Source organism: Cellvibrio fontiphilus, assembly GCF_042646205.1.
Lineage (GTDB): Bacteria > Pseudomonadota > Gammaproteobacteria > Pseudomonadales > Cellvibrionaceae > Cellvibrio > Cellvibrio fontiphilus_A.
Map to the genome: position 1 here is coordinate 1 of NZ_JBHRTF010000003.1, position 718056 is coordinate 718056.

Below are 718056 nucleotides of genomic sequence, written 5' to 3' on the forward strand. Positions count from 1 at the left end.
TTGCTGACAGGCTGGAGTGCTCAGGTTAGTCACCAGGTTAGGCAGTGAATCCGGCTCGATGATCGCAATAATGCGCAATTCACGGTATTTCGGATCGGCAAAGATAGACGCCAACACATCGATGTACTCGGTGCGATAGCGGGTAGTGCCTTCCACGCCTTGTTTCAACTCGCCGTTGGATGCCAGCGCATGGCAATCGCGGTTGGGCAGGTCATAGACCACCACCTGGATGACATTGGCTTTTTGGTCGAGAGCGGCATCCAAATGGTCACGCAAACCCCAGCTACCATCGGTAGGGGCAATGGCACCGATACGATCCATCCACACCGCTGTGTTGTAACCTGCAATCTTCGAACCGCCGGTTTCTGCTTGTGCTTTGGCCGACCAGATAGGGTCTATGTACCACTGTGCACCGACAAAGGGGTTATCCAAACGCGGGCCAACACTGCCAACACTGGAGCTGCTCATGCTGACGGCTGAGCTGCTGGCGATTGAACTGCTAACAACCGAGGAGGAGCTGCTGGTCGTTGAGCTGCTAATGAGTGATGAGCTGCTAATGAGTGATGAGCTGCTGGGCGTAGAGGATGAACTCACAGCCACCGGTTGGCCGGAGCAGCTGGGCAGGGTGAAGCTGCCGGAACTGTTGCCGGTAAGACCAAAACTGGTGGAAGCGCCGGCGCCCAAACTGCCGTTGTAACTCACATTGGTCGCGGTCACGCGGTTAGTGCCGTTGCCACTCATGCTGGCGTTCCAGATGCTGGAAATCGCCGCTGGTTGCGCAAAGTTCAAATAGACCGTCCAGTTTTGCACTGCAGCGCCGTTATTGGTCACACGTACATCCAACTGATAACCGCCATTCCAGCTGCCCGTTTGGGTGACCACACAGGTGAGTGGGTTGGGGGGCATAATCGAGCTGATCGAACTGGATGACACTATGGGTAGGCTGCTTGGCGCCGCTGAGCTGGAAGACGCAGGAATGCTTGAGGAGGAGACATTGCTGCCATAGGCACGCAAACGGTTGCGTACAAAGTTGCCTGAATCGCTCAGCTGGGCTGTGCTCCAACCGCCGGTGCCGCTAGCGCCCGGCTTCAAGGCAGCCGAGGTTTCAGTTTTGTCCGAGAGCGACCAGTTAACCCAGCTGATGCCATAGGAATCCAGTAAGTTCAGCCAGTTAGTGGTTTGATCCGGGCAGATACTGCCATTGCCGGTGTACTCACTGTTGCCCCATTCGGTTGAAAAGATGGGCAGTTTTGCATCGGCAGCCGCTCTTACGATGGCGCGCAGAGGTTCCTGGTGTTCAGGTGAACAGGCGTAGAAGTGCAGGGCATAGGCGACATTGTTGAAGTTCAGCGGGCTGGCGACTACCTGATCCAAACGCTGGCTCCACACCGCTGTACCCACAATCACAAAGGCGTCTGGCGCACCGGCACGAATCACCGGAATCACTTCATTGGCGTAGGGTTTGATGGCTGAATCCCAATCCACCCCGTTAGGCTCGTTGGCGATCTCATAAATAATATTAGGGCTATTGCCGTAGCGGGCGGTGACAAGGCGGAAGAAGGCTTTGGCCTGTTCTTTGTAGGTGAGGGGGTTACCGTCACTCAGAATGTGCCAGTCCACAATCACATACAGGTCATTGGCGATGGCTGCATCTATACCGCGCCAGAGGGTATCCAGCACTGCCGGATTATCCAGATAGCCGCCTTCTTTGGTGTACATCGCGAGGCGCACGACGTTGGAGTTCCAGTCATCGCGCAACCATTTGAAGCTGCTGCTGTTCACATACTGCGGGAACCAATGCAAACCATGGGTGCTCATGCCGCGCAGCTGGAATGCCTCACCGCGCTCGTTTACCAAGCGGCCATTCGCTGTGCGCAGGCGACCGTTTTGGCTGACCAAACGCCCGGTTGCATTACTCAGGCTGGAAGTGCTTGAGCTGCTTGACGGCGTGCTGGAGCTAAGTGCACTGGAGCTGGCGGCGGTAGTGGTGCCGTATACCGCGACATCCCAGAGCGAATAACCCCAAGCCGGGTTGGCTTTACTGGTCATGTTGATGCGCAGGTAGCGCCCCTGACCGGTCACGCCGATATTTTCCACACCCCCGGTGCCATTGGACTTGGTATACAGGTTGCTCCAGTTGATGTTGTCGCTGGATACCTGAATGTTGTAACCGCTGGCATAGGCTGCTTCCCAGCTCAGGCGAATCCCGGTGAGGTTGTAATAAGCGCCAAGGTCAACCGATAAGCTCGCGCTGCCGGCGGTTAATGCGGATGCCCAACGAGTGGTGCCATTGTTATCAAATGCTCTGGCGGGCTCATAGCCCGCACCTTCGGTGGAAGAGGCGACAGCGACTTTACCCAGCGCTATGTTGGATGCCGCCGAGGAGGCTGTGCTGGAGCTGGATTGACCACCAAAAATCGTGGCCAATGTGGAGGTTTGGCGAATCCCGTTAGCGCCGTTGATTAAGCGATTGCCCCAGGAGCTCAGGCTGTTAACGTTAAAATTATTCACTATGTCCAGCGATTGCGTCTCGGCATTGTTGCCAGACCAGGACCAGCCCAAATAACCGATTTGCTGTTGCTGGCTCACCGACATAATCGCGTCTTCATCGACATTGGCGCCCTTGTGGTCGGCGCCAAACTCGCCAATCACCAAGGGTAAGTTCCGGTTTCTAAAATCCTGCACATAACTTTGAACAGCCGAGAAATTGCCGTAACTCTCATACATATGCACGGAAAACACCGTGTTGCGCTCGGGGTCGGCATTAAACACGGTTGCGGCGTTGTTGCGCATGGTGTTGGACCAGTCCTGACCCCAGTTGGGGGCATCGACCATGATGCTGTGTTTGATGCCGGCCTGACGCATCCTCTGGATGGATTGGGTTTGTAGCGAGGTCCACTCACTCGCCCGGTTATTGCCCAAGGGTTCGTTGGCAATATTGATGATGACGTAGTCTTCCTGGTTATTGAGTGCGCTGCGGATATCCGCACTTAACCAGTAGTTGACGGTATCAAGCGGGTTTTGCGCGCTGCCGGAATCGCCATAGCCGGTGGCATCGTGCACTTCAAGCACGGCGATGAGCTTATTGTCCTTGCACCATTGGATGACCTGGGCAAGTTCAGCGCCACCCACGCGACCACCCAATCCACCCGTGCCGTTGGCGAGTACGATACGCACTGTATTGGCGCCAGTACTGGCAATATCCCGCAAGGCTTGGGGCGTTGTGTCTTTGTACCAAACATGGGCGTGGTTCACACCGCGCATCACGAAGGGTACACCGTTGCCTTCCACCAGCTTGCCACCCTGAACACTGAACCCGGCCATCGCAGCAGGAGAACAGAGACTCAGCGCAAGCACAGAGGCGGGCAGCCACTTTGCAAATTGCTTATGCATAAATACCTCTAGAAATTATTGTTATGGTTGATGTGGAGGTGCACGGGCGTCAGGTTTTGCTATGCCACTCCCTGTTGTGAAAATGATTACATTATTTATGTGATTTTTTATGCAATCGGTTACTTATCCGGTTGAATTCATGCCAGCTTCGCGACCGGATAGCGCCAAATACTAATAAAAATGGGGAGTTAGGCTATTCATCGGCGTCAAAACGCATAGATGGTGAGTGCCTGGTGGCCTGAAAGTGAAAAATTGTGAAGTAAGTACCCGCTGAAACAGGGGTGAATAGAAAACAAAAACCCGGGGCCTCACGACCCCGGGTTTTCGCTTTTACAAAGTGGAGACTGTTGTTACTCCTGTGGGCAGGACATTATTGCCCCCAGAGGTCATTCAACAGCTGGGTTTTGCGTGGGTCAAACCCGGTCCACTGGCCCCAACTGGTGTTGGCAGAGACTGGGTCCCAGGGAGTCAGATACCAGCCCATGGTGTCGGCTGACTCTGGGTTGATCGACCAGTAACAGGCATTGATACCCTTTTTCTTGAAGTAATTAGCCGCGGTTTGCTGCCATTGTTGGTCCACGTTGGTGGTGATGTGGCTCCACAGGGCGCGATCAGCCGGGCTGGATTTTGCAGCTGGCCAGTCCATGTTGCCGCCAAATTCACCAATCAAAATGCCGTAGCCCAGCTCACGCAGGTAACCAAAGTGCTCTTCCCAGCCTTGCTCAAGAATTTCTGGGTTGATCACTATGCGGCAATCGGCATGACCTGCTTCATCACCTTCCAGGCCTTCACACTCGGTTTGGGTTGGGTCCATAAAGTGTTTTTGTACAAACACTGAAGGGCCATAGGTGTGTGGTGAGAACAACAGGCGATCTTTAGGAATGTTCAGCGGGTTAGTGCCAGCTTCGTAGAGGTTTTCGCCCCAGTTGGGGTTCAGGTCAGGGTTGCCGTGTGGAACTGGAACCTTGGTGTCCGGGGTTCCGTCCTGGGTGTTAGCGTTACCGGAAATACCTTCAACAATAATGATCATGTTGGGGTTCACTTCGTTAATCGCTTGGTAAGCATCCTCAACCAGGCCTTTCCACTCTGCCCAGGTGTAGTCATAGGGCTCGTTGAACACATCGATACCGATGATGTTATCTACACCCAATAGCGCCGGCAGGCCTGCAATTTCTTTCAGGTTGGCCAGCCATTTTTGCTTGTCGTAAGCATGGATCTTGGTGACTGAAGCCGGGTTGCCGGTAGCCGAGCAGGAGTACTCTTCGCGGGTAAAGTCATAACCGACGCGGGTGGCATCCACATAGGGTGGGCGGGCATCCAAACGGCCGGCGCGCCAGCCGACGAAGTTGGAGCAGGAGTGGATATCCACAAACAGTTGGATGTCGTTCTGGTCAGCCAACTTGATGAAATCCTCCAGTGCCTGACGCGCGGTAGTTTGACGTACAGATGGATGGTTTTTCAGGTTGGGGTCCATACCTTGCGGGTTGTTTGCTTCCAGGGTTTGCGGCGCAATTGGTAAACGCAGCATGGTAATGCCCTGCTGTTTCAGCTCGGTCATAGTCTGCTGGATGGTGCGGCCTGAACCCTGGCTGTTATTCACCCACCACATATTGCCCACATACAACTCCATAGGTGCACCGCTGGGGTTGTTGGCATCGTTTGATGGTTCATGGCGACCTTCAAGGCCGAACCAGTTGCCGCAACGCGCTGGCAGCAGGGTACCGTCTTTGGTCAGGTTGCCCTGGGTATTGACGCGGAATACACCGCTACCCGGTGGTGTTACTGAAGAAACGCTGGAAGATGACAGCGAGGAGCTGCTGAGTGAACTCATTGAGCTACTGGAAGAGCTTCTTACGCAAATCTGCGGATGCATGGCGCAGTATTCATCGCTCCAGGTGCTGGGTGGGCAATCCGGCCAGCTATTACCCTGTGGACAGCTTAGGGATGAAGTGCTGAACGAAGAGCTGCTTCTTATGCTGGATGAAGAGCTGGTCAGCAGACTGCTGGAGGAACTTGCCGGTATGGATGATGGGCTGCTCGATGAGCCAGGGTTCACCGGGCCCCACGGATCTGGCTGGCCATCGCAAGTTGAGTAGGAAATACAGCTGCGATTGTTTTCATAACCCCAGCCAGAGGTAGTGCTGGTACACAGTGGGTAGAGGGTGCCATACCAGTTACATTGCGCCGCATTGGTAATAGCCGATGAGCTGGCGCGGCTGGACGCGGGTACCGAGCTGCTTGATGGTGGTACTGAACTGGCAACACTGGAAGGGGTGGATGAAGTATTGCCGCCACTACAGGCTGCACCATTTACGGTAGGACGCTCAACAGCGCCACCGTTGGTAACGCCCTGGAAACCGAATTCCACGGTTTGACCGGGTTGTATATTGCCATTCCAGCCCAGATTCGTGGCAGCGTAGGGGTTGTTACCAGTCAGGTTGGCGTTCCACAAATTGGTCACGCGGTTAGTGTTGTACTGCCAGCTAACATTCCAGCCATTGATGGCCGTGGTGCCGGTATTAGAAATACGAACGGCTGCAGTAAAACCAGAACCCCAGCTATTGGTTACTACATACTCACAACCGGCAGCGGCGACATTCGAGAACGAAGCCAGCGCGAAGCTGACGCCGATCAGGCTCACCGCCCGTTTTAACGGAGCAGCAAAGCGGTTGGAGGGAGAAGTCACATGTCCCATTATTCAAGCCTCAATTATTATGGTGACTGTCAGTCCGCCGCTAGCACTTGCTAACCTGCGTAAAACAGCCGAGAAAAGATCGCAAAATGAATGCGATCACCGTTTCTGGACGCAATAGACTCCTCGTCACCTGCATCCAAAACTCTTCTCACGTTCTCCGAAGTCACCACATTGTTGTATTGATAATGGCTTGCCCGATGCTGTAATCCGTTGGTTGAACACAAACTATCGGGAAAGTAGCGGTACTCTTTATTGATACTTATGGCCGCTGTGTAGGACAACTCACATTTATACGGTAATCATCGCGTTACATCTGTTGACTGTGTCTCATTGACCATTTGCCTTGGAGGACTGATGCGCCAAAAAAGTGCAGTTTTGCCTTTTGGCATTTAAGTCTTCTTGCAAAACTATTTTTATAACGCGATTTATAAAACGGTTTATTAAGCGATTCGCTTTCAATAAATACCTCTATCTCCCTCGATTGTTTCACCCATCAGCGGAAACTCCACCACTGATTGCCGCCCAAGGTTTGATCAGTCAAATTCAATCAGTTAATATCACAATCAATCAATGAGTTAATCAAACAACCAGCTGAGCGGTATTTCTGAATGAAACCTTTTTTTGGCCTGCGGGCCCATGATTTTGGCACTTTTCCCCCTCAAGAACTGGCCGCGCGTATTGCCAGTTCCGGCGCCACCTGCGTGCAACTGGCCTTGGCCAAGGCATTTCCCGGTGGGCATTTAATGCCAGCAGAATTTGGCGATGCCGGGTTGGCGGAGATTCGCACTGCGTTTGCGGCGAATGGCATTAGCGTCGCGGTGATTGGCTGTTACATAGATACCGTTGCGCTGGATGAAAACGCGCGCGAATTTTCCTTTAAACGGTTTGAGGCGCATATCGATGCCGCCGCTGCACTGGGTTGCAATGTTATTGGCACCGAAACCGGTTCACCAATTCCATACCTTGATCAGCCCGATGGCCGCGAAACTGCTTTTCGTGTTGCACTGCAAGGGCTGCATCGCTTGGTAAAAGCGGCGGAACAAAAGGGCATTCGCGTGGGAGTGGAGGCGGTGGCGGAATATCACGCGCTCTCAACCATCGAGCATATTCGCACCATGATTGCGGAATTTAATTCGCCAGCGCTGGGGATTATTTTTGATCCGGTGAATTTAATTCCGCTCGCCGGTGTGAGCGATATGGATGCATTTCTGGATGAATGTTTTGCCACCTTTGGCGAGCGCATAGTGGCGATTCATGCCAAAGATTACCAAATGGTGCCCAGCGAAAAAGGCTTGGTAAAACTCGGCGATTTACCTGTAGGTACAACCGGTGTGATGGATTGGGTAGGGGTATTTAAACGGCTGATCGCCGCAGGTAAACACCAGGTGCCGATTTTGCTGGAGGACACCAGCCCTGCACACGCGTTAGATTCATTTGCGTATTTACAGCGCGCTTGGGATGAAGCGTTATTATTGGCAAAATAATACGGCTGTAAAAATTAACCCCTGGTATTGAGCGCGGTTTCTGTGCTCATACCGGGGGTTTTTATTGCGCTAAAAACGCGGGGTTATTTACCCACGTTATTTTTACCCCACAATTTTTCGTAGGGCCAGCCGGATAAATCTTCAACTATTGCGCGGCTCTGGTCGCTGGAAGGTTCAGTCGCGCCGGATTTTAAATGCGCGATTTCACTCATCAATAAAGCGTGGGTACTTTTATTTAATTTAAAGCGACTCGCCACAAAAAAGCCGAACAGTAGTAACAGGATCGGGCCAATCACCATGACCAGTACGATGGTATTAATCGCCTCGGTAGTTTGGGTTTCACTGCCCGACATAAAACCGCCCCATTCAATCACAATACCGACAAACATCACCGCAACGGCTTGCGCTGCTTTACGGATAAAAGTCATCACTCCCGCAAAACTACCTTCGCGGCGTTTGGCGGTCACTATTTCATCCACATCGGCAATATAGTTGTACACATTCCAGGGAATATAATTCAGTGCACCGCGCCCTAAACCCGCCAGCACTACCGCACCGAGTAACAAATACAGCGGCGGTAATTCACTAAAGGTTAAAAATAAACACAGTAAGGCAAGAATACCGGCGATATAAAAAGACACCGCCAGGCGATAGGTATAAGAGGGGCCAATACGAATCACCAGTGCAATCGCCAAAGCAACAGCAGCAAGTTGTGCGATGTAGGTATTGGCAATAAGCGATGAGGCAATTGCCACCGAGCCGCCCAAGGCAAACACAATAAAATAGGTGAAGGCCGCGTTAAAAATATCCTGGCTGATGTAACCGCCCAAATACATTCCCAAGTGCAAACGGAAGGCGCGAATGCGCAAGGTGGATGACAAATTTACAAACACCATTTTTAGTGCGGTGAAGGCTGAACCCTGTGGTTTGTCGGGTAATTCCGCTCCCGGTTTAGGTTCGTCTTTATGTTCTCTTTCCCAGGTAAATAAATAGGTAACGCCAATTACCAGCATAAAGGCCAAGGCAAAAATAATTCCCATAATCAAAAAGGTTTCGGAATTTTCTTTGCCGCCGACGTAATTAACAATCCAGTTGGGCAGTATGCCCGCGAAAATAGCAGACACTTGCCCGGTTAAAATACGCGCGCCGGCGAACTTGGCTTTTTTGGTGTAGTCGTCGGTCATTTCCGCGGCGAGTGTTTCGTAAGGAATTAATACCGAGGCATAAACCAATTCAAAAAATACAAAGGTCAGCAGGTAATACCAGTAGTGTTGGTCTGCAACCCACATAAGGGCGAAACTGGGCAATAAGGGAATGGCAGCGAGTAAAAATATCCGGCGACGACCGAAGCGGCGGCCGATTTTGGTTTTATTTAAATTGTCGGAAATATGGCCAATCAAAGGGCTGGCAACGGCATCGATAATGCGTGCAATCGCAAAAATAGAAGCGGCTTGTATTGCCGATAGACCACAAAAAGTCGTGTAGAAAAAAATCAGCCAACCACTGATAACCGCCATTGAGCCTGCGCCCAAGACATCGGTGAGGCCATAGGCCACATAATTGCGGGTTTTTATTTCGCGTACAGCCATAATTGTTACCGCTCTTATTGTTATGAATTGTTGTGAAGGTTTTATAAAAAAGTGGTGATAAAAAGCCCCGCGCTGCGAGTGGCAACAGCGGGGAAGGAGGTGTGCAATTAAATATAACGATTCATATATTCCACCAGCGCCAGAATCGCCATGGATTGGCCATAGGGCATAGAGGTCAATGGAATATCGCGATAGCCCTGCAAATCGTTAAATACTGGTGTACCAAACGAAACCTGTTGCAATTCACCGTCGTCGCTAATGTTAGCGAGCACTGCTTTAATCGCTTTCACTGCCATGGCTTCGTATTTGGAATCCAAATAACCTTTGCGCACAGCTTTTAAAATACCGTAGGCAAAACCGGCCGCGGCAGAAGCTTCCAGGTAAGAGGTTTTGTCGTTAATCAGCGTATGCCACAAACCGCTTTCATCTTGATAGCCTTCCAGCGCTTTTACTTGCGCTTCCAGGGTTTCAATCAAAAATAAACGCGTGCTGTCGTGCGGTGGCAAATCCAGCAGTTCAATAAATTCCGGGATCGCAATAGTCACCCAGCAGTTGCCACGGGCCCAGAGTGCATCGGCAAAGTTATGGCGACCATCAAAGGTCCAACCGTGGAACCACAAACCGGTTTTGCGATCTGCCAAATATTTGGTGTGCAACATAAATTGGCGTTTGGCTTCTTCCACATAGGCCGGGCGGTTCATTAACAAACCAATTTTGGCGAGTGGCAGCACACACATCATTAAGGTGTCATCCCAAATTTGTTGGTAGTTCACCGAGTTAAACACTATGTGCTGCAAGCCGCCTTCTTCAGTGCGCGGCATTTCATTCATGACCCACTCAGCCCACACATCCAAATAGGGTAGGTAGCTGCGCGTGCCCAAACGCTCTGCTAAATAGGCGAGGGTGAGGAAAGGCGAAACGGTATTCACGTTTTTGGTGGGGGTGCCGGCTTCAAAACGGTTTTTAAACCAGTCCTGCATGATTTGCAGCGGCTTCTCGTCACCGGTGATATCCCACAGCTTGAGCAAACCGTAAAGGCCAACACCGTGAGTCCACTCCCAGTCATTCCAGCCTTTGGTATCAATTACGCGTCCATCATCCAAACGCAGCAGGAATTCACCGCTGGTGTCTTTGATGTTAACCAGATTATCAATCAGCTTATCAATGGTGCGCGTCAACTCGTTGCGCGCGATACCTTCTACTGTAGCAACCATAAAATACTCACACATTATTGTTGGCAAAAACGTTGGCAGAAATTGCCGGCAAAAACCGGACTCGGGAATGTTTAAAGGATCATAACAGTGATCTTTCAATGTGTCGATCATATTCGATCATATATAGTCAATATGATTCAAGTGTGATACAAATAGGCCATGCTTCATGTGCAGCTTAGTCTTAATAAACGATAAAAGAACGCCCCTTGGGGTGTATGCAGTGAGTAGAGTCCATGAACCGCCGAGACCTTTTCCGCTACAGCGCTCTGGCCGCCAGCTTGCCGTTAATGGCGGGCACCCGCCTGAAGGCGGCGCAATCCAGTAGCCGCAACCCTCTGCTTAGCCAATCCAATCAGCTGGGCTGGCTGGATACCACCGAACCGCGCGCAGCTTGCGGTTACACCTGGGGTCAGCCTTGGTCGCAAGGCTCGCTCAATGCCGACGACAGACTGCAGTTAGTGAGTGAAGCAGGTCAGCCGCTGCCATTGCAAACCTGGGTAACGGCGACCTGGCCAGATGGCTCGGTAAAGTGGACTGGTCACGCGACAGCCGCCGGGCAAGCGCTGGGGCAGAAATTCCAAGTCGAAAAAATCGACCCAAAAAATCGTGCTCCTAAAGCCAAACACGCGATAAAAATTACCGAATCCGATAAAAAAATAGTGATTGATACCGGCGTGATTCGCTGCGTGGTGAATACCCAAGGTGAGGTGATTATCGATGAAATCACCCGCGCCAAAAAAACACTGCTACAAAACGCGCGCTTTATTGGCCAGCGACAAAATCAAGCGGAAACGGATGGCGAGCAGCCACTGCAGATAGAACATTTTTCCGCGCAGATAAAACAGGCTGACATAGAACAGCGCGGACCGCTGCGCGCGGTGGTGAAATTATCGGGAATCCATCGCACAGAAAACGGCCGTGAGTGGCTGCCATTTTCATTGCGCTTGTATTTTTATGCCGGTGGCGATGCTGTGCGCATCAGTCACAATTTTATTTTTGATGGCGATGAACAGCGCGATTTTATTCGCGCACTGGGTTTGCGTTTTGATGTTCCGCAGCGCGATGAAACCTACAACCGCCATGTGCGTTTTGTGGGCGAGGGCAGTGGCCTTTGGGCAGAGTCGCCGCAAGGCATTACCGGTTTGCGGCGCGACCCGGGCCAAGCGGTGCGCGAGGCGCAAATAAATGGCATCGCCACACCTGCATTAAATACCTGGGATAAACGTGTGAGTGAGCGATTGCAATTTATTCCGGTGTGGAATGATTATTCGCTCGCACAATTAAATGCCAAGGGTTTCAGTATTAAAAAACGCACTAAAGCCGGTCACGCCTGGATTGATGCCGATCAAGGCGGGCGCGCCAGTGGTGTCGCTTATATAGGCGGTGCAAGTGGCGGTGTGTTGTTTGGCATGCGCGATTTTTGGCAATTGCATCCCACTCAAATTGATATTCGCAACGCGGGCACCGCAACCGCACAAGCGACCCTGTGGATCTGGTCGCCCGATGCCGCGCCAATGGATTTGCGTTTTTATCACGACGGCATGGGCATGGACAGCTACGCCAAACAACTGGAAGGTTTGGAAATCACCTACGAGGATTACGAGCCAGGTTTTGGTTCGCCGCAAGGCATAGCACGCAGTAGCGACTTCACGCTTTATGCCCTGGATGCAACACCATCGCGCGAGCGCTGCATTGAGCTGGCTGATTCCATTCGCGCGCCGGCACAAATTATTGCTGCGCCGCAAACCTATTTGGATGCCGGGATTTTTGGCGGCCTGTGGAGCCTGCCGGATCGCTCAACACCGATTAAAAAAATTCTGGAAGACCGTTTGGATTGGTCGATAAATTTTTACCAGCAGCAAGTTGATCAACGCCACTGGTATGGCTTTTGGAATTACGGTGATGTCATGCACACCTACGATGCGGATCGCCATGTGTGGCGCTATGACGTGGGTGGTTTTGCCTGGGACAATTCCGAACTCTCGCCGGATTTGTGGCTCTGGTATTCATTTTTACGCAGCGGTGATGCGCGCGCCTTTCGTTTGGCAGAGGCCATGACTCGCCACAATCGCGATGTGGATATTTATCATCTGGGGCGCTTTGCCGGTTTGGGTACTCGCCACAATGTGCAGCACTGGGGTTGCAGTGCCAAACAATTGCGCATTAGCACCGCGGCTTATCGCCGCTTCCATTATTTTTTAACCGCCGATGAACGCACCGGCGATGTGCTCTGGGAAGTGGCCGAGGCGGATAAACAATTAGTGAATTTATTGCCCACCCGCAAAGTAAACCCGAGTGCTGCTGCCGATAAAAATACCCATATTGGCATAGGCACAGATTGGGGTTCTGCCGCCGCCAATTGGTTAACTGCTTGGGAGCGCAGCGGTGATGTGCGCTATAAAACCTGGTTGGAAAATGCCATGCGGGTAATTGGCAGCAATGACCTAGGATTTTTTGCCAAGGGCTACCATTTTGATATTAAAAGTAAAACCATGAGGGTTATTCCTGCCGATCCACTAACATCCGGCGAACCAAAACGTGTGTCGCATTTGAATGCGGTGTTTGGATTAATTGAAATCTGTGCTGAGTTAATTCAATTAATCGATGTGCCGGAATTTAAAGCGGCCTGGTTGCGCTACGGGCGTTTTTACAGTGCACCGGCTGCGCAGCAAACGGCTGAATTTGGCGTGAGTTTAACCGGTAATAATCTCACCAATGCCCACTCGCGTTTAACCGCTTATGTCGCGCAGCAAACCGGCGATGCTGAGTTGGCAAAACGTGCATGGAGTGAATTTTTCCGCGAAGCGAATCATGTACCTGAGGTTAAGCGGGTGGAAGGGCCGCTGGTGTTGAATCCAGTGGATGAGGCCGCATGGGTTTCCACTAATGACAGCGCGCAATGGGGGCTGGCGGCAATTCAGAATTTGGCGCTTATTGGTAATGCGCTGAAAAAATAATTTAATTAACAATATTTTTTACCGAGGTGAATACTTTGATCGCTGCAAACGTTGAAGACTATCGTTTATTGGCTAAACGCCGTTTACCAAAATTTTTATTTGAATATATCGATGGTGGTTCGTTTAGTGAAACTACATTGCGGAATAACTGTGCCGATTTACAAACCATTGGTTTGCGTCAGCGAGTATTGCGCGATATTTCCAACATCAACACCGAAACCGAATTATTTGGTCAGCATTTAAAACTGCCGATTATTCTCGGGCCAGTGGGTATTGCCGGGTTAAATGCGCGGCGCGGTGAAGTATTGGCGGCGCAGGCCGCGCAGGAAAAGGGTGTGCCCTTTTGTTTGTCCACGGTATCGGCCTGTTCGATTGAAGAAGTGCGTTCGCAAACGCAGGAACCACTCTGGTTCCAGTTGTACATGATTAAAGATCGCGGCTTTTTAAATGCGATGTTGGATCGCGCCGTTGAGGCGGGCACTAAAACACTCATGTTCACTGTGGATATGCCGGTGCCTTCATCGCGCTACCGCGATATTCGTTCGGGCTTGTCGGGCGGCAGTATGTTGCGCCGTCAAAGTGCGCGCATTATGCAATCCTTGATGAGCCCGCGTTGGGCCTGGGACGTGGGTATTTGTGGTCGCCCGCATTCACTCGGCAATGTGGCGCACGTATTGGGTAAGGGCGCAGGCATCGATGAATTCTGGAGCTGGATGAGCAAAAATTTTGATGCGAGTGTGACCTGGAAAACCCTTGAGCAAATTCGCGAAAAATGGAAAGGCGATTTAATTATTAAAGGCATTTTGGACCCGGAAGATGCGCTGGAAGCAAAAAAACTCGGTGCCGATGGTTTGATTGTGTCCAATCACGGTGGCCGACAATTGGATGGTGCACTCTCATCGATTCGCGCACTGCCACCGATTGCCGATGCGGTGCAGGGCGATATCAAAATTTTGCTCGACAGTGGTATTCGCACGGGGCTGGATATAGTGCGCGCAATCGCATTAGGTGCAGACGCTGTAGTGATTGGCCGCGCCTGGGTTTATGGTTTGGCCGCGCAAAAGAAACAAGGCGTCAGCAATGTGCTGGATATTCTGGGGAATGAATTGCGTGTGGCCATGGCACTGGCCGGCTGCCCATCGCTTAAAGACATTACCCCAGAGATTTTGGTGAAATAAAGCTACCGGCTAACACGAGGCTAATAATGAAAATAAATAATCTAACGCGCTGTATTTTACAGCGCGCGCTGTGGTTCTTTTTATTGTTAATCAGCGCTGCCGCCAGTGCGGATGACACAGCGCCTCACAAAACCGGTAAAACCAAGATTTTTATCGCGGGTGACTCCACGGCTGCTACCTACAATCTGCCTGACCAACAAGGCTGGGGTGCGCTACTGGGTGACTATATTAATACCGATAAAGCCGAGGTGATTAATCGCGCGCGTGGTGGTCGCAGTTCCCGCACTTTTATCAGTGAGGGTTTGTGGCAAGCGCTAATCGATGAAGTATCGGCGGGCGATATCGTTCTTATTCAATTTGGCCACAACGATGCCAGCCCGGTAAATGATGCAACCCGCGCGCGCGGTACCTTGCCGGGCATAGGCACAGAAGCCATCACCATCAATAACCTGCTCACCCAACAACAGGAAACGGTTTATAGCTTCGGCCACTACATGCGCAAGATGGTGAATGATGTGCGCGCAAAAAATGCCACGCCGATTTTAATGTCGCTCACCCAGCGCAATGTATGGCAAGCCGGAAAATTGGAACGCCACGGCAGCTACGGGCGCTGGGCCTATGAATTGGCACTGGAGCTGAATACCCATTTTGTGGATTTAAATAATCTGGCGGCGGATCAACTCGAAGCACTGGGTGAAGAAAAAACCGCTGCACTCTACCCAAAAGATCACACTCACTTTAATCCGCAGGGCGCGCAGCTGCATGCAGAGATTGCACTTGCGGCCTTGAAGGGTTTGCGTCCTGATCTACTTGGCGGCTTGCTTAATGAAAAAGGCACAGCTATAGCTGCTGATGAAATGACCTGGCTGCGTTTGCCCATACCTGCCAATAACAATTTGCGTTCAGTTTTTTTAATTGGCGACTCAACAGTACGCAACGGCGGCGGCATTGGAGCTAATGGCGAATGGGGTTGGGGCGATTTTTTGCAGCCGCATTTGAATAATAAAAAAATCAATGTCGTTAATCGCGCAGTGGGTGGTTTAAGCAGTCGCACTTTTTACACCGGCGGTTACTGGCAGCGCACGCTAAATATGATGCGCCCCGGCGATGTATTGGTGATGCAGTTTGGCCACAACGACAACGCGCCCATTAACGACAACAGCCGTGCGCGCGGTACGCTCAAAGGTGTAGCCGATAATTACGAGCAAATTGAAAACCAACTGACCGGAAAGCCGGAAAGGGTTTATAGCTACGGTGGTTATTTGCGCAAATTTATCGGCGAAGCCCACGCTCGCGGTATTACCACTGTGATTTGTTCACCGGTGCCGCGCAAAATATGGGATGGTAAAAAAATCGCCCGCACACCAGATTCCTACCCCGATTGGGCGCGTCAAGTTGCACTGCAAAGTGGTAGTGCATTTATCGATTTAAATAATCTTGTTGCCGCTGAATATGAACACTTGGGTGCAAAAAAAGTAGATCAACTATTTGCGGATAAACACACCCATACCAGTAAAGCCGGGGCGGAATTAAATGCCGCTGTAGTTGCGGCACAATTAAAACCGCTCTTGGGTTTGTGATGTATTAATCGGCGAGGTATGTCATGCGAGTATTTACTGTAAACAAGCAATACACATTCCTGATCATGGTGCTATGTCTAGTGCTGGGTCTATCTGCCTGCTCGGAAAAAGCACGGGAGAAAAATCCCGCGACTGGTGCCTCGTTAAGCAGTAGCGATAAGCCTGCTACTACTGAAAAAATAGCGCGGCAAATAGAGCTGCTGGATCGCGGTTTAATCGCCGTGCCCGGTGCGGAAGGTGTGTTGGTGAGTTGGCGAAAATTGCAGCAGGACGCAGCGGGCTTTGCAGTAGATATTTATCGCGATGGTAAAAAAATTACCGAAACTGCAGTCAGCAGTCGCAGCAATTTTTTAGATACCAAGGGCAAGGCCGGTGCAAATTACGAGTTGCGTGTGGGTGAACAAGTGATTGCAACAACACAGGCCTGGGATCAACCCTTTCTAAATATTCCAATCACCCCACCGGCCGATGACAAAACCCCGGATGGCCAGGTTTATTCCTACAGCGCCAATGATGCGAGCGTGGGTGATTTGGATGGCGATGGCCGCTACGAAATTGTATTGAAGTGGGACCCGAGTAATTCCAAAGATAACGCCTTTGGCGGTTATACCGGCGTTACTTATCTCGATGCATATACGCTGGAAGGCGAACAATTATGGCGAATTAATCTTGGCAAAAATATTCGTTCAGGCGCGCATTACACCCAATTTATGGTGTACGACTTTGACGGTGACGGGCGCGCAGAAATTGCTATGAAAACCGCAGATGGCACAATCGATGGCGAGGGAGCAATCATCGGTGACGCCAAGGCGGATTGGGTGAGTCACGGCGGTGAGTTGGAAGTGCGCGATCGCACGGGTTCAGTAGTAACAACCGACGGAAAACTAATGGGCCAATTAACTGGCCGCGTACTAACCGGGCCGGAATATTTTTCCGTTTTTGAGGGGGCAACGGGAAAAGTATTGGACACGGTTCCCTACATCCCCCAGCGTGCACCGGGTAACGATAATCCAACCGCCGAACAAATGAAAGCGGTGTGGGGGGATGGTTACGGCAATCGCTCCGAGCGTTATCTGGCCGGTGTTGCCTATTTGGATGGTGTGCGTCCCAGCGTAATTATGGCGCGCGGTTATTACGCCCGCAGTGTAATTGCCGCTTACGATTTTCGCGCAGGGAAAATTTCTACCCGCTGGGTGTTTGATTCCGAAGCCAAGGATGTTCCCCAGGGTTTTAGCGGGCAGGGCAATCATCAATTATCGGTTGCCGATATAGATGCTGATGGTAAAGACGAAATTATTTACGGCGCTATGGCCATTGATCACGACGGCTCGCCCAAATGGACTACTGGTTTTGGTCATGGTGATGCGCTACATGTTTCCGATTTGGATTTGGAAAATCCCGGTTTGGAATCTTTTAATGTGTATGAAGGTGTACGCGCTAATGGCGGAGTGGGTTCAGCGTTAATTGATCTTGCCAGTGGCAAGGTATTGTGGAAAAAATCCGCCGAAAAAGACAACGGCAGAGGCCTCGCGGCCGATATAGATCCGCGTCACCCGGGTGCAGAAAATTGGGCACTTAATGCAGCGGAATTATTTAATGCAAAAGGTGAAACCATTGCCCCGGTGCGACCACAGCAAGTGAATTTTGCCATCTGGTGGGACGGCGATACACAGCGCGAACTTTTGGATGGAACCAGCATTTACAAATGGGATTGGCAACATAATGCCAGTGTGCCGCTATTAGTTACCCAAGGCACTAGTTCCAATAACGGCACCAAAGCTAACCCGGCGTTGTCGGGCGATATATTGGGTGATTGGCGCGAGGAATTAATACTGCGCGCACAGGATAATCAATCACTGCGCATATATTCCACCAGTATTCCCACGGATATTGGTATGACAACACTGCTGCAGGACTCGCAATACCGCGTTGCCCTTGCATGGCAAAACACGGCCTACAACCAGCCGCCACACCCCGGTTTTTCACTGCCGCAAACAGCGAACGCTGAATAAAGTTTATTCTACTAGGTGTTGAAATTATGCCATTAACAACAAAACGCACCCTGCTCAAAACCATAGCGGTAATGCCGTTTTTACCATCCTGTGTTTACTCCAGTCGCGACAAAAAAATGAACACAACACAATTGGAAACACCCTTCGGTGCTATGCGTGTGACTGCACCTTCATTTGCGGGATTAAAATTATTTAACATTATCGATTTTGGCGCAGACCCGGCGAGTCAACAAAAAACCTCAGCAGCAATTCATGCGGCTATTGCTGCCGCTGCTGAATTTGGTGGTGTGGTTATTGTGCCGCCGGGTGTGTGGCCTAGCGGAAAAATCCATTTAAAAAGTCATGTGAATTTACATATCGCCGAAGGTGCAGAATTAGTTTTCTCCAGCAACCCGCAGGATTATCTGCCCGCGGTGCACTCAACCTGGGAGGGATTGGAGTGTTACAACTATTCGCCGTTGATTTACGCCTACGAGTGCGAAAATGTCGGGCTCAGTGGTAAAGGAAAATTAATTGCCAAGCTGGATATTTGGCGCGAATGGTATGCCCGCCCTAAACCCCATATGGATGCATTGGTTGAACTCTATTACATGGCCCATAAAAATGTTCCGGTGCAACAGCGTGACATGACCCAAGGCAGTGCCAACCTGCGGCCGCAATTTATTCAATTCAATCGTTGCAACAATGTATTGATTGAAGACGTGTCCATTAACAACAGCCCTTTCTGGGTTATCCATCCTTATCTGTGCAACAACGTGACTATTCGCGGTGTGAAGGTGAATGCCCACGGGCACAATAACGATGGCGCCGACCCGGAAATGTGCACCAATGTACTGATTGAAAATTGTATTTTTGATCAGGGCGATGATGCGATATCGGTGAAATCCGGCCGCGAGTTTGATGCCTGGCGATTGAGCACGCCCTGTCGCAATATAGTTATCAGAAATTGCGTTGTAAAAAATGGCCATCAATTATTAGCCATTGGCAGCGAAATTGCGGGTGGTATCGAAAATGTATACATGCACTCCTGTGTGGTAGAGCCAATTACCAACACCAAAATTCCCCCGCTGACCAACTTACTTTTTATTAAAACCAATGAGCGCCGTGGTGGTTTTGTTAAGAATATCTATATGGAAGATATTACTGCCGATAATTTGCAAGGTGGTGTAGTCGCTATAGATACCGATGTGCTCTACCAATGGCGCAACCTGACTCCAACCTTGGAGCGCAAATTAACTCCTATTGAAAATATAGTGGTTTCCAATGTGCGCGCAAAAAGCGCCAGCTATGTTTGCAGTGTAAATGCAACTGCGGAGCTGCCGGTGCGCAATCTTACACTTGAAAATATCAAAGTGAATTCTGTGTCAGGTAAAGCGCTTGCCACTGAGAATGTGGTGAATTTTAAGTTTAATTAAACCTGCACAAATAGGGTGGTTTGTTTAACCCTTGCGTGAGTCAGCGCGCCATAAGGTTTATTAAAGTTCATTAAAAAGAAGCCATCAATCGCCCTAACACTTTCATTGCTTCTTCTATTTGTGGCGTCCAGCTATTGCCATAGTTCAGGCGGATGCAGTGGCGGAAGCGGCGGGAGGCGGAGAAGATTGGGCCGGGTGCGATGCTGATGCCTTGTGCCAGGGCGAGTTTAAAGAGTTGTAGTGAATCTACCTGCGTGGGTAATTCCACCCACAGAAAATAACCGCCTTTTGGTTGGGTTACACGGGTACCGCTGGGGAAAAACTTTTCAATGGCGAGCAGCATCTGTCGCTGTTGAGCCTCCAGCGTTTCGCGCAGTTTGCGCAGGTGGCGATCAAAACCGCCGTGCTGTAAATAATCGGCAATCGCCGCTTGTGCAGGCACCGAGGGGGAGATGGTGCTCATGAGTTGCAGGCGATAAATTTTTTCGGCGAACTTTCCACCGGCTACCCAGCCGACTCTGTAACCCGGTGCCAGGCTTTTGGAAAATGAACTGCAATACATAATTAAATTATGCTGATCAAAACTTTTTAAGGGTTTGGCCTGCTGGTTGCCAAAATAGAGTTCGGCGTAAACATCGTCTTCAATCGCGGGAATTTGGTGCTTGGCGATTAATTCACAAAAGGCTTTTTTCTTGTCATCACTCATGCTGGCGCCGAGTGGATTGTGGTAACTGCTCATGACCCAAATCGCTTTAATTGGTAAACGAGTGAGTGTATCGGCCAAAGTATCCAGATCCATGCCTTCGCTTGGGTGAACCGGAATTTCTACCGCTTTTAATTTCAACCGCTCCAGCACTTGCAAGCAGGCATAAAAAGCGGGCGATTCAATGGCCACCAGATCACCGGGGCTGGTCACAGTTTGTAGCGATAAACTCAGCGCTTCCAGCGCGCCGCTGGTAATAATCAATTCGTCGGCAGTGTATTTATTGCCAGCAGTCATCGCACGCAACAAAATTTGGCGGCGCAAATTGGCATTGCCGCTGGTCATGTCGGTCACTATGGCTTGCGGCGTTATATCGCGCAGTGCTTTATTCATGGAGCGCGCCAGCCGTGGCAGGGGAAATAAATCCGGGCTGGGAAAAGCCGAACCCAAGGGAATGGTATTGGGGTCTTTAATGGAATCCAGCACGGAAAAAACCAATTCGCTGACATCCACTTCGGTCGCCGCAATTTCATGCCGCGCTTGTGCGTTGTCATTTAATTGTGGTGCAGCGAGCAGGCTGCCAGCATTGTTGCGCACCACATAACCGGAGCGTGCACGGGCCTCAATAAGCCCGCGCCGCTCCAGTAGGTAATAGGCCTGAAACACGGTGGCAGCACTGATGTTGTGGGTGCGGCTGGCGGTACGTACCGAGGGAATTTTTTCGCCCGGTTTTAAGGTGCCGGTACGAATCAGTTCGGCGATATTTTCTGCAAATTGTTCATAGAGTTTCATAAAGGAATCATAAGCCAGTCATGGATTATTTGCCTATTTTGTTTGGTAGATAAAACTGGCGGACTGCTCAATGGTCTGTTCCGGCTGATTCACATTGTTCATCTGGAAATTAAAATTGATATGACCACCCCTGTTGTGGATGGGATCATGGTGTTTGAGTGCTACCGCAACGGGCAACTCCAGGCGTTCACCGGCAGCCAGTGTCAGCTGGTAGGCTTTGGTCAAATACAGTGGCTTATCGCTTGCCAAGGTGAGTTGATAAGTTTGTATTTGCTGGGTTTTGTTGGTTAATTTCAGGCGATACACATTCACTTGTTCACCCAATGAATTAGTGCGCAATACATTGCGGTCGCGGTATGCACTTAACGCCATTTGCTCGCGCGCCTGTAAACCCAGTGCAAGAATTGCCAGTAGTACCGCAATAGCAACTAGATAGGCCACCAGACTGGTGCGCCAGCGAATGCCGGGTTTTATTGCGCTGCGTTGTGCGGACGGCAATTCCAATAAGCGCTCACTGGTATAGCTCACCAAACCGCGCGCGTAACCCATTTTATCCATCACCGAATCGCAGGCATCCACACAAGCCGCACAACCTATGCAATCCATTTGCAAGCCATTGCGAATATCAATACCGGTTGGGCAAACCTGCACACACATATGGCAGTCGATGCAATCACCCAAATTTTTTGCGCGATGATCTTCCTCTTTTCTGCGGGCTCCACGGCTCTCGCCGCGCTGTGCATCGTAACCAATAATTAATGTGTCTTTATCAAACATCACACTTTGAAAGCGCGCGTAAGGGCACATGTGGGTGCAGACTTTTTCGCGCAGCCAGCCGCCATTTAAATAGGTCATGCCGGCGATAAAAAATACCCAAAATGCATAATTGCCCTCCAGCTGCACAGTGACTAAATCGCTCACCAAATCACGCACCGGCATAAAATAACCCATAAAGGCGATGCCGGTGGCGAGTGAAGCTGCTAGCCACAAAATGTGTTTGCTGCTTCGGCGCAACAATTTATTCAGGGACCAGGGCGCCGCATCCAGTTTTACACGTTGATAGCTATCGCCTTCGGTGATTTTTTCCATCCACATAAATGCCCAGGTCCAGGTGCTTTGTGGGCAGGCGTAACCGCACCAGACTCGCCCGGCGATTACCGTTACCGCGAGTAATAGAAATGCGCTTATGCTCATTGCAAACGCGAGTAGCAAAAAATCCTCGGGTAAAAAAGTAGTGCCAAACACATAGAATTTCCGTTCACTTAAATCCCACAACACTGCTTGGTGGCCGTCCCAATTAATCCAGGCTGTGCCAAAAAATAATAGCGCCAGCACACCGGCGATACTGATGCGCAGGCGGCGAAAAACGCCACTAAAACTGCGCGTATGAATTTTTCCGCCGCGTTCAGCGGGGGTGAGTTTGCGCGAGACGGGCAGCTGCTGTACCGGAATATGTTCGCTCATGACGGGCTTCTCTCTATGTGGTCGGTCATCCCGTGCTCAGCCATCACCTGGTCAATAGGAATGCTTGATGGCTAATGGAATGCGTGCCGTCAGTATGGGATTCCATCTGTACCGGTAACAGATTCAGTTTCAGCGAAAAACACCGTAGCAGATGATCTGGTTATGACTGCAGGACGCGTATCTGATCTGTAGTAATTCTGCTTATCTGCAACTGTTTTGCAGTACAGAGCAGGGCTAAGGTAAGCGATCAACCTTGGCTGCCAATCCGGTGCTCTGTTATGTGTGTGGTGCTCTGTTATGTATAACTACGATGATTATGATTACGCGCTGGTGCGTGAGCGGGTGGAACAATTCAGGGATCAAGTGGCGCGCCGTTTGAATGGTGAGCTAACAGAAGAGGAATTTTTGCCGTTGCGTTTGCAAAACGGTTTGTATCTACAAAAACACGCTTATATGTTGCGCGTGGCGATTCCTTACGGCGTCTTATCCAGCCATCAGCTGCGCACCCTGGCGCACATTGCACGCACCTACGATAAAGGTTACGGCCATTTCACCACGCGCCAGAATATTCAGTTTAATTGGATTCAATTAGAACAGGCGCCGGATATTCTGGATTGCCTGGCGGCGGCGCAAATGCATGCGATTCAGACCTCGGGCAACTGTGTGCGCAATGTCACCACTGAAGCTTTTGCCGGTGTCGCGGCCGATGAAATTATCGACCCGCGCCCCTTGGCTGAATTGTTGCGTCAGTGGTCAACCATCAACCCGGAATTTTTATTTTTACCACGCAAATTTAAAATTGCGATTTCCTCGGCCGAACAAGATCGTGCCGCGATAAAAGTGCACGACATTGGCTTGCATCTGTATCGCGATAACAGCGGAGAAATGCTGCTGCGTGTTTATGTGGGCGGTGGCTTAGGGCGCACGCCGATTATCGGTTTAGCAATTAAAAACGATTTGCCCTGGCGCCATTTGCTCTCTTATGTAGAAGCTATTTTGCGCGTATACAATCGCCACGGCCGGCGCGATAACAAATACAAAGCGCGTATTAAAATTCTGGTAAAAGCGCTGGGTATTGCCGCCTTTGCAGAGGAAGTAGAGCGCGAGTGGCAGGCAATTAATAATGGCCCGGCGGAAATTACTGAGCAGGAATACCAGCGTATAGCGGCGTCATTTACACCACCAGACTATGCGTTATTGCCCGCGCCGGATTTTGAATACAGCACCCAATTATCTAATAACCCTGATTTTTCCCGTTGGGTTACACGCAGTGTAGTTACGCATAAAACGGCGGGTTATGCGGCTGTTATTATTTCCACCAAACCTGGCATAAGCGCGCCGCCGGGTGATGTTACCGCTGAACAAATGGAGGTAATTGCTGCACTTGCCGAACAATTTGGTTTTGGTGAAGTGCGTGTCGCCCACGAACAAAATCTGGTACTTCCGGATGTGCGCAAAGCGGATTTATTTGCCTTATGGCAAGCGCTGGATTTAATCGGCATGGCAACACCCAACGCCGGTTTGCTCACCGATATTATTGCTTGCCCCGGTGGTGATTACTGCTCGCTTGCTAACGCCAAATCCATCCCGATTGCCCAAGCGATTCAACAGCGTTTTGATGATCTGGATTATTTGCAGGGCATTGGTGAACTCAGCCTAAATATTTCCGGCTGCATGAATGCCTGTGGTCATCATCACATTGGCAATATCGGCATATTGGGTGTGGATAAAAATGGCAGCGAGTTTTATCAGGTCACCTTGGGTGGCGCTCAGGGCAATGAGAGTTGTTTGGGTAAGGTAATTGGCCCGGCATTTTCTGCTGCAGAAATGCCGGATGTGATTGAAAAAATAATCACCACTTATAAAAATTATCGCGAAATGGATGAGCCGTTTATCGATCTGGTGCAGCGAATTGGTATTGACCCCTTTAAAGAAAGCCTCTACCAAAATTCAGCATCACCGCAGCAGCAACCAGCGGAGGTTTTGCCATGAATAATGTTATTGCACTTGCGCAAAGCGGTGCGCACATTGTGGAGCAAGATCCGTGGATTTTAATTAATTCTGAAACCGAATTGGTTGAGTTTTCTGCGCACCAAAAACTGATTCTGCCCTTTTCGCTGTGGCAAAAATATCAGCCGGATACCGTATTGCATGGAGAACAGAAGAGTGAGCAAGGCTTTTGGTTGGCGCCCGATGAAGAGGAAGAGGCGGTAAAACAATGGTTAGCAGTAGTGCCACTAATTGCGCTGCAATTTCCAAGCTTTCGCGATGGCCGCGCCTACACCCAAGCCTATGTATTACGCCGCCGTTTGGGGTGGACCGGTGAATTGCGCGCAGTAGGTGATGTATTGCGCGATCAGTTAAGCCATATGCGTCACTGCGGATTTACCAGTTTTGCCATTCGCGAGGATAAATCCGCAGTGGATGCGCTAAAAGGTTTATCGGGGATTAGCGTTTTATATGGCCGCTCGGTTATTGAACCCCAACCCTTATTTCGGCGACGGTAATTTTAAATCGCCCTAGGGACACCCGCATTTGCGGGCATCCACTTTTAGCGTCGAGTGAAAATAAAAATTTGAATATTATTGTTGTGAATAATCCACCCAAGGATCAAACATCAAATCTTTCACTGCTTGTTTTTCGGCATTGCGGCGCTTGTCTTCGCGCACTTGCTCGGGGGTTGGGTTGGCGGGCAAGGGGCTTGGGGGAATATCGCTGGCGTGGTATTCCGGTTTGGGAGATTTGGGGAGCGATACAGGCAGCTTAGTGATTGGCTGATGTAATTTTGCCACTTCCAAGCCCGCTAAAATAAATGCGCCCGAGGCATAGAGCGCGGTAGTTTCGCGTTTGGTGGGCACTGGTTGGTCGCCGGCCGATTGCACCTGGCCCAGTATTCCGCTCGGCAAAATATAATTATTTAAACCAGCCCAGCCATTTAGTACTTTTGGTAAATAAATATCGCGTTCCAATAAACCGTGGTTAATGCCAAATGCCATGGCGTAGGTAAAAAATGCGGTGCCGGAGGTTTCCGGTTCAGGGTGGGCTTCCAGGTCCAATAAACTCGCGCGCCAGAGTCCATCGGGCTGTTGGTGTTTAGCGATGCTGGCCACCATCTCTTGAAATAATGTTACGTATTGCGGCCGGCTCGGATAATTCTCTGGCATGGTTTCTAAAATACGAGCAATGCCTGCCACTACCCAGCCTTGGCCGCGCGACCAGAATATTTTTTTACCATTGGCGGAGCGGCGCTCAATAAAACGTTCGTCGCGGGCAAATAAATGTTCTTTGGTATCGTACAGCCGCTGGTGCACTCGCCAGAATTGCACATTCATCGCATTAATATATTTGCTGTCGCCAGTAATGGCTGACATGCGTGTTAATACTGGCGGTGCCATAAATAAAGAATCGCACCACCACCAGACTAATTTTTGCGGTGCCGGCGTAATTGCCAAATAGGGCAGGGTGTAATCCAGCCGCTGCTGCAGCGGCATAAGTACACCGGGCAAACCGGTGCGTAAATAAATGGCCTGGTATAAATCGCCAATCGCTTGGTCGTCGGCATTAATTAAATGTACCGGTGCGCCGTGGCCCTGGTGGGCGTAATTAAAATGCTGTGCAGTGTCCATATTAAAGGCGAGCACGTCCGGTACATCGGCAACATCCACTAATTTGGCTGTGCCGACAAAAAACGTAGCGGAGATCCAGTTGGTGTTAATGTGACGCCGCTTTAATTCGGGTTTGGTTTCTATTTCTTTTAGCCGCGCCACTTCCGCTGAGGCCAGTTTTTTAACAATGTTAATCGTTTTGTCAGGCTCAGGAATTTTGTTGTTGATGGGTTCTGCCTGAGATGACATAAACATCAAGCTGCTGCTAATCGTCAGTGCTATGGCGAATATTTGGGTGAACTTCACGATAAATCCCCGTGCTGGTTGTTGTGGCTTATATAAATAATTAGGCAATAAAAAATGCCGACCTTAAATATAAGATCGGCATTTTTTGCAAGGTTAATAAGTAATGCTGGCTTCAGGGTCAGTATTTACGGTTGTGCCATCAGTCATGGTGAGTTTAAACATGTACCAGTAAGTGGTGCCGGCAACCACACCTGTATCTACCAGTGTGCCGCTTTGTGGCGCGCTGGCAATTACCCGGGTTCTGCCGCTGGCCTGCGCGCGCGTATTGCGGTAAATCTCTACCGTGCGTATGGCAGGGAAGTCCTGCAGTTGCCAACTGAGGCTGATTCCGTTGGCTACTTTGCTGCTCACTAAATTGGTTTTTGGTTGCAATATAGTAGCGACATAAACCGGCTCTGAACGCACCAGTGAATTACTCACGGCATTATCAAATTCCACCCAGTAATAATAATTTTTACTCGGTGTTGCTGTTGAATCTTGCCAGGCAATAGCATCAGTTGCCGCGCTGCCTACTAATTGGCTAGTACTAAAATCGGCGGGAATGCTGTTATTTGTTACTTCTGCGCGGTAAATACTAATTGCACGAATATCCATATTGGCTGTGCGCCACGCCAGCTGTACCGGAACCTTGTTGTTTAAAATACTAAACTCAAGTTGTGGAATTAAACTGACAGTTAATTGGGTTTTGGATGTGCCCACCGCCAGTTGGGTATGTGGTTTACCACCGCGCAGTTCCGCTGAATAAATGTAATTCACATCAGGTACTACCTGGGTGTCGATGAGTTGGCCTTGTTCGCCAATAATTCGCCCCAGGCTAATGCGGCTATTTGGATCATTTTCAATTTCACGGAATATAAGTGCGCCCTGAAATTTTGCGTTGTGGCTGTGCAGTTGCACGGTGATTTTAGTGGCATCACCACGCGCTACCAGTTTTGCCCAGGGTGCAGCATCCGCTTCGGTGACTTGATAATCAGGCACAGTTTGCATATCGCTGCCTAAATAAAAACTCGGGTGCGGCGGTTGGTTGTAACCTACGTTTTGCCAGGCAATTGCCGTGCGGTACTGCGGGTTTTGCATGAGTGTTGGAATACGTTGCTGTGTTGGAATAGGGCTGGAGAAAATCATTAGCTCGCTGCTGTCTGCTTTGGCCCAGATCACTTCCTCGCGCCAGTCACCAAAAATATCGGCCGATAATGCCGGTGTTGCTTTAGTGCCGTTGGCAGAAACGGCGCTGTATAAATCGCCATTCAAAATCACGTTGGAAAGATTATTTTCGTAATCCCATTTATAGATTTTATTGCCGTCCAGAATTTCACGGGATAAATCGCCGTCCCACCAGAGTGCAAAGTTCACTTGCGGCGGGCGAACATCGCCAATCAACTGACCATTAGCAGCCACTAGCCCGGCGACAGCAGAAGAACTCCAGTTTTCGTTGCCGGGAAAACGCGGGTCTATATCAATACTGACACCGCGACCAATATCGCCGCCGTTAGTTGGGCGGCTCCAAATAATTTGCCCGGTGGCGGCATCGTGCAATTCAACTCCATATTCCATACCGTCTTTGGTGTAGCAAGCGGGGCATTCATGCACCATAAAAATTTCTTTACCGGGACGAGTAGGGTCTATATCGGAAACATGCAGTGCATCGCCGTGACCTAAACCTGTGCTGTAGAGCGCATGGCCGTTGTCGTCGATGGTGGCAGCGCCGTAAATAATTTCATCGCGGCCATCATTATCAACATCAGCGATGGACAAACTGTGTGCACCCTGGCCGTAAACAATTTCATCACCGTTGCCATTATTGGTATCAAATACCCAGCGACTAGTGAATTTTCCATCCACCCAATCAAAGGCGGAAACTACCGCGCGAGTGTAATAACCCCGCGCCATTAACAGGCTCGGTGTTTCGCCATTTAAATAAGCAACACCGGCAAGGAAACGATCCACACGATTGCCGTAGGTATCGCCCCAGCTGCCTACGTTGCCGCGCTGGGGAACATAATCGATGGTATCCAGTGCTTCGCCCGATAAACCATCAAACATGGTTAAATATTCTGGCCCATTTAAAATATAACCGCCGCTGTTGCGATAATCCGCACTGGCATTGCCAATCACTGTGCCGCGACCATCGACTGTGCCATCTGCTGTTTTCATGGCAATTTCGGCGCGGCCATCTCCGTCAAAGTCGTAGGCGATAAATTGGGTGTAGTGCGCACCGGCGCGAATATTTTTGCCCAAATTAATTCGCCAAAGTTGTTCACCTTCTAATGTATAGGCATCGATAAATACATTGCCGGTGTAACCGCTTTGGGAGTTGTCTTTGGCGTTGGATGGATTCCATTTCACAATCACTTCGTAGTCGCCATCGCCATCCAAATCGGCAACACTCGCATCGTTAGCGCTGTAGTCATGCACCACACCTAAAATGGAATCACTCTTGGGTTTATTAAGTGGAATACTTAAATAAGCCTTGTTCCATGCCGTTGCGTTATTCGCTTTTTTATCTTGCAGGTGATGTTCACCTTCAATCATCACTTGATATTTATCGCCTGCTTTGCCTTGGCTATCCATAAAAAAAGTCGCGGATTCGAGCGGCTTTTTGGTTAACTTTTTACCGTTGCGAAATACGTGAAAGCCTTTGTTGGCTGGATCTTTTTGCAGTAAGCGCCAGCTGATGGCATTGCCGCTTGCAGTGGGAATTACAACTAAACCGCGATCCAGATCCTCCACTGATTTTTTAATTTTACAGGCTTGTGATTCAGCACAATCCTGCGTTTTGTTGTCATGCTGCTGATGCGCCTGGCTCAGCGGCGCTGATAAAGCGGTGAGTGCGCAAACGGAAATAACCGCCTTGCGCAACCAAGGCCGCTTCAGGCTGTTAAGGGATGTGTTGATGTAAGAGAGTTTCATTATTGGTTATTCTCCTTAGGGTTGATAATAAAAAACCCCGAGGATTAGTCGGGGTTTAGCGAACAATAATTACATTTTGTAGGTGAGGCCAATGGCAAATTCTCTGCCGGAATAATCGTATTGCGCCATACGACCTTCGCCTGAGTTATATACCAATACCTCTTTGGTCAGGTTGCGACCATCGATGTAAAATTTAAGTTTTTCGGTCAGGTTGTAATTGAATTTTGCATCCAAATAACCGCCATCATCGACGTACAGTGGGTTGCCTGAGCGATCAGATGCCCGCCATAAATATTCGCCGCGGAAGTTGTAAGCAAGGCGCACACCCCACACATCGGTTTCGTAAAACGCACTGATGTTGTAGCTGTCTTGTGATTGTTGGGGGAAGGGCAATTCCTCGCCGGTAATGCCATCAAATAAACCTACATCCTCCGCTTTCATATAGGTGTAGTTAACGCTACCACCTAAACCGTCAAAGGGTGCAGGCAACATGGTGAACATGGTGCTGGCCTGGAGTTCAACACCTTTGGTAGTTGCACCGGTATTGTTGTATCGCTGACGCACATCCCACACGCGGCCATCGTTAAAAAAGTCCACGTCGTACTGGGTGTCCGGATCAAAAATCCAGTTATCCATTTTTTTGGAAAAGAAAGCGGCAGACACAATTGAATCTTCATTCGGATACCAGGTTAATGCCAGATCCAACTGGTTAGCCACATAAGGATTCAAGGCCGGATTTCCCGCCGTACAGGTATTGGGAAGATCATCAATTTCGGCTTGGGTGTAGTCGTTAATTACACAGGTGGCGTTCACGTTAATGTCTGCAATGCGCGGGTGTGCCATCACTTTTGCGGCACCAAAAAATAATTCCAATTCATCCGGAATTAAACCCAGCGTCAGGTTCAGGCTCGGCAAGGTTTCTGTGTAGCCTTCCTTAATGGATTTGCGACCGTTAAATGCATCCGGGTGATCTATAGCTTCAATAGGCGCTGCATAAGCACCGGTAACCGGGTTAACTACGGGGTTACCATTAGCATCTAACTGATCCACCATCACACGGATAGTGACATCGCCATTCGCCGTGGTTTTAGTGTCCACTACCCGCACACCAAAGTTACCTTTTAACGGCATGCTGCCAATTTGCATTTCAAAATTGGCTTGGCCATAAAACGCATTGGTTGATACATCCACATCAAAATTGCCGCGATTCACATTCAAATCGTTACGGGTAGTGTTATCGGCACTAATGGCTCTCAGCTCTTCCAAAATGGCTTTGGAATCTATTGCTTGCCATGAACTTGGGGCGTAAGTACTGAGGCTGAAATTTTTAAAGAAATCAGGCGTGCTTTTGGTACGACCTTCAATCAGCGCAATTTGATCAGCCATACTCCAGACTTGGCCGTTATAGTTAGCGCCAACGTTGCGAACTATGTTGTAGGCATAGTTTGCGTTGGTAAATTCCTGGGTGTTGAATTGGTAACCGGTTTGGAATTTGGTAAAGAAACCGGCATCAGGTGAGTAGGCAAAATCCAGTTTTGCCATATCTTCCTGGGTTTCATCTTCCATGGGGCGATAGTTATAGGCGGCACCACCGGAATAACTGGCAGGATTATTCAGATCGAACTTGTTGGAGGTATCGGTTAAATCACTGGCGTTGCGGATATAGGCATTACTTAAATCAATATTTGGTAAACCTTCGCGGTTTAATGTGACCTCCATATCGACAATACCGCCCGCCCATACGGTGGTGCCGCGTGAATCAATATCCTGCTCCGAGGTTGAACGGGCAATAACACCCGAGGCCTGGAATTTATCCTGACTGTATTCAAAACCGGTTTCGAGCATACTGGTTTCTTGATACCAATCTATATCCAGTACACGGTTGCTCACGGTTGCATCGCGGGTTTTAAAACCAACGACATTTTTTCTGTCATCCACAACAACCGACTCTGGTTTTAAGCGCGCTGCAGAGTTGGTTTCAAACTGCATATTAATGTCGTAGGCCGACTTATCCCGCTCGTTATAGGTGTAACCTACATAAGCGGAGAGGCTATCGGTAAAGGCGTATTGCACCATGGTGTTTGCACTTAAACGGTCTTCCTTGCGCGCCCAAATTCCATAACGCGGTAAGTAGGGCACAAATTCCTGCCATTGCGCCAAACACACATTGCGGTCAGCGACAACTGAAATGCTGGAGCAACCGGATTGTTCGGTAATATTTTCGTATTTGGGGTTAACCGATGTTTTTGCGGCATCGCCATCGTAGTCAGCAAAACGTGCCCATTCTGTGTTGCGAATACCGTGTAGTACTGTGTCTTTATCGGCAGCAGTAACGTTTACCAGTACACCGAGTTTTTCATTAAATTTGTATACACCAATTAAATTGGTTTTGGGCATGGCATCGCCAATCAAATCGTTGTATTGCACTTCGCCATTGGCCGAAAAAAAGTTATTTTCAAATTCATTGGGTTTGCGCGTGTTCACTTGAATCGTGCCGCCAATACCACCTTCAGTTAAACGCGCTTCTGAACCTTTAATAACGTCCAGTGATTTAACTAACTCGGAAGCCATATCGCGGAAGTCCACGCCGCGGCTGCCGCCCATGCCCATGGCACCTACGCTGTTTAATTCCACGCGCAGCAAATCCGGGTCTACACCGCGCACGCTCACCGATGAACCTTCACCGTTGTCGCGACCAATTTGTACACCGGGAATACGCTGTAATGCTTCGGCGATATTTTTATCGGGGAAGGCGCCAATATCTTCGGCGACCAGAGAGTCAGTCATGGTCACCGCCGCTTTTTTGCGGTCGAGTGCGCTGCGCTGACTAAAACGAATGCCGGATACCTCAACTTCTTCAATGATTTCTTTGTCGGCATTGTTGGTGACGCTTGCCGCTTGTTGCGCAAGGGCACTGGGGGTCAAGCTAACTAAACCTGTACCGGCAACCAGCAGGGATGCAATACCACTGGCGAGCAACTTGCGTGAAAACGGGAGATTGTCGGCTGTTTTACGTGATGATTTAACGTGATTGAAATTAATCATTATTCCCTCTCTTTTATATTATTAGCGGTTATTTTTACTGCGATTTGGATATTAATATCTGATTTATTCATGGTCAATCATAAATAATCACATATATGGTCAATAGCAATCATGTGTGGTCATAGGTAACATCACCTGTAACCCTGAACAGAGAGGGGTTTGCGCCATGGCGTCTCAATCATTTTTATTGAGCTGATGGTTGTCGTTGTTGTTTTTATTGTTGTTGCTGCGCGGGCATTCCATGCAAACAACAAAAGCTAAATGCAAACAATAAAAAAGCGGCCTCATCCAGGATGAGGCCGTTTAAATAGTTCGGGCAGTAATATTGCGACTGGGATGGAACTCAGGTGATGAATGCTCGGTTGGGCGAGCCTTGCGTTAAAGCTCTACCGCGTAAGCGTGAATAGGCCCGTGCATATTGGAGCGGAACACCAAATATTTTCCGTCTGGCGAAAACTGCAGGTTGGGTTCTACGCGGTAGTCGTGTTTGTGCATGTCCACGAGCTTGGTGCTTTTTAATTTGCCGGGGCGAATTAATTGCGCGGCATTGGGGGCGCTTACCGCTATGTCTTGAATAATTTCCGGTTCAAACAAATAAATATATTTGCCGTCTTCGGCGCGCGCGACCATCTCGTGATCGCTGCCATCACCGGCCAGCATTTTTCCATCGCGCGAAATTTGGTAATGCACAGACCATTCGTTGCGCTCCAGGTGATACCAGTGGCGCTGTTGGGTTTCCATATGGTAAGTGGCCAACCAAAAGACTTCGCCGCGCGGGGTTTGCAAATCGTAATAAATGGTTTTGCCATCAAAGGAAAAAAATTCATGGCCGGCAATTTCCATATTCATGCTGCGCATGTGAACTTTTTGTTTGTTCTTGCCATTGATGTCTATAGTCCACACCCTGTCTACCATATGCCAGGGGCCTTCGTGGCAGTACATGATTTTGCGCGGGTCGGCAGGGGAGAACTGCACATGGTTGAGCCAATCGCGTGAGCGGGTAACCACTTTGCGTTTTCCGGTTTTAATATCGATGGTAAAAATTTCCATGGGGATATTTTTCGCCAGTCGTTCTGCCATGCGCAGCTCTTTGGCCTCGGCAAAACTCAGTGGCTTACCATCTGCACCCAGCGCGTTATAACCCCCATCGGTATTGGCGACTTTAGGGCCGGGCTGCAACTCCACAAATTCAGTGGCGTAGGCACCGGCCATTAAGCTGTCATCGGCATTGATGGAGGTGATAAAACCTTGGGGGAAAACACCAATAAAATGCTGTTTGCCACTGGGAATATCAATCGCGTAATACTCAACATTATCAAACAGGTTAGCGTTGTCTTTACCTTTGAATTCGCCGCTATATTTACGCGCATAACAAATGGGTTTGGTATAGGACACCATAATCACTTCAAACTGGCCCTCAGCCAAGAGTGAGTGACTATGATCTTTAAAATCGTACAAACCTATACCGCTGGGTGTATTCATCACCATGTAACGGCTGTCATGGGTAAAAGCGTTGTCGTGAAAATACAGGGATTTGGAATTATCGATGCTGGAGAGCCTGCGGATTTTTTTATTGCTAATCGGGTCCATCCATTCGCGTGGAATGTCTGTGTGTATCGAGTTAGCGCTTGCTGCCGTGTGTATTTGATTTGTTTGGCTAAAGGGTTGTTTGCTGAGCAGCAATAGCGCACTACCCAATGCGGAATTTATTAATAAGTCTCTGCGTTTCATAAACCACCTCTAAAAAACTGCCACGGCTGGTTATACAAGTGAATTGCCATAGCCAATCACCATGGTTGAACCAATAAGACAACCCAGGCCGAGGAATACATAGGTAAGTGTTGTTTTGCTGGAGCCTTTCCATTCTTTTAGGGCAAAGCCCCAGAGCGATGAAAAAATAATGATGGAGGCCATATGCAAGGTCCAGGAGGAAAACCCGTATTCACCCATTTGACTTTCGCCCATGACATAAAAGAAAAATTGGAAATACCAGAGCACCCCTGCCAATGCGCACCAGAGTAAATTAATACCGCTAGTAGCGGGGCGCTCATTGGCTGAGCGCAATTTGGGCTGGAGTATTTCCGCGGCGGTTTTATTTTTTGCGATTAAATAAGCGCACCACAGAAAATTAGTAGTGGCACCGCCAATCAACACAATACAAATGACCGGTAAGCCTTTAAACAGCGGGTTGGTGCCCGCTGCGGCAGATAATTCGGCGAGCGGTTCACCGGCAGCAATACCAAAGGCAAAACAAGAGGACATAAGCCCGCAAAAAAGCGCAACCAATAAACCCTTTTTTAAATCGAATTCGGCAATATTTTTTTGTCGCTCTTCCGGTGCACTTTCTTTTTCTTTGTGAATGCCACCCAGGCCCACAATTGCAATGCCGATTAAACACAGCGCCAAACCGAGCAAGACAATTTTACCGTGGGTGCTGGGTAGTACCTCGGTAAAAAATACGCCTTTGAGCATGGGCGGAATAATGGTGCCAAAAAACGCACAAAGCCCCAGTGCAACTGCCATCCCTAAGGACAAACCCAAATAGCGCATGGTTAACCCAAAGGTTAATCCACCCAGACCCCAGAGCAGGCCATAGACAATACATTGCATTAATGTGTTGCTATCGGCAGCGGCAATCACACCGAATAAATCTTCAGTGCGAAAATAGGCAAAAATCCAGGGGGCAAAAATCCACGAAAAAAATCCGCCAATTAACCAGTAAATTTCCCAGGACCAACCGCGCACTTTGCGAAAGGGCACATAAAAACTGGCGGAGGCTAATCCGCCCAGCCAATGAAATAAAACCCCGAGTAATGGATTTCCCATAATTAGTGCGCCGCTGTTTTTAGGTAGGTGATTTCCCCCTGGGTATTTTCCACATTGTCAAACACCACGGGTTCAGGGTCGCTTGTCTCCAGGGTGACTTTATTAAAACTAAACCCGCGCGCATGGGTGATAGCACCAGCGGCCGGTGTTTTAATATGCAGGTTGGTGAAATGCACATTTTGCAGCGGCGCCTCGGCATAACCCTGCATTAAAAAGGCAGCGTTGGCTTCGGCTTTTATATCGCTGATGTAAATATCGCGCAGCTTGGGCATCCCTTTTTCTTTAGGCACAGGCGTAGCCAGAATTTTCCAATGTTCAGGAACATTTTTTAAGCCTGCGGGAATAACCGGGTAGGAATAAACGGGCAGCCAATTTAAATCCACCCGCACTGCAGCCTCCGCATTTTTTACCTGCATATTGCTGATGCGAATGTCAGATACTGTACCGCCGCGCACATGGGCTGATTTAAAAAATACACCGCTATACACCGGGCCTTGTACATCCAAATTGTATACATCGATATGACGAATACTGCCGGAGGTTTCACTGCCAAAGGTTACGCCCGCTTCGGCATGGCGAATAATGGAATCGCGAATGATCACGTGTTCGGTAGGGCGATTAACACGCAAGCCATCGGCATCGCGCCCGGCTTTTAAACAGAGTGCATCGTCGTTGACATCGATATCGGCTTTTTCCACTAATACATGGTGGGAGGAATCCACATCGATACCGTCGGTGGAAGGGCCTTTGCCATCGGAATTATTGCGAATAAACACACCGGATACTTTTACATTATTGGAGTAAACAATTTGCAGTGTCCAAAAACCGGCGCGGGTGAGCTGCAAGCCTCCGCCTAATTCAACGCGCTCTGAATTGTAAACCTGAATTAAACGCGGGCGTTCTGCGTCATAGTCTGCAGCCCAGCGTAAACCTTTGCCTTCATAGGCATTGCGCTTGTCCCAAAAAGTTTGCCAAAACACCATGCCATTGCCATCGATAATTCCCTCACCATAAATGCGTACATCCTTTTGTTCATACACATTAATGAGCGCCGAAGGCCACACAATTTCTACACCGGCGATGCGGGTTTTTTGCCGTGGGTAGGATTGAATATCCTGTTTTCCCGTGAGTGTTACGCCTTTATCAATTCGCACTGCCATATTGGATTTTAAAAACAGCGAGCCGGTAAGGTAGGTGCCGGGTTTTAATACCAGGGTTGCTTTTTTTGCAGCAGCGGCATCAATGGCTTTTTGCAAGGCCAGCGTATCGTCGGTGACGCCATCACCTTTTGCACCAAAGTCGCTGGCGTTAATTTCCAGGCTATTAATATTTTTGGGTGCGGCGACTGTGAAATCAGCGTGTTTTAGTTCTGCCTGTGCGGGAATAGTGATGAGGCTTAGGAGTAAAACAATATAGGGGGCAAAGTGAAAAGGTTTCATGGCATCAGCTCCATTTATTTTTATGCGTACTCGCTGGCGCGAGTAGGGCTTAATAAAAATCAGGTAAAAAAAAGGCTGCCGGAAAAATTCCGGCAGCCAACAGGCCTAGCTATGGATAATTAGAACTTGGCACTGACACCAACAGTAAAGGTGCGGCCGATTGCAGTTTCAAACAGTGTGTCCTGACGCACGCTGTCGATGTACAGGGTGTTGCGTTCGTCGGTGAGGTTTTGTGCTTCCACAATCAACTTCACTGTGTCGGTCAGGTTGTAAGAGGCTGAGGCATCTACAAAGAAAGTAGATTGGTTGCCCAATACGTCACTGTCGTTACCGCCAGAGGGAATTGCACGCAAATAACCGGAACGGTAGCTACCAGTAGTACGAATGCTGAAGGATTCATTTTCGTAGTAAATGGTTCCGCTGGCGGCATCTTTAGACAAACCAATCAAATCATTGGTTGTGGTTAAGGTGGGCACACCGTTCGCACTTTGCAGTACATAGTTAATATCAGACGTTACGTGGGTGTAGTTAGCCAACACACCAAAGTCTTGCCAGAAAGAAGGCAGGAAGGTGAGTGGTAACTGCAGGTTTAATTCATAACCTTTCAGTGGGCCACCAGGTGTATTGGTGGAGCGGTTTACGGTAAACAAATCCGTTGCTGTTGCTGCTGAACCCTCTAACAAAGTTGTTGGTAAACCAAGCTCTGTGTAAGGCACCAGGCTGGAAATAGATTGGATATAGGTATCAATATCTTTCTCGAAATAAGCAACCGAAGCCAATGCACCTTCATCGAAATACCACTCCAAACCAGCGTCATAGGTTTTTGCACGAATCGGCTCAAGGAATGGGTTGCCCACAGAGGCAGTGCGGGTGGTTGGGTTCATAGAACCACTCGGAATCAACAATCCCAACTCAGGGCGCGACATCACTTCTGCATAAGCAAAACGTGCAAGCAGTGATGGATTAATTTCAACTACAACATTAGCGGAGGGTAATAAATCGTCGTATTTGCGATCTACAGTTACCGGGTTAGCCACAGTGGGGTAAGTAGAACCCGCTGGCGCTGCGGTAGGTACAAAGCCCAAGCTGTGTTGATCGGTTTCTACATAGCGCACACCCAGGTCGCCGCGCACCGGCATAGCGAGGGTGTCGAAGTTAAACTCGGTCATTACATAAGCGCTGTTGATTTTTTCATTCACTTCAGGCGATTGCGCACCGCACTCGGCACCACACCACACAAAATCATCATAACCAACAGCCTCTTTCCACTTCTCGTGGTCAACACCTACGTAATCACCCAGGGTGCCTGAACCTAATACATCATTCACGCCGTTTACGGTGCGAGTGAAATCAGACACGCTGACACCGGCGGGCAAATTACGTGTTGCAGTAAATGCTGGCGCAACAATACGGCTGCGGGTTTGGTAATCGCTCTCGCGGCTTTGTGCACCAAATTTGAGTTTGTAGGTATCGTTAATTTGCCAGCTGAAATTTGCTTCAGCAGTGGTATTTTCCGTGGTGCGTGTTAAATCGCGGGTATTCCAGTTGCCCAACACTGTGCCATCGGCCAAGCCGGCAGCGTATTGGAAAAGCGACGGATCATTTACATCAACACCGTATTGCAACAGCGGAATATTGCCGCCGTTACGGAAATCGATAGCGTAGTTATCGGTATCAATTGCATCCAGGTTAACGGTTAAACGCTCAGGGTTATCAAACTCGGACATAGAATTGCCGAGCAAAATATTCATTTCAAAATTATCGGTAAAACTGTGCGTCAAATTCAGGTTGGTTTGACGGAAGGTAGACGTGAAGCGATCCACCAAGCTCTCTGAGCGCAAATCTACGCCATCAAACAAACCGTAAACCAAAGAACCATTGGCATCGATTTCCAATTCTTTTACCGACACCATGGGCTGGCCATTGTTGTTGGCGTTACGTGCAAAGGAGAGGGCATCGATATAATTATCGCGGCGCACTACATCGTATTTGGAATGCAGGTTATCCAACGAGATGTTGGTGTTTTCGTTGGGTTCCCACTCAAGGGTAATAGAACCGCCAGTGCGTTCGGCATCCTGCTCGGAGTTCAGGTAGCGTGGAATACGCGGCATAAATACGCCGCCACCAAAGCGCCCGGAAACACCGGTGGTGTCAGTCATTAATTCATAGGCTTCAATACTGCCGGTACGCGGGTTGCCAGTGCTGCAGTTAAGTGCATCGGTGCCTTTAGCCGCATTCGTCGCGGGAACTTGGGTGCCGGTGTAACCCAGGGGTGAACAGAAACCGCCGTTTACATAACCGGGCAAAATATTTACCGCGGAGTAACCCACTTCGCGAATGTTGCGTTCGGAGTGTGCGAAGGAAACCAATACACCAAAAGTGTCATCGGCAAATTTTTTGGACAGCAAGCCGGATACACGCGGGTCAGTGGATTCGCTCACTTCGTTATACACACCGCGCACTGTGCCGGTTGCGGTAAATTCATCGCGGAATGAAAGTGGTTTTGGCGCACGCAAATCAACGGTTGCACCCAGTGAGCCTTCTTCTACATCGGCACTTGGGGTTTTGCGCACGGTCAATTCAGAGAAAATTTCTGAGGGGAAAACGTTAAAGTCAAAGCTGCGACCTGCGTTACCGGCACCATAAATATCCGATGAACCGGTTTGCGATGTGCCTTCCATACCATTGATACGCACGCGGGTAAATTCAGCACCCAGGCCGCGCACCGAAATATTTTTACCTTCGCCACCGTCACCACGGGACAAGGCAACACCAGGAATACGCTGCATGGATTCAGCGAGGTTTGAGTCGGGGAACTTACCAATATCTTCAGAAACAATACTGTCAACCGCAGCAGCGCTTTCGCGTTTTTGCATCAGGGCAGTATTCAACGAAGCACGGAAACCGGTAACGGTCACTTCTTCGAGTTGATCGTTGCTGTTTTGCGCCTGGGCGGCGCCAGCGAGGCTGAGCGTAATAACGGCTGCGGCCAATGGGTTGATTGCAAAGCTGGTGTGTTTCATTTACTTCTCCATTCTTAGAATTAGCGTGGATAAACAAAGCACTAAGGAGTCCCCCTGTGTTTTTTGCATCCTAATACAGGCATTTGAGCAAAACAATCATAATCAGTCATATGCAGTCTTAATGGGTCATTGTGTGTCAGGATTAGTCGTTACCGGTGACGCAATTTGAGTATTTTGGTATCAGTAACAGTTTGGCGCCTCAATTACCATCAGGGCGGGTGCTAGAAAACGCCGGGCTAGGTGCCAATACAAAGCTTTCTACCGGGTCTGGCCGGCTGGGGTTGTAGCTACTGCTGTCAGTGAAATGCCGGGCTAAGGCTAGGCGGGATTGGCGCAGCCCTGTCACCACGGCTTGCGCTAATTGGTAGGCGCCATAATTGTTGTGGTGAGTGGCGTCTTTGCCGCCGTCGTTAAAGGCGAGGGGAGCTTTATCTGTGCCCAGGGTTTCATAAAGTTGCACACTCATTTTATCCAGATCAATCAAGGCTAGATTTTTTTCTTGTGCTACTTCGCGCACCGCTTGTGGATACAGACCATGGCTATTCACAATTTTTCCCTGTTGATCAGAGGTGCGTCGTTGCATGGAAGTAATTAATACCGGAGTTGCACCGCGCAAGCGCGCCTCGGCGATAAAAACACGCAGATATTCTTTGTAGGTTGTCATGGCTTCAACATAGGTTTGTGGCCATTGTTTTTTTTGATCGTTGTGACCGAATTGAATGAGCAAATAGTCACCCGGTTTCATTCGCTCAAGTACCTTGGCAAAACGCCCCGCCATAATAAAAGACTTCATTGTCTCGCCCGATTCAGCGTGATTGGCGACTGCAATATCACCGCTAAATAACGGGGCGGTAAAAAAGTAGGGCAGCATTTGCCCCCAGCTGGCAGCTGGCTCATAAGGCTGGTCTGTAACTGTTGAATCACCTACTAAATACAGGGTTGGAACATCCACTTTTTGAATGGTAACGCGCTGTACGTGTGGCGCGGTGCCGTTAAATTCCAGGGTTAATTTATTGTCCCAATGCAGGCGGTGTTGCTCCAATGTTTTTAAACTTACCTTGTTAATTCCCGGCGCATTTTGTTCGGGTGTTTGCAGTGAGTTATTGCGTACATTCACCAGAATATCTTTGGTAATAAATTCACCGGCGCGTGTATTTAAATCTTTCACATATAAACGCCGCAATTCCGCGCGCAGCGTGTTGTTGCTTGGCATCCCGGCGTGACCAAATTCCAGGCTGACGCGGTAATTTCCCTCAGGCACTTTTACCGAAAAATAAAACGGCTGATGCTCTGCCGTTGGTTGTGTTTGTAAATCAAATCCAAATCCGGTGCTGTCAGAGTAGGGCTGCCCGGTTGTCACCCGATGGCCGTCTGCGGTTGGGGTATTTGTAAAATAAAAAACCTGGGGGCGAGTGAAATCCAAGGTGTTTGTACCTGTGTTGGTGGTGTTCGCACTTGTATTGATGGCGCTCGAATTGAGTCTGGCGGTGGTCGCTGTTGCGCTGTTGTCGGGAGCGCTGGATGCGCTGTTACAACCCAGGCTCGCCGTGGCGGCAAGGGCGATAAAAAACACTGAAACAAGGGGCGATAGGTGCGGCATGGGTGTTATCTCTTATGTTATTGCTGACGTTATTTGTAACCTTATTGGGGCAAATCATAACAACCGGGCAAGCGCACCAGTCAATAAAATTCGATATAAAATAGTCATAATCAATCAATTCTTTGCATTTATTTAAAGAAAACTTCTCGGAAATGATTGGTTTTCAAGTAATATGGGATAAAACAGATAATATAAATGTGATCTCCGAGGGATAACAATGAATACTACCCGTCGCGAGGCCATGAAATTCATGGCCTCTGCCGCCAGCCTTGGTGCTGCCGCCCCTTACTTGAATGCTGCTTCCGCCAGTGGAGGTGCAGGCTCAGGCGCCCAAGCGCCGCTGGACTACACCATGCAAAAGTTATGGCACGGAGTCTGTTACTACCCTGAGCTTTGGCCAGTGGAAGATATAGAGCGAGACATTGCCGAAATGAAATCCCTCGGCATTAATATGATTCGCATTGGTGAATTTACCTGGTCGACGCTGGAGCCGAGTGAAGGAAAAATTTCCACGCGTTTCCTGCGCGAGGTAATGGATAAATTTCACGCGGCGGGTATTGCAGTGGTGTTTTGCACACCCACGCCCACGCCGCCGGTATGGTTAACCCACGGCCACCCGGATCGTTTATTTGTAAACGCAGACGGTGAGCGTTTAATTCACGGCGCGCGCCAACATGTGAGTTATGAACACCCGGCAGTGCGCAAAGCTTGTTTTCGAATTGTGGAGGCGATTGCCAAAACCTTGGGTGATCACCCAGCCATTATCGCCTGGCAAATTGACAATGAATTGAAGTGTCACGTTGCGGAGGATTTCAGCCCAGCGGCGATTGCGGCATGGCATAAGTGGTTAAAAAAACGCTACGTGACTATTGAGCGTTTAAATGAAGATTGGAATACCCATATGTGGAGCACACATTACCAATCTTTTGAACAAGTGCCTGCGCCCTTAAAAACACCCTTCCTGCATAACGCTTCCTTGAGTACGGCGTATCGTTTATTTAATCGCGAAAGCATCGCGGAATTTTCCGATATGCAATGCGAGATTATTCGCCAATATTCCAACGCGCCTATTACCCACAACACTAATCCGGCATTTTCAGTCAATCACGAACGTTTGTTTAAACATCTGGATTTTGCCGCTTACGATGCCTATCCCTCCAGTAAAGAGTGGCAAGCCTTGGTATTTCGCAGCGATATGTATCGCGCTGCAAAACCCGGCCGCCCCTTTTGGTTAATGGAAACCAGCGTGAGCCACAATGGTTGGCTGGGCAATCACAGCCCCATGCACCCGGACGGTTTTTTAAAAGCAGAAGCGGTATTGGTTTACGGTTTGGGCGCGGAAGGTGTGAATTATTGGCTGTGGCGCCAGCAGCGCAGCGGTGCCGAAATAAATCACAGTGCGGTAATGAGCAGTTGGTTCAAACCCACCACGGGTTATGCGCAAGTGAAACAAGTGGAAGCGGCGCGCAAACAATTAGAACCTTTAATGATTGCAAGCAAACCACTGGTGCCGGAAATTGCCGTCACCTGGTCTGACCATGCACGCGCCATGATTGAAACCGAACCTATGGATAAAGAGCCGGGCTTTCCGGAAACCTACGGCGGTGTGGTGCAGTTGTGGCACGGCTTGTTGTTCGAGCAAGGCTATCATCGCGATGTGCGTTTTGAAGGTGCAAGCCTTGAGGGTTTGAAATTATTAATCACGCCGGCCATGCCCTACGTGAGTGAAGAGTTCTTACAGCGCGTGATTGAGTTTGTAAAAGCGGGCGGCACTTGGCTGATTGCCCCCGGCACTGGCACACGCACCCGCGAACACACAGTGCCTACCGACAGTGGCATGGGAATTTTGGATGCTGTTGCTGGTGTACAAACCGAATATGTTTTTCCACTTACCGCCACCGGTATTAAGGGTAGTGTTGGTGATAAAACTCTTAATTTCACCGGTTGGTGCAGCGCGGTGACCACTACCGGCCCCGATACCAAAGTGCTGGGAACACTCAATTCGCCTTTAGTGCCCGGCACCGCTTTTTTAACCGAGCGAATCTTGGGTAAAGGTAAAATTGTGCTGCTATCGGCGCACCCCACGGGGACTGATGGCAAACAATTTATCCAACAATTAATTCAGGGCTACGCGCGCGAATTAAATATTACGCCGTTTGTGGCAAGCCCAGGCACAGTGGTCTGCCCGCGTATTGATAAACAGGGAAAATCATTGTGGGTAATTATTAATATGGATGGTGTAGGGGGTAGGGTAAATATTCCTTCCAATACTCGCGATGCAATTACCGGGCAGCTTATTGCAACCACAGAGTTAACTTTGGGTGGTTATGACTGGCGAGTAGTGAGCATTTAGCTTTTACCCCCCCATCCCGCCCTTATCAAGGGGGGGGTAGGGGGGGTAAAACCATCAATTCAATAAGAGAAAATCAACATGGAAAAAATTGCTTTTGTGATGACACTAAAACCCGGTTATGAAGCCGAGTATAAAAAACGTCACGATGAATTATGGCCCGAGTTGGCCGTTGAATTAAAAAATGCGGGCATATCGGATTACTCGATTTATTTGCATCCGCAAACACTGCAATTATTTGCGGTGTTAAAACGCACCGATAATCACACCATGGATAATTTACCCGCAACGGCGGCGGTAAAAAAATGGTGGGCTTTTATGGCCGATATTATGGAAACCAATCCCGATAACAGCCCGGTAGTGGAACCGCTGACACAGGTATTTCACTTCGAATAAATTCACCCCTCCCTTGATAAGGGAGGGGGAATATTCCCCCTATCAGAATGGGCTAGGCGGTGAGAGTATTCTCTGCATCAGAATGATGCCAGGGGGTGAACTGTTAATAATTTTTACAAAGGCCAATAACAATAATGCGCTATTTATTGATTGTGATTTCCTGCTTTTTTATTGGCTGTGCGGATCTTGCATCGCGCACCCATCACCAACCAGCAGGCGTGCTTGCCGCTAAACCTTTGTATCGCGATCCCGTGTTTGATGGTGCCGCAGACCCTTCTATTATTTTTAATGCAGCCGAAAAAAAGTGGTGGATGTTTTACACCAATCGCCGCGCCAATGTGCCGGGTTTAACCAATGTTACCTGGGTGCACGGCACACCCATTGGTGTTGCTGAATCGGTAGATGGTGTTACCTGGAATTATCGCGGCACAGTTAATTTTCCCGACAACATTCCCGGTGCCGCGAATGTTGAAACCGCCACTTATTGGGCGCCGGCAGTGTTGGAGCACGAGGGCATTTACCACATGTACCTCACCATAGTTCCTGGTATTTTTGACAATTGGAATCACCCGCGCACCATCGTGCATTTAACCAGCCGCGATTTAATCGCATGGGAATACCAAAGCACCTTGCCTTTGGTAAATAACAAAGTCATCGATGCAAGTGTATTGCGGTTAGCCGATGGCCGTTGGCGCCTTTGGTATAACAATGAATTGGCCGGTAAAAAAACGTTTTATGCCGACAGCAATGATTTGTATCACTGGCAGGATCAAGGTTCAGCCAATTTACCCAATGAGCGCGGTGAAGCGCCGCTGGTATTTTTTTGGCAAGGCCATTATTGGTTGATTAATGATTTGCTCGGCAATAACGGGCTGGGTGTTTATAAATCTACCGATGCCCTACATTGGCAGCGCCAGCCAAGCGATTTATTAGCAATAGCCGGCACCGGTGTGGATGATCAAAATGCTGGTCATCACCCCGAAGTGATTGTCAGTGGCGGCCGTGCATTTCTTTATTATTTTGTTCACCCCGGTGTCAATGCCGAGACAGTCTATGATCAAACTCCGGCGCTGGATGTTAAACGCAGCTCCATTCAAGTGGTGGAGTTGCAATTCCACAATGGCTGGTTAGTTGCAGATCGCAATGCGCCCAGCTATGTCAAATTACTGCCGGGTTCTCACCGCCAATAAGGCATAAATGCGCTACAGGAATTGTTCATGGGTGCAGCAAAAATAATGCAATCTGTTGTGTTGCTCTGGTGCAGTTTTTTTACTGCGCACAGCATCGCGGCAGATTGGGTGGACAGCCGCAAACACCACGGCGATTTTCCATTAGTCGCAAAAAAGCAAGCTGCGCCTATTGTGATTGCACCGGGCGATCACAAACTGGTCACACTGGCGGCGCGCGATTTGGTAAACGATATTGCGCAAGTGACCGGGCGCAAACCCTCGCTGTTAAAACCCAAAACCACTGCGTTCACCGATTTAAAAACGCCGGCAGTTATTATTGGCACCTTGGGAAAAAATCCGGTAATCGATAATTTAGTCGCCAGCGGTAAATTGAATATTGGTGATCTGCGCGGGCAGTGGGAGAGTTTTTTAATTGCTGTTGTCGAGCAGCCCCACGCCGGTATGGAGCAGGCATTAGTTATTGTAGGCAGCGATAAACGCGGCACCGCTTATGGTGTTTACGAGTTGTCCCAGGCGATGGGTGTTTCGCCCTGGCATTGGTGGGCAGATCTAGTTCCTGAGAAAAAAGCGTCGCTGTATGTGGCAGCCGCCAGCCGCCGTTTTGGGCCGCCTTCGGTGAAATATCGCGGCATTTTTATTAACGATGAAGGCTGGGGAATTCACCAGTGGGCCGCAAAAACCTTTGAGCCGGAACACGCCGGTATAGGCCCAAAAACCTATCAAAAAGTATTTGAATTATTGCTTCGTTTAAAAGCCAATACTCTTTGGCCGGCCATGCACCCGGTCACCAAACCCTTCAATCATTTTCCGGAAAATGCCAGGCTGGCGGACAGCTACGGCATTGTGATGGGCTCCTCCCATGCTGAACCTATGCTGCGCAATAACGTCGGTGAGTGGCAGTTACCGCACGAGCAATACAATTATGTATCGCACCCGGAAACTGTTAAGGCCTATTGGCAAACGCGCATGGAATCCAATGGCCAATTTGAAAATATTTACACACTGGGCATGCGCGGAATCCACGATTCCTATATGCAGGGGCCAACTACGGATGCACAGCGCATCCAGTTATTACAAAACATATTCACTGAGCAGCGCGGCTTAATTAAAAAATATACCCGGCAAACGGTTGAGCAAGTGCCACAAATGTTTTGCGCTTACAAAGAAGTGTTGGGGTTATATCGCCAGGGTTTAGCTGTACCCGATGATGTCACCATCGTCTGGCCCGACGATAACTTTGGTTACATGCGCAATTTTGCAAATGCAGCAGAGCGCAAACGCAGCGGTGGTTTTGGTATTTATTATCACTTGTCTTACCTGGGCGCGCCTATGGCTTACCTCTGGTTAAATACTACGCCACCGGCATTAATTTGGCAGGAGTTATCCAAGTCCTATGACATGGGCGCAGATCGACTGTGGATAGTGAATGTGGGCGATATAAAACCCGCGGAAATCGGCACAGAATTATTTTTTCAAATGGCTTGGGATATCAAGCGCTGGCAGTTGCACAACCAGCAAGATTTTTTGCGCACATGGGCAGCGCGCGAATTTGGCGATGAACATGCCGAGGCTATCGCCGGCTTAATGCGCGATTATTATCAACTCAACTATCAGCGCAAACCCGAACATTTGCAGTGGTGGTTGCCGCGCACAGCTCCACGCTTGAGTGATTTGAATGCGCAAGAGGTGAGCGAGCGGTTGCAGGCTTTTCAACAATTGCGTGTGCGCACAGAACAGCTGCGCAAAAAAATAGGCGATGCGCAGCAGTATGCATTTTTTCAATTGGTGGCTTACCCCATTAACGGCTCGGCGCTGGCCAATATTCGTTTTTTGGAAGGTGAGCGCGGCAATATCACCGCTGCTAAAGCGGCCGATGCACAACTGAATGAGGAAACCGCACTCTGGAATGATTGGTTAATGGACGGTAAGTGGCGGCATTTTATGACAGTGGAACCCGCTAGCAGCGAATGGGATAAATACCGTTTGGCGCCCTGGGTTCCTCCCCAGGTTACGCTTAGCCAAGCAGCAAAAACGACCAATCCCGCAGTGCAGTCTTTTGCAGTAGATGCTGAAAACTTTACCCGCAAAATAGATCGCCCCAGCGCCTCCTGGCAAATTATTCAAGGGTTGGGCCGCAGTGGGGCAGGGGCGGTTGGGCTTTACCCCATTAATGCACCGGCAATTAATATTTACACCTTGCGCCAGCAGGCACCGCGTTTGGAATACGCGGTTGATTTTCCCGTTACTGGCAAGTTGAAAGTACAAATCCACCTTATTCCAACCCACCCGCTACACGGAACTTCACTGCGCCTTGGCATAGGCCTGAATGACGAACCGCCAGAACTGTTAGAGCTTGACGTAAAAGATGGCAGCGCCGATTGGGCGCAGGGAGTGCTCAATTCCGTTCGAATTTTGGATGCGACTATTCAAGTGAAGCATACGGGTCAAGTGAAACACCCGGGTCAAGTGAAGCACAGTGACAAACAAACGCTGAATATTTATGGCGTGGATGCCGGTGTGTTAGTGGATAAAATTGTGGTGGATGTTGATGGTTTGCCGGCAAGTTATTTGGGCTTGCCGGCACGCCAGCATTAACTGGCATCCATATAATTTTCATAATCCTTGCGCTCGGTGGCGTAATTAAAAACCGGCGCAAGGGAAAAAATATTGTTACAGATACTGCGAAAATATTGCAGGTTGGAATTGGCGCAGCCAATTAATAAACCATCTACATCCGGTTGTGCAATCAAGCTCAACGCGTTGTCGCAGTTAACGCTACCGCCGTAAATAATGGCGGTTTTTTCCGCTTGCGTTTGACCTAGAATTTCGGTGAGCAAAGCGCGAATATCCACATGCACGGCCTGCGCAAAAATAGGTGTTAAACCCTGGCTGCTGCTCAGTGCGTAGGCAGGTTCGTACACTACATATAAGTCGGTATCGCCAAAGGATATGCCCGCCAATGCCTGGTGTAATTGTTGTTGTAATATTTCACGAGTTTTACCGGCCAGTTTTTCTTCCAGGGTTTCACCAATACACAACAAGGGTGCAACACCGGCAGCAACTAATTGTTTCACTTTAATGTGATAGCTGTAATTGCCTTCATTGAGTGCAGCGCGCCGTTCGGCGTGACCTATCAGGCAAATTTTACAACCCAGTTTTTGGGCTGTGTGTGCAGAGAGATCGCCAGTAAAAGTATGTGGATCGGTATTAATATTTTTGCAGCCCACTAACAATTTATCGCCCAGCGGCCGGGCGATTTGTATCATCTCGCTAACGTAAATACCGGGGGAGCAAATAGCCAGCCGGCACTGGTTTGCACTAGGGGATTGTTGTATCTGGCTACCCAGTTCCAGCAGCGTGTCTTGCATTAATTGTTTGCTGCCATTGAGTTTCCAATTGCCGATGATGGTTTTGCCTCTGCGATTCATAGACCTGGCTCCCGTTGTGACCATGCCGAAGGTAAAAAGTTGATTAGCGTGAAAACGCCCTGGATAGAATTGTTGTTATGACTTATTCGCCACCAGGTTTTTTAGTCTATAGGTGATTGCAAATGATTGGAAGTGAATAATTATGCTTGCAATGGATTGTTTTATCGTTATGATTGATTCAAATAACCCTAACCAGTCAGTGGAAGTAGCACCGGATGATGAAAGCCGTTCTCGATATAGGTAAAACCAACGTCAAGCTGCAGCTGGTGGATGCCGAAGGCAGGCTGAGCCATAGTTATTCGCGCAAAAATACACCTCTGGAGAGCGGGCTTTACCCCCATGCAGACGTGGACGCGATTTGGCAGTGGCTGCTGGAAACTCTGGCCAGTTATCCGGCTGCTGCTGAAATCACGGCGCTAATAGTGACCACCCATGGCGCCACGGCGGCGCTGATTAATAGCAATGTACCGGCGGCAGACGCGCTGGTATTGCCGGTGTTGGACTATGAATTTGCCGGTATCAACAGCTGTGATCAGGCCTACCAGGCAGTGCGTCCGGGGTTTAGTGAAACCCTCTCGCCGGATTTGCCCGCCGGCCTGAACCTGGGGCGGCAGATTTTTTGGCTGCAGCAACAATTCCCCGCGCAATTTGCGCAGGCCACACAGTTGCTGATGTACCCGCAATATTGGGCCTGGCGCCTTACCGGGCAGCTGGTGGGCGAGGTGACATCCCTCGGTTGCCACACCGATTTATGGGCGCCACTTACCCAGCGCTATTCCTCGCTGGTGGAACAGTGCCACTGGCAGGCGCTTATGCCGCCCCTGCAGCCTGCATGGCAATCCCTTGGGGTAATCCGCCCGGAAATTGCGAATGCGACGGGTTTGTCGCCCGCGTGTGAAGTACATGTTGGCCTGCATGACAGTAATGCCAGCTACCTGCGCTACCTGTGTAATGAACAAACGCAAACGGCGAGTTTTACCGTGGTCTCCACCGGCACCTGGACTATTTTGATGCAGGCTCAGGGCAGGCTGCGGGACTTGCACCTGCGCCGCGATACACTCGCCAACTGCGATGTATTTGGCGACCCTATTGCCTGCGCCCGTTTTATGGGCGGGCGCGAATACGAAGAGATTTGCCAGCGTTTGGGTGGCGATGTAAACACCCCGGTAAGTGCACAACAGCTGCAAACCGCGCTGGACAATTTATGGATGGTGACTCCGGATTTCAGCAGCGGTAATGGCCCTTTTGGCGGCTTGGCGCCCAAGCTCCAGTGCCCGCTGCCAGCGCCATCGGCCGGCGCCATTGCAACGCTTTATTCCGCTTTGATGATCGACCAGCGCTTGAGCGACTTACAGGCGAGCGGGGCGATTTATATAGAGGGCGCCTTTTTGAAAAACCCGCTGCTCTGTGCACTCCTTGCCCAACTGCGCAGCGGCCAGCCGGTCTATTTGTCAAATGACGATACCGGCACAGTGCAAGGGGCTTTGCTACTTACCCAATTTCCTCAAGTTACCCCATTTGCCCAAGCAAGTCGCGCGCCTCTCACCGAACAAACCCGCCCACACGCCAGGATTGACCTTGTCCCCTGTAAAGCCTCCCAATTCCAGGGTTTGGAGCAATACCGGCAGCGCTGGTATGCATTAATCGGCCAATAATCACCAATTCCCCCCGCAATCAATCAAATGGTATGTTATTTGATTGATTGTGATTGGTTATCCCAGTATGATCAGTGCCAATGTAACCGGTGAATCTGCCGGTTCGCTTCAGTTTGGTCATCTTTCTACTTATAGATCGGAGCATAACCAGCATGTTGGAAAAACAGCGTCAGCAATTGATTTTGGATTTTTTGGAAGAAGCGCAATTTGCCAGCGTGCGTGCCCTGTGTGATCAACTGAATTCATCGGAAGCCACTATTCGACGCGACCTGAATAAATTAGCGGCATCAGGAAAAATTAAAAAAATCCGTGGCGGTGCCGAGGTTATCCAATCCAAAGTGGCGCCCACGGCAAAAATTTCCGGTAAATCTTTTTGGGTCGACAAAGAAAAAAATGTGGATACCAAACGCATGATTGCCAAACGCGCAGTAGAACTCTGTGAGGATGGCGAATCAGTGATTATTAATGGTGGTTCTTCCACTTTTATGATGGCGGAGTTTTTACAAGAGCGCCGCATGAATATCCTCACTAACTCCTTCGTGTTAGCGCAGGAGTTATTGGAGTCCAGCCAAAACCAAATCACCCTGCCAGGGGGTGAGGTTTACCGTAAACAGAGCATTATTCTCAGCTCTTTTGAAAACGACACCACGCAAAACTACCACGGCAGCAAAATGTTTATGGGGTGCCCCGGTATTAGTGAAGTCGGTGTAATGGAAACTGACCCGCTGCTGATTCTGGCGGAACAAAAATTGCGCAAGCGCGCCGATAAATTAATTGTGTTGGCAGACAGCAGCAAAATTGGTGTTAAAGGCAATTTAATTTTTAGTCCGCTGTCAGCGGTAGATATGGTGATCACCGACAGCAATGCCGATAAAGCGACCCTGGCGCATTTTGAGCGGCAGGGTATTGAAGTAATTGTGGTGGATGCCTGCGATTAATCCCTAATTGTTGCCGGCTTATCTAATAGCTGCCGGTTTGCATAACAACGTCGCGGTCAACCTGTTACACACCATCTCCGGTTATTAAACTCCGCGTAAAGCCTGACCCAGTGTCAGGCTTTTTTTAGCCCGAGTTTGATGCCGGCTCTTCTACACTGATGAGTGGCTCTCGCCTGGTTGCCAGCTGTGGCAACACGCACATTGAATGTGATCGAAATCAGGCTTTCAGGATTAATAATGATTGAAAATGATTGTAAATGCTTCCGTATGTGGCTATATTGACTACATTGCTAATGCTAGTTAAATGAAACAATCAAGTTGTATCCACTATAATCATAGGAATCATCCATGTCTTACCAGCCAGATGAATATAAACACGTCAATTACCTCTGGGATGATGCAGTTGCCGACAAACTCGATCCGGTAGAGAACCTGGTGTATCGCTCCAACAAATTGGGAGAAGACCAGCGCATCACTAACACTGGCGGCGGCAATACCTCGGCAAAACTGATTGAAAAAGACCCGCTCACTGGCGAGAAGGTAGAGGTTCTGTGGGTTAAGGGTTCCGGTGGGGATTTACGCACCTCCAAAAAAGAAAATTTTTCTTCGTTGTATAGCGGCAAGTTGCAAGCGCTGGATAAGGTTTACCAGAACTACCCGGACAAGGGTTATAAATCTGCCGGTGAAGACCGCATGGTGGGCATGTTTACCCACTGTAATTTTTGTTTGAATCCGCGCGCGTCATCTATTGATACACCCCTGCACTCCATGATCGCGGAAAAACACGTAGACCATTTGCACCCCAACGCGGTGATTTCCGTCGCCTCCTGTAAAGACCAGGAAAAACTCACTCAGGAAATTTGGGGCGGAAAATTGGCCTATGTACCCTGGATGCGCCCGGGTTGGGAAGCTGCCAAAGTGTGTGAAGAAACCTATGCAAAAAATCCGGATATCTGGGGTATTTTGCTCGGCCAACACGGTCACACAAACTGGGCTTCCGAAAGCAAAACCTGTTACGAAACCTCGCTTTGGGTGATTGAAACCGCCGCGCGTTATATTGAACAGCGCGATAAAGGCGCTAACACTTTTGGTGGTCAGAAATACCAAAGCCTGAGCGATGCAGCGCGCACTGAATTGCTGCGCGAATTTTTACCCGTCGCACGTGGATTAATTTCTGACAAAGTGAAATTTATCGGCACTGTGCAAACCGATGAAACCACGCTGCGTTTTGTAAACAGTGTGGATGCCCCGCGCCTTGCGGAATTGGGCACCTCCTGCCCGGATCATTTCCTGCGCACCAAAATCAAACCACTTTATGTTGAGTTTGATCCGCAGAGCGACAGTTTGGAAACCTTGATCAGCCGCTTCAAAACCGGTTTGGAAAAATACCGCGCGGATTACGCGGCTTATTATGAAGCCTGCAAACGCGCCGATTCTCCGGCGATGCGCGACCCAAGCCCGACCGTGGTGTTAATTCCCGGTGTGGGCATGATTGCCTGGGGCAAAAATAAATCTGAATCGCGCGTGACTGCTGAGTTTTATAACTGCGCTATTGAAGTGATGCGTGGTGCGGAAGCGATTTCAGAATACACCGCACTGCCGGTGCAAGAAGCCTTTGATATTGAATACTGGGCGCTGGAAGAAGCGAAATTGCAACGTATGCCCAAAGAGGCCAATCAAGCGCGCAATGTCGTGGTGGTGATTGGTGCCGGTGATGGTATCGGTAAAGCGGTTGCACACCGTGTTGCAAAAGAAGGCGCGCATGTTGTCTGTGCGGATTTACGTTTGGAAGCCGCTGAACAAACTGCTGCAGAACTCACCAAAATTTACGGCCAGGGTATTGGTGTTGCCGGTACTGGTATTTCCAGCTGCGGCCCGGCCATTGCACTCGCGGTGGATATCACCAAACGCGAAACCGTGCGCGATATGTTTACCCAAGTGATTCTTGCCTATGGCGGTATCGATAATGTGATTGTCACTGCTGGTGTGTTTATCGCCGAGGGTGTCGACATGAACCAAAACGACAAGATTTTTGATCTGAGTTTTGGTGTGAATGTGAAAGGCGGTTATGTGGTTGCATCAGAAGCGCAGAGCATTTGGGCTAAACAAAAATTGCCCGGCTCACTGGTATTAACCACCAGCGTAAACGCAGCGGTTTCCAAAAAAGGTTCACTGGCTTACGACACCAGCAAAGCGGCAGCCAATCACTTGGTGCGCGAGTTGGCGGTTACCTTGGCACCACTGATTAATGTAAACGCATTGGCTCCAGCCACCGTAGTGCAGGGCAGCAATATGTTCCCGCGCGACCGCGTGATTTCATCGCTCGCCAAATACGATATTCCGTTTGATGAAAGTGAAAGCACTGAAGCCCTGCGCAGTAAGTTGGCAGAGTTTTATGCGCAGCGCACACTCACCAAAAAACCAATCACCCCGGACGATCAAGCCGAAGCCGCTTTCCTGTTAATTTCCGGACAACTCAGTAAAACCACTGGCCAGGTCATCAGTGTGGATGGTGGTTTACACGAAGCCTTCTTACGTTAAGAGACAATAATCATGAGACGCATAGATTCAGCGGTAGTACACGAGCAAAACGAACAAGAATTTAAATTTCTGCAAACCGATTTTAATGCGCTGGGTGAAAAACTCAGCCGCGATGGTATCGATATAGAAGCCATCACCAAAGCGGCAGAAGCTTTTCAAATCGCCGTGCCCTCCTGGGGAACTGGCACCGGCGGCACACGCTTTGCGCGTTTCCCCGGCCAGGGCGAGCCGCGTAATATTTTTGAAAAAGTAGAAGACTGCGCGGTGATTAACGAATTGTCAGGTTGTACCGACAGTATTTCGCCGCATTTTCCCTGGGATAAGGTGGATGATTTTTCAGAATTAAAACAGCACGCGGCTGCCTTTGGTTTGAAATGGGTATCGGTTAACTCCAATACCTTTCAGGATCAACCCGGCCAAGCGGTTTCTTACAAATACGGCAGCTTGAGCAATACCGAAAAAGCCTCACGCGATTTAGCGATTCAGCACAATCTGGATTGCATCAGCTACGGCCAACAACTCGGTGCCAAAAGTTTAACCGTATGGGTAGGCGATGGTTCCAACCACCCCGGCCAACAACATTTCCAGCGCGCCTTTGAACGCTATTTGGCCAGCGCCGAACAAATTTACAAAGGCCTGCCGGCGGATTGGGAAATGCATCTGGAACACAAAATGTTTGAGCCAGCATTTTACTCCACCGTGATTCAGGATTGGGGCAGCAGCATTCTGGCAGCTATGCACTTGGGGCCAAAATGTAAATCGCTGGTGGACTTGGGGCACCACGCGCCCAACACCAATATTGAAATGATTGTGGCGCGTTTGATCCAATTTAAAAAATTGGGTGGCTTCCACTTTAATGACAGTAAATACGGCGATGACGATCTGGATTCAGGCTCGCTGCAACCCTACCAACAATTTTTAATTTTTAATGAATTGGTGGATGCGGAGCACCGCAAAGAAGCCGAATTTAATCCAGCCTATATGCTCGATCAATCACACAATGTGACTGACCCGATTGAGAGTTTGGTCACCTCGGCGATTGAAGTGCAGCGCTCGTACATCAAAGCACTCTTGGTAAATCGCGATGCGCTTTACGGTTATCAAGAAGCTAACGATGCAATCATGGCCTCGGGCGAATTAAAACGCGCGTTTAATTTTGATGTGGCGCCGATTCTGGCGATGGCACGCTATCGCAAAGGCGCCGCAATTAATCCGCTCAAAACTTACCGTGCGGCTAAGTATCGCCAATCCATGGCGCCGGTTCGTCCGCGCGATCCTAAAGCGACTGGCTCGGGTATTATCTAAGCCATTAACTGATACAAAAAGAGCGCCAATGTGGCGCTCTTTTTATTTATTGGTTAGTGAAATTAAGGTTTGCCTACATACAACACAATTTTTCCATCAGCGCGGCCCGACTCGCTCAGTGCATGAGCTTTTACTATATCTTCCAATGCAAATTCAGCGGCAATGATTGGTCGCATTTTTCCGGCGTCTACCAGTGCAGCTAATTGAGCTAGTACCTCGGCATCGGGTTGGATAAATACAAAACCTGCGCGTGCCGAATGAGCTGCCGCAAGTTCTGCCGAGGGTGGGCTTACAATCGACACCAGAATGCCTCCTGCTTTGAGTGATGCCCAGGATTTTTCCTGTACCTCACCGCCGATGGTATCGAACACTACATCCATTTCATGCACTACATGATCAAACTGCTGACTGCGATAATCCACTAACTGATCGGCGCCGAGTGATTTCACCAAGGGAATATTTTTGCCAGAGGTTGTTGCCACTACATGTGCGCCATGGGCTTTTGCCAATTGAATCGCCAGCGAGCCAACACCGCCGGAACCTGCATGAATCAATACTCGCTGACCGGCCTGAATATTGGCGGTTTTTATCAGCACATCCCATGCGGTAATACCAGCCAGTGGCAGTGATGCAGCGCAGGCATGGGAAATCGTTTTAGGTTTGAAAGCGGCTTCATTTTCATCGATGGCAATAAATTCAGCGTAACTGCCATTGCGCAAAATATTGGGGCGCGAATAAATAGCATCGCCCGGTTTGAATTTGGTCACGCCGCTGCCCACGGCTTCCACCACGCCAGAGACATCCCAACCCAAAATAATAGGGAATTGGTAGGGCAGCATGTCTTTCAAATAACCGGCGCGAATTTTCCAGTCCACCGGATTAATGGCACTGGCAACTACTCGCACCAGCAAGTCCCGCTCGCCTATTTCGGGCATTGGCGCGTCTTCAACTGTTAATACTTCTTGTCCACCGTAGGTGTGGATTCTGACCGCTTTCATGGGCTTCCCTCTGCGTAGATTAATCAATGTCTGACCTTAGCTGTTTAGTGGTTTATAGCAAGTTATTGGGAAATTTTCTCGACAGTGTTGGTGCAAGCGCCACCTGAAATAATCCGGGTAACTGCAATTTGACTTTATCTGACTGATAAAAGAATTTTCTCGCTTAAATATGATTGAAAATAATCGAAAAGGAATTAATATGATCGAATGGCGCTTGGCTAAATGATTGTGATGTATTCGGCCGGCAGCCCTGACTATTTCCGCAATAAAAGCAGCGAGCAAAAACCATGAGTAGCTTATGCAATCTGGTCCGGCCCGGCGTTGTGACCGGCAGTGACCTGGACGCCGTGTACGCCGACGCCAAGGCAAATAACTATGCAATCCCGGCAGTGAATGTGATTGGAACCAATTCGATTAATGCTGTGCTGGAAACAGCACGCAATATTGGTTCGCCGGTGATCATTCAGCTCTCACAGGGCGGCGCCAGTTTTTTTGCCGGCAAAGGGCTCAAACTTCCCGGTCAGGAATCTGCTGTCTTGGGGGCAGTTGCGGCGGCTAATTATGTGCATCAGGTTGCTGCCTATTACGAGGTGCCGGTAATTTTGCATACCGACCATGCGGCGAAAAAATTACTGCCCTGGATTGATGGCTTGTTGGAAGCGGGCAGGGCACACCTTGAGCGCACCGGTAAACCGCTATTCAGCTCACACATGATTGATTTATCCGAGGAGCCACTCGCCGAGAATATCGCCATCAGTGCGCAGTATTTGCAAAAAATGGCACCCATGGGTATGGGCCTGGAAATTGAATTGGGTTGTACGGGCGGCGAAGAAGATGGTGTCGATAACAGTCACATGGATAAATCGGCGCTCTACACCCAGCCTGCTGATGTTGCTTATGCTTATCAACAATTAGCACCCATCAGCAAAAAATTTACCATTGCAGCTTCGTTCGGCAATGTGCACGGTGTTTATAACCCTGGCAACGTGCAATTAAAGCCCGCTATTTTGCGCGACTCCCAAACTTTTGTGAGTAAGGAATTTGGCCTGACAAAAAATGCCTTGGATTTTGTCTTTCACGGTGGATCGGGATCTGACCCGCGTGATATTACCGAGGCGATTCATTACGGTGTGGTAAAAATGAATATAGATACCGACACTCAATGGTCATTCTGGCAAGGTGTGTTGAATTTTTATCGCAATAATACGCACTGCCTGCACAGTCAATTAGGCAATGATAAAGGGCCGGATGCACCCAACAAAAAATTTTATGATCCACGGGTTTGGCTGCGTAGCGCCGAGGAATCTATGGTCGCGCGTCTTACAGAATCCTTTGTGCAATTAAATTGTGTGGGTCGCTACAAGGCAAAATAATGACTTTATTAAATGAAGTATTAACACAGGACAATACGCCTCAGGCTCTTATTGATGTGGTGGCTTGTATTGCCAATTGCTGCTGTCAAATTGCCGAGCAAGTCGGCCATGGCGCCTTGGGTGAAACGCTTGGCGCAACCGAGGCGGAAAATGTACAAGGTGAGGTGCAGAAAAAACTGGACATCATCGCCAATGATTTGTTGGTAGCTGCTCTGGTTGCACAGGGTTCAGTAAGAACGATTGCCTCGGAAGAAGAAGAGCATGCGCGTGTAGCAACCCACGGTGCACCCTACATTGTTGCATTTGATCCACTCGACGGTAGTAGCAATATTGATGTGAACGGTCAAATAGGCACAATTTTTACTGTGTTTAATGCCCGTGATGATGTGCCTGATCACAGCGAAGAACAATTTTTTCAAGCGGGCAGCAAACAGATTTGTGCGGGTTATGTGCTTTATGGCCCCTATACAACGCTGGTGATATCCACTGGCACCGCCGTGCATGAATTTACACTGAATAAAATGCGAGGCGAGTTTTACGCATCCAAACTAGCAATGGTTTTTCATGCGGGGATGCGTGAATTTTCTGCCAATATGGCCAATCTTTTTTATTGGCCGAAAAAGTTTCAGAATCATATCCTCGGTATGATTGCTCCGCAGTCGGCTAGTACACGTTTTACTATGCGCTGGCAGGGTGCGATGGTGGGCGATGTGCATCGCATACTGACACGTGGTGGATTATTTATTTATCCGGGCGATTCGCGGGATATCAAGCAGCCGGCCAAATTGCGCTTGCTGTATGAAGCTTTTCCTATGGCGTTATTAATTGAAGCTGCTGGCGGTTGTGCCTATACCGAACAGGGGCGAATTCTTGCGGCATCGCTAAATGAATTGCATCAGCGCACCCCTGTTATTTTGGGTGATAAGACATTCGTTAGTGAATGTTTTACTGCTTTGTCCGCTGCGGAGAAATGCATCGCGTAGTTATAAGGTTTTGTTAGGCCTTGGGTGTTGCTCATCCAAGTTGTCGTCGTCGCTTCGCCGGCTTAATTGCCGGCGTTTTTTATTGGGCATTTATAAGGTTAATCAAGATGCGTATCTGCTTTCACAGACGAACTGGTTTATGTTTCCTTATTCTCGTGGCATTGCTGACTGCATTATTAAGTTGTGCACAATTTGCTGATAATGGTCGCGCTAATCACAGAGATAGAACCGGCTATTTGTTTACTTATTTTGTAAAAAATGGCGAGGACGGTTTGCATCTTGCTGCGAGCCTCGATGGATTTCAATGGCAAAAAATTCCGCGTAGTGAAAATCATTGGCGGCCTGCGATAGGGAACTCCAAATTAATGCGTGATCCCAGTGTCGTCCAAGGGCCGGACGGAACTTATCATATGGTGTGGACATCTGGCTGGAACGAAAACAATATTGGTTATGCATCTACAAAGGATTTTATAAACTGGTCGCCACAGAAGGAAATACCTGTCATGGCGCATGAGCCGCAGGTGCGTAATTCATGGGCTCCCGAACTCGTATACGATAATATCAACCAGCAATTTATGATTTTCTGGTCATCGACTATTCCCGGAAAATTTCCGGAAACTGAAAATGCCTCCGAAGATAAATACAATCATCGTCTCTATAGCACTACTACGAAGGATTTTATTACCTTCACCCCAACGGAATTATTTTACGACCCCGGCTTTAGTGTTATCGATGCAACTTTTTTACGTTTCAATGGCAAGCTGCATTTTATTGTTAAAGACGAAACCCGCTTTCCACCCAAAAAGTATTTGCAGATAGCCAGTGCCAAGAGCATGGCTGGCCCCTTTGGACAATTAAGCCAACCTATCACCGAGCAAGGTTTATGGGTGGAGGGGCCGACAGGCGTACAAATTGGTGATGCGGCATTTATTTATTACGATGCCTATACCACCCATCGCTTTGGTGCGCTGCGTTCGACCGATTTGGTTAATTGGGAGGACGTATCAGCACAAATGCATTTCCCCGATGAAGGGACAGCACTACGTATGCGACATGGCACAGTGATTCCTGTGCCCTTGGCATTGTTGGAGGCGCTGGGGTTTGATTCGGAGAAGCATTAACCCTGAATTGCATTCAACCGTTTTTAAGTGCGTCTTTTTTGGCTAATACATAAATACCCAGACCCGCGATGGAAAGCACCAGGCCAACCCAACCGGTGGATGACCAGCCCAGTCCCAGATCAATCGCCCAGCCGCCCAGGAGGGCGCCAATCGCATTGGCAAAATTAAAGGCGGAGTGATTAAGCGCTGCTGCCAGGGTTTGGGCTTTGCCTGCAACATCCATTAAGCGGATTTGCAGGGCAGGGCCTATGGCCACAACCGTGCCCACAAGAAATACATTAATACAGGCGATCCACAATACATGGGCGCTGGCGACAAAGGCGCCGAGCACCAGCGCTGACCAAATCAGCGTAATGCGTACTGATCCCATGAGGTTTTTGTCCGCCATCTTGGCGCCGACTATGTTGCCGACCACCATGCCTGCACCAAAGAGGGCCAGAATAAATGGCACCCCCTGTTCAGTGAGTCCGGCAAGCGCCATCAAGCTGGGTTTGACATAACTGAATACCGCAAACATCCCGCCAAAACCTATGGCGCCAATACCAAGGGTCAACCAAACCTGTTTGTTGGCTAAAGCTGCCAGCTCACTGCGAGGGCTGGCAGATTTATCGCCTGGCGTATCTGGCAGCCAATAAAAAATCATCGCGGCGGATAAAAACGCTATTAGCGCAACGAAGATAAATGCAAAACGCCAGCCTAACCATTGCCCCAAAGCAGCGGCAAGTGGCACCCCCGCTAATGTTGCAAGCGATAACCCGAACATCGCCATAGCTACCGCTTGCGCGCGCTTGTGTACCGGTACAAGTGATGCCGCAACCAGTGCCGCTATTCCGAAGTAGGTACCGTGGGGCAAACCGCTCACAAAGCGCATGGCCATCATCCAGTAGTAATCTGCCGCAAATGCGCTGGCGAGATTGCCTAAAGTAAATAGCCCCATGAGTATCATAAGCATCAAGCGGCGCGAAATTCCGGCTCCGAGTAGCGCGAGGATGGGGGCACCCACAACCACGCCCAGGGCGTAAGCGCTTATGGTGTGACCGGCTTGAGGGATGCTAATAGCGAGATCGGTAGATACCTCAGGCAATAATCCCATAATCACAAATTCACTGGTGCCTACAGCAAAACTACCAACCCCCATAGCAATTAAAGGGCGCGCCACATCAATGCGATTCTGCGGTGGTTCTACAGCGAGCGAAGCCTCGCTAGAACTTACTTCTAACATCTATTAATAACCTGAGAAGGGAAAACACAAAAGGAGGGGGGTAAAGGTGAATATTCTAGATTTTTATGGTTTTAATGACAATAAGATTGCTTTTTACCTAACTAATCGCTCCGCGGAACAGAGGGAAACTGAGGCAAGAGCAGTTCAATCGTAGATAGATTTCTTTTTCCATTTGGCATTCTCCTCTTCAAATTGCTTCCACTCTTTGCTAGTGGATGCATCATCCGGAGAGGTTTTAGTGGCAGGAGTAACTGAAGGGGTACCGGCGGTGGGCTCACCGCTGGCGTCTGCTTTTTCTTGAAGCTTCGCAATTACGGCGTCCAGTTGAGTTATCTGTTTATCAAACAGCTGCTTGCCATTGCCGGATGTCAGCGCCTTGCGAGCTAAACCATAGTGGTGCACTGCCAGACGGATTTTGCCAAGTTGTTGTGCCTGGCGGGCATTAAATACATGGCCATCTACAGAAATCTGCAGTACCAGACGGTTAATTTGATCGGTATATGCTTCGGTTTGAACCTGATTAATATTGTTGAGCGCGGCCTGTTGAGCGACAAATTTCTGTAGTTCCTGCAGTAGGTGATTAGCCTCTTTAATTTGTTGCGGATTGTCTAATCTGACTTTAACTGTACTGGAGTTTTCCTTTTGTGCGGCTAGTAAGTTGGTGTAGAGGCTGAGGTTTTCCGCGTGGCTAGGGTCACCCGGCTCAAGGCGAGACAATTGCTCGCAGCAATCGATCAGCGCGCGATAAAGTAGCCCGGTCAAGTCGTTGGACAGAAAACCTGGAGGAAAACCTGTGGCTAAATCCCTGAATGCGTTGCGTCGTGCGCGCAGGGCAGTAATCAGCCTTTGACGTTGTATGCGTTTTTTTTCGATGGAATGAGAGATAAACAGGTAGCCCGCCAATAAAATCAGCAAAAGGAAAACTCCGGCTATTACATAGGCAGACATGATGGTTTAAGAACCTTATTGATTAATTGCTGGGCGAACTTATGCTCCAAGTATAGCACCGATAAAATGGCGCCAGAATTTGAATGAGTGGAATAAACTCCTGACCGCTAAGTGCTTGTTTCCTAAATGATAAAAAAAGAATTAAAAGTGTTGACACCTGAACCTTCCGTCCCTAGAATGCGCCCCACTTCTGACGCAGACGTTAACTTGAAAAAGTAAGCAGCTGAGTTGGATGGTCCGGGGTCCCCTTCGTCTAGTGGCCTAGGACACCGCCCTTTCACGGCGGTAACAGGGGTTCGAGTCCCCTAGGGGACGCCACATAGCGGGAATAGCTCAGTTGGTAGAGCATAACCTTGCCAAGGTTAGGGTCGCGAGTTCGAGTCTCGTTTCCCGCTCCAACTTCCTTAAGGAAGTTAAAAATTTGTAAACTGTTAGTGAAGTGAATTTTATTGTTGTCGCCAGATGACGATCAAAATGTCCCCTTCGTCTAGTGGCCTAGGACACCGCCCTTTCACGGCGGTAACAGGGGTTCGAGTCCCCTAGGGGACGCCACATTTTGCGGGAATAGCTCAGTTGGTAGAGCATAACCTTGCCAAGGTTAGGGTCGCGAGTTCGAGTCTCGTTTCCCGCTCCAATTCCTAATAGTTTATCGATTTCCTCATGTATGATTCCATTTTTTATTGTCTAGCTAGATTCATTGTTTAAACCAGAGTCTTGTCGTTTTACTACCAATATATCTGCTGCACACATCCTTGTGCATTCGCTTGTATTTTCTTGTTCAATGGTTGTGGTTAGTGCATTCGCATTATTTTTGCTCGTGCTTCCGCATAGCTAAAAGCTTGCTGGCCCTGTTTGGCCTGTTCGCGCTGTTCATCTAGCTGTTGAAATAAATTAATTTCATCATCCGGCATGTAATGTAGGCAGTCGCCGCCAAAAAACCAGAGTAGGTCACGGTAGAGTAGGGGCATAAGATGCGGGTAGTTGCTTACAACTCGACAAAGTAAAGCCTGACCTTGATCTAACCAATCAGCTGCTTGTGTATGGGTAGTCAGCTTATTCAGTGCGGTTAAAAACTCACTATTCGTTTCATCCGGGTTTTCCAGGCTAAATGGTGGTAGTTCTTTGATCTGGGTAACAAATGCCTGCAGCAATTCCAGATGATAAAAGTAATATTCTTTGTCGTATGGGTTCTCTTCAATACTTGAAATCGACATACTTCGCCTTTAATTGGGTTTGATTTTTTTGTATTCACTATTTCCGCGAGGAATTATGACTCCGGCACTTTCACTCAGAAATCTGCGTAAAGTTTACAACGAAAAGTTTGAAGCACTAAAAGGTATTTCGCTGGATGTTATGCCGGGTGATTTTTTTGCAGTATTGGGGCCAAATGGCGCTGGCAAATCAACCACTATCGGTATCATTAGTTCATTGGTTCGTAAAACAAGTGGTACGGTAGAGGTGTTTGGAAAAAATATTGATACCGATTTTTCTGCAGCAAAAAAATTTCTGGGTGTGGTGCCTCAGGAGTTTAACTTCAGCATGTTTGAGAAGGTGCAAGACATAGTATTGCAGCAGGCAGGTTATTACGGAATGAAGCCAGCAGAGGCTCAATCCCAAACTGAGCGTTACTTAAAACAATTGAGTTTATGGGACAAACGGAATACTCCTGCCCGTATGTTGTCTGGCGGCATGAAGCGCCGTTTGATGATTGCTCGTGCATTAGTGCATGGCCCTCAATTACTGATTTTGGATGAGCCAACTGCTGGTGTGGATATAGAGTTGCGTCGTTCAATGTGGGATTTTTTACGCGAGATCAATACTGCCGGCACTACCATTATTTTGACCACTCATTACTTGGAAGAGGCGGAAAGTCTATGCCGTAATGTGGCGATTATTGATCAGGGTTTAATAGTACAAAACACCAGTGTGAAAAATTTATTACAGCAGCTCAATAAAGAAGTATTTATTTTTGATGTGCAAGAAACCTTGTCATCTCTGCCGGTAATTGAGGGGCACAGGGTCGCCCGGATTGATGATCATTCTTTTGAAGTGGATATTGAAAAAGGGCAGTCGCTAAACACGGTTTTTGAACAGTTAACAGTGCAGCAATTTCGCATTATCAGTATGCGTAATAAAGCAAATCGGTTGGAGGAGTTGTTCGTATCCCTGGTGAATGCCAATAAGGATTCCTCCCAAGTTGGTAGTGAGGTCTAATTATGTCGATTAGTGAGCAGTGGATTGCGTTCATGACAATCCTGCGTAAGGAAATCAAGCGTTTTACCCGTATTTGGATACAAACTTTGCTGCCTCCCGCCATTACGATGATTTTGTATTTTGTGATTTTTGGAAAGTTGATTGGTAGTCGCATAGGCGATATGGCAGGTTTTAGTTATATCGACTTTGTTGCTCCAGGTCTGATTATGATGGCGATTATTACCAACTCTTACGCAAATGTATCTTCGTCATTTTTTAGTGCCAAATTCCAGCGCAGTGTTGAAGAAATTTTGGTGTCACCCACGCCCAACTATATAATCCTGTTAGGCTTTGTCATGGGAGGCGTGGCACGTGGGATGGCAGTAGGTGTTATCGTCACACTGATGGCCCTCTTTTTTACCGACTTAAAAGTAGCTCATTGGTTTATCACCCTGTTTATTGTTTTGATGACATCAGTTTTGTTTTCTTTGGCAGGTTTTATTAATGCTGTGTACGCCAATAGCTTCGATGATATTTCTATCATTCCGACCTTTGTATTAACGCCGTTAACTTACTTTGGTGGGGTGTTTTATTCCATTAGTTTGTTGCCTGGTTTTTGGCAGCAGGTATCTATTTTAAATCCAATATTGCACATGGTGAATGCATTCCGTTATGGCATGCTGGGTATAACAGATGTGCATATTGGCGCGGCATTTGCTGGTATAACCCTGTGTGTGATCCTACTCTTTGTTGTGGCTTTACATCTTTTAAAGACAGGCAAGCGCCTGCGCGCTTAAATTAATATGCGGGGTACACTATGAATCTCAATCCACTTGGTCAGCAGACGGAGTATATTTCGGTTTATTCGCCGCATTTGCTGTTTCCTATTTCGCGAGCCGAATCTCGTAAACTATTGGGAATCGGTACTACTTTGCCTTTTTTTGGAGAAGATATCTGGACTGCTTATGAGTTGTCCTGGTTGGACCCAAAAGGAAAACCGGTTGTTGCAGTGGCGGAATTTTTTATTCCCTGTGACAGCGAATTTATGATCGAATCGAAATCCTTTAAGTTATACCTGAATTCCTTAAATCAGACGCGCTATCAGAGTGTGGCTGAGGTGGAAGATTTATTGGTGAAGGATTTGTCGGCAGTTGCTTGTGCTATGGTACGTGTTCGCTTGTACCCATTGCTGCCTGCCCAAGCTTCGCATTGGCGGGCACAACCGGCGCACTTGTTAAATGCGGTTAGCTTAAATGGTATTTTGTTGGATGAATTACCGATTAGTGTGGACACCTACCACCCAGCACCTGAGTTGCTTAGCACTGCTAGCGAAGAAGTAAGCGAGTCTTTAGTGAGTCACTTGCTCAAAACAAATTGTCCTGTCACTGGTCAGCCAGACTGGGCGAGTATTTGTGTGAGCTATACGGGGTGTAAAATCGACCATGAAAATCTGTTGCGCTACATTATTTCTTTCCGTGAGCATCAGGACTTTCATGAGCATTGCGTAGAGCGGATATTTAATGATATCGCTGATCACTGCAAGCCTGAGTCACTTACTGTCTATGCGCGCTATACCCGGCGTGGGGGTTTGGATATTAATCCGTTTCGTTCGAGCAATCCCGAGGCAATACCAGCCTTGTTGCGTTTGGTGAGACAGTAGGTGTTCGCGTGCTTGTATAGAATAGGGCGCAAAAGAGCGCCCGATTTTTGATTCAATAAAAATAAGTTTTGCTTATACGATGACTTTATCTTTTAAGCGACTGGCAGCTTTTTCCAAGGTTTCAATTACTTTTTGCTTATCGTAGTTGCGCACCTTATCCATATCAAGATACATGGAAAATCCTTCAGCGCGGTCTTCAAAATAACTTTGGTTTTTCCCCATTTCCTTGCGCAAGTCGGCTACCTGATAAACTTTCACAGGCATAGAAAAACCTTTTACGGTTATCTCACCTTTATCGCGACACATAACGGTATCTTTTACCAGTGACCAGGTTTCATGGGAGATGAGTATTTCGTCTGGTTCTGCCGCGGACTCCAAGCGACTGGCCAAGTTTACTTGAGTGCCTAAGACTGTGTAATCCAAGTGATTGGAGGTGCCAAAAGTTCCAACTGTGCAGTAGCCGGTGTTGATGCCCATACGCACTTGCAGGGGTTTCTTAATGCCTTGGTTAAACCATTCAACCTGCATGGCTTTGATGCGCTTCTTCATTGCGATTGCCATGGCAACGCAACGTGTAGCATCGTCTTTTACTCCTTTGCTGCCGCTATCACCAAACAAAACCATAATGCCATCGCCCATGAATTTATCGATGGTGCCTCCATAGTGCGCGACAATTTTGGACATTTCTGTAAGGTAATGATTGAGTAGCTCGGTAAGTGCTTCGGCTTCAATTTCTTCAGACAGTTGACTGAAATCTTTTATATCGGAAAAGAAGACGCTGATACGTTTGCGCTCGGCTTGGAGGTGTTTGTCATCGCCGCGGTTAATGGCTTGCCATACGGTTGGTGGAAGGTAGCGCGATAGTTTGTAGGCGCGTATCTTGTGCCATTTTTGCTCATTTTCCAGTTGTTTTTGGCTGAGCATCATTTTGTGCAAACGTTGATGCATATAAATGGCATAAACCAGAAAATAAGTAGCTACACCAATTAAGCTGGCAGCGCTAATTTGGATATTGCTGGATAAAATCAGTTGGGGCTTGTGAATGAAAAGGCTGATAAGCACACCGGCGGCGAAGGCGGTATTGTCTTCCAGCAGCTTGCGTACGCCACCACTAATCAGAGCATTAAATTGGATCATGGTTAAAAACATGACGCAGGGTAATATGCTGAAGTCAGTCAGGCTGAGGACAATACCGATAAGAGCGGCATCCACGTAAGAAAGGATGCGGTTATTGCGTGCGGCTAGTTCAGGGACTTGTTTACGGGTGAAAAAATAAGTCCCGTAAGCATAGGTAAGTAGTAATACAATTACCCCAATATAGATGATGCTGGGTTTATGCCAATTGACAAATGATGCAAGGGTGCCCGAGGCAGCAAAACATATGAGTGCACGGAAATAATATTGTTGTACGGGCGTTTCCGTTTGCAGAGGCTGTGATTCGATCTTACTGGTCATTGGATTAAGCCTTATTGTTTTGTGCAGTAAGTTCCTCCTTGTAATTGATTACTTCCTGCAATAGGCGGGAATTAAACGGGTTTTTGGCAAAAAAGTCTACCGCTCTTATGTTGCCTATGAATTGTCATATTATTTGAATTTCAGTTCCAGATATTTTGCCTCTAACTCCGCATATTCTTTACGTAATTCGGCAAGCTCGGTGTGCATCTGTTCGCTTGGCCCGTCCTTGCTTGTTGCCTGATTGACGCTGGCATTTTTGAGTTGATCATTTTCTTTTTCCAGGTCTTCGATATTTTCCAGTAGGTCTTTGCTTTCCTGAGTAAAGTTATGCAGTGTTTCCTTTATGCGTAGATTCTCTTCTTCCAAGTGATGCTCATTGTCAATCATGTCTTCTTGCATGGCGATTTTTTCATTGGCCTTGCTGAGTTCTTCCTCTAGTAACTGTACGCAGGTATCTGACTCCTGAACAAAACGTATTTGACGCTGGAGCTGTTGTTCCAGTTCTTTTATTACTAAATCTTTTTCTTCCGCAGTAACTGCCTCTTCAAGTTTACGTTGCAAGTTACTAATAACCCTGTACTGATCGGCAGCGACATTGCGTAGCTTCATGATCTCTTCTGCTGCGCGAGGATCTTGTCTAATAATATTGATGGTTTTGTTTTCAGTGGGTTGGCCGGTAATAGCATTGCTTGTAGAGTGTATATACTGGTTCATGTTCTGATAGCTATCGTTGTATTGCCCCAATAAATACTCGTAGTGCTCTCTATCTGTGATGCCGTCTGCCATAGAGGAAAGTTCGTTGTAATACTGTTGTGCGTTTGCTTGTGCCTCATTCCAGCGCTTTTCAAGATCAAAAAACAGTTTTTTGAATTTTTCCAGGTTTTCGATGCGTTTTTTATAGGTTTCCAGTTCATCGCTATCTACCGATTCAGTGACTGACGATGCTGTTTGTAAGAGTGGCTCCAGGGTTTGTTGAAAAATATCCCAATAACCTTCGCTGCCTTGAACTGCGGTTGTACCTAATTCTTCTGCGCGTAAAAAGGCGTAACGTAAAGCAACGATTCGTTGGTTCAAGGGAACGTCACTTGGTTGTATACCCGCAATATCACTGCGCGGCGCTAAAAGGTTGAACCTGTCTTGGGTTAGCTCAAGTTGTTCATAGATAAATTGTTTGTACGGTTTTGCTTCAGAATTAGAAATCGGGCTACTATTTTGGATGACGTCCATAAACTCGCGCAATTTTTGCTGTTGTAAGCGCATTATTTTTTTTTGCTTGAGTACATTCATCAGCAGCGCTACAGAGGCTGCAAGCAGTAGTAGAAATGGTGTGGATATGGCAATTATTAATGTAGTTTGTTGCATAGATTCGCCGATAGTAAGGCTTGTTGTAAGTGTTTAGTTGCGTTTTTTGTGGGGCTTCAATAAAAACTACCTGTTGCCATAGGTAGGAATCAATTGAAAGTATGGTACATCTTTGCTCAATATTCGAATGGCATATAGTGAGCGCTTAGAGTTAAGGCTGAGTCATCGGCTATCAATGATAATCCCTGTATTTGCTTGAGGTAAAACTATGGATGCAATTGTTGCATTACACCAGCGTGTTTCGCAGTCTCGTTTAACTGCCCCAGCGCCTGATTCAATCCAGTTGGATTTGTTGATGCGATCTGCCGCACGTGCGGCAGATCATGGAAATCTTCAGCCTTGGCGTTTTCTTATTATCGAGGGAGAAGGTTTGATAAGGCTCGGGCAGCTTTTTGCTCGTGTGGCAGCAGCCAAAAAGCCTGATATTACCCAGGCGGAGTTGGATAGGTTTACCGCTATGCCACTGCGTGCCCCAATGATTATTGTCGCCATAGCCAAATGTCAGCCACACCCCAAGGTTCCTGAAATTGAACAAGTTATAGCTGCAGGAGCCGCGACTCAAAACATTCTCACTGCCAGTTTTGCGCTTGGCTTGGGAGCTATTTGGCGCTCCGGTGAAATGGCTTATGACGATACAGTTAGGCAGGCCATGGGGTTGAGTAATAATGAGTCACTTAAGGAACAGATTTTAGGCTTCATATATATTGGTACCCCTGATGCTGATGCGCGTCCGGCTCGCCAAATAAATCCGAAAGATTTTTTTAGCACATGGACTGGCGAATAAGATTGCGTTTGTGAGTTTGCTTGTGTAAATTAGCGCGCCTTCGCTGGAGCGACAACGGAAGTTGATCGAGCAAGTAACCGCAGTGTTTTGTCGGCGGTAAAATACGGTGAGATGTCCGAGTGGCCGAAGGAGCACGCCTGGAAAGTGTGTATACCGCAAGGTATCGAGGGTTCGACTCCCTCTCTCACCGCCATTTTTAAACGACAAATCAAAAAATTAAGTCGCAGTCTTGGATGTGGTTCGATATACACTCAAGTTGATTGGTTTTCATACATCGTTGATTTTTAAAGCATTATTTTAAAATTTCACAAAAGAAAAATTAAAAAATGCTTGACGAAATAAAAGCCTGCCAATAAAATGCGCGCCATCACAACGCACTCGTAGCTCAGCTGGATAGAGTACTCGGCTACGAACCGAGCGGTCGGAGGTTCGAATCCTCCCGAGTGCGCCATATGTAAAAAGCCCGTCATGGAAATGACGGGCTTTTTTATTACCTCAATTTTACGCTTCAAATTTTCTTATTCCCTAGAGTTGTTATTGCTAACCAGAAAAGTTTTGCTATACCGAAATAGGTGGCGTCTCTGTTGTTACTGTTTTTTATCAAGGGTTGGACATAAGCGAGGGTATCGTGGATCTAAAAGAGTTAATTGATAGCGCACAAAAATTGCCTAATATTCCCAAGGTTGTGCAGGAATTAATAGAAAGCTTTGGCGATGAAAACATCAGTGGCGATGAAATCGCCAAAAAAATTAGTTCAGATCAAGTTCTTACAGCCAAAGTATTGCGAGCGGCTAATACGGCTCACTATGGTGGAAATCGCAAAGTAGGTTCTGTGAATGATGCAGTGCTGATTTTGGGTTTTAATGCGGTTCGTACCTTGGTTTTGGCATCGGGTATGGTTGGTGTTTTTAAGGCACCAGAGGGGTTTGATCTCCCTGCTTTTTGGCACAACAGTTTTGCCGTAGCTAGCACCTGTAAATGGCTTGCTAAATTTTCCAGAGATGATGCAGAAACCGCATTCACTTGCGGCATGATTCACAACATCGGCGAATTACTTATTCATGTGCTATTGCCTGAGGAGTGTATAGAAATACAAAAATTAGTTGATCGCGGTGCGCGCAATTCTGATATTGAAAAGACCGTGCTTGGTTTTAATTTCCCTGAAGCTGGGGCTGAGTTGGCTAATCGCTGGAAGTTTCCTGAATCGATAGTAGAAAGTATTCGCTATCAATTAGAGCCACAGGCTGCACCGAAATTTTCCCGCCTTGCTGCGTTAGTGTACATTGCAGATTATATAGTTCATGCGAATGAAAAAGAGGCTCCAGATTATTTGTTGGCGAACTTCCCGAGTGAATTGGCGATGCAACTGGGTATTAATATTGAAAAGTTGCTTGAGCGGATTGATGAGACGAAAGAATTAATCGGTGGTTTTGATGAGTTGCTCCACTAAACAGTAAAAAATAAAGCCGCGAGTTGTGATGTTACTGGCGGCTCTTTCTAATTTTTAGTTTCTGATGTTAGCGAGCCATTATTGGCTCGCAAGCAATGCTTCTTGAAAGCATGCGTCTATTTCTGGTGGTGTGGTTTTACGTTTAATGGCCTCAAAAAATATTTGTGCTTGCGGATATTGACGGCTGAGATACATCAACCATTGCTTAACACGGTTACCACAATTGCGCTCGCAGTAAAGGGGCGTCGTGAGTTTGTAGTAGTCGTAGAGCATTTCACAAATTTCTCGCCAAGTGAGTGGTGTGTATTCATCGCCTTGGACATGAGCTTTGATTTGTCGAGCAAGATCGGGGCAGGCAAGTAGCCCGCGCCCGAGCATGGCATCGGCACCAGCAGATTCATCGCGGTAGCGCAGGTAATCGGTAACTGACCAAATTTCTCCATTACCCACCACGGGAATTTTTAATTCGGCACGTATCTTGGCGATGTAACTCCAGTATGCGGGGGGCTTATAGCCATCTACTTTGGAGCGTGCATGAACGGTGAGTTCGTTGGCACCTGCTGCCTCTACTGCTCTGGCATTATCCAGATAGCTGCTGCGATCTTCAAAACCCAGGCGAATTTTTGCAGTCACGGGGATATCGTGCGGTACAGCATCACGTACAGCTTTAATAATGGAGTAAACGCGATCCGGGGTGCGTAGCAAACAAGCGCCACCTTCATGAGAGTTGACAGTTTTGGCGGGGCAACCAAAATTCAGATCGATGGCTTTAGCGCCGTAGTGCACCAGCTCCAGTGCGTTGACCGCCATGGGCTCGGGTTTGCTGCCCAGTAATTGCACCCGCACCGGGGTGCCGTTGGGTGTTTTGCAGTTACTCTCGAGTTCCTGCGCATACTTATAAAAGACCTTGTAAGGTAATTTTTGATCGGTGACACGGATAAACTCCGTCACGCAACCATCCAATCCACCAATGCGTGTCAGTATGTCGCGTACATGGTGTTCAACTACGCCCTCCATTGGGGCTAACATAATTCGCATGATCAACTCTGGCTGGCGATAAAGGTCGGCATTTTAGCGGTTTTGGTTGATAATTGGCGCCACCCTGCGTAGATTGCGCGGCCTTTTGCGGGTAAAACCCGCTCTATATGAAAAGAATGTCGAGGTTCTTGATGACTCAGCCCGGTTTCCACGATTTGATTAGCGATGTTCAGTTGCGCAAAGCCATAGATGCGCTTGGCTATGAAGCGCCGACGCCCGTTCAGCTGGCAGCTATTCCTGCGGCAAGCCAGGGCAAAAATCTTATCGTGAGTTCTAAAACCGGCAGTGGTAAAACCGCCGCTTTTTTATTGCCGGCGATTCAAGCAATGCTGGCCCGTGCCAGTGTGAATCCTGAGTCAACCCGCATGCTGATTTTGACTCCCACCCGTGAGTTGGCGCGTCAGATAGTCAAAAACGCTGAACAGCTGTTGAAATTCACCAGTTTTAAAGTGGGCATGGTATGCGGTGGCGAGGAATTGAAATACCAAAAAGCTATGTTGCGCAAGAATCCGGAAGTTATCGTCGGGACACCCGGGCGTTTGGCGGAACATGTGAGCCACAAATCTACCGAGTTTTCCGGATTGGAGTTTTTGGTGTTGGATGAGGCAGATCGCATGCTGGACATGGGGTTGAGTGAGGACGTACTCAAAATCGCCAACACCTGCCGCAACGAGCGCCAGACATTGTTGTTCTCTGCCACCATGGAGCAGAAAGGTCTGCGCCATTTAATCAAGCAAGTCATCCTGGGTGAAGCGGAAGAAATTTATATTGACGATAAACCCAATGCAATTGTGCAGCAAATGCTGATTGCCGACGATTTTAAGCACAAAGAAAAGTTGCTCTTGGCGTTGTTGCAAAAAGCGGATTTTCAGAAGGCAATTATTTTCACCAACACCAAAGTACGTGCCACCCAGTTGGATAATTTTTTGCGTTACAACAAGTTTCGAGTTGGGGCGTTGCATGGTGATATCACCCAGGATCAGCGCAAGGTTACTCTGGATCACTTTCGTCAGGGGCGCACCAGTATTTTGGTAGCCACTGATGTGGCCGCGCGCGGCTTGGATATTCCCGGTGTTGAGCTGGTGGTGAATATCGATATGGCCTATTCCGGCGATGAATATCTGCATCGCGTGGGTCGGACGGGCCGCGCCGATGCAGAGGGAAGGGCGGTTTCTATGGTGGATGCCAAAGAGTGGAATCTCACCAAAAGTATCGAGCGCTACCTGGGGGTGACCTTTGAAGTGATTGCTATGCCGGGGCTGAAAGGGAAGTATCAAGGGCCGGATAAAATTAAATCCTCTGGCAAGTCAGTAGGTACTAAAAAGAAAACTGCTGTGAAAGATAAAAAAGCAGAAGCTAAACCCAAGGTGAAAGTGCGCGAGCGCGATAAGAAAAATATTGGTAATCGACGCGTTCCCAAAGCGCTCACCGAGGCGCCTGCAGTGGATGGCTTTGCGCCGCCTAAAAAGAAAATCAGCAAGCAGCTGGATGATGGTGGCGAATAAACAATTGCAGCTCTTGTTGGCTGTGCGCTTAATAAGCGGGTAGACGTTCAATTTTATTTTAAATAAGTGATTGATCTTTTCCTGAATAAGATTAATATCAAAGTCACAAGGGTGAAAAAACAAGTAACTCTTGTGGCTTTTGCATCAATTTGAAAGTTCGCACATTACTGGCTTTGCCAGCGTAGTCTTTCTGTCACACGTTTTTGTTTTACTCGGTTTGTTTTCTTGTTTTGATCTAGCGATTTTTGTTGGTTGTAAGTCGATAGTGGTAAATCAGTAAATAAAGGGGGTAATAGACATAATTCCGCAGCAAGTTTCACTTCCAGGGTAAAATCAACACAAAACTTTATATGTTTTTGTGTTACTCACAGGCTTGAAGGGGATTTTTATATGGCGAAAAAAACGCATGCCAGACGTAGTGCGAACCACCATTCCTATGACGATACCAGCTTCTCTAGCTCGCGGCATAAATCGCGAAGAAACCAGCGAACTGATGACAACATTGTCGAAATAAAGTCCCGCTCCCAGCAAGTCGAAACCGCTTACTCTCCTCCTCGCTCTCCGCAACCTCTCCGCGCCAAGACAAAATCCCAGCAGCAGTACATACAGGCTATTAATACGCATATGCTCACTTTTGGTATTGGGCCTGCAGGTACAGGTAAAAGTTATTGTGCCGGTGCACTAGCGGCAGAGGCACTGGAATCTGGCAGAATTGAGCGTATTATCCTTACTCGCCCTGCGGTAGAGTCCGGTGAAAACCTGGGTTTTTTACCGGGTGATCTGGATCAAAAGTTTTCTGTCTATATCGATGCCTTTCGCGATATTTTGAATGAGCGTTTAGGTGCAGGTACTGTAGATTATTGCTTGCGCCATGGTCGTATTGTGGCGGCGCCTCTGGCATTTATGCGCGGTAAAACCTTTAACAGCAAAACCTTTGTGATTTTGGATGAGGCCCAAAATACTACGCCTGCGCAGATGAAAATGTTTCTAACGCGCATAGGTGAGGACTGTAAGGTTGTTATAAATGGTGATATTCAGCAGAGCGATATTCGCGGCCCTAATGGGCTTGCTGATGCCGTGGAGCGTTTGCGCGGTTTACCCAATGTCTATCTGCATGAGTTCGAACGCGATGACATTGTGCGCAGCGGTTTGGTGCGCGACATTATCGACCGTTACGAGGTGCCTGACGAAATTTAATCATCACTGTGCTGCACTTTGTTGTGAGCGGCGATGGCATATATCCATGTCCGCATAAAATAAGGTGCAGCTTAACCATTCTGCTTGACTTGCTTATTGCAAAATGAGCCGGCATCCTGCGCTTGTGTTTTTCCTGTGTTAATTCCTTTCTACCCAGTTTGCGCAATCGCGTCCGTGGAACAGCTGGCGCTGTTAACTTTGATACTGAATTGTTTTTATGAATGCATTGTCCTGCCCTTTGTGCCGCCTACCATTAACATTAAATACTCAGGGCGTGGCTTGTGAGAGAGGGCATCAATTTGACCGCGCCAAAGAGGGCTACTTCAATTTATTGCCCGTTCAATATAAGCATTCGTTGCAGCCGGGTGATGCTAAACAACAATTGGATGCGCGCCGCCAGTTTTTGCAGGCAGGATTTTTTGCGCCGCTGAAAAGCCAGTTGCAGAAACTGTTACCCGACACAGCTAAAAACTTGTTGGACATAGGTTGCGGCGAGGGTTATTTCACTAATTCATTTGCTGAGGCCTTACCGGAAGCACATATCTACGGTGTGGATATTGCCAAGCCGGGAGTGAGGTTGGCAGCAAAGGCGGCAGGTGCAAAAGGCTTAGGTGGCCATCTGACCTACGCGGTTGCCTCCAGTTTTGATTTGCCTCTGGCAGACGGCAGCATTGATGTTATTACCCGTATTTATGCACCCAGCAAGGATGCCGAGTTATGTCGTGTAATGGGAACTGCCGGCCTCTTGGTTATAGTAGCGCCAGGTGAGCAGCACCTATTGGGGTTGCGGCGTCGAATTTACCGCGAAGTGCGACCACATCAACAGACGCCCGTGCCTGAGGGTTTTCGTTTGGCGGATGAGCAGCGGGTGACCGCTGATCTAGTTATTGAGCAGCCAGCCATGCGTGCTGCGCTATTGGCGATGACGCCTTTTGTCTGGCGTATCAATCAACAATTAAAAGCTGATTTAATCGATAATCTGTTTGAGGATCGGTTGGATTTTTCTATACTGATATATAACAAAATATGATTAGATTTTTAATTTCAATAGCATTACCTTTGGTTTCTTGATCTTTTTGTGACCTAATGCTCACTTTTGCAGCCCGGATTTCTCAAATATGAGCGCAGATTAATAAGAATCGCTCCGTGCGATAACCTATGGAAACTCTTCATGGCGTGCCTCTCTATCCAACCTCTGTTTCGTGTGTTGCCCGGCTGGTTTACAGCCTCTGTACTGGTTTTGTCTATTCCCGTTTTTGCGCAAGCCTCGCCCAGTACTATTAAAGAAGTCACTCAACAAACACTGGAAGCGAATCCGGAAGTACAGGCAGCCTGGCACGAGTTTAAAGCGGCGGCGCAAGATGTGGGTGTTGCCCGTGGTGGTTATTTGCCGACGGTGGATATAGGCGCCTCCGCAGGCAAAACCAATCGTGACTACGATGGTCGCGGTGTCTACAACACTACACAGGGGCAAATTACCCTGAGTCAAATGCTGTTTGACGGTTTCCGCACCTCAGGAGAGGTGGAGCGTTTTGACAGTGTGCGCTTGGTTCGTTACTACGAATTACTGAATACGGTTGAGCTGACTGCGCTGGAAGCAGTGCGCGCTTATGAAGATGTAAAACGCAACCGCGAGCTGGTGGAGTTGGCGCGTGCGAATTACGCTAAACATCGCGATGTATTTGCACAGATCGAAGAGAGGACTCTCTCTGGTGTTGGCCGTCGGGTAGATCTTGAGCAGGTTGCTGGCCGTTTGGCGCTGGCTGAATCCAACTTGCTGACGGAAGCGACCAATTTGCATGATGTAACCGCGCGCTATTTGCGTGTTGTTGGGCAATTACCTGCGGATGACCTGCAGCCCACGCGTCTTGCTGAACAGCAATTGCCTGAGTCTATACGCGCTGCGTTGAGCCTGGCTTACCAAGGCAACCCCGGTTTCCACGCTGCGATTAAAAACATCAGTGTTGCCCAAGCTGCAGTAAAAGTAGATCGCGCTGGTCATTACCCCAAAGCCGAGTTGCGCGCGCGTCAGGTGACCAGCCGCAACCAAAATGGTTTTGATAATCGTGTTGATCCCAGCAGTTACGGCGATGAAAGTGCGGTCGAACTGGCGATTACCTATAACCTATACAGCGGCGGCTCCAATCGCGCAGCTATTCGTCGCTCACTGGAATTAGTGAATCAGGCTAAAGATTTGCGCGATCAAGCTTGTATCGATTTGCGTCAGAACACTCAAATTGCCTACAACGATGCCTTCCGCTTAAGTGAACAATTAATTGCATTGGAGCAGCATCGTCTTTCAAGCGACAAGGTGCGCACTGCCTATGCCGAGCAATTTAATATTGGCCAGCGCACCTTGTTGGATGTGCTGGATGCTGAAAATGAATACTTTCAAGCCAGCCGTGCCTTGGTGATTGCGCAGGGCGATCTTGAACTTGCCCATGCGCGCGCGCTTGCTGCCATGGGTAGCCTCTTGCCCGCACTCGGTATAGTGCGCGATGGCTTGGGAATATTGCATGACACTAAAGTGGAGGATTCGCTGAAAATTTCTGAATCAGCTTGTCCGGCCGATGCGCCTGTTGCTATGGGCCGTCAGGATCTGATCAGTGAGTTGACTCCGTTAAATGGTGATGCATTGTTTGACTCGGGTAGTTCTGAATTAAAACCAACGGCTGCGGCCACATTGGATCGTTTGATCAGCTCTATCAAGGCAACTCAGGGTGTGGTGCAAATTACCATTGAGGGGCACTCCGACAGCAGCGGCACTGATGCACTCAATGTGCCGCTTTCCAAAGCGCGAGCACAAAGCGTGCGCGATTATTTTGTCTTAAACGGCTTGGAAACTATCCCCATGACGGTAGATGGTTTTGGGGCCGCGCGCCCGGTGGCGAATAATGCTACCGATGCTGGCAAAGCAGCCAATCGTCGTGTTGATGTCACAGTAATACGCAAACAGTAAATGTGCAGCAGTTGCAAAATGATTTGCTAGGCTTGAGCGAATAGAGCGGCTGCAGCTGGCCGCTTTTTATTGTTCGATGAACCCCTATTGCTCGACAGCCCCGCCTTGTTCGACAGACCCGCCCCGGAGCCAGAATGACCCCCAACGTCCAACCTCTAGTGGATTCCCAGGCTGTAGCTGCTGGCCCTTTGCTTGAATGTTTATTGTTGGTGGCGCGTGCGCATCAGATTACGACTACCCGTGAGAGTGTGTTAGCAGGCTTACCGCTTGAAAGCACCGGCCTTACTCCCTCGCTGTTCGCACGTGCAGCCAAACGTGCCGGTATGACCAGCAAATTGGTGGTGCGTCCGCTTGCTGAATTAAACCCCGCACTATTTCCGGTAGTACTTCTGCTCAACAATAATCAAGCCTGCCTATTGCTGGAGTCGAGCAGCAGTGGTGCGCGCGTTGTTTATCCGGAATTGGGCGATGCCGTGGTGGAGGTGACATTGGATGATCTGGTCGCCAGTTATACCGGTCATGCCATTTATGTGCGTCCACAAGAAAAATTTGATGCGCGCGCCACTGATATAGCCAAAAACATTGCGCAAAAACAGCGCGAATCCCACTGGTTTTGGGGTGTGATTGGTGAATACAAATACCTCTATCGCGATGTGCTACTAACGGCACTATTGATCAATTTTTTTGCGTTGATTTCGCCACTGTTTGTGATGAATGTGTATGACCGCGTAGTGCCAAACCATGCGACGGATACGCTTTGGGTTTTATCCTTTGGCATGCTGATTGCAATCAGTGCTGATTTTGTACTGCGCATGATGCGCGCCTGGTTTGTTGATCTGGCTGCAAGCAGGGTGGATGTCACCTTGTCGGCCGTTATTATGGAACGGGTACTGGGCATGAAGTTGTCGGAGCGTCCGGCCTCGGTTGGTTCATTCACTGCCGGCTTGCAATCCTTTGAATCCATTCGCCATTTCATTTCTTCTGCCACCATTCTGGCGCTGGTAGATTTACCTTTTGTGCTGCTCTTTTTATTGGTGGTGCTGTTAATTTCCTGGCCGCTGATTTTGCCCATTATTGTCGGTGTGGGTGTAGTCATTATTTACACCGCTGCGGTGCAGAAAAAAATGCAAATCCTTGCGGAAAACTCCATGCAAGCCTCGGCACAACGCAACGCGACATTGGTAGAGAGCGTCGCTGGTTTGGAGACAATAAAAACCCTGGGCGCGGAAGGGCGCATGCAAGTGATTTGGGAAAAAGCCACCCTGGTGCTGTCGCGTGTAGGAGTAAAAATGCGGTTGTTGTCCGGCTCGGTGGGCAGCAGTACTTTGTGGGTTCAGCAAGCGGTGTCGGTGGTTATTATTATCGTTGGTGTCTACCAAATTATTGACGGCAATTTGTCCCAAGGCGGGCTAATCGCTGCCTATATGCTTGCTTCGCGTATTATGGCTCCGGTAGGGCAAACCGCCGGGTTGTTAATGCAATATCACAGTGCTGCCACGGCATTAACAGCGCTTAATGAAGTGATGGCTAAACCGGTAGAGCGCCCGCTGGATGCCCAGTGGATTAGTCGCCCGCGTTTGCAGGGTGCGATTGAATTTAAAAAAGTTGCGTTTAAATATCCGCAGGATGAACGCGAAGTGTTGCGTGATGTTTCATTCAAAATTAACGCGGGTGAACATTTGGCTATTCTGGGGCGCAACGGTTCGGGTAAAACCACGCTGGAGAAATTAATCGCCGGCTTGTATGAACCCAGTGCCGGTACTTTGCTGATTGATGGTATTGATATTCGCCAACTGGACCCCGCCGAATTGCGGCGCAATATTGGTTACGTATCCCAGGATGTAAATTTATTTTTTGGCAGTCTGCGCGACAACATTGCACTAGGCTCGCCCCATGCGACCGATGAAGCGATTTTGGAAGCAGTGCGTTTGAGTGGCTTGACCGAATTTGTAAACCAGCACCCTATGGGGCTGGCTATGCCGGTGGGTGAGCATGGACAGTTGTTGTCCGGTGGCCAGCGCCAGGCGGTCAGTATTGCACGCGCTTTATTAAACGATGCGCCGATCATATTAATGGATGAACCCACAGGCTCCATGGATCACACCAGTGAAGAGGAATTCAAACGCAACCTGTTGCAATTTGCTGCACACAAAACCCTGATTGTGATTACCCATCGCACCTCGCTGTTGGAATTGGCGGAGCGAATTATTGTGATTGATAGCGGCAAAATTGTCGCCGATGGCCCGAAAGAGCAGGTAGTGGAAGCGCTGCGTCAAGGGCGTATCGGGAGGGCTTCCTGATGCATTCAACTGCACCGCTAAAAAAATCCCGCGACAAAATCTGGTTTGAAAAGCTGGGCCGCGCGCTGGATAAACTAGGCCTGCCGGCCAGCCGTTTTATCGACAAACTTTATGCGCGCTGGCTCGACCCTATTCATGAGCAACCAAAAGATTGGGTGACAGATTCAGACTGGGCCAGGTTGCAACAGGAACCGATAAAAGCGCGCGCCCTGCTGCGGGTTATTGCACTGATTGTGTTGTTGTTGCTGCTGTGGGCCGCCTTTGCACCCTTGGATGAAGTGGCGCGCGGCGAAGGCAAGGTAATTCCCTCATCGCAGCTGCAGGTTATTCAATCTTTTGATGGTGGTGTAGTACAAGAAGTGCTGGTGCGCGAAGGGCAAACGGTTAACAAAGGCGATTTATTATTGCGCATAGATCCCACGCGCTTTATTTCCACTTTTCGCGAAAACCGCGCGGAATATTTATCACTGCAGGCCCGCGCTGCACGCTTACAAGCGTTAACCACCAATACCCAACTGGTGTGGCCGCAGGATTTAATGGCAGATGCGCCGGACATTGTGAATCACGAGCGCAATTTGTATGAATCCAATCGCAAGGAATTGGATGAGCAGCTTGCGATTGCGCGCAGTCAATTGGATCAGCGCGCCGAAGAATTAAATGAAGTGCGCGCAAAATTAACCCAGGCGACACGCGCCTTGGAATTGGCCACGCAGGAGTTAGGGGTTACTAAACCGCTGCTTGCCAGTGGTGCGATTTCAGAAGTGGAAATTTTGCGTTTGGAAGGCGAGGTGGCGCGCGCGCGCGGCGACCGTGAGCAGGCCTTGTCGCAGGAGTCCCGTTTATTGCTGGCAGTGGAAGAGGCCGAGGGGAAGTTGCGCGAAACGGAACTGATGGCCAACAACAAATGGCGCAATGAATTATCGGATGTGTTGGCAAAAATAGCGGCGTTAAGCGAATCCAGTACCGGCCTTGCCGACAAAATAAAATACGCAGAAATACGCTCGCCAGTGCGCGGCACTGTACAACGGGTGTTTACCAATACCGTGGGCGGCGTAGTACAACCGGGGCGCGAAGTGATTGAAATGGTGCCGCTGGACGACCAGTTAATTGTCGAGGCCAAGGTGTCACCCAAAGACATTGCCTTTTTACACCCGGGGCAAGAGGCGATTGTGAAATTTACCGCTTACGATTTTGTGGTTTACGGCGGTTTGCGCGGCAAGGTGGAACACATTAGCCCCGATACCATTACCGATGAAAAAGAGCGCACTTTTTATATAGTGCGGGTGCGCACCGAGCGCGCTGGTTTTGACCCTACGCTGCCTATCATGCCGGGCATGATGACCCAGGTAGATATTCTCACTGGCAAGAAAACGGTTTTGGCCTATTTGCTAAAGCCGGTTTTGCGCGCCCAACAAAATGCTATGACGGAACGATAATGCCGCACCTGTTTGTTGCCCCTGTCACTGTGCAATCACCCCATTGGTTGCAAGCCTTTCCGGATGCGCATCTGGTGCGGGAATTTGGCTATTTGAATTCATCTGATCTGGTGTGGCTGTTACTGACCGGAGCGCAAAGCATCGCCCAGATAAAAAATCTGGCCGATGCCGGCATTAAAGTGGTTGCCATGACGGCAATAGAACAAACCAGCGAAGCCCGGCAGGTATTGGAGGCGGGGGCCAGCGGTTATGTGCATTATCTGGCGGTGCCCTCGGTGCTGGAGCAGATTGCCCAGTCAGTGGCTCTTGGTGGGGTTTGGTTGGGCGCTGAGTTAATGCGTGAGCTGATTCTGGGTGCCCAGCGCTTGGCAGCACCTGCAGGTTCTAGCCCTAAAGCTGATCTGAATCGCCTGACCAGCCGCGAGCGTGCCGTGGCAGAGTTGGTTGCAGCCGGCAAAACTAACAAAGAAGTGGCTCGCGCTCTGGATATCACTGAACGCACTGTTAAAGCCCATTTGGGCGCCAGTTTTGAAAAGTTGGGAGTGCGTGATCGCCTGCAACTTGCGCTGGCTTTGTCTGGCTGATTATCTGTTGCTACATATCACACGCCCCACACCCCTTCTGATTCGTTCTGTCGCTTAAAGCATTCTTTTTTGCGCTTTTTAGAACACCTTCGTCTATAAAAAAATCCTGCTTATTGTCCTTTAGTCCAATGGCGTTAATTTCAACTGTCACTAGACTCCACCTAACATCCCCAATTGTGCGCTGGTTCACTTTTTACATCGGAGTCAAGTATGAGCAATGCCGTAGCTACTGTTGCGTTTCTTCAAGGTCAAGCCTGGGCGAAAGCGCCTGATGGCAGCCTGCGCCCGCTAACGGTGGGGGCGGTGCTTAACGACAATGAAATTATTGTGACGGCAGAGGGCGCGCGCGTTGAGCTGGATATTGGCGGAGTGGAACCCCTGATTATTTACGGTGGTCAGGAAGTGGCAATGAGCCGCGATATGAACCCGCAAACCGCGACCTCCGCCGATGAGGCGTTGCTGGACGATGCCAGTGTGGATCAAGCCTTGACGATTCTTGAACAAGAAGGCGATTTGTTAGAGGAGTTGGAGGAAACTGCCGCAGGCGATAACGCCGGCGGTGGATCGGATGGCAGTAGCAATTTTGTCCGCTTGGATCGTATTGCCGAGTCGACCGAGGATCAGGATTTTTCTTACAACAGCAGTCCAGAGGCACAGGCTGGGCAGGCCGCAAGCGATGGCGATTATGTCAATCGCGCACCTGAATTAGCCGATCAAGTATTCGGCACCGATGAAGATACGCCATTGACTGGCCAAATTATCGCCACAGATATAGAAGGCGACCTATTAACCTATGCACTCGCGGGTGGCCCTGCAAATGGCAGTTTGCAGCTGAACCCGGCCACAGGTCAGTTTGTATTTACCCCTAATGCGAATTACAACGGCCCCGACAGTTTTGTGGTGACAGTCACCGACAGCCGCGGCAATAGCAGCACCGCCACTATTACCTTAAACGTTACACCGGTGAATGATATTCCCGTGTCTGCCGACCAAAATCTGGTCACTGATGAAGACACGCCGGTAAGCGGGCAAATAGTCGCCAGCGATGTCGAAAATGACACCCTCAGTTACAGCCTGACGGGCGCGCCAGCAAATGGCCAACTGGTATTGGATCCGGTTACTGGCGGATTTACCTACACACCAAACGCCAACTTTAATGGCAGTGATTTGTTTATCGTCACCATTAGCGATGGCAACGGTGGCAGCACCACCAGCACCGTCACTATCGGTGTCTTACCCGTAAACGACCTGCCGGTAAGCAGCGACCAAAACCTGATCACCCCCGAAGATACACCCATCGATGGTCAGGTAGTGGCAAGCGATGTGGATGGCGACAGCCTGAATTATCTGGTTTCTGCACCGGCGGCGAGTGGCACAGTCTCGCTTGATCCAACAACCGGCGCATTTACCTATACCCCAAATGCTAATTTTAATGGCAGTGATTTCTTTATCGTCACCATCAGCGATGGCAATGGCGGTACTACCACCAGCCGTATCAACATAGGTGTGACACCCGTAAACGATGCCCCGGTGAGCAGCGACCAAAACCTGACAACACCGGAAGATACACCTATCGATGGTCAGGTAGTGGCAGGCGATGTGGATGGCGACAGCCTGAGTTATTTGGTTTCCGCACCAGCGGCGAGTGGCACAGTCACACTTGATCCGGCAACCGGTGCATTTACCTACACCCCAAATGCCAATTTTAATGGCAGTGATTTCTTTATCGTCACCATCAGCGATGGCAATGGCGGTACTACCACCAGCCGCATCAACATAGGCGTGACACCAGTAAACGATGCACCGGTAAGCAGCGACCAAAACCTGACAACACCGGAAGATACCCCCATCAGTGGCCAAGTCAGCGCCAGCGATGTCGATGGCGACAGCTTGAGCTATGTGGTTTCTGGTCAGCCTGCAAACGGTAGTGTGACCCTGAATGCGGCTACCGGCACCTTCACTTACACTCCAGCTGCTAATTACAACGGCAGCGATTCATTTGTGGTCACCATTAGCGATGGCAATGGCGGCACCACAACCAGCCGCATCAATATTGGTGTCACTCCGGTAAACGATGCACCGGTAGCCAGTAACCTCAACCTGGTTACGCCGGAAAACATACCAGTTAATGGCCAAATAAGTGCCAGTGATATCGATGGCGATAGCCTGGGCTACAGTCTCAACAGCGCGCCGGTTAATGGTACTGTCGTTTTGAATCCGGCCACCGGCAGTTTCACCTATACCCCAAATACCGGTTACAACGGCAGCGACAGCTTTACCGTCACCATTAGCGATGGCAATGGCGGCACTACCACTAGCCTCGTGTCTATTGGTGTGACACCGGTAAACGTTGCGCCCACGGCTGGCGATCTGAATCTGACCACCGATGAAGACGTACCGGTGAATGGCGCTATCAGCGCGAATGACCCGGATGGCGATACCTTGTCTTACTCCGTTACGGGTAGTCCGGCGAGTGGCACCGTTGTGCTGAACGCCGCAACGGGCACATTTACCTATACCCCGAATACCGGTTACACCGGTGGCGACAGCTTCGTGGTGACCATCAGCGATGGCAATGGCGGTACCACTACCAGTACGGTCACGATTGGTGTGAATTCCACTAATGATGCCCCTGTTGCCAGTAACCTGAATCTAACAACAGATGAAGATATTCCCGTCAATGGTGCTGTGCTTGCCAGCGACCCGGATAGTGACCCGCTGAGTTTCTTGGTTTCAGCTAATCCCACCCATGGCAGCGTCATTCTCAACCCTGTTACTGGTACGTTTACCTATACCCCCAACACCAATTACCACGGCAGTGACAGTTTTGTCGTAAGTATTAGTGATGGTAAAGGCGGTGTTACTACGAGCACGGTCACTATTGATGTAAATCCAATTAACGATGCGCCCGTGACCGCGGACCAAAACCTGACTACCAACGAGAACCAAGCCATTCCCGGCACTGTCAGTGGTTCTGATCCGGATGGTGATTCCCTGCGGTTCTTGCTGCAAACTCCGCCCGGGTCTGGCTCTTTGTCGCTCGATATATTGACCGGCCAATTTATCTATAACCCCGGCGCTGGCTTTACCGGTACAGACAGTTTTGTCGTGCGGGTGACGGATGGTAATGGCGGCAATGCGCTCAGCACGATTACCATCGGTGTCTTGCCCGTCAACGGCACTCCAGACGCCGTGGATGATGCTGTGTCAGTGCGTCAGGATACCTCGGTAACGGTAGCTGTGAAGGCAAACGATACCGATCCGGAAAACGACAGCCTAACAGTAACTGGCGTTACCCAAGGTGTGCATGGTTCGGTGGTGATTGATGCGGTAACCGGCAATCCTATCTACACACCTGATGCCGGTTATGTCGGCACTGACACCTTTACCTACACCATCAGCGATGGCAATGGTGGCACTGACACCGCCAGTGTGACGGTCACGGTGACTGCCAACACAGCACCCGTTGCTGTGGCTGATTCAATTACCTTATTCGAAGGGGGTGTTGCCACTAGCCTAAATGGTGGTGCTACCAGCCTACTGGCGAACGACACAGATGCGGAAGGCAATCCATTAACGGCCATCCTGGTGACAGGCCCGGCTCACGGGACCCTGACGCTCAATGCCGATGGAACCTTCAGCTATATCCACGACGGTAGTGAGACTACTGTAGATAGTTTCACCTACAAAGTGAATGACGGTACTGTAGATGGCAATACCGTGACCGTGAACATCAATATAACGCCGGTAAATGAAAGACCAATCGCAGTTGATGATTTTTACACCACGGCAGAAGATACCCCGATTGTCTTCGACTTGGCTGATTGGCTGCTTAACGATTCAGACCCGGACGGCGATACCATCTCGGTATTCAGTGCGAGTGCTGTAGTCAATGGCACCTTGTCCTATGTGGGCGGCCAACTGACCTTTATCCCTAACGCTGAATACAGTGGCCCAGCGTCATTCAATTACAGCATTCACGATGGTCACGGCAACACCGCCACAGCGACGGTTCACATCAATGTGACTAACGTGGATGATCCAAGTGTCCTGCTGGCCGATGTTGTTAATGCCAGTGAAGATACAGAGGCCAGTGGCAATGTGTTGTCCAATGACACCGACGTTGATAGCCCACTGCAAGTCGTCGCATTCGTTATGAATGGCACCGGCTATAGCGCTGGTGATCTGGTCAGTGTACCGGGCATCGGCAGCCTGACATTACAGGCAAGTGGTGCCTTTACCTTTACACCAGTGGCCAACTACAACGGCCCGGTGCCCCAGATCACTTACACTACCAATACGGGTTTTAGTAGCACACTCGACATCACCATTGACCCGGTTAATGATGCGCCGGTGGCTAATAATGACTCCCTGGCCACCACCCAAAACGTGGCTTTGGAAATTAACCTTGCAAGCCTGACGGCAAACGACACCGATATCGATGGCCACACTTTGACAGTGTTCGCCGCCGGTGCAGTAACTAACGGTTCCCTGGCTTATATTGATGGCAAGTTGCACTTCATTCCTGCCAACAACTACACAGGCCCCGCTTCGTTTACCTACAGCATCACCGATGGCCACGGTGGTACCAGTTCTGCAACGGTGAATATCAGCGTCACCGCAGCACCTAATGTTGCACCTGAGACGAATTCCGTTGCCGCATCGGGCAATGAGGACACACTCATCACCATCAATCTGACTGGCAGTGATAGCGATGGTACCGTTGCGGGCTATGTCATCAAATCCCTGCCGGTCAACGGCGTGCTTTACTCTGACGCAACTATGACCACTGCCATTGGAGTGGGCGATCTGGTAACCGGGCCGGTTTATTTCATGCCGAATGCCAACTGGAATGGCTCTACCCAATTTGATTATGTCGCGCGCGACAACTTAGGCCTTGAGGATGCAACAGCCGCAACGGCCAGCATTACGGTAAACCCGGTCGCTGACGCTGCGGTACTGGGCACTGGCGCTGGCTCGGTAAAAGAGGACACGCCAGCGCAGTCCAGCGCGGGTGGCACCCTGAGCATCACTGACCCTGACGCGGGTGAGGCGAGCTTCCAGCCACAAACCAATACCGCCGGAACCTACGGCAATTTCTCCATCAATGCCGCCGGGGTTTGGACTTACAACATCAATAACAGCCTGAGCGCCGTGCAGCAGCTGAAAGAAGGTGAGACTAAGACGGAAACCTTCACCGTCAGTAGTATTGATGGCGCCACAACCAGCGTTGTCATTACAGTCAGGGGCACCAACGATGCGCCGACGGCAAATGCAGATTCAGCCACGGTAGCGCAAGGCCAGGTACTTACCCTGACGCCGCTCCAGCTGCTGGCAAATGACACTGACCCTGACGGAGATACCCTGAGTATTTTGTCAGTGCAAGATCCGGTAAACGGGAGTGTGAGCATTGTAGGTGGGAATGCAGTGTTTACCCCGACTGCCGGTTACAGCGGCCCAGCTTCGTTTACCTACAGCGTGAGCGATGGGCAGGGCGGAACAGCGACAGCCACGGTTAACATCAACGTGACTGCGGTAAACACTCCACCGGATGCCATTAACGATAACCCTGTGGGCAATGCCACGGCTACTGGCCTGCATGCAGAATACTTCGGTTATCGCCAAGGTACAGATGGGCTTAACCTGGCCTCCCTTGACCAGGTAAAAAACTTTATCGCGACAAACTCAGCCAGTGCGACATTTACCGCCACCACGCTCAATTACAACATGGGCAATGGGTTTAATAACAACTTGGGTTTTGGCACTAACCTGCAAACCTTCCTGGGCTCGGATGCTGCCAGTTTGAGTAATGACCCGGCGACAACCAGTGATGCGATTATCCGCATGAGTGGTTTTGTGGAGCTTGCTGCCGGAACTTACAACTTCCGGGTATTAAGTGATGATGGTTATCAAATCAAAATTGATGGCGTTACTGTTGCCGAAGTAGCCAGCAATCAAAGTGCGGCTACCCGTATTCACCCTTCATTTACCCTTTCCATCAGTGGCCTGCATACGATTGAAATTGTGTACTGGGATCAGGGTTACTACGCCCAGTTTACGGCTGAATTGAGCAATGATGGTGGTCTGAGTTATCAGCCATTTAATGCCTTTAACAGCTACAAAACGGCCAGTCTGGTAGCCGTGGAGGACACGCCATTTACCATCAGTGCGGCGACATTACTTGCCAATGACACCGATGCCAACAGTGACACCTTAAGTATTGTGAGTGTGCAGGGGGCGGTAAATGGTTCGGTTGCTCTGGTGGGAGGTAACGTGGTGTTTACACCCGCAGCCAACTATGCGGGGCCAGCATCCTTTACCTATACCATTACGGACGGAAAAGGCGGCTTCGATACCGCGACAGTGAACCTGATGGTATCGCCAGTGAACGATGCACCGGTGGCAGCAAACGATAATTTGATTGCGGCATCCAACCAGACCCTGACTATCGCGCCGTCAACCCTGGTGGGCAATGATGTCGATGTGGATGGCGATGTTCTTCAGATCATCGCTGTGAATAATGCAGTGAACGGTACAGTGAGCATCAACAGCAGTGGCAATATCTTATTCACTCCGACAAGCGGTTACGAAGGCAGCGCGAGCTTTACTTACACCGCACGCGACGATGGCGGCATCACCACTACCGCGACAGTTAACCTAGCGGTAGGTAGTGCGAGCGCGCCATCGGTAGTGGTGAGCAAGTCGCTGGTCGCCGTTGCACAGGGCACCGGTGGAACCAGTGTGAAGTTCCCCATTATCACCAAGCTGGTGGATACCGATGGTTCAGAAACACTGTCCATTAAGGTCAGTGGTGTGCCCACGGGTTTAAGCTTTAATGCCGGCACTAACCTGGGGGGTGGTGTGTGGCAATTTACAGCGGCCGACCTGCCCAACCTGATGTTGAATTTGCCGGGCAGCTACACCACCAACTCAACCAATCTGACCGTACAAGTCACTGCGACCGAAGCAAATGGTGGATTCACCGCCTCGACATCGACAGTGGTTAATCTCAAGGCGGCCTACACCACCGTAGATTTGACCACCACCGAGTCCGGTAATTACACCGGCTCTTCAGCCAGTGAAAATATTCAGGGTGGCGCGGGCAACAATACGATTAACGCCAATAACGGCAATAATATTGTGCGTGGCGGTGGGGGTGATGACAACCTGAGCGCAGGTTCCGGCACAGACATCATCTACGGCGGCAGCGGCAACGATGTGATCAATGGCGGTAGTGGTAATGACCGTCTGATTGGCGGCGCTGGCAACGACACCATGAGTGGAGGTAGTTCGGGCGAGAACTTTGTGGATGTGTTTGCCTGGAGTCTGGGCGATCAAGGTACTGCAGGTTCACCCGCAGTGGATACCATCCAGAACTTTTCCACCTCAGCACCGGGCAACAATGGTACTGGCGGGGATGTATTGGATCTGCGCGATTTGTTGCAAGGCGAATCAGTGGGTGCATCAAATAGTGCGGGCAACCTTGCCGATTATTTGCATTTTGAAATCAGTGGTAGCAATACGGTAATTCATATCAGTCACACCGGTGGTTTTAATGGCGATTCGCACTCGGTAGGCTCAAGTTTTACCAGCAGTGCCACGACTCAGCAAATAGTACTGGAGGGTGTAAATTTGCAATCGCTGTACAGCGGTGCAACTACTGATCAGCAGATCATTACCCAGATGCTCAACAACAATAAGTTGATAACAGATTAAGCGCTAAACATAAAAAATCCCGCCACTCACTGGCGGGATTTTTTATTGTGTGATGTCGCCTGTCGTTATTTTGTGTGGAGTTTGTATGTTTATAAAACGCGATGAGCAAGGTGTGATTATTGCGCTCAGTAAAACTGCCAGCGCCGAATTTACCGAGCAATTACCTGATGACGATGGGCAACTGCTGGCGTTTTTGCACAGCAGTAAATCCGCAGAGCAGTTGGCGCTGGAGCAAACCGACACGGCCATGGCACGGGTACTAGAGGACGTGGTGGGTTTGTTGGTAGAGCAGGGCGTGATTCGATTTACTGATTTACCCACGGCCGCGCAAGACAAATTGCTTGCACGACGTGAGTTGCGTGGCAAACGCCAGGGTATAGATCTGCTGGACGATGGCGACCATTTGCCGCTGTAGTGTTTATCCTGCAAACTATTTTCATTCTAAAATTATTTTTATCTTAAAAATTATCTTTTTTAAAATTACTGTACAAAAGGCCCTGTGACAGCATCTATTCCCAAGCCGAACAGGGTCTGTTGTTCAGCAGCGGTTTGCACTCCCTCTGCAATCATCGTCAAGCCAATGGAGTGCCCTAATAAACACAGGCTTTGCACAAATGCTTGGTTACTGTTGGTGGTATTTATATCGCGAATAATGGCGCTATCAATTTTCAAAAATGCCAAGCCCATTTCTTGCAGTTGATCAAAGCGAGTGAATTCCAAACCAACGTGTTCCAGGCCAATTAAACAGCCAAATTTGCGCAACTGGGTGATAAAAATCCGTAGTTCCTCAGGGTGGCGCAACACGCAGCTCTCGGAAAACTCCAACCATAAAAAGCGAGCAACTGCCGGGTGTTGGGCAATTAATTCCAAGGCTTGTTCGCGGAAGCTTGCGCTGCATAACGCGGCGCTTGATACATTAATCGCCATGGGTTGTGGTAGCTGCGTGGCGGTGATGCTTAATTGGTTAAGTGCCAAGCGCAATACAGCTAAATCGATGTTGGACATAATGCCCAGCCGCACCGCCCAGGGAATAAAATAGCCCGCTGTTTTTTGCTCCTCATCCAATTGCAAGCGCACGGCGGTTTCATCGTGAATCAGCTCGCCCTGTTGGTTGCGCACCGGGAACTTAACCAGCGCGATATGCTGATGTGTTAAGGCATATTCGATAGAGTCGCGCCATTGCCCCAGATTCCTGGGAGTGGAATGTGGGTGCCCCTCGGGGCGAATAATTACCGCGCGATTGCCCTTTACTTCTGCTTCAGCAAGGGCGCCATCTAATGTATGCAATAAATCGGTACGCAGATCTCCCTGCTGGAAATAGCTGAGTGCCATAGGCAAACCAATTTGGGTATAGCCTGTGGCAATTAGTTGAAAATTTAATTGTTGGGATATTTCGGCACCCACAATATCAATTGCGATATCAGTAGGAATCAGCAAACAAAAATCGCTGCCATTTAACCGGCCTGCATGGCTGCCTGGATAGCGTTGGTTAATGTCCCTGAATACGCTGGCAATCGCACACAACAGCTGATCGACTTGGTGATGCCCCAGTTGATTATTTAATTGCTGAAGGTTCATTAAGCGCGCAATTACCAGCACACCTCTGTCTTGTGCGTCCTCATTGGTTAACTGCGCGTCAAACAAATGTAAAAAATGTGTGCGATTGGCAATACCGGTAAGCGGGTCAGTTTGCGATTCGCGCCTGAGCAATTCAAGTTGTCGCGCCTCTTTTTCCAACATCTGTTTTACGCTGTTGGACAAACGATTCATCGCACGTACCAAGCGTTGAAACTCTTTGGTTTTAGGTTCTTCTGAAACAATAAAGCGCCGTTCGCCAATCGCTTCTGCCTGACTGACTACTACATCCAGCGGGCGTGAAATATATTTCAAAACGATACTGCCAATCAGGCCGCTCAGTAGAGTTGCAAACAAAAACCACTCCAGTAAATCGCGGGTGTTTTTCCACAGTGCTTCCAGTGCATAACCTGAATGACTTTTCACTACCAGCGTACCGGCTTGCTGCCAGCCGTCCTGAATTTGCGCAATGCCCGGTGCAGCATCAAAATTCACACGCTTGGCAAACCATGCAGGTACTTTTTCTGTTGGTTGCTGGGTTTGATTGTCGTTGTCGTTGTCGTAGCGGCGCGCAACCACTGCTTGTTTATCAGTGTTTTGAAAAATAATGTATTCGTAATGCCCCGAATCAAATTGGGCGCTAATCAGCAGCTCAAGCGTTACCGGATCTTTATCAGGCATTTGCGAAATAGACAGGGCCAATGAATTGGCATTGTCGATATTTTTCAGGCGCAATTGCTCTTGCAGATAGGTTTTGGCGGTGAGGGTGCTGATGACAAAATTACCACCCAGCGCCAATAACAGCAGGGATAAAATGCCGATCCAGAGTTGTTTAATTAATGACATGCCTATGCCTTTCATATTCAAGGATTTTTAAAAACGTTAGTAGCTGACTTGCGCTGTAGCATTAAAATCCTTGCTCGCGTATCCGCGCTAATAAATCCCGCCAGCGCGATAACCGTGCAGTCGGGTCCGCTTGGGACTGCACACTGTTGCCCACCCATAATCCTTCACTGTTAAAACTGAACACGGGGCGTAAGTCGGGCCTTTTACTGGCCGGTTCTATACGCCCGATTAAATTATCCAGAATCAAGGGTTCTGCAGTTGGACTCTGGTAATAACCCAGCACCATATGTGCCTGAAAGCGTTTACTTTGCTGGCCGCCGATTTGCGCGCGCACGTAAATCAAACGCAATTGGTCATTGGCAAACCCCAGTTCCAACAGGCTCAAATATTTGGCAATGGTGAAGTCCTCACAGTCGCCAGCACGCATGCCCATGGTTTCCAGGGGAGTTGCCCAGTAATCACTTTTTTGCCAAAGGGTCACGTCATCGCTATAGCGAATATGACGATTAAAAAAATCATTTACCCGGGTAATTTTTTGTACATCATCCAAGGTTTGGCTGGTGTCCAGCATCTGGTTCCATGCACGCAACAGACCGGCGCCATCCTCACCGTAACGGCTGTGCATCACCTGCTGCATTTTTTGTGATTGGCGCTCTGCCGCGACAAAAAAAGCGGCAGTAAATAAGGTAAAAAATAACAGCCAACAGCCAATCACCCGGCCAAACCATCGCCGGGAACCTGATAAAAAAGAGGAGGGCTGCTCAGCGATGAGCGCCAAGGCGCGAACCTTTGACAGTGGAAAATTCGGGTGTTTGAAGAGCGCAGTGAACGGGCATGGCGGTTGGCTAATTGGCACAAGTTGCCACTAGTATAGTCAGCTTGCAGGGAATATTTTCAGAAAAAACAGCGGCGATGTGTAAACGTTTCCATTTAACTAACAGTGAATTGATAATTCAGTTGCATGAAATTTATGCAAACTTGCATACGTATTCAGTGAAATCCTTATGCGTGAATACGTATGCAGCGATTTGCCTCACTGAGGTTTATCTCTTCAAATGGCCTTTCCAATAATTTTAATAACGGATAGGTCAATTATGAAACACAAACTCGTCTTACTTTCCATCTTGCTGGCAACTTCTGCCAGCGCCCAAGCGGAATGGTTTCTGCGCGGAACTCATAACAATTGGGCAGCCGCCCAAATGAATCCCGCTGGCACCAACACCATGGAATTAACCAATGTGGTTTTCAGCAGTGCTGGCAGCATCAAGTTTGATCGCTACGGTGACTGGTCAGAGAACTACGGGGTAGGTGGTCGCAACGGTGCTAACATTGCCGTGGCGCAGGGCACCTGGAATATCAAATTTTATACCGACACCAAAAACTGGAATATCAGTGCGGTAACGCCTCCGGCGGCGTATCACTTGCGCGGCACGTTCAATGGTTGGGCAGAAGGCACCTTGTTAACCCGCGTTGGCACTAGCGATGTGTACGAAAGTTGCCAGCAATTTGTAAGTGGCGACGCCACTGGCGGCCCACGTTTTAAGGTGGACCCGTATGGCGGTTGGGGCAGCGATGCAGTGCCCGCAGCGGATTACACAGTTGCCGCTGGTTGGGTAAAAATCACTTTTAATGCGAGTTCAAAGGCAATCACCACCCAGCAAAATCTTGCGGCCAATTGTGGTAGCACTAACATCTCTAGCTCTTCACAATCGTCGTCGTCAACCAGTTCTTATGTATCTACCTCAGCACCGACAACCTCCAGTGCAAGGAGTTCATCCAGTGCGCCGGCGGTAACTTTCCATTTGCGCGGCACTCACAACGGCTGGGCTGAAGGTGACCTCTTCACAACGCCAGCGGGCACCAATCAACTGGAAGCCTGCCGTAACTTCACTGCGGGCGATGCCAACGGCGGGCCGCGCTTCAAGGTTGATCGCAACGGTGCCTGGGGTACAGATGCATTCCCATCCGTCGATCAGGCCGCAAGTGGCTGGACACGTATTGTGATCAATACCAGCAGCAACAGCCTTGTTAGCGTTACCACTAACCTGGCATCTAACTGCGGTTCAAGCAGTTCAAGCTCGGTGTCGTCATCTTCATCCAGCAGCTCAAGCAGCAGCGCGCCAGTGGCCGACGATTTCCGTGCACGCACTATGTACTTTGTGTTTGTGGATCGCTTCGCCAACGGCAACACCAGCAACGACAACGGCACCAACCCTGTCGCGACTTCCACTGTGAAGGGCGCCGGTGCTCAAAGTGAGTGGAAGAAGTACTGGGGTGGCGATATCCAGGGTTTGATCTCCAAACTCGACTACCTGCAATCACTGGGTGTGACCGCGATCTGGGTAACGCCGCTGGTGGATAACATCAATGTGGGCAACGAAGGTGGCTACCACGGCTACTGGGCGCGCGATTTCTACTCTGTCGATGAACATCTGGGCGACTGGGCGTTAGTGGATGAGCTGGATGCCCAAATGGAAGCTCGCGGTATGAAACTGGTGTTGGATATAGCCCTTAACCACTCCAACCAGGATGACCAGTACGAATTCGGTGCACTTTACAAAGAGGGTGCATTTATCACTGATTTCGCCAGTGGCAAAAACACCTGGTACAACGCTAATGGCGCTATTTCAGACTGTGGTGATACCAACCCGGCCACTACCTGTAACGGTGAATGGGATGATCCCTGGTCGTTCCGCAACAAGAGCCTGTTCAACCTGACCGATTTCAAACACGGCACCACCAGCAATTCACTGGCGGATCAGTATTTGATTGACGCGGCACTCAAGTGGATGGATCACGGTGTGGACGCCTTCCGTATCGACGCGATCAAACACATTGAGCCAAGCTTCATCAACCGTTTCAGTGCAGCTGTACGTGCCAAAAAAGCGGACACTTACATCTTCGGTGAGTGGTACAACGCCGGTGCGGGTGATTCAGTTTCCATGACCTTCCTCAACGAGCGTCGCGGTTCTGAACTGCTGGATTTCAAACTGCGCGATGCGATTGAAAATGCGATTGCCGGCAATAGCACCATGATCAACCTGAGCACTCACATCAGCTCCCGTGCGGCAGCGATGAATGGCTTTGAAGATCTGCAGGCGATTTTCCTGGACAACCACGATGCCACCCGCACCAGTGTTTATCTGCAAACCAGCGGTCTGGTTAACAGTAACCGCCCAGGTAAAGGTATGGCTAAAGCCTTTGCCGATGCACGTCAAAACCTGGGTATGGCGCTGGTGATGACTTTGCCTGGTATCCCTACTATTTATTACGGCACCGAGCAAAACTCCACCTGGTTTACCGCGAATGGCGATGGTCAAGTGGGGCACGACCCATACAACCGTGAGCAAATGCCTTCGTTCAGCCAAACCACGGCGGCGTACACCATGATCAGTGCCCTGGCCGAGCTGCGTAAAAACAGCCCAGCTATCCAACGTGGCACCTATGCCGAGCGTTGGGTGAATGCGGATGTATTGGTGTTCCAGCGTCAGGAAGGCAGTGATTGTGCGGTAGTTGCGGTAAACCGTGGCGCGGCTACCAGCATCACTGTACCTAACCTGTGTTTGGGGAACGCTGCCTACACCAGTAAAGTGGGTAGTGACATTGTGAACGTAACCAGCGGTACGGGCACTTTTAACCTCTCCCAGAACGAAGTGGTTGTACTGCATTAATTGCAGCGTTAGCCACTCTCGTTTTACCTCACAAAAGGGTGCCCAGACGGGCACCCTTTTTTATTTTCTGGCTGACCGGTTCTTTGTTATCTGCCTGCAGCTTGATTGGTTGGCGCGGTGATGAGTCCCGATGTAAGCCATCCTTAAGCTGGCACTCAGAGTAATTTATGAAAGGTGCACTTGGGTGTGGTATTTCCCTATTGTTTCTATGTTGCACACCTTGTGTTACAGCGTGAGCCAAGTCGCGTTTTGCTGTCACCCTTCTTATCAAACGGAGTTGCACTTGGTTTTTTTGTTACTTCAAAAAGTGGGATTTTTTATTGGTGAAAGTTCGAATATTTTTTCATCGAAGTTACCCGCACTTTGAGCTTTTTCAGGCGCCAATCTCCCAATTGTAATTGCCCTAACGATTTATATACTGGCCTTCGCTGCAGCGACTGAATCATAAATTCCCTCCTACTAACGAGTCATAATAATCATGAATAAGTTAACTCTAGTGAAAAGAAGCGCCTGGGTAGCGCTAGCCTGTCTTGGGCTATCTACCCCAGCGAGCGCGGTGGTATTTCAGGCCGAGAATTACAATTCGTTTTACGACACTACACCGGGCAATACCGGCGGTGTTTACCGCAGCGATGCGGTGGATGTAGAAGCCACCGGCGATAGTGGCGGTGGTTACAATGTGGGTTGGATTGCCCAAGGCGAGTGGTTGGCGTTTAACGGCCTGAATATCCCAACCAGTGGCAGTTATGTAGTGCGTATGCGCGTTGCATCGGCATCGGGCGCCACTGCTTCAGTGGATTTAAATGGCGGTGCGATCCAGTTGGGCAATTTTGCGATTCCGGCAACTGGTGGCTGGCAGAATTGGACAACGGTGACCCGCACAGTGAATTTAAATGCAGGCAATTACAGCCTGGGTGTGTTTGCGCAAACGGCGAACTGGAATTTCAACTGGATTGAAATTGTCGCCGATACCACGAATAACACCAATTTGCCAACTGCCTACCCCGGCTACACCGGCGTTTACTCTGGCTACACGCTCAAATTGGACGAACGTTTCAACAGTCTCAATACCGCTATCTGGGCAAAGGGTGATGGTGCCGTGGGTAATGAATCCATCTGCCGCTTCCAGCCCCAGGGTGTGCAAGTGGTGAACGGTAATCTGGAATTGGTGGTACGCCGCGAATATGTGCCCGGCAGTTATTCCTATGATCACAAATCAGAAAAAGGCCCCTATAACTTCTCTTGCGGTGAACTGCGCACCCAACCCAATAAACGCATCAAATATGGTCGGATTGAAGCGCGTATCAAAGCGCCGGCACGCTCAGTGGCAACGGGTTATATTTCATCGCTCTTCACCTATAAACACGAGGGCTCTCCGCGTGAGTGGGAAGAGATCGATGTGGAATTGGAGGGCGGTCGTCCGGATAAATTCCAGGCCAACCTGATTTATGGCGTAAACGTTGTAGATTGGAATGGTACTCGCCAGTGGGGTGCCTGGGAGCATAAGATCGATATAGCGCCGGCTGACCAATGGCGTGTATATGCCATCGAGTGGACACCCACCGGTATCAAGTGGTTTGTGGATGGCGTTCTATTAAAAACCCTCAACCAGGACTGGCTGGACTGCAACCCTTCCTGTGTTCCACCCCAGGTTAGCTACACCCCGGTGCCCAATGATTTAACCGAACTTATGATGAATTTCTGGATTCCTAACGATGGCATCCAGGACGTATTCGGCGGCAACAAGTACGGCAACGTTTACCCCATGGTCACCCAGTACGATTGGGTGAGGATCTACCAATTGAATACGCATCCGCTGACTAATTGGTAGTTCGACTAACAACAAAAAAGTACGAGAGTTATCAACGGCACTGACGATTAGTCAGTGCCGTTTTTTTATGGATGAAAAAAAGTGGAGCGAAAACCCAGTGTGAAGTGTCAGTTTAGGTGGTCATCGATGGCGCCGAATTCCCACTTCATCACTTTTGCATCAATGATTAACAAAAATGACAAAGTGGGACGATTTGTCATTCCGGCCTAGGTAAGTTTGCATCTGACTATTTGGTTTTTTTAAGATCAAACAGTAACAATAAACTTGATGAGCGGATCTACCCGATGGAAATTACTAACGAATTAAGCCCCGAAGAATGCACCTCCATGAGCGATATCCGCACAGAGATTGATCTGCTCGACCGGGGCATAATCAGTTTGATTGGCCAGCGTGCCAAATATCTGGAGGCGGCCGACCAATTTAAAACTGCCGAGATAAATGTTCGCTCACCCGAGCAAATCAAAACCATGCTGCAACAGCGGCGTGAGTGGGCTAACGCCGAGGGCGTTAACCCGGACATTATCGAAAAAATCTACGCCGATCTGGTCAATCATTTTATGCAAGGTGATTTGCTAATCGAGTAAGACCATAAAGCTTTCTACACATGCAGCTCGCCATATTTAGCGGGAGCTAACCTGAAATTCGCCTGCCAGCTGGTGCAACTTGGTTGCTGTATTCTTCAGGCGATCAGAGCTGGTTTGCAAAGCGCGCACGACTTTACTCATGGTGTTGTTGGCACTACTTAGCTCATGCACCTGCTCGCCGTGCTGCTGGCTGTTGTGGTCTATGTGATGAATGATGTCGAACATACGCTCCACTATGTCGTGCAATGGCTTGTTGTCGGTAGAAGCTTCTTCCGCCAAGCGCAAACTGCGATCCACTTCGGCGACACTGGTTTCCATATAGGCCGCCGCGCGTTGGGATTCGCTGCGAATAGCCTCAATCTTCTCGCCAATTTCCTGCGCCACACCTGCCGTTCTCGCTGCCAAACTGCGCACTTCATCGGCCACCACCGAAAAACCGCGGCCATGTTCCCCGGCGCGCGCGGCTTCAATCGCGGCATTCAGTGCAAGCAGGTTGGTTTGGCTGGTGATATCGCTGATTAGCGAGATCATGTTGCCAATTTCAGCGGTGCGTGCGTTCAGGGTGTGAATAGTCCGCGCCGAGTTATCCACCACGTCGCGAATGCCTTGGGTGCCAGTGCGCACAGATTCAAACTGGCTGCGCGCCTGTTCTACCACTTGCTCCATCATTTGCTTCATTTCTGTGGCGGTGCCCGATGCATTGCTGATTTCCTGCAATTGCTCGCTCACCAATACCAGCATCTTATCCATCGAGAGAGATACTGAGCTGGATGAATCATTGGCCTGACTGTTGTGGTTTAACAGGCGGTCACTGTTTTTCATCACTTCATCTGCCGCGCGAATAACTTCACCGACAATATGATCCAGATTATCGATAAAACTATTGGTCCAGCGCCCCAAATCGCCAGTCTCGTCATAGGCCAGTTTTTGGGTGTCCAGACGCTGCTGCAAATTGCCGCCGCCCTCGGCAATGGCGTGGATTACCTCAGTCATTTTGCCCAGGCGACGCGCCAACTTGCGCGGTCCACGCTGGTAAAAAACAACGCCACCCAGGGTGAATACCAGCAGCGTCAACAGATTAATAAGCAGGTAGGGCAGACTGGTGAAAGCACTCAGTGCCAGATGAGCCGCAACCCCGGTGCCGACACAGGCGCTGTAAATACTCATCAATTTAAAACCGAGCGAGCGGTGGCGATAGGTTTCTTCCAGATCCGCTTCACACATCATGCCCCAGGTATCCGGTGAACCCTGCAGGCTGAAGGTCACGCCTTTGCCCACCACCGGAATATGGCGATAGTCGGAATAACCGGGGTAGGTCACAAACAAATTGCTGCCTTTGCGAATGGTTTCGCGCACACCGGGGTGTAGTTGATTCGTGGCCGGGTCGGTAAAACGAATTTCAAATTCGGTGTGCTGCTGGATTTTTACCGTGCCCCAATTGGTATGAACCCCCGAGCTGAGGTTTTCACCGTGGGAGAAGGTGCTGTCTTCAAACCGCGAGCGGGAGAGTGCAGTGCCCGGCTTTATGGAAGGGTCAAACACCGGTTTCACCATAAACAGATAGTTATCGCCGGATTCATTAAAAATGTGCCCCGCCTCGCGCTGGATCAAATCGCCCAGTACATCGTTGGGAATGCGCGCGCACAAACAGCCCTTGCTGCCATCGCTCAGGCTGAGCGGCAGGTAAAACATCAAAGTGACTTGATCGTGGAAGGCCGAGCTGCGTTTACCAATTGCCAGGGTTTGTGGGTCTTTGTAGGGGCCATGCAAAAAGGCTTGTTGCAGGCCCAGATTCAGCGCTTTGTTGTCCAGATCCTGCAGGCCGATGCGCGCTTTGCAGGTGGAGTCCAAGGTTTTGCCTGCGGCATTAACCACAAACAGCTCGGTCACATCCGCCATGCTTGTATAGTTTTTGCTCAGGATTTGACTATAGTCATCATCAAGCGCCTGCAACTGGCTGCGGCAGGATTCCAGCTGCGCCCACTGGCGTTTCACCCATTGCTGTAACAACTTCATCCGGGTGTTGGCGATACTCTCAAATGCCTGCTCCATCACCGGGTAGCGATGCCTGTTCACCCAGCAGGCCCAACCCATAGCGAGTTTGCCGGTTTTGCCAAACCAGGGCAGCCAGCTGCGTTCAGCGGGCGAGAGTGGCATAAGTTGACTTTGTAGGCCGAAATAGGCGCCGCGTGAGTGTTGTGTGGTCAAGTTCATCGTCTGCTGCTGTAGGAGTGGTATTGGCATTTTTGTTGGCACTGAATTAGGTAGTGGTACTGGATTAATAGAAATCCGCTTTGATCTTGAAAACGTAATTCGTTTTGGTTGGACAATGCGAAAACTACGCCAGTGGCGCAAAAATCATTTTTTCGCAGGCTAATTCCAGCTGTGAGCACCAATTAAGTGCTGTTTGATGTTTTTTATGGTGCACAAAAAATAATAGTGAGCATTTTTGGTGCAGGTATTGATATAGATAATTTTTATCTGATGATTAATGCGCGTGGCGCAAAGGAGTAGCTATGAAGTTGTTTTATCGCATTGCAGTGGTAGCCGTTACCATTCTGGGTTTACAGGTATCCAGTGTGATGGCCTGTACCCGGGTGGTATATCAGGGGCCAGAGCAAACCATTATTACCGCCCGCTCTATGGACTGGCGCGATGAGATCCCCGCTGACTTATGGCTCTTTCCCAAAGGGATGCAGCGCAACGGCATGGTGGGCGAAAACTCCATTCGCTGGACATCGCGCTACGGCAGCATAGTCACCAGCTCTTTTGGGGTTGGCAGTTCTGACGGTATGAATGAACAGGGTTTGGTTGCCAACCTGTTGTGGTTAGCGGAATCCCAATACCCGGAGTTCGATGGGCGCAAAAAAGGGTTAACCGTGGCGGCCTGGGTCCAGTATGTGTTGGATAATTACGCCACGGTGGAGGAAGCGGTAAAAGCCCTGCGCAAAGAGCCGTTTGTGGTGGTTTCGGCCAATATTCCCGGCACCGATCGTTTTGCAACCTTGCACTTATCGCTGTCGGATGCCAAAGGCGACAATGCCATCCTGGAATATATCGAAGGTAAATTGGTGATCCATCACGACATGTCTTACCAGGTGATGACCAACTCGCCGATTTTTGAAAAACAATTGGCGCTCAACGAATATTGGCGCGACATTGGTGGCACCGTGATGCTGCCGGGCACCAATCGCGCCGCCGACCGTTTTGTGCGCGCCTCTTTTTATGTGAACGCAATTCCCCAAACCAGCGATTCGCGCTTGGCGCTGGCCAGCATGTTCAGTGTTATCCGCAATGCCTCAGTGCCTTTTGGTATTTCCTCGCCGCAGGAGCCCAATATTTCATCCACCCGTTGGCGCACAGTGGCCGATCATAAAAATCGCGTTTATTACTTTGAAAACGCGCTTACCCCCAATACTTTTTGGGTGGATATCAAACAAGCAGATTTTCGCGCGGGCGCGGCGGTAAAAAAATTAAGCATGGCCAACCATGAAATTTACACCGGCAATGCTCTGGCCCAGTTCAAACCGTCTGAGCCGTTTGAGTTTGCCGGTTTGTGATTTTTATATTTTTTTAATTACCGCCTAGCAACCGGGCCAAGTCGCCAAGTTCCGGTTGCTCGCGAATGGCGTTGACGACCAACCTGGTCATTGCCTCGGCACCTTTTTGTTGAAAGTGGGTGCCGTCCGGCAACTGGGTGCTGCCACCCATAGTATCGGTGTAATAAGGGTTGATGCTTTTATCTACCACCAGCCAATAACTTTTCCAGCCCGGGTCGCCCACTTGATTGGCAAATGCTTCGCTTGCGCTTGCCAGATCGATTAACGGCAAATTTTCTGCGCGCGCCAAATCCTTAATGGTTTGTTTGTAGTCGCCCACAAAGGCGTAATTGCTGCCGGGTTTATGTTGGGTGACATGGCTATTGACGACCGGTGTTGTCTGCTCACCCTTTGCGTTTTTTATGCGCGCCGTGGGGGTGAAAATAATCGGGTTTGCGCCGCGGGCGCGCGCAATATTGATATATCTCGCCAGTGAGTTATATAAAGATAATTCGGGTTTACCCGCAGGGTGTTGCACATTTCCTTCGCCGTCATTGGGGTAAGTGCAAAGGTTTTTTACATCGGCAAGGCCGCGCTCGGCGCGGGCTGCATCGCAACTTTGATCGTTGTGACCATGGTTTATAAAAACGTAATCACCCGGTTGGATCAGGGGTTCCATTTGTGCAAACCAGCGGCCGTTATAAAAATCCCGCGAGCTGCGGCCAGCGCGCGAACCCACAATCACTTTTACTTTGGCATCAGTGTTAAATTCCCGCTCCAACATTTGCGCCCAACCCATGCGCGGAAAGCGCAATTGCTCATACACCGCCGAGGTGGAATCGCCCACCACAAAAATCCGCACTGCTGCGCTTTGAATTGCTTTGTGTTCAGCGCGTGCGCGAGCAAAATCAAAAGGCTCATAGGCGCCAGTGTTCATTAAACCTACCAGCGGGCGAAAACCTACATCACTCAAGGTGGTATGGCCGGTTTGCCCGCTGTTGTTATCGTAATTGCGGTTGTGGTTAAGCAGGCTGAGCATCTCTACCAACTGTGCATTGCGCTGAATAGGGTAGGTGGCCGGGTCAAAGTCCGCAGTGTTTTTTACGCCCGCTAATTGCAATGCCTGCGCAAAACCCTGTTGCATTTCACGGCGCGCCTGAGCCATAAGCGCTGGGTCAAGCGCGGTAATCTTTGCTGTATCCACCCATTGCTGCGGGCCAATAAAACCCTGCGCAACAGCGATGTCGGAAGCGATGCGATCTGTAAGTGGGTTGATATTGGCGATTTGTTTAGGGGCGGTTTTTTCAATCACTGCGGCCATACAAATCGGGCGCAACTTGGCGTTTTGACTGCAGTCTTTTGCCTCGCCACCGCTCACCACTGACACCAGCAGCGGCGCGTGTAAATCAGTGCGCAAAAAACTGTATTTGCCTTCGGCGTCGGTAAGTGTATGCAGTTGGGTGCCGCGTGAATCTATAAGCGTTATTTGGGCGTTAGCGAGTGGCTTTTTATCAAAGGCGATGCCACTTATTTGGCTGCCGGATGACAGAGATTGGCAGGCTGCCAATAGCAAACTGCTACTTAACAGTGAAACCAATAGCAGGGATTTTGTTGTGTTCATCTTTACCTCCAGTTGCGTGGATTCGTTATCGTTATTAATAACGAGGTAAATCTGACCGAATAACACTACGTTTTTTTAATTTTTTAGATTTTCATACTAGCGATACAGTTAGTTTTCCGACAGGATTTTCGTTTCGAAACCGTCAAGTCAGGGACGACTTGACGGAGCTACAGGGATGTATTTATGCGTTTTCGAAACGAAAATCCTGTTGGTAAACGGTGACAAAGTGCTTGTTAGCGCACTCCAAAAGATCACATCCGCTCCATCACCTCAATGCCCAACAAATCCAAACCTTGTGCGATAGTTTTTGCAACCAAATGGCACAAACGCAAACGGCTGTCGCGCAGTTCAGGGGCAATGCCGTCTTTAAGAATCGGGCAGGCTTCGTAGAAGCTCATGTACAAACTGGCAATTTCATACAAATAAGTGCAGAGCAAATGTGGCATGGCTTCACGCGCGACTTGATCCAGCACTTCGCTAAATTGCAGTAATTTAATGGCGAGAGTTTTTTCTTGCTCAGTGCCAATTAAAATCGCCGCGCTGAGTGACTCGGGCGATACGCCAGCTTTGCGGAAAATACTTTGCACACGGGTGTAGGCGTATTGCAAATAGGGCGCGGTATTGCCTTCAAAGCTGAGCATGGACTCCCAGCTAAATACATAATCGTTAGTGCGGGTTTTACACAAGTCGGCGTATTTCACCGAGCCAATGCCCACCTTGCGGCCAATTTCCGCAACCTCGTCAGCGGTTAATTCCGGGTTCTTTTCGCTCACCAAGGCTGTTGCGCGCTCAACGGCTTCAGTCAATAACTCGGCGAGTTTTACGGTGCCGCCGGTGCGGGTTTTAAAGGGTTTGCCATCGCTGCCCATCATGGTGCCAAAGGCCAAATGCTCAAGGCTTACGGATTCATCCACAAACTTTGCTTTGCGAGAAAGTGTGAATACTTGTTGCATGTGCAGCGATTGGCGCGCATCAATAAAATACATAATGCGTTTGGCATTAAGAGTATTTACGCGATAGCGCAGCGCGGCCAAATCGGTGGTGGCATACAAAAAACCACCGCCTTGTTTTTGAATGATAACGGGCGATGGATTGCCTTCTTTGTCGGCCAGTTCTTGCAGGAACACCACCTGGGCGCCATCGCTTTCTACGGCGAGGCCTTGCTTCTGTAATTCTTTTACCAGCGGTGCCAGGTCATTGTTGTAAAAGCTTTCACCGCGCACGTCGCTGTCTTTTAAGGTGACATTGAGTTGCTGGTAAATTTCGGTGGAGTGGTGCAGGGAAATATCTTTGAATTGCTGCCACAGCTTCAGCATTTTTTCATCGCCACCTTGCAGGCGCACTACATAGTCGCGCGCTTTGTTGGCGAAGGCTTCGTCATCATCAAAATGTTTTTTGGCTTGCTGGTAGAAGACTTCCAAATCCTTAAGTGCCATAGCCTCGTCGCCTTTGGCGCCGAGTTGTTCTTCCAGCTCCGCGATCAGCATTCCAAATTGTGTGCCCCAATCGCCCACGTGGTTTTGGCGGATTACATTGTGGCCCTGGAATTCCAGCAGACGGGCGAGTGAGTCGCCAATAATGGTGGAACGCAAATGGCCCACGTGCATTTCTTTGGCGAGGTTGGGGCCGGAATAGTCGATCACAATATTCTGCGCCTCGGCAACCTGCTCAACCTGCAGGCGAGCATCGCTCTGCGCCTTGGCGATTTGTTCACCCAACCAGACCGGATTTAAGTCGATATTGATAAAACCTGGGCCGGCGATTTCCACTTTCTCAGCAATGCTATCCAATTCCAGAGCCGCCACAATCTTGGCCGCTAGCTCGCGCGGGTTGGTGCCCATGGCTTTGGCGGCGCCCATGGCGCAGTTGGCTTGGTAATCGCCAAAACCGGCTTTTTTACCGGGGGCAATCAAGGCGGGCAGGTCAGCTGGCACACCCACAGCGGCCATGGCAGAAAGGACTTTTTGGTTCAGAAATTCGCGGATATTCATAAAGTTGGGCAGTCGCTAGAGGCTAAAGAATGAAGGGCGGGAATTGTACTCGCCAGCCGGAGGGCTTGCCATCTTTTGTGGCTTTTGCAGGCGGCACAGGCACCCTTGGCTATACTCATTTTTAACCTAGTAATCGCGCGCGTTAATCGCTCCCTTTCGGTTTTTACAGGACGCCACAATGACTAACGATAATCTTCTTAATAGCCCCTGTCCGCAGGTAGTTGCTCGTTTGGATGAGCGGGTTTACACCCTGAGCCTCAATCGCCCTGAACGTAAAAATGCACTGACACTGGCCATGTATTCGGCCTTGGCGGATTTAATTCGCCGCGCCGATGCTGCGCCGCAGGTGCGGGTGATTGTATTGACCGGCACTGACGAATTTTTTACTGCCGGCAACGATTTGATGGATTTTATGAACGAGCCGGAGATTCACCCGAATCATCCAGTGGTGCGTTTTATTGATGCGCTGCGCCAGTGCAAAAAGCCCGTGGTGGCGGTAGTGCGCGGCCATGCAGTCGGTATTGGCACCACCTTGTTGCTGCATTGTGATTTGGTCTATGCCGCCGATGATGCGCGCCTGCAAATGCCCTTTGTGAATTTGGGTTTATGCCCTGAATACGCCAGCAGTTATTTGGTGCCGCGTTTGGTGGGGCAACAAAAAGCGGCGGAGATTTTTCTGTTGGGCGAGGCCTTTAGCGGCGCCGAGGCCGAGGCCATGGGCATAGTCACCAAAGCCGTGCCCTGGGATGAGTTGAGTGAATATGCGCGCAACAAAATTACCCGTTTGGCGCAGCAGCCACCGGGTGCGGTGCAGCGCAGTAAAGCGTTGTTGCGCGCCGGCACCCAAGCGGCGATAGAGGCCTGCCTAACGGCGGAATACGCCGGCTTTGCCGAGGGTTTGGCGTCTGACGAGTGCAAAGAATCGGTTACTGCTTTTTTTGAAAAACGCGCACCGGATTTTTCACGCTTTTAATCGCCCATCACCTTGTTAAACAGGATTTGCTATGAACTTCAGCTTTGATTTCAGCAACAAAAATGTATTGGTAGTGGGCGGCACCAGCGGTATTAATCGCGGCATTGCCGAGACTTTTGCCAAAGCCGGCGCCAAGGTTGCGGTGGTGAGCCGCTCGCCAGAAAAAGTCGATGATACGGTGCAGTCGCTAAAGGCCTGTGGTGCGGCCGACGCACGCGGTTTTGCGGCGGACGTGCGCGAGGTGGAGGCGATAAAAACCGGTATTGATGCCATCGCCGCCGACTGGGGCAAATTGGATGTGGTGGTCTCCGGCGCGGCGGGCAATTTCCCGGCGCTGGCGATGGGTATGTCGCCCAATGGTTTTCGCTCGGTCATTGAGATTGATTTGCTCGGCACATTCCATGTGATGCAGGCGATTTACCCGCACCTGAAAAAACCGGGTGCATCCATTATCAACATCTCTGCGCCCCAGGCCGAACTGCCTATGGCGGGGCAGAGCCATGTGTGCGCAGCCAAAGCAGGGGTGGATATGATCACCCGCACCCTGTGTTTGGAGTGGGGTGCTGAAGGCGTGCGGATTAACTCGATTATTCCCGGCCCTATTGATAACACCGAGGGCATGAAGCGCTTGGCGCCCACTGAAAAAATCCGCGCGGCGGTGGTGAAGTCCGTACCCTTGCAGCGCATGGGTAGTACCGATGATATAGCTCACGCCTGTTTATTTTTGGCCTCGGATTTTGCCAGCTACATTAGTGGTGCAGTGATTCCGGTGGACGGCGGCTGGGCGCAAGGCGGGGCGGCTATGGTGGGTGCGGGCTTGGCAGAGCTGTTAAAAAAATCCCCGGACTAACCTTGTGAGGAGCTGCTGTTAGCAACAGCAGCAGAAGGTTGCCGGGGAGTGGTTCGCGTTTTTAGTGGGTGTAGTGCTTGGTTTCTTTGCGCTTGCTGGCTGGTGTTGTGTTCAGGCCGTCGTCACTGCCCGTTTTCAGGCTCGGCAGGCGCGAAGACCTGAGGAGCGCCGCTGCAGGTTCTTCACTGTCGGTAAATTCCTGAACGGTTACCAGGCTGGTGTTGCCTTGGGCATCTACTTGAATATTAAACACATGCCAGTGTCTGTCGCTTTGGTCGCCGCTGGCTTGTGCTGGCGAGAAGACGTGAATATTGCCGCGCAGGTTTAACTCCACCCGTGCCGGTGAACTGGCGATGGTGCCCGAGCCGCTGTACAACTTAACCACATAGCGATAAGTGCCCGCATGGGGAAAGTCAGGCACGGTCACTACCTCGGGGCCAAAGCTGGTGATGTCATCAACATCCAGATCAAACACCACGCCATTCACTTCTTCAGTTTTATTGCCAAAGTAAATTTCGTATTCATCAGCGGTGGTGGGGTGTGGCACAAACCAGTGTGAATCCAGATCTTCCGGGTTTTCACCCCAGGTCAGGGTAATGGTTGCCGAACTTTCAGCGAGCTGCAGGCAGTTGGTTACTTCGCTGTCCTGAGTGCCGGACAGGGTGGCGATGGTGTCACTTTGCGAGCCGGAAATAGACGTAAGCAACAGCGAAGATGAACGGCGCACCGGAATCACAAAGGTGCCATTGGCATCGCTATAGGCAGTACTTTGGCCGATGTAGTCGCGACCACTCGCCACAATTCGCACGTTAGCCAGGGGGCTGTTGGCAGCATCGCGCACACAGCCGCGCAGGTTTACCGTTTCATAAATACGGTCTGCGTTCCAGGTGGTGAAATGGGTGACTGTACCGCGATAGACGTATTGGCCATCCACTTCTACCAAGGTGGCTTCACCTTCCTGCACCCAATAGCCGCTGGTTTCATCAAAATAAAACAGGGGCACGGAGTTTGGCGCGGTGGCCTCATTAATGCGGCTGGCAACCGGGATGGAAATAGTCGCACTCACACCCGGCGCCAACTGCAATAAATTGCCATTCGCATCGCGGAAGCTGGCATCTATAGCGCCAAAGGATTCCATCAAACTAATCGCACCGGTTTCCGGGTTGCGCACTTCATAGTTGCCTGGCATCACCCCGGCATCCCCTGAGGGGTCAATAATTGTCAGCGCCGGTGTAATGGTGCCGCTGGCAGGGCTACCGTTGGCAGTGACAAAGGCATTGGCTGGCAATTCCACCAGAGTCTGCCCGTCTACAGCCAGATTGGCTGCCGAGCTGGCGGAAAAACCGGTGCTGTAGTTGGCTTGCAACACCAGCGCAGAGCGATCCACATTGGGCTGCTCAGCGGAGTTAGCAAAAACCTCGCTGCGCGTCGCAAAACCTTCGCCCCATGCGTTGAGCACAAAACGCTCCGCAATGCCCAATCCCTCGATGCGGAAAGCACCTGTTTCATTGGTTCTCGCGCTGGCACTCATCAGGGTTTCGCCTTCAGCATTTACCGCGGTGACTGTCACGTAAGCTTGATTAATGGGCGAGCCCGTGTGGTAACTACTGACATTTCCGGTCAATACACCCAGCGGTGTACAACTCACACTGATATTGGTGACATTGTTTTGCAGGGTGAATGAAGTTGCACTGTTGATGGCGCATTGTTGGCGAAAGGGGGTATCGCTCAGGCTGAGGCTAATTTGAGTTCCGGCAGCAATAGGGTTGGTAAAACTGAAGGTACCATTTTGCGAAATGGTCAGGCTTTGTTGATTACCTGCTTGCAACTTCAGGCTGCCATCCAAACCGCTCACACTTCCGCTGAGTGAATAGGTGGTCACCGCGGAGGATGATGAGCTGGATGAACTTATGCTGCTTGCAACAGAACTGGATGAGCTTGAGGGTTTACTGCTGCCACCACTACCGCCACCACAGGCGAGGAGTAGTGCGCTGGAGAAGAGCGCGATGGTCAGGGTTGAAACTTTCATGAGTGGATTCCTTTTAAACACTTCCTGATAAATAGCCAAAAACCGAGGGTTTTGGCGGCGGCGCGATTATCGGGAACCCAAGGGTGTGCTGCAAGGCACGATAGTTGACGCAGCTAACTGGATAACAAAATGTTACAAAAAAGGCACTTGGTTTGAAGTGCCTTGGTGGGAGTGGATAGCGGATAACAGTGGCTAAAAATCTCCCACGCGGTGAGGGGGCTTTAGCGATGTTTGGATGTGATCACAGGTGTTTGGAGGATAGAAGTTTGGGAGTGATCGGCCGCGATTCATTAATCCTGCTTGGCATTATTGTTAGCGGTCTGCGCCTCATCGCTGTCTTCCAACTCCAGTTCAATTTCCAGTGCGTAAAATTCGCCATCACGTGATTCAACCTCTAATTCAATTTGTTGGTTGAGTGCCAGTAACAGGAAATTGCTGAGGCTAATGGTTTCACCACTGTCGCCAGTGATGCGGGTATTTTCTGTGAGATAAATACGGCGGCCAAAGAGCACAAGATAATCCGCACCCAGTGCGCTTACAGTGCCTTCCAGCTCGCGTGTTTCGGCCTCTTCATCCTCCACTTCACGGCGCTCAATTTTGGTGGCGATAAAACCTTCTGCAGTTGAATAACCGCTAACTTCTACCAGATCACCGCGAGTGAGGCTGCTCAAATTGAATGGGCGCAGGTTAAATTGTTTGTCCTCATAGCGGGTTTGTTTGGTGGTAATAACGCGGGTGCCATCCACCTCCAGTGCGCCGCTGATAATGCCAGTGTTATTGCCGAGCGTAATGGCGGTCACTGTGCCGCTGATTTTGTTGTTGCTCGTCTGTTCAAATTCCACTTCGCTGGCAACCAACACGCCGCTGGCATTGATGCTACCTTCCACTTCTATTTTTACTCCCAGGCGTAAATCAGCCGGGCTGCCTTTTTCATAGCGGGTTTGATTGGTAGTCGTTGCGCTGACGCCGTCCACATCAAAGTCGGTGGCAGAAACAAAGCGGGTGATAAAACCTTCGATGTCGGCAGATGCAAAATCGCGGGCGAGGTTTTTATTCAAACCAATCACTGTGGATGCCTGTAACTGGTTGTCTTGCATGATGCCAATGGCAGCCACACGCGCGCCATTGATCAAACGCTCGCGGTTCAGGTTAATTAATTGGGCATTGGTATAAACCACTGTGGTGCCATTGACACTGAAACTGCTACTGGTGAGATTGGCAACTTGCCCGCTGATTTGCAGGTTGGTGCTGTTTGAGCGTTCAATGCGGGTAGCGCTGATGCTGCCGTCTGGCGCAATGGCACCGCTGACTAAAATAGTTTGCCCCACACTTAGCCCGGCAAGGGAAGCGGGTTTGATGCTGGCATCAAACACAGTGTTATTCGTTACCTGAATCGTTTTGCCCAACACAAGTATTTGTTTTTCCGCCGTTAATAACGCGGTGATTTCACCCACCACACTGGGGATAAATTCAATTTTTTGGGCGATGCTGCGGCCATTGTTGTTATTGCCGGTAACACTGACTTGATAGCCAACACGCAAGTCATTTTCACTGGCACGCTGGCCGTTGACCAAAATTTCTGCGGTGTTGGATTCGTATTTCACGCCGTTCACAATCACGCTGCCAAAACCATCAATGGTGCCGCTGGTATTACTGGCAACCGGTGCACCGCTGCCATCTATTCCGGCTGTTTGTGAGCCACCCGAGCCGCCACAGCTGGCCAGCAATAAAGCGACCGCCAAGGGGATGAGTGGGCGCGGTAAATTCAAAAAACCAATGATCATTGCTGCTCTCCGTCATCGCCGGTGTCACCTTGGCTGGCTTCGCCCGGGTTGGGGCCAGGGTTGGGTGCTTCCGGTTCAATGAGATTGCTAAATAAATAGGTGCCAACCCCCAAGCGCCAGTGCGGCGTTGCATCGGTCAGGTCGGCTTGTTCGTGTTGGCTAAGCCAGGCGTCGATGCGCTCTAAAAAGGCTTGGCCCTCTTGCTCTACAAACTGTTGAAATTCTGCTGCTGTAGCCAGCGGCATACGGCTGTTGCTGGCGCGCCGCTCAAATCGCAACGCCTGCTGCGCACGCAGTGGTGCCGGCGTGCGCGCTGTTGTTTTTTGCGGGTTCGCTTTGTAAATGTTGTGATGCAGGGTATTGCCAATATCCTGCAGCACGCTGCCTGCGCGCAGTAGCGCTGCAGGGTCAGATTGATCGGGCACAAAGTAGCGTTTGGTTGCCATCACTTTGTCATCGGCCAGGGTTTCGACCACACCCACGCGTTTTAATTCTTTGAGTAGGGCGCTGGCTGGAAAATCGCCTCCGTAGCGGCGTACCAATTGCGAAAAACTCTGCTGTTCGCCGTCGATGGCCAATGCTTTGGGCTGTTGTTCCGGGGTACAAAATTCCGGGTCCTGATGCCAGGCGGAGAGCAGCCTTGTCAGGCGATCCTGATGCTGCTGGCTCTGTTCGCTTTCTTGATTGTCTTGCATGGCCTCTTTAATGCGCGCGACTTCCTTGCGGTCGATGCCGGTGAGCATGGCAACGCGGGAGAGGTTGGTGTCGCGCCCGCGAATACCAAATTCATCGGTGGCAACTTGTACGTAGAGTTGTTTGCAGATGAGCGCCAGATCTTTGTGAGTCACACCGTTGCGCAGCAGTATCCCGATGATCGGCTCCATCAGTTGCCGACACGCGGAGAGGGCTGTGTCTTTCGGTGTAGTCATAATCTGATCGCGAATAAATGTTTAGGTGTTGATGGTGTGTAACATCAGGGCTGCGAAATCTACCAGAATCAGATGGAAAAAACCCTCTGCGCCGCAGGTGCAAACGCAGAGGGAAAGGTGTAGCCGTTAAGTATCTGAATTAATTACTTAAGCTGCTGGAACTGGATGTTTCACCATCGTCGTCCCCGCTGCTGCTCTCACTGCTCTCACTGTTCTCACTGCTTTCAGATGCCTGGCTACTGGAACTACTGCTTTCGCTTTCACTGGCTTCACTGCTGGAAGAGGCTTGGCTGCTCGATGAACTGCTGCTCGAGCTGCTAGTTTCATTGTCATCGTGATTGTCGTCGTCATTGCCATCATCATCATCATCTTCGTCTTCCAACTCGATTCTGATTGCCGTTGCTACACCGTTTTGGGTCAGTGCGCGCACTTCTACTTCGCGACCCAGGGCGGCAGCCAGGAACAGATCCATATTTCTAAAACCCTCAATGCGGGTCAGCGGCGAAATTTGGATAACTTGCCCTTCTACGGTGATGGAGTTCAAACCCACGGCTTCCACCAGGCCTTCAATTTCCAGCTTCCAGTCATCGTTGCCAAAAGCGTGTGGATTGTGGCGCTCGATGCGGCTGGCGATGTGACGCTCCGCTGTGGTGGCAGTAGCGGCAATGGTGTACCCGCGCAGGTGCAGGGTGTCGCCAGTGCGCAAATCCTGAATATCAAAGAAGCGCACTTTTTCACGGCTGCGATCATTAAAGCTGGTGTCTTCCGTTACCTCAAACACCATACCGTTGACGACCAGGGTGTTGGCAGTCAAATCCACAGACTCTAACAAACCTTTGCTACTGATTTTGGCGCGGTAGTTGAGTTCAATTTCTTCTGCAACCAGATTTTGGTTGGCATCCAGTTGGGCTTCAATTTCTACCATTACACCGTCAACCAAATCTGCGGCAGTGCCATCCTCAAAGTCGGTATTGCCGTTGATCAGCACCAGAACACCGTTAATGGTAAAGCTCACCCCCGGGATCAAATCAGCAACCGGGCCACTCAGTTTGATCTCAAGGTCGTCATCGTCATCAAAATCATCGCTGCGTTTAAAGCCCAGATGGCTGGGGTGCAGGTTGCCGCGGGCGGTAAACACATCGCCGTTGTAATCGCCGGTAACACGCAGTTTAAGTCCATCCTCCAAAACGGCACCGCGCAGGGCGGCGAGGGTGGCATTGCTGTAATCCACCAGGGTGCCGTTGATAACAAAGGTTTTGTTCAGCGTGTCCAGCGCGCTGATAACCCCGGAGAGTTGGAAGCTGTCGTCGTCATCTTCCCAATCGATGCGGGTAGCGACCATCACACCTTCGCTATTCAGGTAGCTGCTGACTTCAATGATATCGCCCACCTTGAGTTGGCTTGCGGTCATGTCGTCGTCATAGAAAGTATCTGCTGTCAGCAGTATGGTTTGGCCGAGGGCTACCAGTACACCCGCGTCCAGGTCGATGCTGGTGATTGGGCCAACCAATTGGGTTTCACCTTCCAGTTTGGTCGCCTTGCCGGTTTTGCCATCGGCATTGAGGGTGCCGGTGATACGCACTATCTGGCCCACTTTCAGGTCTGACTCAACCAGCGATTTACCGTCCACATCGATAGCGGCGCTGCCCACGTCGTAGTGCACGCCGTTAACAATCACACTGCCAAAGCCAGTCACCATACCTTGGGTAACTTCTGTTTTAGCGGCTGCCGGTGCGCTGCTGCTGCCGTTGTTCGCTGCGGGCGTGCTGCTATCACCACCACCGCCGCCACCGCAGGCAGCGAGCAATAGGCTGATCATCAAGGGAGAGAGTTTTGTGTATTTCATGGTTGATACCTCGTTAATAGATGCCTGTTGGATCAGTTAATTTCCATATTTGGTATATTATTTACCAATTATGGAAATTAATGTGAGGAAAGTCAAAATTTAATAGATTCAGTGACATTTATTGCCGGCCAGAAACGACAACACCCGCCGGGTTGGGGCGGGTGTTGCGAGTGGTATTGGTTGGAGTGGCGCGAGGGGTTACTGGGCGATACGCAGCAAAAACAGTCTTGGCCAGAGTTTGCCGGTTATCCAAAAGCCCTGTTGCTGTTCGTCCCAAGCTATGCCGTTGAGTACCTGTTCGCTGTTGGTCAGTGCCAGTGATTGTTTGAGTGCTTGCAGGTTAAGCTCGCCCAGCACTTTGCCGTTGGCGGGATCGATTTTCAGGACGCGATCCTGATACCAGACGTTAGCCCAAATAAATCCCTGCGCGTATTCGAGTTCATTGAGTTGGTTGACCGGTTTGCCATCGTCAGTAATGTGTAATTCGCGGGCGATGGAAAAGTCCTCGGCGCGGTGGAAAAACAGCCGGTCGCTGCCATCGCTGCGGATCAGTTGTTTACCATCTGTCGTCAACCCCCAGCCTTCGCCTTGATAACTAAATTGCTGCTGCAGGGTGAAGTTTGTTTTGTCATACACCAGCAGGGTTTGCTCCTTCCAGGTGAGCAGGTAGAGCTGGTTGTTTAGCAGTGTCAAACCCTCGGCAAAATACTGGGGGGGAAGGGCAGTTTTGCGCGTAAAGGGCGCAGAGATTTTGGCCCAGGTACTGCCTTGGGGTTCAGCAACAGGGTAGCTCACCAGTAGCGATTTACCGTAAAGCCCGCTGCTTTCATAAAACTGGTTGCCATCCACCAACAGGCCTTGGGTAAATAAGCTGGTTTTGTGGCTGCGCTCGGCAATTACTTCAAATTCCAGGCTGGGCGCAGCAAGGCTGCTGGTCGCTATGCAGAGCAGGCTGGTGCACAATAGTGCGCAGAACATTTTTTTTAAGATCAGTTTTTTTAAAATCAGTGTGTTCACGTTTAATTATCGCTGGCTGTTTACAAGGGTTTCAATCATGAAGCGTTTGCGCTCGTTTGTCAGTATTACGCTGCTGGGTGGTTTTATGGTGATACTGCCTATCGCCATTTTTATTTGGTTGGTGGAATGGCTGTTAGGCGCGGTGCGCGATTTAATTCAACCACTCAGTCATTGGCTGGTGGAGCAAACCGCATTTACCAATTATGCAGCCGATGTGCTGGGGGTGTTATTGCTGCTCAGCGGTTGTTTTGTGATTGGTTTATTTATCAAAACCAATGTGGGTGGTTGGCTGCATGATGTGATGGATGAATGGCTGACACGCCTTGCCCCTGGTTATAAAACTATCCGCGAGGTGGTGTCGCAATTATTGGGTGGGGAGGGCAATACCTCGCTGCTCAAGGGGGATGTCTGCCGCGCCTATATTATGGGGCGCGCTGCGGGTGTATCAGTGACCGCTATTATCACCGCCAAACACGCCAATGGTGATGTCACGGTTTATGCGCCCACCGCTCCCATTCCTACCTCGGGGTTTGTGTATCACCTATCCAGTGACTGTGTGGATTTGCTGCCGCATGTGAGCGTGGAGGCCGCCATGCGCACGGTGATTGCCTGCGGTAGCGGCTCCCACATCATTTCCGAAATCCCGCCAAACCGTTAACAGTCCTACGTAATCATATCGCTGATTGCAGTTAGGTCTTTTTCTTCGGTGTTTTTGTTTTTGCAGGTGCCTTGGCAGGTTTGGGGGATTCGCTTTTTTCTGGCGCGGCGGTTTTGCTGGCTTTAGCGGGTTTATCGCCGCGGGTGGAAATCAGGGAGACATCCACCGAGGGCAAACGCACTTCTTCGCCGCGCTCGCGGCTCTCTACATAATGCAGCGCATCTTTCACTGCTTGGGAAACCTTGTTGGCAATTTCTACCATGTCTTGTGGGGACATAAAAAAGGTCATATCCACATCGTGGCGAATGTAGCGCGGCGGTAAACGGTTTAAAGCAACACAGGCAACATCTGCCAGAAAATCCCGGTCGCCTTGCTGAACCCGCTCACTCTGGTCGTATACCTCCTGCACCACTAAACGCTCGTAGTAGTTGTGCAGGAAATCCACTTCATCTTCCAAAATATAAGGGCGGCTGGTTAGCATGGTGTTACCTCTCTTGTTGGGATGTTTGAGAGTATAGACTCTGATCCAGCGGGCGCCTGACTCACTTATTCTTAATCAGTTTCCGAATCAGGAAGCGCGCCGGATTCAGGGCATTCGCCAGGTCGCGCGGCATGGGTGGGATTTCGTTATTGATGTGCGCGGCAAGGAGTTCTGCACACAGTGGTGTATAGGCCAAACCGCGTGAACCATGGCCGATGTTGATGAATAACCCGGGGTGATAACAACCCGGCAAATGCACCGGAGCACGCGCATTTTTGCGCAGGGCGGCAAACCTTTCCTGCATGGCATTAGCGTCAGCCACCGGGCCAACCAGCGGTAAATAATCCGGCAGGCTGCAGCGAAAGGCGACGCGACCCTGTAACTGATCTGCCGCCAATGGTTGCCAATCCCCGTAAATACTCGCCAACGGCCTGTGCAGGTTATCCAGATTGGTTTGATGGTCTGCCGCGCGCAACCGGGTGTCTTCATCGTGCAAATTAAACGTGGCGCCTGTGCAGTGCAGGTTTTGCTCTGCGGGGGCTATATATCCTTCGCTGCAAATAACTGTCGCCAGTGCTTGGCTTGCCGTGGTGGCAGGCAGGTAAGTGATTTGCCCGCGAATGGATTTAATCGGCAAATCCTGCGTTTGCGCAAACACCCTGGCATCGCGCGCATTGGCGATAATGGCAATGGCGGCTTGGGCGATTAGCTCACCTTCGGCAGTGCAAACTTGCCACTGGTCTTGCTCGCGCTCCAGTTGCATGACCTGTGTGTGATTGATTACCTGGATAGCAGGGTGATCCACCAGTTGCTCGCACAAACGGCGCGGATTAATCCAGCCGGCTTGGGGGAAATACAAACCGGCGTGTTGCAGCGGTACACGCGCAATCTCACTCGCTTGCTCAGCGGACACGAACTCCACCAGCGGGCTGGCGTGCACAAAACGTGCGCGCAAGTGCTCATGCAATTGCTGTTCAGATTCCGTGTGTGCGAGCTGCAGCACACCGCAGCGCGCGCCAATGGTTGGCCAGCGCAATTGATAAAACCCCTGCGCAAATTGCAGTGCACTTAAATTAAATTCGGCTTGGGCTTCCTGTTTGTGCGAGAGCTTGGCGTAGAGCACACCCTGCGGGTTGCCAGACGCTTCCTGCGCGAGCTGTGTGTGTCGCTCAACCAGTGTGACTTGCCAACCGCGTTCAGCCAGTGCGCGGGCGCTGGTACAGCCGGCCAAACCACCGCCGATAATCACTGCGGTTTTGCGCGCAGGTATTTGGTATTCGTAAATCGTCCAGGGCACCGGAAAAGGCGAGTAACTGCGCATCAGCGCCAATTCGGAAACGGGTGTAACAAATGCCTGGGTTTGCTCGGCTTTTAGCATCTCCCGCTTGCGCCCAAACCCCGGTACTTTTTGGATGGTAAAGCCGGCGAGTTTTAAACCTTGTTTCACTATGCCCGCGGCGCTGAAGGTAGCGGCGGTTGTACCCGGTTTGCTGAGTTGGGCGATGGCGATAAATAACTCATCGCTCCACATTTGTGGATTTTTACTGGGGGCAAAACCATCCAGAAACCAGGCGTCTACTTTGGCGCTCCGGTCGGCAAATAGTGGGTGGGTGCTGGCGAGTAATTGTTTAAAACCAAGGGCAGCATCGTTAATCACCAGGGTGAGGTTAATGCGCCCGCCCATAAACTTCAGGCGATGAATGCCGGTGCCAACAAATACCGGGTACGCGGCGATAAGTTGCGCCGCCAGATCTGCAAGGCTTGGCCAGAGTGCAAGTGCGCGCTGCAAATCCTGTTTATTAAGGGGGAATTTTTCCACCGTCACAAAATGCAATTGCGCCGTTTCCGGTGCGGTTTGCAGCCACAATTCCCAGGCTGCTAAAAAATTCAAGCCAGAGCCAAAACCGGTTTCGGCAATGGTGAATTTGTCATCTGCTGCCAGTGTTTGCCAGCGCTCTGGTAGGTGGTTGTGTTGCAGGAATACGTGGCGGGTTTCTTCAAGGCCATTGGCGCGCGAGAAATACACATCGCCGAATTCGCTGGACAGTGGCTGGCCTTGTTCATCCCACTCCAGTTGGGCGTGATGGATGGGTTCACTCACAGGCCAAACTCGCGCACTATTTGGTTGCACCAAGCGTTGATGCGCGCTTCACTCAAATGAAATTCATTTTCCTCATCCAGCGCCAGGCCCACAAAATAATTGCCGTCGGGCGTGAGCGCTTTGGAGCCTTCAAATTCGTAACCGGCGCGCGGCCAATAACCGCAGGGTGTTGCACCGCGATGCACTAGTTTGCTGTGCAAATAACCCATGGCATCCAAAAACCATTCGGGGTAACCCACCTGATCGCCCAAGCCGTAGATGGCAATTTTTTTCCCGGAAAAATCCAGCTCATCCAGCTCGTCCCAAATTTCTTCCCAATGCTCCTGCAATTCGCCGTAGTCCCAGGTGGGAATACCAAAAATCAGGTAATCGTAAAATTGGGTTTGCACTATGGGGGTGTCGGCGATGTTAAAAAAATCCACGCAGTCTTCCGCTTGCAATTGTTGCAAAACCTTGCGGATTTTTTCGCCTGCCATTTCGGTGTAGCAGGTGGAGCTGCCGTAAAACAGGCCGATGGTTTTGGGTTCACTCATAAAAATTCTTTACCGGCGGAATCGCACGTGACAGTTTCAAACAACAAATTCCAATAACAATTAAAGCAGGCTGGCCCAGTGTTTGACCCAGGCGCGTGCGAGTGTAGCCGCATCATCGCCGCTGCTGGCATCCAACACCAGTGGTTCGCCAATACGCTGCGCCCCTAAATCCTCAAACGCAGCAGCCAACATCACCCCCGCTTCATTAAATGTGGTGTAACAGCTATCGGCGAGGTTAATCACACCAAAGCGGCGGCCACTGATACGCGGATAGTCGCGGGTCAGATGTAAATAGAGTGGTTGGATATTGTCCGGCAGTTCGCCAGAGCCAGTATTGGAATGGCATAACAAAATAATTTCGCTGGGGTCGCGCGCTAAATCTTCGGCGCGGGCATAGGTATTAAGGCTGACCTCATGGCCCAGTGCGCGCAGTTCATCGGCCACTAATTCGCCCACTTGTTCAGCACCGCCGTAAACGCTGCCAATAAATATCTGGATTTTGCTCATCGAATCCTCGCGACTATTAATTGATCATTAAAAATTATTGCGCGCCAGCATAACCTAACTGCCGCCAGGCTTCATAAACCATTACGGCTACCGCGTTGGATAAGTTCATGCTTCTACTATTAGCGGCCATCGGAATGCGCAATACCTGAGCGCTCGGCAGCGATTCGCGAATTTCCGCTGGTAAACCGCGCGATTCAGGGCCGAACAATAAATAGTCACCCGCCTGGAATTGTGCATCACTGTGGCAGTGGGTGCCCTTGGTGCTCAGGGCAAAAATGCGTGTGGGTTGTTGTTGATCGAGAAAGGCTTGCCAGTGTTTATGGATCTGCACATCCTGGGTTTCGGCGTAGTCCATACCTGCACGGGTTACGCTTTTTTCATCCAATTTAAAGCCCAAGGGTTCGATTAAATGCAGCTGGCAACCAGTGTTAGCTGCAAGGCGAATAATGTTGCCGGTATTGGGGGGAATTTCTGGCTCAAAAAGAACTATGTGCAGCATTTGGCGTTTTCTACCTTTATAGTCTATGTTCTCTGTTAAACGTTATGTTTTTGGCGCTGATTATAAACAAGAGTTATTAACTACCAGCGTTTGGCTTTGTTGTTAACAGCCTGCGTGACAGCCGACATTGTAATGAAAGTGCGGTTTCAAAAGGATTTTTTAGCATCAGTGAACTGGCGCTACAAAAGCGTCAGAGTGAAAAATCTGGCATCGAGAACTCCGATTTGAAGTCGATTGTAGAAAAAATAAACACCTTGTTGCCCGGCGGCAAGCGTGCCAATCAAACGCTGGGTGTTGAGTTCAGCACCGAGGGTGTCGCTATAGCGCAAGTTCAGCGCCACGCTTCACAACAGCCTTTATTAACCCACTGCGAATTTATTCCCGCGGAACCCGGTGTAAACCCGGCAGAACAGTTGCGTGCGCGTTTATTTAAATTGGGTGCGCAAACAGTGCCAGCCAACCTGGTGATGAGTGCCGGCAGCTATCAACTGATTTTGGGCGAAGCCCCTAAAGTGCCCGCTGAAGAATTGGCTGAAGCCTTGCGCTGGCGGGTAAAAGATTTGGTGCAGTTCCCCATGGCCGATGCTGTCGTGGATGGTTTTTTACTGCCCGAAGACAGCGCGCGCGGCACCAGCCGTATGGCGTATGCGGTCATTGCACAGCGCTCAATTATTGAGCAGCAAGTGGCCAACGCAAAAATCGCCGGTTTGAATTTAAAAAATATCGATATCCCCGAATTAGTGTTGCGCAATCTGGCGGAGACTTGTTGCGATACCAAACGCGGTATAGCGCTGGTAAAACTGCAGCAAGGTGGAGGCAGTTTGCATATTTTTCGCGAGGGAAATTTGTATCTCTCCCGTCAATTTTCCCTGGCTTATAACGCCGGTTTATTGGACGACTTACCGGCAGAGGCTCTGGTATTGGAGCTGCAGCGCTCGCTGGATTATTTTGAGCGGCAAATGCGCCAAGTACCGCCCAGCCACATTTATTTGTGTGGAGAAAATGTCACTGCCGACAAACTCACCCCCGCCATTCAAAATTCCATGGCCGTTTCCATTCATTTGTTGGATCTGCATAACGGTTTGCAAATTTCCAGCGCAATTGCCGAACACAATCTCGCGCTTTGTTTAAACGCTATAGGTGCTGCCTTGCGTCAAGATCAAGTAGGGCAGGGCTGATATGCAACAGATCAATTTATACCTGCCTGAATTTCAACCCAATCGTGAGCCTATGCGCAGTATTCATATGCTCTGGGGCTTGGTGTTATTTTTGGTGTTATTGGTAGTGTTTAGCTTTTACACAGTTAATACCAATAAACAAAAAACATTGATGCTGGAAACTAGTCGGCAACAGTTGGAGGCAACCAAATCCCGTTTAACACAATTGGAGCAGCAGCGGCCCCAACAAAATCTGGCACAGCTTGATACTGACATTGTTCGTTTGCAAAACGAGTTGCAGCGGCGCCAACAAATTCTGGGGGTGATTGCCGATAAAAAATTAGGCAACAACACCGGCTACTCTGCCCATTTATACGCTCTGGGTGAGCAAGCGTTGGACAGCATCAGCTTGCAAGCATTTTCCTTGCTGCAGGGCGGTGCTTATGTTGAGTTTGCCGGCAAAACCCTGGCGGCAGATCAGGTTCCTTTTTACATCCAACGGTTGCGCACCCAACCTGCGTTTGCCGAAGCGTCCTTTGGGGTGTTGCGCATTACACCTGCAGCGTCTGGTGGAGCTTTTGATTTTTTTGTCGCCAGGGATAACCCGCGCAACTCTGCCGCTGTAGGAAAAACAGCGGTGCAAATGCTGCTGCAGCTCAATGAGCAAGCAGCGACATCCACCGCAAGGGGGAACAACTAATGCCAGCGGCGCTACAAAAATTAATGGAGCAGATTGATGCTCGTGTGCTGCGCGAGCGTGTGCTGATTTTTCTCACCCTGCTGGCGGTGGTGTTTTTAATCTGGCAATTGTTGGTGCAATCCGCGATTGATAAAACCAGTAAATCACTGGAAGCCGAGCGCGCGAAAATCACCAAAGAGCAGCAAGACCTGGAAACAAAAATCACTACGCTCAGCATGGCTATGGCGAGCGACCCCGCAATCGCAAAACGCAAAGATATAGACAAGTTGCGCGCAGACATTAGCGACGTAGAAGGGCGCCTTGCGGGATTATCGCAAGGCTTAATCAGTGCCGAGCAATTGCCCAAAGTCCTGCAGGATGTACTCGCGCGCACCGCCAATATTCAACTCAGGGAAGTGCGCACCCTGCCAGTCATGGAGTTGCAGTTAGATCCACAAACGGTTGCGGGGCAAACCAACAAAGCCGGCGCGCAATCCGCCAGTTCTGCTACTAACCAAACACCGGTGGCAGGCACCGGCGTTTACAAACACAGTGTGATTATTCGGGTGAGCGGCAGTTATCTGGAACTGCTTAATCTGTTGCGCGCGATTGAAGCCTTGGAGTGGAAATTTTATTGGGAGTCGCTGGATTACACTGTTAAAAATTATCCGAATGCGGAAATTGATATTGAGGTATTTACGCTGAGTTCAGAGGAGGGCTTGTTTGGTGTGTAGATTGTTAGCAAAAGCCCCGGGCACAGTTTTATTGCCATCCGCTCCGGTTTTGCGGAGCTCACTATTTTCTGCGCTGCTATTAGTGGCTTGCACGGCACTAGTGCAGGCCGATGATAACTTGGCTGCAGCGGCGCCAAGTGAAACCCTGCGCGACCCAACCAAACCCTTGGGGCACAGAACAGTCCCCCAAGGCCAACACAATTCTGCGTACAACCTGAATTCCGTGCTGATCAGCGCGCAGCGCAAACAGGCCGTTATTAATGGTGTGACGCTGCGTGAAGGGCAGGTCATTCCCGATTCCGGCGGCGTGCTGGTAAAACGTATTTCGCCCCAAACCGTGGTGTTGCAACAGGGCGCCAAAACCTGGGCGCTTAAGCTTGCTCCCAGCGTTGTTATAAGACACTAATTGATTGCAAATTTGAGGCAGTGACAATGTTCACCCACCCAGTTCTAACTAAACATTTTTTGAAAACATCGCTTTTGAAAACATCGCTGCTGTCTTTGGCGGTGGTATTAGCGGCTTGCTCTAACAATAAAAATGCGGATAAACGTTTGTTGGGCGAGGAAGTGCTGGATCAAACCCGTGCTGAACAAACTGCGGCAGCCAACCAGCCCCGGCAAGTGCCGGCAGACGTTAATAAAGCCCTGCTGGCAAATCAATCGCTGAATAATTCCAATAGCAAAGCAAATTACGACCGGTTTGATGTGTCGGTACGCAACGTGAGTGCGCGGGATTTTTTCCTGGGTTTAGTCAATGGCACAGGCGTGAATGTGGTAGTTCATCCTGAAGTCACCGGCAGTGTCACTTTGGATCTTAAAAATGTCACCGTCGATGATGTGCTCAGGGTGACACGCGATATTTACGGTTACGAATACCGTAAAGACCGCGGTATTTACACTATTTATGCCAATGCACTGCGCACCGAAGTGTTTCAAATTAATTATTTGGATGTGCAGCGCGTGGGGGTTTCGGACACCAGTGTGATGATTGGCCGCGCGCAAAGTTCAGGCAATAACGCCAATAACAGCGGCAATAATTCTGCGGGCGGCAGTGAGGCGGCTGATTTGTTGGGTATGGTGCAAAGTGCACAGCAGCAGCGCAGCGCTCGTGGTTCGACGGGGTTGTCGCCGGGTTCGCGTGTACAAACTATGAATCGCACAGATTTTTGGTCGTCGCTGGAAAAAACCGTGACTTCCATTATTGGCGGTCAAACAGAAAATCGCAAAGTCATGGTCACTCCCCAAGCGGGCATGATTGTCGTGACGGCTATGCCCCACGAGCTGAGTGCAGTACGGGATTTTCTGGAGCGCTCTGAATTAAGTGTTAAGCGTCAGGTAATCCTGGAAGCAAAAATTATTGAAGTGCGTTTAAGCGAGGGCTTTGAAGCGGGCGTTAATTGGAATGCCATCAGCGGCCAAATTTCCGCTGCAAAAAATCTGGAGGATGGCTTTCCGTTAAATACAGATGGTTCATCACCCGTGGGGGAGTTCAGGGAAATTATTCGCAACTACCCCTACGTGGATAACGAAGGTAATTTGCAAAATCTGGAAATTCCTGTGCGCGAGCGAGTGGGTGGCACTATTGCCGGTTTAATTCAGGTTGGCGACATCACTAAATTGTTATCGCTCCTGGAAACCCAGGGTGCGGTGCAGGTATTGTCCAGCCCGCGCGTATCTACGGTAAACAATCAAAAAGCCATGATCCGTGTCGGTTCAGATGAATATTTTGTTACCGGAATTTCCAGTAACCAAACTTCCAACGCAGCCACTACTACCTCAACACCCAATATTGAACTGTCATCGTTTTTTAGCGGTATCTCGCTGGATGTAACACCACAAATCTCTGAGCGCGGTGAGGTGATATTGCACATTCATCCGGTGGTGAGTGAAGTCACTGACCAGCAAAAAGTATTCACTGTGGGCAACGAACAATTTGCCTTGCCATTGGCGCTGCGCGGTGTGCGTGAATCCGACAGTATTGTAAAAGCAGCTAATGGCCAAGTCATTGTATTGGGCGGTTTAATGACTGAGTCCAGCAATAATCAAGACGGCAAACGCCCGCTGTTGGGTGACATTCCCCTAGTGAATAGTTTGTTTAAAACCAAAAACAAATCCAAAAGCAAAACGGAATTGGTTATTTTGCTGCGCCCGATTGTGGTGGATGATAAAACCTGGGACGAACAATTAACCGAAGCGCAAAACTCCATGCGCAACATTGGTGACAGCTACAGAAAGCAGTAGCAATAAGCTGATTTTGTGGCTAAGAGGTTTGTAGCCAAGGGGTTTGTAGCCAAGAGGTTTCGCATGTACCGTCAACATTTTGGGTTAGCTGAGCATCCCTTTTCGCTCACGCCAGACACCCAATTTTATTTTAATAACCAGAGCCACCGCGAGGTGTTAAGCACACTGTTGCTTGCGCTGCGCCACAGCGAAGGGTTTATTAAAATTGTTGGTGAAGTAGGTACAGGCAAAACCCTGTTGAGCCGGAAACTCTTGGCCAGTTTGGGCGATACGTTTATCACCGCCTATATTCCCAACCCTTACCTCACGCCCGATGAACTCAAATGGTTTTTGGCAGAGGAGATTGGTATTGCCTACTCACCGGATATGCCGACTTACCAATTGCTGAAAGAAATTAATTTGCGTTTGGTGGAGTTAGCGCAGCAAAAACGTCAGGTAGTGCTGGTTGTAGATGAAGCCCAGGCTATGCCGCGCGAAACCATAGAAGCCCTGCGCTTGTTAACTAATTTGGAAACCGAGAAAAGCAAACTCTTGCAAGTGGTATTATTCGGCCAGCCGGAATTGGATGAATTGTTGGACAGGCCGGATTTGCGCCAGCTTAAACAGCGCATTGTATTTTCAGAATATTTACAAACTATTTCGCCCCAAAGCCTGCCGGATTATTTGGCTTATCGGCTCGCCTCTGCAGGTTATAAAGGCGCCGGGTTATTTTCCGCCAGCGCCGTTAAATTACTTTATAAAGCATCGGGTGGTGTGCCGCGGTTAATTAATGTGATCGCCCACAAGGCCATGCTTGCGGCTTACGGTCAGGGCGCTGCGCGAGTGAGCCGCCAGCATATGGTGCGCGCAATTATGGATACCGCAGAGAGCCGCCGTTTTGGTCGCTGGTTGGCGCGGCGCGACTATTGGTTGTGGCCCGCATTAGCGGCGAGTGCAGCGGCGGTAATCGCGCTGGCGCCCAGCACAGTGGGTGGTTTTTTATGAGTTTGCTAAACGACATGTTGCGCGATCTCTCGCAGGATATAGCGCGCCGCCCGCCCGGTGTCCCGGCGAGTGATGCACATGCCGACTCCACAGCGAGCCAGCAGGATTTATTTTCCCAATCCAGTGTTGCCAAAGCAGCACCGCGCAATATTTTGCCGAGTGTGATTGTTTTTGTGCTGGTGTTGTTGGCGATTCTCGGTTGGCGCTATGGTTACCAGCATCAACAAATTGCACAGCAACAAACAATATCGCTAGCGACTTCTTCTGCATCTTCTATTTCTGCAGCTTCCATCCATTCTGATGCTTCTACAGATTCTGTTCCTTCCACAGACTCTGCTGTCGCTGCACCAAACCTGGAGGCGGCTGAATCAAAAAAAAATCCGGAAAATAATGCGACTGAGGTTATTGAAGCGGAGCAACTGACCGAGCGTTTGGCCTCTCTGGAATCGGCAATTACCCATCTGACAGCAGTTGTTGCCAACAGCCAATCGCTGCCTTCACCAACAACTGACCCCGCTGAAAAATTTGTCGCTATTGATGATGAACATTCATCAACAACTGTGCCTGAGCAATCTGTCAGTATTCGCGAGCCTTTTGTTGCCGACCAGCAAGCAGCCGCAGAACTTGAAGCGCAAGTGTCTGAACAAGCGGCCACGGAAACGGCCGATCCTGCATTGTTTATCGCCCCTAATCGCGCCTGGCAGGATGAGCAAACCGCGGCCCAAGCGCGGGCAGAATTTAATGCAGGTCAGTTAGAGCAGGGCATAGCGCGGCTGCAGGATTTTATTGCTAATAATCCCGGTGCCGCGCGTTCTACCGAGTTATTACTGGATATTTATTGCGAGCAGGAAAATAACCAGGCGGCAGCGCAATTGTTGGCGCGCGCAGATTATTTGGCACCGGAAATAAACACCTATTATTCTGCAAAAATTGCCCTGCTAAACAACAAGCCCGATGAAGCGCTCGCACTCCTTGAAGGTTCGCTTGCGCAGGCGGAGCAGCATGAAAATTATCGCGCTCTGCTTGCCGGCTTGTATCAGCGCAGTGGTATGAATGAACAGGCGGCCAGTCATTATCGCCGGCTGTTAACCAGCTTCGGCGAAAAGCCTGCCTACTGGTTGGGTTTTGCTCTGGCGCAGGATGCGCTCAATCAAACCCAGTTAGCGCTGCACGCTTATCAACGTGTTAATCAATATTCCGATTTACAGCCGCCAGTGCGCGAGTATGTCGAGCAACGCTTGGTCGCCTTGAGTCAATGACCGGGCAATAACAGGTATTAGTCCACTATGATGAATCTCGCTTCGCAAAAACGTATTCGTATCGGCGATCTGCTCGTTGAAAAGAATATGATTTCGGAAACCCAATTGCAGCATGCACTGCAAGAGCAAAAGCTCACCGGCCGTAAATTGGGTGCAACGCTGGTTGAGTTGGGTTATGTCGATGAAAACGCTTTGCTCAACTTGTTATCGGCGCAGCTGGATATTCCCTTTGTGGAATTAAAACAATTCCGCTTTGATCGCACTTTGGTGCAGCGCTTGCCAGAAACCAGCGCGCGCCGCTACCGCGTGATGTTATTGCGTGAAGATTTTGACGGCTTGCTGTTGGGCATGGCCGACCCCACCGATATTTTTTGTCTGGATGAATTGCAGCGGCTGCTGCAAAAAAATATTAAACCGGCGGTAGTGCGCGAGTCCGAGTTGCTGGATATTTTGGATATCGCATACACCCGCGCCAATGAAATTGCCACCCTTGCCGGTGAATTGGACGAGGAGCTGCAGGAGTCGGCCGTTGACCTCGCTGAATTTGCAGTAGGTGCCGCCGACAGTGAAGCGCCGGTAGTAAAGCTGCTGCAAAAAATATTTGAAGAGGCGATTAACACCAAAGCCTCGGATATACACATAGAGCCGGACGAAAAAGTATTGCGTATCCGCACCCGTATCGATGGCGTGCTGCTTGAGCAAGTGATGAATGAAAAGCGCATCGCCTCGGCGCTGGTAGTGCGTTTGAAACTTATGTCCGGCATGGATATTTCTGAAAAGCGTTTGCCACAAGACGGTCGTTTTAACCTCAAAGTAAAACATCACAATATTGATGTGCGTATTTCCACTATGCCGGTGCAGTTTGGTGAGTCTGTGGTGATGCGTCTGCTGGATCAAACCGACGGCGTGAGGCCACTGGATGCCGTGGGCATGCCCAAACATTTAATGGAGCGATTCCGCCGCGCCATTACCCGCCCGCATGGATTGGTGTTGGTGACTGGGCCAACCGGGAGCGGTAAAACCACCACACTGTACGGCGCTTTGTCTGAATTAAATAAACCCGAGAAAAAAATTATCACCGTGGAAGATCCGGTGGAATATCGCCTGCCGCGTATTAGTCAGGTACAGCTGCATGAAAAAATCGGTTTAACCTTTGCCAGTGTGTTGCGCGCAACCCTGCGCCAAGACCCGGATATTTTATTAGTAGGTGAGATCCGCGATGCGGAATCGGCAGAAATTGCCATGCGCGCATCCATGACCGGCCACATGGTGTTATCGACCCTGCACACCAATGATGCGTTTACCTCGGCCATGCGTTTAATGGATATGGGCGTGGATGGTTATTTGGTGGCGACCGCGCTGAAAGCGATTGTGGCCCAGCGGTTGGTGCGGCGTATTTGTACCAGTTGTATTCAACCGCACACACCCGATGCTAACGAGTTGCAATTGCTCGCTGTTATTGGCAAGGGCCGTGATTATTCGACGGCGACCTTTAAAAAAGGTACAGGTTGCCCCCATTGCCACAACACCGGTTATCGCGGGCGCATAGGTATTTTTGAAATGCTGGAACTTAACCAAACCATGGCGGAAGCCCTGCGCGTGAATGACCTGAATGCCTTTATGCAAGCTGCACACAACCTTCCTGATTTTGTCAGTTTGAGTGAGGCTGCTTTGGGCTATGCCCTTGAGGGGTTAACTACGCTGGACGAAGTGATGTCTATTTCGGCACAGGTGAATGAAATCTAAGTGATGGAATTTAACCATGAACAATCTCGTCACCAACAATCTCGTCACCAACAATTTCGCTACCAACAAGCGCATGAGTAACTGCTGATGGCTGTTTACGATTTTAAAGGGCGCAATACAGAAGGGCGGCTCATTACCGGCCAGTTGGATGCTTCCTCAAAAGATGCGGCGGTAAATCAATTGCTCGGCCGCGGCATAACCCCGGTGGACATCAGCGAGTTTGTCGAGCGCTTGAGTTTTTCTGAACGTTTTGCGCGCGCCACCAATCGCGGCCGTGTGGAAAAAGTGGAACTGATTATGTTCTGCCGGCAAATGCACACCATTAGCCGCGCCGGTATCCCGCTGGTAAAAGGCCTGCGCGGTTTATCGGCCTCGCTACGCAACTATGCTTTTCAGCAGGCACTTAATGATGTGGTGGAGCGGCTTGAAGCAGGTGTTGAGTTGTCGTCGGCCATGCGTGCGCACCCCAAAATTTTTGATAATTTATTTGTCAGCCTGGTGAGTGTGGGGGAAAACTCAGGGCGCCTTGATTTGGTATTTAAACAGCTCAGCGAATACATGGAACGCGATCTGGCCACGGTAAAAAGTATTAAAACAGCGCTGCGCTATCCATCATTTGTGTTGATTGCTATTTCCATCGCCATAGTGGTTATCAACGTAAAAGTGATTCCGGCGTTTGCCAATCTTTTCTCCTCCTTTGGTGCCCAGCTTCCACTGCCCACCAGAATACTGATCGGCATATCCGATTTTTTTGTAAATTATTGGTTGTATCTGGCAGTGGTTATTGGCGCGTTGGTAGCCTGGGTTTATCACTACATAAAAACACCCGAAGGCAGCCGTGTGTGGGGCCGCAAAAAATTACGCCTGATAATTATTGGCGACATTATCGAGCGCGCCTCGCTTGCACGTTATGCCCGCTCTTTTGGTTTGATGTTAAACGCTGGTTTACCACTTTCAAACGCCTTGGAATTAAGTGCACGCGCCGTGGATAACCCCTACTTGGGCGATAAAATTCGCGGTATTCGCGCGGGCGTAGAGCGCGGCGAAGGTTTATTCCAAACCCATTTGGTGAGCGGCATGTTTACCCCGCTGGTACTGCAAATGATTTCCGTGGGGGAGGAGAGCGGGCAGGTGGATGCCCTGCTGGCGGAAGTGGCTGCCTTTTATGAAAGCGAAGTGGAATACGATGTAAAACAGCTGAGCGACCGCATTGAACCCATCATGATTGTGATTATGGCTGCGTTTGTGACAGTGCTGGCGCTGGGTATTTTTCTGCCCTTGTGGGATATGTATAACATCCAAAAATGAGGCCAGCCGGCGCAGCATGAATAGCTATCACAGCGGACGTTTTGAATGGTTTGTGGTCGCCACAGTAATAGCGATTATTTCCGCGGTTGCGCTGGGCCGTTACCTCGCCATGGCGGACGATGCCCAAAACCTGCGCCTGGAAATTTTATCGCACCGTTTGGTGACTGCCGCTGCCAATGCGCGCGCCGAATTTTTGGTGAAAGGGTTATCCCAAAGCCAGACTCGCAGTTTACCGATTGCGGGCCAGCCGGTTTATTTTTCATCCCAAGGCTGGCCAGTGGCGGTAACAGCACCGGTAACGGAAGGCTTCCGGCTGCAGGAAGCGGATTGCGTGGCGCTGTGGAATTTGCTGTTGCAGAACCCGCCGCCACTTGGCCTTGAATCCCGGCCTGAGCATAAGGCTGAATATGTATTATCGGTGGGCGATTCAGTGTGCCGCTTTCAACTGCATGAGGCGGCAACATTTTTTGATTATTATCCGCTTGAAGGGCGGGTTATATTTAGCCGGGGTTCAATAAGCGGAAACTTATAATAGTTAATCGTTTAATAACTGGAATTTCCGAACTCATTGGCTATAGTAGGGTTACTGAATTATTAAATGTGTGCGTGGGCTCTTGTGGTTCACGGCAGCAGGGATGTAGTCAATCAACTTTTTTTAACTTATCTTTTTACTGTCGTGGGAGTCTCTTTATGAAACAACAATCCGGTTTTACCTTAATTGAATTAATTGCGGTTATCGTTATTTTGGGTATTTTGGCTGCTACGGCATTGCCGCGTTTTGTAGACTTGTCTGATGCGGCTCGCGAATCAGCACTGCAAGGTGTTGCTGGCGCGTTGGGCAGTGCGTCTGCACTTAACTATGCAAACAGTATTGCGGTGAAAGCGCAGCTGACAACAAATGTGACTCCGATAACGGTGAATTCCTGTGATGATATTGGAGCATTGATTGACGGAGGAATTCCGTCAACCATGGCTATAAGTACAACTACCATTGCAGACGGTGATACTGAAGAATGTACCGTTGGTTATACGGATACGAATCTTAACCCTACAACCTTACCTGTTTTCATTGCGCACGGGGTTACAGTCACTCCGTAACAGATATGCCTTTTGCTCACAATGAAAAAACACACCTGGGGGTTTTCACTCATTGAATTGATTACCGTTATGTTATTGATCGGTATACTCTCAGTTGTGCTTTTTTCCCGCTTGGGGCCAGTAAATACGGCCGCTGTACAATCAGGCCGCGATGACATCATCGCGGCCTTATTTTTTGCGCAACAAACCGCGATGATGCGCAGTAGTGGTGGCAATATCCAGATTGAGTTCACCAGTAACACGGTGAGTGTGATGGAAAATGGCAACCCGGTTACAGCTGATCGTTATCCACTCACTTTGCCTCAAGGCGTTTCGGTGTCAGCTGAAACTGATGATCCTGTTGATGATGACAAATTTATTTTCGATAAATTAGGCCGCACCCAATCAGGCACTATTACACTCACCGGTTCAGGTAATACCGCAGGTACTTCGGCGGTTATTCGCGTGGAGGCAAGTGGTTATGCCTACGCCAACTAAAGTATTTCAGCGCGGTGTATCGCTGATTGAATTAATTGTTTTTATTGTGGTGGTAAGCATCGCCTTGCTGGTATTAGTTGGTGTGTATCGCAATGCCACCATTAATAATGCTGATCCGCTAATCCGTATGCGCGCACTGGAAGCCGCCCAATCCTTGCTCGATGAAATTATCGCGCTCAAATATGACGAATCCACACCCACGGGCGGTATACCCGCTTGCTCAACAGCCGGCGCTCCAAACTGTACCAATGCACCCGAAAATAATATGAACGATGTGGATGATTACCATAATTTCAGCGATCTACCTTATCCCGGTGCTCCCGGCTATCAGCGCAGTGTTCAGGTGACTACCGCAAATAACATCAAACGAATTACGGTGAGGGTAACTACACCCACCAATGAAACTTTTTTGCTAACGGCAGAGCGAGCGAATTTTTAATGTGCGCTTTACTGCCCATTGTTAAATGCGAACAAGCCGCTAGCCGAACACTAGCTGTGCGTTATCGCTCGCAGCGCGCATTTACCTTGGTGGAATTGGTGGCTGTGATGGTTATTTTGTCGATCATTGCAGCTATAGGTGTAGGTTTTGTCGTGCGCGCTACTGAGTCCTATCAATCTACCCAAACCCGTGCGCTTTTGGTGAACACGGCGCGGCAAGCCGTTGAACGCATGACCCGCCAGTTGCGCGGCGCTTTGCCTTATTCGGTGCGAATTACCAACAATGACCAGTGCCTGCAATTTATGCCCATTGCCGGAGGTGGGAATTATTTTAATGCAGTGCCGGATCAACAAAATCTTGCACCGCCTACTGCAAGCATTCCAGCCTCTCCGGTGTCTATCGATTTTGGCTCGGCTGAGTATGTTGCAATTGGCGCTATGAATGCCGCTGAAATTTACGGCTCATCACCCACATCGCTGAGTGCTTATTCCGGTTATAGCGCCGGTGCTTTGCAATTATCCGCCAACCAGCGCTGGCAGCGTAATTCCATTAATCGGCGTTTTTATTTGCTGGATAACGCCCAGGCATTTTGCCTGGCGGGTAATGAATTGCGTTTTTATAGCGGCATAGATCCACAGAATCAAAGCGTTGATCTGACGGCAAGCTTCGACATTATTGCCCGTGGTGTTACGACGAATACAGCATTTGAATTGGCGAATGGCTCTGAAAATCGCAACACACTGGTTAATATTTCGTTGGATTTTACTAGCGGCAATGAAACCATCAACTACACCCACCGAGTATTTATCCGCAATGTTCCCTAGCAGCCAAGGCGCATTTACTATCAATGCCCAGCGCGGTTTTCTGTTGCCGCTCGCGCTCTTTATTATTGTGGTCATGGGTGTTTTGGTGCTCACAATTTCCCGTACATCCATCCAATCACAAACGGCAGTGGTGCAAGAGTTGATGAGCTTACAAAGTTTTTATGCGGCAGAGAGTGGCGCCCAGCGCGGAATGAAAGCAATATTTTTTGATGTGGCCGGCCGCCAAGCGGCTGATAACGCTTGCTCCGTTATGAATCTAAACCCCGATTACAGCAGTGTGGATGGCTTAAACGCCTGTACAGTTACTGTGACTTGTAGTTGTCGTTATCAGAATGGAAATACCTGTGTTGCTGGCAATGCGGCGAATTATGCGCCCGATGCCAGCGCTGATCTTTTAAAAAGTTTTTATACCATTAACAGTGTGGGCCGCTGCGGGGAGCGCGAATACCGCGCTGAGCGTAGTATTCAGGCCAGCGCATTTTTGGAGCAGTAGCAATGAAATTTTTTATTGCTTACGCAGACAGTTGTTTGAAAAAAACAGGAAACTTTATCCGGCTTTTCCGCTTAACATTTTTATGGGTTGTCATTGGTTTTTGTGTTGCCAATAGCAGTTATGCCGCGACTTACAATTTAACTAGTGGCCAATATCCACCCTGTAATACCAGCTGGAGCGTTTCTGGCACCACTTACACCTGTAATGGCAATGGGCGTGTCACTCTTGCAAGTGGTGATGTGTTGACTTCCAACACAACTATTACGATTTCAGCCAATGACGGGTTTGTGCTGAGCAATAACGTTATAGGTTCAGTGACCAATAATATTAATTTGATATCCAGTTACGGCGCTATTCAATCGGGAAATACCAATACTATTTACGGCTCTATCACGAGTGGTAGTGGCAATATCACGCTGATAAATACATCGGTAACCGGCACTATTACTACAGGCGGTAATATCAATTTAACCGGTGGCAGTGTTGGTGGGAAAGTCACGAGCAGTAGCAATACTATTACCACCAATGGAACCAATTTATATGGTGGTGCTCAAGCTCGCTCGGGTATGAGTTTTACTGGCGGAACCCTGGCCGGTAGTTTTGTAATGACCTCTAATAACCCGGTTACTTTTTCAGGTGTAACCATGACCTCGGGCAGTATTTCGGGGGCTAGTACCGTCACCATTCAAAACGGGAGTGTGCTTGGTTCCTCGTCATCGTCGATTAGTATTTCCAGTACGAGTGGGGCAATTACGGTAAATAATTCTACGGTTTATGGAAATTTAACGGCACCTAATTATTCAACCGTAAATGTGACCAACAATGGGGCGGTATATGGTTCTTGTTTGCCTAACTCTACGCCTGCCAATGCTTGTAACTTTACGCCGCCTGTTTGTACCACAGGGCTAATAGGCGGATTGTTGGGGAACTATTACAACAATACCAATTTATCCGGAAACCCTGCAGGCACACGGCTGGATACCAATGTTAATTTTGATTGGGGCGCAGGCCCGCCCGGTGTTGCCAATGTTAATAGCAATCAGTTTGGTGTTGTTTGGACAGGTAAGTTGCGTGCGCCTACAACGGGCAATTATCGTTTTCAAACCGTGTCTGATGATGGTGTAAGGCTGTGGGTTAATAACCAATTAATTATTAATAATTGGAATGACCATTCAGCGACAACAAATACCAGTGCAACTATTACCTTGGAAGCTGGATACGCTTACGACGTTCGCCTGGAATATTATGAAAATGGTGGTCAGGCGGTAATTCGGTTGTTATGGAATCCGCCAGGAACAGCTACTTTTTCAACTTTGGGAACCGCGGGCGATCCTAATCAAAGCACGGCAAATTATTGTGAAGTGCCGGTTGCCAGTTGTGATAACGGTTTTGTTGGTGCTGCTCTTGGGCAATATTTTAATAACAACAATTTATCTGGTACTGCCACAGCAACTCGTCAGGATCTCACGATAGATTTTGATTGGGGAACGGGTGCACCTGGTGTCACCGGTGTAAATGCCGATAATTTTTCCGTGCGTTGGAATGCAACCTTAAAAGTGAATACAACGGGAAGCTATCAATTCCAAACCCTGTCGGATGATGGCGTTCGCCTCTGGGTGAATAACCAACTTATTATTAATAATTGGACTGATCATCCAGTTACTACTGATACAAGTACTTCGATAAATTTGGTGGCGGGGCAAACCTATCCGGTTCGTTTGGAATTTTATGAGCGGGGCGGTTATGCCGTGATGTCGCTGCGCTGGCGGCGCCCGGGTGACTCAACCTTTTTACCCATCTCTGGTTGCCCGTCACAGGTCAGTTATTACGGAATAGATCACAGCGGTCCAGGATTAACCTGCACGGCAGAACCTATAACTATTAGTGCATACGATGCAAATGGCGCATTGGTTGCGCCGAATGCTGGAACACAGGTTACACTTTCTACATCGCCTGCAACGGGTAGTTGGGTAGAAAGTACGCATACTTTTTTGGGAACTGAAAATACTTTTGTTGCCTATTTACGCCAACCCACTCCAGCCACCCTTAATATTAATGTGACTGACGGTACTTATTCAGAAAGCCAAACGCTCGACCCTTCAATTACCTTTTTAGATACAGGTTTAAAGTTTTATAACTCAACAGGCTCTAATGCGGCAATTGTTAACCAGCGTGCTGGTGTAACAGCGACAACCCCCGTACTGCGCGCCGTTCGTACCGATAGCGATACAGGAGCATGCGAAGCGCGAGTTACTGGCACTCACACGGTTAATCTTGGTTATGAGTGCGTAAACCCGACAACTTGTATTGCCGGGCAAACATTTACCTTACAAGGAACTGGCATTGCGGCTAATAATTTAAACGGCAGCGCAAATCGCACACCGGTTTCGCTCACCTTTAATGCCAGCGGTGAAGCACCAATCCCTTTTACCTACAGCGATGTGGGGCGCGTTCGTCTTCATGCTTCATTACCGCTTACGGCTTCGGGTAATAATCCCGCTATTACCTTGGCAGGAACAAGCGGCGAGTTTGTGGTGCGACCCGAGCGATTGGCTGTAACCGCTGTACAGCGATCTAACGGCTCTAATAACCCCGGTGGCACTACTGCAGCAGGAACCGCTGCTGGTTTTGTGGCAGCAGGCGAAGCATTTAAAGTGGTAGTGCAGGCGCAGAATGCCAACCAGCAACCCACACCAAATTTTGGCCGTGAAATTCAAAGTGAAAATAATATTTTGCTAAAAGAATTTGCACTTGTGCATCCGGTCGGCGCTACGCTCACGGCTTTGAGTAACGGCACAGGAGGTAATTTTGCCGCAACAACGGCAGGCAGCTTTGAAAATTCCAATCTACGCTGGAACCAGGTGGGCAGTTTAACCTTGCGCCCTGAACTCGCAGATAATAATTATCTTGGCGCGGGAGCACCCGACTATATTGTCAGTAATACGGTAGGGCGTTTTTATCCTCACCGTTTTGAAATGGTTTCTCAATCACTCAATAACAGCTGTGATACTTTTTCCTATATGTCGCAGCAGCAATTACCGCTGAATTATGAAATAAAGGCTTTGTCTGAAACAGGCGCTGTGCTTTCCAATTACGGCGCTACCTACGGTACTCTGCCGAGCCTTACATACGTAGCAGAAAATGCTAATGCTGGGAATGGTGCATCGCTGAGTTCGCGCGTGAGTGAAACCAGCGCAAAAATTTGGAGTGAGGGGGTCTTAACAGTGGGTACTAATGCAACGTTTAATCGCGCTGCAACACCCGATGGCCCTTACCCGGAATTAAATATTGGTTTAACGCTTACCGATACTTTTGATGCACGTGAACTGGCAAATAAAGATATGAATGCGGGAGCTGTTGGTGTCTGCACGGGTGCTTCCTGTAATGCACGTCAGCTCAATGCCACGCCACTGAACCTCCGTTTTGGTCGCCTGCGTTTGGATGATGCCTTCGGCCCGGGTACTGCTGACTTGCCGGTGAATTTCATTACCGAATATTGGTTTGGAAATCGTTTTATTCAAAACCTGGATGATAGTTGCACCCAGATTTTGCGCAGTGCAATTACTTATCCCGCAGGAAGTATTTTAACTGCCTCGAATTTAACGGTAGTGCTTACTGACGGCTCCACTACTGGAATCTATGATTCCATGTCGGCAACAGACATTATATTTTCCGATGGCGATGCCGGGCACAGCTTTTCTGCGCCGGGCGCAAATGCCACAGGTACATTTCCTGTGAATGTGGATTTGACCAGTTATCCCTGGTTGCGTTTTGATTGGAATGGCGATGGTGCGCACACCGATACGTCACTGCCAACAGCAGAATTTGGTTTTGGCCAATATCGCGGTCACGACCGCATTATTTATTGGCGTGAACGTTTTGATTAACAGAGGTTTTAAATAGTAAAAACTATGGACATGACTATCACCACACCCAGCCTATTATTTCCAGCAATTTCGCTGCTGATGTTGGCTTACACCAATCGTTTTGTCACTCTGGCGAATGTGATTCGCCAGTTGAGCAATATGGAAAACGCACCTACGCGCGATATTGTTATTCGCCAAATTGATAACCTGCGTATACGCATGACCGTTATTCGTTTGATGCAGGCGTTTGGCGTTTTATCATTTGTATTTTGTACCCTGTCTATGTTTTCGTTGTTGTTGGCATTTCAAGTAGCGGGTATGTATTTGTTTGCTGCAAGTTTGTTGCTCCTGGTTGTGTCTTTATTGTTTTCATTTTACGAAGTTAATATTTCTACCAAGGCGATTAATATTGAGTTGGAGAAGTTTGATGCGGTAATGAAAAAACATGGCAAGGATCAGCATTAATCACAACGTCAAAAACTAATCCTTATAAATGCAAAAAGGCAGCGAGGCTGCCTTTTTATGAAGTGAAATACGCGGTTATCTAGCGCTCGGTAGAGGACTCCAGGCGAATGTCTACCGCTAATTCATCGGCAATTTTATCCAGGTAATCATAAAGTTCGTTCATATCTACCGTTTTAGGTACTTCAATTATACCGGTCGCCTCAAAGAGTGGCTCGCCCGACCAGGGCATGCTGGAGCACGCCGTTTCCAGCTCGCCCATGTTAATATGACGGGCAGCAAAGGCTTGGGCAATTTCGCGTACTATGCCGGGCCGGTCATTGCCCACCACACTGAAGTTAAACTCACGGCAGTCTGGCTTGCTAATGGTGACGGCGTCTTCGATGACAATTTTTAGGCCTTTGTCAGCTAGCTGGGTAAGTGCAGCGCGCAGTTCGGCTTGATGTTGTTCGGCAACTGCCACTTGCAATATACCGGCGAACTTGCCAGCCAAATGCGCCATACGGCTTTCCAGCCAGTTGCCATGGTGGTGACTAATGGTTTGTGCCAGTAGCTCAACTACACCGGGGCGATCATCACAAAGCACGGTTAAAACAAGTTGTGTATTCACGGCAAATCCTTAATGGTTATTGGGTGTGTGGTGCACAAGTTATTATTCATGTGTGTCGATTGTTAGGTTTAAGGTTACTCCGCTTGGCAATAGCGAACAAGCGTTGAATTAACCTTGATGATTGACCTTTTTAATATCCAGAGAAACTCATGATTATTCCCTACGAACAATTATCGAGTGATGCGCTGCAAGGATTGATAGAAGAATTTATTACCCGTGAGGGCACCGATTACGGTGTAGAGGAAGTATCACTCGCCACTAAAGTTGAACAAGTCAGACAACTATTGCGGCGGCGTGATGTTGTAGTGGTATTTGATTTTGCCACCGAAACCGCCAGCTTGCTGACGCGCCGCGACGCAGAAGCCATCCAGCAAAACACTGAGCCCGATTAATATTTTTATATTGAGATTATTGTGAATCACTTATTTTTACATTGCCGCGCTGGATTTGAAAAAGAATGCGCTGCTGAAATTTCCGATTTGGCAGCAGGTTTGGGTATTTACGGATACAGCAAAACCAAGGATAACAGCGCTTATGTGTTGTTTATTTGTCATGAACCTGACGGTGCTGAGCAAATTATTCGGTTGTTGGATTTTCGTCGTTTAATTTTTGCGCGCCAGTGGTTTGCGTGCAATGGTCTGATCGAGGATTTACCGGTCACAGATCGCGTCTCTCGCTTGTGTGAAGCGGCGGCAGAATTACCAAAAACCCGCGAGCTATTGATTGAAACGGTAGATACCAATGAGGGTAAGGAATTATCCGGCTTGAGTAAAAAAATTGTCGCGCCTATGGAAAAGGCCCTGCGTGCCCAGCAAGCTTTTTTAGCGAAAAGTACATTGCGTTTACATTTGGTTTTTATCACTGGAACCCAGGCATTTTTAGGTGTTAGCCCTGTGGCTAATTCATCGCCCTGGCCAATGGGTATTGCGCGTTTGCGTTTGCCCAAAGAGGCACCCAGCCGCGCGACATTGAAATTAGAAGAGGCGTGGCATCATTTTATTCCGGCAGAGGAGTGGGATACTCGCCTGGCCTCTGGGATGCGTGCGGTAGATCTGGGCGCAGCACCGGGTGGTTGGACTTGGCAATTGGTGCAGCGCGGCATGTATGTAGAAGCCGTGGACAACGGCCCAATGGATAAAAACCTGTTAGAAACCGGGCAGGTATTGCATATTTTAACGGATGGTTTTTTGTATGAACCTAAAAAACCGGTGCAGTGGTTGGTATGCGACATAGTGGATAAACCGGCGCGGGTAACCAGTATGATTATTCGCTGGTTCACCAAAAAATATTGCCGCGATGCCATTTTTAATTTGAAGTTGCCGATGAAACAGCGCTACAGCGAAGTTAAAAAATGCGAAGAGCGAATTCGCAACGAGTTGGAAAAAGCCGGCTTTAAATTAGATATCCAGTTCAAACAGCTTTACCACGACCGCGAAGAGGTGACGGGATATCTGCGCGTTCTTTCATAAAGAACCAGGCGATGAACGGAGAATTTTTTAGCGGCACTAGCTGGCTTGCTGACGAAAAAGAATTAGCCTTTCAGTGATAAGAAGTCCGGTCATTTACATCGGCTGCTGTGTGCAGTAAAACCCATTCGGTGAGCTGCACCCAGTCTTCAATCAAGGTGCGCAATAGCGTCATATGGCTGGGCGGAAGATCTTTGTCGCGCAGAGCGGTCTCGCCAATGTCAGTCAGCACCGCTACTATTTTGCCAATAGTGTGAGCTTTGAGTGAGTCAAGAACCTGCGAGTTCAACAGCATTTCGCCAGTGTATGCAGACTGCAGATCTTCGTAAGAAACGTTGGGGATAGTATCTATTGCGTGTTTAACGGCTTGCGCCAGATGCATGTGGTTATTGCGCAGTAAGCGGAATGTAAGCTCAAGCGCTTGGCGGCTAAAAAAGTCTGTGGGCATATAATCGACTGCTGGTTTCCGAGACATCGAACTGGGTTCCTCGGTAGTGAATGCTTCTCCTACACATTTTTCCATTACCGATAGAATAGCAACTCCATTAATATTGGTTTGTTTATTTATAGACGATTTAAAACTATGAATTTAAAAATTGATAAAACTTTGAATACCTGTGGTCTGTTATGCCCGGAGCCAGTGATGATGCTGCATAAAATAATGCGCGAAACCAATTCGGGCGAGTTGATAGAAGTGGTGGCTACAGATCCATCCACCCTGAGGGATATCCCTAAATTTTGCTTGTTTTTAGGCCATGAGTTGGTAGAACAACAGCAAAGTGAGGCAAATTATATTTTTTATATTCGTAAAGCCTAGAATGCAAAAATTATTAAGTCTCTGGTTATATTTACGCTAAGTTCCTGCGGTCAGATTGTTTTCGCCTGAATAAAAAAACGCCGTCAAGCCTGGCTTCGACGGCGTTTTTTATTCGCAAGCGTTTAATTAATGATTAATTAGGCGCGGCGGCGGCGGCGGAACAGGGGCAGGGGTTGGTCAACCGCGGCTTGATAGTATTCCTGCAAGTCGCTTAATGATTTCACCGCTTCTTCCAAATTGGCTTCAGGATCGGCAAACGCAAAGGCATTCACACCGCAGCGGCGCAGGTAGCACAGCTGATCGCGCATGAAATTACCAACCGCGCGCAGTTCGCCAGTAAAGCCGTAGCGTTCACGCAACAAGCGTGCGGTGGAAAACGCGCGGCCATCCATAAACAGCGGGAAGTTAAGGCCAATCACCGGAAATTGGTTGGCGTGGGCGCCGATCAATTCGGCACCTTCATCGCTGTCCAGCCACACACCCACATCACTGCGGCTTTGTAGCTTGTCTTGCTGCGCATTCCACACCGCGAAGGGCACAATCACCTGACCAGCAGGCACTTCCACGGCAGCGGCATCACCTTCGGCTTTGGCGAGCAGAGCCCAGGTGTTGGCGATGATCTGACCGTCTTTAATGAGCTTTTGCATAAACTTTCTCCTTAAAGGGAGCGGCGCCAATGCGGCGATAGGTGTCGATAAACAATTCTTCTTCGGTGCGGTTTGCCAGGTAAACATCTACGATCTTCTGGATCACGGCAGGCATGTCTTCCGCGCCAAACGATGGGCCAAGCACATCGCCGAGAGAGGCGTCATTGCCGGCGTTGCCGCCAAGTTGCACCTGATAGAACTCTTTTCCGGATTTATCCACACCCAAAATACCAATGTGGCCCACATGGTGGTGACCGCAGGCATTCATACAGCCTGAAATGTTCAGGTCGATATCGCCCAGGTCATAAACATAATCCAAATCCTCAAACTGACGCTGGATAGCTTCCGCGATAGGAATAGATTTGGCGTTGGCCAGTGAGCAGAAATCGCCACCTGGGCAGCAGATGATATCGGTGATGGTGCCAATATTCGGCGTGGCAAAACCGGCGGCTTTACATTCCTGCCAGAGCGCAAACAGATCGGCTTTTTTCACATCGGCCAATACGATATTTTGCTCATGGGTGGTGCGCGCTTCGCCAAAACTGTATTTGTCAGCGAGGTTGGCAATCACTTCCAGTTGGCTGTCGGTGATATCACCAGGTGCAACACCGGTCGGTTTCAGCGAGAGCGTCACTGCAGCGTAGCCGGCAACCTTGTGTTCGCGCACGTTGCGCTGCAGCCATTTGCCAAAGGCGATGCTCTCGGCGGCTTGGGCATCCAGTGCCGCTTGGGCAGCGGTATTGTCGATAGTTTCGTAAGCTGGCGCGGTGAAGAAACCTTTAGCGCGGTTGATCTCTTCCTGAGTCAGCTTGTTGTAGCCGTCTTTCAGGTGCTGCCATTCATCTTCCACTTTTTGCGCAAAAACTTCCGGCGTCAGGGCGCGCACCAGAATTTTAATACGCGCCTTGTATTTGTTGTCGCGACGGCCATAGAGGTTGTACACGCGCAGAATTGCTTCAAGGTAAGACAGCAGATCTTCCTCGGGCAGGAACTCGCGGATAGCAACGCCAATCACTGGTGTACGGCCTAAACCACCACCAACGTAAACTTTAAAGCCGACTTCGCCCTTGTCGTTTAACACCAGTTGCAAGCCTATATCGTGCACTTGAACGGCGGCGCGATCTTGCGTCGAACCGGTGACAGCGATTTTGAATTTACGCGGCAAAAACGCAAATTCAGGGTGAAAGCTGGACCACTGGCGAATAATTTCACAGTAGGGGCGTGGGTCGATAATTTCATCCGGCGCTATACCGGCAAACTGGTCAGAGGTGGTATTGCGAATGCAGTTACCGCTGGATTGGGTGCCGTGCATGCCCACTTCTGCCAACTCGGCCAAAATATCAGGCACTTCAGTCAGGTCTGGCCAGTTGTACTGGATGTTCTGACGGGTACTGACGTGGCAGTAGCCTTTATCGTAGTGACGGGCAATATGGGCCAGTTTGCGCAATTGCGTGGAGTTCACCATGCCGTAGGGCACATTAATGCGCAGCATGGGCGCAAGGCGCTGCACATAAAGGCCATTTTGCAGGCGCAGTGGCAGGAACTGCTCGGGTTTCAGGTCACCGGCGAGGAAGCGCGCGGTCTGGTCGCGAAACTGGGCGATACGCTGACGCAGGATGCTGTGGTCGTACTCATCGTAGATATACATGGAGCTAGATACCTATCACAAAGATAAAGGCCATAAAAAATGGCATTGAGGCGAAAAATCGAGGCGCGCAGGATACAGGAAAAGCAGCTTTTCGGCGACCTCGGTGTGAGATCCTTTCGGGCATCCAACTAGCGCTGCTGCTAGCCAAATGGGCGCCAGCACCTTAGCAGCCGGGGGCAGGGAAGTGAACGACTGTTTATCGCTAAGCTTGTTCCATCTGGTTATGATGGCGCCCTTACCACATGAGCCCGTTTACTTTTATGTCTGCGTCTGTTGATGATTTATTTATCCTGCCCGCGTGCAATGAAGACTTGCAGATTCTTGTGCGCGACAAAGACTTTCTGCTGGTCAATAAACCTACCCGTCTGCTCAGCGTGCCGGGGCGACACCCGCAAAACCGCGATTCAGTAATCAGCCGCCTGCAAGCGGATTACCCCGGTGCGACCATTGTTCACCGGCTGGATTTCGATACCTCCGGTGTAATGGTGGTACCGCTTACCAAGGCCGCCTTGTCCCATATCAGCAAACAATTTCAGGCGCGCAGTGTAAGCAAACATTACACCGCTGTTGTTGCAGGCCTTATTGCGCAAGACGAGGGGCTAATCGATTTACCCATCGCTGCGGGCGAAGGCCCCAAGTACAAAATTTGCCTGCAAACCGGCAAACCTTCGGTCACCGAATACACCGTGCTGTCACGCGATACCCAAGCCGGCACCACACGTGTATGGCTGCACCCCATTACCGGCCGCTCTCACCAATTGCGCTTGCACCTGCAAGCCATAGGCCACCCGATTCTTGGCTGCGAGTTTTATGGTGGTGAGCACGCCAATGCTGCCGAACGTTTGTTGCTCCACGCCACCGACTTGGGTTTTGTCCATCCATCAACCGGTGAGGTGGTATTTGTTGAGGTTGCGCCCGGGTTTTAAACATGGTTGAAGGTACGCGAGTGTTTTGCGCTAAAAGTTAAACAGACAATTTCATTTTTTATCAATGAATGTAAAACCCCGTTAAGTCTGAGTGGGAAATAATTAAAATGTTTGACAACGTTGTCTGTGGTCGATGACATTAGCCCGGTAAATCAACCACAAAGGATAACGATATGGGTCATCAACAGATTTTCTTCACCAGTATTCTCTCTGCTTCCATCGCATTAATCGGGTGCGATACAAAAACCGGCGCGCCTTTGCAGCAAACATCTGCAGCTTCAGAAGTTGCTTCGCAAGTTCAATCGTCTGTTGCTGAAAAAACTTCGGCGGCAGTTTTTTTTGACGATTTTAATTATCAATCGATGGAAGCTTTTAATCGCAATGGCTGGCGTGTGCGAACGGAAACCGGGCATCCAGGTATTAAGAATGCGACCTGGTCGGCCGAGGGAATCAGTTTTCATCAAGATATTCCCGCTACTCATGCCGGTGCAGTGCGCATGAGTTCTGTCACCGCGGGGCAGGGGGAAAATACTCGCCATACCCAGTTCTGTCATGCACGCAAATATCGCGAAGGCACCTACGCGGCGCGCGTATTTTTTCGCGATGAGCCTAGCTTCGGGCCGGACGGTGATGAAGTTATTCAAACTTTCTACACCATCAGCCCCTTGAAGGCGCCCATGGACAAGAATTACAGCGAGGCGGATTTTGAGTATCTGCCCAACGGCGGTTGGGGCGCCAACGAAAAGCCGGCGATGTGGACAACCAGTTGGGATACTTTCCAGTTAGAGCCATGGACGAAGGTCAATGAAAACACGCGTGTGGAGGGTAGTTACGCGGGTTGGCGCACACTGATGCTCACCATTACTGACAATAAACTGACTTACTATGTGGATGGCAAAGTGTTTTCCGTACACAGCAGCGCGGTGTACCCGGAAGATTTTATGTCGATTAATTTTAATCTCTGGTTTATGCCCAAGGGCGCTGACGGCTCTATTGGCCCGGTGGAATCGCCAGAGTTACGCGAATACCAGCAGGACATCGACTGGGTATTTTTTCAGGAAGGTGTAGCTTTGAATCCAGAGGAACTTGCCGCGCAAGTTGTGCATTTACAAACCACCGGAATCGATTATGTCGATGATGTGCAAGAGCAAAATCCACTTTTGCCATCCCCCTGTGGTTTATAAGCAAAATTTATTGCTGTGCTCAAAATGCAAAAGGCCGCGCAACAATCTGCGCGGCCTTTTTGAGGTTGAACATTAATTTAGTGTTTTGCCGCTTCTGCCGCACCGATACCAGTTTGTGAGCGAACAAATTGTGCATCAAATGCACTCTGCTCAATGGCGGCGTTGGCGGATTTATCGGTGATGGAGAAAAACCAAATGCCGATAAAGGCGATGCTTACTGAGAAAATGGCCGGGTATTTGTAGGGGAAAATCGCCTGCTCAAAGCCGAAGGCATCCACCCAAACGGTTGGGCCTAATAACACCAAGACTACCGCCGTAAATAAACCCAAACCGCCACCGATCACCGCGCCGCGCGTAGTGAGTTTGCGCCAGTACATGCTGAGCAACAAAATCGGGAAGTTCGCACTGGCTGCCACACAAAACGCGAGGCCCACCATAAAGGCGACGTTTTGTTTTTCAAATACTATGCCGAGCAATACTGCAATTACCCCCAAACACACAGTGGCGATGCGCGATGCGCGAATTTCTTTTTTCTCGTCGCGTTGGCCTTTTAATATCAGGGTGGCGTAAAGGTCATGGGAAATGGCGCTGGAACCAGCGAGAGTCAGGCCCGATACCACCGCCAAAATAGTGGCGAATGCAACGGCTGAAATAAAGCCCAAGAGTACATCTCCGCCCAAGGCTTGCGATAAATGAATAGCTGCCATATTGGCGCCACCAATTAATGCACCATCGGTAAAATAGGCCGGGTTTTTCAGCAGCAAAATAATTGCACCAAAACCAATAATAAAGGTGAGTATGTAGAAGTAGCCGATAAACCCGGTGGCGTAAAACACTGAGCGGCGCGCTTGCACGGCGTCCTTCACCGTGAAGAAACGCATCAAAATATGCGGTAAACCAGCGGTGCCAAACATGAGTGCAATGCCGAGGGAAATGGCGGAAATAGGGTCGCTGACTAAAGTGCCGGGCGCCATAATGGCGTTGGCTTTAGTGTGAACTTTGACGGCTTCGGCAAATAAATTTTCAAAACTAAAACCGAATTGCAGCATCACTAAAAATGCCATGAGCGATGCCCCGGACAGTAATAGCACTGCTTTAATCAGTTGCACCCAGGTAGTGGCGATCATACCGCCGAAGGTAACGTACAACGTCATTAGTACACCGACAATAATTACCGCGACTTCGTAGGGCAGGCCAAATAACAATTCAATTAATTTGCCGGCGCCGACCATTTGCGCAATCAAATAAAAAACCACGGTAACCAGTGAGCCGCTGGCGGCAAGAATACGAATGGGTTTTTGTTGCAAACGAAATGAAGCTACATCGGCAAAAGTATATTTGCCCAGGTTGCGCAGGGGTTCCGCGATGAGCACCAAAACAATCGGCCAGCCCACCAAAAAACCAATCGCATAAATCAAACCGTCAAAGCCCGAGGTGTAAACCAAACCGGCTATGCCGAGAAAAGACGCGGCAGACATGTAATCGCCCGCAATTGCCAAACCGTTTTGAAAGCCGCTAATGCCGCCACCGGCAGCGTAGAAATCACTCGCGGTTTTGGTGCGGCCGGCGGCCCAATAGGTTATGCCCAATGTTACACACACAAAGGCCAAAAACATCGCCACGGCAGTGACGTTAATACCGCTGGCATTGGTACTGGTTGCTTGCGCCCACGCGCAGGTAGCCATGGCAGAAATAATAAGAGCAAGAGGTACAGCGAATAGTGGTTGATGCAGTTTCATGATTGCGCCCCCGCTTTTTGCACTATGGCGCGAGTCAGCGGTTCCAAAACGCGATTGGCGTAATAGACATAAATCCCGGTGATCAGCATACAAAACAGGATGACGCCCAAGCCCAGCAGCATACCAACGGAGGTGACGCCATCGCCTATAGGTTCGCCCAGCGCGGTAGGGTTAAAGGCAATGGTAAGGATAAGAGCGAAGTAGGCGATGATGGTCGCGACAGATAAAGGCCACATAATTTTTTTGCGTGCGCGGGTCAGGGCCGCGTACTCCGGCAACTGCCGGATGGAGTCGGTATGCATGAGTTGAATCCCTGTTTCTTGTTGGTTATTAGCGAGCGATGTTGAAAGTAAAACGCATTAATAATTGTTGTAATAACTTGCGCCTATATCATTGTGGTGCATAGGCGTGACAGGATTCTAACAGTCATTCTGACCATTCAGAAATACTTGGTGGGGTTTAATTACCAAACTTGATGGAGTTCCTGGGTTGGTTAAATCCAACCCTTTTGGCGGGCGATACGTGCTGCATCTACACGGTTGGCTGCATGCAATTTAGCAATCGCTTCGGACAAATAATTGCGCACAGTACCTTCCGACAGGCAGAGCACTGTGGCTATCTCAGCGGTAGTTTTGCCCTCTGCTGCCAGACGCAAAGCGCGGCGCTCTTTGTCGTTGAGCGGATCGGCTTCGCCCAGGGCCATCATTGCCAATTCACCGTCAATAACTCGTTTGCCATCCATCACTTTATAAATGGATTCGATAAGCTGCTCGGAAGGGGCATCTTTCAGCAAAAAGCCGGCAACACCCATATCAATCGCGCGGCGAATATAACCGGCGCGACCAAAGGTGGTGATGATGATCGTTTTGGTGGGGAGTTTTTGATTCAGTACCCACTGTGCCAACTCCAGACCTGAACGGCCGGGCATCTCAATATCTGTGAGTAAAATATCGTAGCTATTTTGCTTCATTAGCAGCCAGGCGCGATCACCATCCTCCGCCTGGGTAACATCAAATCCCGGCTCCATTCCCAGCAGTGCGGCCAAAGCGCCGCGCACCATGGATTGATCTTCTGCCAACAAAATTTTCATTGAAAAGGTTTCCCCCTGGGTTGTCGAATTAGTGGTGCAATTCGTGGCGTGGCAGTGAAATGACAAATTCACAACCTTTGCTGATGGACGATTGCAACTCGCCCGCCAATGCCTGAATACGTTCCTGAATGCCCTGTAAACCATTGCCGGGCGTGAGTGCGCTGACTTTACCGTTATCGCGCATGCTCACCAGAATCTTGTCGCAACTGTGGCGAAATTCGATCTGGCAGTGATTGCCATTGCTGTGGCGTAGCACGTTAGTGGTCAGTTCGGTAAGTGCGAGAATCACTGCCGTTTCTGCGCGTGCACTCAGCTGCGGTATCTCGCCTAATAGCTCTACCACAAAACCGTTTTGGCGCAATTTTTCGCAGAGTTCCATCACCTCGCCCGATAGACCCCGGTGTTTGTAGCCGGATACCGTCTGCCGCACCAAACTCAGGGTGTTGCGCGCGATGTGGTGTAACTCGGAGACATGTTCGCGAGCAATTTCCTGTTTGTCCTGGGCCAGGAGTTTTTCTGCTAACTCCGCTTTGAGCGCGATACTGGAGAGGGTGTGCCCCAAAATGTCGTGCAGGTCGCGGGCGATACGTTCGCGCTCGGCAATGATTGCCAATTGTTCGATTTCCTCATGGCTCTTTTGCTGGCTGATACGGGCTTCCAGGCGCACCCGCTCCACATAGCCGATGATGCTGATGGTAATTAACCCCGATATGGCAGGCAGTGCAAAGAAGGGAATCGGGTAATTAAAGGTGTAGTGCAGGCCCACAATCACCAGCAGATGCAATACCAGTAGGTTCAACCAGATACGAGTGCGGTAGGAGAATCCAATCAGAAAACCCACGTAGGAAAAAAAGGTGCTGGCACCGGGTGTGTAGGCTGAAGTGGCAATAGAAAGCAGGCTGAGTGCGAGTATCGCTTTCCATACGCGGTTGGCACTCAGGGTAATTGCCCAGAGATAAAGGCCCACGAACAGACAATAAACACCGACCAGCACTGGCAGCTGAAAGCCGGAAAACGGCAGATAGTAGAGCGGGACAAAGTAATAAAGGCTAAAAAACAGCCACACCCAGGATTTGGCCGAGTAGATGGAGCTGCTGCAATCATCCGCGGATTTATGTAAAGCGTGAGTGGATTTGTACATGAATAAGCTGCCTTCCGGATGGAGAGATAAAGCTTAAAGCGTCACCTCCCAAAAGTCTTACGCCAGTTTGCGTATCACCTGCATTTTACGCCAGCCGTGAAAGTCACCGAAGCTTTGTGACAATTGTCAGTGACGCTATTTAATGGTGCTTGTTTGCGGCGAGTAATAACGGACGCTTTACAGGAAATTGCTAATGTATTATTTTGATATCGTTTTGATATCAAAATTATTGAGCATCCATTCATTAAGGAGTTTGTCATGGTTCAAGAAGTGGAAGGGCGCAGCAGTTCGGGTTATTCACTGCTGGTGATTTTATTGGTGCTGCAGTTGGCAACTGTAGCGGGCGTGGTTTATCTGGCTCCGCTGTTGAAACTAGCCTTGGGTACAGCGGCGCTGTTGGTGTTTATCGGTTGGTTTGGTTTTTATATGGTGCACCCTAACCAGGGCAAGGTATTGCAGTTGTTCGGCCAGTACGCCGGTACTGACCGTGCTACCGGGCTGCGCTGGGCGAACCCCTTTTACAGCAAGAAGTCGGTCAGCCTGCGGGTGCGCAACTTTGAATCCGGGCGTTTAAAAGTAAATGACGCCAACGGTAATCCCATTGAAATTGCGGCAGTGATTGTCTGGCGAGTAGTGGATACTGCCGAAGCAGTGTTTGAAGTAGATGACTATGAAAATTATGTAACCATTCAAAGTGAGGCCGCGTTGCGCAATTTGGCAACCACTTACCCCTACGAGCACGATCAGGAAGATTCGCGTTTATCCCTGCGTAGCGATGCCAACTCCATCGCCCTGAAACTAAAAAGTGAAGTGCAGGATCGTTTGCAAAAAGCGGGAGTAGAGGTGATGGAAGCGCGCTTGAGCCACCTGGCATACTCGCCGGAAATTGCCCAAGCCATGCTCCAGCGGCAGCAGGCGAGTGCAGTATTGGCAGCGCGTAAAATTATTGTGCAAGGTGCTGTGGGTATGGTTGCAGATGCGCTTGAGCAGTTAAAAGCACAGGGTGTTGTTGAATTGGATGGCGAGCGCAAGGCATCCATGGTGAGCAATTTATTGGTAGTGCTTTGCGGCGATCAGCAAGCCAAGCCGGTCATTAATACTGGAACCATCTATTCCTAAGCGACCTTAACAAAGCAGGCATTCACCGTGAGCAAAAAATCTTTTCCGCTGCGAATCAACGAACAGGTGATCGCTGCCATGCAGCGCTGGGCGGATGATGATTTGCGCAGCCTGAACGCACAAATTGAATTTGTATTGCGCGATGCCTTGGTAAAAAGTGGGCGGGTAAAACTTATCCAGAAAGTGGTGACAGATTTGGAGCCACTTCAACCGGATGATCAACAAGAGGATTAATTGAAATGCGTTGGGAATACAAAACAATCAAATACAAAAAGCGCAGTTTTTTTTCAGGCTCATTGGATATCGATGAATTAAATCAGGAGCTGAATGCCTTGGGGCGGGAAGGGTGGGAACTGGTGAGTATTTGCCCTGCTATTTTTATGGGTGCTCCCCAAGGGCTTGTTGCTGTTTTAAAACGATCCCACTAAGGCGATAAATTTCCACAGCACAACAAAAAAGCAGCCGAGGCTGCTTTTTTGTTGGTTGCGATTTCTAGTCAACCCTATTCAAAATATTCCGGATGTTCCTGGGGGATAACCTCCAGAATGTTGTAAACGTCTTTTAAGTGAACGCTCATCGCCGCCGCTGCTTTTTCTGCTGAACCAGATTTAATGGCTTTGATAATACCGGCATGCTGACTCAGAATGCGCTTGTATTGCCCGCTTACGTGTAAGCTCAAACTACGCACTCTATCCATGTGCGCCTTCTCGGCTTCTATAAGCGATGCTACACGTGCGTAGTGGGTAAAACCGGCCAGAGTTTGGTGAAAGTTATCGTCCAGATTTTGGAAGGCGAGCGCGTCATCATCGGCTGCGGCAATTTTTTGGTCAGCAATAATTTTGTCGCAGGCAGCAACTACCTCCAGTCTTGTCGCCTCATCCGTATTTATCGCCAAGTGGCCTACTACTGCAACTTCCAGCGCTTCGCGGATAAAACGCGCTTCCAGGATTTTATCCATGCTGAACTTGGAAACATAAGTACCGCGTTGCGGCAACACTTCCACAAACCCAATGTTGGATAACTGGATCAGCGCTTCGCGTACCGGTGTCCGGCTCACGCCAAACTGCTGCGCCAGTGCAGTTTCGGAAATCATTTGGCCGGGCAGCAACTCCATTCCAATAATCGCATCGCGAATAAAACCAAAGATCTGACTGGCAGCAGGGCGATCATACGAAAGCTCTTTGGCATCGGTGCGCATGCTGATTACAGGCTGTTTAGCCACGGTATTCTCCTCAAATAAATTGAAGGCCGAAGTGTACGTTAAGGATGAAATTTTATGCAAATATGAAATGAAAACGGTATCATAAAGTCAAAATGACAAAAAGGTTGACCGACTAGTATGCAAGGGTTAGGATAGCACCAATGTTCAATGTTTTCTCGTCGGGAGATATTGAACAGGGGTTGTGTTTGACCTTTTCTGGCAGATGCAAGCTGCGTCTGCCAGTTTTTTCACAACCGATTGAGCTTTATTGTTCCGAATTTTTGACCTCTCTCCTTAGCGGTAGCCTAAACAAGCTGCTGCTTTTTTTATGCCTAAAATTTAGGCATAAAAAAGGGCAGAAAAATCTGCCCTTATCGTTTATTGCCAAGAATATATTTGACTGGATTTTACCCTGCCAACTGCAGGCGGCATTCATTGAACCGTGCAAACAAGGGTGCGTAGTCTGTTGTAGCAACGGCAGATAATAAAATCCATTCGCTCATCAATGGCTCAAAGTGAGTATCGCGCTGGCCAAAACCTTGCTGCATTTGCTGGACTTGATATTCCATGCGCGTTTGTTTATCGCTAGCAGGGCTCTCTTTGCCCGCTAATATCTCAGCGCGAATGGTGAGGGTGCGCAAAGCTTGTGTATTAGCGGTTTGCTCTGCGGCGCCAACTGACTCGGCTTTTGCCAAACGTTGTTGAACCAGACTCAGGCAGCCACTTGGCCAGCGTTGGGTATTGGCGATCAAGGTTTCCAATGCTGATTTTTGCTTGGCTAATTCTGTAGCAGGTTTTTGCGCTATGACGGCCAACTCATATTCACGCAGCGCATCCAGTGCGGTGAACAAATCCTGCCAACTTTGCTGTTCAGCCTGAGCGCGAGCACTATCGCGTTTGGTAGCAATGGCCGTCATAGCGGCAGAAAATTTTTGCTGCAGGGATTTTATGGCTTCCTTGGGGAGTTCCAGTGCAGAAAAATCGGCCTGGATTGCTTCTATGTCTATCTTGGCAGCTTTGATTTCCTCGGCTGAGCGAGCGGCAATAGTGTGAAGTTGTGCAATCAGCTCCTCTGCTTTTTGTGCAATGGCATCGCGCGCTGCTTTGGCGTTTTCAAATGCCTGGCTGCGGCGGGCAAAAATAGCGTCACAGTGTTTACGGAATTCTTGCCAGAGTTGTTGATCCTCTTTGTGCCAGCTTTTGCCGATGGTTTTCCATTCTGCCTGCAGCTGTTTGGCAGTCTCTGCAGCGTTGCGCAGTTCGGTGCTCTCAAGCGCATCGCTAGCGGCTAATAATGATTCTGCCTGTTCGATGAGTTGTTGCTTGGCCGCTTTATTGTTTTCGTATTCCTGGGTGATTTTGCTAAATAGCTGCTCCATCAGGGATTCAAATTCTTTTTGCAAATCATTACCTGCTTTGCGTGGCACCGGCCAATAGGTTTGCCATTCACTACGCGCGGTTTTCAGTGTTTGCTCTACATCTTTCCAAACAGCATTAGTGAAATCATAGCCTGATAGATATTGATTAAGTTGGCTTACTAATCCGCGGCGTTTATTTAAGTTGGCTTCACGCGCAGCGCTTTGGGCTTCAAAAAATTCCTTGCAGGGTGCGTAGGCGACAGCAGAAGCTTGCTGGAATTGTTGCCACAAATCGTCGTCTTGTTGTTGCGCGCCTTTGCTGACTTCTTTCCAGCTGTCTTGTAATTCATGAATTTTGGTGGCGCGCGCTTCGGGGTTGAGATCGCTTGCTGCCAGTGCTTGCATTTGACTGATAAGCGCTTCTTTTTTCGGCGTTACTGCAAATTCATGCCAGTCACCCAGCTTGGCGAGTTGAGCTTCAAAGTCTTCCAGTTTAGCCTGAATGCCTTTGGGGATTTCCTGTGCTGCAGTTGTCAGCTCTGCGCGTTTCTCTTCCAATTCTTTTTGAATCGCGCGCGCTTTGCGCACAAAACCCTGTTCTGCAGCCCAAAGCCCTTTGCGTGCCAATTCACCAAATTCACGCAAGCTATTTTTTACTGCTTGTTCTGCCTGTTTGCGCTCTGCCCAAATGGCATCCAGTTTGGCTTTGGCTTCCTGTAATGCTTCTGGCAACTCTTCACCCAAATCGCGCGCAGTTTTAGCAAACTGTTGCAGTTTATGTTGCGCCGCTTTCAGTGTTTCGCTGTCTTCTGCTTGTTGCAACATCCCGGCAATCTGTTGAGCTGTGCCGGAGGTTTTGATTTGGTCGATTAAGTTCAGTGTTTGCTGTTTGCGTTGTTCAAATTCTTTGGTGAGCTTTTCCAGTGGCAGCTGGCGATTCGCCGCAAGGCGAACTGCATTACCCAGTTCCTGGATTTTGACTTCGTAGTTGGCGTTTACTAATTCATCAATATGAGTTGCGCGATAAATGTCCTGCGCCATGGCTTTTAAATTTTGCAGCGCTTCTTGTGCAAGTTGCAGTGCTTGCGCGTCAAGCGCGATTTTTTCTTCTTCGTCAGCAATCGCTTGCGCGCGTGCAGCCATTTTGTTTTCGCAGGCGGATAATGCGCTTTGGTAGCGGGTTTGGATAGCTGCTGAAACCTGCCCCAAGGATTGCCACTCATTTTCCAGTGCTGTCAATTTTGCTTTAAATAAAGCATCAGCCTCCTGATGGACATGGCGTTCCAGTTTTTCACAAATACGCGCTGCGCTTAATTCCAGCTCGGCGAGTTTGGCGTCTTCTGCTTTGAACAGGTCAAGTTTGCCTTTAACGATTTTAAAAACATTTTTATCTTTGCTTTTGGCGGTTTTTGCCAGTTGTTCAAGTAATTCACGGCTATGGATTTTTTCGGCTGCAGCCTGGCGCAACGGGCTGGTGGCACCTTCACTGGCTAGTTTTAATAGCTCCAGCTCGTCATGGGTTTGTTCAACAATATCCACACTAATAACGGGCTTGGGTGGTTTTACCTCGGCGACCACAATAGGAGCTGCCTTGATGGGTTCTACTTTATTTTTTGCACCAAATAGTTTGCGTAATAATTTCATAGTCGTGATTTCGTCAGTCAGTGAGTAGGCAGGTTATGTTGCAGCGGCTCAAGGCCGCTGCGTTGGGTTTTATTGCGCAACAATCAAATCAATTGCTGCAACAAAACTTGAACCGGATGCGGCAACTTAACATTGTCGATCCGTTTGGCTTGGCTGCGGCATGAATAACCTGTCGCAGTCAGTTTTCCAGCATTAGCCGGGTTGTTCACTATTTGCGCCCAAGAGAGCGAGTAGATTTTTTTGGATGTTTCCAGATTGTCGGTTTCATGGCCGTAAGTGCCGGCCATGCCGCAGCAACCTGTTTCGATGATTTTTAATTGTTGGCCCAGCTGCGAAAATACGGTCTGCCAATCTTTCACTGAACTCACTGCATTGGTTTTTTCAGTGCAGTGAGCCAGTAAAGAATAATCAGCTGCTTTGAATTGGCTGTGACTATTTGTCAATACATCGGATTGTTTTGCCAGCCACTCCTGCAGCAGTTGTACTTTGGGTGCGTTATCGCCCAGTACCTTTTTGTATTCTGCGCGGTAGGCGAGCGTCATTGCTGGTTCAATGCCCACTAATGGAATACCCGAGGAGGCAATGCCATTTAGCTGGGTTGCGTTGGCATCGGCAGCTTTGGCGAATGCCTTTAAAAATCCGTGTACTTGCAGCGGTTTGCCGTTGGGTTTAAACGGTGCCAAAAGCGGTACAAACCCAAGTTTTTTCAACAGGGTTAACGTGTCTATCACCAGTGGTGTTTCAAAGTAACTAGTGAAGGCATCCTGTACCAATATTACTGCTCTGGTTTTTTCGCTAGCACTAAGTTGGGCAATATTTTCCAGCGTAGCGTAGTTAACGCCCAATTTTTCCGCTGCTTTGTGCAGGCTAATGCCAGTGAGCAGAGGGCTGTCTACCATGCCAATAAAGCGAGCCATAAACTTTTGCATGAATTTAGGCTTCATAACAAGGTTGTAAGCCCAAGGCATTTTGGCCAGGGTAGGTACCATGTATTCCAAGCCACCAATAAAATAATCTTTTAATGGACGCAGGTAGCGGCTGTAATAGAGCTCTAAAAATTTTGCCCGAAACTCAGGCACATCCACTTTGATGGGGCATTGCCCCACGCAGGATTTACAAGCAAGGCAGCCCACCATTGACTCATGCACTTCGTGGGAGAAATCGTAATCGCCCTTGCGTTTGCCCCAGGTATTCATTGCACGGCTTGTCAAGTTGAATAAAAAACTTGCGCGTTTTAATTTTTTACTTTCTTCCACGGCGTTGACGCCGCGCTCGCTCATCTGCTTGAGCCATTCGCGCATTAGTGATGCACGCCCCTTGGGCGAGTGCTTGCGTTCACGTGTGCCTTTCCAGCTGGGGCACATGGCATCGTTTGGGTTCCAGCTGTAACACAATCCGTTGCCGTTGCAGTGCATACCTTCGCTATAACCCTCCCAGACTTGCACAGGAATTTTGCGGTCGTGTTGGCCGCGTGTTGTTACACCATCAATTTTTAATAATTCGATGCCCGCCGCCGGCGTGGCTATTTTCCCCGGGTTTAGTTGGTTGCGCGGGTCAAATACGGCTTTGATACGTTGGATCTGCGGATATAACTCGCCAAAAAATGCCGGTGCATATTCCGAGCGCACGCCTTTGCCATGTTCGCCCCAGAGCAAGCCGTTGTATTTTTGTGTGAGTGCAACGACTTTATCGGTAATGAGGCGCACCATTTTTTCCTGTGCGGGATCTTTCATATCCAGTGCCGGGCGCACGTGCAGCACTCCGGCATCCACATGTCCAAACATGCCATAAGTGAGTTTGTGTTCATCCAGCACAGCGCGGAATTCTGCAATGAAATCGGCGAGGTTTTCCGGTGGTACGGCGGTATCTTCAACAAAGGGGACTGGGCGGATTTCACCCTCTACATTGCCCAATAATCCCACGGCTTTTTTGCGCATGCCCCAAATTTTATTTACGGCATCGCTGCCCCAGGCGATGGAATAACTAATGCGACCAGTATTTGGATCCTGTGCGGCTTGATCCAATAAGTCCGTCAGTTTTTTTACGTCGGCTTTTAATTCTTCATCTGAATTTGCGGTGTATTCAACGAGGTTTATGCCCTGAATCTTTTCCCCAGTCTCGGGGGCAGGAAAAAAATCCGCCACGCTGTGCCAGACAATATCGTTCATCGCCAAATTCAGCACTTTTGAATCAACAGTTTCAATTGATGTTGGCTCTGCTGTCATCAGCTGTGTTGCATCGCGCAGGGCGGCATTGAAGTCGCGGTAGTTCACATTGATCAGCGCGCTACATTTGGGAATTGGTAATAAATTAATTTTGGCTTCAGTGATAAAACCCAGCGTACCTTCACTGCCGCACAAAATATTATTGAGATTAAAACGGCCTTGTTCATCGCGTATATGTGCGAGGTCATAACCCGTCAGGCAGCGGTTCAGTTTGGGGAATTTTTGTTCGATCAGCGTGTGATGTTCACGTTGAATAGCATCAACCACACGATGGATATCGCCCACGCGATCATCGCGTTTCCACAAGTCTTCCAGTTCTTTTTCATCGATAGCTGCCGAGGTCCACAGGCTGCCATCGAGCAATACGGTAGTTAGTTCCAGCACATGATCGCGGGTTTTGCCGTAGCGACAGGAGCCCTGGCCTGAGGCATCGGTATTAATCATGCCGCCAATAGTGGCGCGGTTGCTGGTAGAGAGTTCCGGCGCGAAGAACAGCCCATAGGGTTTGATGGCTGCATTTAATTGATCTTTCACTACACCGCACTGCACCCGCACCCAACGCTCTTCGGCGTTGATCTCCAGAATCTGGTTCATGTATTTGGAGGTGTCTACCACCAAACCATCGGTGAGTGATTGGCCGTTGGTGCCGGTGCCGCCACCGCGCGGGCTGAGCACTATGTGTTGGAACTGCGGCTCCTGACTGAGCTTTGCGATGCGCACTAAGTCGGCAGTGTCGCGCGGGTAGAGCACACCTTGCGGCAATACCTGATAGATAGAGTTGTCAGTCGCCAACACCGTGCGGTTGGCATAGTCAGGGTTCAGGTCACCGCTAAAACCCCGCCCGCGCAGGGCATCAATAAAGCTGAGGTACAGGGTTTGAACGGGCGATGTTTGCGCTATGCGTGGAATCATAGGGATAGTCAATCAGCAGCTAATCTTGGGGCGGCATTCTACTCCCTTGCCTGAGTAAAGTCCTCGCCATCGGGCAGGTATAAGATACGATGAGCGCGTAAAAATAGCTCTCAATAGCAGCTGAATTGATGGTTGACAGGCTGATGTTGATTGCACAGCCAGTCTGATGGCGGTGCAATCTTTTGATGTGTTTTTGACTATGCTTATAACAGCGAAAGTGCAGGGTTGGCTTCGGCTTGGTTATCCGCAGTTGGTTTGTTATCGGATGTACTGTTCAGCGATATCCGATTGCCTGCACCTGTGGTGGCCAAGCGGAATTCTTCTTGCTGCTGATGCCAGGCAATAATTTTGTGGTAGTTGAGTACGTTGTCCACAAATTTGACGGGTTCCCAACCGCGCATGTAACCGTGTTTGGCACGGCTGTAGTACTGATGTTTGGATAACAATGGCATATATTTGCGTACATCTTCCCACTTGCTGGGGTTGCCGCCCATGCGCTCGGTGAGTACACGGGCATCCTCCAGGTGACCTAAGCCTTGGTTGTAGGCAGCCAGAGCGAAGTAAAGCCGCTCCTCACCTTCAATTCGCTGTGGTAGGCGTTCCAGTAGCAATCGCAAGTATTTGGCGCCGCCGTAAATGCTTTGTTGTGGGTTTTCGCGATCTTTAATTCCCATCGCCTTGGCCGTTTTTTTGGTCAGCATCATCAGGCCACGAACGCCAGTATGGGAGCGCGCATCGGCTTTCCAATGGGACTCCTGATAACTGATGGCGGCGAGCAACTGCCAATCCAGATCAAATTCTGTTGCTGCCGCTTTCATATCGTCTAACCATTGAGGCAGGCGTTGCTCCAAGCGGTAGGTGAGCGCCATAGCTTCACCGGTGGTGACTTCCTGTATATGACGGTCAAAAAATTCTTCGGTTACTCTAGCGAGGGTGCCGTCTGCCCGGATGCTATTCAAGTAGTCCTGCGCGGCTGCAAATAGCGAATTATCCTGGCTTTGTGGGAAAGCCCAAGCCAAGGCTTGTGGATCGCTGAGGTCAAAGGCTAGTTGCGCTCTTGGGTAGGAATAGCGATTTAATTCATAGGCGCTCGAATCTATGACGGCATAATCAGCTTCGCCTTTATTTACCAATTCAAGCAGGTCAATCATTTCGGCATCGACTTCGCGCCAGTGTATTTCCGGAAAGTTGGCGCGCAATACAGTCAGGCGCTCTTTGTGGGACGCGCTATCAACTATCAACACCTCTTTACCTTTAAGCGCCTCTGCATCGCCAGGTTGACCTTTGCGATTGTTGTAGATGAGTTGTTGCGTGACTTCCATAAAGGGAGTCGCAAAACTGAGCTGCCTGTTTTTGCTCTCTAATGAACTCAAGCCGGCGGCAGCAAAATGGTATTTTTTGTTTTCAACAGCAGACAGCATTGAATCCAGATTGGATTCGTCTTCCAGGATCAGGCGAACACCCAATGAATCAGCAAAACCCTTTACCAGATTGTATTCAAACCCGGTAAGGCCATTAGGGCCTTCGTAATAGGTTGTAGGGCCATTGCTTGAAAGCACGCGCAATTCGCCTGTTTCAAGTACCTGCTCCAGCTGGGTTGGAGGGGTGCTACGTACCAGCACTAGGCTGCTGGCAATAAGTAAAGAGCCGATGATGAGGCTCAGGATGGACTTAATCACTACCAAAAAAGGTTTGCGAATTTCCATAAAGGGTTACTCCGGTTTCTGAACTGCATCGCCCGAAAGGGTGTTCTATTTCGTGTGTGCGCATTCATGCCGAATCCAAATCCATTAATGACCCGTGCAAATACCCAGCCATGGTATAGGCAGTTTTTTATCGTGCCTAGCTTGTTTTTTGATCACATATAGGCTAGCGGATTGATTGTTATTTGACCTATTTTGCCTGGGTGTCACTGCTGACAAGGCTTTTGACGTTTTTCAGGCGGTATTGTTTGGCCGACAAACGGTAAAAAAAATGCCAATAAATGTTATTTTTTGGCTGGTTTTGGGGTGTTCTCATTGCCCCAAAGCGGTACATGCCGTAAATTTTTGTTAAAAATCTGCACAAAAAGCCAGCAAATTTAAGAACTTATGGGCATAAGGCGGGTGCCTGCTCACCGCTATTTAGTGTTTTACCGCTCTTTTGTGATTTCAGAAGTCCCGCCTCACTGATCAGGGCATGCACTGCCAGCGCCGGATAAAAACCTGCCTGAAGCCTCGTTAAATCCAGTACAATAGCCGCCTTTTTCAATTCCCCCGATGCTGAGGCTCTTCCCACTATGCTGATTCTGCGTGGCGCTCCCGCTCTTTCCAGTTTCCGTACTCAAAAACTCCTAGCTACCCTCCAACAGCGCGTACCGGCGGTGATGGGTGTCAGCTCTGAATTTGTACATTTCGCCAACTTGTCTGCGCCCTTGAGCACTGAGCAAGAGCAAGTATTGCAACAGCTTTTAACCTACGGCCCTAAAGTCGAGGGCGAAGTGAATCACGAGGGTGAGTTATTTTTGGTGGTGCCACGCTTGGGCACTATCTCTCCCTGGGCATCCAAGGCCACAGATATTGCCAAAAACACTGGCTTGGCAGCGGTAAAACGCGTTGAGCGTGGTGTTGCTTATTATGTGCAGGGCGCTATTACCGCTGTTGATCGCGCGGCTATTACTGCCATATTGCATGACCGTATGGTGGAAACCGTATTTGACAGTCTAAGCGCTGCCGAGCAGATCTTCGCCGCCCAAGAGCCGGCGCCACAAACCAGTGTGGACATTCTGGGTGGCGGGCGCACAGCACTTGTTGAAGCCAACAAATCACTGGGTCTGGCTCTGGCAGAAGATGAAATAGATTATCTGGTAGACGCCTTCCAAACCCTCGGTCGCAATCCGGTCGATGTGGAATTGATGATGTTTGCCCAGGCTAACTCTGAACACTGTCGCCATAAAATCTTTAATGCTTCCTGGACTATCGACGGTGTTGAGCAAGAGCGCAGCCTGTTCAAGATGATCAAAAACACCAACGAATTGGGTGGCGATAACGTGCTTTCCGCCTACGCCGATAACGCGGCGGTAGTTGTTGGTCACGAAGCAGGGCGCTTCTATCCAAATCCTGAAACTAAAGCTTACGAGTATCATCAAGAGCCAATTCATCTATTAATGAAGGTAGAGACTCACAACCACCCCACCGCAATTTCGCCTTTCTCGGGTGCGGGCACAGGTTCTGGTGGTGAGATTCGCGATGAAGGTGCGGTAGGGCGCGGCTCCAAACCTAAAGTGGGTTTGAATGGTTTTACCGTGTCTAACCTGCAAATCCCCGGTTTTGAACAACCTTGGGAACTTTCCTTAGGAAAAGGCGGCTACGGCAAACCAGGTCGCATAGTGACGCCGTTGGACATCATGATTGAAGGCCCACTGGGTGGTGCGGCGTTTAACAACGAATTTGGTCGCCCGAATATCTGCGGTTATTTCCGTACCTTTGAAGAAGATTTTGACGGTGAGCGCCGCGGTTACCACAAGCCGATTATGCTCGCTGGAGGTTACGGCAACATCAAAGCCGAACATATTGAAAAACCGCCCTTTAATGCCGGCACCAAGTTGGTCGTGCTGGGTGGCCCAGCGATGCTGATTGGTTTGGGCGGCGGTGCGGCCTCCTCTATGGCATCGGGTTCGTCCTCTGAGGATTTGGATTTTGCCTCGGTGCAGCGTCAAAACCCGGAAATTGAACGCCGCTGTCAGGAAGTTATCGACGCCTGCTGGCAGCAGGGTGAGCAAAACCCTATCGCCTTTATCCACGATGTGGGCGCGGGCGGTTTATCCAACGCCTTCCCTGAATTGGTGAAAGACGGCGGTACTGGCGGCAAGTTTGAGCTGCGCAATGTGCCTAACGACGAACCCGGTATGAGCCCGCTGGCGATTTGGTGTAACGAATCCCAGGAGCGCTATGTTTTGGCGATTAAACCGGCTGATCTGCCACGTTTTGAGGCTATCTGCCAGCGTGAGCGCGCGCCTTATGCGGTGGTGGGTGAGGCGACGGACGAGAAGCATTTGCTGGTGAACGACAAGCACTTCGACGCTAAACCGGTTGACCTGCCCATGTCAGTATTATTCGGCAAGCCGCCCAAAATGCACCGCACCGCGCAAGCGCACAAGGCAGCGCTGGTGCCTTTCTCTACCGAAGATATCAACATTAATGATGCTGCCGAGCGCGTGTTAAAACACCCGGCGGTTGCGAGCAAAAACTTCCTGATCACCATTGGCGACCGCTCGGTGACCGGCATGGTGGTACGCGATCAAATGGTCGGCCCCTGGCAGGTGCCAGTGGCGGACTGCGCAGTCACTACCGTGAGTTACGACAGCATCAAGGGTGAAGCCATGAGCATGGGTGAGCGCACGCCGCTGGCGCTGCTGGATGCTCCCGCCTCCGGCCGCATGGCGATTGCTGAAGCCATCACCAACATTGCTGCGACGCGCATTGAAAAACTCTCTGATGTAAAACTCTCGGCTAACTGGATGTGCGCCGCTGGCCACAAAGGTGAAGACGAAAAACTCTATCGCACCGTGCAGGCAGTGGGTATGGAACTCTGCCCGGAGCTGGGCATTACTATTCCGGTGGGTAAGGACTCCATGTCCATGCGCACCGCCTGGAAAGACGGCGATAAAGACAAGGCGGTGACTGCACCTCTCTCGCTAGTGATTTCCGCGTTCGCGCCGGTAGTGGATGTACGCCAAACCCTGACCCCGCAATTGCGCACCGATAAGGGCGCCACTGACCTGATTCTGGTTGACCTGGGTAACGGCAAAAATCGCTTGGGCGGTTCGATTCTGGCGCAGGTATACAACCAAATGGGCGATGCAGCAGCCGATTTGGATTCCGGCGCCCAACTCAAGGGTTTCTTTAATGCCATGCAGGCGAGCCTGGCGGCGAATGACATCATCGCCTACCACGACCGCAGTGACGGCGGGTTGTTTGCCACTATCGCTGAAATGGCCTTTGCTGGTCATACCGGTGTTGATATCAACCTCGATGGTTTGGGTGAAGATGCGCTGGCGGTGCTGTTCAGCGAAGAGGCGGGTGCGGTGCTGCAAGTGGCGCGCGATAAATCCGCGGCGGTACAGGCGCGTTTCACCGCCGCCGGCATCAGCCATGTAGCTGTGATTGGTCAGTTAAACGACGAAGACACCCTGCGCATCAGTGCGAGTGGCGCGGTGATTTTTGATCAGGCGCGCGCGGCACTGCAGAGTCTCTGGGCGGAAACCAGCTATCGCATCCAAGCACTGCGCGATAACCCTGCCTGCGCGCAATCTGAGTTTGATGGCATCCTCAAGTCTGACCCGGGTTTGAGTGTCAAACTCAGCTTTGACCAAAACGAAGATGTTGCTGCACCCTTCATCAACACCGGCGTGCGCCCGAGCATTGCCGTGCTGCGTGAGCAGGGTGTGAACGGTCATGTGGAAATGGCAGCCGCGTTTGATCGCGCAGGCTTCAATGCTGTGGACGTTCACATGAGCGATTTGCTCTCCGGTCGGGTATCGCTGGAAGCGTTCAAAGGTCTGGTGGCCTGTGGTGGTTTCTCTTATGGCGATGTGTTGGGCGCGGGTGAAGGCTGGTCCAAAACCATTCTGTTCAACAACAAGGTGCGCGATGAATTCGAGCGCTTCTTCCATCGCAATGACACCTTCAGCCTAGGCGTGTGTAATGGTTGCCAGATGATGTCCAACCTGAAAAACCTTATCCCCGGTGCTGATCACTGGCCGCGTTTTGTGCGCAACCTGTCTGAGCAGTTTGAGGCGCGTTTCAGTTTGGTACAGGTGCAGGAATCTTCATCGGTATTGTTCAAGGGCATGGCTGGCTCGCATATGCCGGTTGCTGTGGCGCACGGTGAAGGTTATGCCGAGTTTGCTAACGCCGATGCACTGCAGCGTTGTAATCAAAGCGGCACAGTGGCATTGCGTTTTATCGACAACCACTTAAACGCCACCGAAACCTATCCGGCTAACCCCAACGGTTCGCCCTTGGGTATCACCAGTGTGGCCAGTAAAGATGGCCGCGTGACCATTATGATGCCGCACCCCGAGCGGGTATTCCGCGCGGTTACCAACTCCTGGAAACCGGATAATTGGCAAGACGATGGCGCCTGGTTGCGCCTGTTCCGCAATGCGCGTGTGTTTGTGCAGTAATTTCTGCACCTGAAACACCACACAAAAAAAGAGGCTTAGGCCTCTTTTTTTGTGCGTGCAATTCCGGCGTATCGACTGCTGATCATCGGTTCTGAGGTTTATTGGCGCTTAGGAGGCACAATTTATTACAGCTATGACGAAGCTGCCTTTGCATACTGGGTTAATCAAAAACCATGCATAGTTAACAATAAAAGGAGCAGCTGGTATGCGTTTTTCAAAAAGTTTGGCCGTGGCAATCAGTATTTTTCTGGTGTTATTACTGTCCGCCTGCGGCGGCAGCAGCGACTTACCCAAACCTTCCATGACCCTGGAATACGAGGGATTGCATGGCCGTATTATCGCTCGTCTATACCGTGACGAGCAGACTCTTCTGGCTGCGACGGATAAAGGGTTGTATCGCAAGCAGCAAGGCACAGCGTGGCAATTGGCCGGTTTGGAGGAGCGCGATATTTTGGATGTCGCCGTTATTGCTTCTGGTCACTATATTGCGACGACAGAATTGGAATATGAAGATGCGTTTGAATATCGCCTGTTTGAAACGCTAAATGCAGGTCAAAGTTGGCAGGAAATTAACCATAACTTTGGTGGCGACGAAGGCCCGGAGGCTATTTATGGTTTGCATTACGATGCTGATAATCGCGCGCTTTATGCTACCGGCATAGAATCGCTAGCGGCATCCTATGACGAGGGGCGCAGCTGGGTTTTGTTGGAAGGTTTGTGGCACGCGTTTGGACAGCGCAAGACGATTGTTAAACGCAACCCGGCGACTAACGAGATTTGGTTTGGTGGGCAAAACGCCTTTGAACAGTTGGTACTGCGGGTTTACTCCCTGGATACCGGTGAGGTTCGCGGTTACAGCGATTTATTGCCTAATCCCAGCGTCATCTACGGTATTCAATTTGATCCCGCCCGCCCTGATTGGGTATTGGTGTCGGGTGAAGGTGGGGTTTTAGCCAGTGAAGATCGCGGCGCAAATTGGACAACATTAATTGGTGATGTGGATTACCGGTTTTATTTTGATGTGGCTACAGATCCACAGAATTCGAACCGGCTATATACCGGTGGTTGGGATAAAAATTGGGACAGTCCACAGCTGCTGGTTTTTGAAGTATCCGAGGATGGCGGCGCGACCTGGAAACAACATAGCTATTCTGACCCAACATTTTTTGGCGGTGTGCGCAGTATGATTTCTGTGGTTGAAAAGGGTAAAACGCGCGTATATTTAGGGCTGTATCGTGGCGGTGTCATGAAGGTGACAATTTTGTAAATGCATCTGCAGCCCAGTACCTGATGGTTGCAAGTTTACTCTCCCGTCTTCAAGTTCCGAATCAAAGGTAGGTGTGTGATGAAACTATTAATCAATAATCCCGGTGTGACACTCTCAGTGATATTTCTAACAGCGAGCCTGCTCAGTGGTTGCTCCATAACCAAGCCCCACGAACAAGAAGCAGCGCGCAAAGCGGATCAAGCGGGTTTAAGCGCGGTGGAAAAAAGCCGTTTCGATGGCACTTTTGTGGCACCTAACGCGCAGTTTGCCCATTACAAGGCATTACTTGTGGAACAGTTGGATTTAAGTGAAGTGAAAATCCGCAAACAAACCCCGGAGAAAATTAATGACACACCTTGGGAGTTAAGCGACGCTGATCGTCGTTATTACCAGGAGCGCTATAGCGAAGCCCTCATGAATAACCTGATTGCCGATGGTCGTTTCACTACGTCATTACAAGCCGGTGCTGATGTGTTGCAAATAAAAGCCAAGGTCCTGGAAATTGCTCCTTTGGCGAGTAAAGACGATTCCAAAGGTCGCCCCACGATGATGAAAGTGTACAGTGAAGGCATGGGAACCATGACGTTGGAACTTACGTTGATTGATTCCACGACGGGTAAATTATTGGCGATTATTACTGACCGTCGCGATTTGGGACGTATATGGGAGGAGAACAACCGGGTCACCAACAATATCCAAATCCGTCTGGCCTTTAATCAGTGGTTGCGTAATTTGCGTACCGAGTTGGATCGTTTGTCCGCTAAATAAATGCAGCGGTCGCTGCTTTAAAACTGCATCAGTCTCACAAGCTGTTATCAATAAAAAAGGGGAAGGTCATTGCTGACCTTCCCCTTTTTTTGCGCGTTTGGCGCTGGGCGATTACTGCAGATCGTCCAAATATTTTTCAGCGTCCAATGCCGCCATACAACCGGCGCCGGAGGAGGTGATAGCCTGACGATAGATATGGTCAGCAACATCGCCCGCAGCAAATACACCGGGAATATTAGTGGCAGTAGCGTTGCCTTCCAGTCCGCTTTTCACTTTGATGTAGCCATTGTGCATATCCAGCTGGCCTTCAAAAATGTCGGTGTTAGGTTTGTGACCAATGGCGATAAACACACCGGCCACATCAATTTCCTGGGTGGCGCCATCCTGTGTGCTCTTCAGGCGCAGGCCGGTCACGCCGGAATCGTTCCCCAGAACTTCCTCTAACTGATGGTTCCAAATCACTTTGATGTTGCCGTTAGCGACCTTGGCCATGAGTTTGTCTTGCAGGATTTTCTCTGATTTCAGCTTGTCGCGACGATGAATCAGGGTAACTTCGCTGGCAATGTTAGACAGATAGAGTGCTTCTTCAACCGCAGTATTACCACCGCCGACTACAGCAACTTTCTGGCCGCGATAAAAGAAACCATCACAGGTGGCACAGGCGCTAACACCTTTACCCATAAAAGCCTCTTCCGAAGGCAAACCCAAATATTGGGCTGAGGCACCGGTAGAAATAATCAGCGCATCACAGGTGTAGGTGTTGGAACCTATCAGCTTAAACGGGCGCTCGGTCAGAATGGTTTCATGAATGTGGTCGAAGACGATTTGAGTATCAAAACGCTCGGCATGTTGTTGCATTTGCACCATCAGGTCAGGGCCTTGCAAGTCATGTACACCACCGGGCCAGTTTTCCACTTCAGTGGTGGTGGTTAACTGACCACCCTGTTGCATGCCGGTAATTACCACGGGTTTAAGGTTGGCGCGGGCTGCATATATGGCGGCGGTGTAACCAGCGGGGCCGGAGCCGAGGATAATTAAACGGTGGTGCTGTACGTCACTCATAGTAAATCCTTGATGTTAAACAGAAAAAATGAAGGAAAAAACAAACCCAAAAGGAACCCCACGGGGTTTTAATGATGTGGGCATGGCCATTTAATGTGGGGGCATGATAGGCGAATCGCAATAGCGGCGCAAAATTGTCTGGCTCAATCTGCCGTATTAGGTTTGGCTATTTGCCTCGCGCACAATCATCCCGTGAGAGCATTTAAAACGGACAAGCGATTGCTCCATTCGTTGGCGTTGTGATCGCGCAGGAATTGCTCAAAGGCGGCGGGCGGCAATGGTTTGGAGAATAAATAGCCCTGCAGCAGGTCTGCGCCATAGTCGCGGCAAATAAGCGCTTGTTCGCGGGTTTCGACGCCTTCCACCACCACAATCAAATCCAGGCTTTTGGCAAACACAATCATGGCGCGCAATATCCGGCAATCGGCTGGGTTGGTAGGTACGCCTTGCACAAATTTGCGGTCGATTTTTAATGTGCGTGCGGGCAGCTCTTTGAGGTAGGAAATAGAGGAATAACCTGTACCAAAATCGTCCACGGCTATATCTATTCCATAATCGCGAATCATCTGTAATTTCTGGGCCGTGCGCCCGAGGTTTTCGATCAGGATAGATTCAGTAATCTCAAGGCTTACACAGTGCCCCGGTAAACCACATAGATTGAGGTCAGTAATGATGGCGCTGTACAGGTCTTCATCCGTCAGTAACTGTGCGCACACATTAAATTTCATATTGAACTCATCGTTGACCAAGCCTTGATGTCGCCATTGGGACAACTGCTTGCAGGCATTCAAGCGGCTGCGCGAATCAATCTCGCTGATCAGGCCAATTTCTTCAGCCAGGGCGATAAATTCATTGGGTGGCAGTATGCCGCGCTCGGGGTGATCCCAGCGGATTAAACCTTCGGCACCGCAGACCTGCAAAGTTTGTGCATCCACAATTGGCTGATAAAAAAGCACAAAGTGATCGGTGGGAATGAGCGCGCGCAATTCTTTTTCCATGCGCAGCCGCTCTTCCATTTGTGCTTGCATCGCCGGTGAAAAAAACTGGTAATTGTCACGGCCATCTTGTTTGGCACGATACATAGCCATATCGGCCGCTTTGAGTAAATCGCTCGCGCTATCACCGGCTTCGGGGTAGGTGGCTATGCCTATGCTGCTGGAAATACTGTGTTCGTTATTGCCCACCATAATTGGCTTGCGCAAATCATCCAAAATGCGCTGCGCCAATTGGCAGATGGCCTCGTGGTTTTCAAAGTTGTGCGCGAGGATTGCAAATTCATCGCCGCCCAGCCTGCATACCACATCACCCGCGCGCACAACATGTACCAGCCGCTGCGCAACTTCTTTGAGCACCTGATCGCCGATTACATGACCCAAGCCATCGTTGATAAATTTAAAATTGTCCAAATCCAAAAAAAGTAATGCCAATTGATCTTGTTGGCGTTTGGTGCGCTGGATTGCAGCGCGCAAACTTTCATCAAAGTAATAACGATTGGCAAGCCCGGTGAGCGAATCATTTTCAGCCAGGGCTCGCAGACGCTGATGGCTTTCCTGTAACTGATGCTCCAGTTCGTGGCGCGCACGGGCATGGGTAATCGCGCGGGTTAAATGTTTGTGGGCAATTTCCGATTTAAATAGTACATCCTGCGCACCGGCTTCAATAAATTCGCGCTCCAGGTCTTCATCGGCGCTGGCACCGGTAAGGATAATGACGGCGGCATGGTGATTGGGGTGTTTAGCCAGTAATTGCAGCACTTCCATCCCATCAATATCTGGCAGGCGATAGTCGAGTAGTACCGCATCAAAATCTTCGCTATCAAATTGTTCCAGCCCTTCTTTAGCGGAACTTGCCTGGGCAATAGTGATGTCCCATTCAGATTTTCTGAATGTGCGAACAATCGCCTGTCGATCCAGTTCATTGTCATCAATTAATAGTAGCTTCATGCAAATTAGATCTCCGGGTTTTAACGCCAGGGTTACTGTTGGCTATCGGGTAATTCGATCACGCGCCAATAGTGATCAAGCAGCCCAATCACCTGCATAAAATCGCTATCCATGCGCTGTTTAAGTAAATAGCCCGCCACATGTTCACGGTAGGCCGCCAAAATATCTTCATCAGATTTGGATGTGGTCAGTACAAACACTACCGCATGGGTAAGTTCCGGGTCTGCGCGCAACACTTCCAAAAATTCTATGCCATTCATGCGCGGCATATTGATATCCAGCAGGATAATGTAAGGGGTAGGAACATCGCCATTACGCAACATTTCAAGCGCTTCCAAACCGTCTTTGGCGCGGTAAAGCGGGTTGAGTAGTTTTAGCTTGTGCAGTGCACGGCGCAGCGCGGTAGCATCAATGTCGTCGTCATCAATAATTAACAAACTCACGGTTTTAAACTGGCTCAGGTGTAAATTGGGGTAGGGTTTATCACTCATTTTTGTTTCCCTTGCTAATGTGTTCTGGCCAACTGAAGTAAAAGCAGCAACCACGCCCTGCGGATTCCAAGCGAATTTGGCCACCATAATTAGCGACAATTTTTTTGATCAAGGCCAAGCCCATGCCGCTGCCTTCCAATTCGTCGCGTGGTTTCAGGGTTTGGAACATGCCAAAAACCCGCTGCTGGAATTTTTCCGGAATACCCGGGCCATCATCACAGATGCTAAATTCATAAAAATGATTGGGTAGTTGCTGGCAAGCGACACGAATAACACCTTGATCCAGGTCATGGTGCTTGATGGCATTGGAAAAGAAATTGCGTAGGATCTGTTCAAACGGGGTGCTGAGAGTAGTAAAACGTGGCAAGTTGTCAGCCAACTCAAGGCGCAAACCGGGTTTGGTGTTTTGAATTTCAAAAAGTTCTTTTGCCATGTGTGCGACATCAATCTCAACCAAATTGCCATCGGTTTTTCCGGCGCGATAAAAAATCAATAAATCATCCAACAGTTTTTCCATCCGCTGGATGCGATTGCGCAGCATGGCGGTGTGTTTATTAACTTCGGAGAATTGTTGTTCTTCTAAATCTTCATCAATCCAGGTTGAGAGCTGGGCAATACCGCGCAGTGGTGATTTCAAATCGTGTGAGGCGACATAAGCAAAGGTTTCCAGCTCTTTATTGGTTTGTGCTAACTGGTGGTTAATATTTTCCAGTTTGGTTTGATGGCTGGCGAGCAGGGCAGTTGATTTATCCCTCTCATCAATATTCTGGGCAAAAACCTTCAGTGTTTTCGCCATATCGCCAACGTCTTTTGGGTGATCCAAAAAGGGAATCGGCGTAGCGGTATTTCCTTGCGCAAGCGCTATCATAGTCATGCGCAGTTGTTGCAGTTGCCAGCTTAAGCTGCGTGTAATCAAGGCGGCCACTAAAAAACCCGCCAATAAAACGCCAAACATTACCGTTAACATCAGGTTGCCTGCGTGATTTTTCGTGAGCAGCGCCTGCTCGTTGAGCGACTGCATTTCTGTTTGCGACTGGGCGATAATTTCGTCGCAGAGTTGTTCCAGTTGTTGTGTGTATTCCTGGCTATTGATAAGCGCTATGTTGCGATAGTGTTCTATGTTGCCTGCTTGTAATTGTTGGTAAGTATCCAGAAGTAGGCTTTGCCACTCGGTTAAAGTGCTTCGTAGTCTGTGAGTGGTATCGTTAAATTGTGTTTGCTTATCCAGATGAGCAACTTCAGTCAGAATTTTTTCTGCGGATGCCTGAATAAATTGCGGCAGGTTTCGCTCTTGCATAAGTTCCGGTGCAACGGCTATATCTTTCACACTGCGATTAAGTTTCCCCACATGAGCTTTAATGCGTAGTGTTGCGTTGGTCACTTGAAGCGGGCCGGAATAAAGTTCTTGCGAAATATTCGCCACGCTGTTTATTTGCATCATGGCAATAGAGCCTATGGCTAAAAACAGCAGGCTCATAAAACCAAAACCGGTTACCAAACGGTTGAAAAAGTTAAGTCGATTAAACGCGTCGATAGCAGCTTGGGCGCGCAGGCTAATAATCGCCACGGCAAAAATAACTAAACCTAGCACTGTCTGTGGGGCAATTTTAATTCCCAGCCACAAATAATGCGGCAATAATCCAAACCCTTGGCCCAGCAGTGCAGCGGTGGTTATGAGTATTATCAATATGCAGGTGAGTGAAGCCGCGAGAGAGGCATTGCCTGTTTCCTGACGCGCCAGTAATAGTGCGCCGCCGGCGAGTAAAAAAGCGCTACTGGTAACGGGTGATATGGGCTGACTGCGCGCGGGCGGTTCGCTCAACAAAATTTCAAACCAATCAGTGGTGTGTAGTTCCAGTTCGGTGAGTAAATCAATCAGGGTAACCAAGCCAATACCCCAGAGCACCGCGACGCTGCCCAATAAATAGGTTTGACGGTTTTTGAGTATGGCCATCAAACCCAGCCCGCAGGCAAGAAAACCCAGCGCGGTGTTGTAAGCCATTAGCGTCGCAAAGGGGTAAAGCGCCTCTAGCAGCTGCGGCGCATGCCAAGCGCTGAGCACTATCAGGCCCACCAGTATTAACAGGCTTGCCGCGCCCAGCATAATGACCGGGTGCTCCCTCCAGGGAGTAAATCTTTCAGGCATGGTTAATTGAGTCCGTGTAAAAAATCCTTCATTGGCGCATTTAATCCAGCTTTTAAGCAGTGACCTGCTATGAAATCGCCAACCGCACGACAAGAGTTTAGTCCAGACAATGAGAAATACTCTCAAAGTTGTTGAGCATAAATAAATAATTAGTATTTATAATTTTTTATACTGACTGGTGATAAAAAATCAGAATTTAACCGTCACCTAATAACAAACATTAATTATTTTCCGCTTCATTCTTTATTGTTGGTATAAGCTGTAGTGGTCAGCCGATTAATCAAAAAAGGTTTTTTGTTGAAATTGACGACAAAAAACTATTTTGTTGTTATGGTTAGTTGTGTGTAATTTTTAGCGCCAACCACTCTGGTTTGGCCATACTTTAATAAAAATATAGTCGCTGCCTACAGTGACCCCGACAAAGCAGTCAGTTCAATGCACTCGTTTAACAATAGGCTCAAAGCCTGGCTGGCAACACAATGCCAAATGCTGGGCGATGTCAGTGCCGCCATATTGGTTCAACTAAACGAAGGAACAGCCCATACCATTGCCAAGTGGCCCAACGCGGATGCTCCCGGCGAACCGCTGCAGCTGCTATTAACCCGGGCAATTGCCAAACAGCGGCTGCAATTGGAACAGTTGAATGAAGAAAGTTACCGCTTTGCCCAGCCGCTAATGATCGATGGGGTGTTCTGGGGAGTAATCGCCCTGGAGATTCGCCTTGCCGATAAAAAAGCCCTCACCGCCGCACTCAAGGAAATTAAGCTAGGGCAGTTTTGGTTGCAGTTTTTGCTGCATCAACAGTCGCCAGCGAATGAGCAACAGCCCCCTGTCCAGGCCTTATCCAGTTCTGCCCATGCAGCGCAAGCGTCAGATCAACTCTCTGTTGCTCTGCAGTTGGCGGTCAAGTTATTAAAGGAAAACTCCTTGCAGGAAGTGGCGATCAGTCTGGTCAATACACTTGCCAGTCAGCTCGGCGCCCTGCGAGTTAGCCTTGGGCTTATCCACAAACAACATCTGAAATTGCAAGCAGTGTCCAACTCTGCAAACTTCGACTCGCGTACTCAGGCAATGCAGGCGGTGAATCAGGCCATGCAAGAAGCCCTGGAGCAGGGCATGAGTGTTACTTATTCCCTTCAGGCTGACAGTCAAACCGGAGGCTTGTTGGTTCGCGCACATCAGCAACTTTTGCAGCTGCAGCAAGTGCAAGCCGTGAGTAGTTTTCCGTTGCGCAAAAATGATCGGTTATTGGGCGTGCTGACTATCGAATTAGATAAACACGCCCAGCTCAGTGCCGAGCAGCAGGCTTTTATTGACACTGCCTTGCCACTTTGTGGCGGAGTTATTGCCCTGTGGCAGGATGCAAGTGCCGGTGTTTCGCAGCGTTTTGCTCAGTGGCTGGGTGCAAGAGTGCAGCGCTGGTTGGGCGGTGAAAATTGGCTGGGGCGCTCAGTGGCGGTGGGTTTGGCACTGCTGTTGGTTGCCATGTTTATACCTGCTACCTATCGCGTCACTGCAGATGCTGTATTGCAGGCTACGGAAAAATATCTGGTAGTTGCTCCCCATGACGGTTATCTGGGGGAGGTGCTGGTGCGCCCGGGGGATAGCGTAAAAAAATCCTCGCCCTTGGCTTCATTAAAAGACGATGACTTGCTGCTGGAGCGGCGCAAATTGGCCAGCCAAGTGCAGCGTTATCGTCAAGCCTATGATGCGGCTCTGGCCAATGCTGATCGCGTCGAAGCGGCCATCGCCAACGCGCAGATGGATCAAGCCAGCATTCAATTGCGCTTAATTGAGCAGCAATTGCAGCGCACCAAATTATTGGCGCCTATCGATGGCATTCTGGTGTCTGATGACATCTCCCAAAAACAGGGCGCGCCGCTCAAACAAGGTGACCTGTTATTTGAATTGGCGGCAGCTAATGAATATCGCGTGCAAATGTTTGTGGATGAGCGCGATATCGCCGCTATTGCTGCAGGGCAATCAGCGCACGTGAAATTTACCAGTTTGCCGAATCAGCTGTTTGCGGCCCAGGTAAAAACCATTACCCCCATTAGTGAAGTGCGTGAAGGGCGCAATTATTTTCGTGTTGAGTTGCTCTTGGTTGGCAGCGATGCACAAACCGCATTGGAAATTTTGCGCCCTGGTATGACAGGCTCGGGAAAAATTCACACCGGCAAACGCGCACTGGGATGGATTTGGTTTCACGATCTTTGGTATTGGCTGCGGCTGAACCTGTGGTGATATGGCTGTGAACAATACCCACTCTTCCAGTAATGCCGTGTGGCAGCGCCTTGAGTCCTTAAGGCCATCGCTGCCGCGCCATATCCATATCCAGCGTCGCGATTACAAGGGCGAGCGCTGGTATTTATTGCAGGATAAAAGTAACGGTCGCTTTCATCGTTTGAGCCCACCCGCCTGGCGGCTTATTGGCGCTATGGATGGACGCAACAATCTGTCGCAAATTCTTGCGGCGGCTGCTCACGCTGAGTTTTATGAGCAGCCTGAAGATATTCCCACCCGTGATGATCTTATTCATCTGCTGCAATATTTGCATGTTGCCGATTTGTTGTTGTGCGATTTGCCGCCCAATACCCGCGAACTGTTTGCCCGTCAGGAGCAAAAAAAACAACAGCGCTGGTTGCGTTTGTTGATGAACCCGCTCACCTGGAATATCCCGCTAGGCAACCCTGATCGCCTGCTAGACAAGCTAATGCCAGTGGCGCGTTTGCTGGCGAGTCGAACTATGGGCATGGTGTGGTTATTGGTGGTGGGCTATGCACTGTTGCAGGCGGGCAATCACTGGAGTCAGCTCACTCAGGGGCAGTTGGAGCGTTTGTTATCGCCCACCAATTTGCTGTTGTTATGGCTCACTTATCCGCTTTTTAAAATATTGCACGAGCTAGGGCACGGTTTATTTACCAAAGTATGGGGTGGGCAAGTCAATGATTGTGGGCTGGTATTCGTTGTGGGCACGCCTTTGCCCTATGTGGATGCCAGTGCAGCGACTGGATTTCCTTCCAAACGCCAGCGGTTAATGGTGGGTGCTGCGGGCATGGCTGTGGAGCTATTTTTGGCAGCCTTGGCGCTGCTGCTGTGGATTCAATTACCAGCAGGTTTTGCGCGCGATTTTCTATACAACATTATTGTGATTGGCAGTGTTTCCACCTTGTTTTTTAATGGCAATCCGCTCATGCGTTTTGATGGTTACCATCTGCTGACCGATGCCTTTGATCTACCTAACCTTGCCACTCGCGCCAACCAGCAATTGAGTTACTTGTTGCGTCGCTATGCCTTTGGCGTGGGCGATATTGTTTCGCCCGCGCAAACCAAACCGGAAGCCGCTATTTTGGCGAGCTATGGTATGGCGGCGTTTATTTATCGCGTATTTATTTTGTTTTTTATTATTTTGCTGGTGGCGAGTTATTTTCCCAAGGCAGCGTTGATTATTGGTGCCTGGCTGATTTTCTTTCAATTGTTTTGGCCGCTTATCAAAGCAGTGCGCTTTTTATTAATCGACAAACAGCTGGGTGCCGTGCGCCAGCGTGCCTTGGTAATTTGCGGCAGTTTTATCATTCTGAGTGTGGCGGGATTAGCGTTGGTGCCAGTGCCAGAGTCTACCTCCGCCGAAGCAGTTGTGTGGTTGCCTGATGAGGCGCGTGTAAAAGTTGAATCCAGTGGCGAAGTGAAAGAACTATTGATCAACAATGGTGATCAGGTAACCCAAGGGCAGCTTCTGGCGCGTTTGCACAACCCGGTACTGGTTGCCAGTGTGGCGGAAAAGCGGGCGCAATTACGCGAATATCAAGCTCGCTACCAGCAGGCCTGGATTGATGATCGCGCACAAGCACAGCTATTGGAGCAGGACGTGAACGCGATTAACGCCGAGCTTGAGTTACTGCAAAAGCGGGTGAAAAATCTTGAAATACTCAGCCCTTCCCCGGGAGTGGTGCGTATTGTTCATCAACAGCATTTGCCGGGAAGTTTTTTTAAGCAGGGCGATGAATTAGCGCTTATTGAACGCGCCGATGCCCTTCGTGTTCGCGCTGCATTGCGGCAGGAAGAAATTGGTCTGGTGCGCCAATCCACCGGGCGCATTGCCGTGCGTTTGGCGAGTGAACCCTGGCGAACCATTGACGCGCAATTACCTGAGCAGCAACCCATCGCCACGTTTGAATTGCCCAGCCCGGTATTGGGCACGCAAGGTGGGGGGCGTTTGGCGGTGGACTCCAAACAACCCAGTGGCAAACAGGTGACCGAGCAGGTTTTTTTATTGGATTTACAATTGCCTGCTACTGAGCGGGCAGGGCATTACGGTGAGCGCGCTTTAGTGAAATTTATACATCCACCGCGGCCGCTGCTGGTACAGTGGTACACCGGTTTGCAGCAATTATTTATTCGTCATTTTGCATGATTTACCCGTATAAACAGATTATTCAGTATTTTTAAACTAGTCTTAGCTAACAAATAATTTTAAAAAAAGAGTCAACTATGCCTTCAGTTTTTTGTAACCGCTTCGCGTTGATCGGATCCGCTCATTTATCCGTGACCTCTGGGTTGTCGCTTGCCCGCAGTTCGCTGCTATTGGCCGCCAGTTTGATGGCAACCCATTCATTGGCACAAACTTCGGGGCCTGCCGAATTAAACTGCCGTATTGAACCCTCGATTGTGGTGGAAATGAGTAGCGCCGTAGAGGGCGTTATCAGTGAAGTATTGGTTGATAAAAATGATCAAGTTAACAAAGGCGATGTGGTTGCCCGTTTGGATGCTGGCCTTGAGCAGGCAACAGCCGAGCTTCGCCGTGTTCAGGCAGACTTGAATAGCGATGTGCAAGCACAGCAATTGGCGGTTGAATTTAGCAAGCGAGCCTTGGATCGGGTAACCGGGCTCTACGAGAAAAAAGCCGCATCCTTTTCTGAGTTGGATAAACTCAAAACAGAATATGCCATCGCCCAGCAGCAACTGCAGCAAGCATTGGATCGCAAACGCCAGGCTGAATTGGAACACAACCGCGCGCTGGCTGACCTTAAACGCCGCACCCTCACCAGCCCGATTGATGGTGTGGTTATCGAACGCTACAAACAGCCGGGCGAACACATAGATTTTGAGCCAGTGTTAAAAATTGCCCAGTTGGATCCTTTGCGGGTGGAGGTTTTTGCTCCCGCGAGCCTTTATGGAAAAGTGAAAGCGGGTGATATAGCCAAGGTGACGCCGGAATTGGGTGGTTTAAGCAAAAAATACCAAGCCACCGTGGAGTTGGTTGACCAAGTGATCGATGGCCCAAGCAATACCTTTGGAATTCGCCTATCCTTTCCTAACCCGGATAATCGTTTGCCCAGCGGTTTAAAATGCCGTGTTACCTTTGAAGGTGTTACTCTGGATTTGTTAGATACCCAGAGTTTGCCTTGATCAACCGGGTGTGTGAATATTGCTTTGTGCCTTTGATATTTTGTGATGGCAAAAAAGAGCAATAAAAATTGTTACAAACCTAAAAAAATATTATAAAAAAATATTGCAAGAAAAAATTATAAGAAGGTGCGAAAAGCGCCATTCATCTAGAAGAGCTGACGATAGTTTTACATGGGTAGATCTGGCCGTTTTCCATGGTGTGGAATCCGCCTGTCTACCACAAGGATGCAGTTTGGTGAAAACCAATCCTTAAACCTTGTTTGTACCCACGCAAGAGGCAGGTGCAAATAACAAAAACTAGATACGCTCATGTCCAAGTTGTTGCGCCCAAAGCGGCCCTTGATTGAAACGCTCGAACCCCGCCTGTTGTTTTCGGCTACCGCTGACATCGCCGTATTTGATGACGGCAGTTCTGATGCCGTGCAATTATCAAATGCTGCCGATCAGCTGGATTTAACGGAAGTCTACCCGGTCAGCGCCGCGCCATTAACCGAAGTCACTGCGGCGTCTTCAGCGCCTGATATCCTCGTTGTGGTGGATACAGCGGTGAGGGACTATGAAATGCTGGTTGATGATATTCGCCAGCAATACCCCGGCAATAATCTGCAAATTATTTATTTGGATGCAGCCAGTGATGGCCTTAGCCAAATTACCCAGCAACTGACACAGTTTTCCGAGCTGGATTCGCTGCATATTATTTCGCACGGTGCCAGCGGCACTATTGCACTGGGTTCAACGTTGCTCAGTGCCAATAATTTATTTACCTACGAAGAAGAACTGCTTGCCTGGCGCAGCGCGTTTAGCGAGTCGGCGGATATTCTGCTTTACGGTTGTGATGTATCTGCCACCCAAGAAGGGCAGGCATTTGTGGCCCGTATCGCTGAATTAACCGGTGCCGATGTAGCGGCAAGCGATGATGCCACTGGACACAGTTCATTAAATGGTGATTGGGATTTAGAATTTGCAGTAGGTGAGATAGAAAATTCTGCGCTGGTGAGCGCAGCAGCTCAGGAATCCTGGGTAGATACTTTAGCGAGTAATCACTACATCAACATTCAAGGTGGCACTAGCGCCCAATCCGTCTCCTCAACAACGGGAGTAGGGCAATCGTTTCTGGTGGATAACGCGGGTGCAACTTATTTAGTCAATCAAATCAGTTTGCAAATGCGTCTTGAACAGGGAGCTGCCAATCAGGATATTACTATTCAGCTTTTGGATGGTGGTTGGAACGATGCAACTCCACTGGCGAGCCAAACATTTAATTCCAATCAGCTGGATAGCAGTTTTGGTTGGCAAACGGTAAATTTTGGCGATGTTACGCTCAACCAAAGCCAGACTTACATTATTAAAGTCACCACCAACAATGCCGATGGAAAAGTTTCAGTCGCTTATCGAAGTGACGCCTGGAATAATTCTGAAATGATTGTTAACGGCACAGGCAATAGTGCCAATGATTTGAATATTTTGGTTTCATACAATAACGGTAGTAATCAAGCGCCGGTTAACACAGTGCCGGGTGCTCAAACCACCAATCAAAATACGCCGTTAATTTTTAGTAATCTCTATGGCAACAGGATTCAAGTTGCCGATGCAGATGCATTTCCAAATGATATTGAAGTAACGCTTTCGGCAGGGCAGGGTTCATTTAGCCTTGCGCAAACCACGGGTCTTACATTCACTAATGGCGATGGCACCAGCGACTCTAACATGGTATTTCGTGGTTCAGTCAGTGAAGTGAATGCTGCATTGGCAACCATTACTTACACACCGGTGACTAACTATACCGGTGGTGACACCTTTAGTATTACCACTAAAGATTTGGGGTTGAATGGCGGCCAGCAAGATTCCGATAATATTGCCATCACAATCAATAATGTTAACGATGCACCCACGGTTAGTATTGCCGAAACCAATTATGCTGTTGATGAACAAACATTACTGAATTTGCATGCCACCGGTATTGTTGTTAATGATCCAGATGGCGACACACTCTCGGTAACCATCTCGGCCCCTTTGCTGTATAGCGAAATTACCGCGGTTGTCGGCACTACCGGAGTTATTATCTCTTCCGGCAATGGCTCTAACAGTCTGGTACTAACGGGCACATCTACACAATTAAATAATTTATTTGCTGGCAATAACGGTGGCACCCTGACTTACCGTGCCAACAGCGATACTCCTGCAGCAACGGAAACATTAACGATTTCAGCCAGTGATGGCAGTTTGTCTGCAAATGACACGGCAACGATCAATATCATTGCGGTGAACGATGCCCCCGTCAATACAGTACCTGCTGCCCAAGTTGTCAATGAAGATACATCGCTGGTTTTCAGTGCCGCCAATGGAAATCAAATACAAATTGCAGATGTGGATGTCGCAGCGGGCAATCTTGAAGTTGTTTTAACTATCACCAATGGAACCCTGAGTCTCGCGCAAACAACGGGCTTAACTTTCAATACAGGCGATGGTACCGGCGATTCGACTCTTGTGTTTTCCGGCAGCATTGCCAATATCAATGCTGCGCTTGCAACAATTACTTATGCTCCTACAGCAAATTATTCAGGGCCGGCACTGTTAACGCTTACGACAAATGATCAGGGAAATACCGGGTCAGGCGCTGCTTTGCAAGACGTAGATACAGTGGACATCACTGTGACGGCTGTTAACGATACTCCCACACTGGACAACCCGATCAGTGATCAAAACGCAACTGAAGAAGCGTCTTTCAATTTTACTTTTGCAGCAAATACATTCAGTGATCCGGATGGTAATACTCTCACTTACAGCGCAACGCTCAGTAACGGCAATCCATTGCCTGCATGGTTGAGTTTTAATGCGGCAACGCGAACTTTTAGTGGCTTGCCAGACGATGCAGATGTAGGAACCATCAGTATAAAGGTGACAGCCAATGACGGTAATGGTGCCTCGGTTGAGGACACGTTCGATCTCACTGTTGCCCCGGTGAATGATGATCCTTTTGTTAATGCTGCAGTTCCCAACCAAAACGCTACAGAAGATTCAGCGTTTACGTTTACATTCGCTGCCAATACATTCGGCGATGGTGATGTGGGCGCAACCTTTAGTTATACCGCTGAACTTGCGAGTGGTGGAGTCTTACCCGCTTGGTTGAATTTTGATTCAGCAACACGAACTTTTAGTGGTACACCAACCAACAGCGATGTTGGAACTTTGTCCATTCGTTTAATTGTGGATGATGGTGCAGGGGGAACAGCCAGCGATACTTTTGATATTGTTGTTGCCAATACTAACGATGCACCAGTGGTTGGTGTAGGTATTCCGGATCAAACCGCGACCGAAAATAATCTGTTTAATTACACCTTTCCAATCAACGCTTTTAGCGATCCTGATGCGGGAGATACACTGGCCTATAGCGCCACTTTAGCGGATGGCAGTGGCCTGCCAGCCTGGTTAACTTTTGATTCTGCAACACGCACTTTCAGTGGCACGCCCTCTAATGGTGACGTAGGGACGATTAGTGTTCGAGTAACCGCCGATGATGGTGAGGCCAGTGTTAATGATACCTTCGATGTGGTGATTCAAAATGTTGGTTCATCTAACTTGGTGTATGAAACTTCTGGCCCTGCGGGCAATTCCCAAATCATCACAGCATCTACTCCATTTTTTCAAAGTTTTTATCACGACAGTGTTGGTGCAACCTATACCATCGACAGCATAGTGCTGCAGTTAGTAAAAGATCCTTCTGCATCCGCGCAAACAATTACGGTTACGCTTTTGTCTGGCGCGCACAATGGCACGGTGATTGATTCTGCCACGCTATCTTCTGCTGATATATCCACAACGCTTGCGTGGAAGGCGTTCGACTTTACCAATACTGTCCTCACTGACAATCAAGTTTATTTTATAAAAATTGAATCAAGCAGTGACGATGGCCTTGTTAGTGCGGCTATTCATAACACCGATGTCTACGCTAATGGTTCCTTTCATTCCAGCACCGGTGCGGCTGATATAAATCGCGATGTTGCCTTTCAGGTTTCCAGCGGCATTAATATTGATCCTGTATTGCAAAATCCTATTCCCAATCAAGTTGCCAATGAAGATGCTGCATTTAATTTCCAATTTGCAGCGAACACATTCAATGATGCCGATGTGGGTGATACGCTAACTTACACTGCCACTATGGCCGACGGAAGTTCATTGCCGGCATGGCTCAGTTTTGACGCGGCTACCCGAACCTTTTCCGGTACGCCCACAAATGGCGATGTTGGTACTATTTCTATCAAAGTGACGGCAGATGATGGAAATGGTGGAACCCCCTCATCAGATACGTTTGATTTGGTAATCAGTAATACCAACGACGCGCCTACAGTAGCTAACTTCATTCCCAATCAAAGTGCGACTGAAGATCTTGCTTTTAATTTTACTTTCGCTGCGAATACATTTTCCGATGCAGACGCTGGCGCAATACTCACTTACTCCGCCCAATTAAACGGCGGTGGTGCGTTACCTGCGTGGTTAACTTTTGATTCCGCAACTCGTACCTTTAGCGGAACACCTACTAACGCTGATGTTGGAACACTTTCCATTGATGTGATTGCGGATGATGGTAACGGCGGTACAGTTACCGATACTTTTGCTATTACAGTTGCCAACACCAACGATGCACCGACGGTAGCGAATGCTATCGCTGATCAAAACGCTACTGAAGATTCCGCGTTTAATTTCCAGTTCGCCGCAAACACCTTTGCAGATGCAGATGCCGGCGCAATACTCACTTATTCTGCACAATTAAACGGTGGTGGCGCTTTACCAACTTGGTTAGCTTTCGATTCGGCGACTCGCACCTTTAGCGGAACACCTACTAACGCTGATGTTGGAACGCTTTCTATTGATGTGATTGCCGACGATGGTAACGGCGGTACAGTTACCGATACTTTTGCTATCACAGTTGCCAATACCAACGACGCGCCGACTGTAGCTAACGCCATTGCTGATCAAAACGCTACTGAAGATTCCGCGTATAATTTCCAGTTCGCCGCCAATACTTTTGCTGATGCAGACGCTGGCGCAATTCTGACTTACTCCGCCCAATTAAATGGCGGTGGCGCGTTACCAGCATGGTTAACTTTTGATTCCGCAACTCGCACCTTTAGCGGAACACCTACTAACGCTGATGTTGGAACACTTTCCATTGATGTGATTGCCGACGATGGCAACGGCGGTACAGTTACCGACACTTTTGCCATTATTGTTGCTAATACCAACGATGCACCGACGGTAGCGAATGCCATTTTCGATCAAAACGCTACCGAAGATTCCGCGTTTAATTTCCAATTCGCCGCAGACACCTTTACGGATGCAGACGCTGGCGCAATTCTGACTTACTCCGCCCAATTAAATGGCGGCGGCGCGCTACCGGCCTGGTTAACTTTTGATTCCGCAACTCGCACATTCAGCGGTACACCTACTAATGCTGATGTTGGAACACTTTCCATTGATGTGATTGCGGATGATGGTAACGGCGGTACAGTTACCGATACTTTTGCCATCACAGTTGCTAACACCAACGATGCACCGACGGTAGCGAATGCTATCGCTGATCAAAACGCTACTGAAGATTCCGCGTTTAATTTCCAATTCGCCGCAAACACCTTTGCAGATGCAGATGCCGGCGCAATACTCACTTATTCTGCACAATTAAACGGTGGTGGCGCGCTACCGGCCTGGTTAACTTTCGATTCCGCGACTCGCACTTTTAGCGGAACACCTACTAACGCTGATGTAGGTGTAATCACTATCGATGTGATTGCGGACGATGGTAATGGCGGTACAATTACCGATACTTTTGCCATCACAGTTGCTAACGCCAACGATGCACCGACTGTAGCGAATGCCATTGCTGATCAAAATGCTACCGAAGATTCCGCCTTTAATTTCCAATTCGCCGCCAATACCTTTGCGGATGCAGATGCCGGCGCAATACTCACTTACTCCGCCCAGTTAAATGGCGGCGGCGCGCTACCGGCCTGGTTAACTTTTGATTCCGCAACTCGCACATTCAGCGGCACACCTACTAATGCTGATGTTGGTGTAATCACTATTGATGTGATTGCGGACGATGGCAATGGCGGTACAGTTACCGATACTTTTTCCATCACAGTTGCCAATACCAATGACGCGCCGACAGTAGCTAACGCCATTGCTGATCAAAACGCTACCGAAGACTCAGCGTTTAATTTCCAATTTGCAGCCAATACTTTTACTGATGCAGATGCCGGCGCAATTCTGACTTACTCCGCCCAATTAAATGGCGGTGGCGCGTTACCAGCATGGTTAACTTTTGATTCCGCAACTCGTACATTCAGCGGCACACCCACCAATTCTGATGTTGGAGCACTTTCCATTGATTTGATTGCAGATGATGGTAACGGTGGAACGGTGACAGACACTTTCACTATCACTGTGAATAATCTAAACAATTCTCCCACATTAGCGAACGCCATTGCTGATCAAAATGCTACCGAAGACTCAGCGTTTAATTTCCAATTTGCAGCAAACACTTTTGCTGATGCAGACGCTGGCGCAATTCTGACTTACTCCGCCCAATTAAATGGTGGCGGCGCGCTACCCGCATGGTTAATTTTTGATTCTGCAACTCGCACCTTTAGCGGAACGCCCACCAATGCTGATGTGGGAACACTTTCCATTGATGTGATTGCGGATGATGGTAACGGCGGTACAATTACCGATACTTTTGCAATTATTGTTGCTAATACCAACGATGCGCCGACTGTAGCAAACACCATCGCTGATCAAAATGCTACCGAAGACTCGGCGTTTAATTTCCAATTCGCCGCGAATACCTTTGCGGATGTAGATGCCGGCGCAATACTCACTTACTCCGCCCAATTAAACGGTGGTGGTGCGTTACCAGCTTGGTTAACTTTTGATTCCGCAACTCGTACATTCAGCGGCACACCCACCAATGCTGATGTTGGAGCACTTTCAATTGATTTGATTGCAGATGATGGTAACGGTGGAACGGTGACAGACACTTTCACTATCACTGTGAATAATCTAAACAATCCTCCCACATTAGCGAACGCCATTGCTGATCAAAATGCTACCGAAGACTCAGCGTTTAATTTCCAATTCGCCGCCAATACCTTCGCGGATGCAGATGCCGGTGCAATACTCACTTATTCTGCACAATTAAATGGTGGCGGTGCGTTACCAGCTTGGTTAACTTTTGATTCTGCAACTCGCACCTTTAGCGGCACGCCCACTAACGCTGATGTAGGTGTAATCACTATCGACGTGATTGCTGACGATGGTAATGGCGGTACAGTTACCGATACTTTTGCTATCACAGTTGCTAACACCAACGATGCACCGACTGTAGCTAATGCCATTGCTGATCAAAACGCTACCGAAGACTCGGAGTTTAATTTCCAATTCGCCGCCAATACTTTCGCTGATGCAGATGCCGGAGCAATACTCACTTACTCCGCTCAATTAAATGGCGGCGGTGCTTTACCAGCTTGGTTAACTTTTGATTCCGCAACTCGCACCTTTAGCGGCACTCCGGTTAGTAGTGATGTTGGGACGCTTTCCATTGATGTAATTGCGGATGATGGCAGTGGTGGAACAGCGACAGATACTTTCACTATCACTGTGAATAATCTAAACAACGCCCCTACATTAGCGAATGCCATTGCTGATCAAAACGCTACTGAAGATTCTGTATTTAATTTCCAATTCGCCGCCAATACTTTCGCTGATGCAGATGCCGGCGCAATACTCACTTATTCTGCCCAATTAAATGGCGGCGGCGCGTTACCAACTTGGTTAGCTTTCGATTCGGCGACTCGTACATTCAGCGGCACACCCACTAATGCTGATGTAGGTGTAATCACTATCGATGTGATTGCCGATGATGGTAACGGCGGTACAGTTACCGATACTTTTGCTATCACAGTTGCCAATACCAATGACGCGCCGACAGTAGCTAACGCCATTGCTGATCAAAACGCTACCGAAGACTCAGCGTTTAATTTCCAATTTGCAGCCAATACTTTTACTGATGCAGATGCCGGCGCAATACTCACTTATTCTGCACAATTAAACGGTGGTGGCGCGCTACCGGCCTGGTTAACTTTCGATTCAGCGACTCGCACATTCAGCGGTACACCTACTAATACTGATGTAGGTGTAATCACTATCGATGTGATTGCCGACGATGGCAACGGCGGTACAATTACCGATATTTTTGCCATCACAGTTGCTAACACCAACGATGCGCCGACTGTAGCTAACGCCATTGCTGATCAAAACGCTACTGAAGATTCCGCGTTTAATTTCCAATTCGCCGCAAACACCTTTGCAGATGCAGATGCAGATGCCGGAGCAATACTCACTTACTCCGCTCAATTAAATGGCGGCGGTGCTTTACCAGCTTGGTTAACTTTTGATTCCGCAACTCGCACGTTTAGTGGAACACCAACTAATAGCGATGTTGGTGTAATCGTTATTGCTGTGACTGCCACTGATGGCAATGGTGGTGCTGCAACGGCAATTTTTAATGTGACGATTGCAGAGGCAGAGCCTGTATCGCCGCCGGTTATTACGCCGACAGATCCTGATACTGGTACACCAACAAGGCCTGACCCTATTATTCCGCCAGTAATCCCTCCGGTTGTCACACCTCCGGTGACTTCCCCGCCTGATGTTGTTCCGCCGGTGAATGGAGGAAATGATCTTGGTGGAAATCCTGCGCCTGAGGATTCAACGTCACCGACTGTGCCGCCTGATCGACCACTCGTCGTGGAAACTACGGATAACAACACATTTAATCCTGTTGATGATAAATCGGCGCGTGATTATGAACGGGCAGAGGAGTTGCTTAATCGCAATGCATTGCCAGTATCAAGCCTGACAGCTTCACCATCCTTGGTTAGTTTAATTGTCCCTGATGCTGGTTTTGCGCCTTGGGAAGCGGCTGACTTTGATAATGAAGTGCGCAGAATTCGCGCGCAAATGGATGATGCACTTGAGGAGGAACAGGATCGTCGCGCATTGATTGCGGGCATTAGTTTTTCATTGACGACTGGTTTGTTGATTTGGTCGTTGCGCGCCGGCAGTTTGTTATTGGCAATGGTTTCTATGCTGCCCTTGTGGCGTGGGTTGGACCCGCTGCCTATTCTTGAGCAAGTGAATAAACGCAAAAGAGAATTGGAGCAACAGCGTAAAGATCGCAAAAACGAAGATAAGAGTGCTAAAGAAGTGGGTTATTTGTTTGATCACGTCCAACAAAAAAACAAAGACATCTAATAGTTATTGAATTGAGTTAAGGAATTTTCATGTTGAGCATTACACCGGCGGTGAGGTTGAGTGTGGGTTTAGTCATCCTCACCATCTCGTTATTAATTCTTGCGCAGGCGCTGGGCTTGGCGCCCGGTGTTGAGCGCCAGCAATTGGATGTGCGCAAACGCCTCGCAGAAACTTTGGCATCCCAAGTGAGTGTGGCTATTACCCGCGGTGATGAATTGTTACTGCAATATTTGCTGGAGTCTTCGGTAGAGCGCAACCCGGAAATCTTATCGGCTGCTGTACGCCACAACAACGGTAATCTCGTCGCCAAAACCAAAACCCACGAAAAAGAATGGGCAGGAGCAGAGGCCAACGAATCGACACCAACCCATATTCGTTTTCCGGTAATGATTAACGGCGCCAAGCGCGCTGATTTTGAAATCAGTTTTGAACCGCTGTTACATGATCGCCACCCTATTTTTGGTGTGCCTACTTTTGTGTTATTGCTTATTTTTATTGCGCTCAGCGGCTTCCTGGGGTTTTGGTTTTATATAAAGCGCGCGCTTAAACATTTGGACCCTAGTGCTGTTGTTCCTGCGCGGGTACGCAATGCCTTGAATATTTTGGCGGAGGGCGTACTTATTCTGGATAGGCGCGAACAAATTGTGTTGGCAAACACCGCGCTCTTGGAAAATTTGCGTCGCACCGAGGACAATTTGCTTGGGAAAAAAGCCAGCAACCTGGGCTGGTTTGTGGACCCGAAAAGTGATGATGTGCAGTACCCCTGGATTCGTGCGCTTGCAGAGGGGGCTAAGCAAACGGGTGCGCGTGTATTGTTGCCGTCAGGGAGCGAGGGGGAAAAAATATTCCACGTGAATGCCGTGCCCATTCTTGACCCCAAAGGGCAGGCCCAGGGCACTATCGCAGTATTTGAAGACATCACCGAGCTTGAGGGTAAAAACCGTTTGCTGGAGGATATGGTGCAGCAGCTCGCGGCAAGCCGTGCCGCCATTGAAACTAAAAACAAAGAATTAACCTATTTGGCAACACGTGACCCGCTCACCAATTGTTTTAATCGCCGCGCACTTTATGAACACTTAAATGGCAAGTTTGATGGCGCGCGTGCGTCTGATACGGAATTCAGTTGCATCATGGCGGATATCGATTTCTTCAAAAAAGTAAACGATACCTATGGTCACGCTGTAGGCGATGAAGTAATCAAAATGGCAGCCAATAGCCTGCGCGAGGTGGTGCGCGATATGGATATGGTGGCGCGGTTTGGTGGCGAGGAGTTTTGTGTCATTTTGCCCGGTGCACCCATAGAACAGGCACAGCTTATTGCCGAGCGCTGTCGCGAAAAAATTGCCGCACAAGTGACCAACGGTGTCAGGGTAACTGGCAGTTTTGGTGTGACTTCCATCCGCATGGGCGCGAGCAGCGCGAACCAGTTAATCCAACAAGCAGATGAAGCGCTGTATTACTCCAAGCAGCACGGGCGCAACCAGGTCACCCGCTGGGCGCCGGGTATGGAAAGCCTGATTGCTGAGACGCAACATTAAGGTAGAGCAGTGCAAGTATTTGCTTGTTAACTAAACACTTTGGCCCGCATTTATGCGGGTTTTTTCATTCATTTCCCTGCAGAGTGATCTTGCCGGTGGTAAATCTGCTGCCAGTAATTACAATAGCCCTCGTTTATAGATTTGTACCTTTGTAGCGCAATCGGGACTTTCCATTGAAATCAGCAACTCCGCAACGCCGTGCACCTGCGTCTGAACAAGCTTCCAGCCTGTTGGTGCGCCTGATCAAAGAGGGCGCCCTTATCGGTTTGGGCGCGATTTGCCTGTACCTGTTAATTGCCATGGTCAGTTATGACCCTATGGACCCGGGTTGGTCCAAAACTGGCGAAAACACACTGGTGCAAAATGCCGGCGGTTCCTTTGGCGCCTGGATTGCCGATGTCTTTTTCTCGCTGTTTGGTTATCTCGCCTACCTTTTCCCCGTGATGATCGCCTATCGCGCTTGGTTGGTGCTCAAAGATCGCACCCGGCAGGATTCTATCGACTGGTTGTTTTTTGGTTTACGTGCTGTGGGTTTGGTGTTGGTGATGGTGGCGGGCACTGGTATTGCCGCTATGCATTACAGCGATGGTGTTTCGGTGCTGCCATATTCCAATGGTGGTTTACTGGGCGCTGCGGTGTCTGACGGTATTTTTGATGCGTTCAATTACACCGGCGGCACCTTATTAATGCTCAGCATGTTTTTAGTGGGTATGACCATTTTTACCGACCTTTCCTGGTTAAAACTCGCAGAGGATATAGGCCGTTGGGTGAGCATTGGCATCGCCCGTGGGCTGGAAAAGTGGAAACTTTACCAGCGTGAGCGCGCCGAAAAGCAAATCGCGGTCAAAGCCCAGGAACATCGCCGTGAAGTGGTGGAGCAGCATGTTAAACAAGAAGCCAAGCGTGTAGCCCCGGTGATTATTGCTGAGCCTCCCAAAAAGAAACCGGCGCCCAGCCCGCGTATTGAAAAAGAAAAGCAACCCTCGCTGTTTGAATCCCTTGAGCCTGCAGTCGGCCAGTTGCCACCTTTGAACCTGTTGGACCCAGCCGATAAGCGCAGCGACAAGGGCTACTCCAAAGAATCACTGGAGGCCATGTCGCGCCTGTTGGAGTTAAAACTCAAAGATTTCGGCATTGATATTGAAGTGGTCTCGGTACAACCCGGCCCGGTGGTGACCCGTTTTGAAATCCAGCCCGCGCCGGGCATTAAAGCCAGTCGTATTTCCGGCCTTGCCAAAGACTTGGCGCGTTCACTCGCGGTAGTGTCAGTGCGGGTAGTGGAGGTGATTCCGGGTAAGTCGGTGATGGGCGTAGAGATCCCCAACGCCCACCGCGAAATGGTGCGCCTGTCAGAGGTGATTTCATCGGAAGCCTACGATCACGCCAAATCACCGCTGACCATGGCGCTGGGGCACGATATTTCCGGCGAACCCATAGTAGCTGACCTAGCCAAAATGCCGCACTTGCTGGTGGCGGGTACCACCGGTTCGGGTAAATCGGTGGGCGTTAACGTGATGTTGCTCAGCCTGCTGTATAAGTCCACACCCAAAGAAGTGCGCCTGATTCTGGTGGATCCAAAAATGCTGGAACTCTCGGTCTACGAGGGTATTCCCCATTTGCTGACACCGGTAATTACCGATATGAAAGACGCCTCCAACGGCCTGCGCTGGTGCGTGGGTGAAATGGAACGGCGCTACAAGCTCATGTCGGCGCTGGGTGTACGCAACCTCGCCGGTTTTAACCGCAAGGTAGAGGATGCCCTCAAAGCCGGCGAGCCAATCAAAGATCCACTGTTCAAACCCGAAGACAATTTTGAGGCGGGCGCCGAAGTCGCCACCGCGCCCGACTTGGAAGCCTTGCCCTTTATCGTGGTGGTGATCGACGAATTCGCCGACATGATGATGATCGTGGACAAGAAGAAGGTAGAGCAGCTTATCGCCCGTATTGCGCAAAAAGCCCGTGCGGCGGGTATTCACCTGATTTTGGCGACCCAGCGCCCCTCGGTGGATATCATCACCGGTCTTATCAAGGCCAACGTACCTACGCGTATTGCCTTCCAGGTTTCCTCCAAAATCGACTCGCGTACCATTCTGGATCAGGGTGGGGCAGAGCAGCTCTTGGGGCATGGTGACATGCTCTATTTGCCCTCTGGCACCAGCGTGCCCATCCGGGTTCACGGCGCGTTTGTAGATGACCACGAAGTTCACAAAGTCGTGGCGGATTGGAAAAAACGCGGCGCACCGCAGTATATTGATGGCATCACCGACGATGACAACAACTCCATTCCGGTTCCGGGATTACCGAGTGAAGGTGGTGAAGGCGATGATGGCGAATCTGATGCGCTTTATGATGAAGCTGTGCAGTTTGTGATTGAATCGCGTAAGGCCTCTATTTCATCGGTACAGCGCAAGTTGCGTATTGGTTATAACCGCGCGGCGCGTTTGATCGAAACCATGGAAGCAGCGGGAGTCGTGTCATCCGCCGGTCACAATGGCAATCGCGAAGTGTTGGTTGGCAGCGGGCGCGATTAACCTTTTATTAATCGAATGGTTTATCTCAGGTTCATCCACACCCGATAGGATTCGGGTGTCGGCCTCTCAATTATCAGTGGAATTTCTATGACTATATTTACCCGAATCCTCACCGGTTTGTTATTGCTTGTTTCCGTTGCTGCCAATGCAGCGGATGACCAAGCCGCGCAGCAATTACGCAAATTACTGGATGCCATGAACAGCCTGCAAGGCGATTTTGTGCAAACCACCTACGACAAAACCGGCGTTGAGCAGGAGTCCAGCAGCGGCAGTTTTATGCTCATGCGCCCCGGCAAGTTTTATTGGAAAACCCTCGACCCAATGCCGCAATTATTGGTCTCCAATAACAAAACTATTTGGCTTTACGATCCGGATCTGGAAACGGTGAATATCCGTGAATTCACCGAAGACCTGCGCGAAACACCGGCGCTGTTATTGAGTGCCGATATTGAGCAGCTGCGTAAGAATTTTTCCATCGCGAAAGATGCTAAAGATACCAGCGCCGAAAAGTACACCCTGACTCCTAAAGTCACCGAAGGTATGTTCCAGCAGCTGGTGTTGGTATTCAAAGCAGGCCAGTTAACCGAATTTGCGATTCAAGACAGCCTCGGTCAATTAACCCGTTGCCAACTCTCCAATGTGCAACGCAATAAACCCCTGCCGGAAGAAAACTTCTTTTTTGTGCCGCCGGAAGGCGTTGAAATTTTGCACGATTAATCGCGAGTGTTTAGTTAATTCATGGATCTTTTTGCCAGCAGTACGCCCGCCTATCAACCGCTTGCCGCGCGTATGCGCCCGCGCAATTTGGATGACTACATAGGTCAGGAGCATCTGCTAGCAGCGGGCAAACCCCTGCGCGAAGCAATCACCCGTGGGCAGCTTCATTCCATGATCCTGTGGGGGCCGCCCGGTGTGGGCAAAACCTCGCTCGCCAAATTATTTGCCGAGCAGGCCGATGCCCGTTTCGAAACGCTTTCGGCGGTGTTATCCGGCGTAAAAGAAATTCGTGCGGCGGTTGCGGCGGCGCAGCAGGAGCGCATTTCCACTCGTCGCAAAACGATTTTGTTTGTGGATGAAGTCCATCGCTTTAATAAATCCCAGCAGGATGCATTTCTGCCTTACGTGGAAGACGGCACCTTTATTTTTATCGGTGCTACCACTGAAAACCCTTCATTCGAATTAAATAATGCGTTGCTCTCGCGCTGCCGTGTGTATGTACTGCGCGGTTTGCAGCCGGAGCAATTGAAAAACGTATTGCTGCAAGCGCTCAATGACAAAGAGCGCGGCTTGGGCGCGCAGCAGATTAGTATTGACGACGATACGCTGATGACCTTGGCGCAAGCTGCCGATGGCGATGCGCGCAAATCGCTCAACTTGTTGGAAATTGCCGCTGATCTGGCCGATGACGAGGGCGATAAAAAAGTTATCAATGAACACGTCCTGGCCGAAGTTCTCGCCAGCGATGTGCGCCGCTTTGATAAAGGCGGCGATATTTTTTATGAGCAAATTTCTGCGCTGCATAAATCTGTGCGCGGCTCCTCGCCAGACGGGGCGCTCTATTGGCTTGCCAGAATGCTCGATGGCGGCTGCGATCCGCTTTACATCGCCCGCCGTGTAGTGCGTATGGCCAGTGAAGACATAGGCAATGCCGACCCGCGCGCACTGCCATTGTGTTTATCTGCGTGGGATGTGCAGGAGCGTTTGGGTAGCCCGGAAGGGCAGCTGGCCATAGCCCAAGCCGTTGTTTACTTGGCCTGCGCCCCCAAAAGCAATGCTGTGTATAATGCGTTCAACCAAGTGATGGCTGATGTGCGCAACCAACCGGCCTACGATGTTCCCCTGCATTTACGCAATGCCCCCACCAAACTCATGAAAAACATGGATTACGGTGCGGAATATCGCTACGCCCACGATGAGCCTGGCGCTTATGCGGCGGGTGAAAATTATCTGCCGGAAGAGATTGCGCAGGCACGTTACTATCAACCGGTGGAACGTGGGCTGGAATTAAAAATTCAGGAAAAGCTCGCGCATTTGCGCGAGCTGGATAAACAAAGTAAACAGCAACGCTACAAAAAATAACCCCTCCCCAACACTCCCCTTCAAAAGGGGCGGGAGTTTGAATTCACTCCGTAATAAAAACGGAGTTGGCCAAGCTCCTCCCCCTTGTGAAGGGGGAGGCAGGGAGGGGGTTTCTTTTAACGGAAAATATCTATGCAGTGGTTAGCAATCGCATTAGGTGGCGCGCTCGGATCTCTACTCAGATTCGCGGCGGTAGGCTACCTAACACCACTGCTAGGCATTCGCTTTCCGCTAGGCACGTTTATCGTGAATATTGTCGGGTCGTTTTTAATCGGCGTTGCTTATGTGCTGCTGGTTGAAAAAACAACCTTGTCTGCTGAATGGCGGTTGTTTTTTATCACCGGCGTTTTGGGTGGCTTCACAACCTTCTCCGCGTTTTCGCTGGAAATATTGCAGTTGTGGCAGACCGGTTATGTATTGAATGCGCTTATTTATGCAAGCAGCTCAGTGATTGTAGGATTGTTAATGGCATTTTCTGGAATGGCGTTAACCCAAAAATTTTTTTAATACTTTTAACTTCATATAGATAATTACTCATCATGTTAGATTCAAAATTACTTCGCACCGCTACCGAAGAAGTAGCACAGGGTTTGGCAAAACGCGGTTATCAATTAGATGTTGCCAAAATTCAAGCATTGGAAGAAAAACGCAAAGAAATTCAGGTAAAAACTGAAAACCTGCAAGCCGAGCGCAACGCTATTTCCAAAGGTATCGGCAAAGCCAAACAAGCCGGTGAAGATGTTGCGCCCATGATGCAAGCGGTGGAAAACATCAAGCAGCAATTGACCGGTGCAGAAGTAGAACTTGCGGCAATTCAAGCCGAGTGGGATGAGTTTGTAAAAGCAATCCCCAATGTGCCTGCTAATGAAGTACCGGAAGGTAAAAGTGATGAAGACAACGTAGAAGTGCGCCGCTGGGGCATGCCACGCAGCTTTCATTTCCCTATTAAAGATCACGTTGATCTGGGTGCTGAACTGGGCGGTTTGGATTTTGAAGTCGCCACCAAAATCACCGGCACTCGTTTTGCGGTATTGCGTGGCGGTGTAGCGCGCCTGCATCGTGCGCTCGCACAATTTATGTTGGATACCCACATCAACCAACACGGTTACGAAGAGGTGAACGTGCCTTTTATCGTGAACCGCGATTCATTATTCGGCACCGGCCAGCTACCTAAATTTGAAGAAGATTTATTCAAATTAACCGACGACCGCGAATTTTATTTGATCCCCACTGCCGAAGTACCGGTGACCAATATTTATCGCGATGAAATTGTCGATGAAACCCAACTGCCGATTAAATTAGTGTGCCATTCACCTTGCTTCCGCTCCGAAGCAGGCAGCTATGGCCGCGATACCCGCGGCATGATTCGCCAGCATCAATTTGAAAAAGTCGAGTTGGTAAAATTTGTACGCCCGGAAGAATCAGATGCGGCACTTGAAGCGCTGGTTGGTCATGCTGAAACTATTTTGCAAAAACTCGGCTTACCACACCGCACAGTGATTTTGTGTGGCGGCGATATTGGTTTCTCATCTGCCAAAACTTACGACATCGAAGTGTGGGTGCCATCGCAAGATAAATACCGCGAAATTTCCTCTTGCAGCAGCTTCCGCGACTTCCAGGCCCGCCGCATGATGGCGCGCTACCGTAACAAAGAAACCGGCAAACCCGAATTGCTACACACCTTGAACGGCTCAGGCTTGGCCATTGGCCGCACCTTGTTGGCAGTGCTGGAAAACTACCAACAAGAGGATGGCAGCGTAATTATTCCAGAAGTGCTGCGCCCGTACATGGGTGGTCAGGAAGTGCTGACTCCTGTAAAAAAATAAAAAAGGGTGGGCAATGCCCACCTTTTTTTTGACCAGTTTTTGGATGCGAGTAAGTTTCACGCTGTTATCTGTGTTTGTAGAAGCGATATTAATTTATGGATTATTTCCCCGTCTTTCTCGATTTAAAAAACCGCCTCTGCCTGTTGGTGGGCGGAGGTGAAGTGGCAACGCGCAAAGGGCGTGTGCTTGCTAAAGCGGGCGCGCGGTTGCGTATTGTGGCGCCGGAGATTTCTGCCGAGCTGCGCAGTTTGGTGGCGCAGAATAATGGCGAGCTGCATGAGCGCGAATATCACACCGGTGATTTGCAAGGCTGTGTGTTGGCGATTGCGGCAACCGATATTGAAGCCTTGAATGAAAAAATTTCTGCGGATGCCCAAGCCCTGAATTTACCGGTAAATGTGGTAGATACACCGGCGCTTTGCACTTACATTACCCCTGCGATTATCGACCGCTCGCCGCTGGTGATTGCAGTGTCCAGTGGCGGTGAAGCGCCGGTACTCGCACGCTTGGTGCGTGCAAAATTAGAGACATTAATTCCAGCGAGTTATGGAAAATTAGCGCAGTTGGCCAGCTCATGGCGCGATCGTGTGAAAGCGCGTTTTGATGATGGCGATAGCCGCCGCAAATTTTGGGAAAAAATTCTGCAAGGCCCTGCTGCTGAATTAACGTTTAACGGGCAACAAGCAGCGGCGGATGAATTAATTGCGCGTGAATTAGCGGGCGATCAAACCCAGCTGACTCAAGGTGAAGTCTATTTGGTGGGCGGCGGCCCCGGTGATCCGGAGCTCTTAACCCTGCGCGCGTTGCGTTTAATGCAGCAGGCGGATGTTGTGCTCTATGACCGTTTAGTATCAGACGGTGTGATGGAATTAGTGCGCCGTGATGCCGAGCGTATTTATGTGGGCAAGCGCCGCAATGAACACGCCATGCAGCAGGAAAATATTAATCAGTTGCTGGTGGATTTGGCCAAAGAGGGCAAACGTGTATTGCGTTTAAAAGGCGGCGACCCGTTTATTTTTGGTCGCGGCGGTGAAGAAATTGAATTACTGGCGCAACACAATATTCCTTTCCAAGTGGTGCCTGGTATTACCGCTGCCTCTGGCTGTGCTGCTTATGCGGGTATTCCATTAACGCATCGCGATTATGCCCAGTCTGTGCGTTTTGTTACTGGTCATTTGAAATCAGACGATACTAATTTACAGTGGCCAGAGTTGGCGAATCCAACCCAGACACTGGTGTTTTACATGGGGCTGGTAGGGTTAAAAGAAATTTGTGAATCCCTGATTGCACATGGTCGTGCGGCCAATACTCCGGTTGCTTTGATTGAAAAAGGCACCACGCAGCAGCAACGTGTTCTTGTATCGGATTTAACATCTATCGCTGATGTTGTTGCGGCCAATGATGTACATGCCCCTACATTATTTATTGTCGGTGAAGTGGTGCAGTTGCATGAAAGTTTGCGCTGGTTTACACCACAAATAAAAAACGCCTGATTGCTCAGGCGTTTTTACTTTCTTTTTCTTAACATTAAACATTAAGTGTTCGATTTCTCTTTGGTTTTTGCCAATGAGATGAGTACCGAACTACCTATTAATGTAGCCACTACCGCCAATGAAATTCCAACAGGAATTTTATAAATATCAATCATCATCATTTTAATACCGATAAATACCAGCACCAGCGCTAAACCATATTTCAGGTAGCTGAATCTATCCGCCATATCCGCTAATAAAAAGTACATGGCACGCAGACCCAAAATAGCGAATATATTCGACGTTAAAATAATAAATGGGTCAGAAGTAATCGCAAAAATAGCGGGAATTGAGTCTACAGCAAAAATCAAATCCGATATTTCTACCATCACCAAGGCTAGAAACAATGGGGTCATCATGCGTATGCCATTTTCCGTAACAAAGAAACGCTCACCTCTGAGTTCGGTAGTAACGGGGTAGTGGTTTTTAATCCACTTGATGAGAGGGTTGTTTTCCAAATGTACTTCTTTGTCAGCCATCCACCACATTTTGATACCGGTGAATAACAAAAAAGCACCGAACAAATACAGCATCCAGTGGAATTGTTCAATCAGCCACACACCCGCAAAAATCATAATAGTGCGCATCACAATCGCACCCAGCACACCGTAGGTGAGTACACGTTTTTGCAGCTCAAATGGGATGGCAAAAAAATTAAACAGCATCAGCCAGACAAAAACGTTATCCACGGCGAGTGATTTTTCTACCAAATAGCCCGTCAGGTATTCCAGTACTTTGGTGTTAGCCAATTCACGCGTGTAGTGATGATCCAGGTACCACCAAAGTCCGGCACCAAACAGCATGGCCAGCGTTATCCAAATCAACGACCAGGTGCCGGCCTCTTTGAGTGAAACCCGGTGTTGTTTGCCGCCGCCCACAAACACCAGATCAATTAACAAAACGACAATCACCAGCCCGAAAAAAATCGCCCAGAGCAGTGGAGTTCCAACGCTGATGTTTTGGCTGACAGGGGTGATGGTTTCTGCAGAGGCAATTGCCGGAAGTAGCAAAAGCAAGAGTGGGGTTACTAGTTTACGCATGATAGCTCCGTCATTAATGGATTGAAAACGCAATGACGGAAGGAAAACGAACATAAAAGGAAGCCTTTGTCATTGCGACAAAGGTCTCGTTCACAAGGTGCTACTGCTTACCTTGCCCGCGCGGCCGGAGCTAAACGACTCGTATTGACGACATGCGCGGCGGGAACTACTCCCCTTCGTTCGGCCAGTATAAAAGTTGTTATCTTAGGGTCAAGTGTGGCGTGATTTTTTAAGGCTGAACAAGGAAAAAACTATTGATAATGGCTGTCTAAAATGTGATCAGAATGCCATTTTTTTGATGTCGCATTAATTAGGCTTCAAGTAAGGCCAATTAAAGCCGATAAATTGACTGTAACTTGCAGATACAGGTGAACTCATGGTTTATCTAGGCCCCATCCAACCCCGACCAGTTTCAGTAAAAGTGCCCAGTCGCCCAACGACTACCACGGCAGTGACTCCTTATGCCAATGAGAACCAGCAACAACCCTCTGCCGGTTTGGGCGCTATAGGCCCCCCGGGGGGAGTAGAGCGCCGCAAAGGGGATCGTCGCAGTAAGTCAGATCAAACTATTGTGGAAACACGGGCCGGGCGCGATCGTCGTCATTCCCCGGCAACTAGCGTTAATATTTCCATTTAAATACTCAGGGATGTTCAACAGATAATTTTCACCGGCACTGATTTAAATGCCGGTGTTTTGCTGCGCGGATCGTGATGGGTGGCAATCAGTACATTTGCTTCAGGGTAATAGGCCATTACATTGCCGCGTGGCACATCAAAAGCAAATACTTTGACAGCTTTCATTTCACCTTGGGCAGATTTCAGGTTAACCAAATCCCCTGTGCGAATAGCTAAATCTTCCATATCTTTTTGATTCATTAATACCGACCAGCGAGTGTCGGTGCCGCGATAGGAATCGCTCTCTTCATAAATAATCGAATTAAATTGCCCTTCACTGCGAATGCTGGCTAATACAAAAGGATACTCCGCGCTTGCAACGGCAGCGGGCAATTCGCCAACTTGAAATTGTGCTTTGCCGCCCGGGGTGTGAAACTTTGGCGATGCCAAGAGGCGATCTTGAATCGTAAATTCTTGTTTGGTTTGCGCTATATCTTTTAATTCCCCCATGCCGGGAATGGTGGCGGCTATAGCCGCGCGAATAGAGTCATGTTGTTTTAATTGTTGAAAATCCAGCGGGCAATCAGGCAGCAAGCGTTTGCCCAATTCACACAAAATTTCCACTTCTGGTTTGACGTTGTGCAGGCGATGAATGCCGCCATCACTCAAGCGTACATAATTAAACATGGACTCTTGTGTGGTGGGTTGCCATTCCTCATCGCGGGCAGTAACGGGTAGGATCAGCGCCTCACTGGTTTCCATGCCGGTGACATGCCCAAGGTTCAGGGTTGTTGTTAAATACACTTTAAAACCGATCTTATCGAGCGCGGCTTTGGCCCAGTCGCTGTTGGGCGTCGCGGCAAATAAATTGCCTCCCATAATCAATGCGGCATCTATTTCACCGGCGTGAGCTGCGCGCAAACAGGCCAGTGTATCCATACCCGCTGTGCGTGGCAGGGCTGCGCCTGTGTGTTGCTCCAGCTGTTGTAAAACATCCTCCGCCAAAATGGGTTTAACACCCACTGTGCCTATGCCTTGAACATTGCTGTGACCGCGCAGTGGCAATAAACCTGCCGCGGGTTTGCCGAGCATGCCGCGCAGCAAGGCCAGGTTGGCAATGGCCTCGACATTTTCTACACCGTGCAGGTGATGGGTAACACCCATGCCCCAAGCAAAAATAGCGCGCTCGGCTTTGGCGTAGTGGTGTGCAAGTTCTTCTATTTTTTGTTGGCTCACACCGCAAAAATCTACGAGCTTTTGCCAGGGTGTTGTTTCAATGTCCTCTTTGAAGGCTGCAAAGTTATGGGTGTGCCGGGCGATAAAATCAGTGGCTATTTTTTCGTTTTCAATAAGTGCTTTGGCGATGCCTTTTAACAGCGCCAAGTCGCTGCCAATCTTGGGTTGCACATAATCTGAAGCAATCCAGCTGCCGCCACTCAACATGGATTTTGCACTTTTGGGCACCGCAAAACGCACCAGCCCCGGTTCTTTGGCCGGGTTAATCACAATCACTTGTCCGCCGCGCTCGCGACAATTTTTTAATTGATGAATAAAACGCGGATGATTGGAGGAGGGGTTGGCGCCTATCACAAAAATACAATCGCAGTTGCCTACATCCTCTAGCGATACTGTGGCAGTGCCGCTACCAATTACATTCTGTAAACCTACGCCGGTGGCTTGATGGCAATAATAGGAACAGTTGTTGACGTTGTTGGTGCCGTACAAACGCGCCAGTAGTTGCAATACAAAACCGGCTTCGTTGGAGGAGCGGCCGGAGGAATAAAAAAAACTGCGGGATGCATCAGTTGCAGAAAATGCACGGGTCATTTTGTCCAGCGCAAATTCCCAGCTTACCGGCGTGTAACGATTGCTCTCGGCAGATTTAAATAAGGGGTTATTTAATCGCCCCAGGTGCTCAATTTCATAAGCGCTGAGTTGTTTGAAATCATCCAGCGTGTGGGCAAATAAATCTTCGGGAATGGCGGGTTGTATATCGGTGGATTGTGCCTGGATACTTTTATTGCAGACGGACGGAAATTCGTCTTTTTCGTTGGTCATGCCACCGCGCTGGCCACCCATGCCCAGCCCACAGGCTTTGCAGGTATTTTTACTGTTGAGGGCTTTGGCAGAGTTCAGTAAACCAATGCGCGCAACAGTTTTCAGCGTGTACAAGACCTTTTTAGGGCCTCCTCCAACAATACTGATAGGTTCGGCAGGTGTTGAATCTGAAGCGGACATAGGTAGCTACCAAGAGGAAAATAATTACCGAGGGTAGGGCGCTTTTGGGGTGATTGCAATACGTTAAATTACGGCTTTCTTGTAGAATCGGTCAGCTATTTATTTTATGGATCTGCTTTATGCCGCACATAGTAATTTTGGAAGATGAACCCAGTATTGCCGAGAGTCTAGTCTTTGTATTGCAAGCCGAGGGGTTTACCACCCATTGGGAAATGCTGGCGACCAAGGCATTGGCCTATGTCAAAGCGCAATCAGTCGATTTAATGATTATGGATGTTGGCTTGCCGGATATGACCGGCTTTGAAGCCTGCAAACAATTGCGTAAATTTTCAGAATTGCCGGTGATTTTTTTAACCGCGCGCGGCGATGAATTGGATCGGGTGGTAGGTTTGGAAATTGGGGCAGATGATTACGTAGTAAAACCTTTTAGCCCGCGGGAAATAGCCGCGCGTGTTAAAGCGATTTTGAAACGCAGCCTGCCACGGCAAGACTTATCTGCTGTTGTTAATGCCAGTTCTGAATTGAATAGGGATAAAAATCCGGTGGCCGAGTTCAGCCTGGATATCGAGCGAAAATCCATTTATTACCAGCAGCAGTTACTCAGTCTCACGCGTTTTGAATATTGTCTGCTAGAGATGCTAATCACCCAGCCGGGGCGAGTATTTAGCCGCGAGCAATTACTCGGTGCCGCCGGTGTAACCCTGGATGCCGGATATGACCGCAGTATTGACAGCCATATAAAATCCCTGCGCGCTAAATTGCGACAAATCAATCCCGCTGCTGAGCCGATAAAAACCCAGCGCGGTTTTGGTTATTGCTATCAACCGGACGCACGCGAATGTCGCTGAGTTTACGCATATTCATTATTTACATGCTCTTTGTGGCGCTGTGCAGTTATTTTGTGCTGCGCACAGTGATGGAAGAAATTCGCCCGGGCGTCCGGCAAACGACGGAAGAGACCTTGGTTGATACGGCAAATTTACTCGCTGAATTTTTACGCGAGCCTATGTTGAAAAATCAAATCGACCAGCATTTTTATGCCGATATTTTTCGCGCTTACGGCCAGCGCACACCCAATGCCAATATTTGGGGTGTCAACAAGTTTGCAGTTAATCACCGTATTTACGTTACTGATCGCACAGGCATAGTTTTATTGGACTCCAGCAATATAGCGGTCGGGCAAGATTACTCGCGCTGGAATGATGTCTATTTAACCTTGCAGGGAAAATACGGGGCGCGTTCATCCCAGGAGCAGGAGGGTGATGAAAGCGCGAGCATTATGTATGTAGCAGCACCCATTAAAAATGGCGATGAAATTATTGGTGTTGTTTCTGTCGCTAAACCCAATCGCAGTGTGCAACCTTTTATTGAACGCACCCAGCGGCGCCTGGGTATGTTGGGTGGTGCATTAATTTTATTGGGGCTGCTGAGCGGTGCGTTATTTTCCTGGTGGTTGAGCCGAGAGCTGCGCAAGTTGCGCGAATATGCGGTGACGGTGAGCCAGGGTGAGCGCGCAACCATTCCCGAGGGCAAAATTGCCAGCGGGGAGTTGCGTCAACTGGCGCAGGCGCTGGAATCCATGCGCAGTGAATTGGATGGCAAAGCCTATATTGAACGCTATGTGCAAACCCTTACCCATGAGTTAAAAAGTCCCTTGGCAGCAATTCGTGCCAGCGCTGAATTATTGCAGTCACCCCTGTTGGATGCCCCGGGGCAGGAACAGCAGCGCCAGCGTTTTATTGCAAATATCGATAGTGAAAGTTTGCGCTTGCAGCAGTTAATTGAGCGCTTGTTAAATCTGGCTCTGGTGGAGCAGCAACAAAGTTTGCATGACCCGGAGACTCTGGATTTGAACGAGTTATGTAATCAACTGCTCGATACACACAGTGCGCGTATCCTGCGTCAATCAATCCAACTCCAAAAAGATTTTGCAGCCGATGCAAAACTCAAGGGCGAGGCATTTCTGTTGCGCCAGGCAATTAATAATCTGCTCGAAAATGCGCTGGATTTTACACCGCAGGGTGGCTGCATTTTGGTGCGGACCCGTCGGCAGGGCGCCAGACTTCAGTTGTTGATCACCAATCAAGGTGAGCCTATTCCAGATTTTGCTGTTGCACGTTTGACGGAGCGTTTCTTCTCCCTACCACGGCCAAGTACGGGCAAAAAAAGCACGGGTTTGGGGCTGAATTTTGTGCAAGAGGTGATGGATTTGCACGGCGGTTCGCTCCGGGTTAGCAATGTCCAGCTTGATCTTGCGCGGTCTGATCACACTCCGGTCACAGACACAGGTGTTGCGGCTGTGGAAGCATGTTTGGAATTCAACGCAGGGTGACTTAACGCAAACTAATACAATTATTTACAGCTCCGGCAAGCCGATAAAAATAGAGTGCGGGTTTTATAAAAATGGCTATTTATTTGTACGTAAAAATATGGCCTGTATAAAATTAACCCTGCTGGAGTTACTTATGCTGATTCGGCTGAAATTGTTGTTGGTTATCCTTGCCTTTTTTTCCTTGACGGCCTGTAAAGACCTGCTGTCAAAACCTCTCGCCAGTGCAACTGTGCCGGATTTACCCAAACCTCTGGTGGGTGATTGGCTGAGCGAAGATGGCAGTAAACGCTTGAGTATTACCAAAGGTGGCGGGCAGGATTGGTATCAGTTCCGCTATCAGGAGGGCGCTAAGAAAACCGAGGGCCGTTTTGTGGTTTCCTATTTTAAACAGCGCATGGTGTTCAACCTCAACCTGGCTACAGTACGTATCGATAACAAGCCAGTGATTAATAGTGATATGCCTGTGTATTTATTGATGGGGGCCATAGTGGATGAGGAAAATCTACAAATTGCGCCGGCACAAATGGACAAATTTGAAAAACATTTTGCCGATTATTTTTATGCCTCGCCCATAGATACCAAAACCCTGTGTAAACAGGCAGCAAGCTCCTGTTCAGAGAATTTCACCGCTGGCAATTTGTTGTTGTCCAAACGCCTGCGCAAATTCAACGATGAATTTATGAAAAAATATCGCACGGTATTTCCGCGCCGCGATGAAATCGTATTTGTACGTCAGTGATCCACTTGGCACACAGCGAAAAGCCGGTTCGCTGTGTGCTGCTTAGAACCCTCGCGGTTGCACAGAATCTTCACCTAATCTCCATATTCCCCCCATCAAATATCCATTTTGCTAGCGAATACTGAGCCTTATTAACCTCAAGGAGCTTAGTATGACTCGTTCACTGTTATATAAATTTTTGGCTATTGGTGTATTAATCCTGTTGCTGCTCATTCCGTTGGCAATGATTGGTAATTCGATTGACGAGCGGCGCGCTTATAGCGAGCAAGTGGTACAGGATATAGCGCGCAGTTCGGCCTACAGTCAAACACTGGTTGGGCCGATATTGGTGATTCCCTACCGTAAAAAGGAGCGCTACTGGACGTTTAACGATGCGAAAGAAAAAGTATTTCAGGAGCGCGTAGTTGAAGACCGGCTGTATTTTTTTCCTGAGCGCTTTCGCTTGCAGGGGGCGTTAAAAGGGGAGTCGCGCCAGCTGGGTATTTATAGCGCACGGCTATACCATGCCGATACTACTCTTGATGGCCATTTTTCTCTGCCAGTGAATTTTGGCATCAGGGTAAATTTAGCGGATTACACTTTTGATACACCATTTGTCGCTGTGGGTATTAGTGATACTCGCGGTATTAGAAATTCATTGCAGTTGGTGTTGAATCAACAAACCTATGAGTTTGAGCCGGGTAGCCAGTTAAAAATATTGGGTGATGGGGTTCATGCCCGCCTGCCGCAACAGCTACTTTCTGCGGTATATAACCAGCCCCAGATAATACCTTTTTCATTTAAATTAATGCTGCAGGGTACAGAGCAGTTTCATGTGGCGCCGATAGGAAAGGAAACCCATGTAGAGCTGCAGTCTGACTGGCCACATCCACGTTTTTTAGGCGATTTCTTGCCGGTTGAACGCAGCATTAGTGATGCTGGCTTTAGCGCCCGTTGGCAAACGTCCTACTTCTCCACCAATTTTTATGAATACTTTATGGCCTGTGCCGGGAGCGGTCAATGCGAACCATTCCAGCAGCGGCGCTTGGGCGTAAGTCTGTTGGAGCCAATAAACCTTTATGTAAAAAGTGATCGGGCCATTAAATATGCGCTTTTATTTATTGCACTTACTTTCGCCAGTTTCTTTTTATTTGAAATTTTAAAACGCTTGCAGGTTCATCCGGTTCAATATGCATTAGTGGGTTTGGCCTTGGCATTCTTTTATTTGCTGTTACTGGCGTTATCGGAGCATATTGCCTTTGTGGTTGCTTACGCTATTTCGGCATTTGCATGTGTGTTGTTGATTGGTTTTTATGTGTCCCATGTGTTGCAAAGTATGCGGCGCGGTATTGGGTTTAGCGCAGGTTTGGGGTTTTTATACCTACTGCTTTATGGCTTGTTGAGCGCAGAAGATTATGCGTTATTAATGGGAGCTTTGCTGCTGTTTGCCGTCTTGGGTTTGTTTATGTTGTTAACCCGCAAAGTGGATTGGTATTCAGTGGGTGCACAGAAAATATCTGGCCGTGCAGTGCAGGAGTCATAAAGTGATCGAGCTTATTGCATCCTGCCTGATTGTTGGTTTACCGCTCGCCCTGGGCATGGTGTTTACTTATTGTTTATGGAGCAGGGGCTGGGTGGGAAGGTTAGTATTGGCTGCTGTGGTTTTGTTTATGGGTTCAGAGGTTTATGCGTTGAAGTATCCGCAGAAACAATTGAAAGAGAATTATGCGCGGGTAATTGGTTGATTGTCTGCGTGGACTGTTGGTTGTTAAATCGTAGCTTGGGTTAGCGGCGAGTTTAACGAGTCGCGTAACCCAATATTCTGTGTGCGATGGTACTGCTGTTGGGTTACGAGGCTCGCGCTGCTCACCTCTAACCCAACCTACAGTGGTTTATTTTAAAATGGCTTCGATTTTTGCAAGTTCATCTGCACTAAATGCCAAGTTGTTTAATGCAGCCACCGAGTCATCAATTTGCGCCGGGCGACTGGCGCCAATCAAACAGGTGGTAACGGCGTCGTTGTTCAGCGTCCAGGCAATGGCCATTTGCGCGAGCGATTGACCGCGTGTTTCCGCCAATGCATTGAGTGCTTGCACCTTTTGCAGTTTTTCCGGAGTGATGTCTTTGTTGTTTAAATAAATCAACTCGGGGCGCGCTGCGCGTGAATCGGCCGGAATGCCGTTCAAATATTTGTTGGTCAATACGCCCTGTGCCAGTGGCGAGAACACAATCGAGCCAACCCCTTCTTGTTTCAATACATCGGTCAGGCCGTTTTCAATCCAGCGATCAAACAGGTTGTAGCGCGGTTGATGAATCAGCAGCGGTGTGCCCAGTTCGCGCAAAATACGCGCCGCTTCTTTGGTTTGCTCCGGTTGGTAATTGGAAATACCAACATAGAGCGCACGGCCCGAACGCACAATGTAATCCAGTGCCTGCATGGTTTCTTCCAGCGGCGTTTCCGGGTCCATGCAGTGGTGATAAAAAATATCAAAATATTCAAGGCCAGTGCGCTTCAAGCTTTGGTCGCAACTGCTCACCAAATATTTACGCGAGCCGCCAATCCCATAGGGGCCGGGCCACATGTCGTAACCCGCTTTACTGGAAATAATTAATTCATCGCGATAATGCGCAAAATCCTGCTTGAAAATATTGCCAAAGGTGGATTCTGCCGAGCCAAAGTTGGGCCCGTAGTTGTTGGCTAAATCAAAATGGGTGATGCCTAAATCAAACGCGCGGCGCAGCATATTGCGGGCGTTGGCTTGTGAATCTACCGCGCCAAAGTTTTGCCACAAACCCAGCGATAAGCGTGACAAGCGCAGGCCACTTTTGCCACAGCGTTGATACTTCATGGTTTTGTAACGGTCGGGGTGGGCGACGTAAATCGGGTTGGGCTCGTGCGTAATCATGTTATTCCTGCCGGAGAAGAGTGTTGTTGGATCGATAAGATTCTTGTGGTTATTGGCGGGCGATTTTACTCGAAAGGTGCGTCAAGCGTGCGCTTGGAGTGTAAAGATTGGAATGTAAAGAAAAGCCACCTGCATTGGCACTGCGTAAAAAAATCCCCGCAGCGAGCGGGGATTTGTGTACAGGGTCAGGGCTTATACAGCCAGTGGTTGCAATGAATTAGTGGTTGTGGCCCTTGCCTTTACCATTGCCTTGCCCCTTACCTTTGCTGGGGTGGTCATGCCGGTCGTGGTGGCGCTCCTGATCTTCATGATAATGCTCGTCATATTCGGCCGAGCGGACAAAATACACCGGGCGGTCACAGGCGTGGTATTTGCTGCAGTGTTTGCCCCAATTTTTAGCGTGACCTGGGGGTACATGCAGGTACACCGGGCGGCTGCGGGCATAACGCGAGTCGGTGACAATCAGCATAGGGTCGCGGTAATAAACATTCGGGCGTGAATCGTTGCCAATTTCAACACGGCCATAAACACCCGGCGCAACTTCTTTTTCCAGGATGACGCTAATGCCCAAATCGTCGGCGTTTGCGGTGGATGTCGCCAATACGCCCAAGGCAAGTAGCCAGCTGTGCAAAATCTTGTTGTTCATGGTGGGATACCTCTGGTTGCTCTTGTTGTGGTTTGCTTGAAACCTGGGTCTAGCCTAGTCGGTTACGGGTGTGAATTCCGTGGGCTGGCGCAAATTACAACAAATAAATCCATAAATGGTGATATTTACCCCACATAGTGATTGGCGTGATCTATCAACAAGAGCCCCCAGATAACCAACACACAGAGGTTGCCCAGGGTGTAAGCGCGAAAACGATTGATCACATCATTAGTTGTTAAGTGGATAAGGCTGTGGGCCAGGCGCGCCAACACAAATATCCAGGCGGCTACTATCATTGCACTGCTGTCAGTACCCATGGCGATGGCGGTGGCTCCCGCGGCATAAAAGAGCACAGGGATTTCAAACAAATTGCTGTAGTTGCGCGCGGTTTGGGTGATCTCATCCGGCATATCGCCCGTGTTCAAGCGAAATTGGCTGAGCCTTACACTGCCGGTTTTGACCGCTTTGAGGCGCAGGAACAACAGGCGAAATGCCACCAAAAATGTCAGTAACACCATGGCAAACATGGGGTAGATCATGGGGGTACTCCTCGGTCTTATTGGGGGGGAACTGTCCAACTATAGTCCAAATCCACGGCGCAAAAAGTCAACTCACGGCGGCAGGGTTGGGTTTGAGGCGGCGGGCAGTGAGCAGTGCCATGGCGACTTAAAACCCGCGCAGGGGACAAGTGCGTGTTCTGGCACTATAATGCCTGCCTTCGCGAGCAGCCCGGGTTGCTCCCTCGTTATTGATTCAATCGCTAATTCATAAACATCACCACAAGGTAGATTCATGATTATCAAGCCAAAAGTCCGCGGTTTTATTTGTACCAATGCGCATCCACAAGGCTGTGCTGCCAATGTTCAAGAGCAAATCGCTTTCACCAAAGCCAAAGGCCCCATTGCCGACGCACCTAAAAAAGTGCTGGTGCTGGGCTGCTCAACCGGTTTTGGTTTGGCCTCACGCATTACTGCGGCCTTTGGCGGCGGTGCCGATACTTTGGGTGTATGTTTTGAGAAAGAGCCGAGTGAGAGCAAAACCGCTACCGCCGGTTACTACAACACCTCTGCATTTCACGATGCCGCAAAAGCAGAAGGCTTGTACGCACACACCATTAATGGCGATGCCTTCTCTGACGCTTGCAAAGAGAAAGTGATTGCCGAGCTGAAAAACAGCATAGGTAAGGTGGATTTGGTGATTTACAGCCTTGCATCCCCACGCCGCACCGACCCGAAAACCGGTGAAGTTTATAACTCGGTATTGAAGCCTATCGGTAAGGAGTACACCTCCAAAAACCTGAATACCGATACCCTGAAAATTTCCGACGTGACCATCGAGCCAGCCTCTGATGAAGAGATCGCCAACACCGTTAAGGTAATGGGCGGTGAAGACTGGGAATTGTGGATCGATGCACTCAAAGGTGCCGACCTGCTCGCCGACAACTTCAAAACCGTCGCCTACACCTACCTTGGCGACAAGTTGACCTGGCCAATTTACGGCAAAGCGACTATCGGTAAAGCCAAAGAAGATTTGGATCGCGCCGCTAAAACCCTGAGCGCAAAACACGGCGGTAACGCGCGTGTTGCGGTACTGAAAGCGGTTGTTACCCAAGCCAGTTCGGCCATTCCGGTAATGCCTTTGTATTTGGCGATTTTGTTCAAAGTGATGAAAGCGCAGGGCACTCACGAAGGTTGTATCGAGCAGATCCAACGCTTGTTCAAAGAGTGTTTGTATTCCAATAATCCGCGTTTGGATGATGCCAATCGCTACCGTGTGGACGAGTTGGAACTCGACCCATCGGTGCAGCGCCCGGTAGAAGAGATCTGGGAAAAAGTGACTGAAGAAAATCTGTTTGAACTGACTGATTTTGAAGGTTATAAAACCGAATTCCTGCGTTTGTTTGGTTTTGGTATTGCCGGTGTGGATTACGATGCGGAAACCACGCCTTTGGTGCAAACCAATTTTTAATCCCTTGAGGGTTGAGTGATTGTGTGTAAATCCCTCGCTCCGGCGGGGGATTTTTTTTAGTGACTGTTAGATTGCCATCGCCTTGGAGTTTACATGCGTAAACGTATTGCAATTGATATGGATGAAACCATTTGCGACACCCTGAGTCGACATTTGGATTGGTACAACACGGAATTTAACCAAAGCCTCACCAAAGCGGATTTACACGGCAGAAAAATCTATCAAGCCGTACCGGAGGCACACCTGGCGCGAGTGCGCGCCTACCCGGATATGCCGGCGTTTTTTGAAAATATAACGCCCTACGCTAATGCGCTTGAGGTCATTCGCGAATTGCACGAACAGTATGAAGTGGTAATTGCCACCGCCGCGATGGAGCACCCCACATCCTTTGCGCCAAAATACCAATGGCTCACCCAATACTTGCCGTTTTTATCGCCCATGAATTTTATTTTTTGCGGCAAGAAAAATGTGGTGCAGGCAGATTATTTAATCGATGACAGCTCGCGTCATTTTGAAGGTTTTGTGGGGCAGGGCATTTTATTTTCCGCGCCGCATAACGCCAATGAAGTTGCGCCGGTGCGCGTGAATGATTGGTTGGAAGTGCGCAAGTATTTTTTGAAATAACGGGTATTGCTGATGATTATTGTTGCTCATCTGCGCGCGGTGCTGGTCACGGCGATTTTCTCCATCACCATCATCATGATTGCGGTGCCGGTAGTCGTTTGTGCTCTGGTGAAATTGTTGGTGCCAGTCCCCGCGCTGCGGCGCGCGATTGATCGGCTGTTGGATGCCGCCTCCAATGTTTGGATTACCTTTAACACCTGGCAGCAGGAGCACACCCTGCCCACCAAGGTAGACGTGGAAGGGCTGGGGAATCTGAGCCGCGACGAGTGGTACATGCTGATTGCCAACCACCAGTCCTGGCCGGATATTCTGGTATTGGTGCGGGCGTTTAATGCGCGTATCCCGGGGGTTAAGTTTTTTTTCAAACGCAGCCTGCTCTGGGTGCCGGTATTGGGGTTGGCGCTCTGGGGGCTGGATTTCCCCTCCATGCGCCGCTACTCCAAAGCAAAATTGGCGCGTCACCCGGAGCTAAAGGGTAAGGATGTTGAGCAGACCCGCAAAGCCTGCGAGCGCTTTCGCCATCACCCGGTCACGATTATTAACTTTCTGGAAGGCACTCGTTTTACCCCGGCCAAACACCGCCAGTTGCAATCACCTTATCGCCACCTGTTGCCAGCAAAAGCCGGCGGTCTGGCGTTTACCCTGGCGGCTATGGGCGGCCAATTGCACCGCCTGCTGGATGTCACTATCTATTACCCTGAAGGCATTCCCACCTATTGGGACTACGCCTGCGGGCGGGTAAAGCGGATTCGTGTGCACATTCGCCAGCTGCCCATTCCCGCCGATTTAATTGGCGACTACAGCGAGGATGCCGCGTTTCGCGCGCGTTTCCAGTTGTGGGTCAACCAGCTGTGGCAGGAGAAGGATGAACTGCTGGCGGCGATGATTGCGCAGGAGCAGGCGCGTAACAATTAAACCGGGTGAGGGGCTTGCTATGGGGTTATGCTGGTGGTGGAATAGTTTTTCTCCAGCAAATCTATAGGAGGCCGCATGTTCTATACCCTGAGTGATTTGTTTGCCAAGTTAGGCCTGCCCAACTCTCCGGCGGCGATTGAGGCGTTTATTGAAAAACATCGCCCTTTACCCCAAGCGGAACCTCTGGCCAGTGCCAGTTTTTGGACACCGGAGCAGGCGGCCTTTCTGCGCGAAGCCCGCCAGGAATACTCTGCCTGGGCTGAGGTAGTGGATGAACTTAATTGTTTATTGCGCGATTAAAAACCCGCATTTCCTGCCTTGAAACGACCGGCCAGTTGCCGGTCGTTTTCATTTGGCAGTCAGCTTTTCTATGTTATGGTTCCCCCTCTTTTAACCGATGTAACAGGATCGACTATGTATAAATTGACCGCTGCGCTGGTTCTTGCCGCCTCTGCCACCAGTAGTTTTGCCCAGGACGAAAAGCGCCCTTGGGAAGTAGAAGTGGATATAGGTGCTATAGCTACCTCGGGCAATACCGACACTACCAGTTTGCAATTCAAAGTAGATGCAAAACAAAACCTGGAGCGCTGGGAGAACCAATACGTATTTAATTCCCTCTTTAAAGAGGACAGCGTTAAACAGGATGACAACAGCACCCGGCGCGAAAAAACCGCTGAAAAATATTTTGGTTCAGCAAAATTTGCCTATTTGCTGGGGGTAGAAGAATCCTATCTGTTCGGTTTTGGCTCGCACACTAATGACAAATTTGGCGCCTACAAAACCTACAGCACCCTGGCCTTGGGTTACGGTAATTGGCTGTATTTCTCACCCACCTTTAATTGGTTTATTGAAGCGGGTCCGGGTTATTTTGAAGGTGAAAAGGTGACGGAGAGCGATGATCCGCTGGTGCCTGACACTATCACTGAAGAAAGTGGTGCAATGCTGCGTGCGGCAACGGCACTGGAGTGGAAGATCAGCGACAACGCAACCTTCAAACAGCTGGTGAGTGTGGAATCCGGTTCGGACAATACCCGCACCCAAAGCGAGACATCGCTGGCGACTTCGATCAATAAAAGTATGAAAATGAAAGTGGGTATCGCTGTCGCTAACGATAGCGACGTAGCGCCCGGCAAGGAAAAAACTGACACCACTACCTTTATCAATCTGGTGTATAGCTTTTAAGTGAACCCCGGTTAGCGGCATTGCCCGGGTAAACAAGGCAGATGTTGGCAATAAACGCCAGCATCTGCCTTGTTGTTTTATAATTTCATCCATTGATGGCCGCGGTTGCGGCTCCTGCTCATTTAACAAAATATTAACGACTATGGCTTCATCGCAATTTGATCGCGCTTTACTTCACCCCCGTCACTGGCCCACCTGGATTGGTTTTGGTGTTTGGTTTGTGATTGCCCAGCTGCCTTACCGCTGGCAAATGGCAATGGCCAGAGTGTTAGCGCCCCTGCTGCACCTGAATAAAAAACGCGTGAAAATGGCGCGCACGAATTTGCAGCTGTGTTTTCCGCAAAAAAATGCAGCGGAAATTGAGCAGTTACTGGAAGCCAATTTGCAATCCACCGCCATGGCAGTATTTGAAACGGGCATAGGTTATTTCTGGTCAAAGCCGCGGCTGCGCAAATTATTTTCCATCACCGGCCTTGAGCATATAGAGCAGGCCAAAACTGAAGGGCAGGGGGCGCTTTTGCTCAGCTTGCATTTCACTACACTGGACATCGGCAGCGCTATGCTTGGCGTCTGCGTGAATTACGATGGCATGTACAGTCCGCATAAAAATAAAGTGTTTGATTATGTGCAAAAAGTTCGCCGCGAAGCCTATGTAAAAGAAGGCATAGCAATCAGCCGCGACAATGTGCGGGCGATGGTGGCGCAGCTGCGCAAAGGCCGGATGATTTGGTATGCACCCGACCGCGATTTAGGCCCAAAGGTTTCGGTATTTGTTCCCTTTTTTGGTGTGCCTGCCGCAACCGTTACCGCGACTGCACAATTTGCGCGTATGGGGCGCGCCCAAATTATTCCCTTCTCCCAATACCGTCGCGCTGATGGCACAGGTTATGACGTGGTGATTCACCCACCGTTTGAAAACTACCCCAGCGGCGATGAATTAGCCGATGCGCGCCGCGTCAATGAATTTGTCGAACAGGAAATTTTAAAAGCGCCAGAGCAGTATTTGTGGGCCCAGCCGCGTTTTAAAACACGGCCGGAAGGCGCGGCAAAAGTTTATTAATCTGTTTTATTGAATTGTAGTTTATTGATTTGTAGTTTCGGGCGCGGTGGTTTGGCCGGCTGGTGCCGGTTGGTCGGAATAATGTACGCGCCCGTTTTCATCCGTCCAGCGATAAATTTGAGTGGGCTTTTGGTTTTGCTCCGCGTTGGATTCGCCCGCTGTTGCCGGCTGCTGGGTGTCTATATCAATCACTTCATAATTGCTCATTCCGTTTAGGGGAATAGGCTCCTGATTAAAAATAATTTGCGTGAGCTGATTCAGTTTGGGGTTTAGCATCAGCGGCAATTTATTGGGCGAATTTAATTGCTGCTGAAACTCCGGGTCATTCACAATCGCGATAATGCGCGGGTCGTGTTTAATCAGTTGTACGCGGTTCCAGGCGAGCACCATTTTTTCTGCAGCAGCCTGGGCACCCGCATCGCTATTCACATCGGACTGCGCCATTAATGCCTGCATGCTCGGGTTTTCAATCAAGGCTTTAAATTCCGGGTTGCGCATCAGCGCCTGGGTATCGCCAGTTGTCAGCAGCGATTGAATCGTTTCATCCGCCATCAGGCTTTGCATCTGCCCGCTGTTAGTCATCTCCTGCACGTGGGCAAGCATAATTTGCGGGTCTTGCACAAACGCTTTGGTAACCTGGCTTGCGGTTTTATCTTCCACTGCCAAATCCACCGCCGTTGCCGCGGCTGCGCCCATTAATTTTTTTGCGCTGGCTTCAATAAATGAATCCCTGCTGCGCTCCAAATCCCGCAGTGTGGGGACGCCCGGGGCAGTGGTCCCGTTTGTTGTGGCACTTGTCGGGTTTGCGCTGGCAATTGAATCAGTTTCAAGGTGTTGGGCAGGCAGCGGTTTGGGGGTTAATACCAGCCCCATCAAATACACCGCCAGTAAACCCGCCAGTGCGCCCACTAAAACACCTACACCAGCGCCGCCAATTTTTGAGCTGGTTGTTGCCGCATCGCTTTCAGGCACTAGCTTGCCAATATGTGTCAGTGCAAACGCCACAATAAAACTGACCAACAAAAAAATACCGGCGCCGGCAACAAAATACACAATCACACCGGTCAGCAGGGTGTGTTGCATGAGCAGCGCTGCCACGGCCGGAGTAAAAATCATCGCAGCAGGGTAGGCGACAATCCAACTTAAAATTCGGGTAATGGAACCGATAAATCCCTTTTGATAACCGCGCCAGGTGAAAAAAATCAGTAGCGCAAAAAATACCAGGGTAGTGACTTGCATGGTTGCTTCCTTATTCGGGTTCTTTATCGATAAAAGTAAAAAATAAATTCAGAAAATAAATTAAAAAGCGGCGCCAGTTGTTACCACTCAAGCCGCAGGTTGCGCTGTATTTCTTGGGTAAACGCGGCCGATACGCCAGCCCTGCGTGCGTAATCCGGCCACTGGCTTACCACGTCTACTACCTGCGCAATAATTTGTTTGGCTTCTTTGGTGAAGTTGCTAATTAAACTGGCAGCGCTTAATAAATCGTCCCGTGTAAAGTTATCGCGTTTGCCATTTAAGTTCAGCTGGTGTGAATTCACCCAGGGCGATCCCGGTTTGTAGCTGTAGGCAACATCAAAGGCGGGAGCTAACTGCCATGAGCTGCGCGGGCCGGGCAGGATAAAACCAAAATTCTTGCTGTGGTCGTCATGGTTGCGCGCCACTATGTTAAACACCATACGACGATAAATTTCTATTGCTTCCGCGCGCGTTAAACGCAATTGGCGTGCTACCGCAAATAATTGCTCGTAACTGTAAAAGCCCGGTTTTTTAAAATCGGCATGATCCATAGCGCAGAGCGATTGATAGTGCACTTTGTGATTGCCAATGCGATCAAAACGGCGCGTTAGAAAGTGGGCGCGTTCACCGTCCACTAATAATTCGCAGTCTGTCATCTCAATGCCGGCGGCGCTGGCCATTAAATAATAAGCGTATTCCATGCGGCCAAAACCCTGGGGGTCGCCAAAAGTTTCGCGGTTGCTGCCTTGTTCAACTACACCATCAAACTTTAATAAGTAGTGCTCAAAGCCCTCTGGCGCATCCACCTGGCCGGAGCGAATTTCATTGCGCTGTGCATTAATCGCCACCAGCGCTTTGGCACGCGCGCCGCCGGCAGAAGTGCCCACCTGCAGGATTGCGGTTAAATCGTCATGCCCTTTGTGTTGCAGCGCGCTGGCCAAACCCGCGCGCTGGTCCAGCACCTGTTGCGCCATGGCAATCAGCGATTCCAATTCCAGTTTGTTATTCGGCTGGCGGGTTTGGCGCAGGGCGGGCGCATATTCCAGTGCGCCCATGCCGCGTTTGCCGCTGTAAAGCAAACGCTCCAGCGGGTTAAAACTGTGCGGGTCGCGCCCGTTGCGGGCGAGCCAGGCATTAATGACCGCGTTGCCAAAATCGTCGGGCAGGGTATCGGCAAAACAGGCCGGCAGGCCTTTGTAAGTATCGCGGTTCAGTTGGGGGAAATGAAAAATCCGGCTGGCTGCCGGTTGGGGCAGGCTGGGCATGTGCAAAGGCGCAATCTGCACACCGGTACTGGCCCACTCAGGTGTGTATTCAAAGGTTGCAGTGGCAGTATCGGGCGACCAGGCCAGCGCGCCCACTAACTTGTCCCACAGCCAGACTTCAGCAAGGTTCTGCATTACCAATCCAACCCTTGTTCGTCAGCACCAGTCGCCGCCTGCGCACCGCGCGGCTGGCGCACCCGCTGCCGCTGTTTGCCACGCAACTTCAACTGCTCAAGCGGGCTGGGCGCCGGCTCTGGCAGGAAGTTATCCAGCTGATCCAACGCATTCAACGCGCGCAGCGCCGCAATCAGGTTTTCCAACTTACCGCCGCCGGCCACCAGTTGGCGATAACTCTTGGCAGTAATACCAATCTCATCCGCCAGCATTTGCTGGGTAAAGTTGCGCGCCAACCGCAAACGCTCAAGGCGCTCACCCAGCGCGGCAGCAATCGCCTTATTAGTCATGGCTTCGTAGTTCATAAAAGTTACTTTATTGCCCTTTAATCGCCTTTATAAAACATTAAAGTTAAATTTATACCTATTATTTAATATAAGCAATATAGTTAAATAAGGTGCTTTTAAGTGAAAATATCAGCTTAAAAGGTATTTAAGTATCTATTAATGGTTTTTTATTGACTGAATAATCTCATCGTCTTTTCATTAACCCTTGGGGTTGGCTTGTAATGTGACGTTATTCACATTTGCATTCCCATCGACTAAGCTCCCAAAAACCCAACGGGACGACATGCCATCAGGCTCACCCACAGGAACTATTTCATCGGATGACGTAGTGACCCCTCCGCTGTTCTACTTCCCTCGTGCGCGCGATTGCGTTCATCCATCCCTTCACCTTCGGTGCCACACACCGAACGGAAAAGCGTTCAAAGGAATAAGCATGGAAATAGCGTTAAGTGAAACAGGTTTGCCCATCAGTTTTGCATCAAGGCGAAATTCATATGGATTCTGAAGAAATAAAAATAAAAATTTTTGGTAAAGACCAGAATTCCGATTTAGATGAAAACTACTATGAATCATTTTTTAATTTGGCTTTACCAAATGGCTTTGCGTTTTGGAATGAAAAAGATTTGGATTACAGAGAGCCGTTGATTCGGGGATTGCCGGAGTAGGTTGGTGGTGAGTTTACGAACCCCAACAGATTGAGGGGTGGAATTGTGCCCAAAGCGGAAATTTGTTGTCGTCCTACAAATAGCTATCAACTTTTGGGTTTAATTGATCTTAAAATTAATAGTCAAGACTGAATGCAGGAAAAACTAATGAGTGAAGGATTGAGCACGGAACAAGAACTATTTAATGAATTAGAGATGTTGTGTAAATCGCCTGGTTACTTTCATGTAATTGCTTACTTTTGTTTCAGGGATAACACAATAAAGTATGTAGAAGGAGAGATGGGTGTTGATGATGTGATGCAGCAGTTTTCTATGGAAAGACTCGTTCGCACAGAAATATCAACATTAATAGGGTTGGCGTGCAAAGGTGATCTTGATATGACCCATCCTGGGCCAAAAAAAATTCAAGAATACATCGACCTTACACAGTCGCTTCTGGATGACCTACATAAATCTATGATGCCTCCAATGCATGAAATTTTTCATAGACCCGAAACAGGAGAGGCTACCTATAACCCTTTTAGCAGAGGAAAATTATTAAGGGAATCGATTTTTTATGGCGGAGAATCTGCATACAATTTCCAGTATAGAGATCTATCCATTAGGAAATATCAAAATGACAATATTTGGTTTGTAGAAAATAAGGGGTATTCTATTGAGCAGGCTGAAAAAATAGTCTCCGGGTTACTACTTTTGCAAAACGACAAGATAAGTGATCTGATTCCATCTCAATTAGATAATCTTTCTCCTGAAGCATGGACAATGCTTCCAGCTTTTATTTTCTCTATAGGAGAATTGACGGATAAATCTGGTGTTGATTTTGAAACCACAAAAAAATTAGTTGAATCCTTCGTATGCCCGAGTGGTATTAACAAAAATAATTTTTCTGCATTAGATGATTTCAACCCATTGAATGCCTATCCAATAATAAGAGTAAATGAAAGTGAATATTTGCTTTTTCAAAATTATAGTTTAATGGAGGCTTTGTACGAGACCCCTTTTTTCTGGTTCAACGCTGATGAAAACTATAAGGTTAAAGCCAGAGAGAACAGAGGGATTTTCACCGAAGATTTTGCTGCAGAAAGACTTAAACTGGTGTTTGGCGAAGACCGGGTTTTTACCAATGTTAATCTCTACAAAGGGAAAAATATAGCTGGCGAGATTGACGTTCTCGTGGTTTTTTCGAACAGAGCAATTGTTCTGCAAGCAAAATCAAAAAAATTGACTATAGCTGCGAGAAAAGGGAACGACAATAGTCTCCAAGATGACTTCAAAAATGCAGTGCAATCTGCCTATGATCAAGCTTTTATCTGCTCTAAGCTTTTGAATGATAGTGATTGTCGGTTGGTTGATTCGTCCGGGGAAGAATTAGTTTTTAATAGAGATTTTGAGGAAATATATCCATTTTGTGTGGTTTCTGATCATTATCCGGCGCTTGGTTTTCAAGCCAGACAGTTTTTAAAATATCAAATAACACAAGAAATCAAACCTCCTTTTGTAATGGATGTATTTCTTCTAGATGTAATGTCAGAAATGCTGCATTCGCCTTTGTACTTTTTAAGCTACATCAATAGAAGGGTTGAGTACTCTGAACGAATTTTATCTAATCATGAATTAACTGTTCTCTCCTACCATTTAAAGCAGAATCTTTGGGTTGATAATGATATTTCAATGATCCAACTTGGAGATGACATTTGTGCAGACTTAGATTTGGCAATGCTAACAAGAAGAAATGGTGCACCAGGCAAAGCAACTCCTGAAGGGATATTAACAAAATACAAAAATACTACCTATGGCCATTTAATAGCTGAAATTAGCAACCTTGATGATGCTGCAACCATTGATCTAGGCTTTATGCTCCTCTCTTTAAGTGGAGATACGATAGAGCAAATTAACGACGGTATAGATCATTTATGCAGATTATATATGGAAGATGGCAGAAGCCATGACCTCACATTGTGCATAGATGAAGGAAAAACAGGATTAACTATTCACTGCAATAATGATACCCGAAACTTATCTGGGCCAAGACTTCAAAACCATTGTAATAAACGTAAATATGCCAGTAGAGCAAATACATGGTTTGGGTTGTGTATTGATCCACTAAACAAAAAAATAAAGTTTGGTATAGAACTTAATTTTATTTGGGCCAAATCAGATGAGATGGATGAACTTACAAAAAATATGCCTGCAGGTCAGAACTTAAAAGATGGAATAAAAATTAATTTCAAAACCAAGACAAGATATGGAGAAAAAGTTGGCCGAAATGATTTATGCCCTTGCGGTAGTGGCGTGAAGTATAAAAAATGCTGCATTTAGCGGTATTGCATAGGATGTTTAATTGAACAAAGAACGCATGATGGAAAAAGAGGTAATCCTCTTAAGAAACATTTATGACCATATTGGTGAAATGGTTAATTTTTCGCTATTTGAAATTCAGAGATTCAATGGTGACTCTATTATCATGTTTAAGGACATGAACCAGCGAAAGCTATTTTTCATTTTATTGGTTGATTTTTTGTCGATCACTGACGATAGAGGCCCAATAGGTAAAACAAGTTTCTTAAGAGGTATAGTTGAAATTTGTAAAAATCCAAGCTTTTCAACACGAGGATATGAACAAGAGCTTCTATTTGTAACTGAAAATTTCATAAATTGGCTCAATGAAAAACGCAATATTGATATATGGATGCCGTCTTTAGATACGCAAGTTGATCTTTCCATATCGAGGCTCGATGCGTTAAAGATGTCTGGCGACATAGCAAAACATAACTACCTTCGCGCGTCAGGTGTGGCATTGAGGTTGAAGGAGATATTAAAAGAAGCGGGAATTGAAGTTAGTCTTGACCAAGCTCTTTTGGCTTTCCCAGATTTTTGTGGGAGATTTCAAGATGACATTTTAATTTATCTATCTAGCCATATATGTGAGTTTTTAAATAATATTCGCTGGGGCATTCATCGATACTTACGCCCTGAGTTCTTGAGAAGTTATAGAAAAAGTAATGACTTATATTATGAATATAGCTTTTCTATTCCTGACCAAATAGTATCTGAGTATGCCCGAGACTGTTATTGGACGCTCATGAGTTATCTTCGAAGCGATCCGTATATGGAAAAATTCATTATTGCTCAAGACTTAAAAACGGAATACTGAAAGAAAATGATGGCATGGAAATTTCCGGACAAAAAGTCTAATGTCCGCAAATGGCCGATAGCAGCCACTCCAAAATACCCAAGCACCCCTTGGGTATTTTTTATCAAATCTCCCATCTTTTAAAAAAAACAAAAAAACAAAAAATAAAACTCCCGTATTTCGCTAGCCTTCATACAGGCTACGAGTGAGAAATTAATTTTTGAATTGTGTTGCGTGGGAAATAAGGCAGAGAGAAAAAGCAGCAGGAAAAAATGGCGTCCCCGGCGGGAATCGAACCCACATCATACGCTTAGGAGGCATACGTTCTATCCGATTAAACTACAGGGACGGCGGGCGGGATTATATAAAAAACCTTTGTAAAAACCTACCGTTAATGCTGCTTTCATTTTAGTTGTTTGTGGCGGTCGCTTAATAATTGGCCGATGTTTGTCGTATTGCGTTGGGGTTGGTGCGGGTGTTGGGGTTGCATCGACTTTGTGGGTGGGTGGGGTTAATATTTGCGCCAGTTCACACACAAAAGGAATGTACGATAACAAATGATCATAGTCCCTACTGAAAAATCCCTGGATTGGCGCCATGCGCCCTTGGTGCTCTGCGCCTTGGTGTTTATTAATGTGATGGTGTTTTTCCTCTACCAAAGCGGCGATACCACCAAGCTGGTGGAGGCGATGACCAGCTATCAAGCCCAGGGTTTTATTGACGATGAATGGCCGGTGTTTGAGGATTACCTGGAAGAGCAGGGCGATGCGCAGTTGGCGGAGTATCGCCGCAGTTATGCCAAGGGTCAGTACGATTACATCATCGCCGATTTATTAATGCGCGAAGATTTTTACTCCTACCTGCAAACCAATGTGCGCTCTTATATGACGCCGGATCGCTTTGACTTGTGGGTGACCGAGCGCGCGCGTTTGCATAAATTGGTGCAGTCGGTGAGTTATATCGCCAATGGTTTGCAAGCCAATCAATTGCGTCCCGCGAGTTTAATTACCCACCAGTTTTTGCACGGCGACATTATGCATTTGCTGGGCAATATGTTTTTTTTAATTGTGTGCGGTTTTGCGGTGGAAGCGGCCATAGGCCACTGGCGGTTTTTGTTGTTTTATTTGCTCAGTGGTGTGGGCGCCGGTTTGGCGCAGGCAGCTACGGATTGGACTAGCAGCCAGCCGTTGGTGGGGGCATCGGGCGCTATTTCCGGGGTCATGGCCATGTACCTCGCCGTATTTCGTTTTAAGAAAATTGAATTCTTTTATTGGTTTTTCTTTTTGGTGGGTTACTTCCGTGCGCCGGCTTTGCTGATTTTGCCGTTTTATATCGGCAAGGAAATTTACCTGTATCACACCGACCCGGATTCCAACGTGGCGTTTATGGCCCACGCCGGTGGTTTTGTGGCGGGTGCGCTGTTAATTGGTTTGGCCTGGGTGATGAATCGCTCGCTGTTTAATGATGATTACATCAATAGCGATCAGGCGATAAACCCGGAGCAAAAACCACTCGCCGATATTTACGAGGCGATTGAAAAATTCCGGTTTGAGCGCGCCCTGCAATTGGTAGATGCACAAATCGCCCACAAGGGTAATCAATTTGATTTGGCGATGCTGCGTTATAACCTGCTGAAAATTGAACGCGGTGCGGCGCTGAATCCGGCAGTGACAAGCCTGCTGACCTTGCCGCTGTTAACACCGGAGCAAATTAAAAAACTGGGCAAAGTCTGGTTGGATAACCCCGAGGTGCATGAATCCCTGAGCGAATCGGCCGCGCTGAAATTAGCGATGCAATTTTCTGCACTGGAAAACCCGCAGCCGGCGGAGCAGTTGTTTAACCAGCTCAGCCGCAAGGGTTGCACTAACCCCGCGATGAGTGTGTTGGCCACTAAATTGGCCGCAGCGTTTACGCGCCTGCGCGACACCAGCAAACGCAACCATTACGAACAATTGGCGCTGCAATTTAACGCCAGCCATCAGCCTTAACCGCGCAGGGAGCCACACGTGAATTACTGTAAATATCACCCGCTGGATGGTGCGACTTATTATTGTGAAAACTGTCAGGCACACCAGTGTGATCACTGCGTGGACGATGCCCAACCCCAGTCGCGCTGTTTTGTGTGTGGCGCGGTGGCGGAGAGTTTAGGTGCAGGCAATTTGGTGCAGCCATTTTGGCGGCGGTTGCCGGAGGCCTTTAAATATCCGCTCAATGCCTCCTCCATGAGTTTGATTGTGATCACCTCCATCGCCTCGGTAGTGGCGGTGTTGATGCCATTTTTGTGGCTGCTCTCCATCCTCCTGTATTTATTTGCGGCCGGGTCTTTACTCAAATACAGCCTCACCTGCCTGGAGCACACCGCCCTCGGCGAAATGAAAGCACCGGATGTGATGGACGCCTACCAGGGTGGCTTGGGTTTGTTGCTCAAGCTGATAGTTATCTCTGTGGTGCTGACGCTGTTGGTCGGTGGTGTGGCCTATTATGTGGGGCCAGCGGTGGGCGGCATTCTGGGGTTTTTGGTAGTGGTGTGTTTCCCGGCGATCCTGATTCGTTTTGCCCAAACCGAAAGCCTGCTGGAGGCGATGAACCCGGTGGCGGCGCTGGCATTAATTGGCGCGATTGGTTTGCCCTACGGTTTGTTGATGGCGTTTATCCTGATCATGATGACCTCGGTGGGCCTGTTACAGGAATGGATCGGTCAATTATTTCCAGCGGTGTCCTACCTGCTGCAGTCCATGGTATCCAGTTATTACACACTGGTGGCATTCCATTTAATGGGTTACATGTTGTTCCAATATCAGGATCAATTGGGTTACAGCGCCCGCATCGAGGATGATGAAGAGCAGCCCAAACGCGAAGAGGCAGACCGCATCGCCGCGCAAATCCAGGTGCTCTTAAAAGAGGGCGACTACGAGCGAGTGGTCACGCTTTATTACCAGGCGTTTAAACAATTCCCCAACGATGCGCGTTTTTTTGAATCGTTTTTTGAATTGTTGTACGTGTGTAAAAAAGCCGCGCTCATGGCGGATTTTGGCAGCCTCTATTTGAATTTCCTCAATCGCAAAAAACGCATCGATAAACTCACGCCCGCGTTTAAACAAATTCGGTTGATAGCGCCGGATTTTTTACCGGATGTTCCCGCACTGCGATTGCAATTGGCGGGCCTGTTTAAACAGCAGGGCGACAACGCGTTGGTGATTAAATTATTAAACGGCATGCACAAACAATTCCCCGATTACCCCGAACTGCCGCAGGCTTATTTCCTGCTGGCCGACACTCTGGCGCAACTGCCCAATATGCAAGCGCAAGCAGATAAATGCCGGCAAATGGCGCAGCAGCTGGAAAAAATCGCCGCACGCAAACAGCAGGAAGCAGCGGAAGCGCAGGCGGCCCAAGCCAGTTTGCAAGCCAGAAAACCGCCCAGTGTAAAAACCCCCAGCACTCAAGCTCCTGGCCATCGCCCACCGCCAACCATTACCAAAAGCGGGCTGACTTTGGAACTGGTGCCTATGGAGCCAGTAAAAACAGCGGCGGCGGAAGACTAGTGCTGCGCGTTGATTGGGTTAATAAGATGCGAAATTGACACTCACTGGTAGTTGTTGCAGTACTTGTTATCCGCCTTGGATACAGTTCTGTTATCGCTTTCAAACACCAGTGTGTAGTCAGGATGCGTTTGTTTATTTACATAATTTTCAACATGGCGATTGTCCACGTAGATTATTTGAATGCCCGTCATTTCCGTTAGGTTTTTACAGGAAACTAATCCCAACAGAATAATTGCGCACAAAATGATGTAGTGCAGCGCGGGTTTAATATGGTTCAACCAGTTCATTGAAATACCCTGTTAAAAAATAAAAATCGTCAGGAGTCGGGTGAAGGATCGCTGCTAAAGGCCAGTATGTCGCCGGGTTGACATTCCAGTACGGCGCAAATTTTTTCCAGCGTATCAAAGCGTATGGCTTTGGCTTTGCCGGTTTTGAGTACGGAGAGATTTTGCGGTGTTATATCCACCAATTCTGCCAGGGTATTCAACCGCATTTTGCGTTGGGCGAGTACAACATCCAAATTAACAATAATAGGCATGGCGGCAATTCCTTAAATCGTCAGCTCGGATTCTTCGTTAAGGTCGCAGCCAATTTCCAGCGCCCACAAAAGGATGTACATAGAGCCAAAAATAATAAGCCCCAGAATAAAATTCCCGTTAAGTGAAAAATCAAAAGACTGATGGGTGATAAAAATATAGAGCGCCATGGTGAGCGAGCTGAGCAGGTAAATACCGTAGATCCCCAGTGCGTGATGCAACGCTTTGCGTGCGTGACCTATGGCCTGGCGGTTAAAAATATCGCCCTCGGCAAAGTGCAGCATCAATTGGCGCAAATGCCGCGCGACTTTTATCAGCAGCAATAGCAGTACAGAAATAACCGCGACGATCAGGCAGCGCTGCAAAAAACCTAAACTCGCCGCATCCATTGAGTGCTCAAGCAGGGTGATGGTGCCTTTGGTGCCCAGCCATAACCACGCCAGTGCCAGCGGCCAAACCAGCCAGAGTAAATACTCGGTGCCGGTTAATGCCAGGTACAAGCCCCGGCTTAATTTTTTAATCCGTACAATTCGTTCGTGCTGCTGAATATTCATGGAAAAATCCTTGGGTGGTGGCAGGGTTGAGAAGAGAATACCAGCTAAAACATAATTAACAACAAATATTTATCGAAAAACGATAAATATTTGTTGTTTTGCTTTTGCTTATTAGGCCGATATACTGATCTTCGCTCTGTGTTTTGGTGGGGTTTATCGGTTCTGGTGAGCCATAAATGTATTTTGGGGTGCAACGATGAATAATCCCTTGGCGGCGCTTGCGCAATCCCTTGGTGATGAGCTCAGTCGCAAAGGTTGGCGCATCGCCACGGCTGAATCCTGTACTGGCGGCGGTGTTGCGGCCGCCATAACCGCCATCGCCGGCAGTTCTGCCTGGTTTGAATATGGGGTGGTCACTTATGCCAATACAGCCAAACAAAAACTTCTAGGTGTCAAAACAGAAACCCTTGATACGGAAGGTGCTGTCAGTGAAGCAGTGGTAGCTGAAATGGCGCTGGGTGCGCTGGCGCTGTCCGGCGCTGATTTGGCTGTTGCCATCAGTGGTATTGCTGGCCCTGGAGGCGCCACGCCGGGTAAACCGGTAGGTACTGTTTGGTTTGCCTGGGCGACCGCCAATGGTGATCTGAATACGGCCGTCCAGCATATTGATGGTGACCGGGCAGAAGTACAGTGTGGCGCGGTTATCTACGCTCTGCAGGGGGCTTTGGCTATCTGCCGGAAAAATACTGTATAAATTACTAGTACTGTTTGCGTATACAGGTTTTTCCTGTATGCTATCTCCATAGTCAGTCAGCGGTAGCCCAACCAATCGGCGCACTCGCAGGGTGATACAAAAAATCCTACAAACAGTTTTATTTTTTCACTATTTCTATAGTCAGGTTGAGGTGTCAGATGGATGCGAATAAAGAAAAGGCGTTGCAGGCGGCATTAAGTCAAATCGAGCGTCAATTTGGTAAAGGCACTGTGATGCGTATGGGCGACAAAGAGCAGGTCGCCATACCCGCTATTTCAACAGGTTCTTTGGGGCTGGATGTTGCCTTGGGAATTGGTGGTTTGCCTAAAGGCCGTATCATTGAAATCTACGGGCCTGAATCTTCTGGTAAAACCACGCTGACCTTGCAAGTAATTGCTGAAGCACAGCGTCAGGGTGGCACTTGTGCCTTCATCGATGCCGAACATGCGCTTGACCCTATTTATGCTGCCAAACTCGGCGTAAACGTAGAAGATCTGATCGTCTCCCAGCCTGACACCGGTGAACAGGCCCTTGAAGTTACCGACATGCTGGTGCGTTCCGGTGCGGTAGATGTATTAATCGTTGACTCCGTGGCTGCACTCACACCTCGTGCCGAAATTGAAGGTGAAATGGGTGATCACCACGTAGGTTTGCAAGCGCGTTTGATGTCACAAGCGCTGCGTAAAATTACCGGTAATATCAAAAACGCTAACTGTCTGGTGATTTTTATTAACCAGATCCGTATGAAAATTGGCGTTATGTTCGGCAACCCGGAAACTACTACTGGTGGTAACGCGTTGAAGTTTTACGCTTCGGTGCGCCTTGATATTCGTCGTATTGGTGCCGTTAAAGAAGGTGAAGAGGTTATCGGCTCTGAAACCCGCGTTAAAGTGGTTAAAAACAAGGTGGCTCCACCGTTTAAACAAGCCGAATTCCAAATTCTTTACGGTTCAGGTATTAACCGCTTGGGTGAGGTAATCGATTATGGTGTCAAATTGGGCATGATCGATAAAGCCGGTGCCTGGTATAGTTATCAAGGCAACAAAATCGGCCAGGGCAAAAACAACGTGATGAAGTTTTTGCAGGAAAATCCAGTGATTGCCCAAGAGCTCGAACAACGTGTGCGCACTGAACTGCTGGCCACCTCGGCGCTATCGCTAAGTGCAGGCGGTGCAGAAATGACAGATGACGTTGAAATGTAAATTGTAATAATCTGTACTCAAACCCCCATTGGCAGGAATGTCATGGGGGTTTTTGTTGTCTATGGGTTGGGGGATAGATCTTATATTGAAGCTTTAAGCATTATTTTGTTTCTATTAAGCTCAACACGGATAAGCTTGAAGCGAGTTGTCTCATTGCGGATAAGCTGCGTACAAGTGATATAAACCGAGATTTAGGCTGCTTGGCCTGACAAGAACAAGGGGGGTTATTTATGCAATTAATACGTTGGTGTTTAGTGCTCGGTATTACTTTATTGGTGGGTTGTAGTTCCCAGCCCTATGTTGAAACCGATCACCAAGCCGGTTTCGATTTTGCTTCGCTAAAAACCTTTAGTGTTGCTGAAACCAAGCAGGACTCTAAAGAGGATATTCTTATATCCCCCTTTACCTTGAGTCACATTCATTCCGCATTGGAATCAGAATTGGCCAAGCGCTATCAGGCTGGTGCTGAAAACTCCAAGCCAGATTTTATCGTTAGTTATCATGTGGTCGTGGAAGAAAAGATCGATCCACGCAGTTACAACGACATCTATGGATTTGGTTATTACGGTGTAGGCTATCGTTATCCACGTCCTTATTTCCTGGGTACTAACACCGGTCTGCGGGTTTACAATCAGGGTAGTTTGATCATCGATATAGTGGATGGAAAAACTGACAAGCCCATCTGGAGAGGTGTGTCGGAGAAACGCTTGAGTCGCAGCATGGCGCCGCAACAACAGCGCGAAGTATTGAGTAAAGCCGTGGTAGAAGTGTTGTCCCAATTCCCACCGATTAAATAACCCTGTCTGTAGTAGAGCAATGGCCGCTTATGCGGCCATTTTTATTGTTGTTGAGTTAATATATGGAAACTGATGCACCTAAAATCTCGGAGTTGCGTTTGGCTGCCATGAATTACCTGGCCATGCGTGAGCACTCGGCACAAGAGCTCAAGGAAAAGTTAGCGCGAAAGTATTCTACTTGGCCGGAGCTAATTGACTCTGTTGTTGCCCAACTGGCTGCAGAGGGGTTGCAATGCGATCAGCGTTTTGCCTTGGCATTTATTGCCATGCGCCAGCGACAGGGGAAGGGGAGTCAGCTAATTCGCCTTGAATTGCGTGAGCGCGGCGTTGCGGGCGAGCTGATTAACCAGTGTCTTGATGAGGTTGATCCCTGCTGGAATGAACTCGCGCGTACCGCACGAACCAAACGTTTTGGTCATATCCTGCCCAGTGACCAGCGTGAGCGTGCCAAACAAATGCGCTTTTTGCAGGCGAGGGGGTTTTCTAGTCGCCACATACAGCGAGCCTTTGTGGCAGATGTGGATGATTATTCTTAAGGCATCTTGAGCCGATGTTCGTGTTCTTGGTGTCAAGCGGTTCTGAATCTGATTGGATAGCCCCTGTTTTTACATAAGTTCCGGAGTTGAGCGAATTTTGTAACTTGGACTGATCCGAGCTTTTCGTTGAGCCGAAAGGGGGTTTCTGTTACTCTGGCGCCCCGTCCTGAACGATAAATCCCCATGCCTCGCAAAGAGTGCTGTTATTGGCATTTATCTCCTTTTCCGCTCCGCATTTTCACAGTTAATCAGGTTTTACATGACGCGCTATATATTCGTAACAGGTGGTGTTGTTTCTTCATTGGGCAAAGGCATAGCTTCAGCTTCTTTGGCGGCTATTCTTGAAGCTCGTGGCCTTAAGGTCACCATCATGAAACTGGACCCCTACATTAACGTAGACCCCGGCACCATGAGCCCTTTCCAGCATGGTGAGGTATTTGTCACCGAGGATGGCGCTGAAACTGACTTGGATCTAGGCCATTACGAGCGCTTTATCCGTACCAAAATGACGCGCCGCAATAACTTTACGACCGGTCGTGTATACGAAACCGTATTGCGTAAAGAGCGTCGTGGTGATTATTTAGGTGGGACAGTACAAGTTATTCCGCACATTACCGATGAAATCAAACGCCGTATTCTTGAAGGTGGCCGTGACGTAGATGTTGCTCTGGTAGAAATCGGCGGTACTGTGGGGGATATCGAATCGCAGCCGTTCCTGGAAGCTGTACGTCAGTTGAAAGTGGAAATGGGCTCCCGCGCCTTGTTGATGCATTTGACACTAGTACCCTACATTGCCACTGCCGGCGAAACTAAAACCAAACCTACCCAGCACTCGGTAAAAGAGTTGCGCTCCATTGGTTTACAGCCAGATATTTTGCTGTGCCGTTCCGAACGTTTGGTGGATGAGGATTCGCGCCGCAAAATCGCGCTGTTTACTAACGTTGCGGAGCGCGCCGTAGTGCCGCTTCCTGATGCCGACACTATCTACTCAATCCCGCGCCTGTTGCAGAGCTTTGGTTTGGATCAAATCGTCGTTGAGCTGCTTGGCTTGCAGTGCCCGGAAGCTGATTTGAGCGAGTGGGATAAGGTCGTTGAAGGTAAATTAAAACCAGTTAACTCAGTCACTATTTCCATGGTCGGCAAATACATGGAATTGTTGGATGCCTATAAATCATTAATCGAAGCCCTGACCCACGCGGGCATCCACAGCAGTACTAAGGTAAATATCAACTACATAGACGCAGAGCGCGTTGAAAATGAGGGCGTGGGAATTCTTAAAGATGCGGACGCAATTCTGGTTCCCGGTGGTTTCGGCGAGCGCGGCGTGGAAGGTAAATTAATGGCTGTGCAATATGCCCGCGAAAACAAGGTGCCATATCTCGGCATATGTTTGGGAATGCAGTCAGTGGTGATTGAATTCGCGCGCAATGTATTGGGCTTGAAAGGTGCAAACTCTACCGAGTTCGATCCTAATTCTCCGCACCCCGTGATTGGTTTGATCACTGAATGGATTACCTCTGACGGCGAAGTAGAAAAACGCGATGAATCCTCTGACCTGGGCGGAACTATGCGTTTGGGCGCACAGGAATGCCGTTTGGTAAATGGCTCCAAAGCACGTGAAATATACGGTGCTGATGTCATCGTAGAGCGTCACCGCCATCGTTATGAAGTGAATAACAATTATGTCGACCAATTACAAAAGGCTGGTCTAAAAATCGGCGGCTGGTCGGCAGATGATACTTTAGTAGAAATGGTGGAGATCCCCGATCATCCCTGGTTTGTGGCCTGTCAGTTCCATCCGGAATTTACATCCACTCCACGTGATGGACACCCGCTGTTCTCTGCATTCGTTAATGCAGCATTAGCTAACAAGAAATAATCTCCAGGGTGCAATAGTTGCGCCCTTCTTGTTCTGCTCCCGAGTATTTGCTCGAGAACAGAACAATAAATTCTGCTTAAAGGATTCAACGTGTCACAACAAATCGTAAACATTGGTAGCTTGCAGGTAGGTAATTGCCTGCCTTTTGTGCTGTTCGGTGGCATGAATGTGCTTGAATCGCGCGATATGGCCATGCAGGTAGCCGAAGCCTACGTATCGGCTACCAATCAGTTAGGTATTCCTTACGTTTTCAAAGCATCGTTTGATAAAGCCAATCGTTCTTCCATACATTCCTATCGCGGCCCCGGTATGGAAGAAGGCCTGAAGATTTTTCAAGAAATCAAACAGACGTTTAATGTCCCCGTAATTACCGATGTGCATGAGATCTACCAGTGCCAGCCAGTAGCTGAAGTCTGTGATGTTATTCAGCTGCCGGCTTTCCTGGCGCGCCAAACCGATTTGGTAGTGGCTATGGCCAAAACCGGTGCGGTGATTAATATCAAAAAACCGCAATTTCTTAGCCCTGGTCAAATGAAAAACATCGTTGAAAAGTTCGGCGAATGCGGCAATGACAAAATTATTTTGTGTGATCGCGGCACCAACTTTGGCTATGACAATTTAGTCGTTGATATGCTCGGTTTTCGCACTATGCGTGAGGTTAGCGGCAACGCGCCCGTGATCTTTGATGTGACTCATTCGTTACAATGCCGCGACCCTATGGGCGCTGCCTCAAGTGGGCGCCGCCATCAAGTAGCAGAGTTAGCGCGTGCAGGCATGGCCGTTGGTTTGGCGGGTTTATTTCTTGAAGCTCATCCCGATCCCAACAAAGCCAAGTGCGACGGCCCCAGTGCTTTGCCACTGAATAAACTCTTACCATTTTTACAGCAGATGAAAGCAATCGATGAAGTGGTGAAAAATTTCCCGCCACTCGACATTAACTAATTTATTGAAAATCTACTCTGGAGAAGATGAATGACTAAGATTGTTGATATTAAAGCTTTTGAAATTCTAGACAGCCGCGGCAACCCTACCGTTATGGCAGAGGTGATTCTGGATGACGGTTCTATTGGCTCCGCAACTGCGCCATCAGGTGCGTCAACAGGCTCGCGCGAAGCGTTGGAATTGCGTGACGGTGATAAATCCCGTTACATGGGTAAGGGCGTTTTGAAGGCTGTTAATAACATCAATACCACTATCAAGAATTTGGTGGTGGGTATGGATTCATTGGATCAGCGCGCTATTGATAACGCCATGATCGAAGCCGATGGCACTGACTTTAAAACTGTGTTGGGTGCTAACGCCATTTTGGCTGTGTCACTGGCAAATGCTAAAGCTGCTGCTATCTCTAAAAAAGTTCCGCTCTATGCACACATCGCTGATTTAAACGGCACTCCAGGTAAATATTCCATGCCTGTGCCTATGATGAACATCATCAACGGTGGTGAGCACGCTGATAACAACGTTGATATTCAGGAATTTATGGTTCAGCCAGTGGGTGCCAAGACTTTCGCAGAAGCTCTGCGTATGGGTGCTGAAATTTTCCACAACTTGAAAAAAATCCTTCACGATAAAGGCTTAAGTACTTCTGTTGGTGATGAAGGTGGTTTTGCACCTAACTTGCCTTCCAATGAAGATGCATTGAAAGTAATTGCAGAAGCAGTAGAAAAAGCGGGCTACAAGCTGGGTGATAACGTGACTTTGGCACTGGATTGTGCGTCTACTGAATTCTACAAAGATGGCAAATACGATTTGGCTGGTGAAGGCCGCGTGTTTACCACTAACGAATTCTCTGACTACCTGGCTGACTTGGCCGCTAAATACCCGATCATCTCAATCGAAGACGGTAAAGATGAAAGCGACTGGGCGGGCTGGGCTGATTTGACTCAGAAAATTGGTCACAAAATTCAGCTGGTCGGTGATGACCTGTTTGTTACCAATACCAAAATTTTGAAAGAAGGTATTGAGAAGAAGATTGCTAACTCTATTTTGATTAAGTTCAATCAAATCGGTTCGCTGTCTGAAACACTGGACGCCATCAAAATGGCGCAGGATGCAGGTTACACTGCCGTGATTTCGCACCGTTCAGGTGAGACTGAAGACACAACTATTGCTGATCTGGCGGTTGCTACAGCGGCTGGCCAAATCAAGACTGGTTCTCTGTGTCGTTCAGACCGTGTTTCTAAATATAACCGCTTATTGCGTATTGAAGCTGAGTTGGGTGCAGCAGCACCTTACAGAGGCCGTGCAGAATTCAAGTCTTAATCTGCAGAAAAACAAAGGCCGATGATTCGGCCTTTGTTTTTTTAATCCATTGTAAAACTACCAATCTCAAGATTTTTATATATGAAGTGGTTGCTTTTGGTGCTAATAATTTTACTGGGCTATCTGCAATATAGATTGTGGATTGGTGATGGTAGTCTTGCACACGCACACCGCTTGGAAAAAGATATTAAGCTGCAGCAAGCTGAAATCGATCGTATGCGCGAGCGCAATCGTATTCTAGATGTTGAGGTGGAAGAGCTGAAAACCGGCTTGGATACAATTGAAGAGCGTGCGCGTAACGATATAGGCCTGATAAAAAAAGATGAAACATTTTTTATCATCCTCGATGAAGAACAATAAGTGTTTGTCGCTAATTAGAAACTTCCATCAAATTTAGATCTCATCCATGACCGTATCTATTCAACAATCTCCTGCCTATTGGGTGGTGGTGCCTGCAGCGGGTGTTGGCGCGCGCATGGGGGCCAAGCTTCCCAAGCAGTATCTTACGCTGCTGAATAAAACAGTAATTGAACATACCCTGACGCAATTATTAAGCGTGCCCAGTATTGCAGGCATATATGTCGCGATAGGCGCTGAGGATGATTGCTGGTGCCAGCTGCCAATCGCTTCACATGCTGCAATACATCGCGTCGATGGTGCAGCAGAGCGTGCTGGATCGGTCTTGAATGCATTGGTTGTATTATCTGAAATTGCCAAGTCCGATGATTGGGTTTTGGTGCATGATGCAGCTCGGCCCTGCATCAGAAGACGTGATATAGAAAAACTGATTCAGCAAGTTTCGGATCATTCTGTTGGCGGTATTCTTGGTGTACCGGTTAGCGATACTTTAAAAAATGTTAACGATGACATTATTGTATCCACTACTGATCGCCGTAAATTATGGCATGCACAAACGCCGCAACTATTTCGTCTGGCATTATTGCGTGATTGTCTACAGCGGGCATTGATAGAAGGTAAGAATATTACCGATGAGGCTTCTGCACTTGAGGTATATGGCTATCAGCCATTAATGGTGAAGGGCAGCAGTACTAATCTAAAGATTACTTATCCTGAAGATTTGGCAATAGCTACTTTTTTATTGCAACAAGAAATTGCTAAATGATTTTTTGTTAACTGGAATTAAATATGTCTATGCGTATTGGTCATGGTTATGATGTTCACGCTTTTGGTGAGGGCGATAAAATTGTGATTGGTGGTGTGGTAATTCCCCATCATCATGGTTTGGTTGCTCATTCAGATGGCGATGTACTTTTGCATGCGCTTTGTGATGCTCTATTGGGTGCGGCAGCTTTGGGAGATATAGGTAAGCACTTTCCTGATAGTGATATACAGTACCGAAATATTGATAGCCGTGCTTTGTTGCGTATTGTGTATGCAAAACTAAATCAATTGGGTTGGAAATTGGCGAATGCTGATATGACTATAGTGGCTCAAGCACCGCGAATGGCTAATTATATTCCACATATGGTCGATGCAATTGCCGCAGACCTACATGCGGATATCTCACAAATTAATGTAAAAGCGACTACCACTGAACGCTTGGGGTTTACCGGGCGGGAAGAGGGCATTGCTTGTTATGCAGTTGTGATGATCGAAAAAAAGAACCATTAACACTGGCTTTGATATTTTTTACTTACTCTTTGCGGAATTTGTTTTGACTGAATTTTCACTTGATTTTCCTCGCGCTTATGGCGATTTAAGCGCGTCTGCTGTTTTTCGTGACCAGCCAGAAGATTTTAAAGTTGATGAGGATCTGGGCTTCGAGCCATCAGGTTCGGGAGAGCATGTTTTTTTGCAGGTTTTGAAACGCGGCGAAAATACCGCATGGGTTGCCGGCCAAATTGCTAATTTGGCAAAAGTCGCAGCAAATGATGTTGGTTATGCTGGGCGTAAAGACCGTCACGCCGTAACAACCCAATGGTTTAGTGTGTATCTGCCGAAAGGTGCCGAACCGGATTGGTCGTTATTAAATAGCGATAGCCTGTACGTAATTCGCAGCGCGCGACACCATCAAAAACTGCGTCGCGGTGATCATTGTAAAAACCTTTTCGTTATTCGCTTACGGGCTGTGCAAACGCCTGATCAAGTCGCACTGGGAAGAAAAATCGATGTGGTGCTCGCCCAAGGTGTCCCTAACTACTATGGGGAGCAGCGTTTTGGTATCAATGGAAATAATTTACTTGAGGCTGAAGCTATATTGGTCGGCGGTAAGCGCCATAGGGATAAGCAAAAACGTGGTTTGATGTTATCGGCTGCGCGTTCCTATTTATTTAATCAGGTGCTAGCCAGTCGGGTTGTTTCAGGAAATTGGCGGGAGTTAATAACGGGAGAGCCTCTTACTGAAGCGTCAGGTCCTTTGTGGGGGAGAGGGCGCTCATTGGCTAAAGAGGATCTATTGTTACAGGAGCAAGTTTCCCTAGCCCCTTGGCAAGCTTGGTGTGACGGTCTGGAGCATGCTGGTTTGTCGCAGGAGCGCCGCGCTTTGCGTTTGTTACCTGCAAACACAAGCTGGCGCTGGATTGGAGCTGACCTCGAGCTATCATTTTCGCTGGCTGCAGGGGAGTTTGCTACCGCTATTCTTAGGGAGTTGGCACAGCTTAATAATGCCAGCTCAGGTGCGTTTAGCGAATTGGAACAGGCGGGTGAGTATTGAATTCTCGCTATGGTATAGTTGCCCGCTTTGTTTAACTGGTTTTTAACCTGCCCTGCTTGTCAGGGAGATGGAGGCTGACAGAAGATGACTGACTTATTGATGCAAGGTGTAGGCATGACCTCGCTACGCACCCGTGAGCGTCTTGTTCAGCGTTTGCGTGACCAAGGAGTGACAAATCTGCGAGTGCTGGATGTCATCTTAAATACACCACGCCATATTTTTTTGGATGAAGCCCTTTCACATCGAGCCTACGAGGACACGGCATTACCAATTGGACACGGGCAAACCATATCCCAGCCTTATATAGTTGCACGTATGACAGAGGTGCTCCTGGGAGCGGCGGGTAGTAATTTGCAAAAAGTATTAGAGGTTGGAACTGGCTCGGGCTATCAAACCAGTGTTTTGGCTCAACTAGTTCCGCAGGTTTATAGTGTGGAGCGCATAAAACCATTGCAGGATAAGGCGCGCGACCGTTTGCGGCAAATTGGCTTGCGTAATGTGCAGATGCGTCACGCCGACGGCGGATTTGGTTGGCCCGAGGCTGGTCCATATGATGGAATTATCAGTACTGCGGCACCCCAGCTTATTCCGGATGAGTTGCTCAAGCAGCTTGCTCCTAATGGTGTGCTAGTGATACCGGTAGGGGGAAGAGAGCAGCATTTACACCTAATAATCCGAGATGGCGACTCGGATAGTTTTATCACTCAAATTCTTGAGCCAGTAAAGTTTGTCCCCTTCTTGTCTGGCACCTCTCGATAGTAATCTTAAAGTAAGTTTTAGTGAAAATGACTCGCTCTATAAGAAGCAATAGAGCTCAATCCAGTGTGTTTCCAAATGTTTTTATAAAAAGATTAGATAATTTTAAAATAAATTTAAAATATTAACTCCCAAATGGCATAAGAGAGATTGAAAAATAACCATGATTATTGAGTAATCCAATGCCAAAAATCGGTCTGATATTTTCACGATTGAATGCAAATGTGTTCATTTTTTTGATCACTTTTAATCTTTTGAGTGGGTGTGCGAACCATTCGGTAGCACCCGTTTCCGAGAAGTCTTACGGCAGGAATAAAATACCTTCTGTTCATGTAGTAATTCCGGGAGATACACTTTTTTCAATCGCTTGGCGTTATGGTTTGAAGTACGAAGTACTGGCCAAGCATAATAATATAAAGCCTCCGTACATAATCCGCCCCTCACAAGTTATTCGGCTTGATGTAGTGCGGATAAATGACTCATCATCCTTGGCATCTCCGAAAGTTAATCCTCATGTGCCATCAGCCAGACAGGCTTTTCGGTCATCAGGAGTTACTCCTAACAGTAAAATAAAAAAAACAGCTAAGGTTTACCCGAAATCACAGCCGAGCGGCTTCTCGGGGGCGCCTCAATGGCGTTGGCCTACCTCAGGTCCGCTCCTGTCTTCATTTCAAAGTAACAGTGGTTTAAATAAGGGTATTGATATTGGTGGCAAATTGGGAGAGCCTGTGCTGGCAGCTGCTTCTGGAAGGGTTGTTTATTCGGGAAGTGGGCTGCGTGGTTACGGTAAATTACTCATCATCAAGCATAACGAAACCTTTTTGAGCGCTTACGCGCACAATCATGCATTGAGGGTTAAAGAAGGTGATATGGTTAAAGTTGGCCAGGTAATTGCCGAAATGGGTTCTAGTGGTACAGACAGAGTTAAACTGCATTTTGAGATTCGTCGAGATGGTACGCCAGTAGACCCAATGAAGTTTCTTCCGCGTCGTTAGAAAAATGTCACGTTCATGAGTTAAAACGGGGACTTATGAATAGCTCTAGGATTTATACCCAAGGGCTACAGCTAAGGCGAGCTGAGTGATTTATAACTATAAGCCAGCCGGTTAAATAAAATTGATTAAGGGGCTGAAAATGACTTTACACAATAATGACTCACTCACTTTAGATCGTGATGATGCTTTTATTGCACAGGATTTGGATATCGAAGATTCAGATCTTTTATTGGCTGAAGAAGATCTTCCAAAAGTCGCTTCATCAAACAGCAGCGAACGTATTGTCGATGACAAATACAACAAAACTCTGGATGCTACTCAGATATATCTAAATGAGATCGGATTCTCCCCCCTATTGAGTGCCGAGGAGGAGGTTTACTTTGCTCGTAAAGCGCTCAAAGGTGACGTAGCTGCGCGCAAACGCATGATCGAGAGTAACCTCAGATTGGTTGTAAAAATTTCTCGCCGTTATGTTAATCGTGGCTTGGCTCTGTTGGATTTAATTGAAGAAGGTAATTTGGGGCTCATCCGCGCAGTGGAGAAATTTGATCCAGAGCGCGGTTTCCGTTTCTCCACCTATGCTACTTGGTGGATTAGGCAGACTATCGAACGTGCGATTATGAATCAAACGCGTACTATACGTTTGCCAATTCATGTCGTTAAAGAATTGAACATTTATCTGCGGGCAGCGCGCGAGTTGTCACAGAAGCTGGATCATGAGCCAACCCCCGAAGAAATTGCTAATCTGCTTGAAAAGCCCGTATCTGATGTAGAGCACATGCTCAGCTTGAATGAGCGCGTAACGTCAATAGACGCGCCCATAGGCAATTCCTCTGATCGCGCTATTGTCGATACCATTGCAGATACACACATATCTGATCCTGCTGCGTTACTGCAAGACAGTGATCTGACAACCAGCCTGGATCATTGGTTAGATGAACTAACTGAAAAGCAGCGTGAAGTTTTGGCTCGTCGATTCGGCTTAAGAGGTTTTGAAGTGAGTACTTTGGAAGAGGTTGGGCATGAAATTGGGCTAACTCGCGAGCGTGTACGCCAAATTCAGGTTGAGGCGTTAAGGCGCCTAAGAGATATTATGGAAAAGCAGGGGCTCGATAGTACGGCATTATTTGGTGCTTAATAAATTGAGATTGATAAAAAAACGGAGCCTACAAGGCTCCGTTTTTGCTAGATCAGTCTGATTAATTATTTTAGCGAGTCTGTATTGTTAATCAGCCATGCGGCTGATCCAACCAGTGCTGCCTTATCATTAATAATCAGCTTGATTGATATATCGCTCACATAGCTAGTCATTGGGCCTTTATTTTTGTAACGCTCCAAGAAATGTGATTCCGGAAGCAGGTCGACCAACTTGGGAGTAATTCCGCCCCCAATTACAACTCCACCCTTGGCTCCAAGAGATAGCGCTTTGTCTCCAGCAACTTCTCCAAGAACATCGCAAAACGTTAAGACCGCTTCGCGACAGATTGGATCTTCATTTGCTATTCCTTTACTGCTTACATCAGCGGGAGTATATGGTTTGGCCTCAAGGCCGTGATTGTGGGCTAGTGCTCGATACAGAGTCACTAAACCGCCACCGGAAAGTATGTTTTCCACTGAAACGTGATTTTGCTCTTTTAATAAAAAAGCTTTGATATCTAACTCTTTTTCATTAGTCGGAGCAAAACTTGCGTGCCCACCTTCTGTGGGAATGATTCGCCAGTTATTTTGATTGGGAACAAGCGCTGCCATGCCAAAACCTGTGCCTGGTCCCATGACTACTATGGGGGCATCTACATTGGTTTTATGGGAATCATAAAGGGTGACAAGCTCATTCGATTCGAGGAATGGCACTGCATAAGCGAGAGATGCAAAATCATTGATCACATGGAGTGTTTTCATGCCCAGTTGATCGCGCAAGCCATCGATCGAAAACTTCCAGTTCAGATTGGTCATGGATGCTTGGCCATTTTCAATAGGGCCGGCAATTGCCAGGCAGCCGTATTCGGGCATATTGATGCCGAACTCGCTGCAACAGGCTTTAATCATTGTGGCCATGTCAGGATAGTTGGCACATTTGAGGGTAATTTGGCGTTCTGCCGTGTAATTAATTTTGCCATTGATGCGATTTTTTTCAGCATCGTGTTCAACCAGGCCGAAACGACCGTTTGTGCCTCCGATATCGGCAACCAGTAGCAGGCTCATGCGACTCCTCAGCTTCTTTATAAGAAGACTAGTTTGTTATGGATAGTGTGTAGACCGTAGTAATACCTAGCCGCAGGAGAATAGCATTAAACGCAATCTGCGGAAATTCACTTTTAAATCCCAGTGCAACAATGAATGAAGTCTGCAAGTGGTTTGTGCTTTGCTAAATGCTATTTATTCATTTTTTTGTGGCGCGTTTTATTGTTTTGTTGACAGCGCTGTCATTAATGGGTAGCGTTTATCTTTTTATGCTCGTTTTAACCGGAGGTTGTTTAAGTGCAGTGGCCCAGTATCACTAGCAAGGTCAAAAAAGATCCCGTCCTTGAAGCAAAGGTCGATCAAATCCTGAGGGATTTGAGTCTCGAAGAAAAAATAGGGCAGATGATTCAACCGGAGATACGCCACTTAACACCTCAGGATGTGAAGGATTTTCATATCGGATCAGTGCTGAATGGTGGTGGATCGGTACCTAATGGTAATCGTTATTCAAAAGCGGCGGATTGGTTGGCTATAGCAGACGCCTACTATCAGGCATCTATGGATGACAGTGATGGTTTTATGGCTATCCCGCTAATGTGGGGAACTGATGCCGTACACGGAGTGGGGAATATCGTGGGCGCAACCTTGTTTCCACACAATATTGCCTTGGGTGCAACCAGAAACCCTGAGCTGATAAAACAAATTGGAGATATAACCGCTACCGAGATTGCCGTGACCGGTTTGGATTGGGACTTCTCGCCCACTGTTGCTGTAGCTCGTGATGATCGTTGGGGGAGAACCTATGAATCTTATTCCGAGCATCCTGAACTGGTGAGGGAGTATGCGGAAAGGATGGTGGTGGGCTTGCAGGGATTGGCTGCAGAGGATGGTTTTCTTTCCAGTTATAAGGTGATTGCAACTGCCAAACACTTTCTGGGGGATGGCGGTACCCACAACGGGATTGACCGGGGTGATTGTCTGGCTGATGAAGAAACCCTTTATCGCGTCCATGCCGCAGGTTATTACAGCGCGATCGAAGCTGGCGTCCAATCTGTAATGGCATCGTTCAATTCATGGCATGGTGAACACATGCACGGCCATCAATATTTATTGACTCAGGTTCTCAAGGAACAAATGGGGTTCGATGGTTTTGTGGTGGGTGATTGGAATGGGCACGGATTTGTAGCTGGTGCTACTGTCCTGAATTGCCCCCAGGCGATAAACGCCGGGTTGGATATTTTTATGGTGCCTGACCCTGAATGGAAGCAGCTCTATTACAACACGCTTGAGCAGGCGCGGACTGGTGTTATTCCTATGGCTCGTATCGACGATGCGGTGCGTCGTATTTTGCGTGTGAAATTAAGGGCTAATCTTTGGCGCAAGGGGTTGCCATCAGGGAGGCCATTGGCGGGGCGCGATGAGCTTTTAGGTGCGCCTGAGCACCGCGCTGTAGCGCGACAGGCTGTTCGCGAATCTCTGGTTTTGTTAAAAAATAAAAACAACCTCCTTCCTTTGTCGCCGCGCGCGCGCGTGCTTGTTGCAGGTGACGGCGCCAACGATATCAGCAAGCAAACGGGGGGGTGGTCAGTGAATTGGCAAGGTACTGGCAACACCATGGCCGACTTTCCCGGGGCCACAACGTTATGGATGGGTATAGAGGCGGCGGTCTCTTCCGCTGGTGGTAAAGCTGAGCTTAGTGTTGATGGTTCTTATGACCGCAAACCGGATGTGGCCATTGTTATTTTTGGTGAGGATCCCTACGCTGAAATGCAGGGGGACATTCAGCATCAAGTATTAAAGGCCGGTGATATACGTGATTTAGAACTATTAAAACGATTTAAATCCCAAGGTATTCCAGTCGTTGCTTTGTTTATCACCGGTCGTCCCATGTGGGTTAATCGTGAATTGAATAATTCAGATGCTTTCATGGTGATCTGGCAGCCTGGTACTGAGGGTGCTGGCGTTGCCGATGTCATATTCAGGCGGGCCAATGAAGATATTTATCATCCTGTCTCGGGTCAATTGTCCTTTTCTTGGCCAAAACGTCCAGACCAGGGGCCACTTAATTGGGGGGATAATGATTATGATCCTTTGTTTCCCTATGGCTTTGGTTTGAGATATGGGGAGGCGGATGCTCTAGAGGATAACTTACCGGAAGATGGCATTTCCCTTGAGGAGACTTCGCACATATTGGAGTTATTCAACCGTCGCCCTCTCGCCGATTATCGCGTCCTGCTAGAAGGCAAAAACAATGATCGAGTCTTTCTGAATGACAATCAGGCGCAAGTCACTACCCTGAGTGTTTATTGTGTTGATCGCAATGTGCAGGAGGATGCACGTAGGGCGGTCTGGAATGGCCAGGGGGAAGGGTTGGTTGCACTCTCCAGCCCTAACCGACAAATTCTGAGTGATTATTACCAAACCAGCTCATCATTGCTGGCTGATATTAAAGTGGACTGTGCGCCCGAAGGGCGGGTGTGGGTGCGTATTGGTTGTGGCCCTTCCTGTTACTCACAAGTTGATATCACTGAGCACTTGCATGGGATGACGGGGCAAGGATGGAAAACACTGGTGGTTGATTTGTCTTGTTATCCGGCTGCCGGAACAGATTTTGGTTTAAAGAGATCACCTGAAGAATTGTTTGCCTTGATTTTGGAGCCCTTTGCGTTAGTCGCCAATGGAAAGCTAGATCTTACTTTTTCCCATGTCAGGATCGAAAAATCGCGCGCCCAAGGCGCATCTGTCCGCTTGGTTTGAGTTGCTCTCGATTAATAAAAATGCCGCACTTTCTGTCGCGGCATTTTTATTGAAATCCAGCTTGTTGTTCTCCTCTCTATGCGCTCATTTTCCAGTCATGCATTGCATCTGTGCAGGTCATAAAAAGGTGGTGCATTTTTATGGGCTATTGGGGTGCGCATAATTTTTTATTTTTGCGTGGAAATGGCGCCTAAAAAAATATTATATCCCCATAAGAGGGCGATAAAAAAATACCATTTTGGGCGAATTATTTTTTCGTTAACTTCTTATCTATTTGATTCGACGCAATTTATTCTCCTGGGTTTAAGTTTTTTAGGTCGTTGGCACAGGACTTGCGCTAGTGAATATCAGTCACCATTCCTCGGTGCACTTTAAGGTTTTGCGAGAGGCTTTTTAGTGCAAGGCATTTAATGCATCTAGTAGGAGTGCCGCTTATGACTAACATTCACCTACCATGTCTTTGGAGATAGCTCTATGAAAAAAAATACGCTTCACCTGTTGGTGGCTGCAGTAAGCTCATTGGTTTGTAGTGTTCCAAATGTTTCAGCAAAAACATTCACAGAATCTATGCAACAAGGCAGCGTTGTAAAAATAAATTTTCGTACACGTTTTGAGGATGTTACCGAAGATGTATTGGGTTCAGACTCGGATCGAGAAGCTAATGCATGGACAACTCGCTCACGGATTTCCTATCAGTCTGGTGTCTGGAATGGATTTGGTTTTTCGGCGGAAATGGATAATGTTAGTGAGATGACCAATGATCATGATTACCGTACTTCTGCAGCAAACGTAGATCCGCTATGGGCTGATCGAAATACGGTAGCGGTAATTGCGGATCCAACAGGTACAGAAGTGAATCAAGCGTTTGTTTCCTACACTACTTTTAATAATCAGGTTAAGTATGGTCGTCAACGCTTGCTGCTCGACAATTCCCGCTTTATTGGAAACGTAGGCTGGAGACAGAATGAGCAAACCTACGACGGCATTTCCTGGACAAACAAATCCATTCGCTACACAAATTTCACTTACGCCTATATTAAAAATGTAAATCGTGTATTCGGTGAGGATAATCCGGTGCTGGGTGATTTACATATGGATAGTCATGTATTGAATGCAAGCTATACAGGGTTTGATGCGGGTAAGTTAATAGGTTATGCCTATCTTTTAGATGTCAATGATCCAGTCTCGCAGTTAGGTTTGACTGGAGATACTTTTGGGGTTCGTTGGCAGGGCACTGTGGGTGAATCTTTCCTCTATAACCTGGAATATGCAAAACAACAGGATGCTGGTGCCGCGCAACAGTATGACGCAGATTACGGTCTTGCCGAAGTGGTCTATAACATTAATCGTTACAGTTTTACTCTGGGGTATGAAGAGTTGGGCTCTGATGATGGCGCATATGGTTTTGCCACTCCGCTTGCTACGCTGCATGCGTTTCAGGGTTGGGCTGATAAATTCCTTGCTACACCGGCAGCGGGTTTACAAGATATTTATTTTAATCTTGGTGTGACTATCGGAGGTGCACAAGCATTACTGAGTTACCATAAATTTGATTCGAGTGAGGGGAGCATAGATTTTGGTGACGAGATTGATTTTAGTCTCAGCAAAAAAATTGGCGCCGTAGTGCTGACGGGTAAACTTGCCCAATATTCCATGGGAGATAGCAATGCTAACTACAGCGATACCACAAAATATTGGTTGATGGCTGACTGGAATTTCTAAAATTTTACGCAAAAGTAGGGCCCTCACTTTTTATATGGTGAGGGCTTTTTGTTTTCAGTATTGAAATTTATTTTTTCGATTCCCAATAAAAAAGGGCTGCAAACTTGCAGCCCTTTTTCAAATATTAAGCGCGATTATTTTTTGGGGTAATCACGTTTTGCATGGCCGGTATATTGTTGGCGAGGACGACCGATCTTGTAGGGGCCGCTTACCATTTCATTCCAGTGAGAGTACCAGCCCACTGCGCGACCTAATGCAAAGATCACAGTAAACATTTCTGTGGGGATTCCAATCGCTTTCATGATAATGCCAGAGTAGAAATCGACATTGGGATAAAGCTTCTTGGAAATAAAATAGGGGTCCTCGAGAGCAATTTGCTCCAAGCGCTTGGCGATAGCCAGTAAAGGGTCATTTTCTAAACCTAGTTCGGCTAATACCTCATCACAGGTTTGTTTCATGACCTTGGCGCGGGGGTCAAAGTTTTTGTAGACGCGGTGTCCAAAGCCCATCAGACGGAAACCTGAAGTTTTATCTTTGGCGCGAGCAACGCAGGCTTCGATATTCTCTACAGTGCCGATTTCCTCAAGCATCTCAAGAACGGCTTCATTGGCGCCGCCGTGTGCAGGACCCCATAAGGTTGAAATCCCTGCGGCGATAGCGGCAAATGGGTTGGTGCCAGAAGAGCCGGACAAGCGAACTGTCGAAGTGGAGGCGTTTTGCTCATGGTCTGCATGAAGGATAAAAATGCGATCCATGGCTTTGGCGATGGTTTTGCTTACGTTTGGTGTCTGGCCCGCAGTTCCAAAGGTCATGTTTAGGTAATTTTCTGCATAACTAAGGCTATCGTCTGGGGCTACGAACTCCTCGCCTTTGCGATGCTTGTAAACCATTGCAGAAAGAGTGGGCATTTGACCTATCAAACGATAGGCGGTCAGTTTTCTGCTTGCTTCGTCAGTAATATTTATCTCGTCGTTGTATACGGCAGCGAGTGCAGCGACGGCGCTACAAAGAATCGCCATAGGATGAGATTCGCGCTTGAAGCTTTTGATTAGATTGGCGACAGATTGGTCAACAGAAGAGTGCTTTTTGATTTCAGCAGTAAATTCTTCTTTTTGGCTGGCAGTTGGCAATTCGCCATTGAGCAATAGATAACAGGTTTCAAGGTAATCAGAGGAGACAGCGAGTTGCTCTATCGGGTAGCCCCGGTGAAGGAGTACACCTTCGTCACCATCAATAAATGTGATGCTGGATTCGCATGAGGCGGTGGACATGAAGCCTGGGTCGAATGTGAAGAAGCCATTTTTGGTGATGCTGGTGACGTCAATTACGTCGGGTCCGATAGTGCTAGCGTAGATAGGTAACTCGATCGTCTTATCAATGCCATCAATCGTGAGATGTGCTTTCTTGTCAGCCATTACTGACTCCTGTGCTTACTGATTTGGACTAAAGGCTTGAGCGAAGCATGTTTCGCTTTGCTCAACGAATAAAAACCGTAGGTGGCTTTGCTTACTATAAAATAGCTCTGCTGTGACAGCTTTTTAAGCTGGCTACTTTTTTATGGACTAATCAGCTACCGCTATATGGGCTGACCCTGCCGATTGCGAGCGGCATTATAGATGACTTAATTGTTAAGGCGAAAGTTTTTGGTGCTTGGCGGTAGCAAATTTCGTTTCTTTTTACGGAGTTGGTGTGGTGCTGGATCTATTCAAATTGGATGCTCAACGTGAACTCCTACATTGTCTGCATTGTTATGAGGCAGGAATTATTTTCTTGCCTTTTAATTGTGCGCTTTTCGGTGGATTTATCGAGTTAAATCAGAGTGTTGCGTAAAATGCCCGTTAAAACTTTTTCACCCCTCTGAGTCTCTTGTTTAAGCAGCCGCTTGTGCGGCTTTTTGTTTGTGTTTCCAGAGGTCAATCTCTATAATGCTGCGCGACTTGCAGGGCGTGTTGCACTTTTTTATCTCTTTTTGATAATGAATGTGGCACTTACTCTTAAACCTGCCCGCGATGGGCTAAAAGGTGATCTAGACCGTGAACAAGAAAAGACCTGTCAACCTCGATATATCGACTATCAAACTCCCTATTACTGCCTATGTATCCATTCTTCATCGCATATCCGGTGTCTTCTTATTTGCTGGTGTCGCTGTTCTTTTGTGGATGTTAGGTACAAGCCTCAGTTCACAGGAAGGCTTTGATGCTGTCTCAAATCTCGTTGCTCAGCCTGTATTTAAAGCAGTGTTGTGGATTGTATTAGCTGGATTGGCTTATCACATGGTGTTAGGCGTGCGCCATTTAATTATGGATTTTGGTGTAGGTGAGTCGCTTAAAGGCGGGCAAACAGGTGCAAAGATTGCCTTGTTTGTTGCAATTCTACTGATCGTATTGGCAGGGGTATGGGTATGGTAACTTCAGTAACTAGTTTTGGCCGCAGTGGCTTGTATGACTGGTTGATCCAGCGTGTAGGCGGTGTTGTGATGGCTGCTTACACCATATTCCTCACCACTTACATACTCTCCACGCCTGAGCTCACTTATGAACAGTGGCAATCTCTTTACAGTCAGCTTTGGATGCGTGTATTTACGCTGGTAACACTTCTTTCTTTTATATCCCATGCATGGATTGGATTATGGGCAGTGTTGACTGATTATTTAACAACGCGCCTGTTAGGCTCTAAAGCAACTTTCTTGCGTATATTTGCCCAGATAGTTCTCGGCGCTGTCGCGGTGACCTATCTCGTATGGGGTATTCAAGTAATTTGGGGTATTAATTAATGGCTAATATGCGCACGATTTCGTTTGACGGCATTGTTATTGGTGGCGGCGGTGCGGGTATGCGCGCTGCGCTCCAGCTGGCCCAGTCCGGCTACAAGACTGCCGTAATCACTAAAGTTTTTCCTACTCGTTCACACACTGTATCGGCTCAGGGCGGTATTACCTGTGCAATTGCCAGTGCTGACCCAAATGATGATTGGCGTTGGCATATGTACGACACCGTAAAGGGGTCTGACTATATTGGGGATCAGGACGCTATTGAATACATGTGCTCCGTTGGTCCAGAGGCAGTGTTTGAACTTGAGCACATGGGTTTGCCTTTCTCCCGTACTGAAGAGGGGCGCATATACCAGCGTCCATTCGGTGGTCAGTCAAAGAATTTTGGTGAGGGTGGTCAAGCTGCTCGTACTTGTGCTGCTGCTGACCGTACTGGTCATGCATTGCTGCATACCCTCTATCAAGGCAACCTGAAAAATAAAACTGTTTTCTTGAATGAATGGTTTGCTGTTGATCTAGTTAAAAATGCTGATGGTGCTGTCGTTGGCGTTATTGCTATCAATATCGAAGACGGTGAAACCGTCTATGTAAAAGCCAAAGCGACAGTATTGGCGACTGGTGGTGCAGGGCGTATTTATGCCTCCACGACCAATGCTCACATCAATACTGGTGACGGCGTTGGAATGGCTTTGCGTGCCGGTTTCCCGGTGCAGGATATCGAGATGTGGCAATTCCACCCCACGGGCATTGCTGGTGCAGGTGTTCTGGTAACGGAAGGTTGTCGCGGTGAAGGTGGTTATCTGATTAACGCTGATGGCGAGCGTTTTATGGAGCGTTATGCGCCCAATGCCAAAGATTTGGCAGGTCGTGACGTAGTAGCCCGGTCGATGATTCAGGAAATCATTGCTGGTCGCGGTGTTGGCCCAAACAAAGATCATGTGCTGCTGAAACTTGATCATTTGGGCGAAGATGTATTGGAGAGCAAGCTGCCGGGAATCTGTGAATTGTCGCGCACTTTTGCACACGTGGATCCTGTTTATGCTCCTATCCCAGTGGTCCCTACCTGTCACTATATGATGGGCGGTATTCCCACCAACGTGAACGGCCAAGCACTGACTCAAGATGCCAATGGCAATGATGTTGTTATCGATGGTTTGTTTGCCTGTGGCGAAGTGGCTTGTGTATCCGTTCACGGTGCCAATCGTCTGGGTGGTAACTCGTTGCTTGATTTAGTTGTATTTGGTCGTGCAGCAGGTCTCTATATTGAGAAGGCCCTGCGTGAAGGCATCGAGCATCGTGATGCGACTCAGTCTGATATCGACAAGGCTATGGCCCGCCTGAACAAAATCAATACTTCTACCAGTGGCGAAAGCGCTTCAGTGTTACGCAAAGAGCTGCAAACCATTATGCAGAACTACTTCGGTGTATTCCGCAAAGGTGAGTTCATGCAGAAGGGTATCCAGCAGCTTGCTGAGTTGCGCAAGCGCATTGAAAACATATCAATCAGCGATAAGAGCAATGCTTTTAATACGGCGCGTATTGAGGCGTTGGAGCTCCAGAATCTGCTTGAGGTTGCCGAAGCTACAGCAATTGCTGCTGAAGAGCGCAAAGAATCTCGCGGTGCTCATGCCCGTGAAGATTATGAAGACCGTGACGATACCAATTGGTTGTGTCACTCCATGTATTTCCCCGGCGAAAAGCGTGTTGGCAAGCGTGCGGTAAATTTCAAGCCGCGCACAATGGAAGCTTTCCAGCCCAAGAAACGTACTTATTAATCGGGAGTGAAAATCATGTTGAAAGTGCAAGTTTATCGTTACAACCCAGAGACTGATAACGCCCCTTACATGAAGACTTATGAGATAGATACTCAGGGTAAAGACTTGATGGTGTTGGATGTGCTTGAGTTGTTGAAATCTCAAGATGAGTCATTGGCCTATCGTCGTTCGTGCCGTGAAGGTGTGTGTGGTTCGGACGGTATGAACATCAATGGTAAAAATGGTTTGGCTTGTATTAAACCTATTTCAGAATGCATCAAAGATAACACTCTGATTCTGCGTCCGTTGCCGGGATTGCCTGTGATTCGTGATCTGGTGGTTGATATGACTCAGTTCTACGATCAATACAAGAAAATTGAGCCTTACTTACAAAACGATACCCCAGCACCTGCTATCGAGCGACTTCAGTCTCCTGAGGATCGTGCCAAACTAGATGGTCTTTACGAGTGTATACTTTGCGCTTGTTGCTCCACTAGTTGTCCGTCATTTTGGTGGAATCCTGACAAGTTTATTGGACCCGCTGGTCTGCTTCAGGCTTATCGTTTCTTGGCTGATAGTCGTGATTTGGCAACACAAAAACGTTTATCTAATCTCGATGATCCATTCAGTGTGTTCCGCTGTCATGGTATTCAGAATTGTGTGGCTGTTTGTCCAAAGGGGCTTAACCCGACGCGAGCCATTGGCCACATCCGCAACATGCTCTTACAAAGCGCTACCTAGGGTAGCGCTTTTCCGTATTTGAGCCGACCAAAAGGGTCTGCGCACTGGTAATACTGTTCGCTGTAATGGAGAGTTGCGGCGACTTAAAAGCGGCGTTTTTAATCAAAAGTTGAAAGCGTTTGGTAGCTAACTGCTAGATGTTATAGCAGGAGGTTTAAGCCTCCAATAAATAAGGTGAGTGGAATGCAAGACAGCATTATGGAGCAATTTTGGAGCACATCTCACATTTCCGGTGGGAATGCTGCCTATGTCGAAGAGCTCTACGACACGTATTTACATAATCCTAATGCCGTTCCCGAGGAATGGCGCAATTACTTCGATCAATTACCTCGGGTCAATGGTGTACTCACCCAGGACACTCCCCATTCGGTAATCCGTGCCCAGTTTGAACAGTTGGGTAAATCGCGCGTTCGCACGGTTACCGTCGCTTCCGGTTCAGTGAGCGCAGAACATGAACAGAAACAAATTAAAGTCCTGCAACTGATTAGTTCTTACCGTTTTCGTGGTCATCAAAAAGCCCAGCTGGATCCATTAAATTTAATGCAGCGTGAGCCAGTTCCTGATCTGGATCTTAATTTCCACGGGTTGACTAACGCCGATCTTGATACTGTGTTCAACAGCGGCACCCTGTTTATTGGCAAAGAAGAGTGCACACTGCGCGAAATCATCGAAGCGCTTGAAAAAACCTACTGTGGTCACATAGGTGCCGAGATCATGCACATTACGCCGCTCGCTGAAAAGCAGTGGTTGCAGCAGCGTCTGGAGAGCGTGCGCTCCAATCCTGAATTCAGTAAAGAGCAGCGCCTTGCCTTGCTTGAGCGATTGACTGCTGCTGAGGGGCTTGAACGACACTTGGACAGTAAATACCCGGGTACAAAACGTTTTGGCTTGGAAGGTGGAGAGAGTTTCATCCCTCTGGTGGATGCACTGGTTAAACGTGCTGGCACCTATGGCGCCAAAGAAATTGTACTGGGTATGGCGCACCGTGGTCGTTTGAATACCTTAGTAAACGTATTTGGTAAAAGCCCTGCGGAATTGTTCGCTGAGTTTGATGGTAAGCGCTCGCTGAATACCTCGGGCGACGTTAAATATCACTCTGGTTTTTCATCCAATGTCATGACTCCCGGTGGCGAGTTACACATGGCGATGGCCTTCAACCCATCGCATTTGGAAATCGTCTCGCCTGTAGTTGAAGGTTCGGTTCGTGCCCGTCAGGATCGTCGTAAAGATAAAACAGGCGCCAAAGTGGTGCCTATAGTGGTTCATGGTGATGCTGCATTCGCAGGTCAGGGTGTGGTAATGGAGACGTTCCAGATGTCCCAGACCCGCGCTTACGGAACTGGCGGCACCTTGCATATTGTCATCAACAACCAGGTTGGTTTTACCACCAATAAGCGTGAAGATGCTCGGTCCACCGAATACTGTACTGACGTTGCCAAAATGATCGAATGCCCGATCTTCCACGTGAATGGTGATGATCCTGAAGCGGTGCTGTTTGTTGCCCAGTTGGCGATGGACTATCGCTATGAATTCAAAAAGGATGTGGTTATCGATTTGGTGTGCTACCGTCGTCGCGGCCACAATGAAACCGATGAGCCATCTGCTACTCAGCCGCTGATGTATCAGGTCATTCGTAGTTTAAAAACAACTCGCACCTTGTACGCCGATCAACTGATTGCGCAAAATTTACTGACGCAAGCTGCTGCAGACGAAATGACGACGAATTACCGTGCTGCTCTGGATCGCGGCGAGCACGTTGCAAGTGGTCTGGTCAGCGAGCCGGATCGTAGCTTGTTTGTGGATTGGTCACCCTACATTGGCCATGATTGGCAGACGCCGGCTACTACCGGTTGCGATTTAAAAACCCTGCAAGCTGCCGCCAGTAAAATGTGCGAAATTCCAGACGGCATAGTACTGCAGAAGCAAGTTGAAAAAATTTATGAAGATCGCCGCAAAATGGCTGGCGGAGCTTTGCCGCTTAACTGGGGTATGGCTGAAACCCTGGCTTACGCGACCTTGTTGGAACAGGGTTATCAGGTACGCATGACTGGCCAAGACGTGGGGCGCGGTACTTTCTCCCATCGCCATGCTGTTATTCACAGCCAGAAAGATGGCTCATCTTATGTGCCTCTGGCCAATATGGATGCAGATCAGCCTTCTTTCGAACTTTTTGATTCTTACCTTTCAGAAGAAGCTGTTCTGGCATTTGAATACGGCTACTCAACAACCGCTCCAACCGGCTTGGTAATCTGGGAAGCGCAGTTTGGTGACTTCGCTAACGGTGCTCAGGTTGTTATTGATCAGTTCATTACTAGTGGCGAGCATAAGTGGGGTCGTCTTTGTGGTCTGACTATGCTGCTGCCTCACGGTTATGAAGGGCAGGGCCCAGAGCATTCTTCTGCGCGTCTTGAGCGTTTCCTGCAATTATGTGCTGAACACAACATCCAGGTGTGTGTACCTACCACGCCTGCGCAGGTTTTCCACATGTTACGTCGTCAGGCAATTCGCCCAATGCGCCGTCCTCTAGTGGTAATGAGTCCCAAATCATTGCTGCGTCACAAGCTGGCAACCTCTACGTTGGAAGATCTGGCGAACGGCAGTTTCCAAAATGTAATCACTGACACCAGCGTTGATCCGACCAAAGTCGAGCGCGTGATTCTGTGCAGTGGGAAGGTTTATTACACACTCTTGGAAGAGAGAGCTGCCCGTCAGTTGGAAAATGTTGCTTTGGTTCGTTTGGAGCAGTTGTATCCTTTCCCTGAGCAGGAGCTGAAGGCAGCTCTTACACCTTTCACCAAAATCAAAGATATATTCTGGTGTCAGGAAGAGCCTATGAACCAAGGTGCTTGGTATAGCAGCCAGCATCACATGCGCCATGTAGTTCAGGAACTTTATGGCCGTGAGATGTATCTTGATTATGTAGGTCGTGAAGCATCGGCAGCTCCGGCAGGTGGTTATATGTCGGCGCACATTGAAGAAGAAAAACGTTTCGTGAATAAAGCGCTCACCGTGTGAGTGCTTTTTACTAATTGAGCTGATCAAACTAATCCCAGCGCCACAGAGAGATGGAATAGCATGAGTATCGAAATCAAAGCACCTACCTTCCCTGAATCCGTTGCCGATGGCACTGTAGCAACCTGGCACAAAAAACCAGGCGAAGCTGTCAAACGCGACGAGTTGATTGTTGATATTGAAACCGACAAGGTTGTATTGGAAGTTGTTGCCCCAGCTGACGGCAGCATTGCTGAAATCCTCAAAGGTGAGGGTGAAACTGTGCTGAGCAATGAAGTAATTGCTCGTTTTGTTGAGGGTGCCGTAGCCGCCCAAGCTGCTCCAGCAACAGCTCCGGTAGCTGAATCAAAAGCTGCTGCACCTGCAGAGAAAGCTGTTAATCCCGCTGCGCGCAAATTGGCAGAAGAAAACAATGTAAACACCGCTACTGTATCCGGTTCGGGTAAAGACGGTCGTGTTCTGAAAGAAGACGTGGCTAACCACCTCAAATCTGCTCCGGCTGCTGCACCAGTGGCTGCCGCTGCACCTGTAGCCGCCATTGAAGCGGTAGGTGATCGTGTAGAAAAGCGCGTCCCTATGACTCGCTTGCGCAAGCGCATTGCTGAGCGTTTGCTTGAGGCGTCCAGTACCACTGCCATGCTCACTACTTTCAACGAAGTGAATATGAAGCCGGTTATGGAATTGCGCGCAAAATACAAAGATCAGTTCGAGAAGGCACATAACGGTTCCCGTTTGGGTTTTATGAGTTTCTTTGTGAAAGCGGCTGCTGAAGCACTGCGTCGTTTCCCTGTAGTAAACGCTTCTATTGACAACAACGATGTTGTTTATCATGGCTATCAGGATATAGGTGTTGCTGTATCCACCGATAAAGGTTTGGTAGTTCCAGTGCTGCGCAATGCGGAAAATATGAGCCTTGCAACTATTGAAAATACCATCCGGGATTTCGGTTTGCGCGCGCGCGACGGCAAACTGGGTATTGAAGAAATGTCTGGCGGCACTTTCACTATTACTAACGGTGGCGTATTCGGTTCTCTCCTGTCCACTCCTATCCTTAACCTGCCGCAATCAGCGATTTTGGGGATGCACAAAATCCAGGAGCGCCCAATGGCTGTAAATGGCAAGGTTGAAATCCTCCCGATGATGTATTTGGCGCTGTCATATGATCACCGTTTGCTGGATGGTAAAGAGGCAGTGCAATTCCTGGTGACCATCAAGGATTTACTTGAAGATCCAGCGCGCATTCTTTTGGAAATATAATTTTTTGGAAATCTAAACCGTAGTTATGAAACGCTTCTGGCAACCCAGGAGCGTTTTTATGTGAAGGGTTGCTGCTCACAAGGCTGTAACCGACTGTTAATAATTTGGGAATATTGTTATGTCTGAAAAATACGATGTGATAGTTATCGGCTCTGGTCCGGCAGGTTATGTTGCTGCGATCCGTGCCGCACAACTGGGTTTGAAAACTGCTTGCGTAGAAAAGTGGAAAAATGAAGAAGGCAAGGGCGTGAATGGTGGTACTTGCTTGAACGTTGGTTGTATTCCATCCAAAGCATTGCTCGATAGCTCTTACAAATATCACGAAGCAAAAGAAGACCTGGGCCTTCACGGTATTTCTACTTCAGGTGTTGAAATCAATATTCCCTCGATGATTGCGCGTAAAAACCAGATCATCAAAAATCTCACCGGCGGCATTGCCAGCTTGTTCAAAGCTAACGGTGTAACCAGTTTATTCGGTACCGGTAAACTGTTGGCAGGTAAAAAGGTTGAAGTTACTGACTTTGACGGCAAGGTCACTGTGTATGAAGCAGAAAACGTTATCCTCGCTTCCGGCTCAAGTCCAATTAACATTCCACCGGCACCGGTTGATAACGATGTAATCGTTAACTCCACTGGCGCTCTTGAATTTACCGAGGTGCCTAAGCGTCTTGGTGTTATTGGTGCGGGCGTAATTGGTTTGGAATTGGGCTCAGTATGGAACCGCGTTGGCTCCAAAGTTACTGTGCTTGAAGCTCTGGATTCTTTCCTTGCGATTATGGATCAACAAATAGCGAAAGAAACCCAGAAGATTCTCACCAAGCAAGGTTTGGATATTCGCACCAGCTCACGCGTCACCGGCTCAAAAGTCAATGGCAAAGAAGTGACTGTCACTTATTTGGATAAAGACGGTAAAGAGCAACATGAAACCTTTGATAAGTTGATTGTTTGTGTTGGTCGTCGTCCATTCACTGAAAATTTGTTAGCAGCGGATAGCGGCGTAAATCTTGACGAGCGCGGCTTCATTTTTGTGAATGAGCAATGCGAAACCAATGCGCCGGGGGTATGGGCAATTGGTGACGTAGTGCGCGGCCCGATGTTGGCGCACAAAGGCTCAGAAGAAGGTGTTATGGTTGCCGAGCGTATTGCGGGTCAAAAATCGCAAATCAACTACGACATTATTCCCAACGTTATTTATACCCACCCTGAGGTTGCTTCAGTGGGTAAAACTGAAGAACAAGTTAAAGCTTCAGGTGAGCCTTATAATGTAGGTACTTTCCCGTTTGCAGCATCAGGACGTGCTATGGCTGCTAACGAGACTCACGGTTTGGTAAAAATTATTGCTCACGCTGAGACGGATCGCATTCTGGGTTGCCACATTGTTGGCCCAAGCGCTGCTGATCTGGTGCAACAAGTAGCAATTGCGATGGAATTCGGTTCGAGTGCAGAAGATCTGGGCATGATGGTGTTCGGTCACCCAACCCTGTCTGAAGCAATCCACGAAGCAGCATTGGCGGTGCATGGTCATGCCATCCACATCGCCAACAAGAAGAAGCGTTAAGAGAACCATAGAGTCCTCGTTTTTTAGGCGGAGTCGGGCTCATAAGGCCCCTCTCCATCGATAACCCAGTTGGCATGTTTATCGATAATTACATGTCCAACCATCGTCAAATGGAACTACACCATGAATTTGCACGAGTATCAGGGTAAGCAGCTGTTTGCCCAATATGGTTTGCCTGTTTCTAAAGGCATTGCTGCTGCGACTGTTGAAGAAGCTGTTGCCGCTGCGGATCAAATCGGCGGCGATATGTTCGTCGTTAAAGCACAGGTTCACGCTGGTGGCCGCGGTAAAGCGGGCGGCGTTAAGTTGGTAAAAACCAAAGAAGAAATCCGCGCTTTCGCTGACAAGTGGTTAGGTAAAAATCTGGTCACCTACCAGACAGACGAAAAAGGTCAACCGGTTAGCCGTATTTTGGTTGAGACCTGTACCGATATCGCTAAAGAGTTGTATTTGGGCGCGGTTGTTGATCGTTCAAGCCGTCGCATTGTGTTCATGGCCTCTACCGAAGGTGGTGTAGAGATCGAGAAAGTAGCACATGAAACTCCTGAGAAAATCCTCAAGGCAACTATCGATCCGTTGGTGGGTGCGCAGCCTTACCAAGGTCGTGAATTGGCGTTCAAGTTGGGCCTTGAAGGCAAGCAAATCAATCAATTCGTAAACATCTTCGTAAATCTGGCGAAACTGTTCCAAGAGAAAGATTTGGCGCTGGTTGAAGTTAACCCGCTGGTAATCACTCCAGAAGGCAATCTGCACTGCCTGGATGCCAAGTTGGTGGTAGATGGCAATGCTATGTACCGTCATCCAGAACTGAAGGCGATGCAAGATCCTTCACAGGAAGATCCACGTGAAGCTCACGCTGCTTCATGGGAGCTGAACTATGTTGCTCTGGGTGGCGATATCGGTTGTATGGTGAACGGCGCTGGTTTGGCGATGGGCACTATGGATATCGTTAAGCTGCACGGTGGCCAACCCGCTAACTTCCTCGACGTAGGTGGTGGCGCGACCAAAGAGCGCGTTGTTGAAGCATTCAAAATCATCCTGTCCGACACTGCAGTAAAAGCAGTATTCATCAACATTTTTGGCGGTATCGTTCGCTGCGACATGATCGCTGAAGGCGTAATCGGTGCGGTAAAAGAAGTTGGTGTGAAAGTTCCTGTTGTTGTTCGTTTGCAAGGTAACAATGCTGAGCTGGGCGCGAAAGTGCTGGGCGAAAGCGGCCTGAACATTATTGCCGATACCGACTTGACTGGCGCAGCCAAGAAAGTGGTTGCAGCGGCGGCGAACCAATAAGGGGAACAAGACATGAGCGTTTTAATTAACAAAAACACCAAAGTAATTTGTCAGGGCTTTACTGGTTCGCAAGGTACTTTTCACTCAGAGCAAGCAATTGCTTACGGCACCAAAATGGTTGGCGGTGTAACTCCGGGTAAAGGTGGTCAAACCCATCTTGGTTTGCCTGTATTCAATACCGTTAAAGAAGCTGTTGATGCTACCGGCGCAGAAGCATCGGTAATTTATGTTCCGGCTCCTTTCTGTAAAGACTCAATCCTTGAAGCGGCTAACGCTGGTATCAAGTTGATTGTTTGTATTACTGAAGGTATTCCCACCCTCGATATGCTTGACGCTAAAGTGAAGTGTGACGAGTTGGGCGTGCGTTTGATTGGCCCTAACTGTCCAGGTGTTATCACTCCGGGCGAGTGCAAAATCGGTATTATGCCAGGCCACATCCACAAGCCAGGTAAAGTAGGTATCGTTTCACGTTCCGGTACTTTGACTTATGAAGCTGTGAAGCAAACTACCGATTACGGTTTCGGCCAGTCCACTTGTGTTGGTATTGGTGGTGACCCAATTCCGGGTTCCAACTTCATCGACATTTTGAAATTGTTCCAAGCTGACCCACAAACCGAAGCAATCGTAATGATTGGTGAAATCGGTGGTTCTGCGGAAGAAGAAGCGGCTGCTTACATCAAAGCAAATGTGACCAAACCGGTTGTGTCTTACATCGCTGGTGTAACTGCACCTGCTGGTAAGCGCATGGGTCACGCTGGTGCGATTATTTCTGGCGGTAAAGGTACTGCTGACGAGAAATTTGCTGCATTGGAAGACGCGGGTGTTAAAACTGTTAAGAGCTTGGCTGACATTGGTAAAGCACTGAAAGAAATCACTGGTTGGTAATTTTTACCCGCTAGTTTTTTCGAGAAAGGCGATCTTCGGGTCGCCTTTTTTATTGGTGCGCACATCAAGTTTTACATCACTTTCAGATCCAATTTCCCATTTTTTACGTAGCAGCCACATCTTTAGTAATTGGTATTTCCGATGGTGGCGCTTTGGTGGATAAAACGGGATTTTCGCTTGGATGATAATGCTGCATTGCATACCGCTATGCAGCAAGGTCGCGAGGTTGTTCCGGTTTTTTTTCTGGAGCCTGCGGTTTACCTGGCTCAAGATGCCTCTGCATTTCATTTGCAAGCCCAACTGACTGCCTTGGCTGATTTGCAATTCTCGCTGCGCGCTATAGGTGCGGAATTGTTGATTGTAAAAGCCGACTTGCCAGAGGGTTTTGCGCAGCTTAAACAGCAGTTGGATTTTTCTTGTATCTACTCCCATGAAGAAACAGGTGCGGGCGTCACTTATCAGCGCGATATTGCTGTGGCAGCTTGGTGTAAAAGTGAAAATGTACTTTGGCAAGAACTGCCGCAGTCAGGTGTTATCCGTCGTTTAGCTTCGCGCGACAAGCGCAATAAAATTATTGCTGAGCGTTTATTTGATTCAGAGCCACTTGATGCGCCGAGTCGCATTTCCCAGCCAAATCTTCAGTATCTGGATCTTTTTAATATTCCCCCATTACATGAACTTGCACCCCAGTTATTAGATGAGCGTATTTCGTGGCCCAGTGTGCAAGTAGTTAGTGAGCGACGAGCACAGCGCACGCTGGATAGTTTTCTACGCGAGCGCTCGTTGAATTATCGCGGTGGTATTTCCTCGCCCAATAAAGCCTTTTTTTTCGGCTCACGGTTATCGCCCCATATTGCCTGGGGCACCATCAGTTTACGGCGTATTTTTTCGCGCTTGCATCAACGTCTTTCGGAGTTAGAGGCGCAGCTTGATGCAGGCAATGAGAGCAGGCTTGCACAGCGCTGGCAGAAAAGTTTGGAAAGTTTTAGTTCGCGTTTGTTTTGGCGCGATCATTTTGTGCAGCGATTGGAGTCGGCAAGTTATATGGAATTTCGTGCACTGAACCCTGCCTATGAGGTGCTGCAATACACGCAAGATACAAACAGATTGAGCGCCTGGATTAACGGCAAAACTGGCTTTCCATTAATCGATGCCTGTATGCGCTGTTTGCAGGCCACCGGTTTTTTGAATTTTCGGATGCGCGCAATGGTATTGAACTTCGCCTGCTTTGGTTTGCACATCCATTGGCGCGACCTGCAGTATCCGCTTGCACGCGTGTTTACCGATTACGAGCCAGGCATTCATTTTTCACAAGTGCAGATGCAAGCGGCGATTGTTGGGATCAACACCATTCGTGTCTACAGCCCACTCAAGCAATTAATAGATCAGGACCCCGAATGCCAATTTATTAAACGTTGGGTTCCAGAGCTGCGTCCTTACACTGCAGAGCAAATAGCCTGTCACGAAACTATGCCACTGCCCGGTTATGTTCCGGCGATTGTTGATGCTGAGCAGAATATCCGGATCATGAAAGACCGCATCAGCCACATCCGTAAAAGTGACGAGGGCAGGGAAGCTGCGCAGCGTGTGCTGGTAAAACACGGCTCTCGCCTGAAACCCAAAAAAACAAAAGCTATTCCTGCCGCTGAGCTGGTTTGTGGCAGTCAGGTTGATATGTTTGATTAAATGCCGGTGCAATTTAATGTTAAATTGACCATTAGATCGTTCTTGTTGGCTTATGATGGCTAGCGAGCCTTAGCCGCGCTATGCTCTAACATCATAAAAATGCTTTGAAGTATCGGCAAAAATAGTTCGGTCGCGTATCAATAACAATTAGAGAGACGTTATGCGACTAATCAACCTCATTCCCGGGCGTAGCCTGGCGTTTGTCCTTTCGTGTTCATGCCTTTTGTGGAGTGCATCCCTCGCCGCCGCGCCCAGTGCGACCGAGGTAAAGGCCACCATGAAACTGGCTAGCCAATTCATGCTGGATAAAGTCAGTTATCGCGGTGCGTTTGTGTGGTCTTATTTGCCCGACTTTTCACGCCAGTGGGGTGAATTAGAGGCGCGCCGTTCAATGATCTGGATGCAGCCTCCCGGCACCGCCACTGTCGGCCATTTATTGCTTGATGCCTATAACGCGACAGGCGACGAATACTATTACTCCGCCGCAGAGCGTGTTGCCGGTGCGATTATTTATGCACAGCATCCCAGTGGTGGTTGGAATTATCTGGCTGATTTTGCGGGCGAAGCGGCGCTTAAAGAGTGGTACGCGACCATTGGTAAACATGCCTGGCGCCTTGAAGAATTCCAGCACTATTACGGCAACGCTACCTTTGATGATGCCGGTACGGCAGAGGCTGCGAAATTTTTATTGCGGTTGTACACAGCAAAACTCGACCCCAAGTACCGCTCGCCACTGGATAAGGCCATAGATTTCGTCCTTAAAAGCCAGTATCCCATCGGTGGATGGCCACAGCGTTTTCCGCTAATGTATGACCACCCCGGCAAAAACCAGCCGGACTACACCAGTTTTATTACCTTCAATGATGATGTGGCAGCAGAAAATATCGATTTCCTGCTGATGTGTTATCAAGTATTGGGTGATGCGCGGGTACGTGAGCCGGTTATTCGGGCGATGAATGCGTTTATCGTTACCCAGATGGGAGCGCCCCAACCAGGCTGGGCGCTGCAATATACCCCCGAGCTACAGCCGGCTGGCGCCCGTTCCTATGAGCCTAAATCCCTGCATGTACCTACAACTGCGGACAATATTCGCATGCTAATCCAGTTTTACCGCATGACCGGTGAAACCAAATTTCTGGCGCGTATTCCCGAGGCTATCGACTGGCTGGAAAGTTTGGCGCTGCCGAATAAGCCTGAGTACGAGGGGCGCAGCCACCCATCATTTATTGAGCTGGGCACCAACCGCGCCTTATTTACCCATAGGCGCGGTTCGAACATTGGTAATGGTGAGTATTACGTTGATTACCAAGCCAAACATATGCTGGCGCACTACAAATCAGCCACGCGGGTAGATATCCCAAATTTGCGTCGCGCCTATGAGCAAGCGCTCACCTTAAGCCCCGAGCAAGCCGTGGTTGGGTCGCCCTTATACGCTATGGGCGAAATCCGTCTACCTGCATTTTTTACTCTGGGCAAGGTAAGTGTATCTGACCTGAATTTTCGCGCGCAGAAGCCTGAAAAAGCGGCTGATGTTGGCGTGCAGGCTGATGTCTTGATCAATAGTTTAAACCCGCAAGGGTATTGGCCAACGCCGCTTTATTACACCACAAATCCTTACCGTGGCCCGGTTCCCGGCGAGAAGAAGCCAGCGCAATCAACAGAAACTTTTGCCGCAACCATGGTAGGTGATGAGTGGGATACCTCTCCTTATCCGGTTGATAATCCAGTGATGGGTATTTCAACGGCTGCGTTCGTCAAAAACATGGGTGTGTTAATCCAGTATTTGCAGCAGCAAGCATCGCAATAATCCCCAGATCACCAGATCGAATCCGCCCAATTTGGGCGGATCGCTTTATTTTTCACAAAAAATGTGGACAATTGCGCGCCATTTCGCAGTTTTATGGCGCCTGTCGCTTTGATCCTGCACTCGAGAAGAGATTATTTCCATCCGGCGGGCATGCCCGTTCAGTAACAGGGTTGAATTCTATTGAATACTTCTGAGCAAGCAGCAGTCTGGTCCTCGCGTAACTCCGCTGAACTTTACGGTATAGATGAGTGGAGCAACGGTTATTTTGGTGTGTCGCCCCAGGGTGAGGTGGTGGTACGTGCACCTACCAGTGAGGGTGAAGCCAGTGTATCGCTGATGGAAATTGTGGACGGCTTGCAACAGCGCGGTTTACAAATGCCGGTGCTGCTGCGAGTGGAGAATATCCTCGATTCCCGTATCAGCATCCTCAACGATTCCTTTGCCCAAGCGATAGAAACGAGTGGCTATCAAGGCCAATATCGCGGCGCCTTTCCCATTAAGGTCAACCAACAGAGCCATGTGATTGCTGAAATTGCGCGCTTTGGCGAGCGTTACAACCACGGTTTGGAAGCGGGCAGTAAAGCTGAACTCATGATCGCTCTGGCGACCCTGACCAATCGCGATAGCCTGATTATTTGCAACGGCTACAAGGACGCGGAATTTATTTCACTCGGCCTGCAAGCGCGCAAACTCGGCTTTAAATGTTTTTTTGTATTGGAAACCCTGAGCGAATTGCAGTCAGTGATTGAATGCAGCCGCGCCTTAGACGTTGAACCCTTAATCGGTGTGCGTTTAAAACTTTCTACCAAAGTTGAAGGTCACTGGAGCGAGGACAGCGGTGATCGCAGCTTGTTTGGTTTGAACACCAACGAATTAGTGAGTGTGATCGACACACTGCGCGATGCCAATCTGTTGCATTGCTTCCAGTTATTGCATTTCCATTTGGGTTCACAAATTCCCAATATCCGCAGTATACGCGCGGGTGTATTGGAAGCCTGTCGCTACTACATCGAATTAGTGGGCGAGGGTGCGCCGCTTGGCTATTTGGATTTGGGCGGCGGCCTCGCGATTGATTACGACGGCACCTGCAGCACCAATGGACACAGCCGCAATTATTCCGTGCAGGAATATTGCATCGATGTGGTGGAGGCCATTCAGGAAAGTTTGGATCAGCACCAGATCCCGCATCCAACTATCGTCACTGAGTCGGGTCGTGCAACTGTTGCCCACACCTCGGTGCTTTTATTTAATATTTTGGATGTGACCCATTTTGAACCTACCGCTATGCCCGAGTCGCTCCCGGTGGGTTGCCATGAAATGATTGCCAACCTTTGGCACACGCTATCTGTTATTCGCGTTGCCAACTTGCAAGAGTCCTACAACGACGTGATCTACTATCGCGATAAAATTCGCGATTTATTTCACTCAGGCGATATCAGTTTGCGTCACCGCGTGCTGGGCGAAAATATTTACCTCGCGGCACTGCAAAAAATTGCAGCTCTACTGCCGCAGATGAAACGTATCCCTGCCGAATTGGAAAGTTTGCCGCAGCTGCTAGCCGATATTTATTACGGCAATTTCAGTGTATTTCAATCGCTGCCAGACTCCTGGGCGATTGGACAAATATTTCCAGTCATGCCGATTCATCGCTTGAATGAAGAACCCACCCGTCAGGCAATTATTGCTGACCTCACCTGCGACTGCGATGGCAAACTGCAAAAGTTTGCAACGTCTGAGGGTGAGTCTTCCACCTTACCCCTGCATGCAATAAATTCCGGTGAGGAATATTATCTGGGTGTTTTTTTGGTAGGTGCCTATCAGGAAACCCTGGGTGATTTACATAATTTGTTTGGTGATACCAACGTGGCCAGTGTGCGCATTAATGCCGATAAGAGTATTGATTTTGTGCATGAATTACACGGCGATAGTATTGCTGACGTACTGAGTTATGTGGAATACAAGCCCAATTCACTTTACGAACAATTTCGCAAAACTGCTGAACAGGCGGTGCGCGATGGCGTCATCAGCATCGCAGATCGTCAGCAAATGTTGGCGGCCTACAGTGAAAGCTTGCGCGGTTATACCTATTTCGAGAAATAATTTTTTACGACTCCTCATGTCTGCCGTGCGCGGCGGTTATGTCATTTTTTATTTTACGGGAGGCCTCAAATGGCAAAAGTATTAATCATTGGTGCAGGCGGGGTAAGCGGTGTAGTGGTGCATAAATGTGCCCAATTACCGGAAGTATTTTCCGAGATTGTGTTGGCTAGCCGTACTGAAGCCAAATGCAAAGCCATCGCGGCACAATTAAATCGCCCGATCAAAACCGCGCAGGTGGATGCTGATAATGTGCCAGAATTGGTTGCGCTGATTAATGCTGAAAAGCCGGATCTGGTGATTAACGTGGCCTTGCCATACCAGGATCTCACCATTATGGATGCCTGCCTGGAAACCGGTGTGGACTATTTGGATACCGCTAACTACGAGCCGCTGGACACCGCCAAATTTGAATATTCCTGGCAGTGGGCCTATCAGGATAAATTTAAAAATGCTGGCCTGACCGCACTGCTTGGCTCAGGTTTTGACCCGGGCGTGACCAACGTATACACCGCTTATTTGAAGAAACATTATTTTGATGAAATCCACTATCTGGATATTATCGATTGCAATGCGGGTGATCACGGTCTGCCATTTGCGACCAACTTTAATCCGGAAATTAATATCCGCGAAGTGACCGCTAATGGTCGCTATTGGGAAAATGGCCAGTGGGTGGAAACTCCACCTTTGTCGGTAAACCAGGTGTTTGATTTCCCGGCGGAAATCGGCCCCAAAAAAATCTACATGATGTACCACGAAGAACTGGAGTCACTGGTAAAACATTTCCCGGAAATAAAACGCGCACGTTTCTGGATGACTTTTTCAGACAACTATCTCAAACATTTGGAAGTACTGGGCAACGTGGGTATGACCGGTATTGAACCAGTCATGTTTGAAGGCCGCGAAATAGTGCCGCTGCAATTTTTGAAAGCACTGCTGCCAGACCCTGCCAGCCTTGGCCCGCTCACCAAAGGTAAAACCTGCATTGGTTGTTTTGCCCAAGGCGTAAAAGATGGCAAACCTGTCGCTATGTTTGTGTACAACGTTTGCGATCATCAGGAGTGCTATCGCGAGGTGAAATCCCAGGCGATTTCCTACACCACCGGTGTGCCTGCCATGATCGGCGCAAAAATGATTCTGGAAGGTAAGTGGAAAAAACCGGGTGTATGGAATATGGAGCAATATGATCCTGATCCGTTTATGGAAGACCTGAATAAATACGGTTTGCCTTGGCAAGTAGTGGAAGTCGATCCAAGTGCGATTAACGGTTAATACACATGCAAAAGCGCGAATACTTTACCCACTTTAATCCAGCCCGCGTCCCATCGCCTTGTTTTGTTATCGATAAGGCGGCAGTGGAGGACAATTTAAAAATTCTCCATCGCGTACAGCGTGAAAGTGGGGCCAAGGTACTGGCGGCACTCAAGGCGTTTTCCTGTTGGGAATTGGCGCCTTTGTATCGCGACTATTTAAGTGGAACCTGCGCGAGTGGCTTGCACGAAGCGCGCTTGGGGCGTGAAGCATACGGCGGTGAGGTGCATTGTTATTCGGCCGCCTATAAAGAGGCCGATTTAATAGAAATTTTAAAAGTTGCCGACCATGTTTTGTTCAATTCGTTTTCGCAGTGGGCGCGGTTTAAATCCGTTGCTTTGCGCGCGCAGCAAGAGCGCCCCGAATTGCAGTTTGGTATTCGTATTAATCCCGAGCATTCCGAAGGTGAAGTAGCGCTTTACGACCCCTGTGCGCCCTGTTCACGCATGGGTGTTCCTATTGCGCAATTTGAGCAGGCACTGCGTGAAGATCCATTGCTGTTAGAAGGAATTAGCGGTTTACATTTTCACACGCTGTGCCAGCAGGATTTACCACCACTTGCGCGCACACTTGCAGCGGTAGAGGAAAAGTTTGGCCAGTATTTTCCGCAATTAACATGGATTAATTTCGGCGGCGGGCATCACATTAGCCGTGAGGATTATCAGGTTGATGAATTAATTGCGCTGATTCGATCTTTTATGTCACGTCATCAATTACAGGTTTATCTTGAGCCCGGCGAAGCGGTGGCGATTCGCAGTGGTGTGCTGGTTGCCGAAGTTCTCGATATCACCTGGAATACCATGGCCCAAGCGATATTGGATACCTCCGCAACCTGCCATATGCCCGACGTGTTGGAAATGCCTTACCGCGCGGATATTTTGGGTGCCGGCATGCCCAACGAATTTGCGCACACTTACCGCTTGGGTGGTATGACCTGTTTAGCAGGCGATGTGATTGGCGATTACTCTTTTGCCCAGCCCTTGCAGATTGGCCAGCGCTTGATGTTTGATGACATGGCGCATTACACCATGGTGAAAACTACCACCTTCAATGGCATTAATTTACCTGCCATAGCACTGTGGGATTCGCGCACCAATGAACTGCAAGTGGTGCGCGAATTTGGCTATGACGATTTCAAACAGCGCTTGTCCTGATCAACTGGATATTTCGGCAACTATGCAAACCATCGACGCACCTCAAACAAAAGCCTTCATTGGTTTGGTCAATCCCAAAAGCCCCGCCAATGTCGGCATGATTATGCGTGGTGCGGGTTGTTATGAAGCTAGCGGCGTTTTTTATACCGGTGAGCGTTTTGATCGCGCCCGCAAATTTTCCGCGGACACTAAAAATGCGGCGAGTAAAATCCCGTTAGTTCATCTCGAACATTTAACGGATGCTGTTGCCCAAGGCGCGGCCGCTGAAGCGGCGGTGTTAGTGGCTATTGAATTGATTGAAGGCGCAACACCGCTAATGGATTTTGTGCACCCGCAAAATGCCTATTATATTTTTGGCCCGGAAGACGGATCGCTCAAAAAAGAGCTTATCGATCAGTGCCAGCACGTGGTTTATATACCTACTATTGGCTGCATGAATCTCGCCGCAACCGTAAATGTGCTGTTGTATGATCGCATGGCAAAATCGGGTAGGGCGGTGATAGATCAGCGGCCGGTAGCCGCTAATCGCGATGTGAATAATAAAATCAGGATTTAGCGTTAATAATTTCTTCGGTGATCAAATAATTTTCGTCGATTTCAGTGGGTATTTGTTGCTGGCCTTCCGGCTGAATGTTTTGACATTTGCCTTGCGCCTCCGCCCAGTAGAGTGTGTTGCCCACCAGCGCAATGGAGCCAGAGACTATAGTGCTTGCAGTTGTTATTGCTGCTGACATCAGCGCTACACTGGTAAGCTCTGCTTTGCAGGAGTGGGTTATACAATCAACGCCTTCTAACAGATCCAGCTGCTCTGTGCTTAATTCGATTTTTTTCTTGGTGACCATGCAGCTGGAATCAAATTGCTCCACTTTTTTGGGTGTCACCACGCAAGCGCCAAGTACAGCGGTGACCATTGTGAGCATCAGTAATTTTGATAAGCGTACAGTGTAGTGCATAAATATTTCCTTATTTCCGCTTAAATGCTTCGCTTTGTGCAAGCGAAGCGCTTTCATTTAATTTGCAGCAGGCAGAGCCTTATTCAGGTTTTCATTCACTGCTTCATCCACTTTTTTATCCAATGCTTCGCCCATGGCTTTGCCGGGTTCTTGTAGCAACTGTTGGGCTTCCTGGGCTTTGTTGTAAGCATTTTGCAATTCAGTCGGGAACACCGGTGTGATCGCTTCTTTGGCGCCTTCTATTTGCTCGGAAAAAATTTCCGGTTTGCCATCTTTAATTAACATCACTGCCATTTGATTGGTTTGGGAGTTCCATACCAGGCCTGCCTTATCGGTCACGGCTTGCACTTGGGCAGGGGCATAACGTGATGCCACATAAAACAGTGCGCCTTCCTGTTGTATCTCCTGTGCGGTGCGCAGTAATTTCATGGTGGGTTCGTATTTATCACCCAGTATGGCTGTCATGCGATCTTTGATAATGGGTGCTTCAAAAAAATTCACTTCGTTGGGGTCAAAACCTACCAGTGGTTTGAGGAACGACCACATCAGCTTGCTTTGTAATTGATTGCCGATAAGCAATGAAGAAACACAGGCTGATAAGCTGAGGCTAATCAGTAACACAGCGATAACTCGGGAAATGCGCATAAAATACCTGAAGAATAGGGTGTTGGCGGAAACGGTTTACCAAGCAGCGCTTGGCAATAAGGGCGCTATTGTGCGCTGGCGGTTATTTTCGGGCAAGTCGCTGGTCTCTCCAACGTTTCAGGCGAGTGACAGCCCAAGGCTTCAAGCGAGAGTCAGCGGCGTTGGTTCTTTGTAAAAGCGGCAGGCTCGAAGGCTCGGCCAAGCCGCAGCACCGATGATTAACGCTAAACTTGATGTCGTCTTTTCGCTACAATGGCGGCCTGCAAATTTGACCCTAATGAGACGATTATGACACTTGAACAACTGGAAACCTGGGGCATGTACCTCTGCGGTGGTGGCCTGATTGTGTTTATGTTTTTTATTGTGTGGGACTTGGCTAAAAAGTCCAACGCGGGCAAGTTCGGCACCTTTGTCCTTTTTGGTGTGCTGGGTTTTGCGATTATGGTGTTTGTGATTAAAGAAATATTTGTGCACATACTTGGCTAGCGTTTGCTGTACGGCGCTATTGCTCTTTTCACGCGGTTCACCTTTGGCTGATCACACTGGATAAATTATGTTTCATTTTTTTGTTCCCGCTACCAAGGTTCAGAAAGACCGCGCGATTATGCGTGAAACCGATGCGCGGGTTGCCAAATACAGCCGCCGCGGATTGATCCTCAACTTTATTGTGTTTGTCCTGTGTTTGGCATTTGGCAATTTTCAGGAGAAAGAACATAACCTGGCCATAGTGCTGGTGACAGGTTTGCTGCTGGTGACGCTGGTTCGCAGTTATTATTTATTTCGTTTTGACAGCCTTTATGCCCGCGCGCCTGCGCGTTGGCGCAACCAGTACTTTTTTGCTTCCTGCCTGGGTGCCGCCTGGTGGAGTTTTATTCTTGTTACCCTGACCTGGGTGCAAGGCATGCGCGGCGAAACACTGGTGATGTGGCTCTATTCCGTTGTTTTTTATTCCAGTGTCGCCAACGTGTTTGCGCCCTATACGCGCTTTCTCAGTATTTATCTGGCTATAGGGCAGGTGCCTGCGGCGATTACCGCTATTTTGTTGGGCACTGCTGACGGCGCGCTTTACGGCTGCATTATGCTCACCTTTTATGTGATGTTGGCGCACCAGGGCAAGGTTACTTCCCAGGCTTATTGGGAGCGGTTGGAAGCGCACTTTTCGCTGCGTGAGCGCGCGCAGGGTTTGGAGAATGAAAAGCGCAGCTCCCAGGCTCAAATTGAATTGAAAAATGAATTTTTGGTTAACTTGGGGCAGGAGATTCGCTCTTCCATCAGCGATGTGCTGAGTACCTTGTCATTAATTGACGACAGCCAATTATCCGAGCATCACCGCGAATTATTAGCCATGGCTAATAAAGCCACCGGGCGTCAAATCGACCTGGTAAATAACGTGGTGGACTTTTCCAAAATCACCACCAAAACCCTGGTGTTGGATGAAGTGGAATTTGACCTGCGCCGTGTACTGGAAAAATTTGTACAGGATTTTGCGTTGGACGCGCATCAGCAGGGGGTAGAGCTTTATTACAGTTTTGACCCTGCCATGCCCTTGCGTGTGCGCGGTGATGCTGCGCGCCTGAGCCAAATTTTGGGGACCCTGCTCAACCATACGCTGAAAGACAGCCGCATCGAGGATGTGTTTATTGAAGCGCGTTTCCATCAGGATCAGGACGATTTGGGTGAGTTACAAGTGGTAATCAGCGATAGCGAAAAAAGCACTCAGAGCGAACAGGATTCAGATTCCAGAGAGAGCAGTTATCGCGGTATCGGCCTGTCCATATGTAAGGGCTTGGCGGAGTGTATGGGTGGCAGTGTGCATGTGCGCGAAAATAAAAATCGCGGCAACCGAATTTTTATCAACGTTGCATTGCAAGTGGTATCCCACGAAGACCGCCGTTTTGGTTCGGAGCAAAAACTGCGTGGTAAACGCGCACTGTTGGTGGATTTGCCGGATCACAACGGCAATGTGTTGGCCGACGAATTAAATGCCTGGGGCATGAGCACCCACATAGTTTCGGGCCAGGAGCAGACGATTGCCAAGTTACTGGAGCAGGCAAGAGCCGGCGCACCTTATGATCTGGTGCTGATTTTTACCAAACTCAACAACATGAATGGTTTGGCGCTGTCCCGTGAAATTACACAACAGCCGGAAGTCGCAGATGTTAAACAAATTATTGCAATGAGTATTTTGCAAAGCGACAGCCCGGAAATGAAATTGCACCTGCGCTCCAACCCCCAGGTGAGTGTGATTGAAAAACCGATCATGCGTCGTCGCCTGCACGATGTAGCGGTGCAAAAACTTCTGAACTTCGCGAGTGAGGATGAGCGCAAAACGGGTGTGACTGAGCCGGTTGGTCTAGCTGTGGTGCCCAGAGTGTTGTTGGTGGAGGATCACCGCGTGGATCAAATGGTGATTAGCGCCATGCTGAAAAAATTGGGCTGTTATGTACAAGTCGCGCACAACGGTCTTGAGGCGGTGGATATAGTCGCCAAAGAGCGTTTTGATTTAATCCTGATGGATTACGACATGAAAGAGCAGGACAGCCTCACCGCGACACAAAAAATCCGCGCCTATGAGCAGCGCAACCACAGCCTGCATCACCTGCCGATTGTTGCCGTGACCTCAACCCAAACCGAGTCCGAGCAAGCGGTTTATCTGGCGGCTGGAATGGACGATCACATTACCAAACCAATCCGTTACGACGATTTGGAAGAGCGTTTGCAGCGCTGGTTGGAGCAGCGCTAGGCGCACGAGTTAAGAAGCGTTTATCCGCGTAAACCCCGTCACATCGACTAAAAGTCACTGTTACAATAAGTGGCTTTTTTTGTATCTATTGAATTTGCACGACCCGGCGCCCGATAAAAACCCTTTTCGATAACAAGGCATAGCTATGACTCGTTTATGTTCCCTTTTAAACCGCTTTTTATACCTGCCAGCCTTGGGTGTGGCGGCACTTTTGCTGCTACAAGGCTGTAGCGATCCCTCAACGTCGGCCGGGAAACCTGACCAGCCGGTGGCTACAGAAGTGACCAGCCTCAAGGGCGCCCATGTCTTGGTATTTAGCAAAACCGTGGGGTGGCGCCATGATTCCATTCCCGCCGGCATCGCTGCGCTGAAAAAACTCGCTGCAGAAAACCAGTTCACTTTAGTGGCGAGCGAAGATGCAAGCCTGTTTAGCGATGCCGGGTTGGCAAAATTCAACGCGGTGATTTTTTTAAACACCACCAGCGATGTGCTCAATGAACAGCAAGAGTTGGCGATGGAGCGCTACATTCAGGCGGGTGGTGGTTACGTGGGAATTCACGCTGCAACCGACACCGAATGGGAAGGGGATTGGCATTGGTATCGCAACCTGGTGGGTGCGGTCTTTAAAAATCACCCGAGTACACCCAGCAATGTGCAAAATGCACGCATCACTATCAGCGATAAAAATCATGCGTCCACCAAAGCGCTGCCAGAGCAGTTTGAATTAGCGGACGAGTGGTACAATTTTCGCGACATGTATGAATTTATCAATGTATTGGCCAAGGTGGATGAATCCACTTACCAAGGCGGCGAACATGGCCACGATCACCCCATTTCCTGGTATCACGATTACGATGGCGGCCGCGCGTTTTACACAGGCCTTGGCCATACCGCTGAAACCTTTTCCAATAATTATTTTTTAACGCATTTGTTGGGCGGCATTCGCTACGCGGTAGGGCTTAACTACCAGGAGGGCAGCGCGCCACAATTGGATTACGCGAAAGCGCGCCCGGAAAATAACCGCTTTGTTAAAAAGACCCTTATCGAAGAGTTAAACGAACCCGTTAAATTTGATTTTTTCCCCAATGGCGATGCGCTGATTGCACTGCGCCCCGGTGAATTCACCCGCGTGGATTACGAAACCGGTGCTGCTCATCCCGCCGGCACTATCGCTGTTGAATACAACAAAATTCAGGAATGGGGTTTGATTGGTGTGGCGATTGACCCGGATTTTGCACGCAATAATTGGGTGTATGCCGCGTTTAATGTGAAGGACGAACAGAATAATTATTTTCAAAAACTGTCGCGTTTTGAATGGCGCAACAATCAAGTGGATACCAGCACGGAAAAAGAAATTTTACGTTATGGCATAGACAATAATTGTTGTCATACCGGTGGTGACTTGCAATTTGGCAACAGCGGCGAGTTATTTTTTTCCACGGGCGATAACACTAACCCTCACGATCAGGACGGTTACGCACCGCTGGATTTCCGCCCGGATATGAAACGCAATGACGGTCTGCGCGGGCCGGGTAATACCCAGGATCTGCGCGGTAAAGTGCTGCGCATCAAACCACAGGCCGATGGTACTTATACTATTCCGGAAGGCAATTTATTTAGCGATGCGGCACAGGGTCGCCCGGAAATTTATGTGATGGGCGCGCGCAACCCTTACAGCATTACCTTCGATAAAAAAACCAATACGCTGTTCTATGGCGATGTTGGCCCCGATGCGAATGTCGATTCAGAAGAAAAAGGCCCACGTGGTTACGATGAAGTAAACCGTGTGACCGCGGCCGGAAATTTTGGTTGGCCGTTAGTGATTGGGCAAAATCGCCCCTACAAAATGTACGATTACATCAATCAAAAAGCCGGTGAAACAGTTGACGTTAATGCGCCCATGAATGTGTCGGCGTTAAATACCGGTGCCAAACAATTGCCACCGGCGCAGCCGGCATTTATTGCTTACCCCTATGGTGCATCGGAGCAATTTCCTGAATTGGGTGTGGGTGGCCGCACCGCTTTGGTCGCTGATGTGTTTTACGCAAACGACTACCCTGAATCCATCAATCGCTACCCAGGCTACTACGACAATAAATTATTTATTGTGGATTTCATGCGTGCCTGGGTAAAAGCGGTGAGTTTTGACGCTCAGGGGCGCATCCAAAAAATTGAACCTTTTGCTCCGCAAATTAGTTATTCATTGCCCATCGATGCACGCTTTGCGCCGGACGGTACGCTCTATGTGTTGGAGTATGGCAATGCCTGGTTTACTGGCAACCCCGATGCGCGTTTGGCGCGTATTGAATATGTAGGTGCAGGTAATCGCCCACCGGTGGCGGCTTTCTCGCTGAATAAAACCCAAGCGGGTTTACCGGCAAACATTCAAGCCTCTGCCGCAGAAGCGGTGGATCTGGATGGCGATGCCATTCGCTACCAGTGGACCTTGCGTTGTGCAGTGGGTGATTGCGCCACTACAGAATTGGGCGATGCCCGCGATATCACCTTACCTTTTGCCGAGGCGGGGCGTTTTACCCTGAGCCTGCGCGTTACTGATGTACACGGTGCAGCGGCAGTGGTGAGCAAAGAATTGGAAATTGGCAATGAGCCGGCCAGTATTGAATTGCTGTCTGCACAAAATAAATCTTTCTTCTGGGGTGATACTGCCCGATTTGCGTATGAATTGCGTGTGAAAGATTTGGAAGACGGTGACATCACCAGCATCACGGCCAATAACCCCAACGTGCAATTTACTTATCGCGCGCCGCAAGAAAGTAAAGGCCAAGGGCATCAATTGGCGAGTATTGATGATCAGGCAAAAAATTTGCTCGATGCCAATAATTGTTTAACTTGCCATAAGTTGGATGAAAAAGTCGTTGGCCCGGCGTTCCGCGATGTGGCGAAGAAATATGAAAATGATCCGAATGCTTTGACTTATTTGGTGAAAAAAATCGGCAACGGCGGCAGCGGTGTGTGGGGCGATATGAATATGCCTGCCTTCTCCGGTTTGGGTGAGGCAGATTTAAACGTGCTGGCTACTTATGTGTTGTCCTTGAATAAGGAAAAAGTAGTACCCGCCTCGTTATCTTTGACTGGTCAATTGACCTTGGATGGACACGAACAAACCAAAGCGCGCTTTACCGACAACAAGCCCTTTGCGGCTCAGGGCGAAGCTTATCTGTTAAGTGCAAGTTACACCGATAAATCAGTGCAAGGTGTTGCACCTATCAGCGTTAGCAACACCTTTGCGCTTATCCCGCATCGTGTGGATTTCGATGGTATTTTTGTTGAGACACAAGCGACTAAAGATGTTAAGCGCGGTAGTTTCCGCGGTGTTAAAACTATTCAAATGCCAACCAGCACCGACTGGTCTGGTTTCACTTTGGGAAGCTATGATTTAACGCAAATTAAATCGCTACAGTTGGGTGCGTTTTTCTTTAAAGAAGCGACTGACTGGCAATTTGAATTGCGCCGCGATAACGCCCAGGGCGAGGTTCTTGCCCAGGGTGTGTTAGCACCAGTAGGTGAATTAAAAACCTATGAGCGCACCCGCATAAACCTTGTGCCGACAAGCGGTTTTACCAAGCTGTATTTGCAAGTAAAACTTGCGAAGAAAGCCTCGGCGGAGATTGCCCTGCAAGACATCAGTTTTGAAAAATAAACGCTAGTCTCATTGTTGCGGTGTTTCAGGCCAGCGCGTCATGTTATCCATAACGCGCTGGCCTGAATTGTTTTGCGCGTCAATATTAAATGCCGCCGCGTGTCAGCTTTTCCGGGTTCAATAACTCCTCCAACTGTCCACGGCTTAAATCGGTTTGCTCTTGTGCGACGTCGATAATAGCGCGCTCTTCGCGATAAGCTTGTTTGGCAATCGCCGCTGCTTTTTCATAACCGATTAGCGGGTTTAGCGCGGTTACCAAAATCGGGTTTTGTGCCAGCGCTTTTTCCACGCTGGCGTGGTTCACAATAAATGTGGCGATGGTTTTATCGGCCAACTCATTGCAGGCATTACTCAATAGCTCAATGGATTGCAGCAGGTTGTAGGCAACCAGCGGCAGCATCACATTCAATTGGAAATTACCGGACTGGCCGGCAATAGCAATGCTGGCATCGTTGCCCATCACCTGGGCGCACACCATACACACTGCTTCCGGAATCACCGGGTTTACCTTGCCGGGCATGATGGATGAGCCGGGTTGCAATGGTTTCAAACTAATTTCCGCAAGGCCGGCCAGCGGGCCGGAATTCATCCAGCGCAAATCGTTGGCGATTTTCATCAGGCTAACCGCCAGCGTTCTCAGTTGCCCGGAGGTGGCAACGGCAGTGTCCTGCGCGCTCATCAGCGCAAAATAATTATCGCCGGGGGTGAACAACAGGCCGGTGGCTTCTGCCAGGTGTTCGGCCACCCTGGCTGCAAAATCCGCGTGGGCATTCACGCCCGTGCCCACTGCCGTACCGCCTTGGGCGAGGCGCAATAGGCTGGGATGCAGCATTTGCAGGCGCACATAATTGCCCTCAATTTGGCTGGCCCAGCCGCTCAGCTCCTGCCCAAAGGTAATGGGCATGGCATCCATTAAATGGGTGCGGCCGGTTTTAATGACCTCGTTGAGCGCTTCGGCTTTACCTAACAAACTGGTGTGTAGCTCTTCCAGCGCGGGGAATAATTGTTGTTTGAGCGCGAGGGCAGCGCTGATATGGATGGCGCTGGGAATGACATCGTTACTGCTTTGGCTCATGTTCACATGGTCGTTGGCGTGCACCTTTTGCCCCGCCAAATCACTGGCGATATGGGCAATCACCTCGTTCACATTCATGTTAGTGCTGGTGCCGGAACCGGTCTGGAAGACATCCACCGGAAACTGATCCACGTAATGCCCTGCGAGGATACTGTCGCAGGCGGCGGCAATCGCCCAGGCCAGGTCAGCGTCCAACAGGCCCAGTTGCTGGTTGGCCAGCGCCGCTGCTTTTTTTATGTGTACTACCGCATGGATAAAACGGGGGGGGAGGGTGAGGCTGCTAATGGCAAAGTTATCCAGCGCGCGCTGGGTTTGTGCGCCGTAAAGCGCGGTTTTGGGCACTTGAACCTCGCCCATACTGTCGTGCTCGGTGCGGAACTCATTCATACCAACCTCCTGCAATTGATTCCTGACATAAATGAATCCTGATCCCTAAGAGATTTAGTTACAATCCTTTCCTTCGTCAATTTTTACGCCCTTGTTGAGTGATTATGTCTAAACAATTTGTGGTTAATAGCGAGTTTGCACCCGCTGGTGATCAGCCCACTGCTATCGCCGGCCTGGTACAGGGCATAGAGGCTGGCCTGTCACACCAGACCCTGCTCGGGGTCACCGGTTCCGGTAAAACCTTTACCGTAGCTAATGTGATTGCGCAGGTGCAGCGGCCCACGCTGATCATGGCGCACAACAAAACCTTGGCCGCGCAGTTATACGGTGAATTTAAAGAATTTTTCCCCAACAACGCGGTGGAATATTTTGTTTCCTACTACGACTACTACCAACCCGAAGCTTATGTGCCATCGTCCGATACTTTTATTGAAAAAGATTCAGCGGTAAACGAGCACATAGAGCAAATGCGTTTGTCGGCGACCAAAGCGCTGCTGGAGCGCAAAGACGCCATTATTATTGCTTCTGTTTCCGCCATTTATGGTTTGGGTGACCCGGACGCCTACATGAAAATGTTGCTGCACATAGTGCGCGGCGACAAAATCGATCAGCGTCAAATTTTGCGGCGCTTGGCAGAACTGCAATACACCCGCAACGACATGGATTTTGCACGCGCGACTTATCGTGTGCGCGGCGAAGTGATTGATATTTATCCGGCCGATTCCGATATTGAAGCCGTGCGTATTGAATTGTTTGACGATGAAGTGGAACAAATTTCCATATTTGATCCGCTCACCGGCGAAGTGCTGCAAAAAGTGCCGCGCTTTACTATTTACCCCAAATCCCACTATGTAACGCCGCGTGAACAAATTCTGGAAGCGATTGAAAATATCAAAGAAGAATTGCGCGTTCGTCTGGAATACCTGCGTGAAAATAATAAATTAGTGGAAGCGCAGCGGCTGGAACAGCGCACCCGTTTTGATTTGGAAATGATGCAGGAGTTGGGTTACTGCAACGGTATTGAAAACTATTCGCGCTATTTGTCGGGCCGCAACCCCGGTGAGGCGCCGCCCACCTTATTTGATTATTTGCCGCCAGATGCCTTGTTAGTGATCGACGAAAGCCACGTGACTATTCCGCAAATTGGCGCCATGTACAAAGGCGACCGCTCGCGCAAAGAAACGCTGGTGGAATACGGTTTTCGTTTGCCCTCCGCGCTGGACAATCGCCCCATGCGCTTTGACGAGTGGGAGCACATAGCGCCACAAATGATTATGGTCTCGGCCACGCCCGGCAAATACGAAGCTGAAAAGCAGGGGCAAGTAGTTGAGCAGGTAGTGCGCCCCACGGGCTTGATTGATCCGGAAATTGAAATTCGCCCGGCCACTACCCAAGTGGATGATGTGCTCTCGGAAATTCGTTTGCGCGTAGAGCAGGGCGACCGCGTATTAATTACCGTGCTCACTAAACGCATGGCGGAAGACCTCACCGAATATTTGGGTGAACACGGCGTGCGTGTGCGTTATTTACACTCGGATATTGATACGGTTGAGCGAGTGGAAATTATTCGCGATTTACGCTTGGGCCAATTTGATGTGCTGGTCGGCATCAACTTATTGCGCGAAGGTTTGGATATGCCGGAGGTATCGCTGGTTGCGATTTTGGATGCGGATAAAGAAGGCTTTTTGCGCTCGGATCGATCACTTATCCAAACCATTGGCCGCGCGGCGCGCAACATGCGCGGCAAAGCTATTTTGTATGCCGACAGGGTTACTGGCTCCATGCAGCGCGCTATTGATGAAACTGATCGCCGCCGCCAAAAACAAATCGACCACAATCTCAAACACGGCATTACACCTAAAAGTATCAATAAAAATATCACTGACATTTTGGAAGGTTCAGTGGTGCCCGGCGCCGGCGGCCGCAGCGCACGCAACAAAGCCATGGCCATCGCCGAACGCAGCGGCAAATACAAAGTAGAAGCCAACGGCAAAGACATTTGGAAAACCATCGAGCTGATGGAAAAACAAATGTTCCAAGCCGCAAAAGATTTGGAGTTTGAAGTGGCCGCTAAATTGCGCGATGAAATTGAGAAGTTGAAGCACAAGGCTATGTAGTCAGGTGTTTGAATGTTAAAACTCCTCCTGCCCATTCTGTTTCCCTCCTGGCGCTTTTTTAGCAGCGTGGGTCCATCGCCGCGTATTGATATTGCCTGGCTAGCTGAAAAACATGCTGAGCCGCTGGAGTGGTTTCCGTTTCGGCCCTTGCCGGAACGAGTGGGTGTTGCGGTGGGTTTGCAGCGTTTGTTTTATAACCCGGAGTGGAACGAGCGCTTGTATTTGAATACTTGCGCTGAGCATTTGTTGGAAACTGATTCCGCTTTTCACGCGCAAAAAATTGCCGAGCGGTTGTTGCGTGCTGTAAACACTGGCGAGCTTAATGCGGGATCGGCGCTTTATTTGGTATTTCGCGTGCGGGCTTTGAGCAAAGAGGCAGGTCAGCTGAAGGACGAGTTGGCATTTATGTCTGAACCCATTTCATTACAGCGGGAGCCAGTGTGATGACGCTGGAACTCGCGGTGCGCTGGGCAGAAATTATTTTAGGTGTGGCGATTTTTCAACAGAGCCTGGAATTATTGCGCGGCTTGGCATGGGAGAAAACGCTGGGTTTGGTGCGCGCCGGTTTGGCCATTTTATTGATGCTGGGATTTCAACCACTGTTGATAGAGCTGGCATTGCTGGGAACGGCGGCTGTGTTGATTAGTCGCTACCGCGGCCCTTACAACGGCGGTAGCGATACTATGACCTTGTTGGTATTGCTCTGTTTGTGTTTATCGCATTTGGCGCCGACCCGTTACTGGCAAGAAATTGCGTTGGGTTATTTGGCCATTCAATTAACGCTGTCGTATTTTCAATCGGGTTGGGTGAAGCTGGTTAATGCCCAGTGGCGTAGTGGTGAAGCCTTGCAGCAGGTTTTTGCACTCAGTGCCTATCCGGTAAGCAATGCTGTGCGCGAGTGGGCGCAAAAGCCGGGGTTATTGTGGGTAATGACTTGGGCGGTTATTGCGTTTGAACTTTTATTTCCACTGGCACTGTTAAATCAAACGATGCTTTTTATCGCGTTATTTATCGCCGGGTTATTTCATTTGGCGAATGCCTGTTTGTTTGGGTTGAATCGCTTTTTTTGGATTTGGCCCGCGGCTTATCCGGTAATTATTTGGTTTCAGCAGCGTATGATGGAGATCATGTAAATTGTACCGCTCACTCCCGCAGGTTTTGCGGGAGTCGTTTGGGCAGGTGATGACAATTAAAATTGAAAACAACTAAAAACAATTAAAAATAATCAAAGCGCGATGCGTTTACCTTCTTTTGCCGCTTTAAATACCGCTTCCACAATTACTATGTCTTTCATGCCTTCTTCACCCGGAACTAATACCGGTGATTTATTGATAATCGCCAAGGCATCGTTATCCATTTGTCGCGCTTGTTGGTTCTCCGGCGCGGCAGGCAAAATAATGCCGCTACTGGTTTGTCCCTTAACGCCACTGTAGGACTGGAAGGGTTTTAATTCGTACCAACCGTTTGCGCATTCAGCGCGCAGGTGATTCATACTTTGCGCGTAGCTGGTTGCGCATTTTGCGCGCGTACCGCTGGCAAACTCCAATTCAAAGTGCGTGGTTTCATCCACATTTTTATAGACTTCAGTGGTGCTACTCATGGTTGCTGAGGCCACTGCTATAGGCTCTTCACCCGCGGTGTAACGTGCGGCATTGAGCGGGTAAACGCCCATGTCATACATGGCGCCGCCACCCATGGCGGGATCGGCGCGCCAGGAATAACTTGCCCCTGTGCCGTTGTAGCCGGCCTCGGCAATAATGGTTTTGATATCGCCATAGGGTTTTTGTTTGGCAAATTGCATGATGCGCTGGGTATTGGGTTCATGCTGCATGCGATAGCCAATGGTGAGTTGCACTTTATTTTTTTTGCACACATCAATCATGTCCTGACACTCGCGTGCATTCATCGCCATGGGTTTTTCACACCAGACGTGTTTGCCTGCATTCGCGGCAATTTCGGTGAATTTTTTGTGGGTGCCGGTGGGCGTTACTACGTAAACCACATCGATATCCGGGTTGTTCGCCAACTCGTGCATGTTGTCGTAGTTGTATACGTTGTAATCGGCAATGCGATAATTTTTTTGCCACTGCGGAATTTTTTCCGGCGAGCCGGTCACTATGCCAGCCAGATAACAGTGTTGCGTTAACTGCAGGGCAGGGGCGAGTAAATCGCGGCTGTAATAACCCAATCCAACCAGAGCCACCCCCAGGCGCTTGCGTCCAATCGTGTTGGCAAATACACCGGGTGCGCTGGCAACAAGGCCCATCGCTCCCAGCGTTTTTAAGAGCTGGCGACGTGATACCTGATTCATGTTATTTACCTCAGTATTGCAAATATTGAGCAGCCGCTTGGCCACATTCCTGAAGCTAGTTGTAATCGTCAAGGTGACTCTGTGCAAACCGATAAACAAAAAATTACCTGCGTTTACTTTGCTGCGTGGGTGACAGCAGCTTATGCCCGGCTTGACTGATAGAATGGCGCTTTTTTATTCGTCGCCCCTTTGCGGGCTCACCTGATTCTGGCACTGGCACCTATGCAAAATTTTACCGAGCAGACCTTTTCACCCTCCACTGGCGCCATTGCAGATGCCTCGAATTTTGAAGACTCCCGTTTAGTGCCGCTGTGGCGTGCCTGGCTGGCAGTTGCTGGCACCCAGCCCCTGGACAAGTGGTTAAAAACGGCAGTGCGCCCCTTGGCACATTCAGGCCCAACGTCTAAGCCTGAGTATGATGAGGTTAAAAAACACAACAAATTCAAGCCGGCCAAATCCACCGCCGCGCGCGCAGCCAGTGAGGCGGCAGATACCATTGCACTCAGCCTTGCGATGTTTTCGGCGCTGCGTTTCCAGCAGCTAGCCGCCGCGCTTGAGTATGCCTATCGCCGCAGTCTTGATGGCTCAGCCCCGGCGACCGACTGGAACCACTGGGACTCCGGCTGGCAGCCGCGCGATTTGCAGGCAATATCCCCCATTGCTTTTTGGTACTGGATTCAATTGCGAGTGCAGGGCGACCAAGCCAAAAAAAATCAGGCGCAGCTGCGCGATGCCGAAGCGCGCCGTGCATTTTTCAGGCAATGGGTTAGCCAGCTAAACCCTGCTGAAGCGCCGGTTTTTTTGTTATGGCATGGCTTGCGTCCGCAGTGGGGCGATTTGTTAACCGCGCGTCAAACCCAGAGTGGGTGGAGTGAGCAGACGCTGCACAAGTTTATCGCCCAGCAAGTCAGCACACCGCCGCTGTGGTTGCGGGTGCAAAAAAATGCGCAGCCAGCTGAAGTGGCCAGCAGCCTGGAACAGCAGGGCGTAAAGGTATTGCTGGGGGAGCAGGGCTTGGCTGCCCAGGGTGGAGCAGGGGTTCATACCACTCAGGCTTATAAAGAAGGTTTGGTGGAAATCCAGGATCTGGCGAGCCAGCAAATCGCGGCGGCCGTGGCTGCAAAACCGGGCCAGAAAGTGTGGGACGCCTGTGCCGGTGCCGGTGGCAAAACCCTGGCTATTGCGGCGCGTATGAATAACAAAGGCGCTGTATTCGCCACCGATTTACACGCCTATAAATTGGACGAATTAAAACGCCGCGCCAAACGTGCAGATATCTTTAATGTGCGTGCCTTTACCTGGGATGGCGCAGAGGCGCTACGCTTGCCCAAAGAGGCGGCGCAGCAAAATGGATTCGATTGGGTATTGATTGATGCACCCTGCAGTTCAGCCGGCACCTGGCGCCGCAACCCTGATGCTCGCTGGCGTTTTGAACTGGCCGATACTGCCGAGTTAATCGCACTGCAACAACAATTGCTGACCCATGCCGCTCCGGCTGTGCGCAATGGTGGTCGTTTGGTTTACGCCACCTGCAGTTGGCAGGTGAGCGAAAATGAACAACAGGTGCAATGGTTTTTAAATCAGCATCCGGGCTTTTCAGTGGAATCGCAAACCCTGCTGGGCGCCCCGGAAATAGATTCTGACACTATGTTTGTGGCGGTTTTGGGCAAACAAGCCTGATCAGGTGCTAAGCGAAGGTCGTACTACAAAAAGGTCTAACCACAAAAAGCCCTTGCCGGATTTTCGGCAAGGGCTTTTTAATTGCGCTAATGCAAATGAGGGCGAGTGTTTATAAATCCATCACTACCCTGAAACCCAAATGCGAATCAAAAATTTCGGCGTGATGGTAATCGCGGATGTGGCTGGCTAAACGCTCGGCATTGTCTTTGGCGGAGCCGCCGCGCACCACCCGCGCATCACAGTTTTTGATCAGCAGCGCCTGGCCATTTTTAGGGTGCAGGTTGTAGTTGTCGGCAAAACAATCCTCCACCCACTCAGCCACATTGCCGGCGGTATCGTAAATACCAAAGGCATTGGCGGGGTAGCTGCCAACCGGTGCGGTTTTAGCGCCAAATAAACCGGAGAATTTGCTGTTGCAGCCGCGACGACAATTGGCGCGGCCAGCGGCGTCCTTCACATCATCGCCCCACCAAAACAAGCTTTTGCTATTTGCGCGCGCGACATACTCCCACTCAGCTTCGGTGGGCAGGCGGTATTTTTTGCCGGTGGTTTCACTCAGCCACTTGGCGTAGGCGCGGGCATCTTCAAAGTTCACATTAATCACCGGTCGATTGCCGCGGCCCCAGCGGTTGTCGCTGGGCAGCGCGCGGTTAGTTGCCTGGGCAAAAATATCGTAATCATCAAAAGTGATTTCATATTTGCTCATGGCGATGGCTTTATTAATGGTGACTTTGTGCACGGGCATAGCTGTCACTGTGTCTTTGTGTCCCATTAAAAAACTACCGCTAGGGATGCGCACCATTTCCGGCCCCTGGCTTTTAATCGCCGCCACTAATTCACTGCTCATGGCTTCACCCGGTTTTAAACTTTGATTCAGGGTGAAGGAGGGCGATAAATCCTGATCGGTAATTTCTACCCAACTGCGCTGCATGTCGTAGCCCGGGTGACTCACTTCAAGGTGATAAGAACCGGGTGGCAATTGCATACCGGGTTGGTAGCGCTCGGGAATATTTAACACCCGCACCCGCGCCTGGGCGGGAACAGTTTTAACCTGCAGCGCAAAGGTGATGAGTGGTTCGCTGCTGGCCGCTGCACTGGATTCCACCGCGAGGTTGCCGCTTGTCATGTCCACCGCGGCCATGGCGCTGCCATCGCCTGAATCATTGGCCATAGGCAGGGCCGCCGTTGCCACCGGTTGCGCACCTGCAAAGGGTGTTGTTGCTTGGGTGTTGGATACCTGTGCCGGGTTGCTGGTGTTGTTTGTGGTGTTGTTTGCAGCGCTGTTTGTCGCAATGGTTTCTGCGGGCGATATGTCCTGTAAGCCTTTATTCCACCAAACGCCAAGGCCGAGCAGGGCAACAACCAACAAAAAACCAACTGCCAGTTTTTTGTGATGTGTGTGTTTTTCATCCAGGGCACCATTCACCCGCGTAGCGATTTGGGTTCGCTGGGAATGGATGGACGATTGGCCCTCGTTGAAAAAAATCTCGGTGATTTTGGAAGAGGGGCGCGCATAAAAACCGCGCTCCGGGCTCCAGCGCAACGCGCGCAATTTATTCCAGCGCCAGCGCAGGGCGTGCACCGTGGCATTGACCAGAGCACGCGCCAGGGCAATGACCGTGAGGTCAGTGGGGTGCACGCTACTGGTGAGCGGTGTATGGAAATTTTTTTCCAGCTCATCGATGGCTTGAATTAAATCGCGCCCGCGCTGAAAGCGCTGCTCGGGATCTTTGGCGAGCAATTTATCCAGAATTTTTTGATAGGCGAGATATTGCAGCGGCAGTTTGGGAATGGGGGCGCTGATGTGTTTCAGTGCAATAGTCACCGCTTCTTCACCCTGGTAGGGCAAGCTGCCGGTGAGCATTTCATAAAACACTATGCCCAGGCTGTATAAATCCGAGCGGCCATCAACATTATTGCCTTTGGTTTGTTCCGGGCTCATGTAATGCGGTGTGCCCACAACCGTGCCCACATGAGTCATGCGCGAATTTGCCGATACACCGCGCGCAACGCCAAAGTCTGACAGCACGGCGGAATTGTCGGTGCGGAATAAAATATTTTCCGGTTTTATATCGCGATGCACGTAGCCTTTTTCGTGGGCGTGATCCAGCGCGCTGGCTACTTCGCGAATCACACGCAGCACTTCTTCACCCGTCAGCCCCGTGGACATGCGGTCGTGTACCGAGCCGTTGGGCAGGTAATCCATGGCGATGTAATTTAAATCTTCATGGCGGCCTATGTCGTAAATCGCCACTATGTTCGGGTGGGATAACTGGCCGACAATGGTGGCCTCGCGCTGGAAACGTTCGCTGAACGCCGGGTCGTTATTGAGTTGTGGATTCATCACCTTTAAGGCGACAACACGCCCCACGCTAATTTGAATCGCGAGGTAAACGGTGGACATGCCACCCTGGTTTATTTTTCGAACTACCCGGTAACCGGGAATTTGCAGCGCCATAACAACAAGTATCTATTTATAAGGTTTTAACAAGGTTATAAGGTTTAAACGCGGCCCGACAATCCGTGCCCGCTGAGCGCGTCAGCTCAGCACAACATAAAACAACAGCCCCAGCAGCGAGGCGATGGACAAGCCAAAAATCCAACTGTCCTGTTTGAGGTTGCCGGTCAATTGCGGAATAAATTCCTTTAACCGTTTGCGCGGCTCGGCCGGCCGCACCGGTGATTCAATAATCTGCAGGGTGATATTGTCGCGCCCGCCGTTGGTGAGTGCGGCATGCATTAGCTGGTCAACCGCTGCCAGGCAATCGCTGGAGTCACATAAAATTTGGGCGATGGTTTTATCGTTAACTTCATCGGTCAAACCGTCGCTGCAGAGTAACACCCACTGATTTTCCTGCCATTGGTTTTCCAGGTGATCCACTTTTACCAGCGGTAATTCCTGCATGCCCAAGCACTGGGTAATGATGTTTTTTTCCGGGTGAAAATCGGCGTCCTCGGCTTTTATTGCACCGCTCTCCACCAACATTTGTACGTAGGAGTGATCAGTGCTCAGTTGTTCCAGGCGTCCGCCTTCGCGGTTGGGTGTCCAAAGGTAAGCGCGGCTGTCGCCAACCCAGGCAATTTGATAGCGATCTTTATGGCTTTTTAAGGCGACAACGGTTGACCCCATACCCGGCGCCCCCACCCCCTGGCGCGCCGAGCGAATAATACTCAGGTGTGCCTGCTGGATAGCATCCAATAACGACAGCTGGGGATTGTTGCGAGTGTTTTGTTCGATGGTGTCGCGCACTATGGCGCTGGCGACTTCGCCGGCTTCGTGCCCGCCCATTCCATCGGCGACCAACCATAGACCCTGTTCCGGCTTGCTGAGAAAGCAGTCTTCGTTATTGCTGCGGGTGAGTCCCGGGTGGGAGGCAGCGCTGTAATCAAGCGGTTTGGTGGTCATAGGTTGAGGTCAGCGTCATGCCAGTTATTGTTCGGATTGATCCGGCAATACTAGATGACTTTATGCTTCAAAACTATCTGGCCGGGGCAAATCTATGCGCCCCGGCACACTTGATTGCAGCGCCAGCAGCACCACTAACAGGTCTTTATAGCAAGGCCCAGGCGTTCAACAATATCCTTCTGGCCCGCATGGGTAACCAGCGCGATGCTGGCTTTTTCTGTTTGCAGATAAGTGGCTGCAACACGCTTTAAATCCTCAGCGGTCACCGCCAATACCCGGTTGCGGAATTGCTCGCGTTTTTCGCGGGTGCGACCAAACAATTCAGCCTGGTAGGTGGATTTTGCCTCGCCGGCGGGCGAGCCGGGTTTATCAATACTGCCAATCACGCCCAGAATGGCTTCTTCCACCGCCTGCCATGGGTGATCGGTCGTTTGCAGCCATTCCAGTGATGCATCGAAATCCGCCAGAGTTTCTGTTAAGCGCGGGTCGCGGTAGGAGTAAAAGCGAAAAGCAGCACTGTTGCTGTCCTGACTCGCACCACCACCGTAAGCGCCACCCTGTTCGCGAATGGTGCGATGCAAAAAGCCATTACGCAGAAAGCCGCCCAGCACCGTAAGTGCTGCAGCGTCCGGGTGATCACTAGGCACTGTGGGGTAGGCTTTGGCACAGAAGTTAACTTGGGTATTGGTGATCCAAGCCTCGCGAATGGTTTCTTTCACCGGGGGCAGGGTGAAGTGGGCGAAGTCATTGTTGGTGGCTTCCGCTGGCCAGCGCGCCTGCAGGTTGTCGCGATAGATATCCAGATGTTCTTGCTCACCCACAATCAAAAATTGCTTGGGAGCGGTCAGCACCAGTTGGTGGATGGCCTTGAGCTGCGCAGCGAAACCGGCCAGGGCCTGGGCATCGTTCAGTGAATTATCCAGGGCTTTGAGTGCGGCAATGCCTTCAAGCCCACTCAATTGGTGCGATACCTTGGCGGCCGGGCTCATCCCGGCGCAGGCTGCGGTCATGGCAAGGCTGTGGCCATTACCGGTAATGCTTTGCTCGCGGCGCGCACGACTCTGGGCGATCAACTCGCGGATGCGACTGTGTTCGTCAAAGCGCACTTCCAATAAGGTGGTCTGCATCAAGTCGTTAAGTGCAGCGCTGTTACGGCTCAATGCTTTGGCTGAGAGTGTCAGGTAGGCATCTATGGCCTGCACATCATCACTGGCACCACGAATGCTGCTATATGCGCTGATGGAGCCAACTACTTCTGCCTGCCAGCGCTGGGTAGCCAGGTAATCTTTGTCGCCTGCGCCCAGTTCAGTCAGGCAGATGCAGTAGAAAGGCAGGATCTTGATTTGCGCCTCGCTGAGTGCAGGCAGTTTGCAGGTGATCTGTTGGTAAACCAGGCCATTGGTGCCCGCCGCATAGCGGCGCAGCGGGTAGTGGTGGAATAGCTCATGGCTGCCTGCGGTGTAATGCAGGTTGGCGGGGATATCGGTCAAATCAACTTTGGGCAGAATACTTTCGTCGTCATGTTGCTGTTGGCGCTCCTGCAGGGCATGGGCGCGGGCGATGATTGCCTGCTTTTGCTCCTCGCTTAGCGCGGCTTTCATCGCGGCTAAACGCGCGCTTTCTGCCGCTTTGATCCGCTCGCCCATTTGTGCATCCGGGCGCAGGGTCAGGCGCACACGGTGCGGGTTGTCCAGCAACCATTTGCGTACTGCCTGTTGAATAAACGCCGGGTCCTGGGTTTTACGGCGCAGGTTTTCCAGGGCCGCATCCACATCCAGCAGGGCGATAGGATCGCCGCGGTGGGTTGCCGAGGTGAGTCCGGTAAGAATTAACTGCAAACCGTAGGGATAACCATCGCCTCCCACTTCGCGCTGGGATAATTCCAACTGGTGAAGTGATGCTGCAATTTGTTCTTGTGGTATGCCTTGCTCGGCAACCTTGCGCAGGGTATCCAAAATCAGCGCTTCCACTTGAGTGACGTCTTCCAGCTTGCAACCTTCAAGGCCGCAGACAAACGCCATCTCACGGGATGAATCATCCAGGCCACACAAAGGCGAGGGCGCTTGCCCCAGCTCGGTAGTCTCCAGTGCTTGTTGCAGCGGAGAGGCGCTGTTATCCAGCAGGATATTGGATACCAATTGGGCTTCCAGCGCTTCATCCAGATTGGTGGTTTTGCCCAATAACCAGGCTATCACCAGATGATTTTTTTCATCCAGATTATCGGCATCGCTCTCTTCAATCGGGTAGGCCTCTTCGACCGCAATCGGTGCGTGGTAACGTTTTTCATCACCTACAGCAATCACTTCATCCAAGGCTTCAAACTGGCTCAAGGCGCGGGTTTCAAATTTCTCTTGATGTACGGCTGCCGGTATATCGCCGTAGGTCATAAAAATCGCATTGCTGGGGTGATAGTGGGTGCGATAAAACTCTTTTAACTGCGCATAAGTTAAATTGGGAATATCTTCCGGTTCGCCACCACTGTTGTAGTGATAAGTCGTTGTGGGATACAAGTATTTACAGAGGGTGTGCCAGAGCTGTGAAGACACCGAACTCATGGCGCCTTTCATTTCATTAAACACTACTCCTTTAAATACCAGATCCGAGTTGGGGTTGTCGGTTTCGGCAAACTCAACACGATGACCTTCCTGCGCAAAATCCAGTTCATCCAGGCGTGAAAAAAATACCGCATCCAAGTAGACATCCAGCAAATTATTAAAATCTTTTTGGTTCTGGCTGGCAAAAGGGTAGGCCGTCCAATCAGAGCTGGTGAAGGCATTCATAAAAGTGTTGAGCGAGCGGCGCACCATCATAAAAAAGGGGTCGCGCACTGGATACTTTTGGCTGCCGCACAGCGCCGTATGCTCAAGTATATGGGCGACGCCGGTGGAGTCATGGGGCACTGTGCGCAGTGCGACCAGAAAGACGTTTTCATTATTGTCAGCCGCTAAATGAATATGCTGCGCACCTGTTACTTTATGGCGATATTCTTCAACACGAAGCTTCAATGCATCGATATCCTGGCTGCGCAATAATTCAAACGTTGGATAACTCATAAGCTCATAACTCTCTTGGAAAATTCTGGATCATCAGGGTTGCAGTTCGCGTGATAAAAACGCGCTGGGAAAATATCGGGTGTTAAAAAATCGGGTGTTAATAGCTGCTCAATTATTTTGCTGGGGAATAAAAGCAGCGAGTTGTGCAATAAAATTCACCATCGCCTGTAATAGTGGCTCATAGTGAACAGCTTGCCGCTCAAGTTGTTGTAGAGCGTAGCAACTTGCCTCCAGGGTTGAAAGCTGATTTTCGCTATGTGCCTTGCGAATTTTGTAAATGGAAGCTGGCGTATTGTCCAGGCTTAACAGGGGTAATTGTTGCAGTAGCGGGTTGAGGTAGAGCATTTTTCGGCTCTTGCGCCAAGTGGCATCAATCACAATCAAACGCAATTGTTGTGCGTTAATGTTGCTCAAGTCAGGTGTTGTTGGCGGCGGCATTACTCCCAGCGAACGGTAATCCGCCAGAGCAGGGTAGAGCAACAGGGGAAGTCGCCCATCTGCGTAGAGCAGTGGCTGCAATAGCGTATCTGCAAACGTTTCGCCCACTAACAGCTGGCTGTTTTTTAAACTTAAATGCAACAAACCCGCGGTATTTTTTGCATTGGTCGATTCTTCCGGATGTTGCAACAGCACCAGCTCTACCTGATTGTCGATGGCTTGAATAAACCGGCATAGGCAGGTAGGCAAAGGGCGCAAGCAGTGACTGCAGCGGGCGCGTGAATGTGAAGCTTTATTCATCCTGCAATCCTGGCTGGCCTGCCACTGGCAATTTATCCCCATGGGCAAGGTGCGCCACACCGAGTTTTTCCATTAACAGTAAACAGGTCGATTGCTGCTGGCTAATCAGGGTTCGTTTCGCTTTGGCACTCAGTGCTTTGAGTGCGTATTCACGTTTACTGGCACTGGAGCGAGTGTGGTCCGCCTCCAAAAAACATAACTGCACTGGCGTGCGGCCACGAAAATAGCGCGCACCCGCGCGGCCTGAAGTATGGGCCTGCCAGCGGCGCGGCATATCCGTGGTAATTCCGGTGTAAACTTGGTTGTCACTGGTGAGGATCATGTAAACCAACCAGTTATTGTCGGGGTTTGGCTCGTGCAAGCGTGTGGCGCCAATTAGTTGAGTGAACGGAAAGTATATGGCAAAAGAATCCAGCAGTCAGGATCGCAATTTTGATGATTTGGCGAAGCGCTTTAAAAAAAATATTTACGGTGGTTTAAAAGGCGATATCCGCCTGGCGGTGCTGGAACGCGACTGTCGTGAACATATCCCAGTTGTTCCTTTTGGCGGCGAAACCCGTGTGTGGCGCATCCTGGATGCGGGCGGTGGCCAAGGGCAATTTTCCCTGCAATTAGCCAAAGCCGGGCACAAAGTGGTGATTTGTGATATTTCGGCCGAGATGTTGAAACTTGCAGAACAGCAAGTGATCGAAGCCGGCTTGGGGGAAAATGTCCAGCTCATTCACTGCGCCCTGCAGGACTTGCCCCAACATTTATCGCCAGCAGAGCTAACCTTTGACTTGGTGATTTGCCACGCGGTAATGGAGTGGATGCAAGAACCCAAGGAACTATTGCCTTGTTTATTGCGACATTTAAAACCGGGTGGTTATTTATCCCTGACTTTTTACAACCTACATTCCCTGATTTATAAAAATCTGCTGCGTACCAACTTTAAAAAAATCATCGAGCAGAGTTACGGCGGCTCCAAAGGAAGCCTCACCCCGATTAATCCCCTTGATCCCGCACGGGTAATGCAGTGGCTTTCAGAACTGCCCTTGGTAGTGCTCGCCCACAGTGGTATTCGGGTATTTCACGACTATATTTTCAACGAGGAGCATCGCGCGCGCGCGCCGGAGCAACTGGTGCAAATGGAGCTGGCTTTTTCTCAGCAGGAACCCTACCGCTCGCTGGGGCGTTACATTCATCTGTTAGCCAAATCCACAGAATAAAAATCAGGAGGCTATTCATAATGGGTCATTTTTTTGTGCGCCGTAATGCCGGTGAGTCCAGTCCAACCGCAACCGCGTCAGCCATAGGCTTTAAGCTCGCATTAATTTATGCCACCTTTTCTGCGCTATACATTTTATTGTCCGATCAATTGCTCTACTGGCTATTTAGTGACCCTGCCACGATTACTTTCATTAGTACTGTTAAAGGCTGGGCATTTGTCTTTCTCACCTCGGTGATGCTGTATTTGCTGGTGCGCACTCAAGTTGGCATGGCGCTGGAGGCATCGCGTCGGCAGCGCGAGGTTAATGAAGAAAAGCTAAGGGCAATGTTGCTGCTTGACTCTATTTCGGCCAATTCTACCGACGCCATTTTTGCCAAGGATTTGCAGGGGCGATATTTACTTTTTAACCGTGAGGCCGAGCGCGTCACCGGTAAAACGAGCAGTGCTGTTTTAGGTAAAGATGACCGTGCTATTTTTTCTGCGCCTCAGGCAGAAACCGTTATGGCAAATGACCTGAGTGTAATGCAGCAATGCAAAACACTGACGTTTACCGAGGTACTCACCACAGCCGATGGCGATTTAACCTATCTTGCTACCAAGGGGCCGCTACGCAATGATGCCGGCGAGGTTGTTGGTGTATTTGGTATTTCGCGCGATATTTCCGAGATGAAACAAGCGGAAGCGCGTATCCATTACCTGGCTTATTTTGATGCGTTAACCGACCTGCCCAATCGCTCCTTATTAACGGATCGTCTGACACAATGCATCACACAAACTTCACCGGATGATTGCCAGGGCGCTTTGATTCTTTTTAATGTAGACCGCTTTAAAAAAATCAACGATGCACGCGGCCAAGCTATTGGTGACAATCTACTCAAAGCCTTGGCTGAGCGAGTCGCTAGTGTGGTTGGCAATGGTGATACTTTGGCGCGTATGGGGGGCGATGAATTTGCGGTTCTGGTGCGCAGCCATCTCAACAATTCACAACCCACAAGTCACATTGCGATGATGATTGTGAATAACATCCAACAAGTCATAGCTGCTCCCTTTGTGGTGAATGGCGATGAAATACGCCTCACCCTCAGCCTTGGGCTAACGCTCTTTCCTGAGGGCAATGACTCTGCTGACGAGGTAATAAAACGCGCTGATAATGCCTTGCACAAAGCCAAAAAATTGGGTGGCAACCAGGCACTGTTTTTTGAAGCAGAAATGCGCAATAACGCCGAGCATTACTTTCAAGTCGAGCGCGAGTTGCGCCAAGGTATAGCGCGCGGTGAGCTGCAGCTTTATCTGCAGTCCCAGGTTGATGCTAATGGCAAGTTAGTTGGTGCAGAGGCCTTGGTGCGCTGGTTGCATCCGCAACGCGGTTTGGTGCCACCGGTAATGTTTATTCCTGTTGCCGAAGACACGGATTTGATTGCCGATATCGATAAGTGGGTGTTTGAGCAAGTCTGCCAATTGTTAGCGAGTGCTCCTCTGCGCGAGCGTCCTTTGCGCATTGCCGTCAATATCAGCCCGCGTCACTTCAGGCACAGCAATTTTGTCAATTGGATCAAAAATACCATTGCCTATACCGGCGTTGATGCGGGAAAACTTACGCTGGAAATAACAGAAGGTTTATTGGTTGACAATGTGAATGATGCGATTGCCAAAATGAGTGAATTAACTACCTTGGGCATTCATTTTTCTATCGATGATTTTGGCACAGGTTATTCATCTCTATCTTATTTGAAACGTCTGCCAATCCATGAATTAAAAATTGATAAAATGTTTGTGCAGGACGCACCGGAAAACAGCGGTGATGCAGTTCTGGTGGAAACTATTCTAGCCGTGGCTAAACATTTGCGTTTGCGCGTTGTTGCTGAGGGTGTAGAAACCGAAGCGCAGGCAAACTTCTTAAACGAGCGGGCTCTGGTGAACCATCAAGGATATTTATACAGTAAACCAGAACCCGTAGAGCAGTGGCTGGTGCATCAATTGCGACTTGGCGATGAATAATAAAAAAGTTAAGGTTTGCCGGTGATATTGTTAATCAAAATATCGCGTGCTTGATTGATCTTGGCTGCCAGATAATCATTGCCACCCCGGTCCGGATGGAGTTTCTGGATCAGCCGACGATGGGCGTCTTGCACCATGTCCTGGGTAATTTCGCCTTTGTTTAAATCCCCCGTGAGACCAAGAATACCGAGCGCTTCGGTGATATTCATGGCTGCAGTTGCGACCGGCGGAGGCTGTTGCCCCTGCTCATTGCCTTGGTTCTGGGTTTGACCCTGTTTGTGTTTGAGCCACAGCGGGAGTGCTTGCATTAGCAATCCGAAACCGGCGCGCAAAAACGGCAGTAGCGCACCTATGGCAGCCCCTATCCAATGCATACGCCCGGTTACTACCAAAAGAACCAGCACACCAAGGAAAATCCCTGTGCCCAAGCGCCATAGCGTTTTGCGCTGTTCTTTGCTGCTCATTCTCTTGTAACGAGCGCTGATAATTACTGCTGATGTGACCACTACCGCGAAAATAAGAATGTTCAGCATAAGGTTAATGACCTGATTTTGTGCCTTGAAAAATATCCGTGAAATGTCTGCATTATCTGGATAATGCCACTGTTACGCCAGCGAACCAATCGCTTAATCGAGGTTTTTGTTTATACTTGCACAGCTGAATAATTTACGCCGAGGCTATTGTGCACTGAGAAGTGTGTGCACCAAAAATGATGGCTAATGCGTCTCCAGAGGTTTATATGACTGAATTCCTATCGACTGCGTTACTTCATCGTATCAGCCGCTGTTTATTCGTTCTGGGGATTGTTGGATTTACGGCACTATTGTTCGGCTGCGGCGGCGGTTCTTCATCGGGTACAAACATTGCACCCAACAGCGCGTCTGCGTCGTCCCTATTCAGCCCATCGAGTACACAAGCCTCATCATCAAACACAGACTCAAGTGCAGCTGTGTCATCGAGTGCTGAGCTGTCATCGGCCAGTTCCATTTCCTCTATTGCGTCTTCTGCAAGCTCTGGTCTTATTGTTATTTCAGGTCAGATCACCTATGACTTTATTCCCCATGATGAATCCGATAACGGCCTTGATTACGCTGCTACAACCACAATGCCCGTCAGGGGATTGGTTGTAGAGTTGCTGGATGCCAATAACAATATATTGTCCTCCAGCATAACTACGACCAATGGCGATTATTCGTTCACAGTAACCCGCGATTTACCTGTGCGTGTGCGTGTAAAAGCGCAATTAGTATCACCGCAAATCAATAATCAGGCGAGCTGGAATTTTAAAGTTACTGATAACACCAGCAACAATGACCTTTATGCGATGAATGGTTCGCTACTGGTCGCTGCACCATCCACAGCAGTGCGCAATCTTCACGCAGCATCAGGGTGGACAGGAAATGCTTATACCCAACCGCGTATCGCTGCACCTTTTGCAATTCTTGATGCTATTTATACCGGCCTTGAGCGGTTGCTTAGTGCCGATAACTCGGTGCAATTACCTTCGCTCGAATTGCGTTGGAGCCCAAACAATATTACTGCAGACGGTGAGCTGGATTTGGGTGAAATTGGCACCAGTTTTTATCGTGATGACCTGAATGCAATTTATCTTCTGGGCGGTCAAGATGAAGATACTGATGAATATGATCGCCATGTGATTTTGCATGAGTGGGGGCATTATATTGAGGCAAAATTATCTCGCTCGGATAACATCGGCGGCGACCATCAAGGCGATGATAAATTAGATATGCGAGTCGCCATGTCCGAAGGTTTTGCCAATGCATTTTCTGCGATGCTGCTGGATGATCCTGTCTATCGGGATGCCAGTGGTGAAGCGCAGGCCAGCGGTTTTCAAATCACAGTTAATCGCATTAATAATGCGGTGCGCGGCTGGTACTCTGAGGCTTCGATTCAATCTGTTTTGTATAATTTTTACACCAGCGATAACAATAAAACAGCGCGTAATTTTTCCGATATTTTTACCATTATTAGGCGTGAAAATTATCGCTCCAGCGATGCTTTTGTGTCGGTGTATCTGTTTGCTGAACAATTACGCCTAGCTATGCCTGCTGTTAGTGTCGGGTTTAATAGCTTATTAACCGGGCAAAATATTGCGATCACTGATCGCTTTGGTTCTGGTGAAAGTAATTCGGGAGGCGCGGTTGCCAATTTGCCCGTCTACAAAAATCTTCCGGTCAATAACACCTCAGTAAATGTGTGCAGCTCTAATGAAAATGGCTCCTACAATAAGCTCGGCGTTTCCCAGTTCTTATTGTTGAATATAGTGTCCAGTGGCAGATATGAACTCAAGGCAACTGCATCACCTCAAGGGGCCAGTGTTTCTGATCCGGATCTTTACCTTTATCAGCAAGGCCAATTAATCGCACAGGCCGAGTCTGCTACTGCCGATGATGAAACGATAAATCGTTTTCTCTCTGTTGGTACATATATATTGGAAGTGGTCGAAGCAAGTGCGTTGGATTCAGATGTAAGTGCTTCAGTTGACCAGTGTTTTAATGTGCGCGCTTTACCAAATTAGGTAAATATTATGACCAGTAAAATATCAGGCATATTGTTTTTTTCGTTGATCATTTTGCTTACGCAATCATGTTACTCAGGCAATCGCTCAGCGGACAGCGACAGTAATAGATCGCAAGTTCATACGCTTGGCAAGCCGGGTGCAAGCGTCAGTATTAGCAATTCACAGCCGATTCTATTGGCTTCGCTGGGTGCGCAAGACTTGGTGCTTATATTGGAGGGGCCGGCTGCTTTTGATGAGTTGTCGGTGCGTGTTGCATCCAGTGATGGCCTAAGCCTTCTATCGCCTATTGATTCGGTCACTTTTCTTCCCACCTCTACGGGCAAATATAATTTGCCGCTCAGCCTGAATGTAAAACGCGAGGGGCGCCATTACGTGCGGTTGTATGTTGAACTGGTTACCGCCAATAGTCGTGCGCAACGTGTGGTGTCGGCAATTATTCAGGTGGGTTCCACCATTACTAAGCAGCAAAAAACAATCCCGAAAAGTAATACTGATGGAGTGATTTCGCTACCCGCCCAAGAGCAGGTAATGCCAAAGGATTGAGCACACAATGCTTATTGTGGTTTGTTTATAATGCTCTAAAAATTAGTTCACTTTATTAGTAAAGAGGTGTTTTTATGTCTATCCAACGTTTGCCCGCCGAGTGGGAGCCACAGGATGCGGTCATGTTAACCTGGCCGCATAAAAATACTGCCTGGAACTGGATTCTTGAGGATGTCACTGAGTTATATGAGGCCTTGGCAACAGTGATTGTTGATTACGCTGATGTCATCATTGCTGTGCCGGATCAAATGAAAGAAGAGGTTTATGCACGCCTTGAAGCTATGGGTGCTCCTATGGAGTATATCCATTTGTATCCCTGTGCCAGCGACGATACTTGGGCGCGCGATCATGGGCCTATTACGGTAGAAGCAGATGGTGTTTTTAAATTACTTGATTTCCAATTTAATGGTTGGGGTAATAAATTTCCTCATGCTCAGGATAATCAAATATCCAAAGTGTTGTTCAACCAAGAGGCTTTCCCCTATGCCGTTTTTGAAGAGCAGGATTGGGTACTTGAAGGCGGTTCTATAGAGACTGACGGCCAGGGCACGTTATTAACTACATCGTCTTGTTTGTTAAATAAAAATCGTAATCCGGATTTGACCAGGGCAGATATAGAGGCGCGCCTAAAAGCAGCATTTGGCGTGCGTAAAGTTAACTGGCTTGATTATGGTTATCTTGCGGGCGATGACACCGACAGCCATGTAGATACTCTGGCGCGCCTTTGTCCCAACAATACAATTGTTTATACGGCATGTGACGATGAAAATGATGAGCATTATGCTGAATTAAAAAAAATGGAAGCTCAGTTAAAAACGTTTACTAATGCTGATGGTGAGCCTTATCGTTTGCTTCCTCTTCCGTGGTCGGGTCCAGTTTTGGGGCGTGACAGTGATGAGCGGTTGCCATCTACCTATGCCAATTTTCTTGTGATCAACGAGGCGGTATTAGTTCCAATCTATGAATTGCCGATGGATGAGGATGCATTAGAGGTGGTATCTCAAGCATTTCCTGGATATGAAATCCTCGGTATTCCCTGTAATACCCTCATAGAGCAAGGGGGGAGCTTGCACTGCATTACCATGCAAATTCCTGAAGGTGTTTTGGAGCCACTTTAAATGCGCAGTAATCAGTTCAAAAAAAATCTCAAAGTTGGTGTAATTCAACAGTCATGTAGTGCTGATTTGAATGAAAATTTCACCAAAACCCTTAACAATATTCGCTTGTTGGCTGCACAGGGAGCTGAGCTGGTGGTTCTGCAAGAACTGCATCGAGGTTTGTATTTTTGCCAACAAGAAATAAGTGATCATTTCGATCAGGCTGAAACCATTCCTGGTCCCAGTACGGATCGATTAGGCGATCTGGCGCGCGAATTAAATATAGTAATAGTTGCCTCTCTGTTTGAAAAACGCGGTGTGGGTTTGCATCACAACACAGCAGTAGTTTTAGAGCGAGACGGTTCAATTGCTGGGAAATATCGCAAAATGCACATACCGGATGATCCCGGTTACTATGAAAAATTTTATTTTACCCCTGGCGACTTGGGCTTTTATCCAATTCAAACCTCGGTTGGTTCTCTAGGGGTTTTAGTGTGTTGGGATCAGTGGTTTCCTGAAGCAGCCCGTCTTATGGCGATGGCTGGTGCAGACTTATTAATTTATCCAACGGCAATTGGTTGGACTCCTGATGAAGATGCTGAGGAAAAAACGCGTCAGCGTGAAGCCTGGGTGACAGTCCAGCGTGCTCATGCGATTGCCAATGGTTTGCCAGTAGTCAGTGTTAATAGGGTAGGGCATGAGCCTGATCCTGCCGGTGGTTGTGGTCTGGATTTTTGGGGTAATAGTTTTATTGCAGGACCGCAGGGAGAGTTTCTATGGGTGGCATCTTCCGATCAGGAAGCAAACGCTGTGGTCACAATAGATTTGCAGCGAAGTGAGACCGTCCGTCGTATGTGGCCTTATCTGCGCGATAGGCGCATAGATCACTATGGCGATCTATTAAAGATTTATCGCGACTAAAGTCTTATGGATCACACAGGCTTATCATCAAACTCGGAGAATTTATCCTGCGCTGCTACAGGTCAGCAATGTCGTCTAATGAATGAGTTGTTGAGCTTACGAAATGAGGTTGATGAGCTTCGTCATCAAGTGCAAACAGATGCTTTGACCGGACTGTATAACTTTCGTTTTTTTTCCAACATTTTACCCTTGGAGATGGAGCGAAGTCGTCGCTCCTCTGTTCCTCTATCATTGATTATTCTCGATATAGATCATTTCAAACAATTTAATGATACTTGGGGTCATGAGTTAGGGAATCAGGCTTTGCAACACGTATCCCAGCTAATAAAAGTTGCAATTCGCAAGTTGGATTTTGCCTGTCGTTTTGGCGGTGAGGAGTTCGCTGTAATTTTGCCCGGCACTGAAATACATCAGGCATTGAATGTCGCTGAACGTTTGCGACTTTTAATTGTAAACAGTGAGTTCAAAATAAATAAAAAAGATGTGCAAATAACAGCGAGCCTGGGTGTTGATGAATTTAAATCTACCGATGATTACACTGTTCAGGAATTTATCGAAAGAGTGGATTCGCGTTTGTATCAAGCCAAAGCTGCCGGCCGCAACTTGGTTAAAGGTCCAATTGATACCCCATTGGTCACCGATACTAATGTTACGGCTGATGAAAAAGATGCGTTATTTGACTTGTTTAATGATGCGGATGATTGATCCGGTATTTTTGGCGAAGCGTAAAAAATAAAAATTTTGACTGTAAATGTTTAAGGGTTTTTGAATTATGAGTTTTCCGAAAATAGGTAATCTGGCACCCGCTTTTACATTAATCAATCAGCACGGCGAGAAGGTCTCGTTAAAAGACTTTAAAGGCAAAAAAAATCTTGTGCTTTACTTTTATCCTAAAGCATCAACGCCTGGATGTACGGTTCAAGCTTGCGGGATCAGTTCCTCGTCTGCTGAGTTCGAAAAGTTAGATACTGTTGTATTGGGTATAAGTCCCGATGCTCCCGCTAAACTTATCAAGTTTGCTGATAAATATAGTCTGGGCTTTAATCTGCTCGCCGATGAAGATCATGCTGTAGCAGAATCCTATGGTGTTTGGGCTCTGAAGAAGTTTATGGGTAAGGAGTTTATGGGGATTCTTCGCACCACGTTTATTATCAATAAAGATGGACGTCTCTGTAAGATACTGGATAAGGTTAATACGAAGACTCACGATCAGGATGTGCTAGCGATTCTGCGAAATGGCATTTAAATCCACTGTTTATATTAAAATGTGATATAAAAATTTCGTCATGTGAAAATCATACGCATTTCTCTTTGTTGCGAATCGATATAGACTATAATCTTCTATGTCGAGTGTGGCTTGATCGACAAAAGGATGATATCGATACTGTCGGCTTTAATTAGCCGGCAAGTGACACTCCTTAAATTCCACAACTGCCTTTTATTGGCAAAGGAGACGCTTGGATGATTCAATTACAGCGAATTTACCGGAATAACGAAGGTTCCTCGGAAAATTCTTTCGCAGGATCTGAGGTTAGATCATACAAAGAATATTTATCTCTTGCCGAAATCCCTAGATTTGAAGGGGTTTCCGCTAGGGTTATAGATGCATTAAAACAGCGCGTAGGTCGGGAAGATTTATCAATCGATCGCATTGCCGAGGATCTAAAGCTCTCGAAGCGTACTTTGCAACGTCGTTTACAGAACCAGAATGCTAATTTTGCTCAAATAAGAGATGCATTACGTTTTCATTATGCAATCAAGTACCTGATTGACGAGCATATGAGCGTGGATAATGTTTCCAAAGCGCTGGACTTTTCCGATAGAACCAGTTTTACCAACGCATTTAAGCGTTGGACCGGCCTTTCACCCAGTGTGTTTAGAAAGCTTTTTCGAGATTATGCTTAGAGTCTTTTCTCTAGGTTCTAAGGATAGTGCGCCAATTGCCTGAGAGTTTTAAAACAGGTAAAGTTGGTGTTCTTTATTCTTAGAGGTTAGTTTCATGAGTTTCTTTATAGCGTCTGCAGTCGCTCAAACCGAAGCCGCTGCTCCACAAGGTAATCCGATGATTACCTTGCTGATGTTTGGCGGTATGTTTCTTTTCATGTACCTGCTTATTATACGCCCTCAGCGTAAGCGTCAGAAAGAACACCAAAACTTGGTTGCTGCCTTGGCTAAAGGTGATGAAGTTGTTATGACTAGCGGCATGTTGGGTAAAGTTATCAAAGTGGACGAAAATTACATAGTTCTCGAAACGGGCAATAACGTAGAGCTCAAGTTTCAAAAGGTTGCTGTGCATGCTGTTCTGCCCAAAGGTACAATCAAAACAATCGAATCGGCTTAAAATGCCAAATCTTTAAAAAAGGGGCTTATGCCCCTTTTTTGTTTTTCCTCGGAGCCTATCTGAATGGATCTTATCCATAATCTCGTTGCACAGATAAATAACTTTGTGTGGGGTGTTCCCATGCTGGTTCTCATTTTGGGAACGGGATTTTACTTAATGATTGGTTTAAAGGGGATGCCAATACTACGCCTCGGGCTTGGTTTTCGTCTCGTGTGGCAGGGCAGAACAAAGGATGATAAGACTATTGGTCAAGTGAGTTCTTTCCAAGCCTTAATGACATGTTTGTCAGCAACTGTTGGCACTGGAAATATTGCCGGGGTAGCAACAGCGATTTTTTTGGGTGGGCCAGGCGCATTGTTTTGGATGTGGTGTACCGCTTTAGTTGGGATGGCCACCAAGTATTCTGAAGTTGTGCTCGCGGTGCATTACCGCGATGTTGACGATAGAGGTGAATGCAGTGGCGGCCCTATGTACGCAATCAAAAATGGCTTAAGTCATTCGTGGCATTGGCTGGGTTTTGTATTTGCGCTCTTTGGTGGGCTGGCAGGCTTTGGTATTGGGAATATGGTTCAGTCAAACAGTATGGCTGAAGTTATTAGGGTGACCTTCGGTGTGGAAACATGGATCACTGGGCTAATCACGACATTGGTCGTAGCTATGGTGGTGTTAGGTGGTATAAAACGTATCGCTAAGGTAGCCGCTTCTTTGGTTCCATTTATGTGCATTGCTTACATTTTGATGTCGGTGATCGTGTTAGTTTTATATGCCTCGCGGATTCCCGAGGCTCTATCATTAATATTTACCCATGCGTTCACTCCTGCTGCTGCATCTGGTGGTTTTGCTGGGGCTGCAGTACTAATGGCCATTCAGTATGGAGTGGCTAGAGGTATTTTTTCTAATGAGGCAGGGCTTGGCACTGCGGGGATTGCTCAGGCTGCTGCTGTCACAAATAGTCCAGTTCGTTCAGGTCTCATCGGGATGACTGGCACTTTTATCGATACCATTGTGATCTGCACGCTCACAGGGTTAGTGATTGTCTGTACTGGCGTATGGGATGGGGGGGCGAGTGGCGCAAGCTTATCTTCACTTGCATTTGAATCTGCTTTACCTGGTGTTGGGGCTTACCTATTGGCATCGGCGTTGGTTGTCTTCACTTTTACCACCATACTGGGTTGGAGTTACTATGGAGAGCGTTGCTGGATTTACCTTGCCGGTAAAAAAAGTGTTATGCCTTTCCGAATTATTTGGGTTTTTGCTGTTTTTGGCGGTGCAGTTTTTCATTTGGATTTTGTTTGGCTTCTTGCTGATACCCTTAACGCGTTGATGGCCATTCCAAATTTAATATCTTTGTGGCTATTGAGCCCTGTTGTTTTGAAGTTGACGTTAGACTATTTTTCGCAACAGAAAATTAGCTAGGTCTACAAGCAGTTGGTTGGGCGTGGTAGACCAGCAATTTTGCTTGCAACTTTAGCGGGGCTTGGTGGAAATAAACTTAGCAGATATACGCTTTTGCCTTTTTCTGGCCCCAGTTTTTTCTCAATATATTTTACTAGTGCTCTCATTGCCGGGGAAATTTGGAATTCAGCATAGAATTCTCTTAATAGAAAAATTACTTTCCAGTGTTCGGGTGTAAGTTCGATTTTCTCTTCTTGTGCAAGTTTTTCTGCGATATCTGGGGTCCAATCCTGTAAGTTGACTAGAAATCCATCTCTGTCGACAGCAACTTCTTGATTATCAATATTCAAATGCATGCTAATACCAGCTTTGAACACAGCGATGTTGAATGGTGAGGGTTACAAAATCGTCATAATCAACCAGCTCTACGGACTCAAGCTGTAGCTCACTCAATCCCCTTGCTTTTATGTCAAAGCTAATTGCGAATACGCGCACTCCGGATTCTATTAGCCGATGTATTGCATCGGCTTGCGGTGAGGATTTTGTTGCACCAAGAACTCCATCCTCTAATAATAAAATCGCATCACTTGCTGCGCAGACTCTTATACATGAGGCTAGTGCATTGTTCATGTAGGGCGACTTGTTAATCGTGTGTAGCGTGCTCATGTTAAAAGCTCAGTAAATGATCTTGTCGATATAAAAGCTCTTCTACATCTTTGCTGCTTAAAATTTGGATATTGTCCAAAATTAAATCTGCCTTAGTAAGGCCTCTTTCTTGCAGGGATTCTTTGTGAGCATAAGTTTTTTCTATCCCGTAAAGAGATAGGGTAGATAAATTAGCACCAAAATTTTTGAAATATGTGTGGTCAGGCTGTTGATTTTTGAGTAGTTGAAAGACCCCGTCATCCATAAAAAGTATCCCGATATCCTGATCATAAATTGATGCCGCTAATGCAACGTCAAGCGCCTCGCGAGCAAAGCTTCCGCCATAGGGTGACCGACGTGTAATAATTAATAGTTTTTTGCTCATCGGTAGGTTTAACCAAAAGTAATAAATCGATCAGAAATAACAGCAGCTTCTATTAATTGACCCAAACCACTAAGCGCAAAATTATCATTTAAATTGTGCGTTGATTTGTTGTAGCGATCAGCCTCCTCTTTGTTTAGCACTCCTCGTTTTAAAGCTGCAGCTATGCAGATGACCAAATCATGTTGTTTTGCGAGAAGGCTCCAAGCGTTGTGTAGATTAAATTCATCTTGAGGTGGCGTGGCTAGTGATGTGGCATTGTGTACTCCATCGTGATAAAAAAATACACGATGTAATACATGCCCTTGGCGCAATACAGCGGTTGCGAATTCATAGGCTGTTTGACTAGCTTGAGACGAATAAGGGGCGGCATAAACAGCTAATGAAAAAATCATAAACCATTACTTTTCAATAGGTGGCTGGAGAGTTGAAACTGAGTTTTTCTCTTTCAGGTGATAATACAAACTGATGGAGTTGAAGCCAAGAATAATGATGTTGGAGATGCTAAAGAAAAAGGCGCTAGATTTCTCTAGCGCCTTTTTGATATGGCGGAAGGGCAGGGATTTGAACCCTGGGTAGGCTCGCACCTACGCCGGTTTTCAAGACCGGTGCATTAAACCACTCTGCCACCCTTCCGGGTTGCGCAGATTATACAGCTCTTTTTTTTTTGAGCAAGAGAAAAAGAAATTTTTTATAATTAAATTGGGTGTTGATTTAATTTTCCATCAACAAAAAAGCCGAATTGGAAAACAATTCGGCTTTTGATTTTGGGTTCAGTTTTTACTGCTCCGAGCTTGCTCTCTTTTTCAAGCGAGGGTCATTTGATGGTCTGTTTAATGGGCGAGGGTTGTGGTCGACGCTAGGGGGTAGGCTTGTGTCTAGAGCCAATGATGCTGGCACCTCTATTGTCTCAGTGATTATGCTCACGTTGGCGACAGGTTTGGGCGCTTTTCGCGGATCATTAATTGCCCTTGTAGGCACATTTGGGTTTTCTGTCTCTATCTGTGCTTTGGTGGCTTCGAATGCAGTCTCTGGTGTTGTCATAATTTCATCTGCCGCCAAAGTTATTGGTTGCATGACATTTTGTTGCGTTAATAGCTCCATTTCCAGATGGTCTTTCTCTGGATTACTGACTTGATTGTTTGTAGTCCATGTCTCTGTCTCAGTATGTTCTGCTAAAGAGGTGTACTGGGTTTGTGTTAAGGGCGTCTCCGACTGTTTCTGACTGTTGGTTGGCTCTATTGGTGTTTGAATTGTTGTATTTTCTAGGTTTTCGGTTTGTGCATGGATTTCGAAAGATGATGCTTCCTGAGATGTAATTTCCTGCGGTTTTTGTTGTGCGTGTTCTGCAATAGCTGCAGATATTTGCTGCGCCAATTGAGCCGACTCGCTCAGAACTTTGGGTTCACTTGTTGCGAATGATTCCTCCAGGTCTGTAGCGGGTGCTGCCGAGTCATTGCGTGTGCGACGACGTTGTTGGGTGCGTGTCCTGCGTCCTGCGGGGCGCTTTGATGGACGTTGATCATCGCCATCTTCCAATGATTCATTGCCGTCTCGAATCAATTCAGTTGCTGGCGACGCTTCCTCGCGATTGCTGGCGCGACGATTGTCGCGATCTTGGCGCTGGTTGCGGTTTTTTGATGGGCGTTGATCATCTTCGCCAACAGGTTGTTCGCGAACGGGCTCACGTTGTTGGTCGCGGTTGTTGCGTGAGCGGCGTGATTCATTGTTTGGGTCACGCGCGGGGAGGTCGCGTTTTTCTTGTTCGCGTGGTTGTTTGGTTTCGCTGGCACTGCGATGTTCCAGATTATCCAGAATCTCGCGGTCTTCTTTGCGATCGCCGCGGTCGCGGCGGTTATTGCGCCCATCACGGCGACTATTTCGTCCTGAATTGCGACGACTATCGCGTTTGTGTTCACGCTTACCCTTGTTGTCCTCGCTTTTTTCGCTGCTAAAAATACTGCCAATTGAACTAAACAAGCGTGCAAACAGCCCTGGCTTTTTGGGTGCTTCAGGGGCGGGTTGGCTTGGGCTGCTGGGTTGCACCAAAGGTTTGGGTGTATTCAAAGGTTTGGCTTTGAAGTCTTCTTCGTCGGCTTTGCTTTCATCGGTATGGGCGACAATTTTATAACTGGTCTCAAGTGTCCCTTCATCGTCATCACGTAAGCGCTGCACTTCAAAGTGTGGAGTCATTAACTCGGCGCTGGGCACTATAACTACGCGAGTGTTGTTACGTGCTTCAATGCTGGAAATGGTTTTCCGCTTCTCATTGAGGAGGTAGGTAGCCACTGATACTGGGCAGATGGCCCGAATTTCTGCGCTGCGCTCTTTTTGAGCTTCGTCTTCTACCAGTCGAAGGATGGATAGGGCCAGAGAGCGGGTGCCACGAATACTACCAACACCATCGCAGCGTGGGCAGATTTTTGAGTGAGTTTCGCCCAGGGATGGGCGCAGGCGCTGGCGTGACATTTCCATCAGGCCAAAGCGGGATATGCGTCCAATTTGCACGCGAGCTCTGTCCATCATCAAGGCGTCACGCACACGATTTTCTACCTCACGTTGATTGCGCACCGGCTGCATATCGATAAAGTCGATAACAATCAGGCCTCCCATGTCGCGTAGGCGCAATTGGCGGGCAATTTCATCAGCTGCTTCCAGATTTGTTTGAAGTGCTGTTTCCTCGATATCACCGCCTTTGGTGGCGCGTGAGGAGTTAATATCAATCGCAACCAGAGCTTCTGTAGCATCGATTACGATTGAGCCGCCGGATGGGAGTTTAACTTCGCGTTGGAATGCTGTTTCGATTTGAGATTCAATCTGGTAGCGATTGAATAAGGGGATGTCATCTTGGTACAGCTTCACTTTGCTGCGATAGTTGGGCATTACCTGCTGGATAAAACCGGCTGCCAAGTCATAGGCTTCTTTATTATCGACTATGACCTCGCCGACGTCCTGGCGCAGATAGTCGCGAATCGCACGGATGATGACGTTACTTTCCTGGAAGAGAAATGCGGGTGCCGGGGATGATTTGGCTGCACTGGCAATAGAGTCCCATAATTGCAGCAAATAGTTGAGGTCCCACTGCAGTTCTTCAGAGCTGCGACCAACGCCGGCAGTACGGATGATAACGCCCATGCCATTGGGGACTTCAACCTCACCCAGTGCATCTTTTAATTCTGCGCGGTCTTCTCCCTCGATTCGGCGAGATATGCCTCCCGCTCGCGGGTTGTTGGGCATAAGTACCAAGTAGCGGCCGGCCAAGCTGATAAAGGTTGTAAGGGCTGCGCCTTTGTTGCCGCGCTCCTCCTTATCAATTTGCACAATAACTTCGGTGCCTTCCTTTAGTACATCTTTGATTTTGATGCGTCCGTCGGCATCACCCGGATTTTTGGTGAAGTATTCGCGGGATATTTCTTTTAGGGGGAGAAAGCCGTGACGCTCGGCGCCGTAGTCGACAAATGCGGCCTCAAGGCTTGGTTCTACGCGGGTAATGCGGCCTTTATAAATATTGGATTTTTTCTGTTCGCGATTGCGGTTTTCAATGTCCAGGTCGTAGAGCCATTGGCCATCGACCAGTGCTACGCGCAACTCTTCTGGTTGAGTTGCATTAATAAGCATTCTTTTCATGTGTTACCTAATTGTCTGTGGCATCAAGCCAAGATGACAATCACGGTTAACAAAATCATGTTCTGCGCAACCTTGTAGACTAATAAGCTACCTCGTGATGAGGCTCATATTAGCGGTTGGAGGGGCTATCCGTCGCTTTCGTGTTTGGTCGCTTTCCAGCGGTCACTGAAGCAGAGGTCGGTTGGCCCGTTTGGCTCATTCACAGTTGCCGGTGTTATCCGGTGCTCCTATTTGAGGTGCAGTCTAAGCGGTTTCCATCCTGTTTGACTCGGGTTATTTGCGCGTTAATCCGGCTTGATCAAGAGCAGGTTGCTCAACTGGAGTGATCCGGAGTCTGCTGCTTGTGTCAGCGTAAAGCCTTTTGGGCCGCGCTTTGATGCTATAGATAACCTCACCATGACTTCGGAAAGAGGGGTTATCAAAGACCCCACTTTTAATCCGGAATTTGCAAATAGAACTTGCTTGAGTTCAGCAAAACAAAAAATCGTTAACAATGACTTCAACAGGGGTTGATGCAATTGTTAGAGGTAAATATCAAATAATTCTCGATAGTTACCCATGTGTGGTGTTAATCAAGGAAGCAGCACTTGGGTTGTTTGGGTCTCTCAAAAACATGCTTCCCCGCTGTCAGCGGTATTTCCTAATGATGCGCCTGCTTATGCGCGCTACCCGGAAACCAGCCTGTATCAGTCGCTTGAATATAGCAGCTCCCTCTGATGCGAGCAATTAAATCAGTGCGTTAGCGGCAGTTCGCTGAACTGGTGGTGGGGTTATATCGAGGCTTCGGTTATGATGGCGCCATGGAAAAATATGAGAAAAATATACCTCCCGTGACAGATAGTGTGACGCAGGGTGAGGTGTCGATAATTGAGATTGATGCAGATCTGGCCGGGCAGCGGCTAGATAACTTTCTGATTGCTCGTCTGAAAGGTGTTCCCCGATCCAAGATTTACAACGTTATCCGCAAGGGTGAGGTCAGGGTAAATAAAGGTCGCATAAAGCCGGAATACAAGTTGAAGGCGGGTGATCTTGTCCGCGTTCCGCCAATCAGAACAGCTGAATCGGGTACCGAGGCAAAGGCCAGTCATCAAATGATGTCTTTGTTGGCGAACTCGATCCTCTATGAGGATGATGGCTTGCTGGTAGTAAACAAGCCGCCGGGGCTTGCCGTCCATGGGGGGAGCGGAATCACGCTCGGCCTGATTGAAACCCTGCGTCAGATGCGGCCTGAGGCGCGACATTTGGAGTTGGTGCATCGCTTGGATCGCGATACGTCCGGCTGCATCATGGTGGCAAAAAAGCGTAGTTATTTGCGCCATCTTCAAGCAGCGCTGCGTGAGAAATCGGCTGGTACGGGCGGTATCCAAAAAGTTTACCAAGCTTTAGTATTGGGTAAATGGTCAAAGCGTTGCCATCAGGTTAATGCGCCCTTGCTTAAAATAGAGATCGCGGGAGGGGAGCGAATAGTTAAAGTGAGTCCTGATGGTAAGCCGAGCCTGACTGAATTCAAGTTGTTGCGTTGTTATGAGGGGTTTAGTCTCATAGAGGCACGTCCTATTACGGGCCGCACCCATCAAATTCGAGTGCATGCGCAATATGCGGGGCATAGTTTGGTTGGTGATGAGAAGTATGGGGATGATGAAATCAATGCTGCCATGCGCTTGGTTGGTATAAGGCGGCTTTTTCTGCATGCTTCGGCGCTTGCATTTTACCTGCCAGAATCGGATCAGTTGACTTGGGTTGAGGCGCCATTGCCGGCTGATTTGGCCATTCCTTTGGCGTCTCTGCCTGTTGTTGAGTGAAGGTGAAGAAGTTAATGCTTTTTATATTTGATTGGGATGGTACTCTCTGTGATTCAAAAGGAAAGATTACCAAGGCGATGCAGTTGGCAGCTTGCGATCTGGGGTTGGAGTCTCTGGCAGATGAAGTTATTCACAATATAATTGGCCTGGGCTTGCCTGAGGCTATTCACCGGCTCTATCCCGAAGTGGAGTTCACCTCCCGGCAGCGATTGAGGGAGGTTTATGCTGACCATTTTTTATCATTGGATAAGGAGAGGCCATCTGATTTTTTCCCGGGTGTAGCCGAGACTCTGCGTCAGTTAAAAGCGGGCGGACATAGTTTAACTGTGGCGACGGGAAAGAGCCGTAAAGGCTTGGATCGTATTTTTGCTGTGCATGGCTTAACAGATTTTTTTCATGCCAGTCGCTGTGCTGACGAAACAGCCTCCAAACCAGATCCTCTCATGTTGATGCAGTTGCTTGAAGAGTTTCAGGTAACAGCAGCCGATGCTGTGATGATTGGTGATACGGAATATGACATGGAGATGGCGCGCCGTATTGATATGCCCCGTGTTGCGGTCAGTTATGGGGCCCACCATATTTCCCGGCTGCATCCTTATGAGCCGGAGCTTTGCCTGGATCGATTTGATCAATTATTGCTGTGGGATAGGCTGTCCTAGTTATTCAGAGGGCCTATTCCTTCTTTTATTAGCATGTCGGTCAGTTTGATTAAGGGTAATCCGATCAATGTGTTCGGGTCTTCCGTGTGAATAGATTCGAACAGCGTTATGCCAAACCCCTCCGATTTAAAACTGCCTGCACAGTCATAAGGCTTCTCTCTGAGCAAGTAGGTGTTTATCTGGCTACTGCTTAGTGTCCTGAATTTTACCTTGCATTTCTCCAGCGTCAGTTGATATTTGCCACTTTGGGTGTTTAACAGGCACAGGCTGGTAAGAAAAACGATTTCTTGTCCTGAGAATTTCTCAAGTTGCAGTACCGCCGCATCATGGTTGAGTGGCTTTCCCAGTATGTCGCCGCCGAAAGTGGCAACTTGATCTGAGCCGATAATAAAGCGGTGATCGTGAGTCTTGGTAAGTTTGGTGGCTTTTGCTTGCGCTAAGCGCAGTACCAATTCCTGTGCGGTTTCACCCAAGTGCGGTGACTCATCAATGCTTGGGCTGGCCCAATCAAAATCTATCGCTAATTTGCTGAGGAGTTGGCGGCGGTATTTTGAGCTGGACGCCAAGAGAATTTGTGGTTTGTTCATTGGGTTTGGCTTCGTTATGGAGGCGGTGGTGCAAAATAAGGGGTGATTTTACCTCCCAAGCCACCAAATAGGGTTAATCTGCCAGTTTTTCTTTGACACTGGATGGCGATATCCCTATGATGGCGCGCTTATGTTTAAGACCACTTCCCATAAGGCTTTGCCACGGCAAGCTGATCCTCGCAAATTCGCCCAACAGGGCGTTGTTTTAGAGGGCTTTGTGCCTACGTCAGAGCTTCCTCGCATCCTTGATGCGACCGAGAGCAATGATGGTGAGGTTCAAGTGAAGCTTGAATTCAAAGTCAGTGAAGAGGGTAAAAGGGTTGTTATTGGTCATGCGCATGCCGACATGTTGTTGATTTGTCAGCGGTGCCTTGAGCCTGTAATGATACCCGTAGAGAGTGATATCTCGCTTGGAATAGTGTGGGACGAAGAAGCGGCAGCTAAATTGCCGGCGCATTTTGAACCATGGATTACTGGTGAGGGAATGGCAGATCTTTACGACATGATCGAAGAAGAACTGCTGTTAAGTTTACCTGCAGTTGCTTATCACCAAGAGCCTTGCATTGATAGCAAGCTTTATTCAAGTGGCAAGCCTGTAGATGTAAAAAAAGAGAAAAACCCATTTCAGGTGTTGGAACAACTTAAGAGCTCGCCGAAATCCTGAGGCGCCTCGGTTCCAACGAGTAAGTAAATAGGAGCAAACCATGGCAGTTCAACAAAACAAAAAATCTCGTTCAAAGCGTGATATGCGTCGTTCTCACGATGCTCTTACTGGCCCAACCTTGTCAGTAGACGCTACCAGCGGTGAGAAACACCTGCGTCACCACGTGACTGCCGACGGTTTCTATCGTGGTCGCAAAGTGATCGATAAGGGTAGCAACGAGTAATTTATTACTCAAGACGACTACACCTTGTCGGCAAGAATTCGAATAGCGGTTGACGCTATGAGCGGGGACTTAGGTCCCCGCGTTGCTATTTGTGCTGCACAAAACTTTATCGCTCATTTCCAGGATGTTGATGTACTGCTGGTTGGCGATGAATCACGGTTACTTCCCTTTATTTCCCCAAAAACTATCTCGTCTGGTCGAATTTCGGTTCATCATGCTGCGACTATTGTTGCCATGGGGGATGACCCTCTCCACGCATTGAGGCGCAAAAAAGACTCGTCAATGTGGTTGTCCTTAACTCGGTTGCGCGATGGGGCGGCGGATGCTTGTGTGAGTGCGGGTAACACTGGTGCGCTGCTTGCCATGTCTAAATTTCTGGTTAAATCATTCCCTGGATTGGATCGCCCGGCCATATGCAAGCCCATGCCAGTAGAAAAGGGGCTGACGTTTATGCTGGACTTGGGTGCCAATGTGAATTGCACGCCCATGCAACTACACCAATTTGCTGTTATGGGGAGTGTCTTGGCTAAGGCCAAAGGGCTCGAGTCGCCACGCATTGCGTTGCTGAATATTGGTGCGGAGGAGCAAAAAGGCACTGAGGTGTTGCAGCAGGCGCGGGAGTTGCTGACGGCTGATTCCGATATTAATTATTCAGGTTTTGTTGAGGCAAACTCGATTTTTTCGGGTGATGTCGACGTTATCGTCTGCGATGGTTTTCACGGTAATATCGCCTTGAAAGCGAGCGAAGGTGTAGCGCGTTTCATTCAAAAAAAAATAGCCAAAACAGCAAAAAAAAATTTGTTCAATAAGTTTATGGCGATGCTCGCTTGGCCATTATTACGCCAAATGCGTGACGAATTAGATCCATCATTTTATAACGGCGCTAGTTTACTGGGGTTGCAAAAGCCAGTAATAAAAAGCCACGGAAATGCCAATTCTGCAGCCTTTTTTAGGGCGCTAACAGTTGCTCGTGAGCAGGTTATCCAACAAATTCCTGCGCTGATTGAAAAGAAATTTAATTTAAATATCCCTCCTAAAAGAGAAGAGTAAATTAACTATGACAAGTCAACATCTTGCGTTTGTGTTTCCTGGTCAGGGTTCGCAAAAGATTGGAATGTTAGCGGAATTGGCTGCTGAGTATCCGGTTGTGCAGCAAACCTTTGCAGAGGCTTCGGATGTTTTGGGTTATGACCTTTGGTCTCTAGTGCAGAGTGGCACTCAGGATGAGATCAACCTGACCGAGCGCACTCAACCGCTGTTGCTAACCGCCAGTGTTGCTATTTACCGCGTCTGGCAAGAAAAGCATGGCGCTCAACCCGCATTTATGGCTGGTCATAGTTTGGGCGAGTGGTCCGCATTGGTGTGTGCTGGTGTTGTTGCTTTTAAGGATGCGGTTAAATTGGTGCAGCAGCGTGGCAAATTTATGCAGGAAGCTGTTCCTGCCGGGCAAGGCGCTATGGCAGCAATTATTGGTCTGGACGATGCACTTATTTTAGAGGCTTGTAAAAAGGCTGAGCAGGGCGAAGTGGTTGCGGCGGTTAACTTTAACTCTCCTGGGCAAGTGGTTATTGCGGGTGCTGCCGCTGCAGTCGAGCGCGCTAGTGCTTTATGTAAAGAGGCGGGCGCAAAACGCGCATTGCCTTTGCCTGTGAGTGCGCCTTTCCATACTGAATTGATGCGCCCAGCTGCGGAGCGGCTGGCTGAGCAAATTACTGCTACGCAATTTTCTGTGCCTCAAATTCCAGTAGTTCATAATGTTACCGCTGAAACGGAAATGAATCCGGAAAAAATCAAGGCGTTGATGATCGAACAAATTTTTAGTCCCGTGCGCTGGGTGGAGTGTGTTAACTCACTTGCGGAGAGGGGTGTTTCATTGACCTTGGAGTGCGGCCCAGGAAAAGTCTTATCTGGCCTGAATAAACGCATTAATGCGCAATTAAATGCAGTGTCAGTAGAAAAGCCTGATGAATTGACCGCTGCGCTGGCAATGGTCTAATTTTTATTAATTTTATTGTGGTTCAGGAAAATACAATGATGAATTTGAATGACAGAGTTGCATTGGTGACAGGGGCGAGCCGCGGGATTGGGGCAGCCATTGCAGAGCAGTTGGGTAAGGCGGGAGCGGTGGTAATTGGTACTGCAACCAGCACATCCGGGGCAGAAAAAATTTCGGCGCGTTTTTCCGAGTTAGGAATTCGTGGTGCTGGTAAAGTGTTAAATGTTACTGATGCAGACTCAGTAGCCACTTTGTTGAAAGAGGTGGGAGATGAGTTTGGTGCGCCCGCGATTTTGGTAAACAATGCCGGCATCACTAAAGATAATTTATTGATGCGCATGAGTGATGAAGAATGGTTTGATGTTATTAACACCAATCTCAGCTCCATCTATCGTCTGAGTAAAGGTGTATTGCGCGGCATGATGAAAGCGCGCTGGGGGCGAATCATTAACATTAGTTCTGTAGTTGGTGCTATGGGGAATCCCGGTCAATCCAATTATGCTGCTACTAAGGCAGGCGTTTCTGGTTTTGCTCGCTCTCTGGCTGCAGAGGTAGGCTCGCGAAATATCACCGTTAATACGGTAGCTCCGGGTTTTATCGATACCGATATGACCAAGGTGCTGCCGGAAGAGCAGAAACAACAGCTGATGTCACGTATACCTCTGGGACGCCTTGGTGCGCCCGAAGAAATTGCTTCGGTTGTTGTCTTTTTGGCAAGTGATGCGGGTGGCTACATCAGTGGTGAGACAATTCATGTCAACGGCGGCATGTATATGTCTTAATTGCATGTTCTAACCTTTTGTTTTATAAAGATTATTTTGCGATTTTCAAAGAATTTTAGCACTTGGCATTACAACAATCTCAAAATCGATGTAAAATGCGCGTCGATTTTGAGCGGAACGCCAGACTCATCAGCCTGGTTTGAAATGTCAGGTGTTTCGAATACATAACCACTAGGAGTTACATAACATCATGAGTAGCATTGAAGAACGCGTAAAAAAGATCGTTGCTGAGCAACTGGGTGTGAAAGAAGACGAAGTTAAAAACGAAGCTTCTTTCGTCGAAGATCTGGGCGCTGATTCTTTGGATACCGTAGAGTTGGTAATGGCTCTCGAAGAAGAATTCGAAACTGAAATCCCTGATGAAGAAGCTGAGAAAATCACTACTGTTCAGTTAGCTATCGATTACATCAATGCCAACCTGGCGTAATTCGACTATTTGCTGATTTCTGTTTTATAAAGGCCGTATTATTGAAAGATAGTACGGCTTTTTCTTTTTGTTATTTAGCTGTTTATTTGTTTGAAGAGACAGATGGACAAAACAAGTTAAATCACGGCAAAGCCACGCACTGTTGGAAGAGTTTGTTACTAACTTGGCGTTATTGTCATGCTGGAGAATCGCAAAGGTGTCACGTAAAAGAGTTGTAGTCACTGGTTTGGGTATGATTAGTTCCCTGGGTAATACCGTTGCGGACACTTGGCATGGCATAGTCAACGGTAAAAGTGGTGTTGCCACCATCGCGCACTTTGATGCGTCTGCATTTACTACCCAATTTAGCGCATCTGTCAAAAACCTGGTGGTAGATGACTATTTCCCAGGTAAAGAAGCGCGCAAGATGGATCCCTTCATTCAGTACGGAATGGTTGCCGGTATTCAGGCAATTCGCGATTCTGGTCTTGAAATTAATGAAGCCAATGCTGGCCGTATCGGCGTATCCATAGGTTCTGGTATTGGTGGCATAGGCACCATTGAGGAGGGTTCTTCAACGCTCGAACATAAGGGGCCTCGTCGTATTTCGCCCTTTTTTGTGCCAAGTGCAATCATTAATATGATTTCAGGTAATTTATCGATCATGTATGGTTTGCGTGGGCCGAATGTTGCCATCACTACCGCCTGTACTACCGGAACCCACAGTATTGGTTTTGCGGCGCGCATGATTCAATACGGCGATGCCGATGTGATGATTGCTGGCGGCGCAGAAATGGCTACCACCCCTCTGGGGCTTGGCGGTTTTGCCGCAGCGCGCGCGCTTTCGACCCGTAACGACAACCCACAGGCAGCCAGTCGTCCTTGGGATAAAGACCGCGACGGTTTTGTACTGGGTGATGGTGCCGGCGTACTGGTATTGGAAGAATACGAGCACGCTAAAAAACGTGGAGCCAAAATTTATGCAGAGCTGATTGGTTTTGGAATGAGTGGCGACGCCTACCACATGACCTCACCACCAGAAGACGGTTCGGGCGCTGCAGCATCTATGCGTAATGCTATTTTTGATGCTGGCATTTCCCCTGAATTAATCAACTATATCAATGCTCACGGTACATCGACACCTGCGGGTGATAAAGCCGAATGCGCCGCTGTTAAGTCAGTGATGGGGGCAGCAGCCGGGCAAGTAGCCGTAAGCTCAACCAAATCCATGATCGGTCATTTGCTGGGTGCGGCAGGGGCGGTGGAGGCTATTTTTAGTGTGTTGGCTATTCGTGACCAGGTTGCACCACCGACAATCAATCTTGATAATCCTGAAGAATCCTGTGCAGATTTGAATTTGGTTCCGCATACCGCACAAGAGCGTAAAATTGACGCTGTTTTATCTAACTCGTTTGGGTTCGGTGGCACCAATGGCTCTTTGATCTTTCGAAAGCTTTAAATTCTTCGATTATCCGCAAAAGCTTACGCCGGACTGGAGACAGTCCGGCGTTTTTGTATAGACTGCTCGCTATGTCAATAGAACTCCCATTTTTTAGTGTCAACGGCGTTATTGGTGCAGCCATCTCTCCGTTGGATCGCGGTTTTACCTATGGCGATGGCTTGTTTGAAACATGCCGTTACCAATCAGGTGAAATTCCCCTTTGGCATTTGCATAAGGATCGCCTGCTTGCGAGTGCTGAGCGATTAAAAATTAGATTTGATGAACCATTTTTATCGTCCCACCTTGTCGATTTATTGACAAAACTAAAATCCACCCAGATTGACACTGCGGTTGTGAAAATACAGCTCACCCGTGGTGTGGGGGGGCGCGGATACCGTGCCTTTGCAAATGTGGAACCGACTTGTTGCATAGGAGTTTTTCCTGCTGAACCCTTGCGAACGCGCAACTATCAGGAGGGGGTCGATGTCAGAATCTGTCACCAGCGCTTATCTATTAATCCTGCCCTGGCAGGCATGAAACATCTGAATCGCTTGGAGCAAATACTTGCACGCGCGGAATGGCAGGATGAATATGCAGAAGGACTTTTGTTGGATACTGCGGGGGCTGTTATAGAGGCAACTGTAAGCAATCTTTTTGTTGTTAGAGACGGTCAGTTATTCACTGCAGATTTAGCAGATTGCGGTGTTGCAGGTGTTATGCGGCGTATGATCATCGAGCAACTAGCCCCCACCTTGTCGCTTGATGTAACGATAACCAAAATGAGTCTGGATTTTGTTCGTGCAGCAGATGAGTTATTTCTTTGTAACAGTATTTACGGTATCTGGCCGGTTAATCGTTTAGTTGACGATAGGGAAACAAAAATTGTCGATACTTGTTTTTTGTCACCCAGAGTAGCGCGCCAGTTACAAAAACTGCTGGAAAAGTCTCTTGCAATTGTAGATTGATAAAGCTCTTCACTATGACCAGAAAAGTTTCTCTCAGTATCAAGTTGTTATGTTTTGCGATAGGTATCTATTTTGCCGGATTGGTTTCGGCATTGTCTGCATGGATGTACATCGAGAAGTGGTTGTCGACTCCACTTACAATTTCTGATCAAGGCTATAGCTATGAGCTAAAACCCGGTCAATCACTGGGGCATTTGGCATATGCTCTCGAGCGCGAACAGGTCATAGATCATCCACGATTACTGCGGTTGTACGCGCGTATCACGGACCTGAACAAAATTCATGCGGGCGAATACTTTTTCCCCAAGGGCACAACACCAAAAATATTGTTGGAAAAGCTGGTCAAAGGTGATGTGGTTTTGCATCAGGTTACTTTTGTGGAGGGGTGGACTTATCGCCAGGCGCTGGCCGCTTTGTCAAAAGTAGATGCCGTCGAACAGCACCTGGTTGGCAAGACGGAGGCTGAACAAATCAAGTTGTTAAATATTCCGGTAAACCGCTTGGAGGGATGGATTTTCCCAGATACCTATACATTTAGCCGAAATACGAGCGATATAGAAATAGTGCAGGGCGGATACCAGAAAATGCTGGCGGTATTAAATGCTGAGTGGGAAAAACGAGCGCCCAATTTGCCCTACAAGTCTGCTTACGAAGCCTTAATCATGGCCTCTATTATTGAGCGAGAAACGGGGCATCATAGCGAAAGGGATCAAATTGCTGGAGTTTTTGTGCGGCGTCTGCAGCAGGGTATGAAATTACAAACTGACCCTACAGTGATTTATGGCATGGGCGAACGTTATCAGGGGCGTATTCGTCGTGCTGACTTGGAAGAGGCAACTATTTACAACACTTATGTCATTCAAGGCTTGCCGCCGACACCTATTTCTCTACCCAGTGAGGCGTCAATTAGAGCTGCGTTAAATCCGGCGCCGGGTAAAGCGCTTTATTTTGTTGCCAAGGGTGATGGAACCAGTGAATTCTCAGAAACACTGGCCGAGCACAATCAAGCTGTGCGACGTTATCAATTACAGCGCCGAAGCGATTACCGCTCCGCCCCACCGCCAGCGAATTAGTTGGGTATGTCTTCCCTGGATTGCTGCTGGTGATGCGGTATGAAAAATACAGTTGAGCCAGTACAATGCACGCAGCACGAGCGGCACACAACTTTAGCCGTGTAATTCCTGATTTTCACTGTCCTTGACCCACGATCTCACCTTTGACGGATTTGTTATTCCATGAGCGACCATTCTATGGCGGCCAATACTGGCGACGCGACTACAGCCGACGTTAAAACCAAACCTTTGCATTTTATTCAGCAAATTATTCGCAAAGATCTGGAGCAGGGTATACATCAAAAAATTGTTACCCGCTTTCCGCCTGAGCCTAACGGCTACTTACACATAGGTCATGCAAAATCTATCTGTCTGAATTTTGGCATGGCAGAGGAATTTGGCGGCGCGTGCAATTTGCGTTTTGACGATACCAATCCAGAAAAAGAGAGTGAAGAATTCGTCAACTCAATTAAAGCGGATGTGGAGTGGTTGGGTTTTAAATGGAATGGTGAGGTGCGCTACACCTCGGATTATTTTGATCAGCTTTATGCCTGGGCGGTTCACCTCATTAAAAATGGCCTAGCCTTTGTGTGTGATTTAAGCGCCGAGCAAATGCGTGAATACCGTGGCACCCTAATCGAGCCAGGCAAAAACAGTCCCTATCGCGACCGTAGTGTTGAAGAAAACCTGGCGCTATTTGAAAAAATGCGCGCCGGTGAATTTGAGGAAGGTGCTTGTTCGCTGCGCGCTAAAATTGATATGTCGTCGCCCAATATTAACCTGCGCGACCCTATTATTTATCGCATCAAAAAAGCTCATCATCATCAAACGGGTGATAAGTGGTGCATTTATCCTTCTTATGATTTTGCGCATGGGCAAAGTGATGCTATTGAGGGTATCACTCACTCGATTTGCACTTTGGAATTTGAAGACCATAAACCGCTCTATGATTGGTTTATTCAACATTTGCCGGTTCCTGCCGTACCGCGTCAGTACGAATTTGCGCGCTTGAATATTAACTATTCGGTCACCAGCAAGCGCAAGTTAAAGCAACTGGTTGATGAAAACCATGTGGATGGTTGGAATGATCCGCGTATGCCCACCATTTCTGGTATGCGTCGCCGTGGCTTTACGCCCACCGCATTGCGTGATTTTTGTGAGCGCATCGGTGTGACTCGCTCAGACGGTATTGTCGATGTAGGTGTGTTGGAATTTTGTGTGCGTGACGATTTGGATAAAAACGCGCCCCGTGCGATGTGTGTACTCAAACCGCTCAAAGTTACGCTCACGAATTATCCGGTGGAGCAAGAGGAAACCTTAAGTGTGCACAATCATCCTAATCGTGCTGATTTGGGTGATCGCACCATTCCTTTCACGCAAACGGTTTTTATTGAACAAGATGATTTCCGTGAAGAGGCCAACAAAAAATATAAGCGTTTGGTAACCGGTAAGCGTGTGCGCTTGCGTGGTGCTTATGTGATTGAAGCTGATGAAGCCATTAAAGATGCTGCTGGCAATATAGTAGAAGTTCGCGCGCGTATTATTGAAGGCACTTTGGGTAAAGACCCTGAAGATGGTGTAAAACCAAAAGGTGTTATTCACTGGGTATCTGCAACCAATAATCTGGATTGCGAGGTGCGTTTGTATAACCGTCTATTCAACGATGAAGCCCCGGATGCTGGTGGTAAAAATTTCCTTGAGAGCATTAACCCCAATAGTCTGGAAATACTGCAGGGCTGTAAAGCAGAAGTGAGTTTGGCAAGTGCACAGCTTGGCAAGAGTTTTCAATTTGAGCGTCAGGGCTATTTTTGCTTGGACAGCAAATACAGTACTGCCAATAAACTCGTATTCAATCGCACCATCAGCTTAAAAGACAGCTTCGGCAAAACGGAAGATCAGGAATAACATGCTGCAGATATACAACACACTCACCCGTCAGAAAGAAATTTTTAAGCCGATTCATCCCGGTAAAATTTCTATGTATGTCTGCGGTATTACCGTATATGACTATTGCCATATTGGTCATGCACGGGTGCTTGTCGCCTTTGATGTAATTACTAAGTTTCTTCGCAGTCAGGGTTGGGATGTCACCTATGTGCGCAATATTACCGATATAGATGACAAAATTATCAAGCGTGCCAATGAGAATGGCGAAGAATTTGATGCGCTAACCAAACGCTTCATTGATTTTATGCATGAAGATGAAACGCGTTTGGGTATCGCGCGTCCCGATATTGAGCCGCGTGCAACAGCCTATATTGATCAAATTGTTGATATGAACAAAACCTTGATCGATAAAGGTTTTGCTTATGCAGCGAGTAATGGTGATGTGTATTACCGCGTAACGCGCTTCGCTGATTACGGCAAACTGACTAATAAAAATGTTGATGAATTATTAGTAGGTGCACGTATCGAGGTGGATGAAGTTAAAGAAGATCCGCGTGATTTTGTGCTTTGGAAAGCTGCAAAACAGGGTGAGCCGGCATGGCAATCGCCTTGGGGAAATGGTCGTCCGGGCTGGCATATTGAATGTTCAGCAATGAGTAAAAACTGCTGCGGGGAAACCTTTGACATTCACGGCGGCGGCCCCGACTTGCCCTTCCCGCATCATGAAAATGAAATTGCGCAAAGTGAAGCGGCCAATGGTTGCAAATATGTCAATTATTGGATGCATGCCGGTGCGGTGCGAGTGGATGGCGAGAAGATGTCCAAATCGCTGGGCAATTTTTTTACTATCCGCGATGTGCTGGAAAAATATCATCCGGAAGTGGTGCGTTTTTTATTGGTCAGCAGCCATTACCGCAGTCCCATTAACTATGCGGAAGATAATCTGATTGAGGCAAGGACAGGGCTAGAGCGTTTTTATGGCGCGCTACGTAACTATGCTGATGTGGCACCAGCACCCTTAGCTGAAATGGCCGACAGTGCGTATTACCACGCTTTTGTAGAAGCCATGAATGATGACTTCAATACGCGTGTTGCTTTGGCGGGTATGTTTGATTTGGTGCGCGATTTGAACAACGCCAAAAGCGACCAACAACTCGCCAGACAGCTGGCGGGTGAATTAAAAGCGCTGGGTTCGATTCTGGGTGTGTTGCAGGAAAATCCGGAAGTGTTTTTACAAGCAGGCGCAGCAGATCAAATTGCAGCAGAAACCGTCGAGCAATTAATTGCTGAGCGCATCCAAGCCAAAAAAGACAAACAATATGCCCGTGCCGATGAAATACGCCAGCAGTTGTTGGCTGCGGGTGTGGTGCTGGAAGATTCACGCGATGGCACCACCTTATGGCGCCGCGAAACCGTTTGATTAAAACAGGTTAGTTGATTAACACAGGTTAGATGATGAGTGAACCCTTGGTAAACGAATACGCGCTGCACTGGGCAATCGGATTTTTGATTGTTTATTTGCTCGTGCAGCTGTTAGTGTCGAAGCACCCCTTTTTTCAGGCTTGGTCGCCGGTGCGCAAAAGTTTGGCGGTTAAAGTTGTTGCTTTGCTGGGGTTTAGCGGCGCTTATCTGCTTATCAACACCTTCGCTTTGCAGCAATAAATATTGATATGAAACTACGCAAACTACTGAGTCAACGCGGTTTAGGTGTGAACCTTTTGGCTGGCTTTTGCTTTTTGATGCTAGCGGTTTACGGTTGGGGTCTACGCTGGAGCGATTTGGCAAAATACTTGTTGATTATTGTTGTCTTGCTAGGTGGGCTGATTGCATTTGCGGCGCTTTGCGGTCTGCTTTTACGCTGGTTAATGGCCAGGTCAGATACTGATGTTCGGTCGGATGCCGATGTTAAGAGTAGCGCGCCTAATACAGTTGCTGCGCAACCGGATGAATCGCCAGAGGATTCCGAGACAGGCAAACACTAAGTTCTATAACAGGCAATTCCCCACTGGGATTGCCTGTCTTTATTCATACCCTGTTCAATATCACTTCAAGCACTAGTTTACTGCCAAAGTAAGCCAACATTAGGCAAACAAACCCTGCCAGAGTCCAACGAATAGCCTTTGTCCCGCGCCAGCCTAACTGATATCTGCCCCACAATAACAAGGCGTAAATGAACCAGGCAATCAAAGCAAAAATGGTTTTATGGGCAAGATGCTGGGCAAACATATCCTCCAAAAAATAAAAACCTGATGCTATTGCCAGTGTTAGCAACACTTCACCAACCCACAAGAATTCAAACAGCAGTGCTTCCATGGTTTGTAGCGGTGGAAATAAACGAGAGCTTGTTGTTAGCTGTTTGCTTTTTAATGAACGATTTTGATAAGCCAGCAGTAGTGCTTGCAAACTGGCAATGGTCATTAAACTGTAAGCGAGCAAAGACAGCACTATATGAATAGCAATAGAAAAGCTCAGCGCTTGTTGAGTTTCTTGTGGGTGCCCCATCAATGTTGCTAGCACTGAAAGTGCTGAAAGCGGAAAGAGCAGTAAGAATAAGTTGTGGGAAGCTTTTTTAAGGCTGCTGCAGAGTACGGTTAGGTTGATAACCCAAAAGATAAGTGACGAGGCAGAAAAAAGGCTGAGATTAAAGCCTTCACCCTTAATACTCAGTCCATAAATCCCGATGCCATGCGCGATCAAGGCGAGGCTTGTCACTTTCAGTAGAAGCCGGGGCTGGAGCGCCTGTTGGCGTATAAATTGACGGCCGAAATACACGGCAGCAACAAGATATATAAGCAGAGCGATCAGGTTGGCGCTAAGTGTGATCATTTTGATAAGGCTTATCCGTAAGGGCGGGAAATGCTAATTCAGGGCTGCAGTGTGTCACAAGGATTTTCCAAAGAGAAGGGTAAATGAGAAACATACCTATCCAATAGAATGGGTATGAGGTGCCTATTCATTCTGCCGGAGCTTGCCCCTTTGCACCGGCTTTGGGGGTATAATCGCCGTCACTTTTTTGAAGGGTGCAGTAGCTTTTGCCTTGGGCCGCCACTTGCTTTGACCTTCGCCAGACTAATCGATTGTTTGAGACAGGCTATGTTTGAGAATCTAACCGACCGCTTATCCCACACGCTACGCAGCATCACCGGCAAGGCGCGCCTCAGCGAAGATAATATCAAGGATGCTCTGCGCGATGTGCGTAAAGCACTACTGGAGGCTGATGTTGCGTTGCCGGTGGTGAAGGCATTCATCGACCAGGTGCGCAGCCGCGCCTTGGGTCAGCAAATCAGTAAAGCGCTAAATCCCGGCCAGCAGTTTATTAAAATCGTAGAAGCTGAATTGATTGCCACCATGGGGCAGGCAAATCAGTCATTGAACCTGGCGCAGCAGCCTCCCGCCATAGTCTTGATGGCGGGTTTGCAGGGGGCGGGTAAAACGACTTCGGTAGCTAAGCTGGCGCGATTTTTAAAAGAGCGTGAAAAGAAGAAGGTATTAGTTGTCAGTGCTGACGTTTATCGCCCCGCCGCCATTCAGCAGTTGCAAACGCTTGCCACTGAAGTGGGTGTTGATTGTTTTCCCTCCAGCGGTGAACAAAAGCCCTTGGATATCGCGCGCAATGCCTTGGATCATGCCAAGAAGCAGTTCTTTGACGTATTGATTGTTGATACCGCCGGTCGTTTGCACATAGACGACGATCTGATGGACGAAATCAAAGCACTACATGCGTCGCTCAACCCCATTGAAACCCTGTTTGTGATAGACGCCATGATCGGCCAGGACGCCGTGAATACGGCCAAGGCTTTCAATGAGGCGCTGCCACTGACCGGTGTGATTTTGACCAAGGCCGATGGTGATGCGCGCGGCGGTGCCGCTTTGTCGGTTCGTCACATTACCGGCAAACCAATCAAGTTTTTGGGCATGGGCGAGAAGGTGGATGCCCTTGAGCCTTTCCATCCGGATCGTATCGCCTCGCGTATTCTCGGTATGGGCGACGTGCTCTCGTTGATCGAACAGGTAGAGCGTACAGTCGATAAAGAGAAAGCGGAAAAACTCATCAAAAAAGTGACCAAGGGTCAAAAGTTTGATTTGGAAGATCTGCGTGACCAGCTGCAGCAAATGCAAAACATGGGTGGTTTGACCTCCATGCTGGATAAATTGCCCGGCCTCGGCAATGTTGCGCAAATGGCCCAGACCGCCAACATGACCAAGCAGTTTAAAACCATGGAAGCAATTATTAACTCCATGACACCAGAAGAGCGCCGCAACCCGGATGATTTGAGTGGCTCGCGCAAACGCCGCATTACCATGGGTTCTGGTACGCAAATTCAAGACCTGAATCGTTTGTTAAAACAATACAAACAAATGGCAAAAATGATGGGCAAAATGAAAGGCGGCGGCATGCAAAAAATGATGCGCGGCATTGGCGGCATGATGCCGGGAGGTTTGCCGCCTGGCGGCAGCTTACCACCCGGTATGCGCAAGTAAATTTGATAAATAAAAAAACCGCCGATAGGCGGTTTTTTTATTTTTGTTTGTGGGCTTATATCTTTCTTTAATGCATCTTTGGTTCTAAGCAAAGTCCAAAATAATATTTTTGGATTTTCGCGCTGCCTTCTACCATAGATACAACTCACGCGAGTCATTCTATTGAATATGAAATAAAGACGCCGAAGGAGGCAAAAATGAGCTTACGTCTAGGTGATGAAGCACCCGATTTTACGCAAGAGTCCACACAGGGTTTGATTAGTTTTCATCAGTGGCTTGGCGATAGCTGGGGTGTGTTATTTTCCCACCCTGCGGATTTCACTCCCGTGTGCACCACAGAGTTGGGTTTGACTGCAAAATTAAAAGATGAATTTGCCAAGCGCAATGTAAAAGCTATTGCATTAAGTGTGGATCCGGTGGACTCACATAACAAATGGATCAATGACATTAATGAAACACAATTAACCCAGGTTAATTTTCCAATTCTCGCCGATGCAGATCGTAAAGTATCCAGCCTTTATGACATGATCCATCCAAATGCCAACGCAACACTGACAGTTCGTTCGTTATTTATTATTGATCCAGCGAAAAAAATCCGTTTGATTATTACTTACCCAGCCAGTACCGGCCGCAACTTTGATGAAATTCTGCGTGTGATTGACTCACTGCAATTAACTGAACATCACAAAGTGGCGACGCCAGGTAATTGGAAGTCGGGAGAAGATGTAGTGATAGTGCCGGCACTGCAAGACCCGGAAGAAATTGCGCGCCGCTTCCCTAAAGGCTACACAGTAGTTAAACCTTATTTGCGCCTCACACCAGATCCTCGCGGATAATTTCACTCAATCATTTGTATCATGCAAAAAAACGGGCGCTAGATGCGCCCGTTTTTTATATCTGTCAGGAAAATTAGATAACAATCAAATGTATAGTTGATGCCGTTTGTTTAAGGCACAGATTGCGTACAAACCCCTCCTTGATAATGACGATTACAGCTGTTTATTTTTAAACATTGCTTGCATGGGCAGTTCATTTTTCCCTGTTTTGATTTGTGCATTGTTGTTGGTGATTAAGCAACAATTTTTGTGCTGCTGATCGTTGTGTTGCACTTTTTATTGCAATATTCGCGGCGCAACTCAATAAATCTGCGGCTTTCCATAGCATATGCAATTTTTCTTAAACAAAATTTTGTATTGGCACGCTTGCTGCAATTCCCCTGATAGTTGTGATGAATGGTGCATTGCACACAATGCAAAGCCATTGATTACGGAAACCTATTGTTATATCGCCACAAGCGATTCCAGTACCCCAATCGGGTGGGAGAATTATATGAGTGCCCATGCTTACTCTGAACCCTACAGTTATGACCGTCGCCATGTTCGCCAACAGCTGCGCCACGTAAAGCCAGTTGCAGTGCCGCGCAAATCGGCGGATGTAGTGCAACTTATTCCTCGCGTTATTCCCAGTGATTACAGTCATCAAAAACAAATCCAATTGGTATATACCAAATACCGCGGTGCATGGTCACTGTTGAGTCTGGTGTTGATTGTGGGGCTACATTTCGCGGCATTTGCTTATTTTTATTTCAAGCCAGAAGTGCCGATTACCAAGGCAGAAGTGCCACCTATGTCGATTGAGATTTATCGTCCGCCGGTAGAGTTGCCGCCACCGCCGGTGATTCCACCGGAAGAGGTTCCGCCACCACCACCGCCAAAGGTAGAAAAACCAAAACCCAAGCCGGTAGAAAAGCCTAAGCCGGTTCCCGTGCAAAAAGTGGTGGAAACACCGCCACCACCGCCTGCAGCCGTAGCGCCGCCACTACCGCCACCGGTTACGCCTGCAACAGCAAACCCCGGTTATCTGCGCAATCCACCGCCAGAATATCCTGAGTTGGCAGTAGAGCGGGGCTGGGAAGGCACTGTGATTTTGAATGTGCATGTATTGGGTAACGGCAAGCCATCGTCTGTTGAAGTGAAAGCCTCCAGCGGCCGCAGTGTGTTGGATAAAGCAGCGATGGATACCGTGAGGCGTTGGTCATTTGTACCCGCCAAGCAAGGTGAAACTGCAATCGATTCGTGGGTGGAAGTCCCGATTGATTTCAAATTATCAAATTCATAAATGCGCACTAGAAAACGTTTAACAATTTAATTATCCATTTGTGTTAATCCGGAATTAATTAGGAAGAAAATTATGTCTGAGCTGTACCAACATATCGTTGAGTGGACTTTGTGTGCGTTGATCGCCTTTTCCATCATCACCTGGACGTTAATCGTCATTAAAGGCGTCCAACACCTGAGCTTATCTCGCCAGAATCGTCGGTTTACCAAAACCTTTTGGTCCTCTGCCGATTTACACGCGGCGGCATCGTTTGAAAAATACGTAGGCGCTACGGCACGTGTTGCGGCGGCGGGCTTCCAAACCTTGCGCAATGCAGATGCAAGTACTGCAACTGATCTGGAACACAGCTGGGACAGACAGGATTTATTGGAGCGCCATCTGCGCCAACAAATCCAGAAAGAGCGCCGCTCATTGGAAAACGGTTTGGCGGTGCTTGCATCCATCGGCAATACCGCGCCCTTTGTGGGATTGTTTGGAACTGTGTTCGGAATTATTCAGGCACTCACTGCGATTACGGCAACAAAATCCGCAAGTATTGAAGTAGTGGCGGGGCCGATTGGTGAAGCATTGATTGCTACCGGGATTGGTATTGCCGTCGCGGTTCCCTCGGTGCTGGCGTACAACTTCTTTTTACGTCGGGTGAAATTAATCGCAGCTGATCTGGATGATTTTGCAACTGATTTTGTGAGTTTGGTGCAAAAATCCGGCTTCCGTATTAAATCATCCACACCCGTAGTAAAAGCGGCGCAATCGCACCCCGCGCGTGAGGCGACATCAGAATTAAGAAAGCCTGAGAATGGCAAAGAGGTATTTGCATAATGGCAATTTCTTCCGGTGGTGATAGCGATGAAGTATTAAGTGAGATCAACATTACACCGATGGTGGACGTGATGTTGGTATTGCTGGTGGTGTTTATTATTACTGCGCCCTTAATGACCAATGCGATTAATGTCAATTTGCCTGACACGGAAACCACAGTGCAAATAGAAGAGCACAAAAAACCCTTGGTGCTTAGCATTGATGCAGAAGGAAAAATTTATCTGGATAAAGATGAATACGCATTGGAAATTTTGCAGCAGGAATTGGAGGGCAGAAAACTGACAGATCCGGAATTGCGTTTGAATCTGAATGCTGATGATGCGGTAAATTACGGTGTGGTTGCCAAGGTTATGGTGTTGATTGAAAAAGCGGGAATTGAAAAACTATCCATGGTGACTGAGCGCGGAAGCTAATCGTTTTTCCAGAATTTCTCCGTGTTTATAAAAGGGAGATTATCGCAGGGGTTATGGTAGGACGTTATGGTAGGACGTTATGGGAAGAGTAGTGCAGGCAAGGATGCCTTCCAGCGGATGGTACTCGTTTAATTACATAGGTATTGTTGTTTGTTTACACCCTTGCACAGCAAAAAACTGGTTATCGTCGGTTGTGGTGCATCAGCTGTACTGGCGTTGGCCGCGTTGGCGAATTACTCGCACGATCATGTTGTCTCTGCTGTATCAGCACATTTCAGCGATGCGATTCATCTTGATATCACCATTATTGATGATAACCCCGCGCGTCCACGCGGGCTTGCGTACTCTGCAATTCATCCTTCACTTATTTTGAATGTTCCTGCACAACGCATGGGCGCATTCAGCGATGATCCCGCACATTTTTTCCGATGGTTACAGCAGACGGTGGAATGGAGAGGGTTGCATCCCGCATTTGCCGGGCTAACTATCGCAGCAAATGATTTTGTTCCGCGCGCAATTTACGGTGAATACCTTGCCGATGTATTTGACCAAGCGGTGTATTCCCTGCGTGTTGCGGGGCACAGTGTGGAGCTGCACTCCGGGCGCGTCAGCGCAATAGAGAAAAACAGTTCTTCTGGGATGATGCGGGTTATCACTTGCTCAGGTCGCACTTACGATACCAATGCATTACTGATGGCGACAGGCAATTACCCAGCACTGCAACATATTCCTACAACACCGAATATCTTGCCGTCTCCTTATGTTAATCAAGCGCTTGGATTTAATTGGAAAAACAGTAAAAACATATTGGTTCTAGGCTCTGGCTTAAGCCTGGTAGATACAGTGCAGTTAGCAATATCCCAAGGGTTTGCAGGAAAATTCCATGTGGTTTCCGGCCATGGTCTTTTGCCATGTGCGCATGGAGAATCACATCATCCATCTGTTCCTGTGTTTAAAACAGAGGCAAAAAAAGCCTCCGCAATATTGAGCGCAATTCGTCAGTACATTAAATACAATGAAGAAAAGGGTATTGCCCGGCAGTGCAGTGTGAATCAGTTACGCGAACAAAATAATGCACTGTGGAGCCAGTTAAATCCAAAAGAGCGAAGTCGTCTCAAGCGAGCTTTACCTTGGTGGAATAGTGTGCGGCACCGCATTCCAGCCAGTACCAGGAATCTATTGGAGCATTTACAAACAAAAGGGCAGTTGCGTATTTATCCTGCCAGGGTCAATAACATTCACGCGACCCATAACGGATTTAGTTTGTCATTAGCCTCAGCGCACTCAAAAAACGCTAGACTGGAAATCATCGCTGATAAAGCGATTATATGTACAGGCTATCGCGCAGGGTTTTCAGTGGTGCAGGATTTATGCAAAGGTTTGCTTGATGATAGCGCTGTATTAACCGCTAATTTCATCGGTAATAATCACTACAAAATTTCATCCAGACATGAGATTTATGGGATCGGCCCCGCGTTAAATGGTGTGCTATTCGAAACAACGGCGATCCAGGAAATTCGTGAGCAAGCGGTCTGTATCGCCAAGGCAATTTTTACGACGACTGCTGATAACACCAACACCAGCACCAACAGCACACAGGCTGTTGATATTGTTTAAACGGAATAATCAGTGAACCGGTTTAAAAGCGATATTCTATTTTCGCCCTGAGTGTGCGTGGTTCAGCAGGGTGGTAGTGCAAGTCTTCAATTCCTTCTTCGGGTTCGCCCGCTAAGCGTGAGGCATAGTAGTAATCAATATCATTCTCGTCGCTATCCAACACATTGTGTACTTCCAATTCAATATTGATGCTGTCCCATTGGTAGCCAATACCAAAATTTACTGTGCTGGTTGAATTGGCTTTAATATCGTTAAAACTTTCCAGCACCCGCGCACCAAAATAGCGATAGCGCAACGAACTGTGCAAGCCATTACCTTGCCCGCCATAACTAATGCCGGTGCTTGCAACAAAGGGAACAGAGCCATCAACATATTTTCCCTCTTCGCGAGTGTTTTCACTGAAGCGTGCACGTGTCCATGCCAGTTCTACATCCAGATTCCATTTATTGGCAAACCAAAAATAACTGGCAAGTTCTGCGCCCACACGTTCTGATGCACGGCTGGCTTCGTTGTGGCCTGCATCGCCAATAAAAATTAATTCCGATTCTGATTCCAGATACCATAAAGAGGCTGAAATATTAAAACGTTTTTCATCAAACAGTTTTAAACCAACTTCAGCGCCGGTAGAGGGCACGATTAATTCAACAGCATCCGCAGGCTCCAGTGTGACCGGATCGAGTGTCAGTGTTGCACCGCGCGCATCGTTAGAATGGAAGCCTTGGCCTGCATTGATAAACGCTTCCAGATGATCGCTGAATAAATAAGTCGCACCTGCTTTAAGGCTGAACTTGCCTTTATCAGCAGCGCCACTGTTTTCGACAATATTGCTGTCAACATCGACATGGTAGTAGTCGTAACGTAAACCTATGTGCGTACTGAATGTATCGCTCAATAAAAAACGGGTTTGGCCAAATAAGCCACTGGATGTTTCCTTTACGCCATCTTCCCGAACGGTACTTAACCATTTGCGTGCTTTGGTTTTGTAGAGCCCGACTTTTGCAATGTCGTCGTAACGAAATTCGCTACCAATATGATGATTAACAGCGATGTTAAATAATTCTGTATTCCACTGATGGGATAGGGCACCGCCGAAAATGTGGCGATCATCCACTTGTTTATATTGGTCGCCATTAACGGGATCATCTAAAAAATACGTAAAATCAGAAATTAATAGCAAATCAGATTGGATTGCGTAAAGGTTGGCATTCCAACTATCAGTACGCCAGTTTGTTGAAAGGCTGTAACGGCTGGATTCTCCACCATTGGTTGGGTTGAGCGAGCCATAAGAATCTATCAGCCCTTGTTCTACTACACGTGCGGGAATTTGGTCGGGTGAATTCCAGCTGTTGTCATAGGCCATTGCGGTCAGCGAAAAAGTGCCATCAGCGAGGGGTTTTACATAGCGGGCATTAAAGTTGAGCTTATCAATGTCTTCATTAATGTCAGTCCAGGGGCCGTCCGATAGCTGGCGTTCAATACCTACCAACAACAAGCCCTCGTGTAGTGCAACGTCACCTGCTGCAAACACGCGGCCATAATGATTTTCGCCCAGTGTTGCAGAAACAATATTTTCACCCAGCAAATTTTTTAAGCTAAATGAAGCCGCACCTGCACCTGAAAAATCACCGACATCTGCATAATAAGCGCCTTTGCGATAATCGATGCTACTGATGAGTTCAGGAATAATAAAATTGAGATCGGTATAACCTTGGCCGTGGCCATGAGTACGCATATTGATCGGCATGCCATCAATGCTGGAATTAAAATCCGTACCGTGATCCAGATTAAAACCCCGTAGAAAATACTGGTTCGCTTTACCGGAACCACTGTGTTGGGTCACTACCATGCCGGGCACAAACTCCAGAATTTCACCGGTACGTAATACTGGCCGGTTGGCAATTTCGGCACTGCCCACAGTACCTTCTGCCGCCGATATTTTTTTACCCAACTGGTTTAAGCGGTGGCCAATTACCGTCACAGTTTTCAGCTGGGGATTGTTTTTTTTATCAGCTGATACTGAATCTGTAGTTGGCTGTTTAGTTGTCTTTTCAGTTGTTTGTGCAGATTTCTGTTCAGATATTTGTTCGGTTTTATAGTCAGCTTTGTAAGCTGATGTTTGGCTTAGCACAGTAGGAGCGCTAAACGTAAATACAGCAGCGGCCAAAGGGGTAATTAAAAACGAGGGTGAAGAGCGGGATATTCTGGTGTATTTCATGGGCATCTCTACTAACCATCATGACAAAAATATTGCAAAAAAGGGTGACAAACAATTTCATAATTCCGCATAAATATCGCGACCAGCAAAGGTAATCGACAATATGTGGGTTGTTAGTAGGCTGCAAGAAAGAGTAGTTGTGTATGGCGTGGTGTTCCAGCAAATTTTTATCAACCGTTAAATCCATGAGTTGCTCTTAACCTGTGTAACTCGGATTCAGTGAATGCACTTCATCCTGAGTAGTGCTTTGCTCATCTGCTTGTGCAAACCCTGTATCCGCAAGCAAACCGTGGCGTTTTAGCAATGTCCGCATAACGTTGCGTGAAATACCCAAGAGTGCAGCACCGTGTACTTGATTAGAACGCACATGGGCAAATGCTTCATGCACAATCAGACTTTCCAATTTATCGAAATGATCACTGTTGCCTTGTTCAGTAAACAAGCGACGCAATTGTTTGGCAATAGCCGTCATCGGGTCATCGCCATTACCTGAACCGCCGTGTGAATGGCTGCCTGCATTATTAAACGATGTAGGTTGAATAGGCGTTACTGCATTGTTCTGGTTGTATATGTGCGTACCAGAATTTACTAAAGGTTGGTGTACCGGTTGCGGCTCTTGCTGATGAATTGTTCCGGTGTTCCAGCCTCCCGTTACTTTCAAATGTGCCGGTTCGATTTTGTCGCCACTGGAAACCAATAACGCAAAATGCACCACATTTTCCAATTCGCGGATGTTGCCCGGCCATGCATAGTTCAACAACAATTGCACCGCATCCTGTGAAAATTGCGGTTGGCGATACCCCATGCGTTGGCTGTAGGTTTTTAAAAAATGTTCTGCCAATGGTAATACGTCACCCGGGCGTTGGCGCAGTGGTGGCAGTTTTACATGAGCGATATTAATTCTGTACAACAGATCGCGACGGAAATGTCCGGCCGATACTGCATAATCCAGATCAACGTTGGTGGCAACGACCAAACGCACATCAACCGGAATGGATTTGCGCGAGCCAATACGCACCACTTCTTTTTCTTGCAGCACACGCAATAGTTTCACTTGCAGTGGCAATGGCAAATCGCCGATTTCATCTAAAAATAAGGTGCCACCGTTTGCAGCTTCAAACCATCCTTCGCGTTTACCCACTGCGCCGGTAAATGAACCGGCTTCATGGCCAAACAATTCACTCTCGGCTAATTGGTCGCTGATTGCACCGCAGTTAACCGCAAGGAAAGGGCCTCTGCGTCCACTCAATAAATGAATATGACGGGCAACCAATTCCTTCCCGGTTCCTGTTTCGCCACCAATCAACACCGGCGCTTCACTGGGTGCTATGCGCTCAATATATTCGAGTAAGCTTGCCGAAATCGGGTCTGAAAATACCAGCGCTTTTGCGCGTACCGAAAGTGGTTGAGCATTGGTGCCTTCCAGTGATAAGAGAACAGGGGCTTTATTTTCCTGGCTCACAGTAATTCCTCTACATGCGTTAATACGAGTGATAATGGGAGCATTCTATTCATAAATAGCGGTGGCAATAAGTAATTTAAATCTATAAACATATAACAAAAAAATCGATTTTATTGAGTCGGTTTATAATTTCATTGACTGTTTATTTTTCAGCATAAAAAATAAAAAAGGCGATGGTTTTTCATCGCCTTGTTATTAATAGAACAGTCTAAAAGTGGTATGGATTAATATTCGTGCTTTAAAAGTAACATCGTAAAAAGATGCTGCTGAACGAATATTATTTTTGCAAAAACACTTTTGAGTTGGTCGGCCTTGCGTAAACCGCAGCGCCTACCGATAAATTCAAACTGCGCTCCTGTGCCCGCGGTAATTCCACATGCAGTACTTCATTATTCAATTGATGCAACAACTCAATGCGCAATACCGAACCGGCTGTACTTACATGGGCAATGCGCGCGGCAATAGCGCCATCGCTTTGCTGTTCGCTCAATTCAATGTCGTGCGGGCGCACATAAGCGATGGCAGCTTGGTTGGCAATGTCGTTATGTTCCGGTGCAGGAATTTTGTAATCACCAATATGTGCCCAGCCATTGTCCACACGGCTGTGGAATAAATTCACTTGCCCGATAAAATCGTACACAAAAGGGCTGGCCGGATTGTTGTAGATGTCATCCGGTGTACCAATTTGTTCAATCTGGCCTTTGTTGAGCACCACGATTTTATCGGCCACTTCCATGGCCTCTTCTTGGTCGTGTGTTACGAATATAGAAGTGATGTGCAATTCGTCGTGCAAGCGGCGCAACCAGCGGCGTAAGTCTTTGCGGACTTTTGCATCCAATGCACCGAAGGGTTCATCGAGCAACAATACTTTAGGTTCAACGGCGAGTGCACGCGCCAGTGCAATACGCTGGCGTTGGCCGCCAGATAATTGATGCGGGTAGCGATCGGCCAACCAATCCAACTGCACCAATTCCAATAATTCATGCACACGTTTTTTAATTGCATCAGCAGAAGGTCTTGTCTCTTTGGGGCGCACGGTTAAACCAAAGGCGACGTTATCAAACACCGTCATGTGGCGGAACAGCGCATAGTGTTGGAATACAAAACCCACGTTGCGCTCGCGCACATGCACGTTGGTGGCATCTTCACCGTGGAAATGCACACTGCCAGCATCCGGATTTTCCAAACCGGCGATAATGCGCAGCAGTGTTGTTTTTCCGCAGCCCGATGGGCCGAGCAGGGCGACCAATTCGCCCGTAGGGAAATCCAAAGACACATTGTTCAGTGCGGTAAACTGACCAAACTGTTTATGTAAGTTGCGGACTTGAATGCTCATAGGTTTTCTCGCAATAAATTAATTACTGTGCACTTGCTGCACGTACTGCCAATTCATGTTCACGCGCGGCTTTCCATTCCAGCAGGCTTTTTAATACCAGTGTCACCAGCGCCAATAATGCCAGCAGCGATGCAACCGCAAAGGCCGCCGCGAATTGATACTCGTTGTATAAAATTTCAATATGCAGTGGCATGGTGTTGGTTTGCTCGCGGATTTTTCCCGATACCACACTCACCGCGCCAAATTCACCCATGGCACGCGCATTACACAAAATCATGCCGTACAGCAGCGCCCATTTAACCGAGGGCAAGGTCACCCGCCAAAACATTTTCCAACCGCTTGCACCCAAGGTAATCGCCGCTTCCTCTTGCTCTTTGCCTTGCTCCTGCATCAGCGGAATTAATTCGCGCGCTACAAAAGGAAAGGTGATAAACACAGTGGCAAGTACAATGCCGGGTACTGCAAACATAATTTGAATATCGTGATCGTTTAACCAGGGGCCAAAAAATCCCTGCCGGCCAAACAGCAACATATAAATTAAACCGGCGATCACTGGTGATACCGCAAAGGGTAGATCGATCAAAGTAATTACAAATTGTTTGCCGCGAAAATCAAACTTGGCAATCGCCCATGCCGCTGCCAAACCAAAAATAACGTTACAAGGCACCGCAATTGCCGCGGCGATTAATGTCAGTTTTATCGCGTGTGCAGCAGCGGGTTCAGTGACTGCGGCAAAATACACCTGTGTACCCTTGGCAAAGGCTTCAGAAAACACAATCACCAGTGGCAAAAATAAAAACAGCGCAAGAAAGGTCAGTGCAACACTGATCAATAACACCCGCACCCAGGTAGCTTCACTGGTGGCCGCCTGCGCAGCACCGGTTTTAGTCGAACGTAAGGATGAAACAGCACCGGCCATGATTAACCTCCTGTGCGCTTATGGCTCCAATGCTGGAGCAGGTTAATGAGCAGCAATAACACAAAGGAAAATATCAACATGACCGTGCCCAGCGCAGCCGCACCGGCGTAATCAAATTGTTCCAGTTTGGTCATAATCAACAGTGGAGTGATTTCGGTTTTGTAAGGCATGTTGCCGCTGATAAAAACTACCGAGCCGTATTCACCAATCGCACGGGCGAAGGCGAGCGCAAAACCGGTTAGCAATGACGGCAAAAGCGCAGGCAGTAATACCCGGCGAAAGGTTTGCCAGCGCGATGCGCCCAAACTTGCAGCCGCTTCCTCTACTTCGGCTTCCAAATCGGCCAATACCGGTTGCACAGTGCGCACCACAAAAGGCAAACCAATAAAGGTGAGCGCGACGGTAACACCAAGCCAGGTGTAAGCAATTTTAATATCGGCCAACCAAAACCATTGCCCTACCCAACCTTTGGTGGTGTAGAGCGCAGTGAGTGCAATGCCCGCTACGGCGGTAGGTAATGCAAAAGGCAGATCGACCAATGCATCGACTACACGTTTGCCAAAAAAATCGTAACGCACCAGTACCCAGGCGACGATTAAACCAAACACTAAATTAATACTTGCGGCAGCGAGTGATGCACCAAAAGTCAGTTGATAACTTGCAACCGCACGCGGGTTACTGACCACCGCCCAGAGTTCTGGCCAGCTGAGTTCCAATGATTTTAAAACCAGTCCCGCGAGTGGAATAAATACAATCAGGCTGGCATAGAGCGCGGCAAGGCCGAGCGACAAACCAAAACCCGGTAGTACACTTTTTTTAACCCAGGTTTTTTTTACTTTTTTTGCTTGCAAAAAATTGATGGGCGTTGCGCTGGAAACTTCGCTCATGAATGAATCTCGTTTTTTGTTCAACCTAATTAACCCGCACTACCAACCCCCTCCCAACCTCCCCCTTTGCAAGGGGGAGGAGCTGAATCGCAGCATCTATTTGAGTGCGCAGTGAGATTAGGCTCCCTCCTTTTTTAAGGAGCGGGTTGGAGAGGGGGTTACATTCTCCCTCTCCTTATCAAGGGGAGGGCGGGGAGGGGTTATTGATAAATCTGGTCAAAAATGCCGCCGTCACCAAAGTGCTCTGGCTGTGCTTTTACCCACCCACCAAAATCATCAATCGTGACTAGCTCCAATTTTGGAAAAGTTTTTGCGTAGGCTTCTGCGACTTGTGGATCACGTGGGCGGTAGTAATGTTTGGCAGCAATGGTTTGGCCTTCTTTGGTGTAAAGATATTCCAGATAGGCCTTAGCCACTTCTGCAGTGCCATTGGCTTTAGCGTTTTCATCGACAACGGCAACCGAAGGTTCAGCAAGGATGGATAAACTCGGCACGACGATTTCAATTTCATCGGCACCCAATTCGTTGACTGCCAAAAATGCTTCGTTTTCCCAAGTGATCAGTACATCACCAATTCCACGCTGCACAAAAGTAGTGGTTGAGCCGCGTGCGCCGGTATCCAGTACTGGAACGTTTTTAAACAATGCGCGCACAAATTCTTTTGCGCCTGCATCGTCTTTGCCTTGTTTTTTAGCAAAGGCCCAAGCACCTAAATAATTCCAGCGCGCACCGCCAGAGGTTTTAGGGTTAGGGGTAATAACTTCTACGCCTTTTTTGGTCAGGTCATCCCAGTCTTTAATATTTTTGGGGTTGCCCTTGCGAACTAAAAATACAATGGTGGATGTGTAAGGCGCGCTGTTTTGCGGCAATTTGGTTACCCAATCTTTTGGCAAAAGTTTGCCGATGTTGGCGATAGGGTCGATATCACCGGCAAGTGCCAAGGTGACAACATCGGCGCGCAGGCCATCAATTACCGCGCGTGATTGCGCACCGGAGCCACCGTGGGATTGTTCCACTTTTACCGTGTCACCGGTTTTTTCTTGCCAGTGTTTGGCAAACGCGGCATTAAACTCGCGATAGAGTTCGCGCGTTGGATCGTAGGATACATTCAATAAAGTAACGTCTTTGGCGAATACACTCGCCGCTAATAAACTGGTTGCAATCACGGCAACAGATTTTGTAAACAATTTCATAATTTTGTGCTCATTTGAAAATTGAATTTTTTCCCTCACCCTAACCCTCTCCCAAAAGGAGAGGGGACTGTTACTCTCTCAGAGGGAGAGGGGGGTTCTTACTCCCTCTCCCTTTGGGAGAGGGCAGAGGTGAGGGTCTTTTAAAAACGGAAATCAAAACCTAATGCTGCTGTGCTATCGGTAGTGGATTTGGTGCTGATTTTTTCATCACCGTTCACTTCTACACTGGCGAAATAGCCAAACACACGTGTGCCTGCATTAAAGTTGTAATCCAAACCAACGGCGATACCTTCAAGCTCAGCATCCTTGTAGGTGGTATTGGTGGGTGTGGTGGTTGAATTGGCGTATTGGATTTTCGCAAGCCAGGGGCCAGCAATTTTCCATTGCGCATTGAGGATGTAACCGTCTTGTTCTTTAAATGCGTTACCTGAGGCACCGTCCCATTCAGAGAGCGGGTTCAAACCATTTTGTGCACCGCTAGTGGTGCCGTTGGTGCCAACAAACGTAGAAAAGCCACCGAGTGAATCGACACTGTCGTGGGCTTCGGCGGTTTGATAAATCGCCCCGAGTTTCACTGCACCCAGCGTAATTTCACCAACAGCGCGGATGGCATCGGTGGTGGCGACATTTGAATCTACCGCAGCACCCACAAACCATTTTGCTTTGCCATAAGTGACAGAAACGGATTTGCCCGAGGCAAAATCATTATCGTCCTGTTGATTATTGGCATTGACCGCCACGCCGGTTTCTTCTGCCTGAATAGCTGCGATATTTACTTCCAGCCCGCGAAATAAAATTGGCGAGGTGTATTGGATAACGTTATCCGGGCGATTTTCGCCCACAATATAAGTACCAATATCACCGAGTGGAGAATCGTTAAAGCGATCCACATCGGAGCGCAATACCGTATTGGTCTGCAGGGTTTTTAACGGCGTATCGTTTTTACCTACCAGTACCGAACCCCAATCGCCACGCAAACCACCAAAAATATTGCGCTGGCTTAATTCGCGGCCATTGCTGTTAGTACCATTGTCTACATCAATACCGTATTCAAGGCGATAAAACACTTGCACACTGGCATTCGCATCAAAATCACCTTGCACACCCAGACGTGAGCCAGTGCTCTCCAGTGCGAAAGTATCCAGTTCGGTCGTAATACCGGTAGCACCTATGTGGCGATAAGTCGTTGCACCGGCAGCAGTCGGCGCAAAATCAATTTTTTCCAAATCATATTGATTTGCAGTCAAATGGATTTTGCCGTACAGCGTAGGAAAACCTGCAAATGCATTCGCCGACAGTGCAATACCTATGGCAGCCGTTAAGGTGTTGCGTTGAAATTGTGTTGTTGCAGTAGCTGATCGCACAACCGACCAGAAAGTTTGAAATGACATGCTAATCTCCAAATAGTCATATCACCTCCGGTGGTCCGGTCAGTAAATATTGATGTGGTTTTTAAAAAATATTCATCGAATCTTTTCTCAGTGAAACCTGCGCTGAGTGAGTGTTGACACTTTTTCCCGGCGCTTTTTTCACGGCGTCCAATTTTGTAGGACTGCCCCTGATGTCTGTGGCCATCATATTGATCTGTTGATAAAACTAAAAATACTGATTTTTTATTAGCTTATAACAACTGTTTGATGGCTATAGACACCAAAAAAATAACAACAGCAATGAGTGCGTCCTTGCACTCGCATTAACCTGGTAGATTGATAGCAGGAGCGCGCATTAGAAACGGAAGTCAATACCCACGGCGGCAATGCTGTCTGTTGTTGCTGTGGTGCTGATCGCGGCATCACCTTGCGCTTCCACTTCGGCAAAGTAGGTGAACAGACGTATTGCATCGTTCAGTGCGTAATCAACGCCCAGCGCCAATGCATCCAGCTCGACATCATCGTATGCAACATTGGTGGGGGTTGAACTGCTGTTGGCGTATTGAAGTTTGGCAGACCAGGGGCCGGCAATTTTCCAGACGCCGTTGATCACATAACCATCTTGTTCGGTGTAGGCGGTGCCTGCAGCGCCATCCCATTCTGCGAGTGGGTTAATGCCGTTCTGTGCACCGACACTGGTGGTGGTTGCGTTTACAAAACTGGTGAAGCCGCCCAGGCTATCGCCATCGTCATGGGCTTCGGCGGTTTGGTAAATCGCCCCGAGTTTGACCGGGCCAAGGGTGACTTCACCCACAAGGCGTGCGGTGTCGGTCGTGGCGACATTGCTTTCATAGGCGGCACCGATAAACCAATTGGTTTTGCCATAGCCGATGGAAACCGATTGGCCGGAAGCAAAGCCGTTATCGTCCTGTTGGTTGCTGGCGGATTGCTCTACACCAGTTTCTTCCGCTTGCACGGCAGCCAGGTTTATTTCCAAACCGCCCAGCAAAATAGGCGAGGTGTATTGGATCACGTTATCAACACGGTTTTCGCCGACCAGATAAGTGCCAATATCCGCTAAGGGGGTTTCGTTAAAACGGTCGATATCGGTTTTTTGTACGGCGGGTACATACTCACCTTTCACCAGGGTGCCATTGCGACCCGCCAGTGAGCGCAGCGGTGTGTCATTTTTACCGGCGAGCAGGGCACCCCAATCGCCGCGCAAACCACCAAAAATATTGCGCTGTACTAACTCGCGGCCATTGCTATTGGTGCCGTTGTCGTAGTCCACACCGTATTCAATGCGATAAAACACATTCACACCGGCAGCTGCATCAAAGTCGCCCTGAACGCCCAAGCGAGAACCAATACTTTCTACCGTGAAATTATCCAGCTCGGTAGTAACACCTGTTGCACCTACATGGCGATAAGTGGTTGCGCCAGCGGCGGTGGGAGCGAAATCAATTTTTTCAAAATCGTATTGACCGGCGGTGACTTGCACCTTGCCATAAAGCGTTGGGAAACCTGCAGAAGCATTGACAGAAAGCGCCAAACCGATAGCAGTAAACAGGGTGTTGCGTGAAAAAACAGAACGAGCGAATGTGGTTTTTGTGTGTGACCACTGGCTAACTAATGACATGCTAATCTCCAATAAATGTGAATGTCACGTCCGGTGGTCCGGTGGTGTTTTTTAAATGTAATAACAAAAAATAAAATAAATGCAGCTTTTTTAAACAGATCTAACCGGGGTCTGTAACACTGGTTATTGACGGGCGTTGACGCCTTTATCCCAACGTTTCTTTTCTCGGCTTTCCAACTGCACAACCTGGCCGTTATGGATCTGGATCTCCACCGAGCCATAGCGGATATGTGCAAGCTGACGTTTAACTTCGGCTAAAACATCGTCAATGCTATTGGCGATTTCTGAACGATGAATCCCCATAAAAACCTCGCAGGCAATCGTTGTTAAGTTATCAAATGTGGTTAAGGGTTTAATGATCAGGGCAGTTGTTCCCTGAAGTCGTGGCCATCATAGGGGCGATATTTATAAACGAAAAATACTGATTTTTTATTAGCTTATAACGAAGAATATTGTTATTAGAACAAAAGTGTATTTATCAACATTGAGCTGTTTTTATTTAAACAATGCCGGTATTTTTCTGCTCAAAAAACAACACTCGCACAGGGCGAGTGTTGTTTTGGGCTTATGTTGAACTGTGATTTTTTGGAGGGGAAATTGCGCCCGAACCTTAACACTACAGAAAATAGTGAGGTAAAAGGTGGGCGCTACTGCAAAAAGCTTAGGGCTTTGGTGCTTCGTAAATTTTGTCAAAAATTCCACCATCGCCAAAGTGTTCCGGTTGGGCTTTGTTCCAGCCGCCAAAGTCCGCAATGGTGGCAAACTCAATGCTTGGGAACTGCTTGGTGTAGTTCTTGGCAACTTGTGGGTCACGTGGGCGATAGAAATTTTTAGCCGCAATCGTTTGCCCTTCAGCGGTGTACAGGTAGTTCAGGTAAGCAGTGGCTACTTCAGTGGTACCTTTTGCGCTTGTATTTGTAGTGACCACAGCAACCGGTGGTTCCGCAAGAATGGAAATAGAGGGATACACGATTTCAATTTCATCGGTACCGGCTTCCTGAATCGCTAAATGCGCTTCATTTTCCCATGCGAGCAATACATCACCTATGCCACGCTGTACAAAGGTTGTGGTTGAGCCGCGCGCGCCGGAATCCAGTACGGGCACATTTTTGTAAAGTGTTTTTACAAACGCTTGTGCTGCTGAATCGGTTCCTTCTTTCTTTTTGGCAAATGCCCAGGCCGCTAAATAATTCCAGCGTGCACCGCCCGATGTTTTCGGGTTAGGGGTAATCACCTCAACACCGGATTTCACCAAATCATCCCAATCTTCAATTTTTTTCGGGTTGCCTTTGCGAACCAAAAACACAATGGTGGATGTGTAGGGGGCGCTGTTGTTGGGCAGGAGTGATGCCCAGTTGTCCGCAAGTAATTTCCCATTCTTGGCTAATGGATCTATATCGCCCGCCAATGCCAGGGTGACAACATCCGCTTTCAATCCATCCAGCACGGCGCGCGCCTGGCTGCCGGAACCGCCGTGGGATTGTTCAATTTTTACATCATCACCGGTTTTGGCTTTCCAGTGTGCGGCAAAAGCGGTGTTGAATTCACGATAAAGTTCGCGGGTAGGGTCATAGGATACGTTTAATAGGGTTACGTCTTTCGCCCAGCTGACAGAGCTTAATAACACAGTGGCTGCGAATAATGCGGCGCGTTTACTTAACAATTTCATAGTGTTTCCTTAGGAATGGTAGATCTACAGATTAATGTCCGGTGCTGTTTTTAATATCCATGACAGCGGCTTTATTCCAGTGTGAATGGAAAGTCCATTTGTAATCCTGTTAAAGCCAGATCTATGCCAGAGTGTTTTTGAAAATAATCTGCTTGGTTAAAAACACTTTGTTTTAAGCGTCAAACCAAAAACTATAAGTAAAAGCGGCAAGGCTTGTACCCGCGGTATCAGTGGGCTAGGGCAAAGAATCAAATGAAGGTTAATGCTTTTTTATTAAGGCTAATTGAGTGTGAGTTGGTACTTTTTTGGATTTTTCATAGGTTAAGTGTTTAAAAATATGCTTTTTACTAATCTCTATTTGTTGATTTTTTAGCAGAATATTTACCTTAGGTGTTTAATTAAAAACAGCTGCCTTTATCGAATAATCGTTTTTCACTCTAAATCCTTTGCAAAGCAAAAATTGGATCTTTAAAACAATTTTTATCTACCTCCTTTATTCATGCTGCTTTTAAAACAGTTTTTTCAAAATAAATCTGTTCTTTTTTAAAATTAAATATTTTCTCTAAATATCTGGCATAGCGGTTGCTAAACACCCTATGTCAGTTATTCATACACATATTGTTTTGGAGAGATTTAATGAAAGCTTTGCGTTCGGCGCAGCTGCAGTCGTCAGTGCAGTCATCATTGTTATCAACCCCGCGTCTTTTTCAACGCAAATTGCTGAGTGTTGCTGTGGGAGTCGTGTTGGGATCTGGTGCGATCATTCCGCAAGGGGTTGTTGCACAGGAACAAAATAAACCCTCGTTTGCTTTGGATACAGTCGTGGTCACTTCGCGTAACCGCGAAGAAATTGCCCAAAAAGTCCCGCTGCCGGTTTCCGTGGTGGGTGGTAAAACGTTGGATCGCGATAACGCGGTTTCAGTAAATGATTTGGTTAAAAAAGTGCCGAACCTCGGTGTATTTGGCAGCAACCCGCGTCAAACCAGTATTTCATTGCGCGGTATCGGTAAAAATGCTGCCAACGATACGATGGAGCCGAGTGTAGGCGTGATTGTTGATGGTGTTGTGAGTTCTTATGTAGGTCAGTCGTGGAATGATTTTATTGACCTTGACCGCATTGAAGTCATCCGTGGTCCTCAGGGTACTTTGCTGGGTAAAAACACCACGCTCGGCGTAGTGAATATAGTCACCAAAGCACCGAGTTTTAAACCGGGTTACACCTATGAAGTACGCTACGGTGATTACAATGAACTGGGCGGAAAAGTCACCGGCACCGGCGCTATTGTGGATGACTTGGTTGCCTATCGAGGGTCATTATTTTTTAACAAAAAAGACGGTGTGCTGGATAACGTATGGCAATCGGGCCCGGAAACCTGGAACGAAACCAACCGCGTCGGTGGCCGTTTACAATTTTTAGTAACGCCCGATGAAACCCTGTCTGCACGTATTATTTTGGATAGCATCCAATCCGTTGAAAACGGCAATAAATCATTATTGGTCGATAATGGCCCCGATACCTTTGCCGATGGCGCAGCACGTACCACAAGCTTCTTCAGCCGTTTGCAGCGCGATTATTTTAACAACCCCGACGGCAGCAAATACCAACCCGTATTTAAAGACGGCGTGTATGGCGACAATAAAATCGAAGATTCACAAGCGCGCCCACAGCGCACGGAACAAGGCGGCGTTTCAGTTGAACTTAAAAAGTTATTAAGCGATGAATATACGCTCACATCGATCACTGCTTATCGCGAACAACATTTCGATATTAAAAACGGTGGTGTAACTCGCTTTGATATCGGCAATGGTGGCCAGCAATTGTGGAACGATCAAACCTCACAAGAATTGCGTTTGAATTACAAAGGCGAAAAACAATACGACTATCAAGTAGGTTTGTATTATTTGGATGCCGAAGTCTATTCCGATGACCCTACTTATTTTGGCGCAGATGCCGCCGCATTTAACGCGAGCAATGCGCAGTGGAATGCATTAAAAGCACCTAAATATCGCGGGCTGTTAACCGATGCACAGCGCGGTGTGTATCGCTCTTATGTGTTGAATCCCACTACTGAAAGTTATGCGGCCTTCGGTCAGGTCAACTGGCACTTCACTGAAAAATCCACCCTCACGCTTGGTTTGCGCAATACCTATGAACACAAAGAAGGGCGCAACCGCCGCGAGTTGGATCGCGCAGGAACTGGCTTAACTAATGCCACCGGAACTGACAACAGCAAAGCTGCCAACTATGGTTTGGATTTGGCAAATGCAGCAGACCTTGCTGCATGGAACGCCGCCAAAGCGCTCTACCGCTCAGCCATTGGAACGGGCAGTGCGGGTGACAAAGGGATTTACGATTGGATTGACGGTGACGCCATTAGCGATAACTCCATCGCCTGGTTAATCAGCCCCAGTTATCAATTAACCAATGATGTATTGCTCTACGGCTCTCTCGCATCGGGTGAAAAATCCGGCGCAGTAGAATTCGTGTCTGATCCAGCAAGCCCGGATTATGGCCAGCCGTTAAATGTAAAACCGGAGAAAGCTGAAAACGCCGAGTTGGGTTTCAAAAGTTTATTACTGGATCGCCGTTTGTTAGTGAACGCCAATATTTACTACACCCAGCTGACGGATTACCAAAGCAACTTAACCGTTATTGATGAAACCCAGCCAACCGGCTTGCGCAGTTACTTGGGGAATATTCCCGGTGTGACCGCAAAGGGTATTGAATTTGAATCGGCATTTGCGGTTACGCCATCGCTCAGTGTGAATTTTTCTGGTGCTTATAACCGTGCAACCTACGATGAATTCTTCACCACAGTGCCAGATATTTCCGATACCCAATTGGCTGATTACTCGGGCAAACAATTGCACGGTGCGCCTAAAGTGACCTTGTCCTATGGCTTGGATTACACCCGTACTCTGGGTAATGGTTATGGTTTGAATTTGTTCCTGAGCAATGCCTATCGTTCCGATGCTTACTTGCAACCAAGTCAATCGGAATACACCTTACAAAAGGCCTATAACCTGACTGATGCTGGTGTGGCACTTGATCGCGCTAACGGCAAATATCGTATTTCATTTATCGTGAAAAACCTGTTTGACGAGCATTACAAAACCGGTGGCAATACCTACAGCAGTTCCAATGCGATAACCGAGCAGCCGGGTTATGGGCGTGCATTCAGTTTTGCATTTCGTTCCAATTTTTAACTAATAATCGCCGTGCTAATAACGGGCGCAGCTGCGCCCGTTATTGTGACTGTCAGGGCATTTTTTGTGACAGGCTACAAACGGCTTTGAAAAGAGCGGTGGTTTTAATACTGAAGTGAAAGAGCTAGATGTGAAAGAGTTAAAAGGAATGTGAATTTTTGTTAATCAGGAAACTTTTGCTGGCGAATTGCCTCGATTCAGGATACTTCTTGGTGTGCGAGTGTTTTGTGTGTATGACAAGTGAGTGGGTGTGATTTTATCTTTTTAATGGTGCTCACATTCATCAAATATATTCATTAAAAAAATCATCGATAGTCTGTTCGATTATTTGAAAAGAAGACCAAAAGGCGAAGCGCAGGAATCTTATCCCTAATGAAAAAAATGGTAGTTGCAGTTTTTACCCTATTGCTGGTTTTTAGCCTTGCGGCACAGAGCCAGCAAGATGCCAATGTTGTAGCTGATGCAGCTATAACAGACGTCGCCGTATCTGATAAAGCATCAACACCCCAAGTGAAGGCGCAGTTAGTGGCATCTGTCGCTGCGGTTGTACCCGGCAGTGAAATTTACCTTGGTATCAACCAACAAATTATTCCGCACTGGCATACCTATTGGGTTAATCCCGGCGATTCGGGTAATGCCACCACGATTGAATGGACACTGCCGGAAGGTGCGAGTGCAAGCGATATTATTTGGCCTGCACCCAGCCGTTTTTCCATGGGGCCTATTACCAATTATGCCTACGAAAATAACGTCACGCTGCTGAGCAAAATTACTATTCCAAACGCGCTTGCCGTGGGCGATACCTTTACTGCCCGCGCCTTGGTGGATTGGTTGGTGTGTGAGGAAGAATGTATTCCGCAACAAGTGGAATTGGCTTTGTCATTACCGGTTGTTGCAACACCAGCCGAAACCGGTGCAGGCAGTGAATTAATTGCTGAAGCGCAAGCGCGTTTACCTATTCCAGTACCTTGGGATGTAACCGCAAAACAAAGTGTGATTGACAGTGAAACCGGGCAGGGGACATTAGACCTACATATCGCATTGCCAGCAGAGCAAATTGCGCAAGTACAGGACATTTGGTTTTATCCCTACGACTGGGGCCGCATTCGTCAAAGTGATCCCCAGATACGTACAGATCTTGCCGATGGTATCCAACTCAATATTCCCACCGGTGAAGCACCGGCTGCCATTGGTGATCAACTTGCTGGTGTGCTGGTCATCAAAGAGCAGCAGGGTATTGCGCGTGGTTATGAAATAAAAGCGCCGCTGCAAGCGCTTGCCAATAACCAGCCGCCGTCAGAATTAGCGATCAGTTTTGTAGGGGCATTGTTGTTCGCGTTATTGGGCGGAATCATTTTGAATTTAATGCCCTGCGTGTTTCCGGTGTTGTCGATCAAGGCCTTGTCACTGGTCAGCCATTCCCATTATTCCGCGCAGCAAATTCGCCGTCAGGGTTACGTTTACACGCTGGGTGTATTGGCCAGTTTTGCAGTGCTCGCCTTGCTGCTGATTTTATTAAAAGCCGGCGGCAGCCAAATTGGTTGGGGCTTTCAATTTCAATCGCCCATTTTTGTGTTGGTGGTTGCCTATTTATTGTTTGCGGTCGGTTTAAGTTTGTCGGGTGTTTTTTTTATTGGCGGCTCGGTTGCCGGTGTGGGTTCATCACTCACGGAAAAGCCCGGCTATAGCGGCAGTTTTTTTACCGGCGTTTTGGCAACGGTAGTGGCTACACCCTGTACGGCACCATTTATGGCGGCGGCATTGGGTTATGCCGTTGCGCAACCGCCGGTAAAACTCATGGCGATATTTTTAAGCCTCGGGTTAGGTTTGGCTTTGCCTTATTTATTGTTGAGCTGTTGGCCGCGCTTGCAGGGCTGGTTGCCGCGCCCCGGTTTGTGGATGGAGCGCGCAAAACAATTCTTGGCTTTTCCGATGTACGCCGCCGCGATTTGGTTGGTGTGGGTATTGGTGCAGCAAGCGGGCGTAAACGCCGTGATAGTCGCATTGGGGGGCATGTTGGTGATTGCTTTGGCGGCATGGCTCTATGACAGCACACGCACCGCATCCAATCGCAATCGGGTGCTGGGGAGTGCAGTGGCGCTGCTGTTAGTGCTATCGGCCTTGGGCGGGGGCATTTTTGCGGTGAATGCACCGGTTGCATCCAATACATCCAATAAAAATGCCGCCGCTGCCGATGCCAATTGGGAAACCTTCAGCAATGCACGCCTGCAAGAATTACTCGCAGAGGGCAAACCGGTATTTCTAAATTTCACTGCCTCTTGGTGCATCAGCTGTTTGGTCAATGAGCGTGTTGCACTGAGTAGCGATAGCGTCAAACAGCATTTTGCTAAAGAGGGCATTGTGTATCTGAAAGGGGATTGGACCAATAAAGATCCGGAGATCACCGCGTTTTTGCAAAAGTTTAAGCGCAGTGGCGTCCCGCTCTATGTGTTTTATCCGGCAGGGCAGGCCAACCAGCCCGTTGAGCTGCCACAAATACTTACGCCGGATTTGGTGATTGAAAAACTGAAAGGTGATTAGCGATTCGTGTTATCGATTTTTAGTTTTTAGTTTTTAGTTTGTGTTTTGTTTTTACTGTTGTTTTTTTCGTTGTTAGTCCATTGTTGTCAACTCATAAGGAGTCATTATGTCAATTCGTCAATCTGCAAAAATCGCACTGGCAAGTCTTGCTTTCGCATTGGTATCAACCCATGCCATGGCTGAACCTGTTATCAATAAACCTGCACCGACCTTTTCCGGTAAAGCAGCGGATGGCTCAACCATTAACCTGGCTGACCTGAAAGGAAAAACCGTGGTATTGGAGTGGACTAACCACGAATGCCCTTATGTGGTTAAACACTACGACAGCAGCAGTAACATTCCCGGCTTGCAAAAAAGCGCCGCTGAAAAAGGCTTTGTGTGGTTGCAAGTGATTTCATCGGCGCCGGGCAAACAAGGTCATGTGGATGGCGCTACTGCCATTAGCCTGAACGAAAAACGTGGTGCTACACCAACCAACACCATTCTTGATCCGGAAGGCACCATCGGTAAACTCTATAACGCCCAAACGAGCCCACACTTTTTTATCATTAACCCGGAAGGGACTTTGGTTTACAAAGGCGGCGTGGACAGCATTAAATCCAACAAAGCGGAAGATATTCCAAAGGCAACCCCTTACGTGAAAGACGCACTGGAAGCCTTGGCTGCCGGTAAAAAAGTACCTAACCAAAGCACCGCGCCCTATGGTTGCTCTATTAAATATGCGGGCTAAGCACTGGCCCTAAAACGGTAATGCTGATCAAAACGGGCTGCAATTGCAGCCCGTTTTTTATTTCACCTCTTTTTATTCCACACTTTTCATTTCTCATCCTTTTCATTTCTCATTTTTTTATTTTGTATCGATTGATTAATGCAATACGTACTTATAGATGACAAACTATCGCTTGGTACGATTTTTATAACGGCAAACCCAATGTACTCATCCATTAAACACGAAACGCGTCTGGCCTTTGTATTGGGTATGGCGATCTTGCTTGCTGCTTGTGTTGCGATAAAACAGCTCACTGCACTTAATGCCCCGCAATGGTTGCTGATTGCTGTCGGGTTATGGATTTTTGTGTGCTGGCAGTTGTGGCAGAGACTGGAGCTGAATCGGGCGGGCGAGGGCGCACCTGTTTATCCAAGGCTAGGTTGGGCGAATCGTCTCACGCTATTGCGTGGTGGACTAATTGCTGCAACGGGCGGTTTTTTATTTCAACCAGTGGCAGAGGGAATAATCGCGTGGGTTCCAGGTTTGCTGTATTGCATCGCTGCTATTCTCGACCGGATTGATGGCTTTGTGGCGCGGCGCAGTAAACAGACCAGTCTATTGGGTAGCGAACTGGATACTGTGTATGACGCTCTGGGTTTACTGGTTGCGCCGTTACTGGCGGTGGGTTACGGAAAAATCCACTGGAGTTTTTTATTGGTCAGCGCGGCCTATTATATTTTTGTGTGGGGGCTGTATTGGCGGCGCACACATAATTTGCCAGTTTATCCGCTTATGCCCAGTATGTTGCGTCGCACACTTGCGGGGTTTCAAATGGGTTTTATCGCTTTTATTTTATTACCCTGTTTTTATGCACCACTCACTATTGTTATTGGCATTGCTTTTATGTTGCCAATCCTGGTGGGTTTCATGGTGGATTGGTTGGTGGTGAGTGGCAGAATTCAATCCAGCACAGAATCCAGCACAAGCAGCGCAGCATTTTTTAGCGGCATCGCGCGGATTAGCCACAATGTTTTTCAACCACTGTTGCGCGTTTTACTCTTGATTGCAGTGGTGATTTTTATTGTCAGAGCAAATGGTATTTTATCCCCCGAGGCCATAATCGGTTTATTGATCATAATCGGTTTATTGATCATGACCGGTGCCATTGTATTGGGGCTGGCAAGCCGTGTTGCTGCGCTTATTTTATTGGTGTTAATTGCGCTGCTGCAGGGCGATAATCAAATCGATGCGATTATTGTTGTGATGGTGTTCAGTTGTGTATGGTTAATGCTATCGGGTGCTGGCCGTTTTAGCCTCTGGCAGTGGGATGACCGCTGGGTAAATAGTCGCGACGGTGAAGAGCAAGATGCGGAGCAAAATTCCTGATGCAGCGCGCTACTTTACTGACTTTGTCGCTGTGGCTGGTCGCGCTGGGGTTGGGCGCCTGGACACTCGCGCAATTACCGCTAACAGAGATTTCCCATAGCATTGCTGCACTCACTACACCGCAATGGATTTTTTGGTTAGCCCTTAATGCCTTGATTATTGTGTTGCTCGGTTTACGTTGGCAATTACTCACCAAGGCTCTGGGTGCGCCGGTGCGCTTGATAAAACTCTTGTTAATTCGCCAAGCGGGGCAGGCAGTGAGTTTTATTACACCCGGCCCACAATTTGGTGGCGAACCACTGCAAGTCTATTGGTTATACCAATATGGTTTGCCGTTACGCAAAGCACTGTTGGCTTTGGGGTTGGATCGTTTTTTTGAACTGTGGGTTAATTTTTCAGTGCTGCTGTTAGCTGTGCTGTTATTGTTTTCCGGTATTGCCGACAACCATAATCAGGGGAATATTAGCAGCGCGGGTATAGGTAATATCGCCAGTGATTGGAAAACCGCACTTTTGCCGCTGCTGATTTTTTTAGGGCTGATGTTGTCACTGGCATGGGTTGTGATAAAACAACCGCAGTGGATACATAATCGCCTTGAGCGCATTGCCGCTCGCTGGCAACACAATCATCGTCTGAATAATATTCATCAACACTGGCAATCACTGGGCGATGATTTGCGCATCGCACTCGCGCATCAAAAAATACGCTTTTTGCTGGCCATTTTGCTATCGCTACTGGGTTGGGTTGGATTATTAGGCGAGCTATATATGATTTTGCAGTTTGTAGGGATTGATGTAGGCCTGCACAGTTTTCTTATTATTCTGGTGGCCATGCGAATGGCATTGCTGTTACCTATGCCTGGTGGTGTTGGTACTTTGGAGGCATCTGTGCTCTGGTCATTTCACACGCTGAATTTACCTGCCAGTGCGGCCTTGGGTTTAATCGCATTGATGCGTTTGCGCGATGCAATTGTATTGCTCTTAGGGCTTGCGTGCTTGCGCGCTAGCAATTCCACTCGCGCGCAGGCTGACACTATTGCGCAGGGTTAAAATGGTTTGCGATACGCCGCCCAGCAGGTTGCGTTTTCCCAGAGTTTGATGGTGAGTGTGCCGCTACCCGGTGGGCTTATCAGTGCAATTATTTTTTCATGAATAATACGACTAAAATGTTCAATGCTGGGGTTTAGCCCGGCAAATTCTGCTTTATCGTTTAGCAGACTATCGCGAAAATAACCGACTACTTTATCCAGCGCAGCTTCTATCTCTACTATATCCACCAGATAACCGTGTTTATCCAACTGCTCGCTTTCAATACTGACTTCTGCGACATAGTGATGCGCATGGGGAAAATTTTCATTGCCCCAATCGCCACCGATTAAAAAATGATTGGCAATAAAATCGCGCGTTACTGCAACGGTATACATAGGGAATCCTGCCTGCTAATTATAAAGTTGTGAAAAATTGGGTATGTTAAAAATTAAGTCTAAGAAGCATTAAGTATGCGAATAAACAAAAACAGCCTGAAGTATTTTTGCAGGCGATTCATGCAATTCCTGGTAAAGCCCGGGTGCATCACTCAGTGGAACACTGTGGGTAATAAATTGGCTGGGGCGCAGCTTGCGCAACATATTCCAGCTCAATTCAAAGCGGCGCGTTTTACTCCAGCGACCACTCAATTCCGGTGCGAGGCTACTGACTTGACTGGTGGTAATGGTTAAACGGTTGCGGTGTGCATCGCCACCCAAAGCAATCGCCGCTGTTTTATTGCCGTACCAACTGCCGATAACAATCCGGCTCGCAAAACCACTCAATTCAATCGCAAGGTTTAATGCCTGGGGCGAACCGCTTAGTTCATAAATAAGGTCAGCGCCGGTTTTTTTATCTGCAGTATCGCCAGTGAAATCCATTAGTTGTTGTTTGAGTGCACTGATATCGACAGCAGAGAATGGATCAAATACGGAGTGGGTTCCCAGTTGTAGCGAGCGCTCGCGGCGCAAAGGAATTGCATCAACGCTATGCAGTTGCGCCAGCGGAAATTGCGCCAGCAGCTGTGACACTAATAAACCCACAATGCCTTGGCCCAATACCACTACACGCTCACCCAATAGTGGTTTGCCGTCGTGCACCAAATTAACGGCTGTTTCCATATTGGGTAAAAAAACTGCGTCTTCCGCTGCTATATCCGCAGGTACTTTTATCAACCCGGATGGCTTAGCAAGGAAATGACTGGCGTGGGGTTGAAAGGCAAATACGCGTTGGCCGAGCCAGCTTGCATCGATATTGTCACCAATAGCTTTCACAATCCCGACACTGGCATAACCATATTGCAGGGGATATTGCGATTGATCTTGCAGTGCAGTGATGCTGGCATCGAGCGCCATGTCCTGTGGAATTTGCCCGCGATACACCAGCATTTCGGTACCGGCACTGATTGCCGAGCACTCCACCTCAATCAACATTTCTCCTGCGCTGGGGGCAGCTAGCTCGCATTCGCGAACTTCTACTTGTTCAACACCGGTAAACCAAAGTTGTTGCGCATTCACTGTGCTTTGCGCAATGGCGTGTGTGAAAGTGGTGTCCGTCATGCTGCGTAATCGCCGTAATCCAGGTTGCCCCACACAATCAGGTCATCACCCAATCGCTCGGAGAAAAAAGGTTTTAGTTTTGGAAATGCGCAGCGCAATGGCTTGCTTGCATCATCGCCTGAATCACTGCCTAAATTGTTTACCGCTTTATAGCCACCAACAAATTGCGGTGTGATGGTGAGTACCAGTGCATCCACCAAACGCGCTTTTAAAAAAGCGTTAATCACATTTGCACCGCCTTCAACCATCAAACTTTTTATGCCGCGGTTCCACAATAATTTCAGTGCGCCTTGTAAACATACTTGTCCCTCTGCGTTACCTTCCAGTGCAGTAATTTCCAGGCCTTCAATCACAACATCCTGGCTATCGACAGTGGTTAACACCCAGCAGCGTTTATCGGCCCGACAACACAAGCGCGCCTTTGCAGGAATACGCAACTGGCTGTCCAAGACAATAGGTTGCGGGTTGTGGCCAATCCAGTGGCGCACAGTGAGTTGAGGGTCGTCACTTAACACTGTACCTATGCCCACTAAAATGCCATCGTGCATGCTGCGCAGTTGGTGGGTCAAACGCAGTGACTGCTCGCCGCTCAATGCCAGTGGTTCATTGCAGCGCAGCGCAATACTACCGTCCAGACTTTGTGCATAGCTGAGCGTAACAAAAGGCCGCTCACGCGCATGAAAGGCATTTTTATTAGTGGATAGCCATTCTTCAATTTGTTGGTTGAGGTTCATGCAAATCACTGTGGTGAGATGAAGAAAAAGGTTTGCTAAATAACAGATGATCCATGCGTTTGGCTTTGGTGATCATGTAGCCCTGGTTTTCAGCGTTAGTGGCAATAATGAGTGGAACACGCGCGGCTACGTTAATGCCTTCGGCCTGTAATGCAGTAATTTTTTCCGGATTATTGGTTAACAAGCGCACCGATTGCACGCCCAAATCATCAAGAATAGATGCGGCAAGCGAGTAACTGCGCTCATCAGCGCCATGACCCAACATCAGATTGGCATCCACTGTATCGTAACCCTGGTCTTGTAAATTATAAGCCAGCAGTTTTTGCTCAAGGCCAATGCCGCGCCCCTCCTGACGCAGGTAAACAACAACACCCGTACCCTCATTGGCAATTAATGCCAGGGCGCGATCCAATTGCTCGCCGCAATCACAACGCAATGAACCTAATACGTCGCCAGTAAAGCATTCTGAATGAATGCGCGCGAGCACCTTTTCTGCGTGCGCCAGGTCGCCCATGTAAAAAGCCAGGTGCTCTTTGTTGTCCAGGGTGTTGGTGTAATAACACAATTGGAAATCCCCATAGCGCGTGGGAATTCGTGCAGTGGCAGTGCGAGTAACAGAAGGTTTTGGCATACTCAACTCTTCATTAATGGAATGGAGTTTTTTATACGTAGCTCGCGATCTTACGGCTCAGTATTCTATTAGGCAAGGCAGCCGGGCAAGGTAAATACCAGAGCTGTGTGCCGGTGCGATTTAATTCGTTAATTTTCTGGCAATAGCCAAATCTGTGGGGGAGAATTGCGCAACTGTTTATTTCATTGCTCAATTTTTCTCATTGCTCCATTTAATCACCCTGATCTGACAAGCACTTTAACAGGCAGCGCATAATGACTGACGTGTATTTTGCTATTCCCGGCGACATAGACACTCTTACGGGCGGTTATGCCTATGACAAGCGATTGATTGCGGAGTTGCGTGTATTGGGTTTAACGATTAAACACCTACAACTTTCCAAGCGTTTTCCCGTACCTGATGCCGAAGCGTTTGCCGATGCTGCTGCACAATTTGCGGCACTGCCCGATGGTGCCATTGTTATTGTTGATGGCCTTGCGTTTGGAGTAATGGATTCCATTGCTGTACAACAGGCGCAGCGTTTAACTATTATCGCGCTTTGTCATCATCCATTGATGTTGGAAACAGGCTTGTCCCGCGCGCAAGTGCAACAGCTTTTTTTATCTGAACAGCGCGCGCTCCATTCAGCAAAAGCAGTGATAGTGACCAGCCGGATGACTGCCAATATCCTCATCGATCAATTTACAATTCCTGCTGACAGAATTGTTGTTGCTCTGCCCGGTACCGATGCGCAGCCCTTTGCCCCTTGCGTTGGTAATCCACCGGTGTTGCTCACGCTCGCCACCTTAACGCGCCGTAAAGGCCATGATGTTTTAATTGATGCGCTCTCCAGAATCCAGCATCTGGAATGGCGCGCGCGGTTTGTGGGGGGAATGCATTTTGATCTGGAATGGGCGCAACTGCTGCAACAAAAAGTGAACTCTTTTGGATTGAACGAACGTATTTCATTTGTTGGCAGCGTTGAAAATGCAGCACAGGAATATTCCCGTGCAGATATATTTGTATTGCCCTCCTTGTTCGAGGGTTATGGCATGGCCTTCGCTGAAGCCTTGAGTTTTGGTTTGCCGATACTAGCCGCGCGTGCCGGTGCAGTGCCGGATCTAGTGCCCGACACTGCCGGAATATTGGTTCCGCCAAACGATTCAATTGCGCTTGCCGATGCCTTGCAAACACTGCTGGTTGATGCAGCGCAGCGCAAACACTATCAAACAGGTGCGCAAACCGCTGCGCGCAATTTACCCAATTGGAATGAAACGGCAGTGGCAGTTGCACGTTTGATTAACAAGATTCAGATTCATTAACCATGAGTCAAACAGATAAAAAAGAGAGCAAACAATGAGCGGTTTTTCTATCGCCTGGTTGGATTTACGTGAAGGTGCGGATTTCGCCGCGCGCGATAAAACACTGGCAACCCAAGCACTCGCGTGGCTGGGCCAGGCGAGTGACTCTGTATCGCCCGACCGCATTATTGTTGATCTGGGGGCAGGTACTGGTTCTACTTTGCGCGCGCTGACGAATCTGGGCGCGAATAATATTGTGTGGCGTTTGGTTGATCTGGATGGAAAATTATTGGATGAGGCACTGCGTCGCCACGGTAAACAACATCTGATCGAAGACTATCAAGCTGATTTGACAATTATTCAGGAACTGCCGCTTACCGGTGCGCATATTGTATCGGCCTCGGCATTATTTGATCTTGTATCTGCTGCCTTTATCGATGGCTTGGTTGATCGGTTGGATGCGCGCAAAACAGCGGTTTACGCTGCATTAAATTACGATGGCAGCACCACATGGTCGCCGGCGCATCCGCTCGATAAAAAAGTATTAGACGCGTTTAATCAGGATCAGCACCGCGATAAAGGTTTTGGCCCGGCGCTTGGCCCGGACTGCACAGCTTATTTGCAAAAAGCGCTGGAAAATAAGGGCTATAAAGTCACGCTACAACCCAGCCCCTGGCAATTAACAGCAAAAGATCAGGCGTTATTAACTGAATTGATTCAGGGAATTTATGCAGCAGTGGGCGAGGGTTATGGATTGAATTCCGGTGAGCTAAATGACTGGAAACATTTTCGCCTTGCTGCAATAGCCGAAGGCACTTGCACCCTTGGTCACTGGGATCTACTCGCATTGCCGCGCTAGTTAGTTGGATTAGTTAGCTTGGTTAATAGTTTGGTTAATAAACTAGTTGTTTTAGTTAATCGCTTGCTGGTGAAAACGCTTCGATAAATCGATTGCGCAATTCATCCATTCGCCACACCGGGGCATGGTCAACCGGTAACATTCCCGGTGTCCACTGCCACTGCGCAACTCTATCTATCACCTTGGGGTCGCGCGCAATTAAATGCACAGGAACATCGCGCGCACCGCGGGTTAGGCCAGTGTTATCGCCGGTCACAATGGGTGCGGGTTGGTGATCTCCCAGTACCAACACCACCGTATTTTCATTGCCATAGGTTGCGACATAAGACGCAATAGTTTGCAGTGCATATTCAATCGATAAACGAAATTGCAGACGAATACGCGCGTTATCTTTCCACACAGTGTCCGGGCTATCACCACTAGTTGCTTGCGCGTTAAACACACTGCCATCGCCCACAGAATCCCAATCGATTAATTGTGGAATGGGCGTCCAGGGTGCGTGGGATGAAATCAACGCGATTTCTGCCATCACTGGTGTGCGCGATGTTTGTGTGAGTTCACGCGCGTGGAATGCAGCAAGGGTGTATTGATCCGGCATGGTCACCCAATTAAAAGGCTTACCTTGATAGCCGAGATTGTGCGCATCATAAATATGATCGTAGCCATAATAATTTCCCTCTGGCCAATCCATGGTAATGGCGGGCATGACCGCGACTGTTCGCCAACCTGCGCGATTAAATAAACGGTTTAGGGTAGGCTGTTCACTGATCATCAAACTGTTGTAGCGAATCTGGTTATCAATCCACAACCCCGACATGGCGGTGCCATGTGCAAGCCAACTCAAACCACCTACCGTAGGCGAGGTTAAAAAACCGCTGCGCGCCGTAAAACCTTTTGCCTCAAGTGTTTTGTTGGTGCGTTCCAGCAAGGGGCGAATATGCGGGGCATATTCAGGGTTATCCAATACGGTGCGGCCATAGGATTCAACAAATATCACCAGTACATCTTTACCTTGCAAAAACGACAATACATTTTCATGCGCGTGGACCTGGTTATTTGTGTTTTCCAACTGGTGTTTGAAGGCTCGGATATCCCTAACTGTGGCCAGAATATCGCGCGTGTGAGTAGATAGATGCTGGTAAAAAGGTAATGCGGCGCGCGCTGAACCTAACAAAAACAACAGCAACCAAAGCACAAGTCCAGTCGCCAGTAAAACCGCAGAGTGTTTCACTGACATACACAACAGGCTCTGCACACGCCCTAACACCCAAAATGCGGCTATTACAATGGCAATAACAGCCAGCAATAAGAGCACCGCAATCACCACTGCGCTGAATTTACCCAGCGCTCCCTGCAATAAATTCATGCCGTTGGTAAATAAATAGCCATCAAAAACCGGATTAAACGGGCGCGCAAACACCTTGTAGGTTGCCATATCGGTACATTTAAAAATTGCACCCAGCGCCAACAGCGTGGCCAGCATGCAGCGCAGCATCCAGGCTGTCAGGCCGGGTAGTAATAACAGTGACAATAACAACAAGCCAATCACAAATAACTCAAGCGGCAATACTAGAAGGGCCGAAGCGCTAATAGCATTGAGTTGATTTGGCATAATCAACAAGGTTATTAACAATACCAGTGCAGCACAATGAAAAGTAATCGTCAGGGTGTTGTGGGTTTTATTCATAAGCTATAGATCAACTGGCCTGTAATTCGTTTGTTTGGAGAATATAAGCTTTTGCTGCAGATTAAACAAAAGCATCAATAATTGTTGCAAACAAAACAGGCCGGCAAGGCTGAGTGTTTATTTGGGAGCATTTTACGCATTGTTTAATTATGAACACCTGAATTTATTTTTCAAAGGGTGCTGTTAATCAAGCAGATAAATAAGTCGCTATTGCTTTACCAGCACTCAAATGTGTTTTTCCTGCATTTTTTCGCCGTGTTTTCCTGTTTTTTACATTGGCTTACATGTTGCTTAGCCTTCGTTTGCCGATTAATGACCGGCAGGTTTAACCGCGAAATCTTCTTTGTCACAACAAACCGATCAATGGGTTGTGATGTTTAACTCGCGGCAAACCAAACGCTAATCTTGACCGGCAATGGGCCACAACACCGGCGCCGGTCTTTTTTAGGATGAGCGTTCTATTTTAAAACCTTTAAATGTTGAAAGCCTTAAATGAATCTCCCTATGAGGACACTGGTTTATGTCGAATTTTTCCCAGCGTTTGCCGTCTCGCCTTGGCAAAGCTTTGCAATTGTTATCAACGGTCGCGGCAATATCGCCATTGGTATTGTCAGCCACTAGTTTTGCTGCTGATGTCAAAACACCTGCCATTCCTGGCGTGGTGAAAGAGGGCACCCTTGTACAATTTATCAAAGAAGGTTTTGAAGGGACTGAAGGGCCAATCGCTGCACCCGATGGCAGTTTGTTATTTACGGAAACCCGCGCTAACCGCATTACCAAAATCGCTGCGGACAATACCATTTCCAGTTTTTTGGAAAACTCCAATGGTTCGAATGGCCTTGCATTCGCACCGAATGGCGACTTGATTACGGTGCAAGTGAATAACAATCAGGTAGGTGTGATTTATCCAAAAGGCCGTGAAAAAGTATTGACCAATAATTTTGAAGGCCAGCCCTTCCAACGCACCAATGATTTGGTATTAGCCAAAAATGGCGGCATTTATTTTACCGACAGCGGCCCCGGCCAAGGTGTAGTTGCAGAGCCTAAAACCGGCGTGTATTACATTAGCCCCGAAGGCAAGACCAAGCGCGTAGTGGGTATTAATGAAATTGAGCGCCCCAACGGTATTCAGCTGAGCCGCGATGAAAAAACCTTATACGTTGCTAATACCGGCGGTGAATATGTGTTGTCATTCAGCATTAATGCCGACGGCACCTTAAAAGACCGCAAGAATTTTGCAAAAATTCCTAATGGCCTGCAAAAGAACGAGCAGGGCGCACTGTCAAGTGGTGCAGATGGGTTGGCGATTGATGCGGAAGGGCGTTTGTACGTGACATCCAATGCTGGTGTTGATGTATTTGATGAACAGGGCAAATTCCTCGGCGGCATTCCTGTGCCACACAAACCGCAGAATGTTGCCTTTGCCGGTAAAGATAAGAAAACCCTCTACATCGTTGGCCGTGGTGCAGCGTATAAAGTTGCGGTACTTACTCCCGGCTTTGCTGGTCGCGTGAAATAATCCTACTGAGTAATTCATAAATCAGCAATTCATAAATCAGTAATTCAAAAATCCTGCAGGAGCAATTCTGCGGGATTTTTTTGAAAAAAATAAAACCTGCAATTGGCAATCTAGAGCAATCAAAAAACAGCAGCCAAGTGTTGGCTAATCATCAGTCTGTAGGCTTGCTACTGCTTAAATAAAAACAATCGTATGGCTTGCCTCTTTTTGGCTTAAGCACCTGCCAAAAGGTTATTTCAAAAAACCCTTAAAAATCAATTATCTAAAACTTAATTAAAAAATTTTGTGGAAAATACAACAGGTAATCCTTCGCTGGTATGGCACTTGCTCTATAGGTGTTATCCCAGAGTGTTTCTGGTAACCCATGTTGGTGTGGGAAATTCCATCGTGTTGAAGGACATTGCGTTATGAAATCGCCTGTTAAATCGTCTCTTAAATCATTTGCCAAGTTGTTGTCTGCTGTGACGCTAATCGCTGCGCCATTGTTGTTTACCCCTGTTTCATTTGCCCAAACACAAGCGGCAAATGCTGCGCCTGCCGCGAAATATGAAGCAAAAAGCCCAAAATTAAACCGTGCACAAATTGATAAATTATTGAGCAAACCTGAGCAACTTATTTTTATTGACCTGCGCCGCCCGGATGAACTCAGCAGAATCGGTGGTTTCCCTGTTTACCTCAGTATCCAGTTGGCCGATCTTGAAAAGAGCCTCGCCTTTATTCCGAAAGACCGCACTATTGTCACGCTATCCAATCACGCTGGCCGTGCGCTGCGCGGTGCAGATTTGCTCGCTGAAAAAGGCTTCAAAGTCGCAGGTGCTGCCGGTGTACAAGATTATGAAGCAGAAGGCGGCACCCTGAGCAAAATCGTTCCTCCAGCTCCAAAAGGTTAATACAAATGAGCGCAACTGATTTACTTCAAACCATGTATGACTCGCCCCTGGGAACATCGCTTGCTGAGTCGCTTTATATGTACCCCTTGGTGGAGGGCGTGCATTTACTCAGCCTGGCTTTTTCATTTGGTTTGATTGTGCTTACGGATTTGCGGTTGATTGGTATTGCGTTTAGCCGTGTTCCCGTCGCCATTGTGTTGCAGCAATTGCGCCCTTGGTTACTCGGTGGATTTGTCGTCACTTTTGTCACCGGCATTTTGCTCACCTTTGCCGCTGGTCCTGAATTAATCGCATCACCTATTTTTCCCTTGAAATTGTTGCTGATTGTTTTGGCCGGTATTAATGCGCTGTGGTTTGAACTGAAATTCGGGCGCAGCGTTACAAACTGGGGGCTCGCATCTGCGCTTCCTGCTGCCTTACCCGCAGGTGCGAAATTGGCGGGGTGGATATCGCTGGTGCTGTGGAGTGCGGTGGTCGTTTTAGGGCGATTAATTCCCTATCTGGACTCTGGTTTTTAAGCAATTTTTTGTATGGGCAACTTATCATGAACACCCAGGAATTATTTCAAGCTGTACAAAATAGTGATATCGCCATTGCTTTGGGGCAGGCGCCGATTTTTTTTGGAATTCTGGCGCAACTCTTTCATATCAGCGGGCTGGTATTGCTGCTGACTTCCATTTTGTTAGTGAATTTGCGTTTGCTGGGTGTTGGCTTTACCTGGTTCTCGGCACCGCAACTAGCGCAATACACCAAACCGTTTATTTATACCGGATTGCTTTTTTTAATTCTGTCCGGTGTTTTTATGTTGGCTCCCAGCGCTGCACTCTACGAACCCAACCCTGCATTTTGGATCAAGCTCAAACTCTTTGCAGTGGCCTTGTTTATCCAATTTACGCTCTACCGCGCCGTGAGCACTAACGAAAACCCTAATCGCGTTCTGGCGGTGACAACTGCCATTGTATCGCTGGTGCTTTGGTTCAGTGTTGGCCTTGCGGGCAGGGCGATAGGTTTTGTGGCGGCCTGATTTTTTTCTCATCTATCTCTTTAAATCAATTCATCTAAATCAAACCATTTAATAAAAGAGGAAAACCAATGAAACTTAAAATGCTTGCTATCTGTACCGGTCTGTTAGGTGCCAGTGTTGCTTTTTCCAGTGTGTCTGTGTTTGCGCAAAATACTGCGCCTGCCGCTGCACCCGCACAACAACAGCGTCCGCAAATCAGCCCTGAAGAAGCGCTGCAAAAATTCAGCTTTTTTGTGACCAGTGTTGGTTTGGGCAAGGGCGCAAATCTGGGTGGTTTGGCCGGTGCGGATGCACATTGCCAAACACTGGCAAAAGCTGCTGGTGCAGGCAATAAAACCTGGCGTGCCTATTTAAGTACACAAGCAGCGGATGGCAAGCCCGCCGTTAATGCGCGTGACCGCATCGGCAAAGGCCCTTGGTACAACGTAAAAGGTGTGCTGATTGCCAACGACCTTGGGCATTTGCATGGCGACACTCTCGCGCAAGCACAATTGGGCAGCAACCTCACTCGCAATCAGGCGTTTAATGAAAAAGGTGAGCGCGTGTTAGCGGCGGGCGATACACCCAACCAGCACGATATTCTTACCGGCTCCAAAACCGATGGCACCGCGTTTACCGATGCCGCCGATCACACCTGTAAAAATTACACCAGCACGGCTGCCGATGGCTCTGTGCAAGTGGGCCACTTTGACCGCACCGGTGGCGGCAATGCCTCCTGGAATTCGGCGCATGGCAGCCGTGGTTGCAGTCAGGAAAATTTAATCAGCACCGGTGGTGCGGGGCTCTTTTATTGTTTTGCGGTGAATTAATTTTTTGTGAACTTATTTTTTACTCAATATGTTTGTGAATTTTTTCAGGAGTAAATCATGCAGCGCCAATTTACCTCTGTAGCCTGTATCGCGCTGCTGGCATTGGCATCCGGTTGTGAAAAGCAACCGGATTCCGCGAACAATATCGCAGCCAATATCGCAGCGAAAACCACCACAGCTGTGGCATCCGCAGTGGCTACTGAATCGTCAAACTCTGTTAATCCTTTTAAGCCCTCGGCGACTCTGCAAGAAATTATGTTGTCGGTGATTGACCCGAATGTTGATCCCATTTGGAATGCCATTTCTACCGAAGTGACTGAACAAGGTGAAATAGAAACGCGCCCGGACAGTGATGAGGATTGGGCTACTCTGCGCAATCATGCAATTAGCTTGCGCGAGGCTTCCAATTTATTAGTGATAGAAGGGCGTGCGGTTGCGCATAGCCATGCCAATACCTCCAGTCACGAATCGGAATTACAGGCCGATGCCATTCAAGCATTGATTGCTGCGCAGTGGTCTGAATTTATTGCGCGCGCCCATGCCTTGCACGATGCAGCCAATTTAGCGATTGAAGCAATCGATGCAAAAAATGTGGAAAGGCTGGAAGAAGTCGGTGGGATTATCGAGCACAGCTGTGAAGGCTGCCATTCACAGTTTTGGTATCCGGGCGATAAGGTTCCTACTCATTAGTCGTACTGATCATAAACAGCGGTCACTCCCTTAAGCGGGAGTGACTTTATAAAAATTACCGTGTAAGGGTTGCCGGTTTCCATTCCCGCGTTTTCACTAATTCATTTTCCATTAATTGATCAGGCGGGCTGACCACCAGTGTGTCGGCAGCGCTTATCCCCTCCAGCACTTCAACATCACGCCCCAAATCGCGCCCGAGTTTTACATTGCGAAATTGAATTTTATTATCGGCATCAACCACTGCAATACGTTGGAATTGATCGCGAATAATTAAGGTTGCGGAGGGAACTATTAATGTTTCTACGCTATTGCTGACGGGAATATTCACTTCAGCATAAGCGCCCGGTAATAAACTGGCATTTTTATTGGGCAATAATAAATCCACCTGCCGCGAGCGAGTGCTGGGATCTATACCGCCAGCGATACGCTCAACCTGTGCAGACACTGTGCCTTGCACTTCGCGCAGTGTGAGTTCTACTGGCTGGCCAATCGCGAGATTATCCGCATACGACTGCGGAACCCAAATGCTTGCGCGCAATGGATCGGTTTGGGTGATGGCAAATAATTCTTTATCGCCTTGCGCAACATAATCGCCAATTTCAATACTGCGGCGGGTGATGATGCCATCAAAAGGTGCGCGGATATGACGGAAATTTTCGACATTATCCAAACGCTTGACGTTGGCATCGGCCGCTTGTAGATCGGCGCGAGCCTGACGTACGGCGCTGCGTTTTTCATCCAAATCCTGTAATGAAATAGCGCTCTCGCGTTGTGCGAGTGAATCCCAGCGCGCCAGTGTTTTTTCTGTCAGCTCCAAATGTGCGGCCAATTGTTCGCGTTCGGCTTTTGCCTGCGCGAGTTGCTGCTCCTGCTCCGGCGTATCGAGTGTGGCAAGCAACTCACCGCGCTTGGCGTAATCGCCAATGCCTTTGTGCCACTGTGACACATAACCGTTGGTGCGCGCGTAAATCACCGCTTCGGTATTGCCGCGCAAACTGGTTGGCAAACGCAGGTTGTGCTGTAGCGCTCCGGGTTTTGCATTGGTGGTCAGTACACTGCGCTCCAGTGTGGCCGCAGTGTATTCCTCCAGTGCTTTGGCATCGCGCTGGTTCACCAGTGCACGTGTTGCGCCGCTCACTAACAATAATCCCACTAGCGCAAATGCTACACGTCGCGTTGTGACCTGCGTTTTTTTATCCTGCACGAGTGGCGTCGCCTGTGAATCGCCAGTGGGTAAACGGTGGTAATCATTCATAGTCAATCACTACATACTCAAAAAAATAAAATGGTTCAGGTCAATTAATCTGTGCAAAAAACCTAATAGCTAAATGCAGAAACAGACTGGCCATGCGGTGTGCGTTTTAATAAATACTGGTGGATGCTGGCAAATACCAGCGGCACAAATACCAGTGTAGACACAGTGGCAAACAACAAGCCGCCAATTACCGCACGCCCCAGTGGCGCGTTTTGTTCGCCGCCTTGGCCGAGGCCGAGCGCCATGGGCAACATGCCTGCCATCATCGCGCAGGCGGTCATAAGTACCGGGCGCAAACGCGTAGCAGCGGCATCCAATGCGGCCGCGATGGGCGCTGCGCCTTCTTGCAAACGTGTGCGCGCAAATGACACCAATAAAATACTGTTGGCCGTTGCCACACCCATGGTCATGATGGTGCCGGTCAGTGCCGGAACGCTGAGTGTGGTGCCGGTTAAAAATAGCATCCAGGCAATACCTGCGAGTGCAGCGGGCAGGGCGCTGATAATAATCAGCGGGTCAAGCCAGCTTTGAAAATTAATCACCACTAAAAAATACACCAGCACCACAGCCATCAAAATGCCGAGTGTCAGGCCATTAAAGGCCTCGTTGAGTGTTTCTATTTGGCCGCGTACTTTAATCTCTACACCGCGTGGCAATTGATTTTTAAATTCTGCAATCAACTTATTGATGTCGCGGCTGATTGCACCTAAATCCCGCTCCTGGAAATTCGCGTGAATATTAATCATGCTGGTGTTGTTGTAACGGTTAACGGCGGATACCTGCGAACTGCGTTCATAGGTCACCAGATTGCCTAGCAATTGCTGTTTGCCATCACTGCCTTTGCCAATCGGAATCGCCAACAGTTCTTCCAGCGAATCCATTTCCATTTCTATGGTTTTTGCACCTATGTTGTAGGTGTTGCCATTGGCTTCGTTTAACCAGTAGGTTGGTGTGGTCTGCATACTGCCGCTGAGGGAGATCATCATATTCTCTGCAACATTGCGCGCGCTTAGCCCAAGTTGGTGTAATTGAGTGCGGTTCATTTGCAACGATAAAGTGGGCTTGCTCCAGCGCTGGTACACGTGTGCATCCACAATGCCGGGAATGTTGCGCAGCGCATGATTAAATTGCGCGGTAATGGGCAATACATCCTGCGCTTTACCGCCAATAAATTGCACATCAATCGGTGCAGGAATTCCAAAATTTAATGTTTGGCTAATTTGGTCGGCGGGTTGGAAAAAGAATTCCACATGAGGGAAGCGCTGCGGCAGTATCAGGCGCAGTTGTTTCATAATGGCATTGCTATCCATTTCTTCTGTATTACCGCTTAGGCCACCTTTTTTAAAGCTGAATAAAATTTCTGTATCAGCCGATTCAGCCGAGCCTGAATTTCCATTCAGTGTATTAATGGTGCTGTAAGGCCCGCCGATAATATCCAGCATATCGCCCATTTGCTCCGCGGGAATGACTGCGCGAATTTCCTTATGTATTTCATCAATCAATGCCGGCATTTGTTCAAGGCGAGTACCCGAGGGTGCACGCACATGCAAACGCAATTGGCCGCTGTCTACCACCGGGAATAAATCCTGCCCCAGCAGTGGAAACAAACCGATGGATAGCACACAAAACCCCAGAAAGCAGGCAATTGCACGTTTGGGTTTTTGCAGCAGTTCTGCCATGACTAAGGTGAAACGGCTGCGAAAATTTTCAAAGCCGCGATTAAAACGCAAATGCACCCGCATAAACCGGTTGTGTGGTTTAGCAGAATTTTCCACGGTGTGGAGCTGGCTGATGTCATGTGTTTGTTGGTTATCAGAATGCGTGTGCTGGGCTATAGAATTTGTGTGCTGAGTGGCAGCATGATTACGCATCATAAACATCACCAAAGTCGGCACCAGCGTGCGCGATATAACGTAAGACGCAATCATCGCAAACACCACCGCTTGCCCGAGCGGAATAAACAAATAGCTGGCAATGCCATCCAGAAAAAACATCGGCACAAACACAATACAAATACACAGGGTGGATACAAATGCTGGTACGGCAATTTCTTGCGCGCCATCCAAAATGGCTTGCAGGGGCCCTTTACCCATCGCCATGTGCCGCTCAACGTTTTCAATTTCTACCGTCGCGTCATCGACAAGAATACCCACGGCCAATGCAAGGCCGCCGAGCGTCATCAAGTTAATGGTCTGCCCAATCAAATGCAGGCAAATAAGCGACACCATAATGGAAAGCGGAATAGACACCGCAATAATCAGCGTGCTGCGCCAGTTGCCTAAAAATAACAAAATCAAACTCGTGGTGAGGCAGGCCGCAATTAACCCCTCATGCACCACATTGTTGATGGCCGCTTTCACAAAAATGGATTGGTCAAACATCAGTTTAATATCAATGCCCTCCGGCATTTTGGCGAGCATTTCGGGAATAGAATTTTTAATGTGGTTAACGGCCTCAATGGTGGATACACCACCAAATGCCAATACTGAGTTCAATACACTGCGCGATCCATTTTGGCGGGCAATGGTTGTGGCCGGTAAAAAACCATCGCGCACGTTTGCAACATCGCGCAACAATAATGTGCGGCCGCGTTCACTGCGCAGTGGAATATTGCCAATCTCATCAATGGTCGCAATCGCGCCATTTAATTTAATATCAAACTCGCTATCGCCCACTTTCATGGTGCCGGTGGGCAAAATTAAATTTTGCGCACCCATCGCCGCTACTACTTCTGCAGGTGTAATGTTATTGGCGAGCAGCGCTGCCGCATTAATATCTACCGAGATCTGACGCGAGCGCGAACCGTAAGGGAAGGTGAGTGAAAGCCCTTTTTTACTGGACACAATAGGCCTCAACACAGTACCTGCGGCATCACCAATTTCAATATCAGAAAGGCTGTCGCTGGAAATACTTAACTGCACCACCGGCAATTCCGATGCCGACCAAGCCCGAACACGCCCCGCCTGAATTCCCTGCGGCATACCCCGCGCTGCGCCGTTAGCACTCATAGTGGTTTGTGTCAGCGCGGTATTAATATCGGTTCCCGGCTGAAAAAATACTTTCACAATGCCCATGCCCGCAGCAGAGAAAGATTCCGTATGCGCAACATTATCCACCGCCTGCCCAAGCTCCCGCTCCGCCTGCGCCGTAACCCGCTCAGACATCTCCTTCGCCGTCATCCCCCGGTATTCCCACAGCTGCGCTACCACAGGAATATTAATTTGGGGAAAAATATCCGTCGGCATCCGCACTAATACAAACGGCATCGCCAACAAAATCAAAATCGCCGCCACAATAAATGTATAAGGGCGGCGCAACGCAATATTAACAATCCACATGAGCAGTGTTTCTTTAGCAGCAACAACAAAATGAAAAAACCAATTTCCCCCTATCAGCAATAACCGCGCCATTTACCAATTGCACTAGTGCTTGCGCTCGGGTAGTGTTGGCTAGTGGTTATTAGTGTTTGAAAACCAGCATTTGCGGCTGATATTTCAACAGTGAGTGATGTTGGTGTAATGCGGTGTAATGGATTTTTTGAAGTAAAAACGTAGGTTGCGGGTGAGCTTGGGAACTCCAACAAGCTGATGGACGGGAATACGCCCAGTGTTGATGCAGACCAATGTCTGAATAAAAGCTAGTAATGGGGTGTGATTGGAAGATATGCTATTAAATAAATTTAAAACCTTAGGCGGAAAATTTTCGATTTGAAATGCGGAAAGATTCCATTTAATCACATTGTTAGAGCGATATATGTCAGACTTTCCAACAAGGGCTAATTTTTTTGATGCTTCAGCTTTAGCAAAGGTATACTCGAAAGAATACGGCTCAGATATTTTAATTGAGTATTTTTACAATTATGCACCAACAAAATTCACCACGCCATTTTGCTTGTACGAAGCACTGAATGTGCTAAAAACAAAATGGTTGCACAGAAAAGAGTTAGCAAGCCCGAATATCTAGAAGCATCTTTTAGACTTGTAACTCACTATAGAGCAATATCTTAACATGTTAATGATCTTGAGTTTTCAGATCGTATTGTTTTTGAAAAAACGCAGAGTATTGCGGAGAAATATTCCCTTGATTTATCCGATGCATTTCAAATTTTAACTGTTAAAGAGGGAGAGTTTTCATTTTTCTGTGATCATTCGGTAACTCTTCTAATAACTGCAGACAAAGCGCTTGCTCAAGCGGCGCAACAAGAAGGAATTAAAACTTGGTATTGTTTAGATCCAGAAATACCAAAGTAGCATGTAGGTACGATTAGCGCAGCGTAATCGTACGCATGAAAAACCAATCGCCAAATTTCAGGAGGCAAGGAAATGCCCAATTATTGCTGAAATCTGCCTCACAAATAATAAGCCAACAAAAAGTTGGGCATCTCTGCCCAACCTACCTTTCAAAAAATCAAAATCTCCCACTAAACGTTACACCAACCCAACGCGGCACTGCTGGTGTGTAGTTGTTCCAGGTGCGGGCGGTTGGGGTGTCGTCGTCTAACAGGTTTTTTACGACGAGGTTTACATCGAAGGTTTGATTGGTGTTGCCGAGGCCAATACCGAAATCCACAATTGTGCGGCCTTCAATCCAGCCATAGCTTGAGAGCGAGTTATCGGAATTGTATTTGCTGTTGTATTGCGCGTTTAAGTTGGTGTGGAATTCTTTGCCGTCCCATACCGGCAGGCGGTAATCCACGCCCAGGTTAAATGAATATTTGGATGCGCCGGGTAGGGTTTCACCGCTTACGTCCTGATATTGCGGCGCGCCTGTGTAGCCATTTTCTGATGGCTGGGGTGAGTTGGTGAATTCAATGTATTTTGCATCGGTAATCGCGCCCGCTAAACGTAAAGTGGTATTGGGGATGCCGGAATAAACGCTGTCGATTTCAATACCGCGTGCGCGCACTTTGGGAATGTTAGCGGTTGCGTTGGTGTAAACATCGTTAGCAGTTGGGTCGGCTTGGCGGTTCAGGTTGGTGGTGTATTCGTCATACACGCGGCTGGTTTGTTGGTAATCCTTAATGTTCATTTCAAACAGCGCGATGTTAAATACCAGTGTGTTATCCAACAGCAGCGATTTCACACCTAATTCCAGTGCATCGTTTTTCTCTTCTTTTACCAAATTGGAAATGCCATTAGTTGCCTGCGCGATACCAGCTTTCTCGCCATGCTGCCAGGAGAAATAACCGGTCAGGTTTTCATGGAATTTATAGGTGGGGCTGATGACAAAGGCGGGCAGGGTTTTCTCGTAGCGTTCTACATTAATCTCGTTAAACACCACACCAATTTGCGATTGGCGCAGTGCTTTGGCAGCGCCAACCTGTGCTTTTTGCGCAGCGGTCAAACTGTTATAGGCATCGCCCGGTGCTGCGCCTGCGGCTTTGCCGAAATATTCAGCGGCAAGTTGATCAGCAAGGGTTAATTGTGCGGTGGAGTTGTCGGTGACTAATGACTTGGTGCCATCGGCATTGGTGACAATGCGCCCGAGGGTTCCCGCTGGAATGGTCAGGCTATCGCTGATTTTGGTGGCGCTGTTAACGGAATGGAAACCGCCAAGGTTTACCTCGCCCACATTGGCAGGATTCAATTCAGCACCGAAGCCGTGATCTTTAATATAGGTTGATGTGCGATTGGTGCGTTCCTCGCGGGTAAAACGTAAGCCGGTGGTGAGCACAAATTTGTCGGTGAAATTCCAGTTAGCTTGGCCGAAGGCGGCGATGCTTTCGTTGTTGATGTCCTGAAAACCGGCAGGGCTATTCCATGCCATATCCAGACCCGAGAGCGAATTAATTAACAGGTAGCGGCCAGCGCTGTCTTTATCGAGAGTGGTGTACTGCGCGCTACTGGCAAACCAGGCACCGGCATCATTGCCCCACACACGTTGGTATTCTGCTTGGTTGTTGACATCCAGATAATACAAACCGGTTTGATAATCCACAAATCCGCCTTGCTGCGAGCTCAAACGCAATTCCTGACTGACTTGTTTGTAGTCGTTAAAAAATCCACCGGAATTGCGCTGGATATCAAAGGGCGTGCCTTCATCGTTCACCGCGTTAAAGTGGTAATCCTTATAGGCGGTGATGGAGGTAATGGTGTGTGAATCCAGCTTCCAATTTAAATCCAGCGTTGCGCCGTTGCTACCGGTAATGAGCGGGCGGCGGCCATCGGTGTTGTATTCGTTTTCGCCGCCACCGAATAAATAATCATCCTGATAATTGTAATTCGGGCTCTGGGTAAACCAGCGGCGCGTTAAGCGTTTGCTCGCATCGGAATTATTTGGGTTAGTGCTGCCATCGGAATATTTCTCCGGTGTGGGCGTATAAATAGTGCGGCCATTGGTGCGTTCACCGGAACGCGGCTGCACATCCACCGCGAGCCGCGTACTGAAATCTTCTGTAGGTGTTAGTAAAAATTGTACGCGACCAGACACGCGCTCTTTATTAGAAATGCTTTCATCGCTGTTGTAAGCATTTTTAATATCGCCCTGGCCTTTGCTTACGCTGAGTGTGCCGCGCCATGCTAATAAATCGTCTACCACGGCACCACCACCGGCAAAGCGGCCTTGTACTGTGTCCCATTCACCGAAGGTGAGCGAGTAAGAAAAATCTGAATCAAACGAGGGGCGTTTGGTGGTGACATTAATGGCACCTATGCTGCTATTTTTACCCAGCAAGGTACCCTGTGGGCCGCGCGCAACTTCTACGGTTTCGATATCGGTGAAATCAAAACTCGATGAAAGCGCGTTATAGGCATAGTTAACACCATCCACAATTAAACCCACCGCCGGGTCTTGCGCTTCGGTTTGGCCTTGTTTGCCAATACCGCGAATAGAGAGGCTGCTGGTTCTTTGGTTACCCTGATTCCAGGAAATATTGGCGAGCCGCTGGGTGAGGGCACTGATGTCAGTCGCATTCAAACGCTCCAGCTCTTTACCTTGTACGACCGATACCGACAGCGGAACGTCTTGCAGTTTCTCAATGCGGTTACGGCTGCGCACTGTCACCACACCCAGCACCAGTGGCTTATTTTGCGCACTGGCATTTGTGTTATTCGCAGCAGTGGTTGTTTGCGCCGTTTGATTTTGTGCAGTGCTTTTTTCAGCAGTTGCGGTTGTTGTTTGTGCAACAGCGATGGATGAAAAAGCCAATGCCGCGATGGCTAAAGCAAGCGGTTTGGTTGCGAAGAAAACATTTGCTGTTGTGTTCAGATCTTTTACTGTTTGCTTGCTATCAACAACTGTTTCATTTCTATCAATCAGGTTGAGCGAGGTAATTTTCTTGCGATGTTTCATTGACTAACTCCAGTGATTTGTTTTGTTAACATCACAGGATTTCGCAACTTGTGTGCCAAATAAAAAATACCTTGTGATCGTCAATAAAAAATAAAAATAAAATTTCAATAAATTCAATGAAGTAAATGGTGATTAGATTTTTTGTGTAACTGAATTTTAAATAATGGCTCGCTAGTTGCTTTTACCTAACTGTATTTTCTTTGCTGTTGAGTTTTCAATAACAAACCATTTTCAGTAAAACCAATAGCGCATATCAGTGTGCAATAGGGTAGGAGCAAGTAGATGAGAAATAGAAAAGTCTTGCTGGCAGTGTTGGTTAGCTTGTCAGCCGGCGTTTTGGGATTTGGCCAAGCAGTCGCACTAACAGAAAAAACAGAAAAAAAGATAGAGAAAAAAGCAGAAAAAACAAAACCCATTACCAGCACTGCATCGCGTGATTGGGCTTATGAACCTATCAGCAAAAATGTTGTGGTGCCGGACGCTAATGGCAGCAAATGGGTACGCACGCCTATCGATAATTTTATTCTGGCGCGTTTAAATGAATATGGATTGACTCCGGCAGAGGAAGCCGATCGCGCTACTTATATTCGTCGTGTAACCCTGGATTTGATCGGGTTTTTACCTACGCCGGATGAAGTCGCTGCGTTTGAAAAAGATAAATCGCCCGATGCTTATGAGAAAGTCGTTGATCGCCTGCTTGCCTCACCGCATTTCGGTGAGCGCCAGGCTCGCCGCTGGTTGGATTTGGCACGTTATGCGGACAGTGCTGGTTTCCAGAATGACCAGACACGCCCGAATAATTGGCGCTACCGCGATTACGTTATCAAATCCTTTAACGAGGATAAGCCTTTCAACCAATTTGTACGCGAGCAAGTCGCGGGCGATGAATTGTGGCCAGATAATCAGGAGGCAAAAATTGCTACAGGGTTGTTGGCGGGTTACCCGGATAATTTTAACTCGCGTGATTTGGTGCAACGTCACTACCAAATTGCGACCGATATGACCGATCTGGTTGGCGAAACTTTTCTTGCGTCTACTATCGGTTGCGCGAGATGTCACAACCATAAAATCGACAAGATCAGCCAGGTTGAATATTTCCAACTGCAAGCCTTTTTTGCTAACACCTTTAACAATGAACGTGTGGAATTAGCAAAAGGTACTGAAACGCAATGGGATATTGATTTTATTACCGCGCAAGCGGCGTATCAGGCAGCGATCAAACCGATTACCGACCAACAAAAAGCCATTCTGGATCAGGTGCGTGAAAAAGGGCGTAAGTATCACAACGAGCGCTATTTAACTGACAGCCGCGATGCGATTTTTAAACCCAAGGAGCTGTGGACGCCGCTCGATAAATGGGTGAACGCACGTTTGAATGCAGTGGCATCCGAGCGCGATATTGTGGCTTATTTGCGTGAGACCACGGCAAATAAAGATCACCCGCAATACGATCCGGCCAATGTGGAGCGCTGGGTTGAATACGAACGTTTGACTGAAGAGTTGAAAAAATTTGATCACCTGCGTCCGCGTCGCGGATCAAAAACCTACACAGCGTTAACCGAACTGGGAACAGAGGCACCGCCAATCCACGTGCGTTTTAACGGTATTCACGAACGCCCATTGGACGCAGTTGAACCGGGCTTACCTAAGTTGTGGGCGGCCAATTATCCGCTGACGATTACCCCGACCGCGACATCCACTGGCCGCCGCACGGCTTTGGCAAATTGGTTGGTGAGTGAAGAAAACCCATTAACCAGCCGTGTGTATGTGAACCGTGTATGGGCGCAATTATTTAACAAAGGAATTGCGGGCATCGTAGAAGATTTTGGTCGCGCCGGTGAAAAACCCACGCATCCGGAATTGTTGGATTATCTCGCCAACCAATTTGTGAACAACGGTTGGAGCGTGAAGAAACTGCAACGTGAAATCGTATTGTCGGCAGTGTATCGCCAATCATCCGATGAACGTGCCGAGGTATTGAAAATAGATCCAGCCAATAAATTGTTGGCGACTTACCCACGTAAACGTTTGGAAGCAGAAGAACTGCGTGACTCCTTATTGTTTGCCGCCGGTGAGTTGGATGAAACTATTGGCGGGCCAGCGGTATTCCCGAAAGTGCCAGCCAGTTTGGTGGCCGGTAATGTGTTGGCCAATGGCGGCGGTGCGCTTTGGGAAGACGCAAAAGACCCTAACGACCATAAACGCCGCAGCATTTATACCTTTGTGCGCCGCAGTTTGCCTTATCCGTTAACCGCCTCTTTTGATCCGGCAGACCCTTCCAAGCCGCATCACAAACGCGATGTCACAACAACGCCGTTGCAAGCCTTGACCCTGTTCAACAGCGATGTGGTATTCGGTTGGTCGCAAGCATTGGCCGGGCGAGTGATCGCGGACGTTGGCCCCAATGAAGGTGCGCAGATTGATCGCTTGTATGAAATTTTGTTCTCGCGCAAACCCACCAGCAAAGAAAAATCGGCGCTCAAGGGTTTCTTGAAAGAACAGGAAAAATTAGTGGCGCAAAAAGCCTGGACGGACAAGTTTGAAGTGGCAGTGCCTACCGGCTTGAAAGACACCAAAAATCTGGATCCGTTTAAAGCGGCAGCCTTTGTGGATTTGGTGCATGCGGTCGCTAACTCCAACGATTTTGCGTATCGATTCTGATACGCAAAATCCAAAAATTTTTATTCTTAATTCTTTTAACAACAGCTTTTAACAAAAGCTATTTAAACAAATGGCTATTAACACATTACTGATGAGATAAAGGCAATGGACAATAAATCACGTCGCGATTTTTTAAAGAACACTGGCTTGGGAGTAGGTGGTGCGGCTTTGGCAGGCGCTATTCCCGGTTTGAATATTTCTGCCGCACGTGCGTCAGATCTGGTTAACCCGGTAGACCCTTTAGCGCCGAAAGAACCACATTTTCCAGCGAAAATTAAATCGGTTATTTGGTTACACCAAAACGGCGCGCCCAGCACCCTGGACTTATACGATTACAAACCCGAGCTGGTAAAAAATGCCGGCAAAGGTGTGCCGGATTCATTTTTGAAAGGCATTAAAACCAGTACCCAGGGTGGGGTCAATGAATTATTTGTTTCCAACAAAAGAAGTTGGAAACAATACGGCGACAGTGGTGCATGGTTTTCCGATTTATTGCCAAACCTTGCTAACCACGCCGATAAACTTACGTTTATTAAATCCAGCGTGACCATTGGTGCAACCCACGATATTTCCATTTTGAAATTAAACACTGGCGATCTGAACCCTGGCCGTCCGTCATTGGGTGCATGGATTTCCTACGCACTGGGTACGGCCAATCCGGATTTGCCACCCTACGTAGTGTTGTACAACGGCGCATCGGAACCGCGCGCAGGTTCGGTGAATTGGCATTCCGGTTTCTTGCCTGCCGTTTACCAAGGGACTGCATTCCGCCCCGGTGCATCGCCTATTTATTATTTGGATCGCCCGGAATTGCGCTCGGCATTACAACAGCGCAATTCACTGGATTTGCTCAACAAACTAAATCAGTTGGGTGCGAGCAATCGCCCGCTGGATAGCGAATTAAAAGCGCGTTTGCGCTCTTACGAATTGGCTGACCGCATGCAAGTCGCTGCACCAGAAGCGGTTGATCTCAATAAAGAAAGTGATGCAACCAAAAAACTCTACGGTATTGATGACCCGATCAGCAGCAGCTACGGCACCACGCTGTTGCGCGCGCGCCGTTTGGTTGAGCGCGGTGTGCGTTTTATCCAAGTGGTGAGTGGTGCGCCCGATGGCGAAACGGAAATCACCAGCTGGGATGCGCACGATGATCTGGATAAAAACCACGGTCTGATGGCAAAAATGGTGGATAAACCCATCGCCGGTTTATTGGAAGATTTGAAATCACTCGGTTTGTTGGAAACAACCTTGGTGGTGTGGACGTCGGAATTCTCGCGCACACCTTGGGGCGAGAGCGGCACTGGCCGTGACCATAACCCATGGGGCTACACGCAATGGATGGCGGGTGGCGGATTAAAAGCGGGCTTCACCTACGGCGCAACCGATGAATTGGGTGTGCAGGTTGCCGATAAAGATACCGCCGTGGATACCTACGATTTGCACGCGACTGTGTTGCATTTAATGGGCTTGAACCATTTGAAGACGACTTATATCAACAACGGTCGCTCTGAGCGACCAACGGTAGTCTTCGGTAAAGTGGTAAAAGATATTTTGGCGTAAGCCTTTGCTAACACGAACGCGAGGTAGACAGTCTGCCTCGCGTTTGCGTAAGCAAACTAGTGCACCAAAGCAAGTCGAAAAAATGTATTGTTTTAAATAGGTAAAAAGTCTGATGCGTAATCCTGCGGGTGCTGTTCGTTTTAGTGTATTAAATATTTTGTTGTTAATTGTTGCGAATATTGTGTTTGTATCGGCGCTTTTTTCACACAATATATTCGCACAAGAGCTGGAAATGGACATGGATTTGATGCAAACCATTGAAAGCACCAACGATAATTTATCGTCCAATATTGCGTTGGAAAATGCTGAATCGGCAATTGCCGATGCGCAAACACTCAATGAGTTGTTTGCGGTGGTAGCGGATCACTATCAACAAGAATTGGCTGCAGGAAAGGATGTGGCTGAGGCAGTTGATCTCACCAATAAAAGCCTGAAATTTTCCAGCGAAATTATCACCTTCCTGCAGCAAGAGGATTACGAGAGTGCTGCCAACACAGCCACTGATTTAGCCCGAACCTGTAAAACCTGCCACAATTTTTATAAAGAAGATTGAGCTATGCTGCACCCATTGCAACGCAGGTGGTCAGCTGGCGTGCTGGTTTTTTTGTTGATTGGAGTTATGTGTATTGTTGTCGATGCCGCTGCAAGTACAACCACTGGTGAGGTTGTCACTCCCGCCGCACTGGCTATAGGTAATAAAGCTGCACAGGACGAGCGCTGCGCTGAATGCCACGGTCTGGATGGCAATGTGCATCACCCCAATGAGGCTGGAAAAATTCCCAAGCTTGCCGGCCAGCGCCCGGACTATTTACTGAAACAGTTTCAGGATTTCCGCAGTGGCGAGCGGCATAATGATTTTATGGCACTCATGGCACGCAATCTGGATGATGCCGATGTCGAACCGATTTTCGCGTGGTACGTAAACCAAACGCCAATGAGTGGTAACGGCATCAATAAAGACAAGGCTAACGAAAACAGCACAGTCAGCGCATTGGGTGAAACCCTTTTTTTAAATGGGGACAGCAAACGCGATATTGTTGCCTGCGCGTTATGCCACGGGGCGGACGCTCGCGGTGTGGATGCGCCTGTTAATGGTTATGCGCAATTAGCACCGGAATTAATTCCAGTATTGGCAGGGCAGGACTGGCATTATCTGGATCAGCAGTTGCGCAATTGGCGTTCAGGCGAACGAACTAATAGCCCAGACAGCATTATGAATCGTGTTACGCAGCAGCTGACGGATGAAGAGATTTCAGCGCTTAATGATTACCTTTCCGGCTTACCTTAACGTGTAGATCTTATCTAACAGGAATTTATAATGAAAATGATGAACAAATTAATCCTCACCAGCCTGTTCGCGGGTGTGTTGTCTCTGCCAGTAAACGCTGCCTTGGAAGCCGGTGCCCAAGCACCTTTGTTTACGCTGGAGGCATCGCTGGCAGGAAAAGCATTTCAATTCTCGCTACAGGAAAAATTAACCTCCGGCCCAGTGGTGGTGTATTTTTATCCGTCGGCCTATACCAACGGTTGCAATATTCAGGCGCATACATTTTCGGTCAATGCCGACAAGTTTGCCGCAGCGGGTGCCACAGTTATTGGCGTTTCATTGGACAGTATTGAGCGCCTGAATGAATTCTCTGCTGACCCTGAATATTGCGCTGGTAAATTTGCCGTAGGGTCTGATGTAGGTGGCAAGGTTGCCAAAGCATTTGAGCTTAATGTGCGTGATGCAGTTGAGGGGAAGGTGGACTCTCGTGGTAAGGCTATCAAGCATGGCTTTGCTGAGCGAACCACCTTTGTGATTACCCAGGACGGGAAAATCGCCGCCACCATTGGCGGTGTAACACCGGCAGAGAATGTGAAAGCGGCATTAGAGAAAGTTCAACAATTGGCTAAAACCAGCCATTAATAGTGTTTTTCCGTGTGATCAAAAATCAACAATCAGTGTTCGCTCTGTTTGTGTTCTGTGTATAAATCAACATTCATCAGCGCTGTTATTAACAGCGCTGATTTTTTTTATCGTCTTCGCTGTTAAATCCGTCTGCGTAAAAAACAGCACGCCATCAAATTGCCCTGCATCAATTGGTGCAATTCCTATTGTTATTGTTTTCATTTCAGCAGATGCTGCCTGATTTTTAGGATGCAGTGTATTTTTCATACTAATTTTTACATTTTCCACTCAATTTTCATTTTGTAGTTTCTGTTCTTTTACTCTCTTTCACAGCTCTTTTTGAATCTGGCCTGATGTTTGCTCTTTGGTGAGTTACATGAGTCATATTTGTTAATTTAACGTTAATAGCTTGTTTACCGGAGAGAGAAATATGTTAAGGCCATCCAAAAACGGGTTGGGTATTTTGGTAGTGGGTGCGGCCAGTTTATGGGTTGCATCTGTACCCGTATCGGTATCCGCACATCACGCATTTTCTGCAGAGTTTGATGCACAAAAACCCTTTGAGCTAAGTGGCACAGTCACCAAAGGCAAATGGGTGAATCCCCACAGCTGGGTATATGTAGATGTGAAAAATGCCGATGGCACAGTGACCAATTGGGGTTTTGAATTTGGTTCGCCGTTTGCGCTAAAACAAAAAGGCTTGACCAAAGCAACGCTGCCCGCGGGCACTGAAGTAACTGTGAAAGGTTACCTTGCTAAAGATGGCCAAAGCTTTGGTTATTCCACCAGCATCACCTTGCCGGATGGCCGGGTATTCCAAACCGGCGGCGCGCAGGATGCCCCCACAACACCATCGCGCCCTGCAGGTAATTAATGATGAATTTGGAGCTTGATGTGCAAGGTTTTTATCGGAAAGGTTTTTTTAATCACACCCAGCCTTCATCAAAATGGATGGCGGTGTTTCTGTGGTTAGTGATTGTGCTACTGGTTGTTACATCGCTTACCTTGGGTGTGCAATCGGCAAGCGCGGCTGAAAAAATTCCGCGCTTGAATGGCAAGCCGGATTTTTCCGGTATCTGGCAAACCACGAGCGCAGCGGATTACGATTTGGAACCGCACTCAGCGCGTATCGATGCACCACCGGGGCCGGGAGTAGTGGAGGGCGGTGAAATTCCTTACAAGCCTGAAGCCCTGGCGAAACGCAAACAAAACTTTGAAAACCGTTTTAAAGCTGACCCACGTTTGAAAGGTTGGACATTGGGTGTGCCGCGCGGCATTTATTATCCCGAGCCGCTGCAAATTTTCCAGCGCGAGCGCGACATCACTATCATCCATCAATTCGGCCACTCCATTCGCACCATCCATACCAATGGAACCGATCATCCACGCGATCCCAACGATTGGTGGTTGGGCGATTCACGCGCTAAATGGGAGGGAAATACATTGGTGGTGGATGTAAAACACTTTAATGATGAAACCTGGCTGGATCGTTCAGGCAATTATCACAGTGATGCCCTGCATGTAGTTGAGCGCTGGACATTGATTGATGCAAACACGATTGAATACAAAGCGCGTATCAGCGATGAAAAAGTGTTTACCCGCCCATGGGATATCACTGTGTTCCTGCATCGTCACCGCGAGCCGAATTTTCAATTGGTTGAGGATTATCGTTTTACGCTCGATTACGACCAATATTATCCCTATCCCGCTGAACGCGCTCCCAAAGCGCAGCCCAAGTAGATATTGCAGGTGTGCATCATGAACAGAAAAAATTTATCTGGCAAAACTAAACCGGCGCGCAAAACAATACAGATACACAAAAAAATACAGCTAGGCAAAGCAATCAAGGCAGTTCTTCTCAGTGGGATTGCTGCGGCACTGCTGGTGCAAACTGCCTTTGCCAACTATGAGCGCTGGGAAGCGGAGCGCGCGCAATTTCCAAAATTTGAACGTGAAAAAACCGTTTATAAAGTCAGCCAAGGCAAATGGACGGGAAAGCGTTTAAGTGACGGCCAACCGGATGTGCAAGGACATTGGTCGAATACTATTTCCAATCACACTAATTTTACTGACCCACAGGGGGCAACTCCGGGCGAACCACCGCGTACTCCATTAGGGCCGCGTGAATCCCGCGCGCCCAGCCGGGTTGTTGACCCTGCAGACGGGCAGGTGCCTTATCAACCCTGGGCACGTGAATTACAGCAAGAATATTTGAAAAATTTCAGCGAGCCGGTGAAGCCGGAATATGTAGAACCTTTGGCCCGCTGTGCACCGGGTGGGCCATCCAAATCGTTTATGTGGCACGGCTATGAGATACGCCAGTATCCCGGATATGTATTGTTCCTGTTTGATTCGGGTTCGCGGATTATTCATTTGGTAAAAAAGGGTGAGTTGGATAAAAAACCGCATCTGGATCAAAAAATCCGTTTATGGAATGGTGATTCACGCGGTTACTGGGAAGGTAATACCCTGCATGTTGAGGTGCGCAATAACAATTCCAAATCGCGTTTTGGTCGCACAGGGGAATTCTCCGGTACAGAAACGACAGTAGTGGAAAAATTCATTTTTGAAGATAAAGGCGAGCGTTATTTATATTCCGCAACCTATACCGACCCTACTGTATTTACGCGCCCCTGGACGTTGGAAATACCGGCGCGCCGCGTAGAAAATTTTGCTGAAGATGGCTGGAATAACCAATTAGGTATTGCGAACCACAAAGGCAAAAAATTGTTACTGGAGCCTTATGAACAAATTTGTACGGAAAATAATGGAGGTTTTGGTGGCGGTGCAGTAATTGGTGCAGGCAATGCAGCTCCTATTTACTAAACCTCTGTGTGTAAAAGAAAAATACTTATCTAACCATTAATCAGCAAATAATCAGGAAATAAATATCTATGAATCGTGCAGCCAGTGTTATTCCATTTTTAAAAACAAAAAACCTGTTAAGCATAGCCGCCGCTGTTTTTTTGGTGAGCAGCAGCGCAAGCCTGTTTGCCGCTGAACCCGCCAAAGCGGCACCAGCGGCTGGGCCTTCACCGGCCAAACAAGCAATTGCCGTGCGCAAAGCCGCCTTTGTATTGATTGCCAATAATTTCAAACCGATTGGCGAAGTCTTGCAAGGCAAGGCGCCTTACAATCAGGCAGAGATTGTGAAACGCGCGCAACGTGTCGCTTTTTTAAGTGAATTATTGGACGGGACATTTCCGGCAGATTCAAACCTGGGAACACCCGATACCAAAACCAAAGCCGAAGCCTTTACCAACGCAGCGGATTTTGAAAAATTACTAAAAGAGTTCCAGGCTAATACCAAAACACTGGCTGTGGTTGCCGCTAAAGAATCAACCGCATCTGATGCGTTTAAAAACGCAGCAAAAGCAGTGGCTGAAGGTTGTAAAGGTTGCCACGACAAGTACAAGGAAAAATAATCGGTAAAACTCCGGCCATTACACTGCTTTTGAGGCAGTGTAATGGCTTATTTATAGTCAACGATTGAGCTTTACTATGAGTGATCAATTTATCGAACCCAACGAGCTTCTGCAGGCACAAGTACAACCCCATTCCCGTGATGATGTGCAAGATAGTCAATTGCACGTGTGGGACGTGCCTACGCGCGTTTTCCATTGGTTATTGGTTGCATCGTTTATTGCTGCCTATGTCAGTAATTGGTTAGGTGTAAGTTATTTCACCTATCACTTGTGGTCAGGTTATTTTGTGGTGATTTTGGTGGGCTTCCGTATTCTGTGGGGTGTTTTTGGTACACACCATGCGCGCTTCGCCAATTTTGTGCGGCATCCTGTTGAGAGTTTGCGTTATGCCAAGGCGTTACTGACAAACAAGGTGAAGTCTTATCCCGGCCACAATCCACTAGGCGCACTCATGGTATTGTTGCTGTTATTGGTGATGTTGGTTCAAGCGGTGACCGGTTTATTTGCAAACGATGAAATTTTTAACGCAGGGCCGCTCTATGGTTACGTTAGCCATGATTTCAGTTTGGCGTTGACAGGTTTACACAAGGAGTTGTTTTATTGGATTCTTGCCGCTGTGGCAGTGCATGTATCGGCGGTATTGTTTTATGTATTTGTCAAACGTGAAAATCTGGTTAAAGCGATGGTCACGGGTAAAAAGCCGCGACGCGGATTTGAAAACGCGCGTTCGATAAAATCATCACGGGTTTGGCTGGCATTGTTTTTGATCGTACTGGTTTCAGGTGCGTTGGCCGGAATTATTGTTGCGGCACCGGAAGCAGTGCTGGATATGGGGTATTAAGTTTTTCTGTTATTTTTACATCGGGATAAAAAACAGCGAAATAAAAAGCGAGATAAAAAGCAGCCAGATAAAAAACAGCAGAATAAAAATAAGCGACGCCATTTGGCCTCGCTTATTTTTTTACATCAACAATTTTACTTTCCTTATAAACTTCCCCTTGTTTAAACAACCGTGCTTCTCCTGGTTGATAGAGCGTCCATTGCTCGTTTGCGGTTAATGGTTTGGTGGCAATCACCACCATTTGGTCGTCGTGATTGTTGTGCTGACTCAAATCCAATGACACTTCCCGATCAATCAGTGTCACCTGTGTGAAAGGATATTGCCGTTGCACATAGGCGAGGTGGGTTGAGCAGTAGGTGTACATCCATTCACCGTTAGACAAAATAATATTGAATGTACCAAATGCTGCAATTGTCTCGCTTAAATGGTTGAGCCATTGAAATAGCTCATCAATGCTATCGGCCCCATTGGGAAAATGACGTTTTAATTCTTGCAATAAAAAGCAAAACGCCAATTCGCTATCAGTATCGCCCTCTGGTTGAAACTCATCATCCAATGGCGGATTAAAACCCTTTAAATCGCCGTTGTGACAAAACAGCCAATCCTGCTGCCAAAGATTGCGCTGGAATGGATGGCAGTTCCTGATTTTTACCGCACCAACTGTGGCTTTACGGATATGGGCAATAATTGTGTTGGATTTTATATCGGTTTTTTGAATGCTTTCTGCCAGCGGTGATTCGGCAGCGGGCGATTCATCCAGAAAAACCTGCGCTTGCTGATTACGATAAAATGCAAGCCCCCAACCATCTTTATGGTCATCTGTTAAACCACCACGCGCACGAAAGCCTTCAAATGAAAAGCCAATGCTCGCCGGTTGTTTACAACTCATTCCCAATAGCTGGCACATAGTAATTACGGATTTTCCTATACAAGATTAACTTGCCAAACGTGAAGGTTGTACATAGCCAGTCAATTGTCTGGTTGAGTAGGCGACCAAAGAATGGCGCTCTGATTCATCCAAGTTTGCAACCAGTATTTGCAATTTCTCCATGAAATTATGTTCACGGTCTAGTTGGCTTGCGAGCCTTGTGTTGGCAAAAACATAGTCAGATACCAGTGGTAACCCTTGTCGTAGTAACTGTTGTAATAACTGTTGTAGCAGTAACCAATCTTCCAGCGTTTCCAGATGTATACCAATACGATAGTGACGTTCGCGGTAATTGCTTAACGCTTGTTGGAAATGCGCAAGGTTTAATTCATTAACAAGTTTGGTATGTAATATCACCCGTTCTGGATTAAGCCCGCAATCGCTCAGTATTTTCTCAAAAGTTTTGCCGTGATCCTGGGGAACACTCAGTATATGCTTGGCTTGCACATGAAGTGCTAGCACACCTTTGAAACCATCGTGCTGTTGTAAATAATTCAGAGAGTGAAGTGTTCTTACCAATCTATCCAAATGCACCACTTCTTCGGTACTTTCCAGAGAATTTACAATGGCATCTATATTCAACACATTTCCAGTAGTAGAGCGCACAAATAAATCTGCGTAATGGCCAATTAATTCGCCATTATCAACCCCCCGCATTTCTGCAAACTGGCTACCTAATACCAAATTACCAAAACGGGCGCGATACTGGTTATCTACTTTAAATAAACCAGTTTTAGGCAGTTCATTAAGGCGCGCCTGTGTTTGCAGTTGGTCATTGAAGTAGTGCATTAATTCTGTAAGTGGCATAGCAAAATTCTTGGATATTTTTAGGGGGGAGCGTTATAGGGCGGCATCTTAAAGAGGAATCAAAAAACTATAAAATAATTAAATATTCCTAGCTTATAACAAGCCTGAAATTGAAAGCCTGATTATAAGGTTATAGAGATATGTTCTTTCCCATTGTGTATAGCCGTCACTATAGTTGCCCTCAATTCACAAACAACACATTCCGTTTTCATAGAAAGATGGTAACGGCGGTAATCAGTTGTCGGTGGTGTTTAAAAATAAACACTTGATTGAGGAAAGTGTTATGACGGTAATCCAATTAACCAATGCTGTTGATAATTCAACACCTAATGGCAGTTCAAATGCTGCAAGGGAATTACCCGAGGTATTGGCCAAAGCAGCGCAAGCTGCAATAGGTGCAGAGCTTGCTTACGCAGGAAGTGTTGCACCGGAAGATGCATGGAAATTATTTATCAATGGCCACGCCCATTTAGTGGATGTACGCACCGTAGAAGAACGAAAGTTTGTAGGCCATGTCCCTAATACCTTTCATATTGCCTGGCAGACAGGCCCTGCATTAATTAAAAACCCGCGTTTTTTACGTGAGTTGGAAAATAAATTGCCCAAAGACGCCGTAATTTTATTGTTATGCCGCAGTGGCAAACGCTCTGCGGCTGCAGCAGAGGCGGCAACCAAAGCAGGCTTTCGCTATGTATTTAATGTGCGTGAAGGTTTTGAAGGTGACCTTGATGAGCACCAGCAGCGCGGTGCGGTCAGTGGTTGGCGTCAACGTGGCCTGCCTTGGGTGCAGGACTAATCAGAAAAATAAAGAAAAAAGAGAAGAGTTAGTTATCCATGAGCCATCAACAACATCCCGAATTAATATCAGCTACCTGGGAGCTGGATACCATTGTGCAGGAGTTGCGCAATGCCCGTAACGATTGGCGTGCGCAGCGTGGCCGCTCACGTGAACCCGGCTTACGCGAATTGCCCTCGCGCGATGCGTTACAACAAATTATCCGTGAGCTGTGCGGTGCATTATTTCCCATGCGTTTGGGGCCGCAGGAGCTGCGCGAAGAAACGGAAGATTATTATGTAGGCCACACATTGGATGCCGCGCTCAATGAATTATTCCGGCAGGTGCAGTTGGAGCTGGTGTATTTTTCTCGCCAGCAGAATGCGAATGCCGATGAAGCCTTATTAAAGAATCAAGCCAATCAAATTGTTCGTTTGTTCGCTGCGGCATTGCCTGAATTGCGCCGCACATTGGATGTGGATATTCAGGCTGCATTTCAGGGCGACCCCGCTGCGCGCAGTGTCGATGAAGTTTTGCTGTGTTATCCCGGTGTGCTCGCCATTATCCATCACCGTTTGGCTCACACCCTTTATCAACTGGGTGTGCCATTACTCGCGCGAATTGTGGCGGAATTGGCGCACTCATTAACGGGAATTGATATTCACCCCGGTGCAGAAATCGGACGTGGTTTTTTTATCGACCATGGCACCGGCGTAGTGATTGGTGAGACCGCAGTGATTGGTGAGCGAGTGAGGATTTATCAAGCCGTCACCTTGGGTGCTAAAACATTTCCCACCGATGACAAAGGCCATTTGCAAAAGGGTTTACCACGTCACCCGATTGTTGAGGATGATGTGGTGATTTATGCAGGTGCTACGGTGTTAGGGCGCATCACCATCGGCAAAGGTTCGATTATTGGCGGCAATGTGTGGCTCACGCGCAGTGTGCCGCCCGGTTCCAGTATCACCCAAGCCAGTTCGCGCCAACAATTGCCGCAGGGAGCTGATGTATGAACATCAATGTGCATTTTGGACGCACGGTAAAACAATTGCGTTCAGCCCAAGGTTTATCACAAGAAGCATTTGCGGCGCGTGCAGATTTAAATCGCACATACCTTGGTGAAGTTGAACGCGGTGTTGCTACGCCATCACTGGCAACGGTTGCCAAAATCGCGGCTGCATTGAACATGTCTCCCTCCGCACTGATTGCACAAAGTGAAGAGCTGACGGCTATAGCCGGTTGAGCGTTTTTTAGATCAATGAGATCTTAGCTTAGTTTATTTTAATCTATGCATTATTGGGTTACCCCAGAGGAGCATCGGGATGTCTACCGAACATGAAATTCAATCGGCGTTAGGTGATAACGCTGCGCGCCAGCTTGCCAATGCCACCAAAACAACACCGCAATTATCGATCATCACCCCGCGTTGGCTGGTGCATTTTTTACAGTGGGTTCCCGTAGAAGCCGGTATTTTCCGTTTGAACCGTGTAAAAAATCCAACACGGGTGACTGTGACTTGTTCACAGCGTGATGAAGCGGAAATCAAACCAACCTTTGTGGATTATGAAGATAAACCGCGTGAATATTTTTTAAATGCCGTCACCAGTGTTGTGGATGTGCATACACGCGTATCCGATTTGTACAACAGCCCGCATGACCAAATTAAAGAACAATTACGCTTAACCATCGAAACTATTAAAGAGCGTCAGGAAAGCGAGTTGATCAACAACCCTGAGTACGGTTTGTTGGCAAATGTTGATGACACACAAAAAATATCAACACTCACCGGCGCACCTACACCCGATGATATGGATGAACTGTTAGTGAAAGTCTGGAAAGAGCCGGGTTTTTTCCTTGCGCATCCATTAGCTATTGCGGCATTTGGTCGTGAATGTACCCGCCGTGGTGTACCGCCACCCACAGTGAGTTTATTTGGATCGCAATTTATTACCTGGCGCGGTGTGCCGTTAATTCCATCCGATAAATTACCAATCGATGAAGACGGCAAAACAAAAATTTTATTGATTCGTGTGGGTGAAAAACGTCAGGGTGTTATTGGTTTGTACCAACCCGGTTTAGCGGGGCAGCAAAGCCCGGGCTTATCGGTGCGTTTTATGGGGATTGGCCGCAATGCCATCGCATCTTATTTAATTTCGCTTTATTGCTCACTCGCTATTCTCACCGAAGATGCTGTTGCGGTATTGGAAGATGTTGAAGTGGGTAAGTACCACGACTATCCCGATACCTATAAATAATTGTTGATGAAATAATTTTTGATGAGTGTTGATATGTCTGAGCATTCGGGTTTGCCTGATCTTCAATCCCTTGCCGCTATGGCCAATGAATTTTTTCAGTCGCTACCTACTGCTGCATTGCCTATCGTGTCCGGGTTGCAGCAGAGTGTTCCGCATAGCCCGCAGCGCCCACAGTTTGGGCGCACGGGCGAAGCTCCATCGTTTACCTCGCCTACGACTGAGCAACATGCGGCGGAGAACCCTGCAGCGGGTTTTTATTTTGCAGATAACGCCAGCCATTATCCTCTTGCACATTTGCATATCGATCAGTTGATCACACAGGTTTCACCGCATGAATTTGGTCTACCGGATGATAATGATTTGCTGGATTTACTGGCGGAAAATCGCTTTGTCACCAAAGCTCCAGCTACAACACCTGCTGCTACTCCTGTAGTCGATTCACGCTTTTATTTTCTGGATGCGGGTGCGCAGCCGGTCTTTGGTAATTCGCCAAAACAAGGGCAATTCGCCGCAGAAAACACCGGTTTTGATGTGAATGCAATTCGCCGCGATTTTCCGATTTTATCCGAGCGTGTCAACGGAAAGCCTCTGGTGTGGTTTGATAACGCAGCCACAACACAAAAGCCAAAAAGTGTTATTGAGCGCATCAGTTATTTTTATGAGCACGAAAACTCTAATATTCACCGCGCGGCACATGAATTAGCCGCTCGCGCGACGGATGCCTATGAGGGTGCGCGCAATAAAGTAGCAAAGTTTATCAGTGCAGGCTCGCCCGATAATATTGTGTTTGTGCGCGGCACAACCGAAGCAATCAATTTATTAGCCAACACCTTCGGCAAACAGCGAGTAGGTGAGGGCGATGAAATTATTGTGTCGCAACTGGAACATCACGCCAACATAGTGCCTTGGTATTTATTGGCGCAGCGCGTGGATGCAAAAATCCGTGTGATTCCGGTGGATGATACTGGCCAAATTTTATTGGATGAATATCGCAAGCTCATCAATAGCCGCACTAAAATTATTTCTGTTACCCAAGTGTCTAATGCTTTGGGGACAGTAACGCCGATTAAAGAAATCATCGATATTGGCCACAGCTTTGGTGTTCCGGTTATCGTTGATGGTGCCCAATCCATTTCTCACATGCGTATTAATGTACAGGCGTTGGACGCCGATTTTTTTGTGTTCTCCGGGCATAAAATTTTTGGCCCCACCGGCATTGGTGTGGTTTACGGCAAAGCTGAACATTTGGCCAATATGGAACCCTGGCAGGGTGGCGGCAATATGATTGCCGATGTGAGTTTTGATAAGGTTATTTTTCAAGATCCGCCGAATCGTTTTGAAGCGGGTACTGGCAATATTGCCGATGCGGTAGGTTTGGGGGCGGCGCTGGATTATGTGGATAGCGTTGGTATAGAGCGTATTGCGCGCTACGAACACGATTTACTGGTTTATGCCACCCAACGTTTACAGCCTATTGCGGGCGTGCGTGTTATCGGCACTGCCGCCAATAAAGCGAGCGTTTTGTCTTTTACTCTTGCCGGTTATAACACAGAAGAGGTGGGCGCAGAGTTGAACCGGGAAGGTATAGCCGTGCGCTCAGGCCACCATTGTGCCCAGCCTATTTTGCGCCGCTTTGGTGTTGAAACTACTGTCCGCCCCAGTTTTGCGTTTTACAACACCTTCGACGAAATTGATTTATTTATCTCGGTAGTGGAGCGCTTGGCGCGGCAAAGCCGATAGCTATTGTTTTACTGCTGGCCCGCATTCGTCAGGTGTGTAGCTGATGACATTGGGATCTGCACAGGCAGTGCATGCATTACTGTAGGTTTTTAACTCACTGGAAGGGCATGGCGCAGTGACACAGCGCACGCCTGTGTCGCGCGTGGCACATACAGGACGATAATCCATAGTGCAGACTTGCGGGCGTTGCTCAGGGCATGTGTTACTGGTTTTTGTGTTCGACAATTCGGCGTCGTTTTTATTGGTTTGGCTACTGCAAGCGGAAAGTAAACCCAGGGCCAAAATACCAAGTATTAATTTCATCTTGCAGCTCCCGATCAGATTATTTTGCACTCAGTGCAATGCCATCAAATTCAATTCCAGCCCAGCCTGTATTCATAAAATTACGAATATTTTGATGATCGGTAGCGCTGGGGTTTTGCAATACATCCTTGCGGTAGTAATCACCAAAACAGGCAAGTGTTTGGCTCTCTGTTAAGCCCTGCATACGCGCAAAAGAAAAGATTTTGCACGAGCCTGAATTTTGCCCGGGTTCGCTGATGAGTGTGCCATTTTTAAAACGGGTAGGGGTGAATTGGTAAAGGGAATCTATTACTGCAATGGTATCGCTGAATTGGATGGATTCAGGCTGGGTGTGGAGATTAAGCAAAAATTGTTCAAGATTCATAAAGCGCTCTTACTTAAGGGGTATTAATTAATTCGGACTGGTATTTTACGCCTTGCGCTGGCAAAAGAATAATTCTTTACCCGAGCTGGTTCCGGAAGATCAGTTGCGCTATGGTTGCTCTATCTCCCTCCGCCTTCCCGCGATGGTTTAAGAATACTATGAGCAAGAAACGTCCTATTTACATTCCCTTTGCCGGCCCGGCTTTGTTAGAAGCTCCACTGCTCAATAAAGGCAGCGCATTTACTGAACGTGAGCGCCAGCAGTTTAATCTTGAGGGGCTGTTGCCCTATAACATTGAGACTATCGAAGAGCAGGAGGCGCGCGTTTATCAGCAGTTGTGTTCATTTGAATCACCTATCGATAAACATATTTTTTTGCGCAATATTCAGGACACTAATGAAACTGCCTATTTCCGCTTGGTAACTGACCATCTCAGCGAAATTATGCCGCTTATTTACACACCTACGGTGGGGCTGGCGTGTCAGCAGTTTTCTAAAATATATCGCCGCAAACGCGGGTTGTTTATTTCTTATCCAGATCGTGCGCGTATCGACGATATGTTGCAAAACGCCACCAAACAAAATGTGAAAGTCATTGTGGTAACGGATGGCGAACGTATTTTGGGTTTGGGTGACCAAGGGATCGGCGGTATGGGCATTCCTATCGGCAAGCTCGCGCTCTACACAGCCTGCGGCGGCATTAGTCCCGCCTATACATTGCCTGTCACTCTGGATGTTGGCACTAACAATGAGGCGCTGTTGGCTGACCCTATGTATATGGGGTGGCGCCACAAACGCATCACTGGCGATGATTACTACGCATTCGTCGATGAATTTATTCAGGCGGTGAAAGTGCGCTGGCCCAATGTGCTGTTACAGTTTGAAGATTTTGCGCAGGATCATGCCACACCATTGCTCAATCGTTATCGCGATCAGCTTTGTTGTTTTAACGACGACATTCAGGGAACAGCAGCGGTTGCCGTGGGTACGCTGATAGCTGCGTGTACCGCCAAGGGTGAACAATTAAAAGACCAGCGAATTGTCTTTGCTGGCGCCGGTTCGGCCGGCTGCGGCATTGCAGACCAGATTGTGAAACAGATGATGGCCGAGGGCGCAAGTTACCAAGAGGCCACAGGCCGTATCTTTTTAATGAGCCGGGACGGTTTGTTGCAAGCCAATTCTCCCGGTTTATTTGATTTCCAGCGCCCGTTTTGTACTCCGGATTCGGTAGTCGCCAACTGGCCTGCTCCTGCCAGCGGCCAAATAACTTTGCTTGATCTGGTTACCAACGTGGGGCCCAGCGTTTTGATTGGTGTATCGGGTCAGGCCGGGTTATTTACTAAAGCTGTAGTAGAGGCAATGCAGGCGCAGTGTGAGTACCCGCTAATCCTACCTCTTTCAAACCCTACCTCCCAGGCAGAAGCCCAACCAGTCGACTTGTTGCGTTGGACTTCAGGCAAGGCGATGGTGGCAACTGGTAGTCCTTTCCCCCCTGTGGATATGGGCGATAAGGTGATAGACATCGCCCAGTGCAACAACAGTTACATTTTCCCCGGTGTAGGTTTGGGGGTTATTGTTGCCAAGGCCACCAGAATCACCGACACCATGATGATGGCGGCAAGCCGGGCATTGGCGGGTGAGTCTCCACTGGCTGTTACCGGCTCGGGGGCACTCCTGCCGCTGTTGGATGATATTCGTCAGGTGAGCAAGGTGATTGCTAAAGCGGTGATTATTCAGGCGATTGAAGATGGTGTTGCTTTGCCTATTCCGATGGATCTTATTGATGAAAAAATAAACCATCAATTTTGGGAACCAGAATATCGGGAATATCGTCGCACCTCCTTCTAAGCGTCCGATTGGCAGTGGCCCTGAACTTCGGCGGTCGTTTTTTCGTATGACTAGACTGATTTATGGTTTCAAAAGACCCTGGAAGATAAAAAATGTTGAATTATGCGCCATATCGACTATCGTTTCTGTAATGCCTGATGCAAAATAGACACAGGTGAAGGAGCGGGCCCTGATGATGGAGTGGTAATTGAAGTGTGATGTGCTTCACTTGTCTATAATCAACCACAGGCGGGTGTGCAGAAATATTCGATACTGCACTTTGAGATGTAACCGATGTTGGTCAGGGCAGTGTATTCCGAGCAGTCGCAAATAGTCCGCAGAGACAATATCGAGTGCTCCTTAACCCAATCTCTAGCTTTTAAATCGACCTGAGTTGTTCGATAAAGGACTAAAACATGGATTTTCTTTCTGCACAAAAGTACCTTTTAAACAAGCATCAAGCCAAGGAATTGTTTCCCTCTGGCCCTGATATGGCTGTCTATAAGGTCTGTCACAAGATGTTTGCGACCTTGACGGCTGAAGGTGGTGTGCCGCGTATTAGTTTAAAGTGCGATCCTGATCTTGCTTTGCAACTACGTGAGCAGTATCCGGCGGTTCGCCCCGGTTTTCAGATGAATAAAAAACACTGGAATACCATTATTCTTGACGGTTCTGTGCCCTCTGATCAGATTCAGCGTATGATCGACCACTCCTATCAATTGATAGTTGACAACCTGCCTACGCTCGAGCGCGAGCAGTTATTGGCTTCCAAAAAGTAAATAGGTTTCCAGCGCGGTTCATCCAGCGCTGGATCTATTTTAACTGGCCCTATGTGATTGATGATCACGAGAAACCTAAGTGAAGATCGACGACACTTGTGCCTCAGATGACAGCTGTATCACCTCTTGCGATACAGGCCAGCGCTTAAAGCTACTGCGGGAGTTGGCAGGGCTCTCCCAGAGAGAGCTTGCCAAACGCGCCGGTTTAACCAACAGCAGCATCTCCACTATCGAACAGGGGCGTGTTAGCCCCAGCATTCAATCGCTCACGCGGATTTTGTCTGCTCTTCCTATAAGCTTGAGCGATTTCTTCTCCTTCGAACTGCCCTTAACTCCTGCCTCCAAACGAGCGAATTTGCCCGCTGGAATAGATGCACGCACACTGGTTTTGCCGGCCCAATCCGCCCATGCCTTTTTGGTAGCCAAAGGTGATATCTGTGGTGCTGTACTCAAAGGCGAGCTGCTGTTATTGATCAATGCCCAGGAGCATAGGCTGGTGCAGGGCGATACATTTTATATTGCCCAGAATCAACTTTTTCGTTGTGCCAATACAGCCAGTCAGGAACTGCAGATATTTATTTGCTCCCAGGTAAGTCCCGCGTTTTAACACCACTCAGTCTGTGAATTTATTGCCGGGCTTTTGCACTCTGTCAGGGCAAGTTCTGCCTATGCTGCTAAACTCAATTTCAGATTTTCCTCCCTCAACTAAAGAGAGATTGATTATGTTTCAAGGAAAAGCCCTCAAGGTTTCCCTGTTGCCGGATGGCATTGCGGAGTTGACCTTTGATCTGCAAGGCGAGTCAGTGAATAAATTTAATTTGCTCGCGGTTTCCGAACTTCAACAAGTACTCGATCTGTTAGAGCAGGCCAGTGGCGTAAAAGGGTTGCTGGTGACCAGTGCGAAGGACGTTTTTATTGTGGGTGCCGATATCACCGAGTTCGGCGCTGTGTTTGCGTCCGGGCCAGATCAGGTCACTAGCCATCTAGCCGCCAACAATCGCAATTTTTGCCGTCTGGAGGATTTGCCCTTCCCAAGTGTGGTCGCCGTTAATGGTTTTGCGCTGGGCGGTGGCTTGGAGTTCTGTTTGGCCTGCGACTACCGTATCGCCAGCAGCGCGGCCAAGGTGGGTTTACCCGAAACCAAGCTGGGCATTATTCCCGGCTGGGGCGGCACCGTGCGGTTACCGCGGGTAGCCGGCTTGGATACCGCCGTGGAATGGATTGCAGCCGGTAAAGAAAACGATGCTGAAACTGCCCTGACCGCCAGAGTTCTGGATGCGGTGGTGGAGCCTGCCAAACTGCGCGATGCCGCCTTGCATTGTTTGCAGCAGTGTATTGCTGGCACTTTTGATTACAAGGCGCGCCGCGCGCAGAAAAAGGCACCGCTGCAGTTAAATTTCATTGAATCCATGATGGCTTTTGAGACCTCAAAAGCCTTTGTGGGCGCGCAGGCGGGGCGCAATTATCCAGCGCCGGTCACTGCAATCAAATGCATGCAAAAAGCGGCAGATAAAGGTCGCGATGAAGCCCTGCAAATCGAAGCCGAAGGCTTTGCCAAAATGGCACTAACCCCCGTTGCGCAATCGCTGGTGGGCATTTTTATCAACGAACAGCTGCTCAGCAAAAAAGCCAAGAGCTGGGAGAAAAAGGCCGACAAAAAAATCGCGCGTGCGGCGGTATTGGGCGCAGGCATTATGGGCGGCGGTATTGCCTACCAGTCAGCGCTGAAAGGCGTGCCCATCAAGATGAAAGACATAGCGCAAAAAGGCATAGATTTGGGCTTGGCGGAAGCCAACAAATTGCTCAGCAAACGTGTTGAGCGCAAGAAATTGTCGCCGGTAGAAATGGGTGATGTACTCAATCGCATCGAACCAGCGCTGAGTTACGACGGTTTCGAGCAAGTTGATATTGTGGTTGAAGCCGTGGTGGAAAACCCCAAGGTGAAAAAAGCGGTCCTGGCGGAAGCAGAAACCAAAGTAGGGGCAGACACAGTGATCGCCTCCAATACCTCCACCATCTCTATTAGTTATCTGGCCGAAGCCTTGGCTCGCCCCGAAAACTTCTGCGGTATGCACTTCTTTAATCCAGTGCACATGATGCCTTTGGTCGAGGTAATTCGCGGCGCCAAAACCTCTGACAATGCTGTTGCCCGCACAGTGGCTTATGCGAACGCCATGGGCAAAAAGCCCATTGTGGTGAAAGATTGCCCGGGCTTTCTGGTGAACCGTGTGCTCTTCCCTTACCTGGCCGGCTTTGCCATGTTGGTGCGCGATGGGGTGGATTTCCATCGCATAGATAAGTTAATGGAGACCTGGGGCTGGCCCATGGGCCCGGCTTATTTACTGGATGTGGTGGGCATCGATACCGCTGTGCACGCCGAAAAGGTGATGGCAGAGGGCTTCCCTGATCGCATGCAGCGCAGTTTTACCTCCTGTACCGATGCGCTTTTTGCCGCCGGTCGTTTAGGGCAGAAATCGGAAAAAGGCTTTTATAACTACGAGTTGGATAAAAAGGGCAAACCCGCCAAGGTTGCCGCTCCTGAGGTGGCCGATATTCTCAAGCCGGGTATTCAAGCAGCCATTGAAATTAGCGATGAGGACATTGTCGCGCGCATGATGATTCCCATGGCGACCGAACTGACTCGCTGTTTGGATGAAGGCATAGTAGAAACAGCGGCTGAGGCGGATATGGCCTTGGTTTATGGCACTGGTTTCCCACCCTTCCGCGGTGGGGTATTCCGTTGGATCGACTCCATCGGTGCCCAAGCTTTTTGCGATATGGCGGCCAAATTCAGCGATCTCGGTGCGCTTTACGTCGCTCCCGAGAGCCTGAAAGCCAAAGCAGCCAACCATCAGAAATTTTACGGCTAAGGAGTCAGAATAATGAGTTTACAACCACGTGATGCCGTTATTGTCGATTATGCTCGCAGCGCCATGGGGCGCTCCAAAAACGGCTGTTTTCGCAATGTTCGCGCCGATGATATTTCCGCCGCCATCATCAAAGGTTTGTTGGCACGCAACCCGCAACTAGACCCCAATACCATCGACGACTTGCTGTGGGGCTGCGTGATGCAGCGCGAAGAGCAAGCCTTCAACGTGGCGCGCAACATACTCCTGTTGGCCGGCTTACCTCACACCATTCCTGCGCAAACCATTAACCGCTTGTGCGGATCTTCCATGTCGGCCCTGCATACGGCCACGGTCAACATTCGCGCCGGGCAGGGCGATGTGTACCTGATTGGTGGAGTTGAACACATGGGGCACCTACCCATGTATGAATCGGTCAGCATTAACCCTTTGCTCGGGCTGTCAGTTGCCAAAGCGGCGGGCAATATGGGCATGACAGCGGAATACCTGGCGCTATTGCACGGTATTAATCGCCAGCAAATGGACGAGTTTGGTGTGCGTTCGCACCAACTGGCCGCCAAAGCACGCGCTGAAGGTAAGTTCAGCCGCGAGATACTCCCCGTGAACGGCCACAACGGCGATGGTTTCTTGATTGCCGTGGATCAGGACGAAACCATTCGCCCTGAAACCACCTATGAAGCATTGGCCAAGTTGCCGCCGGTGTTTGACCCCAAAAATGGTCAGGTCACCGCTGGTACTTCATCGCAAATGAGCGATGGCGCCTCGGTTATGCTGGTTATGTCGGCCGAGCGCGCCAAAGCCCTGGGTTTAAAACCTATCGCCAAGGTGGTTTCTATGGGGTTGGCGGGTGTTGATCCCTCGATCATGGGTTATGGGCCGGTGCCATCCACCGAAAAAGCCTTAAAAGCGGCCAATCTGACCATGGATGACATAGATGCAGTGGAATTAAACGAGGCCTTTGCCGCCCAAGCCTTACCGGTGCTCAAGGATCTCAAACTGCTGGATTCCATGAACGACAAGGTCAACCTGCACGGTGGTGCTATCGCCTTGGGGCACCCCTTTGGTTGTTCAGGGGTACGCATTACCGGCTCACTGCTGACGGTGATGCAGGATCGCGACCTCAGCCTCGGGGTATCCACCATGTGTATTGGTCTGGGGCAGGGCATTACCACTGTGTTGGAGCGCCTTAACTAGCTCGTAGCTGCACGCCTACCGGCGTTACTAACTACAGTGTTTGGCTAAAGCGTCATCTCCGCTAAAAAGGTCGACTCAGGTCGGCCTTTTTTATGGGGCGATCTTGGCGGCGGCTCTGATAAACTGCGTTCAGATTGACTCCCCATTTTTTCGCTTAATCGTTGAGAGACAGGTTTGATTCTTTTTTCCCTGGATAAGCACACCACGCCCGCTGATTTTCTGTCAGTGCAGCGTGCCCGCTTTGCTGATTGCAGTGCCAATACCCAGTCGCCACAGGTATTTACAGTGGCATTTAGCCATAATGCCAGCTATTTGTCGGAGCAGCCCCAGCAGGAATTGTTGGCTTTTGTTTGGTTGGCAGTGTCATGCGACAGCGCTTCAAACCCAAGTATCAGCGTGAGTATTTTCCCGGCAACAACCGAGCACTTGCGTGCGATTGAGCAACTTGCTGCCGAACCAGAGGCGATATTGGCTTATTGCGAGGCCGCAAATCTCGCGCATGTGCGTTTGGATTTGCCCCTGCTGCTGGAGCCTATTTACATCCCCAAACCTTGGGGGCAAGAGATTTGGTACACCGGTATTGAAGCCCGTGGTCAAGCGGCGGTTAAGTGCGATAGGGGCAGTTTACCGCTGCCTTGGGTATTGGAATTTTTGCGCCCGCAGCTTGGCTTGGCGGCAACCGATAACCTGATTTTACTCAAGATCCTTGACCCGCTTGCAGAGGCGCCTTACGGCGACTTGTATTTTGAACTGCATGAGCAAAAACAAGAGGTTTATGTCGTCACTCATGTGGATGCGACCGCATGGCCAGGCGGAAAAGGTGCGATCCAATTGGGGTTTAATCCGGCTGCGAGAGCAAATTACGCTACTACCGATGACTTCAAAGCCGGTTACCTCCATGCAGTCAGGGAGTACGAGCAAACAAGGCGAGCCATCGATGATTTACTTGATCGAAAAAAGCAAGAGCTTGGTATCTCCCTCAGTGAGCCTGTCGCCGTCACACAGGTGAAGTTATGGCTTAAGGAACTCTCACAACATCCTGATAACAAAGCATTAATAGATCGTGAGCAGGAATTAAAACAGGCAATGGATCGTTTTATCGCACTGCACCCACTCGAGGTAGGTGATGTGGTTGCTGTTCCTCGCTTGGTGCCGCACGCGCTGCAACATGGTGTGAGAGTCGTGGAGTTCCAAACCCCTGTGTATGAGCGAAGAATTCTCAGCTTTGGGCAGAAAGTGCTAACTCAAAACCATTGGGATACCGAAGTGGCCTTGCAGTTAGTGGATATGGATGCTGAGCCGTTTATTTCACCGGTACAGTTGGCTCATACAGACAGCGCACAGATTCAGCGCATAGTTAACTTTGATGATTTTGAGGTGCAACGGATTGTTCTAAAAGGTGATTGTCAGTTATCTGTGTCTTGTTATGGATTGTTGATGGTATTGGAAGGAAGTGTTTGTATTGATGACACCTTGATTGCATCAGGAAATGTAGCCCTGCTACCTGCTCAGGTCACACCACAGGTTTTATATTCTTCTTCTGCTGTGCTGCTTTGGGCTATCCCTCGATCCGGTTGATTCACCTGCAAGCCTTGCCGTTCTTCAAATAGGTTTTCGCTTTATAGAGTGTTAGACTGCGCGCCCTTTTTAGTTTGGCAACCACAGGCACTTTATGTCTTCCTTTTACGAAATTATCGAACTCACCAATGGCGATGTTGCTCTTCAGCGCGCGGATAGCGAAACAGGTGAACCTTTGGTGACTATTCGTTTTTCTCAGGAGTCACTGGCGTTTTTAGGCGAAGAAAAATTTATGGTGGCTAAAGCCATGATAGAAGCAGGTATGGAAGCGGCAGGGGAAATTGCAGATCAGCAAGCTGAAGCGCAATTGGATGGTAGCTTTGACGAATTAACAGATTTGGAAAAAATGATGCTTCATTGATGGGCGAATTGCGCATCGTCCCTGATGTAGATGTACTAACTTATTGGTGCCTGCAAGCAATAACCTCAAAAGGGCTGTTTGGATAAAAAGGGTTGTTTGGATAGTTATCTAATAAACTCGCAACAATTGATCTCGCAACAACGGCCTTACTATCGAACCCGTAACAGCAGGCCTTGACACTGGCCTTTGGCTGCCGCCACTTCAAGCTGTGACAATTCCTTATCGCTTAATTTCCCCGGGCTTGAAATCACGGTATGGCTATTTCCTGCCGATAGGGCCTCCCAGGTAATCCACAGCAGTGCCTGCGGATCCTGCGCATGAATAACCCGAATAAAGCGGGTATTTACCCCGTAAGACTCAAGAAAATCCTTGCTGATATTGTGTGGTGCAATCCAGGTGATCCAGCGATCCTTTGCGCTATTGCTCAAATAGGCAATCATTGGCAGTAACAACGAAAGCTGTTCTGGTGAATCACTGGTTAGCACAAGTTCTGTAACACCACTGCTAACACGCGTTTGCGCAGTTTGGGTTTGAGGCATAACACGAGCGAGATTAGTCACGGCGAATCACTCCTACACTTAAACCTTCAATACTAAATTCCTGGTCACGGGTATCGACCAGAATCACATCAAAGTCAGGGTTCTCTGGCCAGAGCTCTACCTGTGCGCGGTTTCCGGCGCGTTTGAAGCGCTTGACGGTTACTTCTTCTCCTATGCGTGCCACAACTATCTGGCCATTACGAACCTGATCGGTTTTATGTACTGCAAGCAGATCACCATCCAAAATGCCGGCATCCTTCATGCTCATACCGTGTACACGCAGGAAAAAATCCGCACTCGGCGAGAAGAAGCTTGTGGGAATGTTGCAGTAATCTTCTATGTGTTCCTGCGCCAGAATCGGGTTGCCAGCAGCGACACGCCCGATAATAGGAATACCCGCCTGCACATCTGGCAATTTGATTCCGCGTGACGCGCCGGGGATGATTTCAATGGCCCCTTTGCGCGCCAAGGCTTTGATATGTTCTTCAGCGGCATTGGCTGACTTAAAACCCAATATTCGCGCAATTTCAGCGCGCGTTGGCGGGTAACCTGTATCTTCCGCATAGCTGCGGATTAATTGCAGTACCTGTTCCTGTCGGGGCGTTAAGTCAAACATGATGCACTCCTGAATCTGTTTATTTGTACAGTGTCTGTGATTATATACAGTAAATTCACTTGTGCAATAGTTTTTCTGATTGCTGCTATTTCACTCGATTACCGTAGCGAATGGTGCGCAATTGACCTTGGCTAAAATAGAGGTGGGTCATGAACTTTCCTTTGCCGGGGTTATAGGTCCAGACATCTACCTGAGTGCAGCTTTGAATAGATACATTATGTTGAATGTTGTTGTCACCGTTTTGTATGCCCTGCGGCCCAGTGTTAATGGTGTTGGGTTCGCAAAAGCTGTCGGTGCTCGCCGGCTCCCCGCAAATCTCAACAATGTCGGCCTTGGTATCACCCGGGCTGGCAAGTTGTCCATTGCACCGCAGCGAATCGGCACTGGCCTTCTGGGTGAATGGGATAAAACAAAAAAAGAATAAAACAATATATTTGGCCATGATTTTTCCCTGTCTTTAAAGCTTTTAATCTAATCCCGTTGGCTGAATGCTGTCTGAATTAACTGCCTATTTTAAGTAGGAGTTTGTCGAGCAAACGATTCGGTAAAATTCGCTTCATGGCGCCAACCAAATAAGTGGGAAAAGTGACGTAGTAGCGTGCTTGTGGATGTGGAGATTCAAGCGCATGCAGCAGGCGCTTGATGACTGCCGATGGCTCCAGAGTGAAAGGTGTGGATGACTCTGCTTTTTCGAGTCGCTCTATCGCTTTGGTGTAGGTGTTTTTATGGCGACTTGCATCGACGTTGATATTTTCCCGTAGGGCTGCCAGTGCATTTTTGCGAAATTCACTGCGTATAGGGCCTGGTTCGATAAGCGATACAAATACACCGGTTCCCATAAGTTCAAGCCGCAGAGTATCGCTTATGCCTTCAATCGCATATTTGCTGGCGTTATAGGCGCCGCGTAGTGGCATGGCAGCCATGCCCAGAATGGATGAGTTTTGAATAATTCTCCCGTAACCCTGTTTCAGCATGACGGGGAGAATCAAGCCTGTCAGTTCGCACCAGCCAAAAAAGTTGGTATCAAACTGTTTGCGCAACGCCGCTATGGGAAGGTCTTCTATGGCGCCTGGTTGGCCGTATGCGCCGTTATTAAACAATGCATAAAGCTCACCGCTAGTGAGTACCATTAATTCCTGAAATGCTTTATTGATAGACGCAGAATTACTCAAATCCAGCATTAATGTTTCAAACCCTTCTGCGCTGAGGCGCTCCACATCTGTCGATTTTCTGCAACTTGCGATCACCCGGTAACCCCGTTGTTGCAGTGCTTTTGCTGCTTCATAACCTATGCCGGTTGAGGCGCCGGTAATCAAAATCGTTTTTTGCATAATCGTCACTTTTTGTTAAAGGTTTTTGTGGTCTGGCCGCTAGCTTATAGGACTGGCGAATGGTCTGGTCGATAACCTGTCTGCGCAGTTGCAATCGCAATAACCCGCGCTTTTTAGGCTGCAACAATTAAATGGTGATGTATGAATTCCTATTCTGCCGTAAATAGCTATGCCAGCGTTAAAGTTCATTCCGGTGTTGAATCTGCCTCTCCCCATCGCTTGATTCAAATGCTTTTTGAAGGTGCCTTGGAGCGTATTGCGCAAGCAAAAGGTGCCATAGCGCAAAAGCAATTCGCGCGCAAAGGGGAGTTAATAGGCAAGGCAGCGGCAATTGTTGGCGGGTTGCAAGGCAGTTTGAATGATAATGAAGGCGGTGAATTAGCGGCCAATCTAGACAGCCTTTACGATTACATTATTCGCCGTTTGACCCAAGCCAATTACGAAAACAATATCGAGCATCTTGATGAATGCGCGCGTTTACTCGGGGAGATTAAATCTGCCTGGGACGCCATCGCAAAAGATGTTTAAGGAGGCTGCAATGACTCTGCGATTAGTGCCTGAACCCGATTACACCGGCGAGTCTGGGGTAATGGCGATGCGATCCGTGCAGCGAGCCTTGACTGCAGCCCTGCAGCAGGAGGATTGGGAGCGCATTCGCCACCTGGACCGTATTTGTGTTGTGTTGATTGATAAAGTAATTGCTGCCAATCGCAGTGATAAAACCACGCTTATCCGCGCGCTGAGCGAGTTGAAGGGGGTTTATGCCGGGCTAATCGCCCAGTGCCAGCAGGAAGTGACCCTTCTGCATGCGACCTGATATTCATAAGCGCGATGCCAACAATTTGGCGAATTTCTCGCCACTCTGCTTTTTAGGCAAGCTACTCGCCAAAATCCATCTACCCTGCTAGCCTAAGTAAATTCCAAGGCTAACGGGTATTTGCTGTGTCTAACTACAATCCACAAGAAGCGCTGAAACAATATCAAAAACTGGGTATTGAGTCGGAAGTCAGCCATGCATCGCCGCATCGATTAATTCAAATGTTATTTGAAGGTGCACTGGGGCGCCTCGCGGCAGCTCAAGGGGCAATGGAGCGTGGCGATTTAGCCGTAAAAGGTGAGATGCTGGGTAAAGCCATTGGCATAGTGGGCGGCTTGCGCAGCTCCCTGGATATGGAAGCGGGCGAATTGTCCGAGCGGCTTGATCAGTTATACGAATACATTAATTTGCGCCTTCTGGAAGCCTCTGCGCAAAACGATATTGCAAAGGTTACCGAGGTGATTCAGCTACTCAAAACCGTAAAATCCGGTTGGGATGAAATTGCACCACAGGTCAGTAAGACCCCCTGATTCCAGTCTGTTATTCATTCCCGCTATTGTGTGATTCGCATAATTGCCTGACAAATACCGCGAGTGTTTGTCAGGCATTTTTTTGGCGATTAATTATTCAAAATGCTGGCTTTCTGATAAAACGCCAATAAAAATTCGTCATTAATTTGACTAAGTTCACGCTCTCTACTATTACTTACACCCATAAATCTTCTGCCATTTGTGGTTGCCAATTGCGCACCAGCGGTAAGTTGTTGGCATGAAATGAAAAAAGGTCTTGGGGTATGTGGCGTAACAACAAAGTTTTGGTGATTGACGATAATCCGTCACGTCGACACGATCTAAATGTGTTGCTGGAGTTTTTGAGCGAACCAGCATTAGTAACCAGCAGCGACAATTGGTTAGCTGCCGTAGCTGATCAAAATAATGGCGAAGATTATGTTGCCGTTTTTGTGGGCGACTACAGCGCCAGCAAACAGCAGTTATCACAATTACTCAAAGAAGTTCGCAACTGGAACGATGAGTTGGCGATTGTGTTAGTGGGCGAGGAAAATCAAAACGCCGACGCCACGCTGGAAGACACCTTGCGTTTTATGGTCATAGCCAACCTCTCTGTTCCTCCTACTTATAACAAACTGGTGGATACACTCCATCGTGCGCAACTGTACCGTGAAGCGCAATCCAACGGTAAGCGCCAACCCCAGCGTCGCCCTGTGCATTTATTTCGCAGTCTGGTGGGTACTAGTCGCGAAATTCAAAGTGTGCGTGAAATGATGGCGCAAGTTGCCGACAAAGACGTGTCTGTATTAATTACCGGTGAATCGGGCACGGGTAAAGAAGTGGTTGCGCGCAATTTGCATTACAACTCGCCCCGTCGCGATAAGCCTTTTGTGCCAGTCAACTGCGGTGCTATTCCGGCTGAATTATTGGAAAGTGAATTATTTGGTCACGAAAAAGGGGCGTTTACCGGCGCGATTAATTCCCGCGCCGGTCGCTTTGAAATGGCTGAAGGCGGCACCTTATTTTTAGATGAAATTGGTGATATGCCGCTCAACATGCAAGTAAAAATTTTGCGTGTTTTGCAAGAGCGCTGTTTTGAGCGTGTGGGCAGCAACAAAACCCAACCGGTGGATGTGCGTATTATCGCTGCTACTCATCGCAATCTTGAGCAAATGATTGAAGCCAATACTTTCCGTGAAGATTTATTTTATCGTTTGAATGTATTTCCCATCGAATTACCTTCGCTGAAAGAGCGCGCAGAAGATATTCCGCTGCTGATCAACGAGTTGGTATCTCGCATGGAAAGCGAACAACGCGGCTCAATTCGTTTTAATTCGGCGGCGATTATGTCGCTCTGCCAACATGAGTGGAGTGGCAATGTTCGCGAGTTGGCGAACCTGGTTGAGCGCATGGCGATTACCCATCCATTTGGTGTCATTGGCGTTCAGGACTTACCCGCAAAATATCGCCACGTGGATGTGGTCGAAGAGGATTTTGCCCATACACCGCAGCGCGGTTCTGGCGAAGCATCGGCAGGTGCAGGTTATGTGAGCATGAACGACACGCCGCTCCTGCCAGAGCAGGGTATTGATCTGCGCGAATACATTACCAATCTGGAAATGAGTTTGATCCAACAAGCACTCAACGATTGCGGTGGTGTGGTTGCGCGCGCGGCCGATAAATTATGTGTGCGCCGCACGACACTGGTAGAAAAAATGCGCAAGTACGATATGCAGCGCTAAATTAATTTTCAGTCAGTGAGTCATAAAAAAAGCCCCGCGCGGTAGTGAACCGGCGGGGCTTTTTTTTCACCTGCGTTTTATGTGGTGCGATTTATTGCACCTGCAACAAGATTACTTGGCTGTTTGCGGGCGGCGCTGTGATTGTGGTTTAGCGGCGCCACTTGCACTGCGGTTGCCCTGTGGGTTGCGTGGTTGCTGACCTTGGGGTTTGCGCGCGGCGCCATCTTTGTTTTTGTTGCCATTTTTGGGTTTTTGCCCCAGCGCGGTTTTTTTAGGTGCACTGCGACCATTACCGCTGCCTGCACCAATTGTCATACGGCGTCCCAACACAATCGGCTCGGGTTTGGCATTAGGGTCTGGTTCAAAACCGCTCACAATTTCTTTGTCGATGCTGCGTTTAATTAATTTTTCAATATCGCGCAGGAATTTATCTTCATCAATGCACACCAGTGATATCGCCACACCTTCGGCATCGGCGCGACCAGTACGGCCAATACGATGCACATAATCTTCCGGCACGTTGGGCAATTCATAGTTCACAACATAAGGCAGCTGGTCGATATCAATACCGCGCGCAGCAATATCCGTTGCCACCAAAGCGCGAATCGCGCCGCGTTTAAAATCTTCCAGGGCTTTAGTGCGTGCGCCCTGGCTTTTGTTGCCGTGAATGGCCGCAGCGCTAATGCCATCATCCTGGAGTTGCTCGGTTAACTTATTGGCGCCGTGTTTGGTGCGGGTAAAAATAAGCACCTGCTGCCAATCGCCTTTATTAATAATGTGCGACAACAGTTCGCGTTTGCGATTGCGATCCACCGGGTGTACCACTTGGGTTACGCGTTCAGAAGCGGTATTGCGGCGCGCTACTTCAATCAAGGTGGGCTGGTTTAACAACTTATCCGCCAGCGCTTTGATTTCGTCGGAGAAAGTGGCAGAGAACAGAAGGTTTTGGCGTTGTTTGGGCAGCAGTGCCAAGACTTTTTTAATGTCATGGATAAAACCCATGTCCAACATACGGTCAGCTTCGTCCAGCACCAATACCTCTACCTGACGCAGGCTCACGGCATTTTGGTTGACTAAATCCAGCAGGCGGCCGGGCGTGGCAACCAGGATATCCACACCGCCGCGCAGCTTCATCATCTGCGGGTTAATGCTCACGCCGCCAAATACCACGGTTGAGCGCAAAGGCAGGTATTTGCCGTAATCGCGCACGCTTTCAAACACTTGCGCCGCAAGTTCACGGGTGGGCGTCAGAATCAAGGCGCGCACCGGGCGGCGGCCTTGCGCCGTTTTTTCAGCGGGTGCTTGGCTTAATTTTTCCAGCAGTGGCAAGGTGAAACCGGCGGTTTTGCCCGTACCGGTTTGCGCACCTGCCAGAATATCCCCGCCTTTTAAAACGGCAGGGATGGCTTGTAACTGAATAGGAGTAGGGGTGCTATAACCTTGATCGGCAATAGCACGCAGAATATCGGCCCGCAGACCGAGAGTATCAAACGACATAAAGTTTTCCTGTTGCTCGGCCTCCCGCGTGGCGGGCAAGGTCTGGCGAGCTGAGATGTGGCAAACACACAGCGGTGTTTGGCAGCAGAGGAGGGCGACACTGACCTTAAGGGTGTCGCCGCGCATGGTACGCACTTGATGAAAAATATGCCAGTTAACTTTTGTTCAACTGTTGTGCTGACAGGATATCGCTAAGCGGCGTGCGGCTAAGTGCCACACAACCGCTGCCCAGCCATAGGGACAAAAGCCTGTGCCTGTGTGTTAATGAAGTGGAAGGGGACTGAGGTCATTTTAAAGCCGCTGTTGCGGTGGATGACAAAGTGTAGGTGGGGGCCGCTGGAGTAGCCGGAGCTGCCGGAGCGGGCGAGGGTGGTGCCGACGCTGACCTTGTCGCCTACTTTTACGGCGGCGGTGCCGAGCAGTATGTGGCCGTAGAGGGCGAAGGTGCCGTCGCTGTGGAGTACGCGCACGTAGTTGGCTTTATCCAGAAAAAACTGATCCACCCCGCCCATGTGGTAATCGTCTTTTACCGAGACTACAACGCCGGCGCGCGCCGCTTTAATGGCGCTACCTACGGGCAGGGCAATATCCACGGCGTAGCGGCTGCTGTCATTGTGGTGGGAGAACTTGCCGTTAAACGCTTGGGTGATTTTATGGCAGCCTTGGGTATCGACGGGCGGTGCGTAGTGCTGGTCGCTTGGGATGATGGTGTTATCGCCCAGTTGCCATTTGTATTTGAAGGGTTCGATGCTGCCCGCACTAATAAGGCTTGCTCCTTTAGCGCCGGCACAATTACCGGTGTGGATTTGGCAAGCTGCGCTGAGCGCAGCTCTACTTGGATGGGTGCGTGAAACGGGTTTTTAACCATTAACTGCTGTTGGTTTTTGGCTTCATCTTTGTGGACGTAAAACACCGGCTCCACTTTTTTGGCGCTGGTACTTTTGAGCTTGAGACTCTCTGCCTCGGTGTTTTTGGGTTTTTTGTCGGTGAAATGCCACTTGCCGTTGGCATCTTTGTATTTGTACACCTCGGCGGCCTGCAGGGGGCTAATCCCACTGCCCAGAACCAAAAGGGCGCCTAGCCAGCCCAGCAAGCGGGTGATTTGTGCTGATCTTGTTAATTGCGGTTGCATCTTAATCCCTTACAAAGTGCGTTTACTGACGCCCAGAGGCGAGGGTGCGTTTATACGCTATTGCGCCTGGGTGTTGGAAGCCAAGTCAGCCAATTGTTTGACTGCATTGCGTGGCGATTCTTCCTAACTAATTGAAAAATATATAAAAATAATCTTGGCACTGTGCTTGCAAATACCCTTGTACAAACGCCTGATAGCAACTCCAAGCGTTAGCTTATTGACGGTTTTGGAATGTGATTGGGTGAAATTGGCGATTAGGGGTTTTTATGACACAAGCGCTGTTAAACACTGTGGATGGTGCCGGTTTGAGCCTGGTGCACTCGGCAGATACGGTAAAAGTACCGGTGGGTGTGCTGGCAGCATCGCCGCTGGTTAAAGAAAAATTGCTGGCCGAAAAAGGTCAGGATTTAAAAAGCGCGTTTGTGTTGTTCGACCAGTTATCCAGCCAATTGGCGGATTCCTATCACCTGCTGGAAAACCGTGTTGCCGAATTAAATGAAGAGTTAAGCAGCCTGAGCGACCGCCGTTTGCAGGAATTGGCGGAGAAAGAAAAACTCGCCCACCGCTTGGAGAGCCTGCTGAATTTTTTGCCCGGTGGTGTAGTGGTGCTGGATTCTTCTGGTCGCGTTTCCGATTGCAACCCCGCCGCGTTGGAATTACTGGGCGAGCCATTACAAGGTGAATTGTGGCGCGAGGTGATTAAACGCAGCTTTGCACCGCGTCAGGATGATGGCCACGAAGTTTCCTTGCATGACGGTCGCCGCATTAGCATTCAAACCCGCAATTTGGGTGAAGACGGGCAAATTATTTTGCTCACCGATCAAACCGAAACCCGCCGTTTACAAAGTGAACTGAGCCGCCACGAGCGTTTGTCTGCACTGGGCAAAATGATGAGCGCGCTTGCCCATCAAATCCGCACGCCTTTGTCCTCTGCCATGTTGTACGCCGGCCATTTGTGCAGCGGCAAATTGGATGAAGTGCGTCGCCAACAATTTTCCGAAAAAATTCTGGGGCGCTTGAACAATATCGAGCGTCAAATTCAAGACATGCTGTTTTATGTGAAAGGCGAGCTGCCCTTGAACGATATGATCAGCGTGGAGCAATTACAAACCGAGTTGGCTGAAGCCATGGAAGTTCCGCTGCTGACAAGTGAATCAACTTGTGACTGGGTGATGAATTGCCGTGAGGAAATAATCCAGTGCAATCGCGATGCTTTAGTTGGCGCGGTATTAAATTTGGTGAACAACGCCATTCAAGCGGTAGAGCGCAAAGCGCATTTGCGTATTGAATTTAACAGCTACCCCAAGGCGCTGAATAATTTAATTAAAAACAACCCGTCACTGGATCAGGAAGCACCGCGTTTATGGATTCGCGTGTGCGACAAAGGCCCCGGCATGGCGCCTGAACTGCTCAATTCCGTGGGCGATTTATTTGTGACCACCAAAGCCCAGGGCACAGGTTTGGGCTTGAGTGTGGTGCAGGCGGTAGCACGCGCCCATCACGGAAAATTTTTATTGCAATCGACTTTAGGTAAAGGAACCTGCGCAAGCTTGTTAATTCCTTTTGCCACTTTTCAAACTCAGGGGAACTAATCATGGCCTTAGCATTGCAACAAGCTGGCTTTGAAAATGCGATCAACGTGTTGGTTGTGGAAGATGACAATAACCTGCGCGAAGCCTTAACCGACACACTGCAATTAGCCGATTATGCAGTGATTGCGGTGAGCAGCGCTGAAGAAGCGCTGCAGCAGTTGGCACGCTACAGCGACATTCGCATGATTGTGTCTGATGTGAACATGGGTGGTATGAGTGGCCATGAATTGTTGCGCTGCGTAAAGCAGGATTACCCGCAAATTCCGATGATGTTAATTACGGCTTATGCAAGCATCAGCGAATCTGTTGAGGCGATGAAACAGGGCGCGGTAGATTATTTGGTCAAACCTTTTGCGCCGCAAACGCTTGTGGAAACCGTAGCGCGTCATTTAGGTGTAGCGCAATTTTCGGGCGATGAACCCGTCGCTATGGCGCCTTCCAGCAAACAATTATTGCAGCTGGCGCAGCGTGTTGCTCAATCCGATTCCACGGTTTTAATTGTGGGTGAGTCAGGCACGGGTAAAGAAGTGCTGGCGCGTTATATTCACGATCACTCACCGCGCCGCAACCAACCCTTTATTGCGATTAACTGCGCGGCCATTCCTGAAAATATGTTGGAAGCTATGTTATTTGGCCACGAAAAAGGTGCCTACACCGGCGCGCACACCAGCAGCCCCGGTAAATTTGAACAGGCCAATGGCGGCACTTTATTGCTGGATGAAATTTCAGAAATGGATATTGGCTTGCAAGCCAAACTCTTGCGGGTGTTACAAGAGCGCGAAGTAGAGCGTTTAGGCGGCCGCAAAACCATTAAGTTGGATGTGCGCGTCATTGCCACCTCTAACCGCGATATGCGCAATGAAGTTGTGGCAGGAAAATTCCGCGAGGACTTGTATTACCGTTTAAGTGTATTGCCCCTGCAATGGGCGCCACTGCGCGACCGCTTGGAAGATATTATTCCGCTCGCAGAAAAACTCTTGCAAAAACACGCGCACAAACAAAATCGTCGCGGTGTGAATTTGTCGCCCTCGGCGCAGCAAATGTTGTTGGCTTACCCCTGGCCGGGCAACGTGCGCGAGTTGGATAACATTATGCAGCGCGCCTTAATTTTGCAGCCGGGTAAATCCATTCAAGCGGAAGATCTAGGTTTGGGCGGCGAGGGCAGTTATTCACAAAGCCCAAGTCACTACAGCCAAAAGCCCAATTTGTTGCAAGCCGCGCAAGCCATAGGCGCGCCGCGCGATGATTACGCTGCCGAACGCGTTAATGAATTTACTACGCCAGCATTTGCTAACCCCGCGTTTGTTAATAATGCTTATCGCCCCAGTCAATTTTCTGTCGGCGCAGTGAACAGTGAGCATTTGGCGCTGGTGAGCAATCAGCCGGTACAACATTCATCGCTGAATAACCCGGCCTTGGGTAATGATTTAAAACAGCGTGAATACGAAATTATTATGAACACCCTGCGCAACGAGCGCGGCAGCCGTAAAAATACCGCTGAGCGTTTAGGTATTAGCGCGCGCACCCTGCGCTATAAAATTGCGCGGCTGCGTGAAGAAGGTTATGAAATAACTGAGTGATAGCGGTTGGTTTTTGCTTAACAAATACCCGTCAATGAAAATTGACGGGTATTTTTTTATTTAATGATTTTTATCCAGGGCCTTTTATCTGGGGATTTTTATCCAGGGCTTTTTATCTTAGTAAGTGCTGCAGAGGCTAAGTGCCTAGTGCAGAAATTCAAATTCGTATTCGCAGGTCTCGCGGCGCAAGCGGCGCTCCTCCCATTTTTCTTCCAGTTTTCGGCGGCATTCCATATTGCGGCGGATTTTTTGTTTTTTGCTTTTGGAAACAACTACCTCAGCAATAAAACTGGCCATGGCATCTTCAATTATTTCCAACTCATGGTGCGCACTTAGCAGATTCATTTCTCTCTCCAGCAAAACAAAAGGAATAGATAGAACAAACGAAACGCAATCAGGGAAAGCGCCACTGAAACTATCCGGTTTCAATGACAATGCGATGAAATAAACACGACAAATTGATGAAATCGCTTAGAAACTGTACGCACTAAGGGCAAGCAATTGCCGAGCGGCAAATGTTGGCCTGCTTTGTGCAAAATCCCCAGTAATGATGAATAAATCGGGCGAAATGACAAATTATTGTCGCCCGTTGATTGAGTAAGAGGGTTTTATCATGGTGGATCGCGTAGACATTAGTCGGTTACTTGGCGATATGCGTGCGCTTAAAGCGCAAACCCAAGCCTTTCAGCGGCCGCAAGGTGTGGGTGATACGCCGCTTGGTATGCGCAGCCTGGGCGCACTGCCGGTAGAGGGCACAACCAAAGTGCCGAGCTTTGGCGATTTAATGACCCAGGCGGTGAATAAAGTGAATGAAACACAAAAGGCATCCAGCGCTATGGCAGAAGCTTACGAGCGTGGTGTTGCAGGGGTGGACATTACCGATGTGATGATCGCCTCGCAAAAATCCTCCGTTGCATTCCAAGCGACGGTGCAGGTGCGCAATAAGTTAATTGAAGCTTATCGCGATGTGATGAATATGCCGATTTAAGGCTTTATCGCGCCAGGTCTAATCACACAAATTTCTGCAGTCCACTGAATAGGTTTTTCACAAGGTAAATAATTATGGCCACATCCGCCGCACCTAATTCTGAAAAAGCGCCCGCGCAGTCACGCTTGGGTGGCGACTTTTTAGAGGGGCTCAGCAATTTAAATTTGCTGCGTCAAATTGGTTTGATGGTCACCCTGGCTGCCAGTGTAGCGATTGGTTTTGCCATAGTGATGTGGATGCAAGGCGACGACTATCGTCCACTTTACGGCCGCATGGATAATTTGGACGCGGCTAATGTGGTAGATGTGCTGGAGCAAAACCAAATTCAATTTAAAGTGGACCCCAGCAGTGGTGCAATTTTAGTCGCCGCCGATGATGTGCATATGGCGCGTTTAAAACTGGCGGAATTTGGTCTGCCCTCAAGCCCTGTGCAAGGTTTTGAGCTGATGGATAAAGAACAGCCTCTGGGCACCAGTCAATTTATTGAAAGTACACGCTACCAGCGCAGTATTGAAGGCGAGTTGGCGCGCACCATTACCAGCATTAACAGTATTCGCAGCGCGCGGGTGCATTTGGCGATCCCGAAAAAAACCGTTTTTGTGCGCGACACCGCTAACCCTACTGCCTCGGTGTTTGTGGAAGTATTTGCGGGCAGAACCGTGGATGCCGCGCAGGTTAAAGCGATTATGAATCTGGTCGCCTCCTCAGTACCCGGGATGAAAATGGCGGATGTGACCCTGGTGGATCAGCACGGCAATTTGTTATCGACCGGTGAAGAAAGTGCAGATTTATTGATGGCGGCCAAGCAACATCAATACTCCAAAGAAGTGGAGAGCAGCATCATCCGCCGCATTAACGGCATTTTGGAGCCGGTAGTGGGCGGTGGAAAATTCCGCGCAGAGGTAAGTGCCGATGTGGACTTCACCGCGGTGGAGCAAGCGGCCGAAACCTTTAACCCTGACTTGCCGGCGATTCGCTCCGAACAGACCCTGAACGAAACCCGTCGTGCTGGCGACCTGGCGGCGGGAATTCCCGGCGCGCTCACCAATCAACCCCCGGGTACTGCCGAAGCGCCGGAGCAAATTGATCCTGCTACTGGCCAGCCGGTTGCACCTGCCACCCCCACCAATAACCGCGAACAAGCGACACGTAACTACGAGTTGGATCGCACCGTGAGTTACACCAAACATCAGCAGGGCACCCTCAAACGTTTGACGGTTGCCGTGGTGGTTGACGATAAGATTGTTAAAAACGCCGAGGGCGTCGAGACTCTGGTGCCCTGGACTGAGGCCGAATTGGAGCGCTTGTCTATACTGGTACGTGACGCGGTAGGTTTCAGCGCAGTGCGTGGCGACAGTGTGAACGTGTTGAACTCACCTTTTGCCAACCGCGCGGTTGATCCTATGGCGGGTATGGACGCTGTGCCTTGGTGGCAGGAGTGGATAATCCCCAATATCAAATACATCGCCAGTGTATTGGTGATTTTGTTGATCGTATTTGGTTTGCTGCGCCCTATGTTTAAAAGCCTCGCCAAACAGGGCGGTGCGATTGCAGAAGAGGAAGAGGCGCGTCAGTTGGCGGCGCTGGAGGCAGCGGGTGCTGCCGGGTTGGACGGTATGTCTGACGAAACCGTTACCCTGACCGGCGGTCACGCGCTCATGTTGCCGGGGCCGGAGCAGGGTTACGAAGAGCAAATTAACGCAATTAAAGGCTTGATAGCCGACGACCCGGGCCGCGTTGCCCAGGTGGTTAAAAAGTGGATAAACCGCGATGACTGATGCAAACGATAAAGCGGTCGAGAAGGCCAAACTCAAGCTGCGCTATGTGGATCAAGCGGCAATCCTGCTGATGTCCTTGGGCGAGGCCGATGCTGCCGAGATTCTCAAGCACATGGGGCCAAAAGAAGTGCAGCGCATTGGCGGCGCCATGACCCAGCTGCAAAACGTGCAGCAGTCCGAAGTGCAATTGGTGCTCGCCAACTTTCTGGATGAAGTGCGTACCCTGACTGGCCTCGGTGTAGGTGCTGACAATTACATTCGCAAAATGCTAGTCACCGCCTTGGGCGAGGACAAAGCCAACAGCTTGATCGACCGAATCCTGATTGGTGGCAATACCACCGGATTGGACACCTTGAAGTGGATGGACGCGCGCTCGGTCGCCGATATGATCCGCAACGAACACCCGCAAATTCAGGCGATTGTGATCGCCTACCTTGAGGCCGATCAGTCCGCCGAGATCCTGACTTACTTCCCTGAAAAAGTGCGCCTCGACATTATGATGCGCGTGGCCTCGCTGGATACAGTGCAGCCCAGTGCGCTGCAGGAATTGAACGATATTCTGGAAAAACAATTCTCCGGCAATGCGGCCTCACAAACCAAAGCCATGGGCGGTTACAAGGTGGCGGCGGAGATTATGAACAACCTCGATGGCTCTATCGAAGCCGAATTGATGGAAGGCATCAAAGAGATCGACGAGGACATGGGCAACCAGATCCAAGACCTTATGTTTGTGTTCGACAACCTCAAAGACGTGGACGACCGCGGTATTCAGGCGCTGCTGCGCGAAGTGTCTTCCGATGTGTTGGTGGTGGCACTCAAGGGCGCCGACGACGAACTCAAGGAAAAAATCTTCAAAAATATGTCCAAGCGCGCCGCCGAATTGCTGCGCGACGATTTGGAAACCAAACCGCCCATGCGCTTGGCCGATGTGGAAGCGGCGCAGAAGGAAATCCTTATTACCGCGCGCCGTATGGCCGATGCAGGCGAAATTATGTTGGGCGGTGGTGGCGATCAAATGGTGTAATGGGCATATCAGGCTTTGGGCGACCTCAAGAAAGGGCACCTTGGCCTGACCATTTACCAAAACGCCACCCACACCAGACCCGGGAATCAGCATGTCGGATAACAGCCTACCTAATCGCATTGCCGCGGAAGATGTAACCCAAGTCACTACCTGGGTATTGCCACCGGTATCGGATAACGGCCGGGTGCTGTCCTCCGCCGAGAAAGAGGCGCGCGAACGCCGTGAGCGGTTATTGCGCCGCGAGCAGGAAACCATCGAAACCGTAGAAATAGCGGAAGAAGCTCCGCCACAAGTGGGCATGACCGCCGAGGAAATGCAGGCCATTTTTGATGCCGCAGAAAAAGACGGTTTTGAGCAGGGCCACAAAGAGGGTTTTGCCAAGGGTAATACCGAAGGTTTTGAGGCAGGGCGTCAGCAGGGTTTAATGGAAATGCGCGCACAATTGGTGGCCGAGCAGCAGCGTTTCCAGCGCTTGGCCAACGCTTTGCTGGAGCCACTTAACAGCCAGGACGATGACACCGAGCAGCTGTTATTGGATGTAATTTGTACCCTGACCCAGAGCGTGGTGCAGCGCGAACTGCTCACCGACTCCTCCCACATACTGGCGCTGGTCAAAAGCGCGGTCGCCGCACTGCCTATTGGTAGCAAAAATATTCGTGTCTGTTTAAACCCTGACGATTTGGCCGCTGTGGAAACCTACGCCGCCGAACAGCAACTGAATTGGCAGTTTTTTGGCGATAGTGAATTGCTGCCCGGCGGCTGTCGCATAGAAACGCCCGAAAGCCGGGTAGATTTTTCGGTATCCACCCGTTTGCAAACGCTGCTGGAGCAATTTGTTACCAAACAGCTGGCGGCCGGTGATGAAGCAGGGGACGAGGATGCTGTTGGCAATCAGCTTGGCGATCACTCCCCACTTGAACCCGGCAACGAGGCTTAATCATGGCCGAACGCCGTTCCATCCAATCCCGCTTGCGCAGTTACGCCCCGCGTAAAATTACCAGTATTGAACCCCAGGCCGAGGGCCGCATCACCCGCGCGGTGGGGTTGACCTTGGAAGCTGTTGGTTTGAATGTGTCGGTGGGGCGCCAGTGCGAAATCATCAACAACGACAACCGCCGTATCGAGGCGGAAGTGGTGGGTTTCTCCGGCGACAAGGTGTTTCTCATGCCCATCAAGCGGGTAGAGGGCTTGCAACCCGGCGCCCGCGTTGTCCCAGTGGCCACCCAAATGGGCATGCGCATTGGCCCGCAACTCTTGGGGCGCGTGGTTAACGGAATTGGTCAGCCGCTGGATGGCAAAGGCCCGTTAATTGGCGATGAGTTTCTGGATTTTAACCCCCGTGAAATCAACCCCCTGCAGCGCCACCCCATCAGTGAACCGCTGGATGTCGGTGTGCGCGCCATCAATGCGCTGATTACTGTGGGGCGCGGCCAACGCTTGGGGCTGATGGCAGGTTCCGGTGTAGGTAAAAGTGTACTCATGGGCATGATGACCCGCTTCACCACAGCTGATGTAGTGGTGGTGGGGCTGGTAGGGGAACGTGGCCGCGAGGTAAAAGAATTTATCGACCATATCCTTGGCGAAGAGGGCTTGCGCCGCGCGGTGGTGGTCGCATCGCCTGCGGATGATGCGCCGCTTATGCGCCTGCGTGCCTCCCAGCTTTCCAGCCGTATCGCCGAGTACTACCGCGATCAGGGGCTGAACGTTCTATTGCTGATGGATTCACTCACCCGTTTTGCCCAAGCCCAGCGCGAGATTGCGCTGGCAATTGGTGAACCGCCAGCCACCAAAGGTTATCCGCCTTCGGTATTTGCCAAGATTCCCCAGTTGGTGGAGCGCGCCGGTAATGCGGCCCAAGGGGAAGGTTCCATCACCGCGTTTTACACGGTGCTCACTGAAGGCGACGATCTGCAAGACCCGATTGCTGACTCGGCGCGGGCGATTCTGGACGGCCATGTCGTCCTCTCGCGCCGCTTGGCGGAGGAGGGGGTTTACCCTGCGATTGATGTGGAAGCCTCCATCAGCCGCGCCATGCAGAACATAGTGGATGATGAACACCTGAAAATGATGCAGCGTTTCAAACAGCTACTGGCGCGCTATCAACAAAACCGCGATTTGATCGCCATCGGCGCCTATACCCCCGGCGCCGATCCGGATACCGACATGGCCATTGAACGCTTCCCGCATTTGCGCGCGTTTATTCAGCAGGGTATTCGGCAGGGGGTGCATATGCCAGAGTCCATTGCCAACCTCAAAGCACTGCTCAAACCACCGGCCAACGCCAAGGGCACCAGCCCCTTGGCAGCGCAACATCGCCCCCGCTAATGCAAGTGAAGCACTATGGCTGAATCCCGCGCAAAACGTATGCAGGTGGTCTTAACCCTGGCGCAAAAGCAGGAGGATGAGGCTGCCAACAAATTAAGCCAGTTCCGCGAACAGCTCGCCCAGGAGCAGCGCCAATTGGTGGAGTTGCGGGATTATGCGACACAATATTTACATGCCCAGGGCGCACTGCGCGAGGGCATATTGGCGCATGAACTGATCAATTACAGCAGCTTTATCCACCGCTTGAATGAAGCCTGTACCGAGCAGGAAGCCAAGGTGGCGCGTATGACCAAGCTCTTGGATTCGCTCCAACAGCAGTGGCGAGTCAAACACCAAAAGCGTAAATCCATCGAGGAGTTGATTGTGCGTTTGCAACATGAGGACGAGCTGATTGCGGATAAGCGCCTGCAAAAAGAACTGGATGAGTTGAGCGCGCAACAATTGTTACGCCAGCGCGATACCAACTAATCGGGGATAGCCTGATAATTGGGGGATAGCCTGACCAGACAGGGCTTTGCCAACAGCTGCAATGAATAATTAAACTTTGGTAGTGAAAAATCAAATTAGCCTTGGTGCTTTGTTTTATGGTCTATCCTTAGCATGTGCAATCCTTGGCAAGCGCAATACCCAGAGCCGCGAGCGCTACCGGGTTGTGTTGGTGGAAATATCCGGACGTTTTTTGAAGAGGTAAGACATGGCGATCACGTCAACAGTATCCCCTGATGGCAATCAAGTCACTATATACATCCAGGGTCGCTTCGATTTCAGCTCCCATCAGGAATTTCGCAGCGCTTATGAAAAACTGGCGCAAGCGCCCATTCACTACCGTGTAGATTTGCAGGGGACTTCTTATCTGGATAGTTCGGCGCTGGGTATGTTGCTACTGTTGCGCGACTATGCTGGCGGCGAGCAGTCCAATATCCAAATAGTTAACTGTGCTCCCGATGTTAAAAAGATCCTTCTGATATCCAATTTCGAACAGCTGTTTGATATCCAGTAGTGTTATTAGCTGCCGTTGCGGGCGGCTTATCCGATGTATGGATGCGATTCTATGAATGATATGCGCCGCCTTAAAATTCTGGTTGCAGACGATACGGATACAGACCGCCTGATTCTTGAAAGTATTGTGCGCAAAGAGGGCCACACAGTGGTATCGGCGCGCAATGGTGTTGAAGCTATTGCTGTCTATGCCGCCGAAAAACCGGATTTGGTGTTGCTTGATGCACTAATGCCGGAACTGGATGGTTTTGGCGCTGCCCGCAAAATAAAAGAACTGGCCGGTGATGAACTGGTTCCGATTATTTTTCTGACTTCCCTGTCGGACACCGAATCGCTGGTGCAATGCCTGGATGCCGGCGGCGATGATTTTCTCTCCAAACCCTATAACCGGGTGATACTGCAAGCCAAGATCAAATCCTTCAACCGCATGCGCGAAATACACAGCACCATGCTCACCCAGCGCGATCAAATTGTGCAGTACAACAATCGCCTGTTGCAGGAGCAAACCGTCGCCAAACATGTGTTTGATAATGTTGCCCACAGCGGTTGTTTGAATGCGGGCAACGTCCGGTATTTTTTATCCTCCCTTGCGGTATTTAATGGCGATGTATTGGTCGCCGCCATGCGCCCCTCCGGCAGCATGATGGTATTGCTGGGCGATTTCACCGGTCACGGTTTGCCCGCGGCCATAGGTGCTATGCCCTTGGCATCTACCTTTTACGGTATGGTGCCAAAAGGGTTTTCCATGACCGATATCCTGCGCGAAATAAATGCAAAGCTAAAAAATACCCTGCCGGTGGGAATTTTTTGCTGCGCCACTATGATGGATATCAACTTCCGCAAGAAACACCTCAAAATCTGGAACGGCGGCCTGCCGGACTGTTTTATTTATCATCATAAAGACCGCCGTATCAGCGCAGTAAAGTCCACCCATTTGCCATTGGGGGTGCTTTCCAATCGCGCGTTTAAAGACAATTGTGAATATTTTGATTTGGAAAAAGAGGATCGTATTTTTGCCTGGTCAGATGGTATTCATGAAGCGCGTAATGCCGCCGGCGATATGTTTGGCGAAGAGCGACTGAAGGCTGTTTTTGACAAGAATCAGGAACCGGACAATTTGTTCAAGGAAATTATCGAAAACGTACAACAATTTGTTGGTAGCAGTGAAAAGGACGACGATCTCTCGCTGCTGGAAATTCGCATGGATGAGCCGGCACGAGTGAATGAATTTGCCCTGCATGCCAGTGATAAATATGGCAACTCGGAAATTGAATGGGCTATGCGCTTTGAGGTGAAACCAACCAGTTTTAAAGTGTTTGACCCGCTCCCCATGTTGCTGAATGTGTTGATGGAAGTGCCCAGTTTGCGCGCCTTTAGCAGTACGCTTTACACCATCCTTGCCGAGCTTTATACCAATGCGCTGGATCACGGTGTGTTAAAGCTGGATTCAGACCTCAAGTCCACGGCTGAGGGTTTTGCCGATTATTATCGTTTGCGCGAGGAGCGGATCAATAACGTCACTGACGGGTTTGTGCGCATTTATATCAACCACAAGACCAATGAAAATGGCGGCTTACTCAAAGTGCGTATTGAGGACAGCGGCGATGGTTTTGATCACAGCGGGCGCAGTGAGAACACCTTATCAACCTTTGGTTACAGCGGCCGTGGCATTGCATTGGTGGAGAAACTTTGTGGTAGGGTAACTTACCTGGGAGTCGGCAATATTGTTGAAGTTGAATTCTCCTGGGTGAGTGATGATTAGCCAGGCAATGACTAACCTATACCAGTGAGCGACACAATCATGGAACATCTGGACTACGAAACCCTTAATACACTGCGCCAGGTAATGGAGGAGGATTTTGGTTTATTGATCGATACATTCATTCAGGATTCCAATGATCGTATTGTGAAACTGCGTGAAGTGGTTGGCGGCACAGAGGCCGACCCTATTCGCAGAGCCGCCCACAGTTTTAAAGGGAGTAGCAGCAATATCGGCGCCTTGCGCCTGACGGCGCTTTGTCATTCTCTGGAAAAGAAAGCCATGACGAATAACCTGGAGCAGTTGGACCAGGATTTGTTAGACATAGAACAAGAATTCGCCCAGGTTCAGGAATTACTTCGTACTCTCGCCTAGCCACTTTGGCACCTCCCTTGCAAATCACTGCCTGAATAGAACCATTTTGTTGATCGAGCGGCAAAGCGTTGCCGCGGTCAGCTCAGGAGTGATCGATGAATAGCAGCAACCTTTTGGATAGTTTATTCGCTGCAGGCAAAACCAGCCCTGCGCCTAAAAAAAATACCAAGCAACAAGCATCCAACCAAGCGGCTGAAGGTTTTCAAAACGCTATGGCACAGGTACGGCCAAAAGTTGCCGCTCGTCCCACTCAAAAAGCACAGCCCCAGAGTGATACTGCGGTTACCCAAGCACGCAAAGAAATTCCACGAGCTGATTCCCGGCCAACCAGCAGCAATCGCCCGGAAAAGGCGCGCGATTCAAAACCGGAAACCCAACCGGCGGAACAACATAAGCATCGGCCAGCTGCAGATAAAACATCGATAAAAGATTCGCCTGTACAAGAGGAGTCAAACACCTCAGCAGATGACAATGTTTACGCAGAGCAAGGCAAGGGCGGTGATGCATCGGCAGTCGGCTCCACCGAAAAAGAAGGCTCGACAGATTCACCGCTGGAACAGCAATCACTCCTCCAACCCCTGGTTAGCCTGGATGTGTTATTGCCTCAAGATCAAAATCTGCCGTTGAACGAGGGGGCGCTTGTCAATGGATTGGTGGCTGATGCGGCAAGTCAGCTTGTCACCGATCTGAACCTGATACCAACTACTGAACTTGCATCCATTGCTGAGCCAAGCACTGAACTCAATCTGGATGGTTTATCCGGGCAAGAGCTGGCAGCCTTGTTAGTTCCCGAGTCTACCAATGGGGTGATCGCTCCTTCTGGTGTGCCCAATGCATTAGCAGGCTCTGGTGTGCCCAATGCATTAGCAGGCTCAGCTACTGCGAGTGCAGCAATAAATAGCGCACTGGGTTTGAATCCACTGCAAGGCATTGCGGCCGGTGCAGTGCTGCCGGAACCAGCCATTGAAGGGGAGTTGGCTTTTGAAGGAGAGCTAGCTTTGGCACCGGAAGCGGCAGCTGGCGATGAATTGTTGGCTGACAGTGACATTGGCGATAACCCGGATCTACTTCTGCTAAATGCCAAAACGGTGATGGCTAAATTGGCAGAGGCGAGCGCCAGTTCCTTGGATAAACCTGCTCCTGTAGCAGAACTGCCTAAAACCTTGTCTGCTACGGCGCCAGCAATCGAAACCCTGAGTCGTTTGGCCGAGGCCCAATCACCCACTGCACGTGGGTTTGTTGTGCAAACCGGTGTGCCTGTACCTATGGGGCAACCGCAATGGGGGCAGGGTGTGGGTGAGCGGGTTTTGTGGCTCGCAGCGCAAAATGTCAGTGCCGCAGAAATCCGTCTGGACCCGCCAGAGCTGGGGCCAATGCAAGTCAGAGTGAGCGTTAACCAGGAGCAAGTGAACGTCAGCTTTGTAAGCCCGCACCCCGCGGTACGCGATGCCCTGGATCAACAATTACAACGCCTGCGTGAGATGTTTTCCGAACAGGGGTTGAATTTGGGTAATGTTGATGTGTCGGATAAATCTTTTTCGCAGCAGGATCAGGAGCGCGACGAAACCGCACGTAAAGGCACTGTCACTCTGGATAACGAAGAGCTGACTCCCACCGCCAGTCAGATTGTTATGTCCAATCGTTTGGTGGATCACTACGCCTGATCCACCAATCAAACTTCACAAGGCTCATTCCATTCTCTTTCGCAAAGCTTCCATCCGCTGCTAAGCTTCCTAAGGCTATACTGGTAGGGCGATACTGGCATAAGTATTGCTCAACCCCCTTTAAGCCCGCTATTAGCCCAGCAAGTGACGGAGTTTTGACATGGCTCAGGCCCCCAAAAAAGCAAATGATGCCGGCGCTAACGCCGAAGCAGCCCCAAAGAAGAAAAAACTCCTAATGATGATTGGTGTGGGCGTTGCCTTGGTGGCGCTCTCTGTGGGTGGCACGGTTGTCGCGCTGAAAATGTTGGCACCTCCTGCTGAAGCGCCAGCCGAAACTGCCGAGTCCCATGCCACATTGGCACCAGCCGTGTATGTAGAGTTGGCTCCCAACTTTGTTATCAATTATTCCGTTGATGGTCGCCAGCGCTACCTGCAGGCATCAATAACCCTTATGCATCGCGATCCCTTGTTGGACAGTCTGTTGCAATTACACATGCCAGCTATTCGCAATGCCCTAGTGATGTTGCTCAGCAGCAAAGACTTTAATAGCTTGCAGACGCCCGAAGGCAAAGAGCAGGCAAAAACAGAAGCGCTGACCGTGATCCAAACCTTGTTAAAAAAAGAGCAGGACGCATTGGTGGCCAGCGGTGTTGAGGAAGGTTTAACGACTGCGAATATCGAACAAGTTTTATTTACCAATTTTGTAATGCAATAAGGAATCCGCCGTGCAAGATTTACTCTCGCAAGACGAAATCGATGCGCTCCTCCATGGCGTTGATGACGGCGATATAGATACCGAATCGGACGTTGAGCCGGGTACGGTAAAAACCTATGACCTGACCAGTCAGGATCGTATTGTGCGCGGGCGTATGCCCACGCTGGAAATGATTAACGAGCGCTTTGCCCGTTACACGCGCATCAGCATGTTTAACTTACTGCGCCGCACTGCCGATGTGTCGGTGGGCGGTGTACAAATCCAAAAATTCGGCGAATACGTGCACACGCTTTACGTGCCCACCAGCTTGAATATGGTGAAGTTTCGTCCGCTGCGCGGCACTGCACTGATTATTTTGGATGCACGTTTGGTATTTAAATTGGTGGATAACTTTTTTGGTGGTGATGGTCGCCACGCCAAAATTGAAGGTCGCGAATTTACGCCCACCGAATTGCGCGTTGTACAAATGGTGTTGAATCAGGCGTTTGTGGATTTAACCGAAGCCTGGAAGGCAGTGTTTCCTATTTCGTTTGAATACGTGCATTCAGAAGTAAACCCATCGCTTGCCAACATTGTTAGCCCCAGTGAAGTAGTGGTGGTCAGTACCTTTCATATTGAATTGGATGGCGGTGGGGGTGAAATGCACATCACCGTGCCTTACTCCATGATTGAACCCATCCGTGAAGTATTGGATGCCGGTTTGCAAAGCGACAGTGACGAGCACGATGAACGCTGGGAGAAAGCCCTGCGTGAAGATGTACTCTCTGCCAAGGTCGATTTGGAATGCGACATAGTTCGCCGCGATATTACCCTGCGCGACATAGTGGATTTAAAAGAGGGCGATATTATTCCGGTTGAATTCCCCGATTACCACGTACTCACCGCCAATGGCGTTCCCATGTTCAGAACCCAGCTCGGGCAATCCAATGGTTTTCTGGCATTAAAAATCAAAGAATTTATTGATCGCAGTAGTGCCTACAATATTACTGGCACTAAAGCGGAACAAATCGCAAATATGAAAGGCGAAAGCCACGCGACAAAAGGTGATAAAAATGGCAAGTGATGATATCGATCAAGATTCAATGGCAGACGATTGGGCCGCAGCGATGGCCGAGCAGGCTGAAGTGGATGAGGCAATGGCCAACGCTGTTTCATTTGATGAATTGAAAAGTGAAGCAATTAAGCAAACACCGGGCAGCCCGGATCTGGATGTGATTCTGGATATTCCCGTTTCTATTTCCATGGAAGTAGGGCGCACCTCCATTACCATTCGCAATTTATTGCAGCTCAACCAAGGCTCGGTGATTGAGCTGGATCGCCTTGCGGGTGAACCATTGGACGTATTGGTTAATGGCACTTTGATTGCTCATGGTGAAGTAGTGGTAGTGAATGAAAAGTTCGGCATTCGTATGACGGATGTTATTAGCCCTGCTGAGCGTATTAAAAAACTGCGTTAGGAAATGCCATGATCCCCGCACCGGTAAAAATGTTAACGCGAATCTTGTGTGCGGGGCTGTGCTGCTTTGCACTCGCCGCGTATGCCGATAGCACCTCAAGCAGTCAAGCTCACTCGGGTGAACAACAGGTCGCTGCATCCACAACGCCAGATTCCACAACAGCAACTTCAGCTGTCGCAAATTCATCTGTCACCAATTCATCGGCAACAAGCCCTGTAGCGGCTCCAGCAAGAGCGCAGGCAACGACAAACTCTACCTCGCCTGTGACTGCCACCAGTGTTGGCGGCGGTCGTCATTTGCTGAGTGTGACTGTGGCGCTGTTTGGCATTATCGGGTTGATTTTCGCCATTTCCTGGTTTGTAAAACGTTTTGGGCATGTGGGTTTTTCCCAAAACCAACACATCAAAATTATTGCAGCTATGCCCTTGGGAACACGTGAGCGCATAGTGTTGGTGGATGCCGCTGGCCAACAATTATTGCTAGGCATTACCGCGACCAGTATTACGACACTGCATAGCTTTAAAGAACCAGCGGTTTTCACTGAAAAGGATGATCGCACTTCGGATTTTAGTCGCAAACTCATGTCGATTTTGCAGCAAAAACCGGGCGCTGCGGGCGAAAACAATAACGATAATTCCGGTGTAAGGTAAGAGTTATGGCTAATTACTGGAATAAATATTTAACAACGCTAATGCAGTTAGTCTTCAGTGTGGTTGTGTTGTTGTCGGCATCTATTGTGACGGCACAAACCAATACCCCTAATGTGACTGACCCCGGTGCTGGCAGCTTGCCAATGTCCCAGGTGTCACCAAGTAATGTTGGCAGTTTGCCTGCTATTCCGGGTTTGCCTGCGCTTACGGTAAAAACCAATCCCAATGGCTCGCAAGAATACACAGTGACCTTGCAAATTCTTGCGATTATGACGGCGCTGACTTTTTTGCCAGCGCTACTCATGATGATGACCTCGTTCACGCGCATTATTATTGTGTTTTCTATTTTGCGACAGGCGCTAGGTTTGCAGCAGTCGCCCTCCAATCAAATCCTGATTGGGCTGGCGTTATTTTTAACGCTGTTCATCATGCAACCAGTATTCAATAAAGTGAATCAGGATGCGCTCCAGCCTTACATCAATCAGCAAATCGGTGCACAAGAAGCGCTGGCAAAAACGGCAGCGCCTTTTCACGCTTTTATGATCGAGCAAACTCGCGAGTCAGATATTTCATTGTTTATGGGTATTGCCAAACATCCTCCCATTGCGACACCAGAGGAGACGCCCTTTAGTATTTTGGTGCCGGCATTCATCATTAGTGAATTAAAAACGGCGTTTCAAATTGGCTTTATTATTTTTATTCCCTTTTTGGTGATTGATATAGTGGTGGCCAGTGTGCTCATGGCCATGGGTATGATGATGCTATCGCCCTTGATTATTTCATTGCCATTTAAAATTATGCTTTTTGTGTTGGTAGATGGCTGGGCCATGATTGTTGGCACTCTCGCCGCTAGCTACGGTATATGACGGAGGATTTATGTTAACCCCCGAAGTCGTGATGGATTTATTTGCCGAGGCATTTTATTTAACCATTCTTATGCTACTGGTCATTATCGGTCCCGGCCTGATTGTGGGTTTGGTGGTAAGTATGTTTCAGGCAGCCACGCAAATTAACGAACAAACCCTGAGTTTTTTGCCACGCTTGATCGTTACTATCATCACGTTAATGATTGCTGGCCCGTGGCTGTTAAATAAATTCATGGATCTATTTAACCGTTTGTTTTCCAGCGTTCCCAGCCTTATCGGCTAGCGCTGCTCCTTTCAGCACCGGCAACCTATGCAAGAATTGGTAATCAGCGACGCGCAGCTCATGCAGTTTATTGGCCAATACATTTGGCCGCTGTTGCGTGTGAGTGCTTTTTATTTCGCGGTTCCGGTTATTGGCGCCCGCACGGTTCCGGCGCGTGTGCGTATTATCCTGTCGCTATTTACGGTCATTATTTTGGTGCCGGTTTTGCCGCCTGCGCCGGTGATATCTTTTTTGTCGGCAGAAGGGTTTATGCTGATAATTCAAGAGGTACTAATCGGCCTTGCATTGGGTTTTTGTTTGCAAGTAGTCATGCATGTGTTTGTGCTCGCAGGTCAATTCATTGCAATGAAAATGGGTTTGGGTTTTGCGGCCATGAATGACCCGGCCAGTGGCGTGAGCGTGACCATTTTGTCGCAATTTTATTTGCTTATCTCCACCTTATTGTTTTTAAGCGTCAACGGGCATTTGGTGGTGCTGCAATTAATGGTCGATAGTTTTGCGACTTTTCCCATTGGTGGTGCGGGTTTAAATTCAGGGCACTTTGCCACTATTGCAGGCATGGGCTCATGGTTGTTTAGTGCAGCCCTGGTTATTACCTTGCCGTTATTTACTTCACTATTAATTGTGAATATGTCGTTTGGTGTAATGAGCCGCTCAGCGCCCCAAATGAACGTATTTACAGTCGGTTTCCCCATTACCCTATTGCTGGGTTTTATTCTCATGTGGTTTACCCTCGCCAACTTCCTGCCGGTGTATTTTGAAATTATGGAAGAGGGTATAGGTGTGCTGCGTACTTTGGTGACAACCCCTTAGATACCCCATAGCGGGCGAATAGGAGCGACTGATGGCCGAAGACGACGACAGCAGCCAGGAAAAAACGGAAGAGGCCAGTGCCCGAAAACTTGAAAAGGCACGGGAAGAGGGCCAGGTTCCCCGATCGCGTGACCTTACCACCACAGCGGTACTGATGCTGGCAGCCATTGGCCTGTATGTGTTTGCTGAATTCATGGGAAAAAAAATTATTGGTATCACGCGTGAAAATTTCACACTAACGCGTGCTGCTATCTATGACCCCAATGCCATGATTGCCCATTTTGTAGCGGCTATTTACGATGGGTTATTTAGTATTGCCCCCTTAATGATTATCTTGCTTATCGCCTCTATTGTTGGCCCTATTGCTTTGGGTGGTTGGAACTACAGCACTAAAGCCATGGAGCCAAAACTAAACCGTATGGACCCAATCGCCGGCATTAAACGCATGTTTTCGGTGAAGTCGCTGATTGAATTGTTGAAAGCCCTGGCGAAAGTGTTGGTGATTTTGGGTGGCACCATTTTTATTATCCAATTTTTTGCGCAGGATATTTTTCGCTTGGTTGACGAGAGTGTTCACAGTGCGATTGTTCACTCGTTGGAAATATCAATGCTTGCCACTATCGCACTCTGCGCTACCACAATTGTTATTGCCGCGATTGATGTGCCGCTACAAATTTTTGAATACAACAAAAAATTAAAAATGTCGCGGCAAGATCAAAAAGACGAATCCAAAGACACTGACGGCAAACCCGAAGTAAAAGGCCGCATTCGTCAATTGCAACGCGAAATGGCCCAGCGCCGCATGATGACTAACGTACCGCAAGCAGACGTTATCATCACCAACCCGGAGCACTTTTCTGTTGCATTAAAATACGATCCGGAAACTATGGAAACACCGCTAATGATTGCCAAGGGCGGTGATCACGTCGCCTTAAAAATCCGCGAAATCGCCAAAGCCAACAATATTGAAATTATCCAATCACCGGTATTAGCGCGCGCCATTTTTTACACCACCGAAGTGGATCAAGAAATTCCCTCCGGCCTCTACCTCGCCGTCGCCCAGGTACTTGCCTACGTATTCCAGTTGCGCAACTACCGCAAAGGCAAAGGCGAAAGACCGACATACCCCCGCAACATCAACGTGCCGCGTGACCTGCGTTATAACGCATCAGGTAAGGTGGATTGATTACTGTATTTGTGTAGGCGGTATTATCTTCAATTTCATTCGGTAGCTACTGTATAGCTGACAATTAATTGTGTTAATCAAACCCCAATCCATCTGGGTAACAGCCTCATAGCCAAGATGGATAACAGCACCACAAGCATGACGCGGATTTGGGTTTAACCTACATGCAGGCGCGGTATTATGATCCAGTGCTGGGTAGGTTTTATGGGAATGATCCGGTGGGGTATGTTGCCAAGAGTCCGGTTCATTCATTTAGTCGATACACTTACGTTAATAACAATTCATATAAATATAATGATCCCGATGGTGAGTTTGCACATATCGTAATTGGCGCAGCAGCTGGCGGGGTAATTTCGGGTATTGCCTAGGCTATGACTACCGATAACTTCAGCGCAAAAGATTTGGCGATTAACATAGCTTCTGGTGCTGCGGCAAAACCTGCCACTGCATTTGCTACAGTTAAGACAGCAGGAAATCCAGGTCTTCCGGTTAATTCTTTAAAAGGCAACACGTTTATGGTAGGAAAAACAGAGTCGACCTCTGTGACTAGCGAAAGGGTAAAACAAGGAGTACAAGATACTATTGAAGAATCAGTATCAGTCAAAATAGTTTGTCATACGGATTCGGAGTGTTAGCGCATGATTTTTAATATTGTCATTTTTGCCGCATTAATTTTTTTTGGTAGAGCTATCTTTGCTGGAATAAAAACAGGAGTTCTTCATTCAACTTATGGTGAAGCAATGACTGTACGAAAAAGTGAAGGTGTAGCTGGTTTTTATTTTATTTTATTTTTGTATATAGCCATTTGGATATGGATGGCTTATTTATTGGTTGCCGAAATAACTATTTTTTCCTGAAATTGAAAAATTATTCCAAGTCCCGGTCAGTTCACTGCCCGGGGTTTTGCTTTTATGATTGTGATGTTGAGTTATCCCTCTGTCGTCAATACCAAACCCCCGTGCATCACTCCGCCGTCAACACCAAACAGCCTTGCATATCGATGGTGATCACGGGTGGGTTGATAGTGAATCCCGCTTGTTTCAACTAGTGTCGTACAAGGCACAGAATATTTCACCTACGCCAAAGCGGGCACCTTTCTTCATACCCAAAAAACAAATGGCGTTAATCAAAACTACATTTATCTGGGTAACAGCCTCATAGCCAAGGTGGATAACACCACCACAAGCTATGTGCACACGGATCATTTAGGTTCGGTAGTTGCTGAATCGAATAGCGCAGGGCAAATCACCAAACGTTTCCATTACAAACCCTTTGGTGAGACCCTGGAAACCCAACAGGATGATGTTGGCTATACTGGCCATAAGCATGACTCGGATTTGGGTTTAACCTACATGCAGGCGCGGTATTATGATCCAGTGCTGGGTAGGTTTTATGGGAATGATCCGGTGGGGTATGTTGCGAAGAATCCGGTGCATTCGTTTAATCGGTATGCGTATGCGAATAATAATCCGTATAAGTACATCGATCCGGACGGAAAAAATGGTGTTATCCCCAGAATGAGTCAAATGAATGCGTTAGCATCTTCTTCTCAGCAAACTCCCCAATCTGTACGAGCAGCTATTTTTGCAGAAGAACATAAAGCTCAGGCAAGCTTTAAGGCAATGAGCCTGCACGCAGATACGTTATCTGTTGTAGCAATTGCAACAGGTCAGGCGCAGGCAGCTATTCCACTAAGTGTTGTGTCAGCGACAGCATCTGTTGTAGCTGATAGCATTGATTTCACATCAGATCAGGATTTAACAAAAAAATCTAATGAAGCAACTCTCGTAGAGGGGGCTGGTTATGCTGCGGGAAAGGCTGCTGAAAATGGAGTGACTGCTGCTGGAGAGGTGGTTGGTACTTTGGGTTTTAAAGGAAAAGTAGTAGAAAGAGTCATAGATGTAGCGGCTGAAGCTACAAGTCAGAGTGTTTCCGATACCTTAAAAGACGATTATCTAAAAGATTAATCAGTAGTTTTTATAAAGGCTTTTTATGAAAGATGATTTATTAATTCATGTATATCTAGAAAAGAAGTTCTTGCTAGTATTTCGATTGCTCATGTTTTTTATTGTTTCGTTATTTTTATGGACTGTTTACGAGGCTTTTGACAATGGCTACGTTGAGACAAAGGGGAATAAAGAATTAGAGGGATCATTGATATTTTATTTATATATCCTAAAGCAACTTGTTTTTGCTGGTTTGTTTATTTGGCTTGGTACTGGCGGTGCAAGAGATAGGATGCATAATGATAAAATTGAATAATTTTGACAGTGACCTCAATCTTTGAAAATGCCCCCGACCCCTGATTATTTCAACTTGTCGGGGGTTTTTGTCTTGATGAGTATTTGATTTGTTCTCCCTCCGCCGTCAACACCAAATACCTGTGCATTACACGAATGGTCATGGGTTATTAATGCTGAATCCGGCCTGATCCAATTGGGTTATAGCTAGAGCATTATGCTTGTTACTGCCAAAACATCCCATTCAACAGCATGGCGCAATGAATTTTCGAGGGCGATTCTTTGGTTATTTGGTGGGCAAAAACCAACGCTCGCAACAGAGTAAAAACGCTTTTTTCAAATCGGTACACTTCTTGCGATAAGCACTGGTAAATGATTTCACCGTCAAGAATCCGTGCTTATGGCTCTTCCTTCGTTCAATCAGCTCAATAACTTTAATGGCAAAGCGGCGCTTGGCTCCTTGCGGGGTATGGGGCGTGGCAATTTGGGCATTCCTATTTTGCTACTGATGCTGTTGGCAATGATTATTTTGCCCATCCCGCCGTTGCTGTTGGATATGTTTTTTACTTTCAATATCGCGCTGGCACTGGTGGTGTTGCTGGTGTCAGTGTATGCCATGCGGCCGCTGGATTTTGCGGCTTTCCCGACAATTTTGCTGATTGCGACTTTACTGCGCCTGGGCCTGAATGTGGCATCTACCCGTGTGGTGTTGCTGGAAGGGCATCAAGGTGGCGATGCGGCCGGTAAGGTGATTGAAGCCTTTGGGCATGTAGTGATTGGCGGAAATTTGGCGGTGGGTATAGTGGTGTTCATCATTCTGATGATCATCAACTTTGTGGTGGTAACCAAGGGTGCCGGGCGTATCTCCGAAGTGAGTGCGCGTTTCACCCTGGATGCTATGCCCGGTAAACAAATGGCAATCGATGCCGATTTGAATGCGGGTTTGATCGATCAGGATCAGGCGCGTACCCGCCGGCAGGAAGTCTCGTCTGAGGCTGATTTTTACGGCGCTATGGATGGTGCGAGCAAATTTGTACGCGGCGATGCGGTCGCCGGCATCATGATTATGTTTATCAACATCTTTGGCGGTCTTGCCATAGGTATGGCACAACATGATCTTCCGTTTGTTGAGGCATTTGAGAAATACACCATCCTGACGATTGGTGATGGTCTGGTCGCACAAATTCCCGGGCTGTTGTTATCTGTGGCTTCTGCCATTTTGGTTACCCGTGTTAACAGTTCCCAGGAGATGGGGGCGCAGGTTGTCGGTCAGATGTTTACCTCTCCAAAAGCGCTGGCGGTTAGCGGCATCATGATGTTGGTGATGGGTGCTATACCCGGAATGCCGCATCTGGCATTTCTTGGATTGGGATTTATTTGCGTTGGTTTGGCCTACTACATCCACTGGCGCAAGCAACAGCCTGCCGCGGTGGAGGACAACTCGTTTATCCCCGCCGGTGCACGCTTGGCCGGAGAAATGCCCACAGGTGGTGGTGCGCCGGCCGGTGCGAGTATCGCGCCACAACGCAGCGCGCCGGCGCTACCGCCTGGTACACCTGAATCGCCTGAACTGGGTTGGGATGATGTACAGCCAGTGGATGTCATTGGGCTGGAGGTTGGTTATCGCCTCATTCCGATGGTGGATAAAAACCAGGGTGGTGAATTGTTGGGGCGTATCAAAGGCGTTCGTAAAAAGCTGTCACAGGAAATGGGGTTCCTCATTCCCTCGGTGCACATTCGCGACAATCTTGACCTGAATCCAACCGGTTATCGCATCAGTCTCATGGGGGTATCCATGGCGGAGGCAGATGTTTACCCGGATCGTGAATTGGCGATAAATCCGGGGCAGGTGTTTGGCTCGCTGGATGGTTTAAAAACCAAAGATCCGGCGTTTGGTTTGGATGCTATTTGGATTAACCCCAACCTGCGGGAGCAGGCGCAAACCCTGGGTTATACCGTGGTAGACCCGAGCACCGTGGTGGCGACCCATCTCAATCAAATTCTGCAGCAGCATACCTTCGAACTGCTGGGCCATGAGGACGTACAAAAACTATTGGATATGCTGGCGAAGACTTCGCCCAAACTGGTGGAAGAGCTAGTGCCTAATACCATCAGCATTAATGTGCTGCTGAAAGTCCTGCAGAACCTGCTGCGTGAGCGGGTGCCTATTCGCGATATTCGCTCCATCGCCGAAGCTTTGGCGGGCAGTGGTATCAAGAGTCAAGATCCCGCCGCTTTAACCGCCTTGGCGCGGGTAGCACTCTGCCGACAAATCGTCCAAAACATCATAGGAAACGAGCGAAACCTGCCTGTAGTAACGCTTGAGCCGGGTTTGGAACAGTTATTGCTAAATACCGTTCAACAGGCACAAAAAGCTGGCGCTGACGATAGTGCGTTTATCGAACCCGGCTTGGCGGACAGGTTGCAGCAGTCGCTGATTACCGCGGCCCAGAAGATGGAAATGGCGGGTAAGCCGCTGGTGTTACTGGTTGCTGCACCTCTGCGTCCCATGCTGGCGCGCTTTGTTCGTCATAGCGTCCCCGATATGCGGGTTCTGGCTTACAACGAAGTGCCTGACAACAAACAAATCAGTATCGAAGCCAGCGTAGGTGCTGACAAAAATGGCTGATTACCTTAGTGCAATTTAATGGTTAACCAGGTGGCCCACCCCGGGCGGGAGTTGAATATGCAAGTCAAACGTTTCGTAGCTGCCGATATGCGCCGTGCGTTGGAATTGGTTCGCCAGGAGCTGGGGCCAGATGCAATTATTCTCTCCAGCAACCGTATCCCTGAGGGAGTGGAGTTGCTGACTACCATGGGTTCGGATTACGAGCTGAAACAGCTTCAAACCCGTCCGTTTTCCGAGGCGACTTTTGCCCCCAGCGAGCCATTGCTGAGTGATGGCGATTTATCGCCACGGGTTTTGGAGCGCCAGCCTGCGCGTAAAAATGTGGCGCCGGTAATCAGCCAGATTCCCGATCACCCCAACGCCGGTAAAACCGGCGCTCAACTGGCGGACGATATAGAGCGCGCGCATCAACGGATGATTGCGGCCCGCAAGGCAGAGGAATCTGCCAAAGAATTTTTGGTGGGTAAAAATACGGTGGTAAATGCTGGAATTCCGCGCCATGCCTCTGCGCCGGCGGCATCGCCCAAAAAAGGCATGAGTGCTGCGGAGCGCTATCCGCTGGTTGATCCGGCGCCGGCACCTGCCGCCAAGACCTTAACCCCTGACTCACTGTCATTTCGCGATGCCTTGCTCAGCAATACCCGCAGTGTCCAGGATCAAAAAATCGATGCGTTGCTCACTGGCAATCACATCGCCAACAACACAACCAAGCCCACCGTTGCTCCAGTGGTTTCCGCACCGGATGTGCTCGATCAAAACGCCCAATTGAGTGAGTTGCAAGCGGAAATCGCCGATATGCGATTACTGCTGGAGCAGCAGCTGGATCGTTTGACTGGTCAGCAAACCATCGCCAACGACTCCCCCATACTGGCAAGTATTGCTCGTCGTCTGGAGCGCCTGAGTTTGCCAAAAGAAGTAATCGCCAAAGTGATTAGTGCTTGTACTAAAACCAAAACTCTCGGTGAAGCCTGGCCGGACGCTCTGGCCAATCTGGCCCATCAGCTGCCAGTGAATGGCCGTGATATTGTCGATCAGGGCGGTATTTTTGCGTTTGTTGGCCCCACTGGTTCAGGTAAAACTACCACTATCGGAAAGCTGGCCGCGCGCTATGTGCTGCAGCATGGCGCTGACAAGGTGGCGATTATCACCACCGACACTTATCGCATTGCGGCTCACGATCAATTGCGTTCGCTGGCGCGTATTTTGCGCGTGCCGGTGCGTGTGGTCGATGAAGCTAACCCACTGGATGCAGTATTGCGCAGCTTGCGTCACTGCTTATTGGTGTTGATCGATACGGCAGGTTTCCGCCATGGCGACCCGCATTTAAAGGCCCAGCTGAAAGCCTTGGCAGATCAACCGCAAGTGAAAACCTATCTGGTAATGTCATCCAACAGTCAGGCGCAAATGCTAAAAGCCTCGGTGCATGCCTATGGTGCTGCGCGCTTGCAAGGGTGTGTGCTGACCAAGCTGGATGAAACCGCTGGCATTGGTGAAGCGCTGGGCGTGGTGATGCAAAGCCGCCTGCCGATTGCCTACACCACCGATGGTCAGGACATTCCCAAAAATCTGGAAGTGGCGCGAGCACACCAGTTGGTGGCCCGTGCTGTCGCTTTGCTTAAAACGACAACAGCAACGGCGGTTTCTTAACCAGTAAATCTATATAAGCCCATGATTTTAGCGGTGAAACTGAAATTTATCGGATCTTTTTCCAATCCCTATCTATACTCAGTTCACCAGTGGCGCGCGACAAAAAGGTCGTAATACTGAACAGCGGCCGCGCTTAAAAAGAATATGTTTGGAGTTACCTGTAGATGAGCCAAGTGCGACCCGTTCAAGTTATCGCCGTGTCCGGCGGCAAAGGCGGAGTAGGCAAGAGCAACATTTCCGTCAACCTGAGTATTGCCTTGGCAGAATTGCGTCGTCGGGTGGTATTGCTGGATGCTGACTTGGGGCTCGCTAATGTCGATGTATTGTTGGGCATTCGTGCAACTCACACACTTGCCGATGTTCTGGCGGGAACCCATTCGCTCAGTGATGTTCTGGTCACCGGCCCCGCCGGCGTAAAAATAGTACCCGCTTCATCAGGCGTGCAACGCATGGCCGAATTGAGTAGTGCAGAGCACGTCGGCCTGATCAATGCGTTTAACGAATTGTCAGATCAAGTGGATATTTTGGTGATAGATACTGCTGCCGGGATATCCGACACGGTGGTGAGTTTTGTGCGCGCCGCCAACGAAGTCATTATTGTTGTCTGTGATGAGCCATCCTCAATCACCGACTCCTACGCCCTCATTAAATTACTCAACAAAGAATATGGAATGCAGCGCTTCCGGGTTGTTGCAAACATGACGCGCACCCAGCAGGAAGGTATGAATATGTTCAACAAACTGAATACCGTTTGTGAGCGTTTCCTGGATGTAACCCTGCAGTTTGTTGGTCAAATTCCGTTTGATGAAAACGTGCGCAAAGCTGTGCAAAAGCAAAAAGCGCTGTTGGAATTTGCGCCCAATTCCAAAGCGGCGGTAGCAATTCGCGCACTGGCTCAAGCCGTTGATAAATGGCCACTGCCTTATTCGCCCACCGGGCGTTTGGAGTTTTTTGTCGAGCGGTTATTGCAGGCAGCAAACGCGCGTTAATAAAGAATAGTGTGCCCATTTGCCGGTTTCGTTGCGGCGAGTGATATCGGTGAGTTGCCGGTTGTAAACAGGTGAGGCGAGGGTGCCAGTAGTGACGGCAGTTTCTGCCAAACAGAAGGTGTTCGATGGCCGCAGTCAATGGTTTAGCCATGTACGATAAAAAGACCTTGCTCGATGCGCAAATCAATATCGAAGATTTCGCTCCGCTGGTAAAGCGCATCGCCTACCACATGATGCTGCGCATGCCTGCCTCAGTGCAGGTCGATGACCTTATTCAAGCGGGCATGATTGGTTTAATTGAAGCCTCCCAAAAATACGATGCCTCCCGTGGCGCCAGTTTTGAAACCTACGCAGGTATTCGTATCCGTGGTGCCATTGTGGACGAAATGCGTCGTGGTGATTGGGTTCCACGCTCTGTGCACCGCAATGCGCGCCGTGTGGCCCGCGCTGTTGCCGTAGTAGAGGCGCGCACCGGGCGTGATGCGAGCGATGCGGAAGTCGCCGCTGAGTTGGAGGTATCGCTAGAAGAATATTTTGAAATGCTGCAGGACGCCAACGGCAGCCGTCTTTTCAGTTACGAAGAAACCTTCGGTGAAGAAGACAGCAATATCGATGCGTCTGAACACAGCAGCGCCTTTGCCAGCCCATTGGAAGGTGTACAGCGCGAAGGGCTTAAACGCGCGTTGGCCGATGCTATTACCCAGTTACCTGAACGCGAGCGCATGGTGCTAGCGCTTTATTACGATCAGGAATTGAATCTGAAAGAGATTGGGTTGGTATTGGGTGTTAGTGAATCCCGTGTTAGCCAAATTCATAGCCAAGCGGCCGCTCGCTTGCGCAATCGGCTGGGCGGTTGGCAGCCCACATAAGTTGAGCAAAAAGTAATCGCTCTGATCGAATTAGATTAAAGTCTGAGCGCTCAGGTGCTAATTAGTCTGTAAATACAACAATTTGCGCTATTATTTGCAGTAAAAGTTGAAGATTTACGCGCCGTCACTGGCTAGAGCTTCAACTCCTACTAGACTATGAATTAACAAAATTCCCTTCTGGGTTATTGGAGGTTGCGTTGGATAAGAATATGAAAATCCTGATTGTTGATGACTTTTCAACAATGCGGCGGATCATTAAAAACTTGCTGCGGGATTTGGGGTTTTCCAATACCCACGAAGCAGATGACGGTGTCACTGCTTTGCCCATGCTTAAAAATGGCGATTTCCAATTTCTGGTGACTGACTGGAACATGCCTGGCATGACCGGTATTGACTTGCTCAAAGCGGTGCGCGCTGATGAAAAGCTCCGCACCTTGCCAGTACTTATGGTAACGGCTGAAGCCAAGCGCGATCAGATCATTGAAGCGGCTCAGGCGGGAGTAAATGGTTATGTAGTCAAACCTTTTACTGCACAGGCGCTGAAGGAAAAAATCGAGAAAATTTTTGAGCGGGTTGGATAAAACCGTCGATTGAATAATAAATAAGGCGTCGCCATGGCATCAGAAACCCAAACATCCTTCAATGACGAATTTGTCGTCGAATTGAGAGAGTGCGCCAAGTTGCTTGCAGAAAAACTGCAAAGTAACCAAATCGAAGAAGCATCGATTTTGATTCAGACGATTACCCAGTCGCGCGACCGACATATCTTTCAATCTGTTGGTCGTTTAACACGCGGTTTGCATGATGCGATTGTCAATTTCAATGTTGATGCAGATTTAAGTAAAGAACCGCCCAAAATTGAAAATTCGGATATCCACGACGCTTCAAACCGGTTGAATTACGTTATTGAATTAACGCAAAAAGCCGCTGAAAAAACCATGGATGTGGTAGACGAAGCAGCCCCTATTGCGATGAACCTTGGCCAAGAAGCCAGCAGTTTGCGCAGCGAGTGGGCGCGACTAAAGCGCCGTGAAATGAGCGCAGATGAATTTCGTCAGCTCTATGAGCGCATGGATGTTTTTTTAGGCCAAATGGTTACTGGTACTGAACAGCTCGGCAAAAACCTGCAAGACATTGTGCTTGAACAGGGCTTTCAGGATTTAACTGGCCAGGTCTTAAAACGCGTTATCGGTTTAATCAATGATGTTGAAAAAGATTTAGTAAGTTTGGTGCGAATTGCCGGGCAGGTGGAAGAGATCACTGGTCTTGGTAATGATCGTGAAACCGTCGCACACGATATGGAAATTATGCACAAACGTAAAACTGAAGCCGAAGGGCCACAAATTAACAAAGAGCGGGCAGATGTAGTATCCGGGCAAGATGATGTGGATGACTTGTTATCCAGCCTTGGTTTTTAAACTGCAGGTCACTCGAGGAAAGTTGAATGAGTTTTGGTGATGACGAGGATATCCTCCAGGATTTTCTGGTAGAGGCAGGCGAAATTCTCGAGCGCCTCAGCCAGCAATTGGTTGACCTGGAGCAGCGCCCGGAAGATAAAGATTTGCTCAATGCGATCTTCCGCGGTTTTCACACTGTAAAAGGTGGTGCTGGTTTTCTGGCGCTTACCCCCATGGTGGAATGTTGTCACCTCACCGAAAACCTGTTTGATATTTTGCGTAATGGCAAACGCGCTGTTACTTCGGAATTAATGGATGTTGTGCTTTCCGCATTGGATATGGTGAACCAGCAGTTTGAGTTGGTATCCCAACGCGAGGAGTTGCCACCCGTAGACCAAGGGTTAATTGCTGCACTGGAGCGCCTGGTTTCTTGCGAAGATCTACACGAAAGTGAAGCATCCGAAACGCCAGCAGAGGCAGCGGCGCCAGAGCTAACGAGCCATTCTGATAATTCTATTCAGCACCACTCCGAGTCCCAGCCTGCGTCGGGCGACATCACAGATGCAGAATTTGAACAGCTGCTTGACGCCATATCCGGTGCGCAACCAGCAGCCAGTTCTGCCAGTGCGACATCCTCACACGAGCCTGCTCCCACAGCAGTTGCCAGTGGTCATGATGATATTTCTGAAGATGAGTTCGAGGCATTACTCGATCAATTACATGGCAAAGGCAAGGGACCAGGTATTCAAACCCCACCAGTCGCCCCAGTTGCTGCAAACCCGGTAGCGGCAACGGCAACAACAGCTTCTGGTGATGAGATTTCAGAAGACGAATTTGAAGCTCTATTAGATCAGCTGCACGGTAAGGGCAAGGGGCCAGGCATCAATGCTGCTCCTGCGCCAGTTGCTGCAGTCTCTAGCCCCGCCCCCGAGGCTACCAGTGGGGCAGGCGACCTGATTACAGATGATGAATTTGATGCGTTACTTGACCAGTTGCACGGTAAGGGTAAGGGGCCGGGTACGGCTGCAACTGACAGCCTAAACACTCCTGCAGCCGCGTCATCGGCGCCAGTTGCCAAACCAGCAGCACCAAAAACTGCCCCCAAACCCGAGTCAAAACCAGAAGCGGCTAAAGCAGCGGCGCCAGTGCCGGCGGCTAAAAAAGTCGAGCCCGCCAAACCCGCCGCTGTCAGTGCCCCAGTCGCCGCACCTGCGGTAGATAAAGAGGCTCCTGCAGTGGAGACCACCGTGCGTGTGGACACCCAGCGCCTCGATGACATTATGAATATGGTGGGCGAGCTGGTTTTGGTGCGCAATCGCCTGGTGCGCTTGGGTAACGGCTCAACCAATGAAGCCCTGGCAAAAGCAGTGGCCAACCTGGATGTTGTGACCGCGGATTTGCAAACATCCGTGATGAAAACCCGCATGCAGCCAATCAAAAAAGTGTTTGGCCGCTTCCCGCGTGTAGTGCGTGATTTGGCGCGTAGCCTGCGTAAAGAAATTAATTTGGAATTAGTGGGTGAAGAAACCGATCTGGATAAAAATCTGGTGGAGGCGCTTGCTGATCCACTGGTGCATTTGGTCCGCAATTCGGTTGACCATGGCATAGAATTCCCCGATGTGCGCGAGGCTAATGGTAAGCCTCGCGTTGGTCAGGTGGTGCTTTCTGCAGAGCAAGAGGGCGACCATATCCTGCTGTCGATCAGTGATGACGGTGCGGGTATGGATCCGGTGAAACTGCGCCGCATCGCCGTAGAAAAAGGCATGTTCGATGAGGATACCGCTAATCGTTTGTCCGACACCGAAGCCTACAACTTAATTTTTGCTCCCGGTTTTTCCACCAAAAAAGAAATTTCCGATGTGTCCGGCCGTGGCGTCGGCATGGATGTCGTAAAAACCAAAATCACCCAACTTAACGGCACGGTGGAAATTAAATCCGAGTTGGGAAAAGGCACCCGTTTTATTATCAAAGTGCCACTGACTCTGGCAATCATGCCCACCTTGATGTTTATGCTTGGTCAGCAAACCTTTGCGTTTCCACTGGTCAGCGTGAATGAAATCTTCCATATGGATCTGACCAAGAGTCACATAGTGGATGGACAGGACTGCGTTGCTATTCGCGATCAGGCGATTCCACTTTTCTATATGAAAGATTGGTTAGTAAAAAACGCTTTTGGTCATCGTCCTGATAACGCACACGTAGTCATAGTTACTGTGGGCTCGCGTCGTGTGGGTTTTGTAGTGGATCAGTTGATTGGCCAAGAAGAAGTGGTAATCAAACCTTTAGGCAAAATGCTGCAGGGTACGCCTGGCATGGCGGGTGCCACTATTACCGGTGATGGCACCATTGCGCTGATTCTGGACATTCCAAGTTTGTTGCGTCGCTATGCAAAAGGTTCTGCCGGCTGGGGGCATAGCTAATTTATTGAGTGCCATGGTGGTACTGGTTAGGCGATTTAATGCGGCCTCTTCGTCTATTCTTTTTAAATATTTTCCCTTGCGGAGCGCGATAGATGCCTTTCCGGGTATTAGTAGTTGATGATTCCAATTTCTTTCAGCACCGCTTGAAAGACATTATTAATGAGCATCCGGAATTAAAAGTTGTTGGCATCGCAAGTAATGGGCGTGAAGCTATCGATAAAGCGGCGGAATTAAAGCCGGATATCATCACCATGGATTTTGAAATGCCGGTGATGGATGGTGTTACGGCAATAAAACACATCATGTCTAACCGCCGCGTGCCCATTTTGATGTTTTCGTCGCTCACCTACGAAGGCGCTAAAATTACGCTGGATGCCTTAGCGGCGGGTGCTCTTGATTTTATCCCCAAGGATTTTGCCGAAGTCTCGCGCAATTCCGAAGCACTTAAGAAAAAGCTGCACGAGCGATTAATCACGCTGGCTGGTTCAGGTAGCCGGCCTGTACCCCCTGCTGCGGTCACATCGGTTCCTTCGTCTACATCGGGCACTCCAAGTATTAACTCCTCATTCAAACCCTTAAGCACGCCTGCACCCTTACCGCGTGTTGCACCTGTGGTTACCGATGAGCCAGTACGTGCATCCTCGGGGTCTGATTCCTATCGCCTTAAAAATAAACCCAAGCTCCTTGTTATTGGCGCCTCTACAGGCGGGCCGGTTGCGCTTGCTGAAGTATTAATGGCGCTGCCAGCTAATTTTCCGCTGCCTATAGTGCTTGTGCAGCATATGCCGGAAAATTTCACCAAAGCCTTTGCGGAACGCCTTAATAAGCAGTGTCATATTCGCGTTCGCGAAGCGGTAGACGGTGACCAACTGCAACCGGGTCTTGCATTGCTGGCACCCGGCGGTAAACAGCTTATGCTGGATAAGCGCAATGGCGGTTCAGTGCGTGTTTTGCCAGACGACGAGCGTGTGAATTACAAACCCTCGCTCGATATCACCTTTGGGTCTGCTGCCAACAATTATGCAGACAAGGTATTGGGCGTAGTGTTAACCGGTATGGGGTCGGATGGCTGCAACGGCGCACGGCTATTAAAAGAGGCCGGTTCATCACTCTGGTCACAGGATGAAGCCAGTTGTGTTATTTATGGCATGCCCATGGCGGTAGCTCGCGCTGGGTTAACTGATAAGGTGCTAAGCCTCAAGGATATAGGGCCGCGCTTGGTGAAGGAGCTTATGTGATGGATTTGCTCAGTATTATCGGCGTCATCCTCGCGTTTGCCGCCATTATAGGGGGCAATTTTTTAGAGGGCGGAGGCATTGGGACTCTGGTCAACGGGCCGGCTGCATTGATTGTATTGGGTGGTACTTTTGGTGCGGCCATGTTGCAGACATCAAAAGTAAATCTACGCCGTGCATTAAAAATTGTTAGCTGGGTTTTTAAGCCCCCCTATGTTCCTTTCAAGCAAGGTATAGCGAATATAGTTCGCTGGGCAGCGGCGGCACGCAAAGACGGTTTGCTGGGTTTGGAGGAAATTTCCGAGCGCGAAAAAGATAAATTTGCCAAAAAAGGTTTGCAACTATTGGTGGATGGTAATGAACCAGAAGTAATTCGCCGCATTCTGGAAACTGATTTGATAGTGAATGAGCAGCGAGATTTTGACGCAATTAAATTTTACGAATCCATGGGTGGCTATGCGCCTACCATTGGCATTATTGGCGCCGTTATGGGCTTGATCCATGTGATGAACAACCTCGCAGACCCAGCGACTCTTGGGCCTGGAATTGCTATCGCTTTTGTGGCCACAATCTATGGTGTTGCGCTTGCGAATTTAGTGTTTATTCCCATCTCCAATAAACTACGCATGTGTGTGAATGAAAACTCACAATACCGCGAGTTAATTATTGAAGGCATTATCGCGATTGCTGATGGTGAGAATCCGCGTTCTATTGAAATGAAATTAAACGGTTATTTGCACCCGCTTAACTGACCTTTGTTTATGTGAGTAGTGCGCTTATGGTTCGCCGCAGACGAGAAGATATTCATGTCAACCACGAGCGCTGGCTGATTTCTTACGCAGATTTCATCACCTTATTGTTTGCATTTTTTGTGGTGATGTATTCCATTTCCCAAGTGAATGACAGCAAGTACCGCGTATTGTCCGATACCTTTATTGAAGCTTTTCACCTACCTACAGATTCTCAAGCCAACAAAGAGCCTTCTGATCAAGTGGCGCCCGCTGCCGATTTGATTTCGCCTATCGATATGGGGAAATCTACCCACGATGTGGAGCAAACAGACGAAGTGCCGCCACAGATTGTCGATAGCAGTCAAAATGCTGTTAAGCAACTGGTTCCGGCTGAAACAGCTGACGCAGCAGTCAAAACCAGCGATGAACTGACGCAGATTTCCGATTTGGTTTCTGAAAAGTTTGCCCCGCTCATTAGTGATCAGGTAATTCAGGTTTCAAGCAATGAACTTTGGCTGCAGATAGAGTTGAAGGACAGTATTTTATTTTCATCAGGCAGTGCCGATACCAGCGAACAGGCGCGACGGATTTTTGATGAAATCGCCGCAATTCTCGCTGGCTACTCCAATCCGGTTCAGGTGGAAGGGTTTACCGATAACGTGCCAATCAACAGTCCCAAATATCCCACGAACTGGGAGCTCTCTACGGCGCGTGCCAGTGCGATTGTTAAACATCTTGCGGCGAAGGGGGTGGCGCCTGAGCGTTTATCGGCTGTTGGTTATGGTGAGTACCAACCCAAGGTGCCTAACGATTCGGAGCAGGGCAGGGCGCAGAATCGCCGTGTTGCCATTATGATTGCCAAGCGCAAAATGGATCGTCCCCGTGCATCACTGGAGGCTACAGCCAGCTCCACTCCAACCAGTTCTTCTACATCCAGCGCTGCTGTTGTTATTTCGTCCGGCTCCAACCCCGTGAATTAATAGGATTTACTTGCTTCGTCCCCTCTCGTTTATCAAAAGCCTGCCGCTATAAAGTAAAAGCTCGGTTGTTAACTTGCAGTTGTTGCCTGCTGGGCAATACTTAGTTTTCCTTGATTAAAAAGTGATCTTTTCTGCATTGGCATCAAGGTGAATAAAGGCGACAATTGAATTATTTGTTGTGTTACCTAGAGGTGCATTCTGGCAATAGGCATAATCTTTGCTTTTGTCGCTGTAATGAACAAAGTGACTGGTAATTGACGCCGGTGAGGGTTGAATTGTGCGTGTGATAGCGATAGCAAACCAAAAAGGCGGTGTGGGTAAAACCACTACCACAGTTTCCCTGGGTGGCTTGATAGCGGCTACCGGGAAGCGTGTGTTGCTATTGGATATAGACCCTCATGGTTCCTTGTCCACCTATTTTCGTCAGGATCCTGACAATCAATTACTGAGCAGTTATACCTTGTTCCAGGAGCGCAAGAGTCTTACGCGCGAGTCTGTGTCCCGTTTGATAGTGGCAACCGATTTTCCCAACATCAGTCTGATCCCTTCGGCTACCGCTCTCGCCACGCTTGAACGCCAAGCCATAGGGCAGGACGGCATGGGGCTGGTGTTGAGTCGCGCCTTGGCACTCATCGCCAATGACTACGACTACGTACTTATCGATACACCTCCCTTACTTGGTGTACTCATGGTGAACGCTTTGGCCGCCTGTCAGTATTTGGTGATTCCGGTACAAACCGAATTCCTTGCTCTCAAGGGCTTGGAGCGTATGGTAAACACCCTGAACATGATGTCTCGTTCGCGCAAAAAGGCGCTGGATTACACCATAGTGCCAGTTATGTTTGATCGCCGGACCCAAGCGTCGGTAACCAGTTTGCGCACCATTCGCAATACCTATCCCGCACAAGCCTGGCCTGGTCATGTACCCGTCGATACACGCTTTCGTGATGCCAGCAAAGCGGGCATACCTCCGCATTTGTTTGATCCTGCGAGCCGCGGCGTGGAGGCTTATATTGCGCTTTGGCATTGGCTGGAGAAAAAGATTCGTGCTGATGAACTGCAACAAGTTCAACCAGCCACTATGACGCTGGTAAACAAGGCGGGTGTGGTGTCGTGACAAACCGAAAAACGCCTGAGGGCGATATAGAGTCACCGGATGCGAGCTTGAGTCATTATTTTGATGACTTGCTCGGTATAGGTGATGTAATTGGTGAGGCGATTGCGACGATGGAATCGCAGCCTGTTTCGGTTGCTGCCAATGCGGGATTGGCGCGTGTAGTGAATTTGCCGACAAAAAAAAAACCATCGGAAAAACCTCTCAAAAACTCTGCAGGTGTTGGTTCCAAACCAAGAGCGCTGACGAAATCTGATACCAAAAAAACGCTGCTTGCCGATCCTGTACAAACACCAGAGCAAAAGCAACAGCTGGAAAAGTTGCTGCAATCGGTGAGCGCACAGTTACTGGTTGAGGCCCCGGTGGTTGACTCGCCCAAGGTGGCAATACCTGTTGCGCTCGGCACTGAGTCCAAAACACACTTCGTTGTTGATGAAAATGAAATTCAAGAATGGGACATAGGCACACCCGACGAGGTGCCTGTGGACGTCGGCACGGATCTGGCGTCCGGGCATCTGCAAGTTGCTACTGAATCTCATACCGGTTTCAAAATGGACGGTTTGGAGTGGCTTGAAAATGGTAGGCCGCAGTGGGCTCAGTCGCGCTTTGATGTGCTGTTGTTTAAGGTTGCTGGTCTAACTTTGGCCGTGCCACTCATCTCACTTGGGCAAATACAGCCATTAACAGATGAATTGACTCCTTTGTTTGGTCAGGCGGATTGGTTTATGGGCCTGCAACCGACGCCTGCTGGAAAAATTCGCACAGTGAATACGGCTAAATTTGTGATGCCAGAGCGTTACGATGACTCTTTTTTGCAGACCGCTAAATACGTAATGTCTATTAACGGTGTCCCCTGGGGGTTGGCGGTAGACTCGGTAAACCAACCCATCACCTTGCAGCCCGAGGATGTAAAATGGCGTAGTGATCGAGGCAAACGCCCCTGGTTGGCTGGAACGGTTAAGGACCATATGTGTGCCTTGCTGGATATCCCGCGTATTGGTCAAATTTTGGTAGAAGCAGATAAAAACTTCGTATCGGCTTGATCGGTTTTCCTTCCAAGCTTGAAAGTCTATGAGCCTCGGCTCACGCAAACAAAAGTGGCATGAGAAAAGTCATCGGCTATAGTTATAGCGACATTTACATGATCTACTGCCGCGTTGGCAGTGAAGAGGAATATTAAACATGGCAACTGATGCAGCAAAAAATAAAAGCACTGACGATCCCATATTGCAGTGGGTAACTTTCCGTCTGGATGGAGAGACCTATGGCATCAATGTAATGCAAGTGCAGGAAGTGCTGCGTTACTCGGAGATTGCTCCTGTGCCGGGCGCGCCCTCCTATGTGCTGGGTATTATCAATTTGCGTGGTAATGTGGTGACGGTTATCGACACCCGCCATCGCTTTAACTTGTCCAGTGGTGAAATTACTGACAATACCCGTATCGTGATTATTGAAACAGATCGTCATGTGATTGGCATTTTGGTCGATAGCGTTGCTGAAGTGGTTTATTTGCGTCAATCTGAAATTGAAATGGCACCGAATGTGGGGAACGAGGAGAGTGCAAAATTCATTCAGGGTGTATGCCACAAAAACAATGAGCTGTTAATTCTGATTGACCTGAATAAATTGCTGACCAGTGAAGAGTGGTCAGAGTTGGAAGATATTTAAATTTATTCTCCCTTGATTGGCCTTTGCCAATGAAGGGAGATTTTAGAGACGTATTCATGACACTGCTGGAAATTGGGCTGCTCATAAGTTTAGGGATTGGCTTGCTTGCCTTGGCTTGTGCATTGGTTAGTTTGCGTCGTGTCCGCTTGCAGGCGAGTGCGACTGAAAAACTGATGCAGAAACTCATGCGTGAAGTAGCTGCTTCGAGCAGTGGTTCAGTGGGTATGGGCCAGCGTTTATTAGCGATGGAAAAGCGTCTGCAATCAGAGAGTAAAAAAACGGAAAAAATCGATTACTACAATGACGATGAATTCCAGCCTTACTCGCAGGCGGCGCAAATGTTCAAAATGGGTATGGATTGCGAAGAGGTTGCGCGGCGTTGCGGTTTATCGCGCGCCGAAGCTTCATTGTTGGAAATGATGCAAAAGTCGAGTCGATAATCACTTCGTTTTTGTTATTACTCTTTAGCATTTAATGAATTGCTACATATAAACACAAAAGGCGATCGATGGATCGCCTTTTGTGTTTTTCCGGGTCAGCAATTTAAGTGCTGCTTATTCAGTGGTGAAATTGAAATGAATTGCCACTGATGCCAAGCGAGTCATCGCCCAATAAATACACATAGGCGGGCATTAATACATCGGGGGTTTTAACAGTATCGGGATTTTCAGCAGGATAGGCGGCGGCGCGCATTTCAGTGCGAGTGGCGCCTGGATTTATGCTGTTAACACGAATTCGCGTGGCGCCCTCCAGCTCGTCGTGCAGGGTTTGCATTAAATTTTCTGCCGCCGCTTTGGATGCGGCATAAGCTCCCCAAAATGCTCGCCCTTTAAAGGCAACACTGGAACTGGTAAATAATACGCTGGCATTTTCGGCGCGCTCCAGCAGTGGGAGCAGTGCTTGGGTCATCATAAATGGTGCGTTGGCATTAACTTGCATGCAGCGTTGCCAGGCACTGACTGAGTAATTGCTAATCGGCGTGCGCTCGCCTAAATCAGCTGCATTGTGTAGCAGGCCATCTACACGTCCAAACGTATCTTCAAGCGCATTACACATATCGTCGTAATCTTTTTCTAGCGCACTTTCAAAATTGATGGGATAAATGGCTGGCTGTGGGTGGCCTGCTGCTTCAATTTCATCGTAAACCGCTTCCAGCTTGCTCATGGTTCTGCCGCATAAAATGACAGTCGCTCCGCAGGCGGCAAAAGTTTTGGCAGCACAGCGGCCTATGCCTGCTCCTGCACCGGTGACAATAATAATTTTGTTCTGTAACGAATCAGGTTTTATGGCGTAATCGGGTGGAATATTCATAACAGTTCTTCGCTCAATAATCAGGCTCTGGCAGTCGTTACTTACAGATATTTTTCAATAATAGGCCAGATTTCATCAGCATGATTTACGCTGTAATCTGCATTCCAATCGGTTGGGTTTTCGTTGATGTCGAGATAGCCATAGGTGGCTGCAATGGTGATGCTACCTGCATCTCTTCCGCAATCGATATCGCGTTTGTGATCACCAATATAAATAATTTCTTGCGGTGCGCAGCCCAATTGTTTGCTTGCAAGGTGTAAGCATTCAGGATCAGGTTTACTGCGAGCGACATCATCGGGGCAAATAACACTGACGGGTGCTGGCTGAATCGCCAGGGCAGACATAAGCGGCAGGGTGTAAGCCGCTGGTTTATTGGTGGCAATTCCCCATGCAATATTTTTGCTAGCCAGGTTATCCAGCAATGCTTGAATGCCCGGGAAGGGTTGGGTGTAAACCGCGATATGATCCAGATAAAGCGCCAGTAACCGCTCGCGCAACCGCTCAAATTGTGAATGGCTATCGTCAATTTCAAAAGCCAATTTGATTAAGGCTTTTGAGCCATTGGATACACCGGCTCGTATGGTTTCCGGGCTCAGCTCGACCAGTCCTTCTTCGGCTCGCAGTTGATTAACCACTACTACAAAATCAGGTGCGGTATCCAGAAGTGTGCCGTCCAGGTCAAACATTACTGCACGAATTTTTTGCTTCATTATTCGCCGACCTTTTTGGCGTGCACCAAATAATTTACGCTCACATCGTTGGGGTTTAACTTGTAGTGCTTGGTGAGCGGGTTATAGGTCATGCCCGTTATGGTTTGCAATTCCAGCCTAGCAGCGCGCAGCCACTGTGCCAATTCAGACGGGCGAATAAATTTGCTGTATTCATGGGTGCCTTTAGGCAGGAGTTTCAATAAATACTCCGCACCAATAATCGCGAATGCATAGGATTTTGGATTGCGGTTGATGGTTGAGAAATAGACATCGCCGCCAGGTTTTACCAATTGCGCGCAAGCTTTTACCACGGATGCCGGATCAGGTACGTGCTCCAGCATTTCCATACAGGTGACGACATCAAACGCCTCTGGCATTTGTGTGGCTTTATCCTCGGCGGTAATTTGCTCGTAGGTTAATTCCACGCCAGTTTCCAGTGCATGCAGGCGCGCAACTGCAAGTGGCGCTTCGCCCATATCTATACCTGTTACCGAAGCACCACGTAGCGCGAGCGATTCCGCCAGAATGCCGCCTCCACAACCCACATCAATTACCTTTTTTTGTGCGACCGGCGAGCGCTGGTCAATAAAATTAGCGCGTAGTGGGTTAATGTCGTGAAGTGGTTTGAATTCGCTGTTTTTGTCCCACCAGCGACTGGCGAGGGCTTCAAATTTTGCTATTTCAGCGGTATCGACATTGGCCATAAATTGTTCCGTCTGTCTGAGGGTGAGTTATAAAGGTTCGATAAATCCAGCGGCGTTAATTAATTGCGCGCGCTAATTTGTTTACGCCACCAATTGGCCTTGCCAAGAATCTCGCGTTCATTGAGGCTGAGCAAAACCCGGTTGGCGAGAAGGCATTTCCCCTCTACCCAAACATGGGTAACTGCTTGTCCTGCATGGTTGTAAACCAGTTGTGAGGCGGGGTTGTAAAGCGGCTGCATGGTTAGTCCTCCCAAATCAACGGCTGTTATGTCTGCTGCTTTGCCTACCTCAAGGCTGCCTATAATTTCGTCCAACCCCAAGGCCTTGGCTCCATTGAGTGTTGCCATGCGCAGGGCAGTGTGGGCATCTACCGCGGCTGCATCACCGGCAATGGCTTTAGCCAGCAGTGCTGCCGTCTTTAATTCGCTGAATAAATCCAGATCATTGTTACTGGCTGCGCCATCGGTCCCCAAGGCGACATTCACGCCGGCTTTGAGCAGTTTATCTACCGGGCAAAAACCGCTCGCTAATTTTAAGTTGGATTCAGGGCAGTGGATCACATGAGCGCCGGATTCTTGCAAGAGTTTGACATCAAGCCCGTCAATTTGGGTCATGTGTACGCATTGGGTTAGGGGGGATAAGAGCCCCAGGTCCATCAAGCGCTGACTCGGACGGCGACCATACTGTGCGATGGAGTCATTCACTTCCTGTAGCGTTTCATGCAGATGGATATGAACCGGTATGTCCATTTCTTGAGCGAGTACCGCGATTTTCTCAAGTGGTGTGTCCGAGACTGTATAGGGAGCGTGTGGGCCAAAGGTGATGTTGATCAGGTGATTGCCGCGGAAGTTGTCGTGCAGGCTCAATCCTTTACTGAGGTAATCGTCCGGCCCCATGCCCCAGGCGGTGGGGAAATCAAAAATCGGAAAAGCCAACTGGCAGCGAATCTTGGCATCCAGGCAGGTCTGCGCGGCTTGCTCAGGGTAGAAATACATGTCGGCAAAACAAGTGGTGCCACTTTTAATCATCTCTGCAAGCGCAAGCTCAGTGCCGTCGCGCACAAAATCCTCACTCACCCAGCGGCTCTCGGTGGGCCAGATATGATCATTGAGCCAGTTGTGCAGAGGTTGGTCATCTGCATAGCCTCGCAGCAAACTCATGGCTGCATGTCCGTGGGCGTTAACCAGGCCGGGAATTAGCACTTGGTTGCCAAGGTTTAACGTTTCTTTGGCGATAAATCGCCGATCTGCCTCTTCTTGCGGTGCCAATGCAACAATTTGCCCCTTATCTATAGCGATTGAGCAGTTTTCCAGCACCCGATTGGCAGGTACTACAGGGATAATCCAGCGCGCTTTGATTAGCAGGTCGATGTTATTGGTGTTCACAGCATGGCTCGGCATAAAGAGGCTAAATAACTTGGTAATCAAGGAAAAAAGGCGGCCAGTATACTGCAATGGGGGCTGCTATCGATGACTGATTCCAGCCTTGTGCCAGAAGGCAAAAACTCTTGTGATTTCATAGGGAAAGCAAATGCGTGGAGTGCCTATGTGTCGGTTTTTATGCTACCATCGCGCCCCTGAAATAAGCCTTAGGCGCATTTTTAGCCACTTCCTTAGTGTTTTTGGGTGGCCCGCTACTAGGGTAGCTGTTTTTGCTTTTAACGATTCAGCGCCGTGATAGGGCCTATCCGCCGAATTACCCGCTACCAGCAATCACCATAACCAAAGCTTTAATAAAAAGGAAAGCTGTCATCCCATGGTCGAATTCGCCAAAGAAATATCACCCGTAAGTATCGAAGACGAACTCAAGCAGTCATACCTGGATTACGCCATGAGCGTGATTGTAGGGCGTGCCTTGCCCGATGTGCGCGATGGCTTGAAGCCTGTGCATCGCCGTGTTCTGTTTGCGATGAGCGAACTCAATAACGATTGGAACAAGCCCTATAAAAAGTCTGCCCGTGTGGTGGGTGATGTAATCGGTAAATACCACCCTCATGGCGATACGGCGGTATACGACACCATCGTGCGTATGGCTCAACCTTTCTCCCTGCGCTACATGCTGGTGGATGGTCAGGGTAACTTCGGTTCGGTGGATGGCGACCGCGCGGCGGCTATGCGTTATACCGAAATTCGTATGGCGAAAATCGCCCACGATTTATTAGCGGATCTGGATAAAGAAACCGTCGATTTTGTACCCAACTACGATGGCACCGAACAAATTCCAGCGGTTATGCCTACGCGTATTCCCAACCTGCTGGTAAACGGCTCATCCGGTATTGCTGTAGGTATGGCGACCAACATCCCACCACACAACTTAAAAGAAGTGGTGCAGGGCTGTTTAGAGTTAATTAATAACCCGGACATCACCATTGATGAGTTGATGGAATTTATTCCGGGGCCAGATTTCCCTACGGGCGCGATTATTAATGGGCGTGCCGGTATTGTTCAGGCCTATCGCACCGGCCGTGGCAGCATTATTGTGCGCGCCAAAGCGGAGATAGAGCGCGATGACAAAACGGGCCGCGAAACTATCATCATTCACGAAATTCCTTATCAATTAAATAAAGCGCGTTTGATTGAACGTATCGCCGAGCTGGTTAAAGAAAAGAAAATTGAAGGCATCAGCGAGCTGCGCGACGAGTCTGATAAAGACGGGATGCGCATCGTTATCGAGGTGAAAAAGAGCGAAGCGGCAGATGTGCTGCTCAACAACCTCTACGCCCAAACCCAATTGCAAACTACCTTCGGCGTCAACATAGTGGCGCTGGATGATGGTCAGCCAAAAATTCTCAACCTCAAAGAGTTGCTTGAAGCTTTTGTTAAGCATCGCCGTGAAGTAGTTACCCGTCGCACCGTGTATTTGCTGCGCAAAGCGCGCGAGCGCGGTCATATTTTGGAAGGTTTGGCCGTTGCCATCTCCAATATTGATGAAGTTATTGCCCTGATTAAAAATTCTGCCTCACCCGCTGAAGCGAAAGAAAGCTTGATGGGCCGTGGTTGGGATGCTGCCGACATGGCGCCCTACCTTGAGCGCGCGGGTGAAGACGCCTGTCGCCCCGAAGACTTGGGCGCTGAATTCGGCATGCGCGACGGCCACTATTATTTGTCGGCCGCGCAGGCTCAGGCGATTTTGGAATTGCGTCTGCACCGACTCACCGGCATGGAGCACGACAAACTGCTCGCCGAGTACGATGAAAAGCTGGTTCAAATCGCCGAATTTTTGGAAATCCTTGGCAACGCTGTGCGTTTGATGGAAGTTATTCGCGAAGAATTAACCCAGGTTATCAATGACTACGGCGATAAACGTCGCACTGAGATTGTTGCCTCAACCCTGGATCTCACCACAGAAGATTTAATCAACGTGGAAGACCGTGTGGTTACCATTTCTCACGGCGGTTATGCCAAGAGCCAGCCGCTGGCCGATTATCAAGCGCAGCGCCGCGGCGGTATGGGCAAATCCGCAACCGCCGTCAAAGATGAGGACTATGTACAGCATCTGTTGATTGCCAGCACTCACGACACCGTATTGCTGTTCACCAACGCTGGTAAAGTCTATTGGCTGAAGGTGTACATGATTCCTGTCGCGGGTCGCCAGTCGCGTGGCCGCCCCGTTATTAACCTCTTGCCATCGCTGGAAGAAGGCGAGCGTATTACCTCCATCTTGCCAGTGAAGTCTTACGACGACGATAAGTTTATTTTCATGGCAACTGCCAATGGTACGGTGAAGAAAACGGCGCTTACACAATTTGCCCGTCAGCGTAGCGTCGGTTTGCGCGCGATTGAATTGGATGAAGGCGATACCTTGGTGGGTACTGCAATCACCAACGGCGCCTGCGATGTGATTCTGTTCTCCAGCTCCGGTAAAGCGGCGCGTTTCCGTGAATCACAAGTGCGCGCTATGGGGCGTACTTCGCGCGGTGTGCGTGGTATCCGTTTGGCAGAAGGCCAGCGTGTCGTGGGCATGGTGATTCCACTGGAAAATGGCCAGGTGTTGACCGTGAGCGAAAACGGCTACGGCAAGCGCACCGAAGTTGGCGAGTTCCCCGCAAAAGGTCGCGGTTCACAGGGTGTAATTGGTATGCAAACCACTGAGCGCAATGGCCAGCTGGTGGGTGCAGTACAGGTATTTGACGGTGAAGAAATCATGCTGATTTCTGACCAGGGCACCATGGTGCGCACCCGCGTTGACGAAGTCTCTGTGCTCAGTCGCAATACCCAAGGTGTGCGCCTGATTAAGCTCAAAGACGGTGAGCGCATGCAGGGTCTTGAGCGTATCGAAGAGAGCGCTGATGAAAACGCCAAGCGTGAACTTGCACGTGCCGAAGGTGAAGATGCTGAGCTGCTAGCGGATGAAAATGGTACAGACGAAGTGATTGACGATGCGTCTGATGATGAGTCAGTTGGCGAATAATTGGCGAGCCGAATCATGTCAAGTGAAGAGTCAGAAGTTGAAAAGTTATCCGCCTTGCGCGAAAAAATCGATGCAATTGATGAAGAAATTGGCCGCTTGATTTCCGCGCGAGCTGAATGTGCGCAAGAAGTTGCTGATGTAAAAAAAGCCAGTCTTCCAGCTGACGCAGAGATTCTTTTTTATCGCCCTGAGCGCGAGGCTCAGGTATTGCGTAAAGCCATGGAGCGCAACAATGGCCCCTTGAGCAATGAAGAAATGGCGCGATTGTTTCGCGAGATAATGTCCGCTTGCCTGGCGCTTGAAAACCCCATCAAAGTGGCTTACCTGGGGCCAGAGGGTACTTTCACCCAACAAGCGGCATTAAAACATTTTGGGCATTCCGCGATTGCTATTCCTTTCTCGGCTATTGATGAAGTTTTTCGTGAGGTTGAGGCTGGTGCTGTGAATTACGGCGTTGTTCCAGTTGAGAACTCCACTGAGGGCGTGGTGAATCACACCCTTGATAATTTCATGGGTTCCAACCTGAAAATTTGCGGCGAAGTGGAGTTGCGTATTCATCACAACCTGATGGTTTCTGATGTAACCAACACTAACAGCATCTCGCGTATTTATTCCCATTCACAATCCCTTGCCCAGTGTCGCAAATGGTTGGATGCGCATTATCCCAAGGCCGAGCGTATCGCTGTAAACAGTAACGCTGAAGCGGCAAAACGTTTGAAAGGTGAATGGAATGCGGCGGCAATTGCCGGCTCCATGGCCGCTGAGCTGTATGGCCTGAAAATCATTGCTGAAAAAATTGAAGATCAACCCGATAATTCCACACGCTTCTTAATTATTGGCAAGCAGTCAGTGCCCCAAAGCGGCGTGGACAAGACTTCTATTGTAGTGGCTATGCGCAATGAGCCCGGTGCGCTACATAATTTGTTGGAGCCTTTTCATCGCCACAATATTGATCTTACTCGTGTAGAAACCCGTCCATCGCGTACCGGTGCCTGGACTTACGTGTTTTTTATCGATTTTGTGGGTCACGTTGATGAGCCTTTAATTAGCGATGTAATGAAAGAAGTTGCCACTCGTTGCGCTGATCTCAAGTTGCTTGGCTCTTACCCTAAAGCGGTTTTGTAATTCCTTATGTCGCAGCCTTTGATCAATAAATTTGTTGTTGTTGGTATCGGTTTAATTGGTGGAAGTCTTGCTACCGGTCTGAAGCAACGTGGAGCTTGTGCGGAAGTAATCGGTGTCGCGCGTAAACCGGAGACCTGCGTTGAGGCTGTTGAGCGTGGCGTAGTTGATCGCGCTTACACATCCTTGAGCGAGGTTGCCAGCGAGCTGCGTCAAGGCGATGTGGTGTTTATTTCTGTGCCTACCTTGTCAGTAACCAGTGTGTTGCAAGAGATCAAGGAATGTATTTCATCGGAGGTTACCATCACTGACGGTGCCAGTGTAAAAGGCAGCGTGTTGCGTGCCGCCGAGCAGGTCTTTGGTGAAGTGCCGCCGCAGTTAGTGCTTGGTCATCCCATTGCCGGCTCAGAAAAGAGCGGTGTTACCGCTGCCAACCCTAATTTGTACGAAAATCACCGTGTGATCTTAACCCCTGCATCTACTACCGACGCCTACCATTTAGGTTTGACCACAGATATGTGGAACGCGGTGGGCGCCGAGGTATTAACCATGTCAGTGGAGGAGCACGATGAGGTACTTGGTGCAACCAGCCATTTGCCGCACGTGATTGCTTATTCGTTAGTGGATACGCTCGCACAGGACATACACAATCCCAATATATTTCGCTACGCGGCTGGCGGCTTTCGCGATTTCACCCGCATTGCGTCCAGTGATCCAGTGATGTGGCATGACATTATGCGTGCAAACAAAACAGCGATTTTGCAATCGATGGATTTGTTTATCGACAACCTGTCGCGCTTGCGCGCCGGCATAGAGCAGGAAGATAGCGACTATTTGCTCAAAGTATTTAGTCGCGCTAAAGAGGCTCGTGATGAATTCACTCTGATGTTGGCGCAACGTCAGGCGCCAAGCAGCAAAGATTAGTTTGGTGTTGCCAAACTATCGGGAATAACCTTAGAAACAATTAGTCATTAAATCTTATGTGCTGGCTCTATATAATCGCTGCTGCTTTTTCACCAGCTAATTGCGCCAACGCAGACTCACTTTGGTAACCATCGAATGTCAAACTACAACTTGACTCACCTCAAGCAGCTTGAAGCTGAAAGTATTCATATCATCCGTGAAGTGGCCGCAGAATTTGATAAGCCCGTCATGCTCTATTCGGTCGGCAAAGATTCAGCGGTCATGATGCACCTCACCATGAAAGCGTTTTTCCCGGGCAAACCGCCTTTCCCCATGTTACACGTGGACACCACCTGGAAATTTCGTGAAATGATTGAGTTTCGCGATCAACGCATTAAGGACTTGGGCTGGGATTTAATCGTGCACATCAACCAAGAAGGTGTGGACATGGGCGTTGGCCCCTTTACTCACGGCAGCGCCAAACATACCGACATCATGAAAACCCAAGCGCTGAAGCAGGCGCTCAATAAATACGGTTTTGATGCAGCGTTTGGTGGCGCGCGCCGCGATGAAGAAAAGTCGCGCGCAAAAGAGCGTGTATATTCGTTTCGCGATAAAAACCATCGCTGGGACCCTAAAAACCAGCGCCCCGAGTTATGGAATATTTATAACGGTCGTGTTGATAAAGGCGAAAGCATTCGTGTGTTCCCTCTGTCCAACTGGACGGAGTTGGATATCTGGCAATATATTCACTTGGAAAATATCCCAATTGTCCCTTTGTATTTTGCTGCCAAGCGCCCGGTAGTGGAGCGCGACGGTACGTTAATTATGGTTGATGATGACCGCATGCCCATCGGCCCTGATGACAAGGTCGAAGAAAAAATGGTTCGCTTCCGCACGCTGGGCTGTTACCCGCTGACGGGTGCCGTTGAGTCTGAAGCAACCACCTTGCCGGAAATTATTCAGGAAATGTTATTGACCACAACGTCTGAGCGCCAGGGACGAGTGATTGATCACGACAGCTCCGGCTCTATGGAAAAGAAAAAGCAAGAAGGTTATTTCTAATCGGCGTTATCGATGCGCGAGAGAAACATTTTCAATTATTGATTTTCTGATACGAAAGAGATTCCTATGAGTCATCAGTCTGACCTTATTGCACAAGATATCAACGCTTATCTTGCTCAACATGAACAAAAAGAATTGCTGCGCTTTTTAACTTGCGGCAGCGTTGATGATGGTAAAAGTACACTGATTGGTCGTTTGCTCCACGACTCAAAAATGATTTACGAAGACCAGTTGGAAGCCATACGTTCCGACAGCGTTAAACATGGCACTACCGGTGAAAAAATCGACCTGGCATTGCTTGTGGACGGCTTGCAAGCCGAGCGCGAGCAGGGCATTACCATTGATGTTGCCTACCGTTACTTCTCCACGGCAAAGCGCAAGTTTATTATCGCGGATACGCCCGGCCACGAGCAGTACACACGTAACATGGCTACTGGTGCATCGACCTGTGATTTGGCCGTAATCCTGATTGACGCGCGTTATGGTGTGGTCACCCAGACTCGTCGCCACAGTTACATCGCGTCGTTGCTGGGTATCAAGCATATTGTTGTTGCCGTCAATAAAATGGATCTGCTGGGATTTGACCAAGCTGCGTTTGAAAAAATCAAACAGGATTACCTGGCCTTTTCTGCAAAGCTGGGCATGAAGGATGTCATGTTTGTACCCATTTCCGCGCTGGATGGTGACAACGTTGTGAATCGCTCAGAGCGTTGCGCCTGGTATACCGGTCAAACCTTAATGAAAATTTTTGAATCTGTGCCCATCGCCGGCGACAAGAATCTTTCAGATTTCCGTTTCCCTGTGCAATACGTTAACCGTCCGAACCTGGATTTCCGTGGCTTCTGCGGCAATGTGGCCTCAGGTATTGTGCGAGTGGGTGATGAAGTTCGTGTGTTACCGTCCGGCAAAACTAGTTTTGTAAAATCGATTGTTACTTTTGATGGTGAATTGCAAGAAGCGTTTGCTGGCCAGGCAGTAACTCTCACGCTGACTACTGAGGTAGATGTAAGTCGTGGCGATATGCTGGTGCTGGCGAAAGACTCGGTGCCTCAGTCGAATCACCTGAAGGCACATGTTGTGTGGATGACTGAAAAAACCACGAAAGCCGGTTCTGAATACTTATTTAAATTTGCAAGTAAGCTGGTTAGTGGCGCAATTGAGGCAATTGAACACCGTGTTGATGTTAATACCCAGGAGCACTCCGAGGTAGAACAGCTGCAGTTAAATGATATTGCCGTGGTTGATTTGGTTTTGACTCAGCCCGTTGTAGCCGATAAGTATTCTGCCAATCGCGCTACTGGTGCGTTTATCATTATTGATCGCCTCACCAACATCACCGTGGGCGCAGGTATGGTTGTTGAGCAGCTTGGCGCTACCCAGCAGGCCAGTGGTGTGTACAGTGAATTTGAAATTGAGCTAAATGCACTTATTCGCAAACATTTCCCTCATTGGGGGGCTGCGGATCTGGGTAAATTAATCGGACGTTAGTGAATATATTCACGTAAGGGAATACCGCAACAAAAAACGCCAGTCAGTAATCCTGCCTGGCGTTTTTTGTTGTGTCTCGATTATTGTTTCTGGGTTGGGGATTAACTGAGCGCCGCTGCTGGCTTAACCGATTTTCTTTTCCCCGGAATCTACGGTTTGATAAATGAGCGTATTGATCGTCATAGGTCCAACGCCACCAGGAACCGGGGTATAAGCGGCGACTCGATTTAACAATGGCTTGAGTTCTATATCACCCACACCACCAGGGTGATAGCCGGCATCAACTACTACGGCGCCATCTTTGATCCATTCTGCTTTAATAAATTCTGGCTTGCCAACCGCGCCTACCAGAACATCTGCTTGTTTGATCAATTCGGGTAGATTTTTAGTGCGTGAATGGCAAACAGTAACCGTGGCATTAGCGTTTAACATCATTAATGCCATGGGTTTTCCAAGAATGGGGCTGCGACCCACTACCACGGCGTGTTTGCCTTCAAGTTCAATACTGTATGCTTCCAGCAGACGCATAATGCCTTTCGGAGTTGCACAGCCATAGGCTTCTTCACCCATACTCATACGGCCAAACCCCAAGCAGGTAACACCGTCTACATCTTTTTCAGCACTGATAGCATCGAAGCACAAGCGTTCGTCAATTTGGTGGGGGACGGGGTGCTGCAACAAAATCCCGTGCACGTTCGGGTTGTTATTCAGCTCGTTAATTTTGGAGAGCAATTCTTCGGTAGTTGTAGAAGATGGCATTTCTACCTTCAATGATTCCATTCCAATGCGCGTGCAAGCGTTGCCCTTCATTTTTACATAAGTTGCCGATGCAGGGTCATCGCCCACCAGAATAGTGGCCAGAATGGGGGTTTGACCATTGCTGCGCGCTTTCATTGCAGCAACGCGTGCTGAAAGTTCCTGCTCAGTTTTTTCGGCAAGTGCTTTGCCATCCAATACAAGTGCGGACATGAGGGTAAATCACCTTTGTGTTTGCAAATAGAAGTAGAAATAATTGTGCGCATTTTCCCACAGGCGACCTGTATCGCCAAGGTAATTCAGGCGCTAGCCAAACCAAATGAAAGACAACAGATTGAAAAATGATTTGTATTCGGAAAGATGTTCGGAAAACTGCTATTTGTTAGCTGTTACTTACTGTGGAAGGCTTGAAAATATGGGGTGGCTGATGGGGCTCGAACCCACGACCACTGGAATCACAATCCAGGGCTCTACCAACTGAGCTACAGCCACCGTAGCAGGAAACATATATTGGATCTTTTAATCCACTAATGTCTTTAAAAGATGATTTGAGCGATGTTTAACAGCCAATGTGGCGCGCCCGGCAGGATTCGAACCTGCGACCACCCGCTTAGAAGGCGGGTGCTCTATCCAGCTGAGCTACGGGCACATACTGGATCAAACCTTCGCAGGTTCGACAAAGAATATGGTCGGAGTGGAGGGATTCGAACCCCCGACATTCTGCTCCCAAAACAGACGCGCTACCGGGCTGCGCTACACTCCGACAACTTGAAATGTTGTGCGTTTCAAGTGGTGCGCATATTAGCGATGGGAGTTAATGTCGTCAACGAAAAAAACACAACAAAATAAAATATTTAGCAATTACAGTTAATTTTTAGCCAGCTTGATTAAGGCGCACCCCAACAATACAAAAAATGTTCTGCGGTCACGCGCCTTTTGATGGGTTTAATGGGGGAATTCATAAATCTTGTGCCCGGAGCATCACCTAGTCAGAATAAGCACTTCGCTAGGTTTGGGAGTTTTTATGCAAAATGATAGTTTGGCCGTGTTAATGAAGCAGGGTATGCGCAGACTTGCGTCTGGAGTTTGCGTTTTATCTACCTCACTGGATGATGGTGAACGCTTCGCGATGACAGTTTCGTCTGTCACTTCTGTTTCTGATTCTCCAGCATCGTTATTGGTGTGTATTAATCAGGCTGTTTCACAGCAGGCACACTTGAGTAGTCCAGAAGCGAGATTTGCTATCAATGTTTTGTCGGTTAGTCATCAGGATGTATCAAATATTTGTGCCGGTCGAGATCCATCGCGTAACCGCTTTGATGTCGGCCAATGGGTTAAAGAAGGATCCGGCCTGCCAGTCCTGGCGGATGCGCAAGCTGTGTTTATTTGCAAAACTGACAAAGTAATGACCTACGGAACTCACAAAATCGTGGTTGCTGCAATCAGTAGTGTGATTATCAATGGTGCAGAGGTTGAACCGCTTTTGTATGCAAATGGCAGTTATGGTGCATTTACCCCTTTATAGTCCGAGGGTGGATTTGTAGCTAATGAGTTTGCTGCTTGTCGGTTTGTTGTTTCTTTTGATTACTATGTTTTTTGGTTCAAAAAGAAGCACGGATATTGTTGCAAATTATCTTGCAATATGAATCTTTGCGGTCTATCTGCAGTTTAAGGTTAAGAATCACTAACTCTTTATGCACACGTCTTGTGCTAACGATAACTTTCGGTACAAGAGCTGAGCAAAAATGCGAAAAAACATGCTTTTCCCTCCTTGTTTTTTTATAACTTATTGATTTTTAATGATTTTATTGCTTTGGTTAAAATTTGTTCAATTTGTTGTTGGTATAGATTTTATGGGCCTTTGCGGTGGTTTCCCAAAAACTATCCACTAAGTTATCCACAGAAAATGTGGACAAAATTAATGTTAAAAAATTTGTGCAAAAAAGTTACAGTTTGTTTGTTTTGTGAGTTTTTTCGTCGCTATCGGTGACATTTTCTTCGGTGTTTTTTGCTCGGAACAGTAGATTTTTTTATGAGTAAAATTTTAAAAGTAACGGTGTTGGGAGGCGGTAGCTTTGGAACTGCGATTGCCAATATTATTGCCTGTAACCGCTATCCTACATACTTGTGGATGCGTTCTGCTGAACAGGCGGCAGAGATCCTGGCTGAAGGTGAAAACAGGCGCTATTTGCCTGGTTATAAACTCAATAAGGATTTGTTGGTAACTGCTGATTTGGCAGCAGCGATTACGGATGCAGATCTTATCTTCATCTCTATACCCACGCATTCATTTCGCGCTGTAACTCAAATGATTAAGCCCCTGCTTGCCGGCCAAACAATGGTGGTTAGCACCGCAAAAGGAATCGAGCCAGAGGGTTTTACTCTGATGAGTCAAATTCTTGAGCAAGAATTACCGGGCCATGCAATTGGTGTTTTGAGTGGGCCTAATTTCGCGAAGGAGATAGTCCAGCAGCAACAGACAGGTACTGTGATTGCGAGTGAAAGCGAGGCTTTGATAAGTAGTGTCCAACAAACTCTTAAATCTGAGACTTTTCGCGTCTATGCCAACCATGATCGCTATGGCGTTGAGTTGGGCGGGGCGCTTAAAAATATCTATGCGATTGTGTGTGGAATGGCTGCTGCGCTGGGGGCAGGCCACAATACGCAAGCGATGCTGTTGACCAGAAGCTTGGCCGAGATGAGTCGCTTTGCCCAGGTTATGGGGGCAAACCCAATGACATTTTTAGGGCTCGCTGGCGTGGGCGATTTGATACTCACTTGCACCTCTGACCTAAGTCGAAATTATCGTGTTGGTTATGCGCTGGGGCAGGGCAAACAGTTGGATGAAATTGTCTCCTCCTTGGGACAGGTTGCTGAGGGCGTAAATACCCTGCGCCAGGTAAAACAAAAGGCAGGAGAGTTGGGTATCTACATGCCCCTGGTAAATGGGCTCTATTCTGTTCTTTTTGAGGGGCGAGCCATTTCTGAAGTGGCCCGCAGTCTAATGGTGGGTGAACAAGCTGATGATGTTGAGTTCTTAAGGGGAAATTAATGGACAATGATCAATTGAAATCTAATCTGACCTCGAGTAAACACTGGCTCCGGCTGATTTTCATGCTGTTGTTTGCTGCCATTTTGCAGCTTGCAAGTATTGTGATGTGGGCATTGGTGATAGTTCAATTCTGTTTTTCGCTGGTTACCGGTGAAGATAATCAACATTTGAGACGTTTTGGTTATTCACTATCTACTTATATTTACGAAGTGCTTAAATTTTTAAGTTATAGCAGTGAGGAAAAGCCATTTCCGTTTGCTGATTGGCCCATTGCTAAAGATTCAGTAGCCACATCTGACAAGACCGAAACCGCAGTTCCTGTAGTTGTACAGAAAGATGATGAAGCGGATAGCAAATGATCATTTACTTGATGCGTCATGGTCATGCTGAACTCCAGATAACCACTGATGAGCAGCGTCGTTTAACTCCCAAGGGTGTTGCTGAAACAAAGGCGCTATTGGTTCGACGCAGCAATGAAATATCTGCAGTGAGGGCAATATTGGCTAGTCCGTTAGTTCGTGCCCATCAAACTGCGCAGATCGCGCAACAGCACTGCGCGAATATCTCAATAGACACTTCAGCTCTGTTGGTGCCCGAGGCTGATCCTTACTTGATTATCGAATGGCTGAATAGCAACTATTCAGCCCTGCGGGAACCTTTGCTGCTGGTGAGTCATCAGCCTTTTGTGGGGCGTTTGTTGGGGTTGGTCTGCGGCAAGCCAGAGGGGTTTTATCCCATGGGAACCAGTTCGTTGGCGTCAATAGAAATGGATGAAGTTGCTGTGGGTTTGGGTGATCTTCGTTGGATCGAGCATGTTGATGGTTAGCACTGTGGGGAATTAACAAGCGTTCTGTCTAAATCTGTAAGCGGCAAATATTCCAATAACCAGACACACTATCACGGGAGTAAAAAATGCAATTTGTCCCGGGGGCTTATCCAGAATCACATGAGTTGCGTTTTACGGTTAATGGTATTGAGTTTGCGGCGCAAGAGTGGGGAGCATCTGGGCAGCTTCCGGTGCTCGCCTTGCATGGTTGGTTAGATAACTCTGCCAGTTTTTACAAGCTTGCTCCACGTTTGCAAGGGGTGCATCTGGTTGCTCTGGATTTGGCTGGGCATGGTCAGAGTAGTCAACGCCCCGGTCAATCTGCCTACACCTTCTGGGATGATATCAACGATATTTTTGCCGTAGCCGATTATATGGGCTGGCGGCGTTTTGCATTATTAGGGCATTCACGCGGCGCTATTATCGGTACATTAGCGGCCGGCACTTTTCCCGAGCGCTTTACTGGGCTTGCCCTGGTGGAGGGTGTATTGCCTGAACCAGCCAGCCCTCTGGATGCGCCGCGTCAGTTAGCAGCTGCAATCGAAGGGCTGCGCGCGTTACAACACAAAACTCCGTCAGTTTATAAAGATCTTGAGATCGCGATCAAAGCGCGTGAGCGCGGTATGTTTCCTTTGAGTTATGCGGCAGCCAGAGCGCTTACGCTTAGAGGTGTGGTCCCAAAGGGTGATGGTTTTACCTGGAGTACTGATCCCAGATTGATGGCGCCCTCGGTATTAAAAATGTCGCGTGAACAGCTAGCCGCTTTTTTAGATCGCGTCAGTGCACCGGTTAAATTATTGCTGGCGCGCGAGGGGTTGCCCAAACTTTATGATAACTACATGCGTGAAGTTCAGCAGTTCTCCCAGTTGCATTATGAGTTGTTAGGCGGTGGGCACCATCTGCATATGGAGCAAGAGTCCGAATTGGTTGCCGAGAAACTGAATGCTTTTTTTGCGGGATTGTCTTAAGTGCGATTGGTTGCGTATTAATGTGCTGGACTCAGCGAGATTTACTATGAAAGTTCTTTTGGCCATCGTTCTATTAGGGTTATGTCAATTGTCCTCAGCGGCGGAGCTGTTGCTCCAGCCTTATCACAATGCGCGCGTTGTATTTCAAAGTTCAGGCCCCGTTGATGATTACGTATTTGCCCTTGGCAGTTACAAAAAAATATCCGGCAGTTGGCGGTTAGACCGTCAACAGCGGCTGATGGGGAGTTTGACTCGTTACACGTTGGAATTGCCGGAAGGCCATAGTGCTCGAAGGGGGTTTGATTTTTATCTGGATCAACTTCAAAACTTCAACATTCGTGAGTTGTTTCATTGTTCCGGCCGCGATTGCGGAACGAGCAATTCCTGGGCGAATAATCATTTTAAAATTCTTCAGCTCTATGGTTTGGATCAGTTTCAACAATACGGCGCTTATGAGGTTATTAATGCGGATGCTAAACCTTTTTACGTCGCGCTTTACGCCGTTCAGCGCGGTAACAAACGTGTTTATATGCAAGTTGACCTAATGCATGTGGATCAAGTGAATGACCTTGGTATTGCCGCCAACCCGGAATCTATTCTTCGTGCGCTGGAAGCAAATGGCTACTACGTATTTCCAGATGTACTGGTGAGTGATCTTCAGGGAAAAGTGAGCATCAAAATAAAGCAAGCTCATTTACAAGCTTTAGTTGATGTCATTAATGCCCGCCCTGAATGGATGTTTGCCATTGTTGGCCATGACTATGAGCCTGTGGCGTTGAGTCTTCAGCAAAAAAGTTCCCGGGCATACGCCGAACAACTTATCGCCGCTTTGGTTGGCGCTGGTGTTAGTGGCAATCGATTGGTGCCCTATGGCGTTGGTGGTTTGGCACCCGCCGGTAAGGGCGATAGAAGCGCGCGCGTGGAAATTGTGAAAATTCATCATCCGTAGCCCGCCTCTGATTGAGGCGGGAATCTGATGTGTCTTTCAGCTAATCGCGCAGAAGAGATAAAAATTCAGTACGGGTTGCTTGGTTTGAACGAAATGAGCCTAACATTGAAGATGTCTTCATTGATGAGTTTTGTTTTTCAACGCCGCGCATCATCATACACATATGTTTTGCTTCGATTATCACACCAACACCCGATGCTCCAGTAATCTGCTGGACACACTCGGCAATTTGAACTGTTAATTGCTCTTGAATTTGTAAGCGCCGCGCAAACATATCAACGATGCGGGCAACTTTGGAAAGCCCTAATACCTTGCCAGTCGGTATGTAAGCTACATGTGCTTTGCCGATAAAAGGTAGAAGGTGGTGCTCGCACAGCGAATAGAGCTCTATATCCTTCACCATAATCATCTCTTGGGATTCGGATGGAAAGAGCGCGTCATTAACGACTTCATCGAGAGTTTGATTGTATCCGCGGGTTAAAAATTGGAATGCTTTTGCGGCGCGCTCAGGTGTGTCCAGCAAGCCGGGGCGGGTCAGGTCTTCACCAATGCTGGCGATAATACTCGCAAAGTGTTCTTTCATTTAGCTACTCCTCAATTAGCAGTCGCGCACTGCCCAACAAAAAAGTCAGTTTACCGCGTTCCTTACCTATCTAGAAAACATAAATCCTGATTGAGCTGATTAATTCGGTAGAATACCGCTTCAAAATTCTCTTAGAGGTTGGTCATGGCATTGTCGTCTTCAGATTTTGATCTTGCAGTTGATGAATTAATAACCATCAAGGATTTTATGCGCTGGGGTGCCAGCGAGTTTATTGCAGCGAAATTATTTTACGGCCATGGCACTGATAACCCCTGGGATGAGGCCGAACAGCTGTTGTTGCATGCTATTAATCTGACGCCGCCACTGAGTGACGAATGGTTGGATGCGCGTTTGACCAAATCTGAACGTTTGCGGGTGGTAAATAATTTCGCACGCCGAATTCAGGAGCGAATTCCTGCTGCCTACATTACGGGGCAAGCTTGGTTTGCTGGTTTGCCCTTTGTGGTTGATGAGCGAGTCCTGGTGCCGCGCTCGCCGATTGGTGAATTGATACAAAAGCATTTTGAACCTTGGTTGAGCGCTGAACCGCAGCATATTTTGGATTTATGCACAGGCAGTGGCTGCATTGGTATAGCGTGCGCTTACACTTTTCCCGGTGCCTTCGTCCAATTGAGCGATATTTCCTATGACGCACTTGCGGTTGCTGAAGAGAATATCCAGCAGCATGGGGTAGGGGAGCGGGTATTTGCCATTCAGTCGGATTTGTTTGAAAACCTGCACGGGCAAGTGTTTGATTTGATTGTGTCTAATCCACCCTATGTCGATGCTGAGGATATGGCCAGTCTGCCGCAGGAGTACCACGCAGAGCCTGAACTGGGCTTGGCCTCCGGCGCGGATGGTCTGGATTTTACCCGTCGCCTCTTGGTGGAGGCGGCAGATTATTTGAGCGAGCAGGGAGTGTTAATTGTTGAGGTCGGCAACTCTTGGCCAGCGCTTGAGGCCGCCTATCCCTCATTGCCCTTCACCTGGCTTGAATTCGAACAAGGCGGGCACGGAGTATTTGTGTTGAAGGCGGAAGATCTACGCAAAGCACGTATGTCCGGTTGGTTGTAAGGTCGCATCCCTTGGCCATCTGGCTTTGGCGATGCGCACTAATGCCAAGTCACGTATAATCAGCCCACTTTTTATTGTTCAGGTCTTTGATTTCTATGTCTGGAAATACTTACGGAAAGTTATTTACGGTAACCACCTTTGGTGAGAGTCACGGTATAGCACTCGGCGCTATAGTGGATGGCTGCCCACCGGGTCTTGAGATAAGTGAAGCGGATATCCAAATTGATTTGGATCGTCGTAAGCCAGGCCAATCGCGCTACACCACGCAGCGTCGCGAGGAAGATTCAGTCAAAATTTTATCTGGTGTCTTTGAAGGTAAAACTACAGGCACACCAATTGGTATGTTGATCGAAAATACGGATCAGCGATCCAAGGATTATTCCAATATCAAAGATCAATTCCGCCCGGCTCATGCCGATTACACCTACATGCAAAAGTATGGTGTTCGCGATTATCGCGGTGGCGGTCGGTCCTCAGCGCGCGAAACGGCGATGCGTGTAGCTGCGGGTGCAATTGCCAAGAAATACCTCAAGGATTTCCATGGCGTAGAAGTGCGCGGGTATTTATCGCAGTTAGGGCCAATAAAAATCGATTCAGTGGATTGGGATCAAATTGATCAAAATCCATTTTTTTGTCCTGATGCGAGCAAAGTTCCAGAAATGGAAACTTTTATGCAAGCATTAAACAAAGAAGGGGATTCGATTGGAGCAAAAATAACGGTTGTGGCTACCAACGTCCCACCTGGTTTGGGTGAGCCCATTTTTGACCGGCTGGATGCTGAAATCGCCCATGCTTTGATGAGTATCAATGCGGTAAAAGGTGTTGAAATCGGTGAGGGTTTTGCCTCTGTTGAGCAGCGCGGCAGTGAGCATCGTGATGAAATGACGCCAGAAGGTTTTCTGTCTAATAATGCTGGCGGCATTTTGGGTGGTATTTCATCGGGTCAGGATATTGTTGCTAATATCGCCCTCAAACCTACTTCCAGTTTACATATTCCTGGTCGCAGCGTTGATGTACATGGCAATCCGGTAGAGGTCATTACCAAAGGTCGCCATGACCCTTGTGTTGGTATTCGTGCAACTCCGATTGCGGAAGCAATGTTGGCGCTGGTACTAATGGATCATTTGTTGCGAAACCGTGGGCAAAACGGTGCGATAAAACATTCAGTACCGGTCATACCCGGGTGTGTTAAATAATTTGTAACTTTTTGATGTTTTTCGCCAATAAAAATAGCCGCTCAAACGAGCGGCTATTTTTATTGGTAATTAATTTTCTTGGTCGTTATTAACGATGGCATAACTATGCTTTCCTCCTTTGCGCAGCAGGCAATACCTTATTGGCGGTTGTCCGGCTTTTATTTTTTTTATTTTGCGGTAGTTGGCGCTCTTATCCCTTATTGGGGCGTTTATTTAAAGTCTCTGGGCTATTCCTCGCAAGATGTCGGTGTTATCAGTGCCATCATTCTTGCTACACGTATTATCGCGCCCAATTTCTGGGGCTGGTTAGCTGATCGCACCCAAAAGCGTTTGCGCATTATTCGTATAGGCAGCTTTTTAGCGATGCTTATTTTTGCGGGTGTATTGGTGGATTCCCGCTACTGGTGGCTGGTAATGGTTGTTAGCTGCTACACCTTTTTTTGGCATGCGGTGCTGCCGCAATTTGAGGTGATAACGCTGGGGTATCTAGGGAATGATTACTCTCGCTACGGGCAAATTCGTCTTTGGGGCTCAATGGGCTTTATGGTAGCAGTTGTTGGTTTGGGGTGGGTGTTTGATCTTTTTCCAATTCACTATTTACCAATATTTATACTGAGTTTTTTAGCGCTTATCTGGTTGTCCAGCCTGAGCCTTAAAGATATGACGGTGAGACAGCATGCTCCAGTGCGCTCAGGTATTCTGGCAATAGTCATGCAGCCAACTGTGTTGTGTTTTTTAGTTGTTAGTTTTTTGCTGCAATTTAGTCATGGCCCTTACTACACTTTTTATACTTTATATTTAGTAGATAATTATGGCTATTCGCGTTCAAGTGCGGGGCTTTTGTGGGCGCTTGGTGTGCTCGCAGAGGTGGCGATATTTATTGTCATGTTCAAATTGTTACAGTTGTTTTCATTGCGCGGGTTACTGTTGTTTAGTTTGTTAATAACCACATTACGTTGGTTGCTGATTGGTTACGCTGCCGAGTCTCTCGTCATATTATTGGCTGCACAGCTAATGCATGCCTGTAGTTTTGGTGTTGCACATTCGGTTTCTATTGAATTGGTGCGTAATTATTTTTCCGGCGGACATCAAGGACAGGGACAGGCGCTTTATAGTTCATTTAGTTTTGGTGCTGGTGGCGCTGCCGGCGCATTAGCTGGCGGTATGATGTGGGATGGCAGTGCAACCAATACTTTTGTAGTCGCTGCATTATCAGCGGGTATAGCATTGGTTGTATGTTATTTATGGTTGCATCCTTCGCATCATGATTTACGAGGAAACATCAAGTGAAAAATCTGGTTGTTGGTTTGGTTCAGCAAATCATTACACCGAATGCAGTTGAGGAAAATTTAGCCCGTTATGCGGCTACCTTGTCAACGCTATCTAAAAGCGTCGATCTAATTGTCCTGCCGGAGGTTTTTACCACCGGGTTTTGCGCCAATGCGCGGCAGTACGCGGAGGTTGTGGGAGGTCGCGCCTATCAATGGATGCACCAACAGGCTCAGCAATACAATGCGGTAGTAACTGGCAGTCTGGTGGTAAAAAAGGGGGATGATTATTTCAATCGTTTGGTGTGGATGCGACCCGATGGTACCTACGAACATTACGATAAGCGCCATTTGTTTCGTATGGCGGGTGAGCATACTCGTTATGCTATGGGACATCAGAGATTACTGGTTGAATTGCACGGTTGGCGAATACTGCCGCTAATATGCTACGACCTACGTTTCCCCGTTTGGAGTCGCAACAGAAACGATTATGATTTGGCTCTGTACGTCGCCAACTGGCCCAGTGCTCGCGCCTTACATTGGAATCGTCTTTTACAAGCGCGAGCGATTGAAAACCTGAGCTACGTTATTGGTGTCAATCGTGTAGGTATGGATGAGGCTGATCAGCATTACGCGGGTGACTCCAGTGTTTATTCTGCTTCAGGTGATTTGATAGCCACCAGCCAAGAGGCTGCAGTTATTGTTGTTGAGTTGTTTGCATCAGAATTACAGGCGTATCGCGAGCGTTTTCCTGCGCATTTGGATGCGGATAGTTTTGAGTTAACGGAGTTTTGAAGAGAGGCTGATTGTGAATAAACTACAACTAGAAAAATTTATAGTTTGGTTATTGCCCGTCACATTAATTGTGATCGCCACCTTTGTTTATATTGAGGCTAATGGCCGGTTTAGTTTTTGGAGTAGAGATGCCTTGCGTGGTCTTGGCGTGTGGACACTTGCTGTATTTTTAGTGGGGGGGATAGCTCATCTTTTCTCCCCCAAAAAAACTGTGCCCGTATTTGGAATTCTGATTGGAGTATTTGTTTTTCTATCAGCTGGAGTGTCTACAGGAATTGCCGCCATTCTATTTCTGACATCCACTTTATTGACTGGATGGCTACTGCTTTGGCTATTGGATTTGCATTCGCAGTCAACCAGAATCTATGAACTATTGATATCAGGAATTATCATTTACTTGGTTATTTTTGGGGTAATGATACATTTTGAAATTAATTACAGATTTGTTTACATACTAATTATCTTGTTACCTTTTGGCACTTTTGGGATTCCTTCTTTACGATACACATTAGCAGAGCTAATAAAAGCCAAGTATTCCACTTATGTAACTACATGTTTATCAGTTCGTTACTGGCATTTTTTAGGATTTGTTTGGATTGCGGGTTTTGTGGCTACCTATACCTTCTTGCCTGTAGTTATGTCGGATGATAATAATTACCACTTGGCTATGTGGACTCAGCTTACCTTCCATCATCAATATTTGTTTGATGTAAATACACTTATTTGGTCAGTTTCTCCATTTTCGGTTGATTTAATACATTCAATAATTTCACTTATCGCCGGAGCTAACGCGAGACCCTCAATAAACTTAATTTTCTACTTCCTCGTGTTAGCGGGTATGTGGACTATGTTAGGTGTGTTTAATCTTGCATCTGCTGGCCGGTTACTTGTTTTAGGATTGTTTGCAAGTACGCCGATGCTAGCTAACTTATTGCTCAGTTTGCAGACTGACTTATTTCTTGCTGTGCTCGCAGTTGGTGGTGGTTTGATTTTATTTGATAGCTTGCGACCTGCAACAAATAAGGTTCTATTTACTTTACTAATAGGTTGCTTGTTAGTTGCCACTAAACTTCCTGCTGCGATATTGGCAGTAGGTTTATTCATCTCACTAGTATTGACTAACTACATATTTAAAAATCCGTTTCCTTTTCGGACTCTCTTGGGATGGCGTGCTTTAACACTTTTTGGTTTGGGTGGATTTGTGGCTCTTCATTCTTATGTGGTAGCTTTTGTTGTCACGAAAAACCCTGTATTCCCTCTCTACAATGCTATTTTTAAATCGCCTTTTTATCCAGAGGAGAATTTTAAGGATGGTCTTTACACTAAAGGAGCGTCCTTCGATGCTTATTGGGGGCTGTTTTTCGATTCACAATCCTATTTTGAGTCTCCCGCAGATTTCGTGGGCGGGTTCCAGTATTTGTTCTTATTGCCTTTAGCAATCATTCTGTTAGCTGTGAAAAAAGATGCTCGTAAATGGTTGGCATTATGCATACCTATACTGCTATATGCAGGTCTTATGTTCTACATGATGCAGTACTTGCGCTATATGTTCGCTATTCTTCCTTTGGCTTCAGTATTAATCGGTTACTTGTTAGTTACTTCTCATCATAAGGTTTTATTGAGTGGGGTGTTTTTTTTATACATGCTTATAAATCTTTGGTTTATTCCCGGTGTTTCGTGGAATTTTTTTATGAATAATATGAATAATTATTCTGTTGATAAGAAAAATGAAATCCTTTCCAGATCAAATCCTGAAATTTTAATGAATGAATATGTTAATAATAAATACGGTATTAAAAATGTACTGTTTGATATGTCTCGTTCTAATGGCGCAACGCTGGCTGGAACTCCATTTTATTTGAGTTGGTGCGCTCCAATTCACTTAAGGTCAGCTATTCAATGGCAAACCGATCAGGATGTTTTATCTTTTTTTAAAGCTAATGATATAGAACTGATTTATTGGTATAAACCGCTTGCGCACCATGATGATAGCATGCGCAAAATTATCAAAACTGTACTAGATAAATATGCTTTCGTTGAAAAAGAGGTTGGCGATCTTGTTTTATACAGAGTTGTCTTACATTAAGTTGTGATTTATTTCATTAGCAGTTCTATCTTATTGTGTGTGGAGGTAGTTATGTCGAGTGGTTTCGGTGAAAAACTAGTAATTGCTATATCTTCACGCGCTTTGTTTAACCTCGATGAAAGTCATCAGGTTTACATCAACAATGGATTGGAAGCTTATGCCAAATATCAGATTGAACATGAGGATGAAGTCTTATTGCCTGGCGATGCCTTTCCTATGGTGAAAAAACTGCTTCGGTTGAATGAGAGACTGGGTGGTGAGCCTCGGGTTGAGGTTATTTTATTATCGCGCAATAGTGCTGATACCGGTCTACGAGTCTTTAACTCCATTCAGCACTATGGGCTAACTATCAGCCGCGCCGCTTTTAGTGGTGGCACATCACCTTATCGGTATGCATCGGCATTTGGGTGTCATTTGTTTCTCTCTACAGAACCCGACGATGTGCGTCAGGCTTTGGATCATGGAATGGCGGCGGCAACGTTGATTGCCTCCAAGGCGCAAGTGGAAAATGAAGAAGAACTGCGTTTTGCTTTTGACGGTGATGCGGTTCTTTTCTCAGACGAAGCAGAGCAGGTCTATAAGTTGCAGGGTCTTTCTGCATTTACTGAAAGCGAAAAAGCTTCTGCTAAAGAGCCTCTCAGCGGTGGACCTTTCAAGCAGTTTTTGTTTGCGCTGCATCGGTTACAAGCAGAGTTTGGCGAGAATTGCCCCATACGTACCGCTTTAGTGACTGCGCGCTCGGCTCCGGCACACGAGCGCGTGATTCGCACTTTGCGGGCTTGGAATATTCGTATTGATGAATCCTTATTTTTGGGTGGACTCGCAAAGGGTGCTTTCCTCAAGGCTTACGGAGCGGATGTCTTTTTTGACGATCAAAAAATGCACTGCGAGTCTGCGCGGGAGCATGTGTCGACTTGGCATGTGCCTCACGGTATTGCTAATCGCACCTAGGTGGCATTCTCTATTGTGGAGGCTCATATAGCCGATTGATGATGTTTTACTCTCAATTTTTCTACTTTTTGTAATATTAAGTCGTTAGTCGCTTTGCATTTGGTAGATATAGTCTAAAGTTGTAAAAAAGACCCGGTTGGTGTTAGAGATTAATAATGCTCTTCGGGTAGTCAGCCTCGTTTATTCTTTTAGCAAATAAAAATATTTTGGTTTATAACCTTGGGTGCTCTCAAGGGGTACATACTATAGATGTCGCTATTGCGATGTCCCCAGTGAGTGGGCCAATCGGAGGGCTTATGAAGCTGCAACAACTGCGTTACATATGGGAAGTGGCACATCATGATTTGAATGTGTCCGCCACTGCCCAGAGCCTTTATACATCCCAACCCGGCATCAGTAAGCAGATACGTTTACTCGAGGATGAGCTGGGTGTTGAAATATTTTCCCGGAGTGGCAAACATCTAACGCGTATTACTCCTGCAGGTGAAGCAATTTTGAAAACAGCAGGAGAAATCCTGCGAAAAGTTGAGAGCATCAAGCAGGTTGCGCAGGAGTTTAGCAATGAACGCAAAGGTACGCTGACTTTGGCGACAACACATACGCAAGCCCGATATGCGTTGCCCCCTGTAATTGGCTCATTTATAAAGCAGTACCCAGAAGTAGCCCTACATATGCATCAGGGGACGCCAATGCAGATATCTGAAATGGCTGCTGATGGTACGGTTGATTTTGCGATTGCTACTGAAGCTATGGAGTTATTCAGTGACTTGATCATGATGCCTTGCTATCGCTGGAATCGAAGTATTGTCGTTCCTAAAAATCATCCACTTGCACAAGTTTCGCATCTTACCTTGGAGGAGGTCGCCAAGTATCCAATCGTTACTTACGTGTTTGGTTTTACCGGTCGCTCCAAGCTTGATGAGGCTTTTATTAATCGTGGCTTGGCGCCAAAAGTTGTTTTTACCGCAGCTGATGCCGATGTTATTAAAACCTATGTGCGCCTGGGCTTAGGGGTAGGGATCATAGCTAGCATGGCTTATAGCGACGCTGCCGATACTGATCTCGTAGCATTGGATGCAAGTCATTTATTTGAAGACAGTGTGACTAAAATTGGTTTCCGGCGCGGTACTTTTTTGCGTGGTTTCATGTACGACTTTATAGAGAAGTTTGCCCCGCATCTCACGAAAGATATTATTAATGAGGCGTTTAACAGGCATTCCCGTGCAGAACTGGATGAATTATTCGAGCACATTAATATTCCCCGCCATTAATTCTAATCCAAACTCAAAATGCCAGTCGGTTATGCTGACTGGCATTTTTTTTACTTAAATTGTCGGCCCATTTACATGTGTTGTGAGATTAAGTTCTATTTTTGTGGTTTTGTGAGAAATGTCTTACAGCTTGGATAGTTAATATCTTCTGGTTGCCTAAGTGCTAGCAATATACCTTGTGTTTGCATGCAATAAGGTGTGCTATCACAATTAACGTTAAAGGGAGTTTTTATGAAAAAACTTATGTCTATATTGTCTGTTGTCACTTTGGGTTTGGCTGCCAGTTTTGCTGTTGCAGTCGAGCCGTCTCCCAATCCCGTTGTAAAGGCTGAGGTTGTTGCGCAGCAGGGGGCTATAAATATCAACACTGCCGATGTGGCTGAGCTGACAAAGCTAAAGGGGATTGGCATCAAAAAAGCTGAGGCAATTATTGCTTGGCGTGAAGCCAATGGCGACTTCAAAAGTGTTGACCAGTTAATTGAGGTAAAAGGTATAGGTGAGGCAACGTTGATGCAAAATAGGGAAAATATTCGTATTTAATCAGCTGTGCGTGCCTGTATCGCAGGCTGAGCAATGAACTTTCCAGCATTTTTTGTTTTAATGGCAGCCCGGCTTAAAAGCCGGGTTTTTTGTTTTCTGTGAGGTTAAAAAATGTCCACATTCGATCCGAAAGTTGTAGTTGCTATGGATTTTGATAACGCCGAACAGTGTATTGCCATGGCTGAGCGTTTGCCGCCCCAGTATTGCCGGCTAAAAGTTGGCAAGGAATTATTTACTGCCTGCGGCCCTAAGATTGTCGAGCGGCTTATGATGCTTGGGTTTGAAATATTTTTGGATCTCAAGTTTCACGATATACCCAATACTACGGCGAAGGCAGTAAAAGCAGCTGCCGAGTTGGGGGTTTGGATGGTGAATGTTCATGCGTCAGGTGGAGAGCGTATGATGGGCGCTGCGCGTGAAGTTTTGGAGCAGAGAGCCGGCAAGCGCCCACTATTGATTGCTGTAACAGTATTGACCAGTATGGAAACAGCCGATCTTGTGGATGTTGGTATTAATGACTCGCCGCAAAATCAGGTTATGCGCTTGGCTGCCTTGACTCAGCGCTGTGGCCTTGATGGTATAGTTTGCTCTGCTCAGGAAGCGAGTCTCATGCGATCCAATTTTGGTTCGAACTTTTGTTTGGTTACACCCGGTATCCGTTTGAATTCATCGCCAGTTGATGATCAGCGAAGAACAATGACTCCTTCGGCGGCCATCCATGCAGGAAGTAGTTATCTTGTCATTGGTCGACCCATCACCCATGCGCCTGATCCAGTCGCAGTTTGTCAGTCGATAATCAGTAGTATTCAGACTGTGTGATATTCAACTTCCATTACAGGTTTTCAGATGAGTTCAAGTGAGCCGGTTGTAATTACTATTGATGGTCCGAGTGGGGCAGGCAAAGGAACTCTTAGCCAAATGTTGGCCCGGCACACTGGATACCATTTATTAGACAGTGGAGCTTTGTATCGTTTAGTTGCTCTTGCTGCGTTAAATGTAGGTGCTGATTTAAATGATCAACATCAAATGGCAAAAATTGCATCGGAGTTGGATGTAATATTTAACGTTGATGCTGGATCAACCCAAATACTATTGGGTGGTCGTGATGTCACAAATAATATCCGCCATGAAACTGTCAGTATGTCTGCATCGCAGATTGCTGCCTATCCATCGGTTCGCGTGGCATTGCTACAACGGCAGCGTGAATTTGCCAAGCTCCCGGGGTTGATCGCTGATGGTAGGGATATGGGGACGACTGTTTTTCCTCACGCACAAACAAAAATATTCCTGACAGCCAGTCCAGAGGCGAGGGCGCAGAGGCGCTACAAGCAGCTTGCGGCCAAGGGTGAGGCTGTGGATATGGACATGCTTATCAAAGATATATCTGAGCGTGATGAGCGTGATTCAAACCGCAGTGTTTCACCTTTAAGACCTGCAGAAGATGCGGTAATTATAGACAGTACTTCAATGGCTATTGATGAGGTTTTTGCCAAAATATTGACTGCTGTTAAACAATAGAGCGTGCGCTCGACTTTCTGTCAATAAATAGCAAGAATTTACTGCTAAATTGAAATAAAAAACCAGCTAAGTGGCTGTTGTCTAAAGTGAGTCAGCGGCCTTATACATACAATTTCAAGGATATTAATATGCAAGTAAAAAAAGCGGTTATTCCTGTTGCGGGTCTTGGTACTCGTATGTTGCCTGCTACTAAAGCGATTCCCAAGGAAATGTTGCCAGTGGTTGATAAGCCGCTAATTCAGTATGTAATTGAAGAGGCTGCTGCTGCTGGTATCAAAGAGATCGTGCTTGTCACTCATGCCAGTAAAAATGCAATCGAAAACCACTTTGATACCAGCTTTGAGTTAGAGGCCCAGCTGGAGGCTCGTTTAAAGCGTTCTTTACTTGCTGAGGTGCGATCAATAACGCCGCCAGGCTTGACGGTGATTTCTGTGCGTCAAGCGGAGGCCAAAGGACTTGGACATGCCATTCTTTGCGCCAAGTCTGTTGTCGGTGATGAGCCTTTTGCGGTGCTTTTGCCTGATGTGCTGGTGGATAATGCGGAGTGTAATCTCAAGCAAGAAAACCTTGCAGGCATGACCCGTCGTTTTGAAGAAACTGGATTTAGTCAGATCCTTGTTGAGCGCGTCCCTCATGATCAAGTCGATAAATATGGTGTGGTAGATTGTTCTGGTGCTGAAATTCCTGCTGGTAAGACTGCGCCTATTCGTGCAATGGTGGAGAAGCCGCCGGTTGATGATGCTCCTTCCGATATGGCAATTGTTGGGCGTTATGTGCTTTCCCGCACTGTGTGGGACTTGTTGGGTAAGACTATGCCTGGTGCAGGTGGTGAAATTCAATTGACTGATGCTTTGGATGCACTTTTGAAGTTAGAGACTGTTGAAGCCTATCAATTGGTAGGTCGAAGCCATGATTGCGGAACAAAACTTGGATACTTGGCTGCCAACGTCATTTACGGTGAGCGCCATTCCGAGGTGGGCCCTAAATTCAAGGCTTTTTTGGCTGATCGCAACAAAAGCTGATTTGGCTCATGGGGTGGTTGTTGATTTCTATTTCCCAATAGGTGCTATGGGCTGTTCAACCCTCGGTATTCAACTTGCTGAGTTGATTGAAAAATATTGCTCTTTCTGGTAAGGTCTCGCGCCTGCTAAATTTGCGACTTTGTGATTTCAGTCATTAACAACATTCTTGGCAGTAGTGGATGTCGTCAAACCCAGCCTGAGGGGGCTTTCACTTTACTTTAATTGACCCGCATGACTGGCCATGCGGAAAAGACAGGGTGTAGTTGTTGACGCCTGTGTCTCTACTTTATAGGTAATACGATGAGTATGAACGAAAGTTTTGCTGAGTTATTTGAAGAGAGTTTAAAAACCGTTGATATGGTGCCAGGCACCATTGTTACCGGCGTAGTTATCGATATCGACAAAGATTGGGTTACCGTACACGCAGGCTTGAAGTCTGAAGGTGTGATCCCCGCAGAACAATTCCGTAACGAGCTGGGTGAGTTGAATCTCCAGATCGGCGACGAAGTACAAGTGGCTCTTGAAAGTGTTGAAGATGGTTTCGGTGAAACCAAACTGTCACGCGAAAAAGCCAAGCGCGCAGAAGCGTGGAAAATTCTTGAAGCGGCTCATGTTGCTGAAGAAGTTATCAAAGGTGTTATTAACGGTAAGGTTAAGGGTGGTTTCACTGTTGACGTTGCTGGTATCCGTGCCTTCCTTCCGGGTTCATTGGTTGACGTTCGCCCTGTGCGCGAAACTACCCATTTGGAAGGTAAAGAGCTGGAATTTAAAGTTATCAAGCTCGATCAAAAACGCAATAACGTTGTTGTTTCTCGTCGTGCGGTATTGGAGCAGGCTAACTCTGTTGAGCGCGATGAATTGCTGGCCACTTTGCAAGAAGGTCAAGCTGTTAAGGGTATCGTTAAAAACCTTACCGACTACGGCGCATTCGTTGACTTGGGCGGTGTTGATGGTCTGTTGCATATCACCGACATGGCTTGGAAGCGTATCAAGCACCCAGGTGAAATCGTAAACGTTGGCGATGAAATCGACGTTAAAGTATTGAAATTTGATCGTGAGCGTAACCGTGTATCTCTTGGCTTGAAACAATTGGGCGAAGATCCATGGATCCAAATCACCAAGCGTTACCCGGAAGGCGCTCGTGTGAAAGCAAAAGTAACCAATTTGACTGATTACGGCTGCTTCGCAGAGTTGGAAGAGGGTGTTGAAGGTTTGATCCACGTTTCGGAAATGGACTGGACTAACAAAAATATCCATCCTTCAAAAGTTGTTCAGTTGGGCGACGAAATTGAAGTTATGGTATTGGATATCGACGAAGAGCGTCGTCGTATCTCTCTCGGCTTGAAACAATGCCAAGAGAATCCATGGGATGCATTTGCCCGTACTTGTGCCAAAGGTGACAAGATCAGCGGCAAAATCAAGTCAATCACTGACTTCGGTATCTTCATCGGTTTGGATGGCGGTATTGACGGTCTGGTTCACTTGTCAGATATCTCTTGGCACGAAGCTGGCGAAGAAGCTGTGCGTAAGTACAAGAAAGGTGATGAGCTGGAAACTGTGGTCTTGGCCATCGACCCAGAGCGCGAGCGTATTTCTTTGGGTATCAAGCAGTTGGAAACCGACCCCTTCTCAGAATATGTTTCTGTGAATGATAAGGGTGCCGTTGTTAAAGGTATCGTAAAAGAAGTTGAAGCAAAGGCAGCTGTCATCACGTTGGCTGACGACGTAGAAGCTACTCTGAAGGCTTCTGAGTTGAGCCGCGAGAAGGTGGAAGACGCTCGCAACCTGCTGAAAGTCGGTGACGAAGTTGAAGCTAAGATCATTGCTGTAGATCGCAAAAATCGTAGCATCAGCCTGTCAGTAAAATCTAAAGACGTTGAAGAAGAAAAAACTGCAATGAAAGAGCTTTCCAGTAAGCAGTCGGATCAAGCTTCTCCAACTACCTTAGGTGACTTGATTAAAGCGCAAATGCAAAGCAAAGAGTAATTTTGCTTGTAGATGATGGCCAGCATTGCTGGCCATTATTTTTTGAAGGTTTACAAGAGTTTCAGTTCAGCTATGATGTTTGTGTTGCTTGCCATTGGCCAATAAAAGAGAGCGGGTTATGACAAAATCAGAATTGATCGAATACATTACCGAGAAACAGAATCAGTTGACTGTTAAAGATGTTGAGATGTCAGTAAAGCTATTGCTTGACTATATGTCTGATATTTTAGCATCGGGTGAGCGTATCGAGATTCGTGGTTTTGGTAGCTTTTCTCTTCATTATCGTGCCCCTCGTACAGGCCGTAACCCCAAGACAGGTGAGACTGTTGTTTTAGAAGGTAAATATGTTCCTCATTTTAAACCTGGTAAAGAGATGCGCGACCGGGTAAATGAAAGTATTGGTAAATAACTCCTTACTTTTTTGCTCAAGCTTTTTTGTTTTAAAATTCTGCTTTCTGCTTTCTGCTTTCTGCTTTCTGCTTTCTGCTTTCTGCTTTTTAGTGCGCAGTTTTTCCTGCCCTCATTTTATATGCACAATAAATTGCTGGTGTGTATGCCAAGCACAACCCAATAAATTCATTAAGCCAACCAATCTGTATCGTTAATGCGATAGGAAGTAGCCAAAAAATATTAAATGCCATAATCAGAAGGGTTGCTTGGGTGTGTGACTTTCTTTTTAGTGCCAGCTTTTGGTAGAGGTGAGAACGATGTGGAAGGTAAAATTTTTGTCCACTTATGATCCGCATAAGCAGTGTGTAAGTTGCGTCTGTGATAAACGCTGCCATCAAAATTAGCCAGCTACAGCTAGTTATAAAGCTGTCTCGGCTTGTCCAAACCATCAAAGTTGCCAGCGTGATTCCGATGAAAAGGCTGCCTACGTCTCCCATAAAAATTTGAGCGGTGGGAAAGTTCCAATACAAAAAGCCGAGGCTAGCAAGCGCTAGTAAAATCAAGATGATAGCAACATCTACATGGGTTGCTTGAAGATAAAAAAGAAGGCTCATGCTGATGCAAACAAATATAGTTTGGAGCGCAGCTAACCCGTTAATACCATCCATAAAATTATACAAATTTGTGAGCCAGACAATTCCTATTGCCGATGTTAAAAATAGCAAGAGCTCGAGAAATGGTGGTTCATTAATGTCATTTAATAGTGTGCTTGAGATCAGTGTGGCTGTGACTATCTGCAGGCCAAGTCTTATGCGGATGTTAAGGTTTTTGATGTCATCTATTATCCCTACTGCTGCCATTATTACGCCTGGAAGTAGAAGTATGAGTAGTTCTTTTGATATTCCGCCTGAAAAGTAAGCAAAAAGTGATGCTCCAATCGTTCCTAACACTATAGCTATTCCTCCCCCTCGCGGAGTTGGCGTTGTATGTGAGCTTCGATCATTTGGAATATCTAAAAGGCGCTTGCCAAAAAAATAGATTATTAGCTTCGATGTGATTAGTGCAATTGTGAATGCGCTAATTAGGGTGGCGATAGAAAGTGTCATTTAATTCTTGGTTTAGTTTAATAACGGTGAACTATTGTAACTTAAGTGTTTTGTTATAGGTTTTGATAAATGTGTGATCATATATGGTGCGTAAATTTTTATTGTGCTTGAAAATGGTGCTCAATTTTTGTTTGGTGAAACTTATATAGGTTTTAACTTTATGATCTGATTGGTTTTTTTTGTTATGGATTGTTTTTTGCTTAAGTGCTTGGCCACGTAATTTTCGCGCTAATATTTATAAAATAATGCTCTTTAATTGTGCGCTTGGTTAAATGTTAGCTTTGTTAAGTGACAGTTTTTAGGTGAGCCGTTTCATGATCGTCTCATTATGAAGCGTTTCAAACGTCATTTCTTCTTGTTTGTCGCCAAGAGTGCCGAACAATAAATATCATGGGGTAGCTATGAAAAAGCCAAAATCCATAACTTCGCTCGTCGGTGGTGCCTGTGCCACCGCATTAATTTCATCAAATGCCTTGGCTGAGGGAGATATTAATCAAGCAAATACGGCTTGGATTCTCACGTCAACAGCGCTTGTGCTTTTTATGACCCTGCCTGGTTTGGCTTTATTCTATGGTGGGCTTGTTCGCGTCAAGAATATTCTTTCTGTGTTGATGCAGTGTTTTGCTATCGCTTGCATGGTTTCCTTACTGTGGCTTGTGGCCGGTTATAGCTTAGCATTTGGCGAAGGCAATGCCTGGATTGGTGATTTGAGTATGGTGTTCTTTGATGGTGTCACCGAAGGCGCGGTTTCTGGTGGTATCCCATTGAGTTTGCACGCGATGTTTCAGATGACATTTGCGATTATTACACCAGCGTTGATTGTGGGGGCTTTCGCAGAGCGTGTGAAATTTTCTTCGATGCTACTGTTTTCGGGGCTCTGGTTGTTTGCTGTATATATTCCAGTGTGTCACTGGGTGTGGGCCGGCTCAGGATGGTTGTTTCAAAAGGGTCTTTTAGATTTTGCTGGTGGTACTGTTGTGCATATTACTGCTGGTGTCGCTGCATTGGTTGCCGCAATTGTAGTGGGTAAGCGACATGGTTTTCCTACCACAGCGATGCCTCCGCACAACATGACTATGACCGTAACTGGCGCTGGTATGCTGTGGGTGGGTTGGTTTGGTTTTAATGCCGGTAGTGCATTGGCTGCAGATGGTAATGCAGCTATGGCTATGCTTGTAACTCATATTTCTGCTGCCGCAGGCGCTCTATCGTGGATGGCAGTTGAATGGATGCGATTCAGAAAGCCAAGTGCTTTGGGTATTGTGACGGGGATGGTCGCTGGCCTTGGCACTATTACTCCTGCCTCTGGTTATGTTGGTCCTGGTGGTGCTTTGATAATTGGTTTGAGTGCAGGGATTGTTTGTTTTTATATGACTCAATTGGTTAAGCGCGTTTGGAAAATAGACGATTCTTTAGATGTGTTCCCCGTGCATGGTGTTGGCGGCATATTGGGTACTATTCTTGCCGGTGTATTTGCATCGACTGAATTAGGTGTTTTTAGCGGTCAGGGATTTGCCTCGGGAGTTAATTCAATGGGGGAGCAGTTGGGCATTCAGTTGCTCGGTGTAGTGGTGACTTTTGTATACACTGCACTGGTTACCTACGTCCTGCTGAAATTAACTGGGCTTTTTACATCTGGTTTACGTGTGAGCAAAGAGGACGAAACGATGGGATTGGATTTGGCGTTGCACGAAGAGGATGGATACAAGCTTTGATGGCTTGATTTGCTTGCCAATCGATAAAAAAGAGAGGGGTGTGGCCCTCTCTTTTTTTACCTAAGTTCAGCATGGCTTTCTTGAAATGCGTTGTGATTGTGTCATCTAAATGCGATAAGTGCAGCAGTAACAGCTACATTCAGCGATTCAACACCATTGTTCATTGGTATTTTCACGCTTTCATCACATAGTTTTTGAACTGCGTGGGAAACTCCTTCTGTTTCATTTCCCAGCACATAAATACAAGCTTTCTCAGGTGAGAATTTTTTGAGTTCTGTTGTTGCATGCGAGGAAAGTGCGCAGACAATGGCGCCTTTTTGTTTGAAATCCATTAATGCTTCAGTTAAATCTTTGCAGCGCAACAGTGGTGCACGAAAAACAGTTCCTGCACTGGCTTTAATTACTAATGGATCGATCTGCGCATTACCCTTTTGCGGTAGAAGGATGCCATCAATATTGCCAGCACAAGCTGAACGAATGATCATGCCTAGATTTTGTGGGTTATGTACACCATCCAACGCAATCAAGTTGTATTTTTGTTGGCGATTATCCTGTAAAAACTTATCGTAATGTTGATAGCCGCGCAATTGCAGGTCGGCAGCAACTCCCTGATCTTGTGCTGAGTTTTTTGAAATGCGGGATAAAGCTTGACGATCATGATAAATAATTTCCGCGCCTTTCTGTTCGGCTAGGCAAATAATGTCCGTTAAAATCTCAGCAGGTTTGTTACTTTTGGCAAGGTGTAATCTATATAAATAAGTGGCAGGGTCTTGTAGCGCTTCAAACACAGTTTTGCGCCCATAGACAGTCATAAGGGAATCAAAAAAGCGTTTTTTTTCTAAATAGGCTGGGCTGTCTTCTCGGGTTGTATTCATGCTTTTTTCTGGGGTGAGTATTTAATATTTGCAGGGCGTGATTGTTAGCTGGTACAGATAGCTTTGTAAGTTTTTACTGCACTACTTAGCCCCATATTGATGGCGTCAACAGTCAGCGCGTGACCAATCGAAACTTCGAGCAAGGCTGGAATTTTGCGAAAATATCCGAGATTGTCGAGGTTCAAGTCGTGGCCTGCATTGACCCCTATGCCAATAGACTGCGCGTGGCCAGCAGCACTCAAATATTTTTCGAATAATCTATCGAATGATGCACCGGGAGTTTTAAACGCTTCAGCGTAGGGGCCCGTATAGAGCTCTATACGATCAGCTCCCAAGGCTTTTGCCAAGGTGATTTGTTCTATGTCTGGATCCATAAAAAGGCATACTCGAATACCAAAATCCTTTAGTTGTTTGATAACTGGTTGCAAAGATTTTCCGCTGCGATGTAGATCAAAGCCGTGATCAGAGGTCAGCTGATGATTGGTGTCAGGAACCAGCGTACATTGATGTGGTTTTGTATTGCACACCAGCTTAAGAAAACCGGGAAAGTCAGCGATTGATTCGGCGAAAGGGTTGCCTTCGATATTGAACTCTATTCCGGGATAGTTACTAACCAGCTCGCTGAGTTCGTATACATCATGCGGGCGAATATGACGTTGATCTGGTCGTGGATGAACGGTGATTCCGTCTGCACCCGCATTGATGCAAATTTCTCCATGGGTTAATACATTGGGGTAATTCCCGGGGCGAGAATTGCGAATCAGTGCAATTTTATTCAAGTTAACGCTGAGCGCGGTGTTATTGCTGTGAGTCATTTACCGGTACCAATGCATCTTTAAGGCTTGATGGTTTAATTGCGCGCTGCTCTTCGATAATTGCTTGTGCTTCAGCGGATGTTGTTTTTGTCGCGCTCAAAATACGTACCGCATAATTCGGTGCCTCTGGATATGCTTTAAACATTCCGAGTGGTTCCTTGGCAATTTTTTCTATCACCTCCATGCCAGCTACTACTTTTCCAAATACTGTGTAACCAGGTTTTGTTTCAGTTGCATTCAGGCCGGGATTGTTTTTCAAATTAATATAAAACTGCGATGTCGCACTATCCGGGTCTGTTTGGCGCGCCATAGCAACGCTTCTGTAATCGTTGGGTAAGCCATTCATGGATTCATTGATAATAGGCTTTTCGGTTGGCTTTTCCGTAAAGTCGAATGTCATCCCCCCGCCTTGTACTACAAAGCCCGGAACTACACGGTGAAAAATAGTCCCTTCATAGAATTTAGTGTCTATGTAATGAAGGAAATTTTTGACTGTTTCAGGTGCGGCTTTTGGATATAACTCTATTACAAAAGTCCCCAAATCTGTTTTCATCGCAATGAGGTTTGTTTTTGTTAAGTCATCATTGGCAAAGATAGGTGCTGAAAATACAGCAGATACAATAAACAAGAAGCTCGCTAATTTTTTTGAAATCATATCTCTCTGTACCTTATCGCCATTCAGATTTGCGTTTGCGACGACCAATACCCTGTAATATAAAAGACAGGAGTACACCTCCAATAATTAAACCACCACCATACAGCCAGTGATTAAAACGATCACTGTCTTTTAGTTTTTCATTTTCTGCCTTTAATACGTCAGCATGTGTTTGCAGTAATTGATTTTCGGTAAGCATACGTTGATGTTCTTCCTCAAGATTCATCGCTGTTGTAGCAGCTTGACGCATGTCTTCGGTATCGTTGAGTAGTTGTTGATGCTCTTGTTGCAACTTTTCCAATTGTGCTTTTAGCTCAGTGTTTTCTGTCTGTAGGCTCAAAAGATTGCGGGATGAATCTGACAAGGCGGCGAGTTTTAGTGCAGCTGTAGGTTTGTCGCTAATATTCTGGCTGCGAATCCAGCCTTCTGTACCCTCTGGGGTAACAACGAGCGACCATAAATTATTATCTGCACCAATTTCCTCGCGCAAAAAATTTAACTTGGTACCGCTGGGTACGCCTTGTTGCAGGATGCCTGCTTGTGGGCTTTTATCGCTACGCACGGGTACATAAATAACATCGGATACATATTTTTCGATGGCGGCAGCGGGTAAGCTTGCGAGCGGCAGAGCTAGAAGCGAGAGTCCGGCACTTAAAAAAGCTAAATATTTTTTCACAATGGCTCCAGTCCTGAGATTTGAATAATTAAGGCAGCACTTTCTTGAAAGGTTTAACGGTCACCTTGGCATAGACTCCGGCGGTCAAATAGGGGTCTTCGTTTGCCCAGCGTTGTGCTTCTTCCAAAGAGTTGAATTCTGCTACGACCAAGCTGCCAGTAAAGCCCGCATCGCCGGGGTTGCCGTTATCAATAGCAGGGTGTGGGCCCGCGATTATCAGGCGGCCTTCGTCTGTTAATTGTTGCAGGCGTGCCAAGTGTGCAGGGCGTGCTATTTTGCGTTTATCGAGACTATTTGATACGTCTTCACTGATGATTGCGTAGTACATAATCAACCTTAAGATAAAGTCTTGTGCAGCGAGTCTTTAAGAGTGCTGACATAGGGTTCGTTAATTAAAGTGTGAACGGGCTGGCCACTTAATCGCCTGAGCCGTCATTAATCACTTCTTCGAAAGTTAAGTGGGTAAGCAAGCGAATACTGCGAAAGACATAAAATAGAGTCCCCATCATAATCACTAGCATCGGAAGTGCAATGACAGGGTAGCTCAACGCAGTCATCTTACCTAACTCAGCATTAAATTCAGCAGTTCCTGGTTGGCTTATTAGGATTAGTTTGGCTAACACATAATTCAAGATTGATGACAAAAAGAATGAAGCTGCAATCATTAGCGAGGCATTAACAAGTGTGCGTTCAAAAAGTTTTTGGGTTTGGTGTTGCTGAAGTGCGGCATTTACTTTGTCTATTTTTAGAACCTTGTCGTTGTATATGAATACTTTTACTAATGGGTAGCGGGTTTTTATTGATACCAGTGTGACTATGCCCAAAATACCGGGGATGGCCGCTTCTTTGATCGCAAAGTACTCAGGTGCAAGTTTGAATAAACTCAATCCACCGGTTAGCAATACACTGATAATACCTAGCGCTGAAAATGCATTAATTTTTTTGTTGGCAATAAAGTCACGAAAACCGTAGCTAAGTGGAAAGGCGAGGGCAACGATTAATCCCCATGTGGCTCCCAGGTATTCTGCATCACTGAGTTTGGTCAGAATTAGCGTCGGAATGACGATGTTCATCAACAGGTTGGCAAAAAAGCTCTCTTTTTTAGGTTTGGGTTGGATATTTGTTGTTTGCGCAGAGGGCTTATCAGCTAAGATGGGTGATGAATTTTTGGAGTTGTTATCAGTCATGATCAAACCTGTTGATCTCAAAATAGGGTGTTTGAGTGATTTTTGACCTGCATTGCCATACCTATTTTTCTGACGGCATGCTAAGCCCTGATGCACTGGTTGAGCGTGCAAAAGCTCGCAATGTTTCAGTGCTTGCGATTACGGATCACGATACCATAGCTGGGGTAGGTATTGCACAAAAAGCCGCGCTAGAAGCTTCGCTACAACTGATTCCGGGTATCGAATTCTCCAGTCAATGGGGGCGGGGAGGTGTTCATATTGTTGGTCTCGGGATTGATACAAAATCTGCTGTCTTGGCTGATGCGATAAGTCGGCAGGCACAGGCGCGTGAGGCGCGCTCGATTGCTATCGGAGATCGTTTGACTAAGCTAGGCTTTCCCTACGCGCTGACTGGCGCTAGGGCTTATGCAGGCGAGTCCAGTGTTTGTCGGCCGCACTTTGCTCAGTATTTAGTCGAAGTTGGTGCGGTAAAAAATATTAATGCTGCATTCAAAAAATATTTAGGGGCAGGTAAGCCTGCGGATGTGAAGTACCAATGGCCGCTTATGGACCAGGTGATTCGTTGGATTCATGATGCGGGTGGCGTAGCTGTTCTGGCGCACCCCAATAAGTATGAGCTGACACGTACCAAGATCTGTGCTTTGGCTGATTCTTTTGTTGCTGCCGGTGGCGATGCAATTGAGGTGATCAGTGGCTTGCAGCCTAGCGCTACGACGGAGGATTTGTTGCGAATCGCAGCTGAGCGCAATCTTTATGCCTCCTGTGGTTCGGATTTCCATGTGCCTGACCAACCTTGGCAGGAGTTGGGAAATTTCGGTCAGTTACCAAACCATGCTAGACCAGTATGGGAATTATTAGGCTATAACACTAATTAGTCTTAACGCCTGCAAGCGTTACCAACTTGTTTACCTGGCATTCAGGCCGGGTAATGTCGTGAGGAGCCTCTGGTATGGCGCAGTTTTTCCAAATTCATCCCGAAAATCCCCAGCATCGTTTAATCGTGCAGGCGGCTGATATTGTCCGCAAAGGTGGCGTTATTGCTTATCCTACTGATTCTGCTTATGCGCTGGGTTGTCACATAGGTGACAAAGATGCATTAGAACGTATCCGTTCTCTGCGTAAACTCGATAAAAACCATAACTTTACCTTGATGTGTCGAGATCTATCCGAGCTTGCGACCTATGCGCGAGTGGACAACCGGGTTTTTCGTTTGCTCAAAAGTCACACACCTGGTGCCTACACTTTTATCCTTGAGGCTACCGCTGATGTGCCGCGCCGGTTAATGCATCCAAAACGTAAAACGATTGGTCTGCGAGTTCCTGATAATCCAATTGCTTTGGCTCTGCTTGAGGAGTTGGGTGAACCGCTCATGAGCAGTAGCTTATTGCTTCCGGGTGAAGAGTTTCCTATGACCGACCCCTATGATATCCGCGACACTCTGGAGCATTTTGTCGAATTAGTGATCGATGGAGGTTACTGTGGTCTTGAGCCGACTACTGTGATCGATCTGACCCAAGAACTGCCCGAGCTGGTGCGACAGGGTAAGGGTGACTTTACTGTATTTGAATCTAGTTAGTTGATTTTCAATGGGTTTTCGCAGCACTTACGGCTGCTGTCCGGAGCTCATGTAAATCGTTATAATGCAACGCTTTATCGTCCGGGGTTTCAGTTTGGCATCCCGTCTCTCCTTTGCACATATCTGACTGCGAGTTTACCGAGTGACTGAATTTCTTGAACCTATCCCTCTGGTGGATCCGGATGCTGCTATCGATTCGAAGCCAACAGATGTGGTTAAAGCAGATCTTCAGAATGAGTCCGGTGAAGCGAATACTTCTGATGTAGATATTTCGCACGCAAAAGTGCCGCAACAGGGGGAGATGCCCTTTGCTGTGGTTCACGGAAAGGCTTACACGCAACTACCTCAGGATTTGTATATCCCCCCAGATGCACTTGAAGTTTTTCTTGAGGCATTTGAGGGGCCTCTGGATTTATTGCTTTACCTAATTCGTCGCCAAAATATTGATATTCTTGAAATTAATGTTTCAGAAATTACGTCTCAGTACATGGCTTATGTGAATTTGATGGAGTCTCATCAATTTGAATTGGCTGCTGAATATTTGGTGATGGCAGCAATGTTGGCAGAGATTAAATCGCGCATGCTACTGCCTCGCTCCAGCGAAGAGCATGAAGAGGAAGAGGATCCGCGTGCGTCATTAATTCGTCGCTTGCAGGAATACGAGCGTTTTAAACAAGCCGCTGAGGATTTGGATAAGTTGCCGCGTGTGGCGCGCAACGTATTTCCTGTTACCGCAACTGGCCCTGACCGCAACTTGACTCGTCCAGATCCTGATGTGGAATTGCAGGAGTTATTGCTGGCGCTTTCGGAGGTGTTGCGTCGTGCTGATATGTTTGAGAGTCATCATATTTCCAAAGAAAAGCTGTCGACGCGCGAACGTATGGCGCAGGTGTTGGACATTCTTGCGCATCAACATTTCGTACCTTTTGTCAGCCTTTTTAAGGTAGGAGAGGGGCGTTTGGGTGTGGTTGTAACTTTTCTTGCGGTAATGGAATTGATAAAAGAATCATTGGTGGAGATAGTTCAAAGCGAATCCTTTGCACCAATTCACGTAAAAGCTAGAACACAATGACCGAACTCACTCAAGATATTGATAAAGCGTTGGATGAACAGGAAGTTGGCGCAATGGTTGCCGATGATGTAGAAGAATCCGCAACAGTTCCTGTTACTCAAATGCCTGTTGATGCTGGCCGTCTGTGCCAAATTATTGAAGGCGCTATACTGGCAGCGGGGCAGCCAATAACGTTGGCGCGCATGCTGGATTTGTTTGATGCTGAAGTAGCACCCAGTAAGGACGAAATACTGGCAGCACTTACCAGCATCCAACAAAGCTGCGAAGGACGAGGTTTTGAACTCAAAGAGGTGGCATCAGGTTGGCGCTTTCAGGTGCGCGATGATTTGGCTCCTTGGGTTAATCGTCTTTGGGAGGAGAAACCACAAAAATACTCCCGTGCACTATTGGAGACTTTGGCGTTAATTGCATATCGTCAGCCGATTACCCGTGGTGATATTGAAGAAATCCGCGGTGTTGCTGTCAGCTCGCACATCATGAAGACATTGCTGGAGCGCGACTGGGTTAAGGTCATTGGTCATCGCGATGTGCCTGGGCGCCCTTCGCTTTATGCAACAACCAGACAATTTTTGGATTACTTTAATTTAAAAAGTTTGGAGGAGTTGCCATCGCTCAGTGAGATTCGTGATCTGGATGAGTTAAATCCGGTGTTGGATTTGGGGGAAGCTGGTATTGGCGAGCAAGACACAGACGCGCCAATTCCTGATGAGCAGCCTATTATTAGCCTCGAAGAGTTAACGACCGGGGAAGTAGATACTAAAGCTGCTCTTTATGAGGATGGCTTTATTGATGGTGAAGAAGCCTTTGTTGATGCTGAAGAACAAGCGGTTATCGCTGTTGAAGAAGTGTCTGCTGCGGCCAACAGTGAGGAACAGGGCCACTAATGGGTGGTTCATTAAATATGGTGAAGAAAATCAACCAAGATAAACCTAAAAAATCTGCCAAGGCTGTGAAGCCAGCAGTCGCCAGTAAAAGCGTTGACGCAAAAGCGGGTGAAAAAAAACACAGAGCCGAAAAACCTTCACTTGCTAAGAAAAGTGTCGAGTTGGAGAATCAGTCTGGTCAAGCAGCAATATCTAATGATGAGAAGTTGCAAAAAGTACTGGCACGCGCAGGTATTGGTTCGCGTCGTGAAATGGAGCGTGCGATAGAGCAGGGTCAGGTAAAAGTTAACGACCATATTGCTAAATTAGGTGATCGTGTAACGCCGCAGGATAAAATTTTTTTTAATGGCCAGCGAGTTGTGTTGCGTACAGAGCTCACGCGTCGCAGGGTCATTTTGTACAATAAACCCGAAGGTGAAATTTGCTCTCGCTCTGATCCAGAAGGTCGCCCTACTGTTTACGATCATCTCCCGGCATTAAAGGGAGAGCGTTGGATTTCCGTAGGTCGTCTTGATTTCAATACAAGTGGTTTATTGTTATTCACCAACGATGGTGAACTGGCAAATAAATTAATGCATCCCTCATCGGTTATTGATCGTGAATATTTGGTGCGTATTCAGGGCGAAGTAACGGACGAGATGCGCGATGTGCTTCTGCGTGGCGTTGCTTTGGAAGACGGTATTGCACGCTTCACGGATATAGTTGACGGTGCAGGAGAGGGTAAGAATCGCTGGTTTTACTGCGTGGTAATGGAAGGACGCAACCGTGAAGTTCGACGTTTGTGGGAGTCCCAAGGTGTTAAGGTTAGTCGCTTGAAGCGTGTGCGTTATGCGAATATTTTTATTCCATCACATGTGAGGGTTGGCCAGTGGATCGACCTTACCGAACGTGAAATTGAAGATCTGTGTATGACGGCAGGTTTCGATAGTTCTACCTATACTCGTATGATGTCACCGACACGTGACGAACAAGCTCAGCGCGAACGTCATGATAAAAAGCTCAGATCTGCATCGGCAGCACCACGTAGAGTCAAAGCGCCACCGCGTAAACGCCCACCAGTTGTTTGATAAAAAAACCGCACCAAGTGCGGTTTTTTGTTTTTGACGTTCAGTTTTTGTCACTGTAGTCGCTATTAAAGGTACGGTTGCGCCCGGATTGCTTGGCCGCATAGAGCGCCTTATCAGCGCGTTCAAATAATTCCTCTATTTCACTGTTGCCATTCGCTTTGTGTGTTGCGATGCCAATACTGACTGTGGTGTGGATGACTGTTGAGTTATGCAGTATATGGGTGTCAGAAATACGTTCACGAATTCTTTCTGCAATGATTTCTGCACCAAGCGAGTTGGTGTTATTTAACAAAACAACAAACTCTTCACCGCCATAGCGAAAAATGCCATCAGTGCTTCTACATACTGATTGGATGGTTTTTGCAATTTCACAGAGGATTAAATCGCCGCGATGGTGGCCATAGTCATCATTAATTTTTTTAAAATAATCTACATCAATCATTAGTAGTGATAGTTGCTGATGTTGGCGATTAGCTAATTGTAATTCTCGTTTCAAACTGTTGTTCAGCGCTGCACGGTTGCCCACCAGCGTCAAGGGATCCAGCAGGGCGAGGCGCATAGCGCTTTGGTAGCGGATTGCATTGCGCAATGGATAAACCAATGCGCCCAACAATTGTTCTATTTTCATCAGCTCAGCTTCGATGAAGCGTTTACTGCGGCTGAAGATAATTTCGCCTAAATAGCCTTCATCGGTTGTCAAACGGTAGTCGCAATGGTGTAGCGATTCCCGCCCGATACGGGAATCATCCTTGCCTGACGCCGATTTGAAAATCACCCCGGAAATATGAACCAAGGGTTGGATTTGATGGAAGAAAAGTGAAACCACTTCTGTTGGGTCCAAGCTCATTTGTAGGGCTTGGCTCAAACGAACTCGAATGGAAAGTTCGTGATCTTGTTGTGGGGCTCCAAGTGGGATATTTCCTGTGCCGTTCGCCTTTTGGGCATTGGTCACCATAGTCATGTCCCGCATATGTGTACCTGTCATGTTAGTTGGTTATGCTGCCCTAAAGCGCAAGATGCGTTTTTGGCGTCTATGACAGGGGTAAAGCGAAAAGTATGCCATTTGGGCTGAATATCAATTTATTCTTTTAAATCATGGTGTTAAATAGTTTTTGTCGCGCTGTTTAGATGTTTTCGCCAATAAAAAGGCGGGTGTAGTGTCGGTGATGAGGAAAAAGTTTTCCGCTCGTCAAAAAAATGGCGAAGATTAAATGACGTAGCAAGCCGCGGCTTAGGATTTTATCTGTGGGAGTAAGACGCAAAGATTCAAGCCGCCACTTGGGCGGTTCTCAGCCCAAATTTTTCCTTTATGAAGGCTGACACTGCGGTGGGCTATAGCGAGTCCTAGTCCATAGCCGCCACTTTCGCGTGCGCGAGCCTGGTCGGTGCGGAAAAAAGGTTGGAAGATATCTTCCAGGGCGTCAGCGGGTACACCGGGGCCTTGATCCATAATTTGAATACGGTATTGCTCACCATCACCGGTTTCGCTGAGTTGAATGCAAATTTCTGAATTAGTCGGTGTATATAGCAGTGCATTGCGTAGCGCATTTTCAAAAACCCCTACCAACATGTTGCCGTGAGTAGCGACCAGAGCTTCTTCGAGGTTTGATTGAAATGTTATTTGAATATTCTTTTCTTGCGCATCTATTTGATAATTTTCGATCAAGGTCTGCAGTAGTGCAGCTAAGTCGATGACGTCATCCAGCACCCAGCCATCTTGTCCCTGTATTGGCAGTGTCAGAATTTCTGTGATGATTTCATTTAAGTAGTCAGCCGCTTGTTTAATGCGCGCTAACTCGTGATCAATAATTCCACCGCTTTTTTGTTGTGCCAATGCCAAAGCTATTTGTAACCGCGCTAAGGGGGTTCGCAATTCATGAGAAACATCTTTAATTAGCCGCTTTTGTTCGTGCATGGCTTTTTCGAGTCGCTCAGTCATATTGTCAAAATCGCGGCCAAGAGCAGCGATTTCATCATTGCGACCACGGAACTGGTCGCCGATACGCACACTCAAATCGCCTCGCGCAATTTGATGTGTGGCTTTTTGCAATGTGTTGATACTGCGTGTGAAATGGCGAGCAAGGAAAAAACAAGCGGAGCCACTGACTAAAATAGAAACTAGTAGGAGCGGCCAAATATTATCAATAAATAATTCCCAAATAATATCGCGATCCTGCCCCTCATCGCGGCCTGCAGAAATGGTAATCAACTTGACGCTGTTGCCATCATTCAAGGTGATGTAGCGTCCAAACAGTTTTCGGTTGCGATCCTGAACTTTATCGAAAGGGTGTTTACTGGTCAGGCGCGGTGCGAGATACATCACTCCAGGTGGAAGCGGGCGATCAAGTAAATCGCGGTTGCGTCTGTCCACTACATAAACAAAACGCGTGGACCAAGCAGGCATTGCCCGCAGATCCTCGGTGAGTTGTAGCGTATTGCGATTGATCGCATTGCCAACCATTTGAAATAGCAGACGCTTGGCGGGATCTTCATCTGACTCGGTGTTGCTGTGTTGCAGCTTACCGTCGGGCGTTATATCGAACCAATGCACTACCAAGTTAGTGCCGATAATAATCGCCACCGTGATAAGCCAGAAAGTGAGAAATATCTTTAAATAGAGGCGAGTCATTAACTACCGGATTCATCGTCATTCATGGTGAGCATATAGCCAGCCCCACGGACATTAATAATTAAATCTTTTGAGGAGCCAGCAGCCGTTATTTTTTTACGGATATTGCTCACATGCACATCAATACTTCGATCATAAGGCGTTAATTTTCTATTCAATGCCTGCTCAGTCATATCGTCTTTGCTGATCACCTGACCTGCACGGCGCACCAGAATTTCCAAAACACTAAATTCAGTACCGGTGAGTGGAACTTCTGTTCCATCCCAAGCTGTAGTGCGAGTGCCCAAATGCAGAGAAAGTTTGCCAGAGGAGAGGCGCTCGACACTATTAGTGGAGCTTTCTTTCTGATTAGCCCGGCGCAATATGGCGCGAATTCGTGCGACCAGTTCACGCGGGTCACAAGGCTTTGCCAGATAATCGTCGGCGCCAATTTCAAGGCCAATAACCCTATCAACGGTATCGCCTTTGGCGGTGAGCATAATGACTGGGGTTTGGTTGTGCTGGCGCAGGTTTTTCAGTACATCAAAACCATTGCGAACGGGCAGCATGACATCCAGCACTATGGCTGAGTAGGGGTTTTTTAATGCAAGTTCCAGCGCGGTTTGCCCATCATAAGCAGTGTCTACCGCGAAACCTTCCGTTTGCAGATACTCACTCAGTAATTGGCTGAGTTCTTTATCGTCATCGATGAGCAGGACCTTGAGCATAGTCATTACATACCCTTGTTATATAAGGTGTTATTCAAGGCGCTGAGTGTGCACCAGGCCTTGGTGAGAGTCATGATTCTTTGGGAATTGTTAACCAATCTTAACATGATAGCGCCCATAATGAATTCACTGGCGCTGTTCAAATAATGAGGCGCTTGGGTCGATAAACTTACCTGAGGAATTCAACATGAACACGATTAAATTTATGGCTGCAGGCGCTTTATTAGTAGGCGCAGCAACACTGGCAGCTACCGGTATTGCCGCTGAAACCGGGAAAACCTGCGATGGTGCGCGAGCGGCTCATCATATGTCCAAAGGTGGTCACCATGGAGGCAAATATGCAGGCCATTTGGGACGTTTGGAGCGGAAATTGGATCTGAGTGAAACCCAGAAGGCAACCCTGAAATCCCAGCGTGAGGCCAATAGATCCGCACGCGAAACCTTACATGAGCAGTTAGTTAAAGCTCGCACGGCGCTGGATACGGCTGTAGAGACGGGTGCGAATGAGGCGGAACTGACGGCGCTGGCAGATGCTTTAGGGCGTTTGCAGGCGCAGCAAGCGCTTGCGGGAGCCAAAAATCATCAGGCTTTTTTGGCCGTTTTGACCGAGGAGCAAAAACAAACCTTGGCGGAGCTTAAATCCAAACGTATGGAGCGCAATGGTGCTCGTAAGAGCGAAGCTAGTCTGAGTTCTGACAGTAAAAGCAGTTAATCCCTTCTTTGAATGCTGCAAATTCCCATTTTATAACCCCGGCATGCCGGGGTTATTTATTTCTGTTCCCGACAACATGCTTGCTTGCTCTGCCCAATATTGGGAAAATCCGCGCCGTTTTGCTGCTTCTGCGGTCAACTAGCGGTTGGTGTTAGCAGCTTCATTTTCCCCAAGAATCCGAGGTTAACGTGGCCCAAATTGGTCTGTTTTTTGGTAGTGACGAAGGTAATACCGAGCGTGTTGCCTACCGTATTCAAAAGCGCTTTGGCGAAGATGTAGTGGATGTTCGCGACATCGCTGATGTTACCCAGCTCGACTTTGCACAATACGACAAGGTGATTCTGGGCATTCCCACCTGGGATTTTGGGCAGATCCAATCTGACTGGGAAGAGTTTTGGGATGATATTGCTGCGGTCGATTTCTCTGGCAAACAAGTGGCTTTATTTGGTTTGGGGGATCAGTTTGGTTATGGTGATTATTTCCTCGATGCCATGGGTATGCTGCACGACGTGATTATTCAAAGTGGCCCTGAAATTGTCGGTCACTGGCCAACAGAAGGTTATGAGTTTGAGGCCTCCAAGGCCGAGATTCCCGGCGCTGGTATGTTTGTTGGTCTGGCATTGGATGAAGACCAGCAAGAAAACCTGACGGCTGACCGGTTAAATCGCTGGTGTGCACAGGTTCATGTAGAGTTCGGTATGGATACACCGCTGGAAATGCTGCAAGACTAAAGATTAAGCCCTATTGTTGACCTTTTGCCCTGATCTACACTTTATGTTTCGCCGTTAAACCTCAGGTTTAACGGCGATTTATTTTTGCTCCTGATTTATTAACTCCAAGAGTTGTTGCTGCGATGTTAACTTCCGCTCAAATGCTTTCTTTTCAACGCGACGGTTATGTTGTGGTACCCGGTTTTTCAGCACCGGCTTTCTGCGAAAAACTTGTCAACTTTGCAAAAGATGAATTGGCTCGCGAGGCTATGCCCATAGAGTTTGAAGCTGACACTCGCTACCCCGGAGCGCCTGAGTCCCGCAGTGCAGAGGGCGGTACTACAGCACGGCGTTTACTGATGGCAACAGCGCGCAGCGCCAAACTATTATCCTGGGCTACCGGTGAGCCGCTGAAAGCCATGTTGCTTCAGTTACTTGGGCCGGGAGTGGTTTTATCCCAAGCGCATCACAACTGCATCATGACCAAACAACCGGCTTTTTCCAGCGTGACTGGTTGGCACCGCGATAGCCGTTACTGGCATTTTGCCAAGCCGGAACTGGTTTCGGCTTGGTTGGCACTGGGTAATGAGCAACCGGAAAATGGCTGCCTTTGGGTGATTCCGGGTTCTCATCGTTTGGTGATTGAAAGCCGTCAATTGGATGAGCATCAGTTCTTGCGTACTGATTTGGATGCCAATCAACAATTATTGGCAGCAGCTCTGCCTGTACCTTTGGCTCAAGGTGATTTGCTGCTGTTCCATAGCAACTTGTTTCACGCCGCGGGTCGCAATACAACAAATAACACCAAGTTCTCTATGGTTTTTACTTACCGCTCGGCAGACAACCTGCCAACGCCGGGGAGCCGTTCAGCGTCAAAGCCGGAAATCCCTCTTGGTTGATTGCGGTTTGTAACCTTATCTATTTCTTGGCAGTGACTAATTCGCAGTTCTGCCCGGTTCGCTTTCTTTCGCTAACTTGTCGCTTCAAGCTTCTCTGCTATGATCTTCACGTCTGTGACATAAGTCATGGTTATTTTAATGGATAGGCCTTTCTAAGGCTTGCCTGTGTTGTGCATTAGCTAATCGCCATTTGAGCTTCGCAGCGCTCTTTGAAATTTATATGTTAAGGAATCTTCTAATGAAAAAAACGCTCTTGAGCATTGCGTTAATCAGTTGTTCATTACCTGCAGTGGCAGGTGAATTCCACGGTAGTTTCTCGGGGATGTCGAGTGCGGCTTATGCTACGGGCAACTATTCGGAAGGGGTATTGCTTAACCCCAGTCTTGGTGCTTCTTACAACCCGGAAAAAGATGATTTTGCGCTGTTATTTAGTCTGGGAGCTTTGGGCTCGGATAAAGATGATTTGATTGATCAGGCAGACGAGTTGGTTGATGTGATCGATCGTTTGGAATTCGCTGGTGAATTGGATGAAGCGCAAGCAGAAGACCTCAAGCGCCGTTTGGAAAATATTGATGGTGATTCTGCGAGAGTGGCTGCCGGCGCAAACCTGGTTGTATCTATACCGAACGAATTAGTTTCCTTGGCATTTGTGGTGAACTCACGCGGCTTTATATCCTTGATACCTGATGTTTCAGATGCTGACTTGGATTTGATTGATCGCTACCTTGCGCAAAACCTTGATCCGGCTGGCCTTGATGCTGAGCTTGAGTCCACTATTAATGGTCACGGCGCAGTGGTAACAGATATAGGTGTTGCATTCTCCAAAGCCTTTAATTTGGCAAACGGTGATCATTTATTATTGGGCATGACGCCAAAAAAAGTTGAAGTCGAAAGCATCATTTACAGCTCTACCGTTGCTGATTTTGATGAAGATGATTTTGATGCAGATGAATACACCCTGGAAGATAGTTCAATGAACTATGACTTGGGTATGACATATATCAGCGGCAATATGCGTTACGGTTTGGTGGTGAACAATCTGCAAAATCAAACCTACAATACTGTCGAGCCAGACGAAAAAATTTCCATCAAACGTCAAATGACGGGTGCTGTGGGTTATGTGAATGGCAATTTTAAAGCGGAAGCCGCACTTGATTTAAATGCAGTGCCCGCCATAGGTTTGAATGGTGATGTGCAACTTATGCGCGTTGGTCTTGAATACAGTGCGTGGGAGTGGGTGCGCCTGCGTGCCGGTATTGAGCAGGACTCCAAAAATACTCTGGAGGATACTTATTCATTTGGTCTGGGTGTAGGTGCGCTTAACCTTGCTTATCTCGCCGGCTCGGATGAAACCCAAGGTGCCGCTTTAAGTTTGGGTCTGCGTTTTTAACACAATCGTTTGATGCAAATGCTTGAATGAAAATCCCGGCAAGTCAGCTTGCCGGGATTTTTTAATTTTCAGCAACAAACACGGCGCGAATAGGAGCAGGGTGTCCTTCAACGGTGAGTTGCGGATCTTCCGGGTGCAAAAACTCCGGTAGTGAATGAAAACGCATCCATTCGGTTGCGCGTTGCTCGGCAGTTGTGGTGGGGCAAACATCTACTACGCGTGGATTCTGAAATCCCATTTTGCGCAACCAGGAAATCATGGTGTCGCAACTGGGCAAAAACCACACATTATTCATCATCCCATAGCGACCCTCGGGCACTAATACATCGCCTAAACCACCACCAATAACCAGTGTTTCCAGTACCAATTGCCCACCGGGGCGCAGGGTATTTTTAAGCTCCAATAAATGATCCATAGGTGAGCGGCGGTGATAAAAAACACCCATTGAAAAGACTGTATCAAACGCCTGTAGTTTCTCAGGCAAATCCTCTATGCCGAGCGGTAATACATCAATAGGGTGATGCTCACCGGCAAAATGTTTGATCATGTGAAACTGCACGATAAAACGCGGTGACGGGTCTATGCCGATTACACGTTTGGCACCGGCACCCAGCATGCGCCAGCAGTGATAACCATTGCCACAGCCCACATCCAAAATCAGTCGATCATTGAGCGGTGCCAGGTGAGGCAATACCCGATCCCATTTCCAATCGGATCGCCATTCAGTATCTATATGAATGTCGTGAATAAAGTAGGGGCCTTTGCGCCAGGGAATTAATTCTTGCAATACGGATTTGATGTGCGCGCGAGTATTTTCATCGCACTCCTGTGCGATACCAATTCGTACAGCGTCGCACAGTTCAATATGTTTTGTTGGTACGGCGGGTAACTTCGCGAGCGATGCTTTCCAGCCAGCTAAATCGCCGTAACGTTTTTCGCTGAGTCCATTTGCAATTTGTTCGGGTAATTTTTTTGCCCAGTCTGCAAGAGGTGTGTCTGCAAGTGCGGCGAGTAGATGGTCGTAATTAATATGGGTCACAACAAAACCTTGGGTTATTTAATCGCAATAAGCGATGCAAAATTAAAACACTGAAACCATACATCCACGCTGGAAAAGCCTGCCTGACGTAAACGTTGGCGATGGGTATCGAGTGTTTCAGGAATGAGGTAGTTTTCAATAGCTGCACGTTTTTGTGCAATTTCCAAATCGCTGTAACCATTGGCCCGTTTAAAATTATGGTGTAGCTCGGTCATTAGTTGTTGATGCGGTGCATCATCAAAAGCCACTTTTTCCGAGAGTATGAGTACACCGCCGGGATTAAGGCCATTACATATCGCGCTCAGAGTCGCGAGGCGCTCTTCAATCGCAATAAATTGTAAGGTGAAATTCAAAACCGCCATTGAAGCATTGGTAATTTCAACATCCTGGATAGCCGCTTCAATAAGTTCAACGGCTACTTCGCCGCTATCGGCCGCAATTACTTGTTGGCAGCGTGCAATCATCGCTGCTGAATTATCTACACCAATAATTTTGCAGTTAGCCGCCTGAATGCGATGGCGCATGGAGAGGGTGGCCGCGCCGAGAGAACAGCCCAGGTCGTAACAATGGCTATTGGCTTGCGCGTAGCGTTCAGCCAGATTGCCAATCATGTTGATGATAGTGGCGTAGCCGGGAACCGATCGCTTGATCATGTCTGGAAATACGTCAACCACGCGCTCATCAAACGCAAAGCGGCTGACTTCAGCGAGTGGATTGGCGTATATCCGGTCTGGATTGTTCGGGTTGGTTGCAGGGTGGTCGCGGTTATCTGTCATGGTAAAAAGTGGAAATCAGGCGGCGAGTGAGTGGAGCGGCATTGTAGCGCCCAAGCCAGATGACAACAAACGCCAGCATTCATCAAATTGTCATCTTTACGCGGGATTATTTTGACACTTAGCCCCTCTTCGTCCGCTGTTAAGTTGTCACCCTATGCACCTGCAGAGCACTGTTGTTAATTCATCTTTTCTGCACAAGGAATTGCGACGCTTGATTGAATTCAAGCTCCTAACCCCAGTATTCCAGCCGATTATGGCGGTGGAGAACACGCGCATTATCGGTTACGAGGCGCTGATTCGTGGGCCAGACGACAGCCCTTTGCACAAACCGGATAGTTTATTTGCCGTTGCTCGCGAGTCGCGCTTATTGGCAGCACTCGAATTTGCTTGCCGCGAGGTTTCCTGTGAGCGCTTTGCGGAGCTGAATTTGCCGGGCAAGCTGTTTCTGAATATGAGTCCGATCAGTTTTACCGACAGTCAATATCGCGATGGAGTCACACGGGAAATTCTGCAGCGGGTTGGGCTAAGTGCCGAGCGGTTAGTCTTTGAGTTAACCGAAAGCCAGCCACTGGATGAGTTGGATTTGCTGTGCGCTGCCTCAGACCATTTCCAGCGGCAAGGTTTTGCCGTCGCGCTGGATGACTTGGGGGCCGGCTATGCTGGGCTCAGGGTTTGGAGTGAGCTGTGCCCGGACTATGTAAAAATTGATCGTCATTTTATTTCCGGTATCGATAAAGATCCGGTAAAGCGCGAGTTTGTCCGGGCGATTCTGGACATTGCCCATCGCATGGGGCACAAGGCCATCGCAGAAGGCATTGAAACGGCCGCGGAGTTTACAACCCTGGTTGCCATGGGTGTGGATTACGCCCAAGGTTATTTTATTGCGCGCCCTCTGGCCCAGCCAGCGGTTGAACTCAGTGCGTCATTGGTTCAATTATCCGGTGTTTCTGCGCGCCGCCATCAGGATCATTTCACTCGTCGCGTCAGTGAAATTGTGGTGGATTCTGCGCCGGTAGCGCCTAGTACAACAGCGGAAACCCTGGTGAAAATGTTTCGCGCCGATGTGCGTCTTACCTGCGTTCCGGTAGTAGACCAGGGCAAGCCGCTCGGTATGGTCAGTCGCGCTGAAATACTCAATGTATTTTCGCGCCGTTTCGCCCATGAACTTTATGCACAAAAACCAGTAGCCGAATTCGTCAGCCCCTTGTCGATTATTGTTGATATAAACACAGATCTAAAAACCGTTGGTCAATTAATCAGTGAAGATCCGCAGCAAAATCTGAGTGTTGATTTTATTGTCAGCGATAACAATCAATATGTGGGTGTGGGTAAAGTGCGGGATTTATTGCGCTCCATTACTGAAGAAAAGTTGCGCGCTGCGCGCCACAGCAATCCACTGACGCAGTTGCCGGGCAATGTCCCTCTGTACGAATGGGTTGATCATTTACTGTTAAATAAAACCACATTTGTAGTGGCCTATTGCGATATTAATCATTTCAAACCTTTCAATGATGCTTTTGGTTACACGGCTGGCGATGAAGTTATTGTGAACCTTGGGCGTATTCTGTGTGAGGCGATTGATAGCAAACAGGATTTTGTAGGGCACGTAGGGGGTGATGATTTCATCCTGGTATTTTGCGCGCAAAATTGGCAAGAGCGATGCGAACAGGTGTTAGCGGAATTTGCTCGTATGAGCGCAAGTTTACTACCGCCTGATAATGCTGAATTTTGGAGTGCTGATCGCCAGGGGCGACGAAAAAAGTTTGGTGTGCTCACCCTTGCCATCGGAGCGGTAGAGCCTGATTTGGAATATTGCAAAACCCATCACCATGTGTCCCAGTTGTTGGCTGAGGCTAAACAAGCGGCCAAACAAGAGGGCGGTAACAGCCTGTTTTTATCCCGCCGCCGTCAGCCATCGCTGGTTCACGGTAGTTAACACAGTACGTAAATTGGTACGGCATTTGCGGCCATTGTCCTAGCGATAGGGGAATCCTGAGCTATCCTTAGCTTGTTTTCTTTTTGGAGGTGGACTGATGGCCGATCTTGGCTTTTACAAGATGCATGCCCTGATTATTGATGATTTCGAAAATTTTCGTGGCACGCTGTACAAAATGCTGATGGATTTAGGCATAGGGAACGTCGATTCCGCAGCCTCAGGTGAAGAGGCGCTTAAATACTGTAAGGCTCGTCATTACGACCTGATTCTCTGTGATAATAATCTGGGAAAAGGCAAAAGTGGCCAGCAGGTGCTGGAAGAGTTGCGCTCCACCGATAACCCCTGTGCAGACAGTTTGTTTATCCTGGTGTCTGCCGAGTCCAGCAAAAGCATCATTATGGCGGCTTACGATTACGAGCCGGACGCCTACCTTGCCAAACCTATTACCCCCAAAGCCTTAGATCAACGCTTGAATCGCCTGTTTGAGCAGCGCCTGGAGTTAAAAGAAGTACTTGCCGCGCAAAAAGCCAAAGACGATGATCTGACAATTAAATTGTGTAACGACCTGATTGCCAAAGGCACTCGCTACACCAACAGCTGCCAAAAGATTCTTGGCCAACTCTACCTCAAGAAAAATAATTTACCCGCTGCAGAAAGCTTGTATCAAAGCGTGCTGGATAACCGCGAATTGGAGTGGGCGCAGTTGGGTATGGTTAAAACCCGTTTGGCACAAAATGATCTTTTAGGCGCACAGCAGTGGCTGGAAAATATTCTGCAGGCAAACCCGCTGTGTATGAAAGCCTATGATCTGAAAGCAGAACTTTTCAAACTCCAACACAATACCGAAGGCCTGCAAGAGGTTTTGCAGAAGGCGACTGATTTATCACCACTATCGATTTTGCGGCAACAAGAATTAGGCAATGTTGCACAACAAAATAACGATTTGCTCACTGCAGCAAATGCACTCAAACGCGCGGTCAAATTAGGCGAGCATTCCTGTTTTGATAAGGCGGATGTACACGCACAGTTCGCGCAAGCCACCATTGATTTATTTTCTATCGATAAAGAATTAGCCAAGCCTTTGGTGAGAGATGCCATTAATTGCGCGGTCAGTCTGGAGGATAAATTCGGTAAAAATAATTTACGCAAGGCGGAGTCGCTGTTGCTGGAAAGTCAGTTACAAGTTTGTGCTGGCGATCAGCGCCGTGCACTGGATGCACTAACCAGTGCCCAATCAGCATTAGGTAATACCAGCGATGAAAGTGCCTTGTCGGTGCAAATTGAGATGGTGCGCGCGCTGCGTTTGTTAGGGCGCACTGCTGAAGCTCAGGATCGCCTGGCTGAGTTGCTGCACAGGTACGCCAGCAATGAGCAACAATTGCAAAAACTTGATGTGTTGCTCGACGAACCGCGCAGTGAGAAAAATAAACTCATGGTCGCAGAAATCAATAAAAAAGGGATTTCCTATTATAACGCCAAGGATTTTTCGGCTGCTGCCGATGCTTTCAAAACAGCGCTGCAAAAATTGCCAAACCATATTGGTCTGCGTCTGAATTATGTTCAAGCGTTGATTGATAAATTGAAAACAAAATTTGATGTCAGCTTGAGTGAAAAAATTCAACAGACATTTACCAAAACCAGCGGGATTATCTCGCCCCAGCACCCACAATTTCAACGCTACAAGCAGTTAAGTGATGTTTACAGCAGCTTGGTGCGGGCCTATGAAAAACAACAGCGAGGTTGATGATGGATTTTAAATCAAGCCCACACAATCCCGATGAGGATTACGATCAGGTGCCAATTGATTTTTCATTTGTGCTGGCATCCAGTGTCCATGACATGAAAAATTCATTGGGCATGTTGCTCAATACCCTCTCTGCAATGGTGGAGGCATCGCCCCCTAAAGATGCCCAGCAAGCCAAATTTTTTTCTACGCTGGAGTACGAGGCGGCACGCATAAATGGCGAGCTGGTACAGTTGTTATCACTGTATAAAATGGACGAAAAAACACTTTCAGTAGTGATTGATGAGCACCATTTAGTAGATGTTATTGATGAGCAGGTGGCTCGCAATGATGCTTTGTTAAAATCGCGCAATATTCGCATAGAGGTAGATTGCGACCCTGACTTGGCCTGGTACTTTGATGCTGAGTTACTGGGCGGGGTGTTAAATAATTTACTGGTTAATTGTGCGCGTTACTCGCGCGAACGATTATTAATTGTTGTGCGCGAGGAGAATGGGTTTCTCTCCATTAGTGTCGCCGATGACGGGCAGGGCTACCCTGAAAGTATGTTGATGGGCGCATCCAATCAAGCCGGTGTGTCTTTCCAATCCGGCAACACCCGGTTGGGTTTGCTGTTTGCGCGCAAGGTGCTTTCTTTGCACAAGTCCCGGCGCGGTCAGGGTTATATGACAATTGAAAATGGCGGGCCATTGGGCGGCGGTGTTTTGACTTTGCATCTGCCCTAAGTCATTGCCAACAAAGATCCTGTTCATTTCTCTGGCGGCCAGAAGGTTGAAATCGACCTAAGGCTGCTGCATCATCGCCCGCTCTTTTGTTAGTTTTTAGGTCAATACATATGCTTAAAATCCGCTTTAAAGACAATAAATACAATGCGGTATGGTTAGTGGAACCCAAAATTACTATAGGTCGCTCGGCTACCAACGCTTTGGTAATAGATGACCCCTTAGTCAGCGACTTGCATATGGAAGTGTTGGTTGATAACGAACATCTCACCCTGCGCAACCTGGTGCCTTTGCAGCCTGTTGCAGTGAATGGGCAGAAAGTGAATGGGGCGTGCGAACTTAAACCGGGCGATGAAATAACGATCGGCGCGGTTGAGCTGGTGGTTATCGACCCCAAGCGGGAGGCGCGTTTGGCTGCAACGCCACCGGCAGAAGGCACTCAGGTTCGTATCCCAAAAACCACAGGCTGGTCGCTTAAAGCGAACCACAGCGCATTAGCTAATCGCGTATTTCCGCTTAAAGAACTCACGACAATCGGCCGCTCCAGCGAGTGCGATATCAGCTTACCGGCGGCACATTTGTCCCGGCGTCACGCTCAGTTACAAGTGATTGACGGTATGTTGTTTGTTAAAGATCTGGACTCAGCCAATGGGACTTTTTTAAACGGTAAACGCGTGGCTGAGGCGAGAGTAAAGCGTGGCGATGAGCTGCGTTTTGATGCCTTGAGCTTCGGGGTAATGGGGCCTGCGGATGATTTGGCCAAAACTACTTTGCGCAAAGTGACACCGCAAGTATCAACACCCGGCGCTGCAGCGATCCCCCCAAAAGCTCGCGCCGAACGCACTCCAGGTGCCACGCGCTCTTCTTCTGTGAGCCGCACCCCTGTGGGCGGGCAGGGCAAGGCAGAGGTTGATCAGGGGAGTAAAGGTAAATTCGGCTGGGTGATACTCGGTGTGCTGGCATTTGCAGTTATAACGACCCTTATTTTAACGCGCAAATAAGTCTTTAAGAATTAGGCTAGCTGGCCGCTAACCTGTGATGCAACTACACCGCGACGGCCTACAGGTGACATCATGACCATTTCTTCGCTCAACAACTTCGCTACAAATTTGCCCTCAAGCAGCTCACAAGGGCTTCCCGGAGCCAAGGGGCAAACATCTGTCGATACCTTGGTCAGTTTGAACCTGGAATCGCTGCGGCGCGTTGATACTCAAGGCATGAGCTACGAGGAGAAGCGGCAAACCGCGCTTCAGGTTGTGAATAAAACCCTCTCAATGGCCTACGAAAAAATTGCTTCCAAAGGCCAAGCCGCCGCTGAAGAGTACGCCACCTTTGAACCACTGACCGCAGAAAAAGTGGCCAATAACATCTTGGGTTTTATTGAGCGGCGCCTGCAAATGGATGTTGCTGAAGGAGCCACTCAAGAAGAATTGCAAACCCGTTTGGAGGCTGGTTTATCTGGCTTTAAAAAAGGTTTTGCGGAAGCGAGCGAAAAGCTCGAAGCCCTGAGTCTTCTCTCGCCCGAGATTAAAACTGACATAGGTAAAACCTACGATTTGGTGATTGCAGGTGTCGATGAGTTGAGAGCTAAATTTATCGAATCGACAACCGCTGAGCCAACTGCTGGTAGTGAAGCTGGAGTTGTTAAAAATCAGCCAACTGCCAGTGCAGAGCAAGTGACTCCAAATCTCAAATCATCAGCTAAAGCTGCGCCTCTATCACTCGAAGTCCCTGCATTTATTCCGGCTCCTTCGTCCTACTTGGGCTACGCCAATTATGAATATGGTCGGGCGCGCGAATTTAGTTTTGAGTTGACTACAAAAGAGGGTGATAAGGTCACTATTAAGGCCGCCTCCAGTGAGGGGCTTGCGGTCGAAGCCGGTCGAGCAGGGCGCGGGAATGAATCAGTAAGTGCGATGAATGCCAGTTATAGTGCCAGCCAGTCTTTTTCATTGAGTATTGAAGGGGATTTAAGTGAGGCGGAGCTAGTGGCGATTAATGATTTGTTAGGCCGTGTAAATAATCTGGCGGATCAATTTTTTACCGGTGATTTGGACGGTGCTTTTGCACAAGCGATGGAGTTGGGTTATGACTCATCCCAGATTGGTAGTTTTGCCTTAAACCTTGCGCAAGCTGAAATCCAACAAGTTACCAAGGCTTATGAGGCCTTTGAACCAAGCACTGCCGGCAATGGTAACAAGTTTGGCCTAAACAACGATTCACTTTTACCTTTGGGTAATTTCATCCGCGACCTGCTTGATAGTTTGGATCGCGCCTCGGTATTTGCTGAGCCAGAGAAGTTGCTGACAAACATTGCTGAAAAAATGCCAGACGAGACGACCGGGGATCAAACACAGGCGCATCGTTTTAGTGGTTTTATGAAACAAATTTTCGCCTTGGAATTAAGTTAATTCTCTTGGGTAAATTTTCAGCTGTCGCTCGGTTAATGCGCTGTTAAAATGGCGTTTTTATCTGGACGCAATGTATGAAAGCTATTTATTTGTATTCAACGCCTGGTTGCCATCTGTGTGAGCTGGCGCGGGAGGTTGTAGATCCGCTGTTAGGCAATTATGCGGTAACACTCGAAGAAGTTGATATTGCCCAATCGGACGAACTTATTGAGCGTTACGGTGTAAAAATTCCCGTGCTCAAATCCCCGCATCATCTTGAAGAGTTGTGTTGGCCTTTCGATACCCATCAAACTGCTGCTTTTTTGCAGCGAGTGACAGTTTGATGATGTAATTGACCCCAGAGAGTAGTCGATGTTTTCTCTCTGGGGTCAACTTCCTTGGTTCAGACTGAGCGTCTGCATGGTTTCAGCAACCCAACGCAGTGCGTCTATGTAAATATCAGCCAAGTCTTCGGGGTTAATTCCCAGCTTGGTTAGATATTCCCAATCAATATCCTGCCAGTGACCTTGCTCATGTAATTGCACTATCTCCAGTACTTGCCCCTCTGGGCCTGTGTGACTGAGCATGGCTTGGTTTAGGGCTTCGCTTAACGATAAGTTGCGTAGTAGCTCTTCCAGTGGTGTGTCCAGAAAAGCATCAAGAGTAGATAAAAGGCCTACGGTAAAATAAGAATCAGGTCGGGATCGCTGATAAATTTTTGAAGCAATTAATTCGCACATACGCGCGCGCGTGAGAGCGGTTATGCTCAGTTCGTGGGGTTTTCCGCTTAAGTTGGACAGCGCCAATAAGTTAACCCAATTTCTGAGTTTGGTTAATCCAAGCAACATTATGGCCTGGCGTAGCGAATCTACATGTCTTGATAAACCAAAGGCTGCAGAGTTGACCAAACGCAGCAGTTTGAAACTCAACAGTGTGTCGCGCGCAATCATGCGTTCTACTTGATCCAAGGGGATATCGGGATCGTGTAATGCAGAAAGCAGCTGTAAAACGGACTGTTTATTTTCGGAAATCTTTCGTCCACTGATGACTCGCGGTTTGGCTAAAAAATATCCCTGAAAAAGGTCAAAGCCCATGGCTTTGCATTTTTCGAACATTTCATAGGTTTCCACTTTTTCGGCAATCAGGGTGAGGCCAAATGATTTCAAGTGACGCACGTGTTCACTGAGCTTTTCTGGCGAAAGCGCCAAGACATCCAGCTTGACTATGTCAGCGTAAGGAACCAAGCCCTCGGTGTCGCTACTTAATTCAAAATCATCCAGTGCGATGGTGTAACCCTGCTCGCGCAATTGCTGCAAAGAAAAAAGCATGGCTGCATCGATTGTTTGCCCCTCTAATACTTCTATCACCAGCTTTTGTTTGCCAAAGGGTGGTGGGCTGGTGAGCAGGGCGCGAGTAAAGTTCACATAGGCTTTGTGTGAGCCAACTACTTCATCGATAGAAAGCTCAGTGAATGCGTTTAATAACACCTGTGAGCTGGCGGCATCGCCATCGGAAGTTGAAATAAATTTCAAATCGCTGTTGCGGCACAGCAATTCGTAAGCAACAACTTTCATGTTGCCATCAAAAATTGGTTGGCGGGCTAGTAGCGGTGTATGTTCGCTCATCTGGGCTCAATCATTTCACAGAGACTGTATAACATTATTATTAGCATAGGCGGTCAACTATCCAATAGGTATGGAAGTTAAGTGTAGGCTCATAAAAAGAGTATATCGCTATTTAAGTTGGATATAGTCTTTTTGTGTTGGGTTTTGTTATTTAGAAATCAACGGTTATTTTTAGCTATACTGAAATAATCAAGTGGATAGACCCAATAACGCTTTATGCATGCGCCAGTGGTCGAATTATTCGACTGCAATTTTATCGATTACAAGGTAGCAGAATGTCTAAGTTACTGGATTCCATCGATCAGCGTACCCGGTTGGTAGGTGAAAATCGGCTGGAATTACTTATGTTCCGCTTGGGCGGGCGTCAGCTTTTTGCAATCAATGTTTTTAAGGTGCAAGAAGTTGTCAAAATTCCCAAGCTGCGTCATGTCCCTCATAGTCATCCTCATATCCGAGGGGTTGCCCATTTGCGTGGCCAGGCTGTGCCGGTGATCGATTTGCGCGCGGCTATTGGTATGAGCCCACTCAAAGACACCGACAATGCCAACCTGATTGTTGCGGAATACAATCGCTCGGTGCAGGCGTTCATGATTGGTGAAGTTGACCGTATAGTGAATTTGAATTGGGAATTGATACTGCCACCCCCCAAAGGTACGGGGAGAGCTCATTTTTTAACAGCTATTACGCGCATTGATGAACAGCTGGTGGAAATCCTGGATGTTGAACGGGTACTTGCCGACATAATTCCATACAACACCCGGGTTTCAGCCAATGTGTTGGACGAGGATCTCGCGCACAAGGCGCGCAAACATAAACTCAAGGTTTTACTGGCAGAGGACTCCCCCACAGCTGTTAAGCAGGTAGTAGAAACCTTGGGGAATATCGGTGTTGATGTGCTTTCGGTTCAGGATGGTTTACAGGCCTTAACCCTGTTGCAACAATGGGCTGCTGCTGGTCGCAAAGTCACCGACGAAATCCTTATGCTGGTGACTGATGCTGAGATGCCCGAAATGGATGGATATCGGCTAACCGCGGAGATAAGAAAAGATCCTGCACTGCGGGATTTATATGTGGTTTTGCATACATCCCTGAGCGGTAGTTTTAATAAAGCCATGGTTGAAAAGGTGGGCTGTAACGATTTTTTATCTAAATTCCAGCCAGACGAGTTGGCTGCTGTTGTGCAGAAACGGTTGCGTGAATTTTTATCGACACATTAAAAAATAACTGGTTTAAAAGACTGCCAAAACGCCGCTTAATATTCAAGCGGCGTTTTTTTGGTGCTGGTTTTGTATATGTTAATTTTCAAACGAAATCTACAGAGTGCGATTTGCCTCTTCAGGAGTTACAAATTGCGTCTCTTGACCTAAACGGTAGGCATATATCACCGAAAATGACAGGATATTTTGCACATAACCGCGTGTTTCCTTAAACGGAATAGTTTCTATCCAGACATCGTAAGGTAGCTGTGCGTTTTTATCTTTATTCATCCATTTCCGCACTCTTGATGGGCCAGCATTGTATGCGGCAGCAGCGAGGATTCTATTGCCATCAAAAACGTCTAGCAGGTAATCAAGATAGCGGCTTCCCAGGGCAATATTTTTGGCCGGTTGAACCAGGTCTTGTGGGTGAAAACTCATGCCGTTTTTTTGTGCCGTCTGTTTTGCGGTAGCGGGAAGTAATTGCATCAATCCCACAGCGCCAGCCGGTGATTTGGCATCTGCCATAAATGCACTTTCTTGCCGGGCAACTGCAAAAATAAGTAGAGGGTTAACGGACGTTTGTTTAGCGGCTTTGCTCACGTGGTCTTGGTAAACAATGGGAAAGCGTGTTTGTAGTTCATCCCATAATTGTGCTTCGGCCATAATTTGAATGCCGTGGCGATGCCAGCCCCAGCGCTCAGCCAAACGCCCGGCAACAGCGGCGTCCTCAGGTTTCATACGGCGTGCGCTGTAAAAAAATTCGCGCGTCGCTGCGGATAGATTGCCTCGCTCTAAAAATTCGCGCGCGCGCAACATGCCTTGGCTATTTTCTACCGCGCGAACCTGCTGCTCATTAACGACTACCGGCCGATCCAGCAGGTGATAGTTAATGCCCGTTTTATCTGCTGCCAAAAACCCATAAAAGCTGCGTGCAGGAGCGACACTGTTATAAATCGCCAAGGGTGTTTCGCCGTTGATTTCTTTAATGTCCAGCTCTTCCATGGTGCGCGCTTGCCAATAACGCCAGCGCTCAGTAGCTTTAACATCCGCAGGTAAACGGGTTAGCCATTCATTCACTTGTTCCCAATTTTGTTTGCGCAGGGATTCGCGCAGTAGCCATTCAAGTAAATCGACACTATTGAGTCCCGGTGTCGACGCCACCAGCTTTTCAGCTTCGCTGTCATGATCTTGATGCAATAAACGCAGTGCAATCTGGTATTTAATTGCATTGCGATCTTCATCGCTGAACAGTTGTTGGGCATCGTAAATCCGCCACAAGCTGAGCGCTTCTTTGGCATTGGTGCGCGCAAGTTTATTCAAACCATGAAGAATGATGCTTTTTGTGTGTGGCGATTGTTTGGAAAACTTTGAAGTTTGTTTTAAAAGTCGCGGGTTCGCATTGACCTGTTGCAGTAATAACGCATTAGAGCGTTCTGCTGCTGGCAACAAATTGCTCAAATAGCTTGCCATACCATTGTTGCCCGCGTTGAGCACCTTTAGATGGCGCTGCCAAATCAATTCCGGTGTCATGCGTCCGGCTTTGCGCCATTCCGCAAATACTGGATCACAAGCTTTGGATTGTGCTTTTTCGATATTCCACAAGTTAGCCACATCATCGAGAGCCGTTTTGTCGCCTGTGGCCAGACGTGCACGCAGATTCAGGCATGCCAACTCCGGGTCGGTGAGTCGGGAATCGTAAAATTGACGGTATTCGGCCCAGCGTTCCCTCTGCGCCAGGGTGCGCAACCAACGATGCAGTAAACGCTCTGCTAAAAACGATTCCGGGTAGCGCGTGAAAAAACTTTCAACCTCAGTTTTAGGCAAAGTGATTAGCCGCTCGGTTAAATCCTGATATTCAAGGTAGGGAACCAGTGGATAATTCTGCAGTTGTTTCACCAGGCGTCGATATTCGGCTCTATTTTTATTGTTGAGGGCTTTTTGTGCCTGATCGTACTTTTGTCGCTCAGTTGTCCGCACGTCAGTTTTGGTACTTTGTTTGGCGCTGGTCGCGGCGTGTGTGAACGTGGTGATGGTCATACTGCCGATCAATACACTGGCGCTCAACGACAATGGCCAAAGTATTTTCGAAAACCTCATGTGAACCTCAATTATTCTCTTGCGAATATCGTCTTACGGAATTGTTTTTGTTGGTGGGCTTATCACGCCGACAGGTTGGTTAACCAAGCCTGCTGGGATATGATGCGGCTCTTTTGAGAATAACAGTCCATTCTTGCTTCTGCCACTATCATTTTTGTTATAAAACCACCTGAATTATTCCTTCTATGTCTTTGATTAAAATTGAAAAAGCAGGCCTGAGTTACGGCTTGCAAGTCTTGCTTGACGGTGTTGACCTCACGATTGAACGCGGACAGCGTCTTTGTCTTATCGGGCGTAATGGAACGGGTAAATCCAGCTTGCTGAAAGTGATTGCCGGCGAAGTGGATTTGGATAAAGGGGAGGTCATCAAACAGACCGGAATCCGTATTGCGCGGCTTGAGCAGGATTTGCCAGAGGCGGACGATCGCTTGGTATTTGATGCGGTGGCTGCAGGTGCGCATGGTATAGGCGAGCTGCTGGCTGAATACCGGTTGTTATCCCATTCGGTAGATATCAGCGATAACCAGCTCGAACGCATGACCCAGCTTCAGCAGCAAATAGAAGCAAATGATGGCTGGGCTTTGCAGCAGAAAGTGGAGGAAATTATTTCTCGCCTCGATTTGCCGGCTGATCGTTTTATGCGTGAGCTATCGGGAGGTTGGCGTCGCCGTGTTGCTCTGGCGCGCGCGCTGGTACTTGAGCCGGATGTACTTTTGCTGGATGAGCCAACAAACCATCTGGATATAGCGGTAATTGAATGGTTGGAAAAACAACTCCTGAACTTTAATGGAGCCTTGGTATTTATCACCCACGACCGTTCATTGCTGCAGGCTTTGGCAACACATATTGCGGAATTGGATCGTGGCCATCTGCGTTACTGGGAGGGCGATTACACAAGCTTTTTGGTGTATCGGGAGCAGGCGCTTGCTGATGAGGCGCGCCACAATGAGTTATTTGATAAAAAACTGGCTCAAGAAGAAGTCTGGATTCGTCAGGGAATAAAGGCGCGCCGCACCCGCAACGAAGGTCGTGTTCGTGCGTTGAAAGCGCTGCGCGAAACCCGGTCTCAACGCCGCGAGCTGGTGGGCAAAGCAAATTTCTCTCTGGCAACCAGTGGCGATTCCGGCAAATTGGTGGCAGATCTCGTTGATGTCTCTTACTCCTGGGGCGATAAGCCCATAGTAAAAAACTTTTCGACGCGAATTATGCGCGGAGACAGAATTGGCTTGGTGGGCGCTAATGGCGCCGGTAAAAGTACTTTACTCAAGCTAATACTGGGTGAATTGGAACCGCAGGGCGGTAGCGTCAAACTGGGCACTAATTTACAAATCGCTTATTTTGATCAGCTTCGCGATCAGTTGGATCTCAATAAAAATGCCGTCGATAACATTGCAGAAGGGCGGGAGTTTATTGATATCGATGGTAAGTCCAAACATATATTTTCCTATTTGAGCGACTTTTTATTTAGCGGTGAGCGTGCGCGAACCCCTCTGCGCGCCCTTTCGGGGGGAGAGCGCAACCGGGTTTTGCTCGCCAAGTTATTCAGTAAGTCGGCTAACCTGCTGGTGCTGGATGAACCTACCAATGATTTGGATGTTGAGACGCTCGAACTATTGGAAGACATATTGACCGATTATCCCGGCACTTTATTACTTGTCAGTCACGACAGAGCTTTTTTGAACAATATAGTCTCCAGCGTCATTGCTTTTGAGGGCCGTGGAAATGTACTTGAATATGTGGGCGGCTATGACGATTGGTTGCGTCAAGGCGGTAAATGGACTCAAGCCGACGAGCTACCTGCATCTATACCTACGGCATCAGTAGCAGAAAAACCTGCTGTTGAGGCTCCGAAAGTATCGGCGAAATCAAAAAAACTGAGTTACAAATTTCAAAAAGAATTTGATGAATTACCGCACAAAATCGAACAGCTAGAGGCCAAACTTGAGGCTTTGGCGGCGATTACGGGTGCTGCTGATTTTTACAGTCAAACTGCTGCTGCCGTCGAGCAAAAGCTGCAAGAGTTGGCGGCAGTACAGCAGGCTCTGGATGATTGCTTTGAGCGCTGGGCTGAGTTGGAGGATATGCAGCAGGAATAGTGGCCGGCTATTCCCGCAGTAAAAAAGCCCTAGGATTCAGCCAATTGCTTTTTTACCAGTACGGCGAGAACGTCGCAGGTTGCGCCATGTAAGACGCTGTTGGGGGTCGAGCCTAGCAGCAGCGAAAAACCTTTGCGTCCATGACTACCCACTACTATCAAATCGGCTGATTCCTGTTCGGCAAGGTAATGCAGCTCTGCAGCAGGTTGCCCGACCAACACATGCCGCTGCTGAATGGGATAAGGGCTAGTCGCCGCTAGCTGGGCAAGATCAGCTTCCGCTTTTTGTACCTGCTGTTCTTGCACGCCGCTTAAATCTACCGGCATATCACCGCCATAAGCAAAGGCAATAGGCTCAAGCACATGGGCGATGGTGAGTTTTGCATTGCAGGCTGCGGCAATTGCAGCGGCGCGTCGAATAACGCCAGGGCAATCCTCGGAAAGATCTACCCCGATGATAATGTGCCGGTAACTGATGGGCTCTGTCATGATATTTGTCTCCCTAAAATGTTATTGCTGAGAAAGAGTTTAGTTCCCACCGGCGGAAATTTCCGCCTCTGTTGTTAAGAGATTGTTATGAATTTTTGGTTCATTGGCTTGCTGATTGTTGCTGTTGCGCTGATTTTGGGGCCAATCGCCATGCTGCGCCCGAACCCTGCTCAAAAACGGAAAGAACAACTACGGAAACACGCAAGCGAGCAAGGTATACGTTTTACTATGCGACGTTTGCCTGCGCTCAAAACAAATATGGAGGCGCCTCCAGTGGTGCCCGTTTATTTTTTACCTCCTCCAGTCAATGCGCAGTTTCAGGATGATTGGATTTTGATGAGGACTGAGTACGAGCACGAAGGTAACTTTTACAGGGAGTGGGATTGGCAAGGTGGAGTGCGGCCTTCGGAGGCTATCTGTAAAACCCTCAAGGCTAGCTTGCCCGATTTGCCACTTTCAGTGCCCGCGATTGCGCAGGGCAAGTCTGGAAGCTGTATTTTTTGGCGAGAAATCGAGGGGGAGGTGGAGTTGGCCAAACTGATTAGTTTGCTTCGTGCGTTAGATGCACAGCTCAATCGTGTTGCCTAGGCCATAGCATTTGATTTCTGCGGATCGCGCAATTCCTTACTCAGGTTGGTTCTTGCTCCATCAACAATTTCCCCCAGCTCTTTGATCATCTTCAGGCGGCGGGGATCCTGGTGCATGGACTCCATCAACAAGTGTTGGGCTTTGCGATAAAACGCCTGTGCAGAAAACCTGTCACTGATCACCATGGATTTATCGCCCTGGCCAATATAAGACATCACCGCCACCATTAGATGCGCCCAGCGTAAGTCGCTTAGGTAGTTGCTTAATTCAGCCTCGTTAATAATTCCTTGTGCAGCCAATTGGGTCACTAGTTGCATGGCATCGTTCAGGTGGTGCTGGGTTTTGGCGATTTGCGCGTCGCTCTCTCGCTGGTAACCAATTGAGGCGCGGTTATCACTACTCAATAATTCCTCTGAATAGGCTTCCGTTTTTTGGATCGCCTGTTCAAGTAATTCAGTATTTTTATCTTCCAAGGCGAGCATTTGGTGCTGCAAGTTAATGATCATGTCATTGATATGTTTAGTGATCATTCGGTTCGGCAGGGTTTGCGCTAAACAAGTAACAACTTCAGCCAGCTCCTCGGCCCTGATGCGTAAACGGCGCTGCTCAAGGCGTCGCTCGCGCTGCCGCATTTGCATACGGTTGATTGCACTGACAGTTATCAATGCAATGATCATTAAAACAAATAAAAATGCTACTAAAGTCATGCGGGCATCTGTTGTTCAAAAAGTCAGGGTTTACAAGGCCTGGGGCAAGTGTTCTGCAGATGAAAATAAATTTGTTTATTTTCAGGTGCTTAGATGTTTTTCTTACTGAATTATGTAGCCTTTTGGTATGTTCCAAAAACGCTCCAAGCCAAACCCTGCGGGCGTGGTATGGGGGAAATTATAGCTTGACCCCTTGCGGCGCAGGTCTTATATATGCGCACCTTCAAGCTGATATAAGCTATCCATTCAGGCGATACTGCAATCTTTTGTCACACAATTCAACTTTGCAACGCCTTCTTTAATAGAGAATTTTCTAACCATCATGGGCAAATCCTTAGTTATCGTTGAGTCGCCAGCCAAGGCAAAAACAATCAATAAATATCTGGGTAATGATTTCATTGTTAAATCCAGTATTGGTCACATACGCGATTTGCCTACGAGTGGCGGTGCCAAACCCGTTGATGCCAAGGAGCGCGCTAAGCAAGCGGCCGCCACCCGCAAAATGTCAGCCGACGAAAAAGCGCTTTATCAAGCCAAAAAAAGCAAAAGCCAGTTAGTTAACCGAATGGGGATAGATCCGGATAACAACTGGGAGGCCAGCTATGAAATATTGCCAGGCAAAGAAAAAGTGGTCGATGAGCTGAAGAAGCTCGCGGAAAAGGCTGATATGGTTTACCTCGCAACCGACTTGGATAGAGAAGGGGAGGCTATTGCCTGGCACCTACGCGAGGCTATTGGCGGTGACGAGGCTCGCTATCGCCGCGTGGTGTTCAATGAAATTACGAAAACAGCGATTCAAAATGCATTTAAAACGCCAGGTCCTATTGATCAAAATCGTGTAGATGCCCAGCAAGCACGTCGTTTTCTTGATCGCGTGGTTGGTTACATGGTTTCTCCATTATTGTGGGAGAAGGTGGCTCGCGGTCTATCTGCTGGGCGTGTTCAGTCTGTTGCAGTAAGGTTAGTGGTTGAGCGTGAGCGCGAAATTCGGGCATTTGTTCCCGAGGAGTACTGGACACTGTTTGCTGATTTGCAGGCTGATAAGGGGCAGCAAGCCAATTTTGAAGTAAAAAAAGTTGGCGAGGATGTTTTCAAACCGGTAAATGAAGCCCAGACAATGGCTGCGGTAGCTGCATTACAAGGTGCTACTTACAAAGTCATCAGTCGCGAAGATAAGCCTACCCAATCCAAACCATCAGCTCCATTTATAACCTCTACACTTCAGCAAGCGGCTAGCACCAGGTTGGGTTTTGGAGTGAAAAAAACCATGATGATGGCCCAGCGCTTGTACGAAGCAGGCTACATCACTTATATGCGTACAGACTCGACCAACTTAAGTAAAGAGGCTGTTGACTCTTGTCGCGATTATATTTTGGAAAACTTTGGCAAGCGCTATCTGCCGGAAACTCCAGTGCTTTACTCGAGTAAAGACGGTGCCCAAGAGGCACACGAAGCTATACGCCCATCAAATGTTGGCGTCATGCCTAACCAGCTTAGCGGTATGGAGCGAGATGCAGAGCGTCTTTATGGTTTGATCTGGCAGCAATTTGTTGCGTGTCAGATGACGCCAGCAGAGTACACCAGTACCAGTGTGGTGGTATCTGCTGGCAGCTACGAGCTGCGTACCCGCGGTCGTGTTATTCGCTTTGATGGCTACACCAAGGTAAGCCCTCAAATTGCCAAAAAAGATGAAGACGTTGTGTTGCCTGATATGAAAGTTGGTCAGGTTTTGCCTTTGATAAAGCTCAACCCCCAGCAGCATTTCACCAAACCTCCTGCGCGCTATACGGAAGCTAGTTTGGTTAAAGAACTGGAAAAACGCGCGATAGGTCGACCGTCAACCTATGCCTCTATCATTTCAACGATTCAAGAACGTGGATATGTTCGCCAGGAAAACCGCCGTTTTTATGCAGAGAAAATGGGTGACATAGTCACTGAGCGTTTGGTTGAAAGTTTTGATGATTTGATGGACTACGGTTTTACCGCGAATATGGAGGGCTCACTCGATGTGGTAGCTCAAGGCGGTAAAAACTGGCGTGACCTGTTAAATGAATTCTATGCCGGGTTTAGTAAAAAACTAGCGATCGCATCAAGTGCTGACAAAGGTATGCGTGCTAATGATCCGACAGAAACCGATATTCCCTGCAGTCTTTGTGGGCGACATATGCAGATCCGCACAGGTAGTACGGGGGTGTTTCTGGGTTGCTCTGGCTATGCTTTACCTCCAAAAGAGCGCTGTAAAAATACTATGAACTTAGTATCAGGCGATGAGGTTATCGAAGCTGATGCTGACGAGGAAGCTGAATCGCGTCAACTGCGTTCCAAACACCGCTGTAAGCTCTGTAATTCGGCGATGGACTCTTATTTGTTGGATGAGCATCGCAAGCTACATATTTGTGGTAACAACCCGGATTGCCCGGGTTACGAAGTGGAGCAGGGCAGTTATCGTCTTAAAGGTTATGAGGGACCCACACTCGAGTGTGATAAGTGTGGCAGTGAAATGCAGTTAAAAACTGGTCGCTTTGGAAAGTACTTTGGGTGCACTAACGGAGAGTGCAAAAATACGCGCAAACTGTTGAAAAATGGAGAAGCTGCTCCACCCAAGGTTGATCCAATAGTTATGCCTGAATTGCGCTGTGAAAAAGTGGATGATCACTATGTTTTACGTGACGGTGCTGCGGGGCTGTTCTTAGCTGCGAGTCAATTCCCTAAAAATCGTGAAACCAGGGCGCCGCTTGTAGAAGAATTACTACCCTATAAAGACAAAATAGATCCAAAGTATCATTTTTTACTATCGGCGCCAGTTAAAGATTCCGATGGTAATAAGGCTATTGTCCGTTTTAGTCGCAAAACCAAAGAGCAGTACGTTCAGACTGAAGTAAATGGTAAAGCTACTGGCTGGAAGGCATTTTATACAAATGGAAAGTGGCAGGTTCAGAAGTAACAGCGGCTAGCTGTTTGTTCTAAAGGGCGATCTATAGATCGCCCTTTTTACTATTGGAGATACGTATATATGCAGGTGACAAATTTCTCGTTGGTGAATCAAGCTTTTGCCTTTGCAAGTGCAATTCATGGGATGGTGAGTGACATGAACTCAATGTCAACAAGTGCGGAGCGATTACTTCGGGAGGCTCTGCTTACTGCCTGTGCCTTTCATTTGAGGCGCGCCTTTCATTTTTATATCCGGGAAATAGCTGATAGGGCGTCGCTTAATAATGCGGGGTCAATAAGTTCTTTGGCTGAGCTGAAGCAATTGCTAACGCAGAGCGGTTTTTATTCTCAAGACCTTGAAGAGTTAAGTGAGCTTGCTGAACAAAAGGGATCATGGTTATGGCAATTGCAGCTTCACTCAAAGGAGGTTATGCAGTCTCCTCCCAAAGAGCAGGAAAAAAAGGCCTTTCCTCAGGATAACTTAATTCTTGCTGTTGATCTTACCGCTGTCGATGAGAGCGCAAAGCTGGTGCTGACGTCTGATTTGTTGAGGGATTGGCAGCATGCTTTCCGCTCGCTAGTGTTGCGGCAGCGTGAGACAGGCGCAGAGTTTTAGCGGGCTTTCATCTAAATGTTGAACCGGCGATATCTCTGTGGCACAATCTGCACCCTTCGCGCGCTTTGGCTGATGATTTTTATAAAAAATATTAAAAATCAATTGGTTAGGCGGCATGAAAAATTAGTCAGTGCCTGCATTTGTCGCAAATGAGGCAACCCAACGCGGACGTGGTGAAATTGGTAGACACACCAGGTTTAGGTTCTGGCGCCGCAAGGTGTGAGAGTTCGAGTCTCTCCGTCCGCACCATTTTCTAGGCATCTTTTTGACTGCCTGATCTAATGCCAAAACTATTGTTATTTCACGAGGCACATATGCAGGTTTCACTCGAAACGACTTCTGGATTGGAACGCCGCTTGACCGTTGGTGTACCCGCTGAGCAAGTAGAAAATGAAGTTGAGAATCGCCTAAAGCAAGCGGCGCGTAACGTAAGCATCAAAGGTTTTCGTAAAGGCAAGGTGCCTATCTCTGTTGTAAAGCAGCGCTTTGGTGCTGGCATTCGTCAGGAAGTTGTAGGTGATGTGATCAGCCGCTCTTTCTATGCTGCAGTTCAAAAAGAAAACGTAAAACCTGCTGGTCAACCCTCCATTCAGCCTAAGCAATTAGCTGCAGGCAAAGATCTTGAATATGTGGCCACTTTTGAGGTCTATCCAAGCGTTGCTTTAAGTGATCTCTCTGCTTACGAAATCACTAAATACACTGCTGAAGTTACCGAAGCTGATGTAGACAATATGATCGAGGTTTTGCGCAAGCATCAAGCGACTTGGTCAACAGTGGAGCGTGCAGCTGCGGAAGGTGATCAGGTAAATATTAATTTCTTAGGCACTAAGGATGGTGTTGAGTTTGCCGGTGGTAAAGCAGAGAACCATGTGCTGGTGTTAGGCTCAAAATCGATGATACCTGGTTTTGAAGAGGGTATTGTTGGTATGAAGGCGGGTGAGCAAAAAGTAATTCCCGTTACCTTTCCCGAAGATTATCAAGCGGAAGAGCTCAAAGGCGCAGCTGTTCAATTTGCCATTACTGTTAATAGCGTGTCTGAAGCTCAGTTGCCTGAATTGAAAAAAGAATTTTTCCAAAAGTTCGGTGTCGAAAAAGGCGGAGAGAAGCAGTTCCGTAAAGAAGTTAAGGCAAATATGGATCGTGAGCTTGCGAATGCCTTGAAGGCAAAAGTTAAGGTTCAGGTGATGGATGCTCTTATTGCCTCCCACACCACAGAAGTTCCTAAAGCGCTAGTTGCAAATGAAATTCAGGTGTTGCGTAATCAAATGCTGCAGCGCTTTGGTGGACAGCAGCAAAATTTTGACGTCAAGTCGTTGTTGCCGGACGCCATGTTCCAAGAAGAGGCGTCACGTCGAGTTACTCTTGGTTTGATAGTTGGTGAGATTGTTAAGTCAACAAAGCTTAAGCCTGATGCTAAACGTGTTCGTGCGATGATTGAAGAGATCGCATCTACTTATCAAGAGCCAAAGGAAGTGATTGAATATTATAATTCCAATCAGGAGCTTCTTGCTGGCGTAGAGTCGGCAGTGCTGGAAGATCAGGTGGTCGATCATATTATGGATCAGGCGAAGGTTTCTGAAGTTGAAACCAGCTATGATGAAATTATTAAGTCCAACAGCCAGCGTTAATTGCTTGAAAGGTCGCATTGCACATGCTTTGCGGCCTCCTTCCGTTTTAATCCCCCATCCAAAACCCCCTCTTTGGACTGGCATATAATGCCATCACGAGTTAAGCTCTCAAATAGCAAATTTACTGTTTCAGAACTGGCGATATTAAATGTTCGCTTAAGGATAAAACGCAAGATGTCATACGAATCTACAAAATCTCAGTCTTCCTTTATCAACAGTGGCTTGGTGCCGATGGTTATTGAGCAAACTGCCAGAGGGGAGCGCTCATTTGATATTTACTCTCGTCTTCTCAAGGAGCGTGTAATTTTTCTTGTGGGGCCTGTTGAGGATTACATGGCCAATTTGGTAGTCGCTCAATTATTGTTTTTGGAGGCTGAGAATCCTGATAAAGATATTCATCTTTATATCAATTCTCCTGGTGGGTCCGTGACAGCAGGAATGTCGATATACGATACCATGCAGTTCATTAAGCCAGATGTTAGCACTATGTGTATTGGCCAAGCATGTAGTATGGGAGCATTTTTATTAAATGCTGGTACAAAAGGTAAGCGCTTTTGTTTGCCAAACTCGCGTGTAATGATCCACCAACCAAGTGGTGGTGCTCAAGGGCAGGCTTCGGACATACATATTCAGGCACAGGAAATATTAAAAATTCGTGCCCGTCTCAACGAGCTAATGGCATTTCACTCTGGCCAGCCGATTGATAAAATTGAATTGGACACCGAACGTGACAACTTCATGTCAGCACAGCAAGCCAAAGACTACGGTTTAATCGACTCAGTTATTGAGCGACGTGTTCAGCCTGCAGCTAAGTAAACACGTTTCTTGTGATCGAAAAACGCAACCAGATATTGAGCTAGTTGCGATCCAAGAAAGCTGATAACGGTTTTGAATTTTTGATGGAGTGGGTTTGAATGACCGATCACACCAGTGACACAGGCGATAAAAACGGAAAGTTGCTCTACTGTTCTTTCTGTGGCAAAAGTCAACATGAGGTTCGTAAGCTGATTGCAGGACCGTCTGTTTTCATTTGTGACGAATGCGTTGATTTATGCAATGACATTATTCGTGAGGAGATACAGGAAAATACAGCTGACGGCACATCTGAAAAGCTACCTAAACCACACGAAATTTCTGCGATTCTGGATCAATATGTAATCGGTCAGAAACGAGCTAAAAAGGTTTTGGCGGTAGCGGTTTATAATCATTACAAGCGCCTCCGTTTTGGTGATAAGGCAGGTAAAGATAAAGAGCCTATTGAACTTGGCAAAAGCAATATTCTTTTAGTCGGTCCAACTGGTAGTGGAAAAACTTTGCTTGCTGAAACACTGGCTCGTTTGCTTGATGTGCCGTTCACGATTGCTGATGCTACAACATTGACCGAAGCTGGTTATGTTGGCGAAGATGTAGAAAATATTATTCAAAAGCTTCTGCAAAAGTGTGATTACGATGTAGAGAAGGCGCAGCAAGGTATAGTTTATATTGATGAAATCGATAAGATCTCTCGAAAATCAGACAATCCTTCAATTACACGTGATGTTTCTGGTGAAGGCGTTCAGCAAGCTTTGCTCAAGTTAATTGAAGGTACTGTCGCATCAGTTCCTCCTCAGGGAGGGCGAAAACACCCTCAGCAAGAGTTTTTGCAAGTTGATACGTCAAATATCCTGTTTATCTGTGGCGGTGCCTTTGCTGGATTGGATAAGGTTATTCGTGATAGATCTGAAAAAAGTGGCATAGGTTTTGGCGCAGAGGTCAAAAGCAAAGATGAAAAACGTAATTTTGGCGAGACGCTCCATTCATTAGAGCCTGAGGATTTGGTTCGTTATGGTTTGATTCCCGAATTTGTTGGTCGTTTGCCTGTTATCGCTACCTTGGATGAGCTGGATAAGGCGGCATTAATACAAATATTAACTGAGCCGAGAAATGCTTTGACTAAGCAATACGCAAGGCTGTTTGAGATGGAAGGAGTTCAAATCGACTTCCGTCCAGATGCTTTGGATGCTGTCGCCGAGCGCGCGCTGGAGCGTAAGACTGGGGCGCGTGGTTTGCGCTCTATTATGGAAAACGTGTTGCTTGATACGATGTACAAAATTCCATCAGAAGATAATGTTGTCAAAGTGGTTGTGGACGAGTCTGTTATCAAGGGGGAGTCTGAGCCGTTGCTAGTTTATGAGGTTGCTGATATTCCGGCCAAAGTGGCTTCAGATGATAAATAGTTTTTAAACAGAAACGAGAAGATGAAAAGAGCGCATTTATGCGCTCTTTTTTTTCTGTGAGCGCAACTTGTAATTAACTCCATTTGCCCCCACTCTTTGTTCATGGCAAGGTGTTAGTTGCCTTCTTGAGATAGAGAGGAACCAATGGTCGCTGAAACTCCTGTTGATACCCAGATTACCGATATCCCCTTACTGCCACTGCGTGATGTTGTTGTTTATCCGCATATGGTAACTCCCTTATTTGTCGGAAGAGGAAAGTCCATTGAGGCTCTTGAGCGAGCAATGGCCAATGACAAGCAGGTTTTGTTGGTCGCGCAAAAAAGTCCCCAACAAGATGAGCCCTCGGGGGATGATTTATATAAAGTTGGCACAGTAGCATCGATACTGCAGCTGCTTAAGTTGCCGGACGGTACAGTCAAAGTACTTATCGAAGGTCGTGAGCGCGTTCGAATTGAATCAATATTTGATTCTGGCTCTTATTTTAAAGCTAATGCGTCACTTATTGTGAGTCCTGAAGTCGAAACGTCGGAGGCCCGTGCGCTAATTGCTTCAGTAATGGGGCAGTTCGAGCAATACGTCAATTTGAGCAAGAAAGTTCCAGTTGAAGTAATTACCTCCCTCTCTGGCATCGACGATCCTGGCCGGCTGGCTGACACAATTGCTGCTCATATGTCGCTTGAGTTACCTAAGAAGCAGTCGGTATTGGAAGTGGCTGATATTCGTGAACGCATTGAGCACTTGCTGGATTTGATGGATGCAGAAGTGGATCTTTTTCATGTCGAAAAAAAGATTCGCGGGCGAGTCAAAAAGCAAATGGAAAAAAGCCAGCGCGAGTATTATTTAAATGAACAGATTAAAGCTATACAAAAAGAGCTGGGTGAGTTGGGTGAAGAGGTTAGCGAGGCTGACGAATTAGAGCGAAAAATCGCTGCAGCTGCTATGCCAAAAGAAGCTACAGAAAAAGCCCGAGCGGAACTTAACAAACTAAAATTAATGTCACCGATGTCAGCTGAGGCCTCTGTGCTTCGTGCTTATATTGACTGGATGATAAAAGTACCCTGGAGTAAAAAAAGTAAAGTCCGAAGTGATCTTGCTCGTGCTGAAGAGGTACTCAATAAGGATCATTTCGGCTTAGAAGAGGTCAAGGAGCGCATCTTGGAGTACCTTGCTGTTCAGCAGCGAGTTAAAAAAATTAAAGGACCGATTCTTTGTTTGGTTGGCCCCCCAGGTGTTGGTAAGACTTCTTTAGGGGAGTCTATTGCGCGAGCTACAAATCGTGAGTTTGTTCGAATGGCGCTAGGTGGTGTGCGCGATGAGGCCGAAATTCGTGGTCACAGACGTACCTATATAGGCTCCCTGCCGGGTAAGTTGATTCAAAAAATGGCCAAAGTCGGGGTGAAAAATCCGCTCTTTTTGCTTGATGAGATCGATAAAATGGGAATGGATAACCGCGGCGATCCTGCTTCAGCTTTACTTGAAGTGCTAGATCCTGAGCAAAATAGTCACTTCAATGATCACTACCTTGAAGTTGATTATGACTTATCCGATGTGATGTTTGTTTGCACATCTAATTCTATGAACATTCCTGGTCCACTGCTTGATCGTATGGAAGTCATACGGATTCCCGGATATACGGAGGATGAAAAGCTAAATATTGCACAGCGCTATCTGATTCCTAAACAAGTTAAAGCTAATGGTCTGAAAGATGCTGAAATTGAAATTACAGCCGATTCAATCAGGGACATTGTTCGTTATTACACACGTGAGGCTGGTGTTCGAGGATTGGAGCGAGAAATCGCAAAGATTTGTCGCAAGATTGTTGCGCGTCATGTTAAGGGGCGCACTATAAGTGCGGAAGTGGTTCACCCATCCATCCTTGAAGACTTGTTAGGGGTTCGCAAGTTTGACTATGGCAAGGCGGAGAGTAAGGATCAGGTTGGTCAGGTTACAGGTTTGGCTTGGACTCAAGTAGGTGGAGAGCTGTTAACTATCGAAGCATCTGCAGTGGCTGGGAAAGGAAGGATTATTAAGACAGGATCACTGGGTGACGTGATGCAAGAATCTATTCAGGCAGCACTGACTGTTGTTCGCTCGCGAGGCCAGGCTTTGGGAATAGCGCCAGACCATCATGAAAAAGTTGATATCCATATTCACGTACCTGAAGGGGCAACACCTAAAGATGGTCCAAGTGCAGGTATTGCCATGTGCACTGCATTGGTTTCTGTACAAACCGGTATCCCTGTTAAAGCTGATGTTGCAATGACCGGTGAAATTACATTGCGCGGAGAGGTCTTGAGAATAGGAGGACTCAAGGAAAAACTACTTGCTGCTCACAGAGGTGGTATTAGAACGGTTATCATCCCCGCTGACAACGAGCGTGATCTCAAAGAGATTCCATCAAATATCAAAGAAGACCTGTCAATTAAACCGGTCAAATGGATTGATGAAGTTTTAGAAATTGCTCTTCAATACAGTCCCAAGCCAATTAGTGATGAAGAGTATCGGGCTTTGGAGAAAGCAGCACAAAAGTCAGATGAGGCAGATAGTAGACTGAGCACCCATTAAAGCTTTCAAGTGGGGCATTTGGTATGGCTGCTTGTTTTGTGATCAAAGCGGGGTGGGTTTTGTGTAAAGCTGTAAGCTTTCCTTGACCCTCCGATTTTCAGTTGGTATAAATCGCAATTCATTTGCTGCACAGACTATGCGAATTAAATGCGTGATTAAATTTGTACTGTGTGTTTAGAAACAAATAATCAAAAGGGGTTAAGTGTGAACAAAACTGAGCTGATTGAAGCCATCGCCGCATCTGCGGATATACCAAAGGCAGCTGCTGGACGCGCGCTGGATGCTGTGGTTGAGAGCATTACAGGGGCCCTTAAGAATGGCGACTCCGTTGTTTTGGTGGGGTTTGGCACCTTCGCGGTTAAAGAGCGTGCTGCCCGTACTGGTCGCAACCCTCAGACTGGTGCTGAGATCAAAATTGCAGCGGCCAAAGTTCCTGGTTTTAAACCCGGTAAGTCTTTGAAAGACGCGGTAAATTAATTTGGTTTTTGTAGGTTTTATGCCAACCACGAAACACAAAAAGCGCATCTAGGTGCGCTTTTTTTTTAGTGATTTTAGTATTTGAATGAATTTAAAAAGCTAAATCAATTCTAATAAGTACCATAAGTCCCTCTGTATGCCTCTTAGGAAGCTATCAGATATTCCCATCATGTTAGGAGTTTAAAATGTTACAACACCTCAGAGATAATTCCAGAGGAGTAATCTCTTTCATCTTAATCGGATTTCTGGTGATCATTTTTGCCCTTACCGGTGTTGAGGCATTATTCAACTGGGATACATCCGCGAATCAAGCTGCCAAGGTTAATGGTGAGCAAATTACTGAAATGGATGTGGCTCGTGCAGTTAGTATGCAGAAACAGCAAATGCTTAATTTATACGGCGATCAAATTCCTGCTCAATTTTTGAGTGATGAATATTTGCGCAAGCCGGCTTTGGATAATCTGATCCAGCGGTTGATTTTATCTCAGGCTGCAAAAGATGTAGGCATGGCAATCGATGAGAATTATCTTGCAGAACAAATTACAACAACTCCGCAGTTCAAGAATGAGTCTGGAGTGTTTGATAATAGTGCTTATCAGAGATTACTTCGTAATATGGGTTACACCCATAGTTCATACACCAAGATTCTCTCTGATGAATTAATTATCAATCAATTACAAGCGGGCGTTGCTCAGAGTAGCTTTTCTACTAACGTTCAACTTGAAGATGCAATTGCATTAAGTTTTCAATCGCGCGATATACAATACGTAATATTGCCATCAGCTAAGGCACGTGACTCGATTCAGTTACAGGACTCTGATATCCAAACTTACTATGATGCGAATCAAGGGATGTTTGTAAGCGAAGAGCAGGTTGCTGTCGATTACATTAATTTGAGTGTCCAGGACTTAATGAAAAATGTATCGGTATCTGACAGTCAGATTCGTGAGCAGTATGAACAAAATTTATCATCTTTTGTTGCTGCACCTGAGCGTCAAGCAGCGCACATTTTAATCGAAAATAATGATGCTGATAAAGTTAAAATTATTTCCGAGAAATTGGCATCCGGTTCTGAATTCGCTGACTTGGCAAAGGAATACTCTGATGATTTAGGAAGTAAAGATCAGGGTGGTGATCTTGGTTTTAGTTCGGGTGACGCTTTTCCTAAAGAGTTTGAAACTGCACTTTCTAGCCTTAAAGTTGGTGAAGTTTCTGCACCCGTAAAAACAGATGCAGGGACCCACTTTATTAAACTGTTGGCTGAGAAAAATACAACGCCACCTAGCTTCGAAGAGCAAAAAGTTGAAATTGAGGAGCAGATTAAGCGAGCAGAGGCTGAGTTGCTTTTTGTTGCCCAGCTTGAAAAATTGCGTGATCTTTCCTACAACGCTGAGAGTTTGTCTGATGTAGCTAAGGAATTAAATTTGACTGCAGTCAATTCCGGGCTTTTTGAAAAAAGTAAAGGCCAGGGTGTGATGGCTAATCCAAAAGTTGTTGATGCTGCTTTCTCGGATGAAGTTCTGCGCGATGGCAACGCCAGTGATGTGATCGAAATTGACTCCAGTAATGTACTCGTGCTAAAGATGACTGAGCACAAGCCCAGTAAGACAAAGTCATTGAGCGAAGTAAAACAGCAAATCGAAGATACGCTCAAAGATCAGAAAGCTCGTGCAGTACTGACCGAACAATCGCAAAAATTTATTGCAGATATCAAAGCAGGTTCGTCTTTGGCTGATTTGAGCAGTGCGGCTAATCTAGAGATTAAAGAGTTTAAAGAGGCGACGCGCAATTCAGCTGGAGTTGACACCGATGTACTACGTTATGCTTTCTCTATGCCAAAGCCTTCAGCTAATCAACCTGCTGTAGGCAATGTAATTACATCTGCAGGCGATATGGCTATTGTTGTTTTAAGTGCAGTGTCTTCAGGTGTAGGAAACAAAGTCGCAGAAGAACAGCGTTCGGCCATTAGCTCTCAGTTAGCCTCTTTATATGGAAGGAATGATTTTTCTGGATTCCAAAAGTTCTTGAAAGACTCAGCTGATATTGAGCAGAAATAACGGTCAGTTATTTTTCGTTAAAAAGAAGAACCCGCATCCTTGATGCGGGTTTTTTCTTTTTAATCACGCCTAAATTTTTTTAGTCATACTTATCTTCACGGATGGGGTTTATCTCTCTTCCTTATATAGGCATCATAGCTTGTAAATAGGTATTATATGTAATATAAATATAACTTATAGGCGGGGCCTATGTTGTATAGCTGGTTGCAACGCTAGCGTGAAGGGAGGCAAATATCTGATAACAATAACTTTAGGTTCAATGGAGATATCCCCATGAAAAAAACATTTCTTTCTTTGTGTATTGGTGCAGTGTTGTCAACTTCAGCTGCATGTGGCTGGGGGGCACCAGTTAAAGGTGCTGATGTTAGTTGGACATCTGAAATAGAGGCTAATGGCATTAGCTACTACAACCGAAATGGTGTGAAAAAAGATATTCTCGCCATTATGAAAGAGCAAGGTATGACCGCTGTGCGTTTGCGTGTATGGGTAAACCCTGCTGATGGTTGGTATAACTCAACGCAGGATGTGGTTGCAAAAGCAAAGCGTGTAAAAGCAGCAGGCATGAAATTAATGATTGATTTCCATTACAGTGATACTTGGGCTGATCCCGGGCATCAAACAAAACCAGCTGCATGGAATAGTTATTCGCTACAGCAGTTGATGGATGCTGTATGGAATTCAACACGCTATACGCTACAAGCAGTCAAAGATGCAGGCGTTACGGTGGATTGGGTTCAGGTTGGAAATGAAACAAACAATGGAATGCTGTGGAACGAAGGTAAGGCATCGGTCAACATGAAAAACTACGCTTGGTTAACCAATACTGGTTACAACGCGGTAAAAAGTATTTATTCCAGTGCGAAAGTTGTAGTGCACCTAGCAAACTGTCATGACAACGCTAATTTCCGTTGGATTTTTGATGGACTTAAAACAAATGGTGCCAAGTTCGACATTATTGGTGCCTCGTCCTACCCGACAAACGCAACTGGCTACACTTGGCAAGCTGCAAATAGCGCATGTTTAAATAATTTGAATGATATGGTTGCGCGTTATGCTGTACCAGTAATGATTTCTGAAATTGGCGTGCCTTGGGATCATGCTCAGGCTCAAACTATTGTTAAGGATATGATCACAAAAGTAGGGCAGGTAAGTGGTGGTAAGGGGATTGGTATTTTCTATTGGGAGCCTCAGGCGCGTCCCGGCTGGAAGGGCTACACGCTCGGGGCTATGGACAATAATGGCAAAGCAACAGCGGTGTGGGACGCCTTCAAGTAGTATTGAGAATGTGAGTGCGACCTGAATAAAAAGCCCTGTTTTTACAGGGCTTTTTATTAACTGCAGAGGTAGTCTGCGATCATTTAATTTGCAGAGTTGATGTGGGTAGTTTGTCTGCTTCTGCGGTCACCTGAATATCCGTTAGTGAGTCGCCAATTTCCACTAATGCAGTGGCGATTCCAGCGGCAGTAGTAACAGAGGTTGGACTTATCAGTTTGGCGGAGCCTGTAACACTAAATTTCACGGGTATTCCGTTGCTATGAACCCGGTTGCCGTTTTTATCCTGCAAGTGAGCGTATACAAAAACGGTATCTTTTACTCCTGCAACAGGGGCTTTTCCACTTGTATCGATAGTTAAGTTCATTTTTTCAACTGCGCCGGGTGTTGTAACACTGTATTCGGCAACCGCCTTACCTGAGCGATAACCTATAGCTTTGAGTTCGCCAACTTCAAATGCAGGAATTGTAAAAGTAAAAGGAGGATGCTTCAGATTGGTTGTGTTTGGATTAACATCCGGTTTTTGTTTTGCGATCACTTTTCCATTGAGCAGTAATTCCACTTCATCTGTATTGCTAAAAACTCTTACATTGAGCGGTGAGTGTTGAGTCCATTCGCTGGCGATAAAAACCATAGGGCCTGAAGCAAATTTTTCTGAAACCTCATCGGGGCTGCGCTGGCTTTGATAAAAGTAATAGCTGTATTTAGGCAAACGGTCGATGCTCATAATGCCCGAGCTTTCCAAGTCAGGTGCGTAACCGCGATTGTAATCAAACATTACCCAATAACCGTCAGCGAATGCCGGTGTATTAAAGTTATCGTTATGCGCCTCTTGAATATTTGATGCTTGTTGTAATAAACGTATTTCACCATCGCTAAGCAATTGACGACTTGAGCGGTCTGCTTGTAATAAATTTGCCCAAGCGCTTTGATTCAAGCCCGCGTTCATTGCGTAGTATTCCCAATCTCCATATTCACTCACAATATATGGCTTAGCTGGGGTTTTGTAGTGTTCCAAGCGATGTTGGCGCGCTTGCAAATAAATATCATAACCGTACTCCTGCCAACCTGCAGAGAGCGCACCTGGATATTCCTGTTTGATAATTGTAGTGAGCGAATCGATAAAGGCCTCACTCATCCAGGATTCATTAAGAGAACATTCCCATGCCATGACTGATGCATGATTGCGGTCGCGACGAATAAGATCCCGGCAGGTTTGTTGAATCTGAGCCTGAAATGCAGGGTCTTCCGAAAAGTATTGCCAGCCTAAAATAGAATTTAGTAAAACCAAACCTAACTCATCAGCAGCGGCCATAAAAGCAGGAGAGTGGGGGTAGTGGGAAAGACGAACATAATCAAAACCGGCAGATTTAATTTTTACTGCATCGCGATAGTCAGCTTCATCGGAAGTGGCGTAACCAATATAGGGATATTCTTGATGACGATTCACGCCACGTAAAAAAGTTTTTTCACCATTAATATATAACTGCCCCTCGACCCATTTGAATTCACGGATGCCTATGCGATTTGTTTTTTCATCAACTAATGATTCTCCGTCATAAACGCGTGTCACCAAATGATAAAGGTTTGGCGTTTTGGGTGACCAAAGGCGTGGATTTTTTACTATCAACTCAATGGTACTTTCAGCGTCAATGCTACCGTCAATCGTTTGCTGCGCGCTTGATTGAGTCGCCACTTTTTGATCACCATCGAGCAGCTCCTGCTCAACGCGAAATTGTTTTGATTTTTGGTTTTTGTTAACGAGATGCGTTTGTATATTTATAGTCGCTTCTGTCTGGCTCACGCTTGGATAGCGCACAAAAATTCCACCACTTGCTATTTTTCCAGCTGCTACCGGGTCGCTAATATGTAAGTCGTTATCGATTTGCAGATAGACATGGCGATAAATTCCACCATAGGTGTTGAAGTCCAGATCGTGCAGGGGTTTGGGGCCGGTGATGGGGTTATCCCTGTTGTCCAAACGAACGATTAATTCATTAGGTGCATCCCATACAAGTTTTTCAGTCAGGTTTACTGAAAAAGGTAAATAGCCGCCCAGATGCGTTGTGAGTTTTTCGCCATTTAGCCAGACCTCAGCAACGTTCATTGCTGCTTCAAATTTCACACTAACGTGTTTACCTTTCCAGGCAGGCTCGGGAGTAATAATTTTTTTGTACCAGGCATCCCCTTGAAATTGGTCATTTACTATCAATGGTTCAATTTTGGGCGTGTGGGGGATAGCAATAGTTTGCCATTGGGTTTGTGCTTGTGCAGACGCTAGATCCAGAACTTTTTCGCTGCGGAAAAATTGCCAGTCTTTATCGTAGTTGATGTCTGCTATGACACTGGTTTTTGGTGTTGGCGAGCAGGCAGCAATAAGCCCACACAATGCCAAGGCGCCCAATTTTTTCAGGTTTTTGTTCATCGATCATCTCTCTCTTTTAACATTATTTCAGTATCAGATTTTTTTGTATTTAAATTATTGGGAGAAAAATAAAAATGCCGGCAAGGATTTGTTGCCATCCGCGGCGTTAAAGAAGCTGGCATTTTCCCAGTGTGAGCCTTGCCCCCAGAGGGTAGAACACTTAGTGCTTATCCACGCTGGTTCCCAATACACTATGCCCATGCCGCCAGATGCTTTTACTAAATTTCGCAAGGTGAGCAGATAGCTGGCTTGGCCTTTTGGCGTTGCTGGAAATTCTGGTTGCACTGCATTTTTGCCTAATACATTTGCGGCTTTATCATAATTTTGTAATGAATAAGGGTAGGCTGTTTCCACAATCAGAACCTCCTTGTTGTAGGTGTTTTTAAGAGTGGCAATCGCCTTTGGTAAATCTGCCAATTTGTAGGTTGACCATTGTGGATAATAAGAGAGGCCGATAATGTCATATCCCTCGACCCCGTTTTCTGTAGCTTGCTTAAACCACCAGATGGCATTTTCGGGTTGGGCGATATGCAGCACTATGCCAATTGGTTTATTAGCTTTTTTACTGTAATCACGAACAGCTTTTATGCCGCTATTTAATAATTTGGCATTGCGCGTCCAGTTTGGAATGCCGTGAACAATTTTGTCCTTCGCTTGTAATATTTCGATATTGGTTTCATTGCCGACTTGAACCAAATCGGGTAACAGATTTTGTGTATCCAATGTTGCGAGGGTTGCGAAAGTGTAGTCGTAAAGTACTTGAGCTAATTCATCATCATTATTGATATTGGCCCAGGCCTTAGGGACAAATTGTTTTTCCGGATCGGTCCAGGTATCTGAATAATGAAAGTCGAGCAGGGTTTTCATTCCCTGATCTTTGGCGCGTTTTAGCGTTTTAGCGGCATCGGGCAAGTCGGAATATTGGGTCCAGTCTGCGTCGTGCCATAGGCGAACCCTGATTAAATTCGCACCTTTTTCAGCGAAGAGCGCAAAAGGGTCTTTACGTTTGTTTTTATCAAAATATTTTGCCCCGCAATCTTCCATTTCGTTCACGTAGGATAGGTCAGCCCCCAGATAAAAAGGGTGCTCATTACTTTTGGCCAGGGCAGGGCTATTGATGATGCAAATAAAGATCAGGAGAAAATACTTCATTTGTTATTCCTATTATGGGTAGGCGTCTGACGGCTGTTTGATTTGAAAAAACAGCTGAAGCTGCGGACATGATCATTAATATATATGATTTATATTAATGATTATACTTGTGCTGTCAACACAGAATTATGTGATAGCTATTTCCCGGCGCGTTAAGCGCCGGTAGAGAAGAGAGGGGGTAATGCAAAGGTGCCCTTGAATGAACAAAGGCGGACGGAGTGAGGTACTTCAGGCTTTAGCGACGGTGAAGGAGGAGGTTTGCTCGCTTTTCAGCCCTTGGGCGGTGTAGAGAGAGGCAGTAGCTACCTTACCGCGTAACAGGTTGAGTAAATGATTAAGTGTTTGCTGGGAGCGAGCGATGAGTTTGCCGTTAATGTCATTTAACTGCTGGCATTCCTCAAATTCAACGACAAGGCGCTGCCAGTCTTCCCGTAGAGGAAGGGTCGCGGTATTGCGCTGGAGGAATAGATCCCATCCTTGAGCGTTGGTTGGCAGGTTAAGCGCATTTAGCACAGCTGTTCGCTGCTTACTATTGTGATTAAGCTGGTCGACCAGGATAGTCTTTTGCTCTGCGATTGTAGAAAGCTGGTCTTGTTTGCGTTGTGCAAGTTGCTCGCGTTCGTCGATTAGCAATTGCTTGAGTTGTTGGATAGCAGATGAATCCTGCGCATGCATCTGGCGCAGTAAGTTTATATCAAGAGACATAGCAACCTCTTTTTGCCGTTGTTGGCTGTATTTGGCACAAAACCTTAAACCGCGCAGGGGAGGCGAGGTTTAAGGCCTGTGCCGGTTTATCCAAGTAGATCGTTTTGGTTGAGCATGTTTTCCGCAATGCGGTCGGCGTTGATTTCAAAACGCCCTTCAGCGATGGCGCGACGGATTTCGGCAACCTTGTCCAGGTTGACGTCCGGTGCGCTATCGATTTTGCTTTGTAAGCGGCCCAATGTTTGCGCCTCTTGGCTCAAAACCACCTGATCTCCAGCTGATTTGCTGCTTGGAGTTTGAGGGCTTTTGCTTTCGGCAGATTTAACCTCTGCCGATGGGCTGGACGCAGGTTTGCTGCGAGTGCCCTTGGCGCTGACTGAATCAAGCGAGTTGTTAGTATTAAGAATCATGTTTTTCCCCTTTAAGCCTGCAGGCATCTTGTCTGCTGGCTGTTAATCTAAACGTCGCGGTTGCTATGTCGTGACACTTGGAGGACCGTTTAAGCGGTTCTCTTGATAGTCTTATCGGCCAAGGTCGCGATAACTTTAGCAACATTTTCATATTCCCTACAGGGTTAATCAAAGTGTCTCAACAAGTCCCTGATTCACTACAATGCCAGTGACTATGCGCTCTGATGAGCTATTTTTTACACGAATCTTTTGCCCAATCCGGCCATCAGCCAAGGCAACACCTGAACTTAATACCTTGATAGCCCCGGCTTGCGCTTGCAAGGTGACGCTCTCACCGCGTTTGATTGCCGTGGGCGAATCAAGCGAGCTGGTTTTAAAAGCTTCTCCCTGAGCGATATTGCGCTTGGCTTCTTTTCCAATAATGTTCTCACTGCTCAAGGCATAGCCTTGGCGTATGCTGCTCACATTAACCAGGTTGTCGGTCAGGTGACTGGCGCTCACACGCTCGCCTCTTGCAATGGTGCGAGCTGCTACGGGAATTTGACGATACACCATCACTTGTGCGGGAACGTGGACTGACCAGCCTCCCGGCGCAGGGCATTTGGCTTGAACGCTCAAGTTTCCACCCAAACCGCTTGGATCTTGCAGGTTAAAAACGATGGTGTCGGGGCAGGTCTCAAGCCTTAGGCGCGCATCCAGATTGCCAACCTTTATGTCCAGGCGTTCATGTTCTACTTGGCTGTAATGGCTCGCCAAAAAATTGGCAACATCTTGCTTGAGTGCCAATGGGGAATAAATCTGGGCAAAAGCATCAAAACTGGCAAAGAGGATGCCGGTGCCACACAGATAATTTGTAAGGCGAGCACATGAGCGCACGAGTTTTTGCGCAGATGCCCTGTTTGTGCGGCTATGCGTTAGATATTTACAGAAGAAATTTTTGCAAAAACTAGGAAGTTCCATATTTTGGCCTATCCTCAAGGATAAGAATCGAGTGTCATTCAAGTAATCGGAATAACGTCTAAAGTCTGACACTTTTTTGCCGCTAAGCTACTTATGTGCTTCAAAGCAAATACTATGCCGTTGCTGGTGAAAATATATTCGCAACTTGTCCGTAGTAGGCTGACTTTTACAAATAACGAGGTAATTGCATGGCTGGGGTAATGGATAGTGTCAATCAGCGTACGCAACTGGTTGGCCAAAATCGTCTTGAGCTTTTGTTGTTTCGCCTGGGTGGACAACAGCTGTACGGTATAAATGTGTTCAAGGTGAAAGAAGTGCTTCAATGCCCGCAATTGAATGCAATTCCCGGCCGCAGTTCTGTGGTGCGGGGCGTTGCGCATATTCGTGGTGGCACCTTGCCAATCATGGATATGAACCTGGCGATAGGGCGGCGTGAATTGCCTGATATTGAAAGTTGTTTTGTGATCATCACGGAATACAACCGCACGGCCCAGGGCTTTTTGGTTCGCTCAGTTGAGCGAATTGTGAATATGAATTGGGGCGATATTCACCCGCCGCCCAAAGGTGCGGGCAAAGAGCATTATTTGACGGCGGTTACCCAGGTTGATGGCCAATTGGTGGAAATCATCGACGTGGAGAAAATCCTTGCTGAAGTGTCGCCTGCACGTGAAGAAGTCAGTGCCGGTGTTATTGAGGATGGAATTGCCGACAGGGTTGTGCAAAAACATGTACTAATCGTTGACGACTCTACTATCGCCCGTAAACAAATCCAGCGTGTTGTTGAGGGGATGGGTATTAAAACCACGCTGAAGAAAGACGGTGCCGAAGGTTTCAACTACCTACTCGATCTTTTGAAAGAGGGTAAAGATCCTTACTCGGAATTGATCATGATCATTTGCGATATTGAGATGCCGGAAATGGATGGTTATACCTTCACGGCCGAGGTTCGCAATCATCCGCAGCTTAAAAATCTCCATATTATTTTGCACACCTCACTGAGTGGTGTATTTAATGAAGCGATGGTGCGTAAAGTAGGCGCTGATGACTTCCTGGCTAAGTTCCACCCGGATGAGTTAGCCAAGCGCGTCAATGATCGCGTATTGGCAATTACCGGTGAGAGCCTGCTTCCGCCCGAGCAGGGCTAAGTTAAAATTGTCGCTGCAATTTTGCGGCGACATGTTTTTTTAATGAGAGTTTATGAGTAATAAGCCAACGCCAATTTCCAAACCGCTAGGCGGCGATAACCTCAATCCGGCTGATTTTGATCAGTTCAGGCAGTTTCTTGAGGAGGCCTGCGGCATTTCATTGGGTGATAACAAGCAGTACCTGGTGACAAACCGAATCCGCCGGATTCTGGAAGAAAACAACATCGCCTCATTTGGTGAGTTGGTAAAAAGTTTGAAGCAGGGTTTTAATCGAAAGTTAAAAGATCAAGTTATCGATTCTATGACTACTAACGAAACCTTCTGGTTTCGCGATGTTTATCCTTACGATCACCTTAAAAACGTATTGCTCCCCCAATTGATGGCCGGCAATAACCGCATGTTCGGCCCTGTGCGTATCTGGTCTGCGGCTTGTTCATCGGGGCAGGAGCCTTACTCCATCAGTATGATGGTGGAAGAGTTCAAGCGACAAAATATGGGCAATCTGGCGCGCCCGGTACAAATTGTGGCAACCGATTTATCTTCCACGGTGCTGGAGCAAGCTCGCAGCGGGGAATACGATAAGCTATCGGTCATGCGTGGGCTTACGGCAGATCGATTGGCGCAATTTTTTGATAATCCCAACCCTGCAATGTGGAAGGTAAAGCCGTTTGTCAAAGAGCGGATTGAATTTCGTTCGCTGAACTTAATGGATTCCTATGTGGGTTTGGGTAAGTTCGACATAGTGTTTTGTCGCAATGTGCTGATTTATTTTAATGGCGATTTGAAACGTCAAATTCTGCAAAAAATTCATGCTTCACTAAAACCGAACGGTATTTTATTTCTTGGATCTTCTGAAGGGCTGGCTGGTGTCGCCGATCTATTTGAAATGGTGCGTTGCGAGCCTGGCATTCTTTATCGCGCTATTTAATGCGGTTTATACCCTCCAGGCAGCAGTAAAAAAACCGGGTTTATAGCCCGGTTTTTTATTGCTTGCCGTTTCTCAATTCCCCAGCGGTAAAGCTTTGCCGCTTTTGTGTTGCCGCTTTTCGTCTGGTGTGGGCGAGCTTCTTAAAAACCCTTTAAAAACAATTGGTTGAAACTTATTTTGGGGTTTGGCATAGCCGTTGCTTTAACACTAACAACAAACGCAATACCGCCATTCTTTGCCGATAGTGCGAAAGTGTTTTTAGTGTTGCAGACCAGTATCAGGTGAAAACAAATGTCCATTTCCTTTGAAAAAGCCCTTGGCATACATGAATCAGCTCTGCGTTTTCGCTCCGAGCGAGCCGCGGTGCTGGCCAATAACCTGGCTAATGTGGATACCCCCAATTTCAAAGCCAAGGATATCGATTTCAAGCAGGCCCTGAATCAAAAAATGAATGGCAACAGTGGATTCAATTTGGCTACAACCCAAGCCGGTCATATCGATGGTGCCGGTTTTGCCAGCGATGAAGCGGACACTCTGTATCGCACGCCGCAACAACCCTCTATCGATGGCAACACGGTCGAGGATCAAATTGAGCACGCGGAATACATGAAAAATGCCTTGGCTTTCCAATCCAGTTTTCAGTTTTTAAATAGCAAATTTACTGGTTTGCGCAGTGCAATTCGTGGCGAGTAATTCAACTCGGCAGGCACAGAGTAACAAGATTTTTTGCATCAAAAATGCACAGATAAATAGGTGAACCACATGGCTCTGGGAAATATTTTCGACATCGCAGGCACCGGTATGAACGCACAAAGTTTGCGTTTGAATACCACCGCCAGCAACTTGGCCAATGCCCAGTCCGCAAGCTCCAGTGTTGACGAGGTTTATCGCAGTCGTCAACCCGTGTTTGCGGCTATCCAGCAAGAAGCCATGCGTGCCAGTGTGTCCGAAGGTGCCTACAGCGACAACGAAGTAGATGCAGCTGCCGGTGTTCAGGTGATGGGAATTGTCGAGAGTGATGCGCCCCTGCAGCGTCGCTATGAACCCGGGCACCCCAAAGCAGATGCGGAAGGTTATGTGTTTTATCCCAACGTAAACCCGGTTGAAGAAATGGCCAACATGATTGCTGCATCGCGCTCCTTTCAAATGAATGTGGAAGTGATGAACTCAGCCAAACAAATGGTTCAACGCGTATTAACACTTGGTCAATAGGGAGCTGAATCATGACTGTATCTGCCGCATCAACAAATAGCGTCACTGATAACCTCAGCATCACTAAAAAACAGGACACCAAAAAGAACACCAATGAATTGGGGCAGGCTGCGTTTTTGGAATTGATGATTACCCAGATGAATAATCAAAACCCACTAAGCCCACAGGACAATAGTGAGTTCGTAGCGCAGTTGGCGCAGTTCAGCTCGGTAGAAGGTTTGGAGCGTTTGAACACCAGCTTTAACAGTTTTATGTCCAATAATGCGCTGCAGGCATCATCGCTCGTTGGTCGTAGCGTTACGGTTGAGTCAGACACCAGTACTTTAGTGACTGGCGGAATAGTGGCAGGCAGTGTGGATCTGGATTACCCCACCACCGATCTAAAAATGAGTATTTACGATGAAACAGGTTCATTGGTGCAAACCATTCCTGTGGGTCAAGCCCCGGCAGGTGAAACCGTGTTTCGTTGGGATGGCCAAAATATCGAAGTAAACGGTGAGCTGCTTGATTGGGAAGCCGGTGAGAATGCCGCAACAGCGGGTGAATATCGTTTTGAAATTACTGCTGGCCAAAATGGAAAAACAGAAGCGCTAAATACTTCATTGAGTGCCAACGTCAACAGCGTAACCATCGGTGAGAATGGCAAATTAATTCTCAACCTGGCCGGCATAGGCGCAGTAGAAGCTGACAAAGTAAAACAATTTAATTAACCAATATTGATGTGCTGGCGTTGAGCACTGACGCCAGCCCACCTGAATGTAATAGCCGTTAACCGATATGGTCGAGGTGTAATATGTCTTTTAATACAGCGTTAAGTGGAATTCGCGCGGCCAATACCGATCTGCAAGTGACCGGTAATAACATCGCCAATGCCAGCACCATTGGTTTTAAATCCTCGCGCGCGGAATTTGGCGATGTATACACCAGCACTCTGTTAGGGGGCGGCTCAAACACTCCTGGTAGCGGCGTCACCATTCAAAATATTCGCCAGCAATTTACCCAGGGTAATTTGAAATTCACCCAAAACGAATTGGATTTGTCGGTCAACGGCGAAGGTTTTTTTGTGGTAGAAAAAAATGGTGACCGTCTGTTTACTCGTGCGGGCACCTTTGGTTTGGATAAAGACGGATACATAGTCAATGGCACCAATGCCACCCTGCAAGGGTTTGCTGCCGATGCCGATGGCAATGTCAGTGGTGTACTGGGTGATTTGCGGGTTGATGTCAGCTCACAAGAGCCGCGCCAGACTACCGCGGTGAATGCAGCCTTTAATCTGGATGCGAATGAGGTGGTATTGGAGACTACCGGCGCCCGCTTTGCTACCAACGGCACAGGGATTAATGAGGCGCAATTAGGTGCAAAAGTAGCGACTACCACAACACTGAATTTAGGCACGGTTGCCGGATCAATTATTTTCAGTCCCACTAACGCCACTGCTTTTACCATTAGACGTACAGATCCGGTCAGCCTTGTTACAACCTCTGTTGATTTGGTGTTGGATTCTGGTTCAGCCGCAACGCCTGCCTCTTTGGCCAACTTGATTAACTCAGCCAACTTTGACTCGGCAAATCCGGTGAATGTTGAAGCCTTTGCTGATCAAGTTACTGGCGAATTGAAGTTCCGTGATTTGGCTACAGGTGTTGCTTCCACTATTACCCTGACAATCGATGCCGCCAATTCTGATGCTAACGCATTAACAGCGGCAATCACTGCAGTGGACAGCCCATCACCTACCTTTACCCCGCAAGCGTCACCCATACTTGAAACGGGTATTCCAAAGGTGACCAACAACTATGGTTCCCATACCTTGGTAATTCGCGGCCCTAATGGTACTGATGTCACTTATATCAGTGAGTATGGCGCCAGCGCAGATGAAACTGCTTCCGAGTTAAATGCACTTGCTGGTGTATCGGCAACCGCGAATACAACCGCGACTCTATTCGCCACAGACCCTGCTGCACTGCCGACCCCCAAGGTGTTTACCAATGACGGCACTTTCCGCTTAAACGGCGTCAATTTAACTTCCACCGGCGTACCTGATATGACCGCCTTGCGCGATGAAATCAATGCGCTGAGTTCCTCCACACTTTTTGGTATTAGTGCCTCATTGGATGATCTCGGTAATTTAGTGGTTGAGTCAGCTACTGGCCGTGACCTTGAGTTTGCGTTTGACGGAACAGGTGGTGTTGCAGAGGTTCAAGGTAGCAATGGTGTGGCGCAGATTGTGGATAACGATGATGACGCTATCCGTATTGGTGGTGAGGTAACTGTCACCCTCCAGGAAGGTTATTCAATTGTGAGCAGTGCCCCGACTGTACCGGTGTATGGTGGCAGCATGTTTGGCTCCATCAACGTTCCGAACTTTTTTACCCCTGTGCCTATTAATGCGTTTGATCCGCAGGATCAAAAAACATTTAACCATGCAACTTCCACAACGGTGTATGACAGCTTGGGTAACGCCCATGTGATGCGTCAATACTTTGTAAAACAACCATACGATCCTGCTGATCCAATGACATCGCCCAACCATTGGAAAATGTATGTGCAAATCGATGGTCAAAATGTGGGCGATCCGGATCCGACATTACCATCACCACAAAACACTGAAGCCACTATGGCTGAGTTCAATGTGCATTTCACGCCAGATGGAACCATCGACCCGTTTAGAACCGATGCCATGTTGATTTCCAACTGGACCCCCATTGGCGAGGATGGTTTACCTATCGGCGGCCTTGGGCCATTGAATGTGTTGCAAGGCGGTACCATCCCGGTGGCTGAGCCGCCCGCTAGCTCTAACTTTGAGATTGATCTTGCGGGTAGCACCCAATTTGGCAGTGTATTTGCGGTAGAAGAGTTGGATCAAAATGGTTATGCCACCGGTCGACTGGCGGGCTTGGACATCAGCAATACCGGCGTGGTATTCGCGCGCTTTACCAATGGTGAGGCCCAGGTGTTAGGGCAGGTGGCCTTGGCTAACTTCAGCAGTGTTGAAGGGCTGAAACCAGTGGGCGATACCATGTGGGCCCAGACTTTTGAAACCGGTGAGGCGATTATCGGTGCGCCGGGTTCAGCCCAGCTAGGTAATATCACCGCCGGTGCAGTGGAAGAATCCAATGTGGATTTGTCTGAGCAGCTGGTGAATTTGATTATTGCCCAGCGCAACTATCAAGCGAATGCAAAAACCATCGAAACGGCGAATGCCACAACCCAAACCATTATTAATTTGAGATAGACCGCGTAAATGACAGGGCGCGTAAATAGTAGGGCGCAATAAATCGCGCCCAACATCGTGCAACGCATATCACAATCCATTGGCGGCAAAGAGCGGAAGTTCTTTGCCGCTTTTTATATTGTTATCTGTCTGTGTGGCTGTAATTAAATGTGCCTCCACAAAATATCCCTTTATATCAACAGCTTAAGGTCTGATAACAACTTGGCACCGCTCTTGCAAAATTCCTGATAACGATCAAACCGCCAAAAAACCAACGTTTGTTTTTTTGGCTGTGAACCGAGGAGTTGCAAGGTGGACAAAGCCCTTTTTATCGCCATGACCGGTGCCAAGCACAATATGCTGGCACAGGCTAACCGCGCCAATAATCTGGCAAACGTAAGTACCACAGGTTTTCGTGCGGATTTCGAACAATCCCGCAGCATGGGTGTTTATTACGGTGATGGTCTGCCTACGCGCGCCTATGCGATGACCGAGTCGCCGCGCGCGGATTTCACTTCCGGCCCAATGATTGAAACCAATAATCCACTCGATGCCGCGATCCAAGGTAACGGTTTTTTTGTGGTGCAAGCTCCCGATGGCACCGAGGCCTATACCCGCGCCGGCAATTTTGCGGTTGATGCAGCAGGTGTATTGCGCACCGCCAACGGTCTAACCGTGTTGGGTGATGGTGGGCCCATCAATATTCCCGAAAATGAAAAAGTACAAATTGGTTCTGATGGAACCATTTCCATTATTGGTCAGGGGCAGGGCCCGGAAGCCATGGTGGAGGTAGGGCGCGTGCGTCTGGTGAATCCGGATATTCAATTGCTGGAAAAAGGCGATGACGGTTTATTTCGCCAACGCGATGGATTAAACGCTTTGCCGGCCGCCGAAGTCACTTTGCGCAGCGGCATGTTGGAAGGCAGCAACGTTAATCCGATTGATGAATTCACACAAATCATGAGCCTTGCGCGCCAATATGAAATGCAAGTGAAGTTAATGAAAACCGCGGATGAAAATTCGGCGGCATCTACCCAATTATTGCAAATGTCGTAATTTTTAAACGCGCTGATTTTTTATTTAACGCATGCCAATTAAATCCTGCCAGTTAAGCAGAGGAAAACATCATGATTACCGCGCTCTATGTCAGTAAAACCGGTTTGTCGGCGCAGGATCGTCAGCTAACAACAATTTCCAATAACCTCGCTAATACCAGCACCATTGGTTTTAAACGGGATCGCGCAGTGTTTGAGGACTTGCTTTACCAAAACCAGCGTCAGCCCGGCGCACAACAAACCCAGGAAACTGAATTGCCCTCAGGCTTGCAACTGGGTGCCGGTGTGCGAGTAGTTGCTACGCAAAAAGAATTTACCCAAGGTTCACTGCAAGTGACTGAACAATCACTCGATGTAGCCATTGATGGTCACGGATTTTTACAAGTGTTACAGCCTGATGGAACTATCGCTTACACCCGCAATGGCCAGTTGCAAATTAATGGCGAAGGCCAATTGGTAAATGCCGATGGTTTTTTATTGGAGCCGGCGATTATTGTTCCTGAAGGTGCAACGCGAATCACGATTGGCACTACAGGTACTGTTAATGCCTACACGCCCGGCGAAGTTGAGCCGCAACAATTGGGCGATATTACCTTGGTGGATTTTATCAACCATTCAGGCCTTCAACCTATTGGTGGCAATTTGTATGTGGAGACAGTAGCCAGTGGCGCACCGGTACAGGGAACTCCTGGTGAAAATGGTTTGGGTGTGCTCAAGCAAGGCATGTTGGAAAATTCCAACGTGGATATTGTGGAAGAAATGGTCAACATGATCACCACTCAACGCGCCTATGAAATGAATTCAAAAGTCGTGTCTTCCGCTGATCAAATGTTGCAATACATTACGCAAAATCTTTGATGAGTAAAACACCATGACTGCATCACTTACTCAATTGCTTCGCCGTTCCAGTGTATTCATCGCTGTTGCAGCAATGTTTATGTCTGGTTGTGCGACCAATAAAAAGCCTTTGCCCGATGACCCGGCCTATGCGCCCACCATCGCTGCGAATATGCCGGTGCCGCATCGCACCGAGGGCGCCTTGTATCAGGATGCTTATGGTCTGAGTTTGTTTGGTGATCGCAAAGCCCATTTTGTGGGTGATGTTATTACCGTAACACTCAGCGAGCGCACCGTTTCACGTAAATCTTCCGGTGTGAATACCAACAAAAATAGTGGCGTTGATTTTAATGCTGGCCCGCTCTTGGGTGTGAATCCGACTATTAAAGGCAATGAACTCACCACCACACTGGAGCAATCCAGAACCTTTAATGGCGGTGCTGATGCCGATCAAAGCAATAGTTTGCAAGGCAACATTACTGTAACGGTTGCCGAAATTTTACCTAACGGCAATTTGGTGGTGCGTGGGGAAAAATGGATCACGCTGAATCGCGGCGATGAATTTATCCGCATCAGCGGTATTGTTCGCCCGGATGATATAGAGCCAAACAACACGGTTGTTTCCACCCGTTTAGCCAACGCAAAAATTTCTTACAGCGGAACTGGCGACTTGGCCAACAGTAGTTCGATGGGCTGGTTATCACGCTTTTTTAACAGTGATTTGTGGCCACTGTAATGGTTTCTTCTGAGGTATTGCGAATGCGTAACTTAATAAAATTTACCCTGGTGCTGCTGTTGTGTTCAGTAGCCAGTGCGCAGGCCGAGCGTATTAAAGATATCGCCAGTGTTGCCGGTGTGCGTGCTAACCAACTAGTGGGTTACGGTTTGGTGGTGGGCTTGGATGGCACCGGCGACCAAACGACACAATCGCCATTTACCACCCAATCGTTTAACAGCATGCTCAAGCAATTTGGCATTACGGTGCCGGAAGGCGCACGTATGCAAATGAAAAATGTTGCTGCGGTAATGATTCAAGCCGAGCTGCCTGCTTTCGCCAAACCTGGTCAAACCATTGACGTGACTGTGTCATCCATCAGCAATGCAAAAAGTTTACGCGGCGGCAGTTTATTGTTGACACCGCTCAAAGGGTTGGACGGAAAAGTGTACGCCATCGCTCAGGGTAATCTGGTAGTGGGTGGTTTAAGCGCATCGGGTAATGACGGTTCAAAAATTACTGTCAACGTGCCCAGTGCCGGCCGTATTCCCAGTGGCGCCATGGTGGAAAGAACCGTGGAAACCAATTTTGCCGGTGGCCAACCAATTGTTTTTAATTTGCATCGCGCCGATTTCACCACCGCTAATGCGTTGGCAAAAAGTATTAACGACATGTTGGGCCCAGATGTCGCTCGCCCTTTGGATGCGGTTTCCATCATGGTGAATTCTCCGGTTAACCCAGCGCAGCGCGTAGATTTTATTGCGATGCTGGAAAACTTGGATGTGAAGATGGGTGAAGAAGTGGCGAAAGTTATTATCAATTCACGCACCGGCACTATCGTTGTTGGAAAAAATGTTCGTGTATCACCGGTGGCAGTTACTCACGGCAGCCTTACCGTATCTGTTGCAGAAAGCCTGACGGTGAGCCAACCCAATGCACTGGCTGGAGGGACTACCGTAGTAGTGCCGAGCAGTAATGTGCAGGCCGATGAAGAAACTAACCCCATGTTTAAATTTGCACCGGGTGCCAACCTGGATGACATAGTGCGCTCGGTTAATAACGTGGGCGCATCACCCAGTGATTTGATGGCAATTCTGGAGGCGCTTAAACAATCCGGTGCGCTTAAAGCTGAATTAGTGGTGATTTAAATGTTACCTATAGATACCGGCGTAAAAGTCCCGCAGGTGCAAGATAATTATCTTGACCCCAATTCATTGAATTCCATCAAAGCGATGGGGCGTGACAGGGACCCTCAGGCAATTAAAGAAGTTGCCAAAAAGTTTGAGGGTTTGCTGGTACAACAAATGCTGAAATCCATGCGCGAGGCGAACGATGTGTTCGCTGAAGGCAATTTTATGGACAGCCAAACCACTCGCTTCCATCGCGATATGTTGGATCAGCAAATGGTAATTAATTTAACCAGCGGAAAAGGTATTGGCCTTGCGGATCATTTTTATCACCAAATGATGCAAAACCACGGCGGCGGTATGCGCGCTGAAAATAACGAGCAAAATAATACCGACTTGGGTATCGCCGATCTACCCGCGCGCGCGGTGACAGCTAAAGATGCAGACACATCAATAATAGCGGCAAGTGACAATAGCATTGATGATTTGAATACATGGATTGATGACTTTGTGCGCATGAGCCACAACGCGCAGGTGGTTGGTGCTGACAGCGCCGACTCACAACAGCCGCCCCTTACCGCCGTTAACTACGCATTAATTCCACAGCTGTTGAGTAAAACGCCTGTTGTAAATCAGGTTGCAGGTAAAAAAGCCAGTGTCAGCACTACACAAGAAAACTTCGTGATGATGTTAAAACCTCACGCTGAAAAAGCAGCCGCTGAATTAAACATCAACCCGGATGTATTAATCGCCCAAGTGGCGCTGGAAACGGGTTGGGGAAAACACGTTATCCATGATCGCAACGGCAACAACAGTTTTAATTTGTTCAATATCAAAGCCGGTGTCCAGTGGCAGGGCGACAAGGTGAATGTAAATACCCTTGAGTATCGCAACGGTATTGCTGCACAAGAAAAGTCAGACTTCCGTAAATACCAAAGTTATGCGGATAGTTTTTCTGATTATGTGCGTTTAATGAAAAACAATTCACGCTATGAAAAAGCCTTGGCCGCTGGTGGCAATTCATCGGCTTATGCTGAAGCACTACAGTCAGCCGGTTATGCGACAGACCCGGAATACGCACAAAAGATAAAACGTTTATTAAACACTGATGCGATTAAATCATTAGCGGCGGCAGAGACGATGAAAACCCTGCAGGCCGGTGTTCAGTCAGTGATCTCGCTAGCGACCAATTCCAGTCGCCAGATAGTGGAGTAACATCATGTCCGGCATTCTCTCTAACGCTGTATCCGGTTTGCAGGCTAGTCAAAATGCCCTGCGCACGGCAGGGCACAATATTTCCAATGCCAATACTCAGGGTTACTCACGCCAGGAAGTCAATTATGTAACGCGCCCTGAACAGTATGTAGGCAGCGCTGGCTTTATCGGCTCGGGCGTGAATACTGCTTCTATTGAGCGAGTGGTCAATGAGTTTGTTACTAACCAATTACGCTTGGATACTGCTACCTATAATCAGTTAAATAAATTCAATACTAATATTGGAAAGGTCGATAAATTATTTGCCGATGTTAGTACGGGGTTGGCGGGTGCATTACAAACTTTTTTTGCCTCCATGCAAAACGGCGCCAACGACCCGGCATCTACACCCGCGCGTCAATTGATTGTCACTGAGACAGAAAGCCTTAGTATTCGCTTTAATAACTTACATCAGCGCTTAAGTGATATTGAGAAAAGTGTTTCTGGTGAAATAAAAACCATCACTTCCCAAATAAGTTCGCTGGCAAATTCTATTGCTACCTTGAATCAATCTATTGCTGAAAATCGCGCTTCCGGTAATGGCAATGAGCCTAATGATTTGATGGATAAGCGCGATGAGGCGCTGCGCCAGCTATCTGAATTGGTGTCGCTACAGTTAGTCAAACAAGATGATGGCGATGTGAATGTATTTATTGGCAATGGCCAGCCCTTGGTAGTGGGGACACAAGTAAGTGCGTTGGCGGTAACTAACGATGGAAAAATTCAGGTTAAAAGCAATAATTCATTCGCGGATATTACCGATAAAATATCCGGTGGGCAGATAGGCGGGTTACTGGGCTTTCGCGAGCAAGTATTGTTGCCTTCCATGAATGAATTGGGCCGTATTGCGTTGGTAATGGCGGATCAATTCAATACACAGCAACAACAAGGTATAGATTTGGATGGTGATTATGGCCAAAAAATGTTTGGCGATATTAATGATCCTATTCTCGCGGCTAACCGTGTTGTTCACGGTCAAAATGCACAGCCATTTGATCGGGTAATATCTGTCACTATCGAAGATACAAACCAGATCACCACTAGCGATTACCTGTTTGAAATTGTTCCTAATTCACAAAATTATGTGATTACACGGCTGTCCGATAAATCAGTGGTAGAGCAGGGCACACTCAGTGGTGCCTACCCAACCAGTATCGGTTTTGACGGTGTCAGTATTAACCTCACCAGCGGCTCATTTCAGGGTGGCGATACCTTTTTAATTCAGCCGACTAAAAATGGTTCGCGCGATATTCAAGCATCAATCTCGCGCCCTGAAGATTTAGCGTTTGCTTCACCTGTACGCACCGCGAGTAATAGCAGTAACTCTGGCAGTGGTTTGATCAGTGCCGGTGAGGTATTGAGTTTGGTCGATAGTGAGGGGAATCGGCTACCGGCATTTTCTACGCCCGGCATGTTATCGCCTCCTATTATTATTCGCTTTACTTCAGAAACTACTTACGATGTGCTGGATAATACTGATCCGGCAAACCCCAAAGATTTGGTTCCGGCTATGCGCGACCAAACATTTATTCCCGGCGCAAGCAACAATATTTTTACCTCAGATATTGGCGAAACTCGCGTGACTGGCAATGGGGATCGTATTGGCTTGCCGCTTGGGCGCACAGCACAAACTGCAGCCCAGCCGCCGGATTTGCCGGGTCCAATGACTGCGACCAGTTTGCCGCAAAGTAATGGTTATCTTGCTGAACAGTTGCGTTTTACATTTACTGATCCAGCAACCGGTGCAATTACCAATCGTGCGATTACTACATCGCCCGGAGCATCAGCGGCACAGACTGCTGCGCAAATCAGTGCCTTGCCGGGTGTTTCTGCCAACGCCTACACCACAGCAACTATTACCGATATTAATTTTGATGCAAGCAGTTTTGCACCGCCGCTGCAGTTGTCAGTCAATGGTGAAAATTTGCTGGAATATAATTTTTCCAATAATGGATTTTCATCGGAAGTACCCAACCCCAATGTCAGTGAAGCGGAATTTAACGATTACCTTGCCGAACGTATTAATACCAATGAGAACTTAAAAGCCTTGGGCATTCGCGCGCAGAGCGGTAATAACCCAATTACCGGCGCACCCGAGTTGAGATTGGTAGCCTCATCGGGAGTGAATTTGGATATACGTTTATCCGCGTCCAACGCTACTGTTAATTCTATTGATGTTAATGACGGTACTGGCAACCCTAATGTGCGGTTATCGGGACAAGATGATCCCTTAACCATAGGTACAGTTGAACAAAGTGCTATCACTGTTGGCGGTAGAATTGATATCACCATGGCTAATGGTATTAGCCTGCAAACTTCACCCACTAACAGCCCATTATTTGGCGATAGTAGTCTCCCTGGGTTTGCATCGTCCTCTTTTGTGGGGTATCAAGTTGCCGTGAGTGGGCAACCTAAACCTGGCGATACTTTTACGATTGGTTTTAATACTGACGGTAAAAATGATAATCGCAATGCCTTGGCGATGGTTGCGCTGGAAACCACTGCCACAATGCAGGACGGCACTTTAAGTTTTGGCGATGGCTATGGGAAATTAGTGGAAGAGGTTGGTACTAAAAGTAGCCTATCTAAAATTAATACTGAGGCAAGCAGAAATTTGCTGGAGCAGAGTCAATCCATGCGCGACGGGATCTCTGGTGTCAACCTGGATGAAGAAGCTGCTGACCTGATTAAATTCCAGCAGCTCTATCAAGCTAATGCCCAGGTAATTTCGGTTGCTCGAGAATTATTTGATACGCTGTTAAGTTCGCTGTAATTTTTTAAAGTTGGTTCATTTTGTGCTTCATGAATTACAAAGGCATTTGGCTGGCTAATTATTGCCGCTGCATTTGCCGCATTCAGGAGCAGAGTTATGCGTATATCCACTTCGCAAATCTACAATATCGCCACTCTGGGGATTAGTCAGGCACAAACAGCCGTGACTAAAACCCAGGAGCAAATGGCAACCGGTAAACGGATTCTTTCGCCCGCTGATGACCCTGTGGCAGCAACCACGATTTTGCAATTAAATCAGGAATTGGCCCGCACCGAGCAATACAAAAAAAATATCGATATTGCTGAAAACAGTTTGAACCTTGAAGAAACCAATATTCAAACGGTCGTCGATCTGGTGCATCGTATTCGTGAAATTGCTGTGTCGGCAGGTAATACCGCCGTATTTACCGCTAAAGATTACCAAGCGCTAGCGGCTGAAGTGGATACACGAATCAACGAATTGCTTAATTTGCAAAACACTCGCAATGCCTCCGGCCAATACATTTTTGCCGGCTATCAAAGTGGCACTAAGCCATTTGTTGGCGATGGCGGTGGTAATTTTGCTTATCTGGGTGATGAGGGACAGTTGCGTTTACAGGCATCTGCCTCGGTGAGTGTGGCGGTCAGTGATTCCGGCAAAAAATTATTTGTGGATATCCCCAGTGGCCACAATACCTTCATCACGTCGGCAAGCCCTGCGAATAAATCCTTACCTCCTGCCATTATTACCGTAGGCCAGGTATTTGATCAGGCTGAATTTGACAAACTCTATCCCGATGATTTGGTAGTTTCATTTACCAAAACAGCATCTGCAGTTAATTACTCTGTCACACAAAAATCCAATGGCAAACAATTGCTGGTTAATCAACCCTATGTGGCGGGGGTAGACATTGAAGTCGCCGGCGCACGTTTTCAGGTGCTGGGTAATCCCTATCCTGGTGAAGCAGCCATTGCTGCAGATTTGGGATTTGGTACAGGAACTTTTCCAGTCGATTTTTCGCTCACCAATAGCAATATTTCCATTACTGTAGGTGGCAAAACAGAAACGCTGGTGTTGGATCAAAACGTCACTAACACCAGTGATTTAGTGGCAGCATTTAACAGCATAACAGGGGCGCCCAATAGCAATGCCGATAAGCTGGCTAACCTGGGTATTACTGTTGATGCTACCGGCTTTCATTCACCCACTGGTTTGAATATTGTTGTGAGTAACGGCACAGCAGATACGGATGCAGCCTTGGGTATTGCCACCCAAGGTGCTGGCACCAGCTCGGTTAATTTGCCATTTTCATTTACTGCTGCGCAGGATTTCAGTGTATCGCCATTAACTTTTCAATTAGAAGTGAACGGAAAAACTGAAAACATTACTTTTAATCAAAATATTACCAATACCACTGATCTTGCCAATGCCTTTAATGATCCCATTAATGCAGCGCAATTAGCTCGCCTTGGTTTGAGTGTGACTGATCAAGGTATTATTTCAAAATCGAATGCCGTGGTAACCATTAAAGGGGGTAGCGCGTTTTTAGACAATGTAACCGGCCTGAATACGCAAGCTGCAGGCACCTCATCTACGCGCGGCAGATTGGTGCAGCCGGGTGATAGTTTTTTTGTTGAGTCCACGGATAAACAGGGCTTGTTAACAACCCTGTCTCGTTTTAGTGATGCAATGAAAAATGTACAGGATACGCCAGAGAGCAAGGCCGAACTGGCGAAACTGGTTGCTAAAACACTCACCAATCTTGAAAACTCAGTAACCAGCCTGGTGGCAACCCAGGGGGAGTTGGGTGCGCGATTAAATACCTTGGAAACATCCCGCGATTTAAATCTGGATGTCACCCTGTTCAGTAAAACTGTTTTATCCAGCCTGCAAGATTTGGATTACGCGGACGCGTCAATTCAATTGTCTATGCAGTCCTTCGTTTTAAGCGCCTCACAGCAGAGCTTTTCCAAGGTTAGTCAATTGACCTTGTTTAATTATTTGTAATCTATGGCAATGTAACAATCCGCTCCTTTCTATACGCCTGTGTTAAGTTCAGCAGGCGTAAACTCTTCGCTTCGATCCATTATCTTTTGCTAATCTAGGTGTATAGCGTTAGTCTGAAGTCGTTTCATACCAAAGAGTTGTTTTATGGAAAATAATGCCCTGCTAGATCCTCTTGAGCGCGCACTCAGCCAATCCCGTGCGTTATTGTCATTGGCGCAGGCTGGTGACTGGGAATCATTTGAAACTCTTGTTCAGCAGCGGCAACAGGGTCTGCTTTCATTAAATGATCAGGAATATCTGGAGTCCCTCACCATGGCAGACTTGGAGGCGAAAGCGGCTGAGGTGATTCAGGAGATTCAATCAATCAATCAAACCCTTTCTGAATTGGCGGAAGTAAGTCGCGAGGCTGTTGCGTCAGAATTACGTCATAGCAACAGGGCGGCAAAAGCTATCGATGCTTATGGTCGATAAATTGGCTACTCATAACCTTTATATATCTTTTTGTTCTATTTTTTCCTTAAAACAACAATAAATATTTAACTCAAGTGATAAAAATTTTCTAAAGCTCCTCCGGATTCTGTCGATAACCTTGTTAGAAGTGCTGATTAGTCATCTGTCTCAGACTTCATCAACCGACATGTAGCAGCAAGGCTCGTAATTGACAGCCACTGTCTACTGACATTAATCCAGGAGATTCATCATGGCTTTAGTCATTAACACAAACGTCGCCTCTCTGAATGCTCAGCGTCAGTTGATGAGTTCAGGCAATGCGCTTGACCGTGCGACAGAACGTTTGTCATCCGGTGCACGTATCAACTCAGCAAAAGACGACGCAGCAGGTCTGGCGATTTCAAACCGCATGACCTCACAAGTGCGTGGTCTCGACCAAGCAATCCGTAACGCAAACGATGGTGTGTCCTTAATTCAAACCGCGGAAGGTGCGCTGTCAGAATCAACAAACATTCTGCAACGTATGCGTGAACTGTCCGTTCAGTCTGCGAACGGTATCTATAGCTCCGGTGACCGCGCCACCTTGAATGCCGAGGTGCAACAGCTCGTAAAAGAGTTGGATCGTATCGCTGAAACCACTGCGTTTAACGGTCAAAAACTGTTGGACGGTAAGTTGGGCAAGGTGGACTTGCAAGTTGGTGCTGACGCCAACCAAACCATTAGCTTCAAAGTACAAGCTATGGATGCTAAAACTCTGGGTATGGGCTCTACCAGTGTGGATTTGTTGGGTGCTGAGTTCTCCCTGAGTCTGTTGACTGGTGCCAATGACCTTAAAGATGGCGATGTGCTTATCAATGGCCAAACCATCGGTGATTTTGGCGCCTCAGCGGATACCCTGAACGATCTGATTGCCAATATTAATGAGAAAGTCAGTGGTGTAACTGCTTCAGCGATGACCCAACTGAATGGTTCTCGTGTAGGTAGCGGGATTATTGATAACGACGCAGGCGAAGGGTTGGATATTACTGTTACCTCGTTAAATGGTGGCACCCAAACCTATCAATTGCGCGAAAATACCACTAACTTGGAAGAATTGACGGAAGCAATTAACCGCGTAACTGGCGGTGCTGTAAATGCGTCTGTTGGTGATGATGGCGTATTAACTCTTGCCAATAACACCGGTGCTACCATCACTGTAGCCGGTACAGGTGGTTTGGATGAGGCTGACGTGTTGGGTATGGAAGCTGGTGTTGGTGATGCATTGTCGCAACGTGGCCAGTTGGTACTGACCTCTGACGATGACAAGCCAATTACTATCAGCCGTGGCAACACCGGTAGCCAATTGGATCTGAATAGACTGGGCTTCCGTGAAAGTCAGTCAGGCGGTGTAATTGAAGGTGCTGGTCTGACCACTGCTAATGCTGATGCATCCTGGGGTGTTGGCGACCTGACTATTAATGGTGTGGTTATCTCCAACAAAGATACTGATAGCCTGATCGGAAAAATTAACGCTATCAACAAATCCACTTCCGACACTGGCGTGACTGCTAATGCATTCTCCAGTGCCGTGATCGACATGAGTGGTGTGAGTATCGCAACTGCTTTTGCTGGTGGTCAAACCGAGTTCAAACTGAACGGTATTAACGTAGATTTGACTGGCGTAACGACACTCCAAGGTATGGTTGACGAACTCAATGATCTGAGCAATACCACCGGTGTTCGCGCGGCCATCTCGGGTACTCGTGTCATTCTGGAGTCAGATCAAGGGGCAATCCGCTTCTCTGATACCACTACTGCAGCAAACAGTGTGTTTGGTACTGATAACGCCGGTTTGGTGGGTGCAACTATCACCGAGTTTATGTCCGACTCTACTGAGGTCGCAGCAGCAGCCAGCTTGGCAGCCGCCGGCCGCGTAGTAGAAGCAGGCATTAAGTTGACCAGCTCCAGTGGTAACCCTATCAGCGTTGAGCTGGGCATCAATGCAACAGCCGCTGAGATCGGTATTCTGGAAGCTAACTCAACTGCTGGCGGTGCCTTCGGTTCAGCGATTGCCTCCATCAGCATCGATACCCAAGCGAACGCGCAGAAAGCTATCAAGGTGATCGACAATGCCTTGACTACCATCAACGATGTGCGTTCAAACCTCGGTGCGATCAATAACCGTCTGGACTTTACAGTATCCAACCTGGCGAACATCTCAGAGAAAACGTCTTCTGCTCGCTCTCGGATTACTGACGCCGACTTCGCCGCGGAAACTGCAGCACTAAGTCGTTCACAAGTACTGCAACAGGCTGCCTCTGCGATGTTGGCTCAGTCAAACGCTCGTCCACAACAGGTTCTGTCTCTCTTGAGATAAGTTAACCCAACCCTCGCATAGCCCCGGTTATGCGAGGGATTTCATTTGAGGGCCAGGTTATGAGTGACATGACTAAAATAGCTGCTGCACCGGTTCAGGTTTCACCTGTACCGGTGTTGTCGCAGGCGAGCGGTACTAAAGGTCAAAAAACCGGCAACGATTTGCCGCCGGTTGCCGTAGGTACTGCCGCTCCAGCGGCGGCAAACGTCAATCCACAGGCAATGCAAGAGCAGGTTCAGGCCGCCGTTGCGCAAATGAATGAATATATTCAGAGTACACAGCGAGATTTAAATTTTAGCTACGATCCTGAATCTGGTGAGACGGTTGTCAAAGTGTTGGATCGTGAAACGCAAGAAGTTATTCGTCAAATTCCTGATGAAATATTTTTGCGTTTGGCGCAGCAACTGACTCCCGATGAGCCGGTTAGTTTGTTTAGTGCGCAGGCGTAAAACTCTGTAAAAACAAGGTGTTAAACCATTTTTTTTGGCTGCTGTGAACGGGCCGGATGAACTAAAAAACGCGAGCTTGCAGATGCCGGCTCGCGTTTTTTTTGCTTAATAGTTTTTATCATGTTGTTTCAATTCTGCATTAAAAATTCTTACGCGGAGTAACAAAACACATCGCGCTTTATATTTGGTTACAGCCTTTTTGATCTAATTATTTCACTCGCAATTTCTCCTGAAAAAATCCTTGGCACAGTCTGTGCAAAAGTCCACTTAGGCGACCCGTATAGAAATCCTGTTGGTATTTATTTCTTACAAGTCTTGCCACGAAGTTCTCACAAACGGCGCAATTTCGGTTGCCGATGTTTCTGGGCTTCATCAGTCGGCTTGTCACAGCACACGCAACTGTGAACAGGAACAATCATTAGGAGATTTATTATGCCTTTAGTCATTAACACCAATGTCGCTTCCTTGAATTCACAGCGTCAATTGATGAACTCAGGAAATGCGCTGGATCGGGCAACCGAGCGTTTGTCTTCCGGTCAACGTATCAACTCTGCCAAAGACGATGCCGCGGGCCTGGCAATTTCTAACCGTATGACTTCGCAAATTCGCGGGCTGGATCAGGCGATACGTAATGCGAATGACGGTGTGTCATTAATCCAAACAGCGGAAGGTGCGCTGCAGGAGACCACCAACATTTTGCAACGTATGCGCGAACTGGCGATTCAGTCTGCCAACGGTATTTACTCCGATGCTGACCGCCAAACATTGGATGCGGAAGTACAGCAACTTATTTTAGAAATGGATCGCATCGCAAAATCCACTTCATTCAACGGCCAGAAACTGCTGGATGGATCACTTGGTAAAGTTCAATTACAAGTTGGTTCTGATGCGAACCAGACGATTGAACTAAAAGTTCAAGCGATGGATGCCAAAACCCTGGGTATGGGCTCTGTCAGTGTGGATGTGCTTGGTGCTGAATTTAGCTTATCGCTATTCTCGTCTACTGCAGGTACTGATATTCGCGATGGCGATATCTTGATTAATGGGCAGTCCATTGGAGAGTTTGATGCTGCCGCCAGTGCGGAAACAAACACCTTGGCGGAGTTCCTGGTCGCTATTAACGAGCGGCTCAGTGGCGTTACCGCATCTGCAATGACACAGCTCAATGCATCCCAACTAGGCAATGGTGTTATCGATAACGATGCGGGCCAAGGCCTGGATATCACGGTGACAGCGCTCAATGGTGCGGTTCAGAGTTATCAAATACGCGAAAACACAACCAGTATGGATGAATTGATCGAAACGATTCACCGTATCACTGGTGGTGAAATACGTGCAGAGGTAGATGACAGTGGAAAATTGTCGTTGACCAACAATACCGGTTCCACAATCGCCGTTTCAGCAGCAGGTGGTCTGGATTTGCAATCTGCAGTGGGTATGGCCGCCTCTGTTGGTGATGGTTTGGATCAACGTGGACAAATTGTGCTCACATCGGAAGATGATAAACCTATCAAAATTTCCCGTGGTAATACCGGCAGCCTGCAGGATTTGAATAGACTCGGCTTCCGTGAAAATCAGGGAGGCGGTGTCATTGAGGGTGCAAGCATAACAACGGCAGCCGCAGAGGCCTCATGGGGCGTGGGTGACTTAACCATCAATGGTGTAGTTATCAGTAATAAAAATACCGATAGTCTTATTGGTAAGGTCAATGCGATCAACGCCGTGAGCAACGATACCGGAGTCACCGCTAACGCCTTCTCGACAGTCACTATCGACACCAGTGGAATGAGTATCGCGACTGCATTCGCAGGCACTGCCGATAATATCTTGCTCAACGGTGTCAATATCAATTTGTCGACAGTAACTACTGCCCAAGAGTTGGTGGACACCTTTAATGCCAACAGCAATACAACGGGTGTAACTGCGTCCTTGTTGGGTAACAAGATCGTGCTTGAGTCTGACCAAGGGGCGATTCGCTTTAACGATGCAACGGCAGACAGTGCATTTGGTGCCGCTAACGCAGGTTTTTCAGGCGCTGAATTTACCAAGTTCATGGCTGATGGCACTGAAGTGATTACCGCTGGTTCCATTGCTGATGGCCTGCGTGTTGAAGCTGGCATTAAATTAACCAGTGCTAACGGAAATCCGATCAGTGTTGAGTTAGGTATTAACGCAACTGCGGCTGAAATCGGCTTGCTGGAAGCTAACTCAACGGCTGGTGGCGCGTTTGGAACTGCAATCGCTTCTATCAGTATCGACACAGCAGCCAAAGCTCAAAAAGCAATTGGCGTGATTGATAAAGCGCTCACCACAATCAATGACACTCGTTCGCAACTTGGTGCGATCAACAACCGGCTGGACTTTACTATGTCTAACCTGGCGAACGTTTCTGAGAAAACCTCAGCGTCGCGTTCACGGATTGTGGATGCTGACTTTGCGGCGGAAACTGCAGCACTGAGTAGGGCGCAAGTGTTACAGCAGGCTGCACAGGCAATGTTGGCGCAATCCAATGCGCGGCCAGAGCAGGTGTTGCAGTTACTCAGATAGCAATATAAATAAACCATGCATAAAAAAACCGCAGCATGCTGCGGTTTTTTTATGCCTGTAAAATCTGGCGAATTAGAAAAACCTTCCAGCTAATAATTATCAACTAGGCTTAACTCATTAATATTACTGGCTGTTTTGGCATGTCATCTATTTTGGGTTCATCTTCATTCAGGGCGCTGTTGCGCATACTGTCACTCGCAGGGGGCTACTGGTTTTCAGGCTGGATCTCCCTGCAATTAGCTATACCTCCGGGTTTTGTTAGCGGGTTATTTCTGCCTATGGGGATAGCGTTGGGAGCCATCCTTATTTGGGGTTGGTCGATGCTCTTTGGGGTATTGATTGGATCTTGCTTGCTTAATATCTCCGTTGTTTTGTTAGCGGGGCAGTCATTTTCCTGGGCAGTGTTTAGTTTGGCCTTTGAAATTGCGCTTGGCAGTGCACTGGCGGGGGCATTCGGGGCATGGCTTATTCGTCGTTATGTTGGCTTTCCCAACGATTTAACTGATGAGCGCAAGATTTTTCTTTTTTTTATTTTGGGTGGCCCAATTGCAACCAGCATCAGTGCCAGTGTCGGTTCATTGGCGCTATTTTTTAACGGCATCATTCAAGGTAAGCAATTGTTTTACAGCTGGTGGACCTGGTGGATTGGCGATGCTATCGGTGTGCTAATCGCAACTCCGCTGATGTGTATTTTTTTTGCTGCCCCGCGAAACGTTTGGCGTAACCGCCGTGCTGCTGTGGGTGTACCACTGGTATTTAGCTCTATCGTAGTGGTAGTGGTGTTTGTGATGGCTAGTATGAGTGAGCAGAAAAAAATGGAGGCACAATTCAGGCAGGAAGCCCAGGTTGTTGTTTCTTCGGTTAAGTTGGGGCTGTCATCGGTAGAATATATATTGGCCGCTCTGGGCGGGCTCTTTATTTCGTCCGATAACGTTACGCGCAAAGAATTTAGTGCGTATATCGACCATGTTATTGTTAAAAAGCATGGTGTGTCCGGCTTTTCCTGGAATCGTTATGTCCGCCGTGATGAGCGTGAAAATTTTGAACAAAAAATGCGCAGTGAGGGCTTTGAGGGATTCTATATAAAAGAAAAAAATGCATCGGGTACTTTTGTAAAAGCGAGTGAGCGTGATGACTATGTTGTCATCGGTTATATTGAACCTTGGCAAGAAAATAATGCTATACATGGTCTTGATGTCGCGGTAGATCCAGTTCGTGCTGCTGCCTTAAATCGCGCTCTGGAATCCAATGCATTTGCTGTCACCAGCCCCCTGCAATTAATGCAAGACAAGCAATATTCTCCCGGTGTTATTGCCTTTTTTCCGGTGTTTGATCTGGCCCGATTAAACACACTGTCAGCTAATAAAAAAAACTGGTTGTTGGGTTATGCCACAGCCATTGTACGCACTAATGATTTGATCGCCGATACGCTTACCCCATTTAAAACCGATGATTACAATCTAATTATCACCGATATCACCCAAAAGGCTAATCCGCTGCGTTTTTATACCAAAGGGCAGGTAGCAATACCGGCGTATGCACAGGATCTGATTTTAGAGGAGCGTGTTGTCTTGGGGGGCCGAGAGCTATTGATCAGTGTCAGTCCAACCGAAAAGTTTTTGTCTGAACACGTCAGTTTGCAAGCCTGGTTTGTCTTGGCGGGTGGCTTGTTATTTTGTAGTTTGTTAGGCGGTTTTTTACTATCGATTAGTGGGCGTACACAACATGTCACCAACTTGGTTGAACAGCGTACACGTGAGCTAGCATCAATATTTGAAAATGCTGCCGAAGCCATTTTAGTCGTCGATGAAAACGGGGGGATTCAAAAAGCTAACCCCGCAGCGGCGACATTATTTGCTTATCCGCTCGCTGATTTTAGGCACCTACAGATTGTTGCCTTAATACCTGCTTTGCAGGGAAGGTTGAATGAGTTGCATCTTGCCGTTTTACCTAGCGAATTGCGTGAAACCATTGGTCAGCGTAGCGATGGCGCCAACGTTAGTGTAGAACTCAGTATTAGTCCGGTAGATATCAGTGAGCAAAAGTTCTTCACTTTTATCATTCATGATGTCACGGCGCGCCGCAAAGTTGATCTGTTAAAAACTGAGTTTATATCAACGGTTAGTCATGAATTGCGCACCCCCTTAACTTCCATCAAAGGTGCTTTGAGCATAGTGCTCAGCGGTAATACCGGTGTGCTCGATGAAAAAGCCAACCATTTATTGGCGATTGCCAAAAATAATGCGGATCGTTTAGCGCGGCTGGTAAACGATATTCTGGACATAGATAAATTGGAGTTTGGCAATGTGCAGTTGAATATGCAGCCAGCACCTATTTATCCACTATTAAAACAAGCAGTGGAACAAAATCACGCCTACGCTGAACGTTATTGCATCCACTTGCAGCTGGATTTACCGCGTGAGGCGTTAATGTCGCTTAGAGTCAACATTGACGCAGATCGATTTCTCCAGGTTATGTCCAATTTGATTTCTAATGCCATCAAATTCTCACACCGCCAATCAGTAGTGCGTGTAAATTTACAGCGCGAAGAAGACAATATTCTGATATCGGTGATAGACACAGGGCAGGGAATTCCTGATGAGTTTCGCCAGCGCATATTTACCAAATTTGCCCAAGCAGACTCTTCCGATACCCGTCGGCGGGATGGTACTGGGCTAGGGTTGAGTATAACCAAAGTGATTGTTGATGCCATGGGCGGGAGTATTGACTATGTCTCTACCGTCAATAAGGGCACAACCTTTACTATCCGACTGCCAATCGTGAGTTGAATCATTACTATTCAACCCTTTGCTGTTATCCATAGTTGGCATTTTTTATGCTTTGATCATTTGATGGGAATATTTGATGGGAATATTCCCCAAAAAAAGCGGCAAAAACGGCTAAAGTTTACCCACGGGTTGCCGCTATATTTACGAAGCGGTAGGCCTTTGGGTTGGGGGTAATTTCATGGTAAGCACTACATCGAGCACAACAAACAATGCATCGACAGGTTCGAGCATTATCAGTGCCTTGGGCACAGGCTCAGGTATCGATACCAATAAGCTGGCAGATCAACTGACAGAAGCCAGTAAAATGGCTCAAGCTGGACGCCTCACTACCAAGAAAACCCTGCTGGAAACACAAATTTCTGATTTCGGTTTGTTGCGCAGTTCATTGTCAAAGTTGGAAACCGCTGCCGCTGCTTTGGGAAGCGCGGATACCTTTAATGCCAAATCCCTGTCGATACCCGATACCAAACTGCTGGCCATGACTAAATTAGATGCCAAAGCCGCAGCGGGTAGTTATCAATTAAAAGTAGAGCAAATTGCCCAGTCCCAATCACTTAGTTCGGGCAGTTTTTCGTCGCTCACCTCACCTGTGGGCAAGGGTACTCTGACACTGCGTTTAGGTGAGTGGAACGCAGGCCTTACTACTTTTGGGGTGGATTCCACTAAAACCGGTGCCACCATCACGATTGACGACACCAACAATTCCCTCACTGGATTACGCGATGCCATTAATAAAGCTGATATCGGTGTATCGGCCAGTATCGTTGGGGATGGCGGAGCCTACAAACTCCTACTAACGGCGAACTCAGGTGCTAAAAGTGAAATTGAAATCACCGCCACGGAGGATGCGGGAGCATTGGGTTTGGCCAGTTTCAATTTCAATGAAACTACACGTAACCTAACCCAACAACAGGAAGGATTAGACTCCAAAATCCGTGTTAATGGTTTGTTGGTGAGCCGTGAGTCCAATCAGATTAAAGATGTTGTTGAGGGGTTGGAGTTCGATCTGTTTGAAGCTTCACTCACAGAAACAGTGAGCATCACCATTGCAGAAGACAAATCAATTGCTGAGCAAACAATTCGCGATTTTGTGACTGCCTATAACACCTTCAAAACTGAAGTGGAAAAGCTGGTCGGATTTGATACTGAATTGAAAGACTATGGCAGCCTGCATCGCGATCCCTTGGCGAAAAATCTGATGCAAGGCATTCGTAATGTATTGTCTTCTTCTGTGCCTGGCTTGAGCGATGGATTTACCAGTTTGTCCAATTTGGGAATTCGTACAGAGTTGGATGGTTCATTAAAGATTATTGAAACAGAAGGAAATACCGGCTTTCGCGCTGCTATAGATAATAATTTCGATTGGGTGCGTGATCTCTTTGTCCCCAAAACTTCATCATCAGTTACTAATATTGACGTGACTAAGTTTTCTGCAAAGAGTCAGCCCGGTAATTATGAGGTTGTCATTACCCAGCAGCCATCCAAGGGCATGTTAACTGCTAATGATGTTGCATTAACTTTTCCGATTGATACGACTGGAAAGGACTATCAGTTTAAAATCAAAATAGATGGCGCTGAATCTGCATTGATTTCACTACCGGATGGGAAAATTTATGCATCAGGTGCCGAATTGGCAACAGAGTTGCAGAGCTTGATTAACTTGGATGCAGATATTAAAGCGGCACGCGCTACTGTATCGGTGAGTTTCTCCAGCAATAAATTAGTGTTTACCTCAGATGCTTACGGCTCATCCAGTAAAGTAGAGTTTTCCGCTATAGGTGCAGACATTTCAGACTTGGGAATTGCCCTTGGCGCGGGTACCACAGGTACCAATGTAGGCGGAACCGTAAACGGTGAGGCCGCTTTTGGTTTTGGAAACGTACTTTTGCCAGCCCTGGGGAGTAAAGCAGAGGGCCTGAGTATGACGGTTCAGCCAGGCGCGACCAGCGGCACTATTACATTTTCACGCGGCTTTTCTGGCACCATGACCAGCTTGGTTAACGACTTCCTAAAGACATCCGGTCTTATCAAGGAGCGCGAAACTTCTATTAACAAAGATATTGATAAGGTTGAAAAAGACGAAGAAGCGTTGGATCGTCGCAGTGATGCTTATCGTGCGCGGTTGATGGCGCAATTCCAGGCGATGGAATCCATAGTTCGCGGTTTGAACTCTACCGGTGATTTTTTGGATGGAATTCTTGATCGCCTACCTTTTACCGCTAAAAGCGGCTGATAAATAGTCTTTTAATTACTACCCAGTCTTTAGAGCGGCTTCTGCCGCTCGGTTCACTCGTTTATCCCTGTTAATTCTCATTCCTTCCGTGACCTTTGGCAGAACCTTTGCTATATAACTAATTACTATTGCAATCGTCAAAAGTTGGACACTCCTATGCCAAAAGTATTCGCGCTCATACCTGCACGCGGTGGATCAAAGGGCATACCGCAAAAAAATATTGCCCCACTATTAGATCAACCGCTGATAGCTTATACCTTGCTTGCAGCTAAGGCATCGGGGGTGATGGATCACATCTATGTCTCCTCAGATGACGATCAAATTTTATCTGTTGCGCATTATTACGGCGTTGAGCGCCTAAAGCGTGACCCACACTTGGCCCGGGATGAATCACCTACTGATCCGGTCATTAGTGAATTTATTCATCGGATTAAACCTGCTAATAAAGACATTATTGTCTTGCTGCAGCCAACTTCACCATTACGCACTGCGGAGCATATTTGTGATGCTTTGGCTGAGTTTCGCGATTTTCCAACTTGTCACAGTTTGATCAGCGTGTATGAAATCAGTAATAAATACATGAAAGCTTATGTGGGGGGCGGGGAATTTTTACATCCCTTGGCGGGTGAACATACATCTTATACTCGTCGGCAAGATCTGCCATCGTTGTATATGCCCAATGGCGCTATCTACATTTTTAAAGTGGAAGATTTTCTGCGTGAAGAAAAAATTCCGCGCACTCACATCATTCCTTATTTAATGTCTGATGAAGATAGCTTGGATATAGACACTCCTAATGATTTGATTGCTGCAGCAGAGCGCTTGAGTGAGAGGAAAGACAACAATGACAAATAATGTAATTAACATTGGTGGTCGTTTGGTAGGCCCGGATTATCCCCCGCTGGTAATCGCGGAAATAGGCATTAATCATAATGGTTCACTGACTATTGCTAAAGAAATGGTAGATGCTGCGATAGCCGCAGGTGCTGAAGTCATTAAACATCAAACCCACATAGTGGAAGACGAAATGGCGGGGGAGGCCAAGCGCATTAAGCCCGGCAATTCCGATAAGCCTATTTATAAAATTATGGAAGAGTGCGCCTTAAGTGAGGCTGACGAAATTGCTTTGCAACAGTATGTTCTGGCAAAGGGCGCAATTTTTATCAGTACACCTTTTTCTCGTGCCGCTGCCGAACGATTGGAGCGCATGAATATTCCTGCTTACAAAATTGGTTCAGGTGAATGTAATAACTATCCTTTAATCAAACATATTGCTCAAAAGGGAAAGCCGATTATTCTAAGCACGGGCATGAATACTATCGAAAGTATTGCTAAAGCTGTTGCTATTTTTCGCGAATACCAGGTTCCTTACGCGTTAATGCATTGTACGAATATTTATCCAACGCCTCCTGAGTTGGTCAGATTAGAAGCGGTACGTGAGTTGCAACAGGCTTTTCCTGATGCAGTTGTTGGTTTGTCAGATCATACGGTGGGTAATTATGCATGCTTGGGTGCGGTTGCTTTGGGTGCAGATTTATTGGAGCGCCATTTTACCGACTCCATGTCGCGTGAAGGTCCGGACATAGTCTGTTCTATGGACCCTGCCGCGTTAAGCGAATTAATAAAAGGTTCTGCGTTATTGCATAAAATGCGTGGTGGTAGAAAAGGCATAGTAAAAGAGGAGCAGCCTACAATTAACTTTGCCTACGCTACGGTTGTTACTATTAAAGCAATTAAGAAAGGCGAGTTATTTACTGCAGAAAATATCTGGGTAAAACGTCCCGGCACCGGGGAAATATTGGCTGAGTTTTATGACGATGTGATAGGTAAAGTGGCGACAGAAGATATAGCGGCTGATGAACTGGTTGCCTATCGACAAGTTGCTGGTTTGACGCCTTTTAAAGCAGGAAATAGCTGTGAGTAAAAGAATAGTTTTTCTTTCGGGCACCCGTGCAGATTTTGGAAAAATTCGCTCACTGCTCGATATATTGCAAACATCCCCTGAATTTGAGGTGCATATTTTTGTTACTGGAATGCACATGTTGCGTAAATATGGATATACCTGCCGTGAGATTGAGCGACGCGGTTACAAAAATATTTATCAATACATTAATCAGAATTACAGCGACACAATGGATTCGGTGTTAGGTAAAACCATTGCTGGCCTATCAGATTATGTTAAGGAAATTCAGCCTGATATGCTGGTTGTTCACGGCGATCGAGTTGAGGCGCTGGCTGGGGCAATTGTTGGCAGTCTGAATAATATTCTTGTCGGGCATATCGAGGGAGGCGAGGTATCAGGTACGATTGATGATCTTATTCGTCACTCGGTGAGCAAGCTTTCGCATTTGCATTTTGTTACCAATGATCGGGCAAAGCAGCGTTTAATTCAGTTGGGTGAACTTGATAAAAATATCTATCCCATTGGTTCTCCTGATGTGGATTCGTTATTTTCACCTGACTTACCAACGCTAGATGAAGTAAAGAGTTGGTATGGTATTCCTTTTAATAATTATGCGGTTATGTTGTTTCATCCGGTTACGACTGAAGTGGATGATGTGGCGCGGCAAATCAATGAGTTGGTAAATGCAGTAATTGATTCAAATAAAAACTACATTGTTATTTATCCAAACAATGACAGTGGTAGCGATAAAATTATTACTGAATATTCGCGCATTGAAAAAAACACCTTAAATTTTAAAGTCTATCCATCCATGCGTTTTGATTATTTTCTAACTTTGCTAAAGAATGCCGAGTTTATTATTGGTAACTCCAGTTCGGCGCTAATGGAGGCGCCTTATTATGGCGTTCCGGCTATCAATATTGGTTCTCGCCAATCGAATCGGGCAAATTTACCTGGTGTTATCAATTGCTCGGCAGACTATGCTGCTATATCTGCTGCACTTGCTGATATTGAAGGATTGAAGCCTGAACCTATTAAACATTTTGGTGATGGCGATAGTAGCCAAAAGTTTTTTTCGATACTACAGAAAGAGCAGTTTTGGAATACCAATAAACAAAAAACTTTTGTGGATCTATAAAATTAATGAAAGTTCTTCATGTGGCGAGTTTTACAGGCAATATTGGTGATAATGCCAATCATATTGGAATGCGTTCACGGTTGGAGGCGGTTTTAGGCGCCAGGCCTGAATATACTGAGCTTGAGATTCGCTATTGTTATCAAATCTATACCGGTGAGCATCGTTGGTTTTTTGATGATGATTTTGTCGAAAAGGCCAATGCTCATGATTTGATTATTATCGGCGGTGGTAACTTTTTTGAGCCTTGGATTACTGATTCTGCAACAGCCACTACGATCAATATTACTAATGAAAGACTGGAAAAAATTTCCAAGCCACTGGTTTTTTATGGGGTTGGGTTTGATATTCATAAGGGAGCTACTACTGAAAACCTTAAAAAATTTTCTAGCTTCCTTTGTCAGTGCATAAAACAATCAAATGTTTTTGTTTCATTTAGAAATGATGGCTCATTGAAAAACTTAAAGCTGGCTTATCCTGATCGGCCGGATTTATGGAGTGCAATTGATGTTGTTCCCGATGGTGGTTTTTTTTATAAGGTAGGGAAAACACCCTCTCCTTATATATCGGGTGAGAGTTTTTGGGGCATTAATATCGCCTCGGATATGGAGTCGCTTCGTTTCCCTGCTGGGCAAATAAGTGGGATTACCTGGAAGGAGTTTTTAACCGAATTCGCTGGATTTTTGCAGCAGTCTCTAGAGAAGAATCCACAGCTTAAACTTATCTTCTTTCCTCATATCTTTCGCGATGTACTCTCCATCGGTGAGTTTATGACGTACATGGATGATCGTTTGTGTCGCGATAGGGTAGTAGTTGCACCTTTTAGTTGTGGTTGGGGGGCATGTAATCATTTGTTTTCTTTGTACCAACGATGTGAATTGGTTTTGGGGATGCGCTTTCATACCAATGTTTGCTCAATAGCAATGAATATACCGGCAATACCGTTGGTTAGTTACCCTAAATTGAAAGACTTATATGAAGAGCTTGGATTTGAAGAGCGGGTAGCTGTAGTTAATAGGAGAGGGTTTTCTGAGGAGCTTTCAGTTTTGTCCTCCCTTGTTAATAAAAACTCTGTAAGAAAAAGCAACAAGGATCTAATTGTGAAGCTTGGTGCCATTGCGGATTCATTCTTTGAGAAAATTAAGGTTCATTCTTTCAGCTAAAGTTTCAGATCCTATATTTCAATTTTCTAACTTCAGTCCCCCTGTTTTTCAGGGGGATTTTTTTTGCGGTGGATGTTGCTCTTGGTACTATGATTCTTTTGGCTTAATTTTCTCTGCCAGATTGCGTGAGCGAGTATCTGTTTTGAGCAAGTTGTTGAGAAGTTTTTGTTCTGCATGATCCATAAAGTCTAGATAGTATTGTTTCCCATTGTTAAATATCTCGACCCCCTCTTCGATGCTGCTTCCGTTATACAATGATTTGGCAAGCACAAAGTTAAAAGAATGGACACTGCCTTTTATTAAAGAATATGCATATTGCATGATCTTATCTTTCCCTGCCGCAATGGCTAGGTTGTGGTGCTTGGTGAGCATCAAAAATGCTTCACTACGACTATGCGCATCAGGAGTAAAAATTTCTCGAAATTGAGTGAATAAATTCAGTACAGGTGAGAATTTATTAATCACCTCGTCATTATTTTTAATTTTCTTGAGGCCATTCATGCTGAAATGGCTATCAAAAAGCTTTCTTGTATAGCTGCTCTTATCAAATGCTTGGTATTTTTCTAAATTGATATCGGCATAATGGGTAGGTTTTGCTCCCCTAATAAATGCGCCTTCGCTGGTGTTGTAACAGTGAATATGTGGGTTTTGTTGCAACAGTGCCTCTATCGATAGTCGCGCATGTGAATAAACGGTTGTACTGGTAATTTTATTACCAAAATTGCCTTCCAGAGTGATATTGCTTTCTGCATTGTGTTTGTACAAATTAAGGCTTTCTTGATGCTCTTCACCGATATCGTAATGTTTGCTTAGTGCTGAGTGGTGCGCACCGTCGGCAGCAAACCCGAAGTCCATCCCAAATAAATATATTTCATTGAAGCCAAGAGCGGCTGAAAAGGCCATTCCGGTATTGCCAACCGTGGGGTTAGACAGGGCCATATTAATTACAAATTGCTCTTCCCCAATATATTGGCAAATAAAATGGGTTCCCAAGTCATTGCTCTTCATGCCCATGCCCACGGTATTGAACAGTGCGTATGTGTCCGGGTGGACAGTATTTAGGCCAAGCAAAATTATTTCTTTACGAATTTCTTCTGTAGTGGAGGTCTCAATCCATTCAACAACCGGTCGAGTACGCTCCATTTCAATATGGAAGTCAGGTTTGATTCCTAGTTTTATTAGTGACCCCAATGCGGTGCCGCAAGAAAAAATAACGGCTTTGTCTCTATTCGCGAGTAAAAAATCTTTTGCTTTATCTAATGAAGGGCCGTTGGCAATTACGAATGCAGGTTTGTCACGATAATTTTGATTTAACAAAACATGGTCGCGCAATATGGGAACTTCATTGCGGTAGTTGGCAACTGAGTGCGACAGGCTGATTTGCTCATCATCAAAATAACCCATAGCACCTATCAAAGTTGGCAGTTTTTCAAAGAACATTGATGTAGTGGCCTTCATTTCAGGGCTACTCAGATGATCAAAGAAATTTGGTTTTGCTGCATTGAACAAGCCTATTTGATTGAGATACACACGGATTTGCTCATAACATTCATCCGGTGTTTGACCGAGAATCAAATTAAATGTGGTGTTCTCACGATCAAAGTGCTCATAGAGTTTGTGCCAATCCAGGGTGTGTAATGCAGCGTAAAAAATGTCTTCATGTGGTTCGATGATGCATAAATGCTTGATATCAGTCACTTGGAGTAGCTGCGTTATGTGAAATCCCAAGCCTATTCCCATTACCAGCATAAATTGTGTTTCTTGCTCCAATGGAACCATGATGTTGGTGAGTTCTTTGGAGTTTATATAGTCAATCAATGGATTCATTTTACTGATGTGAGCATCATTTTCTGCATCCAACGCTTTGGTTGTACGAGCGAGCACCCGGTAGCGCGATGGATAAAGTTTGTATTGATTGACGTATTCCTGACAAAAAATTAGCGGGTCTTTGTTAAATACAGGAGAGTTTCCCATATCAGCATTAACGAGGTTGATATAGCCCTCAGGCATTAACATCATTTTAATTTTTGTGGGTATGTAGTTTCGATACTTATTGTAAATAGTCGGTTCAGCCTGACTAAAAAACTCCATGTTTTTTTGAAACATCATCTCCAGTTCAAGATTTTTTTGTTTGAGTTCTGCTTGGCGAATGATTTCTTGGAGCTGATCCATGGGTTGCCTCTGAATATATGACTGCCAAATAAATGACGTATAGCTAGTAAATTATCGAACTACGCAGTTTTTATGCCAGAAGTATAGTCACTTTGCTCCATATCACCATGATTTACTGTGTCTCACTATATTTCGAGCAATAAAAAACCCGCATTGCTGCGGGTTTTTTTGCGTTAACGCTTTTTGGCTTACACAGAGACAGTCTGGATTTCCACCGCTGCAATACGCTTGCCTTCATTGGCCGCGTTTTGGTAGCTCTCAATTTCATTGAAGTTGAGGTAGCGGTAAATATCAGCCGACATGCTGTCGATCTTCTGCGCGTAGTTCAGGTATTCCTCTGGTGTTGGCAGTTTACCCAATACCGCAGCGATTGCAGCCAGTTCGGCAGACGCCAGGTACACATCCGCACCTTCACCCAAACGGTTGGGGAAGTTTCGGGTAGAGGTGGATACTACAGTCGAGTTCTTCGCAACGCGCGCTTGGTTACCCATACACAATGAGCAGCCTGGCATTTCTGTGCGGGCACCTTTTACACCGTAAATGCTGTAGTAACCTTCTTCCATCAGTTGATGCGCATCCATTTTGGTGGGTGGCGCAATCCACAAACGAGTGGTCAATGCATCTTTGGTGGCTGCCAACAACTTACCTGCAGCGCGGAAGTGACCTATGTTGGTCATACAGGAGCCGATGAATACTTCATCAATCTTCGCTCCTTGTACTTCAGACAACACTTTCACATCGTCCGGGTCATTCGGGCAGGCGAGGATAGGTTCTTTGATGTCAGCCAAGTCGATGTCAATGATTGCCGCATATTCTGCGTCGGCATCCGCTTCCATCAGCACTGGGTTTGCCAGCCACTCTTCCATCTTGCGTGCGCGACGCTCAATGGTGCGTACATCGCCGTAACCCTGTTCGATCATCCAGCGCAGCATGGTGATGTTGGATTTCAGGTACTCGATGATTGGCTCTTTATCCAGCTTGATAGTACAACCAGCAGCAGAGCGCTCGGCAGAAGCATCAGAGATTTCAAACGCTTGTTCTACTTTCAGGTTAGGCAAGCCTTCTACTTCAAGGATGCGGCCAGAGAAGATGTTCTTCTTGCCCTTCTTCTCTACAGTCAACAAGCCTTGCTTGATCGCGTACAAAGGAATGGCGTTAACCAGATCGCGCAAGGTGATGCCTGGTTGCAATTCGCCTTTAAAGCGAACCAAAACTGATTCAGGCATATCCAGTGGCATAACACCTGTTGCTGCCGCAAACGCAACCAAACCAGAACCGGCAGGGAAGGAGATGCCAATCGGGAAACGGGTGTGCGAATCGCCGCCGGTACCTACGGTGTCAGGCAGCAACATACGGTTCAACCATGAGTGAATGATGCCGTCGCCCGGACGCAGGGAAACACCGCCGCGCGTCATGATGAAGTCGGGCAGGGTGTGTTGGGTTTCGATATCAACAGGCTTTGGATAAGCAGCGGTGTGGCAGAAAGACTGCATGGTCAAGTCGGCAGAGAACCCCAAACACGCCAAATCTTTCAGCTCATCGCGGGTCATTGGGCCGGTGGTGTCCTGTGAACCTACGGTAGTCATCTTTGGCTCGCAGTAGGTGCCGGGGCGAATACCTTGTACGCCGCAGGCCTTGCCTACCATTTTTTGCGCGAGGGTATAGCCTTTGCCAGTATCAGCAGGTGCTTGTGGCAAACGGAACAAAGTGCTTGGTGGTAAGCCCAGCGATTCACGTGCTTTGCTGGTCAAACCGCGACCGATAATCAATGGGATACGGCCGCCTGCTTGAACCTCATCCAGTAACACGTCTGATTTCAATTCAAATTCAGAAATCACGGCGCCAGTAGTAGCATTGAGGATTTTGCCTTCGTATGGGCGAATTTCAATCACATCGCCCATGTTCAGTTGATCAACGGGAGCTTCAAATACTAAAGCACCGGCGTCTTCCATGGTGTTGTAGAAAATGGGGGCTACTTTGCCGCCAATGCATACACCACCGGTACGCTTGTTGGGTACGCCCGGAATATCGTCACCGATAAACCAAAGTACAGAGTTGGTAGCAGACTTACGTGAAGAACCGGTACCAACAACATCACCTACAAATGCCAGAGGATAACCTTTGGTTTTCAGTGCTTCGATTTGTTGGATTGGACCTACAGAGCCCGGTTGATCTGGAGTAATACCATCACGAGCCATTTTGAACATGGCCAATGCGTGCAGAGGGATGTCGGGTCGTGACCAGGCATCAGGTGCTGGTGACAAGTCATCGGTATTGGTTTCGCCGGTGACTTTGAAAACAGTAAGTTTGGTGCTTTCAGCAACTTTTGGCTTGCTGGTGAACCACTCGGCATCTGCCCAGGATTGCATCAGTGCCTTAGCGTGTGGGTTGCCGGCTTTTACTTTCTCTTCCACATCGTGGAAGGCATCGAACATTAGCAAGGTGTGCTTGAGTTGTTCGGCAGCCAGTGGTGCCAGAGTGGCATCATCGAGCAGGTTTACCAACGGTTCGATGTTGTAACCGCCGAGCATCATGCCGAGCAGTTTAATTGCGAGAGGCTTATCGATCAGGGGAGAGGAGGCTTCGTCTTTGAGAATTGCGCTCAGGAACGCGGCTTTTACATAGGCGGCTTCATCAACGCCGGGCGGAACGCGGTTGGTGATCAAATCCAGCAATACTTCAGCTTCACCAGCGGGGGGATTCTTCAGTAACTCTACCAATCCGGCAACTTGTTCGGCGTTTAAGGGTTTTGGTGGGATACCTTCTGCGGCGCGTTCTGCGACCTGTTTACGATAGGCTTCAAGCACGGTTTTATCCTCATTAATGTAGGGGTTACTCCCTCGGCAGGATCTCTGCGTCGGAAGACTATCCATGGCCTTCATGGATGTCTAAGTAAGCTCAAACTGAGCAAACTTAATTTCACTGCATCTTCTCTGGTGCAGTGCTGATTTACCAAAAGCACGTTAAATCGGGCGCAGAGTATACCCTAAGCAATTCCTGCTGTTAATGTTCACAGGGCGCTGTTGGCCGGCTTTTGGGTCGGTATTTGAACCTGATTATGATAAGGTGAGCGCCGGTCTTACCCAGCGGTTGGACCTCGGCAATTTATCTGCAGCTATCGCAATCAGCGACAATAAATAATGATTACAAATAACAAGGGGATCAGTATGACAACCTTATCCAAACCACTCCTGAAACTCGGACTGTTAACCGCCGTCTCGCTCGGGCTGATCGCCTGCGAACAACAATCCAACCAAGTCAGCACCGCCAGTTCTGTGCCGGTTTCTTCGGCAGGGGATAGCGCTATTTCATCCCTTGCTGCCAATGCGGCCTGTGAAGGTGTTGCACCCGAAGGTGATTTAATTCCTGAGCGCATAGTGGCGGCTAATAGCACTCGAACTGAGCCCGGACTTTATGAAGGTCCAGTCTGGATAAACGATTCCCTCTATTTTTCCGATTTTGTGTTCAGCGAGGGTTTTCCTTCCCGTATTCAAAAATTGGATGCCTCCGGGCAGATGGCAACGGTTCTGGCGGATTCGGGGAGTAATGGTCTGGCAGTCGATAACGATGGATTGTTGGTTGCGGGTACCCACAAATACAAAAGTGTGTCGCGCTACAATGTGGCGACTGGAGAGCGAACGTCAGTGGCCCAAACCTTTGCCGGCAACGTATTTAATTCGCCTAATGACATTGCCATCACCGCAGATGGAGTGATTTATTTCACTGATCCAGCCTTCCAGCGCGATGCTGCGCCCGGCGGCCAGGAAAAAACCGGTGTTTATCGCGTAGCTACAGACGGCACGGTTACCTTGGTTGACGACACTATCAGCAATCCTAATGGTGTGACTCTCTCGCCTGACGAATCTGTACTTTACGTAAACGGTGGTGGTGAACAAGGTGTACTGCGTGCCTACGAAATTGTGGATGGTGTTCCGCAAGCGGGTAAGGATCTGGTGACAGGTATCCATATTCCCGATGGCATGGCGGTGGATTGTTTAGGCAATATCTACTTAACAGAGCATTTGTCACGTCAACTGCGTGTGTTTACACCACAAGGCGAACAAATAGCGCAAGCAAAAGTGGATGCCAACTTAACCAATGTCGCTTTTGGTGGTGCAGAAGGTACAACCCTGTTTTTAACGGGTGCCGGTTCGCTGTGGAAAATTGAACTTGGTATTACTGGTTCTGCCTATTAATTCGATTTATTTTTTACGTCAGGTGAAAGCCAAGGCTTCACCTGATTTTTTGTGATGTTTTATGCTCGTATTAAAGCCCGTTAAAACACCCTGCGTAGGAATTTGCTCCACCGGCATTGGCGACAGCGTTTGCCGCGGTTGCAAACGTTTCGGTCATGAAGTGATTCATTGGAATGCCTACACACACGAGCAGCGCTTGTTAATTGCCCAGCGGTTGGAAAATTTCCTCGCGCAAATCGTCCAGAATATGATTCATATCAATGATGAAAAACTGCTGCTTGCGCAAATTAAACATCAGCAAATCCAATTCAAGGCTGAACAGAATCCCTACTGTTGGGTATTTGACTTGTTGCGCGCCGGAGCAAGTCAAATTCAGGATTTAAGCCACTATGGCTTGCACTTGCATCCACAGTGGATAGGCACACCCTTGACGGTCATTCGTGACAATATTGACAAGGATTTTTACGCGCTTTCCTGCGCACATTACGAACGCTACATCTCACCCTGTTTCATCACTGCTGAAACTCTTGAACAACACGAATAGTTTTTTATTTATGAATGCTCTTGTCAAAATCCAACAATTCCTGCATTGCGAAACTCCTGATGCATGGGTGCAAAACGCGCTCGATAATCAAGCTTTGCTATTGCTTGATCACGCCAATTGCGAGAAAAAAGCGGCATCAACGGCTATTAACCTCATGTTTCGCTACGTGGGCGATTTTGACATGATGAACAAAATGTCGCGCCTGGCCCGTGAAGAGTTGCGCCACTATGAGCAAGTGATGGCGATTATGGAGGCGAGGGGAGTTGCTTACGAGCAAATAACACCCGGTCGCTACGCCGGCGAACTGCGCAAACTGGTGCGCACGTCAGAACCCGGCCGCTACATCGATACCCTCATCGTCGGCGCTATCATCGAAGCCCGCTCCTGCGAACGCTTCGCCAAACTCGCGCCTCATCTTGATGAAGAGTTACAAAAATTTTATTTATCTCTTCTCAAATCCGAATCCCGCCACTACGAAGATTACTTAACCCTCGCCAAACGCGCAGCACAAGGCGCTGATATTTCTGCACGTGTGCAAGAGTTTCTTGCGCTGGAAAAGACGTTGATTGAAGGTATCGACGAAGAGTTCAGGTTTCATTCGGCAGCCATTAATTCATAAGTTTTAAATCATCGTTATTAAATGTAAAACTTGTATGCCAGATTGTTATGTGCAAATAGACTATAAGTCGGTGTGATTGGCACCAACATAATAAATCTGGAGATACACATGGCATATCAGCTCGGTCAATGGCGGGGTTTGCTCGCTGTTTTTTCTATTTCTCTTCCTATTTTTCTTGCGTTGCCGGTTCAGGCAAAAAAAATTGACCTCGCATTAAACGACAAAGACTATTTTGAAAAGCCCGGTTTGAATGTGCTGGTGTTTAGCAATTGGTATGACGGGCTATTTAGCGATTCCAAAACCAGTGCTGTTGAACTAATCCATCACGGCGAGCGCACTGTCACTAATGGCGATGTGCGTTTGAATGCAACCCCGGAACAGTGGGATTTAACGCCTCTGTTCAAGGAGCGAAAAGTTAATCGTGATGAACAATCGATTGAAGCGTTTTTGCACTATCCCGATGAGCAGTTTGATTTTTCGATTAAAGTCATTAAAAACGCAGCTGGTGTCTTGTTAACAGTTAACTTGCCAAAACCATTGCCAAAATCCCTGGAGGGAAAAGCAGGTTTTAATTTAGAGTTTTTGCCAGCTGCTTATTTTCATAAATCATTTTTGATGGACGATAAAGCCGGTGGCTTTCCTGTTTATCCAACAGGCTTAAAAGAAATTAATGGTAAAGCTGATCCGGTTGCGCTCGCGCAAGGGCAGCATTTGGTGTTTGCACCGGAAGATGAGGAGCGCCGTGTGAGTATCCAGTCAGCGGGTGCGACGCTCGAACTGTATGACGGTCGTGGCAAAGCACAAAATGGCTGGTTTGTCGTGCGCAGTAAAATTCCTGCCAATAAAACCGGTGCGGTAATCGAGTGGCAAATTGAGGCGGCGACGGTAAAAAACTGGATTCGCAAACCAATGATTGCCCATTCTCAAGTTGGCTATCATCCGGCACAGAAAAAAGTCGCGGTGATTGAATTGGATGCGCGCGACAAAAAAGTCCACAAAGCGAGCTTGGTCAAGATCAATGCCGATGGCACTCGCAAAACGGTGCTGACTGAAAAGCCGACATCCTGGGGAAAATATTTGCGTTATGAATATCGCCAATTTGATTTTAGTAAAATTCAAACGCCGGGTTTATATGCCATAACCTATGGCGACCAGCAAACCCACAGTTTCCGCATCGATAAAACGGTTTACCAGGCTGCATGGCACCCCACGCTGGATATGTATTTGCCAGTGCAAATGGATCACGTGACGGTGAATGAATCTTATCGTATATGGCATGGTGCATCGCATTTGGATGATGCACTGCAAGCACCAGTAAACCACGAACATTTTGATTTGTATGCGCAAGGGCCAACCACAGATACAAAATTTAAACCCGGTGAACATATTCCCGGCTTGAATATTGGCGGTTGGTACGATGCCGGTGATTACGATATCCGCACACAAACACAATACGATGTTGTCAATACGCTCGTCACAGCCTGGGAAACGTTTGGCCCCAAAAACAATAAGTTTGGTTTATTACGCGACACTACCAGTGTGGATTACGCCAGAAAATTTGTGGATTTACACACTGCTGATGGTAAACCCGATGTGTTACAGCAGATTGAACACGGCACGCTCGCGTTGATCGCGCAACACCGTGCAATCGGCCATGCGATTCCAGGAATTGTAGAGGCGCATATCGATCAATATCATCACTTGGGTGACGGCATCACCAAAACAGATAATTTAATTTACGACCCTAAAATGGGAGAGCTGGAAACCGATGGTTTTAAAAGCGGAAAATTTGATGATCGCTGGGCGTTTACCAGTAAATCCTCTGCATTAAACTATGGTTCCGCGGCCGCACTTGCAGCTGCAAGTCGCGCACTGACCGGGTTCAATGACGAGCTTGCCAAAGAGTGTTTGGCAACAGCCAAAAAAGTCTGGGCAGATGAGGCTGCCAAGGCTAAACCCGACATGTTCCGGCACGGTAATACCACCGGCGGAAAGCTTGAACACGAACAGCTTAAAGCGGCTACTGAATTATTAATAAGTACGGGCGATACCCGATACGCGAAAGCGGTGGAAAAATTGTTGGGCGAGGTAGAGTTTGGATTTAATGCCTCTTGGTTTGTTCGCGCGATTCCCTATATGAATACTGATTTTAAGGCAGCTTTAAATACCAAGGCATTGGCTTACAGTGCGCAGCTTAAAGACCTAGAGGCGAAAAATCCGTTTGGTGTACCTATCACCGAAGGTGGTTGGGCTGGCAGTGGTGCAGTAATTCGTCATGCGCTGAATAACTATTTTATTCACAAAACATTTCCTGATGCAGTTGGTCGTGAATCGGTATTACAAGGGTTAAATTTTTTGTATGGCACACACCCCGCCCATAATCTCTCGCTGGTATCTAATGTAGGTACACGCAGTAAAGAGGTGGCTTATGGAATGAATCGCGCTGACTTCTCATTTATTTCTGGTGGGATTGTGCCAGGTATTCTTATCCTAAAGCCCGACTACCCGGAGAACCATGAAGACTGGCCTTTCTTTTGGGGGCAAAACGAATATGTTGTTAACCTTGCTGCCAGTTATATCTTTCTTGTTAATGCTGCAGAAGACTTGTTAAAAGAATAGTGGCGGGGCGTTATACAGTAAAAAGCCGCAGTGATGAGCTGCGGCTTTTTTATTGGGCTTGTATTAATTTTTATAATTAATTTTTGGCGGATAAGAAAATAGTTAGCTCTTGGCCTGGGTGAATGTAGCTTTCATTTTTTACTTTGTTCCAGCTCAGAATGTCTTGTTTTGAGACTGCAAACTTATTCGCGATTTTATTTAATGTATCGCCACTTTTTATTTGATAGGTAATTTTATTGCCATCTTTCTGTGTAATGGCTCTATCAGCAATCAATAGTTTTTGGCCGGGTTTGAGCTTGGCATTTGCACTTAAATCATTCCACTTCAGCAGATTTTTGACACTGGTATTGTGGTTCTTTGCGATAGTCCAAAAACTGTCTCCAGACTTCACCGTGTAATGAACACTATTACTTCTTTGATTTCGCTGCGCAATTTCCTGCTCTGCCTGAATGGCGTATGGTGAGTTGACTGGTGCTTGACCGGGAATGCTGAGGCTTTGACCCACCCTTAGGTTGGTGGATTTAAGATTATTTGCTGCTTGGATTGCAGCAACACTTGTGCCGTAGCGTTTGGCTAATGCACCTAATGTATCGCCGGATTTTACTTTGTAATCACCGGCGATTTGCATAGGCTTAATTTGTGGCAGTTTATCGAGCGTTAGCGTGAACTGTGCGGCGTCCGCCACGGGTACTAATAGCTGATGTGGGCCAGATGGGTTGGTAATCCAGCGGTTATAACCCGCATTCAGGTTGCGCAGTTCCTTGGGATCTATTTCAGCCATGCGTGCTGCCTGTGCTAAATCAACAGGTGTACTCACATTGACGGTGGTGAAATAAGGGCTGTTTGGAATTGCTGCCAGCTCCAGCTCATATTTGGCTGGATTTGCAATTACCTTGGAGAGCGCTACAAGCTGGGGAATGTAGGAACGTGTTTGTTGCGACAAAGGCAATGACCAAAAATCCACCCCTTTACCTTGCTTGCGATTTTTTTCTATCGCCCGGCGAACCGTACCTTCGCCCGCATTATAGGCGGCGATAACCAGAAACCAGTCACCATCAAACATAGTATTGAGGCGCTTGAGATAGCGTACTGCTGCATCTGTAGAAGCGAGAATGTCCCTTCTACCGTCGTACCAGTGATTTTGCGCCAATCCGAAGTTACGTGCGGTTTGTGGCATGAACTGCCAAACACCCAGAGCCCGGCTGGGAGACGATGCAAATGGGTCGTAAGCGCTTTCCACAATCGGTAAAAGTGCTAGCTCTAAAGGCAAGTCATTTGCTTTAAGTTGATTGGTGACGTGGTAGAGGTAAGGGCGGCTTTGTTCGGTAACGCGATCAAGGTATCGTTGGTTATTGCTGAGCCAGCGTAAGTTGTTGCGAACAAGGTCGTCGCTCACCGGCGGAAAGGCATAACCTTTTACAATTTCATCCCACAGATTGCTTGTTTGTTGGTTGGCGGCAGCTTTGTTATCCGAAGACTTTTTGGTGCTCTTTTTTATGCTTTCTATTTTGGCTTGCGGTGCTTCCTGATTTTTGTCCGGCAGGCTACTACAACCGGTAATCAAGAGGGCTAGAAACAGACCTGAAGAGAGTTTCGCAAAAGAATTTTGGTGATTCATAGGGTCACTTTCGACTCTGGGCTTTTGGTTTGGTGGAAGTTGAAACAAAAACTCGTATCAAATTCCGTGTTACAAAAGCTGGTTTATTCGCACAATAACTTTTAATTATTAGGCTGTGTATCCTAATAATTTTGAAAATTACTGCTGTTTAGTGATTGCCTTCACCTTCCTTGGGTCTGTGGATCACGGATTCTAGGTGCTGCCCGATGTGTGGTCAACGCTCAATCTGGAATAAGCGGCGCCAAGTCACAGTCAGTCACTGGCTGGGTTGATTGGTTTCTGAGCATCATTTGGCAGCCTGCGGTCTAGTGTTCTGGCCTGCCCAGCTATCTTTTAGCTTGCCCAGTTATCTTTTAGCGCGCGCAGTAAGGCAAAGACTTGTGCTGGTGAGTAATTATTAACTCCTTCAGGGCAAACAAAGTTTTTGACGCCATCAAGATGACAGCGCAAAAACGGATTTGTTCGTTTTTCCATCAAAATATTAGAAGGCAAGGTTATCCTGGCTTCTTCTCGCAACACCCTGGTTTGCTTCAGGCGCTCATGAATTGCGGTGTTATCCGGCTCGACTGCCACAGCAAACTCCAGATTGGCGAGGGTGTACTCATGGGTGCAGTAGATAAGAGTGTTATCGGGTAGCGCCGCAAGTTTGCAGAGTGAGTTCCACATCAGATCGGCGGGGCCGTCAAACATACGGCCACAGCCTCCAGCAAAAAGTGCATCGCCACAAAAAACTAGGGGAGCGGCTCTTGGGGTGCATTGAGCGGAGGCCGGTAGAAAAAAGGCTATGTGTTCGTTGGTGTGGCCGGGCACTGCCATTATGTGAAATGCCAAATCATCCAGTCGTAAAACATCACCCTCTATGAGGGGATGGGTGACTTGGGGGATGGCTGCTGAATCGGGGCCATAGACCGGAATTGGCCAGTGGTGAGTTATCTCTTTAATCCCCTCAATGTGATCCCGGTGCCTGTGTGTCACTAGTATGGCTTTAGGTAGTAACTGGTGCTTGGTGAGGAAGCTGATTACCGGGACTACTTCGCCCGGATCCACCAGATATACATCCGGTTGGCTCGGATCAGGCCTAATTACCCACACATAATTGTTTTCAAATATAGGTATGGCGCTAATTTGGGGGGCGCACATTCTGACTATCCTCCGCGTGATGCAGCGTAATTTTACGCCTTGGTCGATTATTTTGGCAGTCAATCCTTAATTCTCGGTTGTGGTAGATTATGGATTCCACACGAGGGCGTTTGATGGACCCGAAATTAAAAAAAACACCACATCGACTGCTGGTTCGCTTGTCGCTGTTATGGAAAAAGCGTTTCGGTGTTGTGCCGATGCGCGATTCTATTGTGGATATGAGTGACTGGTTCGAGTCGCCTTTAGGTGAAGCGCTGCTTGGTGAGGAGCGCGAAGCCTTGGATGAAGCGCTGCAGTGTGTTTTTGGCTATCACTTATTGCAACTGGGTGTAAGTGGGAGGCTGGAGTTATCGAAAGAATGCCGGATTTCCCACCGCTTCTTGCTGCATCCCAAGATTGAAACGGGGTATCCACCTGGTGTCTGCGCCGATTTTAATCACCTGCCATTTGCCACCGAATCAATTGATGCGGTAATCCTGCATCATGCGTTGGACTACAGCCAAAGTCCTCACCACTTACTACGCGAGGCTGCGCGTGTCGTAATCCCCAGGGGGCATCTATTGGTGGTGGGTTTCAACCCCTGGAGTATGTGGGGGTTGTGCGCCAGCATAATCCGCTTTTTTAGCGCCAAGCCGCGTTGGCGCTTTCAATATTTACGCAAGGGTCGCCTGCTGGACTGGCTTGCCTTGGTGGATATGGAGGCAGTGGCGGTCTATCAGGGTTTCTACCGGCCGCCGATGCCACAAACGGGGGCTATTAAATATTTGCAATGGCTTGAGCTCTGGGGTAAAAGACTGCGTTTACCTTGGGGTGGCTTCTATCTAATTGTTGCGCGTAAAGATCATTTTTCGGTAACCCCCATCAAACCTGCATGGAAACAATACCGTCCTTTGCGCGGTTTGGCAGTTACCCGCATATTGGGGCCCGCGGCCCGCAATCGACACATTATTGGGTTGCTGCCCAACAACGCTGAGCATTACAAATGACTTGGTGCTACCCAACCCAATCAAGCTAACACTGAAAAGAACCAGGTTAATACTCGATGCGTCAAATTGTACTGGATACTGAAACAACCGGTCTGGAAACCTCACAAGGGCACCGAATTATTGAAATAGGTTGCGTTGAACTATTTAACCGGCGCCTAACCGGACGTCACTATCATCAATACATTAACCCCGAGCGCGAAGTGGATGCAGGCGCTCAAGCCGTGCACGGCATTAGCAATGCGATGCTGGCCGATAAGCCGGTATTTGCACGAATTGCTGATGATTTCCTCAGCTTTATAGGCGATGCCGAGCTGGTAATTCACAACGCAGCGTTTGATATCGGTTTTATTGATTACGAATTAAACCTGTTGCGACCGGGTTTTGGTTCTATTAAAGCTCGCTGTCATGTTGTTGATACCTTGCTGATGGCTCGGGCAAAACACCCAGGGCAGAAAAATAATCTTGATGCCCTCTGTAAGCGTTACGGAGTGGATAATTCCCAGCGTGAGTTGCACGGAGCTTTGTTGGACGCCGAGATTCTGGCGGATGTTTATTTGCTAATGACTGGTGGTCAGACAGCATTATCGCTGGGTGGAAATCAATCAAAAGAGCAGGGCGGTGAAGACCACAACCAGATTCGCCGTTTGCCCGCAGCTCGCACGCCCCTGCCGGTAATTAGCGCAACGATAGACGAACTGGAGTTGCACCAACAAAAATTAGCCGCAATCGCTAAAGCCAGCGGTGATAATTGTGTGTGGTTGCGTGGTTGATTTGGCCTTTATCTACTCGTTGTTTGGCTGCTTGAGTTAAATATTTGCCAACAGGGTTATGTTTTAACATCTACAAGTGAGAAATATTCATCAATCCCGGAGCTGGTTAGCGCATATTTAACAGCTTCCGGTGAAATACCGCCAAACATGGTATAGAGTCAATTCACCCGAATATCGATGAACGGTCATAAATTGTTCTGGTAAATTGTGGCCATACAATAGATTAAAACCCAGGAAGTTATCGTGAGCACAACAGAAACATTAAATCTTGCTTCACTGAAAATGGTTCATGACGAGTTGGTTGCAACCATTGAGCAATCGGCAATTCGCTTGGAGCAATTTGCGCAGGATCGAAATAATGGCGAGTTACTGCAAAATTGTATCGAGGGTATTAAGCAAATCCGAGGAATTCTCAGCCTTATACAGTTGCGCGGCTTGGATTTGCTTGCCGATGAGTTGGTCACTCATATTACTGATATAACTTTGGGTGATGACCCCAGTACCGATACTAAATTAGAACTTTTAACAGCCAGCTTTTTTGTATTGCCACGTTATCTTGAATACTGCTCCCAAACTGCCCGCAGTATGCCGATGCTGCTAATCCCGCATATCAATGAGCTGCGCTTGGCGCGCAAGGCTAGCCTCTTACCGGAAAGTTATTTTTTCTCACTCGCGAACATCAAGTGTCACCGGCATCATAGTGTTTCCAGTCCAGAGCTGTCTGAAGATCTGAGTGTTTTGGTGCGTCGGCTGCGGCATATGTATCAAGCGGCTTTATTAAATGTCCTTAAATCTGTTCAGGTAATGCCTTCACTGGGTATGATGATTCGAGCATTACAACGTTTGGAGTCGGTTTCAGCAGGCAAGCCTCTGGGCAATTTCTGGTGGTTGTGTGGAACCACGTTGGCTGCAATTGGCGAGAAAAAAATGCAGCTCACAAAAAGCCGCAAAATGCTTTTCAGCGCAATTGAACGTGAAATAAAACGTTTTCAATTTGAAGGTAAAGCTGTTCTTGATCGCGAAGTAGATCAGGCGTTACAAAAAGAGTTGTTATATCTGCTCGCTTTAGCTCACTCGGAGCAACCGCAATCCGTTGCAGTTCTTGCCGCGTTCAGTGTGGGGCCAATTGGTTATACCGAAGCCGAATTGGTTCGTGAAATGGAGTTTTTGAGTGGCCCGAGTGCCAATACCATCAGCTCCATGGTTACTGTACTCACAGATGAATTGCACAGTACCAAGAATATTCTTGAGCGTGCAGCCCAGGGCGGTGCAGAGCTGTTAAATGATTCTCCGGAATTATTGGAAACCTTGAAAAAAATTGCCGATATTTTATCGATTGTTGGCTTGGTGGCACCCAGTGCAAGTTTGAAACAAGAAATTGAAAAAATCGCGCAATGGCAAGCAAATCGCAGTGCGGTAACTCCTGATGAGTTATTGCAGGTTGCTGACACTATGCTGTATGTAGAGAGCACTATTGCCGGTTTGCATAATGCCAATTTGTCCGATGATAAATTAGCCCAAATCAATTCATTGTCGCGCGATGCAGCGATGACTAACAATCAAATCGCTGAAGCCGAAAAGATTGTCATAGATGAAGCGGAATTGGGACTGGCTACGGTGAAGCGCGCATTAAGCGCATTTGCTGAGTCCAATTATGACAAGGGACATATTCGTAATATTCCAGGCATTCTAGACTCGGTTCGCGGTGGTATGTTTGTGCTGGGGCTTGCGCGTGCAGCCAATGTGCTCGCAGGATGCATGCGTTTTGTGGAGGATGATTTGCTGGCTGCTGAACAACAACCTGCAATTCAACACTTGCTCGAAACCTTCGCCGATGCTGTTATCAGTCTGGAATACTATCTTGACGCATTGAAATTGAATAAAAATGCCGATACTGCGGTTTTGCAGATTGCTGAAGAAAGCCTGCAAGCACTGGGTTACAACCTCTAATTATGTCTAGTGAGTTCAACCTTACATCTTTTGAGTTTCATGCTAACCATGTAGCGCCGGTTGCCAATCGTAACCGGCGCTTTATTCTTGTGGCCGCAACGCGTGATTTGCGTTGTGACTTGCTGCTGTGCCAGTCAGGTAGGTTGCTTATCGCCAATGCGCTTGAAGCTGCTTTACCAAACACTTCAATTCTTAGCGAACATTATCTTGGGCTGCTTGCTGGCGAGGATCTGTGGGTGAGAGTGTTAGAACCTGCTGCTTTGCCTGAGGGTTATGAGTGGCTGGGGCTGCGATCACAATTGGAAATTTTGACCCCCGAGTTTTTCCAGTTGGCTGGTCGTGCACTGCAAATTGCCCAATGGTTTTATGATCATCAGTATTGCGGCCGTTGCGGTCGCCCAACCCAGCAGGATGAGTCTGATCGGGCAACTTGCTGTACTTTTTGCGAGCTTCGTTTTTACCCACGAATATCTCCTTGCATGATCGTATTGGTAACCAACGGGGATTATCTTTTGCTGGCGCATCACCGTCGCGCCAATCGTGTTGTTTTCAGCACTTTAGCGGGGTTTGTGGAGGCAGGGGAGAGTGTGGAGGAATGTGTGCGCCGTGAAGTAAAGGAAGAGGTGGGGCTGACAGTTGGCGCTCTGCGTTATTTCCAAAGCCAACCATGGCCATTTCCAGCACAGTTAATGCTCGGTTTTTTTGCAGAGTACGAGGCCGGAGAGATAACTCCAGACCCACAAGAAATTATAGATGCCAAATGGTTCCGTTATGATCAGTTGCCCAGCATACCTGCAAAAGCTAGTGTGGCTGGGCAGTTAATTGCCCATTATGTTCAAGAACGCGAGAGGCAATTGCTGACTTCTTCAGCATTAACTCCTTAATAATAATCAGCCAGTGACAGGTAGCTTTTTATGATTTTTACTCTACTTGCATTTTTTATCGCGTTAGTTGCGGTATTTATTTTTTACAAAGCAGGAAAAATGCTTTGGCAAAATACTTGGTTTGTTGGATTTTGTCGTGGGCTATTTGGGCTCGGATTGATTTCTCTTGCCGCGCTTATTGGCATGACGGCATTCGATTTATACAGTTACAAACAGGTTCTACAAGAGCAGCCGGTCGCGACTATCAGTTTTGATAAGGTCGAGGAGCAGCATTATTTTGCTGTGCTCTCGGATAAAACCGGCAAAGAACAGCGGGTTGAATTGCGTGGTGATCAGTGGCAACTTGATGCGCGTATTGTCAAATGGAAAGGTTATTTAGCAGGTTTTGGATTAAAACCTGCCTACCGATTGGAGCGTTTGAGCGGTCGTTATTACGACATAGAACAGGAAACTACGGCCAAACGCACGGCCCACAGTGTTCATCCTGATATGTATGGTATTGATGTGTGGGAAATCATTAACACTAATCCCCGTTGGTTACCGGTTGTTGATGCGGTGTATGGCTCTGCCACTTATTTGCCCATGAAAGACGGTGCCTTATTTGAAATTAGTTTATCTAATACCGGTTTAGTTGCTCGCCCCGTGAACCAAGTGGCTCGTGATGCTGTAAGTGTTTTTTGATTGCTCGCCAAGTGGTTTAGTGGGTATGAAATTATTTTTATTTGATGTGTGGAGTTAGTCCTTTGGAATTTTTAGCAGAATACGGGTTATTTTTGGCCAAGGTAGTTACTTTTGTTGTTGCTATTTTGGTTGTTGTGATTGTTGCTGTATCCCTGGGTGGACGTAATAAAAAGTCCGAAAAAGGTCACATCGAAGTTACCAAATTAAATGAAAAATTTGATCAACTGAGGGATACCTTGCGTGACGCCATGATGGATGATGAGGCGTACAAAGAATTTGAGAAGGCTGAGAAAAAGCGCCTTAAAGACGAAAAGGCTGAAAAGAAAAAAGCGGCTAAAGCAGCAGAGAAAACCAAAGCTGATTCAGAGCCCCAGCCTGCTCCGGAAAAAAAGCGCATCTTTGTACTGGACTTTTATGGTGATATTAAGGCTTCTGCGGTGGACTCACTGCGCGAGGAAATCAGCACGGTTTTGACTTTGGCTAAACCTACCGATGAGGTGGTCGTTAAAGTTGAAAGTGGTGGCGGTATGGTGCACAGCTATGGTTTGGCATCCAGTCAACTTACGCGTATTACCAATAAAAATATTCCGCTGACTATCTGTGTGGACAAAGTTGCAGCCAGCGGTGGCTACATGATGGCTTGTGTTGCCAATAAAATTGTCGCTGCGCCTTTTGCTATTCTCGGGTCGATTGGTGTGGTGGCCCAGCTGCCTAATTTCCACAAACTGTTGAAGAAAAACGACATAGATTACGAAATGTTCACTGCTGGTGAATATAAACGCACAGTCACTATGTTTGGTGAAAACACCGAAAAAGGTCGCGCGAAGTTTGTTGAAGAATTGGAAGACACACATGTCTTGTTTAAAGAATTTGTAAGTGAGCATCGCCCGCAGGTGGATGTAGTTAAAGTAGCAACAGGTGAAGTTTGGTTTGGGCGTCGCGCTAAAGATGTCAATCTGATCGATGAAATTCAAACCAGCGACGAATACTTATTCGCCCAAGCAGAAAATGCCGACATTTTTGAGGTGGAGTTTACCTACAAAAAATCCTTACCCGAAAAATTAGGTTTTGCCGCGCAAGCAGCGGTAGACAGGTTATTAATGACCTGGTGGGAGCGGCTGAATATGAGCCGCTGGTTTTGATCATAATTGATTAGCAACGGTGCCCGAGGGCACCGTTTTTATTTGAAGAATCGATGGGAGTTCTGAGCTATGTTTTCACTCACCAAAATGCAAATGCCAACACCAGATCAGGCACTCGCCGGGCGCCCCGAGCCATTGCAGGTTGCCAACAATCATGCGGTTAATGGAACCTGTATTAAACCTCCTTTTCCAGCTGGTTATGAGCAGATCCTGTTTGGTCTTGGTTGTTTCTGGGGCGCTGAGCGCAAGTTTTGGCAGCAACCGGGTGTATATACAACAGCGGTAGGTTATACCGCTGGTTATACTCCCAATCCTACCTATGAAGAAGTGTGCAGTGGTTTAACCGGCCACAATGAGGTGGTTTTAGTTGTGTTTAACCCTGCAGTAACCTCGCTAGATAAATTGTTGGCTGTGTTTTGGGAGTCTCACAATCCGACCCAGGGCATGCGTCAGGGGAATGATCGCGGTACACAATATCGTTCGGGTATTTATTACTTCAATGATTCACAAAAGGAATTGGCTGAGCAAACCCGAGTGGCTTATCAGGCAGCGCTGAATCAAAAAAATATTGGCGCTATTACGACAGAAATATTACCTGCTACTGAGTTTTATTATGCGGAAACTTACCATCAACAATATTTGCATAAAAACCCTGGCGGTTATTGTGGTTTAGGCGGTACAGGCGTTTGTTATGCAGACGACTTTTAGATTTCCTAAAAGCGTTAATTGATAATAATTGTTTCTGCGCCAATATTTTTTCTTGAGGCCTTAATTAATAGACATACATAAACAGGAATTTTATGCTCAGTAGAACTGCTCGTTGTTCGCAGGGCAGGTTAAGTCAGCTAATTTTTATCTTAAAAAGGAGTTAGTTATGGCAGTTACTAGAATCAAGTTTGTCACTATTGTTGGTGCGCGTGGCGGTAGTGTTGCTAATGTAGATCTGGAATTAACTGTGATGGGGAGTAGTTGGGAGTCTATTAATGGACAGTTCCCGGGAGCAGTTAAAGAAACAATTATTGATTTGCCCGATTCTGTTTCAATAAATAATTTCAATGTTGATCTTTTTGATATTCACGTAGGTTCGATGAGCTCAGATACATCCTGGCTATTACTTGAATCTATTTATATCGTCGATGTTAGCCTTGGCAGCCCCAATCAGATATTACTGGGCATACCCAACTGGCCCAAGAACCTCTGGTTCTGTAAGCAGCAACAATCGATTAGCGGTGGTTATGTGGTGACGGGTTGTAATTTGGGTGTTATTGCCAAAATGGCTAATTAAAATCTGGGGTTGATGTTTATTTTTCCTCAGGTGTGATTAAACAAAACGCCCGGCTTTTTTGGCCGGGCGTTTTGTTTTTAGGTATTGTTAAAAAATTTGATTAGCAACTGGTTAATTAACATTGCCGGCATGTAAACCACATTCTTTTTTTGTGGCTTCTTCCCACCACCAGCGGCCTTCGCGCTCATGTTGACCTGGGGCAACCGGGCGGGTGCAAGGCTCGCAACCGATGGAGATAAAACCGCGTTCGTGCAGTTCGTTGTAGGGCACTTCGCACATGCGAATATAGTCCCAGACTTCTTTGGATGACCAATTGGCCAGCGGATTAAACTTGGTTAGTGTGTCGCCCGGGCGTGCAAATAGTTTGTCGTCTTGAATGACGGGGATTTCGGCGCGAGTTGGGCTTTGGTCTTTACGTTGGCCGGTGATCCAGGCATCTACTGTCAGTAGTTTTTTTCGCAGCGGCTCAATTTTCCGGATGCCACAGCACTCTTTATGATCGTCTTCGTAAAAGCTGAACAAGCCTTTTTCCTGCACCAGTTTACGCACGGCTTCGCCGTCCGGTGATACAACATCAATCTTAATGCCGTAATGTTTGCGCACCTTTTCAATAAAGCGATAGGTTTCCGGGTGCAGGCGACCGGTATCCAAACAGAATACCTGTATATCAGGGCGATAGTTGCGCGCCATTTCAATCAGCGCCACGTCCTCGGCACCACTAAAAGAAATCGCGATGTTTTCGAATTGGCTCAGGGCGTATTTGATGATTTTTTGCGGGCTTTCCTGTTGAAGCTTGGCTTCAAGATCAACAAGGTTAATCTGGTTGTCGGTCATATTGGCTACTCACGGTCGTTCTTTTATGAAGGTGGCTAGGATACCAGAGCAACCACCGGCAGCCCAATTGCTGCGCGGCAGCAGGTTTGCTTTAGCAGGTCAAAAAGGGTAGATTGCCCGTCACTTATCGATGCTTAACCGCTTAATTATTAACCGTTTTGGAGGTTACTGTGGAAATTGCATGCCTGGATTTGGAAGGCGTATTGGTTCCGGAAATTTGGATTGAATTTGCGAAAGTAACTGGTATTGAAGAGCTGAAAGCCACTACTCGCGATATTCCCGATTACGACGTATTGATGAAACAGCGCATTCGCATTCTGGAACAGCACAATCTGGGTTTAAAAGAAATTCAGGATGTTATCGCAACCCTCAAGCCACTCGATGGCGCCGTGGAATTTGTGGATTGGCTGCGCGAGCGCTTTCAGGTGATTATCCTCTCCGATACTTTTTATGAGTTCTCACAACCGCTTATGCGCCAATTGGGTTTCCCAACCCTGTTGTGCCATCGTTTGAACATCGATGAGCGCGGTATGGTGGCGGGTTATACCCTGCGTCAGCGCGATCCAAAACGTCAGTCGGTATTGGCACTCAAGACTCTTTATTACCGTGTTATCGCAGCAGGTGATTCTTACAACGACACCACTATGCTGGGCGAAGCGGATCAGGGGATTTTGTTCCATGCCCCGCAAAATGTGATTGAGCAGTTTCCGCAATTCCCGGCGGTTCACACCTATGAAGATTTGAAGAAAGAATTTATCAAAGCGAGTAATCGCGAGCTGACGCTCTGATAGGTTGTTCAAAGCCGGAATTCAAAACGGCGTTTGAAAAAAGGGAGCACCTGAACAGGGTGCTCCCTTTTTTTCAACCTTATTTACGCATTCAGGTGCTTGGGTTCGCTCAGTAAAGCACGCGGCGGAACAAACCGATGGCCATTTGGTAACCGAGTAACTGCAACTCGGCATCGTAACGATCACCTTCATCGCGCATAAACGCATGTACGCCGTTAAATTCATGCCAGGTAAAATTCACGCCTTTTTCCACCAGGTTTTGATAGACCTTGGCGCGACCTTCCGCAGGAATATGTGGGTCTTGTTTGCCCCAAATCATTTGTAATTCGCCTTTTATATCACCGGTGCGGGTCAGGCTTTCGTTGCCGGGGTTGGATGGCGTTAAACCCGAATGAATATCTGTGGCATAAAAACAACTGGTGGCTGCAATGGCCGGGTGAAGTGCTGCGCGATAGGCCAAACCGCCGCCCAAACAAAAACCCATTGCGCCGATTTTGCCTGAGTAGTAATCCAGCGTTTGCACATAATCAATCATCGCCTGGGTATCGGTATCATGCGCCTCCAGCGTTTTGGCGACTTTATCCGCATTGCCCTTATCGCGGCCCGCATCGTCGTAGCCCAACACAGTGCCTATGGGATTAAGCTCATGGAAAACCTCGGGTACTATCACAATAAAACCATGGCCAGCCATGATTTGTGCGCTGCGGCGAATAGGGGCGGTTTGCTGGAATATTTCCGAATAAAGAATAATGGCTGGAAATTTTTTTCCGGCAGTTTCGTTGGTTGCTTTAGGGCGATAGACATAGCAGCGCATTAAACCCGTAGGTGTGTTCAGGTCTATTTGGTGATCCTGGATAAGCATTATTTTCTCCTCTATTGATGGGTAGATGTTTTTTTAATTGGCACTGAGTTTTCGGAATTCGGGCTACAAGTTTAAGAGCCAAACACTTTTTCAAGCGTATCCATCAGCACTTTAACTTTAGCGATTGACTCGCGATATTCCTGTTCGCTTTCCGAGTCGGCCACAATGCCGCCGCCGCCCCAACAATGTATTTTATTGCCGTCGCACACCAGAGTGCGGATGGCAATGCTGGTGTCCATTTGCCCGTCAGCGCTGATATAACCCAGGCTGCCGCAATAAACTGAGCGGCGAGTTGGCTCCAGTTCTTCGATTATTTCCATAGCGCGAATTTTAGGCGCGCCGGTGATGCTGCCGCCGGGAAAGGCATCACGCAGTAACGCTATGGCAGACGCGTTAGGGCGCAGCTCGCCGGTGACGGTACTTACCAGATGGTGCACGTTGGCAAAGGTTTGCAGCTCACAGAGTTCAGGCACCTGCACTGCATCACAGTGTTTGCTCAGGTCGTTGCGCAGTAAATCCACAATCATCACATTCTCGGCGCGATTCTTTTGACTCTGTTGCAGCCAATAAGCGTTGGCTGCATCTTCTTCGGGGGTGTTGCCCCGTTTAATGGTGCCTTTAATGGGCTTGGTCTCTACCGTCTTACCCTTGACCCGAATGAATCGCTCCGGTGACAAACTCAATATGGCACCAGCCTCCAGTTGCATAAAGCCGGAAAAAGGCGAGGGCAAAGCCTTGCGCAATGCGAGGTAGGCGATAAAGGGGTCACCACTAAATTCTGCCGTGAATCGCTGGGCAAAATTGACTTGATAACAATCGCCTGCACGAATGTAATCCTGAATTTTGGCCAGGGCGTGATGGTATTGATCGACATTAAGATTGCTTTCAAACTTATTGATTTTGAATGATTTTTGATCTGACTTAATGTCGTTTATAGAATCGTGAAACCACGCGCCAGCTGAGGCAGAAAGGCATAACTGCTCAATTTCCAAAAAGTTATAAGGCGATCCGGATTCGTTGGCCAGTGCTTCATTGATAACCAGATAGGCCGTTTGTTGCTGATGATCCTGGATGACTGCCCAAGGATAAATACCAATCGCCATGCTTGGCAGGGAAATATCATCCAGAGCAAGGCTGGGTAATTGCTCCAGGCGGCGGCCAAGGTCATAGCCAAAATAGCCCAGTGCACCGCCTACAAAAGGCATCCGCGGTTGTACAGTCTGCAATTGCAGGGGCAGGTGTTGTTTGAGCAGCTCAAAGGGATCTTGGTTTGAAGTTACTTCACGGCCATCCATGTGGCGAATCAGGGTGGTGTCACCACGTGTTTGCAGCAGACATTGCGGCGCTGCCGCAACTAGATCAAAACGGCCATAGCTGCTGCCGGGGTGGCCGGAATCTAACCAAATAGCGCCCGGTAGATGGCGCAAAATAGCGAACCAAAACGCTGGGTCTTGCTGATAAACCAGCGGGACTATACGGGGATTTGTAAGGCTAAAATCGGGCATGGAATCTCGTCGGGCGGTGCCGTTGCAGGGCTTGCATTCTACCTTATCCCTCGGCGGCTGGGTTACATGGACTTTGATGCCAAGCCCGTTTAAGCTGCCTCGGATTTAATTGCGTTTTATCGCGTAAGTACTCGTCAATTAAGGATTAACTTCATGGATATCCTCGTTTTCATTCTTGCTGCCGGTATCGGCGGCATGGCCGCCTGGCAGGCATTCAAATGGCGTTATGCCAAAAAAATATCGGCGCCAAAACAGGATTTGGCGCAGGAGTCTATGGTGTTGCTGGAACGCATCGAAAAGGTATTTAAAGTTGTGCTCGCCGAGGGTTATTTCACCGAGATATACGACCATAAATCCAAAAAGGATTTTTTTGGTTTGTTTAAAACCAATAGCAAAGCGCTGGTGGTTGCCAAAGCAAAAGTCGCCGTGGGTTATGACTTTGGCAAAATGCGTTTTCGTCGCGATCACGCCAGCCGCACCTTGGTAGTAGAGCATTTTGCCGACCCCGAGATCATCGCTATAGATACGGATTACACCTTTTATGACATCAATCAGGGGCTGCTCAATAAATTCGATAATGAGGATTACACCGAAATTTTGGCCGAAGCTAAAAAGTTGATGCAAGAAAAAGCGCAAGCGAGTGAACTGCCGGATATTGCGCAAAAACAAATTGAATTAATGATGCAGCAGCTCTGCGCTTCGGTGGGCTGGCAACTGGAGCATGAAAAGGTATTGGAGCCGATAAAAACCTTACAAGTACAGATAGATGACAATAAACAATAAGGAATTGTTATGGCGCTATTAATTATTTTTTCCCTGATTGGTGTAGGCCTGGGCGAGGTTATTTTTTATCAACATGGTTGGCTTATCGGCGGTATTTTTGGTTTTTTAATCACAAAAATACTCCAGCAAGGGGCTCAGCTTAATCGTCTTGAAAGCGAGGTCAGGAACTTACAGGTTTCGCCGGTTAAACCGCCTGAATTGCAGCCAGTTGCACCTGTTGAGTCGCCAGTTCCTGCTGCACCGGCGGTAAGTACAGAAACCACAACCTCTGTTGCGACTGCGCAGACCACAGTGTCTGCAGTGCCATCCTTGGAGGAGCGTTTAAGAGCACAGGGTGTTGAACTGCCAGAGCCACAAGCGCCGATTACGCCACCGCTCGGAGCGTCAGTTCAGCGGCCGCCACGTCAACCGAATGCAGTGGAAAAGGCGGCAGAAAAATTTCAAAGCTATCTCAAAAACTTTTTTACCCAGGGCAATCCCATAGTGCGTATTGGTATGGTGGTTATGCTTTTTGGGTTGAGCTTTTTGGTGAAGTACGCGGCAAACCAAGGCATGTTCCCGCTGGAGTTGCGTATGGCAATTGTTGCCCTGATTGCCTTTGCGTTAATTGTTGTTGGCTGGAAAACCCGCGCTCGCGAAGGCGGTTATGGTTTGGTTTTGCAAGGGGGCGGTATAGCGGCAATTTATCTCACCCTGTTTGCCGCAGCAAAAATGTATGCCTTTATGCCGGCGGGTGTAGCGCTGGTGTTAATGCTGCTGGTTGTTGCCTTGGGTGTATTGTTGGCTGTACTGCAGAATGCGCAAGTATTAGCGCTCATGGCCACCGCGGGTGGTTTTCTCGCGCCCATCCTTACCTCTGACGGTTCTGGCAACCATATTGGTCTGTTCAGTTTTTATTTGTTGCTTAATCTTGGCATTCTCGCCATTGCCTGGTTTAAAACCTGGCGTTTACTGAACTGGGTAGGTTTTGTATTTACCTTTGTAATCACCTCGCTCTGGGGTGTATTGAAATATGAGCCGCAATTCTATGCCAGTACCCAACCATTTTTACTGGCGTTTTTTGCACTTTATTTGTGTGTATCTATTTTATTTTCACTCAAACAACCGCCCAACCTTAGAGGCTTGGTGGATGGCAGCCTGATTTTTGGTTTACCCATTGTTGGCTTTGGTTTGCAAACTGCTCTGCTAAAACACACGGAGTATGGGCTTGCTATTAGTGCGCTACTGCTCGCGGTCATTTACATCGCGCTGGCGCGTGGACTTTGGGCCAAGTACCAACAAACTCATCGCGTGTTGATTGAATCTTTTATTGCGCTGGGTGTGACGTTTGCGACGCTCACCATTCCCCTGGCGTTGGATGCACAGTGGACATCGGCAACCTGGGCGTTAGAAGCGGCTGGTTTGATTTGGGTGGGCCTGCGTCAGCAGCGCTTATTACCACGTTGCGCTGGTTACTTGCTTTATATCGCTGCAGCCATGTCGCTCTTGGTGGATGGTGTGAGCGCGGGTGCGCAGCCCATAATTCGTGGTGATTTTATTGGCATCTTGATATTAATCCTCGCTGCCATGGCAATTGCATTTCTTGCGTATCGTTTTAATGCGCTGCTGCTGCGCGGCGAAAAAAATCTCAGTCAGATTGCGCAAATTATTGGTTGGCTGTGGTGGTTGCATGCGGGTTATATGGAGCTGATGGCGCATTTACCCGGCGAGCAACAATTTGCGGCATTGATCAGTTTCTTTGCGTTGTCAGTGATTGCCGTTAGTTGGCTAAGTAAAACCTTGGCTTGGCCCTCGTTTGCCACTTTGGGCTTTTGGTTGCTTCCTTTAACTTCGCTGTGGGCGCTGCGCAATTTTGGTGAAGGTTTATTTATTGGTTACAACCTGCACCCATCGCAGGGCTGGGCGCTTCTGGCGCTTGGGTTATTTTTTGCAGTTCAATACCGCTTTTTATGGGCTCGGCGTGAATTGTCTGCTTGCGGATTGCTGAGTGTGTGGCATGTACTGACGGCCTGGTTTTTATTTACGCTTATTTATTGGGAGGCGAGCTACTGGCAAGGTGTTATGCAGTGGCAGGGCACTAGTTCAGCGGTTTTGTGGTTTGTGTGTTTGGTTGTGCCGCTAATCGCGCTATTAAATCTCACCAATAAAACAATTTGGCCTTTTGCAGCTTATCCGGCGGATTATAAAAATTTAATTCCAGCGCCTTTATTGTTGCTGTTGTTTGGTTGGTTTTTATTGGCATGTCGCTCGACCGGCATTACTACGCAAATGTATTTGCCACTGCTCAACCCACTGGATCTGGCTCAAGCTGCCGTGGTTGTTATTGTTGCTTACGCCATTAAACGCGACTTCGTTAATTTGCAAAGTGCACCGGCTCAATGGCGTTACGGTTTATTGGGTGGTTTAGGGTTTGTGTGGATTAACCTAGTGCTGCTCAGGGCCATACATCACTACGCACAGGTCGATTACACCCCAACTGTTATGTGGAATTCGGCCATAGTGCAAATGTCGCTTTCTATATTGTGGGCAATTTGTGCGTTGGTAGTGATGAACCTTTCGCGCCGTTGGCAAATTCGCAACCTTTGGTTATTGGGGGCTGCTTTATTGGGTGTGATAGTCGCCAAACTTTTCCTGAAAGATTTAAGTGGCGCCGGGACTTTGGCCGGTGTGGTTTCGTTTATGGCCGTAGGTGCATTGATGTTGTTAATTGGCTATTTGTCACCGATTCCGGCCAAAGCACAGCCTAATGATGCGCAATAAGCGCAGCAATTTCTGTGTAATTAGTTTGCAAACCTGTGAAGAGGTAAGAATGAACGGGGTAAAAAAATATTGGCTATCAATAGGTTTTGCGCTGGGATTTATTTCACCAGCCTATGCTGATGTGGTGCCTGTGTACGAAATAAAACAAACGGCGAGCACTTACCTTCAAACCACCTTGACTCACGATATCTATCGCTACAGCAGTAATTCCCAACTGACGGATCTGCTGGTGGTGGATCAGCAGGGCAATAAACTGCCATACCGCATCAGTACGCCCAGTGCAGAAACCAGTGTTCAACACGAACAAATCCCCGTGCGTTTTTTTCCTGTGCCGGTTGGTGCTGCGCCGGAAACCTTGCTGATATTCAGCAGCGCCTCGATCCGTTTGGATGACAATGAAATTTCCGTGAGCGCAGAAAAAGGCATGGGTTCTGCGGCAGAGAATCCTGCCGCGCCAACGGATTTCTATTTGGTGGATTTAAGTGATTTAAAAACACGCGCAGACCAGTTGTCTCTGCTTTGGCCGGTTAATGAAGCCCATCAGTATTTGGAAGTGGAGGTCAGTGGCACCAATGACATGAGCAACTGGGCTCCTATCACCAAAACAACTCTGGTGCAGTTGCAAAAAAATGGTGAATTTTTAACGCGCAATAAAATTCCACTCAACTTGGGCGAAATGCAATACGCCTATTTGCGCCTGAAATTTATTCGCGGCGCAGAAAATTTAATACTGACGCAGGTGCAAGTGGAAAATAGCCAGGCTCTCACCAAGGCTCTACAGCGAGATACCTGGGAATTGGACGGCAGCTTGGTGAAAAGCACCGAATCCGCTTTACGCGCCCAGCGCCACACACCACAACAACCCGTGGCTGCATGGGAATTTGAACGGGACGATATAGCGCCGGTCAGCAAAGCCTCAATTACTTTGGGTGATATCCAATACGGCGATATCATCCATATTTTTTCCCGCGCCAATAGCAAAAAACCATGGAACCTTGTGCATCAGGGTATTTGGTTTAACGTTCAAGTTGGCAATGAATGGCAGCAAAGTAATGCCATCGCCTTGCATAACAATACGCACACCCAATGGCGAGTTGAACTGCATGAAACACTTGGTGCCAAAACCACACCCAAGTTGGTGTTTGAACGCGATGCTCAGACCCTGGAATTTATCGCCAATAACGCAGCACCTTACAGCATCGCTATAGATAACAAGACAACTACCGACCATCTAACCCTGTCATCACAAATTTTCTCCCAACTTACCGCCGGCAAAGATATCCAATGGCAGCAAACCACCCTCGAACCACTCAACCCCAGCTTGAGCTCGTTTTCTCGCCATCAATTTCACGTCAGCTGGAAAACGGTTTTATTTTGGCTGGTGTTGATAGGAGCAGTAAGTGCGTTGATCTGGGTGGCGGTGAGGTTGGTGGGGCAGATGAAAAACCAGCAAACCAAGTAAATCTGTACAGTTTTTTTTACATGAAAAGAAAGAGAATCTAATGGCTTCAAAATTTTATGTGGTATGGGCGGGGCGCGAGACGGGGATTTTTACGGATTGGCCGACGTGTAAAAAGCAGGTGGATGGTTTTGTTGGTGCGCGTTACAAATCCTTTTTAACGCGCGAGGAAGCTGAGGCGGCGTTTGGTGGTGCAAAATCTAAAGCGGGAACAGGGCGTGCGGCAGCCAGTGGAGCAAAAATAAAAACTTATAACGCTGCTGAGGTGAACGCACTGCCGGTGCAGGTAAAGATTTTTACCGATGGTGGTTGCGAGCCGAATCCCGGTGAAGCGGGTTCCGGGGTGGCGGTGTATGGCGATAACAAACTCACTGCGCTTTGGTACGGTTTATACAACCCGATGGGCACAAATAACACCGCTGAACTCAATGCGTTGCACCAGGGTTTGTTGCTCGCACAGGAAGAAGTGGCCAAAGGAAAAACGGCCGCCGTTTTTTCTGACTCGCAATATGCGATCCAATGTGTAGTGCAATGGGCGATCGGTTGGGAAAAAGCGGGTTGGAAAAAGAAGGGCGGTGAGATTAAAAACCTCGAACTCATTAAAGAAATTTATTCACTACACCAAACCCTGAAAGACAAAGTACAAGTGCTGCATGTAAATGGTCACGTAGGTGTGCAGGGCAATGAGTTGGCGGATCGTATGTCTATTCTTGCTATTCAAACCCACGAACGGGAGTTTGCGCTTTACCGCGAACCATTGGATGTTGTTGCACTTCTGGCAATGCGTGCCGGTTAACGGCATTTTGTAACTTGTTGATGGATTAAATTTTGCTTTCTCTCTCTTCCTCTTACCGTTGTTTAAGCCTTTTTGGTGTATTTGCCTTTCTGCTCTGGCTGCCATCGCTATGGGTGCCGTTCTGGGGCGATGATTATGCATTTCTTACCCAAGCGCGCGAATCCCGTGTGAATGGATTGTCTTGGTGGCATCCATTTTTTAACGCGTCCACTACGGGCTTTTGGCGCCCACTGAGTATGGATACGGGCTGGCGTTTTGTTGAACAAATACTGCAGGGCAATCTTTTGTCTGCACATTTGTATTCTTGGGTTTTGCATGTTTTTTCGCTGGCTGGTATTGGCTTTTTTGCATACCAGGTTGCTGTGTCGCTACGTTGGTCACAGCCGTTGCTGATTGCGCTTATTACAGCTGCTATACACGCCGTTCATGTGGTTACCTATTTGCCGGTACATTGGGTTGCGGCGATGAATAGCCCTACACTGATTTTTTTTATTTCCATCACACTGGCCTTGTGGATTTTACTTCCTCGCTTGAATGGTATGGCGCGCTACCTGTGCTTGATTAGCCTGCCATTACTGCAATTACTGTCTTTATTCAGCAAAGAAGTCGCTATTTTGATTCCGGGTATGGTTGTACTGCTTGCCATTTTTTTGCGAAATTTTGCTGGCTATAAAAAAGGAGATATTGCAGTCTGGTGGCTCTGCGTTGGAATCTGTTTGATCTGGTTGTATTTTTATAAGCAATTTACTCCCGGGCGCGATCCGGTATATGGATTGGTTTTAGGTAAAAACCTTGCGATTAATTTTATGGGTTTTAGCGCATGGATTTTTAATGTTCCGCGTGAGGCCCTGCGGATGATTCTTACCGATAAATTTATGTTGGGTGCGCTTTGGGCCGCGGCTTGTTTTACTAGCATGGCTGCAGCCTATTGGCTAAGCCTGAAGCATATTGCGGCCAGTTTATCGCGCTGGCAATGGCTGGCGGCGCTGGCATTTATGTTGGTTGCCTATGGCCCTTATTTTGTTCTGGCAAACCAATCCTACGAATACTACGCCGCGCTTGCGATGATCTTACCGCTGGTATTGGTTGCACGCGGTTTGCTTGTTGCGAACAAATTGAAGCTGGGGTTGTTGTTGATCGCTTTATCCTCGCTGTTGGCTGTACAGGGTACGCGCTCGGTAGCTTACCCTGGGGTTATTGAGCGCGCTTATTGGGGGGAGCGGCAGATTGAGTTTTTAAGCCGCCAACCGGTGACGCCACCGCTATTGCTTGATCTGTCCAATCCGCATCAATTTGCCGCCTTGGGTATTGCGGGTTTGGAGTGGCGATTGGGCTTACCCAAGGGCAGTGTGATTCTGACAAACCGCTGTGATCACAATGGAATCAAGATGTCAGAGCAGATGTTAATTCAAAACTCACAGGGTGATTTTGAATGGAAGGACTGTCCCAAGTAAAAATTGCTTAAAGCGAAACTCGAATGAACCTTAAAACGCTTTTAAAAAATTATCACCCCAACATGGCATTAATTGTTGGTAACGGTATAAATCGTTACAACAGTGATGCCGGTTTAACCTCTTGGGATGCGATGTTGCTGGAGTTATGGGAGCGACATACACAAGATGAACCCAAAGATATTCCGCTCGGCATTTCACTCACAGAATTTTACGATGCGCTGGATTTAACCAGTCACTCGGTGAGTAAAAATCTGCAAAAAGAATTTTGTGCATTTTTGGAGGGCTGGCAAGCAAAAGCGCATCACTACCGTATTATGCGCTGGGCCCAAGTACATGCAGTTCCCGTGCTCACCACCAATTTTGATGAAACCCTGTCGGACTGTTTGCAGTTGAGTTTGCAGCACCATGATGCGGTGAGTTTTACCGATTTTTATCCTTGGTCCAGTTGTTTTGCGGCCGACGAAATTGATAAGCCCGCACAACAATTTGCGGTGTGGCACATTAATGGTATCAAGCGTTATTCGCGCAGCATTCGTTTAGGCTTGAGTCATTACATGGGGTCGGTTGAGCGGGCGAGGGCGCTCATTCATAAGGGAGGCGATAAACGCCTCTATTCAGAAAAACATCAGGGAAAATGGAACGGCTATAACACCTGGCTCGATTGCATTTTCAAAAATGACCTGGTGTTTATGGGCTTGGGCTTGGATACTTCAGAAATATTTTTACGCTGGCTGCTGATTGAACGCGCGAAATACTTTAAGGCCAACCCGCAGCATAAACGCGCTGCGTTTTATCTGCATGCAGGGCGCGATTTGTCTCAGGGGCAGATTATTTTTTTGAAAAGTGTTGGCTGTGAAATTATCAAACTGCCCAGTTATGACCATTTATATGGTGATGCCTGGGCTTTGCGTTGAGTTTGGTTTTGTAAATTCCCTGCCATTTATCAGATAATTGGTTTAAATTTCTGCTTTCAGTGTTAATGACAATATTAATAACAACATCCATCGCAGCAGAAAGAGAGGCATTTATGGCACCCCAAGGATTAAAACAACATTTCATGGCAACGTTGTTGCTGTGTTCTCTGGTTGGTTCGGTGCAAGCCGCTCCCGCCGAGGCCGTAGTCAACGACCCCAATAAAGAAGAGTGGGTAGAACTTTTTAACGGTAAGGATTTAACTAACTGGACGATAAAAATCAGCGGTTTTGAGTTAAATGACAATGCTTTCAATACCTTCAGGGTAGAGGACGGCATTATGAAAATGCGTTACGACCAGTACAAAGAGTTCAACAACCATTTCGGCCATATTTTTTACAACGGCGGCCCTTTTTCCCACTACCGCATCAAGGTGGAATACCGTTTTGTGGGCGATCAGGTGAAAAATGGCCCAGCTTGGGCTTACCGTAACAACGGCATCATGTATCACACGCAAGACCCGAAAACCATGGGCGTAAAACAGGATTTCCCCGGCAGTATGGAATACCAATTGTTAGGGGGCGATGGCGTAAACCCGCGCACCACTGGCAACCTCTGCACCCCTGGCACCCACGTGGTGTACAACGGCAAGTTCACTGAAGACCACATTATTAATTCCTCTAGCGATACCTTTCACGGTGAGCAATGGGTTACTGCAGAGCTGTTAGTTCACGGCAGTGAAAAAGCCGAGCACTTTATTAATGGCAAAAAAGTATTGGAATACACCGACCTGCAGTGGGATGACCGCTCACCCAATACCGGCGGTTATATCGCCCTGCAAGCAGAGAGCCACCCAACCGATTTTCGTCGCGTGAGCTTATTGAACTTGGAAGGTTGTATGGATAAAACCGCCAAGAACTTCAAACGTTATTTTGTAAAAAATAAACAGGAAGCCTGCGTGTATTAAGTCGGTGTATTAATTGTTGGGCGGTCGTTATTGGCTATTAACCTAGCAGCGTTGGATAAATAACTTATCGCGTTGGATAAAAACAAATCCTTAATGATTTATCTATCGTTAAGGGTTTGTTATTTAAACAGTAAGGATTGGTTATTTAAAAAGTTTTAAAAAATAATAAACAGGTTCACTATGAATTCACATCGCAAGCCTTGCGTTCTCGCTCGTTTTTTTAAATTCACGCTTATTAGCGCTGCTATTGTCGCCTCGTCATCTTTATTGGCGGCGGAGCATGTTAAAGGGCAGGAGGCTTGCGCCAAATTAGCGAGCCACCCATTTCCCACATCATTAAAACTGGATGTGCAAAAAGCAGTAGCGAATGAAACGGAGCAGTTTTGTTTGGTGAGTGGTGTGGTGAATGCACGCACGGGTATTGATGGCAAAAATTACGGCATAGGTTTTGAAATGCGCCTGCCGTTGTCCTGGAATGGGCGCTTTGTTTATCAAATGAATGGTGGTAACGATGGCGCTGTAGTGCCAGCGGAAGGGAGCACCGGCAATGGTGGCGCCTCTGCATTGGCGCGCGGTTTTGCGGTGCTGAGCACCAATGCCGGCCATGCGGGTGATGCGGCTGAAAATAGCCAATATGGTTTGGCTGCCGGCAACCGTTTTGGGTTGGACCCGCAAGCGCGTGATGATTATGGTTATGCAGCCACCGCCAGCATGACACCCGTCGCCCATCAAATTATGCGCGCCTTTTACAACAAATCGCCGGAATATTCCTACCTTGCCGGATGCTCCAACGGCGGGCGCCACGGCATGGTTGCCGCAAGCCGTTACGGCGATATGTTTGATGGAATTTTGGTGGGCGCCCCCGGCTTTAATTTACCCAAAGCGGCCGTGCAACACGCTTGGGATGTACAAAGTACCTTGCAAGTTGCCCCCACTCTTTCAGCGGCTTTCAGCCGCGACAATATGGCGTTTCTCACACACCAAGTCGCGCAAGCCTGTGACGAATTGGATGGTTTAAAAGACGGCCTGGTTAATAATATTCGCGAATGCCAAGGTGTATTTGATATCAACAGTCTGATTTGTACAGGCGAAAAACCCGCTGGTTGTTGGACTGATATTCAGGTGAAATCTTTCGCACGTTTGATGGCTGGCCCTAAAAATAGCAAAGGCGAGCAGCTGTATAACCATTGGTGGTACGACACCGGCCTTGCCGATAACGACTGGCGCTTCTGGAAATTTGAAAGCCCGATTCCAGCGTGGAATAACCAGCCACTCATTGCCATTATGGGCGCTGGTTCACTCGCGTATCTCTTTACTACACCCGCAACCCCAGTAGAGGGCACACCGGAAAAATTGCTGGCGTTTTTAAAATCGTTTGATTTTGATCGCGATGCGCCCAAGATTTTTGCAACTCATGGCCCTTTTAAAAAATCAGCGATGGAATATATGACACCACCGGATGTGGCTAACCCAAAGCTTGCTGATTTCCACAAAAGCAACGGCAAACTTATTATTTATCACGGCCAAAGTGACCCGGTGTTTTCCACCGTTGACCTGGTGGATTGGTATGAAAAGCTGGATAAAAACCATCAGGGAAAAGCCCAGGATTTTGCGCGCTTATTTGTTATTCCCGGCATGAATCACTGCGCCGGCGGCCCGGCAACAGATCAGTTTGATGCGCTCGGTGCCTTGGTGGATTGGGTAGAGAAGGGCGTTGCACCCGCAACCCTGATCGCGAAAGTAAACCCTGAGAATAAGTCACTGCCTGCTGCATGGAGCAAAACCCGCTCCCGCCCACTGTGCCCCTGGCCAAGTGTCGCCACTTATAAAAAAGGTGATCCGGAAGTGGCGGCGAGTTTTGTGTGTGAGGTTGACTAATTCATCACTAGCCCAGCCTATGCCCCCTTGTTAACCCCTATTAGAAAGGGCGGCGTATTTCGACTGACATTAAAATTTGCATAAATATGAAAAAAACTTCAATTTTTAATATTTATACAAGTCTTTTTCTAAAGTGAGTTACCTATATTTTCATAGATCTCAATAGTCTGGTGCCAACCACTGCAGTTGCGGTGGTGGATTGAAGTTCTAGCTAACAATAATTATTGAGATCTTTTATGAAAATAATAAACGCATTGGTAGTGCTTGGCATTACCTCCATGATTGCCGCTTGTGGCGGATCAGGCACCGGTTCTGCATCAAGCACCAGCAGTCTTTCGTCATCAAGCGCGCCCATATCAAGCACTCCCATATCAAGCCCATCTGATTCAATTGCCTCCTCGGTTGATGAAGCTTCTTCCAGCAGTGCAGCGTCCCTTGCAGACGCCGGCTCTTCTGAGGCAGTCACTTCCTCTTCAGCGGCAAACTCGTCAGCACAAACCGCTCCATCGGTGGAGTTCAGCTCCTCTGCGGGTCTGAGTTCAGCAGCGGGTGAGGTTTCATCGGCGGCTGAAAGCTCCTCAAGTGCAGTGGAGATTATTTCCTCATCATCATTGATTTCCGTATCTTCCAGTCTCGCCAGCTCCTCAGTTAGCGCGGCACTTTACCCAAGCTACAACACCAATCCCATAGCACCTGACATGACCGGTATGGAAAGCGATGCCTTACAGTTGGCCGCCAAATTCAAACTGGGGGTAAATATCGGAAACACCATGGAGGCTTATGGATGCACGCCAGCAGCAGAGACCTGTTGGGGTAATCCAATGGTTTCCGAGGCTTATATTAAATTAATGAAAGATAGCGGCGTAGACGCTGTGCGTATCCCCGTCTCTTGGGATCAATACGCTAACCAGCAAACCGCAGAAATTAGTGCGGCCTGGTTGAATCGTGTAAAGCAAGTCGTGCAGTCGTCTGTAGATAACGGCCTTTATGTCATCGTTAATATTCATTGGGATGGTGGTTGGCTGGAGAGACAATTCTCCGAACCCTTGGCTAGGGATAACAAAGGTCCTGTCACCGATGAATTAAGAGCGAAAGTTGATGCCAAGCAAAAAGCTTACTGGGAGCAAATAGCAACAACACTGCGTGACTTTGACGAGCATGTAATATTTGCCAGCGCCAACGAGCCGGATGCCGAAACCGAGCAAGACATTGCTGACCTTGAACGATACCACCAAACCTTTGTGGACGCGGTTCGTTCGACCGGTGGGAAAAATGCTTACCGCGTACTCGTATTACAAGCGCCAAAAACAAACATAGATAAAGCTGCTACTGAGTGGCACAACATGCCTTCTGACACAGCAACGGGTCGCCAAATGGTTGAAGTTCATTTCTACCCATTTAATTTTACGATTATGGATAAAGATGAAAGCTGGGGAAAAATGGCCTATTACTGGGGCAGAGATTATCACTCCATAACTGATCCTGAGCGCAACGCAACATGGGGAGAAGAAGATTATGTAGATGCGCAGTTTGCTTCGATGAAAGCAAAATTTGTGGATCGCGGAATTCCAGTGGTGTTAGGCGAGTTTACCGCAATATATCGCTCCCAACTGACTGGCGATGCACTCACCCTACATCGTGCTTCGCGTGCCTATTTTCACCAATACGTTACTCAAAAGGCGCTGGAAAATGGAATGCTTCCATTTATCTGGGAAATCGGAGCCAGTCCAGGCTGGTTGTTTGATCGCCGAACTCCGGCGGTAGGTGACCAACAAGTTATGGATGCACTCTTAATCGGTGCAGGAAAGAAAAGTAGTTCTTCAAGTTCTTCATCGGTAGCTAGTTCAAGCAAATCGTCAGCTAGCTCAAAAAGTTCTTCAAGTAGCACAAGTAGTTCCTCGAGTAAGAAAAGCAGTTCTTCGAGTAATACAACTAGTTCTTCATCCAGTGCTAGTAATCTGGTGGTGTTGGATACCAGTCCAAGTAAATGGAATATGGACAATGGTGTAGTGAAAACAGGATCGACGACGCATATCGAATTCACTGTGAACGCCAGTAATCAGGGTGCTTCATATGAATCAGCAACACCCATCGATATGACCGGTGCCACCATCAGTGTTGTGTTTAATTTTGATGAGGCCTTTGTAACCAATCGTAGTGGCGGAATGGATGGCATTATGCAGTTTTATGCCTATTCACCCTCTTGGGCCAATAGCCAATTTACCTGCTGGACCGGTTGGACTGCGCTGGTAGCAGACCAAGACGTCACCTTCACCTGCTCGAATATTACCTTGGTTGATGCGGTAGGTTTCGGTTTTCAATTCTTTGCTACCGAAGGCACCATCAAAATCAAGAGTGCGACCATTCAGTTAGATCAGTAACTAATAATCGTAATGCCGGCCTTAACCATAAGGCCGGCTTTGGTATTTTTAGCCTGGCGTTCGCGAGCGCAGATATCAAAAATTCCGGTTATATCAAGGCGATTAAGTGAACCTTGGTCGATGTAGAGTCGTCAGCCGTGATTTTTTCAGAATGATGCAATTAATAGCTGTAAGAAAGTATCCGAATTATTTAATAAATAGTAGTTTAAGGGGTGATTGATGGTGTTCATTCGAGTGCTTTTTATTTTTATATTTTTGCCGGCCTCTGCCATCGTTGTAGCTTCTGTCCGTTCAGAAATTCCGCTAGAGAAAAATTGGTTCTTTATTAAGAACGATGGTATTTCTTCTAACGAAGTTCCCTTGCCCACTTTACGCTGGAAGCAAGTAACAGTTCCCCACACCTTTAACCGGGATGACGCTGCTGATGGTGGTGGTTATTACCGTGGCCCTTCCTGGTACAAAACCAGTTTTACATTAAAAACCAAACAGGATGAAAGAACCTTTATCGAGTTTGGTGGCGCTGCCATCAGTGCCGATGTTTATCTGAATAAAAAATATGTTGGGCGGCACCAAGGTGGTTTTTCACGGTTCCGTTTTGATATTAGTGATTTTATAAAACCAGGTGAAAATGAATTAAACGTTAGGGTAGATAACCGCAAATTTGATCACATTGCTCCACTCTGGGGCGACTTTAGTATTTATGGCGGGCTTTACGGGGGCGTGAAATTAATCAAAACCTCGGTGGTACATATCGATTTACTGGATTACGCCAGTGATGGTGTTTATGTGCATACCAAAGAAATTTCCTCCAGCAGTGCTGCTGCCGATGTTGAAGTTCTTTTAAAGAACAGTTTGCAGGAGGCTGCGGCAATCGAGGTTGTTGTTGAGCTGAATGATCAGGATGGAAGAATAGTCAGCCGTGTTTCAAAACCATTTAATGTGGCCGCCGCTTCCAGTTTGAAAACAATAGTTCCCATAACAGTTCGGCAACCGCGTTTATGGAATGGGGTTATTGATCCTTATTTATACAGCGTAAAAGTCAGGCTATTTAAACAAGGCAAACGGGTTGACGAGGTCGTTCAGCATATTGGGTTTCGCAATATCACCTTCGATCCAAAAAAAGGGTTAATTCTGAATGGAAGCCCTTACAAAGTGTATGGTGTGAACACCCATCTCACTCAGCGCCCGGAAAAGGGAACGGCAGTTACCAGTAAAGACCTGAAAGAGGATTTTGAAATCCTGGATGAACTCGGTCTTACCGGTATCCGTTTGGCTCACTACCAACATCCGCACTATATTTTTGAACATGCTAACAAAAAGGGATATTTGATCTGGGCTGAAGTGCCTCTCGTCTCAGAAGTGAATGCGAGCGATGAGTTTATCCAAAATGCAAAGCAGCAACTCAGAGAGCTAATTCGACAAAACTATAATCACCCCAGTGTATTTGTGTGGGGAATCGGCAATGAAATATATAAAGCCGATGCGGATGCCAATCGGGTAGTGAGCATTATTCACCATGAAGCGGTAAAAGAAGATCCATCCCGCCCAACGGTGTACGCCAATTGTTGTGGCCCGGTGACTGCACCTATTGCCAACCATTCGCATTTAAATGCGAGCAATATTTATAACGGCTGGTACAAGGACCAAACCGGTTCAATGCTCGAATGGGGTAGGGCGGCGCACGCAGCGATTCCAAATAGACCTTTAGCCATTAGCGAATATGGTGCTGGTGGCAGTATTTATCATCACGAACTTCCGCCCCAGCTACCGGAAACAACTGGCATGTGGCACCCGGAGGAATACCAAACGCTGTTCCATAAAAGGGCCTGGCGAGATTTAAAGCAAATGGATTTCTTATGGGCGAGTTTTATCTGGGTAGCCTTTGATTTTGCATCCGATGGCAGATCCGAAGGCGACCAGTACGGTATTAATGACAAAGGCTTGGTTACCTTTGATCGCAAAACAAAGAAGGATTCATTTTATTGGTACAAGGCGAATTGGTCCAAAGAGCCGGTCATTCACATTGAATCAAAACGCTACCGCGAGCGAACCTCGGCAGTTACCGATATTGCAGTAATTACTAATCTCCATTCGGTGAAACTCTACCTGAACGGCGCACTGGTTTCCGAACAACCCGCGCTTGACCATGAGGTTCTATGGTCGGGTTTGAGGTTCAAGGCAGGTAAAAATATTGTGAAGGTGGTGGGTGACAACGGCACAGCCAGCGATAAGGCCGAGTTCGTTTTAATTGGAGCTGAACACTCTGAGCAATAGTCGTGCGAGCATTGGCAAATACTGGTTGTTGTCGTCTCAACGACCAGTTTGATTAATAAAAACTAACAAAATTAATAATAAAAACAGCAAATTTTCTTCAACATTTTCACTTTGCGAAAAAAAAACCTAAAAAGCGCTATTAATGGCAGATATCAAAAACGCCTAATTGTGTAGAAGGGCAAAAGAAGTTTTAGGCGCCCTTCGGTTTCCCGTACATGGCAAAACCCCACCCTGAGAGAGCAAATCTTACGTGAGGTATGGCCCTGGACTTGGAGAGCTACAAAACCATATAAACATAAATTAGGTGGTATTTAGAGATGTCGAATAACAATAGTTATAACTATGGTCGGTTTAAGAAAACACTACTTGCAGCAAGTATTATGGCGATTGGATCTGCGGCTTATGCGGCGGAGGAATCCAAAACTACAGGTGCCAAAGAGGATGATATTGAGGAGATAGTCGTTTCTGGCATCCGTCGAAATATTGAATCTGCCCAAGAATTAAAGAGAAACGCCGATACGGTTATTGATTCAATCACGGCCGATGAATTGGGCGATTTCCCGGATAAATCGGTTGCCGAGGCATTGATGCGTGTGCCCGGTGTAATGATTGAGCGCTTTGCTACCCGCACGGACACTGCCAGGTTTACTGCGGAGCCATCGGGTGTAGTTATTCGCGGCCTTCCATTTGTTCGCAGTGAATTTAATGGCCGCGATAGCTTCAGTGCCACATCGAGCCGGGGTTTAAGCTGGGGGGATGTGTCTCCTGAGTTAATGGGTGGTGTAGATATTTACAAAAACCAAACGGCTGAATTGATTGAGGGGGGGATTTCCGGACTGATTAACTTGAGGACTCGTCTCCCCTTCGATAAAGACGAATCTGTAAACGTTGTTACTGTAGCGGGCAATTACAGTGACCTTTCACAATCCAGTACGCCAGAAATTTCAGGTATTCATACCAGCCGTTACGATACAGATGTTGGCGAGTTTGGCGTGATGGTTAACCTCGCTTATTCAGATGTAGATGCCACATCTCAAGGTGCAAGAACTGGGCGCATCGATCGGTTCCGTAATGTTTATGCCGATGATGCCTTGCACTATATCCCGCAGTCCGTCACTTTCTCGGACAACAAATACAGCCGCGAGCGCGCTGGTGGCTCTTTTGCATTGCAATGGAAAGACAACGAAGAACGTTACCTCGCAACACTGCAATACAATCGTTCTCAGTACAAGAGCAGGGGTGAGGGCAAAGGAATTGGGGCAGGCTGGGGGAGCTTGGGCGGTGGTGATAGTTTGTTCTTGGAAGTTACAGAAGGCGGTACAGGTTCAGGCGCTATTATTCGTCCTGCTCCCGGCACTGATGCCTTTGCGTTTTCAGAGGACGGTTTATTCGCTCACGGCACCATCACACAAGATCATGGCTGGTGGGGTGCCAATAATGAACAATCAAAACTTTATGCAACCAACTCGAATGGTCAAGCATTAGTTGAGACATGCGCAAGTCTTGATTCTTGGGCTGGCTGTGATAATGGCCCTACGCTGACCCCTTACAGGGGAACTGGTATTAGTACCAGTGCTGATGTTGACGACGGCACCAGCATGACAGAAGACCTTAGCTTGAACTTCAAGTGGAATATAACCGACAGATTCCGCGCAAACTTCGACGTTCAGCGAATAAATTCCGAATATGACGAACGCCGCTTAAACGCAACCTTTGGTTCTTTTGCAAATCCAGAAGTCGATCTGCGTGGCGATTTGGCTAAAGTGATTCTACATGCCCCCCATAACATCAATCTTCTGGATGCAGGCAAGGGCATATATTCCAATCCCAATAGTTATCACTGGAATAACTCTTATGAATCCCTGGCCGACAATAAGGGTGAAGAATTTGCCACAAAAGTTGATTTGATTTATGACCTGGATTCGGGTTTTGTTCAACGCGTAAAAGCAGGTGTGCGCTACGCTGATCGCGATCAAAATGTAAATGAAGCAGGACACTGGCAAGCGATTGCTACGTCGTGGAACCAAAATGCCAAGTGGTTCAATCTTGATAGTCCAGCTCATACCGGAACAATAACAGTAGACGATGTGCCAACGCCTTATGAATTTAATGGATACGCGCAAGATTCGTGGGTACTGGAAACCTGGAAGTCTAATTACGGCAGCATTAGCATTGGTGAAGGCGAAAATATGGGGGATGTCAGGAACCAGTTTCTTTTCCCCAACACCAAAACCATGCGCGATTGGAGATACACCAACAGCGCTATGGCTACCGGTCAGCCGCAGAACGGTTACTACCCCATTTGTTCTAATTTAGGTGGCCGCGCCAATGAAGTTGCAGGAACTTGTTTCCGCCCTAATGAAATGTTGGAAGTGTCAGAGGAAACACAAGCATTTTATGTGCAGCTCGATTTTGGCGGAGAAGATCTCACATTATTTGATCGCCCGGTCACTGGTAACTTGGGTGTTCGTTATATTAAAACTGATATTGCGAGCACAGGTGGTGAACAGTTTCCAGAATTCAATTTAGTGGATAGGCCCTGTGCTGAATCTCAAGGGCCGACTCCCGAAGCGCCAAAACCTCCCGTACCTAAAACAGTGACTTGTTATCTCAGTGCAGATGACATTGCATTTATGAACAACGGTGGCAATTTGGGTACATCAGAGGCAACCCATCACAATGTGTTACCTAGTCTGAACATCAAATATGATGTGACCGACAAGTTTGTAACTCGCTTTGCTCTTTCAAGAGCAATGTCCAGACCGGACATTGGTAGCTTGCGAAACTATATCCAAGTGAGTAGCAATTTGCCGAGTGTAGATGATGCAAATGGATCTCTTTGGGTTAAAGACTCTAGCGGTGAAATTGTAGGTGCCAATGTCGCCTACACGGCTACTTCATCCAACCCGTTTTTGAAACCCATTGTTGCTGATCAGGTAGATATCAGTTTTGAATATTATACCGGCCCAAATAGTGCATCTCTGGCTGTGTATAAAAAATCGTTTGACGACTACATTCAAACCGGGACTTATTTCCGTCCAAAAACTAATAACGGCGTTACTCGCGACGTGATTGTGACAGGCCCTATTAATGGTGATGGAGCAGAACTCCAAGGTTTTGAAGTGCAAGGAACCCATTTGTTCAGTTACTTGCCGGGCTTTTGGAGTGGGCTTGGTGTTCAGGCGAACTATACCTATGTAGAAAATAAAGGCATAGATAACACAGGTGTTAGTAGTGGTTCGGCTAACGGTGTCATTACCGGATCTGCAGCTGCAGCAGATCGTGTTCAGGTGGGCAGCTTGGAGGGTATGTCTAAGGACGCTTATAACCTGAGTGCATTTTATGAACGCAATAATTTTTCGGCGCGTTTAGCATACAGCTGGCGTGCGGAATATCTGTTGACTGTTCAGGATTGCTGTGTGGGAACACCTATCTGGCAGGGTGACTATGGCCAGTTAGATGCATCATTGCGTTATCGCATTAACGATATGATTGAGCTGAGCTTGTCGGGCAGTAATTTAACAAATCAAAAAGCTGAACTCTTCCATCAAATTGATAACAGCGATGACGGTGGAAAGCGTTTGAGATATTCAATCAATCAAAGCGATACTCGCTATACCTTAGGTCTTCGGATGCAGTTCTAAGTAAATTCTTAAAAGGGCTGCTGCTTTGACGGCAGCCCTATTTTTTTGGAGTTTGCGATGCAGCAACCTTTTAGAATAATTATTGCGGGTGGTGGAACGGCAGGCTGGATGACAGCTGCGGCAATTTCATCCCTGTATAAAGATCGATCTTGTTTTCAGATTACTCTGATTGAATCGGAAGAAATTGGAAGTGTAGGTGTCGGTGAGGCTACCTTACCCTCCATTAAAAGTTTCAATGATCAACTAGGTATCAACGAAGCTGAAATGATGAGACGAACCCAAGGCACTTTTAAGCTTGGAATCCAGTTTACGAATTGGGGGAAGCGAGGCGCCAGTTACATCCATCCTTTTGGTGTATACGGAAGTTTGCAAAATTCGTCTGATTTTTACCAATACTGGACTCAGCTCTCCTCAAAAAAAGCACAAGCAGATATTTCAAAGTATTCTTTTGCGGTGCAAATGGCTGAACGGAATTTATTCAAATTTCCCACTAAAAACCCTGAGAATATTGAAAGTACGGCTTCTTATGCTTACCACTTTGATGCTGCCTTGTATGCGGCTTATCTGCGTGAGCTAAGTGAAACCGCTGGTGTAGTGCGAATCAATGGCGTGATTGAAGCAGTTAATAATGATTTTGATAGCGGAAATATTACCTCTCTTCTTCTTCGTAGCGGCCAGCAGTTAGAGGGCGACTTTTTTATTGATTGCTCGGGATTTCGTTCATTATTGCTACATAAAACGCTCAAGGCAGAATTTGAAGATTGGTCAAATTGGCTGCTGTGTGATAGGGCTGTTGCGCTGCAGTCGGAGCAGCCGTATGAGATACCACCCTATACCAGGTCTATTGCAAAAGAGGCTGGTTGGCAATGGCGTATTCCTTTGCAGCGTAGAGCAGGCAATGGTTATGTCTACTGCAGTCATATGATTAGTGATGAACAGGCCCATGAATCCTTGCAGAGTGAGCTGCCTGGAAAAGCGCTAACAGAGCCTAGATTTATTAAATTCAAAGCCGGTAGATACAAAAAATCCTGGCAAAAAAATTGTGTTGCAATTGGTTTGTCTAGTGGGTTCCTGGAACCATTGGAGTCCACCAGCATCTATTTAATTCATATTGGTATTGTTTGTTTGCTTCGTCTTTTTCCTATACCTCAGTCAGGTCAAAAAGATTATTCCAATCTTTCTGATGAATATAATCGACTTATTGACAATGAATATGAGCGAATCCGTGATTTTCTTATACTTCACTATCACTTGAATGATCGTACCGATTCAGAGTTATGGCGCCACTGTCGCTCAATGAAGGTTCCTGAAAGTCTCACTAAAAAAATTGATTTATTTACTCGGCGCGGTTATTCGGAAAGCTTTAAATATGGGTTATTCAGTACACCAAGCTGGCTTGCTGTTTTTAATGGCCAGGGGTTGTCGCAAAAAGGAGTTGATCCCTTTGTGTCTGCCCTTCCACTTGAATATCTTGAATCAACATTAGCTGAAGTAAGTAGCTTGATTGAGCAAGGACTTGTGGGTGCATCTACTCATAGGCAATTTGTAGCGCAATATTGTGGTATTCAAATCTAGCGAGTAATTAGCATGACTAGTCAAATAAAGAAAATTGCAATTGTTGGGAGGGATTTGGATGCATGGATAACAGCTTTTTTCCTGAAAACAGTATTGGATAAGTCAAGAAACACTTACGAAATTACCTTGATAGATTTGGGTACGACGTTAACAGTACATGACATTTTTGCTGTACTCCCAAGCTACAAGATGCTGCACAAAACCTTGGGTGCAAACGAGGAAAAGCTGCGAAAAACAGCAAAAGCAACGATCTTTTTTGGTCAACGCTTTAGCGGATGGAGTACTAAAAGATCTGATTTTTTTCATGCTTATGATCGTCACGGGATTAATTTTAACGGTATCGACTTCTTTCAGTATTGGTTGAAGGCTGTCGCTAATGGATTAAAAGTGCCACTAGAAGATTTTTCGCTGGGAGTGGCCGCTGCCAAACACCGTCGTTTTGTTACTTTTACTGATGAGAATGACTTCTCTCACGCAGCTTATGGTTATCACTTAAGCGCAAAAGAGTATGTTGATGCGATTGTGCGTGCTGCGCTTGATGCGGGAGTGAAGCGAGAGGTCGGAGAAGTTAAAGAAATATCAATGGAAAATGAAACGATTAAATTCTTGCAACTGGCGAATGGAAAAACGATTGAGGCTGATTTTTATATAGACGCATCCGGTTCTGACGCTGTACTGATAAGTGCGCTGGTATCTGATAACTTTCAAAGCTGGGAACACTGGTTTCCTTGTGATCGAATGGTTACCACATCGGTTCCGCCATTGCACCCCATTCCGGCGTTCAGTCAGATTGCGGCATTTTCGAGTGGATGGTGCGGTCTTTATCCTTTGCAAAATAGAACAGCTGTTCAGGCGCTCTACTCGTCGCACAATGCAAGTTTTTCTGACGTTGTCTGTGAGTTAAAAAGTCATTTGGGTATAGAGTTCGATGAAGTCGCCGAACGTAACATAAAATGCGGCATATTAAAGCGCCCATGGGTTGGTAACTGTCTGTCCTTGGGCTCAACGGCAGCGACCCTGGAGCCCTTGGAAGCATTGCAGCAACATTCACTAGTTGTCAGCATGGTGATGTTACGACAGTTATTTCCCAATGGGGGGGAGTATGAAAATGAAAGGGAAATATATAACGATAAAATGCACTCTTTTTTAAATAACTTAAGAGATTTTCAGCTTTCCCACTATGCGTTAAATTCCAGAGATGACCCTTTTTGGCGGGGTTGCAGAAATGCCGTATTGCCTGAGGGATTAACGAAAAAAATAAAACTGTATAAAGAGCGCGGTTATATCTCAATTCGAGAGGATGAAACATTTCAAGAGGAGAACTGGGTCAGTATTTTTAATGGTCATGGATTAACCCCTGAGTGTTATAGTCCTTTGGTGGATAACATGAATGAAGAAGAAATGATAAAAAACTTTCAAAGTATACTGAGAATGATTAAAGAACGAATTCATTCATCACCATTACTTTAAAATTTAAATTTCCTTTCAAGTGAGACGATTTTGATGTTGAAAAAATATTTATTCTTGGTCGCATCGGTTATTCCGATGATAGCTTTTGCCGATACCTACAATCTGAACTCTCCCAATGGCCGACTTGCTGTTTCGCTGCAGAATAGCGATAAGGGTTTAAGTTACAGCATTAACCTTGATAATAAACCTATTCTCGCTGAATCAGCGCTTGGGTTAGTTATTGATGATGTTCCCATTGGCGACAACAAAATGAATTTCCTGGGAGAAACACGAAGCGAAGTAAGGGATTCTTTTGAGTTATTTGCCGGGCGCACAAAAAATAATAAAGATTTCTATAATACCGGTTTGTTTCAGTTTTCTGCCGCAAGCGAAACGCAACATAAATTAAATGTGGCAATCAGGGTTTATGACGAAGGTGTTGCCATTCGGTACATATTGCCTAACCAGCCGAGTTTGAAAAACTTCACCATCCAAAACGAATTGACTCGTTTTTCATTTGCTAAAGATTACACCTGCTATGGCTTAAATCTGGGTAAATTTGCCAATAGCCACGAAGGCGAATTCGATCCCATAAAGTCATCATTAATTCGTGAACACAACCTTTACGATAATCCGTTGGTATGCAAAACCGGAATAGGGCAAGGTGTTTTTGCGCTGGCGGAATCTGATGTTCGCGATTATCCCGGCAGTTGGTTTATGGGGCGCGGCGATGGCGGTTGGGGCGTTGATATCAAACTGACGCCGCGTTTCGATGCGCGCCCGGACGGTCTTGAAAAAGCAGCCGTGCGCGCAACTATGTCGGCTGCCGGTGTGCAGTCGCCTTGGCGAGTAATAATGCTGGGCGATACCCCCGGCAGTTTGACGGAATCGTCTTTAATTGCTGCACTCGGTGCGCCTTCTGAAGTTAAAGACACCAGTTGGATCAAGCCAGGTAAGGTGGCCTGGGATTGGTGGAACGATAATCAGGTGGTGTTGGAAAATACCAAGGTCAAACCGGGCATGAATACCGAGACTTATAAAGCCTATATCGATTTTGCAGCAACGCTTGGGCTTGAATATATTCTTATCGATTCCGGTTGGCACGAAGGTGCCGCTTGGACCAATTCCCCCGGTGCAAATTTGGTTAAACCTATTCCCGCGATGGATATGCCGGAGATTTTCCGTTACGCCAAAAGTAAAAATGTCGGTGTGTGGCTGTGGGTTCAATGGCAACAGCTTGATTGGCAAATGGAAGAGGCACTGAGCACTTACAACAAGTGGGGTGTTAAAGGTATTAAGGTTGATTTCATGGATCGCTCCGATCAGGAAATGGTTGCCTATTACCACAAGCTGCTGCAAATGACGGCCAAATATAAAATCATGGTCAATCTGCACGGCGCCTATCCACCTAATGGGTTGGTGAGAACCTATCCGCATTTTCTAACCCAGGAAGGTGTAATGGGAGCGGAATACAACAAATGGAGTGCGCGTGTCACGGCGACACATAACGTTACACTTCCGTTCACCCGGATGATTCTTGGCCCAATTGATTACACGCCGGGCGGTTTCCGCCACACCACGCCGGAGGCGTTTCCACAACTTCGTCGCAATACCTTGCCCTACGTAAAAACAACCCGTGGACATGGCTTGGCAATGTTTGTGGTGTATGATAGCCCCTTACAAATGCTGGCTGATTCCCCGATTACTTACAGCAAAACGGACGGTAAATGGCCGCAACCCGAAAGCGAATGGGCCGATGGACTGACGTTTATAAAAGATGTGCCGGTCACTTGGGATGAAACCAAAATTATTCAAGGTGACATTGGCGAGTACATTGTTTCTGCCCGTCGTAAAGGAAATGATTGGTACATAGGAGCCATGACCAATGAAACCGCGCGCAAGCTGAAGGTGCCACTGAATTTCCTGGGCGAGGGGCGCTATTCGGCAGTCATTTGGGAGGATGGAAAATCACCTTCGGCGGTTGTTAAAAAAGAGTTCAGTTCCCGCACGCAAAAACACAGCCTCACATTGTCCCTGGCTCCTTCAGGAGGTGCGGTAGTTCAATTAAAAAGGCAGTAGTGCCTTTCACCCAGCCACAGTTGTCACCTTAGGTGACGGCTGTGGCTTGTCTTGGAAAAAATTGGCGTCTCTTTATTCCCAACCTATAATTAGCTCAATCCAATGTGGGCTATGCGTGTCATTCGCGTTGAGGTGGGTTGGGTTTAGAACGGTATAGATTAGTATATTTTTCTATATGACATTTTGGCTTAAAACTAAATTCATATAAGATAAAATATATTCTTTGTCTGAATACCATCCCCCCCGGCTCTTCATCTATGAATAATTTTAATAAAAAAGCAGACGGTGCTTGTACTCTGTTTGGTAAGCTTCTCGCAGAGGTGAAACGTGGCAAGCAATAAATGGTTCCAATCAAAAATTTTATCGTTTTATGTTGTGCTGTTATCAATCAGCGTGATTGGTTTTTTTATTTGTTCAAAATATTCTCATTCAACGGTAGCAATTTTTCCGGAAAAAGATTCCCCTTATGAATGGTCATTAACGTCATGGAATGATGAGCATTCAATAATCTCTCATGAAAAAAATAGCTCTTCGATGATTGCAAAATTCACCCTGTCAAAAAAGTCCCAATGGTTTGGGGCGGGAATCTCTATCAATTTCGACCAAAATTCCGGACGCGTCATAGATCTATCTGAATTCACCACGGCGAGAGTGCTATTAAAGTGTTCTCCAGCGAATACCTTGTATTTTGGTATGTCGATGCACGACGAGAAAGTTACTGAAAAGGGAGTTCCACTTACCTACAGGAATGCAGGGGCGCATATAAATTGTGACAGCGAATGGAATGAGGTAGAGGTTAAGCTGAATTCTCTGGAAGTGCCTGTCTGGTGGTTGCATAGATTTGGTTTTAAAGCATCTGAGAAGGCCTACAATTTAGCCAAGGTGATCAGAATCTACCTTGAGGCATCCTATGAAAGCCCTGTGGATATCGAATCCAAACTCTATGTTTCGCGTATAGCGTTTACGGGTAGAAAAGAAGGGGTATTACTTAATTTCACCTTGATTATGCTGTCAGTATGGGTCGTCAGTGCCGCCTGGATTATTAAATCGCATTTAAAAACCAAACCGTTGGAACAGGATGTCACGCCGCCGCTGCAATATGAGCCACTTGATTTTAATCCGGCAAGAGAAAGGGATAAGCAGGCGATCTTTGAATATATCGCCAAAAATTTTGCTAACCCGGAGATCGATATTGAAGCGGTAACCAAGGCCGCCGGTGTCAGCCGCACCAAGGTGAATGATATTTTGAAGGCGGAATTTGGCACCACTTTTACTAACCACATTAACAAACTGCGGTTAATCGAAGCCTCGCGATTATTAGCTGAAAAACCCGACGCTCATATCACCGAGATTGCATATCTGGTAGGGTTTAAAAACATCTCTTATTTTAACAAGCTATTTAAAGAACAGTTTGGCTCAACCCCCAAAGAAGTCAGAGGCAAGGCCTCAAGAAACACTTAGCTGCGTTGTTTTTTCCGCTTTATGTAATAGCCCCTGCAAAAAAAATGGCAATGCCTATCGGCCGTTTTGTTAACCTGAATTTACGGGTTAATTGACGGCATTGCGTTGCTTTTATCTACTCGGCTAACGCTATTTTTTTTGAATAAGATTATTCATTTTTCCAGTAACAATAGATTCAATAAAAATAACACAATCCGTTTTTTTGAAAAAATCCGTGCTTTTTTCGCTTAAATATCAAGGTTGACTGCAGTAGAGTCGCTGGTTGATTCAGTCATTACATCATTTTTTTCTGACAACAGTGACTCCTATTAGCCTTTGTAGCCAGGGTTTTCTATGAAGAATAAATTTATTAGCACATTGACACTCGTCTCCACTGTTCTGTGTACATCATTGTGTGCATCGCTATATGCATCAGCGACTTTTGCTAATAACCATGCGCCCTCTACCACAGTGCCTTTTACCTCTGAAACCCTGGAGAAATACGCGGCACCGGATTGGTTTAAAGACGCCAAATTAGGTATTTGGTCGCACTGGGGGCCGCAGGCAGTTCCCCGGATTGGCGATTGGTATGCACGTTTTATGTATGTGCCTGGCACACCTCAGTACGAACATCACGTTAAGCATTATGGTCATCCGTCCAAAGTGGGTTACAAAGATATAATTCCACTTTGGAAAGCAGAAAAATTTGAGCCAGATGCGTTGATGAAGCTTTATAAGGAGGCAGGTGCAAAATATTTTGTGAGCATGGCAGTGCATCACGACAATTTTGATTTATGGAATTCCAAACACCACAAGTGGAATGCTGTGAACATGGGCCCCAAAAGGGACATAGTGGGCGACTGGAAAAAAGCGGCGCAAAAACAAGGCTTGCGTTTTGGTGTTTCAGAGCACTTGGGTGCCAGTTACAGTTGGTTCGCGCCAAGCCACGGTTATGATCAATTCTGGCCCTTGAATGGTGTTGGTTATGATGGTGAAAATCCAGAATATGCCGATTTGTATCACACCGGTAAAGACAAGCCTTATCGCGATGCCAGAACCTGGTATACCGATAATCCTGAATCACAAAAGAACTGGTTATTAAGGGTTACTGATCTTATTGATCAATATAATCCAGATCTGCTCTATACCGATGGGGGAATTCCTTTCGGCGAAGTAGGGCGCTCATTAGTCGCTGATTATTACAATAAAAATATCAAAAACAACGGTGGCCGTTTGGAGGCCGTTTATAACCATAAAAATATCGGCTCGGGTGAATTCATTTTAAAAGCGGGCGTTCAAGACATAGAGCGCGGTGTAATGGAAGGAATTAGTCCTTACCCCTGGCAGACAGATACATCCAATGGTGATTGGTTCTATAACGATAACTATGGCTACAAAAGCAGTGGTCAGGTTATTCACATGCTGACTGATATTGTCAGTAAAAATGGCAACCTATTGCTCAATATCGTGCAGTACCCGGATGGAAGCCTGCCGCCGGAATCTAAACGTTTGCTAAAAGAAATGGCAGCCTGGATTAAAGTGAATGGTGAGGCGATTTATGCAACCCGCCCCTGGAAAATATTCGGCGAAGGGCCAACCGCTGCCGCTGCCGGGCATTTTAAAGAAGAGGACAATTACACTGCCCAGGACATTCGTTTTACCACCAAAAATGATGTGCTTTACGCAACCACGCTTGCAGAACCCGCCGGGCAAATAAAAGTTCTCTCCCTTGGGAAAAACAGCAAACTGCTGGATAAGAAAATTAAAGATGTCCGTTTGCTTGGCTACAGTAAAAAACTTGAATGGCGTCAGGAAGCAGATCATTTATTGGTGGTACTTCCTGAAAAAATGCCTACGCCTTTTGGTTCGAGCTTAAAAATTAGCTTTTAGTTAAACCTGAATTTTAAGAATAACCTTATGTTTGACCGTTTGGGCCTGCCAGAACCTTTGGTGGGCCCTTTTTTTAGTAACAACTTTTATAAAAATTCTAATAATAATTTTTAGTTGTAGTTATTTTGGCTAGTTTTTAATTCTGTTTTTTGTCCCTGCGGTAGGATCCACCTGTCGTTTATTGTGTAAGCGACTGGATCGATTTTCTCCCTTTTGCACGGAAGCCTTTTTTCAGGTGTAGTTTGGTTAGCTATGAGGCATTAGCTCGCTGAACTACGCCTGCTTTTTATCATGGTTTTCGGTAATCCCACTATCGGTTTGCGTTACTCAATCCAAGGTTGCACATAATGAAAATGCTACAGCGAATAATTATTTCACTATCAGTATTTGCCATCTTTACCTTTTTTACCCACAGCCACGCCCAAAACTATCAATGGGATGCCGTTGCCATGGGCGGTGGTGGTTTTGTGAATGCCGTTATCCCCAGTAAAACAGAGCAGGGTTTGTTTTATGCGCGTACCGATGTGGGCGGCGCCTACCGTTGGGATAAAAACCAATCGCGGTGGATAGCCTTAACCGATTGGGTTTCGCAGGATCAAGTTGGCTACCTGGGTGTGGAGTCCCTTGCGCTTGATCCCAAGGACTCGGCAAAGGTGTATATGCTTGTTGGTATTTCTTATTTTAATAATGGAAGATCTGCGATTCTGAAATCCGATGATTATGGTAATACATTCAAAGTTGTAGATATTTCCAATCAATTCAAAGCCCACGGTAATGGCATGGGCAGGCAAACTGGTGAAAAACTCGTTGTCGATCCTATTAATAGCAATGTTTTATACACTGGTACACGTTGGAACGGTTTATTTAAATCGACTAACGGGGGCGATAGCTGGACTCGTTTAAGCAGCTTGAATGTTACGACCACGCCCAACGAAAATGGAATCAGTTTTGTTGCGCTTGACCCTTCCAGTGAACAAGCCGGCGCTGCAAAAAATATATTTGTAGGTGTTTCCCGTTTTCCATCGGTTGGCGCCAATTTTTATCGCTCCAGTGATGCCGGCCAAACCTTTACCGCCATTAGTGGTGGCCCTGCAGATTTAATGCCTATGCGCGCTATATTTGATGCGCGCGGCGATTTGTTAATTACCTATGCCAACGGTGCTGGCCCCCATGGACACAATTCCCAACCCGAACCCATGGATAAGGGACAGGTCTGGAAATACTCGCCGGCTACCAACAGCTGGAGCAATATTACTCCCGCCAATTTTTCGCGCGCGTTTAGTGGAATTTCTGTAGATCCAAATGATGCAGACCACATCATCGTATCCAGCTGCAACACCTACATGTATCAATATGACTTTAATGGTCAATCTGCCTGGGGTGATCAAATATTTTCGACGCGCGATGGCGGTAAAAACTGGACGAATTTAATTGCCAAGGGTTTGTCACTCGATACCCAAGGAATTGATTGGATCTCGGGTCACTCTATTCATTGGGCGGGTTCGTTGGAGTTTGATCCCTTCGATACAAAAAATATTTACGTCACCTCTGGCAATGGCATTTTTAAAACACAGGATACAGATGCGTCTCCAATAGTCTGGTCTTTCTGGGTGAAAGGCATTGAAGAAACGGTACCGCTGGGTTTAGTAAGTATTCCGAATGGCCCGGCCGTTTCTGTTATTGGCGATTACGACGGTTTTGTGCATACCGATGTCACCCAATTCGCTCCCGGCCATAAACCGCGCATGGGAACTTCAACCAGTATTACTGTTGCGTCCAATGATCCGCGTTTGATGGTGCGGGTGGGTAATTCGCTTTACTACTCAACAGATACAGCAGCGACCTGGAGCCAGCTCAACTTTTCAAATGGTGTTCGCGGTCACGCTGCACTCAATGCCGATGGTACTACGCTGGTTTACAGCCCCGATTCCACCACGGATAACAAAGACATAGTAACGAGTTATTACACAAAAAATTGGGGCCAAACCTGGAATGTTGTGCAGGGCTTGTCCATGTCTGATGCCAGGGTTATTGCAGATACCGTTAACAGTCAAAAAATGTATGCACTCAACGGCAATAAAATGTTGGTGAGTCTTGATGCGGGCGCATCCTTTCAACAAATGGGAAGCCTGCCTTCGTCAAACGGTTCAAAAGTTATTCGCGCGGTGCCGGGCATTGAGGGTGGCCTGTGGGTAGCCTTAGGTAATAATGGTTTGGCCAAGTCTTCTGATTCCGGTGCAAACTTCACTCTTGTTAACGGCGTTACGGCAGCGCAGGCGGTAGGTTTTGGAAAGGCCGCTGCAGGCGCAAATTTCCCCACCATTTTTATTTGGGGAACTATCAATAATGTTACCGGTATATTCCGCTCTACAGACAGCGGCTCCAGTTGGGAAAGAATTAATGATTCTGCGCACCAATTTGGCGGCCCTGGTAATGGCAATTTTATTCTGGGCGATATGAACACCTTTGGCACTGTGTACATGAGTACTGCGGGTAGGGGAATTATTTATGGAAAATTATCAGCCGATGGTTCCAGTGATAATTCCAGTATTTCATCGTCAACAAGTAACACAAGTTCATCGTCCAGTTCTCTGGTAACCAGTTCGTCCAGCGCAATGGATTCAAGCGCATCCAGCTCAAGTGCTGTGGTGAGTTCGTCGATTTCTTCTGCCAACACAAGCTCGGCGCCTGCTACTAATTCCGGTTCTGGCGGCGGTTCGCTGGGCGGGTATTTTTTATTGTTACTGGTAGGTTTGGCTTTATTAAACGGATGCGGAGACAAAGGTGGTGCCAGCTCTACGGGAGCTTCAAGTTCCAGTTCAAATGCTGCGGTGATGAGCAGTGTATCGACTAGCGCGGCAAATATTTCTTCTGCCTCAGCATCCAGCCAGCCGTTGGCGGCAAACTGCGATTTTCCCCGCGAATTTTCCTGGGATTCATCCGGGCCATTGATTGTTCCTCAGTCGGCTGATCATGCTTCCATCAAAGATCCAACGATTGTTTTTTACAACAACAAATACCATGTCTTTGCCACCGTATGGGACAGCAATCGCAAAGGCTGGGGTTCGGTATATTTGAACTTTAATGATTTCTCCAGCGCCGGTTCTGCGACCCAAATATCAATGGAGAATAAACCGACAGGCAGCGCAGTCGCGCCACAAGTTTTCTTTTTTCGCCCACACAATAAGTGGTATCTCATTTATCAGTGGGGGGCAAAATATTCCACTAATACCGACATCAGTAATCCAGACACTTGGACAAGGCCACAGCCACTGTTGGCTAACGGCTTGAATATTGGCCTTGATTATTGGGTTATTTGTGATGATGCCAACTGCCATTTATTTTTCTCCGGTGACGATGGCAATCTCTATCGCTCAAAAACACCTATCGATAATTTTCCTAATTTCTCTGGGTATGAAATTGTGATGTCGGACGAAGTGGGAAAATTATTTGAAGCGAGCAACGTGTACAAAGTAGAGGGCAAAGACTTGTATTTGCTGTTAGTGGAAGCCTATGGCCCACGCTACTTTAGATCCTGGACTGCAACCAGTTTGGATGGTCCATGGACTCCTTTGGCAGATAGCCAATCATCACCTTTTGCAGGCGAAGCTAACGTGAGTTTTGCGGGGGAAAAGTGGACCCGTGATATCAGCCACGGCGAAATGATTCGTTCCGGTTACGATGAAACACTCACCATTAACCCCTGCAATATGCAATTTCTTTATCAAGGTGTAGACCCAGCCTCAACCGCGACTTACACAGATTTGCCGTACCGCTTGGGCCTAATCAAACAAACCAGTGACCGCTAAGCAAGCCCGGTGCGGTCTAACCAATAATTACAGGTGTTTTATGAGTCGATCAAAACTAGGCATGTATCTATGCTTGGCAATCTCTGGTGGAATGCTAATCAGTTGTGGCGGTGGTTCTTCTGGCTCATCACCTTCCGGTTCTGCTCCATCCAGCCTTTCGCCATCCAGTTTTTCACTGTCTAGCGTCTCGGTATCCAGTGCGCTGCTTTCAAGCAGCAGTTCGATGATTAGTTCGGACGTAGTTTCTTCCTCAATCTCCAGCAGCTCAATTTCAAGCACTTCCGAATCCAGTCATTCAAGTGTTGCCTCTGCTTCGCTGCCTACTGCCTGGACCAATGTGAAATACGGTGGCGGTGGTTATGTACCCGGTTTGGTATTCCACCCAACCACACCTGACCTGCTTTATTCCCGTACCGATATTGGCGGCTCCTATCGCTGGAATGCATCGGCCAATACCTGGGTGCCACTGACCGATGGTTTTGGAATAAGGGATTCTTCCCATCAAGGTGCTGAAAGTATTGCGCTCGACCCAACCGATGACCAACGTGTGTACATGAGTACCGGTGTCACTGTGAGCTTGTCTGACCTTGGGCGTTTGTATATCTCTACAGATCGTGGCGACAACTGGCAGTACGTCACTTTGCCGTTCCCCGTCGGTTCCAACAATCGGGGTCGTGCGATTGGCGAGCGCCTGATGGTTGACCCGAATAACCCGTCCATTTTGTTCTATGGTTCACGCACTGCCGGTTTGTGGAAGAGCACTGACCGCGGCCAAAACTGGCAGCAGGTGCAGTCTTTAGCCGCGTTGGTTATGAATCAATCCCAGATTGACAACAATCCGGGTGGCACTCCAATTGGTGTGCAACAAATCATTTTTGATACATCCACCAGTGGCAGCGGCAGTGCCACCCAAACCGTTTATACCGCTATTGCGCCGGATTATGTCGCCGCCGCTGGTCTGAGCCATAGCGTGTACAAGTCAACCAACGGCGGGGCAAGCTGGACTGGCGTCAATACGCCACTGCAGGGGTATCACATACCGCATTGGGTACGTGCGCAAGATGGAATCATGTACGTCGCCTTTACCCAGGGAGCAGGCCCCGGCGCCGAGGGTTCAGCGTCGCTTTACAAGTTTGATGGCACTGACTGGACGCTGCTCAAACGCTATGAAAAGACTGAGTGGACCAGCTTTGGTATGGGTGGTGTTGCGGTTTATGGCGCGGGTTCATCCACCCGTATCGTGCTGGGCATTACCAACTCCTGGGGTGATTGGGAGGGTAAACCCACCGTACAAATCTCTGATGATGCGGGCCTTAACTGGCGCGAAATAGGCTCATCGGCTCCGCGCATTCCGGCAAACCGGGACTTCACCGGCTGGCTGGATGACATAGAGATTAACCCGTCCAATCCTGAGCATGTTTTGGTGGTACACGGTGGAGGTATATGGGAAACCAAAAATGCCTCTGCCACCAAACCCACCTGGAATGAAATGGTGAACGGTATTGAAGAGACAGCAACACTATCACTCATGACGCCACCACCAGGCGCCTCCTACAGTTTGTTAAATAGCTCCGGCGATATTGGCGTGCATGTGCACACAGATTTGTTGGCAACACCAACACGCAATACCGGTCATGTGTTTGCCAACGGCATCAGTACCGATATGGCATGGGAGAATCCCTCCTACATTGTTGCCATCGGTAGTGCACATTGGGGCGGCGAAAACAAAGGCGCGCTTTACTCCACAGACTCAGGCGCAAGCTGGACTGCGTTTGCCACACTTCACCCGGCAGGCCTTACCAACCAGAGCGATTCATCAAGCCTGGCGGTATTAAAAACCAATCATGTGATTTGGGCGCCCAACAATGCTGTGCCTGCCTACACCACCAATAACGGTGCCAGTTGGACTTACTCCAACCTGCCAGCCCTGCCGGACGGTTGGGGGCGCGCTTACCGTTTGGCGGCAGATCGCAAAAATGCCAATAAGGTGTATGCCTACGATTCCGGTGGCGGCTGGTGGGTGACTCAACCCGGCCCAAGGTTCTTCACCTCAACCGATGGTGGTAGCACCTTTACTGCCAGCACCCAGTTTTCCAGCCTTCAACCTCGTTCCGAGTTCTTTGGCACTGCGTCCATGGCGGTGAACCCTTACAGCGAAGGTCATATTTGGTTGGTGGATGGCCACAGTATTTACCGTTCATTCGATTCGGGTGCTAGCTGGACCAAATTAACGGCGGCTGCTTCCGTCTGGGGAGCAAATACCAATATCCCTGAAGTTTATGGTGCAACCTCAATCGCCCTTGGTAAAGCACCCGCCGGGTCAAGTTACTCGGCCTGGGTTTACGTTATAGGTGTGATTGATGGCGTATGGGGAATGTACCGCTCGGAAGATGGCGGCAATAGCTGGAAGCGGATCAACGATGATAAGCATCAGTTTGCCGGTATGGGTAAATTGGCAGCAGATCATAATGTCGTTGGGCGAGTATTTTTCAGTGGTAATGGTCGCGGCATTTTTTTCACGCATTAATTAATTATTTGACCGGTGTTCGCCCTTAGTGTGGACACCGGTCGATACATTTTAATAATGCATTGCTTTAAAAAAATTGCTTCGGAAAAAATCTCAATCAATTTTTAGCGCTTTGCAAAATAAGAAAAACAATAAATTTTATTGTTATAAATAAATGATGGTAATTATTTTTAATTTATTGCTAATGGCCGCTTTGAATTGTGGGTTAACTTCAAAATGCCTGCATCTATTTCTAATAAAGACAGCAGGTATATCACCATGAGCATCGGGAAGCGCGGTAGGCGTGAATAAGAGTTCTTACAGAAAAATAACAATAACTGTATCTCTCCAGCTCATGGGTATTAATCCCACTACACCTTCTCGGAGGCTACATGCGGTTCATCAGTAAACTTTCTCTTTTTTGTATTTTTTTCACTTCTATACCCATCACTTTTGCCCAGAGTAATTGTGGCAGCGGCGGTGGCACTACTGTGTGCCTTGCGGCGACCGGATCAACAAACAGTATTGATCTCAACTGGACGGTGAACGGTGCTGTCAGTCGGCTTGAGGTATACAGAGACACAGACAGTAACCCGGCAGGAAGAACAAGAATTGCCGTACCCAACAGAACAGCACTCAGTTATTCCGACACATCAGCCGTGGCAGGAACCCAGTATTGGTATTGGATTAAATTTACCGCCAATAGTGGCCAGTACAATTCTGGCGCAGCGACAGCAACACGCACTGCTGTTGTAAGTTGCCCAACGCCCAACATAGTTCCTTACATACAAGTAGGCGGAACCTGGAGCCAAACTGGTTCTGCGATTGTTGCCTCCGGCGCCGCGCTGATGTTAGGGCCTCAAGCCATTGCTGGTGGTGCTTGGGCAAACGGCAGCTGGAGTTGGAGTGGGTGCGGCACCAGCGGCAATTCACGCGAGCAGTCTTTGGCTCCAACGGCAAGTTGTAACGCATCTGCCGTATTCACCGATACCTGCGGTCAAACAGCCAGTTACAATTTCGCAATTACAACAACGACCGCCTGGACCAATGTGAAATACGGTGGCGGTGGTTATGTTCCCGGTTTGGTATTCCACCCGACTACTCCCGACCTTCTCTATGCGCGCACCGATATCGGCGGCTCCTATCGCCTGAATGCCTCAACAAATACCTGGGTACCCTTGACCGATGGTTTTGGCGTGAAGGACGGTTCGCATCAGGGGGCAGAAAGTATCGCCCTTGATCCAACCGACGACAGACGCGTGTACATGACTACCGGCGTCACCGTGAACCTGTCTGACCTTGGCCGTTTGTATATTTCTACGGATCGCGGTGATAACTGGCAGTACATCACTCTGCCGTTCCCCGTGGGTTCCAACAACCAGGGCCGCGCGATTGGTGAGCGCCTGATGGTTGACCCCAATAACCCGGCCATTTTGTTCTACGGCTCACGTACAGCCGGTTTGTGGAAGAGTTCTGATCGCGGCCAAAACTGGCAGCAGGTGCAGTCTTTAGCCTCGTTGATCATGAACCAGTCCCAGATCGACAACACGTCGGGCGGCACTCCCATTGGTGTACAGCAAGTCATATTTGATACCGGCACAACCGGCAGCGGCAGTGCGACTCAAACTATTTATACCGCCATTGCGCCTGACTATGCCGCGCTCGCTGGTTTGAGCCACAGTGTGTACAAGTCAACTAATGGCGGCGCAAGTTGGACTGGTATAAACACCCCTCTACAGGGCTACCACATCCCACACTGGGTGCGCGCCCAAGACGGCATGATGTACGTGGTCTTTACCAAAACCACCGGCCCGGGTGCAGACGGCCCTGCGACACTTTACAAATTTGACGGCACCAACTGGACCCCACTTAAGAGCTATACGCAGACCGAATGGACCAACTATGGCATAGGCGGTGTTGCGGTTTCTGGCACAGGTTCTTCCACCCGAATTGTGCTGGGTATCACCAATTCCTGGGGCGATTGGGAAGGTAAACCCACCGTACAAATCTCCGATGACGCAGGCCTTAACTGGCGTGAGATCGGCTCGGCTACGCCGCGTATTCCCGCTAATGAGGGCTTCACCGGCTGGTTGGACGATATCGAGATTAACCCAGGCAACCCTGAACACATTCTGGTGGTACACGGCGGCGGCGTATGGGAAACCAAAAATGCCTCCGCAACCAAACCCACCTGGAATGAAAAAGTGAATGGCATTGAAGAGGTTGCAACCCTTGCGCTGATGACTCCTCCGGCCGGCGCGTCTTACAGCTTGTTAAACAGCTCGGGCGACGTAGGCACCCTGGTTCATACTGACTTCTCCGTTAAACCAACTCGCAATACCGGTTCAAACTTCAAGAATGGCTTGGCGATTGATATGGCTTGGGAAAACCCGGCTTATATTGCCACCATTGGCAGCGCCCATTGGGGTGGTGCGAATCCCGGCGCGTTTTATTCAACTGATTCAGGCGCGACCTGGAATACCTTCCCAACACTGCATCCCCAAGGGCTGACTAACCAACAGGATTTTTCCAGCCTGGCGGTGATGAAAGCCAATCATCTGATTTGGGCGCCTAGCAATGCAGTGCCTGCCTACACCACTAACAACGGTGCCAGTTGGACTTACTCCAATTTGCCAGCCCTGCCAGAGGGATGGGGTCGTAGTTATCGGGTAGTGGCAGATCGCAAAAACTCTAACAAGGTCTATGCCTACGATTCCGGTGGTGGTTGGTGGGGCCCAGCGCCCAAGTTCTTCACCTCAACTAATGGTGGCAGCACTTTCACGGCCAGTAGCCAGTTCGCCAGCCTCAATGCTCGCCCCGAGTTTTTTGGTACGGCATCCATGGCGGTGAACCCATACACAGAAGGGCATATCTGGCTGGTGGACGGCCATAGCATTTACCGCTCATTTGATTCAGGCACTAGCTGGACCAAATTAACTGCGGCTGCCTCCATCTGGGGTTCCAATACCAATTCGCCGGAAGTGTATGGCGCAACCTCCATTGCCTTGGGTAAAGCACCCGCAGGTTCAAGCTACTCGGCGTGGATTTATGTCATTGGTGTCATTGATGGTGTCTGGGGCCTGCATCGTTCAGAAGACGGTGGTAATAGCTGGAAACGAATCAACGACGACAAGCACCAGTATGCCGGTATGGGTACTTTGGCGGCAGATCACAATGTGGTTGGCCGTGTGTTCTTCAGCGGCAATGGTCGCGGTGTTTTTTTCACTAACTAAATAAATGGTTCCTACCTGTGTTCACACTTGTGGTGAGCATAGGTAGGAATTTTTCAACCAAAAGGAGCGTCACAGTTACTTATGCAACATCTTTATCAGAACAAAAACAGCAAACCACACATGAAAAATATCAAGCAGCTAGGCAGCGCTTTTTTGTTCGCCAGCTTCGCGCTATCAATAAGTGCAAGCGCGGCGGACGTCATATCCATTTATAAAGATAAGCCGCTTAAAGATTCACAAATATTGTTGGAAAGTTCAGGCCAGCAACTGAAATTTAATGGCACTACTTTGGTTACGCCAAAAGGTGATGTCCAGTTACAAACCAGTAGTAAAAAAAAGGCATCTGATGCCCTGAGATTCAGCTGGAAAGATACCTGGTACTCCAGCATGACACTGAACGCAGCAACTCCGTTGGATTTATCGGGAATGATGAAAGACGGTGTGTTGGCTCTGGATGTAAAAATCGATGAACTCGATAAGGGCGGTATTTCTTTTAAAATGAAATGCAAATCCGATAACTGTAATCGCGTGGTACCTTTTACCATGGCGGCGCGCGAGTTGCGTGGTAAAGGGTGGAGCAAAGCTTACGTGCCGCTGAATTGTTTTGTGCAAGATAATGACGACTTTAGTGCAACCACAACACCTTTTGCCCTGGATGTAGGCGGGCAGGGTGGTGTATCCATTGCCAATGTAGAATTACTGGCCAAAGCGCCAAAAAAAGTGGCGTTGCTTGAATGCCCTGATTACAAAACCGCGTCAACCACTCCCGACATGTTAAATGAGTGGTGGTCTATTGATTGGTGGTTGCCGCGCCATGAACAAAAACGATTGGAAGCCAAAACCATTGCCGAGAAAGGTAGAAAAATAGATTTATTATTTATTGGTGACTCCATTACTCAAGGTTGGGAGGGCGATGGCGCACCTGTTTGGCAAAAACATTACGCCAATAGAAATGCGTTTGCGATTGGCTTCGGCGGCGACCGCACAGAAAATGTATTGTGGCGCTTACAGCATGGTGCGGTAGAAAATATGTCGCCCAAGGTTGTGGTGCTGATGATTGGCACCAACAACACCGGCCATCGCTATGAAAATCCAATCTATACCGCTGCGGGCATAAAAAAAATATTGGAAGAATTACAAACACGCCTGCCCAATTCCAAAGTGCTCATGCTCGCCATTTTCCCGCGCGATGAGCAGCCCAATGGCGGCTTGCGCCTGATCAATAAAGGCGTGAATGCGATTATCAAAGACTACGCTGACAACAAACGCGTATTTTTCGCCGATATTAATTCCGTTTTCTTAACCAAAGACGGCCTGCTGTCAAAAGAGATAATGCCTGATTTACTACACCCCAATGAAAAAGGTTACCAGCTCTGGGTGGAGGCCCTGGAACCCCATTTACAAACACTGATGAAATAATTGCTTTTGCGGCGCTCTTTGGGCGCCGTTTTTTATGTTTTAGAAAGGGTATCTGCACTATCCAGGAGAGAGTGGTATGAGTGATGCTGATTGCGTTGGTCAGGAAGTAAGGGTTTCGACTTTTATTAAAAAAGTGTTTCAAGTTATTTTGATTGGTTTTTTGGCAACCACTTCGGTTTGCCATGCCAAAGAACTGGCAATTACTTTTGATGATGCACCTACACCTGACTCGGCTTTAATGGCAGGTCATGAACGCACACAGAAAATAATTGCCACTTTGCAAAAGGCAAAAGTGCCAGATGCATTGTTTTTTGTGCAAGCCGATAGGTTGAACAAAACCACCCAATCGCGCTTGGATCAATACGCAGCAGCTGGTTTTCATATCGCAAACCACAGTTATAGCCATCAATCAGCAAGTGCATTAGGCAAGGACAATTATATAGCGGATGTTAAAAGCGCTCACTTGCTGCTCAAAAACCAAAAGAACTTTTTGCCTTTCCACCGTTTTCCCTATCTGGATTGTGGCAAGGGCAAATCCTCCATTCTGGCAATCAGAGATTCCCTGGCTGAATTGGGCTACAAAGACGGTTATATAACCATCGCCCACTATGATTGGCATATAAGCAATTTGCTCGCGAGCGCCGCAGAAAATAAAAAAAATATAAATTATGAAAAAGCCAAACAGTTTTATGTAAATACCTTGTTCAGCGCTATTGAGTTTTACGACCAGGTTGCCATAAAAACCTTGGGCAAATCACCAAAACATGTGTTGCTTTTGCATGAAAATGACGCGGCAGCGTTATTTTTAGGGGATTTAATTGCGCACTTGCGCAGTAAAGGGTGGAATATTATTACTCCGCAACAGGCCTATGAAGATCCTATATCCCGGGATCTTAGTAATATTGCCTATCACCACCAAAATCGGGTGGCTGCCATAGCACGCAAATCGGGTGTTCCAGAATATAAGTTGTATCACGAGTCAGAAAATGTGGCGTACCTGGACGCTGCATTTGAAGCGGCTGGTATTATTTTTTGAATTCCGAACACAGGTGGGTGATGTGCCTTCCTGCGAAGCTCTGCCAGCTTCCTTGTTTGTCGCTTAAATCATTTTAATCTTTCTTTGCATACGTATTCACGATGATTTTAAATTTGAATACGTATGTATTTCTTTGCCTATTTTAAGGCCCGCCTATTTAATCCGGCCCAATAATAATTTGGTTACGGATGAAGTCTTGTGAAAAAAAACCTCGTTTATTTTCTATTTTTTTCTTTTGGTGCAGTCGTATTCTGGGCTTGTAATGCGTATTTCTTGATAGATTCTGCGCCATTTCCTGTGGCGGCTAAAGATCTTGGTAGTTGCCCGGAAAAAATAGGTGTAGCACAGCTTGAAAATGAAAACCGTGAGTTAAAAGATCAAGTCGCACACCTTAATGCACTACTAAAAAATAAAGAAAACTCTTCAGGTACGGAAAAATCCGTAACTGAAAAAATGATAAGTGCCGATCAAAATCACAGCGATTTAGCAAGGCTTTATGGGCAAGTGACAAGTATGGATTCACTGAATGCTTATCTAAATCGAATTCGTGATCAGAATCTTTCTTTGCACAAAGAATTGGAAAATAGTTTTTCTACAGAAGCAGTTGATTACGAATGGGCGCATGACTATGAGCAAAAAATCAGGTTGTTGATTGAGCAAAATGCACCATTTGGTGATGCTGGATATGTATCCGTTTTATGCAAGACACATCGCTGTCAAATAAAAGCCATTGTGGGCAACAGCGATGAAGCAAATGGTTTTGTGGAGGCGTTTGCCGGGCTTGTTAATAAAAATGATCTAGGTGTTAACCCGGTTCCAGTGCTGTCAGCGGTTGATTCTGCTCATAGTGAATTAAATCTGTATATCACCAAAGATATTCATTTTAAGGCATATGAATAATTTCAGGAGGAAAGTTCTATGCACAGATAACCCCTGTCTATGCATTTATTTGCCATGGATGGCGTTGGGGAAATTAAATCAACTTATAAATGTTATGTAAGGATATAGTATGAGAACTCGTATTTCAGCGTTAGTCGGTATAGGGCTTTTTTCACTGTTGCCGATGATGTCCCACGCTAATACCGTGGTGGCTGGTTATGGTATACCACCAGTCAGCGGCAGTTGCACCTGGCAACTGACATCATCTTCAGGTGGCGGCGGCGCCCCACAATTTTATACGTTAAATTGCGGCAGCACTTTGAATGTTGTGGGAATGATGACTGTTGGGGGTTCTTGTAACACCACCGCAAGCCCAAAACCCGGCTACCAATTACAAGGATCAGGTTGCAGTACTACTGTAGTGCGCATCGATAATCTTCCGCCTCAGCCAGCACAATGTACCAGTGCGAATAAAGGTAAAACCTATTTCTCTGGCCCAACTTATATTGCCAACAGCATCATGCAAACATCCAGCACTAGTGTGAGCAATTTCTGCGGTGATTGTAAGGTTGTCGTGAGTGGTTCCAGCAATGGTTATTCAACGATTAGTTGTTCACTCTATCCGTAATTAAAATGTTTTACCCAAAAACGCCCTCCTTATCAGAGGGCGTTTTTTTTGGTAGCGATAAAGCGTTGCCGTGACAACAGGGGTTTATGTTTTTATAAATAACCCACTTTTTGCGCAAAACTAATTATCGATGTGCCGTAAGAACCGCCCCAGCTATAACCGGTGCGGCGCTCTAATGACATTTGGGTGATGTCATAAAACTTGCTGCCATCGCGGTCGCTAAAGAAACCTCTGTTGGTATTTAAATCATAAAAGCGATACCACATTTTGCTGCCGGCTTTGGGCACTATGGGGTTAGTTGCCGCTTGCGATGCATCGTAAGTGTAACCATCCAGATAAGTGCCTGGGCTGTTGAACCAGGCAACACCCGCACGCACGGCTCTTTCGATCTCTGTGGTTTGTGGTTGCGTCATTAAAAATGCAAGCACACCCACGGATTCACTACCGCTTAATGATTCCAATTCATAAGCGCGCGCTTTTTTCGGTAAATAATCCGTTGCACCGTGTTGTGCACACCATGCGGTGAGCACACCGTTTTGTTTCCACTGGGCTTTCAAAATGTAGTCGGTGCCTTTAGCGACCGCTGTTTTAAAGTGAGCGCGATCTGCGTCGGAAAATACATCGGTGTCAAAGGGCGCGCGTTTGTTGGCGGCAAAATCCAATACGGTTAATGCGTATGCCATGCCGTTATCGTTAAACGTGGCGTGGTCGGCATAACCGCCTTTGAGTGGATAAAACTGGGGCAGGGCGCCAGTGCTGTACTGGGAATTCACTAAAAAATTCGCCGCTTTGCGCACAGCATCGCGATATTTTGTTGCGCCGCCGTTTTTATACACCTCTGCCAAATACACCATTTCGGTGATGGTGGCGCCATTGTCTATGGTGCCGCTTTCACTGCCACCGCTACCGCTGCCCACGCTGTTGTAATCCAAATTTTTGGGCCAGCCGCCATTATTTTGTTGATAGGACAAAACAACATCGGCGCGCGCGGCCGACCATTTGGTGCGGGATTTAGTGACCCAGCTGGCAGCGGGGTTGCCATCCAGCGTGAGCATTCTTCCTGTGGCCGCCGAACTTGCTGCGGAACTGGTTGCTGCACTGGAACTGGATTTCACCAACGACGCACTGCTGATGTTAGTTGTGCTGCAAATACCGGCTGCCGTTGCGCCGCCGGTCACTGTGAGCGAGTCTATATTCGCAAGGCCATCGGCACTCAGTGCAGAAAGTTTTAACAGGTTATTTCCCTGCACCAAATCAATTTCAATGCTCGCCGTTTGCCAATTCGTCCAACTACCGGTTGGTGGCAATTGCAAGGTGTAATTGCCATTGCTGCCGCCATTAATTAACAGCGAGCCATTTCTGTTGCCTGTGCCGCCGTTTGCAAAGCGGAAGGTGAGGGTATGGCGACTGCTAGACGTTGCACTAATCGCCCACTCGATAGCAGCACCCAGCGCGTTGTTGCTATTGGTGTAACCCGTGCCGGTGTATCCACTGTTGGTGGTCTCGGTCACTATGCCATCCACGCGGCAAAAACCGGCTTGTGCTTCTTGAATGACCAGCGAAGCCGGTGCTGCACTGCTTACGGAGCTGGCAGCAAAAGAGCTTGCAGGTCGGCTGCTACTGGACGGCGCAATACTAGACCTTGCGGAAGACTGCGCAACACTGGCAGGCGTGGATGATGCGTTGGTGCTACCACATAAACTGCCATTTACTTTAGGTGCAGCCGCTGTGCCGTTTGCTTGAAAACCAAAAGTTGCCGACGCACCCGCCGCCAATGTTGCATTCCAGCTTAAACCGGTTGCGCTATAGGGATTATTGCCACTGAGCGTAGCATTCCAGGCATTGGTAATAGTTGCACTGGGCTCCTGCCAGGACACCGACCAATTACTTACCGTTTGTGCGGTGTTATTGGTCACTTTTATTTCCCCGGTAAAGCCACCGCCCCAATTATTGGTGATGCTGTAACTACAGGCGGCCCATGAAGCAGGAGAAAGTGCAATCAGCGCTGCACTCATAAGCAGCCGCTGTTTGCTCCGGGTGGAAAGATGTAGCGATGTTAAAAATTTATTATTCATAGCTGTTCCCTATCATGTGAGATAAATAGTGTTACACCGCACCATGTGCGGCGTGATAGGTAGGGACCGAATATCAGAATTGCAGAGTAACTATCTTATTGTTGTAAAAAAACTGGTATGGAATTTATAAAAAATCAGTATCGCCACACAATGGCGGGATAAATTCCTGGTTTAAAAATCGGGCATTTCCTTGGTTCCTGAATTTTGGTAATTAATTTTTCATGCTTACGATTACGCTGCGCTAATCGTACCTACGGGCTAAAAATAAGTAGGCTAATTTCCGTATTCGGTCAATAGCGGACGTTAATGGCAGGAGCTCCTGCTAGAGATAATAATTATTATGGCGCCAACATTTCATGGTTTTCACCAAAGTCGCTTTTTAGAGATTTAAATCCACGCTCATTTTCTCTGAAGCCAAGCGTGGACCATGCTCGACAACTTTGGCAATTGACTCGTTAATTCCATGCTTTAAATTAATTATTTCTTTGGCATCAATTCCGAATTTTGCAATATACATGGCGGAAGCCATTGCGTGATAATCTAGGGCAGTAAGAGCCAAATATAGTGAAAAATTGTACTGTTCAATCCACTGCGCCTCTTCCATTCCATTTGCATTTGCAGTTATTCTCGCCATTATCTTATTAAGAATATCCTCAGCATCATTGTGTGCTTGAGAGCATAAGGCCGCATAAATAGTTCTATATCCAACTTCTTCATTTATTTTCTTAAATCTGTCAAAAATATTTGGCCATTTCGAATCCACCGAATTAAAATCGACGCTGCATAACGCAAGCGATTTTTTTAGTCCATATTCATAATGATCCAAAACCTTATCTTTGTCTGAAATTCTTTGTAGATGGTGAGCTTTAACATTCTCAGAGTAAGAAGAATTTTCGATGCTTTGCTTCCAACTTTGATTCTGTTTTCGCTCAGTCGCCAAGTGGTGCTTAAAATATGCTATTTGCTTACTCATTGAGTCGCCGAGGCTTACGTAGTGCAAATTGACACTGCCTTCTATAGCGGTTCTACATAGCGCCTCGCATGATGGAAATTGGCCAATTAAAAACACTCCAAACACACCGCAGCAATACTCATAATTTCTTTTATACATATCATGCATTGATGGCCAAGCGACTTCATGCATTAGCTTAGCTACATTTACTCTGCAATAATTTTCAATGAGTTCATCTAATTTTTCTAGGTAGTAAATCCCATCGTGCAGAGGCTCGTTAAGCTCCATGCTCTCCGCCAAAGTTCTCTTACTTATAAATTCTTTAACTAAATCATGCATATTTTCTCGCGAACTTAATGTTGGAAATTTTTGGCCTGTTTTAGCGGGCCGCAAGATTGACTTGCTAGATGCAATCGCTGAAATCACGAGTAGTCTAATCAAGATAAGGACCGTAACTTGGGCCGCAGTGCGATCAACCTTCCTTCACCATTTGACCAAGCAATTCGTTTTAAACATCAGACAAATTCAGATTTCAGCCAAAAGCAGGCATAAAATCTTTACGGGTTTAAAGCGCAACTAAAATTCATTCGACTCCTAACTTCACTACAAACAAGATCTATTTTTAACATTGTTATTTTAGATTCATCGATGCCAATCTCAGATAATTTAATTTTATGGTTTTCGAGATCCGAGTCTGTATGATAGCTGACCACCCAGTGGGCAGCCGATGCCATTTTGTTAATTTTCCCAAAGTAAGGAATGTCGATACTATTTAAGGAGTGCCCAAGAATAACCACCATTTCAATATTTCTTAATGAATCAAAATAAGATTTGTTCGCATCGATGATCTCCTCAACAGGTTTTTTAAAATGATGCAACGGAGACTTGGCTGCGCCTTCTGCATCAGAAAACATATGCCTATTGCTATTCCCTTCTTCATCCAGCTCTGGCTCAAAATGAATAAAGTCTCCATGACCAATAATTAATTGATCGTTCCCAGCCCGTCCATGTATATGAAATATCTTTTCATTGTCAATTTGGTAAACATTCTGAATTGTTGCTGTGTAATTAAAAGATAAAATTTTTCCATCATTCTCAAATACACACTTTCTCTCGCAGCCTTGTGAGTCTATAGACTCAATCCACTCCAAAAAAGTGTCTTGAATTCCATCTATGATATTATTGGCCTCTTGAGTTAATTCATCCTCTAGACCATAAGCCATACTAGGTTTAAAGTTATCATCTGAAATATCTATATCATTGTAAGCGTCATAAAAAGAGTCGCAGTCAAATCGCCCCAGGTCTTCCTCAAAATTACTCCAAAGGGCGCTTTCATTGTTAGCCGACTGATAGTAAGTAGATATCTCGTCAAGAAATTCGGAAGCACTCTCATAAAAGTGACCGTAGGAAGTAGGCAAATTGTGCCAAAGATCGAATCCATTTCCGATAACATATAGAATTTTCAATATCACAAGCTCTTAATTATTAATAAATATATTTAAAAATCATTTAACAAAAATATCTTTTACAGGAGGCGCATATTCATAAAATGCCTGAAACCGGCCAGAAGCAGACCTAGGTGGCAGGATGCTGAGCAAGTGAAAGTAGTGATTTTCTACCACAGTCGCTTGTTAGGGTTTGTGTGCGTCATATAGAGCCTCCCATGTGAGTTGATTCACACCATTTATACCGCTTGTAAACACTGTGTCGATTGGGATAAGCCGACCGAAACCAAGATATTTATCACGATTTATTGACTGAAATGCCCGACTATAAAATGCTACCGCAGACTCGGGAATTAGAATCGCATGCCGACAGTTGGAACGATTGGCTCTACCCGTTTCTTTTAGTAGTTCGCCGAAAATCTTGTGTACCGTGTTGTGCCGATCCTTTGAGTCGTTGCTCTTTACCTCAATAACCCAGTGCAAACTAGTTTTTGAAATGAATTCAATATCGGCAAATTTTTTAGCCTTACAGTTGATATTTATGATGGAATCAATTTTCACACTTTCATCGGCATGCCTCTCAAGATGAGCAACAAACTCATCAATGAGGTCTTTTTCTGGAGTTCGTTTAGTCATCAGCTACTCTCAATGAAAATCATCTGTTTGATTGCTTTTTTAAGATTTTTTTAGTACAAAATGTTTTTGTTCCTTGTATCAAATTGTATTATTGGGAGGCTTGGCTTAACGTCCAAAGCAGCGACGCGTTTACGCGTCCGGCTGCCTTTGCTTGTTAACTGTTTACTCTTCGTCCGCAAGCATTTGAGATATTCGCTGTTGATAAGTCCCCGAAAACGCACCTAGAGTTTTTTGGGTAGAACCACTATTTTTTACCTCTTCAAGAGCTTGCTCTGGTGTGCTGCCAGCATTTCTGAACGTTACCGTAGTTGTATGCGCTCGTTGCTGCATTACAATTCCGTCAGCGGCTAAAGTACTAGTTTGACTTTCATTGTCGTGTGTAAAGTATGCACCACTATCAAACGTAGCTTCTTTAATTCCCATAGACTTTAGAAGGGCAGTCATTTTTTGGCCTTGCTCTACCGCAGCATTCAGATTGATTCCACTTGTTTCAATCTCGCTGAAAGGTACTACTTCATTGTTATCACTCATCGTTTTCTCCGTTGTTGATGATGAAAGACAGGTAACGCCGCGTACAACGGCAGTTTGTAAGTCATGGTTTTGTGGGTTACTTTTGCGCAGAAAAACCACAAAACTGCGACTTACAAATTATTCAGCGCACATTACATCATCGAAATATGCCTAGCTGTCAATAAGCTAGGTTAGAGATGAAAAAAATTGGTATATAAACGGCTCAATATATTTGGAAATATATGACCAGCCAAATTTAAAAGCCTAACTTCCGCTTTGGGCACATTCCAGACCTTCGGTGACTTTGGCTTTGACTCCTGTGTCGCTCTACCTCCTGCATCCACGCAGTCATGCTACGCGAAGCGCGCCCTACATCACTAATCGGCCTTTGGTGCGAGCATTAACTAACCAATCCTAACCCATACCTATTTCCACACCAACAAAAATGTTTAGCCAAAAAACATTGGCCTTTTGTAATACCGTGTAATTGACTTAAAAAATAGTGCTGAACCAATAAAAAAGCGCGCAGTGTGAATTGCGCGCTTTTTAAAATCATTAAAAAAAAATCCCCCGGTTGAAGCCGGGGGACAAGTTCACACACAGTTTTTAGCGGGGATTAATGCCCCTCATGAACTTCTTCCGTCAGTGTTGACAGATAGGCAACTACATCGCGGATTTCATCCGGTTTTAACAACATGCCCATAGGTGGCATGCCGGAAACCGGGCCAAAACCTGGGGATACACGCGCACCTGGATCAACGAGGGCTTCCAGCAATTGTTCGCGACTCAGGGTTTTGGCGATGGTGGTCAGGTTGGGGCCAACGTTGGCGCCGCGTGTTCCTATCATGTGGCAGCGCACACATTGGGCGGTGTTGCTGTAGCGGAATATCGCCATCCCTTTTTCCGGATCGCCACCTTTGAGTGATTCGCGGAACATATCCAAGGGTTTGGTTTTGTCCTTGCTGTTTTGATAGCTATTCAGCAGTTCAGTTAATTCCGGCTTGTTGATTTTTTCCACCGCCGTAATTAATTCCAGTTGCACTTCGGGGGCGATTTTTCCTGCAATCAATTGCTGCATTTGATCTTTAAATACGGCAACGGCTTCCGGTGCATCCACATTTACCAGTGACAAGAGTGCAGCTTGTTGTTCGCCGGTGGTGCCGCTCTTTAACAGCAGGCTGTGCATTTCTACCACTTGGGCAACGGGCACATCCAACTCGGGCACCAAGGCGAGTGCGGCCATGCGTACACTTTGGTCTTTGTCTTTCATGGCTACAAATACCAAATCACCAATATTGCTGACTGCAAATTTTTTCAAGGTATGCAGCGCGGCAATGCGAGTTTCTGGTGCCGGATCTTTTTGTAATTGGGTGACCAGTTGTTCGGTGGCCGCACGTACATTCAGCCCCGCAATCGCATTAACCGTTGCTTCGCGTACATCGGCATTGTTATCGGCCAGCAATAGTTGGTAGCTCTCGCTGAGTGCAGCGATGGCTTCAGTTTCCGAATGTTTGATTGCACCGCGATAAGCGCCGGTTACACGGTCGTAGGCAGAGGTTTCACCCCAGCTTGCCAGTGCGTGAATTGCTTCTGCGCGCAGCACACCGGGCATTTTTTCTTGTGACGCAAAACGAATTAAACGCTCGGCATTCTCGGCGGTGGAATTGCTTTCGCTGTTTGCATAAACGTTGGCGTTGATTACGCGGCGCAACAATTGCTCGTTGGTAAATGCAGGTTTATCCAAATAAGCCGCAAGCGCGGGCAGGGCAGCGGTGACTAATTCATCATCGCTAATCGCGCGCGCAGCATTGGTCACAACGTATTCGCTTTTATCCGCCAGGAAGTTTACAAGGGCAGGGCTGGCCATTTGTTTTAAGGCAACTACCGCAGCAATACGCACTGCTTCAGAGGCATGGTTGGCTAACTCGCCAAGGGCTGCTTCATCGCCAATACGTGCCAGTGCAATTGCACCGGCTTGACGCAAATAAATATCTTCATCGTTATTGGCGGCCAGCATTTCTACTATGGGTGCAACGGCGTCTTTAGCGCCTATGCGCCCCAAGGCTTGGGCCGCGTAAAGTTGTGCGCGTGGATTTTTATCGGCCAGCAATGGCAGCAATGCGCGTGTTGCGGCGGCGTGTCGGGCATCACCCAATACTTTTGCCGCTTGTGCGCGCATTTCACTGTTGCTATCGCTGAGCAGGCCAATTAATACCGCATCGACATTGGCGTCTTTGCGCAGCAATTGCCCCAAGCCCCAAATGGCGTGGATGCGCGCAAATTCGTCAGTAGCGTTTTGCGCCTGATTTTCCAGCAGCTCACGTTCATTTTTTTCCACCAAAATAAATTGCGCTTTTTGACGCACACGCATATCGGCATGGCTCAACAGTGCAACTAAATCGCTTGCGCTGCGCTGGCGTAAATCTTCTGCAAGCAGTGCCTGGGTTTCTTTGCGGATCGCATTGCCGGCGGTGTCAGGTGTATCCAATTTCCATACGCGGCCTTTTTGTTTTAAGCCCCAGCCTTCAATCCAGTCGCTCATGTACATGGCGCCGTCCGGGCCAAAATCCAAACCGGTGGCGAGTACGCCGCGGAAAATATTTTCATCCTTATCCAATTCAAAGCCGGCGCCTTTGGGTTTTAAGGTAAATGCGTTAATACCGGCGCGCGCGGCAGAGCCGACAAATTCCACCACAAAGAAATGGTCTTTCCATTTATCGTTAAACGCCGTGCCCGGGTTGTAGGTCATACCTGTAGGGCCGGCGTAATAAGGCGCGACTGGCGGAAGAATATGCGCCGCCTGGTCTTTAAACCTTGGGGTGTAATAGTTTTCATCCATCCAGACTTTGTAGCTGTTGTTTTTAGGATCTTTGTATTTACCCAGCTGCCAGTTAATACGCCAGCCGGTGTCTGAACCCTCAATCAAATGCACGATACGCTCGTATTCACCTACGTGGTCGCCGTCGTTATCCACGCTGATAAAGTTGCCGTATTTGTCGAATGAGAATTCATAAATATTGCGCAGGCCGTGGGCAAAGACTTCAAAATTACTGCCATCGGGCTCGCTGCGAACAATCACGCCCTGATCGGGATAATTCCAGGTTTTGCCGCTCGCATCGGTAACTGCGGTGCCCACATCACCCATGCTGTAATACATCATGCCATCCGGCCCCATAATGGCGCCCGACATGCCGTGACCACTAAAACCTATGTGCACACCAAAGCCATGGGCGAGGGATTTTTTCTCGTCCATATAGCCATCGCCATTGGTATCTTTTAATTTCCAAAAATCCGGCGCTATGTTGACAAAAAGTTCGTCCAACAAATCGCTGTAAAACATGCCGCCGATAACATCGGTCACTTCGGTATTAAAATCTTCCACAACGGTTTGTGCAAAATCGGCTTTGCCGCTACCGGCCGTGTCTTCAAGGCGAATAACTTTTTCTTTCATCACCGCCAAATCGCGCCAGTCATTACTGCCGTCTTTGTTGCGATCGGGAATGCGTTTGTTTTGTGCACTTTTTTCCGGTGCCAGTTCAGCTTTTAAAAATGCGCGACGGTCTTCTACATTGCGGAAGGCAACAGAAGGGTGTTCCCAATCGGAATAGCCGCGAATATCAAATTCGGAATTGTTACTGCGCTGGGTAATGCCCGCCCAAATGCGACCCTTGTCATCCACGTGGATGGCCACTGTATCGCCAAGTAATTTTTCAGAGGCCCAGAGTTCACCGGTAATACCGTCTGCCAGTTTTAATTCCACTTGCGATTCAATGGTAGCTGCCGTTTTTTTGGCTTCTTCCGCGCTAATACGGGTGATTTCCAGCGCAATACTACTGGCGGCGCTGCTGCTTTGTGCTGTTGCAGCGGGTGTGTTGGTGGTTTTTTCACCACAGCCAGTGAGTAATGCCAGGGCCGTTAATGAACTGGCGAGCAACAGGCGATTGGCTGAGTATGTGGATGACCGAAAAAGATATTGCGATAAAGGAATACCGAGTGGGCGTTTTTTCATGAGTCTCTCGTGCTGGAAATGATGATAAATGGTTGGATGAGCTGAATCGATTTTCGGCTATTTGTAGTTATAGTCAGTGAAGATTATAGGTGAGCCACAGCACCAACGCAGTCTGCATTGACGTATGTAGACATTTATTAACACTTCACGCCCAACAAAAAACCTCTGTGTCACCCGCGGTGACACAGAGGTTAAATAATGGTGAAGCTTAGCGATGAAGTTGCGACAGGCCGCAGCGCGACCTGTGTTTTGCGATTGCTGTTTAGGTGGGAATATCCTGCGGCACGTTGTTTACTTTTTGCGCTTGGGTTCCGGCAGGCGGTTGGTACATATCTGCAACGTCGCCCAGTTGATCGCGCACACGAATCATGGAAAACATACCGCCCATTTCCAGTTTTCCAAACAGGCCTTCGCCCATCATCATCGGCAAGGTATTTTCCGGGCCGGGCATATGGCCCATATCCACGTGTTTTTGATGCTCTGCCATGCCGTGTTCACCCATCGCCATATAACCGGGCAGCACTCTATTTAATTGCGCTTGTGGTTGTTTAACACCGAGCATATTGGGCACCTCATGCCCCATGGCATTCATGGTGTGATGGCTCATGTGGCAGTGAAACGCCCAATCGCCTGGCACGCCGATAAATTCAATATCGCGCGTTTGGCCTACGCCGACAATTTCGGTGACTTCTTTGCGCCACTGGTTTTGTGGCCAGCGGCCGCCGTCAGACCCGGTCACTTCAAATTGCACGCCGTGCAAATGAATAGGGTGATTCCACATGGATAAATTGCCCACGCGAATGCGGATGCGTTCGCCGGTTTGCCCCACCATGGATTCAATTGCCGGAAAAACTTTGCTGTTCATGGTCCACAAATTAAATTCCGTCATCACACTGGGGTCGGGTCTATAGGTGCCGGGGTGAACTGCCCAGTTGTGCAACAGCACCACATAATCGCGGTCGATTTCCGGGGTGGTTTTTTCTTTGGGGTGGATAATAAACATGCCCATCATGCCGGTGGCGAGTTGCACCATTTCATCGGCGTGCGGGTGGTACATGTGAGTGCCGTGTTGCTCCAGGGTAAATTCGTACATAAAAGTTTCACCCGGTTTAATCGGCGTTTGGGTTAAACCACTTACGCCGTCCATTCCCCAGGGCAACAAAATTCCGTGCCAGTGAATGCTGGTGTGCTCCGGTAATTTATTGGTCACGTAAATGCGCACGCGGTCGCCCTCTACCACTTCAATGGTCGGCCCCGGTGTACTGCCGTTATAGCCCCAGGCTTTTATTTTGCTGCCGGGTGCAAATTCGTGTTCGATTTCTTCGGCAATCAAATGAAATTCTTTTACGCCTTGGTTCATGCGATAGCCGAGTGTGCGACCGTTGGGCGTAATCACCGGGCGATAACCCTGTGCTGTCAGCTCCGGTTTTTGAGTGCTCACCGCAGGAATATGTTTAGTGCTGGGGCGCTCTGTTTTTGCAGCAGCGTGTTGATGCTGTAAGTGATCCGGCTGAGCACTTTTTTTAGTGTGTGTTTCAGGCTGATGCTGCGAGTGATCTATTTGTGCTTGAAGGGGCAAACTTGCAGCGACCAAACCAGCTGCACTGCCCAGCAACAAGTTGCGACGATTAATCATGGTTGTGCTCCTCGTGTTCGTTAGCCTGTGGTGCATCATGCTTGCTATGATCCGGGTGGTGATCGTTGTGATTCATTTTTGAATGATCCATCTTCGAATGATCCATTTTTGAGTGATCCATCTTTGAATGATCCATCTTTGAGTGATCCATCTGCGAGTGATCCATCTGCGAGTGAACGCTGTGGGAATTGTGCGCTGCGGGTGATGTAGTGCTTAGGGATTTTCCTACCGCTAATTCCAATTGGCTGTGCGCTAACCAGTAGCGTTTTAAGGTGTCGGTGTAATCATGGGCGAGTTGAATTTCATCGCCTTTTATCGCGAGTAATTCAAACGGGCTGGTGAGCATAAAATTCACCTCGCGCTGCGCAAGATCGACCCGTTTTTGCGCAACCTGTAACGCCGTGTTAATTAACCCTAGCTGTTGTTGTGCGGTGTTTACGGCAAGTAGGGCTGTGCTGATTTCCCTGTCCATTTGTAATTGCTGTTGCTGCAGTTCAGCTTCCAGCCCGTTAATTTGTGCATCAAGAATGGCCAGTTTTCCTTGGTTGCGATTAAACAAGGGCAACCCAAATTCAATTTCAGCACCCAGGTTGTTACTGCTGTCGGGTTCGCGCTCGGCGTTAATACCAAGGCTCATATCCCGCCAGCCTTTTTCTTGTTTCAATAAGGCTTTGCGCTGCTGCGCGAGTTTGAGTTGTTGTTGGATAATTTTTGCATCCAGACGGTGATCCTGTGCCTGCATCATTAGTTGGTGTTTATCCAGCGCTTGATTGCTTAACAGGGGTAAATGCTGTGGCAATTCAAGCTCGCTAGTGCTGGCGAGCCCCAGGTGAGTCAACAGTTGAATGCGTTTTTGTTCTGCCGTTAATTTGCGTTCATTCCAGGCTTGCTGCTGGTGCCGCAATTCATTGTCGTAATAAAGAAACTGATTCTCCGCCATATTGCCAGCGCGGTATAAACTCAGCGCCAGTGCCTGTTGTGCCTTGCTGGCTGCTACTACCTGGGTTTGCACCTGCAAATGTTGCGTAGCCGCCAGGGCGTTGTAGTAATTGTTTTGGGTTTTAATAATTAAACGCTGCAGTGCAGCCTGCAATTGCAACTGGGTGCGCAACAGATTTTGTTCGGCCATGGTGCGGCGCAGTGGGCGGGTAAATAATTCCAGCAATGGCTGGCTTAAACCTGTTTCCAGTTTCCAACGGCCGCCACCTTCCGGGCGCATGGCACCAAGCGCTATATGCGGGTTGCTAATTAATTCAGCCTGCAGTTGTTGCGCATCGGCCACGCCCAGTTTTGCCAGCTCAATACGCACTTCGGGTGAGTGGGTGAATAATAATTGCAATGCATCCGGTAGCTGCAGCGCGGAGGCTAAATTCACCGGCGTTGTTGCGGCAGGTGTGTTAATAAAATTTTCATCCAGTTTTACCAGTGGAAAATTTTTATTCACGGCGCTCTGCACACTTGCCATTGAGTTTTTGGGCGCGGTACTACTACAGGCGCCGAGCAGCAGGCTGCTGCTTAGCATTAACAAGAGTGCGGTGTTTTTGGTGGTTGTTTTCATGCTGTGCTCCCTTGGGTTTTGCAACAGGCAATGCCTTCCAGAATGGGGCAGTCAGGGCGGTCATCACCTTGGCAGCGAGTGGCCAGTTCATTTAAGGCTGTGCGCATATTTTGCAAGGCATTAATGCGCTCATCCATTTCCTGTATATGTTCAAGCGCTAATTTTTTTACTTCGGCGCTGCTGCGTTTTTCGTTTTGCCACAGGCTGGCCAGTTGAGCAATTTGTTTCATGGAGAAACCTAAATCGCGCGCACTTTTTATAAAACTCAGCAAGTGAATCTCGCGGGTTTGATACACGCGGTAATTCGCCTGGGTGCGATCCGTTGGGTTAATCAAGCCCAGGGTTTCGTAATGGCGAATCATTTTTGCACTTACGCCGGTTAGTTTTGCCGCATCGCCAATGGTGTGCAAACCCTTGGCGTGGGCATCCGCCAGTTCCAGTGCAGACGCATTAAATTGACGCATTATGAGTGCTCCTTATTGTCGTCAAAGGGTGATTGCCAATTGCGCAAACGCAGGGCGTTAGTCACAACAAAAACGCTGGATAAGGCCATGGCTCCCGCTGCTAACATGGGCGATAACAACATGCCGAATGTGGGGTAGGCAATACCGGCAGCCATTGGAATTAAGGCCACGTTGTAGGCAAAAGCCCAAAATAAATTTTGTTTAATGTTGCGCATGGTCGCGCGCGCCAGGGCAATACTTTTGGGCACGCCTTGAATGTCGCCGCTCACTAAAATCAAGTCGGCGCTTTCAATGGCGATATCCGTTCCTGTGCCAATCGCTAAACCCAAATCAGCTTCGGCGAGTGCGGGCGCATCGTTAATGCCGTCGCCCACATACGCAATCGCGCCATGATCTTTGCGCAGTTGTTTAACCGCCGCGACTTTTTGATCGGGCAACACTTCGGCAATCACCACATCTATCTGCAGCTGTTTGGCAATGACCTCGGCGGTACGACGATTGTCGCCGGTAATCATCGCGATTTTAAACCCGAGTTTATGCAAAGCGGCGAGCGCCGTTTCAGTGCCGGGTTTGATGGTGTCAGCCAGTGCCATCACCGCCGCCGCTTGTTGGTTGCGCGCAATATAAATGGGCGTTTTGCCTTGTTCGGCGAGCTGTTGTGCCGCCGCTGAAAACACGCTCAGGTCTATTCCCAATTTGGTAAATAATCGATCAGCGCCGATATGCAATTGCACACCGGAAACCTGTGCGGTTAATCCATAACCGGGAATTGCCTCAAAGGATTGCAGCTGCCCAAGGGCAATATTTTCTTGCCGCGCTGCTTCAATCAAGGCTTGCGCAATTGGGTGCTCGGAATGTTCTTCAGCGGCTGCCGCCAGCGCCAGCAAATCGCGCTTGTCGTTTTGGCTCATGCCTGGCGCGACGATAAAGTCGGTCAGTTGCGGTTGGCCAAGGGTCAGGGTGCCGGTTTTATCAAAGGCGATGGTTTTCACTTCGGCCAAACTTTGCAGCGCCGCGCCGCGCCGGAATAACAAGCCGAGGCTCGCCGCGCGACCGGTGCCCACCATAATCGAGGTGGGGGTCGCCAAACCCATGGCGCAAGGGCAGGCAATAATCAGCACCGCCACAGCATTGACCAGAGCAAACGCCAGGGCAGGTTGGGGGCCAAAGAGCATCCACACCACAAAAGTCAGCAGCGCGACCAACATAACCGCAGGTACAAACCAGCGGGTGATTTGATCCACCAGCGCTTGTATGGGTAGCTTGGAACCCTGGGCAGCCTCTACCAGTTGGATGATCTGCGCGAGCATAGTATCGCCACCGGTTTTGGTGACGCGGTATTCAAAGGAGCCGGTGGTATTCAGGGTGCCGCCAATCAATTCATCGCCAGTGGTTTTACTGACTGGCATAGGTTCGCCGGTCATCATGGATTCGTCGATAAAAGAGCCGCCTTGGGTGAGTGTGCCGTCCAGTGGGATGCGCTCGCCGGGGCGAACCAGCAATAGATCGCCGGGTTGGATCTGGTCTATCCCAACCGTCTGTTGCTGACCATTAATGATGCGTGTGGCGGTGTGGGGTTGGAGTTTGACCAGCTGGGCGATGGCGTCGCTGGTGCGGCCACGGGCGCGCGCCTCCAGCAAACGACCCAGTAGTATCAGGGTAACTATCACCGCCGCTGCTTCAAAATACACATTCAAGGTGCCGGCGGGCAGGGCCTGGGGCAGGAAAGTCGCCACCAGTGAATAACCCCAGGCGGCAAGGCTGCCAATCGCCACCAGCGAGTTCATATCCGGCGCCAGGCGCAAGAGTGCGGGCAGCCCTTTAAGGTAAAACACCCGGCCGGGGCCAAGCATCACCAGTGTGGTTAAGAGCGCTTGGATAATCCAATTCCACTGCCCGAGGTTGGCCATCAACCAATGATGCAGCGCCGGGATCAGATGGCTGCCCATTTCCATCACAAACACGGGCAGGGTGAGGATGAGCGCCACGCGAAACTGGAGGCTCAAGTCCAGCAGCTCCTGTTCGCGGCGCTCGGCAGTTTCCTGATCATCTTTTACTGAGGCCAACTTCGCGCTATATCCCGCTTGTTCAACCTGCTTTACCAGCGTATCCAAAGGTACAGCTTCTGCTAAGGTCAGGTGCGCTCTTTCCGTAGTGAGGTTGACGCTAACGCTAGCTACTCCGGTGACTTTACCCAGCGCGCGTTCAACATGGGCGACACAAGATGCACAGGTCATACCTTCTATTTGAAGGTCTAGTTCTTGGGTTTCACTTTTCATGATTCACCTCGCTGATCACCAGTATAAGGTTCGGCGGGATAACCCGCGTTAGCAAAAGCTTCGATCAATGTTGGCTGATCCAAATCTGATTGAATTTTTACCAAGCGAATTGAAGGGAAGGTTTGTATCAATGCAGTGCCGTCCACCGCCTGTAAAGCGCGAGTAATGGCCGCTGCACAACCTTGACAAGTCATAGTTTCTACGTGGAATAACTGCATGATTCTCTCCTGATGCTGGGTTAGTAAAGCCAGACTAAGCTTTACCATCATGGGAAGGTCAAGCATTTGCGTTAATTGTTTTAGTCTGCCAAGGAATTTGCACTCAGCGGCATAACCTTCTAGCATCGCGCACTTTTCTGGTGCGTTAGGGGAACCCCTATGAGTATTAAACATTGGCTGCATGAAGCGCGTTTGCTGTTGGGTATTGAGCGCAATACAACGCGACATGGCGAGAAAATAATCTCTGGTTTGGGGGCATTGCTCGGTATTCTCGCGGTCTACTGGGGAACCCGTTGGTGCTTTCCCGATGGCTTTATGCACACCGCGGGCACGCTGGTAATGGTCACATCCATGGGGGCAACGGCGGTATTGTTATTTGCCGTTCCGCAAGGTGCCTTGTCACAACCCTGGGCAGTTATCGGGGGACATTTGCTGTCGGCATTTGTCGGCGTGAGTTGCCAGCAGTTGGTGCCCGATCAAACCTGGACACCCGCACTTGCGGTCGGGCTTGCGGTAACGGTTATGCATTATGGGCGCTGCATGCATCCCCCCGGCGGAGCAACTGCGCTTGCAGCGGTGATTGGTGGAGCGGAAATCTACAAGCTGGAATATTTTTATTTGGTTGCGCCAATTTTGGTGAACGTTGCCAGCATTATGCTCATGGCTGTGGTGTTCAATGCATTTTTCCCCTGGCGTCGTTACCCCGCACATTTAACGCGTCGGCAAATTGCAAAACCTGCGCTTGCGGCGGAGCGTCAATTTGAATTAACCCAGGAAGATTTTTCTGCAGCGATGGAAGAGTTGAACTCCTACGTCGATATCACTGCTGAAAATTTAACCCAGCTGCTGGAGCTGGCTAAACAGCATGCAGAGAAAAACATCACTCACCCGGAGCAGATTATTCCCGGCCATTTCTACAGCAATGGCAAGCTGGGGAACTTATGGAGTGTGCGTCAGGTCGTAGACGCCGCTGAAAATGCTATCGCCAGTAAAGACAAAGTTATCTTTAAAGTAGTTGCTGGTGCGGGCGGTTATGAAACAGGGATTTGTTTGCGCAGTGAATTTCGTCAATGGGCGCGTTATGAGGTTATTTCCCAACCCAACGGGCATTGGAAAAAACTCACTGATGATATGGAAGAGAATTCATAAATCCCCCAATGCGACGCTAACTTTTATTACAAATTCCAACAAATTCAGGGTGTGTAGTGGCAGTACTACAGGATAAGATGCCAGCAATCTAACTGATGTTGGTAGATATCGGATTAGCATTTATTTTTATCAGTTTTCACTACTAATAATGTCATCGAGGTTGATCGACCATGCGCACCCTGTCCCGTTTTTCCATTCCTGCCACTTTTTTAAAACGCTCTGTCGCGGCACTGTGCCTGAGTGCCGGTGCACTGATGAGTCAATTTGCAGCTGCTACAACGGTGCAGTTTCAAACCGTAATGGGCAATTTTGAAGTTAACCTCTACGACAAAACCACGCCTAAAACTGTGGCAAATTTTCTGGCTTATGTGAATGCCAACGCTTACACCAATACTGTTATTCATCGCTCGGTGAGCGGTTTTATCGTACAGGGCGGTGGTTTCAAATATGTAACCACAGACAAGCTGGAAGCCATTACCCCCAATGCAGCCGTTGAAAATGAGCCGGTTTATTCCAACGTGCGCGCAACCATATCCATGGCAAAAACCCCCAATAATCCCAACAGTGCCACTAACCAATGGTTTATTAACCTGGCGGATAACTCGGGCAATCTGGATAAACAAAATGGCGGTTTTACCGCGTTTGGTGAAGTGACTGGTGGCATGGATGTGGTGCTGGCGATTGCCAATTTAACCCGCTTCAACTTTAACGGCTCATTCACTGAAATCCCTCTGCGTAATTACAGCGCAGCAGATTACACTGCGAAAAAACCTGTCACTAACGAACATTTTGTAGTTATCGAGCGTGTTGTAGTGCTCAACGCAGACCCTGATACCGCGGCCAGTTTGAACCCTGCAAAAAATACCCTGATCACCGAAAAATCTGGCGGTGGTAGCGGTAGCCTCGGCTTTTTGTCGCTGCTGGTATTGGGATTATTTGCGTTGGGTGCGCTTGCAGTTCGCGGCAAAAACTTGTTGAATAAGGCTTAATCGGTTTTAAAGCCTGTTTTCAACAAGAGGGACATGATGTGATTACCTATTTGTATTGGATTGCTGTTGTCGCGGTAGCCCTGTTTGTTTTCTGGGGGATTGGTCGCTACTTTAAATGGAAAGCGGGCGCTATAGGTGGCCTGACTATTTTGATCATAGGTTGGGGCATGTATTTCTTTCACTATGAGCAGCACTTTGTGAAAAATTTTGGTGGTGTTATGTCCATCACCGTTCCCAAAGGGCAAATGCATATAGCGGCTACCTGGAAAGACGACAATTTGTGGGTAGAGAACTACGACCCTGAAACCAATAGCTGTATTTTCAGCGAATACTCTAAAGGCAGCTTATTGGAAGGCCGTGTAACCATTAAAAACTGTAATCCATTAATGCCTAAAACTGTTCCAACAGTGGCTGAATAATACTTGTAATCAGGCCGTAATGAGTCAGTAAAACAAAAAAGGGGCATATGCCCCTTTTTTGTTTGTATATGGATAATTGCACACTAAAAATATTGAGTGTTAATGAGTTGCGGTTAATTTTCCACACTAGGTAAAAAGCGATAACCAACGCCGGGTTCAGTTTCTATGTAGCGCGGGTTTGATGGATCATCGCCCAGCTTGGTACGCAGGCGAGCAATAAAAATGCGCAGATAATGTGTATCTTCCACGTGGGTGCCGCCCCAAATTTCGCGTAGCAATTGCTGTTGTGTAACTAAACGGCCGGCGTTATTGATGAGACGCTTCAGTAATTCAAATTCTTTGCGCGATAATTTGGTGGCTTCTCCATCCACTGTTAATTTGCGCTCCTGCAAATCAATAATGACGCGCTCATCCTGATAGCTTTGCACAGTCTCTACACTTGGGCCAAATGCTTTGATCAATCCGCGAATGCGGGCCAGCAATTCCTGGATGCCAAAGGGCTTGACTACATAATCATTGGCGCCGGTATCCAAGGCCTGCACGATTTCAGATTCGCGATTTCGTACCGATAAAACAATAATTGGCTGATGAAAAAAATCACGCAATTTTTTTAGCACGACTTGACCATCCAGATCAGGTAAGCCCATGTCCAGAATAATCAAATCGGGAAGTAGTTCGGCCGCTAATGCCAAGCCCTGACGCCCATTATCCGCCTCTAATATGGTGTAGCCTTGGGCAGTCAAACCAATTTGTAAGAAGCGACGAATTTGAGGTTCATCGTCAATAATTAGAATTTTACTCATGATAACTCCAGTTACATGAAAGGGAGTATAGACAGCGCTGGGAAGTATCTGCGTTACATCGCTGTTAAATTTCTTTTTCCTGATTTTTATTATCGTCTGCTTCAGTGACAGGCAGCTCAATACGCACACAGCACCCGGGGTTTTTCTTATCCGCTACTCGGCGTGGGTTGGCTTGTATGGTAACTTTTCCACCGTGAGCCATGATCATTCCCTGACAAATCGTCAAACCCAAACCACTGCCAGACCTACGGCGGTCGCCTTTTTCTGCGGTGTGAAAGCGCTCAAAAACTTTTTCACGCTCTTCTTCGGGGATACCTGTTCCTTGATCGCAAATGGTAAACACAATCATGTCGCCTTCCCTGAAGCAGTCAACGTCAATACTTGCATCCTTAGGGGAAAATTTAATGGCGTTATCAATCACATTAAATATTGCTTGCTCTAAAAATGCGGCGTGTACATAAAGTGGCGGCAAGTTAGGATGAATGTTTTGTTTGATATCGTTATGTATGAGCAGTGGTTTTAACCGCTTTTTAACCACGCTTATTATCTCTTCAACGGTGACCCAGTCACATTCTAACTGGAGGTGACCAAAGCCTAGTTTGGTCATATCCAGCAGGTTTTGTGTATAGCGATTAAGCCGCTGCGCCTCTTCAAGAACGGTTTTTAGTAGTTCCGTAGTCTCTTCTTTGTTTAAGTGATCACCAAACTCAATAACGGTAGAGGTGGCACCTATCATGGTGGTGAGTGGTGTGCGGAAGTCGTGGGACACAGAGGACAGCAGTGCTGAACGGAGCAATTCGTTTTCTTTAGCGATTTTTTCTTTTTCCAATTCTGCTGCAAGACGTGTACGTTCGAGTGAAATATTTACCTGATGTAAAAGCAGTAGAAAAATGTCTTTGGGTAAGTATTGTATGTTGGTAATCGATATTTTCAATAAACCTATAACCTGACGCGTGTTGTATAAAAAATACACATCATGTTCGAGTTCGAGTTCGGGAATTTTTTTAATCATTTCAGGCGTTAAACGCAGCTCCAACAATTCCTCCAGATAAGTTTTCCGAAGGTTAGTCATGCGCCTGATCATTGGATGTGTCGCCCAATTATCACCATGGGTGATGAGAACGCAATTTTCTTTCCAGGGAAGCAGTGCCTCTCGCATCGCATTGACTACATCCTCTGTATTCAATGCTTTAGGTAGTTTTTCTAATAGCTCTAATTCAATATCTGTCATAAATTCGCGCATGCGAATTTTTTGAACATTGTTTTTATGCTTGGTCGCCATGTAGCCAACAATTACTGAGGTAAGCAAAAATAGCAAAATCGTCAGAAGATCCTCGTCCTGGTGAATCATGATCGAGTGAGTAGGGTTGGCAAAGAAAAAGCTAAAAGCAAAAAAGCTGGACAGCGCGTTAATAATCGCCAATTCAACAGTTACGTTGATGGCAATAAAAACCACCATCACTATGTACAACAGTGGCACATTGGTTTTTGGTAAATAGTCAGTAATTAAAAACGCGAGCGGTGTTAACAACCAGGGAAACAAAATCCCTATAGGGTAAGCAAAGCGGCGTAGTGTTTTTTCGATAATCATCATGCCCGCCAAAATGCAGGGGTAAATAAAACTAAAATGGTTAGAAACTCCAAACGCCCCAGCAGCATGCCCGCCGATAGCGCCCACTTGGCAGTATCACTCAGGCTGGAAAAATTCCCCGCTGGGCCAATAACATCGCCCATTCCTGGGCCTACGTTCATAACGGCGGTTGCTGCACCGGAGATACTGGTCACCATATCCAGGCCAGTAAAAGCAAGAATGACTGCGATAACAATGAGGCAGGCAGCCATCAGGCACATGTATGAAATCGACGAGGCAATAATCTCTGAGCTAATCAATCGCCCATTGTAGCGACGACTAATAATAGCGCGGGGGTGAATGGCGGTGATGATTTGCTCTTTAACCAGACCCGCAAAAATTTGCAAACGGAAAACCTTGATTCCACCACTGGTGGAGCCTGAGCAACCGCCAACAAACATAGCAAAATAGAAGACAACAAAAGAGACTGGCCCCCACAGCTGGTAATCACCAGATGCAAAGCCTGTTGTGGTAACAATAGAAACCAGATTAAAACCTGCCATAGTTAACGCACGAAAAGGATCCATTTGCTCGGTGATAATTAATTGTGCCGTTAAAATTAAAGTCATGATGGCAACGATTAAGAGTAAACCTCTTACTTGGGTATCCTCCAGCACGATGAATCTTCTGTTAATTAACATGCGCACAAAAATGACAAAAGGAAATGCGCCAGCGAGCATAAAAACTATCGCAATCCAATGCAGTAAGAGGCTATTGAATTGAGCAAATGATGCATCGGAAGTGGAGTAGCCTCCTGTGGAAACTGTAGCCATCGCATGGTTCACCGCATTAAAAAAGTCCATGCCAGCTAGCCAGAACGCAAGACAACAGAGAATAGAAAGACCGATGTAACAATAAATGATCATTGCCATCAGGCTACGTGCGCGTGGCATTGCTTTGTCTGACCAGTCGGATGACTCTGTTTTAAACAAGCGCATCCCACCCACGCGCAGAAAGGGCAGTACGGCAATCGCCATACCGATAATCCCAACGCCGCCAATCCAGTTCAGCAGTGAGCGCCAAAGTAATACATCTTTTGGTAGCTGATCCAGGCCGACCATAACTGAGGAGCCGGTAGACGTCACTCCAGACACAGCTTCAAACACTGCATCCGCAAGAGTCAGTGGGTGGTCAATCAAAATGAAGGGCAAGGCGCTGAAGAGTGAGACACCGGTCCAGGCAACAGTTGTGATTAGAAAAACTTGCCGGGGTTGCATAAAGTCGAGGCGCGAGCGTTTACCCATGAGTAAAAACGCTATACCCACCAAGCTGGTAATTGTTGCAGACGAAAAAAAAGCGAGTTGATTGTCGCTGTTGTAGGCGATGGAAAGTGCCAGTGGAACCAGCATAAAAAGGGCAAGAATATTAAGAATCGCCCCCAAAATCAGTAGTGTTGGACCCAGTAATTTCATAGTTCTCAACTTTAAGCAAACGAAGCACCCTAAGAGGGCGCATTCTAAACGCTATACCGTTGTGAGCCTATGGCCGACTTGCATATATTTCATAAAATCAGGTGGTTATGAAAACATGGCTGCAAGCCGGCACAGGGCTTCTTATTGCTTATTGCGGGTTAGTAGGGCTGGGTAATTTCAGCAAAAACCAGGGTGACGTACAGGTTGAGTATATGGGGCGACTGCTCCAGCAAGATCATAAGGTCTGTTTCTATGCCGCGATTATGCACAGGTGATTTGCGATCACGCATATAGCGTTCAGCGGCAAGCTCCAATACTTCAAGGAATACAACCGGCTCTGCAAAACGAACCTGTGGGTTAGTAATGCAAAACTGGGTGTAAGCATACAACGCTTCCACTACTGCACTCTTATAATAGGCAGGGTAGAGTTGGTGAGTTAGCTGATCTATATGGTGTGCAAAGCTTTCTTCGCCAGGCGTCATGGAGCGGCGAATTGTTTTGCAGTCCAAATTGAAGCAGCGCCCATCGGGGTTACAAAAAATCAATTGCTCGGCAAACATTAAGCTGTGCCAAATGTCTTTCAGGAAATTATCATCAAAGTGAGTAATCAAACCTCGGGCAGTTCGCCATTCCTTCCAGTCATTGTCTATTGCCTCGGAGAGAATTGCATTTTCATCTTCCGACATTGGTAAGTGATGGATAGGATAGGGAGTGATCTGATTAATTTCTTGCGAAAACACCTTTTTCCTTGAGGTTAGAATTGCACGTATTTTCTTGTACAGTCGCGCTGGCGATTGTAACCCCAGCCATTCAACCATACTCACATCTTCGGCGTCGCCTTTGTCCATACCGCAGAGCAGCATGAAGTTTCTAAGTTGCACCGAATGCAAACCGTCAAATAATTTTGGCTCTGCACGAATTAAAGAACCGATACCTGATATCAGCTCCTGAACCAGTGTACGCTCCAGCAAATCCGGGAAAAGTTCACGCACACTTTCAAAATATTTTGCGTTAGAGAAAGATTGATCGACTTTAATCTCAGTATGATTATTGTCACCTACAGAAATAATAAGGTTGCGCGCAGCCAGCAAAGTTAAGCTATCGGCCAAATCAATTAAGCTGTAGCTCAGCTGGGAGAAACAAAAGCGCGATAACAGCCAGTAATTGACTTTTTGCGAGCGGTAGAAGAAGTCCCGGATCAATTCTTTAAGGGTGATAACACTGCCATTGCTGCCCACATTATCCGTGAGTTTTTTACCTTTTACGTAATTTGAAAATTTACGGTAGGTAATGATGTCACTTTCTGTGTAAAAGTGTTCAAGCAATGCAGCTGCTATGGGCTCAAGTTGCGCGGGTTGCAGTGCATCATCTTTTGAGTAGCTCGCTAAAACCTGCTGATTCATCGATGGAATATGAAAATGAGGAATAGTGAGTGTGTTTACCCTGGATGCGCGATAAGCCAAATTTGCCGATGCATAACCCACATATTCTTGTTCATTGCGCAGCTGATAATTGCGCAACATTTGAAACAATAATTCACAATTGGGAACTTTGTTAAGGCGGTGGTCAATCATTAACGTAAAAACAGCGACCTCTGAACTCAACCAATTTTTGTGAATAAAGGCAATCTCTTGGGTGAGTGTTTCAATAATCCATTCGGCATCGTAACGGCGATAGTCTTCGCGCTCACTTTGCAGCCATGAGAGGCTTAAATACACTTTATTATTGATCTCGTAGGTTTGCGATGTTGCCAAACTTTGCACGCGTCGCCGAGGCCTACCAGTCAAGCCCAGTGATTTATTTTCACCGACATGCGCATAAGCTTCCATAAGGCTTGAGGCTGATACAACCCCCATGGGTTTAATATCTTGCAAACTCTCGGCAATAACACCGTGTTTGGATAAATTTTGTTTGATCGCTTCATTCTCGGTAAGAACAACCAAAGCAATATTGGATTTAACAAAGCGGGTAGAGCGGCGGCGCATTTTTAATGGATCAAGGTCGTCTGCACTGACCAATCCTTCATCAAGCATCAACCCAGTCAAAAACAAACTTTGTGCCCAGACCAAAGGAATATTTTCATTTGGCACTCTAGTTTGTGAGCGTGGATTGCGTTTTTCTGCTTCAATATTTTCAATCGGCAAATAATAAAGCTCGGGAAGTAAACCTATACCATTCACATTTACAGTGAGTGATTCCAACTTTTTCCGATAATACTTTGCGGTTGCCTCACTGCCGTCAAACAATGCAGTAATGTAGAGGTAGGTGAAAAATAGCGGCCATTCAGATTCAACATGAGCAAAATTTCCCAGCTCATCGTGCTCGTAATAAATGCGTGAACTTTCTTCCAATACAGTTTGATGGCCATCCCACAAAAAACGTTTACAGCCGTAATTGCCACCTAATTTTGTCAAAATTGAATCGCGCGTTTGAGTTGCAAGTGTTTCTTTTCCCACTGCAAATGCAGGGAAGCCGATAATGCTGAGTAAGGCGCTGTCTGTTTCTTTTGAAAGTGATTCACGTGGCAGCAGAGAGGCAAGGGTGGTTCTAGCAAGCGAAATCGCATCGGCAATTACATGAATTGTTGCGCGCGGGTCGCCATGTTTTCCGAACAGGTTAAATTTATCCAGTGCTTGCAATGCTGCTTTAGCCATGCCCACAGAGCTGGCATTAATTTCTGTTTTACCGTTGTTGACTTTATTACCGCGCTCCCAAATTCCATAATCGGGCGTGCGGTAAGCACTCGCTATGTAATAGACAAGATTCTGAACAAAATCTACTTCGTCGTAGGTGCATACAATTCGCAGGCCTGATGCGCTCATTTGTGCGAGCATCAGTAAATAAACCGAGGTTGCATCTATTTGTAAATGGCCCCAGGCATCATCGGCAACAACGGGTAATCCCGTAGCGGTATCGTATTTGGCATGCAGCGCATCGCGGTTATCCAATGAATGTTTGAATGCTTCAACCTTATTGGCCTGACGCATCATGGATTGCAAGAGACCGCGCATTAATTTAATGGTGGATTGTTCAAGCAGATCGCTTTTATAGGTTTCACCTTGGTGCTTTAACGCAAGCGACAAAGACCAAACACTGATAATCGAATAAACATTGTCGCGAACCCACGCATCTGTGTAGTCGCCATGGCTGGTAATTGCTGTACTTGCGGGCAGCAAACCAGTAACTGGATGCTGTTTACTCAGTATGACTGTTTCGACCTCAGCGTATAAGCGCTCTAACAGTTGTCTGTGCTTCATAAAAAGGCTGTGCCATTCCAAATAAGCGAAGGGAAAGGGCCACAAACCAAGCCGGCAAGCCTTACAGGATTATCGTGCATGGTGTTGATCCGTACTCAATTTAACATAATATACATTATGCGCAATTGGTGTGGGTTCTTGTGTGGCCATTAATAAGAAAGATTGCTGGCAAACAACTTGCCGGCCTATCTTTAAGCATAAGCTACCATAGCAAATAATTCGGTAGCTTTGGGCGTTCTGGGTTGAGCCTGGATCATTTCCATCAGCTGGTTGCAGGCCTCCTCATTGGACGCGTCTATCTCTACGCCGAATCCACGACTGTTGGTGTGAACGACAATCGATTCAAACTTGTAGCGTTGAAGCTTTTGTGAGCTGCGATAAACCAGAATTTCTATGTCGAGTTGCTGTAATGCATGAACATCTGAAAGATCAGATTCAATATATAGGCCATATCGACTTCCATTTTTGATACGTCCTATAGCGACCGGAACACCGTAACGATAAATAAGGATTTTAATGTCGGTTGGGTGACGATCACTGCATCTATGTTCCATAACGATTCCTGCGCAAGTTGAGTGATAAATGTGCCATCATCGGTTTGGGCTTGCCCTGGGGCGCCTTTAGCCAAGCCGATGATAGATAGTTAACAACTGCCGGATATCACCGGCTAATCCTGGATCAAGCTGATCCCAAGAAAATGTCCACACCCAATTTTTATCCGTTGTGCCGGGCATATTCATCCTGTGCCCTCCATCAAGCTCCAAAAGGTCTTGCATTGGCATAATTGCCATATTTCCTACCGAGGATAATGCCGCTTCAATCAACAGCCATGGCATTGGCTCTGTAGAATTAAAAAAATATTTTTTGATTAATTGACGACTGTTTTCCGCTAGGTTTTCATACCAGCCCAAAGTGGTATCGTTGTCGTGCGTGCCGGTGTAAATCACCTCGTCGCGACTATGATTATGTGGCAAGTGCGGGTTGTTGCTGTTGCCATCAAATCCGAATTGCAACACTAACATGCCGGGCAAATTAAATTCACGGCGCAGCGCTTCTACTTCTTCGGTGATAAGCCCCAAGTTTTCGGCAACCAAAGGCAGCTGGGGAAAGGCTTCAAAACAAGCGCGAAGTAATGCTGCGCCGGGTGCTTTTACCCACTTGCCTGCGCGCGCATCTTTGCTGCCTGCAGGAATTTCCCAAAACGCTTCAAAGCCTCGAAAGTGGTCTATACGAATTAAATCAAATAATTGGAGTTGGGTTTTTAATCTTGCTTGCCACCATAGGAAACCGTCTGCAGTCATCGCCTCCCAATTGTAATGAGGGTTGCCCCAGTGCTGCCCTGTCTCTGAAAAATAATCGGGTGGCACTCCTGCTACTGTTAGTGGGTTTCCGTGTGTATCCACACAAAAGTAATGCTGTTGTGCCCAAACATCAGCACTGTCGTGCCCGACAAAAATGGGCATGTCACCAAATAGAAAAATGCCTCGATCATTCGCGTATTTTTTTAACGCATGCCATTGGCTAAAAAAAGCAAACTGTTCAAATACTACCTGATCAATTTCAGCTTTTAATTCTTCTCGAATGGTTTGAAGCGATGTTATCTCACGTGTGCGAAGCTCAGCAGGCCAATCTACCCAGGATACATTGGGTCTGCTTGCACGTATTGCGCTAAATAACGCAAAATCATTTAGCCAATAATCTTGTTCTTCACAAAAGCGTTCAAAATTTTCCTTGAGCTGTGCGCCCTGCTCGCCTGCCAATTTTTCATAAAAAGATGTGGCGGCTATGTGTCGTAAATCGGTAATTGTTTGATTGCGATTAACGCTTTCTGAAAACGTAATCCAGCCTTGTTCTACAAGCCAATCCAAACTGATTAAGTCCGGGTTTCCTGCGTGAGCAGAAATAGACTGATAGGGAGACATGTCATTCTGGGTTGGGCCAGTTGGCAACATCTGCCAAATAGAAAAACCGGCCTCCGCTATAAAGTCTACAAACTTGTAGGCGTCACGTCCCAATGTACCAAAAAAATTTTTGTCACTATTAAAACTGTAGAATTCAGAACAGGGTAAGGATGTTGGATGTAACAAAACACCCGCTGTGCGGCGCTCAAACAAGGGTGATTTGTTAACCATAAGTATGCGCCCTCCCCTTTAATGCTGATAAAAAGTTAAACGTCAATTCGCATGTCCTTGTCGCATTACGCCCCCAGAGGCGGGATCTCCACCACCTACGCTCATTACTTGATGTAAATAAGCTGGCGTTGGTTGATCTATTAAGGTGTAAAGGTTGATGAGATGGCGACGAAATAAATATTCGAAGTCACTTACGCTTTGGGCGGGGTTGTAATCACCGAACCACCAAAACCAATCCGATCCCTCACACAGAGCCAATTGTTTCTCAATTTGAGCTAGCTGTGCAGGAGAAAAACTACGTTTGGAAAGTGCCAGATCGACCTGTTGTTTAGCGTCGCACAACATATCCCAGCCGCGATTTTTGTCCTTGTCGCCAATCCAGGTCGAGAAGGTGCCGTATACCCAGCTACCAGCAACCAAGTGTGGCATTGCCAGTGGCAAAGGTTTTTGTTGATCCAAAAATTCACTGTAGGTGGTTAATTCAAGTTGTGGGTGATTAGACAAGCGCTCATACAGATTGTGAAGAAAATGATAGGCATTTTCAGGGAAGTATTCCCATGCATTTTCTCCATCCATAATGACGGAGATAACGGTGTTTTTGGTGTCTTTACTGTGTTTTGCTATGTTGACGATATGATTTAGCAAATCGCCTACTGCATCATCTGAATGCCATGTGGCGTATTTGAAACCAATAAGATCTGACAACCCATCATCCCGGAAAAACGTTTTAATTTTTGTATTGTGGAATGTGTAAGCTCGGTGTAAGGACTCCTGCTTTGAATACAATTCAGTTGCTATTGTGTGATTCTCTGGTGCACGCAAACTATTATGCAAGACCGAATCACCGGTGGCAGCCCAATCAAACTTCTCGGCACTCAACAACGCCAGAGTTTCATCGCTTAATGCGCCTTCAGAAGCCCAACAACCTTTTGGGCGAATACCAAAGTAGTGCTCAAAAACTTTAAGCCCTTCATGCAAATGCCAGCGAGCTCTATTGCGACCATCAGGATAAAAATCTGCATTAGGCAGCTGCACATCGGGCATTGCTTGTTTCGCGCTATTAAGATCGAGCAATAAAGGAACTATAGGGTGAGCATAGGGGCTCATGCATAGTTCGATCTGCCCTCTTTCTGCAAGTTTTCGGTAACGCGGCCCAATAGATGCGACGAGTTCACCGATGATGGCGAGTAATTCCCGCCTGTCGGCCATAGAAAAATTACGTTCTTTGTCTTGTAGTTTTTTGATTCGGGGATCGGTGCGACGCGGTATTTCAGCGAGCCAGCTGAGGTGATACCAAACACATAAATCAACGGCAAATTGTTCATTCAAATAGCGTGTAAGAAAAGGCTTTTCATTGAGCGAGTCAACTATGTCAGCAAGTTCTTTGAATATGGGGAAGCGATCAATCATGCGTTCGCGATTAGCGCGTAAATATTTTTTTAGTAGATCGCTGTAAGCCATAGAGCCAGGAGCCGGCATTACCGGCTCCACCAGTGATGCTAGCACTGCATCTTTAATTTTATCGCCCTTTGTTAAATAAGCAGCAATTTGCTGCGCATAATCATCCAGCTGCTCAAGTAAAATGGGCGCAAAGTTAACCACCGCTTTTGCGGCGGGCTGCTCCTCCAAGTGCGCAGCCATGTCCACATAATCTTTAATCGCGTGAAGGTAAGTCCAGGGGAAATAATATTCCCCGGTAACTATGTCGCGGTAATCCGGTTGATGCATATGCCAAAGAAAAACGACCTTCGTTTTACCATGATTAACCATTAACTTCATCCTGTCCTAACATATCTGGCGTGACTAATACGACACCTTTGGGTGATACATGGAAGCGTTTTTTATCTTCTTCCAAGTCGTAACCAATGATGGTGCCATCGGGGATTCTGCAGCGACGATCAATAAGTGCTTTGCGAATTTTGCAATTTCTGCCGACATCAACACCTGGAAATAAAACTGAATCTTCAATTTCACAATAGGAGTGAACTCTAACGCGAGGGAACAACAACGAATGCTTAACTGCTGAACCAGAAATAATGCAGCCACCTGCGATTAATGAATCCACCGCGTAACCACGTCGCCCTTCATCATTAAAAACAAATTTTGCTGGCGCCACTTGTTCTTGATAAGTCCAGATCGGCCAAGCACCATCATACAAATCCAGTTCTGGTGTAATACCGGTTAGTTCCAAATTGGCTTCCCAGAGTGAATCCACTGTTCCTACATCGCGCCAGTAAGCATCGCCACCTGAAACCGGATCGCGGAATGGGAACGCATTTACACGATGGGTTTTTATCATTGAAGGAATAATGTCCTTACCGAAGTCGTGTGATGAATTAGGATCATCTCTGTCTTTCAATAATTCTTTAAATAACACTTTGGTACTAAAAACATAAATACCCATGGATGCCAATGCTTTGTCTGGCTTGCCAGCTACAGGTTCAGGGTTTTTGGGTTTTTCGGTGAATTTAACAATACGAAAATCTTTATCAACATCCATCACGCCAAATGCGTGGGCGATTTCAAGAGGTACTTCAATACAGCCGACAGTGATATCAGCGCCGCGCTCTACGTGAGCGGCGATCATGGTTCCATAATCCATTTTATACACGTGGTCGCCGGCAAGAATGAGTACATATTCAGGGTTGTGGCGACGAATAATATCGATGTTTTGAACAACCGCATCGGCGGTTCCTACATACCAGGATTCGCTTAGTCGCTGTTGGGCTGGCAACAATTCAACAAACTCACCCAGCTCACCACCAAGGAAACCCCACCCACGCTGCACGTGACGGTCCAGCGAGTGGGATTTATATTGCGTGAGCACACTAATCCGACGAATTCCCGAGTTAACACAATTCGACAAAGGGAAATCGATGATGCGAAATTTCCCGCCAAAATGAACCGCTGGTTTTGCCCTCCAGTCGGTTAATTGATGCAACCGGGAGCCACGCCCGCCCGCAAGAATAATTGCCAATGTTTCGCGAGTAAGTCGACTAACAAAACGACCTGATGATTGTGTACTCATTAAATCTTCTTCCTTATGGCTATTGTGTTTGCAGATTATGAATTTTTTGTGACTGCACTAACATAGTGTGAGCAATATCAATGCCAATACATTGATCCAACTCAAGGATTCAATTATCACAAAAACCTTATGGTGCACTTAACAGTAAGCAAGTCTTTGTCAGTGCGAGTTAAGTGTAGCTTCAAGTTTGGCATTGAATCTGCAAATGCCAAATTTGAAAGTAAATTTTTTTAATAATTCTTACGACAAACCAAGCAGATACTGGCTAAGCTAGCTAAGTACATTTGGTGAATAATTTTTATAATTGTTATCACTTTTCGTGCCGCCCATGACATGTGCACTGTTACATCATTTAAACAGGAACTGATTTAATGCCAAATTCACAGCAGGACAATAACTTAAGCCATGAAATGCTACGTATTGTGACAGCAACTCATCACGATCCATTTGAAGTGCTTGGGCGCCATCCATTAGGTGATAAAGCAACGGCAGACGCAGATACTTTTGTTCGGGCATATATTCCTGGCGCCCGTTCGGTAGCGGTGCAAACTACTAATAGTCAATTTGTTTCAATGGCTCGCATTGAAGGAACCGATTTTTTTGTATGGCAAGGTTTGGGGCAAGATTTACCTGCGCGCTATCAACTGCATTGGTTGGATCGCCATAATCAGCCCCATACTGAAGTTGACCCTTATTGTTTTGCCCCTTTATTGGGCGATATTGATATGCATTTGTTTGCCGAGGGGCAACATTGGAACATTCACCACCATCTTGGTGCGCATCCGCGCCTTGTGGACGGCATAAGCGGAGTGATGTTTGCGACCTGGGCGCCAAACGCCGAGCGAATTAGTGTGGTGGGTGATTTCAATGATTGGGATGGTCGCGCTCACCCAATGCGGGTTCGCGGTGGCAGCGGTTTGTGGGAGTTGTTTATTCCCGGAGTGCAGCCGGGTGCTATTTATAAATTTGAAATTCGCAACCGTGCATCGGGCGCCGTATTTTTAAAGTCTGATCCCTACGGGCAAGCATTTGAGCTGCGCCCGCAAACCGGTTCCATCGTAAAAGCCGATTCGTTGTACAAATGGCAGGATAAAAGCTGGATTGATCAGCGCGAGCATTGGAATTGGCAGTCATCACCTATGTCGGTGTATGAAATGCACTTGGGCTCCTGGCGCCGTGGTTGGGCGGGTGAATTTTTAAACTACAGGGAAATTGCTCACCAATTAGTTGATTACATAAAACCTTTGGGTTTTACCCATGTGGAAATATTGCCGGTCAGTGAGCACCCCTTTGATGATTCCTGGGGTTATCAGACAACGGGGTATTTCGCGCCTACCAGTCGCTTTGGCTCTCCGGATGACTTTCGCTACTTCGTTGATTATCTGCACCAACACAATATCGGTGTGATTTTGGATTGGGTGCCGGCACACTTTCCAAAGGATGCGCATGCCCTTGCCCGCTTCGATGGTTCAGCGCTTTATGAGCATGAAGACCCGCGTTTGGGCGAACATCGCGACTGGGGTACGCTGATTTACAACTATGGCCGCAATGAGGTGCGTAACTTTCTGCTGGCCAGCGCTCTGTTCTGGTTAAAGGAATACCATTTGGATGGCCTGCGGGTAGATGCTGTTGCCTCGATGCTCTACCTGGATTATTCGCGTGAACACGATCAATGGTTGCCCAACAAATATGGTGGCAATGAAAATCTGGAAGCGATGGATTTCCTGAAGCAGTTGAATGAGATATGCCATGGACAAGTCCCTGGCGCTTTAGTAATTGCCGAAGAGTCAACCTCCTGGCCGCAGGTGACACGCCCTACCTGGGTGGGCGGTCTGGGTTTTTCCATGAAATGGAATATGGGGTGGATGCACGATACCCTCGATTATTTCAGCAAAGATCCCATTCACCGTCAGTACCATCATAATCAACTGACCTTTGGCATGATTTACGCCTTTACCGAAAACTTCCAACTGCCTTTTTCGCACGATGAAGTGGTGCATGGCAAAGGTAGTATGTTGAATAAGATGCCCGGTGACGATTGGCAGAAATTCGCTAATTTGCGTCTGTTGTACACCTACATGTATACCTACCCCGGCACCAAGTTATTGTTTATGGGTAGTGAGTTTGGTCAGTGGAGCGAATGGGCTGCCGGGCGCAGTCTGGATTGGCACCTGCTTGAATACCCGTCGCATCAAGGCCTTGCAAATTTGGTAAAAGACCTTAATCAACATTACAAAACTATGCCTTCGCTGTACCAGCGCAGCTTCCGTCACGATGGTTTTGAATGGATTGATTGCCATGACAGCACCCAGTCAATTATCAGTTATATCCGCAAAAGCGATGAGGATTTCAGCATAGTGGTACTTAATTTTACGCCGGTCGCACGCGACAACTATCGCATTGGCGTGCCTGTTGCTGGGGTTTATCGCGAAGTATTAAATTCCGATTCCAATTTTTATGGCGGCAGCAATTACGGTAACGGCGACCCGCTACATACCCAGGAGATTCCCTGGATGAATCACCAACAATCATTGGATATTCATTTGCCACCTTTGGGGGCATTAATACTCAAGCTTATTTAAACGACAGAGCAAGGATTACTCATGCAGAAAATTCTCTTTGCAACCAGTGAGGTTTATCCCCTTATCAAAACCGGCGGGCTTGCTGATGTAGCTGCCAGCCTGCCGCGCGCGCTGTTAAAGCTTGGGCAGGATGTAAAAATCCTGCTGCCGGCTTACGCGAGTGTGATGCACAAGTTAACCTCGGGCGTAAAACAAGTTGCGCAATTGCAGATCGAAGGGCGAGAAATTTCCATCAATCAAACCCGGCTGCCCGGCTCACGTCTGAATGTGCTGCTGGTGGATATCCCCGAGTTTTCGGAGCGTGAAGGTAACCCCTACTGTGGGCCAGATGGTTCAGATTGGTTTGACAACCATAAACGCTTTTATTTGTTTTCCAAGGCGGCAGAGCTGATTGCCCTTAATCAGGCACAGCTGGATTGGCGACCGGATATAGTCCACTGCAATGATTGGCAAACTGGTTTGATTCCTGCCCTGCTCTCTTTACACCCTCAGCGCCCTGCAACCGTTTTTACGATTCACAATCTCGCCTATCGCGGTCTGTTTTCCTATCAGGCATTTGCCGATTTGAATTTGCCGCAAGGCTTCTGGCACCACGAGCGCCTGGAGTTTTATGGGCAGATGTCATTTATGAAAGGCGGCTTGGCCTTCGCGGATTATGTCACCACGGTTAGCCCCAGCTATGCCAATGAAATACAGCGCCCCGAATTTGGTTGCGGCCTGGATGGATTGATGCGCTATCGCAAGGAATCACTTGCAGGCATTTTAAATGGCATAGATATGGATGAATGGAACCCCGGTACTGATCCTCACATCAGTGTTAATTACAATCGCCGAACCCTGGGCAACAAAGTCAAAAACAAATTGGCGCTACAAGCTGATCTGGGCTTAAACGTGGATGAAAAAACGCCGCTCTTGGGTTTTGTGGGGCGGTTGGTTGATCAAAAAGGGGTTGATTTGATTCTGGCCCAAATGCCGCGGCTGCTGGCAACTCAATGCCAACTGGTCATTTTGGGGAGTGGTTTCCCTCATTTGGAAGTGGCGCTGCAAAAGATTGCAGCTGAACATCCAGGTCGGGTATCCGTCACTCTGGGTTACAACGAGAGCTTTGCTCACCGGATTGAAGCCAGCAGTGACATCTTTCTGATGCCATCACTATTTGAGCCCTGCGGTTTGAATCAGCTTTACAGTTTGCGTTACGGCACACTGCCCGTAGTCCATGCGGTGGGCGGCCTGCGCGACACAGTATTTGAAGAGTCAGCGGAAGCTATCACTGACAAGGGTAATGGTTTTGTTTTTCATCACCCCACAGCGGAGTTGTTGTTCGAGGCGATTAATCGCGCATTACAACTTTATCAACAGCCTGCCCTGTGGAAGCAGTTACAGCTTAATGCCATGAGTAAAGACTTCTCATGGGATCAAAGTGCACAGCAATATCTCAACATCTATGAAAAGCTATTGGCTTGATTCCTCAGGCGGCCAGCGCAAGGCTGGCCGCTTCGGTGCATCTGCTATAAAAGCAGGCTACCATATGGCAATAAACCCGGGCTTACAGGCCTTGGCGCAGCAGGAAAATGATTAAAACCAGCATTTAGCTTTCAGCAAAAAAACCATAATTTCAGGAGTTTTTATGTCTACCAGCCCCCTGGCCGGAAAGTTGCTACCTCAGGATTTACTTGTCGATTTGCCCAAGTTGATCGACTCCTATTACACCAATAAGCCGGATTCAGGCGTTGCTGAACAGCGCGTGAGCTTTGGGACTTCCGGGCATCGGGGTTCATCCTTTGCCAACAGTTTTAATGAAAACCATGTGCTGGCTATCAGTCAGGCGATCTGCGATTACCGCACTCAAGCAGGTATCAACGGCCCATTATTTATAGGCATAGATACCCATGCCCTGTCTGAGCCTGCGCAAATTAGCGCGGTAGAAGTTCTTGCTGCGAATGGTGTGGAGATTATGTTGGCACAAGGGGGCGAATATACCCCTACACCGGCTATTTCCCATGCCATCCTCACCTACAACAAGGGGCGCACCAGTGGCTTGGCTGATGGTATTGTCATCACCCCATCGCACAACCCTCCCGACAATGGCGGTTTCAAATACAACCCACCTAACGGCGGCCCGGCTGACAGTGATATCACCAATTGGATGCAGGCGCGTGCTAATGAGTTGCTGGAAAATAACCTGCGCGATGTAAAACGTATGGATTATCACCAGGCATTAAAAGCAGCCACAACGCATCACCATGACTATGTGCATAACTACGTTAAAGATTTGATCAATGTTATTGATATGGAAGCAATTCGTGGTGCGAATGTGCATATGGGGGCCGATCCTTTGGGCGGTGCCGGTGTGAATTATTGGAGTGCAATTGCTGATCATTACCAGTTAAATTTGAAGGTGCTCAACACCAGTGTCGATAAAACATTTTCATTTATGACCGCAGACTGGGATGGAAAAATCCGTATGGACCCTTCCTCTGCCTACACAATGCAAGGCATGGTTGAGCGCCGTAATTTATTTGATGTGGCCTTTGCCTGTGATGCCGACCACGACCGTCATGGCATTGTGGCGCCTAGTTGTGGCCTGCTGCCTCCCAACCATTACCTGGCGGTTGCGATTCAATATTTGTTTCAGCATCGCCCACAGTGGGCAGCCAATACCGCCATAGGTAAAACGGTGGTAAGTAGTGCAATGATCGATAAGGTCGCCCAAAAAATTGGGCGCCGTTTGTATGAGGTGCCTGTTGGGTTCAAATGGTTTGCACCCGGTTTATTTGATGGTTCACTGGGGTTTGGTGGTGAGGAAAGTGCCGGTGCGTCTTTCTTGCGTATCGACGGTAGTGTCTGGACTACCGATAAAGATGGCATTATCCCCTCGCTATTAGCAGCAGAAATTAAAGCCAATACCGGCCGCGATCCCGGTGAATGTTACAAGTTGTTGGCCGATGAATTTGGTCATGCTGCGGAAGCGCGTGTTGAAGCTCCTGCTAATACTGCGCAAAAGAAAGCACTTTCCAAATTGTCTCCGGCGCAAATTACCTCGACCGAATTGGCGGGCGATAAAATTGAGACGATTCTGACTCATGCTCCAGGCAATGATGCCGCGTTTGGTGGTATTAAGGTGATGAGTAAAAATGGTTGGTTTGCTGCACGCCCATCAGGCACAGAAGAAATTTACAAAATCTACGCTGAAAGTTTTAAAGGCAAAGAACATTTGCAAGAGCTTATTGCAGAAGCGCAGGTGATTGTGAATAAGGCGATATCGGATTAATTTGACCGCTCAGCTTCACCAAAAAAATGCCCGATTTAATCGGGCATTTTTTATCACTACTATTAAAAAGTAATAACACATAACGATTTATTTTCAGGCTTTGGGCAGTGGAATAAAATCCGTTTCCCCTGGAACCATTGCAAACTCTTGTTTTTCCCAGCGCTCGCTAGCCGCGCGCAGTTTTTCGCGGGATGAAGCGACAAAATTCCATAAAATAAAACGCTCACCAGCTAATGGCTCACCGCCGAGAACTAAAATTCTCGATGCCTTTTCAGATTCAATGACAGAATTTTCATCCAGCACTGCAAGATGAAATTCAGCTACTGGCTCGCCGTTCACAGTCACTGAACCCCAAGCGACATAAATAGCCAACTCCTGCCCCGGAAAATCTGGCTCATAGCGAGTTGCTTCGCCCAGCGCCAGATCCAAATAGGTAGTAATACTGGCTGTTTTTACTGGCGACTCCACACCAAAGGCTTTCCCGATTAACACCTGCGCACTCATGGTGAGCAAGTTAACCGATGGAATTGTTTCTGCCGGATAGTGCGCAAAGGCTGGTTCACATTCTTCGGCCTCCAGCGGCAATGCGAGCCAGGTTTGTATTCCCTCAACAGGTGTGTTTCCGGCACGGATATCGGCGGGTAAACGCTCCGAGTGAACAATGCCGCTACCGGCTGTCATCAAATTAATTGCGCCCGGTTCAATTCGCTGAACGACGCCCAAGCTGTCACGGTGCATCATCGCGCCGGTAAACAAATAAGTGACGGTGGCCAAACCTATGTGAGGGTGTTGTCGAACATCATCCGAAGTGGTGCCAAGGCTGAATTGTGCGGGCCCCATGTGGTCTACAAAAATAAATGGCCCCACTCTTTGTTTAACACGCGATGGCAATAAGCGTTTTACGGGAAAACCAATATCCTGAATACGAGGAGAAATAATCAGTGCCATAACTTACCCCTAAACGACTTGAGTGTTTATGTTAATGGTGGCATGAGAAAGTAATTTATGAATCGGACACTTTTCTACAATAGACGACAGCTGTTGGCGCTGATCGTCATTAAGGTTGCCGATAATTTCTAATTTGAGCGAGAGTTGGTACTCACCTGATTTTTCTTTGCTGTTATCGCGCTCAATGCTTACATTGATTGATTCCAGAGGCATTCCCCGACGCTTGGCAAACATGGTCAAGGTAATTGCCGTGCAGGCAGCAAGGGAAGAGTCCAGCAGATCGTGTGGGTCTGGTGCGGAATTCTCTCCGCCCAGATCAGCATCAACATCTGCAAACAAATTATGCGCCCCGATAGTGATGCGTTGACGGTAGGTTCCACTCGGGTCTTTCTCTAATTTGATCATGTAAACTCTCTTGGTTAATGCAAAGATTCAATCTCAAATTCTGCAGTTTATTGGTAGATCTTTTAATTCAACATTAGTTCTATTTTCGCCCACTGCTTGCATTCCCTCGGGCACGGCCCCTTTTCCACAGAGCCAGGAGATGGGACTCTGCGGTGAATCTTTTACCGCAATGGGTTGGACGCTGAGAATTTTTTCTTTGAGTGAAGGGTGGGCTTTGTTGCCGAAATGAATGTGAAAAGCGCCCTCTTTTAATTCAATTCGATCCACATAATTTCCCAGCAATTTTTCTGGCTCGGGAATTCCTGCCTCTTGATTGTTTTTTAAAAATACCAAGGTGTTTTTGTGATAATAAGCAACTAATTTTTTGTAGTCCTCTATCAACTCCATGGATTCGGTGACTTGGCGGCGTGCGATAGTCGGGTCCGCCTTGGGTATTGCCATTAATGCCAGAATTGCGATGATGGCGACCACCACCATCATTTCAATCAGAGTAAAACCACGCCGTTTAATCACACTTATTCCTTTCTGCCAGAATTAAAATTAACGAATAAATTTTGCAACGTACCAGCAGCTGGCGTGCAGTTCAAAGCCCTGTGCTTGTGCCCACTTAATTCCTGTGCGCACTAATTTTTCTGCAAAACCTTTGCCGCGACATTGTGGTGGCACATAAGTGCTGGTGAAATCTACAGCAGGTGTTGTGCCGTGAGAGAATAAACGATAACTCAGTATCGCTTCGCTGTTATCGCATTCAAGAACAAAACGCTGCTGTTCCGGTTGGTGCTGTATGTCAGGCATAGACCTTACTCCGCAATGAAACCCTAGTGTAGAACACAACGCATAAAAAAATCCCCCAGTGTTTTCACAGCTGGGGGATTCGGCTTTACCTGTGTGGCGCGTTAGACTTTGGTGCCCCACAGGTCGTACTCGTCCGAGTGTTCGATAAGCACATTTACCAAGTCGCCGGGTTTTACATTCTCTTCACCATTCAAGTAGACGCAGCCGTCGATCTCGGGTGCGTCAGCAAAACTGCGACCTATGGCGCCCTCTTCATCAACTTCATCGATCAGCACTTGAAGCACCTGCCCTACTTTCTGCTTCAAGCGTTCAGTGGAGATTTGTTGCTGCAGCTGCATAAAGCGGTCGTAGCGTTCTTGTTTGATCTCATCCGGTACATGATCGGGCAAGTCATTAGCCTTGGCGCCTTCAACTGGCGAATATTGGAAGCAACCCACGCGATCCAGCTGCGCCTCTGTTAAGAAATCCAGCAGCTGCTGGAAGTCAGCTTCTGTTTCCCCGGGGAAGCCCACAATGAAGGTAGAGCGAATGGTTAAGTTAGGCACTTGTTCGCGCCAGGCTTTGATGCGCTCCAGTGTTTGTTCCACTTGTCCGGGGCGGCGCATTTTGCGCAGCAGTGTTGGGCTCGCATGTTGGAAAGGTATATCCAGATAGGGCAATACCTTGCCTTGTGCCATCAAAGGAATCACGTTGTCTACATGTAGATAAGGATAAACATAGTGCAAACGCACCCAGACACCCAATTCACCCAGTGCGGCAGCTAACTGATACATGTCTGTTTTGAGCGGGCGGCCATCCCAGAAATCGGTGCGGTGCTTAATATCGACACCATAGGCAGAGGTATCCTGGGAAATGACCAGTAATTCTTTTACCCCGGCTTTCACCAGGCGCTCGGCTTCACCCATTACCTGCCCAATCGGGCGGCTCACCAGCTTGCCGCGCATATCGGGGATAATGCAGAAACTGCAGGAGTGGTTGCAGCCTTCGGATATTTTCAAATAAGCGTAGTGGCGCGGCGTCAGCTTAATACCCTGTGGTGGAACCAAATCAGTAAAGGGATTGTGGGTCGGGCTGGGCGGCAGGTGTTCATGTACCTGCGATAACACCTCTTCATAGGCATGGGCACCGGTAATACCCAAAACGTTGGGGTGAACCTGGATAATTTCGTCTTTTTTGGCCCCCAAACACCCCGTGACTAACACCTTGCCGTTCTCTGCGAGCGCTTCGCCAATCGCCCCTAAGGATTCCTGTACCGCACTGTCGATAAAGCCACAGGTATTGACTATCACCATGTCCGCATCGTTGTAGGTGGGCACTATGTTGTAACCTTCGGTGCGCAATTGGGTCAGTATGCGCTCTGAATCCACCAGGTTTTTAGGGCAGCCAAGCGATACAAAGCCGATGGTATTGCCTTTGGTGCCGCCACTTTGCGCCTGACTGGCAAGTGTTTTGGCTGGCGTGTCCAGAGTGGTGGTTTGGGAGGGGTCAAAGGTATTAACAGTCATAGGATCTCAAGCAGCTGGTCAGTCAAAAAAAGGCGCTCATTGTAGGCGTTTGAAGGCTAATTTGCATTCAACTGACAAAAATTACTTTCCCGACGAGGTTTATCCGGATGTGTTTTTCTGCGGCAATATGGCGATGAAGCGACTGAAGAGGCCATTGGTGTCATAGGCAGCAATCTCAAACTCCAAGTTACCTTGAAGATGGCTGAAGTAATGGTTGTTAACATACCCGCCAGTAATCCGCACCGAACTGAAATTCTCTGCTCCCTTCTCGCGATAGCGGATTTCATAGCCCCCTACTTCTTCAACCCCGAGGTAATCTCCATTTTCCCTGGCTGAAGGCACAGCCCAGCTCAGTAGTACTGGCCCGTTAATTTCACTGTTGGATTGACTTGAACTGGTGTTGGAACTCAATGGCGACAAAGACGAATCTGACGAAAAAGAAATGGCTGAAGATGAACTTGGCGCCGGTATTGACGCATCCGGGCTGCTGGAAACACTGTCAGAAGCCACTGAGGATGTCAGGGATGAATTAGGTGGTGTTTTGTTGCTGCCCGAAGGGCTGGTCGTGCCTGCACCCCCGCCTCCCCCACAGGCGGTGGTTAATAGGGGGGCGACAAAAGACATGATCAAGGTTGCGTTGCGTAAGCGGCGCTGCCAACTCAGGGTGTGGGTTAACTGGCCTCTATCGATGAAACCCAGTTCAATCAGAATTTCACCCAAAGGTTCGACGGAAGTTTTGCCGGTGCCTTCGCGTAACAATTGGCGAGCCTGCTGTATTTCAATTGCTTCACAAAGCTGTTGGCGTGTGATGATGCCACGCTCGACCAACATATCGCCTATTCGATGTGATTTGGCTTGCTCGGACATGACATTACCTCTTGTCAGTTGGCGGCCGTTAACAAACAGACTCTTTAATACCAGTTAATTAAAAAAATTAACATTAATTTATGACCATTGATAAAATAGCACTACAATATGTTATTAAATAAATAAGCATCAACCGATTAATTTATAAATTATTTATATTCTGCTTGATACTATTAAGTGCGCTAGTAATAACCGATCGCGCACAGCCAATATTCATTCGCATAAAACCACTAGCCTCCTTGCCAAATACTATGCCCGGGTTCATTCCTAATTTGCATTTGCGAATAAAAAAATCTTTTAACTCATGATCGCTTAATCCCAAGCCACGACAATCCAACCAGAGTAAATAAGTTGCCTCAGGCTTTATTAGTTTTATTGAGGGAATTTCATGTTCAATAAATTCTGCAACGTAATCGCGAGTGGCTTCCAAATACACCATAAGTTCATCAAGCCATTGTTCGCCGCCGCTATAAGCAGCTTCAAATGCCACAATACTCAGCGGGTTGTGATTGGCTGAATGCAAATATTCAAATGCCTGTTTCATTGCTTTGCGTTCCGCTGCACTGGGAATAATCAATGCGGATAGCCCAAGCCCTGGAATATTAAAAGTTTTATTGGGTGCTATGGTGGTGACTATTTTGTCGCTTGTGCCGGCTAAGCGGCCGAGCATAGTGTGTGTAACGCCTGAATAAGTTAAATCGCAATGAATGTCGTCAGACAAAATAGTTAACTGGTAGCGGCGACTGATATCCAACAAACGTTCCAGCTCGCCACTACTCCATACACGCCCTACCGGATTATGGGGCGAGCATAATAAAAGTAATTTTGCCCCTTGTTGTGCGCAGGTTTCCAAATGCTCAAAATCCATTTCATAGCGACCGTTTATTTCGCGTAAAGGGTTCTCGATTAATAAACGATTATTGGATGTAACTGCCGAAAAAAATGGAAAATACACTGGCGGTTGCACAATCACTCCCTCGCCTTCCCGGGTAAATGCGTGTACTGCGGCGAATAGCGAGGGCACCACACCGGGCGCAAATACAATCCACTCCTGTTCAATCTGCCACTGGTGACGCCGGGCAAACCAATCAATCACCGCTTGATATAAGCTGTCGGGGTACAGCGTATATCCAAAAATGGGATGTTTGATTCGCTCTTGCAGTGCGCGGGTTATACAGTCGGGTACCGCAAAATCCATATCTGCGACCCAAAGTGGCGATAGATCATCAGTGCCAAAATAGTGTTTGCGGCCATCAAATTTAACCGAGTTGGTGTGCTCTCTGTGAATGATTTGGTCAAAATCGAACGGCATAAAATTATCCTGTTACACTTATGTGGGTTAACACTTTAAACGACATTTACAGCAGAAACCGCTGCATGCTAAGAATTTTTTTGACCTGCCTACTGGCCTTAATCATGTGCCCTGCTTCTGCAGCTGGCGATGTTTCCAGCCCAATGATTGTCCGCATTCCCTATATGGAGCGTGAGGCTGCGCACAGGATCTATGCTGATGAACTTCTGCGCTTGGCATTGGAGTTATCAAAAGATAAGTACGGGCCTTACAAAATTATCCAGCAGCGTCAGGAGACTGTCATTCGGCGACAATTGCTGGAGGTGGAATCCGGACGAAACCTTTCATTGGCTGTTTCCATGCCGACACCGGAATGGCTGGAAAAGACACATCTGGTGCAGTTTCCCATTATGCGGGGTTTGGCCAGTTATCGGCTATTTTTAGCGAGCCGCAATAACCTTCATTTATTTGAAAAAGTGAATACTATCGCCGATTTAAATCGCTTCACTATTGGCCAAGGGCAAGGTTGGTCAACTGCAAAAATTTTAGAGGATAACGGCTTCAAACTCATTTATGGCGGCCCTTACCCTACGCTAATTCCTATGCTCAAAGCCAACCGGTTTGAGTTGTTGATGCGCAGTATTTATGAGGTTGAGCCGGAATTAAAAGCCTACCAGCAGGAAATGCCAGAGCTAATGATTGTTGAAAACTTCGGTTTGTTTACTTACTTGCCTATGTACTTTTTTGTCTCCAAAAATCAGCCTTTGCTAGCCACTCGTCTGGAGTACGGATTGCATAAGGCATACACAAGCGGCAAGGCTGACAAGTTGTTTGAGGATCACTTTCGTAACGCTTTGAAGCTGCTGCGTAATAAAAGCAGGAAAACATTTTTTCTTGCTAATACGAATATCGATAAATCCTTTTTTAAGAAGGATCAGCCTTTTTTACTAAAGGAAATTATTGAATTAGAAATACTCAATCGCAAACACTGAGTTAACGTTGCTCTGTGCCTTTTAAAATATAAAGGCAACGCAGCTGCCTGCATTGCCTTTATATTTTTACTTTTAATATGCTTCGCTTTTGTATTTTATTACTGATTAAGCGATTCTTTGCCAAAAAGTAACTTCAGATAAACTGTGCTGGAATTTGCGTTTGGTTTCACGAATCACAAATGGCACCTCTACTGGCCCCTTAATCAAGCGGAAGTGATTACCCAAGTGCGCTTGCAAACCATCCAGTGTAGTAAAACTTTCACCGTCCTTTTTAAAACCACCGATCCATTCCTCACGCGGCGTATGTTCAGTGAGCCAGGTATAGGGTGATGCTAGCATCAGTACGCCTCCGATATTCAAACGCTCATGAATGTTATCGAGGAATTTTGCGGGGCTGTATAGTCGATCAATTAAATTGGCAGCCAAAATAAAATCGTAACCAGTAAAAACGGGTTTAAGGTTGCAGGCATCGCCCTGAAAAAACTCCACTTTATGCGCAGTGTTTGACAATCCAATGTCTGTCAGCGAGCGGGATTTGTAGGAGACTAATTCACCTTCATCAGTCAATGTGTAGCGCAATGTTTCCCCTTGGGTTAATTGCACTCCCTGACCAATAAAACGCGCGGAAAAGTCGATGCCAGTGACTGCATCAAAAACACGAGCCAATTCAAAGGTGGCGCGCCCGGAAGCACAACCTAAATCCAATGCTTTATGCTTGGGGGAATCACCCAGGGTTTCCAGTGCTAAATCAACCAAAGCTTTGGAGAAATTTGCAACACCAAAATATTCATCACCGTAATGGAATTCGGCGTACTCCGACATTAATCGGTCAGTTTCGTAATGGGAGCTAGGCAAGGGTTTAATATCTCCTGAGACAATGTAGCGAAAACCAGCGTGTTGAAAAAAGTGGCGACGGAATGCATAGCGGGATGATTTTAATGATTCATTGCCGCATGAAATCCATGAGCCACCTTTAATAAGATTATGACGCTCATCAAAGGTGGGTGTTGTGAAATCGTCGTAAATCGGATGAACCTCAAAACCATTGAAGGGATAAATAGGCGTTTCAGTCCACTGCCACACATTACCAATCACATCATAAAAATCGCCGTGCGCAAATTGATTAACGGGGCAGGAAGATGCACCATGATCCAAATGAATATTGGCGGCAGCAGTATCATCGCCCACCGCATTTACACCACTGTGTTCGTATAGGCGATACCACTCATCTTCAGTGGGAAGACGCACATTCATACCAGTTTCGGATTTTTTCCAATTACAAAAAGCTTTAGCTTCATGGTAGTTGACTTCTACCGGCCAATCCCAAGGCATAGCTATTTCTTCCGTCATCAAACGCAAATACCAACCATTGGTTTTTTTGACCCAAAACGTAGGATGCTGAGCCTTGGTATAAGCCAGCCAGCCTTTACCTTCTTCCTCCCAATTGTGAGAATTTAAATATCCACCAGCTTCGACAAATGCCAAAAACTCCTGGTTGCTGGTTAAATATTTTGCCGCTTTGAACTCACTGATATCCGATTGATGTTCACCGTATTCATTATCCCATCCATAAAAGGGATCTTGTTTGTTTTTGCTGATATGAACACTGCCAGCAGGCACACTAATCAATTCGTTCGCTGGTGCAGTTCCCGTAACACGTGCTGGCTGCCAGTCGGGAGAACTTTTTACGAATTCCAATTTGTGTTGACGAATTAATACAGAGGAGGTTTCAAGGTGAATGCGCTCATGTTCAACTCCCATAATGATTGCCCACCAAGGGTTATTCCAATCAACGGGAAGCTCCAGCGGTGCAGTTTCAATCAGGTTGATAACCAACGCCCGAACCTGATCGCGATAGGCTTTTACCTCGGCCGGTGTAGGCCATTGATAGTGTGCATCATTGAGATCATCCCAACTCATTTCGTCCACACCTACAGCAAAGATTGACTCAAAGCGCTGGTTGATACGCTGGTTGATCATGCGAGTCAATAAAAGCTTATTCACAAAAAAGGTGGCAGTGTGGCCAAAATAAAAAATCAACGGATGGCGCAGTGAAATGGGTTTGGTGTAATAAGCCTGATCGTTTGCCAAACAACTGAATAAAGACTCGTAGCAGTCAAAAGTGGACTCAAAATAATGGCGTAATACCTTTCTAAAGCTCGCGTCATCATCACTGCGTAGATTGGGTGTGCGGGCAAACAATCCTCTAGGAGAGAGCATCTGGAGTGGCGGTAGCGGCGAAGGAACAAAGGTCGCGGTACTCATGGTGGCCGAAGCCTTAGGTAAGGTATTTGGTCCTGAGTGCATGGGTATACTCCTGATTCATGTCCTGAAATTAAGGCTACTGCTGGCGCCCTGCGTAGTCTTTGGCGAACTGCCAGGCTACTCGACCACTGCGTGCGCCGCGTGTTCTATGCCAGAGCAGAGCGGCTTGTTCCGCCGGTTTGTCCCATTGGGCGCCCAAGTGATGAACCCAATATTCGGCGGCAGCGAGGTAATCATCCTGGCTGAAGGGGTAAAAACTTAACCAAAGACCAAAGCGCTCGGATAGCGAAACCTTCTCTTCCACGCTGTCGTTTGGCCGAACTTCCCCATCTTCATTGCTGACATCCAGATTTTCACGCATCTTTTGCGGTAGTAGATGACGTCGGTTACTGGTGGCATAGAACAGCATATTCGCAGTTGGAGCAGAAATAGATCCATCCAGCACCGATTTCAATGCTTTATAACTGATTTCCCCTTCTTCAAAAGACAAATCGTCGCAAAATATTATGAATTTTTCAGGGCGCTCCCCCAGTAAATCAACAATTTCACTCAAATGTAATAAATCGGTCTTATCGACCTCGATGATCTTTAAACCCTCAGCAGAGAAGGCTGTCCATACCGCCTTGATCAAGGTTGACTTACCAGTACCGCGCGCGCCGGTTAACAACACATTGTTAGCGTCGCGACCGGCGACAAATTGTGCGGTGTTACGAAGAATAGACTGTTTCTGGTGTTCGATATTCTTTAGTGAGTCCAGCGCCACGCGGTGCGGGTGTTTAACGGCCTGCAGGTAACCTTCACCATTCACCTTGGTGCGCCAGCGAAACGCACTTGCACTCCAATCCGGCTCAGGCTGCGGGCGTGGCAGTATTGCTTCAACCCGGTCTATTAATTGTTCCAGGCGGTTGATAAAAAGGTCAATATTTGACACCTTGGTTTTTCCTCGGATTTGAAGTAAGTAACTAGCCAAGCAATAAGTCTGGGCTATATTGTAAGAAATTTAGTGGCGATTAAAACAAAAGGTTTCCTATGTTTACCAGACAGGAGCTGCAGGTCATCAACCGAGCCATGGCGCAAAAGCGCGACTGGATTACCAAAAATCTGGATAGCGTGGATAGCGAAAGGAGCCGCGCACAACTGCTGCAGGATTTACCCCTGATTGAATCTACTTTGCAAAAAATCAGTGAAAAGTTACGCACCACCGATGGCAGCTCTGCTAACGAAAGGGTTAATCACTATGTTTCAAACAAGGTGGTATCGCCTATCCGCCAGGCTGCCTTTGCACGGCGCCAGGACTTAACGCCCGGTCAGATTCGCGTACTGGTTGTAGATGATGACCAATTAATATGCGAGTTGATTAACGCATTTTTACGTGCATCGGGTATTTATCAGGTGGATTTTGCCAGCGATGGTTTAAAGGCGATTGGCATGATGTATGAAGCCAATCCGGTCTACGATTTGGTGTTGTGCGATTGGAATATGCCAACCAAATCGGGTATTGATGTCCACAATGCTATGCGCGCTGCCGAACGCTATTTGGGCACAGTATTTATATTGGTAACTGCTGTGACTGAAGCAAAACAAATCCGTGCAGCTATTGAGGATGGAGTAGATGACTATGTGGTTAAACCAGTAGAGCAAGACAAGTTGCTCAAAAAAATTATCCGCTTCTTTCCCCGTGTCACTTCAAGTGACTCTTGATAGATTGTTGCTAGGTCTGCTGATAGGTTTGCTGCGCAAAAAACACAACTATCGCCAATAGTTACTGAGCAACACACAACACTATTTTTAGTGTCAACAGTGGGACAACCCTAGGGCGAGCAATGCTAATAGAGATTAGTGCTCGCCCCTCGGATTATCTGATTGCCATATTGACTCTGAGCTTGATTCTAAGCTTCAACCTCCGCCATGAAGTCCAATGCTGCCTGCTGACGAATAGCTCGACGATGGTTTGCCATGAGTTTTTTAATTTTCTCCTGGTCGCACACTTGCCTATCCAGCATAACGCGAGTTTTTAATTCCCCTACCGGTTCAGCAGTTGGGCACTTACTGAATACAAACTGGTTTGAAATCAAATCCATAAAGGGGCCTGACTTACTACTGGGCATAATAAAGTTCAGCTGCAACCCCAAACTTTCGGTCAAATAATTAATAACCTCGCGTGAGCGATGTTCGTCCATTTTGGAGAAGGCCTCATCCACCAATACCATACGCAAGTGACTACTGCCTTCATTAAAACGGAACGCCGAAGTAATGGCAGCGCTGCGGATAATATAGGCGGGTGTTTCCAATTGGCCGCCTGAACCGGTTCCGTACTGGCTTAACGGAATTGGCGCCTTACCTTCTGGTTCTTTGTATATTTCATAGCGGCGATAATTGCGATAGTCAGCGATACGAGTTAATTCGCGCAATGCTTTTTGTTCATCTTCATCCAATAGCATTGTCATCAAACGTTCACGCACCCGCTGGTGTTTTTCATCCAGCTTCATTTCAAATAAAGTTTCACCTTCACCCAAGCTTGGGCTATCAATGACCGCTTTAAAGAATTGCCAGTACTCCTTGAACTCTGGCACCCACTCCCAATCAAAACGGAAACGCTCCCGGTCAGCACCAAAACGGTGATGCTCCAACTCTTTATTTAAATCCTCAAGGATTTTTTTGCCATCATTAATTGCTTGGTAAATGGAGTGGCATAGGTTGGTAACAAATGCGTTATTAAAACTTTCGCGCAACGATTCGATTTCTTGATGTCGCTGGGCGAGGATATGATTCTTGTCGCGATTATAGAGCGCATCGAATTGCCTGCGCATTTCGCAAATCGCTCGAAAATTTGAGCTGCCTAAATCATCACTGTAGTCGATATCAAATAAAATCGCGTCACTGCTGGCACAGAATTGGTTGTGAACCATTGCAGCTTGTTGGAGCCGATGCAGAATGGTTTTTAATTCAGAATTTAACGTGACCAATTTAGCTTCAAAATAAGGAGCCTTGTGTAGTGCCACCTCTTCATCGGCCTGTTGTAAGCGTAGGTCTGCATCAAAATCAGGCCAGAAACCGCTAATCGCTTGAAGATTGGCTTCACACTCATCGACCACGGCGAGGGTTTTATCTTGTTCTGCATCCAGCTTGTGGCAGAGGTTGTCCGCAAGTTTTAGTTCTGCCCGACAATCAATTTGTGCATTATTGAGTTTGGCAAATTGTTGGTTTTGCTCAAGCAAGCGTAGCTGAAGTTCATGCAACTCTGCTTCCAGCGCTTTGGTATCACTTAAATCCAGCTGTTGAAGCTTATTGTCAATCGCATCGATTTTAGTCTGTGCCGACAACATGATTTGTAATGTTTCGGCATAAGCCAGCGATTTCAGTCGATCAATTCCAGCCAGTAAAATCTGCACTTCTTCTGCATAAGTAATTGCAGCTTGCCATTCGCTAACCAGTGCATGAAATTCATTGCGTTTAGCCTCCAGCGCACGCTCGCGGGCGCCCTGCCCAAACACTAATTCCGAATCCGCCATGTCGCAGCGGAACATCGCATAATTACCAGAGCCCATCCCCTCCTTGGTAAGGCCGCGACGGGTATTTTTAAGTTCTTTAGCATTTTCTACACGCTGAACATTGCCATAACTTGCCTTGATGTAAGCTTCCGCTGTGGCGTGAGAGAAATTCATAATTTGAATGATGGAGTTGGCTGCCAGCTCCCCGGATTTTTCCAAATCCTTACGCGCTTTATCACCTTGAATGATGCGGGCGCGATTCCCCTGCCCGGCCATATTACGCACAATAGCAATTGCTTCTGCCTCAAATTCAGGCTCCACAATAATGCCAAAACGCGCCGCACCAATATAGCCTTCAATTGCGGCCTGCCATTCGCTATCAGTGATGTCTACGTAATCGCATAACACTCGCGCGTCTGCTTTAGGACATTGGTTAGCAATCGCATCCAATGCAGCACGAACAAAACCTGGATAGCTGACTTGACGCGACTCCAGCGTCTGGATTTCACGGCGTTTGATCTCAGTATTTTTTTGCAAGCGCTCCGACTGGGCTTTGCGTTTGTCCCTTTCCTGCGCCAACTGGTCGCGCAAGTTGGTAAGCATAACACCGGCGTTGATTTCTTTCTCAAACAGGCTTGCTACAAACGCATTGTGTTGCTTTTGCAAACCAAGCACTTTTTCCAATTGCGGTTCGAGTGGGCTTACTTCTATCAAGTCACGATTCAGTAACTGATGAATATCAAGATTTGCTGATTCATTGCACAGCTCCTTTAAAAGATCCATCAAGTTGGAATCTTTAAACGCTGGCATATCTACAGCAATCGATGTTTGACGCAGCGCTAGTGATAATTGCTGCGCTGCCTCAAGGTTAATCACCATTTGTTGGTGCTGTTTGCGCAATTCGGGCACTTGCGCCTGAATCAATTTTTCCTGCGCACTTTTTTCTTGCTCAAGCTGGTCTTTATCGCGTAAGGCTGGAACGCCCAAACGACGTGCTGTTGCAGCTAGAATCAATTGGTTTATTTCATCGCGCTGCGCTTCACAGGCAACTAACGATTGCTGATGAACCGCGGATGTTTCGCGCAGCAATTGTTGTTTATGCTTGGCATCCAGATACAAACCTTGTGAGTCAGCATAACGACGCTTGGCAAGCGAGTATTGAATGACCTGCTGCTCCAGCCAACTGGCAATAAAGTTATCGGACCATTGGCGCCCCTGCGCCATACGCTCTATGCCCTGACGAAGACTGCGCGCATCTGACTCCATGGTATGAATTCGTTTAAGCATACTGGAGACACTGCGAATGGCCTCGCCCAAATCCCGATATTCAAGAATTTCGTTGGCAACAAATTCATCGATACCTTTAATCGGTTTGTATGCCATAAAACGCGAAAAAGCGCGTGCAGCATTCATGGCTTCACGTTCAGAAATTGCATCTTTTTTGCCGCGCAAAATCCCATAGAGCCGGCAGAGGTAGGACTTTTTCTTGTCGTACTTTTCTATCTGTTGTTGGCCATACTTACGGCGTAAACCGGCGTAGAGCTTGTCCAGTGGTACAACATATTTGTGGCTCTTTTCTTCCTTTAGCAGATCACTCAAGCCCAGCTCAACATCAGCCAAAATATAAAATTGAGCCTCATCCAAACGCGCCACTTTTTGTAGGTTGGCTCCCTGCCCTGAAGTTTCCAGAAACGCACGCATACCAATTAATGCGGTAAAGGGATCGCTGTTTTCGCCCTGGGTTGGATGAAAAATAGCAGCCAAATAACCATCGCACCCCTGCGGACGAGAATAAGCACCGTCATCACAACCTAAAACATAGGATGCCAAAGTGCGCACCAGTTTCCCGCCACGACCGCGCTGGCTGGATTCATCTTGCCCGGGGTTAAAATGAAACAGGTTGTCATGCGCAGCGGTCATGATTGTTTGTATCGCATCGGCTGCTGTTGTTTTTCCTGAACCGTTGCCGCCGGAAAACAAATTAATTGGGCCAAAATCAAATTCTGTGTTGGGTACATTACCCCAATTAACGTAGATAAATTTTTTAAGGTACATAGTGCATTATTCTTCGGCGGAAAATAGCGAGCGATTAAAAAAAGGCGTTGTTTTAATACTGTTGGAATTAGCGATGCCAGGTTCTTGCTCAGCCTCTACTTCATCGTCAACCAAGAGAAGATTATCCGCGAGATGGCTGCGAATTTGCTCCAACCACTCGTTGCTGACCAGATTAATAATCAGCGGGCGAATCTTTATCCAGCTTTCGCCGGACTCAATATCTGATTCGGCAAAAAAATGAATTAAACGTAGCTGACGCAAGCGCTTAAATGCCTGGCGCCTTTCACCCATATTTTCAGGCAAATTCCGGCGCAATAAACTTTTCATTGCAACGGCAATTGCTTCAAGGGATAAGGTGGCACAACCCTGTTCGTCAATGCCGCCTTCGCGCAGGGCTTTATCGTACTCAGCGCGCAAGACCAACACCAATGCAACTTCATGCTGGTTTAAGCGGTTGCGCAAGCCAGCGTTAAACGGCTCATCCGTTTCATCTTCCATTCCCGGCAAGCGAGCACCCGGCGGTAAAATGCGCACAAATCGAAAATGACTGTCATGCTGAAAACGAATGCCCATTAAGCCAAGATAATCATTTATCAACTCATGAATACGCAAAAAGCGATCATAGAGCTCCGCTTCGACCTGACTGTCGTCACGACATAAAACACCGTAATCGAGTAAACGTTGCACCAATTCACGCCAGTTATCTAAGCTCAGGTTATGTTTATCCAGCTGCTCTTGTAATAGCGAACTTAACGCACTAGTCATTGGTTTTACCTTCGTCGGTCAAGCAAATTACAAATTCATCACGCTGTTTAAAGTAGGCGTCATTCTGTATCAAGGGTGATTGATGCAGCCACTCACTGTTTTGTTTGATGCTAAAGCCATAACGGGAAGAAAGGTTATCTGCTGCCCCCACTTCAATGGCGTGGGATAAATTCAACAATTCCTGCATTGATTCCGCGTGCAACTCACTGCTGCGAACTTCGCCTTTCTCCAGTAAGGCGCGCTTTACATAATCGCGCAAACTGGCAGACTGAAAAATGAACGCTTGGTCCAAAGCCTGTTGGATAAATAAGGATTTCTGCGCATCCGCATCCAGCGCTTTATCTTCATCCAGTGTCGAACGCACAACTTGAATACTGCGCGGTGCACGCAGTTGAATCTGTGCAGGGTCAATAAAGCCTATTTGAATTCCAGCAATCATCTCACCTTGAGCGATTAACAATTCATCTTGCTGCTCCAGTGATAGTCTGCCAATCGCACGGTATACATCCATCAATTCATCCTGGCCCCGGCTGTTAATGTAGCTGAGCTGGCGAATGATAATGTCGGCGCGTTGGGTAAATGTATTCAACGCACGGCGCAGTGCTGGAAGCATAATTTCACAGGCATTTTTTAAGCGCGATTCAATCGTTTGCAGTAACGTCTCTAGCAGCGAAACACCTTGCACTACTTTTTGTGGTAGTGCTTTGCGCAAGCGAATTTCCATAACAGCGCGCCAATCTTTGGCTGCTGTTTCTGCATCGCCTTGTCCATATTTTCGTTTGCGGCGGATTTTACTAATAATGTCGGAAATCTGATCACGATATTTTTCAACACTATCCGCTGACAAACGCACCTCAAGGTCAGGCTTAAACACAGTCTCCATAAAGTCAAAGAATTCATCGCTCGCCTGCTGAATTAATTGGCGCGATTCAACCTCACGCACAAGCTGCCGTTTGCGCTCTTCCAACTCGGCGATCACATCAGTAAAGTCACTGATGATTCGTTCGGAATACTCGTAAGCATCAAGCAAATCATTAATTTCGCCCTGATCATAAAAAGCTTGCAGGCTATTACGCGTATTACGTGTGTTGCGATTGCGTGTGCGAAATTGATTTGAATCGTTATCAGCAAAAGGCTGGGTGAATAACCGCCCAATACGACTAAAGCCGTAACTACTTTGCAAGCTGGTTTCATCGACTTGTTTTTCAAGCCAGCCGTTTTCAATAAGGCGATTGATGATAAAACCCGCAAGATCGCGCTGTGTTTTAAAGCGCCCTTCGCTTGGGTCTTCTACTTCACTGGTATCAACCTCAAGATCAGCATCGAGGATAGGCGCGCGAGCGATTGCCTCTTTAAAGATATCAACCAATTGTTCGCGATTGATGGCATGACCATAATCGCGCAAATCGGTATACAAACGCTGGTATAACAAACGCAAACATTCAGCGACAAGTGCGCGATACTTACCAGTGAGAGGATTAAAAAAATGTTGGCGGGAGTCGCTAAAAAACATCAGAAAACTTCGCAGTGCAGCAGCATTAGATTACAAACAGTGTTTGGCAAATAAGGATTGTTCTTCAGGCGTCCATTTGTCGGCATCTTTAACCATCATTACTTCACACCAGTCATCGGTACCCACCTCTGGCATTACCCCTTTTAAGGCGGCAACGCGGTCGATAGATTCTTGTGGTTTCATATCCGGCATGGTTACCGGGTTATTCCCGGCTTGTTGATTGGGTTGCTGTGCCTGCAATTCCTGCTCGGCTATTTCAGCCATTAAGTTCATCGTTGCGACGACTTGAGCAGCATCTGCCTGCTCTTGTGTATTAGCTACAGCGGTTTTTTTGGTTTCAGATTGAATCATAAGTACGCCCACCAATAAGACCAAGAGGCTGAGAACCAGCAATGCAACCAGTAATTTATGTTCACGAAAGAATAACATCATGCTAAATATCCTATGAAATGCCTTACAGCCAATCAGCCATTTTCTCAGCGTAATAAGTAATAATTAAATCGGCGCCGGCACGCTTAAATGCAGTCATAGTCTCGAGTACAATTGCCCTTTCATCAATGACGCCAGCCGCTGCCCCAGCTTTAATCATCGCGTACTCACCACTAACATGGTAAACCGCCAAGGGGCGCGATGAATTTGCGCGGATATTGGCAAGCACATCTAAATAAGCCATGCCCGGTTTTACCATTAAAATATCAGCGCCTTCCATTTCATCTTGCATAGACTCAGCGAGTGCTTCACGACCATTTGCCGGATCCATTTGATAGGTATTACGCGTACCTTTAAAACTACTATCTACCGCATCTCTGAACGGTCCATAAAACGCTGAAGCAAATTTTGTCGAATAAGACATCACCGGAATATGAGTAAAGCCTGCACTGTCTAACGCTTGGCGAATAGCGCTGATCATGCCATCCATCATGCCTGATGGTGCAATCATATCCACCCCGGCCTGCGCCGCCAGCACTACCTGCTTCTGTAGGTTTACAAGGGTTTTATCATTATCTACATCGTTATTTGCAACTACACCGCAATGCCCGTGATCTGTATATTCACAAAAACAGTTATCGCTAATGACCAGCATATCTGGTTGAGCGGACTTTGCGATTTTAATCATTCTGGAGAGTAACCCATGTTCGCACCAGGTATCTGAGCCCTCATGATCTTTGTGTGTCGACACACCAAATAAAATAATTGCACGCACGCCTTTATTCCAGGCGCGATTAACAATGTCTGCCAAATGTGTTTCAGGATACCGGAACACATCAGGCATGGATTTGATTGCTACTGGTGCGCTAATCCCCTCTTCAATAAAAATGGGCAGAATAAAATCACTCATCTGCACGCGGGTTTCGCGTACCAACTCACGCAGTGCGGTAGTTCTGCGCAGACGACGAAAGCGAAAATCGGGTTTGGTTAAAGGAATTTGCATAAATCGACTCAACAGAAATTAGATACCGAGTGAACCTTCATGGCTCCACTCACAGCGAACACGCATATTGCCAGAGCCAGGTTTGTGAAAGCTGCCGTTTGCTTCCCAGGTAAATGTATGGGTACCTGAAAGTTCCGTCTCTAAATGCACTGTGGCAGAAACCCAATACATTTTGCTTAATAGCGACTCAAATTGTGCAATCCATTGATCCCATTCGTATTCCACGGCCTTGTATGAAGCTCCGAAGTGCATGACTTCTGTCTGGTAATTGAAAAACGGAGAACTAACACTCGGGATCGCAAACATTTCCTGGCTTAAAAATGGCCATTCATCGGCATGAGGCAAAGACAACATAGCTTCGCGATTTACACGTATACGCTCAGACTCAGATGCTGTAGGCGCAATATCCTTAATGCAACCGTACACAATTGATTCTTGATCCATAATGACCTCGACTCCCGTTCTGGTTAGGATAAAAACGAAATATTAAAACGGCCACCACCAACTGCCTTTGAATCTCTCCTCACAACTGCGCAATTGATAATCGTATTGTTGCGCGCGTGTTTGTACTTTTCGCGCAGTATTAATTAACCAATTTTTACGCCGGTAAGTTCCACGGTTAAATCCACCATGACCCTCGTGATAGGCAAGGTACAAACTGTAGCTATCTGTTGGATTAATGCGACTGCGTACCTGGCTTTGGCGGTTATACCAACCGATAAAATCTACGGCGTCTGCAAAGTTGTCGCGACGTGACCAATCATTCCCGCTGTTGCGCTGATATTCATTCCATGTGGCATTTTTAGCTTGCGGATAACCATAAGCATCACTGGGGCGAGGCCCCGGGAATATCCATAAAATTTTCTTTCGTGCCGGGCGCGCATTATGTTTGAATTGGGACTCTTGATACATGATCGACATCATGATTGGCACCGAAGATCCCCAACGTTTTTCTGCTTTCTTGGATGCCTTATACCAAGACGGTTTTTCATCAAAAATAGCGCAGAGATCTTGCGGCTTACTCGGTGGCAAAGTGGAACAGCCCGCTAATGCGGTCGTTGCAACTATAAAAATTATTTTCAAAAAGCGTGAGAGCACTTGTGTCGTTTGCATGATTAAAGCTCCTGCCCATGTTCACGCAACAACTCAACCAACGCAGTTTCATCCATGACTTTCAAACCCAAAGCTTCGGCTTTGGCAAGTTTTGAACCAGCACCAGGGCCTGCAACAACATAATCAGTTTTGGCGGATACACTGCCAGCCACTTTTGCCCCCAAAGCTAGCAATTTGGCTTTTGCATCGTCACGCGATAATGTTTCCAGCGTCCCGGTTAAAACATAGGTTAAGCCTGATAGAGGTAGAGCCTCGGGACTGGAAACATTAATATTTTCCCAGTAAATCCCATGGTTACGTAATGCTGCTACCGCAGCAATATTAGACTCTTGTGAAAAAAACTCAGCAACAAAATGTGCAACAACAGGGCCGACATCTGGCACTTGCTGTAGTGTTTCTTGATCTGCTTCAGCCAGCGCTTCAAAGCTGCCAAAATAGTTCGCAAAGTTGCGCGCGGTAGCCTCGCCCACTTCGCGAATTCCCAGTGCATAAATAAATTTTGCCAGACTCGTTGCCTTAGATTTTTCCAAGGCAAGGATAATATTGTCGGCTGATTTTTCCCCCATGCGATCCATGCTTGCTAGTTGCTCACGAGTGACGGAATAAATATCTGCCAAGTTATTCACTAGCCCTGAATCAACCAATTGCTCGACCAGTTTGTCACCCAAGCCTTCAATATTCATCGCTTTGCGAGAGGCAAAATGTTTAATTGCCTCTTTGCGTTGCGCAGCACAAACCAAACCACCCGAGCAGCGAGCTACGGCTTCATCAGCAACCGTTTCAACCGGGGACCCACAAACGGGGCATTCATTAGGAAAAACAATATCGCGCGCATCGACAGTGCGTTTGGACTCTATTACTTGAACGATTTGCGGAATAACGTCACCGGCTCGACGAACAATGACTGTATCGCCAATTTTTAAATTTAAACGATTAATTTCATCGCGGTTATGCAGCGTTGCATTAGATACAGTCACACCGCCCACAAACACTGGCTGCAAACGCGCAACAGGAGTGACCGCTCCAGTGCGGCCAACCTGAAACTCTACATCCAGCAATATTGTTGACTCTTCTTGGGCTGGAAATTTATAGGCTATTGCCCAGCGTGGTGCACGCGAAATAAAACCTAGTTTTTCTTGTAACTCGCGTGAATTAACTTTGAAAACAATTCCATCAATATCGTAAGCAAGTGCATCACGCTTTTCACCAATACGCCGATAAAACCCCATTGCATCTTGAATGTTTTTGGCAACTTGCGTTTCACGATTGGTTAAGAATCCCCAATTTTTTAAGGCAGTCAATATGCCGCTATGAGTTTCGGGTAGCTCACCACCATCGACCCAGCCAACACTGTATGCACACATTTCCAGTGGGCGCGATGCAGTAACTTTGGGATCAAGCTGACGAAGTGAACCTGCTGCTGCATTGCGCGGGTTAACAAATAGTTTTTCACCTATGGCACGAGCTTTGTCATTAAGCGAATCAAAGCCCGCTTTGGGCATATAAATTTCACCACGAACCTCCAATACTGCGGGATAACCATCACCCTGCAAACGCAGCGGAATTGATTTGATAGTGCGCACATTCAGGGTGATATCTTCTCCGTTTGTTCCATCACCTCGTGTTGCGCCTCGCACGAGCAAACCATCTTGGTACAACAGACTTACTGCGATGCCATCCAGTTTTAATTCACAAGCATATTCCACATCATCATTGATTTTTAATCTATCCAAAATCCGTTGATTAAACGCCAGCAAATCTTCATCACTAAATGCATTATCAAGAGACAGCATTGGCAACTCGTGCACAACGGTTGTGAATGCAGGCAAAGGTGTTGCACCTACGCGCTGTGTGGGTGAGTCTGCTGTAATTAATAGCGGATTTTTTTCTTCGAGTTCACGCAAACGCTGCATCAATCGATCATATTCGGCATCAGTTATTTCCGGATTATCTAATGCATAGTAGCGATAACTGTGATGATTCAACTGCTTGCGTAGCTCGGCAATTTCAAATGCAGGATTATCAAATAGCGGGAGAGTTGACATGAACGAAATACCTGAAGATTTGAATCCTGCAGCTAGTAATGCACAGCGATTCATGCCTTGATAGCATTCTGGATGCGTCCATGCACCCTGCTGATATGTTAATGGCGTGGTGGGCGGCGGAACAAACGGGTGCGCTCAAAATTACGAATGCGCTCGCGACAGTGCTCCAGCGTTTGACGAGTCATAACACTGCGCTGCTCATCTTTAAGCTCACCATTCAAAGCCTCAGCAATTGCACGTGCAGTGTCTGCCATCAAATCAAATGACTGCATAGAATCTGCATTAATTGGCAGAGTCATAAATAAACTTACACCTGGCGTTTCAAACTCATCCATTGAGTCCAAATCAAAAGTCCCAGGTTTAACCATGTTGGCCATACTAAAGAGTAAAGCGCCCTCACCTTTTGCATCACTGTAGCGATGGAATATATCCATACTTCCATACCGCATACCGCACTTTAAAATGGTGTCCAGCAATTCAGAACCATTAAACATTTCACCCTTGTGTGCCATAACATTGATGATTAATACTTCTTCAGGCTCTGTTGCCGGCTGCTGATTTAGCTCTTGCTTATTTGATGCGGCGGCATGCTGATCATTGGCATACTCTTCATCCTCATCATAATTATCATCATCGTAATCAGCATCACCTGCATTTTCAGTATCATCTAGGCGATCGTCATAGTCGTCTTCATAATCTTCTTCGTACTGCTCTTCTGCTTCGTAATCCTGCTCGCTACGACCATCGTCCAATTCGCGAGTGTAGGGATGATCCTCTACTTCGTAATCTTCGCCTTCGTAATCGTCCTGCTCCGAGCTTCTATAATGAGCTCCATTTTCTTGTTCCTGGTCTACATTAACAGATGAAAAGCTTGGCTCTATACGCTCATCTAGAGGCAAAGAACGGCTTTTATCTTCAACTGACTCCATCAGTATGGGAACTGTTTGACCGAGATTAAGACTGGTTTGCTGTGGCTCCCTATGTCCGCGTGCTATTGGCGCTTCGGTAAGAATATTTTTCTGTTGCTTTTCCAAATAGGATTTGGCGTGTGCCTTTTTTTCAATACTCGGAATCTGGACATGAGGGTCCCGCTTGCCAACCACTCGAGCGCCGCCATTAGGCAGCTCACTGGTATAGCTCGGTGCTTCGCTAAAGGAATCCTCTTCGTCATCTGGAGAGGTTTGCTTCAAACTTTTTTTGAGCGAGCGCGACACTTTAATCTTGCCGGTGCGTTCATTGTGTTTTCTTCTGATTCCGTCAGCGAGGATCAGAATAATGAACAAAAATCCGATAATGATGACCCAATCTTTCATAAGGTTATCCGTAATATTTGTTTAGAATTAAGTAGCCGCAAGTTCAGCAGCTTCGTCAACATCTACAGTTACGAGGCGCGAAACACCCGGTTCATGCATAGTTACACCTAACAGCTGGTGCGCCATTTCCATCGCATTTTTATTGTGTGTGATGTAAATGAATTGCACCTGCGCTGACATTTCTTCAACCATTCGCGCATAGCGCCCAACGTTGGCATCATCAAGTGGAGCATCTACTTCATCCAGCATACAAAATGGCGCTGGATTCAAACGGAAAATAGAAAATACCAGTGCGATTGCAGTTAATGCTTTTTCACCGCCGGAGAGTAGATGAATAGTGCTGTTTCGCTTGCCCGGTGGGCGAGCCATAATAGCAATACCTGTATCCAGTAATTCATCACCTGTCAGCTCAAGATAAGCATGACCGCCGCCGAAAACTTTAGGGAATAGCTCTTGTAGACTTTTATTGACCTGATCAAAAGTTTCTTTAAATCTGGTACGTGTTTCTCGATCAATCCTCTTGATAGCGTTTTCCAGAGTCTCGAGAGCCTCTATCAAATCTGCATTCTGCGCATCCAAATAATTTTTACGCTCAGATTCGGTTTTGTATTCATCAATTGCCGCAAGGTTGATTGGCCCTAAACGGCTAATGCGGCCAGCAATAGATTCAAGCTCTTCTTCAAGTGGTTTTACTTCCGTGCCATCAGGCATTTCAGCCAAAATAACCTCTAGATTAAGCTCTTCCTCCTCAAGCTGCTCGACAATTCCTGCACGCTGCACCTCAAACATTTGTGCCGCCAAACGCTCCTGTTCCAAATGCGCGCGTACCGCTTGCACCTCTTGTTCGGCGCGGTTGCGCGCCTGCTCAGAGTTGCGCAGTTCATGCTCCACAGTTTCCAGTGCTCTGCGCGCTTCTGTTAAGGAGGCCTCCACCGACAGGCGTTTAGACAGACAAGCTTCCAGCTCTAGTTTGTATTCTTCTACAGGATCGCGATTGTCAGCAATACTTGTGATTAATTGCTCGCGACGCTCTTGTAAACGCGCAACTTGCTCACGCAAACGCCCAATTCCCAGTCGAATGGAGTCCAGCTGGGTTTTCACTGATTGATAGCGCATGGCAATCTCATGCGCTTTATCTTTATCATGACGCGCACGCTGGCGGGCTGTATCCAAACCTGAGCGTATGTCATCGCGCTGTTGCAATAACGATTCACGCAGGTCTGTATCCTGCTCCATCATTTCAATAGCTTCGCCAAGAATCATCCGCGCCTCTGACAAATGTTCAGCTTCCTGCTCCATTTGTTCGCGAGCATCACGAATTTCATTTTCGGCACGTTCTCGACGCATATTCATTTGTTCAATGCGAACTTGTTTTGCGCTTAACTCAGCGCGCAACTCGCTATGCTTACGATTTTGCTCATCAGTCTCACGTCGCAGTGTTTCACGTTCTTGCTCAAGGCGTTTAATTAAATCGCGACCTGAATCAAGTGCCGCACTTAATGATTCCACCTGTAATTCCGTGCGACTAATTGCAGCTGATAACTCTTCAAGTTCCTGGCGGCGAGCAATGACTCCTGAGCTGGCATCAGTATCACGCGTGACCCGAACCCAATGTGCACTCAACCAAATACCATCGCGAGTGATGACCGATTCGTTCGCGGTAAGTTGCTTACGCAATTCAATCGCTGCTGTTAAATCCTCAGCTATATAAATCCCGGCCAATAAACCAGAAACATCCCAATCAGCAGAAACCTTGTTGCTCAACAATTCAGTTTTGGTGCAATTGGTCGCAGCAGTTTTTGCCTGAGGATCAAACAATACCAACTCGCCTTGGGTGAGGTTGGCTAATAAACCGCTAACGACATCCAGCTGATCTACGCATACGGCCTGCAGGGCGTTACCCAACACAGTTTCCAGAGCTTTATCCCAGCCGTCAGTAACAACAACAGTTTCAGCGAGACGAGGCTTATTTGATAATTCGTTGTTAACTAACCATTGCGTAACTGCTTTATTTTTCTCTCCGAGTGCCGCTTGTTGTAGTGCCTCGAGTGAAGCATGTCGGCCGCGCATTTTTTGCAGCTCGCTACGAAGTTGATCCAGCTCGTTCGCCTTGTGATTATTGTCGCTGCGCGTAAGATCAAGCTTTTCAACATAAGTATCTAGCTGGCTACGCTTTTCCTCTGCCATCAAGTCCAATTCGGCGAGCTTTTCGGTCAGTTCGTCAATGGAGTCGTCATCTGAAGCATCTTGCAAAGTGGCTTTTTCTTCGCGCAATTTTTCGATGCGCTGCAACAATCGCTGCTGAACTTGCTCCAAATGCTGAATGCGAGATTGTTGAACTTCGGCGCGTTGGCGAGGTTCGGCGGCGCGCTGGTTGAAACTATCCCAATCATTTTGCCAGCGCTGCATGGCCTCTTCAGCATCAATCAAGGACTCGCTTGAGGTTTCTTCAGCCGCTTTGACCAGCTCCAATTCTGGTTCCAGCTCAAGTAACTCGGCTTCCCAAGTTTCGACTTTTTGTGTGTCTAACGCCAAATTTTCTTCAGCTTCTTTTGCATCCCGACTTGTTTGATCCAAATCGGTCTGCAATTGGCGAGCGCGCTCATTGGCATGCTGGATGCTTTGTTCCAGGCGCGCAATTTCAGCACCTATGGCGTAATAACGCCCTTGGACTTCATTGAATTTATCGCCTAGCTCGGTGTATTGGGTGCGATATTTTTCTATTTGAGTGTCTTTGTTGACTTGATCAGTTACAAAAGATTCCATGCGCAGCTCAAGATCGCGGATCGCTGCTTGTTTTGCTTTTGCTTGCTGATCAAGCTGTTGGTATTTGAGCGCTTGTAATTGGGCTTTTAAAAGACGTTCTTCTTTTTTATATTCGGCGTATTTTTCAGCAGCCTGCGCTTGACGCTGCAGGCGTGATAGTTGGCGTTCAAGCTCATCGCGAATATCGGTCAGGCGCTCCAGATTCTCTTGGGTGCGGCGCATGCGGCTTTCAGTATCGCGCCGGCGCTCTTTGTATTTGGAAATTCCCGCCGCTTCTTCGATGTACACACGCAGCTCTTCGGGCTTTGCTTCGATGAGTTTCGAAATCATGCCCTGCTCGATAATCGCGTAACTGCGTGGCCCTAAACCTGTACCAAGAAAGATGTCGGTAATATCGCGGCGCCGGCATTTGGTGCCATTCAAGTAATAGCTATTATCACCATCACGAGACACCTTGCGCTTAATGCTAATTTCGGTAAAACCGGCATACTCTCCGGTCAAGGTTGCATCAGAATTATCAAAGACCAGTTCGATTGAAGCTTGACCGACAGGTTTGCGACCACTGGAGCCATTGAAGATCACATCGGTCATGTTTTCGCCACGAAGGTTTTTTGCGGAGGATTCGCCCATTACCCAACGTACAGCATCAATGATATTGGATTTACCGCAACCATTTGGCCCAACCACAGCGCACAGATTGCTGGGAAAGTTGACCGTAGTTGGGTCAACAAACGATTTAAAACCAGCCAGCTTGATGCACTTTAACCGCATAAGTATGTATCACTCACGATTCAGCAGGTTTTATGCGATTGAAGCGCCCATCTTCAACCCACCTGTTCAAGAAATAGTCCGCTGACGATTCTAGTCGTCTAGCTGTTTGATTTTGTTGGTTTTTTTGACAGCAAGAGGATTGCAGGTAATCGCCAAAAAAACCATTAAGGGCGGGATTCTACACATTTGTGTAGCGCTTTACACCCGCCTGGAAATGCAAAACCAGCCTCGCTTAAATTGACGGACGAGCAGCGCTTGATTTTTAATCAAAACCCCCTGTCATAGGCTGAAAAATATACTAGGGGGCAAATTGCTCGCTAATGGTGATCTGTAAATCGTCGGATGTAGATTTGAGGTCAATTGGCCCTATACTTCCCTGCCAGTCACCAGCCTTGGCTGTTGCAGAGCCATCCTCGGATACCCGGGCAACCAATTCAATTTGGTCTACAGTGGCGAGCGTCATTGCATCCGTCATTGCCATTGATTCTGTCAGTACTACTCGTTTGGGTAGATCCGCCACTTTAATTCGCGCAATTGCCAAAGGCATTTTTGCACCTTGCCAAGCGCGGGCGTAGACGAAGACCGTCTGGTCAGGTGCTACTGGCAAATTAGCGGCAAGCACAACATTAACGCTAACCTGCCGTCCATTACGTACCGCATCTAGCTGCGCTTGGGTTCCGCCATTTGCAAAAAACAATCCGGCTGCACGCTCGATGCCCGCAGTAAGTGCTTGAGCTCCGGTGGAATCCGGGTTCATTTTTACAACGCGCCCCCAATGTTTTATGGCAGTTAGGTAGTCTTGTTTGCCAAAAGCATCAATACCCGCCAGACCCAGGGCCATCGTATTGTCGGGCTCCAGTTTTAATGTCTTCTCAACCAGGTCAGTCACTGCGGGGTTGACTTTGCTACCATCGCGTAAAAACATCGCCTGAGCTGCTTCTGCCATCACCATCGGCGACTCCTTATCACGCTCCAAAACTTGTAGGTAGGCATTGGTCGCACTGGAAAAGTCACCTAGCTCCATATACATGCGGGCCAAAAAAAACCAATATTGAACCTGTTCAGGGTTATCGGCGAGACGAGCTTCGATCAACTTAACAAGCTTGCGAGTGCGAACGGGATCTGCATTGCGCCCAGCCTGGTAATCAAGCATATCCAGATTCAGTTTTTCGGCATGCGCCATGCGTATTTCTACGTCAGCACTGCTACCAAACTCATGGTATAAGCCATAAGCCCCCAGCACCAAGAGCATGGCAACAATTGCGAAGGTCGGAAATCCAACTTTCATCTGTTGGGTTTTCTGCATTTGGCGAATATTGGTTTCATCGTCCAGCAACGCCCGTTCCTGCTCAAGCTTAAGCTGCGCAAATTGAGACTGGTCAATTCGCCCGTTTGCAAGCTGCAATTCGAGCTCAGCAAGATGCTCATGAAACAAACGCACATTTTCGGCCAATCGTTCTTCGATGTTAATTATGCCGGTAACAGATTGACTGGCGCGATAGCGCCACAGCGGCCACAAAACAAATAGCGCCGCTAGTATAGAAAGCACTAGAGCCCCACCCCACAATGCAACCATTAAATATTCTCCTGCTTGTTTGATTTGGAGGCTGCCGATGTCTTTAGCAAACCCGCTAACCGTGCTTGCTCATCAGCTGACAGACTGATCTCTGCGCTGGTTGATTCAGCCGTCCGACGCTTACGAACTATAAGTAATAATAAAATTATGCCGGCAATCAGGAGCAATACAGGCGCCCCCCACAGAAATATTGTGGAAGAGGTAAGGCGCGGCCGATAGAGAATAAATTCACCATAACGCTCCACCATAAAATCCACGATCTCTTTGTCGGACTTACCTGCTTCGATCATTAAATAAACTTCACGGCGTAAATCAGTGGCTATGGGAGAATCAGAACCTGAGAGGTTTTGGTTTTGGCATTTTGGGCATCGCATCTCATCAACGAAACTCTGATAGCGTTTCCTATCGATTTCGCTTTTGAATTCATACACATCAATAGCTGACGATGCGTAAGCAGAGAAGAAGAGAACCACTAAACTCACGGCGAGCTTGAATAGGTGTAGTCGCATAAGGCGCTGTCCATCACTGAGAAAATTCGAGCGGGAGTATAACAACTCACAGAGACTAGAGGTACGCTTGATATCAGGGTGATTTTTGAGCGCAACCGTTTGTTTTGTATCCACTTTTTGGTTTTCTTACATTTTTTTTAAAAAACTTTAAGAAAATAGTTGACCGAAACTTTTACATCATTAGAATACGCGCCACCAACAAGGTGATCGCTGAAAAGCGAATATCTTGGGCGGTTAGCTCAGTTGGTAGAGCAATGCCCTTACAAGGCATGGGTCACAAGTTCGAGTCTTGTACCGCCCACCACTCTTACTCACAAGGTAAGTTTGGTGCTTAGTGACGCTGCGGACCGGTAGTTCAGTCGGTTAGAATGCCGGCCTGTCACGCCGGAGGTCGCGGGTTCGAGCCCCGTCCGGTCCGCCATATATGAGATGAAAAAAAGCCCCACATTTGGGGCTTTTTTTATGCCTGTTGCAATGTATCTGGCTGTAAAACAAGTCTGCCCTTACACGCAAGAAACGTCAGTTTTTAAAATCCAATTCTTTTTCTGCTTTCTCAGAATCTGCTTTGATATGTTTGTAGGCATAAATACCTACGTAAGTAATCATTACGCATGCCAGAAAAACGATCACCAAACCATAAGCAACAATAGAATCCATATACATGTGGCACCTCCGCCGGTTGTTTCAATAAAATCAGTCTACCTTTACGGGCAAAGCAGAAATTGATTGAAATCAAACGAAGGCGCCTTGATGTGTCAAATCATTTAAGGCTATTAAAAATAGGCTGAATGGTTTTTTCCCATACATCCTGATTCACATCGCCAATATGCTTGTAACGAACAACGCCTGCTTTATCGATCACATAGGTTTCTGGCGCACCAAAAACTCCCAGATTCAAGCCCAAACGGCCGTCTGCATCTATCACGCTGAACACATAGGGATTGTGAAGTTCCGCCAACCAGGTTTTAGCGTCCTCATCATTGTCCTTGTAATTAATCCCGTAAATTGGAACCCCTTGGGCTTTTAGCTGATTTAGAAACTCATGCTCTTGTTTACAGGTAACACACCAAGTAGCCCATACATTTAATAAGCTCACTCTTCCTTTCAATAACTCCTGATTTGCAATCATGAGCCCGGGTGGGTTTTCTGGTGCTGGCAGAACCGGAAGTTCAAATGCAGGAACGGGTTTATTTAACAAAGCCGATGGCATAGCGTTTGGATCGAGCGATAACCCGCGCCAGAAAAAAATTGCCATGCCTGCAAACACTATTAAAGGAACGAACAGAAATAACCGCTGTTTATTCATTGGCCAAATTTCCTGCAGGCAGCTGAAGGTTGGTGTTTTCCTTGACCAGTTTACGGTAACGCTTGTCAGCAACCGCCAATAGCGCACCAAATGCCATCATCAAAGCGCCGAGCCAAATCCATCGTACAAAGGGTTTTAAGTGCACTCGCATAGCCCAAGCAGTTTCGTTCAGGGGTTCGCCCATGGCGACATATAAATCGCGAAACAAACCCACATCGAGGGCGACTTCTGTCATTGTGCTTCCAGATGCGAGATATTTACGCTTTTGCGGTCTCATCTCACGTAAAAATTTGCCATCTTGAAAGACCGAAATTTGAGCCTCGTCTGCAATATAATTAGGACCATTGACGCGCACGAGCTTATTAAGAATAAATTCATACTCAACAACTTGAACGTGTTGCCCTACTTCCATACGAATATCGCGCTCTTCGGTATAAATGCTAGTAAGCCCTACCCCGACAGCAGTTACCGCTATACCTGCATGTGCAATAACCATTGCGTAATAGCTGAGGCTCAATTTTTTAAGGCCTGCCGTCCAGCTCACGCTGTTGCGAATTCGATGAATGGTATCTGCAATTAATGCAGTAACAATCCAGCTCGCAATAAACACAGTTAAAGCGGCAAGGGGCTCATAGGTTTCGCGATAAAAAAACGGAAATGTAAGACCAGCCAATAAGCTTAAAACCCAGGGTTTCCACAGAAGATTAATGAACTGCTTGCCAGATGTTCGCTTCCAATTAGCCAGGGGGCCGAATGCCATCAGCAAACACAACAAACCCATCAGCGGTAAGAAAAATAAGTTGAAGTAAGGTGGGCCAACAGAAATTTTGCCAAGGTTTAATGCGTCGGCGATCAGCGGGTAGAGAGTGCCCATTAACACCATAATCATAATTACGGTGAGTAAAATGTTGTTGCCTAACAACAAGGTTTCGCGCGCAAATAAATCGAAACCTGCAGACCCTTTAACAACTGGGGCGCGTAAGGCGTAAAGTGTCAGTGAGCCACCTACAACTAAAAGTAGGAACCCTAAAATAAACACGCCGCGCTCCGGGTCGTTAGCAAAAGCATGCACCGAAGTCAGAACGCCCGAGCGCACTAAAAATGTACCAAGAAGACTCAGTGAAAAAGTGAAAATAGCCAGCAGTATTGTCCAGCTTTTAAATAGGCTGCGCTTTTCGGTAACAGCTAATGAGTGTATGAGGGCTGTGCCTATTAACCAGGGCAGAAATGACGCATTTTCCACTGGGTCCCAGAACCACCAACCACCCCAACCCAATTCGTAGTAGGCCCACCAACTACCCAGAGCGATACCAACGGAAAGGAATCCCCACGCAAGTGTTGCCCATGGCCGGGACCAGCGTGCCCATGCGCTATCCAGGCGCCCCGTCAATAAAGCGGCAATCGCAAACGCAAAACATACACTAAACCCTACATAACCCATATAAAGCACAGGAGGATGAATGATGAGGCCTATGTCTTGAAGCAGTGGATTTAGGTCGCCACCATCCTGCGGAGGCAAAGGCAAAATGCGATCAAACGGATTGGACGTAAATATGATGAACGAGAGAAAGCCAATCGCTACAAACCCCATGATCGACAGTACACGGGCTTGCATATCTAATGGCAAGGAACGACTGAATAACGCTACCGCAAGCGTCCAACCGGCGAGCATTAAAATCCACAGCAGCAAAGATCCTTCATGCCCTCCCCAAACAGCGCTGATTTTGTAGTGCACAGGTAGAAGTGAATTGGAGTTTGATGCCACATAACTAACGGAGAAGTCATCGTTCAAAAAAGAGTAGGTTAAGCAAAAAAATGAAAAACAAACGAAAAAGAAAAAACCGGTCGCTAGTGAAGGGCCAGTGCGCATTAACAGTTGACTGCCGTAGTGGGCCCCAACAAGTGGCAACAAAAACAACGCTACGCTCAAGCACAGCGATAAAATCAAAGCAAATTGGCCCATCTCGGGCGCCAGCTGAACGAAATCAAGCGCCATATTTTAGGCCCTCACAAGTAGCTTGATGCTCCCCTTTGTCTTTCATGGTTTCAGCAACCTCAGGGGGAATATAATTTTCATCGTGTTTAGCCAACACTTCGCTGGCTTTTATTTCACCTGACTCGGTAACTACACCATTGATAACGGCAGCTTCGCCCTCAGCAAATAAGTCAGGCAGAATCCCGTTGAAGTGCACTTTGACATCGGCGCTTCCATCGGTGATTACAAACTGGATCTGCAGGGAGTCGGCAGCGCGCTGAACACTTCCCGGTTTAACGCAACCGCCTGCGCGAATTCGCGTGTTGTGAGGCACATCCCCCGCTGCAATTTTACTGGGTGGATAGAATAAATTGATGTTTTCACGCAACGCGTAAGCCATCAGGCCTACAGCGACACTGGAAAACACAACGATAAAAATAACTACCATCAGGCGTTGTTTGCGAAGCGGATGCATAATTGTTTTTACTCTTAAGAATCAATTCGTCAAAACAGCAAAACTTATTCTTTTACAGGACTAGCCTGCGAAAGTTTGCGCATTTTTTGTTGTTGCTTGATCAGTGCTTTTTGCTGCAGTACCGGGCTTAGTATTAAAAAGATTAGAGCGGCAAAAGTAATTGCATATGAGGCCCAGACATAAGGACCGTGACCGCTCATGGCGAGAAAGTCTGCCAACGATTCAAATTGAAACTTCATTGTTTGGACTCCGGTTTAAGCTGGTTGATCAAGTCGTTGACCCATTGGGTTTTACTCTCGCGACGCAATACTTCAAGGCGGGTGTTCAACAGTAATACCAAGGCATAAAAACAATAGAAACCAATCACCATGGTGAGCAAGGGATAAAGCATTGAAGGATCAATAGATGACTTGCTGGTGAATTTAATAGTTGCTGGTTGATGCAGGGTGTTCCACCAATCCACCGACTTATAAATGATTGGTATGTTTACCATACCCACGAGCGCTAATACGGCGCTAGCTTTATCGGCAGTATCGCGATGTTGAAAGGCTTGTTGCAGTGCGATCATGCCCAAATACAAAAAGAACAGGATCAACATGGAAGTAATACGTGCATCCCACTCCCACCAGGTGCCCCAGGTGGGCTTGCCCCAGATCGAACCAGTGACCAGTGAGATAAACGTCAACACAGCTCCGATAGGGGCAGCAGACTTCATTACCATAAAAGGCAGCTTCATCTTCCAAATCAGCCCTACCGCACCTGACAGCGCCATAATGTAATAACCGGCTAGAGCTAAAAAGGCGGCAGGAACATGAATGTAAATAATGCGGTAACTATTTCCCTGTTTGTAATCTGCCGGAGCAAATGCAAGCCCCCAAACGGCACCTGTCAGAATAAGCGCAATACTGATTGCCGTGAGCCAGGGAAGCCAGGAGGTAGTCTTTTCATAAAACCAGCGGGGAGAACCTAAACGATGAAACCATTGCCATGCCATATTCACTAAGACCCTGATTATTATGTTTAACCGTTGGCTCCGATGCGCAAAGCGCCCATTGCCGCTATAGGTGCCAAAACCATCGCCAGCGCCAGAAAAGCTCCCAGCACAGCCAATTGCATGCCAATCACACTGCCCTGAACCGCGCTTCCTACTGCACTTGCACCAAAAATGAGAACGGGAATATACAGGGGCATGACGATAAGCGACAACAATAACCCGCCCTTACGCAGGGAAACGGTAAGTGCTGCACCTACTGCACCAATCAAACTCATAGAGGCTGTACCCAGTAACAGAGATAAAAAAAGCGCCCAATAGCCTGATGCTGGCAAACTAAGCATTAACCCTAATAGGGGAGCCAGAATTGCCACAGGCAAACCGGATACTAACCAATGCACCAAAACCTTTGCCATTACAGTGAAATACAGTGACTGGGGGCTGATGAGCATCTGCTCCAATGAGCCATCTTCGTAGTCAGCACGAAACAAACCATCCAACGACAGCAAGGTCGCCAGTAATGCCATGACCCACAATATTCCGGGTGCCAACAAGGTCAGCACTGATTTTTCGGGACTAACTCCCAAAGGGATCAACGTGATGGCAATAAGAAAAAATACGAGCGGATTGGCTAGTTCTGATTTATGTCGAGCAGCAACCAGTAGGTCACGCTTCACGCTCGCAGTAAAGCCTGTCCAGAGTGAAAAATCAGTGTCGCGGCGTGAGGAAAGGCTAGCCATAGATAGCCTCTTCAGTCTGGTCTGATGCTGTGCCCTGGGGTTCGTAATCGCGCAGGTCTACCATGCGCAGTTGTGGCAGGGTCAGATCCTGGTGCGAGGTTAGAATCACCAGTCCTCCTCCTGCTAAATGACCATCAATCAGTAACTCAAGTTGCGCGACACCATGTTTATCAATAGCAGTAAACGGCTCGTCCAGAATCCAGATACGGGCCGGCTCCAGATATAGGCGCGCCAAAGCAACACGACGCAATTGCCCAGCGGAAAGTTGATAGCAGGGGGTGTCTTCATAGCCATAAAGCCCCACCGACGCGAGCGCTTGTATGGCATCGCCAGTAGCGCCTCGTTGAGCCATATACCACAACAAATTTTCGGTAGGCGTAAGGGCTTTTTTGATGCCGGGCAGATGCCCCAAGTACAAGCTATCGAGCGCGAATTCCCAACGCGCCAAGGACAAGGGCTTCCCTTTGTAGAGAAGTTCGCCTTGAAAATCCTGACTAATACCTGCAATTACTCGTAATAATGTGGTTTTGCCGGCACCGTTGGGGCCAGCAATTTGAATAAGCTCACCGGCCTTCAATTGAAGGTTCAAGCCAGAGAATAAATAGCGCTCGTCGCGCTCACAGGCCAGATTACGCAGTTCAAACAGCGGCGTTATCGATTCAGACGGCGGAGCCAAAACAGTGGTCATGCGTTTGTTTAAAACCTTCGTCAAGGGTCAGAGGTCAGTGGTTGACGTGCCGCAAAGTTACCCATGCCAAATACTATTCGACACAGCAAAAGGGGTAGCCGCTATACTCAGCACAACCCGGATGTCCGGAGTCCGCATCCTGCGCCTTGGAACTGCGCGCGATTATAGCCGCCTCCCTCCGGCCAAAGCATCCCAAATTGCGCATTTGATGCGATGGATCAACAATCGGAAGCCGTCATGGATATCAAATCTATTACCAACACACCCGATTTAGCCCTACGCGCCTCTCACCAGCTACAACTTGAGCAAATCAGCGCATTGGTTAAAACCCTTAACCTGAAATCAGGCGATCAATTTATTGCCCAAGTGAACAAAGTAAGTAGTGCCAGCGCCGATGAGCGCGCTGAACTCATGAAATCTATCGAGACTGCCTTGGCGCAACTCAATAAAAACATCACTTCGCCCGCGATTAAAGCACTGGTATCGCAACTGCTTGACCAAAAAGCGTTGGTTGAAACACCCAGCTTGAAGTTAGTCAGTTTAAATCTATCCAACCCTTTGCAAACTGGCGCTTCTGCTACAGCGCCAGTGCCCTTTCTTAGCTACACAACCCAGCCGCTTGCGCTCGGTCAGAATCTGCTTATGCAACTGGCAGCAAACCAACGCATACAAATTCTTGAGCCAATCTCCACTGAACACTTAAATAAGTTGTTATTACAGCTCGATGCCATACAGCAGCAAGGAAAGCCAGTGCCTTCGTCGCTGTTGGATTTGATGCGACAAGTTCAGGGCATGACAACCAGTGCGTCTTCCGCAGCGGCTGCCCAGGCCGCCATCAGCCAAAGCTTGCGTGAATTACTACCAATTAAAGACCGCGGCCAGGATCTTCTCGGTGTGCTGCCTAAAATTAATCAGTTCATCCAGCAGCTACCCCTTGGGGAGCGCAGTGACTGGATTTCTAGTGGCCTGCAAAACGCATTAAAAATCCTGAATAGCCATCTGCGGGTACAAGAACAGCTCGGTAGCCCCAAGGCACTGGCGTTGATGCTGGACAACAATGGGCAACGATTTGAGCAAAAGTTGGCGCAAGCCCTTGGTTTGATTGCTTCACGCACAGCGCCGACATCGTCGGTGCCTTCTTCACTCGGTTCAAGCAATGCGTCTACGCTTATTTCGGCGCCGAACACAAGCGCTCAAAATCCAACAGCACAGAATGTTTCCGCGACTAATTCAAAAAGCCCCGAGCTTATGCTGAAACAGGTTGGTATTAACAATACGGAGAAATTATTAAACACAAGCGGTGTAACAAACGGGCAGAACATTTCACTCAAAGCGGAGATCAAGGATAGCGCGCAGCTCGGCAGGATTATTCAACAGGATTTAAAAGGCGCGCTGCTTGGCGTATTGCACCAGGTGGAACCTGAGCTTACAGCGACAACAATCGCACTTGGCGCAGACGCCACAAAATTAAATATGCCGGGCGCCCTGCCCCAATTACTAAATTTTTTAATGCAAAAACAGCCTGCCGAGTTAAGCCAAAAGCAATTGCGCGCGCAACTGGCAATGCTGGTACACCAATACACACTGGGAAGTTTGGCAAAAATACAATTACAGCAGATCCATACGCTGAATCATCAGCAAACCCAAGCAGATCAGCCGCAACCAACCCAGTCATGGCAAATGGAAATTCCTGTGCGCCAAGGGCAGGACATTCACCCCTTAACCATTCAACTTGAACAAAAGTGGATTGATGATCCAAATGAGCCCGATAAAAAGGAAACCAAACGCGTGCGGCAATGGAATGTCATGTTAGGTTTTGATTTGCCCCTACTAGGGCACTTTTACGCTCAACTTGCGCTGCTGAATAATCGTGTGAGCATAAAATTCTGGGCAGAAAATGAAAATACCTTAGCGCAAGCGCAAAATCGACTGGAAAGTTTTCAGCAGCAACTGGAGCACGAAGGCATTCAAATAGCGCAGTTGCAGTGTTTACCTGGCTTGCCACCAACACAGAAAATGTCAGTTAATTATTCACTGGTTGATATAAAAACCTAATGCGAGTGTTGCGATGAGTGAACGCTATTCAGGCCCACAACTACAAAAAGCCGTTGCGCTTTTTTACGATGGTAAAAACGCACCACGGGTAAGTGCAAAAGGTACAGGTGCAGTCGCAGAACAGATTATTGCCATCGCCAATGAACATGGTGTCCCTTTGTGCGATAACGCGGCGCTGGTGGATTTACTGGTGACGTTGGAGTTAGGTGATGAGATTCCCGAAGCGCTTTATGTCGCCGTTGCCTACATCATTGCGTTCGCCTATCAACTTGAAGGCAAGGTGCCAGAGGCTTGGCGTACTTGAGTAAGTTAATTGAATCTCACCAAACCTCAAAAATTATTGGCAATTATTAATTCAGGTATTCGTACTCAATTCGGACATCAACCGGATCGCCAGCATCGTTATCCAAATTTGAGCGACCGAAATAACGCATCAAATACTTACCATTGGGGTTGTAGGCGAGATAAATAGGGTCAGCAAAAAAGGATACAAACGCTTTTGCGGGTGCTATGCGAAAGTGAACCCAATCGGCACCAAGATTATCATCGCGTAATGGCGAGCTGGATGCTTTCACCTGACGCGCTTCCAATTGAATCGTACTCAAGCGCAAAGGCAAGGCAAACTCGAACTTCAAATGTTTTCCGGCAACTAAATCGTCCCAATTCATTTGTATGTAAGAATCAAAACCAGCATCTATTACCAAGCGAGCATTATCCATCACCACTTTTTCATTCACTTTGCCGTCCTTGCCGTGACTCAACAGTAAACGCGCGCCCTGAAACTGGGCAGCTACAAATTCATTGTCGCGGTTGTCCTGCAACTCAAAACTTGGCTGAAAGTATTCGCCTTGATAAGACAACACTTTTGATGCAAAAAGATTCCCGTCCGGTGAAAAGTAATCAACTGTCACCGATTTATTTTCATCCAATGCAGTGTAGAGCTCGCGATAGACGACTTGATTGCTGACAATTTCATAGGCAGTGCCAGCAACTACATAAGTCTTCTCTGCAGCTACTGGCATTGATACAACGGCTGCCAGCAAGGCACTGGCAACAAACCCAAACACTCTGGAACAATCGGTAAACAGTTTAATGCGATACATAAGGTTTGATCCTCAAGCTCAACAAGCGGTGTAGCGGCAACACTATTAGCCACAAGGCCGCCATTATAGGAATAACCTCCATGAGGGAGCTAGACCATTGTGCGGAGGAGAGCTTAACGCCAGCCAAATAACTCAGCGGCCCGGAAACAGCCCCCAATAAACCGGCCCAAAGCGGTCGCTGGTAAATCCAACCCAGCGAATGATGCAAGGTCAGCCCCATTAATACCCACAAACAACTAAGCCATACCGGTGGCCAGTTACTAGACTCTGCAAACAGGATATGTCCGCCGTGAATCAGTAAGAGGTCATGGGCCAACCCAATCACTGTACACAGCAACACTGCGATAAAATCATCCTGTCGGGAAGGTGAAAAATAAAAATGCACACAGGTTGCAGCCAGCGTATACATTATTGCCCACTGAGTGCCCAATAAAACGCAAACAAACCATCCCAACTGAAAAAGCAGAAAGTTTGACAGTGTAAATAAGCCTGCGTTCATCAGTTAAAAAAACGACTGCGATAGCCTGGTTTAGCAAACAGAATTTGTGCTGTACCTATGCTGCGCTCACGGAAGCCACCCTCGCAGTAACAGAGATAAAATTCCCACATGCGAATAAAGCGCTCATCAAACCCTTGCGCTTTTACGGTATCGAGCTTGGCCATAAACAGCTCTCGCCAATGTTTGAGTGTTTGTGCGTAGTGCTCGCCAATATCTTCTATCTGTAAAATATTGAGGTCTGTTTTTCGCTGCACACAATGACTGATCACATCAATCGAAGGCAAGGAACCACCGGGGAAAATATAACGCTGGATGAAATCAACTGATTTTAATGCGCGTTTATAACGCTGGTCTTTCATGGTGATTGCTTGAATTAGCATAAGCCCATCAGGTCTCAGCAATTTTGCACAGGTGGAAAAATAATCATCGTAATGCGCGTGACCAACAGCCTCGATCATCTCGATTGAAACTAATTTAGAGAAGCTCCCATTCAAATCCCGATAATCATCAAACAACACCGTAATTTTATCGCTCAAGCCAGCTGCTGCAACGCGGGCCACGGCGTAATCATGCTGCTCTTTGGAGATGGTTGTGGTGGTGACACGACAACCGTAATGACGAGCGGCGTAAATTGCCATTCCACCCCAGCCAGTACCTATTTCCAGCAAATGGTCATCCTGGTTTAATTGCAATTTTTCGCACACACGTTGCAATTTATAAACCGAGGCAATGGATAGCTCAGCATCAGGGGTTGGATAAATCGCCGATGAATACATCATGGTTTCATCCAGGAACAACTTGAAAAAGTCATTACCCAAATCGTAATGGGCAGAGATATTCCGGCGCGAACCAGTTTTGGTGTTGCGATTAAACCAATGGAATGCCTTTAGCAGTAATCGCCCGATAAAGGATTGGCTGTTGTCCAGATTATCCAGTGCATCCATATTACGAACAAATAAACGTACCACTTGAGTGAGATTCGGTGTAGACCAGTAATCACTCATGTAGGCTTCGCCCGCCGCAACCGAACCGCCAAACACTACATCAGAATAAAAAGCCGCATTGTGCACATGAATATCGGCAACCAAATCGGCATCCGCACTGACTTGTCCAAACTCGAATACTTCTCCCTGATCATGCAATCTGAGGCAACCTGTAGTCATGCCTCGCAACACTTTGAATAACAAGTTTTTGGCGATTGATTCATTGGGTGCAAGTGCCGCAACGCGATGTTTGGATGCAAGTGCGATACTGTTCGATTTCACGATTTTTCCCCTGTTGTTTTAAGTTCTGCAAGCGATTGAACCGAGGCGGTGGTTTTGTGTGAATACACAGGAGCACCTTTAATAAACAACCGTAGCGCTTGCCAATAAATAGCAAATGGAACCTTTATTGCTGCCCAAGGTTGAGACAAAATCAGTCTCTGTAACCTGGACGCAGACCAGTCGTAACGTTTGAGGCTGAGTGTTGCGTCCATGTGACAAATGTTTTCAGTTGAATCACTCGTCTTCTTATCTATTGGCGGTGCCAGGTTCTCCATGTGTACCAGCAAACTTTCACCCGGTGCTGAGCTCACCCAACGGTAGCGCATATCCAGCGGGTTGAAGGGCGACACATGAAAAGTTTTATCAAACTGTGTTTTTGTTTTTCCGGTTAATTCATCGCAAGGAATCAAATAGGAATGGCGCTCGTTCCAAGGTGTATTGTTCACTTCGGCGAGAATTTGTTTCGGTGTATTGGAGCCCTGCTCGAACAAATAATAAAAAGTAACGGGGTTAAAACAGCAACCTAAAATACGTAAATTGGTAAGCATTCGTATAGGGCCTTCCACACATTCGCCAGCTAGCTCAGTCACTCTCGCTTTGACCGCGTCTCTTAGCGAAACCTGTGGGTTACCCAAATAATCTGTGCGCAGAAAACTACCGAAGTTTCTTTTATTGAGCGACCAACCGGGCACACCTTCAAAGAGCTGGGGCAACTCATCGAGATCAATATAAAACAGCGTGGATTGGTACGAAAACTCATGGTGCTTGGGATGAAAGCGCCTATGGCGAAGCTCACCCTGATAAATAGCGCTATGCATAATTCAGGCTCCAACAAACCACCGCTATCATTCCCAAATCTCTCCCAATGCTTGTGCTACACGGATCGCCGAGACAACGCCATCCTCATGGAAACCGTTACGCCAATATGCGCCGCAATAGTGAGTGCGATTCACGCCACTGATTTCTGCCCAACGCGCTTGCGCAGCGATTGAGTCCAGAGTGAACATAGGGTGGCTGTAGTTATATCGCCCGTAAACTTTGTCCTGATCAATATTTTCGCCCGCATTTACAGATACGCAAAAAGTAACTGGGGCGTTCAACCGCTGCAGGATATTCATGTTGTAGGTGAGCGCTGTGGCATCTTCTGCGCCCTCCTGCAATAAGTAGTTCCAGCTGGCCCATGCGCGAGTAGAGGCAGGCAAAAAGCGCAAATCGCTATGCAACACCACATCATTTGGCTTGTAGGGAATGGCTGAGAGTATTTCGTATTCCGCAGGGCTTGGGTCTGCCAAAATTTTTAGTGCTTGATCGCTGTGACAGGCAAAAATCACTTCATCAAAACGTTGCTCGCCGAATTTATTGCTGTTAACCAAGACTCCATCCGCACTGCGCATCACAGAAGAAACGGGGCAGCTGGTATGAATACTTTCGCGGAAATGTTGGGTCAAGGGTGCAAGATATTGATGTGATCCCCCTTTTATGGTGTACCACTGCGGCTGGCCGGTTACGGTTAGCAAGCCGTGGTTGTGAAAAAAGCGCACGAAAAACACCAACGGCATGGCGGCGGCTGTTTCCAAACCCGATGACCAAATGGCAGACACCATGGGCAGTATGTATAAACGGCTGAATCTTTCGCTGTAACCCTGTTCGCGCAAATAATCGCCCAGGGTTTTTCCCTGGGGTATTTCGTCACTGCGATAGAGTTGGGTACAGGCTTTGTTAAACCGCAGTATCTCCGCCAGCATTCGCCAATGACCGGGGTTGAAGATATTTTTTCGCTGGGCAAAAACACCATTCAGTGAAGTACCTGCATATTCAAAACCAGTCGCGGCGCAGGAAACGCTAAAGCCCATATCGGTAGGCTGATAAGCCACACCAATCATCTCCAGCAGCTTTATAAAATTAGGATAGGTTCGATCATTAAAAACAATAAAACCCGTATCGATTTCAAACTTGGTGTCCCCGATATGTACCGTTTTAGTGGCGGTGTGACCACCAATAACATCAGCAGCCTCATATACCACTACCTGATTGCGACGCGATAATAGGTAGGCGCTCAGTAACCCACTAATTCCGCTACCAATAATCGCTATTTTTTTTCCTATCGGTGATGCCATAAATTATCTTCTTGTGCGATCCAGTGTATGAGTATCGAAAAAATATTAAACTGAGTTACGGGAAATTTTTTGTAACAAGCTTGTCTGCCACTTAAGTGGCAACAGCGCGATGAACCGCATCAAACCAACAAGTTGCCAGGGAAATGCAATAATCCATTGTCGCTTGGCGATTCCCTGAACTATTTTTTTCACTGCAGTTTCACTATCCACAATAAATGGCATAGGAAAATCATTGCGCGCAGTTAAGGGCGTTGTGACAAAACCCGGGCGAACAATACTGATATCTATTCCTGCCCCGCCCAGATCGACACGCAATGAGTTGAGCAGGTATTCCAGAGCAATTTTTGATGCACCGTAGGCTTGCGAGCGCGGCATAGGCAGTACACTAGCCATGCTGGAAACACCCACCAACTGTGAGCCTTTTTTGTTGCGCAAAAAAGGTAAACACATGATTAAACTATTCAAGGTGCCGCGCCAATTAATTGCCATCACTTTGTCAAAAGGCTCTATGGACAACTGATTTACATCCACATATTCACAAGTGCCGGCATTTAATATTGCTATATCCAAATAGGCTGAGTGTTGTGCAATCTGCTCTGCCGCTTGCTGACAGCTAAGGTCATCGGTTAGATCCACCGTCACTGCAATACAGGTATGAGGGTAAGCTGAAACCAATTCAGCCAAGGCAGTTGTTGAGCGCGCCAGTGCAAAAACTTTTTCGCCTTGAGCCAAATAAGCAAGCGCCAAGTCACGACCAATCCCGCTGGAAGCTCCAGTCACCAAAACGCTGCGCTGTTCGGGATTGTTAGTCATAGGTCAACTCTGGTAAGCAGTGGTTGGCGATAAGTTTTTAAACAGCGCAATGGTTGATTTTCGGCTTTCTGACAAATCGACAATCGGTCGTGGGTAAGTCACTGGAAGCCCTTTGGCGCCGGGCTGAGGGCTATGAATTTCCTTTGCCGATAACCGCGCAAGTTCTGGTACCCACTTACGAATAAATTCACCATTTGGATCAAAGCGCTCGGACTGACTGGCAGGATTAAAAATCCGGAAATAAGGCGCTGCATCAGTTCCTGTGGACGCACTCCACTGCCAACCGCCGTTGTTCGCCGCAAAATCGCCGTCGATTAATTGGGACATAAAATATTGTTCGCCCCAACGCCAATCGATTTGACAATTTTTGGTGAGGAACATAGCCACAATCATTCGCAAGCGGTTGTGCATCCAGCCGGTTGCATTTAATTGACGCATGGCCGCGTCCACAATCGGAATGCCAGTCATGCCCTTACACCAGGCATCAAAAAGTGCAGTATCTTGCTGCCATGGAAAAGCCTCGGTGTGGGCTTGCATGGCTTTGCGTTTACAAACTTGCGGATAATCCACCACGACATGTTGGTAAAATTCCCGCCAGATTAATTCACTGATCCAACAGGCTGCTCCTGCATTGCCGCTCCAATCACCGTAGGTGTAAGCCAAAACGGCAGACAGCGCCTGTCGTGGAGAGAGTGAACCCACGGCAAAATAAGGCGATAAACTGGAGGTTCCATCGATGGCGGGGAAATCGCGCTGAACAAGATATTGTGTGAGACCATTGGCGATAAAATTATCCAGACGCCGATAAGCTTCGTGCTCGCCTGCAGGCCAAAGCGTGGATAAATCGCGCAGGCCATCCGCGTCAAATAACGAATCAATCGCCGCAATGGAATCTGCAGTTACGGTGGAATTTACAGATTGTTTCGCCGGTAACGCCAAGGGTTTGAGATCCAGCGGCATTACCATTTGTAACCATTTCTTTTTGAATGCCGTAAATACCTTGTAAGGCTCACCTTGACCGTTGCGCACCATACCGGGTGGGACGATACAGCGGTCATGACAACGTTTTACCGCTATGCCCTGTTCACGCAACAGCTGGTTCACTGCCAGATCGCGATTCAATTCATTGATGGGATATTCGGCATTAAAAAAACATTGGGTCACATTTAATTGCTGTGCAAGTTGCAGTAGCTGCGGGGCTATCTCGCCCGGCTCTTCTACACGAATAACCTTCAATGGAATATTTAATTCCAGAAGTTGCTGCTGCAATAAATGAAGATGCCGCCGGATGAAATCACGCTGTGCCGCAGATTGATCGTGCAGGCGCACGTAAGCTGCACAATGTACATAAACGGCAACTACCCCCTGACCCAATTCTGCGGCTTTAAATAGCGCAGGGTTATCACGTAAGCGCAAATCATGTCGCAACCAGACTAAAGCTGTCATTTAGCACCTATACGTTTTTTAATAAACGCTATTGCACTACCAAGTAACGGCAGATGCTCATAAAGCATGGCGCCGGCATCGTAATAATCGCGGTGATAGTAAACTTTTTCGTTAAATAGCAAATGGCTGTTGCCCGTCAGCTCCAATGGTTTACCGCCGGCAATTTTGCTGTGACGGTAGTGCATAGTCCAAAATAAAATAGCCTCTCCACGGCCGGGCATTTCCATGGAATGATGAAACTCAAAACGGCAGTCGAGTAAATTCTCAATACTGCTTGCGTAGTAGTCAGATAATTTTGCGATGCCATTTAACGCATGTAATGGGTCACGGAATTGGATATCGTCGCTATAAATGTCAGATAAATTCTTGAGAATTTTTTTATCAAAACGCATATACATAGCGCGCACTTTTTGCGGAACTGTTGGCTCCATAGAAGCAATTTACCCATTCAAAAGTTTATTGATATGCAGCACAGCGGCTTGCTGGTTACTGCAGAATCCCACCCGGGGTTTGTCGATAAAATCAAACGCTGAAATGCTCGCTGCCAAATCCCCCACCAATACCAAGGGGACTGCGCTTTTTTCCAGCAGGCTGTTTAAGTGTAGTTGCAAGCCGGCCGCATTCAGGTCGCCGTAGCCCAGAAGCACAATTATTTTTGCATCCAGAGCCTGTCCAGCCAAAAGCGCTTCGCGCGGGTTTAAATAACCAAGCAATTCCACCCGGAATTGATGAATCAACAAGCTGTATGCGAGCAGCTGCCCGTTCAGCTCAAGCTGATCACCACTGGCGGCGATCAACAACAGTTGCGAACCGCTTGCCGATTGGCGCTGACGAGCCTGTGATTCGATCACCACTTCCAGCGCAATTTGCACGAAAAAAGCACGCCGCGCCGCCATGCCGGGCTCATCACCTTCCAACTCACGCAATAGCGGCAGCAGTAGATAATCGGCAACCATTTCGGCGGGATAAAGCGCGAGCGTATCCTCCAGGATTCGCTGCAGCGGCCGCCGCTGAAAATTATTGATTTCACTGTGGATTTGCTGCGCCAGCTGTAGCCAGTTTGAATCTATCACCTGCGCTTGTTGCTCTTGCGGTTGGCTGGCGAGCAGCGCTTTTACTTTGCTAATTGCCAAGCCCCTGCCAAGCCACAACTGCACTTCTTTTACTCGCTCTATATCTGCCTGACTGTAGAGCCTGTGCCCTTTGCCGGTACGCTGGGGAACCAACAAACCATAACGCCGCTCCCAAGCGCGCAGTGTCACAGTATTTACACCGGTTAAGCGCGATATTTCGCGAATTGGCACCAGCTCGCTATCAACCAATTCTTCATAACTGGATGCTGTACTTTCTCCGCTCATTAATGATTCTCAACAATATGATTACGCAAACCCAGTTGATCTGGATGCGGCGCCCAGAAGGTTTGCGATTTCAAATAGGGGTTATCGAGTTTTAATAAATGGTGCTTCAGTAACGTTAAGGGAACGACCAAAGGCACCATGCCGACTTTGTAAGAATCAATCAGTTGCGATAATTCTTGTTTGTCTTGTGTGCTGAGGATTTCCTTGAGGTAACCACGCAAGTGCATCATGGCATTGGTGTTCCCCTTGCGGGTCGCATGATGGGAAAGCGCAGTCATGAATAAATGAAAAAACTGGTCGCGACAGGCATTGATGTCACGGCCCGACAAGTTGGAGAGGAATCGCCCGATTTCAAAATAACTGGGTACGTGATGTGCCATTACCTGATATTTATAGCGCGAATAAAAATTAATCAGATTTTTGGCGGTGGGTTCATGCGCAAGGTGTTTTTTAAAATCGTGAAATGCAAAAACACGAGTCAGAAAGTTTTCACGCAAACCGGCATCATTCAAACGCCCGGCCTCTTCCACGGGTAAATAAGGCATCAACTCCATAAAACGTTGGGCGTAGGCGCCGCGCCCTTTTGCATCCATGGTGTAGCCGTTGGTGCGGTAGCGTTTCATGCCATAAACGCCACAGCTAGGTGAATTTTGCATAAACACATAGCCACAAATATCCGGCATTTGCGCCACGGCGGCTTCTGCTTGAGCAACCAGCGCATCGGTTACGTCCAGCTCGGGGTCAGCAACACCCACCACACGAGTCTGGTCATCTTTAACGACCAGCCTGATTGGCTTGCGGGGAATGCCCAAGCCTATGGCAACTTCAGGGCATACCGGGCGGAATTCAATAAATTGGGCAAGCACATCGGTGAGATATCGACTTCTTTTATGCCCACCATCAAACCGTACCTGCTCACCCAGAAGACACTGACTAACACCAACCGGAATTTTGCTCATGGAAAAACCTATACAAGTTATTGCCGATGTATAAGTTTTAAACCATAAAATTATACAATGCAAATTTTTTGTATAAGTTTCTACAAAAGCTACCGTAAAACCGCTTTAACCCCGGATGCCCTGCCCTTAGAATCGCGACCTTTGCCGTAACAGGATGACTTTAGTGCCCTCCAATCCATCAGCGACTTCAGACTCACTCGCTATTGTTTATCAGGACGAATATCTGGTTGCTATCAATAAACCGGGTGGTCTGCTGGTGCATCGCAGCGAAATAGATCGCCATGAAACGCGCTTTGCGGTGCAGTTATTGCGCGATCAATTGGGGCAAAAGGTGTACCCAATTCACCGCTTGGATAAACCAACGGCGGGCGTCTTACTATTTGCACTTGCTCCCGATATCGCCAGAGCTTTGGGTAATTCGTTTGCAAATCACCAGATCAACAAAACCTATGTCGCTCTGGTTAGGGGCTTTGCCCCGCTGAATGGGGTAATTGATCATCCGTTAGTGGAGGAGCAGGACAGCTACACCGATAAGCTGGCGCGCCAGAACAAACCGGCACAACCGGCTATTACCGGCTTCAGCCGTCTCGCCCAGGTAGAATTCCCTTTCAGTATCGACAAATACCCCTGCACGCGTTATTCACTGGTGAAATGCGAGCCCAAAACCGGGCGTAAGCACCAGATTCGACGTCATTTAAAACACATCAGCCACCCGATTATTGGCGATGCAAAACACGGCAAGGGCCAACATAATCGATTTTTCCAGCAACAATTTGACTGTGCAGGGTTAATGCTTGCGGCAGCGGAATTACGCTTAACCCACCCAGTGCACAACAACGCACTGACATTAACGGCACCGCTTCCGGCTTCATTTACGCGTATCATTCACCAGTTCGATTGGGCCCATGCCCTGCCCGCACACTGGCTTCACTCAGGCGATTCCGACACCAAGGTTATTCATGCGTCTTGATAAATTTGTTGGTCAATGCACCGATTACAGCCGCTCGCAGATCCATCAGGCGGTTAAAGCAGGACGCATCAGCGTCAATGGCTTGATCGCCAAAAAAGCTGATCTGCAACTGGATGGCACTGAAAGCGTGCTACTGGGCGACCAGCTGATTGCGCTTCAGCCGCTTCGTTATTTAATGCTGCATAAACCTTTGGGCTACATTTGTGCCAATCGCGATGCTGCTCATCCAGTAGTGATTGATTTGCTCGCGTTACCCAAAAAACAGGAGCTGCAAATTGTTGGGCGACTGGACATTGATACCACAGGCTTGGTGCTACTTACGGATGATGGACAGTGGAATCACCGCATTACATCTCCGCGCCATGAATGCCCCAAAACCTACCTGGTCACCACCGCCAATCCAATAACAGCGGATACCGCCGCATTATTCGCGGCCGGGGTGCAGCTGCATGGAGAAAAAGCGCCCACACGCCCTGCTCAGTTGGAGCAGATATCCAGCCACTTGGCCCGCTTGTGCATCCATGAAGGCAAATACCATCAGGTGAAGCGCATGTTTGCCGCGGTGGGAAATCACGTTGTGGCATTGCATCGCGAGGCAATTGGAAACATTCAGCTGGATGCCCAGCTAGCCGAGGGGGAATATCGCCCGTTAACCCATGATGAGATTCAGAGCATTAATTAATGACTGACTTAGCACTTGCCACACTTACACAAGCATTAGCCGGATTAATAAAAAATCCACAGGGTCATTTTTTATGGTGCACCGATGAAAATGCCCTGAATAATCTACCCACAGCATTTCATCACCCGGGTTTATTGTTGATGACCAATCGCTGGGATGTCGCCGAAGAGGCCAAGGCGCGCGGATTTACCACCGAATTTGGCGACTTTGATTGCCACACCATCGCAGACAATAGCTTGGATGGTTTTTTTTATCGTGTTTCCAAGGAAAAACCGCTGGTACATCACTTATTGAATGAAGCCTGGCGCTGCCTCAAGCCCGATGCACCTTTGGTACTGAGTGGCTATAAAAACGAAGGCACCAAAACCTACATTGAAAAAATTACCCGATTGATGGGAAGCGAAAAACAGATTCAGAAAGACGGCGCCAGTTATTCATCCGTCATCCACAAGCAAAAGACTTTTGCTGCGGAGCAGGCTCTAGATGATAGCGATTACCACCAACTGCGGCCTATTGCTGAAAACGCCGGGCTTAGTATTGTCAGTAAACCCGGACTTTTTGGCTGGAATAAAGTGGATGCAGGAAGCGCCCTGCTGATTAGCCAAATCGCCCAAGCGCTTGATAATAAACAGCCCGAAACCTGCCTTGATCTCGGGTGTGGGTATGGCTACCTTACGCTCGCGGCAGCCAAATTGGCGTCATGCAAAACAATCAATCGCTGGCTCCTGACCGACAACAATGCTGCCGCACTCATCGCCGCACAAAGTAACCTTACGAGTGCGCAATTAACCTTTGAAATTATCGCCGCAGATGCCGGCAGGCACATAGATCAAAAAGTGGATCTCCTGCTGTGCAACCCGCCTTTTCACCAAGGGTTTAATACGGATGGTGATTTAACCGATAAATTTTTAGAAAGTGCACGACACCTGCTTGCCACTGATGGCGTTGCGTTGTTTGTAGTAAACCAGTTTATTCCTCTAGAGCGCAAAGCAGCTGCGCACTTTAAAAATGTTGTAACGCTTATCGACAACGGCAGTTTCAAGGTCATACGCCTTGAGCAACCGCTCAAATTGGCAAGTCGCTGAGCAACTAGCCAGCAGACTGGAGAATTAATGAACAGCCTTGAATTCATTGAGGTTTTTTTGAAAAAAACTTACGGAAAAGCGCCAAAAAACGGTTGACCAACCAAAATCAGCTCTATATGATGCGCACCACTTCCACAGCGGAAGTCACCGATCCGCCTTAGCTCAGTCGGTAGAGCAAATGACTGTTAATCATTGGGTCGCTGGTTCGAGTCCAGCAGGCGGAGCCAAACAAAACGAAGAAGGCCGCATTTATGCGGCCTTTTTTGTGCGCGTCATATTATTGTTCTTCATTCTATGTACTTATCCCTTCCATCTTTAGTGGAGCAACCTATGTTTAAAGTTAATGAGTATTTTGGCGGTGCGGTTAAATCTATCGCTTTCCAAACCGAAACCCTGCCCGCCACTATTGGTGTAATGGCAAAAGGCGATTATGAGTTTGGCACCAGCCAAAAAGAATATATGACCGTGGTGAGTGGCAGCCTGACAGTGGTATTGCCAGGTAGCGATAAAGCTGAAACCTTTGCAGCAGGCCAAACTTTTATTGTTGAAGCTAATCAACGCTTTAAAGTAAGTGCCGATGTAGAAACTTCTTATTTGTGTAAATACGAATAAGTTGACCAATGCGTAGCGGCTCTATATGATGCGCGCCACTTCTTAAGTTAAGGCAAATGCCTGAAAGAATAATTCCGCCTTAGCTCAGTCGGTAGAGCAAATGACTGTTAATCATTGGGTCGCTGGTTCGAGTCCAGCAGGCGGAGCCAAATTTAAAAAGGTCGCACTTGTGCGGCCTTTTTTATTTTCAGACCCTCGTGCAAGTATTTTATTTTTATCGAACCAAGGGTTGCTCTGCCCACCCTAGTTTTGACAGCCTTGAAATATCTCTGTGGGATGATCATAAAAATTTATCAGCGACTGTAATAAGCAGGCCTCGCTTCCCAATACCGAATGGGCCACATTTTCACTGATGTGCAATTGACTAGCGGGCCATTGCGCATGAACTCTGCGCGCCCAATCAACAGGCGTAATCGGATCTAAACTTCCTGCCAATAATAAACTAGGCACCAGTGGCTCGCTGAGTTGCAGCGGCGATGCTGCGCTCAGGCGATGACATAATTGGTAACGCCACTGATCGCGAGTATATTCCTGCAACAAAGGGTATTGATTAACGCTTGCCAGAAAATCTTGTTCACTCATCACCGGGTTATCTGCACAGTCAACCGCAGTGAAAGTTAGGCTATTAAAGTCTGCGCTCATACTTTGGTTCACAAAAGGCTCCACCAAAGGCTTTATTGCTTCGCGATTGCGCTTTGCAACACCGGTTATTGCCTCAGCAATTTTTAACCAATCTTGCGGCGTATAGGTGGATGCAAATGCTGCTGACAAAAACCTGTGGTCATTCAACAGGAAATTTATCGGTGCTTCGCCATCCCAGTGTTTAATCGTGATTGCTATCGGGGCTGCGCGCAAACTGTTCAAGGTTTGCATAAATGCCTGCTGAACTTGCGATTCTGCACTCCCTAATACTGCACTGCATTCAGGCGTTACTGCACAACCGGTGAAAAACTTTTGTAAGGCGTCATCCAATACCTGTGGCCAGGTTTGCACACCACCAAAACCTGCGGGATAAACGGAATCCAACACCATTGATTGTAATTTCGCTTGTTGCGGTTCCAGCGCTTCCTGCCGCGCAATTTCCAATGCCAAGCGAGTGCCGTAGGAAACCCCCAAAATATTCCATTTTTCATAACCAAGCAGATTGATCAGCGTCCGAACATCTCGCGCAGATTCAATACTGCTAAAGTGACGATAATCCAGCGCAGGATTTGCCTTTACTGCGTCATCAAAACATTCATACGCCAGTTGCTGACCCAGCGCCAACTCTTCAGTCAGCGAAGTATGTTTAGTTAATAAACTCTGGTTGGTGCGATTGTATTCTGCACAAACCAATGCTGGCTTGCTGTGCCCGGTACCGCGCGTATCAATCAAAATAATATCGCGTTTGATGTCTGCATAACGCTGCCAACTCAACCAACTTTTTACTCCTTCGGTATGCAAACGAGCACTGGCACCAGGCCCACCCTGTAAATAAACAACAGGATCCGCACGGCGCTCAGCTGACTCCTCTTTTAAAATCACAACCGGCAAGCGAAAAAAACCTGCTACTACCGGCGCATGTAATTCTCCACATACAATCTCAGCAGTCCAATCGGCATCAAACCAGCAAGGCATTTTAAAAAATTGATAACCTTGCGCTGCGCTGCGGGTTTCAGTAGCCGCTGCGTCTTTATAAAAATAGAAAGAAGCCAACAACAGCATTGCCAGCACAGCAATGCCACTCAAAAAAAAGTAACTATATCTGTACATTGATTTACACCTTTGGCCAGGGCAACAACCATGGCTCTCGCCACTCATCAATGGCATTTAAAAAAGCAGCATCGGAAAAATAACTGCCTTCTTTTGGTAAGAGCGTATAGCGATATTGCTGCCCAGCCAATTCAAAACCAAGACTATAGGCATGCAAGTAGGTTCGATCTATATGATTGTTTGAGGCTGTATCCGCGTAGAGCAAATCCCCTACAATTGGGGCGCCAATACTTTTTAATGCCACGCGGATTTGATGGGTTTTGCCAGTGTGAGGTTTTATCAAAAAAAGCCGCCGGCCCGGTGCAATATTTTTACTAAAAAATTGGGTAATAGCCGGGTTATTGTGGGTGGTCAAAAGCTTAAATGCGCCTCGCCTTGCAGCTGTCATATCGCCCTTAATCAACCCTTGTTTTTTGGTTGGTTTTTTTGCACTTATCGCCAAATAAAATTTTTGTATTTCCCGTGCACGGAAAGCGGCTGTTAGCGCGCTATTTGCTGCGGCTGTTTTTGCAAATACCAACAGCCCGGAAGTAATCTTATCCAATCGGTGTACAGGATAAAGCTCTGCCAAGCCTTGCTGTTGTTTACAGTATTCAAACAAGCCCACAGAGCCCGCATCACTATGAAAGCTTACCTCTGGCTTTTTATAGATGACCAGAAACTCACTTGTTTCATCAATCAATTCGTACATGCAAAACTCTTATGCCGTGGATGACTGCAGCAGATAAAGATTAATAGAATATTTCAGCTATAAAAGAATAAATATTGAAACTTAAAAAACTAAGCTGGGGCTAGCATCAATAATTCTCATGACTATAATCAAAACAGGTGTCCGCTACGGCTGTCGTAATGACGGGTTACCCCTAAGAGTGTCTATTTCGACACTCCATGTTTCGATTTGTGTCCAGCTTGCTGCAGTTTGCAGGAGCGCTCGCGACCAAGCGAACAAACCAATCACCTACAGCCGACGGGCACCTTTTCTTTTCGCGCACACAATCTTATGCCCTTGTCACGTCGCGTTATTGTCGCCTATTCCTACAGCACTTTGGTATTCATTGCTAATTAGCTTACGCCTATAATCCCCAACCAATTATTTATCAGGCACAAGTCCCTGCAATCCATGACCGACATCACCAGTGATCGCTACCGCCTTCAACACAAATTGCGCCTGAGCTATATGCCTTGGCTTTACGCCCGATTGAAACCTGCCCAACGTCAATGGGCACAGGAGTGGCAGGATGAATGGCAGCGCTATTTGCTGGCGATGGAAACCATTCAGATCGGCAATAATTGTTTTATCGCCCCGGAAGCGCGGTTATTTGCCGAACCAGGCCGCCCCATTGTCATCGGTGATGATTCTTACATAGCAGCAGACTGTGTCATTCATGGCCCCATCAATATCGGCAAGGGAGTCTCCATCAATCACCACGTCTGCCTGGATGGCGGCAGCAAGGGCATCCAAATCGGCGATCATAGCCGCCTTGCAGCTTACAGCCACGCCTATGCGTTTAATCATGGCATGGAATCAGAGCGACTCATCAGTGCACAACCAGTCACCTCCAAGGGCATTTGCATCGGCAGGGATGTTTGGATTGGGGCCAATGCGGGCATAGTGGATGGAGTAAGCATTGGCGATTATGCAGTAGTTGGCATGAATAGCCTGGTGTCAAAATCGGTAGCGGATTACAGCAAAGTTGCAGGAAATCCAGCCAAAGTGATTGGATCACGCAAAAAATAACTCTTTCGTTACGAATATTGACGCCAATATTCGTAATTCACCTCGTAAAATACCCCTTTCCAATTTGTGGAGCTAAATACAGATGGCAGATATGCACTGGGCACTCAAACTGCTCACCTGGTTGGAAGTCACCTTCATCACGGTTGTTGGTTTAATCTTGCTCACACTGGCGATTATGTATATCGCCGACATTACCCAGAACACCCACACCATCCGTAAAAATTACCCACTCATAGGTCGTTTTCGCTATTTCTTTGAAAATCTGGGCGAGTTTTTCCGCCAATACTTTTATGCCCAAGACCGCGAGGAGTTGCCATTTAACCGCGCTGATCGCTCTTGGGTTTATCGCGCCGCGAAAAACGTGGATAGCAACATAGGTTTTGGCTCCACGCTTGACCTGAACAAGCCCGGTACCCTGCTCTTTCTGAACTCCCCCTTCCCGGTACAGGAGGAAGGCGCGCTGATTGCCGCTCCCGTAACACTTGGCCCATTTTGCGCATCGCCTTACACCACCAATTCAATCTTCAACATTTCAGGTATGAGCTACGGAGCCATCTCCAAACCAGCGATATTGGCACTATCACGAGGCGCCGCCAAAGCGGGCTGCTGGCTCAATACTGGCGAAGGCGGTTTGTCGCCTTACCACTTAGAGGGTAATTGCGATTTAGTATTCCAAATAGGAACCGCCAAATACGGAGTGCGGGATTTACTGGGCAATTTAAGCGATAAGCACTTGCGGGAACTCGCCGCCAAACCGCAAATCAAAATGTTTGAAATCAAACTGAGTCAAGGTGCCAAACCTGGCAAAGGCGGCATATTGCCTGCAGAGAAAGTGTCGGCCGAAGTAGCCGCTATTCGCGGAATAACTGAGGGCAATGCGTCAATAAGCCCTAACGGGCACACAGATATCCACTCGGTAGATGATCTGTTAGCCATGATTAATCATATTCGCGACGTAACCGGTAAGCCGGTTGGTTTCAAAGCAGTCTTAGGTGAAAAAACCTGGTTAATTGATTTGATTAAAGCAATTCAGCAGCAGGGAATTGAGTCAGCGCCTGACTTCATAACACTTGACAGTGCCGATGGTGGCAGCGGCGCGGCGCCGCAACCGTTACTAGATCATGTGGGCTTGCCGATTAAGGAAACACTGCCATGGCTTGCAGTGCTTTTGGAACAGGCAGGCCTTAAAGAACGCATCAAAATTATCGTTGCCGGCAAATTAATCACACCGCATATGGTCGCCTGGGCGCTTGCCTGCGGTGCCGATTTTGTAAATAGCGCGCGCGGTTTCATGTTTGCACTAGGTTGCATTCAAGCATTGCAGTGCCACAAAAATACCTGCCCGACCGGCATAACAACCCACAATATAAAACTGCAAAAAGGTTTGGACCCTACAGACAAGGCAGAGCGAGTTGCCGCCTATCAACAAAACCTCACCAAAAGTGTTGCCATGATTGCGCACTCCTGTGGTTTGACCGAACCACGGCAATTGCGTATGCGGCACCTGCGCGTCATCAATGGCGATGGTTTTTCTGTGCCTTGGGAAACTATCAATCCCCAACCTTTATTATTTACCACACATGAAACTAGCAAAGTGAATGAAGCATCACGCAACCTTTGATTATCGTTAGCGCAGGAGTTTTTTATGAACAGATACAAACTGATAACAGTAATTGCTTTATTTGCCGTAGCGAATATCAGTTACGCACAATATGCCCCGCTTAATGTTGTCTCCGATACCAAAAAAGTTGTTGCCACTGAAGAAAAAGAAATCAGTATAAAAGAATTAAGTTGGATGGATAAAAGCAAAATGGAGCAAGAGATAACCAGCGTGAGCGAACTTGCACAAACTAAAATTGGTAGCAATATTCGTCGGGATCTTTCCGACTTGCACACGCTGCAGCGCTTGGTGAATGGCAATTGGATTGCGCGCGATGATTACAAAACCCAACAGGCAATGGGCGTTGTACTCGGTAACGTTTTGTTAGCCGATTTCCCCCACACATTTGAATGGAAAGTTTACGAAGATGCCGTTGGACGCAGCCGTGCGCTCTGTGTAAAAAACACTAAAGAATGTTTATTCCCGGTGACCATGCTGTCTCGTCGCATGGAAATTGGCTCAACGCCTGATGTGCGCAAAATTTATGATGACGCCATTTTGTTGATGGAAAAACACTTACCTAAACTACCATACGATGGTGGCATCATGTATCGATTGCCGCGTAACTAGCGGCTTGATGGATGGAGTTCAAGTCACTATAATTCGCGAACCCCTCAGGGGAGTAATCTGCTCAAACTACTTGATAATCATTACCGCTAAAATCAGTAATTGTTATCTGTAATTCCGAGCGTTTTTGTCAACATACTTGCTTTACTCTTACAAAAGAGATTCACGAAGCATGGCAAAAACGTCCTCTATGTGGCGATAAATCGCCCTGCATATGGGATTGATGAGACCTGAGATACCACTGCAGCCCCGGGCGGGATGCGGTGATATCTCATGTATTTCATTCCCGCCCTGGTATTGTTATGGAAGCGTTCCTCAGCTCAACCCTCGCCGTTGCCATCGCAGAAATTGGCGATAAAACGCAGTTGCTCGCATTATTTCTCGCTGCCCGTTATGGCCGGCCTTACATTATTAGCCTGGGCGTATTGATCGCTACATTGGTTAATCATGCACTCTCAGCCTGGCTCGGCGCACTACTTGCCGATGTAATTCCTGAGCAGTGGATCCCTTGGATTATTAGCATCAGCTTTTTTGCAATTGCGCTGTGGTTATTAATTCCCGATAAAGAAGACGATGACATGGGGCGTTTTGCGCAATACGGCCCTTTTGTAGCGACATTAGTGTTGTTTTTTCTGGCGGAAATTGGCGATAAAACCCAAATTGCCACGGTGATTCTTGCAGCAAAATTCAGTGCCGATATGTGGATGACTGCAGCGGTCATTGCCGGCACAACACTGGGCATGTTGTTAGCAAATGTGCCAATTATTTTTGCCGGAAAATGGCTCATGGACAAACTGCCACTCGGCTTCGCACACAAAGCAGCCTGTGTGCTATTTATTCTGTTAGGCATTGTGACGCTGCTGCGCGCCTGATCAAGCCTCGCGACGAGTGGAAAATAAAAGACTGGAAAAAACTTATCAGTTTTTTAGATACCAATCGTCGCGATAGGTTTTAACCAAATCCGGGTAAAGCACTGTCATCACAGTAGCGATTAAACCGTTCGCAAACCCTTCCGGGAATGTCATCAAAATAAATACAAAAAAATGCTCTTGCGTATTTTTTAAATGTATCTCACTACCCGTAATCGCAAATAATAAAATGGCACTCACCCCGATCAGCAGGCAACTTAGCATCGCACCAAAGAAACCCACTCCCCAGAAATAGGTGAACGGATTTTTAAATTTCCATCGATCAACCAACCACAACACGCACCAAGCCCAACTTGCTGGCACCAATACGCTTAAACAGAAATCTACAGGTACTGTGCTTAGCTCAAATTGAGCAAGCGCCATATCCCAATCCATGTGAAAGCTGCGCAGTGGTAATTGATAAAGCTCCAGAGCGACAAGTGCGCAGGCGCCGATAATCAACGCAAAACTCCAGCCAAACACCATGGTAGTAACCGTCATCAATAGCGGATGGATAGCAATGGTTCCACGCACGTCCACTTGCAACAGCCACAAAAACGCCAACGCCAGAACAGCGGCAAACATAATATGCTGGCGTGTTTGGCTAACCAGTAGCTGCTGCCATGGCGCATGCCGGATAGCTACCAACAATAGCGGCAAGCCAAGCAAGGTGCTTAGCCAGAAAAGCGCGCTGTCAGGCGGGAGAAGTAGGTTCATAAACCGGGAAATTTAACCTTGTGCTTCGCTGTACCCCTGTTGTTGTAATACAGAACGAATAGCTGCTGCCGTCTGCTGCAGTGCTTGCTGGGCTGCATTTTTTGCAAACGCAAAACTTAAATCGTCCATTGAATCCATGGGCACCAAATGAATATGAGTGTGTGGCACTTCCAAACCGGCAATCATCATGCCCACGCGGGTTGCAGGAAACGCAACCTTTAAAGCATTACCGATTTTTGAGCTCACTTGCATAAGGTGCGCAGCAATCTCTAATGGCAAATCCGTCCATTGATCTATTTCTGCGCGGGGAATAACCAATACATGCCCTTGACGAATGGGCTGGATGGTTAAAATGGCGACGGCTTTGTCATCCTGCCACACAAAATTCCCGGGGATTTTTCCTTCCATAATCAGGGTGAATACACTTGCCATATTATTGCTTCCTAATTTGATGATATTGATCTGCTGTATTTCAGCGAATAAATAGTGTCAGATTAATAGATCGCCACACCGCGCCGCAAAAATTCACGGGCGAGTATTTCGTCTACCTGATGAATATTTTCATCGCGAAACTCAATAAACGCGACCTTGTGTTTTTTATAGAGCTGATGTTTTTCCAACTCTTCACCGATGACGGCGGCGCGATTTTGCTCCTGTCCCAACTGGTCCGCCCAGCACTCCACACACAGTGCCAATTCCGGCAAATAAAAATCCGCTAGCGCATAATCGAGGCCCCATTGGAGCCGATAGTCGCGCGCGTGAATAGTGCGCGTTAAATACAACCAGTTATCCACGCGTCGCTGCATGGCGTTATTCACTGGGTGACCATCTAACGCCGGGTGCTGCACTGCGATTGGTGCATCACCCAGCAATTGCATCAATGCATCAATAATTTCCGGCTCATCCAACAGTGTCTCTGGCCAGGTTACAAAAGGAATGCCTGACTCCGCCTCATGTTGTTGCCCCCCTAACATCTTGCCGCGATCAGCAAGCTGCCAGCCGCGCACATAGCGTTTAATGAGACCCTTTTCGGCGAGCAGCAAATTAACCAAACGTGCAGGGATATCCCATTTGTGCGCAAGATTAGTCGCGCTCAGTGGAGCCTCGGGCAAGAGTTTCAATAGAGGATGGTGCTGGATGGATTCTGGCCAGGCAATGTATTCACCAAACTTGGGATGATTGACATAAATGCCACCTTCAAACTTACCCTTTTCAGTGAGCTGCCAATGGTTATCCACTTTTACAATCCAGCCACCACTGGTGAGCAGAATAAACAGCTCCTTGCTTTCCTTACCTATCTGGCGCGCTAGCGCGGTCGTGGAGATATGCTTTTCAGCCATAAAACACCCTGTGAAACCAGCAGAATCAATTCAAACAATGCCCTTGAGTGTAACGCCAGCCGCGTGTCCCGTCCTAAAATAAGTTGACGGTTTTTGTTTAAGCCAGCTCCTACAAAGAGCTGGCTTTTTCATGCATTTCTTCCGGAGTTTTCATCCCGAGGCTCAAATG

585 protein-coding genes, 16 tRNA genes and 1 pseudogene are annotated in these 718056 nt (G+C 47.9%); 385 read left to right on the top strand and 217 right to left on the bottom strand.

Annotated elements, in window-relative coordinates; translation table 11 throughout:
* Both ACFODX_RS05700 and ACFODX_RS05705 read right to left on the bottom strand, forming a co-directional pair.
* The coding region (locus ACFODX_RS05700) for a cellulase family glycosylhydrolase (protein ID WP_378116984.1) at positions 1 to 3393 on the bottom strand (3393 nt) is incomplete at its 3' end.
* A gap of 370 nt (positions 3394 to 3763) precedes the next feature.
* A complete protein-coding gene (locus ACFODX_RS05705; protein WP_378116986.1) occupies positions 3764 to 6088 on the bottom strand; it encodes a cellulase family glycosylhydrolase in 2325 nt (774 codons plus the stop codon).
* A gap of 608 nt (positions 6089 to 6696) precedes the next feature.
* Here ACFODX_RS05705 and ACFODX_RS05710 point away from each other — a divergent pair.
* Positions 6697 to 7572: a sugar phosphate isomerase/epimerase family protein gene (locus ACFODX_RS05710; RefSeq protein WP_378116988.1), complete on the top strand. Its 876-nt coding sequence runs from the start codon at positions 6697 to 6699 to the stop codon at positions 7570 to 7572.
* 83 nt (positions 7573 to 7655) lie between these two features.
* Here the strand turns inward: ACFODX_RS05710 and ACFODX_RS05715 are convergent, their stop codons facing one another.
* Together ACFODX_RS05715 and bglB are read right to left on the bottom strand one after the other, a co-directional pair.
* Complete coding sequence (locus ACFODX_RS05715) at positions 7656 to 9161, bottom strand: MFS transporter (protein ID WP_378116990.1); 1506 nt, start codon at positions 9159 to 9161, stop codon at positions 7656 to 7658.
* A 107-nt stretch (positions 9162 to 9268) separates the two neighbouring features.
* On the bottom strand, positions 9269 to 10375 hold the full coding sequence (bglB, locus tag ACFODX_RS05720) for a beta-galactosidase BglB (protein ID WP_378116992.1): 1107 nt from the start codon (positions 10373 to 10375) through the stop codon (positions 9269 to 9271).
* A gap of 233 nt (positions 10376 to 10608) precedes the next feature.
* On the opposite strand from bglB, the gene ACFODX_RS05725 reads away from it, so the two are divergent.
* The 5 genes from ACFODX_RS05725 to ACFODX_RS05745 are packed head-to-tail and all read left to right on the top strand — an operon-like array spanning position 10609 to position 19517.
* A complete protein-coding gene (locus ACFODX_RS05725; protein WP_378116994.1) occupies positions 10609 to 13332 on the top strand; it encodes an exo-rhamnogalacturonan lyase family protein in 2724 nt (907 codons plus the stop codon).
* Between the two features lie 26 nt (positions 13333 to 13358).
* Positions 13359 to 14510 carry an FMN-dependent L-lactate dehydrogenase LldD gene (lldD, locus tag ACFODX_RS05730; protein ID WP_378116996.1) on the top strand — a complete coding sequence of 384 codons (1152 nt, stop codon included), beginning with the start codon at positions 13359 to 13361 and terminating at the stop codon, positions 14508 to 14510.
* A 26-nt stretch (positions 14511 to 14536) separates the two neighbouring features.
* Complete coding sequence (locus ACFODX_RS05735; protein WP_378116998.1) at positions 14537 to 16090, top strand: rhamnogalacturonan acetylesterase; 1554 nt, start codon at positions 14537 to 14539, stop codon at positions 16088 to 16090.
* A gap of 23 nt (positions 16091 to 16113) precedes the next feature.
* Positions 16114 to 18102 (top strand): rhamnogalacturonan lyase, encoded by a 1989-nt coding sequence (locus ACFODX_RS05740; protein ID WP_378117000.1) that lies wholly within the window; start codon positions 16114 to 16116, stop codon positions 18100 to 18102.
* A 26-nt stretch (positions 18103 to 18128) separates the two neighbouring features.
* Positions 18129 to 19517, top strand: a complete 1389-nt coding sequence (locus ACFODX_RS05745; RefSeq protein ID WP_378117002.1) for a glycoside hydrolase family 28 protein — start codon at positions 18129 to 18131, stop codon at positions 19515 to 19517.
* 70 nt (positions 19518 to 19587) lie between these two features.
* Here ACFODX_RS05745 and ACFODX_RS05750 read toward each other — a convergent pair whose 3' ends face one another.
* On the bottom strand, positions 19588 to 21012 hold the full coding sequence (locus ACFODX_RS05750; protein ID WP_378117004.1) for an aminotransferase-like domain-containing protein: 1425 nt from the start codon (positions 21010 to 21012) through the stop codon (positions 19588 to 19590).
* 33 nt (positions 21013 to 21045) lie between these two features.
* Positions 21046 to 22476: a cytochrome c oxidase accessory protein CcoG gene (gene ccoG, locus ACFODX_RS05755; protein WP_378117006.1), complete on the bottom strand. Its 1431-nt coding sequence runs from the start codon at positions 22474 to 22476 to the stop codon at positions 21046 to 21048.
* A gap of 297 nt (positions 22477 to 22773) precedes the next feature.
* On the opposite strand from ccoG, the gene ACFODX_RS05760 reads away from it, so the two are divergent.
* A complete protein-coding gene (locus ACFODX_RS05760) occupies positions 22774 to 24468 on the top strand; it encodes a nitrite/sulfite reductase (RefSeq protein WP_378117008.1) in 1695 nt (564 codons plus the stop codon).
* Positions 24465 to 24983, top strand: a complete 519-nt coding sequence (locus ACFODX_RS05765; protein ID WP_378117010.1) for a DUF934 domain-containing protein — start codon at positions 24465 to 24467, stop codon at positions 24981 to 24983. Before ACFODX_RS05760 ends, ACFODX_RS05765 begins: the two co-directional genes overlap by 4 nt.
* 75 nt (positions 24984 to 25058) lie before the next feature.
* Here ACFODX_RS05765 and ACFODX_RS05770 read toward each other — a convergent pair whose 3' ends face one another.
* From ACFODX_RS05770 to ACFODX_RS05805, 8 genes are all read right to left on the bottom strand, one after another.
* Complete coding sequence (locus tag ACFODX_RS05770) at positions 25059 to 26387, bottom strand: glycoside hydrolase family 88/105 protein (RefSeq protein ID WP_378117012.1); 1329 nt, start codon at positions 26385 to 26387, stop codon at positions 25059 to 25061.
* Positions 26388 to 26480: 93 nt separating this feature from the next.
* Entirely contained in the window at positions 26481 to 29297 is a 2817-nt protein-coding gene (locus ACFODX_RS05775) for a rhamnogalacturonan lyase family protein (RefSeq protein ID WP_378117014.1), read from the bottom strand.
* 69 nt (positions 29298 to 29366) lie between these two features.
* On the bottom strand, positions 29367 to 32342 hold the full coding sequence (locus ACFODX_RS05780) for a TonB-dependent receptor (protein WP_378117016.1): 2976 nt from the start codon (positions 32340 to 32342) through the stop codon (positions 29367 to 29369).
* Between the two features lie 378 nt (positions 32343 to 32720).
* A complete protein-coding gene (locus ACFODX_RS05785; protein WP_378117018.1) occupies positions 32721 to 34073 on the bottom strand; it encodes an oligogalacturonate lyase family protein in 1353 nt (450 codons plus the stop codon).
* 30 nt (positions 34074 to 34103) lie between these two features.
* On the bottom strand, positions 34104 to 35168 hold the full coding sequence (gene rhaT, locus ACFODX_RS05790; RefSeq protein WP_378117020.1) for an L-rhamnose/proton symporter RhaT: 1065 nt from the start codon (positions 35166 to 35168) through the stop codon (positions 34104 to 34106).
* 2 nt (positions 35169 to 35170) lie between these two features.
* Complete coding sequence (locus ACFODX_RS05795; protein ID WP_378117022.1) at positions 35171 to 36607, bottom strand: glycoside hydrolase family 28 protein; 1437 nt, start codon at positions 36605 to 36607, stop codon at positions 35171 to 35173.
* Between the two features lie 119 nt (positions 36608 to 36726).
* On the bottom strand, positions 36727 to 39630 hold the full coding sequence (locus tag ACFODX_RS05800) for a TonB-dependent receptor (RefSeq protein WP_378117025.1): 2904 nt from the start codon (positions 39628 to 39630) through the stop codon (positions 36727 to 36729).
* Positions 39631 to 39829: 199 nt separating this feature from the next.
* Positions 39830 to 41230, bottom strand: a complete 1401-nt coding sequence (locus tag ACFODX_RS05805) for a rhamnogalacturonan acetylesterase (RefSeq protein ID WP_378117027.1) — start codon at positions 41228 to 41230, stop codon at positions 39830 to 39832.
* A gap of 217 nt (positions 41231 to 41447) precedes the next feature.
* On the opposite strand from ACFODX_RS05805, the gene ACFODX_RS05810 reads away from it, so the two are divergent.
* The 4 genes from ACFODX_RS05810 to ACFODX_RS05825 all read left to right on the top strand — a co-directional run bounded on the left by ACFODX_RS05810 (position 41448) and on the right by ACFODX_RS05825 (position 47761).
* A complete protein-coding gene (locus ACFODX_RS05810; RefSeq protein ID WP_378117029.1) occupies positions 41448 to 43583 on the top strand; it encodes a beta-galactosidase in 2136 nt (711 codons plus the stop codon).
* Between the two features lie 78 nt (positions 43584 to 43661).
* Entirely contained in the window at positions 43662 to 43976 is a 315-nt protein-coding gene (gene rhaM / locus ACFODX_RS05815) for an L-rhamnose mutarotase (protein WP_378117031.1), read from the top strand.
* Positions 43977 to 44110: 134 nt separating this feature from the next.
* Positions 44111 to 45166: a glycosyl hydrolase gene (locus ACFODX_RS05820; protein WP_378117033.1), complete on the top strand. Its 1056-nt coding sequence runs from the start codon at positions 44111 to 44113 to the stop codon at positions 45164 to 45166.
* A 27-nt stretch (positions 45167 to 45193) separates the two neighbouring features.
* On the top strand, positions 45194 to 47761 hold the full coding sequence (locus ACFODX_RS05825) for a glycosyl hydrolase 115 family protein (RefSeq protein ID WP_378117035.1): 2568 nt from the start codon (positions 45194 to 45196) through the stop codon (positions 47759 to 47761).
* Here ACFODX_RS05825 and ACFODX_RS05830 read toward each other — a convergent pair.
* Positions 47758 to 48594, bottom strand: coding sequence for a triose-phosphate isomerase family protein (locus ACFODX_RS05830; RefSeq protein ID WP_378117037.1), 837 nt, complete (start codon positions 48592 to 48594; stop codon positions 47758 to 47760). The genes ACFODX_RS05825 and ACFODX_RS05830 overlap by 4 nt on opposite strands.
* Before the next feature lie 215 nt (positions 48595 to 48809).
* On the opposite strand from ACFODX_RS05830, the gene ACFODX_RS05835 reads away from it, so the two are divergent.
* From ACFODX_RS05835 to rhaI, 4 genes are all read left to right on the top strand, one after another.
* Positions 48810 to 50249, top strand: coding sequence for an FGGY-family carbohydrate kinase (locus ACFODX_RS05835; RefSeq protein WP_378117039.1), 1440 nt, complete (start codon positions 48810 to 48812; stop codon positions 50247 to 50249).
* 152 nt (positions 50250 to 50401) lie between these two features.
* Entirely contained in the window at positions 50402 to 51187 is a 786-nt protein-coding gene (locus tag ACFODX_RS05840) for a DeoR/GlpR family DNA-binding transcription regulator (RefSeq protein WP_378117041.1), read from the top strand.
* Positions 51188 to 51535: 348 nt separating this feature from the next.
* Positions 51536 to 53728: a bifunctional rhamnulose-1-phosphate aldolase/short-chain dehydrogenase gene (locus tag ACFODX_RS05845; RefSeq protein WP_378117043.1), complete on the top strand. Its 2193-nt coding sequence runs from the start codon at positions 51536 to 51538 to the stop codon at positions 53726 to 53728.
* A gap of 12 nt (positions 53729 to 53740) precedes the next feature.
* Positions 53741 to 55033 carry an L-rhamnose catabolism isomerase gene (rhaI, locus tag ACFODX_RS05850; RefSeq protein ID WP_378117045.1) on the top strand — a complete coding sequence of 431 codons (1293 nt, stop codon included), beginning with the start codon at positions 53741 to 53743 and terminating at the stop codon, positions 55031 to 55033.
* A gap of 62 nt (positions 55034 to 55095) precedes the next feature.
* On the opposite strand, the gene ACFODX_RS05855 is transcribed toward rhaI, so the two are convergent.
* Positions 55096 to 56031, bottom strand: coding sequence for an NADP-dependent oxidoreductase (locus tag ACFODX_RS05855; RefSeq protein ID WP_378117047.1), 936 nt, complete (start codon positions 56029 to 56031; stop codon positions 55096 to 55098).
* Positions 56032 to 56318: 287 nt separating this feature from the next.
* On the opposite strand from ACFODX_RS05855, the gene fbaA reads away from it, so the two are divergent.
* From fbaA to ACFODX_RS05870, 3 genes are read left to right on the top strand one after another with little or no spacing between them, the layout of a single operon-like run.
* A complete protein-coding gene (gene fbaA / locus ACFODX_RS05860) occupies positions 56319 to 57404 on the top strand; it encodes a class II fructose-bisphosphate aldolase (protein WP_378117049.1) in 1086 nt (361 codons plus the stop codon).
* Positions 57404 to 58387: a class 1 fructose-bisphosphatase gene (locus tag ACFODX_RS05865; RefSeq protein ID WP_378117051.1), complete on the top strand. Its 984-nt coding sequence runs from the start codon at positions 57404 to 57406 to the stop codon at positions 58385 to 58387. The genes fbaA and ACFODX_RS05865 overlap by 1 nt, the downstream gene beginning before the upstream one ends.
* A 20-nt stretch (positions 58388 to 58407) precedes the next feature.
* Positions 58408 to 59508, top strand: a complete 1101-nt coding sequence (locus ACFODX_RS05870) for a glycoside hydrolase family 43 protein (protein ID WP_378117053.1) — start codon at positions 58408 to 58410, stop codon at positions 59506 to 59508.
* Positions 59509 to 59521: 13 nt separating this feature from the next.
* Here ACFODX_RS05870 and ACFODX_RS05875 read toward each other — a convergent pair whose 3' ends face one another.
* Together ACFODX_RS05875 and ACFODX_RS05880 are read right to left on the bottom strand one after the other, a co-directional pair.
* Complete coding sequence (locus tag ACFODX_RS05875) at positions 59522 to 60730, bottom strand: MFS transporter (RefSeq protein ID WP_378117055.1); 1209 nt, start codon at positions 60728 to 60730, stop codon at positions 59522 to 59524.
* Between the two features lie 144 nt (positions 60731 to 60874).
* Complete coding sequence (locus ACFODX_RS05880) at positions 60875 to 61678, bottom strand: hypothetical protein (protein ID WP_378117057.1); 804 nt, start codon at positions 61676 to 61678, stop codon at positions 60875 to 60877.
* Positions 61679 to 61920: 242 nt separating this feature from the next.
* Here ACFODX_RS05880 and ACFODX_RS05885 point away from each other — a divergent pair.
* From ACFODX_RS05885 to ACFODX_RS05900, 4 genes are all read left to right on the top strand, one after another.
* Positions 61921 to 61996 (top strand) — tRNA-Glu (locus tag ACFODX_RS05885).
* Positions 61997 to 62000: 4 nt separating this feature from the next.
* Positions 62001 to 62076, top strand: a tRNA-Gly gene (locus ACFODX_RS05890).
* A 78-nt stretch (positions 62077 to 62154) separates the two neighbouring features.
* Positions 62155 to 62230 (top strand) — tRNA-Glu (locus ACFODX_RS05895).
* Between the two features lie 6 nt (positions 62231 to 62236).
* Positions 62237 to 62312, top strand: a tRNA-Gly gene (locus ACFODX_RS05900).
* 157 nt (positions 62313 to 62469) lie between these two features.
* Here the strand turns inward: ACFODX_RS05900 and ACFODX_RS05905 are convergent.
* Positions 62470 to 62892, bottom strand: coding sequence for a PA2817 family protein (locus ACFODX_RS05905; protein WP_378117059.1), 423 nt, complete (start codon positions 62890 to 62892; stop codon positions 62470 to 62472).
* A gap of 55 nt (positions 62893 to 62947) precedes the next feature.
* On the opposite strand from ACFODX_RS05905, the gene ACFODX_RS05910 reads away from it, so the two are divergent.
* The 3 genes from ACFODX_RS05910 to queF are packed head-to-tail and all read left to right on the top strand — an operon-like array spanning position 62948 to position 65531.
* The gene (locus tag ACFODX_RS05910; protein WP_378117061.1) at positions 62948 to 63892 is read left to right on the top strand and encodes an ABC transporter ATP-binding protein; all 945 of its coding nucleotides are present in this window, start codon (positions 62948 to 62950) and stop codon (positions 63890 to 63892) included.
* A gap of 2 nt (positions 63893 to 63894) precedes the next feature.
* Positions 63895 to 64668 (top strand): ABC transporter permease, encoded by a 774-nt coding sequence (locus tag ACFODX_RS05915; RefSeq protein ID WP_378117063.1) that lies wholly within the window; start codon positions 63895 to 63897, stop codon positions 64666 to 64668.
* Positions 64669 to 64688: 20 nt separating this feature from the next.
* Positions 64689 to 65531: an NADPH-dependent 7-cyano-7-deazaguanine reductase QueF gene (gene queF / locus ACFODX_RS05920; RefSeq protein WP_378117065.1), complete on the top strand. Its 843-nt coding sequence runs from the start codon at positions 64689 to 64691 to the stop codon at positions 65529 to 65531.
* 72 nt (positions 65532 to 65603) lie between these two features.
* Here the strand turns inward: queF and ACFODX_RS05925 are convergent, their stop codons facing one another.
* Positions 65604 to 66986: an adenylate/guanylate cyclase domain-containing protein gene (locus ACFODX_RS05925; protein ID WP_378117067.1), complete on the bottom strand. Its 1383-nt coding sequence runs from the start codon at positions 66984 to 66986 to the stop codon at positions 65604 to 65606.
* Between the two features lie 129 nt (positions 66987 to 67115).
* A complete protein-coding gene (locus ACFODX_RS05930) occupies positions 67116 to 68348 on the bottom strand; it encodes a hypothetical protein (protein WP_378117069.1) in 1233 nt (410 codons plus the stop codon).
* A 208-nt stretch (positions 68349 to 68556) separates the two neighbouring features.
* Between ACFODX_RS05930 and ACFODX_RS05935 the strand changes: the two genes are divergently transcribed.
* The 4 genes from ACFODX_RS05935 (at position 68557) to ACFODX_RS05950 (ending at position 70582) form a co-directional block, all read left to right on the top strand.
* On the top strand, positions 68557 to 69132 hold the full coding sequence (locus ACFODX_RS05935; protein ID WP_378117071.1) for a nitroreductase family protein: 576 nt from the start codon (positions 68557 to 68559) through the stop codon (positions 69130 to 69132).
* 105 nt (positions 69133 to 69237) lie between these two features.
* A tRNA-Ser gene (locus ACFODX_RS05940) sits at positions 69238 to 69325 on the top strand.
* Between the two features lie 181 nt (positions 69326 to 69506).
* Positions 69507 to 69583 (top strand) — tRNA-Arg (locus ACFODX_RS05945).
* Positions 69584 to 69760: 177 nt separating this feature from the next.
* Entirely contained in the window at positions 69761 to 70582 is an 822-nt protein-coding gene (locus tag ACFODX_RS05950; protein WP_378117073.1) for an HDOD domain-containing protein, read from the top strand.
* Positions 70583 to 70660: 78 nt separating this feature from the next.
* On the opposite strand, the gene ACFODX_RS05955 is transcribed toward ACFODX_RS05950, so the two are convergent.
* Complete coding sequence (locus ACFODX_RS05955) at positions 70661 to 71620, bottom strand: tRNA dihydrouridine synthase (protein ID WP_378117075.1); 960 nt, start codon at positions 71618 to 71620, stop codon at positions 70661 to 70663.
* Positions 71621 to 71751: 131 nt separating this feature from the next.
* Between ACFODX_RS05955 and ACFODX_RS05960 the strand changes: the two genes are divergently transcribed.
* From ACFODX_RS05960 to ACFODX_RS06000, 9 genes are all read left to right on the top strand, one after another.
* Entirely contained in the window at positions 71752 to 73125 is a 1374-nt protein-coding gene (locus tag ACFODX_RS05960; protein ID WP_378117077.1) for a DEAD/DEAH box helicase, read from the top strand.
* 390 nt (positions 73126 to 73515) lie between these two features.
* Positions 73516 to 74322, top strand: a complete 807-nt coding sequence (locus ACFODX_RS05965; protein ID WP_378117079.1) for a PhoH family protein — start codon at positions 73516 to 73518, stop codon at positions 74320 to 74322.
* Positions 74323 to 74539: 217 nt separating this feature from the next.
* Positions 74540 to 75352 (top strand): putative RNA methyltransferase, encoded by an 813-nt coding sequence (locus ACFODX_RS05970; RefSeq protein ID WP_378117081.1) that lies wholly within the window; start codon positions 74540 to 74542, stop codon positions 75350 to 75352.
* 141 nt (positions 75353 to 75493) lie between these two features.
* A complete protein-coding gene (locus ACFODX_RS05975) occupies positions 75494 to 77281 on the top strand; it encodes a TolC family outer membrane protein (protein ID WP_378117082.1) in 1788 nt (595 codons plus the stop codon).
* A 134-nt stretch (positions 77282 to 77415) separates the two neighbouring features.
* Positions 77416 to 79581 (top strand): type I secretion system permease/ATPase, encoded by a 2166-nt coding sequence (locus tag ACFODX_RS05980; protein ID WP_378117083.1) that lies wholly within the window; start codon positions 77416 to 77418, stop codon positions 79579 to 79581.
* Positions 79581 to 81017, top strand: coding sequence for an HlyD family type I secretion periplasmic adaptor subunit (locus tag ACFODX_RS05985; RefSeq protein ID WP_378117084.1), 1437 nt, complete (start codon positions 79581 to 79583; stop codon positions 81015 to 81017). The genes ACFODX_RS05980 and ACFODX_RS05985 overlap by 1 nt, the downstream gene beginning before the upstream one ends.
* Positions 81017 to 81601, top strand: a complete 585-nt coding sequence (locus tag ACFODX_RS05990; protein WP_378117087.1) for a LuxR family transcriptional regulator — start codon at positions 81017 to 81019, stop codon at positions 81599 to 81601. The genes ACFODX_RS05985 and ACFODX_RS05990 overlap by 1 nt, the downstream gene beginning before the upstream one ends.
* 210 nt (positions 81602 to 81811) lie before the next feature.
* Positions 81812 to 89317, top strand: coding sequence for a retention module-containing protein (locus tag ACFODX_RS05995; protein WP_378117089.1), 7506 nt, complete (start codon positions 81812 to 81814; stop codon positions 89315 to 89317).
* Between the two features lie 85 nt (positions 89318 to 89402).
* A complete protein-coding gene (locus ACFODX_RS06000) occupies positions 89403 to 89732 on the top strand; it encodes a hypothetical protein (RefSeq protein ID WP_324259576.1) in 330 nt (109 codons plus the stop codon).
* 65 nt (positions 89733 to 89797) lie between these two features.
* On the opposite strand, the gene ACFODX_RS06005 is transcribed toward ACFODX_RS06000, so the two are convergent.
* Positions 89798 to 91738, bottom strand: coding sequence for a bifunctional diguanylate cyclase/phosphodiesterase (locus ACFODX_RS06005; protein WP_378117092.1), 1941 nt, complete (start codon positions 91736 to 91738; stop codon positions 89798 to 89800).
* A gap of 61 nt (positions 91739 to 91799) precedes the next feature.
* Positions 91800 to 92516: a transglutaminase-like cysteine peptidase gene (locus tag ACFODX_RS06010; RefSeq protein WP_378117094.1), complete on the bottom strand. Its 717-nt coding sequence runs from the start codon at positions 92514 to 92516 to the stop codon at positions 91800 to 91802.
* A gap of 316 nt (positions 92517 to 92832) precedes the next feature.
* On the opposite strand from ACFODX_RS06010, the gene ACFODX_RS06015 reads away from it, so the two are divergent.
* The 3 genes from ACFODX_RS06015 to ACFODX_RS06025 all read left to right on the top strand — a co-directional run bounded on the left by ACFODX_RS06015 (position 92833) and on the right by ACFODX_RS06025 (position 97824).
* A complete protein-coding gene (locus ACFODX_RS06015) occupies positions 92833 to 95409 on the top strand; it encodes an alpha-amylase family glycosyl hydrolase (protein ID WP_378117096.1) in 2577 nt (858 codons plus the stop codon).
* Between the two features lie 478 nt (positions 95410 to 95887).
* Complete coding sequence (locus ACFODX_RS06020; protein ID WP_378117098.1) at positions 95888 to 97240, top strand: carbohydrate-binding protein; 1353 nt, start codon at positions 95888 to 95890, stop codon at positions 97238 to 97240.
* Between the two features lie 284 nt (positions 97241 to 97524).
* Complete coding sequence (locus ACFODX_RS06025) at positions 97525 to 97824, top strand: chorismate mutase (RefSeq protein WP_324259581.1); 300 nt, start codon at positions 97525 to 97527, stop codon at positions 97822 to 97824.
* Between the two features lie 36 nt (positions 97825 to 97860).
* Here the strand turns inward: ACFODX_RS06025 and ACFODX_RS06030 are convergent, their stop codons facing one another.
* Complete coding sequence (locus ACFODX_RS06030; RefSeq protein ID WP_378117101.1) at positions 97861 to 100038, bottom strand: methyl-accepting chemotaxis protein; 2178 nt, start codon at positions 100036 to 100038, stop codon at positions 97861 to 97863.
* A 302-nt stretch (positions 100039 to 100340) separates the two neighbouring features.
* On the opposite strand from ACFODX_RS06030, the gene ACFODX_RS06035 reads away from it, so the two are divergent.
* Entirely contained in the window at positions 100341 to 101384 is a 1044-nt protein-coding gene (locus tag ACFODX_RS06035) for a linear amide C-N hydrolase (RefSeq protein WP_378117103.1), read from the top strand.
* A gap of 13 nt (positions 101385 to 101397) precedes the next feature.
* On the opposite strand, the gene ACFODX_RS06040 is transcribed toward ACFODX_RS06035, so the two are convergent.
* Together ACFODX_RS06040 and argS are read right to left on the bottom strand one after the other, a co-directional pair.
* Positions 101398 to 102984: a GDSL-type esterase/lipase family protein gene (locus tag ACFODX_RS06040; protein ID WP_378117105.1), complete on the bottom strand. Its 1587-nt coding sequence runs from the start codon at positions 102982 to 102984 to the stop codon at positions 101398 to 101400.
* A gap of 251 nt (positions 102985 to 103235) precedes the next feature.
* Positions 103236 to 104975 (bottom strand): arginine--tRNA ligase, encoded by a 1740-nt coding sequence (argS, locus tag ACFODX_RS06045; protein ID WP_378117107.1) that lies wholly within the window; start codon positions 104973 to 104975, stop codon positions 103236 to 103238.
* Positions 104976 to 105153: 178 nt separating this feature from the next.
* Here argS and ACFODX_RS06050 point away from each other — a divergent pair, with 178 nt between their 5' ends.
* Together ACFODX_RS06050 and ACFODX_RS06055 are read left to right on the top strand one after the other, a co-directional pair.
* Positions 105154 to 105948 carry an enoyl-CoA hydratase gene (locus ACFODX_RS06050; protein WP_378117109.1) on the top strand — a complete coding sequence of 265 codons (795 nt, stop codon included), beginning with the start codon at positions 105154 to 105156 and terminating at the stop codon, positions 105946 to 105948.
* Between the two features lie 31 nt (positions 105949 to 105979).
* Entirely contained in the window at positions 105980 to 106798 is an 819-nt protein-coding gene (locus tag ACFODX_RS06055; protein WP_378117111.1) for an SDR family oxidoreductase, read from the top strand.
* Between the two features lie 61 nt (positions 106799 to 106859).
* On the opposite strand, the gene ACFODX_RS06060 is transcribed toward ACFODX_RS06055, so the two are convergent.
* From ACFODX_RS06060 to ACFODX_RS06080, 5 genes are all read right to left on the bottom strand, one after another.
* Positions 106860 to 108827 (bottom strand): hypothetical protein, encoded by a 1968-nt coding sequence (locus ACFODX_RS06060; RefSeq protein ID WP_378117113.1) that lies wholly within the window; start codon positions 108825 to 108827, stop codon positions 106860 to 106862.
* Positions 108828 to 109117: 290 nt separating this feature from the next.
* On the bottom strand, positions 109118 to 110611 hold the full coding sequence (locus ACFODX_RS06065) for a DUF5666 domain-containing protein (protein ID WP_378117115.1): 1494 nt from the start codon (positions 110609 to 110611) through the stop codon (positions 109118 to 109120).
* Entirely contained in the window at positions 110608 to 111540 is a 933-nt protein-coding gene (locus ACFODX_RS06070; RefSeq protein ID WP_378117117.1) for a DUF6502 family protein, read from the bottom strand. Before ACFODX_RS06070 ends, ACFODX_RS06065 begins: the two co-directional genes overlap by 4 nt.
* A gap of 139 nt (positions 111541 to 111679) precedes the next feature.
* A complete protein-coding gene (locus ACFODX_RS06075; protein WP_378117119.1) occupies positions 111680 to 113386 on the bottom strand; it encodes a DUF5666 domain-containing protein in 1707 nt (568 codons plus the stop codon).
* 198 nt (positions 113387 to 113584) lie between these two features.
* Positions 113585 to 114403 (bottom strand): glutaminyl-peptide cyclotransferase, encoded by an 819-nt coding sequence (locus ACFODX_RS06080; RefSeq protein WP_378117121.1) that lies wholly within the window; start codon positions 114401 to 114403, stop codon positions 113585 to 113587.
* 37 nt (positions 114404 to 114440) lie between these two features.
* On the opposite strand from ACFODX_RS06080, the gene ACFODX_RS06085 reads away from it, so the two are divergent.
* Positions 114441 to 115061 carry a DUF502 domain-containing protein gene (locus tag ACFODX_RS06085; RefSeq protein WP_378117123.1) on the top strand — a complete coding sequence of 207 codons (621 nt, stop codon included), beginning with the start codon at positions 114441 to 114443 and terminating at the stop codon, positions 115059 to 115061.
* A gap of 31 nt (positions 115062 to 115092) precedes the next feature.
* Here ACFODX_RS06085 and ACFODX_RS06090 read toward each other — a convergent pair whose 3' ends face one another.
* The 5 genes from ACFODX_RS06090 to trmL form a co-directional block, all read right to left on the bottom strand.
* Positions 115093 to 115542 carry a late competence development ComFB family protein gene (locus ACFODX_RS06090; RefSeq protein ID WP_378117125.1) on the bottom strand — a complete coding sequence of 150 codons (450 nt, stop codon included), beginning with the start codon at positions 115540 to 115542 and terminating at the stop codon, positions 115093 to 115095.
* A gap of 61 nt (positions 115543 to 115603) precedes the next feature.
* The gene (mnmC, locus tag ACFODX_RS06095) at positions 115604 to 117643 is read right to left on the bottom strand and encodes a bifunctional tRNA (5-methylaminomethyl-2-thiouridine)(34)-methyltransferase MnmD/FAD-dependent 5-carboxymethylaminomethyl-2-thiouridine(34) oxidoreductase MnmC (protein WP_378117127.1); all 2040 of its coding nucleotides are present in this window, start codon (positions 117641 to 117643) and stop codon (positions 115604 to 115606) included.
* A complete protein-coding gene (gene fldB, locus ACFODX_RS06100; RefSeq protein ID WP_378117129.1) occupies positions 117640 to 118176 on the bottom strand; it encodes a flavodoxin FldB in 537 nt (178 codons plus the stop codon). The genes mnmC and fldB overlap by 4 nt, the downstream gene beginning before the upstream one ends.
* A gap of 60 nt (positions 118177 to 118236) precedes the next feature.
* Positions 118237 to 118683: a flavodoxin domain-containing protein gene (locus tag ACFODX_RS06105; RefSeq protein WP_378117131.1), complete on the bottom strand. Its 447-nt coding sequence runs from the start codon at positions 118681 to 118683 to the stop codon at positions 118237 to 118239.
* 34 nt (positions 118684 to 118717) lie between these two features.
* Positions 118718 to 119182 (bottom strand): tRNA (uridine(34)/cytosine(34)/5-carboxymethylaminomethyluridine(34)-2'-O)-methyltransferase TrmL, encoded by a 465-nt coding sequence (gene trmL / locus ACFODX_RS06110; protein WP_378117133.1) that lies wholly within the window; start codon positions 119180 to 119182, stop codon positions 118718 to 118720.
* Positions 119183 to 119406: 224 nt separating this feature from the next.
* Here trmL and ACFODX_RS06115 point away from each other — a divergent pair, with 224 nt between their 5' ends.
* From ACFODX_RS06115 to ACFODX_RS06195, 17 genes are all read left to right on the top strand, one after another.
* Entirely contained in the window at positions 119407 to 120360 is a 954-nt protein-coding gene (locus ACFODX_RS06115) for an MSHA biogenesis protein MshI (RefSeq protein WP_378117135.1), read from the top strand.
* Position 120361: 1 nt separating this feature from the next.
* Entirely contained in the window at positions 120362 to 121039 is a 678-nt protein-coding gene (locus ACFODX_RS06120) for an MSHA biogenesis protein MshI (RefSeq protein ID WP_378117137.1), read from the top strand.
* Complete coding sequence (locus ACFODX_RS06125; protein ID WP_378117139.1) at positions 121039 to 121752, top strand: MSHA biogenesis protein MshJ; 714 nt, start codon at positions 121039 to 121041, stop codon at positions 121750 to 121752. The genes ACFODX_RS06120 and ACFODX_RS06125 overlap by 1 nt, the downstream gene beginning before the upstream one ends.
* A gap of 49 nt (positions 121753 to 121801) precedes the next feature.
* On the top strand, positions 121802 to 122158 hold the full coding sequence (locus ACFODX_RS06130) for a hypothetical protein (protein ID WP_378117141.1): 357 nt from the start codon (positions 121802 to 121804) through the stop codon (positions 122156 to 122158).
* Positions 122159 to 122184: 26 nt separating this feature from the next.
* On the top strand, positions 122185 to 123993 hold the full coding sequence (mshL, locus tag ACFODX_RS06135; RefSeq protein ID WP_378117143.1) for a pilus (MSHA type) biogenesis protein MshL: 1809 nt from the start codon (positions 122185 to 122187) through the stop codon (positions 123991 to 123993).
* Between the two features lie 63 nt (positions 123994 to 124056).
* Entirely contained in the window at positions 124057 to 124977 is a 921-nt protein-coding gene (locus ACFODX_RS06140) for an ExeA family protein (protein WP_378117145.1), read from the top strand.
* Entirely contained in the window at positions 124974 to 126236 is a 1263-nt protein-coding gene (locus ACFODX_RS06145) for a tetratricopeptide repeat protein (protein ID WP_378117147.1), read from the top strand. The genes ACFODX_RS06140 and ACFODX_RS06145 overlap by 4 nt, the downstream gene beginning before the upstream one ends.
* Positions 126237 to 126263: 27 nt before the next feature.
* A complete protein-coding gene (locus tag ACFODX_RS06150; RefSeq protein ID WP_378117149.1) occupies positions 126264 to 127982 on the top strand; it encodes a GspE/PulE family protein in 1719 nt (572 codons plus the stop codon).
* An 87-nt stretch (positions 127983 to 128069) separates the two neighbouring features.
* A complete protein-coding gene (locus tag ACFODX_RS06155) occupies positions 128070 to 129290 on the top strand; it encodes a type II secretion system F family protein (RefSeq protein WP_378117151.1) in 1221 nt (406 codons plus the stop codon).
* 16 nt (positions 129291 to 129306) lie between these two features.
* Complete coding sequence (locus tag ACFODX_RS06160; RefSeq protein ID WP_378117153.1) at positions 129307 to 129822, top strand: hypothetical protein; 516 nt, start codon at positions 129307 to 129309, stop codon at positions 129820 to 129822.
* Positions 129823 to 129980: 158 nt separating this feature from the next.
* On the top strand, positions 129981 to 130388 hold the full coding sequence (locus tag ACFODX_RS06165; protein ID WP_378117155.1) for a type II secretion system protein: 408 nt from the start codon (positions 129981 to 129983) through the stop codon (positions 130386 to 130388).
* Positions 130389 to 130409: 21 nt separating this feature from the next.
* Positions 130410 to 130865 (top strand): prepilin-type N-terminal cleavage/methylation domain-containing protein, encoded by a 456-nt coding sequence (locus tag ACFODX_RS06170; protein ID WP_378118109.1) that lies wholly within the window; start codon positions 130410 to 130412, stop codon positions 130863 to 130865.
* Positions 130849 to 131304, top strand: a complete 456-nt coding sequence (locus ACFODX_RS06175) for an MSHA biogenesis protein MshD (RefSeq protein ID WP_378117157.1) — start codon at positions 130849 to 130851, stop codon at positions 131302 to 131304. Before ACFODX_RS06170 ends, ACFODX_RS06175 begins: the two co-directional genes overlap by 17 nt.
* A 56-nt stretch (positions 131305 to 131360) precedes the next feature.
* Positions 131361 to 132128 carry a PulJ/GspJ family protein gene (locus ACFODX_RS06180; RefSeq protein ID WP_378117159.1) on the top strand — a complete coding sequence of 256 codons (768 nt, stop codon included), beginning with the start codon at positions 131361 to 131363 and terminating at the stop codon, positions 132126 to 132128.
* Positions 132079 to 132621 (top strand): MSHA biogenesis protein MshP, encoded by a 543-nt coding sequence (locus ACFODX_RS06185; protein WP_378117161.1) that lies wholly within the window; start codon positions 132079 to 132081, stop codon positions 132619 to 132621. Before ACFODX_RS06180 ends, ACFODX_RS06185 begins: the two co-directional genes overlap by 50 nt.
* 2 nt (positions 132622 to 132623) lie before the next feature.
* Complete coding sequence (locus ACFODX_RS06190; RefSeq protein ID WP_378117163.1) at positions 132624 to 136508, top strand: DUF6701 domain-containing protein; 3885 nt, start codon at positions 132624 to 132626, stop codon at positions 136506 to 136508.
* A 24-nt stretch (positions 136509 to 136532) separates the two neighbouring features.
* Positions 136533 to 136952 (top strand): DUF2721 domain-containing protein, encoded by a 420-nt coding sequence (locus ACFODX_RS06195; RefSeq protein WP_324259616.1) that lies wholly within the window; start codon positions 136533 to 136535, stop codon positions 136950 to 136952.
* A 79-nt stretch (positions 136953 to 137031) separates the two neighbouring features.
* Here the strand turns inward: ACFODX_RS06195 and ACFODX_RS06200 are convergent, their stop codons facing one another.
* Positions 137032 to 137559 carry a glycine cleavage system protein R gene (locus ACFODX_RS06200; RefSeq protein WP_378117165.1) on the bottom strand — a complete coding sequence of 176 codons (528 nt, stop codon included), beginning with the start codon at positions 137557 to 137559 and terminating at the stop codon, positions 137032 to 137034.
* 149 nt (positions 137560 to 137708) lie between these two features.
* Between ACFODX_RS06200 and ACFODX_RS06205 the strand changes: the two genes are divergently transcribed.
* On the top strand, positions 137709 to 137951 hold the full coding sequence (locus ACFODX_RS06205) for a YheU family protein (protein ID WP_378117167.1): 243 nt from the start codon (positions 137709 to 137711) through the stop codon (positions 137949 to 137951).
* Positions 137952 to 137972: 21 nt separating this feature from the next.
* Positions 137973 to 139028 (top strand): 23S rRNA (cytidine(2498)-2'-O)-methyltransferase RlmM, encoded by a 1056-nt coding sequence (gene rlmM, locus ACFODX_RS06210; protein WP_378117169.1) that lies wholly within the window; start codon positions 137973 to 137975, stop codon positions 139026 to 139028.
* A 70-nt stretch (positions 139029 to 139098) separates the two neighbouring features.
* On the opposite strand, the gene ACFODX_RS06215 is transcribed toward rlmM, so the two are convergent.
* On the bottom strand, positions 139099 to 139500 hold the full coding sequence (locus ACFODX_RS06215) for a hypothetical protein (protein ID WP_378117171.1): 402 nt from the start codon (positions 139498 to 139500) through the stop codon (positions 139099 to 139101).
* A 108-nt stretch (positions 139501 to 139608) separates the two neighbouring features.
* Here ACFODX_RS06215 and tusA point away from each other — a divergent pair, with 108 nt between their 5' ends.
* The gene (gene tusA / locus ACFODX_RS06220; protein WP_378117173.1) at positions 139609 to 139842 is read left to right on the top strand and encodes a sulfurtransferase TusA; all 234 of its coding nucleotides are present in this window, start codon (positions 139609 to 139611) and stop codon (positions 139840 to 139842) included.
* Positions 139843 to 139979: 137 nt separating this feature from the next.
* Here tusA and ACFODX_RS06225 read toward each other — a convergent pair whose 3' ends face one another.
* Positions 139980 to 140489: a DUF934 domain-containing protein gene (locus ACFODX_RS06225; RefSeq protein WP_378117175.1), complete on the bottom strand. Its 510-nt coding sequence runs from the start codon at positions 140487 to 140489 to the stop codon at positions 139980 to 139982.
* The gene (locus tag ACFODX_RS06230; protein WP_378117177.1) at positions 140473 to 142137 is read right to left on the bottom strand and encodes a nitrite/sulfite reductase; all 1665 of its coding nucleotides are present in this window, start codon (positions 142135 to 142137) and stop codon (positions 140473 to 140475) included. Before ACFODX_RS06230 ends, ACFODX_RS06225 begins: the two co-directional genes overlap by 17 nt.
* Positions 142138 to 142379: 242 nt before the next feature.
* Between ACFODX_RS06230 and ACFODX_RS06235 the strand changes: the two genes are divergently transcribed.
* Both ACFODX_RS06235 and ACFODX_RS06240 read left to right on the top strand, forming a co-directional pair.
* The gene (locus tag ACFODX_RS06235; RefSeq protein ID WP_378117179.1) at positions 142380 to 143063 is read left to right on the top strand and encodes an RluA family pseudouridine synthase; all 684 of its coding nucleotides are present in this window, start codon (positions 142380 to 142382) and stop codon (positions 143061 to 143063) included.
* A 173-nt stretch (positions 143064 to 143236) separates the two neighbouring features.
* Positions 143237 to 144247 (top strand): glycoside hydrolase family 16 protein, encoded by a 1011-nt coding sequence (locus tag ACFODX_RS06240; RefSeq protein WP_378117181.1) that lies wholly within the window; start codon positions 143237 to 143239, stop codon positions 144245 to 144247.
* A 77-nt stretch (positions 144248 to 144324) separates the two neighbouring features.
* Here the strand turns inward: ACFODX_RS06240 and ACFODX_RS06245 are convergent, their stop codons facing one another.
* The 4 genes from ACFODX_RS06245 to ACFODX_RS06260 form a co-directional block, all read right to left on the bottom strand.
* Entirely contained in the window at positions 144325 to 145986 is a 1662-nt protein-coding gene (locus ACFODX_RS06245) for a cation acetate symporter (RefSeq protein WP_378117182.1), read from the bottom strand.
* Entirely contained in the window at positions 145983 to 146288 is a 306-nt protein-coding gene (locus ACFODX_RS06250; protein WP_378117185.1) for a DUF485 domain-containing protein, read from the bottom strand. The genes ACFODX_RS06245 and ACFODX_RS06250 overlap by 4 nt, the downstream gene beginning before the upstream one ends.
* A 191-nt stretch (positions 146289 to 146479) precedes the next feature.
* Complete coding sequence (locus tag ACFODX_RS06255) at positions 146480 to 147076, bottom strand: response regulator transcription factor (RefSeq protein ID WP_324259628.1); 597 nt, start codon at positions 147074 to 147076, stop codon at positions 146480 to 146482.
* 28 nt (positions 147077 to 147104) lie between these two features.
* Complete coding sequence (locus ACFODX_RS06260; RefSeq protein WP_378117187.1) at positions 147105 to 148217, bottom strand: sensor histidine kinase; 1113 nt, start codon at positions 148215 to 148217, stop codon at positions 147105 to 147107.
* A gap of 258 nt (positions 148218 to 148475) precedes the next feature.
* Between ACFODX_RS06260 and ACFODX_RS06265 the strand changes: the two genes are divergently transcribed.
* Genes ACFODX_RS06265 through ACFODX_RS06275 form a run of 3 tightly spaced genes read left to right on the top strand, consistent with a single transcriptional unit; the run spans position 148476 to position 149764 of the window.
* Complete coding sequence (locus tag ACFODX_RS06265) at positions 148476 to 149336, top strand: SPFH domain-containing protein (protein ID WP_378117189.1); 861 nt, start codon at positions 148476 to 148478, stop codon at positions 149334 to 149336.
* 27 nt (positions 149337 to 149363) lie between these two features.
* The gene (locus tag ACFODX_RS06270) at positions 149364 to 149570 is read left to right on the top strand and encodes a hypothetical protein (RefSeq protein ID WP_378117191.1); all 207 of its coding nucleotides are present in this window, start codon (positions 149364 to 149366) and stop codon (positions 149568 to 149570) included.
* A gap of 5 nt (positions 149571 to 149575) precedes the next feature.
* The gene (locus tag ACFODX_RS06275; protein WP_378117193.1) at positions 149576 to 149764 is read left to right on the top strand and encodes a DUF4177 domain-containing protein; all 189 of its coding nucleotides are present in this window, start codon (positions 149576 to 149578) and stop codon (positions 149762 to 149764) included.
* Positions 149765 to 149838: 74 nt separating this feature from the next.
* On the opposite strand, the gene ACFODX_RS06280 is transcribed toward ACFODX_RS06275, so the two are convergent.
* The 4 genes from ACFODX_RS06280 to mltF form a co-directional block, all read right to left on the bottom strand.
* Positions 149839 to 150558: a GntR family transcriptional regulator gene (locus tag ACFODX_RS06280; protein ID WP_378117195.1), complete on the bottom strand. Its 720-nt coding sequence runs from the start codon at positions 150556 to 150558 to the stop codon at positions 149839 to 149841.
* 386 nt (positions 150559 to 150944) lie between these two features.
* On the bottom strand, positions 150945 to 153539 hold the full coding sequence (locus tag ACFODX_RS06285) for a DUF349 domain-containing protein (RefSeq protein WP_378117197.1): 2595 nt from the start codon (positions 153537 to 153539) through the stop codon (positions 150945 to 150947).
* Positions 153540 to 153622: 83 nt separating this feature from the next.
* The gene (gene ydiJ, locus ACFODX_RS06290) at positions 153623 to 156676 is read right to left on the bottom strand and encodes a D-2-hydroxyglutarate dehydrogenase YdiJ (RefSeq protein WP_378117199.1); all 3054 of its coding nucleotides are present in this window, start codon (positions 156674 to 156676) and stop codon (positions 153623 to 153625) included.
* Between the two features lie 203 nt (positions 156677 to 156879).
* Positions 156880 to 158382, bottom strand: a complete 1503-nt coding sequence (mltF, locus tag ACFODX_RS06295) for a membrane-bound lytic murein transglycosylase MltF (protein WP_378117201.1) — start codon at positions 158380 to 158382, stop codon at positions 156880 to 156882.
* A 572-nt stretch (positions 158383 to 158954) separates the two neighbouring features.
* Here mltF and purL point away from each other — a divergent pair.
* The 3 genes from purL to ACFODX_RS06310 all read left to right on the top strand — a co-directional run bounded on the left by purL (position 158955) and on the right by ACFODX_RS06310 (position 164877).
* Positions 158955 to 162842: a phosphoribosylformylglycinamidine synthase gene (gene purL / locus ACFODX_RS06300; protein WP_378117203.1), complete on the top strand. Its 3888-nt coding sequence runs from the start codon at positions 158955 to 158957 to the stop codon at positions 162840 to 162842.
* A gap of 205 nt (positions 162843 to 163047) precedes the next feature.
* The gene (locus ACFODX_RS06305; RefSeq protein ID WP_378117205.1) at positions 163048 to 164109 is read left to right on the top strand and encodes a WD40/YVTN/BNR-like repeat-containing protein; all 1062 of its coding nucleotides are present in this window, start codon (positions 163048 to 163050) and stop codon (positions 164107 to 164109) included.
* A 78-nt stretch (positions 164110 to 164187) separates the two neighbouring features.
* Complete coding sequence (locus tag ACFODX_RS06310; protein WP_378118111.1) at positions 164188 to 164877, top strand: DUF3313 family protein; 690 nt, start codon at positions 164188 to 164190, stop codon at positions 164875 to 164877.
* Between the two features lie 111 nt (positions 164878 to 164988).
* On the opposite strand, the gene trxB is transcribed toward ACFODX_RS06310, so the two are convergent.
* The 4 genes from trxB to ACFODX_RS06330 all read right to left on the bottom strand — a co-directional run bounded on the left by trxB (position 164989) and on the right by ACFODX_RS06330 (position 170519).
* The gene (gene trxB, locus ACFODX_RS06315; RefSeq protein WP_378117207.1) at positions 164989 to 165939 is read right to left on the bottom strand and encodes a thioredoxin-disulfide reductase; all 951 of its coding nucleotides are present in this window, start codon (positions 165937 to 165939) and stop codon (positions 164989 to 164991) included.
* A gap of 185 nt (positions 165940 to 166124) precedes the next feature.
* Positions 166125 to 167882: a putative bifunctional diguanylate cyclase/phosphodiesterase gene (locus ACFODX_RS06320; protein ID WP_378117209.1), complete on the bottom strand. Its 1758-nt coding sequence runs from the start codon at positions 167880 to 167882 to the stop codon at positions 166125 to 166127.
* A gap of 32 nt (positions 167883 to 167914) precedes the next feature.
* Entirely contained in the window at positions 167915 to 168373 is a 459-nt protein-coding gene (locus ACFODX_RS06325) for a response regulator (protein ID WP_378117211.1), read from the bottom strand.
* Positions 168366 to 170519 carry a sensor histidine kinase gene (locus ACFODX_RS06330; protein ID WP_378117213.1) on the bottom strand — a complete coding sequence of 718 codons (2154 nt, stop codon included), beginning with the start codon at positions 170517 to 170519 and terminating at the stop codon, positions 168366 to 168368. The genes ACFODX_RS06325 and ACFODX_RS06330 overlap by 8 nt, the downstream gene beginning before the upstream one ends.
* A gap of 435 nt (positions 170520 to 170954) precedes the next feature.
* Between ACFODX_RS06330 and ACFODX_RS06335 the strand changes: the two genes are divergently transcribed.
* The 11 genes from ACFODX_RS06335 to cysG all read left to right on the top strand — a co-directional run bounded on the left by ACFODX_RS06335 (position 170955) and on the right by cysG (position 194704).
* The gene (locus ACFODX_RS06335) at positions 170955 to 172763 is read left to right on the top strand and encodes an efflux RND transporter periplasmic adaptor subunit (RefSeq protein WP_378117215.1); all 1809 of its coding nucleotides are present in this window, start codon (positions 170955 to 170957) and stop codon (positions 172761 to 172763) included.
* Positions 172764 to 172770: 7 nt separating this feature from the next.
* Positions 172771 to 174933, top strand: a complete 2163-nt coding sequence (locus ACFODX_RS06340; RefSeq protein ID WP_378117217.1) for an efflux RND transporter periplasmic adaptor subunit — start codon at positions 172771 to 172773, stop codon at positions 174931 to 174933.
* Between the two features lie 77 nt (positions 174934 to 175010).
* Positions 175011 to 175928 carry an efflux RND transporter periplasmic adaptor subunit gene (locus ACFODX_RS06345; protein WP_378117219.1) on the top strand — a complete coding sequence of 306 codons (918 nt, stop codon included), beginning with the start codon at positions 175011 to 175013 and terminating at the stop codon, positions 175926 to 175928.
* 309 nt (positions 175929 to 176237) lie between these two features.
* Positions 176238 to 185237, top strand: coding sequence for a putative Ig domain-containing protein (locus ACFODX_RS06350; protein WP_378117221.1), 9000 nt, complete (start codon positions 176238 to 176240; stop codon positions 185235 to 185237).
* A gap of 29 nt (positions 185238 to 185266) precedes the next feature.
* A complete protein-coding gene (locus ACFODX_RS06355) occupies positions 185267 to 186775 on the top strand; it encodes a sensor domain-containing diguanylate cyclase (RefSeq protein WP_378117223.1) in 1509 nt (502 codons plus the stop codon).
* Positions 186776 to 186948: 173 nt separating this feature from the next.
* Positions 186949 to 189306 carry a DNA translocase FtsK gene (locus ACFODX_RS06360; protein ID WP_378117225.1) on the top strand — a complete coding sequence of 786 codons (2358 nt, stop codon included), beginning with the start codon at positions 186949 to 186951 and terminating at the stop codon, positions 189304 to 189306.
* Positions 189307 to 189393: 87 nt separating this feature from the next.
* Positions 189394 to 190023, top strand: coding sequence for an outer membrane lipoprotein chaperone LolA (lolA, locus tag ACFODX_RS06365; protein ID WP_378117227.1), 630 nt, complete (start codon positions 189394 to 189396; stop codon positions 190021 to 190023).
* 21 nt (positions 190024 to 190044) lie between these two features.
* Positions 190045 to 191385: a replication-associated recombination protein A gene (locus tag ACFODX_RS06370; RefSeq protein WP_378117229.1), complete on the top strand. Its 1341-nt coding sequence runs from the start codon at positions 190045 to 190047 to the stop codon at positions 191383 to 191385.
* Between the two features lie 132 nt (positions 191386 to 191517).
* Complete coding sequence (crcB, locus tag ACFODX_RS06375; RefSeq protein WP_378117232.1) at positions 191518 to 191892, top strand: fluoride efflux transporter CrcB; 375 nt, start codon at positions 191518 to 191520, stop codon at positions 191890 to 191892.
* A 32-nt stretch (positions 191893 to 191924) separates the two neighbouring features.
* Positions 191925 to 193211, top strand: a complete 1287-nt coding sequence (serS, locus tag ACFODX_RS06380) for a serine--tRNA ligase (RefSeq protein ID WP_378117234.1) — start codon at positions 191925 to 191927, stop codon at positions 193209 to 193211.
* 95 nt (positions 193212 to 193306) lie between these two features.
* Positions 193307 to 194704: a siroheme synthase CysG gene (gene cysG, locus ACFODX_RS06385; protein WP_378117236.1), complete on the top strand. Its 1398-nt coding sequence runs from the start codon at positions 193307 to 193309 to the stop codon at positions 194702 to 194704.
* A gap of 41 nt (positions 194705 to 194745) precedes the next feature.
* On the opposite strand, the gene ACFODX_RS06390 is transcribed toward cysG, so the two are convergent.
* The gene (locus ACFODX_RS06390; RefSeq protein ID WP_378117238.1) at positions 194746 to 195783 is read right to left on the bottom strand and encodes a TerC family protein; all 1038 of its coding nucleotides are present in this window, start codon (positions 195781 to 195783) and stop codon (positions 194746 to 194748) included.
* Positions 195784 to 196159: 376 nt separating this feature from the next.
* Between ACFODX_RS06390 and ACFODX_RS06395 the strand changes: the two genes are divergently transcribed.
* Positions 196160 to 196420, top strand: a complete 261-nt coding sequence (locus tag ACFODX_RS06395; RefSeq protein WP_378117240.1) for a hypothetical protein — start codon at positions 196160 to 196162, stop codon at positions 196418 to 196420.
* A gap of 14 nt (positions 196421 to 196434) precedes the next feature.
* Here ACFODX_RS06395 and ACFODX_RS06400 read toward each other — a convergent pair whose 3' ends face one another.
* The gene (locus ACFODX_RS06400) at positions 196435 to 198636 is read right to left on the bottom strand and encodes an FdhF/YdeP family oxidoreductase (protein ID WP_378117242.1); all 2202 of its coding nucleotides are present in this window, start codon (positions 198634 to 198636) and stop codon (positions 196435 to 196437) included.
* A gap of 119 nt (positions 198637 to 198755) precedes the next feature.
* Here ACFODX_RS06400 and creB point away from each other — a divergent pair, with 119 nt between their 5' ends.
* The 5 genes from creB (at position 198756) to ACFODX_RS06425 (ending at position 203431) form a co-directional block, all read left to right on the top strand.
* Positions 198756 to 199484 carry a two-component system response regulator CreB gene (gene creB, locus ACFODX_RS06405; RefSeq protein ID WP_378117244.1) on the top strand — a complete coding sequence of 243 codons (729 nt, stop codon included), beginning with the start codon at positions 198756 to 198758 and terminating at the stop codon, positions 199482 to 199484.
* A complete protein-coding gene (creC, locus tag ACFODX_RS06410; RefSeq protein ID WP_378117246.1) occupies positions 199475 to 200968 on the top strand; it encodes a two-component system sensor histidine kinase CreC in 1494 nt (497 codons plus the stop codon). The genes creB and creC overlap by 10 nt, the downstream gene beginning before the upstream one ends.
* 133 nt (positions 200969 to 201101) lie before the next feature.
* Positions 201102 to 201707 carry a hypothetical protein gene (locus ACFODX_RS06415; protein ID WP_378117248.1) on the top strand — a complete coding sequence of 202 codons (606 nt, stop codon included), beginning with the start codon at positions 201102 to 201104 and terminating at the stop codon, positions 201705 to 201707.
* A gap of 151 nt (positions 201708 to 201858) precedes the next feature.
* A complete protein-coding gene (gene creD / locus ACFODX_RS06420) occupies positions 201859 to 203229 on the top strand; it encodes a cell envelope integrity protein CreD (RefSeq protein ID WP_378117250.1) in 1371 nt (456 codons plus the stop codon).
* Position 203230: 1 nt separating this feature from the next.
* Positions 203231 to 203431 (top strand): hypothetical protein, encoded by a 201-nt coding sequence (locus ACFODX_RS06425; RefSeq protein WP_378117252.1) that lies wholly within the window; start codon positions 203231 to 203233, stop codon positions 203429 to 203431.
* Between the two features lie 147 nt (positions 203432 to 203578).
* Here ACFODX_RS06425 and mgrA read toward each other — a convergent pair whose 3' ends face one another.
* From mgrA to ACFODX_RS06440, 3 genes are all read right to left on the bottom strand, one after another.
* Positions 203579 to 204592 (bottom strand): L-glyceraldehyde 3-phosphate reductase, encoded by a 1014-nt coding sequence (gene mgrA, locus ACFODX_RS06430; protein WP_378117254.1) that lies wholly within the window; start codon positions 204590 to 204592, stop codon positions 203579 to 203581.
* Between the two features lie 217 nt (positions 204593 to 204809).
* Complete coding sequence (locus ACFODX_RS06435; RefSeq protein WP_378117256.1) at positions 204810 to 205238, bottom strand: hypothetical protein; 429 nt, start codon at positions 205236 to 205238, stop codon at positions 204810 to 204812.
* Between the two features lie 125 nt (positions 205239 to 205363).
* Positions 205364 to 205777, bottom strand: a complete 414-nt coding sequence (locus tag ACFODX_RS06440; protein WP_378117258.1) for an MAPEG family protein — start codon at positions 205775 to 205777, stop codon at positions 205364 to 205366.
* A gap of 253 nt (positions 205778 to 206030) precedes the next feature.
* Here ACFODX_RS06440 and fabV point away from each other — a divergent pair, with 253 nt between their 5' ends.
* The 6 genes from fabV (at position 206031) to lpxL (ending at position 210987) form a co-directional block, all read left to right on the top strand.
* On the top strand, positions 206031 to 207206 hold the full coding sequence (gene fabV, locus ACFODX_RS06445; RefSeq protein WP_378117260.1) for an enoyl-ACP reductase FabV: 1176 nt from the start codon (positions 206031 to 206033) through the stop codon (positions 207204 to 207206).
* A gap of 93 nt (positions 207207 to 207299) precedes the next feature.
* On the top strand, positions 207300 to 207830 hold the full coding sequence (locus ACFODX_RS06450; RefSeq protein WP_378117262.1) for a 5' nucleotidase, NT5C type: 531 nt from the start codon (positions 207300 to 207302) through the stop codon (positions 207828 to 207830).
* Positions 207831 to 207842: 12 nt separating this feature from the next.
* Positions 207843 to 208745 carry an acyltransferase gene (locus tag ACFODX_RS06455; RefSeq protein ID WP_378117265.1) on the top strand — a complete coding sequence of 301 codons (903 nt, stop codon included), beginning with the start codon at positions 207843 to 207845 and terminating at the stop codon, positions 208743 to 208745.
* A gap of 75 nt (positions 208746 to 208820) precedes the next feature.
* On the top strand, positions 208821 to 209045 hold the full coding sequence (locus tag ACFODX_RS06460) for a DUF2789 domain-containing protein (RefSeq protein WP_378117267.1): 225 nt from the start codon (positions 208821 to 208823) through the stop codon (positions 209043 to 209045).
* A gap of 114 nt (positions 209046 to 209159) precedes the next feature.
* Positions 209160 to 209927, top strand: coding sequence for a DUF481 domain-containing protein (locus ACFODX_RS06465; RefSeq protein WP_378117269.1), 768 nt, complete (start codon positions 209160 to 209162; stop codon positions 209925 to 209927).
* Positions 209928 to 210069: 142 nt separating this feature from the next.
* The gene (gene lpxL / locus ACFODX_RS06470) at positions 210070 to 210987 is read left to right on the top strand and encodes an LpxL/LpxP family Kdo(2)-lipid IV(A) lauroyl/palmitoleoyl acyltransferase (protein ID WP_378117271.1); all 918 of its coding nucleotides are present in this window, start codon (positions 210070 to 210072) and stop codon (positions 210985 to 210987) included.
* Positions 210988 to 211008: 21 nt separating this feature from the next.
* On the opposite strand, the gene ACFODX_RS06475 is transcribed toward lpxL, so the two are convergent.
* The 3 genes from ACFODX_RS06475 to ACFODX_RS06485 form a co-directional block, all read right to left on the bottom strand.
* Positions 211009 to 212226 carry a CvpA family protein gene (locus ACFODX_RS06475; RefSeq protein WP_378117273.1) on the bottom strand — a complete coding sequence of 406 codons (1218 nt, stop codon included), beginning with the start codon at positions 212224 to 212226 and terminating at the stop codon, positions 211009 to 211011.
* Positions 212227 to 212306: 80 nt separating this feature from the next.
* Positions 212307 to 213626, bottom strand: coding sequence for a type II toxin-antitoxin system HipA family toxin (locus tag ACFODX_RS06480; protein ID WP_378117276.1), 1320 nt, complete (start codon positions 213624 to 213626; stop codon positions 212307 to 212309).
* Positions 213626 to 213970, bottom strand: a complete 345-nt coding sequence (locus tag ACFODX_RS06485; RefSeq protein WP_378117278.1) for a helix-turn-helix domain-containing protein — start codon at positions 213968 to 213970, stop codon at positions 213626 to 213628. Before ACFODX_RS06485 ends, ACFODX_RS06480 begins: the two co-directional genes overlap by 1 nt.
* A 476-nt stretch (positions 213971 to 214446) precedes the next feature.
* On the opposite strand from ACFODX_RS06485, the gene ACFODX_RS06490 reads away from it, so the two are divergent.
* The 3 genes from ACFODX_RS06490 to ACFODX_RS06500 all read left to right on the top strand — a co-directional run bounded on the left by ACFODX_RS06490 (position 214447) and on the right by ACFODX_RS06500 (position 217771).
* Entirely contained in the window at positions 214447 to 214617 is a 171-nt protein-coding gene (locus ACFODX_RS06490; protein WP_378117280.1) for a hypothetical protein, read from the top strand.
* A gap of 147 nt (positions 214618 to 214764) precedes the next feature.
* Positions 214765 to 216936, top strand: a complete 2172-nt coding sequence (locus ACFODX_RS06495; protein WP_378117282.1) for an SEC-C metal-binding domain-containing protein — start codon at positions 214765 to 214767, stop codon at positions 216934 to 216936.
* Between the two features lie 22 nt (positions 216937 to 216958).
* The gene (locus ACFODX_RS06500) at positions 216959 to 217771 is read left to right on the top strand and encodes a hypothetical protein (protein WP_378117284.1); all 813 of its coding nucleotides are present in this window, start codon (positions 216959 to 216961) and stop codon (positions 217769 to 217771) included.
* A 252-nt stretch (positions 217772 to 218023) separates the two neighbouring features.
* Here the strand turns inward: ACFODX_RS06500 and ACFODX_RS06505 are convergent.
* Positions 218024 to 218099, bottom strand: a tRNA-Arg gene (locus ACFODX_RS06505).
* 208 nt (positions 218100 to 218307) lie between these two features.
* Here ACFODX_RS06505 and ACFODX_RS06510 point away from each other — a divergent pair.
* Positions 218308 to 219738, top strand: coding sequence for a rhomboid family intramembrane serine protease (locus ACFODX_RS06510; RefSeq protein WP_378117286.1), 1431 nt, complete (start codon positions 218308 to 218310; stop codon positions 219736 to 219738).
* Between the two features lie 18 nt (positions 219739 to 219756).
* Entirely contained in the window at positions 219757 to 221295 is a 1539-nt protein-coding gene (locus ACFODX_RS06515) for a hypothetical protein (protein WP_378117288.1), read from the top strand.
* 41 nt (positions 221296 to 221336) lie between these two features.
* Here ACFODX_RS06515 and ACFODX_RS06520 read toward each other — a convergent pair whose 3' ends face one another.
* The 3 genes from ACFODX_RS06520 to ACFODX_RS06530 are packed head-to-tail and all read right to left on the bottom strand — an operon-like array spanning position 221337 to position 222385.
* Positions 221337 to 221582 carry a hypothetical protein gene (locus ACFODX_RS06520; RefSeq protein WP_378117290.1) on the bottom strand — a complete coding sequence of 82 codons (246 nt, stop codon included), beginning with the start codon at positions 221580 to 221582 and terminating at the stop codon, positions 221337 to 221339.
* Between the two features lie 29 nt (positions 221583 to 221611).
* Positions 221612 to 221833 carry a helix-turn-helix domain-containing protein gene (locus ACFODX_RS06525; RefSeq protein ID WP_378117292.1) on the bottom strand — a complete coding sequence of 74 codons (222 nt, stop codon included), beginning with the start codon at positions 221831 to 221833 and terminating at the stop codon, positions 221612 to 221614.
* Between the two features lie 12 nt (positions 221834 to 221845).
* Positions 221846 to 222385, bottom strand: a complete 540-nt coding sequence (locus tag ACFODX_RS06530; RefSeq protein ID WP_378117294.1) for a hypothetical protein — start codon at positions 222383 to 222385, stop codon at positions 221846 to 221848.
* Positions 222386 to 222581: 196 nt separating this feature from the next.
* Between ACFODX_RS06530 and ACFODX_RS06535 the strand changes: the two genes are divergently transcribed.
* The 14 genes from ACFODX_RS06535 to rpoS all read left to right on the top strand — a co-directional run bounded on the left by ACFODX_RS06535 (position 222582) and on the right by rpoS (position 235318).
* A complete protein-coding gene (locus ACFODX_RS06535) occupies positions 222582 to 223079 on the top strand; it encodes a CinA family protein (RefSeq protein ID WP_378117296.1) in 498 nt (165 codons plus the stop codon).
* A 158-nt stretch (positions 223080 to 223237) separates the two neighbouring features.
* On the top strand, positions 223238 to 224281 hold the full coding sequence (recA, locus tag ACFODX_RS06540) for a recombinase RecA (RefSeq protein ID WP_324259388.1): 1044 nt from the start codon (positions 223238 to 223240) through the stop codon (positions 224279 to 224281).
* A gap of 230 nt (positions 224282 to 224511) precedes the next feature.
* Complete coding sequence (locus tag ACFODX_RS06545; protein WP_378117298.1) at positions 224512 to 225078, top strand: DUF4136 domain-containing protein; 567 nt, start codon at positions 224512 to 224514, stop codon at positions 225076 to 225078.
* A 62-nt stretch (positions 225079 to 225140) separates the two neighbouring features.
* Positions 225141 to 225614 carry a regulatory protein RecX gene (locus tag ACFODX_RS06550; RefSeq protein WP_378117300.1) on the top strand — a complete coding sequence of 158 codons (474 nt, stop codon included), beginning with the start codon at positions 225141 to 225143 and terminating at the stop codon, positions 225612 to 225614.
* Between the two features lie 259 nt (positions 225615 to 225873).
* A complete protein-coding gene (locus ACFODX_RS06555) occupies positions 225874 to 227493 on the top strand; it encodes a CTP synthase (protein ID WP_378117302.1) in 1620 nt (539 codons plus the stop codon).
* A 90-nt stretch (positions 227494 to 227583) separates the two neighbouring features.
* Positions 227584 to 228435, top strand: a complete 852-nt coding sequence (kdsA, locus tag ACFODX_RS06560; RefSeq protein WP_378117304.1) for a 3-deoxy-8-phosphooctulonate synthase — start codon at positions 227584 to 227586, stop codon at positions 228433 to 228435.
* A 30-nt stretch (positions 228436 to 228465) separates the two neighbouring features.
* Positions 228466 to 229755, top strand: a complete 1290-nt coding sequence (gene eno, locus ACFODX_RS06565; RefSeq protein WP_378117306.1) for a phosphopyruvate hydratase — start codon at positions 228466 to 228468, stop codon at positions 229753 to 229755.
* Between the two features lie 81 nt (positions 229756 to 229836).
* Complete coding sequence (locus tag ACFODX_RS06570) at positions 229837 to 230115, top strand: FtsB family cell division protein (protein WP_378117308.1); 279 nt, start codon at positions 229837 to 229839, stop codon at positions 230113 to 230115.
* A 46-nt stretch (positions 230116 to 230161) separates the two neighbouring features.
* Positions 230162 to 230878, top strand: a complete 717-nt coding sequence (ispD, locus tag ACFODX_RS06575) for a 2-C-methyl-D-erythritol 4-phosphate cytidylyltransferase (RefSeq protein WP_378117310.1) — start codon at positions 230162 to 230164, stop codon at positions 230876 to 230878.
* Between the two features lie 29 nt (positions 230879 to 230907).
* Entirely contained in the window at positions 230908 to 231387 is a 480-nt protein-coding gene (ispF, locus tag ACFODX_RS06580; RefSeq protein WP_378118113.1) for a 2-C-methyl-D-erythritol 2,4-cyclodiphosphate synthase, read from the top strand.
* A 43-nt stretch (positions 231388 to 231430) separates the two neighbouring features.
* Positions 231431 to 232429: a tRNA pseudouridine(13) synthase TruD gene (truD, locus tag ACFODX_RS06585; RefSeq protein WP_378117312.1), complete on the top strand. Its 999-nt coding sequence runs from the start codon at positions 231431 to 231433 to the stop codon at positions 232427 to 232429.
* Between the two features lie 84 nt (positions 232430 to 232513).
* Positions 232514 to 233188 carry a protein-L-isoaspartate(D-aspartate) O-methyltransferase gene (locus tag ACFODX_RS06590; protein WP_378117314.1) on the top strand — a complete coding sequence of 225 codons (675 nt, stop codon included), beginning with the start codon at positions 232514 to 232516 and terminating at the stop codon, positions 233186 to 233188.
* 179 nt (positions 233189 to 233367) lie between these two features.
* Positions 233368 to 234180, top strand: coding sequence for a peptidoglycan DD-metalloendopeptidase family protein (locus ACFODX_RS06595; RefSeq protein ID WP_378117316.1), 813 nt, complete (start codon positions 233368 to 233370; stop codon positions 234178 to 234180).
* Between the two features lie 139 nt (positions 234181 to 234319).
* The gene (gene rpoS / locus ACFODX_RS06600) at positions 234320 to 235318 is read left to right on the top strand and encodes an RNA polymerase sigma factor RpoS (RefSeq protein WP_378117318.1); all 999 of its coding nucleotides are present in this window, start codon (positions 234320 to 234322) and stop codon (positions 235316 to 235318) included.
* Positions 235319 to 235383: 65 nt separating this feature from the next.
* Here the strand turns inward: rpoS and glk are convergent, their stop codons facing one another.
* Positions 235384 to 236382, bottom strand: coding sequence for a glucokinase (glk, locus tag ACFODX_RS06605; protein ID WP_378117320.1), 999 nt, complete (start codon positions 236380 to 236382; stop codon positions 235384 to 235386).
* Positions 236383 to 236658: 276 nt separating this feature from the next.
* Between glk and ACFODX_RS06610 the strand changes: the two genes are divergently transcribed.
* Complete coding sequence (locus ACFODX_RS06610) at positions 236659 to 239118, top strand: glycoside hydrolase family 3 protein (protein WP_378117322.1); 2460 nt, start codon at positions 236659 to 236661, stop codon at positions 239116 to 239118.
* 474 nt (positions 239119 to 239592) lie between these two features.
* Positions 239593 to 240840, top strand: coding sequence for an alginate export family protein (locus ACFODX_RS06615; protein ID WP_378117324.1), 1248 nt, complete (start codon positions 239593 to 239595; stop codon positions 240838 to 240840).
* A 134-nt stretch (positions 240841 to 240974) separates the two neighbouring features.
* On the opposite strand, the gene ACFODX_RS06620 is transcribed toward ACFODX_RS06615, so the two are convergent.
* Positions 240975 to 242255: a citrate synthase gene (locus ACFODX_RS06620; protein WP_378117326.1), complete on the bottom strand. Its 1281-nt coding sequence runs from the start codon at positions 242253 to 242255 to the stop codon at positions 240975 to 240977.
* 618 nt (positions 242256 to 242873) lie between these two features.
* Here ACFODX_RS06620 and sdhC point away from each other — a divergent pair.
* The 15 genes from sdhC (at position 242874) to ACFODX_RS06695 (ending at position 262718) form a co-directional block, all read left to right on the top strand.
* On the top strand, positions 242874 to 243248 hold the full coding sequence (gene sdhC, locus ACFODX_RS06625; RefSeq protein ID WP_378117328.1) for a succinate dehydrogenase, cytochrome b556 subunit: 375 nt from the start codon (positions 242874 to 242876) through the stop codon (positions 243246 to 243248).
* Positions 243242 to 243613 carry a succinate dehydrogenase, hydrophobic membrane anchor protein gene (sdhD, locus tag ACFODX_RS06630; protein WP_378117330.1) on the top strand — a complete coding sequence of 124 codons (372 nt, stop codon included), beginning with the start codon at positions 243242 to 243244 and terminating at the stop codon, positions 243611 to 243613. Before sdhC ends, sdhD begins: the two co-directional genes overlap by 7 nt.
* On the top strand, positions 243613 to 245385 hold the full coding sequence (gene sdhA / locus ACFODX_RS06635) for a succinate dehydrogenase flavoprotein subunit (protein ID WP_378117332.1): 1773 nt from the start codon (positions 243613 to 243615) through the stop codon (positions 245383 to 245385). Before sdhD ends, sdhA begins: the two co-directional genes overlap by 1 nt.
* A 15-nt stretch (positions 245386 to 245400) precedes the next feature.
* Positions 245401 to 246105 (top strand): succinate dehydrogenase iron-sulfur subunit, encoded by a 705-nt coding sequence (locus ACFODX_RS06640; RefSeq protein ID WP_378117334.1) that lies wholly within the window; start codon positions 245401 to 245403, stop codon positions 246103 to 246105.
* Between the two features lie 183 nt (positions 246106 to 246288).
* Positions 246289 to 249120 (top strand): 2-oxoglutarate dehydrogenase E1 component, encoded by a 2832-nt coding sequence (locus ACFODX_RS06645; protein ID WP_378117336.1) that lies wholly within the window; start codon positions 246289 to 246291, stop codon positions 249118 to 249120.
* 60 nt (positions 249121 to 249180) lie between these two features.
* Entirely contained in the window at positions 249181 to 250374 is a 1194-nt protein-coding gene (gene odhB, locus ACFODX_RS06650) for a 2-oxoglutarate dehydrogenase complex dihydrolipoyllysine-residue succinyltransferase (RefSeq protein WP_378117338.1), read from the top strand.
* 118 nt (positions 250375 to 250492) lie between these two features.
* Entirely contained in the window at positions 250493 to 251932 is a 1440-nt protein-coding gene (gene lpdA / locus ACFODX_RS06655) for a dihydrolipoyl dehydrogenase (RefSeq protein ID WP_378117341.1), read from the top strand.
* 123 nt (positions 251933 to 252055) lie between these two features.
* Positions 252056 to 253222 (top strand): ADP-forming succinate--CoA ligase subunit beta, encoded by a 1167-nt coding sequence (sucC, locus tag ACFODX_RS06660; RefSeq protein WP_324259365.1) that lies wholly within the window; start codon positions 252056 to 252058, stop codon positions 253220 to 253222.
* A gap of 12 nt (positions 253223 to 253234) precedes the next feature.
* Entirely contained in the window at positions 253235 to 254107 is an 873-nt protein-coding gene (gene sucD, locus ACFODX_RS06665; RefSeq protein ID WP_324259364.1) for a succinate--CoA ligase subunit alpha, read from the top strand.
* A gap of 141 nt (positions 254108 to 254248) precedes the next feature.
* On the top strand, positions 254249 to 255793 hold the full coding sequence (locus ACFODX_RS06670) for an FAD-binding domain-containing protein (protein WP_378117344.1): 1545 nt from the start codon (positions 254249 to 254251) through the stop codon (positions 255791 to 255793).
* Positions 255794 to 256070: 277 nt separating this feature from the next.
* Positions 256071 to 257600: a pectate lyase gene (locus ACFODX_RS06675; RefSeq protein WP_378117346.1), complete on the top strand. Its 1530-nt coding sequence runs from the start codon at positions 256071 to 256073 to the stop codon at positions 257598 to 257600.
* Positions 257601 to 257780: 180 nt separating this feature from the next.
* The gene (gene speA, locus ACFODX_RS06680) at positions 257781 to 259700 is read left to right on the top strand and encodes a biosynthetic arginine decarboxylase (protein WP_378117349.1); all 1920 of its coding nucleotides are present in this window, start codon (positions 257781 to 257783) and stop codon (positions 259698 to 259700) included.
* Positions 259701 to 259769: 69 nt separating this feature from the next.
* Positions 259770 to 260969, top strand: a complete 1200-nt coding sequence (locus ACFODX_RS06685) for a saccharopine dehydrogenase family protein (protein ID WP_378117351.1) — start codon at positions 259770 to 259772, stop codon at positions 260967 to 260969.
* Between the two features lie 5 nt (positions 260970 to 260974).
* Positions 260975 to 262162 carry a carboxynorspermidine decarboxylase gene (nspC, locus tag ACFODX_RS06690; protein WP_378117353.1) on the top strand — a complete coding sequence of 396 codons (1188 nt, stop codon included), beginning with the start codon at positions 260975 to 260977 and terminating at the stop codon, positions 262160 to 262162.
* Complete coding sequence (locus tag ACFODX_RS06695) at positions 262134 to 262718, top strand: RNA methyltransferase (protein WP_378117355.1); 585 nt, start codon at positions 262134 to 262136, stop codon at positions 262716 to 262718. Before nspC ends, ACFODX_RS06695 begins: the two co-directional genes overlap by 29 nt.
* Here the strand turns inward: ACFODX_RS06695 and ACFODX_RS06700 are convergent.
* Together ACFODX_RS06700 and ACFODX_RS06705 are read right to left on the bottom strand one after the other, a co-directional pair.
* Positions 262708 to 263115 carry a hypothetical protein gene (locus tag ACFODX_RS06700; protein WP_378117357.1) on the bottom strand — a complete coding sequence of 136 codons (408 nt, stop codon included), beginning with the start codon at positions 263113 to 263115 and terminating at the stop codon, positions 262708 to 262710. The two genes, ACFODX_RS06695 and ACFODX_RS06700, sit on opposite strands and share 11 nt — an antisense overlap.
* 57 nt (positions 263116 to 263172) lie before the next feature.
* Entirely contained in the window at positions 263173 to 263760 is a 588-nt protein-coding gene (locus ACFODX_RS06705) for a hypothetical protein (RefSeq protein WP_378117359.1), read from the bottom strand.
* Between the two features lie 288 nt (positions 263761 to 264048).
* On the opposite strand from ACFODX_RS06705, the gene ACFODX_RS06710 reads away from it, so the two are divergent.
* The 3 genes from ACFODX_RS06710 (at position 264049) to ACFODX_RS06720 (ending at position 270164) form a co-directional block, all read left to right on the top strand.
* On the top strand, positions 264049 to 264246 hold the full coding sequence (locus ACFODX_RS06710) for a DUF2788 domain-containing protein (RefSeq protein WP_378117361.1): 198 nt from the start codon (positions 264049 to 264051) through the stop codon (positions 264244 to 264246).
* A 67-nt stretch (positions 264247 to 264313) separates the two neighbouring features.
* Positions 264314 to 266503, top strand: coding sequence for a response regulator (locus tag ACFODX_RS06715; RefSeq protein WP_378117364.1), 2190 nt, complete (start codon positions 264314 to 264316; stop codon positions 266501 to 266503).
* Positions 266504 to 266648: 145 nt separating this feature from the next.
* Positions 266649 to 270164, top strand: a complete 3516-nt coding sequence (locus ACFODX_RS06720; protein WP_378117366.1) for a ThuA domain-containing protein — start codon at positions 266649 to 266651, stop codon at positions 270162 to 270164.
* Positions 270165 to 270249: 85 nt separating this feature from the next.
* Here ACFODX_RS06720 and ACFODX_RS06725 read toward each other — a convergent pair whose 3' ends face one another.
* Positions 270250 to 271626, bottom strand: a complete 1377-nt coding sequence (locus ACFODX_RS06725; protein WP_378117368.1) for a class II fumarate hydratase — start codon at positions 271624 to 271626, stop codon at positions 270250 to 270252.
* A gap of 104 nt (positions 271627 to 271730) precedes the next feature.
* On the opposite strand from ACFODX_RS06725, the gene uvrB reads away from it, so the two are divergent.
* The 3 genes from uvrB to ACFODX_RS06740 are packed head-to-tail and all read left to right on the top strand — an operon-like array spanning position 271731 to position 274876.
* Positions 271731 to 273743 carry an excinuclease ABC subunit UvrB gene (uvrB, locus tag ACFODX_RS06730; protein WP_378117370.1) on the top strand — a complete coding sequence of 671 codons (2013 nt, stop codon included), beginning with the start codon at positions 271731 to 271733 and terminating at the stop codon, positions 273741 to 273743.
* Between the two features lie 12 nt (positions 273744 to 273755).
* The gene (locus tag ACFODX_RS06735) at positions 273756 to 274187 is read left to right on the top strand and encodes a hypothetical protein (RefSeq protein ID WP_378117372.1); all 432 of its coding nucleotides are present in this window, start codon (positions 273756 to 273758) and stop codon (positions 274185 to 274187) included.
* A complete protein-coding gene (locus ACFODX_RS06740; RefSeq protein WP_378118115.1) occupies positions 274187 to 274876 on the top strand; it encodes an HTTM domain-containing protein in 690 nt (229 codons plus the stop codon). Before ACFODX_RS06735 ends, ACFODX_RS06740 begins: the two co-directional genes overlap by 1 nt.
* A 92-nt stretch (positions 274877 to 274968) precedes the next feature.
* On the opposite strand, the gene ACFODX_RS06745 is transcribed toward ACFODX_RS06740, so the two are convergent.
* Entirely contained in the window at positions 274969 to 276054 is a 1086-nt protein-coding gene (locus ACFODX_RS06745) for a Gfo/Idh/MocA family protein (protein WP_378117374.1), read from the bottom strand.
* Between the two features lie 222 nt (positions 276055 to 276276).
* Here ACFODX_RS06745 and ACFODX_RS06750 point away from each other — a divergent pair, with 222 nt between their 5' ends.
* Complete coding sequence (locus ACFODX_RS06750) at positions 276277 to 277734, top strand: RsmB/NOP family class I SAM-dependent RNA methyltransferase (protein WP_378117376.1); 1458 nt, start codon at positions 276277 to 276279, stop codon at positions 277732 to 277734.
* 109 nt (positions 277735 to 277843) lie between these two features.
* Here ACFODX_RS06750 and ACFODX_RS06755 read toward each other — a convergent pair whose 3' ends face one another.
* The 5 genes from ACFODX_RS06755 to ACFODX_RS06775 form a co-directional block, all read right to left on the bottom strand.
* Positions 277844 to 280192 carry a bifunctional serine/threonine-protein kinase/formylglycine-generating enzyme family protein gene (locus ACFODX_RS06755; protein ID WP_378117378.1) on the bottom strand — a complete coding sequence of 783 codons (2349 nt, stop codon included), beginning with the start codon at positions 280190 to 280192 and terminating at the stop codon, positions 277844 to 277846.
* Positions 280193 to 280273: 81 nt separating this feature from the next.
* Positions 280274 to 281140, bottom strand: coding sequence for a PP2C family protein-serine/threonine phosphatase (locus ACFODX_RS06760; protein WP_378117380.1), 867 nt, complete (start codon positions 281138 to 281140; stop codon positions 280274 to 280276).
* Positions 281141 to 281274: 134 nt separating this feature from the next.
* Positions 281275 to 284193, bottom strand: coding sequence for an insulinase family protein (locus ACFODX_RS06765; RefSeq protein WP_378117382.1), 2919 nt, complete (start codon positions 284191 to 284193; stop codon positions 281275 to 281277).
* Between the two features lie 108 nt (positions 284194 to 284301).
* Complete coding sequence (locus ACFODX_RS06770; RefSeq protein WP_378117384.1) at positions 284302 to 284931, bottom strand: tRNA-uridine aminocarboxypropyltransferase; 630 nt, start codon at positions 284929 to 284931, stop codon at positions 284302 to 284304.
* Positions 284924 to 285292, bottom strand: a complete 369-nt coding sequence (locus ACFODX_RS06775; RefSeq protein WP_378117386.1) for a GIY-YIG nuclease family protein — start codon at positions 285290 to 285292, stop codon at positions 284924 to 284926. Before ACFODX_RS06775 ends, ACFODX_RS06770 begins: the two co-directional genes overlap by 8 nt.
* A gap of 37 nt (positions 285293 to 285329) precedes the next feature.
* Between ACFODX_RS06775 and ACFODX_RS06780 the strand changes: the two genes are divergently transcribed.
* Both ACFODX_RS06780 and ACFODX_RS06785 read left to right on the top strand, forming a co-directional pair.
* Positions 285330 to 286139 carry a methyltransferase domain-containing protein gene (locus ACFODX_RS06780; RefSeq protein ID WP_378117389.1) on the top strand — a complete coding sequence of 270 codons (810 nt, stop codon included), beginning with the start codon at positions 285330 to 285332 and terminating at the stop codon, positions 286137 to 286139.
* Between the two features lie 20 nt (positions 286140 to 286159).
* Positions 286160 to 288139, top strand: a complete 1980-nt coding sequence (locus ACFODX_RS06785; protein WP_378117391.1) for a putative bifunctional diguanylate cyclase/phosphodiesterase — start codon at positions 286160 to 286162, stop codon at positions 288137 to 288139.
* An 8-nt stretch (positions 288140 to 288147) separates the two neighbouring features.
* Here the strand turns inward: ACFODX_RS06785 and ACFODX_RS06790 are convergent, their stop codons facing one another.
* On the bottom strand, positions 288148 to 288603 hold the full coding sequence (locus ACFODX_RS06790; protein ID WP_378117393.1) for a molecular chaperone DnaJ: 456 nt from the start codon (positions 288601 to 288603) through the stop codon (positions 288148 to 288150).
* A 275-nt stretch (positions 288604 to 288878) separates the two neighbouring features.
* Here ACFODX_RS06790 and ACFODX_RS06795 point away from each other — a divergent pair, with 275 nt between their 5' ends.
* From ACFODX_RS06795 to ACFODX_RS06835, 9 genes are all read left to right on the top strand, one after another.
* Positions 288879 to 290678 (top strand): hypothetical protein, encoded by a 1800-nt coding sequence (locus tag ACFODX_RS06795; RefSeq protein ID WP_378117395.1) that lies wholly within the window; start codon positions 288879 to 288881, stop codon positions 290676 to 290678.
* 9 nt (positions 290679 to 290687) lie between these two features.
* On the top strand, positions 290688 to 291224 hold the full coding sequence (locus ACFODX_RS06800) for a hypothetical protein (protein ID WP_378117397.1): 537 nt from the start codon (positions 290688 to 290690) through the stop codon (positions 291222 to 291224).
* 74 nt (positions 291225 to 291298) lie between these two features.
* Positions 291299 to 292342: an agmatine deiminase family protein gene (locus ACFODX_RS06805; protein WP_378117399.1), complete on the top strand. Its 1044-nt coding sequence runs from the start codon at positions 291299 to 291301 to the stop codon at positions 292340 to 292342.
* The gene (locus tag ACFODX_RS06810) at positions 292343 to 293242 is read left to right on the top strand and encodes a carbon-nitrogen hydrolase (protein WP_378117401.1); all 900 of its coding nucleotides are present in this window, start codon (positions 292343 to 292345) and stop codon (positions 293240 to 293242) included.
* 78 nt (positions 293243 to 293320) lie between these two features.
* Positions 293321 to 293947: a GGDEF domain-containing protein gene (locus ACFODX_RS06815; RefSeq protein ID WP_378117403.1), complete on the top strand. Its 627-nt coding sequence runs from the start codon at positions 293321 to 293323 to the stop codon at positions 293945 to 293947.
* A gap of 67 nt (positions 293948 to 294014) precedes the next feature.
* Positions 294015 to 294488: a thioredoxin-dependent thiol peroxidase gene (gene bcp / locus ACFODX_RS06820; protein ID WP_378117405.1), complete on the top strand. Its 474-nt coding sequence runs from the start codon at positions 294015 to 294017 to the stop codon at positions 294486 to 294488.
* A 215-nt stretch (positions 294489 to 294703) separates the two neighbouring features.
* A complete protein-coding gene (locus ACFODX_RS06825) occupies positions 294704 to 295147 on the top strand; it encodes a helix-turn-helix domain-containing protein (RefSeq protein ID WP_378117407.1) in 444 nt (147 codons plus the stop codon).
* 94 nt (positions 295148 to 295241) lie between these two features.
* The gene (gene yajC, locus ACFODX_RS06830; protein ID WP_324259332.1) at positions 295242 to 295583 is read left to right on the top strand and encodes a preprotein translocase subunit YajC; all 342 of its coding nucleotides are present in this window, start codon (positions 295242 to 295244) and stop codon (positions 295581 to 295583) included.
* 63 nt (positions 295584 to 295646) lie between these two features.
* A complete protein-coding gene (locus ACFODX_RS06835; protein WP_378117409.1) occupies positions 295647 to 296999 on the top strand; it encodes an alanine/glycine:cation symporter family protein in 1353 nt (450 codons plus the stop codon).
* A 2-nt stretch (positions 297000 to 297001) separates the two neighbouring features.
* Here ACFODX_RS06835 and ACFODX_RS06840 read toward each other — a convergent pair whose 3' ends face one another.
* From ACFODX_RS06840 to rne, 6 genes are all read right to left on the bottom strand, one after another.
* Positions 297002 to 297334, bottom strand: a complete 333-nt coding sequence (locus tag ACFODX_RS06840; RefSeq protein ID WP_378117411.1) for a TusE/DsrC/DsvC family sulfur relay protein — start codon at positions 297332 to 297334, stop codon at positions 297002 to 297004.
* 1 nt (position 297335) lies between these two features.
* Complete coding sequence (gene tusB, locus ACFODX_RS06845) at positions 297336 to 297608, bottom strand: sulfurtransferase complex subunit TusB (RefSeq protein WP_378117413.1); 273 nt, start codon at positions 297606 to 297608, stop codon at positions 297336 to 297338.
* 37 nt (positions 297609 to 297645) lie between these two features.
* Positions 297646 to 298008: a sulfurtransferase complex subunit TusC gene (gene tusC / locus ACFODX_RS06850; protein ID WP_378117415.1), complete on the bottom strand. Its 363-nt coding sequence runs from the start codon at positions 298006 to 298008 to the stop codon at positions 297646 to 297648.
* Between the two features lie 8 nt (positions 298009 to 298016).
* Positions 298017 to 298400, bottom strand: coding sequence for a sulfurtransferase complex subunit TusD (gene tusD, locus ACFODX_RS06855; RefSeq protein WP_378117417.1), 384 nt, complete (start codon positions 298398 to 298400; stop codon positions 298017 to 298019).
* A 151-nt stretch (positions 298401 to 298551) separates the two neighbouring features.
* A tRNA-Ser gene (locus tag ACFODX_RS06860) sits at positions 298552 to 298641 on the bottom strand.
* Between the two features lie 144 nt (positions 298642 to 298785).
* A complete protein-coding gene (gene rne / locus ACFODX_RS06865) occupies positions 298786 to 301632 on the bottom strand; it encodes a ribonuclease E (RefSeq protein WP_378117419.1) in 2847 nt (948 codons plus the stop codon).
* Between the two features lie 800 nt (positions 301633 to 302432).
* On the opposite strand from rne, the gene rluC reads away from it, so the two are divergent.
* Both rluC and ACFODX_RS06875 read left to right on the top strand, forming a co-directional pair.
* Positions 302433 to 303434, top strand: a complete 1002-nt coding sequence (rluC, locus tag ACFODX_RS06870) for a 23S rRNA pseudouridine(955/2504/2580) synthase RluC (protein WP_378117421.1) — start codon at positions 302433 to 302435, stop codon at positions 303432 to 303434.
* Positions 303435 to 303448: 14 nt separating this feature from the next.
* A complete protein-coding gene (locus tag ACFODX_RS06875) occupies positions 303449 to 304093 on the top strand; it encodes an HAD-IA family hydrolase (protein ID WP_378118117.1) in 645 nt (214 codons plus the stop codon).
* Here the strand turns inward: ACFODX_RS06875 and ACFODX_RS06880 are convergent.
* Positions 304090 to 304680 (bottom strand): Maf family protein, encoded by a 591-nt coding sequence (locus tag ACFODX_RS06880; RefSeq protein ID WP_378117423.1) that lies wholly within the window; start codon positions 304678 to 304680, stop codon positions 304090 to 304092. The two genes, ACFODX_RS06875 and ACFODX_RS06880, sit on opposite strands and share 4 nt — an antisense overlap.
* 130 nt (positions 304681 to 304810) lie before the next feature.
* Between ACFODX_RS06880 and ACFODX_RS06885 the strand changes: the two genes are divergently transcribed.
* From ACFODX_RS06885 to ACFODX_RS06945, 13 genes are all read left to right on the top strand, one after another.
* On the top strand, positions 304811 to 305344 hold the full coding sequence (locus ACFODX_RS06885; protein ID WP_378117425.1) for a YceD family protein: 534 nt from the start codon (positions 304811 to 304813) through the stop codon (positions 305342 to 305344).
* A 40-nt stretch (positions 305345 to 305384) separates the two neighbouring features.
* The gene (rpmF, locus tag ACFODX_RS06890) at positions 305385 to 305567 is read left to right on the top strand and encodes a 50S ribosomal protein L32 (protein ID WP_078042678.1); all 183 of its coding nucleotides are present in this window, start codon (positions 305385 to 305387) and stop codon (positions 305565 to 305567) included.
* Between the two features lie 24 nt (positions 305568 to 305591).
* Positions 305592 to 306617 carry a phosphate acyltransferase PlsX gene (gene plsX / locus ACFODX_RS06895; RefSeq protein ID WP_378117428.1) on the top strand — a complete coding sequence of 342 codons (1026 nt, stop codon included), beginning with the start codon at positions 305592 to 305594 and terminating at the stop codon, positions 306615 to 306617.
* A gap of 7 nt (positions 306618 to 306624) precedes the next feature.
* Positions 306625 to 307563 carry an ACP S-malonyltransferase gene (gene fabD / locus ACFODX_RS06900; RefSeq protein WP_378117430.1) on the top strand — a complete coding sequence of 313 codons (939 nt, stop codon included), beginning with the start codon at positions 306625 to 306627 and terminating at the stop codon, positions 307561 to 307563.
* A 38-nt stretch (positions 307564 to 307601) separates the two neighbouring features.
* Positions 307602 to 308345 (top strand): 3-oxoacyl-ACP reductase FabG, encoded by a 744-nt coding sequence (gene fabG / locus ACFODX_RS06905; RefSeq protein WP_378118119.1) that lies wholly within the window; start codon positions 307602 to 307604, stop codon positions 308343 to 308345.
* A 190-nt stretch (positions 308346 to 308535) separates the two neighbouring features.
* On the top strand, positions 308536 to 308772 hold the full coding sequence (gene acpP / locus ACFODX_RS06910) for an acyl carrier protein (RefSeq protein ID WP_007640684.1): 237 nt from the start codon (positions 308536 to 308538) through the stop codon (positions 308770 to 308772).
* Positions 308773 to 308968: 196 nt separating this feature from the next.
* A complete protein-coding gene (gene fabF, locus ACFODX_RS06915; protein WP_378117432.1) occupies positions 308969 to 310210 on the top strand; it encodes a beta-ketoacyl-ACP synthase II in 1242 nt (413 codons plus the stop codon).
* Between the two features lie 71 nt (positions 310211 to 310281).
* A complete protein-coding gene (gene pabC, locus ACFODX_RS06920) occupies positions 310282 to 311157 on the top strand; it encodes an aminodeoxychorismate lyase (RefSeq protein WP_378117435.1) in 876 nt (291 codons plus the stop codon).
* A 14-nt stretch (positions 311158 to 311171) separates the two neighbouring features.
* Positions 311172 to 312230 carry an endolytic transglycosylase MltG gene (gene mltG / locus ACFODX_RS06925; protein ID WP_378117437.1) on the top strand — a complete coding sequence of 353 codons (1059 nt, stop codon included), beginning with the start codon at positions 311172 to 311174 and terminating at the stop codon, positions 312228 to 312230.
* A gap of 162 nt (positions 312231 to 312392) precedes the next feature.
* Positions 312393 to 314114, top strand: a complete 1722-nt coding sequence (locus tag ACFODX_RS06930) for a glutamine--tRNA ligase/YqeY domain fusion protein (protein WP_378117439.1) — start codon at positions 312393 to 312395, stop codon at positions 314112 to 314114.
* Position 314115: 1 nt separating this feature from the next.
* Positions 314116 to 315516 (top strand): cysteine--tRNA ligase, encoded by a 1401-nt coding sequence (cysS, locus tag ACFODX_RS06935; RefSeq protein ID WP_378117441.1) that lies wholly within the window; start codon positions 314116 to 314118, stop codon positions 315514 to 315516.
* Positions 315517 to 315551: 35 nt separating this feature from the next.
* Positions 315552 to 315758: a hypothetical protein gene (locus ACFODX_RS06940; RefSeq protein ID WP_378117443.1), complete on the top strand. Its 207-nt coding sequence runs from the start codon at positions 315552 to 315554 to the stop codon at positions 315756 to 315758.
* Between the two features lie 8 nt (positions 315759 to 315766).
* Positions 315767 to 316078: a hypothetical protein gene (locus ACFODX_RS06945; RefSeq protein WP_378117445.1), complete on the top strand. Its 312-nt coding sequence runs from the start codon at positions 315767 to 315769 to the stop codon at positions 316076 to 316078.
* Positions 316079 to 316121: 43 nt separating this feature from the next.
* On the opposite strand, the gene ACFODX_RS06950 is transcribed toward ACFODX_RS06945, so the two are convergent.
* Positions 316122 to 316922 (bottom strand): cytochrome C assembly family protein, encoded by an 801-nt coding sequence (locus tag ACFODX_RS06950; protein WP_378117447.1) that lies wholly within the window; start codon positions 316920 to 316922, stop codon positions 316122 to 316124.
* A 267-nt stretch (positions 316923 to 317189) separates the two neighbouring features.
* Here ACFODX_RS06950 and ffh point away from each other — a divergent pair, with 267 nt between their 5' ends.
* The 6 genes from ffh (at position 317190) to ACFODX_RS06980 (ending at position 323545) form a co-directional block, all read left to right on the top strand.
* A complete protein-coding gene (ffh, locus tag ACFODX_RS06955; protein ID WP_378117449.1) occupies positions 317190 to 318578 on the top strand; it encodes a signal recognition particle protein in 1389 nt (462 codons plus the stop codon).
* A 197-nt stretch (positions 318579 to 318775) separates the two neighbouring features.
* The gene (locus tag ACFODX_RS06960; protein ID WP_378117451.1) at positions 318776 to 319414 is read left to right on the top strand and encodes a peroxiredoxin; all 639 of its coding nucleotides are present in this window, start codon (positions 318776 to 318778) and stop codon (positions 319412 to 319414) included.
* A 493-nt stretch (positions 319415 to 319907) separates the two neighbouring features.
* The gene (locus tag ACFODX_RS06965; RefSeq protein ID WP_378117453.1) at positions 319908 to 320696 is read left to right on the top strand and encodes an energy transducer TonB; all 789 of its coding nucleotides are present in this window, start codon (positions 319908 to 319910) and stop codon (positions 320694 to 320696) included.
* 72 nt (positions 320697 to 320768) lie between these two features.
* Complete coding sequence (locus tag ACFODX_RS06970) at positions 320769 to 321515, top strand: MotA/TolQ/ExbB proton channel family protein (RefSeq protein ID WP_378117455.1); 747 nt, start codon at positions 320769 to 320771, stop codon at positions 321513 to 321515.
* Positions 321515 to 321928: a biopolymer transporter ExbD gene (locus tag ACFODX_RS06975; RefSeq protein WP_378117457.1), complete on the top strand. Its 414-nt coding sequence runs from the start codon at positions 321515 to 321517 to the stop codon at positions 321926 to 321928. Before ACFODX_RS06970 ends, ACFODX_RS06975 begins: the two co-directional genes overlap by 1 nt.
* A 150-nt stretch (positions 321929 to 322078) precedes the next feature.
* Positions 322079 to 323545 (top strand): FAD/NAD(P)-binding protein, encoded by a 1467-nt coding sequence (locus ACFODX_RS06980; RefSeq protein ID WP_378117459.1) that lies wholly within the window; start codon positions 322079 to 322081, stop codon positions 323543 to 323545.
* Positions 323546 to 323567: 22 nt separating this feature from the next.
* Here the strand turns inward: ACFODX_RS06980 and ACFODX_RS06985 are convergent, their stop codons facing one another.
* From ACFODX_RS06985 to ACFODX_RS07030, 10 genes are all read right to left on the bottom strand, one after another.
* Complete coding sequence (locus tag ACFODX_RS06985) at positions 323568 to 325760, bottom strand: TonB-dependent receptor (protein WP_378117461.1); 2193 nt, start codon at positions 325758 to 325760, stop codon at positions 323568 to 323570.
* 196 nt (positions 325761 to 325956) lie between these two features.
* The gene (locus ACFODX_RS06990) at positions 325957 to 327222 is read right to left on the bottom strand and encodes a sigma-54 interaction domain-containing protein (protein WP_378117463.1); all 1266 of its coding nucleotides are present in this window, start codon (positions 327220 to 327222) and stop codon (positions 325957 to 325959) included.
* Positions 327223 to 327499: 277 nt separating this feature from the next.
* Positions 327500 to 328558, bottom strand: a complete 1059-nt coding sequence (locus ACFODX_RS06995; protein ID WP_378117465.1) for a sulfate/molybdate ABC transporter ATP-binding protein — start codon at positions 328556 to 328558, stop codon at positions 327500 to 327502.
* A 22-nt stretch (positions 328559 to 328580) separates the two neighbouring features.
* Complete coding sequence (cysW, locus tag ACFODX_RS07000) at positions 328581 to 329477, bottom strand: sulfate ABC transporter permease subunit CysW (protein WP_378117467.1); 897 nt, start codon at positions 329475 to 329477, stop codon at positions 328581 to 328583.
* Between the two features lie 2 nt (positions 329478 to 329479).
* Positions 329480 to 330364, bottom strand: a complete 885-nt coding sequence (gene cysT / locus ACFODX_RS07005) for a sulfate ABC transporter permease subunit CysT (protein ID WP_378117469.1) — start codon at positions 330362 to 330364, stop codon at positions 329480 to 329482.
* 200 nt (positions 330365 to 330564) lie between these two features.
* Entirely contained in the window at positions 330565 to 331557 is a 993-nt protein-coding gene (locus tag ACFODX_RS07010) for a sulfate ABC transporter substrate-binding protein (protein ID WP_378117471.1), read from the bottom strand.
* 140 nt (positions 331558 to 331697) lie between these two features.
* Positions 331698 to 332948 carry a porin gene (locus ACFODX_RS07015; protein WP_378117473.1) on the bottom strand — a complete coding sequence of 417 codons (1251 nt, stop codon included), beginning with the start codon at positions 332946 to 332948 and terminating at the stop codon, positions 331698 to 331700.
* A gap of 334 nt (positions 332949 to 333282) precedes the next feature.
* Positions 333283 to 334566 (bottom strand): porin, encoded by a 1284-nt coding sequence (locus tag ACFODX_RS07020; RefSeq protein ID WP_378117475.1) that lies wholly within the window; start codon positions 334564 to 334566, stop codon positions 333283 to 333285.
* 123 nt (positions 334567 to 334689) lie between these two features.
* A complete protein-coding gene (locus tag ACFODX_RS07025) occupies positions 334690 to 334869 on the bottom strand; it encodes a DUF2292 domain-containing protein (RefSeq protein ID WP_378117477.1) in 180 nt (59 codons plus the stop codon).
* 358 nt (positions 334870 to 335227) lie between these two features.
* Complete coding sequence (locus tag ACFODX_RS07030) at positions 335228 to 336235, bottom strand: sulfate ABC transporter substrate-binding protein (protein ID WP_378117479.1); 1008 nt, start codon at positions 336233 to 336235, stop codon at positions 335228 to 335230.
* A 636-nt stretch (positions 336236 to 336871) separates the two neighbouring features.
* Between ACFODX_RS07030 and ACFODX_RS07035 the strand changes: the two genes are divergently transcribed.
* The 5 genes from ACFODX_RS07035 (at position 336872) to ACFODX_RS07055 (ending at position 345127) form a co-directional block, all read left to right on the top strand.
* Positions 336872 to 339442 carry a TonB-dependent receptor gene (locus ACFODX_RS07035; RefSeq protein WP_378117481.1) on the top strand — a complete coding sequence of 857 codons (2571 nt, stop codon included), beginning with the start codon at positions 336872 to 336874 and terminating at the stop codon, positions 339440 to 339442.
* Between the two features lie 372 nt (positions 339443 to 339814).
* Positions 339815 to 341983, top strand: coding sequence for a protein-disulfide reductase DsbD family protein (locus ACFODX_RS07040; RefSeq protein ID WP_378117483.1), 2169 nt, complete (start codon positions 339815 to 339817; stop codon positions 341981 to 341983).
* A 106-nt stretch (positions 341984 to 342089) separates the two neighbouring features.
* Positions 342090 to 342713: a redoxin domain-containing protein gene (locus ACFODX_RS07045; protein WP_378117485.1), complete on the top strand. Its 624-nt coding sequence runs from the start codon at positions 342090 to 342092 to the stop codon at positions 342711 to 342713.
* A gap of 201 nt (positions 342714 to 342914) precedes the next feature.
* The gene (locus ACFODX_RS07050) at positions 342915 to 344078 is read left to right on the top strand and encodes a CDP-alcohol phosphatidyltransferase family protein (protein ID WP_378117487.1); all 1164 of its coding nucleotides are present in this window, start codon (positions 342915 to 342917) and stop codon (positions 344076 to 344078) included.
* On the top strand, positions 344078 to 345127 hold the full coding sequence (locus ACFODX_RS07055; protein WP_378117489.1) for a lysylphosphatidylglycerol synthase transmembrane domain-containing protein: 1050 nt from the start codon (positions 344078 to 344080) through the stop codon (positions 345125 to 345127). Before ACFODX_RS07050 ends, ACFODX_RS07055 begins: the two co-directional genes overlap by 1 nt.
* Here the strand turns inward: ACFODX_RS07055 and ACFODX_RS07060 are convergent.
* The 4 genes from ACFODX_RS07060 to ribA all read right to left on the bottom strand — a co-directional run bounded on the left by ACFODX_RS07060 (position 345124) and on the right by ribA (position 348027).
* Entirely contained in the window at positions 345124 to 345501 is a 378-nt protein-coding gene (locus ACFODX_RS07060; protein ID WP_378117491.1) for a 6-pyruvoyl trahydropterin synthase family protein, read from the bottom strand. The genes ACFODX_RS07055 and ACFODX_RS07060 overlap by 4 nt on opposite strands.
* Positions 345502 to 345570: 69 nt before the next feature.
* Positions 345571 to 346662, bottom strand: a complete 1092-nt coding sequence (locus tag ACFODX_RS07065) for a zinc-dependent alcohol dehydrogenase (RefSeq protein ID WP_378117493.1) — start codon at positions 346660 to 346662, stop codon at positions 345571 to 345573.
* The gene (locus tag ACFODX_RS07070) at positions 346659 to 347396 is read right to left on the bottom strand and encodes a RibD family protein (protein WP_378117495.1); all 738 of its coding nucleotides are present in this window, start codon (positions 347394 to 347396) and stop codon (positions 346659 to 346661) included. The genes ACFODX_RS07065 and ACFODX_RS07070 overlap by 4 nt, the downstream gene beginning before the upstream one ends.
* Positions 347374 to 348027, bottom strand: a complete 654-nt coding sequence (gene ribA / locus ACFODX_RS07075; protein WP_378117497.1) for a GTP cyclohydrolase II — start codon at positions 348025 to 348027, stop codon at positions 347374 to 347376. Before ribA ends, ACFODX_RS07070 begins: the two co-directional genes overlap by 23 nt.
* Before the next feature lie 254 nt (positions 348028 to 348281).
* Between ribA and ACFODX_RS07080 the strand changes: the two genes are divergently transcribed.
* The gene (locus ACFODX_RS07080) at positions 348282 to 349328 is read left to right on the top strand and encodes a glycosyltransferase family 4 protein (RefSeq protein WP_378117499.1); all 1047 of its coding nucleotides are present in this window, start codon (positions 348282 to 348284) and stop codon (positions 349326 to 349328) included.
* 34 nt (positions 349329 to 349362) lie between these two features.
* Positions 349363 to 350166: a class I SAM-dependent methyltransferase gene (locus ACFODX_RS07085; protein ID WP_378117501.1), complete on the top strand. Its 804-nt coding sequence runs from the start codon at positions 349363 to 349365 to the stop codon at positions 350164 to 350166.
* A gap of 55 nt (positions 350167 to 350221) precedes the next feature.
* Here the strand turns inward: ACFODX_RS07085 and ACFODX_RS07090 are convergent, their stop codons facing one another.
* Positions 350222 to 351853, bottom strand: a complete 1632-nt coding sequence (locus ACFODX_RS07090; protein ID WP_378117503.1) for a sulfatase-like hydrolase/transferase — start codon at positions 351851 to 351853, stop codon at positions 350222 to 350224.
* A 520-nt stretch (positions 351854 to 352373) separates the two neighbouring features.
* Between ACFODX_RS07090 and ACFODX_RS07095 the strand changes: the two genes are divergently transcribed.
* The 6 genes from ACFODX_RS07095 to ACFODX_RS07120 all read left to right on the top strand — a co-directional run bounded on the left by ACFODX_RS07095 (position 352374) and on the right by ACFODX_RS07120 (position 356785).
* Entirely contained in the window at positions 352374 to 353372 is a 999-nt protein-coding gene (locus ACFODX_RS07095; RefSeq protein ID WP_378117504.1) for an SMP-30/gluconolactonase/LRE family protein, read from the top strand.
* 407 nt (positions 353373 to 353779) lie between these two features.
* Positions 353780 to 354262 (top strand): rhodanese-like domain-containing protein, encoded by a 483-nt coding sequence (locus tag ACFODX_RS07100; protein ID WP_378117506.1) that lies wholly within the window; start codon positions 353780 to 353782, stop codon positions 354260 to 354262.
* 5 nt (positions 354263 to 354267) lie between these two features.
* On the top strand, positions 354268 to 354780 hold the full coding sequence (locus tag ACFODX_RS07105) for a DUF6644 family protein (RefSeq protein ID WP_378117508.1): 513 nt from the start codon (positions 354268 to 354270) through the stop codon (positions 354778 to 354780).
* Between the two features lie 26 nt (positions 354781 to 354806).
* Positions 354807 to 355286 carry a DUF6644 family protein gene (locus ACFODX_RS07110; RefSeq protein ID WP_378117510.1) on the top strand — a complete coding sequence of 160 codons (480 nt, stop codon included), beginning with the start codon at positions 354807 to 354809 and terminating at the stop codon, positions 355284 to 355286.
* A 68-nt stretch (positions 355287 to 355354) separates the two neighbouring features.
* The gene (locus ACFODX_RS07115; RefSeq protein ID WP_378117511.1) at positions 355355 to 356095 is read left to right on the top strand and encodes a hypothetical protein; all 741 of its coding nucleotides are present in this window, start codon (positions 355355 to 355357) and stop codon (positions 356093 to 356095) included.
* A 57-nt stretch (positions 356096 to 356152) separates the two neighbouring features.
* Positions 356153 to 356785: a hypothetical protein gene (locus tag ACFODX_RS07120; RefSeq protein ID WP_378117513.1), complete on the top strand. Its 633-nt coding sequence runs from the start codon at positions 356153 to 356155 to the stop codon at positions 356783 to 356785.
* Between the two features lie 55 nt (positions 356786 to 356840).
* On the opposite strand, the gene ACFODX_RS07125 is transcribed toward ACFODX_RS07120, so the two are convergent.
* Positions 356841 to 358040, bottom strand: a complete 1200-nt coding sequence (locus ACFODX_RS07125) for an efflux RND transporter periplasmic adaptor subunit (protein ID WP_378117515.1) — start codon at positions 358038 to 358040, stop codon at positions 356841 to 356843.
* Between the two features lie 62 nt (positions 358041 to 358102).
* Positions 358103 to 361378, bottom strand: a complete 3276-nt coding sequence (locus ACFODX_RS07130; RefSeq protein WP_378117517.1) for an efflux RND transporter permease subunit — start codon at positions 361376 to 361378, stop codon at positions 358103 to 358105.
* A gap of 415 nt (positions 361379 to 361793) precedes the next feature.
* Here ACFODX_RS07130 and ACFODX_RS07135 point away from each other — a divergent pair, with 415 nt between their 5' ends.
* On the top strand, positions 361794 to 362003 hold the full coding sequence (locus ACFODX_RS07135) for a hypothetical protein (protein WP_378117519.1): 210 nt from the start codon (positions 361794 to 361796) through the stop codon (positions 362001 to 362003).
* 444 nt (positions 362004 to 362447) lie between these two features.
* Here the strand turns inward: ACFODX_RS07135 and ACFODX_RS07140 are convergent, their stop codons facing one another.
* Entirely contained in the window at positions 362448 to 365330 is a 2883-nt protein-coding gene (locus ACFODX_RS07140; protein WP_378117521.1) for a TonB-dependent receptor, read from the bottom strand.
* A 282-nt stretch (positions 365331 to 365612) separates the two neighbouring features.
* Here ACFODX_RS07140 and ACFODX_RS07145 point away from each other — a divergent pair, with 282 nt between their 5' ends.
* The 5 genes from ACFODX_RS07145 to ACFODX_RS07165 all read left to right on the top strand — a co-directional run bounded on the left by ACFODX_RS07145 (position 365613) and on the right by ACFODX_RS07165 (position 371460).
* Entirely contained in the window at positions 365613 to 367991 is a 2379-nt protein-coding gene (locus tag ACFODX_RS07145) for a DUF1549 and DUF1553 domain-containing protein (RefSeq protein ID WP_378117523.1), read from the top strand.
* Between the two features lie 105 nt (positions 367992 to 368096).
* The gene (locus ACFODX_RS07150; protein WP_378117525.1) at positions 368097 to 369551 is read left to right on the top strand and encodes a DUF1501 domain-containing protein; all 1455 of its coding nucleotides are present in this window, start codon (positions 368097 to 368099) and stop codon (positions 369549 to 369551) included.
* Positions 369552 to 369663: 112 nt separating this feature from the next.
* Positions 369664 to 370104 (top strand): hypothetical protein, encoded by a 441-nt coding sequence (locus ACFODX_RS07155; RefSeq protein WP_378117527.1) that lies wholly within the window; start codon positions 369664 to 369666, stop codon positions 370102 to 370104.
* Between the two features lie 39 nt (positions 370105 to 370143).
* Positions 370144 to 370839 (top strand): c-type cytochrome, encoded by a 696-nt coding sequence (locus tag ACFODX_RS07160; protein WP_378117529.1) that lies wholly within the window; start codon positions 370144 to 370146, stop codon positions 370837 to 370839.
* A gap of 30 nt (positions 370840 to 370869) precedes the next feature.
* A complete protein-coding gene (locus ACFODX_RS07165; protein WP_378117531.1) occupies positions 370870 to 371460 on the top strand; it encodes a peroxiredoxin in 591 nt (196 codons plus the stop codon).
* A 66-nt stretch (positions 371461 to 371526) separates the two neighbouring features.
* Here the strand turns inward: ACFODX_RS07165 and ACFODX_RS07170 are convergent, their stop codons facing one another.
* The gene (locus tag ACFODX_RS07170; RefSeq protein WP_378117533.1) at positions 371527 to 371730 is read right to left on the bottom strand and encodes a hypothetical protein; all 204 of its coding nucleotides are present in this window, start codon (positions 371728 to 371730) and stop codon (positions 371527 to 371529) included.
* Between the two features lie 142 nt (positions 371731 to 371872).
* On the opposite strand from ACFODX_RS07170, the gene ACFODX_RS07175 reads away from it, so the two are divergent.
* The 5 genes from ACFODX_RS07175 (at position 371873) to ACFODX_RS07195 (ending at position 375708) form a co-directional block, all read left to right on the top strand.
* Positions 371873 to 372316 (top strand): DUF6152 family protein, encoded by a 444-nt coding sequence (locus tag ACFODX_RS07175; RefSeq protein WP_378117535.1) that lies wholly within the window; start codon positions 371873 to 371875, stop codon positions 372314 to 372316.
* A complete protein-coding gene (locus tag ACFODX_RS07180; protein ID WP_378117536.1) occupies positions 372316 to 373182 on the top strand; it encodes a hypothetical protein in 867 nt (288 codons plus the stop codon). The genes ACFODX_RS07175 and ACFODX_RS07180 overlap by 1 nt, the downstream gene beginning before the upstream one ends.
* Positions 373183 to 373200: 18 nt before the next feature.
* Positions 373201 to 374268, top strand: a complete 1068-nt coding sequence (locus tag ACFODX_RS07185) for a hypothetical protein (RefSeq protein ID WP_378117538.1) — start codon at positions 373201 to 373203, stop codon at positions 374266 to 374268.
* 68 nt (positions 374269 to 374336) lie between these two features.
* Positions 374337 to 374867, top strand: a complete 531-nt coding sequence (locus ACFODX_RS07190) for a c-type cytochrome (RefSeq protein ID WP_378117540.1) — start codon at positions 374337 to 374339, stop codon at positions 374865 to 374867.
* Between the two features lie 76 nt (positions 374868 to 374943).
* Complete coding sequence (locus ACFODX_RS07195; protein WP_378117542.1) at positions 374944 to 375708, top strand: cytochrome b/b6 domain-containing protein; 765 nt, start codon at positions 374944 to 374946, stop codon at positions 375706 to 375708.
* A gap of 112 nt (positions 375709 to 375820) precedes the next feature.
* On the opposite strand, the gene ACFODX_RS07200 is transcribed toward ACFODX_RS07195, so the two are convergent.
* Positions 375821 to 376615, bottom strand: a complete 795-nt coding sequence (locus ACFODX_RS07200; RefSeq protein WP_378117544.1) for a class II glutamine amidotransferase — start codon at positions 376613 to 376615, stop codon at positions 375821 to 375823.
* A 27-nt stretch (positions 376616 to 376642) separates the two neighbouring features.
* Positions 376643 to 377443, bottom strand: coding sequence for a hypothetical protein (locus ACFODX_RS07205; protein WP_378117546.1), 801 nt, complete (start codon positions 377441 to 377443; stop codon positions 376643 to 376645).
* A gap of 283 nt (positions 377444 to 377726) precedes the next feature.
* Here ACFODX_RS07205 and ACFODX_RS07210 point away from each other — a divergent pair, with 283 nt between their 5' ends.
* The 5 genes from ACFODX_RS07210 (at position 377727) to ACFODX_RS07230 (ending at position 382213) form a co-directional block, all read left to right on the top strand.
* A complete protein-coding gene (locus tag ACFODX_RS07210) occupies positions 377727 to 378239 on the top strand; it encodes a rhodanese-like domain-containing protein (protein ID WP_378117548.1) in 513 nt (170 codons plus the stop codon).
* Positions 378240 to 378277: 38 nt separating this feature from the next.
* Positions 378278 to 379231, top strand: coding sequence for a serine O-acetyltransferase EpsC (epsC, locus tag ACFODX_RS07215; protein ID WP_378117550.1), 954 nt, complete (start codon positions 378278 to 378280; stop codon positions 379229 to 379231).
* Positions 379228 to 379461: a helix-turn-helix domain-containing protein gene (locus tag ACFODX_RS07220; RefSeq protein WP_378117552.1), complete on the top strand. Its 234-nt coding sequence runs from the start codon at positions 379228 to 379230 to the stop codon at positions 379459 to 379461. The genes epsC and ACFODX_RS07220 overlap by 4 nt, the downstream gene beginning before the upstream one ends.
* Before the next feature lie 79 nt (positions 379462 to 379540).
* Entirely contained in the window at positions 379541 to 380473 is a 933-nt protein-coding gene (locus ACFODX_RS07225; RefSeq protein ID WP_378117554.1) for a family 2A encapsulin nanocompartment shell protein, read from the top strand.
* Positions 380474 to 380506: 33 nt separating this feature from the next.
* Positions 380507 to 382213 carry a family 2A encapsulin nanocompartment cargo protein cysteine desulfurase gene (locus ACFODX_RS07230; RefSeq protein ID WP_378117556.1) on the top strand — a complete coding sequence of 569 codons (1707 nt, stop codon included), beginning with the start codon at positions 380507 to 380509 and terminating at the stop codon, positions 382211 to 382213.
* On the opposite strand, the gene ACFODX_RS07235 is transcribed toward ACFODX_RS07230, so the two are convergent.
* A complete protein-coding gene (locus ACFODX_RS07235; protein ID WP_378117558.1) occupies positions 382214 to 382516 on the bottom strand; it encodes a hypothetical protein in 303 nt (100 codons plus the stop codon). It lies immediately after the preceding gene.
* Between the two features lie 19 nt (positions 382517 to 382535).
* The gene (locus ACFODX_RS07240; RefSeq protein ID WP_378117560.1) at positions 382536 to 382880 is read right to left on the bottom strand and encodes a HopJ type III effector protein; all 345 of its coding nucleotides are present in this window, start codon (positions 382878 to 382880) and stop codon (positions 382536 to 382538) included.
* A 158-nt stretch (positions 382881 to 383038) separates the two neighbouring features.
* Between ACFODX_RS07240 and ACFODX_RS07245 the strand changes: the two genes are divergently transcribed.
* The 7 genes from ACFODX_RS07245 (at position 383039) to ACFODX_RS07275 (ending at position 391485) form a co-directional block, all read left to right on the top strand.
* Complete coding sequence (locus ACFODX_RS07245; RefSeq protein ID WP_378117562.1) at positions 383039 to 384727, top strand: NAD-dependent malic enzyme; 1689 nt, start codon at positions 383039 to 383041, stop codon at positions 384725 to 384727.
* A gap of 395 nt (positions 384728 to 385122) precedes the next feature.
* On the top strand, positions 385123 to 385485 hold the full coding sequence (locus tag ACFODX_RS07250) for an MmcQ/YjbR family DNA-binding protein (protein WP_378117565.1): 363 nt from the start codon (positions 385123 to 385125) through the stop codon (positions 385483 to 385485).
* Positions 385486 to 385564: 79 nt separating this feature from the next.
* On the top strand, positions 385565 to 386092 hold the full coding sequence (locus ACFODX_RS07255; RefSeq protein WP_378117567.1) for a helix-turn-helix domain-containing protein: 528 nt from the start codon (positions 385565 to 385567) through the stop codon (positions 386090 to 386092).
* A 112-nt stretch (positions 386093 to 386204) separates the two neighbouring features.
* The gene (gene fadB / locus ACFODX_RS07260) at positions 386205 to 388355 is read left to right on the top strand and encodes a fatty acid oxidation complex subunit alpha FadB (protein ID WP_378118121.1); all 2151 of its coding nucleotides are present in this window, start codon (positions 386205 to 386207) and stop codon (positions 388353 to 388355) included.
* Positions 388356 to 388367: 12 nt separating this feature from the next.
* Entirely contained in the window at positions 388368 to 389546 is a 1179-nt protein-coding gene (fadA, locus tag ACFODX_RS07265) for an acetyl-CoA C-acyltransferase FadA (protein ID WP_378117569.1), read from the top strand.
* Positions 389547 to 389720: 174 nt separating this feature from the next.
* On the top strand, positions 389721 to 391124 hold the full coding sequence (locus tag ACFODX_RS07270; protein WP_378117571.1) for a hypothetical protein: 1404 nt from the start codon (positions 389721 to 389723) through the stop codon (positions 391122 to 391124).
* A gap of 94 nt (positions 391125 to 391218) precedes the next feature.
* Complete coding sequence (locus ACFODX_RS07275) at positions 391219 to 391485, top strand: hypothetical protein (protein WP_324259280.1); 267 nt, start codon at positions 391219 to 391221, stop codon at positions 391483 to 391485.
* A gap of 149 nt (positions 391486 to 391634) precedes the next feature.
* Here the strand turns inward: ACFODX_RS07275 and ACFODX_RS07280 are convergent, their stop codons facing one another.
* The 4 genes from ACFODX_RS07280 to ACFODX_RS07295 form a co-directional block, all read right to left on the bottom strand.
* Positions 391635 to 392045 (bottom strand): cell division inhibitor SulA, encoded by a 411-nt coding sequence (locus ACFODX_RS07280; RefSeq protein WP_378117573.1) that lies wholly within the window; start codon positions 392043 to 392045, stop codon positions 391635 to 391637.
* Entirely contained in the window at positions 392038 to 392640 is a 603-nt protein-coding gene (gene lexA / locus ACFODX_RS07285) for a transcriptional repressor LexA (RefSeq protein WP_378117575.1), read from the bottom strand. Before lexA ends, ACFODX_RS07280 begins: the two co-directional genes overlap by 8 nt.
* 85 nt (positions 392641 to 392725) lie before the next feature.
* Positions 392726 to 393082: a DUF2845 domain-containing protein gene (locus ACFODX_RS07290; RefSeq protein WP_378117577.1), complete on the bottom strand. Its 357-nt coding sequence runs from the start codon at positions 393080 to 393082 to the stop codon at positions 392726 to 392728.
* Between the two features lie 58 nt (positions 393083 to 393140).
* Entirely contained in the window at positions 393141 to 393971 is an 831-nt protein-coding gene (locus ACFODX_RS07295) for an SDR family oxidoreductase (protein WP_378117579.1), read from the bottom strand.
* A gap of 141 nt (positions 393972 to 394112) precedes the next feature.
* Here ACFODX_RS07295 and fliS (ACFODX_RS07300) point away from each other — a divergent pair, with 141 nt between their 5' ends.
* From fliS (ACFODX_RS07300) to ACFODX_RS07315, 4 genes are all read left to right on the top strand, one after another.
* Entirely contained in the window at positions 394113 to 394499 is a 387-nt protein-coding gene (gene fliS, locus ACFODX_RS07300; protein ID WP_378117581.1) for a flagellar export chaperone FliS, read from the top strand.
* Positions 394500 to 394509: 10 nt separating this feature from the next.
* Positions 394510 to 394788, top strand: coding sequence for a hypothetical protein (locus ACFODX_RS07305; protein WP_378117583.1), 279 nt, complete (start codon positions 394510 to 394512; stop codon positions 394786 to 394788).
* Positions 394789 to 394913: 125 nt separating this feature from the next.
* Entirely contained in the window at positions 394914 to 395318 is a 405-nt protein-coding gene (gene fliS, locus ACFODX_RS07310; protein WP_378117585.1) for a flagellar export chaperone FliS, read from the top strand.
* A gap of 263 nt (positions 395319 to 395581) precedes the next feature.
* Positions 395582 to 397039: a sigma-54-dependent transcriptional regulator gene (locus ACFODX_RS07315; RefSeq protein WP_378117587.1), complete on the top strand. Its 1458-nt coding sequence runs from the start codon at positions 395582 to 395584 to the stop codon at positions 397037 to 397039.
* Between the two features lie 111 nt (positions 397040 to 397150).
* On the opposite strand, the gene rhlE is transcribed toward ACFODX_RS07315, so the two are convergent.
* From rhlE to ACFODX_RS07330, 3 genes are all read right to left on the bottom strand, one after another.
* Positions 397151 to 398536, bottom strand: a complete 1386-nt coding sequence (rhlE, locus tag ACFODX_RS07320) for an ATP-dependent RNA helicase RhlE (protein WP_378117589.1) — start codon at positions 398534 to 398536, stop codon at positions 397151 to 397153.
* Between the two features lie 206 nt (positions 398537 to 398742).
* Positions 398743 to 399129, bottom strand: coding sequence for a M23 family metallopeptidase (locus ACFODX_RS07325; protein WP_378117591.1), 387 nt, complete (start codon positions 399127 to 399129; stop codon positions 398743 to 398745).
* Positions 399108 to 399668: a DUF4124 domain-containing protein gene (locus tag ACFODX_RS07330; protein WP_378117593.1), complete on the bottom strand. Its 561-nt coding sequence runs from the start codon at positions 399666 to 399668 to the stop codon at positions 399108 to 399110. Before ACFODX_RS07330 ends, ACFODX_RS07325 begins: the two co-directional genes overlap by 22 nt.
* Before the next feature lie 266 nt (positions 399669 to 399934).
* Here ACFODX_RS07330 and ACFODX_RS07335 point away from each other — a divergent pair, with 266 nt between their 5' ends.
* Complete coding sequence (locus ACFODX_RS07335) at positions 399935 to 401260, top strand: sensor histidine kinase (RefSeq protein ID WP_378117595.1); 1326 nt, start codon at positions 399935 to 399937, stop codon at positions 401258 to 401260.
* 2 nt (positions 401261 to 401262) lie between these two features.
* Positions 401263 to 402840, top strand: a complete 1578-nt coding sequence (locus ACFODX_RS07340) for a sigma-54-dependent transcriptional regulator (RefSeq protein ID WP_378117597.1) — start codon at positions 401263 to 401265, stop codon at positions 402838 to 402840.
* A 144-nt stretch (positions 402841 to 402984) separates the two neighbouring features.
* Here the strand turns inward: ACFODX_RS07340 and ACFODX_RS07345 are convergent, their stop codons facing one another.
* On the bottom strand, positions 402985 to 403185 hold the full coding sequence (locus tag ACFODX_RS07345; protein WP_324259267.1) for a PA3496 family putative envelope integrity protein: 201 nt from the start codon (positions 403183 to 403185) through the stop codon (positions 402985 to 402987).
* 268 nt (positions 403186 to 403453) lie between these two features.
* Here ACFODX_RS07345 and fliE point away from each other — a divergent pair, with 268 nt between their 5' ends.
* From fliE to ACFODX_RS07530, 37 genes and pseudogenes are all read left to right on the top strand, one after another.
* Positions 403454 to 403828, top strand: a complete 375-nt coding sequence (gene fliE / locus ACFODX_RS07350; RefSeq protein WP_378117599.1) for a flagellar hook-basal body complex protein FliE — start codon at positions 403454 to 403456, stop codon at positions 403826 to 403828.
* 74 nt (positions 403829 to 403902) lie between these two features.
* Entirely contained in the window at positions 403903 to 405606 is a 1704-nt protein-coding gene (fliF, locus tag ACFODX_RS07355; RefSeq protein WP_378117601.1) for a flagellar basal-body MS-ring/collar protein FliF, read from the top strand.
* Positions 405599 to 406630: a flagellar motor switch protein FliG gene (gene fliG / locus ACFODX_RS07360; protein ID WP_378117603.1), complete on the top strand. Its 1032-nt coding sequence runs from the start codon at positions 405599 to 405601 to the stop codon at positions 406628 to 406630. The genes fliF and fliG overlap by 8 nt, the downstream gene beginning before the upstream one ends.
* 91 nt (positions 406631 to 406721) lie before the next feature.
* On the top strand, positions 406722 to 407567 hold the full coding sequence (locus tag ACFODX_RS07365; protein WP_378117605.1) for a flagellar assembly protein FliH: 846 nt from the start codon (positions 406722 to 406724) through the stop codon (positions 407565 to 407567).
* Between the two features lie 2 nt (positions 407568 to 407569).
* The gene (gene fliI / locus ACFODX_RS07370; protein WP_378117607.1) at positions 407570 to 408955 is read left to right on the top strand and encodes a flagellar protein export ATPase FliI; all 1386 of its coding nucleotides are present in this window, start codon (positions 407570 to 407572) and stop codon (positions 408953 to 408955) included.
* 15 nt (positions 408956 to 408970) lie between these two features.
* Positions 408971 to 409423 carry a flagellar export protein FliJ gene (gene fliJ, locus ACFODX_RS07375; protein ID WP_378117609.1) on the top strand — a complete coding sequence of 151 codons (453 nt, stop codon included), beginning with the start codon at positions 408971 to 408973 and terminating at the stop codon, positions 409421 to 409423.
* 226 nt (positions 409424 to 409649) lie between these two features.
* Positions 409650 to 409955 (top strand): STAS domain-containing protein, encoded by a 306-nt coding sequence (locus ACFODX_RS07380; protein WP_324259260.1) that lies wholly within the window; start codon positions 409650 to 409652, stop codon positions 409953 to 409955.
* A 51-nt stretch (positions 409956 to 410006) separates the two neighbouring features.
* A complete protein-coding gene (locus ACFODX_RS07385; protein WP_378117612.1) occupies positions 410007 to 411716 on the top strand; it encodes an ATP-binding SpoIIE family protein phosphatase in 1710 nt (569 codons plus the stop codon).
* A 39-nt stretch (positions 411717 to 411755) separates the two neighbouring features.
* A complete protein-coding gene (locus ACFODX_RS07390; protein WP_378117614.1) occupies positions 411756 to 412088 on the top strand; it encodes an Hpt domain-containing protein in 333 nt (110 codons plus the stop codon).
* Positions 412089 to 412183: 95 nt separating this feature from the next.
* Positions 412184 to 413752, top strand: coding sequence for a flagellar hook-length control protein FliK (locus ACFODX_RS07395; protein ID WP_378117616.1), 1569 nt, complete (start codon positions 412184 to 412186; stop codon positions 413750 to 413752).
* Positions 413753 to 413912: 160 nt separating this feature from the next.
* On the top strand, positions 413913 to 414467 hold the full coding sequence (locus tag ACFODX_RS07400) for a flagellar basal body-associated FliL family protein (RefSeq protein WP_378117618.1): 555 nt from the start codon (positions 413913 to 413915) through the stop codon (positions 414465 to 414467).
* Between the two features lie 10 nt (positions 414468 to 414477).
* Entirely contained in the window at positions 414478 to 415530 is a 1053-nt protein-coding gene (gene fliM, locus ACFODX_RS07405) for a flagellar motor switch protein FliM (RefSeq protein WP_378117620.1), read from the top strand.
* Entirely contained in the window at positions 415520 to 415924 is a 405-nt protein-coding gene (gene fliN / locus ACFODX_RS07410; RefSeq protein ID WP_378117622.1) for a flagellar motor switch protein FliN, read from the top strand. Before fliM ends, fliN begins: the two co-directional genes overlap by 11 nt.
* An 8-nt stretch (positions 415925 to 415932) precedes the next feature.
* Complete coding sequence (gene fliO / locus ACFODX_RS07415; RefSeq protein WP_378117624.1) at positions 415933 to 416574, top strand: flagellar biosynthetic protein FliO; 642 nt, start codon at positions 415933 to 415935, stop codon at positions 416572 to 416574.
* Positions 416575 to 416717: 143 nt separating this feature from the next.
* Complete coding sequence (gene fliP / locus ACFODX_RS07420; RefSeq protein ID WP_324259400.1) at positions 416718 to 417440, top strand: flagellar type III secretion system pore protein FliP; 723 nt, start codon at positions 416718 to 416720, stop codon at positions 417438 to 417440.
* Positions 417441 to 417450: 10 nt separating this feature from the next.
* Positions 417451 to 417723 carry a flagellar biosynthesis protein FliQ gene (fliQ, locus tag ACFODX_RS07425; protein ID WP_040391667.1) on the top strand — a complete coding sequence of 91 codons (273 nt, stop codon included), beginning with the start codon at positions 417451 to 417453 and terminating at the stop codon, positions 417721 to 417723.
* A 27-nt stretch (positions 417724 to 417750) separates the two neighbouring features.
* Positions 417751 to 418536, top strand: a complete 786-nt coding sequence (gene fliR, locus ACFODX_RS07430; protein WP_378117626.1) for a flagellar biosynthetic protein FliR — start codon at positions 417751 to 417753, stop codon at positions 418534 to 418536.
* 31 nt (positions 418537 to 418567) lie between these two features.
* Positions 418568 to 419722, top strand: a complete 1155-nt coding sequence (gene flhB, locus ACFODX_RS07435; RefSeq protein WP_378117628.1) for a flagellar biosynthesis protein FlhB — start codon at positions 418568 to 418570, stop codon at positions 419720 to 419722.
* Positions 419723 to 419865: 143 nt separating this feature from the next.
* Positions 419866 to 420090, top strand: a pseudogene (locus ACFODX_RS07440) (RHS repeat-associated core domain-containing protein); the annotation flags it as partial.
* Positions 420091 to 420093: 3 nt separating this feature from the next.
* Positions 420094 to 420357, top strand: a complete 264-nt coding sequence (locus tag ACFODX_RS07445; protein WP_378117630.1) for a hypothetical protein — start codon at positions 420094 to 420096, stop codon at positions 420355 to 420357.
* A gap of 3 nt (positions 420358 to 420360) precedes the next feature.
* The gene (locus ACFODX_RS07450) at positions 420361 to 420579 is read left to right on the top strand and encodes a hypothetical protein (RefSeq protein ID WP_378117632.1); all 219 of its coding nucleotides are present in this window, start codon (positions 420361 to 420363) and stop codon (positions 420577 to 420579) included.
* 309 nt (positions 420580 to 420888) lie between these two features.
* Positions 420889 to 421689: an RHS repeat-associated core domain-containing protein gene (locus ACFODX_RS07455; protein ID WP_378117634.1), complete on the top strand. Its 801-nt coding sequence runs from the start codon at positions 420889 to 420891 to the stop codon at positions 421687 to 421689.
* Positions 421690 to 421714: 25 nt separating this feature from the next.
* A complete protein-coding gene (locus ACFODX_RS07460) occupies positions 421715 to 421984 on the top strand; it encodes a hypothetical protein (RefSeq protein WP_378117636.1) in 270 nt (89 codons plus the stop codon).
* A 378-nt stretch (positions 421985 to 422362) separates the two neighbouring features.
* Positions 422363 to 424591 (top strand): flagellar biosynthesis protein FlhA, encoded by a 2229-nt coding sequence (gene flhA / locus ACFODX_RS07465; protein WP_324259247.1) that lies wholly within the window; start codon positions 422363 to 422365, stop codon positions 424589 to 424591.
* 57 nt (positions 424592 to 424648) lie between these two features.
* Entirely contained in the window at positions 424649 to 426238 is a 1590-nt protein-coding gene (gene flhF, locus ACFODX_RS07470) for a flagellar biosynthesis protein FlhF (protein WP_378117638.1), read from the top strand.
* Between the two features lie 164 nt (positions 426239 to 426402).
* Positions 426403 to 427227 carry a MinD/ParA family protein gene (locus ACFODX_RS07475; RefSeq protein ID WP_324259245.1) on the top strand — a complete coding sequence of 275 codons (825 nt, stop codon included), beginning with the start codon at positions 426403 to 426405 and terminating at the stop codon, positions 427225 to 427227.
* A 125-nt stretch (positions 427228 to 427352) separates the two neighbouring features.
* A complete protein-coding gene (locus ACFODX_RS07480; RefSeq protein ID WP_449245133.1) occupies positions 427353 to 428096 on the top strand; it encodes an RNA polymerase sigma factor FliA in 744 nt (247 codons plus the stop codon).
* Positions 428097 to 428293: 197 nt separating this feature from the next.
* Positions 428294 to 428677, top strand: a complete 384-nt coding sequence (gene cheY / locus ACFODX_RS07485; protein ID WP_324259243.1) for a chemotaxis response regulator CheY — start codon at positions 428294 to 428296, stop codon at positions 428675 to 428677.
* 33 nt (positions 428678 to 428710) lie between these two features.
* A complete protein-coding gene (locus ACFODX_RS07490) occupies positions 428711 to 429514 on the top strand; it encodes a protein phosphatase CheZ (protein WP_378117641.1) in 804 nt (267 codons plus the stop codon).
* A 26-nt stretch (positions 429515 to 429540) separates the two neighbouring features.
* Positions 429541 to 431913, top strand: a complete 2373-nt coding sequence (locus tag ACFODX_RS07495) for a chemotaxis protein CheA (protein WP_378117643.1) — start codon at positions 429541 to 429543, stop codon at positions 431911 to 431913.
* Between the two features lie 92 nt (positions 431914 to 432005).
* Positions 432006 to 433151 carry a protein-glutamate methylesterase/protein-glutamine glutaminase gene (locus ACFODX_RS07500; RefSeq protein WP_378117645.1) on the top strand — a complete coding sequence of 382 codons (1146 nt, stop codon included), beginning with the start codon at positions 432006 to 432008 and terminating at the stop codon, positions 433149 to 433151.
* Positions 433151 to 433900: a flagellar motor protein gene (locus ACFODX_RS07505; RefSeq protein ID WP_378118126.1), complete on the top strand. Its 750-nt coding sequence runs from the start codon at positions 433151 to 433153 to the stop codon at positions 433898 to 433900. The genes ACFODX_RS07500 and ACFODX_RS07505 overlap by 1 nt, the downstream gene beginning before the upstream one ends.
* 26 nt (positions 433901 to 433926) lie before the next feature.
* A complete protein-coding gene (gene motD, locus ACFODX_RS07510; protein WP_378117647.1) occupies positions 433927 to 434859 on the top strand; it encodes a flagellar motor protein MotD in 933 nt (310 codons plus the stop codon).
* Between the two features lie 277 nt (positions 434860 to 435136).
* A complete protein-coding gene (locus ACFODX_RS07515; protein ID WP_378117649.1) occupies positions 435137 to 435976 on the top strand; it encodes a ParA family protein in 840 nt (279 codons plus the stop codon).
* Complete coding sequence (locus ACFODX_RS07520; protein WP_378117651.1) at positions 435973 to 437016, top strand: chemotaxis protein CheW; 1044 nt, start codon at positions 435973 to 435975, stop codon at positions 437014 to 437016. The genes ACFODX_RS07515 and ACFODX_RS07520 overlap by 4 nt, the downstream gene beginning before the upstream one ends.
* A gap of 139 nt (positions 437017 to 437155) precedes the next feature.
* Complete coding sequence (locus tag ACFODX_RS07525) at positions 437156 to 437641, top strand: chemotaxis protein CheW (protein WP_324259236.1); 486 nt, start codon at positions 437156 to 437158, stop codon at positions 437639 to 437641.
* A gap of 56 nt (positions 437642 to 437697) precedes the next feature.
* The gene (locus ACFODX_RS07530; RefSeq protein ID WP_378117653.1) at positions 437698 to 438081 is read left to right on the top strand and encodes a DUF2802 domain-containing protein; all 384 of its coding nucleotides are present in this window, start codon (positions 437698 to 437700) and stop codon (positions 438079 to 438081) included.
* 118 nt (positions 438082 to 438199) lie between these two features.
* On the opposite strand, the gene ACFODX_RS07535 is transcribed toward ACFODX_RS07530, so the two are convergent.
* The 4 genes from ACFODX_RS07535 to ACFODX_RS07550 are packed head-to-tail and all read right to left on the bottom strand — an operon-like array spanning position 438200 to position 441766.
* On the bottom strand, positions 438200 to 438952 hold the full coding sequence (locus tag ACFODX_RS07535; RefSeq protein ID WP_378117655.1) for a YciK family oxidoreductase: 753 nt from the start codon (positions 438950 to 438952) through the stop codon (positions 438200 to 438202).
* A gap of 41 nt (positions 438953 to 438993) precedes the next feature.
* Positions 438994 to 439662 (bottom strand): HAD family hydrolase, encoded by a 669-nt coding sequence (locus tag ACFODX_RS07540; protein WP_378117657.1) that lies wholly within the window; start codon positions 439660 to 439662, stop codon positions 438994 to 438996.
* Positions 439662 to 440366 (bottom strand): bifunctional 2-polyprenyl-6-hydroxyphenol methylase/3-demethylubiquinol 3-O-methyltransferase UbiG, encoded by a 705-nt coding sequence (gene ubiG, locus ACFODX_RS07545; RefSeq protein ID WP_378117660.1) that lies wholly within the window; start codon positions 440364 to 440366, stop codon positions 439662 to 439664. The genes ACFODX_RS07540 and ubiG overlap by 1 nt, the downstream gene beginning before the upstream one ends.
* A gap of 59 nt (positions 440367 to 440425) precedes the next feature.
* Positions 440426 to 441766: a TRZ/ATZ family hydrolase gene (locus tag ACFODX_RS07550; protein WP_378117662.1), complete on the bottom strand. Its 1341-nt coding sequence runs from the start codon at positions 441764 to 441766 to the stop codon at positions 440426 to 440428.
* A 355-nt stretch (positions 441767 to 442121) separates the two neighbouring features.
* Between ACFODX_RS07550 and gyrA the strand changes: the two genes are divergently transcribed.
* From gyrA to cysN, 5 genes are all read left to right on the top strand, one after another.
* A complete protein-coding gene (gene gyrA, locus ACFODX_RS07555; protein WP_378117664.1) occupies positions 442122 to 444776 on the top strand; it encodes a DNA gyrase subunit A in 2655 nt (884 codons plus the stop codon).
* A 15-nt stretch (positions 444777 to 444791) separates the two neighbouring features.
* Entirely contained in the window at positions 444792 to 445901 is a 1110-nt protein-coding gene (pheA, locus tag ACFODX_RS07560) for a prephenate dehydratase (protein WP_378117666.1), read from the top strand.
* Between the two features lie 6 nt (positions 445902 to 445907).
* On the top strand, positions 445908 to 446822 hold the full coding sequence (locus ACFODX_RS07565) for a prephenate dehydrogenase/arogenate dehydrogenase family protein (RefSeq protein ID WP_378117668.1): 915 nt from the start codon (positions 445908 to 445910) through the stop codon (positions 446820 to 446822).
* A gap of 99 nt (positions 446823 to 446921) precedes the next feature.
* Positions 446922 to 447866, top strand: a complete 945-nt coding sequence (gene cysD / locus ACFODX_RS07570) for a sulfate adenylyltransferase subunit CysD (RefSeq protein WP_378118128.1) — start codon at positions 446922 to 446924, stop codon at positions 447864 to 447866.
* A 66-nt stretch (positions 447867 to 447932) separates the two neighbouring features.
* Positions 447933 to 449354, top strand: a complete 1422-nt coding sequence (cysN, locus tag ACFODX_RS07575) for a sulfate adenylyltransferase subunit CysN (protein ID WP_378117670.1) — start codon at positions 447933 to 447935, stop codon at positions 449352 to 449354.
* A 123-nt stretch (positions 449355 to 449477) separates the two neighbouring features.
* Here the strand turns inward: cysN and folD are convergent, their stop codons facing one another.
* The 4 genes from folD to ACFODX_RS07595 all read right to left on the bottom strand — a co-directional run bounded on the left by folD (position 449478) and on the right by ACFODX_RS07595 (position 450873).
* Positions 449478 to 450323, bottom strand: coding sequence for a bifunctional methylenetetrahydrofolate dehydrogenase/methenyltetrahydrofolate cyclohydrolase FolD (gene folD, locus ACFODX_RS07580; protein ID WP_378117672.1), 846 nt, complete (start codon positions 450321 to 450323; stop codon positions 449478 to 449480).
* Between the two features lie 203 nt (positions 450324 to 450526).
* A tRNA-His gene (locus ACFODX_RS07585) sits at positions 450527 to 450602 on the bottom strand.
* 80 nt (positions 450603 to 450682) lie between these two features.
* Positions 450683 to 450759 (bottom strand) — tRNA-Arg (locus ACFODX_RS07590).
* A gap of 37 nt (positions 450760 to 450796) precedes the next feature.
* Positions 450797 to 450873 (bottom strand) — tRNA-Pro (locus tag ACFODX_RS07595).
* A gap of 261 nt (positions 450874 to 451134) precedes the next feature.
* Between ACFODX_RS07595 and ACFODX_RS07600 the strand changes: the two genes are divergently transcribed.
* The 6 genes from ACFODX_RS07600 (at position 451135) to ACFODX_RS07625 (ending at position 455905) form a co-directional block, all read left to right on the top strand.
* Positions 451135 to 451635: a flavin reductase family protein gene (locus ACFODX_RS07600; protein WP_378117674.1), complete on the top strand. Its 501-nt coding sequence runs from the start codon at positions 451135 to 451137 to the stop codon at positions 451633 to 451635.
* Positions 451636 to 452142: 507 nt separating this feature from the next.
* Positions 452143 to 453162, top strand: coding sequence for an NAD(P)H-dependent glycerol-3-phosphate dehydrogenase (locus ACFODX_RS07605; protein ID WP_378117676.1), 1020 nt, complete (start codon positions 452143 to 452145; stop codon positions 453160 to 453162).
* A complete protein-coding gene (locus ACFODX_RS07610; RefSeq protein ID WP_378117678.1) occupies positions 453162 to 453521 on the top strand; it encodes a DUF4389 domain-containing protein in 360 nt (119 codons plus the stop codon). The genes ACFODX_RS07605 and ACFODX_RS07610 overlap by 1 nt, the downstream gene beginning before the upstream one ends.
* Positions 453518 to 453988, top strand: coding sequence for a phosphohistidine phosphatase SixA (sixA, locus tag ACFODX_RS07615; RefSeq protein WP_378117680.1), 471 nt, complete (start codon positions 453518 to 453520; stop codon positions 453986 to 453988). Before ACFODX_RS07610 ends, sixA begins: the two co-directional genes overlap by 4 nt.
* A gap of 86 nt (positions 453989 to 454074) precedes the next feature.
* Positions 454075 to 454956, top strand: coding sequence for an alpha/beta fold hydrolase (locus ACFODX_RS07620; RefSeq protein WP_378117682.1), 882 nt, complete (start codon positions 454075 to 454077; stop codon positions 454954 to 454956).
* Positions 454957 to 455002: 46 nt separating this feature from the next.
* Positions 455003 to 455905 carry a DUF4892 domain-containing protein gene (locus ACFODX_RS07625; protein WP_378117684.1) on the top strand — a complete coding sequence of 301 codons (903 nt, stop codon included), beginning with the start codon at positions 455003 to 455005 and terminating at the stop codon, positions 455903 to 455905.
* A gap of 40 nt (positions 455906 to 455945) precedes the next feature.
* Here the strand turns inward: ACFODX_RS07625 and folE are convergent, their stop codons facing one another.
* A complete protein-coding gene (gene folE / locus ACFODX_RS07630; protein ID WP_378117686.1) occupies positions 455946 to 456488 on the bottom strand; it encodes a GTP cyclohydrolase I FolE in 543 nt (180 codons plus the stop codon).
* A 144-nt stretch (positions 456489 to 456632) separates the two neighbouring features.
* On the opposite strand from folE, the gene prmB reads away from it, so the two are divergent.
* The 13 genes from prmB (at position 456633) to ihfB (ending at position 470604) form a co-directional block, all read left to right on the top strand.
* Positions 456633 to 457562 (top strand): 50S ribosomal protein L3 N(5)-glutamine methyltransferase, encoded by a 930-nt coding sequence (gene prmB, locus ACFODX_RS07635; RefSeq protein ID WP_378117689.1) that lies wholly within the window; start codon positions 456633 to 456635, stop codon positions 457560 to 457562.
* A 95-nt stretch (positions 457563 to 457657) separates the two neighbouring features.
* Positions 457658 to 458758 carry a chorismate synthase gene (gene aroC, locus ACFODX_RS07640; protein WP_378117691.1) on the top strand — a complete coding sequence of 367 codons (1101 nt, stop codon included), beginning with the start codon at positions 457658 to 457660 and terminating at the stop codon, positions 458756 to 458758.
* 105 nt (positions 458759 to 458863) lie between these two features.
* Positions 458864 to 460048 (top strand): MFS transporter, encoded by a 1185-nt coding sequence (locus ACFODX_RS07645; protein WP_378117693.1) that lies wholly within the window; start codon positions 458864 to 458866, stop codon positions 460046 to 460048.
* Positions 460045 to 460821: an amidohydrolase gene (locus ACFODX_RS07650; protein ID WP_378117695.1), complete on the top strand. Its 777-nt coding sequence runs from the start codon at positions 460045 to 460047 to the stop codon at positions 460819 to 460821. Before ACFODX_RS07645 ends, ACFODX_RS07650 begins: the two co-directional genes overlap by 4 nt.
* A gap of 13 nt (positions 460822 to 460834) precedes the next feature.
* Positions 460835 to 462907, top strand: a complete 2073-nt coding sequence (locus ACFODX_RS07655; protein ID WP_378117697.1) for a hypothetical protein — start codon at positions 460835 to 460837, stop codon at positions 462905 to 462907.
* Between the two features lie 51 nt (positions 462908 to 462958).
* Positions 462959 to 463858, top strand: a complete 900-nt coding sequence (locus ACFODX_RS07660; protein WP_378117699.1) for a 5'-nucleotidase — start codon at positions 462959 to 462961, stop codon at positions 463856 to 463858.
* 296 nt (positions 463859 to 464154) lie between these two features.
* Positions 464155 to 465129, top strand: coding sequence for an HTH-type transcriptional regulator CysB (gene cysB / locus ACFODX_RS07665; RefSeq protein WP_378117701.1), 975 nt, complete (start codon positions 464155 to 464157; stop codon positions 465127 to 465129).
* Positions 465130 to 465360: 231 nt separating this feature from the next.
* Complete coding sequence (locus tag ACFODX_RS07670; protein ID WP_378117703.1) at positions 465361 to 465669, top strand: ComEA family DNA-binding protein; 309 nt, start codon at positions 465361 to 465363, stop codon at positions 465667 to 465669.
* Positions 465670 to 465780: 111 nt separating this feature from the next.
* On the top strand, positions 465781 to 466488 hold the full coding sequence (gene pyrF / locus ACFODX_RS07675; RefSeq protein WP_378117705.1) for an orotidine-5'-phosphate decarboxylase: 708 nt from the start codon (positions 465781 to 465783) through the stop codon (positions 466486 to 466488).
* Positions 466489 to 466515: 27 nt separating this feature from the next.
* Positions 466516 to 467187, top strand: a complete 672-nt coding sequence (gene cmk, locus ACFODX_RS07680) for a (d)CMP kinase (protein WP_378117708.1) — start codon at positions 466516 to 466518, stop codon at positions 467185 to 467187.
* 128 nt (positions 467188 to 467315) lie between these two features.
* Positions 467316 to 468209: a UTP--glucose-1-phosphate uridylyltransferase GalU gene (gene galU, locus ACFODX_RS07685; protein ID WP_378117710.1), complete on the top strand. Its 894-nt coding sequence runs from the start codon at positions 467316 to 467318 to the stop codon at positions 468207 to 468209.
* A 306-nt stretch (positions 468210 to 468515) separates the two neighbouring features.
* On the top strand, positions 468516 to 470195 hold the full coding sequence (gene rpsA / locus ACFODX_RS07690; RefSeq protein WP_078045611.1) for a 30S ribosomal protein S1: 1680 nt from the start codon (positions 468516 to 468518) through the stop codon (positions 470193 to 470195).
* 118 nt (positions 470196 to 470313) lie between these two features.
* Positions 470314 to 470604, top strand: a complete 291-nt coding sequence (gene ihfB, locus ACFODX_RS07695) for an integration host factor subunit beta (protein WP_324259207.1) — start codon at positions 470314 to 470316, stop codon at positions 470602 to 470604.
* Positions 470605 to 470692: 88 nt separating this feature from the next.
* Here the strand turns inward: ihfB and ACFODX_RS07700 are convergent, their stop codons facing one another.
* Positions 470693 to 471691, bottom strand: coding sequence for an MraY family glycosyltransferase (locus ACFODX_RS07700; RefSeq protein ID WP_378117713.1), 999 nt, complete (start codon positions 471689 to 471691; stop codon positions 470693 to 470695).
* A 401-nt stretch (positions 471692 to 472092) separates the two neighbouring features.
* Between ACFODX_RS07700 and ACFODX_RS07705 the strand changes: the two genes are divergently transcribed.
* On the top strand, positions 472093 to 473406 hold the full coding sequence (locus tag ACFODX_RS07705) for an ammonium transporter (RefSeq protein WP_378117715.1): 1314 nt from the start codon (positions 472093 to 472095) through the stop codon (positions 473404 to 473406).
* Positions 473407 to 473507: 101 nt separating this feature from the next.
* On the opposite strand, the gene rlmB is transcribed toward ACFODX_RS07705, so the two are convergent.
* The 6 genes from rlmB to ACFODX_RS07735 form a co-directional block, all read right to left on the bottom strand.
* The gene (gene rlmB / locus ACFODX_RS07710; RefSeq protein ID WP_378117717.1) at positions 473508 to 474281 is read right to left on the bottom strand and encodes a 23S rRNA (guanosine(2251)-2'-O)-methyltransferase RlmB; all 774 of its coding nucleotides are present in this window, start codon (positions 474279 to 474281) and stop codon (positions 473508 to 473510) included.
* A 44-nt stretch (positions 474282 to 474325) separates the two neighbouring features.
* A complete protein-coding gene (locus tag ACFODX_RS07715; protein WP_378117719.1) occupies positions 474326 to 475096 on the bottom strand; it encodes a pyridoxine 5'-phosphate synthase in 771 nt (256 codons plus the stop codon).
* Entirely contained in the window at positions 475080 to 475751 is a 672-nt protein-coding gene (locus ACFODX_RS07720; RefSeq protein ID WP_378117721.1) for a peptidylprolyl isomerase, read from the bottom strand. Before ACFODX_RS07720 ends, ACFODX_RS07715 begins: the two co-directional genes overlap by 17 nt.
* Before the next feature lie 13 nt (positions 475752 to 475764).
* Positions 475765 to 476427 carry a TIGR04211 family SH3 domain-containing protein gene (locus ACFODX_RS07725; protein WP_378117723.1) on the bottom strand — a complete coding sequence of 221 codons (663 nt, stop codon included), beginning with the start codon at positions 476425 to 476427 and terminating at the stop codon, positions 475765 to 475767.
* A 28-nt stretch (positions 476428 to 476455) separates the two neighbouring features.
* Positions 476456 to 476755, bottom strand: coding sequence for a YciI family protein (locus ACFODX_RS07730; RefSeq protein WP_378117725.1), 300 nt, complete (start codon positions 476753 to 476755; stop codon positions 476456 to 476458).
* An 88-nt stretch (positions 476756 to 476843) separates the two neighbouring features.
* On the bottom strand, positions 476844 to 477614 hold the full coding sequence (locus ACFODX_RS07735; RefSeq protein ID WP_378117727.1) for a VC0807 family protein: 771 nt from the start codon (positions 477612 to 477614) through the stop codon (positions 476844 to 476846).
* 35 nt (positions 477615 to 477649) lie between these two features.
* On the opposite strand from ACFODX_RS07735, the gene ACFODX_RS07740 reads away from it, so the two are divergent.
* From ACFODX_RS07740 to rluB, 5 genes are all read left to right on the top strand, one after another.
* Positions 477650 to 478489, top strand: a complete 840-nt coding sequence (locus ACFODX_RS07740; RefSeq protein WP_378117729.1) for a PHP domain-containing protein — start codon at positions 477650 to 477652, stop codon at positions 478487 to 478489.
* 74 nt (positions 478490 to 478563) lie between these two features.
* Positions 478564 to 479190, top strand: a complete 627-nt coding sequence (locus ACFODX_RS07745; protein ID WP_378117731.1) for an L-threonylcarbamoyladenylate synthase — start codon at positions 478564 to 478566, stop codon at positions 479188 to 479190.
* A 142-nt stretch (positions 479191 to 479332) separates the two neighbouring features.
* The gene (locus ACFODX_RS07750; protein ID WP_378117733.1) at positions 479333 to 480262 is read left to right on the top strand and encodes a segregation and condensation protein A; all 930 of its coding nucleotides are present in this window, start codon (positions 479333 to 479335) and stop codon (positions 480260 to 480262) included.
* Positions 480259 to 481146, top strand: a complete 888-nt coding sequence (scpB, locus tag ACFODX_RS07755) for an SMC-Scp complex subunit ScpB (protein ID WP_378117735.1) — start codon at positions 480259 to 480261, stop codon at positions 481144 to 481146. The genes ACFODX_RS07750 and scpB overlap by 4 nt, the downstream gene beginning before the upstream one ends.
* The gene (gene rluB, locus ACFODX_RS07760; protein ID WP_378117737.1) at positions 481146 to 482213 is read left to right on the top strand and encodes a 23S rRNA pseudouridine(2605) synthase RluB; all 1068 of its coding nucleotides are present in this window, start codon (positions 481146 to 481148) and stop codon (positions 482211 to 482213) included. The genes scpB and rluB overlap by 1 nt, the downstream gene beginning before the upstream one ends.
* Before the next feature lie 40 nt (positions 482214 to 482253).
* Here the strand turns inward: rluB and ACFODX_RS07765 are convergent, their stop codons facing one another.
* The 3 genes from ACFODX_RS07765 to ACFODX_RS07775 all read right to left on the bottom strand — a co-directional run bounded on the left by ACFODX_RS07765 (position 482254) and on the right by ACFODX_RS07775 (position 485549).
* Positions 482254 to 483183: a GGDEF domain-containing protein gene (locus ACFODX_RS07765; protein ID WP_378117740.1), complete on the bottom strand. Its 930-nt coding sequence runs from the start codon at positions 483181 to 483183 to the stop codon at positions 482254 to 482256.
* A 261-nt stretch (positions 483184 to 483444) separates the two neighbouring features.
* Positions 483445 to 484842 (bottom strand): ATP-binding protein, encoded by a 1398-nt coding sequence (locus ACFODX_RS07770; RefSeq protein WP_378117742.1) that lies wholly within the window; start codon positions 484840 to 484842, stop codon positions 483445 to 483447.
* Complete coding sequence (locus ACFODX_RS07775) at positions 484842 to 485549, bottom strand: response regulator (RefSeq protein WP_378118129.1); 708 nt, start codon at positions 485547 to 485549, stop codon at positions 484842 to 484844. Before ACFODX_RS07775 ends, ACFODX_RS07770 begins: the two co-directional genes overlap by 1 nt.
* Before the next feature lie 187 nt (positions 485550 to 485736).
* Here ACFODX_RS07775 and ACFODX_RS07780 point away from each other — a divergent pair, with 187 nt between their 5' ends.
* The 4 genes from ACFODX_RS07780 to traF all read left to right on the top strand — a co-directional run bounded on the left by ACFODX_RS07780 (position 485737) and on the right by traF (position 489260).
* Positions 485737 to 486261, top strand: a complete 525-nt coding sequence (locus ACFODX_RS07780) for a Spy/CpxP family protein refolding chaperone (RefSeq protein ID WP_378117744.1) — start codon at positions 485737 to 485739, stop codon at positions 486259 to 486261.
* Between the two features lie 188 nt (positions 486262 to 486449).
* Positions 486450 to 486992, top strand: coding sequence for a flavodoxin (locus tag ACFODX_RS07785; RefSeq protein ID WP_324260088.1), 543 nt, complete (start codon positions 486450 to 486452; stop codon positions 486990 to 486992).
* Between the two features lie 122 nt (positions 486993 to 487114).
* Positions 487115 to 487870, top strand: coding sequence for a phytanoyl-CoA dioxygenase family protein (locus ACFODX_RS07790; protein ID WP_378117746.1), 756 nt, complete (start codon positions 487115 to 487117; stop codon positions 487868 to 487870).
* Positions 487871 to 488108: 238 nt separating this feature from the next.
* Positions 488109 to 489260, top strand: a complete 1152-nt coding sequence (gene traF, locus ACFODX_RS07795; protein ID WP_378117749.1) for a conjugal transfer protein TraF — start codon at positions 488109 to 488111, stop codon at positions 489258 to 489260.
* Positions 489261 to 489321: 61 nt separating this feature from the next.
* Here the strand turns inward: traF and cmoB are convergent, their stop codons facing one another.
* The gene (gene cmoB / locus ACFODX_RS07800; protein ID WP_378118131.1) at positions 489322 to 490290 is read right to left on the bottom strand and encodes a tRNA 5-methoxyuridine(34)/uridine 5-oxyacetic acid(34) synthase CmoB; all 969 of its coding nucleotides are present in this window, start codon (positions 490288 to 490290) and stop codon (positions 489322 to 489324) included.
* Between the two features lie 23 nt (positions 490291 to 490313).
* Positions 490314 to 491075, bottom strand: coding sequence for a carboxy-S-adenosyl-L-methionine synthase CmoA (gene cmoA, locus ACFODX_RS07805; RefSeq protein ID WP_378117751.1), 762 nt, complete (start codon positions 491073 to 491075; stop codon positions 490314 to 490316).
* 154 nt (positions 491076 to 491229) lie between these two features.
* On the opposite strand from cmoA, the gene ACFODX_RS07810 reads away from it, so the two are divergent.
* The 6 genes from ACFODX_RS07810 to ACFODX_RS07835 all read left to right on the top strand — a co-directional run bounded on the left by ACFODX_RS07810 (position 491230) and on the right by ACFODX_RS07835 (position 498211).
* The gene (locus tag ACFODX_RS07810; protein WP_378117753.1) at positions 491230 to 493011 is read left to right on the top strand and encodes a bifunctional diguanylate cyclase/phosphodiesterase; all 1782 of its coding nucleotides are present in this window, start codon (positions 491230 to 491232) and stop codon (positions 493009 to 493011) included.
* 97 nt (positions 493012 to 493108) lie between these two features.
* Positions 493109 to 494755 carry a response regulator gene (locus ACFODX_RS07815; protein ID WP_378117755.1) on the top strand — a complete coding sequence of 549 codons (1647 nt, stop codon included), beginning with the start codon at positions 493109 to 493111 and terminating at the stop codon, positions 494753 to 494755.
* Entirely contained in the window at positions 494755 to 495480 is a 726-nt protein-coding gene (locus tag ACFODX_RS07820) for a sensor histidine kinase (protein WP_378117757.1), read from the top strand. The genes ACFODX_RS07815 and ACFODX_RS07820 overlap by 1 nt, the downstream gene beginning before the upstream one ends.
* Before the next feature lie 110 nt (positions 495481 to 495590).
* On the top strand, positions 495591 to 496478 hold the full coding sequence (locus ACFODX_RS07825) for an FHA domain-containing protein (RefSeq protein ID WP_378117759.1): 888 nt from the start codon (positions 495591 to 495593) through the stop codon (positions 496476 to 496478).
* Between the two features lie 72 nt (positions 496479 to 496550).
* Positions 496551 to 497888 (top strand): DUF5610 domain-containing protein, encoded by a 1338-nt coding sequence (locus ACFODX_RS07830; protein WP_378117761.1) that lies wholly within the window; start codon positions 496551 to 496553, stop codon positions 497886 to 497888.
* Positions 497889 to 497962: 74 nt separating this feature from the next.
* A complete protein-coding gene (locus tag ACFODX_RS07835; RefSeq protein WP_378117763.1) occupies positions 497963 to 498211 on the top strand; it encodes a glutaredoxin family protein in 249 nt (82 codons plus the stop codon).
* Positions 498212 to 498256: 45 nt separating this feature from the next.
* Here ACFODX_RS07835 and ACFODX_RS07840 read toward each other — a convergent pair whose 3' ends face one another.
* Complete coding sequence (locus ACFODX_RS07840) at positions 498257 to 499492, bottom strand: EAL and HDOD domain-containing protein (protein ID WP_378117765.1); 1236 nt, start codon at positions 499490 to 499492, stop codon at positions 498257 to 498259.
* Positions 499493 to 499767: 275 nt separating this feature from the next.
* Between ACFODX_RS07840 and ACFODX_RS07845 the strand changes: the two genes are divergently transcribed.
* Positions 499768 to 500709, top strand: a complete 942-nt coding sequence (locus ACFODX_RS07845; protein WP_378117767.1) for a chemotaxis protein CheV — start codon at positions 499768 to 499770, stop codon at positions 500707 to 500709.
* 96 nt (positions 500710 to 500805) lie between these two features.
* Here the strand turns inward: ACFODX_RS07845 and ACFODX_RS07850 are convergent, their stop codons facing one another.
* Positions 500806 to 502788, bottom strand: a complete 1983-nt coding sequence (locus ACFODX_RS07850) for a transglycosylase SLT domain-containing protein (protein WP_378117770.1) — start codon at positions 502786 to 502788, stop codon at positions 500806 to 500808.
* A 185-nt stretch (positions 502789 to 502973) separates the two neighbouring features.
* Here ACFODX_RS07850 and ACFODX_RS07855 point away from each other — a divergent pair, with 185 nt between their 5' ends.
* Positions 502974 to 504884, top strand: a complete 1911-nt coding sequence (locus ACFODX_RS07855) for an ATP-binding cassette domain-containing protein (RefSeq protein ID WP_378117772.1) — start codon at positions 502974 to 502976, stop codon at positions 504882 to 504884.
* Between the two features lie 29 nt (positions 504885 to 504913).
* On the opposite strand, the gene ACFODX_RS07860 is transcribed toward ACFODX_RS07855, so the two are convergent.
* Positions 504914 to 505372: a universal stress protein gene (locus tag ACFODX_RS07860; RefSeq protein ID WP_378117774.1), complete on the bottom strand. Its 459-nt coding sequence runs from the start codon at positions 505370 to 505372 to the stop codon at positions 504914 to 504916.
* A gap of 87 nt (positions 505373 to 505459) precedes the next feature.
* Between ACFODX_RS07860 and ACFODX_RS07865 the strand changes: the two genes are divergently transcribed.
* The gene (locus ACFODX_RS07865; protein WP_378117776.1) at positions 505460 to 505960 is read left to right on the top strand and encodes a hypothetical protein; all 501 of its coding nucleotides are present in this window, start codon (positions 505460 to 505462) and stop codon (positions 505958 to 505960) included.
* Here ACFODX_RS07865 and ACFODX_RS07870 read toward each other — a convergent pair.
* The gene (locus ACFODX_RS07870; protein ID WP_378117778.1) at positions 505957 to 506667 is read right to left on the bottom strand and encodes a hypothetical protein; all 711 of its coding nucleotides are present in this window, start codon (positions 506665 to 506667) and stop codon (positions 505957 to 505959) included. The two genes, ACFODX_RS07865 and ACFODX_RS07870, sit on opposite strands and share 4 nt — an antisense overlap.
* A 322-nt stretch (positions 506668 to 506989) precedes the next feature.
* Here ACFODX_RS07870 and topA point away from each other — a divergent pair, with 322 nt between their 5' ends.
* From topA to ACFODX_RS07920, 10 genes are all read left to right on the top strand, one after another.
* Positions 506990 to 509611 (top strand): type I DNA topoisomerase, encoded by a 2622-nt coding sequence (topA, locus tag ACFODX_RS07875; RefSeq protein WP_378117780.1) that lies wholly within the window; start codon positions 506990 to 506992, stop codon positions 509609 to 509611.
* 69 nt (positions 509612 to 509680) lie between these two features.
* Positions 509681 to 510214: a DUF6586 family protein gene (locus tag ACFODX_RS07880; protein WP_378117782.1), complete on the top strand. Its 534-nt coding sequence runs from the start codon at positions 509681 to 509683 to the stop codon at positions 510212 to 510214.
* A 164-nt stretch (positions 510215 to 510378) separates the two neighbouring features.
* A tRNA-Leu gene (locus ACFODX_RS07885) sits at positions 510379 to 510463 on the top strand.
* A gap of 65 nt (positions 510464 to 510528) precedes the next feature.
* The gene (gene tig, locus ACFODX_RS07890; protein WP_378117784.1) at positions 510529 to 511842 is read left to right on the top strand and encodes a trigger factor; all 1314 of its coding nucleotides are present in this window, start codon (positions 510529 to 510531) and stop codon (positions 511840 to 511842) included.
* Positions 511843 to 512016: 174 nt separating this feature from the next.
* Positions 512017 to 512658, top strand: a complete 642-nt coding sequence (gene clpP / locus ACFODX_RS07895) for an ATP-dependent Clp endopeptidase proteolytic subunit ClpP (RefSeq protein ID WP_324260028.1) — start codon at positions 512017 to 512019, stop codon at positions 512656 to 512658.
* 98 nt (positions 512659 to 512756) lie between these two features.
* Positions 512757 to 514058, top strand: a complete 1302-nt coding sequence (gene clpX, locus ACFODX_RS07900) for an ATP-dependent Clp protease ATP-binding subunit ClpX (RefSeq protein ID WP_378117786.1) — start codon at positions 512757 to 512759, stop codon at positions 514056 to 514058.
* Positions 514059 to 514202: 144 nt separating this feature from the next.
* Positions 514203 to 516623, top strand: a complete 2421-nt coding sequence (gene lon, locus ACFODX_RS07905) for an endopeptidase La (RefSeq protein WP_378117788.1) — start codon at positions 514203 to 514205, stop codon at positions 516621 to 516623.
* A 204-nt stretch (positions 516624 to 516827) separates the two neighbouring features.
* A complete protein-coding gene (locus tag ACFODX_RS07910) occupies positions 516828 to 517100 on the top strand; it encodes an HU family DNA-binding protein (protein WP_040391956.1) in 273 nt (90 codons plus the stop codon).
* Positions 517101 to 517285: 185 nt separating this feature from the next.
* Positions 517286 to 519157 (top strand): SurA N-terminal domain-containing protein, encoded by a 1872-nt coding sequence (locus ACFODX_RS07915; RefSeq protein WP_378117790.1) that lies wholly within the window; start codon positions 517286 to 517288, stop codon positions 519155 to 519157.
* Between the two features lie 273 nt (positions 519158 to 519430).
* The gene (locus tag ACFODX_RS07920; RefSeq protein WP_378117792.1) at positions 519431 to 520432 is read left to right on the top strand and encodes a glycoside hydrolase family 53 protein; all 1002 of its coding nucleotides are present in this window, start codon (positions 519431 to 519433) and stop codon (positions 520430 to 520432) included.
* Positions 520433 to 520511: 79 nt separating this feature from the next.
* Here ACFODX_RS07920 and ACFODX_RS07925 read toward each other — a convergent pair whose 3' ends face one another.
* The 5 genes from ACFODX_RS07925 to flgA all read right to left on the bottom strand — a co-directional run bounded on the left by ACFODX_RS07925 (position 520512) and on the right by flgA (position 525907).
* Positions 520512 to 522854, bottom strand: a complete 2343-nt coding sequence (locus ACFODX_RS07925) for a glycoside hydrolase family 2 protein (RefSeq protein ID WP_378117794.1) — start codon at positions 522852 to 522854, stop codon at positions 520512 to 520514.
* A gap of 54 nt (positions 522855 to 522908) precedes the next feature.
* Positions 522909 to 524006, bottom strand: coding sequence for a glycoside hydrolase family 53 protein (locus ACFODX_RS07930; RefSeq protein ID WP_378117796.1), 1098 nt, complete (start codon positions 524004 to 524006; stop codon positions 522909 to 522911).
* Between the two features lie 228 nt (positions 524007 to 524234).
* Complete coding sequence (locus ACFODX_RS07935; RefSeq protein ID WP_378117798.1) at positions 524235 to 524711, bottom strand: flagella synthesis protein FlgN; 477 nt, start codon at positions 524709 to 524711, stop codon at positions 524235 to 524237.
* A gap of 86 nt (positions 524712 to 524797) precedes the next feature.
* Positions 524798 to 525121: a flagellar biosynthesis anti-sigma factor FlgM gene (flgM, locus tag ACFODX_RS07940; protein ID WP_378117801.1), complete on the bottom strand. Its 324-nt coding sequence runs from the start codon at positions 525119 to 525121 to the stop codon at positions 524798 to 524800.
* 168 nt (positions 525122 to 525289) lie between these two features.
* Positions 525290 to 525907: a flagellar basal body P-ring formation chaperone FlgA gene (gene flgA, locus ACFODX_RS07945; protein ID WP_378117803.1), complete on the bottom strand. Its 618-nt coding sequence runs from the start codon at positions 525905 to 525907 to the stop codon at positions 525290 to 525292.
* Positions 525908 to 526269: 362 nt separating this feature from the next.
* Between flgA and ACFODX_RS07950 the strand changes: the two genes are divergently transcribed.
* From ACFODX_RS07950 to ACFODX_RS08060, 23 genes are all read left to right on the top strand, one after another.
* Positions 526270 to 527226, top strand: a complete 957-nt coding sequence (locus ACFODX_RS07950; RefSeq protein WP_378117805.1) for a chemotaxis protein CheV — start codon at positions 526270 to 526272, stop codon at positions 527224 to 527226.
* A 52-nt stretch (positions 527227 to 527278) separates the two neighbouring features.
* On the top strand, positions 527279 to 528154 hold the full coding sequence (locus ACFODX_RS07955) for a CheR family methyltransferase (RefSeq protein WP_378117807.1): 876 nt from the start codon (positions 527279 to 527281) through the stop codon (positions 528152 to 528154).
* A 291-nt stretch (positions 528155 to 528445) separates the two neighbouring features.
* Positions 528446 to 528847 (top strand): flagellar basal body rod protein FlgB, encoded by a 402-nt coding sequence (gene flgB, locus ACFODX_RS07960; RefSeq protein ID WP_378117809.1) that lies wholly within the window; start codon positions 528446 to 528448, stop codon positions 528845 to 528847.
* Positions 528848 to 528916: 69 nt separating this feature from the next.
* Positions 528917 to 529366 (top strand): flagellar basal body rod protein FlgC, encoded by a 450-nt coding sequence (flgC, locus tag ACFODX_RS07965; RefSeq protein ID WP_378117812.1) that lies wholly within the window; start codon positions 528917 to 528919, stop codon positions 529364 to 529366.
* 11 nt (positions 529367 to 529377) lie between these two features.
* A complete protein-coding gene (locus ACFODX_RS07970; protein ID WP_378117818.1) occupies positions 529378 to 530076 on the top strand; it encodes a flagellar hook assembly protein FlgD in 699 nt (232 codons plus the stop codon).
* A gap of 83 nt (positions 530077 to 530159) precedes the next feature.
* Positions 530160 to 532598 carry a flagellar hook-basal body complex protein gene (locus ACFODX_RS07975; RefSeq protein ID WP_378117821.1) on the top strand — a complete coding sequence of 813 codons (2439 nt, stop codon included), beginning with the start codon at positions 530160 to 530162 and terminating at the stop codon, positions 532596 to 532598.
* Between the two features lie 291 nt (positions 532599 to 532889).
* Positions 532890 to 533633, top strand: coding sequence for a flagellar basal-body rod protein FlgF (flgF, locus tag ACFODX_RS07980; protein WP_378117823.1), 744 nt, complete (start codon positions 532890 to 532892; stop codon positions 533631 to 533633).
* A gap of 71 nt (positions 533634 to 533704) precedes the next feature.
* Complete coding sequence (gene flgG, locus ACFODX_RS07985) at positions 533705 to 534490, top strand: flagellar basal-body rod protein FlgG (protein WP_378117825.1); 786 nt, start codon at positions 533705 to 533707, stop codon at positions 534488 to 534490.
* 73 nt (positions 534491 to 534563) lie between these two features.
* Positions 534564 to 535205 (top strand): flagellar basal body L-ring protein FlgH, encoded by a 642-nt coding sequence (gene flgH / locus ACFODX_RS07990; RefSeq protein ID WP_378118133.1) that lies wholly within the window; start codon positions 534564 to 534566, stop codon positions 535203 to 535205.
* A 23-nt stretch (positions 535206 to 535228) separates the two neighbouring features.
* Positions 535229 to 536332 carry a flagellar basal body P-ring protein FlgI gene (locus ACFODX_RS07995; protein ID WP_378117831.1) on the top strand — a complete coding sequence of 368 codons (1104 nt, stop codon included), beginning with the start codon at positions 535229 to 535231 and terminating at the stop codon, positions 536330 to 536332.
* Entirely contained in the window at positions 536333 to 537526 is a 1194-nt protein-coding gene (flgJ, locus tag ACFODX_RS08000) for a flagellar assembly peptidoglycan hydrolase FlgJ (protein WP_378117833.1), read from the top strand.
* Between the two features lie 4 nt (positions 537527 to 537530).
* Complete coding sequence (gene flgK, locus ACFODX_RS08005; protein WP_378117835.1) at positions 537531 to 540338, top strand: flagellar hook-associated protein FlgK; 2808 nt, start codon at positions 537531 to 537533, stop codon at positions 540336 to 540338.
* A gap of 96 nt (positions 540339 to 540434) precedes the next feature.
* Positions 540435 to 542324, top strand: coding sequence for a flagellar hook-associated protein FlgL (gene flgL, locus ACFODX_RS08010; protein WP_378117837.1), 1890 nt, complete (start codon positions 540435 to 540437; stop codon positions 542322 to 542324).
* A 144-nt stretch (positions 542325 to 542468) separates the two neighbouring features.
* Positions 542469 to 542795 carry a flagellar protein FliT gene (locus tag ACFODX_RS08015; protein ID WP_378117839.1) on the top strand — a complete coding sequence of 109 codons (327 nt, stop codon included), beginning with the start codon at positions 542469 to 542471 and terminating at the stop codon, positions 542793 to 542795.
* Positions 542796 to 543024: 229 nt separating this feature from the next.
* Positions 543025 to 545130: a flagellin N-terminal helical domain-containing protein gene (locus ACFODX_RS08020; protein ID WP_378117841.1), complete on the top strand. Its 2106-nt coding sequence runs from the start codon at positions 543025 to 543027 to the stop codon at positions 545128 to 545130.
* A 59-nt stretch (positions 545131 to 545189) separates the two neighbouring features.
* Complete coding sequence (locus ACFODX_RS08025) at positions 545190 to 545579, top strand: flagellar protein FlaG (protein WP_378117843.1); 390 nt, start codon at positions 545190 to 545192, stop codon at positions 545577 to 545579.
* Between the two features lie 432 nt (positions 545580 to 546011).
* A complete protein-coding gene (locus tag ACFODX_RS08030; protein WP_378117845.1) occupies positions 546012 to 548126 on the top strand; it encodes a flagellin N-terminal helical domain-containing protein in 2115 nt (704 codons plus the stop codon).
* 140 nt (positions 548127 to 548266) lie between these two features.
* Positions 548267 to 550915 carry a CHASE domain-containing protein gene (locus ACFODX_RS08035; RefSeq protein ID WP_378117847.1) on the top strand — a complete coding sequence of 883 codons (2649 nt, stop codon included), beginning with the start codon at positions 548267 to 548269 and terminating at the stop codon, positions 550913 to 550915.
* Between the two features lie 178 nt (positions 550916 to 551093).
* A complete protein-coding gene (gene fliD / locus ACFODX_RS08040; protein WP_378117849.1) occupies positions 551094 to 553148 on the top strand; it encodes a flagellar filament capping protein FliD in 2055 nt (684 codons plus the stop codon).
* A 156-nt stretch (positions 553149 to 553304) separates the two neighbouring features.
* Positions 553305 to 554003, top strand: a complete 699-nt coding sequence (locus tag ACFODX_RS08045) for an acylneuraminate cytidylyltransferase family protein (RefSeq protein ID WP_378117851.1) — start codon at positions 553305 to 553307, stop codon at positions 554001 to 554003.
* A complete protein-coding gene (locus ACFODX_RS08050) occupies positions 553975 to 555072 on the top strand; it encodes an N-acetylneuraminate synthase family protein (protein ID WP_378117853.1) in 1098 nt (365 codons plus the stop codon). The genes ACFODX_RS08045 and ACFODX_RS08050 overlap by 29 nt, the downstream gene beginning before the upstream one ends.
* Entirely contained in the window at positions 555065 to 556189 is a 1125-nt protein-coding gene (neuC, locus tag ACFODX_RS08055) for a UDP-N-acetylglucosamine 2-epimerase (RefSeq protein WP_378117856.1), read from the top strand. The genes ACFODX_RS08050 and neuC overlap by 8 nt, the downstream gene beginning before the upstream one ends.
* A 5-nt stretch (positions 556190 to 556194) precedes the next feature.
* Positions 556195 to 557349: a polysaccharide pyruvyl transferase family protein gene (locus ACFODX_RS08060; RefSeq protein WP_378117858.1), complete on the top strand. Its 1155-nt coding sequence runs from the start codon at positions 556195 to 556197 to the stop codon at positions 557347 to 557349.
* Positions 557350 to 557436: 87 nt separating this feature from the next.
* Here the strand turns inward: ACFODX_RS08060 and ACFODX_RS08065 are convergent, their stop codons facing one another.
* On the bottom strand, positions 557437 to 559521 hold the full coding sequence (locus tag ACFODX_RS08065; protein ID WP_378117860.1) for a motility associated factor glycosyltransferase family protein: 2085 nt from the start codon (positions 559519 to 559521) through the stop codon (positions 557437 to 557439).
* A 188-nt stretch (positions 559522 to 559709) separates the two neighbouring features.
* Positions 559710 to 562328: a bifunctional aconitate hydratase 2/2-methylisocitrate dehydratase gene (gene acnB / locus ACFODX_RS08070; protein WP_378117862.1), complete on the bottom strand. Its 2619-nt coding sequence runs from the start codon at positions 562326 to 562328 to the stop codon at positions 559710 to 559712.
* A gap of 360 nt (positions 562329 to 562688) precedes the next feature.
* Between acnB and ACFODX_RS08075 the strand changes: the two genes are divergently transcribed.
* From ACFODX_RS08075 to ACFODX_RS08090, 4 genes are all read left to right on the top strand, one after another.
* Positions 562689 to 563717 carry an SMP-30/gluconolactonase/LRE family protein gene (locus ACFODX_RS08075; RefSeq protein WP_378117864.1) on the top strand — a complete coding sequence of 343 codons (1029 nt, stop codon included), beginning with the start codon at positions 562689 to 562691 and terminating at the stop codon, positions 563715 to 563717.
* A gap of 61 nt (positions 563718 to 563778) precedes the next feature.
* Entirely contained in the window at positions 563779 to 564261 is a 483-nt protein-coding gene (locus tag ACFODX_RS08080; RefSeq protein WP_378117866.1) for a DUF1289 domain-containing protein, read from the top strand.
* Positions 564262 to 564271: 10 nt separating this feature from the next.
* Positions 564272 to 564880: a tRNA-(ms[2]io[6]A)-hydroxylase gene (gene miaE, locus ACFODX_RS08085; RefSeq protein WP_378117868.1), complete on the top strand. Its 609-nt coding sequence runs from the start codon at positions 564272 to 564274 to the stop codon at positions 564878 to 564880.
* A gap of 108 nt (positions 564881 to 564988) precedes the next feature.
* Positions 564989 to 567499 carry a glycoside hydrolase family 9 protein gene (locus tag ACFODX_RS08090; RefSeq protein WP_378117870.1) on the top strand — a complete coding sequence of 837 codons (2511 nt, stop codon included), beginning with the start codon at positions 564989 to 564991 and terminating at the stop codon, positions 567497 to 567499.
* A 76-nt stretch (positions 567500 to 567575) separates the two neighbouring features.
* On the opposite strand, the gene ACFODX_RS08095 is transcribed toward ACFODX_RS08090, so the two are convergent.
* A complete protein-coding gene (locus ACFODX_RS08095; RefSeq protein WP_378117872.1) occupies positions 567576 to 569117 on the bottom strand; it encodes a lytic transglycosylase in 1542 nt (513 codons plus the stop codon).
* Positions 569118 to 569450: 333 nt separating this feature from the next.
* The gene (gene gloB / locus ACFODX_RS08100) at positions 569451 to 570320 is read right to left on the bottom strand and encodes a hydroxyacylglutathione hydrolase (protein ID WP_378117873.1); all 870 of its coding nucleotides are present in this window, start codon (positions 570318 to 570320) and stop codon (positions 569451 to 569453) included.
* 26 nt (positions 570321 to 570346) lie between these two features.
* Between gloB and ACFODX_RS08105 the strand changes: the two genes are divergently transcribed.
* The 8 genes from ACFODX_RS08105 to ACFODX_RS08140 all read left to right on the top strand — a co-directional run bounded on the left by ACFODX_RS08105 (position 570347) and on the right by ACFODX_RS08140 (position 577955).
* On the top strand, positions 570347 to 571243 hold the full coding sequence (locus ACFODX_RS08105; protein ID WP_378117875.1) for a class I SAM-dependent methyltransferase: 897 nt from the start codon (positions 570347 to 570349) through the stop codon (positions 571241 to 571243).
* 56 nt (positions 571244 to 571299) lie between these two features.
* Positions 571300 to 572013 (top strand): DNA polymerase III subunit epsilon, encoded by a 714-nt coding sequence (gene dnaQ / locus ACFODX_RS08110; protein WP_378117877.1) that lies wholly within the window; start codon positions 571300 to 571302, stop codon positions 572011 to 572013.
* A 243-nt stretch (positions 572014 to 572256) separates the two neighbouring features.
* Positions 572257 to 573963, top strand: a complete 1707-nt coding sequence (locus tag ACFODX_RS08115; protein ID WP_378117879.1) for a pilus assembly protein — start codon at positions 572257 to 572259, stop codon at positions 573961 to 573963.
* 2 nt (positions 573964 to 573965) lie between these two features.
* The gene (nudC, locus tag ACFODX_RS08120; protein WP_378117881.1) at positions 573966 to 574847 is read left to right on the top strand and encodes an NAD(+) diphosphatase; all 882 of its coding nucleotides are present in this window, start codon (positions 573966 to 573968) and stop codon (positions 574845 to 574847) included.
* Between the two features lie 30 nt (positions 574848 to 574877).
* Entirely contained in the window at positions 574878 to 575528 is a 651-nt protein-coding gene (locus tag ACFODX_RS08125; protein ID WP_378117885.1) for a cation/multidrug efflux pump, read from the top strand.
* Between the two features lie 62 nt (positions 575529 to 575590).
* On the top strand, positions 575591 to 576670 hold the full coding sequence (sohB, locus tag ACFODX_RS08130) for a protease SohB (protein WP_378117887.1): 1080 nt from the start codon (positions 575591 to 575593) through the stop codon (positions 576668 to 576670).
* 69 nt (positions 576671 to 576739) lie between these two features.
* Positions 576740 to 577378, top strand: a complete 639-nt coding sequence (gene msrA / locus ACFODX_RS08135; protein ID WP_378117889.1) for a peptide-methionine (S)-S-oxide reductase MsrA — start codon at positions 576740 to 576742, stop codon at positions 577376 to 577378.
* Between the two features lie 166 nt (positions 577379 to 577544).
* Positions 577545 to 577955, top strand: coding sequence for a hypothetical protein (locus ACFODX_RS08140; RefSeq protein ID WP_378117891.1), 411 nt, complete (start codon positions 577545 to 577547; stop codon positions 577953 to 577955).
* Positions 577956 to 578066: 111 nt separating this feature from the next.
* Here ACFODX_RS08140 and ACFODX_RS08145 read toward each other — a convergent pair whose 3' ends face one another.
* Positions 578067 to 578789: a phosphoadenylyl-sulfate reductase gene (locus tag ACFODX_RS08145; RefSeq protein WP_378117893.1), complete on the bottom strand. Its 723-nt coding sequence runs from the start codon at positions 578787 to 578789 to the stop codon at positions 578067 to 578069.
* Positions 578790 to 578959: 170 nt separating this feature from the next.
* Here ACFODX_RS08145 and thrH point away from each other — a divergent pair, with 170 nt between their 5' ends.
* Positions 578960 to 579577 carry a bifunctional phosphoserine phosphatase/homoserine phosphotransferase ThrH gene (gene thrH / locus ACFODX_RS08150; protein ID WP_324260073.1) on the top strand — a complete coding sequence of 206 codons (618 nt, stop codon included), beginning with the start codon at positions 578960 to 578962 and terminating at the stop codon, positions 579575 to 579577.
* 109 nt (positions 579578 to 579686) lie between these two features.
* Here thrH and ACFODX_RS08155 read toward each other — a convergent pair whose 3' ends face one another.
* The gene (locus tag ACFODX_RS08155; protein ID WP_378117895.1) at positions 579687 to 580439 is read right to left on the bottom strand and encodes a dienelactone hydrolase family protein; all 753 of its coding nucleotides are present in this window, start codon (positions 580437 to 580439) and stop codon (positions 579687 to 579689) included.
* 71 nt (positions 580440 to 580510) lie between these two features.
* Positions 580511 to 581944 (bottom strand): aminodeoxychorismate synthase component I, encoded by a 1434-nt coding sequence (gene pabB / locus ACFODX_RS08160; RefSeq protein ID WP_378117897.1) that lies wholly within the window; start codon positions 581942 to 581944, stop codon positions 580511 to 580513.
* 153 nt (positions 581945 to 582097) lie between these two features.
* On the opposite strand from pabB, the gene ACFODX_RS08165 reads away from it, so the two are divergent.
* The 8 genes from ACFODX_RS08165 (at position 582098) to ACFODX_RS08200 (ending at position 592953) form a co-directional block, all read left to right on the top strand.
* Positions 582098 to 582727 carry a DUF4230 domain-containing protein gene (locus ACFODX_RS08165; RefSeq protein ID WP_378117899.1) on the top strand — a complete coding sequence of 210 codons (630 nt, stop codon included), beginning with the start codon at positions 582098 to 582100 and terminating at the stop codon, positions 582725 to 582727.
* A gap of 9 nt (positions 582728 to 582736) precedes the next feature.
* Entirely contained in the window at positions 582737 to 585487 is a 2751-nt protein-coding gene (locus tag ACFODX_RS08170) for a DUF2339 domain-containing protein (protein WP_378117901.1), read from the top strand.
* Complete coding sequence (locus ACFODX_RS08175) at positions 585474 to 586949, top strand: DUF3999 family protein (RefSeq protein ID WP_378117903.1); 1476 nt, start codon at positions 585474 to 585476, stop codon at positions 586947 to 586949. The genes ACFODX_RS08170 and ACFODX_RS08175 overlap by 14 nt, the downstream gene beginning before the upstream one ends.
* A 40-nt stretch (positions 586950 to 586989) precedes the next feature.
* Positions 586990 to 587742, top strand: coding sequence for a ribonuclease H1 domain-containing protein (locus tag ACFODX_RS08180; protein ID WP_378117905.1), 753 nt, complete (start codon positions 586990 to 586992; stop codon positions 587740 to 587742).
* 32 nt (positions 587743 to 587774) lie between these two features.
* Complete coding sequence (locus ACFODX_RS08185; protein ID WP_378117908.1) at positions 587775 to 589196, top strand: hypothetical protein; 1422 nt, start codon at positions 587775 to 587777, stop codon at positions 589194 to 589196.
* A gap of 23 nt (positions 589197 to 589219) precedes the next feature.
* Positions 589220 to 590110: a hypothetical protein gene (locus ACFODX_RS08190; protein ID WP_378117910.1), complete on the top strand. Its 891-nt coding sequence runs from the start codon at positions 589220 to 589222 to the stop codon at positions 590108 to 590110.
* A gap of 113 nt (positions 590111 to 590223) precedes the next feature.
* Positions 590224 to 591075 carry a 3-keto-disaccharide hydrolase gene (locus ACFODX_RS08195; protein ID WP_378117911.1) on the top strand — a complete coding sequence of 284 codons (852 nt, stop codon included), beginning with the start codon at positions 590224 to 590226 and terminating at the stop codon, positions 591073 to 591075.
* A gap of 180 nt (positions 591076 to 591255) precedes the next feature.
* Positions 591256 to 592953, top strand: a complete 1698-nt coding sequence (locus ACFODX_RS08200) for a tannase/feruloyl esterase family alpha/beta hydrolase (RefSeq protein WP_378117913.1) — start codon at positions 591256 to 591258, stop codon at positions 592951 to 592953.
* Between the two features lie 211 nt (positions 592954 to 593164).
* Here the strand turns inward: ACFODX_RS08200 and ACFODX_RS08205 are convergent, their stop codons facing one another.
* Positions 593165 to 593419, bottom strand: a complete 255-nt coding sequence (locus ACFODX_RS08205) for a hypothetical protein (RefSeq protein ID WP_378117916.1) — start codon at positions 593417 to 593419, stop codon at positions 593165 to 593167.
* A 43-nt stretch (positions 593420 to 593462) separates the two neighbouring features.
* Between ACFODX_RS08205 and ACFODX_RS08210 the strand changes: the two genes are divergently transcribed.
* From ACFODX_RS08210 to ACFODX_RS08280, 15 genes are all read left to right on the top strand, one after another.
* The gene (locus ACFODX_RS08210; RefSeq protein WP_378117918.1) at positions 593463 to 595334 is read left to right on the top strand and encodes a cellulase family glycosylhydrolase; all 1872 of its coding nucleotides are present in this window, start codon (positions 593463 to 593465) and stop codon (positions 595332 to 595334) included.
* Positions 595335 to 595553: 219 nt separating this feature from the next.
* The gene (locus tag ACFODX_RS08215) at positions 595554 to 597608 is read left to right on the top strand and encodes a glycoside hydrolase family 2 protein (protein ID WP_378118135.1); all 2055 of its coding nucleotides are present in this window, start codon (positions 595554 to 595556) and stop codon (positions 597606 to 597608) included.
* A 317-nt stretch (positions 597609 to 597925) separates the two neighbouring features.
* Positions 597926 to 601252, top strand: a complete 3327-nt coding sequence (locus ACFODX_RS08220; protein WP_378117920.1) for a TonB-dependent receptor — start codon at positions 597926 to 597928, stop codon at positions 601250 to 601252.
* Positions 601253 to 601309: 57 nt separating this feature from the next.
* Positions 601310 to 602827, top strand: a complete 1518-nt coding sequence (locus ACFODX_RS08225) for a tryptophan halogenase family protein (RefSeq protein ID WP_378117922.1) — start codon at positions 601310 to 601312, stop codon at positions 602825 to 602827.
* A gap of 12 nt (positions 602828 to 602839) precedes the next feature.
* Entirely contained in the window at positions 602840 to 604297 is a 1458-nt protein-coding gene (locus ACFODX_RS08230) for a tryptophan 7-halogenase (protein WP_378117924.1), read from the top strand.
* Between the two features lie 33 nt (positions 604298 to 604330).
* On the top strand, positions 604331 to 606355 hold the full coding sequence (locus ACFODX_RS08235; protein WP_378117926.1) for a glycoside hydrolase family 97 protein: 2025 nt from the start codon (positions 604331 to 604333) through the stop codon (positions 606353 to 606355).
* Positions 606356 to 606682: 327 nt separating this feature from the next.
* Positions 606683 to 607816, top strand: coding sequence for a helix-turn-helix domain-containing protein (locus ACFODX_RS08240; protein ID WP_378117928.1), 1134 nt, complete (start codon positions 606683 to 606685; stop codon positions 607814 to 607816).
* Positions 607817 to 608149: 333 nt separating this feature from the next.
* The gene (locus tag ACFODX_RS08245) at positions 608150 to 609685 is read left to right on the top strand and encodes an alpha-L-fucosidase (RefSeq protein ID WP_378117931.1); all 1536 of its coding nucleotides are present in this window, start codon (positions 608150 to 608152) and stop codon (positions 609683 to 609685) included.
* Positions 609686 to 610032: 347 nt separating this feature from the next.
* Entirely contained in the window at positions 610033 to 613494 is a 3462-nt protein-coding gene (locus ACFODX_RS08250) for a non-reducing end alpha-L-arabinofuranosidase family hydrolase (protein WP_378117933.1), read from the top strand.
* Positions 613495 to 613534: 40 nt separating this feature from the next.
* A complete protein-coding gene (locus tag ACFODX_RS08255) occupies positions 613535 to 616021 on the top strand; it encodes a WD40/YVTN/BNR-like repeat-containing protein (protein WP_378117935.1) in 2487 nt (828 codons plus the stop codon).
* Positions 616022 to 616392: 371 nt separating this feature from the next.
* Entirely contained in the window at positions 616393 to 619233 is a 2841-nt protein-coding gene (locus tag ACFODX_RS08260) for a dockerin (protein WP_378117937.1), read from the top strand.
* Positions 619234 to 619353: 120 nt separating this feature from the next.
* The gene (locus tag ACFODX_RS08265) at positions 619354 to 620652 is read left to right on the top strand and encodes a GDSL-type esterase/lipase family protein (protein ID WP_378117939.1); all 1299 of its coding nucleotides are present in this window, start codon (positions 619354 to 619356) and stop codon (positions 620650 to 620652) included.
* Positions 620653 to 620728: 76 nt separating this feature from the next.
* Positions 620729 to 621688 carry a polysaccharide deacetylase family protein gene (locus tag ACFODX_RS08270; RefSeq protein ID WP_378117941.1) on the top strand — a complete coding sequence of 320 codons (960 nt, stop codon included), beginning with the start codon at positions 620729 to 620731 and terminating at the stop codon, positions 621686 to 621688.
* A 198-nt stretch (positions 621689 to 621886) separates the two neighbouring features.
* Positions 621887 to 622588 carry a hypothetical protein gene (locus tag ACFODX_RS08275; protein ID WP_378117943.1) on the top strand — a complete coding sequence of 234 codons (702 nt, stop codon included), beginning with the start codon at positions 621887 to 621889 and terminating at the stop codon, positions 622586 to 622588.
* 109 nt (positions 622589 to 622697) lie between these two features.
* Positions 622698 to 623195 carry a hypothetical protein gene (locus ACFODX_RS08280; protein ID WP_378117945.1) on the top strand — a complete coding sequence of 166 codons (498 nt, stop codon included), beginning with the start codon at positions 622698 to 622700 and terminating at the stop codon, positions 623193 to 623195.
* Positions 623196 to 623287: 92 nt separating this feature from the next.
* Here the strand turns inward: ACFODX_RS08280 and pelA are convergent, their stop codons facing one another.
* The 11 genes from pelA to ACFODX_RS08335 form a co-directional block, all read right to left on the bottom strand.
* Positions 623288 to 625270, bottom strand: coding sequence for a pectate lyase (gene pelA / locus ACFODX_RS08285; protein ID WP_378117947.1), 1983 nt, complete (start codon positions 625268 to 625270; stop codon positions 623288 to 623290).
* A 379-nt stretch (positions 625271 to 625649) separates the two neighbouring features.
* Positions 625650 to 626561 carry a DUF5677 domain-containing protein gene (locus ACFODX_RS08290; protein ID WP_378117949.1) on the bottom strand — a complete coding sequence of 304 codons (912 nt, stop codon included), beginning with the start codon at positions 626559 to 626561 and terminating at the stop codon, positions 625650 to 625652.
* A gap of 218 nt (positions 626562 to 626779) precedes the next feature.
* A complete protein-coding gene (locus tag ACFODX_RS08295; RefSeq protein ID WP_378117951.1) occupies positions 626780 to 627688 on the bottom strand; it encodes a bacteriophage abortive infection AbiH family protein in 909 nt (302 codons plus the stop codon).
* Positions 627689 to 627853: 165 nt separating this feature from the next.
* On the bottom strand, positions 627854 to 628303 hold the full coding sequence (locus ACFODX_RS08300) for a hypothetical protein (RefSeq protein WP_378117953.1): 450 nt from the start codon (positions 628301 to 628303) through the stop codon (positions 627854 to 627856).
* A 162-nt stretch (positions 628304 to 628465) separates the two neighbouring features.
* A complete protein-coding gene (locus ACFODX_RS08305; RefSeq protein ID WP_378117955.1) occupies positions 628466 to 628834 on the bottom strand; it encodes a hypothetical protein in 369 nt (122 codons plus the stop codon).
* Positions 628835 to 629429: 595 nt separating this feature from the next.
* On the bottom strand, positions 629430 to 632822 hold the full coding sequence (locus tag ACFODX_RS08310; RefSeq protein ID WP_378117957.1) for a HEAT repeat domain-containing protein: 3393 nt from the start codon (positions 632820 to 632822) through the stop codon (positions 629430 to 629432).
* A 262-nt stretch (positions 632823 to 633084) separates the two neighbouring features.
* Positions 633085 to 634458: a multicopper oxidase family protein gene (locus ACFODX_RS08315; protein ID WP_378117959.1), complete on the bottom strand. Its 1374-nt coding sequence runs from the start codon at positions 634456 to 634458 to the stop codon at positions 633085 to 633087.
* Positions 634451 to 636016 carry a TolC family protein gene (locus ACFODX_RS08320; protein WP_378117961.1) on the bottom strand — a complete coding sequence of 522 codons (1566 nt, stop codon included), beginning with the start codon at positions 636014 to 636016 and terminating at the stop codon, positions 634451 to 634453. Before ACFODX_RS08320 ends, ACFODX_RS08315 begins: the two co-directional genes overlap by 8 nt.
* A complete protein-coding gene (gene cueR / locus ACFODX_RS08325; RefSeq protein WP_378117963.1) occupies positions 636013 to 636480 on the bottom strand; it encodes a Cu(I)-responsive transcriptional regulator in 468 nt (155 codons plus the stop codon). Before cueR ends, ACFODX_RS08320 begins: the two co-directional genes overlap by 4 nt.
* Positions 636480 to 638759 carry a heavy metal translocating P-type ATPase gene (locus ACFODX_RS08330; RefSeq protein ID WP_378117965.1) on the bottom strand — a complete coding sequence of 760 codons (2280 nt, stop codon included), beginning with the start codon at positions 638757 to 638759 and terminating at the stop codon, positions 636480 to 636482. Before ACFODX_RS08330 ends, cueR begins: the two co-directional genes overlap by 1 nt.
* A complete protein-coding gene (locus ACFODX_RS08335) occupies positions 638756 to 638977 on the bottom strand; it encodes a heavy-metal-associated domain-containing protein (protein WP_378117968.1) in 222 nt (73 codons plus the stop codon). Before ACFODX_RS08335 ends, ACFODX_RS08330 begins: the two co-directional genes overlap by 4 nt.
* Before the next feature lie 159 nt (positions 638978 to 639136).
* Between ACFODX_RS08335 and ACFODX_RS08340 the strand changes: the two genes are divergently transcribed.
* From ACFODX_RS08340 to ACFODX_RS08350, 3 genes are all read left to right on the top strand, one after another.
* On the top strand, positions 639137 to 640126 hold the full coding sequence (locus tag ACFODX_RS08340) for an HPP family protein (protein WP_378117970.1): 990 nt from the start codon (positions 639137 to 639139) through the stop codon (positions 640124 to 640126).
* 170 nt (positions 640127 to 640296) lie between these two features.
* The gene (locus tag ACFODX_RS08345; RefSeq protein ID WP_378117972.1) at positions 640297 to 641115 is read left to right on the top strand and encodes a peptidylprolyl isomerase; all 819 of its coding nucleotides are present in this window, start codon (positions 640297 to 640299) and stop codon (positions 641113 to 641115) included.
* Positions 641116 to 641153: 38 nt separating this feature from the next.
* Positions 641154 to 641534, top strand: coding sequence for a hypothetical protein (locus ACFODX_RS08350; RefSeq protein WP_378117974.1), 381 nt, complete (start codon positions 641154 to 641156; stop codon positions 641532 to 641534).
* Positions 641535 to 641647: 113 nt separating this feature from the next.
* Here ACFODX_RS08350 and ACFODX_RS08355 read toward each other — a convergent pair whose 3' ends face one another.
* The 8 genes from ACFODX_RS08355 to glgC form a co-directional block, all read right to left on the bottom strand.
* Positions 641648 to 642337 (bottom strand): response regulator, encoded by a 690-nt coding sequence (locus tag ACFODX_RS08355; protein WP_378117976.1) that lies wholly within the window; start codon positions 642335 to 642337, stop codon positions 641648 to 641650.
* A gap of 64 nt (positions 642338 to 642401) precedes the next feature.
* Positions 642402 to 644015 carry a sensor histidine kinase gene (locus ACFODX_RS08360; protein ID WP_378117978.1) on the bottom strand — a complete coding sequence of 538 codons (1614 nt, stop codon included), beginning with the start codon at positions 644013 to 644015 and terminating at the stop codon, positions 642402 to 642404.
* Positions 643928 to 645379, bottom strand: a complete 1452-nt coding sequence (locus ACFODX_RS08365) for a TrkH family potassium uptake protein (protein ID WP_378117980.1) — start codon at positions 645377 to 645379, stop codon at positions 643928 to 643930. The genes ACFODX_RS08360 and ACFODX_RS08365 overlap by 88 nt, the downstream gene beginning before the upstream one ends.
* Before the next feature lie 158 nt (positions 645380 to 645537).
* Entirely contained in the window at positions 645538 to 648636 is a 3099-nt protein-coding gene (locus ACFODX_RS08370; RefSeq protein ID WP_378117982.1) for a glycoside hydrolase family 15 protein, read from the bottom strand.
* Between the two features lie 191 nt (positions 648637 to 648827).
* Positions 648828 to 649190 (bottom strand): hypothetical protein, encoded by a 363-nt coding sequence (locus ACFODX_RS08375; protein ID WP_378117984.1) that lies wholly within the window; start codon positions 649188 to 649190, stop codon positions 648828 to 648830.
* Between the two features lie 66 nt (positions 649191 to 649256).
* Positions 649257 to 650750 (bottom strand): 4-alpha-glucanotransferase, encoded by a 1494-nt coding sequence (gene malQ / locus ACFODX_RS08380; protein WP_378117986.1) that lies wholly within the window; start codon positions 650748 to 650750, stop codon positions 649257 to 649259.
* Between the two features lie 60 nt (positions 650751 to 650810).
* Positions 650811 to 652538: a glycoside hydrolase gene (locus tag ACFODX_RS08385; protein WP_378117988.1), complete on the bottom strand. Its 1728-nt coding sequence runs from the start codon at positions 652536 to 652538 to the stop codon at positions 650811 to 650813.
* Complete coding sequence (glgC, locus tag ACFODX_RS08390) at positions 652531 to 653796, bottom strand: glucose-1-phosphate adenylyltransferase (RefSeq protein ID WP_324260126.1); 1266 nt, start codon at positions 653794 to 653796, stop codon at positions 652531 to 652533. Before glgC ends, ACFODX_RS08385 begins: the two co-directional genes overlap by 8 nt.
* Positions 653797 to 654167: 371 nt before the next feature.
* Between glgC and glgB the strand changes: the two genes are divergently transcribed.
* The 3 genes from glgB (at position 654168) to pgm (ending at position 659649) form a co-directional block, all read left to right on the top strand.
* Positions 654168 to 656378 carry a 1,4-alpha-glucan branching protein GlgB gene (glgB, locus tag ACFODX_RS08395; RefSeq protein WP_378117991.1) on the top strand — a complete coding sequence of 737 codons (2211 nt, stop codon included), beginning with the start codon at positions 654168 to 654170 and terminating at the stop codon, positions 656376 to 656378.
* A 21-nt stretch (positions 656379 to 656399) separates the two neighbouring features.
* Entirely contained in the window at positions 656400 to 657842 is a 1443-nt protein-coding gene (glgA, locus tag ACFODX_RS08400) for a glycogen synthase GlgA (RefSeq protein WP_378117993.1), read from the top strand.
* A 163-nt stretch (positions 657843 to 658005) separates the two neighbouring features.
* Entirely contained in the window at positions 658006 to 659649 is a 1644-nt protein-coding gene (gene pgm, locus ACFODX_RS08405; RefSeq protein ID WP_378117995.1) for a phosphoglucomutase (alpha-D-glucose-1,6-bisphosphate-dependent), read from the top strand.
* 93 nt (positions 659650 to 659742) lie between these two features.
* Here the strand turns inward: pgm and ACFODX_RS08410 are convergent, their stop codons facing one another.
* The 7 genes from ACFODX_RS08410 to ACFODX_RS08440 all read right to left on the bottom strand — a co-directional run bounded on the left by ACFODX_RS08410 (position 659743) and on the right by ACFODX_RS08440 (position 665481).
* A complete protein-coding gene (locus ACFODX_RS08410; RefSeq protein WP_378117997.1) occupies positions 659743 to 660597 on the bottom strand; it encodes a pirin family protein in 855 nt (284 codons plus the stop codon).
* Positions 660598 to 660606: 9 nt separating this feature from the next.
* A complete protein-coding gene (locus ACFODX_RS08415; RefSeq protein WP_378117999.1) occupies positions 660607 to 661002 on the bottom strand; it encodes an OsmC family protein in 396 nt (131 codons plus the stop codon).
* Positions 661003 to 661035: 33 nt separating this feature from the next.
* Entirely contained in the window at positions 661036 to 661515 is a 480-nt protein-coding gene (locus ACFODX_RS08420; protein ID WP_378118001.1) for a pilin, read from the bottom strand.
* 27 nt (positions 661516 to 661542) lie between these two features.
* Positions 661543 to 661797, bottom strand: a complete 255-nt coding sequence (locus tag ACFODX_RS08425) for a GNAT family N-acetyltransferase (RefSeq protein WP_378118003.1) — start codon at positions 661795 to 661797, stop codon at positions 661543 to 661545.
* 101 nt (positions 661798 to 661898) lie between these two features.
* The gene (rimO, locus tag ACFODX_RS08430; RefSeq protein ID WP_378118006.1) at positions 661899 to 663302 is read right to left on the bottom strand and encodes a 30S ribosomal protein S12 methylthiotransferase RimO; all 1404 of its coding nucleotides are present in this window, start codon (positions 663300 to 663302) and stop codon (positions 661899 to 661901) included.
* Positions 663303 to 663401: 99 nt separating this feature from the next.
* Positions 663402 to 664169 (bottom strand): hypothetical protein, encoded by a 768-nt coding sequence (locus tag ACFODX_RS08435; RefSeq protein WP_378118008.1) that lies wholly within the window; start codon positions 664167 to 664169, stop codon positions 663402 to 663404.
* Positions 664170 to 664311: 142 nt separating this feature from the next.
* Complete coding sequence (locus ACFODX_RS08440) at positions 664312 to 665481, bottom strand: MalY/PatB family protein (protein ID WP_378118010.1); 1170 nt, start codon at positions 665479 to 665481, stop codon at positions 664312 to 664314.
* Between the two features lie 104 nt (positions 665482 to 665585).
* Between ACFODX_RS08440 and ACFODX_RS08445 the strand changes: the two genes are divergently transcribed.
* Entirely contained in the window at positions 665586 to 666452 is an 867-nt protein-coding gene (locus ACFODX_RS08445; RefSeq protein WP_378118012.1) for a hypothetical protein, read from the top strand.
* Positions 666453 to 666557: 105 nt separating this feature from the next.
* Here the strand turns inward: ACFODX_RS08445 and ovoA are convergent, their stop codons facing one another.
* Both ovoA and ACFODX_RS08455 read right to left on the bottom strand, forming a co-directional pair.
* Positions 666558 to 668759, bottom strand: a complete 2202-nt coding sequence (gene ovoA / locus ACFODX_RS08450) for a 5-histidylcysteine sulfoxide synthase (RefSeq protein ID WP_378118014.1) — start codon at positions 668757 to 668759, stop codon at positions 666558 to 666560.
* A gap of 34 nt (positions 668760 to 668793) precedes the next feature.
* Entirely contained in the window at positions 668794 to 669648 is an 855-nt protein-coding gene (locus ACFODX_RS08455) for an ATP-binding protein (RefSeq protein WP_378118016.1), read from the bottom strand.
* A gap of 98 nt (positions 669649 to 669746) precedes the next feature.
* Between ACFODX_RS08455 and ACFODX_RS08460 the strand changes: the two genes are divergently transcribed.
* A complete protein-coding gene (locus ACFODX_RS08460; RefSeq protein ID WP_378118018.1) occupies positions 669747 to 670418 on the top strand; it encodes a response regulator in 672 nt (223 codons plus the stop codon).
* A gap of 188 nt (positions 670419 to 670606) precedes the next feature.
* Here ACFODX_RS08460 and ACFODX_RS08465 read toward each other — a convergent pair whose 3' ends face one another.
* The 12 genes from ACFODX_RS08465 to ACFODX_RS08520 all read right to left on the bottom strand — a co-directional run bounded on the left by ACFODX_RS08465 (position 670607) and on the right by ACFODX_RS08520 (position 688180).
* Positions 670607 to 674263: an ATP-binding protein gene (locus tag ACFODX_RS08465; protein ID WP_378118020.1), complete on the bottom strand. Its 3657-nt coding sequence runs from the start codon at positions 674261 to 674263 to the stop codon at positions 670607 to 670609.
* Positions 674264 to 674269: 6 nt separating this feature from the next.
* The gene (locus ACFODX_RS08470; protein ID WP_378118021.1) at positions 674270 to 675028 is read right to left on the bottom strand and encodes a DUF4194 domain-containing protein; all 759 of its coding nucleotides are present in this window, start codon (positions 675026 to 675028) and stop codon (positions 674270 to 674272) included.
* Positions 675021 to 676541, bottom strand: coding sequence for a Wadjet anti-phage system protein JetA family protein (locus ACFODX_RS08475; protein WP_378118023.1), 1521 nt, complete (start codon positions 676539 to 676541; stop codon positions 675021 to 675023). The genes ACFODX_RS08470 and ACFODX_RS08475 overlap by 8 nt, the downstream gene beginning before the upstream one ends.
* Before the next feature lie 30 nt (positions 676542 to 676571).
* Positions 676572 to 676973 carry a DUF3012 domain-containing protein gene (locus tag ACFODX_RS08480; RefSeq protein ID WP_378118025.1) on the bottom strand — a complete coding sequence of 134 codons (402 nt, stop codon included), beginning with the start codon at positions 676971 to 676973 and terminating at the stop codon, positions 676572 to 676574.
* A gap of 22 nt (positions 676974 to 676995) precedes the next feature.
* The gene (hemB, locus tag ACFODX_RS08485) at positions 676996 to 677973 is read right to left on the bottom strand and encodes a porphobilinogen synthase (RefSeq protein ID WP_378118027.1); all 978 of its coding nucleotides are present in this window, start codon (positions 677971 to 677973) and stop codon (positions 676996 to 676998) included.
* Positions 677974 to 677991: 18 nt separating this feature from the next.
* Positions 677992 to 678417 carry a hypothetical protein gene (locus ACFODX_RS08490; RefSeq protein ID WP_378118029.1) on the bottom strand — a complete coding sequence of 142 codons (426 nt, stop codon included), beginning with the start codon at positions 678415 to 678417 and terminating at the stop codon, positions 677992 to 677994.
* Between the two features lie 42 nt (positions 678418 to 678459).
* Complete coding sequence (locus ACFODX_RS08495) at positions 678460 to 679086, bottom strand: transglycosylase SLT domain-containing protein (RefSeq protein ID WP_378118031.1); 627 nt, start codon at positions 679084 to 679086, stop codon at positions 678460 to 678462.
* A gap of 2 nt (positions 679087 to 679088) precedes the next feature.
* A complete protein-coding gene (gene ligA / locus ACFODX_RS08500; protein ID WP_378118033.1) occupies positions 679089 to 681131 on the bottom strand; it encodes an NAD-dependent DNA ligase LigA in 2043 nt (680 codons plus the stop codon).
* A 98-nt stretch (positions 681132 to 681229) separates the two neighbouring features.
* Positions 681230 to 682444 (bottom strand): cell division protein ZipA, encoded by a 1215-nt coding sequence (gene zipA / locus ACFODX_RS08505; protein WP_378118035.1) that lies wholly within the window; start codon positions 682442 to 682444, stop codon positions 681230 to 681232.
* Between the two features lie 27 nt (positions 682445 to 682471).
* Entirely contained in the window at positions 682472 to 685981 is a 3510-nt protein-coding gene (gene smc / locus ACFODX_RS08510) for a chromosome segregation protein SMC (protein ID WP_378118037.1), read from the bottom strand.
* 298 nt (positions 685982 to 686279) lie between these two features.
* On the bottom strand, positions 686280 to 687557 hold the full coding sequence (gene ccmI / locus ACFODX_RS08515) for a c-type cytochrome biogenesis protein CcmI (RefSeq protein WP_378118039.1): 1278 nt from the start codon (positions 687555 to 687557) through the stop codon (positions 686280 to 686282).
* Positions 687557 to 688180, bottom strand: a complete 624-nt coding sequence (locus tag ACFODX_RS08520) for a cytochrome c-type biogenesis protein (RefSeq protein WP_378118041.1) — start codon at positions 688178 to 688180, stop codon at positions 687557 to 687559. The genes ccmI and ACFODX_RS08520 overlap by 1 nt, the downstream gene beginning before the upstream one ends.
* A gap of 114 nt (positions 688181 to 688294) precedes the next feature.
* Here ACFODX_RS08520 and ACFODX_RS08525 point away from each other — a divergent pair.
* Together ACFODX_RS08525 and ACFODX_RS08530 are read left to right on the top strand one after the other, a co-directional pair.
* Positions 688295 to 688370, top strand: a tRNA-Val gene (locus tag ACFODX_RS08525).
* 40 nt (positions 688371 to 688410) lie between these two features.
* Positions 688411 to 688487, top strand: a tRNA-Asp gene (locus ACFODX_RS08530).
* Between the two features lie 98 nt (positions 688488 to 688585).
* On the opposite strand, the gene ACFODX_RS08535 is transcribed toward ACFODX_RS08530, so the two are convergent.
* The 8 genes from ACFODX_RS08535 to ccmA all read right to left on the bottom strand — a co-directional run bounded on the left by ACFODX_RS08535 (position 688586) and on the right by ccmA (position 694241).
* A complete protein-coding gene (locus tag ACFODX_RS08535) occupies positions 688586 to 688723 on the bottom strand; it encodes a hypothetical protein (RefSeq protein WP_378118043.1) in 138 nt (45 codons plus the stop codon).
* 103 nt (positions 688724 to 688826) lie between these two features.
* A complete protein-coding gene (locus tag ACFODX_RS08540; RefSeq protein WP_378118045.1) occupies positions 688827 to 689372 on the bottom strand; it encodes a DsbE family thiol:disulfide interchange protein in 546 nt (181 codons plus the stop codon).
* Positions 689365 to 691347 (bottom strand): heme lyase CcmF/NrfE family subunit, encoded by a 1983-nt coding sequence (locus ACFODX_RS08545; RefSeq protein ID WP_449245207.1) that lies wholly within the window; start codon positions 691345 to 691347, stop codon positions 689365 to 689367. Before ACFODX_RS08545 ends, ACFODX_RS08540 begins: the two co-directional genes overlap by 8 nt.
* Positions 691348 to 691357: 10 nt before the next feature.
* Complete coding sequence (gene ccmE, locus ACFODX_RS08550) at positions 691358 to 691822, bottom strand: cytochrome c maturation protein CcmE (RefSeq protein ID WP_378118050.1); 465 nt, start codon at positions 691820 to 691822, stop codon at positions 691358 to 691360.
* A gap of 44 nt (positions 691823 to 691866) precedes the next feature.
* The gene (gene ccmD / locus ACFODX_RS08555; protein WP_378118052.1) at positions 691867 to 692061 is read right to left on the bottom strand and encodes a heme exporter protein CcmD; all 195 of its coding nucleotides are present in this window, start codon (positions 692059 to 692061) and stop codon (positions 691867 to 691869) included.
* Positions 692058 to 692816: a heme ABC transporter permease gene (locus ACFODX_RS08560; protein ID WP_378118054.1), complete on the bottom strand. Its 759-nt coding sequence runs from the start codon at positions 692814 to 692816 to the stop codon at positions 692058 to 692060. Before ACFODX_RS08560 ends, ccmD begins: the two co-directional genes overlap by 4 nt.
* Before the next feature lie 26 nt (positions 692817 to 692842).
* Entirely contained in the window at positions 692843 to 693553 is a 711-nt protein-coding gene (ccmB, locus tag ACFODX_RS08565; protein WP_378118056.1) for a heme exporter protein CcmB, read from the bottom strand.
* On the bottom strand, positions 693546 to 694241 hold the full coding sequence (gene ccmA / locus ACFODX_RS08570; protein ID WP_378118058.1) for a cytochrome c biogenesis heme-transporting ATPase CcmA: 696 nt from the start codon (positions 694239 to 694241) through the stop codon (positions 693546 to 693548). The genes ccmB and ccmA overlap by 8 nt, the downstream gene beginning before the upstream one ends.
* Before the next feature lie 237 nt (positions 694242 to 694478).
* On the opposite strand from ccmA, the gene fliK reads away from it, so the two are divergent.
* Together fliK and ACFODX_RS08580 are read left to right on the top strand one after the other, a co-directional pair.
* Complete coding sequence (gene fliK, locus ACFODX_RS08575; RefSeq protein ID WP_378118060.1) at positions 694479 to 696296, top strand: flagellar hook-length control protein FliK; 1818 nt, start codon at positions 694479 to 694481, stop codon at positions 696294 to 696296.
* A 13-nt stretch (positions 696297 to 696309) separates the two neighbouring features.
* On the top strand, positions 696310 to 696600 hold the full coding sequence (locus ACFODX_RS08580; RefSeq protein WP_378118062.1) for an EscU/YscU/HrcU family type III secretion system export apparatus switch protein: 291 nt from the start codon (positions 696310 to 696312) through the stop codon (positions 696598 to 696600).
* Positions 696601 to 696646: 46 nt separating this feature from the next.
* Here ACFODX_RS08580 and ACFODX_RS08585 read toward each other — a convergent pair whose 3' ends face one another.
* The 10 genes from ACFODX_RS08585 to ACFODX_RS08630 are packed head-to-tail and all read right to left on the bottom strand — an operon-like array spanning position 696647 to position 705856.
* A complete protein-coding gene (locus tag ACFODX_RS08585; RefSeq protein WP_378118064.1) occupies positions 696647 to 697399 on the bottom strand; it encodes a hypothetical protein in 753 nt (250 codons plus the stop codon).
* Positions 697386 to 697898, bottom strand: a complete 513-nt coding sequence (locus ACFODX_RS08590) for a DUF2878 domain-containing protein (RefSeq protein WP_378118066.1) — start codon at positions 697896 to 697898, stop codon at positions 697386 to 697388. The genes ACFODX_RS08585 and ACFODX_RS08590 overlap by 14 nt, the downstream gene beginning before the upstream one ends.
* The gene (locus tag ACFODX_RS08595; protein ID WP_378118068.1) at positions 697898 to 699163 is read right to left on the bottom strand and encodes a class I SAM-dependent methyltransferase; all 1266 of its coding nucleotides are present in this window, start codon (positions 699161 to 699163) and stop codon (positions 697898 to 697900) included. Before ACFODX_RS08595 ends, ACFODX_RS08590 begins: the two co-directional genes overlap by 1 nt.
* Complete coding sequence (locus ACFODX_RS08600) at positions 699160 to 699981, bottom strand: DUF1365 domain-containing protein (RefSeq protein WP_378118070.1); 822 nt, start codon at positions 699979 to 699981, stop codon at positions 699160 to 699162. The genes ACFODX_RS08595 and ACFODX_RS08600 overlap by 4 nt, the downstream gene beginning before the upstream one ends.
* 27 nt (positions 699982 to 700008) lie before the next feature.
* A complete protein-coding gene (locus ACFODX_RS08605) occupies positions 700009 to 701280 on the bottom strand; it encodes an NAD(P)/FAD-dependent oxidoreductase (RefSeq protein WP_378118072.1) in 1272 nt (423 codons plus the stop codon).
* A gap of 45 nt (positions 701281 to 701325) precedes the next feature.
* Positions 701326 to 702093, bottom strand: a complete 768-nt coding sequence (locus ACFODX_RS08610) for an SDR family NAD(P)-dependent oxidoreductase (protein WP_378118074.1) — start codon at positions 702091 to 702093, stop codon at positions 701326 to 701328.
* A gap of 3 nt (positions 702094 to 702096) precedes the next feature.
* Entirely contained in the window at positions 702097 to 703539 is a 1443-nt protein-coding gene (gene phrB, locus ACFODX_RS08615; protein WP_378118076.1) for a deoxyribodipyrimidine photo-lyase, read from the bottom strand.
* Entirely contained in the window at positions 703536 to 703970 is a 435-nt protein-coding gene (locus ACFODX_RS08620) for a nuclear transport factor 2 family protein (protein WP_378118078.1), read from the bottom strand. The genes phrB and ACFODX_RS08620 overlap by 4 nt, the downstream gene beginning before the upstream one ends.
* A gap of 9 nt (positions 703971 to 703979) precedes the next feature.
* On the bottom strand, positions 703980 to 704897 hold the full coding sequence (locus ACFODX_RS08625) for a MerR family transcriptional regulator (RefSeq protein WP_378118080.1): 918 nt from the start codon (positions 704895 to 704897) through the stop codon (positions 703980 to 703982).
* Positions 704897 to 705856, bottom strand: coding sequence for a YbgA family protein (locus tag ACFODX_RS08630; RefSeq protein WP_378118083.1), 960 nt, complete (start codon positions 705854 to 705856; stop codon positions 704897 to 704899). Before ACFODX_RS08630 ends, ACFODX_RS08625 begins: the two co-directional genes overlap by 1 nt.
* 163 nt (positions 705857 to 706019) lie before the next feature.
* Here ACFODX_RS08630 and truC point away from each other — a divergent pair, with 163 nt between their 5' ends.
* The 6 genes from truC to ACFODX_RS08660 all read left to right on the top strand — a co-directional run bounded on the left by truC (position 706020) and on the right by ACFODX_RS08660 (position 709354).
* Entirely contained in the window at positions 706020 to 706826 is an 807-nt protein-coding gene (gene truC, locus ACFODX_RS08635) for a tRNA pseudouridine(65) synthase TruC (RefSeq protein ID WP_378118085.1), read from the top strand.
* Entirely contained in the window at positions 706816 to 707508 is a 693-nt protein-coding gene (gene rsuA, locus ACFODX_RS08640; protein ID WP_378118087.1) for a 16S rRNA pseudouridine(516) synthase RsuA, read from the top strand. The genes truC and rsuA overlap by 11 nt, the downstream gene beginning before the upstream one ends.
* Entirely contained in the window at positions 707508 to 708593 is a 1086-nt protein-coding gene (locus ACFODX_RS08645; protein ID WP_378118089.1) for a class I SAM-dependent methyltransferase, read from the top strand. Before rsuA ends, ACFODX_RS08645 begins: the two co-directional genes overlap by 1 nt.
* A gap of 151 nt (positions 708594 to 708744) precedes the next feature.
* Positions 708745 to 708820, top strand: a tRNA-Asn gene (locus ACFODX_RS08650).
* A gap of 103 nt (positions 708821 to 708923) precedes the next feature.
* Positions 708924 to 709205, top strand: coding sequence for a pyrimidine/purine nucleoside phosphorylase (gene ppnP, locus ACFODX_RS08655; RefSeq protein ID WP_078042810.1), 282 nt, complete (start codon positions 708924 to 708926; stop codon positions 709203 to 709205).
* A gap of 73 nt (positions 709206 to 709278) precedes the next feature.
* Positions 709279 to 709354 (top strand) — tRNA-Asn (locus tag ACFODX_RS08660).
* Between the two features lie 94 nt (positions 709355 to 709448).
* On the opposite strand, the gene ACFODX_RS08665 is transcribed toward ACFODX_RS08660, so the two are convergent.
* Positions 709449 to 710957, bottom strand: a complete 1509-nt coding sequence (locus ACFODX_RS08665; protein ID WP_378118091.1) for an alpha/beta hydrolase — start codon at positions 710955 to 710957, stop codon at positions 709449 to 709451.
* Positions 710958 to 710961: 4 nt separating this feature from the next.
* The gene (locus ACFODX_RS08670) at positions 710962 to 711648 is read right to left on the bottom strand and encodes a TIGR01621 family pseudouridine synthase (RefSeq protein ID WP_378118093.1); all 687 of its coding nucleotides are present in this window, start codon (positions 711646 to 711648) and stop codon (positions 710962 to 710964) included.
* 429 nt (positions 711649 to 712077) lie between these two features.
* On the opposite strand from ACFODX_RS08670, the gene ACFODX_RS08675 reads away from it, so the two are divergent.
* The 4 genes from ACFODX_RS08675 to ACFODX_RS08690 all read left to right on the top strand — a co-directional run bounded on the left by ACFODX_RS08675 (position 712078) and on the right by ACFODX_RS08690 (position 715794).
* On the top strand, positions 712078 to 712695 hold the full coding sequence (locus ACFODX_RS08675) for a DapH/DapD/GlmU-related protein (protein WP_378118095.1): 618 nt from the start codon (positions 712078 to 712080) through the stop codon (positions 712693 to 712695).
* An 82-nt stretch (positions 712696 to 712777) separates the two neighbouring features.
* Entirely contained in the window at positions 712778 to 714316 is a 1539-nt protein-coding gene (locus ACFODX_RS08680; RefSeq protein ID WP_378118097.1) for an FMN-binding glutamate synthase family protein, read from the top strand.
* A 24-nt stretch (positions 714317 to 714340) separates the two neighbouring features.
* Complete coding sequence (locus ACFODX_RS08685) at positions 714341 to 714925, top strand: DUF3806 domain-containing protein (protein ID WP_378118099.1); 585 nt, start codon at positions 714341 to 714343, stop codon at positions 714923 to 714925.
* Between the two features lie 299 nt (positions 714926 to 715224).
* Positions 715225 to 715794, top strand: a complete 570-nt coding sequence (locus tag ACFODX_RS08690; RefSeq protein WP_378118101.1) for a TMEM165/GDT1 family protein — start codon at positions 715225 to 715227, stop codon at positions 715792 to 715794.
* Positions 715795 to 715839: 45 nt separating this feature from the next.
* Here the strand turns inward: ACFODX_RS08690 and ACFODX_RS08695 are convergent, their stop codons facing one another.
* The 3 genes from ACFODX_RS08695 to ACFODX_RS08705 all read right to left on the bottom strand — a co-directional run bounded on the left by ACFODX_RS08695 (position 715840) and on the right by ACFODX_RS08705 (position 717887).
* Positions 715840 to 716547 carry a hypothetical protein gene (locus ACFODX_RS08695; protein ID WP_378118103.1) on the bottom strand — a complete coding sequence of 236 codons (708 nt, stop codon included), beginning with the start codon at positions 716545 to 716547 and terminating at the stop codon, positions 715840 to 715842.
* A 12-nt stretch (positions 716548 to 716559) separates the two neighbouring features.
* On the bottom strand, positions 716560 to 716979 hold the full coding sequence (locus tag ACFODX_RS08700) for an HIT family protein (RefSeq protein ID WP_378118105.1): 420 nt from the start codon (positions 716977 to 716979) through the stop codon (positions 716560 to 716562).
* Positions 716980 to 717041: 62 nt separating this feature from the next.
* On the bottom strand, positions 717042 to 717887 hold the full coding sequence (locus tag ACFODX_RS08705; RefSeq protein ID WP_378118107.1) for a 4-alpha-glucanotransferase: 846 nt from the start codon (positions 717885 to 717887) through the stop codon (positions 717042 to 717044).
* Between the last annotated feature and the right edge of the window lie 169 nt (positions 717888 to 718056).

Bases quoted from the DNA above. Each gene is read 5' to 3' on its own strand.
- fadA (WP_378117569.1), top strand. From the start codon at position 388,368: ATGAGTTTACAACCACGTGATGCCGTTATTGTCGATTATGCTCGCAGC.
- pheA (WP_378117666.1), top strand. From the start codon at position 444,792: ATGTCAAGTGAAGAGTCAGAAGTTGAAAAGTTATCCGCCTTGCGCGAA.
- ACFODX_RS05705 (WP_378116986.1), bottom strand. From the start codon at position 6,088: ATGGGACATGTGACTTCTCCCTCCAACCGCTTTGCTGCTCCGTTAAAA.
- ACFODX_RS05740 (WP_378117000.1), top strand. From the start codon at position 16,114: ATGCGAGTATTTACTGTAAACAAGCAATACACATTCCTGATCATGGTG.
- ACFODX_RS06840 (WP_378117411.1), bottom strand. From the start codon at position 297,334: ATGCATTTGAATATTGATAATCAAGAAGTTGCTGTCGACAGAGATGGA.
- fbaA (WP_378117049.1), top strand. From the start codon at position 56,319: ATGAGTAGCTTATGCAATCTGGTCCGGCCCGGCGTTGTGACCGGCAGT.
- ACFODX_RS05840 (WP_378117041.1), top strand. From the start codon at position 50,402: ATGTTGGAAAAACAGCGTCAGCAATTGATTTTGGATTTTTTGGAAGAA.
- fliK (WP_378118060.1), top strand. From the start codon at position 694,479: ATGGATATCAAATCTATTACCAACACACCCGATTTAGCCCTACGCGCC.
- ACFODX_RS07400 (WP_378117618.1), top strand. From the start codon at position 413,913: ATGGCTCAGGCCCCCAAAAAAGCAAATGATGCCGGCGCTAACGCCGAA.
- ACFODX_RS07185 (WP_378117538.1), top strand. From the start codon at position 373,201: ATGAACAGAAAAAATTTATCTGGCAAAACTAAACCGGCGCGCAAAACA.
- ACFODX_RS06550 (WP_378117300.1), top strand. From the start codon at position 225,141: ATGGAAACTGATGCACCTAAAATCTCGGAGTTGCGTTTGGCTGCCATG.
- ACFODX_RS08080 (WP_378117866.1), top strand. From the start codon at position 563,779: ATGCTCGTATTAAAGCCCGTTAAAACACCCTGCGTAGGAATTTGCTCC.
- ACFODX_RS05855 (WP_378117047.1), bottom strand. From the start codon at position 56,031: ATGAAAGCGGTCAGAATCCACACCTACGGTGGACAAGAAGTATTAACA.
- ACFODX_RS06145 (WP_378117147.1), top strand. From the start codon at position 124,974: ATGAGTTTGCTAAACGACATGTTGCGCGATCTCTCGCAGGATATAGCG.
- ACFODX_RS07135 (WP_378117519.1), top strand. From the start codon at position 361,794: ATGTCAGACTTTCCAACAAGGGCTAATTTTTTTGATGCTTCAGCTTTA.
- ACFODX_RS07295 (WP_378117579.1), bottom strand. From the start codon at position 393,971: ATGCAAAAAACGATTTTGATTACCGGCGCCTCAACCGGCATAGGTTAT.
- ACFODX_RS06345 (WP_378117219.1), top strand. From the start codon at position 175,011: ATGCCTTCAGTTTTTTGTAACCGCTTCGCGTTGATCGGATCCGCTCAT.
- ACFODX_RS06745 (WP_378117374.1), bottom strand. From the start codon at position 276,054: ATGAATCAGGTATCACGTCGCCAGCTCTTAAAAACGCTGGGAGCGATG.
- ACFODX_RS06715 (WP_378117364.1), top strand. From the start codon at position 264,314: ATGTTTCATTTTTTTGTTCCCGCTACCAAGGTTCAGAAAGACCGCGCG.
- ACFODX_RS05795 (WP_378117022.1), bottom strand. From the start codon at position 36,607: ATGAAACCTTTTCACTTTGCCCCCTATATTGTTTTACTCCTAAGCCTC.
- rluC (WP_378117421.1), top strand. From the start codon at position 302,433: ATGGAAAAATATGAGAAAAATATACCTCCCGTGACAGATAGTGTGACG.
- ACFODX_RS05835 (WP_378117039.1), top strand. From the start codon at position 48,810: ATGATGAAAGCCGTTCTCGATATAGGTAAAACCAACGTCAAGCTGCAG.
- fliE (WP_378117599.1), top strand. From the start codon at position 403,454: ATGGTGGATCGCGTAGACATTAGTCGGTTACTTGGCGATATGCGTGCG.
- cysB (WP_378117701.1), top strand. From the start codon at position 464,155: ATGAAGCTGCAACAACTGCGTTACATATGGGAAGTGGCACATCATGAT.
- rsuA (WP_378118087.1), top strand. From the start codon at position 706,816: ATGCGTCTTGATAAATTTGTTGGTCAATGCACCGATTACAGCCGCTCG.
- ACFODX_RS08590 (WP_378118066.1), bottom strand. From the start codon at position 697,898: ATGAACGCAGGCTTATTTACACTGTCAAACTTTCTGCTTTTTCAGTTG.
- ACFODX_RS08075 (WP_378117864.1), top strand. From the start codon at position 562,689: ATGACAACCTTATCCAAACCACTCCTGAAACTCGGACTGTTAACCGCC.
- ovoA (WP_378118014.1), bottom strand. From the start codon at position 668,759: ATGCACTCAGGACCAAATACCTTACCTAAGGCTTCGGCCACCATGAGT.
- ACFODX_RS05725 (WP_378116994.1), top strand. From the start codon at position 10,609: ATGAACCGCCGAGACCTTTTCCGCTACAGCGCTCTGGCCGCCAGCTTG.
- ACFODX_RS07730 (WP_378117725.1), bottom strand. From the start codon at position 476,755: ATGTACTACGCAATCATCAGTGAAGACGTATCAAATAGTCTCGATAAA.
- argS (WP_378117107.1), bottom strand. From the start codon at position 104,975: ATGAATATCCGCGAATTTCTGAACCAAAAAGTCCTTTCTGCCATGGCC.
- ACFODX_RS06770 (WP_378117384.1), bottom strand. From the start codon at position 284,931: ATGAATAAAGCTTCACATTCACGCGCCCGCTGCAGTCACTGCTTGCGC.
- ACFODX_RS07200 (WP_378117544.1), bottom strand. From the start codon at position 376,615: ATGTGCCAGCTATTGGGAATGAGTTGTAAACAACCGGCGAGCATTGGC.
- ACFODX_RS08320 (WP_378117961.1), bottom strand. From the start codon at position 636,016: ATGAAAACAACCACCAAAAACACCGCACTCTTGTTAATGCTAAGCAGC.
- ACFODX_RS07340 (WP_378117597.1), top strand. From the start codon at position 401,263: ATGGCCTTAGCATTGCAACAAGCTGGCTTTGAAAATGCGATCAACGTG.
- ACFODX_RS07850 (WP_378117770.1), bottom strand. From the start codon at position 502,788: ATGAGGTTTTCGAAAATACTTTGGCCATTGTCGTTGAGCGCCAGTGTA.
- ACFODX_RS05820 (WP_378117033.1), top strand. From the start codon at position 44,111: ATGCGCTATTTATTGATTGTGATTTCCTGCTTTTTTATTGGCTGTGCG.
- ACFODX_RS05980 (WP_378117083.1), top strand. From the start codon at position 77,416: ATGACCCCCAACGTCCAACCTCTAGTGGATTCCCAGGCTGTAGCTGCT.
- ACFODX_RS06155 (WP_378117151.1), top strand. From the start codon at position 128,070: ATGGCTGTTTACGATTTTAAAGGGCGCAATACAGAAGGGCGGCTCATT.
- ACFODX_RS06645 (WP_378117336.1), top strand. From the start codon at position 246,289: ATGCAAGACAGCATTATGGAGCAATTTTGGAGCACATCTCACATTTCC.
- cmoA (WP_378117751.1), bottom strand. From the start codon at position 491,075: ATGACAGATAACCGCGACCACCCTGCAACCAACCCGAACAATCCAGAC.
- ACFODX_RS07495 (WP_378117643.1), top strand. From the start codon at position 429,541: ATGAGTTTTGGTGATGACGAGGATATCCTCCAGGATTTTCTGGTAGAG.
- ACFODX_RS08060 (WP_378117858.1), top strand. From the start codon at position 556,195: ATGAAAGTTCTTCATGTGGCGAGTTTTACAGGCAATATTGGTGATAAT.
- ACFODX_RS08180 (WP_378117905.1), top strand. From the start codon at position 586,990: ATGGCTTCAAAATTTTATGTGGTATGGGCGGGGCGCGAGACGGGGATT.
- creC (WP_378117246.1), top strand. From the start codon at position 199,475: ATGTCGCTGAGTTTACGCATATTCATTATTTACATGCTCTTTGTGGCG.
- ACFODX_RS07095 (WP_378117504.1), top strand. From the start codon at position 352,374: ATGTCGAATTTTTCCCAGCGTTTGCCGTCTCGCCTTGGCAAAGCTTTG.
- nspC (WP_378117353.1), top strand. From the start codon at position 260,975: ATGCAAAAGCGCGAATACTTTACCCACTTTAATCCAGCCCGCGTCCCA.
- ACFODX_RS08700 (WP_378118105.1), bottom strand. From the start codon at position 716,979: ATGGCAAGTGTATTCACCCTGATTATGGAAGGAAAAATCCCCGGGAAT.
- ACFODX_RS06760 (WP_378117380.1), bottom strand. From the start codon at position 281,140: ATGACCACCAAACCGCTTGATTACAGCGCTGCCTCCCACCCGGGACTC.
- ACFODX_RS06330 (WP_378117213.1), bottom strand. From the start codon at position 170,519: ATGCCTGAAAGATTTACTCCCTGGAGGGAGCACCCGGTCATTATGCTG.
- ACFODX_RS06260 (WP_378117187.1), bottom strand. From the start codon at position 148,217: ATGTACAAATCCACTCACGCTTTACATAAATCCGCGGATGATTGCAGC.
- ACFODX_RS07100 (WP_378117506.1), top strand. From the start codon at position 353,780: ATGAAATCGCCTGTTAAATCGTCTCTTAAATCATTTGCCAAGTTGTTG.
- ACFODX_RS06555 (WP_378117302.1), top strand. From the start codon at position 225,874: ATGACGCGCTATATATTCGTAACAGGTGGTGTTGTTTCTTCATTGGGC.
- cysT (WP_378117469.1), bottom strand. From the start codon at position 330,364: ATGAGCGAAGTTTCCAGCGCAACGCCCATCAATTTTTTGCAAGCAAAA.
- pgm (WP_378117995.1), top strand. From the start codon at position 658,006: ATGTCTACCAGCCCCCTGGCCGGAAAGTTGCTACCTCAGGATTTACTT.
- ACFODX_RS08030 (WP_378117845.1), top strand. From the start codon at position 546,012: ATGCCTTTAGTCATTAACACCAATGTCGCTTCCTTGAATTCACAGCGT.
- ACFODX_RS05910 (WP_378117061.1), top strand. From the start codon at position 62,948: ATGACTCCGGCACTTTCACTCAGAAATCTGCGTAAAGTTTACAACGAA.
- ccmI (WP_378118039.1), bottom strand. From the start codon at position 687,557: ATGGTTGCATTGTGGGGTGGGGCTCTAGTGCTTTCTATACTAGCGGCG.
- ACFODX_RS06390 (WP_378117238.1), bottom strand. From the start codon at position 195,783: ATGCGTAAACTAGTAACCCCACTCTTGCTTTTGCTACTTCCGGCAATT.
- rpoS (WP_378117318.1), top strand. From the start codon at position 234,320: ATGACTTTACACAATAATGACTCACTCACTTTAGATCGTGATGATGCT.
- ACFODX_RS06335 (WP_378117215.1), top strand. From the start codon at position 170,955: ATGCACTCGTTTAACAATAGGCTCAAAGCCTGGCTGGCAACACAATGC.
- ACFODX_RS06985 (WP_378117461.1), bottom strand. From the start codon at position 325,760: ATGAAATACACCAGAATATCCCGCTCTTCACCCTCGTTTTTAATTACC.
- mshL (WP_378117143.1), top strand. From the start codon at position 122,185: ATGTTCACCCACCCAGTTCTAACTAAACATTTTTTGAAAACATCGCTT.
- ACFODX_RS06795 (WP_378117395.1), top strand. From the start codon at position 288,879: ATGACTGAATTCCTATCGACTGCGTTACTTCATCGTATCAGCCGCTGT.
- ACFODX_RS08415 (WP_378117999.1), bottom strand. From the start codon at position 661,002: ATGATCAAATTAGAGAAAGACCCGAGTGGAACCTACCGTCAACGCATC.
- ACFODX_RS07550 (WP_378117662.1), bottom strand. From the start codon at position 441,766: ATGCCGAGCCATGCTGTGAACACCAATAACATCGACCTGCTAATCAAA.
- ACFODX_RS07700 (WP_378117713.1), bottom strand. From the start codon at position 471,691: ATGACACTTTCTATCGCCACCCTAATTAGCGCATTCACAATTGCACTA.
- ACFODX_RS08015 (WP_378117839.1), top strand. From the start codon at position 542,469: ATGGAAAATAATGCCCTGCTAGATCCTCTTGAGCGCGCACTCAGCCAA.
- yajC (WP_324259332.1), top strand. From the start codon at position 295,242: ATGAGTTTCTTTATAGCGTCTGCAGTCGCTCAAACCGAAGCCGCTGCT.
- ACFODX_RS07855 (WP_378117772.1), top strand. From the start codon at position 502,974: ATGTCTTTGATTAAAATTGAAAAAGCAGGCCTGAGTTACGGCTTGCAA.
- flgG (WP_378117825.1), top strand. From the start codon at position 533,705: ATGATTACCGCGCTCTATGTCAGTAAAACCGGTTTGTCGGCGCAGGAT.
- bcp (WP_378117405.1), top strand. From the start codon at position 294,015: ATGAGTTTTCCGAAAATAGGTAATCTGGCACCCGCTTTTACATTAATC.
- ACFODX_RS06710 (WP_378117361.1), top strand. From the start codon at position 264,049: ATGACACTTGAACAACTGGAAACCTGGGGCATGTACCTCTGCGGTGGT.
- ACFODX_RS07080 (WP_378117499.1), top strand. From the start codon at position 348,282: ATGACTGACGTGTATTTTGCTATTCCCGGCGACATAGACACTCTTACG.
- ACFODX_RS07145 (WP_378117523.1), top strand. From the start codon at position 365,613: ATGAGAAATAGAAAAGTCTTGCTGGCAGTGTTGGTTAGCTTGTCAGCC.
- ACFODX_RS05735 (WP_378116998.1), top strand. From the start codon at position 14,537: ATGAAAATAAATAATCTAACGCGCTGTATTTTACAGCGCGCGCTGTGG.
- ACFODX_RS06960 (WP_378117451.1), top strand. From the start codon at position 318,776: ATGAGCTTACGTCTAGGTGATGAAGCACCCGATTTTACGCAAGAGTCC.
- ACFODX_RS08020 (WP_378117841.1), top strand. From the start codon at position 543,025: ATGGCTTTAGTCATTAACACAAACGTCGCCTCTCTGAATGCTCAGCGT.
- sixA (WP_378117680.1), top strand. From the start codon at position 453,518: ATGATCATTTACTTGATGCGTCATGGTCATGCTGAACTCCAGATAACC.
- ACFODX_RS07820 (WP_378117757.1), top strand. From the start codon at position 494,755: ATGATGGATTTTAAATCAAGCCCACACAATCCCGATGAGGATTACGAT.
- ACFODX_RS06160 (WP_378117153.1), top strand. From the start codon at position 129,307: ATGAATAGCTATCACAGCGGACGTTTTGAATGGTTTGTGGTCGCCACA.
- ACFODX_RS08260 (WP_378117937.1), top strand. From the start codon at position 616,393: ATGCGGTTCATCAGTAAACTTTCTCTTTTTTGTATTTTTTTCACTTCT.
- ACFODX_RS06030 (WP_378117101.1), bottom strand. From the start codon at position 100,038: ATGAACTTGACCACACAACACTCACGCGGCGCCTATTTCGGCCTACAA.
- ispD (WP_378117310.1), top strand. From the start codon at position 230,162: ATGACCGTATCTATTCAACAATCTCCTGCCTATTGGGTGGTGGTGCCT.
- ACFODX_RS08435 (WP_378118008.1), bottom strand. From the start codon at position 664,169: ATGTCCGAGCAAGCCAAATCACATCGAATAGGCGATATGTTGGTCGAG.
- ACFODX_RS05975 (WP_378117082.1), top strand. From the start codon at position 75,494: ATGGCGTGCCTCTCTATCCAACCTCTGTTTCGTGTGTTGCCCGGCTGG.
- fliG (WP_378117603.1), top strand. From the start codon at position 405,599: ATGACTGATGCAAACGATAAAGCGGTCGAGAAGGCCAAACTCAAGCTG.
- ACFODX_RS06465 (WP_378117269.1), top strand. From the start codon at position 209,160: ATGTATAAATTGACCGCTGCGCTGGTTCTTGCCGCCTCTGCCACCAGT.
- ACFODX_RS05845 (WP_378117043.1), top strand. From the start codon at position 51,536: ATGTCTTACCAGCCAGATGAATATAAACACGTCAATTACCTCTGGGAT.
- ACFODX_RS08035 (WP_378117847.1), top strand. From the start codon at position 548,267: ATGTCATCTATTTTGGGTTCATCTTCATTCAGGGCGCTGTTGCGCATA.
- ACFODX_RS06305 (WP_378117205.1), top strand. From the start codon at position 163,048: ATGCGTTTTTCAAAAAGTTTGGCCGTGGCAATCAGTATTTTTCTGGTG.
- ACFODX_RS06780 (WP_378117389.1), top strand. From the start codon at position 285,330: ATGGCAAAAGAATCCAGCAGTCAGGATCGCAATTTTGATGATTTGGCG.
- ACFODX_RS06750 (WP_378117376.1), top strand. From the start codon at position 276,277: ATGCAAAATTTTACCGAGCAGACCTTTTCACCCTCCACTGGCGCCATT.
- glgB (WP_378117991.1), top strand. From the start codon at position 654,168: ATGCCAAATTCACAGCAGGACAATAACTTAAGCCATGAAATGCTACGT.
- sdhD (WP_378117330.1), top strand. From the start codon at position 243,242: ATGGTAACTTCAGTAACTAGTTTTGGCCGCAGTGGCTTGTATGACTGG.
- ACFODX_RS08670 (WP_378118093.1), bottom strand. From the start codon at position 711,648: ATGTACGAATTGATTGATGAAACAAGTGAGTTTCTGGTCATCTATAAA.
- ACFODX_RS06615 (WP_378117324.1), top strand. From the start codon at position 239,593: ATGAAAAAAAATACGCTTCACCTGTTGGTGGCTGCAGTAAGCTCATTG.
- ccmB (WP_378118056.1), bottom strand. From the start codon at position 693,553: ATGGCTAGCCTTTCCTCACGCCGCGACACTGATTTTTCACTCTGGACA.
- ACFODX_RS07845 (WP_378117767.1), top strand. From the start codon at position 499,768: ATGTCTAAGTTACTGGATTCCATCGATCAGCGTACCCGGTTGGTAGGT.
- ACFODX_RS08665 (WP_378118091.1), bottom strand. From the start codon at position 710,957: ATGTACAGATATAGTTACTTTTTTTTGAGTGGCATTGCTGTGCTGGCA.
- sucC (WP_324259365.1), top strand. From the start codon at position 252,056: ATGAATTTGCACGAGTATCAGGGTAAGCAGCTGTTTGCCCAATATGGT.
- ACFODX_RS07130 (WP_378117517.1), bottom strand. From the start codon at position 361,378: ATGTGGATTGTTAATATTGCGTTGCGCCGCCCTTATACATTTATTGTG.
- pabC (WP_378117435.1), top strand. From the start codon at position 310,282: ATGTCAATAGAACTCCCATTTTTTAGTGTCAACGGCGTTATTGGTGCA.
- ACFODX_RS05805 (WP_378117027.1), bottom strand. From the start codon at position 41,230: ATGCCGCACCTATCGCCCCTTGTTTCAGTGTTTTTTATCGCCCTTGCC.
- ACFODX_RS06880 (WP_378117423.1), bottom strand. From the start codon at position 304,680: ATGAACAAACCACAAATTCTCTTGGCGTCCAGCTCAAAATACCGCCGC.
- ACFODX_RS08605 (WP_378118072.1), bottom strand. From the start codon at position 701,280: ATGGCATCACCGATAGGAAAAAAAATAGCGATTATTGGTAGCGGAATT.
- ACFODX_RS07055 (WP_378117489.1), top strand. From the start codon at position 344,078: ATGCAGCGCGCTACTTTACTGACTTTGTCGCTGTGGCTGGTCGCGCTG.
- ACFODX_RS07925 (WP_378117794.1), bottom strand. From the start codon at position 522,854: ATGAACAAAAACCTGAAAAAATTGGGCGCCTTGGCATTGTGTGGGCTT.
- ACFODX_RS06250 (WP_378117185.1), bottom strand. From the start codon at position 146,288: ATGCATACCGACTCCATCCGGCAGTTGCCGGAGTACGCGGCCCTGACC.
- ACFODX_RS08065 (WP_378117860.1), bottom strand. From the start codon at position 559,521: ATGGATCAGCTCCAAGAAATCATTCGCCAAGCAGAACTCAAACAAAAA.
- rpsA (WP_078045611.1), top strand. From the start codon at position 468,516: ATGAACGAAAGTTTTGCTGAGTTATTTGAAGAGAGTTTAAAAACCGTT.
- ffh (WP_378117449.1), top strand. From the start codon at position 317,190: ATGTTTGAGAATCTAACCGACCGCTTATCCCACACGCTACGCAGCATC.
- ppnP (WP_078042810.1), top strand. From the start codon at position 708,924: ATGTTTAAAGTTAATGAGTATTTTGGCGGTGCGGTTAAATCTATCGCT.
- ACFODX_RS06735 (WP_378117372.1), top strand. From the start codon at position 273,756: ATGTTAAAACTCCTCCTGCCCATTCTGTTTCCCTCCTGGCGCTTTTTT.
- ACFODX_RS07305 (WP_378117583.1), top strand. From the start codon at position 394,510: ATGACTCTGCGATTAGTGCCTGAACCCGATTACACCGGCGAGTCTGGG.
- creD (WP_378117250.1), top strand. From the start codon at position 201,859: ATGACTCGTTCACTGTTATATAAATTTTTGGCTATTGGTGTATTAATC.
- ACFODX_RS08465 (WP_378118020.1), bottom strand. From the start codon at position 674,263: ATGTACCTTAAAAAATTTATCTACGTTAATTGGGGTAATGTACCCAAC.
- ACFODX_RS08250 (WP_378117933.1), top strand. From the start codon at position 610,033: ATGAAAATGCTACAGCGAATAATTATTTCACTATCAGTATTTGCCATC.
- ACFODX_RS08090 (WP_378117870.1), top strand. From the start codon at position 564,989: ATGGCATATCAGCTCGGTCAATGGCGGGGTTTGCTCGCTGTTTTTTCT.
- ACFODX_RS08105 (WP_378117875.1), top strand. From the start codon at position 570,347: ATGGATTCCACACGAGGGCGTTTGATGGACCCGAAATTAAAAAAAACA.
- rluB (WP_378117737.1), top strand. From the start codon at position 481,146: ATGGGTGGTTCATTAAATATGGTGAAGAAAATCAACCAAGATAAACCT.
- cysS (WP_378117441.1), top strand. From the start codon at position 314,116: ATGCTGCAGATATACAACACACTCACCCGTCAGAAAGAAATTTTTAAG.
- ACFODX_RS06545 (WP_378117298.1), top strand. From the start codon at position 224,512: ATGCAATTAATACGTTGGTGTTTAGTGCTCGGTATTACTTTATTGGTG.
- clpX (WP_378117786.1), top strand. From the start codon at position 512,757: ATGACCGATCACACCAGTGACACAGGCGATAAAAACGGAAAGTTGCTC.
- rhlE (WP_378117589.1), bottom strand. From the start codon at position 398,536: ATGTCGTTTGATACTCTCGGTCTGCGGGCCGATATTCTGCGTGCTATT.
- ACFODX_RS07525 (WP_324259236.1), top strand. From the start codon at position 437,156: ATGGCAACTGATGCAGCAAAAAATAAAAGCACTGACGATCCCATATTG.
- recA (WP_324259388.1), top strand. From the start codon at position 223,238: ATGGATGCGAATAAAGAAAAGGCGTTGCAGGCGGCATTAAGTCAAATC.
- smc (WP_378118037.1), bottom strand. From the start codon at position 685,981: ATGCGGTTAAAGTGCATCAAGCTGGCTGGTTTTAAATCGTTTGTTGAC.
- ACFODX_RS07770 (WP_378117742.1), bottom strand. From the start codon at position 484,842: ATGACTCGCCTCTATTTAAAGATATTTCTCACTTTCTGGCTTATCACG.
- topA (WP_378117780.1), top strand. From the start codon at position 506,990: ATGGGCAAATCCTTAGTTATCGTTGAGTCGCCAGCCAAGGCAAAAACA.
- ACFODX_RS06235 (WP_378117179.1), top strand. From the start codon at position 142,380: ATGAGCCCGTTTACTTTTATGTCTGCGTCTGTTGATGATTTATTTATC.
- ACFODX_RS06440 (WP_378117258.1), bottom strand. From the start codon at position 205,777: ATGATCTACCCCATGTTTGCCATGGTGTTACTGACATTTTTGGTGGCA.
- sdhA (WP_378117332.1), top strand. From the start codon at position 243,613: ATGGCTAATATGCGCACGATTTCGTTTGACGGCATTGTTATTGGTGGC.
- ccmD (WP_378118052.1), bottom strand. From the start codon at position 692,061: ATGAAGTTTCAATTTGAATCGTTGGCAGACTTTCTCGCCATGAGCGGT.
- ACFODX_RS08045 (WP_378117851.1), top strand. From the start codon at position 553,305: ATGCCAAAAGTATTCGCGCTCATACCTGCACGCGGTGGATCAAAGGGC.
- ACFODX_RS06050 (WP_378117109.1), top strand. From the start codon at position 105,154: ATGACTAACGATAATCTTCTTAATAGCCCCTGTCCGCAGGTAGTTGCT.
- ihfB (WP_324259207.1), top strand. From the start codon at position 470,314: ATGACAAAATCAGAATTGATCGAATACATTACCGAGAAACAGAATCAG.
- ACFODX_RS07315 (WP_378117587.1), top strand. From the start codon at position 395,582: ATGTGGCGTAACAACAAAGTTTTGGTGATTGACGATAATCCGTCACGT.
- ACFODX_RS06785 (WP_378117391.1), top strand. From the start codon at position 286,160: ATGGGTCATTTTTTTGTGCGCCGTAATGCCGGTGAGTCCAGTCCAACC.
- lon (WP_378117788.1), top strand. From the start codon at position 514,203: ATGGTCGCTGAAACTCCTGTTGATACCCAGATTACCGATATCCCCTTA.
- cysG (WP_378117236.1), top strand. From the start codon at position 193,307: ATGGATTATTTCCCCGTCTTTCTCGATTTAAAAAACCGCCTCTGCCTG.
- ACFODX_RS08230 (WP_378117924.1), top strand. From the start codon at position 602,840: ATGACTAGTCAAATAAAGAAAATTGCAATTGTTGGGAGGGATTTGGAT.
- ACFODX_RS08630 (WP_378118083.1), bottom strand. From the start codon at position 705,856: ATGAGCAAAATTCCGGTTGGTGTTAGTCAGTGTCTTCTGGGTGAGCAG.
- ACFODX_RS07245 (WP_378117562.1), top strand. From the start codon at position 383,039: ATGAGCAAGAAACGTCCTATTTACATTCCCTTTGCCGGCCCGGCTTTG.
- ACFODX_RS06570 (WP_378117308.1), top strand. From the start codon at position 229,837: ATGAAGTGGTTGCTTTTGGTGCTAATAATTTTACTGGGCTATCTGCAA.
- ACFODX_RS07090 (WP_378117503.1), bottom strand. From the start codon at position 351,853: ATGAATAAAACCCACAACACCCTGACGATTACTTTTCATTGTGCTGCA.
- ACFODX_RS08175 (WP_378117903.1), top strand. From the start codon at position 585,474: ATGATGCGCAATAAGCGCAGCAATTTCTGTGTAATTAGTTTGCAAACC.
- ACFODX_RS07345 (WP_324259267.1), bottom strand. From the start codon at position 403,185: ATGAATCTGCTAAGTGCGCACCATGAGTTGGAAATAATTGAAGATGCC.
- ACFODX_RS08140 (WP_378117891.1), top strand. From the start codon at position 577,545: ATGGCAGTTACTAGAATCAAGTTTGTCACTATTGTTGGTGCGCGTGGC.
- ACFODX_RS08370 (WP_378117982.1), bottom strand. From the start codon at position 648,636: ATGAAGCACAGACAACTGTTAGAGCGCTTATACGCTGAGGTCGAAACA.
- ACFODX_RS06705 (WP_378117359.1), bottom strand. From the start codon at position 263,760: ATGCGCATTTCCCGAGTTATCGCTGTGTTACTGATTAGCCTCAGCTTA.
- ACFODX_RS08125 (WP_378117885.1), top strand. From the start codon at position 574,878: ATGATTTTTACTCTACTTGCATTTTTTATCGCGTTAGTTGCGGTATTT.
- ACFODX_RS06695 (WP_378117355.1), top strand. From the start codon at position 262,134: ATGACGATTTCAAACAGCGCTTGTCCTGATCAACTGGATATTTCGGCA.
- ACFODX_RS05830 (WP_378117037.1), bottom strand. From the start codon at position 48,594: ATGAATCGCAGAGGCAAAACCATCATCGGCAATTGGAAACTCAATGGC.
- phrB (WP_378118076.1), bottom strand. From the start codon at position 703,539: ATGACAGCTTTAGTCTGGTTGCGACATGATTTGCGCTTACGTGATAAC.
- ACFODX_RS06230 (WP_378117177.1), bottom strand. From the start codon at position 142,137: ATGTATATCTACGATGAGTACGACCACAGCATCCTGCGTCAGCGTATC.
- trmL (WP_378117133.1), bottom strand. From the start codon at position 119,182: ATGCTGCACATAGTTCTTTTTGAGCCAGAAATTCCCCCCAATACCGGC.
- ACFODX_RS05810 (WP_378117029.1), top strand. From the start codon at position 41,448: ATGAATACTACCCGTCGCGAGGCCATGAAATTCATGGCCTCTGCCGCC.
- ACFODX_RS06460 (WP_378117267.1), top strand. From the start codon at position 208,821: ATGTTCTATACCCTGAGTGATTTGTTTGCCAAGTTAGGCCTGCCCAAC.
- ACFODX_RS06070 (WP_378117117.1), bottom strand. From the start codon at position 111,540: ATGACTACACCGAAAGACACAGCCCTCTCCGCGTGTCGGCAACTGATG.
- ACFODX_RS06970 (WP_378117455.1), top strand. From the start codon at position 320,769: ATGTCTGAGCTGTACCAACATATCGTTGAGTGGACTTTGTGTGCGTTG.
- ACFODX_RS05765 (WP_378117010.1), top strand. From the start codon at position 24,465: ATGAATAATGTTATTGCACTTGCGCAAAGCGGTGCGCACATTGTGGAG.
- ACFODX_RS07225 (WP_378117554.1), top strand. From the start codon at position 379,541: ATGTCTACCGAACATGAAATTCAATCGGCGTTAGGTGATAACGCTGCG.
- galU (WP_378117710.1), top strand. From the start codon at position 467,316: ATGCAAGTAAAAAAAGCGGTTATTCCTGTTGCGGGTCTTGGTACTCGT.
- ACFODX_RS06265 (WP_378117189.1), top strand. From the start codon at position 148,476: ATGGTTCAAGAAGTGGAAGGGCGCAGCAGTTCGGGTTATTCACTGCTG.
- ACFODX_RS07955 (WP_378117807.1), top strand. From the start codon at position 527,279: ATGAGTAATAAGCCAACGCCAATTTCCAAACCGCTAGGCGGCGATAAC.
- glk (WP_378117320.1), bottom strand. From the start codon at position 236,382: ATGAGCCTGCTACTGGTTGCCGATATCGGAGGCACAAACGGTCGTTTC.
- ACFODX_RS06455 (WP_378117265.1), top strand. From the start codon at position 207,843: ATGATTATTGTTGCTCATCTGCGCGCGGTGCTGGTCACGGCGATTTTC.
- fliS (WP_378117581.1), top strand. From the start codon at position 394,113: ATGAATTCCTATTCTGCCGTAAATAGCTATGCCAGCGTTAAAGTTCAT.
- ACFODX_RS06105 (WP_378117131.1), bottom strand. From the start codon at position 118,683: ATGAGCAAAATCCAGATATTTATTGGCAGCGTTTACGGCGGTGCTGAA.
- ACFODX_RS07235 (WP_378117558.1), bottom strand. From the start codon at position 382,516: ATGAAATTAATACTTGGTATTTTGGCCCTGGGTTTACTTTCCGCTTGC.
- ACFODX_RS06595 (WP_378117316.1), top strand. From the start codon at position 233,368: ATGCCAAAAATCGGTCTGATATTTTCACGATTGAATGCAAATGTGTTC.
- ACFODX_RS08225 (WP_378117922.1), top strand. From the start codon at position 601,310: ATGCAGCAACCTTTTAGAATAATTATTGCGGGTGGTGGAACGGCAGGC.
- ACFODX_RS08095 (WP_378117872.1), bottom strand. From the start codon at position 569,117: ATGAATCACCAAAATTCTTTTGCGAAACTCTCTTCAGGTCTGTTTCTA.
- ACFODX_RS06400 (WP_378117242.1), bottom strand. From the start codon at position 198,636: ATGTCCGCTTCAGATTCAACACCTGCCGAACCTATCAGTATTGTTGGA.
- ACFODX_RS05970 (WP_378117081.1), top strand. From the start codon at position 74,540: ATGAATGCATTGTCCTGCCCTTTGTGCCGCCTACCATTAACATTAAAT.
- tusB (WP_378117413.1), bottom strand. From the start codon at position 297,608: ATGAACAATGCACTAGCCTCATGTATAAGAGTCTGCGCAGCAAGTGAT.
- ACFODX_RS06720 (WP_378117366.1), top strand. From the start codon at position 266,649: ATGACTCGTTTATGTTCCCTTTTAAACCGCTTTTTATACCTGCCAGCC.
- ACFODX_RS08690 (WP_378118101.1), top strand. From the start codon at position 715,225: ATGGAAGCGTTCCTCAGCTCAACCCTCGCCGTTGCCATCGCAGAAATT.
- ACFODX_RS08335 (WP_378117968.1), bottom strand. From the start codon at position 638,977: ATGCAGTTATTCCACGTAGAAACTATGACTTGTCAAGGTTGTGCAGCG.
- ACFODX_RS07030 (WP_378117479.1), bottom strand. From the start codon at position 336,235: ATGAAATTGTTAAGTAAACGCGCCGCATTATTCGCAGCCACTGTGTTA.
- acpP (WP_007640684.1), top strand. From the start codon at position 308,536: ATGAGTAGCATTGAAGAACGCGTAAAAAAGATCGTTGCTGAGCAACTG.
- ACFODX_RS06685 (WP_378117351.1), top strand. From the start codon at position 259,770: ATGGCAAAAGTATTAATCATTGGTGCAGGCGGGGTAAGCGGTGTAGTG.
- ACFODX_RS07745 (WP_378117731.1), top strand. From the start codon at position 478,564: ATGGCGCAGTTTTTCCAAATTCATCCCGAAAATCCCCAGCATCGTTTA.
- rhaI (WP_378117045.1), top strand. From the start codon at position 53,741: ATGAGACGCATAGATTCAGCGGTAGTACACGAGCAAAACGAACAAGAA.
- rhaM (WP_378117031.1), top strand. From the start codon at position 43,662: ATGGAAAAAATTGCTTTTGTGATGACACTAAAACCCGGTTATGAAGCC.
- ACFODX_RS06190 (WP_378117163.1), top strand. From the start codon at position 132,624: ATGAAATTTTTTATTGCTTACGCAGACAGTTGTTTGAAAAAAACAGGA.
- fliF (WP_378117601.1), top strand. From the start codon at position 403,903: ATGGCCACATCCGCCGCACCTAATTCTGAAAAAGCGCCCGCGCAGTCA.
- ACFODX_RS07935 (WP_378117798.1), bottom strand. From the start codon at position 524,711: ATGTCTCTTGATATAAACTTACTGCGCCAGATGCATGCGCAGGATTCA.
- ACFODX_RS07500 (WP_378117645.1), top strand. From the start codon at position 432,006: ATGCCTTTCCGGGTATTAGTAGTTGATGATTCCAATTTCTTTCAGCAC.
- ACFODX_RS08025 (WP_378117843.1), top strand. From the start codon at position 545,190: ATGAGTGACATGACTAAAATAGCTGCTGCACCGGTTCAGGTTTCACCT.
- ACFODX_RS07505 (WP_378118126.1), top strand. From the start codon at position 433,151: ATGGATTTGCTCAGTATTATCGGCGTCATCCTCGCGTTTGCCGCCATT.
- ACFODX_RS06835 (WP_378117409.1), top strand. From the start codon at position 295,647: ATGGATCTTATCCATAATCTCGTTGCACAGATAAATAACTTTGTGTGG.
- ACFODX_RS07140 (WP_378117521.1), bottom strand. From the start codon at position 365,330: ATGAAACATCGCAAGAAAATTACCTCGCTCAACCTGATTGATAGAAAT.
- serS (WP_378117234.1), top strand. From the start codon at position 191,925: ATGTTAGATTCAAAATTACTTCGCACCGCTACCGAAGAAGTAGCACAG.
- ACFODX_RS08365 (WP_378117980.1), bottom strand. From the start codon at position 645,379: ATGAAATTACTGGGTCCAACACTACTGATTTTGGGGGCGATTCTTAAT.
- tig (WP_378117784.1), top strand. From the start codon at position 510,529: ATGCAGGTTTCACTCGAAACGACTTCTGGATTGGAACGCCGCTTGACC.
- ACFODX_RS05995 (WP_378117089.1), top strand. From the start codon at position 81,812: ATGAGCAATGCCGTAGCTACTGTTGCGTTTCTTCAAGGTCAAGCCTGG.
- ACFODX_RS07660 (WP_378117699.1), top strand. From the start codon at position 462,959: ATGTCGAGTGGTTTCGGTGAAAAACTAGTAATTGCTATATCTTCACGC.
- flgH (WP_378118133.1), top strand. From the start codon at position 534,564: ATGTTTATGTCTGGTTGTGCGACCAATAAAAAGCCTTTGCCCGATGAC.
- fliP (WP_324259400.1), top strand. From the start codon at position 416,718: ATGTCCCAGGTGTCACCAAGTAATGTTGGCAGTTTGCCTGCTATTCCG.
- ACFODX_RS08445 (WP_378118012.1), top strand. From the start codon at position 665,586: ATGTGCCCTGCTTCTGCAGCTGGCGATGTTTCCAGCCCAATGATTGTC.
- ACFODX_RS07150 (WP_378117525.1), top strand. From the start codon at position 368,097: ATGGACAATAAATCACGTCGCGATTTTTTAAAGAACACTGGCTTGGGA.
- clpP (WP_324260028.1), top strand. From the start codon at position 512,017: ATGTCATACGAATCTACAAAATCTCAGTCTTCCTTTATCAACAGTGGC.
- rimO (WP_378118006.1), bottom strand. From the start codon at position 663,302: ATGACTGTTAATACCTTTGACCCCTCCCAAACCACCACTCTGGACACG.
- ACFODX_RS06415 (WP_378117248.1), top strand. From the start codon at position 201,102: ATGCTGATTCGGCTGAAATTGTTGTTGGTTATCCTTGCCTTTTTTTCC.
- ACFODX_RS06755 (WP_378117378.1), bottom strand. From the start codon at position 280,192: ATGGCGCTGCAAATTCCCGGTTACCGGGTAGTTCGAAAAATAAACCAG.
- ACFODX_RS05925 (WP_378117067.1), bottom strand. From the start codon at position 66,986: ATGACCAGTAAGATCGAATCACAGCCTCTGCAAACGGAAACGCCCGTA.
- ACFODX_RS07175 (WP_378117535.1), top strand. From the start codon at position 371,873: ATGTTAAGGCCATCCAAAAACGGGTTGGGTATTTTGGTAGTGGGTGCG.
- ACFODX_RS06520 (WP_378117290.1), bottom strand. From the start codon at position 221,582: ATGAACTGGTTGAACCATATTAAACCCGCGCTGCACTACATCATTTTG.
- ACFODX_RS08245 (WP_378117931.1), top strand. From the start codon at position 608,150: ATGAAGAATAAATTTATTAGCACATTGACACTCGTCTCCACTGTTCTG.
- fliO (WP_378117624.1), top strand. From the start codon at position 415,933: ATGATCCCCGCACCGGTAAAAATGTTAACGCGAATCTTGTGTGCGGGG.
- fliJ (WP_378117609.1), top strand. From the start codon at position 408,971: ATGGCTGAATCCCGCGCAAAACGTATGCAGGTGGTCTTAACCCTGGCG.
- ACFODX_RS06320 (WP_378117209.1), bottom strand. From the start codon at position 167,882: ATGAAGCTACTATTAATTGATGACAATGAACTGGATCGACAGGCGATT.
- ccoG (WP_378117006.1), bottom strand. From the start codon at position 22,476: ATGAGCGAACATATTCCGGTACAGCAGCTGCCCGTCTCGCGCAAACTC.
- ACFODX_RS07915 (WP_378117790.1), top strand. From the start codon at position 517,286: ATGTTACAACACCTCAGAGATAATTCCAGAGGAGTAATCTCTTTCATC.
- ACFODX_RS07480 (WP_449245133.1), top strand. From the start codon at position 427,353: ATGGCCGCAGTCAATGGTTTAGCCATGTACGATAAAAAGACCTTGCTC.
- ACFODX_RS08600 (WP_378118070.1), bottom strand. From the start codon at position 699,981: ATGCATAGCGCTATTTATCAGGGTGAGCTTCGCCATAGGCGCTTTCAT.
- ACFODX_RS06060 (WP_378117113.1), bottom strand. From the start codon at position 108,827: ATGAAAGTTTCAACCCTGACCATCGCGCTCTTCTCCAGCGCACTACTC.
- rlmB (WP_378117717.1), bottom strand. From the start codon at position 474,281: ATGAATACAACCCGAGAAGACAGCCCAGCCTATTTAGAAAAAAAACGC.
- ACFODX_RS06995 (WP_378117465.1), bottom strand. From the start codon at position 328,558: ATGAGCATTCAAGTCCGCAACTTACATAAACAGTTTGGTCAGTTTACC.
- ACFODX_RS06025 (WP_324259581.1), top strand. From the start codon at position 97,525: ATGGAAATTACTAACGAATTAAGCCCCGAAGAATGCACCTCCATGAGC.
- ACFODX_RS08165 (WP_378117899.1), top strand. From the start codon at position 582,098: ATGGATATCCTCGTTTTCATTCTTGCTGCCGGTATCGGCGGCATGGCC.
- ACFODX_RS05935 (WP_378117071.1), top strand. From the start codon at position 68,557: ATGGATGCAATTGTTGCATTACACCAGCGTGTTTCGCAGTCTCGTTTA.
- ACFODX_RS05715 (WP_378116990.1), bottom strand. From the start codon at position 9,161: ATGGCTGTACGCGAAATAAAAACCCGCAATTATGTGGCCTATGGCCTC.
- ACFODX_RS08270 (WP_378117941.1), top strand. From the start codon at position 620,729: ATGAGTGATGCTGATTGCGTTGGTCAGGAAGTAAGGGTTTCGACTTTT.
- ACFODX_RS06765 (WP_378117382.1), bottom strand. From the start codon at position 284,193: ATGAGTTATCCAACGTTTGAATTATTGCGCAGCCAGGATATCGATGCA.
- ccmA (WP_378118058.1), bottom strand. From the start codon at position 694,241: ATGACCACTGTTTTGGCTCCGCCGTCTGAATCGATAACGCCGCTGTTT.
- ACFODX_RS08215 (WP_378118135.1), top strand. From the start codon at position 595,554: ATGGTGTTCATTCGAGTGCTTTTTATTTTTATATTTTTGCCGGCCTCT.
- ACFODX_RS07190 (WP_378117540.1), top strand. From the start codon at position 374,337: ATGAATCGTGCAGCCAGTGTTATTCCATTTTTAAAAACAAAAAACCTG.
- ACFODX_RS06035 (WP_378117103.1), top strand. From the start codon at position 100,341: ATGAAGTTGTTTTATCGCATTGCAGTGGTAGCCGTTACCATTCTGGGT.
- ligA (WP_378118033.1), bottom strand. From the start codon at position 681,131: ATGTCAACTCTCCCGCTATTTGATAATCCTGCATTTGAAATTGCCGAG.
- ACFODX_RS08410 (WP_378117997.1), bottom strand. From the start codon at position 660,597: ATGGCACTGATTATTTCTCCTCGTATTCAGGATATTGGTTTTCCCGTA.
- folE (WP_378117686.1), bottom strand. From the start codon at position 456,488: ATGAAAGAACACTTTGCGAGTATTATCGCCAGCATTGGTGAAGACCTG.
- traF (WP_378117749.1), top strand. From the start codon at position 488,109: ATGAAAAAAACGCTCTTGAGCATTGCGTTAATCAGTTGTTCATTACCT.
- ACFODX_RS08330 (WP_378117965.1), bottom strand. From the start codon at position 638,759: ATGAAAAGTGAAACCCAAGAACTAGACCTTCAAATAGAAGGTATGACC.
- ACFODX_RS08440 (WP_378118010.1), bottom strand. From the start codon at position 665,481: ATGCCGTTCGATTTTGACCAAATCATTCACAGAGAGCACACCAACTCG.
- ACFODX_RS07475 (WP_324259245.1), top strand. From the start codon at position 426,403: ATGAGCCAAGTGCGACCCGTTCAAGTTATCGCCGTGTCCGGCGGCAAA.
- ACFODX_RS06590 (WP_378117314.1), top strand. From the start codon at position 232,514: ATGACTGACTTATTGATGCAAGGTGTAGGCATGACCTCGCTACGCACC.
- ACFODX_RS07870 (WP_378117778.1), bottom strand. From the start codon at position 506,667: ATGACTTTAGTAGCATTTTTATTTGTTTTAATGATCATTGCATTGATA.
- ACFODX_RS08220 (WP_378117920.1), top strand. From the start codon at position 597,926: ATGTCGAATAACAATAGTTATAACTATGGTCGGTTTAAGAAAACACTA.
- ACFODX_RS05915 (WP_378117063.1), top strand. From the start codon at position 63,895: ATGTCGATTAGTGAGCAGTGGATTGCGTTCATGACAATCCTGCGTAAG.
- fliI (WP_378117607.1), top strand. From the start codon at position 407,570: ATGGCCGAACGCCGTTCCATCCAATCCCGCTTGCGCAGTTACGCCCCG.
- ACFODX_RS07450 (WP_378117632.1), top strand. From the start codon at position 420,361: ATGATTTTTAATATTGTCATTTTTGCCGCATTAATTTTTTTTGGTAGA.
- ACFODX_RS06245 (WP_378117182.1), bottom strand. From the start codon at position 145,986: ATGAAACTGCATCAACCACTATTCGCTGTACCTCTTGCTCTTATTATT.
- ACFODX_RS06495 (WP_378117282.1), top strand. From the start codon at position 214,765: ATGAGTGAAGGATTGAGCACGGAACAAGAACTATTTAATGAATTAGAG.
- ACFODX_RS07445 (WP_378117630.1), top strand. From the start codon at position 420,094: ATGACTACCGATAACTTCAGCGCAAAAGATTTGGCGATTAACATAGCT.
- ACFODX_RS08200 (WP_378117913.1), top strand. From the start codon at position 591,256: ATGAATTCACATCGCAAGCCTTGCGTTCTCGCTCGTTTTTTTAAATTC.
- ACFODX_RS06205 (WP_378117167.1), top strand. From the start codon at position 137,709: ATGATTATTCCCTACGAACAATTATCGAGTGATGCGCTGCAAGGATTG.
- ACFODX_RS05785 (WP_378117018.1), bottom strand. From the start codon at position 34,073: ATGAAACGCAGAGACTTATTAATAAATTCCGCATTGGGTAGTGCGCTA.
- ACFODX_RS08695 (WP_378118103.1), bottom strand. From the start codon at position 716,547: ATGAACCTACTTCTCCCGCCTGACAGCGCGCTTTTCTGGCTAAGCACC.
- prmB (WP_378117689.1), top strand. From the start codon at position 456,633: ATGGCATTGTCGTCTTCAGATTTTGATCTTGCAGTTGATGAATTAATA.
- ACFODX_RS07780 (WP_378117744.1), top strand. From the start codon at position 485,737: ATGAACACGATTAAATTTATGGCTGCAGGCGCTTTATTAGTAGGCGCA.
- ACFODX_RS07825 (WP_378117759.1), top strand. From the start codon at position 495,591: ATGCTTAAAATCCGCTTTAAAGACAATAAATACAATGCGGTATGGTTA.
- ACFODX_RS06325 (WP_378117211.1), bottom strand. From the start codon at position 168,373: ATGAGTGATAAACCCTACCCCAATTTACACCTGAGCCAGTTTAAAACC.
- ACFODX_RS06175 (WP_378117157.1), top strand. From the start codon at position 130,849: ATGCCTACGCCAACTAAAGTATTTCAGCGCGGTGTATCGCTGATTGAA.
- tusC (WP_378117415.1), bottom strand. From the start codon at position 298,008: ATGAGCAAAAAACTATTAATTATTACACGTCGGTCACCCTATGGCGGA.
- ACFODX_RS08255 (WP_378117935.1), top strand. From the start codon at position 613,535: ATGAGTCGATCAAAACTAGGCATGTATCTATGCTTGGCAATCTCTGGT.
- ACFODX_RS07230 (WP_378117556.1), top strand. From the start codon at position 380,507: ATGTCTGAGCATTCGGGTTTGCCTGATCTTCAATCCCTTGCCGCTATG.
- ACFODX_RS06040 (WP_378117105.1), bottom strand. From the start codon at position 102,984: ATGAACACAACAAAATCCCTGCTATTGGTTTCACTGTTAAGTAGCAGT.
- folD (WP_378117672.1), bottom strand. From the start codon at position 450,323: ATGTCCGCACTTGTATTGGATGGCAAAGCACTTGCCGAAAAAACTGAG.
- ACFODX_RS06285 (WP_378117197.1), bottom strand. From the start codon at position 153,539: ATGAAATTATTACGCAAACTATTTGGTGCAAAAAATAAAGTAGAACCC.
- ACFODX_RS05930 (WP_378117069.1), bottom strand. From the start codon at position 68,348: ATGCAACAAACTACATTAATAATTGCCATATCCACACCATTTCTACTA.
- ACFODX_RS08675 (WP_378118095.1), top strand. From the start codon at position 712,078: ATGACCGACATCACCAGTGATCGCTACCGCCTTCAACACAAATTGCGC.
- ACFODX_RS07010 (WP_378117471.1), bottom strand. From the start codon at position 331,557: ATGAAATTGTTTACAAAATCTGTTGCCGTGATTGCAACCAGTTTATTA.
- ACFODX_RS06170 (WP_378118109.1), top strand. From the start codon at position 130,410: ATGAAAAAACACACCTGGGGGTTTTCACTCATTGAATTGATTACCGTT.
- ACFODX_RS08280 (WP_378117945.1), top strand. From the start codon at position 622,698: ATGAGAACTCGTATTTCAGCGTTAGTCGGTATAGGGCTTTTTTCACTG.
- ACFODX_RS06675 (WP_378117346.1), top strand. From the start codon at position 256,071: ATGAAACTGGCTAGCCAATTCATGCTGGATAAAGTCAGTTATCGCGGT.
- ACFODX_RS08190 (WP_378117910.1), top strand. From the start codon at position 589,220: ATGAACCTTAAAACGCTTTTAAAAAATTATCACCCCAACATGGCATTA.
- zipA (WP_378118035.1), bottom strand. From the start codon at position 682,444: ATGAAAGATTGGGTCATCATTATCGGATTTTTGTTCATTATTCTGATC.
- ACFODX_RS08315 (WP_378117959.1), bottom strand. From the start codon at position 634,458: ATGATTAATCGTCGCAACTTGTTGCTGGGCAGTGCAGCTGGTTTGGTC.
- ACFODX_RS07385 (WP_378117612.1), top strand. From the start codon at position 410,007: ATGAATGATATGCGCCGCCTTAAAATTCTGGTTGCAGACGATACGGAT.
- fabD (WP_378117430.1), top strand. From the start codon at position 306,625: ATGACAAGTCAACATCTTGCGTTTGTGTTTCCTGGTCAGGGTTCGCAA.
- ACFODX_RS06670 (WP_378117344.1), top strand. From the start codon at position 254,249: ATGGTGGCGCTTTGGTGGATAAAACGGGATTTTCGCTTGGATGATAAT.
- ccmE (WP_378118050.1), bottom strand. From the start codon at position 691,822: ATGCATCCGCTTCGCAAACAACGCCTGATGGTAGTTATTTTTATCGTT.
- ACFODX_RS07395 (WP_378117616.1), top strand. From the start codon at position 412,184: ATGAATAGCAGCAACCTTTTGGATAGTTTATTCGCTGCAGGCAAAACC.
- ACFODX_RS05745 (WP_378117002.1), top strand. From the start codon at position 18,129: ATGCCATTAACAACAAAACGCACCCTGCTCAAAACCATAGCGGTAATG.
- rhaT (WP_378117020.1), bottom strand. From the start codon at position 35,168: ATGGGAAATCCATTACTCGGGGTTTTATTTCATTGGCTGGGCGGATTA.
- ACFODX_RS06055 (WP_378117111.1), top strand. From the start codon at position 105,980: ATGAACTTCAGCTTTGATTTCAGCAACAAAAATGTATTGGTAGTGGGC.
- flgM (WP_378117801.1), bottom strand. From the start codon at position 525,121: ATGATTCTTAATACTAACAACTCGCTTGATTCAGTCAGCGCCAAGGGC.
- ACFODX_RS06125 (WP_378117139.1), top strand. From the start codon at position 121,039: ATGCCAGCGGCGCTACAAAAATTAATGGAGCAGATTGATGCTCGTGTG.
- ACFODX_RS07715 (WP_378117719.1), bottom strand. From the start codon at position 475,096: ATGACTCACAGCAATAACACCGCGCTCAGCGTTAACTTGAATAAAATT.
- ACFODX_RS08560 (WP_378118054.1), bottom strand. From the start codon at position 692,816: ATGGCATGGCAATGGTTTCATCGTTTAGGTTCTCCCCGCTGGTTTTAT.
- ACFODX_RS06485 (WP_378117278.1), bottom strand. From the start codon at position 213,970: ATGAACTACGAAGCCATGACTAATAAGGCGATTGCTGCCGCGCTGGGT.
- ACFODX_RS07830 (WP_378117761.1), top strand. From the start codon at position 496,551: ATGACCATTTCTTCGCTCAACAACTTCGCTACAAATTTGCCCTCAAGC.
- ACFODX_RS08375 (WP_378117984.1), bottom strand. From the start codon at position 649,190: ATGGAACATAGATGCAGTGATCGTCACCCAACCGACATTAAAATCCTT.
- ACFODX_RS07530 (WP_378117653.1), top strand. From the start codon at position 437,698: ATGACACTGCTGGAAATTGGGCTGCTCATAAGTTTAGGGATTGGCTTG.
- ACFODX_RS05990 (WP_378117087.1), top strand. From the start codon at position 81,017: ATGCCGCACCTGTTTGTTGCCCCTGTCACTGTGCAATCACCCCATTGG.
- ACFODX_RS06150 (WP_378117149.1), top strand. From the start codon at position 126,264: ATGATGAATCTCGCTTCGCAAAAACGTATTCGTATCGGCGATCTGCTC.
- ACFODX_RS06535 (WP_378117296.1), top strand. From the start codon at position 222,582: ATGAATAATCCCTTGGCGGCGCTTGCGCAATCCCTTGGTGATGAGCTC.
- ydiJ (WP_378117199.1), bottom strand. From the start codon at position 156,676: ATGATTCCACGCATAGCGCAAACATCGCCCGTTCAAACCCTGTACCTC.
- ACFODX_RS07205 (WP_378117546.1), bottom strand. From the start codon at position 377,443: ATGCCACTTACAGAATTAATGCACTACTTCAATGACCAACTGCAAACA.
- ACFODX_RS06530 (WP_378117294.1), bottom strand. From the start codon at position 222,385: ATGAATATTCAGCAGCACGAACGAATTGTACGGATTAAAAAATTAAGC.
- ACFODX_RS07835 (WP_378117763.1), top strand. From the start codon at position 497,963: ATGAAAGCTATTTATTTGTATTCAACGCCTGGTTGCCATCTGTGTGAG.
- mltF (WP_378117201.1), bottom strand. From the start codon at position 158,382: ATGGAAATTCGCAAACCTTTTTTGGTAGTGATTAAGTCCATCCTGAGC.
- ACFODX_RS07670 (WP_378117703.1), top strand. From the start codon at position 465,361: ATGAAAAAACTTATGTCTATATTGTCTGTTGTCACTTTGGGTTTGGCT.
- msrA (WP_378117889.1), top strand. From the start codon at position 576,740: ATGTTTTCACTCACCAAAATGCAAATGCCAACACCAGATCAGGCACTC.
- ACFODX_RS06120 (WP_378117137.1), top strand. From the start codon at position 120,362: ATGCAACAGATCAATTTATACCTGCCTGAATTTCAACCCAATCGTGAG.
- ACFODX_RS07275 (WP_324259280.1), top strand. From the start codon at position 391,219: ATGTCTTCCTTTTACGAAATTATCGAACTCACCAATGGCGATGTTGCT.
- queF (WP_378117065.1), top strand. From the start codon at position 64,689: ATGAATCTCAATCCACTTGGTCAGCAGACGGAGTATATTTCGGTTTAT.
- motD (WP_378117647.1), top strand. From the start codon at position 433,927: ATGGTTCGCCGCAGACGAGAAGATATTCATGTCAACCACGAGCGCTGG.
- ACFODX_RS07050 (WP_378117487.1), top strand. From the start codon at position 342,915: ATGTACTCATCCATTAAACACGAAACGCGTCTGGCCTTTGTATTGGGT.
- ACFODX_RS07840 (WP_378117765.1), bottom strand. From the start codon at position 499,492: ATGAGCGAACATACACCGCTACTAGCCCGCCAACCAATTTTTGATGGC.
- creB (WP_378117244.1), top strand. From the start codon at position 198,756: ATGCCGCACATAGTAATTTTGGAAGATGAACCCAGTATTGCCGAGAGT.
- ACFODX_RS06930 (WP_378117439.1), top strand. From the start codon at position 312,393: ATGAGCGACCATTCTATGGCGGCCAATACTGGCGACGCGACTACAGCC.
- ACFODX_RS05825 (WP_378117035.1), top strand. From the start codon at position 45,194: ATGGGTGCAGCAAAAATAATGCAATCTGTTGTGTTGCTCTGGTGCAGT.
- ACFODX_RS07540 (WP_378117657.1), bottom strand. From the start codon at position 439,662: ATGAAGCAAAAAATTCGTGCAGTAATGTTTGACCTGGACGGCACACTT.
- ACFODX_RS07815 (WP_378117755.1), top strand. From the start codon at position 493,109: ATGGCCGATCTTGGCTTTTACAAGATGCATGCCCTGATTATTGATGAT.
- ACFODX_RS06490 (WP_378117280.1), top strand. From the start codon at position 214,447: ATGGATTCTGAAGAAATAAAAATAAAAATTTTTGGTAAAGACCAGAAT.
- glgA (WP_378117993.1), top strand. From the start codon at position 656,400: ATGCAGAAAATTCTCTTTGCAACCAGTGAGGTTTATCCCCTTATCAAA.
- ACFODX_RS07015 (WP_378117473.1), bottom strand. From the start codon at position 332,948: ATGTCATTTCAAACTTTCTGGTCGGTTGTGCGATCAGCTACTGCAACA.
- cysN (WP_378117670.1), top strand. From the start codon at position 447,933: ATGAGTCATCAGTCTGACCTTATTGCACAAGATATCAACGCTTATCTT.
- dnaQ (WP_378117877.1), top strand. From the start codon at position 571,300: ATGCGTCAAATTGTACTGGATACTGAAACAACCGGTCTGGAAACCTCA.
- ACFODX_RS07625 (WP_378117684.1), top strand. From the start codon at position 455,003: ATGAAAGTTCTTTTGGCCATCGTTCTATTAGGGTTATGTCAATTGTCC.
- ACFODX_RS07220 (WP_378117552.1), top strand. From the start codon at position 379,228: ATGAACATCAATGTGCATTTTGGACGCACGGTAAAACAATTGCGTTCA.
- ACFODX_RS06620 (WP_378117326.1), bottom strand. From the start codon at position 242,255: ATGGCTGACAAGAAAGCACATCTCACGATTGATGGCATTGATAAGACG.
- ACFODX_RS08490 (WP_378118029.1), bottom strand. From the start codon at position 678,417: ATGGATCAAGAATCAATTGTGTACGGTTGCATTAAGGATATTGCGCCT.
- ACFODX_RS07810 (WP_378117753.1), top strand. From the start codon at position 491,230: ATGCACCTGCAGAGCACTGTTGTTAATTCATCTTTTCTGCACAAGGAA.
- ACFODX_RS08300 (WP_378117953.1), bottom strand. From the start codon at position 628,303: ATGACTAAACGAACTCCAGAAAAAGACCTCATTGATGAGTTTGTTGCT.
- ACFODX_RS06395 (WP_378117240.1), top strand. From the start codon at position 196,160: ATGGTTTATCTAGGCCCCATCCAACCCCGACCAGTTTCAGTAAAAGTG.
- ACFODX_RS07775 (WP_378118129.1), bottom strand. From the start codon at position 485,549: ATGCTCAAGGTCCTGCTCATCGATGACGATAAAGAACTCAGCCAATTA.
- ACFODX_RS08680 (WP_378118097.1), top strand. From the start codon at position 712,778: ATGGCAGATATGCACTGGGCACTCAAACTGCTCACCTGGTTGGAAGTC.
- ACFODX_RS06075 (WP_378117119.1), bottom strand. From the start codon at position 113,386: ATGAAATACACAAAACTCTCTCCCTTGATGATCAGCCTATTGCTCGCT.
- ACFODX_RS07720 (WP_378117721.1), bottom strand. From the start codon at position 475,751: ATGATTTCAAAAAAATTAGCGAGCTTCTTGTTTATTGTATCTGCTGTA.
- ACFODX_RS05750 (WP_378117004.1), bottom strand. From the start codon at position 21,012: ATGAAACTCTATGAACAATTTGCAGAAAATATCGCCGAACTGATTCGT.
- ACFODX_RS07490 (WP_378117641.1), top strand. From the start codon at position 428,711: ATGGCATCAGAAACCCAAACATCCTTCAATGACGAATTTGTCGTCGAA.
- ACFODX_RS07365 (WP_378117605.1), top strand. From the start codon at position 406,722: ATGTCGGATAACAGCCTACCTAATCGCATTGCCGCGGAAGATGTAACC.
- ACFODX_RS07105 (WP_378117508.1), top strand. From the start codon at position 354,268: ATGAGCGCAACTGATTTACTTCAAACCATGTATGACTCGCCCCTGGGA.
- ACFODX_RS08265 (WP_378117939.1), top strand. From the start codon at position 619,354: ATGAAAAATATCAAGCAGCTAGGCAGCGCTTTTTTGTTCGCCAGCTTC.
- ACFODX_RS05710 (WP_378116988.1), top strand. From the start codon at position 6,697: ATGAAACCTTTTTTTGGCCTGCGGGCCCATGATTTTGGCACTTTTCCC.
- ACFODX_RS08460 (WP_378118018.1), top strand. From the start codon at position 669,747: ATGTTTACCAGACAGGAGCTGCAGGTCATCAACCGAGCCATGGCGCAA.
- aroC (WP_378117691.1), top strand. From the start codon at position 457,658: ATGTCTGGAAATACTTACGGAAAGTTATTTACGGTAACCACCTTTGGT.
- ACFODX_RS06355 (WP_378117223.1), top strand. From the start codon at position 185,267: ATGTTGAGCATTACACCGGCGGTGAGGTTGAGTGTGGGTTTAGTCATC.
- ACFODX_RS06015 (WP_378117096.1), top strand. From the start codon at position 92,833: ATGAAACACAAACTCGTCTTACTTTCCATCTTGCTGGCAACTTCTGCC.
- ACFODX_RS06475 (WP_378117273.1), bottom strand. From the start codon at position 212,226: ATGCAAGTCACTACCCTGGTATTTTTTGCGCTACTGATTTTTTTCACC.
- flgJ (WP_378117833.1), top strand. From the start codon at position 536,333: ATGTTACCTATAGATACCGGCGTAAAAGTCCCGCAGGTGCAAGATAAT.
- ACFODX_RS06225 (WP_378117175.1), bottom strand. From the start codon at position 140,489: ATGCAAAAGCTCATTAAAGACGGTCAGATCATCGCCAACACCTGGGCT.
- ACFODX_RS07115 (WP_378117511.1), top strand. From the start codon at position 355,355: ATGAAACTTAAAATGCTTGCTATCTGTACCGGTCTGTTAGGTGCCAGT.
- lexA (WP_378117575.1), bottom strand. From the start codon at position 392,640: ATGTTTGACTTAACGCCCCGACAGGAACAGGTACTGCAATTAATCCGC.
- ACFODX_RS06740 (WP_378118115.1), top strand. From the start codon at position 274,187: ATGACGCTGGAACTCGCGGTGCGCTGGGCAGAAATTATTTTAGGTGTG.
- lolA (WP_378117227.1), top strand. From the start codon at position 189,394: ATGACTATATTTACCCGAATCCTCACCGGTTTGTTATTGCTTGTTTCC.
- cysW (WP_378117467.1), bottom strand. From the start codon at position 329,477: ATGGCCGGTGCTGTTTCATCCTTACGTTCGACTAAAACCGGTGCTGCG.
- crcB (WP_378117232.1), top strand. From the start codon at position 191,518: ATGCAGTGGTTAGCAATCGCATTAGGTGGCGCGCTCGGATCTCTACTC.
- ACFODX_RS07210 (WP_378117548.1), top strand. From the start codon at position 377,727: ATGACGGTAATCCAATTAACCAATGCTGTTGATAATTCAACACCTAAT.
- ACFODX_RS06800 (WP_378117397.1), top strand. From the start codon at position 290,688: ATGACCAGTAAAATATCAGGCATATTGTTTTTTTCGTTGATCATTTTG.
- ACFODX_RS06940 (WP_378117443.1), top strand. From the start codon at position 315,552: ATGAGTGAACCCTTGGTAAACGAATACGCGCTGCACTGGGCAATCGGA.
- ACFODX_RS07025 (WP_378117477.1), bottom strand. From the start codon at position 334,869: ATGGGGATTCATCGTTCAGAAATCGCCAATAGCATTGACGATGTTTTA.
- pelA (WP_378117947.1), bottom strand. From the start codon at position 625,270: ATGAATAATAAATTTTTAACATCGCTACATCTTTCCACCCGGAGCAAA.
- ACFODX_RS06370 (WP_378117229.1), top strand. From the start codon at position 190,045: ATGGATCTTTTTGCCAGCAGTACGCCCGCCTATCAACCGCTTGCCGCG.
- ACFODX_RS08540 (WP_378118045.1), bottom strand. From the start codon at position 689,372: ATGAATAAACAGCGGTTATTTCTGTTCGTTCCTTTAATAGTGTTTGCA.
- flgK (WP_378117835.1), top strand. From the start codon at position 537,531: ATGTCCGGCATTCTCTCTAACGCTGTATCCGGTTTGCAGGCTAGTCAA.
- ACFODX_RS07970 (WP_378117818.1), top strand. From the start codon at position 529,378: ATGACTGTATCTGCCGCATCAACAAATAGCGTCACTGATAACCTCAGC.
- tusD (WP_378117417.1), bottom strand. From the start codon at position 298,400: ATGATTTTTTCATTAGCTGTTTATGCCGCCCCTTATTCGTCTCAAGCT.
- ACFODX_RS07765 (WP_378117740.1), bottom strand. From the start codon at position 483,183: ATGCGGGACATGACTATGGTGACCAATGCCCAAAAGGCGAACGGCACA.
- ACFODX_RS07330 (WP_378117593.1), bottom strand. From the start codon at position 399,668: ATGCAACCGCAATTAACAAGATCAGCACAAATCACCCGCTTGCTGGGC.
- ACFODX_RS06140 (WP_378117145.1), top strand. From the start codon at position 124,057: ATGTACCGTCAACATTTTGGGTTAGCTGAGCATCCCTTTTCGCTCACG.
- fliR (WP_378117626.1), top strand. From the start codon at position 417,751: ATGCAAGAATTGGTAATCAGCGACGCGCAGCTCATGCAGTTTATTGGC.
- flhA (WP_324259247.1), top strand. From the start codon at position 422,363: ATGGCTCTTCCTTCGTTCAATCAGCTCAATAACTTTAATGGCAAAGCG.
- ACFODX_RS05985 (WP_378117084.1), top strand. From the start codon at position 79,581: ATGCATTCAACTGCACCGCTAAAAAAATCCCGCGACAAAATCTGGTTT.
- fabG (WP_378118119.1), top strand. From the start codon at position 307,602: ATGAATTTGAATGACAGAGTTGCATTGGTGACAGGGGCGAGCCGCGGG.
- ACFODX_RS07860 (WP_378117774.1), bottom strand. From the start codon at position 505,372: ATGACAGAGCCCATCAGTTACCGGCACATTATCATCGGGGTAGATCTT.
- fabV (WP_378117260.1), top strand. From the start codon at position 206,031: ATGATTATCAAGCCAAAAGTCCGCGGTTTTATTTGTACCAATGCGCAT.
- ACFODX_RS08340 (WP_378117970.1), top strand. From the start codon at position 639,137: ATGAGTATTAAACATTGGCTGCATGAAGCGCGTTTGCTGTTGGGTATT.
- ACFODX_RS07165 (WP_378117531.1), top strand. From the start codon at position 370,870: ATGAAAATGATGAACAAATTAATCCTCACCAGCCTGTTCGCGGGTGTG.
- ACFODX_RS07120 (WP_378117513.1), top strand. From the start codon at position 356,153: ATGCAGCGCCAATTTACCTCTGTAGCCTGTATCGCGCTGCTGGCATTG.
- eno (WP_378117306.1), top strand. From the start codon at position 228,466: ATGACTAAGATTGTTGATATTAAAGCTTTTGAAATTCTAGACAGCCGC.
- ACFODX_RS07290 (WP_378117577.1), bottom strand. From the start codon at position 393,082: ATGGCCAAATATATTGTTTTATTCTTTTTTTGTTTTATCCCATTCACC.
- ACFODX_RS06480 (WP_378117276.1), bottom strand. From the start codon at position 213,626: ATGCAGAACCTTGCTGAAGTCTGGCTGTGGGACAAGTTAGTGGGCGCG.
- ACFODX_RS05965 (WP_378117079.1), top strand. From the start codon at position 73,516: ATGGCGAAAAAAACGCATGCCAGACGTAGTGCGAACCACCATTCCTAT.
- ACFODX_RS06090 (WP_378117125.1), bottom strand. From the start codon at position 115,542: ATGCTAACCAGCCGCCCTTATATTTTGGAAGATGAAGTGGATTTCCTG.
- ACFODX_RS07035 (WP_378117481.1), top strand. From the start codon at position 336,872: ATGAAAGCTTTGCGTTCGGCGCAGCTGCAGTCGTCAGTGCAGTCATCA.
- ACFODX_RS06790 (WP_378117393.1), bottom strand. From the start codon at position 288,603: ATGAGCAGCAAAGAACAGCGCAAAACGCTATGGCGCTTGGGCACAGGG.
- bglB (WP_378116992.1), bottom strand. From the start codon at position 10,375: ATGGTTGCTACAGTAGAAGGTATCGCGCGCAACGAGTTGACGCGCACC.
- ACFODX_RS08425 (WP_378118003.1), bottom strand. From the start codon at position 661,797: ATGCCTGACATACAGCACCAACCGGAACAGCAGCGTTTTGTTCTTGAA.
- ACFODX_RS08480 (WP_378118025.1), bottom strand. From the start codon at position 676,973: ATGATGTTATTCTTTCGTGAACATAAATTACTGGTTGCATTGCTGGTT.
- ACFODX_RS07735 (WP_378117727.1), bottom strand. From the start codon at position 477,614: ATGACTGATAACAACTCCAAAAATTCATCACCCATCTTAGCTGATAAG.
- ACFODX_RS05880 (WP_378117057.1), bottom strand. From the start codon at position 61,678: ATGTCTGCCTATGTAATAGCCGGAGTTTTCCTTTTGCTGATTTTATTG.
- ACFODX_RS07390 (WP_378117614.1), top strand. From the start codon at position 411,756: ATGGAACATCTGGACTACGAAACCCTTAATACACTGCGCCAGGTAATG.
- lpxL (WP_378117271.1), top strand. From the start codon at position 210,070: ATGGCTTCATCGCAATTTGATCGCGCTTTACTTCACCCCCGTCACTGG.
- ACFODX_RS07610 (WP_378117678.1), top strand. From the start codon at position 453,162: ATGGACAATGATCAATTGAAATCTAATCTGACCTCGAGTAAACACTGG.
- ubiG (WP_378117660.1), bottom strand. From the start codon at position 440,366: ATGGCCAATGTCGATACCGCTGAAATAGCAAAATTTGAAGCCCTCGCC.
- ACFODX_RS05955 (WP_378117075.1), bottom strand. From the start codon at position 71,620: ATGCGAATTATGTTAGCCCCAATGGAGGGCGTAGTTGAACACCATGTA.
- ACFODX_RS06945 (WP_378117445.1), top strand. From the start codon at position 315,767: ATGAAACTACGCAAACTACTGAGTCAACGCGGTTTAGGTGTGAACCTT.
- ACFODX_RS07155 (WP_378117527.1), top strand. From the start codon at position 369,664: ATGCGTAATCCTGCGGGTGCTGTTCGTTTTAGTGTATTAAATATTTTG.
- ACFODX_RS08685 (WP_378118099.1), top strand. From the start codon at position 714,341: ATGAACAGATACAAACTGATAACAGTAATTGCTTTATTTGCCGTAGCG.
- ACFODX_RS07250 (WP_378117565.1), top strand. From the start codon at position 385,123: ATGGATTTTCTTTCTGCACAAAAGTACCTTTTAAACAAGCATCAAGCC.
- hemB (WP_378118027.1), bottom strand. From the start codon at position 677,973: ATGCAAATTCCTTTAACCAAACCCGATTTTCGCTTTCGTCGTCTGCGC.
- ACFODX_RS07045 (WP_378117485.1), top strand. From the start codon at position 342,090: ATGTCAATTCGTCAATCTGCAAAAATCGCACTGGCAAGTCTTGCTTTC.
- ACFODX_RS07020 (WP_378117475.1), bottom strand. From the start codon at position 334,566: ATGTCATTAGTTAGCCAGTGGTCACACACAAAAACCACATTCGCTCGT.
- ACFODX_RS07790 (WP_378117746.1), top strand. From the start codon at position 487,115: ATGTTAACTTCCGCTCAAATGCTTTCTTTTCAACGCGACGGTTATGTT.
- ACFODX_RS05780 (WP_378117016.1), bottom strand. From the start codon at position 32,342: ATGATTAATTTCAATCACGTTAAATCATCACGTAAAACAGCCGACAAT.
- ACFODX_RS08535 (WP_378118043.1), bottom strand. From the start codon at position 688,723: ATGGATTCTATTGTTGCTTATGGTTTGGTGATCGTTTTTCTGGCATGC.
- ACFODX_RS06240 (WP_378117181.1), top strand. From the start codon at position 143,237: ATGGGTCATCAACAGATTTTCTTCACCAGTATTCTCTCTGCTTCCATC.
- pabB (WP_378117897.1), bottom strand. From the start codon at position 581,944: ATGCCCGATTTTAGCCTTACAAATCCCCGTATAGTCCCGCTGGTTTAT.
- ACFODX_RS07950 (WP_378117805.1), top strand. From the start codon at position 526,270: ATGGCTGGGGTAATGGATAGTGTCAATCAGCGTACGCAACTGGTTGGC.
- ACFODX_RS08625 (WP_378118080.1), bottom strand. From the start codon at position 704,897: ATGAGCGGAGAAAGTACAGCATCCAGTTATGAAGAATTGGTTGATAGC.
- uvrB (WP_378117370.1), top strand. From the start codon at position 271,731: ATGTCTAAACAATTTGTGGTTAATAGCGAGTTTGCACCCGCTGGTGAT.
- ACFODX_RS07040 (WP_378117483.1), top strand. From the start codon at position 339,815: ATGAAAAAAATGGTAGTTGCAGTTTTTACCCTATTGCTGGTTTTTAGC.
- ACFODX_RS06965 (WP_378117453.1), top strand. From the start codon at position 319,908: ATGAGTGCCCATGCTTACTCTGAACCCTACAGTTATGACCGTCGCCAT.
- flhF (WP_378117638.1), top strand. From the start codon at position 424,649: ATGCAAGTCAAACGTTTCGTAGCTGCCGATATGCGCCGTGCGTTGGAA.
- ACFODX_RS07180 (WP_378117536.1), top strand. From the start codon at position 372,316: ATGATGAATTTGGAGCTTGATGTGCAAGGTTTTTATCGGAAAGGTTTT.
- ACFODX_RS07125 (WP_378117515.1), bottom strand. From the start codon at position 358,040: ATGAATGATTACCACCGTTTACCCACTGGCGATTCACAGGCGACGCCA.
- ACFODX_RS07880 (WP_378117782.1), top strand. From the start codon at position 509,681: ATGCAGGTGACAAATTTCTCGTTGGTGAATCAAGCTTTTGCCTTTGCA.
- ACFODX_RS07060 (WP_378117491.1), bottom strand. From the start codon at position 345,501: ATGTATACCGTTGCAGTAACGCGCGATTTTATTGCCAATCATTTTTTA.
- ACFODX_RS08235 (WP_378117926.1), top strand. From the start codon at position 604,331: ATGTTGAAAAAATATTTATTCTTGGTCGCATCGGTTATTCCGATGATA.
- ACFODX_RS06255 (WP_324259628.1), bottom strand. From the start codon at position 147,076: ATGAAAATTTTGTTGGCAGAAGATCAATCCATGGTGCGCGGCGCTTTG.
- glgC (WP_324260126.1), bottom strand. From the start codon at position 653,796: ATGAGTACACAATCATCAGGTCGTTTTGTTAGTCGACTTACTCGCGAA.
- ACFODX_RS06195 (WP_324259616.1), top strand. From the start codon at position 136,533: ATGGACATGACTATCACCACACCCAGCCTATTATTTCCAGCAATTTCG.
- ACFODX_RS07070 (WP_378117495.1), bottom strand. From the start codon at position 347,396: ATGAACCTCAACCAACAAATTGAAGAATGGCTATCCACTAATAAAAAT.
- ACFODX_RS06815 (WP_378117403.1), top strand. From the start codon at position 293,321: ATGAATGAGTTGTTGAGCTTACGAAATGAGGTTGATGAGCTTCGTCAT.
- ACFODX_RS05800 (WP_378117025.1), bottom strand. From the start codon at position 39,630: ATGAAACACACCAGCTTTGCAATCAACCCATTGGCCGCAGCCGTTATT.
- ribA (WP_378117497.1), bottom strand. From the start codon at position 348,027: ATGCCAAAACCTTCTGTTACTCGCACTGCCACTGCACGAATTCCCACG.
- ACFODX_RS06725 (WP_378117368.1), bottom strand. From the start codon at position 271,626: ATGAATGAGTTCCGCACCGAGCACGACAGTATGGGCGAGGTTCAAGTG.
- ACFODX_RS08645 (WP_378118089.1), top strand. From the start codon at position 707,508: ATGACTGACTTAGCACTTGCCACACTTACACAAGCATTAGCCGGATTA.
- ACFODX_RS08385 (WP_378117988.1), bottom strand. From the start codon at position 652,538: ATGGTTAATCATGGTAAAACGAAGGTCGTTTTTCTTTGGCATATGCAT.
- ACFODX_RS06005 (WP_378117092.1), bottom strand. From the start codon at position 91,738: ATGTCATTAATTAAACAACTCTGGATCGGCATTTTATCCCTGCTGTTA.
- ACFODX_RS08495 (WP_378118031.1), bottom strand. From the start codon at position 679,086: ATGCAAACGACACAAGTGCTCTCACGCTTTTTGAAAATAATTTTTATA.
- flgL (WP_378117837.1), top strand. From the start codon at position 540,435: ATGCGTATATCCACTTCGCAAATCTACAATATCGCCACTCTGGGGATT.
- ACFODX_RS07110 (WP_378117510.1), top strand. From the start codon at position 354,807: ATGAACACCCAGGAATTATTTCAAGCTGTACAAAATAGTGATATCGCC.
- ACFODX_RS08475 (WP_378118023.1), bottom strand. From the start codon at position 676,541: ATGTTTTTTAGCGACTCCCGCCAACATTTTTTTAATCCTCTCACTGGT.
- fldB (WP_378117129.1), bottom strand. From the start codon at position 118,176: ATGAGTGAACCCAAAACCATCGGCCTGTTTTACGGCAGCTCCACCTGC.
- ACFODX_RS07865 (WP_378117776.1), top strand. From the start codon at position 505,460: ATGAATTTTTGGTTCATTGGCTTGCTGATTGTTGCTGTTGCGCTGATT.
- gyrA (WP_378117664.1), top strand. From the start codon at position 442,122: ATGGTCGAATTCGCCAAAGAAATATCACCCGTAAGTATCGAAGACGAA.
- ACFODX_RS06165 (WP_378117155.1), top strand. From the start codon at position 129,981: ATGAAACAACAATCCGGTTTTACCTTAATTGAATTAATTGCGGTTATC.
- ACFODX_RS06805 (WP_378117399.1), top strand. From the start codon at position 291,299: ATGTCTATCCAACGTTTGCCCGCCGAGTGGGAGCCACAGGATGCGGTC.
- ACFODX_RS07380 (WP_324259260.1), top strand. From the start codon at position 409,650: ATGGCGATCACGTCAACAGTATCCCCTGATGGCAATCAAGTCACTATA.
- ACFODX_RS06185 (WP_378117161.1), top strand. From the start codon at position 132,079: ATGAAACCATCAACTACACCCACCGAGTATTTATCCGCAATGTTCCCT.
- ACFODX_RS06950 (WP_378117447.1), bottom strand. From the start codon at position 316,922: ATGATCACACTTAGCGCCAACCTGATCGCTCTGCTTATATATCTTGTT.
- ACFODX_RS08610 (WP_378118074.1), bottom strand. From the start codon at position 702,093: ATGACTAACAATCCCGAACAGCGCAGCGTTTTGGTGACTGGAGCTTCC.
- ACFODX_RS06310 (WP_378118111.1), top strand. From the start codon at position 164,188: ATGAAACTATTAATCAATAATCCCGGTGTGACACTCTCAGTGATATTT.
- purL (WP_378117203.1), top strand. From the start codon at position 158,955: ATGCTGATTCTGCGTGGCGCTCCCGCTCTTTCCAGTTTCCGTACTCAA.
- ACFODX_RS07605 (WP_378117676.1), top strand. From the start codon at position 452,143: ATGAGTAAAATTTTAAAAGTAACGGTGTTGGGAGGCGGTAGCTTTGGA.
- ACFODX_RS06975 (WP_378117457.1), top strand. From the start codon at position 321,515: ATGGCAATTTCTTCCGGTGGTGATAGCGATGAAGTATTAAGTGAGATC.
- ACFODX_RS06640 (WP_378117334.1), top strand. From the start codon at position 245,401: ATGTTGAAAGTGCAAGTTTATCGTTACAACCCAGAGACTGATAACGCC.
- ispF (WP_378118113.1), top strand. From the start codon at position 230,908: ATGCGTATTGGTCATGGTTATGATGTTCACGCTTTTGGTGAGGGCGAT.
- ACFODX_RS06825 (WP_378117407.1), top strand. From the start codon at position 294,704: ATGATTCAATTACAGCGAATTTACCGGAATAACGAAGGTTCCTCGGAA.
- miaE (WP_378117868.1), top strand. From the start codon at position 564,272: ATGAATGCTCTTGTCAAAATCCAACAATTCCTGCATTGCGAAACTCCT.
- ACFODX_RS08620 (WP_378118078.1), bottom strand. From the start codon at position 703,970: ATGGAGCCAACAGTTCCGCAAAAAGTGCGCGCTATGTATATGCGTTTT.
- ACFODX_RS06065 (WP_378117115.1), bottom strand. From the start codon at position 110,611: ATGATCATTGGTTTTTTGAATTTACCGCGCCCACTCATCCCCTTGGCG.
- ACFODX_RS07565 (WP_378117668.1), top strand. From the start codon at position 445,908: ATGTCGCAGCCTTTGATCAATAAATTTGTTGTTGTTGGTATCGGTTTA.
- ACFODX_RS06435 (WP_378117256.1), bottom strand. From the start codon at position 205,238: ATGAACAACAAGATTTTGCACAGCTGGCTACTTGCCTTGGGCGTATTG.
- epsC (WP_378117550.1), top strand. From the start codon at position 378,278: ATGAGCCATCAACAACATCCCGAATTAATATCAGCTACCTGGGAGCTG.
- ACFODX_RS07995 (WP_378117831.1), top strand. From the start codon at position 535,229: ATGCGTAACTTAATAAAATTTACCCTGGTGCTGCTGTTGTGTTCAGTA.
- fliN (WP_378117622.1), top strand. From the start codon at position 415,520: ATGGCAAGTGATGATATCGATCAAGATTCAATGGCAGACGATTGGGCC.
- ACFODX_RS07705 (WP_378117715.1), top strand. From the start codon at position 472,093: ATGAAAAAGCCAAAATCCATAACTTCGCTCGTCGGTGGTGCCTGTGCC.
- ACFODX_RS06020 (WP_378117098.1), top strand. From the start codon at position 95,888: ATGAATAAGTTAACTCTAGTGAAAAGAAGCGCCTGGGTAGCGCTAGCC.
- rne (WP_378117419.1), bottom strand. From the start codon at position 301,632: ATGAAAAGAATGCTTATTAATGCAACTCAACCAGAAGAGTTGCGCGTA.
- flhB (WP_378117628.1), top strand. From the start codon at position 418,568: ATGGCCGAAGACGACGACAGCAGCCAGGAAAAAACGGAAGAGGCCAGT.
- ACFODX_RS08155 (WP_378117895.1), bottom strand. From the start codon at position 580,439: ATGCTTATCCAGGATCACCAAATAGACCTGAACACACCTACGGGTTTA.
- ACFODX_RS06350 (WP_378117221.1), top strand. From the start codon at position 176,238: ATGTCCAAGTTGTTGCGCCCAAAGCGGCCCTTGATTGAAACGCTCGAA.
- mgrA (WP_378117254.1), bottom strand. From the start codon at position 204,592: ATGATTACGCACGAGCCCAACCCGATTTACGTCGCCCACCCCGACCGT.
- ACFODX_RS07645 (WP_378117693.1), top strand. From the start codon at position 458,864: ATGCTTTCCTCCTTTGCGCAGCAGGCAATACCTTATTGGCGGTTGTCC.
- flgB (WP_378117809.1), top strand. From the start codon at position 528,446: ATGTCCATTTCCTTTGAAAAAGCCCTTGGCATACATGAATCAGCTCTG.
- odhB (WP_378117338.1), top strand. From the start codon at position 249,181: ATGAGTATCGAAATCAAAGCACCTACCTTCCCTGAATCCGTTGCCGAT.
- ACFODX_RS06875 (WP_378118117.1), top strand. From the start codon at position 303,449: ATGCTTTTTATATTTGATTGGGATGGTACTCTCTGTGATTCAAAAGGA.
- ACFODX_RS05760 (WP_378117008.1), top strand. From the start codon at position 22,774: ATGTATAACTACGATGATTATGATTACGCGCTGGTGCGTGAGCGGGTG.
- lpdA (WP_378117341.1), top strand. From the start codon at position 250,493: ATGTCTGAAAAATACGATGTGATAGTTATCGGCTCTGGTCCGGCAGGT.
- ACFODX_RS05865 (WP_378117051.1), top strand. From the start codon at position 57,404: ATGACTTTATTAAATGAAGTATTAACACAGGACAATACGCCTCAGGCT.
- scpB (WP_378117735.1), top strand. From the start codon at position 480,259: ATGACCGAACTCACTCAAGATATTGATAAAGCGTTGGATGAACAGGAA.
- ACFODX_RS07535 (WP_378117655.1), bottom strand. From the start codon at position 438,952: ATGAATATTCCACCCGATTACGCCATAAAACCTGATTCGTTACAGAAC.
- ACFODX_RS06510 (WP_378117286.1), top strand. From the start codon at position 218,308: ATGATCATAGTCCCTACTGAAAAATCCCTGGATTGGCGCCATGCGCCC.
- fliQ (WP_040391667.1), top strand. From the start codon at position 417,451: ATGTTAACCCCCGAAGTCGTGATGGATTTATTTGCCGAGGCATTTTAT.
- ACFODX_RS07620 (WP_378117682.1), top strand. From the start codon at position 454,075: ATGCAATTTGTCCCGGGGGCTTATCCAGAATCACATGAGTTGCGTTTT.
- ACFODX_RS08305 (WP_378117955.1), bottom strand. From the start codon at position 628,834: ATGAGTGATAACAATGAAGTAGTACCTTTCAGCGAGATTGAAACAAGT.
- ACFODX_RS08290 (WP_378117949.1), bottom strand. From the start codon at position 626,561: ATGCATGATTTAGTTAAAGAATTTATAAGTAAGAGAACTTTGGCGGAG.
- ACFODX_RS07930 (WP_378117796.1), bottom strand. From the start codon at position 524,006: ATGAAGTATTTTCTCCTGATCTTTATTTGCATCATCAATAGCCCTGCC.
- ACFODX_RS08310 (WP_378117957.1), bottom strand. From the start codon at position 632,822: ATGAAAAAACGCCCACTCGGTATTCCTTTATCGCAATATCTTTTTCGG.
- ACFODX_RS06885 (WP_378117425.1), top strand. From the start codon at position 304,811: ATGTTTAAGACCACTTCCCATAAGGCTTTGCCACGGCAAGCTGATCCT.
- rpmF (WP_078042678.1), top strand. From the start codon at position 305,385: ATGGCAGTTCAACAAAACAAAAAATCTCGTTCAAAGCGTGATATGCGT.
- ACFODX_RS07600 (WP_378117674.1), top strand. From the start codon at position 451,135: ATGCAAAATGATAGTTTGGCCGTGTTAATGAAGCAGGGTATGCGCAGA.
- tusA (WP_378117173.1), top strand. From the start codon at position 139,609: ATGAATTTAAAAATTGATAAAACTTTGAATACCTGTGGTCTGTTATGC.
- ACFODX_RS08145 (WP_378117893.1), bottom strand. From the start codon at position 578,789: ATGACCGACAACCAGATTAACCTTGTTGATCTTGAAGCCAAGCTTCAA.
- ACFODX_RS06275 (WP_378117193.1), top strand. From the start codon at position 149,576: ATGCGTTGGGAATACAAAACAATCAAATACAAAAAGCGCAGTTTTTTT.
- ACFODX_RS07460 (WP_378117636.1), top strand. From the start codon at position 421,715: ATGAAAGATGATTTATTAATTCATGTATATCTAGAAAAGAAGTTCTTG.
- ACFODX_RS08470 (WP_378118021.1), bottom strand. From the start codon at position 675,028: ATGACTAGTGCGTTAAGTTCGCTATTACAAGAGCAGCTGGATAAACAT.
- ACFODX_RS08705 (WP_378118107.1), bottom strand. From the start codon at position 717,887: ATGGCTGAAAAGCATATCTCCACGACCGCGCTAGCGCGCCAGATAGGT.
- ACFODX_RS06085 (WP_378117123.1), top strand. From the start codon at position 114,441: ATGAAGCGTTTGCGCTCGTTTGTCAGTATTACGCTGCTGGGTGGTTTT.
- ACFODX_RS08170 (WP_378117901.1), top strand. From the start codon at position 582,737: ATGGCGCTATTAATTATTTTTTCCCTGATTGGTGTAGGCCTGGGCGAG.
- ACFODX_RS07085 (WP_378117501.1), top strand. From the start codon at position 349,363: ATGAGCGGTTTTTCTATCGCCTGGTTGGATTTACGTGAAGGTGCGGAT.
- fliD (WP_378117849.1), top strand. From the start codon at position 551,094: ATGGTAAGCACTACATCGAGCACAACAAACAATGCATCGACAGGTTCG.
- ACFODX_RS07195 (WP_378117542.1), top strand. From the start codon at position 374,944: ATGAGTGATCAATTTATCGAACCCAACGAGCTTCTGCAGGCACAAGTA.
- ACFODX_RS06525 (WP_378117292.1), bottom strand. From the start codon at position 221,833: ATGCCTATTATTGTTAATTTGGATGTTGTACTCGCCCAACGCAAAATG.
- ACFODX_RS07240 (WP_378117560.1), bottom strand. From the start codon at position 382,880: ATGAATCTTGAACAATTTTTGCTTAATCTCCACACCCAGCCTGAATCC.
- ACFODX_RS05775 (WP_378117014.1), bottom strand. From the start codon at position 29,297: ATGAAACTCTCTTACATCAACACATCCCTTAACAGCCTGAAGCGGCCT.
- ACFODX_RS06000 (WP_324259576.1), top strand. From the start codon at position 89,403: ATGTTTATAAAACGCGATGAGCAAGGTGTGATTATTGCGCTCAGTAAA.
- ACFODX_RS06215 (WP_378117171.1), bottom strand. From the start codon at position 139,500: ATGTCTCGGAAACCAGCAGTCGATTATATGCCCACAGACTTTTTTAGC.
- ACFODX_RS08345 (WP_378117972.1), top strand. From the start codon at position 640,297: ATGCGCACCCTGTCCCGTTTTTCCATTCCTGCCACTTTTTTAAAACGC.
- ACFODX_RS05905 (WP_378117059.1), bottom strand. From the start codon at position 62,892: ATGTCGATTTCAAGTATTGAAGAGAACCCATACGACAAAGAATATTAC.
- ACFODX_RS07335 (WP_378117595.1), top strand. From the start codon at position 399,935: ATGACACAAGCGCTGTTAAACACTGTGGATGGTGCCGGTTTGAGCCTG.
- ACFODX_RS06450 (WP_378117262.1), top strand. From the start codon at position 207,300: ATGCGTAAACGTATTGCAATTGATATGGATGAAACCATTTGCGACACC.
- ACFODX_RS07975 (WP_378117821.1), top strand. From the start codon at position 530,160: ATGTCTTTTAATACAGCGTTAAGTGGAATTCGCGCGGCCAATACCGAT.
- ACFODX_RS08355 (WP_378117976.1), bottom strand. From the start codon at position 642,337: ATGAGTAAAATTCTAATTATTGACGATGAACCTCAAATTCGTCGCTTC.
- ACFODX_RS06810 (WP_378117401.1), top strand. From the start codon at position 292,343: ATGCGCAGTAATCAGTTCAAAAAAAATCTCAAAGTTGGTGTAATTCAA.
- mltG (WP_378117437.1), top strand. From the start codon at position 311,172: ATGACCAGAAAAGTTTCTCTCAGTATCAAGTTGTTATGTTTTGCGATA.
- trxB (WP_378117207.1), bottom strand. From the start codon at position 165,939: ATGAGTGACGTACAGCACCACCGTTTAATTATCCTCGGCTCCGGCCCC.
- ACFODX_RS05960 (WP_378117077.1), top strand. From the start codon at position 71,752: ATGACTCAGCCCGGTTTCCACGATTTGATTAGCGATGTTCAGTTGCGC.
- ACFODX_RS08580 (WP_378118062.1), top strand. From the start codon at position 696,310: ATGAGTGAACGCTATTCAGGCCCACAACTACAAAAAGCCGTTGCGCTT.
- ACFODX_RS06700 (WP_378117357.1), bottom strand. From the start codon at position 263,115: ATGCACTACACTGTACGCTTATCAAAATTACTGATGCTCACAATGGTC.
- cueR (WP_378117963.1), bottom strand. From the start codon at position 636,480: ATGCGTCAATTTAATGCGTCTGCACTGGAACTGGCGGATGCCCACGCC.
- ACFODX_RS08195 (WP_378117911.1), top strand. From the start codon at position 590,224: ATGGCACCCCAAGGATTAAAACAACATTTCATGGCAACGTTGTTGCTG.
- flgC (WP_378117812.1), top strand. From the start codon at position 528,917: ATGGCTCTGGGAAATATTTTCGACATCGCAGGCACCGGTATGAACGCA.
- ACFODX_RS08585 (WP_378118064.1), bottom strand. From the start codon at position 697,399: ATGTATCGCATTAAACTGTTTACCGATTGTTCCAGAGTGTTTGGGTTT.
- ACFODX_RS05875 (WP_378117055.1), bottom strand. From the start codon at position 60,730: ATGTTAGAAGTAAGTTCTAGCGAGGCTTCGCTCGCTGTAGAACCACCG.
- cmk (WP_378117708.1), top strand. From the start codon at position 466,516: ATGAGTTCAAGTGAGCCGGTTGTAATTACTATTGATGGTCCGAGTGGG.
- ACFODX_RS07920 (WP_378117792.1), top strand. From the start codon at position 519,431: ATGAAAAAAACATTTCTTTCTTTGTGTATTGGTGCAGTGTTGTCAACT.
- ACFODX_RS07065 (WP_378117493.1), bottom strand. From the start codon at position 346,662: ATGACGGACACCACTTTCACACACGCCATTGCGCAAAGCACAGTGAAT.
- sucD (WP_324259364.1), top strand. From the start codon at position 253,235: ATGAGCGTTTTAATTAACAAAAACACCAAAGTAATTTGTCAGGGCTTT.
- pyrF (WP_378117705.1), top strand. From the start codon at position 465,781: ATGTCCACATTCGATCCGAAAGTTGTAGTTGCTATGGATTTTGATAAC.
- nudC (WP_378117881.1), top strand. From the start codon at position 573,966: ATGTCTAGTGAGTTCAACCTTACATCTTTTGAGTTTCATGCTAACCAT.